Annotated in this window: 808 protein-coding genes, 9 tRNA genes, 1 other RNA gene, 12 pseudogenes and 3 riboswitches (1 of these 833 only partly in view); of the genes and pseudogenes, 381 read left to right on the top strand and 449 right to left on the bottom strand. The window is 71.6% G+C overall.

All coding sequences use genetic code 11. The features are described 5' to 3' along the window. Positions 1-576, top strand: the final stretch of a protein-coding gene (locus ACH4S9_RS06345) for a DUF58 domain-containing protein (protein WP_398370139.1). 852 nt of this gene lie to the left of the window's left edge; only the last 576 of its 1,428 coding nucleotides appear in the window; the start codon falls outside the window, past its left edge; it ends in the stop codon at positions 574-576. Next, positions 573-3,002, top strand: a complete 2,430-nt coding sequence (locus tag ACH4S9_RS06340) for a DUF3488 and transglutaminase-like domain-containing protein (protein ID WP_311724730.1) — start codon at positions 573-575, stop codon at positions 3,000-3,002. The genes ACH4S9_RS06345 and ACH4S9_RS06340 overlap by 4 nt, the downstream gene beginning before the upstream one ends. A gap of 227 nt (positions 3,003-3,229) precedes the next feature. Here the strand turns inward: ACH4S9_RS06340 and ACH4S9_RS06335 are convergent, their stop codons facing one another. From ACH4S9_RS06335 to ACH4S9_RS06325, 3 genes are all read right to left on the bottom strand, one after another. Continuing rightward, positions 3,230-3,625 (bottom strand): DUF3040 domain-containing protein, encoded by a 396-nt coding sequence (locus tag ACH4S9_RS06335; RefSeq protein WP_311724729.1) that lies wholly within the window; start codon positions 3,623-3,625, stop codon positions 3,230-3,232. Between the two features lie 281 nt (positions 3,626-3,906). After that, positions 3,907-4,689 (bottom strand): methyltransferase, encoded by a 783-nt coding sequence (locus ACH4S9_RS06330; RefSeq protein ID WP_311724728.1) that lies wholly within the window; start codon positions 4,687-4,689, stop codon positions 3,907-3,909. A gap of 179 nt (positions 4,690-4,868) precedes the next feature. Beyond that, positions 4,869-5,405 (bottom strand): SAV_6107 family HEPN domain-containing protein, encoded by a 537-nt coding sequence (locus ACH4S9_RS06325; RefSeq protein ID WP_385348887.1) that lies wholly within the window; start codon positions 5,403-5,405, stop codon positions 4,869-4,871. 273 nt (positions 5,406-5,678) lie between these two features. Between ACH4S9_RS06325 and ACH4S9_RS06320 the strand changes: the two genes are divergently transcribed. Together ACH4S9_RS06320 and ACH4S9_RS06315 are read left to right on the top strand one after the other, a co-directional pair. Then, complete coding sequence (locus ACH4S9_RS06320; protein WP_398370136.1) at positions 5,679-6,377, top strand: TetR/AcrR family transcriptional regulator; 699 nt, start codon at positions 5,679-5,681, stop codon at positions 6,375-6,377. A gap of 366 nt (positions 6,378-6,743) precedes the next feature. Continuing rightward, positions 6,744-8,291: a phytoene desaturase family protein gene (locus tag ACH4S9_RS06315; protein WP_398370134.1), complete on the top strand. Its 1,548-nt coding sequence runs from the start codon at positions 6,744-6,746 to the stop codon at positions 8,289-8,291. 78 nt (positions 8,292-8,369) lie between these two features. Here the strand turns inward: ACH4S9_RS06315 and ACH4S9_RS06310 are convergent, their stop codons facing one another. The 5 genes from ACH4S9_RS06310 to ACH4S9_RS06290 all read right to left on the bottom strand — a co-directional run bounded on the left by ACH4S9_RS06310 (position 8,370) and on the right by ACH4S9_RS06290 (position 12,922). Beyond that, positions 8,370-9,341: a hypothetical protein gene (locus ACH4S9_RS06310; RefSeq protein ID WP_398370132.1), complete on the bottom strand. Its 972-nt coding sequence runs from the start codon at positions 9,339-9,341 to the stop codon at positions 8,370-8,372. A 39-nt stretch (positions 9,342-9,380) separates the two neighbouring features. Further along, positions 9,381-10,298, bottom strand: coding sequence for a methylenetetrahydrofolate reductase [NAD(P)H] (gene metF, locus ACH4S9_RS06305; RefSeq protein ID WP_311724722.1), 918 nt, complete (start codon positions 10,296-10,298; stop codon positions 9,381-9,383). 145 nt (positions 10,299-10,443) lie between these two features. Further along, a complete protein-coding gene (gene thiE / locus ACH4S9_RS06300; protein WP_311724721.1) occupies positions 10,444-11,106 on the bottom strand; it encodes a thiamine phosphate synthase in 663 nt (220 codons plus the stop codon). A gap of 157 nt (positions 11,107-11,263) precedes the next feature. Next, a complete protein-coding gene (locus ACH4S9_RS06295; RefSeq protein ID WP_311724720.1) occupies positions 11,264-11,629 on the bottom strand; it encodes an Rv2175c family DNA-binding protein in 366 nt (121 codons plus the stop codon). 114 nt (positions 11,630-11,743) lie between these two features. After that, a complete protein-coding gene (locus ACH4S9_RS06290; RefSeq protein WP_385348908.1) occupies positions 11,744-12,922 on the bottom strand; it encodes an NAD(P)/FAD-dependent oxidoreductase in 1,179 nt (392 codons plus the stop codon). Between the two features lie 212 nt (positions 12,923-13,134). Further along, positions 13,135-13,248, top strand: a riboswitch (TPP riboswitch). Here ACH4S9_RS06290 and thiO point away from each other — a divergent pair. The 4 genes from thiO to ACH4S9_RS06270 all read left to right on the top strand — a co-directional run bounded on the left by thiO (position 13,246) and on the right by ACH4S9_RS06270 (position 16,046). Further along, complete coding sequence (gene thiO / locus ACH4S9_RS06285) at positions 13,246-14,487, top strand: glycine oxidase ThiO (RefSeq protein ID WP_398370129.1); 1,242 nt, start codon at positions 13,246-13,248, stop codon at positions 14,485-14,487. (Overlaps the previous riboswitch by 3 nt.) 8 nt (positions 14,488-14,495) lie before the next feature. Then, positions 14,496-14,696 carry a sulfur carrier protein ThiS gene (gene thiS / locus ACH4S9_RS06280; RefSeq protein WP_385348906.1) on the top strand — a complete coding sequence of 67 codons (201 nt, stop codon included), beginning with the start codon at positions 14,496-14,498 and terminating at the stop codon, positions 14,694-14,696. A 43-nt stretch (positions 14,697-14,739) separates the two neighbouring features. Further along, the gene (locus ACH4S9_RS06275) at positions 14,740-15,567 is read left to right on the top strand and encodes a thiazole synthase (protein ID WP_398370530.1); all 828 of its coding nucleotides are present in this window, start codon (positions 14,740-14,742) and stop codon (positions 15,565-15,567) included. Between the two features lie 26 nt (positions 15,568-15,593). Further along, on the top strand, positions 15,594-16,046 hold the full coding sequence (locus ACH4S9_RS06270) for an SRPBCC domain-containing protein (RefSeq protein WP_398370127.1): 453 nt from the start codon (positions 15,594-15,596) through the stop codon (positions 16,044-16,046). On the opposite strand, the gene ACH4S9_RS06265 is transcribed toward ACH4S9_RS06270, so the two are convergent. Then, positions 16,043-17,983 (bottom strand): transposase, encoded by a 1,941-nt coding sequence (locus tag ACH4S9_RS06265; RefSeq protein WP_398370125.1) that lies wholly within the window; start codon positions 17,981-17,983, stop codon positions 16,043-16,045. The genes ACH4S9_RS06270 and ACH4S9_RS06265 overlap by 4 nt on opposite strands. Positions 17,984-18,151: 168 nt before the next feature. Between ACH4S9_RS06265 and ACH4S9_RS06260 the strand changes: the two genes are divergently transcribed. Next, a complete protein-coding gene (locus tag ACH4S9_RS06260) occupies positions 18,152-18,355 on the top strand; it encodes a helix-turn-helix transcriptional regulator (protein ID WP_398370123.1) in 204 nt (67 codons plus the stop codon). A gap of 181 nt (positions 18,356-18,536) precedes the next feature. Here ACH4S9_RS06260 and ACH4S9_RS06255 read toward each other — a convergent pair whose 3' ends face one another. The 4 genes and pseudogenes from ACH4S9_RS06255 to ACH4S9_RS06240 all read right to left on the bottom strand — a co-directional run. Beyond that, positions 18,537-18,962, bottom strand: coding sequence for a hypothetical protein (locus ACH4S9_RS06255; RefSeq protein WP_398370528.1), 426 nt, complete (start codon positions 18,960-18,962; stop codon positions 18,537-18,539). A 29-nt stretch (positions 18,963-18,991) separates the two neighbouring features. Then, positions 18,992-19,231 carry a hypothetical protein gene (locus ACH4S9_RS06250; RefSeq protein ID WP_398370121.1) on the bottom strand — a complete coding sequence of 80 codons (240 nt, stop codon included), beginning with the start codon at positions 19,229-19,231 and terminating at the stop codon, positions 18,992-18,994. 703 nt (positions 19,232-19,934) lie between these two features. Continuing rightward, positions 19,935-20,771, bottom strand: a complete 837-nt coding sequence (locus tag ACH4S9_RS06245; protein WP_398370562.1) for a hypothetical protein — start codon at positions 20,769-20,771, stop codon at positions 19,935-19,937. Between the two features lie 229 nt (positions 20,772-21,000). Next, positions 21,001-21,180 (bottom strand): annotated as a pseudogene (locus tag ACH4S9_RS06240) (helix-turn-helix domain-containing protein); the annotation flags it as partial. Between the two features lie 618 nt (positions 21,181-21,798). Here ACH4S9_RS06240 and ACH4S9_RS06235 point away from each other — a divergent pair. The 4 genes from ACH4S9_RS06235 (at position 21,799) to ACH4S9_RS06220 (ending at position 26,518) form a co-directional block, all read left to right on the top strand. Beyond that, positions 21,799-22,299 carry a hypothetical protein gene (locus tag ACH4S9_RS06235; RefSeq protein WP_398370119.1) on the top strand — a complete coding sequence of 167 codons (501 nt, stop codon included), beginning with the start codon at positions 21,799-21,801 and terminating at the stop codon, positions 22,297-22,299. A gap of 695 nt (positions 22,300-22,994) precedes the next feature. Beyond that, positions 22,995-24,944: a Stk1 family PASTA domain-containing Ser/Thr kinase gene (gene pknB / locus ACH4S9_RS06230; protein WP_385348873.1), complete on the top strand. Its 1,950-nt coding sequence runs from the start codon at positions 22,995-22,997 to the stop codon at positions 24,942-24,944. A gap of 70 nt (positions 24,945-25,014) precedes the next feature. Beyond that, a complete protein-coding gene (locus ACH4S9_RS06225) occupies positions 25,015-25,896 on the top strand; it encodes a deoxyribonuclease IV (protein ID WP_398370116.1) in 882 nt (293 codons plus the stop codon). 94 nt (positions 25,897-25,990) lie between these two features. Beyond that, a complete protein-coding gene (locus ACH4S9_RS06220) occupies positions 25,991-26,518 on the top strand; it encodes a DUF4396 domain-containing protein (RefSeq protein ID WP_398370114.1) in 528 nt (175 codons plus the stop codon). Positions 26,519-26,566: 48 nt separating this feature from the next. Here ACH4S9_RS06220 and ACH4S9_RS06215 read toward each other — a convergent pair whose 3' ends face one another. Further along, a complete protein-coding gene (locus ACH4S9_RS06215) occupies positions 26,567-27,190 on the bottom strand; it encodes a sulfite oxidase-like oxidoreductase (protein ID WP_311724712.1) in 624 nt (207 codons plus the stop codon). Between the two features lie 157 nt (positions 27,191-27,347). Here ACH4S9_RS06215 and bfr point away from each other — a divergent pair, with 157 nt between their 5' ends. Beyond that, positions 27,348-27,827: a bacterioferritin gene (gene bfr, locus ACH4S9_RS06210; protein ID WP_311724711.1), complete on the top strand. Its 480-nt coding sequence runs from the start codon at positions 27,348-27,350 to the stop codon at positions 27,825-27,827. Positions 27,828-27,859: 32 nt separating this feature from the next. Here the strand turns inward: bfr and ACH4S9_RS06205 are convergent, their stop codons facing one another. After that, a complete protein-coding gene (locus ACH4S9_RS06205; RefSeq protein WP_311724710.1) occupies positions 27,860-28,111 on the bottom strand; it encodes a (2Fe-2S)-binding protein in 252 nt (83 codons plus the stop codon). Between the two features lie 141 nt (positions 28,112-28,252). Next, complete coding sequence (locus tag ACH4S9_RS06200) at positions 28,253-29,602, bottom strand: class II 3-deoxy-7-phosphoheptulonate synthase (protein WP_385348862.1); 1,350 nt, start codon at positions 29,600-29,602, stop codon at positions 28,253-28,255. A gap of 169 nt (positions 29,603-29,771) precedes the next feature. Here ACH4S9_RS06200 and ACH4S9_RS06195 point away from each other — a divergent pair, with 169 nt between their 5' ends. The 3 genes from ACH4S9_RS06195 to ACH4S9_RS06185 all read left to right on the top strand — a co-directional run bounded on the left by ACH4S9_RS06195 (position 29,772) and on the right by ACH4S9_RS06185 (position 34,725). After that, a complete protein-coding gene (locus ACH4S9_RS06195) occupies positions 29,772-32,558 on the top strand; it encodes a hypothetical protein (RefSeq protein ID WP_398370111.1) in 2,787 nt (928 codons plus the stop codon). 55 nt (positions 32,559-32,613) lie between these two features. Then, entirely contained in the window at positions 32,614-32,670 is a 57-nt protein-coding gene (locus ACH4S9_RS06190; protein WP_106516695.1) for a trp operon leader peptide, read from the top strand. 93 nt (positions 32,671-32,763) lie between these two features. After that, entirely contained in the window at positions 32,764-34,725 is a 1,962-nt protein-coding gene (locus ACH4S9_RS06185) for an anthranilate synthase family protein (protein ID WP_385348857.1), read from the top strand. A gap of 547 nt (positions 34,726-35,272) precedes the next feature. Here ACH4S9_RS06185 and ACH4S9_RS06180 read toward each other — a convergent pair. The 4 genes from ACH4S9_RS06180 to ACH4S9_RS06165 all read right to left on the bottom strand — a co-directional run bounded on the left by ACH4S9_RS06180 (position 35,273) and on the right by ACH4S9_RS06165 (position 39,260). Continuing rightward, positions 35,273-36,301, bottom strand: coding sequence for a 6-phosphofructokinase (locus tag ACH4S9_RS06180; RefSeq protein ID WP_385348854.1), 1,029 nt, complete (start codon positions 36,299-36,301; stop codon positions 35,273-35,275). Between the two features lie 163 nt (positions 36,302-36,464). Continuing rightward, positions 36,465-37,202, bottom strand: a complete 738-nt coding sequence (locus ACH4S9_RS06175) for a response regulator transcription factor (RefSeq protein WP_311724706.1) — start codon at positions 37,200-37,202, stop codon at positions 36,465-36,467. Further along, positions 37,199-38,413, bottom strand: a complete 1,215-nt coding sequence (macS, locus tag ACH4S9_RS06170) for a MacS family sensor histidine kinase (RefSeq protein ID WP_311725041.1) — start codon at positions 38,411-38,413, stop codon at positions 37,199-37,201. Before macS ends, ACH4S9_RS06175 begins: the two co-directional genes overlap by 4 nt. 67 nt (positions 38,414-38,480) lie before the next feature. Further along, positions 38,481-39,260, bottom strand: coding sequence for a lysophospholipid acyltransferase family protein (locus ACH4S9_RS06165; RefSeq protein WP_385348897.1), 780 nt, complete (start codon positions 39,258-39,260; stop codon positions 38,481-38,483). Between the two features lie 166 nt (positions 39,261-39,426). Here ACH4S9_RS06165 and ACH4S9_RS06160 point away from each other — a divergent pair, with 166 nt between their 5' ends. Beyond that, entirely contained in the window at positions 39,427-40,242 is an 816-nt protein-coding gene (locus ACH4S9_RS06160; protein ID WP_385348851.1) for an alpha/beta hydrolase, read from the top strand. Next, positions 40,178-40,858 (top strand): hypothetical protein, encoded by a 681-nt coding sequence (locus tag ACH4S9_RS06155; RefSeq protein WP_398370107.1) that lies wholly within the window; start codon positions 40,178-40,180, stop codon positions 40,856-40,858. The genes ACH4S9_RS06160 and ACH4S9_RS06155 overlap by 65 nt, the downstream gene beginning before the upstream one ends. A gap of 48 nt (positions 40,859-40,906) precedes the next feature. Here the strand turns inward: ACH4S9_RS06155 and ACH4S9_RS06150 are convergent, their stop codons facing one another. The 6 genes from ACH4S9_RS06150 to ACH4S9_RS06125 form a co-directional block, all read right to left on the bottom strand. After that, the gene (locus ACH4S9_RS06150) at positions 40,907-41,722 is read right to left on the bottom strand and encodes an endonuclease/exonuclease/phosphatase family protein (protein ID WP_311724701.1); all 816 of its coding nucleotides are present in this window, start codon (positions 41,720-41,722) and stop codon (positions 40,907-40,909) included. A 20-nt stretch (positions 41,723-41,742) separates the two neighbouring features. Beyond that, the gene (locus tag ACH4S9_RS06145) at positions 41,743-42,684 is read right to left on the bottom strand and encodes an ROK family glucokinase (RefSeq protein ID WP_398370105.1); all 942 of its coding nucleotides are present in this window, start codon (positions 42,682-42,684) and stop codon (positions 41,743-41,745) included. 58 nt (positions 42,685-42,742) lie between these two features. Beyond that, complete coding sequence (locus tag ACH4S9_RS06140; RefSeq protein ID WP_311724698.1) at positions 42,743-43,243, bottom strand: DUF5304 domain-containing protein; 501 nt, start codon at positions 43,241-43,243, stop codon at positions 42,743-42,745. Positions 43,244-43,378: 135 nt separating this feature from the next. Next, positions 43,379-44,677 carry an ArsA family ATPase gene (locus ACH4S9_RS06135; protein ID WP_398370103.1) on the bottom strand — a complete coding sequence of 433 codons (1,299 nt, stop codon included), beginning with the start codon at positions 44,675-44,677 and terminating at the stop codon, positions 43,379-43,381. A gap of 112 nt (positions 44,678-44,789) precedes the next feature. Continuing rightward, a complete protein-coding gene (locus ACH4S9_RS06130; protein WP_311724696.1) occupies positions 44,790-45,233 on the bottom strand; it encodes an SRPBCC family protein in 444 nt (147 codons plus the stop codon). 75 nt (positions 45,234-45,308) lie between these two features. After that, complete coding sequence (locus ACH4S9_RS06125; protein ID WP_311724695.1) at positions 45,309-46,076, bottom strand: metallophosphoesterase; 768 nt, start codon at positions 46,074-46,076, stop codon at positions 45,309-45,311. 252 nt (positions 46,077-46,328) lie between these two features. Between ACH4S9_RS06125 and ACH4S9_RS06120 the strand changes: the two genes are divergently transcribed. Continuing rightward, a complete protein-coding gene (locus ACH4S9_RS06120) occupies positions 46,329-48,128 on the top strand; it encodes an AMP-dependent synthetase/ligase (protein ID WP_398370100.1) in 1,800 nt (599 codons plus the stop codon). A 28-nt stretch (positions 48,129-48,156) separates the two neighbouring features. On the opposite strand, the gene ACH4S9_RS06115 is transcribed toward ACH4S9_RS06120, so the two are convergent. The 7 genes from ACH4S9_RS06115 to ACH4S9_RS06085 form a co-directional block, all read right to left on the bottom strand. Continuing rightward, the gene (locus ACH4S9_RS06115) at positions 48,157-49,299 is read right to left on the bottom strand and encodes a glycosyltransferase family 4 protein (RefSeq protein ID WP_311724693.1); all 1,143 of its coding nucleotides are present in this window, start codon (positions 49,297-49,299) and stop codon (positions 48,157-48,159) included. 254 nt (positions 49,300-49,553) lie between these two features. Beyond that, positions 49,554-50,180 (bottom strand): zinc ribbon domain-containing protein, encoded by a 627-nt coding sequence (locus ACH4S9_RS06110; protein WP_398370098.1) that lies wholly within the window; start codon positions 50,178-50,180, stop codon positions 49,554-49,556. After that, the gene (locus tag ACH4S9_RS06105; protein WP_398370525.1) at positions 50,161-51,393 is read right to left on the bottom strand and encodes a hypothetical protein; all 1,233 of its coding nucleotides are present in this window, start codon (positions 51,391-51,393) and stop codon (positions 50,161-50,163) included. Before ACH4S9_RS06105 ends, ACH4S9_RS06110 begins: the two co-directional genes overlap by 20 nt. 129 nt (positions 51,394-51,522) lie before the next feature. Next, complete coding sequence (locus ACH4S9_RS06100; RefSeq protein ID WP_398370096.1) at positions 51,523-52,491, bottom strand: NlpC/P60 family protein; 969 nt, start codon at positions 52,489-52,491, stop codon at positions 51,523-51,525. Between the two features lie 411 nt (positions 52,492-52,902). Then, on the bottom strand, positions 52,903-53,928 hold the full coding sequence (locus tag ACH4S9_RS06095) for an NlpC/P60 family protein (protein ID WP_311724689.1): 1,026 nt from the start codon (positions 53,926-53,928) through the stop codon (positions 52,903-52,905). Between the two features lie 290 nt (positions 53,929-54,218). Continuing rightward, entirely contained in the window at positions 54,219-55,580 is a 1,362-nt protein-coding gene (locus ACH4S9_RS06090) for an NYN domain-containing protein (protein WP_311724688.1), read from the bottom strand. Between the two features lie 34 nt (positions 55,581-55,614). Continuing rightward, positions 55,615-55,860, bottom strand: a complete 246-nt coding sequence (locus ACH4S9_RS06085; protein WP_311724687.1) for a hypothetical protein — start codon at positions 55,858-55,860, stop codon at positions 55,615-55,617. 165 nt (positions 55,861-56,025) lie between these two features. On the opposite strand from ACH4S9_RS06085, the gene ACH4S9_RS06080 reads away from it, so the two are divergent. The 3 genes from ACH4S9_RS06080 to ACH4S9_RS06070 all read left to right on the top strand — a co-directional run bounded on the left by ACH4S9_RS06080 (position 56,026) and on the right by ACH4S9_RS06070 (position 58,031). Next, positions 56,026-56,718, top strand: a complete 693-nt coding sequence (locus ACH4S9_RS06080; RefSeq protein ID WP_311724686.1) for a rhomboid family intramembrane serine protease — start codon at positions 56,026-56,028, stop codon at positions 56,716-56,718. Positions 56,719-56,816: 98 nt separating this feature from the next. Next, on the top strand, positions 56,817-57,710 hold the full coding sequence (locus ACH4S9_RS06075; RefSeq protein ID WP_398370093.1) for a hypothetical protein: 894 nt from the start codon (positions 56,817-56,819) through the stop codon (positions 57,708-57,710). Between the two features lie 39 nt (positions 57,711-57,749). Then, complete coding sequence (locus tag ACH4S9_RS06070; RefSeq protein WP_311724684.1) at positions 57,750-58,031, top strand: Lrp/AsnC ligand binding domain-containing protein; 282 nt, start codon at positions 57,750-57,752, stop codon at positions 58,029-58,031. A gap of 19 nt (positions 58,032-58,050) precedes the next feature. On the opposite strand, the gene ACH4S9_RS06065 is transcribed toward ACH4S9_RS06070, so the two are convergent. The 6 genes from ACH4S9_RS06065 to ACH4S9_RS06040 form a co-directional block, all read right to left on the bottom strand. Further along, on the bottom strand, positions 58,051-59,463 hold the full coding sequence (locus ACH4S9_RS06065) for an aminotransferase class V-fold PLP-dependent enzyme (RefSeq protein ID WP_398370091.1): 1,413 nt from the start codon (positions 59,461-59,463) through the stop codon (positions 58,051-58,053). A gap of 204 nt (positions 59,464-59,667) precedes the next feature. Beyond that, positions 59,668-59,785: riboswitch (SAM riboswitch) on the bottom strand. A 345-nt stretch (positions 59,786-60,130) separates the two neighbouring features. Continuing rightward, a complete protein-coding gene (gene trpD, locus ACH4S9_RS06060) occupies positions 60,131-61,204 on the bottom strand; it encodes an anthranilate phosphoribosyltransferase (protein ID WP_311724682.1) in 1,074 nt (357 codons plus the stop codon). Between the two features lie 197 nt (positions 61,205-61,401). Next, a complete protein-coding gene (locus ACH4S9_RS06055; RefSeq protein ID WP_311724681.1) occupies positions 61,402-63,036 on the bottom strand; it encodes a cytochrome bc complex cytochrome b subunit in 1,635 nt (544 codons plus the stop codon). Beyond that, complete coding sequence (locus ACH4S9_RS06050) at positions 63,033-64,088, bottom strand: Rieske 2Fe-2S domain-containing protein (protein ID WP_358849427.1); 1,056 nt, start codon at positions 64,086-64,088, stop codon at positions 63,033-63,035. Before ACH4S9_RS06050 ends, ACH4S9_RS06055 begins: the two co-directional genes overlap by 4 nt. Further along, a complete protein-coding gene (locus tag ACH4S9_RS06045; protein ID WP_311724679.1) occupies positions 64,085-64,894 on the bottom strand; it encodes a c-type cytochrome in 810 nt (269 codons plus the stop codon). Before ACH4S9_RS06045 ends, ACH4S9_RS06050 begins: the two co-directional genes overlap by 4 nt. 68 nt (positions 64,895-64,962) lie before the next feature. Then, complete coding sequence (locus tag ACH4S9_RS06040; RefSeq protein ID WP_311724678.1) at positions 64,963-65,583, bottom strand: heme-copper oxidase subunit III; 621 nt, start codon at positions 65,581-65,583, stop codon at positions 64,963-64,965. A 247-nt stretch (positions 65,584-65,830) separates the two neighbouring features. Between ACH4S9_RS06040 and ACH4S9_RS06035 the strand changes: the two genes are divergently transcribed. After that, positions 65,831-66,232, top strand: coding sequence for a hypothetical protein (locus tag ACH4S9_RS06035; protein WP_311724677.1), 402 nt, complete (start codon positions 65,831-65,833; stop codon positions 66,230-66,232). A gap of 33 nt (positions 66,233-66,265) precedes the next feature. Here ACH4S9_RS06035 and ACH4S9_RS06030 read toward each other — a convergent pair whose 3' ends face one another. The 4 genes from ACH4S9_RS06030 to coxB all read right to left on the bottom strand — a co-directional run bounded on the left by ACH4S9_RS06030 (position 66,266) and on the right by coxB (position 70,797). Further along, positions 66,266-67,519 (bottom strand): Ig-like domain-containing protein, encoded by a 1,254-nt coding sequence (locus ACH4S9_RS06030; protein WP_398370086.1) that lies wholly within the window; start codon positions 67,517-67,519, stop codon positions 66,266-66,268. Between the two features lie 181 nt (positions 67,520-67,700). Further along, on the bottom strand, positions 67,701-68,099 hold the full coding sequence (locus ACH4S9_RS06025; protein WP_311724675.1) for a cytochrome c oxidase subunit 4: 399 nt from the start codon (positions 68,097-68,099) through the stop codon (positions 67,701-67,703). After that, the gene (gene ctaD, locus ACH4S9_RS06020; RefSeq protein WP_311724674.1) at positions 68,096-69,838 is read right to left on the bottom strand and encodes a cytochrome c oxidase subunit I; all 1,743 of its coding nucleotides are present in this window, start codon (positions 69,836-69,838) and stop codon (positions 68,096-68,098) included. Before ctaD ends, ACH4S9_RS06025 begins: the two co-directional genes overlap by 4 nt. Continuing rightward, positions 69,835-70,797 carry a cytochrome c oxidase subunit II gene (coxB, locus tag ACH4S9_RS06015; protein ID WP_385347928.1) on the bottom strand — a complete coding sequence of 321 codons (963 nt, stop codon included), beginning with the start codon at positions 70,795-70,797 and terminating at the stop codon, positions 69,835-69,837. The genes ctaD and coxB overlap by 4 nt, the downstream gene beginning before the upstream one ends. Positions 70,798-71,040: 243 nt before the next feature. On the opposite strand from coxB, the gene ACH4S9_RS06010 reads away from it, so the two are divergent. Next, complete coding sequence (locus ACH4S9_RS06010) at positions 71,041-72,474, top strand: cysteine desulfurase/sulfurtransferase TusA family protein (protein ID WP_398370083.1); 1,434 nt, start codon at positions 71,041-71,043, stop codon at positions 72,472-72,474. Positions 72,475-72,587: 113 nt separating this feature from the next. On the opposite strand, the gene ACH4S9_RS06005 is transcribed toward ACH4S9_RS06010, so the two are convergent. Continuing rightward, entirely contained in the window at positions 72,588-73,565 is a 978-nt protein-coding gene (locus ACH4S9_RS06005) for a carbohydrate kinase family protein (RefSeq protein ID WP_398370081.1), read from the bottom strand. 239 nt (positions 73,566-73,804) lie between these two features. Between ACH4S9_RS06005 and ACH4S9_RS06000 the strand changes: the two genes are divergently transcribed. Beyond that, positions 73,805-75,307 (top strand): hypothetical protein, encoded by a 1,503-nt coding sequence (locus ACH4S9_RS06000; RefSeq protein WP_398370079.1) that lies wholly within the window; start codon positions 73,805-73,807, stop codon positions 75,305-75,307. A 90-nt stretch (positions 75,308-75,397) separates the two neighbouring features. Here ACH4S9_RS06000 and ACH4S9_RS05995 read toward each other — a convergent pair whose 3' ends face one another. Then, the gene (locus ACH4S9_RS05995) at positions 75,398-75,751 is read right to left on the bottom strand and encodes an iron-sulfur cluster assembly accessory protein (protein WP_311724667.1); all 354 of its coding nucleotides are present in this window, start codon (positions 75,749-75,751) and stop codon (positions 75,398-75,400) included. 236 nt (positions 75,752-75,987) lie between these two features. Here ACH4S9_RS05995 and nadA point away from each other — a divergent pair, with 236 nt between their 5' ends. Next, positions 75,988-77,178, top strand: coding sequence for a quinolinate synthase NadA (gene nadA, locus ACH4S9_RS05990; protein WP_358848918.1), 1,191 nt, complete (start codon positions 75,988-75,990; stop codon positions 77,176-77,178). Positions 77,179-77,268: 90 nt separating this feature from the next. On the opposite strand, the gene ACH4S9_RS05985 is transcribed toward nadA, so the two are convergent. From ACH4S9_RS05985 to ACH4S9_RS05970, 4 genes are read right to left on the bottom strand one after another with little or no spacing between them, the layout of a single operon-like run. After that, a complete protein-coding gene (locus ACH4S9_RS05985) occupies positions 77,269-77,949 on the bottom strand; it encodes a response regulator transcription factor (protein WP_352131716.1) in 681 nt (226 codons plus the stop codon). Further along, the gene (locus tag ACH4S9_RS05980) at positions 77,946-79,232 is read right to left on the bottom strand and encodes a sensor histidine kinase (RefSeq protein ID WP_398370076.1); all 1,287 of its coding nucleotides are present in this window, start codon (positions 79,230-79,232) and stop codon (positions 77,946-77,948) included. The genes ACH4S9_RS05985 and ACH4S9_RS05980 overlap by 4 nt, the downstream gene beginning before the upstream one ends. Before the next feature lie 29 nt (positions 79,233-79,261). Continuing rightward, entirely contained in the window at positions 79,262-79,540 is a 279-nt protein-coding gene (locus ACH4S9_RS05975; protein ID WP_385347917.1) for a hypothetical protein, read from the bottom strand. Between the two features lie 27 nt (positions 79,541-79,567). After that, complete coding sequence (locus tag ACH4S9_RS05970; protein WP_311724662.1) at positions 79,568-80,335, bottom strand: PspA/IM30 family protein; 768 nt, start codon at positions 80,333-80,335, stop codon at positions 79,568-79,570. Positions 80,336-80,589: 254 nt separating this feature from the next. On the opposite strand from ACH4S9_RS05970, the gene ACH4S9_RS05965 reads away from it, so the two are divergent. Continuing rightward, the gene (locus ACH4S9_RS05965) at positions 80,590-81,186 is read left to right on the top strand and encodes a DUF3043 domain-containing protein (RefSeq protein ID WP_311724661.1); all 597 of its coding nucleotides are present in this window, start codon (positions 80,590-80,592) and stop codon (positions 81,184-81,186) included. A 53-nt stretch (positions 81,187-81,239) separates the two neighbouring features. Then, the gene (locus ACH4S9_RS05960) at positions 81,240-81,974 is read left to right on the top strand and encodes a class I SAM-dependent methyltransferase (RefSeq protein WP_311724660.1); all 735 of its coding nucleotides are present in this window, start codon (positions 81,240-81,242) and stop codon (positions 81,972-81,974) included. A gap of 26 nt (positions 81,975-82,000) precedes the next feature. On the opposite strand, the gene ACH4S9_RS05955 is transcribed toward ACH4S9_RS05960, so the two are convergent. Continuing rightward, a complete protein-coding gene (locus tag ACH4S9_RS05955) occupies positions 82,001-82,204 on the bottom strand; it encodes a hypothetical protein (RefSeq protein ID WP_311724659.1) in 204 nt (67 codons plus the stop codon). Between the two features lie 118 nt (positions 82,205-82,322). Here ACH4S9_RS05955 and ACH4S9_RS05950 point away from each other — a divergent pair, with 118 nt between their 5' ends. After that, positions 82,323-83,522 (top strand): bifunctional adenosylcobinamide kinase/adenosylcobinamide-phosphate guanylyltransferase, encoded by a 1,200-nt coding sequence (locus ACH4S9_RS05950; RefSeq protein WP_311724658.1) that lies wholly within the window; start codon positions 82,323-82,325, stop codon positions 83,520-83,522. Positions 83,523-83,534: 12 nt separating this feature from the next. Here the strand turns inward: ACH4S9_RS05950 and ACH4S9_RS05945 are convergent, their stop codons facing one another. Next, a complete protein-coding gene (locus tag ACH4S9_RS05945) occupies positions 83,535-84,167 on the bottom strand; it encodes an NAD(P)-dependent oxidoreductase (RefSeq protein WP_398370071.1) in 633 nt (210 codons plus the stop codon). Beyond that, a complete protein-coding gene (locus tag ACH4S9_RS05940; RefSeq protein WP_385347905.1) occupies positions 84,164-85,072 on the bottom strand; it encodes an EamA family transporter in 909 nt (302 codons plus the stop codon). Before ACH4S9_RS05940 ends, ACH4S9_RS05945 begins: the two co-directional genes overlap by 4 nt. Positions 85,073-85,152: 80 nt before the next feature. Here ACH4S9_RS05940 and ACH4S9_RS05935 point away from each other — a divergent pair, with 80 nt between their 5' ends. Genes ACH4S9_RS05935 through ACH4S9_RS05925 form a run of 3 tightly spaced genes read left to right on the top strand, consistent with a single transcriptional unit; the run spans position 85,153 to position 89,000 of the window. After that, a complete protein-coding gene (locus ACH4S9_RS05935) occupies positions 85,153-86,043 on the top strand; it encodes a LysR family transcriptional regulator (protein WP_311724655.1) in 891 nt (296 codons plus the stop codon). 49 nt (positions 86,044-86,092) lie between these two features. Then, positions 86,093-87,178, top strand: a complete 1,086-nt coding sequence (gene cobT, locus ACH4S9_RS05930) for a nicotinate-nucleotide--dimethylbenzimidazole phosphoribosyltransferase (RefSeq protein ID WP_385347945.1) — start codon at positions 86,093-86,095, stop codon at positions 87,176-87,178. A gap of 43 nt (positions 87,179-87,221) precedes the next feature. After that, entirely contained in the window at positions 87,222-89,000 is a 1,779-nt protein-coding gene (locus ACH4S9_RS05925) for a phosphatidylglycerol lysyltransferase domain-containing protein (RefSeq protein WP_311724653.1), read from the top strand. A 42-nt stretch (positions 89,001-89,042) separates the two neighbouring features. Here ACH4S9_RS05925 and ACH4S9_RS05920 read toward each other — a convergent pair whose 3' ends face one another. Beyond that, positions 89,043-89,786 (bottom strand): hypothetical protein, encoded by a 744-nt coding sequence (locus ACH4S9_RS05920; protein WP_311724651.1) that lies wholly within the window; start codon positions 89,784-89,786, stop codon positions 89,043-89,045. A gap of 33 nt (positions 89,787-89,819) precedes the next feature. On the opposite strand from ACH4S9_RS05920, the gene ACH4S9_RS05915 reads away from it, so the two are divergent. From ACH4S9_RS05915 to aceE (ACH4S9_RS05890), 6 genes are all read left to right on the top strand, one after another. Then, complete coding sequence (locus ACH4S9_RS05915) at positions 89,820-90,776, top strand: adenosylcobinamide-GDP ribazoletransferase (RefSeq protein WP_398370068.1); 957 nt, start codon at positions 89,820-89,822, stop codon at positions 90,774-90,776. A gap of 288 nt (positions 90,777-91,064) precedes the next feature. Then, positions 91,065-92,603 (top strand): leucyl aminopeptidase, encoded by a 1,539-nt coding sequence (locus tag ACH4S9_RS05910; RefSeq protein WP_311729980.1) that lies wholly within the window; start codon positions 91,065-91,067, stop codon positions 92,601-92,603. A 310-nt stretch (positions 92,604-92,913) separates the two neighbouring features. Continuing rightward, on the top strand, positions 92,914-94,302 hold the full coding sequence (gene lpdA, locus ACH4S9_RS05905; protein WP_311729981.1) for a dihydrolipoyl dehydrogenase: 1,389 nt from the start codon (positions 92,914-92,916) through the stop codon (positions 94,300-94,302). A gap of 50 nt (positions 94,303-94,352) precedes the next feature. Next, complete coding sequence (gene sucB, locus ACH4S9_RS05900; protein WP_398370065.1) at positions 94,353-96,146, top strand: 2-oxoglutarate dehydrogenase, E2 component, dihydrolipoamide succinyltransferase; 1,794 nt, start codon at positions 94,353-94,355, stop codon at positions 96,144-96,146. Positions 96,147-96,270: 124 nt separating this feature from the next. Next, positions 96,271-96,894 (top strand): GntR family transcriptional regulator, encoded by a 624-nt coding sequence (locus ACH4S9_RS05895; RefSeq protein WP_089506224.1) that lies wholly within the window; start codon positions 96,271-96,273, stop codon positions 96,892-96,894. A gap of 173 nt (positions 96,895-97,067) precedes the next feature. Then, positions 97,068-99,743 (top strand): pyruvate dehydrogenase (acetyl-transferring), homodimeric type, encoded by a 2,676-nt coding sequence (gene aceE / locus ACH4S9_RS05890; RefSeq protein ID WP_394816879.1) that lies wholly within the window; start codon positions 97,068-97,070, stop codon positions 99,741-99,743. Between the two features lie 65 nt (positions 99,744-99,808). Here aceE (ACH4S9_RS05890) and ACH4S9_RS05885 read toward each other — a convergent pair whose 3' ends face one another. Next, positions 99,809-100,996, bottom strand: a complete 1,188-nt coding sequence (locus ACH4S9_RS05885; protein ID WP_398370063.1) for a methyltransferase domain-containing protein — start codon at positions 100,994-100,996, stop codon at positions 99,809-99,811. Between the two features lie 141 nt (positions 100,997-101,137). Between ACH4S9_RS05885 and ACH4S9_RS05880 the strand changes: the two genes are divergently transcribed. From ACH4S9_RS05880 to ACH4S9_RS05870, 3 genes are all read left to right on the top strand, one after another. Beyond that, positions 101,138-101,872, top strand: a complete 735-nt coding sequence (locus tag ACH4S9_RS05880; RefSeq protein ID WP_398370061.1) for an alpha/beta fold hydrolase — start codon at positions 101,138-101,140, stop codon at positions 101,870-101,872. 377 nt (positions 101,873-102,249) lie between these two features. Next, positions 102,250-102,747, top strand: coding sequence for a hypothetical protein (locus tag ACH4S9_RS05875; protein ID WP_398370059.1), 498 nt, complete (start codon positions 102,250-102,252; stop codon positions 102,745-102,747). 120 nt (positions 102,748-102,867) lie between these two features. Further along, on the top strand, positions 102,868-103,872 hold the full coding sequence (locus tag ACH4S9_RS05870) for a helix-turn-helix transcriptional regulator (protein WP_385347882.1): 1,005 nt from the start codon (positions 102,868-102,870) through the stop codon (positions 103,870-103,872). Here the strand turns inward: ACH4S9_RS05870 and ACH4S9_RS05865 are convergent. Beyond that, positions 103,863-104,783 (bottom strand): SDR family oxidoreductase, encoded by a 921-nt coding sequence (locus tag ACH4S9_RS05865; protein ID WP_385347880.1) that lies wholly within the window; start codon positions 104,781-104,783, stop codon positions 103,863-103,865. The two genes, ACH4S9_RS05870 and ACH4S9_RS05865, sit on opposite strands and share 10 nt — an antisense overlap. 146 nt (positions 104,784-104,929) lie before the next feature. On the opposite strand from ACH4S9_RS05865, the gene ACH4S9_RS05860 reads away from it, so the two are divergent. Continuing rightward, a complete protein-coding gene (locus ACH4S9_RS05860) occupies positions 104,930-105,448 on the top strand; it encodes a DUF4240 domain-containing protein (RefSeq protein WP_385347939.1) in 519 nt (172 codons plus the stop codon). A gap of 18 nt (positions 105,449-105,466) precedes the next feature. Here ACH4S9_RS05860 and ACH4S9_RS05855 read toward each other — a convergent pair whose 3' ends face one another. Then, positions 105,467-105,952, bottom strand: coding sequence for a GNAT family N-acetyltransferase (locus tag ACH4S9_RS05855; RefSeq protein WP_385347877.1), 486 nt, complete (start codon positions 105,950-105,952; stop codon positions 105,467-105,469). A gap of 87 nt (positions 105,953-106,039) precedes the next feature. Between ACH4S9_RS05855 and ACH4S9_RS05850 the strand changes: the two genes are divergently transcribed. After that, the gene (locus tag ACH4S9_RS05850; RefSeq protein ID WP_311729991.1) at positions 106,040-106,948 is read left to right on the top strand and encodes a TIGR01777 family oxidoreductase; all 909 of its coding nucleotides are present in this window, start codon (positions 106,040-106,042) and stop codon (positions 106,946-106,948) included. 188 nt (positions 106,949-107,136) lie between these two features. Further along, positions 107,137-108,513 carry an NAD(P)/FAD-dependent oxidoreductase gene (locus ACH4S9_RS05845; RefSeq protein WP_361190964.1) on the top strand — a complete coding sequence of 459 codons (1,377 nt, stop codon included), beginning with the start codon at positions 107,137-107,139 and terminating at the stop codon, positions 108,511-108,513. A gap of 82 nt (positions 108,514-108,595) precedes the next feature. Here the strand turns inward: ACH4S9_RS05845 and ACH4S9_RS05840 are convergent, their stop codons facing one another. Next, positions 108,596-110,077 (bottom strand): regulator, encoded by a 1,482-nt coding sequence (locus tag ACH4S9_RS05840; RefSeq protein ID WP_311729993.1) that lies wholly within the window; start codon positions 110,075-110,077, stop codon positions 108,596-108,598. A 226-nt stretch (positions 110,078-110,303) separates the two neighbouring features. Between ACH4S9_RS05840 and lipB the strand changes: the two genes are divergently transcribed. The 4 genes from lipB (at position 110,304) to ACH4S9_RS05820 (ending at position 113,252) form a co-directional block, all read left to right on the top strand. Then, entirely contained in the window at positions 110,304-111,086 is a 783-nt protein-coding gene (gene lipB, locus ACH4S9_RS05835) for a lipoyl(octanoyl) transferase LipB (RefSeq protein WP_311729994.1), read from the top strand. A 101-nt stretch (positions 111,087-111,187) separates the two neighbouring features. Then, positions 111,188-112,138, top strand: a complete 951-nt coding sequence (gene lipA / locus ACH4S9_RS05830; protein ID WP_311729995.1) for a lipoyl synthase — start codon at positions 111,188-111,190, stop codon at positions 112,136-112,138. 222 nt (positions 112,139-112,360) lie between these two features. Continuing rightward, positions 112,361-112,561 (top strand): hypothetical protein, encoded by a 201-nt coding sequence (locus ACH4S9_RS05825; RefSeq protein ID WP_311729996.1) that lies wholly within the window; start codon positions 112,361-112,363, stop codon positions 112,559-112,561. A gap of 10 nt (positions 112,562-112,571) precedes the next feature. Continuing rightward, entirely contained in the window at positions 112,572-113,252 is a 681-nt protein-coding gene (locus tag ACH4S9_RS05820) for a DUF4191 domain-containing protein (protein WP_311729997.1), read from the top strand. 100 nt (positions 113,253-113,352) lie between these two features. On the opposite strand, the gene ACH4S9_RS05815 is transcribed toward ACH4S9_RS05820, so the two are convergent. After that, a complete protein-coding gene (locus ACH4S9_RS05815; RefSeq protein WP_398370054.1) occupies positions 113,353-113,820 on the bottom strand; it encodes an RDD family protein in 468 nt (155 codons plus the stop codon). 267 nt (positions 113,821-114,087) lie between these two features. On the opposite strand from ACH4S9_RS05815, the gene glnA (ACH4S9_RS05810) reads away from it, so the two are divergent. Beyond that, positions 114,088-115,497, top strand: coding sequence for a type I glutamate--ammonia ligase (glnA, locus tag ACH4S9_RS05810; protein ID WP_311729999.1), 1,410 nt, complete (start codon positions 114,088-114,090; stop codon positions 115,495-115,497). 247 nt (positions 115,498-115,744) lie between these two features. Next, entirely contained in the window at positions 115,745-116,245 is a 501-nt protein-coding gene (locus ACH4S9_RS05805) for a molybdopterin-dependent oxidoreductase (protein WP_398370052.1), read from the top strand. A 25-nt stretch (positions 116,246-116,270) separates the two neighbouring features. Here ACH4S9_RS05805 and eno read toward each other — a convergent pair whose 3' ends face one another. Further along, positions 116,271-117,554, bottom strand: coding sequence for a phosphopyruvate hydratase (gene eno, locus ACH4S9_RS05800; protein WP_398370050.1), 1,284 nt, complete (start codon positions 117,552-117,554; stop codon positions 116,271-116,273). A 76-nt stretch (positions 117,555-117,630) separates the two neighbouring features. Here eno and ACH4S9_RS05795 point away from each other — a divergent pair, with 76 nt between their 5' ends. The 6 genes from ACH4S9_RS05795 to ACH4S9_RS05770 all read left to right on the top strand — a co-directional run bounded on the left by ACH4S9_RS05795 (position 117,631) and on the right by ACH4S9_RS05770 (position 126,370). Beyond that, a complete protein-coding gene (locus ACH4S9_RS05795) occupies positions 117,631-118,494 on the top strand; it encodes a winged helix-turn-helix transcriptional regulator (RefSeq protein ID WP_385347864.1) in 864 nt (287 codons plus the stop codon). A 122-nt stretch (positions 118,495-118,616) separates the two neighbouring features. After that, complete coding sequence (locus ACH4S9_RS05790) at positions 118,617-121,091, top strand: SpoIIE family protein phosphatase (protein WP_398370047.1); 2,475 nt, start codon at positions 118,617-118,619, stop codon at positions 121,089-121,091. An 87-nt stretch (positions 121,092-121,178) separates the two neighbouring features. Further along, positions 121,179-122,279, top strand: a complete 1,101-nt coding sequence (locus tag ACH4S9_RS05785; protein WP_398370045.1) for a sugar ABC transporter substrate-binding protein — start codon at positions 121,179-121,181, stop codon at positions 122,277-122,279. Positions 122,280-122,341: 62 nt separating this feature from the next. Further along, complete coding sequence (locus tag ACH4S9_RS05780) at positions 122,342-123,124, top strand: ATP-binding cassette domain-containing protein (protein ID WP_311730005.1); 783 nt, start codon at positions 122,342-122,344, stop codon at positions 123,122-123,124. After that, entirely contained in the window at positions 123,121-124,335 is a 1,215-nt protein-coding gene (locus ACH4S9_RS05775; RefSeq protein WP_311730006.1) for a sugar ABC transporter permease, read from the top strand. The genes ACH4S9_RS05780 and ACH4S9_RS05775 overlap by 4 nt, the downstream gene beginning before the upstream one ends. Before the next feature lie 127 nt (positions 124,336-124,462). Then, on the top strand, positions 124,463-126,370 hold the full coding sequence (locus ACH4S9_RS05770; RefSeq protein ID WP_385347854.1) for an ABC transporter ATP-binding protein: 1,908 nt from the start codon (positions 124,463-124,465) through the stop codon (positions 126,368-126,370). Positions 126,371-126,743: 373 nt separating this feature from the next. On the opposite strand, the gene ACH4S9_RS05765 is transcribed toward ACH4S9_RS05770, so the two are convergent. The 3 genes from ACH4S9_RS05765 to ACH4S9_RS05755 all read right to left on the bottom strand — a co-directional run bounded on the left by ACH4S9_RS05765 (position 126,744) and on the right by ACH4S9_RS05755 (position 128,798). Further along, complete coding sequence (locus ACH4S9_RS05765) at positions 126,744-127,238, bottom strand: inorganic diphosphatase (protein WP_311730008.1); 495 nt, start codon at positions 127,236-127,238, stop codon at positions 126,744-126,746. 82 nt (positions 127,239-127,320) lie between these two features. Continuing rightward, a complete protein-coding gene (locus ACH4S9_RS05760; RefSeq protein WP_311730009.1) occupies positions 127,321-128,136 on the bottom strand; it encodes a carbon-nitrogen hydrolase family protein in 816 nt (271 codons plus the stop codon). Positions 128,137-128,357: 221 nt separating this feature from the next. Then, entirely contained in the window at positions 128,358-128,798 is a 441-nt protein-coding gene (locus ACH4S9_RS05755) for an SPW repeat protein (protein ID WP_311730010.1), read from the bottom strand. A 122-nt stretch (positions 128,799-128,920) separates the two neighbouring features. Here ACH4S9_RS05755 and ACH4S9_RS05750 point away from each other — a divergent pair, with 122 nt between their 5' ends. Both ACH4S9_RS05750 and ACH4S9_RS05745 read left to right on the top strand, forming a co-directional pair. Next, the gene (locus tag ACH4S9_RS05750; RefSeq protein ID WP_398370041.1) at positions 128,921-131,932 is read left to right on the top strand and encodes an AAA family ATPase; all 3,012 of its coding nucleotides are present in this window, start codon (positions 128,921-128,923) and stop codon (positions 131,930-131,932) included. A 191-nt stretch (positions 131,933-132,123) separates the two neighbouring features. Further along, complete coding sequence (locus ACH4S9_RS05745) at positions 132,124-132,915, top strand: serine protease (RefSeq protein ID WP_311730012.1); 792 nt, start codon at positions 132,124-132,126, stop codon at positions 132,913-132,915. 114 nt (positions 132,916-133,029) lie between these two features. Here ACH4S9_RS05745 and ACH4S9_RS05740 read toward each other — a convergent pair whose 3' ends face one another. Beyond that, positions 133,030-133,401, bottom strand: coding sequence for a 5-carboxymethyl-2-hydroxymuconate Delta-isomerase (locus tag ACH4S9_RS05740; protein ID WP_311730013.1), 372 nt, complete (start codon positions 133,399-133,401; stop codon positions 133,030-133,032). A 121-nt stretch (positions 133,402-133,522) separates the two neighbouring features. Between ACH4S9_RS05740 and ACH4S9_RS05735 the strand changes: the two genes are divergently transcribed. Both ACH4S9_RS05735 and ACH4S9_RS05730 read left to right on the top strand, forming a co-directional pair. Then, positions 133,523-133,654: a hypothetical protein gene (locus ACH4S9_RS05735; RefSeq protein WP_311730014.1), complete on the top strand. Its 132-nt coding sequence runs from the start codon at positions 133,523-133,525 to the stop codon at positions 133,652-133,654. A 106-nt stretch (positions 133,655-133,760) separates the two neighbouring features. Next, the gene (locus ACH4S9_RS05730; RefSeq protein ID WP_398370038.1) at positions 133,761-134,354 is read left to right on the top strand and encodes a winged helix-turn-helix domain-containing protein; all 594 of its coding nucleotides are present in this window, start codon (positions 133,761-133,763) and stop codon (positions 134,352-134,354) included. A 90-nt stretch (positions 134,355-134,444) separates the two neighbouring features. Here ACH4S9_RS05730 and ACH4S9_RS05725 read toward each other — a convergent pair whose 3' ends face one another. Beyond that, entirely contained in the window at positions 134,445-136,658 is a 2,214-nt protein-coding gene (locus tag ACH4S9_RS05725) for an MMPL family transporter (RefSeq protein ID WP_398370036.1), read from the bottom strand. Positions 136,659-136,920: 262 nt separating this feature from the next. On the opposite strand from ACH4S9_RS05725, the gene ACH4S9_RS05720 reads away from it, so the two are divergent. The 3 genes from ACH4S9_RS05720 to ACH4S9_RS05710 all read left to right on the top strand — a co-directional run bounded on the left by ACH4S9_RS05720 (position 136,921) and on the right by ACH4S9_RS05710 (position 141,005). After that, positions 136,921-138,204 (top strand): sensor histidine kinase, encoded by a 1,284-nt coding sequence (locus ACH4S9_RS05720; RefSeq protein ID WP_385347186.1) that lies wholly within the window; start codon positions 136,921-136,923, stop codon positions 138,202-138,204. A gap of 213 nt (positions 138,205-138,417) precedes the next feature. After that, entirely contained in the window at positions 138,418-139,842 is a 1,425-nt protein-coding gene (locus tag ACH4S9_RS05715; RefSeq protein ID WP_398370034.1) for a hypothetical protein, read from the top strand. A 5-nt stretch (positions 139,843-139,847) separates the two neighbouring features. Beyond that, positions 139,848-141,005 carry an ARPP-2 domain-containing protein gene (locus ACH4S9_RS05710; RefSeq protein ID WP_311730092.1) on the top strand — a complete coding sequence of 386 codons (1,158 nt, stop codon included), beginning with the start codon at positions 139,848-139,850 and terminating at the stop codon, positions 141,003-141,005. 148 nt (positions 141,006-141,153) lie between these two features. Here the strand turns inward: ACH4S9_RS05710 and ACH4S9_RS05705 are convergent, their stop codons facing one another. Both ACH4S9_RS05705 and ACH4S9_RS05700 read right to left on the bottom strand, forming a co-directional pair. After that, complete coding sequence (locus ACH4S9_RS05705; protein ID WP_398370032.1) at positions 141,154-143,292, bottom strand: DUF6571 family protein; 2,139 nt, start codon at positions 143,290-143,292, stop codon at positions 141,154-141,156. Positions 143,293-143,493: 201 nt separating this feature from the next. Continuing rightward, a complete protein-coding gene (locus tag ACH4S9_RS05700) occupies positions 143,494-144,366 on the bottom strand; it encodes a hypothetical protein (protein ID WP_398370030.1) in 873 nt (290 codons plus the stop codon). A gap of 178 nt (positions 144,367-144,544) precedes the next feature. On the opposite strand from ACH4S9_RS05700, the gene ACH4S9_RS05695 reads away from it, so the two are divergent. From ACH4S9_RS05695 to ACH4S9_RS05685, 3 genes are read left to right on the top strand one after another with little or no spacing between them, the layout of a single operon-like run. After that, positions 144,545-145,186 carry a helix-turn-helix domain-containing protein gene (locus tag ACH4S9_RS05695; protein WP_311730021.1) on the top strand — a complete coding sequence of 214 codons (642 nt, stop codon included), beginning with the start codon at positions 144,545-144,547 and terminating at the stop codon, positions 145,184-145,186. Next, positions 145,183-146,271, top strand: coding sequence for an acyltransferase family protein (locus ACH4S9_RS05690; RefSeq protein ID WP_398370027.1), 1,089 nt, complete (start codon positions 145,183-145,185; stop codon positions 146,269-146,271). The genes ACH4S9_RS05695 and ACH4S9_RS05690 overlap by 4 nt, the downstream gene beginning before the upstream one ends. 51 nt (positions 146,272-146,322) lie before the next feature. Then, the gene (locus tag ACH4S9_RS05685; RefSeq protein WP_311730023.1) at positions 146,323-146,652 is read left to right on the top strand and encodes a putative quinol monooxygenase; all 330 of its coding nucleotides are present in this window, start codon (positions 146,323-146,325) and stop codon (positions 146,650-146,652) included. 91 nt (positions 146,653-146,743) lie between these two features. On the opposite strand, the gene ACH4S9_RS05680 is transcribed toward ACH4S9_RS05685, so the two are convergent. From ACH4S9_RS05680 to ACH4S9_RS05670, 3 genes are all read right to left on the bottom strand, one after another. Continuing rightward, a complete protein-coding gene (locus ACH4S9_RS05680; RefSeq protein ID WP_398370025.1) occupies positions 146,744-148,108 on the bottom strand; it encodes a hypothetical protein in 1,365 nt (454 codons plus the stop codon). A gap of 123 nt (positions 148,109-148,231) precedes the next feature. Beyond that, the gene (locus ACH4S9_RS05675) at positions 148,232-148,780 is read right to left on the bottom strand and encodes a TetR/AcrR family transcriptional regulator (protein ID WP_311730025.1); all 549 of its coding nucleotides are present in this window, start codon (positions 148,778-148,780) and stop codon (positions 148,232-148,234) included. Continuing rightward, on the bottom strand, positions 148,773-149,198 hold the full coding sequence (locus tag ACH4S9_RS05670; RefSeq protein ID WP_311730026.1) for a DUF4260 family protein: 426 nt from the start codon (positions 149,196-149,198) through the stop codon (positions 148,773-148,775). Before ACH4S9_RS05670 ends, ACH4S9_RS05675 begins: the two co-directional genes overlap by 8 nt. Before the next feature lie 358 nt (positions 149,199-149,556). On the opposite strand from ACH4S9_RS05670, the gene ACH4S9_RS05665 reads away from it, so the two are divergent. Both ACH4S9_RS05665 and ACH4S9_RS05660 read left to right on the top strand, forming a co-directional pair. Further along, a complete protein-coding gene (locus tag ACH4S9_RS05665) occupies positions 149,557-149,757 on the top strand; it encodes a DUF397 domain-containing protein (RefSeq protein ID WP_385347205.1) in 201 nt (66 codons plus the stop codon). A gap of 87 nt (positions 149,758-149,844) precedes the next feature. After that, positions 149,845-150,504 (top strand): LuxR C-terminal-related transcriptional regulator, encoded by a 660-nt coding sequence (locus ACH4S9_RS05660; protein WP_398370022.1) that lies wholly within the window; start codon positions 149,845-149,847, stop codon positions 150,502-150,504. Between the two features lie 172 nt (positions 150,505-150,676). On the opposite strand, the gene ACH4S9_RS05655 is transcribed toward ACH4S9_RS05660, so the two are convergent. Continuing rightward, the gene (locus tag ACH4S9_RS05655; RefSeq protein ID WP_398370020.1) at positions 150,677-151,645 is read right to left on the bottom strand and encodes a LuxR C-terminal-related transcriptional regulator; all 969 of its coding nucleotides are present in this window, start codon (positions 151,643-151,645) and stop codon (positions 150,677-150,679) included. A gap of 137 nt (positions 151,646-151,782) precedes the next feature. Between ACH4S9_RS05655 and ACH4S9_RS05650 the strand changes: the two genes are divergently transcribed. From ACH4S9_RS05650 to ACH4S9_RS05640, 3 genes are all read left to right on the top strand, one after another. Then, on the top strand, positions 151,783-155,469 hold the full coding sequence (locus ACH4S9_RS05650; RefSeq protein WP_398370018.1) for a S8 family peptidase: 3,687 nt from the start codon (positions 151,783-151,785) through the stop codon (positions 155,467-155,469). 188 nt (positions 155,470-155,657) lie between these two features. Continuing rightward, positions 155,658-158,783: an alpha-N-acetylglucosaminidase gene (locus tag ACH4S9_RS05645; RefSeq protein WP_398370016.1), complete on the top strand. Its 3,126-nt coding sequence runs from the start codon at positions 155,658-155,660 to the stop codon at positions 158,781-158,783. Positions 158,784-158,874: 91 nt separating this feature from the next. Then, entirely contained in the window at positions 158,875-160,902 is a 2,028-nt protein-coding gene (locus tag ACH4S9_RS05640) for a hypothetical protein (protein WP_398370014.1), read from the top strand. A 17-nt stretch (positions 160,903-160,919) separates the two neighbouring features. Here ACH4S9_RS05640 and ACH4S9_RS05635 read toward each other — a convergent pair whose 3' ends face one another. After that, entirely contained in the window at positions 160,920-161,468 is a 549-nt protein-coding gene (locus tag ACH4S9_RS05635) for a DinB family protein (RefSeq protein ID WP_361192993.1), read from the bottom strand. Between the two features lie 147 nt (positions 161,469-161,615). Here ACH4S9_RS05635 and ACH4S9_RS05630 point away from each other — a divergent pair, with 147 nt between their 5' ends. After that, positions 161,616-162,191 (top strand): hypothetical protein, encoded by a 576-nt coding sequence (locus ACH4S9_RS05630; protein ID WP_398370011.1) that lies wholly within the window; start codon positions 161,616-161,618, stop codon positions 162,189-162,191. Between the two features lie 67 nt (positions 162,192-162,258). Here the strand turns inward: ACH4S9_RS05630 and ACH4S9_RS05625 are convergent. The 4 genes and pseudogenes from ACH4S9_RS05625 to ACH4S9_RS05610 form a co-directional block, all read right to left on the bottom strand. Continuing rightward, positions 162,259-163,638, bottom strand: a pseudogene (locus ACH4S9_RS05625) (alpha-amylase family protein); the annotation flags it as partial. An 80-nt stretch (positions 163,639-163,718) separates the two neighbouring features. Continuing rightward, entirely contained in the window at positions 163,719-164,549 is an 831-nt protein-coding gene (locus ACH4S9_RS05620; RefSeq protein ID WP_311730038.1) for a carbohydrate ABC transporter permease, read from the bottom strand. Positions 164,550-164,551: 2 nt separating this feature from the next. Further along, positions 164,552-165,601 carry a sugar ABC transporter permease gene (locus ACH4S9_RS05615; RefSeq protein ID WP_311730039.1) on the bottom strand — a complete coding sequence of 350 codons (1,050 nt, stop codon included), beginning with the start codon at positions 165,599-165,601 and terminating at the stop codon, positions 164,552-164,554. Positions 165,602-165,613: 12 nt separating this feature from the next. Beyond that, positions 165,614-166,900, bottom strand: a complete 1,287-nt coding sequence (locus ACH4S9_RS05610) for an extracellular solute-binding protein (protein WP_311730040.1) — start codon at positions 166,898-166,900, stop codon at positions 165,614-165,616. A gap of 272 nt (positions 166,901-167,172) precedes the next feature. On the opposite strand from ACH4S9_RS05610, the gene ACH4S9_RS05605 reads away from it, so the two are divergent. The 6 genes from ACH4S9_RS05605 (at position 167,173) to ACH4S9_RS05580 (ending at position 173,851) form a co-directional block, all read left to right on the top strand. Continuing rightward, complete coding sequence (locus ACH4S9_RS05605; RefSeq protein WP_398370007.1) at positions 167,173-168,837, top strand: glycoside hydrolase family 13 protein; 1,665 nt, start codon at positions 167,173-167,175, stop codon at positions 168,835-168,837. 25 nt (positions 168,838-168,862) lie between these two features. Next, a complete protein-coding gene (locus tag ACH4S9_RS05600; protein ID WP_358848330.1) occupies positions 168,863-169,903 on the top strand; it encodes a LacI family DNA-binding transcriptional regulator in 1,041 nt (346 codons plus the stop codon). Positions 169,904-170,017: 114 nt separating this feature from the next. Next, positions 170,018-170,923: a phosphatase PAP2 family protein gene (locus ACH4S9_RS05595; protein ID WP_398370005.1), complete on the top strand. Its 906-nt coding sequence runs from the start codon at positions 170,018-170,020 to the stop codon at positions 170,921-170,923. Positions 170,924-171,222: 299 nt separating this feature from the next. Then, positions 171,223-172,014, top strand: a complete 792-nt coding sequence (locus tag ACH4S9_RS05590; RefSeq protein WP_361192980.1) for a Cof-type HAD-IIB family hydrolase — start codon at positions 171,223-171,225, stop codon at positions 172,012-172,014. Between the two features lie 92 nt (positions 172,015-172,106). After that, positions 172,107-173,222, top strand: coding sequence for a pyridoxal-phosphate dependent enzyme (locus ACH4S9_RS05585; protein WP_311730093.1), 1,116 nt, complete (start codon positions 172,107-172,109; stop codon positions 173,220-173,222). After that, positions 173,219-173,851: a transcriptional regulator gene (locus tag ACH4S9_RS05580; RefSeq protein WP_385347228.1), complete on the top strand. Its 633-nt coding sequence runs from the start codon at positions 173,219-173,221 to the stop codon at positions 173,849-173,851. The genes ACH4S9_RS05585 and ACH4S9_RS05580 overlap by 4 nt, the downstream gene beginning before the upstream one ends. On the opposite strand, the gene ACH4S9_RS05575 is transcribed toward ACH4S9_RS05580, so the two are convergent. Next, positions 173,830-174,546, bottom strand: coding sequence for a carbon-nitrogen hydrolase family protein (locus ACH4S9_RS05575; protein WP_398370002.1), 717 nt, complete (start codon positions 174,544-174,546; stop codon positions 173,830-173,832). The two genes, ACH4S9_RS05580 and ACH4S9_RS05575, sit on opposite strands and share 22 nt — an antisense overlap. A gap of 69 nt (positions 174,547-174,615) precedes the next feature. Between ACH4S9_RS05575 and ACH4S9_RS05570 the strand changes: the two genes are divergently transcribed. Together ACH4S9_RS05570 and ACH4S9_RS05565 are read left to right on the top strand one after the other, a co-directional pair. Beyond that, positions 174,616-174,882 carry a hypothetical protein gene (locus tag ACH4S9_RS05570; RefSeq protein WP_358848325.1) on the top strand — a complete coding sequence of 89 codons (267 nt, stop codon included), beginning with the start codon at positions 174,616-174,618 and terminating at the stop codon, positions 174,880-174,882. A gap of 3 nt (positions 174,883-174,885) precedes the next feature. Beyond that, entirely contained in the window at positions 174,886-175,428 is a 543-nt protein-coding gene (locus ACH4S9_RS05565) for a DUF6368 family protein (RefSeq protein WP_398370000.1), read from the top strand. 3 nt (positions 175,429-175,431) lie between these two features. Here ACH4S9_RS05565 and ACH4S9_RS05560 read toward each other — a convergent pair whose 3' ends face one another. Then, positions 175,432-175,635 (bottom strand): DUF397 domain-containing protein, encoded by a 204-nt coding sequence (locus tag ACH4S9_RS05560; protein ID WP_398369998.1) that lies wholly within the window; start codon positions 175,633-175,635, stop codon positions 175,432-175,434. A 10-nt stretch (positions 175,636-175,645) separates the two neighbouring features. After that, the gene (locus ACH4S9_RS05555) at positions 175,646-176,539 is read right to left on the bottom strand and encodes a helix-turn-helix domain-containing protein (protein ID WP_398369996.1); all 894 of its coding nucleotides are present in this window, start codon (positions 176,537-176,539) and stop codon (positions 175,646-175,648) included. 169 nt (positions 176,540-176,708) lie between these two features. Here ACH4S9_RS05555 and ACH4S9_RS05550 point away from each other — a divergent pair, with 169 nt between their 5' ends. Next, complete coding sequence (locus ACH4S9_RS05550) at positions 176,709-177,143, top strand: ATP-binding protein (protein WP_358848321.1); 435 nt, start codon at positions 176,709-176,711, stop codon at positions 177,141-177,143. Here the strand turns inward: ACH4S9_RS05550 and ACH4S9_RS05545 are convergent. After that, entirely contained in the window at positions 177,138-177,776 is a 639-nt protein-coding gene (locus ACH4S9_RS05545; protein ID WP_358848320.1) for a helix-turn-helix domain-containing protein, read from the bottom strand. The two genes, ACH4S9_RS05550 and ACH4S9_RS05545, sit on opposite strands and share 6 nt — an antisense overlap. Positions 177,777-177,880: 104 nt before the next feature. On the opposite strand from ACH4S9_RS05545, the gene ACH4S9_RS05540 reads away from it, so the two are divergent. Then, positions 177,881-178,843, top strand: coding sequence for a zinc-binding dehydrogenase (locus ACH4S9_RS05540; protein WP_385347241.1), 963 nt, complete (start codon positions 177,881-177,883; stop codon positions 178,841-178,843). Here ACH4S9_RS05540 and ACH4S9_RS05535 read toward each other — a convergent pair. The 3 genes from ACH4S9_RS05535 to ACH4S9_RS05525 all read right to left on the bottom strand — a co-directional run bounded on the left by ACH4S9_RS05535 (position 178,840) and on the right by ACH4S9_RS05525 (position 181,298). Then, positions 178,840-179,274, bottom strand: a complete 435-nt coding sequence (locus ACH4S9_RS05535) for a PaaI family thioesterase (RefSeq protein WP_358848318.1) — start codon at positions 179,272-179,274, stop codon at positions 178,840-178,842. The two genes, ACH4S9_RS05540 and ACH4S9_RS05535, sit on opposite strands and share 4 nt — an antisense overlap. 156 nt (positions 179,275-179,430) lie before the next feature. Beyond that, positions 179,431-179,919, bottom strand: a complete 489-nt coding sequence (locus ACH4S9_RS05530) for a pyridoxamine 5'-phosphate oxidase family protein (protein WP_385347245.1) — start codon at positions 179,917-179,919, stop codon at positions 179,431-179,433. Next, positions 179,916-181,298, bottom strand: coding sequence for an MFS transporter (locus ACH4S9_RS05525; RefSeq protein ID WP_358848340.1), 1,383 nt, complete (start codon positions 181,296-181,298; stop codon positions 179,916-179,918). Before ACH4S9_RS05525 ends, ACH4S9_RS05530 begins: the two co-directional genes overlap by 4 nt. Before the next feature lie 179 nt (positions 181,299-181,477). On the opposite strand from ACH4S9_RS05525, the gene ACH4S9_RS05520 reads away from it, so the two are divergent. Beyond that, complete coding sequence (locus ACH4S9_RS05520; RefSeq protein ID WP_358848316.1) at positions 181,478-181,924, top strand: helix-turn-helix domain-containing protein; 447 nt, start codon at positions 181,478-181,480, stop codon at positions 181,922-181,924. 12 nt (positions 181,925-181,936) lie between these two features. Here ACH4S9_RS05520 and ACH4S9_RS05515 read toward each other — a convergent pair whose 3' ends face one another. Next, on the bottom strand, positions 181,937-185,287 hold the full coding sequence (locus ACH4S9_RS05515) for a bifunctional [glutamine synthetase] adenylyltransferase/[glutamine synthetase]-adenylyl-L-tyrosine phosphorylase (protein WP_398369992.1): 3,351 nt from the start codon (positions 185,285-185,287) through the stop codon (positions 181,937-181,939). A 257-nt stretch (positions 185,288-185,544) separates the two neighbouring features. Next, a complete protein-coding gene (gene glnA, locus ACH4S9_RS05510) occupies positions 185,545-186,906 on the bottom strand; it encodes a type I glutamate--ammonia ligase (protein ID WP_311730051.1) in 1,362 nt (453 codons plus the stop codon). A 484-nt stretch (positions 186,907-187,390) separates the two neighbouring features. Between glnA (ACH4S9_RS05510) and ACH4S9_RS05505 the strand changes: the two genes are divergently transcribed. Together ACH4S9_RS05505 and ACH4S9_RS05500 are read left to right on the top strand one after the other, a co-directional pair. Next, positions 187,391-188,962, top strand: a complete 1,572-nt coding sequence (locus tag ACH4S9_RS05505) for a multicopper oxidase family protein (RefSeq protein ID WP_398369989.1) — start codon at positions 187,391-187,393, stop codon at positions 188,960-188,962. A 116-nt stretch (positions 188,963-189,078) separates the two neighbouring features. After that, the gene (locus ACH4S9_RS05500) at positions 189,079-190,836 is read left to right on the top strand and encodes an NAD+ synthase (protein WP_398369987.1); all 1,758 of its coding nucleotides are present in this window, start codon (positions 189,079-189,081) and stop codon (positions 190,834-190,836) included. Positions 190,837-191,116: 280 nt separating this feature from the next. On the opposite strand, the gene ACH4S9_RS05495 is transcribed toward ACH4S9_RS05500, so the two are convergent. The 4 genes and pseudogenes from ACH4S9_RS05495 to ACH4S9_RS05480 form a co-directional block, all read right to left on the bottom strand. Continuing rightward, on the bottom strand, positions 191,117-191,902 hold the full coding sequence (locus ACH4S9_RS05495) for an alpha/beta fold hydrolase (protein ID WP_398369985.1): 786 nt from the start codon (positions 191,900-191,902) through the stop codon (positions 191,117-191,119). A 65-nt stretch (positions 191,903-191,967) separates the two neighbouring features. Beyond that, positions 191,968-193,188, bottom strand: coding sequence for an MFS transporter (locus tag ACH4S9_RS05490; RefSeq protein ID WP_398369983.1), 1,221 nt, complete (start codon positions 193,186-193,188; stop codon positions 191,968-191,970). A gap of 146 nt (positions 193,189-193,334) precedes the next feature. After that, a complete protein-coding gene (locus ACH4S9_RS05485; RefSeq protein WP_398370560.1) occupies positions 193,335-193,550 on the bottom strand; it encodes a hypothetical protein in 216 nt (71 codons plus the stop codon). Between the two features lie 27 nt (positions 193,551-193,577). After that, positions 193,578-193,888: pseudogene (locus ACH4S9_RS05480) on the bottom strand (methyltransferase domain-containing protein); the annotation flags it as partial. A 50-nt stretch (positions 193,889-193,938) separates the two neighbouring features. Between ACH4S9_RS05480 and ACH4S9_RS05475 the strand changes: the two are divergent. Then, positions 193,939-194,289, top strand: a complete 351-nt coding sequence (locus ACH4S9_RS05475; protein ID WP_398369981.1) for a hypothetical protein — start codon at positions 193,939-193,941, stop codon at positions 194,287-194,289. A gap of 31 nt (positions 194,290-194,320) precedes the next feature. Here the strand turns inward: ACH4S9_RS05475 and ACH4S9_RS05470 are convergent, their stop codons facing one another. The 6 genes from ACH4S9_RS05470 to ACH4S9_RS05445 form a co-directional block, all read right to left on the bottom strand. Further along, positions 194,321-195,286 (bottom strand): hypothetical protein, encoded by a 966-nt coding sequence (locus ACH4S9_RS05470; protein ID WP_398369979.1) that lies wholly within the window; start codon positions 195,284-195,286, stop codon positions 194,321-194,323. A gap of 112 nt (positions 195,287-195,398) precedes the next feature. After that, entirely contained in the window at positions 195,399-195,551 is a 153-nt protein-coding gene (locus tag ACH4S9_RS05465; RefSeq protein ID WP_398370521.1) for a DUF397 domain-containing protein, read from the bottom strand. A gap of 231 nt (positions 195,552-195,782) precedes the next feature. Further along, a complete protein-coding gene (locus tag ACH4S9_RS05460; RefSeq protein ID WP_311730060.1) occupies positions 195,783-196,988 on the bottom strand; it encodes an MFS transporter in 1,206 nt (401 codons plus the stop codon). A 144-nt stretch (positions 196,989-197,132) separates the two neighbouring features. Next, a complete protein-coding gene (locus tag ACH4S9_RS05455) occupies positions 197,133-198,161 on the bottom strand; it encodes an endonuclease/exonuclease/phosphatase family protein (protein WP_311730061.1) in 1,029 nt (342 codons plus the stop codon). Between the two features lie 212 nt (positions 198,162-198,373). Continuing rightward, positions 198,374-199,018, bottom strand: coding sequence for a TetR/AcrR family transcriptional regulator (locus ACH4S9_RS05450; protein WP_311730062.1), 645 nt, complete (start codon positions 199,016-199,018; stop codon positions 198,374-198,376). After that, positions 199,015-200,637, bottom strand: a complete 1,623-nt coding sequence (locus ACH4S9_RS05445) for an MFS transporter (RefSeq protein ID WP_398369975.1) — start codon at positions 200,635-200,637, stop codon at positions 199,015-199,017. The genes ACH4S9_RS05450 and ACH4S9_RS05445 overlap by 4 nt, the downstream gene beginning before the upstream one ends. 200 nt (positions 200,638-200,837) lie before the next feature. Here ACH4S9_RS05445 and panB point away from each other — a divergent pair, with 200 nt between their 5' ends. The 3 genes from panB (at position 200,838) to ACH4S9_RS05430 (ending at position 203,692) form a co-directional block, all read left to right on the top strand. Then, positions 200,838-201,728 carry a 3-methyl-2-oxobutanoate hydroxymethyltransferase gene (panB, locus tag ACH4S9_RS05440; RefSeq protein WP_311730064.1) on the top strand — a complete coding sequence of 297 codons (891 nt, stop codon included), beginning with the start codon at positions 200,838-200,840 and terminating at the stop codon, positions 201,726-201,728. Between the two features lie 111 nt (positions 201,729-201,839). Beyond that, positions 201,840-202,868 (top strand): ATP-binding cassette domain-containing protein, encoded by a 1,029-nt coding sequence (locus tag ACH4S9_RS05435; RefSeq protein WP_398369973.1) that lies wholly within the window; start codon positions 201,840-201,842, stop codon positions 202,866-202,868. Further along, positions 202,865-203,692 (top strand): ABC transporter permease, encoded by an 828-nt coding sequence (locus ACH4S9_RS05430; RefSeq protein WP_311730066.1) that lies wholly within the window; start codon positions 202,865-202,867, stop codon positions 203,690-203,692. The genes ACH4S9_RS05435 and ACH4S9_RS05430 overlap by 4 nt, the downstream gene beginning before the upstream one ends. Before the next feature lie 18 nt (positions 203,693-203,710). Here the strand turns inward: ACH4S9_RS05430 and ACH4S9_RS05425 are convergent, their stop codons facing one another. Next, entirely contained in the window at positions 203,711-207,166 is a 3,456-nt protein-coding gene (locus ACH4S9_RS05425; RefSeq protein WP_398369970.1) for an AfsR/SARP family transcriptional regulator, read from the bottom strand. 154 nt (positions 207,167-207,320) lie between these two features. On the opposite strand from ACH4S9_RS05425, the gene ACH4S9_RS05420 reads away from it, so the two are divergent. Then, on the top strand, positions 207,321-208,118 hold the full coding sequence (locus tag ACH4S9_RS05420; protein WP_311730068.1) for a site-2 protease family protein: 798 nt from the start codon (positions 207,321-207,323) through the stop codon (positions 208,116-208,118). Here the strand turns inward: ACH4S9_RS05420 and ACH4S9_RS05415 are convergent. From ACH4S9_RS05415 to ACH4S9_RS05390, 6 genes are all read right to left on the bottom strand, one after another. After that, positions 208,108-208,305 carry a hypothetical protein gene (locus tag ACH4S9_RS05415; protein ID WP_311730069.1) on the bottom strand — a complete coding sequence of 66 codons (198 nt, stop codon included), beginning with the start codon at positions 208,303-208,305 and terminating at the stop codon, positions 208,108-208,110. The genes ACH4S9_RS05420 and ACH4S9_RS05415 overlap by 11 nt on opposite strands. A 102-nt stretch (positions 208,306-208,407) precedes the next feature. After that, on the bottom strand, positions 208,408-209,148 hold the full coding sequence (gene npdG / locus ACH4S9_RS05410; protein WP_311730070.1) for an NADPH-dependent F420 reductase: 741 nt from the start codon (positions 209,146-209,148) through the stop codon (positions 208,408-208,410). A 52-nt stretch (positions 209,149-209,200) separates the two neighbouring features. After that, on the bottom strand, positions 209,201-210,142 hold the full coding sequence (locus tag ACH4S9_RS05405) for a carbohydrate ABC transporter permease (RefSeq protein ID WP_398369967.1): 942 nt from the start codon (positions 210,140-210,142) through the stop codon (positions 209,201-209,203). Continuing rightward, complete coding sequence (locus ACH4S9_RS05400; RefSeq protein ID WP_398369965.1) at positions 210,139-211,077, bottom strand: carbohydrate ABC transporter permease; 939 nt, start codon at positions 211,075-211,077, stop codon at positions 210,139-210,141. The genes ACH4S9_RS05405 and ACH4S9_RS05400 overlap by 4 nt, the downstream gene beginning before the upstream one ends. Continuing rightward, a complete protein-coding gene (locus tag ACH4S9_RS05395; RefSeq protein ID WP_311730072.1) occupies positions 211,074-212,429 on the bottom strand; it encodes an extracellular solute-binding protein in 1,356 nt (451 codons plus the stop codon). Before ACH4S9_RS05395 ends, ACH4S9_RS05400 begins: the two co-directional genes overlap by 4 nt. Continuing rightward, positions 212,426-213,538, bottom strand: coding sequence for an exo-alpha-sialidase (locus ACH4S9_RS05390; RefSeq protein ID WP_398369962.1), 1,113 nt, complete (start codon positions 213,536-213,538; stop codon positions 212,426-212,428). Before ACH4S9_RS05390 ends, ACH4S9_RS05395 begins: the two co-directional genes overlap by 4 nt. Before the next feature lie 339 nt (positions 213,539-213,877). Between ACH4S9_RS05390 and ACH4S9_RS05385 the strand changes: the two genes are divergently transcribed. The 3 genes from ACH4S9_RS05385 to ACH4S9_RS05375 are packed head-to-tail and all read left to right on the top strand — an operon-like array spanning position 213,878 to position 216,106. Then, positions 213,878-214,075: a DUF5708 family protein gene (locus ACH4S9_RS05385; protein ID WP_311730074.1), complete on the top strand. Its 198-nt coding sequence runs from the start codon at positions 213,878-213,880 to the stop codon at positions 214,073-214,075. Positions 214,076-214,129: 54 nt separating this feature from the next. Next, the gene (locus tag ACH4S9_RS05380; protein ID WP_385351288.1) at positions 214,130-214,735 is read left to right on the top strand and encodes a hypothetical protein; all 606 of its coding nucleotides are present in this window, start codon (positions 214,130-214,132) and stop codon (positions 214,733-214,735) included. 60 nt (positions 214,736-214,795) lie between these two features. Then, positions 214,796-216,106, top strand: coding sequence for an MFS transporter (locus tag ACH4S9_RS05375; protein WP_398369959.1), 1,311 nt, complete (start codon positions 214,796-214,798; stop codon positions 216,104-216,106). 13 nt (positions 216,107-216,119) lie between these two features. Here ACH4S9_RS05375 and ACH4S9_RS05370 read toward each other — a convergent pair whose 3' ends face one another. Next, on the bottom strand, positions 216,120-216,389 hold the full coding sequence (locus ACH4S9_RS05370; RefSeq protein WP_311730077.1) for a hypothetical protein: 270 nt from the start codon (positions 216,387-216,389) through the stop codon (positions 216,120-216,122). A gap of 70 nt (positions 216,390-216,459) precedes the next feature. On the opposite strand from ACH4S9_RS05370, the gene map reads away from it, so the two are divergent. From map to ACH4S9_RS05345, 5 genes are all read left to right on the top strand, one after another. Continuing rightward, the gene (gene map / locus ACH4S9_RS05365) at positions 216,460-217,317 is read left to right on the top strand and encodes a type I methionyl aminopeptidase (protein WP_311730078.1); all 858 of its coding nucleotides are present in this window, start codon (positions 216,460-216,462) and stop codon (positions 217,315-217,317) included. Between the two features lie 157 nt (positions 217,318-217,474). Then, positions 217,475-218,602: an iron uptake system protein EfeO gene (gene efeO, locus ACH4S9_RS05360; RefSeq protein ID WP_398369956.1), complete on the top strand. Its 1,128-nt coding sequence runs from the start codon at positions 217,475-217,477 to the stop codon at positions 218,600-218,602. 13 nt (positions 218,603-218,615) lie between these two features. Next, the gene (gene efeB, locus ACH4S9_RS05355) at positions 218,616-219,893 is read left to right on the top strand and encodes an iron uptake transporter deferrochelatase/peroxidase subunit (protein WP_398369955.1); all 1,278 of its coding nucleotides are present in this window, start codon (positions 218,616-218,618) and stop codon (positions 219,891-219,893) included. A gap of 17 nt (positions 219,894-219,910) precedes the next feature. Further along, positions 219,911-220,897 carry an iron uptake transporter permease EfeU gene (efeU, locus tag ACH4S9_RS05350; RefSeq protein ID WP_311730081.1) on the top strand — a complete coding sequence of 329 codons (987 nt, stop codon included), beginning with the start codon at positions 219,911-219,913 and terminating at the stop codon, positions 220,895-220,897. Continuing rightward, a complete protein-coding gene (locus ACH4S9_RS05345; RefSeq protein ID WP_361193499.1) occupies positions 220,848-221,753 on the top strand; it encodes a hypothetical protein in 906 nt (301 codons plus the stop codon). The genes efeU and ACH4S9_RS05345 overlap by 50 nt, the downstream gene beginning before the upstream one ends. A 61-nt stretch (positions 221,754-221,814) precedes the next feature. Here the strand turns inward: ACH4S9_RS05345 and ACH4S9_RS05340 are convergent, their stop codons facing one another. Next, the gene (locus tag ACH4S9_RS05340; protein WP_311730083.1) at positions 221,815-222,552 is read right to left on the bottom strand and encodes a bifunctional DNA primase/polymerase; all 738 of its coding nucleotides are present in this window, start codon (positions 222,550-222,552) and stop codon (positions 221,815-221,817) included. A gap of 167 nt (positions 222,553-222,719) precedes the next feature. Here ACH4S9_RS05340 and ACH4S9_RS05335 point away from each other — a divergent pair, with 167 nt between their 5' ends. Beyond that, complete coding sequence (locus ACH4S9_RS05335) at positions 222,720-223,538, top strand: glycerophosphodiester phosphodiesterase (protein WP_361193494.1); 819 nt, start codon at positions 222,720-222,722, stop codon at positions 223,536-223,538. 29 nt (positions 223,539-223,567) lie between these two features. Here the strand turns inward: ACH4S9_RS05335 and ACH4S9_RS05330 are convergent, their stop codons facing one another. Further along, positions 223,568-224,170: a TetR/AcrR family transcriptional regulator gene (locus ACH4S9_RS05330; RefSeq protein WP_311730086.1), complete on the bottom strand. Its 603-nt coding sequence runs from the start codon at positions 224,168-224,170 to the stop codon at positions 223,568-223,570. Positions 224,171-224,347: 177 nt separating this feature from the next. On the opposite strand from ACH4S9_RS05330, the gene ddaH reads away from it, so the two are divergent. Together ddaH and ACH4S9_RS05320 are read left to right on the top strand one after the other, a co-directional pair. Further along, on the top strand, positions 224,348-225,145 hold the full coding sequence (ddaH, locus tag ACH4S9_RS05325) for a dimethylargininase (protein WP_352131775.1): 798 nt from the start codon (positions 224,348-224,350) through the stop codon (positions 225,143-225,145). A 465-nt stretch (positions 225,146-225,610) separates the two neighbouring features. Then, the gene (locus ACH4S9_RS05320; protein ID WP_385341585.1) at positions 225,611-226,639 is read left to right on the top strand and encodes a small ribosomal subunit Rsm22 family protein; all 1,029 of its coding nucleotides are present in this window, start codon (positions 225,611-225,613) and stop codon (positions 226,637-226,639) included. A gap of 7 nt (positions 226,640-226,646) precedes the next feature. On the opposite strand, the gene ACH4S9_RS05315 is transcribed toward ACH4S9_RS05320, so the two are convergent. Then, positions 226,647-227,762, bottom strand: a complete 1,116-nt coding sequence (locus ACH4S9_RS05315) for a serine hydrolase domain-containing protein (RefSeq protein ID WP_398369951.1) — start codon at positions 227,760-227,762, stop codon at positions 226,647-226,649. Next, on the bottom strand, positions 227,729-229,039 hold the full coding sequence (locus ACH4S9_RS05310) for a multidrug effflux MFS transporter (protein ID WP_385341589.1): 1,311 nt from the start codon (positions 229,037-229,039) through the stop codon (positions 227,729-227,731). Before ACH4S9_RS05310 ends, ACH4S9_RS05315 begins: the two co-directional genes overlap by 34 nt. 99 nt (positions 229,040-229,138) lie before the next feature. On the opposite strand from ACH4S9_RS05310, the gene ACH4S9_RS05305 reads away from it, so the two are divergent. Then, complete coding sequence (locus ACH4S9_RS05305) at positions 229,139-230,125, top strand: Gfo/Idh/MocA family protein (RefSeq protein ID WP_398369948.1); 987 nt, start codon at positions 229,139-229,141, stop codon at positions 230,123-230,125. Positions 230,126-230,216: 91 nt separating this feature from the next. On the opposite strand, the gene ACH4S9_RS05300 is transcribed toward ACH4S9_RS05305, so the two are convergent. Next, positions 230,217-231,839 carry an alkaline phosphatase D family protein gene (locus ACH4S9_RS05300; RefSeq protein ID WP_311722910.1) on the bottom strand — a complete coding sequence of 541 codons (1,623 nt, stop codon included), beginning with the start codon at positions 231,837-231,839 and terminating at the stop codon, positions 230,217-230,219. Positions 231,840-232,097: 258 nt separating this feature from the next. Here ACH4S9_RS05300 and ACH4S9_RS05295 point away from each other — a divergent pair, with 258 nt between their 5' ends. From ACH4S9_RS05295 to ACH4S9_RS05285, 3 genes are all read left to right on the top strand, one after another. Continuing rightward, a complete protein-coding gene (locus ACH4S9_RS05295; RefSeq protein WP_398369946.1) occupies positions 232,098-232,892 on the top strand; it encodes an SDR family oxidoreductase in 795 nt (264 codons plus the stop codon). Between the two features lie 210 nt (positions 232,893-233,102). Next, entirely contained in the window at positions 233,103-233,795 is a 693-nt protein-coding gene (locus ACH4S9_RS05290) for a hypothetical protein (protein ID WP_398369944.1), read from the top strand. Between the two features lie 175 nt (positions 233,796-233,970). Continuing rightward, positions 233,971-234,675 (top strand): LuxR C-terminal-related transcriptional regulator, encoded by a 705-nt coding sequence (locus ACH4S9_RS05285; protein WP_398369942.1) that lies wholly within the window; start codon positions 233,971-233,973, stop codon positions 234,673-234,675. Between the two features lie 157 nt (positions 234,676-234,832). Here the strand turns inward: ACH4S9_RS05285 and ACH4S9_RS05280 are convergent, their stop codons facing one another. From ACH4S9_RS05280 to ACH4S9_RS05230, 11 genes are read right to left on the bottom strand one after another with little or no spacing between them, the layout of a single operon-like run. Further along, complete coding sequence (locus ACH4S9_RS05280) at positions 234,833-235,282, bottom strand: SRPBCC family protein (protein ID WP_398369940.1); 450 nt, start codon at positions 235,280-235,282, stop codon at positions 234,833-234,835. Positions 235,283-235,297: 15 nt separating this feature from the next. Then, positions 235,298-236,644, bottom strand: coding sequence for a hypothetical protein (locus ACH4S9_RS05275; protein WP_311722905.1), 1,347 nt, complete (start codon positions 236,642-236,644; stop codon positions 235,298-235,300). After that, the gene (locus ACH4S9_RS05270; RefSeq protein WP_398369937.1) at positions 236,577-238,937 is read right to left on the bottom strand and encodes an MMPL family transporter; all 2,361 of its coding nucleotides are present in this window, start codon (positions 238,935-238,937) and stop codon (positions 236,577-236,579) included. The genes ACH4S9_RS05275 and ACH4S9_RS05270 overlap by 68 nt, the downstream gene beginning before the upstream one ends. Before the next feature lie 41 nt (positions 238,938-238,978). Further along, positions 238,979-240,157 carry an acyl-CoA dehydrogenase family protein gene (locus ACH4S9_RS05265; RefSeq protein ID WP_358843934.1) on the bottom strand — a complete coding sequence of 393 codons (1,179 nt, stop codon included), beginning with the start codon at positions 240,155-240,157 and terminating at the stop codon, positions 238,979-238,981. A 4-nt stretch (positions 240,158-240,161) separates the two neighbouring features. Next, the gene (locus ACH4S9_RS05260; protein ID WP_398369935.1) at positions 240,162-241,229 is read right to left on the bottom strand and encodes a methyltransferase; all 1,068 of its coding nucleotides are present in this window, start codon (positions 241,227-241,229) and stop codon (positions 240,162-240,164) included. After that, positions 241,226-242,956: an AMP-binding protein gene (locus ACH4S9_RS05255; RefSeq protein ID WP_385341608.1), complete on the bottom strand. Its 1,731-nt coding sequence runs from the start codon at positions 242,954-242,956 to the stop codon at positions 241,226-241,228. The genes ACH4S9_RS05260 and ACH4S9_RS05255 overlap by 4 nt, the downstream gene beginning before the upstream one ends. Next, on the bottom strand, positions 242,953-244,197 hold the full coding sequence (locus tag ACH4S9_RS05250; protein WP_311722900.1) for an aminotransferase class I/II-fold pyridoxal phosphate-dependent enzyme: 1,245 nt from the start codon (positions 244,195-244,197) through the stop codon (positions 242,953-242,955). Before ACH4S9_RS05250 ends, ACH4S9_RS05255 begins: the two co-directional genes overlap by 4 nt. After that, positions 244,190-244,480, bottom strand: coding sequence for an acyl carrier protein (locus tag ACH4S9_RS05245; protein ID WP_311722899.1), 291 nt, complete (start codon positions 244,478-244,480; stop codon positions 244,190-244,192). Before ACH4S9_RS05245 ends, ACH4S9_RS05250 begins: the two co-directional genes overlap by 8 nt. Next, positions 244,480-245,313: an acyl-ACP desaturase gene (locus tag ACH4S9_RS05240; protein WP_398369932.1), complete on the bottom strand. Its 834-nt coding sequence runs from the start codon at positions 245,311-245,313 to the stop codon at positions 244,480-244,482. The genes ACH4S9_RS05245 and ACH4S9_RS05240 overlap by 1 nt, the downstream gene beginning before the upstream one ends. 3 nt (positions 245,314-245,316) lie before the next feature. Next, positions 245,317-245,589, bottom strand: coding sequence for an acyl carrier protein (locus tag ACH4S9_RS05235; RefSeq protein WP_352131227.1), 273 nt, complete (start codon positions 245,587-245,589; stop codon positions 245,317-245,319). Beyond that, the gene (locus ACH4S9_RS05230; RefSeq protein WP_398369929.1) at positions 245,586-247,205 is read right to left on the bottom strand and encodes a fatty acyl-AMP ligase; all 1,620 of its coding nucleotides are present in this window, start codon (positions 247,203-247,205) and stop codon (positions 245,586-245,588) included. The genes ACH4S9_RS05235 and ACH4S9_RS05230 overlap by 4 nt, the downstream gene beginning before the upstream one ends. 431 nt (positions 247,206-247,636) lie before the next feature. On the opposite strand from ACH4S9_RS05230, the gene ACH4S9_RS05225 reads away from it, so the two are divergent. Then, positions 247,637-249,304 carry an FAD-binding oxidoreductase gene (locus ACH4S9_RS05225; RefSeq protein ID WP_398369927.1) on the top strand — a complete coding sequence of 556 codons (1,668 nt, stop codon included), beginning with the start codon at positions 247,637-247,639 and terminating at the stop codon, positions 249,302-249,304. Here ACH4S9_RS05225 and ACH4S9_RS05220 read toward each other — a convergent pair. Together ACH4S9_RS05220 and ACH4S9_RS05215 are read right to left on the bottom strand one after the other, a co-directional pair. Continuing rightward, on the bottom strand, positions 249,273-249,968 hold the full coding sequence (locus ACH4S9_RS05220; protein WP_398369925.1) for a response regulator: 696 nt from the start codon (positions 249,966-249,968) through the stop codon (positions 249,273-249,275). The genes ACH4S9_RS05225 and ACH4S9_RS05220 overlap by 32 nt on opposite strands. Next, positions 249,965-250,843, bottom strand: a complete 879-nt coding sequence (locus tag ACH4S9_RS05215) for a sensor histidine kinase (RefSeq protein WP_398369923.1) — start codon at positions 250,841-250,843, stop codon at positions 249,965-249,967. Before ACH4S9_RS05215 ends, ACH4S9_RS05220 begins: the two co-directional genes overlap by 4 nt. A gap of 138 nt (positions 250,844-250,981) precedes the next feature. Between ACH4S9_RS05215 and ACH4S9_RS05210 the strand changes: the two genes are divergently transcribed. Next, positions 250,982-251,689, top strand: a complete 708-nt coding sequence (locus tag ACH4S9_RS05210) for an ABC transporter ATP-binding protein (protein WP_385341625.1) — start codon at positions 250,982-250,984, stop codon at positions 251,687-251,689. Then, positions 251,686-253,998: an ABC transporter permease gene (locus ACH4S9_RS05205; protein ID WP_398369921.1), complete on the top strand. Its 2,313-nt coding sequence runs from the start codon at positions 251,686-251,688 to the stop codon at positions 253,996-253,998. Before ACH4S9_RS05210 ends, ACH4S9_RS05205 begins: the two co-directional genes overlap by 4 nt. A gap of 65 nt (positions 253,999-254,063) precedes the next feature. Here ACH4S9_RS05205 and ACH4S9_RS05200 read toward each other — a convergent pair whose 3' ends face one another. The 5 genes from ACH4S9_RS05200 to ACH4S9_RS05180 all read right to left on the bottom strand — a co-directional run bounded on the left by ACH4S9_RS05200 (position 254,064) and on the right by ACH4S9_RS05180 (position 260,014). Next, positions 254,064-254,795, bottom strand: a complete 732-nt coding sequence (locus tag ACH4S9_RS05200; RefSeq protein ID WP_385341630.1) for an oxygenase MpaB family protein — start codon at positions 254,793-254,795, stop codon at positions 254,064-254,066. Positions 254,796-255,118: 323 nt separating this feature from the next. Further along, positions 255,119-256,615 carry an ABC transporter ATP-binding protein gene (locus ACH4S9_RS05195; RefSeq protein WP_398369918.1) on the bottom strand — a complete coding sequence of 499 codons (1,497 nt, stop codon included), beginning with the start codon at positions 256,613-256,615 and terminating at the stop codon, positions 255,119-255,121. Further along, positions 256,612-257,460, bottom strand: coding sequence for an ABC transporter permease subunit (locus ACH4S9_RS05190; protein WP_361193828.1), 849 nt, complete (start codon positions 257,458-257,460; stop codon positions 256,612-256,614). Before ACH4S9_RS05190 ends, ACH4S9_RS05195 begins: the two co-directional genes overlap by 4 nt. Further along, the gene (locus tag ACH4S9_RS05185; protein WP_398370518.1) at positions 257,457-258,377 is read right to left on the bottom strand and encodes an ABC transporter permease; all 921 of its coding nucleotides are present in this window, start codon (positions 258,375-258,377) and stop codon (positions 257,457-257,459) included. The genes ACH4S9_RS05190 and ACH4S9_RS05185 overlap by 4 nt, the downstream gene beginning before the upstream one ends. Positions 258,378-258,463: 86 nt before the next feature. Further along, complete coding sequence (locus tag ACH4S9_RS05180) at positions 258,464-260,014, bottom strand: ABC transporter substrate-binding protein (protein WP_398369915.1); 1,551 nt, start codon at positions 260,012-260,014, stop codon at positions 258,464-258,466. A gap of 218 nt (positions 260,015-260,232) precedes the next feature. Between ACH4S9_RS05180 and ACH4S9_RS05175 the strand changes: the two genes are divergently transcribed. Both ACH4S9_RS05175 and ACH4S9_RS05170 read left to right on the top strand, forming a co-directional pair. Next, a complete protein-coding gene (locus ACH4S9_RS05175; protein WP_398369913.1) occupies positions 260,233-260,376 on the top strand; it encodes a hypothetical protein in 144 nt (47 codons plus the stop codon). Between the two features lie 5 nt (positions 260,377-260,381). Continuing rightward, a complete protein-coding gene (locus ACH4S9_RS05170; RefSeq protein ID WP_398369911.1) occupies positions 260,382-261,788 on the top strand; it encodes an MATE family efflux transporter in 1,407 nt (468 codons plus the stop codon). Between the two features lie 50 nt (positions 261,789-261,838). Here ACH4S9_RS05170 and ACH4S9_RS05165 read toward each other — a convergent pair whose 3' ends face one another. Genes ACH4S9_RS05165 through ACH4S9_RS05145 form a run of 5 tightly spaced genes read right to left on the bottom strand, consistent with a single transcriptional unit; the run spans position 261,839 to position 267,365 of the window. Beyond that, a complete protein-coding gene (locus tag ACH4S9_RS05165; RefSeq protein WP_398369909.1) occupies positions 261,839-262,585 on the bottom strand; it encodes a response regulator transcription factor in 747 nt (248 codons plus the stop codon). Positions 262,586-262,637: 52 nt separating this feature from the next. After that, positions 262,638-265,298, bottom strand: coding sequence for an FtsX-like permease family protein (locus ACH4S9_RS05160; protein ID WP_398369907.1), 2,661 nt, complete (start codon positions 265,296-265,298; stop codon positions 262,638-262,640). After that, positions 265,295-266,032 (bottom strand): ABC transporter ATP-binding protein, encoded by a 738-nt coding sequence (locus ACH4S9_RS05155; RefSeq protein ID WP_398369905.1) that lies wholly within the window; start codon positions 266,030-266,032, stop codon positions 265,295-265,297. The genes ACH4S9_RS05160 and ACH4S9_RS05155 overlap by 4 nt, the downstream gene beginning before the upstream one ends. Further along, positions 266,029-266,745 carry an ABC transporter ATP-binding protein gene (locus ACH4S9_RS05150; protein ID WP_361193845.1) on the bottom strand — a complete coding sequence of 239 codons (717 nt, stop codon included), beginning with the start codon at positions 266,743-266,745 and terminating at the stop codon, positions 266,029-266,031. Before ACH4S9_RS05150 ends, ACH4S9_RS05155 begins: the two co-directional genes overlap by 4 nt. Continuing rightward, positions 266,742-267,365, bottom strand: coding sequence for a hypothetical protein (locus tag ACH4S9_RS05145; protein ID WP_385341650.1), 624 nt, complete (start codon positions 267,363-267,365; stop codon positions 266,742-266,744). Before ACH4S9_RS05145 ends, ACH4S9_RS05150 begins: the two co-directional genes overlap by 4 nt. A gap of 167 nt (positions 267,366-267,532) precedes the next feature. On the opposite strand from ACH4S9_RS05145, the gene ACH4S9_RS05140 reads away from it, so the two are divergent. After that, entirely contained in the window at positions 267,533-268,843 is a 1,311-nt protein-coding gene (locus tag ACH4S9_RS05140) for a histidine kinase dimerization/phospho-acceptor domain-containing protein (protein WP_398369902.1), read from the top strand. Positions 268,844-268,888: 45 nt separating this feature from the next. After that, positions 268,889-269,161: pseudogene (locus tag ACH4S9_RS05135) on the top strand (IS5/IS1182 family transposase); the annotation flags it as partial. Positions 269,162-269,424: 263 nt separating this feature from the next. Here ACH4S9_RS05135 and rnpB read toward each other — a convergent pair. Further along, positions 269,425-269,831, bottom strand: an RNA gene (rnpB, locus tag ACH4S9_RS05130) — RNase P RNA component class A. Between the two features lie 56 nt (positions 269,832-269,887). Beyond that, positions 269,888-270,457 (bottom strand): Uma2 family endonuclease, encoded by a 570-nt coding sequence (locus tag ACH4S9_RS05125; RefSeq protein ID WP_385341656.1) that lies wholly within the window; start codon positions 270,455-270,457, stop codon positions 269,888-269,890. Positions 270,458-270,648: 191 nt separating this feature from the next. Here ACH4S9_RS05125 and yaaA point away from each other — a divergent pair, with 191 nt between their 5' ends. Continuing rightward, entirely contained in the window at positions 270,649-271,446 is a 798-nt protein-coding gene (yaaA, locus tag ACH4S9_RS05120; RefSeq protein ID WP_398369899.1) for a peroxide stress protein YaaA, read from the top strand. Positions 271,447-271,517: 71 nt separating this feature from the next. Then, a complete protein-coding gene (gene eda / locus ACH4S9_RS05115) occupies positions 271,518-272,165 on the top strand; it encodes a bifunctional 4-hydroxy-2-oxoglutarate aldolase/2-dehydro-3-deoxy-phosphogluconate aldolase (protein ID WP_385341661.1) in 648 nt (215 codons plus the stop codon). Between the two features lie 13 nt (positions 272,166-272,178). Here the strand turns inward: eda and ACH4S9_RS05110 are convergent, their stop codons facing one another. Genes ACH4S9_RS05110 through ACH4S9_RS05100 form a run of 3 tightly spaced genes read right to left on the bottom strand, consistent with a single transcriptional unit; the run spans position 272,179 to position 274,959 of the window. Beyond that, entirely contained in the window at positions 272,179-273,324 is a 1,146-nt protein-coding gene (locus tag ACH4S9_RS05110) for a bifunctional RNase H/acid phosphatase (protein ID WP_398369897.1), read from the bottom strand. Positions 273,325-273,328: 4 nt separating this feature from the next. Further along, the gene (locus ACH4S9_RS05105; RefSeq protein WP_361188339.1) at positions 273,329-274,072 is read right to left on the bottom strand and encodes a C4-type zinc ribbon domain-containing protein; all 744 of its coding nucleotides are present in this window, start codon (positions 274,070-274,072) and stop codon (positions 273,329-273,331) included. Further along, positions 274,069-274,959 (bottom strand): Nif3-like dinuclear metal center hexameric protein, encoded by an 891-nt coding sequence (locus tag ACH4S9_RS05100; RefSeq protein ID WP_311722869.1) that lies wholly within the window; start codon positions 274,957-274,959, stop codon positions 274,069-274,071. Before ACH4S9_RS05100 ends, ACH4S9_RS05105 begins: the two co-directional genes overlap by 4 nt. A gap of 207 nt (positions 274,960-275,166) precedes the next feature. On the opposite strand from ACH4S9_RS05100, the gene ACH4S9_RS05095 reads away from it, so the two are divergent. Further along, positions 275,167-276,858, top strand: a complete 1,692-nt coding sequence (locus ACH4S9_RS05095; protein ID WP_398369895.1) for a hypothetical protein — start codon at positions 275,167-275,169, stop codon at positions 276,856-276,858. A gap of 147 nt (positions 276,859-277,005) precedes the next feature. Further along, positions 277,006-277,182: a hypothetical protein gene (locus ACH4S9_RS05090; RefSeq protein ID WP_311722867.1), complete on the top strand. Its 177-nt coding sequence runs from the start codon at positions 277,006-277,008 to the stop codon at positions 277,180-277,182. A gap of 18 nt (positions 277,183-277,200) precedes the next feature. On the opposite strand, the gene ACH4S9_RS05085 is transcribed toward ACH4S9_RS05090, so the two are convergent. From ACH4S9_RS05085 to ACH4S9_RS05070, 4 genes are all read right to left on the bottom strand, one after another. Beyond that, complete coding sequence (locus ACH4S9_RS05085; RefSeq protein WP_398369892.1) at positions 277,201-278,427, bottom strand: cytochrome P450; 1,227 nt, start codon at positions 278,425-278,427, stop codon at positions 277,201-277,203. 181 nt (positions 278,428-278,608) lie between these two features. Continuing rightward, the gene (locus ACH4S9_RS05080; protein WP_361188336.1) at positions 278,609-279,547 is read right to left on the bottom strand and encodes a 3-oxoacyl-ACP reductase; all 939 of its coding nucleotides are present in this window, start codon (positions 279,545-279,547) and stop codon (positions 278,609-278,611) included. A gap of 54 nt (positions 279,548-279,601) precedes the next feature. Beyond that, positions 279,602-280,687, bottom strand: coding sequence for a Zn-dependent alcohol dehydrogenase (locus tag ACH4S9_RS05075; protein ID WP_385341671.1), 1,086 nt, complete (start codon positions 280,685-280,687; stop codon positions 279,602-279,604). Positions 280,688-280,723: 36 nt separating this feature from the next. Further along, on the bottom strand, positions 280,724-281,590 hold the full coding sequence (locus ACH4S9_RS05070; protein ID WP_398369890.1) for a MaoC/PaaZ C-terminal domain-containing protein: 867 nt from the start codon (positions 281,588-281,590) through the stop codon (positions 280,724-280,726). A 338-nt stretch (positions 281,591-281,928) separates the two neighbouring features. Here ACH4S9_RS05070 and ACH4S9_RS05065 point away from each other — a divergent pair, with 338 nt between their 5' ends. Together ACH4S9_RS05065 and ACH4S9_RS05060 are read left to right on the top strand one after the other, a co-directional pair. Beyond that, entirely contained in the window at positions 281,929-283,155 is a 1,227-nt protein-coding gene (locus ACH4S9_RS05065; protein ID WP_398369888.1) for a sensor histidine kinase, read from the top strand. Continuing rightward, complete coding sequence (locus ACH4S9_RS05060; RefSeq protein WP_311722862.1) at positions 283,152-283,757, top strand: response regulator transcription factor; 606 nt, start codon at positions 283,152-283,154, stop codon at positions 283,755-283,757. Before ACH4S9_RS05065 ends, ACH4S9_RS05060 begins: the two co-directional genes overlap by 4 nt. Before the next feature lie 159 nt (positions 283,758-283,916). On the opposite strand, the gene ACH4S9_RS05055 is transcribed toward ACH4S9_RS05060, so the two are convergent. From ACH4S9_RS05055 to ACH4S9_RS05040, 4 genes are all read right to left on the bottom strand, one after another. Next, positions 283,917-284,870, bottom strand: coding sequence for a hypothetical protein (locus tag ACH4S9_RS05055; RefSeq protein ID WP_398369885.1), 954 nt, complete (start codon positions 284,868-284,870; stop codon positions 283,917-283,919). Further along, positions 284,867-285,403, bottom strand: coding sequence for a SigE family RNA polymerase sigma factor (locus ACH4S9_RS05050; RefSeq protein ID WP_398369883.1), 537 nt, complete (start codon positions 285,401-285,403; stop codon positions 284,867-284,869). The genes ACH4S9_RS05055 and ACH4S9_RS05050 overlap by 4 nt, the downstream gene beginning before the upstream one ends. A gap of 66 nt (positions 285,404-285,469) precedes the next feature. Next, positions 285,470-286,933, bottom strand: coding sequence for an MFS transporter (locus tag ACH4S9_RS05045; protein ID WP_398369881.1), 1,464 nt, complete (start codon positions 286,931-286,933; stop codon positions 285,470-285,472). Between the two features lie 224 nt (positions 286,934-287,157). Continuing rightward, complete coding sequence (locus ACH4S9_RS05040) at positions 287,158-289,377, bottom strand: acyl-CoA dehydrogenase (RefSeq protein ID WP_398369879.1); 2,220 nt, start codon at positions 289,375-289,377, stop codon at positions 287,158-287,160. 267 nt (positions 289,378-289,644) lie between these two features. Here ACH4S9_RS05040 and ACH4S9_RS05035 point away from each other — a divergent pair, with 267 nt between their 5' ends. The 5 genes from ACH4S9_RS05035 to ACH4S9_RS05015 all read left to right on the top strand — a co-directional run bounded on the left by ACH4S9_RS05035 (position 289,645) and on the right by ACH4S9_RS05015 (position 294,219). Then, positions 289,645-290,241, top strand: a complete 597-nt coding sequence (locus ACH4S9_RS05035) for a class I SAM-dependent methyltransferase (protein WP_398370515.1) — start codon at positions 289,645-289,647, stop codon at positions 290,239-290,241. A gap of 249 nt (positions 290,242-290,490) precedes the next feature. Further along, positions 290,491-291,063: a Uma2 family endonuclease gene (locus ACH4S9_RS05030; RefSeq protein ID WP_398369877.1), complete on the top strand. Its 573-nt coding sequence runs from the start codon at positions 290,491-290,493 to the stop codon at positions 291,061-291,063. A gap of 98 nt (positions 291,064-291,161) precedes the next feature. Next, positions 291,162-292,079 carry an N-acetylmuramoyl-L-alanine amidase gene (locus tag ACH4S9_RS05025; RefSeq protein ID WP_398369875.1) on the top strand — a complete coding sequence of 306 codons (918 nt, stop codon included), beginning with the start codon at positions 291,162-291,164 and terminating at the stop codon, positions 292,077-292,079. A gap of 165 nt (positions 292,080-292,244) precedes the next feature. Beyond that, positions 292,245-293,072, top strand: coding sequence for a hypothetical protein (locus ACH4S9_RS05020; protein ID WP_358843984.1), 828 nt, complete (start codon positions 292,245-292,247; stop codon positions 293,070-293,072). A gap of 136 nt (positions 293,073-293,208) precedes the next feature. Further along, positions 293,209-294,219 carry an LLM class F420-dependent oxidoreductase gene (locus tag ACH4S9_RS05015; RefSeq protein ID WP_398369872.1) on the top strand — a complete coding sequence of 337 codons (1,011 nt, stop codon included), beginning with the start codon at positions 293,209-293,211 and terminating at the stop codon, positions 294,217-294,219. A gap of 55 nt (positions 294,220-294,274) precedes the next feature. Here ACH4S9_RS05015 and ACH4S9_RS05010 read toward each other — a convergent pair whose 3' ends face one another. The 3 genes from ACH4S9_RS05010 to ACH4S9_RS05000 all read right to left on the bottom strand — a co-directional run bounded on the left by ACH4S9_RS05010 (position 294,275) and on the right by ACH4S9_RS05000 (position 297,575). Then, complete coding sequence (locus tag ACH4S9_RS05010) at positions 294,275-295,372, bottom strand: prenyltransferase (RefSeq protein WP_398369870.1); 1,098 nt, start codon at positions 295,370-295,372, stop codon at positions 294,275-294,277. Beyond that, positions 295,369-296,112, bottom strand: a complete 744-nt coding sequence (locus tag ACH4S9_RS05005; protein ID WP_311722852.1) for a methyltransferase domain-containing protein — start codon at positions 296,110-296,112, stop codon at positions 295,369-295,371. Before ACH4S9_RS05005 ends, ACH4S9_RS05010 begins: the two co-directional genes overlap by 4 nt. A 74-nt stretch (positions 296,113-296,186) precedes the next feature. After that, positions 296,187-297,575 (bottom strand): glycosyltransferase family 4 protein, encoded by a 1,389-nt coding sequence (locus tag ACH4S9_RS05000; RefSeq protein WP_311722851.1) that lies wholly within the window; start codon positions 297,573-297,575, stop codon positions 296,187-296,189. Positions 297,576-297,940: 365 nt separating this feature from the next. Here ACH4S9_RS05000 and ACH4S9_RS04995 point away from each other — a divergent pair, with 365 nt between their 5' ends. Both ACH4S9_RS04995 and ACH4S9_RS04990 read left to right on the top strand, forming a co-directional pair. Then, complete coding sequence (locus ACH4S9_RS04995) at positions 297,941-298,591, top strand: TetR family transcriptional regulator (RefSeq protein WP_311722850.1); 651 nt, start codon at positions 297,941-297,943, stop codon at positions 298,589-298,591. A gap of 124 nt (positions 298,592-298,715) precedes the next feature. Continuing rightward, positions 298,716-299,336, top strand: coding sequence for a response regulator transcription factor (locus ACH4S9_RS04990; protein ID WP_352131258.1), 621 nt, complete (start codon positions 298,716-298,718; stop codon positions 299,334-299,336). Positions 299,337-299,567: 231 nt separating this feature from the next. Here ACH4S9_RS04990 and ACH4S9_RS04985 read toward each other — a convergent pair. From ACH4S9_RS04985 to ACH4S9_RS04960, 6 genes and pseudogenes are all read right to left on the bottom strand, one after another. Next, a pseudogene (locus ACH4S9_RS04985) lies at positions 299,568-300,293 on the bottom strand (ATP-binding cassette domain-containing protein); the annotation flags it as partial. 916 nt (positions 300,294-301,209) lie between these two features. Further along, a complete protein-coding gene (locus tag ACH4S9_RS04980; protein ID WP_398369866.1) occupies positions 301,210-303,003 on the bottom strand; it encodes an ABC transporter ATP-binding protein in 1,794 nt (597 codons plus the stop codon). Between the two features lie 164 nt (positions 303,004-303,167). Next, the gene (locus tag ACH4S9_RS04975) at positions 303,168-303,305 is read right to left on the bottom strand and encodes a SapB/AmfS family lanthipeptide (protein WP_385341702.1); all 138 of its coding nucleotides are present in this window, start codon (positions 303,303-303,305) and stop codon (positions 303,168-303,170) included. A 72-nt stretch (positions 303,306-303,377) separates the two neighbouring features. Further along, positions 303,378-306,161, bottom strand: coding sequence for a class III lanthionine synthetase LanKC (lanKC, locus tag ACH4S9_RS04970; RefSeq protein ID WP_398369863.1), 2,784 nt, complete (start codon positions 306,159-306,161; stop codon positions 303,378-303,380). A 132-nt stretch (positions 306,162-306,293) separates the two neighbouring features. Next, positions 306,294-306,554, bottom strand: coding sequence for a ferredoxin (locus ACH4S9_RS04965; protein ID WP_311722845.1), 261 nt, complete (start codon positions 306,552-306,554; stop codon positions 306,294-306,296). Beyond that, positions 306,554-308,020, bottom strand: coding sequence for an aldehyde dehydrogenase (locus ACH4S9_RS04960; protein ID WP_358843991.1), 1,467 nt, complete (start codon positions 308,018-308,020; stop codon positions 306,554-306,556). Before ACH4S9_RS04960 ends, ACH4S9_RS04965 begins: the two co-directional genes overlap by 1 nt. Positions 308,021-308,154: 134 nt before the next feature. Between ACH4S9_RS04960 and ACH4S9_RS04955 the strand changes: the two genes are divergently transcribed. The 4 genes from ACH4S9_RS04955 (at position 308,155) to ACH4S9_RS04940 (ending at position 312,723) form a co-directional block, all read left to right on the top strand. After that, positions 308,155-309,252, top strand: coding sequence for an MBL fold metallo-hydrolase (locus ACH4S9_RS04955; protein WP_311722843.1), 1,098 nt, complete (start codon positions 308,155-308,157; stop codon positions 309,250-309,252). A 156-nt stretch (positions 309,253-309,408) separates the two neighbouring features. Beyond that, positions 309,409-310,863, top strand: a complete 1,455-nt coding sequence (locus ACH4S9_RS04950) for a cytochrome P450 (protein ID WP_398369860.1) — start codon at positions 309,409-309,411, stop codon at positions 310,861-310,863. Then, entirely contained in the window at positions 310,845-311,978 is a 1,134-nt protein-coding gene (locus ACH4S9_RS04945; protein ID WP_398370513.1) for a cytochrome P450, read from the top strand. The genes ACH4S9_RS04950 and ACH4S9_RS04945 overlap by 19 nt, the downstream gene beginning before the upstream one ends. Before the next feature lie 235 nt (positions 311,979-312,213). Beyond that, positions 312,214-312,723 (top strand): GNAT family N-acetyltransferase, encoded by a 510-nt coding sequence (locus ACH4S9_RS04940; RefSeq protein WP_311722841.1) that lies wholly within the window; start codon positions 312,214-312,216, stop codon positions 312,721-312,723. Positions 312,724-312,833: 110 nt separating this feature from the next. On the opposite strand, the gene ACH4S9_RS04935 is transcribed toward ACH4S9_RS04940, so the two are convergent. The 3 genes from ACH4S9_RS04935 to ACH4S9_RS04925 form a co-directional block, all read right to left on the bottom strand. Continuing rightward, a complete protein-coding gene (locus ACH4S9_RS04935; protein ID WP_311722840.1) occupies positions 312,834-313,202 on the bottom strand; it encodes a VOC family protein in 369 nt (122 codons plus the stop codon). A 70-nt stretch (positions 313,203-313,272) separates the two neighbouring features. Then, positions 313,273-313,833: a GNAT family N-acetyltransferase gene (locus ACH4S9_RS04930; RefSeq protein WP_311722839.1), complete on the bottom strand. Its 561-nt coding sequence runs from the start codon at positions 313,831-313,833 to the stop codon at positions 313,273-313,275. Further along, a complete protein-coding gene (locus ACH4S9_RS04925; protein WP_398369857.1) occupies positions 313,830-315,092 on the bottom strand; it encodes a Tat pathway signal protein in 1,263 nt (420 codons plus the stop codon). The genes ACH4S9_RS04930 and ACH4S9_RS04925 overlap by 4 nt, the downstream gene beginning before the upstream one ends. Positions 315,093-315,276: 184 nt before the next feature. Here ACH4S9_RS04925 and ACH4S9_RS04920 point away from each other — a divergent pair, with 184 nt between their 5' ends. After that, on the top strand, positions 315,277-315,768 hold the full coding sequence (locus ACH4S9_RS04920; protein WP_398369855.1) for an ATP-binding protein: 492 nt from the start codon (positions 315,277-315,279) through the stop codon (positions 315,766-315,768). A gap of 31 nt (positions 315,769-315,799) precedes the next feature. Continuing rightward, on the top strand, positions 315,800-316,816 hold the full coding sequence (gene tgmC, locus ACH4S9_RS04915) for an ATP-grasp peptide maturase system methyltransferase (RefSeq protein ID WP_398369853.1): 1,017 nt from the start codon (positions 315,800-315,802) through the stop codon (positions 316,814-316,816). 149 nt (positions 316,817-316,965) lie between these two features. Here the strand turns inward: tgmC and ACH4S9_RS04910 are convergent, their stop codons facing one another. From ACH4S9_RS04910 to ACH4S9_RS04900, 3 genes are all read right to left on the bottom strand, one after another. Next, positions 316,966-317,589, bottom strand: coding sequence for an RraA family protein (locus ACH4S9_RS04910; protein WP_398369851.1), 624 nt, complete (start codon positions 317,587-317,589; stop codon positions 316,966-316,968). A 71-nt stretch (positions 317,590-317,660) separates the two neighbouring features. Further along, on the bottom strand, positions 317,661-319,925 hold the full coding sequence (locus ACH4S9_RS04905; RefSeq protein ID WP_398369849.1) for an LppP/LprE family lipoprotein: 2,265 nt from the start codon (positions 319,923-319,925) through the stop codon (positions 317,661-317,663). A 34-nt stretch (positions 319,926-319,959) separates the two neighbouring features. Continuing rightward, positions 319,960-321,306 carry a hypothetical protein gene (locus tag ACH4S9_RS04900; RefSeq protein WP_398369847.1) on the bottom strand — a complete coding sequence of 449 codons (1,347 nt, stop codon included), beginning with the start codon at positions 321,304-321,306 and terminating at the stop codon, positions 319,960-319,962. Between the two features lie 153 nt (positions 321,307-321,459). Here ACH4S9_RS04900 and ACH4S9_RS04895 point away from each other — a divergent pair, with 153 nt between their 5' ends. Next, positions 321,460-322,212 carry a TetR/AcrR family transcriptional regulator gene (locus tag ACH4S9_RS04895; protein ID WP_398369845.1) on the top strand — a complete coding sequence of 251 codons (753 nt, stop codon included), beginning with the start codon at positions 321,460-321,462 and terminating at the stop codon, positions 322,210-322,212. On the opposite strand, the gene ACH4S9_RS04890 is transcribed toward ACH4S9_RS04895, so the two are convergent. Further along, a complete protein-coding gene (locus ACH4S9_RS04890; RefSeq protein WP_398369843.1) occupies positions 322,184-322,984 on the bottom strand; it encodes a DUF5984 family protein in 801 nt (266 codons plus the stop codon). The two genes, ACH4S9_RS04895 and ACH4S9_RS04890, sit on opposite strands and share 29 nt — an antisense overlap. A 125-nt stretch (positions 322,985-323,109) precedes the next feature. Further along, positions 323,110-323,189, top strand: a riboswitch (cobalamin riboswitch). 184 nt (positions 323,190-323,373) lie between these two features. Here ACH4S9_RS04890 and ACH4S9_RS04885 point away from each other — a divergent pair. From ACH4S9_RS04885 to ACH4S9_RS04865, 5 genes are all read left to right on the top strand, one after another. Then, a complete protein-coding gene (locus ACH4S9_RS04885; RefSeq protein ID WP_398369841.1) occupies positions 323,374-324,723 on the top strand; it encodes a prenyltransferase/squalene oxidase repeat-containing protein in 1,350 nt (449 codons plus the stop codon). 161 nt (positions 324,724-324,884) lie between these two features. Beyond that, positions 324,885-325,529 (top strand): SCO2322 family protein, encoded by a 645-nt coding sequence (locus tag ACH4S9_RS04880; protein ID WP_352131418.1) that lies wholly within the window; start codon positions 324,885-324,887, stop codon positions 325,527-325,529. Continuing rightward, a complete protein-coding gene (locus ACH4S9_RS04875) occupies positions 325,526-326,782 on the top strand; it encodes a CbiQ family ECF transporter T component (RefSeq protein WP_398369839.1) in 1,257 nt (418 codons plus the stop codon). The genes ACH4S9_RS04880 and ACH4S9_RS04875 overlap by 4 nt, the downstream gene beginning before the upstream one ends. Beyond that, positions 326,779-328,401, top strand: coding sequence for an ABC transporter ATP-binding protein (locus tag ACH4S9_RS04870; RefSeq protein ID WP_398369837.1), 1,623 nt, complete (start codon positions 326,779-326,781; stop codon positions 328,399-328,401). Before ACH4S9_RS04875 ends, ACH4S9_RS04870 begins: the two co-directional genes overlap by 4 nt. After that, entirely contained in the window at positions 328,398-329,267 is an 870-nt protein-coding gene (locus ACH4S9_RS04865; protein WP_398369835.1) for an ECF transporter S component, read from the top strand. The genes ACH4S9_RS04870 and ACH4S9_RS04865 overlap by 4 nt, the downstream gene beginning before the upstream one ends. Here ACH4S9_RS04865 and ACH4S9_RS04860 read toward each other — a convergent pair. Beyond that, positions 329,254-329,742 carry a nuclear transport factor 2 family protein gene (locus ACH4S9_RS04860; RefSeq protein WP_398369833.1) on the bottom strand — a complete coding sequence of 163 codons (489 nt, stop codon included), beginning with the start codon at positions 329,740-329,742 and terminating at the stop codon, positions 329,254-329,256. The genes ACH4S9_RS04865 and ACH4S9_RS04860 overlap by 14 nt on opposite strands. Before the next feature lie 112 nt (positions 329,743-329,854). Here ACH4S9_RS04860 and ACH4S9_RS04855 point away from each other — a divergent pair, with 112 nt between their 5' ends. Then, positions 329,855-330,466, top strand: coding sequence for a TetR/AcrR family transcriptional regulator (locus ACH4S9_RS04855; RefSeq protein WP_398369831.1), 612 nt, complete (start codon positions 329,855-329,857; stop codon positions 330,464-330,466). Here the strand turns inward: ACH4S9_RS04855 and ACH4S9_RS04850 are convergent. After that, positions 330,454-331,623 carry a steroid 3-ketoacyl-CoA thiolase gene (locus ACH4S9_RS04850; RefSeq protein WP_398369829.1) on the bottom strand — a complete coding sequence of 390 codons (1,170 nt, stop codon included), beginning with the start codon at positions 331,621-331,623 and terminating at the stop codon, positions 330,454-330,456. The genes ACH4S9_RS04855 and ACH4S9_RS04850 overlap by 13 nt on opposite strands. 278 nt (positions 331,624-331,901) lie before the next feature. On the opposite strand from ACH4S9_RS04850, the gene ACH4S9_RS04845 reads away from it, so the two are divergent. Both ACH4S9_RS04845 and ACH4S9_RS04840 read left to right on the top strand, forming a co-directional pair. Continuing rightward, positions 331,902-333,134, top strand: coding sequence for a cytochrome P450 (locus tag ACH4S9_RS04845; RefSeq protein WP_311722821.1), 1,233 nt, complete (start codon positions 331,902-331,904; stop codon positions 333,132-333,134). Positions 333,135-333,191: 57 nt separating this feature from the next. Beyond that, the gene (locus ACH4S9_RS04840) at positions 333,192-333,827 is read left to right on the top strand and encodes an HD family hydrolase (RefSeq protein ID WP_398369827.1); all 636 of its coding nucleotides are present in this window, start codon (positions 333,192-333,194) and stop codon (positions 333,825-333,827) included. 16 nt (positions 333,828-333,843) lie between these two features. Here ACH4S9_RS04840 and ACH4S9_RS04835 read toward each other — a convergent pair whose 3' ends face one another. The 3 genes from ACH4S9_RS04835 to ACH4S9_RS04825 all read right to left on the bottom strand — a co-directional run bounded on the left by ACH4S9_RS04835 (position 333,844) and on the right by ACH4S9_RS04825 (position 337,562). Next, the gene (locus tag ACH4S9_RS04835) at positions 333,844-334,530 is read right to left on the bottom strand and encodes a superoxide dismutase family protein (RefSeq protein ID WP_311722819.1); all 687 of its coding nucleotides are present in this window, start codon (positions 334,528-334,530) and stop codon (positions 333,844-333,846) included. A gap of 123 nt (positions 334,531-334,653) precedes the next feature. Beyond that, positions 334,654-336,708 (bottom strand): phosphatase PAP2 family protein, encoded by a 2,055-nt coding sequence (locus ACH4S9_RS04830; protein ID WP_311722941.1) that lies wholly within the window; start codon positions 336,706-336,708, stop codon positions 334,654-334,656. Between the two features lie 314 nt (positions 336,709-337,022). Continuing rightward, the gene (locus ACH4S9_RS04825; protein WP_385341748.1) at positions 337,023-337,562 is read right to left on the bottom strand and encodes a hypothetical protein; all 540 of its coding nucleotides are present in this window, start codon (positions 337,560-337,562) and stop codon (positions 337,023-337,025) included. 202 nt (positions 337,563-337,764) lie between these two features. On the opposite strand from ACH4S9_RS04825, the gene ACH4S9_RS04820 reads away from it, so the two are divergent. Together ACH4S9_RS04820 and ACH4S9_RS04815 are read left to right on the top strand one after the other, a co-directional pair. Continuing rightward, the gene (locus tag ACH4S9_RS04820; protein WP_311722817.1) at positions 337,765-338,520 is read left to right on the top strand and encodes a dienelactone hydrolase family protein; all 756 of its coding nucleotides are present in this window, start codon (positions 337,765-337,767) and stop codon (positions 338,518-338,520) included. A 117-nt stretch (positions 338,521-338,637) separates the two neighbouring features. Further along, positions 338,638-339,234 (top strand): dihydrofolate reductase family protein, encoded by a 597-nt coding sequence (locus tag ACH4S9_RS04815; protein WP_385341752.1) that lies wholly within the window; start codon positions 338,638-338,640, stop codon positions 339,232-339,234. 311 nt (positions 339,235-339,545) lie between these two features. Here the strand turns inward: ACH4S9_RS04815 and ACH4S9_RS04810 are convergent, their stop codons facing one another. After that, on the bottom strand, positions 339,546-339,917 hold the full coding sequence (locus ACH4S9_RS04810) for a MerR family transcriptional regulator (RefSeq protein ID WP_398369823.1): 372 nt from the start codon (positions 339,915-339,917) through the stop codon (positions 339,546-339,548). Between the two features lie 91 nt (positions 339,918-340,008). On the opposite strand from ACH4S9_RS04810, the gene ACH4S9_RS04805 reads away from it, so the two are divergent. Beyond that, positions 340,009-340,470 (top strand): hypothetical protein, encoded by a 462-nt coding sequence (locus tag ACH4S9_RS04805; protein WP_398369821.1) that lies wholly within the window; start codon positions 340,009-340,011, stop codon positions 340,468-340,470. Further along, entirely contained in the window at positions 340,467-340,880 is a 414-nt protein-coding gene (locus tag ACH4S9_RS04800) for a cytidine deaminase family protein (RefSeq protein WP_398369819.1), read from the top strand. The genes ACH4S9_RS04805 and ACH4S9_RS04800 overlap by 4 nt, the downstream gene beginning before the upstream one ends. Before the next feature lie 23 nt (positions 340,881-340,903). Here the strand turns inward: ACH4S9_RS04800 and ACH4S9_RS04795 are convergent, their stop codons facing one another. The 3 genes from ACH4S9_RS04795 to ACH4S9_RS04785 all read right to left on the bottom strand — a co-directional run bounded on the left by ACH4S9_RS04795 (position 340,904) and on the right by ACH4S9_RS04785 (position 342,469). Continuing rightward, on the bottom strand, positions 340,904-341,338 hold the full coding sequence (locus ACH4S9_RS04795) for a VOC family protein (RefSeq protein WP_398369817.1): 435 nt from the start codon (positions 341,336-341,338) through the stop codon (positions 340,904-340,906). Between the two features lie 48 nt (positions 341,339-341,386). Then, positions 341,387-342,034, bottom strand: a complete 648-nt coding sequence (locus ACH4S9_RS04790) for a class I SAM-dependent methyltransferase (RefSeq protein ID WP_398369815.1) — start codon at positions 342,032-342,034, stop codon at positions 341,387-341,389. 63 nt (positions 342,035-342,097) lie between these two features. Next, a complete protein-coding gene (locus ACH4S9_RS04785; protein WP_385341765.1) occupies positions 342,098-342,469 on the bottom strand; it encodes a winged helix-turn-helix transcriptional regulator in 372 nt (123 codons plus the stop codon). Between the two features lie 109 nt (positions 342,470-342,578). Between ACH4S9_RS04785 and ACH4S9_RS04780 the strand changes: the two genes are divergently transcribed. Next, on the top strand, positions 342,579-343,205 hold the full coding sequence (locus ACH4S9_RS04780) for an NAD(P)-dependent oxidoreductase (RefSeq protein ID WP_398369812.1): 627 nt from the start codon (positions 342,579-342,581) through the stop codon (positions 343,203-343,205). 16 nt (positions 343,206-343,221) lie between these two features. Here ACH4S9_RS04780 and ACH4S9_RS04775 read toward each other — a convergent pair whose 3' ends face one another. Beyond that, positions 343,222-343,671 (bottom strand): carboxymuconolactone decarboxylase family protein, encoded by a 450-nt coding sequence (locus ACH4S9_RS04775; protein ID WP_311722808.1) that lies wholly within the window; start codon positions 343,669-343,671, stop codon positions 343,222-343,224. An 82-nt stretch (positions 343,672-343,753) separates the two neighbouring features. Here ACH4S9_RS04775 and ACH4S9_RS04770 point away from each other — a divergent pair, with 82 nt between their 5' ends. The 4 genes from ACH4S9_RS04770 to ACH4S9_RS04755 all read left to right on the top strand — a co-directional run bounded on the left by ACH4S9_RS04770 (position 343,754) and on the right by ACH4S9_RS04755 (position 349,203). Further along, positions 343,754-344,680, top strand: a complete 927-nt coding sequence (locus tag ACH4S9_RS04770) for a sigma-70 family RNA polymerase sigma factor (protein WP_398369810.1) — start codon at positions 343,754-343,756, stop codon at positions 344,678-344,680. 14 nt (positions 344,681-344,694) lie between these two features. After that, on the top strand, positions 344,695-345,021 hold the full coding sequence (locus tag ACH4S9_RS04765) for an antibiotic biosynthesis monooxygenase (RefSeq protein WP_352131289.1): 327 nt from the start codon (positions 344,695-344,697) through the stop codon (positions 345,019-345,021). Positions 345,022-345,708: 687 nt separating this feature from the next. Beyond that, positions 345,709-348,684, top strand: coding sequence for a GH59 galactosidase (locus ACH4S9_RS04760; protein ID WP_398369807.1), 2,976 nt, complete (start codon positions 345,709-345,711; stop codon positions 348,682-348,684). 87 nt (positions 348,685-348,771) lie between these two features. Beyond that, positions 348,772-349,203: a protein-tyrosine phosphatase family protein gene (locus ACH4S9_RS04755; RefSeq protein ID WP_311722803.1), complete on the top strand. Its 432-nt coding sequence runs from the start codon at positions 348,772-348,774 to the stop codon at positions 349,201-349,203. A 56-nt stretch (positions 349,204-349,259) separates the two neighbouring features. On the opposite strand, the gene ACH4S9_RS04750 is transcribed toward ACH4S9_RS04755, so the two are convergent. Together ACH4S9_RS04750 and ACH4S9_RS04745 are read right to left on the bottom strand one after the other, a co-directional pair. Beyond that, positions 349,260-349,700 carry a YybH family protein gene (locus tag ACH4S9_RS04750; protein ID WP_385341790.1) on the bottom strand — a complete coding sequence of 147 codons (441 nt, stop codon included), beginning with the start codon at positions 349,698-349,700 and terminating at the stop codon, positions 349,260-349,262. A gap of 22 nt (positions 349,701-349,722) precedes the next feature. Then, positions 349,723-350,307, bottom strand: coding sequence for an NADPH-dependent FMN reductase (locus ACH4S9_RS04745; protein WP_385341792.1), 585 nt, complete (start codon positions 350,305-350,307; stop codon positions 349,723-349,725). A gap of 172 nt (positions 350,308-350,479) precedes the next feature. Between ACH4S9_RS04745 and sigJ the strand changes: the two genes are divergently transcribed. Beyond that, entirely contained in the window at positions 350,480-351,457 is a 978-nt protein-coding gene (sigJ, locus tag ACH4S9_RS04740; RefSeq protein ID WP_311722800.1) for an RNA polymerase sigma factor SigJ, read from the top strand. Positions 351,458-351,537: 80 nt separating this feature from the next. Then, positions 351,538-352,083, top strand: coding sequence for a GNAT family N-acetyltransferase (locus ACH4S9_RS04735; RefSeq protein ID WP_311722799.1), 546 nt, complete (start codon positions 351,538-351,540; stop codon positions 352,081-352,083). 112 nt (positions 352,084-352,195) lie between these two features. On the opposite strand, the gene ACH4S9_RS04730 is transcribed toward ACH4S9_RS04735, so the two are convergent. Beyond that, complete coding sequence (locus ACH4S9_RS04730) at positions 352,196-354,268, bottom strand: DHA2 family efflux MFS transporter permease subunit (RefSeq protein WP_398369803.1); 2,073 nt, start codon at positions 354,266-354,268, stop codon at positions 352,196-352,198. Positions 354,269-354,407: 139 nt separating this feature from the next. On the opposite strand from ACH4S9_RS04730, the gene ACH4S9_RS04725 reads away from it, so the two are divergent. Continuing rightward, the gene (locus ACH4S9_RS04725) at positions 354,408-355,589 is read left to right on the top strand and encodes a peptidoglycan-binding protein (RefSeq protein WP_398369801.1); all 1,182 of its coding nucleotides are present in this window, start codon (positions 354,408-354,410) and stop codon (positions 355,587-355,589) included. Between the two features lie 193 nt (positions 355,590-355,782). Then, a complete protein-coding gene (locus tag ACH4S9_RS04720) occupies positions 355,783-356,445 on the top strand; it encodes an HAD-IA family hydrolase (protein ID WP_398369799.1) in 663 nt (220 codons plus the stop codon). An 80-nt stretch (positions 356,446-356,525) separates the two neighbouring features. Here the strand turns inward: ACH4S9_RS04720 and ACH4S9_RS04715 are convergent, their stop codons facing one another. After that, positions 356,526-357,107 carry a TMEM165/GDT1 family protein gene (locus tag ACH4S9_RS04715; protein WP_311722795.1) on the bottom strand — a complete coding sequence of 194 codons (582 nt, stop codon included), beginning with the start codon at positions 357,105-357,107 and terminating at the stop codon, positions 356,526-356,528. 197 nt (positions 357,108-357,304) lie between these two features. After that, positions 357,305-358,147, bottom strand: a complete 843-nt coding sequence (locus ACH4S9_RS04710; RefSeq protein ID WP_311722794.1) for an ABC transporter permease — start codon at positions 358,145-358,147, stop codon at positions 357,305-357,307. A gap of 211 nt (positions 358,148-358,358) precedes the next feature. On the opposite strand from ACH4S9_RS04710, the gene ACH4S9_RS04705 reads away from it, so the two are divergent. The 6 genes from ACH4S9_RS04705 to ACH4S9_RS04680 all read left to right on the top strand — a co-directional run bounded on the left by ACH4S9_RS04705 (position 358,359) and on the right by ACH4S9_RS04680 (position 365,336). Beyond that, a complete protein-coding gene (locus ACH4S9_RS04705; protein ID WP_358844031.1) occupies positions 358,359-359,030 on the top strand; it encodes an HNH endonuclease family protein in 672 nt (223 codons plus the stop codon). A gap of 147 nt (positions 359,031-359,177) precedes the next feature. After that, positions 359,178-360,911: an alkaline phosphatase D family protein gene (locus tag ACH4S9_RS04700; protein WP_398369796.1), complete on the top strand. Its 1,734-nt coding sequence runs from the start codon at positions 359,178-359,180 to the stop codon at positions 360,909-360,911. Positions 360,912-361,099: 188 nt separating this feature from the next. Then, positions 361,100-363,082, top strand: a complete 1,983-nt coding sequence (locus tag ACH4S9_RS04695; protein ID WP_398369794.1) for an FAD/NAD(P)-binding protein — start codon at positions 361,100-361,102, stop codon at positions 363,080-363,082. Positions 363,083-363,124: 42 nt separating this feature from the next. Beyond that, a complete protein-coding gene (locus ACH4S9_RS04690) occupies positions 363,125-363,604 on the top strand; it encodes a DoxX family protein (protein WP_311722790.1) in 480 nt (159 codons plus the stop codon). A 276-nt stretch (positions 363,605-363,880) separates the two neighbouring features. Next, positions 363,881-364,555: a VTT domain-containing protein gene (locus ACH4S9_RS04685; protein WP_358844034.1), complete on the top strand. Its 675-nt coding sequence runs from the start codon at positions 363,881-363,883 to the stop codon at positions 364,553-364,555. A gap of 91 nt (positions 364,556-364,646) precedes the next feature. Further along, positions 364,647-365,336 carry a lytic transglycosylase domain-containing protein gene (locus ACH4S9_RS04680; RefSeq protein WP_385341809.1) on the top strand — a complete coding sequence of 230 codons (690 nt, stop codon included), beginning with the start codon at positions 364,647-364,649 and terminating at the stop codon, positions 365,334-365,336. Here ACH4S9_RS04680 and ACH4S9_RS04675 read toward each other — a convergent pair whose 3' ends face one another. Beyond that, positions 365,337-366,119, bottom strand: a complete 783-nt coding sequence (locus ACH4S9_RS04675; protein WP_311722787.1) for an alpha/beta fold hydrolase — start codon at positions 366,117-366,119, stop codon at positions 365,337-365,339. 335 nt (positions 366,120-366,454) lie between these two features. Here ACH4S9_RS04675 and ACH4S9_RS04670 point away from each other — a divergent pair, with 335 nt between their 5' ends. Next, a complete protein-coding gene (locus ACH4S9_RS04670; protein WP_311722786.1) occupies positions 366,455-367,282 on the top strand; it encodes a PP2C family protein-serine/threonine phosphatase in 828 nt (275 codons plus the stop codon). Positions 367,283-367,367: 85 nt separating this feature from the next. Further along, positions 367,368-368,375 carry an MASE1 domain-containing protein gene (locus tag ACH4S9_RS04665; protein WP_311722785.1) on the top strand — a complete coding sequence of 336 codons (1,008 nt, stop codon included), beginning with the start codon at positions 367,368-367,370 and terminating at the stop codon, positions 368,373-368,375. Between the two features lie 3 nt (positions 368,376-368,378). On the opposite strand, the gene ACH4S9_RS04660 is transcribed toward ACH4S9_RS04665, so the two are convergent. From ACH4S9_RS04660 to ACH4S9_RS04645, 4 genes are all read right to left on the bottom strand, one after another. After that, entirely contained in the window at positions 368,379-369,755 is a 1,377-nt protein-coding gene (locus ACH4S9_RS04660) for a hypothetical protein (protein WP_398369789.1), read from the bottom strand. A gap of 22 nt (positions 369,756-369,777) precedes the next feature. After that, a complete protein-coding gene (locus tag ACH4S9_RS04655; RefSeq protein WP_398369787.1) occupies positions 369,778-370,281 on the bottom strand; it encodes a hypothetical protein in 504 nt (167 codons plus the stop codon). 210 nt (positions 370,282-370,491) lie between these two features. Continuing rightward, positions 370,492-371,880 carry a hypothetical protein gene (locus ACH4S9_RS04650; protein ID WP_398369785.1) on the bottom strand — a complete coding sequence of 463 codons (1,389 nt, stop codon included), beginning with the start codon at positions 371,878-371,880 and terminating at the stop codon, positions 370,492-370,494. A gap of 291 nt (positions 371,881-372,171) precedes the next feature. Continuing rightward, positions 372,172-372,396, bottom strand: a complete 225-nt coding sequence (locus ACH4S9_RS04645; RefSeq protein ID WP_385341818.1) for a RidA family protein — start codon at positions 372,394-372,396, stop codon at positions 372,172-372,174. Positions 372,397-372,591: 195 nt separating this feature from the next. On the opposite strand from ACH4S9_RS04645, the gene ACH4S9_RS04640 reads away from it, so the two are divergent. Further along, the gene (locus ACH4S9_RS04640; protein WP_398369783.1) at positions 372,592-372,996 is read left to right on the top strand and encodes a hypothetical protein; all 405 of its coding nucleotides are present in this window, start codon (positions 372,592-372,594) and stop codon (positions 372,994-372,996) included. Positions 372,997-373,060: 64 nt separating this feature from the next. On the opposite strand, the gene ACH4S9_RS04635 is transcribed toward ACH4S9_RS04640, so the two are convergent. Next, complete coding sequence (locus ACH4S9_RS04635) at positions 373,061-373,834, bottom strand: VWA domain-containing protein (RefSeq protein ID WP_311722779.1); 774 nt, start codon at positions 373,832-373,834, stop codon at positions 373,061-373,063. 158 nt (positions 373,835-373,992) lie between these two features. On the opposite strand from ACH4S9_RS04635, the gene ACH4S9_RS04630 reads away from it, so the two are divergent. Further along, a complete protein-coding gene (locus tag ACH4S9_RS04630; protein ID WP_398369780.1) occupies positions 373,993-374,685 on the top strand; it encodes a restriction endonuclease in 693 nt (230 codons plus the stop codon). 80 nt (positions 374,686-374,765) lie between these two features. Here ACH4S9_RS04630 and ACH4S9_RS04625 read toward each other — a convergent pair. Next, positions 374,766-374,837, bottom strand: a tRNA-Val gene (locus ACH4S9_RS04625). A 300-nt stretch (positions 374,838-375,137) separates the two neighbouring features. Between ACH4S9_RS04625 and ACH4S9_RS04620 the strand changes: the two genes are divergently transcribed. From ACH4S9_RS04620 to ACH4S9_RS04610, 3 genes and pseudogenes are all read left to right on the top strand, one after another. Then, the gene (locus ACH4S9_RS04620) at positions 375,138-376,442 is read left to right on the top strand and encodes a hypothetical protein (RefSeq protein WP_398369778.1); all 1,305 of its coding nucleotides are present in this window, start codon (positions 375,138-375,140) and stop codon (positions 376,440-376,442) included. Positions 376,443-376,544: 102 nt separating this feature from the next. After that, positions 376,545-376,769 (top strand): zinc ribbon domain-containing protein, encoded by a 225-nt coding sequence (locus tag ACH4S9_RS04615; RefSeq protein WP_311722776.1) that lies wholly within the window; start codon positions 376,545-376,547, stop codon positions 376,767-376,769. A 132-nt stretch (positions 376,770-376,901) separates the two neighbouring features. After that, a pseudogene (locus ACH4S9_RS04610) lies at positions 376,902-377,459 on the top strand (DUF4383 domain-containing protein); the annotation flags it as partial. A gap of 250 nt (positions 377,460-377,709) precedes the next feature. Here ACH4S9_RS04610 and ACH4S9_RS04605 read toward each other — a convergent pair. Genes ACH4S9_RS04605 through ACH4S9_RS04595 form a run of 3 tightly spaced genes read right to left on the bottom strand, consistent with a single transcriptional unit; the run spans position 377,710 to position 380,197 of the window. Beyond that, complete coding sequence (locus ACH4S9_RS04605) at positions 377,710-378,321, bottom strand: class I SAM-dependent methyltransferase (RefSeq protein WP_358844056.1); 612 nt, start codon at positions 378,319-378,321, stop codon at positions 377,710-377,712. Positions 378,322-378,380: 59 nt separating this feature from the next. Next, a complete protein-coding gene (locus ACH4S9_RS04600) occupies positions 378,381-379,034 on the bottom strand; it encodes a response regulator transcription factor (protein WP_311722774.1) in 654 nt (217 codons plus the stop codon). Further along, positions 379,025-380,197 carry a sensor histidine kinase gene (locus ACH4S9_RS04595; RefSeq protein WP_398369775.1) on the bottom strand — a complete coding sequence of 391 codons (1,173 nt, stop codon included), beginning with the start codon at positions 380,195-380,197 and terminating at the stop codon, positions 379,025-379,027. The genes ACH4S9_RS04600 and ACH4S9_RS04595 overlap by 10 nt, the downstream gene beginning before the upstream one ends. A 134-nt stretch (positions 380,198-380,331) precedes the next feature. On the opposite strand from ACH4S9_RS04595, the gene ACH4S9_RS04590 reads away from it, so the two are divergent. Then, the gene (locus ACH4S9_RS04590; protein WP_311722772.1) at positions 380,332-380,955 is read left to right on the top strand and encodes a DedA family protein; all 624 of its coding nucleotides are present in this window, start codon (positions 380,332-380,334) and stop codon (positions 380,953-380,955) included. A 9-nt stretch (positions 380,956-380,964) separates the two neighbouring features. Here ACH4S9_RS04590 and ACH4S9_RS04585 read toward each other — a convergent pair whose 3' ends face one another. The 3 genes from ACH4S9_RS04585 to ACH4S9_RS04575 form a co-directional block, all read right to left on the bottom strand. Beyond that, positions 380,965-381,828, bottom strand: coding sequence for an HAD family hydrolase (locus tag ACH4S9_RS04585; RefSeq protein ID WP_398369773.1), 864 nt, complete (start codon positions 381,826-381,828; stop codon positions 380,965-380,967). Next, positions 381,828-384,437, bottom strand: a complete 2,610-nt coding sequence (locus tag ACH4S9_RS04580; protein WP_398370510.1) for a phosphoribosyltransferase — start codon at positions 384,435-384,437, stop codon at positions 381,828-381,830. Before ACH4S9_RS04580 ends, ACH4S9_RS04585 begins: the two co-directional genes overlap by 1 nt. A gap of 79 nt (positions 384,438-384,516) precedes the next feature. After that, on the bottom strand, positions 384,517-385,716 hold the full coding sequence (locus tag ACH4S9_RS04575) for an HpcH/HpaI aldolase/citrate lyase family protein (RefSeq protein ID WP_385341833.1): 1,200 nt from the start codon (positions 385,714-385,716) through the stop codon (positions 384,517-384,519). A 253-nt stretch (positions 385,717-385,969) separates the two neighbouring features. Here ACH4S9_RS04575 and ACH4S9_RS04570 point away from each other — a divergent pair, with 253 nt between their 5' ends. Continuing rightward, positions 385,970-387,019, top strand: a complete 1,050-nt coding sequence (locus ACH4S9_RS04570) for a TerD family protein (RefSeq protein WP_398369770.1) — start codon at positions 385,970-385,972, stop codon at positions 387,017-387,019. A gap of 72 nt (positions 387,020-387,091) precedes the next feature. On the opposite strand, the gene ACH4S9_RS04565 is transcribed toward ACH4S9_RS04570, so the two are convergent. The 6 genes from ACH4S9_RS04565 to ACH4S9_RS04540 all read right to left on the bottom strand — a co-directional run bounded on the left by ACH4S9_RS04565 (position 387,092) and on the right by ACH4S9_RS04540 (position 391,751). Further along, positions 387,092-387,820 carry a Tellurium resistance gene (locus tag ACH4S9_RS04565; protein WP_311722938.1) on the bottom strand — a complete coding sequence of 243 codons (729 nt, stop codon included), beginning with the start codon at positions 387,818-387,820 and terminating at the stop codon, positions 387,092-387,094. Between the two features lie 111 nt (positions 387,821-387,931). Then, a complete protein-coding gene (locus ACH4S9_RS04560) occupies positions 387,932-389,080 on the bottom strand; it encodes a DUF475 domain-containing protein (protein ID WP_311722768.1) in 1,149 nt (382 codons plus the stop codon). Between the two features lie 51 nt (positions 389,081-389,131). Then, positions 389,132-389,707 carry a TerD family protein gene (locus ACH4S9_RS04555; RefSeq protein ID WP_311722767.1) on the bottom strand — a complete coding sequence of 192 codons (576 nt, stop codon included), beginning with the start codon at positions 389,705-389,707 and terminating at the stop codon, positions 389,132-389,134. A 235-nt stretch (positions 389,708-389,942) separates the two neighbouring features. Next, positions 389,943-390,518, bottom strand: coding sequence for a TerD family protein (locus ACH4S9_RS04550; protein WP_311722766.1), 576 nt, complete (start codon positions 390,516-390,518; stop codon positions 389,943-389,945). 162 nt (positions 390,519-390,680) lie between these two features. Beyond that, positions 390,681-391,139 (bottom strand): peroxiredoxin, encoded by a 459-nt coding sequence (locus tag ACH4S9_RS04545; protein WP_311722765.1) that lies wholly within the window; start codon positions 391,137-391,139, stop codon positions 390,681-390,683. A 171-nt stretch (positions 391,140-391,310) separates the two neighbouring features. Next, positions 391,311-391,751 (bottom strand): DUF3052 domain-containing protein, encoded by a 441-nt coding sequence (locus ACH4S9_RS04540; RefSeq protein WP_311722764.1) that lies wholly within the window; start codon positions 391,749-391,751, stop codon positions 391,311-391,313. Between the two features lie 515 nt (positions 391,752-392,266). On the opposite strand from ACH4S9_RS04540, the gene aceE (ACH4S9_RS04535) reads away from it, so the two are divergent. Then, a complete protein-coding gene (gene aceE, locus ACH4S9_RS04535) occupies positions 392,267-394,999 on the top strand; it encodes a pyruvate dehydrogenase (acetyl-transferring), homodimeric type (RefSeq protein WP_311722763.1) in 2,733 nt (910 codons plus the stop codon). Between the two features lie 302 nt (positions 395,000-395,301). Here the strand turns inward: aceE (ACH4S9_RS04535) and ACH4S9_RS04530 are convergent, their stop codons facing one another. Beyond that, entirely contained in the window at positions 395,302-396,903 is a 1,602-nt protein-coding gene (locus ACH4S9_RS04530; protein WP_311722762.1) for a DHA2 family efflux MFS transporter permease subunit, read from the bottom strand. 116 nt (positions 396,904-397,019) lie between these two features. Between ACH4S9_RS04530 and ACH4S9_RS04525 the strand changes: the two genes are divergently transcribed. The 6 genes from ACH4S9_RS04525 to ACH4S9_RS04500 all read left to right on the top strand — a co-directional run bounded on the left by ACH4S9_RS04525 (position 397,020) and on the right by ACH4S9_RS04500 (position 403,760). Next, on the top strand, positions 397,020-397,673 hold the full coding sequence (locus tag ACH4S9_RS04525; RefSeq protein ID WP_358848988.1) for a TetR family transcriptional regulator: 654 nt from the start codon (positions 397,020-397,022) through the stop codon (positions 397,671-397,673). A gap of 111 nt (positions 397,674-397,784) precedes the next feature. Continuing rightward, positions 397,785-399,017, top strand: a complete 1,233-nt coding sequence (locus tag ACH4S9_RS04520; RefSeq protein ID WP_398369765.1) for an alpha/beta hydrolase — start codon at positions 397,785-397,787, stop codon at positions 399,015-399,017. A 167-nt stretch (positions 399,018-399,184) separates the two neighbouring features. Next, entirely contained in the window at positions 399,185-400,198 is a 1,014-nt protein-coding gene (locus ACH4S9_RS04515; protein WP_385351513.1) for a DUF4429 domain-containing protein, read from the top strand. 87 nt (positions 400,199-400,285) lie between these two features. After that, positions 400,286-401,734, top strand: a complete 1,449-nt coding sequence (locus tag ACH4S9_RS04510) for a sensor histidine kinase (protein ID WP_398369762.1) — start codon at positions 400,286-400,288, stop codon at positions 401,732-401,734. Next, positions 401,731-402,405: a response regulator transcription factor gene (locus ACH4S9_RS04505; protein ID WP_311722757.1), complete on the top strand. Its 675-nt coding sequence runs from the start codon at positions 401,731-401,733 to the stop codon at positions 402,403-402,405. The genes ACH4S9_RS04510 and ACH4S9_RS04505 overlap by 4 nt, the downstream gene beginning before the upstream one ends. Before the next feature lie 149 nt (positions 402,406-402,554). Continuing rightward, positions 402,555-403,760: an alpha/beta hydrolase gene (locus ACH4S9_RS04500; RefSeq protein WP_385351507.1), complete on the top strand. Its 1,206-nt coding sequence runs from the start codon at positions 402,555-402,557 to the stop codon at positions 403,758-403,760. Between the two features lie 59 nt (positions 403,761-403,819). Here the strand turns inward: ACH4S9_RS04500 and ACH4S9_RS04495 are convergent, their stop codons facing one another. After that, positions 403,820-404,755, bottom strand: a complete 936-nt coding sequence (locus ACH4S9_RS04495; protein ID WP_358848994.1) for a DUF5829 family protein — start codon at positions 404,753-404,755, stop codon at positions 403,820-403,822. Positions 404,756-404,963: 208 nt separating this feature from the next. Beyond that, positions 404,964-405,416, bottom strand: coding sequence for a MerR family transcriptional regulator (locus ACH4S9_RS04490; RefSeq protein ID WP_311722754.1), 453 nt, complete (start codon positions 405,414-405,416; stop codon positions 404,964-404,966). Positions 405,417-405,555: 139 nt separating this feature from the next. Here ACH4S9_RS04490 and ACH4S9_RS04485 point away from each other — a divergent pair, with 139 nt between their 5' ends. Continuing rightward, complete coding sequence (locus ACH4S9_RS04485) at positions 405,556-406,371, top strand: serine hydrolase domain-containing protein (RefSeq protein ID WP_398369758.1); 816 nt, start codon at positions 405,556-405,558, stop codon at positions 406,369-406,371. A gap of 8 nt (positions 406,372-406,379) precedes the next feature. Here the strand turns inward: ACH4S9_RS04485 and ACH4S9_RS04480 are convergent, their stop codons facing one another. Next, positions 406,380-407,063 carry a pirin family protein gene (locus tag ACH4S9_RS04480; protein WP_361188324.1) on the bottom strand — a complete coding sequence of 228 codons (684 nt, stop codon included), beginning with the start codon at positions 407,061-407,063 and terminating at the stop codon, positions 406,380-406,382. A 60-nt stretch (positions 407,064-407,123) separates the two neighbouring features. Here ACH4S9_RS04480 and ACH4S9_RS04475 point away from each other — a divergent pair, with 60 nt between their 5' ends. From ACH4S9_RS04475 to fabF, 5 genes are all read left to right on the top strand, one after another. Further along, a complete protein-coding gene (locus ACH4S9_RS04475; RefSeq protein ID WP_398369756.1) occupies positions 407,124-408,308 on the top strand; it encodes a PucR family transcriptional regulator in 1,185 nt (394 codons plus the stop codon). Positions 408,309-408,397: 89 nt separating this feature from the next. Continuing rightward, a complete protein-coding gene (locus ACH4S9_RS04470) occupies positions 408,398-409,357 on the top strand; it encodes an ACP S-malonyltransferase (protein ID WP_311722751.1) in 960 nt (319 codons plus the stop codon). A 13-nt stretch (positions 409,358-409,370) separates the two neighbouring features. Continuing rightward, complete coding sequence (locus ACH4S9_RS04465; protein WP_398369753.1) at positions 409,371-410,381, top strand: ketoacyl-ACP synthase III; 1,011 nt, start codon at positions 409,371-409,373, stop codon at positions 410,379-410,381. A 75-nt stretch (positions 410,382-410,456) separates the two neighbouring features. After that, positions 410,457-410,705, top strand: a complete 249-nt coding sequence (locus ACH4S9_RS04460; protein ID WP_311722749.1) for an acyl carrier protein — start codon at positions 410,457-410,459, stop codon at positions 410,703-410,705. Positions 410,706-410,776: 71 nt separating this feature from the next. Further along, a complete protein-coding gene (fabF, locus tag ACH4S9_RS04455) occupies positions 410,777-412,039 on the top strand; it encodes a beta-ketoacyl-ACP synthase II (protein WP_311722748.1) in 1,263 nt (420 codons plus the stop codon). A 167-nt stretch (positions 412,040-412,206) separates the two neighbouring features. On the opposite strand, the gene ACH4S9_RS04450 is transcribed toward fabF, so the two are convergent. Next, positions 412,207-413,103 carry an NAD(P)-dependent oxidoreductase gene (locus tag ACH4S9_RS04450; RefSeq protein WP_398369749.1) on the bottom strand — a complete coding sequence of 299 codons (897 nt, stop codon included), beginning with the start codon at positions 413,101-413,103 and terminating at the stop codon, positions 412,207-412,209. Positions 413,104-413,165: 62 nt separating this feature from the next. After that, positions 413,166-413,660, bottom strand: coding sequence for a DUF3145 domain-containing protein (locus ACH4S9_RS04445; RefSeq protein ID WP_311722746.1), 495 nt, complete (start codon positions 413,658-413,660; stop codon positions 413,166-413,168). Between the two features lie 326 nt (positions 413,661-413,986). On the opposite strand from ACH4S9_RS04445, the gene ACH4S9_RS04440 reads away from it, so the two are divergent. Then, positions 413,987-414,937 carry an SGNH/GDSL hydrolase family protein gene (locus ACH4S9_RS04440; RefSeq protein WP_398369746.1) on the top strand — a complete coding sequence of 317 codons (951 nt, stop codon included), beginning with the start codon at positions 413,987-413,989 and terminating at the stop codon, positions 414,935-414,937. Positions 414,938-415,159: 222 nt separating this feature from the next. On the opposite strand, the gene ACH4S9_RS04435 is transcribed toward ACH4S9_RS04440, so the two are convergent. Beyond that, a complete protein-coding gene (locus tag ACH4S9_RS04435; protein ID WP_398370507.1) occupies positions 415,160-417,661 on the bottom strand; it encodes a glycoside hydrolase family 3 protein in 2,502 nt (833 codons plus the stop codon). A 162-nt stretch (positions 417,662-417,823) separates the two neighbouring features. On the opposite strand from ACH4S9_RS04435, the gene ACH4S9_RS04430 reads away from it, so the two are divergent. Next, on the top strand, positions 417,824-418,519 hold the full coding sequence (locus tag ACH4S9_RS04430) for a TetR/AcrR family transcriptional regulator (protein WP_398369744.1): 696 nt from the start codon (positions 417,824-417,826) through the stop codon (positions 418,517-418,519). Positions 418,520-418,540: 21 nt separating this feature from the next. Here the strand turns inward: ACH4S9_RS04430 and ACH4S9_RS04425 are convergent, their stop codons facing one another. Next, positions 418,541-419,878 (bottom strand): alpha/beta hydrolase family protein, encoded by a 1,338-nt coding sequence (locus ACH4S9_RS04425; protein ID WP_398369742.1) that lies wholly within the window; start codon positions 419,876-419,878, stop codon positions 418,541-418,543. Between the two features lie 123 nt (positions 419,879-420,001). Between ACH4S9_RS04425 and ACH4S9_RS04420 the strand changes: the two genes are divergently transcribed. Beyond that, the gene (locus ACH4S9_RS04420) at positions 420,002-420,733 is read left to right on the top strand and encodes a DUF4232 domain-containing protein (RefSeq protein ID WP_361192691.1); all 732 of its coding nucleotides are present in this window, start codon (positions 420,002-420,004) and stop codon (positions 420,731-420,733) included. 314 nt (positions 420,734-421,047) lie between these two features. On the opposite strand, the gene ACH4S9_RS04415 is transcribed toward ACH4S9_RS04420, so the two are convergent. Then, positions 421,048-421,653 (bottom strand): TetR family transcriptional regulator, encoded by a 606-nt coding sequence (locus ACH4S9_RS04415; RefSeq protein ID WP_361192694.1) that lies wholly within the window; start codon positions 421,651-421,653, stop codon positions 421,048-421,050. Positions 421,654-421,722: 69 nt separating this feature from the next. Here ACH4S9_RS04415 and ACH4S9_RS04410 point away from each other — a divergent pair, with 69 nt between their 5' ends. Together ACH4S9_RS04410 and ACH4S9_RS04405 are read left to right on the top strand one after the other, a co-directional pair. Further along, positions 421,723-422,373, top strand: coding sequence for an NAD(P)-dependent oxidoreductase (locus ACH4S9_RS04410; RefSeq protein WP_398369739.1), 651 nt, complete (start codon positions 421,723-421,725; stop codon positions 422,371-422,373). A 32-nt stretch (positions 422,374-422,405) separates the two neighbouring features. After that, positions 422,406-423,257, top strand: a complete 852-nt coding sequence (locus ACH4S9_RS04405; protein WP_398369737.1) for a hypothetical protein — start codon at positions 422,406-422,408, stop codon at positions 423,255-423,257. Positions 423,258-423,266: 9 nt separating this feature from the next. On the opposite strand, the gene ACH4S9_RS04400 is transcribed toward ACH4S9_RS04405, so the two are convergent. Both ACH4S9_RS04400 and ACH4S9_RS04395 read right to left on the bottom strand, forming a co-directional pair. Then, positions 423,267-423,788, bottom strand: a complete 522-nt coding sequence (locus ACH4S9_RS04400) for a DUF3515 family protein (RefSeq protein ID WP_385345813.1) — start codon at positions 423,786-423,788, stop codon at positions 423,267-423,269. Positions 423,789-423,984: 196 nt separating this feature from the next. Then, on the bottom strand, positions 423,985-424,200 hold the full coding sequence (locus tag ACH4S9_RS04395) for a DUF6011 domain-containing protein (RefSeq protein ID WP_311722737.1): 216 nt from the start codon (positions 424,198-424,200) through the stop codon (positions 423,985-423,987). A gap of 101 nt (positions 424,201-424,301) precedes the next feature. Between ACH4S9_RS04395 and ACH4S9_RS04390 the strand changes: the two genes are divergently transcribed. The 10 genes from ACH4S9_RS04390 to ACH4S9_RS04345 all read left to right on the top strand — a co-directional run bounded on the left by ACH4S9_RS04390 (position 424,302) and on the right by ACH4S9_RS04345 (position 438,954). Then, complete coding sequence (locus ACH4S9_RS04390) at positions 424,302-424,691, top strand: VOC family protein (protein WP_385345811.1); 390 nt, start codon at positions 424,302-424,304, stop codon at positions 424,689-424,691. A 77-nt stretch (positions 424,692-424,768) separates the two neighbouring features. Continuing rightward, positions 424,769-425,617, top strand: coding sequence for a hypothetical protein (locus tag ACH4S9_RS04385; protein ID WP_361192769.1), 849 nt, complete (start codon positions 424,769-424,771; stop codon positions 425,615-425,617). Positions 425,618-426,181: 564 nt separating this feature from the next. Then, a complete protein-coding gene (locus tag ACH4S9_RS04380; RefSeq protein ID WP_311722735.1) occupies positions 426,182-427,345 on the top strand; it encodes a mandelate racemase/muconate lactonizing enzyme family protein in 1,164 nt (387 codons plus the stop codon). 144 nt (positions 427,346-427,489) lie between these two features. After that, positions 427,490-428,536, top strand: a complete 1,047-nt coding sequence (locus ACH4S9_RS04375) for a zinc-binding dehydrogenase (protein WP_398369733.1) — start codon at positions 427,490-427,492, stop codon at positions 428,534-428,536. A gap of 204 nt (positions 428,537-428,740) precedes the next feature. Further along, entirely contained in the window at positions 428,741-429,739 is a 999-nt protein-coding gene (locus ACH4S9_RS04370) for a hypothetical protein (RefSeq protein ID WP_311722733.1), read from the top strand. A 36-nt stretch (positions 429,740-429,775) separates the two neighbouring features. Further along, a complete protein-coding gene (gene chvE / locus ACH4S9_RS04365; protein WP_311722732.1) occupies positions 429,776-430,891 on the top strand; it encodes a multiple monosaccharide ABC transporter substrate-binding protein in 1,116 nt (371 codons plus the stop codon). Between the two features lie 17 nt (positions 430,892-430,908). Then, positions 430,909-432,471, top strand: a complete 1,563-nt coding sequence (gene mmsA, locus ACH4S9_RS04360; RefSeq protein ID WP_398369730.1) for a multiple monosaccharide ABC transporter ATP-binding protein — start codon at positions 430,909-430,911, stop codon at positions 432,469-432,471. Then, entirely contained in the window at positions 432,468-433,700 is a 1,233-nt protein-coding gene (gene mmsB, locus ACH4S9_RS04355) for a multiple monosaccharide ABC transporter permease (protein WP_311722730.1), read from the top strand. The genes mmsA and mmsB overlap by 4 nt, the downstream gene beginning before the upstream one ends. A gap of 33 nt (positions 433,701-433,733) precedes the next feature. Further along, on the top strand, positions 433,734-434,912 hold the full coding sequence (locus ACH4S9_RS04350) for an aldose epimerase family protein (protein ID WP_385345801.1): 1,179 nt from the start codon (positions 433,734-433,736) through the stop codon (positions 434,910-434,912). Between the two features lie 61 nt (positions 434,913-434,973). Next, positions 434,974-438,954 (top strand): trypsin-like peptidase domain-containing protein, encoded by a 3,981-nt coding sequence (locus tag ACH4S9_RS04345; protein WP_385345799.1) that lies wholly within the window; start codon positions 434,974-434,976, stop codon positions 438,952-438,954. A gap of 40 nt (positions 438,955-438,994) precedes the next feature. Here ACH4S9_RS04345 and ACH4S9_RS04340 read toward each other — a convergent pair whose 3' ends face one another. Continuing rightward, positions 438,995-439,204: a DUF397 domain-containing protein gene (locus tag ACH4S9_RS04340; RefSeq protein ID WP_385345797.1), complete on the bottom strand. Its 210-nt coding sequence runs from the start codon at positions 439,202-439,204 to the stop codon at positions 438,995-438,997. Then, positions 439,201-440,037: a Scr1 family TA system antitoxin-like transcriptional regulator gene (locus ACH4S9_RS04335; RefSeq protein WP_385345795.1), complete on the bottom strand. Its 837-nt coding sequence runs from the start codon at positions 440,035-440,037 to the stop codon at positions 439,201-439,203. The genes ACH4S9_RS04340 and ACH4S9_RS04335 overlap by 4 nt, the downstream gene beginning before the upstream one ends. A 106-nt stretch (positions 440,038-440,143) precedes the next feature. Here ACH4S9_RS04335 and ACH4S9_RS04330 point away from each other — a divergent pair, with 106 nt between their 5' ends. The 3 genes from ACH4S9_RS04330 to ACH4S9_RS04320 all read left to right on the top strand — a co-directional run bounded on the left by ACH4S9_RS04330 (position 440,144) and on the right by ACH4S9_RS04320 (position 440,959). Then, complete coding sequence (locus tag ACH4S9_RS04330; protein ID WP_385345793.1) at positions 440,144-440,305, top strand: hypothetical protein; 162 nt, start codon at positions 440,144-440,146, stop codon at positions 440,303-440,305. Then, complete coding sequence (locus ACH4S9_RS04325; protein WP_398369725.1) at positions 440,302-440,574, top strand: hypothetical protein; 273 nt, start codon at positions 440,302-440,304, stop codon at positions 440,572-440,574. Before ACH4S9_RS04330 ends, ACH4S9_RS04325 begins: the two co-directional genes overlap by 4 nt. Positions 440,575-440,668: 94 nt before the next feature. Beyond that, a complete protein-coding gene (locus ACH4S9_RS04320; protein ID WP_398369723.1) occupies positions 440,669-440,959 on the top strand; it encodes a hypothetical protein in 291 nt (96 codons plus the stop codon). Positions 440,960-440,962: 3 nt separating this feature from the next. Here the strand turns inward: ACH4S9_RS04320 and ACH4S9_RS04315 are convergent, their stop codons facing one another. From ACH4S9_RS04315 to ACH4S9_RS04305, 3 genes are all read right to left on the bottom strand, one after another. Beyond that, positions 440,963-441,787 (bottom strand): EI24 domain-containing protein, encoded by an 825-nt coding sequence (locus ACH4S9_RS04315; RefSeq protein WP_361192724.1) that lies wholly within the window; start codon positions 441,785-441,787, stop codon positions 440,963-440,965. Positions 441,788-441,798: 11 nt separating this feature from the next. Beyond that, entirely contained in the window at positions 441,799-443,145 is a 1,347-nt protein-coding gene (locus ACH4S9_RS04310; protein ID WP_398369721.1) for a jacalin-like lectin, read from the bottom strand. Positions 443,146-443,229: 84 nt separating this feature from the next. After that, positions 443,230-444,264, bottom strand: coding sequence for a pectate lyase (locus tag ACH4S9_RS04305; protein ID WP_361192729.1), 1,035 nt, complete (start codon positions 444,262-444,264; stop codon positions 443,230-443,232). 364 nt (positions 444,265-444,628) lie between these two features. On the opposite strand from ACH4S9_RS04305, the gene ACH4S9_RS04300 reads away from it, so the two are divergent. The 6 genes from ACH4S9_RS04300 (at position 444,629) to ACH4S9_RS04275 (ending at position 451,182) form a co-directional block, all read left to right on the top strand. Beyond that, positions 444,629-445,411, top strand: coding sequence for an intradiol ring-cleavage dioxygenase (locus tag ACH4S9_RS04300; RefSeq protein ID WP_398369718.1), 783 nt, complete (start codon positions 444,629-444,631; stop codon positions 445,409-445,411). Positions 445,412-445,579: 168 nt separating this feature from the next. Beyond that, positions 445,580-446,293 carry a FadR/GntR family transcriptional regulator gene (locus ACH4S9_RS04295; protein ID WP_361192735.1) on the top strand — a complete coding sequence of 238 codons (714 nt, stop codon included), beginning with the start codon at positions 445,580-445,582 and terminating at the stop codon, positions 446,291-446,293. Between the two features lie 119 nt (positions 446,294-446,412). After that, a complete protein-coding gene (locus ACH4S9_RS04290) occupies positions 446,413-447,828 on the top strand; it encodes a four-carbon acid sugar kinase family protein (protein WP_398369716.1) in 1,416 nt (471 codons plus the stop codon). Beyond that, on the top strand, positions 447,828-448,685 hold the full coding sequence (locus ACH4S9_RS04285; RefSeq protein ID WP_398369714.1) for a ketose-bisphosphate aldolase: 858 nt from the start codon (positions 447,828-447,830) through the stop codon (positions 448,683-448,685). Before ACH4S9_RS04290 ends, ACH4S9_RS04285 begins: the two co-directional genes overlap by 1 nt. A 167-nt stretch (positions 448,686-448,852) precedes the next feature. Further along, a complete protein-coding gene (locus ACH4S9_RS04280; protein ID WP_311722715.1) occupies positions 448,853-449,785 on the top strand; it encodes an NAD(P)-dependent oxidoreductase in 933 nt (310 codons plus the stop codon). Further along, positions 449,782-451,182, top strand: a complete 1,401-nt coding sequence (locus ACH4S9_RS04275) for a GntP family transporter (RefSeq protein WP_398369711.1) — start codon at positions 449,782-449,784, stop codon at positions 451,180-451,182. Before ACH4S9_RS04280 ends, ACH4S9_RS04275 begins: the two co-directional genes overlap by 4 nt. Positions 451,183-451,239: 57 nt before the next feature. On the opposite strand, the gene ACH4S9_RS04270 is transcribed toward ACH4S9_RS04275, so the two are convergent. Continuing rightward, on the bottom strand, positions 451,240-452,115 hold the full coding sequence (locus ACH4S9_RS04270) for a helix-turn-helix transcriptional regulator (RefSeq protein WP_398369709.1): 876 nt from the start codon (positions 452,113-452,115) through the stop codon (positions 451,240-451,242). Positions 452,116-452,228: 113 nt separating this feature from the next. Between ACH4S9_RS04270 and ACH4S9_RS04265 the strand changes: the two genes are divergently transcribed. Next, complete coding sequence (locus tag ACH4S9_RS04265) at positions 452,229-452,849, top strand: DsbA family protein (RefSeq protein WP_398369707.1); 621 nt, start codon at positions 452,229-452,231, stop codon at positions 452,847-452,849. Here ACH4S9_RS04265 and ACH4S9_RS04260 read toward each other — a convergent pair. Both ACH4S9_RS04260 and ACH4S9_RS04255 read right to left on the bottom strand, forming a co-directional pair. Next, positions 452,833-454,383, bottom strand: a complete 1,551-nt coding sequence (locus ACH4S9_RS04260) for an alpha-N-arabinofuranosidase (protein WP_398369705.1) — start codon at positions 454,381-454,383, stop codon at positions 452,833-452,835. The two genes, ACH4S9_RS04265 and ACH4S9_RS04260, sit on opposite strands and share 17 nt — an antisense overlap. Before the next feature lie 257 nt (positions 454,384-454,640). Next, positions 454,641-454,832: a hypothetical protein gene (locus tag ACH4S9_RS04255; RefSeq protein WP_361192755.1), complete on the bottom strand. Its 192-nt coding sequence runs from the start codon at positions 454,830-454,832 to the stop codon at positions 454,641-454,643. 150 nt (positions 454,833-454,982) lie between these two features. Between ACH4S9_RS04255 and ACH4S9_RS04250 the strand changes: the two genes are divergently transcribed. Continuing rightward, the gene (locus ACH4S9_RS04250; RefSeq protein ID WP_311722709.1) at positions 454,983-455,489 is read left to right on the top strand and encodes a DinB family protein; all 507 of its coding nucleotides are present in this window, start codon (positions 454,983-454,985) and stop codon (positions 455,487-455,489) included. A gap of 9 nt (positions 455,490-455,498) precedes the next feature. On the opposite strand, the gene ACH4S9_RS04245 is transcribed toward ACH4S9_RS04250, so the two are convergent. The 5 genes from ACH4S9_RS04245 to ACH4S9_RS04225 all read right to left on the bottom strand — a co-directional run bounded on the left by ACH4S9_RS04245 (position 455,499) and on the right by ACH4S9_RS04225 (position 459,580). Further along, positions 455,499-455,867 (bottom strand): hypothetical protein, encoded by a 369-nt coding sequence (locus ACH4S9_RS04245; protein ID WP_385345769.1) that lies wholly within the window; start codon positions 455,865-455,867, stop codon positions 455,499-455,501. Between the two features lie 75 nt (positions 455,868-455,942). Then, positions 455,943-456,185, bottom strand: coding sequence for a hypothetical protein (locus ACH4S9_RS04240; RefSeq protein WP_398369702.1), 243 nt, complete (start codon positions 456,183-456,185; stop codon positions 455,943-455,945). 62 nt (positions 456,186-456,247) lie between these two features. Continuing rightward, a complete protein-coding gene (locus ACH4S9_RS04235; protein ID WP_398369700.1) occupies positions 456,248-457,234 on the bottom strand; it encodes an alpha/beta fold hydrolase in 987 nt (328 codons plus the stop codon). Positions 457,235-457,451: 217 nt separating this feature from the next. Beyond that, complete coding sequence (locus ACH4S9_RS04230; protein ID WP_398369698.1) at positions 457,452-458,435, bottom strand: teichoic acid biosynthesis protein C; 984 nt, start codon at positions 458,433-458,435, stop codon at positions 457,452-457,454. A gap of 152 nt (positions 458,436-458,587) precedes the next feature. Continuing rightward, positions 458,588-459,580, bottom strand: coding sequence for an arabinan endo-1,5-alpha-L-arabinosidase (locus ACH4S9_RS04225; RefSeq protein WP_311722705.1), 993 nt, complete (start codon positions 459,578-459,580; stop codon positions 458,588-458,590). A gap of 184 nt (positions 459,581-459,764) precedes the next feature. On the opposite strand from ACH4S9_RS04225, the gene ACH4S9_RS04220 reads away from it, so the two are divergent. After that, complete coding sequence (locus ACH4S9_RS04220) at positions 459,765-461,180, top strand: glycoside hydrolase (protein WP_398369695.1); 1,416 nt, start codon at positions 459,765-459,767, stop codon at positions 461,178-461,180. A 92-nt stretch (positions 461,181-461,272) separates the two neighbouring features. On the opposite strand, the gene ACH4S9_RS04215 is transcribed toward ACH4S9_RS04220, so the two are convergent. The 3 genes from ACH4S9_RS04215 to ACH4S9_RS04205 are packed head-to-tail and all read right to left on the bottom strand — an operon-like array spanning position 461,273 to position 464,447. Beyond that, positions 461,273-462,142, bottom strand: coding sequence for a carbohydrate ABC transporter permease (locus tag ACH4S9_RS04215; RefSeq protein WP_398369693.1), 870 nt, complete (start codon positions 462,140-462,142; stop codon positions 461,273-461,275). Beyond that, a complete protein-coding gene (locus ACH4S9_RS04210; RefSeq protein WP_398369691.1) occupies positions 462,139-463,104 on the bottom strand; it encodes a carbohydrate ABC transporter permease in 966 nt (321 codons plus the stop codon). The genes ACH4S9_RS04215 and ACH4S9_RS04210 overlap by 4 nt, the downstream gene beginning before the upstream one ends. After that, positions 463,101-464,447, bottom strand: coding sequence for an extracellular solute-binding protein (locus tag ACH4S9_RS04205; RefSeq protein WP_385345756.1), 1,347 nt, complete (start codon positions 464,445-464,447; stop codon positions 463,101-463,103). Before ACH4S9_RS04205 ends, ACH4S9_RS04210 begins: the two co-directional genes overlap by 4 nt. A gap of 245 nt (positions 464,448-464,692) precedes the next feature. Here ACH4S9_RS04205 and ACH4S9_RS04200 point away from each other — a divergent pair, with 245 nt between their 5' ends. Then, positions 464,693-465,055, top strand: coding sequence for a hypothetical protein (locus tag ACH4S9_RS04200; protein WP_398369689.1), 363 nt, complete (start codon positions 464,693-464,695; stop codon positions 465,053-465,055). A 2-nt stretch (positions 465,056-465,057) separates the two neighbouring features. Here the strand turns inward: ACH4S9_RS04200 and ACH4S9_RS04195 are convergent, their stop codons facing one another. Next, positions 465,058-466,086 carry an NADP-dependent oxidoreductase gene (locus ACH4S9_RS04195; RefSeq protein WP_398369687.1) on the bottom strand — a complete coding sequence of 343 codons (1,029 nt, stop codon included), beginning with the start codon at positions 466,084-466,086 and terminating at the stop codon, positions 465,058-465,060. 83 nt (positions 466,087-466,169) lie between these two features. Here ACH4S9_RS04195 and ACH4S9_RS04190 point away from each other — a divergent pair, with 83 nt between their 5' ends. After that, positions 466,170-466,610, top strand: a complete 441-nt coding sequence (locus tag ACH4S9_RS04190) for a MarR family transcriptional regulator (protein ID WP_311722698.1) — start codon at positions 466,170-466,172, stop codon at positions 466,608-466,610. A gap of 33 nt (positions 466,611-466,643) precedes the next feature. Here the strand turns inward: ACH4S9_RS04190 and ACH4S9_RS04185 are convergent, their stop codons facing one another. The 3 genes from ACH4S9_RS04185 to ACH4S9_RS04175 form a co-directional block, all read right to left on the bottom strand. Continuing rightward, positions 466,644-467,474 carry a hypothetical protein gene (locus ACH4S9_RS04185; RefSeq protein WP_398369684.1) on the bottom strand — a complete coding sequence of 277 codons (831 nt, stop codon included), beginning with the start codon at positions 467,472-467,474 and terminating at the stop codon, positions 466,644-466,646. Between the two features lie 141 nt (positions 467,475-467,615). After that, positions 467,616-468,491, bottom strand: a complete 876-nt coding sequence (locus tag ACH4S9_RS04180) for an SMP-30/gluconolactonase/LRE family protein (RefSeq protein ID WP_398369682.1) — start codon at positions 468,489-468,491, stop codon at positions 467,616-467,618. After that, entirely contained in the window at positions 468,488-469,264 is a 777-nt protein-coding gene (locus ACH4S9_RS04175; protein WP_398369680.1) for an IclR family transcriptional regulator, read from the bottom strand. The genes ACH4S9_RS04180 and ACH4S9_RS04175 overlap by 4 nt, the downstream gene beginning before the upstream one ends. 157 nt (positions 469,265-469,421) lie before the next feature. On the opposite strand from ACH4S9_RS04175, the gene ACH4S9_RS04170 reads away from it, so the two are divergent. Further along, positions 469,422-470,036 (top strand): hypothetical protein, encoded by a 615-nt coding sequence (locus ACH4S9_RS04170; protein WP_361189994.1) that lies wholly within the window; start codon positions 469,422-469,424, stop codon positions 470,034-470,036. On the opposite strand, the gene ACH4S9_RS04165 is transcribed toward ACH4S9_RS04170, so the two are convergent. The 5 genes from ACH4S9_RS04165 to ACH4S9_RS04145 form a co-directional block, all read right to left on the bottom strand. Then, a complete protein-coding gene (locus ACH4S9_RS04165) occupies positions 470,011-470,436 on the bottom strand; it encodes an OsmC family protein (protein ID WP_311722693.1) in 426 nt (141 codons plus the stop codon). The genes ACH4S9_RS04170 and ACH4S9_RS04165 overlap by 26 nt on opposite strands. Positions 470,437-470,591: 155 nt before the next feature. Next, a complete protein-coding gene (locus tag ACH4S9_RS04160; protein WP_311722692.1) occupies positions 470,592-471,191 on the bottom strand; it encodes a histidine phosphatase family protein in 600 nt (199 codons plus the stop codon). After that, on the bottom strand, positions 471,184-471,648 hold the full coding sequence (trxA, locus tag ACH4S9_RS04155; protein WP_311722935.1) for a thioredoxin: 465 nt from the start codon (positions 471,646-471,648) through the stop codon (positions 471,184-471,186). The genes ACH4S9_RS04160 and trxA overlap by 8 nt, the downstream gene beginning before the upstream one ends. Positions 471,649-471,735: 87 nt before the next feature. Further along, positions 471,736-472,881, bottom strand: coding sequence for an AAA family ATPase (locus tag ACH4S9_RS04150; RefSeq protein ID WP_398369677.1), 1,146 nt, complete (start codon positions 472,879-472,881; stop codon positions 471,736-471,738). Then, positions 472,868-473,653: an RNA ligase family protein gene (locus tag ACH4S9_RS04145; RefSeq protein ID WP_358847079.1), complete on the bottom strand. Its 786-nt coding sequence runs from the start codon at positions 473,651-473,653 to the stop codon at positions 472,868-472,870. The genes ACH4S9_RS04150 and ACH4S9_RS04145 overlap by 14 nt, the downstream gene beginning before the upstream one ends. A gap of 249 nt (positions 473,654-473,902) precedes the next feature. Between ACH4S9_RS04145 and ACH4S9_RS04140 the strand changes: the two genes are divergently transcribed. Continuing rightward, positions 473,903-474,934: a helix-turn-helix domain-containing protein gene (locus ACH4S9_RS04140; RefSeq protein WP_398369675.1), complete on the top strand. Its 1,032-nt coding sequence runs from the start codon at positions 473,903-473,905 to the stop codon at positions 474,932-474,934. Here ACH4S9_RS04140 and ACH4S9_RS04135 read toward each other — a convergent pair. Both ACH4S9_RS04135 and ACH4S9_RS04130 read right to left on the bottom strand, forming a co-directional pair. Then, positions 474,882-475,760, bottom strand: a complete 879-nt coding sequence (locus tag ACH4S9_RS04135; RefSeq protein ID WP_398369673.1) for a hypothetical protein — start codon at positions 475,758-475,760, stop codon at positions 474,882-474,884. The two genes, ACH4S9_RS04140 and ACH4S9_RS04135, sit on opposite strands and share 53 nt — an antisense overlap. Before the next feature lie 51 nt (positions 475,761-475,811). After that, a complete protein-coding gene (locus tag ACH4S9_RS04130; protein ID WP_398370505.1) occupies positions 475,812-476,858 on the bottom strand; it encodes a PucR family transcriptional regulator in 1,047 nt (348 codons plus the stop codon). Between the two features lie 196 nt (positions 476,859-477,054). On the opposite strand from ACH4S9_RS04130, the pseudogene ACH4S9_RS04125 reads away from it, so the two are divergent. After that, a pseudogene (locus tag ACH4S9_RS04125) lies at positions 477,055-477,321 on the top strand (hypothetical protein); the annotation flags it as partial. A gap of 406 nt (positions 477,322-477,727) precedes the next feature. On the opposite strand, the gene ACH4S9_RS04120 reads toward ACH4S9_RS04125, so the two are convergent. From ACH4S9_RS04120 to ACH4S9_RS04100, 5 genes are all read right to left on the bottom strand, one after another. Then, positions 477,728-478,141: a type II toxin-antitoxin system VapC family toxin gene (locus ACH4S9_RS04120; protein ID WP_398369671.1), complete on the bottom strand. Its 414-nt coding sequence runs from the start codon at positions 478,139-478,141 to the stop codon at positions 477,728-477,730. Further along, on the bottom strand, positions 478,134-478,391 hold the full coding sequence (locus ACH4S9_RS04115) for a FitA-like ribbon-helix-helix domain-containing protein (RefSeq protein WP_311722686.1): 258 nt from the start codon (positions 478,389-478,391) through the stop codon (positions 478,134-478,136). The genes ACH4S9_RS04120 and ACH4S9_RS04115 overlap by 8 nt, the downstream gene beginning before the upstream one ends. A 228-nt stretch (positions 478,392-478,619) precedes the next feature. Further along, positions 478,620-479,063, bottom strand: coding sequence for a hypothetical protein (locus ACH4S9_RS04110; protein WP_311722685.1), 444 nt, complete (start codon positions 479,061-479,063; stop codon positions 478,620-478,622). A gap of 314 nt (positions 479,064-479,377) precedes the next feature. Further along, positions 479,378-480,097, bottom strand: coding sequence for a potassium channel family protein (locus ACH4S9_RS04105; protein ID WP_398369668.1), 720 nt, complete (start codon positions 480,095-480,097; stop codon positions 479,378-479,380). After that, the gene (locus ACH4S9_RS04100; RefSeq protein ID WP_311722683.1) at positions 480,090-481,460 is read right to left on the bottom strand and encodes a potassium transporter TrkG; all 1,371 of its coding nucleotides are present in this window, start codon (positions 481,458-481,460) and stop codon (positions 480,090-480,092) included. Before ACH4S9_RS04100 ends, ACH4S9_RS04105 begins: the two co-directional genes overlap by 8 nt. A gap of 306 nt (positions 481,461-481,766) precedes the next feature. On the opposite strand from ACH4S9_RS04100, the gene ACH4S9_RS04095 reads away from it, so the two are divergent. From ACH4S9_RS04095 to ACH4S9_RS04075, 5 genes are all read left to right on the top strand, one after another. Beyond that, complete coding sequence (locus ACH4S9_RS04095; protein WP_398369665.1) at positions 481,767-482,189, top strand: peptidase; 423 nt, start codon at positions 481,767-481,769, stop codon at positions 482,187-482,189. A gap of 272 nt (positions 482,190-482,461) precedes the next feature. Further along, entirely contained in the window at positions 482,462-483,193 is a 732-nt protein-coding gene (locus ACH4S9_RS04090; protein ID WP_311722933.1) for a response regulator transcription factor, read from the top strand. Beyond that, a complete protein-coding gene (locus ACH4S9_RS04085) occupies positions 483,190-484,611 on the top strand; it encodes a sensor histidine kinase (RefSeq protein ID WP_398369663.1) in 1,422 nt (473 codons plus the stop codon). Before ACH4S9_RS04090 ends, ACH4S9_RS04085 begins: the two co-directional genes overlap by 4 nt. 312 nt (positions 484,612-484,923) lie before the next feature. Continuing rightward, a complete protein-coding gene (locus ACH4S9_RS04080) occupies positions 484,924-486,621 on the top strand; it encodes a DUF3105 domain-containing protein (RefSeq protein ID WP_398369661.1) in 1,698 nt (565 codons plus the stop codon). Between the two features lie 185 nt (positions 486,622-486,806). Continuing rightward, a complete protein-coding gene (locus tag ACH4S9_RS04075) occupies positions 486,807-487,199 on the top strand; it encodes a PIN domain nuclease (protein WP_398370503.1) in 393 nt (130 codons plus the stop codon). 547 nt (positions 487,200-487,746) lie between these two features. Here the strand turns inward: ACH4S9_RS04075 and ACH4S9_RS04070 are convergent. The 3 genes from ACH4S9_RS04070 to ACH4S9_RS04060 form a co-directional block, all read right to left on the bottom strand. Then, entirely contained in the window at positions 487,747-488,520 is a 774-nt protein-coding gene (locus tag ACH4S9_RS04070; protein WP_398369659.1) for a LuxR C-terminal-related transcriptional regulator, read from the bottom strand. A gap of 130 nt (positions 488,521-488,650) precedes the next feature. Further along, positions 488,651-490,951: an MMPL family transporter gene (locus ACH4S9_RS04065; protein ID WP_398369657.1), complete on the bottom strand. Its 2,301-nt coding sequence runs from the start codon at positions 490,949-490,951 to the stop codon at positions 488,651-488,653. A gap of 272 nt (positions 490,952-491,223) precedes the next feature. Beyond that, positions 491,224-491,814, bottom strand: a complete 591-nt coding sequence (locus tag ACH4S9_RS04060; protein WP_398369655.1) for a TetR/AcrR family transcriptional regulator — start codon at positions 491,812-491,814, stop codon at positions 491,224-491,226. A 451-nt stretch (positions 491,815-492,265) separates the two neighbouring features. Here ACH4S9_RS04060 and ACH4S9_RS04055 point away from each other — a divergent pair, with 451 nt between their 5' ends. After that, entirely contained in the window at positions 492,266-492,523 is a 258-nt protein-coding gene (locus tag ACH4S9_RS04055) for a type II toxin-antitoxin system VapB family antitoxin (RefSeq protein ID WP_398369653.1), read from the top strand. After that, positions 492,520-492,933, top strand: coding sequence for a PIN domain nuclease (locus tag ACH4S9_RS04050; RefSeq protein WP_398369651.1), 414 nt, complete (start codon positions 492,520-492,522; stop codon positions 492,931-492,933). Before ACH4S9_RS04055 ends, ACH4S9_RS04050 begins: the two co-directional genes overlap by 4 nt. Positions 492,934-493,589: 656 nt before the next feature. Here ACH4S9_RS04050 and ACH4S9_RS04045 read toward each other — a convergent pair. The 5 genes from ACH4S9_RS04045 to ACH4S9_RS04025 all read right to left on the bottom strand — a co-directional run bounded on the left by ACH4S9_RS04045 (position 493,590) and on the right by ACH4S9_RS04025 (position 495,125). Beyond that, entirely contained in the window at positions 493,590-494,006 is a 417-nt protein-coding gene (locus ACH4S9_RS04045; protein WP_398369649.1) for a PIN domain nuclease, read from the bottom strand. Beyond that, positions 494,003-494,218, bottom strand: a complete 216-nt coding sequence (locus tag ACH4S9_RS04040; RefSeq protein WP_311722677.1) for a type II toxin-antitoxin system VapB family antitoxin — start codon at positions 494,216-494,218, stop codon at positions 494,003-494,005. The genes ACH4S9_RS04045 and ACH4S9_RS04040 overlap by 4 nt, the downstream gene beginning before the upstream one ends. Positions 494,219-494,729: 511 nt before the next feature. Then, positions 494,730-494,803: transfer RNA gene (locus ACH4S9_RS04035), tRNA-Ile, on the bottom strand. Between the two features lie 171 nt (positions 494,804-494,974). Further along, a tRNA-Asn gene (locus ACH4S9_RS04030) sits at positions 494,975-495,047 on the bottom strand. Between the two features lie 5 nt (positions 495,048-495,052). Next, positions 495,053-495,125 (bottom strand) — tRNA-Asn (locus ACH4S9_RS04025). A 211-nt stretch (positions 495,126-495,336) separates the two neighbouring features. On the opposite strand from ACH4S9_RS04025, the gene ACH4S9_RS04020 reads away from it, so the two are divergent. Together ACH4S9_RS04020 and ACH4S9_RS04015 are read left to right on the top strand one after the other, a co-directional pair. Beyond that, the gene (locus ACH4S9_RS04020; RefSeq protein WP_311722676.1) at positions 495,337-495,606 is read left to right on the top strand and encodes a YtxH domain-containing protein; all 270 of its coding nucleotides are present in this window, start codon (positions 495,337-495,339) and stop codon (positions 495,604-495,606) included. Between the two features lie 26 nt (positions 495,607-495,632). Then, a complete protein-coding gene (locus ACH4S9_RS04015) occupies positions 495,633-497,111 on the top strand; it encodes an FGGY family carbohydrate kinase (protein WP_398369647.1) in 1,479 nt (492 codons plus the stop codon). Positions 497,112-497,114: 3 nt separating this feature from the next. Here ACH4S9_RS04015 and ACH4S9_RS04010 read toward each other — a convergent pair whose 3' ends face one another. The 5 genes from ACH4S9_RS04010 to ACH4S9_RS03990 all read right to left on the bottom strand — a co-directional run bounded on the left by ACH4S9_RS04010 (position 497,115) and on the right by ACH4S9_RS03990 (position 504,335). Then, positions 497,115-498,401, bottom strand: coding sequence for an RNA polymerase sigma factor (locus tag ACH4S9_RS04010; RefSeq protein ID WP_385345718.1), 1,287 nt, complete (start codon positions 498,399-498,401; stop codon positions 497,115-497,117). A gap of 105 nt (positions 498,402-498,506) precedes the next feature. Beyond that, a complete protein-coding gene (gene dnaG, locus ACH4S9_RS04005) occupies positions 498,507-500,483 on the bottom strand; it encodes a DNA primase (RefSeq protein ID WP_398369644.1) in 1,977 nt (658 codons plus the stop codon). 61 nt (positions 500,484-500,544) lie between these two features. Next, positions 500,545-501,825: an FAD-dependent oxidoreductase gene (locus ACH4S9_RS04000; protein WP_311722672.1), complete on the bottom strand. Its 1,281-nt coding sequence runs from the start codon at positions 501,823-501,825 to the stop codon at positions 500,545-500,547. A 285-nt stretch (positions 501,826-502,110) separates the two neighbouring features. Further along, on the bottom strand, positions 502,111-503,526 hold the full coding sequence (locus ACH4S9_RS03995) for a deoxyguanosinetriphosphate triphosphohydrolase (protein ID WP_398369642.1): 1,416 nt from the start codon (positions 503,524-503,526) through the stop codon (positions 502,111-502,113). Beyond that, entirely contained in the window at positions 503,523-504,335 is an 813-nt protein-coding gene (locus tag ACH4S9_RS03990) for a sirohydrochlorin chelatase (protein WP_385341569.1), read from the bottom strand. The genes ACH4S9_RS03995 and ACH4S9_RS03990 overlap by 4 nt, the downstream gene beginning before the upstream one ends. A 225-nt stretch (positions 504,336-504,560) precedes the next feature. Between ACH4S9_RS03990 and ACH4S9_RS03985 the strand changes: the two genes are divergently transcribed. Next, on the top strand, positions 504,561-506,696 hold the full coding sequence (locus tag ACH4S9_RS03985; protein WP_398369639.1) for a molybdopterin oxidoreductase family protein: 2,136 nt from the start codon (positions 504,561-504,563) through the stop codon (positions 506,694-506,696). A 468-nt stretch (positions 506,697-507,164) separates the two neighbouring features. Here the strand turns inward: ACH4S9_RS03985 and ACH4S9_RS03980 are convergent, their stop codons facing one another. Continuing rightward, positions 507,165-508,163: an adenosine deaminase gene (locus ACH4S9_RS03980; RefSeq protein WP_385341564.1), complete on the bottom strand. Its 999-nt coding sequence runs from the start codon at positions 508,161-508,163 to the stop codon at positions 507,165-507,167. A 139-nt stretch (positions 508,164-508,302) separates the two neighbouring features. Between ACH4S9_RS03980 and ACH4S9_RS03975 the strand changes: the two genes are divergently transcribed. Continuing rightward, a complete protein-coding gene (locus ACH4S9_RS03975; RefSeq protein ID WP_398369637.1) occupies positions 508,303-509,013 on the top strand; it encodes a vancomycin high temperature exclusion protein in 711 nt (236 codons plus the stop codon). 9 nt (positions 509,014-509,022) lie between these two features. Here ACH4S9_RS03975 and cutA read toward each other — a convergent pair whose 3' ends face one another. Beyond that, positions 509,023-509,346, bottom strand: a complete 324-nt coding sequence (gene cutA / locus ACH4S9_RS03970) for a divalent-cation tolerance protein CutA (RefSeq protein WP_311722666.1) — start codon at positions 509,344-509,346, stop codon at positions 509,023-509,025. Between the two features lie 99 nt (positions 509,347-509,445). On the opposite strand from cutA, the gene ACH4S9_RS03965 reads away from it, so the two are divergent. Beyond that, complete coding sequence (locus tag ACH4S9_RS03965; protein ID WP_358847492.1) at positions 509,446-509,844, top strand: cupin; 399 nt, start codon at positions 509,446-509,448, stop codon at positions 509,842-509,844. A 36-nt stretch (positions 509,845-509,880) separates the two neighbouring features. Here the strand turns inward: ACH4S9_RS03965 and ACH4S9_RS03960 are convergent, their stop codons facing one another. The 5 genes from ACH4S9_RS03960 to ACH4S9_RS03940 all read right to left on the bottom strand — a co-directional run bounded on the left by ACH4S9_RS03960 (position 509,881) and on the right by ACH4S9_RS03940 (position 516,709). Further along, positions 509,881-512,430, bottom strand: coding sequence for a CBM35 domain-containing protein (locus ACH4S9_RS03960; protein WP_398369634.1), 2,550 nt, complete (start codon positions 512,428-512,430; stop codon positions 509,881-509,883). A 26-nt stretch (positions 512,431-512,456) separates the two neighbouring features. Then, positions 512,457-513,290 (bottom strand): carbohydrate ABC transporter permease, encoded by an 834-nt coding sequence (locus ACH4S9_RS03955; protein ID WP_311722931.1) that lies wholly within the window; start codon positions 513,288-513,290, stop codon positions 512,457-512,459. A gap of 11 nt (positions 513,291-513,301) precedes the next feature. Further along, positions 513,302-514,243 carry a sugar ABC transporter permease gene (locus ACH4S9_RS03950; protein WP_311722663.1) on the bottom strand — a complete coding sequence of 314 codons (942 nt, stop codon included), beginning with the start codon at positions 514,241-514,243 and terminating at the stop codon, positions 513,302-513,304. Between the two features lie 16 nt (positions 514,244-514,259). Continuing rightward, a complete protein-coding gene (locus tag ACH4S9_RS03945) occupies positions 514,260-515,588 on the bottom strand; it encodes an ABC transporter substrate-binding protein (protein ID WP_398369631.1) in 1,329 nt (442 codons plus the stop codon). A gap of 92 nt (positions 515,589-515,680) precedes the next feature. Then, positions 515,681-516,709: a LacI family DNA-binding transcriptional regulator gene (locus ACH4S9_RS03940; protein ID WP_361190044.1), complete on the bottom strand. Its 1,029-nt coding sequence runs from the start codon at positions 516,707-516,709 to the stop codon at positions 515,681-515,683. Positions 516,710-516,788: 79 nt separating this feature from the next. On the opposite strand from ACH4S9_RS03940, the gene ACH4S9_RS03935 reads away from it, so the two are divergent. The 3 genes from ACH4S9_RS03935 to ACH4S9_RS03925 all read left to right on the top strand — a co-directional run bounded on the left by ACH4S9_RS03935 (position 516,789) and on the right by ACH4S9_RS03925 (position 520,219). Next, positions 516,789-518,957, top strand: coding sequence for an alpha-galactosidase (locus tag ACH4S9_RS03935; protein WP_398369628.1), 2,169 nt, complete (start codon positions 516,789-516,791; stop codon positions 518,955-518,957). A gap of 120 nt (positions 518,958-519,077) precedes the next feature. Continuing rightward, entirely contained in the window at positions 519,078-519,659 is a 582-nt protein-coding gene (locus tag ACH4S9_RS03930) for a sugar O-acetyltransferase (protein ID WP_361190049.1), read from the top strand. Positions 519,660-519,673: 14 nt separating this feature from the next. Further along, on the top strand, positions 519,674-520,219 hold the full coding sequence (locus tag ACH4S9_RS03925) for a TetR family transcriptional regulator (RefSeq protein WP_311722658.1): 546 nt from the start codon (positions 519,674-519,676) through the stop codon (positions 520,217-520,219). 74 nt (positions 520,220-520,293) lie between these two features. Here the strand turns inward: ACH4S9_RS03925 and ACH4S9_RS03920 are convergent, their stop codons facing one another. Then, positions 520,294-520,992 carry a TIGR04222 domain-containing membrane protein gene (locus tag ACH4S9_RS03920; RefSeq protein ID WP_398369625.1) on the bottom strand — a complete coding sequence of 233 codons (699 nt, stop codon included), beginning with the start codon at positions 520,990-520,992 and terminating at the stop codon, positions 520,294-520,296. A gap of 221 nt (positions 520,993-521,213) precedes the next feature. Between ACH4S9_RS03920 and ACH4S9_RS03915 the strand changes: the two genes are divergently transcribed. Both ACH4S9_RS03915 and ACH4S9_RS03910 read left to right on the top strand, forming a co-directional pair. Next, complete coding sequence (locus ACH4S9_RS03915) at positions 521,214-521,765, top strand: ADP-ribosyltransferase (RefSeq protein ID WP_311722656.1); 552 nt, start codon at positions 521,214-521,216, stop codon at positions 521,763-521,765. Next, complete coding sequence (locus tag ACH4S9_RS03910; RefSeq protein ID WP_311722655.1) at positions 521,762-521,938, top strand: hypothetical protein; 177 nt, start codon at positions 521,762-521,764, stop codon at positions 521,936-521,938. The genes ACH4S9_RS03915 and ACH4S9_RS03910 overlap by 4 nt, the downstream gene beginning before the upstream one ends. Before the next feature lie 115 nt (positions 521,939-522,053). Here ACH4S9_RS03910 and ACH4S9_RS03905 read toward each other — a convergent pair whose 3' ends face one another. Beyond that, positions 522,054-522,590, bottom strand: a complete 537-nt coding sequence (locus tag ACH4S9_RS03905) for an SRPBCC family protein (protein ID WP_311722654.1) — start codon at positions 522,588-522,590, stop codon at positions 522,054-522,056. Positions 522,591-522,762: 172 nt separating this feature from the next. On the opposite strand from ACH4S9_RS03905, the pseudogene ACH4S9_RS03900 reads away from it, so the two are divergent. Both ACH4S9_RS03900 and chvE (ACH4S9_RS03895) read left to right on the top strand, forming a co-directional pair. After that, positions 522,763-523,581: pseudogene (locus tag ACH4S9_RS03900) on the top strand (serine/threonine-protein kinase); the annotation flags it as partial. A gap of 36 nt (positions 523,582-523,617) precedes the next feature. Then, positions 523,618-524,817, top strand: a complete 1,200-nt coding sequence (gene chvE, locus ACH4S9_RS03895; RefSeq protein WP_394816708.1) for a multiple monosaccharide ABC transporter substrate-binding protein — start codon at positions 523,618-523,620, stop codon at positions 524,815-524,817. 13 nt (positions 524,818-524,830) lie between these two features. Here chvE (ACH4S9_RS03895) and ACH4S9_RS03890 read toward each other — a convergent pair whose 3' ends face one another. The 4 genes from ACH4S9_RS03890 to ACH4S9_RS03875 form a co-directional block, all read right to left on the bottom strand. Further along, on the bottom strand, positions 524,831-525,613 hold the full coding sequence (locus tag ACH4S9_RS03890) for a TSUP family transporter (RefSeq protein WP_311722653.1): 783 nt from the start codon (positions 525,611-525,613) through the stop codon (positions 524,831-524,833). Between the two features lie 207 nt (positions 525,614-525,820). Then, on the bottom strand, positions 525,821-527,653 hold the full coding sequence (locus ACH4S9_RS03885; RefSeq protein ID WP_311722652.1) for a stealth family protein: 1,833 nt from the start codon (positions 527,651-527,653) through the stop codon (positions 525,821-525,823). A gap of 40 nt (positions 527,654-527,693) precedes the next feature. After that, positions 527,694-527,933: a hypothetical protein gene (locus tag ACH4S9_RS03880; protein WP_311722651.1), complete on the bottom strand. Its 240-nt coding sequence runs from the start codon at positions 527,931-527,933 to the stop codon at positions 527,694-527,696. A gap of 226 nt (positions 527,934-528,159) precedes the next feature. Beyond that, the gene (locus ACH4S9_RS03875; RefSeq protein ID WP_311722650.1) at positions 528,160-528,672 is read right to left on the bottom strand and encodes a hypothetical protein; all 513 of its coding nucleotides are present in this window, start codon (positions 528,670-528,672) and stop codon (positions 528,160-528,162) included. 136 nt (positions 528,673-528,808) lie between these two features. Here ACH4S9_RS03875 and ACH4S9_RS03870 point away from each other — a divergent pair, with 136 nt between their 5' ends. The 11 genes from ACH4S9_RS03870 (at position 528,809) to nirD (ending at position 540,833) form a co-directional block, all read left to right on the top strand. Next, positions 528,809-529,486: a response regulator transcription factor gene (locus ACH4S9_RS03870; protein ID WP_311722649.1), complete on the top strand. Its 678-nt coding sequence runs from the start codon at positions 528,809-528,811 to the stop codon at positions 529,484-529,486. An 8-nt stretch (positions 529,487-529,494) separates the two neighbouring features. After that, on the top strand, positions 529,495-530,817 hold the full coding sequence (locus tag ACH4S9_RS03865; protein ID WP_398369620.1) for an ATP-binding protein: 1,323 nt from the start codon (positions 529,495-529,497) through the stop codon (positions 530,815-530,817). A 79-nt stretch (positions 530,818-530,896) separates the two neighbouring features. Continuing rightward, positions 530,897-532,171, top strand: coding sequence for an ATP-binding protein (locus tag ACH4S9_RS03860; protein ID WP_398369618.1), 1,275 nt, complete (start codon positions 530,897-530,899; stop codon positions 532,169-532,171). Then, positions 532,171-532,617 carry a roadblock/LC7 domain-containing protein gene (locus ACH4S9_RS03855; RefSeq protein WP_311722646.1) on the top strand — a complete coding sequence of 149 codons (447 nt, stop codon included), beginning with the start codon at positions 532,171-532,173 and terminating at the stop codon, positions 532,615-532,617. Before ACH4S9_RS03860 ends, ACH4S9_RS03855 begins: the two co-directional genes overlap by 1 nt. After that, on the top strand, positions 532,614-532,973 hold the full coding sequence (locus tag ACH4S9_RS03850) for a DUF742 domain-containing protein (RefSeq protein ID WP_311722645.1): 360 nt from the start codon (positions 532,614-532,616) through the stop codon (positions 532,971-532,973). The genes ACH4S9_RS03855 and ACH4S9_RS03850 overlap by 4 nt, the downstream gene beginning before the upstream one ends. 76 nt (positions 532,974-533,049) lie before the next feature. Next, the gene (locus ACH4S9_RS03845) at positions 533,050-533,751 is read left to right on the top strand and encodes an ATP/GTP-binding protein (protein WP_358847513.1); all 702 of its coding nucleotides are present in this window, start codon (positions 533,050-533,052) and stop codon (positions 533,749-533,751) included. Next, positions 533,748-535,019 carry a cytochrome P450 gene (locus ACH4S9_RS03840; RefSeq protein ID WP_311722643.1) on the top strand — a complete coding sequence of 424 codons (1,272 nt, stop codon included), beginning with the start codon at positions 533,748-533,750 and terminating at the stop codon, positions 535,017-535,019. Before ACH4S9_RS03845 ends, ACH4S9_RS03840 begins: the two co-directional genes overlap by 4 nt. Before the next feature lie 2 nt (positions 535,020-535,021). Then, entirely contained in the window at positions 535,022-536,305 is a 1,284-nt protein-coding gene (locus ACH4S9_RS03835; protein WP_398369614.1) for a cytochrome P450, read from the top strand. Positions 536,306-536,386: 81 nt separating this feature from the next. After that, positions 536,387-537,838 (top strand): NAD(P)/FAD-dependent oxidoreductase, encoded by a 1,452-nt coding sequence (locus ACH4S9_RS03830; RefSeq protein WP_398369612.1) that lies wholly within the window; start codon positions 536,387-536,389, stop codon positions 537,836-537,838. Positions 537,839-537,840: 2 nt separating this feature from the next. Continuing rightward, on the top strand, positions 537,841-540,462 hold the full coding sequence (gene nirB / locus ACH4S9_RS03825) for a nitrite reductase large subunit NirB (RefSeq protein ID WP_398369610.1): 2,622 nt from the start codon (positions 537,841-537,843) through the stop codon (positions 540,460-540,462). Next, positions 540,459-540,833: a nitrite reductase small subunit NirD gene (gene nirD / locus ACH4S9_RS03820; protein ID WP_311722639.1), complete on the top strand. Its 375-nt coding sequence runs from the start codon at positions 540,459-540,461 to the stop codon at positions 540,831-540,833. The genes nirB and nirD overlap by 4 nt, the downstream gene beginning before the upstream one ends. Here the strand turns inward: nirD and ACH4S9_RS03815 are convergent. The 5 genes from ACH4S9_RS03815 to ACH4S9_RS03795 form a co-directional block, all read right to left on the bottom strand. Next, on the bottom strand, positions 540,816-542,024 hold the full coding sequence (locus ACH4S9_RS03815) for a hypothetical protein (RefSeq protein WP_398369608.1): 1,209 nt from the start codon (positions 542,022-542,024) through the stop codon (positions 540,816-540,818). The two genes, nirD and ACH4S9_RS03815, sit on opposite strands and share 18 nt — an antisense overlap. 79 nt (positions 542,025-542,103) lie before the next feature. Further along, a complete protein-coding gene (locus ACH4S9_RS03810) occupies positions 542,104-543,294 on the bottom strand; it encodes a CU044_5270 family protein (RefSeq protein ID WP_398369606.1) in 1,191 nt (396 codons plus the stop codon). Between the two features lies 1 nt (position 543,295). Continuing rightward, positions 543,296-543,850 carry an RNA polymerase sigma factor gene (locus tag ACH4S9_RS03805; protein WP_398369604.1) on the bottom strand — a complete coding sequence of 185 codons (555 nt, stop codon included), beginning with the start codon at positions 543,848-543,850 and terminating at the stop codon, positions 543,296-543,298. 147 nt (positions 543,851-543,997) lie between these two features. Further along, positions 543,998-545,380 (bottom strand): endo-1,4-beta-xylanase, encoded by a 1,383-nt coding sequence (locus ACH4S9_RS03800; RefSeq protein ID WP_398369602.1) that lies wholly within the window; start codon positions 545,378-545,380, stop codon positions 543,998-544,000. A gap of 13 nt (positions 545,381-545,393) precedes the next feature. Next, positions 545,394-546,494: an endo-1,4-beta-xylanase gene (locus ACH4S9_RS03795; RefSeq protein WP_398369600.1), complete on the bottom strand. Its 1,101-nt coding sequence runs from the start codon at positions 546,492-546,494 to the stop codon at positions 545,394-545,396. A gap of 119 nt (positions 546,495-546,613) precedes the next feature. On the opposite strand from ACH4S9_RS03795, the gene ACH4S9_RS03790 reads away from it, so the two are divergent. The 5 genes from ACH4S9_RS03790 to ACH4S9_RS03770 all read left to right on the top strand — a co-directional run bounded on the left by ACH4S9_RS03790 (position 546,614) and on the right by ACH4S9_RS03770 (position 553,470). Then, the gene (locus ACH4S9_RS03790; protein WP_385341512.1) at positions 546,614-547,657 is read left to right on the top strand and encodes a LacI family DNA-binding transcriptional regulator; all 1,044 of its coding nucleotides are present in this window, start codon (positions 546,614-546,616) and stop codon (positions 547,655-547,657) included. A gap of 140 nt (positions 547,658-547,797) precedes the next feature. Next, the gene (locus ACH4S9_RS03785; RefSeq protein ID WP_398369597.1) at positions 547,798-549,117 is read left to right on the top strand and encodes an ABC transporter substrate-binding protein; all 1,320 of its coding nucleotides are present in this window, start codon (positions 547,798-547,800) and stop codon (positions 549,115-549,117) included. Next, positions 549,117-550,091: a carbohydrate ABC transporter permease gene (locus ACH4S9_RS03780; protein WP_385341508.1), complete on the top strand. Its 975-nt coding sequence runs from the start codon at positions 549,117-549,119 to the stop codon at positions 550,089-550,091. Before ACH4S9_RS03785 ends, ACH4S9_RS03780 begins: the two co-directional genes overlap by 1 nt. After that, positions 550,088-551,014, top strand: coding sequence for a carbohydrate ABC transporter permease (locus tag ACH4S9_RS03775; protein WP_398369595.1), 927 nt, complete (start codon positions 550,088-550,090; stop codon positions 551,012-551,014). Before ACH4S9_RS03780 ends, ACH4S9_RS03775 begins: the two co-directional genes overlap by 4 nt. A gap of 95 nt (positions 551,015-551,109) precedes the next feature. Continuing rightward, a complete protein-coding gene (locus ACH4S9_RS03770; protein ID WP_385341504.1) occupies positions 551,110-553,470 on the top strand; it encodes a glycoside hydrolase family 3 N-terminal domain-containing protein in 2,361 nt (786 codons plus the stop codon). An 18-nt stretch (positions 553,471-553,488) separates the two neighbouring features. Here ACH4S9_RS03770 and ACH4S9_RS03765 read toward each other — a convergent pair whose 3' ends face one another. Further along, the gene (locus ACH4S9_RS03765) at positions 553,489-554,643 is read right to left on the bottom strand and encodes an epoxide hydrolase family protein (protein WP_398369592.1); all 1,155 of its coding nucleotides are present in this window, start codon (positions 554,641-554,643) and stop codon (positions 553,489-553,491) included. Positions 554,644-554,706: 63 nt separating this feature from the next. On the opposite strand from ACH4S9_RS03765, the gene ACH4S9_RS03760 reads away from it, so the two are divergent. Next, on the top strand, positions 554,707-555,657 hold the full coding sequence (locus tag ACH4S9_RS03760; protein WP_385341500.1) for a helix-turn-helix transcriptional regulator: 951 nt from the start codon (positions 554,707-554,709) through the stop codon (positions 555,655-555,657). A gap of 15 nt (positions 555,658-555,672) precedes the next feature. Here ACH4S9_RS03760 and ACH4S9_RS03755 read toward each other — a convergent pair whose 3' ends face one another. After that, positions 555,673-557,691 carry a hypothetical protein gene (locus ACH4S9_RS03755; RefSeq protein ID WP_398369590.1) on the bottom strand — a complete coding sequence of 673 codons (2,019 nt, stop codon included), beginning with the start codon at positions 557,689-557,691 and terminating at the stop codon, positions 555,673-555,675. 45 nt (positions 557,692-557,736) lie between these two features. Then, complete coding sequence (locus tag ACH4S9_RS03750; protein ID WP_398369588.1) at positions 557,737-558,630, bottom strand: amidohydrolase family protein; 894 nt, start codon at positions 558,628-558,630, stop codon at positions 557,737-557,739. An 86-nt stretch (positions 558,631-558,716) separates the two neighbouring features. On the opposite strand from ACH4S9_RS03750, the gene ACH4S9_RS03745 reads away from it, so the two are divergent. Beyond that, positions 558,717-559,160 carry an SRPBCC family protein gene (locus ACH4S9_RS03745; RefSeq protein WP_311722627.1) on the top strand — a complete coding sequence of 148 codons (444 nt, stop codon included), beginning with the start codon at positions 558,717-558,719 and terminating at the stop codon, positions 559,158-559,160. Here the strand turns inward: ACH4S9_RS03745 and ACH4S9_RS03740 are convergent. Further along, positions 559,130-559,615 carry a MarR family winged helix-turn-helix transcriptional regulator gene (locus ACH4S9_RS03740; RefSeq protein WP_398369585.1) on the bottom strand — a complete coding sequence of 162 codons (486 nt, stop codon included), beginning with the start codon at positions 559,613-559,615 and terminating at the stop codon, positions 559,130-559,132. The genes ACH4S9_RS03745 and ACH4S9_RS03740 overlap by 31 nt on opposite strands. A gap of 89 nt (positions 559,616-559,704) precedes the next feature. On the opposite strand from ACH4S9_RS03740, the gene ACH4S9_RS03735 reads away from it, so the two are divergent. Then, positions 559,705-560,652 (top strand): zinc-binding alcohol dehydrogenase family protein, encoded by a 948-nt coding sequence (locus ACH4S9_RS03735; protein ID WP_385341490.1) that lies wholly within the window; start codon positions 559,705-559,707, stop codon positions 560,650-560,652. Positions 560,653-560,675: 23 nt separating this feature from the next. On the opposite strand, the gene cpt is transcribed toward ACH4S9_RS03735, so the two are convergent. Further along, positions 560,676-561,209, bottom strand: coding sequence for a chloramphenicol phosphotransferase CPT (cpt, locus tag ACH4S9_RS03730; protein WP_398369582.1), 534 nt, complete (start codon positions 561,207-561,209; stop codon positions 560,676-560,678). A gap of 167 nt (positions 561,210-561,376) precedes the next feature. Beyond that, complete coding sequence (locus ACH4S9_RS03725) at positions 561,377-562,180, bottom strand: NAD(P)H-binding protein (RefSeq protein WP_398369580.1); 804 nt, start codon at positions 562,178-562,180, stop codon at positions 561,377-561,379. Positions 562,181-562,243: 63 nt separating this feature from the next. Between ACH4S9_RS03725 and ACH4S9_RS03720 the strand changes: the two genes are divergently transcribed. Continuing rightward, complete coding sequence (locus ACH4S9_RS03720) at positions 562,244-562,930, top strand: helix-turn-helix domain-containing protein (RefSeq protein WP_398369578.1); 687 nt, start codon at positions 562,244-562,246, stop codon at positions 562,928-562,930. Between the two features lie 133 nt (positions 562,931-563,063). Here ACH4S9_RS03720 and ACH4S9_RS03715 read toward each other — a convergent pair whose 3' ends face one another. Together ACH4S9_RS03715 and ACH4S9_RS03710 are read right to left on the bottom strand one after the other, a co-directional pair. Then, positions 563,064-563,267: a DUF397 domain-containing protein gene (locus ACH4S9_RS03715; RefSeq protein WP_398369576.1), complete on the bottom strand. Its 204-nt coding sequence runs from the start codon at positions 563,265-563,267 to the stop codon at positions 563,064-563,066. A 10-nt stretch (positions 563,268-563,277) separates the two neighbouring features. Then, on the bottom strand, positions 563,278-564,114 hold the full coding sequence (locus ACH4S9_RS03710) for a helix-turn-helix domain-containing protein (RefSeq protein ID WP_398369574.1): 837 nt from the start codon (positions 564,112-564,114) through the stop codon (positions 563,278-563,280). Positions 564,115-564,269: 155 nt separating this feature from the next. Between ACH4S9_RS03710 and ACH4S9_RS03705 the strand changes: the two genes are divergently transcribed. Together ACH4S9_RS03705 and ACH4S9_RS03700 are read left to right on the top strand one after the other, a co-directional pair. Next, positions 564,270-564,704: an ATP-binding protein gene (locus ACH4S9_RS03705; RefSeq protein ID WP_398369572.1), complete on the top strand. Its 435-nt coding sequence runs from the start codon at positions 564,270-564,272 to the stop codon at positions 564,702-564,704. 10 nt (positions 564,705-564,714) lie between these two features. Continuing rightward, positions 564,715-565,515, top strand: a complete 801-nt coding sequence (locus tag ACH4S9_RS03700; protein ID WP_398369570.1) for a GNAT family N-acetyltransferase — start codon at positions 564,715-564,717, stop codon at positions 565,513-565,515. A gap of 15 nt (positions 565,516-565,530) precedes the next feature. On the opposite strand, the gene ACH4S9_RS03695 is transcribed toward ACH4S9_RS03700, so the two are convergent. Further along, positions 565,531-566,583 (bottom strand): WD40 repeat domain-containing protein, encoded by a 1,053-nt coding sequence (locus ACH4S9_RS03695; RefSeq protein ID WP_398369567.1) that lies wholly within the window; start codon positions 566,581-566,583, stop codon positions 565,531-565,533. 40 nt (positions 566,584-566,623) lie between these two features. Here ACH4S9_RS03695 and ACH4S9_RS03690 point away from each other — a divergent pair, with 40 nt between their 5' ends. Continuing rightward, positions 566,624-566,965, top strand: a complete 342-nt coding sequence (locus ACH4S9_RS03690) for a DUF5713 family protein (RefSeq protein WP_361182531.1) — start codon at positions 566,624-566,626, stop codon at positions 566,963-566,965. Between the two features lie 161 nt (positions 566,966-567,126). Beyond that, positions 567,127-568,056 (top strand): oxidoreductase, encoded by a 930-nt coding sequence (locus tag ACH4S9_RS03685; RefSeq protein ID WP_398369565.1) that lies wholly within the window; start codon positions 567,127-567,129, stop codon positions 568,054-568,056. A gap of 10 nt (positions 568,057-568,066) precedes the next feature. On the opposite strand, the gene ACH4S9_RS03680 is transcribed toward ACH4S9_RS03685, so the two are convergent. From ACH4S9_RS03680 to ACH4S9_RS03670, 3 genes are all read right to left on the bottom strand, one after another. Further along, positions 568,067-568,480 carry a hypothetical protein gene (locus ACH4S9_RS03680; RefSeq protein ID WP_398369563.1) on the bottom strand — a complete coding sequence of 138 codons (414 nt, stop codon included), beginning with the start codon at positions 568,478-568,480 and terminating at the stop codon, positions 568,067-568,069. Between the two features lie 67 nt (positions 568,481-568,547). Continuing rightward, positions 568,548-568,709 carry a hypothetical protein gene (locus ACH4S9_RS03675; protein ID WP_361182537.1) on the bottom strand — a complete coding sequence of 54 codons (162 nt, stop codon included), beginning with the start codon at positions 568,707-568,709 and terminating at the stop codon, positions 568,548-568,550. 122 nt (positions 568,710-568,831) lie between these two features. Further along, complete coding sequence (locus tag ACH4S9_RS03670; protein ID WP_398369560.1) at positions 568,832-569,137, bottom strand: hypothetical protein; 306 nt, start codon at positions 569,135-569,137, stop codon at positions 568,832-568,834. A gap of 198 nt (positions 569,138-569,335) precedes the next feature. Between ACH4S9_RS03670 and ACH4S9_RS03665 the strand changes: the two genes are divergently transcribed. Beyond that, complete coding sequence (locus ACH4S9_RS03665; RefSeq protein ID WP_398369558.1) at positions 569,336-570,082, top strand: DUF6879 family protein; 747 nt, start codon at positions 569,336-569,338, stop codon at positions 570,080-570,082. A gap of 21 nt (positions 570,083-570,103) precedes the next feature. Next, positions 570,104-570,955: a helix-turn-helix domain-containing protein gene (locus ACH4S9_RS03660; RefSeq protein WP_398369556.1), complete on the top strand. Its 852-nt coding sequence runs from the start codon at positions 570,104-570,106 to the stop codon at positions 570,953-570,955. 81 nt (positions 570,956-571,036) lie between these two features. Here the strand turns inward: ACH4S9_RS03660 and ACH4S9_RS03655 are convergent, their stop codons facing one another. Beyond that, the gene (locus ACH4S9_RS03655) at positions 571,037-571,402 is read right to left on the bottom strand and encodes a hypothetical protein (RefSeq protein ID WP_311722609.1); all 366 of its coding nucleotides are present in this window, start codon (positions 571,400-571,402) and stop codon (positions 571,037-571,039) included. 222 nt (positions 571,403-571,624) lie between these two features. Between ACH4S9_RS03655 and ACH4S9_RS03650 the strand changes: the two genes are divergently transcribed. The 3 genes from ACH4S9_RS03650 to ACH4S9_RS03640 are packed head-to-tail and all read left to right on the top strand — an operon-like array spanning position 571,625 to position 573,234. Next, entirely contained in the window at positions 571,625-571,987 is a 363-nt protein-coding gene (locus ACH4S9_RS03650) for a hypothetical protein (protein ID WP_398369554.1), read from the top strand. Next, complete coding sequence (locus ACH4S9_RS03645) at positions 571,984-572,811, top strand: hypothetical protein (RefSeq protein ID WP_358845191.1); 828 nt, start codon at positions 571,984-571,986, stop codon at positions 572,809-572,811. Before ACH4S9_RS03650 ends, ACH4S9_RS03645 begins: the two co-directional genes overlap by 4 nt. A 45-nt stretch (positions 572,812-572,856) precedes the next feature. Next, positions 572,857-573,234, top strand: coding sequence for a roadblock/LC7 domain-containing protein (locus tag ACH4S9_RS03640; RefSeq protein WP_311722606.1), 378 nt, complete (start codon positions 572,857-572,859; stop codon positions 573,232-573,234). 12 nt (positions 573,235-573,246) lie between these two features. Here the strand turns inward: ACH4S9_RS03640 and aroQ are convergent, their stop codons facing one another. From aroQ to ACH4S9_RS03620, 4 genes are all read right to left on the bottom strand, one after another. Continuing rightward, complete coding sequence (aroQ, locus tag ACH4S9_RS03635; RefSeq protein ID WP_358845189.1) at positions 573,247-573,720, bottom strand: type II 3-dehydroquinate dehydratase; 474 nt, start codon at positions 573,718-573,720, stop codon at positions 573,247-573,249. A 2-nt stretch (positions 573,721-573,722) separates the two neighbouring features. Then, on the bottom strand, positions 573,723-574,043 hold the full coding sequence (locus tag ACH4S9_RS03630; RefSeq protein WP_385341458.1) for a hypothetical protein: 321 nt from the start codon (positions 574,041-574,043) through the stop codon (positions 573,723-573,725). A 126-nt stretch (positions 574,044-574,169) separates the two neighbouring features. Beyond that, complete coding sequence (locus ACH4S9_RS03625) at positions 574,170-575,030, bottom strand: sugar phosphate isomerase/epimerase (protein WP_311722603.1); 861 nt, start codon at positions 575,028-575,030, stop codon at positions 574,170-574,172. Continuing rightward, positions 575,017-576,024: a zinc-binding dehydrogenase gene (locus ACH4S9_RS03620; RefSeq protein ID WP_398369550.1), complete on the bottom strand. Its 1,008-nt coding sequence runs from the start codon at positions 576,022-576,024 to the stop codon at positions 575,017-575,019. The genes ACH4S9_RS03625 and ACH4S9_RS03620 overlap by 14 nt, the downstream gene beginning before the upstream one ends. A gap of 296 nt (positions 576,025-576,320) precedes the next feature. Here ACH4S9_RS03620 and ACH4S9_RS03615 point away from each other — a divergent pair, with 296 nt between their 5' ends. Next, positions 576,321-577,112: an IclR family transcriptional regulator gene (locus tag ACH4S9_RS03615; protein WP_311722601.1), complete on the top strand. Its 792-nt coding sequence runs from the start codon at positions 576,321-576,323 to the stop codon at positions 577,110-577,112. 6 nt (positions 577,113-577,118) lie between these two features. On the opposite strand, the gene ACH4S9_RS03610 is transcribed toward ACH4S9_RS03615, so the two are convergent. Beyond that, positions 577,119-577,556, bottom strand: a complete 438-nt coding sequence (locus ACH4S9_RS03610; protein ID WP_358845185.1) for a MarR family transcriptional regulator — start codon at positions 577,554-577,556, stop codon at positions 577,119-577,121. A 183-nt stretch (positions 577,557-577,739) separates the two neighbouring features. Here ACH4S9_RS03610 and ACH4S9_RS03605 point away from each other — a divergent pair, with 183 nt between their 5' ends. The 10 genes from ACH4S9_RS03605 (at position 577,740) to ACH4S9_RS03560 (ending at position 588,356) form a co-directional block, all read left to right on the top strand. Next, positions 577,740-578,570 (top strand): CoA transferase subunit A, encoded by an 831-nt coding sequence (locus ACH4S9_RS03605; RefSeq protein ID WP_398369547.1) that lies wholly within the window; start codon positions 577,740-577,742, stop codon positions 578,568-578,570. After that, positions 578,567-579,358: a CoA-transferase subunit beta gene (locus ACH4S9_RS03600; RefSeq protein ID WP_398369545.1), complete on the top strand. Its 792-nt coding sequence runs from the start codon at positions 578,567-578,569 to the stop codon at positions 579,356-579,358. The genes ACH4S9_RS03605 and ACH4S9_RS03600 overlap by 4 nt, the downstream gene beginning before the upstream one ends. A 5-nt stretch (positions 579,359-579,363) precedes the next feature. After that, positions 579,364-580,560: a thiolase family protein gene (locus tag ACH4S9_RS03595; RefSeq protein WP_398369543.1), complete on the top strand. Its 1,197-nt coding sequence runs from the start codon at positions 579,364-579,366 to the stop codon at positions 580,558-580,560. An 11-nt stretch (positions 580,561-580,571) separates the two neighbouring features. Continuing rightward, complete coding sequence (gene pcaH, locus ACH4S9_RS03590) at positions 580,572-581,339, top strand: protocatechuate 3,4-dioxygenase subunit beta (protein WP_398369541.1); 768 nt, start codon at positions 580,572-580,574, stop codon at positions 581,337-581,339. Then, positions 581,339-581,941 carry a protocatechuate 3,4-dioxygenase subunit alpha gene (gene pcaG, locus ACH4S9_RS03585; protein WP_398369539.1) on the top strand — a complete coding sequence of 201 codons (603 nt, stop codon included), beginning with the start codon at positions 581,339-581,341 and terminating at the stop codon, positions 581,939-581,941. The genes pcaH and pcaG overlap by 1 nt, the downstream gene beginning before the upstream one ends. Then, positions 581,928-583,661, top strand: a complete 1,734-nt coding sequence (locus ACH4S9_RS03580; RefSeq protein WP_398369537.1) for a lyase family protein — start codon at positions 581,928-581,930, stop codon at positions 583,659-583,661. Before pcaG ends, ACH4S9_RS03580 begins: the two co-directional genes overlap by 14 nt. 238 nt (positions 583,662-583,899) lie before the next feature. Further along, complete coding sequence (pcaC, locus tag ACH4S9_RS03575) at positions 583,900-585,105, top strand: 4-carboxymuconolactone decarboxylase (RefSeq protein WP_398369535.1); 1,206 nt, start codon at positions 583,900-583,902, stop codon at positions 585,103-585,105. A 112-nt stretch (positions 585,106-585,217) separates the two neighbouring features. Continuing rightward, positions 585,218-586,507: an ABC transporter substrate-binding protein gene (locus ACH4S9_RS03570; RefSeq protein ID WP_398369533.1), complete on the top strand. Its 1,290-nt coding sequence runs from the start codon at positions 585,218-585,220 to the stop codon at positions 586,505-586,507. 8 nt (positions 586,508-586,515) lie between these two features. Then, positions 586,516-587,499: a carbohydrate ABC transporter permease gene (locus ACH4S9_RS03565; protein WP_385341439.1), complete on the top strand. Its 984-nt coding sequence runs from the start codon at positions 586,516-586,518 to the stop codon at positions 587,497-587,499. Positions 587,500-587,501: 2 nt separating this feature from the next. Continuing rightward, positions 587,502-588,356 (top strand): carbohydrate ABC transporter permease, encoded by an 855-nt coding sequence (locus tag ACH4S9_RS03560; RefSeq protein WP_394816702.1) that lies wholly within the window; start codon positions 587,502-587,504, stop codon positions 588,354-588,356. Here ACH4S9_RS03560 and ACH4S9_RS03555 read toward each other — a convergent pair. The 3 genes from ACH4S9_RS03555 to ACH4S9_RS03545 all read right to left on the bottom strand — a co-directional run bounded on the left by ACH4S9_RS03555 (position 588,314) and on the right by ACH4S9_RS03545 (position 591,677). Next, positions 588,314-589,384, bottom strand: a complete 1,071-nt coding sequence (locus tag ACH4S9_RS03555) for an ArsR/SmtB family transcription factor (protein WP_398369530.1) — start codon at positions 589,382-589,384, stop codon at positions 588,314-588,316. The two genes, ACH4S9_RS03560 and ACH4S9_RS03555, sit on opposite strands and share 43 nt — an antisense overlap. 588 nt (positions 589,385-589,972) lie before the next feature. Then, positions 589,973-590,551, bottom strand: coding sequence for an HD family hydrolase (locus ACH4S9_RS03550; RefSeq protein ID WP_385341433.1), 579 nt, complete (start codon positions 590,549-590,551; stop codon positions 589,973-589,975). Between the two features lie 13 nt (positions 590,552-590,564). Next, positions 590,565-591,677, bottom strand: coding sequence for a helix-turn-helix domain-containing protein (locus ACH4S9_RS03545; RefSeq protein WP_398369528.1), 1,113 nt, complete (start codon positions 591,675-591,677; stop codon positions 590,565-590,567). Between the two features lie 131 nt (positions 591,678-591,808). Here ACH4S9_RS03545 and ACH4S9_RS03540 point away from each other — a divergent pair, with 131 nt between their 5' ends. The 3 genes from ACH4S9_RS03540 to ACH4S9_RS03530 all read left to right on the top strand — a co-directional run bounded on the left by ACH4S9_RS03540 (position 591,809) and on the right by ACH4S9_RS03530 (position 592,940). Continuing rightward, positions 591,809-592,270 (top strand): hypothetical protein, encoded by a 462-nt coding sequence (locus ACH4S9_RS03540; RefSeq protein ID WP_398369526.1) that lies wholly within the window; start codon positions 591,809-591,811, stop codon positions 592,268-592,270. 347 nt (positions 592,271-592,617) lie between these two features. Then, on the top strand, positions 592,618-592,785 hold the full coding sequence (locus ACH4S9_RS03535) for a hypothetical protein (protein WP_358845169.1): 168 nt from the start codon (positions 592,618-592,620) through the stop codon (positions 592,783-592,785). Further along, positions 592,782-592,940 (top strand): hypothetical protein, encoded by a 159-nt coding sequence (locus ACH4S9_RS03530; RefSeq protein ID WP_385341426.1) that lies wholly within the window; start codon positions 592,782-592,784, stop codon positions 592,938-592,940. Before ACH4S9_RS03535 ends, ACH4S9_RS03530 begins: the two co-directional genes overlap by 4 nt. 62 nt (positions 592,941-593,002) lie before the next feature. Here the strand turns inward: ACH4S9_RS03530 and ACH4S9_RS03525 are convergent. Continuing rightward, positions 593,003-593,251: pseudogene (locus tag ACH4S9_RS03525) on the bottom strand (putative PEP-binding protein); the annotation flags it as partial. Positions 593,252-593,617: 366 nt separating this feature from the next. Here ACH4S9_RS03525 and ACH4S9_RS03520 point away from each other — a divergent pair. Beyond that, a complete protein-coding gene (locus ACH4S9_RS03520; RefSeq protein WP_398369524.1) occupies positions 593,618-594,697 on the top strand; it encodes a methyltransferase domain-containing protein in 1,080 nt (359 codons plus the stop codon). A 136-nt stretch (positions 594,698-594,833) separates the two neighbouring features. On the opposite strand, the gene ppdK is transcribed toward ACH4S9_RS03520, so the two are convergent. The 5 genes from ppdK to ACH4S9_RS03495 form a co-directional block, all read right to left on the bottom strand. Further along, complete coding sequence (gene ppdK / locus ACH4S9_RS03515) at positions 594,834-597,560, bottom strand: pyruvate, phosphate dikinase (RefSeq protein ID WP_311722582.1); 2,727 nt, start codon at positions 597,558-597,560, stop codon at positions 594,834-594,836. 444 nt (positions 597,561-598,004) lie between these two features. After that, the gene (locus ACH4S9_RS03510; RefSeq protein WP_398369521.1) at positions 598,005-599,195 is read right to left on the bottom strand and encodes an ROK family protein; all 1,191 of its coding nucleotides are present in this window, start codon (positions 599,193-599,195) and stop codon (positions 598,005-598,007) included. A gap of 39 nt (positions 599,196-599,234) precedes the next feature. After that, entirely contained in the window at positions 599,235-600,101 is an 867-nt protein-coding gene (locus tag ACH4S9_RS03505; RefSeq protein ID WP_398369519.1) for a carbohydrate ABC transporter permease, read from the bottom strand. Between the two features lie 32 nt (positions 600,102-600,133). Continuing rightward, the gene (locus ACH4S9_RS03500) at positions 600,134-601,111 is read right to left on the bottom strand and encodes a sugar ABC transporter permease (protein ID WP_311722579.1); all 978 of its coding nucleotides are present in this window, start codon (positions 601,109-601,111) and stop codon (positions 600,134-600,136) included. Beyond that, positions 601,108-602,544, bottom strand: coding sequence for an ABC transporter substrate-binding protein (locus tag ACH4S9_RS03495; RefSeq protein WP_398369517.1), 1,437 nt, complete (start codon positions 602,542-602,544; stop codon positions 601,108-601,110). Before ACH4S9_RS03495 ends, ACH4S9_RS03500 begins: the two co-directional genes overlap by 4 nt. Positions 602,545-602,712: 168 nt before the next feature. Between ACH4S9_RS03495 and ACH4S9_RS03490 the strand changes: the two genes are divergently transcribed. Then, complete coding sequence (locus ACH4S9_RS03490; RefSeq protein WP_311722926.1) at positions 602,713-604,080, top strand: MGH1-like glycoside hydrolase domain-containing protein; 1,368 nt, start codon at positions 602,713-602,715, stop codon at positions 604,078-604,080. 19 nt (positions 604,081-604,099) lie between these two features. Here ACH4S9_RS03490 and dusB read toward each other — a convergent pair whose 3' ends face one another. Continuing rightward, complete coding sequence (gene dusB / locus ACH4S9_RS03485) at positions 604,100-605,233, bottom strand: tRNA dihydrouridine synthase DusB (RefSeq protein WP_398369515.1); 1,134 nt, start codon at positions 605,231-605,233, stop codon at positions 604,100-604,102. A gap of 185 nt (positions 605,234-605,418) precedes the next feature. On the opposite strand from dusB, the gene ACH4S9_RS03480 reads away from it, so the two are divergent. Further along, entirely contained in the window at positions 605,419-606,882 is a 1,464-nt protein-coding gene (locus tag ACH4S9_RS03480; RefSeq protein ID WP_398369513.1) for an MFS transporter, read from the top strand. Here ACH4S9_RS03480 and ACH4S9_RS03475 read toward each other — a convergent pair. Then, positions 606,855-607,736, bottom strand: a complete 882-nt coding sequence (locus ACH4S9_RS03475; RefSeq protein WP_398369511.1) for a helix-turn-helix transcriptional regulator — start codon at positions 607,734-607,736, stop codon at positions 606,855-606,857. The genes ACH4S9_RS03480 and ACH4S9_RS03475 overlap by 28 nt on opposite strands. A gap of 90 nt (positions 607,737-607,826) precedes the next feature. On the opposite strand from ACH4S9_RS03475, the gene ACH4S9_RS03470 reads away from it, so the two are divergent. Beyond that, positions 607,827-609,287 (top strand): MFS transporter, encoded by a 1,461-nt coding sequence (locus ACH4S9_RS03470; RefSeq protein ID WP_398369509.1) that lies wholly within the window; start codon positions 607,827-607,829, stop codon positions 609,285-609,287. Between the two features lie 2 nt (positions 609,288-609,289). Here the strand turns inward: ACH4S9_RS03470 and ACH4S9_RS03465 are convergent, their stop codons facing one another. After that, a complete protein-coding gene (locus ACH4S9_RS03465; RefSeq protein WP_358845160.1) occupies positions 609,290-610,195 on the bottom strand; it encodes a DMT family transporter in 906 nt (301 codons plus the stop codon). Positions 610,196-610,357: 162 nt separating this feature from the next. Further along, positions 610,358-611,494 carry an MFS transporter gene (locus ACH4S9_RS03460; RefSeq protein WP_385341577.1) on the bottom strand — a complete coding sequence of 379 codons (1,137 nt, stop codon included), beginning with the start codon at positions 611,492-611,494 and terminating at the stop codon, positions 610,358-610,360. Between the two features lie 309 nt (positions 611,495-611,803). Here ACH4S9_RS03460 and ACH4S9_RS03455 point away from each other — a divergent pair, with 309 nt between their 5' ends. Next, complete coding sequence (locus tag ACH4S9_RS03455; protein WP_398369506.1) at positions 611,804-612,814, top strand: amidohydrolase family protein; 1,011 nt, start codon at positions 611,804-611,806, stop codon at positions 612,812-612,814. Positions 612,815-612,964: 150 nt separating this feature from the next. Here the strand turns inward: ACH4S9_RS03455 and ACH4S9_RS03450 are convergent, their stop codons facing one another. Together ACH4S9_RS03450 and ACH4S9_RS03445 are read right to left on the bottom strand one after the other, a co-directional pair. Next, a complete protein-coding gene (locus ACH4S9_RS03450; protein ID WP_385341408.1) occupies positions 612,965-613,609 on the bottom strand; it encodes a response regulator in 645 nt (214 codons plus the stop codon). Next, positions 613,597-614,790 carry a histidine kinase gene (locus ACH4S9_RS03445; protein WP_398369504.1) on the bottom strand — a complete coding sequence of 398 codons (1,194 nt, stop codon included), beginning with the start codon at positions 614,788-614,790 and terminating at the stop codon, positions 613,597-613,599. Before ACH4S9_RS03445 ends, ACH4S9_RS03450 begins: the two co-directional genes overlap by 13 nt. 183 nt (positions 614,791-614,973) lie before the next feature. Here ACH4S9_RS03445 and ACH4S9_RS03440 point away from each other — a divergent pair, with 183 nt between their 5' ends. Beyond that, positions 614,974-615,510 (top strand): hypothetical protein, encoded by a 537-nt coding sequence (locus ACH4S9_RS03440; RefSeq protein WP_398369502.1) that lies wholly within the window; start codon positions 614,974-614,976, stop codon positions 615,508-615,510. Here the strand turns inward: ACH4S9_RS03440 and ACH4S9_RS03435 are convergent. After that, positions 615,479-615,772 carry a hypothetical protein gene (locus tag ACH4S9_RS03435; protein WP_311722568.1) on the bottom strand — a complete coding sequence of 98 codons (294 nt, stop codon included), beginning with the start codon at positions 615,770-615,772 and terminating at the stop codon, positions 615,479-615,481. The two genes, ACH4S9_RS03440 and ACH4S9_RS03435, sit on opposite strands and share 32 nt — an antisense overlap. A gap of 120 nt (positions 615,773-615,892) precedes the next feature. Continuing rightward, positions 615,893-617,275, bottom strand: coding sequence for a glycine--tRNA ligase (locus ACH4S9_RS03430; protein ID WP_385341400.1), 1,383 nt, complete (start codon positions 617,273-617,275; stop codon positions 615,893-615,895). Positions 617,276-617,504: 229 nt separating this feature from the next. Here ACH4S9_RS03430 and ACH4S9_RS03425 point away from each other — a divergent pair, with 229 nt between their 5' ends. The 4 genes from ACH4S9_RS03425 (at position 617,505) to ACH4S9_RS03410 (ending at position 620,799) form a co-directional block, all read left to right on the top strand. Continuing rightward, positions 617,505-618,482, top strand: coding sequence for a metal ABC transporter substrate-binding protein (locus ACH4S9_RS03425; RefSeq protein ID WP_361182580.1), 978 nt, complete (start codon positions 617,505-617,507; stop codon positions 618,480-618,482). A gap of 52 nt (positions 618,483-618,534) precedes the next feature. Continuing rightward, on the top strand, positions 618,535-619,362 hold the full coding sequence (locus ACH4S9_RS03420; protein ID WP_358845152.1) for a metal ABC transporter ATP-binding protein: 828 nt from the start codon (positions 618,535-618,537) through the stop codon (positions 619,360-619,362). A gap of 1 nt (position 619,363) precedes the next feature. Beyond that, the gene (locus ACH4S9_RS03415) at positions 619,364-620,290 is read left to right on the top strand and encodes a metal ABC transporter permease (RefSeq protein WP_311722564.1); all 927 of its coding nucleotides are present in this window, start codon (positions 619,364-619,366) and stop codon (positions 620,288-620,290) included. 89 nt (positions 620,291-620,379) lie between these two features. After that, positions 620,380-620,799: a Fur family transcriptional regulator gene (locus ACH4S9_RS03410; protein WP_311722563.1), complete on the top strand. Its 420-nt coding sequence runs from the start codon at positions 620,380-620,382 to the stop codon at positions 620,797-620,799. Between the two features lie 81 nt (positions 620,800-620,880). On the opposite strand, the gene ACH4S9_RS03405 is transcribed toward ACH4S9_RS03410, so the two are convergent. After that, positions 620,881-622,293, bottom strand: coding sequence for a TerD family protein (locus ACH4S9_RS03405; protein ID WP_398369498.1), 1,413 nt, complete (start codon positions 622,291-622,293; stop codon positions 620,881-620,883). Positions 622,294-622,474: 181 nt separating this feature from the next. Between ACH4S9_RS03405 and ACH4S9_RS03400 the strand changes: the two genes are divergently transcribed. Continuing rightward, positions 622,475-623,236 (top strand): hypothetical protein, encoded by a 762-nt coding sequence (locus tag ACH4S9_RS03400; RefSeq protein ID WP_398369496.1) that lies wholly within the window; start codon positions 622,475-622,477, stop codon positions 623,234-623,236. Between the two features lie 19 nt (positions 623,237-623,255). Here the strand turns inward: ACH4S9_RS03400 and ACH4S9_RS03395 are convergent, their stop codons facing one another. The 4 genes from ACH4S9_RS03395 to ACH4S9_RS03380 form a co-directional block, all read right to left on the bottom strand. After that, entirely contained in the window at positions 623,256-624,080 is an 825-nt protein-coding gene (locus ACH4S9_RS03395; RefSeq protein WP_311722560.1) for an isoprenyl transferase, read from the bottom strand. Positions 624,081-624,113: 33 nt separating this feature from the next. Then, a complete protein-coding gene (gene recO, locus ACH4S9_RS03390) occupies positions 624,114-624,863 on the bottom strand; it encodes a DNA repair protein RecO (RefSeq protein ID WP_311722559.1) in 750 nt (249 codons plus the stop codon). A gap of 47 nt (positions 624,864-624,910) precedes the next feature. Then, positions 624,911-625,819, bottom strand: a complete 909-nt coding sequence (locus ACH4S9_RS03385; RefSeq protein WP_398369494.1) for an alpha/beta fold hydrolase — start codon at positions 625,817-625,819, stop codon at positions 624,911-624,913. 106 nt (positions 625,820-625,925) lie between these two features. Continuing rightward, a complete protein-coding gene (locus tag ACH4S9_RS03380) occupies positions 625,926-628,691 on the bottom strand; it encodes an ATP-binding protein (protein WP_398369492.1) in 2,766 nt (921 codons plus the stop codon). 359 nt (positions 628,692-629,050) lie between these two features. On the opposite strand from ACH4S9_RS03380, the gene ACH4S9_RS03375 reads away from it, so the two are divergent. From ACH4S9_RS03375 to ACH4S9_RS03360, 4 genes are all read left to right on the top strand, one after another. Continuing rightward, positions 629,051-629,398: a hypothetical protein gene (locus tag ACH4S9_RS03375; protein WP_398369490.1), complete on the top strand. Its 348-nt coding sequence runs from the start codon at positions 629,051-629,053 to the stop codon at positions 629,396-629,398. A gap of 9 nt (positions 629,399-629,407) precedes the next feature. Continuing rightward, on the top strand, positions 629,408-631,294 hold the full coding sequence (locus ACH4S9_RS03370; RefSeq protein ID WP_398369488.1) for an alpha/beta hydrolase: 1,887 nt from the start codon (positions 629,408-629,410) through the stop codon (positions 631,292-631,294). A gap of 76 nt (positions 631,295-631,370) precedes the next feature. Continuing rightward, positions 631,371-631,847, top strand: a complete 477-nt coding sequence (locus ACH4S9_RS03365; RefSeq protein WP_358845145.1) for a hypothetical protein — start codon at positions 631,371-631,373, stop codon at positions 631,845-631,847. A 290-nt stretch (positions 631,848-632,137) separates the two neighbouring features. Continuing rightward, on the top strand, positions 632,138-632,779 hold the full coding sequence (locus ACH4S9_RS03360; protein WP_398369486.1) for an SMI1/KNR4 family protein: 642 nt from the start codon (positions 632,138-632,140) through the stop codon (positions 632,777-632,779). Between the two features lie 16 nt (positions 632,780-632,795). Here the strand turns inward: ACH4S9_RS03360 and ACH4S9_RS03355 are convergent. From ACH4S9_RS03355 to ACH4S9_RS03325, 7 genes and pseudogenes are all read right to left on the bottom strand, one after another. Then, a pseudogene (locus tag ACH4S9_RS03355) lies at positions 632,796-633,625 on the bottom strand (IS5 family transposase). A 208-nt stretch (positions 633,626-633,833) separates the two neighbouring features. Further along, positions 633,834-634,085 (bottom strand): annotated as a pseudogene (locus tag ACH4S9_RS03350) (IS701 family transposase); the annotation flags it as partial. Between the two features lie 16 nt (positions 634,086-634,101). After that, on the bottom strand, positions 634,102-634,959 hold the full coding sequence (locus tag ACH4S9_RS03345; protein ID WP_398369484.1) for an AAA family ATPase: 858 nt from the start codon (positions 634,957-634,959) through the stop codon (positions 634,102-634,104). Beyond that, on the bottom strand, positions 634,956-635,579 hold the full coding sequence (locus tag ACH4S9_RS03340) for a DUF6879 family protein (RefSeq protein ID WP_398369482.1): 624 nt from the start codon (positions 635,577-635,579) through the stop codon (positions 634,956-634,958). Before ACH4S9_RS03340 ends, ACH4S9_RS03345 begins: the two co-directional genes overlap by 4 nt. After that, a complete protein-coding gene (locus ACH4S9_RS03335) occupies positions 635,572-635,841 on the bottom strand; it encodes a hypothetical protein (RefSeq protein WP_398369480.1) in 270 nt (89 codons plus the stop codon). The genes ACH4S9_RS03340 and ACH4S9_RS03335 overlap by 8 nt, the downstream gene beginning before the upstream one ends. Positions 635,842-635,999: 158 nt before the next feature. Continuing rightward, on the bottom strand, positions 636,000-636,467 hold the full coding sequence (locus ACH4S9_RS03330) for an ABA4-like family protein (protein WP_311722549.1): 468 nt from the start codon (positions 636,465-636,467) through the stop codon (positions 636,000-636,002). Then, entirely contained in the window at positions 636,464-637,360 is an 897-nt protein-coding gene (locus ACH4S9_RS03325; RefSeq protein WP_398370499.1) for a hypothetical protein, read from the bottom strand. The genes ACH4S9_RS03330 and ACH4S9_RS03325 overlap by 4 nt, the downstream gene beginning before the upstream one ends. A 223-nt stretch (positions 637,361-637,583) precedes the next feature. On the opposite strand from ACH4S9_RS03325, the gene ACH4S9_RS03320 reads away from it, so the two are divergent. Beyond that, positions 637,584-638,240, top strand: a complete 657-nt coding sequence (locus ACH4S9_RS03320; protein WP_385341368.1) for a MerR family transcriptional regulator — start codon at positions 637,584-637,586, stop codon at positions 638,238-638,240. A 411-nt stretch (positions 638,241-638,651) separates the two neighbouring features. Here ACH4S9_RS03320 and ACH4S9_RS03315 read toward each other — a convergent pair whose 3' ends face one another. Together ACH4S9_RS03315 and ACH4S9_RS03310 are read right to left on the bottom strand one after the other, a co-directional pair. After that, a complete protein-coding gene (locus tag ACH4S9_RS03315; protein ID WP_398369477.1) occupies positions 638,652-639,737 on the bottom strand; it encodes a winged helix DNA-binding domain-containing protein in 1,086 nt (361 codons plus the stop codon). A 35-nt stretch (positions 639,738-639,772) separates the two neighbouring features. Next, positions 639,773-640,762 (bottom strand): zinc-binding dehydrogenase, encoded by a 990-nt coding sequence (locus ACH4S9_RS03310; protein WP_385341364.1) that lies wholly within the window; start codon positions 640,760-640,762, stop codon positions 639,773-639,775. A 90-nt stretch (positions 640,763-640,852) separates the two neighbouring features. Here ACH4S9_RS03310 and ACH4S9_RS03305 point away from each other — a divergent pair, with 90 nt between their 5' ends. Then, positions 640,853-641,836 (top strand): helix-turn-helix transcriptional regulator, encoded by a 984-nt coding sequence (locus ACH4S9_RS03305; RefSeq protein ID WP_398369475.1) that lies wholly within the window; start codon positions 640,853-640,855, stop codon positions 641,834-641,836. Between the two features lie 6 nt (positions 641,837-641,842). Here ACH4S9_RS03305 and ACH4S9_RS03300 read toward each other — a convergent pair. Next, positions 641,843-641,965 (bottom strand): annotated as a pseudogene (locus ACH4S9_RS03300) (dihydrofolate reductase); the annotation flags it as partial. A gap of 253 nt (positions 641,966-642,218) precedes the next feature. Between ACH4S9_RS03300 and ACH4S9_RS03295 the strand changes: the two are divergent. Beyond that, entirely contained in the window at positions 642,219-642,941 is a 723-nt protein-coding gene (locus ACH4S9_RS03295) for a dienelactone hydrolase family protein (RefSeq protein WP_385341360.1), read from the top strand. 150 nt (positions 642,942-643,091) lie between these two features. Here the strand turns inward: ACH4S9_RS03295 and ACH4S9_RS03290 are convergent, their stop codons facing one another. The 4 genes from ACH4S9_RS03290 to ACH4S9_RS03275 form a co-directional block, all read right to left on the bottom strand. Further along, entirely contained in the window at positions 643,092-646,079 is a 2,988-nt protein-coding gene (locus tag ACH4S9_RS03290; protein WP_398369473.1) for a PQQ-dependent sugar dehydrogenase, read from the bottom strand. A gap of 69 nt (positions 646,080-646,148) precedes the next feature. After that, positions 646,149-646,931, bottom strand: coding sequence for an NAD(P)-binding domain-containing protein (locus ACH4S9_RS03285; RefSeq protein ID WP_398369471.1), 783 nt, complete (start codon positions 646,929-646,931; stop codon positions 646,149-646,151). After that, positions 646,928-647,389: a hypothetical protein gene (locus ACH4S9_RS03280; RefSeq protein WP_398369469.1), complete on the bottom strand. Its 462-nt coding sequence runs from the start codon at positions 647,387-647,389 to the stop codon at positions 646,928-646,930. The genes ACH4S9_RS03285 and ACH4S9_RS03280 overlap by 4 nt, the downstream gene beginning before the upstream one ends. Continuing rightward, the gene (locus ACH4S9_RS03275) at positions 647,386-648,372 is read right to left on the bottom strand and encodes an alpha/beta hydrolase (protein ID WP_398369467.1); all 987 of its coding nucleotides are present in this window, start codon (positions 648,370-648,372) and stop codon (positions 647,386-647,388) included. Before ACH4S9_RS03275 ends, ACH4S9_RS03280 begins: the two co-directional genes overlap by 4 nt. Positions 648,373-648,476: 104 nt before the next feature. Between ACH4S9_RS03275 and ACH4S9_RS03270 the strand changes: the two genes are divergently transcribed. Beyond that, the gene (locus tag ACH4S9_RS03270) at positions 648,477-649,142 is read left to right on the top strand and encodes a TetR/AcrR family transcriptional regulator (protein ID WP_398369465.1); all 666 of its coding nucleotides are present in this window, start codon (positions 648,477-648,479) and stop codon (positions 649,140-649,142) included. Here ACH4S9_RS03270 and ACH4S9_RS03265 read toward each other — a convergent pair. Next, complete coding sequence (locus ACH4S9_RS03265) at positions 649,126-649,692, bottom strand: TetR/AcrR family transcriptional regulator (RefSeq protein ID WP_398369463.1); 567 nt, start codon at positions 649,690-649,692, stop codon at positions 649,126-649,128. The two genes, ACH4S9_RS03270 and ACH4S9_RS03265, sit on opposite strands and share 17 nt — an antisense overlap. 140 nt (positions 649,693-649,832) lie before the next feature. Between ACH4S9_RS03265 and ACH4S9_RS03260 the strand changes: the two genes are divergently transcribed. Then, entirely contained in the window at positions 649,833-650,756 is a 924-nt protein-coding gene (locus ACH4S9_RS03260; protein ID WP_398369461.1) for an SDR family oxidoreductase, read from the top strand. Positions 650,757-650,830: 74 nt separating this feature from the next. Here the strand turns inward: ACH4S9_RS03260 and ACH4S9_RS03255 are convergent, their stop codons facing one another. Then, positions 650,831-651,211 carry a VOC family protein gene (locus tag ACH4S9_RS03255; RefSeq protein WP_311722538.1) on the bottom strand — a complete coding sequence of 127 codons (381 nt, stop codon included), beginning with the start codon at positions 651,209-651,211 and terminating at the stop codon, positions 650,831-650,833. Positions 651,212-651,463: 252 nt separating this feature from the next. Here ACH4S9_RS03255 and ACH4S9_RS03250 point away from each other — a divergent pair, with 252 nt between their 5' ends. From ACH4S9_RS03250 to ACH4S9_RS03235, 4 genes are all read left to right on the top strand, one after another. Continuing rightward, complete coding sequence (locus tag ACH4S9_RS03250; protein WP_311722537.1) at positions 651,464-651,820, top strand: DUF488 family protein; 357 nt, start codon at positions 651,464-651,466, stop codon at positions 651,818-651,820. Between the two features lie 208 nt (positions 651,821-652,028). Beyond that, a complete protein-coding gene (locus tag ACH4S9_RS03245) occupies positions 652,029-652,961 on the top strand; it encodes an NAD(P)H-binding protein (protein ID WP_398369458.1) in 933 nt (310 codons plus the stop codon). Positions 652,962-653,016: 55 nt separating this feature from the next. Continuing rightward, a complete protein-coding gene (locus ACH4S9_RS03240; RefSeq protein WP_398369456.1) occupies positions 653,017-654,027 on the top strand; it encodes a zinc-binding dehydrogenase in 1,011 nt (336 codons plus the stop codon). 209 nt (positions 654,028-654,236) lie between these two features. Beyond that, on the top strand, positions 654,237-655,094 hold the full coding sequence (locus ACH4S9_RS03235) for an NmrA/HSCARG family protein (RefSeq protein WP_361182609.1): 858 nt from the start codon (positions 654,237-654,239) through the stop codon (positions 655,092-655,094). Between the two features lie 64 nt (positions 655,095-655,158). Here ACH4S9_RS03235 and ACH4S9_RS03230 read toward each other — a convergent pair whose 3' ends face one another. From ACH4S9_RS03230 to ACH4S9_RS03220, 3 genes are read right to left on the bottom strand one after another with little or no spacing between them, the layout of a single operon-like run. Then, positions 655,159-656,025 carry a haloalkane dehalogenase gene (locus ACH4S9_RS03230; RefSeq protein ID WP_385341343.1) on the bottom strand — a complete coding sequence of 289 codons (867 nt, stop codon included), beginning with the start codon at positions 656,023-656,025 and terminating at the stop codon, positions 655,159-655,161. Positions 656,026-656,049: 24 nt separating this feature from the next. Then, entirely contained in the window at positions 656,050-656,439 is a 390-nt protein-coding gene (locus ACH4S9_RS03225) for a TIGR03618 family F420-dependent PPOX class oxidoreductase (protein WP_311722532.1), read from the bottom strand. A gap of 2 nt (positions 656,440-656,441) precedes the next feature. Then, entirely contained in the window at positions 656,442-657,266 is an 825-nt protein-coding gene (locus tag ACH4S9_RS03220) for an SDR family oxidoreductase (RefSeq protein ID WP_398369453.1), read from the bottom strand. A 109-nt stretch (positions 657,267-657,375) separates the two neighbouring features. Between ACH4S9_RS03220 and ACH4S9_RS03215 the strand changes: the two genes are divergently transcribed. Next, a complete protein-coding gene (locus ACH4S9_RS03215) occupies positions 657,376-657,969 on the top strand; it encodes a TetR/AcrR family transcriptional regulator (RefSeq protein WP_398369451.1) in 594 nt (197 codons plus the stop codon). 6 nt (positions 657,970-657,975) lie between these two features. Here ACH4S9_RS03215 and ACH4S9_RS03210 read toward each other — a convergent pair whose 3' ends face one another. Continuing rightward, the gene (locus tag ACH4S9_RS03210; RefSeq protein WP_398369449.1) at positions 657,976-659,079 is read right to left on the bottom strand and encodes a hypothetical protein; all 1,104 of its coding nucleotides are present in this window, start codon (positions 659,077-659,079) and stop codon (positions 657,976-657,978) included. A 135-nt stretch (positions 659,080-659,214) separates the two neighbouring features. On the opposite strand from ACH4S9_RS03210, the gene ACH4S9_RS03205 reads away from it, so the two are divergent. Together ACH4S9_RS03205 and ACH4S9_RS03200 are read left to right on the top strand one after the other, a co-directional pair. After that, positions 659,215-660,438 carry a DUF4032 domain-containing protein gene (locus ACH4S9_RS03205; protein ID WP_358845202.1) on the top strand — a complete coding sequence of 408 codons (1,224 nt, stop codon included), beginning with the start codon at positions 659,215-659,217 and terminating at the stop codon, positions 660,436-660,438. Positions 660,439-660,624: 186 nt separating this feature from the next. Beyond that, complete coding sequence (locus ACH4S9_RS03200) at positions 660,625-662,199, top strand: hypothetical protein (protein ID WP_398369447.1); 1,575 nt, start codon at positions 660,625-660,627, stop codon at positions 662,197-662,199. A gap of 110 nt (positions 662,200-662,309) precedes the next feature. Here the strand turns inward: ACH4S9_RS03200 and ACH4S9_RS03195 are convergent, their stop codons facing one another. Genes ACH4S9_RS03195 through ACH4S9_RS03170 form a run of 6 tightly spaced genes read right to left on the bottom strand, consistent with a single transcriptional unit; the run spans position 662,310 to position 666,963 of the window. Then, positions 662,310-663,911, bottom strand: coding sequence for an AMP-binding protein (locus tag ACH4S9_RS03195; RefSeq protein ID WP_398369446.1), 1,602 nt, complete (start codon positions 663,909-663,911; stop codon positions 662,310-662,312). A 10-nt stretch (positions 663,912-663,921) separates the two neighbouring features. Beyond that, positions 663,922-664,869: an alpha/beta fold hydrolase gene (locus tag ACH4S9_RS03190; protein ID WP_361182624.1), complete on the bottom strand. Its 948-nt coding sequence runs from the start codon at positions 664,867-664,869 to the stop codon at positions 663,922-663,924. A 22-nt stretch (positions 664,870-664,891) separates the two neighbouring features. Further along, positions 664,892-665,248, bottom strand: coding sequence for an acyl-CoA thioesterase (locus ACH4S9_RS03185; protein WP_398369443.1), 357 nt, complete (start codon positions 665,246-665,248; stop codon positions 664,892-664,894). Positions 665,249-665,267: 19 nt separating this feature from the next. Next, complete coding sequence (locus tag ACH4S9_RS03180) at positions 665,268-665,744, bottom strand: holo-ACP synthase (protein WP_398369441.1); 477 nt, start codon at positions 665,742-665,744, stop codon at positions 665,268-665,270. Continuing rightward, a complete protein-coding gene (locus tag ACH4S9_RS03175) occupies positions 665,720-666,670 on the bottom strand; it encodes an acyl-ACP desaturase (RefSeq protein ID WP_398369439.1) in 951 nt (316 codons plus the stop codon). Before ACH4S9_RS03175 ends, ACH4S9_RS03180 begins: the two co-directional genes overlap by 25 nt. Beyond that, complete coding sequence (locus ACH4S9_RS03170; protein ID WP_311722521.1) at positions 666,667-666,963, bottom strand: hypothetical protein; 297 nt, start codon at positions 666,961-666,963, stop codon at positions 666,667-666,669. Before ACH4S9_RS03170 ends, ACH4S9_RS03175 begins: the two co-directional genes overlap by 4 nt. Positions 666,964-667,226: 263 nt before the next feature. Between ACH4S9_RS03170 and ACH4S9_RS03165 the strand changes: the two genes are divergently transcribed. The 3 genes from ACH4S9_RS03165 to ACH4S9_RS03155 all read left to right on the top strand — a co-directional run bounded on the left by ACH4S9_RS03165 (position 667,227) and on the right by ACH4S9_RS03155 (position 669,230). Continuing rightward, positions 667,227-667,919: an AMP-binding protein gene (locus tag ACH4S9_RS03165; protein ID WP_398369437.1), complete on the top strand. Its 693-nt coding sequence runs from the start codon at positions 667,227-667,229 to the stop codon at positions 667,917-667,919. Between the two features lie 90 nt (positions 667,920-668,009). Further along, positions 668,010-668,270, top strand: a complete 261-nt coding sequence (locus ACH4S9_RS03160; protein ID WP_398369435.1) for a hypothetical protein — start codon at positions 668,010-668,012, stop codon at positions 668,268-668,270. Positions 668,271-668,336: 66 nt separating this feature from the next. Further along, entirely contained in the window at positions 668,337-669,230 is an 894-nt protein-coding gene (locus ACH4S9_RS03155) for a hypothetical protein (RefSeq protein ID WP_398369433.1), read from the top strand. Positions 669,231-669,356: 126 nt separating this feature from the next. Here ACH4S9_RS03155 and ACH4S9_RS03150 read toward each other — a convergent pair whose 3' ends face one another. The 4 genes from ACH4S9_RS03150 to ACH4S9_RS03135 all read right to left on the bottom strand — a co-directional run bounded on the left by ACH4S9_RS03150 (position 669,357) and on the right by ACH4S9_RS03135 (position 673,071). Further along, positions 669,357-671,567 (bottom strand): hypothetical protein, encoded by a 2,211-nt coding sequence (locus tag ACH4S9_RS03150; RefSeq protein ID WP_398369431.1) that lies wholly within the window; start codon positions 671,565-671,567, stop codon positions 669,357-669,359. An 11-nt stretch (positions 671,568-671,578) separates the two neighbouring features. Continuing rightward, positions 671,579-672,091 carry a hypothetical protein gene (locus ACH4S9_RS03145; RefSeq protein WP_311722515.1) on the bottom strand — a complete coding sequence of 171 codons (513 nt, stop codon included), beginning with the start codon at positions 672,089-672,091 and terminating at the stop codon, positions 671,579-671,581. A gap of 192 nt (positions 672,092-672,283) precedes the next feature. After that, complete coding sequence (locus ACH4S9_RS03140; RefSeq protein WP_398369429.1) at positions 672,284-672,862, bottom strand: Clp protease N-terminal domain-containing protein; 579 nt, start codon at positions 672,860-672,862, stop codon at positions 672,284-672,286. Beyond that, a complete protein-coding gene (locus ACH4S9_RS03135; protein ID WP_043491624.1) occupies positions 672,862-673,071 on the bottom strand; it encodes a helix-turn-helix domain-containing protein in 210 nt (69 codons plus the stop codon). Before ACH4S9_RS03135 ends, ACH4S9_RS03140 begins: the two co-directional genes overlap by 1 nt. A 91-nt stretch (positions 673,072-673,162) precedes the next feature. On the opposite strand from ACH4S9_RS03135, the gene ACH4S9_RS03130 reads away from it, so the two are divergent. Continuing rightward, on the top strand, positions 673,163-673,852 hold the full coding sequence (locus tag ACH4S9_RS03130; protein ID WP_398369426.1) for a GNAT family N-acetyltransferase: 690 nt from the start codon (positions 673,163-673,165) through the stop codon (positions 673,850-673,852). A gap of 7 nt (positions 673,853-673,859) precedes the next feature. On the opposite strand, the gene ACH4S9_RS03125 is transcribed toward ACH4S9_RS03130, so the two are convergent. After that, positions 673,860-674,354: a MarR family winged helix-turn-helix transcriptional regulator gene (locus ACH4S9_RS03125; protein WP_311722512.1), complete on the bottom strand. Its 495-nt coding sequence runs from the start codon at positions 674,352-674,354 to the stop codon at positions 673,860-673,862. A 70-nt stretch (positions 674,355-674,424) separates the two neighbouring features. Between ACH4S9_RS03125 and ACH4S9_RS03120 the strand changes: the two genes are divergently transcribed. Then, positions 674,425-675,006, top strand: a complete 582-nt coding sequence (locus ACH4S9_RS03120) for a carboxymuconolactone decarboxylase family protein (RefSeq protein WP_398369424.1) — start codon at positions 674,425-674,427, stop codon at positions 675,004-675,006. 51 nt (positions 675,007-675,057) lie between these two features. Here the strand turns inward: ACH4S9_RS03120 and ACH4S9_RS03115 are convergent, their stop codons facing one another. The 5 genes from ACH4S9_RS03115 to leuA all read right to left on the bottom strand — a co-directional run bounded on the left by ACH4S9_RS03115 (position 675,058) and on the right by leuA (position 682,398). Next, complete coding sequence (locus ACH4S9_RS03115) at positions 675,058-675,771, bottom strand: response regulator (protein ID WP_398369422.1); 714 nt, start codon at positions 675,769-675,771, stop codon at positions 675,058-675,060. Continuing rightward, the gene (locus ACH4S9_RS03110) at positions 675,768-677,294 is read right to left on the bottom strand and encodes a sensor histidine kinase (RefSeq protein WP_398369420.1); all 1,527 of its coding nucleotides are present in this window, start codon (positions 677,292-677,294) and stop codon (positions 675,768-675,770) included. Before ACH4S9_RS03110 ends, ACH4S9_RS03115 begins: the two co-directional genes overlap by 4 nt. Further along, complete coding sequence (locus tag ACH4S9_RS03105) at positions 677,291-679,408, bottom strand: MMPL family transporter (RefSeq protein WP_398369418.1); 2,118 nt, start codon at positions 679,406-679,408, stop codon at positions 677,291-677,293. The genes ACH4S9_RS03110 and ACH4S9_RS03105 overlap by 4 nt, the downstream gene beginning before the upstream one ends. 170 nt (positions 679,409-679,578) lie before the next feature. Next, a complete protein-coding gene (locus ACH4S9_RS03100; protein WP_311722508.1) occupies positions 679,579-680,355 on the bottom strand; it encodes a TerB family tellurite resistance protein in 777 nt (258 codons plus the stop codon). 258 nt (positions 680,356-680,613) lie between these two features. Continuing rightward, positions 680,614-682,398, bottom strand: a complete 1,785-nt coding sequence (gene leuA, locus ACH4S9_RS03095) for a 2-isopropylmalate synthase (RefSeq protein WP_398369415.1) — start codon at positions 682,396-682,398, stop codon at positions 680,614-680,616. A gap of 307 nt (positions 682,399-682,705) precedes the next feature. Between leuA and ACH4S9_RS03090 the strand changes: the two genes are divergently transcribed. Then, entirely contained in the window at positions 682,706-683,788 is a 1,083-nt protein-coding gene (locus tag ACH4S9_RS03090; protein WP_361182643.1) for a M4 family metallopeptidase, read from the top strand. A 107-nt stretch (positions 683,789-683,895) separates the two neighbouring features. Next, positions 683,896-684,162: a protealysin inhibitor emfourin gene (locus ACH4S9_RS03085; protein ID WP_385341951.1), complete on the top strand. Its 267-nt coding sequence runs from the start codon at positions 683,896-683,898 to the stop codon at positions 684,160-684,162. 269 nt (positions 684,163-684,431) lie between these two features. Here ACH4S9_RS03085 and era read toward each other — a convergent pair whose 3' ends face one another. From era to hrcA, 14 genes are all read right to left on the bottom strand, one after another. Beyond that, positions 684,432-685,397: a GTPase Era gene (era, locus tag ACH4S9_RS03080; protein ID WP_385341949.1), complete on the bottom strand. Its 966-nt coding sequence runs from the start codon at positions 685,395-685,397 to the stop codon at positions 684,432-684,434. 70 nt (positions 685,398-685,467) lie between these two features. Beyond that, a complete protein-coding gene (locus ACH4S9_RS03075; protein ID WP_398369412.1) occupies positions 685,468-686,463 on the bottom strand; it encodes an aldo/keto reductase in 996 nt (331 codons plus the stop codon). 159 nt (positions 686,464-686,622) lie between these two features. Continuing rightward, on the bottom strand, positions 686,623-686,985 hold the full coding sequence (locus ACH4S9_RS03070; RefSeq protein WP_311722502.1) for a cytidine deaminase: 363 nt from the start codon (positions 686,983-686,985) through the stop codon (positions 686,623-686,625). A gap of 30 nt (positions 686,986-687,015) precedes the next feature. Next, the gene (locus tag ACH4S9_RS03065; protein WP_311722501.1) at positions 687,016-688,329 is read right to left on the bottom strand and encodes a hemolysin family protein; all 1,314 of its coding nucleotides are present in this window, start codon (positions 688,327-688,329) and stop codon (positions 687,016-687,018) included. Beyond that, positions 688,326-688,823, bottom strand: coding sequence for an rRNA maturation RNase YbeY (gene ybeY / locus ACH4S9_RS03060; protein WP_311722500.1), 498 nt, complete (start codon positions 688,821-688,823; stop codon positions 688,326-688,328). The genes ACH4S9_RS03065 and ybeY overlap by 4 nt, the downstream gene beginning before the upstream one ends. Positions 688,824-688,835: 12 nt before the next feature. Further along, positions 688,836-689,837: a PhoH family protein gene (locus ACH4S9_RS03055; protein WP_311722499.1), complete on the bottom strand. Its 1,002-nt coding sequence runs from the start codon at positions 689,835-689,837 to the stop codon at positions 688,836-688,838. A gap of 185 nt (positions 689,838-690,022) precedes the next feature. Further along, complete coding sequence (locus ACH4S9_RS03050) at positions 690,023-691,153, bottom strand: PfkB family carbohydrate kinase (protein ID WP_385341944.1); 1,131 nt, start codon at positions 691,151-691,153, stop codon at positions 690,023-690,025. Positions 691,154-691,371: 218 nt separating this feature from the next. Further along, positions 691,372-692,292, bottom strand: coding sequence for a ribonuclease Z (locus ACH4S9_RS03045; protein ID WP_398369408.1), 921 nt, complete (start codon positions 692,290-692,292; stop codon positions 691,372-691,374). Between the two features lie 5 nt (positions 692,293-692,297). Then, positions 692,298-692,657: a histidine triad nucleotide-binding protein gene (locus ACH4S9_RS03040; protein ID WP_311722497.1), complete on the bottom strand. Its 360-nt coding sequence runs from the start codon at positions 692,655-692,657 to the stop codon at positions 692,298-692,300. Between the two features lie 132 nt (positions 692,658-692,789). Continuing rightward, a complete protein-coding gene (locus ACH4S9_RS03035; RefSeq protein WP_311722495.1) occupies positions 692,790-693,302 on the bottom strand; it encodes a hypothetical protein in 513 nt (170 codons plus the stop codon). 105 nt (positions 693,303-693,407) lie between these two features. Beyond that, entirely contained in the window at positions 693,408-694,151 is a 744-nt protein-coding gene (locus ACH4S9_RS03030; RefSeq protein WP_352128502.1) for a 16S rRNA (uracil(1498)-N(3))-methyltransferase, read from the bottom strand. Next, positions 694,148-695,239, bottom strand: a complete 1,092-nt coding sequence (locus tag ACH4S9_RS03025; protein WP_385341939.1) for a nitronate monooxygenase — start codon at positions 695,237-695,239, stop codon at positions 694,148-694,150. The genes ACH4S9_RS03030 and ACH4S9_RS03025 overlap by 4 nt, the downstream gene beginning before the upstream one ends. Positions 695,240-695,427: 188 nt before the next feature. Next, complete coding sequence (dnaJ, locus tag ACH4S9_RS03020; protein WP_311722491.1) at positions 695,428-696,567, bottom strand: molecular chaperone DnaJ; 1,140 nt, start codon at positions 696,565-696,567, stop codon at positions 695,428-695,430. Further along, positions 696,568-697,584: a heat-inducible transcriptional repressor HrcA gene (gene hrcA, locus ACH4S9_RS03015; RefSeq protein ID WP_311722921.1), complete on the bottom strand. Its 1,017-nt coding sequence runs from the start codon at positions 697,582-697,584 to the stop codon at positions 696,568-696,570. Positions 697,585-697,731: 147 nt separating this feature from the next. Between hrcA and ACH4S9_RS03010 the strand changes: the two genes are divergently transcribed. Next, the gene (locus ACH4S9_RS03010) at positions 697,732-698,466 is read left to right on the top strand and encodes an MBL fold metallo-hydrolase (protein WP_311722489.1); all 735 of its coding nucleotides are present in this window, start codon (positions 697,732-697,734) and stop codon (positions 698,464-698,466) included. A gap of 30 nt (positions 698,467-698,496) precedes the next feature. Beyond that, positions 698,497-699,327: a DUF3097 domain-containing protein gene (locus ACH4S9_RS03005; protein ID WP_311722488.1), complete on the top strand. Its 831-nt coding sequence runs from the start codon at positions 698,497-698,499 to the stop codon at positions 699,325-699,327. Between the two features lie 30 nt (positions 699,328-699,357). Here the strand turns inward: ACH4S9_RS03005 and hemW are convergent, their stop codons facing one another. From hemW to lepA, 4 genes are all read right to left on the bottom strand, one after another. After that, positions 699,358-700,590: a radical SAM family heme chaperone HemW gene (hemW, locus tag ACH4S9_RS03000; protein ID WP_398369404.1), complete on the bottom strand. Its 1,233-nt coding sequence runs from the start codon at positions 700,588-700,590 to the stop codon at positions 699,358-699,360. A 203-nt stretch (positions 700,591-700,793) separates the two neighbouring features. Beyond that, positions 700,794-702,926: a SpoIIE family protein phosphatase gene (locus ACH4S9_RS02995; RefSeq protein WP_398369402.1), complete on the bottom strand. Its 2,133-nt coding sequence runs from the start codon at positions 702,924-702,926 to the stop codon at positions 700,794-700,796. Positions 702,927-703,129: 203 nt separating this feature from the next. Further along, the gene (locus ACH4S9_RS02990; protein ID WP_398369400.1) at positions 703,130-705,019 is read right to left on the bottom strand and encodes an AMP-dependent synthetase/ligase; all 1,890 of its coding nucleotides are present in this window, start codon (positions 705,017-705,019) and stop codon (positions 703,130-703,132) included. Between the two features lie 225 nt (positions 705,020-705,244). Then, complete coding sequence (gene lepA / locus ACH4S9_RS02985; RefSeq protein ID WP_311722484.1) at positions 705,245-707,110, bottom strand: translation elongation factor 4; 1,866 nt, start codon at positions 707,108-707,110, stop codon at positions 705,245-705,247. A 239-nt stretch (positions 707,111-707,349) separates the two neighbouring features. Here lepA and rpsT point away from each other — a divergent pair, with 239 nt between their 5' ends. Both rpsT and ACH4S9_RS02975 read left to right on the top strand, forming a co-directional pair. Further along, positions 707,350-707,616, top strand: a complete 267-nt coding sequence (gene rpsT, locus ACH4S9_RS02980; protein ID WP_311722483.1) for a 30S ribosomal protein S20 — start codon at positions 707,350-707,352, stop codon at positions 707,614-707,616. Between the two features lie 242 nt (positions 707,617-707,858). Continuing rightward, positions 707,859-708,848 carry a hypothetical protein gene (locus ACH4S9_RS02975; RefSeq protein WP_385341928.1) on the top strand — a complete coding sequence of 330 codons (990 nt, stop codon included), beginning with the start codon at positions 707,859-707,861 and terminating at the stop codon, positions 708,846-708,848. A gap of 66 nt (positions 708,849-708,914) precedes the next feature. On the opposite strand, the gene holA is transcribed toward ACH4S9_RS02975, so the two are convergent. Beyond that, positions 708,915-709,901, bottom strand: coding sequence for a DNA polymerase III subunit delta (holA, locus tag ACH4S9_RS02970; RefSeq protein WP_311722480.1), 987 nt, complete (start codon positions 709,899-709,901; stop codon positions 708,915-708,917). 53 nt (positions 709,902-709,954) lie between these two features. On the opposite strand from holA, the gene ACH4S9_RS02965 reads away from it, so the two are divergent. Further along, a complete protein-coding gene (locus tag ACH4S9_RS02965) occupies positions 709,955-710,233 on the top strand; it encodes a hypothetical protein (protein WP_311722479.1) in 279 nt (92 codons plus the stop codon). A gap of 85 nt (positions 710,234-710,318) precedes the next feature. On the opposite strand, the gene ACH4S9_RS02960 is transcribed toward ACH4S9_RS02965, so the two are convergent. The 8 genes from ACH4S9_RS02960 to ACH4S9_RS02925 all read right to left on the bottom strand — a co-directional run bounded on the left by ACH4S9_RS02960 (position 710,319) and on the right by ACH4S9_RS02925 (position 721,387). Beyond that, positions 710,319-713,036 (bottom strand): ComEC/Rec2 family competence protein, encoded by a 2,718-nt coding sequence (locus tag ACH4S9_RS02960; protein WP_398369396.1) that lies wholly within the window; start codon positions 713,034-713,036, stop codon positions 710,319-710,321. Beyond that, the gene (locus ACH4S9_RS02955; RefSeq protein WP_398369394.1) at positions 713,033-714,091 is read right to left on the bottom strand and encodes a helix-hairpin-helix domain-containing protein; all 1,059 of its coding nucleotides are present in this window, start codon (positions 714,089-714,091) and stop codon (positions 713,033-713,035) included. The genes ACH4S9_RS02960 and ACH4S9_RS02955 overlap by 4 nt, the downstream gene beginning before the upstream one ends. Positions 714,092-714,201: 110 nt before the next feature. Further along, the gene (locus tag ACH4S9_RS02950) at positions 714,202-715,047 is read right to left on the bottom strand and encodes a DegV family protein (protein WP_311722476.1); all 846 of its coding nucleotides are present in this window, start codon (positions 715,045-715,047) and stop codon (positions 714,202-714,204) included. A 55-nt stretch (positions 715,048-715,102) separates the two neighbouring features. Further along, entirely contained in the window at positions 715,103-715,879 is a 777-nt protein-coding gene (locus tag ACH4S9_RS02945; protein ID WP_398369392.1) for a hypothetical protein, read from the bottom strand. A gap of 183 nt (positions 715,880-716,062) precedes the next feature. After that, positions 716,063-718,939: a leucine--tRNA ligase gene (gene leuS, locus ACH4S9_RS02940; RefSeq protein ID WP_311722473.1), complete on the bottom strand. Its 2,877-nt coding sequence runs from the start codon at positions 718,937-718,939 to the stop codon at positions 716,063-716,065. 294 nt (positions 718,940-719,233) lie between these two features. Continuing rightward, positions 719,234-719,306, bottom strand: a tRNA-Ala gene (locus ACH4S9_RS02935). A 134-nt stretch (positions 719,307-719,440) separates the two neighbouring features. Further along, positions 719,441-719,614 carry a hypothetical protein gene (locus tag ACH4S9_RS02930; RefSeq protein WP_311722920.1) on the bottom strand — a complete coding sequence of 58 codons (174 nt, stop codon included), beginning with the start codon at positions 719,612-719,614 and terminating at the stop codon, positions 719,441-719,443. Between the two features lie 258 nt (positions 719,615-719,872). Continuing rightward, entirely contained in the window at positions 719,873-721,387 is a 1,515-nt protein-coding gene (locus tag ACH4S9_RS02925; protein WP_385341918.1) for an MFS transporter, read from the bottom strand. Between the two features lie 124 nt (positions 721,388-721,511). Between ACH4S9_RS02925 and ACH4S9_RS02920 the strand changes: the two genes are divergently transcribed. Next, positions 721,512-722,462 carry a helix-turn-helix transcriptional regulator gene (locus ACH4S9_RS02920; protein ID WP_311722471.1) on the top strand — a complete coding sequence of 317 codons (951 nt, stop codon included), beginning with the start codon at positions 721,512-721,514 and terminating at the stop codon, positions 722,460-722,462. Between the two features lie 72 nt (positions 722,463-722,534). Here ACH4S9_RS02920 and ACH4S9_RS02915 read toward each other — a convergent pair. The 7 genes from ACH4S9_RS02915 to ACH4S9_RS02885 form a co-directional block, all read right to left on the bottom strand. Then, positions 722,535-722,607: transfer RNA gene (locus ACH4S9_RS02915), tRNA-Ala, on the bottom strand. 72 nt (positions 722,608-722,679) lie between these two features. After that, positions 722,680-723,333 carry a histidine phosphatase family protein gene (locus tag ACH4S9_RS02910; RefSeq protein ID WP_311722919.1) on the bottom strand — a complete coding sequence of 218 codons (654 nt, stop codon included), beginning with the start codon at positions 723,331-723,333 and terminating at the stop codon, positions 722,680-722,682. Further along, positions 723,330-723,770 carry a ribosome silencing factor gene (rsfS, locus tag ACH4S9_RS02905; protein WP_311722470.1) on the bottom strand — a complete coding sequence of 147 codons (441 nt, stop codon included), beginning with the start codon at positions 723,768-723,770 and terminating at the stop codon, positions 723,330-723,332. Before rsfS ends, ACH4S9_RS02910 begins: the two co-directional genes overlap by 4 nt. Before the next feature lie 84 nt (positions 723,771-723,854). Beyond that, the gene (locus ACH4S9_RS02900; protein WP_398369388.1) at positions 723,855-725,741 is read right to left on the bottom strand and encodes a LytR C-terminal domain-containing protein; all 1,887 of its coding nucleotides are present in this window, start codon (positions 725,739-725,741) and stop codon (positions 723,855-723,857) included. A gap of 10 nt (positions 725,742-725,751) precedes the next feature. Next, positions 725,752-726,363 (bottom strand): nicotinate-nucleotide adenylyltransferase, encoded by a 612-nt coding sequence (gene nadD / locus ACH4S9_RS02895; RefSeq protein WP_311722468.1) that lies wholly within the window; start codon positions 726,361-726,363, stop codon positions 725,752-725,754. 59 nt (positions 726,364-726,422) lie between these two features. Further along, entirely contained in the window at positions 726,423-726,584 is a 162-nt protein-coding gene (locus tag ACH4S9_RS02890; RefSeq protein ID WP_398369385.1) for a hypothetical protein, read from the bottom strand. A 66-nt stretch (positions 726,585-726,650) separates the two neighbouring features. Further along, on the bottom strand, positions 726,651-726,803 hold the full coding sequence (locus ACH4S9_RS02885) for a hypothetical protein (RefSeq protein WP_311722948.1): 153 nt from the start codon (positions 726,801-726,803) through the stop codon (positions 726,651-726,653). A gap of 110 nt (positions 726,804-726,913) precedes the next feature. Here ACH4S9_RS02885 and ACH4S9_RS02880 point away from each other — a divergent pair, with 110 nt between their 5' ends. After that, positions 726,914-728,140, top strand: a complete 1,227-nt coding sequence (locus tag ACH4S9_RS02880; RefSeq protein ID WP_398369383.1) for a M48 family metallopeptidase — start codon at positions 726,914-726,916, stop codon at positions 728,138-728,140. Positions 728,141-728,276: 136 nt separating this feature from the next. Here ACH4S9_RS02880 and ACH4S9_RS02875 read toward each other — a convergent pair whose 3' ends face one another. The 5 genes from ACH4S9_RS02875 to proB form a co-directional block, all read right to left on the bottom strand. Next, positions 728,277-729,359 carry a hypothetical protein gene (locus ACH4S9_RS02875; protein WP_385341913.1) on the bottom strand — a complete coding sequence of 361 codons (1,083 nt, stop codon included), beginning with the start codon at positions 729,357-729,359 and terminating at the stop codon, positions 728,277-728,279. Positions 729,360-729,477: 118 nt separating this feature from the next. Next, positions 729,478-730,128, bottom strand: coding sequence for a hypothetical protein (locus ACH4S9_RS02870; RefSeq protein ID WP_311722463.1), 651 nt, complete (start codon positions 730,126-730,128; stop codon positions 729,478-729,480). A gap of 145 nt (positions 730,129-730,273) precedes the next feature. Further along, complete coding sequence (locus ACH4S9_RS02865) at positions 730,274-731,581, bottom strand: glutamate-5-semialdehyde dehydrogenase (protein ID WP_398369380.1); 1,308 nt, start codon at positions 731,579-731,581, stop codon at positions 730,274-730,276. A 132-nt stretch (positions 731,582-731,713) separates the two neighbouring features. Then, positions 731,714-732,220: a hypothetical protein gene (locus ACH4S9_RS02860; protein WP_311722460.1), complete on the bottom strand. Its 507-nt coding sequence runs from the start codon at positions 732,218-732,220 to the stop codon at positions 731,714-731,716. Positions 732,221-732,432: 212 nt separating this feature from the next. After that, positions 732,433-733,560 carry a glutamate 5-kinase gene (gene proB / locus ACH4S9_RS02855; RefSeq protein WP_358845794.1) on the bottom strand — a complete coding sequence of 376 codons (1,128 nt, stop codon included), beginning with the start codon at positions 733,558-733,560 and terminating at the stop codon, positions 732,433-732,435. 474 nt (positions 733,561-734,034) lie between these two features. On the opposite strand from proB, the gene ACH4S9_RS02850 reads away from it, so the two are divergent. Further along, entirely contained in the window at positions 734,035-736,146 is a 2,112-nt protein-coding gene (locus ACH4S9_RS02850) for a hypothetical protein (RefSeq protein ID WP_398369378.1), read from the top strand. Positions 736,147-736,250: 104 nt separating this feature from the next. Here the strand turns inward: ACH4S9_RS02850 and obgE are convergent, their stop codons facing one another. From obgE to ACH4S9_RS02825, 5 genes are all read right to left on the bottom strand, one after another. After that, entirely contained in the window at positions 736,251-737,684 is a 1,434-nt protein-coding gene (gene obgE / locus ACH4S9_RS02845; protein ID WP_311722458.1) for a GTPase ObgE, read from the bottom strand. Positions 737,685-737,829: 145 nt separating this feature from the next. After that, on the bottom strand, positions 737,830-738,087 hold the full coding sequence (gene rpmA, locus ACH4S9_RS02840; protein ID WP_311722457.1) for a 50S ribosomal protein L27: 258 nt from the start codon (positions 738,085-738,087) through the stop codon (positions 737,830-737,832). Between the two features lie 14 nt (positions 738,088-738,101). Further along, a complete protein-coding gene (rplU, locus tag ACH4S9_RS02835; RefSeq protein WP_311722456.1) occupies positions 738,102-738,422 on the bottom strand; it encodes a 50S ribosomal protein L21 in 321 nt (106 codons plus the stop codon). A 302-nt stretch (positions 738,423-738,724) separates the two neighbouring features. Further along, positions 738,725-743,026 carry a ribonuclease E/G gene (locus ACH4S9_RS02830; protein WP_398369375.1) on the bottom strand — a complete coding sequence of 1,434 codons (4,302 nt, stop codon included), beginning with the start codon at positions 743,024-743,026 and terminating at the stop codon, positions 738,725-738,727. A gap of 220 nt (positions 743,027-743,246) precedes the next feature. Further along, positions 743,247-744,023 carry a TIGR03936 family radical SAM-associated protein gene (locus ACH4S9_RS02825; RefSeq protein WP_311722453.1) on the bottom strand — a complete coding sequence of 259 codons (777 nt, stop codon included), beginning with the start codon at positions 744,021-744,023 and terminating at the stop codon, positions 743,247-743,249. A gap of 383 nt (positions 744,024-744,406) precedes the next feature. Here ACH4S9_RS02825 and ACH4S9_RS02820 point away from each other — a divergent pair, with 383 nt between their 5' ends. Further along, complete coding sequence (locus ACH4S9_RS02820; protein WP_398370496.1) at positions 744,407-745,102, top strand: type 1 glutamine amidotransferase domain-containing protein; 696 nt, start codon at positions 744,407-744,409, stop codon at positions 745,100-745,102. Between the two features lie 36 nt (positions 745,103-745,138). Here ACH4S9_RS02820 and ACH4S9_RS02815 read toward each other — a convergent pair whose 3' ends face one another. The 12 genes from ACH4S9_RS02815 to ACH4S9_RS02760 form a co-directional block, all read right to left on the bottom strand. Then, on the bottom strand, positions 745,139-747,100 hold the full coding sequence (locus ACH4S9_RS02815) for a TIGR03960 family B12-binding radical SAM protein (protein WP_385341901.1): 1,962 nt from the start codon (positions 747,098-747,100) through the stop codon (positions 745,139-745,141). A gap of 72 nt (positions 747,101-747,172) precedes the next feature. Then, complete coding sequence (locus tag ACH4S9_RS02810; protein WP_398369372.1) at positions 747,173-748,765, bottom strand: CHAD domain-containing protein; 1,593 nt, start codon at positions 748,763-748,765, stop codon at positions 747,173-747,175. A gap of 60 nt (positions 748,766-748,825) precedes the next feature. Next, positions 748,826-749,959, bottom strand: coding sequence for a rod shape-determining protein RodA (gene rodA, locus ACH4S9_RS02805; RefSeq protein ID WP_311722917.1), 1,134 nt, complete (start codon positions 749,957-749,959; stop codon positions 748,826-748,828). A 65-nt stretch (positions 749,960-750,024) separates the two neighbouring features. Beyond that, on the bottom strand, positions 750,025-752,160 hold the full coding sequence (mrdA, locus tag ACH4S9_RS02800) for a penicillin-binding protein 2 (RefSeq protein WP_311722449.1): 2,136 nt from the start codon (positions 752,158-752,160) through the stop codon (positions 750,025-750,027). A gap of 34 nt (positions 752,161-752,194) precedes the next feature. Continuing rightward, on the bottom strand, positions 752,195-752,809 hold the full coding sequence (gene mreD / locus ACH4S9_RS02795; RefSeq protein WP_311722916.1) for a rod shape-determining protein MreD: 615 nt from the start codon (positions 752,807-752,809) through the stop codon (positions 752,195-752,197). A gap of 6 nt (positions 752,810-752,815) precedes the next feature. Further along, complete coding sequence (mreC, locus tag ACH4S9_RS02790) at positions 752,816-753,757, bottom strand: rod shape-determining protein MreC (protein ID WP_311722448.1); 942 nt, start codon at positions 753,755-753,757, stop codon at positions 752,816-752,818. A 162-nt stretch (positions 753,758-753,919) separates the two neighbouring features. Next, the gene (locus tag ACH4S9_RS02785) at positions 753,920-754,939 is read right to left on the bottom strand and encodes a rod shape-determining protein (protein ID WP_311722447.1); all 1,020 of its coding nucleotides are present in this window, start codon (positions 754,937-754,939) and stop codon (positions 753,920-753,922) included. Positions 754,940-755,255: 316 nt separating this feature from the next. Next, positions 755,256-755,669, bottom strand: a complete 414-nt coding sequence (gene ndk, locus ACH4S9_RS02780) for a nucleoside-diphosphate kinase (RefSeq protein ID WP_311722446.1) — start codon at positions 755,667-755,669, stop codon at positions 755,256-755,258. Positions 755,670-755,744: 75 nt separating this feature from the next. Beyond that, positions 755,745-756,104: a DUF4233 domain-containing protein gene (locus ACH4S9_RS02775; protein ID WP_311722445.1), complete on the bottom strand. Its 360-nt coding sequence runs from the start codon at positions 756,102-756,104 to the stop codon at positions 755,745-755,747. Position 756,105: 1 nt separating this feature from the next. Continuing rightward, positions 756,106-757,608 (bottom strand): folylpolyglutamate synthase/dihydrofolate synthase family protein, encoded by a 1,503-nt coding sequence (locus ACH4S9_RS02770; protein WP_311722443.1) that lies wholly within the window; start codon positions 757,606-757,608, stop codon positions 756,106-756,108. 83 nt (positions 757,609-757,691) lie between these two features. Next, positions 757,692-759,143: a peptidoglycan D,D-transpeptidase FtsI family protein gene (locus ACH4S9_RS02765; protein WP_398369368.1), complete on the bottom strand. Its 1,452-nt coding sequence runs from the start codon at positions 759,141-759,143 to the stop codon at positions 757,692-757,694. A 142-nt stretch (positions 759,144-759,285) separates the two neighbouring features. Next, the gene (locus ACH4S9_RS02760) at positions 759,286-761,919 is read right to left on the bottom strand and encodes a valine--tRNA ligase (protein WP_398369366.1); all 2,634 of its coding nucleotides are present in this window, start codon (positions 761,917-761,919) and stop codon (positions 759,286-759,288) included. 121 nt (positions 761,920-762,040) lie between these two features. Here ACH4S9_RS02760 and ACH4S9_RS02755 point away from each other — a divergent pair, with 121 nt between their 5' ends. From ACH4S9_RS02755 to ACH4S9_RS02745, 3 genes are read left to right on the top strand one after another with little or no spacing between them, the layout of a single operon-like run. Beyond that, positions 762,041-762,976 carry a hypothetical protein gene (locus tag ACH4S9_RS02755; RefSeq protein WP_358845772.1) on the top strand — a complete coding sequence of 312 codons (936 nt, stop codon included), beginning with the start codon at positions 762,041-762,043 and terminating at the stop codon, positions 762,974-762,976. A 30-nt stretch (positions 762,977-763,006) separates the two neighbouring features. Next, positions 763,007-764,005 (top strand): hypothetical protein, encoded by a 999-nt coding sequence (locus tag ACH4S9_RS02750; protein WP_398369363.1) that lies wholly within the window; start codon positions 763,007-763,009, stop codon positions 764,003-764,005. A gap of 52 nt (positions 764,006-764,057) precedes the next feature. Then, complete coding sequence (locus tag ACH4S9_RS02745) at positions 764,058-764,921, top strand: hypothetical protein (RefSeq protein ID WP_398369361.1); 864 nt, start codon at positions 764,058-764,060, stop codon at positions 764,919-764,921. Between the two features lie 97 nt (positions 764,922-765,018). Here the strand turns inward: ACH4S9_RS02745 and clpX are convergent, their stop codons facing one another. The 5 genes from clpX to ACH4S9_RS02720 form a co-directional block, all read right to left on the bottom strand. Next, positions 765,019-766,305 carry an ATP-dependent Clp protease ATP-binding subunit ClpX gene (gene clpX, locus ACH4S9_RS02740; protein WP_398369359.1) on the bottom strand — a complete coding sequence of 429 codons (1,287 nt, stop codon included), beginning with the start codon at positions 766,303-766,305 and terminating at the stop codon, positions 765,019-765,021. A gap of 179 nt (positions 766,306-766,484) precedes the next feature. Beyond that, positions 766,485-767,156 (bottom strand): ATP-dependent Clp protease proteolytic subunit, encoded by a 672-nt coding sequence (locus tag ACH4S9_RS02735; RefSeq protein WP_311722435.1) that lies wholly within the window; start codon positions 767,154-767,156, stop codon positions 766,485-766,487. A gap of 52 nt (positions 767,157-767,208) precedes the next feature. Further along, a complete protein-coding gene (locus tag ACH4S9_RS02730) occupies positions 767,209-767,823 on the bottom strand; it encodes an ATP-dependent Clp protease proteolytic subunit (protein ID WP_089506800.1) in 615 nt (204 codons plus the stop codon). 353 nt (positions 767,824-768,176) lie between these two features. Continuing rightward, positions 768,177-769,616, bottom strand: coding sequence for a trigger factor (gene tig / locus ACH4S9_RS02725; protein ID WP_398369356.1), 1,440 nt, complete (start codon positions 769,614-769,616; stop codon positions 768,177-768,179). A 164-nt stretch (positions 769,617-769,780) separates the two neighbouring features. Further along, positions 769,781-769,857, bottom strand: a tRNA-Pro gene (locus tag ACH4S9_RS02720). A 173-nt stretch (positions 769,858-770,030) separates the two neighbouring features. On the opposite strand from ACH4S9_RS02720, the gene ACH4S9_RS02715 reads away from it, so the two are divergent. After that, a tRNA-Gly gene (locus ACH4S9_RS02715) sits at positions 770,031-770,104 on the top strand. A 125-nt stretch (positions 770,105-770,229) separates the two neighbouring features. Here ACH4S9_RS02715 and ACH4S9_RS02710 read toward each other — a convergent pair. Then, the gene (locus ACH4S9_RS02710) at positions 770,230-770,424 is read right to left on the bottom strand and encodes a hypothetical protein (RefSeq protein WP_311722433.1); all 195 of its coding nucleotides are present in this window, start codon (positions 770,422-770,424) and stop codon (positions 770,230-770,232) included. Between the two features lie 610 nt (positions 770,425-771,034). Between ACH4S9_RS02710 and ACH4S9_RS02705 the strand changes: the two genes are divergently transcribed. Next, the gene (locus tag ACH4S9_RS02705; protein WP_311722431.1) at positions 771,035-772,216 is read left to right on the top strand and encodes an acyltransferase family protein; all 1,182 of its coding nucleotides are present in this window, start codon (positions 771,035-771,037) and stop codon (positions 772,214-772,216) included. Positions 772,217-772,327: 111 nt separating this feature from the next. Here ACH4S9_RS02705 and ACH4S9_RS02700 read toward each other — a convergent pair whose 3' ends face one another. The 3 genes from ACH4S9_RS02700 to ACH4S9_RS02690 all read right to left on the bottom strand — a co-directional run bounded on the left by ACH4S9_RS02700 (position 772,328) and on the right by ACH4S9_RS02690 (position 777,253). Then, entirely contained in the window at positions 772,328-774,817 is a 2,490-nt protein-coding gene (locus ACH4S9_RS02700) for an ABC transporter permease (RefSeq protein ID WP_385341885.1), read from the bottom strand. Further along, a complete protein-coding gene (locus ACH4S9_RS02695) occupies positions 774,814-775,743 on the bottom strand; it encodes an ABC transporter ATP-binding protein (RefSeq protein WP_398369353.1) in 930 nt (309 codons plus the stop codon). The genes ACH4S9_RS02700 and ACH4S9_RS02695 overlap by 4 nt, the downstream gene beginning before the upstream one ends. Positions 775,744-776,110: 367 nt before the next feature. Then, a complete protein-coding gene (locus tag ACH4S9_RS02690; protein WP_311722428.1) occupies positions 776,111-777,253 on the bottom strand; it encodes a PP2C family protein-serine/threonine phosphatase in 1,143 nt (380 codons plus the stop codon). A 128-nt stretch (positions 777,254-777,381) separates the two neighbouring features. On the opposite strand from ACH4S9_RS02690, the gene ACH4S9_RS02685 reads away from it, so the two are divergent. After that, positions 777,382-778,611, top strand: coding sequence for a GNAT family N-acetyltransferase (locus ACH4S9_RS02685; RefSeq protein ID WP_398369350.1), 1,230 nt, complete (start codon positions 777,382-777,384; stop codon positions 778,609-778,611). Between the two features lie 5 nt (positions 778,612-778,616). Here ACH4S9_RS02685 and ACH4S9_RS02680 read toward each other — a convergent pair whose 3' ends face one another. Continuing rightward, a complete protein-coding gene (locus ACH4S9_RS02680) occupies positions 778,617-779,426 on the bottom strand; it encodes a DNA-formamidopyrimidine glycosylase family protein (protein WP_358845765.1) in 810 nt (269 codons plus the stop codon). Between the two features lie 7 nt (positions 779,427-779,433). Then, a complete protein-coding gene (locus ACH4S9_RS02675; RefSeq protein WP_385341877.1) occupies positions 779,434-779,922 on the bottom strand; it encodes a ribose-5-phosphate isomerase in 489 nt (162 codons plus the stop codon). A gap of 179 nt (positions 779,923-780,101) precedes the next feature. On the opposite strand from ACH4S9_RS02675, the gene ACH4S9_RS02670 reads away from it, so the two are divergent. Next, complete coding sequence (locus ACH4S9_RS02670; RefSeq protein WP_311722424.1) at positions 780,102-781,592, top strand: amino acid permease; 1,491 nt, start codon at positions 780,102-780,104, stop codon at positions 781,590-781,592. A 76-nt stretch (positions 781,593-781,668) separates the two neighbouring features. Here the strand turns inward: ACH4S9_RS02670 and ACH4S9_RS02665 are convergent, their stop codons facing one another. After that, positions 781,669-782,295, bottom strand: coding sequence for a biotin transporter BioY (locus ACH4S9_RS02665; RefSeq protein WP_311722423.1), 627 nt, complete (start codon positions 782,293-782,295; stop codon positions 781,669-781,671). A 315-nt stretch (positions 782,296-782,610) separates the two neighbouring features. Here ACH4S9_RS02665 and ACH4S9_RS02660 point away from each other — a divergent pair, with 315 nt between their 5' ends. Then, positions 782,611-784,032 (top strand): amino acid permease, encoded by a 1,422-nt coding sequence (locus ACH4S9_RS02660; RefSeq protein ID WP_361182698.1) that lies wholly within the window; start codon positions 782,611-782,613, stop codon positions 784,030-784,032. Between the two features lie 77 nt (positions 784,033-784,109). On the opposite strand, the gene ACH4S9_RS02655 is transcribed toward ACH4S9_RS02660, so the two are convergent. Next, positions 784,110-784,748, bottom strand: coding sequence for a DsbA family protein (locus ACH4S9_RS02655; RefSeq protein ID WP_311722421.1), 639 nt, complete (start codon positions 784,746-784,748; stop codon positions 784,110-784,112). A 170-nt stretch (positions 784,749-784,918) separates the two neighbouring features. Between ACH4S9_RS02655 and pepN (ACH4S9_RS02650) the strand changes: the two genes are divergently transcribed. Together pepN (ACH4S9_RS02650) and ACH4S9_RS02645 are read left to right on the top strand one after the other, a co-directional pair. After that, on the top strand, positions 784,919-787,537 hold the full coding sequence (gene pepN / locus ACH4S9_RS02650) for an aminopeptidase N (RefSeq protein ID WP_398369346.1): 2,619 nt from the start codon (positions 784,919-784,921) through the stop codon (positions 787,535-787,537). 129 nt (positions 787,538-787,666) lie between these two features. Further along, positions 787,667-788,767, top strand: a complete 1,101-nt coding sequence (locus tag ACH4S9_RS02645) for a hypothetical protein (RefSeq protein WP_398369344.1) — start codon at positions 787,667-787,669, stop codon at positions 788,765-788,767. A 25-nt stretch (positions 788,768-788,792) separates the two neighbouring features. Here the strand turns inward: ACH4S9_RS02645 and ACH4S9_RS02640 are convergent, their stop codons facing one another. Next, positions 788,793-790,520 carry a TIGR03767 family metallophosphoesterase gene (locus tag ACH4S9_RS02640; RefSeq protein WP_398369342.1) on the bottom strand — a complete coding sequence of 576 codons (1,728 nt, stop codon included), beginning with the start codon at positions 790,518-790,520 and terminating at the stop codon, positions 788,793-788,795. Between the two features lie 407 nt (positions 790,521-790,927). On the opposite strand from ACH4S9_RS02640, the gene ACH4S9_RS02635 reads away from it, so the two are divergent. Both ACH4S9_RS02635 and pepN (ACH4S9_RS02630) read left to right on the top strand, forming a co-directional pair. Further along, positions 790,928-791,953: an aspartate-semialdehyde dehydrogenase gene (locus ACH4S9_RS02635; RefSeq protein WP_311722417.1), complete on the top strand. Its 1,026-nt coding sequence runs from the start codon at positions 790,928-790,930 to the stop codon at positions 791,951-791,953. A 116-nt stretch (positions 791,954-792,069) separates the two neighbouring features. Then, the gene (gene pepN, locus ACH4S9_RS02630) at positions 792,070-794,673 is read left to right on the top strand and encodes an aminopeptidase N (RefSeq protein ID WP_398369339.1); all 2,604 of its coding nucleotides are present in this window, start codon (positions 792,070-792,072) and stop codon (positions 794,671-794,673) included. An 89-nt stretch (positions 794,674-794,762) separates the two neighbouring features. Here the strand turns inward: pepN (ACH4S9_RS02630) and ACH4S9_RS02625 are convergent, their stop codons facing one another. The 4 genes from ACH4S9_RS02625 to ACH4S9_RS02610 all read right to left on the bottom strand — a co-directional run bounded on the left by ACH4S9_RS02625 (position 794,763) and on the right by ACH4S9_RS02610 (position 798,761). Further along, complete coding sequence (locus ACH4S9_RS02625) at positions 794,763-795,740, bottom strand: acyl-ACP desaturase (RefSeq protein ID WP_311722415.1); 978 nt, start codon at positions 795,738-795,740, stop codon at positions 794,763-794,765. A gap of 227 nt (positions 795,741-795,967) precedes the next feature. Beyond that, complete coding sequence (locus ACH4S9_RS02620; protein ID WP_311722413.1) at positions 795,968-796,204, bottom strand: hypothetical protein; 237 nt, start codon at positions 796,202-796,204, stop codon at positions 795,968-795,970. After that, complete coding sequence (gene malQ / locus ACH4S9_RS02615; RefSeq protein ID WP_398369336.1) at positions 796,201-798,468, bottom strand: 4-alpha-glucanotransferase; 2,268 nt, start codon at positions 798,466-798,468, stop codon at positions 796,201-796,203. Before malQ ends, ACH4S9_RS02620 begins: the two co-directional genes overlap by 4 nt. Positions 798,469-798,479: 11 nt before the next feature. Continuing rightward, positions 798,480-798,761, bottom strand: a complete 282-nt coding sequence (locus ACH4S9_RS02610; RefSeq protein WP_398369334.1) for a hypothetical protein — start codon at positions 798,759-798,761, stop codon at positions 798,480-798,482. A gap of 468 nt (positions 798,762-799,229) precedes the next feature. Here ACH4S9_RS02610 and ACH4S9_RS02605 point away from each other — a divergent pair, with 468 nt between their 5' ends. Next, positions 799,230-802,205 (top strand): beta-N-acetylglucosaminidase domain-containing protein, encoded by a 2,976-nt coding sequence (locus tag ACH4S9_RS02605; protein ID WP_398369332.1) that lies wholly within the window; start codon positions 799,230-799,232, stop codon positions 802,203-802,205. A 392-nt stretch (positions 802,206-802,597) separates the two neighbouring features. Here ACH4S9_RS02605 and ACH4S9_RS02600 read toward each other — a convergent pair whose 3' ends face one another. Next, a complete protein-coding gene (locus ACH4S9_RS02600) occupies positions 802,598-803,134 on the bottom strand; it encodes an HNH endonuclease (RefSeq protein WP_352128433.1) in 537 nt (178 codons plus the stop codon). A 368-nt stretch (positions 803,135-803,502) separates the two neighbouring features. Between ACH4S9_RS02600 and ACH4S9_RS02595 the strand changes: the two genes are divergently transcribed. Beyond that, complete coding sequence (locus ACH4S9_RS02595; RefSeq protein ID WP_398369329.1) at positions 803,503-804,606, top strand: mechanosensitive ion channel family protein; 1,104 nt, start codon at positions 803,503-803,505, stop codon at positions 804,604-804,606. 99 nt (positions 804,607-804,705) lie between these two features. Here ACH4S9_RS02595 and ACH4S9_RS02590 read toward each other — a convergent pair whose 3' ends face one another. Beyond that, on the bottom strand, positions 804,706-805,197 hold the full coding sequence (locus tag ACH4S9_RS02590) for a hypothetical protein (RefSeq protein WP_358846466.1): 492 nt from the start codon (positions 805,195-805,197) through the stop codon (positions 804,706-804,708). A gap of 15 nt (positions 805,198-805,212) precedes the next feature. Beyond that, positions 805,213-806,244, bottom strand: a complete 1,032-nt coding sequence (locus ACH4S9_RS02585) for a trypsin-like serine peptidase (RefSeq protein WP_398369327.1) — start codon at positions 806,242-806,244, stop codon at positions 805,213-805,215. Between the two features lie 189 nt (positions 806,245-806,433). On the opposite strand from ACH4S9_RS02585, the gene ACH4S9_RS02580 reads away from it, so the two are divergent. From ACH4S9_RS02580 to ACH4S9_RS02520, 13 genes are all read left to right on the top strand, one after another. Beyond that, entirely contained in the window at positions 806,434-807,636 is a 1,203-nt protein-coding gene (locus ACH4S9_RS02580; RefSeq protein ID WP_311722405.1) for an ROK family transcriptional regulator, read from the top strand. A gap of 138 nt (positions 807,637-807,774) precedes the next feature. After that, on the top strand, positions 807,775-809,106 hold the full coding sequence (locus tag ACH4S9_RS02575) for an ABC transporter substrate-binding protein (protein WP_311722404.1): 1,332 nt from the start codon (positions 807,775-807,777) through the stop codon (positions 809,104-809,106). Between the two features lie 10 nt (positions 809,107-809,116). Next, the gene (locus ACH4S9_RS02570) at positions 809,117-810,073 is read left to right on the top strand and encodes a carbohydrate ABC transporter permease (RefSeq protein WP_385340833.1); all 957 of its coding nucleotides are present in this window, start codon (positions 809,117-809,119) and stop codon (positions 810,071-810,073) included. A 24-nt stretch (positions 810,074-810,097) separates the two neighbouring features. Further along, on the top strand, positions 810,098-811,000 hold the full coding sequence (locus tag ACH4S9_RS02565) for a carbohydrate ABC transporter permease (RefSeq protein WP_398369324.1): 903 nt from the start codon (positions 810,098-810,100) through the stop codon (positions 810,998-811,000). Beyond that, positions 810,997-812,259 carry a 6-phospho-beta-glucosidase gene (locus ACH4S9_RS02560; protein WP_398369322.1) on the top strand — a complete coding sequence of 421 codons (1,263 nt, stop codon included), beginning with the start codon at positions 810,997-810,999 and terminating at the stop codon, positions 812,257-812,259. The genes ACH4S9_RS02565 and ACH4S9_RS02560 overlap by 4 nt, the downstream gene beginning before the upstream one ends. After that, positions 812,250-813,284: a BadF/BadG/BcrA/BcrD ATPase family protein gene (locus ACH4S9_RS02555; protein WP_311722399.1), complete on the top strand. Its 1,035-nt coding sequence runs from the start codon at positions 812,250-812,252 to the stop codon at positions 813,282-813,284. Before ACH4S9_RS02560 ends, ACH4S9_RS02555 begins: the two co-directional genes overlap by 10 nt. 265 nt (positions 813,285-813,549) lie before the next feature. Next, positions 813,550-814,974: a hypothetical protein gene (locus tag ACH4S9_RS02550; protein WP_398369320.1), complete on the top strand. Its 1,425-nt coding sequence runs from the start codon at positions 813,550-813,552 to the stop codon at positions 814,972-814,974. A 20-nt stretch (positions 814,975-814,994) separates the two neighbouring features. Next, positions 814,995-816,014, top strand: coding sequence for a glutamate ABC transporter substrate-binding protein (locus ACH4S9_RS02545; RefSeq protein ID WP_358846472.1), 1,020 nt, complete (start codon positions 814,995-814,997; stop codon positions 816,012-816,014). Positions 816,015-816,148: 134 nt separating this feature from the next. After that, positions 816,149-817,471 (top strand): hypothetical protein, encoded by a 1,323-nt coding sequence (locus tag ACH4S9_RS02540; protein WP_398369317.1) that lies wholly within the window; start codon positions 816,149-816,151, stop codon positions 817,469-817,471. Continuing rightward, a complete protein-coding gene (locus tag ACH4S9_RS02535) occupies positions 817,468-819,963 on the top strand; it encodes a tetratricopeptide repeat protein (protein WP_398369315.1) in 2,496 nt (831 codons plus the stop codon). The genes ACH4S9_RS02540 and ACH4S9_RS02535 overlap by 4 nt, the downstream gene beginning before the upstream one ends. 2 nt (positions 819,964-819,965) lie before the next feature. Then, the gene (locus ACH4S9_RS02530) at positions 819,966-821,315 is read left to right on the top strand and encodes a PP2C family protein-serine/threonine phosphatase (protein WP_398369313.1); all 1,350 of its coding nucleotides are present in this window, start codon (positions 819,966-819,968) and stop codon (positions 821,313-821,315) included. 49 nt (positions 821,316-821,364) lie between these two features. After that, positions 821,365-822,732 carry a VWA domain-containing protein gene (locus ACH4S9_RS02525; RefSeq protein ID WP_398369311.1) on the top strand — a complete coding sequence of 456 codons (1,368 nt, stop codon included), beginning with the start codon at positions 821,365-821,367 and terminating at the stop codon, positions 822,730-822,732. A gap of 71 nt (positions 822,733-822,803) precedes the next feature. Continuing rightward, on the top strand, positions 822,804-823,985 hold the full coding sequence (locus tag ACH4S9_RS02520; RefSeq protein ID WP_398369309.1) for an FHA domain-containing protein: 1,182 nt from the start codon (positions 822,804-822,806) through the stop codon (positions 823,983-823,985). 229 nt (positions 823,986-824,214) lie between these two features. Here the strand turns inward: ACH4S9_RS02520 and ACH4S9_RS02515 are convergent, their stop codons facing one another. Next, complete coding sequence (locus ACH4S9_RS02515) at positions 824,215-825,264, bottom strand: methyltransferase domain-containing protein (RefSeq protein ID WP_385340817.1); 1,050 nt, start codon at positions 825,262-825,264, stop codon at positions 824,215-824,217. A 228-nt stretch (positions 825,265-825,492) separates the two neighbouring features. Between ACH4S9_RS02515 and ACH4S9_RS02510 the strand changes: the two genes are divergently transcribed. Next, positions 825,493-825,897, top strand: coding sequence for a globin (locus ACH4S9_RS02510; protein WP_358846477.1), 405 nt, complete (start codon positions 825,493-825,495; stop codon positions 825,895-825,897). A gap of 57 nt (positions 825,898-825,954) precedes the next feature. Here the strand turns inward: ACH4S9_RS02510 and ACH4S9_RS02505 are convergent, their stop codons facing one another. The 7 genes from ACH4S9_RS02505 to ACH4S9_RS02475 all read right to left on the bottom strand — a co-directional run bounded on the left by ACH4S9_RS02505 (position 825,955) and on the right by ACH4S9_RS02475 (position 835,161). Then, positions 825,955-826,740 carry a hypothetical protein gene (locus ACH4S9_RS02505; RefSeq protein ID WP_358846478.1) on the bottom strand — a complete coding sequence of 262 codons (786 nt, stop codon included), beginning with the start codon at positions 826,738-826,740 and terminating at the stop codon, positions 825,955-825,957. Continuing rightward, complete coding sequence (locus tag ACH4S9_RS02500) at positions 826,737-827,225, bottom strand: thioesterase family protein (RefSeq protein WP_358846479.1); 489 nt, start codon at positions 827,223-827,225, stop codon at positions 826,737-826,739. The genes ACH4S9_RS02505 and ACH4S9_RS02500 overlap by 4 nt, the downstream gene beginning before the upstream one ends. 2 nt (positions 827,226-827,227) lie before the next feature. Then, complete coding sequence (gene ettA / locus ACH4S9_RS02495; protein ID WP_311722387.1) at positions 827,228-828,892, bottom strand: energy-dependent translational throttle protein EttA; 1,665 nt, start codon at positions 828,890-828,892, stop codon at positions 827,228-827,230. Positions 828,893-829,196: 304 nt separating this feature from the next. After that, positions 829,197-830,597: a Cys-Gln thioester bond-forming surface protein gene (locus ACH4S9_RS02490; protein ID WP_311722386.1), complete on the bottom strand. Its 1,401-nt coding sequence runs from the start codon at positions 830,595-830,597 to the stop codon at positions 829,197-829,199. Positions 830,598-830,801: 204 nt separating this feature from the next. Continuing rightward, on the bottom strand, positions 830,802-831,293 hold the full coding sequence (locus tag ACH4S9_RS02485) for a single-stranded DNA-binding protein (protein ID WP_398370493.1): 492 nt from the start codon (positions 831,291-831,293) through the stop codon (positions 830,802-830,804). An 89-nt stretch (positions 831,294-831,382) separates the two neighbouring features. Beyond that, positions 831,383-833,467: a GTPase gene (locus ACH4S9_RS02480; protein ID WP_398369304.1), complete on the bottom strand. Its 2,085-nt coding sequence runs from the start codon at positions 833,465-833,467 to the stop codon at positions 831,383-831,385. Further along, positions 833,464-835,161, bottom strand: coding sequence for a dynamin family protein (locus tag ACH4S9_RS02475; protein ID WP_385340849.1), 1,698 nt, complete (start codon positions 835,159-835,161; stop codon positions 833,464-833,466). Before ACH4S9_RS02475 ends, ACH4S9_RS02480 begins: the two co-directional genes overlap by 4 nt. Before the next feature lie 387 nt (positions 835,162-835,548). Between ACH4S9_RS02475 and ACH4S9_RS02470 the strand changes: the two genes are divergently transcribed. Together ACH4S9_RS02470 and ACH4S9_RS02465 are read left to right on the top strand one after the other, a co-directional pair. Next, positions 835,549-835,621: transfer RNA gene (locus tag ACH4S9_RS02470), tRNA-Arg, on the top strand. Between the two features lie 143 nt (positions 835,622-835,764). Continuing rightward, the gene (locus ACH4S9_RS02465; RefSeq protein ID WP_398369302.1) at positions 835,765-837,003 is read left to right on the top strand and encodes a glycosyltransferase family 39 protein; all 1,239 of its coding nucleotides are present in this window, start codon (positions 835,765-835,767) and stop codon (positions 837,001-837,003) included. Positions 837,004-837,044: 41 nt separating this feature from the next. On the opposite strand, the gene ACH4S9_RS02460 is transcribed toward ACH4S9_RS02465, so the two are convergent. From ACH4S9_RS02460 to ACH4S9_RS02450, 3 genes are all read right to left on the bottom strand, one after another. After that, positions 837,045-837,536: a MarR family winged helix-turn-helix transcriptional regulator gene (locus ACH4S9_RS02460; RefSeq protein ID WP_398369300.1), complete on the bottom strand. Its 492-nt coding sequence runs from the start codon at positions 837,534-837,536 to the stop codon at positions 837,045-837,047. Between the two features lie 89 nt (positions 837,537-837,625). Then, on the bottom strand, positions 837,626-838,543 hold the full coding sequence (locus ACH4S9_RS02455; RefSeq protein WP_398369298.1) for a nitroreductase/quinone reductase family protein: 918 nt from the start codon (positions 838,541-838,543) through the stop codon (positions 837,626-837,628). 57 nt (positions 838,544-838,600) lie between these two features. Then, positions 838,601-839,602: a zinc-binding alcohol dehydrogenase family protein gene (locus tag ACH4S9_RS02450; RefSeq protein WP_398369296.1), complete on the bottom strand. Its 1,002-nt coding sequence runs from the start codon at positions 839,600-839,602 to the stop codon at positions 838,601-838,603. Positions 839,603-839,814: 212 nt separating this feature from the next. On the opposite strand from ACH4S9_RS02450, the gene ACH4S9_RS02445 reads away from it, so the two are divergent. The 3 genes from ACH4S9_RS02445 to crcB are packed head-to-tail and all read left to right on the top strand — an operon-like array spanning position 839,815 to position 841,057. After that, positions 839,815-840,321 (top strand): CrcB family protein, encoded by a 507-nt coding sequence (locus ACH4S9_RS02445; protein WP_311722376.1) that lies wholly within the window; start codon positions 839,815-839,817, stop codon positions 840,319-840,321. Next, complete coding sequence (locus tag ACH4S9_RS02440; RefSeq protein WP_311722375.1) at positions 840,321-840,686, top strand: DUF190 domain-containing protein; 366 nt, start codon at positions 840,321-840,323, stop codon at positions 840,684-840,686. Before ACH4S9_RS02445 ends, ACH4S9_RS02440 begins: the two co-directional genes overlap by 1 nt. Next, a complete protein-coding gene (gene crcB, locus ACH4S9_RS02435) occupies positions 840,683-841,057 on the top strand; it encodes a fluoride efflux transporter CrcB (RefSeq protein ID WP_311722374.1) in 375 nt (124 codons plus the stop codon). Before ACH4S9_RS02440 ends, crcB begins: the two co-directional genes overlap by 4 nt. 97 nt (positions 841,058-841,154) lie before the next feature. Here crcB and ACH4S9_RS02430 read toward each other — a convergent pair whose 3' ends face one another. Beyond that, positions 841,155-842,108, bottom strand: a complete 954-nt coding sequence (locus ACH4S9_RS02430) for a LysR substrate-binding domain-containing protein (protein WP_311722373.1) — start codon at positions 842,106-842,108, stop codon at positions 841,155-841,157. 83 nt (positions 842,109-842,191) lie between these two features. On the opposite strand from ACH4S9_RS02430, the gene ACH4S9_RS02425 reads away from it, so the two are divergent. Genes ACH4S9_RS02425 through ACH4S9_RS02415 form a run of 3 tightly spaced genes read left to right on the top strand, consistent with a single transcriptional unit; the run spans position 842,192 to position 845,656 of the window. Further along, positions 842,192-842,956, top strand: a complete 765-nt coding sequence (locus ACH4S9_RS02425; RefSeq protein ID WP_311722372.1) for a succinate dehydrogenase cytochrome b subunit — start codon at positions 842,192-842,194, stop codon at positions 842,954-842,956. A 1-nt stretch (position 842,957) separates the two neighbouring features. After that, positions 842,958-844,904, top strand: a complete 1,947-nt coding sequence (locus ACH4S9_RS02420) for a fumarate reductase/succinate dehydrogenase flavoprotein subunit (protein ID WP_385340799.1) — start codon at positions 842,958-842,960, stop codon at positions 844,902-844,904. Further along, the gene (locus tag ACH4S9_RS02415; RefSeq protein ID WP_311722370.1) at positions 844,901-845,656 is read left to right on the top strand and encodes a succinate dehydrogenase/fumarate reductase iron-sulfur subunit; all 756 of its coding nucleotides are present in this window, start codon (positions 844,901-844,903) and stop codon (positions 845,654-845,656) included. The genes ACH4S9_RS02420 and ACH4S9_RS02415 overlap by 4 nt, the downstream gene beginning before the upstream one ends. Positions 845,657-845,704: 48 nt before the next feature. Here ACH4S9_RS02415 and ACH4S9_RS02410 read toward each other — a convergent pair whose 3' ends face one another. The 3 genes from ACH4S9_RS02410 to ACH4S9_RS02400 form a co-directional block, all read right to left on the bottom strand. Continuing rightward, a complete protein-coding gene (locus ACH4S9_RS02410) occupies positions 845,705-846,886 on the bottom strand; it encodes a Cmx/CmrA family chloramphenicol efflux MFS transporter (protein WP_358845454.1) in 1,182 nt (393 codons plus the stop codon). Between the two features lie 360 nt (positions 846,887-847,246). Then, the gene (locus tag ACH4S9_RS02405; protein ID WP_398369291.1) at positions 847,247-848,821 is read right to left on the bottom strand and encodes a PH domain-containing protein; all 1,575 of its coding nucleotides are present in this window, start codon (positions 848,819-848,821) and stop codon (positions 847,247-847,249) included. Further along, positions 848,818-849,351, bottom strand: coding sequence for a PH domain-containing protein (locus tag ACH4S9_RS02400; RefSeq protein WP_358845456.1), 534 nt, complete (start codon positions 849,349-849,351; stop codon positions 848,818-848,820). The genes ACH4S9_RS02405 and ACH4S9_RS02400 overlap by 4 nt, the downstream gene beginning before the upstream one ends. Before the next feature lie 99 nt (positions 849,352-849,450). Between ACH4S9_RS02400 and ACH4S9_RS02395 the strand changes: the two genes are divergently transcribed. Continuing rightward, positions 849,451-850,077 carry a TetR/AcrR family transcriptional regulator gene (locus ACH4S9_RS02395; RefSeq protein WP_398369289.1) on the top strand — a complete coding sequence of 209 codons (627 nt, stop codon included), beginning with the start codon at positions 849,451-849,453 and terminating at the stop codon, positions 850,075-850,077. Between the two features lie 22 nt (positions 850,078-850,099). Here ACH4S9_RS02395 and ACH4S9_RS02390 read toward each other — a convergent pair whose 3' ends face one another. Then, a complete protein-coding gene (locus ACH4S9_RS02390) occupies positions 850,100-852,190 on the bottom strand; it encodes an FUSC family protein (protein WP_311729612.1) in 2,091 nt (696 codons plus the stop codon). 116 nt (positions 852,191-852,306) lie between these two features. Continuing rightward, a complete protein-coding gene (locus tag ACH4S9_RS02385; RefSeq protein WP_398369286.1) occupies positions 852,307-852,762 on the bottom strand; it encodes a hypothetical protein in 456 nt (151 codons plus the stop codon). Positions 852,763-853,042: 280 nt separating this feature from the next. Here ACH4S9_RS02385 and ACH4S9_RS02380 point away from each other — a divergent pair, with 280 nt between their 5' ends. Further along, the gene (locus tag ACH4S9_RS02380) at positions 853,043-854,113 is read left to right on the top strand and encodes a hypothetical protein (protein WP_398369284.1); all 1,071 of its coding nucleotides are present in this window, start codon (positions 853,043-853,045) and stop codon (positions 854,111-854,113) included. A gap of 50 nt (positions 854,114-854,163) precedes the next feature. Here the strand turns inward: ACH4S9_RS02380 and ACH4S9_RS02375 are convergent, their stop codons facing one another. The 6 genes from ACH4S9_RS02375 to iolC form a co-directional block, all read right to left on the bottom strand. Beyond that, positions 854,164-856,977: a hypothetical protein gene (locus ACH4S9_RS02375; RefSeq protein WP_398369282.1), complete on the bottom strand. Its 2,814-nt coding sequence runs from the start codon at positions 856,975-856,977 to the stop codon at positions 854,164-854,166. Positions 856,978-857,173: 196 nt separating this feature from the next. Beyond that, positions 857,174-858,670 carry a CoA-acylating methylmalonate-semialdehyde dehydrogenase gene (locus ACH4S9_RS02370; RefSeq protein ID WP_361182742.1) on the bottom strand — a complete coding sequence of 499 codons (1,497 nt, stop codon included), beginning with the start codon at positions 858,668-858,670 and terminating at the stop codon, positions 857,174-857,176. A gap of 37 nt (positions 858,671-858,707) precedes the next feature. After that, the gene (gene iolD / locus ACH4S9_RS02365; protein WP_398369280.1) at positions 858,708-860,591 is read right to left on the bottom strand and encodes a 3D-(3,5/4)-trihydroxycyclohexane-1,2-dione acylhydrolase (decyclizing); all 1,884 of its coding nucleotides are present in this window, start codon (positions 860,589-860,591) and stop codon (positions 858,708-858,710) included. Then, a complete protein-coding gene (iolB, locus tag ACH4S9_RS02360; RefSeq protein WP_385340786.1) occupies positions 860,588-861,517 on the bottom strand; it encodes a 5-deoxy-glucuronate isomerase in 930 nt (309 codons plus the stop codon). Before iolB ends, iolD begins: the two co-directional genes overlap by 4 nt. A gap of 75 nt (positions 861,518-861,592) precedes the next feature. Next, positions 861,593-862,480, bottom strand: coding sequence for a deoxyribose-phosphate aldolase (locus ACH4S9_RS02355; RefSeq protein WP_311729619.1), 888 nt, complete (start codon positions 862,478-862,480; stop codon positions 861,593-861,595). Positions 862,481-862,602: 122 nt separating this feature from the next. Further along, the gene (gene iolC / locus ACH4S9_RS02350) at positions 862,603-863,550 is read right to left on the bottom strand and encodes a 5-dehydro-2-deoxygluconokinase (RefSeq protein WP_311729620.1); all 948 of its coding nucleotides are present in this window, start codon (positions 863,548-863,550) and stop codon (positions 862,603-862,605) included. A gap of 278 nt (positions 863,551-863,828) precedes the next feature. On the opposite strand from iolC, the gene ACH4S9_RS02345 reads away from it, so the two are divergent. From ACH4S9_RS02345 to ACH4S9_RS02320, 6 genes are all read left to right on the top strand, one after another. Beyond that, complete coding sequence (locus tag ACH4S9_RS02345; RefSeq protein ID WP_311729621.1) at positions 863,829-864,845, top strand: sugar ABC transporter substrate-binding protein; 1,017 nt, start codon at positions 863,829-863,831, stop codon at positions 864,843-864,845. 7 nt (positions 864,846-864,852) lie between these two features. Next, on the top strand, positions 864,853-865,920 hold the full coding sequence (locus ACH4S9_RS02340; RefSeq protein ID WP_398369276.1) for an ABC transporter permease: 1,068 nt from the start codon (positions 864,853-864,855) through the stop codon (positions 865,918-865,920). A 5-nt stretch (positions 865,921-865,925) separates the two neighbouring features. Then, complete coding sequence (locus tag ACH4S9_RS02335) at positions 865,926-866,792, top strand: ATP-binding cassette domain-containing protein (RefSeq protein ID WP_352128370.1); 867 nt, start codon at positions 865,926-865,928, stop codon at positions 866,790-866,792. Positions 866,793-867,018: 226 nt separating this feature from the next. After that, positions 867,019-867,936 (top strand): sugar phosphate isomerase/epimerase family protein, encoded by a 918-nt coding sequence (locus ACH4S9_RS02330; RefSeq protein ID WP_385340778.1) that lies wholly within the window; start codon positions 867,019-867,021, stop codon positions 867,934-867,936. A 49-nt stretch (positions 867,937-867,985) separates the two neighbouring features. Further along, positions 867,986-869,005, top strand: a complete 1,020-nt coding sequence (locus ACH4S9_RS02325) for a Gfo/Idh/MocA family oxidoreductase (RefSeq protein ID WP_311729625.1) — start codon at positions 867,986-867,988, stop codon at positions 869,003-869,005. 189 nt (positions 869,006-869,194) lie between these two features. Beyond that, positions 869,195-869,401, top strand: coding sequence for a MerR family transcriptional regulator (locus ACH4S9_RS02320; protein WP_311729626.1), 207 nt, complete (start codon positions 869,195-869,197; stop codon positions 869,399-869,401). A 35-nt stretch (positions 869,402-869,436) separates the two neighbouring features. On the opposite strand, the gene ACH4S9_RS02315 is transcribed toward ACH4S9_RS02320, so the two are convergent. Beyond that, complete coding sequence (locus ACH4S9_RS02315) at positions 869,437-871,746, bottom strand: MMPL family transporter (RefSeq protein ID WP_398369272.1); 2,310 nt, start codon at positions 871,744-871,746, stop codon at positions 869,437-869,439. Between the two features lie 173 nt (positions 871,747-871,919). Between ACH4S9_RS02315 and ACH4S9_RS02310 the strand changes: the two genes are divergently transcribed. From ACH4S9_RS02310 to ACH4S9_RS02300, 3 genes are all read left to right on the top strand, one after another. Further along, on the top strand, positions 871,920-872,579 hold the full coding sequence (locus tag ACH4S9_RS02310; protein WP_352128366.1) for a TetR/AcrR family transcriptional regulator: 660 nt from the start codon (positions 871,920-871,922) through the stop codon (positions 872,577-872,579). Positions 872,580-872,758: 179 nt separating this feature from the next. Continuing rightward, on the top strand, positions 872,759-872,998 hold the full coding sequence (locus tag ACH4S9_RS02305) for a heavy-metal-associated domain-containing protein (RefSeq protein WP_311729629.1): 240 nt from the start codon (positions 872,759-872,761) through the stop codon (positions 872,996-872,998). 82 nt (positions 872,999-873,080) lie between these two features. Then, positions 873,081-875,423, top strand: coding sequence for a heavy metal translocating P-type ATPase (locus ACH4S9_RS02300; RefSeq protein WP_398369269.1), 2,343 nt, complete (start codon positions 873,081-873,083; stop codon positions 875,421-875,423). A 464-nt stretch (positions 875,424-875,887) separates the two neighbouring features. Here ACH4S9_RS02300 and ACH4S9_RS02295 read toward each other — a convergent pair whose 3' ends face one another. Together ACH4S9_RS02295 and ACH4S9_RS02290 are read right to left on the bottom strand one after the other, a co-directional pair. Then, on the bottom strand, positions 875,888-877,177 hold the full coding sequence (locus tag ACH4S9_RS02295) for a citrate synthase (RefSeq protein WP_311729631.1): 1,290 nt from the start codon (positions 877,175-877,177) through the stop codon (positions 875,888-875,890). A 203-nt stretch (positions 877,178-877,380) separates the two neighbouring features. Continuing rightward, on the bottom strand, positions 877,381-879,591 hold the full coding sequence (locus ACH4S9_RS02290) for an ATP-dependent RecD-like DNA helicase (RefSeq protein WP_361182758.1): 2,211 nt from the start codon (positions 879,589-879,591) through the stop codon (positions 877,381-877,383). A gap of 193 nt (positions 879,592-879,784) precedes the next feature. Between ACH4S9_RS02290 and ACH4S9_RS02285 the strand changes: the two genes are divergently transcribed. From ACH4S9_RS02285 to lanM, 11 genes are all read left to right on the top strand, one after another. Continuing rightward, complete coding sequence (locus ACH4S9_RS02285) at positions 879,785-880,792, top strand: LacI family DNA-binding transcriptional regulator (protein WP_311729633.1); 1,008 nt, start codon at positions 879,785-879,787, stop codon at positions 880,790-880,792. A gap of 71 nt (positions 880,793-880,863) precedes the next feature. Then, complete coding sequence (locus ACH4S9_RS02280; RefSeq protein ID WP_311729725.1) at positions 880,864-882,396, top strand: sugar ABC transporter ATP-binding protein; 1,533 nt, start codon at positions 880,864-880,866, stop codon at positions 882,394-882,396. Continuing rightward, complete coding sequence (locus tag ACH4S9_RS02275) at positions 882,386-884,350, top strand: substrate-binding domain-containing protein (RefSeq protein ID WP_361182761.1); 1,965 nt, start codon at positions 882,386-882,388, stop codon at positions 884,348-884,350. The genes ACH4S9_RS02280 and ACH4S9_RS02275 overlap by 11 nt, the downstream gene beginning before the upstream one ends. A 95-nt stretch (positions 884,351-884,445) precedes the next feature. Further along, positions 884,446-885,420, top strand: a complete 975-nt coding sequence (locus ACH4S9_RS02270; protein WP_311729635.1) for a ribokinase — start codon at positions 884,446-884,448, stop codon at positions 885,418-885,420. Then, positions 885,417-885,821 carry a D-ribose pyranase gene (gene rbsD / locus ACH4S9_RS02265; protein ID WP_361182765.1) on the top strand — a complete coding sequence of 135 codons (405 nt, stop codon included), beginning with the start codon at positions 885,417-885,419 and terminating at the stop codon, positions 885,819-885,821. Before ACH4S9_RS02270 ends, rbsD begins: the two co-directional genes overlap by 4 nt. A gap of 286 nt (positions 885,822-886,107) precedes the next feature. Then, complete coding sequence (locus ACH4S9_RS02260; RefSeq protein ID WP_311729637.1) at positions 886,108-886,938, top strand: endonuclease/exonuclease/phosphatase family protein; 831 nt, start codon at positions 886,108-886,110, stop codon at positions 886,936-886,938. 480 nt (positions 886,939-887,418) lie between these two features. Next, positions 887,419-888,207 (top strand): BTAD domain-containing putative transcriptional regulator, encoded by a 789-nt coding sequence (locus ACH4S9_RS02255; protein ID WP_398369265.1) that lies wholly within the window; start codon positions 887,419-887,421, stop codon positions 888,205-888,207. 149 nt (positions 888,208-888,356) lie between these two features. Beyond that, positions 888,357-888,560, top strand: coding sequence for a plantaricin C family lantibiotic (locus ACH4S9_RS02250; protein ID WP_311729639.1), 204 nt, complete (start codon positions 888,357-888,359; stop codon positions 888,558-888,560). Positions 888,561-888,586: 26 nt separating this feature from the next. Beyond that, positions 888,587-888,787, top strand: a complete 201-nt coding sequence (locus ACH4S9_RS02245; protein ID WP_311729640.1) for a class II lanthipeptide, LchA2/BrtA2 family — start codon at positions 888,587-888,589, stop codon at positions 888,785-888,787. A 127-nt stretch (positions 888,788-888,914) separates the two neighbouring features. Continuing rightward, on the top strand, positions 888,915-891,953 hold the full coding sequence (locus ACH4S9_RS02240) for a type 2 lanthipeptide synthetase LanM family protein (RefSeq protein ID WP_398369262.1): 3,039 nt from the start codon (positions 888,915-888,917) through the stop codon (positions 891,951-891,953). Position 891,954: 1 nt separating this feature from the next. Beyond that, positions 891,955-896,991, top strand: a complete 5,037-nt coding sequence (gene lanM, locus ACH4S9_RS02235) for a type 2 lanthipeptide synthetase LanM (RefSeq protein WP_398369260.1) — start codon at positions 891,955-891,957, stop codon at positions 896,989-896,991. 59 nt (positions 896,992-897,050) lie between these two features. On the opposite strand, the gene ACH4S9_RS02230 is transcribed toward lanM, so the two are convergent. After that, entirely contained in the window at positions 897,051-898,148 is a 1,098-nt protein-coding gene (locus ACH4S9_RS02230; RefSeq protein WP_311729643.1) for a serine hydrolase domain-containing protein, read from the bottom strand. A 96-nt stretch (positions 898,149-898,244) separates the two neighbouring features. Then, entirely contained in the window at positions 898,245-898,634 is a 390-nt protein-coding gene (locus ACH4S9_RS02225) for a MerR family transcriptional regulator (RefSeq protein ID WP_385340757.1), read from the bottom strand. An 88-nt stretch (positions 898,635-898,722) separates the two neighbouring features. Between ACH4S9_RS02225 and ACH4S9_RS02220 the strand changes: the two genes are divergently transcribed. Together ACH4S9_RS02220 and ACH4S9_RS02215 are read left to right on the top strand one after the other, a co-directional pair. Next, the gene (locus ACH4S9_RS02220; protein ID WP_398369257.1) at positions 898,723-899,412 is read left to right on the top strand and encodes an SDR family NAD(P)-dependent oxidoreductase; all 690 of its coding nucleotides are present in this window, start codon (positions 898,723-898,725) and stop codon (positions 899,410-899,412) included. 84 nt (positions 899,413-899,496) lie between these two features. After that, positions 899,497-901,053 carry a substrate-binding domain-containing protein gene (locus ACH4S9_RS02215; RefSeq protein ID WP_398369255.1) on the top strand — a complete coding sequence of 519 codons (1,557 nt, stop codon included), beginning with the start codon at positions 899,497-899,499 and terminating at the stop codon, positions 901,051-901,053. On the opposite strand, the gene ACH4S9_RS02210 is transcribed toward ACH4S9_RS02215, so the two are convergent. Next, the gene (locus ACH4S9_RS02210; protein WP_311729647.1) at positions 900,977-901,420 is read right to left on the bottom strand and encodes a MerR family transcriptional regulator; all 444 of its coding nucleotides are present in this window, start codon (positions 901,418-901,420) and stop codon (positions 900,977-900,979) included. The two genes, ACH4S9_RS02215 and ACH4S9_RS02210, sit on opposite strands and share 77 nt — an antisense overlap. Positions 901,421-901,493: 73 nt before the next feature. Between ACH4S9_RS02210 and ACH4S9_RS02205 the strand changes: the two genes are divergently transcribed. Continuing rightward, complete coding sequence (locus ACH4S9_RS02205) at positions 901,494-902,600, top strand: alkene reductase (RefSeq protein WP_398369253.1); 1,107 nt, start codon at positions 901,494-901,496, stop codon at positions 902,598-902,600. 43 nt (positions 902,601-902,643) lie between these two features. Continuing rightward, positions 902,644-903,525, top strand: coding sequence for a fructosamine kinase family protein (locus tag ACH4S9_RS02200; RefSeq protein WP_398369251.1), 882 nt, complete (start codon positions 902,644-902,646; stop codon positions 903,523-903,525). Positions 903,526-903,757: the final 232 nt, after the last annotated feature.

Below are 903,757 nucleotides of genomic sequence, written 5' to 3'. Positions count from 1 at the left end.
GGTCCCGACTCGGCCTTCGAGTGGGCGGTCTCCGGCGCCGCCTCGGCCGCGCTGCACCTGCTGGAGCGGGGCTACGGGGTCCGGCTGCTGACCGACACCGGCACCTCGGTGCCGGGCCCGGACAGCGGGGGCGGCTTCACCGGCACCGGCCATGACTCGGCGGACACGGCCGGGCTGATGCTGGACACCCTCGCGGTGGTGGACCACTCCGAGGAGGAGGGGCTCGCCCGTGCCTATGAGGCGCTGCGCGGTGGCAACGAGGGACTGCTGGTGGCGTTCCTCGGCGATCTGGACGAGGAGCAGGCGACGATGGTCGGGCGGATGCGGCACCGCACGGGGACGGCGGTGGCGTTCGTCCTGGACGGCGCCGCCTGGTCCCGGGGCGCATGGGCCGCGGACCCGCGGGAGCTGGAGGACCAGCTGCGGATGCTGCGCGAGTCGGGGTGGACGGCGCTGCCGGTCGCCCCGGGCGCCACGCTGGCGCAGCTGTGGCGGCAGGCCGACGCCCAGGGCGGCATCGGGGCCGACGCCGGCTCGCCCATGGCGGGCGGCGGCATGACAGGGGGGTGGGCATGAGCGGAAGCGTGCGACTGGCGATATGCGCCGCGCTGGCGACGGTGGCGGCGGGCTGCGCGCTGCTGCCGCTGGTCGACAAGCCCGGCTGGCTCGTGCAGGCCGGGCTGCTGCTGGTGATCCAGAGCGCGGTGGGCGCGCTGACCCGCCGGGTGCCGCTGGCCCGCCCGCTGACGGTGGCGGCGCAGGCCCTGGCGGGCCTGCTGCTGCTCACGTTCACCTTCGCGCGCCATGAGGCGTTCGCCGGGGTGCTCCCGAGCCCGCAGGCCTTCCAGGAGCTCGGCGATCTGCTGCGGCAGGGCACCGTCGACGTGGGCCAGTACGCGATCCCGGCACCGGTCACCGACGGCATCCGGCTGCTGCTGGTGGGCGGGGTGCTGGTGATAGGGCTGGTGGTGGACGCGCTCGCGGTGACCTTCCGCAGCGCAGCGCCCGCCGGGCTGCCGCTGCTCGCGCTGTACTCGGTCGCGGCGGGCCTGTCCGACGGCAGCGACGACTGGCTGTGGTTCCTGCTGGCGGCGGCCGGCTATCTGCTGTTGCTGCTGGCCGAGGGGCGGGACCGGCTGTCCCAGTGGGGCCGGGTGTTCAGCGGCGGCGCCCCGCGCCCGTACGGGATGGCTCCCTCCGGCCTTGCCGGGGCGGGCGGCGGCCAGCCGCTGGCCCCGGTCCGCACCGGCCGCAGGATCGGCGCGCTCGCGCTGGGCATCGCCGTGGCGGTGCCGGCGGTGCTGCCGTCCCTGGACGGCGGGCTGCTGGACCAGCGGAACGGCGGCAGTGGCGGGGGCGGCGGAAGCGGCACGATCTCGGCGGTGAATCCGCTGGTGTCGCTCCAGGACAGCCTGAACCAGCCGGAGAACCGGGAGGTGCTGCGGTATCGCACCAGCTCCCAGTCCACCCAGGACATGTATCTGCGGATCGTCGCGCTGGACAAGTTCGACGGGACGACGTGGAAGTCCTCGGAGAGGCATGTCCAGGACGTGCCGGACAATCTGCCGACCCCGACGGGTCTGGGCCCCTCCGTCCGCGTCTCCTCGGTCGACACCACGATCACGGCCGCCGACTGGTACGCGCAGAACTGGCTGCCCCTCCCCTACCCCGCGATGCAGGTCGACATCGACGGCCGCTGGCGCTACGAGCCGGAGGGCCGGACCCTGGTCGGCGACCGCGGGCAGACCACCCGTGGCGCGCGGTACAAGGTCAACAGCCTGGTCGTGGAGCCGACGGCGGCGCAGCTTGCCGCCGCGCCGCCGGCTCCGGCGCAGCTGCTGCGGGAGTACACCGAGGTGCCGGAGTCACTGCCGGCCGTGGTCGCCCGCACGGCGCGCCAGGTGACCGCGGGCGCCTCGAACGCGTATGAGCAGGCGGTGAAGCTCCAGGACTGGTTCGCGGTGAACGGCGGATTCCGCTACGACACGCGGGTGCAGTCGGGCAGCGGCTCGGCCGCCATCGTCAGGTTCCTGCGGCAGAAGGAGGGCTTCTGCGTCCACTTCTCCTTCTCCATGGCGGCCATGGCCCGGACGCTGGGCATCCCGGCCCGGGTGGCCGTCGGGTTCACCCCCGGCTCGGCGAATGCGGACGGCTCGGTGTCGGTCGGGCTCAAGGACGCCCACGCCTGGCCCGAGCTGTACTTCGAGGGCGTCGGCTGGACCCGCTTCGAGCCCACCCCCAGCCGCGGCAGCCAGCCCGACTACACGATGGAGCAGACGCCGTCCGGCGACTCCACCGATGAACCGACGTCGGCGCCCACCGCGTCCGACGAGCCGTCGGCGGCGCCCTCGGCGTCGGACAGCTGCGCGCAGGACAGGAGGAAGGCCGGCGAGTGCGGAGGGGCCGTGGGCGAGCAGCCCGACAACACCTCCTCGGGCGGCGGCTGGTCGATGAGCACACAGGTCGGCTGGAGTTCGTTCGCCGCGCTGCTGATCGTGATCCCCCTCCTGCCGATGCTCTGGCGGCAGCGCGTCCGGTCCCGCAGACTGAGCGGCTCCGGCGGACGCACCGAGCAGGACGCGGCCGACCGGGTGCTGGCGGCCTGGCGGGAACTGCTGGACACCGCCTGGGACTTCGGCATCGTGCCCGACGACTCCCAGACCTCGCGCAACGCGGTGGCCCGCATCGTGCGGATGGGTGAGCTCGATCCGGAGGCGGCCGAGGCGGCGCGCCGGGTGGCGGCAGCGGTCGAGCAGGTGCTGTACGCACCGCAGCCGCGTCCGGTTGCGGGCCTCGGTGACGAGGTGCGGCTGGTGCTGGCCGGATTCCGGGCCAAGGCCGGGCGCTGGGCCCGGCTGCGGGCGCTGCTGGCCCCGCGGTCGGGGGTCCGGGTGGTGTGGGCCGCGTCGGCGCGCTGGTCCGCTCTGGTCGAGCGGTGGGGCGCGCCCCGGTGGGCCCGGTGGGTGTCCGGGCTGCGGCGCCCGAGCCGCCAGCGGGGCTGACGGCAGCCGGGAACAACCGGCACAGGGAAGCGTGAGGGGCGGTCGCCATCCGGCGGCCGCCCCTCACGTCTCACGTATGGCGCGCTGTCGTCTCTTGTGCCGTGAATGCCTTGGTGTCACAGGCGCCTGCTGTCACAGGCGCCTGTGACAGCGACGCGTGACGCATCGATGTGCGCGTTTGCACGCGCGGCGGGCACAAACCGCCGCGCGTGCTCGCCGACGTTGGCTCAGTGGCCCTGCTCGTCGCGGCGGCGCTGCCACCGCTCCTCGATCCGGCTCATCATGGACCGGCGCGAACGGCTCTGGCCACGGGCCGCGGGCCCGCCCGCCTGGGGCCGCTCGCCGGGCTTGGGCGCCTTGCGCCAGCCGGTCACCGCCAGCCCGGCGCACCCCAGCATGACGAGGAAGCCCACCACGCTGATCCAGATCTGCTGCGGGATGATCACGCCGACCATCAGGAGCGCAACGCCTACCAGAAAGCCCGCGATCGCCTGATAGACCCGTCGCCGGGTGTACGTGCGCAGGCCGCTGCCCTCAAGCGCTGTCGCGAACTTGGGGTCTTCGGCGTACAGCGCTCGCTCCATTTGCTCGAGCATGCGCTGCTCGTGCTCCGAGAGCGGCACGGAGTCCTCCTACTCGTCGGTCGCGGGGGGCGACCGGGGTGCGACCCTTTCAGGATAGGCAGGGAATCGCCCCCGTGAAACCCGCCCCTCTGCGCCAATTCGCCACCAGTACGCGCGCGGCGCTTGTTGACGCTGAGACGTGCATTCCCCTCCCGCCGATCCGCCATGCCGGACGGTGTACCTCGATCATACGGGGCCAGGCGGCCGATCGGGGGGCCTGTGGCCTACTCCACCTGCGCGGACCGCTCAGACGGTCACCGAGGCCGGACGGCCGGTAGCGGTCAGTCGCGCTCGGCGAGAACGTGCAGCTGGGTGGCCACGGCGTGGAAGGCGGGCAGCTCGGCGGCCGCGGCCTCCAGCTGAAGCAGGGCCTCCAGGGCGTCGGGCTCGGTGTCGACCAGCACGCCGGGCACCAGATCGGCGAAGACCCGCACGCCGTGCACCGCGCCGACCTCCAGGCCCGCCTCCGTGACCAGCTCGGTCAGCTGCTCGGGGGTGAAGCGGCGGGGCATCGGGTCACCGGCGCCCCAGCGGCCCGCCGGGTCGGCAAGCGCTTGCCGGGCCTCGGTGAAGTGGCCGGCCAGCGCCCGGGCGAGCACCGCGCCGCCGAGGCCCGCGGCGAGCACGCTGAGGGTGCCTGCCGGACGCAGGGCCGCCACCGCGTTCCGCAGGCCCTCGGCCGGGTCGTCCACGTACTCCAGCACGCCATGGCACAGCACCACGTCATAGCCGCCGCGCTCGGCCACGTCGAACAGGTCGGAGGCGTCGCCCTGGACCCCGCGCACCCGGTCGGCGACCCCGGCCTCGGCGACCCGCCGCTCCAGCGCGAACAGCGCGTTGGGGCTCGGGTCGACCACCGTGACACGGTGGCCGAGGCGGGCGACCGGCACCGCGAAGTTGCCGCTGCCGCCTCCGGTGTCGAGCACCTCCAGCACACCGGGCACGCGCTCGCCGGCGTCGGGGCGCTGGCCCGCGGCCTTGACCCGGCGGTCCAGGGCGTCTTTGAGGACCTCCCACACCACGGCGGTACGGAGGGACGCACGGGGGCGCAGCGGATCTGACACGGCGGGTGGCTCCTCGGCGCGATGCCGCCACCGCCTCCGGCGGTGACGACGAGTTACTGACGTCGACGCTCCCAGCCTATTGCCTCCGCCGCCCCGCGCCGCGCGCCGGTCCGGGGGCCGCGCCCCCGGACCGGCTCCCGCGCCCCCGGAACCTGCCTCCCGGGCGCCGGGAGCGGGGCCTACGCGCCTTCCTTCCCGCCGGGCACGGCCGACTGTGGCTGCTGGGGCAGGACGGGCTGGAGGGACAGCATCCGCTCGACCAGGCGCAGGAACATCGCGACGGCGCGCAGCAGATCGTCTGCCTCCCGGCAGGTCGCCGCGCCCGGTATGCCCGCCTCGGCGCGGGCCCTTCGATCGGCGCCCGCGGCGAACAGGGCGCTCCACTCGGTCAGTTCGGGGGCGACTTCGGGCAGCACTTCCCAGGCACTGCGGATCCGCGCGCGGCGGCGCGCGGTGGGCTCGGGGCGGCCGCGCACGGCGAGCACGGCGGCCGCCGTGCGCAGGGCGGCCAGATGGGCGGTGGCGAAGCGCTCGTTGGCGGTCTCCAGGCCTCCGGCCTCCTCCAGGCCCTGGTGTGCCTGGGAGAGCAGGTCGAGCGCGGCGGGCGGCGCGGACGCGCGGCGCAGCACGGGGTGGACATCGCTCGCGGGACCGGTCAACGAAGGGGCAGGGGCGGCGGCGGCACGGTGCCGGCGCGCTGCGGCGGTACTGGCCATGACGAACCTCCTGTCGTCGCGTGGCGGCCGGCTGTGTGGTATAGCGACCGCCGTATGGACCCATCGTGGGGCACACCACTGACAATCCCCTCTGACCTGCGCGAACGTCTCGCAGCACCGCGGCGGCCCTCGCACGCCGCCCGGTCCGCGCGGCGGGGGCGGACCGGGGGCGCGCCGGGTCGGTAAAAGGGCCCGTCCGGATCCGGACATGTGATCGTCTTGGGTAACGGACCTGTGAGCGGGGCCACTTCGGCAGCGTGCACAATCAGCGCCATGGACAGCAGCAGCACGCGACGCCAGGCCACCCGGCAGAAGCTTTTCGAGGCAGCGGTCACCCTCATCGCGGAGCAGGGGTTCTCCTCCACCACGGTGGACGAGATCGCCGAGCGGGCCGGAGTGGCCAAGGGCACGGTCTACTACAACTTCGCGAGCAAGACCGTGCTCTTCGAGGAGCTGCTGCGGCACGGCATCGGGCTGTTGACCGCCTCGCTTCAGAGCGCCGCCGACGAGACGGCCGAGCGCGGCGGCAGCCATGCCGACGCGCTGGACGCGATGGTCCGCGCGGGCCTGCACTTCATCGCGCGCCACCCGGCGCTGACCCAGCTGTACGTGGCCGAGCTGTGGCGCACCAACCGCGCCTGGCAGTCGACGCTGATGGTGGTGCGGCGGCAGGCCACGGCGGTGATCGAGTCGGTGCTGCGGGAGGGCGTGGCCGCGCGGGAGCTGAGCGAGGACGTCGACATCCCGCTGACGGCCTCGGCGCTGTTCGGGATGGTGCTGGTGGCGGCGCTGGACTGGCAGTCGTACCAGCCGGAGCGGCCGCTGGACGATGTGCACGCCGCGCTGTCGCGGCTGCTCCAGGGACGTGTGGTCGGAGCCCCGGCCAAGGGGGTCGGAGCCCTGGCCAAGGGCGTCGGAGCCCTAGCCAAGGGCGTCGGAGCCCCGGCCGAGGGCGCCCGGACCTCGGGGTGAGCCCGGCCCGACCGGCCGGACAGGGCCCCGGCCACCACCGGGCCCCCTGTTCTGGCGCGGTTCGAACCCCGATCGAACCGCGCCGGAAGAGGGGCGCTCCCGGCAGAGCCGGGGGAGCCTCGCCCCCCCGTAATCCCCCACGGTTCCCGTGGGGGACCCCGGCCGGGTCGCCGCGCCGTTCCGCCGCCCCGTGTCGGCGGTCCGGCGCCGCGCCCCTTCCGCGCTCACCACTCTCCCGTCCGTGCAGGTCATACCCCATCCGCGCGGCTACTCATCTGACCGCCTAGGTACACGTACTCAAGCCCTGGGCACTCGTCCCCAGGCCGCGGTGCCCGGTTGTCGGTGGCGGCGGATAAAGTCGCGGTCATGGCACGGATTGCGGTGATCGGCGCTGGGATGGGCGCCATGGCGGCCGCCGCCCGGCTGGCCGTCGCGGGCCACCAGGTGGCGGTGTACGAGCGCGGGCGGACCTACGGCGGCGGGGTCGGGCGCTTCGAGCGGGACGGCTTCGCCTTCGACACCGGCCCCGGCCTGCTCCATCTGCCCGCGGTCTATCGCGATCTGTTCGTGAAGACCGGCAAGGAGACCCTGGAGCAGTCTGTCGAGCTGACCCAGGTCGACCCCGCGAGCAGACATGTCTTCGCCGACGGCACCAAGGTCACGCTGCCCAACGCCTCGCGGGCGGGGGTCGTCCGGGCGCTGGACGACGCCTTCGGCGCGGGCGCGGGCGAGCGCTGGAGCGACATGGTCAACCGGGCGCGCGAGGCGTGGGACGCCACCCGCAGGCCACTGCTGGAGGAGCCGCTGCGCGCGGACTGGCGGACCCTGGGCCGCGATCCGTATCCGGCGCCGGTCCGCCGCGGGATCTCCGGGTGGCTGCGGCGGGACGGCGGGCAGCCGGCCACCCTCGCCGACGTGGCGCGCCGCGAGCTGAAGGACCCCAGGGCCGTCGCCCTGCTGGAGAGCCACGCCGTCGCGCACAGCCTGGATCCGCGCACCGCTCCGGCCGCCGCCGCGGTGCTGCCCTATCTGGAGCAGACCTTCGGCAGCTGGTATGTGCGCGGCGGGATGCGGGCGCTGGCCGACGCGCTGTACGAGCGCTGCCGGGCGCGGAGGGTGCGGTTCAGCTTCGATGCCGAGGTCGTCGGCGTCCTCGAGAAGGACGGCCGCGCGGCGGGCGTGGATCTGGCGGACGGCTCGGTGGCGGAGGCTGACGCGGTGGTGGCCGCCGTCGACCCGGCGCTGCTGCCCGCGCTGCTGGGCGGGGCCGAGCCGTGGCGCGAGGGCGATGTGCGGCCCGGCGGCGGGGTGGCTGGGCGGCTCACCGTCCTCCTCGCGCTGCGCGGCGCCCGCCCCCAGGGCACGGCACACCGCACCGTGGTCCACGCCCCGGATCGCGCCGCGGAGCTGGCCGCCGTCTTCGGCGCGGCGGGTGACGGCCACGACGGGCTGCGCGAGCCCTGCCCCCACCCCACGGTGACCGTGCTGCGCCCGGACGACCCCACGACCCGCCCCGACGAGGACCACGAGGCCGTCACGCTCACCGCCACCGTCGCCCCGCACGGCCCGGTGGACTGGATAGACGGCACGGCCGCCGAGGAGGACGCGGAGCGGCTCGTGGCGGCCGCGGAGGCGGCCATACCGGGGCTGCGCGACCGGCTGCTGTGGCGCGAGGTGCGCACCCCCGCCGACACCGCCGCGGACACCGGCGCCACGGGCGGCGCGGTGCCCGGGCCCGCCCTGGCCGGCGCGGAGGGCCGCTTTCTGCGGCCCGCTAACCTGACCCGGCTGCCGGGCCTGTATCTGGCGGGCGGCTGGGCACATCCGGGCGGCGGGCTGGCCCATGCCGGGATGTCCGGCGCGATGGTGGCCGGGCTGATCGTCGACGGCGCGGAGTGGCGCGGCTCGCAGTGACGCGTTGACGCGACGGGGCAGTGACGCGACGGGGCGGCGCGGGAAGCCCCGCACCGCCCCGTCAAGAGCCGTCAGCCGTCAGTAGCGATACCGCTCGTCGTAGCCGCCGTTGTTGTAGTCCTGCTGCTGGTACGGGTACGGCGGCTGGTCCTGCGGGAGCCCCGTGTCGCCATCGCGCTGCTGGGGGACCCACCCCCCGCCGGGCTGCATCCCCGCGTCGGGGGCGTACTGCTGCTGCCCGCCGTACGAGGGCTCCGCGGCGTAGTGGTCGCCGTGGCCCCCGCCGCCGTACTGGTCCTGCCCGTAGGCGGCGTACTGCCCGGCGTACTGCTGGTGCTGATCGGCGTACTGCTGACCGCCCTGCTGCTGACCGCCCTGCTGCTGCTCGTACCCCTGCTGCTGGGAGCCGCCGTACGGGTCGGTGTAGCCCGCGTACGCCCCGGCGTCGTACCCGTACTGCCCGGCTTCCGCGTAGACGTCCTGGCCGTTGCTGTGGCCCTGGGCCGCGGCGTAGTCCTGGCCGTCCTGGGTGCCGTAGCCGCCGTAGCTCTCATAACCGCCGTAGCCGCCGCCGGGCCCGGCGGCGCCCGGCGCCGCCTGCGCGGCGGCCTGCGCGGCAGAGCCGCCGTAGACGCCGTACTCGCCCGTGTCGTCGGGCAGCGGCTCCGGCCGGTACGCGGGCGGCTCCTGCTCGGCCACCGGGACCGCCTCCAGGTCGGAGACCTGGAGCGTCGGCTCGGCGTCCATCGCGGGCGGGGCATCCCTGTCGTGGTCATCGCCGCGGCTCAGCCCCGGCACCCCGCGCAGCGCCCACCCGGCGGCGAAGCCGCGCCGGAAGGACAGCGTGACGTACGTCTGGCCGATCGCGAAGGTGATCGCGCCCGCGCCGATCACCGGCACGGACGGGATGAGCACGCCGACCACCACCCCGAGGAAGCCGGTGAAGGCGAGGAGCCGCCAGCGCAGCCGCGCCTTGTATTGCAGCAGCACCTCTCCCAGCAGCCACAGCGCGACGACGCCAAACGCGATGTAGAGGACCGTCCAGCCCATGCCCGCCCCTCTCGTGCGGCCGCCCGTCGGCTGCCGTCCTCAGGACCGCTGATGCAGTCCCAGATTCTCGTAGATCTCCAGTGTCGCCGGGGAGTGGTTCAGCGTAATGAAGTGAAGTCCGGGAATCTCCTCGGCCATCAACTGCGCGCACAACTCCGTGGCGTAGTCGATTCCGATCGAGCGTACAGCCGCCGCGTCGTCCTTCACCGCCAGGATCCGCTCCGCGAGGTCCGGCGGGAAGGCTGCGTTGCTCAGCTGCGCGAACCGTTCGATCTGCCGAACGTTCGTGACGGGCATGATCTCAGGGATGATCGGCGTCGTACAGCCCGCTGCGGCGACCCGGTCGCGCAGCCGCAGATAGTCCTCCGCGTAGAAGAACATCTGGGTGATCGCGAAGTCGGCGCCCGCGCGGCACTTGTCCACGAAGTGGCGGATGTCGGTGTCCCAGTCCGTGGAGCGGGGGTGCATCTCGGGGAAGGCCGCGACGCCGACGCAGAAGTCCCCCGATTCCTTGATCAGCTGGACCAGTTCGGCGGCGTAGGTGACACCGTCGGCGTTGCGGACCCACTCGCCCATCGGGTCGCCGGGCGGATCGCCGCGCAGCGCCAGCATGTTGCGGATCCCGGCGTCCGCGTACTGTCCGATGACGTTGCGGAGCTCGGCGCGGGAGTGGTTGACGGCGGTGAGGTGGGCGACCGGGGTGAGCGTGGTGTCGGTCGCGATGCGCTCGGTGACGCGCACGGTCCCCTCACGGGAGGAGCCGCCCGCGCCGTAGGTCACGGAGACGAAGGTCGGTGAGACGGCTTCGAGCCGACGGATGGCGTTCCACAGTGTCTGCTCGCCCTTCTCCGTCTTCGGGGCGAAGAACTCGAAGGAGTACGACTGCTCGCCTGACGCGAGCAGATCACGCACCGTCCGCGCGCGATCCGTCCTGGTGGAAGCTGTGCCAAGGGCCATACGGGAAGGTTAGCCAGCACTGGGGCGCACGCCCAGTGGACCGAGGCGTTATGCCCTTTTCGCCGGGTCCTGGTCCGCACTGCGGACACCCTGCCGCCGACGGGCGGCCAGGGCGCCCCGCACCGGCGGCCCGCACCGGCGGCGCTCACAGGTCGAGAGCGCGCACCCGCTTGGCCAGCTCGGCGGCGGCCGCGCCGGGGTCGTCGGCCTCGGTGATCGCCCGCACCACGACGACCCGCCGGGCCCCCGCCTCCAGCACCTCGTCCAGATTCGAGGCGTCGATGCCGCCGATGGCGAACCAGGGCCGCGCGGGCTTCAGGGCGGCGGTGTGGCGCACCAGCGACAGCCCGGGGGCGGACCGCCCCGGCTTGGTGGGGGTGGGCCAGCAGGGCCCGGTGCAGAAGTAGTCGACGCCGGGCTCGGCGGCCGCGGCCTCCGCCTCGGCCGGCGCGTGAGTGGACCGCCCGATCAGCGCATCCTCGCCGAGGATCGCGCGCGCCGCCGGGACCGGCAGATCGCCCTGGCCCAGATGCAGCACATCGGAGCCGATGGCATGGGCGACGTCCGCCCGGTCGTTGACCGCCAGCAGCCTGCCGTGGCGGCGGCAGGCGTCGGCGAACACCGCGAGGTGGTCCAGCTCCTCGCGGGCCTCCATGCCCTTGTCGCGCAGTTGGACGATGTCCACCCCCGATCCCAGCACGGCGTCCAGGAACTCCGGCAGATCGCCCTGGCGCCGGCGCGCGTCGGTGCACAGATAGAGCCGGGCGTCGGCGAGCTGCCGGCGGGCGGTGGTGGCGGCGGTGGCCATCGGGACGGCTTTCCCCCTGGATCGGCGGCGTACGGGCCGGAGCGGCCGGCCCGTACGCCGCGGGTGGTGATTCGGCGGTTGGTGATTCAGACGGTAGGGACGGTACGGATGGTGCGAACGGTGCGGATGGGTGCGGCGGGTCGGCCGTGGCTTCGGCTCATACGGCGAGCGCCTGGGCGCGGCGCTTCACCTCGGTGCCACGGTTCTCGCGCAGGGCCTGGGCCGGGGTGCCGGGGAGGCTCGGGTCCGGGGTGAAGAGCCACTCCAGCATCTCCTCGTCGCTGAAGCCGTCGTCCTTCAGCAGTGTCAGGGTGCCCACCAGGCCCTTGACGACCTTTTCGTCACCGATGAACTCGGCGGGCACTTGAAGCACCCGGTTCTCGCCACGGCGCACCGCGATCAGCTGACCCTCCTTGACCAGCTGCCGCACGCGCGTCACCTCGACGCCGAGCCGTTCGGCGACGTCGGGGAGGGTGAGCCAGGCGGGGACGAGAGCATCGATCTTTGCGTCAATCTCGGTCACGGGACAAGCCTGCCATCTAGGACTGACAGTGGGTAGTCGGGCACCCGGCACAGCCTCGGCCCAGCCGCCGTCCGCCGGCCCGCGGCCGGGGGCGCCGCCGGGGCGCGGCGAGGATCACAGGACCGCCGACTTCAGCGGCACCGACGGGTCCACGGCGCGGGCGCGGTCCAGCCGGGAGCCCTGTTCGATCAGCTTGCGGCCCTGGGCCAGATCGCGCGGACGGCCGACCGCCAGCAGGGCGACCAGCGCCCCCTCGCGCAGCCAGCACACCGACCAGGCCGCGCCAGACGGGTCGCCGCGCCAGACGAGTTCGTCGGCGGCCGCGTGGTGGCCCGCGTACTGCACGAAGCGGCCGAACTGCTCGGACCAGAAGTACGGCACCGGGTCGTAGACCGAACCGGTGAAGTGCGCGGTCCGGCTGCCGACCACATTGGTGGCGACGGTGCGCGGCCCCTGGAGGGCGTTGTCCCAGTGGTGCACCAGCAGCCGCTCGCCGTAGCGGGCGGAGGGGAACGACGCGCAGTCCCCGACGGCGTAGACGTCCGGCACGGTGGTGCGCAGCTGTTCGTCGGCGACGACGGACCGGTCCGCGGCCAGCTCGACGCCCGAGCCGGCCAGCCAGCCCGTAGCGGGCCGCGCCCCGATGCCGACGACCACCGCGTCGGCCGGCAGCCGGGTGCCGTCGCCGAGCAGCAGCCCCTGCTCGTCCACGGCGGCCACCGCCGCGCCGGTGATCAGCTCGACGCCGTAGTCGGCGTACCAGTCGGCCATGGGGGCGGCGACCTCGGCGGGGAGGGCGCTCGCCAGCGGGCGGTCGGCGGCCTCCACGACGGTCACGGCGCAGCCCGCCTCGCGCGCCGCCGTGGCGAACTCCGCGCCGATCCAGCCCGCCCCGACCACCACGATCTCGCGCTGCCCGGCGAGCACCGGGCGCAGCCGCTCCGCGTCGTCGAGCGTGCGCAGCAGATGCACCCCCGGCACGCCCTCGGAGCCGGGCAGGGTGATCGGCTCGGCGCCGGTGGCGATCACCAGGACGTCGTACGGCACCGGCCCCGACTCGGTCTCCAGCCGCCGCGCGCCGGTGTCCAGGCCCGTGACGGACACGCCGAGCCGCAACTCGACGCCGAGCGCCTCGAAGTCCACGTCGAAGGCGGAGCCCTCGGCCTTGCCGAGCAGCACGGCCTTGGACAGCGGCGGCCGGTCGTACGGCTGGTGCGCCTCGGCGCCGAGCAGCAGGATGGAGCCGGTCCAGCCCTGGTCGCGCAGCGCGACGGCGGTCTGGACTCCGGCCATTCCCGCGCCGACGATCACCACCTGCCGGCCGTTGCTCTCCGGGGATGCCGACTTCGTCGTCGTCTCATCGCTCACACGATCACTCTAGGACGGTGTGCGGTGCCGACCGGAGAACCGACGGACGAGATCTCCGGCACAGCGGGCACTGGCACACCCCGTGGCCGGGGGCTCGCCCTTCCGGGCGGTTCCGGCCTCGTACTAGGGTGGCGGGACGAAGCTCTCGCGGGAGCCCGGACGCACCGGGCTGAGAGGGAGGCTGAAGCGGCCTCCGACCGTACGAACCTGATCCGGGTCATGCCGGCGAAGGGAGGGGCGTCACGCCCATGCACGCATCATCACGTACGCCGTCACGCACATCCTCGGGTACGCGGCCATCCTCGGGTACGCGGCCGGACGGGTCGTACGACGCGCTGGTCATCGGAGGCGGCGTCATCGGCCTGGTCACGGCGTGGCGGGCGGCCCTGCGGGGCCTGCGCACCGCCGTCGCCGACCCGGCGCCCGGCGGCGGCGCGGCCCAGGTCGCGGCGGGGATGCTCGCGGCCGTCACCGAGCTCCACTACGGCGAGCAGACGCTGCTCGCGCTCAACCTGGCCTCCGCGCGCCGCTATCCGGACTTCGTGGCCGAGTTGGAGGAGGCGAGCGGCCAGGACGTCGGCTATCGCGCCTGCGGCACGCTCGCCGTGGCCTTCGACCCCGACGACCGCGCCCAGCTCCGCGAACTCCATGACTTCCAGCGGCGGCTCGGGCTGGAGTCGCAGTGGCTGACGGGGCGCGAATGCCGCCGCCTGGAGCCGATGCTCGCGCCGGGCGTGCGCGGGGGCCTGCGGGTGGACGGGGACCACCAGGTCGACCCGCGGCGGCTGGCGGCGGCGCTGCTGACGGCGTGCGAGCGAGCCGGGGTGGTCTTCCACCGGTCCCGCGCGGAGCGGCTGACGCTCTCGGCGGACCGCGCGACCGGCGCCGAACTCGCCGACGGCACACGGCTGGCGGCCGAGCGTACCGTGCTGGCCGCGGGCAGCCTCAGCGGACGGCTCGCGGGCGTCCCCGAGGACGCGCTGCCCCCCGTGCGCCCGGTCAAGGGCCAGGTGCTGCGGCTGCGCGTGCCGCCCGCGTACGCACCGTTCCTGTCCAGGACCGTACGGGCCGAGGTGCGCGGCGGGCATGTCTATCTGGTGCCGCGCGAGAACGGCGAGCTGGTCGTCGGCGCCACCTCGGAAGAGCTCGGCTGGGACACCACGGTCACCGCGGGCGGCGTCTACGAACTGCTGCGCGACGCCCATGAGCTGGTGCCCGGCATCACCGAGCTGCCGCTCGTCGAGACCTGCGCCGGGCTGCGCCCCGGCTCCCCCGACAACGCGCCGCTGCTGGGCCCGAGCGCGCTGCCCGGGCTGTCCGTGGCCACCGGCCACTACCGCAACGGCGTTCTCCTCACCCCCGTCACGGGCGATGTCATGGCCGAGGTGCTGACGCGCGGTGAGCTCCCGGACGAGGCCCGGCCGTTCTCACCGCGGCGCTTCCCCGCCGCCCACCCCACCCCACCCGTACCGCAGGAGCAGCCCGCATGAGCGCCTCCATGACCGTCTCCGTGAACGGCGAGCCCCGCGAGCTCCCCGGCGGCACGACCCTCGACCTGCTGGTCGCGGAGCTGACCCGGGCGCGCTCGGGGGTCGCCGCGGCAGTCAACGAACAGGTCGTCCCGCGCGGCCAGTGGCCCGCCACCCCGCTCGGCGACGGGGACCGGGTCGAGGTCCTCACCGCGGTCCAAGGAGGCTGAACCCCGGATGGCCGAAACGATGCACAACACGACGTACACCACGATGCGCCCTGCCCCGGACCCGGACCCGGACCTCGATCCGGACCCGCTCACCATCGCGGGGACCGCCTTCTCCTCCCGTCTGATCATGGGCACCGGCGGGGCGCCCAGCCTGGAGATCCTGGAGCGCTCGCTGCTGGCCTCCGGCACGCAGCTCACCACCGTCGCGATGCGCCGCCTGGACCCCACCGTGCAGGGCTCGGTCCTGTCGGTGCTCGACCGGCACGGCATCCGCGTGCTGCCCAACACCGCCGGGTGCTTCACGGCCGGGGAGGCGGTGCTGACCGCCCGGCTCGCGCGGGAGGCGCTCGGCACCGACTGGGTGAAGCTGGAGGTGGTGGCCGATGAGCGCACCCTGCTCCCCGACCCGGTCGAGCTGCTGGACGCCGCCGAGACGCTGGTGGACGACGGCTTCACCGTCCTGCCGTACACCAACGACGACCCGGTGCTGGCCCGCAGGCTGGAGGAGGTGGGCTGTGCCGCGATCATGCCGCTGGGCTCCCCCATCGGCTCCGGTCTCGGCATCCGCAATCCGCACAATTTCCAGCTGATCGTCGAGCGCGCCACGGTCCCGGTGATCCTGGACGCGGGCGCGGGCACCGCCTCGGACGCGGCGCTCGCCATGGAGCTGGGCTGCGCGGCGGTGATGCTGGCGTCCGCCGTCACCCGGGCGCAGGAACCCGTCCTGATGGCCGAGGCCATGCGGCACGCGGTCCGGGCCGGACGGCTGGCCCACCGAGCCGGCCGCATCCCGCGCCGCCACTTCGCCCACGCGTCCTCACCCGCCGAGGGGCTCGCCGCGTTCGACCCGGAGCGCCCGGACTTCGGGTAGGCCGGTGAGCGGCTAGCGTGGGTGGCATGGTGGCCGACCGGATCGAGCGCGAGGTGTACATCCCGGCGCCCGTCGACCGCGTATGGCGGGTGCTGACGACCCCGGAGCACATCCGCGCCTGGTACGCGTTCGGGGGCTGCGAGATCGACCCGCGCCCCGGCGGGACGCTCCGCTTCCGCTGGGACGAGCAGGGCGAGTTCCACGGCCGGGTGGAGCGGGCGGTGCCGGACGCACTGTTCCGCTTCCGTCTGGCCAGCGAGCCGGACCAGCCCCTGGGCGCGGCGCCGGGCGACTCGACCCTGGTGGAGTTCGCCCTCTCCCCCGAGGGCCCCGGCACCCGGCTCCGCCTGGCCGAGAGCGGCATCCGGGCACTCGCGGTCCCGGACGCCGCGAAGGCCAAGCACGCGGAGTACGCGGCGGCGACCTGGACCACCGCGCTGGAGGAACTGGCCGCGCTGGCCGCCGCGTCCCACAACTAAGACTTGATCCGCAGTTCACCAGGGGGTGAGCTGTGGACTGCACGCGGGGCGGGGTCCGGGCTTTCCGACGTGGTCACGCACGGGGCGTGTCTCATCCGGGGTCGCTCGGTCCCGCCGTCCGGCGTTCGGTGAGCAGAGGTCCCAGGCTGACGTGGGACTGCCACGCGACCAGCACCCCGAGGGGTGTTCTGGCACGGTGTGGTTGACTCACTCAGGGCCTCTTCCAGCCCTTCGTTGAAGATGATCTGTGCGTGCCGCGACCTGGCGGAATCCAGTCGGGCCGTCTTGGGGTCGTCGGGGTCGGCCAGGTCCACGAAGGCGGCCAGCGCTGCGGATACCAGGTCGCGTTTGCCGACGAGTGCGCAGGCAATGCACTTGTGTTCCCGGTCGCGCAGGGACTTGGTGACGCGCTCGCCGCACAGGCAGTGCTGGGACAAGGCCGTTGACCAAGTGGAGGCGCGTACGAGGCGGCCACCGGCGGCCTTACATTCGATGTCCAGGGCGGAGATGAGCGTGCCGGGCGTGGTCTGGGAGAGGCGCTTGCCCCACAGCCGGTACCAGGTGCGGATGTCGCAGTCCTCCACCGTGAGACGGGGGCCGTGGACGGCGATGATCTCCCGTGCGATCTGGCGGGCGCGGTGGCGCCGGTACTCGGCAGCGGACGCGGCGGCTTCGGCCTGGCGGGCGCGCATCTCCCAGTAGTTGCGGGACAGCCAGTCGCGGCGGAACGCCTGCTTCGGCACCCCATCCAACCGTGCGGCACGTGCACCGCCCGGCACCGTCACGGCCTTGGGCCCCAGACCCTTCGCCGCCCGGCGCTCCGCCCTTCGGGCCTGTCTCTTGGACAGTCCGTACTGGGTGGCGTTGGTGGCCCGGCGGGAGCGCTCCAGCGCCCGCGCGCGGGCCCGCTTCTTCTTGGCCTCCTTCTCCAGCCGCACCCGCTCCTGTTCGGTCAGCGTGATCTCCGAGGAGGCCGGGGTGCCTTCGTCGAGGTCCAGGGATGCGGGGAAGGAAACGACAGACAAGTTGGAGACGTTGCCGTCCACCCCGCCGATCCGGCCCAGCTCGGCGGCGCGCTGCCGCATCTGCCGGACAGCCGGGGAGGCGTGACCGGGGCGGAGGACCATCAGGCGCGCCTCGTACACCCAGCCGCCAGGCGCGGATGCCTTGCGACGGCGTACGAGATCCACCTTGTGCCAGCAGCGCGGATCGGCGAGGAAGTGCTCCACCCTGGCCCACTGGCCCGGCCCCTGCGGGATACGGACGGGCAGCACGAAGTCACCGCGCCTGCCGACTGGCCCTCCGGCGAACACCACGGCCAGCGGGCCGGTGTGGTCCCACCAGTTCGCCTTCCGCATGCCCGGCTTCCCGGCGGCGGCGAGCTTGCCGGTGGGGACCTTGCCACCCGGCACAGTCGGCTTCGGCATCCGGCGCGGCTGCATCAGGTCGTGCCGGCCGCCGTCGGTGTAGGCCATGGCGTGCCCGTGGAGGGTCCCGACCAGGCGAAAGGTCTCCCACTTGTTCTCGGTGGTGTGGGAGCGAGCGCGGCCCGGAATGCGGGTGAGGTCGTACCACCGCCCGACTTTGGGGCGGCCAAAGCGCTTGCCTGTGTTGTCGGCGAACAGGTGGCGGGACACGCCGTTCCACACCTCGTCAGCGATGTGCATGGCGAGGGCCTTGCTGGCGTGGTGCTTGAGGTGTCCAGCGTTCTCCAGATGCCGGTAGGCGCAGCGTTCCAGGGCCTCACGGGACAGGCCGAGGCGCTGGCGTACAGCCTTCGCGCCATCTCGGTCGCGCTCGTGCTTCGCCGCCCAGTAGGCATCGACCTTGGCGCGGGCGTCGCGCTGAACGGCCCGCTTGATCGACCACATCGCGCCGAACAGCTTCTCCAGCCGGGCCAGGTCGGTGGGGTCGGTCACGGCCAGACGCAGCACCATCACGGACACGATCCCGTCGTCGGGCTTTGTCCACTTCGAGGCCTTGTTCTTCCCCCGGAACTTCCGCGTCTGCGCAGCCCCCGTGACCGTCACCCCCCCCCAAGAATTAGTTGACCTAAGAACACTACACGATGAATTCAGCTATGACAATCAAGGTAGAGTGGGTGAATGAGCGCTGAGATTCCTGGTTATCTCGACGCACGGCAGACGGCAGAACGTCTGAAGATCACCGTGCAGCACGTCTACAACCTGAACAGCTCCAACAACGACTTTCCCAGCGCCCTTTACGTGGGGCGCACCCCGCTGTGGCCGGAGGACCGAATCGATGCATGGCGGAAGCGGCACCCGCTGCGTGGAAAGCAGATGAGCTAAGCGCGCGGTACGCGGCAGTCCAGTGCAGGGGCGGACCGGGGCCGGAGCCTCAAGCGCGTCCGCTCGGCGTGGGCACGTCTGCCCATCGAACTCGGGGCTTGTCCGGTAGGGAGCGCCACTGATCCCGCACGGCCGGAGGCTACGGGGGAGCATCTCCGACCATGCGGGCGTCATTAGCAGGTCAGCCGGTGTCGTGACCGGTCCCGATGAGGTAGCCGCCGAGTCCGGCAACCACCATGAAGGTGGCCAGGACCAGCGGCCCGGCGAGTCGCCCCTGACACGCCACGGCGCGACGCCAGCAGGCGCCCCAGCGTCCGGGGGCGCGGTGCGTGGCGGGCGCCTGGCTGACGGTGCTGGCGCTGCGGGCCGGGGGCAGCGTGGCCGTGCCGTGTCCGTTCGGGGTGTGCACGGAGGCCGCGCGCCAGTGACGCTCAACGGTCACAAGGAACTGACCATGATTCGGTTCTTGTTGCTGGGTGCGGAGGATGGCCCAGCGCGCAACGAGACCGGGATCGCTGTCCACCCGCCCCGACGTGGCCGGGCACGTCATGCACTCGGCGCGATAGATCCCGTCCAGCGCACCCTGCGCGCGTTCGGCACTGAGCACCAGGTCCAAGCTTCTCAGGATGGTTCGCGTCACTGCCACGCCCCCGACGCGAACCGGCAGGGACGGGTGATGATCTCCCGATAGGTGAAGTGCTCCGGGTTCGCCTTCAGGTGACCGGTCGCCCACGTGTGCGCGGCGGCCTGGTCATCGCTGGCCTCCCCAGCCTGCTCGCACACCGCGCACTGCATGGTGAACGTGAGCGGTTCGGCATCAGGCTCGGTATCGGGGATGAGCTGGAACTCACAGAAGCGGCAGATGGCCCGAGTCATCTCCCCCCCTTCCGGCGGGAGCCCTCCTCTTGCTGTGATCGGGGTGTCGTCTCAGTAACACCGCACAGTCGGTGACCTTGCTCAGGTCCCCCGTTCGACGCGCCGCTTCCTTCTCGCGCTCCAGGCGGGCGCACTCCACACAGTTCGCGCTCATGACACTCCCGCCGCACGCCGCGCCTCTTCCAGCCGTCGCGCTATGTCACACGACTGGTCGGGCGTGCACGTCTCGCATTCGGCCCGGTGCATGAGATACGCCGCTTGAAGTTGCTGAATGTCGGCGGTGCGGGGGTGTTCGGAGACTTCGCGCTCAGGCAAGGCAACCCCCCGCCGAGCGAAGATCTTCCGGGCGTGCCTGCCATTCCTTGCCTCCGAACTGGAGCCCGAGCATGACGTATGGTCCACCCCAGCTCATGCAGATACCGACACGATCTTCGGCCATATCTCGTACGAGCGACACCACGTTCGGGTGACTGTGGCTAATCTTGCTCACGGCTGCCTGCCTCTCACATCAGGTGGTCCGCGCCCCCGGGCCCGACGCACATCGGTTGCGGGGGTACTTGCTGACTAGACGTCAGACCCTAGAAAGAGGCAGGGGTGCCGGTCATTAGCGAGTTGAAGCAGATTAGGAACCTGCCATCACCGCTACTCGCGTTCTGCAGTAGCGGCTACGCAGTAGTGCCACGAACTACTGCATAGCGTGTAGTCAGGCAGCGACGCCAAGTATCGCCATGATGTGGCGCTGCTCTCCCGTAAGCCTCCGCTTGCGCTTGCGGGCAATCTTCTCCATCACGTCTCGCGCGTCCTTCTGATGACGCAGCCACTCGGCGCCCTGCTGATTCTCGATGGCCGTCAACCGTTCGAAAGCCTTGTCGAACTCTCGAACTTCGATGTAGGCGGACGCCACGGTGAGCCTGTGGCGGTTCTTGTCTGTCCCGGAGAGACCAGGGGTTTTCAGTAGGGCGCGGTCAGACAGTTGGGCTTTGTCGGTCGATTCTTCGATGACGCGGTAAGGGTCACCGTCCGACTTGATCAGTTCCTCTTCGAGGGTCTTCATACCTACTACAGTTGAGTCGAACCCCGCGAAGCGCTGAACGCCGACGGGCTTCACACCTAGCGCGGAGGCAGCAGACGCGGCAATCCGACCCGCTTCTCCCGCAGCGTCATCCCGGTTGTTCCGGACGGCGGAGGCAGCACTCGCAAGGGCCAGCCAACCCCACACGACCAGCCGTTCCGGTTCCGCCGTTGAGATGCGCGGCTCTACGCGGTCTGCCGCCTCTACCGCCACGCGCTCAGCCTCATCCAGACGACCCTGCCGCAACAGAAGATAAGACATGGCCGCAACGGCGAATGCTGCCGTATTGGTGTCGCCAATCTCGCGAGCGTCACGGATCGCGCCGGACAGGGCACGGTACGCAAGATCGTATTGCCGGACTTGCGTCAGATAGCGCCCCCCCGAGAAGGTACGCCTCAGCCCGTGTAGCCAGTGCTCGGTTTCGCTCTTCTCCGCTATCGAAATGGAACACGGCGGAGTCAGCGTCACGGATAACCTGCGGAAGCCTCTTCGCGAGTGCCCTAAAGCCCAAGGTGTCGTACGCTGCTGCCCCGCTCCTGATCACCTCCAAGAGCGCGGGCAAGTCGGGCTCTTCGCTTGTTTGACGCGTTGGGTCTGTCAGGCTGATTGGAGGAGTGAGAGTGTTTCGCAACTCGACGAGCCCAAGCCGGGAACTGTCTTCGTTGACGGGATCGGGAGTGTCCGGCGCCATGAGCTGAGAGGTCTTGACGTGAAGGGCGCGGGCGATTTTGTTCAGCGTCTCGATGCGGACGCTTCCGCCTTGCTCCAGTTTCGCGACAGTGGAGGGTGCGAGCCCCGCGGTATACGCAAGGGTTTCCTGAGTGATTCCGGCCGCCATCCTGTGGCGCCGAAGGTTCTCGCCAATTTCCGGTAACATCTCTTACCCGCCTAACTCGAACGGCATTGGCTCAACTACACGGTACGCCGCTGTAGTCCCAAGCGCCAAAGGTCGATGACTGGTTGCACCCTCGCATGACCGCCGCAACGCGAGAGATATATATTTTGTCATGAAATGCGAGGAAAGACCCTTCCGGCTGCGCGCCGAGGTCGTCAACGAAGGCTTATGCCACGCCGGATGTGGCCCCGTATCAGCCATCAGGCACAGCCAGTACGGGGCATGGTAGGTCAGCCCACGGCACGGCCATCTCGGTCGGCATGGTCTCGGATCTGCGATTGCCCAGAATCCGCGAGCGGCGAATACCGGCGCCGCAACGAGGGTGCCAGCCCCTCGTCAATCGGAGGAATCTTCGGGATAGCGCTGCCCCGGGCCTTCACCGCTCCAGACCGTCGCTCTTGCTGCGCTGGCGGCGCTGGTTGAATCGCTTCGGGACAGGGCCCGGCATGGCACCACCTCCAATAACTGGTCATTTAAGGATGATTGAGGACAGAATGCATGGGGCGAGGCGCGCGCGAAGCGTGGTAACTCCGAATGCGCGCGACGCCGCCAGACGTGCCGCTAGACTTCTGTGAGCGGATCAGATGCCAAGGAGGTGTAATGGAACGGAACGAGTCCGAACTCCCAAGTAGATGGGAACTGGGGTTCTTGGACACACTGGTTTCCTCCTCCGAAGAAGATCTACTTCGTGCCCCTATGGGCGGAGGAAAGTCACACGCCTTCGTCAATGCCCTCGTAGCCCTCAGCGAGCTCGAAATCCTCGACGAGGGAGACCATGCGCATGCTCGCGTTAAGTCTGCCGTTGAAGACTTGCGCTTGGCGTCCACAGCGCAGGAACGGCGCTGTGCGGTGCAGCGGTTCCTCGCAGCACTGGCCGAGTTGATCGCTTGTCTCCTGCGTTTCCTCGGACGGTTGCTGATCTTGCTGTTGTCCCGGCTACTGGGTCGGGCGGCAGCAGATGAAATACCGCTCTGGACGCCCGAGCCGATCGACGCATCACCGCAGATCACGCCTCGGGGGCCCAACCTTGCCTTCCTCGTGTACACGCACCGGGGCGGGTTCCGTCGCAGCGCGCTGGGGAGCGCCGTACTAGCTGCCTGATCGCGACCCGCCGACCGATACTAGGTCGGAAGGCTCTCCACTATGTTCCAGCTTCCGGACGGGGCTCCTTGGGGTTCCGTACTGGTTGTCGCCGTCCTCGGGCTGCTGCTCCTCGGACTGAGGGCGCTTGCGCGCGAGCTATGGCCCCAAGACTCCGAGCACCGGAAAGAGTTGTTGCTAGACCGGCAGCGGGAGCGTGCCCGGCGTCGGCGAGAGATCAACTGGCGAAAGCGTGACCGCCGTCAGCGAGAGATCAACCGTCGGGAGTAACCACCGAGCGGGGACGGGCGAGGCCATCGCGTGGAGGCTTCGCCCGTCGTTTCCCGGGACCGTGGCACGTCCTCGCACACCTCGGCCGCCGCGTCGCGGGCCACGGCCAGCAGGGTCTCAGCAGCCCCGCCCATTACCGAAGTCCTGGTCTCCATACCCATTGGGGAGCGCAAAGGGTGCGAGACAGTCTCGACCTGCTGCGATACCGCCGCTGTCGATCACTCCACAACTACCTGTCTGGAGCGTGGAGCATCGGGAAGGGGCGGGGCAGGGGCAAGATCCACCGGAACACGCCCTCGCGGCAAGGCCGAACGCGGCGAAAGCCGCACCCCCGCGACGCCCGGTGTCACCGTTCGGCACCAGTCCCGCGGCCGGGCCGCGCTGGTGTCCGGGCGTGCCGGATCGGGCTCGTAGACTCCTCTCTCGTGGATACGACCCTGCATGACCCCCTGGTCGGACAGCTGCTCGACGGCCGCTACCGCGTCGACGCGCGCATCGCGGTGGGCGGCATGGCGACGGTCTACCGGGCCGTCGACACCCGGCTCGACCGGGTGCTGGCCCTGAAGGTGATGCATCAGTCGCTCGCCGTGGACGACGCCTTCGTCGAGCGCTTCATCCGCGAGGCGAAGTCCGTGGCCAGGCTCGCCCACCCCAATGTGGTCGGCGTCTTCGACCAGGGCACCGACGGCTCCCACGTCTATCTCGCGATGGAGTACGTCGCCGGGTGCACGCTGCGCGATGTGCTGCGCGAGCGCGGGGCGCTTCAGCCGCGGGCCGCGCTGGACATCCTGGAGCCGGTGCTGGCCGCGCTCGGGGCGGCGCACCGCGCGGGGTTCGTCCACCGCGACATGAAGCCGGAGAACGTGCTGATCGGCGACGACGGCCGGGTGAAGGTCGCCGACTTCGGGCTGGTCCGGGCCGTGGATTCCAACACCAGCGCCTCCACCGGCACCGTGCTGGGCACCGTGTCCTATCTCGCGCCCGAGCAGATCGAGCACGGCACGGCCGACACCCGCAGCGATGTCTACGCCTGCGGCGTGGTGCTCTACGAGATGCTGACCGGCGCCAAGCCGCACACCGGCACCACCCCGGCGCAGGTCCTCTTCCAGCACCTCAACGAGGACGTGCCTGCGCCGTCGGCGACCGCGCCCGGGGTCGCGCCCGAGCTGGACGGCCTGGTCGCCAGGGCCACCGCGCGCGAGGTCGCTCAGCGCCCCGCCGACGCGGTCGAGCTGCTCGGCCTCGCGCGGGCCGCGCGGGCCGCGCTGACCGAGGAGCAGCTCGACGCCGTGCCCCCGCAGGCCAGGGCGGACGCGCACGACGGCTCCGAGGACCGTACGAGCGTGATCCCGCGCCCGGTCGGCGGCATCGGGGGGCCGGTGCCCGCCGATGAGCAGCAGCTCAATCTCACCAGCAGGCTGGAGCTCCCGCCGGAGCCACCGCAGACCGGTCGTCCCCGGCAGTCCGCCGGCCGCGGCCGGCTGCCGCGCCGCGGGATCGTGACGATCGTCGTCGGCGTGCTGCTCGCGCTCGGCATCGGGGTGGGCGTCTGGTACATCAATTCAGGCCAGTTCACCAAGGTGCCCTATGTGCTGGGCAAGTCCGAGGCGGACGCCCGGAAGAAGCTGAAGGACGCCGGGCTCGAGGTGAAGGTCGCCCGGGAGTTCAGCGATGTCGTGGACAAGGGCAAGGTCATCAAGACCGACCCGGGCGGCGGCAAGCAGATTCGCAACACCGGCACGGTGACGATCCACATCTCCGACGGGCCGCCCCGCACGCAGGTCCCCAATGTCGTGGGCATGCCGCTCACGGAGGCGAAGCAGCAGATCTCGGACGCGAATCTGTCCATCGGCGAGGTGACCCGGACCTTCAGCTCCGAGACGCCGCAGGGCTCGGTGCTCAGCACCGACCCGAAGGCCGGCACCACTCGCCGGCCGAACACCACCGTGGGGATCGTGGTCAGCCGGGGCCCCGAGATCGAGATCCCCGATGTGGTCGGCGAGTCCGTGGACGACGCCAGGTCCGACCTCGAGGACGCGGGGTTCAAGGTGAAGATCGCGGAGGAGCGGGTGTTCTCGGACGAGGACGAGGGCTCGGTCGCGGAGCAGTCCTCCTCGGACGGGGACACCAAGGGCGCCAAGGGCGACACCATCACCCTGACCCTGTCCAAGGGCCAGGAGATGATCGAGGTGCCGGACGTCACGGGCGAGTCCGTGGACGACGCCACGGCGGCCCTGGAGGCGGCGGGCTTCGAGGTCGACGTGGACAAGCCGCTGCTGTTCCCCGGCGACACGGTCACCGACCAGTCGGTGGACGGCGGGGACGAGGCGCCCAAGGGCAGCACGATCACGATCAAGGTCAAGGGAGTCCTCTAGGCGCCGGCCCCCGTGCGCCGGGCCCGAGCCCGGCGCACGGGGGCCGGGCCGGGGCTGGCACTCTGGGCTCGTGAGTACGTCCAAGAAGCGCGCCCGCGACCGCAATCCGGTCGGCGGCCATATCCGTGTGGCCGGCGGCCTGGCCGCCATCGGTCTGCCGTACACCCGAGACATCGGCGCCGAGGTCGTCCAGGTCTTCGTCGCCAATCCGCGCGGCTGGGCGACCCCGCGCGGGGTGGCGGCGCAGGACGAGAAGTTCCGCGCGGCGTGTGCCGACCAGTCCATCCAGGCGTATGTGCACGCCCCCTACCTGATCAACTTCGGCTCGCACACGGCCGAGACGGCCGAGCGGTCGGTCGACTCGCTGCGCCACTCGCTGCGGCGGGGCCGCGCCATCGGCGCGCCGGGCGTCGTGGTCCACACGGGCTCGGCCACCGGCGGCCGGGCGCGGCCCAAGGCGCTCGCCCAGGTACGGGAACGGATGCTGCCGCTGCTCGACGAGCTCACCCACGACGACGACCCCTGGCTGCTGCTCGAGCCGACCGCCGGACAGGGCTCCTCGCTGTGTTCGCTGGTCGAGGATCTCGGACCGTACTTCGACGCGCTGGACCGCCATCCGAAGCTGGGGGTCTGCCTGGACACCTGCCATGTCTTCGCCGCCGGTCACGACCTGGCAGCCCCGGGCGGGATGAAGAAGACGCTGGACGAGCTGGTCTCGGTCACGGGCAAGGGGCGGCTGAAACTGATCCATGCCAATGACTCCAAGGACGTCGCCGGGGCCCACAAGGACCGGCACGAGAACATCGGCGCGGGATATATCGGCGCCGATCCGTTCCGGGAGCTGTTCCGGCATCCGGCGACCAAGGGGGTGCCGCTGGTGATCGAGACCCCGGGCGGCAAGGAGGGGCACGCGGCGGACGTGGCGCGGCTCAAGAAGCTCCGCGACGACTGACAGGCGTCGGGAATGACAAGCGTCGGGAATACCCCAGGGGGGTATGGTGTTTCCGCCAGGCGACGGACACGCCACTACCCTCCGGGGGGATCCGATGGAGCACCACGGCCACGCCACCCACGACGGCCACGCCGACCACAGCGAACACACCGGCCATGCGGATCATGGCGGCCACAGCGGTCACGCCCCGGCGAGCTGGGCCATGGCCATGCAGGCCACGCTGCACTGCCTCACCGGCTGCGCCATCGGCGAGGTCCTGGGCATGGCCGTCGGCACCGCGCTCGGCTGGCACAACGTCCCGACCATGATCCTGGCGATCGCGCTCGCCTTCGTCTTCGGCTACTCGCTCACCATCCGCGGCGTCCTGCGCGCCGGGCTGGACCTGCGGGCCGCCCTTCGGGTCGCGCTCGCCGCGGACACCGTCTCGATCGCCGTGATGGAGCTCGCCGACAACGCGACCATCCTGGTCTTCCCGGGGGCGATGGACGCGACGCTGGCCGACGCGCTGTTCTGGCTCAGCCTGGCGCTGTCCTTCGTGGTCGCCTTCGCCGTGACCACCCCCGTCAACCGGTGGATGATCGGCCGTGGCAAGGGCCACGCCGTGGTGCACCAGTACCACTGACGCCGCCGGCACCGCCGACCGCCGACACCTGGAGCTCCGGGCTGACGCCTAGAGCTCCGGGCCGTCTCCCGGCTGCTCCTGGTAGGAGTAGCGCTGCTCGCTCCACGGGTCGCCGATGTTGTGGTAGCCGCGCTCCTCCCAGAAGCCGCGGCGGTCGGCGGTCATGTACTCCACACCCCGGACCCATTTGGGCCCCTTCCAGGCGTAGAGATGGGGGACGACCAGCCGGACCGGAAAACCGTGCTCGGCGGTGAGCAGTTCGCCGTCCTTGTGCGTGGCGAAGATGGTCTTCTCCGCGGTGAAATCCGAGAGCCGCAGATTCGAGCTGAAGCCGTACTCCGCCCACACCATCACATGCGTGACCCCGGGAGCGGGCGGCGCGAGTTCCACGATCCGGCGCGCCGTCACGCCGCCCCATTCCGCGCCCAGCATGCTGAATTTCGTCACGCAGTGCAGATCGGCCACGACGGTGGAGTACGGAAGCGCCGAGAACTCGTCATGCGTCCAGGCGTGCTTTTCCCCGTCGGCCGTGGCGCCGAAGACCCGGAACTCCCAGCGGTCCGGCTTGAACTTGGGCACCGGCCCATAGTGCGTAACCGGCCAACCGCGTTGCAGCCGCTGCCCCGGAGGCAGCGATCCGAGCTCCCCCTCGCGGCTTTCCGACTGACCCATGGGCTCCATGGTGTCAGACCTTCGGGGGTGGTCGTGACCAGGGCGGCAGCTATCCGGGCAACTCGTACTAAGCGTGCACTTACTGGACGCCCCGGATGGGCGGTGCGACGATGCGCACAACCGGCCGTCCCCGTTCGGATTGGAAGGAGCCCCTTCGATGCAGGGCGACCCCGAGGTCCTCGAGTTTCTCAACGAGCAGCTGACCGGCGAGCTGACCGCGATCAATCAGTACTTCCTGCATTCGAAGATGCAGGAGAACTTCGGCTGGACGAAGCTCGCGACGTATACCCGGGCGGAATCGTTCGACGAGATGAAGCACGCCGAGGTGATCACCGACCGGATCCTTCTCCTGGACGGGCTGCCCAATTACCAGCGGCTGTTCCATGTGCGCGTGGGCCAGTCGGTCACCGAGATGTTCCAGGCGGACCGCCAGGTGGAAATCGAGGCCATCGACCGCCTCAAGCGCGGCATCGAGGTCATGCGAACCAAGGGCGACATCACCTCGGCCAATATCTTCGAGGACATCCTCGCCGACGAGGAGCAGCACATCGACTATCTCGAAACCCAGCTCGCGCTGATCGAGAAGCTCGGCGAGGGGCTGTACATCGCCCAGCAGATCGAACAGCCGGACACCTGAGCGGAGACCTGACCGGAGACCCGGTCAGGGCGTTACGCGGCTTCCGCGACCTGGGGCCCGGACGCCGACGCGACGGCGGGCATACCGGCCGGGCCGAGCGTGGCCGGCGACTCGCGCCGGGGGCACGCCCCGCGGCCCAGCAGCGCCTGGATGCGCCGCACACAGGAGCCGCAGTCCGTGCCGGCCTTGCAGGCGCCGGCGATCTGGCGCGGGGTGCAGGCGCCGGACTCGGCGTGCTCGCGCACCTGCTTCTCGGTGATGCCGAAGCATGAGCAGACGTACACGCGGCTCTCCAGATCGATCAGTGAGGTAACCCTTACCTTACCGTCCCCCCGGGAGGGCGGACAACGCCGATGGGGCACGGATCGTTGTGATCCGCGCCCCATCGCACCGTTCAGTCCCGGTATGTCACCGGCCTCGGCATGTCACTGGTCGCGGTACATCTCCGCGACCAGGAACGCCAGGTCCAGCGACTGGCTGCGGTTGAGCCGCGGGTCGCAGGCCGTCTCGTAGCGCTGGTGCAGATCGTCGACGAAGATCTCGTCGCCGCCGCCCACGCACTCGGTCACATCGTCGCCGGTCAGCTCCATGTGGATGCCGCCCGGGTGGGTGCCGAGACCCTTGTGGACCTCGAAGAAGCCCTTGACCTCGTCCAGCACGTCGTCGAAGCGCCGCGTCTTGTGCCCGGACGCCGCCTCGAAGGTATTGCCGTGCATCGGGTCGCAGACCCAGACCACCTGGGCACCGGAGGCCGTGACCTTCTCCACCAGATCGGGCAGCTTGTCGCGGACCTTGTCCGCGCCCATCCGGGTGATGAAGGTGAGCCGGCCGGGCTCGCGGTTCGGGTCGATCCGCTCGATCAGCGACAGCGCCTCTTCCGGCGTCGTCGTCGGGCCGAGCTTCACCCCGACGGGGTTGCGGATCCGCGCGGCGAACTCGACATGCGCCCCGTCCAGCTGGCGGGTGCGCTCGCCGATCCACACCATGTGGCCGGACACGTCGTACAGCTCGCCCGTACGGGAGTCCGTGCGGGTCAGCGCCGACTCGTAGTCCAGGATCAGCGCCTCGTGCGAGGCGAAGAACTCGACGGTCCTGAACTCCTCCGGGTCCACCCCGCAGGCGTTCATGAAGTTCATCGCCCGGTCGATCTCGCGCGCCAGCGCCTCGTAGCGCTGCCCCGCGGGGGACGACTTCACGAAGTCCTGGTTCCAGGCGTGCACCTGGCGCAGGTCCGCGTAGCCGCCCGTGGTGAAGGCGCGCACGAGGTTCAGCGTCGAGGCGGAGGCCTGGTACATCCGCTTGAGCCGCTGCGGGTCCGGGATCCGGGCCTTCTCGGTGAACTCGAAGCCGTTGACCGAGTCGCCGCGGTAGGTCGGCAGCGTCACCCCGTCGCGGGTCTCGGTCGGCTTGGAGCGCGGCTTGCTGTACTGGCCGGCGATCCGCCCGACCTTCACCACCGGGATCTGCCCGGCGTAGGTCAGCACGGCGCCCATCTGCAACAGCGTCTTCAGCTTGTTGCGGATCTGGTCCGCGCCCACGGCGTCGAACGCCTCGGCGCAGTCGCCGCCCTGGAGCAGAAACGCCTCACCCCGGGCCACGGCTCCCAGACGCTCCCGCAGCTGGTCGCACTCGCCCGCGAAAACGAGCGGCGGATAGGACTCGAGCTCGGCGATCACCTCGCGCAGAGCCGCTTGGTCCGGCCAGTCGGGCTGCTGCGCCGCGGGGAGAGACTTCCAGGTGTGGCCACCGGTGTGGGTTTCAGCGTTCACGGTCACGCCAGCAAGGTTACGGGGTCCCCACGCGCGTCCAGCCCCCTGCCCACGGGTTGAGACACCTTCCGCCGCCCCGGCCGCGGGCCGCACGGCTCCCGTCCGGCGAGCGACCACGCGGCGGAGCCGCATATCGATACTGTCCCGCGGGGCTCCTCGGCGCTACAAAGAACTCATGGGGGATGACATCAGAAACGAGTTCTCGGGGACGGCTCACACGGTCGTTCAGGCGGGCTCGATCGAACGGCTCACGATGGCCGGGCCGCCCGCCCCGCCGCCGGAGGCACTCGCCGGGCTGCCGCCCGCCCCCGGCGCGTTCACCGGGCGGCGGGAACCGCTCCAGGAGCTGCTCGCCGGACTGAAGCCGAAGAGCGGGCCGCGTGGCCGGAGGGGCCGCGGACCCGCGAGATCCACAGTCCGGGCCTGGGCCGGCCAGAAGAACGCCATCGCCCTCTCCGGGCCGGCGGGCGTCGGCAAGACCGCGCTCGTGCTGCACGCCGGGCACACCGCCAGGGCCCGCCGCTGGTACGGCGCCGAGCTGTACCTGGACCTGCGGGGTTACGAGCGCCGGCCCGACGACCGGGTCTCGGCGTACGACGCGCTCGGCTCGTTCCTGCGGGCGCTGCGCGTGGCCCAGCGCGACATCGACGGCCGGAGCGTGGGGGAGCGCCATCGCCTGTACCGCAGCGAGATGAGAGCCCTGGCCGAGCGGGGGCGCCCGGTGCTCGTCGTGCTCGACAACGCCGCCTCCATAGAGCAGGTGGCCCTGTTGCTGCCGCCGCACCCCAGGAACTGCTGCGTGGTCGTCGGACGGCACATCCTGGCCGGGGGCGTGCTGAGCGGCGTGCGCCAGCATCAATTGGACGTCCTGACCCAGGACGAGGCGGTCGCGTTCCTCGCCGCCTCGCTGGGGGCCGCCGACCCGGCGGACCTGCGGGTGAGCGGGCACCGGCGGGACGCGCTGCGCCTCGCCGAGCTGTGCGACCGGCTGCCGCTCGCCCTGGACGTGGTCGCGGCGAGGCTCGTCACCACACCGGGGCTGCCGGTGGGCGAGCTCGCCGACCGGCTGCGCGACGAAACCCGCCGCCTCGACGCCCTGCGCGCCCCCGACGCCGCACCCGCCCCCTCGTCAGCGGTGCGCTCGGCGTTCGCGCTCTCGTACGAGCGGCTGCCCGCCGCCGAGGCCCGGCTGTTCCGGCTGCTCTCACTCCACCCGGGCCCGCACCTCTCCGCCGACACCGCCGCGGCCTTGACCGGCGAGCCCGTCGCCGAGGTCGAACCCCGGCTCGAGGAGCTGCGCCGCGCGCACATGATCACGGAAGGGCGCGCCCGCACCTACCGCCTCCACAGCCTGGTGCGGCTGTACGCGGCCGAGCGCGCCGCCGCGCGGGAGCCGGCGGCGGCCCGGCACGACGCGATCGGGCGGCTGGTCGCTCACTACGCCGACCGGGCGGGCGAGGCCGACGCCTGGCTGCGCCCGTCCTCGGAGCGCGGACAGCGGCTGCGCAGCGGTGCCGAGCGGTCCCTGCTCACCAGCCGTCCGGCGGCCCTGTCCTGGCTGGTCACCGAGCGCCTGTGCCTGATCGCGGCCGTGCGGCTGGCCCACGCGAGCGGGCACGACGCCGCGGTCACCGCTCTGGCGCTGCGCCTGACCGCCTTCTTCGACCTGTACAAGTTCTGGGACGACTGGCTGGACACCCATCAGCTGGCGGCGGAGGCCGCGCACCGCTCGGGAGATCCGGCGGCCGAGGCGGAAGCACTGTTGCGGATCGGCACCGCGCACCGCCAGCAGGCCCGTCGCGCACCGGCGCTGGAGGCTTACACGCAGGCGCGGCGGCTGTGGACGGAGGTCGGCGACGAACGGCGAGTCGCCGAGGTGTGGGGCGAGGCGCTGCGCGTCCTCCAGCAGTGCGAGGACGACCTGGCTTCCCAGGCCCGCCCCGTCGACCGGGCAGCCGTCGAGGCGTACGAAAGGACGGTCGAAAGCTTCGCGGACGGGGCGGATGAGGCGGGGGGCTTCGAGGGCGCCGCCCGCGCCGCCGTACTGAGCAACCTCGGCAACCTCTACGCCGACGACGCGGTGGCCGACTTCACCGCCGCGCTCCGCTGCCACCAGCGGGCCCTCGCACTGCGCGAGCGCGGCGGGGACCTTCGCGGCCAGGCCCAGTCCCTGGCCAATCTGGGACATGTCCACTACCAGCGGAACAGCCAGGACGACCTGGCGGCGGCCACGCGCAGCTATGAGCGGGCGCTCGGCCTCTTCCAGGAGGCCGACGACGCCCACGGCGAGGCGTGGACCGCGTACAACCTGGGCCTGGTGGCCCTCAAGGCCCGGTCCGCGCGCCGGGGCGGCCCGGGCGGCCTGCGCCCGGTGAGACGGGCCAGGCGCCACTGGCGCAGAGCCGTCCGACTGCTGGAGAGCCATGGCCTGGGGGCGGAGGCACACCGGATCCGGATCGGCCTCGACCGCCTCCGGCCCGGCCAGGGCCGGCGGACACGGATCGCCGGGCTCGTCCGGAGCGCCGGCCACACGTTCGGCGTCGCCCTGACGGCCGTGGTGGTGGGCGGGGAGTTGCTCCCGGACGCGCCGGACCGCTCCGCCGTCGAGCACCACCCGACGGACTTCCTGTCCGACCTGGGCCTCCCCGCCGACTCCGGCATCGCCGGGCTCGTCGCGGACGTGATCGAGGATTTCGGGGATCCGGTCCCCGATTTCGGAGTGGACTACGTGAACGACGACGACGCGGCGCCCGACCCCTCGGGCGGCGGCGGTGGAGGCGGGGGCAGTGGGGGCGAGGGCGGTGGGGGCGAGGGCGGTGGGGGCGGCGACCACCACGGTGGCGGTGGGGGCGGCGACCACCACGGTGGCGGCGGGGGCGGTGGAGGAGGAGGCAGCCACCACAGCAGTGGCGGCGGTGGGCACGACCACGACGACCACGGCCACGGTGGCCACTGGGACTGACATCGGCGGGCCGCGCGGGAACACACGGGCGGAAACATGGGGTAGGGTCCGGCCCATGTTCGCGCGACTGACCATGACCTGGTGGTGGACCGCTCATCCGGCGGCCCACTGATCGCGCGTACGCACCGACACCGCGAAGGCCGCCCGAGGGGCGGCCTTCGGCGTTTCCGCGGGCCGTTCCTCCCTCCCGGAAGGAACCACCGCAATGCACAGTGATCCGCACCACGACCCCCGTGCGATCATCCGGCGGCTGCTCTCCGCCGACTGCCCGCCCTTCGCCCTGCTGCACCGCCGTACGCCCGGCCACGCACCCGACACCGTCGAGGTGCTGCTGGGCCCCGTCACCGAGGTGGAGCGGCTGACCGACATCCCGCTGCCGACCGGGGCACCGGGCACCGGCGCGGGTGCGCACGACGCACTGGCCCTGGTGCCGTTCCGGCAGATCCGCGAGCGCGGGTTCGACGTGCGCGACGACGGGACGCCGCTGGCCGTGCTGCGCCCCGAGGAGACGTACGAACTGCCGCTGGGCGAGGTGCTGGACGCGCTGCCCGCGCACGAGGTACGGGTCGAGGGCGGGGCCTTCGACGTGGCCGACGACGCGTACGCGGAGATCGTACGGCGGGTCGTCGAGGACGAGATCGGCACCGGCGAGGGCGCGAACTTCGTGATCCGCAGGACCTTCCGGGGCGAGATCCCCGGCTTCGGCCGCGCCGACGCCCTCGCGCTGTTCCGGCGGCTGCTGGCCGGGGAGCGCGGCGCGTACTGGACGTATGTCGTCCGCCTGGCCGACGGCCGGACGCTGGTGGGCGCCAGCCCCGAGGTGCATGTGCGGATGTCCGGCGGGACGGTCGTGATGAACCCCATCAGCGGGACCTACCGCTATCCCAGCGACGGGGCCCGGCTCGACGGGCTGCTGGAGTTTCTGCACGACCGCAAGGAGGTGGAGGAGTTGTCCATGGTCGTGGACGAGGAGCTGAAGATGATGTGCACCGTCGGCGACATGGGCGGCGTGGTGGTCGGCCCCCGGCTCAAGGAGATGGCGCACCTCGCGCACACCGAGTACGAACTGCGCGGCCGCTCCTCGCTCGATGTGCGGGACGTGCTGCGGGAGACGATGTTCGCGGCGACGGTGACCGGCTCGCCGGTGCAGAACGCCTGCCGGGTGATCGAGCGGTACGAGCCCGCCGGGCCGGACGGCGCGGGGCGCGGCTACTACGCGGGGGCGCTCGCGCTCATCGGGCGGGACGCCGGCGGCGCGCAGACCCTGGACTCGCCGATCCTCATCCGCACCGCGGATATTGACTCCGACGGCTCCCTGCGGGTGCCGGTCGGGGCCACGCTCGTACGCCACTCCGACCCGCACGGCGAGGTCGCCGAGACCCACGCCAAGGCGGCCGGAGTCCTCACCGCCCTCGGGGTGCGCCCTTCCCTCGCGGGGCGGGCCGACGGGCCCGCACTCCCCCGGCTCGCCGACGACCCGCGGGTGCGGGCGGCCCTGGATGCCCGCCGGGCCGACCTCGCCCCGTTCTGGCTGCGCATGCACACGCCCGAGGATGCCCCGCGGGCGGGTGCGCAGCCGGCCGGGCACGCCCTGGTGGTCGACGGCGAGGACACCTTCACCGCGATGCTGGCGCACCTCCTGCGGACCACCGGGCTCACGGTGACCGTGCGGCGGTTCGACGAACCGGGCGTGCGGGAGGCCGCGCTGGCGCACGAGGGCCCCGTGATCCTCGGCCCGGGCCCGGGCGACCCGTCCGACACGGCCGACCCGAAGATGCGGTTCCTGCGCGGGCTGACGGCGGACCTGGTGCGCGGGCACCGGCACGGGCTGCTGGGGGTGTGCCTGGGGCACGAGCTGCTGGCGGCCGAGCTGGGGCTGGAGATCGTACGGAAGGACGTGCCGTTCCAGGGTGCGCAGGAGCGGATCCAGCTCTTCGGGCGCGAGGAGACCGTCGGCTTCTACAACACCTTCACCGCCCGGTGCGACGGGGCGGCGACGGGTGAGCTGGCGATGCACCGGGTGGAGGTCAGCCGCGACCCGGTGAGCGGCGACGTACACGCGCTGCGCGGGCCGAACTTCGCGGGTGTGCAGTTCCATCCCGAGTCCGTGCTGACGCTCAACGGCGCGACGATTGTCGCCGAGCTCCTGGCGGCCGTCCTGGTGTGACGCCGGCCCCGGTCGGCCCCGGCTGCCTGCGGCGCGTGTCCCCTACCCGCCCCTTCCCACAACTGGGGGCAAGCCCCCAGCCCCCGTAGATATGCGGCTCCGCCGCATGGGGAGAGGCGGAGCCCCGCCGGAGGCCAGGCGGCGCAGCCGGGGCCGCAGCCCGCCAGGGCCCAGGGGGCGCAGCCCGGGCCGGGCCCCACCGAGGCCCGGTGCCGGGGCTGGGGCGCGGCCCCGACCGAAGTCCGCCGGAGGCAAGGGCACAGCCTCCGTCGATATGCGGCTCCGCCGCATGGGGAGGGCGGAGCCCCGCCGGAGGCCAGGGCGCGGCCCCCGGCCGAAGTCCGGCGGGGCCAGGAGTAGTCCCGGCCGCAGCACGCCGGGGCCAGGGGCGCAGCCCCGACCACACCCCGTCGAGGCCAGGGGCGCGGCCCCCACCGCAGCCCTCCCGGGCCAGGCGGGGGTCAGGGGGCGGAGCCCCATGGAGCGGGGAGGGGTGGGGAGGGGCGGCGCCGCAGGCTGCCGGCCCTCCCCGGACGGGCCGGGTGGGTCAGCCGAAGAACACCTCGGCTTCGGCGTACAGCGAGAGGTCCACCGTCTTGAGCCGCGCGGTGGCCTCCGTGAGCGGGACGCGGACGATGTCGGTGCCGCGCAGGGCGACCATCTTGCCGTAGTCCTCGTCCCGGACGGCGTCGATGGCGTGCAGCCCGAAGCGGGTGGCGAGCCAGCGGTCGAACGCGCTGGGGGTGCCGCCGCGCTGGACATGGCCGAGCACCGTCGTGCGAGCCTCCTTGCCGGTGCGCTTCTCGATCTCCTTGGCCAGCCACTCCCCGATCCCGGAGAGCCGGACATGGCCGAAGGAGTCGAGCGACCCGTCCTTGAGGACCGCGTCACCGCCCTTGGGCATCGCGCCCTCCGCGACGACGACGATCGGGGCGTAGCGGATCTTGAAGCGGGACTCGACCCAGGCGCAGATCTGGTCGACGTCGAAGCGCTGTTCGGGGATGAGGATGACGTTGGCGCCGCCGGCCAGACCCGAGTGGAGGGCGATCCAGCCCGCGTGACGGCCCATCACCTCGACGACGAGGACGCGCATATGCGATTCGGCCGTGGTGTGGAGGCGGTCGATGGCCTCGGTGGCGATGTTGACGGCGGTGTCGAAGCCGAAGGTGTAGTCGGTGGCGGACAGGTCGTTGTCGATGGTCTTGGGGACGCCGACGCAGCGGATCCCGTACTCACTGGAGAGCCGCGCGGCCACCCCGAGCGTGTCCTCGCCGCCGATCGCGACGAGCGCGTCGACCTCCTGCTTGGCGAGGTTGTCCTTGACCCGGCGGATGCCGTCCTGGCTCTTGAGGGGGTTGGTGCGGGACGACCCGAGGATGGTGCCGCCGCGCGGCAGGATGCCGCGCACCGCGTGGATGTCGAGGGGCACGGTGTCGCCTTCGAGGGGACCCCGCCAGCCGTCCCGGAAGCCGACGAAGTCGTAGCCGTATTCCTGTACGCCCTTGCGGACGACGGCGCGGATGACCGCGTTGAGCCCGGGGCAGTCACCGCCACCGGTCAGCACTCCGACCCGCATCGTTTTTCCCTTCTCCGATAATTTCCCGTGAATGCCCGATACGAGAATCCACGCTAACGGTGATCCAGGTCACACGGGATAGGGCGGGAAGTGAATCCCCTGACTACAGGGGCAGTTGGGTTCAGGGTTCACCCGATCGTGCGGCGGCGGTCGATGACCGGTTTCAGACGCCGGTGTCCAGGCCGCGCTCGATCGCGTACCGCACCAGCTCGACGCGGTTGTGCAACTGAAGCTTGCCGAGGGTGTTCTGGACATGGTTCTGCACGGTGCGGTGCGAGATGACCAGCCGCTCGGCGATCTGCTTGTACGACAGCCCCTTGGCCACCAGCCGCAGCACCTCCGTCTCCCGCTCGGTGAGCCGGGGGGCGACGGGGCGGTCGGGCGCGGCGGGGGCGGGGTCGCTCGCCAGCCGGCGGTACTCGCCGAGCACCAGGCCCGCGAGGCCCGGGGTGAACACCGGCTCCCCGGCGGCCGTCCGGCGCACCGCGTCCTGAAGCTCCTGGGTGCTGGCCGACTTCAGCAGATAGCCGGTCGCGCCGGACTTCACCGCCTCCAGCACATCCGCGTGCTCCCCGCTCGCGGAGAGCACCAGCACGCGCGGGCCGGGCGGGCCGGGTTCGGCGCCCACGAGCTGCTTGCAGACCTCGACCCCGGGCAGCCCGGGGAGGTTGAGGTCGAGGACCAGGACGTCGGGGTTCGCGGCCTTGGCGCGGCGCACCGCCTGCGGGCCGTCCCCCGCTGTGGCCACCACGTCGAACCCGGCCTCGGACAGGTCGCGGGCGACGGCGTCGCGCCACATCGGGTGGTCGTCGACCACCATCACCGTGACCGGCCGCCCCTCCCGCCCGCCGTCGCCCCGCCCGCCGTCGCCCCGCACACCGCTGTCCTGCCGCTCGGTCATCGTCCGGTCTTCCCCTGTCGCGGAACCTTCAACTCCACCTCGGTGCCCTGGCCGGGGGCCGAGATCCACTCGGCGCTGCCGCCCAGGTCGCGCAGGCGCCCCCGGATGGACAGCGCCACGCCGAGGCGCCCCTCGCGCTCGGCGTCGGCCAGCCGCCCCTCGGGGATGCCGGGTCCGTCGTCGCGTACGGTCACCGTCACCTCGTCCGGCTCGTCCTCGACCAGGATCCAGGCGTTCGCGCCGTCCCCGGCGTGTACCCGCACATTGTCCAGGGCGGCACCGACAGCGGACGCGAGTTCGGTGGCGGCCTCGTCGGGGAGCGGTACGGGGGTGCCCGGGCCGGAGAGGGTGACGCGGGATCCGGCGTGCGGTGCCAACAGGGCCAGCAGATCACGCCGTTCGGGTGCGCCGTCGGCGGCGGGCGCCTCGGCCTCGGCCGTGAGGAGCGCGACCCCGGCCGGGGCCACCGGCTCCGCCCGGTCCGCCCGGTCCGCCTCGTGCGCCGCGTCCCGCGGGCCGGTGGAGATCAGCGTGCGCAGCGCAATCTCCTGCTCCCCCGCCATCCGCCCCAGTTCGGTCGCCTCCCCGCCGATGGCCGCGCCCCTGCGCTGCACCATGGCGAGGACCTGGAGCACGCTGTCGTGGATGTCCCGGGCCAGCCGCTCCCGTTCGCGCGTGGCGGCCTCGATCCGCAGCGCGCGGGCCAGGGTGCGCTCGCTGGCGCGGGCCACCTCGACGACATAGCCGATGGCCACGCTCGCCACCCACACCAGCATCAGCATGTGGACGGTGTCCTGGGCGAATCCGCCCCGCTCGATGATGTTGGCCGCGCAGACGACCGTGGAGGCCCAGGCGGCCCACCGCCAGCCGCCCTTGATCGCGAAGCCGAGCACCGCCCCCGCGGTCCATATCGACGGCAGGGTGGGGGTGCCCTCGGCGATGCGGTCATGGGTGTCGACGAGCGGGGTGAGCAGGATGCCCACCACCGCGACGGTCAGATCACCGACCAGAAAGCGCAGGGTGCACCGCTCGGCCGAGGAGACCATGCGGACGGTGAGCGCGGTCCACGCGGTCAGCACGGCCATGTAGGCGCCCGCGCCCAGCGGGTGGTCGTAGTCGTCGTAGCCGTAGGCGTAGAGGGTGAGCGCGTACAGCAGGGTGAGCACCCGGTAGGCGGTCAGCGCCCGCCACAGGGGCTGCTCCACCGACATGCGCACGACAGTCTTGCCCGTACGGCCCGGCCGCAGCGCCACTTCCCCACCCCCGTGCCGGACGCGGTCACGCCCCGGCCTTGTCCCCGCTGTCGTCCCCGGCCTTGTCCCCGCCGTCGTCCCCGCCCGCGTCCCCGCCCGTGTCCGCGGCCTTCTCCTCGCGCTTGCGCGCCGCCTCGGCATCCGCGATCTGCCGCTTGGCGACGGTCGCGTAGATGTCGACGTACTCCTGGCCGGAGAGCTTCATGATCTCGTACATGACCTCGTCGGTCACCGAGCGCAGGATGAAGCGGTCGTTGTCCATGCCGTGGTAGCGGCTGAAGTCCAGCGGCTTGCCGATCCGGATGCCCGGCCGCATCAGCTTGGGCATCACCTTGCCCGGCGGCTGGATCTTCTCGGTGTCGATCATGGCGACCGGGATCACCGGGGCGCCCGTGGCCAGCGCCACCCGCGCCAGCCCGCCCGGCTTGCCGCGGTACAGCCGCCCGTCCGGTGAGCGGGTGCCCTCCGGGTAGATGCCGAACAACTCGCCGCGCTCCAGCACCTCGATGCCGCTCTTGATCGCGGCCTCGCTCGCGCCGCGCCCGCCCGAGCGGTCCACCGGCAGCTGCCCGACGCCCTTGAAGAAGGCGGCGGTCAGCTTGCCCTTCACGCCCGGGGTGGTGAAGTACTCCTGCTTGGCGATGAAGGTGACCTTGCGGTCGAGCATCGCGGGAAGGAAGAAGGAGTCGGAGAACGACAGGTGGTTGCTGGCGAGGATGGCCGGCCCCTCCGCGGGGACGTTCTCCAGCCCCTCCACCCAGGGCCGGAAGGCCAGCTTCAACGCTCCGCCGACCGACAGCTTCATGGCGCCGTAGAACAACCGAGGACCTCCTGTATCCGACGAGGAGACCTTAACGTGCCTACCCCCTCTGCGGCGCGCCGCGTACGCTGAGGTCCCGGGCCGCCCGGCCCCGTTCCACCAGTGCCCTATACACCGAACGACCGCCATATTCACCGAACGGAGATCCTCGGTGCCGCTCCTTCCCGGGGCCCAGCCGTTCCGCCATGACGGCGGAGAGATCGGCGTCCTCGTCTGTCATGGCTTCACCGGCACGCCCCAGTCGGTCCGTCCGTGGGCCGAGCACCTCGCGCGGCAGGGGCTGACGGTCTCGCTCCCGCTGCTGCCCGGCCACGGCACCCGCTGGCAGGAGCTCGCGGTCACCAGCCGGGACGACTGGTACGCCGAGGTGGACCGGGAGCTGCGCGGGCTCGCCGAGCGATGCCGGCAGGTGTTCGTGTGCGGGCTGTCCATGGGCGGCGCGCTCGCCCTGCGGCTCGCCGCCCGCCACGGGGCGCGGGTCAGCGGGCTGGCCCTGGTCAACCCGGCCCACCGCATGCACGACCGGGCCGCCCCCGCGCTGCCGGTGCTGCGCCATCTGATCCCGTCCGTCAAGGGCATCGTGAGCGACATCGCCAAGCCGGGCACGCCGGAGTCGGGCTACCAGCGGGTGCCGCTGAACGGCGCGGACCAGCTGCGCCGGCTGCTGCGGGAGGTCGACGCCGAACTGCCGCGGGTGACCCAGCCGCTGCTGCTGATGCACAGCGCGGCGGACCATGTGGTGCCCCCGGTCGACTCGGCGCGCATCCTGAGCCGGGTCTCCTCCCGGGACGTCACCGAGCTGGTGCTGGAGCGCAGCTACCACGTGGCGACGCTGGACCACGACGCGGAGCTCGTCTTCGCCGAGACCCATGCGTTCATCAGCAGGCTGACGCGGGGTATCGATGAGAACAGTGGGACGGATACGCGACTCGGGAAGGAGGGGGCGGCGGCCAGTGGCGGAGCGTGACCCGAACGAGAACGAGGCAGGCGCTCGCGACGACGACGCCGCGTTCGCCGAGATCGTCGCGGCGTACGGCAAGGAGTCCCGGGACCCGGAGGCCCCGGCGCCCTGGCCCGAGGCCGAGGACCTGCCCGACGGCGATCCCCGGGACCGAGGCGGCCGGAGCGACCGCGACGCCCGGGACGACGAGGACGATGAGGACGACGACCCGGAGGGCCGGCGCGACCCGTCGGCGCCGGTCGCGGGGGCGGGCCCGGTCGATGTGGCCAAGCCCGACAAGCCCCTCGGCAGCTTCATCGTGTACGCGCCGGGCGTCGGCCCCCGCGACTGGGAGCCCGCCGAGCCGTCCGACGACGACTTCGACGAGACCGACGAGGGCCACTTCGTCCCGCCCGAGCCGCCCCCGCTCCCCGAGACCGACACCACCTCGCGCTTCGCGTGGCTGGGCGTGCTGGGCGGCCCGCTGCTGCTGCTCGGCGTGGTGCTGTTCCAGGTGGAGCTCACCTGGTGGATCACCACGCTCGCGGTGGGCGGCTTCCTGGGCGGCTTCACCACGCTGGTGCTGCGGATGGGGGACGACGACGAAGAGGACGACGACCCGGGCCGCGGCGCGGTCGTCTGAAGCCGGTTGAAACAGACTGAGGCCGCCTGAGGCCGAGCGGCAGCGGCCTCAGGCGGAGCGACCCGTGCCCGCCCGGCCGGCGGGCGCGGCGGCGGAAACGCGCGGGAGCCGGAGCGCGGCCAGGACCGGGAGATGGTCCGACGCCGCCCTCAGGTCCGCCTCCGTGACCCCGGGCAGCCCGGCCGGCACCCCGCAGCCGAGGACCTCCACGCCCTCGGTCGTGAACAGCGCGTCGATCCGGCGCCGGGGCCGGTCCTGCGGGTAGGTGAGCTCGCTCCCCCAGGGCTCGGCCGCCCAGGCGTCGCGCAGCGATCCGGCCAGCCGGCGGAAGGCGCGGCCCTCGGGCCGGTCGTTGATGTCACCGGCCAGCACCGTGTACGGGACGCCCAGCGCGGCGAGGTGGTCGAGCACCATCCCCGCCTGGTCGTGGCGCTCGGCCTCGGCCAGGCTCAGATGGCAGCTGACCACGCCGAGCCTGATGGCGTCCGCGCCCCGGTGCCCGCCCCCGAACCGCAGCACGGCGGTGGCCAGGCCGCGCTGGTGCAGACCGGGGATGCGGGGCAGCAGGATGTCCTCGCTGCGCTCCACGTGGGCGCGCAGCGAGGTCAGCAGCATCGGGCCGGCGGTGGTGGCGCCGCCGGTGGTGTGGACGAGGCCGGTCTCGCGGGCCAGCCAGGAGGCGGCCTTGCGCCAGCGGAAGTGACGCGGCGCCTCCTGGACGCACAGGACGTCGGGGGCGCAGGCCCGGACCACCCGGACCAGCGCCTCACGGTCGTCGCGCAGCGAGCGGATGTTGTAGCTCAGCACCCGCACCACGGCGGCGTCCCGGTCGCCGGCCGAGGCCGGCAGGTCCGCGAGTACCACGTCCCGTCCCCCCGTTCCGGTCAGCCCTGGCGGGCCAGGTCGGCGGCGCCGACGAGCCCGGCCTTGCCGCCGAGCTGGGCGGCGAGCACCTGGGCGTGCGGGCGCCACTGGTTGCCCACCAGCCAGCGGCGGAAGGACTTGCGGATCGGCTCCAGGACCAGGTCGCCCTCGTCGGACACGCCGCCGCCGACGATGAACGCCGAGGGGTCGAAGAGCGAGGCGAGGTCGGCGAGGCCGGCGCCGGCCCAGCGGGCCAGCTCGCGGAAGGAGTCGATGGCGACCGGGTCGCCCTGGCGGGCCGCGTCGCTGATGTGCTTGCCCTGGATGCCCTCGGGGGTGCCGTCGCCGAGGCGGAGCAGCACCGCCGCGTTCTCCGGGGTGGCGTTGGCGCGCTGCTTGGCGTAGCGGACCAGGGCGCGGCCGGAGGCGTACTGCTCCCAGCAGCCCTGGCTGCCGCAGCCGCACAGCAGCCCGTCCGGGACCACGCGGACGTGGCCGAACTCGGCCGCGACGCCGAAGCGGCCGCGGTGCAGCTTGCCGCCGATGATGATGCCGCCGCCGAGGCCGGTGCCGAGCGTGATGCACACGACGTCGTCATGGCCCTGGCCGGCGCCGAAGCGGTACTCGCCCCACGCGGCCGCGTTCGCGTCGTTCTCGACGACGACGGGCAGGCCCACGCGCTGCTCGACCTTGTCCTTGAGCGCCTCGTGGCGCCAGTTGATGTTGGGCGCGAAGATCACCGTGGCGCGCTTGTCGTCCACGTAACCGGCCGCGCCGATGCCGACGGCCTCGATGTCGTGGCCGGCGCTGACCGTGCGCACCGCGTCCGCGATGGCGTCGACGACCCCTTCCGGGGTCGGCGGGGTCGATACCTTGCTCGTCTCGAGAATCGAGCCCTCTTCGTCGACCACGCCAGCTGCGATCTTCGTGCCGCCGATGTCGACGCCGATGGTGAGTCCCATGTGTCCCTCAGTTATTAGGTCGAACCCCGCCGGGCACAACGGTACCGGAGGTGGGGGCTCAGTCGAGGTCGATGTGTTCACTACTCGAAGACTCATCGCCCTTGTCGGCGCCATCGGCCTTGCCGTCGCGGTCGTCTCCGCCCCTCGTCCAGCGCTCCTCCTGACCCTGGACCGCGGCCCGGTAAGCGGCGAGAAGCTCGGTGCCGGCGGTGGCGAGGTGATCGAAGACCTCAGGGTTGCGTTCGACGACCGGTTCGACGGCGGCCTTCGCCTGTGCGATCAAGTGTTGTACGGCACCCTGCACGGCCGTTCCGGCCAGCGGGGCCTGGGCCCCGGCGAGCTTGTCGGCGATGGCCTCGGCCAGTTTGCGCAGCTCCTCGGCGGCGCTGCCCGGCTCGTGGCCGCCCTCACGGGCCCTGCGGCGGGCCCGCTCCGCGGCGAGGTCTTCGGCACAGGCCCGCTCCCAGGCGTCGGGGTCGATGTCGGTGACCGGGACATCGGTGTCCGGGGCATCGCCGGTGAGGGGAGTTTCGGCGGGGCGCTCGGTGGCGTCGCTCATGGCGGGCTCCTGCGGCGGAGGGACTGACGGCCCGGGGGTGTTCATCCGGGCTTGCTCCCGACGTTACCGGAATGAGGAAACAAGGTAAGGGGGCAAGGGGGATAAGGGGGGCAAGGGGCGCCTCCGTCACAGCCGTCACACGCTCTTCGGCCAGAGTTCGGGGTCCGGGGTGAAGCGGACGTGCAAGTGACCGTCGCGCAGCCCGGCGCCGGACACGGTGCAGCGGCGCAGGGCGGAGGGCAGCGGCAGCACGCGGTGGAACGGGCCGACGGTGACGATCAGTTCATCGCCGCGGCGCACCAGGCCGAGGGAGTCGCGGTCGGCGCCGGGCAGCGGCAGCCGCCACACCAGCACCCCTTCGTCGGCGAGGCGGTCCTCGACGGTCCACGGCTCGGCGGCCGGGCGGTCGGGGCGCGGCTCGGGGGCCCCGGCCGGTCCGGCGAGGGCGGCGAGCCCGGCGGCGGGGCCGCCCGGCCGGGGCGCTCCGGCCGGGCCGTCGGCCTCCCCCGGGTCGCCGCCCAGGTGCGGCAGTTCACGGACGGGGACGTCGGGCGCCCACTGCCCGTGCAGCTCCTTGAGCGCGGCCTGTTGCCGGCCGGACAGCGCCGCGAGCCAGGGGTCGGCGGTGCCGGTGGGCAGCAGCCGGTTGGCGACCACGGCCTCCACGCGGCAGCCGTACAGCGCGAGCCCGGCGCGGGCGGTGCGCAGCGCCCGGTCGGCGAGCGGCCCCGGGTCCACCACCAGCCGTACGGTGGTGGCTTCGGACTCGATCAGGTCCTGCACGCCGGCCAGCTCGCGCTCCCAGCGCTCGGCCGTCTCGTACAGCTTCTGGGCGGGCATCGGCACCCCGGCGAGCTGCGCCAGCATCGGCCGCAGGGCGCGCGCCGCCTGCCGCTCGGCGGGCAGCAGCCGCCGCAGATAGCGGCGCAGCTGCTCGGGCAGGGCGAGCACCGCGATGGTGTCGGGGGCGGGCGGCATGTCGACGACCAGGACGTCCCATCCGGCGGCGGCTCCGGCGGTGTCCGGGCCCGCGTCATGGGCGGCGCGCAGCGCGCGCAGCACCGCGAAGGCCTCCATGCCGGGCAGCCCGGTCAGCTCCTCGGGGTCCAGCGGGGTGGCGCCGAGCATGTCCAGCGCGCCGCGCCCCCGTTCCTGGAGGGTGGTTAGTTCGCCGCGGAACCAGTCGTCGGCGGCGATGCGCGCGGCCCACAGCCCGGGGGCGACCTCGACCGGTGGGTTCCACGGGGGCCGCCGGTCGGCCGGGGCGGTGGCGGGCCGGGGCGTGGGGAGGCCGAGCAGCGCCTCGGGGGTGGAGTCGCGGTCGGCCGTGAGCAGCAGGGTGCGCCGGCCCTCCTGGGCGGCGGCGAGCGCGGTCGCGGCGGCGACGGTGGTGCGGCCCGCGCCGCCGGTACCGGTGACGAGGACCGTACGCATGGAAAGGAGCCTCCGGGCAGGGTGGTGCGGTGTCTTCCCGACGGGGGCCGGGCCGGGGTTCGGTCGGGGCCGGGGTTCGGTCGGGGCCGGCGGGGTCCGGGCGAGGGGGCGCTCAGGCGGCGCTTTCCACCCGCTTCTTCAGGCCCGCCAGCGCGCGGTCGATGATGACCTTCTCGGCCTTGCGCTTGATCATGCCGAGCATCGGGATCTTGACGTCGACGGTGAGCTGGTAGGTGACCTCGGTGCGCTTGCCGCTGTCGAGGGGGGCCAGCTTGTACGAGCCGTCCAGGGAACGCAGCATCTGGGACTTGACCAGGGACCAGCTGACCTGGTTGTCACCGGTCCAGGTGTACGCCAGGGTGTAGTCGTCCTTGATCGCCCCGGCGTCGAGCAGCATCCGCACCTTCTCGGCGCGCCCGTGGTCGTCCTTGGTGAGGACGTCGGCCTCCTTCACCTCTCCGGACCACTCCGGGTAACGGTCGAAGTCGGCGATCACCTCCATCACGTCGGCCGGTGCCGCCTCGATCGTGATGCTCGAGCTGGTGTGTTCCGCCATCGCCGTCGTTCCTTCGGTATCGGTCCGCTTGATCCGCCGCCTGGGTGCCTGCCGCTGAAGGCTACCGCGCGCAGGTCACCACTCCAGGGTCCAGGGGGTGCCGGTCGAGGCGAAGTGGCCGACGTTGACGCACTCGGTGGCGCCGATCCGCATCCGGCGGGCGAGCGGCTGGTGGACATGGCCGAAGAAGGCGTAGCGGGGACGCACGGCGCGGATCGCGTCGAGGAGGGCGGCGCTGCCCCGCTCGAAGCGGCGGGCGACGGTGTCGTAGCAGAGCTCGGGGACGTCGGGCGGGATGTGGGTGCACAACACGTCGACCTCGCCGAGCGCCGCGATCTTCGCGGCGTACTCCTCGTCGTCGATCTCGTACGGGGTGCGCATCGGGGTGCGCAGCCCGCCGCCGACGAAGCCGAAGACCCGGCCGCCGATCTCGATCCGCTGGCCGTCCAGGACGGTGGTACCGGGCTGGGCGTACTCGGGCCACAGCCTCGGTATATCGACATTGCCGTAGGTGGCGTAGGTAGGGGTGGGGAAGGCCGCGAAGAGGTCGGCGTACTGCCGGCGCACCGCGGACTCGATGGCGGTCCGGCGGTCCACCTCAAGACCGCCCCACAGCCGGTTGCCGAAGTCACGGGCCTCGGCGAACCGGCGGGCGGTGCGCAGTTCCACGATGCGGTCGGCGTTCTCGACGCCGAACAGGTCGGGGAAGATCCCCCGGGAGTGATCGGCGTAGTCGAGGAACAGCACCAGGTCGCCGAGGCAGATCAGGGCGTCGGCGCCGTCGCCCGCCTTCTTGAGGTCGCGACTGTTGCCGTGCACGTCGCTGACCACGTGAACTCGCATGCGGGCCAGCCTAAGTCCTGCCGCGCCCCGCCGTCAGACGCCCGCCCGCACCGCTCCGCGGCCACCTGCCGTTACTTCCGGGTCCCGGGCCGGGTCGACTAGTCTGCGGCCAGTACGAGAGCGGGGTGTGACGCATCAAACATCTGGGAGGACCCCCTATCCCAGATGCCATACCCATCGGTAACGTCCGGGCAGTCCATCACCCCCCATTGCCCGTGTAGCGGCGCCGGCGCCCGACGAGGAGCAGCAGTCTTGCGCGAGTTCAGCCTTCCGGCCCTGTACGAGGTTCCGGCCGACGGGAATCTGACGGACCTCATCCGGCGCAACGCCGCGCATCACCCCGAGGTCGTGGTGGTCGGCCGGAAGGTCGACGGCGTGTGGCAGGACGTCACCGCGGCCGAGTTCCTCGTGGAGGTGCGGGCCGTCGCCAAGGGCCTGATCGCCGCCGGGGTGGAGCCGGGCGACCGGGTCGGCCTGATGTCCCGCACCCGCTACGAGTGGACGCTGCTGGACTTCGCCATCTGGAGCGCGGGCGCGGTCACGGTGCCGGTCTACGAGACGAGTTCGGCCGAGCAGACCCAGTGGATCCTCGGCGACTCGGGCGCGGTGGCCTGTGTGGTCGAGTCCGCCGCGCACGAGGCGGCCGTGGAGTCCGTGCGGGACACCCTGCCCGCGCTGAAGGGCCTGTGGCGGATCGAGGGCGGCGGGGCGATCGAGACCCTGCGGAAGCTGGGCGCGGACATCGCGGACGCGGTGGTCGACGAGCGCAGCGCCATCGCGAACGCCGACTCCCCGGCCACGATCGTCTACACCTCGGGCACCACCGGCCGCCCCAAGGGGTGTGTGCTCTCCCACCGCAGCTTCTTCGTCGAGTGCGGCAATGTCGTGGCCCGCCTCAAGCCGATCTTCGTGACCGGCGAGTCGTCGGTGCTGCTCTTCCTCCCCGAGGCGCATGTGCTCGGGCGTCTGGTGGAGATCGCGGCGGTGCTGGCGCCCATCAAGCTCGGACACGTCCCGGACGTCAAGACCCTCACCAATGAACTCGCCTCCTTCCGGCCGACGTTGGTGCTGGGCGTGCCGCGCGTCTTCGAGAAGGTCTACAACGGGGCGCGGGCCAAGGCGCAGGCCGACGGCAAGGGCAAGATCTTCGACAAGGCGGCCGCGACCGCCATCGCCTACAGCAAGGCGCTGGACACCTCCGCCGGGCCGTCCTTCGGCCTCAAGGTCAAGCACAAGATCTTCGACCGCCTGGTCTACAGCAAGCTGCGGGCCGTCCTGGGCGGCCGGGCCACCCACGCGATCTCCGGCGGCGCCCCGCTGGGCGCCCGGCTCGGCCACTTCTACCGGGGCATCGGCTTCACGGTGCTGGAGGGGTACGGCCTGACCGAGTCCTGTGCGGCGACCACCTTCAACCCGTGGGACCGGCAGAAGCTGGGCACGGTCGGCCAGCCGATGCCGGGCACGGTGGTCCGGATCGCGGACGACGGGGAGGTGCTGCTGCACGGCGAGCACCTGTTCAGCGGCTACTGGAACAACGAGGCGGCCACGGCCGAGGCGCTGTCGGACGGCTGGTTCCACACCGGCGACCTGGGCTCCCTCGACGCGGACGGCTATCTCACCATCACCGGCCGCAAGAAGGAGATCATCATCACCGCGGGCGGCAAGAACGTGGCCCCGGCGGTGATCGAGGACCGGATCAGGGCGCATGCCCTGGTCGCCGAGTGCATGGTCGTCGGCGACGGACGCCCCTTCGTCGGCGCGCTGATCACCGTCGACGAGGAGTTCCTGCCGCGCTGGCTGGCCGAGCACGGCAGGCCGGCCGGCTCCACGGTGGCCGAGCTGCGGGAGGACCCCGCGCTGCTGGCCGAGATCCAGCGGGCGGTGGACGACGGGAACGCGGCGGTCTCGAGGGCGGAGTCGGTGCGCAAGTTCCGCATCGTGACCACGCAGTTCACCGAGGACTCCGGGCATGTCACGCCGTCGCTGAAGCTCAAGCGGAGCGTGGTGGCCAAGGACTTCGCGCCGGAGATCGAGGCGCTGTACCAGGGCTGAGGGCCTGCGCGGGAGCGCGGCCTCAGCCTCAGAGCAGGCCCTCCAGCCGCTCGGCGAGCAGGTCCCAGCGCCAGCGCTCCTCCACCCACGCGCGCCCCCGCTCCCCCATCCGCCGCCGCAGCTCGGCGTCCTCCAGCAGCGCCACGATCCGCTCGGCCGCCTGCTCGGCGGAGCCGCCCCGCACCACCCAGCCCGTCTCGCCGTCGAGGACGGCGTCCGGCGCGCCGCCGGAGTCCCCGGCGACGACGGGCAGGCCGGTCGCGGAGGCCTCGAGGTAGACGATGCCCAGGCCCTCGACGTCCAGGCCGCCGCGGCGGGTGCGGCAGGGCATGGCGAACACGTCGCCCGCGCCGTAGTGGGCGGGCAGCTCCTCCCAGGGGACCGCGCCGGTGAACCGTACGGAACCGGCGACGCCGGTGGTCTCGGCCAGCCGGTGCAGCTCCTTGGCGTACGGGCCGCCGCCGACGATCAGCAGGACGGCGTCCGGGACCCGGTCCAGGATCCGCGGCATGGCCTGGATGAGGGTGTCCTGCCCCTTGCGCGGCACCAGCCGCGAGACGCACACCACCACCGGGCGGTCGGCCAGCCCGAGCCGGGCCCGGACCTCGGCGCCGCCCGAGTCGGGGTGGAAGGTCTTCTCGTCCACGCCGGGCGTCAGTCGGACCATGCGCGCCGCGGCCTCGGGGCCAACCGCCGCCGCGATCCGCGTGCGGGTGTACTCGCCGAGGTAGGTGAGGGTGTCGGTGCCCTCGCCGATCCGGCGCAGCAGCCCGCGGGAGGCGGGGAGCTGGGCCCAGGCCGCCTCGTGCCCATGGGTGGTCGCCACCAGCCGCCGGGCGCCCGCCGAGCGCAGCGCCGGGGCCATCAGCCCGAGCGGGGCGGCGGCCCCGAACCACACCGCGGTGCAGCCGTGCGCGCGCAGCAGCTCGGTGGCGCGCCGGGTCACCCGCGGGGTGGGCAGCAGCATGGTCGTGCGGTCCCGTACGACGGGGAACGGCTGCTCGGCGTCGAACCGGGCGGTGGCCTCGGCGCCCTCCCGCCCGCGCTTCCAGGTGGAGGCGTAGACGACGACCCGCCCAGGGTCCAGGCGCAGCGCCATGTTGTGCAGAAACGCCTGGATGCCGCCGGGCCGGGGCGGGAAGTCGTTGGTGACGATCAGGGTCTTGTCCATCGCCGCCGACAGTACCGGGTACGGGTCCCGGAGGCGGGCCGCAGCCGGGCCGCCCCGGCCTGTCGGAACGCCCCCGCCCGTCAGGGCGCCCCGGCCCGCTCCGCGGCCCGGCGGGCGGGCACCGGTGGCGGGGTCACCTTCTCGGCCGTGAACGGCCGAGCTTGTGCGCTCGGTCGTTCGCACCTCGTCGCGCTCCCGACTGTCCCCTACGACAGGACGGTCACGGGTCGCATCCACCCACCCCCAGGCTGATGTCAGGGGGAGGGTGCGGGCGCGGTGACAAGCACCCACGCCGGGCGTGCGCGATCGCGCACGTTGACCCCGGCGACGACATCGGCCGGGCCAGGGGGCACCTCCCAGCGGTAGCTGGGGGAGAGCCCGCACCGACGACAGCGGAAATGGTCCCGGTCGGACCGGTTGGCCCGCTCGGTATGCCCACAGCGCGGACAGCGCTGCGAGGTATAGGCCGCATCAACCTCGAGGAACGGCACCCCGGCCCTGCGAGCCTTGTAGGCGAGGTGCTCTCCGAGCTGGTGGAACGGCCAGGAGGAGAGAGTGCCCCGCTGGTCGCGGCGTAGCCGTACCCGCTCGCGGATCCCGCCGAGTGCCTCGACGGCGATACCGCGACCGGTGCGTTGCGCGACGGACACGATCTCCTTGCTGATGCGGTGGTTCACATGGGTGGCATGACGCTGACTCCGCCCCAGACCCCGGAGTCCAGGGGCGAAGCCCCTGCCACGCGGCGGAGCCGCATATCGACAGGGGCTCGAACGGGGCCGGGAAGGGGCGGGGTGGGGAAAGATCCGCCGGGCACCCCCTGGCCCCTGGGCCTCCGGGAGCCGGAGCGGGGGTCGGTGCCCGCTAGCCGAGCTCCGAGGCAACGTACTTGCGCCACAGGGCGGTGAACTCGTTCAGACTCGTGCCCAGCACCTCGCGCAGCGCGGACTCCACCGCCCCCTGGCGCCGCGAACTCTCCCCCACCGCGCGGTAGAACTCGACCAGCTTCTCCCCGCCCCACTTCTGCGCGATCAGGCGGCAGGCCAGCCAGCCCTCCTCGTACGCCTGGGACAGGCTCTCCGCCTTGCCGCCGAAGTTGAAGGCGCCGTCGCCCGGGAGGGCGTTCGGCAGGCGGCCGGCCTCGACGGAGCGGGCGAGCTCGGGGGCCACCTCGCGGGGGGTTCGGCCGGTGCCGAGGTAGCCCACCCAGTCGGCGAAGCCCTCGGAGAGCCACAGCGGGGTGGCGGCGGTGGTGGTGGCGCGGGTGGCCACATGGGCCGTCTCGTGGGTGAGCACGACGCGCCGGCCGAAGTCGCCGAGGATCTGGTAGGCCTCGGGGTTGACGATGACGCGGTCGGCGGCAGCGCCGTGGCCCCCGCCGACCTCGCCGGTGGTGACGGCCGCGATGCCGCGGTAGCCGCCGGCGGACGCGCCCAGCAGGGCGGCCATCCGATCCAGGGAGGCGGGCACCTGCACCACCACCCGCCCGGCCCAGGCGTGCGGCCACACCTTCCGCAGCGCGGTCACCGCCCGGTCCGCGCCGGCCGCCACCTCGCGCAGTCGCCGCCGGTCCTGGCCCACGCCGAGGACCAGGCTGCGCTCGCCGCGCACCGCGGTCACCGCGCCCTGGTCCCACAGCTGCACGGAGGTGCGCCGGCCGCGCTCCTCACCGTCGTCGGAGGCCACGTACCAGCGCCCGTCGCGCCGGGCGAGGGTCAGATACTCCTCGGCCACGACCGGCGCGGTGTCGTACCCGGAGAGCCGGTAGCGCAGTTCGACCCGGGCGGCGATCCGCCGGCCCTCGCCCAGCGAGGGGGTGAAGCCGCCGGTGTCCACCAGGTGGTAGGTCCAGGAGCGCAGCGGCACGGCGGCCAGGTTGGTGAACATCCGCCGCTGCTCGGCCCGATAGCGGGCGGAGCTCCCGTCGATGGTGGCCAGGAAGGCGTCCGCGTCCCGCTCGCGGATCGCCGCGGCCCGCCGGTCGAGCAGCCGCTGGACGGCCTGCCCGTCCCGCCCGGTGGCATCGTCGGGGGGCGGGACGCCGCCGCAGCCGGTGAGCGCGGCGGCCGACAGAGCACTGAGCGCGCACAGCGCCACCCACCGCCCGGCCCGCCGTCCGGCCCACGATTCGGCCCGTCCGCTGCCCGCCCGCCGTCCGCCCGGCCGCCACCTACCCGCCACGCCGTAGATCGTACGAGGCTCGCGGACCGGAATCAGACGCGCGTATCAGACACGTGTGATGGCCGAAATCGGCATCATCCCGACCGGGTCGTAGCGCACCCGCGCCCCCGGGTAGGGCGCGTGGATCACCTGTCCGTTGCCCGCGTACATCCCGACATGGCCCGCGTCGGAGCGGTAGACCACCAGGTCGCCGGGGCGGATGCGGCCGAGCGACACCTGGTGTCCGGCGGACGCCTGCTGCTGGGAGGTGCGCGGGATCGCCACCCCGGCCCGCCCGTACGCCCATTGGGTCAGCCCCGAGCAGTCGAAGGCGGTGGGCCCGGCCTGCCCCCAGGCGTACGGCTGGCCCACCGCCCCCTGGGCGGCCTCCAGCGCGGCGGCCGCGCGCGGCGAGGACGGCGGCAGGTCCGGCACTCCGGCCCGCCCGCCCGCGCCGTGCGGGCCCTGGAGATAGGCCGCTCGCGCGGCGGGGGGCAGGGCGTTGAACAGCCGGCGCGCCGTGGCCAGCTTGTGCCGTACGGCCCGCTTGTCGCGGACCACGGCCTCGCGGCTGCCCTCCAGCCGGGCGAGCCTGGCCGCCGCCTCCGCGCGCTGCTGGCGCAGCGTTCGCTGGGCGCCCTCGAAGACCTTCAGCTGCCCGGCCTGCCGCTTGCCGATGCGCTCCAGGGTGGCGGCCTTGGCGAGGTAGTGGGCGGGGTCCTCGGAGAGGATCAGGGCGAGGCTGGGGTCGACCCCGCCGGAGCGGTACTGCCCGCCCGCGAGGGCGCCGAGCGCCACCCGCATCCGGTTGACCCGCTCCTGGCCGCGGGCGACGCGGTCCTGGATCCGGTCGACCTGGCGGCGCAGCCCCTGGGCGTGCGCCTCGGCCGCGTTGTACCGCTCGGTCGCCCGCTCCGCCAGCGCGTAGAGCCGCTCGACCGCGCCGGGGGTGGCGCCGGGCGCCGTGGCGTCCGGCGAGGGGTCGTGCGGCTCGGCGCCGGCCGGCACCGCCGACAGCGCGGCCGCCGAGGCCACGGCGGCCGAGACGGCGGTCAGGGCGGTGGCCCGGCCCAGGGTGGTGACCCGGCCGGAACCCGGCCGAGCGGCACCGGACCGCGCCGGACCGGGCGCCGGCGAGCCGGGTGAGGAAGAACCGGGCGACGCGGAACCGGGCGAAGAAGCGCCGGGTGAGGAAGAACCGGGCGAGGAAGAACCGGGCTGAGAGGAACGCCGACAGGACGCCATGGGAAGCCGCACTCCCTTCCACTGTGTGGGAAGAACTGCGCGCAGACAGTAGCCGTACGATCGCGCACGGTCCAAGAAGCGCAGCGGGCACACAATGTGACACCCCGCCGGAGACGCAGGTCACCGGCGGGGCGGAAGCTCAGCGGAGGTTGTCGGCCGCTCTCGGATTTCCCCCGAACGGACGGTTCGGGGGAGGGCCGGTCAGACCCGGACGCCGAACATGAACGGCATGTTGTCCATCGACTCGTAGCGCACATTGGCCCCGGGCTTGGGGGCGTGCAGCACCTGGCCGTTGCCCGCGTACAGGCCTATGTGGTGCAGGTCGTTGTAGAAGAGCACCAGGTCGCCCGGCTTGAGGTCGCCACGGCCGATGCGGGTGCCGGCGTTCGCCTGGTCCTGCGAGATACGCGGCAGGGAGACGCCGGCCTGCCCGTACGCCCAGCCGGTGAGGCCGGAGCAGTCGAAGGAGGACGGGCCGGTCGCGCCCCACACATAGGGCGAGCCTATCTTCGTCTTGGCGGCGGCCAGGGCCGCGGCGGCGCGCTGCGAGTCGGGCACGTCGTTGCCCAGGTTCGCGCGCTCGTTGGAGCGGTTGGAGCGCTCCTGCTCCTTGGCGGCGAGCGCGGCCCGCTCCTTCTCGGTGAGGGTGTTCAGGAGCTGCTGGGCCTTGGAGAGCTTGCCCTGGATCTCCTTCTTCTTCTCACCCAGCGCCTTGCGGGTGTCCTCGAGGTCCTGGAGCTTCGTGGACGCCTCTTCGCGCTGCTGCTTGAGCGTGCGCTGCTTGTCGGCGATCTTGCGCAGCGACTCGGCCTGCTTGCCGCTCAGCTGGTTGAGGGTGGAGGCCTTGTCGAGGTAGCTGTCCGGGTCGGAGGAGAGCAGCAGCTGCACGGAGGGGTCGATGCCCCCGGAGCGGTACTGCGCGGTGGCCATCGAACCCAGGCTGTTGCGGAGCTTGTTGAGGTCCTCCTGGCCGCGGGCCACCTTGTCCTGGAGCTCGCCGACCTGCTTCTCCAGCTTTTCCTTCTTCTCCTTGGCGCCGTTGTACTTCTCGGTCGCCTGCTCGGCCTGCTCGTAGAGCGTGTCGACCTGCTCCTTGACGTCCTTCTTGTCCGCCTTGGGCGCGGCCTGAGCGGCCTGGGAGGAGAGGGCGACGGCCGCGGCGGCGGTCGCGGTGAAGACGGTCACCCGAGTACGGCTCGGCTGCTTGGGTCGACGGTGGGACGCCACGAAGGCGAGCTCCTTCTTCCTCCAGCCGCCTACCGGGTGATGAGGGGTCAAGACCCCGGCTCCACGAAACAAGCGCGCGGACTCGGCGGTACCCCCGCCGACACCCCGGATGAGTGATCAACCGTGCGGAGGTTCGAGCTGACCATAGTGACCTGGTCGTGATCCGTTCAAATCCCACCGACAAAAAAGTCGGTCCGGAGGCGCATCTTTTACAAACATCACACCGACAGTAACGGTCAGTTGACGCTCCGCAGGCGTCAACCGCCCCAACGGGGCACCCCCGGCGCCACTCAGGTACGCGCGAGCCGCTTGAGCAACAGCGCCGAGGAGACCGGTCGAGCCCCGGCCTTCGCCACCCCGTCGGCCACCTCGCGGTCCGTGGAGACCACGACCACCGGCCGGCCCGGCGGCTCGGCCCGCACCAGCTGCCTGATCAGCTCGTCCGCGGTCACCCCCGGCTTGCTGAACAGCACCCGCACCCCGCGCGGCGGCGCCAGCAGCACCGGCGCCGCAAGCTCCGCCCCGTCGAAGACACAGGTCATCTCCGCGCCCGTCTGGGCCGCCAGCCCCGCGAGCCCGCCCAGCAGCCGCAGCCGCTGCTTGTCCAGCGGCATCGTCGGATAGCCGGTCTTGGTGACGTTGTAGCCGTCCACCACCAAGTGGGCCTGGGGCAGCGCGAGCAGCTGGTCCAGCAGCGCGGGGTCCATCTCCGAGAGCGCCCTGGTCGCTATGTCCTTCGGCGTCATCTTGCCCGGCTCCACCGCGTCCACCGCGTCCGCCGGGCGCATCGACGCGGGCGGCAGCGCCAGTTCGCGCCGCAGTCCCTGCGCCGCGTCCAGCACCGTGTCCAGCAGCAGCCGCACCCGCATGTCCTCGACGCTGCGCCCCTCGCGGGCCGCCCGCCGGCTGGCCTCCAGCGCCGACTCCGTCTCCGCGAGCCGGGCCCGCAGCCGCCGCGCCTCACCCTCCGCCGTGGCCTGCCGCACCGCGGCCGCCGAGCGCACGGAGTCCAGCTCCGCCACGGCCTTGCGCAGCGCCGCCTCGCCGCGCTTGACGTCGCTGAGCGCGCTGCGCAGCTTACGGTGCAAGGTGTCCGATTCCTTGCGGACCGCCTCCAGCTCGGTGCGGGTCCGCTCGGTCTCGGTGCGCGCCGCGGCCCGGGCCTCGACGAGCTCCTCGCGCAGCCGCCGCAGTTCGCGCTCCGCCTCCTCGGCGGCCCGCTCGGCGGAGACCCGCTGCGCCTCCTCGCCCGCGGCCTCGACCAGCTTGACCCAGCCGACCGGCCGCAGCACATAGGCGATCGCCGCGACGTCCACCGGATCGGCGGCGGCGGGCGGCGAGCCGCCCTCGATGGCCTCGGCCAGCTCCGCCTGGGTCTCCCGCAGCCGCCCCGCGATCCGCTGCCGGAAGACCGGGTCGGACTCCACGGTGGCGGCCATGGCGTTGCCCGCGAACTTCGCCCGGCGGGTCGGGGTGAAGCGGGCGTACTGCCGCAGCTGGGCCGGGAGCTCGGTGACCGTCAGACCGCCGAACGCGTCCGCGACCAGGGCCACGACCCGGCGCCTGACCCCCTCCGGCAGGGGGCGGTCGAGCGCCTCGGCGACGCCCTCGGCGTCACCGGCCGAACCGGGGTCGCCTGTCCGCTCCACCACCTGTCACCGCTCCGTTCTCAGGCGCCCGCGCTTCTCAGGCGCCCGCGCTCGCGCCCGGACGATCGACCAGCTCGATCTGATCGACCGCGTTGCACCAGCGGCAGCGCACCGACTCAATGGTCTCATTGACCACCTCGCGCTCCTCGACCTTGGGCTCCCCGCCCAGGTCGAGATGGACGTACTCGACGACCTTGGTCGAACGCGTCACATCGAACCGCGTCAGATTGCCGCACAGGGTGCAGCGCCAGCGGGTCTCGGCTGTCGGCAGGGGCACGGCCATGGGGTCCTCGTCCGTCCTCGTCTTGATTCCACTCTCGCACTTCGGCGTGGAGTAACCCTACGGCCTGAGCCCTGCCCCGCGCCGAGGCCAGGTGCGCTCCCGGTCCGGCCCGGACGGCGGCGAGGCACTCTGGGCAGGTTGCGCCCGATACGCGATGATCTGCCCATGATCGAGACGTCGGAGGGGTCCGGCGGCGGGGCAGGCCGCCCCCTGATGACGTACGCCCTCATCGCCGCCTGCTGCCTGATCTTCGCCGTGGGCCCGGCCTCCGGACTCAACCCCGGCTATGGCACCGGGAGCGAGCTGCTGCGGGCCCAGACCGGCCATTTCGAGCGCTGGGGGGTGGTGCCCAGCGCCCTGTGGAGCGGCGCGCCCGCCGAGCCACTGACCCCGCTGACGGCGCTGTTCGTCCACGGCAACTGGCTGCATCTGCTGGGCAACATGCTGTTTCTGTACGTCTTCGGGGCGATGGCCGAGGAACGCATGGGACGGATCCAGTTCGTGCTCTTCTACCTCGCCACCGGCTATCTGGCGCTGCTCGGCTACGCCGCGGCGCACGCGGGCTCCACCCAGACCCTGGTCGGCGCCTCCGGGGCGATCTCCGGAGTCCTCGGCGCCTTTCTGTGGCTCTTCCCCCGGGCCCGGGTGACCAGCCTCTTCCCGTTTCTGTTCTTCCTGCCGCTGCGCTTCCCCGCCTGGGTAGTGCTGATCTTCTGGGTCGCGCTCCAGTGGCTGGCCGCCCGCGGGGCCGACGACCGCCCCGGGGTCGCCTACCTCGCCCACCTCGTGGGGTTCAGCCTCGGGTTCCTCTACGCGTGGGTCCGCTTCGGACGGGCGACCAAGACCGCCCGGCAATAGGACCCGCAGCGTCGCGCGCCGATGGGCGGCTCCCCCATGGCTTCGCACGGCCCCTGTCGGAGAAGCAAGCGAAGAAGCAGCGGGGCCGTGGCAGGGCGTTGGAGCGCTCACGCAGGGCAACGAACGCCGCGCAGTACGGGCTGTCGAAGAAGCAGGCGGCCCGCGCCGCCCGCCGAGCCGAGAACGGGCTGAAGCCCAAGATGGTGACCGTGCCCGGTGGTGACCGCACCGCCCGCGCCGATGGGCTTCCCCAGCAGGCGTTCCGGCGTGACCGGCTGTCCGCCCACTACCGGGAGCAGCGCGCCCGCCAGGCCGAGTATGCCGCCTCGCTGGCCGAGCACCGGCGCGATCGCGCCCGCACCGTGGCGCGGGAGATCATCGCCGCCCATGGCCCTGTGCTCGTGGTCGAGGACTGCGACATCCACATGTGGTACCGGCTGTGGGGCAAGCGCCTGTCGCAGACCACGCCGGGCATGCTGATCTCCGCCCTCGCGGTGGAGTGCGACGCGGCCGGGGGCAGGCTCGTCCGGGCCTCCACCTGGTCAACAGCCCTGTCCCAGCATTGCCTGTGCGGCGAGCGCGTCAACAAGACCCTCCGCGACCGCGCACACAAGTGCGGCGCGTGCGGCCTGGTCGGCAAGCGTGACCTCGTATCCGCCGCCTGGCCCCGTTCGTCCGCTTCGCAGATGTGGACGACCCCAAGACCGCGTACCTGGACACCGCCGCGTCCCGGCACGCACAGATCACATGTTCACAAGCGCTGGAAGAAGCGCTGCGGGAGTCAACCACACCGAGCCCGAAACCGCCCCGGCGGTCGGGTCGCGTGGCAGTCCCACGGCAACACCGTGAAACCTCTGCTCCCCGAACCGCCGGACGGCGGAACCGAGCGACCCCGGATGAGTCACGCCCGCGTGACCACGCCGGAAAGCCTGGTCCCCGCCCCGGCCGCAGTCCACAGCTCACCCTTTGGTGAGTTACGGATCAAGTCTTAGAGTGAGCGGGGCAGTCACCAGCGAGGGAGAAAGCCAGCCGTGATCACTTCGATCGTGCTCATCAAGACCGACGTGGACCAGATCCCCGAGATCGCCGAGAGGATCGCCGCGATCGACGGCGTGAGCGAGGTCTACTCGGTCACCGGGGCGCACAACCTGATCGCGATGGTGCGGGTGGCCCGGCACGACGACCTCGCGGACGTCATCCCGGGCCGGATCAGCAAGGTGCCCGGCGTGGCCTCCACCGAGACCCACATCGCCTTCCGCACCTACTCCCAGCACGACCTCGAGGCGGCCTTCGCGATCGGCCTCGACGGCTGAGTTCGCGCCCCTTCGCGGTTCAGCCGCGGTCCGGGACGCAGCGCCCGTCCTCGGTGCGGTAGCTCCACTTCGCGCCGTCCCGGACCAGCTCCTTCACCGCGCCCACGAACCGCTCGACGTGCTCGTCGGGGGTGCCCGCGCCGAAGCTGACCCGGATCGCGTTCAGCGACCGCTCCCCCGGCGCGGTCTCCGGGGCCCCGCACTCGCCCGCCTCCCCGGGCTCGCCGCCCAGCAGGGTGCGCACCAGCGGATGCGCGCAGAACAGGCCGTCGCGCACGCCGATGCCGTACTCCGCGGAGAGGGCGGCCGCGAAGTGCGAGCTGTTCCAGCCCTCCACCACGAAGGAGATGACCCCCACCCGGGGGGCGTCGTCGCCGAACAGCGACAGCACCCTCACCTCGTCCACCTCGGCCAGCCCCTCACGGACCTTGGCGATCAGCCGCCGCTCCCGGGCCACCAGGGACTCGAACCCGGCCTCGGTCAGCGCCTTGCAGGCCGACGCGATCGCGTACGCCCCGATGACGTTCGGCGAGCCGGCCTCGTGCCGGGCCTCGGTGGTGTGCCACTCCACCTCCACCTCGCCGACTCCCTCTCGGACGCTGAGGGCCACCTTGCGGCTGGCCCCGCCGCCCGCGAGATACGGCCGGGCCGCGCGCAGCCAGTCCGCGCGCCCCGCCAGCACGCCCGCCCCGAACGGCGCGTACAGCTTGTGCCCGGAGAACGCGACCCAGTCGACGTCCAGGGCGGCGATGTCCACGGGGTGGTGCGGGGCCAGCTGGGCCGCGTCCAGCACGATACGGGCGCCATGCGCATGGGCCACCTCCGCCAGCTCCCGCACCGGCCACAGCTCACCAGTCACATTCGACGCACCGGTCACACACACCAGCGCCGCGCCCGCGCCCGCGCCCGTGTCAGCCTCCTGGTCGTCCGCTCGCCACGCGGCCAGCGCCCGCTCCAGCGTCTCCACGGCCTGCCGCGGGGAGCGCGGCGCGCTCAGATAGCCGACCTCGATGCCCTCCCGCTGCTGCCACGGCAGCAGCGAGGCGTGGTGCTCGGTCTCGAACACGAACACCCGGGTGCCCTGCGGCAGCGCGGCGGCGAGCAGGTTGAGCGAGTCGGTGGTGGCGCGGGTGAAGACCACCTGGTCGTCGGGGCGGCAGCCGAGGAAGGCGGCCACCTCCTTGCGGCTGTTCTCGAACAGATCGGTGGACAGCTGCGAGAGATAGCCGGCGCCGCGGTGCACGCTGCCGTAGTACGGGGCGTAGGCCGCGATGTCGTCCCAGACCCGCTGGAGGGCGGGGGCGCTGGCGGCGTAGTCGAGTGCGGCGTAGTCGACCTCGCCGCCCGTGACGAGCGGGACCAGGACGTCCCGGCCGAGGACGGGCAGCGGGGTGTGGGTGGCGGTGGCGGCAGCAGCAGCGGTCGCGGACATGGCGAAGTCTCCCGGGAGGGCGAAGAGTTGAATGCGTCACGCGTGCGTGCGGCAGCCCGCCGTCGGGCACGCGGAAAGAAGCTCAACGCGCGGGCGAAGTCGGCACCGCGCCGGTTGAGGGGAAGAAGGGGCCGTCGGCCCTAGCGCATTCGCTGCATCACGGAAGAACTCCCTCGACGACCAGGACCCCTGGTTTTCGCGAGGGGTCCGCGCTTGCCGCAGACCTCGCTGCCTGCGGCCTGGTCATCACCCGGGGCACCCCGCCACGGACGGAGGGTTGCCGGACAGCGGGCCGGGGCCGAAGTCGCTGTCGCTCGTGACCTGCGCAGGAGTATGCCACGCCCGCCCGAAGCCCGAACCCCCTGTCCGCGATACGGACAACTCCGCCTGCGGCGTGCCTTGTCCCCGCCCCGCCCCTTCCCGAACCGGGGCTCCGCCCCGGACCCCGGTCCTCAATCGCCGGACGGGCTGTCAGCCCGTCCGGCGATTGAGGACACGCCCGAAGGGCGTCCGGGGGTCCGGAGGCTTGCCCCCTCACGCGGCGGAGCCGCATCTCGATGCTGCGGGAAGGGGCGGGTAGGGGAAGCGCCCGTCGCAGGCGCGGGGCCGGGGGGCGGCCCCGCCGGACCCGGGCGGAGGCTGCACCCAGACCGCCCGCCGCAGGGCGCTACGCGTTCGTGGCCAGAACCCACCGCTCCAGCGCCGCCCGCGCCGCGCCCGAGTCGATGGACTCCGCCGCCTTCTCCATGCCCGCCGCGATCCGCTCGGGCAGCGGCTTGCCGCCCGTCCCGCCCTCCAGCGCGACCAGCCCCGCGGCCGAGTTGAGCAGCACCGCGTCCCGTACGGGGCCGCGCTCCCCCGCCAGCAGCCGCCGCGCGACATCCGCGTTGTACGACGCGTCGGCGCCGCGCAGGGACTCCACCGGGGCCAGTTCGATGCCGACGTCGCGCGGGTCGAAGGTCTCCTGACGGACGGTGCCGCCCTCGACCACCCACACCTGGGAGGTGGAGGTGATGGTCAGTTCGTCCAGGCCGTCGTCGCCGCGGACGACCAGCGCGGAGGAGCCGCGCTCGGCGAGCACCCCGGCCAGGATGGGCGCCATGCGGATGTCGGCGACCCCGGTGGCCTGGGCGCGCACCCGGGCGGGGTTGGTCAGCGGGCCGAGGAAGTTGAAGATGGTGGCGATGCCGAGGTCGCTGCGCGCGGTCCCGACATGGCGCAGCGCGGGGTGGAAGTGCGCCGCGAAGCAGAAGGTGATGCCGGCCTCCTCGGCGACCTCGGCCACGCGCGCCGGGGACAGGTCCAGATTGACGCCGAGCTTGCCGAGGACGTCGGAGGAGCCGCTGGCGGAGGACCAGGCGCGGCTGCCGTGCTTGACCACCTTGGCCCCGGTGCCCGCCACCACGAGCGCCGACATCGTGGAGATGTTGACGGTCTTGGCGCGGTCGCCGCCCGTGCCCACGATGTCGACGGTCGGCCCGGGCACCTCGATCACGTTCGCGTGCTCGTACATGATCCGGACCAGCCCGGACACCTCCGCCACCGTCGCGCCCTTGGCGCGCAGCGCGACCGCGAAGCCGGCGATCTGCGCGTCGCTGGCCTCGCCGCGCATGATCCGGTCCATGACCCAGGCGGTGTCGTCGGCGGTGAGGTCCTGGCCGAGCAGCAGCGAGTCGAGTACGTCCGGCCAGGTGCGGGCCGTCGCGCGGTTGTCGCCTCCGGCTGGGGTCACAACGTCCATGGTCCGCTCCTGGAACTCGGCTGGTCAGGGCTGGGGCCTCATAGCTCGGCTGTGCGACGGCCCCCGGCAAGCCTATCGGCCCCATCGGCGCGGACCGGAGCGGTACGAAAACGGCCCGGGGCCCCGGGCCGGACCGTGTGGTCCGGGCCGGGGCCCTGGGGTGTGTGGCGTACAGCTGAGGTGTTCGCTGAAGGGGATCAGTGGTGGCCGTGGCCGCTGGTGATCTCCTTGTACTCCTCGGCGGTCGGCTTGGGGATGACGTTGTCCCCGCCGTAGTAGCCCTTGGACAGCTTGGCCCGGAGCTTCTCCGACCGCTTTATCTTCCGGCGCACACCGTTCTCGTCGACCTCGGGGCCGACCTCGAGCGCCTTGGGCTGCTCATGCTGGGTGAGCATGTGCAGGTCCTCCTGCGAGAGCGGCGCGTGCACCTCGATGAACTCGCCGTGCGGCAGCCGCTTGATGATGCCGGTCTCGCGCCCGTGCAGCACCTTGTCCTTGTCGCGCCGCTGGAGACCCAGGCAGATCCGCTTGGTGATGATGAAGGCCAGCACCGGGCCGACGAAGAAGCCGATCCGGACGAACCACGTGATGGCGTTGATCGACAGATGGAAGTGGGTGGCCCACAGGTCGTTACCACCACCGATCAGCATCACGAAGTACGCGGTCAGCCAGGCGACGCCGAAGGCGGTACGGGTCGGGGCGTTGCGCGGGCGGTCCAGGATGTGGTGCTCGCGCTTGTCGCCGGTGATCCAGGACTCGATGAAGGGGTAGACCCCGATCGCGAACAGGACCAGCGGGAACAGCACGATCGGGATGAACACGCCCAGGACCAGCGTGTGGCCCCACAGGGTGATCTCCCAGCCGGGCATCACACGGACCAGACCCTCGGCGAAGCCCATGTACCAGTCGGGCTGGGCGCCGGTGGACACATGGTCCGGGCGGTACGGGCCGATGGCCCAGATCGGGTTGATGGTGGCGACCGCGGAGAGGATCGCGATCACACCGAAGACCAGGAAGAAGAACCCGCCCGCCTTGGCCATGTAGACCGGCAGCAGAGGCATGCCGACGACGTTCTTCTCGGTCTTGCCGGGCCCGGGGTACTGCGTGTGCTTGTGGTAGAAGACCAGGATCAGGTGCGCCACCAGCAGGCCGAGCATGATGCCCGGCAGCAGCAGGACGTGGACCGGGTAGAGCCTGGGGATCAGGTCCATCCCGGGGAACTCGCCGCCGAACACGAACATCGAGATGTAGGTGCCGACGACCGGGATCGACAGGAACACGCCCTCGATGAACCGCAGACCGGTGCCGGAGAGCAGGTCGTCGGGGAGCGAGTAGCCGGTGAAGCCGGTCAGCATGCCGAGGAAGAACAGCAGGAAGCCGAACAGCCAGTTGATCTCACGCGGCTTGCGGAACGCGCCGGTGAAGAAGACGCGCATCATGTGCACGAACATCGCGGCGAGGAAGATCAGCGCGGCCCAGTGGTGGATCTGCCGGATGAGCAGACCGCCGCGCACCTCGAAGCTGATGTCGAGCGTCGAGGCGAACGCCTCGGACATCCGCACGCCCTGCATCGGGACGTACGGACCGTGGTAGACGACCTCTTCCATGCTGGGGTGGAAGAACAGCGTCAGATACACACCCGTGAGGATGATGATGATGAAGCTGTAGAGCGCGACCTCACCCAGCATGAAGGACCAGTGGTCCGGGAAGATCTTGCGCATGTTGGCCTTGGCCAGGCTGTAGATGCCCAGCCGGCCGTCCGCCCAGTCGGCGACGCGCTCGCCCGCGGGGGCCTTGCGGCCCCGCGCCTGCGTCTCAGTTGCAGTACTCATCCGCGCTCCCAGTAAGCAGGACCGACGGGCTCCGCGAAGTCGCCCTTGGCTTCGAGGTAACCGTCCTTGTTGACGCCGATCCGCAGCTGCGGCAGGGCGTGCCCGGCCGGGCCGAAGATCACGCGGCCGCCGTCGGAGAGGTCGAACGTCGACTGGTGACAGGGGCACAGGACGTGGTGCGTCTGCTGCTCGTACAGGTTGATCGGGCAGCCGACGTGGGTGCAGATCTTCGAGAACGCCACGATGCCGTCGTGCGACCAGTCCAGCTCGCGCTTGTCCTTGATGTTCTCCGGCTGGAGCCGGACCAGCATCAGGGCCGCCTTGGCGATCTGCGTCTGGAAGTCGTGGTCCGCCTCGCTCATGCCCTCGGGCATGGCGAAGGTGAGCGAACCGACCGAGATGTCCTCGGGGCGCAGCGCCCCACCCGTGTTGTAGTTCATCAGGCGCTTGCCCTTGGCCCACTTGGTGTGCCGGAGCTTGTCGCCCGGCAGCGGGCCGAGGTCGCGCAGCAGCACCAGGCCGGAGAGCGGCACCAGGGCCAGCGCGCCGAAGAGGGTGTTGCGGGCCAGCTTCCGCCGGCCGAAGCCGGACTCTTCCGCGCCCGCCCGGAAGTCCTCCAGGACCTTGGCCTTGACCTCGGGCTCGGCCTCGATCGGGTGACGCTCGTCGGCGATCTCCACGTCCGACATCAGCGTGCGGGCCCAGTGGACCGCGCCCGCGCCGATGGCGAAGAGGGCGATGCCGAGGGTCAGGCCGAGCGAGAAGTTCAGCGCGCTGATGTGGCCGAGCGGGAAGACATAGATGATCTTGTCTACCGGGAAGGCCACATACGAGGCGATGAAGGCGATCGTCGCCAGCATCGAGACCGTGAAGAACAGCGCGACCGTGCGCTCGGAGCGCCTGGCGACCCGCTCGTCGATGTCCTGCTGACGGTGCTCGTGCGGGGGCAGACCCGGGTCGGCGAACGGGTTGTCCGCCGTCTCTACCGCGCCGCCCTCGCCCTGCCCGTGTGGCAGGTTGTCTTCTGTTTGTGAAATGTCGTGGCTACTCATGACTTCTTGGCCTTTGCGGTCCGGGCGGCGACCCAGATGGTCAGGGCGATCATGGCCCCCATGCCGAAGACCCAGCCGAACAGACCCTCACTCACCGGGCCCAGGCCGCCGATCTCCATACCGCCGGGGGTCGCGGTCTTGTCGCTGTTGACCGTGTCCAGGTACGCGATGATGGCCTTCTTCTTCTCCTCCGGCAGCGTGGTGTCCGGGAAGGAGGGCATGTTCTGCGGGCCGGTCTGCATGGCCTCGTAGAGGTGCTTGGCGGACACGCCCTCCAGGGACGGCGCGTACTTGCCGTTGGTCAGGGCGCCGCCCTTGCCGACGAAGTTGTGGCACTGCGCGCAGTTGGTACGGAAGAGCTCACCGCCCTCGGCGATGTCCGCGCCGGCCGGGTTGTACTGCTCCTTGGTCGGAGTCACCGGGCCGGGGCCGAGCGAGGCGATGTACGCGGACAGCTGCTGGATCTCGGCGTTCGAGTAGATGTTCTTCTTCTTCGGCACCTGGGCGCCGGGCTGCTGCGCGGGCATACGACCGGTGCTGACCTGGAAGTCCACGGCGGCGGAGCCGACGCCGACCAGGCTCGGACCGTCGGTCGTACCCTGACCGCCGGTGCCGTGGCAGCTGGCGCAGCCGACGGCGTAGAGCTTCTTGCCCTCCTCGATGGCGAGGGACTGGGCGGAGCTGTCATCGGCCTTGGCCTCGCTCGGCGAGAACGCGGCGTACAGCCCCCCAGTGACCGCCAGCGCGAAGAGTAGGACGACGAGCGCAGCCAGCGGATGGCGCCGTCGTGCGGAGAGCTTTTTCACGGATTACCCCGGTGTCAGGATCTTCTGCGTCGATGCGATGAGGACGTGGTGCCGGTGCGGCGACCGGATTACTTGATCAAGTAGATCGTGGCGAAGAGGCCGATCCAGACGACATCGACGAAGTGCCAGTAGTAAGACACCACGATGGCCGCCGTCGCCTGCTGGTGGGTGAACCTCTTGGCCGCGTACGTCCTGCCCAGGACCAGCAGGAAGGCGATGAGTCCGCCCGTCACATGCAGTCCGTGGAAGCCCGTGGTCAGGTAGAACACCGAGCCGTACGGGTCGGACGAGAGCGACAGACCCTCGTGCTTGACCAGTTCGGTGTATTCGAAGATCTGACCGCCGACGAAGATCGCGCCCATGATGAAGGTGATCACGAACCAGGTGCGCAGCTTCTTCACGTCGCCGCGCTCGGCAGCGAAGACACCGAGCTGGCAGGTGAGGGAGGAGAGCACCAGGATCGTGGTGTTCGTCGCGGAGAACGGGAAGTTCAGCGCGGACGCCATTTCCTTCCAGTGCTCTGCGCCGGTCACCGACCGCAGGGTGAAGTACATCGCGAAGAGGGCCGCGAAGAACATCAGCTCGGAACTCAGCCAGATGATGGTTCCGACGCTGGTGAGGTTCGGCCGGTTGACCGTCGGGTGCGCGTGCCCGGTATCTACTGCTGTTGCTGTCGCCACGACCGACATTATGTCGGTCGCTTATCCAGCCCTCACTCCCGGGGGTACCGTTCGGAGTGTCAAGGGCATCGATGCTGCTCGTACGGCCGGTTGTGGGCGGTGGTACGCCGGCTGTCCCCGCGGTGGCCGGACGGACCCGCGGCCGGTCCGCGGCCGGTCCCTCGAAGGAGGGAGGGGCTTGCACGCCCCCTCCTCCCCAGGGCTGTACGGGAGTAGCATCCGCGCCAGGAGTCCACCCATGTAACGCGGAGGAACGATGCAGCCGACCGCCACGGTGCTGGTCTACAGCGATGACTCGGGCACCCGTCAGCAGGTGCGGCTCGCGGCCGGACGCCGGCCCGCCCCCGACGTCCCGCCCGTGGAGTTCGTGGAGTGCGCGACCCTCCCCGCCGTCCTCTCGGCGCTGGAGGACGGCGGCATCGACGTGTGCGTGCTGGACGGGGAGGCGGTTCCCGCGGGCGGCATGGGCGTCTGCCGGCAGATCAAGGACGAGATCTTCCGCTGCCCTCCGGTGCTGCTGCTGATCGGCCGCCCGCAGGACGCCTGGCTGGCCACCTGGAGCCGGGCGGAGGCCGCGGTCACCCACCCGATCGACCCGGTGGCCCTCGCCGACGCGCTGGCGGGCCTGTTGCGCAAGCGGCTCGCCGTGGACGCCTGACGGGTCGGCTGCCACCGGGTCGGCTGCCACCCGTCACACCTGGGGACGGAGCCTGGCCGACTCGGCCGGGGCGCTGCCGTCGGGCGGTGCGGTGACCACGGCACTGCCCGCGCGCCACTTGTCCCAGCCCATGTTCCAGTCGCCGAAGCCGTTGTCGAACGCCGTCATCATCGCTCCGCGGCTGTTGACGACCTTGACGATGTCGCCGAGGCGCACGGTGTCGAAGAACCAGCGCGCGTTCTCGTTGCTCATACCGGTGCAGCCGTGGCTGACGTTGGCCGCGCCCTGCGAGCCGGTGGACCAGGGCGCGGCGTGGACGTACTCGCCGCTCCAGGTCACCCGGGCAGCCCAGTGGACCAGCAGGTCGTAGGAGTTGCCGAGGCCGATGCTGGCGCCGGTCATCCGCACGGAGGACTCCTTGGCGAGGATCACCTTGATGCCGTTGCGGGTGTCGAAGCCGGGCATGCCGGTGGTGATGGGGATGGTGCGGATCGCCTGGCCGTTCCTCAGCACCGTCATCTGGTGGGTGCCGGAGTCGGTGATGGCCTCGACGCGGTCGCCGGTGGTCAGCCGCAGCGGCTTGGATTCCGCGCCGTAGATGCCGCTTGCGACCCTGATGCCCTTGAGGTTGGCGTGCACGTCGATCGTGGCGTGCGCGGGCCAGTAGTCACGCGGGCGGTAGTGCAGGTTCCGGTCGTCCACCCAGTGCCAGACGCCGTCCACCGCGGGCTGTGAGTCCACCTTCAGTGCGCGCTCCACGACGGCCCGCGCCGAGGCGTCCTTGACGGGCGCGCTGAGCTTCGCCGTGATGGGCTGTCCGACGCCGTAGGTGCCTGCCTCGGGGCCGAAGGTGACCTTCAGCCTGCTCTTTGCCTTCGAGGTGTCGAAGCCGATGGTGCGGCGCCCTGGTGCCCCGCCGGAGTCCTCGGTGCTCACCCGCAGCGTGTAGTGGGTGCCCGCGGCCAGCGGCACGGTGCTGCGCCAGCGCTTGCCGTCGGGCGTCAGCTCGCCGCGTACATAGCGGCCCGCGGAGTCGGTGGCCGTGACGTCGGTGAGGCGGCTGTCGTCGCCCTTGGCCGTGACCTCGAGTGGCTTGTCGGGGTCCGTCTTGCGGGACTCGCTGACGCCGCTGAAGGCGACCTGGTCGGCCGCGTCGTACGGTTTGGCCGCCAGCGGGTCCGAGGAAGGGCCGCCGCATCCGGTGAGCCCTGTCGCTATCAGGGGTGCCAGCAGCAGAGCGCAGCCGAGCACCGTCCGGGATCGAGGTGATCGAGGTGTGTGGCTCATGGTCACAAGCTAGAAAGCCCGGTTCCGGACGGCTCGTGGAATGAGGCAGTCGGGTGAACCGGGTCCTGACGGAACGGGGGAACACGGCACGGGGAAACGACGCAGCGGGGCCCGGACACCTGGAGAAGGTGTCCGGGCCCCGCTCGGGCCCCGGCTCAGCGGGACCCCGGTGGCCTGTCGGTCACTGGTTCTGGTTCTCGCCGCGGTAGTACTCGAACACCCAGCCGAAGAGGCCGATCAGGATGATCGGGGTCGAGAAGTACAGCAGCCACCAGCCGAAGATCACGCCCATGAAGGCCAGGGCGCCACCGACGGCCAGGGAGAGCGGCTGCCAGCTGTGCGGGGAGAAGAAGCCCATCTCACCGGCGTCGTCGGCGACATCGGCGTCCTTGTTGTCCTGCGCCCCGATGTCCACCCGGCGGGCGGTGAAGGCGAGGTAGTAGCCGATCATCACGCTCAGCCCGAAGGCCAGGAAGAGCGCGGTGGTGCCGGCGGGCTCCTTCGACCACACCCCATAGACGATCGCCATGATGAGGATGAAGACGGAGAGCCAGATGAACATCCGGCCTTGGACCTTCACTTGCCGGCCTCCTTGCCACCTGCGAGGGCCTTGTCATCGGACGAGACGGCCCCGTAGTTCTCGAGCTGGTCGAGCGCCGCGATCTCCGGGTGGTGCAGGTCGAACGCCGGGGATTCGGAGCGGATGCGGGGCAGGGTGATGAAGTTGTGCCGCGGCGGCGGGCAGGAGGTCGCCCACTCCAGCGAGCGGCCGTAGCCCCACGGGTCGTCGACCTCGACCTTCTTGCCGTACTTGGCGGTCTTCCAGACGTTGTAGAAGAACGGCAGGATCGACAGACCGAGCAGGAACGAGCTGATGGTCGAGATGGTGTTCAGCGTGGTGAAGCCGTCGGCCGCCAGGTAGTCGGCGTACCGGCGCGGCATGCCCTCGGCACCGAGCCAGTGCTGGACCAGGAACGTGCCGTGGAAGCCGATGAACAGCGTCCAGAAGGTGATCTTGCCCAGGCGCTCGTCCAGCATCTTGCCGGTGAACTTGGGCCACCAGAAGTGGAACCCGGCGAACATCGCGAAGACGACCGTACCGAAGACCACGTAGTGGAAGTGGGCCACCACGAAGTACGAGTCCGAGACGTGGAAGTCCATCGGCGGCGAGGCCAGGATGACACCGGTCAGACCACCGAAGGTGAAGGTGATCAGGAAGCCGATCGTCCACAGCATCGGGGTCTCGAAGCTCAGCGACCCCTTCCACATGGTGCCGAGCCAGTTGAAGAACTTGATACCGGTCGGCACCGCGATCAGGAATGTCATGAACGAGAAGAACGGCAACAGCACGCCGCCCGTGACGTACATATGGTGCGCCCACACCGTCACCGAAAGGCCCGCGATCGAGATGGTCGCGCCGATCAGGGAGATGTAACCGAACATCGGCTTGCGCGAGAAGACCGGAATGATCTCGGACACAATTCCGAAGAACGGCAGCGCGATGATGTACACCTCTGGATGGCCGAAGAACCAGAAGAGGTGCTGCCAGAGCAATGCGCCGCCATTGGCCGCGTCGAAGATATGCGCCCCGAATTTACGGTCCGCCTCCAGGGCGAACAGCGCGGCGGCCAGCACCGGGAAGGCCAGCAGCACCAGCACACCGGTGAGCAGCACGTTCCAGGTGAAGATCGGCATACGGAACATCGTCATGCCCGGAGCGCGCATGCAGATGATGGTGGTGATGAAGTTGACCGAGCCGAGGATCGTGCCGAAGCCGGAGAAGGCCAGACCCATGATCCACATGTCGGCGCCCACACCCGGCGAGCGGACCGCGTCCGACAGCGGCGAGTACGCGAACCAGCCGAAGTCGGCGGCGCCCTGCGGGGTGAGGAACCCGGCGACCGCGATCAGCGAGCCGAACAGGTACAGCCAGTAGGCGAACATGTTCAGCCGCGGGAACGCCACGTCGGGCGCGCCGATCTGAAGCGGCATGATCCAGTTCGCGAAGCCCGCGAACAGCGGCGTGGCGAACATCAGCAGCATGATCGTGCCATGCATGGTGAACGCCTGGTTGAACTGCTCGTTCGACATCAGCTGCGTGCCGGGGCGGGCCAGCTCGGCGCGCATGAACAGCGCCAGAAGTCCGCCGATGCAGAAGAACGCGAACGACGTGACGAGGTAGAGCGTTCCGATCGTCTTGTGGTCAGTGGTGGTCAACCACTTGACGACGACGTTCCCTGGTTGCTTACGGCGCACCGGCAGCTCGTCCGCTTCCGCGGCGGCTGCGGCGGCACCCTGAGGTTCGTTGAGGATGCTCATCGGTTCTTGGTCTCCGCGTTCCTGGCAGCGTCCGTCTGCTCAATGCCCGCCGGGATGTAGCCGGTCTGGCCCTTCTCTGCCAGGTCCGTCAGGTGGTCTCGGTACTCCTTGGGAGAGACGACCTTGACGTTGAAGAGCATCCGCGAGTGGTCCTGGCCGCACAGCTCGGCGCACTTGCCCATGAAGATGCCCTCCTTGTTCGGAGTCACCTCGAAGCGGTTGGTGTGCCCCGGGATGACGTCCATCTTCATCAGGAAGGGGACCACCCAGAACGAGTGGATGACGTCACGGGAGGTCAGGATGAACTGGACCTTCTCACCCTTCGGCAGCCACAGGGTGGGGCCGGGGCTGGGGTTGTCCTTTGTCCACTCGCCCGGGGTGCCCGCCTCGTACACGCCCTCCGCGCCCTTGGGCACGGCCGCGAGCATGCGGTCCGGGATCGAGGCGACTTCCTTGGGGGTCTTCGCGGGCGTGGACAGGTTGCCGTCCACGTTCTCCATGTAGTTGAAGCCCCAGCTCCACTGGTAGCCCACCACGTTGATCACGTGGTCGGGCTTCTTGGAGGTCTTCAGGAGCGCGTTCTCATCGCGCGCGGTGAAGTAGAACAACACCGAGACGATGATGATCGGGACCACGGTGTACAGCGCCTCGATGGGCATGTTGTACCGGGTCTGCGCGGGAACCTCGATCTTGGTCCTGCTGCGGCGGTGGAAGATGACCGCCCACAGGATCAGCCCCCAGACCAGCACGCCCGTGGCGAGCGCAGCCGCCCACGAGCCCTGCCACAGGGAGAGGATCCGTGGCGCCTCTTCCGTGACCGGCTTGGGCATTCCGAGGCGGGGGAAGTCCTTGGATGTGCAACCGGTGGCGGTCGCCAGGACCAAGCCCGCGGCCAGCGCCTGCAGCAGCTTCCGCCGCACCGGGCGCCGCGACGAGCGGTCGGAGCCGTTGGGACTCACGTAGCGCCTTCCCGAGAGTCTCGCCCGCACGGCCGCGGCCGTCTCTCAGGTCGGTCGCCGCCCCGGTGCGGGCAGGGGTTTGGATGTTTATGCGGACCAAACCCTACTGGACGCCATTTAGGGCCGCGCGGGGAGGGTGCCCAACGCGCCGGGGGGCTCCCCGAAGAGGTGGAGGAACCCGTTCGAAGCGGCTTTCAAGAGGCGGAGCAGATACTTCCGCAGACGGGGACTAGCGTTCTGTATGTGCCATATTTCGACGCCGCTTCGTCCGCCCCGCTGCACCCCGTCGCCCGCCAGGCGCTGCTCGCCGCGCTCGACGAGGGCTGGGCCGACCCGGCCCGCCTCTACCGCGAGGGGCGGCGCGCCCGGCTGCTGTTGGACGCCGCGCGGGAGGCGGCGGCCGAGGCCGTCGGCTGCCGCCCCGACGAACTCACTTTCACCCCTTCGGGTACCCGCGCGCTGCACGACGGGATCGCCGGAGCGCTCGCGGGCCGCCGCCGGGCCGGCCGCCATCTGGTCGTCTCCGCCGTCGAGCACTCCGCGGTGCTGCACGCCGCGGCCGCGCACCAGGCGGGCGGCGGCACGGTCGCCGAGGTGCCGGTGGACGGCGCCGGCCGGGTCGCGCCCGGCGCGTACGCCGCCGCCCTGCGCGACGCCCCCGGCCCGACCGCCCTGGCCTGTCTCCAGTCCGCCAATCACGAGGTGGGGACGCGGCAGCCGGTGGCCGAGGCCGCGCAGGAGTGCCGGGCGGCGGACGTGCCGCTGCTGGTCGACGCCGCGCAGTCGCTGGCCTGGGGCGCGGTCGCGGGCGACTGGTCGCTGCTGACCGCGAGCGCCCACAAGTGGGGCGGCCCGCCGGGCGTCGGGCTGCTGGCCGTCCGCAAGGGCGTGCGCTTCGCGGCCCACGGCCCGGCCGACGAACGCGAGTCGGGCCGCGCCCCCGGCTTCGAGAACATCCCGGCCGTCGTCGCGGCCGCGGCCTCGCTGCGTGCCGTACGGGAGGAGGCCGCCGCGGAGGCGGAGCGGCTGCGGGAGCTGGTGGACCGGATCCGCGCCCGGGTGCCTCGGCTGATCCCCGACGTCGAGGTGGTCGGCGACCCGGAGCGGCGGCTGCCCCATCTGGTCACCTTCTCGTGTCTCTATGTCGACGGGGAGACGCTGCTGCACGAGCTGGACCGCGCGGGCTTCTCCGTCTCCTCCGGCTCCTCGTGCACCTCGAGCACCCTGACGCCGAGCCATGTGCTGCGCGCGATGGGCGTGCTGTCCGAGGGCAACGTCCGCGTCTCGCTGCCCCTGGGGACGCGCGAGGAGGACGTGGAGCGCTTCCTCGCCCTGCTGCCGGACCTGGTGAGCCGGGTGCGCGGCCAGTTGGGCGCGCCGCGGCGGGAGGAAGCGGCCACGGCCGGCTCAGGTGTCGCGGGGCCCGCGGGCCCCGCGGGCGGCGGCGAAGAGGCGGAGCTGGTGGTCGACTCGCTCGGCAAGCTCTGCCCGATCCCGGTCATCGAGCTGGCCAAGGTCATCGGGGAGGTCCCGGTCGGCGGCCTCGTCACGGTGCTCGCGGACGACGAGGCCGCCCGGCTGGACATCCCGGCGTGGTGCGCGATGCGCGGCCACGAGTACGTGGGGGAACGCCCGGCCGAGCGCGGCACGGCCTACCGCGTCCGGCGCCGCGCGTAGGCGCCCCAGTCCTCAAGCGCCGGACGGGCTGGCCGGCCCGTCCGACGCTTGAGGACCGGGGTCCGGGGCGGAGCCCCGGCTGTGGGAAGGGGCGGGTAGGGGAAAGCCCCGCCTCAGCCGCCCATGTGGGGCTGGATCTCGGAGGCCGCCTCCTGGCCGTACGCCTTGGCGAAGCGCTCCGTGAAGTGACCGCGCCGCAGCTCGTACTCCTGCGGGCCGAGGGTCTCGATGACCAGTGTGGCGAGCATGCAGCCGACCTGGGCCGCGCGCTCGAGGGAGAGGTCCCAGGCGAGCCCGGCGAGGAAGCCCGCGCGGAAGGCGTCGCCGACGCCCGTCGGGTCCACCTTCGCCTCCTCCTCCGGGCAGCCGACGACGATCGGCTGCTCGCCGGCGCGGTCGATCCGCACGCCCTGCGCGCCCAGCGTGGTGACGCGGGTGCCGACCTTGGCCAGGATCTCGTCCGCCGACCAGCCGGTCTTGGTCTCGATCAGCGCGGCCTCGTACTCATTGGTGAACAGATAGGCCGCGCCCTCGACGAGCAGCCGGATGTCGTCGCCGCCCATCCGCGCGAGCTGCTGCGAGGGGTCGGCCGCGAAGGGGATGGAGCGCGTGCGGCACTCCTCGGTGTGACGGACCATCGCCTCCGGGTCGTCCGCGCTGATGAGGACGAGGTCGAGCCCGCCGACCCGGTCGGCGACGGGCTGGAGCTCGATCTGGCGGGCCTCGCTCATCGCGCCGGTGTAGAAGGACGCGAGCTGGTTGTGGTCGGCGTCGGTGGTGCACACGAAGCGCGCGGTGTGCAGAACCTCGGAGATATGCACGGACTCGGTGTCCACGCCGTGGCGGTCCAGCCAGGCCCGGTAGTCCGTGAAGTCCTTGCCCGCCGCCCCGACCAGGATCGGGCGCAGCCCGAGGACGCCCATGCCGTAGCAGATGTTGGGGCCGACGCCGCCGCGGCGGATGTCGAGGTCGTCCACCAGGAAGGAGAGGGAGACCGTGTGCAGCTGATCGGCGACCAGCTGGTCGGCGAAGCGGCCGGGGAAGGTCATCAGATGGTCGGTGGCGATGGAGCCGGTGACTGCGATACGCACGGCTGGTCTGCTCCTGCGGACGAAGGAGGAAAACGGACGCCTTACGCTATCGGCTCCGTCACCCCCGTACGAACGGATGAAACCCCCCGATAGTAGCCCTTTCCTTACCGCCTGCACGATGCATACGGTGGCCGTTACGGCGCCTGGAGGAACCACGTGCCACTTGGCTCCGTCTCAGCGACGTCCCCCTTGTAAGGGGTGGGACGGTACAGCTTGAGCGGAGCCGAAGGAGCGAAACGGTGAGCACCGACGACACCGACACCCCCAAGACCCCCGAGAGCGAGGATCCCCGGCCGCGGCGCCGTTCGCCACTGGCCGTCGCCTCGGTGGCGGCGGCGGTGCTGGTCGCCGGTGGCGGTGGGGCGTACTGGGCCTCGACCGCCGCGGGCGGCGGTACGCAGGACCCGGGCGCCGCGCAGAAGGACGGCTCGCCCGAGCCGCTCGCGCTGGACGGATACGGATCCGCCGGCCGGCCGGGCGTCGCGCCCGGCGAGCCGAATCCGTACGGCCAGCGGTACAAGGCCGTGGGCAAGCTGCCCGAGGGACCCGACTCGGCGGCGGTATATCGGGCGGGCGACGAAGTCACCAAGGCCGAGGTGGCGCGGCTGGCCAAGGCCCTGGACGTGTCGGGTAGCCCGCGCGTGGACCACGGCGTCTGGCAGGTCGGGGGCGCCAAGGACGCGATGGGCCCGGTGCTCCGGGTGAGCCGGAAGGCGCCGGGCGGCTGGTCGTACACGGCGTACGGGTCGCCCGGCGGCACCTCGTGTGTGGAGGTGCCGGACACCGGCTCGGACCCGCAGTCCTCCGACGCGAAGGGGGACTCCAAGAGCTGCCCCGCGTACCGCGACGGAGCCTCCGGACCCGAGGGCTCCAAGGAGTCCAAGGGGGCCAAAGGGTCCGAGAGCGACTCGGCCGTCTCGGAGCGCAAGGCGGAGCGCGCGGCCCAGCCGGTGCTGGAGGCGCTGGGACTGGACGGCGCGAAGCTGGACTCGACCCAGCTCTACGGCGCGGTGCGGGTGGTGAAGGCGGACCCGGTGCTGGACGATCTGCCGACGCACGGCTGGCAGACGAGTGTGCAGGTGGGCGCCGACGGACAGCTGGTCGGCGGCGCCGGTCTGCTGGCGAAGCCCGAGAAGGACGACACCTATCCGCTGATCGGCGCGGCCGAGGCGATCAAGGGGCTCAACAAGGGCCTCGACAAGGGCGGCGACAGCGGGCCCGCGGAGCCGCAGAAGGCCGAGAAGCCCGAGGAACCCGAGAAGGCCGAGAAGGGCGCCAAGGCCGCCGAGGTCCCGGTACACAAGGCGACCCTGGTCCTCGCGGCGCGCTCGGTGGACGGGCGGCGGGCGCTGGTGCCGTCCTGGCTCTTCCAGGCCGGGCCGTCGGGGAACACGGTCAGCTACCCCGCGGTCGACCCGAAGTTCATCAAGGGGAAGTCCTCCGGCAGCGCCCCGTCCACGGGGACCGGCAGCAGCCGGGTCGACGACATCACCTCGTACAGCGTGTCCGGCAAGACCCTGACGGTGCGCTTCTGGGGCGGGGTGTGCGAGTCGTACTCGGTCTCGGCCGAGGAGTCGGCGTCGCAGGTGAAGCTGGAGATCAAGGGCAAGCGGCTGCACCCGGGCCGACCCTGCATCCTCATCGCCAAGCTGATCGAGAAGAAGGTCGAGCTGGACAAGCCGCTGGGCGACCGCAAGGTCGTGGACGCCAGGACCGGCCAGGCCGTGCCCAAGCGGACGTAGGCTCACGCCGCGCTCGGACGCGCAACGCCGAAGGGGCGGCCCGGCCGGGCCGCCCCTTCGGCGTCTGTTCGCCGCTCCCGAAAAGGCAGCTCAGCTGAAGGAGTCGCCGCAGGCGCAGGAGCCCGTGGCGTTCGGGTTGTCGATGGTGAAGCCCTGCTTCTCGATGGTGTCGACGAAGTCGATCGAGGCGCCGTTCAGATACGGGGCGCTCATGCGGTCGGTCACGACCTTGACCCCGCCGAAGTCCTTGACGACATCGCCGTCGAGGGAGCGCTCGTCGAAGAAGAGCTGGTAGCGCAGGCCGGAGCAGCCGCCGGGCTGGACGGCGACGCGCAGCGCGAGATCATCGCGGCCCTCCTGCTCCAGCAGGCCCTTGACCTTCGACGCGGCGGCGTCGGACAGGATGATGCCCTCGCTCGCGGTGGTCTCGTCCTGAACGGTCATCTGCTTCTCTCCCGGGTCGTACGGACTGCTTGCCGTCGGCTCAACCAACGGCGTCCCGGATTCATTCCGGGGGTGGGCGCTTTTCTCCCGCGCTGTTCATGCTCGCACACGCGGGCGGCGCTCCGGAATGCGTCACATCGACGCGATGGCCATCGTCAAAGTGACATGAAGCGGATATGATAGATAGCGTCATTTTGACGATTAAGGGTCCCCGTGAAGAAAGAAGGGTGCGTGACGTGACCACCGCCCAGCCCCTCGACGTCCAGCCGACACCGCTGGCCCTGCTCCTCCTCGGCCGGGAGGCCGACCCCAGGAGCGAGCGCGGTGTGGAGTGCCCCGGCGACCTGCCCGCGCCCTCCGACCCGGACCTGGTGGCGCGCGCCCGCGCGGCCAAGGCCGAGCTCGGCGACCGGGTGTTCGTGCTGGGCCACCACTACCAGCGCGATGAGGTCATCGAGTTCGCCGATGTCACCGGGGACTCCTTCAAGCTGGCCCGCGACGCGGCCGCCCGGCCGGACGCCGAGTACATCGTCTTCTGTGGTGTCCACTTCATGGCGGAGTCCGCCGACATCCTCACCGGCGACAGCCAGCAGGTCATCCTCCCCGACCTCGCGGCGGGCTGCTCGATGGCCGACATGGCCACCGCCGAGCAGGTCGCCGAGTGCTGGGACGTGCTGACCGAGGCCGGGGTCGCGGGCGCCACGGTGCCCGTCTCGTATATGAACTCCTCCGCCGACATCAAGGCGTTCACCGGCAGGCACGGCGGCACCATCTGCACCTCCTCCAACGCGAAGCGGGCGCTGGACTGGGCCTTCGAGCAGGGGGAGCCCCGGCAGAACAAAGTGCTGTTCCTGCCCGATCAGCACCTGGGGCGCAACACCGCGGTGCGCGAGATGGGCCTGTCCCTCGACGACTGCGTGGTCTACAACCCGCACAAGCCGAACGGCGGCCTGACCGCCGACGAGCTGCGCGCCGCCAAGATGATCCTGTGGCGCGGCCACTGCTCGGTGCACGGCCGCTTCTCGCTGGACTCGGTCAACGAGGTCCGCGAGCGCGTCCCGGGCGTCAATGTCCTGGTGCACCCCGAGTGCAAGCACGAGGTCGTGGCGGCCGCCGACCACGTGGGCTCGACCGAGCACATCATCAAGACCCTGGAGGCCGCGCCGGCCGGGTCGAAGTGGGCGATCGGCACCGAGCTGAACCTTGTCCGACGACTGGCGAATCGTTTCGCCAGTGAGGACAAGGAGATCGTCTTCCTCGACCGCACGGTGTGCTTCTGCTCCACCATGAACCGGATCGACCTGCCGCACCTGGTCTGGTCCCTGGAGTCGCTGGCGGCCGGCAAGGTCGTCAACCGAATCCAGGTCGACAAGGAGACCGAGGCCTACGCCAAGCTCGCCCTGGAGCGCATGCTCGCGCTGCCGTAGTGCGCACAAGGCACAAGGGCCCGGGGTGACAAGCCCCGGGCCCTTGTCCGTTGTCCCTTGTCCCTCGTCGAGGCTGTCCCTCGTCGAGGCTCACGCCCGGGGCCGCACCAGCCCCGTCTCGTACGAGATCACCACCAGCTGGGCCCGGTCGCGGGCGCCGAGCTTGGCCATCGCGCGGTTCACATGCGTCTTGACCGTGAGCGGGCTGACCTCGAGCCGTGCCGCGATCTCGTCGTTGGACAGCCCGCCCGCGACCTGCACCAGCACCTCCCGCTCCCGCCCGGTCAGCGCGTCCAGCCGCGCCGCGTCATACGCGCCCGCCTCCCCGTCCCGCGAGCCGCTCTGCGCCAGGAACTTGGCGATCAGCCCCTTGGTGGCGGCCGGGGACAGCAGCGCCTCCCCCGCCGCCGCGATCCGGATCGCGGCCAGCAGCTCATCGGGCTCGGCGCCCTTGCCCAGAAAGCCGCTCGCACCCGCCCGCAGCGACTCCACGACGTACTCGTCCACCTCGAAGGTCGTCAGCATCACCACCCGGACGTCCTCGAGCCGCGGGTCCTCGCTGATCATGCGGGTGGCGGTCAGCCCGTCCGTGCCGGGCATCCGGATGTCCATCAGCACCACATCGGCGCCGCGGTCGCGGGCGATCTCCACGGCCTCCGCGCCGTCCGATGCCTCGCCGACCACCTCCATATCCGGCTCGGAGTCCACCAGCACCCGGAACGCGCTGCGCAGCAGCGCCTGGTCGTCGGCCAGCAGCACCTTGATCGTCATGAGACCCCTTCGCCCCCTGTTCCCCGTACTCCGCCTCGTTGACGCGACTCCCCCGTCCGCGCCTGCAAGGGCAGTCTCGCCCGGACCCGGAAGCCGCCCTGCGGCCGGGGTCCCGCCTCGCAGCTGCCGCCCAGCGCGGCGACCCGCTCCCGCATCCCGATCAGCCCGTGTCCGCCGCCGGGCTCCTCCGCCGCGGGCAGCTCCTCGGCGCAGGGACCGTCGTCGTCGACGGTGATCAGCAGCACGGCCGAGGTGCGCACGATCCGGACCTGCGCCTTGGCGTCCGGCCCGGCGTGCTTGTGCACATTGGTCAGGGCCTCCTGGACGATCCGGTACGCGGTGAGGTCCGCGGAGGCCGCGAGCGGGCCGAGCCCGTCCCGGGACACCGCCTCCACCTCCACCCGCAGCCCGGCCCGGACGAACCCCTCGACGAGCTGGTCCAGCACCGCCAGCCCGGGGGCCGGCTCGGTGGGCGCGGCCGGGTCGCCGTACTGCCGCAGCAGCCCGACGGTGGCGCGCAGCTCGTCCAGCGCCGAGCGGCTGGCCTCCCGTACATGCGCGAGCGCCTGCTTGGCCTGGTCCGGGCGGCTGTCCATCACGTGGGACGCGACCCCGGCCTGGACGTTGACCAGCGCGATGTGGTGGGCGACCACATCGTGCAGCTCACGGGCGATGCGCAGCCGCTCCTCGGCGACCCGGCGGCGGGCCTCCTCCTCGCGGGTCCGCTCGGCCCGCACCGCCCGCTCCTCGATGGCCGCGATATAGGCGCGGCGGCTGCGCACCGCGTCACCGGCCGCGGCGGCGAGACCGGTCCAGGCGAGGACGGCGAAGTTCTCCTGGGCGTACCAGGGGTGCACCCCGAAGAGCATCGCGGCCCCGGTGAGCAGGGCGACGGTGGCGAGGCCGACCCGCAGCGTGGTGGGCCGGTCGGTGCCGGCGGCGACGGTGCACAGGGCCACCACGGCGCCGAAGACGATCGAGGTGCGGGGCGGCCCGTCCTGGGAGGTGACGATCTCCACCATGGTGATCGCGCCGGTGAAGCCGAGGACGCCGATCGGGAACCGTCGGCGCAGCACCAGCGCGGCGCCGGCCAGCGCGGCCAGCAGCACGAACAGCGGGCCGATCGGATGGCGTCCGGTGTGCGGGCTGGCCGCCGCGCCGATCAGGATCAGCGCGAAGGTGAACACGGCCAGCAGCGTGTCCAGAGCGTGCGGGTGCGCGCACAGCCAGCGGTACGGGCGGGCCAGACCCGGCCCGACGGCGAGGGGAGTCACGACACCCAACGGTAAGCGCTGCACCCCGCGGGCCGGCCTCAGCCCGGGATGAGGCCGTCGTCCCTGAGCATGGCCTGGACCTCCAGGAGCGTCGCGTCGGAGGCCGGCAGGATCAGCTCCGACGGCTCCAGCGCGTCATCGGGCAGCGGCTCGCCCAGCGAGCGCACCGAGCCCAGCAGCGCGGCGAGCGTACGCCGGAAGCCGTCCTCGTCGCCGCTCTGCACCTCGGCGAGCAGCTCGTCGTCGAGCTTGTTCAGCTCGGTCAGGTGGCCGTCGTCCACCCGCACCTGCCCCTCCCCCATGATCCGTACGATCATGACGACCTCCTTCGGGGCCGGGTGGACTTACTTGTCCAGATTGTGGCGGGGCTGCTCCTGCTCCTGCTTCTTCTCCCCGCTCTCGATGGCCTGCTGCGGGGCGCCGCCCGCCAGCTCGGCCTTCATCCGCTGAAGCTCCAGCTCCACGTCCGAGCCGCCGGAGATCCGGTCCAGCTCCGCGGCGATGTCGTCCTTCGCCATGCCGGAGGGGTCGTCGAGCGCGCCGGATGCCAGCAGCTCGTCGAGGGCGCCGGCCCGGGCCTGAAGCTGCGCCGTCTTGTCCTCGGCACGCTGGATCGCCATGCCGACGTCGCCCATCTCCTCGGAGATGCCGGAGAACGCCTCGCCGATCCGGGTCTGCGCCTGGGCCGCGGTGTAGGTGGCCTTGATGGTCTCCTTCTTCGTACGGAAGGCGTCCACCTTGGCCTGGAGCCGCTGCGCGGCGAGCGTCAGCTTCTCCTCCTCGCCCTGGAGCGTCTGGTGCTGGGTCTCCAGGTCGGTGACCTGCTGCTGGAGCGCGGCACGGCGGGAGAGCGCCTCGCGCGCCAGGTCCTCGCGGCCCAGCGCGAGCGCCTTGCGCCCCTGGTCCTGGAGCTTGGCGGACTGCCCCTGCAACTGGTTGAGCTGGAGCTCCAGGCGCTTGCGGGACGTGGCCACGTCGGCGACGCCGCGCCGCACCTTCTGAAGCAGCTCCAGCTGCTTCTGGTACGAGTAGTCAAGGGTCTCGCGCGGGTCCTCGGCCCGGTCCAGGGCCTTGTTGGCCTTCGCGCGGAAGATCATCCCCATACGCTTCATGACACCGCTCATGGGCCTCGCGCGCCCCCTTCTGACGGACTACGGACTACCGGCTCCAGCACATCCAACAGACCCAGCCTACGGGCCCTGCATCCATTACCGCACTGTTCCGACCCGCTCGCGCTCCTCCTCCAGGACGATCGACTCCCCCGGCGCCTCCGGCGCAAGGAGGAGTGGGAGGAGTGGACCGCCGTTGCCGGATCGTTCCCCCTGGGGCTGGGGCCCACACCCGCAAACCCGTACCCTTGGGCTTTGTGTTCCGTAGCCGTTCAAAGGACGAGCAGGCCGCCACCGCCAAGGTGATCGCGGACCAGCCGCAGCAGACCCGTGACCCGCAGGCTCCCAAGGGCCGCCCGACTCCCAAGCGCAGCGAGGCCCAGTCGCAGCGCCGCAGCCTGGCGAACTCGCAGATGAGCCGCAAGGACGCCTCGCGGCGCCAGCGCGAGTCCCGCCGAGCCGACCTGGCGCGCCAGCGCGAGGCGCTGGCCGGTGGCGACGAGCGCTATCTTCCGGCCCGTGACAAGGGTCCGGTGCGGCGCTTCATCCGCGACTACGTGGACTCCCGCTTCCACGTCGCGGAGTTCTTCCTGCCGCTGGCCGTGGTGATCCTGGTGCTCAGCATGATCCAGGCCGGTGCCATGCAGACCTATGTGCTGCTGCTCTGGATGCTGGTCATCCTCCTGATCGTCGTCAACTCGATCGTCCTCTCCTTCCAGCTGAAGCGTCAGCTGCGCAAGCGGTTCCCGGATGAGAGTCTGCGCGGCGCGGTGCCCTACGCGCTGATGCGCACGCTCCAGATGCGCCGACTCCGGCTGCCCAAGCCGCAGGTCAAGCGCGGACAGCGGCCCTGAGCGGGTCCGGTTTCACCGGCGGGGCCGACAGCTGGCTGAGCGGCCTCGGGGGCTTGCGGAACACCGTCCGGCAGGCGCTGGTCGCCCGTCAGCTCGACGAGCGGCTCGCGGCCCACTTCCCGGTGGGCCGCCGGCTGCGCGTGCTCGACGTCGGCCTCGGCCAGGGCACCCAGGCCCTGCGGCTGGCCCGGGCGGGCCACGAGATCACCGGGCTCGAGTCCGACCCGGCGATGCTGGACGCGGTCCGCGATGCCCTGTCGAAGGAGCCCGCGGGCATCCAGGAGCGAGTGCGCCTCATCGAGGGCGACGGCCGCGACACCGGCGCGCACTTCCTGCCGGGCGCCTTCGATGTCGTCCTGTGTCACGGCGTGCTGATGTACGTGCCCGAGCCAGACCCGATGCTCGCCGCCCTGGCCCGGGTCCTGGCGCCCGGCGGCCTGCTCTCGCTCGTAGTGCGCAACGCCGACGCGCTGGCGCTGCGGCCGGGGCTCTCCGGGGACTGGGACACCGCGCTCGCCGCGTTCGACTCCCCCGTCTACACCAACCGCATCGGCCTGTCCGCCCGCGCCGACCGGCGCGAGACGCTGACCACCACGCTCACCGCGATCGGCGCACCGCTGCACACCTGGTACGGCGTGCGGGTCTTCACCGACCTGGCTTCCGACGACGCCCCGGCCCCGGCCCCGGACGACTGGGACCGGCTGCTCGCCGCGGAGGACCGGGCCGGCCGTACCGACCCCTACCGCGCGGTCGCCGCGCTCCTCCACCTGTGCGGGGTGCGCGGCTGAGTCAGCCGCGCACCCTCACCTCACCCCTACTCGGCCCGCAGACTCATCGGCCCGTAGATCTTGGACTCGTCCTCGAACAGGGTCACCTGCTCCGCCCCTCCCTCCAGCAGGGCTCTCCACTCCTCCCCGATCCACGACTCCGCGTCCCCCTGTGTCGTGAACTCATCGGGCTGCACCGCGGGCTTCGTCTCCGTACCGTCGGACTTCTCGAACCGCCATGTCCACACCATGTCCGCCTCCTCCATCCCGCCGGTCACATCATGTCTGCCCCGCAGACTAGGGGACTGATCACTCCCGACGGGGTGACCTGAGCGCGCCCGCCGCATCAGGGCGCGAGACGATCAGGGCGTGGAACTCACTCTCCTGGGCACCGGCGCCCCCGACGGACTGCCCCGCCACGGCTGCCCCTGCGCGGCCTGCGCCGCCGCCGTGGGCGACGAGGCGCGGGCCGCGACCGCACTGCTGATCGACGGCGCGCTGCTGCTCGACCTCACCCCGGGCGCGGCCTTCGCCGCCGCGCGCGCCGGATACTCCCTGACCGGCGTCGTGCAGGTGCTCCTCTCGCACCCCCACGAGGGCCCGGCCGTCGAGTTCCCCGCCGGGCTGCCCGCGCCGGGCCGGGTCCCGGACGGCCGCGAGTTGGCCCTCATCAGCGGCCACCGGGTACGCGCCCTCCCCCTGGACTCCCCCGGCACCGGCTACGAGGTCACCGGCCCCGACTCCACCCGCCTCCTCTATCTCCCGCCCGGCGCGGCCCTCGCCGGCCTGAACGGCCCCGCCGAGCCCTACGACATGGTGCTGCTCGACGTCCTCGGCCGCCCCGGCGCGCTGGCCCAGCTCCGCGCCACGGGGGCGGTCGGCCCGACCACGGACGTCCTCGCCGTCCACCTCGACCACACCGTCCCGCCCGGCCCCGAGCTGCACCGCCGGCTCGCGGCCGCGGGCGCACGGGCCGTGCCGGACGGGGAGACGGTCGTCGTCGGGGAGTACCACGCGGTGCCGGACCTGCCGCGCCGTACGCTCGTCCTGGGCGGCGCGCGCTCCGGCAAGTCCCTGGAGGCCGAACGGCGGCTCGCGGCGCGCCCTGATGTCCTCTACGTGGCCACCGGCGGCACCCGCGACGGCGACCCCGACTGGGCCGCGCGCATCGCCGCCCACCGCGAGCGCCGACCCGGCTCCTGGCGCACCACCGAGACCTGCGACCTGCCACCGCTGCTCGCCCAGGACGGCGGGCCGCTGCTGATCGACTGCCTCGCGCTGTGGCTCACCGACGCGATGGACTCCGTCGGCGCCTGGGACGACGACACCTGGGCCCACGGCGGCAGGCGCGCCCTCCACGAACGCGTCGACGCCCTGATCGCCGCCCTCCGGGCCACCACCCGCACGGTGGTGGCGGTCAGCAACGAGGTGGGCTCCGGCGTGGTCCCGGCCACCGCGTCGGGGCGCCGCTTCCGCGATGAACTCGGCCGTCTGAACGCGGCGTTCGCCGCGGAGTGCGAACAGGTCCTCCTGATCGTGGCCGGCCAGGCCCTCCCCCTCCGCGGCTGAGCCCCGCCGGGCCTAGTAACCAACCGTGAAGTGTTGGTCCTCCCCCGGGTTCTCGAGCTCGTCGAGGACCGCCACGGCGAGGTCTTCGGCCGAGATCCGGGACGTGCCGTCGGCTGTGGCGATGAGCGTGGTGGTGCCGCGTCGGTACGTTCCGGTGCGGTGTCCGGGTTCGAGGACGGCCGGCGGGCTGAGATAGACCCAGTCGGCCGGGTGCGCTCGGCAGGCGTCCAGCTGCGCGTGGCTGGCGGCGGCGATGGCGCGGTACGGCTCCGGCACGTACTCCGGGCTGTCGACGACGAGCCGGTCGGGGCTCCCCGGGAGCCGCAGGGGAGCGGCGCCGCCGACGACGAGGATACGCTTCCCGGCCTTCGCGGCCGCGTCGAGCAGCGCCGTCGTGGTCGGGACGGCGGTGTGTTCGTGCCCGGGGGCGGGACGGGTCGCGGCCACGACCGCGTCGGCGCCGTCGAACAGTGCGCTCATCCGGCCGACGTCGTGCGCGTCGCCCTCGACGGCGGTCACTCCGGCCGGCAGGGCGGCCGGCCGTCCGCTCCGGAACACCGCGACGAGGTCATGGCCCCGGCGCGCGGCTTCGTCGATCACGCGTGAGCCGACCATGCCCGCGGCTCCGACAACAGCGATCTTCATCGAGAGATCCTTTCCGATACGGGTGTTGAAACAGCGTCAGTTGAGCGAGTGGGCGCGGGAAGCTGCCCCGCGACGATCGCGGCGAGGGCGAGGCCGAACCCCACGAGCTGGACCGGGCCGAGGGTCTGACCGAGCAGGGCGGCGCCGAGCGTGGCGGCGACCAGCGGCGAGAGCAGGCCGAGGACCGCGACCGAGGTGACCGGCAGGGTGGCGATGCCCTGGAACCACAGGACGAAGGTGAGCAGACCGCCGACCAGCCCCAGCCACAGATAGCCGAGGGCGGCGGTCAGGTCGATCGCGGGAGGCGCTCCCTCGGCGAGGAAGGTGAGGGGCGCCAGGAACAGCCCTCCGGCGGTGAGTTGCCAGCCGGTGAAGGCGAGGGGGCTGACCCCTTCGGGGCGTCCCCAGCGCTTGGTGAGCGTCACGCCGAGGGCCATCGTGGCCGCGCCGGCGAGGCCGGCGACGATCCCGACGGTGTCGAGCGCCGCGTTCGGCCCGATCACCACCAGGCCGACCCCGACGACGCCCGTCACACCCCAGAACAGGCGCCGGGCGGAGAGGCGCTCGTGGAGCACGGGCACCGCCAGGACGGCGACGATGAGCGGCTGGGCAGCCGACAACGTGGCGGCGACGCCTCCCGGCAGCCGCTCGGCCGCGATGAACAGCAGCGGGAGGAACAGTCCGATGTTCAGCACGCCGAGCGCCGCGGCCTTCCCCCACCAGGCTCCGCGCGGCAGCGTCCGGGTGAACGCCAGCGCGATCAGACCGGCGGGCAACGCGCGCAGGAGCCCCGCGAACAGGGGGTGTCCCGGCGGAAGGAGTTCGGTGGTGACGATGTAGGTCGTGCCCCACACCGCGGGAGCGAGCGCCGTCAGCGCGGTGCGGGGCAGGTCTCGGCTTGTCATGCTTCGCAGTCTCACCGCGGCACGATCGATGAGTCCAACACATGTTTGTCACTTCATCGATCTCGATTCAAGATGGATCCATGGAGCTCCAGCAGATGCGTTACGTCGTCGCCGTCGCCGAGACGAACAGCTTCACCCGGGCCGCCGAGCGGTGCCTGGTCGTGCAGTCCGCCCTCAGCCACCAAATCGCCCGCCTGGAACGGGAACTCGGCGCGAGACTCTTCGAACGCACCAGCCGCCGGGTGCGGCTGACGCCGGCCGGTGAGGCGTTCCTGCCCGCCGCCCGCCAGTGTCTGGGCGCCGCCGAACGCGCGGCCGCCGAGGTCGCCGCGGCAGTCGGCGAGGTACGCGGGCGGCTCGCCGTGGGCCTGATCCCCACCGTCACCGCGGCCGACATCCCGGAGGCGCTGCGCGACTTCCGCGGCCGGTACCCGCAGGTGCGCATCAACCTGCGGGTGGGCGCGAGCGACGACCTGGTCGAGCAGGTCAGGCAAGGGTCCATCGACGTGGCGTTCCTCGGGCTGCCGACCACGGCGCGGCCCCAGGGCGTCGCCGCCCACGAACTCGCCCGCGGCCGGCTCATCGCGGTGGTCGCGCCGGACCATCCGCTCGCCGCCGAACCGGCCGTCGACCTTCGCCGGCTCTCCTCGGAGGTGTTCGTGGACCTGCCCGCCGGAACGGCCGGACGGGCCCAGACCGACCAGGCCTTCTCCGCCGCCGGCCTCGTCCGTGACGTCGCCTTCGAGGTGACCGCCGCCGACTACATCGCCCGGCTCGTCGGGCCTGGCCTCGCCGTGGCCATGCTCCCCGCCGCGTACGCGCCTCAGCTCAGCGGCGTCACCACCATCGAGGTCACCGACGCTCCGGACCGCGTCGAGTACGTCATCTGGAGCCACTCCGGCCGCACACCGGCGGCAACCGCGTTCCTCGGCATTCTCGACATCGCGACGGAAGATCGAGAGGACACATGAACCGAACCACGGGGCCGCCGCGCCGGGTAGGGTTCCGCCCGTGAGCGGTCTGAATCTCGATGACTTCGTCGACCTGATCGAGCGTCCCGACGGCGGTGTCCGGCGCGATGCCGAGGAGCGCCGGGAGCGGCTGGCGGCGCCCCCCGGGGCGCTGGGGCGCCTGGACGAGCTGGGTGAGTGGCTGGCCGCCGCCCAGCAGCGGGTGCCGGTCAAGCCCATCGAGCGGCCGCGCGTCGTGCTCTTCGCCGGCGACCACGGCGTCGCCGAGCTGGAGGTGTCAGCCCGGCCCGCCGGCACCGCCGACCGGCTCGTGCGCGCCGTACTCGACGGCGAGAGCGCCGTGGCCATCCTGGCCCGCCGCTACGGCGTACCCCTGCGCGTCGTCGACATGTCCCTGGACTGCGACCCCGACGAGCTGCCCAAGGAGATCACCCGCCACCGCGTCCGCCGCGGCTCCGGCCGCCTGGACATCGAGGACGCGCTGACCCTCGAGGAGGCCGAGCAGGCCTTCCGCGCGGGCATGGCTATCGCCGACGAAGAGGCCGACGCGGGCACCGACATCGTCGTCCTCGGCGATGTGAGCGTCGGCGGCACCACCGCCGCCGGCACCCTGATCGCCGCGCTCTGCGGCACCGACGCCTCCGTGGTCACCGGCCGCGGCGGCGCGGGCATCGACGACCTCGCCTGGATGCGCAAGTGCGCGGCCATCCGCGATGGTCTGCGCCGCGCCCGCCCGGTCCTCGGCGACCAGCTCCAGCTGCTCGCGACCTGCGGCGGCGCCGACCTCGCCGCGATGACGGGCTTCCTGCTCCAGAGCGCCGTCCGCCACACCCCGGTCATCCTCGACGGAGTCGTCTCCGCGGCGGCCGCGCTCGTCGCGCAGCGCGTGGCGTTCCGCGCGCCCGACTGGTGGCTCGCCGGGCAGAACAGCGGTGAGCCGGCGCAGGAGAAGGCGCTCGACCGGATCGCGCTCACCCCGCTGCTCGACCACGGCGTCACCCTCGGCGAGGGCACGGGGGCGCTGCTCGCCCTGCCGCTCGTCCAGGCGGCCGCGGCGCTCGCGGCGGAGCTGCCCGAGCGGACCGACGCGGCACCCGACGAGGAGACCTCCTCGGCCACCGACGACATAACCTGACCCGCCCACCCCCTTTCATCCCCTCTGCCCATATGCTCACGACATGGGAGAGGTCCGTTCGAAGTCCACAGAGGACGCCCACCGCGGCCGCCCCTGGCCGCGTCGCTCCGCCGCCTTCACCGTCTGGTATCTGCGCGCCGTCACCGCGCTGAACTTCCTCGGCGCGGTGTGGGTGTCCTTCGGCAACGACATCAGGCGCCACAACGTCGACGAGTACTTCACCCCGTACCTCCTCACCGCGGGCTTCTTCTCCGGCGCGTTCTCGATGTTCCTGGCGATCACCATGCGCCGCCGCAAGCGCGCGGCCTGGATCCTGAACCTCGTGCTCGGCGGGCTGACCGTCCCCCTGCTGGCCCTCGCGCTGACCCAGCGGCCCGTCGCCCAGCACCCGCAGAACTGGGTCTCGCTGGGCCTCACCGCCGTCTTCGTGGTCGCGCTGCTCGTCGGGCGCCGCGAGTTCTACGCCAAGGGCGACCGCTCGAACCCGAAGCTCGCGGCCGCCGTCGCCGTCGGCGGGCTGCTGATCGGCTCGCTGCTGGCGGCCGCGCTGGTGACCGTCACCAACACCGCGCCCGACGACTACCGCTCCTCGTTCCTGGACCGCTGGCACTACGGCGTGCTGCGCCTGATCTCGCTCGCGGCCCTGGAAGGCCGCTTCGAGGGCATCGAGACCCCGGGCTGGGCGAATGTGGCCATCAACATCATGAGCACGGGGCTGCTGCTGCTCGTGCTGTACGCCGCCTTCCGCTCCCGCCGCGTCGTCGACCCGATCTCCGCGGAGGACGAACGCGGGCTGCGCGCGCTGCTGGAGCAGCACGGCGACCGCGACTCGCTCGGCTACTTCGCGCTGCGCCACGACAAGAGCGTCATCTGGTCGCCGACCGGTAAATCCGCCGTGACCTACCGGGTGGTGAGCGGCGTGGCGCTGGCCGCCGGCGACCCCATCGGGGACCCGGAGGCCTGGCCCGGCGCGATCGAGCGGTGGCTGGCCGAGGCCCGCGAGCACGGCTGGACCCCGGCCGTGATCGGCGCGAGCGAGGAGGGCGGCACGGTGTACGCGCGGCACGGCCTGGACGCGCTCGAACTCGGCGACGAGGCGATCGTCGACACCGAGGAGTTCACGCTGGAGGGGCGCGCGATGCGCACCGTGCGCCAGGCCTACAACCGGGTCAAGCGCGCGGGCTACACGGTGCGCATCCGCTACCACGAGGACATCCCCGAGGAGGAGATGGCCGAGCTGCTGCGACTCGCCGACGACTGGCGGGACGGCGAGACGGAGCGCGGCTTCTCCATGGCGCTCGGCCGGCTCGGCGACCCCTCCGACGGCCGCTGTGTGCTGCTGGACTGCGCGGACCGCGACGGCAGGCCGCGCGCGATGCTGAGCTTCGCGCCCTGGGGCTCGCACGGGCTCTCCCTGGACCTGATGCGGCGCGACCGGGACTCGGACAACGGGCTGATGGAGTTCATGGTGCTGGAGCTGATCCAGCGGGCGAAGGAGGTCGGCGCCGACCAGATCTCGCTGAACTTCGCGGTGTTCCGGTCCGTCTTCGAGCGCGGGTCCAGGCTGGGCGCCGGGCCGGTCCTGCGGCTGTGGCGCTCGCTGCTCAGCTTCTTCTCCCGCTGGTGGCAGATCGAGTCGCTCTACCGCGCCAACGCCAAGTACCGGCCGATCTGGGAGCCCCGCTATCTGCTCTTCGAGAAGAGCACGGACCTGCCGCGGATCGGCATCGCCGCGGCGCGGGCCGAGGGTTTCCTGGAGGCGCCGGGGCTGCCCAAGTGGCTGAACCGCAAGCACCTGGAGACGACCGCGGCGCGCCGATAGCCGCGAGACCCCGAACCGCGGAGACCGCCGCACCCTTGCCCGTCAGGACCCCGTCTCGGAGAACCCCCCGATCCAGTCCTGCAACCGCCGCCGCACCCCTCTCCAGCGGGTGTCGTGCCGCTCCGCGCGGTTCAGCGCCCGCCGCCGCGTCCGTGGCCTGCGGCGGTAGAAGCGCCGTGCCCAGGGCGACCCCGGCCGGGCCAGCCGGACCGCGCCGACGAGCGCCAGCACCGGCACCAGCACTCCGATCACCGCGGTCCGCGGCTTGCCCTTGGCCAGCGCGAACAGGGCGAACAGGAAGTTGACGCAGACGTTCACGATCACCGCGCCGCGGTCGTGGCGCTCGGCGGCTGACACCTCGTTCACCCCGAACGGCACAAAGCCGCCCAGCACCAGGCCGACCAGCGCCGCGGTGATGACGACGACCTCGACGCTCTGCCGGCCCTGCTCGGTCCAGTACACGTCGTGCAGATGCAGGATCAGCGCGAACTCGTCGAGCACCAGCCCCGCGCCCACCCCGAACACCACCGCCGCGACGTACTCCCAGAAGCCGGCCTGCGCGCCGGCGATCGCGGCGAAGCCGCCGAGGACGGTGAGCACGACGCCGGGGACGACGTGGTGGATGTGCAGCCCGCCGGGGGCGATATTGCGGAACGGCCCCTTGCCGGCCCTGATGAGCCGGGTGATGGTGCGCGTGATCGCGAACGAGAGGATGAACGAGGCCAGGGCGAGGAGCAGCGGCAGCTTGCCCGGTTCGACGATGTTCCGATACCACCAATACCCCATGGCGTCTCAGGGTGCGCGATAGCCTGCGGCGCGATGGACACCACGCCGGAACAGTCCCCCGCACGCCCGCCCGGGCCCCCGCTGCCCGCGCAGCCCCCGCGTCCCCCGGCGCCCACAGACGACCAACCAGCGCCCCCACCACCCCCGCCGACACCACCCACCCCTCCCACCCCTCCCACCCCGCCGAACCCGCCGGACCCGCCGGACCCCCCACGCGCCTCGTGGGAAGACGGCATCCGCTTCGCCTTCGGCACGCTCACCGCCCTCCCCGTACGTGTGACGCGCTGGGATCGCGAGGCGGCGCGCGCGGGGATGCTGTGCGCCCCGCTGGCCGGGCTCACGGTCGGGCTGTGCGCGGCGTCGTTGGGTGCGGCGCTGCTGCTCCTGGGCGGCGGCGCGCTGTTGGCCGCGGTGGGCACGGTCGCGGTGCCCGCCGTGCTGACCCGCGGGCTGCATCTGGACGGGCTGGCCGACACCGCCGACGGCCTCGGCAGCGGCAAGCCGGCGGAGGACGCGCTGCGCATCATGAAGCGGTCGGACATCGGGCCGTTCGGGGTCGTCACTCTGCTGTTCGCGCTGCTCGCGCAGGTGGCCGCGCTGGCCGAGCTGTACGGGGCCGGCTGGGCGCACGGCGCGGTGGCGGCGGCCGCGGCCGGGATGGCGGCGCGGTGCGCGTTGACGCCGGCGGCGCGCGAAGGGGTGCCCGCGGCGCGGCCGGAGGGGCTGGGCGCGGCGGTCGCGGGGGCGGTTCCGTTCGGGCCCGCGCTGGGCGCGGCGGCGGTGACGGTCGTGGTGTGCGCCGTGGGCGGCGCGTCCTTCGGCGCGTACGGGGCGGTGCACCACGCGCTCGCCGTCCTCGCCGCGCTGGGCGCCGCGGAACTCCTCCTGCGCCACTGCCGCCGTCGCTTCGGCGGCGTCACCGGCGACGTCTTCGGCGCGCTCGCCGAGACGGCGGCCACGGCGGCCCTGATCGCCATGGCCCTGGGCTGACCCGTCGTACGGCTCGGCCCCCACGTCCACGGAGTGGACGCCCCGAATCCCGGCCGGGGGCCACCCCCGAACGGGTGCGCGAGAGGGCGCCCGTGCCCGCCCGTACCCGCGAGCCCGCGCGCCGGTGCCGTCGGTGGAGTTACCCTCGCGATGGCCCGCGACAGCCCGCCGCTCGGGCACCTGGTGACCCGCGCATACGATGCCGATGGGCTCGGCCGGCCCGTCCCCGTCTCAGCGGGACACCCCACGTCGGCCGAGGAACTAATCCGGAAGAGGGACCCCATCACCGTGACTTCTCTGACTCTCAGCACCTCCTCCGCCGCGACGCTGCGCGCGGACGCCGTCGTCGTCGGCGTGGCGAAGGGGGCCAAGGGCCCCGTCGTCGCCCCCGGCGCCGAGGCCGTGGACAAGGCCTTCGGCGGGAAGCTGGCCACCGTCCTGGAGACCCTCGGGGCGACCGGCGCGGACGGCGAGGTGACCAAGCTGCCCTCCGCCACCGGCCTCAAGGCCCCGGTCGTGCTGGCGGTCGGACTCGGCGACGCCCCGGCCAAGGGCGACGGTTACGACGCCGAGGCGCTGCGCCGCGCGGCCGGCGCGGCCGCCCGTGCGCTGTCCGGTTCGAAGAAGGGCGCCTTCGCGCTGCCGGTGGCGGACGCGGGGGACGCCGCCGCGGTCGCCGAGGGCGCGCTGCTCGGCGCGTACTCGTACAAGGCCAACCAGAACAACGGCGACGCCAAGAACGCCAAGAACGGCAACAAGAAGAACGGCGCACCGCTCGCCGAGGTCGCCCTGCTCGGCGCCAAGCCGCGCGACAAGGAGTTCAAGGCGGCGGCCGAGCGCGCCATCGCCCTCGCCGCCGAGGTCAACCGCGCCCGCGACCTCATCAACACCCCCTCGAACCTGCTCAACCCCGCCCTCTTCGCCGCCGCCGTGCTGGAGGCGGCCAAGGAGCACGGTCTCAAGACCGAGGTGCTGGACGAGAAGGCGCTGAAGAAGGGCGGCTACGGCGGCATCATGGGCGTCGGCCAGGGCTCGCAGGCCCCGCCGCGCCTGGTCCGGGTCGCCTACTCGCACCCGAAGGCGGAGAAGACCCTGGCCCTGGTCGGCAAGGGCATCACCTACGACTCGGGCGGCATCTCCCTCAAGCCGGCCGGCCACAACGAGACCATGAAGTGCGACATGAGCGGCGCGGCCGCCGTGTTCGCCACGGTGGTCGCGGCCGCGAAGCTGGGCCTGCGGGTCAATGTGACCGGCTGGCTGGCGCTGGCCGAGAACATGCCGTCGGGCTCGGCCACCCGCCCCGGCGATGTGCTGACGATGTACAGCGGCAAGACCGTCGAGGTGCTGAACACCGACGCCGAGGGCCGGCTGGTGCTGGCCGACGCGCTGACCCGCGCCTGCGAGGAGAAGCCGGACGCGATCGTGGACGTGGCGACGCTCACCGGCGCGATGGTGTTCGCGCTGGGCCACCGCACGTTCGGGATCATGGCGAACGACGAGGCGTTCCGTACCTCCCTGCACGAGATCGCGGGGGAGGTCGGCGAGCAGTCCTGGCCGATGCCGCTCCCCGGCGACCTGCGCAAGAGCATCGACTCCCCGGTGGCCGACCTGGCGAACATGGGTGAGCGGATGGGCGGCGGCCTGGTGGCCGGGATCTTCCTCAAGGAGTTCGTCGAGGACGGCGCGGTCTGGGCCCACCTGGACATCGCGGGTCCGGCCTTCAACGAGTCCGGCCCGTTCGGCTACACCCCCAAGGGCGGCACGGGCTCCGCGGTCCGCACCCTGGTGCGGCTGGCCGAGCGTACGGCGGACGGCGACCTGGGCTGAGCCACCACCGGTGCCGAGACCGGCCGGGTCCATGGCGGGCCCGGCCGCTCCGCGCGGGCGCCGCGGATTTCGCCTTAAACGAAATCCGGCCACCCTACGCGGGTAGTACGCGCGAGTAACCCCTGAACAGGGGTTTGGAGATATGTCACACAGCGGCCCCGCGTCCCGCCTGTCGTCAACAAGTGCGAAGATGTTGTCTCGGCAGGACAGGGCCCCCGACACCAGGGCCGAAAGCAAGATGCGGCCGAACCACAGCCGCCGCCCGGCCACCGACGGCCGGCCCCGGCGCACCATGCATGGAGGACGTGACGTGGCGAACGACGCCAGCACCGTTTTCGACCTAGTGATCCTCGGAGGCGGTAGCGGCGGTTACGCCGCTGCCCTGCGCGCGGCGCAGCTGGGTCTGGACGTCGCCCTGATCGAGAAGGACAAGGTGGGCGGCACCTGCCTGCACCGTGGCTGCATCCCCACCAAGGCCCTGCTGCACGCCGGTGAGATCGCCGACCAGGCCCGCGAGGGCGCCGAGTTCGGCGTGAAGACGACCTTCGAGGGCATCGACATCGAAGGCGTGCACCAGTACAAGGACGGCGTGGTCTCGGGCCTGTACAAGGGCCTCCAGGGCCTGATCGCCTCCCGCAAGGTCACCTATGTGACCGGTGAGGGCCGGCTGTCCTCGCCGACCTCGGTCGATGTCGACGGCCAGCGCTACACCGGCCGCCACATCCTGCTGGCCACGGGCTCCGTGCCGAAGTCCCTGCCGGGCCTGGAGGTGGACGGCGAGCGCGTCATCACCTCCGACCACGCGCTGGTCCTGGACCGGGTGCCGAAGTCCGCGATCGTGCTGGGCGGCGGCGTCATCGGCGTCGAGTTCGCCTCCGCGTGGAAGTCCTTCGGAACCGACGTCACCATCGTCGAGGCGCTTCCCCACCTCGTCCCGGTCGAGGACGAGAACAGCTCCAAGCTGCTGGAGCGCGCCTTCCGCAAGCGCGGCATCAAGTTCTCCCTCGGCGCGCGCTTCTCGGGCGTCGAGCACACCGCCGACGGTGTGAAGGTCTCGCTGGAGAACGGCAAGACCTTCGAGGCGGAGCTGCTGCTCGTCGCCGTCGGCCGCGGCCCGGTCTCGCAGGGCCTGGGCTACGAGGAGGCCGGGGTCGCGATGGACCGCGGCTATGTCCTCGTCGACGAGTACATGCAGACCAACGTTCCCACCATCTCGGCCGTCGGCGACCTGGTGCCCACGCTCCAGCTCGCGCACGTCGGTTTCGCCGAGGGCATCCTGGTGGCCGAGCGGCTGGCCGGTCTGAAGACCGTGCCGATCGACTACGACGGTGTGCCGCGGGTCACCTACTGCCACCCCGAGGTCGCCTCGGTCGGCATCTCCGAGGCCAAGGCCAAGGAGCTGTACGGCGCGGACAAGGTCGTGGCCCTCAAGTACAGCCTCGCGGGCAACGGCAAGAGCAAGATCCTGAAGACCTCGGGCGAGATCAAGCTCGTCCAGGTGCGGGACGGTGCCGTCGTCGGCGTCCACATGGTCGGTGACCGCCTGGGCGAGCAGGTCGGCGAGGCTCAGCTGATCTACAACTGGGAGGCGCTGCCGGCCGAGGTCGCGCAGCTCATCCACGCCCACCCGACTCAGAACGAGGCGCTCGGCGAGGCCCACCTGGCACTGGCCGGGAAGCCGCTGCACGCCCACGACTAGTAGTCCCGAGCGCGAACAATCCGTACAGATCGTTAGGAGCAACCGAAACCATGGCGGTTTCCGTAACCCTGCCGGCGCTCGGCGAGAGCGTGACCGAGGGCACCGTCACCCGATGGCTGAAGGCCGAGGGTGAGCGGGTCGAGGCCGACGAGCCCCTGCTCGAGGTCTCCACCGACAAGGTCGACACCGAGATCCCGGCCCCCGCGGCCGGTGTGCTCACCTCCATCAAGGTGGCCGAGGACGAGACGGTCGAGGTCGGCGCCGAGCTGGCCGTCATCGACGACGGTGGCGCGGCCCCGGCGGCCGCCCCCGCCCCCGCGGCCGAGCCCGCCCCCGTGGCCGAGCCCGCCCCCGTGGCGCAGCCCGAGCCCGCCCCGGCCCCCGTCGCCGAGGCCCCGGCCCCGGCGCCCGCTCCGGCCGCCGCCCCCGCGGGCGCTGCCGAGGGCACCGACGTCGTGCTGCCCGCCCTGGGCGAGTCGGTGACCGAGGGCACGGTCACCCGCTGGCTGAAGGAGGTCGGCGACTCGGTCGAGGCCGATGAGCCGCTGCTCGAGGTCTCCACCGACAAGGTCGACACCGAGATTCCGGCACCGGCCTCGGGCACCCTGCTCGAGATCCTGGTGGCCGAGGACGAGACCGCCGAGGTCGGCGCCAAGCTGGCCGTGATCGGCGTCGCCGGCGCCGCTCCGGCGGCCGCGCCCGCCCCGGCGGCTCCCGCCCCGGCCCCCGCCGCTCCGGCTCCGGCTCCGGCGCCTGCCCCGGCTCCGGTCGCCCCGGCCCCGGCTCCGGTGGCCGCCGCTCCGGCGCCCGCCCCGGCTCCGGTGGCGCCCGCTCCGGTCGCCCCGGCCCCGGTCGCGCCCGCCCCGGTCGCCCCGGCTCCGGTCACCCCGGCTCCGGCTGCCGCCGAGGGCGAGGGCGCGTACGTGACCCCGCTGGTGCGCAAGCTCGCCGCGGAGAACGGCGTGGACCTGGCCACCGTCAAGGGCACCGGCGTCGGCGGCCGCATCCGCAAGCAGGACGTCATCGCCGCCGCGGAGGCCGCCAAGGCCGCCGCCGCCGCGCAGGCCCAGGCCGCCGTCCCGGCCGCGGCGCCGAAGGCCGCCGCCGCGGCCCCGTCGCCGCTGCGTGGCCAGACCGTCAAGATGCCGCGGATGCGCAAGGTCATCGGCGACAACATGATGAAGGCCCTGCACGGCCAGGCGCAGCTGACCAGCGTGGTCGAGGTGGACATCACCAAGCTCATGCGGCTGCGGGGCCAGGCGAAGGAGTCGTTCGCGCAGCGTGAGGGCGTCAAGCTCTCGCCGATGCCGTTCTTCGTCAAGGCCGCCGTCCAGGCGCTGAAGAGCCACCCGGTGATCAACGCCCGGATCAACGAGGACGAGGGCACCATCACCTACTTCGACGTCGAGAACGTCGGTATCGCGGTGGACGCCGAGAAGGGCCTGATGACCCCGGTCATCAAGAACGCGGGTGACCTCAGCCTCGCCGGTATCGCCAAGAAGACGGCGGAGCTGGCGGGCAAGGTGCGGGCCAGCAAGATCTCTCCGGACGAGGTGTCCGGCGCGACCTTCACCATCAGCAACACCGGCTCACGCGGCGCGCTGTTCGACACGATCATCGTGCCGCCGAACCAGGTCGCCATCCTGGGCATCGGCGCGACCGTCCGCCGCCCGGTGGTCATCAACCACCCGGACCTCGGCGAGACGATCGCGGTGCGCGACATGACCTATGTGGCGCTCTCCTACGACCACCGCCTGGTGGACGGCGCCGACGCGGCCCGCTACCTGACCGCGGTCAAGGAGATCCTGGAGGCCGGCGAGTTCGAGGTCGAGCTCGGCCTCTGAGCCCTCGAGCCGGCACCCGCCGGTACGGCTGACAACGGCGCCCCCGCCCGGAGAGATCCGGGCGGGGGCGCCGTCGTCTGCCCGGCCGCCGTATTGTCATGTCAGTACCGTCCGGAGGAGTGTCATGGTCCATCCCGTCGTCCACTCGCTGCGCGAGCAGATCCGCGAGCACATCGTGGAGGGCATCGTCAGCGGGCGCTGGAAGCCGGGCGAGCGGATCGTGGAGCGCCGGATCGCCACCGAACTGGAGGTCAGCCAGACGCCCGTCCGCGAGGCGCTGCGCGAGCTGGAGACCCTGCGGCTGATCGAGTCGGCGCCCAACAAGGGCGTACGCGTCCGCAATCTGACCGCCGCCGACCTGGAGGAGATCTACCCGGTGCGGGCCGGTCTCGAGCAGATCGCCGCGGAGCTCGCCGCGCCCCGGCTGGCCGAGGACACCTCGGCGCTGGAGCCCGAGGTGGCGGCGCTGTACGAGGCGGACCGAAGATCCGACGGGGAGGCCCAGGTGCGGCACACCGTGGCCTTCCACCGCGAGCTGGTGCGGGCCTCGGGCAACAGTGTGCTGCTGCACACCTGGGAATCGCTGGGCATCGAGATCTGGACCACGCTGTCCATCCGCTGGCTCGGCACCCGCCAGGAGTCGTACGCGGAGGAGCACCAGGCCGTCGTGGACGCGTTCCGGCGACGGGACCCGCGGGTGGCGGAGCTGGTCAAGGAACACGTCCTGGGCTGCGCGCCACGCGCCTGACACCCCTCTGGCACTGCACGCCGTGCCTTCTTTCGCGGCACGGAATGCCAATTTCGCCTTTCGGAGAAGTTTTTGGCCTCAAGTACTTTGATCGATCATCGATCAGAATTTACAGTCGAGACATGACCGACCTCGTCAACGGAGGGATGGCCGCAGCCACCCGGAAGCAGCCCATCCAGCAGCCCGTCCCGAAGCAGTCCAGCGAGCTCGACCAGCTCCCGGACCGCGACCCCGAGGAGACCGCCGAGTGGGGCGCGTCCCTGGATGCCGTCACCCGGGCCGCGGGCCCACACCGCGCCTCGTACCTGATGCGCCGCACGCTGGAGCGCGCCGAGACCGCCGGTCTTGGGCTGCCCCCGCTGCTCGAGACGGACTACGTCAACACCATCCCCACCGCCGCGGAGCCTTCCTTCCCGGGCGACGAGGACATGGAGCGGCGGATCACCGCCTGGAACCGGTGGAACGCCGCCGCGATGGTCACCCGCGGCAGCCGTGACGGCCTCGGCGGCCACATCGCCACCTTCGCCTCCGCCGCCTGGCTCTACGAGACTGGCTTCCAGCACTTCTTCCGCGGCAAGGAGACGGACGGCTCCGGCGACCAGCTCTACATCCAGGGCCACGCCTCCCCCGGCATCTACGCCCGTGCCTTCCTCGACGGCCGGCTGACCGAGGCTCACCTGGACAACTTCCGCCGCGAGGCGGGCGGCTCGGGCCTGCCCTCCTACCCGCACCCGCGGCGGCTGCCCTGGCTGTGGGAGTTCCCCACCGTCTCCATGGGCCTCGGCCCGATCTCCGCGATCTACCAGGCGCGCTTCAACCGCTATCTCGCGAACCGCGGCATCAAGGACACCGCCGGCTCCCACGTATGGGCCTTCCTCGGCGACGGCGAGATGGACGAGCCCGAGTCGACCGCGGCGCTCGCCCTGGCCGGCCGCGAGGGTCTGGACAACCTCACCTTCGTCATCAACTGCAACCTCCAGCGGCTCGACGGCCCGGTGCGCGCCAACTTCAAGATCGTGCAGGAGCTGGAGGCGCAGTTCCGCGCCGCCGGCTGGAATGTCGTCAAGGCCCTGTGGGGCTCCGCCTGGGACGAGCTGCTCGCCCTCGACACCTCGGGCGCGCTGCTGCGCCGGCTGCGCGAGGTCCCCGACGCCCAGTTCCAGACGTACGCGACGCGCGACGCCGCGTACATCCGCGACCACTTCTTCGGCGCCGACCCCGAGCTCGCCCGGCTCGGCCAGGGCCTCACCGACACCAAGCTCGCCGAGTGCTTCCACACCTCCCGGGCCGGCCACGAGCCCCGCAAGGTGTACGCGGCGTACCGCGCGGCCATGGAGCACAAGGGCGCCCCGACCGTCGTCCTGGCCCAGACCGTCAAGGGCTACACGCTCGGCCCCGGCTTCGAGTCGCGCAACGCGAACCACCAGATGAAGAAGTTGAGCGGCAAGGAGTTCCGCGCTATGCGCGACCTCCTGGAGCTGCCCATCCCGGACAGCGCGCTGGACGACAAGCTGGTCCCGTACGTCCACCCCGGCGCCGACTCCCCCGAGGTGCGCTACCTCCAGGAGCGCCGCGCCGCCCTCGGCGGCCCCGCCCCGGCCCGCAAGGTCCACCCGGTCGCCCTGCCCGAGCCGTCGGCCAAGCCCTTCGAGACCCTGGCCAAGGGCTCCGGCAGCCAGGAGATCGCCACCACCATGGCGTTCGTCCGCCTGGTCAAGGACCTGATGCGGGACAAGGAGACCGGCCGCCGCTGGGTGCCGATCGTCCCCGACGAGGCGCGCACCTTCGGCATGGAGTCGCTCTTCCCGACCGCCGGGATCTACTCCCCGCTCGGCCAGACCTACGACCCGGTCGACCGCGACCAGCTGCTCTACTACAAGGAAGCGGCCAACGGCCAGATCCTCAACGAGGGCATCACCGAAGCCGGTTCGATGGCCGACTTCACCGCCGCCGCGACATCGTACGCGACGCACGGCGAGCCGATGATCCCCTTCTACATCTTCTACTCGATGTTCGGCTGGCAGCGCACCGCCGACCAGATGTGGGCGCTGGCCGACCAGCTCGGCCGCGGTTTCCTGGTCGGCGCCACGGCGGGCCGCACCACGATGACCGGCGAGGGCCTCCAGCACGCCGACGGCCACTCCCACCTGATCGCCTCCACCAACCCGGCGGCGGTCGCGTACGACCCGGCCTTCGCGTACGAGGTCGGCGCGATCGTGCGGGACGGTCTGCGCAGGATGTTCGGCCCGGACGCCGAGGACGTCTTCTACTACCTGACCGTCTACAACGAGACCAAGGTCCAGCCGCCCATGCCCGCCGGCGAGGGCGTCGAGGAGGGCATCCTCAAGGGCCTCTACCGCTACAAGTCGGCCGAGCTGACGGACGAGGGCGCCCCGCGCATCCAGCTCCTCGCCTCCGGCACCGCCATCCACTGGGCCCTGGAGGCCCAGAAGCTCCTCGCCGACGACTGGGGCGTGGCCGCCGACGTGTGGTCCGCCACCTCCTGGAGCGAGCTGCGCCGCGACGCCCTGTCCTGTGACGCGGCGCAGCTCAACGGTGAAGACCGGGTCCCGTACGTCACCCGTGCCCTGGCAGGCGCACCGGGCCCGGTCCTCGCCGTAAGCGACTGGATGCGCGCCGTCCCCGACCAGATCAGCCAGTGGGTCGAGCAGGACTGGTACTCGCTCGGCACGGACGGCTTCGGCCTCTCCGACACCCGCGAGGCCGCCCGCCGCCACTTCGGGGTGGACGTCCCGGCGATCGTGGTCACCGCCCTGAGCCGGCTCGCCCGCCGCGGCGAGGTCAAGCCCACGGCGGCGAAGGAAGCGGCCGAGCGCTACGGCATCTGACCGCCCCGCGGACTGCGGAAGCCCCGCCCATGCGCCATGCTGGCGTATGAGCGGGGCCGGTCGTTTCACAGGGGCCAGGAGTTCGCGGAATCGTCCAGCCAAGCGTGTGTCTCTTCGGCCGTGACCGTGAGACCGAACCGGGAGTGATCCGGTTCGCCATGGCTGACCCACCAGCGGTAGGCGCTCTCCACCTCACCCCACAATCGGCGCGGGCCGGACTGGTAGACCTTGGCCTCTCTGCGGTCATCACGGAAAACGACGACGGCCCAGGACCTGTCCGAGAGCCCGTAGAACCACACAGCGCGCCGACCATCCCGCTTGCGGTCGGGGTTGTGCGCAACGTCAGGCACACGCAGGCCCAAGGCGAAACCGACCGCGTCGAAACTCCCGGTGCCACAGAACTGCGCCTCAGTGAGCGTCGTGGTGGACGTCTCCGCGGCGTCCAGTGCCCCCGGCGGGACGTACTCGTCGTGCCGGGGCCACACGAACCGTTGAGAGCGCAGACGCATGAACGCCACGGGCCGGGTGAACGGCCCCGACGCGTTCTGTCCGTGCGGGGCGACCACGAGTCGGGCGGTCGCTTCGCCAGGACCGTAGTACGTCCCCCAGGGAACGAGGAGCACCCCGCCTGGTTTGGACTGCTCCACCCACGCGAACGGGATCTTACGTAACCCGCATGTGGCGATGACGCGATCGTACGGAGCGCGTGCGGGGTACCCGAGGAGCCCGTCCCCGTGCACCACCTGCATCGGTAGCCCGAAGCGATCCAAGGACTTCTTGGCATCCGAGGCAACAGCACCGTCCACTTCCACGGTGACGACGTTCTCAGCGCCCAGACGATGCGCCAGCAAGGCCGCGTTCCACCCTGTGCCCGTACCGATCTCCAGCACCCGGTGTCCCGGCTTCACATCCAGGTCGGCCAGCATGGAGAACACCAGGCTCGGCATGGACGACGAGGAGCTGAAGGAATTACCCGGCCCGGGACCCTCGTGCGCGCCGTCGTCCCATTGCGTGACGATGGGGTCGTCGGAGTCGGCGTATTGCTGCCACGCTTTCGGATCCTGCTCTTTGTTGACCGTGGAGTATCGGCCGGTGGCCATGTCATGCGGCCATATCAGGGCAGGCAGGAAGCGGGAGCGTGGCACGGCCTCAAAAGCCGGGACCCACTCGGCCGACATGGCACCCGTGTTGAGGAGGAGGCGGCCCAGCTCCTGACGAGTGGGCCGCCCCGCCTGCTCAGCCGAGCTTGTCACTTCTTGTGCGTCCCATCGCCGGGAGGCGTCGAACCGTCCGGGTGAGGCTCGTCGGTGGGCGTCCACGGCTGTCCGGGGTGCCCGTCGCCTCCGTCGTCGTCCTTTCCGTGCCCGCCGCCTTGTGCGAATAAATCATGACCGATGATTCTCATCGTTCCCGACGGTCTCAATGTTCCAAGAACGAAGCGGAGAGTGCGAGGTATATGCATGTTTGTCTTGATTCCCGGGGCCGGGGGTGCGGCCTGGTACTGGCATCGTGTGGTGCCCGAGTCGCACGCCAGGGGGCACGAGGCGGTCGCTGTTGAACTGCCCGGCGCCGACGAATCCGCAGGGCTGCCCGAGTACACCGACGCGGTGGTCGCTGCGATCGGCGACCATGACGACGTTGTGTTGGTGGCCCAGTCGATGGGCGGCTTCACCGCCCCGATGGTCTGCGCTCGCGTGCAAGTAGATCTGTTGGTGCTGGTCAACGCGATGATCCCGCTGCCGGGCGAGACGCCCGGACAGTGGTGGGACAACACCGGATCGCCGGCGGCCCGCGTCGCAGCAGCCGAAGCAGGCGGGTACAGCCCGGAGTTCGACCTGTCCACCTATTTCCTGCACGACGTGCCGGCCGAGGTCGCCGCCGCCGGCGCGGCGCATGACCGGCCTGAGGCCGACGCCGCGTTCAGCCAGCCTTGCGGCATCGAACGGTGGCCGGATGTGACCACTCGCGTGCTTGCCGCAGCCGAGGACCGGTTCTTCCCCTCGGAGTTCCAGCGCCGAGTGGCCCGCGACCGTCTCGGGATCAACGCCGACGACGTCCCCGGCGGTCACCTGGTCGCGCTGTCGCGCCCGGTCGACCTGGTCGACCGACTGATCGGGTATCTGCGCTGACGAGCGGCGGGCCGGACGCTGACGCCTGCCCTCGCCGCTGCCCTGGCTCGCGCCTTCGGCGTGACCATGGACGAGGTACTTGGCCGTGTCCCTGTCACTCAGGAGGATCAAGCGCGTCTCTCCTCTCTCAGGGCCGCCATCAGGGACTACGACCTGCCGGACAGACGGCCTGTCGAGGAGCCGCGCATGGGTGCGGCTCTGGAGGCCGCTGGAAGGTACCGGGACGCCGTAGACGTGGTTGGGCTCAAGAAATTGCTCCCGAGTCTCCTGCGGGACGCTACGGCTCACGCGCACGCGGCCAACACCGCAGAAGCGTGGATGACGCTCGCAGAGGTCTACAGCTCCGTGTCGCGGTATCCGTCCTGAACCTCCGAGGGATGACCCTTGCTGGTCGGCTGACAGATAAGCGGGAAGCGAAGCGGGAAGCGAAGCGGGAAGCGAAGCGGGAAGCGAAGCGGGAAGCTCAGCGCCATATCGATTCCGCCCATAACGCCAACATCGGCATTGGCCGTGACCTGGACGTGCATGGTCTGACCGTGGGACCTCAGAACACGTCCACGCACGAACTCGCCACCTGTGTGGATCTTGGCAGGCCCCGGGAGGCGCTGAGGCTGGCCGATGACCTGCCTGCCGCCCTGGCGGGTCTGCCTCCGACACGGGTAGCCCCGACGCACATCAACTACGCCAGGGCTCAGCTCGACCTCGGGAACCGTGACGGGGCGCTGGAAAACCTGAGCATCGCCTGGGACGCGGCACCACAGATGGCCCGTATCCATCCGATGGGTCGGGAAGTGTTCCGGGTGGTGTCGTCCCTGCACCGGAGGAGCAACGCGAAGTTGTTGAAGCTCTCGAAGTTGGCGGGGATTGAGCTCTGACTCCACCGCCTCGCTCGCGGAACGACGAGGGCCACAACTCCGGAGGAGTCGGTCCTGAGCACCGGGAAAGGGCGGGGAGGAACCCCGGCCCCGGGCCGCGCGCAAGGGCATGATGGACGCATGCGCGCCGCTCGGCTGATCCGTCTCTTGTTGCTGTTGCAGTCCCGGCCCTCCATGACGGGGGCCGACCTGGCGCGGGAGCTGGAGGTCTCGGAGCGTACGGTCACGCGCGATGTGGCCGCGCTCTCCGAGGCCGGGGTCCCGGTCTACGCGGACCGCGGCCGCACCGGCGGCTACCGCCTGGTCGGCGGCTACCGCACCCGGCTGACCGGCCTCGGCCGCACCGAGGCCGAGGCGCTGTTCCTGTCCGGGGTGCCGTCCGCGCTGCGCGGCATGGGGCTCGCGGACGCCGCCTCCGCCGCCCGCCTGAAGGTCTCCGCCTCGCTCCTCCCCGAGCTGCGCGACGCCTCGCACACCGCGGCCCAGCGCTTCCACCTCGACGCCCCCGGCTGGTGGCACGAGCCCGAGACGCCCGAGCTGCTGCCCGCGGTCGCCGACGCCGTGTGGGACGACCGCCGGGTCACGGCCCGCTACCACCGCCGGGACATCGAGGTGGAGCGGGAGCTGGAGCCGTACGGCCTGGTGCTGAAGGCGGGCGTCTGGTACCTGGCGGCACGGGTCGAGGGCGAGGGCGACTTCCGCGTCTACCGGGTGGACCGCTTCACCGCCGTCGGGCCGGCGGGCCCCGCCGACCGCCAGGACCGCCACGACCGCTTCGAGCGGCTGGCGGACTTCGACCTGCCCGCGTTCTGGGAGGAGCGCGCCGCGCAGTTCGCCCGCTCGCTCCTGCGCGAGAAGGTCGTGCTGCGGCTGACCGGGGAGGGCGCGCGCCGGCTGCCGCAGGTGACGGACCGGACGGCGGGCCAGGAGGCGGTCGCGGCGGCCGGGGCGGCCGGGGACCCCGACGGGCAGGGGCGGATCACCGTCACCCTGCCCGTGGAGTCGCTGGACGTGGCGTACGAGCAGCTGCTGGCGCTCGGCCCGGAGGCGGAGGTGCTGGAGCCGCCGGAGCTACGCGAGCGCTTCGCCGCGGCGGCCGCCCGCGCCTCCGCGCTCTACCGGTAGTCCGCGGCCGTCCCCTCCTTCCCGCCGGAGACGACATCCCGGAAGTAGCCGAACGCATCCGGCCGCGAGCCGTCCACATCCGTGAAGCCGTACTCCTTGGCCAGCTGGCCGCTGGACACCGACTTCCCCGACCACCGCGCCCGCTCCGGGTCCGCCGCGAGCGCCGCGACCGCCCGCCCGACCAGGTGCGGCGACTCGGCGATGGCGAAGTGCGGCTCCCGCTCGACGGCGTCGTGCCAGTTCTCCTCGGTCACCCCGAAGTGGTCGAGCATCTGCTCGGAGCGCAGAAAGCCCGGGGTGATGGAGACCGCCGTGCCGCCGAACTCCTTCAGCTCCTGGGCGAGCCCGAAGGCCGTCCGGATGGGGGCGTTCTTGGCAAGGTCGTAGAAGAGGTTCTCGCGGTAGGTCCTGTTGAATTCGGCCGTGCCGTCGGTCACCTCGACCACCAGCCCGCCCGGCCGCCGGGTCAGCAGCGGCAGCGCGTAGTAGCTGGTGACAAGGTGGGTCTCGACGCCGAGCCGGAGCATCCGCAGCCCGTTCTCCAGCTCCAGCTCCCAGGACTTCTTGTCGAAGGTGACCAGGTGCTCGCCTCCCCACACATCGTTGACGAGCACATCCAGCCGCCCCTGCTCGTCCTCGATCCGCTCCACCAGCGCCCGCACCTGCTCGGGCACCAGATGGTCGACCGGTACCGCGATCCCCGTGCCTCCTGCGGCCGTGACCAGCTCCGCCGTCTCCTCGATGGTCTCCGTCGTCCGCCCGACCTCGCTGGCCTTCTCCCGCGTGGTGCGCCCCGTCGCGTAGACGGTGGCCCCCGCCGCCCCCAGCTCCACGGCCATCGCCCGGCCCGCGCCGCGTGTCGCCCCTGCGACGAGTGCGACCCTGCCCGCCAGTGCGCCCTTTGTGCTCACGTCTGTATGCCCCTTCTCGGACTGGTGTGGACACCTCCGACCTTCGCAGTGAATCCCGCCATCTTCTGTCGTCTTTTTCTGTCGCCTTGCATTCCGGGCCACTCCGGCGTGCACAAGCGCGCACAAGGGCCGATGCTGGTCCCGTGATGGACGAGACGGAGTTCTGGGAGCTGGTCGACAGCGCTCGGGATGCCGCCGAGGGCGACCCCGAGGACCAGTCCGACCTGCTCGTCGACCGGCTGTCCCAGCTGGACCCGGACGCCGTCCTGGACTTCGCCCGTCACTTCGAGGCCCGCTCCAACCGCGCCTACCGCTGGGACCTGTGGGCCGCGGCCCAACTTCTGCTGGGGAATGTCGGCGACGACGCCTTCGACGCCTTCCGCTACTGGCTGATCGGCCAGGGCCGGGAGGTGTTCGAGGGCGCGCTGCACGAGCCGGACAACCTCGCCGAGCTGCTGGAGAGCTTCGACGAGCGGGTGGACGGGGACTGCGAGGACCTGGGCTTCGCGGCGGACGAGGCGTACGAGCAGCTGACCGGCGCGGTGCTGCCGGACCTGGGTCTGCCCTCGCGGACGGCCGAACCCGAGGGCTCGGCCGTCGACTTGGAGGACGAGCGGACACTGGCGGAGCGGTTCCCCCGGCTGTGGGAACGCTTCCGCGCCTGACTCAGTGAGGCCAGGGGCTCAGAGAGAGCGCCCCATCAGCACGTCGTCCACGTACTCTCCGTCCAGCAGGAACTCCCCCGGCAGCACGCCCTCCACCGCGAAGCCCTCGGACTCGTACAGCCGCCGCGCCGGCGCGTTGTGCCCGAGCACCCGCAGCGTGATGCGGACCGCCCCCTGGCGCCTGGCCTCCTCGTACGCCGCGCCGAGCAGCGCCCGCGCCACGCCCCGGCCGCGCGCCCAGTCGTCCACCGCCAGGCCCTGGATCGCGCGTACATGCGCGTTGCAGGCGAGCGGGGTCGGCGCGACGAGGCGTATGAAGCCCGCCGTCCGCCCCTCGGCCTCGGCGATCAGCAGCTGCTCGGGCCGGTTCCGGTCGGTGAAGAAGGGGGCGTCCGGGCTCGGCGGCGGCTGTACGGAGTGCAGCGGGGACCAGGTGCGCCGGTCCAGATCGGCGAGTGTCGCGTCGTCGGCGAGGGCGGCGGGTCGAATGATCAGATCGGACATGCGGGTCACTGTGCCATGACGGTCCGTTCGCCAGGGCGTTGAGCGGCGCATCCGGCATCCGGTATGCGATGGCGGCAGGATGGCCCCATGCGTATCGCGATCACCGGTTCGTCCGGACTCATCGGCACGGCTCTCGTCCGCTCCCTGCGCGCGGACGGCCACGAGGTGGTGCGGCTGGTGCGGCGCCCGCCGCGGGCGGCGGACGAGGTCCGGTGGGAGCCGAAGCGGCAGTGGGTGGACACCGAGGGGCTCGCGGGCTGTGCGGCGGTGGTGCATCTCGCGGGCGCGGGCATCGGCGACCGCCGCTGGACCGACGCCTACAAGAAGGAGTTGCGGGACAGCCGGGTGCTCGGCACCGCCGCCATCGCCGAGGCCGTGGCCTCCCTCGACACCCCGCCGCGGGTGCTGGTGAGCGGCAGCGCGATCGGCATCTACGGCGACACCGGGGAGCGCGCGGTGGACGAGAGCGCGCCCCCTGGCGAGGGCTTCCTCGCGGGCCTGTGCCAGGAGTGGGAGGAGGCGGCCGGGGCGGCCCAGGACGCGGGCGTGCGAACCGTGTTCGCCCGCACCGGGCTGGTGGTGGCCGGGGAGGGCGGGGCCTGGGGGCGGCTCTTCCCGCTGTTCCGGCTCGGCCTCGGCGGCCGGATGGGCAGCGGCCGCCAGTACTGGAGCTTCATCGCCCTGGACGACCACATCGCCGCCCTGCGCCACATCCTGACCACCGAGGGGCTGGCGGGCCCGGTCAACCTCACCGCACCCGAGCCCGTCACCAACCGCGAGGTGACCGCCGCCATGGGCCGGGTGCTGGGCCGGCCGACGCTGCTGTCCGTCCCCGCGCCCGCGCTGCGGCTCGCGCTGGGCGAGCTCTCCAGCGATGTCCTCGGCAGTGTGCGGGCCGTGCCCCGGCGGCTGTTGGACTCGGGGTTCACCTTCGCCCACCCGGGGATCGAGGAGGCGCTGCGGGCGGCGCTGGCCGCGCGCGGGGGTCGCCGCTGATCGACCGCCGGGGGCCGATGTGCGACCGCTGTGCGCCCATGCTCGGTCGATGCGCGTCTGGCATCGACCGTTTTTGTCCGTACTGTCATGACGGGCCCAGGGAACCCGAGTTGTGGGACAGAGGCATCCGGGCTGCCGGTCGGGGGCACCAGGCCCCCTAGCGTACGCACCGACCTCGGGGAGGGCACGTGCTCACCAGCGCGCACCGCACGGACGTCGTCATCGTGGGAGCCGGACTGGCGGGGCTGGCCGCGGCCCACCAGCTGACCAGTGCGGGGGTCACGGTCAGCGTGCTGGAAGCCGCGCCCCGCGTGGGCGGCCGCATGACCACCGATCTGATCGACGGCTTCCGGCTGGACCGCACCGGACAGCTCATCAACACCTCCTTCCCGGAGCTGCGGCGCACCCCCGGGCTCGGCGAACTCGTGCTGCGCCCCTTCGCCCCGGGCGTGCTGGTGCGCTCCGACGGCCGCACCCACCGGGTCGGCGCCACCGGCGGCGGCGGCTGGGGCACCAACGGCCGGAGCGCAAACGGCCGGGCCACGGGCAGCCGGAGCACGAGGGGCGCACTGACCACGGCGCGCGCCCTCGCGAACGCCGCCCGTGCGCCTCTCGGCGGCGCGCTCGACCAGGCCCGGCTCGGCTCGGCCCTCGGCAGGCTCGCCGCCCTGCCCGCCGACCGCCTCCTCACCCGCCCCGACCGGCCCGTCGCCGAGACCCTGGCCGGGCGCGGGCTGCCCGCCCGTACCGTCGAGGGCTTTCTGCGCCCGCTGCTCGTCTCACTGCTCAGCGACCCCGGGCTGACCACCTCCAGCCGCTGCGCCGACCTGGTGCTGCGCGGCTACGCACGGGGTCGGCTGTGCCTCCCGGCGGGCGGCGCCTCGGCCGTCCCGGAGCTGCTGGCCGCGGCCCTGCCGCCGGGCACGGTCCACACCGGCGTACGCGCCGTGACGGCCTCCACCACCGCCGTGGCCACCGCCGAACACGGCGAGTTCGCCTGCCGCTCGGTGCTGGTCGCCACCGGCGCGCGCGCCGCCGCGGACCTCCTCCCCGGGCTGCGGCTCCCGGACTTCCACCCGGTCACCGTGTTGCACCACACCGCGGACCGGTCGCCGCTGCGCGAGCCCGCTCTGGTGCTCACCGCCGGGGACCGCGGCCCGGTCGCGCACACCGCCGTCGCCAGCGAGGTCGATCCCTCGCGCACCCCGCCCGGCCGGGTCCTGATCACCTCAACGGTCCTGGGCGCCGCCGCGGCCCTGCCCGCCGCCGAGCTCGACCGGGCCGCCCGGGCCCAACTGGCCGCGGTCTACGGCACCTCCACCGCCCGCTGGGAGCTGCTCGCCGCCCACCACGACCCCAGCGCGGTCCCCGCCATGCCCGCACCCCACGATCTGCGGCGCCCGGTCCGGCTGCTGTCCGGCCTGTATGTGTGCGGCGACCACCGCGACTCCAGCACGGTGCAGGGCGCCCTCGTCTCCGGACGCCGCGCCGCCCGCGCCATCCTGCACGACCTCGGCGCGCTCCCCGGCGCCGAGCCCTCGACCCCGGGCGCGGCGGCGGCCTGACCCGCCGGCCCGGAGGACCTGCGGGGCGGCGGGCCCAGCCCGCCGCCCCGCGCCCAACCAGTTACGTCACGCCCCGCCCCGGCTACCCCAGCGCCGCCACCCGGTCCCGGTACCCCCGCACCGCCGCCGCGTCCCGGTACGGCTCGAGCCGCCGCTCGAAGTCCCGTACGTAGTCCGTGGCGCGCGCCGACCGCATCTCGGCCGCCTGCTGTGCCGCCTCCGCGCCCAGCGCGCACGCCTGCTCCAGCTCGCCGAGGCCCAGCCGCGCCGTCGCCAGCACCACTCGGCAGAACAGCCTGCTGCGCGCGTACGCCTTGCCGCGCAGCTGGAGCGAGCGCTCGGCGTGCTGGGCGGCGGCACGGTACTGCTGGAGATCGCGGTGGCAGTGTCCGAACTCGTCGGCCAGCTGCGCCTCGTCGAAGAACCGCGCCCAGTAGGGCACCTCGTCCCCCGGCCGGGCCGTCTCCAGCGCCCGCTCGGCGCGCGCCAGCGAGGCGGTGCAGGCACGCACCTCGCCCATGACGGCGTGGCCCCGCGCCTCCACGGCGTGCAGCAGCGACTGGAGGGCGGGCGGGGCGCCGCCGCCCATGCCCTGCTGGGCCACCCGGGCCAGCTGGACTGCCTCCCGCCCATGGCCGAGATAGACGGCCTGGCGGCTCATCGTGACCAGCACATAGCTGCCGTACGGCCGGTCCCCCGCGGCCTGGGCGAGCCGCAGCGCCTGGACGAAGTACCGCTGGGCCAGGCCGTGGGCCGCGATGTCGTACGAGGTCCAGCCCGCGAGCCGGGTCAGATCGGCGATCGCGGCGAACAGCCGCCGCCCCGTCGCCTCCCCGTAGGTGCCACGCAGCATCGGCTCGCCCTCGTGCTCCAGATACCGCACCAGGGCCTGCCGGGCGTGCCCGCCGCCGTACGTCTGGTCCAGGGAGCGGAACAGCTCGCCCACCGACCGCAGCGCGGCGATGTCCCCGCCGGTGACCCGGTGGCCGGGACCGCGCTGGCAGCGGTCCGTCTGCCGCTGCCGGGGCAGCGGCGGCCGGGCGCCCGGCCCGGCGGTCCTGCCCACCACCCTGACCGGCACCGCGCCCGGGGGCGGTGTGGGCGGCTCGCCGCGCGCCACCTTGTCGTCGGGTCGCCCGATCAGCCAGTCGCGGCTGGGGACCACCAGCCCCGCCGGGGTGAAGGCGATCTTCCGTAGCTCCGCCTGGCTGCCGGAGTCCTTGCGCCACAGCCCGCTGACGATGTCCACCGCCTCCTGCGGGGTGGCGGCGAACTCCAGCCCGGCATAGACCGGCGCACAGGCGTCGAGGCCCAGGTCCTGGGCGCTGAGCCGGCGTCCGAGGCGCCGGGTGAAGACCTCGGCGATCAGCGCCGGAGTGGTGCCGCGCGGCTGCTGTCCGCGCAGCCAGCGGGTCACGGATGTCTTGTCGTACCGCAGGTCCAAACCGTGCTCGAGGCCGAGCTGGTCCACCCGCCGGGCGAGCCCGGCGTTCGAGAAGCCCGCCTCCGCGATGAGCGCGGCGAGCTGACGGTTGGGAATGCGCTGCGGGGGTCGTTCCGTCATCAGCCTGCCGGTCTCCCTGATCGCTTCGTGGAAACGGCCCGAAAGTAGCCGCCGCCGGGCCACTGATCGTCTCGCTCGCCCGGCATTCATCCGATCGTGTGAGGGTCGGGTGAGAGCGCCCGGCGCAACGATCCGGCTGCGGGGGCCGGATCCGCCGGACGTAGAGTGGCTGAGGCGCACCGGACGGGCGCCGGAGCGCTGTACGAGGTCCGAAGGGATTGCCGCCGTGAGTGAGCTGCGCTTTGTCCATCTGGGATTCGGGGCGGACGCCGTCGACTACCAGGAGGCGTGGCAGGAGCAGCGGCGGGTGCACGCCGCGCGGTTCGCCGACGAGGTGCCGGACACCTGTCTGCTGCTGGAGCACCCGCCGGTCTACACCGCGGGCCGGCGCACGGCCGACAACGAGCGCCCCCTGGACGGCACCCCGGTCGTGGACGTGGACCGCGGCGGCAAGATCACCTGGCATGGGCCGGGGCAGCTCGTCGGCTATCCGATCCTCAAGCTGCCGCGTCCGGTGGACGTCATCGCGCATGTACGACGTCTGGAGGATGCCCTGCTCCTCACCTGTGCGGAGTTCGGCCTGGAGGCCACCCGGGTCGAGGGCCGCAGCGGGGTGTGGGTGCTGGGGGACCCGCTGGAGGAGCGCCGCGCGCTGGGCGGGCTGAATCTGGACTTCGATCCGCGCGTCGCCGACGAGGAGTTCGACCCCCGGCTGAACGGCCCGGAGTACGCCCCGTCCAACGCCGGCCAGCGCCGCGAGGACCGCAAGCTCGCCCAGATCGGGGTGCGGATCGCCAAGGGCGTGACGATGCACGGCTTCTCGCTCAACTGCAATCCCGACACCACCTGGTTCGACCGGATCGTGCCGTGCGGCATCCGCGACGCGGGTGTGACCTCGCTCTCGGAGGAGCTGGGCCGCGAGATCAGCGTGGCGGAGGTGGTTCCGGTGATCGAGAAGCATCTGCTGGCCGTCCTGGAGTCCGCCGTGCCGCTGCCCCGCGCCGTCTGAGGACCCTCGGTCGCCCTGGGCGTAAGGGCGTACGAATGACGGGCGTACGCTGGGGTTCGCCAAAGATTCGATGCCTCTCCACCCACTAAGGAGTGCCGGACGTGTCCGCAGTCGCACCCGACGGACGCAAAATGCTGCGCCTTGAGGTCCGGAACAGCCAGACGCCCATCGAGCGCAAGCCGGAGTGGATCAAAACCCGCGCGAAGATGGGGCCCGAGTACACCGAGCTCCAGGGCCTGGTGAAGCGCGAGGGCCTGCACACCGTGTGCCAGGAAGCGGGCTGTCCGAACATCTACGAATGCTGGGAGGACCGCGAGGCGACCTTCCTGATCGGTGGCGAGCAGTGCACCCGGCGCTGTGACTTCTGCCTGATCGACACCGGCAAGCCGCAGCCCCTGGACCGCGACGAGCCGCGCCGCGTGGCGGAGTCCGTCCAGTCCATGGAGCTGAAGTACGCGACGATCACCGGGGTCGCCCGCGACGACCTCGAGGACGGCGGCGCCTGGCTGTACGCGGAGACGGTCCGCCAGATCCACGCCCTGATGCCGGACACCGGCGTCGAGCTGCTGATCCCGGACTTCAACGCGGTGCCCGAGCAGCTCGCCGAGGTCTTCTCGTCCCGCCCCGAGGTGCTCGCGCACAATGTCGAGACCGTTCCGCGGGTCTTCAAGCGCATCCGCCCCGGCTTCCGCTACGAGCGCTCGCTCGAAGTGATCACCAGGGCGCGCGAGGCGGGTCTGGTCACCAAGTCCAATCTGATCCTGGGCATGGGCGAGGAGCGGGCGGAAATCAGCCAGGCGCTCCAGGACCTGTACGACGCGGGCTGCGAGCTGATCACGATCACGCAGTATCTGCGGCCGTCCGTCCGGCACCACCCGGTGGACCGCTGGGTCAAGCCCCAGGAGTTCGTGGAGCTGAAGGAGGAGGCGGAGGAGATCGGCTACGCCGGTGTCATGTCCGGCCCGCTCGTCCGCTCCTCGTACCGCGCGGGCAGGCTCTATCAGCAGGCGGTCGAAAAGCGCGGTGCCGTGGTGGCCGCGCAGGCGGTATGACCACCGGATGTGACCAACACGCTATGTGAGTACGGGCACACCCACGCGCCGCGCCTTGAGGGACGCCGCAGGTCAGAGCAAGATCGTCGGCTTTTCAAGGCTTCATCGGTGTTTGACCGGCCGGTCACGCACTGGTAACACCTTTGGGTAACGATTAAGCCACACAACGTTCTGTGTGTGAGCTTCGATCACACGGTTATTCGCCGCTCCCGAGGGGGACCCATGTCGGCCGCGCCCGTACGTCCGCCGTCCGTCACCGACGCGCTGCTCGCTCTGGAGGGTCTGCTGCTGGGCGGCGGGCAGCGCACCGCCCGCCGTAACGCTTGGACCGCGGTGCTGGAGGACCGTCGCCGGGCGAAGGACCGGCACGAGGCCCAGCACGTCCTGGAGGCCGTGTCCACCGGGGCTTCCCAGGCCACGTAAACTTCGCTGTATGGCGAGGAAGGAAAACTCCGAGAACCCCGGGCGTCTGAAGCAGATCGCCCTGACCTACAAGATGACCAAGAAGGTCGACTCGAAGGTCGGTCTTGTCGTCGCCGCGGTGGGAATCGTCACGTTCGGTGTCTTCCTCGCGATCGGCTTCTGGATCAACCACCCGATCTTCCTGGGCATCCTGGGCTTCGTCCTGGCTTTCCTCGCGATGGCGATCGTTTTCGGCCGCCGGGCCGAGCGGGCGGCCTTCGGGCAGATGGAAGGACAGCCGGGCGCGGCGGCGGCGGTGCTCGAGAACGTGGGCCGCGGCTGGTCGGTGACGCCCGCGGTGGCGATGAACCGCAACCAGGACGTCATCCACCGGGCCGTCGGCAAGGCGGGCATCGTGCTGGTCGCCGAGGGCAACCCGAACCGGCTGAAGTCCATGCTGGCCGCGGAGAAGAAGCGGATGGCGCGCATCGTCGCGGACGTCCCGGTGCACGATGTGATCGTGGGCACCGGCGAGGACCAGGTGCCGATCAAGAAGCTGCGCACCAAGCTGCTGAAGCTGCCGCGGGTGCTGCCCGGCGCGCAGGTGACCGCGGTCAACGACCGGCTGCGGGCGCTGGGCGACCTGATGAGCAACATGCCGATCCCGAAGGGCCCGATGCCCAAGGGGATGCGGATGCCGAAGGGCCGCTGAGACCCCGCTCCACTCCGCACACGACCGCATACGACTGGGCGGCCCGGAACCGAGGTTCCGGGCCGCCCAGTCGTTTGAATCCTCTGATGAATCCAGGGGCTCAGATCCGGATCTGCACCGAGCCGGAGAGCCGGTCGTGCAGACCGCGGGTGTCCCGGTCCCAGACCACGGCGGGGATCACGAGCAGCAGCAGCACGGCGCGCAGCACCACGCGCGGCAGGCCCAGCCGGCCGCCCTTCTCGGAGATCACGCGCAGCTTCAGCAGCAGCTTGCCGGGGGTGCAGCCGACCGTGCCGACGAAGACCACACTCACCGCGAAGAAGACGGCCAGCGCCCAGTTGCCCGCGGCCTGCGCCTTGCCGCCGGACAGCAGCGCGTAGGCGACGAGCAGGCACAGTCCCCAGTCGATGAGCAGCGCCCCCACGCGGCGTCCGAGGGGTGCGATGGAGCCCGGCCCGCTCTCCGGCAGCCCCAGTCCCTCGCCCCGGTAGCCCAGGTCGACGCCCATGTCCTCGGCGGTCGCGCGCGGCCCGGAGAGCCATGATCCGATTGCTTGCCTATTGTCCACCCGACCACGTTACTGCGACCGCATACGTTCCCCGTGGAGCGGGGCCCGCTTCCCGCGTGGCTCTCCCCCGGACCGCCCCCGCGCGGACCGGGCCCCCGCCTCACACACCCCCGGCGCATCTCACGCATCCCGGTTAACCTGGGTGAAACAAATGGGTCATGCCCGGGAAATCCCGTCTGCCTATGGTCGGCCCCAGCGCGTCAGCCGCACATGAGCCGCGCGACCGAACAAATCCCCGTCCCCCGCGGCCGGGCTAGGAGGAGTTGGATGTTCCAGAACGCCGACGACGCTCGGAAGTTCATCTCGGACGAGGACGTCAAGTTCGTCGACGTCCGGTTCTGTGACCTTCCCGGCGTCATGCAGCACTTCACCGTACCGGCGGAGGCGTTCGACCCGCACGAGGAGCTCGCCTTCGACGGCTCGTCGATCCGCGGCTTCCAGGCGATCCACGAGTCGGACATGGCCCTGCGTGCGGACCTGTCGACGGCCCGTGTCGACCCGTTCCGGCGGGACAAGACGCTCAACATCAACTTCTTCATCCATGACCCGATCACGGGTGAGCAGTACAGCCGCGACCCGCGCAACATCGCCAAGAAGGCCGAGGCCTACCTCGCCTCCACCGGCATCGCCGACACCGCGTACTTCGGCCCCGAGGCCGAGTTCTACGTGTTCGACAGCGTCCGCTTCGAGACCAAGTCGAACGAGGCCTTCTACCACATCGACTCCGAGGCGGGCGCCTGGAACACCGGTGCGCTGGAGGACAACCGCGGTTACAAGGTCCGCTACAAGGGCGGCTACTTCCCGACCCCGCCGGTCGACCACTTCGCCGACCTGCGCGCCGAGATCAGCCTCGAGCTGGGCCGGTCCGGCCTCCAGGTCGAGCGCCAGCACCACGAGGTGGGCACCGCCGGCCAGGCCGAGATCAACTACAAGTTCAACACGCTGCTCGCCGCGGCCGACGACCTTCAGCTGTTCAAGTACATCGTCAAGAACGTGGCGTGGAAGAACGGCAAGACCGCGACCTTCATGCCGAAGCCGATCTTCGGTGACAACGGCTCGGGCATGCACGTCCACCAGTCCCTGTGGCTGGGCGGCGAGCCCCTCTTCTACGACGAGCAGGGCTACGCGGGCCTGTCGGACATGGCGCGCTACTACATCGGCGGCATCCTCAAGCACGCCCCGTCGCTGCTGGCCTTCACCAACCCGACGGTGAACTCCTACCACCGTCTGGTCCCGGGCTTCGAGGCCCCGGTCAACCTGGTGTACTCGCAGCGCAACCGCTCCGCCGCGATGCGTATCCCGATCACCGGCTCCAACCCGAAGGCCAAGCGCGTCGAGTTCCGCGCCCCGGACTCCTCCGGCAACCCGTACCTGGCCTTCTCCGCGCTCCTCCTCGCGGGCCTGGACGGCATCAAGAACAAGATCGAGCCGGCCGAGCCGATCGACAAGGACCTCTACGAGCTCGCCCCCGAGGAGCACGCGGGCGTCCCGCAGGTCCCGACCTCCCTCCCGGCCGTCCTCGACTCCCTCGAGGCCGACCACGAGTTCCTGCTCCAGGGCGATGTGTTCACCTCGGACCTGATCGAGACCTGGATCGACTACAAGCGCACCAACGAGATCGCTCCGCTCCAGCTGCGTCCGCACCCGCACGAGTTCGAGCTCTACTTCGACGTGTGAGCCGAATTCGTCCGACGTAGCGTCAGACGCTGAACGGTGAAGGCCGCCACCCGGGTCCGGGTGGCGGCCTTCACCGTTTCCGCGAATCCCTCCGCCGCCGCAGATCGCATCTGCGAGGAGTTAGGGGCGATTAGCGCCGCAGATGCGACTTCAATTACCCATTGGGCTTGCATATGCGGATTAGCGTCGACGCGGGGCGGGCATAACGGCAGGATTGGCGTGCGATTCCCGCGGAGGTGGAAAGCCCATGAGCAATTCACCCCTACCCGTCAGCCCCGCCCCCTCCGGTGAGCCCGTTTCCGGGCCGTTCGCCGTGGTCCGGCTGGTGGGGGATCTGGCCCGGCCGGCTCGGCTCCGGGTGCGTGATCTGGGTGCCTGGCCTCAGCACCGGGCCCGGGTCAGCTTCGAGTGCGCGACCAGCGGGGTGCAGCACCACCGCTTCGAGGGCCCGCTGCTGCACGATGTGCTGTACGACGCGGGGCCCGGCTTCGACCCGGCCCGCCGCAAGGACCGGCTGCGTTTTCTGATCGATGTCACGGGGGCGGACGGGCACCGCGCGGTGCTCTCCTGGGGCGAGATCGATCCGGACTTCGGCCGCGCGCCCGTGCTGCTCGCCACGCGCATCGACGACACCCCGCTGGACCGGGCCGGGCCGCAACTGGTGTTGCCGCAGGACCGGTGCGGGGCCCGGCACATCAGCGGGATCACCGCGATCCGCGTCGACGGGCACTACACCGCCCGGGCGTGAGCGGCGCGGCCCATCGGCCGCCGGTCTATCGGCGCAGCCCGAGGGCGTCCCGGCCGGCGTAGCGGGCCTGGGCGCCGAGTTCCTCCTCGATGCGGATGAGCTGGTTGTACTTGGCGGTCCGGTCGGAGCGGGACATCGACCCGGTCTTGATCTGGCCGCAGCCGGTGGCCACCGCGAGGTCGGCGATCGTGGTGTCCTCGGTCTCGCCGGAGCGGTGCGACATGACCACCGTGTAGCCCGCCCGGTGGGCGGTGCGGACGGTGGCCAGGGTCTCGGTGAGGGTCCCGATCTGGTTGACCTTGACCAGGATGGAGTTGGCCACCCCGTCGACGATGCCCTCGCGCAGCAGCGTCTCGTTGGTGCAGAACACGTCGTCGCCGGTGAGCTGGCAGCGGTCGCCGAGCCGGGCCATCAGCAGCCGCCAGCCGTCGAGGTCGTTCTCGGCCATCGGGTCCTCGATCGAGGCGACGGGGTAGCGGTCGACCAGCCCGGCGAGGTAGTCCACGTGCTGCTCGGGGGTGCGGCGCACGCCCTCGCCCACGTAGTCGTAGACCCCGTCCCGGAAGAACTCGGAGGTGGCGGGGTCCATGACGACGGTGATGTCCTCGCCGGGCTTGTAGCCGGTGCGCTCGACGGCGCGGACGACGAAGTCCAGCGCCTCGTCGGCCGTGCGCAGGGCGGGGGCGAAGCCGCCCTCGTCGCCGACGCCGGTGCTGTGGCCGGCGGTGATGAGGTCGCGGCGCAGGGTGTGGAAGACCTCCGAGCCCATGCGTACGGCCTCGGCGAAGGTGGCCGCGCCGATCGGGGCGATCATGAACTCCTGGAAGTCCAGCGGATTGTCGGCGTGCGCGCCGCCGTTGACGATGTTCATCATCGGCACCGGCAGCCATCGCGCGTCCACCCCGCCGACGTACCGGTACAGCGGCAGCCGGTGCGCGGCCGCGGCCGCCTTGGCCACGGCGAGCGAGACGCCCAGGGTGGCGTTGGCGCCGAGCCGGGACTTGTTGGGGGTGCCGTCCAGCTCGATCAGGGCCGTGTCGACCGCGGACTGGTCCTCCGCGTCCAGGCCGACCACGGTGTCCGCGATGGTCTCGTTGACGGCGTCGACGGCCCGGCGTACGCCCTTGCCGTGGTAGCGGGACGGATCCTCGTCGCGCAGCTCCACCGCCTCCCGCGCCCCGGTCGAGGCCCCGGACGGCACGGCGGCGCGGCCGAGCGAGCCGTCGGACAGCTCGACGTCCACCTCGACGGTGGGGTTGCCGCGGCTGTCGATGATCTCGCGTGCGACGACGCGGGCGATGGCGGTCATGGTGCAGCTCCTCACATGCGCTGAATGTTCCCTCGTGAAACAAAGTGAGTTCCGAAAAGGAACTTACTATGGGGGCATGAGGATGCACAACGCCGACGCGACCTGCGGCATCGCCCAGGCCGCCACGATCGTGGGCGACTGGTGGAACGTACTGATCCTGCGGGAGGTCGCCCGCGGCCAGGTGCGCTTCGACGCCCTCGCCGCCGAGTTGGGCCTGTCCCGCAAGGTCCTCACCGAGCGGCTCGGCCGCCTCGTCGCCGCCGGTGTGCTGAGCCGCGGTCTCTACCAGCGCCGCCCGGTGCGCTACGAGTACCTGCTCACCGACTCCGGACGCGCGCTGCTGCCGGTGCTGGTGGCCATGCAGGACTGGGGCGACCGCTGGGCCCTCGGCGACGGGAGCCTGACCGCCACGGCGGCGGAGGACGGCGCCGAGCACGCCCGCGTCCATGCGCTGGCCGGCACGCGGCTGCCCGAGGGGCTGCTGCTGCCCGCCACAGGCGGCGCCCCGCTCGACGTGGTCGCGCCGGACGCCGCCGCGACCGTCCTGTTCAGCTATCCGGCCACCGGCGTCCAGTGGGAGGAGCCACTGCCCGGCGCCGCCGGCTGCGCCCTGGAGAACCGCCTCTTCCGCGACGCCTGGCCCGCGCTGCGGGACGCGGGCGTGGCCGTCCACGGCGTCAGCACCCAACTCCCGGACGAGCAGGCGGCCTTCGCCCGCGCCGAGTCCGTTCCCTACCCGCTGCTGTCCGACCACCGGCTGAGCCTCGCCGCCGCCCTGCGGCTGCCCACCTTCCACGGCGCGGGCAGGCTCCGGCTCAAGCGCGCCGTCCTCGTCCTCGACCCGCTGCGGACCATCCGGCATGTCCTCTTTCCCGTCGGCGACATCTCCCACGCCGTGGACGAGGCCCGGCGGCTCGCGACCGCACTGGCGCACGGCTGAGCCCCGGCCCAAACCCTCCTCCGGACCCCGCTGGTTCCGCGCCGGCTATGCCATCCTGATGGTGTGAGCGCCCTCGCTTGTCCGGGCGGGCACACGGGCGCGCCAGGAGGTGGAATGGCGCAATGGCCGGCCAAGGCGGCTCCGGAGTGGACCTCACGGTGGAGGGCGCCGTGACGGAGCAGGCCCTGGTGTTCGCCACGGCGGCGCTGACCGCCGTGTACGTACTGTCCCCGGACGGCGACGAGCTGCGGCTCACCGAGACGGCCGGCGGCCCGCGCGCCCTGTACGGCCTGCCGACCAGCTATCCGCTGTCCGGGCGCTCCCCCGTCGCCGACGCCTTCCGCACCGGCCGGCCCCAGTGGTCGACCTCCGCGAAGCTCGCCGCCTACGGGGAGGGCGCCCAGCGGGCCCTCCCGGCCGATATGTCGCTGGGCGCGCTGCCGCTGGGGGCGGACGGCAGACGGCTGGGCTGTCTGGTCGTGGTGTATCCGGGGGACGGCTTCGACGCCGAGCAGCGCAATTTCCTGGAGCTGTACGCCGATCAGATCGCCGCCCAGCTCAAGGCGGGCGACCGGGCAAGCGGCGGGGCCCCGGCCCGGACCGGGCCGCTGTCGGTGCTGCGCTCCGCGCTGGACCATCTGCACGTCGGCTCGTTCACCCTGGTGCTGGACACCGGGCGGATCGACGCGGACGCGCAGCTGCTCGAGCTGGTCGACATCGCCCCGGAGTCCTTCGACGGGCGGGTGGAGACCCTGCTGGCGCACACCGTGCCGGAGGACCTGCCCGCGCTGATGTCCATCGTCGAGCCGGGCCAGATGGCGCTCGGCAGCCGTGACCTGGAGTTCCGTATCCGCCGGCCGACCGGCGAGCTGCGCTGGCTGCGGCTGTGCTGCCGGATCCAGGGCGATGCCGTGGGCACCCCGGAGCGGCTGCTGGGCCTGGTGGCGGACGCCTCGTATCTGCGGCCCACCGCCGACGAGGTCTCCCGGGTGCAGCGGCTGTCCGCGGCGCTGGCCAACGCGATGACCGTCCGCGACGTCAGCCTGGTGGTGACCGCCGCGCTGCGCGAGCCGCTGGGGGCCGACCGGGTGGCGCTCGCCGAGCTGGAGGGCGACCGGCTGGTGGTGACCGCCCTCGACCCGCCGGAGCCCAGCGCCTGGCCGGGGATATGGCGGTCCGAGTGGCGGTCGGAGTGGCCCGATGTGCCGCTCCGCGCGCTGCCCACGCTGGAGACCGCGCTGCGCGAGGGCCGGATCACCCTGCTGCCCCCGGACGGCGGCCTGGAGCCCGGCCTCGCGGACATGGGCGCCGGCGGCCTGGCGGTCCTGCCGCTCCCGGCCCAGGGCCGGGTGGTGGGGGTCTGCCTGGTCGGCTGGGCGGAGCCGCACCGGTTCTGCCCGGAGGAGCGGTCACTGCTGACCGCGACGGCGGGTCTGGTGGGGCAGGCCCTGATGCGCACCCACGCGTACGACGCCGAGCACGAGCTGGCCACCATGCTTCAGCGCAGCCTGCTGCCCCGCCGGCTGCCCCCGCTCCCCGGCGGGGTGGCCGTGGCCCGCTATCTGCCCGCGATGAGCGGTCTCGAGGTGGGCGGCGACTGGTACGACGTCATCCCGCTGCCCAACGGCCATGTGGCGCTGGTGATCGGCGACGTCCAGGGGCACAGCGCCGGAGCCGCGACCATCATGGGCCAGATACGCACGGCCATCAGGGCCTACGCGGTGGAGGGCCACCCGCCGGACGTGGTGATCTGCCACGCCAACCGGCTGCTGGTCGGCATGGAGACGGAGCTGTTCGCCACCTGCGCCTATGTCGAGCTGGACATGGAGGAGGGCGACGCCTGGTTCGTCCGGGCCGGACATCTGCCGCCGCTGCTGCGCCACCCGGACGGCACCACCGAGGAGGTGGAGGCCGAGGGCGGGCCGCCGCTGGGGGTGCTCGCCGACGCGGAGTTCGCGATGACCGCGGTCGGGCTGGCCCCGGGCACGGTGCTCACGCTGCTGACGGACGGGCTGGTGGAGTCCGCGGCCCTCCCCCTGGACGACGGCCTGCTGCGGGTGCGACGGGCACTCTCGGAGGCGGACCCGTCCGACGCCGGGCGGCTGGCCGACTCGCTGCTGGGCGACCTCAGCCGGCGCGACGACGATGTGGCCCTGCTGTTGCTGCGCTACGACGGGATGAAGGTCCGGCCGATCCGGGCCGGGTGGGCGGTGTGGCGGCTGCCCGACGCCGTGATGCACGCGCGCCGCTTCACCGCGCGCACGCTGCGCTCCTGGCGCGTGGCGGAGGAGTCCGACATGGTCCTGCTCGTCGTCTCGGAGCTGGTCACCAACGCCCTGGTGCACACGCAGGGCCCGGTGCGGCTGGACCTCACGCTGGCCGGGGACCGGCTGCGGATCGCGGTGAGCGACGCGTCGCCGCGGGCGCCCGCCAAGCCGGTGCTCGTGGACTGGGAGTCGACCGGCGGCCGGGGCCTGCTCCTGGTCGAGGCGATGTCGGCGACCTGGGGCTCGGTGCCGGTCAGCGGCGGCAAGCAGGTGTGGGGCGAGCTCGTGGTGGCCGCGGGCCGGACGGCCGACGGGGACGGAACGCAGTGAGCCGGACCCGGGCCGGGCCGGAATCCGGAACCGGAGCCGGAGCCGGAGCCGTCCCGCCCGGTGCCGGGTGAGGAGGTGCTTCGCACCGTGAGAGCCCATCGGCGCCATGCCGCCCTCCTCGCGGTCGCGGCCTCGCTGGCCCTCGCCCTGGGCGCCTGCGGCAAAGCGACCGAGTCCGGCACCGTCGTACGGCCCGTCCCGCCCCCGACGACGGGTCACCCGACGATCGGCCTGCTGCTGCCGGACAGCACCACCCCGCGCTGGGACCGGTTCGACCGGCCCCTGATCGAGCGGCGGATCGTGCGGCTGTGCCCCGCCTGCACGGTGCAGGCCGTGAGCGCCCAGGGGGACGTGGCCCTCCAGCAGCAGCAGGTGGACTCGATGATCATCAAGGGGGTGAACGCCCTGCTCCTGGTCCCCGTGAACGCCAAGGCGATGCGCCCCGCCGTCGAGAAGGCACGGAACGCGCGCATCCCCGTCGTCTCGTACGACCGCCTCGCCGAGGGCCCCATCTCGGCCTATGTCTCCTTCGACGGCCAGGAGGTCGGCAGGCTCCAGGCGAAGGCGCTGCTGAGGGCCATGGGCCCGCGGGCGCGCGGCGCCGGGATCGTCATGATGAACGGCGACCTGGCCGACCCCAACGGGGTCGCGTTCAAGAAGGGAGCGCTGTCCGTCCTCCACGGCAGGGTCAGGATCGAGAAGTCGTACGACACGGCGGGCTGGCGGCCGGAGAACGCCTACACCAACATGTCCGGCGCCATCGCCGCGCTCGGCCCGCACCGCATCGACGGCGTCTACGCCGCCAACGACGGCCTCGCCTCCGGGGTGATCGCCGCCCTCAGGGCCAACAGCATCCGGCCGATCCCCCCGGTCACCGGCCAGGACGCCGAACTCGCGGCCGTACAGCGCATCGTGGAGGGCAAGCAGTACATGAGCGTCTACAAGCCCTTCAAGCCCGAGGCGTACGCCGCCGCCCGGATCGCCGTCAACCTGGCCCGGGGCGCGGGCCCCGGCCCGATCGCCCGGGACCGGGTCCGCGGCGACGTCCCGGCCGTGCTGCTCCGCCCGATCCCGCTGACCGTCCACAACATCCGGCAGACGGTGGTCAAGGACGGCATGTACACGATTCGCCAGATCTGCACCCCGGAGTACCGGCCGGCCTGTGTGAGGGCCGGGCTCATGCCCTGACTCTGGGATGCCATGTTCGCAATCCGGACTGTCCCAGCATTACGGGACAGCTCTTAGGGGAGATGGTTACCGTGCCGACTCCACCTCTGCTGGCGTTGCGCGATGTCTCCAAGCGATTCGGCGCCGTCCAGGCGCTCGCCGACGTCGAGTTGGAGATCCACACCGGTGAGGTCGTCGCCCTGCTGGGGGACAACGGCGCCGGCAAGTCCACCCTGGTCAAGGTGATCGCCGGGGTCGGCCCCGCCGACCGGGGCGTCTTCGCGTGGGAGGGCCGCGCGGTCCAGGTCAAGCGCCCCCACGACGCGCAGAGTCTGGGCATCGCGACCGTCTACCAGGACCTGGCGCTGTGCGAGAACCTCGATGTCGTCGGCAACGTCTTCCTCGGCCGCGAGGTGCGCAGATTCGGCATCCTCGACGAGGTGGAGATGGAACGCCGGACCCGCGAACTGCTGGCGGCGCTGTCCATCCGTGTCCCCGACGTACGCGTCCCGGTGGCCACCCTGTCCGGCGGCCAGCGGCAGACCGTCGCGATCTCCCGGGCGCTGCTGGGCGAGCCCAGGCTCCTGCTGCTCGACGAGCCCACCGCCTCCCTGGGCGTCGAGCAGACCTCGCACGTCCTCGACCTGGTGGAGCGGCTGCGCGACCACGGCCTGGGGGTGCTGCTGATCAGCCACAACATGGGCGACGTCAAGGCCGTCGCGGACCACGCCGCGGTGCTGCGGCTGGGGCGCAACAACGGCTTCTTCGATGTGACCACCACCTCCCAGGAACAGATCATCTCCTCCATCACCGGCGCCACCTCCCATGCCCGCCGGCCGCCCCGCGCCGGGGAGGCGGGGCCGTGAGCGCCCGCGCCCCGGTGCCCGCCCGGCGCGCCGAGGACGGCGTGTTCGGCGAGTTCCGGCGGCGGCTTGGCAGCGGCGAACTGGGGTCGCTGCCGGTCGTCCTCGGCCTGATCCTGCTCTGGGCCGTCTTCGAGATCCTGAACAGCAACTTCCTCTCGCCGCGCAATCTGTCCAACCTGAGCGTGGACATCGTGGGCACCGGGCTGATCGCGGTCGGCGTCGTCTTCGTGCTGCTCATCGGGGAGATCGATCTGTCGGTCGGCTCGGTCAGCGGGCTGGCGGCGGCCGCCTTCGCCGTACTGAACGTCAACGAGGGCCTGCCGGAGTGGCTCGCCCTGGTCATCGCGGTGCTCCTGGGCGCCCTGATCGGCGTCGTGCACGGGTTCTTCTTCGCCAGATTCGGCGTACCGGCCTTCGTCGTCACCCTCGCGGGGCTGCTGGCCTGGAACGGCCTCACCCTCTACCTCCTCGGCCAGAGCGGCACCATCAACCTCGACGACCAGGGGCTCGTCGCCAAGCTGACCAGCTACTACTTCCATGACATCGCCGCCGCCTACGGCCTCGCGGCCCTCGGCCCCACCGCCTTCTTCCTCGCCGCCTACCGCGACCGATGGCGCCGCAAGGCCGCCGCCATGCCGTACCGGCCGCTCCACGAGATCGCGGTGCGCACCGGCGCGATCGCGGTGGTCGCGTTCGCGGCCGCCTATGTGCTCAACCGGTTCCAGGGCCTGCCGCTCGCCCTGCTGATCTTCGTCGTGCTGGTGGCCCTGCTGGACGTGCTGCTGCGCCGTACGCCCTACGGCCGCTCGGTCTACGCGCTGGGCGGCGGCGTCGAGGCGGCCCGCCGGGCCGGGGTCCGGGTGGCGTGGGTGCGGATCTCGGTCCTCATGGTCTCGGGCACGATGGCCGCGCTGGGCGGCCTGTTCCTGGCCTCGCGGATCACCTCGGTCAGCCAGCCCTCCGGCTCCGCGATCCTGCTGCTGAACGCCCTGGCGGCGGCCGTCATCGGCGGCACCAGCCTGTTCGGCGGCCACGGCAGGACGTGGTGCGCGGTGCTGGGCATCCTGGTGATCGAGTCGCTCGCCTCCGGCATGGCCCTGCTGAGCATCCAGTCGGCCCTCCAGTTCATGATCACCGGCGGGGTGCTGCTCGCCGCCGTCGTCCTCGACTCGCTCTCCCGCAGCTCCCAGAAGACGCGCGGCCGGGCCTGACCCCGCCGGCCGGGGCGCCGCGCCATGCCCCGTTCGAGTGGATCCGCGCCGTATGCCGGACGCCGCGGTGGGCCGTACGGCAGCGTGTGGGGCCGTCGCACCGCCACAACCGCCACAAGGGGGACCGATGGCGACCCAGACCTCCGACCAGCCGATCGACCAACCGACCGGGCCGCCCACCGAGGAGCTGCGGTACCGGTCGGCCACGCTCGCGGCGCTCGAGCGGAACCCGATCAACAGCCGGTCCATGGCGCGCAGGCTGCCGCAGCTGGTGCGGCGGGCGCTCGCGCTCGGCTGGCAGGTGGACCGCAGGGCGGTGGTGGCGCTGGTGCTGTGCCAGGTGCTGTCGGGGTTCTTCGAGGCGTTCGGGCTGCTGGCCACCACCGGCACGATCACGGCGCTGATCTCGTCCGGTCACATGGCCGACCGGCTCCAGGAGGCGCTGCCCTCGCTCGCGGTGCTCGCCGGGGCGGCCGGGTTACGCGCGCTGCTGGGCATCGGCGTCTCCAACATCTCCACCCGGCTGGCCCCCCGGATCTCCCGGGAGGCCGAGATGCGGATGCTGCACGCGGCGATCAACGCCGAACTGGCGGCGTACGACAACCCCGGGTTCAACGACAAGTGGGACGCGGCCGACCGGGGCGCCGTCGTCGCCCAGGACCTGATCATCGAGTCCCAGCAGCTGACGGCCTGCCTCGCCTCCCTGGTGGCGGCGGCGGGCGTGGTGACCGTACTGCACCCGGCGCTGCTGCCGCTGCTGCTGCTCGCCGCGCTGCCGCAGGGCGTGGCCGGGATGAAGGCGGCCCGGGTGCACTACGAGACCTCGCGCGCGATGAGCGCCGAGCGGCGCACGCTCGGGCTGCTGCGCTGGTACATGGTCGACAAGGACATCGCCGACCAGCTGCGCTCGGGCACCATGGCGGCCTTCCTCCTGGGCCGCTACCGCGCCATCGGCGCGCGGGTCGACGCCGCGACCGACCGGGCGGCCCACCGGGGCGCGCGGTTCGCGGTGCTGGGCGCGCTGGCCGGAGGGGCCGCCTCCGGGCTGGTGTGGGCGGCGCTGGCGCTGCTGCTGGGCTCGGGGCGGATGTCCGTCGCCTCGGCGGGGACCGCGGTCTTCGCGCTGCGCACGGTGGGCTCCTCGCTGCGCGGCATGGTGGGCTACGGCACCCGGCTGTTCCGTACCGGGCTGTATCTGGACGACTGGGCGGAGTTCATCGAGGAGGCGGGCGGCCACCGGATGCGGCGCGGCGCGCGGGTCGCGGCCGCGCCGAAGGTGGTCAGGGCCGAGGCGGTCACCTACCGCTATCCGGAGTCGGACGCGCCGGCCCTGGACGAGGTGAGCGTGGAGGTCCGGCGGGGCGAAGTCCTCGCCCTGGTCGGCGAGAACGGCTCCGGCAAGACCACGCTGAGCAAGCTGCTCACGGGGCTGTATCTGCCCTCGGGCGGCGCGGTCACCTGGGACGACGTCAAGACCGGGGACCTCGACCCGGACGCGCTGTGGCGGCAGACCGCGGTCGTCCCCCAGGACTACGCCCACTGGCCGCTGACCGCCCGCGAGAACATCACGCTCGGCCAGCCGCACGGCGGGGACGAGGCGGTGCGGGAGGCCGCCGCGTACTCCGGGGCGCACGAGGTCCTGGACGGGCTGCGCAGCGGCCTGAACACGCTGCTGGCCCGGCAGTGGTGGGGCGGGGTGGAGCTGTCCGGCGGCCAGTGGCAGCGGATCGCCCTGGCCCGCGCCTTCCACCGGCCCGCCGGGCTGCTGGTGATGGACGAGCCCACCAGCGCCCTCGACGCGCGCGCCGAGCACCGTATCTTCGCGGGGCTGCGGCGGCTGGCGGAGGACCGCGCGGTCGTCCTGGTCACCCACCGCCTGGCGAACGTCGCGGTCGCCGACCGGATCGTGGTGCTGGACCGCGGCCGGGTGATCCAGCAGGGCACCTTCGGCGAACTCGTCGACGCGCCCGGGCTGTTCCGGGAGCTGTGGACGCTCCAGAACGACCGAGGCACGGCGCCCGAGCCCACGCCCTGACCACGCCTGCGGCGAGCTGCTCCCCTACCCGCCCCTTCCCACAACTGGAGCTCCCGCCCCAGACCCCGAGCGGCAGGCCGAGCCCGCGCCACGCGACGGCTCCGCCCCGCAGGCGCCCCACCGCCCTGGCCCGCACCCGGGGTCTGGGGCGGGAGCCCCCACGCGGCGCAGCCGCAAACCGGCTCAACGCGCCTCGGCGCCCGGGCGCCGGCACAGAGCCCCGCAGACCGGCACAGCTCCCCCGGCCCCGCACAACCCACGGCACCGCCGCACGGCACGGCTTGCCATGGCACCCGGGGTCTGGGGCGGAGCCCCAGTTGTGGGAAGGGGCGGGTAGGGGAAAACCCTCCCCCGCCAGGCGTCGCGCGACGGCTCACCCGGCCAGTCCGGCCGCCGCCGCGCGCTGCCGCGAGGCCGCTATCTCGTCGTACGCCCGGTCGCGGCCCTCCCAGTGGGAGCCCTCGACGGACTTGCCGGGTTCGAGGTCCTTGTAGACCTCGAAGAAGTGGGTGATCTCCATCCGGTCGAACTCCGAGACGTCGCCGATGTCCCGCACCTCCGCATAGCGCGGATCGTGGGCCGGGACGCACAGGATCTTCTCGTCCGGGCCCTTCTCGTCGCTCATGCAGAACATGCCGATGGCCCGGCACTCGATGACACACCCGGGAAACGTCGGCTCACCGACGGTGACCAGCGCGTCCAGCGGGTCGCCGTCGCGCCCCAGGGTGTGGTCGATATAGCCGTAGTCGGCCGGGTACTTGGTGGCGGTGAACAGCATCCGGTCCAGCCGGATCCGCCCCGACTCATGGTCCATCTCGTACTTGTTGCGAGACCCCTCCGGGATCTCCACGACGACGTCGAAGTCCATCGCGACCTCCTCCCGCGGCCACCCCCGCGCCCGGCGCGCGCTTCCAGTGTGCGCCGGGCGCGCGGGGCACGCCGTACGAAGGTCACACGCCCCGACCCAGCCTCCGGTTGGCCAGAACGGACACCTTACGGCGGACGGCCGTGACCTCGTCGGCGTGGATCTCCGCCACCAGCAGCCCCGGCGTCGCCCCCAGCCGCTGCCGCACGGTCCCGTCGGGGCCGACGACGGCGCTGTGCCCGATGCCGGTGGGGGCCGTCGGGTCGGCCGCCTCCGCGGCCAGGGTGCCGGTGGCCGCGGGGTCGGCCTGGCCGACGGCGGCCAGCCATACCGTGGCGTCCAGCGCCCGGGCCCGGGTCAGCAGTTCCCACTGCTCGCGCTTGCCCGGCCCCGCGCCCCACGAGGCGGGCAGCAGCGAGAGCCGCGCGCCCGCGTCGGCGTGGGCCCGGAACAGCTCGGGGAAGCGCACGTCGTAGCAGGTGGCCAGGCCGATCCGGAGGCCCTCCAGGTCGAAGGTCACCACCTTGGAACCGGGCGCGACGGAGTCGGACTCGGCGTAACCGAAGGCGTCATACAGATGGATCTTGTCGTAGGAGGTCTCGACTCCGGGCCCGGTGGCCAGCAGGGTGTTGGCCACCCGCCCGTCGGGCGCCGGGGTGAACATGCCCGCCACGATCACCACTCCGCAGTCCTTGGCGATCCGCCGGACCTCGGTGGCCCACGGCCCGTCCAGCGGCTCGGCGAGCGGCGCCAGCGGGGTGCCGAAGCACGCCATGGAAGCCTCAGGAAAGACGATCAAACGGGCATCGGCCGCGGCGGCGCGATGCGCCTGCTCCCGGAGGACGGCAAGGTTCTGCTCCGGGCGCGGGCCGCTGACAATCTGGCTCAGTGCGATACGCATGACGCGAACTGCCTCATTCCCTGGACGTTGCCTCGAGTGGTCCCTACGGGTGTGTACGTGACGCCCCGGGGGTGCGCTCATTGTGCGGCCTGCGCATAACTGACCGTCCGTCACCCGAAAGCCGCCGCACGAAAGCCGTCGGCCGCACGACCGGTGAGGTCATGCGGCCGACGGCCCGTATCCGTCTCCGTATCCGTTTCCGTGTCAATTCACTTGTGGATTCACGCCTCCCGGCTCCTGCGCATCAACACCCCCGCCGCGAAAAGCCCGAGGACGCATGTGATGGCGCCGACAACGACGTTGTTCCAGATCATTCCGGCGTCGGGGAACCGTGTGACCACCCAGGGGGAGATGATCATCCATACACCGATCGCGGACATCGCCCAGCACAGGCTGTACATCCGGCGCGGCGCCGTGGTCAGGCCGATGCCCAGCAGGGCCACGCCGATGCCCAGGATGAGGTTGTTGACCGTGAGGTCGGGGCGGGCGCCCGAGAAGTGGACCACCCAGGGGGAGATCGCGAAGTAGAGACCGGCCAGAAGCACCGGCCCGTCGACGAAGACAACATCCCGTGCACCAACCATGCGTGCGTACCGCTCCCGCATTTCGGTTACGTCGGGGTGATGCGTGATATCACTCCTGTGGCGTGAGACGTCGGCCATACGACTCGCCTCCTTCGATCCATGCAAGTCTGACCGCGCAGTGCGGCGCGCTGCCGCACCACCATTGTGCGCCTCGCCTTGATTTATAGGTAGATGTCTGTTTGAGCGGGAGGGAAGCGGATATGCCCGTGAGGCGGCATTCCGAGCCGCATGCCGAATGGCATTCCGAACGGCACTCCGGACCGCGGCCGGAGCCCGTGGTCGGGCGCGGCGAACTGCTGGCCCGGGGGCGCGAGCAGCTGGCGCGCGGCGGGAGCGTGCTGTTGCCGGGGCCGGCCGGGATCGGCAAGTCCACCGTGCTGCGGGCGCTGGCCGCGGAGGTGTCGGGCGGCGGGCGGCTGGTGCTGCGCTGCTCCCCCGCCGAGTCGGAGCGCCGGCTGCCCTATCTGGCCCTGATCGATGTGCTCGGGCCGGTCGCGGACGAGGTCGCGGGCGCGCTGCCCGACTGGCAGCGGTCCGCCCTGGACGAGGCGCTCACCGGGCGGCGCGGCCCCGCCGACCCCGCCGAACAGCACGACGGGCACGGCGGGCACGACGGGCTGACGCTGCGCCTGGCGGTGCTCTCGGTGCTGCGGGCGCTGGCCGAGCGGGCGCCCGTACTGCTGGTGGTGGACGACCTCCAGTGGATGGACCCGCCCAGCCGCGAGCTGTTGGCGTTCGCGGCCCGCCGAGTGGGCGGGCTGCCGGTGGGGATGGTCGCGGCGGTGCGGACGGACCCGGTCCTGGCACCGTCCGGCGGTGAAGCGGAAGGGAACAGCCCGGCCTACTTTCTACGCGCGTTGCCCCCGCCCGCGCTCGTCCTGACGGTGCCCCCGCTGTCGTATCCGCAGGTCGCCACGGTGCTGAGGGCGCGAAGACCGGCGAAACTCCCCGGTTCCGTGCTGCGCGAGATCCACCGCACCAGCGGCGGCAACCCCTGCTTCGCCCTCGAACTCGCCCGCGCGCTCGCCGAGTCGGGCAGCGCGCCGCGCCCCTGCGAGCCGCTGCCGGTCCCGGCCGCCCTGCGCGACCTGGTCCTCGACCGGCTGCGCGCCCTGCCCGCGCCGGGCCGCCGGACGCTGCTGATCGCGAGCGCCGCCGAACGCCCCACTCTGGCGCTGCTGCGCGCGGCGGGCCGCGCCGAGGCCGAGGCGGAGCTCGCCGAGGCGGCCGCGCTGGGTTCGGTGGACCGGGAGCACGACCCGCACGCCGCGGTCCGCTTCACGCATCCGCTCCTCCCCGCCGCCCTGTACGCCGAGGCGGCGCCCGGCGACCGGCGCGCGGCGCACGCCGCCCTCGCCGAAGCCACCGCCGACCCGGTCGAACGGGCCCGCCATCTGGCCCTGGCCACCGCGGACCGGGACGAGCACATCGCCGCGACCCTGGCCCGCGCCGCCGCCCTCGCGCGCGAGCGCGGGGCGCCCTCGGCCGCCGCGCGCCTGGGCCTGCTCGCCGCCGACCGCACCCCCGCCGAGGCGGTGCGCACCGCCTTCGCCCGGCGGCTGGACGCGGCCGAGGACGCCCTGGTCGCGGGCGAGCCGGAGCTCGCCCGCGACACCGCCCAGGAGGTGCTGGCCAAGGCGGTGCGCCCGGCCGACCGAATACGGGCGTGGCTCACCGTCATCGACTCGGCCGGGCAGGCCATGGCGGACCTGGACGACGCCTTCCCGCAGGCCCTCGCCGACGCCGGAGCCGACCCCCGGCTGCTCGCCCCACTGCGCCTCCGGCTGTCGCGGCGCGCCCTGCTGGTCCTCGGCTCGCTGCCGCGGGCCCGCCGGGAGGCCGCCGAGGCCGCGCGGCTCGCGGCCCTGGCGGGCGACCGCCGCACCGAACTGCTCGCGCTGTCCTGCCAGGCGCGCGCCGAGGCCCTGATGGGCCACCAGGACGCCGAACACACCCTGGCCCGGGCGCTCGCCGAGCCCCAAGGCCCCCAGGACCAGCAGCTGGCCTGCGCCCCGGACGGGCCTGGCCATACGCGCTTTCGCATGCTGCTGGCGGACGACCGGCTGGAGGAGGCGCGGGCGGCGGGCGCGGCGCTGGTCCGGCTCGCGGAGCGGCGCGGCGCGGTGCCGAGCCGGATCCTGTCTCTGCGCGGGCTCGCCGAGACCGAGCTGCGGGCGGGCCGCTGCGCGCCCGCCCTGGATCTCGCGCACCGCTCCCTGCGGCTGGCCCGGGACGCCGGGGTCGGCGAGGGGCCCGCGCTGCGGCTCGCGGCGCTGGCCGAGGCGTCGGGCGGCGGCGTGGCGCGCGCCCTGTCCCTGGCGCGGGAGGCGGTGCACCGCGCCCAGGAGGACGGGGACCTGCTCCATCTGGCCCGGAACCTGTCCGTGCTCGGCCACGCCCGGCTGGTGGGCGGCGACCCCGAGGGGGCCGTCCTCGCGCTGCGCCGGGCACGGGAGATGGAGCGCGCGCAGGGCGTGGCCGACCCGGCGCGCGGCCGCCGGCAGGGTGACCTGGCCGAGGCCCTGGTGCGTATCGGCGGGCTCGACGAGGCGCGCGAGGTCGTCGAGTCCACGCGCGCCCCGGCGATCCGGCTGGGCCGGGTCGGCGCCCTGGCCGTGCTCCAGCGGGCCGAGGCCCAACTGACGGCCGCGCGCGGCGACCTGGACGCCGCGGCGGCCGCGCTGCGGGCGGCGGCGGCCCGCCTCCGCGCGCTCGGACACCGGATCGAGGAGGGGCGGGCAGAGCTGGCGCTGAGCCAGGTGGAGCTGCGCCGGGGCGACATCCCGGCCGCGCGCACCGCGCTCGACGCGGCGGCACATGTCTTCCGACGCGCCCGGGCCCGCACCTGGCTGGAGCGGGTGTCGGCGGAACTGGCCGCGGTGGAGCCGGAGTACGGCGCATACGTGCGGACGGCGGCGCCGGGGAGCGGCCCCGGCGCCGGGCCGCCCCCGGCCGCGCCGCCCCCGGCCGCGCCGCCCCCGGCCGCGCTGCCGCCGAGCGCGCTGCCGTCCAGCGGGCTGTTGGACGCGCTGGCCGAGATGGAGCGACGGGTGGCCGCGCTGGTCCTGGAGGGCGCGACCAACAGGGAGATCGCGGCCCGCCTGTTCATCAGCGTCAAGACCGTGGAGGCGACGCTCACCAGGGTCTACCGGAAATTGGGGATCCGATCGCGCGTCGACATCGTCAGACTCGCGACGCGCTGGACGGGGTGAAGTGGGATTCAACTCGGGTTTAACGCGGGGAACATGGGGTTTTCCCTATGCCACAGGTCAAGGGCCAACCCTCATTGGGTGTGTGGCGCAACGGCTTCTAGCGTGAAGCGGCCGTCGGCGATCAGGAGGTCGCCGGCCTGGTGCGCTCCGCTTCCTGTTCCCCCCACTTTCAAGAAGCCACGAGGAGAAGCATGTTCTTCAAGCTCCCCCGCCGCGCCACCCTCACCGCCGCCGCCGTCGCCGCAGCGGCGTCCCTCGCCACCGTGCTGACCGGCACCGCCGCCCAGGCCGCCCCGCAGCCCATCGTCGGCGGCACGACGACCACGTCGACCGCGTACCCGTACGTCATGCAGATCACGGACTCCTCGCAGAACCAGTTCTGCGGCGGCACCCTGGTGTCCCCGACCAAGGTGGTCACCGCCGCCCACTGCATGGTCGGCGAGACCACCAGCAGCGTCCGCGTGGTCGGCGGCCGCACCTACCGCAACGGCACCAACGGCACCGTCGCGAGAGTCAGCAAGATCTGGATCCACCCCACGTACACCAGCGTCACCAAGGGCGACGACGTGGCCGTGCTGACCCTGTCGACCTCCATGCCGTACACCGCGCTGCCCTACGTGTCCTCGTCCGACACCAGCCTGTACGCGGCCGGCAGCACCGCCCGCATCCTCGGCTGGGGCACCACCAGTTCGGGCGGCTCCTCCTCCAACCAGCTGCGCACGGCCACCGTGCCCACCGTCTCCGACTCCAGCTGTAGCGGGTCGTACGGCAGCCGCTACATAGCCTCCGACATGGTCTGCGCCGGATACACGCAGGGCGGCGTGGACACCTGCCAGGGCGACAGCGGCGGCCCGCTGGTCATCGGCGGCAAGCTGGCGGGCATCACCTCCTGGGGCGACGGCTGCGCGGCGGCGGGCGCCCCGGGCGTCTACACCCGGCTGACCACCTTCTCCTCGCTGGTCGCCACCCAGATCAACTCGTAGCTCCGAAGGTCCGGTTTCGGCCGGGGCCCGCGGCCCCGCCGGACAGCGCTCCGACGCCCGTAGGGGAGGTCCCTGATCTCCCCTGCGGGCGTCCGCCGTGGGCGCCGGGCCCGGTCAGGCCGGGAAGACCTCGTCGTGCTTCACGTACCAGGCGCGGTCGAGGTCGGTCACATTGACGGTGGTCCCCACGGTCAGCCCCGGGACGGGCGCCAGATGGGCGCGCGCCACCTCCAGCACCGCCTGGGACAGCTCGCGCTTGGTCTCGGCGTCCCGGCCGGACAGGATCGCCACCTCGATGTGGATCATGGCGTGGTGCGGGGCGCCGTCCGCGATGACGGCGTCCTCCAGCCGGCGGAACCGGGTCTTGCAGCCGGCCACCTGGGTGTCGATGGTCTTGGCGACGACCGGGTGCAGGGCGAGGCCGAAGGCGCGGCGGTCGAAGGCCTCGGTCAGGGTGTCGGAGTACTCGACGACGATGTGCGGCATGGGGAATGCGCTCCTTACGGGGTGGCGGCGGGCTGCGCTCGCGAGGACCTGTTGCCCGGGCATCGTCGCACCCGGCCACCGCGGCGCGCGCCGCGGGCCGGTCGTCTGCTTCAATAGGGGAATGGCCAGCCTCCATGACGCCGCGACGGGTCCCCTCGACCTCGAGCCGTTCTGGCCGTCCCGGCAGGCGCACCACTTCGACCGCGAGTGTTGCCGCGTATCGCATGCGCGGGCCCGCTCGCTCGGCCGCTGACGCCACCCGACCGCTCAGCCGCCCTGCTCCCGGGTGATCTCCCGGCGGCACAGCCCGCGCGCACGACGTCCACCGACGCCCCTTGAGCGCGAAAGAGCCGATTCCCATGACAAACGTCCGTAGTCTGTCCGCTTCCGCCACCTCCGCCGCCTCCGGCTCGGCCACCCCGGCCGCCGCGTCCGGCCGCCACCCCCATCCCCACCGGCAGCGGCTGCGAGCCGTCGCGCCCGACGAGGTGCCGCCGGTCGCCGAGCTGCTGCACTCCGGCGCCACCTGGCTGCCCGCTCCCCCGCACACACTGCCCGCGCTCCCCGGGCAGCCGCCGATGGTCGGCTATCTCGTGCTCGTCCCGGCCGCCGACACCGCGACGGCGGCGGCGGGCCGGCCCGAGCGGAACGAGGCGGTCACGGGCGACGAGCTGGTACGGATCGACCCCGAGCAGCGCACCGCGCAGGTGGCCGGGCGGCCGCTCGACCTGACGTATCTGGAGTTCGAGCTGCTGGCCCACCTCGTGGCGCATCCGCACCGGGTGCACACCCGCGACCAGCTGGTGACCACGGTGTGGGGCTACGGCCACGTCGGCGACGGCCGGACGGTGGACGTCCATGTCGCCCGGCTGCGGCGGAAGATGGGCGCCGAGCACCGGGGCACGATCGTGACGGTCCGCCGGGTCGGCTACAAGTACGTGCCGACCACCTGAGTCGCCCCGTACGACAGCGCGACGCCCGCCGCGCCGGGTCAGGCGACATACGGCCTGATCCGGCGCGGCGGGCTGGTGTTCGCGGTGAGATCAGCGGCCGATGGACACCGGCGGCTGGTGGCTCGGGGCCGCGGGCGACAGCGGCTCCTGGTCGTGCCCGCCGTGGTTGAGGGTCGGCAGCCAGGCGAGGGCTCGCGGCAGGTACCAGTTGCGCTCTCCGAGCAGCGCCATCACCGAGGGCAGCAGCACCATCCGGACGAGCGTGGCGTCCACCAGCACCGCGACCGCGAGGCCGACGCCCATCTGCTGCATGTCCTGCATCTGGAGCAGGGCGAAGACCCCGAACACCGCGACCATGATGGCGGCCGCCCCGGTGATCGAGCCCGCCGTGGACCGGATGCCGTCGCGGATCGCCTCCCGGGTGGGCAGGCCCCGCTCGTGTGCCTCACGGATCCGGGAGACCACGAAGACGTGGTAGTCCATCGAAAGACCGAAGAGGATCACCAGGACGAACAGCGGCATCCAGCCCTCGATCGCCCCGGCCGGCTCCATGCCCAGCGTCTCCGCGCCCCAGCCGTGCTGGAAGACGGCGGTCATCGTGCCGTACGCGGCGCCGACCGACAGCAGGTTGAGCAGGATCGACACGATGGCGATCGGCAGCGACCGGAAGCAGACCAGCATCAGCAGGAAGGTCACGGCGGCGATGAAGAGGAACACCGGTGCGATGTCGCTGTTCAGCTGGTCGTTGAAGTCGATGCTCGAGGCCAGCTCGCCGCTCACGTACGCCTTCTCGGAGACCGGACCGAGGACCTGCGGGACGATGTCGTCCTTCAGGGTGCGCAGGGCGTGCTTGGAGGTGGCGTTGGAGCCGTTCCCGGCCAGCGGCACCTCGATGCGCGCCACGCCCTCGTCCTTGTGCAGCTCGACCTCGACGTTCTTGCCGAACTCGCCCGAGGCGGCGAGCTTCTTCCTCAGATCGGTGACCGCGCCCTGGAACCGCGACGAGGACAGGTCGTCGGCCCGTACGACCACCTCGGCCGGGGCAGGGCCGCCGGGGAAGGACTCGGTGATCTCCGTGAAGGCCACGGTCAGCTTGGAGTCCTTGCCGAACTGCTTCTCCATGCCGAGCTGTTCGGTCTTCATCCCCAGGGCGGGGGCGCACAGGGCCAGCAGCAGCGCGCCCGCGAGGACGGCGAACAGGCCCGGCTTGGCCAGCACCGGCTTCATCAGCCGGCCGGAGATGCCACCGCTGGCGTGCACGCCCTTCCTGCGGCGCCGGTTCAGCAGCGGCACCCGCCCGGCGTCGATCCGGTCGCCGAGCCAGGACAGCATCGCGGGCAGCACCGTCACCGAGCCGAGCATCGAGGTGAAGACGACCAGGATGGTGGCGACCGCGAAGCCCTTGAAGAGCAGCAGCCCCGACAGGAACATGCCCGCCATCGCCATCATGACCGTGATGCCGGAGACCAGCACGGCCCGTCCGCTGGTCGCCGCGGCGATGCGCAGCGCGGTCTCGGCGTCCCGGCCCGCGGCCCGCTCGTCACGCTCGCGCCGCAGGTAGAACAGGCAGTAGTCGACGCCGACGGCCAGGCCCACCAGGAACATCACGGAGTTGGTGCTGGAGTACAGCGGCAGCTCGTGGCTGGCCAGCGCGAGCAGGCCGAAGGTGCCGACGCAGGCGGTCAGCGCGAGGAAGACCGGCAGCAGCGCGGCGACCAGGGCGCCGAAGACCACCAGCAGGATGCCCAGCGCCAGAGGAACGGCAGTGAGCTCCGCGGTCTTCATGTCGCCGGAGAGAATGCCGTCCAGGCTGTGCGCGAAGCTGGCGTCACCGAACTCGTAGAGCGTGACGCCCTCATGGGCCGCCCCGGTCTGCTTCACCGCGTCGAGCACCGGCTTCACCCGGTCCCCCGCGGTGTCCGCGTCGCCCTTCATCTCAAAGCTGATCAGCCCCTCCCGGCCGCTCTCGGAGCGCACCGGCCGCTGGATCCGCTCGGCCTCGCCGGTCTTCTCCAGCCGCGCCACGAGGTCGCCCGCCGCATCCCGCCAGCCGTCCGGCTCGGCGCTGCGCACCATCACCATCTCGCCGGCGGGGGCCTTGAGCCCGGCGTCCTCCAGGATCTTCTCGGCGCGCGCCGAGTCACCGCTGCCGTTCTGGGAATTGGTCATCTCGTTGATGCCGGACATCCCGCCGACGACCGCGACGACCACGACGAACAGCAGCCATCCGATGATCGCGGTCTTGCGGTGTCGGGTGCTCCACCCGCCGAGTCGTACGGCGAGCCCCCGCCTCGTTGCACTCATGGCGTCTCCCCCCGGGAGGTGTGAGTCCTGAACGGAACCGACAGGACTGAACGGACTGAACGGACTGTTGCGGTCACGTCATCGACACTAGAAACGGGCGGGCTCGCGCCCCAGCCGCACAAGCCCCCAGTCGGGGGAGGCAAAAGGAGAGTGCCGGGGGTGGTGCTAGGTCTACCTCGGGACGGGGGCAGGACCGAGTGACGGGCCGTGCCCGGTCCGCCAGACTTGAGCGGTGGAGGCGAAGCGTTCAAGGGGGTGTCCGATGAGGGTGCGCAGGGGGCTGGTGGCCACTGCTCGGGGGCTGGGGCTCGCGATCGCCTCGCTGGCCGGGTCGATCACACTGTTCACGCTGGCGGTGGTGTCCCTGGTCTTCATCCCGCTGGGTATCGGGGTGATCGCCACCCCGCTCGTGCTCGCCCTGGTCCGCGCGCACGCCAATCAGAGACGGCTCCTGGCCGCCCGCTGGTGCGGCGTCGAGATCCCCCTGCCGTACCGCGCCCTGCCCCCCGTGTCGCGCCCCGGGGTGGTGGGCGTGGTGGACCGCTGCACCAGGCTGCTGAAGGACCCGGCGACCTGGCGGGATCTGCTGTGGCTGTTCGTCGACCTGACCGCGGGGGCCGTCCTGGCGCTGCTGGCCTTCGGCCTGATTCCGTTCGGGGTGGAGGGCTGGACCCTGGCGCTGGGCACCTGGCGGCCGATCGTGCACGGGGCGGGTGGCTATTGGTACGGGTTCATCCCGGTCACCTCCCAGTCCACCGCGAATTACGCCGCTCTGCTGGGCTCCGGGGTCATGGTCCTGGGCGTCTTCGCCTCCCCCGTCCTGCTGCGTGCGCATTTCCTGCTCGGGCGGGCTCTGCTCGCGCCCACGCCGCGGATGACGCTCGCCGAGCGGGTCCAGCGCCTCACCGAGACCCGGCACGACGCGGTGGACACCTCCGCCGCCGAGCTGCGCCGCATCGAGCGCGATCTGCACGACGGCGCGCAGGCCCGCCTGGTCGCCATGGGCATGAGCCTGGGCACCGTCGAGGCGCTCATGGAGAAGGACCCGGCGAAGGCCAGGGAGTTGCTCTCGGCGGCCCGCGCCAGCTCCGCCGAGGCGCTGGCCGAGCTGCGCGACCTGGTCCGCGGCATCCACCCGCCGGTGCTGGCCGAGCGGGGCCTGGGGGATGCCGTGCAGGCCCTGGCGCTGCGGATGCCGCTGGCCGTCGAGGTGGAGGTGGACCTCCCGGGCCGGCCGGGCGAGCCGGTCGAGTCGGCGGCGTACTTCTCGGTCAGCGAGCTGCTGACGAACGCGGCCAAGCACTCCGGCGCCGAGCGGGTGTGGGTCGACATCCACCACGACGACCCCACCGGCACCCTGCGCATCGCGGTGACCGACGACGGGAAGGGCGGCGCGTCCGCCTCGGAGGGCTCCGGGCTGAGCGGGGTGCAGCGGCGGCTGGGCGCCTTCGACGGGGTGATGGCGATCAGCAGCCCGGTCGGCGGGCCGACGATGGTGACCATCGAGATACCGTGCGAGCTGTCCGCCCCGCGCCCCACGGCCTGACACCACCGCCCGGGGTCGCCGGTCCTCCCGGAAACCCGAAGGAAAACCCGAAGGCGGGGCCGAGTCCTGGGGTGTTAGCGTGCGACAGTCGGCCGCGGGACTCCGGCGCGACTTCCGGAACCCGCCTGTTAAGCGATGATTCGCAGCTCGTGCCCCCATTCCCCGGCCGACCCCTTCATGCCATCACCGCCGTGCCGCCAGGGGAGCCCCTCGATGGAGAACCAGGCCGACCTCGTGGCGGCCGAGGATCTGTTGCTGTTCGTGAACGCGGCGATCACCTCGACCGGACAGCGGGAGTTCCGCTCCCGGGCGGACGAGCAGCGGATGTCGCTGGCCTTCCTGCACGCGTATGTGCTCGGCAACTACCGCGAGCTGTACGCGGCGACGCTCGCGCTGGACATCAACCACCACAACGCGGCGCTGATCGTGCGCAGGCTGCTGGAGACCGCCTCCGAGGCGACACCCGAGCAGCGGCGCACCGAGGGGCGGCTGATCGCCGGGCGGCTTGCCGTGCTTCCGCCGCAGCGGGTGTACCGGCTCTTCCGCGAGGTGCGCCGGGCCGGGGTCAACAACCGCCGCACCCGGGCCATCATGCGGGACTGGCTGGCGGCCCGGCCCGATCCGGCGCTCGACGCGGTCAAGTACCGCTCCGGGGTCAAGGCGGTCGCCCGCCATGCCCATCTGCGGCTCGACCGCGAGCTGGGCCCCTTCCTCTTCGCGCCCCACACCCGCAAGGCCGGGTTCACCACCCCCCTGTTCGAGTCCTGGCGCCGCGCCCACTACACCCAGAGCGCGCTGTACGAGCTGCCGTACACGGTCGCCGAGGGGTTCGCGGCGCGGCACGGTATCGACCGCGGCGCCTTCCTGGAGCGGATCGCCCCGCGGCTGACCCGGCTGGAGCGGCTGCGGCTCCAGGAGTCGGCCCGTGCGCACCGGGCGGACGCGGTGGCCGCCGACCTCGCCGCCATGCCCCTGACCCGGCTGGCGAGCTATGTCCTGGCCCTCCCCCTGGACGACCGGGTCCGCCGCCGCGAGGAGCTGACCGCCGCGCTGCGGGCGGCCGCGCTGCGCACCGCGGGCCCGCGCGCGGGCAGCTGGGGCAGGGTGGCCGCCGTGCTGGACGACAGCTTCTCGGCCTTCGGCTCGGCGCAGAAGCGGCGCCGGCCGCTGGCGGTGGCGCTGGGCTGCCACTTCCTGCTGGAGGCGCTGGCGGGCGAACTGATCCCGCTGTGGCTGTCCGGCCGCACCGACGCGCTGCTGACGTACCCGATGGGGCCGACGCCGCTGGGCACCCGCGTCCTGGACGCGCTGGAGCACCGCCCGGACCGGCTGGTCATCGTCTCCGACGGCTGGGACAACGCCCCGCCCGGCCTGGCCGGCGAGGTGCTGCGAATATGGCGCACCCGCCTGGACCCCCGGGGCCGCACCAGCGTCGTCCACCTCAACCCGGTGTACGACGCGGAGGACTTCGACGTACGGCGGCTGGCGCGGGAGGTGCCGACCGTCGGGGTGCGGGACGCGGAGGACGTCCCGGCCCTGGTGGAGCTCGCCCAGTTCGCGGAGGGCCGCAGCCGGGCGGCCGAGCTGTGGGCGCATGTGGACACCCGCGTACGGCGGTTTCTGGAGGTGGAGCGGTGAAGCCGGTGAAGCAGGACACGACGGGCGTGGCGCTCACGGGCCTGACCGCGCTGCCCTCCCAGGTGTGGGGCGCCATCCGGCTGGTGCCGCTGGTGCGCGAGGAGCCGATCACCGATCTGCGCCTGGACGACCGGCTCTACGGCGACGACTTCGCGGCCGTCGAGCTGGACCGGCGCACCGCGTACTGCTCCTACATCCCGCACGGCTTCGTCGCCAACTGGACCGACGACGGCACCCCCGCGGCCTCCTACGGCACCCAGCTGCGGCGGGACCCGCGCGGGCCGCGCCCGCCATGCGTCCCGCTCCGCTTCCACCGCCGGATGGCCCGCCGCGTCGACAAGAACCGGGTGCGCTTCCTGCCCCTGCACCTGGCCCTGGAGGGCTATCTGGCGCTGCACTTCGGCGGCCCCGAGGTGGCCTGGGAGGAGTGGTCGCACCGGGCGGTCGCCCGCGGACTGTCCCCGCGCGTCGAGCAGGCGTATGTCGGGGCCGAGGTGGAGGGGTTGCGCGACGCGCTGCGGGTCTTCGAGATCCACCCCGGCCAGTGCGGGGTCATGGTGTACGCGGCCGACGCCCTGGCCTCGGCCTTCGTGGTGCCGCACCCCGACGACTACCGCGCCCTGCACCCCTCGCTGGTCCTGGACCTCTTCGGGGAGCTGATCCACCACTACACCACGCTGCACGCGCCGGTCCCGGAGTTCCGGGCCCGGATCCGCGACAGCGCGGTGGGCTCGCTCGCCGATCTGCGGGCGGAGGCGGCCCGGCACCGGCGCGAGTGGGCCGAGTTCCACGACGGCACCATGGCGGGCGGGCTGCTCGACGAGTCGTACACCCTGCGGCGCGTCCGCACGATGGGGCCGTTCGCCCTGTCCCGCTTTCTGCCGCCCTTCCGCCGGAACACCGAGCAGCACATCGGCGAGACCATCACCCACGAGGACGGGCGCCTGGCCTACCTCAAGACCTTCCGGCTGTCGGAGGCGCAGGTCCGCCGCGGCCATCTGCTCACCCTCCTCGCCGCCCACGACTGGCGCCTGGAGGCGACGGCCGACGCCCAGGGCGTGACCCTCGACCAGCTGGCCTCCCGCATCGAGCACGCGGGCTTCGGCGCGCTGCTGCGCCAGGACATACGCGACCACTACCGCGCGGCGGCCCGCGCCCGCTAGGGACGCCCGGCGTTTCCTTCCCCTACCCGCCCCTTCCCACAACTGGGGCTCCGCCCCAGGCCCCGGGGCAGGCGCGCAGCCCCTGCCACGTGGCGGAGCCGCACATCGATGCCGCGGGAAGGGGCGGGGCAGGAGCACCCGGCGGCCGTCAGAACCCCGGGCGGCCGAGGGCCTGGAGGGCCTCGCGGCGGGCGCTGTCGTGGCGTTCCTGGCCGGAGCCGACGAGCGTCCTGGTGAGGCCGCTGTCGGCGGCCTCGCCGTGTTCCTTGCTCCAGCCCACCACGAGGGCGTCCACCTGCCGCTGCCCGACGTCGAACGCCTTCATGTTGTCCTGCGCCGCCGACGCGCTGGCCTGGGCGACGTGGTCCTTGCCCCACTCGTACATGCCCGCGTAGAGGATGGACTGGGCCGCGTCGCCGAGGATCGGCACCGCGGCGGGCGTGGAGGGCACGAAGTTGAGCGCGAATCCGGGGATGATGAAGGCGGCCGTCCGGACGTCCGAGGCCCACTGCACCGCTTTGTCCCTCTTGTCGAAGAGGATGTCGGAGCTGACCCCGTCGTAGAAGCCGAAGGTGGAGGAGGCCGCATTGATGGCGGCGGTGCGGTCGTTCGGGTGCTTGAAGTCGGTTCCGGCCAGCGTCTGCGCCGCGTACTGCCGCTCCGCGGCGTACATCCCGGCGTAGGCCGCGGGGTCCTCGGACACCCCGCGCATGATGCGCGACAGCTCCTCGGGGGACACCGCCATGCGCACCGTGCCGCCGTCGTTCCACACCCCGTCGCCGTCCGCGTTGACCTTGTAGTTCTCGTTGGTGCGGGACAGGATCTCGTGGGTGTCGGACGTGTAGTCCATGAGCATGTGGCCCAGGCTCGACCGCAGGTTGGCGGGCATCTCGTCGCCGTGCCAGTCCTTGTTGAGGAGCTTGATGGTGTCGTGCATGACCCGGGCCTCGCCCTCGGTGTGCCCGCCCAGCGGATGCTCGGTGCCCGGCACGGCGCCCGTGGCGGCCGCCTCCAGCGCGGCCCCCAGGCCCAGCCGGTTCCCCGGGGCGTCCTGGCTGAGCGAGCCGTAGCCGGTGGCGGTCTCCCAGGAGGGCCAGTCACGGTTCTGGAGCAGATACTTCAGGCGCCCGTTCTGGCCGTCCGCCCCGGGGTCGAGGAAGGATGTCGCCACGTCGGGCTGCTTGCCCATGATGCCGAGCAGGGTGTCGAGCGGGTCGCCCGTGAAGTCCCGGTGGCCCGCGTTCAGCTGCTTCCACCGGCCGGTCCCGAAGTCGTCCTTCTGCTCCACGGCGATGATGTCGTCGCCGATGTCGGTCAGGAACTGCTTCCCATAGTTCTTGCCGTGCGTCATCAGATCGACGAACGACTGATATCCGGTGAGCGGGTTCAGTTCCTTGTCGAAGTTCTCGTCGCCGACCTTGCGCAGGCCCTCGCGCCACTTCGTGTAGAAGGGGTCGGAGGGCGTCCTGGTGGCCGTGGCGATCGAGGTCGCCACGCCTTCCTGGAGAGCGGTGAATTCCGTCTTGTCCTCGCCCTTGCCGAGGCTGTGGAATTTGTTGTTGAGCTGAATGACGCCCTTGGGGCCCAGCCCGTCCAGGAAGGTCTGGCTGAACGCCTTGTCGTGCTCGTTGTCGCGGAACAGCCGCTGGAACTCGGCCAGTTCCTTGCCGCTGAGCCGGTCGCCGGAGGTGAGCCTGGTCGCGAGGTCCTGGGCCGCCTTGGCCTCGACCTTCTCGATGTCGCCTTCCGCCTCGCCGTTGAACCCGTTGACCGCGCCGTCAAAGGGGTTGGTGTCCCGCACGGCCTCCTTCAGCGCGAGCTTCACGCCCTGGTCGGCGTCGTCGACCGCCTTGACCGCCGCCGCGATGTGCTCGGTCCACGACTGCTCGGTCCGGTGCAGATCCGGGTCGTGCCGCGCGGCATTGGCCTCCGACGCGCCGGCCTTGGAGAAGTCGTAACGAGCGATACCGGCGTCCGAGACCATCATTCCGGCCTTCACCGCCTCCGCGACCGCGGATTTCACCTTTCCGCGCAGCTCCACGAACTGGCGGTGCGCGTCGGTCAGCAGCGAGGCAATGGCCTTGGCCTCCGTCTGCGCGGCGGTGAACTGCTTGTCCGTGATGTCCATGCTGTCAACGGCGACGAGGTTTGCATCGCCGGTCCAGCTGCCGTCCTCGCCTACCGACTTGACTCGCTCCTGGTAGACCTTCTGGACATCCGAGAATTTCTTCGCGGCCTCTTTCCATTGCTCGGCTGCGTTCTCCAGGTACGACAGGTCGGCTGTCATGACCTGGTGGTACGTGAGCACGGTCTCCCCCATGGCAAGGCTTCAGGCGGTTGCGGTACGTCGGGTCGAATCGCGACAGTACCCCTGGCCTGGGGAAACAAGGCCTGTTCAGGGCCCGGTTCATCATGTCGAAAGAAATACTTCACAAGAAACGGCGGGCGCCCCGTCCGGTCACATCCGGAGAGGGGCGCGCACACCTCGCTACTTCGGGTCCTCCACCCGTACCTCCTTGCGGAGATCGGCCGCGATCCTGGCGGAGTCGTCCAGCGTCAGGGGCTTCGTCCCCTCGTTGGGCACCACCACGGCCACCGTGTCGAAGTCGGCCCACGCGCACAGCGGCAGCTGGCTGGGCTCGCCCTCGCCCGGGTCCTCCTTCGCCTTGATGAGCTGGCACTTCATGATGGCGTTCTCGAGGCCCTCGGGCGACTTCCGCTCCGGGGTGCCCACCACGAGCGCGTCACTGTCGCTGGTGCCCGCCGTCTCGCTCCTCTTCTTCAGGGTGCTGAAGAACGCGTCGACGGACTTCTCCGGGTCCTTCACCTCCCCGTAGGCGCCCAGCAGCTTCAGCTTCTTCGCGCCCCCAGCCGCGCGCCATTCCGCGTCCAGGCCCATGCCGCTCGTCATGCCGAACGCCTGCGCCTTCTCGCCGACCAGCGGTACCTCGCCGGAGTCCTCGCTCGTGTACTCGCCGAGCACGGTCTTGGGTGCGGTGAGCTTGTAGTCCTTGCCGTCGTCGGTGAGCTTGCCGCCGTCCTCGTCACTCCCCCCGCCGAGCAGCAGGACACCCCCGACGATCGCCGCGACCACGACCACCGCGCCGATCACCAGGCCTGTCGTCTTTCCCTTGCCGCCGCCGCTCGGCGGGGGCTGCGGCATGCCGGGCATGCCGGGCGGCGGATAGCCCTGCTGCGGATAGCCGGGCGGCGGATAACCGGGCTGCGGCTGTTGTTGGGGGTAGGCGTAGCCGGGCTGAGGCGGCTGCGCGTACGGATTCGGTCCGCCCTGCGGCGGCTGGCCGGGCGGCGGACCTGGAGGCGGGCCGTACGGTCCGGGTGGCGGCTGGTTGTGACTCATGTGCTGCGGCCTCTCCCCATGCTGCTGCTTTCTGAACACACGTCAACAGGCATTACACAGCTGGACGCGACAAGCGTCGCGCCGGGTTCCAGCTGCGACCCCGGCAAGGATGCCAGCTTCACCGGCGGCTTCGATACCCACGGGTACTGAATACCCGTGGGTATGCTACGGTCTGCACATGTCAGATACAGACAGTCATCGACACCCACAGGAGCCGGTCCCCCGCCTCCCCCGCGAGGAGGTACGCCGCCGGCTGCTCACCGCCGCCGGGCGAGTGTTCGCCGAGCGCGGCTACGCCGACAGCAAGCTGGAGGACATCGCCCACGCCGCCGGCTTCACCAAGGGCGCCGTCTACTCCAACTTCGGCAGCAAGCGGGAACTCTTCGGCGCGCTACTCAGCGAACGCGCCGAAGCCGAACTGACCAGCGTGATGACCGGCATCGACGAGGCCCCGAACGTGTCCGCGCTCATCGATCAGGCCGCGCGTCTGGTCGCGCAGCGGATCGTCCAGGACACCGTCAGGGGCCGGCTCGGCCTCGAATTCGCCACCCATGCCACCCGCGACGAGGAGACCAAGGCGGCGATCACCCCCATGCGCCGCGCCCAGCGGGCGGCGGCGGCCGACGCCGTCCGGGCGGCCACCGAACGCGTCGGCATCAGACCGCCCATCGACCCCGAGTTGGCCGGAGTGATCCTGCACTGCCTGACCAACGGCCTGTCGATGGAGCATCTCGTCGACCCCGAAGGGATCGACGCCTCTACCGCGGAGCGGGCGCTGGGCGCCGTGCTCGGCTGGCTGACCGGGGAGGCATCGTCATGAAACGCAAGGAATACGTCGACTGGCTGCGGAACTTAGGGATCGTCTTCCTGTTCCCCTTCCACACCGCGCGAATCTTCAACGACAATCCAGAGTTTTACGTCAAGGGCCCGGAGAACGTCTTCTCCTCTGCCTTGGTCAACGTCTCCTCCTTCTGGTTCATGCCGCTGCTTTTTCTCCTGGCCGGCATGTCGAGTTATTACGCGCTGCGGAAGCGAGCGGCCCGGGGCTATGTGAAGGAACGCTGTCTGCGACTGCTGGTACCGTTCCTCTTCGGCTGCGCTGTCATCGTGCCGCCGCAGGCGTACTACGCGATGAAGTTCCACCACGGCTATCGCGGCAGTTACCCCGATTTCCTGTGGTCCTACTTCACAGATTTCTCCGACTGGTCAGTGCTGACCTCGATCTCACCGGCGCATCTGTGGTTCATCCTCTTTCTCTTCGTCATATCGGTCACCCTGCTGCCCCTGATGCTCACGGTGATCCGGCGCCAGTACACGCCGTCCTGGCTGAACGACCCGGTCCTCGCGCTGCTCCCAGCGGCCGGCCTCGCGATGCTGTCCTTCCTGCCGGAGATCGGCGGGGAGAACATCTTCACCTACGCCGGATATGTACTGCTCGGTTTTCTCATCGCCACAAGAGATACGATCATCGACACCCTGGAAAGGGCCCGGCGCGGCTATCTGTGCATCTCCGTCCCGGGCGCCGTCGGGATTCTTGTCGAGAGATTCGCCAGAGGCAGCCAGACGGATCCGCTGTCCGCCGCCTGGCACTATCCGGTGTACTGGGCGACCCTGCTGGCCATGCTCGGGTACGGGAAGCGGTATCTGGACCGCGCATCAGCCTTCATGGACTATTTCAGCCCGGCGGCTTTTCCGGTCTATATCTTGCACCAGACCTATCTGATCATCACCGCGTACTATGTTCTGCGGACCGTGGAGCACAGCGCCATCGCCTTCGCGATCATCATGGTGCTGCCGCTCTGCCTCAGCGTCGCGAGCTACGAAGCCATCCGCAGAACGCCAGGGCTGCGGACCATGTTCGGCCTGCGGGCACACCAGCCGGCCGCCACGCTCCCGATCAGTTGAACTCCCGGATCACTTGACCTTTACACCGGTGTCAGTCCCTAGGGTCGCCTCATGACCACGCACACGACGACGCTCACGCAAGCGCCCATCTCCCTCTACGGCTTCCTGCGCCCCAAGCCGGAGCGCGCCGACGAGGTCAGGCAGCTCCTCTCCTCCCTCGTGGAGCCCACCCGCCAGGAAGAGGGGAACCTCCAGTACCACCTCCACGAGCACGAGGACGGCCGCCTCTTCCTGTACGAGCTCTGGCGCTCTCAGGAAGACCTGGACCGCCACAACGCCCAGCCGCCGCTCTCCGACTTCCTGGCCAATCTGCTCGACTACCTCGAAGAACTCCCCGAGGGCTACTTCAACACCATGATCAGCCACTACCCGCAACCATAAGGACGGCGGCCTTCGACGTACGCGGCCGCTCCGGGGAGCGGACCGCGCCCGGATAGGGCGAACCCGGATAGGGCGAACATCGCCCGTTCGTTCAGTCAGTGATGTACCAGTCGTCCTTCATGTACTCCAGGGTGCTGGTCCCGATCTCGTTTTCGGAGAAGGTGACAGATGCCTTGACCGCCGCGGCCGAGATGTCGAACTTGTCGGGGCTTCGTACGACGACCTTCTGCGGGTCGACCGTCGCGGTCTGCAGAGCCTTCTTCTGCGTCGGCGAGATCATCTGGAACGTGACGAGGAACGTGGACGTGCACGGGCCGAACCCCTGATCCTCCGCCTGCTTCGCCGCGGGCCCGGCAATCTCGCAGACCGTCTTGATGTCCTCCCGGCCCACGGCATGCAGATACTGCTCGTACCGCCGGATCGCCCCTTCCTTCGTCCTGGGCGCGGCCTGATCCGTGGGCTGGTCCGTGGGCTGGTCCTTGGGCGGATCCGCCGGCTTCTTGTCGGCGGGCCCACAACTGTCGTTGGTGAAGATGCCCGGCAGCAGACGCCCCGGGTTCGGGCCCATCGGCCCGTTGAAGCCGCTCACATGCTGTTGCGAACCCCACCACCCGGCATACCCCCACCAGGGCTCGCCGTCGGCAGGGCGGACGTTGTCCCATGTGCGCCACTCGGTGCCCTTCGAGGTCCGGTCGAACGTGGTGTTCACCCGGTGGTATCCCTTGGTCGGATAGGAACCGTGTGAACCACGCGCCGAGTACACCGTCGGATGCCCGTTCTGCGGATCCAGGTCCGACCACTTCACGCTGCACGGATCGCCGCCGTGCTTCGCGAAGGTCACGGCCTCCGGCTTGCCGTCGCGCAGTTGGACCGCGACGCGCTCCCAGTCGCCCTCGTGCCTGTTGCCCGCGATCAGGTTGTTGTAGGCGTAGAAGAACCAGTACACGTACGCCGCGCGCTTCGGGTCGCTCTTGTGCTTGTGGTACTCCCAGTAGACTGGCGCGTCAGTGCCCTCGCCCTTGCGCACCTCCTTCGGCGGGTCGAGATAGAAACCGCCGCCGGACTCGGTCGAGGTGTGCCACTTCTCCCCGTGTCCTGGGCAGGACACCGGCTTGGACGACGACTTCCCCGGCTCCACGTCCGCGTGTTGGTAGGGGTTGTCCTTACTCCCCAACCGCCGCGGGTCGATCGGCTCGGCCGCGGGTCCCTCGTCACGGCACATGCCATCGTGGTCGAAGCGCAGCGCGGACCGCCCGATGAACCGCGTCGCGTCCATCGGCATCAGCGACTCCCCCTTGGCGAGCCGCACCAGAGGCGCGTACCGCGCGGCCTCGGCCGCAGTCCCCTTCGAGGGCTCCGCCCCCGTGTACTCCTTCTCCTTGTCCGGCCCGCACGCCACCAGCGCCACCGAAAGCGACACCGCCACGCCCACCATCGCCCGCATCCGACCCCGCACCGGCTCCCCCTTCGTTCGCCCGCCACCAGCCGACAGCACGTCAGGTCATCACGCGAAATCCGGCAGAACGGTTCCCGGCGCGGCGTCGACGGCGCGCGACGCCCGAGTCCCACACGGTGGCCCTCAGCAGTCGGCCGTCGCCGGCTGGAACGCGGCCGCGCCCGTTTCCCACGCCTTGGTCAGGTCGGCACCGTCCGGGAAACGGCCGTTGAGCTGGAGGACGACCATGCCGTGGGCGAACGCCCAGGCGGCGCGGGCAAGATCCTCGTCGCCGCCGCAGGCGCGGAGAAGAGGCGCGGCGGCGCGGTACTCCAGACCGGGCGGAAGCGCGGCGCGCGGGAGAGGGCGCTCAGTGGTGAGCCGGTAGAGGTGCGGGTGGGCCAGGGCATGCCGGCGGTAGGCCTCGGCAAGGGCCGGTACGGACCCCGGATCGGCGGCCTCGGCGGCCTCCAGTACCTCGGCGGTCTCCCACAGCGACAGAGCGATCAGCTCCGACTCCACCGCCGCCTTGTCGGGGAAGTGCTTGTAGAGGGAGGGGGCCTTGATGCCGAGGCGGTCGCCGAGCCGGCGCATGGTGAGTGCTTCCGGACCCTCCTCCTCGAGCAGCGCCCGGGCGGCGCTCACGATGTCCCGGGCGCGCGGGGTGAGCCGGTCGGTGAATGGGTCAGCCACGCTGGAAGCCCTCCTTGGTGCGCGGTCCGTAGCCGAAAGCCCGATCGTACGAAATGTGGGCCATCCAGCCGCAGAGTGCCGCGAAGGCAGGCGCCCAGACGAACACACCGAACGTATAGACCACCATCAGGGCCAGCGGGACCAGCGGATGGTGGACGGCGTTGTAGTACGGGACCGCGCGCGGGAGGAGCCTGCCCCGGACGAGCCCGGCGGACGCGGCCTCACGGACACCGATCAGCATCGTCAGGTCGGGGGCGAGTAGGAAGGCGAAGGCGAGCAGACCGGCGACCCAGCCGTGCTTGACCGCCTCCAGTACGGCGAAGGCGGACCAGAACAAGGCGCCACCGAACCACGCGGCACGGCGGACCACGGTGAGCGTGCGGCGCGGGGCCGGAGTGACAGGGGTCGCGGCGCCCATAGGGGAGCCTCCTTCGAGATGCGTGGGCTAACACCGTTAGCCACAAAGCTAAGGCTAACGGCGTTAGCCGTCAAGGACGACGCCCCGCGCATGGATGCCCGCGTGCTTTGCCGGTGACGCCCGCGTCCTTGTCGGTGTAGTCGACAACCCCCCAGTCGTCCGAACACGACTCGACGAGCGCCAGCCCCCGACCGCCCTCGTCGTCGGCCTCGGCCTGCACGGGCTGGGGCAGGGTCGAGCCCGAGTCCCTGGCGTTGCCTCCAGTTGACGCGACGGTCTCCCCGGAGGCACGTAGCGGGAAGGACTCGCTGGGGTTGATCCAGCGGCTCCTCTATCCCCTGCTCCAGGAAGGGCACTCATGTCTCAGCTCAGGTGGCAGAAGTCAAGCTTCAGCGAGGGCCACACCGACGCATGCGTGGAGGTCGCCACCGACCCCACCGGCACCCCCCACCTCCGAGAAAGCGACGACCCCCACACCGTCATAACCACCACCCCCACCGCCCTCCGCGCACTCCTCCGAACGATAAAGACCGGCGCCCTCGACCGCCCCGGCCGCTAATAACCCCCCGCTCACCTCACAGCGGTACATTCGTCGGATTCGGTCAAGTCCCCCACCCCAGGGGCCCGACGAAGTCTTGGAGCCGCCGTGCGCGTTGTCCTCGCCGAAGACCTCTTCCTCCTGCGGGACGGTCTGGTCCGGATGCTGGAGGCCTACGACTTCGAGATCGCGGCGGCCGTGGACACCGGGCCCGATCTGACTCGCGCGCTGGCCGAGCTGAAGCCGGACGTCGCGGTCGTGGATGTGCGGCTGCCGCCGTCGTTCACGGATGAGGGGCTCCAGTGCGCGCTGGCGGCGCGGCGGGCGCGGCCGGGGTTGCCGGTGTTGGTGCTGTCGCAGCATGTGGAGCAGTTGTACGCGCGGGAGCTGCTGGCCGACGGGAGCGGCGGGGTCGGGTATCTGCTCAAGGACCGGGTCTTCGACGCCGATCAGTTCATCGACGCGGTGCGGCGGGTCGCGGCGGGCGGGACGGCGATGGATCCGCAGGTGATCTCACAGCTGCTGAACCGCCGGTCGCAGGACAAGCCGATGGGGAACCTGACGCCACGCGAGCGGGAGGTGATGGAGCTGATGGCGCAGGGGCGGTCCAACGCGGCCATCGCCACGCAGCTGTTCGTCACCGAGCGGGCGGTCGCCAAGCACACCTCGAACATTTTCGGGAAGCTCGGCCTGCCGCCGTCCGACGACGACAACCGCCGGGTGCTGGCCGTGCTGGCCTATCTCGACCGGGGACATGCCCAAAGCTGAGCCCTGTCCGTACCCCCGCCTCGCACGGCACGAACTCGTCCCGGAGCTGCTGGCGTTCGCCCACAGGACTTTGTGGTGAGTATCGGACAGCGACAGGCCGTGGTGTCGGCGTGTCGCTGTCCGATACTCACCACAACTCAGGCTTCGGTCGCCCCCCGCGGGGACCTACTGTTCAAACCCATCCGCGTCTGGTCGCTTCGACGCCCGCGTGGAAGCGGCTTTTGGCCTGGAGCGCGGCGAGGAGGTGCTGTACGCGTCGGCGCACGGTGCGGGTGGTGATGCCGAGTTGTCTGGCGATGGCCTCGTCCTTCATCCCGGCGGCGAGCAGGGTCATGACTTCGCGTTCTTCTTCGTTCAGTCCGGTGGGGTCGCCGCCTATGGGGACGGCCCGGCTCCAACTGGTCTCGAAGAGCATCACCAGGCCGTCGAGGAGCGGGGAAGAGCGCAGGTGGAGGGCTTTGGCGTTCTGCGGTTCGTGGTCGAGCGTGATGACAGCGGTGGTGCGGTCCGCGATGGCTCCCCTGAACGGAAGGTCGGGGTGGATGCGGGCCCGGAGTCCGCCGATCGAGGCGCGCTGGGCGCTCACCTCCGGTGTGAGGCCGTCGGGGTCGCAGAGCTGGCGGAAGGTCACGCCGCGTTGCAGGGTCTGCTTCTCCATGCTTCCGGTCTCACCGGCGACGTAGGGGGCGGTGTCCCACATGAGGATTTCGTCGCGGGCGTCGCGCAGGAGCTGGTGGTAGCGGTGCCCTACGTCCTCCCAGGCGTCCAGCTGATCGAATGGGCGCTCGCCGTGGTCGGTGCGCCGGGAGCGGCGGTAGGCCTCGTGAAGGTGCGGCAGCGAGCCTCGGACCTGGAGCAGTTCGGTTTCGTGTTTGAGGACCAGCGCTCGCAGAGCGCGATCGGGGTCGGCCGCGGACCATCCGGCGCCGGAGTCACCGGCCGTGGCCAGGACGTTGGCGCGAAGGGCAAGGCCGTTGGCGCGCAGCCAGTCGAGGAGGGTGGTTGTGGACTCGATGGTGCGCCCGGTGTCGTGGGCGAGGTCGGATGTGGTGGCCGTTCCGCGGTTGAGGAGGGCGAGGTAGAGCGCCTCCGCGCCGTCCGGCATCCCGAGGCCGGAGAGCGCCGACAACTCCCGAGGCATCGCGGCCCTTTCCTCTAGCGGACAGAATCCGCTTGCTGACGACTTCAGTTCCTAGTCATGAACAGGACACTTACGACAGCATCCTCCGGTAACCGGGCCGGTGCGTCCAGCAGCCCGGGCCGAAGGAGGAATTCTCTATGAGAGACCCCGGAAGACTCCGCGCGGCGACCGTACTCATGGCCGCCGCCGCGGTAGTTGCGGGAACGCTCGTGGCCGGGCCGGCCGCTGCCGACCCCGCACCGGCCGGCCGGCCGGCCAAGCCCGGTTCAAGCCCGCAGGCGATGGCGAAGCCCGTCCGGACCACACTGATCACCGGCGATGTCCTGACCGTGCGCAGCATGAACGGGAAAAAGACGATCAGCGCGGACAGCTCCGGTCCCTCTCGGGGCATCGTGACGCTCTACGAGGAGAACGGCCACACCTACGCCATCCCCTCCGCGGCCCAGGCCGGTGTCAACGGCGGCCGTATCGACCGCGAGTTGTTCAACATCGACACCTTGACGACCTTCGGGTACGGCGCGTCCAAGCCGGTTCCCGTCATCGTCGACAACCAGGACAGCGCCAAGGCTCCGACGAAGCCCTCTCAAGCGGAAGGGGGCCGTGCGCTCAAGAGCATCAACGCGCTCGCGGTCACGGTGGCCAAGGACAGGGCGGAGAGCTTCTGGCGCGGCTACGACAGCACGAGCGACCTGCGGAAGCGCGGCGTGGAGCGGATCTGGCTCGACGGCAAGGTCAAGGTCGACCTCGCGGATTCGGTTCCCCAGATCGGTGCACCGGACGCGTGGAAAGCCGGGTTCGACGGCAAGAACGTCACGGTCGCCGTCCTCGACACGGGCGTCGACGCCACCCACCCGGACTTGAAGGGACGGATCTCCCAGAGCAAGGACTTCACCGGCGGGACGGACGCCGTCGACCACTTCGGGCACGGCACCCACGTCGCCGCGACCGTGGGCGGCAGCGGCGCGGGCAACGGCGCCAAGGGAGTCGCGCCCGGCGCCGACCTGGTGGTCGGCAAAGTCCTCGGCGACGACGGCTCCGGCACGTTCAGCTCGATCATCTCCGGTATGGAGTGGGCCGCCCGGAACGGGGCCGACGTCATCAGCATGAGCCTGGGCAGCGACACCCCGGACAACGGCAGCAATCCGATGAGTGCGGCCGCCGACGAACTCTCCGAGGAGACCGGCTCGCTGTTCGTCGTCGCCGCGGGCAACTCCGGCCGCCGCACCATCGGCAGCCCCGCCTCCTCGAGCGCCGCGCTCACCGTCGGAGCCGTGGACAAGGCCGACGCGCTCGCCCCGTTCTCCACCCGCGGGCCGCGCAGTGGTGACTACGCGGTCAAGCCCGAGATCTCGGCACCTGGCGTGAACATCCTCGCCGCCCGCGCCGCCGGCACCTCCATGGGCACCCCGGCAGGCGACCTCTACACCTCCGCCAGCGGCACCTCGATGGCCACTCCGCACGTCGCCGGCGCCGCCGCGATCCTCAAGCAGCAGCACCCCACCTGGACCGCCCAGCAGCTCAAGGCGGCCCTCGTCACCACTTCCAAGCCGGGCGGCTACCAGGTCGCCGAAGGCGGCGCCGGGCGCGTCGACCTGACCCGGGCCGTGTCCCAGAACGCCTACGGCACCCCCGCGGCGCTGAATCTCGGAGCGATCCGCTACGCCGAGGACGGCGACTACAAGCCGGTCTCGCGCGAGATCACCCTGCACAACGCCTCCGGCACCGACCGTACGTTCACCCTCAAGGACACGGGCGTCAATGCCGCCGGCAAGCCCCTGCCGGACGACGCCGTGACCGTGTCCGCCGCCTCGGTCACGGTGCCGGCGGGCAAGTCCGCCGACATCACCGTCACCGCCGACCCGAACCTCCTGGCCCGGGACACGCATTACAGCGGTCGGTTGTCGGCCACGGCCGAGGACGGCACCACCGTCGTCTTCCCCTTCTCCTTCCTCATGGAGAAGCTGATGTACGACGTCACCATCAAGGGCATCGGTACCGACGGTGTCGCCGCCGGCGGCCCCAGCCAGGCGTATCTGTTCCAGGCGGATATCCCGATCCGCACGGCCTCGACCTTCGACGCCCAGGGGGTCGCCCGCCTGCGCGTGGCACCGGGCACGTACAAGATGTACGCGAACATCTTCACGCCTGACGCCGACCGCAACTGGATCGACGAAGCGACGGCGGCCTTCGACTCGTCGGTGACCGTCGACCGCGACCTCACCTTCACCCTCGATGCCCGCAAGGCGACCGACGTCAAGGTCGACACCGGCCGCACCACCGAGTGGCGCGGCGGCGCGTTCACCTACAACGAGTTCGTGCTCCTGCTGCCCGGGAGCATCAAGAGCATCTCGACCCTGCCCTCACCCGGCGACGAGAAGACCGGCTTCGAACTCTTCTCCTCCCTCACGGCCCCCGTACTGACCGCGAAGGCGAAGACCCACAAGCCCCTCACCCTCGCCCCCACCCAGCTCGACGGCGCCAGGAAGTTCAGCGGCCACCGTACGCTCACCGTCGTCGACGCCGGGACCGGAACGGCCGAGGAGTACCGCAGGATCCGCGCCCGCGACAAGCTCGTCCTGGTCACCCGCAGCACCGACGTGCCGATCTCCGAGCAGATCAACACCGCGGCCGAGCACGGCGCCGCCGCCGTGGCCGTCGCGAACGACACCCCCGGCCGCCTCGTCGCCCCGGCCGGCTCCACCGCCGTACCCGCCTTCGCCCTCGACGGCGAACAGGGCGAACGGCTGACCGCGGAGGCAGCCAAGCGCACCGTCCGTGTCGAGCTGAAGGGCACCCCCTACAGCCCCTTCCAGTACGACCTCGTCAATTCGGCGCGCTCGATCCCCGAGAACGGGCTGAAGTTCGCCGTGGACAAGACCAACACCGCACGCATCGACGCCAACTACTACGCCCACGCCCAGAAGGAAGGAAACCTGCTTCAGGCGACCGGTCACGTCGGCGGCCTGTTCTACGCCTCCACCACGGTCCCGATCCGGCTGGGCACCGCACGCGAGGAGTACGTCACCGCCCGCCCCGAGGTCGACTACTGGACGGGAGTCGACATCGCCGGCTCCGACGGCGTCGCCGTCTTCGACACCGGCTGGCACGACTTCGCCCCTGGTGAACGGCGCGCGGTCGACTGGTTCAAGCAGGTCGCCAACCCCACCCGAGGCGGGACCTGGCTGGCCCAGGGATATTCATCGGCTGTCGGTGACTACCTCACCGTCGGTGCCATTCCGTTCCCCGACGGCGAGTCCTCGCACCTGCCGGTCGCGGTCTGGAACGACAGGATGTCCGTCGTCCTGTACCGCGGGGAGAAGGAGATCGCCCGCAAGGGCGACTACTTCTACACGACCTTCTACGTCGATCTCGAACCGGGCACCTACCGGGCGGTCCAGAAGATCGACCGCGATGCGCCCGGCTGGGAGTTCTCCAGGTCCGCCACCACCGAGTGGACCATCAACGTCACCAAGACGGGCATCGTCAGACAGATCCCGATGCCCAGGCTCTCCTACGACATCGACCTCAACCTGCGCAACCGGGTCAAGGCGGGCAAGAAGCTGCCCATCACCGTCAACGCCACGCTGCCGCCGAACGCCGACGGCAAGGTCACCCAGGTCAGGACCTGGGCCTCCTACGACGACGGCGCCACCTGGACCCCCGTCGAGCTGAGCCCGTCCCAGGACACCGGCAAGTACACCGGCACCCTGCGCCTCCCCCGCGCCTCGGCAACCCCCGGCTACGTGACGCTGCGCACCGAGGCCACCGAAGCGTCCGGCAACACCATCGACCAGACCGTCAAGCGGGCCTTCGGTCTCGAGTAACCGCTCACCACAACATCACCGCCGCGGGATGCCTTGGAGTGACATCCGGAGGCGTCCCGCGGCCTTGGCGGCGCTCGGACCCATACGGGTGGACACCCCGTACGCACCATTGCTGCCGCCCCGTCACCCTCGTTAACGTGCCGCTCACATACCACCGTTGGCCCGGGCCGGGCGTCATTGGGGGCATCATGAGCGATCTGAGCAGACGTACGCTGATCGGAACCGCCGGAGCACTCGGCGTCGGGGCCGCCCTGGGGAGCCAGTCCCCGGCGGCCGCCGAGGGAACGGAAAGCGCAGGGGACCACGCCGTGTTCGACACCGCGCCCGCGCGCGCCGCGCTCAAGCGGCTGCTGCCGGCCCATGCCGGGCAGTTCCGGCTGGTGCCGGTCGAGGGCGAGGGTGGCGAGGAGCGGTTCGAGGTCTCGGGGCGGCCGGGGCGGATCGAGGTGGCGGGGACCAGCCCGGCGGTGCTGCTCGCCGGGGTGCACTGGTATCTCAAGTACACCTGTCATGCCCTGATCACCTGGGCCGGGGACCAGCTCGACCTGCCCAAGACGCTGCCCGCGCCCCGGGCCCGCGTCGAGCAGTCGACCGCGCTCCCGCACCGCTTCGCCTTCAACGACACCCACGACGGCTACACCGCGCCGTTCGCCGGCTGGGACCACTGGGAGCACCTGATCGACGTCGCGGCCCTGCACGGCTGCAACGAGCTGCTGGTCACCGCCGGGCAGGAGGCCGTCTACCACCTCGTCCTCAAGGACTTCGGCTACTCCGACGAAGAGGCGCGCGCCTGGCTGCCCGCGCCCTCCCACCAGCCCTGGTGGCTGCTCCAGAACATGAGCGGATACGGCGGGCCGGTGAGCCCCGAGCTGCTGGCCAAGCGCACCGCCTTAGGGCAGAAGATCGCCGACCGGCTGCGCGAGCTGGGCATGCGGCCGGTGTACCCCGGCTACTTCGGAACCGTCCCGGACGGGTTCGTCGAGCGCAACCCGGGAGCGCGTACGGTCCCCCAGGGCACCTGGAACGGGCTGAAGCGCCCCGACTGGCTCGATCCGCGCACCGAGTCGTTCGGGCAGGTGGCCGCCTCGTTCTACCGCCACCAGCAGGAGCTGTTCGGCGAGTGCGAGCTGTTCAAGATGGACCTGCTGCACGAGGGCGGCGCCGCCGGGGACGTCCCCGTGGCCGACGCCGCCCGCGCCGTGGAGACCGCCCTCCAGACCGCCCGGCCCGGCGCGACCTGGGTGATCCTCGGCTGGCAGGCCAACCCCCGGCGGGAGCTGCTGGACGCCGTGAACCACGACCACATGCTGGTGGTGGACGGCCTGTCGGACCTGGACTCGATCGGTGACCGGGAGCAGGACTGGGGCTCGGTGCCGTACGCCTTCGGCACCATCCCCAACTTCGGCGGCCGCACCACGATCGGCGCCAAGACCCATATCTGGGCGCGGCGGTTCACCCAGTGGCGCGACAAGCCGGGCAGCAAACTGGTCGGCACCGCCTATATGGCTGAGGCGGTGGGGCGCGATCCGGCGGCGTTCGAGCTGTTCAGCGAGTTGGCGTGGCGGGATACGGCGGTGGATCGCGAGGAGTGGTTCCGGGCCTACGCGGACGTACGGCTGGGCGGGCGGGACGAGCGGGCCCGGGACGCGTACGCGGCGCTGCGCGACACCGCGTACCAGATCACCAGTTCCGACGGCCGCCCGCACGACTCGGTCTTCTCCGCCCGCCCCGATGTGACCGCGCGCTCCGGCACCAACTACGCCACCCGCATCCCGGCCTTCGACCTGGCGGACTTCGACGCCGCATTCGCCGCGCTGCTGGACGTACGCCCGGCGCTGCGCGACTCCGACGCCTACCGCCACGATCTGACCGATATCGCCCGCCAGGCGCTCGCCGACCGCTCCTGGACGCTGATTCCGCATCTGCACGACGCGTACGAGCGCAAGGACCTGGACGCCTTCCGGACGCTGGCCCGGCTGTGGCTGAAACTGATGCGGCTGAGCGACGACATGACCGGCGCGCACCGGGGCTTTCTGCTCGGGCCCTGGCTGGAGGACGCCAAGCGGCTGGCGTCCGACGAGGCGGAGGCCGCGCGCTTCGAACATCTCGCGCGCACCCTCATCACCACCTGGGCGGACCGGGTCACCGCGGACACCGGGAAGCTCGCCAACTACGCGAACCGCGACTGGAACGGCCTGATCGGCGACTTCCATCTGCCGCAGTGGCAGAGCTATCTGGACGAGCTGGAGGACGCGCTCGCCGAGGGGCGCGAGCCGCGCGACTTCGACTGGTTCGCGGTCGAGGAGCCCTGGACGCGCGAGCGCAAGAGCTACCCGGTCCGGCCCACGACGGACGCCCACCGCACCGGGCTCCGGGTGTACGAGGCGCTGGCCAAGGCCCCGTACCAGGGCACGGCCACCGTCTCCACCACCCCGTCGGGGGTGGAGCCCGGGGGCACCGCGGACATCGCCGCGGCCCTGCGCAATATGAACGGGCTGCGCGCCACCGGCCGCGTCGACTTCGACCTGACCGTGACCGGCCTCGACCCGAAGCCGCAGGGCGACACCTGGCTCCGCTCGATCCCGGCGGCCAGGACCGGCGAGGTCCACTGGCGGGCCACCGCGCCCGACGAGCCGCTTGAGAACCCGCTCAAGCCGCTGCCGTACGAGCTCGGCGTGGAGTTCGGGCCGCGCGGCGAGGACCGGGTGCGGCTGGTGCGCACCGGCACGCTGTGGGTGGCCGGGCCGCTGGACGCCGGCCTGAAGACGGTCACCAACAACGACGCGGTCTTCGGCCAGTTGTCGGATCGCTTCGCGATCGACGGGGCGGGGCGGGACCTGTGGAAGGCGACGGCCGAGTTCGGGTCGGTGTACCGGGAGGGGGCGCTGGCGGTCGGCACCGCCGTCACGGTGAAGGTGGTCAGCCAGGCCGTGACGGGCGCGTGGGCGCGGGCGGGCATCATCGCCCGCGACAGCCTGGCGACGGCGGGCTCCCCGGGCTTTGTGAACCTGGCCGCCACCCCGTCCAGCGGCATCGTGCTGTCGTACGACTCGAACGGGGACGGCACGCTGGACGCGTACAAGCGGATCACCGGCGTCAAGGCGCCCGTGCTGCTGCGGCTGACACGGGTGTCCGCCACCTCGTACAAGGGCGAGCTGTCGACCGACGACGGGACGACCTGGCGGGCGGTGGGGACGGTGACGGCGCCGGGGGCCTCGGGCTCCGCGCAGGATGTCGGGATCTTCATGACCGCGACGCACGGGGGGAATGTGGCGCGCGGGACGGCGGAGTTCAGCGGGTGGCGCCTCGGCTGACGGTGCGGGGATTTCGCGCCACCGCGCCTGGGCGCTACGGCCCAGGCGCGGGCCGTGGTGACCATCGCATGCGGCGCTCGTTCTCCAAACCGTGGAGCAGCAACAGGCGACAGCCAACCTCTCCGGCGATTCCCCCTCCCTCATCGACGTCGAGCAGGCCGAGGCCGCCATCGTCGAGCACTACCCGCGCCTGGTGCGGCTCGGCTACCTGGTGCTGCCGCCCGGCATGGGGCGCACACGGCGGGTGCTGGCGGCGCACGCGCTCGCGCAGCGCGCGCTGCCCCGCAACCGGACGAACACGGGCACGGACGCGGACACGGACGCGGACACGGACGCGGACGCGGACGCGGAGGCCGACAGCGGCGCCGACTCCGGGCCCCGGCTGCCCGGGCAGCGCGCGCCGGAGGGCGCGGCGGTGGACGCCGGGTACGCCTTCGTACGGCTGCGAGTGCTGCGCGGAGCGCTGCGCGCCGCGCGGCGGCGGCGCGGGCCGCTGGCCCCGGCGCTGCCGCGGGTGTGGGGGCTGCGGCTGTTCCCGCGCCCGGGCGGGGCCGATGAACTCGCCCTGGACAAGGCGCTGTCGGAGCTGTCGGGCCCGGGCCGGGCCGCGTATGTGCTGCGCGGCCTGGAGCGGTTGGGCGACCGCGAGGTGCGCGAGGTGCTGAAGGCCGCGGGGGTCGCCGACCCGCGGGACGCCCTCGCGGAGGCGGACACGGTGGAGGACCCGGCGGGCAGCCGGGACGGGGCGCTGCTGGAGTCCCCCGAGTTCGACCCGTGTTCGCTCCAGGCCCGGCCCACCGATCTGCTGCGGCGCCGCCAGCACGGGCGGGCGGCGCTGGCCGCGGGCGCCGCGCTGTTGGTGTGCGGCGCGCTGCTCGGCCTGCCGGGCGAGGGCTGGGGCCCCGGCGGCGCGGCAGCGCCCCCGTACGCGCGCAACCCGGCCTCGGAGCGGGCGCTGGACCCGGCCCGGCTGACCCGCGCCACGCCCGAGGTGTGGCGCACCGCGACCCGCGCCGACTTCTCGTCCTGGCCCGCGCGCGGCGACCGTACGGAGGACATGCCGCTGCTGCGCCGCGCGCTGGCCGTCTGGGCCCGGCCGGGCCGCTCGGTGCTGGTGTCGGCCACGCCCGGCACCCAGTCGGGCCCGCCGCCGGGGCCGCCGCAGCTGCTGTACGCGGGCGAGGTCGACCAGGTGACGGTGGTCCTGCTGTACGACGGGCTGCGGGTGGTGCGGTACGCCGAGCAGGGGCGCGGCGACGGCGGCCACGTGGCGGTGGAGTTCGCGCGGGCCGACGCCGCCGACGCGGCCTCCTCGACCGCCCTGGTCATCACCCGCACGGACGGGAACGTCCGTTATCTGACGGCCCCTTGGGTGCGTCACCCCTCCGTACGCGACCTGGTGCGGCCCGGCGAGGCGGCGCGGCCGCTGCGGCTGGCGGCGGACGGGGTGACCGACCCGGTGCGCGCGGGCGGGGCGGGCCTGGTGCGCGGTCCGGGGCGGGCGCCGGACTGCGAGAGCTGGACGGCGCTGCGGCTCGGCTCGCGCCTGGTGACGGACCTGGGCGAGCTCGTCCCGGCCCGGCTGACGTACGGCGCTCCGGGCGGGCGGGCCGGCGGGCCGCGGGATGTGGCGGGCGCGCAGGCCCGGGAGGCCTGGGCGCACACCGCCTGCCGGCTGCCGCTGCTGCACTCGCGGGGCGTGCGCTCGGTGAACGCCTGGCGGTTCGCGGCGCAGCGGCTGCCCGAGGGCGGCGGCGCGGCGGACTGGATGTGTACGCGCGCCGAGACCTGGCGGGGTGTGGGCGACCGGGTGCTGGCCCAGTTCCAGCCGCCGGCCAAGGACCCGGGCTCCCCGGCCGCGGTCGTCGCGAGCGCGGACGGCTCCCCGGCCTGCGGGCCGCGTGAGCCGCGGGTGCTGATGGGCGCGCTGTGGAAGTCGCGCACCGGGCGGTGGTATCTGCTGGCCGCGGGCAGCGCCCAGGTGACCTCCGTCGCGGCGCGCGGCGATGTGCGGGGCAGGGCGGCGGGACGGCTGCTGGCGGTGCCCGCCCAGGCGGGCGACCAGGCCCGGCTGAGCGGCCGGCTGATGGGCGGCGGGCGGCTGACGGCGCTGCGCTGATCTCGGCTCGGCTCAGTTCAGCGTGGTGAGGCCGCGCGCACCATCCGGAGCTGGCCGATCTCGGCGGCGTTCTTCATGAGCTCGGCGTTCACCCAGCCGAGCATATGGGCGACGGTGTGCTGGGGGTCGTTCTGCCAGGGGAAGGGCGCGACGGCCTCCAGGTCGGCGTCGGTGAGCTTGTCCAGCACCGCCAGCCAGTCCGTGCGCAGCCCGCGCAGCCACTCGACGGCCGCCGTCCCCTCGCCCGGCCAGGTGACCTCGGTGCGGTCCCGGGGCGTCCGGCCCTGTGCGTGGTCGATGGTCACGCTCCACCACCAGCCGATGTGCCAGCTCAGCCAGCCGATCGTGGGGACGGGCACCGGATCGGGTTCGGTGTCCGCCCAGTCGGGCACCCAGGTCCCGTCCGGCTGCTGACGTACGGTCCAACAAAGGGCGGCGGGCTCCCACAGGAAGTCCTCCGGCTCCAGCCGCTCCAGGTGGTACTCGAACAGGGACCAGGTCAGCTCGAACTGCCAACGCACCAGTTCACGTGGGGAGGTATGCACCCGGCAACCCTGACATGGCATCACCCTGCCCGGAAAGCGATTATCCGCAGTACAGCGGAACTGATCCAGAGAACCCCCGTGAGCGCTGGATTTCGGCTTGTCGCGTGTGGAAGGCTCGCCGACGACCACAGAATTCCGAATATTGAATTGGGTACGGCAGGATATCTCGTGCGGATAACGACTTCGATCGCCGCCACCGCTGTCGCGGTGCTGGCACTCACCCTGACCGGCTGCGGCGACGACGGCGACGGAAAGTCGGCGGCGCCGACCAAGGACGACAAGGGCGCCAGTCAGTCCACGGACGCGGGCAAGCCCACGCCCTCCGGCACCGGGGGCTCGGGCAACATGAAGTCCTCCAGCCCCACCCCGAGCAAGACCCCCGGCAAGACCGCCACCCCGCTCCCCAGCCGCAGCACCACCAGCGCCCCCACCAAGGCCCCGGTCCCGAGCCGTACGAGCGTCGCCCCGCCCACCGCCTCCGGCCAGTTGGCGAGCGCCCAGGGCACGTGGTACTTCCGGATGCGGGACGCGAACGGCAACCTGCTCACCTTGCGGGTCAACGGCACGTCCATGGCCCTGACCGGCCCCGACAAGACCTGCCCCGGGACCCTCACCTCCGCCATGGCCGCCTCCTTCACCTGTGCCGGCAAGACCTTGAACGGCACGGCCCGGGTCAGCGGCCGGACTCTCTCCCTCACCTGGACCGACGGCACCACCGACCAGTTCTCCCGCACCAAGCCGTAGCGGCCCGCGCAACCGCGAAGGAGCCGCACATCCCCCGATGCGCGGCTCCGCTCGGCTCCATGGCTCAGCCGCAGCTCCTCGCGCCCGTGTGCAGGGCCACCGCGGTGTTGCTGCCGAGAGTGGCGGTGAACTGGCCGGAGGAGTTGACCGTGACGCCCCTGCCGCTCTGCACATCGCAGTAGTCGCCCGCGGGCAACGAGGTCTGGAAGGTCCGGGTCAGCGAGCCGCTCTCGTGGTTGATGGCGACGTACGCCCTGTCACCGCGCCCGAAAGCGATGGCGTTGTTGCCGTTGTCCCACCAGTTGGTGACCGCCGTGCCGCGCGCCGTGTTGCGGAAGGCCACCATTTTGATGATCTCGGGCCATTTGTGCTGGCATTTCCAGCCGTCCTGCCAGCAGGCGTTCACCGTGCCCCCGTTGGGCGGCCCGGCGTCGTTGTCGGAGAACTCATAGCCGGAGTGGACGTCCGGGGAGCCGTAGGGCCAGGCCAGCATGAAGACGTTGGCGAGGGTGTAGTTGGCGTTGTCCTTGTAGGACAGGGTGGAGCCATTGCGCTCGGTGTCCCAGTTGTCGACGAAGACACCGGATTTATCCGAGGCCATATAGCCCCAGCCCTCGCCGAAGTTGTTGAGGTACGCCAGTTTCTCGCCGTTGAAGACGCGCTTGAGATCGCGGCCGTAGCGGAATTCCTGGACATCGCCGTTGCCCAGGTACTCGGTCGGCGAGACGGCCTCGCCCGCGCCGTAGATCGCCTCCTGCTTCCAGTAGACGTTCGGGTTGCTGAGCTTGCCCTTGATCGCGGCCAGGTCGTCGGCGGCCATGTGCTTGGCGGCGTCGATCCGGAAGCCGTCGACGCCGAGCGAGAGCAGGTCGTTGAGGTGCTGGGCGATCCGGTCGCGCACATACGGCTCGCCGGTGTCCAGGTCGGCCAGGCCCACCAGCTCGCAGCGCTGGACGTTCCAGCGGTCCTGGTAGTTGCTGATCTGCGCGGTGCAGTCGTCCATGTCCTGGGACTGGTAGATGCCGGGGTAGTCGTACTTGGTGTACGAGGAGCCGCCGGTGCCGGTGCCGGACCCCGCCGACATGTGGTTGATGACGGCGTCGGCGACGACCTTCACGCCCGCCGCGTGGCAGGTGTCGATCATGCTCTTGAAGGCGGCGCGGTCGCCGAGCCGACCGGCGATCTTGTAGCTGACGGGCTGGTACGAGGTCCACCACTGACCGCCCTGGATGTGCTCGGTCGCCGGGGACACCTCGACATAGCCGTAGCCGGCCGGCCCCAGCGTGCTGGTGCACTCCTTGGCCACCGAGTCGTACTTCCACTCGAAGAGTTCGGCGGTGACGTCCTTGGCGCCGGGCGGCGCGGCCTGCGCCTGCCCCGGCAGGGCGGCGGTCAGCGCGGCGCCGGCCGCCAGGGCGAGGGCTGCGGCGAGGGTTCTTGTGGCCATCGTTCCTCCTGCTGGGTGGGGGGAGTGCAAGGGACGATCGAGACACCGGAGACACTGCTGCAAGAACTTGCGCAAGGAACTTACGACTTGGTCGCGCCGGAGGTGAGCCCGGCGACCAGGTGGCGCTGGGCCCAGGAGAACACCAGGGTCGCCGGGATGGCGATCATGACGGCGGCCGCGGTCATGGAGCCCCAGTCCGAGCTGTACTGGTTGACGAAGGTCTGGAGCCCGGCCGAGAGGGTGAGGTTCTCCTCCCCCGTCATGAAGGCGGAGGCGTAGGCCACCTCGGCCCAGGCGGTGATGAAGGTGTAGAACCCGGTCACCGCGAGGCCCGGCTTGGCCAGCGGCACCACCAGCCGCCAGAAGGTGCCGAAGGGGTTGAGCCCGTCGACCCGGCCCGCCTCGTCGATCTCCACCGGGATGGTGTCGAAGAAGCCCTTCATCATCCAGGCGCAGAACGGCACGGCGACGGTGAGGTAGGTGACGATCAGGGCCACCGGCTGGTTGAGCCAGCCCAGCGTCGACATGATGTTGTACAGCGGGACGATGAGGATGGCCACCGGGAACATCTGGGTGATCAGCAGCAGCCACATCAGCGGGCGCATCCCGGGGAAGCGGAAGCGGCTGACGGCGTATCCGGTGGTGGCCGCCACGAACACGCCGAGCAGCGTGGTGATCACCACGATGAACAGCGAGTTGCCGAACCAGGTGAGGAACTCCGTATCGGCGAGGACATGGCGGTAGTTGGCGAACGTCGGGTTCTTCACCACATCCGTGGAGAACGCCTCGCTCTTGGGCTTCAGGGAGGTCACCAGCAGCCACAGCGGCGGGAAGACCGCGACGGCGGAGGCGATGATCAGGGTCGCGTGCAGGCCGATCGAGGCCAGCGGGGAGCGTCGTTGGTCGCGCATGGTCACCACACCTCTCCCTGCCGGCGGAGCGCGCGGCGGTAGACCAGCGCGAAGAGCATGAGGATCAGCAGGATGAGTACGCCCCATGCGGAGGCGCCCGCGAAGTCGCGCGGGCTGTTGACGAACGACAGCCGGTAGGCGTACGTCACCAGGATCTCCGTGCTGTCGCCCGGTCCGCCGCGCGTGAGCAGGAAGATCACCGGGAACATGTTGAAGGTCCAGATGGTCGACAGCAGGACCACGGTGGAGCTGACCGACCGCAGCCCGGGCAGGGTGATGTGGCGGAACCGCTGCCCCGGCCCGGCCCCGTCCATCTCGGCGGCCTCGTACAGCTCACCGGGGATGGACTGCAATCCGCCGAGCAGCGCGACCAGCATGAACGGCACGCCGAGCCAGACGTTGACCGCGATCACCGCGATCTTGGCCATGGTGGGGTCGTTCAGCCAGGGCACGGCGTCGATGCCGCCGCCGTCCAGGATCTTGTTGAGGATGCCGTTCTTCTCGTTGTAGAGGAGGCGCCAGGCGAAGACCGAGACGAAGGCGGGGACGGCCCAGGGCAGGATCAGCAGCGAACGGTAGACGGCGCGGCCGGCGAATGAGCGGTTCAGCAGGACGGCCAGACCCAGGCCCAGCGCGAAGGTGACGGTGACACAGGCGACGGTCCAGGTCAGGGTCCAGCCGAGCCGGTCCCAGAAGACCTGGTCCTTCAGGATCGCGGTGAAGTTGTCCAGGCCGACGGACTTGTAGGTCGCGGGAATGTGGTTCATCCCGATGGTGCGCTCGACGTTCGCCTCGTTGGCGTCGGTGAGCGAGAGGTAGAGGCCGCGCACCAGCGGATAGCCGATGATCAGCCCGATCACCAGCACGACGGGGGCGACCATGGCCCAGGCGTACCAGTGGCGGCTCAGCGCGTTGCGGATCCGGCCGGGGGGCCGCCCGCCGCCCTTGCCGGTCCCGCCCGTCCTGCCCTTGTCAGCGGTCTCGCGGGCCGGGCCGCGGGCGCTGTTCGCCCCCGCGGCCGATCCCGCCGACTGCCCGGTCTCGACAGTCATCGTCGCGGGTCCCTACTTCCAGTCGCCCTTGAGGAGCTTGCGGTACGCGTCGCCGACCGCCTTGGCCGCCTTCTCGGGGGAGGTCTTGCCGGTCACCACGTTCGGGAACTGCACCAGGATCGCCTGGAAGAGGCTGTTCCCCTCGGGGATCCACGGGCGCTCGACGGCCTTGTCCACGGCCGACTTGAAGAACTTGACGTTGGGGTTGGCCGCGACCGCCTTGTTCGCGTAGACCGAGGTGCGGGTCGGCAGCAGGCTGAGCTTCTCGGTGGTCTTGGCCTGGACCTCGGGCGAGCTCATGTACTTGACGAAGGCGTAGGAGGCGTCCAGGTTCTTGGACCCGGCGTAGACGGTGAGGTTCTGGCCGCCCTGCGGGGAGCCCTGGGCCTTGCTGCCGGCCGGGACGGGCACCACGCCGAGGTTGTCCTTGTCGTCCTTGAACGCCTTGCCGGCCAGGGTGTCCTCGATCGCCCACGGCCCGTTGACGGTCATCGCGACATCGCCGTTCTTGATGGCGTTCTGCATGTTGTCCCAGCCGTCGGTGGCGTCGGTGACCGCCGCGCCGGACTTGACCAGGTCGCGGGCGGTCGCGAAGGCCCGGACGCCGGGCTCCTCGTCGACGGTGACCTTGTGGGCCTTGGTGTCCAGGAGGTCGCCGCCCTCGCCGTAGATGAAGGGCAGGTACCAGTAGGCGTCGTCGCCGCGCAGGTAGAGACCGGTCTTGCCGGTCTTCTCCTTGATCTTCTTCGCGGCCGCCTCGAGCTCGGTCCAGCTGGTCGGCGGCTCGACGCCGGCCTCCTTCAGCAGCTTCTTGTTGTAGAAGAGGCCGAGGGTGTCGATGACCTGCGGCACGGCGTAGGTCTTGTCCTTGAACTTGGTGCCGGCGGCGGCCTTGGGCAGATAGTCCGACTCGTCTGCGAGGGCGGGGGTGCCGTCCAGCGGGGCCAGATAGCCGATGTTGGCGAGGTCCTGGGTCCAGGCGACCTCGGCGCGCAGCACGTCCGGGGCGCCGGAGCCGCCGCTGCCCGCGGCGTTCTTGAATTTGTTCAGCGTCTCGCCGAAGGGGACGTTGACGTAGTTGACCTTGACCTTCGGGTACTTCTTGCTGAAGTCCTCGGCGAGCTGCTGGTAGGTGCCCTTCTCGGCTTCGTTCGAGGTGTCCCAGTAGGTCACGGTGCCGGAGATCTCCCCGGAGGACTTCCCGCCCCCGCCGCTGCCGTTGTCGTTGTCACCGCCGCACGCGGTCGCCGCGAGCGCCATCGCCGCGACGAGTGCGGTGGTCGCTATGCCACGTCGCATCTGAACCCCTCCAAAGCCGGCCGCTCCATCGCGGCGCCGAGTTGCCGAGGAACGTAACAGGGATGCAAATGAGCCGAAAGACTTTGCAGCAGATTTCAGCAAGGACCCGGGATCGTTACCTCCGCGTGTCCCACTGGTAGCCGCTCTGGCGCTTGACTCGGGCGCCGATGCGCCCCGGCGCCGCCGGGACCTCACCCCGAGCCCCCGCCGGGACGCCCCGAGCCTCTGCAAACTCTTCCGCAAGGCATTGCAGAGCTGTTACGTTCACCGACATGACCCAGGAGCTCACCACCTCCCCCCAGACCGAGACCGCGCGCCCGTCCAGCGGTGCGGACTGGTGGCGCGACGCCGTCATCTACCAGGTGTACGTACGGTCCTTCGCCGACAGCGACGGCGACGGCGTCGGCGACCTGCGCGGCGCCCGCGAGCGGCTGCCGCACCTGGCCCGGCTGGGCGTGGACGCGGTCTGGCTGACCCCCTTCTACGCCTCGCCGCAGGCCGACGGCGGCTACGACGTGGCCGACTACCGCGCCGTCGACCCGCTGTTCGGCACCCTCTCCGACGCCGACGACCTGGTCCGTACAGCCCATGAGCTGGGTCTCAAGGTGATCGTGGACATCGTTCCGAACCACACCTCCGACCGGCATGTGTGGTTCCAGGAGGCGCTCGCGGACCGGCCTCGGGGGGCGGCCCGCGAGCGCTACCACTTCCGCCCGGGCCGCGGCGCGGACGGCGAGCTGCCGCCCAACGACTGGGAGTCGGTCTTCGGCGGCCCGGCCTGGACCCGCACCACCGGCCCCGACGGCACCCCCGGCGAGTGGTATCTGCACCTCTTCGCGCCCGAGCAGCCCGACCTCAACTGGGACTGCCCCGAGGTCGCCGAGGAGTTCGCGTCCGTCCTGAAGTTCTGGCTGGACCTGGGCGTGGACGGCTTCCGTATCGATGTCGCGCACGGCATGGTCAAGGCCCCCGGCCTGCCCGACATCGGCCGCACCGAGCAGGCCAAGCTGATCGGCGCGCAGGTGCTGCCGTTCTTCGACCAGGACGGGGTGCACGAGATCCACCGCTCCTGGCGGCGGCTGCTGGACTCCTACAGCCGGGCCCACGACGGCGGCCCGGCGCGCATCGGCGTCGCCGAGGCGTGGGCGCCCACCTCCGAGCGGCTGGCGCTGTACGTGCGCCCCGACGAACTGCACCAGGCGTTCAACTTCCAGTTCCTCAGGTGCCCGTGGGACGCGGCGGCGATGCGCGAGGTGATCGACGAGTCGCTGGCCGCGACCGCCTCCGTGGGCGCCCCCACCACCTGGGTGCTCTCCAACCACGACGTGGTCCGGCACCCCACCCGCTACGCCGAGGACAGCCCCGCCCAGGGCCTGCGCCGGGCCCGGGCCGCGGCCCTGCTGATGCTGGCGCTGCCCGGCTCGACGTACATCTACCAGGGCGAGGAGCTGGGGCTGCCGGAGGTCACCGACCTGCCCGACGACTGCCGCCAGGACCCGGCGTTCTTCCGTACCTTCCGCGAGAGCGGCCAGGACGGCTTCCGGGACGGCTGCCGGGTGCCCATCCCCTGGGCGCGCGAGGGCGAGTCGTACGGCTTCGGCCCCGGCGGCAGCTGGCTGCCGCAGCCCGCCGACTGGCGGAATCTGTCGGTGGAGGCGCAGACCGGGGACCCGGACTCTACGCTGGAGCTGTACCGCGAGGCGCTCGCGGTGCGCAGGGAGCTGCCCGGCCTCGGCGACACCCCCATGGACTGGCTGGACGCGCCCGACGGGGTGCTCGCGCTGTCCCGCCCGGGATTCGTGTGCACCCTCAACACCCTCGCGGAGGAGGTGGAAATGCCCGTCCCCGGGCGCGCGCTGCTGTCCTCGGCACCGCTGGAGTACGGGGCCGGCACCGTGCGCATTCCCGCCGATTCCTGCGCGTGGTGGGCAATCTGACATGCGACCGGTACAGTCCAGCCCCATGACCGCACGGCTCGCCGACATCGCAGCCCAAGCGGGGGTCAGCGAAGCCACCGTCAGCCGCGTCCTGAACGGCAAGCCCGGCGTGGCGGCGACCACCCGCGAATCCGTCCTGGCCGCACTCGACGTGCTCGGCTACGAGCGTCCGGTGCGGCTGCGGCAGCGCAGCGCGGGGCTGGTGGGCCTGATCACCCCCGAGCTGGAGAACCCGATCTTCCCGGCGCTCGCCCAGGTGATCGGCCAGGCGCTGACCCGCCAGGGCTACACCCCGGTGCTGGCCACCCAGACCCCGGGCGGCTCGACCGAGGACGAGCTGACGGAGATGCTGGTGGACCGCGGGGTGGCGGGGATCATCTTCGTCTCCGGGCTGCACGCGGACACCAGCGCCGATATGCAGCGCTACGACCAGCTGCGCGGCCAGGGCGTGCCGTTCGTCCTGGTCGACGGCTACTCCCCCAAGGTGCGGGCGCCGTTCATCTCGCCCGACGACCGGGCGGCGATGCTGCTGGCGGTGACCCACCTGGCCTCGCTCGGGCACACCCGGATCGGGCTGGCGCTCGGCCCCAAGCGGTTCGTACCCGTACTGCGGAAGATCGAGGGCTTCCAGAACGCGATGCGCGAGCAGCTCGGGCTGGCTCCCGAGGAGTCCGAGGAGCTGATCCAGCACTCGCTCTACACGCTGGAGGGCGGCCAGGCGGCGGCAGGCGCGCTGATCGAGCGCGGCTGCACGGCGGTGGTGTGCGCGAGCGACATGATGGCGCTGGGCGCCATACGGGCGGCCAGGCAGCAGGGCCTGGAGGTGCCGCGGGACATCTCGGTGGTCGGTTTCGACGACTCGCCGCTGATCGCCTTCACGGACCCGCCGCTGACCACCATCCGCAAGCCCGTGCAGTCGATGGGCCAGGCCGCGGTGCGGGCCCTGCTGGAGGAGATCGGCGGCACCCCGGCCCCGCCCAGCGAGTTCGTGTTCCTCCCGGAGCTGGTGGTCCGCGGCTCCACGGCCTCGGCCCACGGGTCGGCGGCGCGAGGTGGCGGCGCATAACGGGCGTATGCCGGACTACGCCACATGCGGGGCGGCCCGGAGGGGGACATAAGACGTCAATACCGGCCCCGGGGGCGATATCCCGTTAGGTCGCTTCTGGCAGACTGTTGCCCTATGCGTGAAGCGACTGTGAGGACTCTGGCAGGCCGGACGGCCACTCCGTCGCCCATCGAGGGGAGCAGCGCCGGGACCGGCGTACGCCCGGGGCCGGTCCATACCCGCATGGACCGGCTGCGCACCCCGCGCAGACCCCGCCTCTGGTTCGAGATCCTCCTGGTCGCCGTCAGCTACTGGACGTACTCACTGATCCGCAACGCCGTCCCGGAGCAGAGGCGCGAGGCGATGCGCAACGCCGACTCGGTCTGGGACTGGGAGCACCGGCTCGGCCTGGCCTTCGAACACGGCGTCAACCACGCGATCGACTCGGTCAGCTGGCTGATCGTAGGAATGAACTACTACTACGCCACACTGCACTTCATCGTGACCCTCGGCGTGCTGGTGTGGCTCTACCACTGGCACCCGGGCCGCTACGCCGCCACCCGGCTGGTGCTCCTCGCGACCACCGGCGTCGCCCTGATCGGCTACTACCTCTTCCCGCTGGCCCCGCCCCGGCTGATGGCCGGTGGCCACTTCGTCGACACCGTCGTGGCGCATCACACCTGGGGGTCGATGGCCTCCGGGAATCTGGCCAACATGTCCAACCAGTACGCGGCGATGCCGTCCATGCACATCGGCTGGTCGCTGTGGTGCGGCGTCACCATCGCCACGCTGGCCCGCCCGGTGTGGGCGAAGGCGCTGGGGCTGCTGTATCCGACGGCCACACTGGTGGTGATCGTGGCGACGGCCAACCACTTCTGGCTCGATGCCGTCGGCGGCGTCATCTGCCTGTCGTTCGGCTTCACCCTGTCGAGGCTCTGGTACGGCAGGCTCTCCTACCGGCTGCCGAGGCAGGTGACGGCGCGACAGGCGGAGGCCGAGCCGGAGGCGGGTCCGGAAGCCGGGGGGCTGAAGACGGCGTGAGCCCGGCTGTCAAGGCCGCTTGATCGCACCCGCCCGAGCCGCCATTCTGGCTCAGCATTCAGGGGCTCGATCACCGGCTCGGCCGTCCCGCGATGACGACGGGCCGCGTTCGCGCGCGTCGTCGCGCGCGTATCTGCGCATACCGCCGCGGCCCCGAGGAGACGAAAGGGACACGGCACGTGCACACCGCCGACGCCACACCGGCATCATCCGCATCCGCAAGACCTTCAGCACCCGCCGCCACCGGGATCCGCCTCCCCCGCCCCCGCTCGGGCTCCGCCGGCCCGCGCTTCCGGCTGGTGGCCACCGACCTCGACGGCACGCTGCTGCGCACCGATCTGACCGTCTCGCCCCGCACCCGCGCGGCCCTCACCCTCGCGGGCGGCGCCGGGGCGACCCATCTGGTCGTCACCGGGCGGCCCGCCGCCTCCTGCCGGGAGTTCCTGGTCGCCATCGGCTACCAGGGGCTCGCGGTGTGCGGTCAGGGCGCGCAGCTGTACGACGCCTCGGCGGACCGGCTGCTGGCCTCCGCGTCGCTCGACCTGGACCTGGCGCGAGCGGTGGTCAAGCGCACCGAGGAGGAGCTGGGCGGGCGTCCGCTGGAGCTGGCGGTGGTCACCGCCGCGCCCGAGAACCGCTTTGTGATCACGCCGCGCTTCACCGACCGGATGCGCCCGGACTGGGGGCTCGTCGGCAGCCGGGACGAGCTGTGGGCGCAGCCGATCGAGAAGGTGCTGATGCGCCACCGCGAGCTGCCCGACGGCCGGGTCGCGGCGGCCGCGGCGCTGGCGGGCGGGGACGAGGTGTCGGTGACGCACTCCGAGAAGGGCATGATCGAGGTGTTGCCGGCGGGGGTGGACAAGGCCCTGGGGCTGGGGCGGGCGGCGGAGCGCTTGGGCTTCTCGCCCGCGGACACGATCGCCTTCGGCGATATGCCGAACGACATCCCGATGCTGAAGTGGGCCGGGTACGGGGTCGCGATGGGCAATGCGCACCCGGACCTGATCGCGGTGGCGGACGAGGTGGCGCCGGACCATGACGAGGACGGGGTGGCGGCGGTCCTGGAGCGGCTGTACGCGAGCCGCGCCTGATTCCCACCCCACCATCCTTGACCAATCTTCTACAAGTAAACAGACTATCTAAAGTGCATCCTGAACCTCACTCTCCCGACCACCCCCAGTACCTGGACGAGCGGTCCGGCGCCCGCTACCCGCTCACCGACCCGCGCTGGTGCGGCGACGACGGCGCCCCGCTGACCGTCTCCCCCCTGCCCGGCATCACCCGCGAGGACGTGGACACCGGCACCCGCTCGCTGTGGCGCTACCGCGCGGCCCTGCCCGTGGACATCGCCGCCCCGGTCTCGCTCGGCGAGGGCTGCACGCCCCTGGTCGAGAAGGCCTGGGGCGAGGTCCCGGTCCGCTTCAAGCTGGAGTGGTTCAGCCCCACCGGCAGCTTCAAGGACCGCGGCACCAGCGTGATGATCTCCCTGCTGGCGCAGCGCGGCGTGCCGGAGGTCATCGAGGACAGCTCGGGCAACGGCGGGGCCTCGGTCGCGGCGTACTGCGCGGCGGCCGGCATCCGGGCCACGATCCTCGCCCCCGAGTCCACCTCCCCCGCCAAGGTGCTCCAGAGCCGCGCGTACGGGGCACGCGTGGAGCTCGTCCCGGGCGGCCGGGACGCCACCGCCGCGGAGGCGCTGCGCCGTTCGGAGCGTACGTACTACGCGAGCCACAACTGGCACCCGTTCTTCCTCCAGGGCACCAAGACCCTCGCCTACGAGCTGTGGGAGGACCTGGGCTTCGCCGCCCCGGACAACGTGATCACCGTGGCCGGCGCCGGCTCCACCGTCCTGGGCTGCGACATCGGCTTCTCCGAGCTGCTGGCCTCCGGCCAGATCCGGCGCCGCCCCCGGCTGCTGGTCGCCCAGCCCGCCAACTGCGCCCCCATCCACGCCGCCTTCCACGGCCGCGCCGCGGCCCCCTTCGCGCCCACCGTCGCCGAGGGCACGGCCATCCGCGAGCCGATCCGGCTGCCGGAGGTCGTCCAGGCCGTCCGCCGCTCCGACGGCGACATGGCCGCCATCCCGGAGGACGACATCGCCACCGCGGTCCGCCGCCTGGCCGCCATGGGCCTGTACGCGGAGCCCACCAGCGCGACCGCGGCCGCCGCGATCGACGTCTTCCGCGCCCGGGGCGCGATCCGCCCGGGCGAGACGACCGTCGTGCTGCTGACGGGCTCGGGGCTCAAGGCGGCGACCACGATGGGCGGGCTCTTCGCCGACCAGGGAGACACACCATGACCACCGAGGACGACCTGCTCCTGCGCGAGGCCGAGAAGATCGTCGTCGCCATCGGCCGGATGTTCCCGGGCCTGTGCGAGGTCGTCCTGCACGACCTTCGCGACCCCGAACGCGCCATCCGGGCCATAGAGAGCAACCTCTCCGGCCGCTCCGTCGGCGACCCCGCCACCGAGCTCGGCATCGCCCGCATCCAGGACCCCGGCTTCCCCGACATCGTCCAGAACTACCCCAACCGCTTCCCGGACGGCCGCCCGGCCAAGAGCACCTCGATCGGCATCAAGAACAGCGCGGGCGAATACATCGCCGCCATCTGCCTCAACCTCGACGTCTCGCTGTTCGCCAGCGTCGCCCGCAGCCTCAACAACCTGGTCAGGACCGACGACCAGGAACAGCCCCTCACCGAAACCCTGCGCGCCCGCACCGCGGACGAACTCCGCACCGTCATCGAGGAGTTCGCCGCGGCCCGCGGCCACACCCCGCGCAGCCTGGGCTCCGCCGCGAAGAAAGAACTCGTACGCTCCCTCAAGACGCGCGGCTTCCTCCAGGTCAAGCACTCCGTGCAGGCGGTGACGGAGCTGCTGGGGGTCTCCCGGGCGACGGTCTACAACTACCTGCGCTCACCCGACTGAGAACGGCCGTCGAACACGGCCCGCGCGACATCGTCGGGGGCCGCACCCGCCTCGGCGATCAGCTCCCCGCCGGAGGACCAGATGCCCGAGCGGCCGGACGTACGGTCGAAGCCGCCGCCGGTCGGCCCCGCGAAGGCGGCCGTGGCGACCCACACGCCGTGGTCGGCGGCGACCCGGCGGGCGCGCTCGCCGTGGAGTCCGGCCTCGCGATCGGCGTGGACGACCCCGGCCACGTAGCCGTCGATGCCCAGTGCGGCGGTCCGCGCGGCGTGCTCGGGAATGCCGGTGTCACGGCAGATGGCGAGCCCCAGCCGCCAGCCGTCCACCTCGATCACGGCGGGCTCGCCGGGCACGAAGTGGACGGCCTCGCTCCCGTGCAGATAGACCTTCCCGTAGACGGCCCTCGCCCCTTCCCCGTCCACCGCCAGCATGCCGATGCGCGGACCGGGCACGGGAGCGCCGACCAGGGCGAGCGTCCCGGCCTCGGCGCACGCGGCGACGATCGGAGCCAGCCGTTCGTCGTCCGGGGCGACCGGCACCGCGTCCAGCTCGTACCCCGTCAGCGACATCTCGGGGAACACCACCACCCGCGCGCCCGCCGCCCGGACGGCCTCCGCGTGGGCCTCCGCGTTGGCCCTCACGTCGTGAGCCACGCAGCGCGGCTGCGCCACCGCGATGGTCAACGGCTGCTTCACCCTGACACCCCTCGTCGAGTTGTGCGAACGATGTGCTCAAGGTAGCCCGGGAGCGGGTACCGTCCCCGCATGGGGGTGAGCGGGCAGCCGGATCTCGATGAGATCGAGAAGCGCTTCGTCGCCGTCGTCGAGGGACGCCTGAGCCGGGACGAAGCCGACCGGTGGGCCGGGCGCTGGGTCGCCGACGACCGTCTGGACTGGGACGACCTCGCGTGGTGGGCGCTGAACCTCCTGCACGGCATCGACCTCCCCGCCGGGCCTGGCGGCGGTTATCTGCACGACAACCGGCAAGTGCGCCGCTGGCTCGACGAGTTCCGCCGTCGCCGGGCGGCGTGACACGTGGCCGGACCGGTATTGGTGATCGAGCTGGCGGAGGCCCCCTCCGCCGCCGCCATCCAGCGGCTGCGCGACTTCTTGGCGTGCTCCTCGTCACGGCTTGAGGAGAAGCGAGTCGGCGAGTACGACATCCATGCGCGGGCGGAGAGCCTCGGCATCGCGAACACCGGCGGTGTCGACGGACACCGGCCACTCCTCGTCTCTCTGATGGGCCCCGGCATCGGCGACGAGGAGATCTTCGAGGCCGAGCACGCCGACGAGGCCGACCAGAGGCCGCTCATCGGCTTCACCCCGACCCACGCGGTCGACGTGCTCGCCTTCTGCGACAGCCCGGTCGATCACGTCGCGCTGGCCTTGCTGACCGCCGGGATCATGGACGTACTCGGCGGCGTCGCCAACGCTGAGCTACGCCAGGATCAGGTGCCGATCGTGTCCGGCCTTCCCGGGGTCGTGGCCCTGATGACGGATCCATGGCCCGCCGCGTACGGCTCCGCCGAGTTCCTGAGGGCGTGGGCGAGGCAGCCCGGCTTCCGGCTGCTCAAGTAGCCGCTATTGGGGAAGTCGGTCGAAGTCGCCGCGCTTGACCCCGCGTATGAAGGTGGCCCAGCGGGTCGGCGCCGTGGTGATGACGGCGGTCGGGTCATCGCTCTCGCGAAGGAGTACGAGGTCTCCGGGCAACGCCGCGACTTCGACGCAGTCGGAGCTGCCCAAGCCGCTGCTGAAGCTCGACTTACGCCACATGAGCCCGGACATCAGGTTCTCCTCACAGGGTGTACAAGAGATGCTGCACGAGCCTAAGCGAATCACTCCTCTTATAGGACTGCCGTTCGGGCCCCGGGTCAATCGGCGGCAGTGCGGCGGCGCTGAGGCGTTCGAAGTCCGCACCGTACTGGGCGAGATGCGCCTGATCTTCGAGGAAGGTGGACGACACGGGGTGTTGCACATAGACCGTGTTCAACTCGGCTGCCTCGGCTTCGAGGAGGACGAACGGTGCGGCGGGCGTCGCCGGGGAGAGGCTTGATTTGAACGGCAGCAAATGGATGCGGACATGGGGCAGCCTGGCCATCTCCACCAAGTGCTCAATCTGCCCCCGCATGATCTCGGTGTCCACGAACTGCATATGAAAGGCCGCTTCGTGGATGACCGCATGGAAGGCGGGCGGCGACTCGCCGGTCAGCACCTGCTGCCGCTTCAGCCGGAACTCGACATAGGTCTCCCGCAGACTGAGGTCGGCATCGACCTCGCCACCAGCGATGAGGGCTCGTACGTACTCCGGGGTCTGGAGCAGCCCCGGCACATACATCCACTGGAACGAGCGATGGGCAACGGCGGTCGACTCCAGCTCCGCGAGGTCGCGGATGCTGTCGGCCAGCGGAGATTTGCGGTAGTCCGACCACCATCCCTTCCCCGTCGACTCACTCATGGCGACAAGCCCATGAATAAGAGTTTCGTTACAGCAACCGTACGCGGCAAGCAACGCGCGGAGCTTCACCTCGGGAATGGCCGTTCGACCCGCCTCGATGTGCCCGAGGTGCGGCGAGCCCAGCCCGGCGAAAGCCCCCGCTTCCGCCGCGGACAAGCCGCACTCGTTGCGGAGCCTCCGCAGCTCCAGGCCCAATCGTCGCTGCCGTTGTGTCGGATTGGCCCGTAGGCCCATGGCGTCCTCCTTACGATCGGCAGCAGTCTGCCCGCTTGGGGCAGCCGGGAGCCACTCGTTGGAGGGAATCAGGCCATCAAGGTTGCAGACTGGAAACCTATCTCTCTACCGTCGAAGACGAATCGCCCAACCGGCGCACGCCATCCGGCCGTTGGCCGAAGGAGGCAATATGCCCACGAGCCCCGAGCACCCCCGTGCCGACTTCTCCCTCGTCTTCCCACCCGACCCGACTTGGGTCCGCACCGCCCGCGAAGCCGTACGCACCGCCCTGCGCACCGCCAACCGACCCGACCTCGCCGACACCGCCCTCCTCCTCACCTCCGAGGCCGTCACCAACGCCGTCACCGCCTGCCTGCGCAGCGGCTGCGCGGCGCCCGTCACCCTCTATGCCGAGTGGGGCGCCCGAGGCACACTCCGCGTGCTCGTCAGCGACGACGCCCCCGGGCTTCCTTCGCCACGCATCCCCACCAGGGCCGAAACAGAGAGCGAAAACGGCCGAGGCCTTCTCCTCATCGACAGCTGCGCCGCCGACTGGGGCGTCTGCCACCACGGGCCCGGCCCCGGAAAGGCGGTGTGGTTCCAAGTGGGCGGCGCGGGCTCATGACGCTTCTAGCTGACCGCCTCGCAGCCCGAACCGGGCCGCCGGCGGTAGAGGTGAGCGTTCCGGGGACGCTTGGAATGCCTGGATCATGAACGCGGCGAAGCGCCGGGACGCCGCGACCTGAGCGGTCGTCGATGCGGCGCGAATGCCTCTGTTGGCCATCAGCATGACGAACAGGTCGTCGAGGACGAAGTCGGCGCGCAGGCGCCCGGCGTCCTTGGCGCGGTCGGCCAGTTCGGCGATCGAGCGCAGCACGTGTGCGCGGTCCATGACGGCGCCCGTCGGATCGGGGAAAGCCTCCAGGAAGGCTTCGGTGAAGCCTCGGTTGCGCGCGTGCAGCTCACAGGTCTTCTCGATCACGAAGCAGAAGCCCTGCCACGGATCCGGGTCGGCGACCGCCTCGTCGACGATGGCGTGGCAGGCGCGCGTCTCTGCCGCGAAGGCCTCGGTGACCAGCGTCTGCTTGGTCGGGAAGCGGCGGTACAGGGTGGCGGGGCCGATTCCGGCGTGCCGGGCGACCTCCCGCATCGGCACGTTCAGGCCCTCGGCGGCGAACAGTGCGCGGGCCGCGTCGAGGATGCGTTCGCGGTTCTCCAGGGCGTCGGAGCGCAGGGGGTGAGGCAAACGGTCCGTCATCGCTCTCACTTTAGCCAAACGGACGGTGGCGTCCGTTAGCGTCCGCCGTGGCCGGGGCTCGACACCCGGGCCTGTCCCGATCGACCCCCGAGCGAGGAGACGGCATGAAGGCAGTAGCGATCCAGAGGTTCGGAGGCCCCGAAGGTCTGGAAGTCATCGACGTGCCCGCCCCGACTCCCGCCGCCGGGCAGGTGCTGGTCGCCGCGGAGGCGATCGGCGTCGGCGGCGCCGACACCTTGATTCGTAGGGGCGGTCTCACCGATTACGGCTTCAAGGAGGGCCATGTCCCCGGCGGCGAGGTGGCGGGCACGGTGACCGCGGTCGGTGACGGGGTCGATTCGTCCTGGATCGGGCGGCGCGTGTGGGCCTTCACCGGCATGGGCGGCGGTTACGTCGAGCAGGCGGCAGCACCGGTCGAGGAGGTTCTTCCCCTCCCCGAGGATCTGTCCGCTGTCGATGCGGTGACGCTCGGGAGTTCCGGGCCGGTCGCGCACTTCGGTCTTGCCCATGCCCGCTTCGCTCCCGGCGAGTCGGTGCTGGTGCGCGGCGCGGCGGGCAGCATCGGGATCATGACGGTCCAGCTCGCGGCTCGTGGCGGTGCCGGTGCGGTGGCGGTCACGACGTCGTCGGCCGAGCGCGGTGACCGCCTGCGCGAGCTCGGCGCGACCCATGTGCTGGACCGCTCCGGTGGGGGAGACGGAGACGCCCCGGAGGGCTACGACGTCATCATCGACATCGTCGCCGGTGTGGACATGTCTTCGTTCTTCGACAGGCTCAACCCGAACGGCCGCATGGTGGCCGTCGGCGCGGTCGCGGGCCTGCCGCCGGCGGACTTCGGCGCGAAGATGATGGCGGCGTTCCAGAAGTCGCTGTCGTTCGCCGTCTTCAGCACGGCCACCGTGGCCGCACCCGCTCTGCGTGCCGTACGGGCCGGGCAGTTCGCCGCCGCGAGCCGCCGCGAACTGCCCACGGTGGTACACGAGTTGCTGCCGCTGGAGCAAGCCGTTCTGGCACACCGGAAGATGGACGCCGGTGAGGTGTTCGGCCGGATCGTGCTGACCCCCTAGCTCGTGGCGCCGTCCTTCGCGGCGAGCACGATCTGGGTCTGGGTGGTCTGTCCCACGAGCCGGTCCTTGTCGTCCCGCAGATCGGTCTGTACGACGATGAGGGTGCCGCCGACGTGCAGGGGGCGGGCCGTGGCGTGGACTCGTCCGGAGGCCACCGCCCGCAGGAAGTTGGTCTTGGACTCCACCGTGGAGGTCCCGGCACCCGGCGGCAGGTTGAGGTAGGCACAGACGGCGCCGACGGAGTCGGCCAGCGCCATCAGCGCTCCGCCGTGCAGGATTCCGCCCGCGGTGCAGGACTCCGGTGACCAGGGCAGACTGCCCACGGCCCGGCCGGCGGCGGCCTCGTGGAGCTCGATGCCCAGCTGTGCCGCGAAGGGCATGGCCGCCAGGAGGGCGGCGGGGCTCAGGGCTGCCGTCTCAGAAGGGGGCATGGGGTGCTGCCTTTCGGGTTCGGGTACGCGTCCTCGGGCCCGCCACCGTGGTCGTACGGCGCACCGGCCGCCGTCAGTGTGACAGCAGCTGATGCTGCTGTGTCCCTCTCCCGGCAGAAGCGCCACCGGCCGAGGCCGGTGGCGCACCGGCGGGCTCTACGCACCGCCCCCGGCCGTCCAGATCTTGCTGCGCAGATCCGCTCCGCGCAGCACCTGCACCCGCCACGGCTCGATGCGCAGCACGTGGTACTCCGGGTCCGTCGGCCCGCCGCACCAGTAGCCGCGGGGGTCGTAGCCGACGCCGGGCGGGCTGCCCTTGCGGTAGAGCTCCCAGGCATAGCGCTTGGTGGGCTCCTCCTCGACCCATGTGGAGACGCTGTCGACGAACACGGCGTTCTGGCGAGGGCTCCAGTAGGAGTAGGTGGTGTGCGGATTGTTCGCCAAGTGGGCCGATTTCACCGGTGTCCTGTAGGCGGCCAGCCAGCCGACGGGGCGGCCGTCGACAAGCTCCCAGACAGGGAGGAGCACGCGGGCCCGGGGGCGGTTCTTCCTGTCGACGGTGATCATGGTCGCGTACCCGATGTCGCTGACGTACTGGAAGAACTCGCGCTCGATATCGAAGAAGGAGCCTACCTTCAGCGTCATGCTGCCGCCCCTTCACTGGAACGGGCACGGAGGCCGAACGCGCTGATGAGCGCGGCCAGGGCGGCCGCGGCGAGCGGGACCAGCAGGGCGGCGCGGTAGCCGTCGAGCAGGGCCTGAGGGGATCCGCCGTCGCCCGTGGCGGCGACGTTGACGGCGGTGACGGCGGACAGGCCGACGGCGGCGCCGAACTGGAAGGAGGTGTAGAGAAGGCCTCCGGCCAGGCCCTGCTCCTCCTCCCGGACGCCTTCGGTCGCGACGATGGTGAGCGGGCCGTACGCCAGGGAGAAGGCCAGGCCGAGGGTGATGAGGCTGGGGAACATCGCCGCGTACGTCCAGTCCTCGCCGACCGGCAGGAACAGGGCGTACGAGAGCGCGGCCAGCACCAGGCCGCCGAAGATGACCCGGGCGTTGCCGAAGCGGTTGACGAGCCTGGGGGTGAGCGTGGGTGAGAGCGCGGCGTCGATGCCGATCACCAGGAGCGCGAGGCTGGTTTCGACCGTGGACCAGCCACGCAGCTCCCGCAGATACAGCACGGCGATGAACTGGAAGCCGAAGAAGCCCCCGGCGAAGAGCAGCGCCGCGAGGTTGGCGCGTACCAGGGGGCCGCTGCGGAAGATCCCCAGCCGCACCAGCGGGACGGCCGCCCGGCGTTCGGTCAGCACGAAGACGGTGAGGAGCACGAAACCGGCGGCGAGGGTGGAGAGCGTCTGGCCCAGGCCGGTGTGGGCGGCGCGTTCGACGGCGAGGACGAGGAGGACGATCGCACCGGTCACGGTGAACGCCCCGAGCAGATCGACGCGCTGCCCGGTGCGGTCGGGCCGCCCGGACTTGGGGACGAGCGCCAGCGCGACGAGCAGGATGAGGAACGACAGGACGACGGGCGCGAAGAACACCCAGCGCCAGTCGGCCGAGGCCAGCAGCCCGCCGACGACCAGACCGACGGAGAAGCCACCGGCCGCCGTGCCGGAGTAGACGAGAAGCGCCTTGTCGCGCTGCGGCCCCTCCTCGAAGCTGGTCGTGATGATGGACAGCCCGGCCGGGGTCATGAACGCGGCCGCGACCCCCGTCACAAAGCGGGCGACGATGAGCGTCGCCCCGTCGTCGGCGAAGCCGCCGAGGCCGGAGAAGAGCAGGAACATGGTCAGCCAGAACAGGAACATCTGCCGGCGGCCGAAGAGGTCCGCCGCCCGTCCGCCCAGCAGCATGAACCCGCCGTAGCCCACGACGTAAGCGCTCATCACCCACTGGAGTTCACCGGTGGACATCCCCAGGTCGGCGCGGATGGACGGCAGGGCCACATTGAGCATGGCCACATCGATGCCCTCCAGGAAGATCGCTCCGCACAGCACAAAGAGCACTCCCCACGCGCGCCCGCTCAAGCGGGCGGCGCCGGACTCCAGGACGGTGTTCTGCGGTGGTGACGCGGACACAGCACAGCTCCTTGACGCAGGAAGAAAGAGGAAAGGAGAAAGAAGAGGGGACGCGTCGCGCGCGGTTACCGGGACGCCTGTCAGTTCCCTCTTGTTACCGCCTCGATCCTGATGCACCCTGAACGACCATGGAAGAAGGCACTTTGAAGTCACCGAGTCACTGCACGGGAACCGACGACGACCACGCCCGCCAGTGGGACACCCGGGAGGGCTGCGAGGTCCGTCAGATCCTCGACCGCGTGGCCGACAAGTGGTCGCTGCTCGTCATCGCCCTGCTCGACCGCCGCACCATGCGCTTCACCGAGCTGCGCCGCGAGATCGACGGGATCAGCCAGCGCATGCTGACCGTGACGCTGCGCCAGCTGGAGCGCGACGGGCTGGTGCGCCGTACGGTGCACCCGGTCGTTCCGCCGCGCGTGGACTACCAGCTCACTCCGCTGGGCGCGACGCTGCACGACACCATCCAGGCGCTCGTCACCTGGACCGAGGACCACCAGGACGAGATCGCCGCCGCCCGGACCGAGTACGACCAGCGCGCGGCCGAGACCGAGCAGTTGGCGCCGGCCCGGGCCTGAGAGCCGGGCCCGTCAGCCCTCGTAGTCGTAGAACAGCCGGTCCACCACGGCCCGCGCCCGCCGCGTGGTGCGCCGGTAGTCGTCGAGCATCTGGCCGACCATCCCGGGGCCGTAGCCCAAGTAGCGGGACACCGCCGCCAGTTCGCGGCTGTCGCCGGGGAAGGTGTCGCCGGGGCGGCCGCGGACCAGCATGATGCCGTTGCGGGCGCGGGTGGCCAGCACCCAGGCCTCGTCCAGGGTCTGCGCGTCCTCCGCGCCGATCAGCCCGGCGGCGTGGGCGGCGGCGAGCGCCTCGCGGGTGCGGGTGGTGCGCAGGCCCGGCTCGGCCCAGCCGTGGCGCATCTGGAGCAGCTGCACCGTCCACTCGACGTCGGACAGGCCGCCGCGGCCCAGCTTGGTGTGGGTGGTGGGGTCGGCGCCGCGCGGCAGGCGCTCGGACTCCATCCGGGCCTTGAGCCGCCGGATCTCGCGGACCGCGTCGTCGCCGAGGCCCTCGGCGGGGTAGCGCAGCGGGTCGATCAGCTCGATGAAGCGGGCGCCCAGGTCGGAGTCGCCCGCGACCGGCTCGGCGCGCAGCAGCGCCTGGCTCTCCCAGACCAGCGACCAGCGCCGGTAGTAGGCGGCGTACGAGCCGAGGGTGCGCACCAGCGGGCCGGACTTGCCCTCCGGCCGCAGGTCGGCGTCGATGGCCAGCGGCGGGTCGACCGTGGGCAGCTGGAGCAGCCGCCGCATCTCGTTGGCCACGGCGAACGCGGCGCGCGAGGCTTCCTGTTCGTCCACCCCCTCGCGCGGCTCGTGGACGAACAGCACGTCCGCGTCCGAGCCGTAGCCCAGCTCGTGGCCGCCGAAGCGGCCCATGCCGATGACCGCGAAGCGGGTGGGCAGTTCGTCGCCCCAGGTCTCGCGCACGGCGGCGCGCAGCGCGCCCGCGACCGTCGCGGCGTTGAGGTCGGAGACGGCGTCCCCGACCAGGTCGACCAGCGATGCCGGGTCGAGGGGCGGCGGTTCGGTGGCCACTCCCGTACCGGAGGCCACTCCCGTACCGGAGGTCGCTCCCGTACCGGCGGTCACTCCCGTGGCGGAGGTCGCCCGCTTCGTCCCCCCGGCGGGCCGGAGGGTGCCGGGGATCCCGGGGGCGCCGGGCCGCACGGGGCGGGCACCGCCGCCGGGCGCGGTGAGCGGCCCTGGGCCCGCGGGCCCGGTGCCCGCCCCCGCGCCGCCCGGCGGCGGGAGGCTCACCGACGGCTGTACGGCGCCGTTGGCCAGGCGCGCGCTCTCGATGATGTCGGCCGCCGCCGTACGGAACAGCTCGCGCCGCCGCACCCCGCGCGCCGCCGCGACCGCCGCCTCCGCGCCCTCGGCGCGGCCGACCGCCGCGAGGGTCTCCTGCTCCAGGTGGGGGCGGCCGCGCGGCCGCAGCCCCTCCGGGTCGCCGAGGAGGGCGACCGCCTCGGGGGCGCGCAACAGCAGATCGGGGGCGAGCCGCCCCGCGGACAGCACCCGCGCCAGATTCTCGGCGGCGGCGCCCTCGTCGCGCAGCAGCCGCAGATACCAGGGCGTCTTGCCCAGCGCATCGGAGACTTTGCGGAAGCCCAACAGCCCGGCGTCCGGATCGGCGGAATCGGCGAACCAGCCCAGCAGCACGGGCAGCAGCGTACGCTGAATCGCGGCTTTCCGGGTCACACCGGACGCCAATGCCTCCAAATGACGTAGGGCGGCGGCCGGATCGGCATAGCCGAGGGCCTCCAGACGCTGGCCCGCGGCCGCAGGGCTGAGCCGGGTCTCGCCGGGCTCCAGTTGGGCGACCGCGTCCAGCAGCGGCCGGTAGAACAGCTTTTCGTGCAGCCGTCTGACCTCGCGCGCATGGCGCCGCCAGGCCGCGCCGAGTGCGGCCACCGGCTCCGTGTGGCGGTCCCCGTCGTAGAGCCCGGCCAACGAGCGGCCCAGGCGCCGCAGATCGGCCTCGTCCTCGGGCACCAGATGGGTGCGGCGCAGCCGGTACAGCTGGATGCGGTGCTCCATGGAGCGCAGAAAGCGGTACGCGGCGTCCAGCGCGGCGGCGTCGGAGCGCCCCACGTAGCCACCCGCGGCCAGCGCCGCGAGCGCGTCGAGCGTGGTGCCGCTGCGCAGCGTCTCGTCGGACCGCCCGTGCACCAACTGGAGCATCTGGACGGCGAATTCGACATCGCGCAGACCGCCGGGGCCCAGCTTGAGCTCGCGGTCTATCTCGGTGACGGGGATGTTCTCGACGACGCGGCGGCGCATCTGCTGCACATCGGGGACGAAGTTCTCGCGCTCGACGGCCTGCCACACCATGGGCGCGAGGGCGTCCACGTACGCCTGGCCGAGTTCGGCGTCGCCCGCGACCGGACGGGCCTTCAGCAGCGCCTGGAACTCCCAGGTCTTGGCCCACCGCTGGTAGTACGCCATATGGCTGGACAGGGTGCGCACCAGCGGCCCGTTGCGGCCTTCGGGGCGGAGGTTGGCGTCGACCGGCCAGATGGTGCCCTCGACGGTGGACTCGGAGCAGATCCGCATCAGCCGGGAGGCGAGCCGGGTCGCGGCCTGCACGGCCTTGCCCTCCTCGATCCCCTCAGCACTTTCGACGGCCTCGGCGACGAAGATGACGTCCACATCGGAGACGTAGTTGAGCTCGCGGCCGCCGCACTTGCCCATGCCGATCACGGCGAGCCGGCAGGCGGCGGCGTCCTCGGGCTGCTCCTCGGCGGCGATCTCCAGCGCGGCGCGCAGCGTGGCCGTGGCCAGGTCGGCCAGCTCGGCGGCCGCCTGGGCGACATCGGTGGTGCCGCACACATCGCGGGCGGCGATGGCCAGCAGCGCGCGGCGATAGGCGACGCGCAGCGCGTCGGGCCGGGGCCGGCCCGCGCCGGACGGGCCCCAGATGCCCTCGGCCAGGGCCTGCTCGAACTCGGGCGTGGTCGGGTGCAGATCCGCCGACTCGTACATCACCAGGGCCTGCCAGTCCCCCGGGTGCCGGGCGAGGTGATCGCCCAGCGCCTCGGACGCGCCGAGCACCCCGAGCAGCCGGTCGCGCAGCGGCTTGGCGGTGACCAGGGTGTCCAGCAGCGCCTGCCGCGAGCCGTCGGCCACCCCGCCCGCCGCCTCGGCGGGAGCCCCGGCGGGAGCCCCGGTGGCGGGCAGCGCCTCGACGAGCCGTACGAGCCCGCGCAGCGCCAAATCGGGGTCGGCGGTCGCGCCCAGCGCCTCCAGCAGCACCGGGTCGCTCCGTACGCCGGACAGCTCGGGCGAGTCCAGCTCCCGCTGGGCGGCGGAGGGGTCGGTGAAGCCGTGCCGCAGCAGCCGGGTGAAGTTGCTGCTCCTGCGTCCCTGCGGTACGGACATGCCGCCGCCTCCCGTGCCTCTCGAGTGCCGCCGCCCACGGTCCCGCGCCGCCCCGGGTGACCAGGGCGGGCCCGATGACGAGCCTAGGCCCTGCGGGGCGGGTCGTGACGTGTGGGATCAGCGCCGGACGGATCGGGTCGCCGTGGCTGTCAGGGGCGGCGGCCTGACAAGATCGGTGAACCCTCGAGTCCCGGCCGGCGCCGTTTCGACGCCGGCCGGGAACACCGGTCCACCGGGGCATATCCGCTGAGCTGCGCCTACAGCACCGGCAGGTTCTTGCGCAGCTCGAAGGGGGTGACCTCGGAGCGGTACTCCTCCCACTCCTGCTTCTTGTTGCGCAGGAAGAAGTCGAAGACGTGCTCGCCGAGCGTCTCGGCGACCAGCTCGCTGCGCTCCATCAGGGAGATGGCCTCGCCCAGGTTCTGCGGCAGCGGCTCGATGCCCAGGGAGCGCCGCTCCGCGTCGGACAGCGCCCACACGTCGTCGTCGGCGCCGGCCGGGAGCTCGTAGCCCTCCTCGATGCCCTTGAGGCCCGCCGCGAGCAGCACGGCGTAGGCGAGGTAGGGATTGGCGCCGGTGTCGAGGGAGCGGACCTCGACGCGGGTGGAGCCGGTCTTGCCGGGCTTGTAGAGGGGCACGCGGACCAGCGCGGAGCGGTTGTTGTGGCCCCAGCAGATGTACGAGGGGGCCTCGCCGCCGGCGCCCGCGGTGCGCTGTGAGCCGCCCCAGATGCGCTTGTAGGAGTTGACCCACTGGTTGGTGACGGCGGAGATCTCTCCGGCGTGGCGCAGCAGGCCCGCGATGAAGGAGCGGCCGACCTTGGAGAGCTGGAACTCGGAGCCGGACTCGTAGAACGCGTTCCGGTCGCCCTCGAAGAGGGAGAGGTGGGTGTGCATTCCGGAGCCGGGGTATTCGGAGAACGGCTTGGGCATGAAGGTGGCCTGCACGCCCTGCTCCAGCGCCACCTGCTTCATGACCAGCCGGAACGTCATGATGTTGTCGGCGGTGGACAGCGCGTCGGCGTAGCGCAGGTCGATCTCCTGCTGGCCGGGGGCGCCCTCGTGGTGGGAGAACTCGACCGAGATGCCCATCGACTCGAGCATGGTGATGGCCTGGCGGCGGAAGTCCATGCCGATGTTCTGCGGGGTGTGGTCGAAGTAGCCGGAGGAGTCGGCGGGCTCCGGGCGGCTGCCGTCCACGGGCTTCTTGCTGAGCAGGAAGAACTCGATCTCGGGGTGGGTGTAGAAGGTGAACCCGAGGTCGGAGGTCCTGGCCAGGATCCGCTTGAGCACAAAGCGCGGGTCGGCGAACGACGGCGAGCCGTCCGGCATCAGGATGTCGCAGAACATCCGGGCGGTGCCGGGGGCCTCGGCGCGCCAGGGCAGGATCTGGAAGGTGCCGGGGTCCGGCTTGGCGATCATGTCGGACTCGTAGACCCGGGCGAAGCCCTCGATCGCGGAGCCGTCGAAGCCGATGCCTTCGTCGAAGGCTCCTTCGAGCTCGGCGGGCGCGACGGCGACGGACTTGAGGAAGCCGAGCACGTCGGTGAACCACAGCCGCACGAACCGGATGTCGCGCTCTTCGAGGGTGCGGAGCACGAACTCCTGCTGCTTATCCATGGTCCCCTATCCTTGCAGGTCAGACGGCTCTTGGGGTACGCGTGGGGCGCCTGTGGGCCCCAGTATCACCCGGCAGGGTTTCGAAGAGGTTTCGCGCCTCTCCCCCTAGTCCCCGCCACGATGTGTGCATCGTACTTTCATGTGGCCCCGGACGGCCCCGAGCGCCTGGCACACGGGCCCGCCACCGGGGTTTCGATACCCCTTGGGGGTAAGCTGTGGCCGCGGTCGGCAGGCTCCGGCAGCGAAGCGATCGTAGAGCCCATGGCCGACCGGAGGAACGCGATGCGCGGACAGCGGAGGGCAACGGCCGTCCGGTGCGGCCTGCCGCCATTGCGCGCCGCGCTGCCGCTGCTGCTCATATAAAAGCGCGTCCGCCCCCGCCCCGCGCCCCCGCGCCGGGCCGAGGCGCACGCGCCACCCCTCTCCCACGCAGCTCCGCTTTCACGCAGCTCACACGCATACATCGGCATTGGGGTGCTCACTCATGCACGCATACTCTCGCCGCGCCCTGCTCGGCGCGGGAATCGCCGCCGCGGGCGCGGTACCGCTCGCCTCCTGTTCCTTCTCCTCCTCCGCCTCCGACGACCCACAGGGCCAGCGGCGCGCCGGCAACGCCGGCCCGGCGGCCGCCCCCACCCCCGAGGGCTATGTCTCCCCCCACGGCGAGGAGGTCGCCGCCGCCGAGCGGAAGCGCGGGGAGGGGCCCGTACGGGAGATCCGGCTGACCGCCACCACCACCTCCTTCGACCTCGGCGGCCGTACGGTCAAAACCTGGGCGTACGGGGACGAGCTGCCCGGCAGGCCGATCCGGGTCACCGCGGGCGACACCCTCGCGGTCCGGCTCGCCAACCACCTGCCGCACTCCACCACCATGCACTGGCACGGCATCGCGCTGCGCAACGACATGGACGGCGTCCCGGGGGTGACCCAGCCGCCGATCAAGGCCGGGGCCTCCTTCGACTACCGCTTCACGGCGCCGGACCCGGGCACGTACTGGTTCCATCCGCACTCCGGCGTCCAGCTGGACCGGGGGCTGTACGCGCCGCTGATCGTCGACGACCCGAGGGAGCCGCTGGAGTACGACCTGGAGTGGCTCGTCGTGCTCGACGACTGGGTCGACGGGGTGGACGGCAGCACCCCGGACGCGGTGCTGGCGGAGCTCGGCGGCGGCATGGCCGGCCACGGCGACGACCCGGAGGAGCACCACGAGCCCGACCGCTCCGGCCCGTCCCGGAGGCTGGTGGGCGCCCGGAGCCGGCTGCTGGAGGGCGACCCGGGCGATGTGGACTACCCGTACTACCTGGTCAACGGCCGTACCCCGGACGATCCCCGGACCTTCCGCGCCAAGCCCGGCGACCGCATCCGCATCCGCATCATCAACGCGGGCGGGGACACCGCCTTCCGCGTCGCGCTCGGCGGCCACACCATGACGGTCACCCACACCGACGGCTTCCCCGTCGAGCACACCGACGCCGACACGCTGCTGCTGGGCATGGCCGAGCGCTACGACGTGCTGGTCACCGCCGAGGACGGGGTCTTCCCGCTCACCGCGCTCGCCGAGGGCAAGGGGCACACCGCGCAGGCCCTGCTGCGCACGAGCGACTCCGCCACCGCGCCGCGGCCGACCGTACGCCCCAAGGAGCTGGACGGCCGGCTGATCACCGCGGACCAGCTGAAGGCCGCGGAGGACGTGCGGCTGAGGCCCCGCGACCCCGACCGGACGATCCGGCTGCGGATCACCGGATCCATGAAGCGGTACGACTGGGCGATCAACGGCAAGCCGTACGACCCGGCGCAGCGCTATCCGGTGCGCCAGGGCGAGCGGGTCCGGCTGTCGTTCATCAACGGCACCGACATGTGGCACCCCATGCATCTGCACGGCCACACCTTCCAGCTGCCGGACGGCGGCCCGCGCAAGGACACCACGATCCTGCTGCCGCACCACAAGGTGAACGTCGACTTCGACGCGGAGAACCCGGGGCTGTGGATGATCCACTGCCACAACGTGTACCACTCGGAGTCCGGGCTGATGACGATCCTGGGCTACCGGAAGTAACCGTACGCGACGGGGCTCGGCCCGGTCTCGGCCGCACGCGGCGGCGGAGGCCGGGCCGACGTGATGAACGAGACACTCAGGGCCATCGCGTCAAAGAGACGATTACACTGGGCGCCGTGCCTCAACTTCGCCTCGCTCTGAACCAGATCGACTCGACCGTCGGCGACCTCGACGGCAACGCCGAGTCGATAGTCCACTGGACCCGGCACTCCGCCGAGCAGGGCGCCCACCTGGTGGCGTTCCCCGAGATGGTGCTGACCGGCTACCCCGTCGAGGACCTGGCCCTGCGCTCCTCCTTCGTGGAGGCGTCCCGCGCCGCGCTGCGCGCGCTCGCCGCCCGGCTGGCGGACGAGGGCTTCGGCGAGCTGCCCGTCGTCGTCGGCTACCTCGACCGCAGCGAGCGCGCCCAGCCGCGGTTCGGCCAGCCGGCCGGGGCCCCGCAGAACGCCGCCGCCGTGCTGCACCGCGGCGAGGTGATCCTCACCTTCGCCAAGCACCACCTGCCGAACTACGGCGTCTTCGACGAGTTCCGCTACTTCGTCCCCGGCGAGACGCTGCCCGTCATCCGCGTACACGGCGTCGATGTCGCCCTCGCCATCTGCGAGGACCTCTGGCAGGACGGCGGCCGGGTACCCGCCGCCCGCTCCGCCGGCGCCGGGCTGCTGCTGTCGATCAACGCCTCGCCGTACGAGCGCAACAAGGACGACACCCGCCTCGACCTGGTCCGCAAGCGCGCCCAGGAGGCGGGCTGCACCACCGCCTACCTCGCCATGATCGGCGGCCAGGACGAGCTGGTCTTCGACGGCGACTCGATCGTCGTCGACCGCGACGGCGAAGTGATCGCCCGCGCCCCGCAGTTCGCCGAGGGCTGTGTGCTGCTCGACCTCGACCTGCCCGCCGCCGACCCCGGCTCCGTACCGCAGGGCGTCGTGGACGACGGGCTGCGCATCGACCACGTCACCCTCTCCGCGGACCCGCTCCCGGCCTACGAGCCCGAGCTGGCCGGCGGCCAGGCCGAGCGGCTCGGCGACGACGAGGAGATCTACACCGCGCTCGTCGTCGGCCTGCGCGCGTACGTGGCGAAGAACGGCTTCCGCAGCGTGCTGATCGGGCTCTCCGGCGGCATCGACTCCGCGCTCGTCGCGGCCATCGCGTGCGACGCGGTCGGCGCGCGGAACGTGTACGGCGTCGCCATGCCGTCCCGCTACTCCTCCGAGCACTCGATCGCCGACGCCGCCGAGCTCGCCCGGCGCACGGGGCTGAACTTCCGTACGGTCCCCATCGCCCCGATGTTCGACGCCTACATGGAGTCCCTGCACCTCACCGACCTGGCCGAGGAGAACCTCCAGTCCCGGCTGCGCGGCACGATGCTGATGGCCATCTCCAACCAGGAGGGCCACATCGTGCTGGCCCCGGGCAACAAGTCCGAGCTGGCCTGCGGCTACTCCACGCTGTACGGGGACTCGGTCGGCGCGTACGGCCCCATCAAGGACGTCTACAAGACCTCCATCTTCCAGCTGGCGAAGTGGCGCAACCGGGCCGCGGAAGAGCGCGGCCAGACGCCGCCCATCCCGGAGAACTCGATCACCAAGCCGCCGAGCGCGGAGCTGCGCCCGGGGCAGGTCGACACCGACTCCCTCCCCGACTACGACGTGCTGGACCGCATCCTGGAGCTGTACGTCGACCGGGACCAGGGCCGGGCGGAGATCGTCGCGGCGGGCTACGACGACGAGCTGGTCACGCGGATTCTGCGGCTGGTGGACACCGCCGAGTACAAGCGGCGCCAGTACCCGCCGGGCACCAAGATCTCCGCCAAGGGCTTCGGCAAGGACCGCCGCCTGCCCATCACCAACCGCTGGCGCGAACACGGCTGACGGCGGGCGGGGAGGTTTCTCCCCTCCCCTCCCCTCCCCGCCCCTTCCCCTCACCTGAGGCTCCGCCCCAGCCCCCCGCGCGCGCAGGGGCACCTGCCCCACGCGGCCAAGCCGCGCGGTTCGGCCAGGGTGCCGTAGAGAGTTCCGCGCCTCCGCCACACGGCAGGGGCTTCGTCCCAGCCCCAGTTGTGGGAAGGGGCGGGAGGGGCAGTGTCCGAGCGGCGGTCGATATGCGGCTCCGCCGCGCGGGGCTCCGCCGCGTGGACCCGCCGCAGGGGGCCTAGTCGGCCACGTGCGCGTCCAGGAACTTCCTGATCAGCCCCAGCCACTCCGCCGACGCCTCCAGGAACGGCACGTGGCCGGACTGGATCTCGGCGAACTGCGCGCCGGGTATCCCGTCCGCGACCTGCCGGTGGTGGTACGGCGTCGCCATCGCGTCGAGGGTGGTGGAGATGACCAGCGTCGGCACCCGGACCCGGCCCAGGTCCTCGCGTACGTCCACGCTCCCCACCAGCTCGACCTGCTCGACCGCCCCGGGCGGTACGGACGCGCGGGTCCCGGCGACCGCCTCAGCGAGCTGCTCCGCGGTCATCCGGTCCAGGAACGGCGCGCCGGCGGCGGTGAGAACGGCCCAGCGGGCCGCCGCCTCCTGGTCGTCCGACCGGAGGTGGCGCAGCCAGTCCTCGACCAGCAGCCGCATCCGCGCGCTCGGGTGCGCGAAGGTGGCCGTCAGCACCAGGGCGGTCACCCGCTCCGGGTGCCGGCTCGCGGCCCGCAGGGCGACCGGGCCGCCCAGGGAGTACCCGGCGATCGCGAAGGTCTCGAGCCCCTCCTCGACGGCGGCGGCGACGAGCTGGTCGGCGAGCCGGTCGAGGTCCAGCGGGCCCTCGGCGCGCGGGCTGCGGCCGGAGCCCGGGTAGTCGGGGCCGACCACCTTGTACCGGGCGGCCAGGCCGTCCAGGATCGGGCCGTAGTTCGCGTCGATGCCGCCGGTGCCGCCATGGGCGAGCAGCAGCCCGGGGCCCGAGCCGCGCACAATGCGGCCGAGGGGCAATGTGGTGGTCATGACGATGTTCCCTCCATGGATGGTCGATGTGCTGTTCCCGGCGCCGCGAGGGGCTGTCCGGGCGATCACAGGGCTTGCCGCGCCGAATCGGCGCCTTCGCTTCGGCCCGGCCGTACGCCGGCACGCCCTGTGAAGACGGTGTCGGCCGTCAGACCGAGCCCGGCCAGCACGACGAGCGCGCCGACCGGGGCGAGTGCTGTCAGGCCGAGGCCGCCGCTGTCGAGGACCCGGCCGCCGAGCCAGGACCCGGCCGCGATGGCGAGGTTGAAGACGGAGGTGTACGCGGAGACGGCCAGCGTGGGGGCGTCCGGCGCGGCGGCCACCGCCTGGGTCTGCAACACTGGCACCAGCGCGAAGGCCACCACACCGAGGCCGAACACCACCACCGCGGCCGTCGCGGCCCAGTGGCCGGCGACCGCGAAACCGGCCAGCGCGGCCGCCAGCGCGCCGATCAGGGCGCGCAGCGCGCTCTGGGGGCGGCGGTCGGCCAATCGACCTCCGACGAGGTTGCCGACGAGCGCCCCGCCGCCGAAGACGACCAGCAGGACCGTGACGGCCCCCTCGCCGAATCCGGCGACGCCGCCGAGTATCGGCGCGATGTAGGTGTAGACGACGAAGAATCCGGTCTCCGCGACCAGGGTGACCGCGAGGAGTGCGACGGCCCGGCGGGCGCGCAGTGCCGCGAGCCCGTCGCGGAGCCGGGGCGCCGAGTCCGGGCGGACGGCCGGAACGAGCAGTGCGACGGCCACGAACGCCAGCGCGCTGACCGCGCCGAGGGCCCAGAACGTCGCCCGCCAGCCATGGGCGTTCCCGATCCAGGTGCCGAGCGGAGCGCCGAGGACGGTGGCGAGGTTCAGCCCGGTGGACACGAAGGCGACCGCCCGGCCCCGCCGCTCCTCGGGGACCATCGCCGCGGCGGTGACCACGGTGATCGCGAAGAAGGTGCTGTGGGTCAGCGCGGTGAGCACCCGCGCGGCCATCAGCAGCCCGAACCCGCCGGCGCTCGCGGCCACCAGATTGCCCGCCGTGAACACCCCGAGCAGCCCCAGCAACGCCCCCTTCCGCGGCGCGCGCAACGTCAGCGCGGTCACCACAGGACCGCCGACGGTGACCGCCAGCGCGTAGCCGGTCACCAGCATCCCGGCGGTGGGCACGGACACCCGCAGATCACCGGACAGCTCCGGCAGCAGGCCCACGACCACATACTCGGCCGTGACCACCACGAACAGGCATGCGGCAAGCGCGGCGAGCGCGAGCCGGTTCACGCGGGGAGACGTCGAACTCATGCCCGCGAAGCTAAGGTCTCACATCGGTGTCAAGGTCAAGCCGACGGTGAGGCCGCGGATCACGGCCCCCGGGGCCGCTCAGACTGAGCTTGTGGTGAGTATCGGACGGCGACACGCCGACGCCACGGCGTGTCGCCGTCCGATACTCACCACAAAGTCACTGGCGTCTCACGCCCGTCGGCCTCCCGGACGTAACCGAAGCGGTCTTGAGCGGGCCGACCGTGGTCGTTCCACCAGAGCCAGGCGGCCTCCGTCCGCTCCCACAGGTCGACGGCGCCACCGTAGGTGACGGTGCCGACGCGCTCCCCGGTGAGCGGGGCGCGGGCCCACGACCCGTCACGCCGCTGAAGCTGGATCGCCATGTCACCGGTCTCGTCGTCGAGGTGGTAGACGATGCTGCCGCCGGGTCGGGTCTGCTCGATCCATGTGGCAGGGATGCCACGGACCGAGCAGGTCGCGATAATCCTCTCGAATGCGGAGTGCGCCGGGTAGCCATTCGTCCGTCGCCGGTGGCGAGGTGCGGTTGAAATCCGACAGTGGCGAGTCGGCCGCGGGCGGTTTCGACGAGGTCCGGGTCGATATCGATGGAGTGCACAAGGCTGTCGCCGAAGCGAGCGCTCAGGAGGGCTGCGTTATAGCCGCTGCCTGTGCCGATTTCGAGGACCCTGTGTCCGTCCTCCACGCTGAGGTCTTCGAGCATGTGCGCCATGAGGCTGGGCAGAGTGCTGGATGACGTGGGCACGCCAGTCCATGCGTTTCGACACCGCAGCCCCCGGCGACCCACTCGAAGACCTCGGATACATGGCCTGGACCTGGTGCGTCTCATCCAAACCCGATGCCCCACCCGCCGACGAGCAAGCCGCGCAGGTACGACTCCTGGCCGACGCCTACGGACTTCACGCGCATGAGCGCGGCGGCCTCATTGACGCCATGCTCGACCGCCAAACGCGCAATGCCCGCTGGTGGCGCGAGCAGCTTGACGGTCCGGGGCGTTCCCGGGTCGCTTCAGCAGAGCAAATCCTCTCCCGCATCGCATGGTCGGAACGCGAACACGCCTCCACGGTCACCAACCGGCCTGCACTCGCCTCCGCACTGCGGTGAAGAGCCCCTGCTCATCGCAAGTCCATACTCGCTACGAAACTGGCTGACCGCCGGACAAGTGGGCCAAAGCGCCCCGGATATCCCGGATCATCTTTCCGGGCCGCCGGTACACATCACTCGCCGAGAACCTAAGGATGTGGCGCACTTCCGTGCACGACATCATGTCGTTGAAACGGACCGTGTCCCGCTGATGCTGGTCCCGGCTGCCGTGCCATCGGTAACCCTCGATCTCAACCACCAGGCCCTGCTCCCGGAACAGGAAGTCAGGGAAGAGCCGCCGCCCCGCCTGGGTGATGAGCGGCACCTGTGACTCCGCGTAGAGCCCCGCGTCGTTCATCCGCAGCCGGGCGATCGTCTCCGCAGGCGAGCCAGCCTTCGGATCCGCCATCGCCAGCCATTCGCGTGCTGCCCTCGTGCCCTGGGGCGCAGCCCCGCTCTCCAGGGCGCGCGCGATCTCTCCAAGCGTGGTGCACGGCTCACGCCGCCGCCCCACCGTGTCCACGTCCCGGCTGGGACGCCGACTCACAGCGGACTCCACCGCCACCAGCGCCTCGTCCCGCGGCCCGGCCCGCAGCAGATCCGCCATGGTGCGCGCCACGGTCGTGACCCTCAGCCCGGCTAGGGTGGTGATCTCCTCCGCACCGAGCGGCAGTCGATGCAGCACCCCGCCGTGCATGGTGGGTCTACGGCCGCAGGGCCCGATGAACTCCACGCACTGGGCACTCGTCTCGATGTCGTGCAGTACCGCAGCCGCCGTGTGGCTCACCACCAACTGTGGATGCGCGAGCTGGTTCGCCCACAACAGCGTCACCCCGTCCACCGCCCGCCCCGGCTCGGCCCAGATCCCCCGGCCGATCCGCGTCCACCCGTCGCCCAGCAGGCACCGGTTCAGCTGCCGCCGATCCCATCCGCCCGCCAGCGCCTGAGCCGTCAGCACCACGCCGCCTTGGGCACCGGCCAGCCCGGTCAGCGAGACCGCGTCCCCCGTCCCCGTCATCCCCTCAGGGTGCCGCCTGCCTCCGACCGCCGCCTGGCCCTGTGGATAACTCGGTTTGCGGTGAGTATGAGACAGCGACACGCCGACGGCACGGCGTGTCGCTGTCTCATACTCACCGCAAGTGGTCGAGCTCCCCTGCCTTGGCCGCCCGGATGAAGCTCGCGAGCGGGCGTGGGGCCGTACGTATGGCTGTGCCGGGGGCTTCGCTCTCGCGGAGGTGTATCGCGCCGTCGGTGGCGGCGAGTTCCAGGCATTCGTTGTTCACCCCGTTGCCGACATGGACAATCCCCCCTGTCACATACTCGCCGTGCACGAAGCGTGTTCGAGTGCGCGTCCCAGCGTAACCGACGGCCTCCCGCCCCCTCGACTGGGTTACGCACCGCAGTTGTCGGCTGACCGCCCACCCATGTCGCGCACCACAACGTCGCGCTCCCGCCCCCGGCCGAGGCCAGGAGCGGGAGCGCGTTCATGCAGACGGTTGGGGCGGGCGGGGAGGTCAGCCCACCTCGGAGAGGCGGGGCATCGACTCGCTGGTCGCCACCACGCGGGACACCCCGCGCGGCTCCCGGTCGAGCGCGCCCGCCGTGACCGCGACGGCCAGGCCGATGACGGCCAGCGCCGCGCCGACCAGGGTCGGCGAGGTCCAGCCCCAGCCGGCCGCGATCGCGACGCCGCCGAGCCAGGCGCCGCCCGCGTTGGCGAGGTTGAAGGCGGAGTGGTTGGAGGCGGAGGCGAGGGTCGGGGCGTGGCGGGCCTTGTTCATGACCAGCATCTGTAGCGGGGTCGTGGTCATGAAGCCGACCGCACCCAGCACCACGACCGTGACCATGGCCGCCCACTTCACATGCACGGTGAAGTCGAACAGCACCAGCACCGCCGCGAGCGCCGCCAGCGATCCGTAGAGCGTGGGGCGCAGGGCCCGGTCGGTGAGCGGGCCGGCGATCAGCGCGCCGAGGGTCATGCCGATGCCGAAGAGGGCCAGCACCACGGTGACGGAGGTCTCGGCCAGGCCGGTGACCTCGGTCATCATCGAGGCGAGGTAGCTGTAGACGGCGAAGACGCCGGCGAAGCCGAAGACCGCGGTGAGCAGCCCGAGCACGACCTGGCGGTCGCGCAGCGCGCCCAGCTCGTGGCGGAGGCCGGCCTGCTGGTCGAGGGAGATCTGGGGGACGAGCCGGGCGAGCGCGGCCATCGCGACGACGCCGATCGCGGCGACCACGACGAAGGTGGCGCGCCAGCCGAGGCGCTGGCCGAGCAGGGTGGCCACGGGCACGCCGACGATGTTGGCGACGGTGAGGCCGAGGAACATGGTGGCGACCGCGCGGGCCCGCCGCTCCTCCGTCACCAGCCGGGCCGCGACCACCGCGCCGACGCCGAAGAACGCGCCGTGCGGCAGCCCGGCGAGCACCCGTCCGGCCACCAGCAGCCCGTAGGAGGGGGCCAGGGCGGAGGCGAGGTTGCCCACCGTGAAGAGGGCCATGAGAAGGATGAGCATCCGCTTGCGCGGGATGCGGGAGCCGAGGGCGGTCAGGAGCGGAGCGCCCACCACGACACCGATGGCGTAGGCGGAGACGAGGTACCCGGCGGTGGGCACGGAGGTGCCCAGGTCATCGGCGACGTTGGGCAGCAGGCCCATCATCACGAACTCGGTAGTACCAATGCCGAAGGCGCTCACAGCGAGTGCGAGCAGGGCCAGGGGCATGAGAGACCTTTCAAACGAAGGAGAAAACGGCAGGGGGACTGTATGTTCGTTTCCGAAACAAAGTCTCTCACGCGTTTTGTTCCCGGCGAGAATCGCCCAGGTGAACTTGTCGTTAGATCTCTCGGGCGCTGCCCCGCGCCACGCTCAGAGCTTGACCGAGGCCGCCACCGGCAGATGGTCGCTCCCGGTCCGCGGCAGGGTCCACGCCGAGACCGGTGTCACCCCGCGCACCATGATCTGGTCGATGCGCGCCATCGGGAACGACGCGGGCCAGCTGAAGCCGAACCCGTCGCCCGCCGCGCCCTGCGCGGACCGCAGCTGTGAGGTGACGGGGGCCAGCGAGCGGTCGTTCATGGTGCCGTTGAGGTCGCCCAGCAGGATCACCTTGTCCTGCGGCTCGTTGGCGATGGCCGCGCCCAGCGCGTCCGCGCTGTCGTCGCGCTGCCCTGCGGTGAAGCCCGCGTTGAACTTCACCCGTACGGATGGCAGATGCGCGACGTACACCGCGACCCGGCCGCCCGGGGCGTCGACGACGGTGCGCATCGCCCGCGTCCAGCCCAGTTTGATGTCCACCGGCTTGGTGCCGGAGAGCGGGTACTTGCTCCACAGCCCGACCGTGCCCTGGACCGTGTGATAGCGGTAAGTGCCCTCCAGCGCCCGCGCATACGTCTGCACCGCGCCGCTCTTGAGCTCCTCCAGAGCCACCACGTCCGCATCCGAGTCGGCCACGTCCTTCGCGGTCTCGGCCGGATCGGGGTTGTCCGCGTTCACGTTGTGGGTGACGACGGTCAGATCGCCGCCGCTGCCGGACTTGTCGGAGAACATGAGCCCGCCGAAGAGGTTCAGCCATACGGCGACCGGCAGCACCAGCGAGAGCACGGCGCTCGCCGACCGGCGTACCAGACCGAGCACCAGCAGGATCGGGATCAGCAGGCCCAGCCAGGGCAGAAAGGTCTCGAGCAGGCTGCCGAGGTTGCCCACGCGGTTCGGGATCTCGGCGTGGAAGATCATGACCAGGGTGAGCAGCACCGCGATCGCCGCCAGCACCAGCCCCCGCCGCCAGATGCCGCGGTCACGCCGGAGCCGGCCGAGGAGGCGCCGGGCCCGGGAGCCGGTCGGCTCAGGAGCGTCTCCCCCGTGCTGTTCCGTCTCCTGCGTGTACGCCTGCGCCATTCGCTGTCCGTCCCTCGCTGCCTCAGCCAACTGCCGCGCCCTGGGCTACGACCCTAGGCGATGAGCAGGCCCTTCCCCGACGCTCCGGGCAAGCGCCCCCGGGTGGGGGACGTTCGCCGGGAGCGTACGGGTTCCGGTTCCCCGGGGAAGTCGGGACCGTTGTGACACAACGGGCACAAACCGGCCCTCGGCCGGCCGTCCACCGTCCGGCGTCAGGCCCGGGGCCGCACCCCCTCCAGCACCGTATCGACGATGCTCTCGGCCAGTCCCTCCGGCAGCGCCTTCCACTCCTGAAGAATCGCGCGGGCAAGCATCGGGCCGGTGAACAGATCGGCGAGCAGGTCGATATCGAGGTCGTCGCGGATCTCCCCGCTCGCCACCCCGCGCCGCAGCACCTCGCGCAGCACCTCGCGCCGGGCCGCTATCACATGCTCGTCATAGGTGCGCCACAGCTTCTGGTTGGCGTGCATCTGGGTCAGGACGGTGCGCAGCAGGGCGGAGTTGCGCTTGGCCAGGCCGCGCCGTCGCATGAGCTCCAGGATGGTGACCAGGTCGTCGCGTACCGAGACGCCGTCCGGCCGCGGGCTCGGCTCCTCCAGGGAGCGCAGCACATCGATCATCAGCGCGTCCTTGCCGGACCAGCGGCGGTAGAGGGTGGCCTTGCCGACGCCCGCCTCGCGCGCGATCCCCTCGATGGACAGCTCGCCGATCGTGGCGCCCTCCTCGATCAGCCGCAGCGCGGCCTCGATGATCGCGGCATCGGCGGCGGCGCTGCGCGGCCGCCCCGGCAGCCGGGCCCCGGAGCAGCCGGGCGCGGGAGTATGCGAGGGGGTGGGCGGTGGCGCGGGCGTGCTCATCGGGGCGCCCCGGCTCCCGCCTTCTCCCGCGGCAGCCCGGCGCCGGGCTCGCCTTCGGCGGCGTCCTTGCCGGGCAGGAAGGCCACCACGACGAGCGCGCCGAAGAGGGCGACGGCCGCCGAGCCGAGGGCAGCGACGTGCATGGCATGGATAAAGGCATCGTGCGCCGGGCCGATCAGCACCTGGCCCTTGGGCCCGAGCCGCTCGGCGAGGCCGAGGGTGGCCTCGACGGACTCCCCCGCCGTGTGCCGTACGGAGTCGGGCAGGCCATCCACGCCCGCCAGCGTGTCCTTGATGCCGTCGCGGTAGACGGTGGAGAGCACCGACCCCAGCACCGCGACCCCGAGCGCGCCGCCGACCTGGCGGAAGGTGTTGTTGAGCGCCGAGCCGGAGCCGGCCTTCTGGCGCGGCAGCGACTGCATGACGGTCAGCGTGACGGGCGGCATGATGTGCGCCATCCCCGCGCCCTGGACGAAGAACAGCACCTCCATCACCACCAGCGGGGTGTCCGCCTCGAGCAGCAGGAACCCCGCCATGGTCACGGCCACCATCAGCATGCCGGCCGCGCACACCGCGCGGGCCCCGAACCGCTCGACGACCAGCCGGGTGCGCGGGGCGAAGATCAGCTGGGCGACGGCGAGCGGCAGGATCAGCAGGCCGGACTCCAGCGCGCTGTAGCCGCGCACGCTCTGGGTGTAGAAGACCATGAAGAACGTCACGCCCATCAGGGCGAAGAAGACCAGGGCGATGGCGGCGATGGCGGCCGAGAAGGCGGGCTTGCGGAAGTACGAGATGTCGATGGCCGGGTGCTCGCTGCGCTTCTCGTACACCACGAACAGCGCGAGGACGATCAGCCCGCCGCCGATCGTGCCCAGCACCTTCGGGTCGGTGAAGTCGGCGATCTGGCCGCCCTTGATGATGCCGTACACCAGCAGCACCAGGCCCACGACCGACAGCACCACACCGCCGGGGTCGAGCCGGCCGGGCGCCGGGTCCTTGGAGTCGGGGACCAGCAGTGCCATCGCGACCAGCGCGACGGCGACGACGGGCACATTGACGAAGAAGACCGAGCCCCACCAGAAGTGCTCCAGCAGCACACCGCCGGTGATCGGGCCGATCGCGATGCCGAGGCCGACCGCGGCGGTCCAGATCCCGATGGCCTTGGGCTGCTCGTCGCGCTCGAAGACGTTCACCAGGATGGCGAGGGTGGCGGGCATCACCAGGGCCGCGCCCAGACCCATCAGCGCGCGGAAGCCGATCAGCTCGCCGGGCGAGCCGGAGAACGCGGCGAGCACCGAGCCGATGCCGAACACCGCCATGCCGCTGAGCAGCACCTTCTTACGGCCCAGCCGGTCGCCGAGAAGTCCGGCGGTGAACAGCAGCCCGGCGAAGACGAGCGTGTAGGAGTTGATCGCCCATTCCAGCTCGCTCTGGCCGGCGCCGAGCCCGGTCGGCTTGGGCGAGGCGATGGTCTTCATCGCCACGTTGAGTATGGAGTTGTCGAGGACGACGACCAGGACGCTGAGCATCAGCACGACCAGGATCGCCCACCGTCTGCGGTGGACCGCCTCGGGGACGCCGCTCCCGGCGGGGGCGTCCTGAGTCTGGGAATCAGCCATGTTTCCCAGGCTAGGCAGGGTTCCGAGACGGCCCCGTATCGTATTGGAAAGTCTTTGCGAGCCTTTACCGGCCTTTACCGTCGCCGGGCTTTACGGCCCACTGTGAAGGCCCACTTTCGCCCGTCGGCACCGCGTGCCAGCATGGGGGTGGTCCGGGGACGCCGTCAGGGCGCCTCGAGATGACGAACAGGAGCGTTGCAATGACGCACGTCAGCCCTGCCGGGAAACAGCCCGACAGCAGCGGGACCGGCCCGTCCGCGGCCGGAAAGGCGCTGTACGGAGGGACGGGGTCCCGGCGCATCACGGTCCGCGACATCGCCTCCGCCAAGGAGCGCGGCGAGAAGTGGCCCATGCTCACCGCCTACGACGCGATGACCGCCTCCGTCTTCGACGAGGTCGGCATCCCGGTCATGCTGGTCGGCGACTCGATGGGCAACTGCCACCTCGGCTACGAGTCCACCGTGCCGGTCACCATGGACGAGATCACCATCCTGTCCGCCGCCGTCGTCCGGGGCACCAAGCGCGCCCTGATCGTCGGCGACCTGCCGTTCGGCTCGTACCAGGAAGGCCCCGTGCAGGCGCTGCGCAGCGCCACCCGGCTGGTCAAGGAGGCCGGGGTGGGCGCGGTGAAGCTGGAGGGCGGCGAGCGCTCCGCCGACCAGATCCAGCTGCTGGTCGAGTCCGGCATCCCGGTCATGGCTCATGTCGGCCTCACCCCGCAGTCCGTCCACGCCTACGGCGGATACCCGGTGCAGGGGCGCGGCGAGGAGGCCGCGCAGCAGCTGCTGCGGGACGCCAAGGCGGTCCAGGACGCGGGCGCCTTCGCGGTCGTGCTGGAGACCGTCCCGGCCGAGGTGGCCGGCGAGGTCACCCGCTCCCTGCACATCCCGACCGTGGGCATCGGCGCCGGGCCTGACTGCGACGCGCAGGTCCTGGTGTGGACCGACATGGCGGGCCTGACCGCCGGCCGGGTGCCGCGCTTCGTCAAGCAGTACGCACAGCTGCGCCAGACCCTCGGGGACGCGGCGCGCGCCTACGCGGAGGACGTGGTCGGCGGCGCCTACCCGGCCGCGGAGCACTCCTTCCGCTGAGAGCCACTGCGGTACACCGACAGCCCGCCGATCTTCCCCCGTCGGCGGGCTGTCTGCCGCTTGTCTGCCGCTTGTCGGTGGGTTGTCGGTGGCGCCTGTCATCGTGGTGATATGACGCGATACGAACACAGGACCAGCGGCGGCAACGCCGTCGAAGTACGGGGGCTGGTCAAACACTTCGGCGACACCAAAGCCGTCGACGGAGTGGACCTGGACGTGCCGGAGGGCACCGTCCTCGGCGTGCTCGGGCCCAACGGCGCGGGCAAGACCACCCTCGTCCGCTGCCTCTCCACCCTGCTGATGCCGGACGCGGGCACCGCGGTGGTGGCCGGTTACGACGTGGTGCGCCAGCCGCGGCAGCTGCGCCGCACCATCGGGCTCACCGGGCAGTACGCCTCGGTCGACGAGAAGCTCTCCGGCTGGGAGAACCTCTACATGATCGGGCGGCTGCTCGACCTCTCCCGCAAGGACGCCCGCGCGCGGGCGGACGCCATGCTGGAGCGGTTCTCGCTCACCGATGCCGCCAAGCGCGCCGCGCGCACCTACTCCGGCGGTATGCGCCGCCGGCTCGACCTGGCCGCCTCCATGATCGGCCGGCCCTCCGTGCTCTATCTGGACGAGCCGACCACCGGCCTGGACCCGCGCACCCGCAACGAGGTGTGGGACGAGGTCAAGCGGATGGTCTCCGAGGGCTCCACGGTCCTGCTGACCACGCAGTACATGGAGGAGGCCGAGCAGCTCGCGGACGACCTGGCGGTCATCGACCGCGGCAAGGTCATCGCCGAGGGCCGGGTCAACGAGCTCAAGGCCAAGGTCGGCGGCCGCACCCTCCAGATCCGCCCGTCGGACCCCGGCGAGCTGCACCGCATGGTCGGCGCCATCACCCAGGCGGGGCTCGACGGCATCGCGGGCGCGACCGCGGATGTGGCCGAGGGCCTGGTCAATGTGCCGATCATCAGCGATGAGCAGCTGACCGCCGTGATCGGTCTGCTCGGCGAGCGCGGTTTCGCGATCTCCGGGATCGACACCCATCTGCCCAGCCTGGACGAGGTGTTCCTGGCCATCACCGGTCAGAAGACATCCACGCCGGAAAACCCGGCGGACAAGGACAACAAGAAGCTTGAGGAGGTCGCCGCGTGAGCGCCGCGACGGTGAGTTCCGCGCCCGGGAAGGCGCTGCCCGGCGAGGGCCGGATCGGGCTGCGTGCCAATGCGCGCCATATCGGCGCGCTGGTGCGGCGCAACGCCCTCCAGATCAAGCAGGACCCGGAGTCGATGTTCGACGCCCTGCTGATGCCGATCGTCTTCTCGCTGCTGTTCGTGTATGTCTTCGGCGGCGCGATCGCGCAGGGCGACCGGGACGCCTACGTCAGCTATCTGGTCCCCGGCATGATGGCGATGGGCGGTCTGAACATCGCGATGTCGGTCGGCACCGGCGTCAATGACGACTTCAACAAGGGCGTCATGGACCGCTTCCGCACCATGCCCATCGCCCGCTCCTCGGTGCTGGTCGCCAAGCTGATCGTCGAGACCGGCCGGATGCTGGTGTCGACCATCGTCCTGCTGGTCATGGGCTTCATCATGGGGTTCGACCTCAAGACCGGCCCGCTCGAGCTGCTCGCCGCGATCGCCCTGGCCCTGTTGTTCGGCTCCTCGCTGACCTGGATATTCATGCTGCTCGGCCTGTCGGTGAAGACCCCTCAGGCGGTGCAGGGACTGGGGTTCCTCGTGATGATGCCACTACAGTTCGGCTCCTCCATCTTCGCCCCGACCGCGACCATGCCGGGGTGGTTGCAGTCCTTCACCAAGTACAACCCGCTGTCCCAGCTCGCGGACGGCGCCCGGGCGCTGACCAGCGGTCATGGCGCGGTCGCCCATCCGGTGACCATGGTCGTGATCTGGGCGCTGGCCATCACGGTGGTGACCGCCCCGCTGGCGGTGGCGAAGTTCCGCAACAAGACCTGAACCGCGAAACCCGCCGCGTCATACGAGGGCGGTGGCCTCCTCCAGGGACAGGCCGCCGCCCTCGGCGTGCGCCCGCGCGTACGCGGCGTCGCCCAGCCGCGCCCGCGCCATGGCCTCCGCCCGCTCCCGGTTGCCGGACTCCACGGCCGCCACGTGGTGGGAGGTCGACCGCAGGGCGTCGTACGCGCCGAGCAGCCGCGCCGCGGTCTCGGCGTTCGCCGCGCCGCCCAGTTGGGCCAGCGCCCGGGCGCCGGTCGCGATTTGCATGATCTGCATATGCGGGGCGACGATCCTGGACAGCGGGTCGTCCGCCTTCATCAGGGCTTGCCGCAGCCTCACCAGGGCGTCCTCGGGCCGTCCTTCGAGCAGGTCGAGCCAGCCGAGCAGCCCCACCACCACCCCCTGGAAGAGGTCCAGCGCGCGCTGGTCGAACTCCCCCAGCAACAGCTCCAGCTGGACCCGTGCCTCGGCGGTGGCGCCGGTGGAACCGCAGCGCATGGCCAGGTGCAGCCGGGCGTACGCCAGGGACTCGCTGCCCGCGTGCTGCCCCCGCTCCACCACCTCGCGCAGCACCCGCTCGCCCGCGGCCGCCTCGGCCGCCGACCCACTCTCGATCAGCACCCCGGCCAGCCGGGCCCGCAGCAGCAACACCTGTGTGTGCGCGTCCAGCTGCTCGGCGCAGCGGATCGCCGCGCGGTAGTCGGCGGCGGCCGCCTCGCCCTCGCCGCGCTGCTCCAGCAGCTCGCCGCGGCCGGACAGGGCCTCCGCCATGCCCCACGCGTCCCCGAGCCGGGTGAAGATCTCCAGGCTCTCGTCGGCGTCCCGCCGCGACTCGTCGGCCGAGCGCTCATGGTCGTCCCCGCCGTCCCCGCCGTCCCCGCCGCTCCAGTCGCCCCGGCCGCTCAGGACCTTGGCGCGCAGCTGAAGGAGCATGGCGGTCTCCCACTCGTAGCCGAGCTCCCGGCAGGTGCGCACCCCCTCTTCGACGATCTGCCGCAGCAGCTCGAACTCGCCGGTGAGCAGCACGGCGTAGAACCACATGAAGCCCGGGATACGGCAGTTCTGCGGCAGCCCCGGGCGATAGGCGGAGACGATGCCCCGCAGCTCGCTCCGGGCCTCCTCGCTGCCCAACTCCCGCATGTCGCCCTCGATGTTGGACAGCCCGATCAGCCGCACCCCGCGCCGCGCCTCCTCGAGCAGCTCGGGCGGCATGGGCGGCGGCCGGTCCGTGGAGCGGGCGAGCAGCGGGGGCACCGGGGCGATGGGCGGCGCGAAGGGGTTGGGGCCGAGCGCCGCGGCGGCCGCCGACCACTGGCGCGCGTCGCCGCGGTGGCCGCGCAGCTGCCAGAACCAGCCGAGCGACAGCACCAGGCACAGCGCCTCGTGTTCGTCGCGCGCGGCGACGGCGCGGCGCAGCGCGGTCCGCAGATTGTCGTGCTCGGTCTCCAGCCGGGCGAGCCACACCCGCTGTTCCGGGCCGCGCAGCAGGGGGTCGGCGGTGCGGGCCAGCTCCCGGTAGGCGACCAGGTGGCGCCCCTCGACCACCGCGCGCTCCCCCGCCTGTGCGAGGCGCTCGGCGGCGTACTCGGCGACGGTCTCCAGCAGCCGGTAGCGCATGCCGGAGGCCGCGTCGGGGGCGGCGACGACCAGGGACTTGTCGACGAGCGAGCCGAGCAGGGCGGCGACGTCGAGGGGATCGACCGCGGCAGACCCGTCAGGCGCGTCAGCCCCGGCGGCCCCGTCAGCCCCGGCGGCCCCGGCGGCCCCGTCGCCGTATGGGTCTCCGCACACGGCCTCCGCGGCGGCCAGGTCGCAGCCGCCCGCGAAGACCGACAGCCGGCGCAGCACGGTGCGCTCCCGCGCGTCCAGCAGCTCCCAGGACCAGTCGACGACCGCGCGGAGCGTCTGCTGGCGGGGCAGCACCGTCCGGCTGCCGCTGGTCAGCAGCCGGAAGCGGTCGTCGAGCCGGTCGGCGAGCTGCCGCGGGGTGAGCGAGCGCAGCCGCGCCGCGGCCAGCTCGATGGCCAGCGGCAGTCCGTCCAGCCTGCGGCAGATCTCGGCGCAGGCGGCCGGGTCGTCGTCCACGCGGAAGCCGGGCCGGGCCGCCGCGCCCCGGTCCTGGAGCAGCCGCAGCGCGACAGGGTCCGGCAGCGGATCCACGGGGCGCACCAACTCGCCCGGGACGGCCAGCGGTTCGCGGCTGGTGGCCAGGACGGTGACGCCGGGGCAGCGGGTGAGCAGGGTCTCGGCGAGCCGGGCCGCGGCGTCGACGAGGTGTTCGCAGTTGTCGAGCACGATCAGCATCCGGCGCGGCGCGCAGTGCTCCACGAGCCGCGCGAGCGGGTCGAACGTGGTCGGGTCGGTCGCGGCCCGCAGCCCTTCCGCGGCGCTGCCGCGGATGACGGTCTGGCGCGCCCCGAGGGCGGTGAGCACCGTCTCCGGCACGGTCCCCGGGTCGTCCACGGGGGCCAGCTCGGCCAGCCAGACGCCGTCCGCCCAGATGTCCGCCACCGACTCGGCGGCCTCCTGCGACAGCCGGGTCTTCCCGGCCCCGCCGGGCCCGAGGAGGGTGATGAGCCGGTGGGCTCCGGCCAGGTCCGCCCGCAGCACCCCGAGGTCCGCCTCGCGGCCGACGAAGCTGGTCAGCCGGGCCCGCAGATTGCCGCCCCGGACACCCGGCCGCGCCCCGGCCCGCCGGGGCGGCGCCCCGTCGGGCGCGGGGCGCGGCGCGGCCGCGGGCCCCGCGGGGGCGGCGGGCGGGTCCAGCAGCTCGGCGTGGAGCGCGCGCAGCACGGGCCCGGGGTCCGCGCCGAGGCGGTCGGCGATCTCGACACGGATCGCCTCGTACGCGGTCAGCGCCTCGGCCGTGCGGCCCGCGTCGCGCAGGGCGCGGATCCGCAGGGCGTGCAGCGGCTCGTCGAGCGGATGGGCGGCGCAGAGCCCGGCGAGCCGGGGCAGGGCCTGCTCGGGGCGGCCGAGGGCGAGATCGGCGGCGATCCGGCCACGGCCGGCGTCCAGGCGGCGGGCCTCGGCGCGGGCCGCCGCCGAGCCGCCGCCGGGGAGGTCGGCGAGGGCCGGGCCGCGCCACAGGGCGAGGGCGTCGTCGAGGACGGCGGCGGCCTTGGCCGGGTCGCCGTCCTCCAGGGCCCTGGTCCCCTCCGCCACCAGGCGCTCGAAGCGGTGCAGATCGATGTCGTCGGGGTCGGCGCTCAGCCGGTAGCCGCCGGGGACCGAGCGCACCGCGTCCTTGCCGAGGGCCCTGCGGAGGCGGCCGACGAGGGCCTGGAGCGCGCCGTGGCCGTCGGCGGGCGGGTCGGCGTCCCACACCGCCTCGATCAGCGCGCCGGTGGTGTGCACCCGTCCGGGATGGAGCGCCAGCGCGGTCAGCAGTACCCGCAGACGCGTACCACCGAGCGCGATGGGGGTACCGTCGTCGCGTCGGGCCTGGGTGGTGCCGAGTATCGCGTAGCGCACCGCCCCATTGTCGGGCACGGCGGCGACTGATCCGTTCAGCTGTTCGCCCGTGCCGGCCGTTCCCCCCGGAACTCCCGGCGCCCCGCCCGACGTTTTCCGATCCCCGACGGTTCCCGATCACCGCACTCCGTGCCCACCTGGAGAGACATCACGCATGGCCACCGCAGTCAGCCGCCGCGACCGGCGGATCAGCCCCGTGTTCCTCGCCCTGGTCGCGATCATGGTCGTATCCGCGTGGGCGGTGTGGACGGACTTCTCCGCGAGCCCCGGCTTCGCCGTGTTCCTCTTCGTGGTCTCGGGCTGGATCGTGTCGTTGTGTCTCCATGAGTACGCCCACGCGCGCACCGCGCTGCACGGCGGCGACATATCGATCGGGGCCAAGGGCTATCTGACCTTGAACCCGCTGAAGTACACCCATCTGGCGCTCAGCATCGTGCTGCCCGTCATCTTCGTGATCATGGGCGGGATCGGGCTCCCCGGCGGGGCGGTGTTCATCGAGCGGCACCGCATCCGCGGCCGCTGGAAGCACAGCCTGATCTCGGCCGCGGGGCCGCTGACGAACATCGCGTTCGCGGTGGCGCTGACCGCGCCGTTCTGGCTCGGCGCGCTGGACGGGGTGCCGGATGTGTTCCGCTACGCGCTGGCGTTCCTGGCGATGCTCCAGGTCACCGCGGCCATCCTGAACTCCCTCCCGGTCCCGGGGCTGGACGGCTACGGCGTGATCGAGCCGTGGCTGTCGTACCGGGTGCGGCGGCAGGTCGAGCCGTACGCGCCGTTCGGGCTGATCGCGGTGTTCGGTGTGCTGTGGATTCCGGAGGTCAACCACGTCTTCTTCGACTCCATCGACGCGGTGATGCGGGGCCTGGGCGTGTCGGAGTGGGAGACGTACTGGGGTCAGGAGTTCTTCCGCTTCTGGCAGGGCGAGCCCCACCTGCCCTCGCTCAACCCATGAGCTCGGCCTCCCTGGCCGCGGCCCGGTCCAGCTTGGCCTTGCGCAGGTAGTACCAGGCCATGTTGGAGGAGACGCCCGCGAGCAGGATCCACACGACGCCGATCCAGCTGCCCTGTGCGAAGGACACGACCGCCGCGGCGACGGCGAGGGCGCAGACGGCGAGGGCGTAGAGGGCCAGTCGGGGCATGGGGTGGGCTCCTGTCCGGGGATGTGTCAGTCCCGGACATTGTCCCCCATGCCCCGCCGCCTCCCATGCCCCGCCCCGCGTCGCCCCGGCGGGCGCCCCCGGTCAGACGTCCGTGACCCGCAGGCCCGCGTGGGCCTTGTAGCGGCGGTTCGTCGAGATCAGGTTGGCGACCAGCGACTCGACCTGGTGGGCGTTGCGCAGCCGCCCCGCGAACACGCCCCGCATCCCGGGGATCCGGGCCGCCAGCGCCTGCACCAGATCCGTGTCGGCGCGGCTCTCGCCCAGCACCATCACATCCGTGTCGATCTGCTCGACCTCGGGGTCCTGGAGCAGCACCGCCGACAGATGGTGGAAGGCGGCGGTCACCCGCGAGTCGGGCAGCAGGGCGGCGGCCTGCTCGGCGGCGCTGCCCTCCTCGGGCTTGAGCGCGTACGCGCCCTTCTTGTCGAAGCCGAGCGGGTTCACGCAGTCGATGACGAGCTTGCCGCTCAGCTCCTCGCGCAGCGACTCCAGGGTCTTGCCGTGCCCCTCCCACGGCACCGCGACGATCACGACATCGCTGCGCCGCGCGCACTCCGCGTTGTCCTCGCCCTCGATGCCGAGCGCCGCGCCGCCCAGTTCCTCGGCCGCGGTCCGCGCCCGTTCCACGGCCCGCGAGCCGATGATCACCTTCTGGCCGGCCCGGGCCAGCCGGTAGGCCAGGCCGCGCCCCTGGTCGCCGGTGCCGCCGAGGACCCCGACGACCAGGTCGGAGACGTCGGGCAGGTCCCAGGGGTCCTTGGCGGGGGCCTTCTTCGCGGGGGCCGCCCCACCATCACCAGCATCAGCAGCAGTAGAAGTCATAACCGCGATACTGACACGCCCGGTGACGCCGACACGCCCCCGGTGGCCCGGGTCACGCCTTGACGCTGCCCTCGGTGAGCCCGGTGCGCCAGTACCGCTGCAACACCCCCATCAGGACCATCAGCGGGACCACGGAGAGGAAGGCGCCGCCGACCGTGTACTGGTAGAGCTCCGGCTGCCGGTCCGCGTACCCCTGCCAGGAGGTGAGGCCCAGCTGGATCGGATACAGATCGGAGTCCGAGAGCATCACCAGCGGCAGGAAGAAGTTGTTCCAGATATGCACGAACTGGAACAGGAAGACGGTGACCAGCGCCGGGGTCATCAGCCGCAGCCCCAGCGTGGAGAAGATCCGCGCCTCGCCCGCGCCGTCGATCCGCGCCGCCTCCAGCAGTGAGTCGGGCACCGCGGCGGCCGCGTAGACCCGGCACAGATAGACCCCGAAGGGGCTGACCACGCTGGGCAGCAGCACCGCCGCGTAGGTGTTGGCGAGCCCCATCTCGCTGAAGAGGAGGTACAGCGGGAGGGCGAGCGCGGTGCCCGGGATGAGCACCCCGGCGAGGATGACGTTGAAGACGCCCTCCCGCCCGGGGAAGGGGAACTTGGCCAGGGCGTAGCCGGCGGCGGCCGACAGCAGGGTGGCGGCCACTGCCCCGACGCCCGCGTACATCAGGCTGTTGGCGAACCAGCGGACGTAGATGCCGTCGTCGTAGGTGAGCACCCGGCGCAGATAGTCGATGGGGTGCGGGTCGTGGAACCAGAAGCCGAAGGTGCCGAAGAGGTCGCTGCTGGACTTGGTCGCCGACACCACCAGCCAGTAGACGGGGACCAGGAAGTAGACGGCCGCGACGGCGAGCAGCGAGACGGTGATGATGCGGTAGCGCAGCGGGGGCTGCCGGCCGTCCCGGCGGCGGCCGCGGCGGCGCGGCGCGCCCGCCGCGGTGCCCGGCGCCGGGGTGCCGTCCGCCGGGATCTGCTGGGTGGCCTGGGCGCTCACCGGCTCCTCCCGTCCTTCCCCTTGGGTTGCTTGGGCCCTCGCTGTCCCACGAGCCTCAGGAAGCCGAAGGACAGCACGCAGGCGACCAGCGCGAGCAGCACCGCCTCGGCCGCCGCGATGTGCTGGTTGTTGCTGGTGAACGCCTCGTTGTAGGCGGCCAGGTTGGGGGTGTAGCCGGAGTCGATGGAGTTGCTGAGCGGCTTGAGCACCTTGGGTTCGGCGAACAGCTGGAGGGTGCCGATGATGCTGAAGACGGTGGTGAGCACGAGCGCGGGCCGGATCAGCGGCAGCTTGATGTGCCAGGCGATCTGCCAGGCCCTGGCCCCGTCGATGCGCGCCGCCTCGTACAGCTCGCCGGGCACGGCCTTGAGCTGCGCGATCAGCACCAGCATGTTGTAGCCGGTGAACTGCCAGGTGACGATGTTGGCGATGGACCACAGCACGGTTCCGCGGGACAGGAAGTCCACGTCCCAGCCCGCGGAGTGGGCCAGCTCCACCAGGGGGCTGATGCCCGGTACGTACAGGAAGCCCCACAGGATCGAGGCGATGACGCCGGGCACCCCGTACGGCAGGAAGAAGGCGGTCCGGAAGAAGCCGACCCAGCGGGCGGACGCCGCCTCCAGCAGCAGCGCGAGCCCGGTGGCCAGCACGATCATCACCGGGATCTGCACGGCGCCGAACAGCAGCACCCGCCCGAAGCCGGCGGTGAAGCGGTCGTCCTCCAGTGCGTGTGTGTAGTTGGAGAGGCCCGCCCACACCTCTTTGGTCTCGCCGCCGAGGCCGAGCGCGCCGGTGCGCTCGACCCTCAGCAGGCTTTCGTACAGGGCGTATCCGATGGGCGCGATGAAGCACAGCAGGAAGAGCGCGAGGAAAGGCAGCAGAAACCCGGCCGCCGACCGGGCGCCGCGGACCTCGGTGCGGGTGAGGCGTCTCACCCGGCCGTCACCTTCAGTCCCTTTTCCTTGAGGTCGCTGATCGTCTCGCCCTGCACCTTCTTCAGCACGGACCTGAACGAGCCGCCGTCGCCGAGGGCCGCGGTGAAGGCGTCGCCGAGCCGCTGGTAGAGGGTGTCGGTGGAGGGGCCCCACCGCCAGCTGGTGTCCACGCCCTTGCTCGCGGCGTCGAACACCTTGCTGTACTCCTGGCCGCCCATGAAGTCCTTGTGCACATCCAGCTGGGAGGTGGTGTAGCCCTGCTTGGCGGCGGGGGTGCCATAGCCGTTGTCGATAAGGAGCTTGATCGACTCGGGGTCGGTGTTGAGCCAGATCGCGAACGCCAGCGCGTCCTTCGGGTACGTGCTCTTGGCGAAGACCGCGGTGGTGGAGCCGCCCCAGTTGGCGAAGGCCCCGTCGCCCTTCTTCCACTGCGGCATGGGCACGACCCGCCACTTGCCGCTGGTCTTGGGGGCGTTGCCGACCAGCAGCGCGTCGCCCCAGCTGGCGCCGAGCCAGGAGGCGATCGCCCCGGTCTGGACGTCCTTGTACCAGGCGTTCTGCCGGTCCGGGATGGTCTTGATCAGCTTCTGCTTGACCAGCGCCTCCCAGTAGTCGGCGACCTTGCGGGTGGGCTCGTCGTCGATGCTCACGGTCCAGGTGTCGCCCTCGGCGCCGAACCAGCTCGCCCCGGCCTGCCAGGCCAGGCCCGCGAAGCGGTTGCCGTTGGTCGCCGAGAAGGTCTCGATCCAGGCGCCCTTCTTGCGGATCGCCTTGGCCGCCGCCTCGTAGTCGTCCCAGGTGGCAGGCGGTTCGACGCCCCACTCGTCGAACAGGTCCTGGCGGATGAACAGACCCATCGGACCGGACGCCTGCGGGACGGCGTAGACGGCCTTGCCGAAGACCGACTGCTGCCACTGCCAGCCGACGAACTTGTCCTTGTACGACTCGACCCCGTACTTCGTGAGGTCCAGCAGACCGTTGTCGATCAGGAAGCTGGGCACGACCGGGTATTCGATCTGGCCGAGGTCCGGCGGGTTGCCCGACTTGATCGCGGCGTGCATCTTCGCGTACTGGGCGCCGTCCACGGCCGACACCTTCTCGACCTTGACCTGCACCTCGGGGTTCTTGCTGTTCCACAGCTCGACGGGCTTGTCGATGCCCGGCACCCAGGACCAGAAGGTCAGCTTGATCTTCTCGCCCTTCTTCCGGCCCTTGGGCTCGTCGTCCCCGTCGTCCGAGCCGCAGCCCGCGAGGGCGAAACCGGCCGCCGCGGCGGCGGCGCCGCCCAGGACCGCGCGCCGCCCGGGGGTCCGGAGGGGACCGTGAGAACTGTGGCGGTGCATCTTGCTCATACCAGCTCCTTCACCGGAATGCGCCGGAAGGTGATCGTCGAGTAGGCGCTGAAGTCGCCGGTCTCGTAGAGCAGTCCGACGGTCTCTTCATCGATCCTGACCAGGTCGGAGTAGGCGGCCGGCAGCCCGTCGACGGTGTGGGCGGGCCGCCAGGTGGCCCCGCCGTCGCCGCTGGCCCGCACCGTCATCAGAGCCCGGTAGCCGGGGTCGGCCGGCCCGGAGAACAGCACCACATCCGGGTCGCCCAGGTGCAGCACGCTGCCCTCGACGACCGGCGCGACCAGCCCGGCCTGCGGCCTGAAGGGCTTGTCGAGGGTCGCGCCGCCGTCGGACGAGTGGGCGTCGGCCCGGTTGCCGGGCGCGTTGGCGTCGCTGCGGGTGTTGAAGTACACCCGGCCGTCGGGGAGTTCGGCTGCGGTGGTCTCGTTGACGTTGATGTATCCGTCGGGGTTGTCCTCGACGTAGCCGATCCGCCAGGTGGCGCCGTCGTCGTCGCTGAGCAGGTCGTGCCCGCCGTCGTACTTCCCCTCGGCGCCGGTGTCCCCGGCGGCGGTCGGCGGCGTCGAGTGGTTGCCCGGTACGACGATCCGGCCGGCCCGGGCGCCGTGCCGTAACCGCAGGGCGTGGCCGGGCGTGGTGGCGTACCAGCGCCACTCCGGCCGCTTCGCCTCGCCGGTGATCTCCCGGGGCGCGCTCCAGCCCACCCCGTCGTCGTCACTGTGCGCCACCCACACCCGCCGCCCGTCCTCGGCGGACACCTGGCCGCGCCGGATCAGGTCCTCGGTGGCGGTGGCGCCGTTGGTCACATGGACGAGGACGACCCGGCCGCCCGCCGTGACCACGGGCGCCGGATTCCCGGCCGTGCCGGTGCCGTTCCGCGCGACGACCTGTAAGGGCCCCCAGGTCCGCCCGCCGTCCGCCGAGCGCTTGAGCACGAGGTCGATGTCCCCGTGGTCGGCGGAGGACCCCACCCGCCCCTCGGCGAAGGCCAGCAGCGTCCCGGCGGGCGTCGCCACCACCGCCGGAATGCGGTAACTCGCATAGCCCTCGGCCCCCGCCCGGAACGGCACGGAGACCTCGTACGCGCGCGCTGCCACATCGCTTGCCATCCGACCCCCCTTCCCGCTCAGTCTCGGGGCGCTCCTACGCGCGGGCTTCCTTCGTCGCTGCTCGCTCCTTCGTCGCTGCGCGGCTCCTCAGTCCAGCCCGCGCAGCGCCCCGAGACACGCTCGTGCCCGCCGATGCCCCGTTGCAATCGAGTGCCGCCGCCAAAATGACCGGACGTAGGACGTCCCTTGTGTCCGGCGACCTTAGGGTTCGCCTCACAGAGCGTCAAGGGACGGCACATGAACACTTGGCGGTGGATCCGTCGAAGGATGCAGGGAGCCGCCACCGATTTCGTCCGCCGGGCGGAGGTTCCGCCAGGCGGCGGCTCATAGCGTCGCGTTATGACCAACGCTTACAAGCAGCTCCTGGAAGGGAGCGTCACCCTCGTCGTCGGGCTGGCGCTGTGGTTGTTCGCCGGGGACATCGAACTCCCCGTGGTGGAGCTCCCCAAAATCGGGGTGGTGATGATGTGCTGGGGTGGCGTACAGCTGCTCTACGGCTCGTACCTGGGCGCGGCCGGACAACGCTCGAAGGGGTGAGACCGGCCCGATTCGCCCCCGCCGCCCCGCGCGGCCCGGCAGGATCCCGGGCCCATGGACGCCGTACGGGTCGCGCTGCTGCGCGATGTGCTCGCCGGGACCGAATGGCTGCGGGCCACCCGCCGGTTCGCGGGGTCCCTGCGGGCTTCGGTCGAGCCGCACGGGGGCGGGCTGCTGCTGGTCGGCAGCGAGGAGTACGAGCCCTGGCACCTGGCCGCGCACCTCGACGACGAGGCCGCCTGGTCCGGTCTGCCCGAGCTGTCCCCCACCCTCGTACGCCACCGGGTCCCCGACGGCGCGGTCCCCGCTCATCTGGCCGTCGACCTCGGCCGGTTGGAGCGCGCCAGGCGCGGCGAGACGCTGCTCGTGGTCGCGCCGGACGACCCGGGGGCCGGGCTGCTGGAGCGGGTGGACGACGCGCGCCGGAGCGGGGCCACCGTGCTCGCCCTCGACGGCGGCCACGCCGAACTGCACGCCCTCGCACATGACGCGCTGGCCGCCCCGGCCGACGCGGGCCTCGATCTGGACACCCTCCAGCACCTGGTCAGCGCCGCCGCCGGGGAGAACGGCCTGCCCGCGCCGCCCGGCCGCCACCGCTTCCGCGACCGCCTCGCCCGGCTGGCCGACCGGCTGACGGCCCCGCCACCGGCTCCTTGGTGAGCGCATGGCGTGAATAATTCGTTTGTGGGCCGCGCGGACGGCGCTTGAGCATGTCCCCTTGTGACGGACGATCCACATCCCCCGGCCCCGGGGGCGCGTCGGCGCGCCCTGCTGCCCGATCTCGCGCCCTGGCGCTCCTCCCGCGACTTCCGCCTGATGTGGACCGCGGGGCTGGTGACCGCCTTCGGCAGCTTTCTGACCATGGTTGCGCTGCCGCTCCAGATCAAGGAGTTGACGGGCTCGGCCCTCGCCGTCGGGGCGATCGGCGCGGTCGAGCTGGTCCCGCTGATCGTCTTCGGTCTGTACGGCGGGGCGCTCGCGGACGCCGTCGACCGCCGGAAGCTGATCCTGCTCACCGAGGCGGGTCTTGGCCTGCTGGCCGCGCTGCTGCTGGCCAACAGCCTGCTGCCCGATCCCATGCTGTGGCCGCTGTATGTGGTGGCCGCCCTGACCAGCGCGCTCACCGGGCTCCAGCGCCCGGCCATCGACGCGGTCACGGCCCGTATCGTCCCGCACGGCCAGCTCACCGCGGCCGCCGCACTGAACGCGATCCGCTGGCAGCTGTCCGCCATCGCGGGCCCCTCGCTCGCGGGCATCGTCGTCGCGTACGCGGGGCTGCCCTTCGCGTACGGCCTGGACCTGCTGACCTTCGCCGCCTCGATCCTGCTGGCGCTCGGCCTCACCCCCGCGCCGCCCGCCCATGACGCGGAGAAGCCCTCGCTGCGCGCGATCGGCGAGGGCGCGCGCTATGCCTGGCGGCGCAAGGAGCTGCTGGGCACCTACGCGGTGGACATGGCGGCCATGTTCTTCGCCTTCCCGAACGCGATCTTCCCCTTCCTCGCCGACGAGTTGGACGCGCCCTGGGCGCTCGGCCTGATGTACGCGGCCGGGTCGGTGGGCTCGATGGTGGTGAGCGTGACCAGCGGCTGGGCCTCACGGGTGCATCGGCACGGCCGGATGGTGGTGCTGAGCGCGGCGCTGTGGGGCGCGGCGATGGCGCTGGCCGGATGGCTGCCGAACGTCTGGCTGGTGCTGCTGTGCCTGGCGGTGGCGGGCGGGGCGGACATGGTCAGCGGGCTGTTCCGCTCGACGATGTGGAACCAGACGATCCCCGACGAGCTGCGGGGGCGGCTGGCGGGCATCGAGCTGCTGTCGTACGCGACGGGGCCGCAGCTGGGCCAGGTCCGGGCCGGCTCGATGGCCGGGCTCGTGGGGGTGCGGGCCTCGGTCTGGACCGGCGGTCTTGCGTGCGTCGCGTCCATCGGACTGCTGGCGCTCACACTGCCGAAGCTGATGACGTACGACGCGCGCACGGACGAGCACGCGCGGCGCGTCCGCGAGTGGCGCGAGGCGGCGGACGCACCCGTGTGAGCGCCCGCCGCGGTCAGCCGCCGTCCCGCGCGCCCCCGCCGGGGGTGCCCCCGTCGCCCGTGGGCTCATCGCGTGTGGGCTCATCGCGCCACCGTGGGTCGGTCTCCCACTCGACGTTCCGCTCCGCGGCCAGCTCCATCGCGTGCTGGGCCTCGGTGCGGCTGGGGTACGGGCCCAGCCGGTCGGCCGCGCGGCACTCCGGGCCCTCCTCGACCTTCTGGTGCCTGATGCAGTAGTACCACTCGCCCGGCTTCCCCGCGGCCCGCTTCTTGAACAGCGCCATCGCCGTCTCCCGCCCTTCTCTCCCGGTCTTCCGCCATGCTGCCCGATGCGCCGCCGATACACTCGCTGACATGTCTGGCCAGTCGCTTCTTGTCCCGGGAAAGATCTCCCCCACCCGCCCGGTCCCCGCCTCGATCCCGCGCCCCGAGTACGTCGGCAAGGAGGGCCCGACCCCGTACACGGGGCCCGAGGTCCAGGACGCCGAGACGATCGAGCGCATGCGGATCGCGGGCGGGATCGCCGCGCGCGCGATGGCGGAGGCCGCGAGCCGGATCGCGCCGGGGGTCACCACGGACGAGCTGGACCGTGTGGCGCACGAGTATCTGTGCGACCACGGGGCCTACCCCTCGACGCTGGGCTACCGCGGCTTCCCCAAGTCGCTGTGCTCCTCGGTCAACGAGGTCATCTGCCACGGCATCCCGGACTCGACCGTGCTGCGCGACGGCGACATCGTGAACCTCGACGTGACCGCCTTCATCGGCGGGGTGCACGGCGACACCAACGCCACCTATCTGTGCGGCGAGGTGGGGGACGAGTCGCGGCTGCTGGTGGAGCGCACCCGGGAGTCGCTCAACCGCGCGATCAAGGCGGTCAAGCCGGGCCGCCGGATCAACATCATCGGCCGTGTCATCGAGTCGTACGCCAAGCGCTTCGACTACGGCGTGGTCCGCGACTTCACCGGCCACGGCATCAACTCGTCGTTCCACTCCGGATTGATCGTCCCGCACTACGACAGCCCGCATCACACCACCGAGATCAAGCCGGGGATGACCTTCACCATCGAGCCGATGCTGACGCTGGGCAGCTACGAGTACGACATGTGGGACGACGGCTGGACGGTCGTGACGAAGGACCGGAAGCGGACGGCGCAGTTCGAACACACGCTTGTGGTGACCGACACAGGCGCGGAGATTCTGACCCTCCCATAGGCGCGTATTGCCTAATTTTTACTCTTAGCTTACGGATCCTTGGGGCTGAGCTGGAGCTGGATAGGTAAGCCTCAGTTAAGTTAGGGCGGCCTATCCGGCCCCTGTCTCGACATGTCGCCATGTCGGCATGCTGCCCGATCTCGACTGGAGTCCGTTTATGAGAGCCGCCCGCTCCTCCGCCGTCACCGCCATCGCGGCGGTGGCCTCGCTGGCCGCCGTGTCCGGCTGCGCCGAGAAGTCCGACGCCAAGGGCTCCGACGCGATCCGGATCACGGCGTCCGACGACAAGTGCGAGGTGTCGAAGACCGAGTTCCCGGCCGGGCACGTCAAGCTCGCGGTGGAGAACAAGGGCTCCAAGGTCACCGAGGTGTATCTGTACGCGCCCGGCGACCGGATCGTCACCGAGCGGGAGAACATCGGCTCCGGGCTCAAGGCCAACATCACCGCCGAGGTCAAGGCGGGCACCTACGAGATCGCCTGCAAGCCCGGCATGAAGGGCCGCGGCATCCGGCAGAAGGTGACCGTGACCGGCGGCAAGGTCGCCAAGCGGAACCCGAAGCTGGACAGCGCGGTGGCCGACTACCGCACCTATGTCCAGGCGCAGGCCGACGAGACGCTGCCGAAGGCCCAGGCGTTCGCGGACGCGGTCAAGAAGGGTGACCTGGAGGCCGCGAAGAAGGCGTACGCGCCCTCGCGCGTCGGCTGGGAGCGCACCGAGCCGGTCGCCGAGTCCTTCGGGGACATCGACCCCAAGGTGGACATCCGCGAGGACGGCCTGGAGAAGGGCCAGAAGTGGACCGGCTGGCACCGGCTCGAGAAGTCCCTGTGGAAGGACAAGAAGATCACCGCCGAGGACAAGGCCCTCGCGGACCAGCTGATCAAGGACCTCAAGGACTGGCAGAAGCGGGTCGGCACCGCGGACATCACCCCCACCGGCATGGCCAACGGCGCCAAGGAACTCCTCGACGAGGTGCAGACCGGCAAGGTCACCGGCGAGGAGGAGCGCTACAGCCACACCGACCTGGTCGACTTCGAGGGCAATGTCGACGGCGCCGAGAAGTCGTACCAGCTGCTCAAGCCGGTGGCCGCCACGAACGCCCCGGCCCTGACCAAGGATCTGGACAAGCAGTTCGCGGCGGTGAAGAAGCTGCTCGACAAGTACCGCGAGGGCGACGGGTTCGTGTCGTACGACACCGTCGGCGAGCCCAAGCGCAAGGAGCTGTCGGACGCGGTCAACGCCCTGGCCGAGCCGCTGTCCCAGCTCGCCGCGGCCGTGGCGAAGTAAGGGCGCGCCGAGCATGACCGAACAGACCACGTCCTCGTCCCCGGAGACCCCCGCCCCCTCGCGCCGCGCGCTGCTCGGCTGGGGCGGCGCGGGCCTCGCGCTCGGCGCCGCCATGGGCGGCGGCACCGCCGCCGCGCTCGGCGGCTCCGGAGACGACGCCCAGCCGGTGGCCGACGGCGGGGCCGCGGTGCCCTTCCACGGCGCGCACCAGGCCGGGATCGCCACCGCCGTACAGGACCGGCTGCACTTCGCGGCCTTCGACGTCACCACCGACGACCGCGACGAGCTGGTCGCCCTCCTGAAGGAGTGGACGAAGGCGGCGGCCCGGATGACGCAGGGTCACGCGGTCGGCGGCGGCGCGGTCGGCGGGCTCGCCGAGGCCCCGCCGGACGACACCGGCGAGGCGCTGGGGCTCAAGCCGTCCCGGCTGACCCTCACCTTCGGCGTCGGGCCGACCCTCTTCAAGGACAAGAAGGGCAAGGACCGCTTCGGCCTCGCCGGGCGCCGCCCGGAGGCCCTGATCGACCTGCCCGCGTTCCCCGGGGACAACCTGGACGCGGCGCGCAGCGGCGGCGACCTGTGCGTCCAGGCCTGCGCGGACGACCCGCAGGTGGCGGTGCACGCGATCCGCAACCTGGCCCGTATCGGCATGGGCAAGGTCGCGATCCGCTGGTCGCAGCTGGGCTTCGGCAAGACGTCCTCGACGACGCCGGACGCGCAGACCCCGCGCAACATGATGGGGTTCAAGGACGGCACCCGGAACATCGCGGGCACCGACTCCGCGGCCCTGGACAAGCATGTGTGGGTGGGCGCCAAGGCCGGCCCCGAGTGGCTGGTCGGCGGCTCGTACCTGGTGGCCCGCCGCATCCGGATGCACATCGAGACCTGGGACCGCACCTCCCTCAAGGAGCAGGAGGAGGTCTTCGGGCGCACCAAGGGCGAGGGCGCGCCCATCGGCAGGCAGCGCGAGCACGACGAGCCGAACCTGAAGGCGATGCTGCCCACCGCGCATGTCCGGCTGGCCCACCCCGAGGCCAACGGCGGCGTACGGATCCTGCGCCGCGGCTACTCCTTCACCGACGGCACGGACGGCCTGGGGCGGCTGGACGCGGGGCTGTTCTTCCTCGCGTACCAGCGGGACGTACGGCAGGGGTTCGTACCGGTGCAGCAGCAACTGGCGCGCAACGACGCGCTCAACGAGTACATCCAGCACGTGGGTTCGGCGCTCTTCGCCGTCCCGCCGGGCGTCCGCGACGCGGGCGACTGGTGGGGCCGGGCGCTGTTCTCCTGAAGAGAAAGGCCAACCTCGTGTTCGGCAACTACCTGATCGGACTGCGCGAAGGGCTGGAAGCCAGCCTGGTCGTCTGCATCCTCGTCGCCTATCTGGTCAAGACCGACCGCCGCAAGGCGCTGCGGCCGGTCTGGCTGGGCATCGGCATCGCGGTCGCGCTGAGCCTGTCCTTCGGCGCGGCGCTTCAGTTCGGCTCGCAGGAGCTGACCTTCAAGGCCCAGGAGGCGCTCGGCGGCTCGCTGTCGATTCTCTCGGTCGGCCTGGTGACCTGGATGGTGTTCTGGATGCGGCGCACCGCCCGGCACTTGAAGTCCGAGCTACAGGGCAAGCTGGACGCGGCGCTGGCGATGGGCACCGGCGCGCTGGTGGTCACGGCCTTCATGGCGGTGGGCCGGGAGGGCCTGGAGACTGCGCTGTTCGTGTGGACGGCGGTGCAGGCGAGCAACGACGGCACGCCGCGGCCGCTGGTCGGGGTGGTGCTGGGGCTGCTCACCGCGGTGCTGCTTGGCTGGCTGTTCTACCGTGGGGCGCTGAAGATCAACCTGGCGAAGTTCTTCACCTGGACCGGCGCCATGCTGGTCGTCGTGGCGGCGGGCGTGCTCGCGTACGGCTTCCACGACCTCCAGGAGGCGGAGTTCGTCCCCGGCCTGCACAACCTGGCCTTCGACATCAGCACGACCATCCCGCCGGACTCCTGGTACGGCACCGTGCTCAAGGGCGTCTTCAACTTCCAGCCGGATCCGACCGTTCTTCAGGTATCGGTGTGGCTGCTGTATCTGGTCCCCACGCTCGCTTTCTTCCTGGTCCCCGGTAGGGTTGCGCCGTCCAAGGCAGTCCCGAAGGAGCCCACGCCTCATGACACCCACGTCACGCAGGTCACAGCGTCGGCAGAGCGCAGTTCCGACAGCCGCGGCAGCGGCGGTGGTGACGCTGGCGATGACGCTGACAGGGTGCATGACGGTGCACGGCGAGCGGGAGAACATCCCGTCCATCGCGAAGGATGAGGCGCCGAAGGCGCTGAAGCGGTTCACGGACACCTACAACAAGTCCTACCGCGAGCTGGATCCGGCGCTGGCGAACCAGGTGCAGACCGGCCCGCTGCTGGACATCAGCGCGGCCGACCTGAAGGCGCAGCACGCCGCGAAGCCCGACGGGAATCCCGCTTACCCGCCGCTGCGGCTCACCGACGCGCGATACGCCATCCCCAAGCAGGTCGGCTGGCCGAAGTTCTTCGTGGCGGACACCGAGAGCAACCGCGATGACAACCGCTGGCTGCTGGTCTTCACCCGGGGCGGCGCGGACCAGCCGTGGAAGGCCGCGTATCTGTCGATCCTCAGCCAGGACGAGGTACCGGACTTCCAGCTCGACAAGGACGGCTGGGCGAGGTCCGTGCCGGCCGAGGGGGTCACGCCGAAGCTGGCGACACGGCCGGACAAGCTCAGCGCCGAGTACACCGACTATCTGATGACCGGTGAGGGCGAGATCTTCGCGGACGGCCAGGCGACGTCGGGGCTGCGGACCTCGCGGAAGAAGTTCGTACGCACCCCGAAGTTCTGGACCGAGTACATCGACACGGCGGCGGAGGGCACCCGCTACGCCCCGGTGGGGCTGCGGCTGAGGGACGGCGGGGCGCTGGTCTTCTTCACCTCCCACCACCGGCAGAAGCAGACCATGGCCAAGGGCTACCGGCCCAACCCCACCCCGCAGATCAAGGCGCTGATGACCGGCGAGGCGAAGAGGTCGGTGACCTTGACCCGGGTGTCGGAGTCGGCGGTACGGGTCCCGGCGAAGGACGCGGCGGACCCGAAGGTGGTGTTCCTCAACCGGCTGGAGGGCGTGACCGCCGCGAAGGGCGAGTAGGACTCGCCCCGGTCGCCGTGCCGGCGAGTAGGACTCGCCCCGGTCGCCGGGCCGGCGGGCGTCAGCGTCCTATCGGCCAGGCGTGCGACTCGTGCTCATGCCCCTCGTCCGCGAACCGGGCGCAGGCGTCGGTCAGCGACTCCAGCAGCGACAGCGGGTCCGGCAGCGGCCGCTCCGGGCCCAGCAGCCAGGCCACCCGCCCGTCCCCCGGCAGCCGCGCGGGCGGCAGGAGCACATAGCTGCCCCGGCAGTGCCAGCGCAGCCCGGGGTGCTCGTCCATGGTCTCGGGGTGGCAGTCCAGCTCGCAGGGCCACCACTCGTCCTCGTCCTCCGGGGTGCCCCGGGTGGCCGTGAAGAAGAGCATCCGGTCCTGGTGCAGATCGGCGCTGGTGGTGGCGACGGGCCCGACCTCGATACCGGCCTCGCCGAGCCGCTCCAGGGCCAGCCGGCCGGCGGCCAACGGCACGTCCAGCACGTCATGGACGATCCCGGTGGCGGTGATGAAATTCGCCTCGGGGTCGCCCGCGAGCCAGCGCGCGACCTTCTCCGGGTCGGTGGTCGCCTGCGTCTGCCAGGCGAACGAGACGGGGTGCCGGGCCGGGGTCGGACAGCCGATGCGGTCGCAGGAACAGCCGTACCCGGAGGGGTGGGCGGCCGGCGCCAGCGGGAACCCGGCGGCGGCAGCGGCCATGAGCAGATCCTCGCGGGCGCCGGGCGCGCCCGCCCCCGTGCCCGTGTCGCCGCCCGCCCCGCTCCGCGGTCGGCGCAGCCACTGGGAAAACCTGCCCTTGCGTTCCATCTACCGCCTCGCTTCCCCGCCGGTGCCGCCGAATGCCCAGCCATTGCTGCCAATGCTGCCACCATCCTGCTCCCGAGGTGGCCGGTGTTCATATCCGGGGTGCCCGGACCCCACCTCTGGGTGCGGATATCAGGCATAACCGAACAGGCGCCCCTAGCGTTCCCTTTATGGTCACGAGGTCACTACTGACTGGTATAGCGGTCCTCGCCCTTTCGGTGCCGGCCGCCGTCCCCGCCCTCCCGACCGGGCGGCGCGGCGGGTCCCCGACCGCCGACACGCTCCCGACGATCACCTTCGTGGCACACCGCGGCGGGGCCCTGGAAGCGCCCGAGAACAGCATGTCCGGGCTGACCGCCGCGTTCGAGCGCGGTGCCGCCCAGGTCCTGGACTTCGACACCAGGATGCTGCGGGACGGCACGCTCGTGGTGTTCCACGACGCGACGCTGGACCGTACGACGTACTCGTCCGGCCCCGTGAGGTCGCTCACCGCCGCCCAGTGGCGCTCCGTACGGCTGCGCCCGGACCCGCGGCTGCCCGGGGCCTGGCGGCCCGAGGCGCCGCCGACCGTCGGCGAGGCGCTGGACCGCTTCGGCGGGCGCCGGGTGCTGACGGTGGAGGCGAAGGACCCCGACAGCCTGCCCCGCCTGGCCGCGATGATCCACGAGCGCGGGCTGACCCGCTCCGTCTTCGTCAACAGCAACCGCGTCGAGGTGGCGCGGCAGGTGCACCGGCTGGGGCTGCTGACGCAGCTGTGGCGCTCGGCCCCGCAGCTGCGCGAGGACCGTCCGGACGGGTGGCGGGGGTTCGTGGACCTGCTGGACGTGGACTACCGGGCGCGGCCGGAGGACCTGCGGCGGGCCGTACGCTCCGGCATCCGCCGGGTGTGGGCCCATACGGTGAACACGCCGGAGGCGCGGGACCGGATGCTGCGGCTGGGCTGCGGCGGCATCATCACGGACGCGCCGACGCTGCTGACGACGCCGTGACCTCACCTTTGTGGGTCACCTTTTGTGGGTCACCTTTTGAGGATCCCCCGCAGCGCCGTCTCGACCACCGCGTCCGCGTACTCGTGGGTGAGCGGGAGGGTGCGCAGCAGCCAGCGGTGGGTCAGCGGGCCGCACACCAGCTCGACGGCGACCCTCGGGTCGACGTCCCGCGCCACCTGCCCGGCGTCCTGGGCGGCCCGCAGCCGCTCGGCGAGCAGCCGCAGCGACGGCTCCAGGACCCGGTCCACGAAGTGCGCGCCCAGCTCGGGGTTCACCAGGCCCTCGGCGGTCAGCGCGCGGGCGGGCAGGTCGTACGCGGGCGCGTTCATCTCGTCGACGGCCGCCCGCAGCACCAGCTTGAGGTCCGCCTCCAGGTCCCCGGTGTCCGGCAGCGCGGCCCCGGCGCCCTCGGGCGCCTGCCCCCCAGCGGTGAAGGCGTCGAGCAGCACCGCGGCCTTGGAGGGCCACCAGCGGTAGATCGTCTGCTTGCCGACCCCGGCCCGGGACGCGATGGCCTCGATGGTGAGCCGGGGGTAGCCGAGTTCGCCGATGAGCTCCAGGGCGGCGTCGAGGATCGCCCGGCGGGAGCGTTCGCTGCGGCGGGCGGAGTCGGGCGCTGCTTTGTCGGCCATGGCCGACAACCTATCGACCCGGGAAACCATCCGAACGGCCCCTGCCCGGGGCGGGCACCGGGGCGCACCATGTGTCCAGGACCACGTACGACGATCCGTACGGGCCAGCATCCCCGTGAGGAGCCATCCTTGTCCTTGCGTAGCCCCGAGCGCCGCGCCACCGCGCGCCGCTATCTGATGTGCCCGCCGACCCACTTCAGGGTCACCTACTCCATCAACCCCTGGATGGACCCGGCCAAGCCCGTGGACCTCCCGCTCGCGCTCGCCCAATGGGAGGACCTGCGCGACCGCTACCGCTCCCTCGGCCACACCGTCGAGGTGCTCCGGCCCCGCCCCGACCTGCCCGACATGGTGTACGCGGCCAACGGCGCGACCGTCGTCGACGGCCGCGTCCTGGGCGCCCGCTTCGCCCATCCGGAGCGCACCGGCGAGGCGGCGGCCCACCTGGAGTGGTTCCGCGCCCACGGCTGGGCGGAGGTGCGCGAGCCCGAGCACGTCAACGAGGGCGAGGGCGACTTCGCCGTGACCGCGTCCTGGCTGCTGGCGGGCCGCGGCTTCCGCAGCAGCCCGCTCTCGCACCCCGAGGCGCAGGAGTTCTTCGGCCGCCCGGTGCTGGGCCTGGATCTCGTCGATCCGCGCTACTACCACCTGGACACGGCGCTGTGCGTGCTCGACGACACGACGGACACGGAGATCATGTACTACCCCGGCGCCTTCTCCCCGGGCAGCCGGGCCGTGCTCGGGCGGCTCTTCCCCGACGCGATCATCGCCACGGAGCGGGACGCCGCGGCCCTCGGCCTCAACGCGGTCAGCGACGGCCGCCATGTCCTGCTCCCGCAGGCGGCGGCCGGGCTCTTCGACCCGCTGCGCGAGCGGGGGTACGAGCCGATCGCGATGGACCTGAGCGAGCTGCTCAAGGGTGGGGGCAGCGTCAAGTGCTGCACGCAGGAGCTACGCGCCCGGGCGGCCGGCTAGGCCAGGCCTGGGGTGCTCTCCCCTACCCGCCCCTTCCCTCAACTGGGGCTCCGCCCCAGACCCCGGGGTCCAGGGGCGAAGCCCCACCCGGCGGCGGAGCCCCGCGCGGCGGAGCCGCATATGGACAGGGGCTCGACAGAGGCTCGGCAGGAGCCGGGAAGGGGCGGGGCAGTCTCCGCTGTGCGGCTCCGCCGCACGGGGACTCCGCCGTACGGGGGTCTGGGGGCGGAGCCCCCCCCACGCGGCGGAGCCGCACATCGGCAGGGGCCGGGAAGGGGCGGGGTGGGGTAGGGCCCGCCGCAGGCGTCAAGATCCGCGGACGGGGCCTGGGCGCCCGGCGGCCGCGCGGCGGTGCCGCGCCCTGGGCCGGCCGCCTGCCGGCCCGGCAGGCGGGCACGCCCGGGGGCGGACGCGGGCCGCCAGAGGCGGGCGGGGCGGCGCCCCGCGGCCGGTAGAATTTGGCGGATGCACGCCCCCGCCCCCGAGGCCGCCCGCACGGGCGAGACGCTGCGCGCCGCGCTCGCCGGTCTGCTCGACGGGCTGCCGCCCCGGCAGGCCGCCCAGGCCACGGGGCGGCTGATCGAGAACTACCGGGGGCGCACCCCGACCGACGCGCCCGTGTTGCGCGACCGGTCCGATGTCGTCGCCTACGCCGCGTACCGGATGCCCGCGACCTTCGAGGCCGTGCGCTCCGCGCTCGCCGCCTTCCGCGCGGCGGCGCCGGAGTGGACCCCGGCCACGCATGTCGACATCGGTGGCGGCACCGGCGCGGCCACCTGGGCGACCGCCGCGGCCTGGCCGGACGGCGCCCGCGCCACCACCGTCCTGGACTGGGCCGAGCCCGCGCTCGCCCTCGGCCAGGAGCTGGCCCGCGGCGCGGAGGCCAAGGCGCTGCGGGAGGCGCGCTGGCAGCGCCGGGCCATCGGCGACGGCCTGGCGCTCCCCGACGCGACCGACCTGGTCACCGTCTCCTATGTGCTGGGCGAGCTCACCGACGCCGACCGCCGCGCCGTCGTCGACGAGGCGGCCCGGGCCGCCTCGGCCGTCGTGCTGATCGAGCCCGGCACCCCGGACGGCTATCTGCGCATCCGCGAGGCGCGGGAGCGGCTGCTGGCGGCGGGGCTGCGGGTGCTGGCCCCGTGCCCGCACGGCGCGGAGTGCCCGATCGAACCGGGCACGGACTGGTGCCACTTCGCGGCCCGGGTCAGCCGGTCGTCGCTGCACCGGCAGGTGAAGGGCGGTTCGCTGCCGTACGAGGACGAGAAGTTCGCGTACGTCGCGGCGGCCCGCTTCCCCACCTCCCCCGCCACCCCCGCGGACGCCCGCGTCGTACGCCGCCCGCAGCTCCGCAAGGGCCAGGTGCTGCTCGACCTCTGCACCCCGGACGCGGGCCTGCGCCGCGAGACCGTCACCAAGCGCCAGGGCCCCCTCTATCGCGCGGCCCGCGACGCCGACTGGGGCGACGCCTGGCCCGCGGCGAACGACGGCGCCTGAGCCGCCCCTATTCCAGCGCCCGCGCCAGCGCCGTCCCCGCCGCAGCGCGCGGGGCGCTGTCGGCCGGGCGGCGGCGGGGGTGGACCGTGTTGGCCAGGAGGACCAGGAACGAGGACGTGGCGCGGTCGAGCACCAGGCTGGTGCCGGTGAAGCCGGTGTGGCCCGCCGCGCCCCGGCCGGCCAGCTCGCCCATGAACCAGGGCCGGTCGAGCTCGAACCCCAGCCCGGGCGGGGCCAGCATCAGGTCGACGGACTCCGGGCGCAGCACGGGTGGGCCCGTGCCGAGCAGGGCGCGGCACAGCAGGGTCAGGTCCGCGGCGGTGGAGAAGAGGCCCGCGTGGCCGGCGACGCCGCCCAGGGCGTAGGCGTTCTCGTCGTGGACGACGCCCCGCAGCATGCCGCGGTCGAGCTTGGCCCAGGGGCGCCGCTGGTCCTCGGTGGCGGCGATGCGGGGCAGCCAGGCGCGGGGCGGGCGGAAGCGGGTGGCGGTCATGTCGAGGGGGCCGGTGATGTCGTCGCGTACGAGGTGGTCGAGCGGGCGGCCGGCCACCCGCTCGACGACCCGCTGGAGCAGCAGGAAGTTGAGGTCGGAGTAGCGGCGGGCGGTGCCGGGCGGGGTGGTCGGGGGTTCGGCGCGCAGCCTGGCCAGCCGCTGTTCGTGCTCGTCGTAGTCGTACAGGGGGAGTTCGGGCAGCAGCCCGGAGGTGTGGGTGAGCAGCTGCCGCACGGTGATCCGGTGCTCGGCGGCGGCCGTGAACTCGGGGGCGTACGCGGCGACCCGGCCGTCCAGGTCGAGCTCGCCGCGCTCGACGCACCGCACGGCGACGATCGTGGTGAACAGCTTGGTGAGGGAGGCGAGGTCGAAGACGGTGTCCGGCTCCTGGCCCCGCCCGGCCCGCATCGGCACCCACCGCTCGCGTGGCAGCTCCACGCCGCGGTCCGTGGCCTCGTCGTACGCCGCGTACCGCACCGCCCAGCCGAAGGCCTCCTCGGCGAGGATCTCCGGGCCCTGCCCGGCGGCCACGACCACGCCGGCGCACCAGCGGCGCTCCCCTTCGGGAAGCGCCGCCACAGCTTGGATCAGCTCGTTCAGGTCGTTGTGCGCTGCTGCCACGGACGGCACAGTGCCACGAAGCAGACCACGGCCACCAGCGCACACACCAGCTGGACCACGGTCATCGGCACGGCCGTGTGCTCGCCCGCGATGCCCACCAGCGGGGAGGCGATCGCGCCGACGAGGAAGGAGGAGGTGCCCAGCAGCGCGGACGCGGAGCCGGCCGCGTGCTTGGTACGCATCAGCGCCTGGGTGTTGGTGTTGGGCATGACCAGGCCCATCGCGGACATCAGCACGAACAGCCCGGCGGCGATCGGTACGAGGCCGACGTCGCCGAAGACGCCGGTGGCCATCAGGCACAGCGCGACGGCCGACAGGGTGATCGCGGCGAGGCCGACGGCCAGGGCAGCGTCCAGGCTGACCCGCCCGGCCAGCACCTTGCCGTTGAGCTGTCCGATGCCGACCAGGCCGATCGAGTTGATCCCGAAGAGCAGGCTGAAGGTCTGCGGGGAGGCGCCGTAGATCTCCTGGACGACGAAGGCGGAGCCAGACACATAGGCGAACAGGGCGGCGAAGGCGAAGCTGCCCGCGAGCATGTAGCCGGTGAAGACGCGGTCGGCGAGCAGCCCGCGCATGGTGTGCAGCGCCTGGCCGACGCCGCCGCGGTGGCGCTGCTCGGGTGGCAGGGTCTCGTGCAGATAGCGCCAGACGACGAGGGTGAGCAGCACGCCGACGACGGTCAGCACGACGAAGACGCCGCGCCAGTCGGTGATGCGGAGGATCTGGCCGCCGAGGAGGGGGCCGGCGACGGGCGCGACACCGGAGATCAGCATGAGGGTGGAGAAGAAGCGGGCCATCTCGGCGCCGTCGTACAGGTCGCGGACGACCGCGCGGGAGATCACGATGCCCGCGGCCCCGGCGAGCCCCTGGAGCAGTCGGAAGGCGATCAGCAGCTCGACGCCCGGCGCGAAGGCGCAGATGGCGGTGGCGACGACGTAGATCACCATGCCGACGAGGAGGGGGCGGCGGCGCCCCCACTTGTCGCTCATGGGGCCCACGACCAGCTGGCCGAGCGCCATGCCCGCCAGACAGGCGGTGAGGGTGAGCTGGACGGTGGCGGCGGAGCTGCTCAGCGCGCCGGTGACCTCGGGCAGGGCCGGGAGGTACATGTCCATGGACAGCGGCGGGAGGGCGTTGAGCCCGCCGAGGACGAGGGTGACGATCAGACCGGCGCGGCGGGCGCTGCGCGGCGCGGGGCCGGGGGAAGGGGCGGCGGTGCGGGGGGTGGACTCGGGGAGGGATATGGATCTGTGGTCGGGGACGGTCGGGTGGCCTGACGGCGGCATTCAGCTCTCCGTGAGTTGTTGAGTCTTCTCTATGCTCTCAGCAATTCGTTGTGGTCATGACCGGCTTTTGTCCGGTGGGAGAGCGGAGTGGGCATGGGGATGGCCGAGAGTGTGCGGTGGGGGATTCTGGCGACGGGCGGGATCGCCGCGGCGTTCACGGCGGACCTGCTGGAGATGGCGGACGCCGAGGTGGTGGCTGTCGGCTCCCGCACCCAGGAGTCCGCCAAGCGTTTCGCCGAGCGGTTCGGGATACCGCGCGCGCACGGCAGTTGGGCGGAGCTCGCCGCCGACGAGGACGTGGACGTGGTGTACGTGGCCACCCCGCACTCGGCGCACCGCGAGGCGGCCGGGCTGTGCCTGGAGGCGGGGCGCGCGGTGCTGTGCGAGAAGCCGTTCACGCTCAATGTGCGGGAGGCCACCGAGCTGGTCGGGCTGGCGCGGGAACGTGGCCGCTTCCTGATGGAGGCGATGTGGACGTACTGCGACCCGGTCGTCCGGCGGATGGTCGAGCTGGTCCGCGACGGCGCGATCGGCGAGGTGCGGGCGGTGCAGGCGGACTTCGGGCTGGCCGGGCCGTTCGACCCCGGGCACCGGCTGCGCGACCCGGCGCAGGGCGGTGGCGCGCTGCTGGATCTGGGGGTGTACCCGGTGTCCTTCGCGCAGCTGCTGCTGGGCGAGCCCGACGATGTCCAGGCGCGGGCGCGGCTGACGCCGGAGGGCGTGGACGAGAACACCGGGATCCTGTTGGGCTGGGACAGCGGCGCGGTGGCGCTGCTGGGCTGCTCGCTCACCGCCGATACGCCGCAGACCGCCTCGGTGACCGGGTCGGCGGGCCGGATCGAGTTCCCGCGCGGCTTCTTCCACCCGGAGCGGTTCGTACTGCACCGGCCGGGGCGGGATCCGGAGGTGTTCGCGGCGCAGGGCGGCGCGCGCCGCTTCCAGCACGAGGCGGCGGAGGTGATGCGCGCTCTGCGGGCGGGCGAGACGGAGTCCCCGCTGGTGCCGCTGGACGGCAGCCTCGCGGTGATGCGCACGCTGGACGCGGCGCGCGAGCGGATCGGCGTGCGGTACCCCGGGGAGCGCTGAGCGGGTGAGTCCCGCGGGCGGCGGCACCGCCCGCGGGACTCGACCCTCATCCGGCCCGGTCCGGCCTCAGACCTCCTGGAGGCCGGGGGCCTCAGACCTCCTGGAGGCCGGGGTTGCCCGCCTCGCTGACGAAGGACGCGGCGGTGGTGACCGGCGCGCCCGGCGTGGTGACCGCGGGGACCGTCTTGTAGTCGGCCCGGGCCGCTTCGCCGTCCAGGGTGACCGTCACATAGCCGCGGCGGCCGTTGTAGAACTTCATGTGCGGGTTGGCCGCCATGTACGTGGCCCAGTTGGCGGGCTTGTCGGCGCCGTCCTTGCCGCTGGTGATGGAGGTGCCGACGAACTCCACGCCCAGGGTGCGGGACGCGGTGTCGTTGAAGTCCTTCTTGATGTCGAAGGCGTAGTGGACGTGGACATCGCCGGTGAGGACGACGAAGTTCTCGATCCCGGCCGCCTCGACGCCCGCGAGGATCCGCTCGCGGGAGGCGGGGTAGCCGTCCCAGGAGTCCATGCTCAGCTTGGAGGTGGCGGCGGTGGTGTTCTTCCGCTGCGAGAAGGTGACCTGCTGCGGGAGGACGTTCCAGGTGGCCTTGGAGCGCCGGAAGCCGTCGAGCAGCCAGCGCTCCTGGGCGGCGCCGGTGAGGGTGCGCGACGGGTCCTCGGACTCGGGCCCGGGGTACTGCCAGCCGTCCCCGTAGGCCTGGTTGGAGCGGTACTGGCGGGTGTCGAGGATGTCGAACTGGGCGAGCCTGCCGTAGTGGAAGCGGCGGTAGAGCCGCATGTCGGGGCCGTCGGGCCGCTGGGGCATGCGCAGCGGCATGTTCTCCCAGTACGCGCGGTAGGCGGCGGCCCGGCGGATCAGGAACTCCTCCGGCGGGGTCCCGTTCTCGTCGGTGTCGCCCGCGTAGTTGTTCTCGGTCTCGTGGTCGTCCCAGGTGACGTACCACGGGAAGGCGGCGTGCGCGGCCTGGAGGTCCTCGTCGGACTTGTAGAGGGCGTAGCGCAGCCGGTACTGGTCGAGGGTGACCGTCTCGGTGTTGAAGAGGGCGGGCAGGGTGCGGTCGGTGTACTTGCGCGCGCCGCCGACCGCGTTGACGGCGTACTCGTACTGGTAGTCGCCGACGTGGAAGACGGCGTCCAGGTCTTCGTCGGCCAGGTGGCCGAAGGCGGTGAAGTAGCCGTCGTGGTACGCCTGGCAGGAGACCAGGCCGAAGCGGCCCTCGCGGACGTGGGCGCCGGTGGCGGGGGCGGTGCGGGTGCGGCCGGCGGGGCTGGTGAAGTGGCCGGCGCGGAAGCGGTACCAGTAGACGCGGTCGGCGTCGAGGCCCCTGGCGTCGATGTGCACGGCGTAGTTGAACTCGGCGAAGGCACCGGTGGTGCCCCGGCGGACCACGCGTCTGAAGCGGTCGTCGTGGGCGATCTCCCAGTCGACGCGCACGAAGCCCTCATCGGGCAGCCCGCTGCCGGGCTCGTACGGGCGCGGGGCGAGCCTGGTCCACAGCACGACGGAGTCCGGCAGCGGGTCGCCGGAGGCCACGCCGAGGGTGAAGGGGTCCTCGGTGAGGGAGTGCGGGGTCCGCTCGGTGGCGTGGGCGCTGGGCAGGTTGGTGGTGAAGGCGATGGCCGCGGCGGCCCCGGTGACGGTGAGGAAGCGGCGGCGGCCCAGGCGCGCTGCCGCGGCTCGTATGGCCTGCTGATGCGGGTGGTGTGCCATCTTGGCTCTCCCCTGGCTCGTGGCGTCCGGCTGGTGGTGTCTCTCGTGGCTTCCGGCTGGTCGTGCCCGGCTGGTGGTGATGGGGGTGGCGTCTGGGGGGTGGCTTCAGAGGCATTGCACGGGCAGAGGGCGGCCCAGCGCTAGCCTGTACACGTCATTCAGATGTCGGACCGGTGAGTTCCGCATCGGGATGGGACGTTTGGCGCGATATGCCGCCGCCCCGTGGGGTGTTGACGCCGTGCCGTACGCTGCGGACCCATGAGCGAGAGCGGTGGCGCGGTGCGCGCGTCGGAGGCGTCGGTCACCTCGAAGGTCGCGGTGGTGACCGGCGCGGGGTCCGGCATCGGCCGGGCGGTGGCCCTCGAACTCGTCGACGCGGGCTGGTCGGTGGCCCTGGCCGGGCGCCGCCGGGAGGCCCTCGCGGAGACGGCACGGCTGGCGGGCCGGGAGGGGGCGGTGGCCGCGATACCCACCGATGTGGCCCGCCCGGAGCAGGTCGACGCGCTGTTCGCGGCGGTACGGGACCGCTTCGGCCGCCTCGATCTGCTGTTCAACAACGCGGGCGGGTTCGGTCCGCGGAATGTGCCGCTGGACGAGCTGAGCCATGAGGACTGGCAGGCGGTGGTGGACACCAATCTGACCGGCGCGTTCCTGTGCGCGCAGGCCGCGTTCCGCCTGATGCGCGGACAGGACCCCCAGGGCGGCCGGATCATCAACAACGGCTCGGTCTCGGCGCACGCGCCACGGCCGCGGAGCGTCGCCTACACGGCCACCAAGCACGCCGTGACCGGGCTGACCAAGTCCCTCTCGCTGGACGGGCGCCCGTACAACATTGCCTGCGGTCAGATCGACATCGGCAACGCGGCCACCGAGATGACGCAGCGGATGACCGCCGGTGTCCCGCAGGCGAACGGGGAGACCGCGGCCGAGCCGGTGATGGACGCCGCCGACGTGGCTCGTACGGTACGGCACATGGCATCGCTGCCACTGGAGGCGAACGTACAGTTCGCGACCGTGATGGCGACGGCGATGCCGTTCATCGGCCGGGGCTGACGGGCGAAAGTTCGTCACCACGCGTACTTATCCAGCCACTTGATCAGATAATGCGATCAAGTGCCGATTTCACCCCATAGGGTCATACGGAGTCGGCCGGCCATCGCCCCCCGGGGCGCCCCCTGGACTGTTCGCAGACACGTTCGTATGGCAAGGTCGTCTCCCACCCGCGCCGCCCACCATGCCGCTCACGACCGAAGAGAGACCGCCGTGCGTTCTCTGCCGCTCACGCTGGGCGCCCGCCTGCTGCCGGTCGCCGCACTCGCCGCCGCGGGCGTGGCCATGACGACCACCCCCGACTCCGAGGCGCGCCCCAAGCCCTCCGCCCACTCGCCGCGCCCGTCCACGAGCGCGCCCTCGGCCCCCTCCTCCGGCGCCCCGGTGGACGGGTCCTCCGGCGCGCCGGTGGACGGGCAGGGTGACGACACCGCCGCGGCGCGCTACCCCAAGCCCCCGGCCAAGCCCTGCGCCACCCTCCCGGCCGGCACGGTCAAGGACCTGGTGCCGGGCGCCCCGGCGGCCGGCACCGTGCTCACGACGAGCGATGCCACGCGCCGCTCGGGCTGCTCCTGGCACGCGCTGAGCGGCTTCGACTACCGCTGGCTGGACATCACCTACGACGTGTCGGCCGCCGCGGCCACGCGCGCCCGCTCCGAGCAGGGCGACGGCCCCAGCACCGCCGTGCCCGGCCTCGGCGACCAGGGGTCGGTCAGCCTGAACGTCACCACCGACGACAAGCAGCGGATACGCGAGGCGGTCGTGGTCGCGCGCCGGGCCAACGCGGTGGTCACCGTCACCTACAACGGGGGCGACTTCGAGACACAGGAGGCCGCGGGCACCGACGAGATACGCCAGGGCGCGCTCACCGCGGCGAAGAAGGCCCTCTCCGCGCTGGACGGCTGAACCCCGGCGCGCACCGTGAGCGACGATCCCCTACCAGGGGTAACCACCCGCCCCCTCGGTATTGTTCGAACAGGCAGGAAGCTGCAACTACCCCCACCCCAGGGCCCTCAGGAGTGCCAGTCTCTGCACAGCGAGACACCCTTGCCGGTGTCGTTGTGGACGAGAGGAGCTCAAGGTGATCAAAACGGGGGAGGCCGCGGCGGCGACCAGTGTCCTGGTCGCCGATGGACACGCCCTGGCCAGACTGGGGCTGTTAACGCTGCTGAGCTCGGCACCCGGGCTGCGCGCCGTCGGCGAGGCCGCCGACAGCGACGGTGCCAGCGCCCTGGCCGCCCTGCACAGCCCCGACGTGATTCTCATGGACATCGCCCTGCCGCACCTGGGCGGCATCGCCACCACCCAGCGCATCCTGGAGGCCGCGCCCGCCCGACCGCCCCGCGTCATCATCACCGCCTCGGAGGTCAACGACGAGGAAATCCAGTCCGCGCTCCGCGTGGGCGCCGCCGGAATCCTGCTCAAGGACACCTCGCCGCAGAAGATGACCGCCTCGATCAGCGCCGTCGCCACCGGGGACATGGCCTTCTCCCCCAGCGTGATGGAGCGGCTGATCGACGCCTACACCTACCGGGCGACGGCCACCGACACCGCGGGGTCCAGCCTGGCCATGCTCACCTCCCGGGAGACCGAGGTGCTGCGGCATGTGGCCAAGGGCCGCAGCAACTCCGCCATCGCGCGGGAGCTCAAGATCAGTGAGGCGACCGTGAAGACCCATCTGAACCGGGCGATGACCAAGCTGGGCATCACCAGCCGGGCCGAGGCCGTAGCGCTCGGCTATGAGTGCGGCCTGGTCGTCCCCTCTCAGCCCCAGCGGGTCGCCTGAGCACCGAGGGCACCGGCCTTCCCCACCCCCTCCGACCCCACTCAGCCCTGTAGACGAGCCGCCCCGGCGGACCGGCCGGCGGCCGGTGCGCATGACGGCACCTCCGGCCGCCGGGCCGGCTCGACGTCCCCCGGAGAAAGCGCCGGAGAAAGAGAGGTCACCCCCGCTCCGCCACCTCCTTGATCCTGGCCAGGGTCTCCCGCATCCCCTCCACCATCAGCCGCTCCCGGCGGAACCCCACCAGGCCGCTGGCGTCGACCGCCCGGATCAGCAGATTGGCGCGCCCGACGTGCTCCCGCCACTCGGTCAGCACCACACCCGCGCCGTCCGGCTCGATCCGATAGCCCCACCGCACCTTCGACTGGGCGACGTCGAAGGCGAAGACCTTCTCCTCCTCGCAGCGCACCACCGTGCAGTCGGTGGTCCAGAAGATGAGCCCGCGCCGGTTGGAGCCGCGGAACCGGGCGCCGACGGCCGGACCCGACGCCGGGGCCACCCAGCGCCCGCCGGTGCACTCGGGGCTGAACCGGCCCATGCCGGTGACATCGGTGATCAGCCGCCACACCCCGCCGGGCCCGGCGGCGATGGGGATCGAGACCTCGTCCACCGCTTCCCCTCCCGGTCAGCGCCCGTGCCAGTCCCGCATATGGGACCGGTGCACCTCGGGCACCACGGACGGGTCGTAGAACTCGTCGTAGAAGTCGACGTCCAGGTGGACGGACTGGAACCCCATCTGCGTGTGGTACGCGGGCAGATACGAGGGGAACCGGCCGGACTTCTTGTAGACGTACTCGCAGAAGGCCACCGTGGCGTCGACCGCCTTCTGGCTGATCCCGCTGATCCCCGACGCCACCTTCTCCGGCTCCCGCCAGCCGCCCCGGCCGATGCCGCCGCGGTAGATGCCGTTGTCGCCGAACTTGCGCTCGACGACCGCGTGCACCGCCGCCTCCATCGACTCGTAGTACGGCGGGCAGTACGGCTTGAGCAGCACCTCGCCGTCCCGCTCCAGGCCCAGCGGATAGGCGAAGCCCGCGTCCTGCCCGCGGAGCTTGAGGACCATCTTGGCCAGTGTGGGCACCCGGAAGTACTGGCTGATCGGCATCTCGGCCATCCGGAAGTCGAGCGCCTCGAACCATCCGCCGTCGTGCCCGGTGTAGTGCGGGAAGCCGCCCAGGCCCAGTGCCTGGCTGACCAGGCCCAGGTTCTGGAGCATCATGCCCATCTCGATGGCCGCGGTCTCCACCAGCAGGCGCTCGGCGAACTCCATCGGGAGCGCCTTCAGCTTCCGCGGGTCGTCGTCGAGGTGGCCGCCCTTGGACTTGCCGAACTTCCCAAGACCGGCGGGCAGATAGAACCGCCGCTCGTCCAGGCAGAAGGCCGCCATCTCCTCGTTGAAGAACTCCAGCAGGATGTTGATGTAGAGGTAGGAGAGGTCCTCGATCGGCAGGAAGTAGGTGGACCCGGCGGTGTGCAGCGACCACTCGTTGCCGGTCAGGTTGTACGGGGACTCGACCGGGGGATGGCGGCGCTCGGTCCCGATCTTGATCCGGGTGGCGCGGTACGCCCCGACGAAGTCGTTCTTCGCGACCAGTTCCTTGACGTCGTTCAGCTCCGCCGTGGACAGATCGGCGGGCCGGCGGATCAGATAGGTGGCCTCGTCGTCCATCACCACCATCGCCCCGCTCTGGAGCGCGTCGGAGCTGGAGACGGTGCGGCCGACCACGCCGGCCATCACATTGCCGCCCTTGCCCTTCTCCCAGTTCCAGTCGTTCAGCGCGGGGCCGGTGATGCCGCAGGCGGCGAACGTGAGGATCGCCTGCTCCTCCTCCGTCAGCGGCACCGGCTCGTGCTTGCTGCGGTACTCCAGCGGCCCGCCGGGGACGTTCATCCCCATGCCGAATCTACGGGCGCGGCGGGACTTCAGGCCCTCGATCAGCGGAAAGCTCTGCCATGTGTCGCTCGCTGACATGCTGTTGCTTGCTCCTAATCCTTGAGGAAGCGGCTGTGGACGATGCCCGGCCCCGGCCGGGGAACCACCAGTTGGCGGAGCCCATGAGCTTCATGGCGGCCGGGACGACGAACATCCGCACCAGCGTCGCGTCCACCGCGATCGCCACCGCCATGCCGAAGCCCAGCTCGCCGATGGGCTGGATCCCGGAGAGGGTGAAGCCGCCGAACACGGCCACCATCAGCACCGCCGCTCCGGTGATCAGCGGGCCCGTGGCGGAGATGCCGAGCGCCACGCTCTCGGTGTTGCCGACGCCCGCCTTGTAGTACTCGCGCACCCGGCCCAGCACGAACACCTCGTAGTCGGTGCTCAGGCTGAACAGCAGGGCCAGCAGCAGCACGGGGACGAAGTTGGTGACCCGGCCGGACGCGTCGAAGCCGAGCGCCTCCGCCACCGGGCTGCCCTCCTGGAAGGCGAGGGTCAGCATGCCGAACGCCACGGACACCGACAGCACGTTCACCGCGATCGCCTTCAGCGGCAGCAGCACCGAGCGGAACGACAGCATCAGGATCACGAAGATCGCCAGCAGCATCACCCCGACCACCGTGGGCAGCCCGTCGGCGATCACCTTGTTGGCGTCCACGCCCTCGGCGGTCTGGCCGCCGACCTCGATGCGCAGCCCGTTCCCGTCGGCCCGCGCCACCGTCCGGCGGACCTCCGCGAGCAGTTCGCGGGTCTTCGGCGCGGAGGCGTGCTCCTCGGGGATCACCTGGGCGATGAACTCGGTGCGGTCCTTGGAGACGAAGTACCCCACCGAGGCGCGGGCGGGTGCCGGCAGCCGGTCGCGTACGCCGGGTTCGAGCGCGTCGAACGGGCGCCCCGGGGCGGCCTGTTCGAGGACGTTCAGCGCGGAGTCCACCCGCCGGACGTGCGGCAGGGCCTCCAGCCGGTCATGGAGCTCGGTGATCCGCTCGCCCGCGCCGCGCAGCGGGGTGTCGGAGCGGATCAGCACCACCATCGGGGAGGCGTCGCCCTGTCCGAACTGCTCCTCCACCCGGTCGTAGGACTGGCGCACGGTGGAGGAGGTGGGGGTGATCCGGGCGTCCGGGGTGAAGGTGTCCAGGGCCAGCGCCGGGACCGCGCCCACCGCCAGCAGCGCGCTGCCGCCCACCAGGGACAGCACCGGGCGGCGCAGCACCGCGTGGGCGAAGCGGTACCAGCCGCGCTCGCGCGGGTCGGCCGACGCGCTCGCCGGGCGCAGCCTGGCGAACAGGTCCCAGCGCCCGATCCGGTCGCCGACCACGTACAGCAGCACCGGCAGCAGCAGCACGCTGGTGAGCACCGACACCGCGACCACCAGCGCGGCGCCGAGCGCGATCGACTGGATCACCGGCAGATCGACGAAGGCGAGGGTGGCCATGGACACGATGACGGTCACGCCGGAGGCGACCACGGTCTCCCCGGAGGTGGCGAGCGCGGTCCGCAGGGCCCGCGGCACCGGCTCGCCGCCTTCGAGCTCGTCCCGGAAGCGGCGGATCATGAACATCGAGTAGTCGATGCCGACGCCGAGCCCCAGCATGGTCGCGGTGTTCTGGACGAACACCGACAGGTCGTAGGAGTCGGCGAGCACGGAGAGGATCGCGAAGGTGCCCACCGCCGCCGTGCCCGCGGTGATCATGGCGACCACCGCGGAGACCACGCTGCGGAACAGCAGCAGCAGAATCAGGGTGATCAGCGGCAGCACGATGATCTCCGCCTTGACCAGGCCCTCTTCGCTCAGCACATTGATCTCGCCGAAGAACGGGGCGGTGCCCACCATGCCGACGGTCAGGCCCCGCTCCTCGTACCGGGCGTCGAACTCCCGCTGGATGTCGGGCAGGATCCGCCGGGCGGTGCCGTCGTCCACGTCGAGGCCGAACATCTCGATCGCGGTGTGCCCGTCCCGGCCGACGAAGCTGTTCTCCGGCGCGCCCCTGAGGTCCGACCAGCCGTAGTGCGAGGCGACCCCCAGCCGTTTGTCGGCCGCGATGTCCGCCATCACCCGGTCGACCCGGCTCTCGAACCGGTCCGTTCCGGCGGCGAAGCGCTCGTCGTGGACGACCACGGTCACGCTCGTCTGCCCGCGGCCGCTGAACCCCTCCTTCTGCTGCTCCGCCACCCAGGTGGACTGCGAGCCGGGGACGTACCAGCCGCCGCCGCTCAGCTTGTCCGGCAGCGACATCGCGAGCAGCCCGCTGATCACCAGCAGTACGCCCCACACCGCCAGCAACGGCCATCGCACCCGGCCGATGAACTGTACGAACCGCTCCGTCACGTGGTCTCTCCCCCGGCTCTTCCCAGTACCGCTGTCGGCGATCAGTAGACCGTGGTGTCCAGGTCCTCGCCCAGGAAGTAACCGGCCAGAGCGGGCAGGGCCTTGGCCCGGGCCGGCGGGTGGAAGGCCAGGGCGCGGGTGGCCTGGAGGAGATAGCCGACCTCGGTGTCGCGGATGAAGGAGATGCCGCCCGCCAGCTCGCTCGCGGCCGTGGACACCTCCATCACCGACTCCTGGACCTGGAAGCGGGCCAGCAGCGAGCGGGCCAGCTGGTCGGCCGGGTCGTCGAGGGACTCGGCCATGTCCCGGGCCACGTTCTCCACGGCCCCCATGGCGCTCTCCAGCTTCACCAGCAGGGCGCCCAGCTCGGCGCGCGAGACCCGCGGGGAGGCCATCGCCTTCGTCACGAGGGTGCTCGCCACCCCCACGTACGAGGCCGCGGCCAGCAGCTCGAACCAGGTCCAGCCGCGGATCTGGAGGGTGTCCATCCGGGTGCCGGGCCGCTGGTCGGTGAAGATCATCAGCGACTCGTCCAGGACCAGGTCCTCCAGCACCACCTCGTCGCTCTCGGCGCCCGCGAGCACCTCGCTCTCCCAGAACGGGCGGCGCACCAGGCCCTCGGTGGCGGCGGGGATCAGGGCCATGGCCACATGGCCGTCGTACTTCTCGTCGCCCTCCACCAGCACGCTGGCGGTGAACCAGTCCATCGACGCCGAGAGGCTGCACGGCTTCTTGCTGCCGCTGACGATGAAGTTCGTGCCGTCCCGGCGGGCGCGCATGGTCGGCTCGAGCATGCTGCCGCCGCGCTTGGCCTCGGCGGAGGCCGAGGCGACCAGCTGCTTCTCCCCCGCGATCGACTTGAGCAGGATCCACTCGAAGGCGTCGGGGGCGCAGTGCGCGGTCAGATACTCGGTGAAGGTGGCCAGCGAGAGCTGGTGCATCATCGCGGCGACCGCCAGCGACGGCGAGCGCATGGCCAGGGCGCGCTGGACGCGCACCGCGTCCAGCGGGGCGGCGCCCAGGCCGTCGTGCTCGGTGGGCACCAGCAGCCCGGCCCCGCCTGCCTCGCGGAACGCCGGGATGGCCGGGCCGCCCCGCTTCTCGAGCTCCGCCAGCGGATGGGCCGCCAGCTTCTCGTCCAGCCCGGGGAGCAGTCGCTCCATCGCCGCGCGCTCCCGCGCCCCGAGGCGGCCGGCTGCGGTTGTGGTGGTGTCGGTCATGGTGCTACTCCGGCTTCGCTACGACGGCACAGACGGGGGAGAAGCCGCGGTGGACGGCCTCGAGACGGAATCCGGCGGACCCGAGCAGGGTCCTGAGCTCGGGCTCGGTGCGCAGCTCACCGCCGCTGACGACCAGGCACTCGATGTCGCCGAGGGTGGCGAAGGAGGGGTTGCCGTTGGCCGGGATCACCATGTCGAACAGGACCAGGGTGGCGTCGTCGTCCATGGCGGCCCGGCAGTTCTCCAGCAGCTTGCGGGCCTTGTCGTCGTTGTAGTCGTTGACGACCATCGACAGCAGATAGCAGTCGCCGCCCTCGGGCACCGAGTCGAACATGTCCCCGGGCACGAAGTCGACGCGCTCGGCGTACCCGGACTCGGTCAGCAGCCGCTTGGCGTTGCCCACCACGCGCTCGCGGTCGAACAGCACCCCGCGCAGCTCGGCGTGGGTCTCCAGCAGGTTGGACAGCACCACGCCCTCGCCCCCGCCGACGTCCACGACCGCCTTGTGCTTGCCGAACTCGTAGAGCGAGACGGCCAGCAGCTGGGCCTGGGCTGCCATGGCGGTCATGGCGCTGTCGAACAGGTCACCCGCCTCGGGGTGCTTGTCGATGTACGCGTAGTAGGGCAGGCCGTGGTGGTCGGAGAAGGCCTCGCCGCCCTTGCGCACCGCCTCGGGCGTCAGCGACCACGGGTCCCAGTGCCAGCGCGAGCCGTGCAGCATGGCGTTGTAGCGCATGGAGAACGGGTAGTCGGTGCGCAGGAAGTGCCCGGCCTCGGTCAGCGAGAAGGTCTCGTCCTCGGCGTGGTCCAGCACCCGCAGCGTGGCCGCCGCCCGCAGCACCCGGTACAGCGCCCGCGGGTCCACCTCGTGCTGCTTGGCGAGGTCCTCGGCGCCGCGCGAGCCGTCCGCGAGCGAGTCGGGGATGCCCAGGGTGGCGAGGGTGGAGATCACCTGGGTGCCCCAGTGGCCCAGGATCAGCTGCATCAGACCGGCGACCGGGAGCGCGGAGTGCGCTATGACGTCGACCGGTTTGAGCTGCTGGTCGTCGGAGGATTCGGCGTGCTCGGTCATACTCGTCCTTCCTCGGGGCGCTGCGGGCGGTGGGCGACCACTTCGCCGGGCAGTTTCCGGTCCAGGTACTGGGACAACATCAGGCGGCGCCGGGGCTTGCCGCTGGAGGTGCGCTGGATGGTGCCGCGCCGGCAGCTGAAGACGGTGACGTCGACGACGCCGCCGATGTAGAGGGACAGCGCCTCGGCCAGCCGCTCGGCCCACTCCCCCGGCTCCAGCTCGGCGAGCACCACGATCCGGCGGGCGTCGACCAGGGTGGCGCAGCGGTACCGGTCCACGCCGGGGGTGTCCCCGAGCCGGGCGTCCAGGTCCTCGGCGTAGATGTTGCGGCCCCGGACGCTCAGCGCGTCGCCCAGCCGCCCCAGCACATACGTCTGGCCGTCCAGCAGGAACCCGGCGTCCCCGGAGTGCACCGCGCCGTCGATGAACCGGGACGAGCTCTCGGCGTCCGGCGGCTCGTATCCGGCGGCCGTGCTGCTGCCGGAGAGGATCAGCTCGCCGAGGTAGCCGTCGGGGAGCGGCCGGCCGTCGGCGTCCACCACGGTCACCGAGACGCCCTCGATCGGGAGCCCCGAGCTGACCAGCCACTGGGCCGGGCTCTCGGCGGGGCCCGCGTCGCGCAGGGTGCCGCGCGCGAGGACCTTGACCGGCTGCTCCGGGGTGAGGGACTCCCAGTCGAGATGGACGGCCTGCGGCACGGTGCCCGGGGCGTGCCCGGTGATGCCGAGCGTCATCTCGGCCATGCCGTAGCAGGGCGTGAACACCGCCGGGTCGAAGCCGTACGGCTCGCACAGCTCGGTGAACTCCCACAGCCCGCGCGGGTCGTGGCGCTCCGCGCCCAGGGTGGCCGAGCGCAGGGCGGAGAAGTCGGCGCCCTTCAGGTCCTCCGGCCCCAGGCGGCGGGCCGCGTACGCGAAGCCGAACGACGGCGCCGCGGTGTACGCCATCCCCTCGCGGGCGAGGCAGTCGACCCAGCGCCGGGGGTCGTAGATGAACTGCTCCGGGCGCATCAGGGTGAGGTCGCCCTGCTGGGACACAATGGTCATCAGACAGCCCACGAGCCCCAGGTCGTGGTACATCGGCACCCAGCTCACGGTGGACAGCGAGCCGTCGTAGTCGATCAGCCGGCCGTTGCCGTGGGCGTTGGCCTCCATGTTCGCCCAGGTGATGCGCACCCCGCGGGGGCTGCTGGTGGAGCCGGAGGTGAACTGGAGGGTGGCCAGCTCGGTGGCGGGGACCGCGCTGAGCGGGTCGGTGCCGGTGCCGGTGGAGAAGTCGCTGGAGAGGACGGCGACGGGGCCGCCGCCGTCCTCGCCCGCCGCCTCGGCGGCGTCGGTCAGTATCGACAGGTGCACCGGGTCGCCGACCACCGCCGAGGCCCGGGTCAGCCGCAGCACCCGGGCGACATGGCGTACGTAGTCCTCGCGGCTGCCGAAGCGGGCGGGCGGCGCGATGGCGGTGGGGACCAGGCCCGCGTTCACGGCGCCGAAGTAACCGGCCACGAAGCCGACGCTGTTGGGCGTGGCCAGCACCACCCCCGGGCGGTCCGGCAGCGCCCGCTCCCGGAACGCCGCGCTGGCCAGGGAGACCAGCCGCGCCAGGTCGGCGTAGCTGTAGCGGTCCCAGCCGCCCGAGCCCCGGGCGAAGCGCATACCGCGGTCGGTGCGCGGCTCGACCAGCCAGGACAGCAGGGGTGAGGGGGCGGCGCCGGGCGCAGCACCGGTCACGGGGTACCCGCCTTCCGCTTCATCACCTTCTGCACCTCGGCGAACACCTCGAGGGCGTGTTCCAGCTGGGCGGTGGTGTGGGTGGCCATCGGGCAGATCCGCAGCATGGCGCCGGTCGGCGGGACGCCGGGGTACAGCGCCACACCGGTGAACACCCCGCGGTCGTACAGCTGCCGCCACCACTCCATGGCCAGGTCGTCGTCGCCGAGGATGACCGGGATGATGGGGGTGGTCCGCTCCGGGAGGTCCGAGTCGGGGCCCATCGGCAGGCCCAGGCCCTTGAGTTCGGTGCGCAGATAGCGGGAGTTGCGGCGCAGCTGCTCGGCGAGCTCGGCGCCTTCGGGCGAGCGGCGGATGCGTATCGCCTCCAGCGAGCCGCCCAGGGCCGCCGGGACGCCGACCGTGGTGAACACGAAGGAGCGCGCGGTGACCTGGAGATAGTCGATCAGCTCGCGGCTGCCGGCGATGAACCCGCCGACGCCCGCCAGCGCCTTGGACAGGGCGCCCATGCGGATGTCGATCTGATCCTGGACGCCGAAGACCTCGGCCGCGCCGGTGCCGTGCTCGCCGAGGACGCCGAGGGAGTGCGCCTCGTCCAGCATCACGGCCGCGTCGTTCTCCCGGCAGATGTCCAGCATCTCGTCCAGCGGCGGCAGGTCCCCCTCCATCGAGTAGAGCCCGTCGAGGATGACCAGGATCCGGCCGCCGTCGCCCTTGGCCCGGCGGACGCTGTCGGCGAACAGGTCCATCCGGTTGTGCCGGAAGCCGCGCAGCTTGGCCCGGGAGAGCCCGACCCCGTCGAGCATCGAGGCGTGTGCGAAGGAGTCGGAGACCACGGTGTCGCCCACGCCCACCAGGGCGCTGATGGTGCCGATGTTGGTCTGGAAGCCGGTGGTGAACAACAGGGTGGACTCGACGCCCAGCCAGTCCGCCAGCTCCTCCTCCAGCTCCCGGTGCAGGGCCGTGGTGCCGTTGAGGATCCGCGAGCCGGTGAGCGAGGTGCCGTAGCGGTCCACCGCGGCCTTGGCGCCGGCCAGCACCCGGGGATGGCTCGCCAGGCCCAGGTAGTTGGGCGAGCCCAGCATCAGCCGCGGCTCGCCCTCCATGGTGACGACCGGGTCGAGCAGGGACTCCGCGTTCCGGAAGAACGGCAGGTTCCCGTTGGAGACGCCGCGGTGGTACGCCGTGACGAACTCCGACGACCGCAGGTCCTTGAGCCAACTCGCCGTGTACTCAGACACCGTGGGCCTCGCTTTCGGTCCGGGCGCCGGACACGCGCACGATGTAGTCGACGGCGTCCCCCACGGTGCGGATGTCGATCGCGTCCTCTTCGCCGATCTTCACGTGGAAGGTGTCCTCGAGCTCCTGGGTGAGGGTGAGGATGTCGAGCGAGTCGATGCCGAGGTCGGCCTTCCAGGTCGCGCCGCGCACGATGCGCTCGGCGGACACCCCCCGGACCACCAGGTGGTCCTCGATCACCTTCAGGACCTCGTCATCCGTCACCCGGGTCGACTGCTCTGCCATCACGCGTCCTCTCCATGTGCCTGACGTTCCGGGTGTTCCTGGCCTTCCCGGCGCAGTTGTCCCCGGGCCCTGACCAGATCGCGGCGGCTGACCCCGACCTTCTTGAGCGTCGGCATCAGGACGTCGCGGAAGAACACCTCGCGGTCGATCCCGATGACCTGCATGACGGCCAGCCGCTTGTCGTAGTCGGGCAGCAGGTCATAGGCCGGCATCTTGAATTCCTTGACCACATGCGCGATGTCCTTGAGCGTGCCCTCGTAGTCCTCCTGAAGGCAGGCCTGGAGCGTGCGCCGGTAGAAATCCGCGTGCGCGGCCTCGTCACGCGCGATGTAGCGGCAGATCTCGGCCATCACGGGGTCGCCGAGGTCACGGGCCCGGTTCAGCTGCTGCCGATAGCTCATCCAGGTCGTCTTCTCCTGGATGGCGCCGTACACGAACATTCTGCGCGGCGTGGAGAACGGCATCGTCCAGCGCCGGCTCAGCACCTTGCTCTCGAATTCCCGGATCTGCTCCTCGGTGCGCTGTCCGCTGCGCAGCAGGAATTCCTTCAGGGCGAGCGCGTGCTTGGATTCCTCATATCCCCAGTTGACCTGGAACCAGGCCTGCCCGAAGGACTCCCGTACGAGGTTGAGCCCTTCGGACACATAGTCGGGGAGATACATCTCCACGCCGAGGAACGTCTCCGCGCACTGGGCCAGGCTCTCGTCCTGGTTCTGCTCGTGCCATTTGTCCCACGGGATGTCGTCGAAGACGCTCCAGCGGCGGCGGCGCTCGGCGAGCTCGAAGAACTCCATGTACTGGCGGTACAGGGTCTCCTCGGAAAGGAGGTCCACGGCTCAGCCCTCCCGGACCGCGGGCGTGCCGGACCGGATCAGCTCGACGACGTCGCCGACGGTGTTGACCCCGAACAGCACGTCGTCGTCGAAGCTGAGCCCGGTCTGGTCCTCGATGGAGACGATCAGTTCGAGGGTGGCCACCGAGTCGAGGCCGATCTCCCCGATGTCGTCCGCCGTCGTGAACGTCCGCTCGGCCAGCCGGGCATCCACCTCGGCCGCGGCCTTGGCGACGATGCGCAGTGCTTCTTCTTCCGTCAGATCGGCGATCGTCACTTCGCTCCTCCATGGCCCGCGAGGGCGTTGTGGGAATACGCGTTGTGGGAGTAGGCGTCGCGGCAGGCGGCGCGGCGCAGCTTGCCGCTGCTGGTCTTGGGCAGCGTGCCGGGGCGCACCAGCACCACGTCGTCGGGCGTCACCCCGACCGAGCCGCGGACCCGGGTGGCGATCTGCCGCGCCAGGTCAGGGGGCGAGGCCGCCGGCTTGTGCTCGGCCACCACCACCAGCTTCTCGTCCGGGGTGGAGAAGGCGATCACATGGTCGGGGCGGATCCCCTCGAGCCCCAGACAGGCCCATTCGATGTCGGTCGGGTGGTACTTGCGGCCGTGGTGGATGACCATGTCCTTGGTCCGGCCGGTGACATACACCTCGTTCTCGTACACGAAGCCGAGGTCTCCGGTGCGCAGCCAGCCGTCCCCGAAGGTCTCCTCGGTCAGCTCCGGCGCCCCCCAGTAGCCGCGCGCGACGCTGCCGCCGTGGATCTCGATCCGCCCCTCGACGGCTTCCGCGGCCAGCTCGCCCGAGGCGGCGCGGATGCGGATGTCCCAGCCGCTCAGCAGCCGTCCGCACGAGACGAGTTCACGGGTCCCGGACCCGGCCTCCACCGGGTGGACCACGCCGTCCTCGCCGAAGTCCGCGCCGGCCACCGACAGCGTGCGCAGCCCCTCGCCGATCCGGGTGAAGGCGACCCCCAGGGTGCCTTCCGCCAGTCCGTAGGACGGGGTGAGCGCGGCCGCGTCGAAGCCCGCGGGGGCCAGCCGCTCGGCGAACTCCCGGATGGTCCGGGGCCGGATCGGCTCCGCGCCGATCCCCGCCACCCGCCACGCGGACAGGTCCCAGCCGGCCAGCTGCTCGTCGGTCGCCCGGCGGGTGATCAGCTCATACGCGAAGTTGGGGGCGTAGCTGAAGGTGCCCGAGACCCGGGACATCCAGTCCAGCCAGCTGGTGGGGCGCCGCGCGAAGTCGTACGGCGGGATGAACCAGGCGGGGATCTCGTACACCAGCGGCCCGAGCATGCAGCCGATGAGGCCCATGTCGTGGTAAAGCGGCAGCCAGCTGACGAACCGGTCGCGCTCGGAGGTCCCCAGCGCCTCGTTCATGGCCCGCAGGTTCTCCAAGAGGTTGTCGTGCGTGACGACCACGCCCTTGGGGCTGGCGGTGGAGCCGGAGGTGTACTGGAGAAAGAGCGGTTCCCCGCCCTCGGGCTCCACCAGCTCCCCGGTCGCCTCCCCGTCGGCGATCTCCGCGTAGCCGATGGGCTTCGCCCCCACCGCCTCGACACAGATGTCGAAGAGCGCCTCGTCGGCGACGATGTGCCGCGGCCCGCAGGACGAATGGATCGAGCGCAGACGCTCCCGGTAGGCCTCGATCCGGGTCAGCATGGCCGGGGGGAAAACCGGCACCGGGATGACCCCGGCCCGCACCATGCCGATAAAGGCGACGATGAACTCACGCTGACCGGACAGCATCAGAATGCCGCGGTCACCTCGCTGAAAACCCGCGGAAGCGAGCCTTCTGCCGAAGTCCTCACCGGCGGCCTTCAGCTCCGCGAAGCTGAGGAAATCAGTGGAATCCCCGGAGACAAAGGTGAAACCCCGGGTGGTTGACGACAACCGAGCGATGACACGAGACAAGCTCACGTGCTGGAAACCTCCACGTGCACGTACACCCCATGACAGGGGGGCACCGTTTTGCCGGACCGGATTTCCGGCCCCGGCGCCGCGCGACACGGCAAGAAAATACCGAGCGGCGCACTTCACGGAATCCGGCGCCCGGTGTAGTCATGCTGCAACCGGAGCGGAAGTCCGGCCTCAACCTTCCGCGGCACCCCGGATCAACCTCAGGGGGTGCGCGGCGGCGCTCGTGCCGCGTGGGGACTGCGAGCCCCCGGCTCCCGGGTGGAAATCCCCCGGGGCGTGGTGGTGCCTGATGTACCCCGGATCCACCGTCCAGCCCACCTCTCAGGGCCGCCGTGTCTCCCTACCGTCGGACGTGTGCCGCCGCACGGCGCGCACCACGTCCACCGAACGGCGAGGAAACAACGATGAGTTCGAACGACAAGCACGCGCGGCGCACCGTCCTGCGGGCCGTGTCCGCGGCGGGCGCGGGGCTGGCGCTGACCCCACAGGCGGCGCGGGCGGCCTCCCCGGGAGCCGCCCCGGAGACCTCCCCGGCATGTGACTCGGGCTGGCTGCCCGACGGCCCGCTGCTGGTGTCCCCCGCCGACCCCCGCTACGCCCATCTGGTCGCGCGGGGCGCCAGCAACCGCTTCCGGGGCAGGCCCGAGGGCGTCTATCTGGTCGGCTCGACGGAGCACGTCGTACGGACCGTACGGGAGGCCGTGCGGTCCGGGGCCCGGCTGGCCGTCCGCAGCGGCGGGCACTGCTTCGAGGACTTCGTCGACAACCCCGACGTCATGGCGGTCATCGACATGTCGCCCATGCGGGAGGTCTCCTTCGACGAACGGCGCCGGGCGTTCGTCGTGGAGGCCGGGGCCACCCTCGGCGAGGTGTACCGGAAGCTGTACCTCGGCTGGGGCGTGACCTTACCGGCCGGATACCACGCCGAGGTGGGCGCGGGCGGGCATGTGCCCGGCGGCGGATACGGGCCGCTGTGCCGGCTGTTCGGGCTGGTCAGCGACTACCTCTACGCGGTGGAGGTCGTCGTCGTGGACCGCGGGGGCGAGGTGCGCGCCGTGGTGGCCACCCGGGAGGCGGACGACCCGCACCGCGAGCTGTGGTGGGCCCACACGGGCGGCGGGGGCGGCAACTTCGGTGTGGTGACCCGCTTCTGGTTCCGCTCCCCCGAGGCCACGGACGACACGGACCCGGCCCGGATGCTGCCCGCCCCCACCAGGACCGCGCTCACCTTCACCGCCGACTGGAGCTGGGAGGGGATGGACGAGCAGCGTTTCACGCGCATGGTGCGCAACCACGGGCAGTGGGCCGAGCGGCACGCCGCCGCCGACGACCCGAACGCCGCGCTCTACGCCGAGTTCGCCCTGACCCGCCGCGCGGCCGGGTCCCATCTGCTGCTCGGCCAGGTCGCCGCGGAGCCCGGCGCGGACCGGCGGCTCCTGGACGGCTTCCTCGGCGCGGTGAGCGCGGGCACCACCCGCCCCGGCAACCTCAAGGTCCGCCGGCTGCCCTGGCTCACGGCCGCGCTGAACGGCTCGGGAGAGGCGGTGGGCGACTGGCATATCAAGATCAAGTCGGCCTTTCTGCGCCGCCGTCTGACCGACCCCCAGATCGCCGCCGTCCACCGCCACCTCACCCGCGCGGACACCGAGGTCGTCGCCGGGAGCGTCGTCCTCAACACGTACGGGGGCGCCGTCAACACCCTGTCCTCCGCCGATACGGCCATGCCCCACCGCGACTCGGTGCTGAAGCTCTCCTGCCTCGCGTCCTGGGCCGAGCCCGCCCAGGCGCCCGAGTACCTGGCCTGGATCCGCGCCTGCTACCGAGACCTGTTCGCCGACACCGGCGGCGTCCCCGTACCCGGCGAGATCGCCGACGGCGCGTTCATCAACTACCCGGACACCGACCTCGCCGACCCGCGCTGGAACACCTCGGGCACGCCCTGGCAGACCCTCTACTACAAGGCCAACCACGCCCGGCTGCGCGCCGTCAAGGCGCACTGGGACCCGCGCGATGTCTTCCGCCACGCCCTCTCGATCCGCGTCACGAGTCCGTCCCGGGGTCCTGCGGCTTGACCAGCCCCGTCTCGTACGCGAGCACAACCGCCTGGGCGCGGTCGCGGAGGGCCAGCTTGGCGAAGATCCGGGCCACATGGGACTTCACCGTGGCCTCGCTCAGCGTCAGTTCGGCGGCCAGCTCCGTGTTGGACAGGCCGCGGCCCAGCAGGGTCAGGACCTCCAGTTCGCGGGGGGTCAGAGCCGCGAGGTCGGCGTGTACGGCGGGGGTGCGGGCGGGCTCCGAGGCGAAGCGCTCCACCAGCCGCCGGGTGATGGACGGGGCGAGCAGGGCGTCGCCCGTGTCCACCAGCCGGACGGCCGCCGCCAGGTGTTCCGGGGTGACGTCCTTCAGCAGGAAGCCGCTGGCCCCGATGGACAGCGCCGTGTACACGTAGTGGTCCAGGTCGAAGGTGGTCAGCATGAGCACCCGGCAGTCCGGGTCCCGGCGCAGGATGCGGCGCGTGGCTTCGAGGCCGTCCATGGTCGGCATGCGGATGTCCATCAGCACCACGTCCGGCCTCAGTTCGCGGGCAGCCGCCACCGCTTCCGCGCCGTCGGCCGCCTCGCCCACCACCTCGATGCCCCGGGCGGTGAGGATCAGCCGGAAGCCCGTCCTGATCAGTGTCTGGTCGTCGGCGATGAGCACGCGTGGAGCCCGTTCGCCCGCGGGCGCCGCCGTCATGGGCGGTCCAGGGGGATGCGCGCCCGGACCCGGTAGCCACCGCCGAGGCGGCGCCTGGCGTCCAGGTCTCCTCCGTACACCGCGACCCGTTCACGCAGACCCAGCAGCCCGCGGCCGGTGCCCTCCCGCCGCCGCGGGGCGGCCCGCCGCGGTGTCAGCTGTGCCGGTGCGTCGCCGGTCAGCACGCTGGGGCCGGTGTTGAGCACCTCCACGCGCAGCGCGCGGTCGGCGTAGCGCACGGTCACCTCGGCCTTGCCGGCGCCGTCGCCGTGCCTGAGCGCGTTCGTCAGCGCCTCCTGGATGATGCGGTAGGCGGTCACGTCGACCCCCTGGGGCAGCGGGCACGGCTCACCGGAGACGCGCACCTCGACGGGCAGCCCGGCGAAGGAGATCCGGTCCACGAGCGGGCCCAGCCGGTCGAGGCCCGGCTGCGGTGCCAGCTCCGCCGCGCCGCCGTCGTCGGCCGCGCCCGGCGCCTGCTCCGTGTCCTCACCGCTCGCCGACGGCGCCAACAGCCCCAGCAGATGCCGCAGATCGGTCATCGCGCCACGCCCCGCGTCCTCGACGGCCCGCAGGGCCGCCGTGGCCTCGTCCGGCATGGTGCCCAGCACCTCGCGGGCGGCCCCGGCCTGCACCACCATGACGCTCACATTGTGGCTGACGATGTCGTGCAACTCCCGGGCGATACGGTCGCGCTCGGCCGCGACCGCGGCGCGCGCGGCGCTCTCCCGCTCCCGCTCCAGCAGCCAGCCACGCTCTCCCACGGCCGCCTGCCACCGGCGCCGTGTGCGCACCAGCGCCACCGCCAGCCACAGCGTGGCGAGCGACACCACCCCCACGGCCACCACCAGCGCCTTTGTCTCCCACTCCGACACGGGGGCCACTGTGGCAGACCGCCCCGGGATCCGCATCAGCCTGGGGATGCAGACCCTGCATCCCGGGGATGAGGCGCGCGCGAAGGTGCCATCCGGGGAGGGATGTTCCGGCCCGGCGCCCCGTTTAGCGTCCTGTGCATGTTCACCGATCACAGCAACGCGGAGGCCGTCGTACGGCTCGACGGCGTACGCAAGGAATACGGGGAGACGACCGCGCTGGACGGCGTGTCGCTGGAGATCCGGGCCGGGGAGGCGGTCGCGGTGATGGGGCCCTCGGGGTGCGGCAAGTCCACCCTGCTCAACATGATCGCCGGTCTGGACCGTCCGACGGACGGCACGGTCACCGTGCACGGCGAGAGTGTGGGGGAGCTGAGCGAGAAGGGCCTCGCCCTCTACCGGCGCCGCCGCATCGGCATGGTCTTCCAGTTCTTCAACCTCGTCGACGACCTGTCGGCGCTCGACAACGTCGCCCTGGCCGCCCAGCTGACCGGCACCCCCGCCCGGCAGGCCCGCCGCCGGGCGCTGGAGCTCTTCGAGGAACTGGGCATCGAGGACCGCGCCCGGGCCTATCCGGCGGTGCTCAGCGGCGGCGAGCGGCAGCGGGTCGCGGTGGCCCGGGCGCTGATGAACCGCCCCGCCCTGCTGCTGGCCGACGAGCCCACGGGCGCGCTGGACAGCCGCGCCGGCGAGCAGGTGATGGACCTGCTGCTGGACCTCAACCAGATCGGCCAGACGCTGATCATGGTGACGCACGACGAGCACCTGGCGCGGCGCTGCGCCAGTCGGCTGGTCCTCCTCGCCGACGGCCGGGTGACCGGCGAACACACCCTGGAGGCGTCCGCATGAGGGCCGTGTGGCGGGCCGCGCGCGCGGCCGTACGGCGGCGCAGGCTCCAGACGATCGTCATCCTGCTGGTCACACTGGTCTCCACCGGAGCGATGGTGGTCGCGCTCGGCCTGGTCGACTCGGCCTCGGCACCGTTCGAGAAGACCCTCGCCAGGCAGCACGGCCCGCATATGGTCGCCGCGTTCGACCCCGCCAAGGTCTCGGACACGGAGCTGACCCGGGCGGCCCGGCAGCCCGGAGTCGAGGCCGCCGCCGGGCCGTTCGCCCAGGCGAAGATCGAGATGCCGACGGGACCGGGGAACCTTGGCCTCGGCGGCCAGGTGACGGTCGTGGGCCGCTCCGGCCCGGCGGGCCCGGTGGACCGGGTGGACCTCTGGGCGGGCCGCTGGGCCACCCGGCCGGGCGAGGTCGTCCTGAACCGGCAGACGGACTGGACCGCGCGCGACCTGGGCAAGCGGATCCAGGTGCCCTCCGGACCGACGCTCACCATCGTCGGGTTCGCCTTCGAACTCAGCCATACGGCGGACGCCTGGGTCGCGCCCGACCAGATCGCGGCCCTGCACCCGACCGCCACCCAGATGCTGTTCCGCTTCACGGACGCGTCGTCGGAGGCCCGGCTGCGCGACCAACTGGCCACGGTGACCCAAGGGCTGCCGAAGAACGCACTGACCGCTTCCGAGTCGTATCTCGCCCTCAAGCACCGGGCGGGCGGCACGGCCCGGCTCTACGCCAGCTATCTGCTGGCCTTCGGCGTCCTCGGTGTCCTGGTGGCGGTGCTGATCGTCGCCAACGTGGTGAGCGGAGCCGTGATCTCCGGGTTCCGGCACATCGGGATCCTCAAGTCCCTGGGCTTCACCCCAGGACAGGTCGTCGCCGTCTACCTCACCATGGTCTCCCTCCCCGCCGTCGTCGGCTGTGCGCTCGGCACCGCCCTCGGCAACCTGGTGTCGCGCCCGTTCTTCCGGTTCGTGTTCACCGGGCCCGACTCGGGGGTGTTCCACAACAACGTCGGCGTCCCGCGCTGGGTGAGCCTTCTCGCCCTGCTCGGCATGCCCCTCGTCTGCGCCCTCGCCGCGCTCGCCCCCGCGGTGCGCGCACACCGGCTCCCCGCGGCGCGGGCGATCAGCGCGGGCAGCGCCCCGCGCGCCGGACGGGCGCTCGGCGTCCAGCGCCGGCTGGCGGGCAGCGGGCTGCCCCGGTCGGTGAGCCTGGGGGTGGGCCTGCCCCTGGCCCGGCCGGGCCGCAGCGCCCTCACGCTCGCCGCCGTGGTCCTGGGAGTGACCACGGTGACGCTCGCGACCGGCCTGGCCACGACGATGACCCGGTTCGCGGCGGCGGGCCAGGACTCCTACCAGGTCACGGTGTACGCGAACAATTTCAGGCACGGCAAGGTCATCGAGCCCGAGCACGGCGACCGGGAACTCCAGTCCCTGCTGGGCTCGCTGCCCGGTGCCCGCGAAGTCACCGCGAGGGCGGACGTCGAAGCCAGCGTGGCCGGCTCGGCGAAGAGCGTCCTGCTCGAGGCCCGCCGGGGTGGTCTACCGCGGCTGGACAGTGTGCTCACCGACGGCCGGTGGACGCGCCGGACGGGTGAGATCGTGGCCGGCTCGGCCTTCCTGCGCCAGCACGGCCTGCGGATCGGCGACCACCTCACCCTGGAGAAGGGCGACCGCCGGGAGAGGGTGGTCGTCGTCGGTGAGTACATGGAGGACAACAGCCGGTTGGTCGTGGGCGAATGGTCGACGATGGCGGCCCTGTCACCCCAGGAGAAGCCCATCGCGTACCACGTGCAACTCCGCGACGGAGCGGACCCGGACACCTACGCGCGCGCGGCCAGGGACGCCGACTCCGGGATCACCACGACACCGACCGGACCGAACTCCGCCGCCCAGGCCATCATCGGCTCCGCGGTGGCCCTCACCCTGATGCTGGCCGTCGTCGCCGCCTTGGGTGTCTTCAACACGGTCGTCCTCAACACCCACGACCGCCGCCGCGACCTGGGCATGCTCAAGTCCATCGGCATGACACCACGTCAGGTCACGGCGATGATGGTGACGTCGATGGCCTTGCTCGGCGCACTCGGCTCCCTGCTCGGCATCCCGCTGGGCATCGCGGGCTACGACCTGGTGGTGCCGCGGATGGCGGACGCGGTGGACATCGCCCTGCCCCCGTACATGACGGACGTCTGGCGCCCCCCGACCCTGGCCGGCCTGGCCCTGGCGGGCCTGGTGATCGGCGTCCTGGGCGCCCTGATCCCGGCACGGCGCGCGGCGCGGCTGACGATCGCGGAGGTGCTGCACAACGAGTAGCGCCCGAGGCCGGGCGGATGCGGGTGAGATATCCGGGCCGACCGGACCTTGTCAGTCGCGGCGCGTCATGCCGTCTGTCGGTTACGGCGGCGCAGCCTTCCCGCACGGGCCCACAGAGCGACTGCCACCAGCCCGCGTATGACAGCCGGCGGGCGAGCCGCTCCGACGCCCGCGCGTAGCCGCTCGTCGAGCAAGGTATCCGCACCGAGCCGTACCAATGGCGCGACCGGGGAGGGAAAACGGGCGGCAAGCAGACATCGGGTGGCATCCATGAGGGCCTGCCCTTCACCGGTTACCGCGAAGTGCTGTTCTTCGAATGTGTCCATCCACGAGGCGAGCTCCGAATATGAGCGGGGCAGCAGGTTGATGTGCATCCGCTCCGCCAGGCCGGCATAGAAGCCGTACGCCGCGTTTTTCTCATCAGTCGTGGTCGCCCGCCAACCGCGTCGGTCGATCCAGCGCACAGGAGCGACGCAGAAGGCCGCCAAAACGTATACGAACTCCTCCTCACCCACCGGCAATCCGCTGTGCAGCCGGTTCAACGCCACGACCGCCTCGCGCCCAGCAGACGAATCCAGGCCATGCTCGATGAGTGTGTACATCAGTTCACCAGTGGCTTTGGCCCGCGCCCTGGGGTTTCTGGTCATCTTGCCCGTCCCGACCAGCACCTTGGCGATCGTCGGGACGGCGAACGTCCGGTAGAAACCCAGGTTGAGACCCAGCCGAAGATCCTCGGGAAAGTCCACCAGCGCCAGACGACGGTACGCAACCTGGGCTTGTTCCTCGCTGCTCTTCACTGGATCCCTGTCAATCGGATACTCCCCTTCAACCATGCTGGTTCAACGCCCGCGAGACTCGATCAGAGCCCGGGCGACCAGGCAAAGGCCGGAGTGGTGGGGCGGACGAGTCGGCCTGTACGCCGGGGATAATCATCGCCTTTCCCGAAAAGCGCTGCGACCTGCACACATACCGCCTGCGGACCACCGCGGAACACATGCCCTCCAGCACCAGGACGAGATCATGCCTACGGATCGAGAACGAGTCGGTCGAGCAGGACGCGGGGGCCGGCATCGCACAGGGCATCCGGCCTTTCAGGCGGGTGCCCTGTCGGGCGACTGGGTCACGCCGTCGGCAGGAGTTCGGCCGTGGGGCCGCTGGTGGTGATCCGGCCGGTGTCCATCAGGTGCGCGATGTCGGTGTAGTGGGTGATCAGGTGGCGTTCGTGGGAGACCACGACGAGGGTGGTGCCGTGTTCTTCGCGCAGGCGGGTGAGGAGATCCATGACGGCTGTGGCGGTGGTGGTGTCGAGGGCGGAGGTGACCTCGTCGCAGAGGAGGATGTCGGGGCCGGCGGCGAGGGCGCGCGCGATGGAGACTCGCTGGCGCTGGCCGCCGGACAGCTCGCCGGGGTAGCGGTTGGCGAAGCCGGCGGGGAGTTCCACCTGCTGAAGGAGTTGGGCGATCTGCTCGGGTATCTCCCTCGCGGTGAGGCTGGTGTGCAGGCGTAGGGGGCGGGAAAGCTGGTGTCCTATGGTGCGCCGGGGGTTGAGCGAGGCGAGCGGGTTCTGCGGGACGAGCTGGATACGGCGCTGCTGTTCGCGGGTGCGGCGCCGGGCCGTGGCCGCCAAGGTCTGGCCGTCGAGGGTGAGCCGGCCGCTGGTGGGCGGGTGCAGTCCGGCGAGGACCCGTAGGAGGGTGGTCTTGCCGGATCCGGAGGGGCCGATCACGGCGGTGGCCGATCCGACCGGTGCGGTGAAGTCGAGTCCGGTCAGGGCGGGGCGGCGGGTGCGGCCGTTCCGGAAGTAGACCTCGACACCCTGGGCGGAGAGTGCCGGTCCGGCCGTGCGGGTCGGCGCGGCCGCTGCCGACGGCTCTACTGCCGTACAGGACACGTCATTTGGCGGCTGCGTGCCAGGCGCGGTGAGCCGCACGGTGTGGTCGGCGCACGCTTCGACCAGGGCGGAGTCGTGGGTGGCGAGGACGACGGCCAGGTTACGGCTGGTGGCGAGGTGGCGCAGCAGGTGGGCGATCTCGTCGCGCAGGGCGGTGTCGAGGCCGGCGGTGGGCTCGTCCAGGAGGAGGATCTGAGGGGTGCGGGCGAGGGCCCGGCCGAGGGCGACGCGGCGCTGCTGTCCGCCGGACAGGGCGGTGGGACGCCGGCCGAGAAGGTCGGTGGGGAGCCGGCACTCCGTCAGCAGGGAGCGGACCGAGCCGGCGGAGGGGTCCGTGGCCAGTTCGGCGACCAGGCGGTGGACGGTCATCCGGGGGTTGAGCGCCGAGCCGGGGTCCTGGCCGACATAGGCGACGCGGGTGCGGCGCAGGCGTCGTAGCGCGTCGGGGGTGAGGGTGTGGGGCTGTGTGCCGAGGACGTCGACGGTGCCGGCGGTGATCGTGGCCCGGTCGGGGAGGTGGCCGATGAGGGCGCGCAGCAAGGTGGTCTTGCCCGAACCCGAGGCACCGGTGAGAGCAGTCACCTGACCGGGCCGGACGACCGCGGAGGTGACGGGCAGCAGCACCGTGCCGTCGGGCAGGGCGATTTCCAGGCCGGTGACGGACGCCACCGGCTGTGCCACGTCGGCCGGGGCATCAGCGCGGTCGTGGTGGGTGAGGTCGCTCACGAGCGGGTGCCCGCCTTCTGCGTGGTGTCGGGGGCCAAGGCCTGGGTGGCGAGATTGACGGTGATGGCCACGGCCGCGATCGCCAGGCTCGGGGCGACGACGGCCCAGGGGTTGAGCAGGATGCCCGGGGCGTTCTCGCGGACCATCAACGACCAGTCGGAGGCCGGGGGCTGGGGCCCGATCTGGAGGAAGCCCGCCATGGAGATGACGTAGACGGCGTCCACGAACCGCAGTCCGAAGAGGGTCAGGACCGTGGAGCGCAGGTTGGGCAGCAGTTCGCACAAGGCGATGTAGGCGGTGGACTCGCCGCGGGTGATGGCCGCCTCGACGTAGCCGGCGGAGGCGAGCGGGGCAGCAGCAGCGGCGACGACTCGTACGGCGTAGGGGGTTCCCAGGACGATCGCTGCCGCGATGACGGCCCAGCGTCCGCCGCCGGGCCAGGCGAGCGCGATCAGCATGATGCCCAGCAGCGGAGGCAGCAGGATCGCGACGTCGGCGCAGCGCTCGACCGCCCGGCCGAGTGCGGGGCGCAGGACGGCGAAGCAGCCGATGACGGTGGCGGCCACGGTGACCACGGCGGCCACCAGCAGCGCGCCCGCGACGAGGAGGGTGCCGCCGTGCAGGAGGCGGCTGAGGACGTCCCGGCCCAACTGGTCTCCGCCCAGCGGGGCGTCGGCGCTGGGGGCTGTGAACGGGGCGGTGACCGGTGAGGAGAGGGAGTGCGGGGCCAGCAGCGGACCGGCGACGGTGAGCAGGAGGGGCAGGACTGCGACGGCGGTCAGCGCCAGGGTGCGGGTGCGTCCGGTGCTCCGGCGCCCGGCCTCCGGGGCGAGGGTGGTGGTCATGGGCGGTCTCCCACGGTGGCCTCGCGGATCAGGTCCGCGGCGAGCAGAACGAGGCTGATGACGGCGCCCGCGCAGGCGACGACTCCGGCGATCAGCGCGGTGTCGCGCGAGGCGACGGCGCCGGCCAGCAGGTTGCCGATGCCGGGGTAGTTGAAGAGGGTCTCCACGACCACGGCCCCGCCCAGCAGCATGCCGGTGGTGGTGGCGAAGCCTGTGGCGATGGCGGGTACGGCGCCGGGCAACTGGTGGCGCAGCAGCACCCGGTGGACCGGCAGTCCGTCCAGGTGGGCGGCCTCGACGTGGGGGGTGGTGGCCTGGTCGGCGAGGGCACCGCGCACGATCCGGACGTTCCAGCCGGTCTGCGGGATGACCAGGGCGACCACCGGCATGATCAGCATGGTCCACTGGGCGGGCCTGCCGTCGCTGCCGGTGAGGGTGACCGCCGGGAGCCAGCCGGTCCACAGGGACAGCACCAGCAGGAGGGCCACGGAGATCACGAATTCGGGCAGGGCGAACGCGGCGGTCGAGGCGTGGCCGATGATCCGGTCGGTCAGCCGGCCCGGGCGGGCGGCGGCCCAGCAGCCCAGCAGCAGGGAGAGCACTGTCGTGAGGGCGAACGCGCTCAGGCCCAGGACCAGGGTGTTGGGCAGCGGGTCGGCGAGCAGGGCGGTCACCTTCTGGCCCTGGGCGGAGGTGCCCAGGTCACCGGTCGGCAGGGCGGTCATCCAGTCCCAGAACCGTGCCCACACCGGCCGGTCCAGGCCCAACTGGTGCCGGCGGGCGGCGATGTCGGCCGCGGTGGCGCCGCGTTCGGAGGTGGCGCCGGCCGCGTCCCCGGGCAGTAGCTCGACGGCGGCGAAGACCAGGGCCAGCAGGACGATCAGCATGAGTGCCCGATGGGCGACCGCGGCGGGCACCCTTACGGCCGGGTGCCACGGGCGGCGCGGTGCGGTGCCCGTCCCCGCGGGGGGAGCGGGCACCGCACCGGCCTTGGTGAGGGGGCTCAACTCAGCCACACGCCTTCGAGCTGGACGCGTCCGTAGCCGGCCAGCCTGGGCAGGTTGCGCACCTTGGCGGCGGCCAGGTCGATGCCGTCGGCCATGCCCCACAGCAGGTAGCCGGAGCTGTCGTACTCGGTCTGCTGCAGCTGCTTGAGGTGGGCGGCGCGCTGCTTTTCGTCCTTGGTTCCGATGACCTTGCGGTAGGCGGCGTCGAATTCCTTGTCCGCCCAGCCGGATTCGTTCTGTCCGGCGCCGCTGACCATGGTCTTGGAGGCGAAGAAGACGACCGAGTCGTTGGTGCCCCAGTAGGTGGTGTAGAGGTCGCCGGTCTTCCAGGTCTTCTGCCAGAAGGCGCCGGACTCCTGCTTGACGACGTTCACCTTGATGCCGGCCTCGCGGGCCTGGTTGGCGAAGAGGGTCGCGGAGTCGGCGAGGCCCGCGATGTCGTCTGTGGTGATCAGGTCGTAGGTCTTGGACAGGTCGAAGCCGGCGTCCTTCAGCAGCGTTTTGGCCTTGGCGAGGTCACGCGCGCGCTGGGGGATGTCCTTGGCGTAGTCGGGGTCGCCGGTGCCGAGGATGTCATTGGCGACGGTGCCGTAGCCGGACAGGACCTGCTTGACCATCGCCTCGCGGTCGACGGTCAGGCGCATCGCCTCGCGCACCCGCGCGTCCGCGAACGGGCTGCCCTTCGCGGTGCGCATGACGATGGGCATGGCCATGTCGTTGGGGCGACGCAGGATCTGGATGTCCTTGCGCGTCTGGGCGGTGCGGGCGGCGATCGCGCCCGCGTTGGAGGCGAGGTCGATCTGCCCGGCGAGCAGCGCGTTGGCCATGGCCTGCGGGGTCTCGAACATGGTGACCTCGATGGCGTCGAGGTGCACCGCCGGGCCGAACCACTTGTCGTTCTTCACCAGGCGCGCGTTGCCGCCGCGGTACCAGTCCAGTTTGAACGGGCCGGTGCCGGGAGCCTTGGCGATCTCGGAGTCCTTGGTCCCCTTCTTCAGGACGAAGGTGGTGAACCGGGTCAGGACCGGGAAGTCGGCATTGGCGTAGTCGGAGACGATGACGACGGTGTCGTTACCCTCGGCGGTGATGTTCTCGGCCTTGATCCCGGGCAGCCGGGCCGAACCGGACGGGGTGTTACGCAGCCGCTTGAGGGACCAGACGACGTCCTCGGCGGTCACCGGGGTGCCGTCGTGGAACACCGCCCCCTTGGCGATCTTGAACTTCCAGGTCTTCAGGTCTCCGGACGACTCCCACGAACTGGCCAGGCGCGCAACGGTGTTGAACCTGGCGCCGGGGACGGTGAGGGTGTCGTGGACGAGCGCGATGATCAGGTAGTCGCTCTCGTTGGTCTGGGTGCCGTGCGGGTCGCGGGTGATCGCGCTTGCCTTTCCCAGCGCGCCCACCCGCAGGGTGCCGCCGTTCCTGGGCTTGCCGCCGGCCGCCGGGTCGGAGGAGGTACCGCCACCGCTGGAGGAACAGGCGGCGAGCAGGGCCGTCGCGCCCATCGCCCCGCCGGCCCACAGCACTTGGCGCCTGTTGATGTTCACGTACGTCCTCGTTCCACGAAGCCACGAATTGCTTAGGTTTGCCTATCCTAATAACAACCGCCTTCACAAGAGGGCGCCTGCCGCGAGGAGCTCACCCGCGGGAGCCAGGTGACCAATGAGTTAGGTTTGCCTAACCTAAATTAGGTGCTAGCGTCTCGGCCGGCGGCGTCGTCTGCGAAGCCCTGACCCGCCTGTCCGACCTGCCGCCGGAAACGACTATGGTCGCCCTGGTCAACGACGGTGGGGAGAAGTACATGGACACCGTCTTCAACGACGACTGGATGAGCGATCGAGACCTCCTGAGCCCCGACACCGAGCGGGAAGTCGACGGACTCCTCACCAAACTCCGCAGGAACCGGTAGACCACATGCTGACCACGCTCCTCCGCGACAGCCGTGCCCTGAGCGTGCTCGCGGTCCCGCTCATCCTCACCCAGCTCGCCCAGGTCGCCCTCACGACCACCGACACGGTGATGATGGGACTGCTCGGCACCACCGAGCTCGCCGCCGGCGGCCTCGCCATCGTGATCTTCAACCAGATCCGCACCATGGGCGTCGGCCTCGTCACCTCCGTCGGCAACCAGGTCGCCGCCGCAGCAGCGCGCGCCGAACAGGCGGCCCAGAGCACGGACGACGCGCAGGAGCCGGCGCACCCGGCACACGACGAGGTGCGGGGCGTGGTCCGCGCGAGCCTGGCCGTCGCCACCCTCGCCGGGATCGCCGGCACCGTGATGATGATCCTCGTCGGGCAACTGCTGGCCTGGCTCGGTCAGGACGCGGACGTCGTCGGCCTCACCCAGCACATGCTGTACGCGCTCGCCCCCGGGCTGCTGCCCTGCCTGTGGTTCCAGGCCGTCCGCCAGTTCACCGTCGGCATGCGCCGCCCCCAGGCCCTCCTCCAGATCACCCTCGTGTCCATCGGCGTCAACGCCGGCCTCAACTGGATCCTCATCCACGGCACCTTCGGGCTTCCCCGCCTCGGGCTGACGGGCGTCAGCATCGCCACCTCCGCCGTCTACCTGCTGTCCTTCGTCGCTCTGTACGTCGCGGCGCGGAGGGACAGCATGCTCGCCCCACTCCTCACCCTCGACATCACCCGCACCGACCCGGCGGTGTTCAAGCGCCTCCTCGGTCTCGGCGTCCCGATCGCCCTCACGTACGGCTCCGAGGCGGGTTTCTTCTCCGTCACCGCCCTGATGGCCGGCTCCTTCGGCCCCGACGCGCTTGCCGCCCACACTGCCGTCAACCAACTCGTCTACATCGTCTTCCAGGTCGCCGTCGGCCTGTCCCACGCCGCGTCCATCAACGTCAGCCGCGAACTCGAGCTCGGCAACCACGACACCGCCCGCCGCATCAAGAACACCGCACTCGCCTGCGCCGCCGCCGTCATGACCTGCGTCGGCATCCTCTATCTCACCCTGCCCCGGCTGGTCCTGGCCCCCTTCCTCGACACCGGCTCCGCCCGGGCCCTCACCATCGCCACCCACCTGCTGATCGTCACCACGTTCCTGCAGTTCTTCGACTGCGCCCAGAACATCGGCGTCGGACTCCTGCGCGGACTCCACGACACCAAGAGCGGCTTCCGCATCACCGTCATCGGCTACTGGGTCGTCGGACTCCCCTCAGCCTGGCTCCTCGCCTACGCCCTCGGCCTGGAAACCATCGGCATCTGGCTCGGCCTCCTCACCGGCCTCGCGGCAACAGCGATCCTCCTGCTGCGCCGCTACAGCGCCGCTCTCACGGCCGCGCAGCCCTTGACGACAGCAACCGCCTGAACTTGCGGCGGTGGCTGTGACCACTCCGCCCAGCTCGCCGTGTCACGGCCCTACCTCGCCGCGCCGGGGCCGGGCGGTTCGAGCCGGTAGCCGTGTCCGCGCAGGGTCGTGAGCTCGGGCAGCTCGAGCGGGACGGGGCAGGCCGCCGCGGCGGTCTGCAGCCGGCGGCGCAGCGAGGACATGGTGACGTCCAGGGTCTTGGTGGGGCCGTACCAGTTCTCGTCCCACACCCGCGCCATCAGCGTCTCGCGCGAGACGGCCTCGCCCGGGTGCTGGGCCAGCACGGCGAGCAGCTCGAACTCCTTGGGGCGCAGTTCCACTTCGCCGTCGCCGAGCAGACAGCGGCGGGCCGTGATGTCCACCGTCAGGTCCCCCAGCCGGACCGGCTCGCTCAAGCCCGGCGGGCCGGCCGGGCGACGGCGCAGATGGGCGCGGAGCCGGGCGAGGAGCACGGTCAGCGAGAAGGGTTTGACCAGGTAGTCGTCGGCGCCCGCGTCCAGGCCCACGATCACGTCGATCTCCTCGCCGCGCGCGGTCAGAATGAGGATGAGGAGATCGGGGAACTCGTCGCGCAGCTCCCGCGCGACCTCGATGCCGTCCACGTCGGGGAGGCCGAGGTCGAGCAGGACGACGTCGAGGGGCAGCCGCCGGGCCTCGGCCAGCCCCGAGCCGCCGGTCCGGCTCCAGGCCACCTGGTAGCCGCTGCCGCGCAGCCCGGTCTCCAGATGTCGTCCGATGACGTCGTCGTCCTCGATGACCAGAACGGAAACGGCGTCCTCGGCCCGTGTCGTACGCATGCCCCGAAGGGTAGGCCGGGCGGGTCGGTGGACGCGCGCGGCCGGGCCGGGATCAGAGTTCACGGAGTTCCTCCACAGCCGGCCGGGTGGATCTGCGCACGCCGTTGAGCGCGGCGGTGGCAATGGCCGCGAGGGCCGCCAGGAGGGTCAGGCCCAGATACGGCCAGGGTACGGCCACGGCCGCGGGCGGTGGGTCGAAAACCCCGGTCAGCACCTTGACGAGCATCTGGGTCAGGGCCCAGCCGATGAGCGCGCCTCCGGCCAGCCCGGCCGCGGTGAGCGCGGCGGCCTCGCTGAACACCAGCCCGCGCAGCTGCCGCCGGGTGGCGCCCAGCACGGTGGCGATGGCGAAGGTCCGGCGGCGCTCGGCGAGCCCGAGGGCCAGCACGATGCCGCCCGCGCCCGCTGCCAGCAGGACGGCGAAGGCGAGTTCGATCCTGGTGAGGCCGGCCAGGTCCACGGAGGTGAGGCTGGATCCGACGGCGGACCGGGTCTGGGTGATGTCGGTGACCTTCGCGGTGGTGCCGAGCTGGTGGCGCAGCTTCGCGGCGACGGCCTTCTGGTGTGTGCCCCCGGTGTCGACGAGGAAGGTGCCGACGGCGCCACTGCCGGTGGTCTTGGCGATATAGCCGGCATTGGCCACGAAGAAGCTGTCGCGCGGCGCGGTCGGGAACTCCTTGACGACGCCCGCGTAGTGGAACGGCACGGTGTGGAACGCCTTGGTCCTGGAGTCCTGGAGCCGCAGCTTGAGCGTGTCGCCCGGGGCCAGCTGGAAGTCCTTGACGGTCTCCTCGCTGACCAGGAGGGAGTCGGGCCGGGCCGCGAGCTTGGCCATGAGGCTCTTGGCGCTGCCGCCGGCGAAGTAGGCGTCCTGGAGAGAGGTGGCGGAGGTGATCGTGGAGGGCCGGACCCCGTACAGATCCTGGAGGTCGGCGCCGACGTAGGCGAACCGGTGCTGAAGCGGTTCGACGTGGCGCACTCCCGGGATGGCCGCCAGCGGGTGGGCGGCGCTGGGGCCGACGGTCGAGCCGGGCGACTCGGTCACCGTCACGTCCGCGCCGTTGGTGAGCCGGGCGTCGACCTCCGCCTGCTGTCGGTAGGTGGCGTTGAACGCCGCCGTGGACACGGCGAAGGAGATGGCCAGCGCGAGCAGGACGATGGCCCGGGCCAGCGGGCGGCGCTGCCGGGACAGGCTCGCCGCGGTGGTCCCGGCCAGGGCTCCGGTCAGCGGCCGGACCAGCCGGGCCAGCGGTCGGCGCCCGTAGGTGAGGGCGAGCACGACCAGCCGCCACAGCAGCAGGGCGGAGCCGAGCCACAGCAGGGCCGGGCCCAGGAAGGCCCAGTAGGACACGGAGATGGTGGGGACCCCCTCCGGCGCCAGGACCAGGGAGTAGTTGTTTCCGCTGGAGGCGCGGAAGACGAAGAACGAGACGGCCAGCAGGATCAGGTCGGGGCAGAACCTCATCCACCGCGGGGTCCCGGCCCGGCCGACGACCCGCCGGGCCTCGGCGACGGTGCCCTGCCGCAGATCGCGCACGGCGGGCAGCAGGACGGCCAGGGCCGCGATGACCAGCCCCAGCAGCAGGGCCAGCAGGAACCAGCCCGCCGCGGCGGAGGTGCCGGAGCCGAAGGACGCGGTCCCGAAGGCGATACGGCCCGCGACGGCGGCGATGCCGAGCCCGAGCAGCCCGCCCGCCACGCCGACCACGGCGGCCTCGGTCGCCGCGATCCCGACGACCTTGCGGAACCCGAGGCCCCGGGTGCGCAGCAGGGCCTGCTCCCGGCGGCGCCGGTCGGCGCCGGCGCCCGCGAGGGCCGCGGTCAGCAGGGCCGCGAGCACGGCACCCGGCACGCCGAGGAACAGGAAGAGGATCTGGGCGTAGAGAGCGTCCTGGCGTGCGCTGTCGAGTGCGGCGCCGAGGTTGTCGCCCACCAGCGCGCCACCGGCGGAGCGCGCCTCGAGGTTGTGCGCGGCGCCGGTCACCGCGGTGTACGCGGCGGCGGGGTCGGCGGGCAGGCGTGCGTCGCGGGCGACATGGATCTGGGTGGCGACCGCGGCCGGGTCTGCGGCCCTGACGGGGGCGGTGACGGAGGCGAACTGCGCGGCGGGCAGCAGGATCACGTTGTCGGGCGGTGCCGAGGGCTGGGACTGGGGAGGGGCGCCGACCTTCTGGAACAGGGAGTCGGCCTGGGGGAGGTCGACCACACCGGCCACCTTGACATGCGCCGGGTGCCCTCCCGGGCGGCCGAAGGTGACGGTGTCCCCGGGGGCGACATGCAGATTGGCCGCGGTCTGCTGGGCGATGAGCACCCCGGACGTGCCGCCGGTCAGCTGGCGGATCTCGCCGGGGAAGGCGCCGCGGTAGCCGGGCGGCAGGCCGAGGACGACGCCGGGTCCGGTGCTCTGGGTGGAGCCGCCGGTGGTGGCCTGGAAGCCGGTGGTGTGCGCGAAGCCGACCGGGAGGGCGGTGTGCACCCCCGGGGCGGACCGTACGGTGCCCAGCACCTGGCCGGGGTCGGCACCCGGCTGGACCTCGACCTGCCAGTCGACGGCGACCGAGCGCACCGCGCGATCGGTCATCGTCGACTTCGAGGCGGTCAGGAAGGAGCCCAAGGCCGCGACCAGCGCGACGGCGAGCGAGATGCCGAGCGCGGCGGCCAGCAGTCTGCCCCGGCGGCGCCTGACCAGCCCGGACAGCCAGGTGGTGATCACGGGTTCTCTCCTTGACGTACGTGGGTGGGCGCGGGTGGCGCCCCGTTCGGCCCGGGTTCGGTTCGGGCGGGGACGACCAGCCGCCCCTCGTGCATGGGCCAGCGCTCGGCGAGGCGCTCGCCGACGGTGGGGTCGTGGGTGGTCACCACGAGCGCGGCGCCCAGTCGCGCCACGGCGTCCAGCAGGACGTCCAGGACGTGCCCGCCGGTGGCGCGGTCGAGCTGGCCGGTGGGTTCGTCGGCGAGGACCACGCGCGGCCCCAGGGCCAGCACCCGGGCCACAGCCACCCGCTGGGCCTGCCCGCCGGAGATCTCCTCCGGCAGTTTGTCCGCGAGGTCCGCCACGCCGACGGCCTCCAGCGCCGCCAACGCGCGGCCGCGGGCCGCGGACTCCGCGGTGCCCGCCAGAACCAACGGCAGCGCGGCGTTCTCGGCGACGTCCAGGGCCGGGATCAGGCTCGGCGACTGGAAGACCACGCCGATGTCCCCGGCGGCGGCTCGCCGACCGAGGCCGGGCCAGTCGATCTCGCCGCTGGTCGGCCGCTCCAGGCCCGCCATCAGGTGCAGCAGCGTAGACTTGCCGGACCCGGAGGGTCCCATGATCGCGATGCGGTCGCCGGCCCGCACCAGGCATCTGGCGCCGTGCACCGCGACGACCGCGTTCTCCCCCTGGCCGTAGGTGCGGGAAGCGTCCCGGCAGTCGATGAGGACGTCGGCGACGACGTCGGCGCTCATGGCTCGATCCTCCCGTCGCGCAGCACCAGCACCCGGTCGGCGAAGCCGACGACCTCGGTGTTGTGGGTGACGACGAGGACCCCGCGGCCCGCCCCGGCGCGGCTCCCCAGCAGGTCGAGCACGCGGCGTTCGGTACGTCCGTCCAACTCGCCCGTGGGCTCGTCGGCGAGCAGCACATCGGGGTCGTTCGCCAGGGCGACGGCCAGACCGGCGCGGGCGAGCTCGCCGCCGGACAGCTGGTGCGGCAGGGCGTGCGCCCGACCGCCGAGGCCGACCCCCTCCAGCAGCTCGGCGACGTCCTGGGTGTGGGTGCGGCGCCCGGCGGCCGCCTGTGCGAGCCGGATGTTCTCCCGTACGTCCAGGTGGGCGATGAGGTTGCCGGACTGGAGCAGCACCCCGACGCGCCGGGCGCGCACCCGCGCCCGTTGGGCCTCGGGGCGGTGGCTGATCCGCTCCCCGCCGACATGGACATAGCCGCCGGCCGGCTCGTCGAGCCCCGCCAGACAGGCCAGCAGGGTCGACTTGCCCGAGCCCGACGGCCCGACCACGGCCACGGTCTCGCCCCGCCCCACGCTCAGGGACACCCCGCGCAGCGCGAGCGTCTCCTCCTCGCCCGTGCGGAAGAAGCGGTAGAGGTCCCTGGCCTCGATGGCGGCCGCCTCGTCCGGGCTGGTCGCTGTCGCCGGGGCGGGCGCTGTCGTCGGGCCGGTCATCGCTGCCACCGGAGCGAGTCGCTGACGATGCGCCAGGGATCCACGTTGTCGGCGTTCGTCGGTCCGGACAGGGTCAGGGTGGCCTGGCGGCCGTTGTGGAAGAAGAGGTACGTCTCGACGGAGTCGCGCACCGCCTTGCCGGTCACCGGGTTGGGGGCCGAGTCGGCCTGGTAGGTGATCCGTACGGCCTGGCCGCCCTTGCGGGAAACTGTCGTGACCTTCTCCAGGGAGAAGCGCTGTGCCTGCTTCCTGAGGGCCGGGACCACCTGGGCCCGGGCCGACTTGACCGTCGGCGCCGCCGATGCCGGGGCGAAGCCGATCTTGACCGTGTTCAGCTTGTCGCTGAAGGTCGTGGTGGCGTGGGCGGACGAGCGGGCCCACCCCTCCGGGACCTTGACGGTGAAGCCGGCGCCGGAGGGCCGGTAGGAGACATAGGCCTGGTTGTCGGGGATGTCGCCGGGCGGGTTGGACTCCGTGGGCGCGGGGCCGGGCTGGTGCGACGAGGAGCCGGTCGAGCCGCTGTGCGAGCCGGAGCCGCCCCCGCCTCCCGAACAGCCCGCGAGGACCGCGGCGGCCAGGGCCATCGCGGCCGGGACGGCAAGAATGCCTCGTTTGGTCATGGTGTCTGTCCTCCGCGGGGGGCGGTCCGGTGATGTCCACGACGCTAGGGAGACGGTGCTCAAAGCCCGCTGCGACGAAGGTGAGACGACGGCAAAACACGGGGGCGAAATGCGGCCTGCCCGTCATACCTGGCACCGCCGGGGTGTCCGGGGGTCATGATGGGCGCATGAGGAAGCGCGTGGTGCGCGTGGCGGTGGTCGCGGTCATGGTGGCCCTCGTCCTGCTCGCCACGCCGCTGGCCGTGGGGATCCAGCGGTCCTTCATCTCGGACGAGCGCGGCGAGCTCGAGAGGGCGGCCCTGGCAGCCGCCGTGCGCGTGGGCTCGAAGTTCGCGGCGGGGGACCGCACGGAGCTGCCCACCAGCGAATCGGATGCCCGCGTGGGCCTGTACGACCTGGCCGGCCGCCTGCGCGACGGACACGGGCCCGCGACCGCGGATGCGGTGACCCGGCGGGCCATGGCCGGGGTCGTGGCGCGCGGCCGCGACGGCCAGGACCTGGTCGCCGCCGTGCCCGTGTCGACGGCGGAGCGGGTCACCGGCGTGGTCCGCGCGGCGGACGGCACCCAGGAGGTCTGGGCCCGGGTGGGCCTCGCGTGGGCGGCGCTCGTCGGCACCGCCCTGGCCGCGCTCGCCACGGGCGTAATGGTGGCGCGGCACCAGGCGAGGACGCTCACCGCTCCGCTGGAGGCGCTGTCGGCCACGGCCGTGGCCGTCGCCGACGGCGATCTGACCGCCCGCGCCGGACGCAGCGCGATCGCCGAGATCGACCAGGTGGCGCGCACCCAGAACACCATGGTCGAGCGGCTGACCACGCTGCTCGAACACGAGCGGCAGTTCAGCGCCAACGCCTCCCACCAGCTCCGTACGCCGCTGGCGGGCCTCCAGCTAGGCCTCGAAGCGGCCGCCGCGGACCCGGGCGCGGACCTCGCGCGCCTCAGGGCGGCGATCGAGGAGGCCCTGGAGCGGTCCCGGCACCTTCAGCAGACGGTCGACGAGGTCCTGCGCCTGGCCAGAGCGGCACCCGGACCGCGACTCCCCGAGCGGTCCGGGCCGCTCGGGGAGCTGGCCGAGAGCGTGGAGCGCCGCTGGCACGGCGCGTTCGCCGCCGAAGGCCGCCGCCTGGACTTCGCGTTCGAACCGGGCAGCGAGACGATCCGCGTACCGGACCGGACCGCCGAGCAGATCCTGGATGTGCTGCTGGACAACGCGCTCCGGCACGGGAGCGGGACGGTCGGAGTCACGGTGCGGGAGATGACGGGCGCGGTCGCCGTGGACGTGGCCGACGAGGGGTCGCTGGCCCTCGAACCCGGGCTCGTCTTCGCGCGGGGCACCACCACCTCACGCTCCGGCAGCGGCATCGGCCTGCCCCTGGCGCGCGACATGGCGCGGGCGGCCGGGGGCCGGCTCACGCTCGTACGGGCCTCGCCGACCACCTTCACCCTGCTGCTGCCGATATCCGACCAGCCCCAATACTGATGACTTGAACCGTGTCCTGTGTGGTGAGGCGGATGTTGACCCGGCATGCGGCGGGGAACGTGGAACTGGATCGCGCCGGACGGCTTGCGGGAGATCGCAAGGCCGCTGCCCCCGGAGCAACGAACACGTCCGCAGCGCGGCGGAACGGCCAACACCCCTGATGAGACGCCGTTCGCAGCCATCATCTACGTGCTGATCTGGTCCAGAGCCGGATTGTGGGGCTGCCTACACGAAGCCGTGCTGCACCGGCTGGACGACGCCCGCCTGATCGACGTCACCCGCGTCGTCCTCGACACCGCCCACGTCAGGGCGAAAAAGCCAGCACGTCTAGGACTTCGGGCTTCGACAGGCAGCGGCCGCAGGCGGTCGCGGACCGCAGCGCCGCTTCCCACGCATGGCAGCGACACCCTCAGCGGGTGGTTGCCGAAACTCGACAGGGACAGGTGCGCGCGCTGTTTTCAGTGCTGTCCGAGGGACTTCCGAGGGACTTTCCGCCGCGTAAGACAGCAAGCCCGTGAAAGATCCGAAAGGGCCTCCGACACAGGTCAGAGGCCCTTTCCAGGGAAAAGTCGCAGGTGGGGCGGACGAGACCGGCCTGTACGCCGGGTTCTGTTCCCCAGGGCCCTTACGGCCCCCGGGGCGGCGGCCATCCATCTAGGACCGACGTTGCCGCCGGCCTCGTGCGGTCTACCCGCGGACTCGGGCGGGCAGCCCTCGATCGTCCGCGCAGAGCGCTTTCTACGGCGCTCCTCTTGACCTTGCTCCGGGTGGGGTTTACCGAGCCGTCCGAGTCACCTCGGACGCTGGTGGTCTCTTACACCACCGTTTCACCCTTACCGGGAACCTCGCGGCTCCCGGCGGTCTGTTTTCTGTGGCACTGTCCCGCGGGTCACCCCGGGTGGGCGTTACCCACCACCCTGCCGTGTGGAGCCCGGACGTTCCTCGGCGGGATCCCGAAAGACCCCGACGCGACCGCCCGGCCGGCTCGTCCGCCGTAGTGACCATGGTACCGGGGGCGCGCGGTGCCCCGGACAGCGGCGGGGATCAGAGGAAGTCGGCGGTCTCCAGGGAGAAGGAGAAGGGCGCGGGAAGGTCGATCGACTTGCCGAAGGGGACCCTGATGGCTTCCCGGTAATCGGCCTTGTCCGGGTCGCTGAACAGGGTCACCGAGCTCTCCTCGCGGTCGACGAGGAGGTAGAGCGGGATGCTCCCGTTCGCGTAGCAGTGGCGCTTGGTCTCCCGGTCGCGGTCCGGCCTGGTCGAGGTGACCTCGACGACCATCGAGACGCCCTCGCAGGGCATCCAGGGTGCGGCGCCCCGGAAGAGCCGCTGCTCGCTGGGCACGACGGTTCCGTCGGGGATCACATGGTCTGGCACACTCCATGCGTCGCGGGGAACCTTGAGCCCCTTGTTGCCGGAGAAGTCCATATCGATGACGGCCTTGGTGAACACCTGCTCAATGATCACGCTGATGTGTCGCTCGTGATCCCCGTCCGGCAGCCCTGTCACGATGATCTCCCCCTCGATCAGTTCGGCCCGGAAGCCTTCCGGCGTATCCAGGGCCAAGAAACCCTCCAGCAGGACTTCCTCCTGCGTCACCGGTCCATCTGCCATGGCGCTCACTGCCACGCCCCCTTCCCTGTCTTGTCGCCACAGTAGGTACCGAGGAGGCAGGCACCGCAGGAAAGAAAGTCCGCCTCACCCGATCGTGCACACAGAAGCCCGCGCGCAAGGCACCGTGTCGTCAAGCCGTAGGCTGCGACGGGCCCGCCCGCCGGGAGTCGTGGAGCGAAGGAGAGAACGCCGTGCTCGTGCTGTTGCCGCCGTCGGAGGGAAAGGCCCCGGCGGAGTCGGGGAGCCCGCTGGAGCCGGGGGCGCTGTCGCTGCCGGGGCTGGGCGAGGCGCGGGCGGCGGTGCTCGATGAGTTGGTGTCGCTGTGCTCGGGCGATGTGGGGAAGGCCGCCGAGGTGCTCGGGCTGAGCGAGGGGCTGCGCGGCGAGGTGGCGAAGAACGCGGGGCTGCGGGAGGCCGGGACGCGCCCGGCCGGGGAGATCTACACCGGTGTGCTGTACGACGCGCTCGGGCTGGCCACCCTGCCCGCCGCCGCCCGGCGCCGCGCGGAGCGGTCGCTGCTGGTCTTCTCCGGGCTGTGGGGTGCCGTGCGGATCGACGACCGGATCCCGTCGTACCGCTGCTCGATGGGCGTGAAGCTGCCGGGCCTCGGCGCGCTCGGGGCGTTCTGGCGGGGGCCGATGAGCGAGGTGCTGCCGGAGACGGCCGGGGACGGGCTGGTGCTGGATCTGCGGTCGGCGGCGTACGCCACGGCGTGGAAGCCGAAGGGTGAGGTGGCGGAGCGTACGGCGACCGTGCGCGTGCTCCAGTCGAAGATCGTGAACGGGGTCGAGAAGCGGTCGGTGGTCAGCCACTTCAACAAGGCGACCAAGGGGCGGCTGGTGCGGGATCTGCTGGTGGCGGGAGCAGAGCCGAGCGGGCCCGAGGTGCTGGTGGACGCGCTGCGGAAGCTCGGCTACACCGTGGAGGCGGCCGCACCGGGCCGACCGGGGCGGGGCTGGGCCGTGGATGTGGTGGTCACGGAGTTGTAGGCGGTCAGGGCCAGCCAGCGGCGTTGCACCCTGCGCAACGGCCGTTGCGCCACGTGCCCGGCGGCGGCAGGATGGCCGCCGTGACTAGCGCTACCTCCTCCGCCTCCCCCTCCGTACTCGACCTCGCCCCCGTCATCCCCGTCGTCGTCATCGACGACGCGGATGACGCCGTGCCGATGGCCCGCGCGCTCGTCGCGGGCGGGCTGCCCGCGATCGAGGTGACGCTGCGCACCCCGGCCGCCCCGGCCGCCATCCGGGCCATCGCCGAGGAGGTGCCCGAGGCGGTCGTCGGCGCCGGTACGGTGCTGGCGCCCGAGCAGGTGGAGGCGTCCGTCGCGGCCGGCGCGCGCTTTCTGGTCAGCCCGGGCTGGACGGACCGGCTGCTGGGCGCGATGCGCGCCTCGGGTGTGCCGTTTCTGCCGGGGGTCTCCACCACGTCGGAGGTCGTGGCGCTGCTGGAGCACGGGGTGACCGAGATGAAGTTCTTCCCGGCGGAGGCGGCCGGGGGGACGGCGTATCTGCGGTCGCTCGCCTCTCCGCTCCCCCAGGCCCGCTTCTGCCCCACGGGCGGCATCGACGCCTCCCGCGCCCCGGGCTATCTGGCCCTTCCCAACGTGGGCTGCGTCGGCGGCACTTGGATGCTGCCGCCGGACGCGATCGCCGCGCGCGACTGGGCGCGGGTGACGGATCTCGCGCGCGAGGCGGCGGCCCTGCGGTAGCGGCGGCTGACGGCTACCGCAGGTGCGTCGTGTCGTTCAGCAGCCGCAACGACGCGTTGCCGTCCGCGTAGTACGCCAGCGCCGACAGCGACGCCGCGGAGATCTCCATCCGGAACAGCGCCTCCGGCGGCGCGCCCAGCGCCAGCCGGACCAGGGTCTTGATCGGCGTCACATGCGTGACCAGCAGCACCGTACGGCCCGCGTAGCGCGCGACGAGCTGGTCGCGGGTGACCGCGACCCGGCGGGCGACCGCCGCGAAGCTCTCGCCGCCGCCCGTGGGGGCGGCCTTCGAGGAGGCGAGCCAGGCCTGGAGGTCGTCCGGGTGGCGCTCCCGCACCTCGGCGAACGTCAGCCCCTCCCAGGCCCCGAAGTCGGTCTCCCGCAGCCCCTCTTCGATGTGGACGTCGAGGCCGAGGCGCGCCGCCACCGCCTCGGCCGTACCGACACAGCGCCTGAGCGGCGAGCTGACCACGGCCTGGATGGTGCCGCGCGCGGCCAGCGCCGCCGCCACGAGTTCGGCCTGGCGGCGGCCCATGGGCGAGAGCTCGGGGTCGGAGCCGCCGGTGCCGGAGAAGCGCTTCTCGGGGGTCAGCGCGGTCTCGCCGTGCCGCAGCAGCACGAAGGTGGCCGGGGCGCCCAGGTCCGCGGGGGCGGCCCAGCCGGGGGGCGCCACGGCCGGGGCGGCGGCCTCGGCGGGTACGGCGGGTGCCTCAAGGGCCTCGTCGGCGGCCGGCCGCCACTGCTCGCCCCGCTTGCCCGCGTCCATCGCCTCGTTGGCGAGCCGGTCCGCGTGCTTGTTCCGCTCGCGCGGAATCCACTCGTACGACAGCTGTGCGGGCGGGAAGATCCCCCTGGCCTCGGCCGCGAGCGGGCGCATGCCGGGATGCTTGACCTTCCAGCGGCCCGACATCTGCTCGATCACGAGCTTGGAGTCCATCCGGACCTCGACCTCGGCCTCCGGGTCGAGGGCGCGCGCCGCCCGCAACCCGGCGATCAGGCCCTTGTACTCGGCGACGTTGTTGGTCGCCGTGCCGATGTACTCCGCCGCCTCGGCGAGGGTCTCGCCCGTCTCCGGGTCGAGGACGACCGCGCCGTAGCCGGCCGGCCCCGGGTTGCCCCGGGAGCCGCCGTCCGCCTCGACGACGAAGCGACGCGCCATCGGCCTACAGCCCCGATTCGGGCGTACGGACCAGGATGCGGCGGCAGTTCTCGCACCGCACCACCGTGTCCGGAGCCGCCGCCCGCACCTCGTTGAGCTCGGTGATCGCCAGCTCCTGGCGGCAGCCGTCACAGCGCCGCTGGTAGAGCCGGGCCGCGCCGACGCCGCCCTGCTGCTCGCGCAGCTTGTCGTAGAGCTTGAGCAGGTCGGCGGGGATCGTCCCGGCGATGACCCCGCGCTCCTTGGTGACCGTGGCCACTTCGGTGTCGATCTCCCCGGCCGCCGTGTCCCGCCGGGCGGTGGCGTCGCCGATCTTGGCCTGGAGCGACTCGACGCGGCCGGTCAGCTCGGCCACCCGCTCCTGCGCGGACTCGCGGCGCTCCATGACCTCCAGGACGACGTCCTCCAGGTCGCTCTGGCGCTTGGCGAGGGAGACGATCTCGTGCTGGAGGTTCTCCAGGTCCTTCGGGGAGGTGACGGCGCCGGAGTCGAGGCGCTTCTGGTCGCGGGCGGCGCGCTGGCGCACCTGGTCCACGTCCTGCTCCGCCTTCGTCTGCTCGCGGGCGGTGTCGCTCTCCTCGGTCTGCGCCGCCACGAGGAGGTCGCGCAGCTGGGTGAGGTCGGCGTTCAGGGTGTCGAGCTCCGCGTGCTCGGGCAGCGTCCGGCGCTTGTGGGCGAGTTGGGAGAGCCGGACGTCGAGGGCCTGGACCTCGAGGAGGCGGATCTGGTCGGCGGGCGCGGCGTTCAGCGTGGGGCTCCAGGGGTGGTGGAAGGGACGTGAGCGGTGGTGGGCGCGTGAGCGGTCCAAGGGTCGGTGACCGTACGGGAGATATGGGTGCGCAGACCCCAGCCGTGCCGGTCGGAGATCTCGTCGAGCTGCGCGGCGGCCTGTTCGACCCAGGGCCACTCGGTGGCCCAGTGGGCCGCGTCCAGCAGCGCGAGACCATCCCCGCCGGCGGACGCGGACATCGCCGCGGCCTGCTGGGCCTCGGAGGCGGGGTGGTGGCGCAGATCGGCGGTGAGGTAGGCGTCGACCCCGGCCGCGCGCACCTCGTCGAAGAGGCTGTCGCCGGAGCCGCCGCAGACGGCGACCGTACGGATCAGCCGGTCGGGGTCGCCCGCGACGCGGATGCCCTGGACGGTGGCGGGCAGCCGGGCGGCGGCGCGTTCGGCGAAGTCCCGCAGCGCGACGGGGTGGTCCAGCTCACAGACCCGGCCGAGGCCGCGGCGGCCCGCGGGGTCGGTGGGGTCGGGCACCAGCGGGCCGGTGATCCGCAGGTCGAGGGCGCCGGCGAGGGCGTCGGAGACGCCGGGGTCGGCGCGGTCGGCGTTGGTGTGCGCGACGTGCAGCGCGATGTCGTTCTTGATCAGGGTGTGCACGACCCGGCCCTTGAAGGTGGAGGCCGCGACCGTGGTCGTGCCGCGCAGATAGAGCGGGTGGTGGGTGACCAGCAGATCGGCGCCCAGCTTCACCGCCTCGTCGGCGACTTCCTGCACGGGGTCGACGGCGAACAGGACGCGGCCGACCTCGGCGCCGGGGTCCCCGCAGACCGTACCGACGGCGTCCCACTGCTCCGCCCGCTCGGGGGGCCAGAGTGCGTCGAGTGCGGCGAGGACGTCAGAGAGTGCGGGCACGGGGCAAGGCTACCTCCCGGATCACTCCCAAGCCTTGCCCCTGTCTTTACTCACCGCGACCACATGGGCAGGCCCGGCACACAGCACAGCCCGGCTCGACTTCTCAGGCGAATCGGGCGACAGACACACTTACGTGTGAAGCGCGCCGATTTCGGCCTTCGGTAGGGAGTGCGATAACTACGTTCAGTGGCCGGAGGTGAGTGAACGATGACAGCCTGTGCCTTCGATGCCGCGCTCGCCGCAGGCGCCACCGGTGCCCAGGGCGCCGCTCACCGGCGCCGAGCGGCGTTCACGATCGCCGCGGACGGTTCGTACGGAGCCCGGCTCGCGCTCAGCGGCGAGGCGGGCTGCTGGTTCCCCGAGCGCTGGACGCTCGACGGACCCGAGCCCTATACCGTGCCGCTGCCCGCGGCCCAGCCCGAGGAGCCGGACAGCGAGGTGCTGCCCCTGGCCGACGGGCAGGTGCTCATCCGCCGCCGGGTGGCCGGCCGCCACACCCTCTCCTTGCTCTATCCGGCCGGCCCCGGCACCGGCGAGCGGCCGCTGGGCGCCATCGAATGCGCCGAGCTGTCGCTGCTGCCGCCCGCCCCCGGCGGCTCGTTCGCCTTCGCGCTCGGCCACGGCGAGCGGTCGACCTCGGTGTGGCTGGTGCACGGCGGCGGCTTCGGGCCGCAGCACCTGGCCGAGCTGCCCGGCCGCTGCACGGGCGGCATCTGGCTGGACCGTACGGGGCGGCTGCTCGCCCTCGACCGGCGGCTCGACGGCCGTACCAAGACCGTGGTCGTCGATCTGCGGCGGGCCGGCGAGACCAGCCCGCTGCTCCAGATCACCGACGACAGCGACGACCGGCTGCTGCTGGCCGACCCGGACAGCGGCCTGCTGCTCGTACGGTCCGACGCGCCCGGGGACGAGCGGCTGGGGTGGGGCGTGCTGGGCAGCACCCGCCCGGTCAGATTCCCCGACTGCCTGCGGCCCGCGCAGGCCGAGGCCACGCCCTTCGCGGTGCAGCCGGGCCAGGTGCTGACGCCGGAGGCGTGCGCGGTGGCCTTCCGCCTCGACGGCCCGGCCGGGCGGCCGTGGGTGGGCCTGTGGCGGCCCTCCGAGCGGCGGTTGCGGCAGCTCCCGGCGCCGGAGGGGTGGCTGGCGGGCGCGGGCCTGTGGACCCGGGACGGCGAGCTGCGGCTGCCGTACGCGACGGGGCAGGTGCCGTGCGGGGTGGCGCGGCTGCGGATGCCCGAGCCGGCGGAGCCGCAAGAGCCGCAGGAGTCACCGCGGGCGGCGCGGATCGCGCGGGTGGCCCGGGTGGACCGTGTGGTGGGGCCGCTGGATCTGCCGCGGCCGGTGGGGCCGGCGGGGCCGGGGCGGCCCGCGCCGTCGCCGTCCCCGGCGCTCTCTCAGGCGCCTTCTCTGGCGGCGGGCGCGGCGGTGGCGTCCTGGACCCGGGTCCGGGCGGGAGGCGCGGGGGCGCCCCCCGCGGGCGAGACCGGGGTCGAGCCGTGGGCCGGGACGGGGTCCTGGGCCGGGGTCGCGCAGGAGACCGGCCCGGAGGCGGAGCCGGGCCCCGGGGCGCCGACGGCGAGGACCGCGCCGACCATCGCGGCGACCATCGGGCCGATCGCACCGCCCGCCGTACCGCCGCCCGGCTCCGAGCGGGGGCAGAAGCGGGAGCGGGGGGCCGGGCGCCTGCCCGTCCGCCGGCTCAGACCCGAGCTCGCACCCGAGCCCGCCGTGGGGCCCGTCCCCGGGCAGGAGTCCGGCACCGCCGCACGCCCCGTACCGCTACAGCAGGCGCCGCTCGCCCGCCCCGAGCAACTCCGCCCCGCTCACCCGACCCACCCGTCCCATCAGTCCCGTCCGCCCCGTCCACCCCGGTGGGTCCGAGATCGACGCTCTGGTTAAAATCGTTCGGGGGCTGTGACAGCTGTGCGTTCCGTAGACCCGCGGGACGCTAGATGCGTCACGCAGGGACAGCGTCATGGCGTCTTCTGTCCTCACGACCGGCCCCCCGCGCACCGTACGCAGCAATCTGACGGGGTGACTTCCCAGATGTCCCAAGCCCGCACGAACACGACCGAGGCGCGTCCACAGGAGGCGGTCGCGGCGGCCGGGGCCGACGCCACGGCCCACGGCAAGCACCGGGGCCAGGCCGCGCCCGAGGACGCCCAGACCGCGCCCCACGGCCGCCACCGCCGCCCCGGCGAGGAGGCGGCGGCAGCGTCCTGACACCGGGGTCGGAGAGCCTTAAACCCGCTGGGCGAACCGCACCCGCAGCGAGCCGGGGCCCCGGGTGAACACGCCTGTCTCGGCGGGGACCTCGCCATCGTCATCGGCGAAGGCCATCGTCGGGAAGGCGTCCAGCAGGTGGTTGACGCCCACCTCGACCTCGGTCTTCGCCAACAGCGCCCCCACACAGAAGTGCCGTCCGAGCGCGAACGCCAGATGGTCCGCGGCGGCCGAGAAGGCGCTGCTGGTCGTCAGGTCCTCACGGAAGATGTTGAACGTGTCGGGATCGGCGTAGCGGCTCTCGTCACGGTTGGCCGCTCCGATCAGACATGTGACGGTGGCACCCGCCGGAATCGTGCCGCCGCTCATCTCCACGTCCTCACTCGGCTGACGCATGATCATGTGCACCGGAGGCGTGAAGCGCAGCGTCTCGGCGAAGGCCGCCGGAATGAGAGTACGGTCCTCGCGCACGGCCGCCAGTTGCTCCGGATGGTCCAGCAGATTACGGAAGAGACCGGCGATGGCCTTGTCCGTCGTCTCACCGCCGGCCGCGAGCAGCAGGCTGACGAACGCCTTGATGTCCTCGTCGCTCATCCGCGTGCCGTCGATCTCGGCGGCGCACAGGACGGAGAGCAGATCGTCACCCGGACGCGCGCGCCGGTCCTGGATGATCGGGATCATGTAGGCGGCGAGTTCGTCCCGGGTGCGCACCCCCGCCGCCGCGACCTCGGGGTCCTGGCTCAGATTGCCCAGGAAGTCGATGATCGAGGTGTACCAGACGTGGAACCGGCCGTGGTCCGCCCGGTCAAGACCGAGCATGTCGACGATCACGTTGATCGGGAAGCGGGTCGCGTACTGTCCCACCAGATCGGCTTCCGGCGCGTCCCGGAAGGCATCGATGAGTTCCCGGGAGTTGCGCTCGATGACGGGCAGGAACTTCTCCTGTAGATCCTTTCCTCTGAAGGCGGGGGCCACCAGCGCGCGGCGCACGGAGTGCTCACGCCCGTCCATCTGGAGAATGGTCCGGCCGTGCACCGGCTCCAGCTGCCAGTCGTAGTTGCGGCTGGTGAACACCGGGTCCTTGAACGCCCGGGCGACGTCCTCGTAGCGGGAGACGATGTAGGCGTCGGTCGCTTGGTGGTGGATCAGCGGAAAGTCCTCGCGGATGGTCCGGTAGGCGGGGTAAGGGTCCGCCGCGAACTCCGGGGAGAGGATGTCGGGCGCCGTGGAGGGGGTGGTGGTCATGGTGGAGCACTCCCTGGGCGAGCGGCAGCGGTCACCGGCCGTACGCACCCACGGCGCACGGCACACGGCACGCGGAATCTTGCCGGAGCACGACGACGGCCCCGCTCATGCCACGTGATCGGATGTCAGGCCGTGGCCAAGGCTAGATGCAATAGGACCGACGGTCCAGATCCACTCCGGGTCACCCCCGCTTGAGCCCCAGCACCTCCACCGCCGCGAAGGTCTCCCCGCGCGGCCGTCCGGCGAAGTACGGCGTCAGGGCCCCGTCCAGTTCCTCGAAGGTGAACGCCTCCTTCGCCGTGTCCAGCTTCGTCGCCACCCTCGGCCGCTCCAGGACGGCCACCATCCCGCCGTGGACGACGAAGACCTGCCCGCTGATCCCCGCCGCCTCCGGCGCCGCCAGGTAGCCGACGAGCGGGGCGACATGCTCGGGCGCGAGCGCGTCGAGGCCGCCGCCCTCGGGGAGTTCGAGGGCCGCGAAGACGTCCTCGGTCATCCGGGTGCGGGCGCGCGGGCAGATGACGTTGGCCGTCACCCCGTACTTGGCGAGCGCCCCCGCCGTGGAGGTCGTCAGCCCGACGATGCCGCCCTTGGCCGCCGCGTAGTTCGGCTGGCCCGGGGAGCCGGCGAGGAACGCCTCGGATGAGGTGTTCACGATCCGGCCGCCGACCGGGCCGCCCTCCGCCGCCTTGGACCGCTCCCGCCAGTGGGCGGCGGCGAAGCGGGTCATGTTGAAGTGGCCCTTGAGATGGACGCGGATGACCGAGTCCCACTCGTCCTCGGACATCGAGAAGACCATCCGGTCCCGCAGGATGCCCGCGTTGTTGACCAGGATGTCGAGCGCGCCGTATGTGTCGACCGCCAGCCGCACCAGCTCGCCCGCCTGCTCGAAGTCGGCCACGTCCCCGACGTGGGCCGTGGCCTGTCCGCCGGCCGCCCGGATCTCCCGGGCGACCTCCTCGGCCGGGGCGGCCGACGCCTCGCCGGAGCCGTCGCGTCCGGGCCGACCGAAGTCGTTGACGACGACGCTCGCGCCCAGGCGCGCCAGCTCCAGCGCCTCGGCGCGGCCGAGGCCCCGCCCGGCGCCCGTGACGATCGCGGTCTTCCCCGCCAGCGGCATGCGCGGCATGAACGTCCTCCGTGTCGTCTGTGTCGTCTGTGTCGTCCGTGTCGTTCAGATCTGGATGCAGGTGCGCAGCGATTCCCCCGTCCGCATCTGGTCCAGCGCGTCGTTGATCTCGCCGAGCCGTACGCGGTGGGTGATGAGCCCTTCGAGGTCGATCCGGCCCGCCCGCCACAGCGCGACGGCCCGCCGGTACGAGCGGAGCACATCGCCGCCGCCGTACAGCGAGGGCAGGATGCGCTTCTCGTCGAAGAACAGCTCGAACATGCTGAGCTTCAGGTAGTCGTCCAGCGCCCCCGCCCCGACCACGCACAGCGTGCCGCCGCGCCGCGTCGCCTCGTAGGCCGTGCGGGCGGTGGCGGACCTGCCGACGACCTCGAAGACGTAGTCGAAGCCCTCGCCCGAGGTGACGCGGTTCTTGGCGTCGTCCAGGCCCTCGGGCGCCACCGCTTCCGTGGCGCCGAAGCGTAAGCCCGCCTGGCGCCGCGACTCGACCGGGTCGACGGCGACGATCTGCGCGGCGCCCACCGCCCGGGCGCCCTGGACGGCGCTGATGCCCACGCCGCCGCAGCCGATGACCGCGACCGAGGAGCCCGCCTCGACCCCGGCCGTGTTGAGGACCGCGCCGAGCCCCGTGGTCACCCCGCAGCCGATGAGGGCCGCGATGTCGTACGGCACATCGTCGGGGATCGGCACGGCGCACTGCGCGGGCAGCACGACCTCCTCGGCGAAGGTGCCGGTCCCGGCGAAGCCGAAGACGTCCTCGGGGGCGCCGCCGGGGCGCTTGAAGTTGGGGGTGCCGGCGTTCATGAACCCGGTCAGGCACAGATGGGACTGGCCGCGCTCGCAGGCCGGACACGCGCCGCAGGCGGGCAGCCAGCAGACCAGCGCCCGGTCGCCCGGGCTCAGGCCGGTCACCCCCTCGCCCACCTCGACGATCTCGCCCGCGCCCTCGTGCCCGGGGACGAAGGGCCCTGGCTGGGGCAGTACGCCGCTCATGGCCGACAGGTCGGAGTGGCACAGCCCGGTGGCCTTGACGCGCAGCCTGACCTTGCCCGGGCCGAAGCCCACCGCCTCCATGTCGTCGAGGACTTCGAGCTTGTCCTGCCCTATCTCGTGCAGTACGGCTGCGCGCACAGCGGCTCCTCTCGTCCGTGCGGGGTCTCTGTTTCTTCAGTCGTGCTTGACGACCGTGTCGGTGAGGACCGGCGCGTCGTCCCGTTCCACGGCCGTGGCCAGCAACTGCACGGAGGCGGAGTCCGAGTCTGAGTCTCGCCACATCCGGATGCGCAGCGTCTCGCCGGGGAAGACGACCCCGGCGAACCGCGTGGTGTACGAGCGGACGCGGGCGACGTCGCCGCCCAGGGCGGTGTCCACGACAGCCTTGAGGGCGACCCCGTACGAGCACAGGCCGTGCAGGATCGGCCGGTCGAACCCCGCGACCTTGGCGAACTCGGGGTCGGCGTGGAGCGGGTTCCAGTCGCCGGACAGGCGGTAGAGAAGCGCCTGGTCCTCGCGGATCGCTCGCTCGACGGTCAGGTCGGGCTCGCGGGCGGGGACTTCGAGCCGGTCGGCGGGCCCGCGTTCGCCGCCGAAACCGCCCTCTCCGCGTACGAAGATCCCGGTGTCACAGGTCCACAGCGGCCCGTCCGCGTCGGCGACCTCGCTGCGCAGCACGATGACCGCGGCCTTGCCCTTGTCGTGGACGGCGGCGACCTTCGACGTCTGGGTGGCGGCCCCGGCGAGCGGGATGGGCCGGTGCAGCGCGATGGTCTGGCCGCCGTGCAGGACGGCGGCGAGGTCGACGTCGATGCCCGGGGCGCTGAGGCCGCCGGCCACCGCCATGCCGCCGCCCGCGACCGTGGCGAAGCTGGGGAGGACGTGCAGCCTGCTCTCGAGGGTGTAGCGCAGTTCGTCGGGGTCGGTGGCCGGGACGCCCGCCCCCACGCCGAGGTGGTAGAGCTGGATGTCCTTGTGGCCCCAGGTGAGAGCGGTCGTCCGGGGTTCGGCCGAGACGGCCTTGGCTGCATCGATGGGCATTGCTGAGAGCACTCCTCGCCACGGTGTGGAAGACCCCGGCCCGCCCGTCCGCACCGTCGGCCGCGCCGGGGTCGTAACTGGTCGGCAGCCGCGGGTCCCGCGTACGGACGCGTACGGACGCGTACGGCAGCCCGCGCGGCGGTGCCGCATATCGACACAGGAACGTGTTCTAGCCGATGGCCCCTTGTATAGCCCAATCCCCATGCACTGGGAAGACTGCTGACGGGTTGTCAGATAGGTTGACCGGCCCCGTCCCGCCCGCCCGGGACACATGTCATGGGTCTGTCCCTGACAACCGCATCTGCCCAGCTCACCCACGACTTCCGTAACCTCGGACCATGCCTGCCAGAACCACGGCCACCTCGGATGCCCCGGACATCGAGCGGCGCAAGCCGCCCGGCCCGCGCGCCTTCCTGCCCTGGCTCTTCATGCTCACAGGTGACGTCAAGGACCTGGTCCAGGGCAGGACCCCGCTGCCGTGGCTCGGCGCCGCCGGGGTGACCGCCTTCTGCGCGCTGTACGTCACGGTGGTCTACACGGGCCTCGACAAGCGCCGCCGCTCCACCCCGCTGTGCCTCGGCTCGGTCGGCGGGCTGGCCGCCCTCACGTACGCCCTGTCCATCGGCTACGCGGGCAACTGGCTGCTCTGCTTCCCGCTGCTGTCGCTGGCCACCGGCATCGTGGTCCGCGGCCGCCGGCTGGGGCCGCTGCTGCTGGGGTACGCGGGCTCCGCCGGGGTCGTCTCCGGCTGGCGCGGCGGCGCGGACGACGCGCTGACCGTCCCTTACGGAACGGTGCTGTCCGGCCTGGTGGCCGCGGCGGTCCTGTCGCTCTTCGACACCGTCGCCGAGCTGCGCGCGACCCGCCAGGAGCTGGCCCACGCCGCCGTCGAGCAGGAGCGGCTGCGCTTCTCCCGCGATCTGCACGACCTGCTGGGCCACACCATGTCGGTCGTGGTGGTCAAGGCCGAGGCCGTACGCCGGCTCGCCCCGCGCGACCTGGACGCCGCGCTGGGCCAGGCCGCCGACATAGAGGCCGTCGGCCGCCAGGCCCTCACCGAGATCCGGGAGGCCGTCACCGGCTACCGCGAGGGCAGCCTGGCCACCGAGCTGGACCGCGCCCGCTCGCTGCTCGACGCCTCGGGCATCGACGCCGTGGTCCGCCGGTCCGGGCCGCCGCTGCCCCCGCAGGCCGAGGCGCTGCTGGGCTGGGTGGTCCGCGAGGGGGTGACCAATGTGGTGCGGCACAGCGGGGCGCGCCGGTGCGAGATCGAGGTGGGTCAGGGGGCCGATCAGGTGCATCTGGAGATCGTCGACGACGGGAACGGCGTAGGCTCCCGTTCCGCCGGTGCGCCCGACAAGTCCGCGGCGGGCGCGGCGGACAGGGTCGGCGGGACGGGGCTGAAGGGCCTGGCCGAGCGACTGGCCGCGGCGGGCGGCTCGCTGGAGTCCGGCCCGGCCGGGCGCCGTGGCTTCCGGCTCGCGGCCGCGCTGCCGGTGGACCAACAGGACGCGGACGGCGAGGAAGAGGGACCGATGGACGTCAAGGGGGTCCACACCTCGTGATCAGGCTACTGCTCGCCGAGGACCAGGGCATGATGCGGGGCGCGCTGGCCCTGCTGCTCGGCCTGGAGCCGGACTTCGAGATCGTCGCGCAGGTCGGCGACGGCGACGAGATCGTGCCCCGCGCGCTGGAGGCGCGGCCGGACGTGGCCCTCCTCGACATCGAACTCCCGGGCCGCAGCGGCCTGGACGCCGCCGCGGCGCTGCGCGAGGAGCTCCCGGGCTGCCATGTGCTGATCCTGACCACCTTCGGCCGCCCCGGCTATCTGCGCCGCGCGATGGAGGCGGGGGCCTCCGGGTTCCTGGTCAAGGACGGCCCGGTGGAGGAGCTGGCCGTCGCGGTGCGCCGGGTGCTCGCGGGCGAGCGGGTCATCGACCCGGGCCTGGCCGCGGCCGCCCTGAGCGCGGGCCCCAACCCGCTGACGCCGCGCGAGCGGGACGTGCTGGCGGCGGCGGTGGACGGGGCGACCGTCGCCGACATCGCCGCCAGGGTCCATCTGTCCCCCGCGACCGTCCGGAACTATCTGTCCTCGGCCATCGGGAAGACCCAGACCCGCAATCGCATGGAGGCGGTGCGGGCGGCGCGGCAGAACGGGTGGCTGTGACGCGGAGGGGCGGCCCCGCGGCGCGCCCCCGTCGCGCCGCCCCGGGGCCGCCCGGCCCGTCGCCTCAGGTCACCTCGGTCGCCGTGGCCACCTCGGTCGCCGTGGCCATCTCGGTCGCCGTGGCCACCTCGGTCGCCGTGGCCACCTCGGTCAACGCGGTCACCTCAGCTCGGTGATCTTCACCGGCGTCTCCCGGCCGGTCTTCGTCAGGGCCTTCAGCTGCTCCTTCTTCACGGCCGCCCGCCGCGTCTGCTTCTTCACGTCCTCCAGCCGTATGGCGGGCCCGAGCCGCGTCCGCTTCCCCTTGTCGTCGTAGAGGTCGATGAAATCGTCCGGCACCCCGGCGGCCGGGCGCTCGCTCACGATCCAGCGAACGTCGGTGCCCTTCACCGAACTTATCTTCGGCTCGTCGGTCGAACCGCCCTTCCAGTGGACCACCACGCGCTCCACCTTCGGCGCCAGCCACGCCAGGCCCACCGGGGCGGCCTCGGCGCCCTGGTGCTGATACGAGCCGCCCAGCAGCGTCTCCCCCTTGCCGGGCTTCGGCGACACCCAGTCCGCCATCGTCCGCGGCTTCCCCGTGCCCTCGGTCACCCGGGTGGAGAACCAGGTCACGCCGATGCGCAGGTTCTTCGGGTACTTCCCCTCCCACCTGTCGTCCAGGATCGGATAGGCGTCCCCCCGGCGCATCGCCAGGTCGTACTGGCGGTGCGCCTCCTCCTTCGTCCGCGCGGGCCCGTAGACGGTGACCGAGACCTGCCAGCGCTTCCCGTCGGTCTTCCCCTTGCTCACCACGGTGGTGACCGGGTGCAGCGCGCCCGGCGCGGACACCGGGGCGGCGGCCGCCGTCGCCGTCCCGCCCTGGCCGGAGCCGCCGAAGTCCCCCAGGCTCACCCCTCCGGCCACCAGCACGGCCGTGACCGCCAGGGCGGTGGCCCCCGCTGCTCGGCGGCGGGTCCTGCGCCGGCGGCCGTCGCGGACCACGTCCGGGTAGGGCGCGGGTCCGATCGTCACCTCGTCCGCGATCGCGGCCAGCCGGCCCGCCACCGCGCCCGTCTCCCGGTCCGGGTCGTTCCCGTGCTCGGACTCCACGTACCACGACTCCCTGTTCATCGCGCCTCCCCGTGACCCGCGGTCACGCCTTCGAGTGCCAGCGCGGCCCGGAGCTTCGCCAGCCCCTTCGCCGCCTGGCTCTTGACCGTTCCGACCGAGCAGCCCATGGCGCTCGCCACCTGCGACTCGCTGAGGTCCTCCCAGTGCCGCAGCACGACGGCCTGGCGCTGCCGGGGCGGCAGTTGCGCCAGGGCGTGGCGCAGCATGGCCCGGTCGTCGGCCAGGGCCATCCGGTCCCGGTCGGTCGCCTGGTGGGCCAGGTCGCCCGGGCCGAAGGTCAGGAACTCCTTCAGCCTTCTGCGGTGCCGCCGCGCGTGCTCGTTGACGAGGATGCGGCGCACATAGGCGTCCGGCTCGTCGGCGGCGCTGACCCGCCGCCATGCCACGTAGGTCCGCACCAGGGCCGACTGGACCAGGTCCTCGGCGGTGTGCTGGTCGCCGCTGAGCAGATACGCCGTGCGCAGCAGCCTCGGCCATCGCGTGGTGACGAACTCCCGGAACTCCTCGTCCCGGTTCGCCGTCTTGTCCCCCATGGGCACCTCCTTCGCTCTACGGAGTCCATGGGGGCGGCGAACCGTTGCCCGGCCGCGGAGGAATTCTCAGGCGCGTCGGCGCGGCAGGGCCACGGCCATCAGGACCACGGCGGCCGCGATGATGCCCGAGGAGACGGTGAACGCGTGGGCGTATCCGGCCGCCAGCGCCACCGGCCCCGGCCCGTCAGCGCCACCGCCGCTGCCGCCGCTGCCGCCCTCGGTCGCGGCGATGCGCTCGGCGGCGACCGTGGTCAGCACGGTGAGGCCGAGCGCGCCGCCGATCTGCCGGCTGGTGTTGACCAGGCCCGCCACCAGCCCGGCCTCGGACGGCGCGGCGCCCGAGGTGGCGGCCGAGGCCAGCGGGGTCATCATCAGCCCGGAGCCGAGCGACATGACGATCGCGGGGCCCAGGACCGTACCGGCGAAGGTGCCGTCGGCGTCCATCCGGCTCTGCCAGGCATAGCCGACGACGGCCAGGATCCCGCCGGTCATCGCCAGCGCCTTGCCGCTGAACACCGCCATCAGCCGGGGCGCGAGCTTGGAGCCGAGGACGATGGACAGGGTGTGCGGGAGGAAGGCGAGACCGGCCTCGACGGGGCTGAAGTGCAGCACGTTCTGGAGATACAGCGACATGAAGTACCACATCGCGAACATGCCGCCGCCGCACACCAGCATCACCGAGTTCGCCGCCCACACCGCCCTGATGCGGAACAGCCTCAGCGGCATCAGCGGGGCCCGGGTGCGCGCCTCGACGGCGAGGAAGACGCCGAGCAGGGCCAGCCCGCCGAGCAGCGGTACCAGCGAGGCGGTGGCGGCCCAGCCGTGCCGCTCGGTCTGCACGATGCCGTACGCGAGCGAGGAGACCCCCGCCGTGACGAGGACCGCGCCCGGTACGTCGAGCCGGCGCCCGGCCGCCGCCCGGCTCTCGGCCAGCCACACCGCCCCGGCGACCAGCACCAGCGCGCCCACGGGCACATTGACCAGCAGCACCCAGCGCCAGGAGAGGTAGTCGGTGAGCACCCCGCCGACCAGCCCGCCCGCGGCGCCGCCGCCCGCGCCGACCGCCGTCCAGGTGCCGATGGCCCGGGTGCGGGCCGCACCGCCCGGGAAGGAGGTGGTGAGGATGGTGAGGGTGGCCGGGGAGAGCACGGCCGCGCCCAGGCCCTGGGCGGCGCGGGCGGCGACCAGCTGCCAGGGCTCCTGGGCGAGTCCGCCCGCCAGGCTGGCCACGGTGAACAGGCCCAGGCCGACGAGGAAGGCCCGCTTGCGCCCGAAGAGGTCGGCGGCCCGGCCGCCGAGCAGCAGAAACCCGGCGAAGGTGAGCGCGTAGGCGTTGATCACCCACTGGAGCGCGGTCTCGCCGAGCCCGAGGTCCGTACGCATCGACGGCAGCGCGACATTGACCACGGACACATCGAGGACGACCAGGAACTGCCCCGCACACGCGGCCAGCAGCACCGCCCAGGCCGGTGGGGTGACACGTGCTGCGGCGGACGAGTGACCTGTGGCGGAGGGGGTGTGGGCCGGCATGGGCGTGATGCTGGCACCGACCCATGCACAGTGCATCGTATTTTTGTCGTACCTACCTGGGTCGTTGGGCGTAGGGCTCGCACGAAAGGCGCATGTGCACGGGCACAAGCGGGGGTGCGCGCCCGCCTCGGGCGTGGACCGTGCGCCCCGGGCCCCGGGGCGTGTGCCGTGCGAGCCCCGGCTCGTACGGGTACGGGCCCGGCTGCGCGATGCGCGGGCGCGCGTTACGCGGGCGCCGGGTCGCGCGGCAGCCCCAGCATCCGCTCCGCGACGACGTTCAGCTGCACCTGCGTCGTACCCCCGGCGATGGTCAGACAGCGGGACATCAGAAAGCCGTGCAGCGCCCGCTCCCCCGCGCCCTCGCGCACCGCGCCCGCCGGGCCGAGCAGTTCCAGTGCCAGCTCCGCGACCTTCTGCTGGTGCGCGGTCTGGATGAGCTTGCGGACGCTCGCGCCCGCCCCCGGCTCCACGCCGGACACCTGCCGCAAGGTGGTGCGCAGCGCCAGGCACGCCAGTGCGTGCGCCTCGGCCGCCAGCGCCCCGACCCGCTCCCGCACCCAGTCGTCGGCACCGGCCCCGTCGGCGGCCGTGCGCGCGATCAGGGCCTCCAGGCCGGTGTCGAAGGTCAGCTGGTCCGCCATGTGGACGCGCTCGTTGCCGAGCGTGTTGCGGGCCACCGCCCAGCCGCCGTCCACCTCGCCCACCACCGCGTCGTGCGGCAGCAGGACGTCGTCCAGATAGACCTCGTTGAAGAGCGACTCCCCGGTGATCTCCCGCAGCGGGCGGATGTCGATCCCGGCGGTGCGCTCCATGTCGACGAGGAAGTAGGTGAGCCCCTTGTGCTTGGGCGCCCGGGGGTTCGTACGGGCCAGCAGGATGCCGTGGTGCGCCCGCCGCGCCCCCGACGTCCACACCTTCTGCCCGTTGACCCGCCACCCCTCCTCGGTCCGCTCGGCCCTCGTCCGCAGCGCCGCCAGGTCGGACCCCGCCTCCGGCTCGGAGAACAGCTGGCACCACCGCAGTTCGCCGCGCAGCGTCGGCAGCAGATAGCGCTCCCGCTGCTCCGGCGTCCCGTACGCGATGAGCGAGGGCACGACCCAGGTGGCGACCCCCAGGTCGCCGAGGACCACCCCCGCGTCGGCCAACTCCCGCTGCACCGCGAGCTGCTGTACGGGTCCGGCGCCGAGCCCGTACGGGGGCGGCAGGTGCGGGGCGGCGTGGCCGGTGGGCGCGAGGGCGCGGCGGGCGGCGCCGGGGTCCAGGCCGCGCGCCGCCCCGATCGCGGCCCGCGCCTGCTCCCGGTGCCGCTCGTAGTCCCGGCGGACCTCCCCCTCCGCCGGGAGCTCCAGCCGCAGCTCGCGCCGCGCGCCTGCGGCGGCGAGCCGGGCGGCCCGCAGCCGGTGGGCGCCGCCCGGGCCGAGCAGGGCCCGGGCGGCGGTGGCGCGGCGGAGGTGGAGGTGGGTGTCGTGCTCCCAGGTGAAGCCGATGCCGCCGAGGATCTGGATGCAGTCCTTGGCGCAGCTGTGGGCGGCGTCGAGCGCGGTGGCGGCGGCGAGCGCGGCGGTCAGGGCGCGCGCCCCTTCCTCACCCGCCTCGCCCGCCGCGCGGGCCGCGTCCCAGGTGAGGGCGCGCGCCTGCTCGACGCGGACGAGCATGTCGGCGCACAGGTGCTTGACCGCCTGGAACTGGCCGATGGGCCGCCCGAACTGCTCGCGCGTCCTGGCGTGCGCGACCGCGGTGTCCAGGGCCCACCCGGCCGTCCCGCAGGCCTCGGCGGCGAGGAGGACCGCCGCCAGGTCCCGTACCAGCCCCGGGTCCACCGCGAGCGCCCGGTCGGCGGGGACGGCCGTGCGCGTCGCCCTCACCTCGGCGGTCGGGCGGGTCGGGTCGGCGCCGTCGTGGGCGCGGATCTCCAGGTCGCGGGCGTCGACGGCGAACCACGCGGTACCGCCGTCGGCGGTCGTGGCGGCCAGCACGACGAGGTCGGCCTCGGCCGCGCCGAGCACGGGCGGGGCGCACCCGTCCAGCGCCCAGCCCCGCGCCGCGTCGGCCGGGGTCGCGGTGAGCGATCCGGCGCCCAGGGCGACCGCCCCGACGCACACGCCCTCGGCGAGCGCGGCGGTCAGCTCGCCCTGCCCCGCGCGCGCCAGCACCGCCGAGGCCAGCACGGTCGGCAGATACGGCCCGGGGAGCGCCGCGCGCCCGGTCTCCTCCAGGACCACGGCGAGGTCGAGCAGCCCGCCGCCGCCCCCGCCGTACGCCTCGGGCAGATGCGGCCCGAGCAGCCCCTGCCCGGCCAGCCCGGCCCAGTACGCGGGCCGCCCCGACCCGCCCGCGGGGGCGTCCAGCAGCTTGCGCACCTCTTCGGGCGGCACGGCCCGCGCACACCACCCCCGCACCGCGCGCGCCAGTTCCCGCTGGTCTTCCGTGATGGCGATGCCCATGGAGCGCCTCTCTCGGATCTCGAACCGGCCGGCCGTGGGCGATGGTAGAACGTGTTCCAATCTGACGGAAGGTCAGATGACAGGACGGGCACGAGGATGTCGCGAATCCATGGGGCACCCCCGCCGCCCCGCCGCCGCCGAGCGGTACGGCACGATGACCCGGTGACCCCTCCTGCCTCCGCCCCCACCGAGACCCCCGAGACCCCCGAGACCTCCGGGTCCCCCGACGCCGCCACGCTCGCCGCGTTCCGCGCCGCGAAGGGCTTCATGCCCGTGGACGAGGGCCTCGCCCTGTACGCCGCCGCCGCTGACGCCGCCGGCGCGCTGCGGCTGCCGCTCCTGGAGGTCGGCACGTACTGCGGCCGCTCCACGATCCTGCTGGCCGCCGCCGCCCGCGCGGCGGGCACGGTCGCGATCACCGTCGACCACCACCGCGGCTCCGAGGAGCAGCAGCCCGGCTGGGAGTACCACGACCCGGAGGTCGTCGACCCGGAGGTCGGCCGGATGGACACCCTGCCGACCTTCCGCCGCACCCTCCACGCCGCCGGTCTCGAGGACCACGTCATCGCGGTCGTCGGCCGGTCCCCGCAGGCCGCGGCGATATGGGGCGGACCGGTCGGGCTGGTGTTCATCGACGGCGGCCACACCGACGAGCACGCGGCGGCCGACTACGAGGGCTGGACCCCGCACCTGGCCGCCGGCGGGCTGCTGGTGATCCACGACGTGTTCCCCGACCCGGCCGACGGCGGCCAGGCCCCGTACCGGATCTACCGCCGCGCGCTCACCTCCGGCGCCTTCGCGGAACTGTCCGTGACCGGCTCGCTGCGCGTTCTGCGGCGCGTGGGCGGGGGCGTGGCCGGCTGATTCTCTCCCCTGTCCCGCCCCTTCCTGACGGGCCCGGACGGGCACGACCCCCGCGCCTCCGCACACGTCCGCGCCCTCCATGGCGACCGCGGCGTCCACGCCTGGCCCGAGCAATGCCCGACAACCTCGGCCGGGCTTCGTGAACACTCGGCAGCCGACGCCATCCACTACGCTGACACCAGCCGGGCGACCGAGTCGGCGATCAGGGATCGAGGCCCGCACCGCTCCGTGACACGCCCGAAGGAAGCCGTGACCGCCGAACTCCCCGACTGGATGATCCCGCCCAGGCCGAGCGGCTGGGAAGCGGACGACCTCGATCACCTTCCCCAGGCACCGCGGCACACCGAACTGATCGACGGGGCCCTGATCTTCATGATGTCGCCGCGGCGGTCCCGGCACTCCCGGCTGGTGGAGAACCTGACCTTCGCCCTCCGGCAGGCGGCCCCGGCAGGACTCGAGACCGAGCGCGAGATGACCATTCGACTCGACAAGAAAAGTCGGCCCGAACCAGACATTCTGGTCACCACCGCCTCATACGACCCGGACCGCACCTGGTACGCACCCGAAGAGATCGCTCTGGTCATCGAGGTCGTCTCGGAGGAGTCGGCGGATCGCGACCGGTCCCTGAAGCCCTTCAAGTACGCACAGGCCAAGATCCCCCACTTCTGGCGCATCGAGGACGAGGCCGGCGCCCCCACCGTCCACACCTACGAACTCGACGACATGACCAGCACGTATGTGGCCACCGGCATCCACCGTGACCACTTGAAGGCAACCGTCCCCTTCTCCCTCGACATCGACCTCAAGAGCCTCGTGCCCTGACACCCTGACCCCGACCCGGCGCACCGCGCGACAAGGGCCCGCGACCGACCGTGCGCCCCGCCCGCGGGCCTTCACCCCGCACGGCTACCATCGCCCGGGTGTCGAACGGAAGCTTTCCCCCCAGCCCCGGCCGCCGCGGCGGAACCCTCGCGGTCGTGCTGACCGCGCTGGTGCCCGCCTGTCTCGCCGGCTGGCTGATCTGGGACTCCATGGGCGACTCGAAGAGCGGCGGCGTCGCTCCCCTGCCGACCGCCGACAGCACCTCGATCGCCCCGCCCCGGAGCGGCGGCCCGTCGGGCACGGCCACCCGAGATCCGGAGGGGGACAAGGGAGACCCCGGCCGGTCACTCGCCGGCAAGGTCGTGGTCATCGACCCCGGCCACAATCCACACAACCGCGACCACACCTCCGAGATCGCCCGCAGCGTCGACATCGGCACGGCGAAGAAGGAGTGCGACACCACCGGTACGGCCACCAACTCCGGCTATTCCGAGGCGTCTTTCACACTCGACGTCTCACGCCGCGTGCGCACCCTGCTCCAAGACCGGGGCGCCAAGGTCGTCTTCACCCAGGACGGCGACCGGGCGTACGGACCGTGCGTGGACGAGCGGGCGGAGATCGGCAACAAGGCGCACGCCGACGCGGTCGTCTCCGTCCACGCGGACGGCGCGGCGGCCGGGCAGCGCGGCTTCCATGTCATCCTGCCCGCCTCCGTACGCGGCGGCGACGCCGACACCTCGTCGATCACCGCGCCCTCCCGCCGCCTCGGCAAGCGGCTGGTCTCGGGCTTCGAAGCGGCGACCGGAGACGCGCCCGCCAACTACATGGGCGACGGGGACGGCCTGAAAGTGCGCGATGACCTCGGCGGACTCAATCTGTCCACCGTGCCGAAGGTGTTCATCGAGTGCGGCAACATGCGTGACCCGAAAGACGCGGCACAACTGACCGACGCGGCATGGCGGCAGCGCGCCGCACGGGGGATCGCACAGGGCATTACGGACTTCTTGAACGGTTAACGCAACAACTCTCCGAACGGCAGGTCACGAGCGGGACACCGATCGGATACCCCTGCTCACCGGCGGCAGAATCACCCGTACGATGGGGCACCACCCCCGACGCCTTCGCGCCATGCGCCCGGCGACTGCCGTCCGTACCGACGAAACCGACAAAGGACCTCTACGTTGAACATCCGCTCCCTCACTCGAGGCGACGGCGTGGTGATCGGAGCAGCGGTGTTGCTCTTCATCGCCTCGTTCCTCGACTTTTACTCGTACAGTTGCAGCGGTCAGTACTGCGGCAGCAGCCCCAGCGTCAACGGATGGAAGTCCGACTTCTTCCCGGTGCTGCCGTCGATCTTCCTGGCTGGTGTGATCGCTGCTGCTCTCATCGTCTCCGCGCGCTTCCAGCCCGCGGGCCGGAACCTCTTCGGGCTCTCGCTCGACCAGTGGGGCACCGCGCTCGCGGTGTTCGCCGCCTGGAGCTCGCTGTGGACGATCATCGGCGGGCCTGACGGACTCGACAAGGGCGTCGGCCAGATCCTCGGTCTGATCGCCAACCTCGCGCTGGCCGCGGGCGCCCTGCTCACGCAGCGCATCCCCGCCCTGAAGCTCCCGCTGATGAACGCCGCCGCCCCGGCGGCCGTGCCTCCGTACGGCGCCGCCCCGCAGCCCGGTTACGGCTACCCGGGCCCCGGCGGTGCGCAGCCCGGCGCCCCGGCCCCGTACGGTGCCCAGCCCGGTCAGCCCGGCCAGCCGTTCGGCGCCCAGCCGGGCGCGGGCCAGCCGACCCCGCCTCCGGCGGCGGCCGGCTCGGACTTCACCCCGTTCTGGTTCGCGGTGCCGGTCGCCCGCCCGCTGTACGCGGAGGACGGCTCGTCGTCGACCATCGCCGAGCTGGCCCCCGGCACCTGGTACCTCGCGGTCGAGCAGCGCGGTCAGGCGCTGGTCGCCCAGACGCAGGACGGCCGTCGTGGCGTTCTCCAGGACACCACGGGAATCCAGCGCGGCTGACGCCCACGGGAAACTCATCGGCCCCCCGCCCGGTCAAGGGCGGGGGGCCGTTGCCATTCCCGGACCCGGGCCGTACAGTCCGACCGTCACGCCACCTGACATACCGTCATGTCGCGCACGGGGATGGAGGGACGCCATGCGGCTCGGACTGGCGCTCGGCTACTGGGGCCGCGGCCCCGACCCCCGCCATCTGGAACTCGCCCGGCAGGCCGAGCGGTTCGGCTATCACTCCGTCTGGACGGCCGAGTCCTGGGGTTCCGACGCCTTCACCCCGCTCACCTGGATCGCCGCCCACACCAGCCGCGTCAGGCTGGGCACGGCCGTCGCACAGATGGCCGCCCGCACCCCCACCGCCACCGCGATGCACGCCCTCACCCTCGACCATCTCTCCGGCGGCCGGATGATGCTCGGCCTCGGGCTGTCCGGCCCGCAGGTCGTCGAGGGCTGGTACGGGCGCCCGTTCCCCAAGAGCCCGCTGACCGCCACCCGCGAGTACGTGGACGTCATCCGCCAGGTGCTGCGCCGCGAGGCCCCGGTGCGGCTGGACGGGCGATTCCATCCGCACCCGTACGCCGGGCCGGACGCCACCGGGCTCGGCAAGCCGCTGAAGCCGATCGTGCACCCGCTCCGGCCCGATCTGCCCCTCCTCCTCGGCGCCGAGGGCCCCAAGAACATCGCGCAGACGGTGCGGATCGCCGACGGCTGGCTGCCGCTGTACTGGTCGCCGCAGCGCACGGAGCTGTACGAGGCGGCGCTCGCCGAGGCGCCCGAGGGGTTCATGGTGGCGCCCATGGCCCAGGCCCGGGTGTGCGTGGACGTCGCCGAGGGGCTGCTGCCGGTGAAGGCGATGCTCGGCTTCTACATCGGCGGCATGGGCCACGCGGCCCGTAACTTCCACGCCGACCTGATGGCGCGCATGGGTTACGAGGAGGAGGCGCGGCGGGTCCAGGAGCTCTTTCTCGCGGGCCGCCGCGCGGAGGCGGTCCAGACGGTCCCGGACGCGTTCGCGGACGAGATCTCGCTGGTCGGGCCGCGCGAGCGGATCGCGGAGCGGCTGGAGCTGTGGCGCAAGGGGCCGGTGACCGACCTGCTGGTGACCGCGCCCGGCCCGGAGACGCTGCGGACGCTGGCCGACCTCAACAGCTGAACGACTGCTGAAGCCGGTCAACGGCCGACACCCGGGCCCGGCCCGGTCCGGCCCGCTACCCGCAGCAGTCCGAGTCCAGCCCGCGCGGCAGCCGCTCCCCGCCGAAGACCGCCGTGGTCGGCTCGTCCCCGCCGAGCGCGGCCACCGCCAGCAGCAGCGAGCCCGCGGTCCAGGTGGTGCGCTCCTCGGGCCAGACGGCGTCGTCGTCGAAGACGTACCCCGTCCAGTACATCCCGTCCCCCGCGCGCAGCGGGGACTGGATCCACTGGAGTATCTCCACCGCCCGGTCCGACTCCCCCATCACCCACAGGGCCAGGGCGAGTTCGCAGCTCTCGCCGCCGGTGACCCAGGGGTTGGTGGACAGGCAGCGCACGCCCAGGCCGGGGACGACGAAGCGGTCCCAGTCGGCCTCGATGCGCTCCTTGGCGTCCGCGCCGGTCAGGGCCCCGCCGAGCACCGGGTAGTACCAGTCCATCGAGTAGTGGTCCTTGTTGAGGAACCGCTCGGGGTGGTGGCGGATGGCGTGCCCCAGCAGCCCCGCCGACAGCTCCCAGTCCGGCTGGGGCTCCTCGCGGTGTTCCGCGATGGCCAGGGCGCAGCGCAGCGCCTGGTAGACGGACGAGGAGCCGGTGAGCAGGGCGTCGGTCGCCGCGGTGCCGTCGGCCTCGCGCCGCCAGCCGATCTGTCCGCCGGGCTGCTGGAGGCCGAGGACGAACTCGACGGCGGCGAAGACGGTCGGCCAGACGCGGTCCAGGAAGGCGTCGTCGCCGGTGGCCAGGTAGTGGTGCCAGACGCCGACGGCGACGTACGCGCAGAAGTTGGACTCCCGGCCGGGGTCGGTGGGGTGTGCGGCGTCGACCCCGCTCGCGATGTCGGGGTAGGCGGCGTACCAGGAGCCGTCGGGGTTCTGGTGGCGGGCCAGCCATTGGTACGCGGCCTCGGCGCGCTCCCGCTCGCCCGCCGCGTCCAGCGCCATCGCGGCCTCGATGTGGTCCCACGGGTCGAGGTGGTGGCCGCGGAACCACGGTATGGCCCCGTCGCCGCGCTGGACGGCGGCGATGCCCGCCACGGTCCGGGTGGCCTGTTCCGCGGTCAGCACGCCGGGCAGGACGAGGCGTTCGGTGCGGCCGGGCCCGGGGCCGAAGGCCGTCACGCCGCCCCCTGGGAGTCCTGGGCGGGGATGTGCGGCTTGGTCGCGTACGCCACGAAGCTCTTGCCGACGACCGGGTTGAGGGCCCGCTCGGCGAGCCGGGTGGCCATGGGCTTCTTCATGATGTCCCACACCAGCAGCTTGTGGTACGCCCGGACGGGCAGGGCCTTGTCGTTGTCCACCCCGAAGGCGCACTTGAGCCACCAGTAGGGGCTGTGCAGCGCGTGGGCGTGGTGGGTGCCGTAGGGGCGCAGCCCGGCCTCGCGCATCTTGCCGAGGAGTTCGTCGGCGCGGTAGATGCGGATGTGGCCGCCCTCGACCTCGTGGTACGCGTCGGACAGCGTCCAGCAGACCTTCTCCGGCCCGTAGCGCGGCACGGTGACCGCGATCCGGCCGCCGGGGCGCAGCACTCGCACCATCTCGGCGAGCACGCCCTTGTCGTCGGGTATGTGCTCCATCACCTCGGAGATGATGACGACGTCGAAGCTGTCGTCGGGGAAGGGCAGGGCCAGCGCGTCGCCCTCCATGGCGGTGGCCGTGGCGCCCGCGGGGGCCTCCCCGGCCTCCTTCATGGCGGCGAACCACTTGGCGACTTCCCGTATCTCCTCGCCGTTGCGGTCGAGGGCGACGACCCGCGCGCCGCGCCGGTAGCACTCGAAGGCGTGCCGGCCGGCGCCGCAGCCCAGGTCGAGCACGCGATCGCCTGGGGCGAGCGGGAAGCGGGAGAAATCCACGGTCAGCACGTGATCTGCCTTCTGATCAGGGGGAATCCGGCGGGTCGGGTCGGCGTGCGGGCGGGGGTCGGTGGGCCGGGCGGTCAGCCGGGACGGCGGGCGGCGGGCCGGGCGCGCAGGGATCCGGCCTGGGTCGCCTGGGCCGCGATGGCCTCGCGGTAGCGCTCCACCGTGCCGATCGCGGCCCGCTCCCAGGTGAAGTGCGCGAGGACCCGCTCCCGGCCCGCCGCGCCCAGCTTCCGGCGCAGCTCCGCGTCGCCCAGGAGCCGGGTGAGCGCGGCGGCGAGGGCGCCCGCGTCGCCGGGCGGCACCGCGAGACAGGTCTCGCCGTCGGGGCCCGCGACCTCGGGTATCGCGCCGCCGGTGGTGGCGACCAGCGGGGTGCCGGTGGCCATGGCCTCGGCGGCGGGGAGCGAGAACCCCTCGTACAGGGAGGGCACGCAGGCGATCTGCGCGCCGCGCACCAGGTCGACGAGTTCGGCGTCGCTGATGCCCTTGACGAACTCGACGGCGCCTTCGAGTCCGTACCGGGCCATCGCCTCGGCCACCGGGCCGGTCTCGGGGCGCTTGCCGACGACGACCAGATGCGCGTCGTCGTTCTCGGTGCGGACCTTCGCGAGCGCCTCCACGAGGTGGACCAGGCCCTTGAGCGGCACATCCGCGCTGGAGGTGGTGACGATCCGGCCGGGCACCTCGGGCACGGCGGGGTCGGGGGAGAACAGCCGCGTGTCCGCGCCGATGTGCACCACGTGCACCCGCCCCGGGCGCACCCCGAGGTGGCCGACGATCTCCCGGCGGGAGGAGCCGGAGACGGTGAGCACGGAGGGCAGCCGCCGGGCCACCCGCTTCTGCATCCGGGTGAAGCCGTACCAGCGGCGCACCGAGGCGCGGCGCTTCCAGTCGGGCGCGGCGTCCAGCTCCAACTGCCGGTCGACGGTGATCGGGTGATGGATGGTGGTCACCAGCGGGAAGCCGACGCGGTCCAGGCCCAGCAGCCCGTAGCCGAGGGTCTGGTTGTCGTGGACGACGTCGAACGCGCCGCGGCGGGCGGCGAGATGGCGGCGGGCGCGCAGGCTGAAGGTCAGCGGCTCGGGGAAGCCGCCGGTCCACATCGTGCCGACCTCCAGCGCGTCGATCCAGTCGCGGAACTCCTCGCGCCGGGGCGTGCGGAAGGGGTCGGGCTGCCGGTAGAGGTCGAGGCTGGGCAGCTCGGTGAGGGTGACGCCGTCCTCGTCGTCGAGGATCGGATACGGCTGGGCGCCGATGACCTCCACGGTGTGGCCGAGCCGGGCGAGTTCGCGGGAGAGGTGGCGTACGTAGACGCCCTGGCCGCCGCAGAACGGATTCCCCTTGTAGGTGAGCAGCGCGATCCGCAGCGGTCCGTCCGGATCCCCGGGATCCCTGTCGACGGCGGCTGGAGGTGTGTCGGGAGTTGGTCCGGTCCCGGTCTCCTGCGCGGCCTCAGCGGTCACTCGCGCCCCCTCCTAGGTGCAACTCAGCGGGAGCGTAACCGCTCGCGTTTATCTAGAACAAGTTTCACTAACGGATCGCCCGAGAAGTCTCGAAGATACCTGGTCAGGACATCGGCACCGGCGCCGGGAAGGGTGATCCGCACCACTGCGGGCACAGGTCGGGGCGTTGCGGCGACGCGCGGACGGCCCGCCGGATACTCGCGAGTAGCGCCGTCACCTGTCTCAACTGCGCAAACGCCGGTGTGGACGGCGACCCACCGCGCTAACCTAGAACGAGTTTCAGTGGTTCGCCACGCGCCCGTTCCGGCCCCCGGGACCGGCCGGCCGCCGGCGGATCACCTCTGTACCGCACCGAAGTGAGACAGATGACCGCAGAAGCCAAGCCGGCCTCCCTCCAGCTGACCGAGCGGCAGGAGGCGCGCCGTCGGCGGATCCTGCACGCCAGCGCCCGGCTGGCCAGCCGCGGCGGCTTCGACGCGGTGCAGATGCGCGAGGTCGCCGAGAACTCGGGCGTCGCCCTCGGCACGCTCTACCGCTACTTCCCGTCCAAGGTCCATCTGCTGGTCGCGACCATGCAGGACCAGCTCCAGCACATGCACGAGACGCTGCGCAAGCAGCCCCCGGCCGACGAGGAGCCCACCGCCCGGGTCGCCCAGACCCTGATGCGCGCCTTCCGGGCGCTCCAGCGCGAGCCGCATCTGGCCGACGCGATGGTCCGGGCCCTCACCTTCGCCGACCGCTCGGTCAGCCCGGAGGTGGACACCGTCTCCCGCCTCACCACCGCGATCATCCTCGACGCGATGGGGCTGGACGGACCGCCGACGCCCGAGCAGCTGTCCGCCGTGCGCGTCATCGAGCACACCTGGCACTCGGCGCTGATCACCTGGCTGTCGGGGCGCGCCTCCATCGCCCAGGTGAAGATCGACATCGAGACGGTCTGCCGGCTGATCGACCTCACCGCACCGGGGGCGCCAGGGGCGCAAGCGGCGCGCGCGACAGCAGAAAATCGCGAATAAGCTCTTTTGTGCGCCTGTGCGCTCCCCGTTGGCTCAATATGCGCGTTCACGGCAGGGGCAACCCCGGTAATCATCAACGACGCCCGGAACCGGGCAAAACCGCACGGGGTTGGAGGGACAGTACGTGATCCGGGTACTTCTGGTGCACGACTCTTGTTTGCTGCGATCCGCATTGGGGGGACTGATCGACGCCGAGCCGGACATCGAAGTGACGACGACATCGTGGCGTGACGCGCGATGCAGAGCCCGCTCGATACGACCACACGTCTGTGTGGTGGACACCCACTGTCCGGGCTCGGACGGGGCCGCGAGAAAGGGAGAATTAGCCAAGATATCGGGCGAGATATCGGGCAAGGACGGCCGGGGCGAGCTGTTGGTGCTTGCGGACGCGGAGCGGCCGGGGCCGCTGCGGCGGGCCCACGAGGCGCGGGCCCTCGGCTACATCGACCGGAACGCCCCGCCGCACCGGCTGCTGGACGGCATCCGGAGCGTCGCGAAGAAGGAGCGGTTCATCGACGACTCCTTGGGCTACGGCTTTCTCCAGGCGGCCCGGATGCCGCTGACCGCACGTGAGTTGAGCGTGCTCTCACTGGCCGCCGAAGGCGCCTCGGTCGCCGAGATCGCCCGCAGCCTGCACCTGTCCAACGGGACCATACGGAACTACATGGCCGCGATCACCCGGAAGACCGGGGCGCGCAACCGCGTGGACGCCATCCGCATCTCCCGGGGCAAGGGCTGGCTCTGAGAGCCCGCCGTCCCAGCTTCCCGCGAGATCGCGATAGAGCGCCGAGCGCTCCAGCAGCTCGGCATGGCGGCCGCAGACCGTGTGCCGACCGTCCATGACCAGCACGCGCCCGGCCCGGCGCGCCGAGCTGACGCGGTGGGCGATCACGATCAGCGTGGTACCGGGGCGCCGCGCGAAGGCCCGCTCCGCGCGGGCCTCGGCGGCCGGGTCGAGATGGCAGGTCGCCTCGTCGAGCAGCACCACGGGGGCGGGGGAGAGATAGGCGCGGGCGAGCGCGATCAGCTGGCGCTCCCCCGCGGACAGCGCGGCCGGGTCGACGTCGGCGCCCGGCCCGCCGAGCCGGGACAGCAGCGCGCCGAGCCCCATCTCGTCGGCGACGGCGGTCAGTTCGGCGTGGGTGGGGGCATCGGGCTCGGGGCACAGATAGCGGAGGTTGTCGGCGAGGGTGCCCGAGAAGACGTACGCCTCCTGCGGAATCAGCACCCGCGGCGCCCCCGCGGGCCCCCGTACGGGCTCGCCGCACACCCGGATCTCCCCCGACCGCGGCTCCAACAGCCCCGCGATCAGACCCGCCAGCGTCGACTTGCCGATCCCGCTCGGCCCGACCACGGCCAGATGACCACCCGCCGGCACGCGGAGGTCCAGGCCTTGGACGACGGGCGCGGCGCGGTCGCCGTAGGCGAAGGTGACCGAGCGCAGCTCAACGGCGGCGGGGGCGGGGTCGGGGCCCGATGGGGCCCGTCCCGGCGCGGCGGGGAGCGCCGCGCCGGCGGGGGGCGTCGGGCGAAGGGCCGTCTCCTGGGCGCCCGCGCCGGGGCTCCTCCCCGCAGGCCCTGCGCCCAGGCCCGTCCCCGGGGCGCCCGCGGCGAGTCCCGCCCCGGGGGCCGGTTCCGCGGGGGCGGTCAGCCGGCGGATCACTACCGCGAGTCGGGAGCCGCCTGTACCGAGTGCCTGCATCAGGCTCTGGAGGGCGGGCAGCAGCGACTGCTGGAGGTAGACCAGCGCCCCCACCAGGGCGCCCGGCGTGACCCCCCGCGCCAGCAGCCAGGGGGCGGCCGCCAGCAGCAGTACGACGGGCAGCCGCCCGCCGACACCCGTCGCGAGCACGCGCACCACGCCCCAGCGGGCGAGGGCGCGCGCCGCGCGGTACTCGGCGTCGATCCGCTCGCCCGCGGCCGCGCCGACCGGCTTCTCCGCCCCCGCCGCGGTGATGTCCCGCAGCCCGGAGGCGACGGCGCCGAGCGTCTCCGCGATGTTCTCGTCCGCTTCGAGGAAGGCCTCCTGACGGCGGGCCATCGGACGCAGCGTCGCCAGGAACAGCGCGAGTCCGAGGACCAGCGGCGGGAGGACGACGAGCAGCAGGACCGGGGCGAGCGAGAAGAGGCCGACCAGCGCGCCGGCCGCGACGAACACGAACGAGCGGGAGACCATGACCAGGCCCGCGAAGGTGTCGCGGGCGATCTCCACCTGGTGGGTGAGCCGGGAGACCGCCGTGCTGCCCGCGCCCCCGCCCTCGTCCCCGCCCACGGCCCGCGTCACGACGCGCCGCACGAGCCCGTCGCGCAGCGGCTCGACGAGGGTGGCCACCGCGCCGTAGACGCGGCCGGTGCCGTACGCGCCGAGGGCCACGGCCAGCGCGGCGAGCCCCAGCCAGGCCAGCCCGACGCCCCGCTCCCCCGCCAGGAACCCGTCGTCCAGGGCGCGGGCCAGCGCGTATCCGCCCAGGAACGTCTGCCCGGACTCCAGCACCGACCACGCCGCGAGCCGCGCGAGCACCCGGCGCCGCCCCCACAGAAAGCGAATGCCCTCGGCATATGGCCCCGGCCTGCCCCCGCCGCGCCCCGCCCGGCCGCCCCTTTTATACCGGCCGGATTCAGCCACCCTGAACGCCCCCGTCCGCATATGGCACTTCCGATACGTCCTGCTCGCCGGATACATCCGGGTCAACGAACACCGCCCGGTACCCGGCCAGTTCCCAGAGGTCCGCGTGGCGGCCCGCGGCCCGGACCCGCCCGTCCTCCAGCCAGACCACCAGATCCGCGCGGGCCGCAGTCGCCGCGCGGTGCGCGACGATCACCCGGGTGCGGGGCCGCCGGGCGCCGGGGAGGCGGCCGGACAGGGCCCGGCTCACCCGCAGCTCGGTGACGGTGTCCAGGCTCGATGTCGCGTCGTCGAGGATCAGCAGCCGCCCGTCATGGGCGAAGGCCCGGGCCAGACCCAGGCGTTGGGTCTCGCCACCCGACAGCGGCGCGCCCGCGCAGGGCGTGTCGTACCCGTCCGGGAGCAGCCGTACGAAGTCGTCGGCGCAGGCGGCGCGCGCCGCCTCGACCACCCGCCCGGGCGGCGCCGGAGCGGGCCCCAGCGCGATGGTCCCGCCGATCGTGCCGCCGAGCAGCGCGGGGCGTTCGAAGGCGTAGCCGATCGCGCGGCGCAGCGCGTCGTGGGTGAGTTCGGGCAGTGGCACGCCGTCGAGCAGCACTTGGCCGCCGTCCGGGTCGGCGAGCCGCCCGGCGAGCGCGGCCAGCGTCGACTTGCCGGAGCCGGAGCGGCCGACCACGGCGAGGCAGCGCCCGCCCGGCACCACCAGGTCGACGCCGCTCAGCACCGCCCGCCCGCCGCGCACCGCCCGGACGTCGCGCAGCTCCAGCGTCCCGTCCCCGGGCGGCAGCGGGCGCGTGCCGTACGCGGTGGCGGGCTCGGCCAGGACGGGCGCGAAGCGACGGGCGGCGGTGCGGCTGCGCACCAGGCCGTTGAGGTGGCCGACCAGCATGCCGACGCCGGTGGCCAGCACCGCGTAGCGGGCGGCGGCCAGCAGGCTGCCGACGCTCAGCGCCCCCGCCGTCAGCCGCAGCCCGGCCACCGCCAGCACGGCGATCTGGAGGAGCGGGACGATCGCGGCGGCCCACGCGGCGGAGCGGCCCTGGACCCGCCACATGCGGTGCCCCTGACGGCTGAGCTCCGGCAGCGGCGCGAGCACCCGCGCCCGTTCCCGGCCGGCCGTCCCGGCCGCCGCGATGGTCCGCGCCCCGCCCAGCGCCTCCACCAGGCGGCCCGCGATCTCGCCCTGGCTGTGCTGGTAGCGGGCGACGCTGTCGGTGGTGTCCCGGACGAAGGAACGCAGCGAAGCGGCGAGCAGCGGCAGCCCGAGGAGGAACGCGAGGGCGAGCCAGGGGTCGATGAGGGCCAGCGCGACCAGCCCGCCGACCGGGGTGACGACGGCGGCGAGCGCCGAGGCGAGCGCGGTCGGCGCGGTCCCGGCCTGCGCGGCGTTCCCCACGAGCCGGGTCACCAGGTCCCCGGGCGCGAGCCGCCGTCCCGCGCGCGGCCCGGCGCGCAGCGTATGGCGCAGCAGACGGCGCCGCAGCCAGGCGATGGAGCGGGCGTTGGCGGTGCCGGTGAGGAGCGAGTCCAGCGCGTCCAGCACGACGAGCAGGCAGGTGAGCCCCGCGCTCCCCAGCACCCAGCGCCCGGCCGCCGCGCCATGGGGGTCGGCGAGCAGGGCGTCGAGCGTACGGCCGAGGACGGCGGGAAGCGCGAGCCCGACGGCGGCCGACGCGGTGCTGACGCAGAACACCGCGACCCCGCGGCCGAGACTGCGCCGCAGCAGCTGCCGCAACAGCCCGTCGCCCGCCCGCCCTTCGGCGTCTGTGCTGGTGGAAGAAGCCATACGCGGCAGGTCCTCGCCTCCTCGCGAGTGTGCGTGGCAGGTCAGGCGGGCCGGAAGCGCCGCGAAACCCCGCACCGGTCCGGAAGCCCGGCGCGAGGTCCGCGGGGACGCGGCCCCGGGCGGGTGATCCGCCAGGGCCGCGTCAGTGTGAGACCGTCAGGCCGTCACAGACACAGCAGGTTGCTGTGCGAGCTGTGCTTGTCGCAGAGCAGCAGGCTGACGCTGCTCTCGTCGCCGCCACCGCCACCGCCGAAGTCCTCGGACTGTTCGGTCTCGAGCGTCTGGAGGTCGAGAAGTGTCATGATCGTTCCTCTCTCTCAATATTCCCTGGGGATGGGTTTTCTTGCTACGGCCCCCCTCGCGGAGGGCCGGTCCTAGAGCCGCCGGAGCGGCGGCAGAAAGGGCAGGCCGACGGGTTCGCCGGAGCGCGGCGGCGGTGCGCACGCCGCGCCGAGCGCGAGCAGGCAGCCCGCGGTCCCGGTGGCCAGATCCATGGAAAGTCGCATCATCTGCTCGCCGGGGAAGGCGAGATGACCCTGGTACCGCACGGCGTACCAGCCCAGGCTCGCGATCTGCGCGGCGAGCCGTTCGGGCGCGAGGTCCGGGGTGGTGGTGCGGCCGAGGTGCAGCACCATTCCGGCGCGGCCGTTGAACAGCCCCGGCTGGGCGTAGTAGCGCAGGGACGCCGCGGCCGCGATGGAGCCGCGCGCCGCCTCGAAGTCGTCGTCGGCGCGGTGGGCGAGCCAGCTGTCGAGGACCATCCCGATCCCGACGCTTCCCGCGCCCAGGTACGGCATGGTGCGGAAGCCCTCGTCGACGAGCAGGGTGCCGTGGCGGTCCGGGACGCAGCGGTCGAGGTCCTGGCGGAGCGCGGTGGCGGCGAGGTCGAGCAGCGCGGGGTCGCCGGAGTGCTCGTACAGCCGCAGGAAGAGCAGCGCCGGGCCGGACGCGCCGTGCAGCAGCCCGGCCCGCCTGCCGGTCAGCCGCGCGCCGCCGGCCTGTCTGTCCGCGAGCAGCCGCGCCGCCTCCGAGGCCCGCTCGCGCAGCCCCGGCTCGCCGGTCGCGCGGGCGAGGTGGTCCAGCGCCAGGCCGACGCCCGCGAGGCCGCCGTGCAGGTCGGGCGCCAGCCGCTGCCACTTCTCGTCCAGCACCCGCTCGATGAGTTCCAGCGCGCGCTGCGGGTGGCCGAGCCGCTCCAGGACGTACGCCACGCCCGCCAGCCCGTCGTAGAAGCCGAGCGGGGTGGAGCGCGGGGGCGGGGCGGTGTGCTTCAGCAGCCACTCCTCCCCCGCCTCGTACCGCCCGGCGCCGGTCAGATCGAGGGCGTGGAGGACGCCCGCCGCGCCGTGGGCCACCCCGAGCCCGCCGCCGTCGGCGAACTGGCCGATGTCGCCCGGGAAGAGCCGGTCGTCGCGCTCGGGCGTGGCCGAGGCGAGGATGGCGCGGGCCATCGAGTCGCGGCTGCGGGGCCAGTCGGCGGGGTCCACCGGCACATACGAGCCGCCGCCGCGGCCCGCCACCGCCGCCCCCGACCCGGCCGACCCCATCCCAGCCGACCCCGTCCCGGCCGCCGCGACACCACCGGCCGCCGCCGACCCGGCGCCACCACCCGCCACCGGGCCCGCGTCGCCGCGCGCCCCGCCCGCGATCACCTTCACCGCCTCGTCCAGAAAGGCCCGGTCCACCGGGAACTGCGCGGCCGCCACCTCCGCCAGGTGCGCCGCCTTCCCCCGGTCCACCACCAGCAGCGTGGTCATCGGCACGAAGAGGGCCAGCCGCAGACACGCGAGCGCGTAGCGGTCGACCTCGAAGCCGCGGCGGTCCAGCGGCGCGACGAAGCCTGGGTGGGCGATGGCCTGCCGCCGCCCCTCGCCGACGTGCGCGGCCGCCTCGAAGTCCAGCAGCATGACGGACAACTCGTCGGGGCTGACCATGATGTTGAACATGTGCAGGTCGTTGAAGACCACCCCGCGCCCGTGGACCGCGGCGACGGCCTCCTCGACCGCGCCGTGGATCCGCAGCGCCCAGCGGGTGTACTCGGCGACCGCGGCGGGGTCGGGCTCGGCGGCCAGCAGCGGGTGGCGCCGCGCGAAGAAGGAGTTGAGGGTGCGGCCCGCGACATGGTCCATGACCAGGAAGCGGTGGTCGCCCAGGGTGAACCAGTCGCGCACCTCGGGCGCCACGCCCAGCCCGGACAGCCGCTCCAGCGCGGCCTTCTCCCGCTCCAGGCGGGTCACCGCGTCCGCCCCGTCGGAGGCCAGCCCGGCGTACGGGCGCGCCTCCTTGAGAACGACCTTCTCGCCGCTGCGGGTGTCCGTCCCCACATAGACCCCGCCGCCGTTGGAGAAGTGCAGGGCCTTCTCGATGCGGTACGGCAGGTCGGCGGTCGTGGTGGCGTTTCGGGCCGCGAGCTGCGGCGCGAGGAAGTCGGGCAGCGTCACCCATTCCGGGACGTGGAAGGCGGGGTCGCGGCGGTCGGGGACGAGCCTGCCGGTCGGGTCCTCGATGGCGGGCACGAGCGCGCCGCCGGAGCCGGAACCGGAGCCCGAGTCTTCGGCGTCCGCGCCATCGACACAGTAGCGCTGCGCGAAGCCGCCGTATCGCACATACAGCGGGCCGTCCTGCCAGCGCAGATCGGTGAGGATGTACGGGCCCGGCTCCCCCGCCAGCAGCTCACCCAATTCACGGAGAATGGTGTGGAGTTCCGCCTCGTCCGCCGGATAGATGGTGGCGAACTTTCCGCTGGAGCCCCGCCCCGCGTATTTCGAGTTGCGCAGGAGCAGCGCATGCGCGGCGGGCACGAATTTGAAGGGTATTTCCCTGGGAACGCAGTAGTCCCAGACCTTGGCCGCGGTTTTCTCCGCGTTGTCGAGGCAGGCCGAGACATGCACCTTCCAGCCCTGGCTCGGCCGGCCCGGTCGCGGAGTGCCGTCCTCCCGCACGGGGCTGACGTGCAGCCAGTCCCCGGAGACGAAGCTGTCCCAGCCCACGGGCGCGGGGCGCTGCGCGGCCTCATAAAAGGAGTCGGAGCCCGTTGCGCCGGAATCCGTGACGCCGGAATTACTCGCTTCGGCGGCCGGGCGGCGGGCGGACAGTCGGTCGGGGGTCTCATAGAAATATCTGTCGGCAAGACAGAAGACCTCATACCTCTTGTCCATCGAGCCCCCCTCGGCGGTGATGGCCTAGAGATTTCCACGCCGCCGCCGAGGGGAACAGTCACATCCGTCATGAACAGACCGTGCAATACGCATGAGTAAGTTCGATGAACAGAAGTTCGAAATTCGGCGCGCTCATTCCTCCGGCGGGAACACCTGCTCGCCTCGGGAACCCCCGTCCCCGCCCGCCGCGCCCCCGACGAGCCGGATGGCGATGGCCTCGACCGGGCATCCCTCGGCCGCCGCCAGCACCGCCTCCGACGCGTCCGTCTCCACCGCGACCGGATGCGACTGCCGTGCCCCGTCGAGCCGGAACCCGCCGGGCGCGGAGCTCACGCACAGCCCCGAGCCGATGCAGACGTCGCGGTCCACCTCGATGTGCCAGCGGTCGCCCATCAGCCCTGCTCCCCGTCCCAGCCCTGCGGCAGGTGGATCATCTTGTGCTCCAGGAACGAGGAGAAGCCCTCGGGCCCGAACTCCCGCCCCAGGCCGGAGTTCTTGTAGCCGCCGAACGGCCCGAGCATGTCGAGGCTGAAGGTGTTGACGGAGTACGTGCCGGTGCGAATCCTGCGTGCGATGTCGATGCCGTGCGCCACGTCCGCGGTCCATACGCTGCCGGACAGGCCGTAGTCGGAGTCGTCCGCGATGCGCACCGCCTCCGCCTCGTCCCGGTACGGCAACAGACAGATCACCGGCCCGAAGATCTCCTCGCGGGCGATGCGCATGGTGTTCTCCACATCGCCGAAGAGCGTCGGCTCGACGTACCAGCCCTTCTCCAGGTCCGCCGGGCGCCCACCGCCCGTCAGCACCTTGGCGCCCTCTCGCTGCCCGGTGGCGATGTAGTCGAGCGACCGCTGCTGCTGCCGCCGGGCCACCAGCGGGCCGACCTGGGTCGCGGGGTCCAGCGGGTCGCCGACGACCAGGGCCGAGGCGGCGGCCGAGAGGCGCTCGGCGATCTCGTCGTAGTGGCTGCGCGGGGCGAGGATACGGGTCTGGGCGACACACGCCTGCCCGTTGTTCATCCACGCGTTGGGCACGATCCCGGCGACCGCCGCGTCCAGGTCGGCGTCCGGCAGGATCACCGCGGCGGACTTCCCGCCCAGCTCCAGCGTCACCCGGGTCAGATTGCGCGAGGCGACCTCCATGACCCGCTTGCCGCCCGCGACCGAGCCGGTGAAGGACACCTTGTCCACGCCCGGGTGCCCGACCAGGTACTCGCTGACCTCGCGGTCGGCCGGGAGGATCGACAGCACCCCCTCCGGCAGCCCGGCCCCGGCCACGATCTCCGCCAGGATGTAGGAGTCCAGCGGGGTCTCGGGCGAGGGCTTGAGGATCACCGAACACCCGGCCAGCAGCGCGGGCGCCAGCTTCGCCGCCGCCGTGAACTGCGGGACGTTCCACGGCACCACCGCCGCGACCACCCCGACCGGCTCCCGCCGCACCAGCAGCGGCCCCAGCACCCCGGCGCGCCGCTCCTCGAAGACGAAGCCGCGCGCCACCGTGATCGCGGAGTCCCACACCATCAGCGCGCCGAGCGCCTGGCCCAGAACGCTCCAGGAGTACGGGGAACCGTTCTGCGCGCTGATGGACTTGGCGATCTCCTCGTGGCGGGTGGCGACGGCGTCCTTGATGCGGGTGACGACCGCGATCCGCTCCTCCAGCGAGGCCCGGGCCCAGGTGCCCTCCTCGAAGGCGGTGCGCGCCGCCGCGACCGCCCGGTCCACGTCCTCGCGCGAGGCGTGCGGCACCCTCCCGATGACCGCCTCGGTGTGCGGCGAGACCACCTCGATCACGTCCGTACCGGCCGGATCGGCCAATGTGCCGCCGATGAAGAGCTGTCCGTGCTCGATGAGGTCGCTCATCGCCGAGCCTCCCGCCGCTCGCCCAGATCTGACGCTGAATCTGAAATCTGACGCTGCATCAGAACTGATACCAGTTCCAGTTATAGTGGGCAATGCTCGCGCGGCCCGCGGGAGCGGCCGGCCGGGAGAGAGGGATGTCCATGGCGGGGGCGGCGAAGAAGGAAGGCACCGGCCCAGGGGTCACGGACCACGGCGGCGGGGTGTGGAGCATCCCGGTCCCCATCCCGGACAACCCCCTCGGCCACACCCTCGTCCACCTCCTCGACACCGACCGCGGCCCGGTCCTGATCGACACCGGCTGGGACGACCCGACGGCCTGGGACACCCTCACCGCGGGCCTCGCCGCCTGCGGCACCTCGGTCTCCGCCATACACGGCGTGCTCATCACCCACCACCACCCCGACCACCACGGGCTGTCCGCCCGGGTGCGCGAGGCCTCCGGCGCGTGGATCGCCATGCACGCCGCCGACGCCGAGGTCGTCCGCCGCACCCGCGAGGCCGAACCCACCCGCTGGCTCGGCTATCTCGCCGTAAAGCTCGCCGCCGCCGGAGCACCCGAGGAACACCTCGCCCCGCTGCGCGCCGCCCGCGCGTCCGGCCGCGCCTCCGGCCAAACCGACGCTCTCCCGGGCACACGCGCCGCCCAGCCCGACCGCCACATCACCCCGGGCGAACTCCTCGACCTGCCCGGCCGCCGGCTGCGCGCCGTCTGGACCCCCGGCCACACCCCCGGCCATGTCTGTCTGCACCTCGAAGAAGCCCACCCGGCGGCGGGCGAGGGCATGCCCGGCCACGGCCGGCTGTTCTCCGGCGACCATCTGCTGCCCGAGATCAGCCCCCACATCGGCCTGTACGAGGACCCCGACGACGCCACCGTCACCGACCCCCTCGGCGACTATCTGGACTCCCTCGAACGCGTCGCCGCCCTCGACCCGGCCGAGGTGCTCCCCGCCCACCAGCACGCCTTCACCGACGCCCCGGGCCGGGTGCGGGCCCTGCTGCGCCACCACGAGGAGCGGCTGGCCGGGCTGCGCGCCCTGCTGCTCGGCGCGCCGCTGACGCCGTGGCAGCTGGCCGAGGCCATGGAGTGGAACCGCCCCTGGGCCGATATCCCCTACGGATCGCGGAATATCGCGGTTTCGGAGGCCGAGGCGCATCTGCGCCGCCTGGTGAAGCAGGGCCGGGCGGAGCCGGTGCCCGGCACGGACCCGGTGGCGTACCAGGCGGTTTGAGTCTCCCTCAGGGGTGGAGGCGACAGTGATCCACAGCTAACCTTGCCCCCGTTCGGCCGTGCCGTACGACGTCACCGCCTCACGGGATCGAGCCGGGCCCACCCTCACGCTGCCACTGTCATGCCCGGTTGATCCCCGCACCGCCCAGGAGTACGTGTGCCGACCTCCACCCCCGGCTCTGGTCCGACCCCGCCCCCCGGCTGCCCCGCGCACTCCGGCCAGAGCCCGGAACCGGGCCGCCCCGAGTCGCTGTACGGGCCCGAGTTCGCCGCCGACCCGTCCGCGATCTACGCACGGCTGCGCGCGTACGGGCCCGTCGCGCCCGTGGAGATCTCCCCCGGCGTCCACGCCTCGCTGGTCACCAGCTACTCCACCGCCCTGGAGGTCATGCGCAACACCGAGACCTTCCCCCGGGACCCGCGCCGCTGGGAAGCGCTCAACAACGGCACGGTCCCCATGGACAGCCCCGTCGTGCCGATGATGATGTACCGGCCCAACCCCATGTACACCGACGGCGAGGAGCACGACCGGTACCGCGGCGCGGTCTCCGACACCCTCAACCGGCTGAACCCGCACGCCCTGCGCACCTACGTCGAGGAGAGCGCCGACCTGCTCATCGACCTCTTCGGCCCCGAGGGCGAGGCCGAACTGCTCAGCGAGTACTGCGCCCGGCTGCCGCTGCTGGTCTTCAACCAGCTCTTCGGCTGCCCGCCCGAGATGAGCGAGCCAATGGTCAAAGGCATGACCGCGCTGCTGGACGCCAGCGAGGACGCGGTCGAGGCCAACGGCGTCCTCATCGAGACCCTGCTCGCGCTGATCGCTTTGAAGCGGCGCGAACCCGGGGCGGACATCACCTCCTGGCTGCTGGCCCACCCCGCCCGGCTCAACGACGAGGAGTTGGTCAGTCAGCTCATCCTCCTCCTGGGCGCCGGGGTCGAGCCCGTGAAGAACCTGATCTGCAACGCGCTGCGGCTGCTGCTGTCCGACGACCGGTTCGCGGGCGATCTGTCGGGCGGCACGATGCCGGTCGACGAGGCGCTCGACGAGGCGCTGTGGACCGACCCGCCGATCGCCAACTACGCCACCCACTTCCCGGTCCGCGACGTCACCATCGCCGGACACCGGGTGGGCAAGGGCACCCCCCTCCTCATCAGCATGGGCGCCGCCAACAACGACCCGCAGCTGGTCTCCGACCGCCGCGGCAACCGCGCGCATCTGGCGTTCGGCGCGGGCCCGCACGCCTGCCCCGCGAAGGACCCGGCGCGGATCATCGCCTCCACCGCCGTCGAGAAGCTCCTGGACCGCATTCCGGACATCGAGCTGACCGTCGACCCCGCCCGACTCCAGTGGCGCCCGGGCCCGTTCCACCGGGCCCTGGCCGCCCTTCCGGTCCGTTTCCCTCCCGTAGCCGCCAAGTACGATCAAGCGGGCGCCACCGCGACCGACCAGACCACCGGAGGCAACGCATGGAACCCCACCCCCGCCCCCTCGACAGACCCCTCGTCCTCGACCCCCAAGGGCGCGACGTCCACGGGGAGGGGGCGCGGCTCCGGGAACGCGGCCCAGCGACCCTGGTGGAACTCCCTGACCACGTGGTGGCGTGGGCGATAACCGACCCCGCTCTCCTCAAACGGCTGCTCACCGACGCGCGCGTCTCCAAGGACCCCCGGCTCCACTGGCCCAAGTTCATGGGCGGCGAGATACCCCCGACCTGGCCCCTGATCGGCTGGGTCGCGGTGGAGAACATGTTCACCGCGTACGGCGCCGACCACTCCCGGCTGCGCAGGCTCGTTGCCAAGGCCTTCACCACTCGCCGCACGGCCGCGATGCGCCCCCGTATCGAGCAGCTGGTGTCCGGCCTGCTGGACGACCTCGCGGCGGCCGGCCCCGACACGGCGGTCGATCTGAAGGCGGCGTACTGCCACACCCTCCCCATCGCCGTCATCTGCGAGCTGCTCGGCATCCCCGAGGGCGAGATGCGCGAGCGCGAGCTGGGGTACGTCGACACCATGTTCCGTACGACCGCGGCCCCCGAGGAGGCCGTTGCCGCCTTCCAGGGCCACGAGGCCCTGCTGCGTGAACTGGTCGCGATCAAGCGGGACAACTCCGGCGACGACATCACCAGCGACCTGATCTCCGTCCGGGACGAGGACGGCTCCCGCCTCAACGAGCAGGAGCTCGCCGACACCGTCGGCCTGCTCATCGCCGCCGGCTTCGAGACCACCGTCCAGCTGCTCGACAACGCCGTCCACGCCATGCTGACCCACCCCGACCAGCTCGCCCTGGTCCGCTCGTCCAAGGCCACCTGGGACGACGTGATCGAGGAGACCCTGCGCGCCCAGTCCCCGGTGGTCAACGTGCCGCTGCGCTACGCCGTCGAGGACATCGAGCTCGCGGACGTCACCATCAAGCAGGGCGACGCGATCCTCCTCTCCCTCACCGCCGTCAACCGCCACCCCGACGTCCACGGCGAGGACGCCGACCAGTTCGACATCACCCGCGCCGTCAAGGAGCACCTGGCCTTCGGCCACGGCGTCCACTATTGCCTGGGCGCCCCGCTGGGCCGCCTGGAGGCCCAGATCGCCCTCCCCGCCCTCTTCGAACGCTTCCCGGACCTCCGGCTCGCGGTCCCCCAGGAGGACCTGCTCCCCCTGCCCACGCTCATCTCCAACGGCCACCAGGCCCTTCCGGTGCACCTGGGCGGGAAGGCGGAGCCGACCGGCTGAGAGCCACCGGCCGTGGACGTCGCGGCCGTGGCTGTCACAGCCATGGCCGTCACGGCCCCTGGAAGGCGCGCAGCTCAGACGCGGTTGCTACGATCACTCCGCCGCGAGAGACGCGTGATCACGTGACGAGGAGGTTGATGAATATGGCCGCCGCCGGCCCTCATCGGCATGCCCTCGTCCGGCCCGCGCGGTAGCAGAGCGCGGCCCGGGTCGTTCCAACCACCAGGAGTGACACGTGTCTTCCACTTTCTCGACTTCTCGCGATGATCTGACCACCGACCGCCTCGTCCTTCAGAGGTGGAGCATCATCGAGGCCGCCGCGGTCATCGACAACACCAGGTCGGTGTACTGGGCGGACGACTTCCCCGCCGACGGCGACCGGGTGATCGCGAACCTCTTCGAGCAGCACCCCGACTGGCTCGGCGCATACGGCCACCGCCTGATCATCGAGCGCGACAGCGGCTTGACGGTGGGCTCGCTCGGCCTGTTCTGGCCGCCGAGCGAAGGAATCCTCGAAATCGGATACGGCATCGTGGCCTCCCGCCGCAGCCGGGGCTACGCCACCGAGGCCACCCGGGCCCTGGCGGAGTACGCCCTCACCGCACCGGATGTCCACACCGTCACCGCCTCCGTGGAGCTGTCCAACCCGGCCTCGCTCCGCGTGCTGGAGAAGGCGGGCTTCCACCGGTGGGCCACCGAGGAGAACCTGGCCCGCTTCAGGATCACGAGCACCGACCTCCGCTGAGCGGTGCTCCCACGGGGCCCGGCGGCACACCGACCGGGCCCCGGTACCAACAGTTCGGGTGCTACTGCCCCACCCCTCACCCGTAGTGTTCCCTGGTCGCGGTTGGCGCGTCAGCCGTGGCTGGTGTCGATGACGCAGAAGCGGTTGCCCTCGGGGTCCGCGAGCACGACGAAGTCGGCGTCGTCCGGATAAAGATCCCAGTCCACACGCTGCGCGCCCAGGGCCACCAGCCGCTCGACCTCCGCGGCCTGGTCCGCCGCGTCCCCGGCATACAAATCCAGATGGATCCGCGGATACTCCTGCACCGGCGTCCCGCTCAGCCCCAGCGACAGCTGGGGCCCGTCCCCTTCGCCCGGAACCAGCACCACCCAGTCGTCCACCGCCTCCTCACGCGGGACGTACCCCAAGGCCTCCATCCAGAACGCGGCAGCGCGCGGCACATCCGATACACCCAGCACGATGGATCCGATTCTCAGCATGCGCCGATTCTTGATGCCGCGGCGACGAGCCGAAAGCCGGGGACGGCCGCCCGGCATCTGGATCGGTGGCTCAGGCGATGCGCAGCGGACGCATCATGGCGGCGAAAACCGGAGAGTCGGGGAACGGCTGCTGCGTCGCGATCTGCTCATATCCCCACGCCTCATATACGGCTTGGAGACGGCCGTCTGCGATCAGCGGGTTGACCAGCAGCGTGACGCGCTGCTCTTTCCGTCCGGCGAGGAGTTCCTCATGAATATGGCGGGCGACACCGGTGCCACGCCACGATGCGCGAACGAGGATTTCGTTCAGAGCCAGCGTACGGGTACCCGTCTCCTCCACGTAATCGTCCGGTAGCGACGGCGCCATCCCCTCCCACCAAGCGGTATGGGAGCCGAGCGGCGTGGCGAAGGCGTAGCCCACAGGCTCCTCACCCTGATAAGCGATGACCGACTCCCAGCCGGGGCGCGAGGCGTAGCTGCTCAGCCGTTCGTCAAAGCGCTCGACTGCGTAGAAGGGCCGGTCCATCATGCCGAACCCGCCACGCACCTCGACGTGAATGTCGAGCAAGAGTTGCCGAACGTCCCTTACGTCCGTCACATGGCGGAAGGCAAGGCCACTGGTGTCGGTCATGCGATCTCCATCCTGTGGTCGCGCCAGGCGCGGGCTTCGGGAGTTTTGGGCGCCATGGCGTTCAACCGGTAGGTGAATTCGCCAAGCAGCTTGCGAACACGCCCTTGGTGAGCCATCTCCGCAGCCACGGTCATGGCGGAAGCAACGGCCGGTTCGATGTCGCCTTGGCCCAGCTGGGCGAGGGCGAGATTGGCATGGGTAAGGGCACGGTTGCGCTCGAGATCGGGACGTAGACGAGTCAGGCAACGGTGGGCGTGGTGTTCAGCCTCGGCCCATTTGCCGAGGCTGAGATGAGCGAACAAGGCCAAGCTGTCGAGCTCGGCTTGGTCGAAGAAGCGCATCCACGTGGGACGGGACGGAGAGTGATCGGCACGGTCAAACGCGTCTTGCGCCTGGTCAATGGCGCGCAGTGCAGCCCTGGCGTCCCCAGAGTCGGCGTGGTCGACAGCGAGTCGCGCCGAGGCGAGCGAGGTGAAGAGCGGGTCGCGTCGGGTAATCGCTGTGGCACGGGATGCCTCGGAGGCAGCCATGGCGTCGGCGTAACGGCCGAGCTGGCGGTAGAGGGACCCAGCGTGACCCCAGACCCTGAACTGGACAGTGGAGTCCCCCGCGAGCCCGGCCAGGGTGACCGCCTGGTTCAGATGGCCCTGGGCAGCGTCCAAACGTCGGCCGTCGATGGCAGCCCACATGGCGCTCGAGGTGAACGCGGAGGCGACAGCGTAGAGGTCGGAGCGGATTCGGCTTGATGCCGTCCCGCGCTGCTGGAGATCCAGGGTTTCCTGGGCAAGTGAAAGGGCGTGTTGTTCAAGTTGCGGGGTGCCCCCATAGCGGTCGTCCATGGCGACGACGGCGGCAAGCTTCTCGTTCAGGCGGTCAACGTCGGTGGAACCGAGGCGGCGCGGTGCTTCTATAGCTGACGTGGTGAGGCTCGCACCGGCGGCCGTCGCCGCCGTGAGGAAGGCACGTCGATACATCGGATCCTCCTCGAGTGAGGCGGGCGGGTCGGGTTGGCGCCCCCGAGGGCGGAACCCTAACTGCATCGATGTTCGACCGGTGACCCGCTCCAAGGCAACGCGCTGTCGCGCGTGCGGCCAGGTGACCTCCCCCGAGAGCCATCGGAAGACACCTCGCTCGGTGCACGTCCCGTACGAACCCGTGAACTCAGCGATAGCCGAATTGACCTGCGTCGCGAGCCCATTGGCGCTCACCCCGTGCTCGGCCATCCAGGCGGCGAGCACCTCATTCCGTGTTCGCGTCATGACAGAACGTTAAGGGGTGGCCCCACTCGCCGGGGGATACGAATGGGTCAAAACGACAGGGTCGGGCCCTGAGGCCTTGCCGAGACCGGCATACCCTCGCCGCAGTTCCTGCCGGTTACCTGGACAAGCGCGGACACGGTGGCGCCCTTCGCCACCACCCTCCGCTCCCCAGGAAGGACCGACGATGCCTCCGAAGCCCTCCAGCGACACCGTGGCCGCCGGACTCACGGCCAACCAGCACGTGCGCCCCGCCGCGACCGGCCGCCCCTCCTACAGCCAGAGCATGCTGTCCGAGGCAACGTCGGCCATACGCGCCCGTCGCCTGGTGCGGGCGGCGTGCACCGCGTGGGGGCTGCCGGATCTCGCCGTCCCCGCAGCGCTGATCATGTCGGAACTGGTCGCCAACGCCGTCATGCACAGCGGCAGCCGCTGCCTGCGCGTCACCGTCTCCCGCCCGGGCCCACGCTGGGTCCGGGTCGCAGTCACCGACAAGTCGCGTGTTCTTCCCGCGCCGCGCACGGCGGACGCTGACGACGAGAACGGACGGGGCCTCGCCATCGTCGAGGCCGTCTCCGACCGGTGGGGGCACGGACCGGCTGCCCTGGGGGAAGCGTGTATGGGCCGAACTGCTTATCGAGCAGGAGCAGTAATCGGCACTTCGACCAACGCGCACTAAGCAAGAACGCACAACACCAGCCCAAAGTGGCGTGCGGGAGGACGGCCCGGGCCCCACTGCATGGCGTCCGGTCATGCCGGACGACGACCGTTGGCTGGAGCGCGCCTACGAGGATGAGTCCCTGGTGACACAGATCGCGGGCACCATCCTGCCACAAGACATCCGCGGAGCGATCATGCGCGCTCCCACCTCCTCCAGCACGATGCCGAGCCTGGTCGTACGGATGTTGGAGGAGCTTGTGGTCGAGGACGGGAACAGGGTCCTGGAGATCGGCACGGGAACCGGGTATTCGACCGCTCTTCTCTGCCACCGGCTCGGCGACGATCTGGTGACCTCGGTGGAGGTGGACCAAGAGGTGTCCGGTCGGGCCAGTACCGCGCTGGCTGCCTGTACGTATGACCCGGAGCTGGTGGTCGGCGACGGCTTGTCCGGGCACAAAGGCGGCGCCCCTTACGACAGGACCATCGCCACCTGCGGTGTCCTGGACATCCCCTGGACTTGGATCGAGCAGACCCGGTCCGGTGGAACCGTCCTGGCCACGGTGTGCGGCTGGCTGTACTCCTCCGAACTGGCGCGGCTGACCGTCCACGGCGACGCCACGGCCACCGGCCGCCTTCTGGGCGGGCAGGTCTCGTTCATGCTGGCCCGGCCGCAGCTACCGCCTCCACTCGGATTGCTGCCCGACTTCGCGGGCGGGGAGGAGCGCCGAGCCGTTCTCGGTCCCGACGCCCTCACCGCCGACTGGGCCGCCCGGTTCGTCGCCCAACTCGCCGCGCCCCGGGCGCAGCAGTTCAGCATGGCCGACGGTGGACGCTCGGAACACGTCCTCATCGACGTGGGGTCCGGGGCGTGGGCGGTGCTGCGGGAGGCGGGTGGGGGCTGGACCGTACGGCAGGGCGGCCCTGCCCGGATCTGGGATGCGGTGGAGGAATACGTCGTCCGGTGGCGCAGCGATGGCGCGCCCGGGTTGGAGCGGTTCGAGATCACGGTGACACCGGATGGGCAGAGCATCACATGGCCCAGCAGGCGGGGCCCGTCCGGTGGGTAAGTCGCGGCTCCCCACCCGCTCATGGGAGCCTCCCGCGCTGGTAGTGGGCGGCCGCGCCCGAGAACAACGTGTCGTCCCACGTCCAGCCCGTGACTATGCTCCCGCCCTCACATTTCGCAGAGATGCGTACTTGTCCCGACGACGGCCGTTCAGCCCTTGAAACCCTTGTCGTTCAGGATCTTGTCGATACGGGCGCGGTGCGCCGCCTCCCAGGCGTCGAGGGATTCCCCGGCCTCCTTGGCCAACTTCGCCCGCGCGGCGCGCAGCACCTCGTCGTGTCGGGCGTGGGGAGTGACCACGATGCCCTCCTCGTCGGCCACCACGATGTCACCGGCGTTGACGTCGACACCGCCGCACCGCACCTGGACATTGAGCGGCTCGGCGGCCGCCTTGGTGCCCGGGATGGGGATGACTCCCCGGGCGAAGACGGGGAAGCCCATCTCGCGCACCTCGCCGATGTCGCGTATCACTCCGTCGAGCACGAACGCCGCGATGCCGCGGCGCTGCGCGACGGCGCAGACGTTGCCTCCGGCGAGCGCGTAGTCCACGTCGCCCGACTCGACGACGACGATCGAGCCGGGCTCCGCGCGGTGGATGGCGGCGTGGAGCATGAGGTTGTCGCCGGGAGGGCACCGCACGGTGAACGCGGGGCCGGCGACGCGCGGGATCGGGGACCAGAGGGGGCGGATGCCGATGTCCATGACCTGCGCGCGGCCCAGGATGTCGGCGAGGGTGGTCGGGGGGATGCTGCGGAAGTCGCTGGCGTCGGCCATGGTCTGCCTTCTTTCGCGGGCGGGGGACGGCCCGCCGGACCGTCCCCCGCCATGATCTCCCACGACGGTGGTCAACGGACCGGCTCGTTGTGCGGCGTGAAGTCCTCCAGGGACGGGGTGGACGCCAGCGCCCCACCGCTCCAGCGGACCTGGTTACGGGCGGTGCCGCCCGAGGGGCAGCAGCTCGGGTCGCTGTCCTTGAAGATGGGGCGGGCCAGGGTCACCGTTCTGCCGTCCTGCGCTTCGATGGTCATCGCCCCTGGTCCGCTCGCCTGGCCCACGAAGCGGTTTCCGTGGAAGAAGAACACGGCCGCGCAGTTTCCGTCGTAGCTGCCCGTGCACATCGCCCTGACGGCGCGCAGCGGGCCGGGGAGAGCGCCGAGCTCGTCGGCTGTGATCTCGGGGGTGTAGTTCGCGTTCTCCATCAGCCGCAGGGCGGCGGCCGCGTCCAGCTTGTCCTGGTTCACAGTTGGTTGCCCGGTGCAGCCGACGAAGGAGAGCAGCGCGGCCGGGGGCTTCATCCTGCGGAGGGTTTCGCAGTCACGGAGCCAGTCGGGGTCGTACGGGTCGTCCATGACGGGCAGCAGATGAACGGCGGGGTAGAAGTGGCGGGCGTTGCGCTTGAAGACGCTGATCGTCACGAAGTCCGAGGCCGGTTCGTCGGACCAGGTGACGGCCGCCCATCCGGGCCAGCACGTCGACTGGCCCAGATGCGCCTCCGTGTCGTACTTGGCGATGGCCTCGAGCTCTGTCTTCATCCACGACCGGGAGGGGCAGGCCACCGCCTTGTCGGGGTCGGCCTTCTTCACCTTGGCCTTGACTTCGCCCGGGGCCGACTCCCAGATGGTGGTGGGTTTGGCGATCGGGAACGAGACGTCGATGCTGCGGGGCGGGGGAAGGTTGGGATCAAGGCCGAGGTTGCCCGGACCGAGGCTCATACTGACCGTCACTTCCGGAAGGAACTTGACCTTGGCCGAGTCATGGATGACATCGATCCTGCCGTCAAAGACCAGTGCCGTTTCCAGGTCGATCCCGGCCACCAGGACTTCGATCACGGGGCTCACCTTCAGGCTGATCCGGACGCCGAGCTTTGCCCTCGCCCCCAGTCCGGCCGCCGAAGGCATTTTGCCCGTGGCCTTCGGAGGCCAGCCAGTGGCGCGGGCCGACGGCTTCCGGAGGAGGTTCAGCTGCGTGCTCCCCCGATAGTCCAGGGGACTCTCGATTTCGAGCTTCGCCCCCGCATCGCCCTTGATCTTCCCGTTGAGATAGATGGCGACCTCGGGGTCCAGGTTGAAGTACCCGACCTTGAGGAGCTTCGCGGTGACGTGGGGCACCCGAAACTTCGCGAATTCCCAGTCGAAGCCGCATGACGCGCCCACCGGCGAGCCCAGGGTCAGTTTGTGTCTCTGCTGCACCTGGACGTTCATACGGGCCCAGGCCCCGTCTTGCCGGTTCCAGCCGAAATCGGAACCCGCCATACCGAATTTCAGCGGACCGTGCTCATATTTGACGAGCGCCAGCGAGCCGCTGCATTTCATATTGGAGAGCGCGCCCTTCCCTCTCCAGGTGTCCACGCCGATGGAAACTTCGGGCTGAAAACCCTCAGGGTCGGGACTGGACGACGCGGGCGCCTGCGGCATTTGATACGACGCGGGCTGCATCTCGGTCTTCGTTCCGCGTGCGGAGTCCGGCGGGTCCTCGACCCGCAGCACGGCCTTGGGCATCGCCTGCTGAAGCGTGGCGTCCTTGGTCCGGACGACGATCCGGTCCTTCTCCCGGGTCACCCCGCGCACCTCGCGCACCAGCCCCCGCGGCGTCCGCTCGCTCTCCGCGGCGACGACGAAGTCGCCCTTCTTCAGCTTGCGCGCCGTCGCCGAGCCCGCGGCGAAGACCAGCTCCGACGTGCCGGGGCGCTTGAGGAGTCCGGAGTCGGCGGAGTCCGGGGCACTCAGGACCGTGGTCCTCTCGGAGAGGGCCACGGCGTAATCGATCACCGCCCGCTCGGTTTCGCCGCCGTCCACCGTCCAGGTCGTGGTCTCGTCCGCCGTGTAGTAGACGTTTCCCTTCGCGTGACTGGCCTTCGCCGTGATGCGGTAATCACCGGGATCGACGGAGAACGTCTTGTCGCTCGTCAGCTCTTCGCTGAACCCGTTCGCCCCGCTGATGTGGAGAGTGAAACGCGCTTTGGCGGGAAGGCCCGTGACCTTGACGGCCAGTTTTCCCGGTCGGCTGGCCGCCATCTGCCACGCGGTCAGCAGGCCGGCCGCGACGGCCAGCGCGATCCCGACCGACAACAACACCCGCAACGACCGCCCGCGCGGCCACCATTTCGACATTCGATGCCCCCGTTGTGCTCTGCTCGCGCGCCGACTACTGGAAATCGCCGGTCTGGAAGTTTCCGCGGAGCACGAAGTCGTCCCCCACCCCCTGCGGGAGCGGCCCCAACTCCTCCGGCCTCCCGGGCGACGTCAAGCCGGCCCGATACAGCTTGACGTCGCCGTCGTCCAGGACCTCTTTCGATGCGATGTAGAGGTATTGACGGTCCGTGGACAGGGCCACGGAAAGAATCTTGTTGTCCGTCTCGGGGGCGATCTCCGCCTTCACCTCGGCCGCCAGCGGGCCGTCGGGCTTTCCCCCCAGCTCGCTCGCGTCGGCCCGCACGGTGAAGAAGGCGGACGCCTCCTCGCAGAGGACGTCGTCGGCGTTGATCCAGGCCACGGGGTCGCAGTCGCGCACATCGCCGCCGTCGCGCACGACCATCTGGTCGGTGGGGTCGCCGAAGACCGTGTCGTCGTCGAGCCGGTCCATGTGGGGAGCCAGGAGATCGAGGTCGAACCCGTCATACGAGTCGATGCCGTCGATGATTTTGCCGGGGGAGACGGCGAACTTCCCGCTCGGGTGAATGAGGCGCGGACAGGTGACGGCCGTCGAGTTCACCGGGCGGTAGAAGCCATCGTTCCCGGATCGCTCGTCATGGCAGGCCTTGCTGATCGGGTGCCGGGTCAGACGGCCGCTCTCATCCGCCGAGTAGTACACCTGCTCGTCCCGCAGGAACCACAGCGATCCGTCCGGGGCGAATCCGGGGAACCCGTCGGAGTGCGTCTCCGGGCTGTAGCCCCCTTTCTGCGCGGCCTCGGTGATGTCCGTGAACTCCCCCGTGGTCAGGTCCAGCCACCCCACATGCGAGGACGTGAGGGCGCCCGCCTCGTCCGTGACCACCTCGACCGCGACGCGCCGGCCGTCCGGGGAGACCGGGCTGACCCCCAGGTCCGCCGCACTCTTGCCGTACTGCGGCTTTCCGCAGAGGCTGCGCACGAACGCCCGCTCCGCGTCCCCCTCCTCGGCGATCTCGGCGAGCCGGGCCAACAGCGGCTCCTCGGAGTACGTGGCGACGCGCTTGCTGAACGTGGCGTCGAAGGCCGCTACCTGCTCACCCTTGCCGTCATCGTCGTCCCAGCAGATCACCGGCCCGGTGGCCGAGGTCACACGGGAGAGGTCTCGCATCGCCGCGGCGAGCCCGGATCCCTCCGCTTCCGCCGAATCCGTCACGTCCGCCCCGGACTTGCGCCCACTGCCGTCCGAGGCGCCGGATCGCCCGGAGCCGCCCTTTCCCGGGTCGTCGGACGCGCCGCACGCGGTCACGCCTCCCACCGCGAGCACGGTCGCCGCCGCCACCGCGACCCACCCACGCACCCCGGGCGCATACGCCTTACTCACTCAGCTCTCCGCCTTCCCCCGAACGTGACTGCCCTTAGAAGCGAGAATAGTATTAACCATGCAACGCACCTTCACGGCAAGTCGGTTGCCCCGTGCGCCCGACCGCCGATGAAGGATCATTGGGGCGCACCCCACCACGACAAGGAGGCGACGGTGTCCGGCACAGACGGAGACGGAGGCGAGCGCGCGGCAGGGCTGACGCGGCGGGAGCGGCTGCGCGTGGAGCTGGAGCGCGATGTCAGGGCCGCCGCCCGCCGGATCACCGCCGCGGAGGGCATCGAGGGGCTCACCGTCGCCGCCGTGGCCCGCAGCGTCGGCGTGACCTCACCCGCCCTCTACCGCTACTTCGAGGGCAGGAACGGGCTCATCCGCGCCGTCTACGACGACGTCACCACGGAGTTCATCCAGACCGTCGACCATGCGGTGGGCCGCCAAGACCCCGATGACGTCAGCGCGCAGCTGCACGCCGCCACCCGTGCCGTGCTGGACTGGTCCGTGGCCAACCCGGCGGAGTTCAACCTGCTCATGGGCGCCGGCTACCCCTCGGCGGCCAAAACCGCGGACGACATCCCGCAGGTCATATCGCGTGAGCTGGGCGGGGTGTTCGGACGGGGATTCACCCGGCTGTGGCGCGAGGGGAGGCTGGCCTGCCCTGCGGACGACGAGCTCGATCCGGCGCTGGTGGCCCAACTGCGGACCTACCGCAAGGTCATCGGCCTCGAAGTGCCCCTCGGCGTCGCGTTCCTGATGCTCACCTGCTGGCGCCAGATCTACGGCATGCTCTGCCTGGCCGTCTACGGCCATCTGTCCTACGCCCTGGACGACCCGGTTCCGCTCTTCGAGGACATGATGGACCGTCTCCTCGGCATCCTCGGCCTCACCCGCAGTCCTCGCCTGGTGATCTGAGGAGCGCCACCGCGCCCGCCCGTACGGCGGCCCAGTCGGTGGCGTACTCGTACTCCCGGGTCCGCCGCAGCCACCCCGCGCGGTCCTGGTGCTCGCGGCGCAGCTGCTCCAGGTCCAGCTCGACGCCCGGCGGCGGCCCCGCGGCCGCCAGCTCGCCGATCCGCTGTTCCATGGCCTCCAGCAGCGCACGGTCGAGCTCGCCGACGGCGGCGACGAAGGCACTGGTCGGCACGGTCACCCGGCCCGTGTCCGGCACGGCGAACTCGATCTCGTCCTCGGGATCGGACCGATGCGCCCAGCTGACATGCATGACATCGCGTTCCCCGGCGACGGTCCGCCAGCAGCGGATGTCCGGCGCCACGCGCAGATACCCCGTGTTCAGGTCACGGTCGCTGTGCCACCCCACCGCGGCGTCGATCTGCGGAGTGTCCTCCCAGTGCCAGTCGGAGGAGTCGCGGGCCACGAAGCCGGCCAGGTCCTCGGGTACGGGCTCGAGCGCCGCCGGCAGGAGCGCGAGCAGGTCCTCCCAGAGCCGGACCACGTAGTAGTCCGCATACGGATGGGACGGGCCGGCGCCTTCGCCGTCCCCGCCGCCCCGCAGCCGCCGCACCGTGCGCTCGGAGTAGCGCAGCAGCTCATGCTCGCCGAGGTCGATGACGTACCAGCCGTCGGTCAGCCCGAACCAGTGCAGTACGGGACGCTCGCGCCGCCCCCACGGCCGCACATGCTCCAAGGGGGTCAGGCCGAAACGGAACCGGATGTCCTGATCCATAGGGAGAGTATGGGCCCGCCCTACAGCCCGCCTCCCAGCCCACCCCCAAGGGCCCGACCGCCGTGGTCCGGCCCCGGTGGGCGCCGGATAAGGTATGCGTGAAAACTTCATCCGCGTCCGATCGGGGGAAGCCGGTGAGATTCCGGCGCTGACCCGCAACCGTGAGTACGGGCTGTGTGCCGCAGGGCGTACGAGCCGGGACACCTGGTCGGGCGCACCGCAGGCTCCCGCCGCCGGCCCGCCCGGCGGCGGCACCGTCGAGGTATGCGGAGCTGAGCCCGGTGTCATCGCGTTCGCACGTCCCTCGGCGTGCGGGGTGGTCGGCCGTGCGCGGCCGCGTACCGCTGCCCAGCCACCGCCGAGACCCCCGACCGAGAGGCACCGTCGCCATGAACGTACGCCGCAGCGCCACGGCTCTGGCCGCCCTGGCCGCCCTGTGCACGGCCGCCGCCCCCGCCGCGTTCGCCGACGCCTCGCCCTCGCCCAAGCCGTCCGGCTCGGCGGCGCTGCCCAAGGGGCTGTACGGCGCCAAGGACCCGAAGTTCGACGGGGTGTGGCGGCAGTCGCTCGCGCTGCTGGCGCAGGACGCGGTCGGGGTCACCCCGGCGAGATCGGCCATCGACTGGCTGGCCGGCCAGCAGTGCGAGGACGGCGGCTTCGCCGCGTACCGGGCCGACGCCTCCGCCGCGTGCGACCCGAAGAAGGGCGAGTTCACCGACGCGACAGCGGCGGCGGTACAGGCGCTGGCCGCGGTCGGTGGGCGCAGTGCCGCGGTCGAGAAGGGCGTCGGCTGGCTGAAGGAGAGCCAGAACGACGACGGCGGCTGGGGCATGAACCCGGGCAGCCCGAGCGACGCCAACTCCACCTCCGCCGCCGTCGGCGCCTTCGCCGCCGCGGGCCAGGACCCGAAGCAGGTGAAGTCGGCCAAGGGCGGCCGGACGCCGTACGACGTGCTGCTCGGCCTCCAGCTGGGGTGTGATGCGAAGGAGGGGCAGCGCGGGGCGTTCGCGTATACGGCGGACAAGGGCAAGCCGGTCGCGAACGACCTGGCGACGACGGCCGCCGCGCTGGCCACCGAGGGCAAGGGCTGGGTCTTCGAGCCCGCGGGCAAGGACGCCGGCAAGGCCCCGGAGCCGCTGGACTGCGGCTCGGGCAGCAAGGACGGCAAGGACGACAAGAGCGACAAGAGCGACAAGAGCGGGAGCGCCAAGCCGGCCAAAGTGACCGAGGCCGCGCGGGCCGCCGCCGCGTATCTGGCGGACACCATGGCCGGGCACGGCAGCCATCTGCTGTCCGCGATGCCCGGCGCCGAGGACCAGCCCGACTTCGGCGGCACGGCGGACGCGATAGTAGCCCTGGCCGCCGGGGAGCACAGCGCGACCGCGGCGAAGCCCCTCCAGTGGCTCCAGAACGAGAAGAACGGCGCGCTGGCGTGGGCGAAGGGCGACCCGGGGGCGCTGGCCAAGCTGGTCCTCGCGGCGCACGCGGCCGGGGCGGATCCGCGCAGCTTCGGCGGCGTCGACCTCGTCCAGCGGCTGAACGCCACCGGCCCGAAGCCGGAGTCGGTCTCCGCGTCCGGATCGCAGGCCGACTCGGATGAGGGCAAGGACAAGGACGGGGAGAAGAAGGACGACGACAAGGGGGGTGTCGGCGGCGTCTGGTGGACGGTGGGCGTCTTCGCGGTGGCCGGCATCGGCATCGGCTTCCTGCTGAGCGGCCGGAAGAAGCAGCAGCTCTGATGGGGCTGCCTCCCGCCGAGCGACCCGAACCCGCGCCGGCGGCCCCAAGGTCATCGGCCGACCAGCCGGAGCAGCGGGAGCCCGCTCGCCCTGCGCCGCGGTTCGCCGCCGCGCGTCCGTCCCGCGCCGCCCTCGCCTTCTGCGCCGTGTTCGTGTCCACGATGGTGTCCGCGCTCGCCCTCGGCGCCTCCCCCGCGCAGGCCGCGGGCTACCGCTACTGGTCGTTCTGGCAGCGGGAGCGGGGCGAGGACGGCTGGACGTACGCCACGCAGGGGCCCGCCACGGCCCGGCCGGGCGACGGCGACACGGTCGGGTTCCGGTTCGCGGTGAGCGAGGACTCGGGGGACGCGACCCGGCCGCGCAGCTCGGCCGGGTTCGAGACGGTGTGCGCGGACACCCCCGCGAAGGGCGGCACCAAACGCGTCGCCGTGGTCCTCGACTTCGGCACCGCCGCCGACGCCCCCGACCACCGCACCCCGCCCGAGCCCCGCACGGAGTGCGCGCGGGTCGGCGAGGACGCGAGCGCCGGGGACGCGCTGGCGGCCGTCGCCAAGCCGCTGCGCTACAACTCCGCCGCCCTGCTGTGCGCCATCGCCGGTTACCCCGCCACGGGCTGCGGCGAGCAGGTCGACGCCCCGTCGGACGGCGGCAGTGGCGGACAGGTCGGAGACGGCGGGGACAGCGGGGGCGGCGGACAGGGCGGCGGAGGCGGCGGCCCGTCGGCCGGGCTGATCGGCGGCCTGGCCGCCGTGGTCGCGCTGGGGGCCGCCGCCGTCTGGCAGTCGCGCCGCCACCACCGGCGATGAGCGGCGCCGACCGGGCCGCCGCCGGACACCCGCGCACCGCGCACACCACGCACGCCACGCACAGCTCGCGTGGCGCGCTGCACGCCGGGGCCTGGTGGCTGTGGGCCCTCGGGCTGGCCACGGCCGCCTCCCGCACCACCAACCCGCTGCTGCTGGGGCTGCTCGTCGGCGTGGCGGGCTATGTGGTCGCCGCGCGCCGTACGGACGCGCCGTGGGCGCGCTCGTACGGCGCGTTCCTCAAGCTGGGGCTCCTGGTGCTGGCGATCCGGCTGTGCTTCGCGGTGCTCCTCGGCTCGCCGATCCCCGGCACACACGTACTGGTCACGCTCCCCGAAATCCCGCTCCCCGACTGGGCGCAGGGGGTGCGGATCGGCGGCCGGGTCACCGCCGAGGGGCTGGTCTTCGCGCTGTACGACGGGCTGAAGCTGGCCACCCTCCTGGTCTGCGTGGGCGCGGCGAACGCGCTCGCCAACCCCGCCCGGCTGCTCAAGTCGCTGCCCGGCGCGCTGTACGAGGCGGGCGTGGCGGTCGTGGTCGCGATGACCTTCGCTCCGAACCTGGTCTCGGACGTCCAGCGGCTGCGCGCCGCCCGCCGGCTGCGCGGCCGCCCCGACCGCGGGGTGCGCGCCCTGCTCCAGGTGGGGCTGCCGGTGCTGGAGGGGGCGCTGGAGCGGTCCGTGGCGCTGGCGGCCGCGATGGACGCGCGCGGCTACGGCCGCACCGCCCAGGTCCCGCCCGCCGTGGCCCGCGCCACCGCCGCGCTCACGCTCGGCGGGCTGCTCGGCGTGTGCGCCGGTACGTACGGGCTGCTGGCCGCGCAGGGCGCGGGCTTCGGCCTGCCGGTGCTGCTGGCGGGGCTCGCCGCCGCGCTCGGCGGGCTGTGGCTGGGCGGCCGCCGTTCGGTGCGCAGCCGCTACCGGCCGGACCGGTGGGACGCGCGGGCGTGGCTGGTGGCCGGGTCCGGGGTGGCGGTGGCGGGTCTGATGATCTGGGCGGCCTCGTACGCCCCGCAGGCCCTGGACCCGCCCGCCGTACCGCTCACCTCGCCCGTGCTGCCGCTGTGGCCGGCGGCGAGCGTGCTGGTCGGGCTGGTCCCGGCGTTCGTGGCGCCCGCGCCCGACCGGGCCCCGTCGCAGGCCCCGTCACAGGCCCCGTCACAGGCCCCGTCGCGGGCTCCGGCCCCGGTGGCCGCCGTGCCGCGCCCCACCTCCCAGAAGACCAGCGAGGACACCGGCAAGGAGGCCACGCGGTGATCCGCTTCGAGCAGGTGTCCGTCACCTACGACGCCGCCGCGCACCCCGCACTGCGGGGCGTGGACCTGACCGTTCCGGAGGGGGAGCTGTGTCTGCTCGTCGGCCCCTCAGGAGTCGGCAAGTCGACTCTTCTGGGCGCCGTCTCCGGGCTGGTGCCGCACTTCACGGGCGGCACGCTGCGCGGGCGGGTCACCGTGGCGGGCCGCGACACCCGCACCCACAAGCCGCGTGAACTGGCCGATGTCGTGGGCACGGTGGGCCAGGACCCGCTGGCCCACTTCGTCACGGACACCGTCGAGGACGAACTCGCGTACGGCATGGAGTCGCTGGGCGTCCCGCCGGACACCATGCGCCGCCGGGTCGAGGAGACCCTGGACCTGCTCGGCCTCGCCGCGCTGCGCGACCGGCCCATCACGACGCTCTCCGGCGGCCAGCGGCAGCGGGTCGCCATCGGCTCGGTGCTCACCACACACCCGCGCGTCCTGGTCCTCGACGAGCCGACGTCGGCGCTGGACCCGGCGGCGGCCGAGGAGGTCCTGGCGGTGCTCCAGCGGCTGGTGCACGACCTGGGCACCACCGTGCTTTTGGCCGAGCACCGCCTGGAGCGGGTGGTCCAGTACGCGGATCAGCTGATCCTGCTGCCCTCCCCCGGCGCGGCCCCCGTCGTCGGGGACCCGGCCGAGGTGATGGCGGTCTCGCCCGTCCAGCCGCCCGTGGTCGAGCTCGGCCGCCTCGCGGGCTGGTCCCCGCTCCCGCTGTCCGTACGGGACGCCCGCCGCAAGGCGGCGCCGCTGCGGGAGCGGCTGGCGCCGCACACCCCGCACGGAGATCCGCACGCGGGGGACGGTGAGCCCGTCGCCGAGGCGGTGCGGCTGGCTGTACGCCACGGTCGAATCGAGGCGCTGCGGGGCGTGGATCTGTCGGTGCGGCCGGGCGAGACGGTGGCGCTGATGGGCCGCAACGGCGCGGGCAAGTCGACTCTGCTGTCCACGCTGGTGGGAATGCACACGCCCGCCTCCGGCTCGGTACGCGTAGGAGCTGTGGTACCGCACCGCACGCGCCCCGCCGAACTGCTGCGCCACGTCGGCCTCGTACCGCAGGAGCCGCGCGATCTGCTCTACGCCGACACCGTCGCCGCGGAGTGCGCGGCGGCCGACCGGGACGCGGGCGCGGCCCCCGGCAGCTGCCGGGAGCTGGTCGGCCGGCTGCTGCCGGGCGTGGCGGACTCGGCACACCCCCGCGATCTGTCCGAGGGCCAGCGGCTCGCGCTCGCGCTGTCGGTCGTCCTCACCGCGCGCCCGCCGCTGCTCCTGCTCGACGAGCCGACCCGCGGCCTGGACTACGCGGCGAAGGCGCGCCTGGTCGAGATCCTGCGCGGGCTGGCCGCCGACGGCCACGCGACCGTGCTGGCCACACATGACGTGGAGCTGGCCGCCGAGCTCGCCCACCGGGTGGTGATCCTGGCCGACGGGGAGGTGGTGGCCGACGGCCCGACGGCGCAGGTCGTGGTGGACTCGCCGGCGTTCGCCCCGCAGGTCGCCAAGGTGCTGGCCCCGCAGCCGTGGCTGACGGTCCGGCAGGTGCGGCGGGCCCTGGAGAAGCGGGAGCGGACCGTATGACGCCGCGTGGCGACGGCACCGTACCGAGCGGGGCGGCAGGGGCGGACGGGACGAACGCGGGGCGCCAGGTCCGCGCCGTCCGCCTCGGCGCCCGCTCCGTCGCCGCCCTCGTGCTGGTCTCCGCGATCGGGGTCGCCGCCTTCGGCTGGCCGCTGCTCGCCGACTCCGCGTCCGGGCTCGCCCACTCCGCCGACGCGCCCTGGCTGTTCGCCGCCCTGCTGCCGCTGCTGCTGGCCGTCGTCGTGGCGACGATCGCCGACACCGGTATCGGCGCCAAGGCGGTGGCGATGCTGGGGGTGCTGGCGGCCGCCGGCGCCGCGCTGCGGCCGCTGGGCGCGGGGACGGCGGGCATCGAGCCGATGTTCTTCCTGATGGTGCTCTCGGGGCGGGTGCTCGGCCCGGGCTTCGGCTTCGTACTCGGCGCGGTGTCGATGTTCGCCTCCGCGCTGCTGACGGGCGGGGTGGGGCCGTGGATGCCGTTCCAGATGCTGTCCATGGGGTGGGTGGGCATGGGCGCGGGCCTGCTGCCCGGGGCCGACCGGCTGCGCGGGCGCGGTGAGCTGCTGCTGCTCGCCGGATACGGGGCGGTGGCCTCCGTCCTGTACGGCACGGTGATGAATCTCCAGGGCTGGCCGTATCTCGCCGGGATGGCCTCGGGCGTGTCGTTCGTGCCCGGCGATCCGCTGTCGCACAACCTGGCCCGCTTCGTCGCGTACTGCCTGGCGACATCCCTCGGCTGGGACCTTCCGCGCGCGGTGGTGACGGTGGTGCTCACCCTCACTCTCGGCCGTACGGTCCTGCGGGCCCTGCGCCGCGCGACCCGCCGGGCCGCCTTCGACGCGCCGGTCGCCTTCAGGGAGCCGTGACCGGAGACCGCGCCGGAGCCGCGGGCTGTCCGCCGAGCGCGGCGACGAGGTCCGGCAGGCGGTCGGTGGCCTTGGCCACGCCGAGCCCGTCCATGTAGTCGCGGGTGTGGACGATCAGGCCGTCCCTGACCCGGATCACCAGGATCCCCGGGACGGTGACGGGGCGGCCGGTCGGCGCCAGCGCCCCGACCACGGTCTGCTCGACGACGACCGTGCCGGCCTCCGCGGCCTCGTGGATCACCACATCGCGGATCGCCCCGGGCTCCACGGGGGTCGCGCCCCACATCGCCCGGTAGCCCGCCCGGATCTCCTCGCGCCCGTTGAAGCAGGCGGGCAGCCCGGGGAACAGGAACGGGAACTCGTGGCGGGCGTCGACGGCGTACAGGTCGGCCAGGTCGTCCGCGGACTTCTTCAGCATCGCGCCGTGGAAGCGCTCGACGATCTCATGTGGCGCTGCGGCGGTGGTTTCGGGCATCACGATGCGCTCCGTTCGCTCAGGAGTTTCGCTCAACATGCGTTGACTCAACGAGTGTAGAGCGAGCGCCGACCAGGTCAACAGCTGTAGAGCGATCGGTAGAGTCGGAGATATGACCGCAGCAGCCGGACCCACCCGCGCCGAGCGCCGCCGCAACACCGAGCAGCGCATCCTCGCCGCCGCCCGCGAGCTGTTCGCCGAGCGCGGCTTCGAGCGCACCACGATCCGGGCGGTCGCCTCGGCTGCGCAGGTCGACCCCGCGCTGGTCATGCAGTACTTCGGCTCGAAGCAGGAGCTGTTCTCCCAGGCCGTGCGGATCTCGGTCGCCGGGGCGGAGGGCCGGCCACGGACCGGCGGCCCCGAGGCGCTGACGGACTCCCTGCTGGCCTCGCTCGGGATGAAGATCGGCGGGCTGCCGGAGGCCTCGCTGGCGATGCTGCGCTCCATGCTCACCCACCCGGAGGCGGCGGAGGCGGCCCGCGCCACCCTCGACCGTCAGATCACCGGGCTCGCGGCGGCCATGTCAGCCGGGCACGAAGGTGACCACGAGGCCCAGGACGCCCGGCTGCACGCCGCGCTCGCCGTGGCCACCACGGTCGGGGTGACCATCGGCCATCAACTGCTCGGCCTCGAGGACCTGCGCCGCGCCTCCCCGGAGGAGATCGCCGCCGCCCTGCGACCCGCCCTCCAGGCCCTGGTCGCAGGCGCTGCTCACAGCCGCTGAATGATCGTCCCGGTCGCCAGTGCGCCACCCGCGCACATCGTGATCAGCGCGAACTCCTTGTCCGCGCGCTCCAGTTCATGCAGGGCGGTGGTGATCAGGCGGGCGCCGGTGGCGCCCACCGGGTGCCCCAGCGCTATCGCGCCGCCGTTGACGTTCACCTTCTCCAGGCCCTGCTCGAAGACCTGCGCCCACGACAACACCACGGACGCGAACGCCTCGTTGATCTCGACGACATCGATGTCCTTGAGCTTCATCCCCGCCTTGCCGAGCACCGCGCGGGTCGCGTCGACCGGCCCGTCCAGGTGGTAGTGCGGGTCGGTGCCGACCAGCGCCTGGGCGACGATCCGGGCGCGGGCTTTAAGCTTGAGCGCCCGCGCCATCCGCTTGGACGCCCACAGCACCGCGGCCGCGCCGTCGGAGATCTGGGAGGAGTTGCCCGCGGTGTGCACGGCGGTCGGCATCACCGGCTTGAGCCCGCCGAGCGCCTCCATGCTGGTGTCGCGCAGCCCCTCGTCCCGGTCGACGAGCCGCCACATGCCCTGTCCGGCGGCCTGCTCGTCCTCGTCCGTCGGCACCTGCACCGCGAAGGTCTCGCGCTTGAAGCGCTCCTCGGCCCACGCGCGGGCGGCCCGCTCCTGCGAGAGGAGCCCGAGGGCGTCGACCTTCTCCCGGGTGAGCCCGCGGCGGCGGGCGATCCGCTCCGCCGCCTCGAACTGATTGGGCAGATCGACGTTCCACTCGTCCGGAAACGGCTTGCCGGGCCCGTGCTTGGAGCCGCTGCCCAGCGGCACCCGCGACATGGCCTCGACGCCGCAGCCGATGCCGATGTCGATGACCCCGGTCGCGACCATGTTGGCCACCATGTGGTTGGCCTGTTGCGAGGAGCCGCACTGACAGTCGACAGTGGTGGCCGCGGTCTCGTACGGCAGGCCCATGGCGAGCCATGCGGTGCGCGCGGGGTTCATCGACTGCTCGCCGGCGTGGGTGACGGTGCCTCCGACGATCTGCTCCACGCAGTCGGGCTGGATGCCGGTACGGGCGAGGAGTTCGCGGTATGTCTCGCCGAGCAGATAGGCGGGGTGCAGGGCGGCGAGCGCGCCTCCGCGCTTGCCGATGGGCGTGCGTACGGCTTCGACGATGACGGGTTCCGCGGCCATGACTCGTCAGTCCTCTCCTGTGTCCGCGGGGCTCCCGGCAGCGCCCGCGACGGAACTAGTACGCGTTCTAGTTCCTCAGTCAGTCTGCTGAGGCCCGACCTGACGGCGCAAGGGGCGTGCATGGCCGTTGTCGGCCGTTGTCGGCCCGCATGACGCCCACTTGGCGCCCGTTGTGCGCCCGTCCGCCCGGAACAAAGGCGCCATAGCACTTGCCACTTATAGAACCCGTTACTACCTTCGCGGGTACTTCTGATAGGCCGTCAGATCTGGAGTGGCCGATGTCCTGTCCAGCGCTGCCCGAAGGCTTCGATTTCACCGACCCCGACATCTACCAGCACCGTCTGCCACTCCCGGAGTTCGCCCGGATGAGGCAGACCGCGAGGGTGTGGTGGATCCCCCAGCCGCACGGCATCGCGGGCTTCGGCGACGACGGCTACTGGGCCGTCACCCGCCACGCCGATGTCAAAGAGGTGTCGACCAAGCCGGAGATCTTCTCCTCCCACCTCAACACCGCGATCATCCGCTTCAACGAGCACATCCAGCGCGACCAGATCGACGTCCAGAAGCTGATCATGCTCAATATGGACCCGCCCGAGCACACCCGGGTCCGCCAGATCGTCCAGCGCGGCTTCACCCCGCGCGCGATCCGCTCGCTGGAGGACGCGCTGCGCGAGCGCGCCACCCGCATCGTGGCCGGGGCCAAGGAGGACGGCAGCGGCGACTTCGTCACCGATGTGGCCTGCGAACTGCCTCTCCAGGCCATCGCCGAGCTGATCGGCATTCCGCAGCAGGACCGCTCCAAGATCTTCGACTGGTCCAACAAGATGGTGGCGTACGACGACCCGGAGCTCGCCATCACCGAGGAGATCGGCGCGGAGTCGGCCATGGAGCTGATCTCGTACTCCATGAACCTGGCGGCCGACCGCAAGGCCTGCCCGGCCAAGGACATCGTCAGCCAGCTGGTCGCCGCCGAGGACCACGGCAACCTCGGCTCCGACGAGTTCGGCTTCTTCGTCCTGCTGCTCGCGGTCGCCGGCAACGAGACCACGCGCAACGCCATCAGCCACGGGATGCACGCCTTCCTCACCCACCCCGACCAGTGGGAGCTGTTCAAGCGCGAGCGCCCGGCCACCGCCGCCGACGAGATCGTCCGGTGGGCCACCCCGGTCATGTCCTTCCAGCGCACCGCCACCCAGGACACCGAACTGGGCGGGCAGCGGATCAAGGCGGGCCAGCGGGTCGGCATCTTCTACTCCTCCGCCAACCACGACCCGGAGGTCTTCGACCGGCCCGAGGTCTTCGACATCACCCGCGACCCCAACCCGCACCTGGGCTTCGGCGGCGGCGGCCCGCACTTCTGCCTCGGCAAGAGCCTCGCGGAGCTGGAGATCCGGCTCATCTTCAACGCGATCGCCGACGCCCTGCCGGACATCCGGCTCGCGGGCGACCCCAGGCGGCTGCGCTCGCCCTGGCTGAACGGGATCAAGGAGCTGCGGGTGACGTACGGCTGACCGCCGACCGGCCCCGGGAGTGCCGCCGTGCCCCCGGCCGGGGGCACACTGTCGGCCATGAACGACATGAGCGGCACGCCCGGCGCACAGCACGAGCACGAGTTTCGAAGACTCTTCGACTTCATCACCTTCACGGCCCGGCTGCGGGAGATCGAGCGCGCCAACAACGCCACCGCCGTCCGCAAGGAGAGCGTGGCCGAGCACTCCTGGCACCTGGCGATGGTCAGCTGGATACTGCACGCCGAGTTCGAGCGGGAGGCCGGCCACTGCCTCGATCTGACCAAGATGCTCAAGCTCTGTCTGATGCACGACCTCGTCGAACTCGACACCGGCCTCGACTCCGAAATCGATGTGGATCCCGACGAGGACCCCTTCGCCACCCTCCCGGACACGCTGCGGCCCGAGTTCCTGGCCCTGTGGCACGAGTACGAGGAGGGCCGTACGCCCGAGGCCTGCCTGGTGCGCGGGGTGGACCGGCTCAACCCCGCGCTGATGCGCTACCTCACCGGCCAGGGCTGGCACGACATGCCCACCGACGCCAACGCCGCCATGGACGCCGACGCCCTGGACCGGCACCAGCTCCCGCGGGTCGCCGTCAGCGACACGCTGCGCGCGCTGTACGAGGAGGTCCGCGACGCGTCGGTGCGGCGCGGGCTGCTGATCCCCGCGCCGCAGACACCCGCCGCGTCCTGACCGGCGGGCCTGCCCCTTACTTGTCACCCTTGAACGGCACCTTGACGCACGCCACCCGCGCGCCCGCCACTCCGGCCTTGCCCTTCTGCGTGGCGGTCGCATGCTCATGGATCACAAACGAGCGCGCCTGGGAGTCCCGGAACCGCCAGTTCACATGGGTCATGGCGTGGGCGTCCCCGGAGCTGTCGGTCTTGAGGGTCAGCCATACCTCGTTCTGCGGATTGGCGTACTTCGGGTTGACCGACGGCTGCTTCGGGTCCTTCGTGTTCTGGTAGTGCGGACCCGAGTCGTCGGGCTTGGTCCCGCAGGTCTTCGTATGGACATGCGCCCCGAAGGTGTGGTTCGCCTTGGCCCCGTGCAGCCACACCATGACACTGGTGCCTTCCTGCTTGGCTTGCGGGCTCGGCGAGCTGGTGGGCGTACCGGTCGGCGTGGACCGGGCCTCGCCCTGCATGCGGTAGTGCTGGTGTCCGTGGTTGTGCCCGTGCTCGTACCGCGGCTTGCCCAGGAACTCCACGACGACGACCATGGCGGAGGTGGGCACCAGCTTGGTGTTGTACGTCACCGCCGTGCGACTGGCCGCCTCGGCGGCCGGCGCGAACCTTGAGTGCACCAGCGCGACGGGGCAGGGCGGCGAGACCGCGGGGGACACCGCGACCATCGACGCCGCGGCCGCCGCGGTGGCCACCATGGCAAGGGACATGGGGGATCACTCCTCCGGGTGTGACACCCCCCTCGGTCGGCCCCCGTGGCGCGGGCCCCGCGCCACGCCCCACCCGGCCGGGCCCGTCCCTCTTTCCCACGCTAATGCGCTTCGTCGCACCCTTCAACGCGAGCCGGGGCCGGTGGCCTCCGTCGGCTCGGCGGCCTCGGGGACGGATTCCTTGGACGGCCTGGGCGGCGGCACCGAAACCGCCGCCGATGCCACGGCCTCCGGCCCCGGTTCGCGCTTGCGGAATCTGATCGGCCACAGCGGCCCGGCGGGCTCCTCCTTCGGCCGCTTCCCGACGCCGAACAGCAGGTACTGGAGCCCGAACCCGGCGGCCACGACCGCTGCGCCGCCGACCGCGTCCAGCAGCCAGTGGTTCGCCGTGCCGACGATCACCGCGGTGGTCATCAGCGGGTACATCAGGCCGAGCACCTTCAGCCACACATACGGCGCCACGATCGCGATGACGACCCCGCACCACAGCGACCAGCCCACATGCAGCGAGGGCATGGCCGCGTACTGGTTGGAGAGCTTGGTCAGCGCGCCGAAGTCCGGATTGTCCAGGTCCTGCGGCCCATGGGCGGTGTCGACGAAGCCGAGGCCCATGAGGCGCGGCGGAGCGGTCGGGTAGAGCCAGAAGCCGACCAGCGCGAGGAGCGTGGCGAAGGCCAGCGGGGTGCGGGCCCAGCGGTAGGTCACGGGGCGGCGCAGATACAGCCAGGCCAGGAGGGACAGCGGCACCAGGAAGTGGAAGGTGCTGTAGTACCAGTTCATGCTGTCCCTCAGCCATGGTGTGTCCGCCACCACGCTGTTGAACCAGTGCTCGATGTCGATTCCCAGCCATTTCTCGGCCGTGAGGATCTGGTGTCCGTGGCTCTCCGCGAGGGCCCGTGAGTCGGGGGCAAGCGCGCGGATGTAGGAGTATCCGAAGTAGCCGACGCGGATGAACATCAGCTCGAGCAGCAGATTGGGGCGGGAGAGCGGCCGCCGTACGAAGCGCAGCAGCGGCACCCAGGCGAAGCGCCCCTTGTCCGGTTCGGCCACCGGCGTCGGCTCGGGGCGGTCCCACGCGGGGGAGTCACGGGAGAGGAAGGGCACCAGACAGGCGGCGGCGAGGGCCGCCAGCAGCGGTGCGTTATATCCGATATAACCCAGAATCTCGATACCGGGCAGCAGCGCACGGCGGTTGAGGGTCATCACCAGCACCACCAGCACCGGCCACACCAGCCGGTCCGTGGCGCGCCGGCCGACCCGCCCGACGACGGCCAGCAGGATCCACAACTGCTGGTACTGCCAGGACGTGGGCGAAATCGCCAGCGCCACACTGCCGGTGATCGCCGCGGCCAGCAGCAGCTGCCCGTCCTTGGCGTAGTACGCGGCCCGCCGCAGACCGACCACGGCCACCGCCACCGCGAGCACCACCAGCAGCGCCAGCTCGGCCGGGCCCGAAAGCCCGAGCCTCAGCAGCAGCCCGTGCAGGGACTGGTTGGCCAGGCTGTCCGCGGGCGCGCCGAGCCCGGCCCCGCCGATGTGATAAGCCCAGTACGTCCACGAGTCGTGGGGCATCGCCGCCCAGGCGAGCGCGGTGCACGTGGCGAAGGTGGCGGCCGCGAGGCCCGCCACCCGCCGCCGCCCGATCAGCCACAGGACCACCGCGAACAGCAGCAGCGCGGGCTGGAGCGCCGCGGCCACGCCGATGAGCACGCTCGTCTGCCGCCCCGAGGTCGCGGGCAACACGGTGAGCAGCACCAGCACCACCGGGATGATGCTGGTCTGGCCGAGCGTGAAGGTGTTCCGTACGGGCAGCGAGAGCACCAGCAGGCTGAGCGCCACGGGCGCGGCGAGCAGCGAGGTGCGCCGGGAGACCGGGCCGGGCAGGGAGCGGGCCGCGACCAGGGCGAGCACCACGACCAGCAGCAGGGTGCCGAAGGTCCAGGCGTAGCCGAGGCTCTGCTCGGCGGCGCGGGTCAGCGGCTTGAGCACCAGCCCCGAGAAGGGTGTCCCGGTGAACGCGTCACTGTCGTACAGCGACCCGCTCACATGCAGGACACCCTGCTCGCCGGTCCAGGTCTCCAGGTCGGTCAACCGTTCGTCGGGCGGCAGCCGCAGCACCGCTGCGGCCTGACGGACGGCCAGCACACCGGCGAGGAGCCACAGCGCCCCGAGCACCAGTACGCTCCGTGAAGTCCGTGCCACGACGGCGCCGGGGCGGGGCCCCGTATCCGGGGATCTCCGCAGTCCGCCTCGCTCCGCGTTCGCCACGCCCTGCCGCTCCCCCACTCGCTCTTGTCGCTCGATCCGGATGTTTGAGACCTTACTGAGCCCTGTAATCAGACGCGGAATACCCCTCGTCACCTGACCGCCGTCGAGGGTTGTCCGAAAAGTACCGCTCAGTCGACCGGACGAGCCGCGAGGTCCACCCCAATTTCACCAGGGGGTCGGGGCGCTCGGCTAATCGGCCTCCATCACACGGAGCACCGGAGCCGTCACCACTGGCAGTGGACGTGGGTGGAGTGACCCGCGTCTCCGGGGCCCAGCACGAGCACGGCCCCGTAGGACCGGCACGCCCGCATGAACTTCTTGGCGTTGTTGTAGCCCGCCCCCGAGGTGCTGACCCGCTTGCCGTTGACGGTGCCGACGTCGAAGGCCCGGCCCGCGTAGTGCTTCGAGCCGCGCGAGTGACTGCCGCCCGCGACCTCGGTGACCCTGAAGGTGAACCGCTTTGCGGTGTTCAGCTTCAGCATCGCGTTCAGCATGGTCTTGTTGAGCGTGACCGACCGACCCGGGGCGGTGCCGTAGCTGCTGCGCTTGGCCTTCCGCCCGGCAGCGGTGTCCACGATGTTCTGCTTGGCGTTCGCCTTGTCCCGCACGCCACTTTCGTGCGTGGTGGCCAGGGATATGCCCCGGTGGTTGAGTATCGACTTCGCGATGGCGGGGCGGGTGGCGGCCTCCGCCGTGGTCGCCGTGGCCATGACGGCCATCGACGAGGCGAGGACGGCGGAAATCATGAGCGGTGTGCGCTTCATCGGTGGTTCCCTCCCGGTACGGTGATGCGGCCGACTGGCCGACTTCGACCACCGTGCCGGTGGGAACGTGCGGGAACCTTGGGCGTTTCTTGAATCGCCGGGAAGGAAGCCGCAAAGCGGCCCGCACACGTCCCACCCCGAATACCCAACAGTCGCACAAGACATATTGGGCAGAAACTCAACAGAAAAAGGAGCGACGCCGATGACCGCCGTGCACGGAACATCCGTGGACATCCCCACCCCGGACGGCACCGCCGACGCCTATCTGGCCCACCCCGACGACAACAGCCCCCACCCCGCGGTCCTGCTCTACATGGACGCCTTCGGGGTGCGCCCGCAGCTGAAGAAGATGGCCGACCGCCTGGCCGGGGCGGGCTACACCGTGCTGGTCCCCAACGTCTTCTACCGCAACCACCGCGCCCCGATCGTGGAACTCCCCGACTTCATCGACCTCACCGGGCGCCCCGAGATCTTCCAGCAGCTCATGCCCATGATCCAGGCGCTCACCCCCGAGCGGATCGCGCGTGACGCCGGGGCGTATCTGGGCTGGCTGGCCGACTGCCCGCAGGCCACGGACGGGCCGGTCGGCATCACCGGCTACTGCATGGGCGCCCGCCTGGCGCTGCGCACGGCCGGTGAGTTCCCCGACCGGGTCGCGGCGGTGGGCGGCTTCCACGGCGGCGGCCTGGCCACCGACGCCCCCGACAGCCCGCACCTGGTCGCCGACCGCATCACCGCCGAGCTGTACTTCGGCCACGCCGACAAGGACCACTCGATGTCGCCCGAGCAGATCGAGCGCCTCGATGCGGCCCTGACCGCCGCGGGCGTGCGCCACCGCTCCGAGGTGTATCCGGGCGCACAGCACGGCTACACCCAGGCCGACGCCTCGTCCTACGACGCCGACGCGGACGCGCGCCACTGGACCGCGCTTCTGGACCTCTTCGGCCGTACGCTCTGATCGTCCCCTTGGTGTGGCCCGCCTCACATCACCCGATCGCATGGGCGCGATGACTTCGGACCGGCTCAGCGGTCTTCATGGCGTAAACCCCGAAACCCGAAAGAGGGAGCGAGTCCCATGCGCATCGTGATCAGTGAGTTCATCAGCCTGGACGGCGTCGTGCAGGCGCCGGGCGGCGCCGAGGAGGACACCGACGGCGGCTTCGCGCACGGGGGCTGGAGCCATCCGTTCTTCGATCCGGAGGTGGTGGGCGGCGCCTTCGCGGACACCCTGTCCAAGGCCGACGCCCTGCTGTTCGGGCGCCGCACCTGGCAGACGATGGCCGCGGCGTGGCCCGAGCGTGCCGGCGACCCGTTCGCCGACCAGATGAACAGCATGCGCAAGTACGTGGTGTCCCAGACCCTGGGCGAGGCCGAACTGACCTGGCAGAACACCACGCTCATCCCCGGCGGCCAGGCCCTCCCCCGCCTCCGCGAGCTGCACAGGGCCGAGGGCGGCGACCTGTCGGTCATGGGCAGCCCCACGCTCGTACGCACCCTGCTGCGGGAGGGCCTGGTCGACGAGCTCCGGCTGATGCGCATGCCGGTGATCCTCGGCGGCGGAAAGACGATCTTCCCGGACGACGGGGTGCTGCGCCCGCTGGAGCTGGTCTCCACGGTCACCGGCAACACGGGCGTGCAGGTGTGCACCTACCGCCCGGCCGCCGGCGCCTAGCCGGGGCGTCGGATCCTGACCCCTGCGGCGGGCCCTCCGGAGACCGGGGCTCCGCCCCGCCCCTTCCCGGCCCCTGCCGATATGCGGCTCCGCCGCGTGGGGGCTCCGCCCCAGCCCCCGGGGGTCCAGGGGCGAAGCCCATGGTTACGGGAAGGGGCGGGGTGGGGAACAGCATCGATGTGCGGCTCCGCCGCGTGGCCGCCGGACACCCCCAGTCGGGGCGGCGGAACGCGGAAGGTGACCGGCCGTCAATTCGCCGTGATCGAGGTTCACCCGGGCGTGGCCGACGTGAGCGTGACAGGCCCGGGTACTCAGCCCGCCGTCACCTGCCCGGCCACCCGCAGCGGACATCCGGTGCCGACGCGCGCGTCGAGGTCGGCCCGCAGCTCGGCGAGTTCCGCCATCCGCGCGTCGATGACCCGGATCTTCTCCTCGAACAGCGCGGACAGCGCCTCGGCCGAGTCCGGCGCGTCGCGCAGTTCCTCGCCGTGCCGGGCGATCTCGGCCAGCGAGAAGCCGAGCGTCTGCGCGGTGCGGACGTAATGCAGCCAGGTCAACGTCTCCGGCGGGAAGTCGCGGTAGCCGTTGGCCAGCCGTCGACCCGTGACGAGGCCGATCTTCTCGTAGAAGCGAATGGTGTCCTTGGAAATCCCCGCTCGCGCGGCCAGCTCCCCGATACGCATGGCCCTCCGCCGCTCCGTGGACTTGACCTTGGAGAGTACTCCACCGTTTAGCGTCAGGCGTCGCTGCCGTGATCCCGACAGGAGCCTCGTCATGATCCGTCTCTTCGCCCCCTCCCACCACGCCTACCTCCGCGTCGTACGCGCGAGCGCCTGGTACGACCTCGTCATCACAGCGGGTTTCGCGACCCCGTGGACCTATGCGCTGGTGCACGACGCGCTGTCGTCGCTGGGCGAGGCACTCGGGCTCGGCGTCCTGCCCGCCCTCGACCCGATGCAGACCCTGTACGCGAACCTGATGGGCTCGGTCGTGGTGGTCTGGGCACTCCTGCGGATCCTCAAGCCGCTGCCGGTCCACGGGCTCTACGACGGCGCCGCGCGCACGCTGTTCAGCATGTGGCTGGCGTACGCCCCGGACCACGGTGCCCCGCGGCTGCTGTGGCTCTTCCTCGTCGTGGAGGTGGCGTTCGGCGTCGTCCAGCTCGTGCCGTGGTGGCGAGCCCGGCGGAGCAGCCTCATGGACCCGGCCCACTTCTCGCTACCCTCCACGAAATGAGTACTACTACGTCGAACGACGAACTGATCGCTGCCGCCGAGGCCGTGCTGAATCCGCACCGGGTGGGTGAGCGGCTGTTCGGCAACGTGGGGGCCACGCTGATCACCGAAGCCGGCAACACCTACTCGGGCGTGTGCATCGACACCGGATCGGGCACCGGATTCTGCGCCGAGCACGCGGCCATCGCCGCCATGGTCACCGCCCGCGAGTACCGGATCGCGAAGGTGGTCGCGGTATGGCGCGACGATGAGGGCGTCCTGTACGTCCTCCCCCCGTGCGGCCGGTGCCGGGAGTTCATACGCCAGATCGACTGGGCGAACATCGACACCGAAGTGGTCCTGGGCCGCGACAGAACGGCACGGCTCCGCGATCTGCTGCCCGCGCACGAGTGGCCCGACCCGCTGGACTGACCACTCCGCCCTCCCCGCGGGCCTCATGCAGAAGCGGCGCCGACGCAGAACTCGTTGCCCTCGGGGTCGGCCATCAGGATGTGGTGCCCGTCAACCTCCTGCACCACGCTCCCGCCCGCCCTCACCAGCCGCTCCGACTCCGCCCTCATCCGCGCCCACCGCTCCTCCGGGCCGCCGTGGCCCGGCACGCGGACGTCGATATGAAGCCGGTTCTTCGCCGTCTTGGGCTCGGGAACCTTGAGGATCGAGAGCCGCGGCCCAACCCCCTCCGGATCGCAGAGCCACGCCCCGTCGTCCGCCGAATCGTCCTCCGGCAGGTCGAACTGCGCCAGCCACTCCTCACGGGTCCTGAAGGGAGGAGGCGGTGGCTCGTCGACATAGCCCAGCGCCGTCTTCCAGAACTCGGCGAGGCGCTGGGCGTCCGTACAGTCGAAGGTCAGATCGAATCTGGCTGCCATGCCCCGGACCGTACCGCGCACCTCTGACAACGGGCTTCCAGCCCCTGCTCAGGCTTTGCGGGCGAGCAGGTAAACCTCCTCGAACTGCCGTCGGTCGGTCGGCTGAGGCTGGCGCACCATCCGGGCCACCTCGGCGAGCCCGGCCTCGCGCAGCAGCGCGGCGAGGTGATCCGGCCACCACCGATAGGCCGGCACGACCGCGTGATCGAAGACCTGCGTCGGGTGGGACGGATCATCGGTGGCCGAAAAGCCGATCAGAAGATGGCCGCCAGGAGCCAGCACGCGGTGGAACTCCGCCAAGATGGCGGGAATTTCCTGCGGCGGAGTATGGATGATGGACCAGCGTGACAGTACGCCGCCCAGCACCCCGTCAGCGATGTTCACCTCGGCCATCGAGCCCACGTCGAACCGCAGACCCGGATAGGCATCCCGAGCCAACTTGATCATCCCGGGAGAGGCATCAACGCCATACACCGCCAGCCCCAACTCATCGAGATGAGCGGTGATATGGCCGGTTCCGCACCCCAGGTCCACGACCTGACCGTCGCCACCCGCGCTGACAACCTCGGCGAAGACACTCAAGATCGCGCGGTCCAGGGGCCTGTCACTCAGCTCGCCGCTGAACAGCTGCGCATACACGGGGGCAGCAGCGTCGTAGCCCTCGCGGGTGGCACTGAGGGCATCGTGTTCGACCATGCTCGCCACAGTAGTTCCTGGCACTGACACGAGCCGAGAGAGTCGCGATCTCCGCTCCCGCCGTTACGGAGTCGTGTGCTGCTCCCGCGCGTCAAGCAGCTCGTCCCAGTGCTCCGCTGCCCACGCGCATGCGGAATACAGGGGCTCCAACATGCTGCGCCCCAGTGGCGTCAGCGCGTACTCGACCCCCAGTTTCCGGTCGGCGTGCACGGTGCGGGAGACGAGCCCGCCTCGCTCCAGGCCACGCAGTGACTGTGTGAGCACCTTCGGGGTGACGCGGTGCAGTGGCACACGCAGCTCGGAGAACCGGCGGGGGCCGTCTTCCAGGCAGCGAATGATCAGAGCCGCCCACTTGTCGCCGAAGCGGAAGGGCAACAGCGAGGACGGACACAGTTCGTCGAACATGTCCGCAGGCAGCGGCTGGCGGTGCGTCATGATCTCTCCTGCCTGTCGGCTGGGGCCGGTAGCCGGCCACGGTATCCAGGAGGTAACCGCCCGTGCGGATACCTTCCGGAGCATCGAGTCAACGGGAGGTATTCCGACGATGGGCAGGTTCGTGATTTTCGGGGCCGGTGGCCGGGCCGGCCGGCAGGCTGTCGCCGAAGCGCGTCGGCGTGGACACCAGGTCACCGCGGTGGTCCGCGACCCGTCCCGCTACAGCAGTTTGGCGGACGACGGCGTACGGATCGCCGCCGGGGATGTCACCGACGCGGCGGACGTCGCCGCCCTCGCGGCCGGGCATGACGCCGCGATCAATACGGCGGCGGTGATCGACCCGAAGGCATTCTTCACCAGCGCCGCACATGCCCTCATCAAGGGCCTGCGGCAGGCCGGGGTGGACCGGCTCGTCACGGTTGGGCTCGCATCGCTACTGCCCGGCCCCGACGGCACCCGCCTGCTGGACATGCCCGGTTTCCCCGCCGAGTTCCGGCCCTTCTGCCTGGCCCACGCCGACGGTCTCGAGGTGCTTCGCGCCGAAGGCGCCACGCTGGACTGGGTGTACGTCAGCCCAGTCGGCGACTTCGACCACGAGGGGGAGCGCACCGGCCATTACGAGATCCGCGAACACGGTGACACCGCGGCGCGCATCTCCTACGCGGACTTCGCCCTCGTCCTGCTCGACGAGGCCGAGACCCCACGGCACCACCGCAGCCACCTGGCCGCGACATGAAGACACCCCGCCCGGCTCACCAGGTCTTGCCGGCCTGCTCCCGGATCGTGCGGTTGATCCGGTTGAAGAAGTTGGTCATCGCGATCTCCAGGATGATCGCGCTCAGTTGCTCCTCGCTGAAGTGGTCGGCGGCGGCGTCCCAGATCTCGTCCGTCACGCCCGGTGCCCCGTCCTGGAGCCGGGTGGCGGCCTCGGTCAGGGCGAGGGCCGCCCGCTCCTCCTCGGTGTAGAAGGGCGTCTCGCGCCACGCGACCACGTGGTGCAGCCGCTCGTCTGTCTCACCGGCCTTCTTCGCCGACTCGATCGACGCGAAGACGCACGGGCTACAGCCGTTGATCTGGCTGGTGCGCAGATGGACCAGCGACAGCAGGTGCTTGTCGACGCCCCCGGCGTGAATCGCCTTGTAGAGATGCTGGATCGCTGTGATCACGTCGGGGTTCGCCGAGCCGTTCATGCGTGCTTCCATCGGTGCTGCTCCTTCATCGGTTACCTGAGCCCCTGCGGGCCCGTCATCCCCGTGACGGAGCAGAGCCGAGGAAGGTAACAACATGTCCGACACCAGCCCGGCGGACCCGATGGCCGAGGCGTTCGAGACCCAGCGTGACCGGCTGCGCTCGGTCGCCTACCGCATGCTCGGATCGCACGCCGACGCCGAGGACGTGGTCCAGGAGGCCTGGCTGCGCCTCTCCCGCCAGGACGCGGCGACCATCCACAACCTCGCCGGCTGGCTGACCACGGTGGTCGGCCGGATCAGCCTCGATGTCCTGCGATCGCGCCAGGCCCGCCCGGAGGCGTTCTACGACGACCGCCTGTCCGAGGTCATGGTGACGCTCGACGACAGTCCTGTTCCCGAGGACGACGCGGTGCTCGCCGACTCGGTCGGGCTCGCGCTGCTCGTCGTCCTGGAGACGCTCGGGCCGAGCGAGCGGCTGGCGTTCGTGCTGCACGACCTGTTCGCGGTGCCGTTCGACGAGATCGGCCAGATCCTCGGCAAGTCCACCGCCGCCACCAAGATGCTCGCCAGCCGCGCCCGCAGGAAGGTGCGGGCGATGGAGCGGCCGACGGGCGTCGGACGGGAGGAGCGAGAGGTGGTCCAGGCCTTCCTGGCGGCGGCTCGCGGCGGCGACTTCGAGGGGTTGCTGCGAGTACTCGACCCCGGGGTGAAACTGACCGTCGACACCCCGTCCGGCGCGGTCGTCACTCTCGGCGCCACCAAGGTCGCAGCCGGCGCGCAACTGTCCGCCGGCGCGGCCGCACAGGGGCGTACGGTGCTCGTCAACGGCCTCCCGGGGATCATTTCCTGGCGCGAGGACGGCACCCCGCTCTCGGTCGTCGCGTTCACCGTCGTCGACGGCCGCATCACCGACATCAGGATCGTGATCGACCCGGCCAGGCTCGCGCTGATGGACCTGCCGGATCATCGCCAAGCGCCAAAGTCTGTGGCGGCCCGGTCCCGCCCGGGATCAGCGCTCTGAGGCAGGATGGGGACATGAGCATCGTGAAGATCAATGTGCTGACGGTCCCCGAGGAGCAGCGCGAGGTGCTGGAGAAGCGCTTCGCGTCGCGGGCCGGGACGGTCGAGAACTCAGACGGGTTCGAGTGGTTCGAACTATTGCGGCCCGTCGAAGGGACCGACACGTACCTCGTCTACACGAGGTGGCGCAGCGAAGAGGACTTCCAAGCCTGGATGGAAGGTCCCATGAAGGCAGCCCACCAGCGCGGCGGGGAGGGCGCACCCCAGCAGAAGCCCGCCGCGTCAGGCTCCACGCTGTGGTCGTTCGAGGTCGTACAGCAGACCGGGCCCAAGCAACACTGACATGCGCCCCGTGCGAACATCGCTAGCCCTCTGACCTCGACCAGAGGGCTAGCGGCTTTGGTGTCTCACCTGTCAGGCGGCCATGAACTCGTGCACGCTCGGCGAGGCCGACGGGCCGTCAGGTGAGAGGGGCCTTGACGAGGATCCCTTCACCCTCTGATGAGGCGCCGTTGCGTTTTTGCGCATGACACAGTGCGCCATAAGCGACAGGCTCAGATTCCTGAGTGGTGAGCCGTGGGCGCGCAGCGGTCCGTCCGGTGCCCGCTCGGCCGCCGCGCGGGCCTCGTCGGGGTACAACCAGTCGCGCGAATTACCTGGCCGGCACCGGGGAGACCACCCCCCATATCGAATCCGATCGGTTCTGTTCGAATCCGATCGATTCTGTTCACAGTTATTGACTTCAGACTACGGCAGAGACTGAACTGTGCCGGCACACGCCCGGTACAGGAGGAAGTCATGGCGCTTCACACGACAGTTGCCGCCGCAGCAACGCCGACACGGCGCCGAACCTGCGCATCTGATGGAGTGTAAGGCGAGCGGCCGCGCCGCCTGTACCGACCACCACCACCCGGAGGCACGGCCGCGCGGGGCCCGCTGATACAGGGCCGCAGCCTGATCTACCGGTTCACAGCCGAGCCCTTCCAGGGGGCGCGACCGCTTCCAACAAGAAGAAGGAGCCGAAGCCGGATGTGCGCACAGAGAAGACTCCGGTGGATCTCGCTTGCCGCGGCGTCCGCAATGGCGCTGACGGCAGGGGTGATCGCCGCCCCTGCCGCCTACACCGCGGATGATTCCGTGGAGGTCATAGTCAACGGAGACAACGTTCGCAGCGACAACAAAAACGGCTTGACCTACAAGGGCCTCGGCGTGCTCAGCTGCAACAGCACGAGCAACCTGCTGATGGACTACAAGGCGGAACACCCCGAACGGTACTGGCAGCTCATCAGGGTTCTGTTCGGCGGCAAGAGCCCACTGATCAACCATGTCAAGATCGAGATGGGAACGGACACGAACACGTCGACCGGTTCCGATCCGGCGACCATGCGCACACCGGACGAACTCGCTGACTCGTCCCGTTCCCCGGGCTTCCAGCTGGCCGCCGACGCCAAGACGGTCAATCCGAACCTCAAGGTCTCGATTCTCCGCTGGGAAATGCCCGAATGGGTCCAGAAGGAATGGGACAAGGGGACGGGCTCCGATGAAATGTACAAGTGGTACAAGGAGACGATCCTCGACGCCTACGAGAAGTACGGGTACATGGTCGACTACGTCGACCCGGACAAGAACGAGACGCGGGATCCGGACGAGTCCTTCATCAAGTGGTACAAGAACGCGATTCTCACCGACACCGACTTCGCGAACCCGCGCTACAACATCCCCGCAGGCAAACAGGACAAGGTCAGGAAGGCCTACCAGAAAATCAAGATCATCGCCTCCGATGAGAACAACACACACAACATCGGGCCTGCACTGCTGAGCGACAAGCAACTCTTCGACATGGTCGATGCGGTGGGCTACCACTACAACACCGATGACCGACGCGAAGGGGATCCCGGCAGCGACACGTACCTCCCGTACACCAAGCTGGCGACCGGCGAGAACAAGTACGACGAGGACAAGGAAGTCTGGTACAGCGAGGGCACGGCCTCGTTCGGCTACACCGAGTACCGCGTCAACAACACCGAAGGGCCGAACGGAACGAGCACCGGCATCGGTGGCGTCCAAAGCGCTCTCGACCTTGCGAACCGCCTTGTCAAGAGCTACGCGAACTCGAAGAGGACGCACTACATCTTCCAACCGGCGATCGGGTCCTTCTACGAAGGCGCGCAGTACAGCCACAAGGAACTCGTCAGCGCGCGCGACCCGTGGTCGGGCTACTTCCACTACGACGCGGCCGTCTATGTGATGCAGCACTTCACCCAGTTCGCGAAGACCGGCTGGGAAAACGACACGAACACCGCGGGCATCTGGCGCACCGTGCCGGAAGCCAGTTACAGCGGGGTCAGCGGCACCGAGAACGTCGACGGCTCCAACGGGGCTCCGAGTTACATGACGCTCGCAGATCCCCGCAAGAAGGACTTCTCCACGGTCGTCGTCAACGACAGCGACCGGTCCAAGACCTACCGGATCAAAGCCGAGAACATGCGACTCGGCGATCCGACGATGGAGATCTGGGAGACGCGCGGAGCGGACGCGGGGCAGGCGTACGGCACGAACCTCAAGCACCTCGTCGACGAGATCCAACCCGACAGCAACGGGTACTACACCTACACGGTCAAGCCCAGGTCGATCGTCACCTTGACAACGCTCGACAAGAGCCACGACATGGCCGTGAAGCAACGTCTGCCCGAGTCCGGGAACCGCACGGTGCTCGACACGGACGCGACCGGCAAGAAACGCGACACGAGCGACAACGTTCTGTACGCCGACGACTTCGGGTACGAAGAGGAAGGCGATGTCCAGGTCGGGACGGGCAATGGCACGAGAAAGGTGTCCCAGCCCTACCTGAAGTCGCGTGGCAATCAGCCTCGCTACATGGTCGACCAGACCGGCGCCTGGGAAGTCGGGAAGGACGCGCGCGGCAACAACGTGCTCTACCAGTACATGGACCAGTCCATGAAGGACACCCACGCCTGGAACCGGAACACGCCGAACACGACGGTCGGCGACTTCCGCTGGGAGAACTACAAGGCCACGGTCGACGTCTCGTTCCCGGACCAGGACGGCGGACTCGCCACCTTGGGCGTCCGCCAGCAGAAGGGCATGGCGGCCGGCGACGCCGCGTACAACGTCCGCATCGCTGCGAACGGCACCTGGACGTTTTACGAGTACGGCACGGAGGTCAAGAAGGGGAACGTCGCGCCCGCTGACTCCTACCGTCTCGCCATCGAGGCGAAGGGGGCGAGGATCACCACCTTCATCGACGGAAAAGCCGTCTCCACGTACGAGGACCCCACTCCTCAGATGGAAGGCCGCGTCAAGCTCGGCACCGACTTCTACAAGACGGCGTTCGACAATCTGAAGGTCGAGACAGTCGACGGATACACGCCCTACGCCAGCGCGCAGCTCGACAACATGGACAGCTCGGTCGGGTACGAGGGCACGTGGAACAGGAAGAGCTCGTTCGGCGACGCGATGGACTGGTACAGGTCGACGTCGACGAGCACGGAGGCCGGCGCGTCGTTCGCCGTTCCGTTCACCGGCACGGGCATCGACGTCATCGGTGGCAATGACGGTAGCGCCGTGCTCGATGTCTACGTCGACGGCAAGCTGGTCGCAAAGAACGCGAAGACGTCCAGCACGGACAAGCGCCTCGCGACGTACATGCTCCGCGGACTGCCTGACGGCCGGCACACGGCGAAGTTCGTCCTCACCTCCGGAAAGATCGTCCTCGACGCTTTCAACACCTTCTCCGGGCACGTGGAGGGCGCTGTGGACACGACACCGATCCGGACCAGCCTGGACAAGGTCGGAGCTCCGTCGCAGGCCGACTACACGGCTGACTCGTGGGCTCTGTTCGACTCCGCGTTCTCGGCCGCGACGGCTGCGAGCGCGAGGCAGAAGGGCCTTGACACCATAGGCGTCGACCAGATCGCGAACAGGCTCGATGTGGCTTACGACCGGCTGGTTCGCGCCGATGTCACGGCGGCTGACGCCCCATAGGTCCGCTGGGCGGTGCACACCGTCAGCGCTCTTAGCGCTGAGCTGAATCCCGGGGGCGGGCTGGGCGCGAGGGCTACGCTCGCTCGGATGACCACCACTTGGGAACCCACGGCGGCGGGCGTGCTGCGGCTGCCCTCAGGACGACTCGTACGGGGCAGAGGGCTGCGCCACCCCCTGCCGGACGGGCCGGAGCCCGATTTCGCGCTGTATCTGCTGGGCAAGGAGCCGCCCGCCGTGTCCTGGGAGACCCGCTGGGTCCGCTGGCCGGACTTCCGGCTGCCGGCGGACCGTGCGGCGGCCGGGGAGGCGCTGCGTGAGGCGTGGGAGCGCGCCGGGGGCGAGCGGGTCGAGGTCGCCTGCGGCGGCGGGGTCGGGCGCACCGGCACGGCGCTGGCGTGCCTCGCCGTGCTGGACGGGGTGCCGAACGGCGAGGCGGTGGCGTACGTCAGGGAGCACTACAAGTCGCGCGCGGTGGAGACCCCCTGGCAGCGCCGCTTCGTCGCCCGCTTCGAGGGGTGAACCCCGGCCGGTGAGGCCCCGGCCAGTACGGACCGGGGCGTCACCGCCGCGAGTCGTCAGGGTTCGAGGTCGGTCACTCCCTTGCCGCTCGCTATATCGAGCGGCACGGAAACCTGGTCGTGCGCGATCAGCCAATTGCCGTCGGTCTTCCGGAAGCAGAGAGTGGCCCGGACCCACATACCGCTGGTCGCCGTCCCGTTCCTCAGCGTGCCGCTGAGCCGGCCGAAGAAGTGCCCGAACGCCACATCATCGCCCGCGGTGAGCGTCAGGTCGCGAACTTCGTAATTCACATCCTGGAAGAACGTGAACGCGTTCGTCCAGTTCTTCAGTTTCGCCTCTATCCCTACGTGCTGGAGCGGCGGCTCCACGTCGAAGGACACGACGTCCGTCGCGTAGAGCTGCTTCAGGCCGTCGAGATCCTTGGCCCGGATTCCTTCGACTATCTTCTCGACCTGCTGCCGGATCTTGACTTCTTCGATCTCGCGTTGCGTGGGCATTTCTACCCATCCTTTCAAGACGTCAGGCGACGGTGACGGGGGAAGCGGTGCGCAGCGGGGCGAGGGCGGTGCTCCAGGCGATGACCTGGTCCAGCAGCGCGTCCAGGGCGGTGGCGTTGTGGTCGCCCGGCTTGAGAGTGGTGTAGTTCTCGAATTCGGTCAGCAGCGACAGAGCGACCTGCGGGGTCACGTCGGCCATCTGAAGTGCCCCGCAGATCAGCCGCAGCTGTTCGACCGCGCGGGCGCCGCCCGCGGCGCCGTAGGAGACGAACCCGACCGCCTTGTTGTTCCACTCCGCGCACAGGTAGTCGATGGCGTTCTTGAGCGCTCCGGGGATGGAGTGGTTGTACTCGGGGGTGACCATCACGAACCCGTCGAACGAGGCGATGGCATCCGCCCAGGCCCTGGTGTGCCCGTGTTGATACCGGCCCGCTGACATCGCCGCCGGCGTCGGCTCGTCCAGGTGCGGCAGCGGGTGGTCGAGCAGGTCGATCACCTCGAACTCCGCGTCCGTGCGGCGCGCTGCCGCGCCGTGGACCCACTGGGCGACCTGTTCGCCCCTGCGGCCGGGGCGGGTGCTGCCGAGGATGATCCCGATCTTGATCATCGTGTCTCCTTCATGTCTCGCACGAGCTCGTGAGCTTCCTGGCCGGTGAGCTCCTTCGAGCAGTACGACGACGCGGCCCGCCGGAATGTCAGGGGCGCGGCGGCCTGACAATTGCGTGCGCCGTCTCGTCGGACTGATGAGGGCAGATCCGACGCAGGGAGCATCCGGAACCATGACCAACCACTCGGTGCCAGGACACGACCGGTCCGGCCACAACCGGTCCGACCGCGACCGCTCCGACGCGGGCCTGAGCGCGATCATCAGCGAGCGCAGTCAGCTGATCAATCTCGCCTACCGGCTCCTCGGCTCCCTGGCCGAGGCCGAGGACGCCGTCCAGGAGACGTACGCCCGCTGGTACGCCATGTCCCGGCAGCAGCAGGACGCCATCGAGTCGCCGGGCGCCTGGCTGACCACGGTCGCCAGCCGCATCTGCCTGGACCTGCTCGGTTCGGCGCGGGCCCGGCGCGAGCGCTACGTGGGTGAGTGGATTCCCGAGCCGCTGCCCGACCGTACCGAGTGGATCAGCGGACGGCCGGGCCACACCACCGCCGACCCGGCCGACCCGGCCGACCGGGTCACGCTGGACGAATCGGTCAGCATGGCCTTCCTCGTCGTGCTCGAATCGATGACCCCGGCCCAGCGCGTCGCGCTCATCCTGCACGACGTCTTCCGCTACTCCTTCGCCGAAATCGCCGAGATCACCGGCCGCACCCCGGCGGCATGCCGCGAGCTGGCCTCCGCGGCCCGCCGCCGCATCCGCGCCTCCGGACCGCCCGAGGCCCCGGCGGCCCAGCAGGCCGGCCTGGTCAGGAACTTCAAACAGGCGTGGGAAGCAAGGGACATCGACTCCCTCATCGGCATCCTCGACCCCGGCGCCACCCTCACCGCGGACGGCGGCGGCCTGGTCAGCGCCGCGCTCCGGCCGGTCGAAGGCGGCGAGCGGATCGCGCGGTACATCGTCGAGCTCGCCGGCCGGGCACCCGGCGACCTGACGGTCCTGGAGCGCACGGTCAACGGCCGGCCCGGCCTGATGGCCCAGCACGGGGGCGTCATCCTGGCGGTGTACGCGTTCGACGTCACAGACGGCCGGATCACGCACATCTGGGTCGTCCGCAACCCCGACAAGCTCCGCCCGTGGACGGCAGGCTGACCCGCAGGGCCTGGGCGGGCCGCGCGGCCCGCCCGGTAACTCGGGTGCGCGGTCCGGCGGCGGGTGTCAGGATGCCCGCCATGACCAGCACGTCTCTCCCCCGCCCCAGCGCGCCCTGGACGGTCGCCGCGCGCCCGGTCGACGACCCCGTCTCGGCCGGGCTGCTGCGCGAGTACCTCGTCGATGTCGCCGACCGCTGGTACGAGCTGTACGAGGGGCGTTCCACGACCCCCGAGGAGATCGAGAAGCACCTCGCCGAGATGCCGAGCGACGACCTCGCCGCGCCGCACGGCGCGTTCCTGGTGGCCCATCGCGGCGGCGAGCCCGCCGGCTGCGCGGGCGTGCGGCTGCTGGACGGCGACGGCGGCCGTACGGCGGAGCTCAAGCGGATGTTCGTACGGCCGACTATGCGCGGCCTCGGCGCGGCCGCCGTGCTCCTCGCGGCGGCCGAGGCGGCCGCGCGCGGGCTGGGCGCCGGGCGGATCGTGCTGGAGACGCGGCTGGACCTGACCGAGGCGCGGGCCCTGTACGCGCGCCATGGGTACGCGGACGTGCCGCCGTTCTGCGAGGGGCCGTACTCGGAGGTCTGGCTGGGCAAGGAACTCGACGGCGGCCGCCTCGGCTGACCGCCGGGGCACGCGGCCGAGGCATGGACTTGTGGTGAGTTAGAGACACCGACACGCCGAAGCGACGGCGTGTCGCCGTCTCAAACTCACCACAAAGTCACTGGCATTGCGCCTAAGCCGCCCGCCGTGGCCCCGGCGGCCGCGTGTCCCCGTCGTCGTCCGGCCGCTCCCCGTCCGAGCCGCACAGCTCCCGGTTCAGCTCCCGCACCAGCTCGACCAGGTCGGTCGGGCGGTCCGGGGACCACCAGTCGCCCAGCAGCTCCGTCAGCGACTCCTCGCGGGCCCGGTAGAGCCGCTCAGCCACCTCCTTCCCCGCCCTGGTGGGCACCAGCGCCACCCCGTCCCGTGCGCCAAGACCCCGCTCCTCGATCTGCCGGGCCGCCTCGGTGATGACCCGCAGCGGCACGGTCGCCCGCTCGATCAGCTGGAACGGCTCGACCCCGCCGCGGTGGCTCATGCGCAGCAGCATCCAGCTCGCGGCCGGTTTGAGGTCGAGCCCGGCGCGCTGGGTGATGTCCTCGTAGACCTGCTTGCGGCCCTCGCGGCTGCCGAGCACCGAGAGGGCGCGCGCGACCTCGTCGCGCGAGGAGCGCTGGACGGGGTTGCTGGCGACCACCTCGCTGGCCTCGGGCGCGGTGACGCTGGCCCGCAGCGGCTCCTCCCGCAGGAACCAGGCCAGGACGAAGGCGATGACCACGACCGGCGCCGCGTACAGGAACACATTGGTGATGGAGACGGAGTACGCGTCCAGCACGCTCGCCCGCAGCGCCGGGGGCAGCAGCCTCGCCGCCCGCGGGTCGGCGCCCAGCGCGCCGGGGTTGGTGCCGGGGGGCAGCCGCTGCCCGGCCAGTACGCGGGTGAGGTGCGGGGCGAGGGAGTTGGCGAAGATCGTGCCGAAGACGGAGACGCCGAAGGAGCCGCCGATGGAGCGGAAGAAGGTGGCGCCGGAGGTGGCCACGCCCAGGTCCTGGTAGCGGACGGAGTTCTGCACGATGATCACCAGGACCTGCATGACCAGGCCGAGCCCGAAGCCGAAGACGAAGAAGTACGCGCTGGTCGCGGCCACGCTGCTGGAGGGCTTCAGCTGGTGCAGGAGCAGCAGGCCGACGACGGCGACGCCGGTGCCGAGGATCGGGAAGACCTTGTAGTGGCCGGTGCGGCTGACGATCTGGCCGGAGCCGGTGGAGGCGAGCAGCATGCCGAAGACCATCGGCAGCATGTGGACGCCGGACAGGGTCGGCGAGACGCCCTGGACGACCTGGAGGAAGGTCGGCAGGTAGGTCAGGGTGCCGAACATCGCGAAGCCGACCACGAAGCTGATGACCGAGCAGAGCGCGAAGGTGCGGCTGCGGAACAGATACAGCGGCAGCACGGGCTCCACGGCCCGCCCCTCCACCCGGACGAAGGCCGCCAGCAGCACCAGCCCCGCCACCCCGAGCCCGACGATCTGCCAGGAGCTCCACGCGTAGGTGACGCCGCCGAGGGAGGTCATCAGCACCAGCGCGGCGGCGACGCAGGCGATGAGGAAGGTGCCGAGGTAGTCGATGGTGTGGCGGGCGCCGCGGGCTGGGATGTGCAGGACGGTGGCGATGACGGCGAGCGCGACGATGCCGAGGGGGAGGTTGATGTAGAAGACCCAGCGCCAGCTGAGGTGGTCGACGAAGAGCCCGCCGAGCAGGGGGCCGAGCACGCTGGTGGCGCCGAAGACCGCGCCGAAGAGGCCCTGGTAGCGGCCGCGTTCGCGGGGCGGGACGATATCGCCGACGATCGCCATGGACAGCGAGATCAGCCCGCCGCCGCCCAGCCCCTGGAGCGCGCGGAAGGCGATCAGCTCCGGCATGTTCCGGGCCAGCCCGCACAGCGCCGAGCCGACGAGGAAGATGACGATGGCGGCCTGGAAGAGCTTCTTGCGCCCGTACTGGTCGCCGAGCTTGCCCCACAGCGGGGTGGCGGCGGTCGCGGCGAGCAGATACGCGGTGACGACCCAGGACAGATGCTCCAGTCCGCCGAGGTCGCTGACGATCGTGGGCAGGGCGGTGGCGACGATCGTCTGGTCGAGGGCGGCGAGCATCAGGCCGAGCAGCAGGGCGCCGATCGCCACGAGGACCGTCCGCCTCGTACGGCCCTCTCCCGGGCCGACCGCCACCGGGCCCGGAGCAGGGGCCGGGCTCGCGTCCTGCGCCATGATGGCTCTCCTTCCTGCCCCCATCCTCGCCTTTATGCCCCGTTACGGCCTGCCGAGGAGCACTGGACTCCGGGGGAAGCGCTGCGCGGAACATGACAGGCTCTGCATAATCGCTGCGACTCCAGGGAGGGAAAGACTTGTGACGGCAGACCTCTGCCCGCACTGCTTCGCGCCGGCGCGCGACAACGGCCGCCCCGGTTGCGCGTGTGCAGCGCGCGCCGCCGCGGCCGCCGCGGCGGCGGGCGACAGCGAGGACCGCATACGCGACGACCGCGACGGCCTGCGCGACGGCAGACGCAACGGCCCCGACGACGAGATACAGGACGACCCCATGGGCCCGCGCCCATACGTCACGTTCTCCGGCGAAGGCCGCCGCAACGGCCCCGAGCTCCGCGACGTACGGCTGTTCGAGCGCATGACGACCCGCAGATCCGTCCGCGACGGCCAGGATGCCGACCACCATGCGGACGCGGATCCCGAGCAGTCGGAGAACGCGGAGAACGCGGAGAGCGCAGCGAGAGCGGAGAGAGCCGGCGCGGGGGCCGCCGCGGCGACCCGGAGCTTCGAGCCCGTCACTCAGCCCATCGCCACGGTCGGGGCCGCACGGCTCGGAGCCGACGCCCCCGGCTCCCCCGCCTCCCCCGGCTCTCCCGACGTCGTGGCCGCGCCCGGCCCCGGTGGGCGCCACCGCAAGAGCCGGCGGGGCCCGGTGGTGGCGGTGCTCTCGGGGGCCGCCGCGGTGGCGGTGGCCGGCACGCTGGCCATCGGCACCGGTTTACTCGGCGGCGACAAGAAGAACGACCAGGAGGCGGACCGGGCGCTGTCGGACAAGAGCTCCAGCGCACCCGCCGACGACCCGCCCACCGAGGACGACGAGACATCCGACGCCCCCTCGCCCTCGGCGTCGTCGTCCGCCGGCCCCACCTCGACGCCCTCCGCCTCCAGGGAAACGAGTCCGAGCGCCCGGCCCAGCCGGGCACCGACGACCCTGAAGTCGAATGAGGCCTCCAGAACGGCCGCCCCGCCCACGCCCTCGGCGACCGACGCCACCGGCAGCGTCTCCCCCGGCCCGACCGAGACGCCGACCCCCACCGGCCCACCGGTGCTCGAGGAGGGCGACAGCGGCTCCGAGGTGGTCGAGCTCCAGAAGCGGCTCGGCCAGCTGCTGATCTACCTCGGGCCGTCGGACGGCGAGTACGACGACGGCGTACGGAACGCGGTCTCCAGCTTCCAGACCACCTACGGCGTGGAGGGCGACCCGAAGGGGGTGTACGGACCCAATACGCGCCGTGCTCTGGAGTCGCGGACCGACGACCCGTAAGACGACCCGTAAAGAACGACACCAGAACGCCGACGGCAGAACAGAGACGCCCGCGGATCCACCAGGGATTCGCGGGCGCACTGGCGTATGGGCGGCGCTTTTTGTATCGTGAAGGAACAAAGTGGCTCCGCCCGCACCCCCTGACCGGCGGGCGGGGCCACTTGTCTCTTTTCACGCGCCCTGGAGTACGCCGATGCCGGCCCACGCCCCGCTCACCGCCCGCGCCCTCCTCCTCGACATGGACGGCACCCTCGTCAACTCCGACGCCGTCGTAGAGCGCTGCTGGCGCCACTGGGCCGCCGAGCAGGGGCTCGACGGGGACAGCGTCATCAAGGTCGTACACGGGCGGCAGGGGTACGCCACCATGGCGGTGCTGCTCCCCGAGCGGCCCATGGAGGAGAACCTGGCGGACAACCGGCGGATGCTGGAGTGGGAGACCTCGGACCTCGACGGCGTCGTGCCCATCCCCGGCGCCCCCGCCTTCCTGGCCTCGCTCGTGGGTCTTCCATACGCCCTGGTCACCTCCGCCGACGAGGGGCTGGCCCGCGCCCGGATGGGCGCGGCGGGGCTGCCGATGCCGAGCGTGCGGGTCACGGCGGAGTGCGTGGGGGCGAGCAAGCCGGACCCGGAGGGCTTCCTCAAGGGCGCGGCCGAGCTGGGCATCGAGCCCGCGGACTGCGTCGTCTTCGAGGACTCCGAGGCGGGCATCGCGGCGGGCCGGGCGGCCGGTATGCGGGTCGTCGGGGTCGGCCCCCGGGCCGCGGCCCACGCCCCGGACGCGCATGTACGGGACCTGGAGCAGGTCCGCGTCGAGGCGCTGCCGGACGGCGCCCTGCGCCTGCGCTTCACGGACTGACCCACTTCACCGGCCACCGGCCGGCTCACGCGCGACGACGCCTCCGGCCCGGGCCGACGCCCGGGCCGGAGGCGTCCGCGTCAGCTCGCGACCGCCTCGTACAGGCTGAACCCCGCGAGCGCCAGCATCACCAGCGCCGCCACCTTCGTGATCAGTCGCAGCGGCACATACCGCATCAGCGTGCGGCCGCCCACGATGCCCAGGCCCGCGACCGCCCACAGGGCGAGCACGGCGCCGACGCCGACCGACAGCGGGTCGTCGTAGCGGGCGGCCAGGTTGGCGGTCATGATCTGGGTCAGGTCGCCGAACTCCGCGACCAGGATGAGCATGAAGCCCGCGCCGGAGACCTTCCAGAAGCTCTGGTCGGCAGGCTTGCGGACCTCTTCCTCGCCGTCGTCCTTCTTCAGGAGCAGCACCGCCGCACCCGCGAGGAAGAGCACTCCGACGATCGCCTGGACGAGTCGGTGCGGGAGCAGCCCGAGCACGCTGCCCGCGGCGATCGCGAGGGTGACGTGGACGGCGAAGGCGGCGGCGACGCCCACGAAGACGTACGAGGCGCGATAGCGGGTACCGAGCATCAGCCCGGCAAGGGCGGTCTTGTCGGGAAGCTCGGCCAGGAAGACGACGCCAAAGACGATGGCGGCGACGGTGAAGCTGAACACGGGCTGACTACCTCAAGGGGGTCGGGCCGCACCGAGAGGGGCCCTTGGGGAGGGGTCGCTTCGGCACGGCAGCGTCGAACACTGCGGCCGAAGGTCTCGCTGGCGTACGCACCGCCCCACCGGGACGGGTGCCCTACGCTCCGGGCGCCGGCCCGCACCACGAGGGGCGGGCAGTATGTCGACGGTCCGGCGAAGAGCTACTCCCCTTCTGCTGACGGCAAGGATACGCGACGCGCCCGGTGCAGCCGCCCCCGCGCGACCAGCTCCAGGACCACCGAGACCGCCACCGCCTGCACCGCCATCAGCGCGACCAGCACGAACAGCTGTACCGCGCCCGCCATCACGGGCGAGGCGCCGCCCAGCAGCATGCCGACGAACGCGCCGGGGAGTGTGACAAGTCCCACAGTCCGGGTCTGGTCGAGCCCCGGCAGCAGCGCGTCCGAGGCCGCGGGGCGGGCGATCTCCAGCCGCGCGTCCCGGTCCGGCAGGCCGAGCGCCATGCCCGCCTCCACCTCGCCGTGGCGGGAGGTCAGCTCGTCCAGCGCGCGCCGGCCGCCGAGCACGGTCGCGGTGAGGGCGCCGCCGATGAGGATGCCGGTGATCGGGATCAGGGCGACGCCCTTGAGCGGGACCAGACCGGTCAGCAGCAGGACGGCGATCACGGGCACCACCCCGACGCCGATCGGGACCGCGGCCCACCACCAGGTGTGGTTGTCGGTGATGCGGCGGCCCGCGGTGCGTACGGCGACGGCGAACATCACCGCGACGAAGGCCAGCAGCGTCGGCAGGGCGCGCACCACCCAGCCGATCAGATACGAGACGGCGGCCAGCTGGACCGCGGCGCGCAGCCCCGCGACGGCGATGGCGCGGGCGTAGAGGTGGTCGCGGCGGTCGGCGAGGTGGGCCCGGGCGGCGACGGCCACGGCGGTCAGGAGCAGCACCCCCAGCACGATCCCGAGGACCGGGTTGACCGGGAGCAGGGTGGCGGAGCCGGCAGAGGCCGTGGCGGCGGTGACGGGGGCGGCTGCGAGGGCGGACACGCTTCACAGTAGGCCGCCGACCACGCGGGGCATACACCCAAAACCGCGCGCCCGCCGGGAATTGCCTGGCCCGGCCCTCTCGACATGACGTGTCCATGTCGCCAATCTGTTACCTGTCGCACCCCGGAGAGAAACGTTCCGGCGACAGCATTACCCCCGCGTTACCCGGCTCCGGCCGGGCCGAATCGTCCCCCACTCCAAGGGAGTTCGCATGTCCCGAATACGCAATGCCTTCACCCGGCGCGGGCTCTACGCGCGTCGACGGCTGAGCGTACTGGCTGCGGCCACCGGTCTGCTCGCGCTGACCGGCCTGTTCAACGGCCCGGCCGCCCAGGCGGCGCTGCCCACCCCCGTGAGTGCCGCCACCGCCCGCACCTACCTCGCCTCGCTGACCGTGGCGACCGAGGACCGTACGGGCTACAACCGCGATCTCTTCCCCCACTGGATCACCCAGAGCGGCGCCTGCAACACCCGCGAGGTCGTCCTCAAGCGCGACGGCACCAACGTCCAGCAGGACTCCAGCTGCGCCGCGGTCAGCGGCACCTGGCGCTCCGTCTACGACGGCGCCACCTGGACCGCCGCCTCCGACCTCGACATCGACCACCTCGTCCCGCTCGCCGAGGCCTGGGACTCCGGCGCGAGCCGCTGGACCACCGCCCAGCGCCAGGCGTTCGCCAACGACCTGACCCGCCCGCAGCTGATCGCCGTCACGGACAACGTGAACCAGTCGAAGGGCGACAAGGACCCGGCCGAGTGGCTGCCGCCGCTCACCTCGTACCGCTGCACCTACGTCCGCGCCTGGGTGCAGGTGAAGTACTACTACAACCTGTCGGTCGACTCCGCCGAGAAGAGCACCCTCAGCTCCATCCTGAACGGCTGCTGAGCGCCGAACGGCCGCTGAGCCCCGACAACAGCCACCGGTCCGGAACGTCGGCGAACCGCCGAGCCGGAACCGCCGCGCCCTCCCCCGTCGTTCCGTACCGTGACGGCTTGACCGCTTGCACGCCACGAAGCGACGGAGGAGGGCCGGATGGCCGTGTTGCGCCTGGGACCGCTGCTGCGCCATGTCGACTGGGAGACCGGCACCAGCGCGACGGTCTGGATCGAGGCCGACCGGCCCTGCGAGGCCGAGGTGCGCTGCGCCGACGGCGCCGGGGGCGCGGCCCGCACCTGGTCGATCGCCGGGCACCACTACGCCCTGATCCCGGTCACCGGGCTGCGGCCGGGCGGCGAGACGGCCTACCGCGTGCTGCTGGACGGCGAGCAGGTGTGGCCGCTGCCCGACACGGCCTTCCCCGACTCCACGATCCGCACCCCCGCCGCCCCTGACGCCGACTCCGGCGCCCCCGAGACCGCCCGCGACACCGCCCCCGCCGCCGTACGCGTCGCCTTCGGCTCCTGCCGCTGGGCCGCGCCGCCCGGCGACGCCTCGCCCGACCCGGTCGGCCCCGACGCCCTGGACGCCCTGGCGCACACCCTCGCCCACACCCCCGGGGCCGAGCGCCCGGACGTGCTGATCCTGCTGGGCGACCAGGTGTACGCGGACGAGACCTCCGAGGAGACCCGCCGCTGGCTCGCCGAGCGGCGCGATGTGTCCCAGCCCCCGTGGCAGCAGGTCGCGGACTACGAGGAATACACCCGGCTGTACTACGAGTCCTGGCTGGACCCCGAGGTGCGCTGGCTGCTCTCCACCGTCCCCAGCTGCATGATCTTCGACGACCACGACGTCATCGACGACTGGAACACCAGCGAGGCGTGGCAGCGGCGGATGCGCGCCACCCCGTGGTGGCAGGAGCGGATCCTCAGCGGTCTGATGTCGTACTGGGTGTATCAGCACCTGGGCAACCTCGCCCCCGCCGAGCTGGCCGCCGATCCGCTGTACGCGGCGGTGCGGGCCGCGCCCGACGGCACCGAGCAGCTGCGGGAGTTCGCCGCCCGCGCCGACGCCGACCCCACGTACACCCGCTGGAGCTACCGCCGCGACTTCGGGCGGGTGCGGCTGCTGATGGTCGACACCCGCGCGGCGCGGGTGCTGGCGGAGGGCGCGCGGGCGATGGTCGCCGAGCCCGAGCTGGCGTGGCTGCGCGAGCAGGCGCTGGACGGCACGGACAGCTACGCCACGAGCGGCCGCGCCGGGCCTTACGACCACCTGCTGATCGGCACCTCGCTGCCCTGGCTGCTGCCGCACTTCGTCCATGACGTGGAGGCCTGGAACGCGTCGGTGTGCGGCGGCAGGCGCGGCCCGCGCTGGGCGCGCCTCGCGGAAGACCTGCGCCAGCGCGGCGACTTGGAGCACTGGGCCGCCTTCCCCGCGTCCTTCGACGCGCTGACCGAGCTGATCGCGAAGGTCGGCGGCGGGCCCGCGGCGCCGGCGACGATCAGCGTGCTGTCCGGCGATGTGCATCACGCGTATGTCGCCGAGCCCGACTGGTCGCGGTGGCCGCAGCCGCCGGACAGCCAGGTGCGCCAGCTGACCTGTTCGCCGGTGCACAACCGCACCTACGCCTCGATCCGGCTCGGTTTCCGCTTCGGCTGGAGCCGGGCGGGCAGGCGGCTCGGCCGCGCCTTCGCCCGGCACGGACGGGTCACCCCGAGCCGGCTCGACTGGCGCAAGACGGGCGGCCCGTGGTTCGGCAATCAGCTGATGACGCTGACGCTGCGCGGGCGCGCCGCGCGGCTGCGGCTCGACCAGGCCCTGCCCGAACCGTCGGGCGAGCGGGCCCGGCTGGTCACGGCCCTGGAGACGGACTGGCCCGAAGGCTGAGCCGAGCACCGGCCCGCGCGCCGACCGGTCAACCGACCCCGCCGTGGCGAACCCACGCCCCAGCGGGGTGCGTCCGGCGTGATGAGCACCACAACGGAGGCCGGAGTTCCGTACCACAGCGCGATTCGCCGGAACCGAGCGGCATGATGGGCGAATCCTGAGTCACATCTGCCCCGGGAGACACAATCTTGGCCGGAGACCCCCACGCCATAGCCGTCGTCGGTGCCGGTCCCCGCGGCACCAGCGTGCTCGAGCGGCTGTGTGCCTCGGCCCCTGAGCTGGCGCCCGGCGCACGGCTCACCGTTCACATGGTGGATCCGTCCCCGCCCGGCGCCGGCCGGGTGTGGCGTACGGCCCAGCCGGGCGAGCTGCTGATGAACACCGTGGCCTCGCAGGTGACTCTGTTCACCGACGCGAGCGTCGAGTGCGAGGGCCCGGTGCGCACCGGGCCGAGCCTGCACGAGTGGGTCGCGGCCCGTGGGCTCGCCCCCGGCCTCGGCCCGGACGACTACCCCAGCCGCGCGCTGTACGGCCGCTATCTGGAGTGGGTGTTCGCGGAGGCGGTGCGGGGCGCGCCGGACTCGGTGACCGTCCGGGTGCACCAGACGCGCGCCGTACGGCTGGAGGAGAGCGCGGACGGCGAACAGACGCTGACCCTGGAGGACGGCACCCGGCTCGAGGGGCTGCGGGCGGTCGTGCTCGCCCAGGGCCATCTGCCGACGGTGCCGGACGAGGCGGAGGAACGGTTCGCCTCCCACGCCGAGTCGCACGGGCTGCGCTACTACCCGCCCGCCAACCCGGCGGACCTCGACCTGTCGCCCGTCGCGCCCGGTGAGCCGGTGCTGCTGCGCGGCCTGGGCCTCAACTTCTTCGACCACATGGCGCTGCTGACGGTCGGCCGCGGCGGCAGGTTCGTGCCCGGCGACGGCGGCCGGCTGGTCTACCGTCCCTCGGGCCTCGAACCGCGGCTGTACGCGGGCTCCCGGCGCGGCATTCCGTACCACGCGCGGGGCGACAACGCGAAGGGGGCGCACGGGCGGCACCATCCGCTGCTGCTGACGCCCGAGGCGATAGCCCAGTTCCGCAAGCGCGCGGAATCCGGCGATCCGCCGGACTTCGTGACCGAGGTCTGGCCGCTGGTCGCGAAGGAGGCCGAGACCGTCTATTACGAGGCGCTGCTGGAGCAACGGAGCCGGCGGCAGGACCAGCGGGGCCTGCCGGGTGAATCGAGCCAGCCGGGTCAGCCGGGGCGGCCGGGATCTACGGGCCGCACGGGTTTCAGGGGGCGCTTTCTGGCCACCGAGCACGGTGGGGCTGAAGAGGCGGCGGTGCTGGACGATTTCGGCATCAAACCGGCCGACCGCTGGTCCTGGGACGCGGTGGCCCACCCGCACCAGGGCCGGGATTTCACCGGCCGGGAGGACTTCCGGCGGTGGCTGCTGTCGTACGCGCGCGAGGACGTGGCGCACGCCCGCCTCGGGAATGTGTCGGGCCCCGTCAAGGCGGCCCTCGACGTCTTTCGCGATCTGCGCAATGAGCTGCGGCAAATCGTCGACCACGGCGGTCTGTCGGGGCTGTCGCGCCGCGCCCATCTCGACCGCTGGTACACCCCGCTCAACGCCTTTCTGTCGATCGGCCCGCCGCGCCGGCGCATCGAGGAGATGGCCGCGCTGATCGAAGCGGGGGTGCTGGACGTGCTCGGTCCGCATCTGGAGGTGTCCGCGGAGGCCGCCGCGGCGCCCGGGGATTGTCCCGGTTTCGTCGCCCGCTCCGCCCGGGTGCCGGGCCCCCCGGTGGTGGCCACGACGCTCGTCGAAGCACGGCTTCCGGAGCCCGATCTGCGGCGTACGGCCGACGAGTTGCTGGCCCGCCTGCTGCGTACCGGAGCGTGCCGTGCGCACCGGGTGGAGGGGTACGAGACGGGCGGCCTGGACGTCACCCCGAGCCCATATCGCCTGGTGGACGCGGAGGGCCGGGCCCATCCGCGGCGCTTCGCCATCGGGGTGCCGACGGAGGGCGTGCACTGGGTGACGGCGGCGGGAGCGCGGCCCGGGGTCAACTCGGTGACCTTGTGCGACACCGATGCGGTGGCCCGTGCGGCGCTGCGGGCGGCGGTGTCAGAGTTGGCGGAACTTGAACTTGCAACAAAAGGTGAGGGGAACCTAACCTGACGGTTCCGTTGCTTCCCGTCCCCGGAACAAGGAGTCGTCCCCATGCCTCCGTCCGCCACCCCCCAGGGCCTCGCCGACCGACTGGACGGTACGAGACCGTACGTACTCTCCCTCTTCCGCATAGTCGTCGGCCTGCTGTTCTTCTGCCACGGCGCCTCCTCGCTCCTGGGCTGGTTCGGCGGCCTGATGGGCACCGGCAGGACCGTCGACGCGGGCACCTGGCCGGGCTGGTACGCGGCCGTGATCCAGCTCGTCGGCGGCGGCCTGGTCATGCTCGGCCTGGGCACCCGCAGCGCGGCGTTCATCAGCTCGGGCTCGATGGCGTACGCCTACTTCCACGAGCACCAGCCGGAGAAGCTGTGGCCCATCCAGAACGGCGGCGAGGCGGCCGCGATGTTCTGCTGGGCGTTCCTGCTCATCGTCTTCACCGGCCCCGGCCCCTGGGCCCTCGACCGCTTCCTGGGCTCGACGCGCCAGACGGTCACGGCCCCCGAGACGCGCCGTCAGCCCACCGCCGTCTGAGCCACCGCCCGAATCACCGCCCGAGCCACCACATGAACCACGCCGCCTGAGTCGGCGCCGCCCTAGCCGAAACCTCAAGCCGCGTTCACGCGTTATGCGGGGGTACCTCCCCTTCGTCACCGGGGGAGGCAACCCCCGCGCAACGTGATTCGAACAACATCAGCGCCCGTTACCGCTATCCTCTCCTGTCACAGGCGTACGCTGTATGGCTGTGAATGCCGTCCGCCGCTCCCCACAGCGGCGACACGGCTGGGGGGAACCGGATCGGGAGAAGCGTTGTTGGAACATCTGGGGGCGTTGACCAACACCCCATGGATTTACGCGGTTGTCGGCATCTCTGTTCTCCTCGACGTGTTCCTCCCCGTCCTGCCGAGCGGTGTTCTCGTCATCACGGCGGCCACCGCGGCCGCCGGAACCACCGTGGACGCGGTGGGCGTGGTGCGCGTCCAGGCGGGCGCCGCCGACTTCTCCCAGATGCTCGCCCTCGTGCTGTGCGCAGCCACCGCCTCGGTCCTCGGCGACATGGTCGCCTTCCGGCTGGCCTGGCGCGGCAGCGACCGCCTCGACCGCGCCATCGCCCGCTCCCGCCGACTCACCTCCGCCCAGGAGAAGTTGGGCACGGCGCTGGTCCGGGGAGGCGGCACGCTGGTCGTGATAGCCCGCTTCGCGCCCGCGGGGCGCTCGGTCGTCAGCCTCGGCGCGGGCGCGGCGCACCGCCGGGTCAAGGAGTTCCTGCCCTGGTCCGCGGTGGCCGGACTGGCCTGGGCCGCCTACAGCGTGAGCCTCGGATACGTCGGCGGCCAGTGGCTCGGCGCCACGTGGCTGGGCACGGCGGTCTCGGTGCTCGCGCTCTTCGCGGCGGGCGCGGGCGCGGCGTATGTGATGCGGCGCCCCGCCGAAGAGAAGCCGCTCCCGGCCCAGCCGGCGGCGGGCGCGGCGGGACAGCCCTGACGGCACGGCTGCGGGGCACAGGAATTCCGGACCCGGCCCGGAAATCCCGTTACCGTCCCCTCATGCGTATCCCCACCCCGCCGGCCCCCGCATGGTGACCCGCCGCAGCCGTACGACCGGCACCCTGGTCGGCAGCGCCCTGCTGATCGCCGCCGCGCTCCTCGTCGTACGGCAGTTCACCGGCCCCTCGGAGCCCGAGCTTCCGACCATCCCCAAGGCCGAGCGCCCGGTGGTCGAGGCGGCCGCCCGCACCTGCCCCAAGGTGAGCGTGCCGCTGCTGGCCGCGCAGATCCACGCGGAGAGCGACTGGCGGCCGGACGCCGACTCCGGGCACGCGCAGGGCATCTCGCAGTTCGCCCCGGAGACCTGGAAGGAGTGGGGCCGCGACGGGGACGGCGACGGCAAGGCCGATGTCTGGGAGCCCAAGGACGCCATCCCCTCGCAGGCGCGCTACATGTGCCATCTGTACGGCGTGGTGAAGGACCTGCCGGGCGACCCGACCAAGCTGGCGCTCGCCGCGTACAACGCCGGTCCGAACGCGGTCCTCAGGGCCCGCGGGATCCCGAGGATCGCCGAGACCCGCGAGTACGTGGACCGCATCCTCAACACGCTGCTCCCCCAGTACCGCGAGAGCGAGGCGAAGTACGCGGCGGCGCATCCGTCCCCCTCACCTCGTCCTGCACGCTCTTCCGGATCCGGATCCGGATCCGGATCCGGATCCGGATCCGGTTCCGGGACGGGCTCGGGGCCGGGGCCCGAAGCCGCCGCACCCGGCCCGTGATTACGCGTCCGCCGTGATGAAGTCCTCGACGGCGCGCACGAGTTCCAGCGGGGCCTCGTCGGCGGGGTAGTGCCCGGCGTCGGGCAGCTCGACGAGGTCGGCACGCGGATACCAGCGCAGCCAGGTCAGCCGCATCAGCTCCGCCGTGAGCGCCGGGTCATGTGCCCCGACCACCACCCGGACCGGCACCCGGGCCCCCACGATGTCCTCGTGGAAGTCCTCCAGGGCCCAGGAGTCCAGCCAGGCCCGGAACGCCTTGGCGTCGCTCTGTTCCAGCGAGTGCCTGACCATCAGGTCGAGCCAGGCGGCCGGGTGGCGGCCGCCGGTGGTGTAGTCGATGATCGCCCGGCGGCTCTCGGGGCGCTCGGCGGCGGATGTGAACAGCCGCCACTGCTCGCCCTCCATCGGCATCCCGCTCGCGGGGACGGGCGCGACCCCGAGCAGCCGCTCGACCCGGTCGGGGGCGGCGGCCACGACGCGCTGTACGACGGCGCCACCCATCGAGTGCCCGAGGAGTGAGAACCGCTGCCAGCCGAGGTGGTCGGCGAGCGCGAGCAGATCGCGGCCCGCCTCGCCGGTGGTGTACTCGCCGGGGATGTCCCGCGCCTCCCCGTAGCCGCGCAGATCGGGGAGTGCGTAGGTGAAGGCCCGCCGGTCGATGTGCGGCAGCATGGCGGCGTAGGCGGCGCGGTCCGAGAACCAGCCGTGCACGGCCATGATCCGGCGTGGTCCTTCGCCGACGAGCTCATACGGTGGAACGAGGGGTGGAACGATCGGTCCCATGGCACCTCCGGTCCCAGTCGAGGACGGGCGCGCGGCGCGCGTGCCCGTTGCCGCACAACGGTGGCGTCAACCGGCGGCCTCGGCAAGGCCGCTGCGCATATGCGTAGCCGGGCCTGACTGTGACCTGACAGAGAGCTGGTCGCCGCCCCGCTCACGTACGGGCCGCTCCCGCTCACGTACGGTGCGGACAACCGGCACGGATGGCGATGTCCGCGCCGCCCTCCCCGGCCCGCCGGCGGCTCCTTCGGCCGTGACCGCGCGTAACAACCGCGCGTAACATAAGACCCGGGCAGAGCTCCTCCGGCCATCGCCGGGAGGTGCCCATCGGAGCACTGATGAACCGCCGTCGCACCACCTCGCACGAGAGCACCGAAGAGGCGCTGCGCTCCCTGGGGCGGCTGACCGCTCAGATCCTCGAGCGGATCAAGCTGCAACAGGCACGGGTGGAGCTTGCCGCGGCGCTCCAGCGCCATATGCTGCCCACCGAGCTGCCCACACCCCCCGGACTGCGGGCCGCGGCCCGCTACACGCCCGCCCGCGACGGGCTGGACGTCGGCGGCGACTGGTACGACGTCTTCGCGCTGCCCGGCACCGCCTCGATCGGCTTCGCCATCGGCGACGTACAGGGCCATGACGTGGAGGCGGCGGCCTTCATGGGCCAGGTCCGCACGGGGCTGCGCGCCATCGCCGCCGCCACCTGCGACCCGGGCGAGGTGCTGCACGGCGTCAACGAGCTGCTCATCTCGATGGGCACCGACCTGTTCACCACCTGCACCTTCCTCCGCTTCGACCCCGCCTCGGGCGAGCTGGCCTGCTCCCGGGCGGGCCACGTCCCCGCGGTCCGGGCCTCGGCCGGCCGCCCGGCCGAGGTCGTCTGGGACCCCGGGGGCCTGCCGCTGGGCATCCAGCCCGGCGAGACCTATCCGGTGACCCGGCACCTGCTGACCCGGGCGGGAGCCTTCGTCCTGTTCACGGACGGCGTGGTGGAGGGCCCGTCCTACCCGATCGACCGGGGGCTGGCGGAGGTGTCCCGGCTGGTCGGCGCGGGCTACGACGACGACGCGGAGGAGCTGGCCGCGCGGGTGAGCAAGGTCGCCGACCGCACCGGCCACTGCGACGACGCGGCCGTGCTGGTGCTCCGCCACGACGACGTACGCCCATGAGCGCCGCGCCGCCGTTCCTCCGTGTGGCGGACGCCGCGCCACGGCTCTGCGTGTCACCCGCACCCGACTACGACCACGCTGTCTGATGGCCGCTGTGGCAGGCGACGACTGGATCCGGCGATACGGCGCCACGGGTCTGCGGATCGTCGCCGTCGCGGCGGCCTACTACGCCGGGGCGCGGATCGGGCTGCTCCAGGAGCTGGTGCGCGGACAGGTCACCCCGCTCTGGCCGCCCACCGGCATCGCCGTGACCTGCCTGCTTCTCCTCGGCCTGCGCACCTGGCCGGGTATCACACTGGGCGCCCTCGCGATCAACGCGCCGATCGGCCCGACGGTCCCCGCGGTCGTCGCGATCGTGGCGGGCAACACCCTGGCCCCGGTCTGCTCGTACCTGCTGCTGCGGCGGATGGGGTTCCGTACGGAGCTCGACCGGCTGCGGGACGCGCTGTCGCTGGTCTTCCTCGGCGCGCTGGCCGGAATGCTGATCAGCTCCACGGTGGGCACCGGGGTGCTGGTCCTCGAGGGCGGGCTCCCGGCCGACGAGTTCTGGTCGACCTTGTCGGTGTGGTGGACGGGGGACGCGATGGGCGTCCTGGTCGTCACACCGCTGCTGCTGGTGCTGCGCAGGGCCCGGGTGCCGCGCCACATCCCCCCGTACCGGTGGGCGGAGGCGGTGCTGCTGGTGCTGAGCACCACCGCCGTCGCCCTGCTGGCCACGCACTCCGTCAGCAGCCTGCTCTTTCTGGTCTTCCCGTTCCTGATCTGGGCGGCGCTGCGCTTCCAGCTGGCGGGGGCCGCGACGTGCGCGCTCATCGTGTCGGTGATCGCGATCCAGGCGACGGCGGCGGGCGTCGGCCCGTTCGCGGGGCATACGCTGCTGGCGCGGATGGTCACCTTGCAGGCGTTCAACGGCTCGACCGCGCTGACCGCGCTGCTGCTGTCGGCGATCATCACGGAGCGGAACCGCACCCGGCAGCAGATCGAGCAGATCTGCACCCAGCTCGCCGAGGTGGTGGTCCGGCTGGCGCCCGGCGAGGCACTGCGCCAGTGGCCGCCGCCCCGCCAAGGCGACCACCCGCCGGACCCCCCGTAGCCGTCAGCCCTCCGGCTTCCGCGGCTGAGTCAGGTCGCGCCACTGAGTCGAGCTGCTGCCGTGCATATTGAATTCCTGGGCGAGGCCGGTCTGGTGGAGCCCTTGCATCTGCGCGCCCGTGACGGTGACGCCCGCGATGTCGAAGGACGTGTCGTCATCCCAGTTGTATCGGTCCCAGACATTCACCTGGTAGTCGAGGGACACCTTGGGCTTCCCGTGTTCATCGGGCACCACACTCACGACTCCCGAATTGTTCACCATCGCGTGGCCGACGGCGAAGTTCCAGTCGCGGTCGCTCTGCTCGTAGCCCTCGGCCTTCGTCTCCACCGGAATGGACACTGTGCGGCCGCCGGACTCCTCGAACGCTTTCAGGGCCTTTTGCCGCCACTCGTCCTCATGCTTGGCGAGGTTCTCCGTGGCGGCCTTCCGAAATCCCTTGTCCTCGTCCCACATACGGTCGATGTCCAGATCCAGCGGCTTTCCGGACCCTCCGAGGTAGTGGGCCAACGCGCGGGCCCCCTGGTCGTAGCCCGCCAGCCCGCCGCCCTTCGCCATGGCCTTCGCCTCGAGCTGGAACAGATAGTCCTTGTAGCCGGGATCGCGCGAGTGGAACTTCCCGGATCCCACATCCGCCGGCTTCCACTTGTACTGCGGGTCCGTGATCCCGGCGGCCACCAGCCCCAGCGCGTCGGCATCCCAGACCCGGCCGCGCAGTTCCGGGCTGAGGCCGTCCCAGATCCTGCGCAGTTCGGCGCGCTGGCTGGGGTTCACCTCTTGGCCCAGCGCGGCAAGGTCGATGGCCCGGTCGACCTTGGCGTCGTCCAGGGAGTGATACCCGGCGTGGCCCGCGTTGTACGGGTCGCCGCCATGGCTCTTGGCCAGCGCGGCCTTGACGATGCCGTCGACCTCGACGGCCCGGGCGAGGTTCCGGTTGACGCGGTTGGCGTATGCCTGCTGGGTGTCCAGCTGAGTTTGCGTCCGCGTTCCGTCGTCCGCGGGCGAATGGGGGTAGAAGAAACGCACCGTGCCGTCGAAATTGTCGGCGAGCCGGAGTCCTTCGTCCTGCGCCTGGGCGACGGTCGACTTGACGCCGGCCTGGATCTCGGTCAGCTGGGAGTGCGCGTCGTCCAGGACGCTCCAGATGCTGCTGGCTTCCTTGTGCAGATCCTCGAACTCTTTCGCGGTCTTGGCGACGAACTCACGCGTGACGGTCGCGTTGAGCCCGGCCCATCGCGCGCCTTCCGACTTCTTCAGCAGACCCGAATGTGCGTTGGTCATGAGCGTCTTCAGACGGTCGACGGCACACTTCCAGTCCGTGACCGCGGTGCCGAGCTTCCCCAGATCAGCGCCGATGAGATCCGCGTAGGTGAGAGCCCCCATCGTCTTTCCCCCGTCGCTTCCGCTACTTCACCGACTTGGATATCTCGGAGACACTCACGGCCGACCCGTCCCGGTTGCGCAAGGAGGCCGCGATCTGCGCATCGTCGTTCCCGTGAGCCTTCTTCGAGTAGTCCAGGTGATTGGAGATATGGGCGCACATCTGGAGCACGGTCTTCACCTGGGAACTCCAGACGGACACCGTGGTGCTCAGCGCGCCGCCCATGGTGAAGTTGTGGTCGCTCAACGCCTTGGCCGCCTGCATGGACGACCCCACGCCGTCCTTGTCGGCCCCCGCCCCGGCGATGTCGGCCACCTTCTGCAACTCTCCGTGCAGGACGAAGGCCTCATGGCCGACGGCGCCCAAGTCGTCCTGGCGCACGACCAGATCGGAGCCCCCGCCGCCGCTCGTGGCCGAAGCCCCTCCGCCGCCACCGACGTCCGCGGGAAGCTGGTTGAGCCGCGTATGGGCGCTCTGCTGCCCGGCCGCGTCCGCCTTGAGTTGAGACCACTCGCTGTCGAATGACATTCCCCGTTACCTCCTGTAGAGGACATCCGCGCATCCGGTGCCGCGGCCGTTCCTCCCCTGGCCACACCGCACCCACAACGCAGATCAAAACGCATGGTAGCTGAATCGGATGACATCACTCCGGCTACGGCCGGGCAAGATTCGCGCCTGCCCCGGCCCGGGCCGAAGGAAGAGGCGCGGGACTGCGGGCCCGGGCCGGGTCGCCGGGTCCTAGACCTTGGGCCCCGGCCCGTCGTACACGCCGTCCGGCCCCGGCTGTCGGTAGTCGTAATGCGTCACCGAACTGCTGCCGCGCATGTCGAAGTCCTCGGCCAGCCCCGCTTCCTGCAGTTTGGCCAGGTCCGAGTCGGGGCGATCCGTCAGGTTGGGCTCGCTCTCGTTCTGGCTGTATCGATCCCAGACGTTCACCTGATAGTCGAGGTAATACTCGGGCTTCCCATATTCGTTGAGCTTCGCCGTCATCGCGCCGGACACGTTGAACGTTCCGGTGCCGACGGCGTCACGCCAGTCCTGGTTACCAAAACCGAAGATCTGGCCCTTCGTTTCCACCGGAACGGTGACGGTCTGCGCCCCTGACTTCTCCAGCTCCTTGCGCGCCTGCTCCGCCCACGTGTCCTGATGGTCGACGATGGCCCACTCGACGTCTTCGTACATGGGAGGGTCGTCGCGCAGCATGCTGTCGACGTCCAGATCATCAACGGGGGTTCCCGTGTTCGAGAGGTAGTGCTCCAGAGCCTGGCCGCCGTGGCTGAGTCCGTTCAGTTTGTCCCACGCCACCTTGCTTTTTGCCTCGAACAAGGTCCAGCGATCGCCCGCCGTCGGCTCTCTCCATGCCCACCCCGGGTCGCCCTTGATCGTGGACTTCCACTTGTACTTCGGGGAGATGACCCCGGCATCCATCAGCTTTACCCGGTCGGCATCCCACAGTTGGCCGCGCGATTCCGGGCTGAGCGCGTCCCAGAGCTTCCGCAGCTCGGCCCGCTGCTTGGGGTTCGCGTCCTTGCCGAGCGAGGCGAGCGCCGTCGCCCGGTCGAGCGCGACGTCGTCGAGCGAGTCGTACCGGGTGTGCCCGGCGTCGTAGGGGTCGCCGCCGTGAATCTTGGCCAGCGCGCCCTTGACCAGGCCGTCGATCTGGATGGCCCGGGCCATCTTCGCGTTGACGTGGCGGTTGTACTCCTGCTGGACCTCCCGGTCCTTCGGGGAGTACGTCCCCTCGGTCGCGAGCGGGTAGACGAACTTCACGGTGCCGTCGTAGTTGTCGGCGACCTGGAGCTTGATTTCCCGCGCCGCCGCGACGGTCGACCTGATATTGGACTGGATCTCGGTCAGCTGGGAATGAGCGTCGTCCAGGACGCTCCAGACGGCGTGGGCCTCCTTGTGCAGATCCTCGAACTCTTTCGCCGTCTTCTTGACGAATTCACGCGTGACATCCGCGTTGAGCCCGGCCCACCCGGCCCCCTCCGACTTCTTCAGCAAGCCGGAACTCGCGTCCTCCATCAGCTTCTTCAAACCGTCGACGGTCGACTTCCAATCCGTGACCGTACTGCCGAGCTTCCCCAGGTCGATTTCGACCATATCGTGGTAGGTGAGACCGCCCATCGACTTTCCCCCGTCGCTCCATCGGCTTGGATATCGCGCAGACTAGCCGAACCGGATGATCTTGTTCCGGGCCCTGGAGCGAGGGAAGAACGGGACATTACAGAGCCAATCCGCCGCGACAACTGGCGTATGCGCAGGTAAATGCGCGGCGCCGGATACTGGCTGAACTTCTCCTGAACTGATACGGGTCAAACTTCACCAAGAGTTCAGCGGCTCAGACCGTATCCGGCTGTCAGGGCTGCGCGGCCACCCCGTATCCGCCATCCACCACAGCCCGCTCCCCCGCGCCGCTCAGACTTCCGCCACCGCGTCGATCTCGACGAGCACACCCTCACGCACGAGCTGCGCCACCACGGTGGTCCTGGCGGGCAGCGGCGAACAGTCCGCGAAGAACTCCCGGTACACGCGGTTGAACTCCGGAAAGTTCTTCCTGTCGCTCAGATAACACGTGCACTTGACGATGCGCTCCTTACTGCTGCCCGCCGCCTCGAACACGGCGACGAGGTTGCTCAGCACCCCGCGGACCGGCCGGGCAGGACCGGCCCAGCGGAGGCACACGATGAGCGACAGCGGACTTATCTCCGGTGCAGCAGAACTGATCCAGAGACGTGGCAGGAAACGCTGGTTCCCCGGCGGAACACATGTGAGGATTACTCGTGCCCGGTTGCGTGGAATCCGAAACCGGCCGCTCGAAAATATAGTTGGGAAACAATGCGTACACATAAGGCTGCGTCCTGCCTGGTCATCATGGTAGCCCTGCTGACAGGCTGCTCCGACGACAGCAAGGCGGGCGACAGCACGGCGACTGTCGAATTCAAGGTGACAGGGGATTCACCGGCCAGCGTATACATCCCTGGCATCAAATACACCGGCGGGGACAGCAGCGGTCCCAGCAGCAAATGGGATGTGGATCTCGATTCCGTCAGGACTCCGTGGTCCCAAAAGTTTCAGGTGAAGCCCGGAAGGTCGCTGTCGCTGCAAACGGGTTCAGTGAATCCGAAGACGGGAATCGGCTGCCAGATATTCGTCAACGGAAAGCTCGTGGACGAGGATACGAAGAAGAACAAGCCCGGCTCCACCCTCGTCGCCCAGTGCAAGAGCCACGTCCCCATGTGATCGTGGGTGAGGTCGGGGGCGGCCGCGGCCTCGCCCTCTTGCGCCCCTTCCTGGCCGCCGGTTCTCAGTCCTTCACGATGCCCGCGTCGCGAGCGGCGCTCAGCCACGACGGGAACTCGTGAAGCAGCTGATCGTAGAGATCCGCGTCGGAGAGCGCCTTCGGTGACGGCCCGGCAGCGAAGAACCCCGCGTTGTCGACGACGCGTCGGCTCGGCACAGGAAGGTCGTCGAGCTTGCGGAGGAAGCGGAACTCGTCGTCGCCGAACCCGACGAACTGCCAGAAGATCGGCAGCCTCGCGGCCGAACACAGCATGCTCTGGGCGGCCGCCTTCGACGTGGGAGAACCGTCGGTCTGGAACACCACGAACGCCGGATCGCCGGCTCCGCACGACTGGTAGTGGTCGATCACGGCCCGCATGGCGAGGTGGTAGTTGGTGCGCCCCATGTGGCCCATCGAGTCGTGCAACGGGTTGATCCGGTCCCGATAGTCATCGAGGCCGATCTCAGCGGTCCCGTCGACGCCGGTGGAGAAGAAGACGACCGGCACGACCCCGTCGTCATCGAGGTTGGCCGCGAGAGCGAGAGTCTGCTCGGCCAAGTGCTGTACGGAGCCGTCTCTGTAGTACGGACGCATGCTCCCGGAGCGGTCCAGAACCAGGTACACCGCGGCACGCCGCCCGGCGACGCCGCGCTTGGCCAAGGAGACCGCAGCCGTCTTGTACAGGCTGACCAGCCCCGGAGCCCGGGCCGCGACCTTCTCCAGGCTGATCGCGGCGGAGGGTGCCTCGGCCGGCTTGCGGTAGTCGATTGCGGGGCGCTTGCGATAGTCGATGGCCATGCGGAGTGATTGTTCCCCACCCGGCCGACCAAAGCCGCACCGCACCACAAAATCACGCGCCTTCAACGCCACACGACTGAGCCCTGCCCCGCACCGGCCCCCTTGCCGCGCTGAGCCACCGCTCCCCACACTGCCGGGTACGCGTGGGAGGGGGAGAGATGGCGGCACGACGACGACGCACATGGTCATCACGGCGGTTCAAGGCACAGTTACGCCGCTGGGCGTGGGGCATCGGCGCCGTGATGCTGCTGGTGTTGGCCTTGGCGTGGAAGACGGTGTGGCCCTACGCCGTCGGGGCGGTCCTCGCGGCATCGCTCGGCGGGCTCGGCTGGTGGCTGCTGAGAGCCCACCGAAACGCCGTGTCCGGTGACCGCGCCTGGCAGGCCGGCGAGGAGCGCAAGGCGCGGGAACTGGCCATGTCCGATGTCGACGCGATGACCTGGCAGCGGTTCGAGCTGTACGTCGCGGAGCTGTGCCGCCGCGACGGCTGCACCCGGGTCGTGGTGTCCGGGAAGACCGGCGACCTGGGCGCCGATGTCATCGGGTTGATGCCGGACGGGCGGCGGCTGGTGATCCAGTGCAAGCACTACGCACGCCACCGCACCGTAGGGAGCGGCGAGATGCAGAAGTTCCTCGGCACAGCGAAGGCCGAGCACGGCGCGGACATCGCCGTGTATGTCGCCACCTGCAACTTCACAGCGGCGGCGGGGAAGCTGGCCGTGAAGCACGGGATCTTCGCCATGCACCGGGACCTGCTCGGGGCCTGGGTCCGAGGCTCCACGCTGGAGTCGCTGATCCCGCTCAACGGGACAGGAGGCGGACCGCCGCGCGGCCGCCGCCCGGCCCGGTAGCCGACTCTCCTCGTGAAGCGGCCCCCCGATCCGCTTGGATCGGAGGGCCGGAGCAGGCTCTCACCTGTGGTCAATCACTGTGGGCGCAGACGGGTTCGAACCGCCGACATCTGCCTTGTAAGGGCAGCGCTCTACCGCTGAGCTATGCGCCCGGGAGGAGGTGCCAGCCTACCCTGTCCGCGCCACACCGCCGCAATCCAGTGGGTGAGGGAAAGAACGGGCCTGATCGCGAACCATCCGTCATGCCTGTTCGTCAGTGACGGGTGGGAGAATGACAGCCGGGCCTGGGGCGATCCATGTGGGAGAGGGAAGTGGCGGCGACATCCGCGCAGTCTGCACGTCCAGTACGTCGTCCGCGTCCAGGGCATGGTCGGGGTCCAGTGCGTCGCCTGCGGGCGGGGTGGCGGCCGCGGGGGCTGGGGCGGCGGGTGGTCGAGGGGGTTGTGGGGGGTGTGGCGCTGGTGCTGGCGCCGCTGCCGTTGCTGGTCGCGGTGGTGCCGGTCACCTTCGCGGGGGGCGGGGCCCGGCGGTGGTTCGGGGGGCGGGGGGAAGGACAGCGGGCGCAGGCGCAGGCGGCGAAGGACGAGGCCGCGGCGGCGTTCTATGAGCTGGACACCGCGCAGCGCGACCTGCGGATCTCGATCGAGACGATCACGGCGGTCGACGACTCACCGGCCGCCCGGCGGGCGAAGTCCGGCTTCGAGTCGCTCGGGGAGCGGATCGACCAGGTCAGCCGGGACTACATCACCGCCGTGGACAGCCATGACCTGGACCGCGACGACCTGGACGCCGGGGCCGCCTCGCGGGCCCGCGCGGATCTGATCCGGGCGAAGGACGAGCTGCGGCGCACCAAGGCGGATCTCGACCGCTTCGAGCAGGGGCTCGGCCCGCTGCTGGCGCAGGCCGAGACGCAGCTGGCCCGGCTGGCGCCCGCCGTGGAGCGGGCGCGGCAGGCGCTGCGCGCGGCGAGTGACGCGCTGGACGCGGTGCGGGGGTCCGGGCTGCGGGCAGACGACCTGGCGGCGCGGCTGGCCGCGCTGGCGCCCGAGCTGACCAAGCTCAACGAGGGGGCGGGCCGCCACGGTGTGCAGGAGACCATCCGGCGCGCCGACGATGTGCTGCGCCGGGCGGAGGCGGTGCGCGGCGAGGCGGAGCGGCTGCCGGAGCGGGCCGCGGAGATCGACCGGCGGCTGGTGTCGCTGCGTACGCGGGCCCAGGCGATCACCACGCGGGCGGAGGGCGTCGGGCCCGTACTGAGCGAGTTGCGGCGTCGCTACAGCGCGGCCTGCTGGCAGGATCTCCAGACCGTCCCGGAGCAGGCCACGCGGGATGTCGCGCAGGCCGAGGCCAAGCTCAAGGAGGCGCGCGAGGCGCGGGGCGAGCAGCGCTGGGCGGATGCCACCGCCCTGCTCTCCACCGTACGGGCGCTGCTGAACACCACGGACGAGGCGGTGTCGGCGGCCGGGGACCGGCTGCGGCGGCTCGACGAGGTGTCGTTCGACCGGGGCAAGGAGGTCGAGCGGACGCGCTTCGCGATCCGGGACGCGCAGCGGCTGGCGATGGCCGGGCGCGACACCCCCGACCCGCGCCACGCCCGGCCGCTGGACGCCGCGGTGGAGCGGCTCGACCGGGCGATCGCCGGGCTGGAGGGTCGGCACCCGGACTGGTGGCACTTCCTGTCCGAGACCGAGGCCGTGCGGCAGACCGTCGGCCGTGTGGTGCAGGAGATCCGTGAGGAGCGCGCGGGCGAGCACTGATCCCCCGGCCGTCTGCTTGTTTCCGGCCGTGCCCGCGCCGACCTGCTGTTTCCTGCCTTTTGTGCGCTGTTGGGGCGCGCCGTGCCTGGCTATGCTGCCCCTATGCCTCGCTACGAATACCGATGCCGCGCCTGTGGGACCACCTTCGAGCTGAACCGGCCCATGGCCGAGTCCTCGGCGCCCGCGTCCTGCCCGGACGGGCACGACGACACGGTGAAGCTGCTCTCGACGGTCGCCGTGACCGGCACCTCCTCCGCCCCGGCACGGACCCCGGCCGCAGGTGGCGGCGGTGGCGGCGGGTGCTGTGGCGGGGGGTGCTGCGGCTGAGGTTGAGCGGGGCGCGGCGGGGGCGGATCCTGGGAGAGTACGTACGCAGGTACGGCCTCGACCGCGCAGCGCACAGCTCCGCGAGGCCGGGGCCTCCCCAAGCGGCAGCGGTAAGCCCGAAGGAGGCCGGACATGGCTACGGGCCACCCCTCCCCCATCGGTCCCCACCCGGCGGGGATCGGACGCCACTTCCCTGAGCGGATCGGCGTCCGCACCAAACTCGACGAGCATCTGCCGGTCGACCACCGGCTCAGCCAGATCTACCGCGTCGGTGCGGGCCTGGTGGGGCTGATCCTGGTCGCCTTCGGCATCCTGGGCCTGGTCCACAAGATCGGCTTCTTTGACACCGGCGGCGCCTCCGTCGCCGGGCTGAACACCAACGGCGCGCTGAGCGTGCTGTCCATCATCATCGGCGTGCTGCTGTTCGTCGGCATGGTCATCGGCGGCAACTTCGCCTCGACCCTCAACATCGTGCTCGGAGTCGCCTTCCTGGTGAGCGGTTTCGTCAACCTCGCTCTCCTGGAGACCTCCTTCGACTTCCTGGCCTTCCGCCTCCAGAACGTGCTGTTCAGCTTTGTGGTCGGCCTGATGCTGATGTGGTTCGGCATGTACGGGCGGGTCAGCGGCGGGCTGCCGCACGACAATCCGTACTGGCAGGCCCGCCACCCCGACCTCGCCGAGCGCGAGGCGCACGTCCGGGAGGTCCAGGCCGGTCGCGGCGGTGGCGGTCAGCCGCCCGGGAAATGGGGTCGGCTGGATCAGGGCCCCGGTGCCTCCTCCGAGCGTCGGTCCGACGAGCCGCAAGAAGGCGGGCCGCAGGAACGCGGGCGGCAAGAAGGCGGGCCGCAGGAAGGCAGGCGCCAAGCGGACGCGCGCCAAGAAGACGCGCGGCAGGAAGGCGGGCGGCGGCACGCCCGGCGGCTGCTCCGCCGCCGCAGGCTCAGCGGCGGCGCGCCAGGGTCAGCCCATCCGCGACCGTCAGCATGACCGCCTCCACCCGGGTGTCGGCGGCCACATGCTCGTTGAACGCCTTGATCGCCGCGCCCGAGCCCGTCGCCTCCGGGTCGACGACGGACCCGTGGAAGAACGTGTTGTCCGCGACGATCAGCCCGCCCGGGCTCATCCGCACCACCAGCTCCTCCCAGTACGCGATGTAGTTGCCCTTGTCCGCGTCGAGATAGGCCAGGTCGATGTGCGGCTCGGTCGGCAGCGCCCGCAGCGTGTCCAGCGCGGGCGCGATCCGCAGGTCGATACGGTCCGCGACCCCGGCCTTAGCCCAGGCCTCGCGCCCGTACGCCGTCCACTCCTCCGAGACGTCGCAGGCGATCAGCCTGCCGCCGGCGGGCAGCGCCTGCGCCATCGACAGGGCGGAGAAGCCGGTGAAGGTGCCGACCTCGACGATGTGCCGGGCGCCGGTCAGCCGCACCAGGAACGCCAGCAGCGGGCCCTGCTCCTGGGCGGACTGCATGCCCGCGTAGTCGGGCAGCCGGGCGTGTGTGACCTCGACGAGCTCGCGCTGGACCGAGTCGAGCGGCGGATTGTGCCTCAGCATGTAGCCGTACAGCTCGTCCGTGATCGGCGTGCTCTTGCTCTCGGCCAACGTGGCCCCCTTCAGCTTCCCAGGTAACGCAGTACAGCCAGCACGCGGCGACTGTAACCCGAACTGGCAGGGAGTTCGAGCTTGTCGAAGATCGCGTTGATGTGCTTTTCGACGGCGCTCCGCGAGACGTGCAGCCGCTCCGCGATGGCGGTGTTGGCGTGGCCCTGCGCCATCGCGCCGAGCACGTCCCGCTCGCGCGGGGTGAGCCGGCTGAGGGGGTCGGTGTGGGTGCTGCGGGCCAGCAGTCTGCGGACGACCTCTGGGTCGAAGGCGGCGCGGCCCGCCGCGACCCGCTCCAGGGCGTCCAGGAACTCGTCGACCTCCACCACCCGGTCCTTGAGCAGATATCCGACCCCCGCGCCGCCGTCCTCGGAGGTGAGCAGCTCGGTCGCGTACCGCTTCTCCACGTACTGCGACAGCACCAGCACGCCGATGCCGGGGTGCAGCCGCCGGATCTCCAGCGCCGCCCGCAGCCCCTCGTCGGTGTGCGTCGGGGGCATCCGTACGTCGACCACCACCGCGTCCACGTCCGGCTCCAGCGCGACCGCCCCGACCAGCGCCGTGCCGTCGCCCACCGCCGCCACCACCTCGTGGCCCTCCTCGGCGAGCAGCCGCACCAGGCCCTCGCGCAGCAGGGTCGAGTCATCGGCCAGGATCACGCGCATGGCAGCTCCGCGCTGACCGTCGTGGGTCCGCCGGGCGGGCTGACCACCCGCAGCCGGCCGTCCAGCGCCGCCACCCGCCGGGCCAGCCCCAGCAGCCCGCCGCCCGCCGGGTCCGCGCCGCCCCCGCCGTCGTCCGTGACCCGTACCAGCAGCCCGCCGCCCACGTGCCCCACCTCCGCCTCCCGCCAGGTCAGCGCCACCGTGACCCGCTCCGCGCCCGAGTGTTTGATCGCGTTCGTCACCGCCTCGGCGACCACGAAGTACGCCACCGTACGGACCGCCTCCCCCGGCTCCGCCGTCAGACCGTACTCCAGCCGCACCGGGACGGCCGACCGCTCGGCGACCGCCTCCAGCGCCGCCCGCAGCCCGGCCTCGTCCAGCGCCGTCGGGTACACCCGCCATGCCACCTCGCGCAGATCGGTCAGCGCCGCCCGGCTCTCCTCATGCGCCTGGACGAGCAGGGCGCGCGCCTTGTCGGGGTCCTGGCTGCGGCGGGCCCGGCCGAGCAGCATGCCGAGGGCGACGATCCGCTGCTGCACCCCGTCGTGCAGATCGCGCTCGATACGGCGGCGCTCGTCGTGCACGGCGTTCACGACCCCGGCGCGGCTGGTGGACAGCTCGTCGATCCGGCGCCGCAGCGCGTCCCGGTGGCTGGGGCCGAGGAAGTGGCGGGCCAGCTGCCCCTCCAGGATCGCGACGCCGACGATGCCCTGGAGGGCGAGGAAGAGCAGAAAGAGCCCGCCGATCGCGGAGGTGGTGATCGTGATCCACTCACCGTCGCGCATGATGAACCAGCCCCACAGCAGCAGGCTGCCGTACGCGGCGCCGACCGCCACAGCCAGCAGCACCAGCCCGCCCAGCAGCCCCAGCGACCAGCGCGCCGCCACATACTGGCGGGCGCCGCGGTCGTCGTAGTCGGCCGAGATGTCATGGCCCATGAAGCGGGCCAGCCGACGCCGCTCGGCCTCCGTCAGCCGCCGCGCCCCGGCCGTCACCGTGCGCAGCACGCACCGCCGGGCGGCCGGCCACCCGCCCGGCCAGGTCCGCACGCACAGCAGGGCCAGGCCCGCCACGGCGACGCACACCAGCTCCACGAGGGCGGTGCCCGCGCCGGTCAGCAGCCCGCCCGCCAGGCGCAGCCCGCGCCGTAGCCATCTCCCCATGAGCGGCCACGTTAGTAGCGAGCGTCGGCCCGCACACTGAGGATTTCCGCAGGTTGTGGCTGTGGTGCGCAGCCGCGGGGCCGGGTGGGCGCCCTCATGGTGGCGGGGCGGCCGGCTTTCTAGCGTCGTCGGACATGAGCGACCGGATCACCGACTGGGCCACTGGCCTGATGGACACCCTGGGCGCGCCCGGCGCGGGCGCCGCCATCGCCCTGGAGAACCTCTTCCCGCCCCTGCCCAGCGAGGTGATCCTGCCGCTGGCGGGATTCGCCGCCGCGCAGGGCGACATGAACCTGTACGCCGCGCTGCTGTGGACCACCGCGGGCTCGGTGTTCGGGGCGCTCGCCCTGTACTGGGTGGGCGGGCTGCTCGGCCGCGACCGTACGGTCGCGATCGCCGCGCGGCTGCCGCTGGTGAAGGTGGCAGATATCGAGCGGACGGAGCGGTGGTTCGCCCGGCACGGCACGAAGGCCGTCTTCTTCGGGCGCATGGTGCCGATCTTCCGCAGCCTGATCTCCGTACCCGCCGGGATCGAGCGGATGCCGGTGCCCGCCTTCCTCGCCCTGACCACGCTCGGGAGCCTGCTCTGGAACACGGTGTTCGTGCTGGCCGGGTACGCGCTGGGGGACAGCTGGCAGGAGGTGACGGAGTACGTGTCGGTGTACTCCAAGGTGGTGGTGGCTGTGGTGGTGCTGGGGGTGGTGGCGTTCGTGGGGGTCAGGGTCCTCCGCCCGGGGCGGGGGAGGCGGCGGGGCTGACAGGCGGCTTCACGCGCCCGCGCCCGCCGTCCCCGCGCCCGCCGCGCCCGCCACTCCGGCCCGCGCCGCGAAGGCTCGCAGGATCTCCTCCCCCGCCGCCACGCCCCTCGCCTCCAGCGCGGTCACATGCGGCGCCGTCCAGCCCTCGTCGGCGAGCTCGCCGTGGCCCGGGCGCCAGGCCAGGTCGGCGGCCAGGAGGAGGTCGGCGTCCAGGAGGGAGTCCCCGGCGCCGAGCACCTCACGCGCGCCCGTACGGCGCGCCACCTCCGCCACCGCCGCGCTCTTGGTGAGCGGCTTCGGCACGGCGTAGATCTTGCGGCCCTGGAGCGAGACCGTCCAGCCGCGCTCCTCGGCCCAGGCGGCCAGCTCCTTCACGTAGCCCTCGGGCAGCAGGGCCCGCTCCACGACGAGATAGGCGAACAGGTCCTCGGCCACCCGATCCTTGAGCAGCCAGGCCGGATCCGCGGTGCGGACGAGATGGGCGCGGACCTCCTCCAGGGGCGCGGACGCGGCGGCGAGGCGGGCGCGCACGGACACCTGCCAGTCCGGGTCGGACTCGCCGTCGACCAGCAGATGCCCGCCGTTGGCGCAGATCGCGAAGCGGGGGGCGGGGCCGGGGAGGCGGATACGGCCGTACTGCTCGCGGGTGCGTGTCGTGGTCGGTACGAAGACGGCGCCACGGGCCAGCTCGGCCAGCAGCCCGGCCGCCGTCTCCGTCATGTACGACAGCGGCTGGTGGCCGTACACCTCGACGCACAGCAGGCGCGGCGCCTCCGCGTCCGGCATGCGGAGGCCGAGTGCGGCCGCGGAGTAGATCAGCGTGCGGTCGAGGTCGCTCGCGATCAGCACGGACGGCTGCTCGTGGCTCGTCATCAGGCGGTCACCGCCTTGCCGTCCGCGCCCGTCGCGCCGCGCGTGTAGCGGGGGTGGATCAGCCCGACGCACGAGTACGGCAGGCCGTCCACCTCCTCCACCGGCACCCCGCGCTGCTCGGCGAGCAGCCGCACATGGGCCAGGTCCGCGCCGGCGCCACGCGCCGCGAGGATCTTCCACGGGACGCGGCGCAGCAGCACGCGCGTCGTCTCGCCCACGCCCGGTTTGACGAGGTTCACGTCATGGATGCCGTACTCCTCGCTGATCCGCTCGACGGCCGCCCACCCCTCCCAGGTCGGGGTGCGGTCGGCGGCCGCGAGCTCCTTCGCGTCGGCGGCGACCTGGTCGGCGACCTCGTCGAAGCGGGCCGCGACGGTGTCGAGGAAGAGCCCGGAGACATCGGCGCCGGCCAGCTCCCGGTAGAACTTGCCGCCGTGGAAGTCATCGGGCCCGACCAGGTCGGCGCGGAGCACGGTGCGCGATATCAGCCCGGAGACGGTCGAGTTGAGGCAGGCGGAGGGGATGAGGAAGTCGTCGCGCGTGCCGTACGTATCGACGCAGCGGCCGGGGTCGGCGAGCACGGCGATCCGCGGGTCGAAGCCGGGGTACGGCCGCACGGCCTCCGCCAGCTCGCGGGTGATCGCGCCCTTGCCCGTCCAGCCGTCGACGAACACCACGTCGGCCGGGTCGTGACGGTCCGCCAGCCAGCGCAGCGCGGTGGTGTCGATGCCGCGGCCGCGCACGATGGAGATGGCGTAGTGCGGCAGGTCGAGCCCGTGTGCGTGGCGCGCCCAGCGGCGCATCAGCACGCCGACGGGGGTGCCGGCCCGGGCCAGCGAGACCAGGACGGGGCGCGGCGACCGCTCGGCCAGCACGGTCTCGGTGACCGCGCCGACGGCCCGCGCGATGCGCGCCGCCGAGGCGGTGAGCGCGGCCCGGAACAGCGCCTGGTACTCCTCGGTGGGCTGGTACTCGACGGGCAGCGACTCGGCGTAGTGCGCGCCGCCGCTCTGGATCGCCTCCTCGCGCTCCTCGGTGGGCGCCTCGAGCGTGACGTCGGAGAAGTCCTGGAGCAGCCAGCCGACCTCGTCGGGGGCGTACGAGGAGAACGCGGGGCCGCGCAGCGGCTCCGGCAGCGGCGGTTGTGCCATGGGGGGTGCCTGTCGCTCGGGAGTGTGGGTCTTGGGCGTGTAGGACGGTACGACGGCCAGCAGGAGGCGGTCGGTGTGCGTGGCGAGGCGGGCCAGCAGCCCGTCCGGGGCGTGCAGTTCGGGGGTGTCGGCGACCGAGTCGACGACGGCGACGATCGCGTCGAACCGGCGCTCCGGGTCGCCGCCGGGGGCGACGTTGTACGCGTAGCGCTCCCCCGGCCCGTCGGCGGGGGCGTCGTGCGCGGGGAAGGCGAGGCGGGTCCGGATCGCGTAGCCGGGGTCGTCCACGGCGAGCACGGGTGAGCGCGTGGTGGTCGAGTACCGCACCTCGGCCCCGGCCGGGCCGGTGGTCGCTCCGGTGGCCTGCGGAGTGTCCAGCGCCTCGGCGATCCGCAGCGGCGCGTACATCAGCTCCTCGAAGCCGAGGACGAGCACGCGCCGCGGCCCGCTGCCCAGCGCTGCCGCGATACGGGCCGCCATGCCCGGAAGCGCGGCCTCCAGCCGCTCCCGGTGGGCGGGGGTGAAGCCGTGCCGCCCGCCGTCGGGCACCCCCCGCGGCCAGCCGAGCTCGACGCGGACCGCCCCCGCATGCCCGGCGTGGCCGTCCGGCCCCGGCGCGGACCCGGACGCCTTGTCATGCCTCGGCGCGTGCGCCGGGTGAGGCGCAGCCGCGTGCCCCCGGCCAGGCGCGGCCGCAGGCGCGCGCGCTGGGCCGGGCGCAGCCGCGGGCGCGGGATCCGCGGCCCCAACCCCGGCGGCAGCCGCCTCGTGCTCCGCGACCAGCCGCCGGCCGCGCTCCAGGACCTCCGCCGGGAGCCTGACCGTGCCCGTCGCCGCCGCGATCAGGTCCACGCGCGCGCCGAGGTCGGCCGCGAACGCGTCCAGGCGGGCGCGGTCCTCGGGCGAGCGCATGTCGACCAGGGCCACCACCACGTACCGCTCGCGCGGGAAGCGCCGGTGGAGCGCGGCGATGGTGTTGAGCACCGTCCGGCCGGTCGAGAACTCGTCGTCGACGAGGACGAGCGGGCCGTCCGTGGCCAGCAGGTCCGGGTTCTCGGGGAGGAGGAGGTGGGACGTGGCGTGGCTGTGCTCCTCCTCGAAGCCGCCGACCGGGGCGACCCCCGCGACCGGGCGGCGGGTGGAGTGGAGGTAGGGGGCGAGGGCCAGGCCGTCGGCGACGCTGTGGCCCAGGCCCGTCGCGGTCTCCGCGTAGCCGAGCACGACCGCGCGCGCCGCGGCCTCGTCGCCCAACAGCTCGCGCACCCGGCGCCCGAGCCGTACGCCCGCGCCGTGGACGGCCCGCGGCCGCTGCGGCACGTGTTTGCCGAGCACGTTGGACACCAGCAGATGCGCGCGCTTGGGGTTGCGGCGCAGCGCGAGCCCCAGCAACTCGCGCAGTTCGTCGCCGCCTTCGAGCCCGACTCCCAGCCGGTCCGCGACCCACTGCCCCGACCACATCACGCCGTACGCCCCATCCGCCCCATCCGCTCCATCAACCCCGTCAGCCCGATCACTTACCCGTCACCCCGTCGTCCCGTCATCCCGTGCGCAACCCCGCCGCCAGCAGTTCCACAAAGCTGATGTCCTCCCGGGCCACGCCGAACACCTCGGCGCGCCGCAGCGTCCGCTCGGCCCAGGCGCGGTGCGGCTTCACCTCGTTCATCTTGTTGGTGTACGCCGAGCGCAGCACACCGCCCCCGCCGCGCTCCGGTTCGAGTATGTCCACGGCGTCGCTGTATTCCTCGTGGCTGACCACCGACAGCGCGTGCACGGGGGCGACATGCGTCGGGTGGATGCAGGTCTTGCCCTGAAGGCCGTTGGCGCGGTCGAGTTCGATCTCGCGCAGCAGCCCGTCCATGTCGTGCTCGATGAGGGCGTTGCGCAGCGACGACGCGGCGCGGCCGGTGAAGGGGCTGATCCGCAGCTGCGGCTTGAACATCCGCTCGTGGGGCTTGAAGTACTCCCACACCGGCCCGGTGACCGTGAAGCCGGTGCCGTCCGCGCGGCCCAGCATGTTGACCACGTCGGCGATGACGGAGGCGACCAGCTGTACGTCGTACGCCGTCATGTCGGGCGCCCGGCGCAGCCCGTAGGCCGAGCACAGGTCGGTGACGCCGAGGCGGAGCGCCAGAACCCGCTCGCGGTGCTTGTCGATGGTGCGGCCGATGCCGGCCAGGGTCTCGGTGCGGGTTTCCCGGTGCATCAGCTCCGGCGATTCGAGGACCGGCATCGCATACAGCCGCCGGCCGCCCAGCGCCTCGGCCGCCTCCGCCGCCTCATCGGATTCGGCCGAAATCAGCGCCTCGAGGAAGGGGACGCCGCGCTCCTCGGTGAACTTCGGCAGTACGAATCCGGACAGCAGCCGGACGGCGGGGCCGAGCCGGTGGACGAGATCGACGATCTGCTCGGGGGTCCGGACCCGGATGAACAGCAGCGGCAGGGAGAGGCGCGGGCCGCGCGCCGAGAGTTCGCCCAGCTGCCGTATGAGGTTCTCCTCGGCCTCGGGCACCTCGTTGTCATCGATGGAGTCCTCCAGGCAGAGCACCATGGAGGTCACGCCCTGACCTGCCTGTTTGGCGACGTCGTCGGCGAGGCGGGGGCGGGTTGCCGGGCAGTAGAGGGTGGCGCCGAGGGCGACGGCGAGCGTGTGCGCCGGGGAGTCCAGGGTGAACTCGCCGGGCTCCCGATGGAACAGATCTTTCCGTGCCTCGGCCGACAGGTGTCCAAAATGCCGCATAGCTCTCCCCGCATGCCGATGCCCGTGCTGGCCGTTCCGACCCAGGTAGTGGCCGATAATCGTACGTGCGGGGATGGGTCAAAAGTTCCCCAAGAGCGTGAAAATCACGTAACTCATATGCGTCCAGCCCGTGTCCGGGAGACCGCCCCGTCCCTCCCCTCTGCCCCTCCTCTGCCCCCTCTTCTTGGTTTTCCCGACTTCGCACCCACCCCTGCGTTGTCCCGGCGAGGCCCGGGAGGGCAGGATTGCGGCCATGACGCACGCGATGCTGAAGGGATCGAACATCCCGCTGGACGCCACCGCCGTACGGGCCGTGCTCCGCTGGACTCCCGGCGCGGACGTACCCGACGTGGATGCCTCGGCGCTGCTGCTGGGCGCGGACGACCGCGTGCGCTCGGACGAGGACTTCGTCTTCTACAACCAGCCACGGCACCCGTCCGGCCTGGTCCGGCATCTGCCCAAGAAGCGGGCGGCGGAGGGGCTGACGGACACCGTGGAGGCCGATCTGGCGGCCCTGGAGCCGGCCGTCCACCGGGTGGTGCTGGCCGCGTCCGCGGACGGCGGCACCTTCGGCCAGGTATCGGATCTGAGCCTGCTGCTGTACGACGCCGCGGGCGCGGCGGACGCGGAGCCGATCGCCAGGTTCGAGGTCGGGGCGGAGACCGGCCAGGAGACCGCGCTGCTCTGCGGCGAGCTCTACCGGCGCGGGGACTCCTGGAAGTTCCGCGCGCTCGGGCAGGGCTATGAGTCGGGGCTGGTCGGGCTGGCCACGGAGTACGGCATCTCGGTGGACGAGGGCGAGGGCGGCGGCGAGGACAGCGGCGAAGCCGGCGCCGCACTCGACCCGGGCATGGGCGCAGACGCCCCCACGAACGGAAACGAGGGCCGGCCGGAGTCCACGCCCGCCCCCGCGCCACCGCCCACCGTGGCCGCCAGGGACGGGATCGCTCACGCGGCGCCCCCCGGCCCCACCTTCGGGCAGGACTCCTGGGACGACTCACTGCTGACCCAGCCAATGGCGACGCCCACTCCGCTGCCGACCGGCTACGGCCCCATGCCACCCCCGCCGAGCGCCCCGCCGACCGCTCCGCCGCAGCCCCCGGCACAGCCCGGCACCGGCTACGGCTACCCGCAGCCGGCGGCGGCGTACGGCTACCCGCAACAGCCGGCGTACGGGTATCCGCAGCAGCCCGCGTACGGCTACCCGCAGCAGGTGCAGCGCACCGAGCCCATACCACCGCCCCCGCTGCCCGACCCCAACTTCACGCTGCCGCCGCAGGGGCCGCAGTTCCAGCACCGCTGAGCGGCCGGCGGGCCGGGCGCCCGGGGCACACCCCAGGCGCCCGGCCGCGCCGCTCCCGCTCTCAGCGGGCGGTCAGACCTTCTCCTTGTAGCCGCGGCCCCACTGGAGCCCCCACCCGTAGAGCCGGTCCAGCTCCGCCTGGAAGCCGTACACGTACTTCACCTCGCGGCGGACCACCATCTCGCCCTTCACGTTCTCGATCATCACCACGGCGCAGGAGCGGGCCTGCGGGGCGCGCTCATGGAGCTCGATCTCCACCCGCGGCCCGTTGCTCGGGTAGAGCGTCACCATGCCGTGGGTGCGGTCGAAGGCCGGGGTGCCGTCGTAGATGTAGACGAAGACGAGCAGCCGCTTGATGTCGTCCTTGTGGTCCATGTTGATGTAGATCGTCTCGCCGGACCCGGACCCGAACCGGTCGTCGCCGCTGAGCTTGATGTAGGGCGCCTCGTTGAGGTTGCCCAGGAAGTTGCCGAGCGGCTGGACCACGCCCTTGGCGCCGCTCTGCAGCTCGTACAGGCAGGCCAGGTCCAGGTCGACATTGACCATCGCGGACCCCTGGGCCTGCACCATATCCGGCTTGAACATCCGCAGCGGATGGCGCAGCGAGCCCCGCCCCGCCCGGTCGTTGAAGTCCGACGTGCGCATCCGCCAGGACAGGTTGATCCGCAGGTTGCCGCTGGCCGCGCCCTGCTTGGTCAGCGAGATGGTCTGGTGCCGCTTGGTCAGTGCGACCACCCCCGAGGCGGCCCCGCTCTCGAACTCGCGCCACGCGCCCCGTCCCCAGTTGTCCCAGAACGCCATCCTGTGCACCCCCACCAGTCAACTTCTCGATCGCCGGACTGCCCGCGGGGCGGGCCGGGAGACAGAACTCCCGGACCGCCCCGCTCAGAGCGTTCCTCAAACGGACCCGCGTCACACTCCGGAAGTGACTTCCGGCTTGCTCTCGGCGTCCGCTCCCTCCGCCTCCGCCTCCCGGCGGTTGCGCACCACCGAGGACCAGTACGAGGCGCCGATCAGGACCACACCGATCAGGCCGGTGATCACCTCGTTGATCTCGTACTTGATCGTGACGAGCAGGATGGCGGCCAGCGCACCGATGGCGTAGTGCGCGCCGTGCTCCAGGTAGACGTAGTCGTCCAGGGTGCCCCGACGGACGAGGTAGACGGTCAGCGACCGGATGTACATGGCGCCGATGCCCAGACCCAGCGCCATCTCGAAGATGTCGTTGGTGATCGCGAAGGCGCCGATGACGCCGTCGAAGGAGAACGACGCGTCGATGACCTCCAGGTAGAGGAAGAGGAAGAACGCGGCCTTGCCGGCCATGCCGACCACCGTGGCGCCCTGGCCCTTCTGGGCTCCGGCGGCGGCCTTCTCGGACTCGTCGCCGTCCTCGTCGTCATCTTCGTCTTCCTCGAGCTTGTCCTCGAAGTAGCCGGAGATGCCGCCGACGATCAGGTACGTGAGCAGACCGGCGACGCCGGCCAGCAGCACCGTCGCGCTCTTGTCACCGCCGCCGTGGGCCACGTCGGTGGCAAACGTCATGGCGGTCACGAGCAGCGCCAGCAGGGCGATGACGATCGAGAAGGTGTCCAGCTTGCCGAGCTTGGCCAGCGGCCGCTCCAGCCAGCCCAGCCACTTGATGTCGCGCTCCTCGAAGACGAAGTCGAGGAAGATCATCAGCAGGAACATCCCGCCGAAGGCGGCGATCGCCGGGTGCGCGGCGGTGACCAGGTGTTCGTACTTGTCCTTGTTGTTGATCGCCAGGTCGACGGCCTCCAGCGGCCCCATCTTCGCCGTGATCGCCACGATGATCACGGGGAAGACGAGGCGCATGCCGAAGACGGCGATCAGGATGCCGACGGTCAGGAAGATCTTCTGCCAGAAGGCGTTCATCTTGCGGAGGATGCCCGCGTTGATGACCGCGTTGTCGAAAGAGAGCGAAATCTCCAGGATCGAGAGGATCCCGACAATCGCGAGCCCCTTCCACCCCCAGAGGACGCCGGCCAGGGCCAGGCCGGCCGCCGTCACGGCGAACGACCAACCAAAGGTTTTGAGGAGCACTTCCTGTCCAATCCCTCTTCGTAAGGTCTCCCCCGCGCATGTTACGCGGTTTTACGAAACGTTGACCCCGAAGTCTAGAGCGATCCCGCGGAGGCCGGACGCGTACCCCTGCCCCACGGCCCGGAACTTCCACTCACCGCCATAGCGGTAAACCTCCCCGAAGATCATCGCCGTCTCGCTCGACGCGTCCTCCGAGAGGTCGTAGCGAGCGAGCTCGGCGCCGTCGGCCTGGTTCACCACGCGGATGAACGCATTGCTGACCTGCCCAAACGTCTGGCGCCTGGTGTCCGCGTCATAGATCGACACCGGGAAGACGATCTTGTCGACCTGTGCTGGTACCTTGGCGAGGTCGATCAGGATCGACTCGTCGTCGCCCTCGCCCTCACCGGTGAGGTTGTCGCCGGTGTGCTCGACCGAGCCCTCGGGGCTCTTCAGATTGTTGTAGAAGACGAAGTACTCGTCGCCGAGCACCCGCCCCGACTGGCACAGCAGCGCGCTGGCGTCGAGGTCGAACGGCGCTCCGGTGGTCGAGCGCGCGTCCCAGCCCAGGCCGACCATGACCTGGGTGAGATTCGGCGCGGCCTTGGTGAGGGAGACATTGCCCCCCTTGGCGAGGGTTACGCCCATGTTCCTGATTCCTCCCCGTAGTGTCGCAAAGAGCGCGTGAAGCGTATGGAGCGCGCGAGGCGCCCGGCTCGCGGACCGCGCGAGGAGCGCGGGCAGCGAGCGGGGCACACCGTGCGCATACGAAGCAGCACGCCCGGCGCCGCGCTCCTGCCGAGATGCAGGGACACGGCGCCGGACGCGCTGGCGGTGCGGTGCGTACGCAGGACGTACATACGCGGGTGGTGCTACGGGCCTGTCAGACGTTGACGCCGAAGTCCTGCGCGATGCCGCGCAGCCCCGAGGCGTACCCCTGGCCGATCGCCCGGAACTTCCACTCCGCCCCGTGCCGGTACAGCTCGCCGAAGACCATGGCGGTCTCGGTCGAGGCGTCCTCGGTCAGGTCGTAGCGCGCCAGCTCATTGCCATCGGCCTGGTTGACCACGCGGATGAACGCGTTACGGACCTGGCCGAAGCTCTGCTGGCGGTTCTCGGCGTCGTAGATCGACACCGGGAACACGATCTTGGCGACATCGGCCGGCACGCCGACCAGGTTGATCTTGATGACTTCGTCGTCGCCCTCGCCCTCACCGGTGAGGTTGTCACCGGTGTGCTCGACCGAGCCGTCGGGGCTCTTCAGGTTGTTGAAGAAGACAAAGTTCTGATCACTGGCGACCTTGCCCTCGGCGTTGGTCAGCAGGGCGCTGGCGTCGAGGTCGAAGTCGGTGCCGGTGGTGGTGCGGATGTCCCAGCCCAGGCCGACGGAGACGGCGGTCAGGTTAGGGGCTTCCTTGGTCAGCGAGACGTTGCCGCCCTTGCTGAGGCTGACTCCCACGAGTCCTCCCAAAAAGATTCGTCAGGAGCACTGCGTGCCCCTTCATTGCTATGCCGGGTGCCAGGGGCACCACCCGGACGCGGCCGGGGATGCCCGGGGATCCCACCAGGATCAACGCGTCGATCCTAGTGAGCGGTTCCCCTCGGTACAGGGTTTCGGGGCCTACAGGCTTTCCAGAGCCTTCACGTAGTCGTCGAGGTCCCGGGCGTCGGGGAGGCCGTTGACGACGGTCCAGCGGACCACGCCCTCCTTGTCGATCACGAAGGTGCCGCGCACCGCGCAGCCCTTCTCCTCGTCGAAGACGCCGTAGGCCCGGCTGGCCTCGCCATGCGGCCAGAAGTCCGACAGCAGCGGGTACTCAAGACCCTCCTGCTCGGCGAAGACCCGCAGCGAGAAGGGCGAGTCGTTGGAGACGGCGAGCAGCTGCACCTCGTCGTTGACGAACTTCGGCAGCTCGTCGCGGAGGGCGCACAGCTCACCGGTGCACACGCCGGTGAAGGCGAAGGGGTAGAAGAGGAGGACGACGTTCTTCTCACCCCGGAAGTCGGAGAGCCGGACCGACTCCCCGTGCTGGTTCCTCAGCTCAAAATCGGGGGCCTTCGCACCGACCTCTATCGCCATGGGTGGCATCCCTTCCCTGGATCATTGGCAGCTGGATTGACAGCCTGACTGGCTGGATTGGCTGGTTGACCGGGGTACACCCTACGCGCAGAGCCCCCCTCCGAACGGTGCGGAGGGGGGCTCTCGGCAGGGTGTCGCGGGGCCGTGCGCCGACGGCCCCGCGGGGCCGCTTCAGCGCTTGCCGGACTTGGCGGCCTTCGGGGTGACCAGACGGCTGCCCGTCCAGTCCTTGCCCGCATTGATGCTCTTGGTCGTGGACAGGCCGGCGGTGGTCGCGGCCTCGTTGATGTCGCTCGGCTCGACATAGCCGTCACGGCCGGTCTTGGGGGTCAGCAGCAAGACCGGTGCGCCGTCGTCGATCATCCCGATGGCGTCCACCAGCGCGTCCGTCAGGTCGCCGTCGTCCTCTCGGAACCACAGCACAACGGCGTCGGCCACATCGTCGTAGTCCTCGTCGACGAGCTCCTGGCCGGTGATCTCCTCGATGGCCTCGCGGAGCTCCTGGTCGACATCGTCGTCGTAGCCGATCTCCTGGACCACCTGATCGGGCTGGAAACCCAGCCTCACGGCAAGGTTGGTCCGCTCCTCCGCGTGGTCCGCGGTCGCGCTCACGGATTGCCTCCTGTCATCTTGCGTTCATTCCTCGAGTCGCTGTACGCCACGCGCGTACGCGGGGCTTGGGGCGTAGTCCACACGGGCCGGGCGGATCGCGCAAGTACCTGGCCAGCGATCCCGCCCAAACGTGGGGGGTCACCCCATACGGCGTTCAACGGAGTATGGGGGATGCCGCGGAGCACGGAGCGCCGCAACTCCCATCATGGACGAACAGCCGCGAGTGAGTCACATCACTCCAATACGCCCGGATTACCCGAGCGTATCGTCACGATACGCCGAGTACGCGCCCCAGGGCCGAACGGGCGTACGCGAACGCCGTCCGGGGTGAGCGTATGGTTGCGATTTGGCCGTCGCACCCCGACGCCCGCGCAGCGTACGTCTCACCACGTGATGGTTACCACTCGGTAGAGGTGACGTATCCCCTACCCGAGGTACACGATGGAGATCGGCGCGACACCAGCAGAGCACGAATCCATTGCGTGCACAGCACGACCGAAAAGCGAAGGAATAGCGTGGCTTCCGGATCCGATCGCAACCCGATCATCATTGGCGGCCTTCCCAGCCAGGTCCCGGACTTCGATCCTGAAGAGACCCAGGAGTGGCTCGACTCGCTCGACGCAGCTGTCGATGAGCGAGGCCGGGAACGTGCCCGCTACCTCATGCTCCGCCTGATCGAGCGCGCCCGCGAGAAGCGCGTCGCGGTGCCCGAGATGCGCAGCACGGACTACGTCAACACCATCGCGACCAAGGACGAGCCGTTCTTCCCCGGCAACGAGGAGATCGAGCGGAAGGTCCTGAACGCGACCCGTTGGAACGCGGCGGTGATGGTCTCCCGGGCCCAGCGTCCGGGCATCGGCGTCGGCGGCCATATCGCCACCTTCGCCTCCTCGGCCTCGCTGTACGACGTGGGCTTCAACCACTTCTTCCGCGGCAAGGACGGCGGCGACGGCGGCGACCAGATCTTCTTCCAGGGTCATGCCTCGCCCGGCATCTATGCCCGCGCCTTCCTCCTGGACCGGCTGAACGAGCAGCACCTGGACGCCTTCCGCCAGGAGAAGTCGAAGGCCGGCCACGGCCTGTCCAGCTACCCGCACCCGCGGTCGATGCCGGACTTCTGGGAGTTCCCGACGGTCTCCATGGGCCTCGGCCCGCTCGGGGCGATCTACCAGGCGCGGATGAACCGCTACATGGAGGCGCGCGGCATCGCCGACACCTCGGCCTCGCATGTGTGGGCGTTCCTGGGCGACGGCGAGATGGACGAGCCGGAGTCGCTCGGCCAGCTCTCCCTGGCCGCCCGAGAGGGCCTGGACAACCTGACCTTCGTCGTCAACTGCAACCTCCAGCGCCTCGACGGCCCGGTGCGCGGCAACGGCAAGATCATCCAGGAGCTGGAGTCGCAGTTCCGCGGCGCCGGCTGGAATGTGATCAAGCTGGTGTGGGACCGCACCTGGGACCCGCTGCTCGCGCAGGACCGCGACGGCATCCTGGTCAACAAGCTGAACACCACGCCCGACGGCCAGTTCCAGACGTACGCCACCGAGACCGGCTCGTACATCCGCGACCACTTCTTCGGCGACGACCAGCGGCTGCGCAGCATGGTCGAGCACATGACCGACGACCAGATTCTGCACCTGGGCCGCGGCGGCCACGACCACCGCAAGATCTACGCGGCGTACGCGGCGGCCAAGGCCCACAAGGGCCAGCCGACGGTGATCCTGGCCCAGACGGTCAAGGGCTGGACGCTCGGCCCGAACTTCGAGGGCCGCAACGCGACCCACCAGATGAAGAAGCTGACGGTCGACGACCTCAAGCGCTTCCGCGACCGGCTGCACCTGCCGATCCCCGACAAGGAGCTGGAGTCCGGCCTGCCGCCGTACTACCACCCGGGCCGGGACTCGGAGGAGATCCAGTACATGCACGACCGGCGCAAGTCGCTGGGCGGGTATGTGCCGACCCGCGTGGTGCGGGCCAAGCCGCTTCAGCTGCCGGGCGACAAGACGTACGCCTCGACCAAGAAGGGCAGCGGTCAGCAGCAGATCGCCACCACCATGGCGTTCGTGCGGCTGCTGAAGGACCTGATGCGGGACAAGGAGATCGGCAAGCGGTTCGTGCCGATCGCGCCCGACGAGTACCGCACCTTCGGCATGGACTCGCTGTTCCCGTCGGCGAAGATCTACTCCCCGCTGGGCCAGACCTACGAGTCCGTCGACCGCGAGCTGCTGCTGGCCTACAAGGAGACGCCGACCGGGCAGATGCTGCACGACGGCATCTCCGAGGCGGGCTGTACGGCCTCGCTGATCGCCGCGGGCTCGGCGTACGCCACCCACGGCGAGCCGCTGATCCCGGTGTACGTCTTCTACTCGATGTTCGGCTTCCAGCGCACCGGCGACCAGTTCTGGCAGATGGCCGACCAGCTCTCGCGCGGCTTTGTGCTGGGCGCGACCGCCGGCCGTACGACCCTGACCGGTGAGGGCCTCCAGCACGCGGACGGCCACTCGCAGCTGCTGGCCTCGACCAACCCGGCCGTCGTCGCGTACGACCCGGCGTTCGGCTTCGAGATCGCCCACATCGTGCAGGACGGTCTGCGCCGGATGTACGGCGAGGACAGTGAGGACGTCTTCTACTACCTCACCGTCTACAACGAGCCGATCCGGCACCCGGCCGAGCCCGCCGACGTGGACGGCGAGGGCATCCTCAAGGGCCTCTACCGCTACCAGCGGGGCGAGAAGGGCGCCATCCCGGCGCAGATCCTCGCCTCGGGCGTCGCCGTGCCGTGGGCGCTGGAGGCGCAGCGCGTCCTGGCCGACGAGTGGGATGTGAAGGCCGATGTGTGGTCGGCGACCTCCTGGAACGAGCTGCGGCGCGACGCGGTCGAGGCGGAGGAGCACAACCTGCTCCACCCCGAGGAGGAGCAGCGCGTCCCGTATGTGACGCGGAAGCTGGCCGACGCGGAGGGCCCGAAGGTGGCCGTGTCCGACTGGATGCGGGCCGTTCCGGACCAGATCGCGCGCTGGGTGCCCGGCACGTACCAGTCGCTGGGCGCCGACGGCTTCGGCTTCGCGGACACCCGCGGGGCGGCGCGCCGGTTCTTCCACATCGACGCGCAGTCGATCGTCCTCGCGGTGCTCACCGAGCTCGCGAAGGACGGCAAGATCGACCGCTCGGTGCTGAAGCAGGCGATCGACCGCTATCAGCTGCTCGACGTGGCCGCCGCCGACCCGGGCGCGGCCGGGGGCGACGCGTAACGGGACCGCGGTGACCGGCGAGTGAACCGAAGGGGCGCGGCCGCCCGCGCCGGAGGCGCTGATGTCACTGTGAAAGTGGAGAGCGCGCGGAGGCCCTGAGGCTGCCGTCACTATGCGGCTACCGCCGCGTGGAGGGCCGAGCACGGTCGACCGTCGACAGGGGGCACCCCCGGCCGAAGGCTGGGGGAGGCTGTAGCGCCCCTGGGGGGCACCTCCCAGCGGTAGCTGGGGGAGAACCGAGCCACGAAAAAGGGGCGCCGGGCAGGCTGAGTGCAGCCTGCCCGGCGCTTTGCCGTGTGCGGTCAGATGTGGGCCGCTCCCGCGCCCGCCTCCGCGTTCTCGCCGCGCTTGGTGAACGCCGCCACCACGGCCGCCAGGAGCGAGACGACGCCCGCGACGGTGAAGGCGACGCCCATCCCCGACACGAAGGTGTCATGCGCCACGCCGGTGATCTTCCCGACGAGCTCCGGCGGAGTGCCCGGGGCGAGCGGGGCCTTGCCCACCTCGACCGCCTGGGACGCCTGGTCCAGATCCTTCCCGGACAGCGGCGGCAGTCCGGCGCGCTGCCAGGAGCCGGGCAGGTCGTCGTCGACCTTGGCGGCCATGACCGCGCCGAGCGCGGCGGTGCCGATGCTGCCGCCGACCTGCATGGACGCCTGCTGGAGGCCGCCGGCGACGCCGGAGAGCTCGAGCGGCGCGTTGCCGACGATGACCTCGGTGGCGCCGACCATCACCGGGGCGAGGCCGAGGCCGAGGAGGCCGAACCACAGGGATGTCTCGAGGGTGGAGGAGTCCACGTCGAGGGTGGAGGCGCCGAACATCGCCGCGGAGGTGAGCAGCATGGCGACCACCAGCGGGATCCGTGGCCCGAGCTTGGTGATCAGCAGCCCGGCCAGCGGTGAGGCCACGATCATCATGGCGGTCAGCGGCAGCAGGTGCAGCCCGCTGTCGACCGGGCTCATGCCGTGCACGTTCTGAAGGTAGAAGGTGACGAAGAAGAGCCCGCCCATGAACCCGAAGGCCATCAGCACCATCAGCACGGTGCCGGCGGACAGCGGGACGGAGCGGAACATGCGCAGCGGCAGCAGCGGCTCGCTGCTGCGGGTCTCCCAGAACGCGAAGGCCGCGAAGCAGACCACGGCGAGCCCGAGGAACAGCAGCGTCCGGGAGTCGCCCCACTGCCATTCGCCGGCCTTGATCACGGCCCAGATCAGGCAGAACATCGCGCCGGACAGCAGCGCGATGCCGGGGATGTCGAAGGACTTGGGGGCGTTCTCGGCGCGGTGGTCCTTCAGGATCGCCAGTCCGAGGGCGAGGGCGAGGACGCCGACGGGCACGTTGATGTAGAACACGGACTGCCAGTTGACGTGCTCGACGAGCAGACCACCGACGATCGGTCCGCCCGCGGTGGACGCGCCGATCACCATGCCCCAGATGCCGATGGCCATGTTGAGCTTCTCGGCCGGGAAGGTGGCGCGCAGCAGGCCGAGCGCCGCGGGCATCAACAGGGCGCCGAACAGGCCCTGGAGCACGCGGAAGACCACCAGCAGGGTCACGCTGCCGGACAGGGCGATGGCCGCCGAGGAGGCGGCGAAGCCGACGACGCCGACGAGGAAGGTCTGGCGGTGGCCGAAGCGGTCACCGAGCTTGCCGGCCGTGATCAGCGAGACGGCGAGGGCGAGCAGATAGCCGTTGGTGATCCATTGGGCGTCGGCGAGCGAGGCGTCGAGGTCTTCGGCGATGGCGGGGTTGGCTATCGCGACGATCGTGCCGTCGAGGGCGACCATCGTCACGCCGACGGCGATCGTCAGCAGCGTTAGCCACGGGTGTCCCCGCAGCCCCTTCGGGGGATCGGGTATGGGAGGTTCCGGCGCCGCGTGGGCGACGGTGGTCTCAGACGTCATATCCGGAGGCTAGTGTCAGCCGCTGACAATTGACAAACAAGTTCATGATTCGGTAACTGCCAGGTTCCCCGCAGGTAGGGTGAGCAGCCCGATCGCGCCAGAAAGAGAGCCGACAGGTGACAACGGACCAGGCGGTGGCGCCACCACCGGCGGGACTCCGGGAACGCAAGAAGCAACGCACACGGGCCGCCCTGGTGCGCTCCGCCCTGGAGCTGTTCACCCGGAACGGATACGACCACACGACGGTCGACGAGATCGCGGACGCGGTCGATGTCTCCCAGCGCACGTTCTTCCGGTACTTCGCCAACAAGGAGGAAGTCGCCTTCGCCACCCAGGACGTGGCGGAGCGTCACTTCTTCGACGCCCTGGCCGGCCGGCCCGCCGAGGAGGCACCGCTCACCGCCCTGCGGGGCGCCGTCCAGACCTCCTGGAGCGCCGCCGGCGAGATCATCGCCGAGCTGGTCCCGCAGGACCTCCATATGCGCATGTACTGCGTGATCGAGTCGACCCCCGCCCTGCTGGCCGTCCATCTGCGCCGGACCGCCGAGCTGGAGGACCGGCTGGCCCGGGAGATCGCCCGCCGCGAGGGTCTTGGCGTCGACACGGACCCGCGGCCGCGCCTGGTGGTCGCGGCGTTCGGCGGGGCGATCCGGGTGGCCGGTCAGCTGTGGAACGAGGGCGAGGGCACCAGCATGGAGTCGCTGCGGGACCTCACCCTCTTCCATCTCGACCACCTCGGGGCGGCACTGGCCGAACCATGGGACAGATAACCCCAAAGACTGAATAAATCAGACAAAACGATCCGTCCGGATTCTCCTCAAACGTGAGAAGTGTCACGGCATTTGGCAGCCACCACCACGCTTCTCCTAGGGTGTCCCGCGGTGACTTCCTTCTCTGAGCTCGGCTCCCCCTCCCCCGGCTCCACCGCCTGGCGAGCACTCCTCGCCCTGGCGGTGGTGTTCGTCCTGCTCGCCACCACCGGCTGGACGGCCATGCGGAACCAGCGAGGGTCCGATGGCCCGCTGGCCGCGGAGCTGACCGCCTGGCGGAAGGGGCACCTCCCAGCGGTAGCCGGGGGAGGCAGCCTGGGCGGCCGCGCCCTGCCCGACCCCTCCGGCCCGCCGCGCCGCCTCGCCCGCTTCCTGGACTCGCTCACCGCGACCCAGCGCGATCGCCTGGCCCGCCGCTACCCGCTGGTCGTCGGCAATATGAACGGCGCGCCGGTGGAGCTGCGCTACCGCGCCAACCGGATCGCCCTCGCCCAGGCCCGCGACGCCGAGCGCAAGCGGATGCACGACGGCGGGCTCACCCCGCTCGGGCGGCAGGACGCGGGGCGCCGGATGCACCGCTACGAGGAGCTGCTGAGCGGCGGGCGGCAGATCCTCGCCTTCGACCCCACCGGCTCCGGGCGGGCCGCAGAGGTCTTCGGCGACCTGGAACACGCCGCGCGCGTCTCGGTCGTGGTGCCCGGCGTGGACACCGACATCCTGAGCTTCGAGAAGCCCGGGCGCGCCTACACCGCGGTGGCCGGCATGGCGCGCGCCCTCTACAACGCCGAGCGGGTCGTCGACCCCCGCGGGAAGAACGCCGTCATCGCCTGGGCCGACTACACCTCCCCCAGCGGCATCGGCATGGACGCGGCCACCGGCAGGCTCGCCGCCCAGGGCGCCCTGCGGCTGCGCGCGCTGGTCAACGGCCTGCCCGAGCTGACCCGCGTCTCGCTGATGTGCCACAGCTACGGATCGGTGGTGTGCGGGGTGGCCGCCCGCGACCTGGCGCCCAAGGTCACCGACATCGCGGTCGCCGGCAGCCCCGGGATGCGCGCCGATCACGCCTCCGACCTGGGCACCAGCGCCCGGGTGTGGGCGATGCGCGACTCCGGCGACTGGATTCAGGACATCCCGCACGTGGAGCTCGGCGGGCTCGGACACGGCGCGGACCCGGTCTCCTCCGGCTTCGGCGCCCGTGTCCTGTCCGCCGACGGGGCGCAGGGGCACGCCGGGTACTTCGTGCCGGGCACCACCAGCCTGGACAACTTCGCCCGGGTGGGGGTCGGCTCCCTCCGGTCCGTGAGCTGCGCGGACGGCGACAGCTGCCGGACCGGACTGAGCTGACCGCCCCGTCTGACGGCCCGAACCGCCCCATCCGACTGCCGGCACCGCTCCAGCTGACGGCTGGAACTTGAGCTGACGGCTGAAAATTAGCTGACGGCGCAAATTGATTTGACGCGCGTAACCTCCGAGGGGGGACGGGCGGGCCCCCGCCGCATACGATGAGCCGCATGGGTGATGTGCTGGCCGGTTTTCAGACCGTCTGGGAGTTCGACACCGACTCCGTGCTCATCCGCTTCGAACGGGGGATTCGTACGCCGAAGCTGCTTCAGGCGCTCGGCGAGCGTCGCGTCCCTTACGAGGCGCTGTCCGCGGTGGAGGTCACCCCCGGCAAGCGGGGGACCGTAGTGCTGCGCGCCGTGCCCAGACCCGGCGCCGACCCCTTGATGGACGCCGCCGACGGCCAGCTCAAGGACGGGGGCGACCCGTACCGCCTGGTGCTGCCCGCCGAGCGCGGCACGCTCGCGGAGTACTACGCCGAGGAGATACGCGCCGCCCTCGGCCCCGCGGCCGCCACCCCCGCCGAGTCCTATCTGGTCGCCGCGCCCGCGCCGCCGCTGTCGTTCAAGGCGTACGACGGCAAGGCGTCCTTCGACGGCAAGGCCGTCTCCTTCCGCTGGTTCTGGACCGGCGCCTCCTCGGCGAAGTGGAAGGTCGGGGACCAGCGCTTCCGGATCGACGACCTGTCGGGCGTCGAATGGCGCTCGCCGGAGTCCAAGGGGACCGGCGGCGGCTCCCCCAAGCAGGGGCGCAGCGGCTTTTTGCGGCTGCTGGAGCGCGGCGCGGAGGACGGGCGCCCGGCCGCGCCCGGCGGCGGCGCGGCGCGTACGGGGGCACGGGCGGGCGCGCGTGCCGGCGATGGCGCGGGTGCGGCGGGTGCGATGGGTTCGGAAGGGCCCGCGGTCGCGACGCGGCCCGACCACGACCCGGCCGCGGTCGTCTTCGGCCTCGGCTACGGGCTGGTCCATGAGTCGCTGCCGTTCGCCGCGGCGGTGCTGGAGGCCGTACAGGCCGCCACTCCGGACCCGGCCTCGGGCCTCACCCGCACGACGGCCCGGCCCGGCCGCCGCGACCCCGCCGACATCGCGGACCGCATCCGCCACCTCGGCGAGCTGCACACGGCGGGCCTGCTGACGGACGACGAGTTCAGCTCGAAGAAGGCCGAACTGCTGGCGGAGCTGTAGACACGGCCAAAGTCTCCGGCGCGGGCCTCGGACCTGATACCCCGGTATGACGTCCGGGCGCGCCGTCCCCCCTACGCTGTAGCCGCCATGTCCCAGCCCTCGCCCGCCCCCACGCCGTCCGCCGCCGCGCACGAGAGCCTGCTGTCAGTCACCCGGCGGCACCTGTCCGCCCTCGCCCGGGCGCTCGTGACGCCTTCGTACCCGGCGACCCCGCTGCTCGCGCGGTCGACCAGGCGCTGGCTGCGGCGGCTGCCGTACGCGGTCGCCGGGCTGCTCACCATCATCCTGATCCCGACCACCGCCCAGCTCCTCACCAGGGACTACGGCCTGAACGGCGGGCTGGCCAGCGTGCTGGCCGCCGCCCAGGCCGCGCCGCTGCTGCTGGCCGTCACCCGCCCGCTGCCCGCCTGGTGGATCGCCTTCATCGCCGACACCGTCGGCTCGCTGGCGGTGTTGGGCTACGCCGACCTCCCCGAGCGCAGCTGGCCGTGGCAGCCGCCCAACATCATCGGCTATCTCTTCCTCCTCCTCTTCCTCGCGCTGCGCGAGCCCCGCCACACCCTGATGGCGGTCTGGCTGGTCACCGGTGGCGTGGGCGTGTTCCTGGGGATTCCCGGCGCGAGGTACAGCGACGGCTCCAATGTGCTGATGTTCGTGCTCGGCGGCGTGGTGCTGCTGGTCGGCGGCGCGCTGCGGGAGCGCGGGGACGCGCAGCGGCGGCTGGCCGAGCAGGAGACGATCAGCGAGGCGGAGCGGGCCCGGCGCACCCTGCTGGAGGAGCGCGCCCGGATCGCGCGCGAGCTGCACGACGTGGTGGCGCACCACATGTCGGTGATCACGGTGCAGGCGGACAGCGCCCCGTACCGGATCGGCGGCCTGCCGCCCGAGGCGGAGCGGGAGTTCGGCACCATCGCGGCCACCGCCCGCGAGTCGCTCGCCGAGATGCGGCGGCTGCTGGGCGTGTTGCGCAGCGAGGACGCGCGCGGGGAGCGCGCGCCGCAGCCCGGTCTCGACCGGGTGCCACAGCTGGTCGAGGCGACCGTACGGGCGGGGATCCCCACCACGCTGTCGATCGCGAAGGACGTGGCCGCGCTCGGGCCGCTGCCGCAGGCGGTGGATCTGTCGGCGTACCGGATCGTGCAGGAGGCGCTCGCCAATGTGGTGCGGCACGCGCCGGGCGCCCCGACGAACGTGTCGATCCTGACCTCCGCGGACCGTACGGGGCTGACCGTGCTGGTCGTCAACGGCCCGGCGAGCGGCGCGCCGGGCCCGCCCCTGGAGACCACCGGCACCGGCCATGGCCTGGTCGGCATGCGCGAACGCGTCCGCCTGGTCGGCGGCACGCTGGACACCGGCCCGCTGCCCGACGGCGGCTTCCGCCTGGCGGCGCGGCTCCCGCTCGTCGAGGTGGCACAGCCCGCGAAGAACACCGCCGACGGCGCCGACGGCGCGGCCCCGGGAGCCACAGAAGCCATGGAAACCACGGAGAGCACAGCAGGCGCAGCGAGCGCGGGAAGGGATCCACTCGCCCCATGACCATCCGGGTGATCATCGTCGACGACCAGGCCATGGTGCGGGCGGGCTTCGCCGCGCTGCTCTCCGCGCAGAGCGACATCGACGTGGTCGGCGAGGCCCCCGACGGAAAGCAGGGGGTCGACGTCAGCCGCAGCACCCACCCGGACGTCGTCCTCATGGACGTCCGGATGCCCGAGATGGACGGCCTGGAGGCGGCCCGGCGGATACTCGACCCGCCGGCCGGCGTCGTCCACCGCCCGAAGGTGCTGATGCTCACCACCTTCGACGTCGACGACTATGTGTACGAGGCGCTGCGCGCGGGCGCCAGCGGCTTTCTGCTCAAGGACGCCCCGCCCGCCGATCTGATCTCGGCGGTGCGGGTCGTGGCCGCCGGGGAGGCGCTGCTCGCCCCCTCCGTCACCCGCCGCCTCATCGCCGACTTCGCCCGGCAGCGGCCCGCGCCGCGCAAGAACCTCGCCACGCGGCGCAGCGGGCTCACCCCGCGCGAGACCGAGGTGCTGGAGCTGATCGCGCGCGGGCTGTCCAACCAGGAGATAGCCGAGTCGCTGGTGCTCGCCGAACAGACCGTCAAGACGCACATCGGCCGGGTGCTCGCCAAGCTGGGGCTGCGCGACCGGGCCCAAGCGGTGATCTTCGCGTATGAGTCGGGCCTGGTGACGCCCGGTCAATAGCCCGCCGCCGACCCGCGCGTCACCCCGGGTAGGGGCTACACCCCCTACCCAGGTATGACCCCGGAGTTGGCTCCGGGGTGTGACGTTTCGCCACCCACCGCCTTCCTACGTTTCCCTCCGCCATCGAATGGACAGAGGGGGACGCGACCATGTCGCACACATCGGTCGGCAGGCACCGGGCCCGCAGCCTGATCACCGCCGCGCTCGTGGTCACCGTCATGGCGGGCACCGCCGGCTGGACCGTGGCCCATGAGCAGCAGGCCGTCACCGGACCGCCGCCCGGCACGGCCGCCTGGCGCGCGGACCACTCCCTGGGCCCCGGCGCCGCCGGCCGGCTGCCCGACCCGGCCACCGCCTCCCCCGCCGAGATCGCCCGGTTCTTCGCCGGGCTCACCGCGGCCCAGCAGCGGACCCTGGCGCTCCGTCACCCGCTGGTCGTCGGCAATCTCGACGGCGCGCCCGTGGCGCTGCGCTACACCGCCAACGCCCTCGCGATCAGGGCGGAGCGCGCCAAGGAGCGGGCCGCCGACCCCGAGAGCCCCCTCGTCGACCGCTACACCGGGCTCCTCGCCCCCGGCCGCCGGATCCTGGCCTTCGACCCGCGCGGCCGGGGCCAGGTGGCCGAGGTGTACGGGGACCTGACGACCGCTCAGCGCACCGCGGTCCTCGTCCCCGGCTCCGACACCGACCTGGGGAACTTCGACCGTACGGACCACCACCCGTACGGTTCCGCGGCCGGCATGGCCAGGTCGCTGCGCGCGGAGATGGCCCGGGAGGCGCCCGGGGTCCGTACGTCCGTCGTGGTCTGGGTCGGCTACACCACCCCGCTCGGCCTCGGCCCGGACGCCGCCACCGGCCGCCTCGCCAAGGCGGGCGTGCCCCGCCTCGACCGCTTCCTCGCCGGTCTCGCCGCGACCGCGGGCGAGTCGGCGCAGGCCCCGCCGGCCGTCTTCTGCCACAGCTACGGCTCGGTCGTGTGCGGGCTGGCCGCCTCCGGTCTCGGCCGCGCCGAGATCTCCGACCTGGTGGTGTTCGGCAGCCCCGGCGTACGCGCCGACGACGCCGCGGAGCTGGGCCCGGCCGCCCGGGTCTGGGCCACCCGCGACAGCTCCGACTGGGTCCGGCGGGTCACCGGCTTCGACTTCCTGGGCCTGGGCCACGGCCAGGACCCGACCGACCCGTCCTTCGGCGCGCGCGTGCTCTCCGCGGACCGGGCCCACGGCCACACGGGCTACTTCGCCCCCGGCACGGAGTCGCTCCGCAACTTCGCGCGGATCGCCCTCGGCCACTTCGCGGCGGTCCACTGCGCGGAGGGCACGGGCTACGACCGCGACTGCCGCCATGGCCTGGCGTAACGCGGCGACGCCGGTCTGAATAGGCCCGGACCGGCGTCGCGCTTTACCGTCGTGCGTTATTACGGCTTGTCGAAGGTCCAGACGGCGCGGTCGCCGGGGCCCACGACGAGGGTCGAGTTGCCGATCCGCTCCTCGTGCCGGTCGTCCACCGACGCGTTGAGCGACATCTGGATCTGCTTGAGACCCACCTTGTCGGCCGAAACCACGTCGTACTGGATCGTGGTCAGGCCGTCCTTGACGATGGCACCGCCCGGGACCTTCTTGATGTCCAGCCCACCGGCCTCGAACAGCGGCAGCTGCGTGTTGAGGTCGAGTTCGGTGACGGCGAAGCGGATACGGGTCAGGTCCCGCATCTGGTGGTCCTTGTAGGTGTCCGGCAGATAGCGCTGACGGGTGATGTCACCGGGGTAAGCCGCCGGACCGGTCTTGCTGCGCGGGTCGGCGAAGTACTCCTCCCGGTACTCCATCGCCCACGCGCCGAAGGCGTCATAGGGATAGTCGGCGACGGGGAACTGGACGCCGTCGAACCACGGCACCAGGACGCCGTCGCCGAAGTTACGCGACTGGAGGAATTCGTCCAGCTTGTCGAAGCCCTGATCCCGCAGCCTCTGGCTCACCTTCGCCAGGTCGCCGTCGTGCTCGGAGGAGTACGCGACCGAGGTGGAGCCGAAGTTGGCGTCCTGGCCCGGCAGGTCGCCGGTCCCGAACAGCTCGATGTAGGTCTGGCCGCCGTAGAGGTAACGGCCCTTCCAGGTGAGGTTACCGCTGCTCGTGGTGCGGACCTCGAAATTGGCGAAGTCCCGCAAAAAGTCCGAATTCTCGACGGCGTCGGCCGTCTCGCGGTCGACCACGCCATAGGAGTGGTTGTAATAGAGCAACTGCCCATCGGCCGACGACCGTCTCTCCGAGTCCCCCGCCGTCTTGGCACCGGCTTCGACGGTCCCGGTGAGGGCGACTCCGGCCACAACGGCGAGGCCGACAGTTGCTCGTAACATCCGACGAATAAACATGTCGGCGATCTTAGTGCGGCGGCGATCCCGAGCGGTAGATAGTTTTGCTATTCGTTGAATAACCCCGGTGACGAGGGGGCAGCACACAAGGCGAACAGTGGCCTGCGACACAAAAAGACAAAAGCGCCACGGGCGCCATGTCCGCTCTGCAATGCTTTTCCGGCGAGTTCCGGAAATTCATTACTCGCGGCTTTCAGGCCCGCTCCGACACCCGGCGGGCGTCGGCATAGATATCGATCTTGAAGTCGAGGACATGCAGGGTGTCCTGGAGCTCGGCGATCCGCTGCCGCACGCTCGCCCGGTGCGCGGTCAGCAGCTCCTCGCGCTCGCCGAAGGTGTGCTCGCCCTCGCGCACCAGCTCGGCGTAGCGGACCATGTCCGCGACCGGCATCCCGGTCAGCCGGAGCTTGCCGACGAGGCTGAGCCAGTCCAGGTCCTTGTTGCTGAAGCGGCGCTGGCCGGTGTGGGTGCGGTCCACATGCGGCATCAGCCCTATCCGCTCGTACCAGCGCAGGGTGTGCGCCGTCAGCCCGGTGTGGGCGACGACCTCGCTGATCGTGTAGCGGTCCTGTCCGGTGGGCCGGGGGTGGCCGACCGTCCCCGCGCATGCCTGCACCTTCACCGGCGCGCTCTCCAACACGGTCATGCCGTCTCGCCACCCTCTCGCAGTCGCTGATCCGTAAACCTTCACGACGTTCTCAACGCTATTGACTTGGAGTGCACTCCAAGCAAGCGCAGTTTTGGCGAATTCTTGGCCGGGTCCGCCCTTGGCTAGGCTCTGGGTCATGGAGAGCCTGCGGATGATCGAGAACTGGCCGGTACCCACGGCGGCCGCCGCCGTCGTGCGCGCGGACGGCACGGTGGCCGGATCATACGGCCCGGCCGACCGGCGCTTCCCGCTCGCCTCGGTCACCAAGCCGCTCGCCGCGTACGCCGCGCTGGTCGCCGTCGAGGAGGGCGCGGTGGAGCTGGACGAGCCGGCCGGGCCCGAGGGCTCCACGGTCCGCCATCTGCTCGCCCACACCTCCGGGCTCGCCTTCGACGAGCACCGCGCCGCCGCCGCGCCCGGCACCCGCCGGCTGTACTCCAACGCGGGGTTCGAGGTGCTCGGCGACCACATCGCCAAGGCCACGGACATCCCGTTCGCCGAGTATCTGCGCCAGGCGGTGCTGGAGCCGCTGGGCATGGCCTCGACCGAGCTGCCCGGCTCCCCCGCCAAGGACGGCGTCTCCACCACCGCCGACCTGGCCCGCTTCGCGGCCGAACTCCAGGCCCCGCGGCTGCTGGCCGCCCAGACGCTGGCCGAGGCCACCTCCGTCGCCTTCCCGGGCCTCGGCGGTGTGCTGCCGGGCTACGGACATCAGCGGCCCAACGACTGGGGGCTCGGCTTCGAGATACGCGACGGCAAGTCGCCGCACTGGACGGGCGCCTCGTCCTCGCCGCGCACGTTCGGGCATTTCGGCCAGTCCGGAACGTTCCTGTGGGTGGACCCGGAGGCGCGGGCGGCCTGTGCGGCCCTGACGGACCGCGCCTTCGGCCCCTGGGCCGTCGAGGTCTGGCCCGCGCTGACCGACGCGGTCCTCGCCGAGCTGCGCCCCTGACCCCGAGGTCAGCCGTACGAGGGCTCCGCGCGCATCGCCCACACCAGCAGCTCCGCATCGGTCAGGGCACGGGCCCGCTCACCCCGCGCGCCGGTGATCCGCGCCGCGTCCCCCGCCGTCAGCGTCTCCCCGGCGAGCTCCACCTCGCCCCGCACCACATGCGCGTACACCCAGGGCGCGACCGGCAGCTCCGTCCCCTCCCCGGCGGCCGGCCGCCACACGCCGAGCGCGGCGTCCGCCCGCTCCAGGGCGTACGGCTCGGGGCCCGCCGGGCCGCGCACCACCTCGTACGCGGGCTCGGCGCCCGCGCCCGCCGAGGTGAAGCCGGCCGCCGGGGCCAGCCACATCTGGACGAACGTCAGCGGCTCGCGGCCCTCGTTGCGCTCGCTGTGCCGCACCCCGCCGCCCGCGCTGAGCCGCTGCACATCGCCGGGGCGCACCACGGTGCGGTGTCCGGCGGAGTCCTCGTGGGTGAGCTCGCCCTCGACCACCCAGGTGACGATCTCCAGGTCGCGGTGCGGATGCTCGGCGAAGCCCGCCCCCGGCGCCAGCCGCTCCTCGTTACAGGCCACGAGTGACCCGAATCTCACATTCTCCGGGTCGTAATACCCAGAAAAGGAAAAGGCGTGGCGCGTCTCGATGCCCGCCCCGTGTCCACCCCGGTACCGTTCACCGGCGCGCTGTACCCGCATCATCCGGCCCACGGTACCCACACCCCCGCGCCCGTCACCCGATAAGGCAGTCTTGTCCTCGTGCCAGAACCAGCCGCGAACAGCCCTCATCCGCACAGCGCCACCCTGCGCCGCCTGGAGAAGTCCTCCGGGAAGCTCGCAGCGAGCGCCATCGCCCGCATGGACGAGCAGCTGCCGTGGTACCGCGCGATGCCACCCGAGAACCGGTCCTGGATCGGGCTTGTCGCCCAGGCGGGCATCGCGGCGTTCACCGAGTGGTTCCGGCACCCGGAGGCGCCGCAGGCCATCAGCACCGATGTGTTCGGCACCGCGCCGCGCGAGCTGACCCGGGCGATCACCCTGCGGCAGACCGTCGAGATGGTCCGCACCACGATCGAGGTCATGGAGTCCGCGATCGACGAGGTGGCGGCGCCCGGCGACGAGGCGGTGCTGCGCGAGGCGCTGCTGGTGTACGCGCGGGAGATCGCCTTCGCCACCGCGCAGGTGTACGCGCAGGCGGCCGAGGCCCGGGGCGCGTGGGACGCCCGGCTGGAGTCGCTGGTGGTCAACGCGGTGCTGTCGGGGGAGGCGGACGAGGGCGCGCTGTCCCGCGCCGCCGCCCTGGGCTGGAACTCGCCGGAGCATGTGTGCGTGGTGCTGGGCACGGCGCCCGACGGGGACAGCGAGCTGACCGTGGAGGCGATCCGGCGGGCCGCCCGCCACGCCAAGCTCCAGGTGCTCACCGGTGTCCTCGGCGACCGGCTGGTGGTGGTCGCGGGCGGCTCGGACAATCCGATCCAGGCCGCGAAGGCGCTGATCGGGCCGTTCGCGGCGGGCCCGGTGGTGGCGGGCCCGGTGGTGTCCGACCTGCTGGCCGCGACGAAGTCGGCCGCGGCCGCCGCGGCCGGGCTCAAGGCGTGCACCGCCTGGCCGGACGCACCGCGTCCGGTGCTCGCGGACGATCTTCTTCCGGAACGCGCGATGGCCTCGGACCCGGCCGCGCGTGAGCAGTTGGTGGAGGAGATCTACAGACCGCTGGAAGAGGCGGGCTCCGCCCTGCTGGAAACTCTGAGCGTATATCTGGAACAGGCAAGCAGTCTGGAAGGCGCGGCGCGGATGCTCTTCGTTCACCCGAACACCGTGCGCTACCGGCTACGACGTGTGACCGACGTCACCGGATGGTCTCCCTCCGACGTCCGGTCCGCGTTTACTCTGCGCATAGCCCTGATCCTGGGGCGTCTGACCGACGCGGACCCCCAGGGCTAGGTCTTTGTCGGACTCCAACAATTCCCTACACGGTTCTTCGTCCTTGTCCTCACGGGCGGGCGAGACCAACCACAAGAGAGAGTGTGAGGGTGCTCGTACTCGTCGCTCCCGGCCAGGGCGCCCAGAAGCCCGGCTTTCTGACCCCCTGGCTCGACCTCCCCGGCGTCACCGAACGGTTGACGTGGTGGTCCGCCGTATCCGGCCTGGATCTGATCCACTACGGCACCAAGGCCGACGAGGAGGAGATCCGGGACACCGCCGTCGCCCAGCCGCTGCTGGTGGCCGCGGCACTGGCCTCCGCCCAGGCGCTGTTCTCCGAGGGCGCCGAGGAGTTCCAGGGCTCGCTCGGCGCGACCGCGGGCCACAGCGTCGGTGAGCTCGCGGCGGCCGCGTTCGCCGGTGTGCTCACCGCCGAGACCGCCATGGTGCTGGTCCGCCGGCGAGGTCTCGCCATGGCCGAGGCCGCGGCCCAGGCCGAGACCGGCATGGCCGCGGTGCTCGGCGGCGAGCAGGAGGACGTCGTCGCCCATCTGACCAAGCTCGGGCTGACCCCGGCCAACGTCAACGGCGCCGGCCAGATCGTGGCCGCGGGCACCGCCGAGCAGCTGGCCGCGCTGGCCGAGGACAAGCCGGAAGGGGTGCGCCGGGTCGTCCCGCTGAAGGTGGCGGGCGCGTTCCACACCGACCACATGGCCCCGGCGGTCTCGGCGCTCGAAACCCTGATCGCGGGCGCCCCCGTGGCCGATCCGCGCATCCCCTACGTCTCCAACCGGGACGGACAGGTCGTCACATCCGGCGCTGAGGTCGCCCAGCGCCTGGTCGCCCAGGTGTCCAACCCGGTCCGCTGGGACCTGTGCATGGAGACCTTCCAGCAGCTGGGAGCCACCGCGATCATCGAGGTGGCTCCGGGCGGCACACTCGTCGGTATCGCCAAGCGCGCCCTGCCGGGCGTCAAGACGCTGGCCCTCAAGACTCCCGACGACCTCGAGGCGGCCCGTGCGCTGATCGCCGAGCACGCTGTTCCGGTCGCCGACACCCCGGCCGAATAGGAGCTCCCAGAGCATGACTGCGAAGATCAAGCCCAGCAAGGGCGCCCCGTACGCGCGCATCCTCGGTGTCGGCGGCTACCGTCCGCACCGTGTGGTGCCCAACGAGGAGATCCTCAAGCACATCGACTCCTCCGACGAGTGGATCCGCAGTCGCTCGGGGATCGCCACACGCCACTGGGCCGGGCCGGACGAGACGGTGGCCACGATGTCCGTCGAGGCGGGCGGAAAGGCCATCGCCGCGGCGGGCCTGACGCCGGAGCAGATCGGCGGCGTGATCGTCGCGACCGTCTCCCACTTCAAGCAGACCCCCGCGGTGGCCACCGAGATCGCCCATCTGCTCGGCACGGGCAAGCCGGCCGCCTTCGACGTCTCGGCAGGCTGCGCGGGCTTCGGCTACGGCCTGACCCTCGCCAAGGGCATGGTCACCGACGGCACCGCGGAGTACGTCCTGGTCATCGGCGTGGAGCGGCTCTCGGACCTGACCGACCTGGAGGACCGCTCGACGGCCTTCCTGTTCGGCGACGGCGCGGGTGCCGTGGTCGTCGGCCCGTCCAAGGAGCCCGCCATGGGCCCGACCGTCTGGGGCTCCGAGGGCGACAAGTCCGAGACCATCACCCAGACGCTGCCGTGGGATGTGTACCGCAACCAGAAGGCCGACGAGGTACGCTTCCCCGCGCTCACCCAGGAGGGCCAGGCCGTCTTCCGCTGGGCGGTCTTCGAGATGGCCAAGGTCGCCCAGCAGGCCCTCGACGAGGCCGGGGTCAGCCCCCAGGACCTCGATGTCTTCATCCCCCACCAGGCCAACATGCGGATCATCGACTCGATGGTCAAAACCCTTGATCTGCCGGAACACGTCACGGTCGCCCGTGACGTGGAGACCACCGGCAACACCTCGGCCGCCTCCATCCCGCTCGCCATGGAGCGGCTGTTGGCGACCGGGCAGGCGAAGAGCGGCGACACCGCGCTCGTCATCGGCTTCGGGGCGGGTCTCGTGTACGCAGCGACGGTCGTTACCCTCCCTTAGTCAAGATCCTTAACGCAGCCCCGAACAGCTCGGACGCTGCGCACTCACCGCAATCACCGAAGAAGGAGCGCCGCAATGGCCGCCACCCAGGAAGAGATCCTCAAGGGTCTCGCCGACATCGTCAACGAGATCGCCGGCATCCCGACCGAGGACGTCCAGCTGGACAAGTCCTTCACGGACGACCTGGACGTCGACTCGCTGTCCATGGTCGAGGTCGTCGTCGCCGCCGAAGAGCGCTTCGACGTCAAGATCCCGGACGACGACGTCAAGAACCTCAAGACCGTCGGCGACGCCGCCGACTACATCCTCAAGCACCAGGGCTGAGCCCGAGCGCTTGTCGCCACCCGAGCGGTGGCAGGTCCAGCACCTTCTCTCCACGTAAAGTAGGAAATCCTGTGAGCTCGACCAATCGCACCGTGGTCGTCACCGGTGTTGGTGCCACGACGCCGCTGGGTGGCGACACCGCCTCCACCTGGGAGGGACTGCTCGCCGGGCGTTCTGGCGTCCGTCTCCTCGAAGAGGACTGGGCGGCCGATCTGCCGGTCCGCATCGCCGCGCGGATCGCGGTGGAACCAGGCACCGTCATCCCGCGTCCGCACGCCCGCAAGCTCGACCGCTCGGCGCAGTTCGCGCTGATCGCGGCCCGTGAGGCCTGGGCGGACGCCGGCTTCACCGCCAGGGCGGGCGAGGACCCGACGGTCGACCCCGACCGGCTCGGCGCGGTCGTGGCCTCCGGCATCGGCGGTGTGACCACCCTCCTCGACCAGCACGACGTGCTGCGCGAGAAGGGCGTCCGCAAGGTGTCCCCGCACACCGTGCCGATGCTGATGCCCAACGGCCCCGCGGCCAACGTCGGCCTTGAGGTCGGCGCCCGTGCCGGTGTCCACACCCCGGTCAGCGCCTGTGCGTCGGGCGCGGAGGCCATCGGCTACGCCATCGAGATGATCCGCACCGGCCGCGCCGACGTGGTCATCGCGGGCGGCACCGAGGCGGCCATCCACCCGCTGCCCATCGTGGCCTTCGGCAACATGATGGCGATGTCGAAGAACAACGAGGACCCGCAGGGCGCCTCGCGGCCGTACGACACCGACCGCAACGGCTTTGTGATGGGCGAGGGCGCCGGCATCGTCGTCCTGGAGTCGGCCGACCACGCCGCCCGCCGCGGCGCGCGGGTCTACGCCGAGGCCGTCGGCCAGGGCATCTCGGCCGACGCGCACCACATCACCCAGCCGGAGCCGTCCGGCAACGGCATCGCCCACGCCCTCCAGAACCTGGTCGACTCCACCGAGCTCAAGCCGGCCGAGATCGTGCACGTTAACGCGCACGCGACCTCGACCCCGCAGGGCGATGTGGCGGAGCTGAAGGCGCTGCGCAAGGTCTTCGGCCACGACGTCGACCACATGGCGATCTCCGCCACCAAGTCGATGACCGGTCACCTGCTCGGTGGCGCGGGCGGCGTGGAGACGGTGGCCACGGTGCTGGCCCTGTACCACCGGCTGGCCCCGCCGACGATCAACCTCGACAGCCTCGACCCCGAGGCGGACGGCGACATCGTGCGCGGCGAACCCCGCCCCCTCCCGGCGGGCACCATCGCGGCGCTCAACGACTCGTTCGGCTTCGGCGGCCACAACGTGGTCCTGGCCTTCCGCACGGTCTGACCCCTCGGGGCTCCGCCCCGGACCCCGGTCCTCAAGCGCCGGACGGGCTAGTTCCAGCCCGTCCGGCGCTTGAGGACACGCCCGAAGGGCGTCCGGGGGTCTGGGGGCTTGCCCCCAGTTTCGGGAAGCGGCGGGTAGGGGACAAGGCCCGCCGCAGGCGCGGCGCGTCAGCCGAAGCTCGCGAAGTACGACGCCACCATGTCCTCCTCGCCATGCCCAAGCTCCGCCGCCCTCCGAAACCGCTCCGCCCCCGCGGCCACCACATCCATCCGCACCCCGGCCCCCTCCCCCGCCTCGACGATCAGCCGCGCGTCCTTCTCCGCGGTCCTGGTCGCGAAGCTGGCCTCCAGGCGGCCGCCCAGCAACTGGTCCGACTTGGCCCGCAGATAGCCCATGTCCAGCGACCCGCCCGCGACGGCGTCCAGGAAGGCGCGCGGGTCCACGCCGAGCCCTTTGGCGAGGGCGAGCGCCTCGGCGGTGCCGTGGGTGACGGTGAGCACCCAGCTGTTGGCCACCAGCTTGAGCCGGCTGGCCGCCCCTTCCTCGCCGTTGTCGCCCACCCACAGGGTCCGGCTGCCGATCCCCTCGAAGACGGGGGCCAGGACCGTACGGGCCGACTCCGGGCCCGCGGCGAGCACCAGCAGCTGTCCGCTCTCGGCGGGCTGCTTGGTGCCCAGTACGGGGGCGTCGACGAAGACCAGCCCGCTCTCCCGGGCGAACGCGGCGAGGGCGTCGAGGCCGCCGAGGCCGGCGGTGGTGGACTGGGACCACACCATGCCGGGGCGCAGCGCCGGGGCGGCCTGCCGCATCGCGTCGAGGGCGGCCGGGCCGTCGTACAGCATGGTGAGGACGGCGTCTGCGCCGTCCACGGCCTCGGCGGGGGTGTCGGCGACGCGCACGCCGTGGGCGGCGAGCCCCTCGGCCTTGCTCCGGGTGCGGTTCCACGCGCGGACCTCGAGCCCGGCCCCGGCGAGGTTACGGGCCATGGGGAAGCCCATGATGCCGGTGCCGAGGACCGCGATGGATCGGGCGGGACGGGGGGTGGGGAGGTTCTCGGTCGTCATGGCTGAACGCTAGGGCCTGGAGCGGACTCCAGGGCAAGGACGGGCCGGGTGACGTGCCGTGCTCAGACCACCTGGTGGAGCCAGCGGACGGGCGCGCCCTCCCCCGCGTAGCGGAAGGGCTCCAGCTCGTCGTCCCAGGGCTTGCCGAGCAGCTTGGCGACCTCGGCGTGCAGATCGCTCTCCCCGCGCGCCGAGCGCGCGAGCGCGGCGCGCAGCCGGTCCTCGGGGATCAGGATGTCGCCGTGCATGCCGGTGACGGCGTGGAAGATGCCGAGGTCGGGGGTGGAGCTGTAGCGCTCGCCCTCGGCCGTGGCGCACGGCTCGGCGGTCGCCTCGAAGCGCAGCAGGTGCCAGCCGCGGAGCGCGGAGGCCAGTTTGGAGGCGGTGCCGACCTCGCCCTGCCAGGAGAACTCGGCGCGCCAAGTGCCGGAAGCGGCGGGCTGCTTGATCCAGTCGAGGGTTACGCGCACGCCGAGTACGCCCGCGATGGCCCATTCGACGTGTGGGCACAGCGCGCGCGGAGCGGAGTGCACGTACAGAACTCCACGTGTCGTCACCTGGGCCTCCTGTGCGGTTCGAGGTACGCCTTCCCCAGCGGCCTCGTGCCCGTATCGGTGACGCCCGGGACAGCACTAGACATTCTGCCCTAATGATCACCCTCGCACCAGCCCCGAGGTTACCAGCAGTGAAATTTCTCGGGCAGAATCCTTATGAAAACGGACAGCATGTGACGCCGGGTAACTTAGCCGTACCGGAACGCTCCCGCTCCCGCCAGGGGCGGAGCTCAACTGGCACGGGAAAAAGCTACCGCGCGGCGCGACCGGAGGAGTGACGTACCGTCGGTCCTGGACAGAATCACCCAACAGTCGGAGGGGGAACAGCCATGCGGGGCAGCGCAGCACGCCGGGTCCGGCCGACGCTCACGGCCACGTCCGCGCCCACCACCACGACCACGACCCGTACCGCCACCCGTACCGCCGTCGCCGTGCTCACAGCCGGCGCCGTGCTCGCGTCGGGGGGTTGTTTCGGCGGCTCCGACGACGCCTCCCACCCGGGCGGCCCACGGGGCGGCAAGCGCCCCGCCGCCAAGCCCAGCGTCCTGTGGAACACCAAGCCCGGCTCCATCGCCTCCCTCGGGGACTCCATCACCCGTGGCTTCGACGCCTGCTCGGTGCTGTCCGACTGCCCCGAGGTGTCCTGGTCCACCGGGACGGAGGTGAACAGCCTCGCCCGCCGGCTGCTCCCCGCCTCCTCCCGTTCCGGCGCGCGCAGCTGGAACTACGCCAAGACGGGCGCGGTGATGTCCGATCTGTCCGGGCAGATCCAGTCGGCCGTCGGCCACAAGCCGGAGCTGGTGACCGTCCTGATCGGCGCCAACGACGCCTGCCGGGACTCGGTCGACGACATGACCCCGACGGCCGCGTTCCAGGCCGCCTTCGACGCCGCGCTCAAGACGCTGCGCCGCGAACTGCCCAAGACCCAGGTGTATGTGGCCAGCGTGCCCGACCTGAAGCGGCTGTGGTCCGAGGGGCGCAAGAACGTGCTGGGCCGGCAGATCTGGAAGCTGGGGATCTGCCCGTCGATGCTGAAGGACGCCGACGCCACCGACCCGGCGGCGGTGGAGCGGCGCCGCCGGGTGGAGAACCGGGTGGACGAGTACAACACCGCGCTGAAGTCCGTCTGCGCCCAGGACGCGCTGTGCCGGTACGACGGCGCGGTGCACAACTACCAGTTCTCGGAGGACGAGTTGAGCCGGTGGGACTGGTTCCACCCGAGCAAGGAGGGCCAGCAGCAGCTCGCCGACATGGCCTACCGCCGCATCACTGCGCCATAACCGGGCTCGGTTCTCCCCCAGCTACCGCTGGGAGGTGCCCCCGCCGGGGCGCTACAGCCTCCCCCAGCCTTCGGCCGGGGGTGCCCCCTGTCGACGGTCGACCGTGCTCGGCCCTCCACGCGGCGGTAGCCGCATATTGACGGCAGCCTCAGGGCCTCCGCGCGCTCTCCACTTTCACCGTGACATCAGCGCCTCCGGCGCGGGCGGCCGCGCCCCTTCGGCTCACTCGCCGGTCACCGGCACCCGCACGGACAGGGGGCGGTCGGCGACACTGCGGCCCGCCTGCGCGGCGTATGCGCCGGGGACCAGCCGCCACGCGTGCGCCGCCTCGTCCCAGACCTCCGCGGCCCGGCGCGGCAGCACGATGTCGGCGCGGGCCCGCTCGCCCGGCCCGGCGGTGACGGAGGCGAACCCGGCGAGGCGGCGCACCGGGCGCTCCTCGCCGTCGCCCTCGGGCACCGCGAGATAGACCTGGACCACCTCCCGGCCCGCCCGCGCCCCGGTGTTGCGGACCTCGACGGTGAGCGTGCCCAGAGTGTCGCCGCCCGGCTCCGCCGCCGGGGTGAACTCGGCCGACTCGTAGGTCCATTCGGTGTACCCGAGGCCGTGGCCGAACCAGTACGCGGGGGCCGGAGCGTCCTGCGGCCGCTGTGCCGCGCGCCGCTCCCAGGCGCGGTAGCCGATGAACACGCCCTCGTCGTAGCACAGCCGGCCGTCCGTCGGCCGGACCCGGGTCACCGGGGCGTCGGCCAGCCGGGCCGGCCAGGTGGTGGGCAGCCGGCCGCCGGGCTCCTCGGCGCCGAGCAGGACGTCCGCGAGCGCGAGGCCCGCGTCCTGGCCCGGGAACCAGCTCAGCAGCACCGCGGCGACGTCCTCGCGCCATGGCATCTCCACCGGCGAACCGGAGTTGACGACCACGACGGTAGGGGTGCCGGTCGCGGCCACGCGCCGTACCAGCTCGTCCTGACGGCCCGGCAGCCGCAGATCGGAACGGTCGAAGCCCTCGCTCTCGACGCGCTCGGTGGTGGCGACCACCACCACGGCGACCTCGGCGGCCGCCGCTGCCGCCACGGCCTCCTCGATCAGCTCGTCGGCGTCGCGCTCGGGGGCGCGGTGCATCAGGCCGAGGACAACGGCCTGCAGCGGCGCGTCCTTGATCTTGACGACCACGCAGGTGAGGCTGATCCGTACGGGCTTGTCCGCCGTCAGCTCGGCGGTCGCGCGCGGCTCGGGCTCGCCGAAGAACGCCTCGAAGGGGTCGCGCGCATCCTCCATCATGTCCTGCACCCCGTCGTAGAGCACCTTGCCGTCGACGGTCAGCCGGAACCTGCCGAGGCCCCGGGTGCCGAAAGTGTGGCGGCCGGATTCGCGCGGGGTGAAGGTGCCGGTGATCTCGACGGTGTGCAGCTCCTCGTACGTCACCCCCGCCGGGAAGTCGCCGAGCCAGCGCACCTCCCCGTTGGGCAGCCGCGACTCCCCCAGCGTCCGGCCGTCCTCGGCGCGTACGGTGGCGCTCAGCTCGAACCCCTGGGACGCCGGGGCGAGTTCATCGGTGGGGTCGGCGCCGACGGCGTAGGTCAGCACGTCCGGGGGCAGGGCGGCGCGCAGCCCCTCCAGCGGCGAGACGACGCGCTCGGGGAAGACCTGGGCGGAGCCGCCGCCGAGCACCCGGGCGTCGCGGGCCGCCGCGCCGAGCAGCGCGACGCTCGTCAGGCGGGCGGGGTCGAGCGGCAGGGCGGGGCGACCCCGCCCAGGTGTCGCGGGCTCGTTGCGCAGCAGCACGAAGGAGCGCCGGGCGATCTCACGGGCCAGGGCCTCGCCGGCAGCGTTATCAATGGGCTCGGGCCGGTCGGCGGCGGCCACCGCCGGGTCCGCACCGTCCAGCGCGCCGACGCGGGCGGCGAGGGTCAGCACGCGGCGCACCGCCTCGTCCACATCGGCCTCGGGGACCTCCCCGGCCCGTACGGCGGCGGCCAGCGCCTCGCCGTAGACGGTGCGCGGCCCCGGCATGGCGACGTCGAGCCCGCCGAGCAGGTCCCGTACGGTGTCGCGGGCGGCCAGCCAGTCGGAGACGATGAAGCCGTCGAACCCCCACTCGCCGCGCAGCACCCCCTGCTGCAGCTCGCGGTGCTCGGTCATGGTCGAGCCGTTGACGCCGTTGTAGGCGGCCATGACGCCCCAGGGGCGGGCGTTCTTGACGATGGCTTCGAAGGGGGCCAGGTACAGCTCGCGCAGGGCGCGGGCGCTGACCCTGTTGTCGACGGTGAAGCGCTCGGTCTCGGCGTCGTTGGCGACGAAGTGCTTGACGGTGGTGCCCACCCCGCCCTCCTGGACGCCGGTCACATAGCCGGTGCCGATCTCGCCGGTGAGGTACGGGTCCTCGCTGTACGCCTCGAAGTGGCGGCCGCCCAGCGGCGAGCGGTGCAGGTTGACCGTCGGCGCCAGCAGCACGTGCACGCCCTTGCGGCGCGCCTCCTGGGCGAGGAGGTGGCCGGCGCGGCGGGCGAGGGCGGGGTCCCAGGTGGCGGCCAGGGCGGTGGGGCTGGGCAGGGCGATGGACGGGTCGTCGGCGCTCCAGTGCACCCCGCGCACGCCGATCGGGCCGTCCGACATCACCAGCGACCGCAGCCCGATCTCGGGGACGGCGGGCAGCGACCACATGTCCTGGCCGGAGAGCAGCCGCGCCTTGGTGTCCAGATCGAGCTTGCCGAGCGCGTTCTCCACGGCCTTCACCGCGCCACCTCCTGATCAGTGCTGACGGTTCAGGCCATGGTGGCCGTAACCGCCCGCGATGACCTGTAGCCAGGTAGGTATAGTTATCTTTTCGTTATGCGATTTCGGCTGGCCGCGCCGATCCGGGAATGCCGTACGGTCGGGCGACGGCATATGACAAACGGCACGAGCGGGAAGGCGGAGACGGCGATGGCCGAGGGGACGCGGGGCGGCGGGGGTGGCCGGGGTGGTGGCGGCCACGGCGGCCGCGGCCCCGGCGGCACCAGACGCGGGGCGCGCGGCGGGGAGCGGCGCGCCGAGATCGTACGCTGCGCGCTCGAGGTCATCGCCGAGCGCGGCTACCGGGGCGCCACCCTGGGCGCGGTCGCCGAGCGCGTCGGCCTGACCCAGCAGGGCCTGCTCCACTACTTCCCCACCAAGGAGTCGCTGCTCGTCGCGGTGCTCGAGGAGCGCGACCAGTGGGACACCGGCTCGGCGCGGAAGGGCGAGTCGGGCGCCTGGCCGCTGGATCTGCTCGCCTCGCTGGTGGAGTACAACGCCATGCGGCCGGGCATCGTGCAGACCTTCTCCGCCCTCCTCGGCGAGAGCGTCACCGAGGACCACCCGGCCCGCGAGTACTTCACCCGGCGCTATGAGCATGTGCGCGCCGACATGGCGGCCACCCTCCGCGGCGAGTTCGGCGACCGGCTGCCCGGCGGGCTCACGCCCGAGGAGGCCGCGCCACTGCTGGTGGCGGTGATGGACGGGCTCCAGTACCAGTGGCTGCACGACCCGGAGGCGCTGGACATGCCCGCCGCCTTCCGCTCCTTCCTCACCCTGCTGGGGCAGTCGGCGCCGCCGCGCGGCTGACGCCCGTCGTCGTCACCCCGCTCAGCCGATGAACGCCACATCCGGGTGGCGCGGGGACGGCCCGTCCAGCAGCGGCCGGTGCAGCCCGCGCAGATGCCGGTCGAAGAACGCCGTGAGGTACGCCCGCCGGCTCGCCGAGAAACGGGCCGGGTCCACGGTGCCGATCATCTGCTTCCGCAGCCCCTCCGGCAGCGTCAGGCGCTCGGCGAGGGCGGGGAGGACGATCTCGTAGTCGGTGAACGAGTTGTGCTCGGCCGTCCGTGTCCACAGGTCGCGCTTCCAGCCCGTGGAGTTCTGCCACAGCGCCCGCCACGACGGCGAGTGTTCATGGGTGTGCGGCAGCCGCTCCGACTTGGTGTCCAGCCACGCGCCCATCAGCAGAAACGGCCGGTCGAGCCCGCTGTGCGCGACCGGCAGCAGCAGATCGGGGTCCGCCCAGTCGTAACCGAGCGGCCCGTCCAGGTTGACCCCGGCGCGGATCCGCCGGTCCAGCCGCATGGCCTCCGCCGTCGTCATGCCGCCGAGCGAGTGGCCGAACATCCCGACCCGCCCCATGTCCAGCGCCGCGCCCAGCCCGCCGGGCAGCCGGCGCCGTCCGGCGTCCGGGTTGTCGCCGCGCGCCAGCGCCTCCAGCCGGTCCAGCACGAACCGGACATCGGCCACGCGCACCTCCAGCACGGTCTTGTTCCGCTCGGCCACCGGCTCGATCTTGCCGATCTCCGACGACGCCTCGACGACCCTGCCGCCCGGGAACTCCACCGCGTGTGCCTCGTAGGTCGGGTCGACGGTCACCACGACATAGCCCCGCGAGGCCAGTTCCGCCACCGCGTCGGTGTCCAGCGTGCGCTCGTTGTACATCCCGGGCGAGTACAGCACCACGGGCCTGGGCCCCAGCCCGGGCGCCACATCCATCCCCTCGCGGGCGTGCGTGGTGAACCCGGCCCAGTCGACGGCACCGGGCTCGATCCGGAGGATCCGCGCGGCGCCCGCCCCGAACGCCGCGGCCGCGCCCGCCCGCATATACGGGGCCGAGGCCCCGTCCGCCCCCTGCCGCGCCGGGTACCACACGCTCACCATGAGCTCCCGGTCCCCGGGCCCCCACCGCTCCTTCCGCCCCTGGTCCACGAGGTGCAGCTCGGTCATCCCGACCGGGTGGCGGCCGGTGGGCGCGGGCAACTCGACCCGTACGGCGTCGCCGTCGCGCGCCTGTTCTGTGCCGCCCTTGCGGCCCTTGCCGGGGGTCACCGCTCCGGAGGCGAGGGAGGCGGACCCGAGGGCCACCGCGGCCCCCGTGGCGGCCAGGCCGCCGATCAGTTGACGCCGTGAGAGCCGCGACGCGGCGGAAGTCATGAATCGCATGTCCCGACTCTGGCCCGGCGCCGGGCCCCCGCCCCACTGCCGATCGCCAGGTCCGTATCCGACTTTCGTCGGGATACCCGCGACACCACTCGAACTCACGCCCGACCGTGCGAGGATGACGCCATGACGACAAGTGGCCCAGAGGCCGACAGACCGACGGCCCCGGCCGCACCCCGTAGGTCGCCCCTTCGCCACCGGGCCGCGCTGGCCACGACGGCGGGCCTGCTCGGCCTGCTCACCGCCTGCGGCACCAAGCCCGCCTCCGAGTCGGTCGCGGCGCCCGCCCCGCCGCCCGCCCCCGTCGCCCCCGACCGCCTCCAGGACGGCCCCCGCTACGGCGACCTGACGACCGCCACCCCCACCGCGCCGCCCACCTGCTCACCGGCCGGCGTGTCCGTCCGGGGCGAGGAGCCGAGCGCCGCGATGGGCCTGCGCGTCATGACCCTGGAGCTGGTCAACTGCGGCAAGAAGACGTACACGCTGAACGGCTATCCGGCCATCCGCGTCCTGGACGAGGACGGAAAGGCACTGGACATCCGCGTCAGCCACGGGTCCGCGGGCATCGCCACCCTCGACAACTTCGACGCCGCTCCGCGGCCGGTCACGCTGCGGCCCGGCGAGAAGGCGGTGGCGGGCCTGGCGTGGCGGAACACCGTGACCGACGCGACGACCCCGGCCGTCACCGGCAGCCAGGTGGAGGTCACTCCGGCCACGGGGCGCCCCGCGCACACGGTGACCGAAATGCTCGACCTCGGCAACACCGGCAAACTGGGCGTAAGCCCCTGGTCCGCCCCGGAGGAGACGTCCTCGACCAGCCCGTCTCCCGGACAGAGCGCCTGGACCACCACGCGGTAGACAAGGGCGGTTCGCCGGCTTCGCCACGCTCGCGGACTGGCTCGCACGAGAAGGGTAGCCAACGGGCGTCGGCTACCCCCGCCGCTCAGTCGCCGTCGATCTCGACGTCGATGCCCATGTCCTCCAGGGCGTCTTCCAGCTCGTCGAGCACCTCGTGGACCTCGTCCTCCTGGTGATCGGACACGGTGGTGGTCCGCCTTTCTCATAAGAAACGCACAAGGGCCCCGCGGCTGCGAGACCGCCCGCATCATACGCAAGGCCCTTCGGCGACAGCGCAGTTGGCACGCCTCCCGAGAGGCCTCCCGGGGACGGGCTCACCCGACCGCCGCCCACACCGTACGGGCCACGGCCGGCGCGAACTCCGCCACCGGCTGCACCGCGTCCTCGCCCGAGAAGTGCAGAAAGAACGCCCGCTGGAAACAGGCGCCGAGCAGCAGCGCGGCAGCGGCGCGCGGGTCGGCGTCGGCCCGGATCCGCCCGCGTTCGCGCTCCCGCCGCAGATGGCCGGTCAGCGCCTCCAGCACCATGTGCGGGCCCCTGCCGATCTGCTGGATGCCGTCCCGGTGGCGGTTGAGCAGCGCCGGCTCCGCGAAGAGGGAGGCCGCCATCGGCATGGCGTCGGCGTAGAAGAGCGAGGCGTGGCGGGCGATCTCCGCCAGGCGCTCCTCGACGGTGCGCTCCCCCGGGTCGCCGGTGAGCGCGGCGAGAAGTGGCCCGGCGTTGGGCGAGCGCTCGGTGAGCACCCGCACGAACAACTCCTCCTTGTTCGCGAAGTGCTTGTAGAGCGCCGCCTCCGAGCAGCCCGCCTCGCGTGCGATGGCCTTGGTGGTGGCGTTGGCCAGTCCGGTGGTGCGCATCAGCTTCTCGGCGGCGTCCAGCAGACGCTCCGGGGTGGGCCGATTTGACTTCGGGGTGAGCATTCACTCACCCTACCGGAGACGGGGGTGAGTAAGTGCTCACTCACCCCCCTTGCCCCTGAAGGGAACCCCATGAAGCTCACCGTGTTCGGCGCCACCGGCGGCGTCGGCCGTCACGTCGTGCAGCAGGCCCTCGACTCGGGACACCAGGTGACCGCGGTGGTGCGCGACCCCGCGCGGCTGCCCGTCCCCGCCCATCCGCGGCTCGAGGTGGTCACCGTCCCCGACCTCACCCACCACGAGCCACTGCTCCCCCACGTGGCCAGCCGGGACGCGGTGATCTCCGCCGTGGGCCCGACGAACAACGCACAGGCCAAGAGCACCCCCATCGCCGGCACCGCCCTGCGCGCGATCGCCACGGCCATGGACCAGGCGGGCGTACGCCGGCTGTCGGCCATCAGCGCCGCCCCGGTCGGCCCCGTGGCCGAGGGCGAGGGCGCGCTCACCCGCGTGATGGTCTATCCGCTGCTGCGCAGGATGCTGCGAGACCTCTACGCGGACCTGGCGGCCATGGAGCAGGCGATCAGCGCGAGCAACACGCAGTGGACCGTCGTACGGCCGCCCAAGCTCACGGACAAGCCCCACACGGGCACGTATCGGCGCGTGATCGACGACAACGTCCCGGGCGGCATGACCATCAGCCGCGCCGATGTGGCGGACGCGCTGCTGACCTGCCTGGCCGACCCGGACACGGTGCGCCACACGGTGGGGATCGCCAACTGAACCTGCGCCACGCCGGATGACACCATGAGCGCATGTCGAACATCCTCACCGACGCCATACGGGTCTACGCCCGCCCCGGCGACCGCATCAACGGTGTCGAGGCACAGTGGATCACCTGGATGCTGCTCGGCCGCGGCGGTTCGTACCACGTCCCGGTGGTGACCCGGTGCGGCCCGGAGGGGGCTTACGTCGACATCCAGTACGGCTCGGGCAAAAGCCCCGACATCGTGAACTTCTGCCAGGACCACGCCCCTTACCTCTACGGCGCGGTCTGGGGCCGGCACTACAACGAGGGCCGCGAACTGGACCTGATCTGGCAGGAGGATGTGAACGACGGCCCGTACCGGTACTGCCGGTACGGCTTCGACGAGGTGCGGGTGGCGACCACGACCGGCGACCGCCCGCCCGTCGCGCCCGAGGCCGACGCCCCCGAGGCGGCGTGGCGGCGCCACCCCGACGGCTCGTGGCGGCTGTCCGTCAACGGCAGTTACCGCACCGGCAACAACCGTGACGCCGAGGTCGGCCCCATGGCCACGCCCGCGACCCCGCTGCCCGACCCGCCGCCGACGGCCCTGCCCACCCCCACCACCCCGACCGACTGGGGCGAGCCGCTCGCCGCCATCGACCCCGGCTGGCTCGCCCCGTTCGCCGACGACCACCCGGCCGCCACGCTGATCGAGTACCGCTGGCGGGGCCGGGTCGTCCACCGCGCCCGCGAGGACGACGACTGGGACGGCCCCTCCTGGCAGCACCGCTGCGCCGACGACTGGGACAACTGCCTGGACCCCGAGTTCCTCCGCTTCACCGGCGCGACCGAACTCCTCGCGCCCGAGGAGGTCTACGAGCGCGACCGCCAGACGGGGGGCAAGCGCGCATCGCACTGACGGCGGCGCTCAGTGCGCGTAGCCGCCGCCCCGTGGGACGTCGCTGAGGGACAGACACTTCCGCTCCTGCCGGATCGGCTTCACGGCCTTGCTCAACTCCACCAGGACACCGTCGATCTCGGCGACCCGGTCGGAGACCAAAACCTCCACCGCCGGGTCCCGGCCGTAAGAGACGAGGACCTTCCGGTCGGTGCTGAGCTTCGCCTCCTCGACCACCCAGTCCACACCGTCGACGTTCACGCACGCGTCGACGGTCGGCAGGGGCGGGCGCACCCCACAGCGCAGTATCACCGCCCGGTCACCCCACACAGCGACCCCGGGCGCCCCGCCACGAGCGCGCTCCCGCCCGGCCAGGTCGGCCGGATAGCCCTTCGCGATCCGCCCGCACTCAGGCGCGTCGCCCCTCGGCGCCGCCTCCACGCCGTACGCGGGCGAGCTCACCTCACGCACCACGAGAACACCGGCGACAACCAGCCCGGCGGCGGCCACGCCAACGGCGATCCGCGCCGTGCGAGAAAGACGTCCCGTCATCAACAACCCACACCTCCGCCGGACGGCCGACCGCCGCGCAGGAAGCAGCGCGGCGCCAAGGAGTGATCACGGCATGCTTCTGAGAATCCGTCGGCCGGCCTCCGTCAGCCTTCCGGATCATGCTCCCACCGGCGCATCGGCGGTCAGCCATCGGGTCCGGCGAAACCGCCCCGGCACCCCCGGCAGCGCGCCGCCGTCAGATCCCCGGCAGCGTGTCCTGCTCGACATCACGCGCGGGCGGCCTCGGCGCGCTCCGCACCGCCAACTTGGCCCGGCACTCGTCCCCGAGCCCCCACAGCCGCGCCTCACGCCCCCGCAACGGCCGCCCGCACATGCGGCAGGTGACACGGCGTCGCGGGGTGGCGGGCTCCGCGCCGAGGCCGGGCAGCGTGGTGGGGTCGTCGGCGGTCATGACTCAGGTGTACCAGGCCGCCCCACAGCCAGTTTCTCTATACGCAGTATAGTGTACTGTGTATAGAGAAACTGGTCAGTGCGATCTCGTAAGGAGAGCCCGTGAAGGTCACCTCTTGTGCCGTGTCCCTCAACGTCGAGGACGTTTCCGCCTCCAGCGCCTTCCTCGTCGAACACTTCGGGTTCCACGAGCAAATGGCCGCGGACGGCTTCGCGTCCCTGACGCGCGACGACCTCGGCATGAACGTCATCTTCCTGCGCCGCGGGCTGGAGTCCCTGCCCGCCGACCAGCGGGACGAGCACGCCGCCGGCCTGATCCTCGCCCTCGTCGTCGACGACCTCGAAGGCGAGCTGGCCCGCCTGCGCGAAGAGGGCGTCGCGATCACCATGCCGCTGAAGGAGGAGGAGTGGGGTGAGCGCGCCTTCCAGGTACGCGACCCCAATGGCGTCATCGTCCAGCTCGTCGACTGGAACGGGTCCGCCGGCCACTGAGCCAACAGGCCCAACCGGCCCAACCCGCCCATCGGTTCACGGGGCGGATGCCTCCGCCGCTACTCCACCGTAGGCAGGTGGTGGCAGCGCGCGACTGGGATACTTCGGTGATCGAATCAGCGCACCACGAAGCGTCCAACCTCGCGTCCAGTTGGGATATCTCACCCATGAGTCACAGTCAGCCTCCGCCGGAACAACGGGGCTATGGCTACCCGCAAGCCCTCACGCCCCCAGGCTGGCCGGGGTATCCCCCCACCCCTCCGCAGGCTGGTGACACCAAGCGGAAGACCATCGGCATCGCGGTCGGTGCGCTGATCGTTGTCGGCGCGATCGCCGGCGGCTTCGCACTGTTCGGCGGGGGCGGTGACGGCTCCGAAACCGTGCCCGATGACGGAAAGCGCTACAAACTCACCGCGCCGGACACCGTATTGGGCGAGTACAAGGTCTGGGGTGATTCAGCCCAGGGGCAGGACAGGGGGAGCGACCAGGCGCTCCTGCTCGGCGTCAGTAACGGGAGGCAGGTCATCAACAACTGGTCGACGCTCGACACGACCGACCCCGACTCGGACTTCGACAACAACAAGAGCATCGTCTTCGTGGGCTTCTACGGCGATGTGGACGATCCGGAGAAGGCCGTGGACGCGTACTTCGACATCGCGCAGCAAGGATCCCTGACCTCCGAATCCATCGGCAGTAAGGAGAAGCAGTCACCAGCAGGGTTCAAGCACGGGATCATGAAGTGTCAGTACCGGAAGGCCGACGCCGAGCCCGGCCAGCCGGATACCACCCCCTTGTGCGTCTGGGGCGACCACAGCTCGGTTGGCGTGGTCATCGTGGTCGATGCCACCAAGGAGAAGCTGTCCCTCGAAGAGGGCGCCAGGATCGCGGCTGACCTGCGAAACGAGATCCGAGTAGAGATCAAGTAACCAACCGACGAGTCCGGTGATCTCTACGTCCAGTCCGGTCTCTTCCCTCACCTCGCGGACCGCCGTCCCCGGGAGAGATCGCCGTATCGGCGCAGGTGCCAGACGGGCGCGCCGTACGCGTTCACGCCCCGGCGGCCGACAGCGGTACTGAGGTCTGCCCTGGGCCGGGCGGGTTCCCCGCACGACAACCACATATGCGACGCCGGACCACCCCACGACTGGACAGCGCTCGGGGTGGTCCGGCCGCTCTCAGTGACCGCCCGTGACTCCGCGCAGCCGCCCTCCGGGGGAGGGGAAGCAGCCACGGCGGCCGCGAACACGCGGTCGGGCGCACCTCACGGAACGCCAGAGCCGCCCCGGGACCCGCTCCGATATCCGTTCGACAACGAACGCGCCGACCCCCCGCGCGGCCCCCGCCACAAACGTGAAAATCATTCGACAACCGATCGACGCATGGCCATTGACACCCCTTACGCCCGGTGACTACCGTCACGCCAGGATTTCGAACGTGTGACGAAATATCGAACGCCACGCAACGCACCACTCGCGAAAGGGCAGACTGCCTTGCGCATCACCGGAATCAGCACGCATGTCGTCGGCACCCCCTGGCGCAACCTGACCTACGTGCAGGTCCACACCGACGAGGGCATCACCGGCGTCGGCGAGACCCGCATGCTCGGCCACACCGACGCACTGGTCGGCTACCTCCGTGAGGCCGAGGCCAATCACATCGCCGGATCCGACCCCTTCGCCGTAGAGGACCTGGTACGGCGGATGAAGTACGGCGACTACGGCCGGGCGGGCGAAATCGTGATGTCGGGGATCGCCTGCGTCGAGATGGCCTGCTGGGACATCAAGGGCAAGGCGCTGGGCGTGCCCGTGTGGCAGCTCCTCGGCGGCAAGGTGACGGACAAGGTCAAGGCGTACGCGAACGGCTGGTACACGACCGAGCGGACGCCGGAGGCCTACCACAAGGCCGCCCAGGGGGTCATGGAGCGCGGTTACAAGGCGCTGAAGATCGACCCGTTCGGCACCGGGCACTTCGAGCTCGACCACAAGGAGACCCTGTACGCGGTCTCGCTCATCGAGGCCGTGCGGGACGCGATCGGCCCGGACGCCGAGCTGATGCTGGAGATGCACGGCCGCTTCTCCCCCGCCACCGCCGTCCGCCTGGCGAACGAGCTGGCCCCCTTCAAGCCGGCCTGGCTGGAGGAGCCGGTGCCGCCGGAGAACCTGAAGGCGCTGGAGAAGGTCGCGGCCAAGGTGGACATCCCGGTCGCCACCGGTGAGCGGATCCACGACCGCATCGAGTTCCGCGAGCTCTTCGAGAGTCAGGCGGTGGACATCATCCAGCCGGACGTCGGCCACATCGGCGGCATCTGGGAGACCCGCAAGCTGGCCGCCACCGCCGAGACGCACTACGTGCTCGTCGCGCCGCACAACGTCGGCGGGTCCGTGCTCACCGCCGCCTCCCTCCAGGTCGGCTTCACCTCGCCCAACTTCAAGATCCTCGAGCACTTCAACGACTTCGCCGACTCGGACATCAAGAAGGTGGTCAAGGGCGCCCCGCAGGTCGTGGACGGCTACTTCGAGCTGTCCCACGCGCCCGGCCTCGGCGTCGAGCTCGACACCGACGCGGCCGCCGAGTTCCCGCAGCAGCAGGCCCGCTTCGACCTGTGGGCCGAGGGCTGGGAGAAGCGGGAACCCTCAAAGACCAGCGGCGAGTGAGTGCCGAGTGAGTAGGGATATCCCTCGTCCTGGCCCGAAGGGGTGTACAAACGCGATTCCCGCGGAGGCGAGGGGGCAGAACACGCCCGGCGGGAGGGCCCACCCGGTGGTCCCCGTCCAGGGCGGGACAGGAACGGAGCAGATGTGAGCGGCACAGAAGACGCCCTCGTACTCGACGGGCCCGGCAGCCACCGGCTGGAGCGCCGCCCCGTGGCCGAGCCGGGGCCCGGGGACGCTCGGGTGCGGGTGCACGCCTCCGGGATCTGCGGCAGCGACCGCGAGGTCTTCCAGGGGAGCCGGCCCGAGGGATACGTCCGGTATCCGGTCACCCCCGGCCATGAGTGGTCGGGCACGGTCGAGGCCGTCGGGGCCGGGGTGCCGGTCTCGCTGGTCGGGCGGAAGGTGGTCGGCGAGGGGTTCCGCAACTGCCAGGTGTGCGATCGCTGCCACGCCGGAGACACCACGCTGTGCACCGCGGGCTACGAGGAGACCGGCTTCACCCAGCCGGGGGCGATGGCCACCACCCTCACCCTGCCCGCCCGGCTGCTGCACCCGCTCTCCGACGACGCCGACCTCACGGCCGCCGCGCTGCTGGAGCCCGCCGCGTGCATCGCGGCCGCCGCGCTCAAGGCGAACGCCCAGCCGGGCGAGCGGGTCGCGGTGGTCGGCACCGGCACCCTCGGCATGATCGCGGTCCAGTTCCTCGCCGCCGCCTCCCCCGCCGAGCTGCTCGTGGTCGGCACCCGCCGGGACCGCGAGCAGCTGTCGCTGTCCTTCGGCGCGACGGCGTTCCACACTCGGGACGCCCTGGCCGAGGCCGGTACAGAGGCCGAGGCCGGGACGTACGACATCGTTATCGAGACGGCGGGCTCCGCCTCCGCGGCCCGGGAGTCCGCCGCACTGCTGCGGCGCGGCGGGCGGCTGGTGCTCACCGGCATCCCGGCGGCGGGCGCGGACGGCCTGGACCCCACCGACCTGGTGGTGCGCCAGATCGAGGTGCAGACGGTCTTCGGCGCCCCGCCCGGCGCATGGGCGCACGCGGTACGAGTCTTCGACGCCGGGCTGCTGTCCCTCCTCCCGCTGGTCACCCACGAGCTCCCGCTGACCGACTTCGGCGCCGCGATCGACCTGGTCGGCAGCGGCGATCCGAAGGTCGGCAAGGTCCTGCTGCGCCCGCAGGGCCTCCCGTAGCCGCGCGCCGGTACGGGCCGCCCTGACACGGCCCGTACCGGCGTGCACCCAGCCACCCGAATGTCGTCCGACCACGCGGCGCTAGCCGCATACCGACCGGCCGGACGGCGCCATGAGATCAACTCCGTACCCCCGGACGACGACGTGCCGGGCAGCACAGCAGCCGGACGCCGAAACACCGGCCATCACTCCACAGGGAGCACCGTGACCGCCGCCTCAGCCACCACCTCCGGCCCCCGCCGCCCCGCCGACGCGGCCCTCGCGTCGCTCGGCCACTCCGCCCCCGCCGCCGACCCCGCCGACGCCTCCCCGCACTCCTTCCCGGACGGCGGCACCTGGCGCACCGAGATCCCCTCCGTGGAGGGGCCCGAGGCGCTGGCCACCGTGTTCAAGGAGGCCAGTCGCCTCGATGTGCCGATCCACCGGATCAGCCAGGGCAGCGGCGTGTGGATGCTCACCGACTCCGAGATCACCGAGATGGTGGAGTCCTGCGCCGAGCGCAACGCCGAGCTGTGCCTGTTCACCGGCCCGCGCGGCACCTGGGACATCGGCGCCGCCACCCGTACCGACTCCCGCGGCGGCGGCCTGCGCGCCCGCGGCCATGACGCGGTCGCCGGCTGCGTCGAGGACGCGCTGCGCGCCGCCTCGCTGGGCGTCAAGTGCCTGCTGGTCGCGGACGAGGGCGTGCTGTGGCTGCTGCACCAGCTGCGCGACCGCGGCGAGCTGCCGGCCGACACCACCTTCAAGCTGTCCGCGCTGGTCGGCCCGGTCAACCCGGCCTCGTTCGCGGTGTACGAGCAGCTCGGCGCCGACTCCATCAACATCCCCTCGGACCTGACGCTGGAGCACCTGACCGAGATCCGCCGGGTCTCCGGCGCCCCGATGGACTTCTATGTGGAGGCCCCCGATGACCTGGGCGGCTTTGTCCGCATCTACGACGCCGCCGAGCTGATCCGCCGCGGCGCCCCCATCTACTTGAAGTTCGGGCTCAGCAAGTCCCCCGGCATCTACCCCTACGGCGCCCAGCTGCGCGATGTCGCGCTGAACAGCGCCCGTGAGCGGGTACGCCGCGGCCGGCTCGTGCTCGACATGCTCGCCCGGCTGGGCGCGGACGGCGGGATGTCCCCGCTGGGCTCCCGGCTGCCCGGGCCGCTGCGGCGCTTCGCCACGGCGCAGTCACAGCCCGCGCCCCAAGAATCCTGAGCCACGGACGCACAAGGGAAGGACGACCCGATGATCATGCGTAAGGCCAGAGCGGTACGAGCCTTGGCGGCCCTCGCCGCCCTGCTCACGCTCTCGCTCACCGCCACCGCCTGCGGCCAGGAGGCGGTCGGCGGCAGCCGCTACAAAGGCGGCGGCAGCAACACCATCGGCATCGCGATGCCGGTCAAGTCCTCCGAGCGGTGGATCGCCGACGGCAAGAACATGGCCAAGCAGTTCCAGGCGGCGGGCTACAAGACGGACCTGCAGTACGGCGAGGACGACGTACGCACGCAGGTGGCCCAGCTGGAGAACATGATCACCAAGCAGTACAAGCTGCTGGTGATCGCCCCGATCGACGGCTCCGCGCTGACCGATGTGCTGCAGAGCGCCCATGACGCGAACATACCGGTGATCTCCTATGACCGGCTGATCCTGGGTTCGAAGTACGTCGACTACTACGCGACCTTCGACAACTTCAAGGTCGGCGTGCTCCAGGCCACGTACCTCGTGAACAAGCTCGGGCTGCCCAAGGACAAGGGGGGCAAGAAGGGCCCGTTCAACATCGAGCTGTTCGCCGGGTCGTCGGACGACAACAACACCCGGTACTTCTTCAACGGCGCGATGAGCGTGCTCAAGCCGTACCTCGACGACGGGCGGCTCGTCGTCCGCAGCAAGCAGACGAAGCTCAACCAGCTGTACACGGCGAAGTGGAGCGCCAGCGCCGCCCAGAACCGCATGGAGGACCTGCTCAACGCGGCCTACAGCAACGCCGACGTCAACGCCGTGCTCTCGCCGTACGACGGCATGTCCATCGGCATCCTGTCCGCGCTGCGCGGCGTGGGCTACGGCACGAAGGACAAGCCCTACCCGGCCGTGTCCGGGCAGGACGCCGAGCTCGCCTCGGTGAAGTCCATCATCCGCGGAGAGCAGACGCAGACCGTCTACAAGGACACCCGCAAGCTCGCCAAGGCCACCGTCCAGATGGCCACCGCGGAGCTGACCGGCGGCAAGCCCCAGGTCAACGACACCAAGTCGTACAACAACGGCAAGAAGACGGTGCCGGCCTATCTGCTCAACCCGGTCAGCATCGACAAGTCCAACACCCAGCTCCTCGTAAAAGAGGGCTACTACACCGCCGGCCAGCTGAAGTAGGGATGGAGGCCGGGAACATGAACCACATTCTCGAAATGCGCTCCATCACGAAGACCTTCCCCGGCGTCAAGGCGCTGTCGGACGTCAACCTCCTGATCCGCGAGGGCGAGATCCACGCCATCTGCGGGGAGAACGGCGCCGGGAAGTCGACCCTGATGAAGGTGCTCAGCGGGGTGTACCCGCACGGCAGCTACGAAGGGGAGATCCAGTTCCAGGGGGAGGCGTGCGCGTTCAAGGACATCAAGGCCAGTGAGCAGCGTGGCATCGTCATCATCCACCAGGAACTGGCCCTGATCCCGTATCTGTCCATCGCCGAGAACATCTTCCTGGGCAACGAACACGCCAAGGGCGGTCTGATCAGCTGGAACGAGACGCTCAAGCACGCCACCGCGCTGCTCAAGCGGGTCGGTCTCACGGAGTCGCCGCAGACGCGGGTCACCGACATCGGGGTGGGCAAGCAGCAGCTCGTGGAGATCGCCAAGGCGCTCTCCAAGGAGGTGAAGCTGCTCATCCTGGACGAGCCGACCGCGGCGCTCAACGACGAGGACAGCGGCAAACTCCTCGATCTGCTGATGGAGTTCAAGGCCCAGGGCATCTCCTGCATCATCATCTCGCACAAGCTGAACGAGATCCGCAGGGTCGCCGACTCCGTCACCATCCTGCGCGACGGCCAGACCATCGAGACCATGGTGGTCCGCGAGTCGCCGGAGGCGGAGCCGCAGGTCTCCGAGGACCGCATCATCCGCGGGATGGTCGGCCGGGACCTCGACAACCGCTTCCCCGAGCGCACCCCGTACGAGGGTGACGACGCCTCCGAGGTGGCCATGGCCATCGAGGAGTGGACCGTACGCCACCCCATCGACCAGCAGCGCAACGTCGTGGACGGGGTGTCGCTGAACGTCAGGCGCGGCGAGATCGTGGGCATCGCGGGCCTGATGGGCGCGGGCCGCACCGAGCTGGCGATGAGCGTCTTCGGGCGCGCCTACGGCCGGTACACCGGCGGCCGGGTCTACCGCGACGGCAAGGAGGTCCGTACCCGCACCGTCCCGGAGGCGATCGAGCACGGCATCGCCTATGTCACCGAGGACCGCAAGCACTACGGGCTCAACCTCGAGGACACCATCAGCCGGAACATCTCGCTCTCCTCGCTGGCCAAGGTGGCGCGCCGCGGCGTGGTCAACGAGCACGAGGAGTCGCGGGTGGCCGAGCGGTTCCGCAAGACCATGAACATCAAGGCCCCCACGGTGTTCGAGCAGGTGGGCAAGCTCAGCGGCGGCAATCAGCAGAAGGTCGTGCTGAGCAAGTGGATCCATGTGGGTCCCGAAGTGCTGATCCTCGACGAGCCCACCCGGGGCATCGACGTCGGGGCCAAGTACGAGATCTACACGGTCATCAACGACCTGGCGGCACAGGGCAAGGCCGTCGTCTTCATCTCCTCGGAGCTGGGCGAGTTGCTGGGCATGTGCGACCGGATCTACACGATGGCGGCTGGGCGGCTGACCGGGGAGGTACCGCGGGCCGAGGCGACTCAGGAGGTTCTGATGCGCCACATGACCAGGGACAGAGGAGACGAAGGATGAGCACGGCGACCCAGGACACCAAGAACCCGGCACCACCGCCGGCCGACGGCTCCCCGGGCATCGGGACGCTGCTGGTGCAGAGCCTGCGGGCCAATGTGCGCCAGTACGGGATGCTGGTGGCGCTCGCGCTGATCATCGTCATCTTCCAGATATGGTCCGACAACATCCTGCTGCGGCCGCTCAACGTCACCAACCTGGTGCAGCAGAACGGCTACATCCTGATCCTCGCGATCGGCATGATGATCGTGATCATCGCGGGCCATATCGATCTGTCGGTCGGCTCGCTGGTCGCGTTCGTCGGCGCCTTCTCGGGCGTGCTGATGGTCAACCACGATGTGCCCTGGGGACTCGCGGTCATCCTCTGTCTGCTGGTCGGCGCGGCGGCCGGGGCGTGGCAGGGCTTCTGGATCGCGTATGTCGGAATCCCGTCCTTCATCGTCACCCTGGCCGGGATGCTGGTCTTCCGCGGCGGCACCCAGATCCTGCTGGACGGGCAGTCCCTGTCGCCCTTCCCGGAGGGCTTCCGGAAGATCAGCATCGGCTTCATCCCGGAGATGGGCCCGTACACGCAGTACCACAACCCCACCATGGTCATCGGCCTCGCGGTGTGCGCGGCGGCCGTCTGGCAGGAGTGGCGGGGCCGGCAGCAGCGTGCGGCGTATGAGCTGGACGTGATGCCGATCGGCCTCTTCTACGTCAAGTGCGCCGCGATCGTGGCCGCGGTGATGGCCTTCACCATGACCCTCTCCAGCTGGCACGGCGCGCCGGTCGGTCTGCTGATCCTGTGCGGTCTGCTGGCCGTCTTCGCCTTCGTGATGCGCAACACCGTCGTCGGACGGCATGTGTACGCCCTGGGCGGCAACCAGCCCGCGGCCAAGCTGTCGGGTGTCCGCGACAAGCGCGTCACCTTCATGGTGTTCGTCAACATGGGCCTGCTGGCCGCCCTCGCCGGCCTGGTCTTCACCGCCCGGCTGGGCTCCGCCACCCCGAGCGCGGGTCTCAACTTCGAGCTGGAGGCCATCGCCGCCGCGTTCATCGGCGGCGCCTCGGCCAGCGGCGGCGTCGGCACCGTGCTGGGCGCGATCATCGGTGGTCTGGTGCTCGGTGTGCTCAACAACGGCATGTCGCTGGTGGGCATCGGCACCGAATACCAGCAGGTCATCAAGGGTCTGGTGCTGCTCGCCGCGGTGGGCTTCGACATCTGGAACAAGCGCAGGGTCGGTTCGTAAGTCCGTCTCCCACCACTACCGATGGAGCCGCACATGACCACGAGCAGACGCACACTCATGACGGCGGCAGCGGCCGCCGGGCTGGCGGCCACGGCCGTCGGTACGGGCACGGGCACGGCTTACGCGAAGGACGCGAAGGACGCGAAGGGCGGCGGACGCGCGGTGAAGGAACACTTCGGAACGCTGGCGGACGGCACCAAGGTCGACCGCTGGACGATCGAGAACGGCCGCACCCGGCTCTCCGTACTCACCTACGGCGGCATCGTCCAGTCCCTGGAGATCCCCGACCGCCACGGCCGCATGGCCAATGTGTCGCTGGGCTTCGCCGACCTGGACTCGTACGTGGCCGGCAGCCCGTACTTCGGCGCCCTGATCGGCCGCTACGGCAACCGCATCGCGAACGGCAAGTTCACCCTCGACGGACACGCCTACCAACTCCCCGTCAACGACGGCCCCAACAGCCTGCACGGTGGGGACAAGGGCTTCGACAAGCGGGTGTGGTCCATCGAGCCGTTCGAGGGCGGCGGCAACGTCGGCCTGACCCTGCGCCGGGTCAGCCCCGACGGCGAGATGGGCTACCCCGGGAAGCTCACCGTGCGCGTCGACTACACCCTCACGCCGACGGGCGACTGGCGCATCGACTACGAGGCCACGACCGACAAGCCCACGGTCGTGAACCTCACCAACCACACCTACTACAACCTGGGAGGCGAGGGCACCGGCTCCATCTACGACCACCAGCTCCAGATCGCCGCCTCCCGCTACACCCCGGTCAACAAGACCCTCATCCCGACCGGCGAACTGGCGAAGGTGGCCGGCACGCCCTTCGACTTCCGTCGGTCGAAGGCGGTCGGCCGGGACATCCGCGAGGCGCACCAGCAGGTGCTCTTCGGTCAGGGGATCGACCACAACTTCGTCCTGGACAAGGGCATCACGAGCCGTCCCGAACACATCGTGACGGTCAGCGAGCCGGAGTCGGGCCGGGTGATGCGGATCGCGACCACCGAGCCGGGTGTGCAGTTCTACACCGGCAACTTCCTGGTCGGGACGCTGGCGGGCACATCGGGGCAGGTCTACCGGCAGGGCGACGGCTTCTGCCTGGAGACCCAGCACTTCCCCGACTCGCCCAACCAGGCCGGCTTCCCGTCCACGGTGCTGCGGCCGGGAGAGACGTACCGGTCGACGACGGTGCACTCGTTCTCGACGCGCTGAGGTTTCCCTCCCGCCCCGCCGCCAGGGCTTTGGCTACAGTGCGGGGCGGGAGGGAGATCGCATGGCGGGTCTGGACCCTGACCGGGTCGCGGAGATCATCGTCAAGCGCGGTGACGGGCGGCCGGGTGAGCGCGGATCGGGGTACCTGGTCACCGGTCGTACGGTGCTGACCGCCGCGCATGTGGTGCGTGAGGCCACCGCCGTCCGCCTGCGCCTCCGGGCCGACCAGCCCGGGGCCTGGAGCGCGGACGGCGTTGTCGTGTTCACGGCCCCGGAAATCGACGTAGCAGTGGTGTCCGTGGTGGACGCCCCGGACCTGCCTCCCGTCACTCCGGTCACCTTCGGCCGGATCATGGCCGCCGACGGCGAACTCCCCTGCTCGATGATGGGTTTCCCACGCTTCAAGCTCCGCGAGGACGCACCCGGCTCGGGCACCCGTTTCCGAGACGCCCACCACCAGCAGGGCACCACCTCCCCCTGGTCCAACGCCCGCCAGAAGACCCTGTCCATCCGGGTCGACGCCCCCGCTCCGGACCCCGACCCCGAGGTGTCCCCCTGGGAGGCCATGTCGGGTGCGGCGGTGTGGAGCGAGGGCCATCTCATCGGCGTCGTCATCGAACATCACGCTTCGGAGGGCCTGGGACGGCTCACGGCCTCACGCGTGGACCGCTGGCACGAGGTGTTGAGCCAGGCGGAGTCGGCCCAACTCGCCCTGTTCACCGGCTTTCCCGCGCGGCGGGAGGGGCTACGGGAGGTCCGCGTGCCCGCCGGGCGAGCGGGGCAGCGGGAGGAGGCCATACGGGCCCTGCTGAGCGCCGAGCGCACGGACTCCGACGTCCAGCCCTACCGCTTCCTGGACGCCGACGCTCCTGCTCTGGAACGCGTCTATGTCCACCAGCGGGTGGTGGAACACACCGAAGCGGCCACCCCCGAGCCCATCCCGGCCGAGGAGATCCTGGACCGGCACCGGCATGTGCTGATCGAGGGCGAGGCGGGGGCGGGCAAGTCGACGTTCACGCAGCGGGTGGCGCGGCGCGGTGCGGAGGCGCCCGGGGCGCGGGAACACGCCGTACGCATCCCCGCCGTCGACCTGACCGGCGGCGCCCCGCTGCCCGTCCTGCTGCGCGAGTCGGTGCAGCGGCGGCTGGGAGGCCACTTGGGGACCGAACTCCCCCGCGACCTCTTCGAGTCCGGCGGCACGAATTGGCTCCTGTTGGTCGACGGCCTGGACGAGATCGTGGACACGGCGGCGCGGCGCCGCGTGATCTCCATCGTGGCGGCCAACGCGTCGGGGCCGTACCGCTGGGTGGTCACCACCCGCTTCCTGCCCGCGCACGAGCTGGCCCCCTTGCGGGATGCGGGCCTCGCCTCGTACGCCCTCGCGCCCTTCGACGAGTCCCAGCTCCGCGAGCTGGCTCGCCGCTGGCTGAACGGGAATGCCGAGCGGGCCGAGGCTTTCCTGCGGGAGGTCGAACGCAGCGGCCTGCGGCAGTTGGTCCGTACGCCCCTGGTCGCGGCGATCACCCTGTCGATCTTCCGCCGAGCGCCGGGCGCCGCGCTCCCGACCGGCCGCCCCGGCCTGTACCAGGAATGCGTCGGCTATCTGCTCAGCGGCCGTCCAGGGGAGGAGGAACGGCGGGCCGGGCTGCTGCGGGCCGTGGCTCAGGCGGGCGGCTCACGGCGGCTCGCGGAGTGGCTGTACGGCACGCGTGTCCCGCTGCTCACCGCGCTCGCCCACAACACGCTGACGTCTGACGCGCCGCTGCTGGAGGAGGCGCTGCGGTGGATCGCGCAGCAGGCCGACGAGGCCACGGACTTCCTACACGGCTGGCGCGAGGTGGTCACCGGTCTGCTGAGCGGCACTGGGTTGTTGTTGTACGAGCGGGGCTCGGGCGAGTTGCATTGGGCTCACCGCAGCTTCGCGGAATACCTGGCCGCCCATGACACGGCGAGTCGGCTGCCCGCCGACTGGCCGGGGGCGGAGCCGCTGCGGGACAAGTTGGTGCGGGATGCGTTGCGGGGAGAGCGGCGGGACTTCGGGGTGCTGGCCATCGCATGTTGGGCGAGGCGGGCGGGGGCCGATGCGGAGGGGTTGGTGGGGTGGCTGCTGCGGAGCAGTGACGACTACGACCTCTTTGGCGTGCACCGGAGGGTCAGCATCGCCGTCGTGAGCGGGGACAGCAGTGTTCCGGACGACCACGCAGCGCTGGCCGGGCGGCTGCTGGCGGAGGGGGTGCGAGTGCCCGATGTCCTCACCAGCTCGGTGCTGAACCGGCTGCTGGAGAGGGCCGGTTCCTTCTGGCACGCAGAGGAGTTCTGCGCTCTGATTGCTGCCCAGCCCATGCGCGACGCGGCGTACCAGGCCCTGGTGACCATGGCCGACAACGATCGGCTCAGCATCACCGCGCGCACAGGTGCCGTCGTTGCACTCGGGCGCATCTTCGGTTTCGAGGCCGCACTGGCAAAGGCCGAGCGTCTTCTGGCGTCGCGGCATTTTGAGCACACGACTTATAGGTCGCCGAACTCCGGGAGGAGTTGGAGCGGTGCGGTCAGCGAAGGACGGATCGCCGCGGCGTACCACCTGCTGGCCCTGGGCAGCCGGATCCACTGCTCCGTGCGACGTGTCCTCACCGATGTGTCATTGTGGGCCGCCGACGGACTGGGGCGTTTCCTCCTTGGCAACTGCGCTCTCGCACTGGGGGATACGGTATCGCTGCTGCGCCTGCTGGACCTGTCCCCCGACGGTGATCGGCTGCCCGACAAGGACAACATGCGGTTACTGATCCAGGCGGGTGCGTATGACACAGCGGACTCCATGACCGACGCGCTCTTCACCATGGTCGAGAACTGGCCGCCCGCTGACAGCCACATGTGGAGGGGCGAGCGGGAGTACCGGCTCAGGGACATCGTCCAGGCTCTGTGTGCCACTGCCGAGGCCTACTTGTCCGCCGGACAGGATGAGGCAGCCGCGGCTCTCGCACGGCGGATCCTCGGCGCTCCTCTCCCGTCCGACGAGGTGAACGCCACCCCGTACACCGTGCTGGTGCGAACGGGCGTACCAGAGCCGGCCCTGGCCGCACTGGCTCCCGGACAGGACGGCACCTCACCCCCGCTGTGGGGGCCCTACTGGGCCGAAGTCGCCCGCACGCTGCATGGCGAGGGTTATGTCGACGAGGTACGGAAGGCCACGGAGGCGCGTCTCGCCCGTCCCATCCCATTGGACGAGGCGGTGGAGATCGCCAAGTACCTCGTATGGGCTGGAGACCCGCGGGGCCTGGAGGCGCTGCTGACCATCGCCAACCACCCGGACACTGAGGTCTCAATTGCTCTGCGCGCGGTCCAGGACCTGCTCGGCGGAGAGTTCCACGCGGTGGCGGTCGAAACGCTCATCGCACTGTCCCGGCGGCCGGTATCGGGGAGTGCGGCACTGGACATCGCCCGGCTCCTCGCCGGTGCGGGGGTGGAAGACGAGGCCAGCCGCCTCGCGCTGACCCTGGTGCACGCGTGCATGGGCGATCCCGACACCTGTGAGATGGGGGCGGATCTCGCCACGCCCCTGCGGCTGCTGTCCGCGCTCCGCCCCGAGGAGGGACGGGCCCTGCTGCTCGAAGCGGCCGCCTCCCCCCACCTGTCCGGGCGGGACTTGGTGCATCTGGCCCGGATGCTGGAGCGGTGCGGCGAGCGGGGGGCTCTGGAGGATGTGCTCCGACGGTGGTCAGCTCTGGCCACGTACGCCTTCGAATTCGCGTTGCTCGGCGGCTTCCTGGCATGCTGCGGCAAGCAGGGCGAGGCGGCCGCCGAGTACCGGAAGGTGCTCGCGGTGTCTGCGGGCAACACCGAACTCCGCAGCCTGTACTGGGTCAGGGAGGCCGTGGACGAGCTGCGCTCTCTCGGCTCTCCCCTCACCCCGGAAGACATCTCCGCGCTCCGGACCGTGTACGCCTCACTCGCACCGCTCGACACCGCCTTCTCGCGCCACCAAGACGTCGAGTGGCTGGCTGCCCTGCTCGATCAGCTCACCGAAGGCGTGGACGAGGGGTAGGTCGCCGTACGGTCGACGCGGTGCACCGTTCTCTTCGTGGTCAGGCGGCGGGGAACTCCCCGCCCTTGACGGCGGCGACGAACGACGACCAGGCGGGCGACTCGAAGACGAGCGCCGGGCCGTGCGGCTCCTTGCTGTCACGGACGGGGACTATGCCGCGCGAGGCGACGAGGTTGGCGGCGACCTCGACGCAGTCGCCGCCGTTGCTGCTGTAGGAGGACTTGAACCAGCGGGGGGATTCGGTCGTCACGAGATGCCCTTTCGTACCTGCTCGATCATGGCCACGGATTCCGCCTGCGACAGTGCTTCGGCCTGCAACTGATGGTATGCCGTCAGCATGGGTACGACAGCGGTGGTTTCGCGCTCCAAGTGCCCCCGTGCCTGTGACTCGGTGTACGCCATCACGGATCGGTCGGCCAGAGTGAGGAGGTTGACCGGCAGGTTGAACGATCGCCGCGCTCCTATCGCAAAGGGCGACACTTGCAGTACCCAGTTGGGAAGAGAGGCGACTTCGACCAGTCGCCGTAGCTGACCCTCCATGACTGCGGCGTTGCCCACCTCATGACGAAGACAGCTCTCATCCATCACGACAAGCACCATGGGGGGCCGGGGACGCACCAGCGCGGCCTGCCTCTCCACGAGGAAGGACACGCGCTCCTCAGCTTGTTCGGGCGGGATGGCCCCGCGCCGCACGTCACCATCCGCGACCGTCCGCGCGTACTCAGGGGTCTGCAACAGACCGGGGATCAGCCCGATCTGAAACAGCCGGATCTCGACTGCCCGACCCTCGAACCCGACGTACTCCGGGAAACCCTCCAACAGACCGCCGTGTTTGATCTCGCGGTACTCGCGCTCGAACGACTCTGGCGTGCCCGCGATACCGAACGCCACATCCACGCTGCGCGAGAAACGGAGGGTTGGAGGCTTCCGACCATTCTCGACGGCCGAAATATGCACGCTGGAATATTCCGTACGTTCGGCAAGGCTCTCTTGAGTCCAGCCGCGAGCCTCCCGCAGGCTGCGTAAACGCGCCCCGTAGGCCGCCTCAGCGGAGGCGTCCGGGTTCAACTCGTTCTTGTTCATGGTCCGTTCGCTACCTTCCATTCCTTGCCGACACGTTGAACGGGTCTCCACCGTAGGCCACGCTGAACGCACTTAGTAGCGGAAACACTACGGAGAGGAGCGGCCGATGGCTGGCGAAACCGTGAACCCGCCAGGACAGGCCGACGAACAGCACGAACAGCAGGGGCAGCAGCGCGGCGACGACCAGCCGACCCTGGAGGACCTGCGGCAGCAGTCGGTGGCCCTGGGCGAACAGATCGCTCAGCACCTGGCGCGGGGGTCGCAGTGAGCGGCGCGCACTGGACCACCCTCCTGCCCAGCCTCGCGGTCGGCATGGTGGTCTACGACCGGCACTACGACATGCCCGCGACCATCGCCGACTTCGACGGCCCGATGGTCTGCCTCACCCGACCCACCGGCCTCAAATGGCGATCGCACTGTGCCTCGGTGCGACCGGCCACCGCGTACGAGCGGCGGCAGCTACGCGCCATCGCCACGCTTCACGCCCAGCGCCAACGAGGCATGGCCGGGACCGGTCAAGATCGCCATCTGCGGTGAGTATGAGACAACGACACGCCGACCCCACGGCGTGTCGTCGTCTCATACTCACCGCAAAGTCATGCCGCAGAGCACTTCGCCGGAGTAAGCCCCCATGGCAGATGGCCCCTGGCACGCCGAATGGACGTTCATCAGCACATCCGGCGTCACCACAGGAAAAGCCGACCACACGCGGTATTTCGACATCCGCACCGCCATCTTCACAGCGGCCTCCACATCGCTACGGGACCTGGCCCACGAGGAAACCGCCGAGCGAGACGAGCCCTGGAAACTCCTCGTCGCAGCCCTGTACTCCGAGGCGATGCTGTCGGCTGATGAAGTCGGCGAATGGCAGTACGCGAGTCCGGACGGCTGGGCGAACGTGACAGTTCGCTTCACCCCGTAGCCGCTACGGCTGCGCCCCGGAATAAGGCGCCGCAGGGTAGCCCGGCGGCGTACGGTCGTCGTCCCCGTCCTCATCGTCATCCGCCTGCGCCTCCTCCCCCATCAGGTCGCGCGTGAACAGCGTCGCCCCCGCCACCGCCCCCGGCATCAGGAACACCGCGACCAGCGGCAGCAAGAAGGCCAGCGCCAGCGGGACGCCGAAGCCGAGGGTGAACATGCGGCGCCCCTTCAGCAGCCGACGCCGCTCCTTGAGGAGCACGCCGCGCCGCAGCAGCGCGATCGACGTGAGCTCCTCGGTGAGGAAGAAGCCCGTGACGCAGAAGGCGAGCACCGGGATCACGGTCTGGCCGATCACCGGTACGAAGCCGAGCGCGAAGAGCAGCGCCCCCCAGATCGCGGCGCGCAGCAGCAGGCCGATGGCCTCGCGCAGGCCGATCCACAGCTCGCGCCACAGCGGCAGACCGGACTCGGGCGCGGTGCCGCCCTCGGAGATGTCGACCTGCTCGGAGAGGGATTCGTAGAAGGGCTGGCCGACGAGCAGCGTGACCGCGGTGAAGGTGAGGATGGCGAGGAAGAGGCAGACGCCGACGAAGAGGACGGCGAGCGCGCCCCGGAAGACGTCGAGCCACGGCGAGGGCCAGCCGTCGGCGAAGGGGGTGGACCAGTCGATGATGTCGTCGGTCCAGAAGAACAGGGCGACGAGCGCCGCCGCGTACCCGACGAGGGTGATGAGGGCGGGAATCATCCCGAACCCCCACCACCGTCCGTGCCGGGCGACCCAGCGCTGCCCCTTCACCATGTAGCCGAACCCGGCCGCAAGATCACGCATGGGGCCGTAGCTTACTTGGGCGCGTAAACCACGCCCAGCTTGTCGATCTCGTCGCCCGCACGCCCCGTGAAGCCGGTGATCTGCCAGCCGGCGGGCGCGGCGTAGGTCACCGCGTCGGCGGTCGGCGTTCCGGCGGCGAGCCGCCGGCCCGTGTCCGTGGTGAACGCGGCGGAGAAGAGGCGGGTGCGGCCGTCCTTGGTGCCCTGGGTGAGGGTGACCGAGGTGAGGTGTTCGGCAGGGGCGAGGGTGAGGGAGGTGGCGGTGCCGCCGGGGCCGCCGTGGGTGAGGGTGGTGCCGCCGTCGAGGGACAGGGACACCGCGTCGAGGCGGGAGGCGCCGCGCAGGGTGAGGGTGCGGGGTGCGGCGGGGGTGGCGGGGAGGTCGTCGGCGTCGTTGAAGGCCGTGCCGTGGGGGCCGCCGAACTGGTCGCTGGCGCGCAGGCCCTGCGGGAGCTTCCAGGAGAAGTCGACGGTGTGCGGGTAGTGGTCGGACAGCGGCTCACCGGCGGCGTCGAGGAAGCCGGGGTGGTCGTTGTTGTAGCGGGTGGCGGTGAGGGTGAGCAGCGGGCTGGAGCGGTAGAGGACCTTGTCGACGACCTCGCAGGTGTTGGTGACGTGGTCCGGGTCGCAGACCAGGGCGTCGGATCCGGCGGGCGGGGCGGAGCCGCCGCGGACAAGCTGGACCCAGGCGTCGGTGAGGCCGTTGCGGCCGGTCAGGTCGCGGATGTTGTCCTCGGAGCGGGTGTAGCGGGTGTTGGTGTCGCCCATGACGATGACCGCGTTGCCGGCGGAGTTGGCGGCGATGAAGTCGGAGAGCTGGGTGATGTTGGCGCGGCGGGCGGCGAGGTCGGCGGCCGTGGTGCCCGCGTTGGTGTGCACGTTGTAGACGTCGACGTGGACGCCCTCGGCCACGCGCAGCCGCGCGAGGGAGAAGCCCTTGGGGGTGAGGCAGTCGGTGCCATTGCAGCTGGCCCACTTCACCCGCTCGAAGTCGTCGTACGGCAGGTCGGAAAGGGTGTTGAGGCCGTCGCCGAAGGGCACTCCGCCGCTGGTCGGGGTGCGGTACGGGTGGTCGTCGCCCGCGTACAGCGCGGCGTGGTAGTTGAAGTCCTCCTGGACGTTGACCAGGTCGTACGCGCCCAGGCGCGGGGAGATGAGCGGGGTGTTCTTCTCGGGGTGGCCGGAGGAAAGACCCTCGGGCAGCCCGGCCACGTTGTAGGTGAGCACGTTGAACGAGCCGCTGTCGGGGGCGGCGTTGGGGGTGTCCACCGCCGCGGCCGGTGTGCCGCCGCCCAGCGCTGCCGTGGCCGCGACGAGCGCCGCCGTCAGTACGATTCCCAGCCGTCCGGCATGTCTCATGTGGGGTCCTCTCCCGGGGTTCACGGGGAGTACCGCCCCGCCGGAGTCGGCTCCGGCGGGGCGGTACGGGTGTGGGGGTGGTGCTCAGAGCTTGCCGGCCCCGGCCTGCCCGGTCACCGTCGAGACGACCGACGACGCGGGCTCGGCGGTGTACGAGTACGGCGGGTTGGTGAAGCTGCCGACCTGGGAGATCTCGGTGGCCGCGCCGCCCAGGTCGTTGCCGCGCAGTACCGCGTATCCGTCCACGTCGCTGTCGCGGTTGGTGGTCACCGCCACCTGGGTGTCACGGAACACGTTGTTCTCGACGAGCATCTGCGCGCCCATCCTGGGGTGCACGGCCGTCTCCGCGCCCTGCACATAGTTGTCGTAGAAGTGTCCGGTTCCGAACCGCAGGCTCGGGATCCGCGAGTACACGTTGGTGAACCAGTTGTGGTGGTAGGTCACCTTCAGGTGGCCGGTGTCCTCGCCTGCGTTGTTGTCGCTGTGCCCGACCAGGCTGCCCTTGAAGTGCTCGGCGAACTTGTTCCAGGACACGGTGATGTTGTCGGACCCGTGGTTGATGTCCAACAGGCCGTCGTAATAGTCCTTGTCGTGGTCCCGGTCGGCCGAGAGGGTGTTGTGGTCGACCCACACCCTCGTGGACTCCTGGATCGTGATCGCGTCGGAGGGCTTCCGCGGCTTGCTGATGTTCAGGTTGCGGATGATGACATTGGTCGACTCCTTCAGCCGCAGCCCGCCGCCGGTGAAGCCGGACGACGAACCCACCCCCAGCACGGTGGTGTTGGAGCCGATGTCCACCTGCCCGGTCAGCGAGATGAGGCCGGACACCTTGACGACCTTCGCGCTGTCGCTCGCGACGGCGCTCTTGAAGGCGTCCAGGGTGGAGACGGTGGTGGCGGAGGCGTTTCCGCCGCCCGTGGTGCCCGCGCCGAAGCCGATCGGCGAGTTCTCGGCCGTGATGGCGGCCGAGGCGGCCGAGGCGGAGGTGTCGGTGGCGGCGTCGGTCGGCGCGCCCTGGGCGGAGACGGCCGAGATGGTGCCGAGGGCGAGCGCGGCCACGGCGCCCGCGGCGACAGCGGTCAGGTTGCGCCGACGGAGGATGGTGCGCTGGTCTGTCATGGGGGGAGTCCTCTCGTTTCGAGAAGATCTCCACACGGGAGGGGAGGCAAGCGCTTGCTGATTGGCGGCAAGCACGCTGGTCGCTAGGGCCGGTGGAGATCGCCAAAGGTGCGGCTCTGACGTGTTTCGACTCTGCTGCCAAGCGGGTGGTCAGTCCGCGCCAGCAGAGGGCAGCTACCACGGACGAAGCTAGTAAGCGCTTGTAGTCATGTCAACGCCCTTGCGCAGCCGTCAGCCAACCTTTCACAGAAAGGCAATCGGTTCACTCGCGTCACAAGGAGATGGCCTTAAAGGGACGTTGACGCGCCGAGACTTTGCCGAACCCACAGCACGCACACAGAGAGCCCTCCTACTTTGCGTGCTCATGACAGACTCATCTCACGCCCCCATCGGGCGCCGCAGAGTACTGATCGCCGGCAGCGCCGCCGCCGCGGCCGTCGGCCTGGGCACGGCCGCCGCCACCGCCACCGGCCGCGCCGAAGCCGGAACCGAAGCTGGAACCCTCCAAGCCGCCCCCGCGGCGGCCGCCGTATGCACCCTCACCAAGGAGCTCACCGAAGGCCCCTACTACCTCCAGCACGCGCTCGTCCGCTCCGACGTCTCGGAGGGCAAGCCCGGGATCCCGCTCCAGCTCACCCTCACCGTCGTCGACAACGCCACCTGCGCGCCCCTCGACAAGGCGCTCGTGGAGATCTGGTACTGCGACGCGCTCGGCGAGTACTCCGGCTTCGTCGGCAACAACGGCCACCAGGAGCCGGACAACGGCAAGTTCCTTCGCGGCGGTGTGCTCACCGGCACCGACGGGGTCGCCAAACTCACCGGCATCTATCCCGGCTGGTACCGGGGCCGCTGCATCCACATCCACCTCAAGGTGCACACCGACGTCACGCTCACCTCCGACGGCTCGTTCACCGGCGGCAACGAGCTCCACACCGGCCAGCTCTTCTTCTCCGAGACCGTCACCCAGGCCGTCGCGAAACTCTCCCCGTACTCCACCAACACCGTCCCCCGCACCACCCTCGACGCCGACGGGATCTACGACGGCGGCGGGGCCTCCTCCGGCCTGCTGACCCTGACGGCGCTCGGCTCCTCGCCCTCGGCGGGCTACCAGGGCACGCTCACGGTCGGCGTGGACCCGGACGCCTGACCGGCCCGCCCCCCTCACCCCTTGCGGCCCCCGCCCGGCACGCCACCCACGGCCCGGCGGGGGCCGTTTTTTTGCCTCGGGGGGTTGACGGCCGCCCGAACCCTGCCTACCTTCGCTGAGACATCAGATGTCTGATGTCTGATGCACACGGCAAGGAGGTCGACAGCAATGCCGCTGTCCGACGACATCGCCGAGCGACTGCTGTCCGCGATCATCGACGGCCACTACCCGCCCGGCACCGCGCTCCCCCCGGAGGCCGTGCTGGCCGAGCAGCACGAGGCCAGCAGGCTCACGCTCCGCGAGGCGATCAAGGTTCTGCGGTCGCAGAACATCGTCCGCATCCACCGCGGCCGGGGCACCTACGTCAACACGCCCGACCAGTGGACCGCGCTGGAGCCGATGATCCGCGCCGCTGCCGCCGGGCCCCGGACGGGCGGCGCGGTCTCCGAGAAGCTGATCGAGGCCCGGCGGATGATCGAGGTCGGGGCCGCCCAGCTGGCCGCCGCCCGGCGCTCGGCGGACGACCTGGCGCAGCTCGACGAGTTGCTGGAGGAGATGCGGGCCGCCGCGCGGGCCGGGGACACCGAGCAGTTCGTCGAGGCGGACATCGCCTTCCACGACGTGGTGATGCGGGCCTCGGGCAACGCCTTCGTCCCCCTCCTCTTCGAGCCCTTCGGCAGGCTGCTCGTCGAGGGCCGCCGGCAGACCTCGGCCGTGCCCCAGATCCGTACGAACGCCATCCAGCACCACGAGGCCGTCCTGGAGGCGCTGCGCGCGGCGGATCCGGAGAAGGCCCGGCGCGCGATGGACGACCACATGGCGCAGACGACGGACGATCTGCGTACGCACGTCATGCGGGTCGACCAGCAACAGGACGCCTGAGCCGACCGCTTCACCCCGCCTCGCCGGACGCACCACCTCCCGGGCCCGCCCCCATCACACCCGAGGGGCCGGGCCACGGCCCCGGCCTGCCCGGACACCGCACGAAAGAAGATCCACCGATGTCCCAGACCCTCCACTTCCCCGAGGCGCACGAGCTGCCCCCGCCCCGCGAGGTGACCCCCGCCGAGGTGGCCGCCGCCCTCGCCGCGGACCGCCGCCTGGTCGTGCTCGACGACGACCCGACCGGCACCCAGACCGTCGCCGATGTGCCCGTCCTCACCACCTGGACGGTCGAGGACCTGCGGTGGGCGCTGCGCCAGGACAGCACGGCCTTCTTCGTGCTCACCAACACCCGCAGCCTCGACCCGGACGCGGCCGCCGCCCGCAACCGTGAGGTCGTCCGCGCCCTGGCCCAGGCGTCGGCCGCCGAGGGCATCGGCTACGTACTGGCCAGCCGCGGCGACTCCACGCTGCGCGGACACTTCCCGCTGGAGACGGACGTCCTGGCCGACGAGGTGCCCGTGGACGGCGTCGTGCTCGTCCCCGCGTACATCGAGGCCGGCCGGCTCACGGCCGACTCGGTGCACTGGATGCGCACGGCGGAGGGGATGCTGCCGGTCGGGCGGAGCGAGTTCGCGCGCGACGCCACGTTCGGCTACGCCAACTCCCGCCTCCCGGAGTGGATCGAGGAGAAGACCGGCGGCCGGGTGGCCGCGGCCGACGTGCTGCGCATCACGCTGGAGGACCTGCGGGTGCGCGGCCCCGAGCACGTGGCCGGGCTGCTGGGCTCGCTGCGCGAGGGCCGGACGGCCGTTGCCGACGCCCTGGCCGACGACGACCTGCGCGTCCTCGCCCTCGCCTCGGCCAAGGCGGAGGCCGGCGGCGCCCGGCTGCTGTACCGCTGCGGTCCCTCCTTCGTACGGGCCCGCGCCGGCCAGGCCGCCCGCGCCCCGCTGACGGCGGCGGAGCTCCGGGCGGGACGGGACGCGGCCGCCCCGGCGGGCCACGGCCTGATCGCCGTCGGCTCGCATGTGGGGCTGACCACCCGCCAGTTGGACCGGCTGCGCGAGCGCGGCGGGATCGCCGAGTTCGAGCTCGATGTGCCCGCCCTGCTCGACGAAGAGCGCCGCGCCGCGCACATCGCCGAGGTGGCGAAGGCCTGCGCCGGGGCGCTGGAGGGTGGCGAGGTCGTGGTGCGCACCACCCGCTCGGTCGTCACCGGCGCCGACGCGGACGACTCGCTCGCCATCGCCCGGAGCGTGTCCGCCGCGCTGGTCGAGACCGTACGGGCGGTCACCGCCGAGCGGCGGCCCGCGTTCGTCGTCGCCAAGGGCGGCATCACCTCCAGCGACATCGCGACCGAGGGCCTGGAGATCCGCCGGGCCTGGGCCCGCGGCACCCTGCTCCCCGGCATCGTCTCGCTCTGGGAGCCCGAGTCCGGCCCCAGCGTGGGCATCCCGTACATCGTCTTCGCCGGCAACGTCGGTGACGACAACGCCCTCGCCGACGCCATCGACCTGCTCCGGAGCCGATGATGCTGCTGCATGGAACCGACGCCCTGACCGCCGCCGCCCGCGAGGGCCGGGCGATACCCGGCTTCGTCGCCTACAACCTCGAGACCGTGCAGGGCATCGTCGCGGCGGCCGAGACCGCCGGCCGGCCGGTGCTGCTCCAAGCCGGGTCGAGCGCCTTCAAGCACGCGGGCCGCGAGGCCCTGATGGCCCTCGCCCTCGCCGCCGCCCGGCGCTCGGACGCCGAGCTCGGTGTGCACCTGGACCACAGCCGGGACCTGGAGGAGATCACCGCCTGCGTCGAGGCGGGCTACACCTCGGTCATGGTCGACGGCTCGCACCTCCCCTTCGCGGAGAACGTGGCGCTCACCCGCAAGGCCGTCGAGCGCGCCCACGCCGCGGGCGTCTGGGTCGAGGCCGAACTGGGCGCGCTGGCGGGCGACGAGGACGTCTCGACCGACGCGCGCGCGGCCGGCGGCTCCATGACCGACCCGGAGCAGGCCGCGGAGTTCGTGGCCGCGACGGGTGTGGACGCGCTGGCGGTCGCGGTCGGAAACGTCCACGGCTTCACGGCCGAGCCGGTACGGCTGGACCTGGACCGCCTGGAGCGCATCCGTGACGTCGTCCCGGTGCCCCTGGTGCTGCACGGCGCGAGCGGGCTGCCCGAGGAGCAGCTACTCGGGGCGGTGCGGCGCGGCGTGGCCAAGGTGAACGTCAACGCGGAGCTGCGGCGCGCGTACTTGGACGCAATGGCTGCGGCCCTGCCCGGCGCGCTGCCCGGCTCGGATGTCGTGTCGACATGGGCCGCGGGGCGGGAGGCGGTCGCCGCCACCGCGCTCCGGATCACGCGGAAGCTGTCGCCGGCCACTTCGGCGGCGTAGCCCCGCTCCCCCTCCGCAACGTAGCTCGGGCCGGGCGCGACCCGCGCCGGCCCGGGCCAACCCCTCACAGACGCTGGGCGTGGGCGTCCCCCAGCGGCGACAGCCCCGCTGTGCCCTCTCATGCCTTTTTCTCGTCCCCTCCCCCTCCTCCCTCCCAAGGAACCCGCATGTCCACATCCGCTTACCCGTCAACATCCACACCCCGGACCGCGGTCATCGGCCTGGGCGCCATGGGGCTGCCCATGGCCCAGCGGCTGGCCGGGGCGTTCCCGGTGGCCGTGTTCGACATCGCGGCCGAGCGCCGCGCGCTCGCCGTCGAGCACGGGGCCACCGAGGCCGCCACCCCGGCCGAGGCGGCCCGCGACGCCGATGTCGTCGTGCTGGCCGTACGCGACCAGGCCCAGGTCGACGGCGCGCTGTTCGGCGACTCGGGCGCCGCCGCGACGCTGAAGGCCGGGGCCGTGGTCGTACTGACCAGCACCGTCGGCCCGGAGGCGGCCCGCGCGACCGCCGCCGCCCTCGCCGAGCGCGGCGCGGACGTACGGCTCGTCGACGCCCCGGTCAGCGGCGGTCCGACCCGCGCCGGGAACGGCGATCTGCTGATCGTCGTCGGCGCGGAGCCGGCCGCCCTGGAGGCGGCCCGCCCGGTGCTCGACCGGCTCGCCTCCACCCTGACGGTCATCGGCGACAAGCCCGGCGACGGCCAGGCCCTCAAGGCCATCAACCAGCTGCTGGCGGGCGTGCACATCGCCGCCGCGGCCGAGGCGGTGGCCCTCGCGCGCGGCCTCGGCCTCGACCCGCAGACGGTCATCGACAGCCTGAGCCAGGGCGCGGCGGGCTCGTTCATGTTCGCCGACCGCGGTCCGCGCATGGCGCAGGTGTACGGGGACGACGCGGACTCCGTCGAGGTCCGCTCCCGCCTCGACATCTTCGTCAAGGACATGGGCATCGTGACCGGCATCGCGAAGCACGCGCATGTGCCGGTGCCGCTGGCCTCGGCGGCCGAGCAGCTGTATCTGCTGGGCGAGCGGGCCGGGCTCGCGGCCCGCGACGACTCCTCCATCGTGACCGTCCTGTCCCCGAGAGGAGAAGGCCGATGAGCCACGGCGCGCTTCTGGCGGTGGCGGCGGGGGGCGTGGCCCTCCTGCTGCTGATGATCATCAAGGCGAAGATCCAGCCCTTCGTCGCCCTGGTCGTGGTGTCCATCGGCGTGGCGCTCACGGCGGGTGTCCCGGCCGCGGAGCTGGTGGCCACCATCGAAGAGGGCATGGGCTCGACGCTCGGCCACATCGCCACGATCATCGCCCTCGGCGCGATGATCGGCCGCATCATCGAACTGTCCGGCGGCGCCGCGTCCTTGGCGCACTCGCTCATGGAACGCTTCGGGGAGAAGCGCACCCCGCTCGCGCTCACCGCGGCCGGATTTCTGCTCGGCATCCCGGTGTTCTTCGAGGTCGGCCTGATCATCCTGATGCCGATCGCGTACGGCGTGGCCCGCGCGTCGCGCAAGCCGCTGCTGGTGTACGCCCTGCCGATGGGCGCGGCGATGCTCACCGTGCACGCCTTCCTGCCGCCGCACCCCGGCGCGGTGGCGGCGGCCACGACGATCGGCGCCGACCAGGGCTGGGTGCTGCTCTTCGGCATCCCGGTGACGGCGGTCGTGATCCTGCTGGGCTATCTGCTCGCCAAGCGGATGACGCGCCGCGAGTACCCGATGACGGCCGATGTGTACGCGAAGGTGTTCGGCGCCGGGGACGGGTCCGAGAACGAGGCCGGGGCCGAGGCCGGGCCCGCGCCCAAGGCCGTGGTCGAGGGCGCGGAGAACCCGCCGTCCTTCGGCATGGTGGTGAGCCTCATCGTCACCCCGATCGTCCTGATCCTGCTCGGCACCATCGGCACCAACTTCCTCTCCGAGGGCTCCACCCTCCGCGCCGTCCTCACCGTCCTGGGCGCCCCGATGGTCGCGCTGCTCGTCGCGGCGGCGCTCGCCGCGTACTTCCTGGGCGCCCGGCGCGGCTGGTCGAGCGCCCGTATCTCCGAGGTCATGGGCTCGGCGCTGCCGGGCGTGGCCATGGTGATCCTGGTGGCGGGCGCGGGCGGTGTCTTCGGCAAGGTGCTGGTGAAGACCGGCATCGGCGACGCCGTGGCCGACGTCCTGGACCGTACGGGCCTGCCGCTGCTGGCCCTGGCCTTCGCGATGACGATGCTGCTGCGCGCGGTGCAGGGCTCCACCACGGTGGCCCTGGTCACCACGGCCGGCCTGATCACCCCGCTGCTCCAGCGCACCGACCTGTCCCCGCAGCAGCTGGCCCTGGTCTGCCTGGCGATGGGCGCGGGCGGCCTGTCGGTCTCGCACATCAACGACGCCGGCTACTGGATGTTCACCCGCCTGGTCGGCCTGGAGGTCGGCGACGGCCTGCGCACCTGGACCGTCCTGACGACCGCGATGGGCGTGGCGGGCTTCCTGCTGACGAGCCTGCTCTGGCTGGTCGTTTAGCGGGTATCGCCACGAGACGGCGGCGAGCCGGACCGCGTGTGCCTGGCCCCGGTGGGGTCAGGCACACGCGTTTCCCGTCATCGCCTGCGTACCGATCACCGCGAGCAGGCTCAGCTTGTCCGCCGCATCCGTGCCCGGCGCGGCGGTGTGGATGACGACGTGGAGGTCGCTGCCGGGGGCGTTGAGGACATCGCAGTCGAGGACGAGCGGGCCGACGTCGGGGTGGTGGACGGTCTTGGTGTCCATGGTGTGACTGCCCACCGCGTGGGCGTCCCAGAGCCGGGCGAAGCGGTCGCTGGCGCGGCGCAGGTCGGCGACGAGGGTGCGCAAGGGCCGGTCGGCGGGGTAGTGGGCGGTGGCGGAGCGCAGGTCGGCGACGGTGGCGGTTTCGAAGCGGGCCTGTTGTTCGGGGGTGTGGGTCACGCGGTCGGGGCGTCCGGTGAAGTGGCGCCACAGGACGTTGCGCTCGCGCTCCGAGCGCCCGGAGGGGTCGCCGTGCAGCGCGGCGTACAGCTGGTTCCAGGCGATCAGGGTCCACGCCGCGTCGTACACCCCGACCGGGGTGGCCCGCATCTGGTCGAGCATGCGCTGGACGCCGGGGGTGAGGTAGGACGAGATGCGGTCGGTGGTGGGCGCGGGCCGGCCCGCGAGCAGGAACAGGTGGCGGCGTTCCGGTTCCGAGAGTCGCAGGGCGCGGGCGAGGGCGGTGAGGATCTGAGGGGACGGGGAGGTCGCGCGGCCCTGTTCGAGGCGGATGACGTAGTCGACGGACATCCCCGCGAGCTGGGCCAGTTCCTGGCGCCGCAGCCCCGGCGCGCGGCGCACGCGCCCGGCCGGCAGGCCGACCGTCGCCGGGTCGAGCCGGTCGCGCCAGCGGCGCAGCGCGCCCGCGAGGTCGCCGGCCGCGTCGTCTCCGCTCCCTGTTCCGCTCATCGGTTCAGTATCCGGCCGGGGGCGGCGGGCGTCGCGGGCCCAGCCTGGTACCGCTTTTACCAGGAAGAACCTTGTACTTCCTGTCCCTTCCCGCCAGGCCGAGGCTTATGGGCATGCGAACCAAACGCCGTGTTGAGATCGCCCTGGACCTCGTCTGTGTCCGTTGCTACCTCGGCTTCACCCGCCTCACCCGGGCCGCCGGCGGCGAGGCCGAACTGACCATCCGCCCGTTCCAGGCCGAGCCCGACGCGCCGTCCGCCGGTGAGCCGCTGTTCGAGGTCTGGCGGCGGACCCGTGGTGAGGCGTTCGTCCAGCAGGTGGCCTCCGACACCGCCTTCGGTGTGGCGGACGGCTTGGACCTGCGCTTCGAACGCGCCCTGTTCACCAACACCTTCGAGGCCCACCGGCTGGTCGCCCACGCCTCCGCCCAGGGGCTCGGCGAGCGGATGGCGGAGCGGCTGTTCCGGGCGTACTTCACCGACGGGCTGCTGATCTCCGACCGCACCACCCTGGCCCGGCTGGCCGCCGAGGCCGGGGTGGTGGCGGCCCCCGGCCCCGACGACACCGACGGAACAGCCGAGTTGCGCGCCGAACTCGACCGCGTACGCGCGCTCGGCGTCCATGTCGACGTGGTGCCGTACGTCGCCTTCGGGGACGGGGCCGTCCTCGAAGGCGCGCAGCCGGAGGAGGCCTACCGCGCGGCGCTGACCGCGCCGCTCACCCCAGCCGGATGACGTTCCAGGACATCGGCTCCAGCGTGGCCCGCAGCACCCCGTCCGCCAGGACCGTGCCGGTCGCGGGGTGCGGGGTGACGCGCTCCGGCTCGGCCAGGGTGTTACGGGCCTCGGGGTCGGCGTCCGCGAGGACGCTGTGCTCGACGACACGGGCCACGCCGAGCCCGCGCAGGTCCACCTCCAGCGGCAGCGGCCGCGTCTGGTCGCGGTTGACGACGAAGACGGTGACCTCGCCGCTCTCCTCGTCCGCGACGGCGGTGGCGTGCAACAGCGGCACCTCGCCGTACTTGGCCGTCTCGTACGTCGGGCTGTCGACGTTGACCTGGAGGACCCGCCCGCGCCCGTGGCGGGAGGCCTGGGCGAACGGGAAGAAGGTGGTCTGCTTCCAGGCCGGGCCGCCCGGCTCGGTCATGATCGGCGCGATGACGTTGACGAGTTGGGCGAGGCAGGCGACGGTGACCCGGTCGGCGTGGCGCAGCAGCGCGATGAGCAGCGAGCCGAAGACGACGGCGTCGGTGACGGAGTAGTTGTCCTCCAGGAGCCGGGGGGCCTCGTCCCAGTTGGGCGGCTCGGCGCCGTGGAAGCGGGTCAGGTACCAGACGTTCCACTCGTCGAAGGAGAGGTTGATCTTCTTCTTGGACTTCAGCCGGGCGCCTACGTGGTCGCAGGTGGCGACCACGTTCTCGATGAAGGACTCCATGTCGACGGCCGAGGCGAGGAAGGAGTCGCGGTCGCCGTCGAGCTCTTCGTAGTAGGCGTGCAGGGAGATGTAGTCGACGAGGTCGTAGGCCTCCCGCAGGACCGTCGCCTCCCACTCCGCGAACGTCGGCATGGACTGCGAGGAGCTGCCGCAGGCCACCAGCTGCACATCCGGGTCGATCTGCCGCATCGCTCGGGCGGTCTCGGCGGCCAGCCGCCCGTACTCCTCGGCCGCCTTGTGGCCGGTCTGCCAGGGCCCGTCCATCTCGTTGCCCAGGCACCACAGCCGGATGTCGTACGGGTCCTTGTCGCCGTGCGCGGCGCGGCGGTCGGACAGGGCGGTGCCGGAGGGGTGGTTGGCGTATTCCTGGAGCTCCAGCGCCTCCGCCACGCCGCGCGTGCCGAGGTTGAGCGCCATCATCGGCTCGCTGTCGACCTTGCGGAGGAAGTCGATGTACTCGCCGAGACCGAAGCGGTTGGTCTCGGTCGACCGCCAGGCCAGGTCCAGGCGGCGCGGCCGCTCGTCGACCGGGCCGACGCCGTCCTCCCACTTGTAGCCGGAGACGAAGTTGCCGCCCGGGTAGCGGATGACGGTCACTCCCAGCTCGCGGATCAGCTCCAGGACGTCGGTGCGCAGCCCGGCGTCGTCGGCGGTGGGGTGGCCGGGTTCGTAGATGCCGGTGTAGACGCAGCGGCCGAGGTGTTCCACGAACGACCCGAACATTCGCGGGTCGACGTCGCCCACGGCGAAGGCGGGGTCGAGGGTGAAGCGGGCCGGTCGGGCGGGAGCGGGGGTGTCGGCGGCGGTGCGGTTGCTGGGGGTCGTCGGCTGCATTGCGGCGTCTCTCTCCTGCGCTGGCGCGCTGTCGCTTGGTCGCTTGTCCGAGATCTCGGATACCGATCGCAACTTCGAACGAGACGGTAAGATCTCGCTCCCGCGCGCGTCAACGCCTCGCGCAGCGCGACGCTGCTCGGCGCGCGGGAGAAGCCGACGCACCCCCGGTGTTGAGTTTGCGGTGACTTTCGGACGACGACACGCCGAAGTCACGGCGTGTCGCTGTCCCATTCCCACCACAAGGTCGGCTCAGTGCCTCAGCCGGGCCCCGAGTCGGGGCAGCAGGCGGAGCGCGTTGTCGCCTTCGCGTCGGCCGAGGCGCCGGGCGCCGAGGCGATCCCCGCCCCGGCGGCCACCGCCCCCGCCCCCGCCGCGAGCACGGCGCGGCGGCGGGTCAGGGACGACGGCGTGGACGTGGCGGCGGAGCGGGAAGTCCGAAGCGTGGCCATGGGGCCCTTACATCACTCCGTGATTCACTTGCCTCGATGGGAAGGCATGCGTCACGGCAACGCACGAACGGGGAACTGGGCAAGCCGGTTCGGCGTAGAGCCGGACTGAAATCCTCCGCGAGCATCGGCCCGTACGAAAGGGACTCACCCGTGACCACCGAACGCCCCCGCATACCCACCACCGCGGACGAGCGCGAGACGCTGCGCGGCTTCCTCGACTTCCACCGGGCGACCCTCGCCGGCAAGTGCGACGGCCTGTCCGACGAGGAGCTGCGGCGTCAGTCCATGCCGCCCTCGACGCTCTCGCTGCTCGGGCTGGTGCGGCACATGGCCGAGGTGGAGCGCAACTGGTTCCGCCGGGTGATCGACGGCGAGGACATCCCGCTCGTGTGGTCGGACTCGTTCGACTTCCAGGCCGCCTACGACGCGCGGGAGGCCACGCGGGCGGAGGCCTTCGCGGCGTGGCAGGCGGAGGTGGAGCACTCGCGGCGGATCGAGGCCGCCGCGGAGTCGCTCGATGTGACCGTCCACGCCGCGCGGTGGGGCACGGACGTGTCGCTGCGCGCGGTGATGATGCACGTCATCCTGGAGTACGGGCGGCACAACGGCCACGCCGACTTCCTGCGCGAGGGCGTCGACGGGACCGTTGGCGTCTGACGCCGGCGCTCACCGGCTCACCAGCCGCACCTCCATCTGGCGCTCCTGATCGCCGGCGACCCGGCCCCGCTCCTCGATGGCGAAGGCGCGGGCCAGGACCTCGCGCATCTGCTCCACCTGGCACGGGCAGCCCTGGAGGTCTGCCGTGATGGGGGCGGTCAGGGTGGTGGGCTCGGGCTCCGGGTGGCTCGGGGTCACCTCGAAGGTCGAGGTCCACACCACCGGGTGGCCCTCGAGCATGTGCTCCGGCAAGCCTGCGTACGCCTCGTCGGAGCGGTAGCACCGGTGCAGTACGTCAAAGACCGCGCCGGCGTCGTCCCGCGAGATTCCGGTGAGGGTCACCAGAACATGCTCGGCGTGCCATTCCACGTTGGCCATGGCGGGCACCTTCTTCACTGATGCGCTGAGCTGATCGATTGTCCCTACATTCATGTTCGCAGCTTTTGCGCGGTTTCACCCGGATGGCTCGTCCGGAGTCGGATGCGCGCCGTCGTCGCGGCCGTCCGGTGCTCCGTATCGGCCCGCACCGCCGCCCCGGTCCGGGCCGCCCCAGTCCGGGCCACCCCAGTCCGGGCCGCCCACATCCAGGCCGCCCACATCAAGCGGGTCCGGACCGTCGTGTACCTGCTGGTCCGGCAGATCCCTCGGTACGGCGTGGGCATGGTTCCCGGGCGCTTCCAGTCGTCGGTCAGTCACTGCCGGTTCCCTTCGTCAGCGGACGGACCCTCCAGGTACCCCGAGCGCCCGGGGCTACGCCGTCAGGCGGGCAGGGAGGCGAGCCAGTCGGTCAGGTGGCGGTTGACCTCCTCGGGGCGTTCCTGCTGGATCCAGTGGCCGCAGCCGTCGAGGATGTGCGAGGAGCGCAGGCCGGGGAGGGTGGCGGGGTAGGCGTCGATCGCGGCGGTCAGCCAGGTGGTGGAGGCGTCCAGGGCGCCGCCGAGGAACAGCGACGGCTGGGTGATGGGGGCGCCGTCGAAGTCGGCGAGGTCCTCCCAGTCCCGGTCCATGTTGCGGTAGCGCCCCAGGGCGCCGCCGAGCCCGGTCCGCTCGAATTCTCCGGCGTAGAAGTCGAGGTCGTCCTCGCCGAGCCAGGCGGGCAGCCGGTCAGCGGGGAACCGGTCGCGCAGCGTCCCGCCGCGGCTGACGAAGTGCGGGTCGGGGGCGCCGGACGCGGGCATGGTGTCGCCGGACAGGGCGGCGTAGAAGCCGCCGAGCCAGCCGCGGACGTCCGGCTCGATCTCGGCCTCGGCCCGGCCGGGCTCCTGGAAGTAGGAGACGTAGAACTCCTCCTCCCCGCCCATCCCCGCGAAGATCTCGCTGGGCCGCGGTCCGCCGCGCGGGGCGTAGGGGACGCTCAGCAGGCCGACCGCGCGGAAGACGTCGGGCCTGACCAGGGCGGAGTTCGCGGCGATGGTCGCCCCCCAGTCGTGGCCGACGATCACCGCGGTGTCCTCGCCGAGCGCGTGCACCACGGCGGCGCCGTCCTCGACCAGGTCGAGCATCCGGTACGCGGCCACGCTCTCCGGCTTCGAGGACCGCCCGTAGCCGCGCACGTCGACGGCGACCGCGCGGTACCCGGCGGCGGCCAGCGCCGGCAGCTGACGGCGCCAGGAGTACCAGGACTCCGGGAAGCCGTGCACCAGCAGCACCAGCGGCCCGGTGCCCTGCTCCACCAGGTGGATCCTGCCTGCGGGGGTCGGGACCATGCGATGGGTGACGTCCATGGCCTGGGCGGGCTGCGACATGACTTCTCCGTCCGGGACTGCGATGTGCCGGCCGCCCGATCTGCCAGGTGCCGGGCGCGGCGGCTCGTTGCGGCGATCCTGTGCCGGATGCCGCCCCGCCGCGAGCCCTGTTGCCGGTTCGGCAAACGACCCGCGCCTTCCGCGCGGTCCACGGGCTCGCGCCCAGCGGCTACCGTGACGGGACGCTGGGCGCGAGCCCGGCCCATGGGGGACCGGCTCAGACGAGCACGTTCTTGTAGAAGAGGTTGCTGCGGCGGTCGCCCGCCTCGCCGGAGGCGAAGCCGAGGAACAGCCGGACCTCCCCCGCGGCCGTCCGGTACACCCCCATCCCCTCGGGCTCCCGGTAGGTGAGCGTCGAGCCCGCCCCGGTGAAGGCCCGCTGGGTGAGCGCGCCGGTGTTGACGTTGACGCTGGAGGTGTAGGCGTTGCCGGGGGACGGGTTGTCGGCGCCGTAGGCGGTGCCGGTCAGCTGGTAGACGTAGCTTCCGTAGAGCGTGTAGCCCTGGAAGACGGCCGAGTCGCTGGGCTGGGCGAAGTCCGCGAGGCGGTTGGTGTAGTTGCCGGCCGCGACCTCGTTCACGTTGAAGATCGCGTACCGCCTGCTGCCCGCGGTGTTCAGATAGCGGATCGCCATCCGGTTGTTCACCGGGTCGATCGCGCAGGTGGTCTCCGTCGCGTCGGAGACGGGCGAGTGCTTGGTCAGGGCGGAGGAGGTGTTGGAGAGGGTCGTCCCGCTGCTCCAGCGGAAGCGGGCCAGCCGTTTGCCGCGGGCGCCGCTGTTGACGTCCACTTCGGTCCACAGATAGGTGCTGGTGCCCACGGGCTGCGCGGCGATGGACACGGCGTGCCCGAATCCGAGCAGATACATAGAGCCGAGCTCATTGCCGGAGAAGTCCAGCTGGGTGATGCACAGGTCGCCGCTGCTGTCCGCGGAGCCGTCCTTGAGCTGGGCCACGAACAGGCGCCGGTTGACGTTGTCGAAGCAGAACGACTGCTGGACTCTCGCATCGTGCAGGCGTGCGTGGCGGAACAGGTCGTACGAGGGCTCGGTCAGGTCGAAGCGCGAGGACGTCGGTACGGCGGTCGGGGCGGCCTCGCTCGCGGTGGCCACCTTGGCCCCCAGGCCGAGCGCGGCGCCCGCCGCGGCACCGCCGCCGAGTTTCAGTAACCGGCGTCTGTTCCAGGTGCGGTCTTGCGTCACGGATCTTCGCTCTCTGTCGGTGATGTGCCGTAGCGCCCCCGTCCCTCGGTGGCGGGGGACGGGGGCGCTACGCGCGTAGGATCTTGGTGATCCGTCTCCAGATTTGCCCTGGGTACACCTCCTCGAACCGTCAGGTTCATGTCAGGCCATGATCAGTACGCGGTCGGCCAGCCTCCGCTCCAGTTCAGGAGGTTGACGCCGAGCTTGGGCGTGCCGTTGTCCTGACCGTCGTAGTAGTGGTAGACGAGCAGATCGCCGTCGACATCGCTCATGACGGACTGCCCGCCGGGGCCGATGTAGCGGCCGTGGGACTCCAGGACCACCGAGCCGCCGTTGTTCATCAGGTTGACCCCGTTCTTGTCGAGGTACGGCCCGGTGGGGCTGGTGGCGCGGCCGACCTTGATCTTGTACGTGGAGCTGGTGCCCGCGCAGCAGGTGTCGTACGAGGCGAACAGGTAGTAGTAGCCGTTGCGCTTGACGACCGTGGGGCCCTCGACCGCCTTGGTGCCGGTGGGCCGGGAGGCGATGCTGTAGACGGTCTTGTCGCCCGCGTACTGCTTGCCCGAGGACGGGTCGATACGTAGCATCTTCAGCCCCGACCACCAGGATCCGAAGGACAGCCACCACTTGCCGTCACCGTCGACGAAGAGGTTGGGGTCGATGGCGTTGTAGTTGCTGCTGCCGGTGGTGGAGTGCACGATGCCGTAGTCGGTCCAGGTGCCCGCCTTGCCGCTGGACGAGGTGGCGAACCCGATCGCGGAGTTGCTGGACCCGAAGGACGAGACGGCGTAGTACATCAGGTACTTGCCGCCCTGGTACGAGATGTCGGGCGCCCAGGGGTCATTGCTCGAGGAGTAGTTCTTCCACCACGACGGCGGGGTGTTGAAGGCGTTCCCCGAGCGGCTGAAGGCGATCCGGTCGGTGGAGGTACGGGCCTCGAGGCCGCCGTGGGTGGAGTACAGCAGGTAGGTGCCGTCGCTCGCGCGGATCATGGTGGGGTCGTGCACGACGATGTCACCCGTCACCAGGCCCGGGTTGGGGTAGGCGGAGGCGCTGGTCGGCAGCAGGGCGAGGGTCGCGGCGGCCGCCAGGACGGCGATGCGCCGGCCGCCTGCGCGCGCATACGCGAACATGGCATGGATCATTCGGCTCTCCTTCGGAATGTTTTCGGTGCCCCTCCGAAACACATGGCCGTACATGGCGCGATCGGTGGCCTCAACACCTCCCTCGTCCCAGGGGATTGACTAGCCCCTCAGCTGCCTCTACTTTCCCCCGGACGTTTCGGTGACCTTCCGGAAGTTTTTCGGAGGCAGGGGAAGGGACGCTCTCGTGACCAAGCTGATGCGCGCCGCCGTGACGGGCGCGCTGGCCGTCGCCCTCCTGGGCACGGCGGCGACCGTACCGGAGGCCCATGCCGGTGACGCCCCCGCGGCGGGGGCCTCGGGCCGGGTGGACTTCGGCCAACGCCTCCAGCCCATCGACGGCTTCGGCTTCTCGCAGGCCTTCCAGCGCGCCGACATCATGCACGGCGCGCGCGGGTTGACCCCCGAACACCAGCGGGAGGTGCTCGACCTGCTGCTGGACCGGAAGTCCGGGGCCGGTCTGAGCATTCTGCGGCTGGGCATCGGCTCGTCCTCGGACGAGGTGTACGACCACATGAAGTCGATCCAGCCGACCGACCCGGGCGGCCCCGAGGCCACGCCGCGCTATGAGTGGGACGGCGACGACGGCGGCCAGGTGTGGCTGGCGAAGGAGGCGAAGGCGTACGGCGTCAAGCGCTTCTACGCCGACGCCTGGAGCGCGCCCGGCTATATGAAGACCAACGGCACGGATGCCAACGGCGGGACGCTCAAGCCCGAGTGGCGGCAGGCCTACGCCGACTACCTCGTCCAGTACGCGAAGTTCTACCGCCAGGAGGGCGTCCGGATCACCGACCTCGGCTTCACCAACGAGCCGGACCTCGCCACGTCGTACGCCTCCATGCAGTTCACGCCCGAGCAGGCGGTGGAGACCGTCAAGGCGCTCGGGCCGACCGTGCGGCGCGCCGGGATCGACCTGGTGTGCTGCGACGCCGCCGGATGGGACCAGCAGGCGGAGTTGACCGCGGCGATCGAGGCGGATCCGCGGGCCGCGGCGTTGGTCGGGGTGCACACCGGCCACCCGTACGTCACCCCCTCCGACCAGCCGCTGCCGACCGAACGCCGCACCTGGATGTCCGAGTGGAGCCCGAACGGCGCCACCTGGAACGAGGCGTGGGACGACGGCTCCGGCTACGACGGGCTGGCCGTCGCGGAGGCCATCCACACCACGCTCGCGGACGCCCGCGCCAGCGCGTACGTGTACTGGTTCGGCGCGTCGATCGGGGCGACGCGTGGGCTGATCCAGCTGGACGGGGCGGACTACCACGTCTCCAAGCGGCTGTGGGCCCTGGCCGCGTACAGCAGGTTCATCCGGCCGGGGGCGGTGCGGGTGGCCGCGTCGTCCGGGGCGGAGGGCGTCAAGGTCACGGCGTTCCGGAACCGGGACGGGGCGCGGGTGCTGGAGATCCTCAACACGGGGACGGACGCGGTGCGGGCGGATTACGCGCTGACGGGCGGCGGTGCGGGCGGCTCCGCGCGCGGCTCGGTGTACCGCACGGACGAGACGCACTCGCTGAGCCGGGTCGGGTCGGCGGCCGTCCGCGACGGCAGGCTGGGCGTCGAGCTTCCGGCGCGGTCCCTGACCACGGTGGTGCTGGGGAGCTGAGCGTCGCCGGTGGGCTTGGTTCACCCGGCCGGGTGAACCAAGCCCACCCCGTGGGGGGACACCTCGTGGGGGGACACCTCGTGGGAGGACGCTCACTGGCCCGCCAGGCCCGTGTGGGCCACGCCGCGGACGATCTGGCGCTGGAAGAGGGTGAAGACCACCAGCAGCGGCAGGCCCGCGATCACGACCGAGGCCATCATCTGGGCGTACCGCAGCCCGTACGAGGACTGGACGTTGACCAGCCCCACCGGCAGCGTCATCCCGTTCGGGTCGGTGGTGACCAGGAACGGCCACAGGAAGTTGTTCCACGTCGAGATGAAGGTGAAGATCGCCACGGCCGCGAGCACCGGCCGGGACAGCGGCATCACGATGGTCCAGAAGACCCGCCACCGCCCCGCCCCGTCCACGAACGCCGCCTCCTCCAGCTCGCGCGGCACCCCGTCGAAGAACTTCACCAGGATGAAGACCATCGCGGGCACGGCGACCTGCGGCAGGATCACGCCCCAGTAGGTGTCGACGAGCCCCATGGAGACCATCTCCGCGAACAGCGGGGCGATCAGCACCTGCGGCGGCACCATGATCCCGGCCAGCACAAGACCGTAGAGCACCTTGCGGCCGCGGAACTCGGTCCGCGAGAAGCCGTACGCGGCCATGGCACACAGCACCACGGTCAGCAGGGTCGTCATCACCGAGATATAGGCGGAGTTGAACATCCACTGCCCGATGTCGCCGGACTTCCACACCTCGCGGTACGCGTCGAAGGTGATCGTCGAGCCGATCCACTTCAGCGGGGTCGTGGTGGTCTCCCCCTCCGGCTTGAGGGAGGTGGCCACCGCCCAGGCCAGCGGCAGCAGCCACACCACCACCAGCCCGAGCGCGACCAGCAGCATGGCGAGCCGCCCCGGTGCCCAGCGGCCCCTGTGCTCCGCGCCTTCCTTCAGACCAGCTGTCTCCGCGCTCATGACCGCGCACCCTCCTCACTCGAGCGGCGGGTCAGCCGCAGTTGCACCAGGGAGACGATCACGATCAGGGCGAAGAAGAGATACGAGACGGCGGAGGCATAGCCGATGCGGTAGCCGGTGAAGCCGGTCTGGTAGACGTACTGGAGGATCGGCCGGGTGGATTCGTCCGGGCCGCCGGCGGTCATGATGTAGACCTGATCGAAGATCTTCAGCGAGGCCAGGATCTGGAGCACCAGCACAACGCCCGTGGTGCGCCGCAGCAACGGCAGGGTGATGTGGCGCAGCCGGGCCCAGGCGCCCGCGCCGTCCAGCTCCGCCGCCTCGTAGAGATGCTGCGGAATGGCCTGGAGCGCGGCGAGGTACAGCAGGAAGTTGAAGCCGACGGTCCACCAGACCGTGGTCAGGACGATGGACAGCATGGCGTAGCGCTCGTCGGTGAGCCAGCCGATCCCCGGGTGCAGACCGAGGGAGGCCAGCGCCTGGTCGGCGAAGCCGAAGTCGGACGGGAAGATCACCCACATGAAGAGCAGCCCGACCACCCCGGACGGCAGCAGGAAGGGCGCGAACCAGCTCAGCCGCCACAGCCACTGGACCACGCGCAGATGGTGCGCGAGCAGCGCCATGCCCAGGCCGACGAGGACGAGGGGGACGGTGGACAGGACGGTGAACCAGACCGTGTTCCACAGCGAGGACCACACATCGGGGTCCCGGAGGGCCTCGGCGTAGTTGTCGAAGCCGATGAAGTGGCTGTCGGTGCCGGTGATGTTGTCGTCGCCGAGGCTCATCTTGACGCCGTAGAGCAGCGGCCAGAGGAGGAAGAGGGCGTAGACGAGGAGGAAGGGTCCGACGAAGACCAGCCCGTGCTCGGTCCAGTGGCGGCGCACGGTCCCGGGCGAGGTGGTGGCCGTGCTCTCGGAGGAGCGGGGCGGGGGCGGGGGCGCGGTGACGGTCGGCGCGCTCATTTCGCACCTCCGAAGGGGTTGGGGGTGTCGAGGAGCTCGCGCAGCCGGGCCTTGGCCTCGTTCAGCGCGTTCCGGGGCGTACGGGAGCCGGTGAACACGCCGGAGAAGGCCGAGCCGAGCTCGATCCACATGAGGGAGGCGGAGCCGGCGAACCAGGCGGGCTCGTCGAGCGCGACGTCGTTGACGACCGAGCGGTATTCGGACTGCGGCTGGAGCTTCAGATACGCGGGGTTCTCCAGTGTCGGCAGATAGGCCGGCACATGCCCGCCCTTGGCCCACTCGACGGTGTGCTTCAGCATCCAGGCCACGAACTCATGGGCCGCTTCGTTGGTCTCGCCGCCCCGGTCGGTCTGGTGGGGCAGCACGAAGGAGTGGCAGTCGGCCTGGGCGGTGGGGCGGCCGAAGAGGGCCGGCACGCGGGTCATGGAGAACGGCAGCTTGGTGGTGCGGAAGGAGCTGATCTCCCACTCGCCGTTGAGGTAGAAGGCGGTCTTGCCGCCGTTGAAGACGCCGACGGAGCCCGGGTAGTCGACCCGGCGGGGGCACAGTCCCTCGTCGGCGAGCATGGCCATGTACTCCAGCACCTTGAGCGCCTTGGCGTCGTCGAGGGCGAGGCGGCGGCCGTCGGCTGACAGGACCTTCCCGCCGGTCTGGGAGTAGAAGGTGGAGAACACCCGCCAGGGGCCGATGACATCGCCGCCGATGGTCTCGGTGACCAGCCCCGGCGCTCCGGTGGCCTTCTTGGCGGCGCGCAGGGCGGCGGTGAACTCCTCGGCGCCGTGGATGGGCTTGAGCTTGCCGTCGGCGCCGAGCAGCCCGGCCTTCTCGCACACCTCGGTGTTGTAGAAGAGCACCATGGGGTGGGTGTCGAGCGGGATGGCGTACTGCTTGCCCCCGACCGCGCCGCGCTTCCAGATGTCCTCGGGGAAGTCGGCGGCGGTCACGCCGTGGTCGGCGAGCAGGTCGAGGTCGAAGGCGTCGAGGAGGCGGCCGGGCGCGAAGCCCGCGAGCCGAGCCAGGTGCAGCGCCGCGACCTCGGGCGCGCGGCCGCCCGCGCCCGCCATGCCGAGCTTGGTGTAGTACGGCGAGCCCCACTGGAACGTGGCGGCCTCCAGGCCGATCGCGGGATGGGCCGCGCGGTAGGCGTCCAGCATCGCGTTCATGTTGACGCCGTCGCCGCCGCCGAAGAGGTGCCAGTAGCGCAGCCGGGTCTTGCCCGCGCAGCCCGGTGAGCATGCTGCGGGCGCGGCGCAACCGGTGGCGCCCGCGCCCATGGCCCCGGCGGCGGCGAGCGCGCCGAGCCCGGAGAGCACGCCGCGGCGACTCGGGGAGGATCGTTGCATTGCGGCTCATTCCTGCTGCCCAGGCAGCGCTGTTCGCTATTTCGAATGCCGCTCGTAACTTCGGACGGGAACATAAGCCGCTGAGGAGTGCACGTCAACGCTTTGAACACGACTCGCCTCACCTCTTGACCCACCTCGGAGCAAGCGCTTACCGTCCGGGCCGATGCGCTTACCGGAATGCCAGACGTGTGCCGGTATACCGAACGACGATCAGGTCTATTTCGGGCGAGCGAGGCGGGTAACGGATGTTCGAGCTGGGAGATCTGACGGTCCGCTACCCGCGGGACGGGGCGCCGGGCGGCGCGGACGATACGGGCGGCGCGGACGGAACCGGAGCCGTGATCGGCCTGGAGACCTTCCCCACCGCGCTCACCGACCGTCTGGCGGCGCCCCGCAACGGCCTGCCGGAGGACTCCGCCCGCCACGACGGCGGCGCTGCGGCTGCGGGCGCAGCGTGCGACCGGGGCGAAGCCCCTGGTTACGGGAAGGGGCGGGGAGGGGAAAAGCCCGCCGCAGGCGCCCGAGGGCCGAGGCCCGGGGCCCGGGCCCCGGGCCCGAGGGCCGGGGCGGCCCCGGGGCCTGGCGGCCCGGCGGCCGGCGCCCGGTGAGGTCAGTCGGTCAGGGAGACGATCATCTTGCCGGTGTTCTCACCGCGCAGCATGCCCAGAAACGCATCCACCGCGTTGTCGACGCCCTTGACCACCGTCTCCCGGTAGTGCAGCGTGCCCTCGCGCAGCCAGCCGCCGACCTCCTCGACGAACTGCTGCTGAAGGTGCTGGTGGTCGTTCACGAGCATGCCCTGGATGCGCAGCCGCTTGCCGATGACGAGGGCGAGGTTGCGCGGCGCGGCGGGCGGCTCGGGCGCGTTGTACTGGGCGATCATGCCGCAGACGGTGACGCGCCCGTGCACGTTGAGGCGGCCGATCGCGGCCTCCAGGTGCTCGCCGCCGACGTTGTCGAAGTAGACGTCGATGCCGTCGGGCGCGGCCTCCTTCAGCTGCTCGGCGACCGGACCCTTCTTGTAGTTGAACGCCGCGTCGAAGCCGTACTCCTCGGTCAGCAGCCTCACCTTGTCGTCGGAGCCCGCGCTGCCGATGACCCGCGAGGCGCCCTTGAGCTTGGCGATCTGGCCGACCTGGCTGCCGACCGCGCCGGCCGCGCCGGAGACGAAGACCGCGTCGCCCTCCTTGAAGGAGGCGACCTCGATCAGGCCCGCGTACGCGGTGAGGCCGGTCATGCCGAGGACGCCGAGGTAGGCGGAGAGGGGGGCGGCGGCGGGGTCCACCTTGACCGCGTGCTGGGCGTCCACCCGCGCGTACTCGCGCCAGCCGCCGAAGTGCAGAACGTGGTCGCCGACGGCGATGCCGTCCGCGGCGGAGGCGATGACCTGGCCCACGGCGCCGCCGTCCATCGGATGGTCGAGCTTGTACGGCGGGGCGTAGGACTTCACGTCGTTCATCCGGCCGCGCATGTAGGGGTCCACCGACATGTACAGGTTGCGGACCAGCACCTGGCCGGGGCCCGGCTCGGTGACGGGGGTCTCGCGCAGCGCGAAGTCCTCGGGCTTCGGCCACCCCTGGGGGCGGGCGACGAGGTGCCACTCGCGGCCGGTGGCGGGAATCTCTGATGTGGCGGGCATGGGTCCTCCAAGTGTTTCAGGTGATGAAACAATCATGTGACTGAATATTTTATGATGTCAAATAAGTGGGTACCCTGGTGCCCATGACCTCCAGTAACGAACCTCCTGATCCGCTGACGCTCGAAGTCGTCGAACTCATCGGCACCATCGTCGCTCGCTATCACGAGGAATACGAACAGGCCGCCGCGAAGCACTCCCTCACCGGCGCGCAGGCCCGGGTGCTCGGGCTGTTGTCCCGCGGCCCGACGCCCATGCGGCACATAGCGCAGCAGCTGAAGTGCGAGCCGTCGAACATCACGGGGATCATCGACCGGCTGGAGGCCCGCGGCCTCGCCGAGCGCCGCCTGGACCCGGCCGACCGCCGCGTCAAGCTGGCCGCCGCGACGAACCGGGGCAGAGAGACCGCCGACCGGCTGCGCGGATCGCTCGACTTCGCGCGCGCCCCGCTGGCCGGGCTGTCGAAGGAGGAGCGCACGGTGCTGCGCGACCTGCTCACGCGGATGGTCGGGACAGCCCCGGCCTGATCCCCGGCCCGACCGTCCCCGGCCCGGCCTTTCCTACGTGCACCACCACAGAAAGCGGTCACAGGTGTCCGAGGGCGAGGGCGTGGGCTGGGTCGGCACGGAGGTGGTGGTGCCGGGGTCGGACGGCGTGGTCGGAGACTGGGTGGCCCCGCCTCCCCCGCCTCCTCCCCCACCGCCCGTGGTCGGGGCCGTGGCGGAGGGGTCGTCCGGTCCGTCGGTCGACGAGGGGTCGTCGGCGCTGGGCGACGAGCTGTCCCTGGCCTTCTTCTTGCCCTTGTCCTTGTCCTCGTCCGACGCGGCGTCCTCGCTCCGGCTCTCGTCCGCGCTCGGGCCGTCCACCCCCGCCGACGACCCCGCCGGCCCCGCGCCCGGCGCTCCGCTCTCGCGCACCCTCGGCCCGCTGGAGTCCCCCTCGCCCGGGCCGCGCTCCGCCTCCGACTTGTCGGGGCTTGACGTGGTCGAGGGCTCATGGAAGATGCCGCCCTCCGTGGCGATCTCCGCCACGAACAGCGCGGCCAGGATGGGGCCGAGCACCGACGCCATGATCGTCACCCGGCGCCCCCGGCCGCGGCGGGCCCTGCGCGCCCGGCCGCCGACGATGCCACGGGGCTTCGGCTTCCGGCGGGCGGCCTTGCGCCGGTCCGCGCGGGTCGAGGCCGCCACGGGCTCCGGGGCGGGCTCGACCTCCGCGCCCTCGTCACCATCCCTGCCGTAGTCCACGGCGGCGGCCTCGACGGCGGCGGCCTCGATGGCGGCGGCCTCGGCGGCGGGATACGCGTACTCCTCAGCTCCGGCGTAGGCGCCGCAACCGGGGCAGGACACAGCGCCGTTGAGGTGGCGGTGGCAGGAAGGGCAGTAATCCATTTCGCCGGGCAGGTTATGTGCCCGGCGGGTAGCGGAGGAACCGCGGATTGTGAGAATCCTGTGCAAGGATCGATTTCACGCCGGGGATGGACCGCTTGGCCGAAATTGTCCGCCCCCGGCGGGCCGGGCCCCGGCGCCTCGTCAGCCCCCGAACGCCGGTTGCGCCAGCCCCTGCCCCGCCCCCGCCAGCACCAGGACCGACCCGGCGAGCGGCTGTTCGGCGGGGCCGAGCCCGACCCGGGCCGAGGTGACGTACAGATCGGTCAGGCCGGAGCCGCCGAAGGCGCACGCGGTCGGGCGGCGCACCGGCAGCTCGACCACCCGGTCGAGGGCGCCGTCCGGGGTGTAGCGGCGGACCGCGCCGCCGTCCCACAGCGCGACCCACACACAGCCCTCGGCGTCCACGCACAGCCCGTCGGGGAAGCCCGCGCCGTCCTCGATCCGCGCGAAGGGGCGGCGGCCGGTGACCTCAGCGCCCGCCACGTCGAAGACGTCGATCCGGCAGGTCGGGGTGTCGGCGTAGTACATGAGGCGGCCGTCCGGGCTCCAGCCGGTGCCGTTGCTGACCGTGACGTCCGGCAGGATCTCCGCGACGGAGCCGTCCGGCGCGATACGGGACAGCGTGCCGCCGCCCGTCGCCTCGTCGTAGCGCATGGTGCCCGCCCACAGCGAGCCGTCCGGCGCCACGGCCGCGTCATTGCCCCGGCGGCCGGGGACCACCTCGTGGACCAGCCAGGAGAACGCGCCGTCGGCCCCGTACAGGCCGATGCCGTCGCGGAGGTTGACGGCCAGGCCGCCGCCCGCCCGGGGCTTGGCGGCGCCGACGTGCTGCTCGGTGGCCAGGACCGTGCGCCGACCGGTGGCCGGGTCGTAGGTGTGCACCCGGGACGAGAGGATGTCGACCCAGATCAGCCGCTGCGCCGCGGCGTCCCAGGTCGGGCCCTCGCCCAGCTCGGCCATCGCCCGCACGGCGACATCGAGCCCGTCGCTGCTGCCGCTGCCGTTCGCTCCGCTCATGCTCCGCGCCTCCGGTGTCCGAGTCGGGCCGACAGCTCACCGGCGCCCTTGGCCGCCAGCTCCGCCAGCTCCTCCTGCCGCTCCTCGCTCCAGCGGATCATCGGCACGGAGATCGACAGCGCCGCCACGACCTGGCCCGCCGAGTCCCGTACCGGCGCCGCCACACAGCTCACATCCGGGTTGGACTCGCGCTGCTCGACCGCGATGCCGCGCTCACGGATGACGGCGAGATGGCGGCGCAGCTCCTCCGGGGAGGTGATGCTGTTGTCCGTCATCGCGATCAGCGGCGCGCCCTCCGGGATCCGGGCCGCCAGGGCCTCCTCCGAGAGGGAGGCGAGCAGCATCTTGCCCACCGAGGTGCAGTGGGCGGGCAGCCGGCGGCCGGCGGCGGAGACCATGCGGACGGCGTGGGTGGAGTCGACCTTGGCGATGTAGATGACATCCGCGCCTTCGAGGATGGCGACATGGACGGTCTCGTCGCAGGTCTCGGCGACGCTGCGGGCCACCTGCCGGCCCTCGGCGGCCAGGTCCAGCTGCTCGGCGTAACGGCTGCCCAGTTGGTACGGGCGCACCCCGAGCCGGTAGCGGCCGGGCTGGTCGGGCACTTGCACCAGGTAGGAGCGGGCGGCCAAGGTGGTCACCAGCTCATGGACCGTGGTGCGGGGCAGCCCGAGCTTACGGGTGATCTCGGGCGCGGAAAGCGTGCCGTCCCCGTCGAGGAAGAGCTCGAGTATGTCCAGAGCCCGGGTTACCGCGGGCACCAGGCGTCCCATATCGCTCGCCCACCCCTCCTGGTCCAGATGACACCATTCGTTCGAGATTACGGCCAGCGGCCGGTATCGCGAACACAGATTACGCAGGGGTGACTTCTCGAGGCAATGGCCAGGGATTGGTACCCCTGGGTAACGTCGGGTGCGTCACGATGGCGCCATGAACTCCGCGCTCGACCCGTCTGCCGACTCCTTCCCCACACCTTTCCCCTTCGTTCTGGTGCTGCTGCGGAGAATGGCCGACTACCACCCGGATCTGGTCGAGGACGCGCTGCGGGAGCTGGGCTTCAGCCGCGCCGTGATGCGCGAGGCCAACCGCCGCTGGCAGGCCATGCGGCGCTCCCCGCGGCGCCGGTCGGCGGTGGCCCACTACCGCTCGGTGCTCGGCGCGCCCGAGGCCCGGGCCGCCCGCCGGATCGGCGATCTGACCTGCGAGGCGCTGAGCTGGCCAGTGCCACTGTGGCCGGATCTGCGGTTCGAGGTGCTGACCGCCCCGGGCGGCGGGGTGTGGAACGAGTGGCTGGTGCGCGCGCCCGGCGCGGCCGGTCCTCCGCTGCGTACGGTGGCGGACCTGGCGCCCTGGTCCTGCACGGTGGACGAGGTGGCGGGGGCCTTCGCGCCCGCCCGGCCGATGGAGGGCTCGGCGCCCACCCGCTGGCGGCTCGCGTTCACCGCCCCGGACGAAAAAGGTGAACTCCACCACTGTGTGGCGGAGTTCACCTGGGGGTTGCTCCAGCGTGTCGACGCCGTCAGGACAGCTTCGCCGTCAGGGTGATCGTCGTACCGGTGAGCGCCTGGCTCACCGGGCAGTTCTTCTTGGCCTCCTCGGCCGCCGCGACGAACGTGTCCTCGTCCACGCCCTCCACCGTGCCCTCCACGGTGAGGTGGATGCCGGTGATGCCGGTGCCCGGCTGGAAAGTGACATCGGCCTGCGTGGTCAGCTGCGTCGGCGGGGTGCCGGCCTGGGTGAGGCCGTGCGACAGCGCCATCGAGAAGCAGCTGGAGTGCGCGGCCGCGATCAGCTCCTCCGGGCTGGTCTTGCCGTTCGCCTGCTCGGCGCGCGAGGGCCAGGAGACGGGCTGCTCTCCGATCCCGGAGGAGTCGAAGGTCACCGCCCCCTTGCCCTCCACCAGATTGCCGTGCCAGACGGTGTGCGCGGTGCGCGTCGTAGCCATGCTTCCTGCCTTCTGTGAGCCTCTGTCGTCGACTTCTACCGACTTCTACCGGGTTCTATCGACTTCTGCGAGCCTGCTGTGGATCACCCGAGTGAATCACCTGGACGGGTGACCTGCCGGTGGTGATCACCCTGCCGGTGGTGATCACCCTGAGCCTACGACCCGGAGCCCACGTTCCACGCGACAAGAGCCGGGCGGCCGTGCTCGGTTCCGATCCGGCTGACGGTCGCCGTGTCGAGGCGGAAGAGCGCGCCCGCGGACGGCGGCAGCCCGAGGCGGCGCGCGGTGAGGACGCGCAGGACATGCCCGTGGGCGACAAGAACCACATCGCCGCGGTCGGCGCGCAGCTCGGACTCCACGGCGGCGAGCACCCGGTCGACGCGGGCGCCGATCTGCTCGGGCAACTCGCCCGGGTGCTCGGCCCCGCCCGGGGCGACGCCGTCGGTCCACAGGGTCCAGTCGGGCCGGGTGCGGTGGATCTCGTCGGTGGTGATGCCCTCGTAACCGCCGTAGTCCCACTCGTGCAGATCCGGCTCGATCCGCGCCCCCTCGATGCCCGCCAGCCGGGCCGTGTGCACGGCCCGGCTCAACGGACTCACCAGAGCGAGCGCGACCTTGCGGTCGGCGAGCAGCGGGCGCAGCGAGCGGGCCTGGTCCTCGCCGCGCGGGGTGAGCGGCTGATCGGTCCAGCTGGTGTGCTTGCCCGTCCGGCTCCACTCGGTCTCGCCGTGCCGGATCAGCACCAGCTCACCCATGGCTGCCCGGCGCTCCCGCCTCACCCGCCGCCGCCTTGGCCTTCGCCTGCTCCTCGGCGACGGAGGCGCGGACCGCGTCCATGTCCAGGCCGCGGGCCTGGCCGATGACGTCCTCCAGGGCGGCCTCGGGGAGGGCACCGGGCTGGGCGAAGACGGCGATGTTCTCGCGCACGATCATCAGGGTCGGGATGGACTGGATGTCGAACGCGGCGGCCAGCTCCGGCTGCGCCTCGGTGTCCACCTTCGCGAAGACCACGTCCTGGTGGGTCTCCGAGGCCCGGTCGTAGACGGGCGCGAACATCCGGCACGGTCCGCACCAGGAGGCCCAGAAGTCGATCAGGACGAAGTCGTTCCCCGAGACGATCTCGTCGAAGTTGTCCTTGGTGAGTTCAACGGTGCTCATGCCTGCGTTACCTGCTTCCGTGCTGTCGGCAGTGGCCGTGCCCGCGTCAACCAGACCACCCCGAACGGTATTCCTGTCCGGGTCGCGCCGCAGGTCAGAGGGGGCGTACCGGCCGTAGGACAGCAGGCTGCGGCCGCGGGCTCAGGCCGTGTCGACCCAGGTGACCTGGTGTGCCTCGGTGGGGTCGGGGGTCTCCCAGCGGCGGATCAGCCGGTCGATGACCGCCTCGGGCACCGGCCGGGGCCGCGCGGCGTTACGGGCGCGCAGCACCGCGGGCGGCGCCTCGAGGGCCACCAGCTCGACCCGCCCGCCGTACCCGGCCACCAGCCCCACGGACTGCTCGCGCAGCCGCCGCGAGACGTTGGTGGCGTTCCAGACGAACGGCTCGCCCGCGCGCAGATGCCCCCGGGCCGCCTCCCGCGCGGCCGCCACCACCGGGGCCTGGTCGGCGGCCGGATCCACGCCCAGCTCGGCGCGCAGCGCGTCCAGGCTGACGACGGGCAGGCCGGGGCGGTGCGCTCCGATCCAGTGGTCCTTGCCCACGCCGGGCAGGCCCGACAGGACGGTCACCGTCATACGGGTGTCGTCGTACGCGGCGTAGTCCGGGTCCCGGCCGGGGGTGCGGAAGTACTCGAAGCGGGCGTGGTCGGAGGGGAACCGGCGCGGGGTGGTCAGGCAGTCCTGCTCGGCGCAGTACTCGCGGTACAGGGCGACGTTCTCCAGCATCGCGTCCATGTCGCCGCAGATCCGGCCGAGGATGTCGGCCGTCGCCAGCACCGCCAGGTCGTCGTTGCTCGCCAGCAGGGAGGCCCGGAAGGCGATGCGCTCCAGGTCGGGCCGCTCCAGCGCCCAGAACGGCACCTGGTGGTGTCTGACCAGGGCGGCGACATGCTCGCGCCAGGCGATCGGCGCCCCCAGCTCCCACAGCACCCTGCGGGCGATCAGCTCGCCGCGCCGGGAGTGGCCGCGGGCGGTGATCCGCCCCTCGGGATCGGTGGCCGTGCAGTCCGGCTTCGCCGCGTCGTGCAGCAGCACGGCGGCGAACAGCAGCTCCCGCCCGGCCGCGGGCCTGGCCCGCCACTCGGGCAGCCCCGCCAGCGCCTCGGCGGCCATCCGGGTGTGGGTGGCCACATCGCCCTCGCCGTGGTGGACGGTGTCCTGCGGTACACCCGCCAGACGGCGGATCCACGGATACGCCGAGACGATCCGGTCCCAGGGCACCGTCCAGTCCGGCGCCACGGGGCACAGCTCCAACAACTCCCGGAAGGGGGCCTCAGGCGCGCGCATACATCACCGCCGGGTCCCGGAGCCGGTTGGGCACGATCGGGCGGTCGAGCCAGTGCGTGCCGGAGTCCAGCACGCTGGTGAGGAAGCCGGGGCGCACCCACTTGTAGCGGCCCGCCACCACGCCGTCCTCCTCGACCTTGACGTACAGGCCCTCCATGAAGTCCGAGGAGTCGGTCTCCGCGGCCACCCGCCCGGGGTCGAGGCCGCCCGCCTCGGCCGTCTCCCGCAGCGCCGCCCGCCACCCCTCCGTACGGCAGGTCGAGGGCCCGACGAACGCGGTGAGCGCGTCAAGGCCGGAGAGCGGCCCGGTGTGCAGGACGGGCACCGAGTGGACCGGCAGCCCCTCCAGCAGCTCGCGGCGGCGGGCCGTGGACAGGAACACGTCCTCGTCGCGGTCCAGCACATCGAACTCGTTGAAGTAGTGCGGCAGCGCGTCGTAGTACACCGTGTGCTTGGCGTAGAGCCACTCGCCGTACAGCACATGGCGGCTCCCCAGGCGCGGCCACAGCAGATCCCGGACCAGCGCCGCCCACGCCTTGAACGGCGAGAAGTGGCGCTCCCGGGGCCCGCCGGTGAGGAAGTGGCCACGGCTCTGGAGCCGCAGCTCGCCGTCCGGCGTGAAGCTGATCGCCGCGTTGGCACCGTCGAGCTTCTCCTCGACCACCAGATACCGGCCCGCGATCTCGGCGAACGGCACGGCGGCCAAGTCCTCGTCGCCGGGCTGGAGTCGGGAGCCCTGGAGATGCGGGGTCCTCGGGTACTTGCGGATCACGGGATTCTTTCTATGCCGTACGCGACGGACCGGGCAACGAGATTTCGAGGCCCCGGACAGGCCTTGGGGGTCGGTGAAGGCCGGACCCGCGCTGTTCGGGTCCGGCCTTCTCGCGTCCGAGTCACGCGCAGCCCGCAGCGTGGATAAGGACGTCTTCCACGGTAGGGCGAGCCACTGACAACGGGGCCGAGCGGTGCGGAGCACTATGGAACAGCGACGGATGAGCGGGGCCGAGGGGGAACCGTGGACATGGCACGCATGACGACGACATGGCTGACACCGGAGGAGCGGTTCGGCTGGTGGCACGACATGACGGCCTCGACGCTGATCCCGACCGCGATGGGCAGCGACCGGGCGGCGGACTTCGAGGCCACGGCCCGCGTGCTGAACCTCGGTGACGTCCAGGTCTCCGACATGACCTATCCCACGCTGACCGTGACCCGGACCCCACGGCTCATCCGGCACAGCGACCCCGGCTTTGTGCAGCTGTCGCTCACGCTCTCCGGGAACATGGGGCTGTCGCAGTTCAGGAGCCACACCCTGCTCGGCTCCGGGGATCTGGCGGTGTACAGCTCCTCGGAGCCGTTCGACGGCTGGGCCGGCCCCGAGGGCACGGCCCCGGTCCGCCAGTTACTCCTGCATCTGCCCCGGGCGGCCCTGCCGCCGGCCGCGCGGCAGGTGGACCATGTCGCGGCGACCCGCATACCCGGCGGCGGGGGATTCGCCGCGCTGCTGGCCCAGTTCCTCACCCATGTCGCCCGCAATCCGCACCAGTTCGGCCCCCAGGACGCGGCCCGGCTGTCCACCACGCTGATCGACCTGCTGTCCCACACCGTCGCCCAGCGGCTCGACACCGTCGCCGCCCTGCCGCCCGAGAGCCGGGAGCGCTCGCTGCTGCTCCGGGTCCAGGCCTTCGTCCGCCGCCATCTGCACGAGCCCGGCCTCACCCCGGACGCCGTCGCCGCGGCCCACCACATCTCCACCCGCTCGCTCCACCGCCTCTTCCAGCGGCACGGCCTGACCGTGGCCTCCTGGATCCGCGACCAGCGCCTCGAGCGCTGCCGCCGCGACCTCGCCGACCCCCGGCTCGCCGCCCGGCCGATCCACGCCATCGCCGCGGGGTGGGGGTTCCCCCGCCCCGGCGACTTCACCCGCGCCTTCCGCGGCGCCTACGGCCTGCCGCCGCGCGAGTACCGCCACCGCTCGTACCGGGAATCCGGTCCCTATCTCAGCATGGCTCGAACCAGTGGGCGGCCACCCGCGCCGCGGGCGGAAAGCTGAACGGCTGCTTCCGGTCGGTGAGCATGTGCAGGATGAACTCGCCGGTGCCGCAGTCGAAGCGCTGCCAGTCGTTGAAGTCCTTCAGCACGAGCACCGGCCAGTCGTCCGGGTCGTCGGCGCCGGTCAGCCAGTGGAACGTCACCTCCTGCTCCGAGCTGCCCCAGATCAGCACGCCGCCGGGCGCGGGATACACCGGGTAGGGCCGGTACAGCTCGGCGTACTTCGGCGTGCTCACGCCCCAGTCGACGAGATCCCAGCCCAGGGCGCCCGGCACCAGCAGATCCAGATAGCCGTCGAAGCCGCCCGCGCCGAACAGGTCGACGATCTCCTTGTAGCCGCCGGGCAGGGCCGTGCCGAGCGCGGATTCCGCGGCCGCCCAGTCGATCGCGCCGTCGGCGCCGGACGGCCGCGGCCCCTCCCACCCGGTGACGACCGCCAGCCGCTCCGGCCACCCGGTGCCGGGCGGGAAGTCGCCCCGGCGGGCGACGACGATCACCCCGCGCGGCCCGTCCGCCATGGCCGTCAGGCCGTACCCCAACCAGTGCTCGTTCAGCGCCCAGCCGCGCAGCTCCACCACCTCGCCGTCGCCCGCCCCGGTGGGCGGACCGCCGAACGCGGGAGTGGGGACGCCCGCGGTGACCAGCCGCCGGACGGGCTGCCGGGTCCAGGGCAGCACCTCCAGGACGACCTGCTCCAGCAGCGCCGGATCCCATCCGTCGCGCACCAGACACACATGCCCCGCCCCGTGCCCGGGCAGCGGGCAGTGCGGCCGGGGGTCGGTCAGGGTCTGATCGAGCAGGGCGCGGAGCTCGGTGGTGCTGTCCATGCGGCCCAGTCAACGTCACGGGACCGACAACGCCGGCTCAGGGGTGCCGCGTCACACCTCGTTGTCCGGCCAGCCGAGGAACCGGGCGCCGATCACCGCGGTCTGAAGGGTGTAACGGTGGACGGGGTCGGCCGGGTCGGTGCCGGTGAGCGTGCGGATGCGCTCCAGCCGATACGTCAGGGCGCGCACGCTCAGGTTGAGGCGGCGTGCCGCCTCGGCCGCGACGCATCCGGAGTCGAAGTACGCGTTCAGCGTGTCGACCAGCGGCTGCGCGCCGCCCCGTGCGTCCCGCAGCGGCCCCAGGGTGTGGCGGACCAGGTCGGCCATGGCCTGCCGATCCCGGGTCAGGACCGGATAGACCAGCAGATCGGCGGCGCGCAGCACGGGGTCGTCCAGCTCCAGGCGGTCGGCCAGATCCAGGGCGTTGAGGGCTTCCTCATACGAGTGGACGACGCCGCCGGCGCCCGGATGGGCCCGCCCGATGGCCACCCGGCCGCCCTCGGTGGCCGCGTACGCCTGCTTGGCGAAGAACGTCAGAACGTCGTCCTGGTCACCGGGCGCGACGCAGATCAGCCGCCCTTCCTTGGTGGCCAGCAGGATGCTCCGCTCGCCGAACCGGGCGACCAGCGCGCTCGTCACCTGCCGGGTGGCCGGGTGGGTGTCGTCGACCGCCGGGCCGCCCTGGGCCACGGCGACCGCGTGCGCGTGCGAGAGCAGCAGGCCGAAGCGTACGGCGCGCTCGGCCAGGCGGCCCAGATCGCTTCGGCCGTAGAGCAGATCGTCGATGAACTCCCGCCGGGCGGCCTCCTCCCGCCGCACCGCGAGCCGCTGCGCCCGCTCATGCCCCTCGGCGAACGCGTCGATCGCCTGCTCGACGGCCACCAGCAGACGGTCGGTGCCCGTGGCGGGAAGACCGGCCCCCACCTCGCGGGCCGCGGCCAGATGCCGCCGGACCAGAACCCGCAGCCCCTCCCCCTCCTCCGCGGCGCGCTCCCCCTGCGCCCGCAGAAACTCCAGCTCGTCCCGCGTGAGCCGACGGCCGGTCGGACACACATCGGCCAGAATCCGGACGTACCCCTCCAGAGCGTCGCCGACCATCTCCCGTTCCCCCACGAGTCCTCCTGACGCGCCCGGACGACTGCACGGCATCCGGCACCCGGCATTAATAACGCGTCAATATTGCCGGATCACAGCAATGCGGCAGGACGGGCGCAGCCGTCACGATGGTCGCGGGGGACACGGGGGACACCTCCGGTGCCGGGCTACGGAAACTCCGGCACCGGAACGCTCGGGACAAGCAGCCGCCAAGGAGCTCGGCACCACCACCGAACGCGACACGATCAACACCGTCCTGCGCGAGGTCACAGCCCGCTACCGACGGCTGCGGGCTCTCGACGAAGCGCATGAGCGTGTGGCCGACGGCGCCTTGGACATCGACTTCATGAGCCGCCAGACGATGCCCGCCAGTAAGTCTCCCGGCGGGGAACGCGCCCCAGATGCGATACGGCTTGGTGGCTCACATTCTCCCCGGACCTCCCCCTTGACACCCCGACGAGAGTAGCTCTTTGCTGATTCTGCCAGCGCTAAAAAGCGCTTGTTTCCTCAGCGGTGGATATCTGTAGACATTCACGCCTGCGAAGGTGGACACCGATGTCCAGAATTCACGGAAATCCCTCAGATCCGACCCTCCCGGAGATCGCGAGCAAGCTGGCGGAGCTGGAGCAACGGAATGCGCATCTGCGCGAGCAGGTCGCGGCACTCTCCTGTAAGTCCGAGGAGGACGCGGAGAACAAGGACGCGTACAGTCGCGGTGCCGAGACGTCGGACCCAGTGGACAGCACGCTTCGTGATCGCCCGTTGCGAGTCTCCAGACCTGGACGGCTGGGAGCCTCCGACCGGCCTGGCAGCCCAGCACCGCCGCTTGAATGGCGGTCCAGACAGTGCCGCCGATGTTGAGCAGCCTTGCACTACTCGCCGGGGGCGATGATCTCCAGTTTCGGGAAGTAAGAGCGGAAGTCCTTTCGGTTCCGGGTCAGGAGCCGATACCCCTTCACCGCCGCATGCGCACCGATGTAGAAGTCGGGCAGCGGAGTCGTCCTGGCTCCTCCGGCTCGCCGGTACTTCAAGAACGCCTTGCCCGCGAGGAATCCGGCTTCCCAGGGGAGGGCTTCGCGTGCGTAGTCCTCGGCGGGGATGGCTGTGTCCAGGTCCTCACGGCGGGTGTACTGGATGGACACCTCGGCATAGATAAGTGGGTTGATCACCGCGCCGCCGTCGATAGCCTCAGCGATCTTCTCGACGGACCATTCGGCCCACTTCGGGTCGTCACCCAGCATGTCAAGCAGGACGCAGGAGTCGACCAGAGTCGGGACGTTACTCACCGCGCAGCAACTCCATGAGTTCGTCGGTGGACATGCCCCGGGTCTCGGGGTTGTTCGCGGTGCCACGGGCTCGCCGTACCGCACGCTGCCCGCGTGTCTCTTCCGCCCGGAGCACCGGGGCAGGGTGAGCCGCGTCGCGGGCGAGGAGGTCGAGAGCGTACGCCTGGAGCGACTTGCCGGCTTGAGCAGCATGCACCTTCACGGCGATGAGGATGTCGTCCGGGACATCCCGGATGGTCAATGCGGTCATACCCCCATCGTAGCCGCAATGCATGCATTGCATGCAATGCAGCTACCGCATGCAAAGCTCGCCCCACGCGTCCGGGCATACCCGCCGACGAAACCGCACCCGCTGGGCTCGATCGCAGCCGCGACGGCGACGGCCAAGGAACCGGTGGTCGACGCACGCCGGAGGCGCCGCATCCCCGGGAAGGGCACATTGCCGCCGGCGTGGTCACTCCTGCGTCCCCCGCACGGGTCAAAGATCACGCGGTCCATCGTCCGGCTCCGCCTCCGTAGCGGCGGCTGCTGGGGTGATACGGCGGTAGGCGGCGCGGGCATGGATGATGCGGGCCAGCGCCGTGCCGACGAGAGCCGCGGCACACAGGCAGGCGAGCCAGAACGTGTCACGGTGCCCGGCCCAGGTGAGGGTTCCCGCGGGCGGAATGGCGAAGCCGTTGAGGAACAGCCAGCACAGCACGGCCGTGCCAGGAGCGGCGGTGAAGCGCGCGCACAAGCCCAAGAGGCCGGCCAGCAGGGACAGCGCCGTCAGCGCAAGCCCGGGACGGTCCGTGCCCACGAGGGCGTAGTGCAGTGCGACCAGCACCATTGCCCCGCCAACGGCCGTGGCCCACACCAGCGGGGTGGCGACGGGTTGAGGAACAGGCCTGGGCCCGTAGCTCAGGGGCGCCCACTCGATCATGCTGTCGCTTCCTTCCGGTCCTGCCCCAAGCAGTGGGGGGTGCCTTCCCGGCGGCGTGGTCCCTGTCCGGGGATTGTTCCACCGCGCCCTCGACCGTGCCCTCGTCGGCTGAATCCGGATGCTCGTCAGGGTGGCATCGACGGTTGTCCGAATGAACATCAAACCAGGCGGCGGACACGGTCGTTGGGCAGCCCGGTACCGGCACGCGCGGCATGTCGTGGTGGCCGCTCCAGCACTCGGCCTCCCAGCGCCGACTGCGGTCCCCGGGACGACGAGGGTGGCGGGCAGTCGGCCTGCCCGGGGCTCAGCTCGGCTCAGCTGAGCTCGGCGAAAGCCTCCACAGCGGCGGTCTTTCCGGTGACGATGATGACGTCGCCCTTCTCGACCACGGTCTCGGCCGTCGCGTAAGTGAAATCCTCGCCCATGGGCTTGATGCCCACGATCGTGACCCCGTACAGGCTGCGCAGCCTGCTCTCACCAAGTGGAACACCCCGCACGACACTCGGCGCGAGCGTCTTCACCAGGGCGTAGTCGTCATCGAACTCAATGAAGTCCAGCATCCGACCGGTCACCAGATGCGCGACGCGCTCACCCATCTCGTGCTCCGGCAGCACGACGTGGTGGGCGCCGAGCCGTTCCAGAATCTGGCCGTGCTGGCGGCTGATGGCCTTCGCCCAGATGTTGGTGACGCCCGCTTCCAGCAAGTTGGAGGTGACGAGCATGCTCGCTTCGATATCCGTTCCGATGGCGACGACGGCGCTGCTGAAGTCCTCGACGCCGAGCTGCGCGAGTGCTTCCGGGTCGGTGCAGTCGGCCACCACGGCGTGGGTGAGCGAGTCGCTGTACCTCTGGACGAGCCGAGCGTTCTCGTCGACGCCCAGAACGTCCCAGCCGCGCCGCATGAGCTCAGCGGCGAGGGAGCTGCCGAACCGGCCGAGTCCGATCACCGCCACCCGCTGGTCGCCGCGCGGCGGCGACTGTCGCGCCGGCCGCTTGCGGCGGAGGTTGCGCAGGGTTCGCAGAAAATCAGCCAATGATAGGTCGCTCCTCGGGTAGCTGGTAGCGGCGGGTTCGCTCGCGCAGCGCCAGCGCCGAGACCAGGGTGACCGGGCCGAGTCGCCCGATGAACATCAGCACGGTCAGGATCAACTGGCCGGAGACGGGCAGATCCGCGGTGATGCCCGTGGACAGGCCCACCGTGCCGAACGCCGAGACGACCTCGAAGAGCACTGCCTCGAAGCGTGCTTGCGTCACGGTCAGCAGGGCCAGCGTGGCGGCCATCACCAGGCCGATACTCAGCAGCGCGACGGTCAGTGCCTGGCGCAGCACGTGCGGCGCCAGCCGCCGCCCCATGACAGCCGACGTGGGCTCGCCCCGTACCTCCGCCAGTATCGCGGCACCCAGTACCGCGAAGGTGGTGACCTTGATGCCGCCCGCCGTCCCCGCGCTGCCCCCGCCGATGAACATCAGTATGCACATCAGGAGCAGCGTCGACGGCTGAAGCGCACCGGTGTCGATGCTGTTGAAGCCCGCGCTCCGGGTCATCGTGGAAGTGAAGAACCCGTTCAGCACCTTGCGTGGGGTGCCGAATGCCCCCAGCGTCCCTTCGTTGTCCCATTCGAGCAGGCAGATGAGTACGGTGCCGGTGGCCAGCAGGATCGCGGTGGCGCCGAGCGTCAGCTTGGTGTGCAGCGACCAGCCGCGTCGTCCCGTGAGCCGCTGCCGCCTGCGGTGGCGCAGCAGCTCCAGCAGTACGGGGAAGCCGAGCCCGCCCAGGATGACCGCAGCCGCTGTGGGCAGGGTCACCCACGGGTCCTGCGCGTAGCGCGTCAGGCTGTCGGCGTGCAGCCCGACACCGGCGTTGCTGAAGGCCGAGACGGCGTGGAAGAAACCCAAGTAGGCGGCTTCCCCATGGGGCATGCCGTAGGCGAAGCGGAAGCGCAGGGCGAGGATCGCGCCGACCGCCAGTTCGACGATCAGCGTGGTCCCGGCCACGCCGAGCAGTACCCGGCGCACATCCCCGATGCCCAGGCTCTTGGTCTCCGCCTGAGCGGTGAGCTGCATCCGCAGCCCCAGCTTGCCGGACACCAGCAGGGCCAGCAGCGAGGCCATCGCCATGATGCCGAAACTGCCCACCTGGATCAGGCCCAGGATGACGCCCTCTCCGAAGCCACTCCAATACGTGCCCGTGTCCACCACCGCAAGGCCTGTCACACAGACCGAGGAGGTCGAGGTGAACAGCGAGGTGACCAAACCGGCCGAGCCCCGCCCCTCGGCGGCCACCGGCAGCGACAGCAGCACCGTGCCGACGAGAATCACCAGCGCGAAGGCGAAGACCACGCTCCGGGCAGGATGGCCGAAAAGGGCGCGGCGCACCGGCGTCGCATGTCGAGTCACCTGCGGTCCCTTCCCCTTCGCACCACCGCGGAAAGCGTACGTGACCCTCGACGGGCGTCCCGCCGCCACCTGACGCGAGGACTTCCCAAGTGGCTCCGGGCGGGGACAAGTTCGCGGACGACCCGCAGCACGGGCGCAGCGCTCCCACAGTTGGCCGGTATCCGTGCTGCGAAACATTGGTCGTTTCCTGGTCTGCCTCTCTCTATTTGCTGGGCTCGCTCTGGAGAGCGGGTTCCTAGGGTCATGGCTGTCCCCCGGAGGGCCGGTTCACGGACCTCCGCATCCCCACTGATCTGGAGACATCCGATGCGTGCCCTGCCCCGTCGTGTCCTTCTCGCCGCTCCCGCCGCCGTCCTGATGTTCACCCTCGTCGCCTGCGGTGGCGGTTCCGACGACAGCTCCAGCAGCTCCAACGCCGCCGACACCCAGCAGTCCGCCCCGAGCACGGGCGGTGCCGAAGCGGGCGGGGAGGCCGGAGGCGACACCGACGACAAGAAGGAGCCGCCGCTGACCGGCGAGATCAAGCAGAAGGCCGAGGCCGCCGCGCTGGCCAAGTACCCGGGCACGGTCCTGAAGTCCGAGGAGGACGCGGAGAAGCCCGGCATGTACGCGGTCGAGGTGCGGAAGCAGGACGGATCGACGGTCGAGATCTACCTCGACAAGTCGTACAACGTCACCGGCACCAAGCAGGAGGGCACCGAGGAAGAGGAAACGGAGAACGCCGGCTGACGGCCGAGGGAGACGGAGGAAGCCGGCACCGCGCGGGTTCCGGCCGAAGTCGCCCACCGAGCAACCCTCGTTGCCCGGGGCGACGGCCTCCGCAACGTCTCCTCCCGGCGGTGGCGCGGCGCCGAGGAGGAGGAGGAGGAGGAGGAGGACGGCGACCGATCCGGCGATGACTGACTCCCCCGGCCGGACTCCTCAATCCATGCCCCTCAGGCCCCAGGCGGGTTCTCGTGAACGCCCCAACTCCCGTGGCACTGCTGTGCGAGCCTGTCGCCATGCGGCTGCTGCTGATCGAAGACGACGACCGGATCGCCGGACCGCTCACCGAAGGGCTGGGACGCTACGGCTACACGGTGGACCGGGCCCGTACCGGCGCCGCCGGCCTGACGGACGCCACGGCCTCCCCGGACCTGGTGCTGCTCGACCTCGGTCTGCCGGACATGGACGGGCTGGACGTGTGCCGCAGCCTGCGGGCGAAGTCCGGCGTGCCGATCATCATGATCACTGCGCGTGGCGAGGAAGCCGATCGCATCGTCGGGCTCGAACTCGGCGCCGACGACTACCTGGCCAAGCCGTTCGGCGTACGGGAGCTGGTCGCCCGCATCCGTGCGGTCACCCGGCGCACCACCGGCGCCCTGCCCGTCGACTCGCCGGAACCCGCCGGGCCGCCCGCCGCTCCGGGGGGCGGCGCACAGCGGCTGGGGCCGCTGGAGATCGACCGTAGAACCCGTCAGGTCCGCCTCGACGGTGGTGAGATATCGCTGACTCCACGGGAGTTCGATCTGCTCGCGTATCTCGCTCAGGACCCCGGCGCCGTGCACTCACGTCAGCAGATCATGGACGCGGTGTGGGACCCGCACTTCTTCGGCCCCACCAAGACTCTCGACGCCCATGTCGCCGCGCTGCGCCGCAAGCTGGGAGACCCCGGGTGGATCACCACCGCGCGCGGGGTCGGCTTCCGCCTCACCGATCCCGACCAGGACCTGCCGTCCGAGGCCTCGGGGTGACCCGCCGCCTGCTGTTCAGCTACCTCGGTCTGGCCCTGCTGGTGCTGGCCGGGCTGGAGATCCCGCTCGGCGTCATCTACGCCCGCGCCGAGGTCTCCCGCGCCTCCCAGATCGTGGAGCGCGACGCCTCCATGCTCGCGGAGGTCACCGAGGAGAACATCGAGAAGGGCAACCTCGACGCGCTGCCCGACGTGATCGGCGACTACGCCACCCGTACCGGCGGACGGGTCGTGGTGACCGACCGCACCGGCATCGTCCTCGCCGACTCCCGAACGCAGGCCGGCACGGGCACGGATCTCTCCGGCGAGCCCGACATCGCCCGTGCCCTGCGCAACGAGCCCACCGTGGTCGCCGGGGACGACGTCCTGTCGGCCACCATGCCCGGCGCCTCCGGCACCACGATCCGCGGCGCCCTGCGCCTGACCTATCCGATGGCCGAGGTCACCGCCCGCGTCCACCGCATCTGGGGCGCCCTCGCGCTGGCCGGCGCCTGCATCCTGGCCGGGGTGGCGCTGGTCGCCTTCACCCTGGCCCGCTGGATCACCCGCCCCTTGCGCACGCTGGAGGCCGCCACCGCCCAGCTCGCCGACGGGCACCTCGCGAACCCGCCGGACACGAGCACCGGCCCGCCCGAACTGCGCCGCCTGGCCGCCTCGTTCACCCACACGGCCACCCGCTTGCAGCACCTGCTCGAGGCCCAGCACGCGTTCGCCTCGGAAGCCTCCCACCAGCTCAAGACCCCGCTGACCGCGCTGCGCCTGCGGCTGGAGAACTTCGAGCCCTACCTCGACCCTCGCGCCCACGGCAGCCTGGAGGAGTCCGTCGGCGAGGTCGAGCGCCTCGGCCGCATGGTCCAGGGCCTGCTCGCGCTGGCCCGGCTCGAGAACGCGGCGACCACCGCCGAACCGGTGGACCTGGACGCGGTCCTGACCGAGCGCGCCGCGATGTGGGAGCCGCTCGCCGCCGAACAGCACGTCGCCGTCAGCATCACCGGCGTACCGGCGGGCCGGGTATGGGCGATTCCAGGGGCCCTGGAGCAGATCATCGACAACCTGGTGGCCAACGCCCTGCGCGTCTCACCGCCCGGCACCACCATCGCTCTGGCCCGCACCCCCGGCGCCGAACTCCACATCGTCGACCAGGGTCCGGGAATGTCCGCGTCCGACCGCGAGCGCGCCTTCGACCGCTTCTGGCGCGCCTCCGACACCCACCACGACGGCACGGGCCTCGGCCTGCCCATCGTCCGCCACCTCGTCCGCGCCTCCGGCGGCGAGATCACCCTGCACGACGCTCCCGGCGGCGGCCTGGACGCCCGAGTCCGCCTGCGGCCTACGGTCGGCGGGCGGTCGCGAACAGGGAACGGGACGTCGCGTTCGGCGCAGACAAGACGGCGGCAGCACGCTGATCACGGTGCGTAGGGTTCGAACGTCTGCCTCGCCGGCGGTGCCACCGGTGAACCGGGAGCGAACCCGAGGGCACGCCTGCTCGCACCTTGGGTCTGCACGTCCAGGGCACGGTCCCATGCCTCGAGCGAGAGCCGCATATCGGAGCGCACGCGGGTCAACTCCCGTACAAACAGCTCGGCCTCCTGCGGATCGCAGGCGAATTTCCCAGCCATCGGCTCGTGACCTCCCCCGTGAGATCTTTACGTGATAGCACCACTGGATAACCTGCTGCCAGGCCGGCGCGCGGGGTGCCGGCCGGTGGGCGATTGCATGAGGAGCACGGTTGTGGAGACGGATTCCCAGGGGGCCGGGCGGCTGGTGGCCGGCCGGTACCGACTGGCAGGCGGGCTGGGCCAGGGCGGGATGGGAGTGGTCTGGAGGGCGACCGATGAGCTGATCGGACGGGTTGCGGCAGTCAAGGAGTTGCGTACTCCGCCAGGGCTGTCGGCCGAGGAGCGGTCGACGTTCGGCGAACGGGCCTTGCGCGAGGCCCATACGGCGGGTCGGCTCAACCATCCCGGTGTTGTGGCGATCTACGATCTCGTGCCGGCGACGTCCGAGGACGACGCTGTCTACATCGTCATGGAGCTGGTGGAGGCACCCTCGCTGGCGGAGCTCCTGGAGTGGTACAGGACTCTGCCCCAGGAGCGAGTGGTCCCTATAGCCGGTCAGTTGCTGGCCGCTTTGAACGCGGCGCACTCGATCGGACTCGTGCACCGGGACATCAAGCCCAGCAATGTCATGGTGCTGCCCGGCGACCACGTCAAGCTCGTCGACTTCGGCATCGCTCACGCCATGGACGACACCCGCCTGACCCGCGACGGCGTCGCCGGCTCGACCGGCTATATGGCCCCGGAACTGTTCCAGGGCGCTGGTCCCTCTCCCGCGACGGATCTATGGTCACTCGGCGCCACCTTGTTCCACGCCACAGAGGGACACGACCCATTCGCCCGCGAGACCCCGGCCGCCACCCTGCACGCCATCCTCCACGACGACCTGCCGCCGCTGAACAGCCACCCCCCGCTCTCCACACTCATCACCGGCCTCCTCACTCGCGACACCACCGCCCGGATGACCAGCGACGAAGCCGGCACCCTGCTCGCATCCGCCCCCACCGCACCGCCCCCGGCAGAACCGCCCCGCCCAGGCCAGACGACGGGTGAGGGCCACACCACCGCTGCCAGGCCGATGACGACGCCACCGCATACGCCGTCAGCTCCACCGGCACACTCCCCCCAAGCCACCTGGGAGGGCCACCCGACCGCCATCGGACAGCACGCCTACGCCGCCCACGCGCCCGGCCCCATGCCGTACGCCCCACCGGCTCACCCCCCGACCCCCACGCCCGGGGCGGAGAAGCAAGGGGCCATGTGGATCGCCCTTGCGGTGGTGGTGGCGCTTCTTCTGGGAGGTGGAGCCTTCTTCCTCCTCAGAGACGACTCCGACAACGACGCAAAGTCTGAACAGCAGGCGGAAAAAGCTACGCCCACGCGCACGTCCACGTCCACGCCCACGTCCACGCCCACGTCCACGCCCCAGGGGGCTGGGGCCGCCGGTGAGAAGACGTGGCCCAACCTGAGCCAGAACCACGTCACCGACCCGATCAGCTACCCCATGACGCCTCCCGCCGGCGGCGACCACGACCCCGCCTGGCAGAACTGCAACGGCGACGTCTACAGCAGCCAGATCCGCGACGAGAACGCCGTGCACTCCCTGGAACACGGTGCCGTCTGGGTCACGTACAACGACAAGGCCGCCCGCACGGACGTCACGGCGCTGGAGGCCAAGGTGGCCAAGACGCCGTACACCCTGATGAGCCCCTACAAGAACCAGTCGTCACCGATCACGCTGACGGCCTGGGGACACCAGCTCGACGTCCAGAACGCGTCCGACGCGCGGGTCGACGAATTCCTCGACAAGTACGTCCAGGGCGCACAGACCCCCGAGCCAGGGGCTGCCTGCACCGGCGGGGTGTCCTCGTAGCCGCTGTGACCTCACCTGCGAGACCTTTACTCGATGACACACCTCGCCCACCTGCGGTAAGACCGGCGTGCGGGGCGCCGACCACCGGTGTCGGCTTCGGTGACCGCACGTCCTCGGGTCGCACATGCGCCGCGAACGGCTGGGCTGCCAGGCGCAGGCAACGCGGAACAAGTAACACCCACCCCCTGATCGACACCTCCGCCCTCGCCCGCGTCCTCGTCGGCCGGACCACGGCCGAGTGGGACGACAGAATCGGCGCGGGACTCGTCGCCCTGTGCGACATCACCGAGCTGGAAGTCCTTTATTCCGCACGCGCGGCGGCGGACCGGGAGCGCGTGAAGCACACGCTGAACGCCCACTACACCTGGTGCCCCACGCCCGAGAGCATCTACCGACGCGCACGCGTCATCCAGGAGCTGCTCACCGCCAAGGGCGAGCACCGTAGTGCGGGCCCCGTCGACCCGCTGGTAGCCGCCGCGGAAGAGGCGGAGCTGACCCTGCTTCACTACGACCGCGACTTCGAGACGATCGCCCGTACGACGGGACAGCCAGTACGGATGATCGCTCTCAAGGACTGATCGGTCTCAGGGATGGAGTCATGTGCACCCAGCAGCAGCCGCGGGTGGGACTCGAACCCACGGCCGACGGATTATGAGTCCTTTGAGGATCTTGGCGGTCCTTGCCGATCAGTGTCCGTTCACGACGTTTGTGCTGTTCAGGCCGGGTGCACCGTGTCTACACCCCTCAGTCTTTGCCTGTCTGTTCCTATCCTTGCGTCCCAACTGCGTCCCGACACCGCCCCCAGACGGCTAGGAACACCGGACAGTCGGGCGATTACGCCAGCTCAGAGATGGGTTCCGAGCCCGTCCGCAGCGGATTTCCTTTCCAACACACAGAGGCTCCGCCCCAAGCAGTGACGACGGAGCCTCTGTGATCAGCGTGGATGGCCCTTCGCCCGCCTGGTCCGCACCCTCCTGGAGGGCGATGGTCGCTGGAGGGCACGGGCTTCGGGCTATTCGAGCGACTGGATGGTTCGACCGGTGCGGTCCGGTGCCGTGAAGCTGAGCAGGAGGCCGAGGGCGGGGCCGATGACGCCGAAGCCGCCGAAGCCTGCGGCGCACAGCATCAGGGCCCAGAAGGTCTGGTCGGCCCAGAAGCGGACGCCGACATGGTCAGCGCCGGTGGCGGCCGGGGCCAGGAACCAGGTGAGGGGGAGGGACCGGCAGGGGTTGGGGGAGGCCGTACGAGTCCGGATTCGTAGGCGAAGACCACGGCCTGGACGCGGGCACGGGCTCCGATCTTGGTGAGGATCCTGCTGACGTGGGACTTGACGGTGGTCGTGGCGATGGAGAGCTGTGCGGCGATCTCGGCGTTGGACCGGCCGGAGGCCGCGGCCACCAGGACGTCGCGTTCGCGCTCGGTGAGGTCCTCCAACCGACCCTTCGCGATCGGGACTTCGGGGCGGGGGCCATGACGGACGGCGCGGATGAGGGCGCGGGCCAGGCCGGGCGAGACGACGGCGTCTCCGGCGGCCACGGTGAACAGGGCCGCGATCAGTTCGTCGGGGGTTGTGGTGGCGGGGAGGAACCCGTCGGCTCCGGCGCGCAGGACGTCGTAGGCGTGCTCGTCGCGGTGTGCGGAGCTCAGGACCAGAATCCGCGGCGGTCCGGAGTCGGGGGTGCGGGTCTGTCTGAGGCGGCGGACGGTCGTGGTGACGTCCGTGGGAGGCAGGCCGCTGCCCAGCAGTACGACATCCGGACGGAGGCGCTTGTGCATACGGGCTGTCTCGGCGCCGGTGGTCGCTTCGCCGGCGATGGTCAGGCCGGGCCGGGGGCCGAGGAGTGTGCGCAGGCCGAGGCGGTGCAGAGCGTGGGGGTCGGCGAGGAGGACGGTGATCATGCCGGACTGCTCCAGTGTGGGGGTGGGCGTCCACAGGGTGGTGGGAGCGGTGTGCGGGGTGCGCGAGGGCGGTCCGGTCGGGCCCCGGGCACGGGGGTTGTGCGCGTGCCCGAGGGCGTCGACGTACGGGTCAGACGCGGACGGGCTGGGGGTGGTCGTCAGTGCCCGGTCCTGAACCCGGTTCCGGAGCGGGGGACTTGGCGAGTTTCTCGCCCTCGACGTCCACGTTCGGCAGGATCTTGTCGAGCCAGGTGGGCAGCCACCAGGCGGACTTGCCGAGCAGGGCCAGGACGGCGGGCACGATGGCCATGCGGACGACGAAGGCGTCGAAGAGGACGGCGACCGCGAGGCCGAAGCCGATCGTCTTGATCATGGCCCCGCTGGCGCCGATGAAGCCGGAGAAGACGGAGATCATGATGACGGCGGCGGCGGTGACCACGCGTCCTCCGTCGCGGAAGCCGGTGAGGACGGCCTGCGCCGGCCCCTCGCCGTGGACGTACGCCTCCCGCATGCGGGTGACCAGGAAGACCTCGTAGTCCATGGCCAGGCCGAAGACGATACCGACCATGAAGATCGGCATCAGGCTCATGATGGGCCCGGTCTCCTCCACGCCGATCGCGCTCGCGAGCCAGCCCCATTGGAAGACGGCGACGACCGCGCCGAGGGCGGCGAGAACGGAGAGCAGGAAGCCGAGTGCGGCCTTGAGCGGGACGAGGACGGACCGGAAGACGGCCATCAGCAGCAGGAAGGCGAGTCCGACGACCAGGGCCAGGTAGGGAATGAGGGAGTCGTTGACCTTCTGGGAGAAGTCGACGTTGACCGCGGTCTGGCCGGTGACCAGGAGCCGGGCGCCGGTGTCCTTCTCGATGGCCGTGCCGGTGTCGCGGATGCGCTCGACCAGCTTCTCGGTGGCCTCGGAGGCGGGCTTGGACGACGGGATGGTGGTGACGATCGCCGTGTTCCCGGTCTGGTTGAAGCGGGCCGGGGCGACAGCAGCCACGTCGTCGAGCTTGCCGATCCTGCTGGCCACCTCGGAGGCGACCGTCTTCGGGTCGTCGCTCCTGGCGGCGTCGACCACGACGACGAGGGGACCGTTGAAGCCGACGCCGAAGCCCTCGGAGAGCAGGTCGTAGGCGCGGCGCTGGGTGGTGTCGGAGGGCTGGGCCCCGTCGTCGGGCAGGCCCAGGGTCATGGAGGCCGACGGGATGGCGATCACACCGAGGCCGACGACACCTGCGAGCAGGACGGCGACCGGGCGCCGGAGCACGAACTGAGCCCAGCGCAGACCCATCGGGACCTTCGCGGTGCTGTCCGCCGCCGCGGACTCCTTCTCGTACTTTCCAGCCTCGTTCTCCCCGGCCTCGTTCTCCCCGGCCTCGTTCCTTCCGGCCCTGCTCTTTGCGACCTTGTTCTTTCCGGCCTTGGACAGGACACGGTCACCGGCGAAGCCGAGCATGGCGGGTACGAGAGTGACGGCGATGATCACCGCGATGGTGACGGATCCGGCGGCGGCCAGGCCCATCTTGGTCAGCATCGGGATGTTGACCACGGCGAGTCCGGCCAGCGCGATGATCACGGTCAGGCCCGCGAAGACCACCGCGGAGCCCGCAGTGCCCGTGGCGCGGGCGGCGGCCTCCTGCTTCGGGTGTCCCTCGGCGAGTTCGGACCGGTAGCGGGAGACGATGAACAACGCGTAGTCGATACCGACCGCCAGACCCAGCATCAGCGCCAACACCCCTGCGTTGTCGCCTAGTTCGAGGGGCGAGTTCAGCGCGGTGAGGGTGAGGAAGCCGATGCCGACGCCGATGAGCGCGGTCAGCAGCGACAGTCCGGCGGCAACCAGGGAGCCGAAGGTGATGACCAGGACGATCGCCGCGACGATCACGCCGATGACCTCGGCGGCCGCGCCGTGGGACGCCACCTTGACGGCGTTTCCGCCGGCTTCCACGGTCAGCCCGGACTCACGCGCCTGCTCGACGGTCTTGTCGAGCGCATCGTGGGAGTCGGAGTCGACCTCGGCCGCGGTCACCTTGTAGGTGACGGAGATGTACGCGGTGGAGCCGTCCTTGCTGATGGCCCCTGCGGTGTAGGGGTCGACGGCGGAGGCGACCTGGTCGGAGCCACTCGCGATCTCCTCGGTGACCTTCTGCACCTCGGCCTTGTTGGCCGCGGTGGTCATCGTCTGCCCCTCGGGGGCCTTGAAGACGATCCGGGCGGTCGCTCCGTCCGAAGCGGAGCCGGGGAACCGCTGGTCCAGCAGGTCGAACGCTTTCTGGGACTCCGCTCCGGGCAGGGCGAAGGGCAGTGCCTTCATGGCCGGCGCGCTGAGGGCGGCGATGATGGCCGCGCCCAGCAGGGCGAGCCAGACGAGGAGGACGACGGGGCGTCGCCGGAAGGCGGTATTACCCAGTCTGTACAGGAATATAGCCATGGTGGAGCTCTCTCGGGGTCAGGTCGTTGGGAATGCCCGTCAGGACATGAGGGCGTGCGGGGGTGGCCCGACGACGTGAGCGGTGCGCGTCAGGTGGGGGTGTGTGCGGTTGTGCGGGGACGCGGAAAGAGGGAAGGGCGCCTCATCGCGGGGCCGTCATTGGCCGGACAGGGCGCGGGAAGCCGACGGCGCGGGAAGGCCGGGCGGGAAAGGCGCGCGGTACACGCCGATGTTGGGGGAGGTCGGTGCGTGAGGACCCGGATACGGGCGGGTCAGATACCGAGTGCGGGGAAGACCAGTGCTTCCATGCTCCGCCTGAGGTCGTCCTGGGTCATCGCCGTGTCGCTCAGCAGTGGGCGGGCGACGATGAGGCTGACCAGCATCGGCGGGACGAGGTCCAGCGCCGGGTTGTCCGCGGCGACCTCGCCTCGGTGGACGCCACGCCGGAGGATGGCGCCGATGTCGTCGAGGGCCGGGTTGAGCCTCACCTCTCTCAGGGTGCGACGGAGTTCGGGGTTGCCGTAGATCGCGTGGCCCACGCTCAGTTGCAGAGCGGCGTCCCGCGCGAGTTGATTGTCGTCGGCGTGCTCCACCATCACGTACAGGTCGCCGCGCAGCGAACCGGTGTCGATCAGGTCGACGCGTGTCGGCCTGCGGAACTCCACGGCCGCGGCGACCAGTTGCGGCTTGCCTCCCCAGTCGCGGTAGAGGGTGGCCTTGCTGAACCGTGCGCGGGTGGCCACGGCCTCCATCGAAAGGGCCTCGTATCCGACCTCCCGCAGGAGGTCGAGCACGGCGTCGTAGAGCTGTGCCGCGCGCAGGGGGGTGAAGCGGCTGCCTCGAGCGGTGGGCTGCTCGGCCATGACCTGCTCCTTCCCTGTGCAAAACGGTGCCGTTTTCTTTGGATGGCACCAGGCTAGCGAGACCGCGGAGAAAACGGTGCCGTTTCCTAAGTGGCGTGGGTCACATATCGCTGGCAGCGGCTTCGCCCCCGGGGAGCGGACCCTCCCGGTCGGCCGCGACGTTCGCAGCGAGGACGGTGAAGGGCACCCCACGGGCGCCCAGGGCCACCGCGGCGCCGTGATCGGCCTGTACGGCGTCGGCGTAGCGGCCGGTGGCGAGCACATCGCGGATCTCACCGGCGGGGACGCCCAGGCTTCAGAAGGATCTTGGCGACCCGAGTCGGAGATTCGCCGACAGAAGCGGGCGAGGGGGCGAGGGCCACTTCCTGACCGCATCCGCGCCACCAGAAAGATACAAAGGATCTTGTATCTTGATGCACTTCGACTGATACACGAAGAAGGGGGGCTCACCATGAGTCGCACCGTCATCGATCTCGACGACGAGGCCCTGGAGGCAGCCGCCAGGGAACTCGGGACCACCACCAAGCGCGACACCATCAACACGGCCCTACGGGAGATCACAGCCCGCTACCGACGCCTGCGCGCTCTCGAAGAGGCCCGCGGACTCGTGGCCGACGGCGCCCTGGACATGGATCTGCTGCTGGACAAGCGCGCCTACCGCCCCACGAGCGCGACAAGCGACGACCGCGGCAGCGGAGCGGACGAGTGACCGTCGCCGACTACCTCATCGACACCTCCGCCCTCGCCCGCGTCCTGCTCCGCCAGAACACAGCCGAGTGGGACGACAGGATCGGCGCCGGTCTCGTCGCGATCTGTGACATCACGGAACTCGAGGTCCTTTACTCGGCCCGTTCGGCCGCAGACCGTACGCATTTGAAGGCGGCGCTCGACGCCCACTACACCTGGTGCCCCATGCCGGACGGCGTCTACCGCCGCTCCCGCACCGTCCAGGAACAACTGACCGCAAAGGGGGAACACCGCAGCGCGGGTCCCGTCGGTCTTCTCGTGGCCGCCGCAGCCGAGGAGGCGGGGCTCACACTGCTCCACTGCGACCGCGACTTCGAAACCATCGCCCGCACGACAGGGCAGCCGGTCCGCATGATCGACCTCAGGCAGTAGAACTCCGCGAAAGCACAGCGGAAGTCCGAGCCTCTCACCGGGACGACGGCGTTGCCCAGCGTCATGACGCCAGTCTGCGGCCCCGAGCACACGTCTCGTCCGTCCGGCCCCTCCCCGGCGCCCAGCTCGGGCAGCGGCAGTGGACCACCAGTCGTGCACCGACCCCGCCGCCGAGGCCAGAGCGGCGCCAACCAACCCTGATGGCCACGGCGTCGAACTCACGAGCAGCGGATTCAGTCCGTTGGCCCAAAGTCCTGAATCCGCACGCCCGCTGCGACGTTTCCGCAGCTCAGAGACCCACTGGATGGGGCGGGTGGGACTCGAACCCACGGCCGACGGATTATGAGTCCTTTGAGGATTGTCCGTGATCTTCCCGATCCTGCCTTATGCTTCCCGTTTTTGCAGGTCAGAGGCGTATTTCCGGCCGGTAACGACCTGGCCTTTCCTGATCCTTCCTGGTCGTTCCGGCCCCTGGGCCCCTCTTGGGCTCTGCCGGGCCCCCTCTCCGAGCCACTGAAGGGCCGACCACTGCTGTGAGCAGGAGGAAACCGAACCAAGCAGCGAAGTGCTTTCCCTCGTGCTCAGGCTCCGCCTCCGCCGCCAGGGCGGAAGTGAAGGGCGGCAGGCAGAGCGCGCCGCGCGAGCCGAGAGGGGCCTCAGTCTGCTGTTCCAGAGGGCACAACCCATCGCGTCGGCTGCCCCGTCACGGCTGCGATCATGTCGTAGTCGCCGTCGTAGTGCAGGACGATCACGCCGTGACGTTCGGCGGTCGCCGCGATCACGAGGGCCGATACCGAGAGAGCCTTCCAGTTACCGGCCGCGATGAGCTGGGTCTGCACATCCAGGGCACGGTCCCATGCCTCATCGGGGGTCGGAAGCCAGTCGAACCCGCGCATCTCGTCGCGAATGCGCTCCGCGTCGGCCTTCGACCGGGCACTGTGCAACACCTCGAGTTCGACGGCGCCACACACGGCAAGCAGGCCCGCATTGTGCAGCGGCTCGATCACCGCACGAACAGCTGACTTCGGGTAACGGGCAAGTGCGGACTTGTCGATGAGGTAGCAATCGGTCATGCGGCCTGGTGCGGATCAGCTGGAGTCTCAACGGGACCCGTCAGGTCCGGCAGGCCACCTTCGGCAATCCAGTTCAGGAACGATGCACGCTTACGCCTCTTGATCGCGTCCTCCAGCGCGGCGTTCACCGTCGCAACCTTGGTCGTGGTCCCAAAGATCTCCGCGGCCTCGGCAAGCTTCTCGTCATCGACATCGATCACGGTTCGCGTCATGAGTCCTCCTCCAGGCCGACGCACCCACACCTCCCGAAGATATCAAATTTCATGCCACCAGATATCGCCATTCGCTGCGCATGCGACGTGATGTGGACACGCCGCCGGACGCCGAGAGCGGACTGGGGACCTGGACGGGCCACCGGGGCCACGCGCTGATCGACCGCGCCCTGCACCTGAGCACCGACTGGGCGCGGGCTCTTCCCGTTCCTCGATTTCTGCCACCGAGACGACCAGGACCTGCACGACGATCTCTGGGCCACTCGCACCGACGCTGAAACGATCCAATAACGAGGACCTTGCAACGGCATACGAAGGGACCCGCCGTCCGGACCCCTTCGTCGTTTGCAGTTACTCACCGGCCGCCGACCGGCCTGAGCCAAGGGGTCGCTGACGTCTCACGCGAGCATGGGGCGAGCTGGTGATCTCCAGAGTGTCGCTCCAGGCTTCCGCGGAGCGACGGAAGCACGGTCGGTGCAGGTGAGGACCCCCTTGCACCGCCACGCTTCAGTGGGGCGGGTGGGACTCGAACCCACGGCCGACGGATTATGAGTCCGCTGCTCTAACCGGCTGAGCTACCGCCCCGTAACGGCGCGTCGCGCGCATCCGCGCACGCCGTCTGCCGCAGCATAGCCGCTCATACGATCTGTTGCTTCGGGGGGCCGAAGATGGGTACTCCCATGCCCGCGCGCGGATGGGCGCGCCAACTCTGGGGCCGGAAATGAAAAAGGACCCCGATGGGGTCCTCTCCCGCTGCTCCCCCGACTGGACTCGAACCAGTAACCCTCCGGTTAACAGCCGAATGCTCTGCCAATTGAGCTACAGGGGACCGAGCTCCCCCGACTGGACTCGAACCAGTAACCTGCCGGTTAACAGCCGGCTGCTCTGCCAATTGAGCTACAGGGGATTGCTCCGTGTGCATCGACCGTGACCCCGTCCGGGGCTTCCGGACGGCGCTCGCTCGCTGCGACACATACATTAGCGCAAGCAGGGGGGTGCTCCGCCAATCGGTAACCTCGTGGGTGTCCACGGCGGGCCGCGGGTGATCTGCGGTCGGGACGGGTAGGCGCAGCGCGACCCCAGGGTCCGATGCGAGGGACAACCAGAAGGGCAGGTCGATGCGCTACCGGCTGACGTTCATCACGGGGCTGGCCGTCGGATACGTGCTCGGCACGCGGGCCGGCCGCGAGCGGTACGAGCAGCTGCGCACCTGCGCGCGGCAGTTCGTGGAGAACCCGGCGGTCCGCAATACCGCCGAGACGGCCGCGCTGGGCGGGCGGCAGGCGGCGACCAAGGCGTTCGAGCGGGTCAAGCCGCTGCGCGAGCGGATCGGGCAGCGGGAGAAGGCCGCCGAGGGCGAGGACGACTGGGGCACGAGCAACACCTAGCCCCCGCCGGTGGCATCATCTGGTCCATGGGGATAGTCGCCGGGTTGGACAGCTCGTCCGAGAGCACACGAATCGTCGTCTGCGATACGGACACGGGAGCCGTACTCAGGCAGGGCTACGCCCCGCATCCCGCGCCCTCCCCGGGGGGCTCGGCCGCGTCGCCGTACGACGTGGACCCCCAGTCCTGGCTGCTGTCGCTCGGCGAGGCGGCCGAGGGCAAGCTGCTGGAGGGCGTGCAGGCCATCGGCGTATCGGCGCAGGGGCACGGGCTGCTCGCCCTGGACGCGGGCGGGGGGCTCGTGAGACCCGCGCTGGTGGGCAACGACAAGCGCGCCCAGTCCGCGGCCGCCGACCTCACCGAGGCGCTCGGCGGCCGCGCCGCGTGGGCGCACGCGGTCGGCTCCGTGCCGGCCGCGACCCAGGCGGTGGCCAAGCTGCGCTGGCTGGCCCGCACCGAGCCGGACGCGGCGCGGCGGGTGGCCGAGCTGATGCAGCCCCACGACTGGCTGGTGTGGCAGCTGCTGGGGCGGCCCGTGCGGCGCACCACCGACCGGGGTACGGCCTCCGGTACGGGCTACTGGTCCGCGGCGACCGGCTCCTGGCGCCCCGACCTGATCGAGCTGGCGCTCGGCCATCAGGTACGGCTGCCCGAGGTCATCGGCCCGGCCGAGGCCGCCGGCCACACCCCCGAGGGGCTGCTGATCTCCGCCGGGACCGGCGAGACGATGGCGGCCGCTTTCGGCCTCGGCGTCGGGATCGGCGACGCGGTGATCTCGCTGGGCGCCTCGGGGTCGGTCTTCTCCGTCCACCATGAGGCGCTCGCCGACCCCTCCGGCACGATCATCTCGTACGCGGATGCCACCGGCATGCATCTGCCGGTCGTCCATACGCTCAACGCCGTACGGACCCTGCGCGGTACGGCGGAGCTGCTGAGCGCCGACCTGGAGGGGCTCTCGGCGCTGGCGCTGAAGTCCACGCCCGGGTCGTACGGGCTGGTGCTGCTGCCCTACCTGGAGGGCGAGCGCACCCCGCATCTGCCGCACACCGCCGGGACGCTGACGGGTCTGCGGCGCGAGAGCATGAAGCCCGAGCACCTGGCCCGCGCCGCCTTCGAGGGCATGCTGTGCGGGCTCGCGGACGCGCTGGACGTGCTGCGCGGGCGCGGCGTCGCGGTGCGGCGGGTGTTTCTGCTGGGGCCCGCGGCCGATCTCCCGGCGGTGCGCGCCGTCGCCCCCGCGCTGCTGGGCGCCCAGGTCGTGGTGCCACAGCCCGCGGACTACGCCGCGCTGGGCGCCGCCCGGCAGGCCGCCTGGGCCCTGGGCGCCGCGCACGGCACCCTCTCGCCGCACCAGCCGCCGCTGTGGCCCGCCGCCGCGAGCCAGGTCTTCGAGCCGGGCGACGAGCTGGCGGTGGGGCAGGCGGTGCGGCAGCAGTACGTCGCGGTCCGCGAGCAGACCCACCCGGGCGCGTTCGAGGCGGGCCCGGGCGCCGGGCAGCTGGGGTAGGCGTCAGTCGAGGTAGCCGCGGAGCTGGTCCGCGAACGCGTGGTCGCGGAGCTTGTTGAGCGTCTTCGACTCGATCTGCCGGATCCGCTCCCGCGTGACGCCGAAGATCCGCCCGATCTCCTCCAGCGTCCGCGGCCGCCCGTCGGCCAGCCCGTACCGCAGCTGCACCACCTTCCGCTCCCGCTCCCCGAGCGTGGAGAGCACGGCCTCCAGGTGCTCGCGCAGCAGCAGGAACGCCGCGGACTCGACCGGCGAGGCGGCGTCCCCGTCCTCGATCAGGTCGCCGAGCGCGACATCGTCCTCCTCCCCGACGGGCGCGTGCAGCGACACCGGCTCCTGGGCCAGCCGCAGCACCTCGCTGACCCGCTCCGGGGGGAGTTCGAGGTGGTGGGCGACCTCCTCGGACGTGGGCTCGTAGCCGCGCTCCTGGAGCATCCGGCGCTGCACCCGCACCACGCGGTTGATCAGCTCGACGACATGCACCGGGACCCGGATGGTGCGGGCCTGGTCGGCGAGGGCGCGGGACATGGCCTGGCGGATCCACCAGGTCGCGTACGTGGAGAACTTGTACCCGCGGGCGTAGTCGAACTTCTCCACGGCGCGGATCAGCCCGAGGTTGCCCTCCTGCACCAGGTCGAGCATGGTCAGGCCTCTGCCGACATAGCGCTTGGCGACGGAGACGACAAGGCGGAGGTTGGCCTCGATGAGGCGGCGCTTGGCCATGCGGCCCAGGACGACCAGCCGGTCGAGGTCGAGGGCGAGCTGGCTGTCGAGGTCGGGCGTGTTGCCGAGCTTCTCCTCGGCGAACAGCCCCGCCTCGACCCGGCGCGCGAGCTCCACTTCCTCGGCGGCGGACAGCAGCGGGATACGGCCGATCTCGCGGAGGTACTGGCGGAAGAGGTCGGAGGAGGGGCCGCTGGAGGTCTCGGCGCGGACCACCGGCTCCACGACTTCGACTTCCACGGCTTCCACGGCTTCCACGGTGGTGTCTGCCGTCTCCACGGCTTCCGCCGCTTCCTCCACGGCTTCCGCTGCGGCTTCGGCGCCCGGTCTGCCTTCCGCGCCTGCTGTGCCTGCCGCGTCTGCTGTGCCCTCGGGGGCGTGCGCCGCGTCGGTGAGGGTCTGGGTCTGCACGGGGGCGACCTCCAGGGTGATCGCTGCTGAGGCGGCAGAACGATCGGGTACGGCTGCGGCGGCCACGCCACCGTCCGTCCCGTACTTCATGAGCGGATCTGCGGGGGAATCCGGCCCTTCCTGGCCAACACCGCCGCGCTCCGAGGACTCAGGCACCGCAACCAGTGTGGAGTACGACGCACGCCCGCCACGAGGGGCGTGCGAGCACTTTTTGCGCAGCGGGCCGTGACCGGGCGGTTACAGCGCAGGACCACGGGCCCCCTACAGGGCCGCCGCGCCCTTCTCGCGCAGGGACTGCCCGTACTGCTGGAGGACCCACAGCTCGTTCTGCACGGCGGCGAGGTGGGCGGGGTCGGCGCCGGCGCCGAGGCGCTGGAGGGCGCCCTGGACCTCGCCGATCCGCTGGTTCACCGCGGCCAGCCGGACGGCCACCAACTGGACGCCCGCGTACACCTCGTCGGGGTCGCGGCGGGTGTTGAGGGCCTCGACGGCGAGCTCGGTGACCATCGCGCGGACCGTGTCGTCGGGGGCGGCGTCGCGGACGCGCGCCAGATAGTCGCCGTCGGCGGCGCCCGCCCCGCCCGCGGCCTCGATGGTGCGGCGCACGGCCACGTACGGAGCGGCGGTGAACTCGTCGGTCCCGTAGGCGTCGAAGGCCGGGGAGACCAGCTCGGGGCGCTGGAGGGCGAGCTTCAGCAGTTCGCGCTCGACGCGGTGGGCGGGGCTGCGGAGGTTCAGCGCGGGGCCGCGCGGGGGCTGCGGCGCGCCGCCACCGGAGGCGGCGCCGCTGGCACCGCCGCGCCCACCGGGACCGCCGGGGCCGTCGTAGCCGCCGCCGGGCCCGGCCGGGCCGCCCGGCGCCCCACCGCGGCGCCCGCCGCCCTGCTGCGGGCCGCGCTGGCCGCGCTCGCGGGCCCACTGGGCGAGCTGCCCGACCCGGCGCACCACGAACTGGGTGTCGAGGATGCCGAGCAGCCCGGCCAGGTGCACCGCGGACTCGTGCTGGATCGAGCTGTTCTTGATCCCCGCGACGACGGGCGCCGCCTCGTCCAGCGCGGCGGCCCGCCCGACCGCCGTGTCCAGGTTGTGCCGGGCCAGGATCTGCCGGATCGCGAACTCGAACAGCTGCGTACGGCTGTCGACCAGCGACTTGACGGCCTCGTCGCCCTCGGCGAGGCGCAGGTCGCACGGGTCCATCCCGCCGGGCGTGATCGCGATATAGGTCTCGGCGGCGAACTTCTGGTCGTCCTCGAAGGCCCGCAGCGCCGCCTTCTGGCCCGCCGCGTCGCCGTCGAAGGTAAAGACCACCTCGGCGCTGGAATTGTCCATGAGCAGCCGGCGGAGGATCTTGATGTGGTCGCCGCCGAAGGCCGTGCCGCAGGTGGCGATGGCGGTGGTCACGCCGGCGAGGTGGCAGGCCATGACGTCCGTGTAGCCCTCGACGACGACGGCCCGGCTGGTCTTGGCGATCTCCTTCTTGGCGAGGTCGATGCCGTACAGCACATGGGACTTCTTGTAGAGCGGGGTCTCGGGGGTGTTCAGATACTTCGGGCCGTTGTCGTCGTCGCGCAGCTTGCGCGCGCCGAAGCCGACGACCTCGCCGGTGATGTCGCGGATAGGCCACATGAGGCGGCCGCGGAAGCGGTCGATGGGGTTCCGGCGGCTTTCCTGGGCGAGGCCGGAGAGGATCAGCTCCTTGTCGCTGAAGCCGCGGCCGCGCAGGAAGCGGACCAGGTGGTCCCAGCCCGCCGGGCTGTAGCCGACGCCGAAGTGCTGGGCCGCGGCCTGGTCGAAGCCGCGCTCGGCGAGGAATCTGCGGCCGATCTCCGCCTCGGGGCTGTCCAGCTGCTCCACATAGAACTGGGCGGCCGCCTTGTGGGCCTCGACCAGGCGGGTGCGCTCGCCCTGCTGCCGCCCGGGCGTCGCGCTGCCCTGCTCGTAGCGCAGGGTGATGCCGGCCTGGGAGGCGAGCCGCTCGATGGTCTCGGCGAAGGAGAGGTGGTCGATCTTCATGATGAAGTCGACCGTGTCGCCGCCCTCCTGGCAGCCGAAGCAGTAGAAAAGCCCCTTGCTGGGGCTGACCTGGAAGGAGGGGGACTTCTCGTCATGGAAGGGGCACAGGCCCTTGAGATTGCCTCCCCCCGCGTTGCGCAGCTGGAGGTATTCGGACACGACGGCGTCGATCGGGACCGCGTCCCGCACCGCCTTCACGTCGTCATCGTTGATCCTGCCTGCCACGCGTGAATTCTACGGCCGGGCTCCGACATCGCCGGAGCCCGGCCGGGCCCGCGCGCGACGCCTACGGCAGCAGGGACGCCAGCGGGACGGAGGGGTTCGCCAGGTCGTCGGGGTCGAGCCGGGCGCCGCTGCGGATGAGGCGCTGGATGGGCTCCACGACATCCCACACATTCACGTTCATCCCCGCCAGCAGGCGGCCCTCGCTCAGCCAGAAGGCGATGAACTCCCGCTTGCCGACATCGCCGCGGCACACCACCTGGTCGTACGAGCCGGGCGGCGCGTAGCCGGAGTACTCCAGGCCGACGTCGTACTGGTCGGAGAAGAAGTACGGCACGCGGTCGTACGCGACGTCCTGCCCGAGCATGGCGCGGGCCGCGGCGGGCCCGCCGTTCAGCGCGTTGGCCCAGTGCTCGACGCGCAGCCGGCCGCCGGGCGGCTGCGCGCCGCCCGGGAACGCGAGGGGCGCCGCGGCCACGTCGCCCGCCGCGAAGATGTCCGGGTCGCTGGTGCGCAGCGCGGCGTCGACCACGATCCCGCCGCCCGCCGAGCGGTCCGCCACCTCCAGGCCCGAGGCCTCGGCGAGGGCGGTGCGCGGGGCGGCGCCGATCGCGGCCAGCACGTCGTGGGCGAGGTGCTCCTCCCCGTCGTCGGTGCGGGCGGCCAGCACCACGCCGTCCTGCCCGGTGATCTCGGTCAGCCGGGCGCCGAAGTGGAAGCGGACGCCGTGCTCGCCGTGCAGATCGGTGAAGAGGCTGCCGAGCTCGGGGCCGAGGACCAGATGGAGCGGGGTGGGCTCGGGCTCGACGACCGTCACCTCGGCGCCGTACCCGCGCGCGGCCGCCGCGACCTCCAGGCCGATCCAGCCCGCCCCCGCGATGACCAGCTGGCCGTTGTCCCGGCCGAGGGCGGCCAGGACCGACCGCAGCCGCTCGGCGTGCGCGAGGCGGCGCAGATGGTGCACGCCGACCAGGTCGGTGCCGGGGATGTCGAGCCGACGCGGCTCGGCGCCGGTCGCCAGCAGCAGCCGGTCGTAGTGGATGCGGGTGCGGTCGCCGAGGACCACGGCCTTGGCGGCGCGGTCGAGCTGGACGGCGGTCTGGCCGAGGTGGAGCTCGATATCGGCCTGGGCGTACCAGGCGGGTTCATGGACGAAGACGGTGTGGCGCTCCTGGCTGCCGGTGAGAAAGCCCTTGGACAGGGGCGGTCGCTCATAGGGGTGGTCGCGCTCGTCACAGATCAGGATCACCCGGCCGGTGAATCCCTCGGCCCGGAGGGTTTCCGCGGCTTTCGCCCCGGCCAGACCCCCTCCGACGATGACGAACGTCTGGTGTGCGTCGACCACTTGTCTCCTCCTCGCTGCCGCGCGGTGCCCGTGCGCCGTGCGCGGCTACGCCATGTCAAGGCCGGTCGTGTGAGCCCCGGTCGTGTGAGCCGATGTTCGAGCCTCCCGCACCGCGCGTGCGGCGGGAAGAGGCAGTACGCCGTACGGGCCAGCGCGCCGCGCGTCCGCGGACGCGGATCGTCGCCCTCCGAGCCGCGGGCCCCGCCCGCGGGCGGCACGCCGCGGGCCGGGGCAGCCGAGCCGCGGGCCGGGGCCACGGGCCCGGGCGCGGGCGGGCCAGCCCGCTCATGGCCGCCGCGCCGCGCGCGGCGCGGTCAGGCGGGTGTGCAGGGAGCGCGCGGAGGCGTCTGTGAGGGCGGCGATCTGGTCGACGACGGCGCGCAGGCGACCCACGTCGTCCCCGGCCGCGTCCGCCTCGTCGAACAGCGCGCGGAACTGCGGGTCCAGGCCCACCGGGGCGCGGGCGGTCAGCGCCGCGCCGAGCTCGGCGATGATGACCCGCTGGTCGGCGCGGACGGCCTCCTGGTCGGCGCGCTGCATCACATAGCGGTCGGCGACGGCCTTGAGCACCGCGCACTCCAGCCGCGCCTCGCGCGGCACCACCAGCTCCGCTTCGTAGCGGGTGAACCGGCCGGTGCCGTAGGCGGCGCGGGTGGCCCCCTCGGCGGCGAGGCAGAAGCGGCCGATGAGCTGGCTGGTGGCGTCCTTGAGCCGGGCCTGGGCGACGGAGGACCCGTCGTAGCCGTGTGGCCACCACTCCTGGTCCAGCAGCCGGTCCAGCGCCTCGGCCAGCTCGTCCGGCTCGGCCCCGGGGGCGTAGCGGTCGGCGGCGACGGCGAAGACCTCGCGCCGCTCGGGCTCGGCGAGCAGCAGCCCGGGGTCGAGATGGCCGGCGTGCAGACCGTCCTCGACATCGTGGACCGAGTACGCCACATCGTCGGACCAGTCCATGACCTGGGCCTCGAAGCAGGTGCGGTGCTCGGGCGCGCCCTGCCGGAACCAGGCGAAGACCGGGATGTCGTCCTCATAGACCCCGAACTTGCGGGAGCCGGGGTCGCGGGGGTGGCCGCCGCGCGGCCAGGGGTACTTGGTGGCGGCGTCGAGCGCGGCGCGGGTGAGGTTGAGGCCCACGCTCACCGGCACGCCGGTCTCCGGGTCGGCGACGAACCGCTTGGGCTCCAGGCGGGCGAGCAGCCGCAGCGACTGCGCGTTCCCCTCGAAGCCGCCGCACGCCTCGGCGACCTCGTTGAGCGCCTGCTCGCCGTTGTGCCCGAAGGGCGGGTGGCCGAGGTCGTGGGCGAGGCAGGCCATCTCCACCAGATCCGGGTCGCAGCCGAGGGCGGCGCCGAGCTCCCGGCCCACCTGGGCGCACTCCAGGGAGTGGGTCAGCCGGGTGCGCGGGGTGGCGTCCCAGGCCGGGGCCCCAGGGCCGGGGTCGGCGGCGGGGGCCGCCGGGACGACCTGCGTCTTGCCGGCCAGCCGGCGCAGCGCGGCCGAGTGCAGCACGCGCGCCCGGTCGCGCTGGAAGGCCGTGCGGCCCGGGCGCTTGTCGGGCTCGGGCGCCCATCGTTCGAGGTCCGACGCCTCGTAGCCGGGGCTCGCCGAGGCCGTGGACTCGGTCGTCCGGGCCGGATCAGGTTGGTGGGTGGACTGGGTGGTCTCAGCTGAGGGGTCGGATGCCGTGGGTCCCGTGCGGCTCATACACCGACGGTAACCGCCGGGTGTGACATGGGTGCAGAGGCGAGCGCCTGTTCATAGCGGTGGACCACGAGCCGGGCGACGGCCGGATGGTCGCCGAGCGGGCCGGAGGCGACGCCGGGCGCGGCGGCCGCGCACTGGGTCGCGAACCGCCCGGGCGCGGCGAAGTACGAGGCCACCGCGATCCGCCGGCGCCCCCGGTCGGTCAGCGCGCGCACCGCCTCAGCCACGGTGGGCCCGCCGGCGGAGGCGTAGCCGGGCAGCACGGGCACCCCGCCGAGCCGGGCGCTGAGCAGGGCCGCGGCGCGGGCCGTGTCGGCGGCCGAGTCCGGGTCGCGGGAGCCCGCCGCCGCCAGCACGACCCCCGTCTCCGACAGCCCCCTGGACCGCCGCCACCCGGCCTCGGCGAGGCGCGCGTGCAGGGCCTCGGCGAGCAGCGGGTGCGGGCCGAGCGGGGCGGCGATACGGACCGACAGGTGGGGCGCGGCCGCGGCGGTGTCCGGCAGGTCCCGCTTGATGTGATAGCCGCGCCCGAAGAGGAGCGGTACGAGGACGGCCTCGCCGTGCAGCGCGGCCAGCGTGTCGGCGAGCAGCGGTTGGTTCAGCTCGATATGGCCGAGCCGTACGGGCAGGTCGGGGCGGAGCGCGCGGACGCGGTCCACGAGCGCGGTGACGGTGCGCAGCGCCTCGGGGTCGCGGCTGCCGTGCGCCACGGCGACGAGGGTCGGCGGGCGGCGCGCCGCGGTGGGGCGGGGGCCGCTGAGGGTGAGATGGCCGAGTTGCGAGCTGAGCTGGGCGGTGATCCGGGTCATGAGCTGCGCCGTACTGTCGAGGGGGCCGGAAGGGGCTGCGGGACCGGGGCGAGGCGACGCCGTCATGACGAGAGCCTCGCAGCGGGACATTGCACCCCCGTTGCGCGGCCGTCACAGGTGATTGCCACGAGTTCACCGCCCGCCGCCGCCCGCGCTGAGGTCCGGTTGCCCGGTGCGTAACGCGAGCGGACGCGGGCCGTAACACGGCCGTAGCACGCTGGCCGCATGCCGCACGCGACCCCCGTGACGACGCCCGACGCCGTCGACACCCACTGCCCGTACTGCTCGCTCCAGTGCGGCATGGCGCTGCGCCCCGCGCCGGGGAGCGAGGGGGGCGTGGCGGTGGTGGAGCGGACGGCCTTCCCCGTGAACCGCGGCGCGCTGTGCGGCAAGGGCCGCACCGCGCCCGCCGTGCTCTCCTCCCGGGTGCGCCTGACCGAGCCGCTGGTCCGCCGCCCTGACACCGGCAGGCTCGAACCGGCCACCTGGGAGGAGGCCCTGGACCGGGTCGCGGAGGGGCTGGCGGCCACGGCCCGGGCGCACGGGCGGGACGCGGTGGGGGTCTTCGGCGGGGGCGGGCTGACGAACGAGAAGGCGTACGCGCTGGGGAAGTTCGCGCGGGTGGTGCTCCGCACCTCGCAGATCGACTACAACGGCCGCTTCTGCATGTCCTCCGCGGCCGCCGCGCACAACAAGGCCTTCGGCCTGGACCGCGGACTGCCGTTCCCGCTCGCGGACGTGGCCCGCACGGGGTGTGTGATCCTCGTCGGCTCGAACCTCGCCGAGACGATGCCGCCCGCGCTGCGCTATCTGACCGAGCTGAAGGAGTCCGGCGGCAGGCTGATCGTGGTCGACCCGCGCCGGACCCGGACCGCCGAGCAGGCGGATCTCCACCTGGCGCCGCGCCCCGGGACGGACCTGGCGCTCGCGCTGGGGCTGCTGCACCTGGTGGTCGCCGAGGGGCGGGTGGACGAGGAGTTCATCGCCCGGCGCACCAGCGGCTGGCCCGAGGCGCGGGCCGCCGCGATGGCCCACTGGCCGGAGATGGTCGAGCGGATCACGGGCGTGTCCGTCCCCGAACTCCGGGAAGCGGTACGGATGTTCTGCGACGCGGAGAACTCCATGGTGCTCACCGCCCGCGGGCCCGAGCAGCAGTCGAAGGGCACGGACACCGTCGGCGCCTGGATCAACCTGTGCCTGGCCACCGGCCGCGCGGGCCGTCCGCTCTCCGGCTACGGCTGCCTCACCGGCCAGGGCAACGGCCAGGGCGGCCGCGAACACGGCCAGAAGGCCGACCAGCTGCCCGGCTACCGCAAGCTCGACGACCCGGCCGCGCGCGCCCATGTGGCGGCCGTGTGGGGCGTCGAGCCCGACGCGCTCCCCGGGCCGGGGCGCAGCGCGTACGAGCTGCTGGACGCGCTCGGCGGCGACGTACGGGCCCTGCTGCTCATGGGCTCCAACCCGGTGGTCTCCGCTCCCCGCGCGGGCCATATAGAGGCGCGGCTGCGGTCGCTGGACTTCATGGCGGTCGCGGACGTGGTCCTCTCCGAGACCGCAGCGCTCGCGGACGTCGTCCTTCCGGTCACCCAGTGGGCGGAGGAGACGGGCACCACGACCAATCTGGAGGGCCGCGTCATCCTGCGCCGCGCGGCCGTTCCTCCGCCGCCCGGCGTCCGCTCGGACCTCCAGGTGCTGGGCGGTCTTGCCGCCCGGCTGGGCTGGGAGAAGGGCTTCCCGGCCGACCCGGAGGAGGTCTTCGACGAGCTGCGCCGCGCTTCGGCGGGCGGGGTGGCGGACTACTCGGGGATCACGTACCGCCGGATCGCGGAGGAGGACGGGGTCTTCTGGCCCTGCCCGGAGGGGGCCTTGACCGGGCCCGGCCCGCACCCCGGCCCGCACCCCGGTACGCCGCGCCTCTTCCTCCACCGCTTCGCGACCGACGACGGCCGGGCCCGCTTCGTCCCGGTGTCCCACCGCCCGGCGGCAGAGGAACCCGACGCGGAGTATCCGCTGTTTCTCACCACCGGCCGGGTGCTCTCCCAGTACCAGTCGGGTGCGCAGACCCGCCGGGTCGAGGAGCTGAACCGAGCCGCCCCCGGCCCGTTCGTCCAGCTGCACCCCCAGCTCGCCGAGCGCCTGGGCGCCGCCGAGGGCGACCCCCTCGCGGTGACCTCCCGCCGCGGCCGGGCCGTCGCCCCGGCCCGCATCACCCGGGACATCCGGCCGGACACGGTGTTCATGCCCTTCCACTGGGCGGGCGAGGGGCGGGCCAACGCGCTCACGAACCCGGCGCTGGACCCGGTCTCCCGGATGCCGGAGTTCAAGGTGTGCGCGGTGCGGGTGGAACGGGCTGTGGGTTAGTCCCCCGCCCCGCCCCTTCCCGATCCTCCAGACGGGTGGATCTGGAGTGATCGCCAGTGGCGATATCACAGCAGGTCAAGGCGGTACCGTGGGGTCGGGTGGATTCTCGCGCCATGCCTACATCGGACAGCGTGACGCTTCGGACGCTCGATGGTCTGCACCTGGCTGGCACACTCGTGTGCCCCGACGTGCCAGCCTCGCGCGCTGTCGTGCTTGTGCACGGCGGTGGCGTCACTCGGGAAGAGAGCGGGTTCTTCACGCGCCTGGCTGCTGGAATTATACCGGTGCGGTGAGTATCGGACAGAGACACGCCGTAGTGTCGGCGAGTCTCTGTCCGATACTCACCACAACTCAGGCCTCGGACGCGAAAGTCACTGGTACTGGGCGTAGCCCGGGTCTCCTGGTGGGCCGGGTCCGCACCCGCCGCGGAGCGCAGCGCCGCGGGAGTAGCGCGCTCCCGCCCGCGCCTCAGGCCTCGTACGCGTCGACTTCCTTCAGGTAGGCCGCCCTCGTCCCCTCGTCCAGGAAGGACGCGCGGAACGAGTTCCGGGCGAGTGTCCGCAGCGTGGCGTCGTCCAGGCGCAGCGCGTCCCGTACGGCGTCGAAGTTGTCGCCCGCGTAGCCGCCGAAGTACGCCGGGTCGTCGGAGTTCACGGTGACCAGCAGGCCCGCGTCCAGCATCGCCCGCAGCGGGTGGTCCTCGAGCCGGTCGACGACGCGCAGCCGGACGTTGGAGAGCGGGCAGACGGTCAGCGGCACCTGGTCGGCGACCAGCCGGGCGACCAGGGCCTCGTCCTCCAGGGAGCGGACGCCGTGGTCGACGCGGTCGACGCCGAGGATGTCCAGGGCCTCCCAGACGTACGCGGGCGGGCCCTCCTCCCCCGCGTGGGCAACGCACTTGAGCCCCGCTTCCCGCGCCCGCGCGTAGACCTCGCGGAACTTCGACGGCGGGTTGCCGACCTCCGCCGAGTCGAGGCCGACGGCCGTGAGGCGGTCCAGGTAGGGGCGGGCCGACTCGAAGGTCTCCAGGGCGGACTCGGCACTCTCGTCGCGCAGGAAGCACATGATGAGGCGGGTGGTGATGCCGTAGGTCCGCTCCGCGGCGTCCAGCGCGCGCGACAGGCCGCCGATGACCGTGCCGATGGCGACGCCGCGCGCGGTGTGCGCCTGCGGGTCGAAGAAGATCTCGGCGTGCCGGACGCCCTGCGCGCGGGCGCGGGCGAGGTACGCGTTCGCGAGGTCGGCGAAGTCGTCCTCGGTGCGCAACACCGCCATCAGCGCGTAGTAGAGGTCCAGGAAGTCCTGGAGGTCGGTGAAGGAGTACGCGGCGCGCAGCTCGTCCTGGGAGGCGTACGGCAGCTCGACGCCGTTGCGCTCGGCGAGCGCGAAGGCCAGCTCGGGTTCGAGGGTGCCCTCGATGTGGAGGTGGAGCTCTGCTTTGGGGATCGGGGGCGGGGTCGGGGGCACGACGGGATCACCTGCTGTTTTTGCTGACGGGGAGGGTGACAAGAGTAATGCGGTGGCGTCTGCCGGCCGAACTGATCAAGCAACCGATCGGCCGTCATCAGCGTCAGTCCAGTCGGACAGTGGAGGGAGCGGTGGACGGATGGGTGCCGGAGAGCGGGTACGGAGAGCCGTGCGGGCGCGGCTGCGGCTGCCCAGGACCCGGCGCGGCCGGCGCCGCGCCGTCCAGGTGGTGATGGCGCTCAGCGTGCTCGCGCTGCTGCCCGCGACATGGCTCCGGCTGGCCGCGGACTCCCGGGTCCGCACGGTCGCGGACGTCCCGAGCGCCCCGGTGGCGGTGGTCTTCGGCGCCGGGCTGTGGAACGGCGAGCCGTCCCCGTATCTGGCGCACCGCCTGGACGCGACCGCCGAGCTGTACGAGCGCGGGAAGGTCCGCGCGATCCTGGTGACGGGCGACAACAGCCGGCACGACTACGACGAGCCGGACGCGATGCGCGCCTATCTCGTGCGGCACGGCGTGCCGGACGGGCGCATCGTCAGCGACTACGCGGGCTTCGACACCTGGGACTCGTGCAGCCGCGCCGAGCGGATCTTCGGTGTGCGCCGGGCGGTGCTGATCAGCCAGGACTTCCATATCCGCCGGGCGCTGGCGCTGTGCGAGGCGGCGGGCATCGACGCGTACGGGGTCGGCGTCGCCGAGCCGCGCGACGCGACGTGGCTGTTCGGCGGGGCGCGGGAGGCCGTCGCGGCGGGCAAGGCGGCGCTGGACGCGGCCTTCAAGCCGGACCCGCAGTTCCTGGGCCCGCGCGAGCGCGGGATCCAGAAGGCGCTGGAGGGCGAGGGCTCGCGCTGAGCCAAATGCTCAGTCGATCGTCGTCTGCGCCACCACCCACGCCAGGTAGTCCTCGCCGCCCTGGGTGATGGGGGTCGCGATGATCTCCGGCGTCTCGTAGTCGTGCGCCTCGCGGAGGTGCGCCTCCAGCTCCCCGTACCGCGCCGCGGTCGTCTTGAACAGCACCTGCCACTCGGTCGCGGTCTCGATCTCCCCCTGCCACCGGTACACCGAGGTGACGGGCTGGCTGATCTGCGCGCAGGCCGCCAGCCGCGCGGTCACCGCCCCGCGGGCCAGGGCCTCGGCCTTCTCGGGGGTGTCGGTGGTGGTCAGTACGGTCAGGAAGTCGGCCACGGCGGAAGAGCCCTTCTGTACGCGTCCCGGCTGTGCGACTGGCGCGGAACACGCTAGCCGGTCACGATTGAGGTGACCCGGCGACGATCGAGGGACACCATGGACGACCTCACCACACTCGCACGTCACCACCTGGACCGGGCCAAGACCGACCCGCACGGCCGAAGCTCACATCTGTTCCTGCACGACGGGCCGCTGCGGCAGAGCGTCATCGCCATGGTCGCCGGCTGCCAGCTCGACGAGCACAACGCGCCCCCGGCGGCCAGCCTCCAAGTGCTGCACGGGCATGTCCGGCTCACCGCGGGCAAGACCGGCCATGTCCGGATGGAGCTGATCGCCGGGCAGGTGCAGCGCATCCCGCAGGAGCGCCATGGGCTGGTCGCGGTGGAGGACTCAGTGGTGCTGCTGACCGCCGTGACCGCCACGGTGGGCTGCCCCACGCCCACCGAGGAGGCCGCCGCGCACCAGCACGCGGCGCGCCCCCATATGGCGGGCTGATCCGCCATACGGGGGCACGCCTTCACCGGGTCCGGCTCAGCCCTTCACGGGGGCGAGCTGCACACGGTCGATGTTCGGCGCGTACGAGCTCGGGTTGGCGAAGGTCAGCTTGTTCGCGCCCTTCGTCAGGTCGACGGGGACGCCGACGCTCCAGTAGTCGTTCCAGGTCCAGGTGTTCTTGAACGTGACGCGCTGGGCCGCGCCGCCCCCGACCGCGATATCGGCGGTCCGGGAGATGATGTTGGTGTTGTACTGGTGGCCGTCCGCGCGCTGGTTGTTGGCGTAGTGGACGATCAGCAGGTAGCGGCCCGCCGAGGGGGCCTGGACGGTCAGCTTCAGGTCGTTGGCCGCGCCGTCGCCGAGGAAGCCGACGTAGGCGCCGCCCGAGGCGTAGTCGCTCGCGGTCCTGGCGGCGGCCCCGCCGAGGGTGCCGCTCTCCGCCTCGTACGAGGCGAGCCCCTTGGTGTCACCCGCGCCCGTCGCGTCCAGGGAGGAGAGCCGGACGGCGGACTTGGTGGCGGGGGCGGCGGTGACGCGGTTGTTGCCGGCGGTGAGGAAGAGCCGCTCGGCCCGGCCCGGGGCGGTGGCCGTGGTGGTGCCGTGCAGGGACAGCTCGACGCGGCCGCCGGAGCCCTGCGGGGTCAGGGTGTAGTAGCCGTCGCGCGGCGCGTACACGTCGAAGACCGCGGTGTCCGAGCCGTCGAGGACCAGGGATCCGGTGCCGGTTCCGGCCGCGGAGGAGTAGTCGTAGCGGGGGCTGCCCGAGGGGTCGGCCAGGGTGGCCTCGTACGAGACGGACGAGGCGGCGGGGGTGGCGGCGGCGGTCAGGTCGATCTTGTCGAGGGTGGCCTCGCCCTTGTCGTGGGCCAGGGTGAGGGTGTGGCCGCCCGCGCTCAGCCGGACGGAGATGTGCTGGATGCCGCGGTAGGTCCAGTTGAGCGTGGAGGGGTAGGTGACCGGCTGCGCGGACTGGCCGTCCACGGTCAGGGTCTGGGTGGAGGGGGCGCCGGACTGGTTGCCGTAGAAGACCGCCAGGTCGTAGGTGCCGGTCTTCGGGACGTCGACGTCGAAGGCGACCTTGCTGGTGGGCTTGTTGAGGGAGCCGACGTCCTTGGTGCCCGAGGCGGCGTAGCCGTTGGCGTTGGAGACGGTGCCCTGGGTGTAGACCTGGCCGTCGGTGATGGTCGCCTTCTCGGGGTCCTCCGCTTCGTACGACGCGCTCCACGGCACGTCGGCCGCCCGCGGGGTGCCGGTGCCGGCCGGGGTGAGCGTGATCCGGTAGGCGGACATGGGCTTCATGCCGGTCAGCGGCACGGTCACCGAGCCGTCCTCGCCGACCGTGAGCTTGGTGCGGGACAGCACACGCGGCGGCGCGGCCGCGCCCTCGTAGCCGGACCACTCGGCCTCGGAGACGGTCGCCACCACGCGCGAGCCGAACAGCTCGCGGTCGACGTGCTGGACCGCCACGTCCGCGTCGCCCGCCGAACCGCCCACCAGGATCTGCGCCTGCTTGCGGGACGGGTCGTACGAGGCCAGGCCCTGAAGGGTGTCGATGGCATTGGCGGTGGGCGGGGTGACCTTCACGGTCCGGCCGGTCATCCCGGCGTACCAGCGGAAGAACCACCAGCCGCCGTTGGGGATGTTCGACCGGACGACATTGCCGCTGAGGTTGCCCGCGGCGTCCCAGTACGCCTGGTTGGCGTACACCTTGTTGCGCTCGAACATCGACACCCACTGGACCAGCTGGCCCGGCACGGACAGGTCGCGGCGGTTGGCGTACTCGTCGATGCTGATCGGGAGCGGGGAGATCCCGACGCTCTTCTCCAGCGCCCGGTAGTGGTCGTAGTGGGACTGGAAGTCCCTCAGCGAGCCGGACGACAGCTCATGCCAGGTCATCACGTCCGGCAGCACCTTGTTGGCCTTCGCCCAGGTCAGGAACTCCGGCAGGAAGCGGGTGTCGTAGCCCGCCTCGTTGGGTCCGGCGATCCGGGCGTCGGGGTCGATGGAGCGGATGCGCTGGTAGACCGTCTTCCACTCGGCGAAGAAGCGGTCCCGGCCCTTCTGGTAGGCGGCGGGGTCGGAGGAGTCGAGCTTGTACCAGATCTGGTCGGGCTCGTTGAACGGCACATAGACGAAGCGCTCGCTGTTCGGCGCGCCCGCAACCTCCTTGGCCATCTTCTCGACCTTGGGGAGGTAGTCGTCGATGCCCAGGTCCTGGTACGGCCACTGGGTGTACATGTCCTGGAGCAGGATGTAGACCGCGTCCCCGCCGTTGCGGAAGAAGGACTTGGAGACCGTCAGCGCGTCTCCGTTGGGGTGCTGCGCCCCGCCCTCCGGCTTCTGCGAGACGGTGGTCAGCTTCAGCGGGGCGAGGGCGGCGTCGCTGGGCACGCCGTCGTCGCTCAGCCCGTACAGCGCCCCGTTGGCGCCGCGCAGCACCGGGCCCTCACTCGCGGCGAGGTCGACGGAGAGGCGCTGGGCCTGGGCGGCCTTGGGCTGGTTGTCCGCGTACGAGGCGGCTGGTAGCGCGGCGGCGAACAGCGCCGCCCCGGCTATGACGGTGGTGAGGGCTCGTCGCTTTCTCATCGGAACTCTTCTCACAGGACCTCCAGTTACTTGACGGCTCCACTGGTGATTCCAGAAACGATCTTTCGCTGGGCGATCAGGAACACCGCGACCATGGGCAGGCTCATGACCACCACATACGCGAAGACCAGATGCCAGTTGTTGAGGTAGAGCTGTGCGCTCGCGACCTTGTAGAGGCCCAGCGGCAGCGTCGCCTTGTCCCCGCCGCCCAGGACGAAGAAGGCGTAGAAGATGTCGCTCCAGGCGTAGAGCATCACCATGATCGTCGCGGTGGCGATCACGGGGCGCAGCAGCGGCAGGATGATCCGCGTGAAGACGCGCAGCGGCGAGGCGCCGTCCATCCGCGCGGCCTCTTCCAGCTCCTGCGGGATGGTGCGGATGAAGCCGGTCATGAAGAAGATCGACGTGGACAGGTACATCCCGGTGTAGACGGCGATCATGCCGGGCCGGGTGCCGGCCAGGCCCAGCTGCCGCAGCTCCATCACGATGGTGATCACGGCGGGCGGCAGCAGCAGCCCGCTGATGGTGAGGGCGTACGCGGCGGACACCAGCCGCCCCCGGCGCCGGGCGAAGACCCAGGCCGCGCCCGCGCCCAGCACCAGGACCAGCACCACCGAGGGCAACACGACCAGCAGGCTGTTGACGAAGCCGCGCACCATCTCGCCCTCGCTGAGGGCCTGGTCGTAGTTGGCGGCGGGCTGCCAGTGGCCGGGCAGGTCCAGGTTGGGCTTGACCGCCTCGCCCTGGGACTTGGCCGAGGTGGCCAGGACCAGCCACAGCGGTACGCCGACGGCGAGCGCGGCGATCAGCAGGACGAGGGCGGGCCGCGCGTACCGCCAGACCCGGCCGGTGGGACTCATGACGAGTGCGCTCACAGCATCTGCTCCCTTCGGCGCAGTCCGATCACGAGCGGGATCGCGACGGCCACGACCACCAGGAAGAGCACCAGGCTCATCGCGGACGCCTGTGCGTACAGGCCCTGTCCGAAGACCCGGAACATGTAGATGTTGAAGACCTCGGTGGAGGACGCGGGACCGCCACCCGTGGTCGCCTGCACGATGTCGAAGGTGTTCATCGAGCCGATCAGCGCGGTGGTCACGTTGAAGGTGACCGCGGGCGCGAGCATCGGGAAGCGGATCGACCAGAACGTGCGCCAGGCGCCCGCGCCGTCGACCTTGGCCGCCTCCAGCGTGTCGCCGGGGATGCCCTTGAGCCCGGCGAGGTAGATGAGCATGGCCAGCCCCATCCACTTCCATCCGTGCACGGCGCTGACCAGCACCATCGTCCAGGTGGTGGAGCCCAGCCAGGGGATGTCCGTGCCGAGGAACTGGTTGACCGCGCCGTCCTGGTCGAGCAGGGCCTGGAAGACATAGCCGACGGCGAGCGCCGAGATCAGCACCGGCAGGAAGAACACCGCGCGGAAGAAGCGGTTGAAGCGGGTGTCCTGCTCCAGCAGCAGGGCCAGCACCAGCCCGAAGCCGTTCTGGAAGAGCGCGGCGAGGACCGCGTAGACCAGGGTGGTGCGGATGGCGCGGAGCAGGGAGCCGTCGTCGGCGATGGTGGTGAAGTTGTCGAACCCGGCGAAGGAGATGTCGGTGTGGTACGCCGACCAGTTGGTGAACGGATAGAAGAAGTTCAGCAGGTTCGGCAGCAGGAAGAAGCCCGCGAAGACCACGACGGCCGGCAGCGCGAACCACCAGGGGTGGTGCACGGCCGCCCTGGGCAGCCGCCCCACGCTCTTGCGCCGCCCGGCCCTCTTGCCTCCGCTGCCCCCGGCGGCCCGGGCGCGCGTTCGTACGGCGGTGTCTGCCACGGCTGGCCCTCCTCGCTCAGAAGCCCGGAGCGCTCTGGGCCTTGGCCACCTGGGCGAACTGGCCCTGCACCCACTCGGCGACCTGCTTCGGCGACTTCTTGCCGTAGATCATGTCGGCGAGGGCGAGATGCAGATCGGGGGCGACGATGGCCTTGGCCTGGAACACCCCGATGGCCTTGGGGAGTTCGGCGACCTGGGACTTGGCGGTCTGCGGCAGCCCGTCGGGGGTGGGCACGGACGGCTCGACGGACGGGATCTTCATCGTCTTGATGTAGTCGGCGTAGTCGGGGCCGAGCCAGAAGGCGAGGAACTGGCGGGCCGCGTTCTGCCGCTTCTCGTCACCGGTCTTGAAGGCGACCACGCCGTTCGTCTGGTCCGGGGAGTACAGGCCGGTGGCGCCGGAGTTGGCGACGGGGAACCAGCCGAGCTTCTTGTCGATCTCGGCGGTGCTGTGCTTGGCCTGGATCTGGGTCTGGAAGGACGTGACGTTGAGGACCATGCCCGCGTCGCCGTTCCACAGGGCGTCCGCGGAGTCGGTGAAGGTCCCGGTCCGGTAGTTCTTCTGGGCGAGCCCGGCGCCGAGCAGCTTGTCCTTGTAGGTGGTGATGGCCTTGACGACGGCGGGGTCGGTCCACTTGTTCTCGTTCTTGTTGAGCCCTTCCCACCACTGCTGGTCCAGGTCGGTCAGCTGCACCTGGACCTGCCACTGAAGGGGCCACTTGTCGCCGCCCGCCTCGTAGAAGGGCGCGGTGCCCGGCACCTTGTCCTTGATGCGGTGGCCGAGGGCGAGCAGGTCCGCGTAGCTCTGGGGGAAGTCCTTCTCGGCGATCCCGGCCTTCTTGAAGACGTCCTTGTTGTAGTAGACGCCGAGCATGGCGGGGCTGGTGACGATGGCGGCGTAGCGCTTGCCGCCGATCACGCCCAGGCTCTTCTCGGTGTCGCCGAGCTTCGCCTCCCAGGGCTCTCCGTCGAGGGTGAGCAGATTCCGCTGCGGCTGGATGAAGGGGAGGGTGGAGATGCTGGGCTGCCAGAACATCAGGTCCGGCCGGTCGCCCGAGGCGAGCTTGGTCGGCACGTTCTGCTCGTAGAGGTCGGGTATGGGCTGGACGTCGACCTTGGCGCCGGTGGCCTTCTCGAACGCCTCGATGACCTGCTTGGGGGCGTTGACCGTGTTCTGCGCGGTCCACATCGTCAGCTTGACGCCGTCGAGCCGGGCCGTGGGGTCGACCGTCGTCTTGGCCGCGCCGCCCGTGTCGTCGCCGCCCGCGGAGGTCGAGTCGCTGCATGCGGTGGCGGTCAGGGCGGTGGCGCAGATCAGCGCCAGGGCGGGGAGGACTCTTCTCATCGCGGTTCTCTGCCTCACTGCGTCGTCGGAGTGCGGGGCGGGGGCGTACACGTAGTGGGGGGGTGCGCGGAGGGGGCTGGGTGGGGGCGTGGTTACGGGGGCGGCGGGCCGGAGCTCTCCCGGACGATCAGCTCGGGTACGGACACGGGGTGCGGGGCGACCGGCTCGGCCTGTTCGACCAGCCCGTACAGCAGCCCGAACGCGGCCCGGCCAAGCCCCGTGAAGTCCAGCCGCACGGTGGTCAGGGAGGGCGTGAGATACGCGGAGTGCGGGGCGTCGTCGAATCCGGCCACGCTCACCTCGCCGGGGATCGCCCGGCCCGCCTCGTGCAGCGCGCGGATCACGCCGAGCGCCAGGTCGTCGTTGCCGCACAGGATCGCGGTGACCGACGGGTCGCGGGCCAGCTTCTGCCCCGCCCGGTAGCCGCTGGCCGGGTCCCAGCTGCCCGCCACCGGGCGTGGCTCGACCGCCCCGGCCTCGCGCAGCGCGTCGCGCCAGCCGGCGGTGCGCTGGCCGGTGCGGCGGGTGCTGGAGGGGATGGCGACGTAGTGCACGGTGCGGTGGCCGAGGCCCAGCAGATGGCGGGTGGCGGCGCGGGCCGCCTCCCGGTCGTCGGTCCACACCCAGGGGCGGTGCTCGCCGGGCGGGCTCGCGGGGGTCTCCACCACGCCCACCACCGGGTGTTCCTCGGGGACCGCCGCCAGCGCCCGGACGCCCGCGGTGTCGTACGCCATCACGATCAGCCCGCCGCCGGTGTCGGCGGCGCGCTGCACCTGGTCGCGTACGGCGGCCTCGTCGGCGGTCTCCAGTACGCCGATGCCGACCGCGTAGGAGGAGGCGCGGGCGGCCTCCTCGATGCCCTGGAGGGTCGCGGCGTAGCCGTAGTGCGTGGTGTCGGCGGTCAGCACGGTGACCGAGCGCGCGCGGCCGCTCGCCAGCGCGAGGGCGGTGGCGCTGCGCCGGAAGCCCAGCTCCTCGATGGCGGCGAGGACGCGCTCGCGGGTCGACGGCTTGACGCTCGGATGGTTGTTGATCACCCGCGAGACCGTCTGGTACGAGACGCCCGCCGCCGTCGCCACATCGCGGATTCCGGGCCGTCTTGTGTGACCGGTCACATTCATGCCAGGATTGTGACCGGTCACATAGGGGTCGTCAAGAGAACGCAACGAGGAATCACGAGGCGGACCAGGAGGGGACACGTTGACCGATACGGCATCCGACACGACATCCGAGGCGGGGTCAGGCGGCGCCCGGGACACGTTCACTTGGGGCCACGCGGGGCTCACCGCCCACTTCGCGACGGGCCCCGACGGGGTCGTACGGCTGGTGCGGCTGGCGGTTCCGGACGACGGCGGGCCGTTCACCGACAACGGAGCGCTGCCGCTCGTCGAGGTGCTGGCCCTCGGACACGGCAGCGAGTGGTCCGGGCAGCGCGGCGTCGAGACCGCGCTGGGCGTCCGGCTGCGCCACCGCGGCCACCGGGCCGTACGGGACATGCGGGACGGACAGGACTGGCACCGGCTGACGGTCGACCTCCACGACCCCGACTCCGGCCTGGCCGCCGAGGTCCGGCTGTCCTCCCCCGACGGGCTGCCGGTGCTGCGCGGCGAGGTCCGGCTCACCAACGAGGGCACGGACCCGCTGGTCGTCCAGGCCGTCACCAGCCTCGCCCTCGGCGGGCTCCCCTCCCCCGACGCGCTCGACGCGCACTGGGCCCGCAACGACTGGCTCGCCGAGTGCCGTTGGGACGGCGAGCCCCTGCGCGACCGGATCGTCGACCTCAGCCGCGACGCCCACCAGCACGACAGCCGCGCCGCCCTCACCCGCCACAGCCGTGGCAGCTGGCCCACCGACGGCCATCTGGCCATGGGGGCGCTGACCGACCGCGCCACCGGGCGGGCGTGGGTGTGGCAGATCGAGTCGCCGGCCGGCTGGCGCTGGGAGACCGGGGAGCTGGCCCACGGCACCTACCTCGCGCTCCACGGGCCGACCGACGCCGAACACCAGTGGCGCGCGCGGCTCGCCCCCGGCGAGTCCTGCACCACCGTCCCCGCCGCGCTGGCCCTGGCCCGGGACGGCGGCTTCGACCAGGCCCTGGCCCACCTCACCGCCTACCGCCGCGCCACCCGGCGCCCGCACCCCGACCACACCGCCCTGCCCGTGGTGTTCAACGACTACATGAACACCCTGATGGGCGACCCCACCACCGAGCGGCTGCTGCCGCTGATCGACGCCGCCGCCGAGGCCGGGGCGGAGTACTTCTGCATCGACTCCGGCTGGTACGACGACGATGACCAGGGCTGGTGGGACAGCGTCGGCGCCTGGCAGCCCTCGGCCCGCCGCTTCCCCGGCGGCGGCATCCACGCCGTGCTCGACCACATCCGCTCGCGCGGCATGGTCCCCGGGCTGTGGCTGGAGCCCGAGGTCGTCGGCGTGCGCAGCCCGGTCGCCGCCGAACTCCCCGACGACGCCTTCTTCCAGCGCGACGGGGTCCGCCTCGTCGAACACCGCCGCCACCACCTCGATCTGCGCCACCCGGCCGCCCGCGCCCACCTCGACAAGACCATCGACCGCGTCGTCGGCGAGTGGGGGGTGGGCTATCTCAAGCTCGACTACAACATCAGCGTGGCGCCGGGCACCGACTGGCACCCCGAGACCGGCCGCACCGCCCCCGGCGCGGGCCTCCTCGCCCACGCCCGCGCCTACCAGGACTGGCTGGCCGCCACGCTCGACCGCCACCCCGGGCTCGTCATCGAGAACTGCGCGTCGGGCGGGATGCGCATGGACTGGTCCTCGCTGGCCGTGACGCAGCTACAGTCCACCAGCGACCAGCAGGACCCCCTCCGCTATCCGCCCATCGCCGCCGCCGCGCCCACGGTGGTGCCGCCCGAGCAGGGCGCGGTGTGGGCCTACCCGCAGCCCGAGTTCACCGACGACGAGATCGACTTCACCCTGGCCGGCCCGCTGCTGGGCCGCGTCCACCTCTCCGGCCACCTGGACCGGATGTCCCCGGGGCAGCTGGCCCGGGTGCGGGCGGCCGTCGCGACGTACCGGCGGCTGCGGGGCGACCTGGCCACGGGGGCGCCGTTCTGGCCGCTGGGGCTCCCGGGGTGGGACGACGCCTGGGTGGCGTTGGGGGTGCGGAGCGGCGAGGCCACGTATGTGACGGCGTGGCGGCGCGAGGGCGGCCCGGCGGAGTGCGCCCTGCCGCTCGCGCACCTGTCGGGCCGCCGGGCGGAGGTCGAGGTGCTGCACCCGGCGGCCGCGGCGGGCGGCGAGGCGCGGTGGGACGCGGCCCGCGGCGAGCTGGCCGTGACGCTGCCGCGGACGCCGATGGCGCTGCTGCTGCGGCTGACGCCGGCCGGCTAGGGGCAATGCCGCTGTGTTTGTGGTGGATATGAGACGGCGACACGCCATGGACGTCGGGCGTGTCGCCGTCTCATACCCCAGAGTGTACGAACGTACCTTCTGGGGCGTACGATCGTACGCATGACGGTGGACTACTTTGCTGACGACCCGCGCACGAGTCTGGAGCGCATGCTCGCGGGTGATCTCTACATCGCTGACGATCCCGAGATCGCGGACAGGCAGCAGCGCGCCATGCGGCTCGCCGCGCGCTACCAGGCCACGTTCCTGGACGACCGCGCCGCCGCCCGGTCGCTCCTCGACGAGCTGCTCGGCTGCGCGGGCGAGGAGATCGAGGTGCGGCCGCCGCTGTACGTGGACTACGGCAGCAACATCTCCATCGGGGCACGGACCTTCGTCAACTACAACCTGACCGCACTCGACGTGGCGGCGATCACCATCGGCGAGGACTGCCAGATCGGCCCCAACGTCCAGCTCCTCACCCCCACCCACCCCCTGGAGCCGCAGCCCCGGCGCGACAAGCTGGAGGCCGCGCTCCCCATCACTGTCGGAAACAACGTCTGGCTCGGCGGCGGCGTCATCGTCTGCCCCGGGGTGAGCATCGGCGACAACAGCGTCATCGGCGCCGGATCGGTCGTCACCAAGGACATCCCCGCGAACGTCGTCGCCGTCGGCAGCCCCGCCCGGCCCGTCCGAGATCTCTGAGAGCGCCTGCTCCGATGGCCACCGGACACACCGACCCGCAGCGCCGCGAGCGCATCCTCACCGCCACCCTGAACCACATCGCCGACGAAGGCGTCGCCGGCGTCTCCCACCGGAAGATCGCCGCCCGCGCCGGTGTGCCGCTGGGCTCGATGACCTACCACTTCAAAGGCATCGACGAACTACTCCGCGAAGCGTTCACCCGCTTCGCCGACCACGTCGCCGCCATCTTCGAGGAGCGCCTGAACGCGGCCAAGAGCCCCGACCAGGCGCGCGAAGCGGTCACCGACCTCATCCACGAACTCTCCGACGGACCGCAGCAGGACCTGATCCTCACCCACGAGCTCTACACCCTCGCGGCCCGGCACCCGGAGTACCGGGAGCTGACACGGAAGTGGATGCTCCGCAGCCGGCAACTGCTGGAACGCCACTTCGACGCGGAAACGGCCCGCCAGCTCGACGCACTCATCGAGGGACTCGCCCTCCACCGCGCCCTCGACACCACACCGCACGACCGAAAGCTCACGAGCGAAGCCGTCAGGCGCATCACCACCACCGCCTAGACGCGGTCCTCAAACGGCCTGCGGGGACGCGGCCCTGACACCGGGTCCCCGCAGGCACACTGCGGCGACCCCCGTCAGTCGCCGCCGCCCCCACCGCCACCGCCGCCGCAGGAGGCGTGGCCGCCATAGGAGTGCGACCCCCAGTCCGAGCCCGAGCCCGAGTCCGAGCCCGAGCCCGAGTCCGAGGCAGAGGCGGCATCCGAGGCGGAGGCGGCATCCGAGGCGGAGGCCAGCTCGCGGTCGTATTCGTCGGCGTCCTCGATCGCCTCGCCCATACGAACCAGGCTTGCGCCCAAGTCGTCCCGATACGGCGTCGCCTTCCAGACGGCCTTGCGCAGGCGCTCGTCCTCAACGGCGGCGAGTCCGTCGAAGACATACGCGGGAAGCAGCCCCTCCTGCCTGGCCGCCTCCAACTCCCGTTCACCCGCGGGCGTGAGGTGCTGCCTGGAGCGGCTGAGCAGGCCGTACGAGGCGAGCCGTCGCCCGATCTTCTTCATCTCGGGGCCACCACGAACCTTCTCGACCGCGGAGAACGCGTACGCCCCCGCCGGGTGGCACTTCTTGATGATCGCGCGCTCGACCGCGTGGTCGGCCGGATCCACGGCCCTGAGGGCCCGCATCCTGGAGAAGATGAACTTGATCGCACCGCGCTCGCGCAGCTGAATGAGAGCGGTCCGGGCCACCCGCCGTGGCCCGCCCGCCAGGTAAGCGATGTCGTAGATGTCCAGTGTCAGCGGCGCCGCCGATTCGCGGCGCCGGAATATCGTCCGCACAGGAATGCCCCCGTCCACCCCGTCCATTCCTTTACCGCCAGTATGTCCGGCCGGTGGCCCGTGAACCGGGGACGGCGCCATTCCAGAGGAAGACTTGAGGTTGCCGCCCGCACGCGGCCCATCACGTCGGCCGCTTCCGCACCGCAACGGGCCATCACTCGATCCAGTTGTCTTCGATCATCGGCACCACTCCTCTGCCAAGTCGCGTCCAAGCTACGGGTGTGCATGATCCAACACACCTGTACGTGCATCAATCACTCGACAGACTCACCAGAGAGGAGCGCGGCGCTATCGGCTTCTATACAGGAGGCCACCACGGGATGATCAATGGACCCCTGCGATCGGGCCTGCCGCCAGACCCCGAGATCACAGAGCTGGTAGCACTCATGGACTCCGCACTGCACAAATATCGGCTGTCTGAGAACGCGCGCGTCTGCCGGATTGTCGGCGCGGACGCCTTTGGTTTGGAGAAGGCATCCGCGGTTCCGGAGCTAATAGGACGCGAGGTCGTGGAGCACGGTTATCTCTCCACGGAGGTCGGACGCACCCCACCGTTCACGATCAAGCCGCAAGAGCCCGTCGTCCTCCAGGTCACTGTGCCGCCGGGCACGCCCGCCCTGCCGGTTCGCTCGCTCACCCAGGTCACCACGGAGAACGAGTTGCTGCTGGGGCGCGGTCTGAGTTACTCGATCCTGTCATCGCGCTACGATGAACGCCTACGGATGTGGTCTTTGACAGTGTTCATCAGGCCCGGCTCAGGAGGCGCGTCGTGACACCTGATATGCGTGACGACGAACCGAAGTTCAACCTGATCGAGAATGAGACCTACGAAGACGCGGTCCAGCGGCGCGTCGAAGCAATGGACGCGCTCGGCGAATACATTCCGCCCTCCCCCTACGAACTTTTCCTCAAGCGGCGGAAGCAGAAGTCTGGCTCCGCAGCCTGATGATGTTTCCTGATCGCGGAGCCGGCCTCGCTGCGAGAGCCGCATCTTCGCGCAACACATACATCCACGAAGCCACTCTCGGGCGCCCACCTACGGCGCCCGAGAGCCTGCGGGGCTATTCCAGCTCCGGGCGCCCCCTGGCCGCATCGCAGATCATCGCCCCGATCGTCAGCTTCATGTTGCGGCGCAGCTGGTCCAGCCGTCCCTGAAGGATCGCCGCGGCGTTGGCCGGGTCGGCCCGTACGGCCGCGCGGGCCCCGCTGTCGCCCGGGCCGTGCGTGAACGACTGGCGGACCACGGTCTGCTCGGGCCGCACAGCGGGGCGCAGGTCGTAGCGCCAGGTGGCGAACGGCTCATGGGTTTCCGGGGCGCCGCCGTACACGTCCCAGCCGAACGAGTACGGCGGTTGGGCGGCGGTGACCACGCACAGCACCTGCGTGACCAGGCCGTTCGGGAACCGGTTACGGGCCTCGTACCGCGCGCCGACCGCCGGTTCTGTCCAGCCGTCCAGCCAGGCCGCGTGGGTGCACTCAGGGCTCCAGTCGCCGTAGCGCGAGAGGTCCGTGATCGCGGGCCAGAGCTCGTCGACGGTCAGGTCGACGAGGAGTTCGACCTCGGTGTGGGCGCCCGTGACTCCGTAGTCTTTGTCCATGCCTGGGTAGACCGGCCGGGCGCCGGAAACTCATCGCGGTCGCGGGACAACGCCGAGCCGACGCCGGGCGCGTCCCGACGGCGTAGCACCGCGCGTGATGCCCAACGGCGAGTAAAGTGCCTGAGCCCAGGGCCTGTACGACAGCCAACTGGAGGTCTCCTCGTCCTGGACCGTGGTTTGGACCAAACGGGGGGTGGCCGTGACACGGAGCGCGCAACCGGGCCAGCTGATCGGGGGCCGCTACCGGCTGGTCTCCGACCTTGGCTCAGGAGGATTCGGGCGGGTCTGGAAGGCTCATGACGAGACCCTGCGCATCGACGTGGCGGTCAAGGAGCTGTGGCTGCTCCAGGCAGTGCCCGAGACAGAGCAGGCCGAACGGCTGGCGCGCGCCGAGCGTGAGGCGCGCAACGCCGCCCGGCTGCGCGACCACCCGAACATCGTCGCGGTCCACGATGTCGTCATCGAGGACGACCGCCCCTGGATCGTGATGCAACTGGTCGACGGCTGCTCGCTGGAGAAGCGTCTCGCCGAGCACGGACCGCTGTCGGCGGAGGAGGCCACGGAGGTCGCCGAGCGGCTGCTGCACGCGCTCGGCGCGGCACACGACGCGGGGATCGTGCATCGCGACGTCAAGCCGGCCAACGTCATGATGGCTGAGGACGGCAAGGTCCTGCTCGCCGATTTCGGGATCGCGGTCCACCATTCCGACACCGCCCTGACCGCCACGGGGGCGGTCATCGGCTCGGTGGAGTACATGGCCCCCGAACGGGTGCGTGGTACCGACGGGCTGGCCGCCAGCGACCTGTTCTCCCTCGGGGTGACGCTGTACCAGGCCGTCGAGGGCGTCTCGCCGTTCCGCCGCGACACCCCCACCGGATCGCTGACCGCCGTCCTGTTCGACCAGGCGCCACCGCTCCGGCGAGCCGGACCGCTCGCGCCGCTCATCACGAACCTCCTGGAGAAGGACCCGGACCGGCGTCCGACCGTCCCGGCGGCCCTGGCTTCGCTCCGTTCACCAACAGCGGCCATGACCACGCAGCCCGCTCACCGCCTGCCCGAGACCGTCACCGTCACCTCACCGTCCAGCACCGCCACGTCGCGCTCCCGGCGCAGGGCAGGGGCGCTCGTCGCCGCGGGCGCCTTGGTTCTGGCCCTCGCCGTGACCGGCCTGGTACTGAAGTGGCCGTTCGGGGAATCCGATGACAAGACCGCCGGTAAGAAGGTGGGCGGTGGCACCCGTGCCGGCACGATCGGCCTGGCGCTGCCGACCGAGGACTCCGAGCGGTGGACGGCCGACGGCAACGCCATGAAGAGGCAGTTCGAGGCCAAGGGCTACAAGGTCGACCTCCAGTACGGCGACGGGGACGCCAACCAGCAGGTCTCACAGATCGACAGCATGATCGTCACGGGGCACAAACTGCTGGTGGTCGCCCCGGTCGACAGCGCCGCGCTGGTCGACGTGCTGAAGCGGGCCAAGGACGCGGGCACCAAGGTCATCGCGTACGATCTGCCGCTGCTGAACACCGACGCGGTCGACTACTACGTCAGCTTCGACAACCGCAAGGCCGGCCGGCTCCAGGGCGACTACATCGTCCACAAGCTGGGGCTCGACAGGGGCGAGAAGGGCCCGTTCAACGTCGAACTGTTCGCCGGTGCGGCCACGGACCCGAACACCCGGTACTTCTTCAACGGCGCGATGGACGCGCTCAAGCCGTACATCGACAAGCACCAGATCGTGGTCCGCAGCGGCCAGACCGGGCTGAACCAGGTCACGACCGACCGCTGGGACGGCGCTGCCGCCCAGAAGCGGATGGACGACCTGCTCAGCGAGTCGTACACCAAGGCCAGGGTCGACGCTGTGCTCTCGCCGTACGACGGCATGTCCCTCGGCATCATCTCCGCGTTCAAGAGCGCCGGCTACGGCACCAAGAACCGGCCGTACCCGATCGTCACCGGGCAGGACGCGGAGCTCGCCTCGGTCAAGTCGATCAACGAGGGCGAGCAGACGCAGACCGTCTACAAGGACACCCGCAAGCTCGCCAAGACCGCCGTGCGGATTGGCGACGCGATGCTGACGGGTGGCAAGCCGGAGGCCGACACCACAACGACGTATGACAACAACGAGAAGGAGGTCCCGTCCTCCCTGCTGCCGCCGGTGAGCATCGACAAGTCCAACACCCGGATTCTGGTGGACGAGGGCTACTACACCTCAGCCGAGCTGACGTAGGGCACCGGCCCGATCACGCCAGCCACTGGTCGTACGCCAGCTTGCAGACCAGCGAGACCACCACGACCACCAGCACCCCCCGGACGAACCCGCTCCCCCGCTTCAGCGCCATCCGCGCGCCCAGCATCCCGCCGCCCAGGTTGAAGAGCGCGAGCAGCCCCGCCATGCGCCACAGGACCGTGCCCTGGGCGGCGAAGGTGACCAGCGCGCCGAAGTTGGTGCAGACGTTGACGACCTTGGCCGTGGCGGAGGCGGTGACCAGGTTCATATGGAGCGCGGCGACCAGGGCGATGACGAGGAAGGTGCCGGTGCCGGGGCCGATCAGGCCGTCGTAGAAGCCGATGCCGAGGCCGATGGCGAGGATCGCGGCCAGGACGCGCTGCCTGGTCAGGGGCTCCGCGGGGGCCGGGGCGGTGCCGAAGGCCGGGCGGAGGAGGACGAACGCGAGGACGGCCAGCAGGACCACCATGATCAGCGGCCGCAGCACACCGCTGTCGATGCCGGAGGCGAAGAAGGCGCCCGCGAGGGAGCCGGCGACCGCGGCGGCGCCTATGCGCACGGCGAGCCGTATGTCGAGCGGGGTCTTGCGGGTGTACGTGATGGCGGCGCCGGTCGTCCCGACAATGGCGATCGCCTTGTTGGTGCCGAGGATGTAGGTGGGCTGGAAGTTCGGCAGTCCGACCAGCATGGCGGGCAGCAGGAGAAGGCCCCCGCCGCCCACTACGGCGTCGATCCAGCCGGCACCGGCCGCGGCGAGGCAGAGCAGGAGCAACGTCACCAGCGATATGTCGGGCATGGTCAGGAGCCTAGCCAGTGTGATGCGCCAGAAATCTTGCGGTCTGCCTCCAGCGCCTTGATGGAGGTGTGGACGCCTCGGCGGATCAGCGTCGGGAGTGTTGTGGGTGGCGTACTTGTCGCACATCAGGTGCACATCCGCGCGGGTGCCCGCCGCGTCGAGGCCGGCTTCGCTCGCGAGGGATGGTACGTGCCGCCCTGCCGGAGCTCACCGGCGATGCTCCCCCTTCTCGTACGGGGAGGGCACAGGGAAGTACGCGTCGAGGAACGGGCCGAGCAGGGCCTGTTGTGCGTCGATGTCCTGCTCGCCGGAGACGGTGTCGTTGAGGCAGAACACCTGGCGATCCCGGCGTGCCAGCAACCTGGCGAGCCGTGTCGCGGTGTCCGGGTGCGACAGGTCCAGGTAGGTGTAGCGGAGGCTGCCGGGGACCGCGCGGGCCGTGTGGAAGGCGTAGTAGTGGTGGAGCGATGAGGCGATGGACAGGTCGTCCATGCTGCGGAAGGTGTTGCCGGCGGTGGCCTGGTGGCGGGTGGCGAAGCCGGTTTCGATCTCTTCCAGGACGCTGCGTCGCAGCGGGTGGGGGGTGTGTTTCATCTTCTGGGTGATCACGGTGCCGAAGTGGGCCTGGATCAGCGTTCGGTTGTTCTTCCCGGCGATCGAGACCGGCACGTCGTCGTTGGACGGCTCGCCCGGCGGGATCAGCGCGGGGGAGGGGAAGAACTTGGTCAGCCCGTTGGCGTGGAAGAAGTCCTGTGGTGTGACGGGCCGGCCGAGGAAGACGTCGTCGTTGAAGTAGAGGAAGTGCTCGGCCAGGCCGCCGATGCGGTGCAACTGGCTTTCGATGGCGTGTGAGTTGAAGGTCGGCAGCACGCTCGGGTCGGCGAAGATCTCCTTGTGGCTGACCACCCGCAGCCCTGGGGCGTCCAGGTTCAGCCAGGACGGTATCTGGTCGTCGGTCACCAGGAACACTTTGCGGATCCATGGTGCGTTCTGGTGCAGGGAGCGCAGCGAGTAGCGCAGTTCGTCGCGGCTGATGAACCGCGCCGCGTTCGCGGCCTCCTCGTGGTATGCCGTCCCGGCGGCCTCGGCCCGGCGGCGCAGCCAGGCCGGGTCCTGGCCGTCGACCCAGGTGTAGACCACGTCGACGGGGAACCGGATGTCGTCGGGCCGGGGCGCGGCGAACTCCCGGCGGGTGCGGACTTCGGGCAGTGGACGGCCCGTGGCGGGGGCGAGCCGGGTGAATCCCGCGTCGGAGATCCGCACGGGCGCGTCGGAGCGGGGCACCTGATCGGCCACCCGGTTCGGGCGGGGCGCGAGTAGCCGGTCGCCGTCGGCGGGCCAGAACTCCACGTCGCAGCCGTGTTCGGGGCCCAGCACCAGTCGGCCGGTGGGGTCGCTGTGGTACCAGGTCATGCGGATCACCTCCGCTGTGGCGAGCTTCTGCCACGAGGCGGGGGCGAAGCCGGGCGCGGAGGAGCGGGGCGTACGGGTCCGCCGGTCCATGGCGGAGACATAGCCGGGCAGGGTTTCACAGAGTTCGGCCAGGGCCTGGTGGACCCGGGGGCGGTCCTCGGCGGGCGTGGCGACGACGGCCGAGCCGTCCCGGCCACCGCGCACACAGAAGTAGTCGACGTGTGCCTCGTCCAGCGCCCGGCACACCGCGGCCAGGTTGTCGCCGCGCGCCTGCAACGGCGAGACGGCCTGACCGACGAGGGTCACCTTGGGGACGCCCCGCACGCTGTGCAGGGCCCGGTCCGGGGCGTCCGACAGGCCCCTCAGGCGCCGCAGTTCGCGGGCAGACCGCACCCGGCCCATACCGGACGCGGGCGTCGGGACGGCGGCGAGGCGCCGCTTGACCTGTCTGCGCACCTCGGGGGAGAACCGCTGGGCGAGCGCCCGGCGGGTCCTCACCGGCAGGCCCCGCCGGTAGACGCCGACCCACCAGGACGTCTCCGGGTTCCGCTGGACGAGTGCCGCCGCGTGGGCGCTCCACGGCGAATCCTCGGTGGGCGCCACATCCGGCGCAGATTGCTTCTTCACGTGTCCCGACCTCTCGAAATGATCTGCATGTGGGACCGGATCAGACGTCTACGTCGACGGAACCGCAGAAGACACAGGTGTGGAAGCCGTCCCCCGAGGCCTCCGACGACCGTGTCCGGCCACAGTCGTCGCAATGGCGGACGGGCCGGCCCTCCGCTTCGCCGCATACGTCGTCGGCCGACGCGGGGAACCCCGTCCGGAACCGGACCCGGCTGGTCAGACGGCTCAGCGCGGCCATCGGGTAGCGGAAGACGAACACCGCGGACACCTTTCGTCGCACAGACCGGTCACCGTTACTTGCCTGATGAGAGGAAAAGCGTTCGCGGGCGCCACCGGCTGACCGCTGGACCAGGCCCAGGACCACGTGAACGCCCGCACACGGCCGCGCCAGGACCCTCAACCATCCCCGGGACGGCCACGAGCCGCCCGGAATCCCGGACGGACTCAGGCCCGGGACCGTCGGCCACTCCCGGGGCCGGCGGTCCGTCGTGGGGCGCGGCCGTGCGCTACCGCTTCTTCGGGGTCGCCGGAACGGGAGTGACATGGCACTTCTTGGCCGGGATCCCCTTGAGGGCCAAGTCGGCGCGCTGGTGCTCCACGGCCTTGCACCATGTGCCCGGCTTGCCGGGCTTGCCCGGGAAGGCCGGAGCGGGGCACTTCGGGGCGCGGATCGGCTTGCCGGTGACGTCCTTCACCACGGACAGGTCGGCGATCTTGATGCCCTTGACCGCCTTGACCGCCTTGTTGGCCTTGGCGACCTCGGTGGCCTCGGTGGCCTCGGCGCTCTGGACGGCTTTGCCGAGCTCGACGGCCTTGCCGGCCGGGACAGGCTTGCCGGGTGTGACCACACAGGGCTTGGGCCCCTTGGCCGCGCTCAACACAACGGAACTCCCCTTCGAACCGGTGTGCGACGGGCCGGCGGCCGAGGCGGAGGTCATGGCCCCCAGCGTCAGAACGCCGACCGCGGCGGCGAGCGCGACACCCCGGCGCTTGGTGGCGGTGGAACTGGAGCGAGTCACAAGTGTCTCCTGGCGTAGGCGGGTTGGGCCCGGCGGACGCTCGATCCGTCGGTGCACCCACCGTGGCGTACCGACGCTGAGTCCTCGCTGAAGGCTCTTCAGCGGAGGCTCAGCTTGCGCGTGCCATGCTGCTGCCGTGCGCATTCTCGTGGTGGAAGACGACGCCCGGCTCCGCGAACTCCTCAAGGAAGGCCTGGAGCAGGAGGGTTTCACCGTCGAGACGGCCGGTGACGGGCGCAGTGGCCTGGCGCTCGCCCAGGGCGCCGAGTACGCGGCGATCGTGCTGGATGTGATGCTGCCCGGGCTGTCCGGCTATCAGGTCTGCTCCCGGCTGCGGGAGGCCGGCATCTGGACCCCGATCCTGATGCTGACCGCCAAGGACGGCGAATACGACGAGGCCGACGGCCTCGACGTCGGCGCGGACGACTACCTGACCAAGCCGTTCTCCTACGTCGTCCTGATCGCGCGGGTGCGGGCCCTGGTGCGGCGCGGCGGCCTGGACCGGCCCGAGGTGCTGGAACTGGGTGATCTGCGGCTGGAGCCGGCGGCCCTGGCCTGTAGCCGGGGGAGGGAGAGCGTCACGCTGACGGCCAAGGAGTTCGCCGTGCTGGAGTGCCTGGCCCGCCGCGCGGGACAGGTGGTCTCCAAGACCGAGATCGTGCACACGGTGTGGGACACCGCCTACGACGGCGGGGCCAATCTCGTCGAGGTCTACATCAGAACCCTGCGCCGCAAGATCGACGTGCCGTACGGCCGACAGGCGATCCGCACGATACGGGGCGCGGGATATCTGCTGGCCCGCGACGGAGGGTGACCGACGGCATGAGCCTGCTGACCGGAATGAGTGTCCGCGCCAAGGCCACGTCGGCCGCCGTCGGCACCGTCGCCCTCGCGATGGCGCTGTGCATGCTGGCCCTGGTGCTGGTCCTACGGCAGAACCTGAGCGACAGCGCGGAGGCGGACGCCGAGCAGGCCGCAGTCAGCGTCGCGGACCAACTGGTGAGGTCCGGGCATCTGCGGCGCGAGGCGGTGGTCGTCGCACCGCAACCGGTGACCATCAAGGACGCGGGGGGACGGGTGATCACCACCGGACGTCCAGCGAAAGCTGTGCTGGGCCACAAGGTGGAGTTCCGCGTACCCGCCTTCCCTGCGAGGGCCCACACGCCGTACAGCGTGGACGTCGCCCCCTCGACCACGGCCCTCGACAACGCCACCCAGCTGCTGCTGCGCCAGGTCGCCCCAGCGGCCGCCGGTCTCGTGCTGTTCGTGGCCGCCCTGACCTGGCTGCTGGTCGGCCGGGCCCTGCGCCCGGTGGCCGCCATACGGGAGGAGTTCACCGAGATCACCGAGCGCGATCTGCACCGCCGCGTCCCGGTGCCCAAGGCGCGCGACGAGATCTTCCGGCTGGCGCGGACCATGAACGCCACCCTGGACCGGCTGCACCGGGCCATGACCCGGCAGCGCCAGTTCGTCGCGGACGCCTCGCACGAGCTGCGCAGCCCCATCGCGGCCGTACGCGCCCAGCTCGAACTCGCCCTGGCCCGCCCCTCGCGCACGGACTGGCCGACCGTCGTGCACAAGGCCCTCCAGGACACCGACCGTCTCCAGGCCGTCGCCTCCGACCTGCTGCTGCTCGCCAGGCTGGACGCGCAGGAGGCGCCTTCCCGGGCCCCGGTGGACCTCGCGGCGCTGGCGGCCGAGGAGGTACGGCGCCATCCGGGCGTGGTCGTGGCGGCGGGCGAGGACGGCCACGCCGGGCCGCCCGTCGTCGTCCACGGCAGCCGCGTACAGCTCTCCCGGCTGCTCACCAATCTCGTCGACAACGCCCGCAGACACACGCGTACGACGGTCACGGTCGGTGTCTCTGTCGGTGTCTCGGTCGGTGTCGGGGTCCACGGCGACGGCATGGTGGAGCTGTCGGTGGACGACGACGGCCCCGGCATCGCCGAGGCCGACCGCGAGCGGGTCTTCGAGCGCTTCACCCGGCTGGACGACGCGCGGGCCCGGCAGGAGGGCGGCACTGGTCTCGGCCTCGCGATCGCGCAGGACATCGCCCATGCCCACGGCGGGACTCTGACCATCGGGACCAGCCCCCGGGGCGGGGCCCAGATACGGCTGAGGCTTCCGTCTGAGATGCGACTTTGACAACTACCAGACACAACTGATCAGTTGGTCAGTAGTATCTGCCCGTTCTTGGCCGCGTCGCGGGTGGAGGTGTACGAAGGTGCCGTCGGAGACCGTGACCGTCATCGTGGTCGCGTCCGCTGTGCTGGCGCTGGTCTCGCTGTCGGGCGCGGTGTGGGTCGTCAAGCTGCGGAGAGCGCTCGCCGAGGAGCGTGGGGCGGCGGAGCGGGAGCGGGCCGCGGCCGCCGGGGCGCGGGCCGCCGCCGAGCAGGAGCGGGCCGTCGCGGCCGAGCGGGGCGAGGAGGTGGCCCGGCTGGCCGCCCTGCGGGTCGAGTTGGACGAGGCGGCCCGCCGGGAGCGGAACCTGCGCGACTCCGTCCAGGCGTCGTTCGAGTCCGTGGCCAGGAATGTGCACGCCATGGCGGTGGTGCAGCAGCAGGTCCTCGACGGCCTCGAACAGCGCATCAGCGAGGCGGCCGTGATGGCCGAGGTGATGAAGGCCGACCACGCCGCGGCCCAGATGACCCGCAAGGCACAGACCCTGATGGTGATGTGCGGGATCTGGCCCGCGCGGCGCGAGACCCGGCCGGTGACGCTCTTCGACTGTGTGCGCGGCGCGCAGTCGCGGATCGTGGAGTTCGGGCGGGTGGAGGTGCACGGCGGGCAGACGCTGTACGTGGTGGCGCCCGCGGTCGAGGGCCTGATGCACTCCGTCGCCGAACTGCTGGAGAACGCCACCGTCTTCTCCCCCTCGCGCACTCAGGTCGCCGTCTCCGTCCGGGAGGTCGCGGCGGGCGCCGTGCTCGAGATCGACGACGCGGGGCTCGGGATGCCGCCCGATGTGCTGGAACAGGCCGTCGCCCAGCTCCGGGAGGGGCTCGACCTGGCTCAGCTCGGGGCGGTGCCACGGCTGGGCCTCGCGTGTGTCGGGCGCTGGTCGCGGGAGCTGGGCTTCGGCGTGGAGCTGTCGACGGCCTCGGCGTACGGCGGGACGCGGGCGGTGGTCTTCGTGCCGCACCGGCTGCTGGGCGGGGGCGCCGAGCCGGTCCTGGACGCGGAGCCGGTCGTCGTCGAGCCCGTGACCGCGCCCGCCCCCGCCGGGCCCGGATCCGAGGGCGGGGCCGGGCTGCCGCAGCGGCGCAACCGGCGCCGTACGGCCCCGAAGGCGCCCGAACTCAAGGCGCCCGCGCCCGACGACGACCCCTGGACCCCCGAGGCCGCCCGCGCCTCGATCGCCAGCATCGTCTCCGGCACCCGCCGCGGGCGCGCGGAGCTGGCCGAGGAGGCCGGGGCCGAGGACGCCGAGGCGGAGCAGGACCCGGACACGGACCGACAGGACCCACAGGACCGACAGGACCGAGAAGGAGGCCGGTAGTGGCCGGAACCATATCCAGGCTCCCGGACGTTGGATGGATGCTGCGTCCGCTGACGCAGATCCCGGGCGTGCGGCATGCCGTCGTCGTCTCGGAGGACGGTCTGCGCATGGGGCACGACTCCGCCGAGGGGTTGACGGGGGAAGTGCCCTTACTGGACGTGGCGGAGGCCGAGTCCCTGGCCGCCGCCTGTGCGGCGCTCACGGTGACCGGGCAGTCCACGGCGGCGCTGTTGTTCGGGCACGAGGCGGGGGTGCGGCAGCTGATGGTCGAATCCGACAAGGGGTTCGTGCTGTTCACCTCGGCCGGCCGGGGGGCGTCCCTGGGAGTGGCCACCGACCCGGAGGCGGATGTCGGCCTGGTGGCCCAGCAGATGCAGCTGCTGGTGGCGAAGATCGGCTCCCATCTCTCGAGCCGCCCTCGGGAGTCGATGAACCCGGCGTCATGACCGAGCCCCGAGAGGAACGGACCACCGCGGCCGTGCGGCCCTACGTGATCACACGTGGCCGTGCCGGTTCCTCACGGGACGACCTGCCCTGGGAGACGCTCGTCATGGCCTCGGGGAGCGCGCCGCCGCCGGAACTCCAGCCGGAGTACCGGCGGATCGTCGACTTCTGCCAGGGCCTGCTGTCGGTGGCGGAGGTGGCCGCGCACCTCGGCCAGCCGCCGGCCGTGGTGCAGGTGCTGCTGGCCGACCTCATCGACTGGGGGCACCTCGTGGCGCGCCCGCCGGTCCGGGTCGTCGAGCGTGCCGATAGGGACTTGCTGAGGAAGGTGCTCGATGGGCTTGAGAGCAAGCTCTGAGGTCTGGGCCGGGGCGGCCGGAGGGACCAGAGCGGACGGCGTGGCCGGAGCGCCTGGAGCGGACGGCGTGAATGACATGAACAGTGCGAAAGATGTGGACAGCGGGGGCGGCGTGGACAGCAAGAGCGGCGTGGACGACATGAAGGACGACGCGGACGCGGACAAAGCCGACGACTCGGCCGACGCCGACGATCTGGCCGACACACCCGTCATGTACGTGCAGTCCAGCGTGTCCGGCGCGGCCAAGATCCTGGTCGTCGGCCCCATGGGCGTCGGCAAGACCACGCTGATCGGCACCGTCTCGGAGATCAAGCCGCTGTCCACCGAGGCGACCATGACCAAGGCGGGCGCCCGGCTCGACACCGCCGTACGGCCGTCCAAGATCACGACCACCGTGGCGCTGGACTTCGGCCGGATCACGCTCGGCGGCGAGCTGGTGCTCTATCTGTTCGGCACGCCGGGGCAGCAGCGCTTTCTACCCGCGTGGAAGGACCTGGCGCGCGGCGCCCTGGGCGCCCTCGCGCTGGTCGACACCCGCGACCTGGAGGCGTCCTTCGACGCCATCGGCCACCTCGAAGACCTGGACGTCCCCTTCTCCGTCGCGGTCAACGCCTTCCCCGACAGCGTGCTGCACAGCGAGGACGATCTGCGCTCCGCGCTCGATCTGCTCCCCCACACCCCGCTGGTCATCTGCGACGCGCGGGAGCACAAGTCCTCGGTCAAGGCGCTGATCTCGCTGGTCACCCACCTCATAGAGACCATCACGGAGGCGTCATGACGGTCGGCGCGCCGCCCGGGCCGCCCGACCCGGTGCCGCTGTACGGGCCGGGGCTGGACGGCGACATGCCCGCGCGGTACGAGCGGATGCGCCGCGAGCACGGCCCGGTGGTGCCCGTGGCCATCGCCCCCGGCGTCGAGGCGTGGCTGGTGCTCGGCCATCGCGAGCTGCTCCATCTGACCCGCGACGAGCAGTACTTCTCGCACGACCCCAGGCGCTGGTCCGCGCTGCGCGACGGCCGGGTGCCGCCCGACTCGCCGCTGATCCCGCTGGTCGGCTGGCGCCCCGCGCTGCTGTTCGCCGACGGCCGGCAGCACCGCCGGATGCGCCAGGCGGTCGCCGAGGCGCTGGCCCGGCTCGACGGGCACGAGCTGATCCGCCGGGTGCGGGCCACCGCCGAGCGCCTGATCGCCGGGTTCGCCGACCGCCACGAGGCGGATCTGGTGCCGCAGTACGCGCGGATGCTCCCGCTCCAGGTCGTCACCCAGCTCCTGGGTCTCGACGAGGAGCAGGGGCCGCGGCTCGTCGAGGCGATCGCCGCCGTCGTCGCCCCCACCGCCGCCGCCACCGGCGCCAACCGGCGCATGGGCGGCATGCTGCTGGAGCTCATCGAGCGGAAGAAGCGGCAGCCGGGCCCGGATGTGACCTCCTGGCTGCTGGAGCACGAGGTCGGCCTCAGCGACCAGGAGGTGCTGCACAACCTCGTCGTGATCATCGTGGCGGGGAATCAGACCACCGTGAACTGGATCGCCGACGCCGTACGGGTCCTGCTCACCGACCCGGGCTTCCGCTCCTCGCTGAGCGGCGGCCATCTCACCGTCGACGACGCACTGGACCTGGTGCTGTGGCGCTACCCGCCGACCGCCAACTTCCCCGGCCGCTACGCCACCCGCGATCTGCGCTTCGGCGGGCAGCACATCCGCGCCGGGGACATGCTCATCCTGGGCCTGGCGGGGGCCAACGCCGACCCCGAGGTGCTGCCCGAGGACGGGCGGCCGGTCGTCGGCAACCGCTCGCACCTCGCCTTCGGCGCGGGCCCGCACACCTGCCCGGCACAGGACCCGGCGCGGCTGATCACCCGAACCGCCGTGGACACGCTCCGGCACCGGCTGCCGGACCTCGAACTCGCGGTGACGAAGGACCAGCTGACCTGGATCACCTCGCCCTGGTCCAAGAACCTGGCCGGGCTGCCCGTGCGGTTCACCGCACCACAGCTCGCCGCGGGCGCGGCGACAACCCCCACCGCGGATCCGGATTCAGGAGACTGACGATGACCGACGACGGCCGATGCCCCGTATCGCACACCGGCTCGGCACCGCACCGGCTGGACCCCACCGGAGCCGGCCAGCACGCGGTCAACGAGCGGCTGCGGGAGCGCGGGGCCGCGGTCCCGGTCCTGCTGCCCGGCGACGTCACGGCCTACGCCATCACCCGGCACGAGGAGCTCAAGGAGTTCGTCGCCCACCCCGAAGTCGCCAAGGACGCTTGCCACTTCGCCGCGCTGCGGGACGGTGAGATCCCGCCCGGCTGGCCGCTCGCCACCTTCGCCACCGTACGGGGCATGACCACCGCCGACGGCGCCGACCACAAGCGGCTGCGGTCCCTGGTCACCCGGGCGTTCACCCCGCGCCGGGTGGAGCGGCTGCGCCCCGCCGTCGAGGAGCTGACCGCCGCGCTCCTGGACCGGCTGGCCGAGGCCGCCGCCGCGGCCCCCGACGGCGTGGCCGATCTGCGACGCCACTTCGCGCTGCCGCTGCCCATGGGCGTGATCTGCCGGCTGCTCGGCGTCGACGCCGAGCACCAGGACCGGCTGCACGCCCTCTCCAACGACATCGTCGGCACCCGCACCGCGCCCGAGCGGGCCCTGGCCGCCAACCGCGAGATGATCGCCATCCTGGGCCAGGTGGCCGCCGCGCGGCTGCGCTCCCCGGGCGACGACCTGACGAGCGCGCTGATCGCCGCCCGTGAGGAGGACGGTGACCGGCTCAGCGAGGAGGAGCTGATCGGCACCCTGCTGCTGATGATCATCGCCGGGCACGAGACCACGCTCAACCTGATCACCAACGCCGTGCGGGCGCTGTGCGCCCATCGCGACCAGCTGGAGCTGGTGCGCTCCTCCAAGGCGTCCTGGGGCGATGTGGTGGAGGAGACCCTGCGCCACGACAGCCCCGTCAGCTTCTTCCCCTTCCGCTACCCGACCCGCGACCTGCCCGTCGGCGACACGGTGATCCCCCGGGGCGCCCCCGTCCTCGTCTCGTACACCTCCGCCGGGCGCGACCCCCGGGCCCACGGCGCGGACGCCGACCGCTTCGACATCACCCGCCACGCCCGCCCGGACGCCGCCCGCCATCTGTCCTTCGGCCACGGCGCGCACTACTGCCTCGGCGCCCCGCTGGCCCGGATGGAGGCCACGATCGCCCTCCAGGCGCTGTTCACCCGCTTCCCCCGGCTGGACCTGGCCGTCCCCGACGAGCAGCTCGTCCCGCACCCCAGTTTCGTCGGCAACAGCCCGCAGGAGCTTCCGGTGCTGCTCACGGCGGCTCACAGCGGCTGACGGGGCGCGCTGAGGGCAGCGTTGCTTCAGGGAAACGGCGGTGATGCGGCCGGGTAACAGGCGGCCCGCACGCTTCCTGGCATGAGGTCGAACAGGGAGCCGGAGCGGGAGCCTGGCAGCGGCCGGCGGGTGGTGATCGTCGGCGGCGGCATGGCCGGGACGCGGCTGGCGCAGCAGCTCGCCACGGCCGCCGGCGGCTCTGTCGGCTCCGTTGACGTGACGGTCATCGGCGAGGAGCCGCACCCGGCGTACAACCGGGTGCTGCTCGCCGAAGTCCTCGCCGGGCGGTACGCCCCCGGAGTCATCGCCCTCCCGGCCCTCGCTGCCGGCCGTCGGCTCAGCGGCGTACGCGTGGTCCGGCTCGACCGGGACCCGGGCGAGGTGGTGTGCGACGACGGGCGCCGCGTCCCCTACGACTCGCTGGTGCTGGCCACCGGCTCCAACCCGGTGCTGCCGCCGCTGCGCGGTCTCTTCGAGCCGCACGGCCACGAGCTGCCGGACGGCGTCCACGCCTTCCGCACCATGGACGACTGCCTCGCGCTCGCCGCGGCCGTCCGCCCCGGCGCCCGCGCCGTCGTCATCGGCGGCGGCCTGCTCGGCGTCTCCGCGGCGCGGGCCCTGGCCCAGCGCGGCGCCCAGGTCGTCCTCGCCCACCAGGGCGAACACCTCATGGAGCGGCAGCTGGACGCGGGGGCGTCGCGGGTGTTGCGACAGCACGTCGAGGCACTGGGTGTGGAGGTCCACACGGAGTGCCGGGTGCGGGGGCTGCGGACGCGGTCCCTGGACGGCGGCGGGCGCGCCGTGAGCGCCGCGGAGCTGGCCGACGGATACGCGCTGGAGGCCGATCTGGTCGTCCTCGCCTGCGGGGTCCGGCCGCGCGTGGGGTTGGCCCGCGCGGCCGGGCTCGACGTGGCGCGCGGTGTCGTCGTGGACGACGAGCTGCGCACGAGCGACCCGCGGGTCTTCGCGATCGGTGACTGCGCGGAACACGGCGGCGTCCTGTACGGCTTGGCCGGCCCGGCCCAGGACCAGGCGGATGTGCTGGCGCGGATTCTCTCCCCCACCCCGCCCCTTCCCGAAACTCAGGGGCTCCGCTCCGCCCCGGGCCTCGACGCTTCACACCTGGTTGTGGGCAATCGTGCCGCGGAGGGGGCACCTCCCAGCGGTAGCTGGGGGAGGCACGGGTGGGCACAACCCGGCCACCGGGCCGCACCCGGCAGCGAAACCGGCCCCCGGTACACGGGGAGCCGTGCTCTGACCCGGCTGACGCTCGCCACCGCGTCCGCGTCCAGCCCGCTCGACCTCGCCGCGTTCGGCGAGACCACCCCCGCCCCCGGCGACGACGTCGTGCAGCTGGCCGACGCCACGCGGAACGCGTACCGCAAGGTCGTGGTCCGCGGGGACCGCCTCGTCGGGGGGATTCTGCTCGGCGATCTCGGCAGCGTCGGCGCGCTCGCCCGTACCTGGGAGGGTGACGAGCCGCTCCCCTCCACCCCCTTGCTGCACCTGCTGACCAACGATGGAGGCTCCTGACGATGAGCGCACAGAACCCCGCCACCGCCCCCACCATCGTGCTCGTCGGGCACGGCATGGTCGGCCAGCGCTTCCTGGAGGCCCTCGCCGAGCGCGGCGTGACCGAGCGCGCCCGGGTCGTCGTGTTGTGCGAGGAGCCGCGCCCGGCCTATGACCGGGTCCAGCTGACCTCGTACTTCGCGGGCCGGACCCCCGAGGACCTGTCCCTCGTCGAGGACGGGTTCATGGCCCGCCACGGCATCGAGCTGCACCTGGGCGACCCGGCCGAGCACATCGACCGCGCCGGGCGCACGGTCACCGCGCGCTCGGGGCTGACCGTGGCGTACGACGCGCTGGTGCTGGCCACCGGCTCGTATCCGTTCGTGCCGCCGGTGCCGGGCAAGGACAGCCGGGGCTGCTTCGTCTACCGGACCATCGAGGACCTGCTGGAGATCGAGGAGTACGCCAAGAACTGCTCGTCCGGCACCGTGGTCGGCGGCGGGCTGCTGGGTCTCGAGGCGGCGGGCGCGCTCAAGGGACTCGGGCTGACCACGCACATCGTGGAGTTCAACCCGCGGCTGATGGCGATCCAGGTGGACGAGGGCGGCGGCGCCGCGCTGCGCCGCACCGTGGAGGACATGGGCCTGGTCGTGCACACGGGCGTCGGCGGCAAGGAGATCACCGCGAACACGGACGGCGCGGTCACCGCGATGGCCCTCTCCGACGGCTCGTCCATCGACACCGATCTGGTCGTCTTCTCGGCGGGCGTGCGCCCCCGCGACCAGCTGGCGCGCGACTGCGGGCTGACGGTCGGGGAGCGCGGCGGGATCGCGGTGGACGAGCGGTGCCGTACGAGCGACCCGGCGGTGTACGCGATCGGCGAGTGCGCACTGGCCGCCGACGGCCGGGTGTACGGGCTGGTGGCGCCAGGGTACGAGATGGCACTCGTGGCCGCGGACGAGATCGCCGAGGCGAGCCGCGAGAGCGGCTTCACGGGCGCCGACACCTCCACCAAGCTCAAGCTGCTGGGCGTGGACGTGGCCTCGTTCGGCGATGCGCACGGCACCGCCGAGGGCTGCCTGGACGTGGTGTACTCCGACTCCCGCGCGGGCGTCTACAAGAAGCTGGTGATCGGCTCCGACGGGGCGCTGCTCGGCGGGGTGCTGGTCGGCGACGCCGACGCGTACGGCATGCTGCGGCCGCTGACCGGCAGCGTGCCCCCGATCGCCCCGGAGCAGCTGGTGCTGCCGGCCGGGCTGGGGGCGCCCGTCGCGCTCGGCCCGTCCGCGCTGCCGGACGAGGCGGTCATCTGCAACTGCCACAACGTCACCAAGGGCACGATCCGCGCGGCGGTCACCGACCACCAGTGCGCCACGGTCCCCGAGGTGAAGAAGTGCACCAAGGCGGGCACCGGCTGCGGCAGTTGCGTCAAGGCACTGACCTCGCTGGTCAACGACGAACTCGAAGCGAGCGGCGTCAGCGTCGACAAGGGGCTGTGCGGCTGCTTCTCCTACACCCGGGCCGAGCTGTACGAGATCGTCCGGACGCTGCGCATCACCACCTACGCCGCGCTGCTGGACAGCCACGGCCGCGAGGAGGCGCGCAGCGGCAACGGCTGCGAGGTCTGCAAGCCGACCGTGGGGTCGATCATCGCCTCGCTCGCGCCGACGGTGGGCGCCAGCGGCTATGTGCTGGACGGCGAACAGGCCGCGCTCCAGGACACCAACGATCACTTCCTGGCGAATCTCCAGCGCAACGGCTCGTATTCGATCGTGCCGCGCATCCCCGGCGGGGAGATCACGCCCGAGAAGCTGATCGTCATCGGCGAGGTGGCGCGCGACTTCGGGCTCTACACGAAGATCACCGGCGGGCAGCGGATCGACCTGTTCGGCGCCCGCGTGGACCAGCTGCCGCTGATCTGGGCGCGGCTGGTGGACGCCGGGTTCGAGTCGGGGCACGCGTACGGCAAGGCGCTGCGCACCGTGAAGTCGTGCGTGGGGCAGACCTGGTGCCGCTACGGCGTGCAGGACTCGGTGCGGATGGCCATCGACCTGGAGCTGCGCTACCGGGGGCTGCGCTCCCCGCACAAGCTGAAGTCGGCCGTCTCGGGCTGTGCGCGCGAGTGCGCGGAGGCGCGCGGCAAGGACTTCGGGGTGATCGCCACCTCGAACGGCTGGAACCTGTACGTCGGGGGCAACGGCGGCGCGGACCCGCGCCATGCGGATCTGCTCGCCCAGGACCTCGACGACGAGCAGCTGATCCGGCTCATCGACCGGTTCCTGATGTTCTACATCCGCACCGCGGACCGGCTGGAGCGCACCTCCGCCTGGCTGGAGCGGATCGAGGGCGGCCTCGACCACGTACGGGACGTGGTGGTCGACGACTCGCTGGGGCTGTGCGCCGAGCTGGAGTCGCTGATGGCCGACCATGTGGCGGGCTACCGCGACGAGTGGGCCGAGACCCTCGACGACCCGGAGCGGCTGCGACGCTTCGTGTCCTTCGTCAACGCGCCGGACGCGCCGGACCCGACGGTGAAGTTCGTGCCCGAGCGCGACCAGGTCAAGCCGGACCTGACGATCCTGTCCGGCCCCAGCATCCCCGTCCGCACTCTCGACCGCACTCTCGAAGGGACTGCAAGCCGATGACCATGGCACCCGAGCGGACCGCCGTCCGCGTGGAACTCCTCGTCGACCAGCGGTGGTTCGCGGTCTGCGATCTCTCCGACCTGATCCCGGGGCGCGGGGTGGCCGCGCTGCTGCCGGACGGGACCCAGGTCGCGGTCTTCCTGGACCGCGCGGGGCAGGCGTACGCGATCGACAACCGCGATCCGTTCACCGGCGCCTATGTGCTCTCGCGGGGCCTGCTGGGCTCCGTGCGGGAGCGGCCGTTCGTGGCCTCGCCGCTGCTGAAGCAGCGCTTCGACCTGGAGACGGGGCGGTGCCTGGACGACGAGGGGGTCGCCGTCCAGGCGTATGCGGCCCGTACGAATGACGGGGTGTCAGCGCAGGTCGTGTGAGACCAGCAGCCCGCACTGGACGGGGTCGGCCGCGCAGCCGGCCGTCCCCACGGCGAGGGCGCCCTTCGTCCCGGGGACGGCGGCGATGCCGAGCACCGTGGACATCTCGCTGTGCTCGGTGACGTCGGCGGGCAGCTTCTGGGTCGCCCACTCCGTACCGGTCCAGCGGGCCAGCACGGAGTGGGGGTCGCCCGGGGTCCAGCCGCCGACCCACAGCCGCCCGGCGCCGTCCGCGCCTGCGGCGTTCGCCTCGTCGACGGGGAGCGCGGGCAGCGGCTCCCAGCCGCTGCCGGTCCAGCGGGCGGCCATGGTGGCCGTCGGCGCGTCCGCGTCGTTGGTCTTGCCGACCCAGTAGACCGAGTTACGGCCGGTGGCCACGGCGTGGCCGGCCACCCAGCCGGTCGGGTGCTCACTGGGGGTGGGCACCTCGCGGACCGTCCAGGTGCTGCCGTTCCAGTGGTACAGCAGCGGTACGGCCACCTCGCCGGTCAGGGCGTCGGCGGTGACCCAGACGCCGTCCGGGCCGGTGCCGGCGATGTCCGAGGGACGCACCGTCCCGCCGCCGGGTGCGGCGGGGAGGGACACCTTCTGCCACCCGGAGCCGGTCCAGCGCTCCAGGTAGGAGGCCTCGGCGCCGCTCTCCGGGTTCCAGTCGAAGCCGGTCAACCAGGCCGAGTTCCTGCCGAACGCGGCGATGTCGCCGACGAAGCTCAGCGACCCCTCGGGGGCGGCGGCGTGGTCGACCTTCGTCCACTTCTTGCCGTCCCAGTGCTGAAGCACGATCGGCGCGGACATGTTGTCGTCCAGCGTGCCGGCCGCCCAGGCGTCGTCGGGCGCCGAGGCGGCGACGGCCTCCAGCCGCGCGGGCTTGCCGCCGGTGGAGGCGGCGGGCACATCCGCCCACGCGGTGCCGTTCCAGCGCCTGATCAGCGGGGTGGAGCCATCGGGGCCGTCCGTCTTCCGGCCCACCGTCCACGCGTCCTTGGCGCCGGTCGAGGCGACGTCCCACAGCTCCGTCGAGACGGTCTCGCTCAGCGGCGTCCCCAGCTGCCACGGGGTGTCGGCGCGGGCCGCCCGGTCGGTCGCGGTCGTGGTCGCAGTGCCGGTCGCGGCGTTCGCCTGCGCCCCGAGCGAGCCGAGTGCGATCGCGCACACCGCCACCGCTATGCGCAGCCCTGCGTTCCTGGCCATGGTGCTCCTTCTGCCCGGGGGTGGGTTCTCAGAAGGAAATGGCCGCCGGCCGACGGTTCTTACAGGTGGCCTTGCCCGGTTACTTGGGGGTCTTGAGCTGCCGGTCCGTCCACTCCGACTTCACCGTGGCGGTGTAGTTCACCACCGTGCCCGCCGTGAGCCCCGCCTCGGCGGCCTTGGCGTTCGGCTTGGTCAGCACCTCCTGGTCGGACAGCAGGGCGCCGGTCGCCGGGTCCACGATCAGTTCCGACCGCGCGGTCCCGTTGTCGGGCCGTTCGGTCGCGGGCGGCGCGAAGCCGACCCCCTTGCGCCCCAGCGGGTCCGTGACCTCGCCGAGCGACCGGATGCCCGGCAGGCCCGCGATGACGCGGTACGCGGCGGCCCGGACCTCGGGCCTGACCGGGAGGGTGATCAGCCCGGCCGCCTGCCGCCACATCCACTCGGTGCGGCCGGAGAGCTCGCTTCCGCGGTCCTCCTCGTAGAGGCCCTCCAGGTACTCCTTCAGCTTCGCGGTGTCGGCGGGGAGCTTGCTCAGATCCGCGTAGGTCACATTGTCCGCGCCCACGGCGGCGATCTTGTCGCCCTGGTTGATCCGGGTCACCGTCGGCCGCTTCTCAGACCCTGACTCGATCCGCAGACCGAGTTTGCCGCCCGACCGGGAGCCGGTCTCGGCGAGCGTGACGTCCTTCGGCGATCCGGCGGCCCGCCACCGCGCCATGTCGCGCTCGGTGCGGGGTTCGGTGGAGTCGTCGATCCCCGAGACCCACAGGCTCTGCGTGCCGGGCCGTACCCCGTGGGACCACTGCTGTGTCTCCAAGGAGACGACCGCGAAGACGGACTCCGACTCGGGCGCGGCGACGACGCCGATCCAGCCCGACCGCGTGGTCGACTGCCAGTAGGCGCCCTCGGCCGCCTTGCTCTCCACCCGGTTGGCCACGTTCAACAGCGCCAGGCGGCCGTTCTCCGGGGTGTGCCGGGAACCGTCCACCGTGGGCCCGGCCGTCGCCCGGGAGCCGTCGGAATCCGGGCCGCCCTGGGGCAGGGTGGCCACGAGCACCCCGGCCACGGCCGCCGTCGCGGCCACGGGCAGCGCCCACCGCCAGGTGAACGGCCGGGCGAACCGCGACGCCTCCGGCGCCTCCCGCGCGCCGGCCAGGATGGCGCTCAGGTCGTGCCTGGCGCGCGCGGAACCGGCCAGGTACTCCGGATCGAACTCCGCGGGCCGCGCGTCCGCCAGCGTCTTCATGACATCAGGCCGCTTGCGTGCCATGTCAGTGCTCCTTCACTGTCACTTTCGGGCGAGAGTCACGAGAGAGTCCGGCCGCGACCTCGACCGCGACCCCGTTGAAGGCCCGCTCCAGCCGCCGTCTGGCCCGGTGCAGCCGCACCGAGAACGTAGCGGTGGAGCAGCCGAGGACGCGCGCGGCCTGTCTCGGGCCGAGCCCGTGCCAGGCGACCAGCGTCAGCACCTCGCGGTCCGCGTCGGACAGCGTGGCCAGCGCCTGGAGCGCCGCCTCGCGCTCGGTCACATCCGCTGCCACGTCGCCGACGTGGGCACCGGCGGTGACGACGCGCTGTGCCTCCTCGGCGGCCAGGGCGTACTGCCTGGCGTCGCGGCGGCGCAGCTCGCGGGTCAGGTTGCGGGCCACGCCGAGCAGCCATGGCAGCGGTGGCGCGGGGATGTCCCGCATCCGCCGCCAGGCGACCGTGAAGGTCTCGCTGGTGATGTCCTCACCGACCTGCCGGCCCACCAGGCTCGAGGCGTAGGCGAGCACACGGGGATAGGACTCCTCGTACAGCTCACGGAAGCGTTGGGCGTCGGTCACGCGCCGTCTCCTCATCTTGGCTCTCTCACCTGGCAGTGGTCGAGAGCCGCGATTTCTTACACTCTGAGGAGAGGGAACTCGAAAGCGTGCGGTGCAGTGCAGTGCCTGGACGGCGAGGCGGGTCACCGTCCAGGCGGATGAAGGCGCTCAGGACGTGGTGCAGGTGGCGCCGTTGAGGGTGAAGGCGCCGGGCGCGGTGTTGGCGCCGGACCAGTTGCCGTTGAAGCCGAACGACACCGAGCCGCCGACGCCGATCGTGGCGTTGTAGCCCGCGTCGGCCGCCGTGACCTGGGCTCCGCTCTGGGTGACGGTGGCGTTCCAGGCGGAGGTCACCTGCTGGCCCGAGGGGTAGGTCCAGGCCACCTTCCAGCCGTTGATGGCGCCGGACCCGGTGTTCTTGACCGTCACGTTCGCCGTGAAGCCGGTGTTCCACTGGTTGGTGACGGAGTAGGTGACCGCGCAGCCCGTCGTGGGTGTCGGGTCTCCTCCGCCGTCGCCGCTCCAGCCGAGGGCCTCGGCGATGCCGTAGTACGCCGGTTTGGGCTGGTAGTTCTCGTCGTACGGGGTGGCGGCGCCCTGGCCGTCGAAGACGTCGGGGATCCAGGAGTCGGAGTCGGTGAACCCCCAGACCGTCACCCCCTTGCAGCGGCTGACGGCGGCACACGCGCTGGTGACGGCCTTGTAGTCGGCCTTCTGCTGCGCGAGCTTGGCGTCGGTGACGGGCAGCTGCATCCGGATGTCCAGCTCGGTGACGGCCACGTCCACGCCGAGGTCGGCGAAGCGCTGAAGGTTGGCCTGCATCGTGGACGGCACCTGGCCGAGGATGAGGTGGCCCTGGAAGCCGACGCCGTCGATCGGGACGCCGTCCGCCTTGAGCGACTTGACCAGGTTGTACATGGCGTCGCTCTTCGCGCCCGTGCCGTCGGTGTTGTAGTCGTTGAGGTACAGCTTGGCGTCGGGGTCGGCGGCGCGGGCGGCGCGCAGCGCATCGGCGATATAGCTCTGGCCGAGCTTCGTGTACCACATGGACTGCCGGAAGGTGCCGTCCTCGTTGAACGGCTCGTTGACCACGTCCCAGTGCGAGATCTTGCCCTTGTAGCGGCCGACTTCGGTGGTGATGTGGTCGGTCATGAGGGTGCGCAGCTGGTCGGCGGTCCAACTGCCGGAGGTCAGCCAGCCCGGCAGCTGGCTGTGCCAGACCAGGGTGTGGCCGCGCACCCGCATGTCGTGTGCCTGGGCGAAGTTGACCACGTCGTCCGCGCCGGACCAGTTGTACGAGCCGCGGCTCGGCTCGACGGACTCCCACTTCATCTCGTTGCCGGGGGTGATCGAGTCGAACTGGCTCCCGGCGATGGTGGCGTAGGTCCCGTTGAGCTTGGACGCGGTGACGGCGGTGCCGTAGTACGTGCCCTTGGCCTGGGCCAGGTCGCGCAGCACCGGGTCGGCGGCGCTGCTGGGAGTGGCCAGGCCCAGCAGGAGCGCTCCCGCTGCGGCGAGGCCAAGGGCGGCTCTGCGGATGTGAGGTCTCATCGCGTACGGCCTCCTATGATCCGGCCAGGCCGTCGCGGAACGCGGTGTAGGCGGGCTTGGGCTGGTAGTTGTCGTCGTACAGGTTGGCCGCGCCCTGGCCGGGGAAGGTGCCGGGCACCCAGGAGTCCCGGTCGCCGAAGCCCCATACGGTGATGCCGGCGCAGCGGGAGATGGCGAGGCAGGTCTGGGCCACGGTCTTGTAGTTGGCCGCCTGCTGCTGGAGCTTGGTGGAGTCGGCCGGGGTGGCCATCCGGATGTCGAGCTCGGAGACCACGATCTCGAGGCCGAGGTCGGCGAAGCGCTGGAGGTTGGCCTTCACGGTGGACGGCACCTGGTTCACGATGAGGTGGCTCTGGAAGCCGACGCCGTCGATGGGCACGCCCTGGCTCTTGAGCCGCTGGACCAGGTTGTACAGGCCGTTGCTCTTCGCGCCCGTGCCCTCGGTGTTGTAGTCGTTGATGAAGAGCTTGGCGCCGGGGTCGGCGGCGCGGGCGGCGCGGAAGGCGTCGGCGATGTACGACTCGCCCAGCTGCTGCTGGAACTTGGACTGGCGCAGCGATCCGTCCTCGTTGAAGGCCTCGTTGACCACGTCCCAGCGCTGGACCTTGCCCTTGTAGCGGCTGATCTGGGTGGTGACGTGGTCGGTCATGATGGTGCGCAGCTCGGCGTTGGAGAACGAGCCGTTGGCCAGCCAGTTCGGCAGCTGGCTGTGCCAGACCAGGGTGTGGCCGTAGACCTTCTGGTTGTTGCTCTGCGCGAAGGAGACGAGCCGGTCGGCGGCGGCCCAGTTGAACTGGCCGCGGTTGGGCTCGACCGAGCCCCACTTCATGGCGTTTTCGGCGGTGACGCTGGAGAACTCGGTCTTGGCGATGTTGGCGTAGGTGGCGTCGCCGAGCCGGCCGTCGTTGATGGCCGTTCCGATGAAGCGGCCGGTGCGGTCGGCGACCTCGCGGAGAGTGGGGTTGGCCTGGACGCGGGTGTCGCCCGCCGCCGTATCCGCCGCCCCTCCTGCCGGGTGTTCGGCTGCCTGGCCGGGGGCGGCGAGGCCGAAGGCCAGCGTCGCCATGGTGGCCGAGGCCACCAGCGCTGCGCTGCGTAAGCTCAAGAGCTTCATGGACGTCCCTCTCTTCTCTTCACGTCTGATCCGGTTTTCCGGAAGACTTCTGCAAGGTTCCGAGGGTGCGCCCGGAAAGCTAGAGGCGGGAGTGACTCTCGTCAACGGAGGAGGCGGAAATGGCTACGGAGAGCGCGGGGCCCGAGGGCGGGGCCCGGCCCAAGGTCACGATCACGGCCATCGCACAGGAGGCCGGGGTGTCGGTGCCGACGGTCTCGCGGGTCGTCAACGGGCGCTCGGACGTCTCGCCCGAGACCCGGGCCCGGGTGGAGAATCTGCTGCGGCTCCACGGCTACCGCCGCCGCCAGACCGCCCCGGGAGACCGCGCCGCCCTGCTGGACCTGGTCTTCAACGACCTGGACAGCCCCTGGGCGGTGGAGATCATCCGCGGGGTGGAGGAGGTCGCGCACCAGGACGGCGTGGGCACGGTGGTCTCCGCCATCCACGGCCGGGCGGGCGCGGCGCGGCAGTGGATGAAGAACCTGCGGGCGCGCGCCTCCGACGGGGTGATCCTGGTGACCTCCGTACTCGAACCGGTGCTGCACGAGGAGCTGCGGCGGCTGAACGTGCCCATCGTGGTGGTCGACCCGGCCGGCGCCCCCGCCCTGGACGCGCCCACCATCGGGGCCACCAACTGGGCGGGCGGAATGGCCGCGACCGAGCATCTGCTGAGCCTGGGCCACCGCCGGATCGGCTTTATCGCGGGCCCGCCGCGGCTGCTGTGCAGCCGGGCCCGGCTGGACGGCCACCGGGCCGCCCTGGAGTCGGCGGGGGTGCCGTACGACCAGGCGCTGGTCGCGCAGGGCGACTTCTACCACGAGTCGGGTTTCGTGGGCTGCGATCAGCTGATGGACGCCGCCACCCCGCCCACCGCCGTGTTCGCCTCCAGCGACCAGATGGCCCTGGGCGCGATCGAGGCCCTGCGCCGCCGGGGGCTGCGGGTGCCGGAGGACGTGAGCGTGGTGGGCTTCGACGACCTTCCGGAAGTCCGCTGGTCGGCCCCGCCGCTGACCACGGTGCGCCAGCCGCTCGCGGAGATGGGCAAGCTGGCGGCCCGTACGGTGCTGCGCCAGGCGCGCGGCGAGGAGATCGAGTCGCCCCGGGTGGAGCTCGCGACGGCGCTGGTCGTCCGCGCCAGCACGGCCGCGCCGAGCACGGCCTGAGCCCGACGACCGGCCGCGCCGGTTCGTACGTTCCAACAGGCCTGTTTGTGCGATCTATTGACAGGTCGTCAGCGCGCTCATACCGTCCACGCAATCACTTCCGAGAATTATCGGGCTACTTCCGGAAGGCACATGCGACGATGACGATGCGTACACCCAGGTCACGTTCCATCCTCCGCGCCTCCACCCTCGCAGCCGCACTGCTTCTGGCCACCACCTCCCTCTCCGCCTGCGGCAGCTCCGGCCCCGGTGGCTCGGACGACGACTCCATCGACGTCTGGGTCTACCAGGACGCCTCGACCAAGGTGCAGCGCGCGGTCGTCGAGCGGTTCAACAAGACGTCCAAGGTGAAGGCGAAGCTCACCGAGGTGCCCGGCGAGGGCTACTCGGACAAGATGCGCACCTCGATGGGCACCCCCAACGCCCCGGACGTCTTCTTCAACTGGGGCGGCGGCAGCATCAGCGACTTCGTGAAGGAGGACATGCTGGTCGACCTCGGCCCGGCCTTCAAGAAGGACCCTGAGCTCCAGAAGGCGTTCATCCCCTCCATCCTCAAGGCCGGAGCGGTGAACAACACCTATTACGGCATCCCCATGCGCGGTATGCAGCCGGTGATCCTCTTCTACAACAAGAAGGTGTTCCAGGACGCGGGCGCGCGGCCGCCCAAGTCCTGGGACGATCTGCTGGGCCTGATCGACACCTTCAAGAAGAAGGACGTCACCCCCTTCGCGCTCGCGGGCACGGACCCGTGGACCGAGCTGATGTGGGTGGAGTACCTGGTGGACCGCTACGGCGGGGCCGATGTCTTCAAGAGGATCCAGAGCGGGGACGCCTCCGGGTGGGACGACCCGGCCGTGCTGAAGACCGCCGAGACGATCAAGCAGCTGGTCGACCGGGGCACCTTCGGCAAGAACTACAAGTCGGTCAACTACACCGCCGACGGGGCCTCCACGCTGTTCGCCAAGGGCAAGGCCGCGATGCATCTGATGGGCTCCTGGGAGTACGCCAACCAGAAGGCGAACCAGCCGGACTTCGCCAAGTCCGGGCTCGGCTGGACCGACTTCCCGGCCATCCCTGACGGCAAGGGCGACCCCAAGAACGTGGTGGGCAACCCGACCAACTACTGGTCCGTCAACGCCAAGACGAAGGGGAAGAAGCGGGACGCGGCGATCGAGTTCGTGAAGTTCGCCGCCAAGCAGGACTACTCCAAGGACCTGATCTCCAACGGCGATGTGCCCGCCACCTCCGACGCCGAGACCCTGCTGAGCGAGCACGAGAACCCGACCTACGCGCGGTTCCAGTACGACATGGTGCGTGCGGCGCCCAGCTTCACCCTCTCCTGGGACCAGGCGCTGTCGGCCAAGAACACCCCGGCGCTGCACACCAACATCCAGAAGCTGTTCAACGGGCAGCTGAGCCCGACCGGGTTCGTCGCGGCGATGAAGAAGGACATCAAGTAATGACAGGCGCCGTCAGCAAAGGCGCCGACGACAAAGGCGCCGGGGGCAAAGGCCACAGCGGCAAGGGCCCCAGCGGCAAGGGCGGCGGCGTGGGCAGCGGCGTGGGCCGCCCCAGCGCCGCCTGGGCGCTCCCCGGGGCGCTGTTCTTCGCGTGCTTCGCCATCGTCCCCATGCTGCTGGTCGGCTATCTGGCCTTCACCGACTGGGACGGCATCGGCTCCCCCCAGTGGACCGGCACCGACAACTGGTCCCGGCTGTGGCACGACCCGGACATGCGCCAGGCGGTCTGGCTCAGCCTGCTGCTGACCGTGCTGACCTGGCTCGTCCAGACCCCGATCGCGCTGCTGCTGGGCGTGTGGGCGGCCGGGCGGCAGCGCAACCGCGCCGTGCTGTCGGCGATCTTCTTCCTGCCGCTGCTGGCGTCCTCCGTCGCCCTCGCCCTGGTGTGGAAGCAGCTGCTGGACCCCAACTTCGGCCTCATCGCGGAGATCGGGCCGGCCCTCGGCTTCGCGGACGGCGATCTGCTCGGCGACCCCCAGGGCGCCCTCGGCGCCATCCTCTTCGTCACCGCCTGGCAGTTCATCCCCCTCCACACCCTGATCTACCAGGGCGGCGCCCGGGCCATCCCGCGCTCGCTCTACGACGCGGCGGCCATCGACGGGGCGGGCACCGTCCGCCAGTTCTTCTCCATCACCCTGCCCCAGCTGCGCAACACCGTGGTCACCTCCTCGGTGATCATGGTGGTGGGCGCGCTGACCTTCTTCGACACCGTCCTGATCCTCACCAAGGGCGGCCCGGGCACGGACACCAGCATCGTGCCGTTCCTGATGTACAAGAACGGCTTCCAGGCCTTCGACCTCGGCTACGCCAGCGCGGTCGCGGCCCTCCTCGTCGTCGTCGCCACCACCGTCTCGCTGCTGCTGGTGCGGCTGACCGGCTTCAGCGCGATGCGCAGCACCCGGGAGGGGATGTGACCGACGTGCTGCGCCGGCGCCCCGGGGCGGACCCTGCGGCGGGCGGGGCGGCCCCGCCGCCCGGGCCCCGGCGCGCGGGGCTGCCCCGTCTCCTGAAGGGAAGCGGCCCGCGGAGGCCCAACTACCCGGCCGGGCTCGTCTCCCTCATCTGGCTGGTCATCGTCGGCGCCCCGCTGTATGTGCTGGTGGCCACCACCTTCCGGACCCGCGACGGCTATATCGACGACGGCCCGCTCTCGCTGCCCACCCACCTCACGTTCACCAACTACGACCGGGTCCTCAGCAGCCACTTCTTCACCTACCTGGGCAACACCCTGGTCGTCACCGCCGTCTGCGCCGCCATCGTCATCGTGCTGTCGGTGACCGTCGGCTACGCGATCGTGCGCGCCCGCAGCCGGCTGTCCCAGCGCGTCTTCCAGATGTTTCTGCTCGGGCTCGCGATCCCGTCCCAGGCCGTGATCATCCCCATCTATCTGGTGATCACCAAGCTCCAGCTGTACGACACCCTGCTGGCGGTGATCCTGCCGACGGCCGCCTTCTCGCTCCCGGTCAGCGTGCTGATCCTGGCGGGCACCATGCGCGACATCGACGAGGAGCTGTACGAGTCGATGGCGCTGGACGGCGCGGGGCCGACCCGGGTGCTGCTGCGGCTGGTGGTGCCGATGTCGCGGGCCGGGATCTCCACGGTCGGCGTGTACTCGGCCCTGCACGCCTGGAACGGCTTCATGTTCCCGCTGATCCTCACCCAGTCCAGGAGCAACCGGGTGCTGACCCTGGGCCTGTACGACTACGTCGGCGAGTTCCGGGTGGACACCCCGGCGCTGCTCACCGCGGTCGTGCTGTCCATCGTCCCGATCTTCGTCGTCTATCTCTTCGCGCGCCGTCAGCTGATCAACGGCCTGATGGGCGTGGGCGGCAAGTGACCGGCCCCGAGACCCGACGCGGCTCCGAGACGGTGCGCAGCCCGGGGCCCCCGCGCAGCCCGGAAACACCACGCAGCCCTGAGCCAAGGAGCTTCATGCCTCACCCCTGGCAGAACCCCTCCCTCCCCGCCGAGGAACGCGCCGCTGACCTGCTCTCCCGGATGACCCTGGAGGAGAAGCTCGCCCAGCTCGCCGGCGTCTGGCCGGGCTCCGGGTCCTCGGAAGGCGAGGACGTCGCCCCGCTCCAGCACGAGGTCAACGAGGAGATCGACCTCGACGCCCTGCTCCCGCACGGACTCGGCCAGCTGACCCGCCCCTTCGGCACCGCCCCCGTCGATCCGGCCGAGGGCGCCGCCGCCCTCGCCCGCACCCAGGCGCGGATCGCCGCGGGCAACCGCTTCGGGATCCCGGCCGTCGCCCACGAGGAGTGCCTGACCGGGTTCGCCGCCTGGGGCGCGACCGTCTTCCCCACCCCGCTGGCCTGGGGCGCCACCTTCGACCCCGCGCTGGTGGGCCGGGCCGCCGAGCTGATCGGCGCCTCCATGCGCGCGGTGGGCATCCACCAGGGCCTGTCGCCCGTCCTCGACGTGGTGCGCGACCCGCGCTGGGGCCGCACGGAGGAGTCCATCGGCGAGGACCCGTACCTGGTCGGGACCGTCGGCACCGCGTATGTGCGCGGCCTCCAGTCGGCCGGGATCGTCGCCACCCTCAAGCATTTCGCGGGCTACTCCGCCTCCCGCGGCGCCCGCAACCACGCCCCGGTCTCCATCGGCCCGCGTGAGCTCGCGGATGTCATCCTGCCGCCGTTCGAGATGGCCGTACTCGAGGGCGGGGCGCGCTCGGTCATGCCCTCCTACAACGACCTCGACGGCGTCCCGTCGGCCGCCAACCGCTGGCTGCTGACGGAACTGCTGCGCGAGCGCTGGGGTTTCACCGGCACCATCGTCTCCGACTACTTCAGCCTCTCCTTCCTGGAGCTGCACCACCGCGTCGCCGACACCCCGGCGCGGGCCGCCGCGCTCGCGCTGGAGGCGGGCCTGGACGTGGAGCTGCCCGCCGTACGCTGCTTCGCGGAGCCGCTGCGCGACGCCGTACGGGCCGGGGACATCGCCGAGGCGCTGGTGGACGGGGCCGTGCTGCGGGTGCTGCGGCAGAAGTGCGAACTGGGGCTGCTGGACCCGTGGTGGTCGGCCACCCCGCCCGCGCTCCCCCAGGTCGTGGACCTGGACCCGCCCGTGATGCGGGAAGTGGCCCGGCAGCTGGCCGAGGAGTCGGTGGTGCTGCTCGCCAACGACCGGGCCGCGCTGCCGCTCGCGCCCGACGCCCGGATCGCGGTCGTCGGCCCGCTCGCCGACGACCCCGCCGCGATGCTCGGCTGCTACACCTTCCCCCGCCACGTCGGCGTCGAATACCCCGAGCTGCCGATGGGCATCGACGTGCCGACGCTGCTGGCCGCGCTGCGCGCCGAACTCCCCGACGCCCGCCTCACTCACGCCGAGGGGTGCGCCCCGCCCGGCCCGGGCGCCACCGCGCCCGCCTCGACCGGCGCCTCGGCCGCCGTCGCCGCCGAGAGCCGACTGGCGCGGGCCGCCCGCGCCGCCCGCGACGCGGATGTGTGCGTCGCGGTGCTCGGCGACCGCTCGGGCCTCTTCGGCCGGGGCACCTCGGGCGAGGGCTGCGACGCCGCCGACCTGGAACTGCCCGGCGAGCAGAGCGCCCTGCTCGACACCCTGCTGGCCACCGGCACCCCGGTCGTGCTGGTCCTGCTCACCGGCCGCCCGTACGCGCTGGGCCGCTGGTCGGGCCTGCTCGCGGGCGCCGTCCAGGCGTTCTTCCCCGGCGAGGAGGGCGGCCCGGCCGTCGCCGCGGTCCTCTCCGGCCGGGTCAACCCCTCGGGCCGGCTGCCCGTCAGCGTCCCGTACGCGCCCGGCGGCCAGCCCTGGACGTATCTCCAGCCCCCGCTGGGCCTGCGCGGCGAGGCCAGCAGCGTCGACCCGACCCCGCTGCACCCCTTCGGCCACGGCCTCTCGTACACCACCTTCTCCTGGGAGCGCCCGGAGGCGGACGCGACCACCCTGGCCACCGACGGCGAGACCACGCTGCGCCTCACCGTCCGCAACACGGGCGAGCGCCCCGGCACCGAGGTGGTCCAGCTCTATCTGCACCAGCCCGTGGCCCGCACCGTCCGCCCGGTCGCCCGGCTCATCGGCTATGCCCGCGTCCCGCTCGCGGCCGGCGAGAGCGCCGAGGTCCACTTCACCTTCCACGCCGACCTGGCCTCCTACCCCGGCGCCCCCGACGGGGGCCGGATCGTCGAACCCGGCCCCCTGGAGCTGCGCCTGGCCGCCTCCAGCGCCGACGCCGACGTACGGCACACGGTGCCGCTGACGCTGACCGGGCCGGAGCGGGCGGTGGACCACCGGCGGCGGCTGGTGTGCGCGGCGGAGGTGAAGTGACGGCGGATCAGATGTACATCAGCGCAGCTTGCTGAAGAACACCCGGACGTCGTCGATGAGCAGGTCGGGGGCCTCCATCGCGGCGAAGTGGCCGCCGCGGTCGAATTCGGACCAGTGCACGATGGTGTGCTCGAGCTCGAGGGTGCTCCGGATCGACACGTCCATGGGGAACACCGCGACCCCGGTCGGCACCGTGGAACGCTCACTCGCGCCCCAGGCTCCGGCATGCGCGGTCTCGTAGTAGCAGTTGGCCGAGGACCCGGCGGTGCCGGTCAGCCAGTACAGCATCACGTTGGTGAGCAACAGGTCCCGGTCCACCGCGTCCTCGGGCAGTTCGGCGGCCGGATCGGTCCACTCCTTGAACTTCTCCACGATCCAGGCCAGCTGTCCGACCGGGGAGTCGTGCAGCCCGTGCGCCAGGGTCTGCGGCCGGGTGATCTGGATCATCGCGTAGCCGGACTGCTCGGTCTTCATGTACGCCAGGTTCTTCAGCCGCGCCTGCTCGGCCTCGGTCAGCTCCCCCGCCTTGTCCGGGTCGACCTCGGTGAACCCGGAGAGCCCGTTCGCGTGTACGCCGACGACGTTGTCGGGGTTCAACCGGCCGAGCCCCGGGGAGATGACCGCGCCGGTGTCGCCGCCCTGCGCGCCGTAGCGGTCGTAGCCGAGCCGGCTCATGAGTTCGGCGAACGCCCTGGTCACCCGGCTGGTGTCCCAGCCGGCCTCGCCGGTCGGCCCGGAGAAGCCGCTGCCGGGGATCGACGGGATCACCAGGTGGAACGCGTCCGCCGGGTCGCCGCCGTGTGCCCTGGGGTCGGTCAGCGGGCCGATGACGCTCAGGAACTCCACGATGGAGCCGGGCCAGCCGTGGATCAGGATCAGCGGCAGGGCGTCCGGCTCGGGCGAGCGGACATGCATGAAGTGGATGTTCTGCCCGTCGATCTCGGTGGTGAACTGGGGGTACTTGTTCAGCTCCCGCTCGTAGAGGCGCCAGTCGTAGCCATCGCGCCAGTACTCGGCCAGACCCTTGAGGTAGCTCGCGGGCACCCCGCGGCTCCAGCCGACGTCGGGCAGGTCCTTGGTCCACCGGGTCCTGGCCAGCCGGTCCCGCAGATCGTCCAGGTCGGCCTGCGGGATGTCGATGGTGAAGGGCCTGATCTCGCTGTTGTTCTCCATGCCGACAACCCTAGGAGCCGGTTAGGTCAGATTCGGTCCTAGGCGTTTGGCAGACTTCGAACCATGTGGGAAACCTCAGCACGACTGTTGCGACTGCTCTCGCTCCTCCAGACCCGGCGCGACTGGTCCGGAGCCGAACTGGCCGAGCGGCTGGAGATCACTCCGCGCACCGTGCGCCGCGATATCGACCGGCTGCGTGGCCTCGGCTACCCCGTGCTGGCCACCGCGGGCACCGCCGGCTACCGGCTGGGCGCCGGCGCGGACCTGCCGCCGCTGCTGCTCGACGACGACGAGGCCGTCGCGGTCGCGATGGGCCTGCGTACGGCCGCCGGCGGTTCGATCACCGGCATCGAGGAGACGTCCGTGCGGGCCCTGGCCAAGCTCGAACAGATCCTGCCGTCCCGGCTGCGCCACCGGATCAACGCCCTCCAGTCGGTGACGGTGCCGATGGCCAACACCGGCCCCACCGCCGACCCGGACACCCTCACCGCCATCGCCGGAGCCTGCCGCGACTCGCTGCGGCTGCGCTTCGACTACCGCGCCCACGACGGAACCAGCGGCGTCCGCACGACCGAGCCGCACCGGCTGGTGCACACGGGCCGGCGCTGGTACCTCATCGGCTGGGACGTCGACCGTGAGGACTGGCGCACCTACCGTGTGGACCGCCTCGCCCCCCGCACGCCCACCGGCCCCCGGTTCACCCCGCGCACCCCGCCGGACCCCGATCTCAGCGGCTACACCTCACGGGCGATCTCCACATCGGCCTACCGCTACCAGGCCCGGTTCACCCTGCACGTCAGCGCCGAGACCGCGGCGGAGCGCATCGCCCCCACCACCGGAGCGCTGGAGCCGATCGACGAGCACAGCTGCACACTGCGAACCGGGTCCAACTCGCTGGACGAGTTGGCCATCTACGTGACGACCATGGGGTTCGACTTCACGGTGCACGAACCCCCGGAGCTCGTCGAGCACGTCAGAACGCTGGCAGCCCGGCTCGCCGGCGCGACGGGTTAAACGGATAAGCACGGGCTACGCGGAGGGACCGGCTCCATTCTCGACCAGCGCCCAGGCGTGGGCGAACAGCTCGGGCAGGGTGCGGGTGGGCAGCGGAAGGGGATTCTCCAGCCGACCGTTGTAGGAGCGCTCCACCCCGATCAGGTCCGCCTTCCAGGCCTCCATCGGCTGGTAGGGCTTCTTGGCGTGGATCCACTCGCCCGGCAGAAAGACCTGACGGCCCGCCCGGGGGCGCTTGTCCTCCACGACCAGGCCGCGCTCGACCAGCACGGCGGCGGCCTTCTGGTGTCGCGCGGTCTTCCACCCGTTCCACGTGCGGACGTTGCGGTCGGTCGGCGCGGGCAGGACCAGCAGCTGGAGGTAGAGCGCCGCCGCGTCCTCGGCGATACCGAGCCCGCCCGCGACCTGAGCCAGCACGTCGGGCGCGGAGGCCGCCGGGTTCGACTCGTACGCGCCGACCGGCAGCGCGGCGCTCTCGATCCGCTCGACGATGCGCGCGCAGTCGGGGCCGCGCAGCCACTCGACGAACCCCAGCTCACGGTCGTAGCGGGAGTCGGCCCTGGCCCCCGTCAGCGCCCGGGAGCGCTCGTCGGCGCCGTAGAACGCCGGGCGGAAGAACAGGCGGGTCCGGGTCAGGTCCCCTCTGCGGTCGACTACGCCGTCCGCGACGACCGTGAGCCCGTCGTCGATGGACGCGACGTCCAGCCGCACCGGCCCGGCATACGGCTGGTACCCGAATCGCTCGTGCAACTCGGCGACCGAGGACCCCACCTTGCGGTTGAGCGTGCCGGCGTCCAGCAGCAGCCCCGGGTGGTTCAACCGCTCCTGAAACACGCGCACCAGGCCGGGCGCCCCCTCGCGGACGAGGTCACCGGCGGGCAGCTCGGCGTAGACCCAGAACAGGTTGGGGACGATGGAGAGCAGACGGTCCTCGAACATCGCGACATCCCACCGGGCCTTGGCATCGGTGACCATCGGGCCGTGGTCGGCGCACTTGATCCAGCTGTCGACGGGGGCGCTGAGCCCGGGCTCCGCAGTGGGGTTGGTGAACGCCGCGCAGAAGGCGGCCGCTGACAGGCGCAGCATCTGCAACTCGACGACCGCGTTATGCGTACGCTCCGGCACCACGGTCCGCCGACCGTACCGCTCCCGCCACGCCTCCGCGATCCGCTCCGCCACCTCGCGCATCCCCTGCGGCTCCCACAGCTCGGCAGGGTCCTCGGGCAGCACGTCCGCCAGCAGCTCAAGCCGCTCCAGCGGGGTCAGCCGAGCCAGTTCGGACCCGCCGTCCTCGGCCTCGGCCACCTTGAGCCGCAGCACCTCCCGCCGCAAGACGTGCATCCGGTCGAAGAGCCCCGCCAGCGCGAAGGACGCCGCCGCGCGCCCCATGCCCGTGCCGTCCCGCAGCAGGGCCACGGCCTCGGGATCCCACGGCACCGGCCCGCGCTCCCGCACCAGCCCTACCAGCCGGCGCAGCTGCTCGGCGCTGCCCCAGCCGCGCGGGACCTCGTGCACCTCTTCGATGGTCCCCAGGCTCGGCGGATCCGCGTCCCCCATGCGCAGATCGATGAACTTACGGCCGTCCCTACCGGCCCACCCCACCGCGACGGCGGCCCCCCGCTCGTCCCGCACCGCCTGCGGGGCGTCCTCAGCCGGCCGCACCACACCGGTGCGCAGCCGGGCCTCCGGGTCGGCGAACGGCCCCTCCGCCCAGAACTCCAGCAGCGCCAGCAGCCGCTGACGGCCCTCCTCGGGGGTGGACGGCGCGGCCGCGCGCAGGGCCACGGCCCCGATCCGCCCGATGAACCGGGCCCAGGACCCTTCTCCGGCCTTCCCCGGGTCGCCGTCCGGCGCGTCCGGATCCCAGGTCCCCGCCAGATAGCGCCCGGTCCGCTCGATGCCGGCCAGAGTGCCGCCCCACGTCCAATACCCCGGCCCGTTGATGAGCCCGCTCAGCGCGCCCACCACGCCGTGATCGTCCAGGGCCGCCACCTCGGCCCGCGCCGTCACCAGCCCGCCTGCTGTCGTCTCCATGAAGAAATCTTGACTCATGGGTCCGACAGCGGTCCGGGCGGTCTGTCACAGACCGAAAAGTCGGGCGGCGTTGTCGTGGCAGACCGCGCGCAGCCAGTCGGCGCCGAAGCCGAGGTCCCGCAGGACGCGCAGGGCGTCCACGTACGGATACGGGATGTTCGGAAAGTCGGTGCCCAGCAGGACCTTCTCCCCCAGGGCGGCGAGCCGGGGCAACTCGGCGCGCGGGAAGGGCATATCGGCCTCGACAAAGGGCGTGAAGGACATGGTCGTGTCGAGCATGACGTGCTCGTACCGCTCGGCCAGGTCGAGGAACTCCGCGTACTCCGGCCCGCCGAGATGCGCGACCACCAGCCGCAGCGCGGGGTGGCGGGCGAGGACGGCGCCGATCGGCCCCGGCCCGGTGTGCCGGCCGGGGATGGGGCCGGAGCCGCAGTGGCTGACCACGGGTACGCCGCGCTCGGCGAGCAGCGCCCACACCCCGTCCAGCAGCGGGTCGTTGGGGTCGAAGCCCCCGACCTGGAGATGGCACTTGAAGACGCGCGCGCCCTGGTCGAGGGCGCGGCGCACATCGTCGAGGGCGCAGGGCTCGGCGTAGAAGGTAGCGGTGTGCAGGCAGTCCGGCGTGCGGGCGGCGAAGTCGGCGGCCCAGTCGTTGAGCCAGCGGGCCATGGCGGGCTTGTGCGGGTAGAGCATCGCGGTGAAGGCGCGCACCCCGAACCCGCGCAGCACATCGAGGCGCTCCTGCTCCTCCTGCCGGTACGCGATCGGCCAGACCTTCCCCACGAGGGGGCCCGCCGAGTCGAAGTACGCCCAGACCTTGTCCAGGACGCGCTGCGGCATGAAGTGGGTGTGGACGTCGATGAGGTGGTCGAGCCCCACCTCGGCGCGGAAGGCGGCGACGTCGGCGCGCTCGGCGGTCATCGGAAGCGGGTCGGCCATGAACGGCAGGGTAATGCGGTCACCCGGCTCAGCCACGACCGATTCGTTCAAGACGACGCCGTCGGCAGCTCCCTACCATCGGGCCCATGGAGAACATCGCCTCGGAATCGCGCCATATCAGCACCCATATCGACCGCCCCGCCAAGGACGTCTACGACTACGCGTCGAACCCCTCCAACCTGCCCCAGTGGGCTCACGGGCTGGGGGACTCCATCGCCGAGATCGACGGTCAGTGGATCGCCGAGTCCTCGCCCATGGGGCGGGTCGTGGTCGCCTTCGCGCCCGAGAACGAGTTCGGCGTCCTCGATCACGATGTCACGCTGCCGTCGGGCGAGACCGTCTACAACCCGGTCCGCGTGATCGCTGACGGCGGCGGCTGCGAGGTGGTGTTCACCCTCCGCCGACAGCCGGACATGAGCGACGAGGACTTCCAGCGCGACACGGATGCGGTGACGCGCGACCTCGCCACGCTCAAGCAGGTGATGGAGAGGGAGCTGCCTCAGCCGCGCGGGCGCGCGGACCGTGCTTGAGCTTGAGGAGTCTGCTGGACGAGGACCGTGGTGGCGCGCTCCAGGAGTTCGCACAGCATGGCGTGCTCGTCCGGGGTGAAGGCGTCGGAGAGTGCGCGTTCGAGCACGATCACTTCCTGGTAGGCACGTTCGAGTACCTGGTGACCTTGGTCGGTCAGTGAGGCGAGGAGCACTTTGGCGTGCGCGGGTGAGGGCTGACGGGTGATGAGCTGCTTGTTCTGCAGGCCGGTCAGGACAGCAGCCATGGTCTGCTGGGTGACTCCGCAGGCGCGGGCGAGCTGTGCGCCGGACATGCCCTCATCCCGCGACAGCGCGAGCAGCACGGTGTACTGCGTCATGGTGAGGCCGTAGCCGCGCAGGACCGCCTCATGGTGTGCCATCAGGGCCTGCTCGGTGCGGCGGATGCGGGTGCACAGATACTCCTCGGCCGGGATCCCGGTCACGTTTTCCTTCACCTGTCAGCCTCCTTAGTTGACTCAGGTAGCTGATACTCGTTAGCGTCCCTCCGTATCAGGATACTGATACGACTCAGGGAGCAGTGACTATGAAGGCTGTCGTCCTCGACACCGACGACCAGTTCCGCCTCACCGACATCGACGAGCCCACTCCCGGCGCCGGCGAGGTGGCGATCAGCGTCCAGTACGCCGGGATCCAGTGGGGCGACGTGCTGGTCCACAAAGGTCACTTCCCCGTACCCCGGCCCTTCGTGCCCGGATTCGAGGCGGCCGGGCACATCATCGCGGTCGGCGAGGGCGTCGACGAGAACCGCATCGGCCGGCAGGTGACCGCACTGACCAGTGCCGGCGCCTACGCCGAGGTGGCAGTGGCCTCCGCCGCGCTCACCTTCGACGCCACCGGCGTGGACCCGAGGATCGCGGCGGGCTTCGGCTGGGCGACCCCCACCGCCTACGACCTGATCAACACCGTCACCCGGGTGCGCCCGGGCGAGAGCGTCCTCATCCACGCGGCGGCCGGCGGCGTAGGCAGCCTGGCCGCCCAGTTCGCCCGCGCCGCCGACGCCGGTCGGATCGTCGGCGTCAGCGACGCCGATCGGGCCGCCTACGCCGCCCAGTTCGGCTACGACCTGCTGATTCCGCGCGCCGAGTTCATGGAGGCCCCGACCGAGGAGCTGTTCGATGTGATCCTGGATCCGATTGGCGGACCGGTGCGCCTGGCCAACCTGAAGCGCCTTGCGCCGCACGGCCGCCTGGCGATCTACGGCAACATCGCCACGTTCGAGCCCGTCGAACTCGATGCCAACGACCTGCTGATGAACGGCAAGTCCGCACTGACCTACAACAGCAACCTGCTCAGCCAGACCCACCCCGACCGCCTGGCCGAGAGCGCCCACAGGGCACTGCGCTTGGTGGCCGCCGGACAGATCCGCCCGGACATCACGGCAGAGTACGAGCTGACCGATCTCGGCAAGGCCATTCAGGACCTGGCCGACGGCCGCACACGCGGCAAGAGCATCGTCCGCATCGCTGCCTGAACCAGTTCCTAGCAGTCGGCCGCTCAGCTGACATGAGCAGCGATGGACCGCGCGCACTCCAGGGGCTCGGTGTGCGTGGTGTCCACCTCCAGGTCGTAGGTCACGCCCCGGTGGACCACATCCGCCTGAGACTCGGCCATCCCCACCGCCCGATCCCCCCGGGCGGCCTCACGCGCCGCGGCAACCTTGGGCTCACACCTGACCCCGACCCACAGCACACCGAGACCCCGCAGCGCCTTCACCCACCGCTGCTGGGACTCCGCCTGCCCCAGGAACACCTCGTCGACGATGACCCGAGCCCCGGCCCGGGCCATCGCGGCGATCCCCTCGATCCACGCGGCCTCCAGCGCCCTGAACTCCGACCCGACGCTCACCCCGCCATCCGGAGCGACCTCGATCCCGGATGCCGCCCCCGTCATGGACGCGGGCATCGCCTCGATCAGGGTGTCGACGCTGAAGGTCAGCCATGGATCCGGCAGGACCGCTTGCAGAGCTCTGGCGAGGCTGGACTTCCCCGAGCTGGAACCACCATTGAGCACGATCACCTGAGTAGCCACCGCGCCAGGGTAGACGGCCTATCCGTCCAGCTCGCCACCCCGGACGGCATCCACGAACGCCTGCCAGGCGGACGGCTCGCAGAGCAGCGCGCCGCCATCACCGTACGTAGCCTCATCCGCCGCGCGAGGGCCTCTGACCCGGGAGCCCAGCGGCCGTCGGCGGCGGGTTACGGCATTGCCGCGAATGCCTCCCGGTGATCGCGTGCCCACTGCTCGAACGTGCCCGCCGGTCGGCCGAGCACCCGCGGCACGTGGTCGGTGACGTAGGCCGCACCGCCAGCGCGTGCCCAGCCGATGCCAGTGATCATCCCGGCTGGCAACTGGTCGAGCGCGCCCGCGTCGGTGGTCTTGATCGGCCGTTCCAGCACGCGCTCCAGGATCGCCACCTGGTCTGTGAACGTCAGCAGCTCTGGCCCTGTCAGGTCGTACCGCTGCCCGTCGTGCGCATCGCTGGTCATGGCGGCAACGGCGAACGCGGCCACGTCCCTCGGGTCGACGATGGCCTGCCGGGAATCGCCGGTCATGTTCGGGATCGGTTCTCCGGCCTGGATCAGTGGCCGGTAGCGCAGGAAGTTCGACGCGAAGCTCGGCGGGCGGAGCATCGTCCACACGAGCCCGCCGGCCTCGATCGCCTCCTCCGCGGCGAGGTGCCATGCGCCGACGGTCGCGCCCTCGAACCGCTCGCCGCTGCCGATCGCGGACAGCTTGACGATCTTACGGACGCCCGCCGCCCGCGCAGCCGTCACCAGGGCGATGTCATGGTGCGCGGTCGGCACGGGCGGCACGGTCACCAGGAAGACCGTGCCGACGCCGGCCAACGCGTCCGCCAGCGACGCCGGGTCGTCGAAGTCAGCCCGCACTCCGTTGGGCCGCTCGCGGCGGGACATCGCACGAAACGGCACGCCCCGCTCGGTGAGCAGACGGACGACAAAACTGCCTATGGTGCCGGTGGCACCGGTAACAAGGATCATGCCCTGACGATGACAGCGCTCTCACTCCGCGTGATAGGAAGTTTCGGCACTATCGTGGACGGCGTGAGCTCTCTTGTCGTGCCGCCTGCCCTTCTGCGTTGGGTGGCCGGGATCGATGTCGCTGCGGCGGCCGGTTCACCGGCGGTCGACGTGCCCGATCACGCCATCACGCTTGTCCTGCGCAGCGACCAGCGTGAGTTGATTGTCATGGGCCCCCGCACCCGGGCCGGATATCACGTCGGCGCGCCCGGCCGTTCGTGCGTGCGGGTTCGCATGCGGCCGGGTCGCGCCCAAGCCCTCCTCGGCCGTCCGCTGCGTGATCTCGCCGACCGGGCCCTGCCGTTCCGCGAACTACCGGGCCTGGACCGTGACCAGTTCGCCGCCGATCCGATCGCGGCTCTTGAAGAAGCATTGGCCGACCGCCCGGAGCCCCCGGAGCGGCTCGAAGAGGCGGCACGCCTACTGGTCGGCGCCACCGTCGCCACAACCGCGGCCCGGTTGCACATCAGTGAGCGCCGCCTGCACACCTTGTTCACCGACGGCACCGGTTTGTCCCCCAAGCACTTCGCACGCATTGACCGCGTTCGCACCGTGCTCGCGGCCGATGCCGGCCGGTGGTCGGACATCGCCGCGACGGCGGGTTACTACGACCAGTCCCACATGACGGCCGAGTTCCGCCACTTCATGGGTGTCCCGCCGGCCGCGTTCACCGCAGGTCGGCGTCCCGCCGCGACTCCGTGCACTGCCTGAATTCCACGACCTTGAGCCCGCCAACTGACTTTGTGGTGAGTATGAGAAGGCGACACGCCGACGTTACGGCGTGTCGCCGTCTCATACTCACCACAACCTCAACGCCGTGCGGGTGAGGCACCGGTGATTTGGGCTAACCGTCGAGTTCGCCCTCACGGACGGCGTCCACGAACGCCTGCCAGGCCGATGGCTCGAAGAGCAGGGCGCCGAGGTCGCGGTCCTTGGTGTCGCGGACGGCTTGGCGGCCGGTGGGGAGGATGCCGCGTTCGACGCAGTTGTTGTCACTACCGCTGTAGCTGCTCTTGTGCCACGTTGCGCCGTCGAGCTCGGATATCAAGGTCTACGTCCTAGAGGAGATCTCGGATGTACTGCTGCGAAGCGGCGGGAGACAGCGCAGCGGCTGTCAGCTCGTCCCAGGCAGTGGAGTAGCGCAGCACGTCCTGCCGCTGTTCGAGCAAGCTACCACCAGTGATGTGCTCCAACCAGACGATGTCGGCCGGGGGTTCACCCCGCTGACGGAAGATGGTGAACGGTGGCAACTGATCCTGCGGTAGGGCTGCGTCGAGCGGCAGGATCTGCACCTTGACGTTAGACCGTTCCGCCACCTGCTGAAGATATTCGAGCTGCCCGCGCACCACGTCCGGTGAGCCGCCGATTCGGTGCAGGGCTGGGACATCGATGATAGTTCGCAGGCAGAAGTTGCCTTGGTTGTCCAGCAGTTGCTTACGCCTCATGCGCGTCTCCACCAGGACTTCCGCGCGCTCAGACGGGTGCACGGAAAACGTCTGCCGCATATACGCCTCGGTCTGCAGCAGTCCGGGGATGACCATGGACTCGTACGTGCGCACCAACTCGGAGTCGGCTTCGAGCGTGAGGCAGTCCTTCAGGGTGTCGCGGAGCATCGGACCTTGGTTGCTCCACCAATCGACCTTGTGGATCTCCTTCGCCAGCCGCCTGAGACTCGCGCACTGGCGCTCGTCCTCGACCCCGTAGAGCTTGAACAGCACCGTCAGATCCAGCGGGCGGATGCCTCGCTTGCCGTTCTCGATCTGGCTGATCTTCGGGTGCCCGCACTCCAGCGCATCGGCGGCGTCCTGAACCCTCAGCCCTGCCTCAACGCGCAGTCGGCGCAGTTCACTTCCGAGCCGCCGGCTGCGCATGGTGGGCATATCGCTCTGCGTCATGGGCGCATGCTGTCGCCCGGCGAAGAGGGGTCACAAGCGCTGAACGCGACATGTACCCGATGGAGTGAATACCACCCGACACCAATTGCCTGAGTGACAATGTTCGGTCCACGATCGGCCACATCACCGATCGTCACCGAAAGGCCGTGCCTGCCATGGCAGTTGAAGAGGTCTCCCAGCACTACGAACAACACCTGCACGCCGCCCCCGAGATACTGATCTGCGTTCGCCGCATCATCGGCGCCCACCTGCGGCTCTGGGGCCGCGACGACCTCGTCGACGCCGTGGCGCTCTGCGCCACCGAAGTGCTCGCGAACGTGCACAAGCACACCGACTCCGGCGAGTGCCACCTCCGCCTCCAGAACACCCCGGACGGCGTCCACACCACGGTCAGCGACACGGAGCCCACGCTCCCCACCGTCCGCGAACCGGACTGGTGCGCCGAGAGCGGGCGGGGCATGTTCATCCTCAGCAGCACCGCCCACCGCTGGGGCGCCCTGCCCACGCCCACCGGCAAGGAAGTGTGGTTCGAGTGCCGGTCCGCACGGCTCGCACGGAAGTCAGCCGAAGGCATGACATGTCGCGAGTAAAGTACCTACAGTGACCGATCTCGCGGAGTCCATCGAATCAATGGAGCAGCTCGCCGCGGTCTGGCGCGCCATGGTCCTCGACCGCGACGCGGGGGCGGACGTACGCGACCTTCCGGGGATCGCCGTTCGCTGGGCCGACTGCCGATTCGCCTTCTGGAACTGCGTCACCTTGACCGAGGTGGGCGCGGAATCGGAGCGCGTCGGGCAGCGGCTGAGCCAGGCCGCGGACATCATGCGCTCGAAGAAGCAGCCGGGCTTCCTGTGGCTCTTCGAGGACCTGCTCGACGGCCAGGCTCGCTCCGCGCTGGGAGCGGCGGCCGAGCGGGCGGGTCTTCAGTGCGCCTTTCCGGGAACGGGCATGGCCGGGGATCTGCTCCCCATCCCCGAGCCGGCCCACCCCGATCTGACGTTCGTGCGCGTGACGTCCGATGAGCACCTGCGGGCGTACGCGGACCTCAACTCACGCGCCTACGGCTTCCCCTTGGAGGACGGCCGCGACGGACTCGACGGCTCCAGGCTCTGGAAGAACGAGGTGCACGCCTACGTCGCCATGCGGGGCGACGTTCCGGTGGCGTGTGCCGCGACGGTCGAGGCGGAAGGCCGCCTCTTCGTCGTGCTCGTCGCCACGGACCCGCAGTGGCAGCGCAGGGGCTACGGCGAGGCGGTCACGCGCAAGGCGCTGCACGAGGGCGCCCGGGCCACCGGGCTGACCCGCGCCACGTTGCACGCGACCGTCGCCGGGGCGCCCGTGTACCCGCGTATCGGGTTCCAGCCGAACTCGCCGATCCACTTCTACAGCTTGCAGGGCTGACCTGAGGGCGCGGCGTCAGACCGATGGGTCCCAGACGCGTACGATCCCGCCCCGGCCCGCCGTCAGCACCACGTGGCGGCCGTCCAGCGGCGCGATCGCCACGGCCCAGACCTCGCCCTCGTGTCGGGCCATCGGTGCCCCGATCTGCCGCCCCTCGGCGAGATCCCAGACCCGGGCCGTCCCGTCGTCGCTGCCGGTCACCGCGAGTGTCCGGGCTCCGACCACAGCGGCGGCCAAGGCGGACACGCGCTCCGTGTGCCCCGTGGGGAAATGGCCGACCGGCCCGCCGCCGACCGCATCCCAGATCCGCATCTCGCCGGAATCGGTCACCGCCAGCACCACGGGACGGCCACCGACCTCGGACAGGGCAACGGCGTGGACCAGTCCGTCGGCCGACCACTTGTGGAGCAGCTCTTCGGACTCGAGATCCGACAACAGAACTTCGGTGTCGCCGCCCGACACCACCACATGACGCCCGCGCAGCCGCCCCACCACGAGACCGCTCATATCGTCGGAGTGGCCAGGGAGCTCCCGTGGCTCCTGCTCCTCCGCGTACTCGTCATCCGTCGGCCCCCACGCCTCGACCTCGGGATCCGAGGGATCCCATACCCACACCTCGGGAGCGGCCGCACCGGCCACGAGCGTCGTGCGCCCGCCCACCGAGGTCAGGGCCAGAGCGTGAACGCAGCTGCGAAACTCCGGCGGGGCGTTGAGCAGCTCACCGCTCATCACGTCCCACAGGCCCGGCCCCTGGTGCTGCCCGCCCGCGGCGAACACCACCCGCCCATCGGCGACGGTCACGTCTATATGGTGAAAGTCCGGGTACACGGGAATTCCGTACGATCCGTTGTCGAAATCGGCCAGTGGCCGCTCCACCCACTCGTCCCTGAGCGGGTCCCATGTCCACACGTCGTCGCGACTGACGCAAACCACCAACAGCCGTCCATTCACCTCGGCCACAGCGAAGCCGTCGACGTTCCCTTCGGACGGAATCATGCCGCTCTTGATCAACCGACTGTCAGTCATGCGCGCCATGCTAACTGGGGGCGTGTCAGTGGTGTCGGGCATGATCGACGCGTCGGTTCTTCGAAGAGAATGAGGAAGCACTATGCCGATCGCAAACAAGCAGGTGGCAGCGCATGCATTTCTATCGGGGTTGTACGAGGACGAATACTTCCCGGACCACGTCATCGACAAAGGCGTAGCGATTCTGCTGACGTTGTGCGAGCGGATTGAGGCTGAGCGGCCGTCGGATCTGGCCGCGCTGTATGCGCTCACCAAGGCGGCGACGGAGGAGTTCAATCTGCTGGAGGCGGAGTTCGAGGCAGCGGGGAGTGAAATCGAGACCGTGGCGCGTGAGGAGATATCCGAAGGCTTCTGGTTCGTGGCGTCGGCGTATGGGTTCACGGACGCAGATCCGGAAGAGTTGATCGCCGCCCGTGATTGGTGACCCGAGGGGAACGCACGGTGGCGGGGAGCCCGTCCTCGCCCCCCTGCCGCAGCCACCCGGCCGCCACCTCGCACCTTCGCGGAGTCGCGCTTAGGCTGTCGCCGGAGGCCAGGGCTACCGGCGCGTAGCGCGGACCGTGACAGACGGCGAAGGAGCGCGTGATGAAGGGCTGGACCGCGAGCGACATCCCCGATCAGACCGGCCGCACCGCCGTGGTGACCGGCGCCAACAGCGGCATCGGTTACATCACCGCTCGCGAGCTCGCCCGCCACGGCGCCCAGGTGGTGCTGGCCTGCCGCAGCGAGGCGCGCGGCGCCGAGGCCGTCGAGCGGATCCGGGCCCAGGCGCCGGGCGCGGATGTGCGGGTCGCGCCGCTGGACCTGGCGGACCTGAAGTCAGTACGGGCCTTCGCGGCCGAGCACAAGGGCGACCGGCTCGATCTGCTGATCAACAACGCGGGCGTGATGGCCCTCCCCTACCGCAGAACCGCCGACGGCTTCGAGATGCAGTTCGGAGTCAACCACCTGGGGCACTTCGCCCTGACCGGACTGCTGCTGCCGAAGCTGCTGGAGGCGGGCCCGGGGGCGCGGGTGGTCAGCGTCTCCAGCTTTATGCACATGCTGGGGACGGTCGATCCGCGCGACCTGAACATGAAGCGCAAATACGGGCGTTGGACCGCATATGCCCGCTCCAAGAGCGCCAACCTCCTCTTCATCCACGAGCTGTCCCGCCGCCTTCGCACGACCGGCGCCCGGCTCACCGCCGCCGCGGCCCACCCCGGCTACGCCTCGACCAACCTCCAGACCGCGGCCCCCAAGATGGAGGGTCGCCGCGGCACCCAGCGCTTCATGGAGATCGGCAACCGCTTCTTCGCCCAGTCCCCCGACAGCGGCGCCCTCCCCACCCTCTACGCCGCCACCGCCCCCGGCGTGCGCCCGGACGACTTCTTCGGCCCGCCCTACGGAATGTGGCGCGGCTCCCCCACCCGCTCGGCCCGCGCCAAGTGGACACGGGACGACAAGGCGGGACGGGGGCTGTGGGCGGCGTCGGAACGGCTCACGGGTGTGCGGTACGACGCGCTCGCGGGCTGACGACTGACGTTCACCGCTGCGGGCAGGCGATCTCGGGGCGTAAGCGGTGAGGGCTACAGGCGATCAGGCATACGGAGAGGAACCGCTGCCCGGTGAGGTACCAGCCTCCGACGATGTCCTCCCCGGCCGCGAGAGCCTTGGCAATGCGCTGGAACTGCGCGGACAAGGTTTCGCTGTCGCGGTCGTGATCGGAGGCGAATGAGGCGGTGTGCTCGTGAGTGCGGGCGGCGAACCATTCGGCGGCCTGGGCGGGGTCGGCCCAGGTTCCCTGGATGAAGGTGGCGGGTTTGATGAGCCAGTGGGCGAGTTCAAGAGGGACGGTCCTGGTGGCCTTGAACTCGGGGTGGATCGGTCGTCTGGGGCCGTCCTTGAGGAGGTCGTGGGCTGAGCCGAGCCAGGTGTAGCCGTGATGGTGGTGCTGCACTGTGCCGCCTTCGGTGACCGCAGAGGGCAGCCCCGGATGGTGCCGGGGCCGCCCCCGTCTGCTGGGGTTACTGACGGCCGCAGCCGTCGCCGCCACCGCAACCGCCGCCCGTAGGGGGCGATGGCGCGTCGGTGTCGGGCATGGTGTCGCCGTCGTCCGGGTCCTGCCGTAAGACGGCCTTGTGTCCTGCCAGCCGCATCGGGATGATTCCCTTCTGTGCTGTCGGCACGGGGGCTCTCCTCGCGCCGTCGTGCACGTGCACCCGTTCCGGCTGGGCTCGACCTGCCAGGGCTCCGGTCCAGCCGGCACGGGGGTCTCAAGAGGTGGGGCAGGATGGGCGCCGCCCTCCGTCTACGCCGAGGGCGCCTTCTTCGTCTGCTCCTCCAGCGCGGCCCGCATCAGGACATCCGCGAGTCTGTTCGCGCTGTCCAGAGGGATGCGACCGAGGGCCACCAGCGGATAGCCGGACACCGTGAGCTCGCCTCGCACGGTCGGCCAGTACAGCTCTCCGCCTTCAACGCCGTGCGGCACGTCCGGGGTGAAGCCGAGGCGTTGCAGGGCCTGGCGCAGCAGTTCGGCCATGGCATGGGCCTCGGTCCTCGCCGCCCGGTGGCTGTCGGCGCCCAACGCCTCGATGTCTTGTTCGCGGATTCTCATCGTCACACTCCCGCTGTTTCCTGCATGAACAGGACGCTAGGGAGGTGGAACTGAGCGACGCTACGCGATGTTCTCGAATGTTCTCGCACATTGGCGGGGTGTTCTTGTTTGTTCTCACGTTGTGTAGAGAGCTATATAGCGCAGAGCGACGAAGCTCCGGAATGCTGGTGGCTCACCACCCGATGAAAGGACGTGGGTATGGCGCGACGACTGCGCTTCAACGGGACAGGCTCCAACCTCGGCGGCTGCCCCGCGGTGCATGAGGACGTGGACAGCGGAGAGATCATCGTGCACGGAGCACCACTCACCGACCCCGAGGACATTGCCCAGCTCAGGCACCTGGGCGAAGGCGAGACGCCCATCGTGGTACCGCGCGAACTGCTGGTCGACTTCGGCCCCAAGGAAGTCACCCGCACGCCGTGCACGGTCAGCCATGACGCCTTCGGCAAGCTCTTCGAGACCTTCGAGCACACCGCCTGGCGGCTGGAGACCCGGCGCCGGTTCGCAAGTGACGAATCAGCCCCCGACTACCAGGAGTTCGTCGAGACCGGCGAGGCTCCGCTGGACCTCTACGCTCCGTTCTTCGCCACGATCCGTGAGCAAACGCAGCAAGGCAAGCGGGTCGAGCGAGTGCGCATCGTCGACAATCCGCCCACGATCGGCCAGCGCTACCTCCTTCACAGTGCGGCACGGAACAAGGACATGGGCGAGGACATCCGCAACCTGTCGCGCGATGAGGCAAACCGGCTGCGCCTGCCCGCCGAAGACTTCTGGATCTTCGACTCCAGGCTCGTCGCTCTGCTCAACTTCGACGACGACGACAACCTGGTCGACATCGAGTTGATCACGGAGCCGGCCCAGGTCAACCGCTATGTCCAGGTACGGGACGCGGCGTGGCACTACGCGATCCCGTACGAGACGTTCGCAGCGCGGCTGACCACGTAGCTTGCGAGTAGCGTGTGACCGGTGAGCACTGACTTCCAACAGGCGCGGGTGGCTCTGGGGGCGAGACTTCGGGCGCTGCGCGCCTCGTGCCCTGAGGGGCAGCTCACCGGCACACAGCTTGCGGAGCGCTTGGGCTGGCCACATTCCAAGATCTACAAGCTGGAGAACGGGCGCCAGACCGCGACGGCCGAGGACCTCCGCGCCTGGGCGACAGCGACCGATCAGCCGGAGGCCGCAGAGGAACTGCTCTCGCGGCTCAACGGACTAGAGTCGCATATTCGGTCCTGGCGCCGCCAGTTGGCCTCGGGACTCAAGCCCGTACAAGACGCGATCACCGCCGAGCATGACCGAACAGCCACACTCCGCATCTGGGAAAGCTGCCTCGTCGCCGGCATGCTCCAAACGGCCGACTACGCACGCGCCGTCTTCACTCGCAACGCCGACCTGCACAAGATTCCACGAGACATCGAGGCCGCGGTACGCGCCCGGCTGCGGCGCCAGGAAGGGCTGTACGACTCGCGCAAGCAGTACCGGATCATCATGTGGGAAGGCGCCCTGCGTGCCCTCGTCTGCCCGCCCTCGGTTCTCGCCGCGCAGCTCGACCGGCTGATGAGCGTCATCGGCCTGGACACGGTCGAGTTGGGGATCGTGCCGTTCGCCGCACCGTTGAAGATCCAGCCCGCCAACGGCTTCTGGATCTACGATGAACGGCTGGTGATGGCAGAAGAGTGGCACGCGGAACTCTGGATCAACGACGCCCCCAGCATCGCCACCTACCTGCGCGCCTGGAACACCCTCCGCGAGTCCGCCGTCTTCGGGGCCGACGCCCAGCGGGTGATCAGCCAGGCGCGGCGGGCCCTGGACCTCCCCTGACAGACATGAGCGGCGCGCCGGGCCCCGGCTGCCCGTGAGGTCCGGGCAGCCGGCGGGCCGGTGGGCCGGGGTGCGCGTGGGTCAGACCTCCAGGCCCTGCTCGATCTTGCGCAGGTTGTGACGCGCGAGGGCGAGGTTCGCGCGCTGGCGGTCCAGGGCGATGTACAGGAAGAGCGAGCCGTTCGACTGCTGGAGCGGTCGGATCAGGTGGTACTGCTGGCTCAGGGTGATCAAGATGTCCTCAATGGACTCGCGGATGTCGAGGCTGGCCAGCGTGCGGATCTTGGCCCGGACGACCTCGGTGTTGCCGGCCGCGGCCAGCTCCAGGTCGAGGCCGCTGCCGCCGCCGGCGGTGCCCAGTGTCATCCCGCTCTCGTAGTCGACGACGGCCACCCCCAGGGCTCCGTCGATCGTCATGGCCTCCTTCAGAGCGGTCTCAAGGTTCATCAGCACTTCCTTCGAGGTCTTCGGCGGGTCGTCACGCCGTACGGCGAATGGCAAGCAGGATGGTCGGCAGAGCGCGTGCGGCGACGGACACCAACACGTAACGTGCAAGGGAAGCACACCTGTTGACGATTTTTACGCAGATTGTGATCGGCCGAGTTCTTTCTCGCCAAAATTGTGATCGAAGGGTATTGTCGCGGCCCTCCGGGAGCGAAGGGGGGCCGGGTGTCCCAACTGGCCATGTCCATGCGCCACTTGCTTGATCACCAGGGAGTCAGCGCCGCCATGCTGGTGGACGGCACCACGGGGCTGGAGTACGGCTTCAGCGGTGATCGCTCGGCGCTGCCGCGCGCCGCGCAGGCCTGTGACGACGCCCGTACGGTTTCGGACACGCTTGAAGCCGCAACGGGAGATGGGGAGTTGGAAAACATCACGGTGACCACCACGCAGTGTCACTACCTCACCCGCGTGGTACCCCGGGAGCGGGGCGACGCCCTGTTGCTGGTGGTCGCGCTGGCCAGGGAGAGCACGAACCTGGCGCTGGCGATCCGTCAGATCGACGACCACGCACGGCAATTGTTCGCATGAACGACTTCCGGGGCCATTTGACGGAGCTGAGCGAGCGCCGGTTCACCGGGGTGCTGCGGATCGAGGGAAGTCCGGCGGGGGTCATGCATCTGCGCGAGGGGCTGATCGCGGGGATCGTCACCCCAGGCGCCCCCGGGCCCGAGTCCCTGCTGCTGAAGTCGGGGCGGATCACCGAGCGGGAGTGGTCGGTGGCGTTCGCCGCCGGGGCCGCCGAGGAGCGGGTGGCGGAGGAGCTGACGGCGACCGCCGGGGTGGGCGCGGCGGAGCTGGAGGTCGTCACGGTCTCCGCCCTGTACGACGCGGCCTTCACCCTCGCGCTGAACCGGCCGGAGCGGTGGCAGGCCGAGCCCGGAGCCGTCAACCTCCCGCTTCCCGTACGGCCCGGGGTGCATCCGCGTGATCTGCTGCGGGAGAACCGCCGCCGGCTGTCCGAGCTGTCCGGGCGGTGGGGCTCGCCCCAGCAGTTGGTGATGCACCGGGTGACGGGCCGGGCCGCCCCGAGCGGCGTGGCGAACCCCCGGTTCCGCGACATCCTGATGCACGCCAACGGCAGGCACACCCCCCGTGACATCGCCTTTCTGATCGGGCGCGGCACCTTCGCCGTCGTCACCGACATCGTCTCCATGACCGCCCGCGGCCTGCTGGACGGCAGGCCCGCCCCGGCGCCCACCGGTCCCGCCGGGGCCGCCGGCGCCGCGATCAGGACGCCCGCCCGGGAGACGCCCGCCCAGGGCGGGGGCGCCCCCGCCGCCGTACCGCCCGTCCCGCTGCCGCCCGCCGCCCTGCCCCGGCGCCGGCCTGGCACCAACCGTCCGACCAACTGAACACAGCAGCAACACCCCCCGCACACGGCGCAAGGAGTTCTCGTAGTGAGTGATGAAGGACTGGTCCAGGAACTGAAGGACCTGCGGGAACAAGTCCTTGGCGTGAGCGACACCCTCGTCGCCACCGCGGACGGCCTTCTCGTGGCCTCCGACAGCTACGAGATCCACGCCGAGTCGGTGGCGGCGCTCGCGGCCGCCGCGCTGGGCCTCGCCCGGCGCACCGCCGGGGAGGTCGCCATCGGCGGGCTGCGCGAGGTGGTCACCCGCGCGCAGTCGGGCCACCTCGTCGTCTACGCCATCGGAGAGCAGGCGCTGCTGGCGGTCAGGGGTGACGAGGGGCTCGACCTGGACGGGCTCCATGTGAACTCCCGGGGGACCGTCGAGCGCCTCGCCGCCCTGATGTCCGTGGATCTCGGGGTCTGATCAACAATCCGGTCAGCCGTTGAGACGGCGGCGCTCCTCGATCCGGTTCAGCACGGCGCGCAGCGCCAGTTCGTAGCCGAAGACGCCGTGGCCGCAGAGGTAGCCCTGGCTCACCGCCGCCGTCACCGACGTGTGCCGGAACGGCTCGCGAGCGTACACATTGGAGATGTGGACCTCGATACAGGGCACGCCCAGGCCCGCCACGGCGTCCACCGCGTCGCGCAGCGCGTAGCTGTAGTGCGCGTACGCGCCGGGGTTGAAGATGATGCCGTCGTCGTGGCGGGCCTGGTGGACGAGGTCGACCAGCACGCCCTCGCTGTTGCTCTGCGCGCACCGCACCTCGGCGCCCAGCTCCTGCCCCAGCACGGTCGTGCGCTCCTCGATCTGCTGGAGCGTGGTGGACCCGTAGGTGGCGGGGTCGCGCTCGCCGAGCAGGTTGAGGTTGGGGCCGTGCAGCAGCAGGACGCGGGGCGGGGTGGTGGTCATCGTCAGTGGTGTCCGATTCGTCTGTCGAGGGCGCGGCGGGCGCCCTCGAGGGCGGGGGCGGTGGCCCGGCGGGCCGTCTCGGCGTCGGGGAATCCGAGGGCGGCGGCTATCTCGTCCCAGCCGCGGCCCGAGCCGAGCAGCGCCTGGACGGCGGCGCCGAGGGCGGAGTCCGTGGCGCGCCGGGCCTCGGCGATCTCGCGGAGGGTGGCGAGCAGATCGGGGGCGGTGTGGGCGGCGCCGGCGTGCCGGTCGGCGAGGGTGAGCGACTGGTCCGCGGTCACCCACCAGTCGGCCGGGGTGGGGGGCTGTTGAGTCACGGTCACAAGGGCCATGGTAGCCACGGAGACCGCTGAATGGTTTCCCTGGTCCGCTGTACGGACCTGGATTCACCACGATCGGCGCACCTGCGCCGGGCGTGACAGCGCCCCGTCACGCGACTCGGCGGGCACTCAGACGGCAGGGGCGGCCACGGCGGCCGTGGCCAGGACGCGACACGTGGTCCGGTACGCGCGCGCCGCGGTCTCCGCGGGTACGCGGGCGTCGAGGTCGTCGGAGAGGACCTCGACCGAGACGGGCGCCTCAATGCCCGCCCGGCGCAGCAGACGCAGCAGCCCGGTGAGGTCCGCCGCCCCCTCCCCCGGCAGCTGCCGCTGGTGGCGGGCCTCGTGCAGGGTGTCGGACAGCGGGGTGGGCAGCACGTCGTCGAGCTGGACGTTCACCACGGCGCCCGGCGGCAGGGCCGCGATCTCCTCGGGGCGGGTGCGGCCCCGGGTGAGGTGCCAGGCGTCGAGGATCAGCCCCGGGGACGCGGCCCCTGCCGGGCGCGGAGCCCGTACGGCGGCCACGAGGCGCGCCGCGAGGTTCAGGTCGCGGATGCCGGAGAACGGCATGAACTCAAGCCCCAGCACCGCGCCCGCCCGCTCGGCGCGTTCGGTGGCCGTGCGGAGCCCGTCGACCAGGTCCTGGTACGGGTGCTCGTCGAACATCCCGGCGTTGACGCGCCGGGCGCCGAAGGTCTCCGCGATGTGGAAGACGGTGTCGTCCTCGCTGCGCCGCCGCTCGTCGTAGCGCTGTGGCCGCGCCCAGTGGCGCAGCAGCTCGACCTCGGTGAGCCGCACGCCGTACTCGGTCAGCAGGGCCGCCATCCGGGCGTCGGTCCAGCCCTCTTCGCGGGCCTGCCGGTACTGGTGCACGGCCAGGCCGATGCCGGTGAACCCGGCCTGCGCGGCGGCCCGGACCCGCTCGCCGAAGGAGGCGGTGCGCAGGGTCAGGGCGGACAGGGTGAGCCCGGGGGCGTCAGTTGTCGTCATCGTTGCGCCCGCCGTCCTCCGGGTCCAGGGAGATCCAGGTCTTGCCGGCCCGCTCGCGGGCCCCGGCGAACGCCTCCTGCGCGTCCTCCAGCGGGAATCGGGCGTCGATGGCCGCGCCGGGCCGCACCGCGCCGGAGGTGATGTCGGCCAGTGCGGCCGTGAAGTCGCCGGGGTGGTCGTAGATGAGCGAGCCGCGCAGGGTGAGCTGGGAGCGGACCAGCTGGTTGACGCTGAGCGGCAGCCCCGCCGAGCCGAGCCCGACGAGGACGGCGGTGGCGCCGGGAACCGTGCACTCCAGGGCCGCGCCCAGCGCGGCGGCCACCCCGGAGGACTCGAAGACGTACGTGAAGCCGCCCTCGCCGTCGTCCGCCGCGCGGGCGCCGAGCACCTCGGCGTGCGCCAGCCGGCGCGGGTGCGGCTCCACGACGGCCGGGCGGACGCCGATGGCCAGCAGCGCCTGGCACAGCAGCAACCCCTGCGCGCCCGCGCCGACGACCAGGGTCTTGTCCCCGGCCCCGACTCCCCCGCGCCGCACGGCGGTACGGGCCACGGTGTACGGCTCGGCGCAGGCCAGGTCGGCGGGGTCGGTGGTGTCGGGGACGGGGTGGGCGAAGGGGGCGGGGACGGCGATCCGCTCGGCGAGGAGACCGGGCGCGTTCATGCCGACGATGACGCGCTTGGTGCAGGCGGAGGTCAGGCCGCGGGGGCACTCGGGGCAGTCGAGACAGGCGTAGTTCGGCTCGATGACCACGCGTTGGCCCACGGCGCGGTCCACGACCCGCCCGCCGACGGCGACGATCCGGCCGAAGCCCTCGTGGCCGACGACCCACGGCAGCGCCGGGACGGCCCGGTCGCCGTCGAAGACCGCCAGGTCGGAGCCGCAGACGCCCATGCCTTCGAGTCGGACCAGGACATCGTGGGGGCCACACTCGGGTTCCGGCCAGTCGTCGACTGTCTCAATGCGGCGGGGAGCGGTGAGGACGGCTGCTTTCACCGGGTCTCCTACGTGGGGAGGGGAGGGCGGACTTGGGGAGTTGGTCCGCTGAACGGACCTTGGGGTCCGTGCGCCGGTGACGATAGAACGTACGCTGAGCATCGACAAGAGGTCGCGGGCGAGTAACCGCGGTGTCAAACGGGCGGCCGAGCGGGAAACCCGGGCCTGACATGCCAGAAAGCCCTTACCCACCCTGCCCCGCCCCTGGTCCGCGCAGCGGACCTCGGTCCATACTGTGCGTCCATATGGGGCCCGGACGGGTCCGCCGGGCGGACCGGACGGCGAGGAGCGGCGGAGTGAGCGAAGACAGCACAGGAAGCACAGACAGTGCTGGCGGCGAGGCCCGGGGCATGCGGACGGTCCAGCGGACCATCGACATCCTGGAGCTGTTCAACGAGCACCGCCCCGCGCTGTCCCTCCGCGAGATCGTCACCGCCAGCGGCCTGCCCAAGACCACCGTGCTGCGGATCCTTCAGACCCTGCGCCTCAACGGCCTGCTCTGGCTGGACGAACACGGCCGCTACACCGCGGGCCCCGCCTTCCTGCGCTGGGTCCGCATGGCGGACCAGGGCTGGCGGCTACCCGCCCCCGCCCGCCGGGCGCTGCGCGAACTCGCGGCGGAACACCGGGAGACGGTGCACCTGTACGTGCGGCGCGATGCGCACCGCATCTGCATCGCCCAGGAGGAGGGGCCACAGGCGCTGCGCCATGTCGTGCAGGTCGGCGACGAACTGCCGCTGTGGGCGGGCGGCCCGTCCAAGGTGCTGCTGCTCGAGGCGGACGACACGCTGCTCGACCGGGTCGCCCGCCGCTCCCCGCACGGCCCGGCCCACGCCACGACGCTGCGCCGCTGGGTGGCCGAGACGCTGCGCAACGGGTACGCGGTCAGCCACGGCGAGCACGAGGAGGGGCTGTCGGCGGTGGCCGTCCCGGTACGGGCGCGGGGCGGCGAGGTGGTCGCGGCGCTGTCCTTCGGCGGCCCGTCGGCCCGCTTCACGGCGGAACGGCTGCCGCGCTTCGTCAACTCCCTGACGGTGGCGGCCCGCACGGTCAGCGGAAGCGGGGGGTTCGGCGGCCTGCGCGCGTAGGGCCGCCTACGCCCGCAGCTCCTCCGCCGCGTCCGCCACCCGCGCGATGAGCCGCAGCAGCGTCTCGCGCTCCTCCTCGTCCAGCGGCGCGAGGAAGACCCGGTTCATCCGCGCCGTACGCGTGACCAGCTTGCGGTGGACACGGACGCCCTCCTCCGTCAGCTTGAGCACATTGCGGCGCCCGTCGCGCGGGTCGCGGACCCGCTCGAGCAGCCCCCGCCGGGCCAGCCGGGCCACGACGTCGGCGATGGTGGAGCGGTCGAGGTGGACGTGTTCGCTGAGGGTGCGCTGGTCGATGTCCGGCTTCTCGACGAGCGCGTTGACCACCGCGAACTGCGGCGAGGTCGTCTCCTCCGAGACCATCGCGCCCCACAGCAGGGAGTGCGCCTGCTGGAGCCGGCGGGCCAGATGCCCGGGGTGAGTGCTCAGATCGACCGCGCCCATACCCCCGCCGCCCTCTTCCCTCGCATTTCATTCGTACACTGAACAATTCTGCCCTGCGGAAGCACACCTGTCGAGTGCAACCTTTCCTTCCTCAGCTCTATTGACTGAGCCCCCGGGTCGATGACAGCGTTCCGGGCAGATAAAAATAATCAGCACACTGAGCATCCGGCTCCCGGAGTGACGATGGCCGACATTCGTAGCCTGCACGACGCCGTGGCGGACCTGGTCCACGATGGGGACACCCTCGCGATGGAGGGCTTCACCCACCTGATCCCGTACGCCGCCGCGCACGAGATCATCCGTCAGGGCATCACCGACCTCACCCTCGCCCGGATGACCCCCGATGTCATCTACGACCAGCTGATCGGCGCCGGACTGGTGCGCAAGCTGATCTTCTCCTGGGGCGGCAACCCCGGCGTCGGCTCGCTGCACCGCTTCCGCGACGCCGTGGAGAACGGCTGGCCGCGCCCCCTGGAGCTGGACGAGCACAGCCACGCGGGCATGGCCAACCGCTATGTGGCGGGCGCCTCCAAGCTGCCGTTCGCCGTGTTGCGCGGCTACCGGGGAAGCGACATCCCGTCCCGTACGGAGACGGTCTCCACCGTCGTCTGCCCCTTCACCGGCGAGGAGCTGGCCGCCGTCGCGGCCCTGAACCCGGACGTCACCGTCATCCACGCGCAGCAGGCCGACCGGCACGGCAACGTCCAGCTGTGGGGCCTGACCGGCGTGCAGAAGGAGGCGGCGCTCGCCGCCGACCGGGTCCTGGTGACCGTGGAGGAGATCGTCGACACGCTGGAGCCGCGGCCGGGCGGGGTCGTCCTGCCGACCTGGGTCATCGACGCGGTGGCCCACGTCCCCGGCGGCGCCCACCCCTCGTACGCCTCCGGCTACTCCGTCCGGGACAACGCCTTCTACCAGGCCTGGGACCCGATCGCCCGCGACCGCGAGGCGTTCACGCAATGGATCGAGGAGCACGTGCGCAACGAACAGAGCGCGAAGGCTGTCGTGCGATGACCGACCACACCACAAGCTCGGACTTCACCCGCGACGAGCTGATGGAGGTCAACGCCGCCCGCGCGCTCGCCGGCGCCAGGACCTGCTTCGTCGGCATCGGGCTGCCCAGCACCGCCGCCAACCTCGCCCGCGCCACGGTCAATCCGGGCCTCGTCCTCATCTACGAGTCGGGGACGATCGGCTCCAAGCCGACCCGGCTGCCGCTGTCCATCGGCGACGGCGAGCTCGCGGAGACCGCGGACGCCGTGGTACCGGTGCCGGAGATGTTCAACTACTGGCTCCAGGGCGGCCGGATCGACGTCGGCTTCCTGGGCGCCGCGCAGGTCGACCGCTACGCCAACATCAACACCACGGTCGTGAACCGCGGCCCGGACAAGCCGGAGGGGCGGCTGCCGGGCGCCGGGGGCGCGCCAGAGATCGCCTCGAACTGCGGCAAGGTGCTGATGGTGCTGCGCCACTCCACCCGGAACTTCGTCCCGAAGCTCGACTTCGTGACCACCCTCGGCCATGGCGCCGGCCCCGGCGACCGCAAGAAGCTGGGCATGCCCGGCGCGGGCCCGGTCGCCGTCATCACCGACCTCGGCGTGCTGCGGCCCGACCCGGCGACCGCGGAGCTGATGCTGACCGAGTTGCACCCGGGGGTATCTGTGGAGCAGGTACGGGCCGCCACGGGCTGGGAGCTGCGGGTGAGCGACGAGCTCGGCGCGACCGAGCCGCCGACGCCCCAGGAGCTGGCAGCCCTGCGCGCCCTCAAGAACGCGGGAAAGTCCGCCGGAAAGGACGCCTGATACAGATGAGCAACGGCACCCTGCGCGAGGTCTACATCGTCGACGCCGTCCGCACACCCGTCGGCAAGTACGGCGGCGCGTTCGCGGGCGTGCGCCCCGACGACCTGGCCGCCCATGTCGTACGCGCCCTCCTCGCCCGCACCCCCGACCTCGACCCGGCCCGCATCGACGACGTCTACTTCGGCAACGCCAACGGCGCGGGCGAGGACAACCGCGATGTGGCCCGGATGGCCGTCCTGCTGGCAGGGCTCCCCGTCACCGTGCCCGGCGCCACCGTCAACCGGCTGTGCGCCTCCGGCCTGGAGGCCGTGCTCCAGGCCGCCCGCGCCATCGCCGTCGGCGACGCGCATATCGCGCTGGCCGGGGGCGTGGAGTCGATGAGCCGCGCCCCCTGGGTGCTGCCCAAGCCGGAGCGGGCCTTCCCGGCCGGGCATCAGCAGCTGTACTCCACCACCCTCGGCTGGCGCATGACCAACCCCGACATGCCGCCCGAGTGGACCGTCGCCCTCGGCGAGGGCGCCGAGCTGATCGCCGACAGGCACGGCATCGGCCGCGCCGCGCAGGACGCGTATGCGCTGGCCAGCCATGAGAAGGCGGTGCGGGCGTGGCAGGAAGGGGCGTACGACGCGGAGGTCGTGCCGTACGAGGGCGTGGACCTGCCCCGGGACGAGACGATCCGCGACAACACCTCTCTCGAATCGCTCGCCAAGCTGAAGCCCGCCTTCCGCAAGGACGGCGGCACGGTCACGGCCGGCAACTCCTCCCCGCTGAACGACGGCGCGGCCGCGCTGCTGCTCGTCGACGAGGAGGGGCTCGCGGCCACCGGGCGCGAGCCGCTGGCCCGTATCGGCGCGTCCGCCGTCACCGGCATCGAGCCCCAGTACTTCGGCCTCGGGCCGGTCGAGGCGGTGAACCGCGCGCTCGCCAAGGCCGGCCGCACCTTCGCCGACCTGACCACCCTGGAGCTCAACGAGGCCTTCGCCGCACAGGTGCTGGGCTGCCTCGCCGAGTGGCCGGACCTGGACCCCTCTCTCGTCAACCCGCGCGGCGGCGCCATCGCCATCGGCCACCCCCTCGGCGCCTCCGGCGCCCGGCTCGCCGGGGCCGTGGCCCACCAGCTCGCGGCGGCGGGCTCCGGGGTGGGCCTGGCCACCCTGTGCATCGGCGTCGGGCAGGGCCTCGCCCTCGTACTCGAAAGGTAACCGTGACTCAGATGTCTCTCACCCAGGCCGACATCGACGGCGAACTCGCCACGATCCGCGACGGGTACGACAAGGCCCGCGCCAACGGCGCGCCCGCCGCCCACCACCCGCCGCGCGACTTCCCGCCCTACCGCAGCAGCCTGCTGCGCCACCCCTCGCAGCCGCTCGTCGCCGTCGAGGGCGACCCGGAGACCGTCGAGCTGCACACGCCCGTCTTCGGCCACACCGACATCACCGCGACCGACAACGACCTCACCGTCCAGCACCAGGGCGAACCGCTCGGCGAGCGCATCACCGTCTCCGGGCGGCTCCTCGACAGCCGGGGCCGCCCGGTGCGCGGACAGCTCATCGAGCTGTGGCAGGCCAACGCCTCGGGCCGCTACGCGCATCTGCGCGACCAGCACCCCGCCCCGCTCGACCCCAACTTCACCGGCGTCGGGCGCACCCTCACCGGCGACGACGGCGGCTACACCTTCACCACGATCAAGCCGGGCGCGTATCCGTGGCGCAACCACGTCAACGCGTGGCGGCCCGCGCACCTCCACTTCTCCCTCTTCGGGGCGGCGTTCACCCAGCGCCTGGTCACCCAGATGTACTTCCCCGGCGACCCGCTCTTCGCCTACGACCCGATCCTTCAGTCGGTCACCGACGAGCGGGCGCGGCAGCGGCTGGTCGCGACGTACGACCACGCGCTCTCCCAGCCCGAATGGTCGCTAGGCTACCGCTGGGACATCGTCCTCGACGGGCCGTCCGCCACCTGGATCGAAGAAGGCCGCTGATGCCCGCTCGACAACTCACCCAACAGCCCTTGTCCCCCACCCCCTCGCACACGGTCGGCCCGTTCTACGGCTACGCGCTGCCCTTCCCCGGGGGCGGCGACCTGGCCCCGACGGGGCACGCGGACGCCATCACCCTGCACGGATACGTCTACGACGGCGCGGGCGCCCCCGTGCCCGACGCCCTGATCGAGCTCTGGCAGGCGGGCCCGGACGGCTCGCTGTCCGGCGCCCCCGGCTCGATGCGGCGCGACCCGGTGACCGGCGGCCACGCGGGCCGCAACGGCGTGGACTTCACCGGCTTCGGCCGGGTCCCCACGGATGCCGACGGCCACTGGACCGCCCGCACCCTCCCCCCGGGCGCCCCCTCCCCGGCCCCCTACATCAGCGTCTGCGTCCACGCCCGCGGGCTGCTGCACCACCTCTTCACCCGCGTCTACCTCCCCGAGACCGCCGCCGCGGGCGCCGCCGACCCGCTCCTCGTCGCGCTGCCCCCGGCCCGCCGCGAGACCCTGGTGGCGACGGCCGGGCCCCACCCCGGGACGTACCGCTTCGACATCCGCCTTCAGGGCGAGGGGGAGACGGTCTTCCTTGAGTTCCGCTGACTCCCATGCGGCTGCTTCCGCCGACGACAGCGGGCTGCTGTCGCCGGTGCGAGTCGGGTCGGCCGTCGAGGAGGCCACCGGGGACACGGCGTTTCTCCAGGCCATGCTGGACGCGGAGGCCGCGCTCACCCGGGCCCAGGCCGCGCTCGGGCAGGCGCCCGCCGCGGCCGCCGGGGCGGTGGCGGGCGCGGCGCGCGCCGAGCTGTACGACGTGCGGGAGCTCGCCGTGCGCGCCCGCGCCGGCGGCAACCCGGTCATCCCGCTGGTCGCCGAGTTGACGGCGGCCGTGGCCCGTACGGACCGGGGGGCGGCCGCGTACGTTCACCGGGGCGCGACCAGCCAGGACATCCTGGACACCGCCGCGATGCTGGTCGCCGCCCGCGCGCTGCCGCTGATCCTGGCCGACCTCGGGCGTACCGCCACGGCGCTCGGCCGGCTAGCGGCCGAGCACCGCGACACCCCCATGCCCGCCCGCACCCTGACCCAGCACGCCGTGCCCACCACCTTCGGCCTGAAGGCGGCGGGCTGGCGCGCCCTGACCCTGGACGCCCACGCCCGCCTCGCCGCGCTGCGCCCGCCCGCCCAACTGGGCGGCGCGGCCGGTACGTTGGCGGCCTTCGCCGCGCTGCCGGAGGGCCCCGGGGCCCCCGGGGTGCCGAACCCGACCGGCGGCGGCGCGGAGCGCGCACCCGCGCCCGGCCGGGCCCGGCCCCCCGCGGTACGGCCGACGCCGGGTGCGGGCGCCGACCGCCGCGACGACGCCACGGCTGGGGCCGCCGACAGGGCGGCGCCACCCCGCACCACCGCTGCGGGCACCGACACCGACGGCCGGAGGCCCGGCGAGGTCAGCGGCCAGACACCCGATGCCCCGAACGCGGTAAGCCCGACGGCCGAGCCCGCAGCGGGCCCGACGCCCGGGATGGGCCCACTCGCCGCGGCCGGCGCGACCGAGTCGGGCGACGACCTCGGGCTGCGGCTCGTGGCGCGGTTCGCCGCCGAGGTGGGGCTCGCGGAGCCCGCGCTGCCGTGGCACACGCTGCGTACCCCCGTGGCCGACCTCGGGGTCGCGCTCGCCTTCGCCGTCGGTGCGCTGGGCAAGGTCGCGGCGGATGTCCTGGTGCTCTCGCGGACGGAGATCGGGGAGGTCGCCGAGGGCAGCGGGGGCGGCTCCTCGGCGATGCCGCACAAGAGCAACCCCGTCCGCGCCACGCTCATCGCCGCCGCCGCGCGGCAGGCGCCCGCGCTCGCCGCAACCCTCCTCGGCTCGCTCGTCGCCGAGGACGAGCGGCCCGCCGGGGCCTGGCACGCCGAGTGGCAGCCGCTGCGCGAGCTGCTGCGGCTGGCGGGCGGGGCCGCGCGGGAGGCCGCCGAACTGGCGGAGGGCCTGCGGGTGTTCCCGCGCCGGATGGGCGAACACCTCGCACTCACCGACGGCCTCATCGTCAGCGAGCGGATCGCCGCCGCACTCGCGCCCCTCGTCGGCCGCTCGCGCGCGAAGGAGCTGCTGTCGGCGGCGTCCCGGCGAGCGAGGGAGGAGGGTGTCGGGCCGGCGGCAGCACTCGCGGAGGTACCGGAGCTCACGGGCGCGCTCTCCGAGGCGCGGCTGCGGGAGCTGGCGGACCCGGCCCGCTACACCGGCTCCGCCGCCGCGCTCGTCGACCGCGCGCTGCGCCGAGCAAGCCCCGACGACCCCGGCCCCCCGCGACCCGGCGACGCGTAACCCCCCAGGGGGTGTCCGGCGGCGCGTTTCCTCACCCCGCCCCTTCCCGCGGTGTCGATCTGCGGCTCCGCCGCGTGGGGGGCCTTGCCCCTGCACCCCGGGGTCTGAGGTGGAGCCCCAGTTGAGGGAAGGGGCGGGGAGGGGAACAGCACCGAGGCGCGGCTCCGCCCCGACCGCCGGACACGACCCGGCCCCTGCTCCCCCTCATCCTCACTCTCACCCGCCCGGAGCGCCGACCATGATCACCGACCTCCCGCACCACCTCCTCGACGGCCCCGCCACCGCCCCGCCCCTCATCCTCGGCCCGTCCGTCGGCACCTCCCTCGCCGTGTGGGAGCCCCAGCTGCCCGCCCTCGCCCGCACGCACCGCGTGCTGCGCTGGGACCTGCCGGGGCACGGCCGCTCCCCCGCCGGGCTGCTGCCCTCCGACGGCAGCGCCACCGTCGGCGACCTCGCCGCCCTCGTGCTGCGGCTCGCCGACGCGCAGGGGTGGGAGCGGTTCGCGTACGCGGGGATCTCGATCGGCGGGGCGGTCGGTCTGCATCTGGCCGCGCACCGCCCGGAGCGGGTCGAGTCGCTCGCCGTGGTCTGCTCCTCGGCCCGCTTCGGCGACCCCTCGGCCTGGCGCGAGCGGGCCGCGCTCGTACGGGCCGAAGGGACGGAGGCGATGGTCGCGAGCCGTCCGGGCACCTGGTTCTCGCACCGCTTCGCCGACTCGCCCCGCGCCATCGCGCTGCTGGCGGACCTGCGGGCCTGTGACCGCGCGGGGTACGCCGCCTGCTGCGATGCCCTCGCCTCGTACGACCTGCGCTCCGCGCTGCCGTCCGTCACGGACGTGCCCACGCTCGTCGTCGCGGGCCGCGACGACCCCGCCACGCCGCCCGCGCACGCCCGCGAGATCGCGGACGCGGTGCCGGGGGCGAGCCTGCTGGAGGTGGCGGGGGCGGCGCACCTGGCCGGGGTGGAGCGGCCGGAGCCGGTCACGGCCGCACTGCTCGCGCACTTCACCAAGGGTACGGACACCACCGACGACGCCTCCCGCCACGCCGCCGGGATGACCGTTCGCCGCGCCGTCCTCGGCGACGCGCACGTCGACCGTGCGATCGCCCGTACGACCCCCTTCACCGCCCGGTTCCAGGACTTCATCACCCGCTACGCCTGGGGCGAGATCTGGACCGGCGACGCCCTGGACCGCCGCAGCCGCAGCTGCGTCACCCTCACCGCGCTCATCGCCCACGGCCACGACGCGGAGCTGGCCATGCACATGCGGGCCGCGCTCACCAATGGCCTCACCCGCGAGGAGATCGGCGAGGTGCTGCTCCAGAGCGCGGTCTACTGCGGCGTCCCGGCGGCGAACTCCGCGTTCGCCACCGCCCAGCGGGTGTTCGACGAGATGGACCGCGACCGCCCCGACGGCCCGTCAAACCCGAGTCAGAGCAGCTGACATACCGCCGCAACAGCGCTGTCGTAATACGCCCCCATGGTTGATCACTGGGTCGTACCGTGGTTGGTTGGCACGATCCGGTCACAGGGAGCGACGGCGAGGGGGCCGCAGTATGTCCAACGACCTTAAGTCCATCAGCCGCAGACGTCTGCTCGGCGCCGGCGGGAGCCTCGCCCTCACGGGCGCGCTGGCCACCGCGTGCGGCTCCAACACCGGCCGGGATTCCAAGGATTCGGACGGCAAGCCGGTCATCGAACAGTGGTACCACCAGTACGGCGAGGACGGCACCGAGCGTGCGGTGAAGCGGTACGCCGCCGCGTACGGCAAGACCGGCAAGGCCAAGGTCGAGGTGCAGTGGCGGCCGGGGAACTACGACCAGCAGATGGCCGCCGCGCTGCTCACCGACTCCGGCCCGGATGTCTTCGAGGCCAACGGCCCCACGCTGGACCAGATCCAGGGTGGCCAGGTGGAGGATCTGACCGACCTCCTCGACGGCGTCAAGGACGACTTCAACCAGGCGGTCCTCGCGCCCAAGACGTACGACGGCAGGATCTGGGGCATTCCGCAGGTCGTCGACATGCAGCTCCTCTACTACCGCAAGAGCCTGCTGAAGGACGCCGGCGTGGAGCCGCCGCAGACGCTCGACGCGCTGGTCGACGCGGCGAAGGCGCTCACGGACAAGAAGACCAAGGGGCTGTTCCTGGGCAACGACGGGGGCGCTGGGGTACTCGGCGGCACCCCGCTCCAGGCCGCCGGGCTCCGGCTGGTCACCGACGACGGCGAGGTCGGCTTCGACGACCCGGCCGCCGCCCGCGCGCTGGAGAAGATCCACCGGCTGTACGCGGACAAGTCGCTGCTGCTCGGCGCACCCTCCGACTGGTCGGATCCGTCGGCCTTCATCCAGGGGCTCACAGCCATGCAGTGGTCGGGCCTGTGGGCGCTGCCGCAGGTCAAGAAGGAGCTGGGCGAGGACTTCGGGGTGCTGCCCTTCCCGAAGGACGGGTCGGCGGGGCAGCCGTCGGTGCCGGTCGGGGCGTATGGCGCGGCGGTCAGCTCCAAGACGAAGCACAAGGAGGAGGCGAAGGCCTTCGTGAAGTGGCTGTGGGTGGACAAGGCGGAGTACCAGGAGGATTTCGCGCTGTCGTACGGCTTCCACATCCCGGCCCGGATCTCGCTCGCCAAGAAGGCGGACAAGCTGCGCGAGGGCGCGGCGGGGGACGCCGTGCGCTACGCCACCGACCACGGTTTCGCCGAGCCGCTGCTGTGGACCCCGGCGAGCCGGACCGCTTACCAGGACGCGCTCAGCCGGATCATCAAGGACGGCGCGAGCGCGGACCAGGAGCTGCGCGGCGTGGTGCGCAAGGTGGGCGCGGAGCTGCGGCGTGTGAAGAAGAAGAGCTGACGCCCGCGATGGCGCAGGACACGCTTTCGCACCCGCTTGAGGACAGGCGGCCCGCGCCCGGTACGTCGCGCACGACACTGCGGCGCAGGCTGCTGGGCAAGCAGAACCGTACGCTCTGGTTCTGGATCTTCGTCGGCCCGTTCGCGATCGGGCTCGGGCTGTTCACCTACGTACCGCTGGCGTGGAGCGTCTACCTCAGCTTCTTCGACGCGCACAACACGGTCTCGCCCACCGACTTCGTCGGCCTGGACAACTACACGGCGATGCTGCGGGACGACGCCTTCACCGACAGCCTCGTCACGTTCCTGGTGTTCACGGCCTTCATCGTCCCGGCCACCTTCGTCCTGTCGCTCTCGCTCGCGCTGATGGTCAACAGGCTGCGCCGGGCGCAGGCGTTCTTCCGGTCGGTGTTCTTCCTCCCGGTGGCGTGCTCCTATGTCGTGGCGGCGCTGATCTGGAAGATGTCGATCTTCAACGGGGTGCGGTTCGGGCTGGCCAACACCGTGCTGGGCTGGTTCGGCGCGGATCAGATCGCCTGGCTGTCGACGACCGATCCGCCCTGGTACTGGCTGGTCATCGTGACGGTGCGGCTGTGGCTCCAGGCGGGGTTCTACATGGTGCTGTTCCTGGCCGGGCTCCAGCGCATTCCGCGCCATCTGTACGAGGCGGCGGCCGTGGACGGGGCGCGGCCGGGGTGGCAGGTGTTCCGGTACATCACCCTTCCGCAGCTGCGGGCGACGTCGATCGCGGTGACGCTGCTGCTGGTCATCAACGCGTTCCAGGCGTTCGACGAGTTCTACAACCTGCTCTCGGACTCGCGCGGCTATCCGCCGTATGCCCGTCCGCCGCTGGTGTACCTGTACTACACGGCGCTGGGGCAGGGGCAGAACCTGGGTCTTGGCAGCGCGGGCGCGGTGATCCTGGCGCTGATCATCGCGGTGGTGACGGTGGCCCAGGCCCGCTGGTTCCGGCTCGGCCGGAAGGAGGACTGACGGTGACACGCGACCCCCTCGTCCGCGAACCTCTCGTCCGCGTCGGGCGCGCGCTGCGGCTCGTGCTGCTGATCGCGCTGGCGCTGCTCTTTCTGATCCCCTTCTATCTGCTGGTGCGCAACGGGCTGTCGAGCGAGGCGGACATCACCTCCGCGGAGTGGACGTTCTTCCCGAGCGAGCTGCGCTGGTCCAACATCGGCGAGCTGTTCGACGACCCGAATGTGCCGATGGCGCACGCGCTGCTCAACTCCTCGCTGATCGCGGTGGCGACGACGCTGGGCACCCTGCTGTTGGCCTCGCTCGCGGGGTACGGCCTCGCCCGGATCCCGTACCGCTACGCGAACGTGGTCTTCTACTGGATCCTGGGCACCCTCATGGTCCCGGCCGCCGTCACCTTCGTGCCGACCTTCGTCCTGGTGTCCTCGCTGGGCTGGGTGTCCACGCTGCGCGGGCTGGTGGTCCCAACGCTGTTCAGCGCGTTCGCGGCGTTCGTCTTCCGCCAGTACTTCCTGGGGTTTCCCCGGGAGCTGGAGGACGCGGCGCGGGTGGACGGGCTCGGCTACTGGCGTACGTACTGGCGGGTCGTGGTGCCCAACTCGCGGCCGGTGTTCGCGGCGGTCGGCACGATCGTCTTCATCGGCGCCTGGAATTCGTTCCTGTGGCCGCTGGTCATCGGCCAGGACCGGGAGGCGTGGACCGTCCAGGTCGCGCTGTCGACGTTCACCACCGCGCAGACGGTCAACATCCACGAGCTGTTCGTCGCGGCCGCCGTCTCGATTCTGCCGCTGCTGGTGGTCTTCCTCTTCCTCCAGCGCTACATCGTGGCGGGGGTCGAGCGCTCGGGCATCGACGACTGAGCGGGGGCAGCGGGGGCGCCGCCGCGCAGCAGGGCGGCGCCCAGCGGGGTCAGGGTGTGCAGCACGGCGCTGCCCTGGCGCAGGGTGAGCAGCAGGCCGGCATCGCGCAGCACGCTGGCGTGCTGGCTGGCGGAGGCGATCGACACGCCCACGCGGCGGGCGAGTTCGCTGGTGGTGCAGCCGCCGCCGACGCCCTGGAGCACGGCCGACCGGGTCTGTCCGACGAGCTTGCTGAGCGACTGGGCGGCGCCGGGGCCAGTGCCCGGGACGGGGGCGGGGCGGGGGGCGGCGACGGGGCGGGCCGGGGGGCTGGGCGGTACGGCGCCGGGGGTGTGTTCCACCGGGTAGACCAGCACGGGTCTCAGGTGGGGGTCGTAGAGGGTGACCGGGGTTCTTCGGCAGAAGAAGGACGGCTGGAGCAGCAGCCCGCGCCCGCCGAGCTCCAGGTCGCGGTCGACCGGGTAGTCGACCTCCAGGACCGGGGGCCGCCAGCGCATCGTGGGCGGCAGCGAGGCCAGCAGCCCGTCGGCTCCCCCGTCCAGCAGGGCGCGGCCCCGCACGGCGCGGTCGGCCTCGATCCGGGCCTGTAACCGCGGCCAGTAGGGGGCGATGGCGGCCCGGTGGTAGGAGGCCAGCGCGGTGGTCAGGCGGTCCAGGGAGCGCGGCTCGCCCTGGCCGAGATCGCGTATCCAGCCGGGGAGTCGGGCCGCCGGGAGGCGGGAGATCTCGGTGTGCAGCCGGGCCTGCGGGGTGGCGCGCAGCGCCTCCATGCCGTCGCCATAGCCGATTCCGCCCTCGGCGGGGGTCAGGAAGTCGGGAAAATAGCCGCGTGAGGGAATGAGGGGCGCGAGCAACCGCGCCTCGCCGTTCAGCCTATTTCGCGCCAGTGAACGCCATTCTCCGTATACGGTCGCGGCGCGGTGCTCCCGCAGCCGGTGGAAACTCAGAACCGTTTCCCACAGCGCGTCCGGGCGGATCGCCATCCGCAGCCGCGCCAGATCGAGCTCGCCGAAATACACACGCAGCACTGGACCCCCACCGAGTGACACCCGTGATCGCCCCCGACCACGGTTGAGTATGCACGGTGCCACCGTCAGTGACCACGCCCTTTTGGCCAGACTTGAAACGGGGCGCGGCGGGCCGGACGCGGCGGGAATGCTGTTCCTCGTTGCAAAGCGCGCCGCCGGGAAAGGCCCCCGGCGGGCGTCCGCAATTCAACAGGCGGTGCCCAGGTCCGGATTGCTCGTCCCCGTGGGGGGTGACGAGTGCGTTACGGCCGTCTGGGCACTTCTGTTGCCGCTTGAGCCGATGCGAGCGGCAACGGCTCCCGTGGGGGGAGTGAGAGGGGGCGGCGCCCGGCCAGGTGCCGCCCCCTCGCCCGCGGGGGTGGTCAGAGCGGGCGCGCCGGATTCGGCTCCGACCATTCGACCCCGATGTGCGGGGTTTGACCGGCTCGGCTACGAGGACGGCTTGGCTGCCGTGCCGCCCGTGACGTCGCTGATCGCGAAGTGAGCCCGACGTTGGTCGCGGCTGCCACCACGCTCCACAAGGCCCTCTCGTCCCTGGCCTCCGGGGCAACGGTAGAGAGGGCGCGTTCTTGTGTCCGGCCTGAGGCCCTAAGGTTGCTCGCCCAAGGCGGCACGGAGCCAGTCAAGAGACCCCTGGTTCAGCAGTTCGTCGGCGAGACGCTTCCCCGTCTCGGTCACCAATCGGCCGCGGCTGTTGTCGACCCACCGCTGGGCGTTCGCGTACCCCTGCGCCATGTACTCCACCCCCTGAAGCAGGCATTCGAGCTTGTCCGCATCACGAGCGCACACCGCCTCCGGCGACTCCTTGGCCTCGTATTCGCTCACCCATTCCCGCACGGCAGATGCCAGAACTTCGGGCATGTCGGCGGTCTGGTCGGCGGTCACCTCCTGCGGGTCGGCGCTGGATGAGTACTTCTTACCGAGGTAGTTCACGTCCCCAGTACGTGTCTCCTGCGAGTCGTGCCAGACGGCCAAGAGAGCGGCCCGTCCGGGGTCCGCGCCTTCGATCCGGGCGATGATCGAGGCGATCAGCGAAGTGCGCCACGCATGCTCGGCGACGCTTTCAGGATCACGCACCCCGGCCATCCACCAGCCGGTTCGCCGGGCGTGCTTCAGCGTGCCCGCCTCGAACAGGAAGCGAGCCACCGCGTGCAGATCGTCAGCCACCGTCCATCTCCTCTCACACCTCGGCGAGGCGGATCGCGTATCGGATGCTTTCGAGCTCGCGGCGCGCGGCTGCAGAGAGCTCCTGACTATCCAACATCACCGGCAGCCGCTTCCGGAGGGCGATCGCGGCACTACCTGAGCGGAGCAGCTCGGGCTTGGCGGCGAGCAATGCCCACAGGGTATGGATGTTGAGGTCGACGTACCCGTGATGCGGTGCGAGCCCGCACGCCAGGTGTCGCAGGAGCCGCATGCCTGACCACTCGCCGAGGTGACGAGAGGCGATGAACTGGTCCGAGAGTTCGATCTGCCGCGTCTCACCCACCCAATACGCCCAGTAGTTGAGGTTCTCAGTCTCGCTGGCGTCATCCTCGCCCAGCGTGCTGTTGATGAAATGCCGCATCCGCTCCCTGTCGCCGTGGCGCGCAGCGACAGCTGCGATGGATCGCTCGTTCAGCCAGCGGGTCAGCCAGCTCGAAGGCCGCTCGCTGCTTTGCTGTTGGGCAAGCCAGTCGGCATCGTTGGCCCGGTCATATCCGGACAGGTATAGGGCCTGGCGCCGCAGAAGGAAGGTCCTTTCGCTCCGGGTCTCCTCAGCCATGCGTCGCATCTGGCTGAAGAACCGGCTGAGTTCCTCCGTGGACAGTTCCGGGGCTGCGGGGACAGGGCCTCTCCGCTTCCGGGGCGGGTCGGGCAAGCCTCGAACGGAGGCCGGCGGCTCTCCGGTGAGCGGCCAGGCAAGAACTTCGATGAGATCGCGCTGCATTACCCAAGCCCCAAGCGGGCTGTCCTGAACCGAGGTCTCGCCGTCCAGAGCGCTGCCCAGGAGAACGTCTGCTTCCATCGCTCGCTCAAGAGCCAGCAGGAGCGTCGGCGAGGCACCCATCCGCATCAGTTGGTGACGATGGACGAGCACCTGTCCAACAGGTACGGCCGTGAGCGGACGCCGCCCGGACTCCCAGCCGGCGATCGTGTCGACCGAGACCCGAAAGTGTTCGGCAAGCGCTTCCTGGCTCAGGTCCAGTTGCTCCCTTATCAGCCGTAAGACGTACCCGGAGACGACGCCTCTGCGGGCACGATCGCCCTTTCCCTGACCACAGGTCAGGGAAGGCGGCTGACCCTTCACCATGAGTCCCCTTGCTTGGTCGTAGAACCGCCATCATCCCGTACTTGCGGTCACTTCATCCCCAATGCGCGGATTCGTAACGTCATGAGCAGCGACAACCCGCCCAGCGGGTCACGTAGATGAGTGGCGCAGTCATGGACAAGGCCACCCCGTTCTGCCTCGGAGGCAGCCCGATGACGACCAGAGCCGAACCGTGGATGCCGACCAGCGGCCGTAGCGTAAAGCTGCAGCCCGCCGGCAGAGCGTGGGACGTCGTGCGCGTCCCCGTCTTCATTGACATCGGCAAACGTGTCCTTGATCTGTTGGGCGAGGCGACAGGCGCGGTCATCGAGAACCCGATCGACAGAGTGCTGTATTGGCTCATCGAGCCGGGAGCCGCCACCAGCTGGGACATGAGCCTGCTGCCCTCCGTCCAGGTGTGGGGAACGACTGCCTACACCGAAGTGCCGCCCGCAGACTTCGAGACGGGGCCGGGCGTGCGCTGGCTGGTACCGCTCCGTCACGACCGCTACCTGACCGACCCCACGGTCCTCCTCGCCGCGCTGCGGACCGCGACCCGCGAAGCGCTCGGCCCCCGCGAGGAGGTCCCGCAGTGACGCAGCACTGCTATACCGCTGCGACACACCCACCCGCGAGGCGATCGCCGTGCTCCGCGCGGCGGCCTCCGGGCCCGGCTGCTTGCGCTACCTGTGCCAGGACTGCGACCGTCGCTGGCCTCGCCCGTCGGGGAGCTGAAGGCGGACACCACGTAGACCGGTGGGCCGCTGGTGGTCCGGCTCCCCCGTCCCGGACAACCCTGCGCCAGCGGCCTACCTCCCAGCGTCCGCCCGCCTCCGTATCGCCCCGCAGAGGCGGGCGGGCCTGCTTCATCCCCGCCTCGGCGGCACCGCCAGAGGCGCTGACAACCGATCGGACGAACTCCGTTCACCACATTGGAGGCATCGTGAGCGACTACAGCGAGTTCCAGGACAAGGCCGAGGAGAAGGGCCGCAAGAAGCCGGGGCCCGGCGGTGACATGGGCAACGGGCAGACGAGCGGCTGTATGGTCGTGGCGCCGGTGGCCGTCTTACTTCTGGCCACCGCCGTCTTGATCCGCCGGAGGTGGACATGAAGATCAGGACTCACCGGGTCATCCGGGACGGCGATGAGGTGTACCCGGACGGCGAGGGCACTCGCTTCTTCGGCGTTCCCGCGTGGCGGATCTGCCTGGCCGTGTGCGCCGCGATGCCGATAGCACTGCTCGCCTACACGTACACCAGTCGCTGATCCGATCAGCAAAGGAGGGGGCGGCACTTCCGCACAGGTGCCGCCCCCTTCACGGGCCAGAGTCAGCGCCGGGGTTGAGGGTGAGGTACCCCGATGTGACTCCGGAGGTCCGGATACCGCCCGGCCGCGGCCGGGATGCGGAACGGCGAGCAGGAGACGTAGTCCAGGCCCACCTCGTGGAAGAAGTGGACGGACTCCGGGTCGCCGCCGTGCTCCCCGCAGACGCCGAGCTTGAGGTCGGAGCGAGTGGCCCGGCCGGCCTCGGCGGCGCTGCGGACCAGGGAGCCGACACCATCCTTGTCGTTGGTCTCGGATCGGCGCCCTGGGCGCAGCGATCAACGCGAGCAGGGACGCAAACCTCGACCCTGAGCTACGGGATCTGGCCGGAAGCGCTGCCGAAAACGCTGCCGGACAGCTGTCCGAGGAGCGCAGACAGAACAAGGAGCGCTCCCACCGCACCACAAGCCACCCGCCCCGGCCGGTGAGGACGGTCGGCCGGGGCGGGTAGAAAGTGCGCGACGGCGTGGGGAAGGCCCTTGCGCTGAGACCTCATGAGGTGGTGAGCAGTGATCTCCCAGGGCAAGCACAAGGGCGATCCCGCCCCGATCAAGCCGTGGACCCCACCGCCCCCGCCGCCGCCGGACGGCAACCAGCCACCGAAGGAGAAGTGAGACGCTGTGACCGACTGGCCACAGCGCCAGGCCGCGCTCCTGGACGCCCTCGCGGCGTCCGGGGCGCTGCCCCTCGAATGGCGCCCTGCCTTCGACGCCGTACCACGCCACCAGTTCGTCCCCCGGGAAGTCTGGAAGCAGGAAGTGACCTGCGCACCCGTCACCACCGAGGCCGCCTGGTGGGATCTGGTGTACAGCGACGAGCCGATCGTGACGCAACTGGACGACGGCAAAGGCGGCGGTCCCGGTGTGGCCACTTCCTCCGGCTCCAAGCCGTCGCTGGTCGCCCGGATGCTGGGCGCGCTCGACGTAGCCGACGGCCACCAGGTGCTGGAGATCGGCACCGGCACCGGCTGGAACGCCGCCCTGCTCGCCGCGCGCCTGGGCAGCGAGAACGTCACCACGGTCGAGGTGGACGAGCGCCTGGCCGAGCGGGCCGAGAAGGCGATCGGCGCCGCCGGATACGGTCCCCGCGTCATCCACGGTGACGGAGCGCTGGGATGGGCGTCCGGGGCGCCGTATGAGCGGCTGATCGCCACCTGCTCCGTGCGCCAGGTCCCGCCGGCCTGGATCGAGCAGACCGCCCCCGGCGGCGTGATCGTCGTCCCGTTCGCCTTGGACTTCTGGTCCGGCGCGCTCCTCCGCCTGGACGTCAGCGGGGGTGTGGCGCAAGGGCGGCCCGTCGGCGATGCGCAGTTCATGCCGATGCGTTCGCACCGTCCCGTGGCGGATGCCCCCGTGGACGGTTCCACCGCGCGCCGCGCGCCTGGGAGCACCGTTCCTGACACGGTGGCGAGCCTCGGGTTCGCCCTCTACACCAGCGCGCGGCTGCCCGGGGTCGCGATGACGGACGGCCACTCTGAGGGGACGTACCAGATCTGGCTGTGGGACCGGGAAGGATCGGCGGCCACCGTGACGGACGAGGAGGTGTGGCAGTACGGCCCCCGGAGCCTGTGGGAGGAGGTCGCCGAGGCGCACGCCGGCTACGTCGGCGACGGCAGCCCGTCGGCCGAGGAGTTCGGTGTGACCGTCGACGGCGCCGGACAGCGGGTGTGGCTCCGGTCACCGGAGGCACCGATCGTGTGAGGGGGAGGGGCCCCAGCGACACCGCAGGCAGCAAAGGAGGGGGCGGCACCTCCGCACAGGTGCCGCCCCCTTTGCGAGCCGGAGTCAGTGCCGGGGTTGAGGGTTGGGGTACCCCGAGGTGACTCCGGAGGTGCGGTTACCGCCCTGCGGCGGCCGCGCGGCCGGCTTCCAGGCGCGCGACGGGGATGCGGAACGGCGAGCAGGAGACGTAGTCCAGGCCCACCTCGTGGAAGAAGTGGACGGACTCCGGGTCGCCGCCGTGCTCCCCGCAGACGCCGAGCTTGAGGTCGGGGCGGGTGGCCCGGCCGGCCTCGGCGGCGCTGCGGACGAGGGAGCCGACGCCGTCCTTGTCGATGGTCTCGAAGGGGCTGACGCCGAAGATGCCCTTCTCCAGGTAGGCGGTGAAGAAGCTGGCCTCGACGTCGTCGCGGGAGAAGCCCCAGACGGTCTGGGTGAGGTCGTTGGTGCCGAAGGAGAAGAAGTCGGCGGACTCGGCGATCTGACCGGCGGTCAGCGCGGCGCGCGGCAGCTCGATCATGGTGCCGAGGGTCAGCTTGAGGTCCACGCCCCGGGCCCGCTGCACCTCCTCGATGACCTGCTCGGCCTCCTCGCGGACGATCTCCAGCTCCTGGACCGTGCCGACCAGCGGGATCATGATCTCGGCGCGCGGGTCGCCCTTGGCGTTCCGGCGCTCGGCGGCGGCCTCCGCGATGGCCCGTACCTGCATGGCGAACAGGCCGGGGATGACGAGGCCGAGGCGCACCCCGCGCAGGCCCAGCATCGGGTTCTGCTCGTGCAGGCGGTGCACGGCCTGGAGCAGCCGCAGGTCGTTCTCGTTGTGGTCCTTGCGGGACTCGGCGAGCGCGACGCGCACCGACAGCTCGGTGATGTCGGGCAGGAACTCGTGCAGCGGCGGGTCGAGCAGCCGTACGGTGACGGGCAGCCCGTCCATGGACTCGAAGAGCTCGACGAAGTCGTCCTTCTGGAGCGGCAGCAGCGCGCCGAGGGCGGTCTCGCGCTCCTCGTCGGTGTGGGCGAGGATCAGCCGCTCGACGAGTTCGCGCCGCTCGCCGAGGAACATGTGCTCGGTGCGGCACAGGCCGATGCCCTGGGCCCCGAACCGCCGGGCGCGGTTGGCGTCCTCGGCGTTGTCGGCGTTGGCCCGCACCCGCAGCCGGCGTACCCGGTCGGCGTAGGCCATGATCCGGTGGACGGCGCCCACGAGTTCGTCGGCGTCGTCGGCGCCCGCGTGCATCCGGCCCTCGAAGTACTCGACGACCGGGGACGGCACGACCGGCACCTTGCCGAGGTAGACCTTGCCGGTGGAGCCGTCGATGGAGACGACGTCGCCCTCCTCGATCACCAGGCCGTCCTTGCCGTCGAGGGCGGGCACCGTCATCCGGCGCCGCTTGGTGTCGACTTCGAGCTCCTCGGCGCCGCAGACACAGGTCTTGCCCATGCCGCGGGCGACCACGGCGGCATGCGAGGTCTTGCCGCCCCGGGAGGTCAGGATGCCCTCGGCGGCGATCATGCCGTCGAGGTCGTCGGGGTTGGTCTCGCGGCGGATGAGGATGACCTTCTCGCCGGACCGGGACCACTTGACCGCGGTGTACGAGTCGAAGACGGCCTTGCCGACGGCCGCGCCCGGCGAGGCGGCGATGCCCCGTCCGAGCTTGCGCACCGTGCCGTTCTCGGCCGCTTCCTCGTCGAAGCGCGGGAACATCAGCTGGGCCAGTTGGGCGCCGTTGACCCGGCGCAGCGCCTCGGCCTCGTCGATCAGGCCCTGGTCGACCAGCTGGGTGGCGATCCGGAAGGCGGCCCCGGCGGTGCGCTTGCCGACGCGGGTCTGGAGCATCCACAGCTTGCTGCGCTCGATGGTGAACTCGATGTCGCACAGGTCCCGGTAGTGCGTCTCCAGGATCTCCATGATCCGCATCAGCTCGTCGTACGAGCCCTTGTCGATCTGTTCGAGGTCGGCGAGCGGCACGGTGTTGCGGATGCCGGCGACGACGTCCTCGCCCTGTGCGTTCTGGAGGTAGTCGCCGTATACGCCCTGCTGGCCGCTGGCCGGGTCGCGGGTGAAGGCGACGCCGGTGCCCGAGTCGGGGCCGAGGTTGCCGAAGACCATGGAGCAGATGTTGACCGCCGTGCCCAGGTCGTGAGGGATGCGCTCCTGGCGGCGGTAGAGCTTGGCGCGGTCGCCGTTCCACGAGTCGAAGACCGCCCGCACCGCGAGGTCCATCTGCTCGCGCGGCTCCTGCGGGAAGCCGCGGCCGGTCTCGTTGGCGACGATGTCCTTGAACTCGGTGACCAGCCGCTTGAGGTCGCCGGCGTCCAGGTCGACGTCGACGGTCACGCCCTTGGCGCGCTTGGCCTCCTCCAGCGCCTCCTCGAAGAGGTCGCCGTCCACGCCGAGCACGGTCTTGCCGAACATCTGGATGAGGCGGCGGTAGGAGTCCCAGGCGAACCGCTCGTCGCCGGCCTGGGCGGCGAGCCCGGCGACCGAGTCGTCGGAGAGGCCGATGTTCAGGACGGTGTCCATCATGCCGGGCATCGAGAACTTCGCGCCGGAGCGCACGGAGACCAGCAGCGGGTCGTCCGGCTGGCCGAGGGTCTTGCCCATCTTGTTCTCGAGGGCGTCGAGGTGCGCACTCACCTCGTCGCGCAGGGCTGCGGGCTCCTCACCACTGTCGAGGTAGACCTTGCATGCCTCGGTGGTGATCGTGAAGCCCGGTGGCACGGGGAGACCGAGATTGGTCATCTCGGCGAGGTTGGCGCCCTTCCCGCCGAGCAGGTCCTTGAGATCCTTGTTGCCCTCGGTGAAGTCGTAAACGAACTTCTGCTGATCTTGTGTTTCCGGCACGGGACTCGAACTCCTCGGCTCGGCTGCCCTGACGGCGGGGAGCGTACCCAGATCGAAGGTTCCTGAGTATGTCCACTCCCCTGTCATTCGGCCGTAACCACCCGCCTGCCACGAGTTCGAAAGTCACTCGTACGAATGGCCCTCGCTCGCCGCACCTTCAAGGGTCGAACACATACCCACACTGCGCCTATATTCTAGCGCGCCAATCTTACTCTGTGTAATCATTGATTCGGGGTGTCGAACATCCAAAACTGGCACGGAGTGCCACGCCTTGGAGAGGTGAGGGCAGCGGGGGGCCACTGAACCCCCTCCCCGGACGTGCTCATGTGAGCGACAGGCCTATCAGAGTGGCGAGAATCACGCGGTCTGACGGCCCCTCATCTCGCCTTTTGGATACAACGAGTGGGAGTCCGCTCAAACGAGCATTGATCAGATGAGCATTGCTCAGGCAAGCGCCGCGAGCCGGGCGTCCGCCCGCGCCGGCGAGTACAGCGACTCCACGACCATCGCGGTGGCCCCGACCAGGCTCGCGCGGTCGCCGAGCCGCGAGGTGACCACCTGGAGATGGGCCGTGGTGCGCGGCAGCGCCCGCTGGTAGAGCAGCTCCCGCACGCCGGTGAGGAACGGCACCCCGGCCAGGTCCCCGCCGACCATCAGCACCCCCGGGTTGAGCAGCGTGACCACGGTGACCAGCACCTCCCCGACCCGCCGCCCCGCGTCCCGGGCCATCCGCACCGCCGTCGGGTCGCCTTCCGCCAGCAGCGCGCGCACATCCGAGCCGGAGGCGGCGGGCCGCCCCGCCGCGCTCAGGTCCCGGGCCAGCGCCCGCCCGCTGGCCACGGCCGCCAGACAGCCGTACGAGCCGCACATGCACAGCGCGTCGGGCCGGTCGTGCAGCCGGATGTGGCCGATGTCCCCGGCCCCGCCGTCGATGCCGCGGTAGATCTCGCCACCGACCACCACCCCGGCACCTATCCCGGTGGAGACCTTGACCAGGACGAACGCCGAGCAGTCGGGGTAACCCGCGCGCTGCTCCCCGTACGCCATCAGATTGGCGTCGTTGTCGACCAGCACCGGCACCGGGGCGAGGGCGGGGTGGAAGGCGCGCCGGATCCGCTCCCCGATCGGGTAGCGGTCCCAGCCCGGCATGATCGGCGGCTGCACGGCCTGCCCGCTCTCCCAGTCCACCGGGCCCGGCACGGAGAGCCCGATCCCGCAGACCCGCCCGGGGTCGGCACCGGCCCGCTCCAGCAGCGGCCCGAACCACCCGGCGACCTCGTCCAGCACCCGCTCGGGGCCGTCCGTGATGTCCAGCGGCGTGGTGTGCTCGGCCAGCGGGGTGCCCGCGAGGTCCATGACGGCGGCCCGCCCGTGCCGGGTCTCCAGGTTGACGGCCAGCACCACGGCATGGCCGGGGTCGAACTCCAGCCGCGCGGAGGGGCGCCCTCCGGTGGAGGTGCCCCCCGCGCCGCCGCGCACCCAGCCCGCCCGGAAGAGCTGGTCCAGGCGGTGTCCGACGGTGGACCTGGACAGCCCGGTCGCGGCCTGGAGCTCCCCGCGCGTGGTGGCCCGCCCGCTGCGGATCAGCTGAAGCAGATGGCCCGCGCTGGCCTGGGTCCCGGTGCTGCCCGCCATCTCGCTCCTCGCCGCTGTCGGTCGTATGCCTGCCCCCGCCTACCCCTTGTCCGCGCCGCTGGTCAGGCCCTCGGTCAACAGTCGCTCGGCGGCGAAGAACAGCAGCACCGCCGGGAGGGTGAGCACCACCGATCCGGCCATCAGGACCGTCTTGGAGACCTCGACACCGCCCGCGAGCTGCTGGAGGCCCAGAGAGACGGTCCACCGGTCGGGTTCGGCGGCGAGGAAGAGCAGCGCGAAGAGGAATTCGTTCCAGGCGATCATAAAGATGTACAGGCCGGTCGCCATGAGGGAGGGCAGCGCGAGCGGCAGGACGACCTTGCGGACCGTCTGAAGCCGCGAACATCCGTCCAGCGCCGCGGCCTCCTCGACGCTGTACGGGACGGTGACGAAGTAGTTCTTCATCATGTACACCGACACCGGCACGGTCTGCGCGACGTAGACGATCGCCAGCCCCACCAGGCTGCCCTGTAGCCCCAGCTTGGCGAACATCACGAACAACGGCACGGCCAGCAGCGTCGCGGGGAACAGATACACCGCCAGGAACAGCGCCCCGACCTGGCGGCTGCCGAAGAACCGCAGCCTGCTGACGGCGTACGCGCCGGGCACCGCGACCAGCAGGGTCAGCGCGACCGTGCCGAGCGAGACCAGCGCGGAGTTCAGCAGCATCCGCAGAAAGCCCTGCCCGCCCTCGTCGGCCGGTTTCAGGACGCTGCGGTAGGTGTCGAGGGTGAAGTCCTTCGCGGACACCCACAGGCTGCCGGGGTCCAGCAGCAGCGCGTCGATCGGCTTCACCGACAGCAGCAGCATGTAGCCGAACGGCACGATGGTGATCAGCGCGAGGAAGGCGATCACCACCCAGCGGGCGACGGCGAAGAAGCGCTCCTCGAACTGCGCACGGCTCATGGGGCGGCTCGTCGGGCGACTCGTCAGGCGGCTCATCGGGCTGCCTCCTCCTGGGTCTTACGGGCGAAGAAGGCGAAGTAGACGCCGAGCAGGACCATCAGCACCGCGGCGAGGACGAGCGCCTGCGCGGAGGCCGCCCCGACGTCGTAGCGCGAGGTGAGGAAGTCGTAGACCCGCACCGCGACCACATCCGTCCCGGCGCCGCCGCCGGTGAGCAGATAGACGTCGTCGAACTTGTTGAAGGTCATGATGAAGCGCAACACGCTCAGCAGCGCGATCACCGGCATCAGCTGCGGCAGCAGGATGTGCCTCAGCCGCTGGCTCGGCGTGGCGCCGTCCACCTTGGCCGCCTCCTCCAGGCCGGGCGGCACCGCCTGGAGCCGGGCCAGCAGGAACAGGAAGGCGAAGGGGAAGTAGCGCCAGGTCTCGAAGGCGATGACGGTGAGCAGGGCCAGCGGCACGTCGAAGCCCATCCCCAGCAGGTGCACGGTGTACTGACGGGTGGACAGGAAGGCGATCGGGTCGTCCCAGCCGAAGAGCTTCGCGCCCCACGCGTTGACGATGCCGTACTGCGGGCTGAGCGCGACCTGCCAGACGAAGGCCACGGCGACGACCGGGGCGACGTACGGCAGCAGCATGGCCCCGCGCAGCAGCCCCCGGCCGCGGAACGGCCGGCGCAGGGCGAGGGCGGCGACCAGACCGAGGGCGATCGAGCCGAAGGTGGCCCCCGCGGTGTACAGGAGGGTGGTCCACAGGGAGGACCAGAAGCCGGGCGAGTCGAAGACGGACGCGAAGTTGTGCAGGGTCCAGTGGCCGAACAGGCCCATGCCCTGGATGTCGATGAGCCGGGCGCGCTGGAAGGCCAGCAGCACGGTCCACAGGATGGGCAGTACGACCACGACCAGCACCACCACGAAGGTGGGGGTGACGAAGGCGAGGCCCGCGCGGTTCTCGCGCCGGGCGGCGGTGTCGCGCCGGGCGCGCGTGGGGCGGGGGCGGGGGGTGGTCATCGCAGGGACCTCCGCAGGGCGGTGACTTCCTCGGCGGCGTCGTGCGCGGCCCGGTCGGGCGAGAGCTGGCCGCCGGTCATGGCGGAGACGATCTTGGGGATGGGCAGTTCGCCGTTGAGCGCGCCGACCAAGGCGCCCTCGCCCTGCTCGATCCCCCAGCGCTTGATCCTGCCGACACCCGCCGCGAGCTCGTCGAGCAGCGTGTCGGGAAAGACCTCGTTCATCGGCTTCTTGACGTCGACGCCCATGTCGCCGGCGCGCCAGGCGCGGCGGTAGCGGTCGGGAGCGGCGGCGGTGCCGGTGCGCACGGGGATCTTGCCCTCGGGCGCCATGCCGAACCAGTCCTCGTAGCCCGAGGTCATCATGTACATGAGGAAGGTCTTCGTCGCCTCGGTCTCGGCGGTCCTGGTCACGGTCCAGGAGGTGATATCGCCGAACTGGGCGGCCTCCCGGCCGTCGGGGCCCTTGAGCGCCGTGACGATCCCGCTGTTGTCGGCGAGGAACGAGCGGTCACGCGCGCACTGGGGGCAGCTGGGCAAGGCGTCCTTGCGCAGCCCCGCGAGCTCGTCCAGCAGGAACGACGACCAGATGACCATCGCCGACTTCCCGGAGAAGTAGCCGGCGCGGGTGGAGTCGACGGTCTGGGTGCCGGGCGCGCCGTGCCGCCGGGCCAGGGTGTCGTAGGTGGTGAAGGCGGTGCGGCAGGCCGGGGAGTCCAGCGCCACGTCTCCCTCGCCGCCTTCCGCGTCGTCTTCCGCGTCGTCTTCCGCGTCGTCGATGAGCCGGCAGCCGTTGCCGAGGGCCAGACTCTCGAAGCTCTGCTGGGTGAAGACGTCCGCCGGGTCGGTGGCGGCGGAGATCCCGTCCCGGCCGCGGACATCCAGCCGGTCGGCGGCGCGCAGCAGATCGCGGTAGCTCTCGGGGGCCGGCAGTCCGTCCCGCTCGAAGAGGTCCTGGCGGTACACGAGCAGTTGGAGCCAGGCGTCGGACGGTACGCCGAGCCGGGTGCCCCGGTCGGAGGCGAGGCGGAGGGCGTTGGCGTCGAAGGTGCCGGGGCCGAGCCGCTTGATCACCTCGCCCGGGACGCGGGTGTTGACCAGGCCGTTGCTGTACATCTGCCACATCTGGCCCAGCGGGAGGGCGGCGATCGCGTCGGGCAGCCGCCCGGCGGCCGCCGCCGACATGATCATCTGGGGCAGCTGGGCCTCGCTCACCCCCACCAGCTTGACGCTGATGCCGGTCTTGTCCTCGAACCGGTCGACGATCTTCTGGGTGGCCGCCATCCGCGGCGGCAGGCTCTCCAGTGACCACACGGTGAGCTTGTTGTCGGGTTTGTCGGTCGCGCCGCTCGAGCACCCGGCCAGCAGGCCGATGCCCAGTGCCGCGGCTATCCCGGCTGCGGTCGCCTTCGACCGCCGGGTCCACAGTCGCATCTCAGTCCTCACGCGCCACTTATGCTTGTGAGCAACGCATCACAGCATCAGTTTTGCGTATTGACAAGACATAAGCCTGGGATATCTTCGCCGTAACAGCAACGGCAAAGCCACGACCACCCACCGGAGTCCTTCGTGGAAAGCGGCGAGCTCTACCGGCCCGCGCCCATGCGGCTGCTGCGCGGCGCCCGGCGGGTCCTCCTGGAGAACTGGACCGGCACCTCCACGGTCCCCTCGCGCGGCCTGTACCCGCACCAGTGGAGCTGGGACTCGGCGTTCATCGCCATCGGGCTGCGCCATCTGTCGGTGCGCCGCGCCCAGCGCGAGCTGGAGACCCTGCTGAGCGCCCAGTGGGGCGACGGCCGGATCCCGCACATCGTCTTCAACCCGGCCGTGCCGCTTGACGCGTACTTCCCGAGCCCCGACTTCTGGCGCTCCTCCAGCGCGGGCGCGGCCGCCGGCGCCCCCACGGCCGTCGAGAGCTCCGGCATCGTCCAGCCGCCCGTCCACGCGCTCGCCTGCCGGCTGGTGCACCTCGCCGACCCGCGCGCCTCCGCCCGCCGCGGCTTCCTGGACCGGCTCTACCCGCGGCTCGCGGCCTGGCACCGCTATCTGGCCGAGTGCCGCGACCTGGGCGGCCACGGGCTGGTGTCCGTGGTCCACCCCTGGGAGCCCGGCATGGACAACAGCCCCTGCTGGGACGCCCCGCTGGCGCGCGTCGAGCCCGCCCCGCCGGGCACCTTCCGCCGCGCCGACCTCGACCACGGCGCGGCCGCCGACCGGCCCACCGACCTGGACTACGGCCGCTATGTGCGGCTCGCCGCCGACTACCGGGACCGCGGCTACCACGACGACGGGCCACCGCCCGCCTTCGCGGTCGAGGACCCCGGGGTCAACGCGCTGCTGATCGCCTCCGAGCACGCGCTGGCCGACATCGCCGCCGCCGTCGGCGCCGACCCCGCACCCCACCTGGCGCGGGCGCGGCGGCTCACCGCCGCCCTGGTCGAGCGGTTGTGGGACCCGGCCGCCGGGCTGTTCCTGTGCCGCGACCTGCGCGCAGGGCACATGGGTGGCGGCGCGCTGATCCCCGAGCGCAGCGCGGCCGGGCTGCTGCCGCTGATCGTGCCCGGCCTGCCGGACGAGATCGCCGCCGCCCTGATCCGCACCGCGTCGGGCGACCACTTCGGCCTGGGCACCTCGGTGCGCCTGGTGCCCAGCTACGACCTGCTGGGGGCCGCCTTCGACGCGTCCCGCTACTGGCGCGGGCCCGCGTGGTTCAACGTCAACTGGCTGGTGGAGCGCGGCCTGCGGCTCCATGGCGCGGTGGACCGGGCCGACGCGCTGCGCTCCGCCGCGCTCGACACGGCCGTCTCCTCCGGCTTCGCCGAGTACGTCGACCCGTACACCGGCGAGGCGCGCGGCACCCGCGACTTCGCCTGGACGGCGGCCCTGGCACTGGACCTGCTGGTGACCTCGGGCGGAGCGGGTACGGAGCTGGTGACGGCGGAGCGGGAGATGGCCGCCGAACCGGAGTGAGGGACAACCAGGGGCGCGCTCAGCCGCCCGACGTGTCCAGTTCCGCGTCCGCGCTCACGCCCGCGCAGTCGTACGGGTCGTTCAGCCAGCCGTCGGGCAGCACCACCCGGTTGCGGCCGGAGGTGCGGCCGCGCGGGCCGTCCGCGCCCGGCGGCCACCCCTGGTCCAGGTCCAGCTCGCCGAGCAGCGCGTCCAGCTCGTCCAGGGACGAGGTGATCGCCAGCCGCTTGCGCATCTCGGAGCCCACCGAGAAGCCCTTGGTGTACCAGGCGACGTGCTTGCGGAAGTCGATGACGCCCCGCTCCTCGTCCTCCAGCCACTGGGCCAGCAGCTCGGCGTGGCGCCGCATGACCGCCGCGACCTCCCGGAGGGTCGGCCGGGCGGGCGCGCCGCCGCCCTCGAAGGCGGCCACCAGATCGCCGAACAGCCAGGGCCGCCCCAGGCAGCCGCGCCCCACGACCACGCCGTCGCAGCCCGTGCGCCGCATCATCCGCAGCGCGTCGTCCGCCGACCAGATGTCGCCGTTGCCCAGCACCGGGATCTCGGGCACGGTCTCCTTCAGCCGGGCGATGGCCTCCCAGTCGGCCTCGCCGCCGTAGTGCTGCGCCGCCGTGCGGCCGTGCAGCGCGATGGCGGTCACACCCTCCTCGACCGCGATCCGGCCCGCGTCGAGGTAGGTGATGTGGTCGTCGTCGATGCCCTTGCGCATCTTCATGGTCACCGGCAGCGAGCCCGCGCCGGTCACGGCCTCGCGCAGGATCGAGCGCAGCAGGTGCCGCTTGTACGGGAGCGCCGAACCGCCTCCCTTGCGGGTGACCTTGGGGACCGGGCAGCCGAAGTTGAGGTCGATGTGGTCGGCCAGGTCCTCATCGACGATCATCCGTACGGCCTTGCCGACGGTCGCCGGGTCCACCCCGTACAGCTGGATGGAGCGGGGCTTCTCGGTGCCGTCGAAGTGGATCAGCCGCATGGTCTTGGCGTCGCGCTCGACCAGCGCCCGGGTCGTGATCATCTCGCTCACGAACAGCCCCTTGCCCCCACTGAACTCGCGGCACAGGGTGCGGAACGGCGCGTTGGTGATCCCGGCCATGGGCGCGAGCACCACCGGCGGGGTCACCGTGTGCGGTCCGATCTGGAGCTGCGTGGCGGTCATGGAAGGGGCTTCCTCGGGTGTCTCTCGGGTATCTCTCGGATATGCGGTGACTCGGCCGAGCGACCTGATCGGGTCAGGACGGCAGATCTCTCATTGTCCCGCACCCGATGTCCCGCGTCCGCCACGGGGGAAGGCCCGGAGGGAGGATGGGGGAAAGACGGTGGATGTCGATGTAGCGTTCAATCATGCCTGAGCCGAGCCATCGGCGGCGCACGCTCGTGCTGGCGATCTGCTGCATGAGTCTGCTGCTCGTCAGCCTCGACAACACCGTCCTCAATGTGGCGCTGCCCTCGATGCGGCGTGACCTGCACGCCTCCGTCTCGGGCATGCAGTGGACGATCGACGCGTACACACTGGTGCTCGCCGCGCTGCTGATGCTCGCGGGCTCGACGGCGGACCGGGTGGGGCGCAAGCGCACCTTCCAGACCGGCCTGGTGGTCTTCACCCTCGGCTCGGCGCTGTGCAGCCTCGCGCCGAACCTGGAGGCACTGGTGGCCTTCCGCATGGTGCAGGCGGTCGGCGGCTCGATGCTCAACCCCGTCGCCATGTCGATCATCACCAACACCTTCACCGAGCCCCGGGAGCGGGCCCGCGCGATCGGGGTGTGGGGCGGGGTCGTCGGTATCAGCATGGCCGCCGGGCCGCTGGTGGGCGGGGTGCTGGTGCAGTCGGTCGGCTGGCGCTCGATCTTCTGGCTCAACCTGCCGATAGGGCTCCTGGCCCTGGTGCTGACCGCCCGCTACGTGCCCGAGTCGCGCGCCCCGAAGCCGCGCCGGCCCGATCCGGTGGGCCAGGTGCTGGTCGCCACCCTGCTCGGCTCGCTCACCTACGCGATCATCGAGGCGCCCGACCGGGGCTGGGGCTCGCCGCTGATCGCCGCGTGCACCACGGTCTCCGCCGTCTCGCTGGTCGCGCTCGTGGCGTACGAGCGGCGGCGCACCGAGCCGCTGATCGAGCTGCGCTTCTTCCACAGCGCGCCCTTCAGCGGGGCCACGGTGATAGCGGTGAGCGCCTTCGCGGCGCTGAGCGGGTTCCTGTTCCTGAACACGCTGTATCTCCAGGACGTCCGCGGGCTCAACGCACTGCACGCCGGGCTGTGGATGCTGCCGATGGCGGCCATGTGCTTCGTCTTCGCGCCACTGTCCGGGCGGCTGGTCGGCAGCCGCGGTCCGCGTCTGCCGCTGCTCCTTGCGGGGATGGCGATGGGGCTGAGCGGGGTGCTGTTCGCGGCCTTCGACGCCCAGGCCACCGACGCCCTGCTGCTGATCGGCTATGTGCTGTTCGGCATCGGCTTCGGCCTGGTCAACGCGCCCATCACCAACACCGCGGTGTCCGGGATGCCGCGCGCCCAGGCCGGGGTCGCGGCCGCCGTGGCCTCCACCAGCCGCCAGGTAGGCGCGTCGCTGGGCGTCGCGGTGATCGGCGCCGTGCTGGCCTCGGGCGCGGCGGGCACCACCGCCTCCGCCACGCGCTTCGCGGACGCCGCCCGCCCCGCGTGGTGGATCATCGCCGGATGCGGGGCCTCGGTCCTGCTGCTCGGGCTGGTGACCACCGGCAAGTGGGCGGCCGCCACCGCCCGCCGCGCCGCCGCGCTGTTCGGCGACGACGAACGCGCGCCCGCTCAGGCCTCGGCGAGAACCAGTGCCTGAAGCCGCTCCAGGCGCTCCCGCGTCTCGTCGTCCGCCGGGGTGTAGACATGCAGCTTGGGCCCGGTGCCGGGGCCGATCCACAGATTGGTGCCGGTGACCCGGAGCGTGCCCACCTGCGCTTGGCGGAAGACCTTGACCCGGTCGCCGGGGCGCAGCACCTCATGCCGGGCCCAGACCTCGCGGAACTCGGGCGAGGCGTCCTGGAACCGCTTCAGCAGCGCCTTCCACGGCGGCTCGGCCAGATGCTCGGCCATCGACGCCCGGAACTTGGCGGCCATCGCCCGGATCGTTTCGTCCGGGTCGGCCATGCCGGCGCGCCACTCCCCATGGGTGAGGGTCAGCCACAGGCAGTTGCGGTCCTCCAGGGGCACCGCGTCCAGGTCGCACAGCAGCCGCCCGTAGGTGCGGTTGTACGCGAGGATGTCCAGCCGGGCGTTCTGCACACAGGCCGGGAACGGCTCCAGCTGCTCCAGCATCAGCCCCAGCGCGGGGGTCACGGCGGTGCACTCGCCGCCGGGGCTCGGGTCGACGGCCCCGGAGAGCGCGAACAGGTGCTCGCGCTCGCTGCGGTCCAGGAGCAGCGCGCGGGCGATCGAGTCGAGGACCTGTGTGGAGACATGGATGTCCCGCGCCTGTTCGAGCCACGTGTACCAGGTGACCCCGACCGCGGCCAGCTGGGCGACCTCCTCGCGGCGCAGCCCCGGCGTGCGCCTGCGCCGCCCGCGCTCCAGGCCCACCTGCTCGGGGGTGATCCGCTCGCGCCGGCTGCGCAGGAACGCCGCCAGCTCGCCCCGCCGTACATCGGTGGCCGTGGCGGTGGCGACGGCCACGGTCTCCTGCGCCATGGTTGTCATGGGATCCAGGGTGCCTGAGGGCTCAGCCGGTTGCCAGGTAGTTCTTGTACCAGGATAAAGACACTCTGGTACCCGTCTGAGCCGGGCGCGATGGTCGTAGTCGTGACCCAGACAAGCATCCGTACCCAGGCCCCGGCGCGCGGGGCCACCAGAGCCCCGAGCGACGCAGACGGGTCCCTGAACGCCCTAGGCCTGTTCACCGTGCTGCTCGGCGCGGCCCTCCCCCTGATCGACTTCTTCATCGTCAACGTCGCCCTGCCCGCCATGGACCGTGACCTGAACGCGGGCCCCGCCCTGCTGGAGCTGGTCGTCGCCGGATACGGCGTCGCGTACGCCGTGCTGCTGGTCCTCGGCGGCCGGCTGGGCGACACCTTCGGCCGGCGCAGGCTCTTCCTCGCCGGCATGGCCGCCTTCGGGGTGACGTCCCTGGCCTGCGGCCTCGCGCCCAACGCCTGGACCCTGGTGGCGGGTCGCGTGGCGCAGGGCGCCGCGGCGGCGCTGCTGCTCCCCCAGGTGCTCGCCACCATCCACGCCACCACCTCCGGCCCGCGCCGCGCCCGCGCGGTGAGCCTGTACGGCGCCACGGCCGGCCTCGCCATGGTGACGGGGCAGATCCTGGGCGGCGTGCTGGTGGCCGCCGATGTCGCGGGCACGGGGTGGCGCGCGGTCTTCCTGGTCAATGTGCCGGTCGCGGCCGCCGGGCTGGTCGTCGCCGCCCGCGCGGTCCCTGAGACCCGCTCCAAGCACCCCGCCCCCGTCGACGTGCCCGGCACCGCGCTGCTGGCCCTCGCCCTGGTGGCACTGCTGCTGCCGCTCACCGAGGGCCGCGCGGCGGGCTGGCCGCTGTGGACCTGGCTGCTGCTCGGCGTCTTCCCCGTCGCGGCGGTCGCCTTCTACGTCACCGAGCGGCGCCTCGAATCCTCCGGCCGCGTCCCGCTCCTCCCGCCGAGCCTGTTCGCCCTGCCCGGACTGCGGCGGGGCCTGCTGATGATCCTTCCGTTCAGCGCGGGCTTCGGCGGCTTCATGTTCGTCATCGCGGTCGCGCTCCAGCAGGGCCTGCGGTACGGGCCCGTCGAGGCCGGTCTCGCGCTGACGCCGATGGCCGCGGCCTTCTTCGTGGCCTCGCTGATGGGCCCGCGCCTGGTGAGCCGGTACGGCAACCGCGTGGTGACCGCGGGCGCGGTCTTCCAGGCGGTCGGCATCGTCCTGCTGATGCTGGCCGTCCAGCGCGACTGGGCAGGCCTGTCCCTGGCCGACCTGACGCCCGGCATCGCCATCGCCGGCTTCGGCCAGGGCCTGCAACTCCCGGTTCTGATCCGCGGCATCCTCGCCGAGGTCCCCGCGGAGCGGGCCGGGGTCGGCAGCGGGGTGATGGTCACCACCCAGCAGTCCGCGCTGGCCCTGGGCGTGGCCACCCTCGGCACGCTCTTCCTGACCCTGGCCCCGTCCATGGGCATGGGCGACGCCCTGGCCAGAACCCTGGCCATCCAACTCGTGGGCATCGTCATAACCGGCCTGCTGAGCCTGCGCCTCCCCCGCCTGCTGGCGTGACATCACATGGTGGCTGTGACGGGTTGCCCGTCCCGCTGCGGTGCGTCTTCGTCCGGGTTGACGCACTTCACCAGGCACCTGGTGCGGGACAGGGCGAAGACGCCGTAGCCGAGCAGGGCGACGCCCAGGAGCGCGGGCAGGAGCCATAGTCCGCGGCGCGGCGACTCCGCGAAGAGCGTGACGCCGAGGCAGAAGCTGACCGTGGCGTCTCCCAGGGTGAGGGCCGGCTGGGACGCGATCATCGGGCCGCCTTGCATGGCGTATCCGAGCAGGAAGATCGAGAGCGATCCGACGGCCGCGAAGGTGTAGGTCTGCCAGGTGAGGAAGAACGCCGCAGCCCCCTTCTCGGTGAGCGTTCCCATGGCGGACTTGACCAGTGCCGCGGTGAGTGCGTTGCCGATCGCGGCCGCGGCCGCCAGGCAGGCGGCGCGGGCCAGACCCCGCGGGCGCCGGAGTCCCGCCAGGGCGAGTGCGGCGCCGGCCCCGCCGACGGCGGCCAGCGTGGGCGCCCACCAGACCCCCGGCACCTGGGAGCGCCCTCCGGAAGGGAACGCGGAGAACAGCGCGACGGCCAGCCCCACGAAGATGCAGATCACGCAGAGCCACGCCCTGCGCGACACCCGCACGCGGAACACCGCGCTGCCGGCCAGGAGGGCCAGGGGAAGTTCGAGGATGAAGACGGGCTGGACGGCCGCCAGGGTCCCGGCGTTCAGGGCCAGAGCCTGAAAGAGCGCGGAGCAGACGACCCCCACGATTCCGCCGAACCAGACCGGACTGTGCAGGAGGTGCCGGACGAGCCCGAGGCGGGCCGAGGAGTCCGGCACTTCCAGGGCCGCTCGCCGTTGCAGCACGGTTCCCATGGCGTTGCTGCCGGCAGCGAGCACGGCGAACGTGACCGCCACAATCATCCCAGTCGTACCTCGTACCACTTCCACGTCGAGTCCGGGTCTGGTCCACGATGGCACCCCATGGCAGCTTTGGCCAATATTGAGTGGTTTCGTCACACACCGTGGCCACCACAGCCCGGTGCGGTCCGTGAGTACGGACCGCACCGGGCTCGAACGGGGTGCTCACTCGGAAACAGGGACCGCCTTCCGTGCGGCGGCCCGGCGCTCGGTGAGCCAGTACAGCAGCGCCAGCAGGGGCAGGGCTGCGCCGAAGGCGCTGACCGCACCCCAGCCGCCGGCACGGTAGGCCATCGAGCCGACCTGGGAGCCCAGGGCGCCGCCGAGGAAGAAGGTGGCGATGAAGGCCGAGTTGAGGCGGGCCCGGGCGCTGGCGTCGAGCTGGTAGATGGTGTGCTGGCCGAGGATCAGGGTGGTCTGCACGGCCATGTCGATGGCGATCGCGGCCAGGGCGAGCAGCACGATGCTGTGCTGACCGAAGCCGGCGACCGCGAAGGCCACCGCGGCGACGGCGAACGCGACACCGGTCATGGGGCGGACGAGCTTGCGGTCGGCCCAGTGCCCGGCGAGCGGGGCGATCGCCGCACCGGCGGCTCCGACGAGGGCGAAGATGCCGACGCCGACGGGAGAGTAGTTGAAGGGGGAGCTGGTCAGTACGTAGGAGACGGTCGTCCAGAAGGCGCTGAAGCCGCCGAACATCGCCGCCTGGTACAGGCCGCGGCGCAGCAGCGCGGGATGGGTGCGCACCAGTGCGACGGTGGAGCGCAGCACGTGGTGGTACGGCACGGTGGTGGTGGGCGCGTGCTTCGGCAGCGCTGCCCGCAGGGCCACGGCCAGGACGGCCATCAGGACCGCGGAGCCGAGGTAGACGACGCGCCAGCCGGCGATGTCCGAGACGAGGCTGCTCACGGTGCGGGAGAGCAGGATGCCGGTGAGCAGGCCGCTCATCACCCGGCCCACGATCCGGCCGCGGGCGTGGTCGGGAGCCAGGCTTGCCGCGAACGGCACCAGGATCTGGGCGACGACCGAGGTGGCACCGCTGATCAGGGAGGCGACCAGCAGCATGGGGAAGCCGGTGGCGAAGCCGGCCGCGACCAGGGCCAGGGTGGTGACGGTCAGCAGGGCGGTGATCAGGCTTCGCTTCTCCAATCGGTCACCGAGCGGGACCAGGAAGAGCATGCCGATCACGTAACCGACCTGGGTGAGCGTGATGAGGACGCCCGCGGTGGCCGTGGTGATGTGGAAGACGTCGCGCAGCGAGGACAGCAGCGGCTGCGCGTAGTAGAGGTTGGCGACCGTCATGCCGGAGGCGACGGCCAGCAGTGCGACCAACCAGCCCGGGACGCCATGGGGAGCGGGGGCGCTGGTCGCGGCGCGGTGGGATGTGCGCGGCTCGGAGCTGCGCAGCTCGGTTGTCTGGGACACGGGACCTTCTTCGTTGACGCCTGATGGTGATCGTCGAGCGGCTTCCTTGCTGCTCTCACGGGGGTAAAGCGCGGGGGACCCCTCATCGCTTCCCCCTTTCCGGCGATGGATCTGGATGTCAGTTATCTCGATCACAGATGACCGCTCTCGGCGTGCTCCTGCCCGCGCGCTGAGGACGGCCCTGGTGTGTACGTTGAAGTTGTGGCCCTGCCCACCCTCCGCTCCGGAGTCGTCGACGTTCACGCGCACTGGCTGCCGCGTGAACTGCTCGGCCTGCCGCCGGGGAACCCGCTCGGCGGCATGAACGACCGGGATGGCGCGCTCTTCCTCGGAGACAGTCCCCTGTCGTTCCCGACCGCGGCGATGACCGATATCGACGCCATCGTCGCGGACACGCGGAAAGCGGGGCTCGGCGCCCGCGCCGTCTCGGCGCCGCCCTTCGCCTTTCCGGTCCACGCGCCGTCCGAGGCGGACGACTACGTGGCCGCCTACAACGAGCGGCTCGCCGACGCGGTGTCCCACCCGGACGGAACGCTCGTCGGGCTCGGCCTGGTACGGCTGGACGATGTCGCTGCGGCCCGACGGGAGCTGACGCGGCTCGCCGGGGCGGACGGCGTCGCGGGCATCGCCGTGCCGCCGGTGGTCGACGGCCGCTCCTACGACCGGGGTGTCCTGCGGGAGGTGCTCGGCGTCGCCGCCGGGCTCGGGCAGTCCGTGCTGGTGCATCCGATGCAGCTGCCGCGCCCGGAATGGGACCACCACTACCTGGTCAACCTGATCGGCAACCCGGTGGAGACCACGACCGCCGTGGCTTCGGTCGTCCTGGGCGGCGTCCTGGAGGAGCTGCCCGGCCTGCGGATCTGCTTCGTACACGGCGGAGGCTGCGCCCCCTCCCTGATCGGGAGATGGGAGCACGGCTGGCGGTCCCGCGAGGATGTGCACCGGGGCAGTACCCGGCCGCCCGCGGAGTCGTTCGAGCAGCTGTACTTCGACACGGTCACCCACGATCCGCAGGTGCTGACGCTGCTGCGCTCGCATGCGTCACCGGACCGGATCGTCTGCGGCAGCGACTACCCCTTCGACATGGCGCAGCCCGACCCGGTCGGATTCCTGCTCGGCCACGGGATCGACGCCGCGACGCTGGAGGCGAACGGCCGCCGGTTCCTGGGGATGAAGGCCGCGGACGGGCGGCGGTGACGCCCGATGCGGCCGAGTGAGGCCCGCATGCGGTTCTCCATGGGCCACCGGGCTGGGGTCCGGGGCACAGCCCCAAGCGGGTCCGGGCCGCAGCCCCGAGCGGGGTCCGGGGCACAGCCCCGGTTCGGGAAGGGGCGGGGAGGGGAAACGTCAGCCGACGCCGAGGAACCGCAGGACCGCCAGCACCCGCCTGTGATCCCCCTCCGCCACCGGCAGGTCCAGCTTCACGAAGATGCTGTTGATGTGCTTGGCCACAGCCGACTCGCTGATCACCAACCCCTCCGCGATCCCCGCGTTGGACCGCCCCTGGGCCATCAGCTCCAACACCTCCCGCTCGCGCGCGGTGAGTCGGTCGAGCGGGTCGCGGTGGCGGCGGACGAGGAGTTGGGCGACGACCTGGGGGTCGAGCGCGGTGCCGCCGCCCGCGACGCGGTGGAGGGCGGCGATGAAGTCCTCGACGTCCGCGACGCGTTGCTTGAGGAGGTACCCGATCCCGCTGGTGTGCGTGGTCAGCAGGTCCGCGGCGTAGCGCTCCTCCACGTACTGGGACAGCAGTAGCACCGCCGTGTCCGGCCACTGGCGGCGGATCAGCAGCGCGGCCCGTACGCCCTCGTCGGTGAAGCCCGGGGGCATCCGGACGTCGACCACGGCGATGTCCGGGCGGTGTTCCTCGACCGCCGCGAGCAGACCGTCCGCGTCGTCCGCCTCCGCCGTGACCTCGAAGCCCGCGGTCTGGAGGACCTTCACCAGGCCGATCCGCAGCAGGACCGAGTCCTCGGCGATCACAGCACGCACGGCAGCTCCACGGTGATGACGGTCGGGCCCCCGCGGGGGCTGCTGAGGTCGAAGGTCCCGTCCACGGAGCCCACGCGCCCCACGAGCCCCGTGAGGCCGCTGCCCTGGGCGGGGTCGGCGCCGCCGATCCCGTCGTCGGCGATCACCACGCGCAGTATGTCGCCCGTCCTGACGACCGTGACATCGGCCCCCGTGGCCTGTGCGTGTTTGGTGGTGTTGGCCAGGGATTCGGAGACGACGAAGTAGGCGACGGCCTCGACGGTGGGCGCGGGGCGTTCGGGGATGTCGACATGCAGCCGTACGGGCAGCGGGGCGCGGGCGGCGATGCCGGAGAGAGCGGCGTCCAGGCCGCGGTCGTCGAGGACGGCGGGGTGCAGCCCGCGCACCAGGTTGTTCAGCTCCTCGATGGCCTCCTTGGCCTCCCGGTGCGCCTCGTCGATGACCTTACGGGCCTCCTCGGGCAGATCACCGAGCGTGGCCTTGGCCAGGCCGAGGTTGACCGCCATGGAGACGAGCCGCTGCTGGGCGCCGTCGTGCAAGTCGCGTTCGATGCGGCGGCGTTCGGCGTCGGCCGCGTCGACGGTGCCCGCGCGGCGCTCGGTCAGGTCCTCGACCCGGCGCTCCAGCGCCTTCGCGGGGTCGGGGCCCAGCAGCGCGGTGGCGGAGCGGACGTCGGCCCGTGCGAGGGCGCCGGTGAGCCAGTAAGCGAGGGCGAGCAGGGCGAGGCCGAGCGCGGTGACATACGTGGCCGCCATGGCGGTGGGGAGGAACTTCAGCCGCCCGCCCAGCGGGCTCCAGACGAACACGGTCGAAGCCGCCAGCCCCACGACCACGAGGACGATGGCCAGCACCCCGCCGCAGGCGACAGCGGGCGCGACCAGCAGGTTGTAGCGCAGCTCCGGCCCCCGGCGCGCCGGGCCGGGGATGTCGATGCCGAGCAGGGCCTTGAAACGGCGCCGCTGCATCCGGGTGAACGCCGGGCTGACAGCGGCCAGGGCGGCGATCGGCAGGGCGACGGCGACCAGGACGCCCAGGAGCGGCATCGCGGTGTCGCTGTAGACCAGCCACGGCACGCTCAACACCAACAGGGCCAGGAACTGCACGGATATGCCCGCGAGCCCGAATACCGCGTCGCGCCGCAGCCGGATGAGCGCTGCTTGTGGCGCGGTGGGGAGTCTCATGCGCCGACCTTAGACCGCCGCCTCGGGGCGGGTCGCTGGCGCCCGTACCCGGATCGGGGGTGCAACTAGTGCCACCCCCATTCGGCAACTCGCGTTACCGACAGGCGCGATCGTGCCGGGAAGGCTGGTGGCCATGCCCGAGGAGCAGCCGAGCCGAATCGGGCCGGAAGGAGATCAGCCCTGATGAGCGCCCTGTACGCCCCCACGGCCCGCCCCACACGGAACGCCCGCGCGCCCCGGGCCGCCCAGGCCGCCCGGCCCACCCGGGCCACTCGGGTCACCCGGGCCACCCGGGCCGTGGAGTCGGTGCTCCTCGTCAGTGGCGCCGCGCTGGTCCCCTGGCTCGTCGTGCTGGCGACGACGCTGCCGCCCACGGCCCAGGTCGGCCACTGGAACGTGGCCTGGGCGGGCCTGGACGCGCTGGAGGCGCTCGGGCTGCTGGCCACCGGGCTGCTGCGGCGGCGCGGCGACGGCCGCCACCGGCTCACCGCGGCGGCGACCTGCGCGCTGCTGCTGGTGGACGCGTGGTTCGACACCGTGACGGCGGCCCCGGGCGCCGAGCTGGCCACGGCCCTGGCCATGGCGGTGTGCGCGGAGCTGCCGCTGGCGGTGGTGTGCGCGACGCTGGCCCTGAAGACGGACCGCAGGACAGGCCGCACCGACGCCGGCATAGACACCGACACCGCCCTCAGGTCTGAGACATCGCCCACCACAAAATGACCACGGAGATCAGAAAGCAGACGGTCATCGCCCAGAGGACCTGCCGCCGCGCCCGGGGGTCGGCCGTCATGGTCGGGCTGCCGACCGCGCCGTGAGCCTGGGCGAGGTGGTCGAGCCCCTTGTGCCGGGCGCCACCGTAGGTGATCTGCTCTTCCCAGTCGCAGTGCAGACAGCCGAGCAGCCGCCGCTGCCTGGCGCCGTATCCGTAGCTCACCTCGAAGACGGTGCCGTCCTCACGGGTGGCCGTGATGTGGTGCGTCACACCTCGCAGCACGATTCCAGAACCCCCGTTCTCCGCAGAGCCGACGGGCCCTGGCGCCGCGGCAGTCTACCCGCGGCGCCAGGGCCCGTAGCGGCCTGATCGCGTCTTTGAACGCCCTGGTCAGCAGCCGATCAGTCGGCCGCCCAGGTAGGACTGGATCTGGTCGAGGGAGACCCGCTCCTGCTTCATCGTGTCGCGCTCGCGCACGGTCACCGCGTTGTCCTCGAGCGTGTCGAAGTCGACGGTGACGCAGAACGGCGTGCCGATCTCGTCCTGGCGGCGGTAGCGGCGGCCGATCGCGCCCGCGTCGTCGAACTCGATGTTCCAGTGCTTGCGCAGGTCGGTCGCGAGCCCCTTGGCCTTCGGCGAGAGCTGCGGGTTGCGGGACAGCGGCAGCACGGCGACCTTGACCGGCGCGAGACGCGGGTCGAGCCGCAGCACGGTGCGCTTCTCCATCTTGCCCTTGGCGTTGGGCGCCTCGTCCTCGATGTACGCGTCGAGGAGGAAGGCCAGCAGCGCGCGGCCCACGCCCGCCGCCGGCTCGATGACGTACGGCGTCCAGCGCTCGCCGGCCTCCTGGTCGAAGTACGACAGGTCCTGGCCGGAGGCCTGGGAGTGGGCCTTCAGGTCATAGTCGGTGCGGTTGGCCACGCCCTCGAGCTCGCCCCACTCCGAGCCGCCGAAGTTGAAGCGGTACTCGATGTCGGCGGTGCGCTTGGAGTAGTGGGAGAGCTTCTCCTTGGCGTGCTCGTACCAGCGGATGTTGGCCTCCTGGAGGCCGAGGTCGCGGTACCAGTTCCAGCGCTGCTCCATCCAGTACTCCTGCCAGGCCTCGTCCTCGCCCGGCTTGACGAAGAACTCCATCTCCATCTGCTCGAATTCGCGCGTACGGAAGATGAAGTTGCCCGGCGTGATCTCGTTGCGGAAGGACTTGCCGATCTGGGCGATGCCGAACGGCGGCTTCCGGCGCGAGGTCTGCTGCACGGCGAGGAAGTTGGTGAAGATGCCCTGGGCGGTCTCGGGGCGCAGATAGGCGACCGAGCCGGAGTCCTGGGTCGGGCCGAGGTGCGTGGAGAGCAGGCCGGAGAACTGCTTGGGCTCGGTGAAGCTGCCCTTGGTGCCGCAGTGCGGACAGTTCAGGTCCGCCAGGCCGTTCTCGGGCAGCCGGCCGTGCTTGGCCTCGTACGCCTCCTCCAGGTGGTCCGCGCGGAACCGCTTGTGGCAGGAGGTGCACTCGGTGAGCGGGTCGGTGAAGGTGGCGACGTGGCCGGACGCCTCCCAGACCTCGCGGGCGAGGATCACCGACGAGTCGAGACCGACCACGTCGTCGCGTGAGGTGACCATCGAGCGCCACCACTGACGCTTGATGTTCTCCTTCAGCTCCACGCCGAGCGGTCCGTAGTCCCAGGCAGCTCGCTGCCCGCCGTAGATCTCGCTGGACGGGTAGACGAAGCCACGGCGCTTGCTCAGGCTGACGATGGTGTCGATCTTGTCGGCGGCCACGGTGCTCTCTTCATTGATGACGGCTGATGACGACTGAGTGAGATGGTGAGACGGCTGTGTGAGACGACTCTGTTATGGCTGATGGCGGCTTTGCGGACGGCGTGCGGACGACAAAGCGAATGCTTCAGGTTACCGGCGGCTCCACCCCTCGGATCAAATCGGTAAGCGAACCGATCAACAAGCGGACCGTTGTTGACAATGGTTTCCATCTTTGTTGAAAATGAGAGTCATGAACATACGTCGCCCCATCCTCCCGGCCGCCGTCGCCGGAGTCGCTGTTCTCGGCCTGGCCACAGCGCTCACAGCCTGCTCCGCCAATACGACGGACGGCCGTACGGACGGCAAACTGGATGTGGTGGCGTCGTTCTACCCGATGCAGTTCCTCGCCGAGCGCATAGGCGGCGGTCACGTCCATGTGTCCAGTCTGACCAAGCCCGGCACGGAACCGCACGACCTGGACATCAGCGCCCGGCAGACCGCCGACCTGAGCAAGGCCGGACTGGTCGTCTACCTCAAGGGGCTCCAGCCGGCCGTCGACGCCGCCGTCAAGCAGGCCGAGCCGAAGCACGTCGCCGAAGCATCCTCGTACACCTCCCTGGAAGACCACGGTACCGAGGTGGCGGGCGATGAACACGGGCACGACGAGCACGGAGAAGGCGAGCACGGCCACTCCGGCGAGGACGCCGGCTCCGACCCGCACATCTGGCTGGATCCGGTGCGTTACGCCCAGGTCGCCGAGGGTGTCGGCAAGGCGCTGGAGAAGGCCGACCCCGACCACGCCGCCGCCTACAAGAAGAACACCGCCGCGCTGGTCAAGCAGCTCGGCGCGCTGAACGACGATTTCCGGACGGGCCTGAAGAACCGCGCCTCGGACACCTTCATCACCACCCACGCCGCATTCGGCTACCTCGCCGAGCGCTACGGCCTGCGCCAGGAGGCCATCTCCGGCATCGACCCGGAGTCCGAGCCCAGCCCCGCCCGGGTGAAGGACCTGCACGAGATCACGAAGAAGGACAAGGTCGGCACCGTCTTCTTCGAAACGCTGGTGAGCGACAAGACCGCCAAGACCCTGGCGGGCGACCTGGGGCTGCGCACCGATGTACTCGACCCGATCGAGGGCATCAGCGGCAAGTCCAAGGGCCGAGACTACTTCGAGGTCATGCACGCCAACCTCAAGGCGCTCGAAAAGGCCCTGGGCACCAAGTGAGGCCCGAAATGAGGCGCGAAATGACGAGCGAACGACGAGCGGAGGAAGCCATATGAAGCCGGAACCCGCCACGGAGCCATCCCCCGAGAACACCGCCAAGGCCTCCTCGGACGAGGCCCCGACGGTCATATCGCTGCGCGGCGCCACCGCCTCGCTCGGCGGCCGCCCCGTGCTGCGCGGCGTCGACCTGACCGTACGGCGCGGCGAGGTCGTCGCGCTGCTCGGCGCCAACGGCTCGGGCAAGTCCACGGCGGTGCGCTCCGTCGTCGGCCAGGTGCCGCTGTCCGGCGGCGATCTCGAGCTGTTCGGCACCCCCGGCCGCCGCTTCCGCGACTGGGCCCGCATCGGCTACGTACCGCAGCGCACCACCGCCGCCAGCGGCGTCCCCGCGACCGTCCGCGAGGTCGTCTCCACCGGGCGGCTCACCCGCAGGCGGCTGGGTCCGCCGCGCGCGGCGGACCGGGCGGCGGTGCGGCGGGCGCTGGAGCTGGTCGGCATGGCCGACCGGGCCAAGGACTCGGTGAGCGCGCTGTCCGGTGGCCAGCACCAGCGGGTGCTGATCGCCCGTGCGCTGGCCGGCGAGCCCGAACTGCTGATCATGGACGAGCCGATGGCCGGGGTCGACCTGGCCAGCCAGGAGATCCTCGCCGGCACCCTGCGCGAGCAGGTCGCCCAGGGCGCCACCGTGCTGCTGGTGCTCCACGAACTCGGCCCGCTGGAGCCGCTGATCGACCGCGCGGTGGTGCTGCGCGACGGCTGTGTGGTCCACGACGGCCCGCCGCCCAAGGCCGTGGGCCAGCACGCGCTGCCGGGCCACGACCACGTACACCCGCACGCGGCGCACGACGCCGAACCGATCCGGACGGGACTGCTGACCTGACATGCTGGAGATCCTCGACTACGCGTTCATGCAGCGGGCGCTGATCGCCGCCGTCCTGGTCGGCATCACCGCCCCCGCCGTCGGCATCTACCTCGTCCAGCGCCGCCAGGCGATCATGGGCGACGGCATCGGCCATGTCGCGCTCACCGGCGTCGCGCTCGGCTTTCTGACCGGCACCAACCCGGTGTGGACGGCCGTCGTGGTCTCCGCCCTCGGCGCGGTCCTCATGGAGCTGATCCGCTGGTACGGCAAGACGCGCGGCGATCTGGCCCTCGCGATGCTCTTCTACGGCGGCATGGCCGGCGGCGTCCTGCTGATCAACCTCTCGCCGACCGGCTCCAACGCCAACCTGACCACGTATCTCTTCGGCTCGATCACCACCGTCTCCCGCGAGGACGTGACCGCGATCACCTTCCTCGCGGCCTTCGTCGTGCTGATCACCCTCGGGCTGCGCCGCCAGTTGTTCGCGGTCTGCCAGGACGAGGAGTTCGCGCGGGTGACCGGCCTGCCGGTGCGCACCCTCAACCTGCTGCTGGCCATCACCGCCGCCGTCACCGTCACCGTGGCCATGCGCGTCGTGGGCCTGCTGCTGGTCAGCGCCCTGATGGTGGTCCCGGTCGCGGCCGCCCAACAGGCCACGCGCGGCTTCGCGATGACGCTCGCGCTCGCCGTCGCGATCGGCATCGTGGTGACGCTCTCCGGCACGGTCTACTCCTTCTACGAGGACGTCCCGCCCGGCGCGAGCATCGTCGTCCTCGCCATCGCCGTGTTCGCCGCGATCACCGCGCTCGCCGCCCCGTTGGCCAGACGTCGCGCACGGAGGGCAGCGGCGGCCGAGGAGCGCTGCACGCTCCCGGTCCCCGGCGCGCGCGTCTCCGCCGCCTCCGCCTCCGCTGGAGCGGGCGAAACGGATGATGTGCTGCTCTAGCCCGTGCGCCCTGCTTTCCCTGGCACAATGGCCACGCGGATGCGCGACGTACGAGCAGGCGACGAGCAGGCGATGTTGAGGAGGCAACTGTGGTGACCGCGGGTCCCCCAGTACGCGGCCGGTCCACCAGGCAGCGGGCGGCGGTAGCGGCTGCGCTGGACGAGGTGGACGAGTTCCGCAGTGCGCAGGAGCTTCACGACATGCTGAAGCACCGCGGCGACTCCGTCGGCCTGACCACGGTCTATCGCACGCTCCAGTCCCTCGCCGACGCGGGCGAGGTCGATGTGTTGCGCACCACCGACGGCGAGGCCGTCTACCGCCGATGCAGCAGCGGCGAGCACCACCACCATCTGGTCTGCCGCACCTGCGGCAAGGCGGTCGAGGTGGAGGGCCCGGCCGTGGAGAAGTGGGCGGACGCGATCGCCGCGGAACACGGCTTCGTGGACGTGGCCCACACGATCGAGATCTTCGGCACCTGTGGGGACTGCGCGACGCCGCCCAAGGTGTAGCTCGCCGACTTTGCGGTGAGTTCGGGACACCGACACGCCGTCGTCGCGGCGTGTCGCCGTCCCATACTCACCGCAACGTCACTACCGCTTCCCCCGCCGCAGCCAGTCCCGCACCTTGCGGACCTCGGACACCTTCTCCGGGGGCGGGACGGGCGCGGGGACGGGCGCCGGTACGGGGATGGGAGCTGCCGCAGCCGGGGCCGGCAGGGGCGTGGGCAGGGGCGTGGGCATGGGCATGGGCGGCCCGCTGTGCGGCCGCAGCCCCTTCAGCCGCGCCTGCCAGGGACCGTCCGCCATCTCCAGGTGCACGATGACCGGCCCCTCGGGCAGCGGCACGGTCTCCCGCCGCCTCCCGATCTCGTTGACGGCGTTCTCGTACCCGGGCAGGGCCGTGGGGTCGTGGTGCTCCGCCAGTTCGTAGAGGTGGACGATGAGGTTGTCGTCGCCTCGGTAACGGATGGCGAGGTCGGCCGTACCCGCCGTGTGCAGCAGAACGTCAGGGCCGCCCCACTCCAGCCACTCCTCCGTCAGCCGACGGCCCGCCGCCAGCGGCAACACCCGTAGCTGCCAGGGGCCTTCCGCCTGCAACCGCAGGCGCAGGGGCCCGCGCCCGGGGACCTCGGTCAGCAGCCGCCCCCGGAAGGCGTGCTCGGTGCTGTTGACGAGGTTGTCCTTCTTCTTGTTCCGCTGGTCGAGGGTCCACAGGCCGGTGTATCCCCCGCCTTCGAGGGTGAGTTCGACGATGACCGGCCCCTGCGGGAGCCCGTCCACCGTGATCACGTCGTTGTCCCGGCCGTCCTGCTCGTACGGCTCGAAGACCGCGCCGAACGACCAGTCCGCCGGGTACGCCGAGTACGCCGGGCCCGGCGCGGGAGGCGGCACCACCAAGGTCGGCGTCGGCGTCGGCGTGGGGGTCGGTGCCGGTGCCGGTGCCGGTGCCGGTGCCGGTACGGGAAGCGGTTCCGGGGACGCGGACGGGGTCTGGGCCTGGGCCTGGCCGTCCTCCGCCACGTCCACGCCGTGGTCCGTCGCCAGGCCTGCGAGGCCGTCCACGTACCCCTGGCCCACCGCACGGAACTTCCAGCCGCCCGCCCGCCGGTACAGCTCCGCCAGCACCATGGCCGTCTCGCCGCCGCCGTCGGTCACGTCGTACCGGGCGATGGACGTACCGTCCGGCGCGAACGCCTCCACCGACAGCCCGGACACATCCCGCATCGCGCCGCTGTCCGTCGAGCCGACCACGAGGACGCGGACGATCTCCTCCTCGATCGCGGTGAGGCCGACCTCCAGCCACACCGTGCCGTCGCCCTCACCCCCATCCCCGGCCAGCCGCACGGCGCCCGACGGATGGACCGGCGCGCCGTGGAACACGACATCCCCGTCCCCCCGGACCCTCCCGCCCTCCGTCAGGAGCAAGGCCGAGGCGTCCAGCCCGCTCCGCACGGCGATCCGCAGCGGCACGGACGGAACAAAGGTGTTGCCACCCTTGATCATTCCCCCATCACCTTTTCTTCACATCGTGGGCCGGCGAGCGGATCATGCCACAGGTCGCCGAATGCGCACACGGTCGAGCGCGTCCGACTCCCAACACGGTTGTCGGTGGGGGCGGTTACGGTTCTTGATGGTGGTGACCAGCAGGGATCACCACTGCCGGACCGACTGGGGGACGCACGCCATGACCGATCTCTACACCGTGTCCATCGACGCCGTCGAAGGCCCTACCTTCCGCGGCAAGGTGCACATCATCAACCCCGACGCCGCGAGCGTTCCCTCCGTCCGCACCTTCCCGCTGGCCCTGCTGGTGGACGCCTGGTACCTGCTGACCAACGGATACCTGGGCAACGACGGCCCGGAGGTGCACCGCGGAGACCGGTGCCCCATCTCCAAGGAGCGGGGCAAGGAGATCGTGGCCGGCATGCGGCTGAAGGACGATCTCTCGGAGGTCTACGACCTCATCCTGGGCAAGATGATCCGCGTCAACAGCGGCGGATACATCCTCGCGGACGACGGCAGGACCGTCGTCGAGCCCATGCGCCGGGCCAAGGACGTGTACAAGCTGGGCTGGAGCTCGGGCAGCGACCCGATCTCGTCGTACGTGTTCACCAGGAGCGATCCGGAGGAGTTCACCCGGCGCGCCGCCGAGATCGTGACCTCCTACGAGCGCGGCCCGGTCCTCAATGTGCCGCTGTGGAGCGAGGTCGCGGCGCTGGAGAGCGACCGTGAGCCCTGGGAGCCGGGAGAGGACCGGGAAGCCATGCTCACCTGGCACGACCCCGTCGACCTGGAGTACTGGCGGGCGTGGCGGCTGCTGCGGGACCGCCCGTTCGAGGAGTGGCCCTACGCGGAGATCACGGTGACGGTGAGCGACGCGGGGTATCTGGAGCATCTGGCGGGCGGCGGCATGCGCTGGTCGACCGCGCAGACCGGCTACGCGTGAGCACCGCCGCCCTGGGCCCTTACTTCTGGTTCTCCTTCTGGGCCTCGTTCGGGATCGCCCCGCCGAAGCGGCGGTCGCGGGAGGCGTACTCCAGGCAGGCCCGCCACAGGTCACGGCGGTCGAAGTCCGGCCAGAGCACGTCCTGGTAGACCATCTCCGCGTAGGCGCTCTGCCAGATCAGGTAGTTGGATGTGCGCTGCTCGCCCGAGGGCCGCAGGAAGAGATCCACATCCGGCATGTCGGGGTAGTAGAGGTACTTCGCGAAGGTCTTCTCGTTGACCTTCGACGGGTCGAGACGCCCCGCCCTGACGTCCTCCGCCAGCGCCTTCGCCGCGTCCGCGATCTCGGCCCGGCCGCCGTAGTTCATGCAGAAGTACATGGTCATGGCGTCGTTGTCCTTGGTCTGCTCCTGCGCGACCTGGAGCTCCTGAGCCACCGACTTCCACAGCTTCGGCATCCGCCCCACCCAGCGGATACGGATGCCCATCTCGTCCATCTCGTCGCGGCGGCGGCGGATGACGTCCCGGTTGAAGTTCATCAGGAAGCGGACCTCATCGGGCGAGCGCTTCCAGTTCTCGGTGGAGAAGGCGTAGAGGGAGAGGTTGTTGACCCCTATCTCCAGACAGCCCTTGAGCACGTCGAGGACCACGCCCTCGCCCACCTTGTGCCCCTCGGTGCGCGGCAGCCCGCGCTCCTTGGCCCAGCGGCCGTTGCCGTCCATGACGACCGCCACATGGTTCGGCACCAGCTCACCGGGGATCTTCGGCGGACGGGCACCCGAGGGGTGCTGGTCCGGGGCCCGGTACTCGCGCCGCTGTCGGCCCAGAATCCCGCGTCGTGCCATTGCCTGCCGTCTCCCTCTCAACGCTTCCGTGGTCTATTTCTCTACATACCGCAGCGACCGGAGCCCCCGCTCCAGGTGCCAGTGCAAATAAGCCGCCACCAGCCCGCTGCCCTCCCGGGCGTGCCGCGCCTCACACGCGTCCGCCGTCGCCCAGTCCCCGGTCAGGAGCGCGCCCAGCAGCGTGAGCGACTCAGCCGAGGGTACGACGCTTCCGGGCACCCGGCACTCCCCGCAGATCACCCCGCCCGCACCGACCGAGAAGAACCGGTTCGGCCCGGGCATCCCACACTTCGCGCAGTTGTCGAAGCTCGGCGCGTAGCCGTTCACCGCGAGGGAGCGGAGCAGGAAGGCGTCCAGGATGAGATGCGGCTCGTGCTCCCCCGAGGCGAGCGTCCGCAGGGCGCCGACCAGCAGCAGATACTGCTGCATGGCGGGCTCGCCCTCGTGGTCGGTGAACCGCTCGGCGGTCTCCAGCATCGCCGTACCGGCGGTGTAGCGGGCGTAGTCGGTCACGATGGCGCTGCCGTACGGAGCGATGGTCTCACTCTGCGTGCACAGCGGCAGCCCGCGGCCGACCAGCTCGCCGCCACCGCGCGAGAAGAACTGCACGTCGACATGGCTGAACGGTTCCAGCCGCGCCCCGAACTTCGACTTCGTCCGCCGCACCCCCCGGGCCACGGCCCGCACCCGGCCGTGACCACGGGTGAGCAGCGTGATGATCCGGTCCGCCTCGCCCAGCTTCTGGGTGCGCAGCACGATGCCGTCGTCGCGGAACAGACTCATGGCGCTCATTCTCCATGACGGCGGACGCCGCGGAGAACGGCATCCGCTCAGGCGGTGGCGAAGTGGGCGATGAGCGCCGTCGCGACCGGATCGACCGCCTCCGGCGCGATCATGTGGCCCATGTCCTGGACCATCAGCAGCCGGGCCCCGGCGATCGCCTCCGCGATCAGCTGCCCGTGTCCGGGCTTGGCCGGTTCGCAGGTGCCCTCGACGACCAGGGTGGGCGCCTGCACCTTGACCAGCGCGCCGACGGGTTCGAACGCCAGGTCGGCCATTCCGGCGAGCCGGTGGTTGGCCGTGGTGCGCGGGTCGCGGGCGCGGTCGAACAGCAGCTCCTCCAGCCGCCGTTGGGCGTCCTCGTCGAACGGCAGCGCCGTTCCGTTCATCACCCTGGCCATCGCGATCTGGAAGTCGACGGCCTCGGCGCGGGTGCTGGGCGGCGCGGCCGTCATGGCGGCCCGGAAGAACTCGACGAACTCCGGCCGCGGCTCCGGCAGGCTGCCCGCCGGCTGCGGTTCGCCGAGCAGGGCACGGGTCAGCACCTCTCCCTCGCGGGCGCCGAGCGGCGAGGAGCCGATCACCGTGAGGGTGGCCACCCGCTCGGGGTGGTCCGCGGCGATCCACTGGGCGAGCAGACCGCCCGCGGAGTGGCCGACCACGTGCGCCCGGTCGATGCCGAGGGCGTCGAGCAGGCCGAGCGCGTCGTCCCTGAGCGCCGCCCAGGTGTAGGGGTGGGCCTCGAAGTCCCGGGCCGTGGACCGGCCGACGTCCCGGTGGTCGTAGCGGATGACCCGGTGGCCGGCGGCCGCGATGCGGCCCACGAACTCGTCGGGCCACAGCAGGCCCTGGGTCATCGACCCCATGATGAGCAGCACCGGCGGATGGGAGGGGTCGCCGAACTCCTCCGTCCACAGCTCGATGTCGCCGACCGTGACCGGCTGTCCTTCTACCGTCATGCGTGTCGCTCTTCTTTCGTTGCTTCTCTCGTTGACGGGGACAACTGTGCCGGGACGGGCCATCGGTGCCATCCGTAGGACCACTGGTGGCGACCACTGGTGGCGGCTACTGAAGCAGCAGCCGCGTCAGCTCCGCGCGCGAGCTGATGCCCAGCTTCGGGTAGACCTTGTACAGGTGGTACTCCACGGTGCGGGGGCTGAGGAACAGCTGGGCCGCGACCTCGCGGTTGGCCGCGCCCTGGGCCACCAGCCGGGCGATCCGCAGCTCTTGCGGGGTGAGCGCGGCGAGCGCGTCCGGCGCCGGGCGGTCGGCGCTCTCCCCCGCGGCCCGCAGCTCGCCCCGCGCGCGCCGCTCCCACGGTTCGGCGGCCAGCCGCTGGAAGACCTCCATGGCCTGGCGCAGATGCCCTCTCGCCTCGCCGACCCGGCGGGCGCGGCGCAGCCGCTCGCCCAGCAGCAGCGCGGTACGGGCCCGGTCGTACGCGGCGCCGCTGTCGGCGGCGAGTTGCCCGAGCGCCTCGTACAGCAGCGACACGGCCTTGTCGTCCTCGGCGACCAGCGCGCGGCAGCGGGCCAGCAGCGCCTGGGAGCGCGCCGAGGCCGCGTGCGCCGACCACCGCTCCAGGAAGGCCACGGCGGTGCGGGCGGCGGCCTCGTCCCCGGCGGCCACGGCGGCCTCGACCCGGTCGGCGACCGATCCCCATACGACCACGGGATGTCCGGCGCCCGGGCCCGCGTCGACCAGCGCCGCCAGCCGCTCGTGCGCCTGGGCGAACCGTCCGAGGCCGAGGTCGAGAACGCCCAGGGCGTAGGAGGCCACGCCGACGCGCAGTCCGAGCCGGTGCGGAATGGCGATGGCCAGGGCCTGTCGGGCGTGCGTGTGGCAGACGTCCTCCTCGCCGCGCACCGCGGCGCAGACCGCGAGGTTGGCCAGGTGCGCGGCCGCGGAGTTGCTGATGCCCGCTTCCCGGGCGAGCGCAAGACCTTCCGTGGACAGGGCGGTGCTCAGGGCGAACCGGCTGTTCATCCGCTCGGCGGTGGCGGCGTTCTCCAGGACGACGGGCAGCGTGCCCGCCATTCCGGACACCCGGGCGACCGCACCGGCCCGTGCCCCGTACGCGGCCGCGGCGTCCCCTTCGCCGAGCAGGCTGGCGGCGGCGGCCGCCCACAGCAGGGTGGCGGCCTCGCCCGCGTCGCCGGCGCCGCCGCCCGCGTCGTCCGGGACTGCCGCCAGGGCCCGTCTGAGCAGCGGCACCCCGCGTTCGGGGTCCCCGCCCTGCAAGGCACCGGACCCGGCCAGGACGTCCCGCACGAACGCGTCCGCCGAACCCGGCGGCGGCAGCTCGGACAGGGCCTCGGCACGCCGGCCGATGCGCACGGTGGCATCGCTGTCGCCCACGTAGGAGGCGGCCTCGGCGGCGTCCGCGAGCAGTTGCAGCCGGTCGGGTGCCTGATCCGCCGCGGCAAGGAAGATACGCAGCGCCTCGGCCGCGTCCCCGGAGTTGAGCGCGAAACGGCCGCGCAGCTGGGCGAGTTCGGCCAGCAGGCCGGGGTCCTCGGCGGTCTCACCGGCCGCCGCGAGCGCGCTGTGCGCCTGCCCCGGTCGCCCGCCGAGCCAGGCCGCCACGGCCGCGTCGGTCAGCCGGCGGGCCCGGGCGGCGGGGTCGGGCGTCAGCTGCGCGGCGCGGGTCAGGGCGTCGGCGGCGTCCGCGTAGCCGCCCCGGGCGCGGGCCCGGTCGGCAGCGGCGGCCAGGTCCGCGGCGATCTCCTCGTCGGGGCCGATGGCCACGGCGGCCAGGTGCCCCGCCCGGCGATCCGCGTCGCCCGCCGCCCCGAGGACCGCGGCCAGCGCCTCGTGGGCGGAGCGCCGGTCCGCCGGGCTCGCGGCGGCGTGCACCGCGGAGCGGATCAGCGGGTGCCGGAAGGTGATCGAGGCGGGCCCGGCCACCACAAGACCGGCGGCCTCGGCCGGCTCCAGCGCGCGCTCCGGGGCCCCGAGCCGGGCGGCGGCGGCCAGCACCACCCGGGGGTCGCCCCGCCCGTCGAGCGCGGTGACCAGCAGCACCCGGCGGGTCCCGGCGGGCAGTGCGGCGAGCTGGCCACCGTAGACGGCGGTGACCCCCTCCCCCAGCGGCAGCGGGTCGGGCAGCGGCTCGTGACCCGTCAGCTGGCCGGCCGTCAGCAGTTCGGCGGTCTCCTGGAGGGCGAGCGGGTTGCCGCCAGTGGCCTCGGCGATCAGCGCCGCGACCCGCGGCGAGGGCTCCACGGCCGCCCAGCCGGCGAGGGCCGCGGCCGCGTCGGCGACGTCCAGCCCGGTCAGCCGCCGCTCCGGCAGGTCGCGCAGCGCGTACCGGGTGTCGGGGGTGTCGCGCGTGGCGATCAGCAGCCCCACGCCGTCGGTGTCCAGGCGGCGCGCGGCGAACAGCAGGGCGTCGGCGGAGGCCCGGTCCACCCAGTGGAAATCGTCGACGACGCACAGCAGCCCGTGCTGCCGCCCGGCCTCGGCCAGCAGCGACAGCACCCCCGCGGCCACCAGGAACCGGTCCTGCGCGGCGGGCGGCGCGGCCAGCCCCAACGCCCCGCGCACCGCGTCCCGCTGCGGACCGGGCAACGCGTCGATGAGCCCGGCGACCGGCCGCAGCAACTGATGCAGGGCAGCGAATGCCAGCCCCGTCTCGGGTTCGGCACCGGTGGCGCGCAGCACCTTGGCGGGAGCGGCCTGCTCCGCGGCGTACCGCAGCAGCGCGGACTTCCCGACGCCGGGCTCGCCCCGCAACACCAGGACCCGCCCGGCGCCGGACCGGACGCCGTCGAGCAGCTCGGCGAGCACCGCGCGTTCGTCCGCGCGTCCGGCGAGTCGGCCCCCTGGCATACGGTCCCCCTCCGCTCGTGAGCGCAACGGGTCCGGCGCCGCGCGCCGGGCCGACTGTACGCGGTCCGCTCCGCGGGGACGCGGGGCCTCACGGCTCGGCCCAATCGCGGCGGCCTAAGCACTGACCTGTGCGTTTGTGGTGAATATTGAGACAGCGACACGCGCCGTGACGTGGGCGTGACGCTAGGATGATCGTTTTGCACATCGCTGCCGGGTGTGCAGTACGAGGGGGAGGGAAGCGCATGTCCACGTTCGAGGCGGAATGGGCGCAGATGAAGCGCGAGGCATCCGGGGAGACCCGAATGAGCCTCGCGGGCGCCGGCGACAAGCCCGACTGAGAGCAAGAGGGATCGGGCAGCGTGAGGTCCAGCAAGAACGCGTGGACGGAGGCGGCCCAGGAAGTCGGCAAGCTGCGGGGGAACATCAAGACCGCGCTGACAAAGCTGGAGGAGGAGCAGAAGGGCCTGGGCGCGGGCAGCGAGACCGGCGGCGGTATCGAGAGCGCGGCGGCCCAGCGGGAGCTCTACGTCTCCTGGAAGCGCTATCTGAAAGGCGTGAGCGGCAAGTGCGGCACCTTTCAGGACCGGCTCCAGAAGGCCGGGGATCACCACTACGAGAACGACGCGGCCATCGAGAGCGCATTCGATAGATGGGACGGCCTGTACAAGGACACGAAGCCCGTCGGTGGCGAGAGCCGGGGGCGGTGACGCGGACCAGTGGATTACTCGACCCTCAAGTCCCTCAAGCCTTCTGAGTTCGAGGACGCGGCAGGCGGCTATCGGACCCTCGGCGAGATGGCGAGTCAGGCCAAGGACGACATCGAGCAGCAAGTGACCGCGGGGATGCGGAAATCGCTCGAGGGCAAGGCTGTGGACGAGGCCGTCCGGAAACTCCGGAAGCTGGCCACGAACTTCCATTACGCCCAGGTGGAATGCGCACTCATCACCACCGCTCTCAACTCTCTGGCCTACGAACTACGGGCAGCCAAGAACAAGCTCGACGCCGCTGTGGAGGATGCCGCTGCCGCACAGTTCACCGTGGGCTCCGACGGCTCGGTGAGCTACCCGTCGGCCGGCGACAAGGTCGACGGCAAGGTGCCCGAGGGCGGTACGGTCACGGGCAGTGCCAGGAAGTCCACCGGCAACCCGATCGACCCTGCTGGAGACGCGAACGACACGGCCAAGGCTCTCCAGCGCCAGGCATCGAACCTCCACGGCAACCCGAATTACGTCCGCGCGCTGGCCATCGCCGACCGCATTGCGCAAGCCGTCCACCAGGCCACCCGGGCCGACGAAAAGTGGGCCCCCGAGCTGCGCAGGTTGAAGGCTGACGACGACCTGGTCGTCGCCGCCGAGGACTGGGCTGACGCGAAGAGGGACATGGGTGGTGTCCGCCGCAGTGCGAAGGACTACCTGGACGCCATCAAAGCGCCCTTGAAGGACAGCAATCCGGAAGAGAACGCCACGTGGTGGAAGAACCTGTCGAAGAATGAGCAGGACGCTATGCTCGCCCTCGATCCAGCAGGGCTCGGCAAGCGTGACGGTTTACCCGCAGCCGTGCGCGACGAAGCGAACCGGACCGTGCTCGCCGAAACGCGTGCGGAACTCAACCTGAAACTCGACGAGCTCGGCAAGAATGAGCCCGCGAAGTACGAGCAAAAGTGGAACAACATAACCCAGCTTCCCGTTCAGGGGGAGAAGCAGGTGACGCTGGCCTGGCAAGCGTGGGACAGGGAAAGAACCAGGATTAAGGAATCCTTGAAGGGTATGGACGCCATTCAGCGCCGCTTTGACAGGACCGGAGAGGACGGTCTGCCAGAGGCGTATCTGCTGGGATTCAGCGCGGAAGGGCGGGGGCGGGCCATCGTCGCCAACGGAAATCCTGATGACGCGGATCACATCGCGGTGTACACACCTGGAACCGAATCCTCACTCAGCAACAGCAAGGGGGACATCAATCGCGGGGTGAACTTGTGGAAAACATCCCAGCGTTTGACCGATCAGGAAGTATCGACCGTTACTTGGATAGGCTACGATGCGCCGCCGGAACTCTCGGACGCCACTCGGGATAAATATGCGGACAATGCTGTAGGTCCGTACGGCCAGTTCATCGATGGCCTCAACGCCGCGAACAAGTCTGGTTCCGACGCTCATATCACTGCAATCGCGCATTCATATGGGACCACGGTCATCGGCGCCGCGGCCGAAGACGGGGACCTCGGCGTCGACGACATCGTGTTCGCCGGCAGCCCTGGCGCCCGGGTGGAAAATGCCGCGGATCTGGACGTGGGTAAGGGGCATGTCTGGAATGAGCACGCCAAGGGTGACGATTTGGTAAACGGCTTTGGCCGCTTCGGCCACGGGGGCGGGGTCTCGGGCATCGACCCAACCGACCCGATCTTCGGCGCCAACCAGATGGCCACTGATACCGACGGACACAGCGGCTACTGGGACTACGACGACGACAAAAATGTGCCGAGTCTCAGTATCGAGAACCAAGGAAGGGTCATCGTGGGAGAATACGGCAAGGTGCAAATGAAGCCACGCGACGATGGATCACTTCTGCCGGTCGACTGGCGTGAGCCGCCGAATTGGAACGTCTGAAGTGTGGACGGTGTGGCGATGTCGACGGGTACTGGCCGCTGCGGCGGTTCTCCTATGTGTCGTGGGGTGCGGATCCATGAGTGACTCGGATGGTGCGGCGCCGAAGGAAATGCATCCGAGGCAGGCCAAGCAGCACGCCAGAAAGCTGTCCAGTGACGTGTTCGACATGGTCCGGCTCCAAGGGAAAGTGTCGCCTGCCGGACCTGCGACGATGCCCTCCCGACAGGGGGAACGGGATTATTTCGTCCAGCATTTCTGGTCCATCTCTCGCCTGTCTGAGCGGGAGTTGACGCGCGGCTTCAACCGCTTGCGTGAAGAACTTCCGAAGGAGGGGTGGCGCATCACTCGTTTCGGGCACGTGAATTCAACGGACCGCCAGTTGGAGATAGAGGCCGTACACGAAAAGGACAAGTACTCGTTGTCCGCGGAGCTCTGGGTCAGCAGCTCCGGAGAAAACGCGCATGCGTCCGCGCCCAAGAACGACCGAATCGTGTTCTCCGTCGGGTCTCCCATCTACCGAACCCCCAAGGGAGTCGACCGCGACAACTACTGATGCGCGCTGGGCTGGTCGAACTGGCGCCGACGGCGCCAAGCTGTCGCCCGCCGCGCGCTGCCACTACCTGTGGCGCTGTCACACGATCGAGGGGCGGCCTACCTTAGGCCGCCCCTGACCACACAGCTGCCCCACCCCGCCCCCGCCGATTTGCGGCTCCGCCGCGTGGCCGCCCGCCCCCTAGGCGGTGTCGTCAAATGCCACGCCCGTATCAGAGGCAGCAACTACGAGCTGGCCCTCGCACGCGGTACGGTCGGCAGCCATCGGCATTGTCATAGCCACCTGGCACCATGATCGGCGTGAGTGAGACAACTGAGCCTGAAGAGAATGAAGTTGCCGCTGTTCTGACCACGCCGGAGGAGTGGCGTGTCTTTCTGGAGCGATACGGCGAGCTGTACGTGAAGGTCCGTGCCGACGACAAAGAGTTGGTCGATCTGATGGACGACAATCAGTTGGAGGCTCTGGACCGAGGGGAGCGGGTTGAGCCGTGGTTGGGTGAAGCCCCTGCTCGGGAGGAAGCTCTGGTGGCATCCGAGGAGCGGCTCGGAGTGCGGTTCCCACCGAGCCTGCGGGGATTCTTCCTGGCGAGCGACGGGTGGACGCGCCTGGATGCCTGGGTGGACGAGGTCCATCCGTGCGGCCGCATCGTGTGGATGCGGGACAGCGAGGCCGGCAGACGCGTTGCCGAGACCTACGACTCGATACCCGGCAACGAGGACGATGTTCAGTTGTTTCGCCGGTCTATCGAAATCGCCCGGGGAGAGGACTTCTGGCTGCTCGATCCGACCGACGTCGGGCCGGACGGCGAGTGGGCCGCCTACGAGTTCGCACCGAAGTACGGCGACACGACGAAGTACCCCAGCTTCTCCACGCTGTTCCACTCCGGGTACGAGAGCATGGAGGAGGATGAGGACGAGGAGGACATGGACTGAGTTGGTTCGTTAGCCTTCACGCCCACATCAGGAGTGATGCGAGGGCGACGGCCGCTTCGTAGGACTGAGCGGTTTTGTCGTACCGGGTAGCGATCCCTCGCCACCGCTTCAAGCTGTTGAAGCAGCGTTCTACGACGTTGCGGCGCTTGTAGGCCTCACGGTCGAAGCCCGGCGGGCGGCCTCCCCGGCTGCCTCGCCGGGCCCGGTTGCCGGCCTGGTCGGCCCGCTCGGGGATCGTGTGCGAGATGCCCTTGCTGCGGAGCCACGCGCGGATCGCCTTCGAGCTGTAGCTCTTGTCGCCCAGGACGTGATCGGGCCGGGTGCGGGGTCGTCCCGGTCCGGTCCGGGGTACCCGGATCGCTTCCATCACGGCGGTGAACCGGGTGCAGTCGTTGACGTTGCCGCCCGTGACGACGAAAGCCAGAGGCCGGCCTAATCCGTCGCAGGCCAGGTGAATCTTGCTGGTCAGCCCGCCTCTGGAGCGGCCGAGGGCCAGGTCTCGGAGCCCCCTTTTCGAGCCCCGGCCGCATGCTGGTGGGCCCGGACGACCGTGGAGTCGACCGACACCAGCCACTCGATGTCGCCGGCCGCGTCCGCCTTCGCCTGCGCGGCCCGCAGCATCCGGTCGAACGTCCCGTTCGCCGCCCACCTGCGAAAACGCGTATGCAGTGGGGCCCAGGGGCCGTAACGGTCGGGCACATCCCGCCAGGCGACACCGGTCCGGAACTTCCACACGATCCCGTTCAGGACTCTACGGTCATCCAGCCGCTTCCGCCCCCGCACTGACTCGGGCAGCAACGGCCGGACGAACTCCCACTCGGCATCGGACAGGTCATGGCGACGTATCACGACACCATGATCCACCAGCGGTGATCATTTGAAGACACTGCCTAGTACTGCAACGACACTCCGTGACGTCCTCTGCGTCTGTAGTGGCTGATGCGGGCTCGGGCTTGGCTTTTTCTTCGCCATAGGGACCAGGCGAGTACGTGCTGGATGCCGTGGCGGATGGGAGAGGAGATGCGGTTGAAGAGCCGCCGGGCCTCGTTCATGGTCACGGGTATGAGGGATCGATCGCTCCCGGTTTTTGGAGCCCCTGTTTTGCCTCCGCTCGCAGGATGGCGAGGAAGGCGAGGGCGGCCATGGAGAGGGTTATATGCCGGTACCACGCGGTATAGCCGCGGACCTGGTAGTGATCGAGTCCGGTTTCGTTCTTCGCGGTCTGAAAACATTCCTCAACCATCCATCGGGCTCCCGCGATCCGCGCCAGTTCCTCCAGCGGAGTTCCGGCGGGGCAGAAGCAGACCGACTCGTCCCGCAAGTCAGAGATGAGATCGTCGATCCTCATAATGAGGCTGACTGGCGGCGCGCTCTGCCGCGATACGTAAGGCGAGCGGCAGTCGAGCGCAAAGACGCGACAGTTCGGTCAGCTTTCCCTCATCGTCCTCGGGCCGATAGCCGCTGGTGACCGCGCGCAGTAAGGCAATCGCCTCGGGCTCGGGAAGCGTGCCGAGCGTCAGGCGGCGGGCCCCGTCTCGCACGGTGAGGCCGGAGAGCCGGTTGCGGCTGGTCACCACTACCAGGCTGGTGCCGGTACCGGGGAGGAGGGGCCGCACCTGGCTGACCGTGGCGGCGTTGTCGAGCAGAATCAGGACGCGTCGCTCGGCGAGCAGCGAGCGGTACAGAGCGGCGGCATCATCGACATCCTGGGGGATTTGGTCAGCAGGCACGCCGAGCGCGCGCAGGAATCGGCGTAGTGCCTGGTCCGCGGTGACGGGTTCGCCGGGGTCGTAGCCACGCAGATTGACGAAGAGCTGACCGTCGGGAAAGCGGTCCTTGATTTGATGGGCCCAGTGCAGCACCAGCGAGGTCTTCCCCGCACCTGCCGTACCGGCCACTACATGGATCGAGACAACCAGTCGGTCGCCGCTTTGGCCAGCCAGGATCGCATCAAGCTGATTCAGTTCGTCGCTGCGGTTGACAAAGCTGTGCACATCAGCCGGGAGCTGTCGCGGTATGAGGCCGGCCGACTCTCCCGGTGCTCCCTGGTAAAAGTTGATGCCACCCGAGACATTGCCGGCCTGTACGACGTCCCGAGACGACCCTGACAGGTCATTCTGAGACCCTTGTGGACGACTTCCCTCGTCCCCGGCCGGGGCGTTGATTTGTTCTCCGCTCATGCCGCCGGGGGCGGGGGAAGATGCACCACCGCACGCTCGAAGTAGGTCCGGATGTCCTCCGCTACCGCCCAAGCCTGCTTCACATAGGTCACCCAAGGTTTCACGATCTCGGGGTCGGTGAAACGGCGGGCGCTCTCGAAGGCTCCGGTCTCGGTGTAGAGAATCTCATAAAGGGTGAGATTGTCGAGGATGACGAACTCGGGCAGAAGGTGCTCGACCTCAGCGGCGGCGACTTCCTTCGCGGGCAGCACACGGGTGGGATGCCCGGCCTCCGCACGGACGTGGAGCGAGTGCAGCTCCCATTGCATATATGGCGTCAGCGGCTCTTCCACCACGCGCAAACGATGGAACGGGGAGCCGTTCCGCCGGTCCTCTTCAGCCGCCTTCTGTGTAGCCTCACGCTTCGCCTCGAACAGCCGGAGCGCTTCGCCCCAGTCGCCTCGGCGGAGTGCGTCCCGGGCGGGGCTGTCATCCTCTTCGAAGTGCTGTAGCCGCTCCAACTTCCAGGACTCACCGTGACGGATAGCCTTGCGTCGCGCCCAGAAGTCACTGACGTAGGCGTCGTCATCGAGTGGTTTGCCTTGTTCGGCCGGGAGCACGGGGGCACGAAGATCAAGCATCGGGAATATCTACCTTTGCTGCGCTGAGCATGTTTCCGGGAATGACAACCAGCCGCTCGTCAGGCCCGATGGACACACCAGTCGGCAAACGTGAGGCATAGACGGCAGTGAGGTCGCGGCCGATCACGGCGATATCACCATTGTCGAGCTGCCAGATGTCCGGGCACTTATCATCGTCACCGGAATTCCCAAGCTCTGCCGCCGACTTTCCCAGACGCTTGGCGAATAACGCCGACGGGTCAGCTTCCCAGGAACGGGCCATCGACTGTCTCCGTAGTCTCAACGTCACTGACTGTCTATCAAGGATGACACATGCCGAGTCAGTCATGCCATGGCAGCGGCGCCGGCGGAGACGTGTCGGAGCGAGTGGCGCGTGCACCACGGAACTGGTTCCAACATCAGTCCCGTGGTGCACGACGGTCAATTACGCGGCCCGCCGGACACGGCAACCGCGAAGCCGTCGCGGGTCGCACGCCGCGAACTCCACGCGCGCAGCCCCAGGAACACCAGCAGCCCGAACGGCGACAGCAGGATCGTGAAGGCCAGCAGCGGCCCCATCAGCAGGGCCGAGATCCCAAGCCTTCTGGCCTCCCGGTACATCCACTGCCCGATCAGCAGGTCCCAGGCGATGACCTGCACCCAGACGGCTCCCGCGCCGTCCGCGAGTGCCGTCAGTTCACGGAAGGCGTCGAGGTCCGGTCGGCTGACCGCGGTCCAGAGTTCGGGGAACACCGGGATGGCGAGCGCGAGATAGACGAGCAGCACGGGCACCACCGTCAGCGGCGACCCGGCGATGCGGGCGGTCGCGCTCCACCCCGGGGCGAAGATCATGAGCAGCCACACCGGTGCGGCCAGCCAGAAGGAGAGCTCGAAGAGGAATCCGGTCATGACACAAGCCCGGCCTCATGCGCCTGAGCGCGGCGGTGGCCTGGCACGCGGAGAGATCCGTACGTCCCGAGAACGGCGGCCACCACGATCAGGCCGGCCACCCCCAGCGTCACACCGTCCGGATGGATCAGCGCCTGGCCCCGCAGCGCCTGCCAGAGAACCAGGGCGAAGGCGGCGGCGTACACCCCCGAGGCCAGCAGCGCCAGGCGCAGCCGTACCCGTTCGTCCGCGAGACGGGCGAAGCGTGGCGCGAGGGCCGTCACCACCATGACCAGCAGCGGGAGGAATTGCAGCGCGTGCATACCGAAGAAGTGCGGGATCCGCAGATCGCCGCCGGTCGTCGACCAGCCGGTCAGCGGCATCGACGGGCCGCCGTCCGGCACGCCCACGCTGTGCGCGCCGACCACCTTGGAGACGCCGCGCCGCTGCCCCGGCGCGGGCTGCGACATCAGGAATCCGACAGCGGCGCCGGCCAGCGCCAGGGAAATGCCGGAGCGCAACGCCCACGCGGTCGCTCGGTCGGTGATCCGGGTGCGGAGCAGCAGTACGGCGATCACGAGCATGCCCAGCCACAGGATGACGACCGTCACCGCCATCGCGTTGAACAGTGCCTCGTCGAAGGGCGTTTCATGGTTGAAGTGGCTGCGCCTCCCGCGCGCCGCCTGCCCGGTGATGATCGCCATCTCGACGAGACACGCGGCCGACACAACGGTCCCGGCCCACCAGCCCACACGTCGGCCACGGGTGAGCAGTGACAGCGCCCAGGCCAGAGAGGGGCAGTACGCCACGAATGAGACCGAGAACTTGAAAGGTTTGGACCAGACCGGCGCACCCGCCACAACGCGGTCGTCGACGACGATCCCCACACCGAATATGACCGCCATGACGGCCATCGCCGCCGAGAACATCACCAGCGGTCGGTGCCATGACCGCCATGGAACCGGCTCCCACGACGACGGCCACGAAGACGGACGTGATGAAGGCACAGCTATCCCTCCCGAAGTAAAACAGATAGCAGCACTATCCGCTATCCGATAGCGCCAGTATCTATCATGGGAGGCGGCCGGCAAGGGCCGGCGCGGGCGGACGAGGCGGAGGACGAGGAGTGAACCGACGGTGCGCATACGGGAGTTGAGTCGCCGAACCGGGGTGTCGGTGCCGACCATCAAGTACTACGTCCGTGAAGGGCTGCTGCCTCCGGGCGAGCTGACCAGCCCGAATCAGGCGACCTACGGTGAGACGCACGAGCGTCGGCTACAGCTGATCCGTGCACTGCTCGATGTGGGCGGCTTGAAGCTGGCCGACATCACGGAGGTTCTGGCGGCCCTCGATGATCCGGAGCGTCCCCTGCACAAGGTGCTCGGCGCCGCCGCGGATCGCCTCGGCACCGGACGCAGCGATCACGACGACGCGGCGTCCGCAGCCGCACAGGCCGCCGTCGCAGACCTCATCTCCCGGCGCGGATGGCAGGCGGATGAGTCAAATCCCGCCGCGGCCGACCTGTCAAAGGCCCTCGCCGCGCTGGACCGGTTGGGACACGGAGCGTTCGTCGAAGTGCTCGAGGACTACGCGGACGCCGCCGAGCAGGTCGCCCGCGCCGATCTCGCGTACGTGGGCCGGCTGGAGGCGGTCGAAAACATGATGGAGGGTGTGGTGGTCGGAACCGTTCTGGGCGAGGCGGTGTTCAGCGCGTTGCGGCGGCTCGCCCATGTGGACGCCTCGGCGAAGCTGCCCGGCACGGACGAGCCGCCTGAGCGGGAGACAACGGCCTGAGGGTCTCGTGTGGCGCGCGCCACCCACCCCGGCGCTCGCCGCGCCCGCGCCGCGCCACCGCCAGGCCGCTCAGCAGTCCGAGGGCCGGCGCGTAGGGCCACCGGCCGAGCCCGAGTCGGGATCGAAGCGGCAGACCCGCGGTCGACGTCGAGCACATCCGCACGCCCCTGACACGCGCCCTGACCTCCCGTCACCATGCGACATGTCAATTCGGACGGCGGCCACCTCCCGGCCGCATGGCTCGGCCCCTCACTCGCGTCGATCGCGCGGGGTTCCTCCCCGATCTCGTCTGGGTCCGCGTCGCGGACTGTACGAGCCCGTCGACCGCTTCGCCGAGCCGGACCGTTGGCGGAAACTGACCAAGCGCTCGCCTTGCCCAGCCTTGTTCGCATGGCAGGTGCCGGGGGAACCTCAAGACGACTGGGTCGAGGCAGGGTCGCTGTAGGACACCACCCGGCCTCCCACGAATTGCAGCAGCCGGTCCGCTTCCTGTTCCAGGGCTGCCCGATCGGTTGCGCAGAGCGGTCGGAACGGGGTGAGCCGCAACGTCCCGGCGTCGATGGACCACGTTCCGTGCACCCAGCCGTCCACCAGGAAGGTGGCCCGTACCCTTGCCTGGCCGGGCATCACCCGCTTCCGGTCCTCGTCGCTGATGACCCGAGTCCGGTCGGCGTGACCGAGCAGGATGTTGTCGAAGGCGGGGAGCAGCCGCACTGGAGCGGGCGTGTCGGGGTCGGGCAGTTCAGCGTCGGCCAGATCGATCAGATCCCTGCCGTCGGGGCCGGTATAGCGGCGCAGTTCGGCGCGCATCTCCGCGACGACCTCGCCCAGGCGGGTCAGTCCGCACCAGGCCTGGACGTCCTTCACTCCGGCCGGGCCGAAGGCGGCCAGATAGCGGCGGATCAGCTCCTTGGCCGAATCCTTGGCGGCAGTCGCCGTCCCTGCCGTCGCCATCGGCTGTCCCAGCCAGACCTCGGCGGGCGTGACCGAGACCGCCGACCGGTTGCCCCAGGAGCCCCATGCGCCGGTGGCCGCGCCATGGACGAGAGGGGTGCGCAATTCCATCTGCCCGGCCAGGATCCGGCCGTCGCGTCCCGGATGGCGTTCGGCCAGCCGCAGGGCCAACTCCTTGCGCGACAGCGTCCCTCCCGCGAGCAGGCCGAGTCCCTCAGCAACCAAGGACGCCGCGTCCAGACCTGTGCCGTTCCGGGCAAAGTGGGGCGAGCCGGCCGTGCGGTCGAGCACGGGCTGCAGCAGCGGCCGCAGCCAGCGGAAATCGTCGGCCGCGGCGAGGTGCTGGGTACTGCGGAGCAGACCGGAGCGGACCACCTGCCGGTCCTCCAGCAGTCCGGTGAGCTCGGGCTGAGTGAAGGCGTGGATCCTGCTCCACAGCCCGACATAGGTCCAGTTGGGCTCCTGTGCCTGCAGTGCAACCAGTCGCCCGATCACCTCCAGCGGACTGCGATCGGTGCGCCCCAGCAGGAACTGGCGGCCCATCAGCGCCCGGTTCAGGGTCCGGAGGGAGAGGGTGGTCACGACAGCCGCACCGAGACATTGCCCTGGTAGGAACCCTGTAGCAGGGAAAGAAACGCCTGCGGCACGTCCTCGATCCCGCCCTCGACCACTGTCTGCGGATAAACGAAGCGGCCCTCGCCCAGCCAGCTGCTGAAGTGCTCACGCCAGGCCGCGATCTGATCAGGCGTGTGGTGGCAGGAGAACGGGAGCAGCTCGACGCCCCTGGCCTCGGCCGCCGCGCGATCCGGCTGCGGAAAGCGCTGCGCCGCGTCACCGAGCTGGCTGGACAGCGAGCCGCACAGGGCGAAGCGCGCCCCGGGCCGGGCCACCTGCAGCGCACCCTGGTACTGCTCGCCGCCCACGACGTCGAAGAAGACCGAGACACCCTCGGGCGCGAGCTCCCGCAGCCGGTCGGCTACAGAGCCGTCGTGGTAGTCGAAGGCGGCGTCGTAGCCGAGTTCGTTCACCAAGTAGTCGACCTTCGCCGGGCTGCCGGCGCTGCCGATCACCCGAGCCGCACCACGGCACTTGGCGATCTGCCCGGCCAGCGAGCCGACCCCGCCCGCCGCGCCGGAGACGAAGACCACGTCGCCTTCACCGACGGCCGCTATCTCGGCCATCCCGTAGTAGGCGGTCGGTCCCTGGCCGAGGTAGTAGCCCGGGTCGGCGAAGAGCTCACGATCGAGCTTGACGTACGAGCCGGCCGGACCGGCCGAGTACTCACTCCAGCCGGTCATCGACTGGACCAGGTCGCCGACCTCGAGTTCGGGGCTGTCGGACCGGACCACGGAGCCGATGGCGGCCACCCCTACCCGCTGCCCCGGCTGCCAGGCCGGGACCGGGATGGCGCAGTCGGCCCGCATCAGCTCCAGGTAGGTCGCCGCGAGCCCGATCTGGTCGGTACGTACCAGGACCTCGCCTTCCACCACGGTCTTGGCGACGGTGAAATGGTCGAGCGTCGGGGCGCCGGTGATCTGGGCAGTCAGCTGGATCTCACGGGTGATCATTTTCGTCCTCGCCTCGGGTGCGGCTGTCGAGATCGACCCTAGGGAGGCTTCCGGACAGTTTTTGACCGGAAGTCGAGGCAGGATGTCGCCATGGCGAACACCAGCTCACGGACCCTCAGACTGCTCTCGCTGCTGCAGACCCACCGGCACTGGTCCGGCCTGGAACTGGCCGGCCGGCTCGGGGTCTCCGAGCGGACGCTGCGCCGCGATGTCGAGCGACTGCGCGAGCTCGGCTACCCGGTCGGCGCGGCCCGGGGCACCGACGGCGGCTACCAGCTCGCGCCAGGCGCCGTCCTCCCGCCGCTGCTGCTGGACGACGAGGAGGCGGTGGCCCTCGCGGTGGGCGTCGGCGACACGGCGCAGAGCGGGATCGCGGGGATGGAAGAGGCGTCGCTGCGCGCACTCACCAAGGTGGTGCGGGTCCTGCCGCCCCGGCTGCGGGCCAGGGTGGACGCCCTGCGGGCGATGACCCTCTCCGCTGTCGTGTCCGGGCCGGTCGTCGCTGCGGGGGTGCTCACCGCGGTCGCCCAGGCTTGCCGGGACATGGAGCGGCTGCGGTTCGGCTACACGGCCAGGGGCTCCGCACCCACGGAGCGCGAGGTCGAGCCGCACCGCGTCGTCGCACTCGGCGGACGCTGGTACCTGGTGGCCTACGACCTGGATCGGCACGACTGGCGTAGTTTCCGCCTCGACCGGCTGACCGAGCCGACGGCAACCGGCACGCGCTTCCGGCCACGTATGCTCCCGGCCGAGGACGCCGTGGCCTTCGTCCAGTCAGCGAGCGGGGCCCCGGCTCCGTACACGGTCGAGGTCCTTGTGCACGCCCCCTCCTCGCGGGTTCGGCAGGTGGTCGGCCGCTGGGGCTCGGTCGAACCGCTCGATCAGGACAGCTGCCGACTCACCATGACCTCGACCTCCCTCGACTGGCCGACCCAGGCACTGGGCAACGTGGGCGCCGAGTTCGAGGTCCTGGGGCCGCCGGAGTTCGCCACGCACGTCCAGGAGTGGGGCGCCCGCTTCACCCGGGCCACCCGCGCACCTCTGTTCCCAGGGCTCGGCGGACGCGCCGGCTAGCGCGCCGCGAATCTCGTCGATCCAGAAGCGAAAGACCTCCTCGTCGGGCGCCGTCCAGTCGAAGCGGCCGTCCGGCCCGACGATGTAGCCGTCGAGTGAGACGCTCATCGAATAGGTCACGCTGCGCATCCGAAGTCCTCCTCGGTAACGGGTTCGACAGTACGACTGCCGGACGCGGCAGGACTCATCGCGGCTCGCGGGACCCCCGAAAACCAGTTGGCGGACCACGGCGACCACTGCTACTTTCCCGGAGGCCGTGCAAGAGAACGAGGAGGTGGTACCCGTGAACACAGTATCGACATGGGTGCTCCCCTCCGGGGTCACGGTCGGGCGATAGGTCGTCCGGGAGCGCCGTTCACGCGCACTCCCGAAAGGCACGACCATGCGATTCACTTCTGAACTGCGCCTCGACGACGGCGTCCTCGAACGCGAATTCACCCTCGGTGAGATCCCCGGCATCCTGTGGACGTCTGGATCCGCACCTGCCCCGCTGATCCTGATCGGCCACAACGGCGGCTTGCACAAGCGGGAAGCGCGGCTGGTGGCCCGGGCCCGGCACTGCGCGGCGGAGTACGGCTACGCGGTGGCCGCCATCGACCACCCCGGGCACGGCGAACGGCCCCGTTCCGCCGCCGATGAGCAGGCTCGCGCCGACCTCCGCCGGGCGATGGCGGCCGGCGAGCCGGTCGACGAGATCTTCGAGTCCTTCGTCGGCCCGCTGGTCGAAAAGGCGGTCCCGGAATGGCGGACCACCCTGGACGCCCTCCTTGAGCTGCCCGAGATCGGCGGCCCGGTCGGGTACTCGGGGATGACCGCCATCGGCATTCGGCTGGCGGTGGTCGAACCGCGCATCGCGGCCGCCGGTTTCTTCGCCGGGGGTTACGTGCCCCGCGCCCAGCGCGAGGAGGCCCGGCAGGTCACCATTCCGCTGCTGTTCCTGCTCCAGTGGGACGACGAAGGGAACCCCCGGCAGCGTGCCCTGGACCTGTTCGACGCCTTCGGCACCAGGGAGAAGACGCTGCACGCCAATATGGGCGGGCACGCCGGTACCCCGTGGTTCGAGGTGGAGGACGGGGACCGGTTCTTCGGCCGGCACCTGAAGTGAGGCCGGGCCGTCAGGTCGGCAGCAGACGGTAAACGGTGTCGGCCAGGATGCCTATGGTGCGCGCGAGCACCCCAAGGTGGTGAAGGGCGGTGGCCGGAGAGGACCGGAGCACGTCCGGGCCCTCCGGCCACCCCTACCTGACCTCGACAGCTACGTGCCCGCGTTCGAGTTGCCGCGCAGCTTCACGTTCGCCGTGCTCGCGTTCTTGATCGCCGTTTCGATCTGGGCCATCGACGAGCCGGAGTCGATCCCGGGCAGGGTCGCGGTGTTCACCGCGTACAGCGTGAAGGTGTACGGGTGTGTCGAACCGCCGGGGCAGGGGCCGAAGTACTGCTGGGCATTCGCGCCGCTGCCCATGGCCTTCTGTTTGGCGCCGCCCTGGCCGGGGACGTTGAATCCGGACCCCAGCGCCTCGGGCAGGGACAGCTTGGCGGCCGGGATGTCCCAGATCGCCCAGTGGAGCTTGTTGCCGCTGTTCGCGACGTCCGCGAAGACGATGGCCCAGCTGCGCGCGCCGGTGGTGCCGGTGCCCCAGGCCAGCGGGGGCGAGGGGTCCTGGCCGGCCGTGCCGTCCCCGGCGCAGGTGTGGCGGGTGGGGATGGTCGCGTTGTCGTTGAAGGCGCTGCTGCTGAGCTTGAAGTCACCGGCCGTGCCGTCGTCCGAGTAGACGATGTCGATCCGCAGGACGCGGTCGTTGCCGTCCGTGCCGTCCTTGTCGGTGGAGGTGGTGAGCCAGATGTCGCCGTCGTGGTCGACCTCGACCGTGCGCAGGCGGTCGTAGGTGCCCTGGAAGTACGTCTTCTGCTCGACGAGGTTCGACGAGGAGTCGATCCGCATCCGGTAGACGCGCTTGCCCACGGTGGTGGCGACGAAGACATGGTCATTGATGATGGTCAGCCCGCTGGGCGAGGCCGAGGAGGTGGACCAGGTCTTCTTCGGGGCGATGTAGCCGGAGCCGGAGCAGTCGCCGCTGGTGCCCTCGCAGTTGGGCCAGCCGTAGTTGCCACCCTTCTGGATGAGGTTGACCTCGTCCATGACGCTGTTGCCGAACTCGGACTCCCACAGGCGGCCCTTGGAGTCGAAGTCCAGGCCCTGCGGATTGCGGTGGCCCAGCGACCAGACGGCGTTGCCGAAGGGGTTGTCGGACGGGATGGAGCCGTCGGGGTTGATCCGGAGGATCTTGCCGTTGAGCGAGTTGCGGTCCTGGGCCCGCGACTCGGTCTGGGCGTCGCCCATGGAGGCGTACAGCTTGCCGTCGGGGCCGAAGCGCAGCCGGCCGCCGTTGTGGTAGCGGCTCTTCTCCATGCCCTGGAGCAGCACCTTGTAGCCGCTGAGGGTGTTGTTCTCCAGGGTCATGCGGGCGATGCGGTTGCCCTCGCTGGAGGTGTGCACGAAGTAGAGGTAGTGGTCGGTGGCGAAGGTCGGGGAGACCTCGAGGCCCAGCAGACCGCCCTCGCCGCCGGTGGTCTGGGAGTTGGGCACCTTGCCGACCAGGGTCTTCGTGCCGGACTTGGTCAGCTTGTAGACGTTGAAGGTGTTGCGCTCGGTGAAGACGCCCGTGCCGTCGGGCAGGAAGCCGAGGCCCCAGGCGACGTCCACCCCGCTCGCGAGGGTGCTGACCGTACCGGGGTCGGGGGTGCCGCCGGGCTGGGTGCCGGAGGTGGTCACCGTGATCTCGGGGGTGAAGGGGGACTTGTTGCCCTTGAGGTCGTACGCCCTGCCCTTGAAGGCGTACGCGGTGTTCGGGGTCAGGCCCGCGACGCTGGTCGTGGTGGTCTCGGAGGTGCCGGACAGGGCGCCGTCGCGGTAGATCTCGTAGCCCGTGACCTTGACGTTGTCGCTGGACGCGGCCCAGGACAGATCGACGGTCGTGGCCGTCTTCGAGGGGGAGGTCAGGTTGCCGGGGGTGGTCGGCGGCTCGGTGTCCGGCGGGGCGGGCAGGGTCGCGATGGTGACGGCGTTGGACGCCTCTGAGGCGTTTCCGGCCGCGTCGCGCGCGAAGACGGTCCAGTCGTACGAGGTCTCGGGGTCGAGGTTTTCGACGGTCGCCGCGAGGACGTCCGGGCCGACCTTCTTCATCAACTGGCCGTGCTGGTAGACGTCGTAGCCGGTGACGCCCACGTTGTCGGCCGCCGCGTCCCAGGCCAGCGAGACGGTGGTGGCCGTCGGCTCCTTGTCCTTGCGGAGGTTCGCGGGGGCGGTCGGCCGCTCGGTGTCGGCGGGGCCGGTCGGGGTGACGGTCAGCTTGTCGAGGTTGGGGCCGTCGACGCCGGAGGTGGTCGCGCGGACCTTGTTGCTTCCGGCCTTGAGCGTGGCGTTCACGCTGACCGTCTTCCAGGTGGTCCAGGCGCCGGTCGCCGGGAAGGAGAGGTCGTCGGCGACGGTGGCGCCGCCCACGGCGATGTCGAGCGGGCGGTCGGCGGAGGAGCTGGCGTAGCGGAAGTCGAGCCGGGCGGGGCCGGCCTGTGCCGCGTCGACGCTGAATTCGACGTAGGCGCCCGCGACGACGTCGAAGTTCACGAATCCGGTGCCGGAGTAGCCGTCGTGGTTGGACTCGGCGGCACCCTGGGAGATCTGGGCGGACTCGGCCTCGTAGTCCCTGCCGGCCGGTCCGTCGGCGGCGGTGACATCGACGTAGTCGAGGTTGGGCCCGCCCTCGGCCGCCGCCGAGGTCGTACGGATGGTGTTGGCACCGGCCTTGAGGGTGACGGTCGTGGTCACCGACGACCAGGTGGTCCAGGCGCCGGTGGACGGGAACGCCAGGTCGTCCGCCGCCAGGTCGCCGTTGACGGCGATGTCCAGCGGGCGGTTGGCGTCGGTGCCGTTGGCGTAGCCGAGGGTGAGGGTGGCGCTGCCCGCGGCAGGGGCGTTCACCGTGAACTCGACGTAGCTGCCGACCTGGTTGTCGAAGTTGACGAATCCGGAGCCGGAGTAGCCGTCGTGGTTGGACTCGGCCGCGCCCGCGGAGATGACCGCGGACTCGGCCTCGTACCGCACGGGCGCGGCCTTCGCGCCGGCGGGCTGGGCCCCGGAGGGCTGGGCCGCGCTGAGATTCGGCAGAGCGATGGTTAACGCCGCGGTGGCCGCGGCCACGACGGCACCGACCGCTCGGCGCGGTCTGCGGGGGATGGGTGCCACAGGAGTCCTCCCGGTCGACTGACTGATAGGAAAGATTCCTAACAGTGAGGCAGCAGCGACGCGTCCACGTCAAGAGGCGTGCAGGGGTTCCGTGAGGTCGGCGAGGAGGCCGTCGAGGGCCTGGGCGAGGGCTGCGGAGTTGGCCGGGGTGAACCAGGTGGTGCGGATGCGCTCGTTGTTCCCCTTCGGGGTCTCGTGGTTGGCCGCGAGCTGCTCCAGGGTGCGGGTCTGGTCGCCCAGTGCGCGGCCGACCTCCTGGAAGAGGCCGCGGACGTAGCGGTCCGCGTCACCGGAGGCGATGCCGTGGCCCGCGGCCCACGACGTGAGTGTGGCGAGGTACCGGTAGTGGGTGGTCAGCGTCCCCGTCACCGCGGAGAGGACGTTGAAGGCCGTCTCGTCCGCGACCGGGAGCGCCCCGCCCAGGTGCTCGAAGAGGGAGTCCACTACCGGGTGGGACGGGTACGTCACCGTGACGGAGCGGCGTTCGCGTATGGCGGGCAGGGGGATGGCCCGTACGAGCGGGGCATCGGAGGCCAGCGTCCGGCGCAGATCGTCGTTGCCGACGCCGGACATCACATTGACCACGATCTTGTCGTCGGCCACCGCCAAGCCGGCGAGCGCTTCGTGCCGGTCCTGACGGCGTACGGCGATGATCACGGTCTCGGAGCGGTCCACCACCGCCTGGTTGTCGGGACACACCCGCACGCCCTCGTAGCGCTCGGACAGCTCCGCGGCCGTGCGGGCTCCGCGCGGGGAGAGGAACACCTCGGGCGCATCGTCGCCCCGGTCGCACAGGCCGTCCACGATGGCCCGGCCGATCTCGCCCACCCCGATGATGCCGATGCGCTTCACTGTGTCACCGGGCGAGGTCGTCTCCACAGCAACGCGACCGCCAGGAGTCCTGCCAGGCCGGGAGCCAGGCCGGCCCAGCCCAGCACCGGCGGCAGGCCGGCCTCACCGGAGGTGTCCTCGGTGAGCAGCCCGGTCAGCCCGACGCTTGTGCCGAGCACGAACATCACGGTCGCGGCGGGCCGGGCCCACCGCTTGCCCGCCTTGACCGCCCAGGCCGTCCCGAGCCAGGCGAGGACACCGAGCGCTCCGATGACGGACAGCAGGACCAGGTAAGTGGTGACGGCCGAGTCGACACGCGGCCGGCTGAACGCGGGGTAGCCGGCCCGGATGTGATCGGCCAGCAAATGGGTGGTGGCGCGGTCGGCGTACGGGGCGATCGTCGCGACGACGGTGAGCCCGAGCCCCGCGTACATCGCCGCGACGGCCCCTCGCTCATACCGTGTCTTCGGCATCGTCATCGGATTGCATTCCTTTCGGGGCCCGCGGTGATGGCGGCTCGGAGGAAGTCGAGGATCTCCGTACGGGCGGCCTCGGCCTGCGGCTCCACACCCGGCAGGGTGAGGAACGCGTGCCTCGCGCCCGGGTATTCGGTGAGCCGCACGGATGTCCCGGCCTCCCGCAGCCGCTCGGCATAGCGGCGGCCGTGATCGGCCACCGCATCCTGGGTCGGCACCACGAGGAGCGCCGGGGCCAGCCCGTTCAGGTTGTCGGCGTACAGCGGCGAGAGCGCGCGGGTGTCGGTTCCCGGTGGGACGGAGAGCCGCTGGAACAGGCGCAGTTGTGGCATGGCGCGGGTCGGGTGGTACCCGTACTCGGCGATCGAGGCGTAGTCGAACATCGTCTCGGTCACGTCGACCGCGGGGTTGACCAGCACCTGTGCCGCGAGCCGCAGGCCGGCCTCCCTGGCGCGGATCGCCGTCAGTGCGCTGATCAACGCGCCGCAGCTCTCGCCGAAGACGACCGTGCGCGCCGGGTCGATGCCCCACCGCGCGGGGTGCCGCACCACGTGCTGAAGCACGTCCCAGGCGTCGTCGGCGGCCGCCGACAGCGGAGTTTCCTGGTCGAGGAGGCGGTGCTCGACCGAGACGACGAGTGCGGGCAGTTGGGCGGCGAGGTGGCTGTTGGTCCAGTCGCACTGCACCGCCGTGCCCACGAAACTGCCTCCGTGGACGTGGAGCACGAGGGGCAACTCCGCCCGGTCGGCCCCCTTGCCGCCGTTCTCGGCCGCCGGCCGGTACACCCGGACCGGCAGCTCGCGGCCGGGCAGCGCCACCTGCCGCCAGTCGATCGCGGCGCCCGGATCCGGATTCCCGGTGAGCGCCCGCGCCGCGCTGGACGCCCGGAAGCGGTTCTCCGCGTCGCGGTAGGCAGCCAGTTCCTCGGCCGTTATCGCCGAGAAGTCCGGCTCCGGTGGCCGTTTCACTTCAGTGGCCTCGCTCATGTCTCCCTCTCCCCTTCTCTTCGCATGTCCTCATTATGCACGCAGTGCGTGCAGCAGCAAGTGCATAGATTATGCTGAGTCCGGACGAGAGGAGCGAGAGCGAGATGACAGGCCGAAGGCGCTGGTCGACCGAGGAGATCCTGGACGCGGCGGCGGAGCTGCTGCGCACGAGCGACGCCGAGTCGTTCAGCGTGCGCAAGCTGGCCGCAGCGCTCGGGACCGATTCCTCCAGCCTTTACCGGCACTTCCGCAGCAAGACCGAACTGCTGCGGGCGGTCGCCGACCGGATCCTCCTGGCCGCCATGGACGGCTACCGGCCCGAGGGCGACTGGAAGCAGCGCATCACCGCGCTGGCCCTGCGCGTGAGAGAGGCCTTCGGCCGGCAGCCTCAGCTCGCCGCGGTCTGGGGACGCTATGCGTCAAGCGGCACCGGTTCCCGGCTGGTCATGGAAGAGGTGCTACAGGCCCTGCGGGCGTCGGGCCTGCCCGACGAGGAGATCCCGGCCCGCTACCACCGGATCGCGATCCTCCTCGCCTCGTTGATCGCCTCCGAGGCCGGGGTCAGCACCATCACCCCCGAAGAGTACGAACAGGGCATGGAGCTGTTCCGGGTCGCGGTACTGGGCGCCGACCCCGAACGCTTCCCCGCCCTGGCCCACTTCGCCCGCGACGTCCGGCCCCTCGGGGTGGACCGCCGCGCCGCGTTCGAAGAGATCCTCGCCGCCCAACTCGCCCACATCGAGGCCGGAATCGTCACTCCCCCACAGTGACGGCTTTGAGCTCGTCGAACGACTCCCGGACGAGCCGCGCCAGGCCTCGATCCTCGGCCTCGCCGACCCAGCGCTCGAACGCGACCTTGAAGACGGCGATCCCCGCCTCCGCGGCCAGACTCGCGGCCGGGTCCGCGACGCCGCGCCGGCGCAGCGCGTCGGCCAGCGCCGCGGACCAGGCCGCCATCTTGATCAACTCGCGTTCCCGGAGCTCCGGGTTGGCGACGATGACGGCCTGACGCTTCCGGGAGTGGGCGTGGCGCCCCTGGAACACGGCGGCGACCGCGTCGAGGGCCGCGGTCACCACGGCGATCGGCGCCGTGGACTCGGGCACGGCGGCGACGGTGTTCATCAACAGGTCGTGGAGCGGGCCCGTGCCCCCGAACAGGACCTCGCGCTTGTCGGCGAAGTGCCGGAAGTACGTGCGCTCCGTGAGCCCCGCCCGCTTGGCGATCTCCGCCACCGTCGTCTGCTCGAAGCCGCGCTCGCTGTAGAGGTCCAGCGCCGCCTGCTCGAGCCGCCCGCGCGCGTTCGGCTCCCATCGACTCATGCCGCCGATCTTACGTGATGACAGCGAATGACATCAGCCGTGCTACGGTCCATGACAGTGACTGACATCGCCTATCGGTGCGTCCCGGTCGCCGCGTCATGCCGTGCGGCAGGGACGGCCGGCTTAGCGGAGGTTTTCTCATGCGTGTTTTCGTCACCGGCGCTTCCGGCTGGATCGGCTCCGCCGTTGTTCCCGAACTGATCGGCGCAGGCCATCAGGTCGTCGGGCTCGCCCGCTCGGACGACTCGGCCGCCGCGCTCACCGCGGCCGGGGCGGAGGTGCGGCGCGGCACCCTCGACGACCTCGACGGCCTGCGGAGCGCGGCTGCCGCCTCGGATGGCGTGATCCACCTCGCCTTCAAGCACGACCTCGCCTTCTCGGGAGGCTTCCAGGACGCCACCGAGGCGGATCGCCGCGCCATCGAGACATTTGGCGACGCGCTCGCGGGTTCCGGGCGACCGTTGGTCATCGCCGCCGGGACACTCGGGCTCGCACCTGGGCGCGTGGCCACCGAAGCGGACGGCACTTCCGACGACCCGGCCTCCCTGGGCGCCGGGCGGCACGCCAACGCACAGCTGACGCTGTCCTTCGCGTCCCGCGACATCCGCTCATCGGTCGTGCGGCTCGCCCCGACGGTGCACGGCGACGGCGACAACGGCTTCATGGCGGCGCTGGTCGGCATCGCCCGCGCCCGCGGCGTCTCCGGCTACATCGGCGACGGCACCAACCGCTGGCCCGCGGTGCACCGGTTCGACGCGGCGCGCGTCATCCGCCTTGCGGTCGAGAAGGCCCCGGCGGGATCGGTGCTGCATGCGACCGCCGAGGAGGGCGTGCCGATCCGCGACATCGCCGAAGTGATCGGACGCCATCTCGGCATCCCCGTCGCCTCCGTCTCCCCCGAGGACTCGGCCGAGCACTTCACGTGGCTGGCCGGCTTCCTCGCGTCCGACGGCCCGGCCTCGAGCGCGCTGACCCGCGAGTTGCTGGGGTGGCGGCCCACCCACCCCGGGCTCGTCGACGACCTCGACAAGGGCCACTACTTCCGCACCCCGACGGCCCCCTGACCGGCTGACCGGCCCGACCGGCCGGGTTGGCCGGTCGGTCGGGCTGCTAGGACCGCACCGGGGACACAGAACCGTCAGAGCGGGTTGAGGCGGGCCTTGAGCAGGCAGAACTCATTGCCCTCAGGGTCGGCAAGAACGTGCCACTGCTCCTCGCCGGTCTGGCCGATGTCGGCCGGGCGCGCCCCGAGCTTCAGGAGGCGTTCGAGCTCGGCGTCCTGATCGCGGTCGGTGGCGTTGACGTCGATGTGCAGCCGGGACTTCCCCGGCTCCGGCTCGTCCCTGCGGCTGAGGATGATCGTCGGCTGCGGGCCGCCGAACCCTTCGCGCGGCCCGATCTCGAGGCTGCCGTCCTCTTCGCGATCGAGCACCACGAAGTCCAGGACCTCGCACCAGAACCGCGCCAGCGCCTCGGGGTCGCGGCAACCGAGCACGAGCTCACTGATACGACATGCCATTGACGAAACCTACTCTCAGCGTGGGAACTGCCGGTCGAGACCGTACCGGGCGAGGCGAGCGGGTGCGAAGGGTTTTGGGAGTCCTCGCCTCGCCCGCAACAGACCGTTGCGCCGCAGCCCGGGCGAGCACTGAACCGGCCCGGAGCAAATCCGAGTGGCTGAAGGTAATAATCGTAGGAGGACCGCATCGCATGGCGGGCCGAGTCAGCCGTCGGTGCGGACGTCGGGGACTCGAGAAGGGATGACGGTGCCATGCAGGAGGTGCGCTCGCGCCGCGTTTATGAAGAGGCCGAACGGTCCGACGGCAGGCGCGTACTGGTGGACCGGCTGTGGCCTCGCGGCCTGTCCAAAGAAAAGGCCCATCTGGACGAGTGGCTCAAGGCGGTGGCGCCATCCGATGAGCTGCGCCGTTGGTACGGCCATCAGCCCGCCAAATTCGCCGAGTTCAAGCGCCGCTACAAGACCGAACTGACGGAACCGGACCGGGCCGAGGCATTCCGTCATCTGCGTGACGAGGCCCGGACCGGCCCTGTGACGTTGCTGACCGCGACGAAGGACATCGAGCACAGCGAGGCAGAGGTTCTCGTGCAACTCATGCGCTCGAGGTAGGACACACCGCCATGGCGTCGGCGGCGTGTCCGGACGGCGTGGACGTCGACGTGGACGTCGACGTGGACGTCGACGTGGTGACGGCTGCCAAGGGAAGACCCCCGGTTCGACGGAATTGCCCATGGAGCCGCGACATCGTCCCCGCCGTCGCCGCCGGGGCGCAAGGGTTCCGGTTGCGGCCGGGCCGTGTGCGTCGCACGGTGCTGCTATGGACCGACCTCCGGGAGCGCGCGCGCTGCCCATCCTGGTGACCGGCGCCGCGGGCCGTGTCGGCGCCGTCGGACGTTCGGTCGTCGAGGGCCTCCGGAGACGGGGCCTGCCCGTCCGGGCCGCGGTGCGTCGCGAGGACGACCGCGCGCAGGCGCTGCGGGCGACCGGCGCCGAGGTCGTGGTCATGGACCTGACGCGGGCGGGCGAGGTCGAGAGCGCCCTGGAGGGCTGCGGGCGGATGTACTTCGGCATGGGCGTGTCGGCGCAGTACCTGGAGGCGGCCCTGACGACGGCGGTCGCCGCGCGCGTGTACGGGCGCCTGGAGGTGCTCGTGAACATGTCGCAGCTGACCGTCTCCGAGATGGACCTCACCCATACCTCCGAGTCGGACCAGCACCGGCAGCAGTGGCTGGTCGAGCAGGCCCTCGACTGGTCGGGCCTGCCCGTGGTCGAGATCAGGCCCACCGTGTTCATGGAGAACCCGCTCTTCCGCGTCGGCTTCTCCTCGATCGCGAAGACGGGCACCATCAGGCTGCCCTTCGGCCAGGCGAAGACCTCCCCGGTGGCGGCCGACGACGTCGCCGCGGTCGTGGAGGAGATCCTGGCCGACCCCGCTCCGCACATCGGGCGGATCTACGAGCTGACCGGCCCCCGTTCGGAGGGCATCTCCGCCATGGCGGAGGAGGTGTCCGCGTGCCTGGGCCGGCCGGTCGGCTACCGCGACGTCCCCCTGGAGGAGTGGATCGATCACGATCTCAGGCCGCTGGACCTGCCCGACCACGTCTTCCAGCACATCACCACCATGGCCAGGCTCCATGCGGAGAACCGGTACGACCGCAAGGCGGACGGTGTGCAGCGGGTCACCGGACGGCCCCCTGCCGACGTGGCCGACTTCGTCCGGACGCACGCCGACCTGGTCACCGGCCCATGAGCGGCGAACCGGTCGCCGTGGGCGGCCGACGGCCGAGAACCGCGGAGCGCTCATCATGAACCGTCGTGTCGTCCACACCCGCGGCGGGCCGCCCGCCGAGGTCCTGACCGTCGTCGAGGAGCCCGATCCGACGGCACCCGAGCGCGGCCAGGTCCTCATCCGCACCACGGCCTTCACGGTGCACCCGGGCGATCTCCAGGCCATCGAGGCCTACCCGGGGACGGCCGCGCAGCCGGTTCCGGCCGGTGTGGAGGCCACCGGTGTGGTGGAGGCGATCGGCCCGGGCACGCGCGTGGCACCGGGTGTCGAGGTCGGCGGCCGGGTCACGGTCTTCCTCCATCCGGGGGCGTGGGCCCGGTGGATCGTGGCCGATGCCGAGGTGGTCGTCGCCGTACCGGACGAGCTGTCGGACGAGGTCGCCGCGCAGATGATGGTGAACCCGCTCACCACGGTGATGCTGCGCCGTGAGGCGCAGGAGCACCTGGCCTTTGGATACGACGGCTTCCTGGTGCAGACCGCCGCGGGCTCGTCGGTCGGGCGGCTGGTGACGGGCGTGTGCCGGTTCCACAACCTGCCACTCGTCAATGTCGTCCGCAGCGACCGCGGCGCCGCCGTGCTGCGCGAACGGTTCCCGGACGTGCCGGTCGTGTCGACGGAGCACCCGGGCTGGACCGACGAGGTACGCAAGGTGGTCGGCGGCCGTCCGGTGAGTGTGGCCTTCGACCCGATCGGCGGGAAGCCGGCGGAGAGCCTTCTGGATCTGCTGGCGCCGGGCGGAAAGCTGGTCAGTTACGGGCAGATCGCCGAGGAGCCGATCTCGGTGCACGCCTCGACCCTGCTGAGCAAGTCGCTGACGCTGCGGGGCAAGAACGTCATCGGCTGGTGGCTGTCCGAGGCCTCCGCCGAGCGGCGGGCGTCCGACGTCGCCACCGCGAAGCAGATCGCGCTGGGGCTCACGGACCAGTTCGACGTGGCCGCTGTGTACGGCCTCGGCGAGCTGACCGGCGCCGTGGAGCACGCGGTGCGGCCCGGCAAGGTCGGCGCCGTCCTCGTCCGCCCATGGTAGCCGCCTCGCGCTGTCCCGTGACGACGCCGAGCGCCGCCCGCGCAGCCAGTCCGTGGCCCGCGCCGCCCTCCGCGCCATCCTGCGACACGGTGACCGGGTGCCACCGAACCTGAGCCGACCATGATCGTGTACAACCATGGGGCGCACGGGGCACGAGCGCGCCCATCGAGTTCCGAGGCCGGCGGTCTCGGCCGTTCTACGGAGTACGCATGATCACAGTGCTGGGAGCCACCGGTGGACAGGGCGGCGCGGTGGCACAGGCGTTGCTGGCGTCCGGGCAGAGCGTACGGGCCGTGGTACGTGACGCCGCGGCGCCGCGGGCGCGCCGGCTCGCCGAGCAGGGGGTGGAGGTGTTCCCCGGCGACCTGTCCGACGCCGCGTCCCTGACGGCGGCGTTCGAGGGTGTGTCGGCGGCGTACGCGGTGACCACGCCGTTCGAGTCGGGCACGGACGCGGAGGTGCGGCAGGGGCAGGCGATCGTCGAGGCCGCCGGCCGGGCGGGGCTGGCGCATCTGGTGCTGGCCTCGGTGGCCTCCGCGGACCGCTCCACCGGCATTCCCCACTTCGAGAGCAAGGCGCGGATCGAACAGACGCTGGCGGAGGCGGGCCTGCCGGCGACCGTGGTCGCGCCGACGTACTTCTTCGAGAACGCCCTGGGCGGCCTGGACGAGATCGGCCAGGGCTTGCTGTCGCTCGCGATCCCCGGTGACACTCCGCTCCAGCAGATCGCCCGCCGCGACCTGGGCGCGGTGGTGGCCGCGGTGATCGCCGACCCCGAGCGGTGGATCGGACGGCGGGTGGAGGTCGCGGGCGACGCGCCCACGCCCCGGCAGATGGCCGAGGCGATCGCCGAGGCGGCGGGCGGGCCGGTGGCGTACCGCCATGTGCCGCTGGACCTGGTGCGGCGGGCGAGCGAGGACATGGGGGCCATGTTCACGTTCCTCACCGAGACCGGCTATGCCGTGGACATCGCCGCGCTGCGCGCCGAATTCCCGGACGTCGCCTGGACCTCCTTCGCGGAGTGGGCCGCCGGCCAGCGGTGGCCCAGCCCGCGTCCGCTGGGCTGAGCCGGGTCCGCGCGGCAGAGCCGGTCCCCTCAGGCGCCGCCGCGCTCACGGACCGGAACCGGGTTCACGGGAGGCGGAGGCCGTGTCGGTCCGCCCAGGCCGAAACGGCCTCCGCGATCAGTACGGGCTGGTCCTCGGGGGTGTGATGCCCGGCGACGGCCTCGGAGTGTTCGATCTCCAGGGCGGCGATGTTCTCCGCGCACCACGCGATGGTGTCCGCCTGCATCATGGCCCCCGGCCCGGGCGCGAACGTCAGCAGGAGCTTGGGCACGTCGGGGCTGGCCGCCAGCCACCGGTCGTACGCCTCGATCCTGGCCACGACATCGGCGGGCTCACCGCCCAGCGGCATCGAGCGCGGCCAGCGCAGGAGCGGCAGCCGGCTCTCCCGGGTGGGGTAGGGCTTGCGGTAGACGTCGAGGTCGCCCTGGCTGAGGGGGGTGGCGACGGTGCCGGGCAGGGCCTGCTCGATGAAGGCGTTCTCGTCGAGGATCATCGCCTCGCCGACGCCGTCGGTCTTGATCGCCCGGAACAGCTCCCGGCCGCCCTCGGGAAACTCCTCCCAGGCCATCGGCTTGACGATGGTCTCGGTGAACGCGATGCCGCGCACCCGGTCCGGATGGCGCGCGGCCCAGTCGAAGGCCAGCGCGCCGCCCCAGTCGTGCCCGACGAGCACCACGTCCTGAAGGTCGAGCGCGTCGAACCAGGCGTCCAGGTAGTGGGCGTGGTCGGCGAAGGTGTAGTCGATATCGGGCTTGCCCGACTCGCCCATGCCGATCAGGTCGGGGGCCAGCAGCCGTCCGGCTCCTACGGCCGGCATGACGTGGCGCCACAGGTAGGAGGAGGTCGGGTTGCCGTGCAGAAAGACGATCGGCACGCCGGTGCCGGACTCCTGGTAGTGGATGGTCGAGTCGTGGATGTGGAGGACGGGCATGTTCGGTTCCCTTATCCGGTCCGTTTAGTGGAGGTTGAGGCGTGTGAAGCGGTCGACCGCGATCTCGATGACCACGCGGCCGGGCGGGGCGGGCGGCGGCGTCCTGTAGCGCGCGGTGTAGCGGCGAACGCCCTCGGCCACCCGATCGGGTGCGTCGTGCACGGTGGCGGAACCTTCGAGCGTCACCCACCGGAACCCCACCGCCTGGCAGAGCGCCGCGCGCCCGCCCGGCACGGCGGTGAGGTTCCTGGCCTTGCGCGTCGTGTCGACGGTCAGGACGCGGGCGAGGCTCGCCCGGGCGTCCCAGGTGAAGCGCACCGCGACCACGTGGGGCGAGCCGTCGGGGCGCAAGGTGGTCAGGGTCGCTATGTGCGACTCGGCGAGGAAGTCCTCGGCCGACGCTGTCGTCGGCACCCTCACCGGAAGGCCGCGACGTTGCGTTCGGCCCAGGCTGCGAAGGTGCCCGGCGCCCGGCCCAGGATGTGTTCGGCGTCGTGGCTCACCTGCCGCTCGTCCTCGGTCGGCTCACCCAGGATGGCCAGGGTGCCCTCGACCACGGGCAGCGGCATGAACCGCGCCATCTGCTCATGGGCCTCCTCGCGGGTCTGTTCGGTGAAGCGCACCGGCTCGCCCAGCGCGGCCGCGATCGCCGCTGCCCGCTCGCGCGGGGTGGTGGGGGCGGGGCCGGTGAGGGTGTAGGTGGCGCCCTGGTGGGGGGCCTGGTCGTGCAGGACGGCGGCGGCGACCGCGGCCACGTCGTCGGGGTCGATGAAGGGCAGGCCCACATCGCCGAACGGCGCCGCGGCCTCCCGCCGCGTGCGGATCGACTCGGCCCAGGCGAAGGCGTTGCCGTCCATTCCGCCCGAGCGCAGAACCGTCCAGTCCAGCCCCGACTCCCGTACGGCCGCCTCGAACAGGCGCGGGTGCCCGTACGCCTCAGGGCGGGTCCCCGCGCCCTGCGAGGACAGCAGCACCACGCGGCGGATCCCGGCGGCCTTCGCCACGCCCAGGATGCCCTGCGGGTCCTCCCCCGCCACCAGCAGGAACAGCGCCTCCGCTCCCTCGAACGCGTCCCGCAGACCGGCCGGTTCGGCCAGGTCGGCGGCCACCGCCCGCACCTCCGGGGCCGCGTCGGCGTCGGTGATGTGCCGGGACACGGCCGTCACCGGCACCTGGGCCTCGGTGAGCGTCCGCACCAGCGCCCGCCCGACATTTCCGGTCGCACCGGTCACCACGATCATGTTGTTCTCCCTGTTCCAGAGGTTGGCCGTCGAGTTAGTTAGTTGACTGACTAACCCGTCGCGGACGACGCTAGCACAGTCCGACCACCGGTTGTCTATAGTTAGTCGGGTGACTGACTCAGCGGATGCGCCACCTCGTCGGCAGAAGGCCGTCGGCAAGCGGCAGCGACTGACGGCCGCAGCGGCCCGAGTCCTGCACGAGCAGGGGCTGGAGCGCACGACCATCGCCGATATCGCCCGCGCCGCCGATGTCCCCGCGGGCAATGTGTACTACTACTTCAAAACCAAGGACGAGCTGGTCGAGGCAGCCCTCGCCGAGCATGTCTCCCATCTGAAGGCCCTCACCGACCAGCTCGACCAGCTCCCCGACCCGCGCGAACGCCTCAAGGGGCTGGTGGCCGCGTGGGTCGGGCAGCGCGACACCGCGGCCCGCTACGGCTGCCCCACCGGCACCCTCGCCAGCGAGATCGGCAAACGCGCCGAAGGCGGCCTCGACCTGGTGGCGGGCCATGTCATCCGGCAGCTGCTGGACTGGGCGGAGCGGCAGTACCGCGAGCTGGGCATGGCCGACCCCGAGGGCCTGGCACTCACGCTCGTAAGCGCCTACCAGGGCATGTCCCTGCTCGCCAACACCCTGCGCGACCCGGAGATCATGACCCGCGAGGGGGGCCGCCTCACCCGCTGGCTCGACACCCTGAGCTGAGCCGGCTCACCGGGTCCACAGGTGCAGGGCGTCCCCGGCCTCGGAGCGGGTCAGCCAGGTGCCGTCGCCCAGCGCCGTGGGCCAGCCGGATATGGGGAACGGGTAGTCGATCTGCCCGGCCACTCCCATCCGCGCCGCGTCCAGCAGCCAGTGGCGCTCGGCGCCGAACTCCTCGTCGCTCCCGGCCGTGGCCGCGATGACGGTGTCCTCGTCCAGGAAGCCGGCGTAGTAGTCCCAGTACGGCTCTTCCTCGTCGCTGTCCGGGGGCATCTCGGGGTGGCGGGGCACGGCGGTCGCGGCGTCCGCCCCGGCGAGGACCGAACCGTCGGCGGCGCGGTGCACGGCGAGCGTCTCCTGGTAGTGCGTGACCGTCAGAAAGCGGTCGCCGGACGGGCTGACCGCCAGCAGCACCCAGTCGTCGCCGCCCAGCCGGTCCACGGTGAGCGTCCGGCCGTCCCAGCGGCCCCACAGCAGCGGCACCCCGTCCTGGCCCTCGCCGACGCTCAGGCCCATCTGCCCGGGGTCGGGGTGGGGCACATGGTCCGATCCGGCGGCCGCGGTCTGCGCGTCCACCCGGGCCAGCACCTTGCCGTCCGCGGCGTCGAGCACCAGCCATTCGTCGAGCGCGGCCGGATCGGGGTCGGCGTCCGAAGCGAGCGGGCCGCGGATATGGGCCCAGACCAGCTTGCCGTCGGCCGCGACGGCCGCCGAGCCGCTGTCGGCGTACAGATGACCGTGGGACTCGGGGTATGCGTCGAACGACGTGTGCAGCTCGCGGCAGCTCCCGTCCCAGCAGCCGTGCCGGACCTCCCACCGCACCACGCCCACCGTGTCCACGGCGCGCAGCGCGTGCACCCCGGCGAAGACGGCGAGGTCCAGGCGCGGGGAGACGGTGACGGTGCCGAAGCGGCGCGGCCAGGGCGCCGGGAAGCGGACCTTCGCGGCCTCGCCCCCGGCGGCGCACTCATCGAGGTCGTAGGCCACCACCTCGGCATCGCCACGCTGCACGACCAGCCGGGCCTCCGGCCCGATCTGCGGGGCCGGGGCGTCCGCCGCGGCCAGGTCCAGGGGCGCGGCGAGCGTGGTGACGAGACGGGCGGCGAAGGTCATGGCCCCTCCGGTGTGGACGGCGTTGTGAGAACCGTAGGGCCAGGGTCCGACAATGGCCCCCGGCCAGGTGTGATGCCCGTCGCTGCTGGGCGCCGGACCCTGGACTCCGGCGCGCTGGTGTGTCACTGGTTTCCCATGGACCTCAAAATCACCGCGACCTCCCCCGAGCACCCGGCCGCCCTCCTGGACCTGCCGTGGAGCGTCCCACTGGAGCAGTGGCCGGACGAGCATCTGGTCGCGCTGCCACGCGGTATCTCGCGCCATGTGGTGCGGTTCGCGCGGGCGGGCGGGGAGGTGGTCGCGGTCAAGGAGGTCGGCGAGTGGGCGGCCGTGCGGGAGTACGGGCTGCTGCGGGACCTGGACCGGCTGGCCGTGCCCGCCGTGGACGCGGTCGCGGTGGTGACGGGGCGGACCGATGAAGGTGGGGAGCCGCTGGAGCCCGCGCTGATCACCCGCCATCTGGTGGGCTCGCTGCCGTACCGGTCGATGTTCGAGACGACAATGCGGCCCGGCACCATCAAGCGGCTGCTGGACGCGCTCGCCGTGCTGCTGGTGCGGCTGCATCTGAGCGGCTTCGCCTGGGGCGACTGCTCGCTGTCCAACACCCTGTTCCGGCGGGACGCGGGCGCGTACGCCGCGTATCTGGTGGATGCGGAGACCGGGCAGCTCCATCCGCGACTGTCGGGCGGGCAGCGCAGCTATGACCTGGAGGTCGCGCGGGTGAACATCGCGGGCGAGCTGATGGACCTGGAGGCGGGCGGGTCGCTGCACCCCTCGGTGGATCCGGTGCTCTTCGGCCGCGCCATCGTCGAGCGGTACGACGAGCTGTGGCACGAGCTGACCCGTGAGTCGGTCTATCCGCTGACCAAGCGGCACTACATCGACCGGCGGGTGCGGCGGCTGAACGATCTCGGTTTCGATGTCGCGGAAATGCAGATCCAGAGCTCGCCAGACGGGGATACGGTCACTTTTCTGCCGAAAGTCGTGGACGCCGGACATCATCAGCGGCAATTGCTGCGGCTGACCGGTCTCGACGCGGAGGAGAATCAGGCCCGTAGCCTTCTCAACGACCTGGAGACCTGGATGGTCTCGCAGGACGACTACGCTCCGGGCGATCCGCTCGGCGCGCGCCCGGAGGTTCTCGCGCACCGCTGGGTCCGCGACGTCTTCCGGCCCACCGTGCGGGCCGTGCCCCTGGAGCTGCGAGGTTCCACCGATACCGCGCAGATCTACCACGAACTGCTCGAACACCGCTGGCTGCTGTGCGAGCAGACGGGCCGGGACGTGGGACTCGAGGCGGCGGTCGAGGACTATGTGCGGACGGTGCTCGGCCCCCGGCAGGCGGAATTCGGAAAATAATCCACGGATTATTTCCACTGGAATTTAGATCAGTAATCGCGTGAACTGCGGTTTTCCGGGTATCCGGACCCGCGGCGTGCATAAATGGCGCGTGTTTGATAGAAATCCTTCTCGCTGCCGCTTCACATTGCCGGTCCACATATTCGTGCGACCCGTGCGACCACCCCTGCGAGAAGGAGAACTGGGATGTCCCAGCCGCCCCCGCCGCCCGGATACGGCTATCCGCCGCCGGGCCCCCCGGGGCCTCCGGCCCCACCGCAGATGCCGCAGCAGCCACTCATGCAGCAGCCACAGATGCCGCACATGCCGCACATGCCGCAGCAAGGGCCCCTGCCCGGCCCGCCGCCCGGCCCGCCGCCCGGCGGGGGCCGGGCGAGCCGTCGGCGGCAGCAGTCGAAGTCGCCCATCGGGGTCATCGTCGGCGCGGTGGTGGCGATCGCGCTGGTCGCCGGCGGTGTCTGGCTCGCCGTGGGCAAGGACTCCGGAGACGGCGGGGGCGGGAAGGGCGGCACCTCGGCGGACGGGGCGGCCGTCGAGGCGCAGTTGCTGAACAAGATCCCGATGCCGAAGGTCGACGAGTTGGTCAACACCCCCGGCATGTGGGTGACCGACAAGAACTGGGTCAAGTCGGACGTCAACAAGATCGTCGGCTATCCGCTCGCCGGGGGCTCCGCCTCGTGGGAGATCCCGCTCAAGGGCGAGCTCTGCTGGGCATCGCCGCAGGTCACCGAGGCGGGCCTGACCGCGGTCCTGTTCCAGGACGACTCAACGGACAACCCGGTCTGCACCCAGATCGGCCTGGTGGACCTGAAGAAGGGCAAGCTGCTCTGGACGAAGCAGGGCAGGGAGACCGGCGAATGGGCCTCCGACAGGCCGATCATGTTCGACGAGGTGTCCATCGGTGGCGACACCGTCGCAGCGGGCGGCATCAGCGGCGGCGCGGCCTGGTCGATCGACGGCAAGCCGCTGTGGATGCCGAACGATGACGAGGACTGCTCGGACAACGGCTATGTCGGCGAGGGGCCGAAGCTGATCGCGGTGCGCGAGTGCGAGGTGTCCGGGAGCCCGCAGCTCGAGGTCCAGACGGTGGACCCGAAGACGCGGGCGGTGAAGTCCTCGTACAAGGTCACCACGGGCATCAAGTACGTCCATGTGGTGTCCACGGACCCGCTGGTCCTCGGGGTCAACGCGGGCGGCTCGTCGGGGTCGGGGGTCTCCGACTTCCTGGCGGTCGACGACAGCGGCAAAGAGGGCAAGCTGCTGAGCAAGTTCGGCATGCAGGGCGGCAAGTACGAGGCCGACTGCGAGGCGACCAGCGTCGGGGGCTGCGCGGAGATCGTCGTCAACAAGTCGGCCAACACGCTCTACCTGGGCACGGACTACCGTGCGAGCGCCGAGTCGGGCCCGTCCAACGAAATCGTCGCCATCGACCTGAAGACCGGCAAGGTGGCCGCCAAGGCCGACGGCGCCGAGGGCGGCCCGCTGGTGCCGGTCAGTCTCGACAAGGACGGCTCCCTCATCGCCTACCAGGAGGCCACGCTCAGCCAGGGCAGCGCGGTCTGGCGCGTCGACACCAAGTCGTACGAGAAGAAGAAGCTGATGCAGAACCCCGAGGAGACCGCGTTCATCGAGAGCGTGTCGCTGCACCATCAGGTCATCTACGCCGGCGGACGGCTCTACATCGGGAACAACAGCGCCTCGAAACCCTCGACGGACTCCGGCGAGAAGTCGCCGTTGGCCCTGGTGCTCGGGGCGAAGTAGCCCCGGGTCATCAATATGCGGCTCCGCCGCGCGGCTTGGGCTCCGCCCCCGGACGGGGGTCTGGGGCGGGGCCCGGCGCGGCGGAGCCGTACAGGTCCACCCGGTCGCGACTACGCGCCCGCGGGCAGGTCGAAGGTCAACCCCTTCAGGCGCCCCTGCTCATACGCCTCCGCGATCGCGCGCCGCCGGAGCTTGCCGCTGCTGGTGCGCTCCAGCTGGCCGGGGCGTACGTAGTGCACGTCCGAGGCCCGCACCGTCACCCCGACCCTCCGCACCAGATGGTCGACGATCTTCGCGCGGCTGCCCTCGATGTCCTCGCGCGCCGAGCGGTCCACCTCGGTCAGGACGACGATGTCCGGGCCGGTCTGAAGTACGGCGGTGCGGCCGTCGCGTACGAACTCCAGCTGCTCCAGCGCCTGCTCGAAGTCCGCGGCGAAGTAGCTCTGGCCGCCCACCTTGATCCGGTCGCTGATCCGGCCGGTGACGAACAGCTCGCCGTCGTCGAGGAATCCGATGTCGCCGGTGGCGTAGTAGCCGTCGTCCCCCGTCAGCGGGGCCTGTTTGTCGAGGTAGGAGTCGGCCAGGCTGCCGCCGGTCAGCTCGATCTCGCCGAGTTGGCCGTCCTCGCACACCCGGCCCTGTTCGTCGCGCAGCCGCACCGTGTACTCCGGCATCGGCCGGCCCACCGAGATGGCCGGCACCCCCGCAGGGGTGGAGACGACCCGGATCTCGCTGCTCACCGGGCGGCTGGAGACCAGCAGCACGGCCTCCGCCATGCCGTAGCAGGGCATGAACACATCGCGCCGCAGCCCCGCCGGGGCCATCAGGTCCAGGAAGGCGTCGAGGTTGGGCAGGTTGATGGGTTCGCTGCCCAGGTAGATCGACCGCACCCGGGACAGGTCGATCTCGGCGAGCTCCTCGGCGTCGAGGTCCTGCATCAGCTTGAGCGAGTAGTCGACCGCGAAGTTCGGGATCACCGTGCCCGCGGCGCCCTCCCGGGCCATGTGCTCCCACCAGCCACGGGCGTCGAACAGGAACGTGATCGGCTCGGCGAGCAGCAGATCGCACCCCACGGCGAGGCAGGACAGTAAGCCGCCAACCAGGCCCATGTCGTGGTAGAGCGGCAGCCAGCTGCTGACCCGCTCCTCGGGCTTCCGGTCGTCCGTGCGGGTGATCATGGTCAGGTTGGCGCGGAGCATGTCCTGCCGGACCAGGACCCCCTTGGGGAAGGACGTCGACCCGGACGAGAACTGGACGAACGCCAGCTCGTCGGCGGCGGGGGTGCGCAGCCGGGCGCCCGGCTTGCGGATCCCGGCCGGCGGCAGCGGCAGGCCGGGGACGGGCAGGTCGAGCGTGGCCAGGGTCGGGACCTCCAGCACGCGGGCCGCCTCGTAGTCCCGCGCGACCCGGCCCAGGAAGTCCAGATAGGAGTCCCTGGGCGTGTCCAGGACCAGCGGCTTGACCGACAGCGGGACGGCGCCGAGCTCCATGAGGCCCAGGAAGGCGAAGATCACCGCGCTGGAGGTCTCGAAGGGGAACAGCACCCGCGTCCCCGGCTCGATCCCCTGGTCGCGGAAGTGGTCGGCGTACGCGGCGACCTGCTCGGGGAAGTCCCGGTAACTGATGAACTCGGGCGGGTCGATGAACTTGTCGTACAGGTACAGGCCCCGTTCGGGCGGGCTCTCCTGGTTGCGCTGAATGTGCTCGAGCACCGCGCCTCTCCTACTCCTTGGTCGTGTCGTCGGTGGCGTCGCCGGGTGACGTGATCCCGCGCATCCAGGCCACCAGCCGGGGCAGCACCTGCTCCTGGGCGCGGGCGCCGCGAAGCACATCGACATGGCCGGGGTCCCAGCTGAGCCCGGTCTCCCGCCCGAATACGGTGAACTCGGCGCCGCCGCCCAGGTGGTCGGCGAGCTTCCGGGCCCGGGCGGGGGACGCGTGGAAGGAGTCGCCCGCGCCGATCCCGACCAGCACCGGCAGCGTCACCTGGCCGAGGGCCTGCCAGTAGTCCGTCGCTCCGTCGGCGCTGCGGAAGGCGCCGGACGGGGCCCAGGCGGCGAACTGCCTCATCAGCCCGGGCGGTTCGTCCCAGCGGCCCTGCTTGAGTGCGCGCGCGGGGAACCGCCCGACCAGCCGGGAGATCACCGAGGAGAAGGTCAGCTGGGCCCGTTTGGACAGTCCGCCATCGCTGTAGTCGTTGACCGCGGAGGAGACGGTGGCCACTCCGGCGAGTCGCTTCTGTAGATCGGGGTCGACACCGAGCGCGGCCAGGGCCGCATAGCCGACCATGCTGTGGGCCAGGACGAACAGCGGCCCGTCGTGGGTGGCCGACACCGCCCGGACCAGATCCGGCACGTCGTGGCGCACATAGGTGTCGAAGTTCCAGTCGTAGGCGCGCCGCTCGGGCCAGCGGCTGGGGCCGTGGCCGCGCAGCGAGGCCACATACGCGGTGAAGCCCTCGTCCAGAAACGCCTTCGCGGGCCCCTCCCCCGATCTGCCGAGGAAGAAGCCGCCGTCCGAGAACAGGCCCGGCAGGAACAGCACGCCGGGCGTTCCCCCGTCGCCGGTCCCCGGTCGCACCTGCCTGAGGTGCAGTTCATGGCCGTCGGAGGTCGGCACCCAGCGTTCGGTCTCCGCCGGCTCACGGGCCGGATCAGCTGCCGTGCTCATCGCGCTCTCCATTCCTGCCGGTTCAGTTCGAGACGGCGGAGGCCGCGAGAAAGTCCTGCATCGAGACCAGGCACCGCTGGGCGGCGTCCAGGAAGGCCACGGTGATCAGGGCGTCCACCGCGGGGCGCGCCACCTCCGGGAGGTGGACGCGCTGCCGGAACCGCGCCCGGAAGGTGAGGTCGTCCTCGTCGAACTCCTCCGCGGACGGCGACTCGAGGGAGGTACACACCTCGATCCGGCCGCGCGGGATCTCCGCCAGGTAGTCGATCTCGGTGCGGGCCACCACCGCGATCATGCGATCGCCGTGCACCAGGCCCTGGCGGCCGAGCCAGTCCCACCGCCCGGCCTCCAGGTATTCGAGCGCGACCGCGTTGTTCACATGCCCCAGCGCATCGAGGTCATTGGGGCGTACCGGCAGGGTCAGCCGGGATTCGCCGAAAAACACGTCGTACCGCCCGATTGGTCGTATCGAAGAAACGTGTCAGTGCCGAGGTCCCGCCGGTCACCATGACCACGGCGGAGACAAAGCCGCCGCTGTGCGAAAGCGAAACGCTCACCCACAGCCGGTACCGGGCCAGATGGCCCGCCAGCGCTCCATGGGTCTGGAACCGCGGTGCGCCATGGAGGTCGTGGACCAGCTCGGCATCGGTCCAGAACCAGGTTTCAGCGGCCGCCGGAATTGCTTTGAAAAGAGCTTCTTTGGCCGCGAACGCCCCCGCCATGCTCTCCAGAGGAGAGACCTTCGATTCGAAGTGGCGCAGTTCTCCGCGGGTGAAGAAGACATCGGGTTCGCGGAGCGAGGAAGCGACCTCCAGTTCACTGATCAGCTGGAGGTCGTGCCCCAGACCGATCAGCTCCCGACGAGATACATCCACGTGTCCTCGACCTCTTCACGGGAATGGACCTCGATCCCGGTGATCTTCTTCAGAGCGCCGCAGATCAGCTGCTCCTTCTTCTCCAGCGCCTCGGGGCGGAAGTCGTTGTCGCCCACTTCGAGCTGGTCCCACCAGTTCACATGCGACCCGCGCTGTTCCAGTTGGGTCCGGGCGCTCCCCTGTAGCTCACCGTCCTCACGGAGGAAGAGGTGGGCCACCGCGAACGCGTCCTTGGCCGGGTATTCGCCGCTGTCCACCAGCGCCTTGGCGAAGGAGACGAAGTAGTTGCGGTGCTGAATCTCGTCGGCGGCGACCTGCTTGAAGATACGGCGCAGCCCCGGGTCCTCGATGACGTGCTGGCACTGGCCGTAGTTGACCGCGGCCGTGATCTCCGAGATGGCGAGCAGCACCAGGGTGCGGAGCATGTCGTCGTCGGGGAAGACCTGGCGGAACTGGATGAAGGTCTCGTCCGAGATCGGCTCCATCCCACTGAGGTCGGCCAACCGGTTGAAGACCGTCTCGTGGTGGGCTTCCTCTTCGTTCCAGTAGCGGCTCCAGGTGCCGCACGCCTCCATGATCGAGGCGATCGTGGGGTTCTTGTCCTGCCAGCGCCGGACCTCGGCCTCCGACTGGCGCTCGAGGCGGTCCGCGCCCGGCTTGGTGGTCAGCTCGGCCCGGCCCGCGTTCCAGACCAGGTTGCGGTCGAGCGGGGTGAGGCTGTCCAGGTCCACGGCCTCCAGCATGTCCACGACGCTCCACCGCCGGGACTCGTGCAGCCGCTGCTGCTCCCAGGTGACGTCGACCAGGGACATGCCGCGCTTGGTCAGCGCGTCATAGAGGTCGGTGATGATGGCGGGCGGCCCGGTGGGGGCGGCCGCACGGCGGACGGCCGGGGCCGAGGTGCGATCGGTCTCCGCGATGCTCATGCGACCGTCTCCTTTTGCTGACGCTCGAATTCGTCAAGGAAGGTCTTCAGTACGGTCGTTATCGGGGTATCGAGAGGAAGCGCCGGGAGCCGTACCCGCACACCGTAGTCCTTGCGTAATGCGTTCGCGGTGCGCGCAAACGCTTCCATGAGGTCGATGCTGTTGGTCATTCGCGGGCTGAGGGCGATCAAATCGGTCAATGTCGCATCGGCCACGAACAGCTGCTCTTCCGTAAGCCCCGCGTTCTCTGCGAATTTCTTCCGGATGTAAGGCTCTACCTCTGGCGTCACCATGGATCAGAAGCGTACTGGCCTTCGGCTTCCAGCGATCAAGCGATCGGAGAAGCAGGCAAGTTGATGCCAAACCGAACCGAACAAACCGAGGGCATCTCCGAAATACCGGATGTACTGGGACGGCGAAATCTCAGCAATTCGCCAATTAGGTGCGGGATCGCACACGGACTGGCACCCGTCCCTTCGTCCTAAGATCGTTGACCAACCGTCAATGTCGCTGTAACACTTGCTCGCCGTGTCCACCACGGGGGGTGACGGCTCAGTTGGCCGGTCCACAGGGGCGCGGGGCCGGAAGCTTCGCGCGGCTGCTGCGTGAACGTGCGGCGAGCTCGCCAGACGCCCTCGCCTACCGGTTCGTCGAGGCCGACGAGTCGGCCGCCGAGATCACCTACGCCGATCTCGACACCCGGGCACGGGCCGTCGCGGCCGGGCTGACGGCCGCCACCGGCGGGCGGCCCGACCCCGCGCTGCTGCCCTTCGCGCCCGGCCTGGACTACCTCGCGGGGCTGTTCGGCTGCTTCTACGCCGGGGTTCCCGCGGTACCCGCCTTCCCGCCCGACCCGGCCCGGCCGGCGCGTACGATGCCGCGGCTCGCCGCCATCGTCGAGGACACCGGCTCGGACACCGTCCTGACCACCTCGGACCTCGCCCCGCTGCTGGCCGAGTGGCTCACCACGGCGCTCGCCGGCCGCACCCCCCGGCTGATCGCGACCGACCTGACCGACCCGGCAGACCCGGCAGACGTGGGTTCCCTGCCGGAGATCCGGCCGGACCGGCTGGCCCTGCTCCAGTACACCTGTTCGGGTTCGGCGAGCCGGTGCCGCCGGTGGCGCCCCGGGACCAGCGCCCGGCGCTCACCTACGGCGCCGCCGACGAGGTGGTCGACCTCCTCGACGAGGCGGTGGCGGCGCTGGGCGACGACCAGGAGCTGTCCCCGCTCGGGCACACCCTGCTGAAGGTGCGGGACGAGACGCGGGAGACGCTGCGCGCGCTCGGCACGGCGCGCGACTCCGAGGCGTACGAGGCGGCCCGCCGGCACTTGTCTGGTGCACGCGGGCGCCTGCTGTCTGCACACCTGGCTGTGGCGCCGTGAGGCGCTCGGCGGCCTGGCCGCCGACCGGGCCTGGCTCTCGGCCGCGCTGCGCCGCGTGGTCGAGCGGCTGGGCTTCCCGGTCGGGCCGGACCGGGAGGCCGAGGAGCGGCTGGTGCGCCGGCTGACCGACCTTGACGACGACGACCGGGCGTTCTCCCTCGTGCCGCTGCGGCTCGCGCCGCAGCACCGGGGGCCGGCGCCGGGCCGACCTTAGGAGGACGCGATCACCACCGAACACCGCGACGGCACCGCCAGGTCCGCCGGCGCCTGGCTGCCCTCGTTGATCGGAGAGCTGCTCGGCCTCGACGGCCGGCGGCTGCCGGGCGACCGGCCGCTGGGCGAGATCGGCATCGACTCGCTCACCGCGGCCCAGTCCGGGGAACTGCCACCGGCCCTCGCCGAGGGGCTGCTGGAGGTCCTGGTGGCCGCCTCGGTCGCGCGCCGGGACGGCGAGGGCGGTGAGGGCCGCTACGCCGCCGACGAGGGGCTGGAGCGGGTGCTGATCGGCGGCCCGCGCGCCTCGGCGTTCGCGGCGCGGCTGCGGCGCGCGCTGGACGGCGGGGTCCGGCTGCGGGACGGAAAGCCGGGCGCGGGGCGGGAGTCGCTGACCGGATGCGGTGGGGAGGCGGCGGCGCTGGCGGACGTCCTGGTCAACTCCCTGCTGGGGAGGCTGGAGGGGTTGCCGGAGCTGCTGGACCGGCCCGGGGCTCAGGTGGGCTGCGCGGCCGGGGACGGCGGGCGGGCGGCCGTCGAGCTGGCGCGTCATATCCCGTTTGTGCCGGTGCTCGCGCTGGAGCCGGAGCCGGTGGCCGTGGGCGGTGGAGAAGTGCGGGTCCGGGTCGACGACGCCATGAACGGCACGGAGGCGGGCTTCGCTGTGGACGACCGGCTCGCGCTCGCCTGGCTGCCCGGCGCCGAGCTGCGGGCGGCCGTCGCCGCGACCGCGACGGCGCTGCTGCCCGGCGGCTGGCTCGTCCTGCCGTGTCCGCTGCCGCCCAAACGCCCGCTGGGGGCCGCGGCGGCGCGCCTGGACCTCGCGCTCGCAGGCGGGCGGATTCCGGAGGACGGCGAGGTCGAGGGCGCGCTGGCGGCTTCCGGGCTGGGGCATGTGCGCACCGCGTGGCAGGACGCGGCGCTCGGCATCCGGCTGATCGCGGCGCGACGCCCCGCCTGAGGCGCCCGGGGACGGGCTGACGCGGGTCCCGCGGCGGTGCGGCGGGACCCGCGCGGTCCACGCCGCTTCCGGCGCCTGGTTCGGGCGGGGCGGGTGGGGCAGGTGGGGCGAGTGGCGCAGGTGGGATCAGTAGTCGGCGCGCAGATGGATCAGCGCCTGGTTACGGCCCTCGGCGTGCTTGGTCTGGCCGATGCCGATGAGGTCCTTGGTGTAGTCGCTGTCCTTGGCGTGGCCGCGGGTCTCCGCCCAGTTGGCAACCATGGAGTCGACCTCCTTCTGGCCCGCCGTGAACTGTTTGGCGTTCTCCACGCTCGCGTCCAGGTTGGCCTCTTTGATGCGATCCCACATGATGCCGTGGGATTCGGAGCGGATGATCCGGTAGAGGATCTCCGAGCCGAACGCGGCGGCGTTGTTGGACACGAACTTCGGGCCGATGCTGGTGACGCTGGTGAGGGCGTTGTTGAAGTCCCGTTCCCACTGGATCTTCTTGTCGCGGTCGTCGAAGAGGACGTCCGCACGCACCCCGTCGTACATGCCGAGGACCGAGGACGCCTCCTGGATCGGCACCCGGGTGTGCTCGGAGACCTTCTCCGGCATGCCGGCGAAGGTCCCCGCCGCGTAGTGCCGCTGAGCGTTGTAGAGATCCGCGAACGCGTTCGGGTCGTTGGCGACCCCGCGCATGATCTTGACGAGGTGTTCCTCGGGGACTGAGACCCTGAGTTCGCCGTTCTCGTTCCAGAGCCCGTTGTGCTCGCGGTAGAGAGTGTTGTCGCGGGCGAGGGTCTGGTGCAGGTCGGGGGTGAAGTCGGCGAGGATGTTCGCCATCGGCTTGCGCAGCATGGGGTCCAGGTTCTCGGCCGCGCCCGCCTTGTTGAGTGATTCGATGGCCTGGTACATCACCCGGGCCTGGTCCTCGGTGTGCTTCCCCAGGGGGTAGTCGGTGCCCGGGACATGGCCGGTGGCGGCCGCTTCGAGCGCGGCGCCGAAGCCCATCTTGCCGAACGTGTCGTCCATCGACATGGGCGGGCCGTAACCACCGTTCATCACCTGCTTCGGCCAGTCGCGCTGCTCGATGAGATAGGTGAGGTGGTCGTTCTTCAGCGCCCCCTTGCCCTCGGGGTCGAGGAACGCGGTGGCGGTGTCGGGGTCCTTGCTCATGAGGCCCAGGACGGTGTCGAGCGGATCGTTGACGAATTTGGGGTCGGCGCCGGTCCACTCGTCCCACACGCCCGAAGGCTGTTTCTTCTCCGCTTTGATGATGTCGTCGCCCAGTGTGTAGAGGTACTGGTCGTCGAACTTGTCGTAGTTCTGGAGCATGGTCAGATACGACTGGTAGCCGTACCGCGGCACCTGCTTGCTGCCGTACTTCTCGAAGCCGACCTTGCGGACGCCTTCCGTCCACTCACGGAAGAACTTTCCGTCCGGGCTGTTCAGCCAGGCGTTGAACTGCGGTGAGCCGGGCGGGCGCTCCTTGAGGGTTCCGGGCACCTCGGTGGCCGTGGCCACCGAATGGGCCAGCCCCTGCTCCACGGAGAGATATTCGGTGTTGCTGACCGTGCCGTCGCGGTTGTACGAGAGCCCGACGAGCTTGTCGCTCAGCTTGATGGCGTCCCCGGCGCCCAGGCCGCTGAGGAACGTCTGGCTGAAGGGCTTGCTGTGCGCGTTGTTGCGCATCAGTATCTGCATTTCCTTCAGCTCCGCGGGCGACAGCTTCCCGTCGATGAGCTTCTCCCCGAGGTCCGTGGCCCGCCGCCCCTCGTACACCTCGACATCGCCCTGCGCGGCCCCGTTGAAGCCATGTGGATCGCCCTTGCCGTCCGTGTCCTTCACGGACTCCCGCAGCGCGAGTTTGACGCCGTAGTCCGCGTCGTCGACGGCTTGGACGGCCTGCTCGATCCTCTTGGTCCAGGAGCGCTCGGTCTCCGCGAGGTCGGGGTCGTGATGGGCGGCGAAGGCCTCTTCCTTGGTGGCCTTGGCGTAGTCGAAGGTGCACCGGCCGTCGGCGTCGACCTTCATCCCGGCCTGCTGGGCCTCCTTGACCGCGCCCTTGACCAGGCCCACCAGCCGTACGAACTGGCCGTGGGCATCGCGCAGCAGATCCGCGACGGCCCGCGCCTCCACTTGGGCCGCGTCGAGCTCATGGCGGGTCTGGGTGGCGGTGTTGGCGGCGGAGTTGGCGCTGAGGCCCCTCCAGGACATTCCGGCGCTGATCTTTTGGACCTTGGTCTGGTACGTCGTCTCCAGCTTCTGGAGCTCGTCGGCCATGTCCTCCCACGCCTGGGCGGCGTCGGTCAGCTTGGCGAGGTCGGTGTCCATGACCTGGCGATAGGTGACCATCTGGTTCCCTCTCAGGGGTGCGAGGAGGTGAGGGGGAGGGGCAACGTGGGCTGCGACCCGCCGCCGGTAGGCGTGCCGTACGAGTACGTCGGGAGCGGGAGGACGCTGCAGAAGCTCGAACCGGTGTGCAGGTCCGTGCCCGTGAAGAGGACGTTGGTGCTGCGCAGGGCCTCCTTCTCCCCACCCATCCGCTTCGCCAGGGCCTTCACCTGCGTCTGCCACTCGGTCAGGACATGCTTGAGCCCCAGGGCCGTGTCCCAGCCATGGAACTCGCTGATCGCGGTGTTGGACTTGGTGTCCGCGTCGTCGCCCGCCTTCGCCAGGCCCGGCTCCAGCTCGTCCTCGATCACCCCGGCCGCCGTCTTCTTCTGCGCCGGAGACGTGCACAGCCCGCCGGACGGGGTGACCCCACCACCACCGCCACCGTCGAGCTGGTTGAGCCGCATACCGCTGGACCACCCCGCCACCGAGTGCTCCCCCTGCGCGGCGGCCTTGAGCTGGGCCCATTCCTCATCGAAGGACATTTCCGCTTTCCCCCTGTCCCGCTTCCCCCTGACGCCCCGAACGGCTCTGCGCCGTCGGCTGTCCCTTGGGCATGGTTCGGGATGTCGGCGTACGGATCTTTACGGAAATGGAAACGGAAGCCCTACTCCAGCTGTAGATCACGGTCTTCACCGCAGGTCAGCGGGGGGGTTGGAAAGGAAACGGATCTTTACCTAGCCGGCCTTGGCCCGGTGGGTGGCGAGGGCCTGTTCGACCTGGATGTACGTCACCCCGTGGTCGGCGAGCACATGCGCGGCGAGCCCCGGGCGGGCGGTCAGGGCCAGCAGCAGGTGCTCGTCGCCGATGTGCTTGTCGCCGCGCCCCACCGACATTCGCAGGGACCGCTCCAGGACCGACTTGGCCTCCCGCGTGAAGGGGCGCCGGAGCGGCCGGCCGCGCCGCCGAGGGGTCACCGCGGGCCCGGCGAGCGCGCCCGCGCCATGGGCCCCCTCGACTCGCGCGACGACCTCCTCGACGTCGATGCCGAGCCCGGCCAGGGCCTTCGCGTCCTCGGCCGAGATGCCGCCGCGGCGGCGCACCGCGGCCAGGTCGCGCTCGATCGCCGCGCGGCGCCCGGCCGCGCCGAGGGCGGTGAGAACGTCGGCGGCGGGGGTGCCCGTACGGTCCAGGAGCGCGAGCAGCAGCTCCGCCTCGCCGACGGTGCCGCCGCCCGTGCCGCCGCCTTCGCCGTCGGCGTACTTCACCGCGCCCCGGACGACGTCGCGCGCGCTGGTGGTGAACCTCTCGAACATCAACGCCTCCCATGCTTCTTGTGGACCGCCTGCCTGCTGACTCCCAGCTCGGCGGCGATCTCCTGCCACGACCAGCCCTTCGCGCGGGCGCTGCGCACCTGCACGGCCTCCAGTTGCTCCAGCAGCCGGCGGAGCGCGGCGACGGCACGCAGCCCGACCCGGGGGTCCTGGTCACCCGCCCGCTCGGCGAGGTTCGTTGCCTCGGTCATGATGTCAATCTAGGTTGACACGACGGCCTACGTCAACCGTGGTTGACAAAATTGCTTCGACGGACGGCCGGATATCCGGCAACCTCCCGTCATGGACCCCCATTACTGGCCGCCCTTCGGGCTCCGGCTCACCACACCACGCCTGGAATTGCGCCTTCCGGACCTGGCGCTCCTCGACGAGATGGCCGCGCTCGCGGCGACGGGCGTACACGACCCCGCCGAGATGCCGTTCTCCATCCCGTGGACGGACGCACCCCCGGAGCAGGTGGGGCGCAGCAGCTTCCAGCATCTGCTGGGCACCATCGCGGAGTGGCGCCCGGAGAAGTGGAACATGAGCTTCGTGGTGCTGCGCGAGGGCAAGGTGGTCGGCCGTCAGGACCTGTTCGCAACCGATTTCCCGGTGACCCGGGAGGCGGAGACCGGCTCCTGGCTGGGCCTGGCCCACCAGGGCCAGGGCATCGGCACGGAGATGCGGGCGGCGGTCACGCACCTGGCCTTCGAGGGGCTGGGGGCGCACAGCGTGATCTCGGGCGCGATGGTGGAGAACGCGCGCTCGCTGGCCGTCTCGCGGCGCATCGGCTACCGCCCGGACGGCATCGAGGTGCTGTCCGTTCGCGGGCAGGCCCGCACCATCCAGCGGCTGCGCCTGGAGCGCGCCGACTGGGAGGCGCACCGCGCCGTCCCGGTCCGGGTGACGGGGCTCGAGCCGTGCCTGGAGCTGTTCGGGGCGGCGGAGCCCGAACAGGACGGCACGGACGGCACGGACAGCAGCCCGCAGTAGCGGGCGGTCAGGGGCCGAACCACCCGGCCACATCGAGGCGGAAGCCACTGAGGGGCACCATGACGCGCAGGTCGTCCTCCAGGCCGCGCAGCCGCTCGGGGCCGAGCGCCGCGGCCCATTGGGCGCGCAGTTCCTCGAAAACGGCGGCGGACCTGGCCAGCGCGTCCATGCCGTACGGGGTCAGCCGGATCACCTTGCGCCGGGCGTCCGCCGGATCCTCGGCCCGTACGGCGTAACCTACCGCCTCCAGGCGGTCGGCCGTCTTGCCCGCGGCCTGCTTGGAGACGCCGAGCCGCCGCCCCAGCTCGCTGGCGGTGGCGCCGTCGAGGCCGATGGCCTGCATGGCGAAGCCATGGGCGGGGCGGAGGTCCGGATGGCCCTGGCGGGCCAGCTCGGCGTGCAACTGGTCGATGAGGGACCGGAATCCCGCGAACAGCAGTAGAGGCAGCTCATAGCCCGGCGGGTTCCGGGCATCCCGCATGCCCTCAACATCATCAGCCATTGCGAAACTCGACAACCTGGTTTACGTTTTCGACAACCACGTTGTCCATCCTAGACCAGGGGGCTTCGCCATGTCCGCACACCCCTCCACCGCACCCACCCCGTTCGTCGACCACACCCCGGAGTCCGCGCCGACCGCCTCACGCCCGCTCATGGAGGCCACGGCCCGGCGCCTGGGCTACCTCCCGGCGCCAGTCGCGCGGCTGGCCGCCTCACCACAGCTGCTGGACGGCTTCCTGAAGCTCAGCGGACTGTTCGAGACGACGACCCTGGACCCGCTGGCGCGCGAGGTGGTCATCCTCACCATCGCGACCCGCAACGCCTGCCACGTCTGCGTCGCCATGCACACCGGCAAGCTCGCCGCGCTGGGCGCGGACGCCGAACTCACCTCGGCGCTGCGGGAGCGGCGGCCCCTGGCCGACGAACGCCTCGAGGCCGTACGGGTCTTCACGATCGAGGTGCTCGAGCGCACGGGGGCGGTCGGCCCCGACACTCTGAACGCCTTTCTGGCGCACGGATACACCACGCGCAACGCCCTCGAAGTGGTGCTGGGCATCGGCACCTACACCCTGTCGACCCTGGCCAACCGGATGACCGACGCCCCGCTGGACGAACAGCTCGCCCCCTTCGCCTGGCACGAGCACGCGGCCTGAGCCGCCGGTCCGGGTCCGACGGACGGCGGACGGCGGACGGCGGACGACGGATCAGCCCGCCTCGGAGCGGGACGGGGTGACCAGGCCGCACTCGTAGGCCGCGATGACCAGTTGGGCCCGGTCGCGGACCTCCAGCTTGCCCATGATGCGGCTGACATGGGTCTTGGCGGTCAGCGGTGACAGCCCGAGCGCCTCGGCGATCTCCGCGTTGTTCAGGCCACGGGCCACCAGCGTGAGGACCTGACGCTCCCGCTCGGAGAGGGCGCCCAGGCCCGCGGGGGCGAGGGCGTCCGGGGGCGGGGCGGCCGGGAGGCGCAGCACCCGGGCGATGAGGCGGGCGGTCGGGCCGGGCGACAGCAGGGACTCGCCGGCCGCCACGGTTCGTATCGCGTCCAGCAGTTCGGCGGGCCGGGTGTCCTTCACCAGGAACCCGGAGGCGCCCGCGCGCAGCGCGTCGACGACGTACTCATCGGTGTCGTACGTGGTCAGGACGAGGATCCGCACCCCGGCGAGGTCCTCGTCGGCGGCGATGCGGCGGGTCGCCTCGATGCCGTCGAGGTCCGGCATCCGGATGTCCATGACGATCAGGTCGGCGCGCGCGGTGCGGGCGAGCGCGACCGCCTCCCGGCCGGTGCCCGCCTGCCCGACGACCTCCATGTCGCGGGCCGACTCGATCAGCATGGCGAAGGCGGCCCGGACGAGGGTCTGGTCGTCGGCGAGCAGCACCCTGATGGGGGCGTCCGAAGCCGTGCGCGGCGCGCTCATATCGTTCCCTCCGTCGACGGTGAATGAGGCCGCGGGCGGTGCTGCCCGGCCGGGGCGGTGCGCTCCAGCCCGCCCCGGCCGTACGGCAGCGCGGCCGTCACGGCGAAGCCGGGGCCGTCCGGACGCGGTCCCGCGGTCAGTGTGCCCGCCACGCTGCGGGCGCGCTCGCGCATGCCGACGAGGCCGTAGCCCTGCGGACGGCCCGGGCCCTCGGGCCCGGACGGGGACGCGGCGGCGTCCGACGCACCCGCGCCCGCCGGGCCGTCGTCCACGGCCGCGACGCGCAGGCCACCCGCCCCGTCCGGCCCCAGGGTGAGCCGCACCAGGGTGCCGGGCGCGTGGCGGACGGCGTTGGTCAGGGCCTCCTGCACGATGCGGTACACGGCCGCGCCCACGGCGGGCGACAGTTCGGGTTCGTCCACGTCGACGGTCATGCGCACCCGTACGCCCGCCGCCTCCGCGGTCGCCGCCAGGTCGGCCAGCCCGGCGAGCCCGGGCGGCGGCCCCGTACCGAGCCCCTCGGCCCCGTCAACCCCGTCCGCCGCGCCGCCCTCGCCGCCCTCCCCCGCCCGCAGCACCTGCAAGGTGGCCCGCAGTTCGGTGCGGGCGTCGCGGCAGGTGTCGGAGATGGAGTCGAGCGCCTTGGCCAACGTCTCGCGGTCCAGCCGGCCGGGGTCGGCGATCAGGACATGGGCGGCTACCGAGGTCTGGACGCCGATCAGGGTGATGCTGTGTGCCAGCAGGTCGTGCAGGTCGCGGGCGATCCTCAGCCGCTCCTCCGCGACGCGCCGGGCGGCCTCCTCCTCACGGGTCCGCTCGGCGCGTTCGGCGCGCTCGACGATCGCCGCGACGTACTGGCGGTGGATCCGCACCGCCTCACCGATCAGCACCACCGACAGCACCCAGCCGGAGGTGCGCAGCATGTCCACCGCGCCGTGGGGCCGGCCGCCCCACGACATGACCGTCACCATGATCCCGATCACACAGGTGACGGTGAGCAGGGAGCGCAGCGGCGGGCCCAGGACCGCGAGGGTGTAGAGGGCGGCGAGCCCGGCCGGGACGACGGCGACGTGCTCGTAGTTCAGGGCGTGGTACGGGCCGACCATGAGGACGATCGCCACGGTGACGAGCATCGGGCTGTGCCGGCGCCCGACCAGCGCCAGGGCGCTGCCGATCAGCAGCGCCCATCCGATCGCGTCCAGGCGGCGGTCGCCCGACCCGTGAACGAACAGCGCCAATGCGCACTGCACGGCGAGCGCGGCCACCGCGACCGCGGCGTCGACCCGTCGCCGGGACGCGGCCTCGGCGGGGGTCTCGGCCGCGTCGCGGCGGCGGTGGAGGGCGCGCAGCGCGCGCCCCGGCAGTCGGCGCCTCGGTCCCGGCGCGGCCGGGGCCGGGGCCGTCCGCCGCTCGGGCTCGTGGAGTGTCTGTGGAGGCACGGGTCCATCCTCGCGGGTCGCCCCGGGGAAGTCCCGGCCCGAGCCGGGCGAACCGGCTCGGGCCAGGGTGACCTCGCCGCTCATCTCCGGCCCGCGCCGCGGAAGAGCGCTCCCGGCCACCACACCCGGCGCCCCAGCAGCAGGCTGGCCGAGGTCACCAGGTACGTCCGGACCAGGAAGGTGTCCAGCAGCACCCCGACCGCGACCACGAACCCCATCTCGGCCAGCATCACCAGCGGCAGCGACCCCAGCACCGCGAAGGTGGCGGCCAGCACCATCCCCGCCGAGGCGATCACTCCGCCCGTGGTGCGCAGGGCGGTGAGCGCGGCCTCGGAGACGTCCGCGCCGCGCAGCGACTCCTCCCGCATGCGGTGCATCAGGAAGATCCCGTAGTCGACGCCGAGCGCGACCAGGAAGACGAAGGACAGCAGCGGCAGCCCGGGGTCGATGCCCGCGAAGCCGAAGACCGGCTCGAAGAAGAGGCCGCCGAGGCCCATCGCCGCGCCCCAGACGGCGACCACGGCGACGACCAGGACGAGCGGTGCGACCAGGCTGCGCAGCAGGGCGGCGAGGATCAGCAGCACGGCGAGGAGGACGAGCGGGACGACGACCTCCCGGTCACGGGAGTTGGTGTCCTCCAGGTCGAGTTCCTGGGCGCTGGCCCCGCCGACATGGGCGTCGGCGCCCGCGATCCGGTGGAGATCGCCGCGCAGGGCCTGGATGGTGTGCCGCTCCCCCGCGGACTGCGGAGGCGCCTTGGCGTAGACGTCGATCTCGGTCCATCCCCCGCCGCTGCGCCCGCGCTCGGCCCGCGCGACGCCCTCCGTACCGCCCGCCCGGTCGAGCACTTCACCGGCGCGCTCGGTGCGCGCGAGGACGCTGATCGGCTGGCTGCTGCTCCCGGGGTAGGCGTCGGCCAGGGTCTTCATGGCGACGACGGACTCGGGCCGCTCGGTGAAGGTGTCCTCCTGCTTGAGGTCGCCGGGCAGGGTGAGGACGCCGAGCGCGAGGGCACCGAGCAGCGCGCCTCCGGCGAGCAGGACGGTGCCGGGCCGGCGCCCCGCCGAACTCCCCATCGCGGCGAACAGTCCGCGCCGGGCGCGCGGTTCACTGCCGTACGCGGGGATCAGCGGCCAGAACACCCGGCGGCCGAGCAGCACCAGAACCGCGGGCAGCAGCGTCAGCATGGCGGCGAGCGCGCACACCACGCCGACCGCGCCGACGGGCCCGAGGCCGCTGCTGCTGTTGAGGTCGGCGGCGAGCAGGCACAGTAGCCCGGCGGCCACGGTGCCGCAGGAGGCGAGCACCGCGGGGCCGCAGCCGCGTACGGCGGCGCGCATGGCGTCGTACGGGAGCCGGTGCCGGCGCAGCTCCTCGCGGTAGCGGGAGACCAGCAGCAGGGCGTAGTCGGTGCCCGCGCCGAAGACGAGGACGGTCATGATCGACGAGCTCATGCTGGTGACGACGAGGTCGATCCCCTGGACCAGGCCGTAGACGACGGCCATCGCCGCCGTCGCGGCGGCGCCGACGACCACCAGCGGCACCAGCCACAGCAGCGGGCTGCGGTAGGTGAGGATCAGCAGCACAGCGACGACGCCGACGGTGGCGAACATCAACGTGCCGTCGGTCGACGCGAAGACCTCCTGCGAGTCGGCGCTCAGCGCGCCCTGGCCGCCCACCTGGACGCTCAGCCCCTTGGGGTGGTCGGCCAGTTCGGCGCGTACGTCCTTGACGGCGTCTGCGCGCTCCGTCTCGTCCGCCAGCCCGGTCAGCGCCATCGGGTACATCACGGTGGCGCGGTCCCGGGACGGGATGGCCCGCGGGGGCCGGTCCGCGACGGTCTCATGGCGGGCGACGACCCGGGCGACCTGTGCGTCGGCCGCCTCGCGGTCGGCGGCGGTCAGCCCGCCGTCCCGCTGGTAGACGAGGACGAGGTCGGTGGTGTCGCCGCCGGGCAGCGCCGTCTGGAGTTTCGCGACCTGGGTGGAGTCGGCGCTCGCCGGCAGGTAGTCGACGGCCGTGTCGCGCTTGACGTCGCCCAGCTTGCCCGCGAAGGGCACGGCGGCCAGGAGCACCAGGACCCATACGGCGACGACCGCCCACGGCAGGAGGCGGCGGCCGCCCGCGGCGCGGGCGGGCTCGTCCGGTCCCTCCGGTTTTCGTGGCGCGGTCGTATGCGTCGACTGTGTGGTGTGCATGCCCTCCAGGCTCCCGGCGCCGGGCGGGCGAATCGTCGCGCCGGCGAGGGAGATGGCGGCTACTGCGCCGGGTGCGGTACGGGCCGGATTACTCCCGGGGTAGTAACGCCTCGGCCCGGCACGGATCAGAGCCCATCGGAGCGGACCAGACCGGACCGGACCGGCGCCGATCAGAAGGGCGCGCGCATCGCGGCCATCAGCCGGGCCGTGTCGTCGGGGCAGATCATCAGCGCCCGGCCCACGGTCTCCAGCACGGCGCGCTCCGCCGGCCGGTACGGGCCGTCGGCCACCGCGATCCGGGCGCCCTGGAGCAGGATCGACTCCCGCCCCGTCGGCGCCAGGTGGGGGGCCAGCGGTTCCAGGGCCTCATGGAGCTCGATGGCCAGCGCGGTGCCGCACGGGTCGAGGCCGTCCCGCCCGATGTCCCGCCCGCCCTGGAGGGCGGCTCCGGCGGCTCCCGCGGCTCCGGCGACCTCGGCGTCGTACGCGGCGGCGCCGGGCAGCCGCCCGGTGTCGGCGGCGAGCGCCTCGATGAGCTCCAGCAGTTGCTCCTCGCCGCAGTCGGTGAACCCCGCCGCCCGAACCGCGCCGACCGCGGCCTGCCGCACCGCGGGCGAGTCGGTGCCGCCCGCGGCGAGCACCGCGAGGGCCACGGTGTGCACGGCGTCGCGCAGCATCGCGGAGAAGCGGGTGGTGGTGGGGTGGTCCAGCACTTCGGTGCCGAAGCGGCAGCCGCAGGCGGCGCACTCGACGACCGGGGCGACCGGGCCGCGCGGCAGGACCGGGAGGCCGAGGACGACGATACGGCGGCGGCCGGTGCGGCGGCGGTAATTACGGTCGCCTCCGCAGTCGGGACAGAAGAACTCGCCGTCGCCCACCGTCCGCCATAGGGTGCGGACGCCTATCACACACAGATCCCGTCCGCGTCGGGCTTGCGCGTGCACCACGTCACACCTCCATAACGCTTCGGCCACATTGCCGCGCTGACGTGATGCTAGCCACATCAATGATGCCGCGTCAGTACCCCGAACGGAGACAACAGGCCAAAGACGAGGCCCCGCCCGCCGTACGCGGCGGGCGGGGCCCGTGTGGGTGAAGCCGTTTTCTGGTGTCTTACGCGGTTGACGCGGCCGATTCCCGGGGCCGGGCCGCCGACTTTCGGAGCCCGGCGAACGGCGCCCGGGGCGCGGCGGCCCGCGCCGGGGTCAGCGGCGGGCCCGGTTGACCGCGGAGACGACCGCCTTCAGGGAGGCTCGCACGATGTTGGCGTCGACGCCAACACCCCACAGCACCCTGCCGTCGATCGCGCACTCGATGTACGCGGCGGCCTGTGCGCCCGCGCCCTCGCTGAGCGTGTGCTCGGAGTAGTCCAGCAGCCGTACGTCCACGTCAATGGAGGCCAGCGCGTCGAAGAAGGCGGCCAGCGGGCCGTTGCCGGAGCCGGTCAGCACGGTCTCGGCGCCGTCCACGACGGCCTCGACGGTGAGCGCGTCGGTGCCCTCGCTCGTGGTCGAGGTCTGCGCGGTGCGCAGCGCGATCCGACCCCACCGGTTGTCGTCGGTGGGCAGATACTCGTCCTGGAAGACCGACCAGATCTGGGCCGGGGTGACCTCGCCGCCCTCGGCGTCGGTCTTGGCCTGAATAATCTTCGAGAACTCGATCTGCATCCGGCGCGGCAGGTCCAGCTTGTGGTCGTTCTTCAGGACATAGGCGATGCCGCCCTTGCCGGACTGCGAGTTGACGCGGATGACCGCCTCGTACGAGCGGCCGACATCCTTGGGGTCGATCGGCAGATACGGGACCGCCCACTCGATCTCGTCGACCGTCCTGCCCTGCTCGGCCGCGCTCGCCTCCATCGCCTCGAACCCCTTCTTGATGGCGTCCTGGTGGGAGCCGGAGAAGGCGGTGTAGACCAGATCGCCCGCGTAAGGGTGGCGCGGGTGGACCTCCATCTGGTTGCAGTACTCGGCGGTCCGACGGACCTCGTCGATCTGCGAGAAGTCGATCTGCGGGTCGACGCCCTGGGAGAAGAGGTTCATGCCCAGCGTCACCAGGTCCACGTTGCCGGTGCGCTCGCCCTGCCCGAACAGACAGCCCTCGATGCGGTCCGCGCCCGCCATGATCGCCAGCTCGGCGGCGGCGACGGCGGTGCCGCGGTCGTTGTGCGGGTGGACGGACAGGCAGATGTGCTCGCGCCGGGACAGATGGCGCGACATCCACTCGAAGCGGTCCGCGTGCGTGGAGGGGGTGGACCGCTCGACGGTGGCGGGCAGATTGAGGATGATCTCCCGGCCGACCTCGGGCTGCCAGACGTCCATGACGCCCTCGCAGACCTCCAGAGCGAAGTCCAGCTCGGTGTCGGTGAAGATCTCCGGGCTGTACTGGTAGCCGAAGACGGTCTCGTCGCCCAGGATCTTGTCGGCGTACTCCATCACCAGCCGGGTGCCGTCCACCGCGATCTGCTTGACCTGCTCACGGGAGCCCCGGAAGACGACCCGGCGGAAGACCGGGGCCGTGGCGTTGTACATGTGGACGGTCGCCCTGTGGGCGCCGCGCAGGGACTCCACGGTGCGCTCGATCAGCTCCTCGCGCGCCTGGGTCAGGACGGAGATCGTCACGTCCTCGGGGATCGCGCCCTCTTCGATGATCGACCGTACGAAGTCGAAGTCGGTCTGCCCCGAGGAGGGGAAGCCGACCTCGATCTCCTTGTAGCCCATGCGTACCAGCAGGTCGAACATCTCGCGCTTGCGGGCCGGCGACATCGGGTCGATCAGCGCCTGGTTGCCGTCGCGCAGATCGGTGGACAGCCAGCGGGGGGCGGCGGTGATGCGCTTGTCCGGCCAGGTGCGGTCGGGGATGTCCACGGCCTCGTACTGGCCGTACTTGTGGATCGGCATCCCGGACGGACGCTGGGTGACGCTCGCGGCGGTGATCGGCGTACGGCGGCCCACAGGGCTCTGGGCGTTCGCGGAATGATCAGACGTGCTCATGATGCGTAGGGCTCCTCGTATGTCCGCTGGGCGGCCGACGAGGCGTATGCACTGCAACGCCGAACTCCGCGGGGAGGGGGTCGGCCTACGACTACAGGCCCTCGCCGCGGCAGCTAAGAAGAAGCAGCCCGAAACGCATGATGCCCAGAAGCGTAACCGAGAGCCGAGGGACCGGCCGACCCGTATCACTATCCGGGATGACGCATCCGCCGCTCTCATCCTGCGCGAATGGCTGTCAACCACTCGATTTCAGGAATCGCGACGTCAAGGCGTGACAACCGATGTACAGAGTGCCACATTGCGTCGTATGGACGCCAACGCGAACAACCGCCCTGTTTTCTGCACCATCGTGCCACCGCATGTCCTCGACAAACTGGCCCGCGCCGAGGACCCCGCGCTGGCCGAGCCCGCCCGTCGCACCCTGGAGCGCGACGCCCTGGAGCGCACCCGCCGCCGGATCACCACCGTCCGCGGCGCCGCCGCCCCCACCGGGGCCCCCTCCGACAAGCCCAAGCGCACCATCTTCGACGCCGAGCACCAGGAGACCCTGCCGGGGAAGAAGGTGCGGGCCGAGGGCGCCCCGGCCACCAGCGACGACACCGTGACCCGCGCGTACGACGGTCTCGGCGCGACCTTCGAGATGTACCTCAAGGCGTACAACAGGCGTTCCATCGACGACTCAGGGCTGCCGCTGAAGGCCACCGTCCACTACGGCGAGGACTACGGCAACGCCTTCTGGAACGGCGAACAGATGGTGTTCGGCGACGGCGACGGCGAGATCTTCAAGGACTTCACCATCCCCATCGACGTGACGGCCCACGAGCTCACCCACGGCGTCACGCAGTACACGGCCAACCTGGAGTACTTCGGCCAGTCCGGCGCGCTGAACGAGTCCATGTCGGATGTCTTCGGCTCGCTCACCAAGCAGTTCGCGCTCGGCCAGACCGCCGAGCAGGCCGACTGGCTGATCGGCGCCGGACTGCTGGCGGACCGCGTCACCGGGGTCGCGCTGCGCTCCATGAAGGCCCCCGGCACGGCGTACGACGACGATGTCCTCGGCAAGGACCCGCAGCCGGCGACGATGGAGCACTACGTCCGCACCTCGCGCGACAACGGCGGGGTGCACATCAACTCCGGCATCCCCAACCACGCCTTCTACCTCGTCGCCCGGGCCCTCGGCGGCCACGCCTGGGAGCGGGCCGGGAAGATCTGGTACGCCACCCTGACCGGCGGCGAGCTCGCCGCCGACGCGGACTTCGCCGCCTTCGCCCAGCTGACCGTGGCGACCGCGCAGACCCTGTACGGCGACGGCGAGGAGCAGCGGGCGGTGCTGGACTCCTGGGCCAAGGTGGGCATCACCGACCTGCGGGCCCGGGTGGGCGCGCGCTGAGGGGCCCGCCGCAGGCGTCAAGATCCGCCGGAGGCCGTACGGACGGATCTTTGGTGGATCTTCGCGCCTGCGGGCGGCGTGGGGCCGCACCGGGTACTGATGGATCCATGCGCATTTCCGTCATCCGCACCGGCGGGTTCGCCGGGATCGAGCGCCGGGCCGAGCTGGACACCGCCGGCCGGCCCGACGCCAAGCACCTGGAGGCCCTGGCCCACCAGGCCGTCGAGAGCGGGCACCTCACGGCCCCGCGCGGCGTCCCGGACGGCTTCCACTACGAGATCGCGGTGGACGGCCGGACCGTCCACTGCGCCGACCCGCACCTGAGCGACGCCCAGCGCGAGCTGGTGCGCACGGTGCTCAAGGAGGGCGCGTAGCGCGTCCTCCCGGTCTGAACCCCAGCTTGCGCAGCTGCTTCGCGGCCCCTTCTGTCTGCCGCCCTCGCACCGCTCGGCCCCAGGGGGCCTCCCGGGCTTCGGACAGCTGCGCCGGCCTCCGACCGGCGGTGACCAGTGCCGTCAGAACCCCAGCTTGCGCAGCTGCTTCGCGGCCCCTCCTATCTGCCGCCCTCGCACCGCTCGGCCCCAGGGGGCCTCCCGGGCTTCGGACAGCTGCGCCGGCCTCCGACCGGCGGTGACCAGTGCCGTCAGAACCCCAGCTTCCGCAGCTGCTTCGGGTCCCGCTGCCAGTCCTTCGCCACCTTCACATGCAGGTCCAGGAAGACCGGCGTGCCCAGGAGCGCCTCGATGTGCTTGCGGGACTTCGTCCCGACCTCCTTCAGGCGCTTGCCCTTGGGGCCGATGATGATGCCCTTCTGGCTGGGGCGCTCGATGTAAAGGTTGGCGTGGATGTCGAGGAGGGGCCGGTCCGCGGGGCGGTCCTCGCGGGGCAGCATCTCCTCGACCACCACGGCGATGGAGTGCGGCAGCTCGTCCCGTACGCCCTCCAGCGCCGCCTCGCGGATCAGCTCGGCGACCATGACCTGCTCGGGCTCGTCCGTGAGGTCGCCCTCGGGGTAGAGGGCCGGGCTCTCGGGGAGCAGCGGCACGAGCAGGTCCGCCAGCAGGCCGACCTGGTTGCCGCCCGTGGCGGAGACCGGGACGATCTCGGCCCACTCGAAGCCCAGCTCCTTGCCGAGCCGGTCGATGGCGATCAGCTGCTCGGCGAGGCGCTGGGAGTCGACCAGGTCGGTCTTGGTGACGATGGCGACCTTGGGGGTCTTCTTGATCCCGGCCAGCTCGCCCGCGATGAAGCGGTCGCCGGGGCCGATCTTCTGGTCGGCGGGCAGACAGAAGCCGATGACGTCGACCTCGGCCCAGGTGGTCCGGACGACGTCGTTCAGGCGCTCGCCGAGCAGGGTGCGTGGCTTGTGCAGGCCCGGGGTGTCGACGAGCACCAGCTGGGCGTCGGGGCGGTGCACGATGCCGCGGACGGTGTGGCGGGTGGTCTGCGGGCGGTTGGAGGTGATCGCGACCTTCGTCCCCACCAGTGCGTTGGTCAGGGTCGACTTGCCCGCGTTGGGGCGGCCGACGAAGCAGGCGAAGCCCGCGCGGTGCGGGGTGTCCCGCGGCTCGGGCTGGGAGGGGGACGTAGCGGCACTCATGGCGCCCATTGTCCCCGATACCCCGGCCCCCGCGGACCAGACGGTTCAGCGGACCAGACGGCTCAGCCGGGCAGACGGTTCAGCCGAGCAGGGTGCCGGTGCCCTCGGGGGCGAAGGCGGCCAGGGCCTCGGCGATCCGGGCGAGGGTGGCGGGGGTGAGCTCGGCCCGGGCGGCGGCGAGGTTCTCCGCGATGTGGGCCGGGGTGCGGCTGCCCGGGATCGGCACGACGTGCTCGTACTGGTGCAGCAGCCAGGCCAGCGCCAGCTGCCCCGGGGTCAGGCCGAGGTCGGCCGCGATGGCGAGCAGCGGCGCGTAGCGGTCGTTGTTCGCCTGGAGGTTGCCCTCGTGGTAGCGCGGGATGAAGCGGCGGAAGTCGTCGGCGGCGATGTCCTGGACCGTGCCGGTGAGGAAGCCGCTGCCGAGCGGGGACCAGGCCACGATGCCCACGCCCAGCTCGCGGGCGGTGGCCAGCAGTTCGGCGTCTACGGGAGTCCACATCGACCACTGGGCCTGCACGGCGGCGACCGGGTGGACGGCGTGGGCGCGGGCGAGCTGCTCGGCGGTGACGTTGGACAGCCCCAGGCGGCGGACCAGGCCGTCGGAGATCAGCTCGGCGACCGCGCCGACGGTGTCCTCGATCGGGACGGTGGGGTCGGGGAAGTGCGGGTAGTAGAGGTCGATCCGGTCGGTGCCGAGGGTGCGCAGGGAGGTCTCGGCGTAGCGGCGGACGTGGCGGGGCTCGGCGTTCACGGCCAGCTCGCCGTAGGTGTAGTTGACGGGGAAGGCATGCCCCTCGACGCCCTCCGGGCGGCGGAAGCCGAACTTGGTGGCGATGGTGACCTCGTCGCGGCGGCCCCGGACGGCCCGGCCGACGAGGCTCTCGTTGTGGCCGTCCGCGCCGTAGCCGTCGGAGGTGTCGATGTGGGTCGCGCCCTCGTCGAGGGCGGAGCGCAGGGCGGTCAGCGCGCGGTCGTCGTCGATCTCCCCGTACACGCCGGGGGACAGCACCATGGCGCCGTAGCCGATGGCGGTGGTCTTCAGGTCGCCGAGGGTGCGGGTGGGAAGGGCGGTCATGAGCTTGGGCTCCTCGGAGCTGGGACGGGGCCGGGGGCGTTCCCCCGGCCTGTTCTCAGCCTTCCGCCCGGACCCGGTACGCGTCCAAGATCTGTCGTCATAGCCGACGGCTATGAGGGCCTGACCTCTATGTATGGGCCGCTCAGATGTATGGGCCGCTCAGACCTGGACCGTGGTGCGCAGCCCGCCGTCGGGGCCCGCCAGCAGCACCGGGGTGCCCTCCCCGCCCAAGTCGCGCACGGCCGCGAGGTCCTCGTCCGGGAGGGCCTCCGCGTCGGTCACCACGGCCGCGGCCTCCAGGGACTTCGCCCCGCTGGCGACCGCCATGGCGACGGCGGTCCGCAGCGCGCTCAGCGGGAGCGAGGGGAGGGCGACGGTGCCGGCGACATACGTACGGCCCGTCTCGTCGCGTACGGCGGCGCCCTCCGGGACGCCGTTGCGGGCCCGCGCGGAGCGGGCGAGGGTGACGATCTTGCGGTCTTCGGGGTCCAGGGGTGCGGCTTCGCTCATGCGGACGAGCATAGGCGGCACGGTCCGGCGAGGGCCGTGGCCTCAGTCCTCCGGCTCGGTCTCCGTCGTGGCGCGGACCGGCTCGACCAGGACCGTGACGATCCGGTTGCGCCGGCCGGCCGTGGATTCCGCGGTCAGCCGCAGCGACTTGAGGTCGGAGTCCGGCCCGCCGTCCTCCACCGCGACCTCCGCCGTGGCGCCCGCGATCGGCACCCGCCCCAGCGACTTGGCCAGCAGCCCGCCGACGGTCTCCACGTCCTCGTCGTCCAGGTCCGTGCCGTACAGCTCGCCGAGGTCGTCCAGGCCGAGCCGGGCGGTGACGCGGTGGGTGCCGTCGCCCAGGTCCTGGACCGGCGGGAGCTCACGGTCGTACTCGTCGGTGATCTCGCCGACGATCTCCTCGAGGATGTCCTCGATGGTGACGATCCCGGCCGTGCCGCCGTACTCGTCGACCACGACCGCGACGTGGTTGCGCTCCTGCTGCATCTCGCGCAGCAGGTCGCCCGCGTTCTTGGTGTCGGGCACGAAGGCGGCGGGCCGCATGGCGGTGGAGACCAGCTCGGACTCGGCCTCCCGGTTGATGTGCGTCTTGCGGGCCAGGTCCTTGAGGTAGACGATCCCGACGATGTCGTCCTCGTTCTCCCCGGTGACCGGGATCCGGGAGAAGCCGGAGCGCAGCGCGAGGGTCAGGGCCTGGCGGATGGTCTTGAACCGCTCGATGACCACCAGGTCGGTGCGCGGCACCATCACCTCGCGCACCAGGGTGTCGCCGAGCTCGAAGACGGAGTGCACCATGCGCCGCTCGTCGTCCTCGATCAGCGACTCCTTCTCCGCGAGGTCCACCAGGGCGCGCAGCTCGGCCTCGGAGGCGAACGGGCCCTTGCGGAAGCCCTTGCCGGGGGTGAGGGCGTTACCGATGAGGATCAGCAGGGGCGGGATGGGGCCCATGACCCGGGCCAGGGGCAGCAGCACATAGGCGGCGGCGGTCGCGGTGTTCAGCGGGTGCTGGGCGCCGATGGTGCGCGGCGAGACGCCGACGGCCACATACGAGACGAGGACCATCACGCCGATCGCGATGGTCAGCGCCTTCCAGGTCTCGTCGAACTCGCGCAGACAGGCGTAGGTGACGAACGCGCCGGCCGCCATCTCGCAGGCGACCCGCACCAGCAGCGCGACGTTCAGATAGCGGGTGGGGTCCTCGGCGACCTGCATCAGCCTGGCGCTGCCGCGCCGCCCGGCCCGCACGGCCTCCTCGGCGCGGAAGCGGGTGGTGCGGGCCAGGCCGGCCTCGGCGCAGGCCGCCAGCCAGGCGACCACCACCAGCAGCACGGCGGCTGTGATCAGTCGGCCGGTCATCGGGTCGTGGGGGCCGGGGAGGGGCCGGTCATGCCGCGCTCGGCGCGCCAGCCGTCGACGATGGCGGCCTGGAGGCCGAACATCTCGGCACGCTCGTCCGGCTCCTCGTGGTCGTAGCCGAGGAGGTGGAGGACGCCGTGGACGGTGAGGAGCTGGAGCTCCTCGTCCATCGAGTGTCCGGTCGGCGCCTCCTCCCCCTGCTTCTTGGCGACCTCGGGGCAGAGCACGATGTCCCCGAGGAGGCCCTGCGGGGGCTCCTCGTCGTCCTTCGCGGGCGGGCGCAGCTCGTCCATGGGGAAGGACATGACATCGGTGGGCCCCGGCAGGTCCATCCACTGGATGTGGAGCTGCTCCATGGCGTCGGCGTCGACGACGATCACCGAGAGCTCGGAGAGCGGGTGGATACGCATCCGGGCCAGGGCGTAACGGGCGACGTCCAGCACCGCGCGCTCGTCGATCTCCGTGCCGGATTCGTTGTTGACGTCGATCGCCATAAGAGTGTTGTTTTACTTTCCGTTCCGGCTGTCGTACAACTCGTACGCGTCGACAATACGGCCGACCAGCCTGTGGCGGACCACATCGGTGCTGGTGAGCCGGGAGAAGTGGACGTCCTCGACGCCCTCCAGGATCTCCTGCACCTGGCGCAGACCGCTCTTGGTCCCGTTGGGGAGGTCGACCTGGGTGACATCACCCGTGATCACGATCTTGGAGTCGAAGCCGAGCCGGGTGAGGAACATCTTCATCTGCTCGGGGTTCGTGTTCTGTGCCTCGTCCAGAATGATGAACGCGTCATTGAGCGTGCGGCCGCGCATATACGCCAGCGGCGCGACCTCGATCGTGCCCGCGGCCATCAGGCGCGGGATGGAGTCGGGGTCGAGCATGTCGTGCAGCGCGTCGTACAGCGGGCGCAGATACGGGTCGATCTTCTCGTAGAGCGTGCCCGGCAGGAAGCCGAGCCGCTCGCCCGCCTCGACCGCCGGCCGGGTCAGGATGATCCGGGTGACCTGCTTGGACTGCAGGGCCTGGACCGCCTTGGCCATGGCCAGATAGGTCTTGCCGGTACCGGCCGGGCCGATGCCGAACACGACGGTGTGCTTGTCGATGGCGTCGACGTAGCGCTTCTGGTTGAGGGTCTTGGGGCGGATGGTGCGGCCGCGGTTGGAGAGGATGTTCTGCGTGAGCACCTCGGCGGGGGACTCCACGCCGGTCTCGCCGTTCTCCGCGGAGCGCAGCATGGCGATCGAGCGCTCCACCGCGTCCTCTGTCATCGGTTGACCGGTGCGGAGCACCAGCATCATCTCGTCGAACAGACGCTGGATGAGGGCGACTTCCGCGGGGTCCCCGGTCGCGCTGACCTCATTGCCCCGCACATGGATGTCGGTCTCCGGGAAGGCCTTCTCGATGACGCGCAGCAGCGAATCGCCCGATCCCAGCACCATGACCATCGGGTGCTTGGTCGGGACCTTGAACTGCGCATGCGCCTGGCGTGCTGTGGTTGGTTGCGTCATGGGCCGGCTCTGAGGCCTGCTCCTACCTCCTCTTGCGGGGTTCTCGTTGCTCGACAACCTCGAGTACAAGGGTACGACGGAGCACCGACAAGACCCGAGCCCTTTTACCGGGCTGCTTTGCCGGAGGTGGCGGAGGTGTCGGGGGCGGCGGGGGTGGCCGGGGTGGCGGAGGTGCCGGATGTGGTTCACGCCTGCCGGAAGCCGATCGTGGGCACCGCCCTGCGCAGCGGCCAGGGGCGGGCGGCCGCCGGGAGGATCCGGTCCAGGAAGGCGTACCGGCGCAGCGCGGAGGGGTTCTGGTCGTCGTACGACTTGGCGTGCTGCCACCAGGCGGCGATCTCCACCCAGCCGGGCGCCGACAGGGAGCCGCCGAACTCCTGCACGGACAGCGCGGCGCTCAGCCCCGCGAAGGCCAGCCGGTCGGCGAGCGGCCACTGGGCGAGGGTGCCGGTGACGAAGCCCGCGACGAACACATCGCCCGCCCCGGTCGGGTCCAGGGCCTCCACGGCGATCGCGGGCACTTCGGCGGTCTCGCCGGTGCGCCCGTCCACCGCGTACGCCCCCTCGGCGCCCAGGGTGACCACCGCGAGCGGCACCCTGTCGGCGAGCGCGCGGGCGGCGGCGCGCGGGCACTCGGTGCGGGTGTACCGCATCGCCTCGGCCGCGTTGGGCAGGAACGCCTCGCAGTGCTCGAGATCGGCGAGGTCGGCCGGGTCCCAGCGGCCGGTGTCGTCCCAGCCGACGTCCGCGAAGACCATGCTGCCGTGGCCGACGGCCTGGGTGACCCACTCCTCGCGGCTCCCCGGGACCAGGGAGGCGATGGCGGCGCGGGCCGGGGGCGGGCAGCTGGGAGCGGGCTCCTCGGGCGGCGGCGCCTCATGGCCGTGGGAGACCATGGTGCGCTCGCCCTCGTAGGCCATGGACACGGTCACCGGGGAGTGCCAGCCGCGCACCGTACGGGACAGCGACAGGTCAATGCCCTCGCCGCGGTCCAGGGCGTCGCGGCAGTAGTCCCCGTACATGTCGTCGCCGAAGGCGGCGGCGAGGGACGTGCGCAGGCCCAGGCGGGCCAGCGCGGTGGCCATGTTGGCCACCCCGCCGGGGCTGGAGCCCATGCCGCGCGCCCAGGACTCGGTGCCGCGCACGGGGGCGGAGTCCAGGCCGGTGAAGATGATGTCCAGGAAGACCGAGCCGGTGAGATAGACGTCACAGCCGGGGTCGCCGGGTCTGCGGACGGCCTCGAGCGGGTCGAGCAGCGGGTACTCGGCCGGGTACTGGTACTCCGCCGCGAGCGGTTGGCCGTGGTCTGTGGTCACCGTGGGCTCCCAGATCGGACCGGCCTCGTCGCCGGTCCCGTTCGGTCGATCTCGTTCAGTGAATCTCGTGGATCTCGTTCAGCGAATGCCACCGCATGGTGTGGCGAATGCGGATGAATGCGGCCGCTGGATGCGACTGCGGCCAGTGTGCACGATGGCACCGACAGCGGGGCCGTACCGCCGACCGGCCGGCCCCCTGAGCGGCCGGCCCCGAGCGCTCAGCGCCGCTTGGGCACCGCCACGCTCATCAGGTCCTGCGCCACCGTGAGCTCCCCCGCGAAGCCCGCCGCCCGCGCCTGGCGCTCGAAGTCGGTGGGGTCGCCGTACCGCTGCGAGAAGTGGGTCAGCACCAGGTGCCGCACCCCCGCCTCCGCGGCCAGCCGCGCCGCCTGCCCCGCCGTGAGATGCCCGTGCTCGACCGCCAGCGGCTCGTCCTCGTCCAGAAAGGTGGACTCGATGACCAGCAGGTCACAGCCCTGCGCCAGGGCATGGGCGCCCTCGCACAGCCGGGTGTCCATGACGAAGGCGAAGCGCTGCCCGCGCCGCACCTCGCTGACCTCCTCCAGCGTGACCGTGTGCCCCTCCCGCTCCAGCGCCCCCTCCTGCTGGAGCCGGCCGACCTCCGGCCCGCGGATGCCGTGCGCCGCGAGCCGCTCGGGCAGCATGCGGCGGCCGTCGGGCTCGGTCAGGCGGTAGCCGTAGGACTCGACCGGGTGGGAGAGCCTGCGCGCCTCCAGCGTGTACCCGGCGGTCCGCGCCAGGACCCCGCCCTCGCCGCTGATCGGCGCCTCGGCCAGCGGTACGGTCTCGCGGTACGCGGTCGCGTAGCGCAGCCGCTCGAAGAAGCGCTGCCCGCTCGCCGGATAGTGCGCGGTCACCGGGTGCGGCACCCGGTCCAGGTTGATCCGCTGGATCACCCCGGCCAGGCCCAGCGAGTGGTCCCCGTGGAAGTGCGTGACACAGATCCGGTCGATGTCGTGGGCCGCGACCCCCGCCCGCAGCATCTGGCGCTGGGTGCCCTCGCCCGGGTCGAAGAGCAGGCCCTCGCCGTCCCAGCGCAGCAGATAGCCGTTGTGGTTGCGGTGTCGGGTCGGCACCTGGCTCGCGGTGCCCAGGACGACCAGTTCACGTACGGACAACGGGTCTACCCGGGGGGCCAGTTGAAGCCGCGGCCGCCCAGGACGTGGGCGTGCGCGTGGAAGACGGTCTGGCCCGCGCCCGAACCGGTGTTGAAGATGACGCGGAAGCCCGTGCCGTCGATCTCCTCGTCGGCGGCCACCGTGCCCGCCTCGCGCAGTATGTCGGCGGCGATCTGCGGCTCGGCGACCGCGAGGGAGGCGGCGTCCGGGTAGTGGACCTTGGGGATCACCAGGACGTGGGTCGGCGCCTGGGGGTTGATGTCCCGGAAGGCGAGGGTCGTGTCGGTCTCGCGGACGACGGTCGCCGGCACCTCTTTAGAGACGATTTTGCAGAACAGGCAGTCGGCCTGCGGTTCTCCCGCCACCGGTGGCTCCTTACGCGTCGTCGGCCGGTACGGCACCGGATGCTACCGGCAGGCCCGGAGGCCGCGCGCCGGAACCGCGTGGTGGTCTCACACCACCCGCCGAGAGCGTGCGTCACCGACCACCGGCTCCCGCTACTTGCCGCTGGTCTCCGTGCCCTTCGTGCCGTCCGTGCCCTCCGTGGTCCGCTTGTCCCACGGGTGGGTGGTGCTCCGGGACGGCCTGGGATGCCCCGTCTTCCGCGCGTTGCAGTCGCCGATCACATTCGCCTGGAAGACCTGGTGGCCGTCCACCTTGGCGGTCAGGTCGCCCCGTACGCAGATGTTCTTGCGCTCGTAGGTGACGGTGCCGGTGACCCGGATCGCGCGGTCGTCGTTGGTCCTGCCCCGGCAGTCCACGGATGCCTTCGCGTCCCTCGACGGGCCGGAGGTGTGCTTGCCCTTCACATCCGCGTTGCAGGTCATCCAGCGCACGTCGATGCCGCCCTTCTCGAGCGCGCGCGTGCTGACCCGGTCCGTGGTGAACGCCACGCCGATGGAGTTGAGTCCGGAGTCGTTCCTGGGCTCGCACGCCGCCAGGGCGCCGATCGCCAGGGCCACCGCCACCACCGCGAAGAGCCCGTTCCTTTGATGCCTCAATGCCCCCATACAGAAAGGTTCCCACCGGGGCGGGGTGAACCGGAAGTGCACACTCGGCCACATGATCCGCCGAGCGGCCGGGGCGGAAGAGGCGGGCGGTGCGGCGGGGCGGCCTCAGCTCCAGCGGCCCGTACGGCCCAGCAGCAGCGCGACCGCCGCCGTCCCGGCCGTGGAGGTGCGCAGCACGGTCGGCCCCAGGCGGTACGGGCGCGCGCCCGCCTCGGCGAAGGCCGCCAACTCCTCGGGAGACACGCCCCCTTCCGGGCCGACCACGAGCACCACGCTTCCCTCGCCGGGCAGCGGCGCGGTCGCGAGCGGCTCGGCGCCCTCCTCATGGAGCACGGCCGCGAAGTCGGATTCGGCCAGAAGACGGGCAACCTGGCGGGTCGTCATCGCGTCCGCCACCTCGGGGAAGACGAGCCGGCGCGACTGCTTGCCCGCCTCCCGGGCCGTCGACCGCCACTTGCCCAGCGCCTTCAGGCCGCGCTCGCCCTTCCACTGGGTGACACAACGCGCCGCCGCCCAGGGCACGATGGCGTCCACGCCGGTCTCCGTCATGGTCTCCACGGCCAGTTCGCCGCGGTCGCCCTTCGGCAGCGCCTGGACCACGGTGATCCGCGGGCTCGGCGGCGCCTCATGGCGCACCTCGGCCACCTCGACCACCAGCCGGTCCTTGCCCTCGACGGCCGCCACGGCGCCGAAGGCTCCCGTACCGGCCCCGTCCGTCAGCACCACCGGCTCGCCGACGCGCAGCCGGCGCACCGACACGGCGTGGCGCCCCTCCGGCCCCTCGAGCGCCAGCCGCGCCCCCACGGCCGCCCCCGCCAGGGAGTCGGCCACGAAGACGGGAGCGGTCATGACACGGTCCCCTTGTCCAAGGCGATGCCCAACCCCTCACGCGCCGCGTCCAGTTCGACCGTCAGCACATCCACCAGCCGCGCGGCGGGCAGCTCCCGGGCCAGCCGGTGCCCCTGCCCCGCCCACAGCGCCATGCCCTGCGGGTCGCCGGCCTTCGCCGCCGCCTTCCGCAGCCCCGAGGTGAGGTGGTGCACCTGGGGGTAGGCGGCCGGGGCGTAGCGGCCGTGCTCGCGCATGAAGCGGTTGACCAGCCCGCGCGCGGGACGCCCGGAGAAGGCCCGGGTCAGCTCGGTGCGGCCGAACACCGGATCGGTCATGGCCCGCTTGTGCAGGGCGTTGGCCCCCGACTCGGGGCAGACCAGGAACGCGGTCCCCAGCTGGGCCGCGACCGCGCCCGCGGCCAGCACCCCGGCGATCTGCGAGCCGCGCATCAGCCCGCCCGCCGCGATGACAGGGATCTGTACGACCTCCCGGACCAGCGCGAGCAGCGACAGCAGCCCGAGCCCGGCACCCGTGCCGTCGGCGCGCGGATCGTCGCGGTGCGTGCCCTGGTGGCCGCCCGCCTCCACGCCCTGGACGCACACGGCGTCCGCGCCCGCCCACTGCGCGGCCTGCGCCTCGGCGGGCGAGGTCACGGTCACGACCGTCCGCGTGCCGGCCCTGCCGAAGGCGTCGAGGACGGCGCGGGTGGGGCAGCCGAAGGTGAACGAGACGACCGGGACCGGGTCGTCGAGCAGAACGGCCAGCTTGGCGTCGTACGCGTCGTCGGAGCCCGCGTCGGGGTCGCCCAGCGGGGTGTCGTACCAGGCCGCCTCCCCGGCGAGCTGCTCGCGGTAGACCGCGACGGCGGCGGGGTCGGCGGTGAGGGGCTGCGGCATGAACAGGTTCACGCCGAAGGGCCGGGCGGTCTGCCCCCGCAGCTGTTTGATCTCCTCGTACATCGCCTCCGGCGTCTTGTAACCGGCGGCGAGGAACCCGAGGCCGCCGGCCTCGGAAACGGCGGCGGCCAGCTGCGGGCAGGAGGCCCCGCCCGCCATCGGGGCCTGCACGATCGGGTACCGAAAGAGATCGGTCAGCGCGGACGACATGACAACATCGTGTCATGTCCTCCGCACCGATCTGTACTCGGCTCAGGGCCCGTTGGACGGACCGCGTCCCCGAGGGGCTCCGGGCGCTTACCGTCCGTTGAACGCATCCCTAAGGCGCGAGAACAGCCCCTGCTGTCCTGGCTTACCGCATCCCCCGGGGGCCACCCCCCGGACCCCCGGCCGGACGCCTACCGTCCGTTGAACGCATCCTTAAGGCGCGAGAACAGCCCCTGCTGTCCTGGCTTGAATTCGCCTAGCGGCCGCTCCTCGCCCCGCAGCTTGGCCAGCCGCCGCAGCAGCTCCTCCTGCTCCGGGTCGAGCTTGGACGGGGTCTGGACCTCGACGTGGACGATCAGGTCGCCCCGGCCGCCGCCGCGCAGGTGGGTGATGCCGCGCTGGTGGAGCGGGATCGACTGGCCGGACTGGGTGCCGGGCCGGATGTCGACCTCCTCCAGGCCGTCGAGCGTCTCCAGGGGCACCTTGGTGCCCAGGGACGCCGCCGTCATGGGGATGGTCACCGTGCAGTGCAGATCGTCGCCGCGGCGCTGGAAGACCGGGTGCGGCAGCTCGTGGATCTCCACATACAGATCGCCCGCCGGGCCGCCGCCCGGGCCGACCTCGCCCTCGCCGGCGAGCTGGATCCGGGTGCCGTTGTCCACACCAGCCGGGATCTTCACCGTCAGCGTCCGCCGCGAGCGGATCCGCCCGTCGCCCGCGCACTCCGGGCACGGGGTCGGCACCACGGTGCCGAAGCCCTGGCACTGCGGGCACGGCCGGGAGGTCATGACCTGGCCGAGGAAGGACCGCGTCACCTGGGACACCTCGCCGCGGCCGCGGCACATGTCACAGGTCTGCGCCGTGGTGCCGGGCGCCGCGCCCTCGCCGCTGCACGTCGTACAGACGACCGCGGTGTCGACCTGGATGTCCTTGGTGGTCCCGAAGGCCGCCTCGTTCAGCTCCACATCGAGGCGGATCATGGCGTCCTGGCCGCGCCGGGTCCTGGACCGCGGGCCGCGCTGCGAGGCGGTGCCGAAGAACGCGTCCATGATGTCGGAGAAGTTTCCGAAGCCCGCGCCGAAGCCGCCCGCGCCGCCCCCGGCGCCGCCCGAGGCGGAAAGCGGGTCGCCGCCCAGGTCGTAGACCTGCTTCTTCTGGGGATCGGACAAGACCTCGTAGGCGGCGTTGATCTCCTTGAACCGCTCTTGGGTCTTGGGATCCGGATTCACGTCCGGGTGCAGCTCGCGAGCGAGCCGGCGGAATGCCTTCTTGATCTCGTCCTGCGAGGCATCACGCCGCACGCCCAGGACTGCGTAGTAGTCCGTCGCCACTTACGACTCCGCCAGGATCTGTCCGACGTAACGTGCCACTGCGCGTACCGCTCCCATCGTTCCGGGGTAGTCCATGCGGGTCGGTCCGACCACGCCGAGTTTGGCGACCGCCTCGTCGCCCGAACCGTAGCCGACCGCCACGACCGAAGTGGAATTCAGGCCCTCGTGAGCATTCTCATGCCCGATCCGTACGGTCATACCCGAGTCCTTCGCCTCGCCGAGCAGCTTGAGCAGGACGACCTGCTCCTCCAGCGCTTCCAGCACGGGCCGGATCGTCAGGGGGAAATCATGGCCGAAGCGGGTGAGATTGGCGGTGCCGCCGATCATCAGCCGCTCCTCGGTCTCTTCGACCAGTGTCTCCAGCAGCGTGGCCAGGACCGTCGAGACGGTCCCCCGGTCCTCCTGTTCGAAGGACTCGGGCAGGTCCTGCACCAGCCGCGGCACATCCGAGAACCGCCGGCCCACGACCCTGCTGTTCAGCCGGGCCCGCAGGTCCGCGAGCGACTCCTCGCTCACGGGCGCCGGGCAGTCCACCATGCGCTGCTCGACCCGCCCGGTGTCGGTGATCAGAACCAGCATCACCCGCGCCGGGCTCATCGACAGCAGCTCGACATGGCGGACCGTCGAGCGGGTCAGCGACGGGTACTGCACCACCGCGACCTGCCGGGTCAGCTGCGCGAGCAGCCGGACCGTGCGCCCCACCACGTCGTCGAGGTCCACGGCACCGTCCAGGAAGTTCTGGATGGCCCGCCGCTCCGGCGTGGACAGGGGCTTCACCCCGGCCAGCTTGTCGACGAACAGCCGATAGCCCTTGTCCGTGGGAATGCGCCCGGCGCTCGTATGCGGCTGGGCGATATAGCCCTCGTCCTCCAGAGCCGCCATGTCGTTGCGCACCGTGGCCGGGGAGACGCCCAGCCGGTGCCGCTCCGTGAGGGCCTTGGAGCCGACCGGCTCCTCCGTCCCCACATAGTCCTGGACGATCGCACGCAGTACCTCGAGTCTGCGTTCGCTGAGCACCGCGCACCTCCAGTCCAGCCGTCTCATCAGGTGTTCCCCCTGGCACTCAATGGTCACGAGTGCCAGAACCCTCAGCCAGTGTACGGCGGGGTGCCGTGGCGGGGGCAAGAGCCGACGCTTTGCCACCGCTGGAGCTAGCGTCTCCGTATGGACACCCGTTGGGAAGAGGCGCGCTGGGAACATCTCACGCCGTCCGTGGTCCGGTGCCGCCTGCCCGGCTGGGACGCGACGGTCGGCGCGATCGCCGGGCGGACCGGCGTCCTGGTTGTCGACACCGGCGCCGACCTCGCCGAGGGCGCCTGGGTGCGCCGCGAGATCACTCGCCTCTTCGGCCGCCGCCCCACCCATATCGCCCTCACCCACCCCCACTTCGACCATGTCCTCGGCACCGCCGCCTTCGCGGGCTGCCAGGTGTACGGGGCCGCCGGGCTCGACGAACTGCTGCGCCGCGAGGGGGACGTGCTGCGTGACGACGCGGTGCGCCACGGCGCGGACCCCGGGGCCGCCGGGGAGGCCGCCGACCACCTGGTGCGGCCGCACCACGCGGTGTGCGGCGAGCTCACCCTGGACCTGGGCGGCCGGACCGTCCTGCTGGCGAACGTGGGCCCCGGCCATACCGCCCACGACCTGGCCGTGCTCGCCGCCGGGCAGGCCCCGGGCGAGCCCGAGGTGGTCTTCTGCGGGGATCTGGTCGAGGAGTCGGGGGCGCCCCAGGCGGGTGCCGACGCGATCCCGGGCCAGTGGCCCGCCGCGCTGGACCGGCTGCTCGCCCTCGGCGGCGAGGACGCGGTGTACGTCCCGGGGCACGGCGCCGCCGTGGATGCCCGTTTCGTCCGGGCGCAGCGCGCGGAACTCGCGGCTCGTTTCGGCGTGTCCTCCTGACGGCGGCGCTGCGGCGCTAGGGTCACTCGGGTGCGACAGTACGACCCGGACCTGACCCCGCCCTGGAAGCGCCAGGCGCCCGCGCCCGAGGTGCCCGCCGACCCCGATCTGGTCGTCGAGGAGGTCACCACCGGGTTCTGCGGTGCCGTGATCCGCTGCGAGAAGACCGCGGAGGGCGCCACGGTGACTCTGGAGGACCGCTTCGGCAAACATCGGGTCTTCCCCATGGAGCCGCGCGGCTTCCTCCTGGAGGGCCGTGTCGTCACCCTGGTGCGCCCGCGCGCCGCCGCCCCCACGGCCCCGCGCCGCACGGCCTCCGGCTCCATCGCGCTCCCCCAGGCCCGTGCGCGCGTCGCCCGCGCGGGGCGCATTTACGTCGAGGGGCGCCACGACGCGGAACTGGTCGAGCGGGTGTGGGGGGACGATCTGCGCATCGAGGGCGTGGTCGTGGAGTATCTGGAGGGGATCGACGATCTGCCCGCCATCGTCCGCGAGTTCTCCCCCGGCCCCGACGCCCGCCTGGGCGTGCTGGTCGACCATCTGGTCCCGGGCACGAAGGAGTCCCGTATCGCGGCCGAGGTCACCGGCGAGCACGTCCTGGTCGTCGGGCACCCCTACATCGACGTGTGGGAGGCCGTGAAGCCCTCCTCGGTGGGCATCCCCGCCTGGCCGACGGTGCCGCGCGGCCAGGACTGGAAGACGGGCGTCTGCCGGGCGCTGGGCTGGCCCGGGAACACGGGGGCCGCGTGGCAGCGGATCCTGTCCTCCGTCCGCTCCTACAGGGATCTGGAGCCGGCGCTGCTGGGGCGGGTGGAGGAGCTGATCGACCATGTGACCGTGGGCGGTCCGGCCGGGCCGTAGGCCGCGGCACCGGGTTGGCTGATCGATCGGTCAGTCGACGAGATCGCGCACCACCGCGTCGGCCAGCAGCCGCCCGCGCAGGGTGAGCACCGCCCGGCCCTCGCCGTACGGCTCCGGCGCCAGCAGCCCGTCCGCCACGGCCTTCGCCGCCGCGGCGGCGCCCGCCGGGGCCAGCAGGTCCAGCGGGCAGCCCTCCGCGAGCCGCAGCTCCAGCAGGATCCGCTCCACCCGGCGCTCCTCGTCGGTCAGCACCTCGCGGCCCGCCCCGGGGGACCTGCCCTCGCTCAGCGCCTGCGCGTACGCACCGGGGTGCTTCACGTTCCACCACCGCACACCGCCCACATGGCTGTGCGCGCCGGGGCCCGCGCCCCACCAGTCCGCGCCACGCCAGTACAGCTCGTTGTGGCGGCACCGGCCGGCCTCTGACGTGGCCCAGTTCGAAACCTCGTACCAGCGGAATCCGGCCGCCGACAGCGTCTCCTCCGTGATCAGGTAGCGGTCCGCGTGCACATCGTCGTCGGTCATCGGGACCTCGCCGCGCCGGATCCGCCGGGCGAGCTGAGTGCCCTCCTCGACGATCAGCGCGTACGCCGACACATGGTCGGGCCCGGCGCCCAGCGCGGCCTCCAGGGAAGCGCGCCAGTCCTCGTCGCTCTCCCCCGGCGTGCCGTAGATCAGGTCCAGGTTCACATGGTCGAACCCGGCCGCCCGCGCCTCGGCCACGCAGGCCTCCGGGCGGCCCGGGGTGTGGGTGCGGTCCAGCACCCGCAGCACATGCTGCCGGGCGCTCTGCATCCCGAACGACACCCGGTTGAACCCGGCCGCCCGCAGCTCCTCCAGATACCGCGGGTCGACCGACTCCGGGTTGGCCTCGGTGGTGACCTCTGCGCCCTCCGCGAGCCCGAACTCGTCCCGGATGGCGCCGAGCATCCGCCCGAGGTCGGCGGCCGCCAGCAGGGTCGGCGTGCCGCCCCCGACGAACACGGTCTCGACCGGCCGGGAGTCGTCCCCCAGCACCTTGCGCGCGAGCCGCACCTCTTCGACGACCATGTCGGCGTAGTTGTCGCGCGAGGCGAGCACGCCGCCGGATCCGCGCAGCTCGGTGGCGGTGTATGTGTTGAAGTCGCAGTACCCGCAGCGGGTCGCGCAGTAGGGCACATGCAGATAGAACCCGAGCGGCCGCCCCGCCGCCCCGGACAGGGCGCTCGCGGGCAGCGCGCCGTCCTCGGGCATGGGCTCGCCATCGGGCAGTACGGAAGGCATGCCCCCCATTGTCCGCCATCGGCACAGCACCCCGGGCGCCCAGGGCCTGTCCGGCGGATCTTGACGCCCGCGGCGGCCACGCTGCGGAGCAGCAAATCGACGCCCCTGGACCCTTCCCGACCCCAGGCCTGGGGCCGGGCCCCGCGCGGCCGACAGGGACCGGGTACGGGTGGGGGAGCTGTCCTGACCGCCCAGGCGCCGCCCTACCGCGACCGCAGGACCAGCATCGCCAGATCGTCGTCCGGCGGCTCGACGGCGAACGCGTGCACCGCCCCGCGGATCCGCTCCGCCACGTCCTGCGCGTCCAGCCCCACGCAGTCCCCGAGCAGCGACGCCAGCCCGTCCCCGTCATCGAACTGCCGGGCGCCCGATCGGTGCTCCGTGACCCCGTCCGTCACGCACACCAGCGTCTCCCCGGGCGCCAGCTCGAAGGTCTCGCTCTCGTACGTGACGTCGTCCACGACGCCCAGCAGGATCTGCGGCTCGGCGACGGTGCGCACCGACCCGTCGGGCCGGAGCACCAGGGGCAGCGGATGCCCCGCGCTGGCGAGCGTGCAGCGGATGCCGTCGTCGCCGTCCTCGCCCAGCGGCACCAGCTCCCCGTACAGCAGCGACAGGAACCGCGACGCGCCGCCGCCCACGGTCAGCCCCACGCCCGCGGCCACCGCCTCCGCCGCGCCCTCGACGGCGACCTCGACGGCCTCCTCGCCGAGCATCCGGTTGATCCGCTCCAGGACCTCCCCGACGCCGTACCCCTCGCGCGCCAGCAGCCGCAGCCAGGGGCGTACGAGCCCGGTCACCACGGCCGCCTCCGGGCCGTTGCCGCACACGTCGCCCAGCACGAAGACCCAGCGGCCGTTGCCCGCCGGGAAGATGTCGTAGAAGTCGCCTCCGGCGGATGTGCCGCCGGTCGGCTCGTACACCACCGCGGACTCCACGCCCGGGATCTTCGCGATACGGGAGGGCAGCAGCCCACGCTGGAGCACCCGGCTGATGGTCGCCTGCCGCGTGTACTGGCGGGCGGACGCGAGCGCCAGCGCGACCCGGCGGGAGAAGTCCTCGACCAGGCCGGCCACCTCGCCCGGCACCCGCATCAGCCCGGCCCGGCCGAGCAGCAGTGTGCCGACGGCGCGCCCGCCCGCGATCAGGCGGCAGGCCAGGGCCGCGCCGCCGGGCCCGTACGCGGCGGGGTCGCTGGGCCACGGCCAGGGCACGGCCCGGCCCCGCGCGGTGGCGGGCAGCTCCGGCGGCTCCTTTTCGAGCAGCTGGCGGAGGGTTTCGAGCCGGGTCTCGCTCGCGTGCCACACCTGGGCGAGCCGCGGCGGGCCGCCTTCCGTGTCGAGCCACACCGCGCTCCAGTCGGCGAACCGCGGCACGAGCAGCTGGGCGGCCAGCGAGGTCACCATGTCCTCGTCGAACTGCCCGGTCAGCAGGTCGGACGTCTCCGCGAGGAAGGACAGCGCGCCCTCCCGGGTCCAGTCGGCGTCGGAAGGGCGGACGCCGGCGCGTCTGGGGGCGGGGGCGAGGAGTTCGACGGCATACGCGTCGTCCTCGGCGCAACTGTCTTTGAGGGAGCCGTCTTTGAGGGAGCCGTCCGGGGAGTCGCCCTTGAGGGAATCCGCCGCGGAGTCCCTGGGCGCCTCGCCCGAATTGGCGGGAAGCGGATCACCCGATGAGGTGATGGCCTCGACCGCGGTGACGGGCAGCTGGAACCACACCGTCTTGCTGGCCCGGCGATAGGCCGTGCCCCAGCACTCGGCGAGTTCGGCGACCAGCCGCAGCCCGTGCCCGGCGCACCCAGGGTCGTCGTTCGCGTCGGGCGCCTCGCCGCGCAGAAAACGGGTGGGGTGATGGTCGGTCACCTCGACGACCACGGAGGGCTCTTCCCCGTCTCCCGTTAACACATCCAGCGCACAGCTCACCTCGACCGCCGTCCCGGCGTGCACCACGGCATTGGTGACCAGCTCGCTCACCAGCAGCACGACCTCGTCCGCGACCTGGTCGGGAATCCGGCCGACGGCGGGGAAGTCGAGCGCGCTCCAGTCGGCGAGGGCCGCACGGGCGAACCGGCGCGCGGCGGAGGCCGCCAGGGGATTGCCGGGCAGGCTGGTGCGCGCGGCGGCGATCCGGGCGGCCGGCGCGGTGCCGGGCACGGCCCCGAGCGCCCGCCCGTACCCGGATCCGGGCCGGGGGCGGGGCACTGCGCCCGGCACCGCCCCCGGCGCCGGATCAGGTGTGACAGAAGCAGGTGTGGCAGAAGAAGACGTCCCCACTGTGCGGCTCCTGAGCAGTCCCGGCGTAGCGCCGTAGTCCGACACCGACAGGGTGACAGACATGCCGCCCTCATATGCGCCGAGTTACGCAAGTGAGCCGCGATGAGGGGAAAAATCAGGTGAACACTGTGCCGGAGCTGCAACGCTTGTGCGGATCGTACGCCTCGTACGCCCCACGGGCCCCGCACGGCTCCCCCCGCCCGGGGCGCCCGGCGCGCAGGAACGCCCGGGCGTCCCGCGCGACCGCTCACACGCCCCGCGGGTGCTCAGGCCTCCCGCGCGCCGGTGTACATGTCCTCCAGAAGCTCCTTGTACTCCCGCTCGACGACCGGCCGCTTCAGCTTCAGGCTCGGCGTCAGCTCACCGTGCTCGACGTCCAGATCGCGCGGCAGCAGCCGGAACTTCTTGATCGTCTGCCAGCGCTGGAGCCCCGCGTTGAGCCGCCCCACATAGCCCTCGATCAGCTCCCGCACCTCGTCCGTGGCCACCACCTCGGCGTATGTCTTCCCCTGCATACCGTGCTCCTGCGCCCAGCCCATGATCGTCGGCTCGTCGAGGGAGATCAGCGCGGTGCAGTAGTTGCGGTCCGCGCCGTGCACCAGGATGTTGGAGACGAACGGGCACACCGCCTTGAACTGGCCCTCGACCTCGGCCGGCGCGACATACTTCCCGCCCGAGGTCTTGATCAGGTCCTTCTTCCGGTCGGTGATGGTCAGATAGCCGTCGGGCGAGAGCTCGCCGATGTCGCCGGTGTGGAACCAGCCGTCGGACTCCAGCACCTGCTCGGTCAGCTCCGGCAGCCCGTGGTAGCCCTGCATGATGGAGGGGCCGCGCATCAGGATCTCGCCGTCCTCGGCCACCCGCACCTCCAGGCCCGCGAACGCCTTGCCCACCGTGCCGGTGCGGTACTCCACCGGGTTCAGGAAGCCCGGGCCGCTGGTCTCCGTGAGGCCGTAGCCCTCCAGGATGTTGATACCGGCGCCGGCGAAGAAGTAGCCGATGTCGGGAGCGAGCGCGGCCGCGCCGGACACCGCGGCCCGCAGCCGCCCGCCGAACGCCTCGCGCAGCTTGGCATAGACCAGCCTGTCGGCGACGGCGTGCTTGGCCTTGAGGCTCATGGGCACGGAGGCCGTGCCGGTGCGGCGGAAGTTGTCCTGGGAGGTCTTGGCGTACTCCCGGGCGACCTCGGCCGCCCACTGGAAGATCTTGTACTTGGCGCCGCCGCCCGCGCGGGCCCGCTGCGCCACGCCGTTGTAGACCTTCTCGAAGATCCGCGGCACGGCGCACATGTAGGTGGGCCTGACCACCGGCAGGTTCTCGATGATCTTGTCCTGCCGGCCGTCCACGGCCGTGGTGTGTCCGATGTACACCTGCCCGGCCGTCAGCACCTTGCCGAAGACATGCGACAGCGGCAGCCACAGGTACTGCACATCGTCGGCGAAGAGGATGCCGTCGAGATTGCCGATCACGATGGCCATGTACGACCAGGTGTCATGCGCCAGACGTACGCCCTTGGGGCGTCCGGTAGTGCCCGAGGTGTAGATGAGCGTGGCCAGCTGATCGGCGCGGAGCGCGTCCATCCGCTCCCGCACCGCGTCCGGGTGGTCGTCGAGGTAGGCCGTGCCGCGCTTCTCCAGTTCGGCGAGCGAGAGCACCCAGCCCTCGGGGTCGCCCTCGGCCGGGGTCGCGTCCTCGGCCTTGATCACCACGACATGGGTCAGGTCGGGAAGGTCCTCGCGCTGCTCCCGCACCTTGGCGAGCTGCGCCGCGTCCTCGGCGATCAGCACCCGGCTGCCGGAGTCGGAGAGGATGAAGGCCGTCTCCTCGGCGTTGGTGTTCGGATAGACCGTGGTGGTCGCCGCGCCCGCGCACAGCACGCCGAGGTCGGTCAGAATCCACTCGATGCGGGTGGAGCAGGCCAGCGCCACCCGCTCCTCGGGGCGGATGCCGAGGTCGATCAGGCCGGCGGCGATGGCGAAGACCCGGTCCGCGGTCTCGCGCCAGGTCAGCGGCTGCCAGTCGTCGGGGCCTTCGCCCGAGGCGGGCGGGACCGGATAGCGGTAGGCCTCGGCGTCCGGCGTCGCCTCGACGCGCTGGAGGAAGTGCGTCGCCAGGGACGGCGGCCGGTTCTCGAGCAAAGTCTGTGTGTCGGTCACGGCATCCTCCGGAGCCCGCCTCAGTGCTTGCCTCGTGCTTATTGACTCGCGAGTAACCTTCGAGCAGTGATCAGGGTAAGGGCCGGAACCGTACCGCGTAAGGGGGCTTCGGCCACCTTGTTGAAACTTCGGAAACGACCTGGCGGAAGCGGTGGGGAAGAAGCCACGGGAGCGGCCAGTGGGTCCGGCGCGCCGAGCGCCGGGCCCACTGTCACCCCCGTCTTCTTACTTCTTCGCCTTCGCCTCGCCCTCGGAGTCGGAGGACAGCACCGCGATGAAGGCCTCCTGCGGGACCTCCACGCTGCCGACCATCTTCATCCGCTTCTTGCCTTCCTTCTGCTTCTCCAGCAGCTTCCGCTTCCGGGAGATGTCACCGCCGTAGCACTTGGCCAGGACGTCCTTGCGGATGGCGCGGACCGTCTCACGGGCGATGACGCGGCTGCCGATGGCGGCCTGGATCGGCACCTCGAAGTTCTGCCTCGGGATCAGCTCGCGCAGCTTGGCGACCAGCCGCACGCCGTACGCGTACGCCTTGTCCTTGTGGGTGATCGCGGAGAAGGCGTCGACCTTGTCGCCGTGCAGCAGGATGTCGACCTTGACCAGGTCGGAGGTCTGCTCGCCGGTGGGCTCGTAGTCGAGCGAGGCATAGCCGCGGGTCTTTGACTTCAGCTGGTCGAAGAAGTCGAAGACCACCTCGGCGAGCGGAAGGGTGTAGCGGATCTCGACCCGGTCCTCGGAGAGGTAGTCCATGCCGAGCATCACACCGCGGCGGTTCTGGCAGAGCTCCATGATCGCGCCGATGAACTCGCTCGGGGCCAGGATGGTGGACCGGACGACCGGCTCATGCACCTTGTCGATCTTGCCCACGGGGAACTCGCTGGGGTTGGTGACCGTGTGCGTGGAGCCGTCCTCCATGTCCACGCGGTAGATCACATTGGGCGCCGTGGCGATCAGGTCGAGACCGAATTCGCGCTCCAGGCGCTCGCGGATGACCTCCAGGTGGAGCAGGCCGAGGAAGCCGACCCGGAAGCCGAAGCCGAGGGCCGCCGAGGTCTCCGGCTCGTAGACCAGTGCGGCGTCGTTGAGCTGAAGCTTGTCCAGGGCCTCGCGCAGCTCCGGGTAGTCCGAGCCGTCCAGCGGATACAGCCCGGAGAAGACCATGGGCTTGGGGTCCTTGTAGCCGCCAAGCGCCTCGGTCGCGCCCTTGCTGAACTGGGTGATCGTGTCGCCGACCTTGGACTGGCGGACGTCCTTCACACCGGTGATCAGATAGCCCACCTCGCCGACGGACAGCCCGTCGGCCGGGGTCATCTCGGGCGAGTTGGTGCCGATCTCGAGCAGCTCGTGGGCGGCGCCGGTGGACATCATCTTGATGCGCTCGCGCTTGCCCAGGGTGCCGTCGACGACCTTGACGTAGGTCACGACGCCCCGGTAGGCGTCATAGACCGAGTCGAAGATCATCGCCCGGGCGGGGGCGTCCTTGACGCCCACCGGGGCCGGGACCAGCCGGACCACCTCGTCCAGCAGCTCGGCCACCCCCTCGCCGGTCTTGGCGGAGACCTTGAGCACATCGGAGGGGTCGCAGCCGATGATGTGCGCCAGCTCGGCGGCGTACTTCTCGGGCTGGGCGGCCGGGAGGTCGATCTTGTTGAGGACCGGGATGATCGTGAGGTCGTTCTCCAGCGCCAGATAGAGATTGGCGAGAGTCTGTGCCTCGATGCCCTGGGCCGCGTCGACCAGCAGGACGCAGCCCTCGCAGGCCGCGAGGGAGCGCGAGACCTCGTAGGTGAAGTCCACGTGGCCCGGGGTGTCGATCATGTTGAGGATGTGGGTGGCGCCCGCATCCTGGGTGGGCGCCCAGGGCAGCCGGACCGCCTGGGACTTGATCGTGATACCGCGCTCGCGCTCGATGTCCATGCGGTCGAGGTACTGCGCGCGCATCTGCCGCTGCTCGACCACACCGGTCAGCTGGAGCATCCGGTCGGCGAGCGTCGACTTGCCGTGGTCGATGTGCGCGATGATGCAGAAGTTACGGATGAGAGCCGGGTCGGTACGGCTCGGCTCCGGCACATTGGTAGGGGTCGCGGGCACGCAGGGTCCTGTGTCTAGGCGGGACTCGGTGTTGTCAGTCAGTCCATGGTCCCATGACTGGCGACCGCGTCCGGGTTCGGCGTGGATTCGGCCCCCCGTCCGGTGGCTCCAGGTCGCGGTTTGGGACGCCGACAAGCCTGCTGGTAATCTGGCCGACTGTGTCTCGTGCCCCTCTTCGCGCGCGACACCGGATGCGAAACGAAACAGCGAAATCCAACGAACCTGCGAAGGCTCTTTACGTGGCGAACATCAAGTCCCAGATCAAGCGGAACAAGACGAACGAGAAGGCGCGCCTGCGCAACAAGTCCGTCAAGTCCGAACTGAAGACCGCGATCCGCCGGACCCGCGAGGCCGTCGCCGCCGGTGACGCCGAGAAGGCCACCGCCGCCGCCCGCGTCGCGTCCCGGAAGCTCGACAAGGCCGTCAGCAAGGGCGTCATCCACAAGAACAACGCGGCCAACAAGAAGTCGGCCCTGGCCAACCAGGTCGCCGGCCTCCAGGGCTGACCTCCGGGGCTCTCCTCCCGGGCTCACCCCCGGGGCGGCCGCCCCACCCCGCCGGCACGGACCCAAGCGGTCCCTCTCACCCGCTCCGTCCGGCAGCCGACAGCAACAGCTGCGGCACCGCGCCGCACGCGGCCTGCGTTCGCCACGCGGGTGCGGCGCACTCTGCTTCAACAAGGCCCCACGCTCGCCCTTTCCCCAGGGCAGCGTGGGGCTTTTGGCTGTTAATCGGGTATGTTCACGTCATGTCGATATCGGGGGACACACCCAACCCTTATGGGCAGCCCCAGCAGCCCCAGCCGGCTCAGCCCGGCACGCCGCCGGTCGCGCAGCCGAACCCGTACAGCCAGGGCCCTCAGCAGGCACAGCCGCCTCAGCCGTCGCCGTATCCGTACGCGCAGCCGACGATGCCCGCCATGCCCGCCGTCACCGCGATGCCCCCCGGTCCGCCCGGGCCCCCCGGGGCCGGTGGCTGGTCCACGCCCGAGACCGCGGCCGGTGCCGGATACGGGGCCGGGTACGGCCCGATGGGCGCCCAGCCCCCCATGCCCACGCCTCCCACGGGCTCGGGCGGCGGTGGCGGCAAGGGCTGGCTGTGGGCCCTGGGCGGGGCGGTCGTGGCCTCGGCGGTGTGGGCCGGGGTGGTGTTCTCGACCGGCGGCTTCGGCAGCTCCGAGGAGAAGGCCGACCTCGGGAGCTACCAGTACGCGAGCAATCTGTGCACCTCCAGCGACTTCTCCCCCATCGAGAACGCCTCCTTCAAGGAGAAGACCAGCACCTCCGGGACCAACCCGCAGCACAGCAGCTCGGAGGACCCGGCCATGGACTCGATGACCTGCAACGTCGACTACGAGCCCAGCTCCTCCTCCACCGGTGACTACTCCTCCGCGTGGCTCTACACGACGGCCTATCTGCACCGGAAGACCGACCCGACGCCCGAGTTCAAGGCGACGTACATGTCGTACAAGAACCAGAAGACCTCCACCACCCACTACAAGGTGTCCAAGGTCAGCGGCGTCGGCGACGAGGCGTATGTGGTGGCCCAGGAGTACGAGAGCAGCAGCAACACCAGCGCCTATGTGATCCTCGGCGTGCGCGACGGCTGGATGACGTACCAGACGACGTGGTCGCAGTACGCGTCGAGCTCGTCGGGCACCCCGGTCAAGACCAACACCGAGATCACCGCGATGCTCAAGGCGAGCGCGAAGGGGACGCTGGAGAAGCTCCAGAAATAGCCCCTCCGAGGGCCCTACGGCCCAGGCCCGCCGCCCCCGGGCGGGCCTGGGCCCTCGTCTCTGGGCCTAGCGGCCCGCGCGGGCGGCGCGGGCGATGGTGACCACCGCTTTCTCCAGGGCGTACTCCGGGTCGTCGCCGCCGCCCTTCACCCCGGCGTCGGCCTCGGCCACCGCGCGCAGCGCCACCGCCACGCCGTCCGCCGACCAGCCGCGCATCTGCTGCCGCACCCGGTCGATCTTCCACGGCGGCATGCCGAGCTCCCGCGCCAGGTCGCCGGGGCGCGCACCGCGCGGCGCGGAGGCGAGCTTGCCGATGGCGCGCACGCCCTGGGCGAGGGCGCTGGTGATCAACACCGGCGCCACGCCCGTGGCCACCGCCCAGCGCAGCGCCTCCAGGGCCTCGGCCGTACGCCCTTCGACGGCGCGGTCGGCGACCGTGAAGCTGGACGCCTCGGCGCGGCCCGTGTAGTAGCGGGCGACGACCGCCTCGTCGATCGTGCCCTCCACATCGGCGGCGAGCTGTGCGCAGGCGCTCGCCAGCTCGCGCAGATCGCTGCCGATCGCGTCGACCAGGGCCTGACACGCCTCCGGCGTCGCGGAGCGCCCGGTGGCCCGGAACTCCGTCCGCACGAAGGCGAGCCGGTCGGCCGGCTTGGTCATCTTCGGGCACGCGACCTCGCGCGCGCCCGCCTTGCGGGCGGCGTCGAGCAGCCCCTTGCCCTTGGCGCCGCCGGCGTGCAGCAGCACCAGGGTGATCTCCTCGGCAGGGGCGCTCAGATACCCCTTCACGTCCTTGATCGTGTCCGCCGAGAGATCCTGTGCGTTGCGCACCACCACGACTTTGCGCTCGGCGAACAGGGAGGGGCTGGTCAGCTCCGCGAGCGTGCCGGGCTGAAGGGCGTCGGGCGCGAGGTCGCGCACATCGGTGTCCGGATCGGCGGCCCGGGCGGCCGCCACGACCTGCTGCACGGCACGGTCGAGCAGCAGGTCCTCCTGGCCCACGGCGAGGGTCACGGGGGCGAGTGGATCGTCGGTCGTCGTCTTCCTGGCCATCGCCGTCCAGCATCCCACGACCCGCCGACAACCCCGACAGTCCCGTCTCCCGGATGCCCGACAATGATCCGGTGACCGACGCACGACCTGCCCCCGTACGACACGTCCTGGTGCTGCCCGACCGCGACGCGGCGGAAGAGGTGGGCGAGGCCCTCGCCGACCGCTTCGGCATCGCCGAGGAACCCCACCTGATCCGGGACGCCCTGGCCGGCGAGGACGACGCGGAGGACGCGCAGTGGCTGGTCGTCGTGGAGGACCCGGCCGAGGCGCTGGATCCGGCGGCGCTCGACGCCTTCGCGGCCGAGTACGACGGGTGGCTGGAGGCCGAGTGAGCCGACGGGGTCGAGTGCCGTGTCCGGTGCCGCTGCGCGGGCGGCCTGTCAGGCGGGACGGAAGCTGGGTCATCTAGTAGCTGGGTCATCTGACGGCCGCCCGCAGGTCCGGGCCGGTGACGGCGATCGGGCCGGCGGAGTCGGTACGGAGGACGGCGGCGCCCTGGGCCCGGAGGGCGGCCATGGTCCGGGGGGACGGGTGGCCGTACGGGTTGTCCGCACCGCAGGAGATCAGCGCGAGGCGCGGGCTCAGGCGGCGCAGCAGCCGTGAGTCCTGGTAGGCGGAGCCGTGGTGGGCCACCTTGAGGACGTCCACCTCGGGCAGCGCGGGGTGAGCCGCCAACAGGGCGCTCTGCGCGGGCGGTTCGAGATCGCCCAGAAGGAGGAAGGTCAGGCCCGCCGTGCGGACCAGGAGGGTGACGCTCGCGTCGTTCGGCCCCTCCGCGGGCGGTGTGACCGACCCTGGCCCCTCCGTGTGTGGCCCCGCTGAGGGCGGCGGCCACAGCACCTCCCAGGACAGCGGGCCGACCCGGCGGCGCTCCCCCGGCACGGCGGTGACCACCGGGATGTGCGCCGCCTCGGCCCGGCGGCGCACGGACTCGGCCTGGTCCGGCGGGTCCAGCAGGGGCGTCGTCTCGATCGCGCCCACCGCCCGGCCGCGCAACGCGCCGCTCAGCCCGGCCACATGGTCGGCGTGGAAGTGGGTCAGGACGAGCAGCGGGATGCGGACCACGCCCAGCGTCCGCAGACAGCGGTCCACGGCACGCGGCTCGGGCCCGGTGTCCACGACGACGGCCGCGCCGGGACCCGCGGACAGGACCAGTGCGTCGCCCTGGCCGACGTCGCAGGCCACCATGCGCCAACCGGGCGGCGGCCAGCCGGTGATGACGCGGGCCAGCGGGGCCGGGCGGACGAGCGCGAGCAGCAGGAGCAGCGCGCAGAGCGCGCACACCAGCCGATGCCTGAGCAGGCGACGGCCGGCGAGCAGGGCGGCCGCGGTGACGGCGGCCAGCAGCAGCCCGCCCCGCCAGCCGCCCGGCCAGGCGGCCTCCGCCCCGGGCAGCCCCGCGCCCGTACGGGCCACGGAGGCGATCCATCCGGCCGGCCAACCGGCCAGCCAGGCCAGGCACTCGGCGGCCGGTAACGCGAGCGGGGCCGCGGCGAGGGCGGCGAAGCCCAGGATCGTGGCCGGGGCAACCGCGAGCTCGGCGAGCAGATTGCAGGGGATCGACACCAGGCTCACCCGCCCGGCCAGCACCACGACGACCGGCGCGCAGACCGCGTGGGCGGCGACGGCCGCGGCCAGCATCTCCGCCGGCCGTGGCGGCAGCCCGCGCCGCCGCAGGGCGGCGGCGAGGCGCGGCGCGAGGGTGAGCAGCGCGCCCGTGGCCAGTACGGAGAGGAGAAATCCATAGCTCCGCGCCAGCCAGGGGTCGTAGAGGACCAGCACCAGGACGGCGGCGGCCAGGGCGGGCAGCAGGGACCGGCGGCGGCCGGTGGCGATGGCCAGCAGAGTGATCAGCCCGCACGCGGCCGCGCGCAGCACGCTGGGGTCGGGTCTGCACACCACGACGAAGGCGAGCGTGAGCCCACCGCCGAGCAGCGCGGTCATCCGCAGCGGGATGCCCAGCCTGGCGGCGAGGCCGCGCCGCTCGGCCCGGGCGGCGAGGTGGGGCGGGCCGATCAGCAGCACGAGGATCACGGACAGGTTGCTTCCGCTGACCGCCAGCAGATGCGTCATGTCCGCGGCCCGGAACGCCTCGTCGAGGTCTGGCGACACCCGCGAGGTGTCCCCCACGACAAGCCCCGGGAGCAGCGCCCGCGCGTCCGGGGCCAGCCCTTCGGTCGCGGCGCGCAGGCCGGCCCGCAGACGCCCGGCCACGCGCTGGGCCGCGGTGGGCCCGGCCACGATCAGTGGCGCGCCGCCGTCGACGCGCACCACGGCGGCGGTGCGGTCGCCGCCGTGCGCCGGCGGGGCGAGGCGGCCGTGCACGCGCAGCCGCGTGGTGGGCAGCAGCCCGAGCCAGGCGGTCTGCTGCCGGGGCGGGGCGTGCGCGATCAGGAGGATGGGGGCGCGGGTCGTGGCCGTCGTGCCGCCGTGGTCGGCGGCGACCCGAGTGGCCTCGGCCTCCACCATCACGGACACGGGCGCGAGCGCGGCCCCTCGCACCCGGGGACGGGTGAGGCGCGGGTCGCCCGTGACGGTCAGCTCCACAGTGGCCCCGGCATACGCCCCCGCCAGCGACGGCACCGGCCCCCGCCGCACATCCGCGGCGTGCGCCCAGGCGACGGCAGCCGCCACGGCCCCGCAGACCAACCCCGCGGCCACGCTCCCCGCCAATCCGCGCCACCGCGCCACGGGCCCCCGGGCAGCCGCCCCCGCTCCGGCCCACAAGGCCGCGCCCGAGCCACTGGCCGACCCCACAGGCGAACTCACGGCCCGGGCGAGCTGCCCGGTCGTGCCCGAGGATGTCGCTCGTAATCGGGCGTCAGTCCCAGGCGGGCGGCCGGTGGTCGTGGCCCCGGCGGGCGCCGGCTCGTCGGGCGGATCCGGCGCCACGCGTCGGGGGTGGTGGGTGGCCCATAGGAGGGCGGCCGCCGCGAGGAATGCTCCCGCGCAGGCCAGGGCCACCGCGCGGCCGGACGCTCCGAGGGCGAGCGCCGCCGCGAGCCAGGCCGCGAGGGCAGGGGGTACGAGGCGCAGGTCGGCCGGGCCCTCCTGGCGCGGGGCGGAGGCTCCGCGCGGGGAGTCTGCCGCGGCATGCACCGGGGCACGGGCGCGCGGGGCCTGCTGGGGCGTCATGGGCGGACCATCGGGCGGAGGTCGGCGAACCGGCGGTCGCCGATCCCGTTGACCTCGCGGAGTTCGTCGACGGAGCGGAAACCGCCGTGCTGAGTGCGGTAGTCGATGATGTGCCGGGCCAGCACGGGGCCGACCCCGGGAAGGGTGTCCAACTGGTCGGCGGTGGCGGAGTTCAGGCTGATCGGTCCGGTGGGCGCGGGGGCCGCGCCGCCCGTACCTCCACCCGCCCCGGCGGGGGCGGCGGGGGTCGGGGCCGCAGGCGCTCCCACCACGATCTGCTCGCCGTCCGTCAGGACGCGGGCCCGGTTCAGCCCGCTGAGGTCCGTGCCTGGCCTGACCCCTCCGGCCGCCTTCAGCGCGTCGGTAACTCTGGAGCCGGAGCGCAGCCGGTGCACCCCCGGCTCGCGGACCCTGCCCGACACATCGACCACGACCGAGCCCCCGGAGCCGGGCGTCGGCACCGCACCGGCCGTGGGCACCGCACCGGGCGATGGAGCCGGGGCCGGCTCGGCGGCCGCCCTGCGAGCGGGCTCCGGGGCCGGCGCCGCGACGGTCTGCGGCCGACCGGTCCAGAAGTGGTACGCCGCGAAGGCCGCCGCCACGAGCAGCACGACGGTCAGCGCGGCCAGGGTCCGCGGCTCGATGCCGCAGCGGAGCTGGAGCCACAGCGGCAACCGCTCCTTCAGCGCGAGCCGCAGGCGGTCGCGGCGCGGCACTGTCGGACCGCCGGCCCTGCCCTCTCCCCCCGTCGTGGCGTCTGCCACCCCGGTGTCCTCCGGCGCCTCCCCGGGGCCCTCCGCCGCCTCCGCGGTGGTCTCTTCGCCGCTCGCCTTGTCCGGCGGGGGTGGTGGTTGAGGAGTGGCGGCGGTGACTCGGGGTGTGGCGGGGAAGAGCGCGGTCGCACGCGCATGGCGGTGGTACGCGACCGCCGCCGGGCGTGCGCCGGTGCCGGGACGGCGGCGGAACAGCTGGTGACCCGTGCCGGAGGGCGGACGGCGGTCGTGACGGCGGCCGGGGCCCGGCCTGGTGGTTACTGTGCGTGATCGAGTTGCCATGCGTCTGACGGTAGGCGCCCCCGGCCGATCCCGCCCGCACACCTCAATTTCCGGGGATAACCCATGAGTTGTGGATAACTCCGTCACCCGGACGGGCGCGCCCACCCCCGCTAGCGCGGCGAGACCACCGCGCCCAGCAGTCCGGGCCCGGTGTGCGCGCCGATCACCGCGCCCACCTCGCTCACATACAGTTCCGCGAGCCCCGGCACCCGCTCGCGGAGCCGCTCCGCGAGAGCCGCCGCCCGCTCGCCCGCCGCCAGGTGCTGCACCGCGATGTCCACGGGGCTCAGGCCGGCCCGCTCCACCACGATCTCCTCGAGCCGTGCGATGGCCTTGGACGCCGTGCGCACCTTCTCCCGCAGCTCGATCCGGCCCTCGTCCAGTTGCAGCAGCGGCTTGACCGCGAGGGCCGAGCCGAGCAGCGCCTGGGCCGCGCCGATCCGGCCGCCTCGACGCAGATAGTCGAGGGTGTCGACATAGAAGTAGGCGGCCGTGCTCTCGGCCCGCTTCTCGGCGGCCGCGACCGCCTCGTCCAGCGTGCCGCCGCTCTCCGCCGTCTCGGCCGCGGACAGTGCGCAGAAGCCGAGGGCCATGGCCACCATGCCGCTGTCCACCACCCGCACCGGCACCGGCGCGTCCTGGGCCGCGAGCACGGCCGCGTCGTAGGTGCCGGAGAACTCGGCCGACAGGTGGAGGGAGACGATGCCCGTCGCGCCCGCCTCCGCCACCGCGCGGTAGGCGGCCGCGAACATCGCCGGGCTGGGCCGGGACGTGGTCACCGGTCTGCGCTTCTGTAGCGCCTGCGCGAGGGACCTGGCCGAGATCTCGGTCCCCTCTTCGAGTGCGCGGTCTCCGAGCACCACCGTCAGCGGCACTGAGACGATGCGGTGCCGCTCCATGGCCTCCGGTGGAAGGTACGCCGTGGAATCGGTCACGATCGCGACATGGCGGGACATGACTGGGAGATTATCGGGGGATGGCCTGGGCTGACAGCGCGACCCCGCCGGATGATCAGGTCGTGTTCTCGCGGCGCACGCCCGCGGTGTCGGCCGCCTTCTGCCACCAGTGGTCCGCCCCGGCCGTGGGGGTGGGGCCATTGATGGACCGCGGCTGCCCATCGGCCGCCGTGGAGCCCGCCGAAGACGCCGGGCCGGACGCCGCGGCCCCGGACCCAGCAGCCGTCCCGGCCCCGGGCTGAGCCCCCGACGCGGGCCCGGGAGCCGGTCGGGGCGGCGCCTCGGGCACCTGCGTCCAGTGCCGCAGCGCGCTCGCCTCGACCTCGATCTCGCGGTCCAGCGCGTCCAGGTCGTCCCGGGCGAACCGCTGCGCCCGGTCCTGCGCCGCCCAGCGCAGCGAGTCCGCGGAGCGCGTGATCCGTTCCGTACGCTCCCGGAGCTCGGGCAGCTGGGAGGCCAGACGGCCCTTGTCGGGCTCCTGCTCCAGCCGCTTCAGGTCCTCGTCGAGCTCGCGCCCATGGGCGCTGAGCCGCTCGAACAGGCCCAACGCCTCGGACAGCGAGGAGTCTTGGGGCGCCCCCGCGCGCAACGCCTCCTGGGTCGCCCGCATCGAGGTGCGCAGCGACAGGCGCAGCTCGGCGAGCTCGCCGGCCGGGCCGGGCTGCGCGAACTGCTTGGCTCTCAGCTTGGTGTCCTCCACCGTGCGGCGCGCCTGGCTAACCGTGCGATCGATGCCGCGCTTGGCCGCCTTGACCGCCCGCACACCCGCGTAGACCCCCACCGAGACGAAGAGCAGGAAGACAAGCAGCAGGATCCAGGCAACGGCTTCCATGCGCGCTCCTTCGCGGCGACGGGCCGGGGGCACCGGGCCGGCAGCATCAGTTCGTCTTCCCACCGTAAACGCTACGGGCGGGTTGGGGGTTCCCGACGAACCCCCAACCCGCCCTTAGGTGGTATCCCTACCCTCCGAGGCCCGGCCCCGGAGCGATCGGGCAGCTGAGCGATCGGGCAGCGCTCACGCGGGGACGATGTTCACCAGCTTCGGCGCCCGCACGATGACCTTGCGGATCCCCGCCCCGTTCAGCGCGGCCACCACCGCCGGGTCGCCCAGCGCCAGCTTCTCCAGCTCCTCGTCGGAGACCGAGGGCGCCACCTCCAGCCGTGCCTTGACCTTGCCCTTGACCTGCACCACGCAGGTCACGGTCTCGTCGACGACATACGCCGGGTCGGCGACCGGGAAGGGCTCGTGGACGACCGTGGTGTCGTGGCCCAGCTTGCGCCACAGCTCCTCGGCGATGTGCGGGGCCAGCGGCGCGATCAGCAGCACCAGGGCCTCGGCGACCTGGCGCGGCACCTCGCGGGCCTTGGTGACGTGGTTGTTCAGCTCGGTGATCTTGGCGATGGCGGTGTTGAAGCGCAGGTTCGCCAGGTCCTGCCCCACGCCGTCGATCGCCTTGTGCAGGGCCCGCAGCGTGGCCTCGTCCGGCTCGGCGTCGACGACGGTGACCTCGCCGGTGGTCTCGTCCACAACGTTGCGCCACAGCCGTTGCAGCAGCCGGTATTGGCCGACCACCGCGCGGGTGTCCCACGGCCGGGACACGTCCAGCGGCCCCATGGCCATCTCGTACAGGCGCAGCGTGTCGGCCCCGTACTCGGCGCAGATCTCGTCCGGGGTGACGGCGTTCTTCAGGGACTTACCCATCTTGCCCAGCAGACGGGTGACCTTCTCGCCCTGGTAGTAGTACGCGCCGTCCCGCTCCTCGACCTCGGCCGCCGGGACCGCGATGCCGCGGCCGTCCCGGTAGACATAGGCCTGGATCATGCCCTGGTTGTACAGCTTGTGGAACGGCTCGGCCGACGAGACGTGGCCCAGGTCGTACAGCACCTTGGACCAGAAGCGCGCGTACAGCAGGTGCAGCACGGCGTGCTCGGCGCCGCCCACGTACAGGTCGACGCCGCCGGTCGGCTGCCCCTCGCGCGGGCCCATCCAGTACCGCTCGATGTCGGGGTCGACCAGGCGCTCGCTGTTGTGCGGGTCCAGGTAGCGCAGCTCGTACCAGCAGGAGCCGGCCCAGTTGGGCATGGTGTTGGTCTCGCGGCGGTACCGCTTGGGCCCGGCGCCGTCGCCCAGGTCCAGCACCACGTTGACCCAGTCCTCGTTCCGGGACAGCGGGGTCTCCGGGGAGGTGTCGGCGTCGTCGGGGTCGAAGGTGCGCGGCGAGTAGTCCTCGACCTCCGGCAGCTCCAGCGGCAGCATCGACTCGGGCAGCGGGTGGGCCACGCCGTCCTCGTCGTAGACGATCGGGAAGGGCTCGCCCCAGTAGCGCTGGCGGCTGAACAGCCAGTCGCGCAGCCGGAAGTTGACGGTGCCTTCGCCGATGCCGCGGCCGGTCAGCCACTCGGCCATCCGGGCCTTGGCCTCGACGACGCCCAAGCCGTCCAGGGAGATGCCCTCGCCCGCCGAGTTGATGATCTTCGCGTCGTACGACCCGAAGGCGTCCACCCACGTCGCGGTGTCGGTGCCCCGGCCGTCGGTCGGCTCGACGATGCAGCGGATCGGCAGCTCGAAGGCGCGCGCGAACTCGAAGTCGCGCTGGTCGCCCGCCGGGACGGCCATGATCGCGCCGGTGCCGTAGCCCATCAGGACGTAGTCGGCGATGAAGACCGGCACCCGGTCGCCGTTGACCGGGTTGATCGCGAAGGCGCCCGTGAAGACGCCGGTCTTGTCCTTGACCTCGGCCTGCCGCTCGACGTCGGACTTGGCGGCGGCCTGCTTGCGGTACGCGGCGACGGCCTCGGCCGGGGTGGCGTGTCCGCCGGTCCACACGTCGTGTGTGCCCTCGGGCCAGGCGGCCGGGACGATGGCGTCCACCAGGCCGTGCTCGGGCGCCAGCACCATGTAGGTGGCGCCGAACAGGGTGTCCTGGCGGGTGGTGAAGATCGTGATCTTGGCGTCGGGGTGGTCCACCACGGGGAAGTCCACCCGGGCGCCCTCGCTCCGCCCGATCCAGTTGCGCTGCTGGAGCTTGATGGCCTCCGGCCAGTCCAGCGCGTCCAGGTCGTCCAGCAGCCGGTCCGCGTAGGTGGTGATGCGCATGTTCCACTGGCGCAGGTTGGCCTTGAAGACCGGGAAGTTGCCGCGCTCTGAGCGGCCCTCGGCGGTGACCTCCTCGTTGGCCAGCACGGTGCCCAGGCCCGGGCACCAGTTGACCGGCGCGTCGGAGGCGTATGCCAGGCGGTAGCCGCTCAGCACGTCCGCACGCTCGACGGCGGTCAGCTCCGCCCAGGGGCGCCCGTCCGGGGTCGCCCGCTCACCGGAGACGAACTGCTCGACCAGGGTGGCGATCGGGCGCGCCTTGTCGGCCTCCTGGTCGTACCAGGAGTTGAAGATCTGCAGGAAGATCCACTGGGTCCACTTGTAGTAGTCCGGGTCGATCGTCGCGAAGGAGCGGCGCGGGTCGTGGCCCAGGCCCAGGCGGCGCAGCTGGCGCCGCATGTTCTCGATGTTGGCCTCGGTGCTCACCCGCGGGTGGGTGCCGGTCTGTACGGCGTACTGCTCGGCGGGCAGGCCGAAGGCGTCGAAGCCCAGGGTGTGCAGGACGTTGTGGCCCGTCATGCGGTGGAAGCGGGCGTAGACGTCGGTGGCGATATAGCCCAGGGGGTGGCCGACGTGCAAGCCGGCGCCCGAGGGGTACGGGAACATGTCCATGACGAACTTCTTGGGCCGCGCCGCGGCCTCGGGGTCCCCGGCCAGGTCACCGCTCGGGTTGGAGGCGTCATACGTGCCGTTCGCGTCCCAGAAGTCGTGCCAGCGGGCCTCGATGTCGGCGGCCAGCGCGGCGGTGTAGCGGTGCGGCGCGACCGCCTCGGGGGCGGCATTGGTCTCGCTCATGGTCCTCAAAGCTCCATTGATCGTCTCTGCCAGCGGTACCGGGCGACTCTTGGTCGCAGTCGCATCTGAAACAAAAAGACCCCTCGCACAGGAGGGGACGCCGCGCTGATTCCGACCGGGTGGATCACCGATCGGGACTGATCAGCGCGGCCCGCTAAGCAGAAGGCGTACGGCACGCATGGGGACAGGTTACCGCAGGGCACCAATGGCACGCACAGAGGTTGCCCCCGGATGGGTGGAGGCCCACGACAATGGGCGGGCCGTCCTCACCGGACGCCCCGCCCACTCTCACTGTGGAGCTAAGGAGAATTGAACTCCTGACCTCCTGCATGCCATGCAGGCGCTCTACCAACTGAGCTATAGCCCCAGGTCTTGCTCCGCCCGGTCCCCCCGGCGGCATCGCCTACATTACACGGCCCCCACGGCCATCTGCCAAATCGGTTTCCCGGGGGCGCCGGGGCATGCCTCGCACGCACCCTTCATGCCGCCGACACGCGCCCTTTACGCCGTCGCGAAGGAATAGAAACGCTTCAGGGTGCAGTGCTCGTCGAGGAGCCGTCCATAGATCGGCTCCCCTTCGAGCTCCCGGTACGTCTCGATCGGGTCACCCTTGATGATCAGCGCCCGCGCGCACTCCACACACCAGTACTGGTAGTCGGGGTTGAGCGGCTCCATGTCACGCACGATCGGCGTCCCGCTGCCGCACCAGTCGCACTTCCGGCTGTGCGCTCCCAATCTCACTCAGCTCCAGCTGTGGCCGCAGGCCGTACACACGTAGGAAACACCGCCGTTGTCACCGAGGACCTGGGCCACCTCCCCTGAGCCACAGGACGGGCACCGCAGAATGCTGCTCGGCATCCCACTGTCCCTCCCGCTCAAACTCGTTGCCCCATCCCCCCCGGCCGCCGATTCTGCCACGGGAAGCCGCCCAGGTCAGCGGAGATGCCCCACACGTATCACCAGACCCACAATCGCTCCGCACAGCGCCGCGCCCGCCAGCGCCAGGCAGGTCGCCCACAGGGCGTCCGCGGAGGCGTCCACGCCCGGCCCATGGCCCAGGAAGATGGCACCGAAGACGGCGACGCCGGTCAGCATGCCGAGTTGAGCCGATGTCACCAGCACCCCGCTGGCGTCCGCCGCGTCCTGCGGCCTGATGGTCGCCAACGTCCGTGTCAGCACGGGGCTGTAGGCGAAGGAGAGCCCCGTCCCGACGCCCACCAGGGCGGCGAACAGCCAGGGGCCACCGTCCGATCCGTCCCGCAGCGCCAGCCCGACCCCGGCGAACGAGACGGCGGCCAGCAGGAATCCGGACGGCACGGTGACGGGCTGCCAGCGGGCCGGTATGCGCCGCCAGTTGAGGCCGACCAGGCCGAACGCCACGGCCGTGGGCGCGAAAGTCCAGCCGGCCCGCAGTGCGCCGTAACCGAGCGCGCCCTGCACATGCAGCGTCATCACGAACAGAAAGCCCGCGTTGGCCGCCATCGCCAGGACGATCCGGGCGATCGCCAGCGGCATGCCCGGCGCCCCCGCCACCCGCGGCGAGATCAGCGGCGCCCCGCCGCGCCCGGCCAGCCGGGCCTCGTACACCGCGAAGACCGCCGCCAGGACCGCGCTCAGGCCCAGCATGACCCAGCCCCACAGCGGCCAGCCCCACTCCTGGCCGAGCACCATCGGCACGGTGAACAGCAGCACGGCCGCCGCGAGGAGCAGCAGACCGGCCAGGTCCAGGGCCCCGGACCGCCCCGCCGCGCCGCCGCCCGCGCGCGCCTCGGGCCGCTCCTCGGCGCCGCCCAGCCAGCGCGGCCCCAGGATCAGCAGCACCAGGCCGATCGGCACATTCACCAGGAAGACCGGGCGCCAGCCGGTCCCGAACAGATCCGCCTGCACCAGCACCCCGCCCAGGACCTGCCCGGCGGCCGCGCCGGAGGCCAGCACCGCCGAGTAGGCACCGAGGGCGCGGGCCCGCGAAGCGCCCGTGAAGGTCCGCTGGATGAGGCTGAGCACCTGCGGCAGCATCACCGCCGCACCCGCGCCCTGGATGAACCGGAAGGCGATCAGCGCCCCGGTGCCGGGGGCCAGCCCGCAGGCCAGCGAGGCGGCGGTGAAGACCGTGAGGCCGGCCAGGAACGCCTGACGGTGGCCGATCAGGGCGCCCAGCCGCGCGCCGGTGATCAGCAGCACGGCGTAGGAGATCGTGTAACCCGCGACGACCAGTTGCAGACCGGAGCCCGAGGCATGCAGATCGGCACGGAGGGTGGGGGCGGCGACGTTGACGATGAAGACATCGAGGACCGCCATGAGCTGCCCGGTCAGGACGATCGCGAGCAGCCGGCCGGGGCCCGCCGCCCGGCTCCGGGCCCGGTTGTCGGTGGCCTCGCCTTTACTGGATTCACCGGTGCCGTCGAGCGCGCCGGGCGGCACCGGGGTGGTCGGGGTGGTCTGTGTCATGGACCGAGCGTGGAGGCGGGCCGATACCGGTAACGAGAGCCCGCCGATGCTGGTACTGACAGCACCTGGCAGCCACCCGCCGCCGCGGGGAGCATAGGGCGGAGGTACTCAGGGGGAGACGACGATGGCAGCGAAGACCCACCGCCGGCGGCCGCAGCTGGCCGACTTCCTACGCACCCGCCGCGCCCGGGTCACACCCGCCGACGTGGGCATGGCCCCGGGCCTGCGCCGCCGCACACCGGGGCTGCGCCGGGAGGAGGTCGCCCAGCTCTCCGGGGTCGGCGTGACCTGGTACACCTGGCTCGAGCAGGGCCGCCCGATCAACGCCAGCGCACAGGTGCTGGACGCGGTGGCCCGCACCCTGCGCCTGGACCAGGCCGAGCGCGAGCACCTGTACGACCTCGCCGAGGTGCCGTACGCCCCCGACCCGGCGGACGAGGCGCGAACGGTCGGCCCGGAGGTGCAGGGCATCATCGACGCGATGGACCCGCTCCCGGCGGTCGTCTACAACGCGCGGTACGACATGCTGGCGCTGAACGACGCGTACCGGGCCCTCTTCCCCTCGCTCGCGATAGCCCCCCACGCCGAGCGGAACGCCCTGTGGCAGCTGTTCTCCCATCCCGGCTGCTGCTCCATGTTCATCAACCGGGCCAATGAGCTGCCCCTCATGGTGGCGACGCTGCGCGGCGGATACGGCCGCCATGTGGGCGAGCCCGCCTGGGAGGAGTTCATCAACCGGCTGCTGGGCCTCAGCGAGGAGTTCGCCCGGATGTGGCGCAGTGGGGATGTCGCCCCGCCCGGCTCCCGGATCAAGCTGGTGCGGCATGCCTCGGTCGGCGAGCTGCGACTGATCTCGACCTCCCTGGTGATCCAGGGGGCTCCGGAGAGCCGCGTCGTGGTCTACACCCCGAGCGACGAGCAGAGCCGGGCGTACCTGGACCGGCTGCGCGCCATCGACGACCTGCTCATCGGCTGCCCCCGGCACGCCCGGAGCGTCTCCGAGATCCTGGCGGAGCGGGCGGCGGGCGCGGAGGCGGAAAAGACGGAGGCAGAAAACGCCGCTGCGGGGACGTAAAAGCCACAGGGGCGTAAAAGCAAGATCCCGCCTCCCTCTGAGGGAAGCGGGATCGTCACGATCAAAGATCTGTGGAGCTAAGGAGAATTGAACTCCTGACCTCCTGCATGCCATGCAGGCGCTCTACCAACTGAGCTATAGCCCCGCTCTCCGTTGCGCCGGAGCGCTTCGAACGGGATGAAGCTTAGCCGGTGACCTGCCGGAAAAGGAAATCCGGTCAGTCGTCGTCGCCGAGCACCGGCTCCGGCAGCGATCCGGCGTTGTGCTCCAGCAGCCGCCAGCCGCGCACGCCCTCGCCCAGCACCGACCAGCAGCAGTTGGACAGCCCGCCGAGCGCCTCCCAAGCCCTCGCCTCAAGACCGAGCAGCCGCCCGATGGTGGTGCGGATGGTGCCGCCATGGCTGACCACGACCAGCGTGCCGCCGTCCGGCAGCTTGTCGGCGGCCGCGGACACGACCGGCGCGGCCCGGTCGGCCACCTCGGTCTCCAGCTCTCCCCCGCCGCGCCGCACCGGCTCGCCGCGCTTCCACGCCGCGTACTGCTCGCCGAACCGCGCCGTGATCTCCTCATGGGTGAGCCCCTGCCACTGTCCGGCGTAGCTCTCCCGCAGCCCGGAGTCATAGCCGACCTCCAGGCCTGTGACGGCGGACAGCTCGGCGGCCGTCGCCTTGGCGCGGCTGAGGTCGGAGGCGACGATCACGTCCGGCTTCAGCGCGGCCAGCAGCCGGGCCGAGCGGCGCGCCTGCGCGACGCCCGCCTCGGTCAGCCCGATGTCCATGGTCCCCTGGAAGCGGCGCTCCAGATTCCAGGCCGTCTGGCCGTGCCGCCACAGGACTATGCGGCGGCTGCGGCCGCCCTGGGAGCCGTTCAGCTCAGCTCACCGCCCGGCCCGCCGTCGGCGCCCTGCGCGTGCGCGTGCTCCTCGGCCTTGCCACGGGTGGCCTGGGCGTCGGCGGGCAGCTCCAGCTGCGGGCAGTCCTTCCACAGCCGCTCCAGGGCGTAGAAGACGCGCTCCTCGCTGTGCTGGACGTGCACCACGATGTCCACGTAGTCCAGCAGCACCCAGCGGGCCTCCCGGTCGCCCTCGCGGCGCACCGGCTTGGCGCCCAGCTCCTTGCTCAGCCGCTCCTCGATCTCGTCGACGATCGACTTCACCTGGCGGTCGTTGGGAGCCGAGGCCAGCAGGAAGGCGTCGGTGATCGAGAGCACATCGCTGACGTCGTACGCGATGACATCGTGCGCGAGCTTGTCGGCGGCTGCCTGGGCGGCGGCGTTGATGAGCTCGATGGAGCGGTCCGTGGCGGTCACAGGCAAGGCTTTCGGTCGGTGGGACGTGATACCCACAAGGGTCTCACGCCCCACCGTCACCCCGTCCGGCCGCTCGGTACCCGGTCAGCGCTTCGGGGTGTAGTCCGGGCCGAGAAGCACGGTGATGTCCGCGTTCGAGGGGACCTTGCCCTTCTGTGCGGCGGAGGCGGACAGCCCGAGCGTCTTGGCGACCTCCTTGGCCTGGGCGGCCTGCTTCGCGTCGGCGTACAGCACCTGCGAGGCCGCCTGCGGCGTGCCGCCCTGCTCGGTGGCGCCGACGACCGTGAAGCCGCCGTTGACCAGGGCGACCTGCGCCTCGTTGGCCGCGCCCCGCGCGGAGCCCGCGTTCTTCACGACGACGCGCGGCGCCGCGTCCTTGTCGGTGTTCTTGACCGCGCCGCCGAGGATGTTCTTGACGACCTGGTCGGTGGACTGCTCGCTGAGCGACCCGTCCGGCTCGACGGGCAGCATGGTGGTGTCGTAGGAGCCGCTCTTGGCCTGCTCCGCCAGCCGGGCCAGCGACGCGCCCAGCTCCTGCTCGCTCAGCGACGGGTCCGGGATCTGGGCCAGCGACTCCACGGTGCGGGTGGCGCCGGAGGCATCGCTGGAGATCTCCTTCAGCGCCGCCTGCATGACCTGCCCGAAGCGTGCGAGCTGCTTGGTCTGCGCCTCGCCCTGCCCGCGGTAGGTGGCGTACGCGACGGCGGCCTCACCGCCCAGCTCACGCTGCTTGCCGCGCTCGACCAGCGGGTCGTCGCCCTTCGCGGCGCCCGGGACGGTGGCGTCGGCGTCCAGGGTGATGCCGCCGACCAGCTCGACCAGGTTCTCCAGGTACGGGGTGTCCAGCCGCCAGGTGCCCTGGATACTCGAGCCCAGCAGCGTGCTCAGGGAGTCGCGGGTGGCGTCGGAGCCCTCGTCGACCACCGAGAGGCCGAGGGTGGTGGAGCCGCCGTCCTCGGTGGACAGGGCGAGCGCGTTGGGCAGCAGGACGGTGGCGCCCTTCTTGGTGGTCTCGTTGTCGACCAGCAGGGCGGTGGAGGTGCGCCCGCCCTTGGTCTCGCGCAGATTGACCACGATCACGGCGCGCTTCTGCGGGCCCCCGGCGGCCGCCGCGTCCTTCTCGCCGTCGGACATGCCCGGCAGCTTCCCCGCGTACCAGAGGTAGCCGACCCCGCCGACGACAGCGAGCACCATGACCACCACGAGCGCCACCAGGCGGTTGCGGCCCTTGCGCTTGCGCTCGTCGCGCCGCTCGGAGCGCGTCTCGGCGAACTTGAGCCAGTCGATGACGTCCTCGGAGTCGTCGTCCGGCTCCTCGACGAAGGAGAACTGCTCGGTGCGGTACGCCTCGTCACCGTCGGGCTGCCGGTCGGACTCCGGGTCGGGCCGCTCGTCCGGCCGCTTGCCGGCGGGGGCGTCGGCTCTGGAGGGCGCTTCCCCGCGGGGCGTTCCCCTGGCCGGCGGCTCCTCGCGCCTACCGGGGCCGGGCTCCTTGTACGCGTCCTCCCGGTCCGCCGCCGGGTCGCGCTGCGGGGGGACGGCCGGGCGGCCGCCGGGAGCGTAGGACGTGTCGTAGGAGGAGGTGTCGTACGGGGAGTAGCCGTAGCCCTGCTGCTGGCCCTGCTGCTGGCCCTGCTGTTGGCCCTGCTGTTGGCCCTGCTGTTGGCCCTGCTGCTGTGGGTCGGGCTGGTGCGGGTACTGCTGCTGTCCGGCGTACAGGTCGTACTGGGGCTGCTGCGCCTGCCCGTACTGCGCCTGCTGCTGGGCGTACGGGTCGTACCCGTAACCCTGCTGGGGCTCCTGCGGTTGTTGGGGCTGTTGTGGTCGACCTTGTGCGTACGGGTCGTAGCCGTGCTGTGGCTCCTGCGGCTGGTAGATCGGCCGGCCATAGGCGTCGTAGCCGTAGATCTGCGGGTCCTGGGGATACGGATCCCGCTCGTACGGGTCGTACGGGTCGTGTCCGTCGTTCACCGGTGCCCCTTCAGCAGTCGTGCCGGTACAACTCACGCTTGTCGATGTAGCGCACCACGCCGTCCGGCACCAGGTACCAGACCGGCTCACCGTGGGCGACCCGGGCCCGGCAGTCCGAGGAGGAGATCGCCAGCGCCGGCACCTCCACCAGCGACACCCCGCCCTCCGGCAGCCCCGGATCGGCCAGTATGTGGCCGGGCCTGGTCACCCCGATGAAGTGCGCGAGTGAGAACAACTCCTCGGCGTCCCGCCAGGTGAGGATCTGGGCGAGCGCGTCCGCGCCGGTGATGAAGAACAGGTCCGCGTCACTGTTCAACGCGCGCAGATCGCGCAGCGTGTCCGTGGTGTACGTGGGGCCGCCCCGGTCGATGTCGATACGGCTGACCGAGAACTGCGGGTTCGACGCCGTCGCGATCACCGTCATCAGATAGCGGTCCTCGGCCGGGGACACCTTCTTGTGGCTCTTCTGCCACGGCTGCCCGGTCGGCACGAACACCACTTCGTCGAGGTGGAACTGCGAGGCGACCTCGCTGGCGGCGACCAGGTGACCATGGTGGATCGGGTCGAACGTCCCGCCCATCACCCCGAGCCGCCGCTTGACGTGCCCCTTCTGCTCTTCCATGCGAGCAGACCCTACTGGGCCCGGCCCGGCGCCGGGACCCATGGAGAGTGTGACCTCGGTCAGCGGTCCCGGTTGAAGCGCGTGGTGATCCACAGCAGCAGGAAAAGGATCACCAGGGCCCCGCCGCCGGTCATGTAGGGGCTGATGCTCGGATGGTTGTCGACGTGCTCGCCCTCGGCGGCGAGAGTCGTCAGGGCGTGCACGGCGCTGTAAGCGGTCATCGCAGGCAGAACCTATCCGGGTCGAGGCGGGCAAGTGCGTCCGCCACATCGTATGCGAGCCGGATCTCAGTCCTGCTTGTACCCACGCAACAGGAACCAGGCGAGCAGCACGGCGCCCACGATGCCCACCACGAGGACGATGCGCAGCAGCGCGCCCGGCCCGGTGTCCTCCTTGGAGACGGCGACGAGCACTTCGTTGAGACCAGTCATGTCAGTCATGTCAGGCATCCCTCCACGCTAACCCCCGCCCCGCGGACGGCTCCGCCCGGCCTACGCTGGTGGGGGCATCGACCATGCAGTCAAGCCGAGCGGTTCGGCGAGGGGGCCAGATGAGCAACAGCGACATGTCCAACGGCGGGGGCGGCGGCTCGGAGCGGGTGCCGGGGCGTGACCGGCAGCGGTTCCCGGACATCTCCTCACGCGCGTACGAGCACCCGGCGGACCGCTCCGCGCTGGTCGCGCTGCGCAAGCTGACCGGCTTCGACGTGGCCTTCAAGGCGCTGAGCGGGCTGCTGCCCGAGCGGAGCCTGCGGCTGCTGTATCTGTCCGATTCGGTGCGGGTGAGCGACCGGCAGTTCGCACATCTCCACGACATGCTCCGGGACGCCTGCTACATCCTGGACCTGGACAAGATCCCCGCGATGTATGTCACACAGGACCCGAAGCCGAACGCGATGTGCATCGGCATGGACGAGCCGATCATCGTGGTGACCACCGGCCTGGTCGAACTGCTCGACGAGGAGGAGATGCGGGCGGTCGTGGGCCACGAGGTGGGCCATGCGCTGTCCGGGCACTCGGTCTACCGCACGATCCTGCTGTTCCTGACCAACCTGGCGATGAAGGTCGCCTGGATCCCGCTCGGCAATGTCGCGGTGATGGCGCTGGTGACGGCGTTGCGCGAGTGGTTCCGCAAGTCGGAGCTGTCCGCGGACCGCGCGGGGCTGCTGGTCGGGCAGGACCTGAAGGCGTCGATGCGCGGGCTGATGAAGCTCGCGGGCGGCCACCACCTGCACGAGATGAACGTGGACGCCTTCCTGGAGCAGGCCGAGGAGTACGAGGCCGGCGGCGATCTGCGGGACTCGGTTCTGAAGATCCTGAACATGCTGCCGCGCACCCACCCGTTCACCACCGTGCGCGCCGCCGAGCTGAAGAAGTGGGCCGCGACCCGCGACTACCAGCGGATCATGGACGGTCACTATCCGCGGCGCGACGAGGACAAGAACACCTCGATCAGCGACTCCTTCAAGGAGTCGGCGAACCACTACGCGGAGTCGGTGCGCGGCAGCAAGGACCCGCTGATGGCGTTTGTGCGGGATGTGGCGGGTGGCGCGGGCGACCTGGGCAGCAAGCTGCGCGAGAAGTTCACGGGCGGCGGCGCCCCGTCCGCCAAAGAGGCGCCCAAGGACCCCTCCCAGGGCCCGTCCCGGGATTCGGCCCAGGATTCGGGCCGGGATTCGGGCCGGGATTCGGGCCGGGATTCGGGCCGGGACTCCGCCGAGGGCGGCCCTGGCGACGGCACCCCGCCCCAGGCCGGTCCCGAGCCGGATCGTCCGTAGCGGTCAGGAAGCCGACCCAGCGGCTGAGCCAAAGGGCGCGCCCCTGTCGAAAGGGGCGAGGAGGAGGGAGCGAGGCACGAGCGACCGTGCGACGAGCGCCGTCGACAGGGGACCCGAGCGCCCGGAGGCGAAGCCGCTACGAAGAAGGGTGCAGGTGCGGCATGGCTTGTGGAGAGAGCACGCCGCACAGGGACGCCGTGGGGCGGCCGGAGGTGTACGGGTCGGTGCCGGGCGGTGCGTCGCCCTTGGCGCTCTGCCCGGCCAGCAGCGGCCGCAGATACCCGGCGGCGTTCGCGGCGCACGCCTGCGGGCCCGCCAGCACCGAGCTCTGCGCCACCTCCAGGTGGTGGTCGCGCAGATCGTCGCGGTCGAAGCGGAAGCGCGTCTCGCGCCGCACGGTGAACAGCGAGGCGTGGTCGGTGCCGCCCTCGTGGGGCCGCCGCACGGCGTAGACGAAGGTGTGGTCGGCGGTGACCTCCAGGGTGGCGGCGTTCCGCTCGATGGCCGTGAGGGTGCCGTGGACGCGCACCACGGGCGCGGCCAGCGCCACCTCGGCCGGGTTGAAGCGGGTCAGCCAGCCGGTGGCCGCGTACCGGCCGTCGTCGACCGGGTGTTCGAAGCTGCGGTCGAACTGGTCGAGCTGGTCCGGGTCGAGCAGCAGCCGCACGGAGCGCGCCTCGCCGCCGGTGAGCACGGCCGGGTCGAGCGACGACTTGACGAGGTATTCCTTGGCCGTGGTGAGCGCGGTCATCACCTGGCTCTCGGAGAAGCTGTGGGTGCGCCGCACACCGGGCAGGGTGACGCCCTCGGCGCCGGTGGCGTACGTGGCGGCCGGGCTGTTCTCGAACAGGGCCGCGGGCTCCCCGCCGGGCACCTGGCCGCGCGGCGCGAGCGGCACCACGCTGCTGCGCATCGGCTCGACAGCCTGGGGCGGGGGGCTCTGGTAGGGGTGCCGCACGCCCATGTAGACGGCGGCCGCGAAGGCGAAGGCGATCAGCAGCACCAGAAGGACGGCCTGGCGCGAGGCGCCCGCCCGTGCCCAGGCGTGGCGGCTGCGCACCGCCCTGGCGTGCTCGCCCATGCGCTCCTGGGCCGAGAATTCCTGGAGCCGGGCAGCGCGGACGAACGACTCGTCGAAAACGACGGAGCGATACTCGTCGTCACCACCTCCCGGGACGCCCTCGGGGGTCCCCTCAGGAGGGTTTCCACGCCCGGTCATACCTCAAGAGTAGGTCGCGACAGCCCCCGGTAAACGCGGTGATACTCCACAACTTCGGTCACAGACCCGGCCGGGCGCCCCGGTCGCGCGCCCCGGCCCCGGCTCGTTCAGGGCCGGTTCACGGCGAGGGCGGCACCGCCGTGGCGGTGGCGACCGGCGCGTCCGAATCAGCGGACCCCGACGGCGCTGACGGCTCCGTCCGCCCCGACGGCACGTCGGCCGGGCGGTCGGCGGGCGTGGCGTCCACGCCGCTGCTGGCGGGCGGCGGGGCGGGGTTCTGGCGGTTGCCCGAGGCGCCGCGGTAGACGGCCGTGAAGGCCAGCGCGACCACCCCGATGCCCATCAGGACGGCCAGCAGCCAGGCCACCGGGCGGTGCCAGCGGGCATGGCCGCGGTAAGGGCGCCCGGCGCTGCCGTACCGCCCGTACGGGCCATAGGCGCCGTCGGCGTCCCGGTCGTGGCCGAATCCGTCGGCCGGGTCGCCGTCGTCGTCCTCATAGCCGAACTCGCCGTCGGGGCCGTAGCCGTCGTCGTAGAGCTCGTCCTCCGGGGAGACCCCGGCGGTGCGGCGGCGGGACGCCTCGGCGTCGGCGCGGGCCTGTGCGGCGGCCAGCATCCGCTCGATGGCGGTGGGTTCGTGGATCGCGGCGGATCGTACGAAGTCCTCGTCGAATACCACGGTGGCGAACTCGTCGTTCGCTTCCCCGTGGCTGCGGTCGTCGGGCTCCTCGCCGTCCGGGAACGGCTTGCCTCCCACGTCGTCCGGCACCCATTCAGAGTAGACCGGACGGGTCAATTTGGGCAGGGTGAAATGGTATTCGGGGGAACGGAGGGCTGAGGCGGGGCGCCGCAGCCATCACCCGACCGGAGTACCCGCTGACGGTCCGTGGCATCCCCCGTTCGGGGGACGCCACTCAGCGCGTGTGACCGTCTCCGGTGACGATGTACTTGGTCGAGGTCAGCTCGGGCAGGCCCATGGGGCCGCGCGCGTGCAGCTTCTGCGTGGAGATACCGATCTCGGCGCCGAAGCCGAACTGGCCGCCGTCCGTGAACCGGGTGGACGCGTTGACCGCGACCGTCGTCGAGTCCACCAGCTGGGTGAAGCGGCGGGCAGCCGCCTGGGAGGTGGTGACGATCGCCTCGGTGTGACCGGAGGACCACAGTCGGATATGGGCCACCGCGGCGTCCAGGGAGTCCACGACGGCCGCCGCGATGTCGTACGAGAGGTACTCGGTCTCCCAGTCGTCCATCACCGCCGGGACGACCGTGGCCTTGGACCCTTCCCACTGCTCTGCGGCGGCCAGCACCCGCTCGTCGGCGTGCACCGTCACCCCGGCCTCGGCCAGCGCGTCCAGCGCGCGCGGCAGAAACTCGGGCGCGATGTCCTGGTGCACCAGCAGCGTCTCGGCGGCGTTGCACACGCTGGGCCGCTGGGCCTTGGAGTTCACCAGGATCTCGACCGCCATGTCGAGGTCGGCCTGCGCGTCCACGTACACATGGCAGTTGCCGGTGCCGGTCTCGATGACCGGGACCGTGGACTCCTCGACGACGGTACGGATCAGCGACGCGCCGCCGCGCGGGATCAGCACGTCCACCAGGCCGCGGGCGCGCATCAGCTCGGTCACCGACTCCCGGCTCTCGCCCGGCACCAACTGCACCGCGTCCGCGGGCAGTCCGGCGCCGCCGACCGCGTCGCGCAACACCTTCACCAGCGCGGTGTTGGACTGGTACGCGGACGACGAGCCGCGCAGCAGCACGGCGTTGCCCGACTTCAGGCACAACGCGGCGGCGTCCACCGTGACGTTGGGCCGGGCCTCGTAGATGATTCCGACGACACCGAGCGGCACCCGCACCTGGCGCAGGTCGATCCCGTTGGGCAGGGTCGAGCCGCGCACCACCTCGCCGACCGGGTCGGGCAGCGCCACCACGTCCCGTACGTCCGAGGCGATGGCCCGCACCCGCTCGGGGGTGAGGGTCAGCCGGTCGACGATCGCCTCGCTGGTGCCGGCCTCGCGCGCCCGCTCCACGTCGACCGCGTTGGCCTCGAGGATCTCCTTGGTCCGCACCTCGAGCGCGTCGGCCATCGCCAGCAGCGCGTCGTCCTTGGCCGCGCGCGGCAGCGGGGCGAGGTCGGCGGCGGCGGCCCGGGCCCGGTAGGCGGTCTGGAGGACCGGGGACTTCGGCCAGGGGTCGGTGAGGGGCGAGGTCGGTGCGCTGGTCATGCATGAAGCCTACTGAGCGTCCGACCCTGTGCCCTCCGCCGTCCCGCTTTTCGAGACGGAATTCTCACGACGGGAAAAGCCGCGCCATAGGGACGCGCTGTTGAGGAGCACGAGCCCTAGGGACGCCCCGGCTCAGTACGGGTGCACCCCCACCGGCGAGGCCGGCGGCGGGCCGTACCCCTCCGCGACGCGCTGGTGATAGGTGTCGCGGTCGATGACCTCGAGGCCGACGATCTCCCAGGGCGGCAGCTTGGCCGTGGACCGGTGCTCGCCCCACAGCCGCAGGGCCACCGCCGCCGCGTCGTGCAGGTCCCGGGCCTCTTCCCAGTAGCGGATCTCGGCGTGATCGTTGGCGTAGCGGCTGGTCAGCAGGAACGGATGGTCATGGGCCAGCCGCTCGAGCGCCTGCCGGACATCCCTCAGCGGCGCCTCGGCACCGGAGAGGCTGAGGGTGACATGCCACAGGCGGGTGGCCTCGACGGGCGCCTCCGCCGCGCCCACCGCCTCCGGCACCTCCCTCGCCCCGGCGCCACCGGTTCCGACGCCGGGACCGGTTCCGACACTCGTCGCGGTCCCGACACTGGTAAGGGTGCGCGCCGCCGCTTTTTTGGGCGGCGCCCCCGAGCGCCCTCGTCTCACCGGCGGCCTCCTGTTGCTCGCTGCCCCGCTCACGCCCCACGCGGAGCCGGTGTTGTGCTGCGGTTACCCGCGGTTCGGTGTACGGGCCCGCTGCCGGTGCGGCCCCGTGCAACAAAGTTGACCAGCCCACGGGAGGCCGCGGGGCGGTTTTCCGGAAGCTCTCCGTTGAATGAACGGACTTGTCGGATTTTCTCTCCCCTGAGTGACGTCCGTCACCTGTGCAACACGACCAGGTCGTCCCGGTGTACGACCTCGCGCTCGTACGCCGGGCCCAGCTCCCGGGCCAGCTCGCGGGTCGACCGCCCGATCAGCCGGGGAATCTCCTTGGCGTCGAAGTTGACCAGCCCGCGGGCGACGGCCCGCCCCTCGGTGTCGCGCAGCTCCACCGGGTCCCCCGCGGTGAACTCGCCCTCCACCGCCGCGATACCGGCCGGCAGCAGCGAGGTACGGCGCTCCACCACGGCCCGCACCGCCCCGTCGTCCAGGGTGAGCGCCCCGCGCGGGGCGGAGGCGTGGGCCAGCCACAGCAGCCGGTCGGCGGAGCGGCGGCCGGTGCGGTGGAAGAACGTGCCGGTGGGGCGGCCCAGCAGGGCGTCACCGGCCCGGCTGGCGGAGGTGAGCACCACCGGGACACCGGCCGCGGCCGCGATCCGGGCCGCCTCGACCTTGGTCACCATGCCGCCGGTGCCCACCCCGGAGCGGCCCGCGCTGCCGATCGAGATGCCGTCCAGGTCCTTGGGTCCGGTGACCTCGGCGATCCGGGAGGTACCGGGGGTCCGGGGGTCGCCGTCGTACAGGCCGTCCACATCGGAGAGCAGCACCAGCAGATCGGCCCGCACCAGATGGGCGACCAGGGCCGCGAGCCGGTCGTTGTCGCCGAAGCGGATCTCGTCCGTGGCCACCGTGTCGTTCTCGTTGACGATCGGCACGGCCCCCATGGCCAGCAGCTGGTCCAGCGTGCGGGTGGCGTTGCGGTAGTGGGCGCGGCGGCTGGTGTCGTCGGTGGTGAGGAGCACCTGGCCGACCCGGCGGCCGTAGCGCGCGAAGGAGGCGGTGTAGCGGGCCACCAGCAGGCCCTGGCCGACGCTGGCGGCGGCCTGCTGGCGGGCGAGGTCGCGCGGGCGCCGCTCGAGCCCCAGCGGCGCCAGGCCCGCGGCGATGGCACCGGAGGAGACCAGGACTATCTCCTTGCCGTCCGTGTCACCGGGGCCGCCCGGGCCGTCCGCGAATTTGGCGAGGACGTCGACCAGCGCGTCGACCCGGTCGGCATCCAGGCCCCCCGCCGCGGTGGTGAGGGAGGACGAGCCGACCTTGACCACGATCCTGCGGGCCGCGGTCACCTCGCCCCGTACTGCCGCGGACCCGTCCTGCTCGCTCACACCGCTCCCCTGCTCGTCTGCTCGTCCCCTGGTGTTCTGCCCGTCCACGCCGTGACGAGCGCACTCCTACACACTCATCATGACAAGCCGGCAATGTACGTCAGCCACGGCATCGCACGCCCGCGCATTTCAGCCCCTGGACGCCACCGGGACTCGCCCCTGGACGCCCCCACGGACGCCTCTGGGCCGACGGGCCACACCCTGGACGCAGCCGGGGGCCCTTCGGCCGCCCGAGAGTCGCCCACAGGCCGCCTGCCGGACTCCTGGAAGCCTCCCCGGCGTCGCCCTCCGGTCGCCCGGAGCGCCTCGGGCCGATCCTTTGGACCCGTTTCGAGGCGGTTGGCGCGGGCGCGGATTGTCACCGGGCCTGGCGGCGGCATACGGTCAGGGGTCCCCCCATACATTTCCCTCGTTCTCCTGCCAGGAGCTCAACCCGTGCCCTCTGCCGGAACCGCCCCCCGCCGGGCCGTACAGCTGGCGGCGCTACTCGCGATGCTGGTGTTCTTCACCACACAGCTCGTCGGCGCCGTGCTCCCGAACGTGCCCCTCCTCATCGCCGCCTCGGCGGGTGGCCTCGCGCTCGATCTCTATCTGCAGCACAAGCAACCGGGACTGCTGTCGCTGCTGAGCAAGGTCCGCCTCGACGTCACGGTGCGCCAGCTGTTCAGAGACATGCTCATCATGGTCGGACTGCTGCGCATAGAGGGCATCGACCCGCTGCACGAGCAGGCGCCGCTCACGGTCGGGCTGCTGCTGTTCTATGTGACGCACTTCGCCTGCCAGGCCGTGGCCATACTGGTCCGCCGCACCCGCCAGCTGCCGTTCGTCACCCGCAACATCGACGCGTCGGCGCTGGGACTCAGCGACGCCCCGCCACGGCTGTTCGCCCGCCAGCACGGCCGTCGGCTGGTGCGCCTGTCGGTGCCGGTCACCGTCGGCCTGCTGATCACCGCGGGCACCGAGAACGCCGTGTGGGGCGCGATCGGCGTGGCCGTCGGCCTGCTGATCGCGATCGCCGGCACCGTCCACCTGGGCACCTGGCTGCTGCCGCGCAAGCGCGTGGCCGGTGAGGCCAAGGCGCTGGCGTGGCTGGACACTTGGCTGGCGGAGTACCAGCCGACCGTGGGCATGTACTTCTCCGGCGGCACCACCTCCGCGTACCAGGCGAACATGTGGCTCTCCACGCTCGCCGCGCTCGACGGCAAGCCGATCATCGTGCTCCGTGAGCGCTTCATGGTGCAGAAGATCGAGGCGACGGACGTGCCGATCGTGTGTCTGCCGAAGGTCGCGCACCTGATGCGGCTGGAGCACTCGACGCTCAAGGTGCTGCTGCACCCGGCGAACTCCGGCAAGACCTCGCAGGTGTTGCGCATCCCGTCGATCAAGCACGCCTTCATCAACCACGGCGAGAGCGACAAGCTCTCCAGCTGCAACCCGTACGCCAAGGCGTATGACGAGGTGTGGGTCGCGGGTCCGGCGGCGCGCGAGCGCTACCAGCTCGCCGACATCGGCGTCGAGGACAAGGACGTCGTCGAGGTCGGCCGCCCGCAGCTGGCGCCGATCCGCCCCTACGCGGCCACGCCCACCGGCGCGCTCGGCGGCGCGGGCGAGGAGCACTTCACCACCGTGCTGTACGCGCCGACCTGGGAGGGCTGGGACGGCAACCCGGGCAACACCTCGGTCATCCTGGCCGGCGAGAACATCGTCCGCGAGCTGCTCGCCGACCCCAAGGTGCGCCTCCTCTACAAGCCGCACCCGATGACCGGCTCGGTCGAGCCGCGCGCGGGCCGCGCCAACGAGCGCATCCAGGCGATGATCGTCGAGGCCAACGCCAAGCGGAGCGGCGCCCGGCCCGGCCCGGAGGCCGCCGCCGAACTGGCCCGCCGCACCGATGAGCTCAACCGCCTCACCAGCGCCTCCTTCCGTCCCAGCGCGGACGAAATCGAGCGGATGAACCTCCAGGGCTCCCCGGACAAGGACCGCGCCGCGGTCGTCGCCGCGGCCACCGCGGCCTGGGAGAACGCCTATTGGGCCTCGATGCCGGTGTGGGAGCACCAGATCATCACCGGCCCCCGGCCCGCCATCTTCCCCTGCTTCAACCAGTCGGACCTGCTGATCAGCGATGTCTCGAGCGTGGTCTCGGACTACCTGACCAGCGAGAAGCCGTACGCGGTGGCGAACACCAGCGGGCTCACCGAGGCCGAGTTCAAGTCGGGCTTCCCGACGGTGCGCGCCGCGACCATCCTCGCCCCGGACGCGAAGGGCGTGGCCGAGCTCCTGAAGTCGGTCCGCGACCCCGAGAAGGACACCCACGTGGCCGCCCGCGCCGAGCTGAAGGTGCATCTGCTGGGCCCGTCCGACCCGCCATCGCTGGTGCGCTTCGACCAGGCCGCCCAGGACCTGTGCGCCGAGGCCGACGCCCGCCGCGCCCGGATGGCCACCCGCCTGGCGGACGAGATCCCCGCGCAGCGCGAGGCCAGGGACGCCGCGGAAGAGGCGGAGCCGGAGTCGGGCTCGCCCGAGGCGGAGGAGGCGGCGGCGGTCTGACGCCGCACACGCCCCACACAGCCTCAAGAGCACGGCGAGGGCCCCGGGAGAAAGCTCCCGGGGCCCTCGCCGTGCTCTGGGCGTTCAACCGCGCCGCGCTCGCCCTAGAAGGGGTTGAACGCGTCGTACTCGGCCTCGGCGTCGTCCCGCTCCGCGTCGCGGTCACGGCGGCGCTGGGCGGCCGGGCGCGGGGCCTCGAAGCGGTGGTCCTCGCCACGGCGGCCGAGCATCTCCGCGCCGGCCGTGATGGTCGGCTCCCAGTCGAAGACGACGGCGTCGTCCGTGGCGCCGATGACGACCTCGTCGCCCGACCGCGCCCCGGCCTTCACCAGCGCCTCCTCGACGCCCAGGCGGGCCAGCCGGTCGGCGAGATAGCCGACGGCCTCGTCGTTGTTGAAGTCGGTCTGGTGGACCCAGCGCTCGGGCTTCTCGCCCACCACCCGGTAGAAGCCGTCCTCGGCGACGACCTTGAAGCCCGCGTCGTCCACGGCCTTCGGGCGGATGACGATACGGGTCGCCTCCTCCTGGGGCTTGGCCGCCCGCGCCGCCGCGACGATCTTCGCCAGGGCGAACGAAAGCTCCTTGAGGCCGTGCCGGGAGACCGCCGACACCTCGACGACCTGGTAACCCCGGGCCTCCAGATCCGGCCGGATGATGTCGGCGAGGTCCTGGCCGTCGGGAACGTCGACCTTGTTGAGGGCGACCAGCCGCGGCCGGTCGCCGAGGCCGCCGTACTGCGCCAGCTCCGCCTCGATGACGTCCAGGTCGCTCAGCGGGTCGCGCTCGGACTCGAGCGCCGCCGTGTCCAGGACGTGGACGAGCACCGAGCAGCGCTCGACATGGCGCAGAAACTCCAGGCCCAGGCCCTTGCCCTGGCTGGCGCCCGGGATCAGGCCCGGCACATCGGCGATGGTGTAGACGGTGGAGCCCGCCGTCACCACGCCGAGGTTGGGCACCAGGGTGGTGAAGGGATAGTCGGCGATCTTCGGCTTGGCGGCCGAGAGCACCGAGATCAGCGAGGACTTTCCGGCGCTCGGGTAGCCGACCAGCGCCACGTCCGCGACCGTCTTGAGCTCCAGGACCACATCCCCGGCCTGGCCCGGCTCACCCAGCAGCGCGAAGCCGGGGGCCTTGCGGCGGGCCGAGGCCAGCGCGGCGTTGCCCAGGCCCCCGCGGCCGCCCTGGGAGGCGACGAAGGTGGTGCCCTGCCCGACCAGGTCGGCCAGGACGTTGCCCTGCTTGTCGAGGACGACGGTGCCGTCCGGGACGGGCAGGACCAGGTCCGTGCCGTCCTTGCCGGAGCGGTTGCCGCCCTCGCCCGGCTTGCCGTTGGTGGCCCTGCGGTGCGGGCTGTGGTGGTAGTCGAGCAGCGTGGTGACCGACTGGTCGACGACCAGGATCACATCGCCGCCACGGCCGCCGTTGCCGCCGTCCGGGCCGCCGAGCGGCTTGAACTTCTCGCGGTGCACGGAGGCGCAGCCGTGGCCTCCGTTACCCGCGGCGACGTGCAGCTCGACGCGGTCCACGAAGGTGGTCATGACGCTGTGCCTCCAAAGTAGCTACGTACGGTACGCCTTACGTACCGAATGTCTTAGGCGTAACGCACCGAGGGCGGACCCGCTTCCCCGTCACGGGAAAGAGCGGTCCGCCCTCGGAAAGGTGTGTGGTGTCGCCCCGGGCTGATTACTCAGCGACCGGAACGATGTTCACGACCTTGCGGCCACGCGCGGTGCCGAACTGCACCGCACCGGCGGCCAGCGCGAACAGCGTGTCGTCGCCGCCACGGCCGACGCCCGCACCCGGGTGGAAGTGCGTGCCGCGCTGGCGGACCAGGATCTCACCCGCGTTGACGACCTGGCCGCCGAAGCGCTTGACGCCGAGCCGCTGGGCGTTGGAGTCGCGACCGTTCCGAGTGGACGATGCGCCCTTCTTGTGTGCCATGTCTCCTCAGTCCCTTACTTCGCAGCCGCGTCGATGCTGGTGACCTTCAGCGCGGTGTGCAGCTGACGGTGACCGATCCGCTTCCGGTAGCCGGTCTTGTTCTTGTACTTCAGGATGTCGATCTTGGCGCCCTTGTGGTGGTCCACAACCTCGGCGTGCACCTTCACCCCGGCCAGCACCCACGGGTCGCTGGTCACGGCGTCACCGTCGACAACGAGCAGAGTCGAGAGCTCCACCGTGTCGCCGACCTTGCTGCTGGACAAACGGTCGACCTCGATGACGTCGCCCACGGACACCTTCTGCTGGCGGCCGCCGGTGCGCACGATTGCGTACACGCGGTTCTCACTCTCTCGTCAGTAATCGGGACCTCTGATGCCAGCCGCTCCCCATCGACCGGCACGGTCAGTGGTTCACCGATCACCTGCGTACGTCCACGAAGGGATGCCCAGGCAACGGCGAGCGGCCTCTCCCGGCGGGGCGGGAGGGATTTGCTCAGGGGTTGGCGTACAAACGCCGACGGTCAAGGTTACGGGGCCGGGACCAGGGGGTCAAACCGGGGCCGGGGCGGGGGCGCCCGCCCCAGTCGGGTGGACAACCCCCGCCCCGGATCCCGGTGCGGCGTGCTCGGTCGCCGGTGTCAGTCGTCGGTGGAGGCCGAGACCGAGGACGGCGTCTGCTGCTCCGCCGCCGCGGTCTTCTTGGCCACCGACTTCTTGGCCGTCGTCTTCTTGGCCGCGGTCTTCTTGGCGGTCGTCTTCTTCGCCGCCGTCTTCTTGGCCGCGGCCTTCTTCGCGGGCGCCTTCTTGGCGGCCTTGCGGGCCGTCTTCTTCGCCGGCGCCGGGGCCGCCGCCTCCTCAGGCTCCGCCGCGGCCTCGGAAGCCGCCTCGGAAGCCGTCTCAGCGGCCGTCTCGGGGGCCGTCTCCGGGGCCTCGGGCTCCGGCTCCGGCCCGGCGTCCTGGGCCGCGCTGACGACCACCACGGCCGCCTCCTCGGAGCCCGCAGGCGAGCCCGCGGGAGCGGACACCTTCCGGGTCACCCGGCGGCGCGTACGCGGCGCGGACACCGGCTCCGGCGCGACGGCCGGCTCCGGCTCAGCCGCCGCCTCGGCCTTCGGCTCCTCGGCCGGGGCCTCCTTCGGCTCCTCGACCGGCAGCACGACCACGGCCGCCTCCGGCTGCTCCGCGGCCTTCGGGGCGCCCGCGGGGGCGGTCACCTTCCGGGTCGCCCGGCGCCGCGTACGGCCACGCGTCGCGGCCGCCTCGGCCTCCGCGGCGCTGCTGTACAGCTCCTCGTCGGCGGCGAAGGTCACCGGCTCCGGCGCGTGCCGGTGCTCCGCGGCCTCGGCGGCGGCCTCGGCCACCGTCTCCGGCTCGGCCTCGACCACGGCCGCCTCGGCGGCCTCAGCGGCCTCGACGACCTCCGGCGCCTGCTCGGGCTGGGCCGCCGCGCCCTTCTTCTTCTTGCGCTTGCCGCCACCGCCGACCGCCGTCGGCTGGTCCATGTGGACGAGCAGACCACGGCCGTTGCAGTGCACGCAGGGCTCGGAGAACGACTCCAGCAGGCCCTGGCCGACCCGCTTGCGGGTCATCTGGACCAGGCCCAGCGAGGTGACCTCCGCCACCTGGTGCTTCGTACGGTCCCGGCCCAGGCACTCCAGGAGGCGCCGCAGCACCAGGTCCCGGTTGGACTCCAGCACCATGTCGATGAAGTCGATCACGATGATGCCGCCGAGGTCGCGCAGCCGCAGCTGGCGCACGATCTCCTCGGCCGCCTCCAGGTTGTTCCTGGTGACCGTCTCCTCCAGGTTGCCGCCCTGGCCGGTGAACTTGCCGGTGTTGACGTCGACCACGACCATCGCCTCGGTCCGGTCGATCACCAGGGAGCCGCCGCTGGGCAGCCACACCTTGCGGTCCAGCGCCTTCATCAGCTGCTCGTCGATCCGGTACGTGGCGAACACGTCGACGTCCGACGTCCACCGCTGAAGCCGGTCCGCGAGGTCGGGGGCGACGTGCGAGACGTATCCGTGGATCGTGTCCCAGGCGCCGTCGCCGCTCACGATGACCTTGGAGAAGTCCTCGTTGAAGATGTCGCGGACGACCCGGACGGTCATGTCCGGCTCGCCGTAGAGCAGCGTCGGGGCGCCGCCGCCCTTCGCCTTCTTCTGGATCTCCTCCCACTGCGCCTGAAGCCGCTTGACGTCGCGGGACAGCTCCTCCTCGCTCGCGCCCTCGGCCGCGGTCCGGACAATAACGCCCGCGTTCTCGGGGACGATCTTCTTGAGGATCTGCTTCAGACGCGCGCGCTCGGTGTCCGGCAGCTTGCGGCTGATGCCGGTCATCGAGCCCTCGGGCACGTACACCAGGTAGCGGCCGGGGAGGGATACCTGGCTGGTCAGCCGGGCGCCCTTGTGACCGATCGGGTCCTTGGTGACCTGGACCAGCACGGACTGGCCGGACTTCAGCGCGGTCTCGATCCGGCGCGGGCCGTTGGACAGCCCCAGCGCCTCGAAGTTGACCTCGCCCGCGTAGAGCACGGCGTTGCGGCCCTTGCCGATGTCGACGAAGGCGGCCTCCATCGACGGCAGGACGTTCTGCACCTTGCCCAGGTAGACGTTGCCGACGTAGCTGTTCGACTGTTCCTTGTTGACGAAGTGCTCGACGAGGACATTGTCCTCCATCACGCCGATCTGGGTGCGCTCGCCGTTCTGCCGGACGACCATCACCCGCTCGACCGCCTCGCGGCGGGCCAGGAACTCGGCCTCCGTGATGATCGGCACCCGGCGGCGGCCCTGCTCACGGCCCTCGCGGCGGCGCTGCTTCTTCGCCTCGAGGCGCGTCGAGCCCTTGATGGACTGCACCTCGTCGGCGCCGGACTCGGCCTCCTTGGCGCGCCGCTCCCGCGGCTCGCGGATCTTGACGACCGTACGCTCCGGGTCGTCGCCCGACTCGACCTCGGCGGCGTCCCCGCTGCGCCGGCGCCGGCGACGGCGGCGACGGCTGCTGCTGGTGCCGCCGGCCTCGTCCTCCTCGGACTCCTCGGCCCCGGCCTCGCCGGTGACCTGCTCGTCCGCGCCCTCGCCCGCGTGCTCGTCCTCGTAGCGCTCGCCGGCCTCGCCCTCGGCGCGGCCCTCCGCGCCCTCGGCGTCCGCGGCCTCGCCACGGCGACGGCGGCGGCCACCACGGCGACGGCGGCGGGCCGGGCGCTCGCCCGACTCCTCGTCGCCGTGCTCGCCGTCCGCGAGCTCGGCCTCCTCGGCGGTCTCGGCCGTCTCTTCGGCCTCGGCCTGCGCGGCCTGCTCGGGCTGTGCGGCCCGGGCGGCCTGGTCGTCGAACGGCTCACCGCGGCGACGGCGACGGCGGCGGGCAGCCGTGGGCGCCGCCTGCTCTGCGACCGCGAACGGCTCCTCGTCCTCCGCCTCGTCCGTCTCGTCCGCCTCCTCGGCGGCCGCGGCGGCGGCCAGGGCGGCGCTCTCCGGCGTCTGGAACACCGGCTCGGTGAACACCGGGGCCTGGAACACGGCGGTCGGCGGGCGCACGGCCCGGCGCCGGCCCCTGGCCGGAGCCTCCGGCTCGGCCTCGGCGGCCTCCGGCTCACCGGCCGACGGCCGCGGGGCCTCGGCCGACTCGTCGGCGGCGGGAGCGGCGGCCGTACGGGTCGCACGACGGCGGGTACGGGCGCGCGGCGCGGCGGTGTCCTCGTCGGCGGGGCTCTCGTCGGCAGGTGCGGCAGAGACCTCGGCAGCGGCGGCTGCCGCCTCCGGCGCCTCGGGCTCAGGCTCGGGCGAGCCTGCCGGGGCGGTCGCCTTACGCGTCGCCCGGCGGCGGGTACGCCGCGCGGTCGGCTCGGCCTCCTCCGCCGCCTCGGCACCGGACTCGGACGCGGCCTGGGCGGCGGCGTCAGCGGTCTCGGCGGTCTCGGCGGGCTGGGTCTCTTCCGTCGCGGCGGCCTCCGGCGAGCCCGCCGGGGCGGTCGCCTTGCGCGCCACCCGACGACGCCTGCGGACCGGCGCCACGGCCTCCTCATCGGCGTCCTCGCCGACGGGCTCCGACGCGGCCACGTCCTCCGCGACCTGCTCCTCGCCGGTCGCCTTGCGCGTCGCCCGACGACGCTTACGGACCGGCTCGTCGGCCTCGCCGCTCTCGGCAGCGGCCTCGTCGGATTCGGCGGCGACGACGGTCTCGGCCTCGGCCGCCTCCGGCGAAGCGGCCGGAGCGGACACCTGGCGGGTCGCGCGACGGCGCTTGCGCACCGGCGCCGCCGCCTCGGCGGCCTCATCGGACTCCTCGGCAGGCTGCTCGTCGGCCGCCTCGTCGGGCACGGCAGCGGCCTCGGCGGCGACAACGGTCTCAGCGGTCTCTGCCGGACCGGCAGGAGCGGACGCCTGGCGGGTCGCACGGCGACGCCCGCGCACCGGCGCGGCGGCCTCCTCCACGACATCGGCGTCCTCGGCGGTCTGGGCGGCCACCTCCGGCGAGCCCGCCTCAGCGGTCGCCTTGCGCGTGGCCCGGCGGCGTGTGCGCGGCGCGGGCACCGGCTCCTCGGCCGGTGTGCCGTCCTCAGCGGCAGGAGCGGACTCCGCCGCGGAGAGCGCGGTCTCGGCGGTCTCCGGCGAGCCCGCCGGGGCCGTCGCCTTGCGCGTGGCGCGACGGCGCGTACGCGGCGCGGGCACCGGCTCCTCCGCCGAAGCGGACGGCGCGGCGGCCTGGGGGTCGAGGTCGGTGGTCGAGGCGGCCGGTATGGCCGGAGCGGCGGACTGGGCCGCCTCGTCGCTCACCACTGCCGCGGGCGGGCCGGCCGGCCGGGAGGCCGCGCGGCGGCGGCGCGGCGGCAGGGTGTCGCTTGGGGTGTTGTTCTCGGTGGTGTCCCTGGGGGCGACGGCACGCTGAGCGGGCTGTCCCAAGGGCTGGATAGGTTCGATCGGCTCAATAGGCTCGAGCATGCGGGCGTTTCTCCCGTCACGCTCCCGGGCGCCGCGTCCGCGTTCGGCGGCAATTCGCGCTCTGCGCGATTGCCGCCGCCCGCGGCGCGGGCGCCGCACGGGAGCTGTCGTCTCACTCGCCGGGACCGGAAATGCCGGGACCGGCGAAAGTCTCCTGGTCAGTGCGCCTGCCGGACCCGGGGTGGCTCCCTGGTGCACCGGCGGCGCATCGACGGCGGTCCTACGCGGAACCTTCCGGCGCCATCGCGGCGGTCAGCCCGGCGGCCGTGGGTGGGGCGGCCGGTACTGCCTCGCGATCGGGCGCGAGCGGGTCGGTCACCGTGCCGGACTCCTCATCGAGCAGCCCCTGCGCCAGCCTGGTCACCGCTGCGGGGACCGGCGGCGCCAGGTCGGCCGTAGCGCGGAGACCGGACAGGACGTCGTCGGGTCGCACGGCAGGTGTCAGATGCCGTACCACCAGCCGCAGTATCGCACAGGCAGGGTCCCCCGGCCTATCGACCGGGGCCGCGAGGGCCTCGAGCCGGGCGACGGCACCACGTGCGTCGAAGGACCGCAACCCGTTTTTCGTCCGGCGCTCGACCTCGACCGTTTCGGCGGCGAGGAAGGCGGCGACGGCGCGCTCGGCCTCCTCGGGGGCGACCCCGCTCAGCCGGATCTCCCAGACGGAGGCCTGAAGCCGATCGGCCAGGCCCGGCGTATGGGCCTCGACGGCCTCGGTGACGTCGAGCCCGGCGGGCAGCGACTCGTCGAGGAGCTCACGCAGCCTTTCGGGGTCGCGCGCCTCGGTGAGCTGGATCTCCAGGTACTCGGCCTCACTGCCCGTGCCGGTGGGTGCGGCATTGGCGTACGACACCTTGGGGTGCGGGGTGAACCCCGCCGAGTACGCCATGGGCACCTCGGCGCGGCGCAGCGCCCGCTCGAAGGCGCGCTGGAAGTCGCGGTGGCTGGTGAACCGGAGGCGGCCGCGCTTGGTGTAGCGCAAACGAATGCGCTGCACCGCGGGTGCGGGCGGCGGGCCTTCGGGCTGTCGCTTGCCCAGGGGTCCTTCTCCTTGCCGTCGAAGCCTTGCTGTCGAGGTGTTGCGATCGAGGTGTTGCGATCGAGGTGTTGCTGTCGAACGCCGGAGGCCGGGCCCTCACCTTGTGCGGGTGCGCGGCCCGTGCCCCTTCCAGCGTACTTGTCGGGCCGTGGGTTACTTGACGGCCGTCGGCGGTGGCAGCTTCCTGCCCGTCGGTCCGATCCGGATTCGCGTGTCCATGCGCGGGCAGAAGCGTCTCTCTCGGCTACGACTGTGTCCCGGAGAGTCACTGGACTTGCCGGGCTGCTGTGCCGAGCGTGCAATGAATGTGCGAGCTGTTCTCGGGCGGGGAGGTGGGCGCCGTGGCGAAAGTCCTCTTCATCGTGAGTGGGGCGACGTATTGGGTGCTCAAGGACGGCACCAGGCATGCGACGGGATATTGGGCCGAAGAGTTCGCGATGCCCTACAAGAAGATCACGGAGGCCGGCCATGACGTCGTGGTCGCGACACCCGGCGGTGCGATCCCGAACGTCGACATGATGAGCCTGCGCCCCTCGATGGCGGGTGGTGAGGACGGAGCCCTCGAACTGGAAGCCATCATCCGCGATGCCGAGGTGTTGCGTCGGCCCCTCAAACTTTCGGACGTCCGTCTCGAGGACTACGACGCGGTGTATCTGCCCGGTGGTCACGGTCCCATGTCGGACTTGGCGTTCGACGCCGATGCCGGCCGCCTGCTGACGGCGCAACTCGCCTCCGGCGACCCGCTCGCGATCGTATGCCACGCCCCTTCCGCGATGCTGGCCACGAGAATGCACGGCGAGTCACCCTTCAAGGGCTACCGGGTCACGGGCTTCACCAATGAGGAGGAAGAGGCGGTCGGGCTGGCCTCCAGGGCAACGTGGCTGCTGGAGACCGAACTCAAGGACCAGGTCGGCGTCGAATTCAGCCGCGGCCCGATATGGGAGCCGTACATGGTCGAGGACCGCAACCTGATCACCGGACAGAATCCCCACTCAGCAGCGACTCTCGCCGATCGGCTGCTCGAGATCCTCAAGTGACCGTGTAGATCAGGGTGCGGCACCTCGCCCTCGCCCTCAGTGCGCGTGACCACTCACGGCGGGCGTCGGACCAGCGTTCTTGACCGTCAGAGGCAGCAGCTTCTTGCCCGTCGGTCCGATCTGGATCTGCGTGTCCATCTGCGGGCAGACGCCGCAGTCGAAGCACGGGGTCCAGCGGCAGTCGTCGACCTCCGTCTCGTCGAGGGCGTCCTGCCAGTCCTCCCAGAGCCAGTCCTTGTCGAGGCCGGAGTCCAGGTGGTCCCAGGGCAGGACCTCCTCGTAGGCGCGCTCGCGGGTGGTGTACCAGTCGACGTCCACGCCGAACTCGGGCAGCGCCCGCTCGGCGCACTCCATCCAGCGGTCGTAGCTGAAGTGCTCGCGCCAGCCGTCGAAGCGGCCGCCGTCCTCGTAGACCGCGCGGATGACCGCGCCCACCCGGCGGTCGCCGCGGGAGAGCAGGCCCTCGACGATGCCCGGCTTGCCGTCGTGGTAGCGGAAGCCGATGGAGCGGCCGTACTTCTTGTCGCCGCGGATCTTGTCGCGCAGCTTCTCCAGGCGGGCGTCCGTCTCCTCGGCGCCGAGCTGCGGGGCCCACTGGAAGGGGGTGTGCGGCTTGGGGACGAAGCCGCCGATCGAGACGGTGCAGCGGATGTCGTTCTTGCCGGAGACCTCGCGGCCCTTGGCGATGACCTTCATGGCCATGTCGGCGATCTGGAGCACGTCGTCGTCGGTCTCGGTCGGCAGGCCGCACATGAAGTACAGCTTCACCTGGCGCCAGCCGTTGCCGTACGCGGTGGCGACGGTCCTGATCAGGTCGTCTTCCGAGACCATCTTGTTGATGACCTTGCGGATGCGCTCACTGCCGCCCTCGGGGGCGAAGGTGAGGCCGGAGCGGCGGCCGTTGCGGGTGAGCTCGTTGGCGAGGTCGATGTTGAAGGCGTCCACCCGGGTCGACGGGAGCGACAGCCCGATCTTGTCTTCCTCGTAGCGGTCGGCGAGGCCCTTGGCGACGTCGCCGATCTCGGTGTGGTCCGCGGAGGACAGGGACAGCAGGCCGACCTCCTCGAAGCCGGTGGCCTTGAGCCCCTTGTCGACCATCTCGCCGATGCCGGTGATGGAGCGCTCGCGCACCGGGCGGGTGATCATGCCCGCCTGGCAGAAGCGGCAGCCGCGCGTGCAGCCGCGGAAGATCTCGACGGACATCCGCTCATGGACGGTCTCGGCGAGCGGCACCAGCGGCTGCTTCGGGTACGGCCACTCGTCCAGGTCCATGACGGTGTGCTTGGAGACCCGCCACGGCACGCCGGAGCGGTTGGGCACGACGCGGGAGATCCGGCCGTCGGGCAGGTACTCCACGTCGTAGAACGCCGGCACATAGACGCCGCCGGTGCGGGCGAGGCGGAACAGCAGCTCGTCCCGGCCGCCGGGGCGGCCCTCGGCCTTCCAGGCGCGGATGATCTCGGTCATCTCCAGGACGGCCTGCTCGCCGTCCCCGATCACCGCGCAGTCGATGAAGTCCGCGATCGGCTCGGGGTTGAACGCGGCGTGACCGCCCGCAACCACGATGGGGTGGTCCTCGGTGCGGGCCTTGGCCTCGAGCGGGATCCCGGCCAGGTCGAGCGCGGTCAGCATGTTGGTGTAGCCGAGCTCGGTGGAGAAGGAGAGCCCGAAGACGTCGAAGGCCGCGACCGGGCGGTGCGAGTCGACGGTGAACTGCGGCACCTTGTGCTCGCGCATGAGCGCTTCGAGGTCCGGCCAGACGCTGTACGTGCGCTCCGCGAGCACGCCCTCGCGCTCGTTCAGTACCTCGTAAAGGATCATGACGCCCTGGTTGGGCAGACCGACCTCATACGCGTCCGGGTACATGAGCGCCCAGCGGACGTCGCAGCTGTCCCAGGCTTTGACGGTGGAGTTCAGCTCCCCGCCCACGTACTGGATCGGCTTCTGCACATGCGGGAGCAGGGCCTCGAGCTGCGGAAAGACCGACTCGACAGACATCCGGAAGACCTTCGTGAGCTGACAAGGGTGACCCCCAAGCCTAACCCGCCCGGCGGACACTCCTGACGCCGCTCACGGCCGCAGCGCCGCCCGGTGCTTCTCGCGCGAGACCTCGGCCCACAACGCGGGCAGCTCGGCCTCCCGCCGCGCGGCCAGCGCCTCCTCCCGGGCGTACAGGACGCCGAAGGTGAAGTCGCGCTCCCCGGCGGCGTGCGCCTGCTCGGCCAGGTCGCGCAGCGCCTCGCGGGCGACCACGCTGTCCTGGTGGTCGCCGAGCAGATCCTGGAGCTCGGTCATGAGCCCCGCGAACGCCTTGGCGGGCTTGCCGAGCGCGGGGCGGGCGGCCTCGGCGGCGTAGCGGGCGCGCTTGGCCTTCTTGCGCGCCTCGTGCACGGCGAGGTCCCGGTCGTGCCCGGGGGGAGCGGCGAGGGCGGCGGCGACAAGGGCGGCGAGCCGTTCGTAGTCGCGCAGCACGGCCGCGAGGATCACGTCCTCGGCGGGGCGGTCGGCGGCGGGCCGCAGCGGCGGGTCGGCGGACAGCGCGTCCAGGGAGGCCAGCAGGGCGAGGTGGCGCTCGCCGTCGAGCACGCCGATCAGCCGCTCGCGCGAACCGCGGCGGCTCGTCCGCGACCAGGTGCCCAGCCGCTCCGCCACGGGGCCGGCGCGCAGCCCGTCCGGGACCTCGGCGAGCCGCTCCTCGATCCGGGCGGTGAGCACCTCGCGGTCGCGGTCGATGCCGAGCTCGCCGGCCAGCCACTTCAGCTCGTCGCCGATGGGATCGGTGACGGCCCGGTCCAGGACCTTGCGGTAGGAGCGGAAGGAGCTGCGCAGGCGGCGGGTGGCGACACGCATGCGGTGGACGGAGTCGGGCGCGTCCAGGCGGACGGCGGGGTCGAGCGAGACGACGTCGGCTATCTGGGCGCGTGCGTAGCGGAGGACCACGTCGCCCGCCGTGGGCCCGGCGCCCTTCGCACCCTTGCCCGCCTTCTTGCCCGCCTTGGCTTTCTTGCCCGTCTCGGCCTTCTTGTCGGCCGACTCGGCGCCCTTCGTGCCGTCCCGCGCGACCCTGGTCTCGGCCAGCGCCCTGGCGAGCTTGGACGGTGCGGCCGAGCGGCGCAGCCCCGCCTCCGTCAGATGCGATTCGAGCGCGTCGAGGAGCGCCGGGTCGCCGCCCGGGGCGAGCTCCATCTCGACCTCCGTCCACCCCACCGGCTCGCCCTGCTCCGGGGTCAGACGGCTGGCGGTGACGCGGTCGGCGGACAGCTCGGCGAGCAGGGCGCCGTCGGCGTCCACGAGGTGTCTGACGTCCCGCTCGGACACCAGGCGGACCAGCGGGACGAGCCCCTTGTCGCGGACGCGGGAGCGTACGAGGGCGGCGAGCTCGGCGGGCAGCGTGTCCGACAGCGGGGCGCGGATCTCGTCCCGGGCGTCCGGCCCGGCGGGCAGCTTGAGGTGCCACCCCGCGTCGCTGCCGCCCGTGCGGCGGCGCAGGGTGATGCGGTCCGCCGCGAGCCGCTGGTCGGCGGTGTCGTAGTACGTGGCGTCCAGCGTGGCCACGCCCTTGTTCACGACCTCCGCGACGCCGGCGACCCCGGTCAGATCGGGGAGCCGGCCGTCGTCGGGGGCCTCGTACTTTCGCTCGATCTCACGCACCGTGTCCGCCATGACGTGAATGTACTGCTGTGCGGCGTTTGAGGGCAGCCCCGGCGTCGGGCGGATCGGGCGTCAGGCCGATACGGGACGCTGTACGCGGATCGACTGAAGCAGGCCGACCGCTATCCACACGGCGAACATCGACGACCCGCCGTACGAGACGAACGGCAGCGGCAGACCGGCCACCGGCATGATGCCCAGCGTCATGCCGATGTTCTCGAACGCCTGGAAGGCGAACCAGGCGATGATCCCGGCGGCGACGACCGTGCCGTAGAGCTCGGTGGTGTCCCGCGCGATGCGGCAGGCGCGCCACAGCACGACACCGAGCAGCACGATGATCAGGCCCGCGCCGAGGAAGCCCAGCTCCTCCCCCGCGACCGTGAAGACGAAGTCGGTCTGCTGCTCGGGCACGAACTGGCCGGTGGTCTGGGTGCCGTGGAACAGCCCCTTGCCGGTGAGGCCGCCCGAGCCGATCGCGATCCGCGCCTGGTTGGTGTTGTAGCCGACGCCAGCCGGGTCGAGGGCCGGGTTGGCGAAGGCGGCGAAGCGGTCGATCTGGTACTGGTCGAGCACGCCGAGCTGCCAGATCAGGACCGCGCCGATGACGGCCGCGCCGATCAGCCCCACGACCCAGCGGTTGGACGCGCCCGAGGCGAGCAGCACGCCGAGCACGATCACCGCCATGACCATCACCGAGCCGAGGTCCGGCATGAGCAGCACGATCGCGATGGGCAGCGTGGCGAGCCCGAGGGCCTGGACGACGGTGCGGTGGTCGGGGTTGACGCGGTCCCCCGCGTCCACGCGCGCCGCCAGCAGCATCGCCATCCCCAGGATGATGGTGATCTTGGCGAACTCGGAGGGCTGGAGGGAGAAGCCGCCGCCGATCACGATCCACGCGTGCGCCCCGTTGATGGTGGAGCCGAGCGGGGTGAGGACGGCGAGGACGAGGATCACGGACAGCGCGTACAGCACCGGCACGGCCCCGCGCAGTGTGCGGTGGCCGAGCCAGATCGTGCCGACGGCCAGCACCAGCCCGATGCCGGTGTTCATGGCGTGCCGGATCAGGAAGTAGTACGGGTCGCCCTGGTTGAGCTCGGTGCGGTTGCGGGTGGCGGAGTAGACGAGGACGGTGCCGATGGCGGACAGGGCCAGCGCGGCGAACAGCAGTATCCAGTCCAGGCGGCGCACGATCGAGTCGCGCGCCATGAGCTTGCCCCAGGTGCCGCGCTCGGGCGTGAACCGGCGCGTGGTGTACGTGTGCGTAGAGGCACTCACGCTTGCTCGTCCCGCCTTCCGACCGCCTTGACCGGCGGGCCCAGCGGCTGGTCCTGAATGGTGCCATCGGAATCGATCTTGGGGAGGGTCGCCTGGGGCTTGGGCAGCAGCGCCTTCTTGTTGTCGATGCCGCCCTTGGCGTCCACCCCGTAGAGCGCGTTGTAGATGTTGCGCACGGCCGGGCCGGAGGCGCCGGAGCCGGTACCACCCTGGGAGATCGTCATGACGATCGAGTAGTCCTTGGTGTACGTCGCGAACCACGAGGTCGTCTGCTTGCCGTAGACCTCGGCCGTACCCGTCTTGGCGTGCATCGGGATCTTGTTCTGCGGCCAGCCGCCGAATCGCCAGGCGGCGGTGCCGCGGGTCGCGACTCCCGCGAGGGCGCTGTCTATCTGGCGGCGCGTCTGCCCGTCCATCGGCAGCTTGCCGTGCGACTTCGGCTTGATCTCCTGGACCTTCTTGCCGTCGGCGCTGATGATCGCCTTGCCGATGGTCGGGTCGTACAGCGTGCCGCCGTTGCTGATCGCGGCGTAGATGGTCGCCATCTGGATCGGGGTGACGAGCGTGTCGCCCTGGCCGATGGAGTAGTTCACCGAGTCACCGGCGCGCATCTTCATGCCTTCGAGGCAGTTCTCGTAGGCGATCCGCTGGCCGTAGTTGCCGTCCTTCTTGCCGTACTTGCACCAGCCGTTCTTGTTGGCCTTCCAGTAGTCCTTCTTCCACTGGCGGTCCGGGATCCGGCCGGTGACCTCGTTGGGGAGGTCGATGCCGGTCTCCTTGCCGAGGCCGAACTGGTGGGCGGTCTTGTAGAACCAGTCCGCCGGGTGCTTCTTGGGCTTGTTGCCGCCGTCCTTCTGCCACTGCTTGTACGAGAGGTCGTAGAACACGGTGTCGCAGGAGACCTCAAGCGCCCGGCCGAGGCTGATCGGGCCGTAGCCCTTCGACTCGAAGTTCTTGAAGACCTGTGAGCCGATGCTGAACGAGCTGGAGCAGTTGTAGTTGCCGTCGAAGGGGTAGCCGGCGTTGACCGCGGCCGTGGTCGGGATCACCTTGAAGATCGAGCCGGGGGCCGACTGGCCCTGGATCGCCCGGTTCAGCAGCGGGTAGTTGGAGTTCTTGCCGGTGAGCCTCTTGTAGTCCTTGCCGGAGATGCCGCCGACCCAGGCGTTGGGGTCGTACGTCGGGTTGGAGGCCATCGCGACCACCCGGCCGGTCTTCGCCTCCATGACCACGACCGCGCCCGCGTCCGCCTCGTACCTGCGGCCCGTGTTCCGGTCCATCTCCTTGCGGGCGTCCTTCATCGCCTGGTCCAGCTCTTTCTCGGCGACGGCCTGCACCCGGGCGTCGATGCTGGTGACGACGTTGGCGCCGGGCTGGGCCTTCTGGCTCTCCGCCTGGCCGATGACCCGGCCGAGGTTGTCCACCTCGTAGCGGGTGACCCCGGCCTTGCCGCGCAGCTGGTCGTCGTACTCGCGCTCCAGGCCGTTACGGCCGACCTGGTCGGAGCGGAGCAGCGGCGAATGGCTGTCCTCGGCCTTCTTGATCTCCTCGTCGGTGACCGGGGAGAGGTAGCCGAGCACCTGTGCGGCGTTGGCGTCGCCCGGGGCGGCGTAGCGGCGCACGGCGGTCGGCTCCGCGCTTATCCCCGGGAAGTCCTCTTCGCGCTCGCGGATCTGGAGGGCCTGCTTGGGGCTGGCCTCGTCGGTGATGGGGATGGGCTGGTACGGCGAGCCGTTCCAGCAGGGCTGGGCCGTCTTGGCGTCGCACAGCCGGACCTTGTCCATCACGTCCTTGGGCTTCATGTCCAGGACGTCGGCGAGACGGGTGAGGACGGCCTTTCCGTCGTCCTTCATCTTCATCAGCTCGGTGCGGCTGGCGGAGACGACCAGGCGGGTCTCGTTGTCGGCGAGCGGCACGCCGCGGGCGTCCAGTATCGAGCCGCGCACGGCGGGGTGGACGACCTGCTGGACGTGGTTGTTGGCGGCTTCCGCGGTGTATTCGTCGCCGTTGCGGATCTGGAGGTACCACAGGCGGCCGCCGAGGGTGAGCAGCAGCGAGAAGACGATGATCTGGATGGCGACCAGCCGGATGGTGACGCGCGGAGTCCGCCCGGTCTCCGGGATATTACTCATGGCTGCTGCCCCCACTGGATGTCGGATCGAGGCCTCACAGGCGCTTGACCCCCTTGAGCCGTCCCGTCCCTCGGTTGGCGGCCTTCATCAGGAGCCCGCCGCGCTGGCTGCCGACCCGGGAGCCGCCGGAGCTGTCGGCCATCGGGTCGTTCTCGCTCTTTCTGGCCATTCCCATGATCAGCGGCACGGTGAAGGGCGCCAGCAGCAGGTCGTACAGCGCCGCGGTGAACAGCAGCTTGCTCAGGCCCACATGGCGGGAGGCGTCGTCGCCGACGAGCTGGCCGACGCCCGCGTACAGCAGCGTGCTGCCGATGGCCGCCGCGACGACCACGAGCATCGGCCCGGTGGCCGACCGGAGCTGGCCGGTCTCGGGCTTGGCGAGGCCCGCCAGATAGCCGATGACGCACAGCACCAGGGCGTACCGCCCGGCGGCGTGGTCGGCGGGCGGGGCGAGGTCGGCGAGCAGGCCGGCGCCGAAGCCGATGAGCGCGCCGCCCGTGTGGCCGTAGACCAGCGCGAGGCCGAGCACGACGAGCAGCAGCAGGTCGGGGACCGCGCCGGGCAGTTGGAGCCGGGCGAGCACACAGACCTGGACGACGAGGGCGATGACCACCAGGAGGGTCGAGAGCAGGACCCGGTTCAGACGCAGCATGGGTCAGCTCCTGTCGGCGGAGGCGCTCGGGGACGAGGTCGGTTTGACCGTGACGGTGACCGTGGGCGCCGGCTTGGGCTTGGCGGGCTTGGGCGGCAGCACCGTGTCCCGCGGGTTCTCGCGCGGCGGCTCGACGACGACCCCGACGATGTCGAGCTTGGTGAAGCCCACGTACGGGCGCACCAGCAGGGTGCGGGTCAGATCGCCGCCCGAGGGGTCGACCCGGACCACCTCGCCGACCGGAACGCCGGGCACGAAGGGCTTGTTGGCGCGGGAGCCGAAGGTGACCAGCCGGTCGCCCTTCTTGATCTTGGCCTTGCCGTTGAGGAGCTGGACGCGCAGCGAGCGGCCGCCCTGGCCGTTGGCGAAGCCGAGCTCGCCGGACTTCTCCATGCGGGTGCCGACGGTGAACTCCGGGTCGATGGCCAGGACGACGGTGGCCGTGGACGGGCCGACGGTGGTGACCCGGCCGACCAGGCCGTCGCCGTTGATGACGGTCATGTCGCGGCGGATGCCGTCCTTGCTGCCCACGTCGATGGTGACGGTCCAGGAGAAGCCCCGGGCCGCTCCTATGGCGATGACCTGGGCGCCCTTGATGCCGTACTGGCCGGCGCCCGCGGTCTTGCGCAGCTTGTCCAGCTCGACGACGCGGGCGCGGTTGCGGTCGTCGCTGCCGAGCCGCTGCTTGAGCTCCGCGTTCTCCCGCTCCAGGGCGCTGATCCGGTCATGCCGCTCGCCTGAGTCCCGTACGGCCGCGACGGCGTTGCCGACCGGGTCGACCGCGGACGCGACCCCGTCCTCGACGGGGCCGAAGACGGATGCGGCGGCCTGCCTGGCGCCGTCGAGGGGCGAGTCCTCGCCGCCGCGGATGTCCACCGTGATCAGTGCGAACGCGATGGCGACCAGCAGCACCAGGAGCAGCCGGCTCTCTCGTGTGTCCCTCACGTGCGGCGACGTGCCTTCCTCGTCGGAGTCGGACCGGCCACGTCATTCGTCAGGCGATTTTCACGTGTAGCCGGTCATGGGGAGCCAAATGCCTGTATATCAGTGAACCGCCGCTCCGCCGTACGGGAAGTCGGCCACCCGTACGGCGGATTCACCGGATCGTCATCTGCGGGGCTGGGCGTCCAGCACCTGCTGGAGCGCCTCGAACTCCTCGACGCACTTGCCGGAGCCGAGCGCGACCGAGTCCAGCGGGTCCTCGGCGATGTGGATCGGCATGCCGGTCTCCTGGCGCAGCCGCTCGTCGAGGCCGCGCAGCAGGGCGCCGCCGCCGGTGAGCACGATGCCGCGGTCCATGACGTCGCCGGACAGCTCGGGCGGGCACTTGTCGAGGGTGGTCTTGACCGCGTCGACGATCGAGTTGACCGGCTCCTCCATGGCCTTGCGGACCTCGGCGGCGGAGATCACGACGGTCTTGGGGAGACCGCTGACCAGGTCACGGCCGCGGATCTCGGTGTGCTCCTCCTCCTTGCCCTCGAAGGCGGAGCCAATCGTGATCTTGATGTTCTCGGCGGTGCGCTCGCCGAGCAGAAGGCTGTACTCCTTCTTGATGTGCTGGATGATCGCGTTGTCCAGCTCGTCGCCCGCCACCCGGATGGACTGCGCGGTGACGATGCCGCCGAGCGAGATGACCGCGACCTCGGTGGTGCCGCCGCCGATGTCCACGACCATGTTGCCGGTGGCCTCGTGGACGGGCAGGCCGGAGCCGATGGCGGCGGCCATGGGCTCCTCGATGATGTGCACCTGGCGGGCGCCCGCCTGGGTGGAGGCCTCGATGACCGCGCGGCGCTCGACGCCGGTGATGCCGGAGGGCACGCAGACGACGACGCGGGGGCGGGCGAGATAGCGGCGCTTGTGGATCTTCAGGATGAAGTAGCGCAGCATCCGCTCGGTGATCTCGAAGTCGGCGATCACGCCGTCCTTCAGCGGGCGCACGGCCACGATGTTGCCAGGGGTGCGGCCGATCATCTTCTTCGCCTCGGCGCCCACCGCGAGGATTCCGCCGGTGTTGGTGTTGATGGCGACGACGGACGGCTCGTTGAGGACGATCCCGCGGCCCCTGACGTACACCAGCGTGTTGGCGGTCCCGAGGTCGACAGCCATGTCACGGCCGATGAACGACATGTTGTTCCCCATGAGGATGCGTCAGGCCTTCCCAATTGAGCGATTGCTTGCTTGAGGTCGGCAGGATGTGGTGCGCTGCGAGGCGCGGAAGCTCTCATCGTAGTCACGCCCGCTCGAACACGCTGCGGGGGTCCTCCGCCATTGTCAGCAGAACACGGGCCCGCCCCCTGCTAATGGTGACGTCGTGTCGCGGGGATGCGTTCCCCCGATCGGCCCGCATATGCCGAAGGGCGGCCGAACAATGGCGGCCGCCCCAGGTGGGACCGGGTGACCATGTGATGAACGGTCAACCCGGCCCGGACGAGTTCAGGCGGGTTCAGGCGAGCCCGGGGAAGAAGATCTTGATCTCCCGCTGGGCGGACTCCTCGGAGTCGGAGGCGTGGATCAGGTTCTCCCGCACGATCGTGCCGAAGTCGCCGCGGATGGAGCCCGGCGCCGCGGCGATCGGGTCGGTCGGCCCCGCCAGCGCCCGTACGCCCTCGATGACGCGCTCGCCCTCGACGACCAGCGCGACCACCGGGCCGGAGGCCATGAAGTCCACCAGCGGCTCGTAGAAGGCCTTGCCCACGTGCTCGGCGTAGTGCTGCTCCAGCACCTCGCGGCCGAGCTCGCGCAGCTCCAGCGCGCTGATCGTCCAGCCCGCCTTCTTCTCGATGCGGCTCAGGATCTCGCCGATCAGTCCGCGTCGTACGGCGTCGGGCTTGAGAAGGACGAGCGTGCGCTGGGTCACTGCGAGAACTCCCTTGGAACGTGGCATGCGGGTGAAACTGTGCCGCCGAGGCTACATGGGTGAACGACGGCCACGTTACGCAGTGTCAGCACCGGCGGTGCCGGCGCGGGCGGAAGCGAAACGGGCCTTCGCCTCGTCGACCTTGCGGCCGTAGTGGACCGAGGCCCACCACAGCCCCGCGAAGGCCGCGCCCAGAACGTACATGGTGGTGACGATGGTGCCGCTCAGCACCAGGCCGATCTGAAGGGCCCAGCCGATGTGCACCGCGCCGGGGCGGCCGAGCATCCCGCACAGCAGGACGCACAGCGCCATGGCGATGCCGCAGACCGTCCACACCGTGGCCACGGACAGGCCGGAGACCTTCATGGCCACCAGACCGGCGAAGCCGATCACAAAGAATTCACCGATCAGGGTGGATGCGCACAGCGTTCGCATGTCAGCCCCTTCCCAGAAGCAGCCGGGCCTCGCCGACCGTTATCACCGACCCGGTCACCAGCACGCCCGCGCCCGAGTACTCGCTCTCTTCCTCCGCGAGCGTGATCGCCGCCTCCAGGGCGTCGTCCAGCCGCGGCTCGACCTGCACCCGCTCCGCGCCGAAGACCTCGACGGCGAAGCCGGCCAGCTCGTCCACGTCCATCGCGCGCTCGGTGGAGTTGCGGGTGATCACCACCTCCGCGAAGATCGGCTCGAAGGCCTCCAGGACGCCGCGTACGTCCTTGTCGCCGCTCGCGCCGACCACACCGATCAGCCTGCTGAAGCCGAAGGCCTCGGTGACCGCCTCGGCCGCCGCCCGCGCCCCGGCCGGGTTGTGCGCGGCGTCCAGGACCACGGTCGGGCTGCGGCGCACCACTTCGAGCCGGCCCGGGGAGGTGACGGAGGCGAAGGCGGTGCGGACCGTGTCGATGTCCAGGATGCGGGCGTGCTCCGAGCCGACGCCGAAGAACGCCTCCACGGCGGCCAGCGCCACCGCCGCGTTGTGCGCCTGGTGGGCCCCGTACAGCGGGAGGAAGACCTCCGGGTACTCACCGCCGAGGCCGCGCAGGGTCAGCAGCTGGCCGCCGACCGCCACCTCGCGGGAGAGCACGCCGAACTCCATGCCCTCGCGGGCGACCGTGGCATCCACCTCGACCGCGCGCTTGAGGACCACGGACGCGGCCTCCAGCGGCTGCTGTGCCAGCACCACCGTGGCGTCCTGCTTGACTATCCCGGCCTTCTCCGTCGCGATCTGCTCCGGAGTGGTGCCCAGCCGGTCGGTGTGGTCCAGCGAGATCGGCATGATCACCGCGACCCCGGCGTCGATCACATTGGTGGCGTCCCAGACGCCGCCCATACCGACCTCGACCACCGCGATGTCGACCGGCGCGTCCGCGAAGGCCGCGTACGCCATGCCGGTGAGCACCTCGAAGAACGAGAGCCGGTGCTCCTGTGAGGCGTCGACCATGTCGACGTACGGCCGGATGTCCTGGTAGGTCTCGATGAACCGCTCGGCGGAGATCGGCGCCCCGTCCAGGCTGATCCGCTCGGTGATCGACTGGACGTGCGGGCTGGTGTAGCGGCCGGTGCGCAGGTCGAAGGCGCCCAGCAGCGACTCGATCATGCGGGCGGTGCTGGTCTTGCCGTTTGTGCCGGTGATGTGGATCGAGGGGTAGGCGCGGTGCGGGGAGCCGAGGATGTCCATCAGCGCCTCGACGCGCACCAGCGAGGGGTCCAGCTTGGTCTCGGGCCAGCGCCCCGCGAGCTCCGCCTCCACCTCCCGCAGCGCCCGGTCCAGCTCCGGGTCGGCCGGACGGGAGGGCACTCCGTCCCCCTGCGCCGGCCCGGACCGGGTGCGCAGCGTCCGGCTCCCGGCCTCGATCACGGCGAGATCGGGGTCGCGGTCGGTCTCGGCTCCGACGATCTCGTCGAACTCATCGGGCTCGTTCTGGGGGCTCTCGCTCACGGTCACAGTCTACTTTCAGGGCTCGGCCTGCTTCCGGCGCGTCTCTTTTGGGGCTCGGTCCTCCTCCGGAGGCCGTGTGCCCCTCATACGCCCAGCGCCGCCTTCATCACCGACTTGGCGATCGGCCCGGCCAGGCCGCCGCCGGAGATGTCGGCGCGGGCCGCGCCGCTGTCCTCGACCGCCACCGCGACCGCGACCTGATGGCCCTGCCCGTCAGCCGCGTAACTCACAAACCACGCGTACGGGTTCGCGCTGTTGTTCTCGCCGTGCTGCGCGGTGCCGGTCTTGCCGCCGACCGTCACCCCAGGGATCTGGGCGCTGGTGCCGGTGCCCCGCTCCACCACCGTCGTCATCGCGGACCGCAGCTGCGAGGCCGTGGACGACGACATGGCCCGGCTGTACGCGGCGGGCTCGGTCCGGTCCAGGGTGCCCCCGCTGCCGTCGGTGGTGCGGTCGACCAGATACGGCTTCATCAGGGTGCCGCCGTCCGCGATGGCCGCGGAGACCATGGCCATCTGGAGCGGGGTCGCGGTGACGTCGAACTGGCCCATGCCGCTCAGGGCGGTCTGGGAGGCGTCCATGCCGCTGGGGTAGACGCTCTTCGCGGCGCGCACCGGGATGTCCAGCTTGGAGTCGTCGAAGCCCAGCTTCTTCGCCTGGGCCGCGACCTTGGTCTGCCCCAGGTCGACCGCCATCTTCGCGAAGACCGTGTTGCAGGAGTACTGGAGCGCGGTGCGTATCGTCGCGTTCTTGCAGGGGGCCGACGCGCTCTCGTTGGTCATGTCGGTGACCGTGCCGGGCAGCCGGTACGGGTCGGGGCTCTTCGTCGGCTCGTCCACGGAGCCGTAGAGCCCGTCCTCCAGCGCCGCCGCGGCGACGACCAGCTTGAAGGCCGAGCCCGGCGGATACGTCTGGCGCAGCGCGCGGTTGAGCATCGGCTGCTTCTCGTCCTTCTGAAGCGCGTTCCACGCCTTCTGGTCGGCGGCGGAGGAGCCCGCGAAGGTGCCGGGGTCGTAGGAGGGGGTGCTGGCCAGGGCGAGGACCTTCCCCGTCTTCGGGTCGATGGCCACGACGGCGCCGGTCTTGCTGCCGAGCCCCTTGTACGCGGCCTTCTGCGCGGCGGGGTCGATGGTGGTGAGCACATCGCCCGCCTTGGCCCGCTGCCGGGTCAGCAACTGGTCGGGGCCCGCCAGCCGGGAGTCCGAGCCGTCCAGCACGCCCCGGTTGAGCGCCTCCAGCTGGGTGGTGCCGTACGTCTGCGAGGCGTAGCCGGTGACCGGTGCGTACAGCTCGCCGTCGGTGTACGTCCGCTTGTACTTCAGGTCGCCGCTGGTGGCGGCGGAGCCGGTGACCGGCTTGCCGCCGACCAGGATGTCGCCGAGGGGCCCGGAGTACTCCTTGATGGCCATGCGCGGGTTGTGGGCGTTGTCGTCGAGGCTGTGCGCCCTGGCCACCTGGATCCAGGTGGCCCAGATGAGCAGGGCCAGCACGAGCAGCAGGCTGAACACGGAGGCGTGTCGCAGCGGCTTGTTCATGGTGGCGGTGCTCCTTCCGGGACGTACGAGCGGATAACTCCCGGAACGGTGCGTTTGGTTCCCGGGTGTGACCCCGCACACGCGAAGCGCCCCCGCCGCCCTCGGCTGAGGGGGCGGGGGCGCTTCGGCACCGGCTGGGTGGTCAGCCCTGGGGCAGGGCCGCCAACTGGGCGGTGATCCGGGCGATGTCGGCCTCGGCGGTCGACTGCCGGCCCCGGATCTTCTCCACGACGTGGTCGGGTGCCTTGGCCAGGAAGGCCTCGTTGTTCAGCTTCGCCGTGGTCTGGGCCTTGTCCTTCTCGGCCGCGGCGAGGTCCTTGGCGAGCCGCTTGCGCTCGGCCTCGACGTCGATCGCGCCGGACAGGTCAAGGGCCACGGTCGCGCCCGCGACCGGCAGCGAGGCGGTGGCGGTGAAGTCCTCACCGGCCGGCTGGAGCCTCAGCAGCGCGCGCATGGCGTCCTCGTGGACCGCCAGCGGGGTGCCGGACAGGTCGAGGCGCGCCGGGACCTTCTGGCCGGGCTGGAGGCCCTGGTCGGCACGGAACCTGCGGACCTCGGTGACCACCTGCTGGAGGGTGGTGATCTCCTGCTCGGCGGCGGCGTCGCGGAAGCCGCTGTCCCGCGGCCAGTCGGCGATGACCACGGACTCCCGGCCGGTGAGCGCGGTCCACAGCTTCTCGGTGACGAACGGGACGACCGGGTGCAGCAGCCGCAGCATCACGTCCAGGACCTCGCCGAGCACCCGCCGGGAGGCGTCGGCCGCCTCGCCGCCCTGCGCGAAGGTGGTCTTGGACAGCTCGACGTACCAGTCGAAGACCTCGTCCCACGCGAAGTGGTAGAGGGAGTCCGACAACTTGGCGAACTGGTAGTCCTCGTAGTACGCGTCGACCTCGGCGACCACCGTGTTCAGCCGGGACAGGATCCAGCGGTCGGCCGCGGACAGCCGCTCGGGGGCGGGCAGTTCGCCCTCGACCGTCGCGCCGTTCATCAGCGCGAAGCGCGTGGCGTTCCAGATCTTGTTGGCGAAGTTGCGGGACGCCTGGACCCAGTCCTCGCCGATCGGCACGTCCACGCCGGGGTTGGCGCCCCGGGCGAGGGTGAAGCGGACCGCGTCCGAGCCGTACTGGTCCATCCAGTCCAGGGGGTTGACCGCGTTCCCGAAGGACTTGGACATCTTCTTGCCGAGCTGGTCGCGCACCATGCCGTGCAGGGCGATGGTGTGGAACGGCGGGGTGCCGTCCATCGCGTACAGGCCGAACATCATCATCCGGGCGACCCAGAAGAACAGGATGTCGTAGCCGGTGACCAGGACGGAGTTCGGATAGAACTTCCGCAGGCTGCCGGTGTCCTCCGGCCAGCCGAGCGTGGAGAACGGCCACAGGCCCGAGGAGAACCAGGTGTCCAGGACGTCGCTGTCCTGGTGCCAGCCCTCGCCGGACGGCGGCTGCTCGTCCGGTCCGACGCACACGACCTCGCCGTTCGGCCCGTACCAGACCGGGATCCGGTGGCCCCACCACAGCTGGCGCGAGATGCACCAGTCGTGGAGGTTGTCGACCCAGTCGAAGTAGCGCTTGGCCATGTCCTCCGGGTGGATCTTCACCCGGCCGTCGCGGACCGCGTCACCCGCGGCCTTGGCCAGCGGGCCGACCTTGACCCACCACTGCATGGACAGCCGCGGCTCGATGGTTGTCTTGCAGCGCGAGCAGTGGCCGACGGAGTGGACGTACGGCCGCTTCTCGGCCACGATCCGGCCGTCGGCACGCAGCGCGCCGACGATGGTGCTGCGCGCCTCCAGCCGGTCCAGGCCCTGGAAGGGGCCGTGGGCGGTGATGACCGCGTGCTCGTCCATGACGGTCAGGCTCGGCAGCCCGTGACGCTGGCCGATCTCGAAGTCGTTCGGGTCGTGGGCCGGGGTCACCTTGACCGCGCCGGTGCCGAACTCCGGGTCGACGTGCTCGTCGGCGACGACCGGGATGCGGCGGCCGGTGAGCGGCAGCTCGATCTCGGTGCCGATCAGGTGGCGGTAGCGCTCGTCGTCGGGGTGGACGGCGACCGCGGTGTCACCGAGCATCGTCTCGGCGCGGGTCGTGGCCACGACGATCGAGGCGTCGCCCTCCCCGTAACGGATCGAGACCAGCTCGCCGTCGTCGTCCTGGTACTCCACCTCGATGTCGGAGATGGCCGTCAGACAGCGCGGGCACCAGTTGATGATCCGCTCGGCGCGGTAGATCAGCTCGTCGTCGTAGAGCTTCTTGAAGATGGTCTGGACGGCTTTGGACAGCCCCTCGTCCATGGTGAAGCGCTCTCGGTTCCAGGCGACGCCGTCGCCCAGGCGCCTCATCTGGCCGGAGATCTGCCCACCGGACTCGGCCTTCCACTGCCACACCCGCTCGACGAACGCCTCGCGGCCCAGGTCATGGCGGGAGACGCCCTCCTTGGCCAGCTCACGCTCCACCACGTTCTGTGTGGCGATGCCGGCGTGGTCCATGCCGGGCTGCCACAGCGTCTCGAAGCCCTGCATGCGCTTGCGCCGCGTGAGCGCATCGATGATGGTGTGCTCGAAGGCATGGCCGAGGTGCAGGGAGCCGGTGACGTTGGGCGGGGGGATGACGATGGTGTAGGGCTCTTTGCCGCTGTTCTCGTCCGCCTCGAAGTAACCGCGCTCTACCCAGCGCTCGTACAGCTGCCCCTCTACATCGGCCGGCGCGTACTGGGTCGGCAGTTCGGGGTGGCTGTTGGGCCCGCTGTCGGGGCGCTGCTGAGAGTTCTCGGTCACGACCGCAGTCTAAAGGGCCGCGGCACTCCGTTACGAACCCGTTGTGCCCCCGCCGCAAAGGGAGGCCAACGCGTCAGGAAGGATGTTGCGCACCTGTCATGGGCATCGAAGAGAGGGCACGATGAGCTACCACCAGCCGCCGCCGCAGCCCGGCCCCTACGGGGCGCAGCCGGGTCCGTACGGCGCCGGCCAGCCGCCCGTGCCCAATAATCCCTACACCCAGCAGCCGGGCTACGGCTATCCGCAGCAGCCGGCCGCGCCGGGCGGCTACGGCGGCCCCGGTACGTACGGCGGCTACGGCGCGCCGGGCCCCTATGGCCAGCCGAATCCGTACGCCCAGCCGCCGCAGCAGCAGACACCGCCCCCACAGCAGACGCAGGGACCCGGCTACGGCTACCCGCAGCAGCCGGCCCCACCCGCCGGCGGCCGCCGCAAGGGCAGGGCCGTGGGTATCACGGTGGCCGCGATCGTCGCCCTGGGGGCCGCGGGCGGCGGGGCCTACTTCCTGCTCGGCGGCGACGACGGGCCGTACAAGCTGACCACCCCCAAGACGGTCGCCGGCGACTATCAGCGCCAAGGGGCCGGCACCAACGAGAACGACCTGTCCGAGGCCGGCAAGAAGGACCTCCAGCAGGTGCCGGTCGTCGAGGATCCGCATCTGGTGGCGGCCGACTACCAGTCCGCGGGGAAGAACATGATGAAGTTCACCGGGGTCTGGGGCAAGGTGACCGACCCCAAGCGAGGGGCGGACCTGGCCCTGGCGGTCATCGTCAAGGCGCTTCAGGACAACGGCACGGCGCAGCCTCAGGGCAGCGCCCAGGAGTTCTCCCCCGACGGCTTCGACGGGGACGTCCTGAAGTGCCAGGGGCTGAAGTTCACCTCGGATCAGGGATCCGTGGAGGCGCCCGCGTGCGTCTGGGGCGACAAGGACACCTTGGGCATCACCGTGATGGTGGACCCGGCGGCCGCGGTCCTGGGCGGCGGCATGTCGCTGAAGGATGCCGCCGAGCTCACCGTCAAGGTGCGCGACGACGCGCGCGTCCAAATAGACAGCTAGCAACAACCGGCAACAAAGCGAAGGACAGACATGAGCTACAACCAGCCGGGCCCGTACGGCCAGCAGCCCCAGCAGCCGGGTCCCTACGGGCAGGGCGGCGCGGCCGGACAGCCCGGCTACGGCTACCCGCAGCAGCCCCCGCAGCAGGGCGGCGGCTACGGCCAGCCGAACCCGTACAGCCAGCCGCAGCAGCCCCCGCAGCCCCAGCCCGGGTACGGCTACCCGGGGCAGCAGCCCGCCGCCCCCTACGGCCAGCAGCCCCAGCAGCCGTACGGGCAGCCGGGCATGCCCGGGCCGTACCAGCCGGCGCCCCCGCCGAGCGGCGGCAACAAGAAGGGCCTGGCGATAGCCATCGGCGCGGTGGTCGTGGTGGCCGCGGTGGTCGGCGGGTTCCTGCTGTTCAACAACAACAAGGACGACGACAAGGGCGGCAAGGGCGGCGGCAAGAACGTCGTCGCCGACGACGGCAAGCGCTACAAGCTGACCACGCCCGGGACGGTCGCCGGCGAGTACACCAAGGACCCCTCCGGGAACAGCGACGGGCTCAGCGAGAGCGACAAGGCCGACTTCGAGAAGCTCGGCGTCAAGAACGCGCAGTCCGTCGGCGCCGGCTACAAGGCCGGATCGGGCGTGAGCCAGAAGGTCCTGAGCCTCAACGGTCTGTGGGGCACGATCGACAACCCCCAGGCCGTGGTGGACGGCGCCTTCGCGAAGATCTCGCAGGAGGCCCAGAAGGACTCCAGCGTCGGCAGCGGCGGCAAGGCCGAGCTCGAGGGCAGCCCGCAGCAGGTCACCCCGGCCGGTCTGGACGACGCCGTGATGAAGTGCCAGAACGTGAAGTTCACCGGCACCACCGAGGCCACCAAGAGCTTCACCATCCCGCTGTGCATGTGGGCCGACCACAGCACCGTCGGCTATGTGGTCGTCTCCGACGTGTCGGCCGCGCTCTCCGGCGGGGGCATGTCGATCGACACCGCCGCCGACATCACCGCGAAGGTCCGCAAGGACGCCCGCGTGGAGATCAAGTAGCGGCCCGCACAGCGAAGTTCACAGGCGCAGCCCGGAGGGGGATCCCCACACGATGAGCTACAACCAGCCGCCGCCGCAGCCCGGCCCTTACGGCGGGGGCCAGACGGGCCCCAACCCATACGGAGGCGGTCAGCCCAACCCGTACGGCGGGGCGCAGCAACCGACCGCGGAGCCCAATCCGTACGCACAGCAGCCGGGCTACGGCTACCCCCAGCAGCAGCCGCAGCAGGGCTACGGCTATCCCCAGCAGCCGACCGCCCCTTACGGCCAGCCCCAGGCGCCCTTCCCGGGGCCCGCGGCGCCGGCCGGGGGACGCAACAAGACCAAGATCATCGCGATCTCGGCGGCCGGTCTGGTGGTGATCGGCGCGATCGTCACCGGCGCCGTGGTGCTCAGCCAGGGCGAGGACAAGCCCAAGGCGATGAAGCTGGTCGCCCCCAAGTCGCTGGACGACGGCACGTACACCCTGGACAAGGGCACCAAGGACCTCGAGAACGAGGGCACCAGCGTGCAGGACAGCATGCCCGACGGCGCCACCTCCGTCCTCGCCCAGTACACGCGCTCCGACGACTCGAACTCGGGGCTGGCCTACTCCGGTGTGTACGGGGAGTTCAGCGACCCCGACAAGGTCCGCGACGAGATGTTCAAGGGCTTCACGGGCGGCGACGCCTCCCCGACGGTCGAGAAGAAGCGCAAGACGTTCCACCCCGAGGGCGAGAACGGGCCGAGCATAGAGTGCGAGGTCGTCAAGATGTACGACCGGATCTACGCCCCTGCCTGCGCCTGGGCCGAGAAGACGGACGCGGCCATGGTGCTGGACATCAACGCGGAGAGCACGACCGTGGACGACGCCGACATGGAGGCGTTCGCTGAGGTGACCGCGGGCATCTACAAGGACACCCGCAAACCCGCCTGAGCGGCGCGCTGACGCCGTACGACGCGAGGAGGGCCCCGGGGATTCCCCAGGGCCCTCCTCGCGTCTGTGGCGCCTTCCAGCGCCTTGCCGCGCGGCCTTACGCGCTCTTCTCGTGGCGCTCGCCCGGCTCGGTGCCGCGGGAGCGCGGCACCAGGGTCGGGTTGACGTTGGAGTGGACGACGTCCTCGGTGATGACGACGCGGGCGACGTCCTTGCGGGACGGCACCTCGTACATCGCCGACATCAGGACCTCTTCGATGATGGCGCGCAGACCGCGCGCGCCGGTGCCGCGCAGGATCGCCTGGTCGGCGATGGCCTCCAGGGCCGGGCGGTCGAAGTGCAGCTCCACGCCGTCGAGTTCGAAGAGCCGCTGGTACTGCTTCACCAGTGCGTTCCGCGGCTCGACGAGGATCTGGAGCAGCGCCTCGCGGTCCAGGTTGTGGACGGAGGTGATGACCGGGAGGCGGCCGATGAACTCCGGGATCATCCCGAACTTCACCAGGTCCTCCGGCATGACCTCCTGGAACTGGTCGCTGGCCTCGATCTCGCGCTTGGAGCGGATCGTGGCGCCGAAGCCGATGCCCTTGGCGCCGGCCCGCGACTCGATGATCTTCTCCAGACCGGCGAAGGCGCCACCCACGATGAACAGCACATTCGTGGTGTCGATCTGGATGAACTCCTGGTGCGGGTGCTTGCGGCCGCCCTGCGGGGGCACCGAGGCCGTGGTGCCCTCCAGGATCTTCAGCAGCGCCTGCTGCACGCCCTCGCCGGAGACATCACGGGTGATCGAGGGGTTCTCGCTCTTGCGGGCCACCTTGTCGATCTCGTCGATGTAGATGATGCCCGTCTCGGCCTTCTTGACGTCGTAGTCGGAGGCCTGGATCAGCTTCAGGAGGATGTTCTCCACGTCCTCGCCGACATAGCCCGCCTCGGTGAGCGCGGTGGCGTCGGCGATGGCGAAGGGGACGTTGAGCATCCGGGCGAGGGTCTGCGCCAGCAGGGTCTTGCCGGAGCCGGTCGGGCCGAGCAGCAGGATGTTGGACTTCGCCAACTCGATGCCGTCGTCGCGGTTGTGGGCGCTGTTCTCGCCGGCCTGGACCCGCTTGTAGTGGTTGTAGACGGCGACGGAAAGCGCCTTTTTCGCGGCCTCCTGGCCGACGACATAGCCCTCGAGGAACTCGTAGATCTCGCGGGGCTTGGGGAGTTCCTCCCAGCGCACCTCGGAGGTCTCGGCGAGCTCTTCCTCGATGATCTCGTTGCAGAGATCGATGCACTCATCGCAGATGTACACACCCGGGCCCGCGATGAGCTTCTTCACCTGCTTCTGGCTCTTCCCGCAGAACGAGCACTTGAGCAGGTCGCCGCCGTCACCGATGCGTGCCACGAGGTGATTCCCCTTCGCCTTGGATCCGCTTTGTTCAGCCGAATCCGGGTGCTTGCGCTGCGCTTTCTGCTTCTGTTACCGGGGGCGGACCCCAGCCCCCTATGACGGTACCTTGCTCAGGGCCCCGTTCGGGCCCCCCTTGGCGCTACTCGATACAAGGGGGGCGCCGATACCGGAGTTCAGCCCAGGCCCACCGAGGTCTTGCGGGTCGAGACGATCTGGTCGATCAGACCGTACGACAGCGATTCCTCGGCCGTGAGGATCTTGTCCCGCTCGATGTCGTCGCGGATCTTCTCGATCGGCGTCGTGGAGTGCTTGGCCAGCATTTCCTCGAGCTGCGAACGCATCCGCAGGATCTCGTTGGCCGCGATCTCCAGGTCGGAGACCTGACCGCGCCCGGTCTCGCTGTACGGCTGGTGGATCAGCACGCGGGCGTTCGGCAGCGCCATCCGCTTGCCGGGCGTGCCGGCGGAGAGCAGCACGGCCGCGGCGGAGGCCGCCTGGCCCATGCAGACCGTCTGGATGTCGGGCTTGACGAACTGCATGGTGTCGTAGATGGCGGTCAGCGCGGTGAACGAGCCGCCGGGCGAGTTGATGTAGATCGAGATGTCACGGTCCGGGTCCATCGACTCCAGGCACAGCAGCTGCGCCATGACGTCGTTGGCGGAGGCGTCGTCGATCTGCACGCCGAGGAAGATCACGCGCTCTTCGAAGAGCTTCGCGTACGGGTCGTACTCCCGGATGCCCTGGGAGGTCCGCTCGACGAAGCGCGGCACGACGTAGCGGGCCTCGGCCTGGGGGCCGTCGTGGCGGGCGTACAGGCCCCTGCCGGGGAAGTTCTGGGTGTTCACATGCACCGTCCTGGTGATGAGCAGTGGGCTGGGTCGGCTGGGAGCGGGCGGCTCACGCCCCGGTGCCACCACCGCCCGGGATGTGTGCGGCGGAGGCGATGACCTCGTCGACCAGGCCGTACGCCTTGGCTTCCTCGGCCGAGAACCAGCGGTCGCGGTCGGAGTCGCGAGTGATCTGCTCAACGGTCTGGCCGGTGTGGAAGGCGGTGAGGTCGGCCATCTTCTTCTTCGTGCGCAGCAGCTGCTCGGCGTGGATCTTGATGTCCGACGCGGAGCCCGCCAGGCCCGCGGACGGCTGGTGGATCAGGATCTCGGCGTTCGGCAGCGCGAAGCGCTTGCCGGGGGTGCCCGCGCTCAGCAGGAACTGGCCCATCGAGGCGGCGAGGCCCATGGCGATGGTGATCACGTCGTTCTTGATGTACTGCATGGTGTCGTAGATCGCCATGCCGGCCGTGATCGAGCCGCCCGGAGAGTTGATGTAGAGGTTGATGTCCTTGTCGGGCTCCGCGGCGAGCAGCAGCAGCTGCGCGGTGATCTTGTTGGCGATGTCGTCGTCGACCGGCTGGCCGAGGAAGATGATCCGCTCACCGAGCAGCCGGTTGTAGACCTGGTCGCCGAGGCCTCCGAAGGTCGGCTCGCCGGCGGCGGAAGGCATCGTATTCGTCACGTATCCACCTGCTCGTCTCTGACGGCGACTGGCCGTCTCAGCGTCTTCTTCTGGGACGCGGGGGGCGTAACCGCCGGTACGCTCCGGCGGGCTCGTGGGACTCCCCTGCCCTCGTATCTACGGACCCTAACGCGCTGGTCGGCGGGCGCCATCCCGCATCAGGAACTGTTCGCTCTGAGCGCAGGTTCCTGCCGGTCGCGGGGGTGTGCGGGGCATGGGCACGGGGTCGCGCCGCGGAAGTCCCGCGAGGTGCCTCCCAGGGGCCGTCACGGGGCCGTGGAACCACGAACGGGCCCGGACGCGCTCAGACGTTCGGGCCCGCTCGTACGGGCTTTCAGAGGGCGGCGGGGCGATCAGCCCTCGGCCTTCTCCCCACCCTTGTCGGCCTTGTCGGCCTCCTCGGCCTTCTCAGCCTCGGCGGCCGGCTCCTCGGCGGCGGCCTCGACGGTCTCGCCGGTCTCGGCTGCCTCGTCAGCCTCGTCGTCGTCCTCCAGGTCGACGGTCTCACCCTTGTCGTCGACGACCTTCGCGGCCTCGACCACGACCGCCAGGGCCTTGCCCCGGGCGACCTCGCCCACGAGCATCGGCACCTGGCCGCCCTCGACCACGGCCTGGGCGAACTGGTCCGGGCTCATGCCGGAGGACTGCGCACGGCGCATCAGGTGCTCGGTGAGCTCCTCCTGGCCGACGGACAGCTTCTCCTTGTTGACCAGCTCGTCGAGCACGAACTGGGTCCTGATGCCCTTCTCGGCCTGCTCCTTGAGCTCGGCCTCGAACTCCTCGGCCGTCTTCTCCTGCATCTCCAGGTAGGCGTCCAGGGTCAGACCCATCTGGCCGAGCTGGTGGTGCTCCAGGTTGTGCTTGCGGGTCTGGATCTCGTCCTCGAGGAGCTTCTCGGGGATCGGGACCTCGACCAGCTCCAGGAGGGCGTCGAGCACCTTCTCCTGGGCCTGGGTGGCCTGGTCGAACTTCTTCGACTGCTCCAGGCGCCGGCGGGTGTCGCCGCGCAGCTCCTCGAAGGTGTCGAACTCGCTGGCCAGCTGAGCGAAGTCGTCGTCCAGCTCGGGCAGCTCGCGGGCCTTGACCTCGGAGACCTTGACGGTGACCTCGGCCTCCTTGCCCTTGGCGGAGCCGCCCTTGAGCTCGGAGGTGAAGGTGGCGGAGCCGCCGGCCTCCAGGCCGGTGACCGCCTCGTCGATGCCCTCGAGCAGCTCGCCGGAGCCGATCGTGTAGTTGACGCCGGTGGCGACGCCGTCCTCGAGGACCTCGCCCTCCACCTTGGCCTCGAGGTCGACGACCACGATGTCGCCCTCGGCGGCGGCACGCTCGACCGCGCTGGTGGTGGCGAAGCGGTCGCGCAGCTGTTCGACGGCCTTGTCGATGTCCTCGTCCGAGACCTCGACGGAGTCGACGGTGACCTCGATGCCGGAGTAGTCCGGGATCTCGATCGCCGGGCGGATGTCCACCTCGGCGGTGAAGGCCAGCAGCTCGTTGTCCTTGAGCTCGGTGATGTCGACCTCGGGCTGGCCGAGCGGGTTCAGCTCACCCTCGTTGACCGCGTCGGTGTAGAACTTCGGGAGCGCGTCGTTGACGGCCTCCTCCAGCACCGCGCCACGGCCGAAGCGCTGGTCGATCACACGGGCCGGGATCTTGCCCTTGCGGAAGCCGGGCACCGTGACCTGCTGGTTGATCTTCTTGTACGCCGCGTCGAGGCTGGGCTTGAGCTCCTCGAAGGGCACCTCGACAGTGAGCCGAACCCGAGTCGGGTTCAGGGTCTCCACGGCGCTCTTCACGGTTCGGTCTCCTTGGGGCTGACTTCTTTGGGTTCTGCTGCGTTGCTGTGATGCGTTTCAGCGGATCGCGCCCGGTTAGAGAAAGTCACAGACGCGCAGCTTGCATAGTAACCGCACGCATGACGCGGCCCACAATGCGATCTTGCGCTTGTGGTGATCGTGAGTGGTCGGGGTGGCCGGATTCGAACCGACGACCTTCCGCTCCCAAAGCGGACGCGCTACCAAGCTGCGCCACACCCCGCCGGTGCGACACGTAGGGTACATGCCCGCGCGGGCCCCGGCTGCCGGTTTTCCGACTGGTGGGCAAGGGTGTGCGGGATACGGCGCGGACCCGCTACGATGCTTCCCGTGCCGCGGGTCGAGCGATCACGCTCGGCGGCCGCGCCCGGGACATCCGGCGGGGCGGCGGTGCAGGCGGGCGTAGCTCAATGGTAGAGCCCCAGTCTTCCAAACTGGCTACGCGGGTTCGATTCCCGTCGCCCGCTCCATGGCTCGCGGCCCGGTTCAGGGGATTTCCCCAGTGCCGGGCCGTTCGCGTTTCCCGGGACCCGCCTCGCCCTTGGGACCCGCCTTCCGGGTCCCGGCGGCTCCGCGGGCAGGATGCGCTGACGGATCAGATGTCGAAGTCGCTGATCGAGCGCGAGATCGAGTCGAGGAAGTCCTGGATGTTCGGCGCCAGGTCGGACGAGGCGAGTAGGAACCCGAAGAGCGCCGCCACAAGGGCGGGCCCTCCCTTGATCTTGCCGCTGCGGATCATCAGCACAAGGATGACCCCCACCAGCACCACCAAAGACACTGTTATGACCACGACTGATCACACACCCTCGGTTGCTCCGCATCTCTCCGGCCCCGGAAGCACACGACCTCGCACACCCCCGCGACACCATCGTGCCATCAACTGCCGCCGCACCGGAGGCGCGTGACGGAACCGCCGGTCCGTCGGTCCGCACCTCACCTACCCACCGAAGCGGTCCCGGACGAGCCGGGAGAGGGTGACGCGGCCCACAATTCGACGACCTGCCCGACGATCAGAATTGGCCTTGATCACATAGTCTGGCGAGAAATTCCAAATTACCGGCGAGGCCGTTCCGGCGGGGCAGCGCGTAACGACAAAGCGCCAATGAACCAGACATTCCGCCAGAGCCGCTTGCAGGGCATATGTCGCCATTTAAGCTGGATGAAACCCGACAGATCGGGCACACTTGGGCCGCGGCGCCGGACATGGGGATCGCTTTGTCGACTTACCCCCGAGAAGTATCTGTGCAGGCCATGTATGTGATAGGCAACAAAGAACTGAACGAGGTTTTACGCAATAGAGGTTCCGGGGCTATCGTGCCTCAGATGTTCCACACTGCCATCACTCCCCGGCGCGCAGTGTGGTCCCGGGTCCTCTCCCCCAGCTCCTGGTGGGAGGGCCTGTGACCAACTCCCTGCGCCCGCACGGTTTTCAGCGGGCCCCGCTCCCCCCGGCCCGGGAGGCGGAGCCCACTCCCCCCACACCGCACAGCGACACAGCAGGGCATCAGACGGGTCCACCGACCGCTTCGAACGGGCCCAAGCCCAAGCAGCGGGACGCGTTCTTCGACAACGCGAAGTACCTCGCGATCGTCCTGGTCGCCATGGGCCACGCGTGGGAGCCGCTCACCGACGGGAGCCGCACCGCCAGAGCGCTCTACATGACCGTCTACTCGCTCCATATGCCGGCGTTCATCCTCATCTCCGGCTATTTCTCGCGCAGCTTCGACATGCGGCCCGACCGGCTCAGGCGGCTGATCACCGGAATCGCGGTGCCGTATCTGATCTTCGAGATCGGGTACACCTTCTTCAAGCGCTGGGCGGACGACGACCCCACCTACGACTTCAGCCTGCTGGACCCCTGGTATCTGACCTGGTTCCTGATCGCGCTGTTCGTCTGGCGGATGACCACGCCGATCTGGAAGATCATCCGCTGGCCCGTCCCGCTCTCGCTGGCCATCGCGACGCTCGCCTCGGTCTCCCCCGACATCGGTGACGACCTCGATCTCCAGCGGGTGCTCCAGTTCCTGCCGTTCTTCGTGATCGGGCTGCACATGAAGCCGGAGCACTTCCAGCTGATGCGGGGGCGCCGGGCGCGGATCCTGGCCCTGCCGGTGCTGGCCTCCGCGTTCGTGTTCGCCTACTGGGCGGGCCCGCGGATGAACAAGGCGTGGTTCTACCGCCGCGACAGCGTCCAGGAGCTGGCCGCGCCGCCGTGGACCGGGCCCGTGATGACCCTCGCGATGTTCGGCTGCTCGATGGTGCTGGTCGCCTGCTTCTTCGCCTGGGTGCCGCGGCGGCGGATGTGGTTCACCGCCCTGGGCGCCGGGACTCTGTACGGCTATCTGCTGCACGGCTTCCTCGCCAAGGGCTCCCGCTTCTGGGGCTGGTACGACGACAACCCGTGGGTGAACGACCCGCTGGGTGAGATCGCGGTGACCGTGATCGCCGCGGCGGTGATCACCGCGCTCTGCACACCACCCGTGCAGCGCATGTTCCGCTTCGCGATGGAGCCGAAGATGGCCTGGGCCTTCCGCAAGGACCCGGCCGAGCAGGCCCGCAAGCGCACCACCCCGGCGGCCTGACCGCCCGACCCGAGCGCACGACGGAAGACCGCGCCGGGGCCGTGTACAACGGCCCCGGCGCGGTCTTCGCCGTTTCACCGGCCTGTTTCTCAGACCCCTGCCTCTCGCCGGTCAGTGGCCGCGGCGGAGCACCGCCCGGGCGGGCAGCGCCGTCGCCAGCAGGCCGAGGGCCAGCGCGGTGCCCGCGAAGCCCGCGTACGTCAGCGGCGGGAGGTACGGGCCCTCGCCGGTCAGGCCGCGCGTCATCGGGACGAGTGTGGCCAGCGCGATCGCCGTGCCCAGCGCGACCCCCGCGACGACCACCAGCAGCGCCTCCCAGCGCACCATCCGCAGGACCTGCCGCCGCGTCGACCCGACCAGCCGCAGCATGCCCAGCTCCCGTCGGCGGTCCAGCACGGTCATCACCAGCGTGTTGGCTGCGGCCACGGCGGCGAAGCCGCCCAGCACCGCGGCCATCACGGCGTTGGCCCACGCGTTGAGCTCGCTCTCCTCGTTCCGGGCGGCCGCGTAGCCGCCGGGTCCCGCGACCTCGCCGAGCGGGCCGAGCGCCGCCGCGACGGCCGCCGGGTCGGCGCCCTCGGCGTCCCGTACCAGCACATGGCTGTCGAAGGCCGAGGTCATATGGGAGGCCAGTGCCGCGCGGGGCAGAGTGATCCGGGCCAGGCCCAGCCCCCGCCCGTAGATCGCGACGACCTTGGGCGCGGCCGCCGTGCCGTCCGGGAGGCGCAGCCGGAGCCGGTCGCCGACCTTCACCCCCACCGCGGAGGCGACGTCGGCGTCCACGGCCGCCGTGCCGCGCCCCAGCGCCTCCAGGCTGCCCGTACGGACGTCGAGGTCCTGGACGGCTGCCAGGGCGCGGCCGGCCTCCGAGACGCCCTGCGCCGACTCGCTCGCCAGCCAGGCGCCGTCGCCAGAGCCCCTGGGCACCAGCACTCCGGTGCGCAGCACCCCGACCGCCGCCGCCACGCCCCGGACGGAGCCGGCGCGGGCCGTGGCGTCGGCGGGCAGTCCGACCGGCGCGGAGACGACGTGGTCGGCGACGATGCCCGCGCTCCGCTGCCCGGCGGTCGCGTGGTCCTCGCTGGTGTGCAGGAACACCAGCGTCGAGGCGAAGGCCATCGCGAGCACCAGCGGAGTGATCGCCGAGGCCAGGCGGCGGGCGTTGACCCAGGTGTTGGCCGCGGCCAGGACGGCGGGGGCCCGGCCCGCCCGCAGCGGCAGGCCGACCAGCCAGGCGCAGCCGCGGGCGACGAACGGGCCGAGCAGCCCGACGGCCAGCATGAACAGCATCACCATGCCGAGGGCGACGTTGGCCGCGTCGTCCCCCGAGGAGGAGGCCGCCACGCCCGTCAGCACACCGCCGCCGACCAGGGCCGCGGTGCCCAGCAGCGTACGGATCACCCCGGGGCGGAACGGCTCGGCGGCCGCCTCGCCCAGCGCCTGGCCCGGCTTGATCCGGGCCGGTCTGCGGGCGGCGGCCAGGCCCGCGAACAACGCGGCGACCAGCCCCGCGCCGACCGCGCTGACCAGCGGGATCCAGGAGACCGAGAGATCCACCCCGGCCGGGATCGCGCCCCGGTCCCGGAGCTGTCCGAACCACCAGTGCGCGAGCGCGATGCCGGGCAGCGTGCCGATCGCGCCCGCGAGCGGGGCGACCAGCAGCGCCTCCGTGGCGATGGACCGGCGGATCTGGCGCGGGGTGGCACCGACCGCGCGCAGCAGCGCGATCTCACGGCCGCGCTGGCCGACGGAGAGGGCGGCGGTCCCGGCGGTGGTGAAGATCGCGACCATGGTGGCGATCCCGCCGAAGGAACCGCCGATCCCCTCCAGCAGGTCCTTCGCCCCCGCGAGACCGGGCTCCCGGGCCGCGCCGCGCCCCTCGCCGGTGTGCACGCGTACCCCGGGCGCCGCCTTGAGGGCGCGCCCGAGGCGGTCCGCCAGGGCGGCGGGGGTCGTGCCGGGCTCCGGACGGACCAGGACGGCGTCGACGGTGGCGGGGTGGCCGGACAGGGCCCTCGCCCGGGAGTTGGTGAACCAGACGGTGGGCCCGGGGTCCGGCGCGCCGCCGTCCGTACGGGTGATGCCGGAGACCCGGAAGCGGTGGTCGCCGTCGGCGGCGGTCAGCGTGACCTGGCCGCCCACGCCGCTGCGCGCCGCACGCGCGGCCGCCGGGTCCAGGACGACCTCGCCGTCCCGCGGGGCCGCTCCGGAGCCGAGCGCGACCCCGGTGAAGGGGGCCGAGCCCCAGCCGTGGGCGGTCAGGGCGGCGTCGCCGCCCCGGACCGGGAAGGTCAGGTCGGGCGCGGCGGCCGCGGCGCCCGGGGTGCGGGCGGCCGTGGCGACGAGCGAGGCGTCGAGCCGGACCCGGTCGGGGGCGGGCTCCGACGCCTCGCGGTTCCCCACCCGCTGGTCCGGGGCGACCACGACCGGGGCGCTCGCGTAGCGCCCGGGCGGCACCGCGGCCCGCAACCCGGTCTCCAGCAGGATCCCGCAGGCCGACACGATCGCGGCGGCCAGTATCAGGGCGATGAACGTGCCCGCGAAGGCGGCGGGCTTGAAGCGGACGGCGGCGCGGGCCAGTCCGTTGCCGAGCGGTCTCATCGGGCCGTCTCTCCGGACAAGGGCGCGCCGACGGGCGTGGTCGCCGTGCTCAGTGTGGTCGCCGTGCTCGCCGTGCTCGCCGTGCTCGCCGTGCTCGCCGTACGGGGCGGCGCGCCGGCGGCCGCGCGGGCGGTGAGCCGGGCCATCCGGGCGGTGACCTCCTGGGCGTCGGCGCGGGCCATGCTGTCGGCGATCGAGCCGTCGTCGAGAAAGAGCACCTGGTCGGCGTAGCTCGCGGCCACGGGGTCGTGCGTGACCATGACGACGGTCGCGCCGAGCGCGTCCACGGCGTGCCGCAGCAGTCCGAGCACCTCGGCGGCGGTGCCGGTGTCCAGGGCACCGGTCGGCTCGTCGGCGAAGACCACGTCGGGGCTGGTGACGAGCGCGCGGGCGATGGCCACCCGCTGCTGCTGCCCGCCGGAGAGCATGCCCGGCCGGCGCCCGGCGTGCTCGTGCAGCCCCACCTGGGCGAGCACGGCCCGGGCCCGGGCCCGGTCGGGGCGCGCGCCCGCGAGCCGCATCGGGAGCACCACGTTCTGCTCCACGGTGAGGGAGGGCAGGAGGTTGAAGGACTGGAAGACGAAGCCGAGGCGGGTGCGGCGCAGCGCGGTGAGCTTGTCCTCGGTCATGCCGGTGATCTCCGTGCCGCCGAGGCGGACCGAGCCCGCGGTCGGCCGGTCGAGGCCGGCGGCGCACTGGAGGAAGGTCGACTTGCCGGAGCCGGAGGGGCCCATCACGGCGGTGAAGCTCCCCCGGGGGAGGGTGAGGTCGATGCCGCGCAGGGCGTGCACGGCGCGCGAGCCGCGGCCGTACTGCCGCCGCACGCCGCGCAGTTCGACGGCTGTGCCGCCCGCGTCGGCCGCGGCCTCCCCCCACTCGCCCCGACGCTCCTCGCGCCGCTCTTCGCGCCGCCTCCGCAGCCGCATGGTCTCCGCCCTTCCGAGGTGCTTGACGATGCCTCGAACCTACGGATGGCGGGGGTTCCGCAGCCATGACGGCTGCCGCCGTTTCCGGGGTAGGGCTAGCCCCCGGCCGGGCCCCTCGGCCCCCGCCCGGGCCTCCCGTGCCCCGGCCGGGGCGCGCCGGGGGACGTTCCCCGGGATGCCCCGGCATGCCCTGGAACGGCCTGGAAGGGCCCGGGAGGCCCCGCGAGGGTGACGCTGGGGTGACGGGAGGTCAACCGCGGGGAAAAGCCCGCACAACGCCCGTCAGCGCCCCCTGTCGTCTCCGCCGGTGCCCGGAGGCGGGGGAGGGGCCCGAGGCCGGGAAGGGGCGCGGAGGGGGAAGGCCCGCCTACTGGCGGCAGATGAGCAGCAGCGCCCGGTCGTCGTTGACGTCCTTGGCGACCGTCTCGATCAGGTGCCACGCCGCGCCGTGGAAGTTGCCCGCGACATAGCGGTCGGCCTCGCCGGTCAGCCGGTCGATGCCCTCGCTGATGTCGCGCTCCGCGGTCTCGACCAGGCCGTCGGTGAAGAGCATCAGGACGTCGCCGGCGCGCAGCGTGCCCTTGGTGGGGTCGAACTGAGCCCCGTCGTAGACGCCGAGGAGGGGGCCGTCGGCGGACTTCTCCTCCCACTTGCCCGTGCCCGCGCTCAGCTGGAGCGCGGGCAGGTGTCCGGCCGAGAAGAGCTCGAAATCGCCGCTGTCGAGATCGAGCACGAGATGGATCGAGGTCGCGAAGCCCTCGTCCCAGTCCTGGCGGAGCAGATAGCCGTTGGCGGCGGGGAGGAAGCCGTGGGGCGGCAGGGAGCCGAGGAGGCCGCCGAAGGCGCCGGAGAGCAGGAGGGCACGGGAGGCCGCGTCCATGCCCTTGCCGGAGACGTCGGTGAGGACGACTTCGAGGGTGCGGCCACCGTTCGTACGGGCCGCGACCACGAAGTCGCCGGAGAAGGACTGCCCGCCGGCCGGGCGCAGCGCCATCTCGCGGTGCCAGCCGCTGGGCAGGCTGGGCAGCTTGCTCTGGACGCGGATGCGTTCGCGCAGGTCGAAGAGCATGGTGCCGCCGCGCCGCCAGGGCACCCCGACCCGGCTGCGGAACTGGGCGATGAGCAGGCCGAAGAAGCCGACGGCCGCGACGACCAGGATGGTGCCGGGGGTGACCCGGGCAGAGGTGTCCTCCTCGGTGTAGGGACCGAGGACGGCGGATTCGACGATGAGGGCGGTGGCCGCCGCCCCATAGAGGGCGAGCAGGCTGGCGGGGCGCAGTACGAGGCCGCCCGCGACGATGGGCAGGACGAGGGCGGCGGGGGCGCACCAGTCGGGCTGGGCGATGGTGCCGAAGGCGATGGTGGGGACGGCGAGCAGCAGCAGGGTGAGGGCGAGCCGGTCCGAGCCGCCGCCGCGGAAGTAGTCGACTCCGGCTTTGCGCACGCCAGTGCGAGCCCGGTGCAGTGCTTTGCGCATCCGGGCTGTTGGAGTGTCTACGCCGCCAGTCATTGCATCGGGACCCTACCCACCCGTTCGGACGCGCGTCGATTCGTGGCGCGTCGAACCACCCACCGGAGTGGGCAATCGTAAGCGAAATTCGTTCGCCTGTGCCGGAATCCGCTGCTAGGGATGGGAATATGACGATGGAGCTGCGTGTGCTCGACCCATCCCACTGGGACGAGTGGTACGGAACGTTGATACTCGCCTTCGGCGGGGTCCAGCCGTCCGCGGAGGAGCGCGTCCTGGACCGCGACTTGACCGAATGTGACCGCTCGATCGGGGTGTGGGACGGGGACGCGATCGTCGGGACGGCGGGGCTGTTCAGCTTCCGCTTGTCGGTGCCGGGCGGCGCCGTGGTGCCGGCGGCCGGGCTCACCTTGGTCGGCGTGCAGCCGACGCACCGCAGGCGCGGGGTGCTGCGCACCATGATGCGCCGCCAGTTGGACGACGTCCGCGCCGCCGGCGAGCCGCTGGCGGTCCTGACCGCCTCGGAGCCGGAGATCTACGGCCGGTTCGGCTTCGGCATGGCCGCCCAGAGCGCGTCCGCCGAGATCGACACCGCGCGGGTGGGCCTGAGCGTCCCGGAGGGGGCCGACGAAGTGGCTCTGCGCGCCGTGGCGCCCGAGGCCGGGCTGGAGGCCTGTGAGGCGGTCTACGCCCGGCGGGTGGCCGCCCGGCCGGGGATGCTGGAGCGGCGCCCCGGCTGGGAGCGGCAGCCGCTGCTCGACCCGCCGGACGAGCGCGAGGGCGCCTCGCCGCTGCGCTGTGTGCTGGCCGAGCGGGACGGCGCGGTGACCGGCTATGTGCGCTTCGCGGTCAGGCCGGACTGGGATCTGGCCGGGTCGAAGGGGGTGGTGATCGTGCGCGATCTGGAGGCCCTGGACCCGGCGTCCTATGGCGCGCTGTGGCGCTTTCTCTTCGATCTCGACCTCACCTGCACGATCCGGACCGGTAGCCGACCGGTAGACGATCCGTGGCAGTACCTGGTCTCCGACATCCGGAGGTGCAAGGTCCGGCTGCGCGACGCGCTGTACGTACGCCCGGTCGACGTGGGCGCGGCGCTCGCGGCGCGGGCCTACGCCCTGCCGGTGGACCTGGTCCTGGAGGTCACCGACCCCTTCTGCCCGTGGAACGAGGGGCGCTGGCGGCTGGCCGGCGACGCCAAGGGCGGGAGCTGTGAGCGGACGACCGACGCGCCAGGGCTGCGGCTGGGCGCACGGGAGTTGGGCGCGGCATATCTTGGCGGGATTTCGCTGTCCGCGCTGGCGGGCGCCGGGCGCGTCCAGGAGCTGCGCCAGGGGGCGCTGGCCGAGGCGTCGGCCGCCTTCCTCAGCGACCCGGCGCCCTGGCTGCCACACAGCTTCTGAGGGTCCTAATCGCGCTGGCAGTTCGGGCACCAGAAGAGGTTGCGGGCGGCGAGGTCCGCGGTGCGGATCTCGCCGCCGCAGACATGGCAGGGCCGCCGGTCCCGGCGGTAGACGTAAACCTCGCCACCGTGGTCGTCGACGCGCGGCGGGCGGCCCATCGCCTCGGGGGTGTGCTCGGGGCGGACCGTGTCGATCCGGTTGTTCCGCACGCCCTCGCGCATGAGCGCCACGAGGTCCGCCCAGATCGCCTCCCACTCGGCGCGGGTCAGATCGCGGCCCGCGCGGTACGGGTCGATGCCGTGCCGGAAGAGGACCTCGGCGCGGTAGACGTTGCCGACCCCCGCGACCACCTTCTGGTCGAGCAGCAGCGCGGCGACGCTGGTGCGGCTGCGGGAGATCCGGGCCCAGGCGCGGTCCGCGTCGTCCGCGGGGCGCAGCGGGTCCGGGCCGAGCCGGTCGTGCACCGCCTGCTTCTCGCCCTCGCTGATCAGCGAGCAGGCGGTCGGCCCGCGCAGGTCCGCGTAGGCCGCCTGGCCGGCCAGCCGCAGCCGTACGGTCTCGGTGGGCGGCGGGGCGGGCGCCGGGCCGAGGCTGTACTTCCCGAACAGGCCGAGGTGGACATGGACCCAGCCGGTGGCCGCGAAGCTCAGGAAGAGGTGCTTGCCGTGGGCCTCGGCGTGTTCGAGCACCTGCCCGTCGATCAGCGCGGCGCCGTCCGCGAACTTGCCCTGCGGGCTGGCCGCGCGTACGGCGCGGCCGCCGAACAGCTCGCTGTGGTCGGCGGCCAGCCGGTGGATGGTGTGCCCTTCGGGCATCAGGCCATCAGTCCTGCTGCGGGTGGTGGGCGGGGATGGGCGGCAGGGCGCCGGTGGTCTCGTAGGACGAGAGCATCTCGATGCGCCGGGTGTGACGCTCCTCACCCGAGTACGGGGTGTTCAGGAAGATCTCGACGAACTTGGTCGCTTCTTCCTGCGTGTGCATCCGGGCGCCGACGCTGATCACATTGGCGTTGTTGTGCTCACGGCCGAGCTCGGCGGTCTGCTCGCTCCAGGCCAGCGCGGCGCGCACGCCCTTGACCTTGTTGGCGGCGATCTGCTCGCCGTTGCCGGAGCCGCCGATCACGATGCCGAGGCTGTCCGGGTCGGCCGCGGTCCGCTCGGCGGCCCGCAGGCAGAACGGCGGGTAGTCGTCCTGGGCGTCGTAGATGTGGGGACCGCAGTCGACGGGCTCATGGCCGACCGCCCGGAGCCACTCCACTAGGTGGTTCTTGAGTTCAAAACCGGCATGGTCGGAGCCGAGGTACACGCGCATGCCCCGAGTGTGACACGGCCGTGTGGTCGCCACCGCCCGGGGTACGAGTTGCGGAAGCCCTCAGTAGCACTGAGGAAACACAGAGAAACCCCAGGTAACAATCTAGAATCAAAGGTTCAGTCGATCATGCACCTGGGTTTCACTGGCGACGCTCGTCACCCAAGAGCAAAGGACCGAGCATGAGCGCACAACCTGCGACCAACACGGCCGAGGCGAAGTCCGGTTCCCCCGACCCCGGAACCCCGCCCGACGGTCTCAAAGCGGGCCTCAAGAACCGCCATCTGTCGATGATCGCGATCGGCGGGGTGATCGGCGCCGGGCTGTTCGTCGGATCCGGAGCCGGCATCGCCAAGGCCGGGCCCGGCATCCTCATCTCCTACGCGCTGGTCGGCCTGATGGTCGTCCTGGTGATGCGGATGCTCGGCGAGATGGCCGCCGCCAACCCGACCTCGGGTTCCTTCTCCGCCTACGCCGACCGGGCGCTCGGCCGCTGGGCCGGGTTCTCGATCGGCTGGCTCTACTGGTTCTTCTGGGTGGTGGTGCTGGCGGTCGAGGCGACCGCGGGCGCCACGATCCTCGAGGGCTGGGTGCCGGCGGTGCCGCAGTGGGCCTGGGCGCTGATCGTGATGGTGGTGCTCACCGCGGCCAACCTGGTCTCGGTCTCCTCCTACGGCGAGTTCGAGTTCTGGTTCGCCGGGATCAAGGTCGTCGCGATCGCCGCGTTCATCGTGGTGGGCGGCCTGGCCGCCTTCGGGGCGCTGCCCGGCTCGGACAACGAGGGGGCCGGCTTCGGGCACCTCACCGACCACGGCGGATTCCTGCCGCACGGCGCGGGCGCGATCCTGACCGGCGTGCTGCTGGTCGTCTTCTCCTTCATGGGCAGCGAGATCGTCACCCTCGCCGCCGGTGAGTCCGAGGACCCGCAGCGGGCGGTGACCAAGGCGACCAACAGCGTCATCTGGCGTATCGCGGTCTTCTACCTGGGCTCGATCTTCGTCGTGGTGACCCTGCTGCCGTGGAACGACCCGGGGATCGCGGACAAGACCAAGGGCAGCTACGTATCCGCGCTGGACTCGATCGGCATCCCGCACGCGGGCCAGGTCATGAATGTGATCGTGCTGACCGCCGTGCTGTCCTGCCTGAACTCCGGCCTCTACACCGCCTCCCGGATGGCCTTCTCGCTCGGGCAGCGCGGGGACGCGCCGGCCGCCTTCGCGCGCACCACCTCGCGCGGGGTGCCGCAGACCGCGATCCTCGGGTCGGTCGTCTTCGGCTTTGTCGCGGTCTGGTTCAACTACCAGTGGCCGACCACGGTCTTCCAGTTCCTGCTGAACTCCTCGGGCGCGGTCGCCCTGTTCGTCTGGCTGGTGATCTGCTTCACGCAGTTGAGGATGCGCGGGATCGTCCAGCGCGAGTCCCCGGAGAAGCTGACCGTCCGGATGTGGCTGTTCCCCTATCTGACCTGGGCGACGATCGCGATGATCTCGTTTGTGCTGGTCTACATGCTGACCGACAAGGACGGGCGCGACCAGGTGCTGTTCTCCACGCTGGTGGCCGTGCTCGTCGTGGCGTTCGCGCTGGTCCGCGACCGGCTCCCGGCGGCCCGGCGCGCGGCCGTCGAGGGCTCCGACGGCGCCGGCGGCAAGCCCACGGAGTCCGCGCTCCCGTAGAGCCGCTTCTCCCCCGGCATGACTCAGGCGCCGACAGCCCTATGGGCCCTCGGCGCCTGAGTGCGTACGGGAGGCGTCAGCCGCGGCGGCCGATCAGCTTCCAGGCGGCGGGCAGCGCGCCCATCGCCAGCGCGGCCTTCAGGGCGTCGCCGATCAGGAACGGCGTGAGGCCCGCGGCAACCGCCTGGCCGAGGGAGATGTCCGCGGCCAGCGCCAGGTAGGGGACGCCGACGGCGTAGATGATCGCGGAGCCCACCGCCATGGTGCCCGCCGTGCGCAGCACCCCGCGGTCCCCGCCGCGCCGCGCCAGGGCGCCCACCGCGGCCGAGGCGAGCAGCATGCCCAGCACATAGCCGAAGGACGGCATCGCGGCGCCCGAGTGGCCCTCGGCGAACCACGGCAGGCCCGCCATGCCGAGGAGGGTGTAGAGCGCGAGGGAGAGGAAGCCGCGCCGGGCGCCGAGCGAGGTGCCGACGAGCAGCGCCGCGAAGGTCTGGCCGGTCACCGGGACCGGGGAGCCGGGGACGGGCACGGAGATCTGCGCGGCGAGGCCGGTGAGCGCGGCGCCGCCGACGACCAGGGCGGCGTCCCGGGTCAGGACGTACCTGGCCGATGAGCCGACCGGCCGGGCCCGGCGGGCCGGGAAGATCACGTCCGCGAGGACCGTGCCCGGGTGGACGGTGGCGGCAGAAGCGGTGCTCATCGGCGGTTCTCCGAGGTGAGAGGCAGTGTGGGACACGGTGACGGTAACCCGGGGGCCGGGCCGCGATCACGGTCGACGAGCGACAAACCCGCACCTTCCCACTTGGAGAGTTCCGGCAGCCGGAGGCGGCCACCGGTCACCGGGCGACGAGGCAGGCGATGGGATGGGTACGCAGCGTCACGCGAGGGTCCGATATTCAGACATCTCAGGGCCGCATGTTGTCCTGAGCGGACACACCCCCGCACACTGAGGTCGTTTTGCACCGGCACCACCTCATACATCTGCCCCACCTCATGTAATGGACACAACAGAGACATGAACCGGACACCCGCGTCCTCCGCGCAAGCGCACGACGCCGAGGCGGTCGGCGGCGGCCGGGCCGGCGGCCCGCCGCTGTCCCAGGGCCTCAAGCAGCGCCATCTGTCGATGATCGCCCTCGGGGGTGTGATCGGCGCGGGCCTGTTCGTCAGCTCCGGCACCGGTATCGCGGCCGCCGGGCCGTCGATCGTGATCGCGTATGTGCTGTCCGGGCTGCTCGTGATGCTCGTGATGCGCATGCTCGGCGAGATGTCCGCGGCCAACCCGGCCTCCGGCTCGTTCTCCGTGCACGCCGAGCGGGCGATCGGCCCGTGGGCGGGGTTCACCGTGGGCTGGATGTTCTACGCGCTGCTGTGCGTGGCCATCGCGGCCGAGGCGATCGGCGCGGCGGGGATCGTGGTCCAGTGGCTGCCGGACACCCAGTCCTGGATGTGGGTCACTCTGTTCATGGTGCTGTTCTGCGGGGCGAACCTCGCGGCCGTCGGCAACTTCGGCGAGTTCGAGTTCTGGTTCGCCGCGCTGAAGATCACCGCGATCTCGCTCTTCCTGGTCCTGGGCGTGCTGGCGATCCTCGGCGTGCTCCCGGGCACCGACGCCCCGGGCACCGCCAACCTCACCGGGAACCACGGCTTCATGCCCAACGGCCTCGAGGGCCTCATCCTGGGCCTGCCGGCCACCGTGTTCGCCTACGGCGGCCTGGAGACGGTCACCATCGCGGCGGCGGAGTCCGAGCGCCCGGTCCAGGGGGTGGCGAGCGCCGTGCGCACCGCGATGTGGCGCATCGCGGTGTTCTACGTGGGCTCGATGCTGGTCGCCGTCACCCTGATCCCGTGGAACGACCCGTCCGTCGTCGCCGAGGGCCCGTACGTGGCCGTGCTCAAGCACCTCGACATCCCGGCGGCCGGCCAGCTCATGAACGTGATCGTGCTGGTGGCCCTGCTCTCCGCGATGAACGCGAACATCTACGGCGCCTCCCGCATGGCGTACTCGCTCGCCGCGCGCGGCGAGGGGCCGGCGTTCCTCGGCAAGGTCAGCGGCGGGGTGCCCCGGGCGGCCGTGGGCCTCTCCTGCACCTTCGGCTTCGTCGCGGTGGAGCTGAGCTACCAGTGGCCGGACACCATCTTCAAGTGGCTGCTCAACATGGTCGGCGCGGCCGTGCTGATCGTGTGGGGCTTCATCGCTTTCTCACAGCTGGCGCTGCGCAAGCGGTTGGAGCGCGAGGCGCCCGGGAAGCTCGCGGTGAAGATGTGGCTGTTCCCGTATCTGACGTGGGTGGCGCTGGCCGGGATCGTCGCCGTGCTGGTGCTGATGACGCGCGAGTCCGGCACCCGCACCCAGCTGTACTTCTCGGCCGGGCTGACGGTGGCGCTCGCGGTGGTCGGATACATCAAGCAGCGGGTGGTGGCGGTGCGCGGCTGACCGCCCCCGGCCGGAGTGACGGGGCCCCGCGCGACGCTGCCGCGCGGGGCCCCTGCCGTACGTCCTGCGAGGCTTCCTCAGTCGAAGATCGGGCCCACGGTGCGGGTGCGCTTGATCTCGTAGAAGCCGGGTATCGAGGCGACCATCAGGGTGCCGTCCCACAGCTTGGCGGCCTCGTCGCCCTTGGGCGCGGGGGTGACGACCGGGCCGAAGAACGCGATCTGCTCGCCGTCCGAGCCGGGGACCGCGATGACCGGGGTGCCCACGTCCTGGCCGACCAGGTCGATGCCGACCTTGTGGGAGGCGCGCAGCAGGTCGTCGTAGGCGTCGGTGTCGGCGGCGTCCGCGAGCTCGGCGGGCAGGCCCACCTCTTCCAGGGCGGCCACGATCGTCTCGCGGTTCCGCTCCAGGCCCTGGTTGTGGAAGCGGGTGCCCAGCGCGGTGTAGAGCGGGCCGAGCACCTCGTCGCCGTGCTTGTCCGCGGCGGCGATGCACACCCGCACCGGGCCCCACGCCGGACCGCGCATCATCTCCTGGTACTGCTCCGGCAGTTCGTCGAGCTTGGGCTCGTTGAGCACGGCCAGGCTCATCACATGCCAGCGCACCTCGACCGGGCGGACCTTCTCCACCTCCAGCATCCAGCGGGAGGTCATCCAGGCCCAGGGACACAGCGGGTCGAACCAGAAATCGGCAGGAGTCTTGGCGGTGTCGGTCACGTTTTCTCCTCGGACGAACGCATGCGAAAAACAGCTATAGCTGTTCCAGGGAACACGTCCGGCTGCGGCGGCCATTCCCCGATTCCCGGTGTCAGTGCCGCATGACATGATTCGGAACTGCCCGGATTCGGGTGTTCCGATCCTCGAGACGATGACAAAGGAGCCGCGTCTTGCCCGGCGAGAACCTGACCCGTGACGAAGCCCGGGAGCGAGCGCGGCTGCTGGCCGTCGACTCGTACGACGTGGCCCTCGACCTGCGGTCCGCGGTCGGGGAGTACACCGGCGACGGGCCGCGCACCTTCCGCTCGACCACCACGATCCGCTTCCGCTGCGCCGAGCCGGGGGCCGCGTCCTTCGTCGATCTGCTCGCGCCGCGGGTCACCGCGGTGCGGCTGAACGGGCGGGAGCTCGCGCCTTCGGCCGTCTTCGACGGCGCGCGGATCGTCCTCGACTCCCTCGCCGCGGAGAACGAGCTGGTGGTGGACGCGCAGTGCGCGTACAGCAGGACGGGCGAGGGGCTGCACCGCTTTGTGGACCCCGAGGACGGCCAGGTCTATCTGTACACGCAGTACGAGCCGGCCGACGCCCGCCGCGTCTTCGCGAACTTCGAGCAGCCCGACCTCAAGGCCCGCTTCACCTTCTCGGTGACCGCCCCGCGGGACTGGACGGTGCTCGGCAACGGAGCGGTGGCCGAGGCCGGGCCGCAGGACGCCGGCGAGGGGTTCGCCACCACCCGCTTCGCGCCGACCGAGCCGATCTCCACCTACATCACGGCGGTCGTCGCCGGCCCGTACCACTACGTGCGGGACCACTACAGCCGCGCCCTGCCGGACGGCTCCGCCCTGGAGATCCCGCTGGGGGCGCTGTGCCGCGCCTCGCTCGCCAAGCACTTCGACGCGGACGACATCTTCACCGTCACCAAGCAGGGCCTGGACTTCTTCCACGACCACTTCGACTATCCGTACCCCTTCGGGAAGTACGACCAGGCGTTCGTGCCCGAGTACAACATCGGCGCGATGGAGAACCCGGGCTGTGTGACCTTCCGCGAGGAGTTCGTCTTCCGCGGCAAGGTCACCCAGGCCTCGTACGAGCACCGGGCCAATGTGATCCTCCACGAGATGGCCCATATGTGGTTCGGCGACCTGGTCACCATGGAGTGGTGGGACGACCTGTGGCTCAAGGAGTCCTTCGCCGACTTCATGGGCGCCTTCTCCCTCGTCGAGTCGACCCGCTTCACCGACGGCTGGATCACCTTCGCCAACCGCCGCAAGGCCTGGGCCTACCGCGCCGACCAGCTGCCCTCCACCCACCCGGTCACGGCCGACATCCACGACCTGGAGGACGCCAAGCTCAACTTCGACGGAATCACCTACGCCAAGGGCGCCTCCGTCCTGAAGCAGCTGGTCGCCTACGCCGGGCGGGACGCCTTCCTGGAGGGCGCGCGCCGCTACTTCAAGCGCCATGCGTACGGCAATACACGCCTGGTCGATCTGCTGTCGGTGCTGACCGAGACCTCCGGGCGGGACATGGCCGCCTGGTCGCGGGCCTGGCTGGAGACGGCCGGGGTCAATGTGCTCACCCCGCAGGCCACCTATGACGCGGGTGGCCACATCACCGAGCTGTCGATCCTCCAGGAGGCCGCCTCCGCCGAGCACCCGACGCTGCGCCCGCACCGGGTCGCGGTCGGCCTCTACCGCCGGGACGGCGCCGCGGCGGGCGAGACCAGCGCGCTGGTGCGCTACGCCCGGGCCGAGGTCGACGTGGACGGCCCCCGTACGGTCGTGACCGAGCTGACCGGGGCCGAGCGGCCCGATCTGATCCTGGTCAACGACGACGACCTCACGTACTGCAAGGTCCGCTTCGACGAGGTCTCGCTGGACACCCTGCGCGCCCATCTGGGCGAGCTGACCGACCCCCTCGCGCGGGCGCTGTGCTGGTCCGCCCTGTGGAACCTGACGCGGGACGCGCTGATGCCCGCCCGCGACTTCCTGGACCTGGTGGAGCGCTTCGCCGGGGCGGAGACCGACATCGGCGTGCTCCAGATGGTCCAGGCGTGGGCCCAGTCCGCGCTCCAGCACTACGCGGCGCCCGCGTGGCGCGAGGAGGGCGGCCTGCGGGCCGCCGAGGGCGCGTTGCGCGAGCTGCGGCTGGCCGCGCCGGGCAGCGGCCACCAGCTGGCCTGGGCGCGGTTCTCCGCCCAGACCGCGGCCACGGACCTGGACCAGCGGCTGCTGCGCGGGCTGCTGGACGGCACGGCCCGGATCGACGGGCTGGACGTCGACCAGGAGCTGCGCTGGACGTTCCTGGCCTCGCTGGCCGCCCAGGGCGCGGCCGACGAGTCGCTGATCGCGGCGGAGCTCGCCCGCGACGACACCGCCTCCGGAAGGCGCCACCAGGTGCGCTGTCTGGCCGCCCGGCCGTCGGCCGGGGTCAAGGCCGAGGCATGGGCGTCGGTCGTGGAGTCCGACGCGCTGTCCAACGCCGTGGTGGAGGCCACCATCGCGGGGTTCGCCCAGCCGTCGCAGGCGGAGCTGCTCGCGCCGTACGCGGACCGGTACTTCGCGGCGATCGAGCGGGTGTGGCGGGAGCGATCGATCGAGATCGCGATGGCGATCGTCCGCGGGCTGTTCCCCGCGCAGGGCGACGCCTCGACCCTGGAGGCGGCCGACGCCTGGCTGACAGGCCACCCGGGCGCGGCGCCCGCGCTGCGCCGGCTGGTCCTGGAGTCGCGGGACGATCTCGCGCGGGCGCTGCGCGGACAGGAGTGCGACGCTCGCTCGGCCGTCTGACGGGCGTTTTCGGCAGATGAGGCGTTTTCGGCAATCGAACTGCCGTACTTTAGGGCGGCGTTGTCCGCATTTGTCGACGAGCGTGTAACAGCGGTTAGCGGGCCGGGCGGGCCCGGGAATGGCGGGGTCATGAACTCCGACACCCCGCTCTCGCCCCGCCCGCTGCACCACCTCCCGGACGGCGGGCGCAGCGTATTGACGAGCCGTCAGCTTCGTGAGCACGGCGTGACGGCGGCGGAGGCCGCCGAGCGCTGCCGCCCCGGCGGCCCCTGGCAGCGGATCCTGCCGGGCGTCCATCTGCTCCACCCCGGCCCCGCGACCGGCGAGGAGCGGCTGCGCGCGGCGCTCCTGTACGCCGCGAGCCGCGAGCGCGCGGGCGGTCCGGACGGCTCGGGCGGCACCGGCGGCACCGGCGGCATGCACCGCTCGGGCAGCGCGGGCGGCCCGGCCGGCGCCCCGGTGCCCGGGGCCGGCGGCGGGCCGTACGGCGCGGCGATGATCACCGGCCTGGCGGCGCTGGCCCTGCACCGCTTCTCCGCCGCCCCCTCGCTGCGCGCCCTGGACCGCGTCGATGTGCTCGTACCGCGCACCCGGCGGCTCCGCCCGACCGGCTATGTGCGCTTCGTCCGCGCCGCCGCCCTGCCCCGCCCCTGGGAGATCACCGGCCTGCCGGCCGCCCCCGCCGCCCGCGCCCTCGCTGACGCGGTGGCCCAGCTGCCCGACGCCGCGACGGTGCGCCGGCTGCTCGTCGAGGCCGTGCGCCACGGCCACTGTGAGGCGTCGGCCCTCGTGGCGGAGCTGAGCCGGGCCCGGCTGCTGGCCCGGCCGCATGTCGTCGACGCCGTCGACGCGCTGCTGGCGGAGGGGCGGGCCATGGCCGAGGGGCTGCTGTACGACATGGTGCGCGGATACGCCCTGCCCGAGCCGCTGTGGAACGTGGAGCTGCGGCTGCCCGGCGGCACCCTGCTGGCCGGGGTGGACGCCTACTGGCCGGCCCAGGCCGTGGCCCTGGAGATCGACGCGCGCGTCTCACGCCAGAGCGGGTACGACCCGCTGGGCGGCTTGGCGCCGGCGGGCGAGCACATGGAGCGGATGGGCATCACAGTCGTACGCGTCACCCCCAGGAAGCTCCGCGAGTGCCTGGAGGCGCAGGCCGCGGTGGTCCGCACCGCGCTGATCGCGGCGGTCGACCGCGAGCCCGCGCCCTACGTCGTGATCCGGCCCCGGTGAGGGGCCGGTCCGCACCGGCCAGGGCTCACGCCTTGCGCAGCAGCAGCTCGGTGTTGCGGTCGTCCGCGTCGCCCGCCAGGGCCTGGCTGCGCCCCGGGGCGTTGTACGACAGCTCGCGGTAGAGCGCGGCGAGGCCGGTCTGGGACAGGTCGGAGTAGTCCGTGCGGCGCGGCGCGGCCGACTCGATCAGCGTGGTGAACAGCGACAGCGTGCCGTCGTGGTTGTCCACGACCTCGATCACCCGGGCCAGCTGGGGGAAGTCCACGTGCGAGGCGGTGGTGATCTCCCAGAAGGTGGAGCGCGGGGTGATCTCGTTCTTGTGGCTGTGGCCGTTGATCCACGCCAGCACCTGGGGGTGGCGCTTGAAGAGGGCCACGACCTCGTCGCCGCCGTGCCGGGCCTCGCCCGGGCGGGCCGGGTCGCGGTTCAGATTGTCCATGCTGCGGCTGTAGTGGTGGCTGAAGACCAGGATCCGGTCGTCCTTGTGGGCCTTCAGCGTCCGCTCCAGCCAGCGCAGCTGGGCGGTGCCCAGCGAGCCGGTGTAGTGGCCGCCCGGGTCGGTGGTGTCCAGGCTGATGCCGAGGACGCCGTCGGATATCCGGAACGAGTAGTAGCAGGTGCCCTCGTCGAGGTTGGCCTTGGTGTAGCCGTGGCCGACTGGGCCGGGGCCGGTGTGGGCGGGGCTGAGGTGCGCGGCCAGGTAGTCGTGGCGGCTGATCGGCGCGCGGCGCTCGTCGGGGGTGACGGTGCGCATGTCCTTCTTGTGGGCGCGCAGCAGATCCTTCATGACCGTGCCCGTGGGGTCGCCGCCCTTGCGCTCGTCCTTGAAGCGGTCCGCGGCCTCGGCGGCCGGAATGATCTGGAGCTTGCGGCTGCCGGTGGCGAGGTCGGCGAAGTAGTTCCCGCCGAAGGAGTAGACGCCGCCGGCCAGGTCGTCGTGGTTGCCGATGGTCGAGTACCAGGGCAGCCGCAGCCCGGGGCTGTTGACGGTGCGCAGCGCGGCCGCCAGGAAGCCCTCGATACGCGGGAAACCGGCCTGCTTGTCGGCGTCGCGCAGCGCGCTGTCCGGGTGCCAGAACGCCTTGATCCCGCTGTTCTGCACGCCCTCGTAGCGGCGCGGGTCGCCCGTGTTGGGGGTGATCCGGCCGCCGTTCATCACGCCCAGGAACCAGTCCAGCTCGATCCGCGCGTTGTTGTCGGTGTTGTCGCCGGTGGTCATGACGAAGGACAGTGGGGAGCCGGTGGCCGGTCCGCCGCGCAGGCCGTTGACCCGCTCGATCAGGGACGCGGCGCCGACGACGGTCAGCGCCTCGTGGGGCCGCCAGGCCCCGGGGCGACCGGCGCGCAGAAACTCGTAGCGCAGCGGGTGCTGCACATCGGTGAGGTGCAGGTCGGTGAGTTGTACGAAGGAGGCGACCGTGGTGCGCCGGGCCTCCCGGCCGCTCTTGGCCCCGGCGAGCTCGGTGCGCACGGTGCGGGCCCAGGCCGGGCCGTCGCCGAGCCGGCGGTAGGCGCCGGTGCCGCGCGGGGCGGAGAAGGTCTCCAGCGTGGTGCCGGCCTCCGAGGGGAGCGAGGGGGCGGTGACGACCCTGCGGCCGGCGGCGCTCACCCGGGCGGGCTGGGAGGCGGTCGCCGAACCGCCGCCGGGCCCGAAGGCGAACCCGAGGCCGGTCGCGGCACCGGCGGAGGCAGCGGCGACGAGAAGGGTGCGGCGGTCGAGGGCGGCGTGGGCGGCGGACCGTATGCGGGACATGCGGGATCTCCCCGAGTGGATGCGCGGCTGCGGTCGGGCAGCGGGCTGCCCTGTCACTTCGGATCGTTGGCAGCTGGGATGGCCTGCGAGTTAACGATGCGGCAACGCCCGCCGCCGAAATGCGCACGTGGATCTTGGCGATAGCAAACGGTCATCCCGCACTACGCCGCCGGAATTCCGCCGCTCACCCGGAGTTCACCGGAGCTGGGAACGCCGAGGGGGCTCAAGGCCGCGGGGCGCCCGCGGCGTACGCCCGGCGCACGGCCGGCGCGGGCCCGTCCCGGGCACCGGACAACGCACCGTCCCAGGCACCGGACAATAGATTGGACAAGGTCGCCGGGGCCACCCGCATGATGGGACGGCACGCCAGGCACCCAGCACCAGGCACAGAGCACAAGGAGCGCGTCGTGAGGATCGGAATCGTCGGAGCCACCGGCCAGGTCGGCGGGGTCATGCGCAAGATCCTCGCCGAGCGGGACTTCCCCGTCGAGGAGCTGCGCCTGTTCGCCTCGGCCCGCTCCGCCGGGCGCACGCTCCCCTGGCGGGACACCGAGATCTCCGTCGAGGACGCGGCCACCGCCGACTACTCGCGGCTGGACATCGCGCTGTTCTCCGCGGGCGGGGCGACCTCCCGCGCGCTGGCGGCCAAGGTCGCCGCGGCCGGCGCCGTGGTGATCGACAACTCCTCCGCCTGGCGGATGGACCCCGAGGTCCCGCTGGTGGTCTCCGAGGTCAACCCGGATGCCGTCGCGCAGCGCCCCAAGGGCATCATCGCCAACCCGAACTGCACCACCATGGCCGCCATGCCGGTGCTGCGCCCGCTGCACGAGGAGGCGGGTCTCACCGCTCTCGTCGCCACCACCTACCAGGCCGTGTCCGGCTCGGGCCTGTCCGGGGTGGAGGAGCTGGCCGGCCAGGTCCGCAAGGTCATCGACGACGCGACCGCGCTGACCCACGACGGCGCGGCCGCGCAGTTCCCCGAGCCCGCCGTCTACAAGCGCCCCATCGCCTTCAATGTGCTGCCGTTCGCGGGCAACCTCGTCGACGACGGCCGCTTCGAGACGGACGAGGAGCAGAAGCTCCGCAACGAGTCCCGCAAGATCCTCGGGATCCCGGAGCTGAAGGTCTCCGGCACCTGTGTCCGCGTCCCCGTCTTCACCGGCCACTCGCTCCAGCTCAACGCCCGCTTCGCGAACCCGCTGAGCGTGGCCCGCGCGTACGAGCTGCTCGCCGACGCCCCGGGCGTCGAGGTCTCGGAGATCCCGACCCCGCTCCAGGCGGCCGGCCAGGACCCCAGCTACGTGGGCCGCATCCGGGTGGACGAGACGGTCGACAACGGCCTCGCGCTCTTCGTCTCCAACGACAACCTCCGCAAGGGGGCGGCGCTCAACGCGGTCCAGATCGCCGAGCTGGTGGCGGCCGAGCTCAGCTGAGCCCCCCGTTCCGGGCACCTGACGAGCGCCCCGCGGCGCCGGGCGATTACCGCGGGCGGCGGACCGGCTTTGCGTGGAAGGATGGCCGAAACGTCGTATTCGAAGGAGATGCCCAGGTGCCTGGAACGAACCTGACCCGCGAAGAGGCGCAGCGGCGGGCCCGGCTGCTCACGGTCGACTCGTACGAGATCGAGCTCGATCTCTCCGGCGCGCAGGAGGGCGGCACCTTCCGGTCGGTCACCACCGTGCGCTTCGACGTGGCCGAGGCGGGCGCGGACTCCTTCGCGGACCTGGTCGCCCCCACCGTGCACCAGGTGGTGCTCAACGGGTACGAGCTGGACCCGGCCAAGGCCTTCGCGGACTCCCGGATCGCGCTGACCGGTCTCCAGGAGGGGCGCAACGAGCTGCGGGTCGTCGCGGACTGCGCGTACACCAACACCGGCGAGGGCCTGCACCGCTTTGTGGACCCGGTGGACCAGCAGGCGTACCTCTACACACAGTTCGAGGTGCCGGACGCGCGCCGGGTGTTCGCGAACTTCGAGCAGCCGGATCTGAAGGCGACCTTCCAGTTCACCGTGACCGCGCCCGAGGGCTGGACGGTGATCTCCAACTCGCCGACGCCCGAGCCCAAGGACAACATCTGGCGTTTCGAGCCGACCCCGCGCATCTCGACGTACATCACCGCGCTGATCGTGGGGCCGTACCACAGCGTGCACAGCAGCTGGGAGGGCCAGGGGCGGTCGGTGCCGCTGGGCATCTACTGCCGCCCCTCGCTCGCCGAGTTCCTGGACTCGGACGCGATCTTCGAGGTGACGCGGCAGGGCTTCGACTGGTTCCAGGAGAAGTTCGACTACGCGTACCCCTTCGCCAAGTACGACCAGCTGTTCGTGCCGGAGTTCAACGCGGGCGCGATGGAGAACGCGGGCGCGGTCACCATCCGCGACCAGTACGTCTTCCGCTCCAAGGTCACGGACGCGGCCTATGAGACGCGCGCCGAGACCATCCTCCACGAGCTGGCCCACATGTGGTTCGGCGACCTGGTGACCATGGAGTGGTGGAACGACCTGTGGCTGAACGAGTCGTTCGCCACCTACACCTCCATCGCCTGCCAGGCGTACGCGCCGGGCAGCCGCTGGCCGCAGGCCTGGACCACCTTCGCCAACTCGATGAAGACCTGGGCCTACCGGCAGGACCAGCTGCCGTCCACCCACCCGATCATGGCCGAGATCCGCGACCTGGACGACGTCCTGGTCAACTTCGACGGCATCACGTACGCGAAGGGCGCCTCGGTCCTCAAGCAGCTGGTCGCCTATGTGGGCCAGGACGAGTTCTTCAAGGGCGTGCAGGCGTACTTCAAGCGCCACGCGTACCGGAACACCCGGCTGTCCGACCTGCTGGGCGCGCTCGAGGAGACCAGCGGCCGGGACCTGAAGACCTGGTCGAAGGCGTGGCTGGAGACGGCGGGGATCAACATCCTGCGCCCGGAGATCGAGACCGACGCCTCCGGCACCATCACCTCCTTCGCGGTGCGCCAGGAGGCCCCGGCGCTGCCGCCCGGTGCCAAGGGCACTCTGTCCGATGATGCGGCTCCGCCGCGTGGTGTGCTGCGCCCGCACCGCGTCGCGATCGGCCTGTACGAGCTCAGCGCCACCGGCAAGCTGCTGCGCGGCGACCGGATCGAGGTCGACGTGGACGGCGAGCTGACCCCCGTGCCGGCCCTGGCCGGCCGCAAGCGCCCCGCCGTGATCCTCCTCAACGACGACGACCTCTCGTACGCGAAGGTCCGGCTGGACCCCGAGTCGCTGGCCGTGGTCACCGAGCACCTGGGCGACTTCGAGGCCTCCCTGCCGCGCGCTCTGTGCTGGGCCTCGGCCTGGGACATGACCCGCGACGGCGAGCTGGCCACCCGCGACTACCTCTCCCTGGTGCTGTCCGGCATCGCCAAGGAGTCGGACATCGGCGTCGTGCAGTCGCTGCAGCGCCAGGCCAAGCTGGCCCTGGACCTGTACGCCGCCCCCGAGTGGCGCGAGACGGGCCTGGCGAAGTGGACCGAGGCCACGCTGACCCATCTGCGGGCCGCCGGCCCCGGCAGCGACCACCAGCTGGCCTGGGCCCGGGCCTTCGCCGACACCGCCCGCACCGACGAGCAGCTCGGCCTGCTGTCGGGGCTGCTGGCGGGCAGCGAGGCCATCGAGGGCCTGACCATCGACACCGAGCTGCGCTGGGCGCTGCTGGAGCGGCTCGCCGCGACCGGCCGGGCCGACGAGGAGGCGATCACCGAGGAGCTGGGCCGGGACCGCACCTCGGCGGGCGAGCGGCACGCGGCCACCGCGCGCGCCTCGCGGCCGGCGCCGGAGGCGAAGGCCGAGGCGTGGGCGTCGGCCGTGGAGGGCGACAAGCTGCCGAACGCGGTGCAGGAGGCGGTGATCCGCGGCTTCGTCCAGACCGACCAGCGTGAGCTGCTGGCGCCGTACGCCGAGAAGTACTTCGCCGCGGTGAAGGGCGCCTGGGACAGCCGCAGCCACGAGATGGCGCAGCAGATCGCGGTCGGCCTCTACCCGACGGTGCAGATCTCGCAGGCGACGCTGGACGCGACCGACGCCTGGCTGGCCTCGGCCGAGCCCAGCGCGGCGCTGCGCCGCCTGGTCACGGAGTGCCGCGCGGGCGTCGAGCGCGCGCTCAGGGCGCAGGCGGCGGACGCCGCGGCCGCGGCGGGCTGACGCCCTCCCCCTGACGGGCTGGATTCGCCTCGCGGAGCGAATCCAGCCCGTTCGCGCGTGGATGGGGGAAACGGCCCGCCGCAGGCGCGCTAGACGCGCTCGGCGGCGCGGGCCGCGCGGCGGGCCAGCATCGCCTCGCGCCGCTCGTCGAACTTCGTGGCCTGCGTGTCCAGGCCGCCCATGTACAGCCCGAGCTCCTCCTGCGCCTTGAGCCCGTCGCCCGTGAGCCCGGAGATCTCCAGCACCTTCAGGAAGCGCAGCACGGGCTGGAGCACATCGTCGTGGTGGATGCGCAGGTTGTAGATGCCGCCGATGGCCATCTGCGCGGCCGCCCGCTCGAACCCGGGCATGCCGTGTCCCGGCATACGGAAGCCGACCACCACATCGCGGACGGCGCACATGGTCTGGTCGGGCGCCAGCTCGAACGCCTTCGCCAGCAGATTCCGGTAGAAGACCATGTGCAGGTTCTCGTCGGTGGCGATGCGGGCGAGCATCCGGTCGCAGACCGGGTCTCCGGAGTGGTGACCGGTGTTGCGGTGCGATATACGCGTGGCGAGCTCCTGGAAGGCCACGTACGCGATGGAGTGCAGCATGCTGTGGTTGTTGTCCGACTCGAACCCCTCGGACATGTGCGCCATCCGGAACCGCTCCAGCTCGACCGGGTCGACCGCGCGGCTGGTGAGCAGGTAGTCCCGCATGACGATGCCGTGCCGGCCCTCCTCCGCCGTCCACCGGTGCACCCAGGTGCCCCACGCGCCGTCGCGGCCGAAGAGCGTGGCGATCTCGTGGTGGTAGCTGGGGAGGTTGTCCTCGGTGAGCAGGTTGACCACGAGCGCGATCCGGCCCACGTCGCTGACCTTGGACTGCTCGGGCGCCCAGGCCTCGCCGCCCATCACACCGTCGAAGTTGCGGCCGTCGCTCCACGGCACGTACTCGTGGGGCATCCACTCCTTGGCGGCCTTCAGATGCCGGTTGAGCTCCACCTCGACGACCTCTTCGAGTGCGTACAGCAGGCGGCTGTCGCTCCATACGGCCTGACCGTGACGGCGAGTGGGGGCGAGGGTCACAGTGGGCTCCTGGGGACGTCGTCGTGCGATGCGTTACCTACGGCTCCGTAGGTTACGACACCGTAGGTTAAAGCGAAAATAAACGGCTTGATACGCGCCGGGAAAGATGTTTGGGAAAGACGTTTGAGAGGGTCGCTCGGCAGAGTCACCGCGGGAACGCGACGAGGGCGCCCACCGGCGGTCGGCCGGGGGCGCCCTCGTCACAGCGTCCTAGGTGTCAGTTTGTGTCAGTCACTGCGCTTGCGGGTCTTGTCGCCGAGCATCACCAGACCGGCGATCACGACGAACAGCACAATGGGAGTGACGACGTAGAGGCCGAGCGTCTCGGCGACGCTCAGGCCCGGACCCGGGTCGTCACCGTCGTCGCGGAACGCGAACGCGGGGGACGACACCATCAGCATGGCCGTCGTCGCGGCGATGACGGCACCGGCGCGAACGGCGTTCTTTTTGACCTTGTTGCTCACGCACTCACGGTATCGGACGGCCTAGCGCCCCGCGTGCCCGGGGTGGGCCTGCCCACACCCGCACGCCCCGCCTCCCGCGTGACCTCGCCCATCAGGGCGTGCAGCCGCGGCGAGGCCACCAGGTCCTCCAGGGATACGGGGCGGCCGGCCGCGTCCGCGATGGGCAGCCGCCAGTTCGGGTACTCGTTCCACGTACCGGGGAGGTTCTGCGGGCGCCGGTCCCCCACCGTGTCCGGCAGCCATATGCCGACCAGCTTCGCCGGAGTGCGCAGCAGAAAGCGGTGGACCGCCTTGACGGCCGCCTCCTCGTCGCCCGGCCCCTCCGGCAGCAGCCCCAGCCGCCCGAGCAGCGTCAGCCACTCCGCGACCTCCACCGCGTCCTCGGCCCGCTCGCGCTCGAGCGGGCCGGTGAGCAGGCCGAGCCGGTGGCGCAGCTCGACATGGCCGCCGGTGAGCCGGGCGGCGGTGCTCGGCAGGTCGTGGGTGGTGACGGTGGCCAGGCAGTCGGCGCGCCACTCCTCGGGTGTCAGCGGGCGGGCGCGGACGGGTGCGACACCCCCGGTCTCCCCCGTCTCCCCGGTCTCCCCGCTGTCCCGGCTCTCCCCGCTCGCCTCGCCCCGGCCCTGCTCGCCGTCCTCGCCGTCCCCGCCGTCCCCACTGGGGTAGTTCCGCTCGAACCACAGCACCGACGTGCCCAGCACCCCGCGCCCGGCCAGCGTCTCCCGCACCCCCGGCTCGACCGTGCCGAGGTCCTCGCCGATGATCACCGCCCCGGCGCGATGCGCCTCCAGGGCGAGCACGCCGAGCATGGCCTCCGCGTCGTAGCGGACGTAACAGCCCTCGGTCGGCTCCCGCCCCTCCGGCACCCACCACAGCCGGAACAGGCCCATCACATGGTCGATGCGCAGCGCGCCCGCGTGCCGCAGCAGCCCGCGCAGCAGATCGCGGTAGGCGGCGTAGCCCGTGGCGGCCAGGGCGTCCGGCCGCCACGGCGGCAGCCCCCAGTCCTGGCCGTGGGAGTTGAACGCGTCCGGCGGCGCGCCGATCGACATCCCGGACGCGAAGACGTCCCGCAGCGCCCACGCGTCGGCGCCCGACGGGTGCACCCCGACCGCCAGGTCGTGCACCAGGCCGATGGCCATCCCGGCGTCGAGCGCGGCGCGCTGGGCGGCGGCCAGCTGCCCGTCCGTCAGCCAGGCCAGCCAGCAGTGGAAGTCGGCCCGGTCCAGGTGCTCGCCGCGGGCGCGGGCGACCGCGGCGGAGCCGGGGTCGGCCAGGCCGTGCGGCCAGGAGCGCCACGCGGGGCCGTGGATCTCGGCGAGCGCGCTCCAAATGGCGTGGTCTTCCAGGGCCTGGCCGCGCTCGGCCAGGAAGTCGCAGTAGGCGGCCCGGCGGCCGGGGCTCAGCGGCACGGCCCGCACCAGCTCCAGGGCCTCCCGCTTGAGCGCCCACACCGCGTCCCGGTCGATCAGCGCGCCCTCATGGAGCACGGCGGTGCGCAGCGCGGCGGCCCGGTCCAGCAGCTGGTCGACGCGCTCGCGCGGGGCACCGCGCAGCTGCGCGTACTCGGGCACGTCCTCGACCCGCAGATGGACCGGGTCGGGGAAGCGGCGCGAGGAGGGGCGGTAGGGCGAGGGGTCGGTGGGCTCGGTGGACGTGCCGGGCACGGCCGCGTGCAGCGGGTTGAGCTGGACGAACCCGGCGCCCAGCGCCCGGCCCGACCAGGCGGCGAGGTCGGCCAGGTCGCCGAGGTCGCCCATCCCCCAGGAGCGCGCGGACAGCAGCGAGTACAGCTGGACGAGGAAGCCGTGGCTGCGCGCCGGGGGCTGCGGCATCCGGTCGGGGGCGACGATCAGGGTGGCGGCTGCCGAGCGGCCGTCGGGGGCCTGGGCGTGCACGGTGTGGCTGCCCAGGGGCGGCGCGGCGGCCGCGGGGCCGTCGGCCCCGGGCCGCCAGTCGCGCACCGCGCCGTGCGCGCCGTCCCCGCCGTCCTCGGGGTCCACCCGCAGCACGGTGCCCTCGGGCAGCCGCAGCCGCGGCGGCCTGCCGGGGCGCACCACGACGCACGGCGGCAGCAGCCGGGCGCGCTCCTCGCGCTCGTGCCGCTCCAGCGCGGCCTGTACGGAGTCGGGGGTCGAGGCGTCCACGCCGAGCGCGGCGAGCACGGCGACGACGGTGTCGTCGGACACCCGCACGGTGCGGCCGGGGGCGGGCTCGTACGAGGTGGCGACGCCGTGCAGCTCGGCGAGGAGCGCTCTGCCCATCAGGACTCCATTCAGAACTCCATGGGCTCCGCGCCCGCCCCGGTGCCGAACGCGGCACCGGTCGACTCGCTCGTCAGCGGCGGCTCGGCGGCGAGCGGGGGCTCACTGGTCAGGGGGGCGATGTCGGCGGGCGCGGGCTCACTGGTGAGCGGCGCCTCCGTGTGCAGACCGGATCCCTCGAGGCCGCACAGGCCGCAGTCGGGGTAGGAGACCCCGGCGAACGGGTCGGGCTCCCCCGCTTCGGTCACGGGTTTGGCGAGAGCGGAGAACAGAAGCTGAGCTGACGTGGCCACACGGGCCTCCGTGGGATGTCGGCAGTGGGACAGGTGCAGGCCTACCCATGAAAGGCGGCCGCAGACGCAATCGGCCCCCTGACGTGCTTCAGGTCACATTCCGCTGGTCCAGGCGATTTGACGGCAGTAAGGGATCCGAGACACATAGCTTACTGACCAACCCCGGGTTCCGGCGTCAGACTTGCGGAGCCGCCATCCGCGCTCCCGCCCGCCCGGGCGTCCGGCGGCCACGCGGCGCAGCCCCTCTTCGACACAGCCCCGGCCCGCCCTGATGCGCATCTCGTCACACCACACACCATGGCATTACCGGCATTTCGGTCACCGCCGTTGACACCCTCACGCGCACGGTGGTGGGCTCGGCGCGTACCAGGGCCAGACCTAGGCGAACCACCAGTCCGTATCGAGGAGAAGCCCGTGCAGTTGCGCGGAACCCGAGGGCGAAGGTCGAGGGCGGCCGGTGCCACGGCCATGGCCGCCGCCGTCATCGGCGGACTGCTGGGAGGCGCGCCGGGCGCGGCCGCCGCACCCAGGGATCCCGGTGCCCCCGGCACCTCGACGGCGGACCGGGAGAGCGACGGCGGCGTGCCGCCCGTATGGCCACGTCCGCAGTCGCTGCGCGCCCAGGGATCCGGGGTGAGCGTGGGCCGGGAGGTCACGCTCATAGCCGACGCCGACTCCGACCCGTACGCGCTGGACGCGCTGCGCGCCCTGCTGCACGACGCCGGGGCGCGCATCGTCAACGAGGCCACCGAGCCCACCCCCAAGGCCATGCCCCTGGCGGACGGGCTGGTGGTGCGCGTCGGCGGGCGGGGCGCGCAGAGCGCGCTGCGCGCCCTGGGCGCACCCGAAGACGGCGACCTGCCCTCCGGCGGCTACCGCCTGGCGACCGGCCGGGCGGCCGGGGTGCCGACGGTCGCGCTGTCCGGCAATGGCCCGGACGGGCTCTTCCACGCGATCCAGACGCTGCGCCAGCTCCTGGTCCGGCCCGCGAACGGCGGGGGTACCTTCCCCGGGGTGACCGTGCGCGACTGGCCCGCGGCCACCGTGCGCGGCACCACCGAGGGCTTCTACGGCGAGCCCTGGTCCCACCGGGACCGGCTCGCCCAGCTCGACTTCATGGGCCGTACGAAGCAGAACCGCTATCTCTACGCGCCCGGCGACGACCCCTACCGCCAGGCCCGCTGGCGCGACCCGTACCCCGCCGAGCGGCGCGAGCAGTTCCGGGAGCTGGCCGACCGCGCCCGCCGCAACCACGTCACCCTGGGCTGGGCGGTCTCCCCCGGCCAGGAGCTGTGCTTCTCCTCCGCCGACGACCTCAGGGCGCTCAACCGCAAGGTGGACGCCATGTGGGCGCTCGGCGTGCGCGCCTTCCAACTCCAGTTCCAGGACGTCAGCTACAGCGAATGGCACTGCGACAGCGACGCCGAGACCTTCGGCTCGGGCCCCGAAGCCGCGGCGAAGGCCCAGGCCGAGATCGCCAACGCGGTCGCGAGCCACCTGGCCGCGCGCCATCCGGACGCCGCCCCGCTCTCCCTGATGCCGACCGAGTACTACCAGGACGGCGACACCGACTTCCGGCGCGAGCTGGCCGGCCGGCTCGACCACGGCGTGCAGGTCGCCTGGACCGGCGTCGGCGTGGTGCCCAAGACCATCACCGGGAGCGAACTGGCCGGCGCCCGCGCCGCGTTCGGCCACGCGCTGGTCACCATGGACAACTACCCGGTCAACGACTACGCCCAGGACCGCGTCTTCCTCGGCCCCTACACCGGGCGCGACCCGGCCGTCGCCACCCAGTCGGCCGGGCTGCTCGCCAACGCCATGGAGCAGCCGACCGCCTCCCGTATCGCGCTGTTCACCGCGGCCGACTTCGCCTGGAACCCGCGCGGATACCGCCCCCAGGAGTCCTGGCGGGCGGCCGTCGACGACCTGGCCGGGCCCGACGCACGCACCCGCGCGGCCCTGCGCGCCCTCGCCGGGAACGACGCGTCCTCGGTCCTCGGCGGCGAGGAGTCCGCGTATCTACGCCCGCTGATCGAGGAGTTCTGGACGGCGCTGTCCGGGGGCGACGGTAAGCGTCTGGACCGGGCGGCGGACCGGCTGCGCTCGGCTTTCGCGACGATGCGGGACGCCCCCGACCGGCTCGCCGCGACCCTGGGCGGCGAACTGGGCCCCTGGCTCGACCAGCTGGCGCGCTACGGCGACGCCGGGGTACGGGCCGTGGACATGCTCACCGCCCAGGCGCGCGGCGACGGGGCGGCGGGCTGGCGGGCCCGGACCGAGGTGCAGGGGCTGCGCGAGAAGATCGCGCAGAGCCGGGTGACGGTGGGCAAGGGCGTCCTGAACTCCTTCCTGAAGGAGGCCGTCACCCGCGCCGACGCCTGGGCGGGCCTGGACGGCGCGGACCTGAGCTCGCTGCGCACCTCCGCGGCGCAGCACGTCGCCGCCGACGGCGACGCGGCGACCTCACTGGACCCGGACGGGCCGGTCACCGTGCGCTTCGACCGCGCCCGCCCGCTCAGCGCCCTCTCCGCCCTCACCGGCCACGCCGCCGACTCGCCGGGCACCGCCTGGGCCCATGTCCCCGGGGAGGGCTGGCGGCGGCTCGGCGCGGTCTCCGGCAGCGGCTGGACGCAGCTCGCGGGCCGTGGCGTAACGGCCGACGCGGTGCGGCTGACCTGGGCGGAGGGCACCACTCCGCCCGCCGTGCACGAGATCACCCCCTGGTTCGCCGACACCCCGGCCGCCGATCTGCGGCTGTCCCGGGACGTGGTCGACGCGGAGACCGGCGGCCGCGCCGTCGTCGAGGCCCGCGTCACCGCCCGCCGCCCCGAGGACATCCACGGCAAGCTCACCGTCCGCGCGCCGCGCGGCGTCCGCGTCACGGCCGACAAGACGGTGACCGCCCCGCGCGGGGGCACGGCGACCGCCCGGATCCAGGTTTCGATCCCGGAGTCCACCAAGACGGGGACTTTCACCGTGCCGGTGCGCTTCGGCTCTCAGGAGAGCGAGCTGACCGTACGGGTCTTCCCGCCCACCGGCGGCCCTGACCTGGCCCGCGCGGACGGCGCCGAGGCCACGTCCTCCGCCGACGAGACCCCCGACTTCCCGGCCTCCGCCGCGATCGACGGCGACCCCGCCACCCGCTGGTCCTCCCCCGCCGACGACGGCGCCTGGCTCCAGCTGGAGCTCGCCCGCCCGGCCCGCGTCGGCCGGCTCGAGCTGCACTGGCAGGACGCCTACGCCTCGCGCTATCGCGTCCAGGTCTCGGCCGACGGCCGCGCCTGGCGCACGGCGGCGACCGTCTCCGACGGCCGGGGCGGACACGAGACCGTACGGATGGACGCCCCCGGCACCCGCTTCATCCGCATCCAGGGCGCCGAGCGCGCCACCCGCTTCGGCTACTCCCTGTGGTCGGTCGCCGCATACGCGGTGACAGCCGACTAGCGGGGTGTCCGGCGGATCTTGACGCCTGCGGCGGCCACGCGGCGGACCGCACATCGGGCACTGCCCCACCCCGCCCCTTCCCGACCGTTTCGATGTGCGGCTCCGCCGCGTGGGGGGCTCCGCCGCATGGCCGCCGGACACCCCCTGGGGCATGCCCGGCGGCCCAGCCCGTTCCCGGCCCTGCCCCTGTGCGGCTCCGCGTGGCGGAGCGCTCCGCCACGGATACGGGGTCCAGGGGCGAAGCCCTTGGTTCGGGAAGGGGCGGGGTGGGGAACGATCCGCTGGACGCCGACCAGCCCCCACACCGCCCCGCGGAGCGAACCCGCGTGCGGCCCCCGCTCCGCCGCGGGCCCCGTCCGCGAACGCTCCGCAGACACGACGATGGCCCGGTCTCAGGCAGATTTGCCGTCGATCCGGGCCATGGCGTCGTCCGCGCCGTACGGCTGCAGGTATGGCAGCCAGCGCGGGTCCCTATGCCCTGTGCCGATGATCCGCCAGGCCAGGCCCGACGGCGGCGCGGGCTGATGCCGCAGCCGCCAGCCGATCTCCGCGACATGGCGGTCGGCCTTGACATGGTTGCAGCGACGACACGCGGCGACCACGTTCTCCCAGGTGTGCTGGCCGCCGCGACTGCGCGGAATGACGTGGTCGACGCTGGTCGCCACGCCCCCGCAGTACGCACATCGCCCGCCGTCACGGGCGAACAGGGCGCGGCGGGTGAGCGGGACGGGGCCCCGGTAGGGCACCCGGACGAAACGCTTGAGGCGGACCACGCTGGGTGCGGGTATGACACGGGTCGCGCTGTGCATCAGGGCGCCTGAGTCCTCAAGGCTGACGGCCTTGTCGTTGAGGACGAGTACGAGCGCGCGGCGGAGCGGTACGACGCCGAGCGGCTCGTACGACGCGTTGAGGACCAGGACATGCGGCACGGGTGCCTCCTTGTACGCCGGCGGCGCGTGGCTCGCGCCGGGACGATCTCCCCCAGTTTCCCCTGAACCCCGGCCGGAACGCCACCATCACCGGGTTAACGGTTGAGAGGCATTTCCGCGTACCGCGCGGATACCGCCGGAAGAGCGGAATCCGGCGGCCTTCCGGGCCCGTGGGAGCCCATGGGAGTGGCGAGAATCACGGGCCGCCGAGGGCCCGAGGCGGAAACCGCTGGGCTGACGCCCTCACTCCGCTCTTGTACGCCCCCTCGGCGCCCTCACGCGCTCTCGAACACAGGAACGGCACATTCCCTCGCCCGGCTACTGTGTGAGGGGTTGCGCGTGCGGTCCTCCGTGCGGGCATGTCGCACATGAAGGGTTTCGCTGTGTTCTGGTCCGCTGCTACGGCCGCAGACGCCACGCCTCCTCCCACCACGCTGAAGGACGCGCAGCAGAGCGCCACCAACGCCGCGGGCTGGGTGGAGGAGAACTGGTCCACCTGGCTCAGCATCGGGCTGCGCATCGCCTTGATCCTGGTGATCGCGTTCGTGCTCCGGTCCGTCGTGCGGCGTGCGATCACCAAGCTGATCGACCGTATGAACCGCACCGCCCAGGCCGTGGATGGCACCGCGCTGGCGGGTCTGCTGGTCAACGTCGAGCGGCGGCGCCAGCGGTCGGCGGCGATCGGCTCGGTGCTGCGCTCCGTCGCCTCGTTCCTGATCATGGGCACGGCGGCGCTGATGATCCTTTCGACGCTCCAGATCAACCTGGCGCCGCTGCTGGCCAGCGCCGGGGTCGCGGGTGTGGCCATCGGTTTCGGCGCCCGCAACCTGGTCACCGACTTTCTGTCCGGCGTGTTCATGATCCTGGAGGACCAGTACGGGGTCGGCGACTCGATCGACGCCGGGGTGGCCTCCGGCGAGGTGATCGAGGTCGGGCTGCGCGTCACCAAGCTGCGCGGCGACAACGGCGAGATCTGGTACGTGCGCAACGGCGAGGTCAAGCGGATCGGCAACCTCAGCCAGGGCTGGGCCACGGCCGGCGTGGATGTCCAGATCCGTGCGGACGAGGACCTGGACGAGGTCCGCGCGCTGATCACGCAGGTCGGCGTGGACATGGCGAAGGAAGAGCCCTGGAACGAGCGGCTGTGGGAGCCGATCGAGGTGCTCGGGCTGGATGCGGTCTACCTGGACTCCATGGTCGTGAAGGTGTCCGCGCGGACGATGCCGGGCAAGGCGGTCGGCGTCGAGCGCGAGCTGCGGTGGCGGATCAAGAAGGCACTGGACGAGGCGGGCGTCCTCATCGTCGGCCGCCCCGTGGACCCGGATCTCCAGCCCGAGGAGGACGCCAACTCGGCGGGGGCGGCCGTCGCGGCGCCGTCGGCCCTGTCCAACCCGGACTCCCCGCAGGCCATGGCCACAACCCCGATCCCGCCGCCCGCCGCACCACCGGCCGCACCGCCCGTCCAGAAGTAGCCGCGCCGTAGCCGGGACGCAGTCGGCCGGGAAACGGCCGTACGCACAGCCTCGGTGGTCGCGCGGCTGTGCGTACGGGGTCTTACGTTGTGCGGCGTCTCACGCTGTGACGGTCAGCGTGTTGCTCCAGACCAGACGGCCATTCTCGTAGCGCTCGTCGTGGGCACTGAAGTGGACGTGCTCGCCCGGATACGCCCCGTAGAGGTAGATGATCGGGTTGGGGCAGACGAGCAAGGGTGGCAGCGTGGCCTTGGGGTCCACCGGGACGGAAATGTTCCCGGACGGATCGGACGTGGTCTGGAGCAGCGTGGGGCTGGTGCGGAGGTCGGTGAGGACGACGGTGCCGCAGGTCGGCACCGCGCCCGAGACGGCGGTCCTGACCCACACCCGGTGGCTGGGCAGGAAGCCGCTGCCGGTCAGGGTCTTGGACTGGATGTCGTAGCTGATCAGCGTGGGTCCGGCGGCCACCCGCTCGGCGGCCGCGGGCGCCACCGCGGCCTGGGCGGCGGGGACGAGAAGGGCGGTGGAGACCGCCAGGGCCGTGCCCACCGCGAGCACGGCGCGGGCGGCGAGTGTCTTCAGAGCGCGCATGATGATCCCTCCCGGTCAGCTGTCGGCGACCCGGTAGAAGAAGTCCCTGAACTCGGTGTCGACGTAGGGGCTCTGTAGCCAGCCGCTGGGCTGGTGAATGCTCGTCACACCGTTGACGTAGCCGAGCGAGGTGTCGGGATCGATGTTCATCAGCCAGCGGCCGCCCCGGGAGAGCCCACCGTCCGACGGGGCGCAGGGCAGCTCGATGCCCCCGAAGGAGGCGGAGCGGGTGTAGCCGCCGCACCCGGAGGGGATCTGCCCGTTGACGGAGTATCCGTTGGCGCTCACGAACACTTCCTTGGGCTGATTCCAGGCGAAGCCGTCGCCGCCGACCCTGTCGACGAGCCGTTGGCCGGACTCGTTGGGGTGGGTGGTCGCCAGCCCGAAGTCGTAGTTCATATTGCCGTCGTCGATCCACGCGTTGAACGTGTATCCCCAGTCGCCGACGAACTTGCCGTAGGGCGCGCTCCCCCTGAAATAGCCGGGAATGAACACCCAGTTGTTCATCCAGGTGTGCGCGGCCCTGCTGAACACACAGCTGCCGGACGCGACCACCAGCCTGCGCGAGCCGCTGTTCAGCGGGTTGCCGTCGCATGCCTTGTCCTTGCCGTCGAACGGGTCGACGTAGAAGATCCGCCCGACGCGGGTCGGGATCTCGACGGCCGCGGCGGGCGGGCCCGAGCTGCTCGCCGCGGCCGGGGGGACGGAGCCGGGCTCGCCGGTGGGGTCCGCGACCTGCCGCCGGACGTGCTCCATCGCGCCTCGGGACAGGCCGCCGCCCTGGTATTCGGCGCGCCGCATGCGCTCCGGCGTCCAGTACGCCCGGACAGTGTCGGCCGCGGCCGCCCGGTCGGTGGCCCGGGCACCTCCGGAGTCCGTCAGCGCCGCCGACGCCGTGCCCGCGCCGTCCGAGACGGCTCTCGCGCCGCCCGCGCCACCGGCGCCACCCGGGCCGCCCGACGCGGCCGTCGCTCCACCGGCGCCGGCGGCGACCGCGAGCAGCACGGCGATCAGCACCGTGAGCGGCCCTCGTGAGGTCTTTTTCATCGACTCCCCGTTCTCTCGACTGGCCGCGACCGTGGCAGGCGCCGCTGGACCTCCGGTGGAGGATCCCTCAGCCCGCCCCACTGACCCGGCCGCACCCATTGACGCCTCGCGGCGCCGCCCCTTACCTTGCTGTTCATCAATAGGAAAGTTTCTTAACAGAGAAGCTCGAGCGATACGGGGGCACCCACCATGGCGGCATCAGGCACTCCGGGGACGCCGCGCGTGCTGCGCGCCATGAACGACCGGGCCGCGCTCGAACTGCTGGTCGCGCACGGGCCGCTGACCAGGACCCGGCTCGGCGAGCTGACCGGGCTCTCCAAGCCCACCGCCTCCCAGCTGCTGACCCGCCTGGAGGCCGCCGGACTGGTCAGGACGACCGGGAACGTCACCGGCCGGCCGGGGCCCAACGCCCAGTTGTACGAGATCAACCCGGCCGCGGCCCATGTCGCGGCGCTCGCCGTCGACCAGGAGGGCATCACCGCCGCCGTCGCCGACATCACCGGCCGGATCCTCGGCGAGCACCGGGTGAACGCCGAGGCGACCTCCGAGTCGGTGCGCAACCGCACCGGCGAGCTGGTCGCCGAGGCGGTGGACGGCGCGCTGGCCGCCGCCGGGCTGACCCGGGACGAGCTGCGGCAGACCGTCATCGGCACGCCCGGCGCGCTCGACCCGCACACCGGGGTGCTGCGCTACGCGCCGCATCTGCCGGGCTGGCAGTCCCGCACCATGCGCGACGAGCTGGCCGAGGTGCTCGGCACGCCCCTGGTGATCGAGAACGACGTCAACCTCGCGGCCGTCGCGGAGCAGCACCACGGCACCGCGCAGGACTTCGACGACTTCGCGCTGGTCTGGGCGGACGAGGGCGTCGGCGCGGCCATCGTGCTCGGCGGCACACTGCTGCGCGGGGCCACCGGCGGCGCCGGGGAGATCGGCTATATGCCGCTGCCCGGCGCTCCGCTCGCGCGCGGCGGGGACGACAGCGCCGCCCGGCCGGACGCGGGCGGGGGCTTCCAGAAGCTGGTCGGCTCCCCCGCCGTGGTCGAACTGGCCCGGGAGCACGGCATCGAGGCACCCACCGCCGCCAAGGCGCTCGCCACCGCGCTGCGCACGCCCGGCGCGGGCGACGCCGTCCTCACCGAGCTGGCCCGCCGCCTGGCCACCGGACTCGCCTCGGTCGTGGCGGTGGTCGACCCGGAGCTGGTGGTGCTCTCCGGGCAGGTCGCCCAGGCCGGCGGGGAGCGGCTGCGCGAACTGGTCGAGGCCGAGATGACCGGGCTCGCGCTGCCCCGGCCGCAGTTGCGGATCAGCGCCATCGAGGGGGACCCGATTCTCATCGGCGCGCTCCAGAGGGCGCTCGCCGATGCCCGCCACACCGTCTTCGACACCGCCTGACCCCTTCCCCTGTCCCCTATCGCCTGTCTCCTATACACCGCCCGGCCCTTTCCGGTTCCCGCCGTACCCAACCCCCCGCCCGGCGCCCCGCACCGCCGCTTCCCCTGCCGTTTCCCCCGTGCACAAGGAAGTCCGCCCATGCCACGACGACCATTGGCCCACCTCGCGTCGGCGCTCGGCGCCGCCGCCCTGCTCCTCGCGGGCTGCGCCAACCCGAGCACCGGCAGCGCAGACGACGACCCGACCAAACCGGTCACGCTCAAGTTCTGGCACGGCTGGTCGGAGAAGAACGAAGTCAACGCGATCAACGCCAGCATCGCCCGCTTCGAGAAGCTCCACCCCAATATCAAGGTGAAGTCCGTCGGCAATGTCACTGACGAGACCATCAATCAGGCGCTGCGCGCGGGCGGCGGCGACGCCCCCGACGTCGTCACCTCCTTCACCACCAACAATGTGGGCCAGTACTGCTCGTCCGGAATGTGGGCCGATCTCGACCCGTTCATGGAGAAAACCGGTCTCGACAAGAAGAAGGTCTTCCCCAAGACGCTTCTGGACTACACCAGTTATGAGGGCAAGCAGTGTGCGCTGCCGCTGCTCGCCGACGCCTACGGCATGTACTACAACAAGGACGCTTTCAAGGAAGCGGGTATCGCGCGGCCCCCGCGCACCATGTCGGAGCTGAAGCGGGACGCCGCCAAGCTGACCAAGCGCACCAAGGGCGGCGGCCTGGAGCGCGTAGGCTTCATGCCCAACTTCCGGCTCTACCAGAACAGCCCGGACCGGCTCTTCGCCCAGTGGGGCCCGACGTACTTCGACAAGAACGGAAAGGCACGGCTGGAAAAGGAGGGAAAGATCAAGGAATTCTATGCCACCGTGCGGGACCTGATCGGGGAACAGGGCGGATACGGGGCGCTGGAGACGTTCCGTACCTCCTTCGGCGATGAGTTCTCCTCCCAGAACGCATTTCTGACCGGCAAGCTGGCCATGCACCTGGACGGCGAATGGCGTGGCCTCTTCCTCAAGGACGCCAAATTCAAGTGGGGCACCGCCCCGCTGCCCGTGCCCGACGACCAGGCAGACACCTACGGCCGGGGATATCTCACCGGCACCGTCACGGGCATCGCGCACAGCAGCAGACACCAGAACGCCGCATGGGAACTGGTGCGCTTCCTGACCGCCGACACCGATCAGGTGGTCGCCTTCGCCAACGCCATTCACAATGTGCCGTCCACCAGGGCGGCGCTCACCTCGCCGAAGCTGGACCCCGATCCGACCTTCCGCGCCTTCCTCGACATCGCGCAGAACAAGTACAGCAACGCCCTTCCGCCCTCGATCAACGGCGGACAGTACGTGACCTCGCTCCAGGACTTCTCGTACAACGTGGAGGCGGGAAAGGTCCATGACCTGGACAAGGGCCTCAGGGAACTGGACGACCAGATAGACGCCGACATTCTCCAGGCGCAGGACTGAGGAGGGCGACATGGCCACGATGACGACAAACGCCCCCGCCCTGCGCCGCAAGCGTCTGCGCCGGCGGCTGAGCACCCTCGGTTTTCTCTCCCCCTGGCTGGTCGGCTTCACTGTCTTCTTCGGCTATCCGCTGATCGCCACCGTCTACTTCTCCTTCATGCACTACAACCAGATCAAGGCGCCGACCTTCGTGGGCCTGCGCAACTGGCGGTATGTGCTGGAACAGATGCCGCTGTTCGGCCCGGCGCTGTGGAACACGCTGTGGCTGGTCGTGGTGATGGTCGCGCTGCGCGTCGTCTTCGGCCTGGGCATCGGACTGCTGATCACGAAGATAAAGTCGGGGGCCGGTTTCTTCCGCACCGCCTTCTATCTCCCCTATCTCGCCCCGCCGGTCGCGGCGACCGTGGCGTTCGTCTTTCTCCTCAACCCCGGCACCGGCCCGGTGAACGACGTTCTCGGCAAGGTCGGGATCGACGCGCCGAACTGGTTCAACGACCCGGCCTGGGCCAAGCCCTCGCTGGTACTGCTGTCCCTGTGGGGCATCGGCGACCTGATGGTCATCTTCATGGCCGCGCTGCTGGACGTTCCCAAGGAGCAGTACGAGGCGGCCGAGCTGGACGGCGCCGGGGCGTTCACCAAGTTCCGTTATGTCACCTGGCCGTCGATCACACCCATTGTGATGTTCGCGGTGGTGACGGGTGTGGTGCAGACCATGCAGTACTACACCCAGGCCCTGGTCGCCGGAAAGCTGGCCTCGGGCGTCAGCATCGGCCCGGGCACGGTCATCCAGCCCGGCTATCCCGACCACTCCACGCTCACGGTGCCACAGCTCGTCTATTCGCTGGGCTTCCAGAACTTCAACACCGGCGCCGCCTGTGTGCTCTCGCTCGTGCTCTTCGCGATCGCGATGGCCGTCACCACCCTGCTGATGCGCCGGCGCGCCGGCCTGCTGTCGGCGGACGACTGAGAAGGCTTGAGAGGACCAACCGATATGACCACCACCACCCTCTCGGCACCGTCCGCACCGGTACGGCCCGCCGCCCGTCCCTCCTCCGCCCCGGCCGCCCGCCGCAAGGCCGTACTGCACTGGATCGCCGTGCACGCGGTCGCCGTCGCCGCCGCGCTCTTCTTCGTGCTGCCGTTCGTCTTCGTCTTCCTGACCTCGGTGATGAGCGACAGCCAGGCGATGAGCGGCGATCTGTGGCCCGACGCATGGCACTGGTCCAATTACACCGAGGTCTTCAACACCCCTGGTTTTCTGGACTGGTGGCGCAATTCCCTGATCTACGCGGGGCTCGGCACGGCCTTCACGCTCCTCTCGTCGGTGCCGGTCGCCTATGCGCTCGCCAGATTCCGCTTCCGCGGCCGCCGCACCGCCATGATCCTGGTCATCTCCACGATGATGCTGCCGCCACAGGTCGTGGTGGTGCCGATGTATCTGGTGTGGGCGCAGCAGTTCCATCTGTCGGGATCGCTGTGGCCGTTGATCATCCCGATGGCGTTCGGCGACGCGTACTCCATCTTTCTGCTCCGGCAGTTCCTGCTGACGATCCCCAAGGAATATCTGGAATCCGCGAAGGTCGACGGCTGCGGGGAGCTGCGGACCCTGCTGCGGATCATCGTGCCCATGGCCAAGCCGGGCATCGCGGCCGTCGCGCTCTTCCAGTTCTTCTACTGCTGGAACGACTACTTCGGCCCGCAGATCTACGCCGCGCAGAATCCGGGCGCCTGGACGCTCTCGTACGGCCTGGAGAGCTTCAAGAGCGCGCACAGCGTCAACTGGAATCTGACGATGGCCGCGACCCTGCTGGTCATGGCCCCCGTCATCATCATCTTCTTCTTCGCTCAGAAAGCCTTCGTCGAAGGCGTCACACTGACAGGAGTCAAGGGTTGAAGCTCGCAGTGGTGGGTGGCGGATCCACCTACACCCCCGAACTCGTCGACGGATTCGCCCGCTTGCGGGATGTGCTGCCGATGGAGGAGCTGGTCCTGGTCGACCCGGCCGCCGACCGGCTGGAGCTGGTCGGCGGGCTGGCGCGGCGGATCTTCGCCAGGCAGGGCCACCCCGGCCAGATCTCCTGGACCGACGACCTGGACGCGGGCGTGGACGGCGCGGACGCGGTGCTGCTCCAGCTGCGCGTCGGCGGGCAGGCCGCCCGGAACCAGGACGAGACCTGGCCGCTGGAGTGCGGCTGTGTCGGGCAGGAGACCACCGGCGCCGGCGGGCTCGCCAAGGCGCTGCGCACGGTCCCGGTGGTGCTGGACATCGCCGAGCGGGTGCGCCGCCGCAACCCCGACGCGTGGATCGTGGACTTCACCAACCCCGTCGGCATCGTGACCCGTGCGCTGCTGACGGCGGGGCACCGGGCCGTCGGGCTGTGCAATGTCGCGATCGGCTTCCAGCGGAAGTTCGCGAAGCTGCTGGGCGTGGCCCCGGACGAGGTGTCGCTGGACCACGTCGGCCTCAACCACCTGACCTGGGAGCGCGCGGTGCGGCTCGGCGGCCCGGACGGCGAGGACGTGCTGCCCAAGCTGCTGGCCGAGCACGGCGACGCGATCGCGGACGACCTGCGGATGCCGCGAGGGCTGCTCGACCGCCTCGGCGTCGTACCGTCCTACTATCTGCGCTACTTCTACCAGCACGACGCGGTGGTTCGGGAGCTCAGGACCAAGCCGTCGCGGGCCGCCGAGGTCGCGGCGATCGAGGGTCAGCTGCTGGAGATGTACGCCGACCCGGCGCTCGACGAGAAGCCCGAGCTGCTGGGCAAACGCGGCGGCGCCTTCTACTCGGAGGCGGCGGTCGATCTGACCTCGTCGCTGCTGCGGGACACTGGCGAGGTGCGCATCGTCAATACGTTCAACCAAGGCACCCTGCCCTTCCTCCCGGACGACGCGGTGATCGAGGTCCCCGCGGCCGTGGACGGGCGCGGCGCGAGCCCGCTGCCCGTGCGCCCCCTGGAACCCCTTTACGCGGGGCTGGTCGCCCATGTCACCGCGTACGAGGACCTGGCGCTGGAGGCGGCGCTGAAGGGCGGCCGCGAGCGGGTCTTCGACGCCCTGCTGGCCCACCCCCTGATCGGCCAGATCGAGTACGCGGAGAAACTGACCGACACCCTCATCGCACACAACCGGGAGCATCTGGCGTGGGCCTGACGCAGTCCCAGGGTCTGACCGCCCAACCGCCGCGCGCCACCGTCCTGGCGGTCGACGCGGGCAACAGCAAGACCGACGTGGCGCTGATCGGCCCGGACGGGGCGGTCCTCGGCACCGCGCGCGGCGGCGGCTTCGCGCCGCCCGTCGTCGGTGCCGAGGCCGCGGTCGCCTCGCTCGCCCCGCTGGTGGCGCGGGCGGGGCGGGCCGCGGGGTTCGACGGGCCGCCGCGGGCCGAGCATGTCTCGGCCTGCCTGGCCAATGTGGACCTCCCGGCTGAGGAGGAACAGGTCACTCCGCTGCTGGCGGCCCATGGCTGGGGGGCCACCGTCACGGTCGCCAACGACACCTTCGCGCTGCTGCGGGCCGGAGTCGCAGACAAGTCGGACAACGGAGAGCCGACCGGCGTCGCCGTCGTCTGCGGCGCGGGCATCAACTGTGCGGGCCTGGGCCACGACGGCCGGACCGCGCGGTTCCCCGCCATCGGCCGGATCTCCGGCGACTGGGGCGGCGGCGGCGATCTGTCGAAGGAGGCGATGTGGTGGGCCGCGCGCGCGGAGGACGGCCGCGGCGAGCCGACCGCCCTGGCCCGCGCCCTGCCCGAGCACTTCGGCCTGGCCAGCATGTACGAGCTGATCGAGGCGCTGCACCTGGGGCGGATCGCCCCGGCCCGGCGCCACGAACTGGCGCCGGTGCTCTTCGCGGTGGCCGACTCCGGCGACGAGATCGCCCGCGCCCTGGTCGCCCGGCAGGCCGAGGAGGTGGTCACCATGGCCACGGTCGCCCTGACCCGGCTGGAACTGCTCGGTGAGCAGACGCCCGTGGTCCTCGGCGGCGGTGTGCTCGCGGCCCGCCACCCGCTCCTGGACGACCGGGTGCGGGAGCTGCTCGCCGAACGCGCGCCCAAGGCCGAACCGAGGGTGGTCACCGCGCCGCCGGTGCTCGGGGCCGCCCTGCTGGGCCTGGACCGCACGGGCGCTCCGGCGGCCGCGTACACCGCGCTGCGGGCACACTACGCCCGGCGCTGAGGGCGCCGACTTTCCAGGTCGCGGGGGGTCATTGGGAACCGAAACGCGCTGAGAAGCGTATGAGAAGTTGGGAGAAGGAGGACGACGCGGACACCCCGGGACCGACGACCCCGAGGCGAAGATCGCGATCGGGCCAAGATCCGGGCACGACAGGTGTGCTCGCCTGCGGCTGCGTCCATACTGCTGCCCGGATACCTGTCCCCCGCCGCACCGGGCGACGGGCCGCCGACAGTGACTGAGGGGTCAGGACCGAGGGGGAGGTCTCGTGGCATACCCGCCGACCACCGGCGCGGCCGCATCCGCGGGCCCGCGGCGGGCCGCATGGCGGGAGGGCGTCGAGCGGGCCCGGGCCGCGGCGACGACCGAGCCGGGCAGGCTGCGCGTGATCGGAGCCGTGCTCGCGGCGTTGGTGGTGGCCTTCGGGGCGGTGACGGCCTGGCAGGTCTCCGACCGGCAGACCGCGGCCGACGCGGTGGCCGAGCACAGCCAGCCGCTGAGCGCCGACGCGGCGAACATCTACCGCTCCCTCGCCGACGCCGACACCACCGCGGCGAGCGCCTTCCTGGCCGGCGGGCAGGAGCCGGCCAAGGTGCGCCGGCGGTACGAGGAGGACATCGACCGGGCGTCCAAGCTGCTGGTGCGGGCCGCGGCCAACACGGAAGGCTCGGCCACCGCCCGCGAGGAGATACGCCGGATCAACGAACTCCTCCCGGTCTACACGGGCCTGGTCGAAGCCGCGCGCGCCAACAACCGCCAGGGGCTGCCGCTGGGCGGGGCGTATCTGCGGTACGCCAACGACACGATGCGGGGCAAGCTGCTGCCGGCCGCGGGGCGGCTGTACCAGGCCGAGACCGCGCGGCTCGGCGAGGACTACGAGGCGGCGAAATCCTGGCCGTGGGCGGCGATCGGCACCGGCGTCGTCGCGCTGGCCGCTCTGGGCTGGGCCCAGCGCCGCGACTTCCTGCGCACCAACCGGGTGTTCAACCGGGGGCTGCTGGCCTCGGCCGCCGCCTCGGCGGTGGTGCTGCTGTGGCTGGCGGCCGGCCACGGCCTCGCCCGCGCCGCGCTGAACGACTCCGACGAGCACGGGGCCAAGTCCCTGCATGTGCTCAACGAGGCCCGCATCGACTCGCTGCGCGCCCGTGGCGACGAGAACCTGACGCTGGTCGCGCGCGGGGCGGTCGTCGTCGACAAGGAAGGCGAGAACCAGGGCAAGGACGCCTATGAGGTGGGCTACGCCGAGCAGATGTCCGGCCTCATAGGCGACGACGGCGCCGACACCGGAAGCGACGCGGGCGGCAAGGCCGGGGCCGCCCCCGGCAGCCTGCTGGCCCGGGCCCGGGACCTCGCGGACGACGACGCGGGCCGCGCCCCGGTGAACGAGGCCATCACCCGCGTACGGGAGTGGCAGGCGCGCCACAAGGTCGCCCGCGCCGCCGACGACGCGGGGAACTACAACGACGCGCGGGCGAAGGTCATCGGCGGCAAGGGCAGCACGGGCGAGTCCTTCGACCAGGTCGACGCGCTGCTGGCGAAGGCCCTGGAGCACGAGCAGTTGGAGTTCAAGCGGGCGGCGGACGACGGGCGCGGCGCGCTGACCGGGCTGGCGCCAGGAGCCGGCGCGCTGGCCCTGTTGGGGGCGGCCGCGGCGCTGATGGGCATAGGCCGCCGGCTGTCGGAGTACCGGTGAGGGCGACGGGGGGCGTGAGGATGCGATCAGTGCGATCGGGCACCGCGGTGGCCGTGTGCGCCCTGGGGGTGGCCACGGCGATCTTCGTGCCCACGGCGCTGGACGATCAGGGCGGCGGGGCCGGGAGCGGGCTCGGCGAGGGGCAGGCGCACCCGCGGTCCGTGGGGACGACGGCCGCCGCCCCGGAGAAGTGCGTCCGGCCGGAGGCGAGCCTGCGACCGTCGAGCGCGAGCGGCCCGGCCATAGAGCGCATCAAGAACCGCGAGGTCGAGGGCCGCAAGCTGGGCAAGCTGATCGCCGGGGTCGACCAGAACAGCTACCGCTGGGGCTATCGCGACCCGGCCACCGGCGACCTCACCGGCTTCGACATCGACCTGGTGCGCGCCATCGCCAAGGACATCTTCGGCGACCCTGACGCGGTCATCTACCGCGCCATCCCCACCAGCCAGCGGGTCAACGCCCTCCAGCAGGGCAAGGTGGACATCGTCGTCCGCACCATGACCATCAACTGCGCCCGCCTCAAGGACGTCGCGTTCTCCACCGCCTACTTCAAGGCGGGGCAGCAGGTGCTGGTCCCCAAGGGCTCGTCCGTCACCGGGTACAACACCTCGCTGCGCGGCAAGAAGGTCTGCACGGCGCAGGGTTCCACCGCCGAGGCCGAGCTGGACCAGGAGAAGGGCGGCGCGAAGGACCTGGGCGCGATCAAGGTCGCACCGGTGCCCAATCAGCTGGACTGCCTGGTCAGGCTACAGCTGGGCCAGGTCGACGCCGTGATCACGGACAACGCCCTGGCGGCCGGGCAGGCGGCCCAGGACCCGTCCGTCAAGCTCGTCGGCAAGCCGTTCACCGAGGAGTTCTACGGCGTGGCGATGAACAAGGACGACAAGGACCTGGTACGCCGGGTCAACAAGGTGCTGGAGGAGTACCGCTCCGGCGGTTCCGGCAGCCCCTGGATGCGGGCCTACCGCAAGTGGCTCGCGGAAGATCTCGGCAGAACGGAGGAGAATCCGGCGGCACCGGCGCCCGCCTACAGGGATTAACCCGCGAAGGATGAGCGGCCAAGGATTAGCGGCCGGTCCGCGCGCGGTAGGGATGCACGCAGTAAGTGCACGCAGCAGGGATGAGCGAATACGGATCACGCGGATCACACAGCACGGACACGGAGAGGTGATCGATGGGGGGCACGGGACCCTTCCCCAGCTCCACGGGGGAACCCGACAAGCCGGTCATGGGCCGCGAGGAGGTGGACCGCGTGCTGGCGAGACTCGGCGCCGAACACGAGGCGATCGAGTCCTCGCTGCTCGCCCTCCAGGACCACGCCGGCCGCAGACTCCTCGAAGGCGCCGAGCTGACGGGCGTCACCAAGGACCGGTGGGCCACCACCGAGCAGGCCATCTCCCTGCTGTGGACGTACTTCGACGCCTATACGGACGCGCTGCACACCGCCCGTGAGGTGCGCTCCCGCCACCGCTGGTCCACGCCCGGCGAGTTGGCCGAGCTCACCGAGCTGCTGCGCGGCCCTGGTATCACGCTGCCCAGCAGCGCCTCGCTCAGCGGAGCCCCGCTGCTCAGCGAGCAGCTGACGGTCGAGGCGCTGGTCGACCGGATGAACCGCTGGTACGCCGAGGCTCTCGATGTCATCGTCACGGCCGACGCCGTGTGGTCCGCGCTGCCCGCCCGTATCGACATGCTCTCCGCCGAGCTGCGGCGCACTCGCTCCCTCGCCCACTCCGTCGGGGTGCGCCCCGGCGAGCACCCCTCCGGCGACGATCTGGAGCGGATCACCGCGGAGCTGACCTCGCTGCGCGCCGAGGTCGTCTCCGACCCGCTCGCCTTCTGGTCCGGTGCGTCGCCGAGTTCCGCGCCCGGCGGCGGCCGCCCCGACACCACCCGTTACGACGCCGCGGCCCGCGCCCTGGAGGATGTGCGGCGCGAGATCGAGGCGGTCCTCGATGTGCGGCAGGACGCGGAGCGGCGGCTGATGCGGCTGCGCGATGTGCTCTCCCGCGCGGACCGCACCCTCGCCGAGGCGCGGCAGGCGCGCGGCGAGGTGCTGGCCAAGATCGCGGCCTCCGAGGTGCCCGCGGTCAGCGGCCCACCGACCGTGCTTCAGGAGCAGCTGGTGACGGCGGCCGAGTACCGCAGGCGCGCCCAGTGGCACCGGCTCTCCCCGCTGCTGGAGTCCCTGGAGGAGCGCGCCGACGACGAGCTGCTGCGCGCCCGGGAGTCGCTGACCGCGGTGACCGCGCCGCTGGCCGTCCGCGCCGAGCTGCGCGGCAGGCTGGACGCGTACAAGGCGAAGGTCGCCCGCCACGGCATGGCCGAGGACCCCCTGCTGATCGAGCGTTACGACACGGCGCGCCGGATGCTGTGGAGCGCGCCCTGCGATCTGCGCGCCGCCGAAGCGGCGGTGCTGCGCTACCAGCAGGCCGCGTCCCAGGTCCTGGTCCCGCGTCAGACGGGGCCACGGGATCGTAGAACGGGGGAAGTCCTATGAACGCGGGCAGGTGTCAGCGGCGCGCGTGCGGCGGGTCGTACGAGGACGTGGGCAGCGGCCAGCTGTACTGCGACACCTGCGGGATGGCCCCGGTCGTCTCGCGTGACGGCATGGTCGGCTCGCCGCCCACCGGCATCGCCGGCATGAGGCGGGGCGACGGGGTGAGCGGGTCGTCGGGCAGCGGCTCCCGGGCCTCCTCGCGCCCGTCGTCGTCCCGGTCCGCCTCGTCCCGGCGCTCGGTGTCCGGGCGGCTGTCGCGGTCGCTGGGGTCGGGGCGGTCCTCGTCCCGTTCCGTGTCGGTGCGCAGCTCCCGCTCCTCCGCCGTGGCCCGCTCCGGGCGCAGCCGCCTGGGCGCGGGCCTGGTCAGCGTTCCCGAGGTGCCGCGCCCCGACCCTCGTACGGCGGTGCTGGCCGACCCCGAGGTGCCCGAGCGCAAGCGGTTCTGCAGCCGGAGCGACTGCGCGGCGCCGGTGGGGCGGGCGCGCGGCGAAAGGCCGGGGCGCACCGAGGGCTTCTGCACCAAGTGCGGCCATCCGTACTCCTTCGTGCCCAAGCTGCGCCCGGGTGACATCGTGCACGGCCAGTACGAGGTGGCGGGCTGTCTGGCACACGGCGGTCTCGGCTGGATCTATCTGGCCATCGACCGGGCGGTGTCCGACCGCTGGGTGGTCCTCAAGGGCCTGCTGGACACCGGCGACGAGGAGGCGCTGTCCGTCGCCGTGTCGGAGCGCCGGTTCCTCGCCGAGATCGAGCACTCCAACATCGTCCGCATCTACAACTTCGTCGAACACCTCGACCAGCGCACCGGCAGCCTCGACGGCTACATCGTGATGGAGTACGTCGGCGGCAAGTCGCTGAAGGACATCGCCAACGCCCGCCGCGCGCCGGACGGCAGGCGCGATCCGCTGCCGGTCGAGCAGGCGTGCGCGTACGGCATCGAGGCCCTGGAGGCCCTGGGCCATCTGCACAGCCGCAATCTGCTCTACTGCGACTTCAAGGTCGACAACGCCATCCAGCAGCAGGACCAGCTCAAGCTGATCGACATGGGCGCGGTGCGGCGGATGGACGACGACGAGAGCCCCATCTACGGCACGGTCGGCTATCAGGCCCCCGAGGTCTCGGAGCTGGGCCCGTCGGTCGCCTCGGATCTGTACACGGTGGCGCGCACCCTCGCGGTGCTGACCTTCGACTTCCAGGGTTATACGAACGTCTTCGCGGACAGCCTGCCCGACCCGGGGAACATCGAGGTCTTCCGCCGCTACGAGTCGTTCTACCGGCTGCTGGTGCGGGCCACGGACCCCGACCCGGACCGCCGGTTCGCCTCCGCGCAGGAGATGGCCGACCAGCTGACGGGGGTGCTGCGGGAGGTCGTGGCGCTCCAGACGGGCCGGCCCCGGCCCGCGCTGTCCACGCTGTTCGGGCCCGAGCCGCGGGTGGTGGACACCCAGCTGTTCGCCGAGCAGGGCCAGGATCCGTCCATGCTCGGGGGCCGCGGCGGCCGGGGTTCCGCGGCCGTCGAGCCGCCCCGCCCGCAGGGCGTGCTCGCGCTGCCGCTGCCCGCGATCGCGCCGCCGGACGCCCGGGCCACCGCCCTGGCGGTGCCGATGCCGCTGGTGGACCCGGACGACGCCAACGCCGGGTTCCTCGCCGGGCTGCTGACCTCCACCCCGACCGAACTGCACGCGGCGCTGCGGGCCGCCCCCGCCGACTCGCTCGAGCTGCGGCTGCGCCGCATCCGCGCCCAGCTGGAGCTGGGACACGCGCGCGAGGCCGGAATCGCGCTGGACGGTCTGGAGGCCGGCTATCCCGACGACTGGCGGATCGTCTGGCACCGGGGCCTGCACGCGCTGGCGACCGGGGACAACGAGACCGCGGCCCTGTCCTTCGACGCCGTCTACGACGCGTTCCCCGGTGAGCCCGCGCCGAAGCTGGCGCTCGGCGTGTGCGCCGAGGTGCTCGGCCAGCTGGACAACGCGGCGGAGTACTACCGGCTGGTGTGGACGGCCGACCCGAACCATGTGAGCGCCGCCTTCGGGCTGGCCCGGGTGCTGCTGTACGCCGGGGACCGCGCGGGGGCGGTGGCGGCCCTCGAGTCCGTACCGGAGTCGTCCATCCACTACACGGCGGCCCGGGTCGCCGCGGTGCGGGCCCGGCTGCGGCAGCGGGCCGCGCACGAGCCGCTGCTGGCCGATCTGACGGCCTCGGCCCAACAGGTCGAGCGGCTGGGACAATTGGGCCTCGACGCGGTGCGTTATGAGCGGCTGTGCACGGAAGTACTGGGCAGCGCCCTGGATTGGGTACTGTCCGGCAGCAGCGGCGCGCCGCCGAGTGCCGCCCGGCCGTCCCTGCTCGGCAGCAGTCTGGACGAGCGGGGACTGCGCTTCGGTTTGGAACGCTCGTACCGGGTGCTCGCCAGGCTCGCGCAGCGCGGCGAGGAAAGGATCGAACTGGTGGAACGGGCCAACCGTTTCCGCCCCAGGACGTGGGTGTGATCATGCCGCAGATGCCGCAGCTGCCCCGGGTGGCAGCCTGCCCGACCTGTGAAGAGCCGCTGGAGTCGGGTGACAACTTCTGCGGTGTGTGCGGGGCCGACGTTGCCTCGGCCCCGCCGGAGGCCGCCGTGGCCGTGGACCGCCCGGCGCCGCCGCCGGTGAACGGAGCGACACGGGCCAGGCGGCAGGAGCCGGAGGACTATCCGCTGCCGGCCCCCGCCCCGGCTCCCCCGGCCGGCCAGGCCGACCCGACCTTCCCGGCCGACCCGGCGGCTCCGGCCGCCCCGGTCGCCTGGGACACCCCGGCCGCGCCGGACAGCGCCGCGGCGGCCGACCCGCGGTCCGCCGCGGCGCTCGGGGGCCGGCCGGCCCCCGGGGCGCCGGGCGCGCCGCACATCACCACACACACCGACACGAACAGCGGCGGCCGCCTGTGCGGCGCATGCCGGGAGGGCACCATCGACCAGGACGGATACTGCGACTCCTGCGGGCACGCCCAGCCGCGGGAGCGCGACCACATGGAGCGGGAGCTGGCGGGCGTCGCGGCGGCCAGCGACCGCGGCCTGCGCCACCACCGCAACGAGGACGCGTTCGCCGTGTCCGCCGCCGCGCTGCCCGACGGCTCACCGGCCGTCCTCGCGGTCGTCTGCGACGGGGTCTCCTCGGCGACCCGCCCTGACGACGCGTCCGCGGCCGCCGCCCACGCCGCCGGTCAGTCGCTGCTCGCCGCACTCCCCCGCGGCGCCCACCCCCAGCAGGCCATGAACGAGGCGATCGTCGCCGCAGCCGAGGCCGTGAACTCCCTGGCGGCGGAGGCCTGTGGGGCCGGGGGGCACGACGAGCCCCACCAGCGCCAGCAGAACGCGCCGGCCTGCACCATCGTCAGCGCGGTGGTCACCACCGGCATCCTGACCGTCGGCTGGATCGGCGACAGCCGCGTCTACTGGGTGCCCGACGACCGTTCGGCCCCGCCCGCCCGGCTCACCGAGGACGACTCCTGGGCGGCCCAGATGGTGGCCGCGGGGCTGATGTCCGAGGCCGAGGCGTACGCGGACGAGCGGGCCCACGCCATCACCGGCTGGCTGGGCGCCGACGCCTATGAACTGGACCCGCACACCGCGTCCTTCAAACCGGACCGGCCCGGTGTGGTGGTGGTGTGCACCGACGGGCTGTGGAACTACGCGGAATCGGCGCAGGAGATGGCCCGCGCGGTGCCGCCGGACGCCCGTGTCCGGCCGATGCACAGCGCCCGCGCCCTGGTCGGTCACGCCCTGGAGGGCGGGGGCCACGACAACGTAACAGTGGCTGTCCTGCCGTTCCCCGCGGAGCCGGGCAGGGCAGGATCCGGCTGATTCTCCGGACGCACCCCTCGGGAGCGGATCTGACCAAGGAGCCGATCTGATGGCCAATTTCGCCAAGTCCACCGTGCCCCGGTTCTCGGTCGAGGTCTTCCAGAACGAGCACCTCCCCGAGGAGGGCCGCGAGGTGAATGCGATCGTCACGGTCACCTCGACCGGCGGCGGCACCACCGGGGGGATGCCCATCCCGGCGCCCGCCCCGGCCCCGGACCAGGACGGCGGCCCGTCCCCCGGCGCGGCCGTGGTCATCATGGTCGACTGCTCCGGCTCCATGGACTATCCGCCGGCCAAGATGCGCAACGCGCGGGACGCGACCGCCGCCGCGATCGACACGGTCCGCGACGGCGTCGCCTTCGCCGTGGTCGCCGGCACCCACAAGGCGCAGGAGGTGTTCCCGGGCGAGGGCCGGCTGGCGATCGCCGACCCGGCCACCCGGGCCCGGGCCAAGGACACGCTGCGCCGGCTGCGCGCCGACGGCGGCACCGCGATCGGCACCTGGCTGCGCCTCGCCGACCGGCTGCTGGCCTCGGCCGATGTGCCGATCCGGCACGGCATCCTGCTCACCGACGGCCGCAACGAGCACGAGAAGCCGGAGGAGCTGCGGGCCGCGCTGGACGCCTGCGCGGGCCGCTTCACCTGCGACGCGCGCGGGGTGGGCACCGACTGGGAGGTCAAGGAGGTCACCGGCGTCGCCTCCGCGCTGCTCGGCTCGGCCGATATCGTGGCCGACCCCTCCGATCTGGCCGCGCTGACCGCGGACTTCACCCGCATGATGGAGAACGCGTTGGGCAAGGAGGTCGCGGACGTCAGCCTGCGCGTCTGGACCCCGCTGGGCGCCGAGGTGGCGTTCGTCAAGCAGGTGGCGCCCACGGTCGAGGACCTGACCGACCGGCGCGCCGAGGCCGGAGCGCGGGCGGGCGACTATCCGACGGGCTCGTGGGGCGACGAGTCCCGCGACTATCACCTGTGTGTGCGGGTGCCCGCGGCCGACGTCGGGCAGGAGATGCTGGCCGCCCGGGTCTCCCTGGTGCTGCCCCAGCCCGACGGCGGGCTCCCGGCCCCCCTCGCCCAGGGGCTGGTGCGGGCCGTCTGGACGGATGACATGGTCGCCTCCACCGCGATGAATCCGCAGGTCGCGCACTATACGGGCCAGGCCGAACTGGCACAGGCCATCCAGCAGGGGCTGGATGCCCGCAAAGCTGGAGATATGGATGGAGCAACGGCGAAGCTGGGACGTGCCGTCCAGCTGGCCAGCGCCTCGGGGAACGAAGACACGGCGAAACTGCTTGCGAAGGTGGTGGACGTCGTCGACGCGGCGACAGGTACTGTGCGACTGAAAGCGAAGGTCGCGGAGGCGGATGAGATGACTCTCGAAACGCGTTCGACCAAGACGGTTCGCGTCAAAAAGTGACAAGAAGTAACGCGAAAAGCGCGTAAAGCGGCAACAAGCGCCAAGAACGGCACAAGAGGGGGAACACCGACATGCCGACATGCCCTAACGGTCACCAATCAGCGGCCGACGACTGGTGCGAGGTGTGTGGCCACCGGATGTCGGGGACGCCCGTGCCCTCGGGCGCCGTCCCACCGCCACCGCCCCCGCCGATGCCCGGCCCGCCCGGGTTCCCGGACGGCATGGGCTATCCCGGCGGACCGCCGCCGGGTGTTCCTGGGCCCGGTATCCCTGGGCCCGGTATCCCTGGGCCCGGCGGTCCGGGGCCCCAGGGCGCGCCCGGGGGCTACGGCTACCCCGCGCCGCCGGTCCCGCAGCCGCCGGAGGCCACCTTCCAGGCGGAGCTGTGCCCGCAGTGCCGTACGCCCCGTGAGGCGCAGGCGCCCTTCTGCGAGGAGTGCCGCTACAACTTTCTGACCCAGTCGGCCACCTCGTACGCCCCGCCGCCCCCGCCCGGCCCCGGCGGCTTCCAGCCGCCGCAGCCCCCGCCGCCGCACGGGTTCACGGCGCCGCAGGCCCAGCCCCCCGGCCCGGCCTTCGCCGACGACGACTGGACGCTTCCGCCGCCGAACGCCGCCGCGGGCGCACCCGCGCCGCCGAACGCCCCCGCGCCCCCGCTCCAGTACGGGCAGCCGCATCCGCATCAGGTCCCGGCGCCGCCCGGTCCGCCCTACGGCGGCGGCGACTTTTCGAGCCCCCCGGCGCCCGGACCGCACCAGGGGCCGCCCGCCCACTTCACCCAGGGCGGCATGCCGGGCGGCCCCGCGCCCCAGGGCGGTGCCCCCGGCGGCCCCGTGCCCCAGAGCGCCGCGGGATGGATCGCGGTCATCGCCCCCGACCGTGAGTACTTCATGGCGATGATGCACCGCAGCGGCCCGGAGGCGGCCGGACTGAACCTCCCGGCCTACTCCCCCGAGCAGCAGCTTCCGCTCACCGGCCAGCAGGTCACCATCGGCCGCCGCCGCCACAGCACCGGCGAGTCGCCCGACATCGACCTGGCGCGCCCGCCGGAGGACCCCGGGGTCTCCCACCAGCACGCGGTCCTCGTCCAGCAGCCGGACGGCGGCTGGGCGGTCGTCGACCAGGACTCGACGAACGGCACCACGATCAACGGCGCCGAGGACCCGATCCAGCCGTATGTCCCCATCCCCCTCCAGGACGGCGACCGCGTCCACGTCGGCGCCTGGACGACGATCACCGTGCGCCGGGGCTAGGCCCTGTCTCCCCGATCTCTGCGGGCCCGCGACGCCTGGCACGCACGCTCGCTACTTGTCGGGCCCGCCCGAGTAGGCCCACTACGAGGGCGGCCCTCCGCCTTGCGATCGCACGCACCAGACGCCGCGGGCTGATCCACAGAGATCGGGGAGACAGGGCCTAGGACCCGGCTCGGGCGTGCGCCCGGTGGCGGGGCGTCGGCTCAGGCCGCCCGCCACGGGCCGCGCCCTACGGGGCCTGTTCGGCATGGAGCGGCCCCAGCGTCCAGGCGTAGGTGCCCTCCGGGTCGTCCAGCCACGCCCACTGCCGCCGCTCGCGCACCGTCACCCCGTAGCGCTCCCGCCCCGGCCGGCCCTCGTGCTCCCACAGCGCCAGGGCCTCCAGCGGGTCCATCCGCGCTGTGACGACGTTCAGCAGGAAGCGGAAGGAGTCGTCCAGCAGCGGCCGGCTCGGCAGGCCCTTCGTGCTGACCGGGGGCGGAGGCTCGGCGCCGCGCAGCGGAACGAAGTAGGCGGGGGTGGCCAGGAAGCGCCCCTCCCCGTGCCCGGCGTCGGCGACCCGCAGCACGACCAGCCCGGTGGCGAGCGGCGCGAGGATCAGCGCGCCGGCCCGGCACTGGCCCAGCCAGGCGGGCGGCAGGGTGGCCACGGCACAGGTGGCGATGATCCGGTCGAAGGGGGCACAAGAGGGGCAGCCGAGCGCCCCGTCCCCGACGACGACCGCCGGGTGGTATCCCGCCGTGGCCAGGTGTTCGCGGGCGGTGTCGGTAATGACCGGGTCGATATCGACGGTCGTGACCCGGTCGTCGCCGAGCCGGTGCGCGAGGAGCGCCGCGTTGTAGCCGGTGCCCGTGCCGATCTCCAGCACGCTGTCCCCGTCCCGCACCTCCAGGGCCTCCAGCATCCGCGCCATCAGCGACGGCTGGCTGCTGGACGAGACGAGCTCGCCGTCGCGCACCCGCGTGGCCAGGGGCGCATCGGCGTACACCCCGGCCAGCCAGCGCGCCCGCCGCGCCGGGTCGGGGTCGTGCCGCCCCAGCCGCTCGTAGACCGCCGCCCCGCTGGGCGAGCCGTAGCCGCCCGCCTCGTAGTAGTGGGGCACGAACACATGGCGCGGCACCGCCTCGAAGGCCGCCCGCCAGGCCGGGTCGCTCAGCCCGCCGCCCGCGGTGATCTCCCTCACCAGGGCGGCCCGCAGCGTCGCGGCCGTCGCGGCGTACGGATCGGACTTCCGGTCCGCGCCCTGCGCGCCGCGCCTTCCCGTGCGCGCGCTCCCCATGACTCCACTGTCCTGCGCCCACGCCCCAGCCGCGACATAGGGGGTGCCGTGGGTCAGGCTGGATCAGCGAGCGGCGTCCGGGGGTACCTCCCAGCGGTAGCTGGGGGCGCGTCCAGCCGCAAAGCGGAGGCAGCGGATGGGCGTGCCAGGCGTCGGGAGCCCAGCCTGATCCACAAGGCACCCCCTACGCCCGAAGTCGTCGGTCGGGCCGTCTGAGAGCATGGAGGCGTGACAGAGAATTCCGGCGGCACGCTTCAGGAGCAGACGTTCTACGAACAGGTCGGCGGCGAGGAGACCTTCCGGCGCCTGGTGCACCGCTTCTACCAGGGGGTGGCCGAGGACCCGCTGCTGCGGCCCATGTATCCCGAGGAGGACCTGGGCCCGGCCGAGGACCGGCTGAGGCTCTTCCTCATGCAGTACTGGGGCGGCCCCCGCACCTACAGCGACAACCGTGGCCACCCGAGGCTGCGGATGCGGCATGCGCCCTTCACCGTGGACCGCGCGGCCCACGACGCCTGGCTGCGTCATATGCGTGACGCCGTGGACGAGCTGGAGCTGGCGCCGGAGCACGAGCGGCAGCTGTGGGACTACCTCACCTACGCCGCCGCGTCCATGGTCAACACCGCGGGCTGACCCGGCGGATCGGACTGATGGCCCGGTGAGGTGTGGAGCCACCGGGCCATTCCCCGCTCAGGTGGGCGTCACCGACAGGCCCGAGAGCCCGGTCAGTCCCGTCCTGCGCACCGCTATCGAGCCGTACGGCGTGCGCAGCCGCAGCCAGCCGCCCGCGGCGAGCAGCGCGAGCTGCTCGGCCCCGGGGGCGGGTGCCGTCGCGCCGCCGCCCGATGAGCCGGTCGCCACGGCCGCGGCGACCGCCACCGGGGTCCGGGCCGGGCGCAGAAAGCCCAGGGACTGCGCGGCGTGGACGACGCGCAGCGGGAGGCCGGTCTCGCCGAGCGTGCGGGACCAGATCTCGCGGCCGATGCGGTCCCGCTCGGCACGGGTGCGCCGCTCCTCGGGCAGCGCCGCGTCCCGGGCCCGGAACTCGGCGACGGCCGCGGTGACCGCCCCGCGCACCTCGTCCACGGCCGGCAGCCCGGGCATCCGCCGCCAGCCGCCGCGCGGCGGCAGCAGCCCGGCCCACGGCGGGCCGGTGACGGCCTCGGGCACGGCGACGGCCAGCCCCTCGGGTACCGGGCCGCCGCCCGTCAGGCCCCGCGCCCCCGCGTCCAGCGCGTCCGCGAACTGCCCGGCCGAGACCGTCGTGTCCAGCACGGTGTCGACCGTGAGGCGCGCCGTGCGGATGGCGAGCACCTCGAAGGACGGCGGACGGCCGAAGACGGCGAGCACTCCGCCGCCCGCCTGTAGCCGCACCGCCGCGGCGCGGTCGTAGTGGATCAGCCGCGCCAGGAAGGCGGCGAGGTCCGCCGCCTCCCCCGGGTCGGCGAGGCGCAGCTCCTCCCCCTGCCCCGTCATACGGTCACGGCCCCCTCGGGCTGCTCGTCCCGCCCGACGGCCCCGGCAGTACCGGCGGCACCGGCGGCCTTTGCCGCGCCGTCCTCCCGGTACTTCGCGAGGAAGCCCTCCTCCTCGGAGGTGAGGCGGCGCGGACGGCCGCGCTCCAGGTCATAGGGGACGATCACGGTGGAGGCCCGCGCGTACACGGTGTCCTCGTCCTTGACCTCGTACCCGAGCGTGATGAACGCGGCGCCGGTCTCCTCCACCCACAGCTCGATGGTCACCGGCGCGTGCCGGTGGAAGAGCGGCTTGAGGTAGCTGATCTCGTGCCGGGCCACGACCACGCCGCCGGTGAACGCCCGGCTGCCGCCCCCCGGCGCCAGCCGCCACATGAAGTCGACGCGCGCCTCCTCGAGATAGCGGAGGTAGACCACGTTGTTGACATGGCCGAACGCGTCCATGTCGGACCAGCGCAGGGGGCAGGGGTAGATATGACGGGCCACGCTCAGCCCCGGGTCAGCTTCTTGTACGAGGCGCGGTGCGGACGGGCCGCGTCCGGGCCGAGGCGCTCGATCTTGTTCTTCTCGTACGACTCGTAGTTGCCCTCGAACCAGAACCACTTGGACTCGCCCTCGTACGCGAGGATGTGCGTCGCGACGCGGTCGAGGAACCAGCGGTCGTGGGAGACGACCACGGCGCAGCCGGGGAACTCCAGCAGCGCGTTCTCCAGCGAGGAGAGGGTCTCCACATCGAGGTCGTTGGTCGGCTCGTCGAGGAGCAGCAGGTTGCCGCCCTGCTTGAGGGTGAGCGCGAGGTTCAGGCGGTTGCGCTCACCGCCGGAGAGCACCCCGGCCGGCTTCTGCTGGTCCGGGCCCTTGAAGCCGAACGCGGACACATACGCGCGGGAGGGCATCTCGACCTGGCCGACGTTGATGTAGTCCAGCTCGTCCGAGACGACGGCCCACAGCGTCTTCTTGGGGTCGATGTTGGCGCGGCTCTGGTCGACGTAGGAGATCTTGACGGTCTCGCCGACCTTGATGTTGCCCGCGTCCGGGGTCTCAAGTCCCTGGAGCATCTTGAACAGCGTGGTCTTGCCCGCGCCGTTGGGGCCGATGACGCCGACGATGCCGTTGCGCGGCAGCGTGAAGGAGAGGTCGTCGATGAGGACCTTCTCGCCGAACGCCTTGGAGAGGTTCTCCACCTCGACCACGACATTGCCCAGGCGCGGGCCCGGCGGGATCTGGATCTCCTCGAAGTCCAGCTTCCGGGTCTTCTCCGCCTCGGCGGCCATCTCCTCGTAACGGGCCAGTCGCGCCTTGGACTTGGCCTGGCGGCCCTTGGCGTTGGAGCGGACCCACTCCAGCTCTTCCTTGAGCCGCTTGGCGCGCTTGGCGTCCTTCTGGCCCTCGACCTTCAGCCGGGTCTGCTTGGTCTCCAGGTAGGTGGAGTAGTTGCCCTGGTAGCCGATGGCGCGGCCGCGGTCGAGCTCCAGGATCCACTCGGCGACGTTGTCCAGGAAGTACCGGTCGTGGGTGATGGCGACGACGGTGCCGGCGTACTTGGCGAGGTGCTGCTCCAGCCACTGCACGGACTCGGCGTCCAGGTGGTTGGTGGGCTCGTCGAGCAGCAGCAGGTCGGGCGCCTCCAGCAGCAGCTTGCACAGGGCGACGCGGCGCTTCTCACCACCGGAGAGGTTGGTGACCGGCCAGTCGCCGGGCGGGCAGCCGAGGGCGTCCATCGCCTGCTCCAGCTGGGCGTCCAGATCCCAGGCGTTGGCGTGGTCCAGGTCCTCCTGGAGCTTGCCCATCTCCTCCAGCAGCGCGTCCGAGTAGTCGGTCGCCATCTGCTCGGCGATCTCGTTGAAGCGGTTCAGCTTCCCCTTGATCTCCGCCACACCGTCCTGGACGTTCTCCAGCACGGTCTTGGTCTCGTCCAGCGGGGGCTCCTGGAGCAGGATGCCGACGCTGTATCCGGGCGAGAGGAAGGCGTCCCCGTTGGACGGCTGCTCCAGACCGGCCATGATCTTCAGCACCGTCGACTTACCGGCGCCGTTGGGACCCACGACGCCGATCTTGGCGCCGGGCAGAAAGCTCAGCGTGACATCGTCGAGGATCACCTTGTCGCCGTGAGCCTTGCGCGTCTTGCGCATGGTGTAGATGTACTCAGCCAAGAGAAACCGTCCGGCAATCGTAGGTCTAAGTGCGGCCTTGCCACGTGGGTCACCGCGTGGGTCGCCGCGTGGGTCGGTACGCGGCTGCGCCGCGTCGTCAGATACACCCCATCTTGCCGTACGCCAAGCGTGCGACGGAAACCCGTTACCCCCTCTGCCCGGGTCCGGCCTCGTTCCTGCCGCATGGCGGTCACATAACGGCCACATATCAACCGCATGCCGTCCTCTCGTCGGCCGCGCACGCGAAAGGGCCGGAGCCTCTTTCGAGGCCCCGGCCCTTTCAGCGATTACTTCGGGTCAGCGATCACTCACCCGCGGGAGCCGCCTTCTTCTTGCGGACGAAGAAGACCGCGCCGCCACCGATCACGACGAGCGCCACGGCGACGCCGGCGATGATCGGGGTGTTGCTGCTGGAGCCGGTCTCGGCGAGGTCGCCGCCGCTGCTGTCGGCGCTGCCGCCGCCGGCCGAGGCCGGGCTCGGCTGGGAGGACGGGGTCTTGTCACCGCTGCCGCCGCCGGTGCTCGCGGTCTTGCAGTCCAGCACGCCGGAGAAGGTCTTCTCGAAGCCGTTCGGACCAGTGATCGTGAACTTGTAGGCCTGGTCCTCCTTCACCGGGGCGGTGATGGTCTGGGACTTGCCGGCCTCGATGGTGTGCTTCTCGCCGAGGAGCTCGAAGGTGAACGCCTCGTCGCCCTTGTTCGTCGCGGTGATGTCCACGCCGCCCTTGGCGCAGTTCTTCTCGGCGGACAGCGCCGGGATCGGGCCCTTCTTCGCCCAGTCCGCGGTGGCGGTGGCGGAGACGGTGGACTCGCTGGAGCCGGCCAGGATCTGGGTCTGGCTCTTGGTGGCGCTGGCGAACGCGCGGCCGACCGGGACCTTGGTGGCGGCCTGGGCGGTCAGCGAGGCGCTGCCGTCGGCGGCACCGGCCGGCACGTCGAAGTACAGCTCGCTGCCGTCGGCGGCGCTGGTGACCGTCTTGCCGTCCTTGTCGACGACCTTGACGCCGGAGGCGGCGGTGTCACCCGGGGTGACCGTGACACTGTCCGCATTGGTGTGGACCTTGATCGGGCCCAGGCGCTCACCGGACTTGCCGGAGACCGCGGGCGGGTCCAGGGTCAGCGAGGCCTTGGGCTCCTCGAGGCTCTGCGCGTTCTTCTCGAGGTAGTCGGCCAGCTTCTGGGCCGCGGGGTCGACCGCGTCGACGTCGGCGCCGTCCGAGAAGCGCCAGATGGCGACCTGGGTGCCGGCGGCCGCGGTCTTCTCCGTCAGGGGGCCGGAGCCCGCCTTGGCGGCAAGCGCGGAGAGGTCGTTGACCTGCGGGTAGGAGTTCTGGAGAACCCAGTTGATCTTGCCCGCTTCAGTGTTGTGCGCCAGCGACGTGGCGCTCCAGGGCTTCTCCTCGTACTTCGCCTTGCTCTGCGTCGGGTTGTGGAGGTCGATGCAGTACGTCTGGATGGTGCCGCCGTTGTCGACCGCCATCTCGAACAGACCGGCGCCGACCCGCTGGTCCTTGCCGTCCTCGTGGATGACCGCCTTGTCGAAGGTCTTGAGACCGCTCAGCGTGGCGGTGGCACCGCCCTGGCTCGGGGGCGCGTCGTCCGCGACTGCGGTACCGGCCGTGACTATCGCACCCGCCGCGACCAGGCCGGAGGCCAGGAGCGCGGCGGCAAGGCGGGCAGAGCCCCGCCCCTTTACAGAAATCATGGTTTCCCCTCCGGGCGAGCGCCAATCTGTGGGTGCGCCTCGCCAGCGAACTCAAAACTCAGGAGCCCCCGTTGGCATCAGGGATCCTAGGGAGAACCCTCGCCCTGTTCCCCAGGAATACCAAGGGCCAACCAATCCGAATCGAAATCGTTATCTCATCACACCACCCCACCTGACCTGGCTTTATCGACAAATCACCGGGAATCACGGGGGTGTTGCCCCAGTCGGTGCGTTTAAAAGAGGTTTAGCCCGCGAGATTCTGCGAAACGCGGATGTGCCCCGCGCCAGGTCGTGTCCGACCGCCACCGCGTCGACATCCGCGGTGATCCACCGCCTGGACCCGCCGCCGCCGTCGTCCCCCGGTCGATCCGACAGTCGATCCGACAGTCGATCCGACGGCCGGTCCGACCGCTGGTCCGGAGGCCGCTCTCCCGTCCGCTCCCGCACCCGCAACGTGCCGTGCACGACCAGCGGTTCGCCGAGCGAGACCGACGCCGCCACATTGGCCGCGAGCCCCCGCCAGGCCCAGACCGTGTAGAAGCTCGTGTACGCGTCCGTCCACGCTTCCCGCGCCCGCTCCCAGCGCCGCGCCGTCACCGCCAGCCGGAACCGGGCCACCGCGACACCGGCCGCCGTCTCCCAATAGTCCGGCCGCGTCGCGGCATTGCCCACCACCGTCAGCCAGGTCTCGTTCAACCGCGCCGCCTCCCCGTTCACTTCACCGCGTCCGTCCCCTTCCGAGTTCATGCTGCACGCGATCGCCGAAGTCCGCCGGGGCCTGTGGGCTACTCCCCGGTTGTGGACAACTCGGCCCCCCGGCCGGCTGAACCGATCCCGCCCGCGGCGACGCCACCCGCCGCGATCACGTACTGCTTGCGCACCTCCCGGTAGCGCGACAGCTCCGCCGCCACCGGCTCCAGCACCCGCGCCCGCCCGCACTCCGCGGCCGCCTCCCGAAGCCGCCGCTCCGCCGCCAGCCCGTACCGCCGCGCGGGCCCCCGAGCCGCGAGACCGCACGCCCAGGCCAGCGCCTGCCCGCACGCCACGGCCGCCACAACCACCACGGCCGGCAGCGCTGCCACCCACCACGCCGGAGCGCCGAGCGCCCCCGCGGCCACCGCCACCAGGCCCACCAACCCCAGCAGTTGCACCCCCGCCAGCGCGAGCTGCGCCGTCGCCGCCACCGACCACCACACAGGCCGGGACAGCCGCCGCTCCGCCGTCGCGGCCACCGCCCCGTCCACCGCGTCCGGCAGCCCCTTGCCGCCCCAGGCCGCCGCCTCCCGTACGGCCTGCGCCCAGGGCGCGGGCAGCCCCGCGGTCGCCTCGTCCGCCAGGTTCCGTACCGCCTCCTCCACCGCGGGCCGGGCGGTGACCGCGGCCACCGCCGCCGCCTTCGCCCGCGCGCCCGGGATGTCCAGCGCGGTCCCGGCCCGTCCCCCGGACCGTCCTCCGGCCGCGCCCTGGCTCTCCTCCCCCTCCGCGTCCCGCTCCCACGACCACATCGCCCCCGCCCGCCTCAGCTGCCTCAGCCGCCCCCAGGGTGTCCCGCACGCCCACCGCGCGTCCCGCAGCCAGGCGCGCTCCGCCGCCTGCCCGGCCGCCACCGCGCCCGCCGCGTCCGCCAGCCGCTCCTCGAACTCCGTCCGGGCCCGCGCCGAGAAGCCGACCGGCGCCCCGTCCGCCACATACTGCGGACGCAGCCGCTCCATCGCGCCGTCCACGTCCGCCGCCAGCCGCCGCTCCGCCGCCCCGCAGTCGGCGGCGAGCCGGCCCAGCGCCTCCCTCAGCTCCCCGACGCCCGAGCCGGTCAGCGCGGACAGCGCGAGCACGGTCGCCCCCGGCTCCCCGTGCTCGCCGAGCGCGAGCCCGTCCTCGTCCAGCAGCCGCCGCAGATCGTCCAGCACCTGGTCGGCGGCGTCGCCCGGCAGCCGGTCCACCTGGTTGAGCACCACAAAGGTCACCTCGGCGTATCCGGCCAGCGGCCGCAGATAGCGCTCGTGCAGCACCGCGTCCGCGTACTTCTCCGGATCCACCACCCACACCACCGCGTCGACCAGCCCGAGCAGCCGGTCCACCCGCTCGCGGTGTCCCGCCGCCGCCGAGTCGTGGTCGGGCAGATCGAGCAGCACCAGCCCGCGCAGCGTGGGGTCGTACGGATAGGCGGGGCGGCGGCGGTCCCGGTGCGGGATGTCCAGCCGGTCGAGCAGGCCGTCGGCGTGGTCGGTCCAGGCGCACGCGAGGGGCGCGGCCGTCGTGGGGCGGCGGATCCCCGCCTCGGACACATACGCCCCGGCCAGGGCGTTGAAGAGAGTGGACTTGCCGCTTCCGGTGGCCCCGGCGAGGGCCACGACGGTGTGTCCGAGCGGATGCCGCCCGCGCGCGACGGCCTCGTCGAGCACCCGCCCCGCCTCGCCGAGCGTGCGCCCGTCCAGCCGGGTGCGGGACAGCCCGACCAGCTCGCGCAGCGCGTCCAGGCGCGGCCGCAGAGCGCCGGTGACGAAGCCGCGGCCGCCGGGCTCGTACGCCGGCGCGTATGGCTCGCGCGCGCCGCCACCACCACCGAGGCCGCCTGCCCCGCCCTGGCCGTATCCCCCGCCCTGCCGCCCCTCGCCGTGTCCTGGCCCATGCCCTTGGCCATGAGGCCCGTGCCCATGAGGCCCGCCGTACGCCGCGCCGCCACCGCCGTACGCCGCCTCCCGCCCCGGCGCGACCGCCTCCGCTTCAGGCTCCGCCGCGGCCGGCGTTCCGGGCCGCCGGCCCCGCGTCCGCCGGGCGATCAGGCCGTCGTCCCACGTCTGCCTGGCGGCGCTCTCCTGGGAGGGCGCGCCTTCCGGCCCGGACGTCGCAGTGGCCGTCACCACCGTCACCTCTCCTTCTGTAGTACGGACAGCGCGGCGATCAGCCGGACCTGGTGGTCCGGGGTCACGTCGAGGGCGTCGAGCGGGGCAAGCCGCCGGTCCCGCTCCGCCGCCAGCACCCGGCCGACGCACTCGTCGAGCAGCCGGCGGCCCCGGTCGCGCAGGCGCAGCGCCCCGTGCGCGCCCAGCGTCTCGGCCAGCCGCTCGCCCGCCGTACGGGTGCGGCGCCCGCCGATCAGGGACGCCACGAGCAGCGCGGCCGCCTCGTCCGGGGCGCAGCCGGCGCCGCCCTCGGCGGCCCGTGCGGCCACCTCCTCCTCGGCGAGCTCCTCGATGCAGCGCCGCCAGTGCCGTACGGCCACGCCGATCCGCTCCCCGGCACCGCGCGCGTCGCACGGCGCGAGCCCGGCGCGCGCGGCGGGTTCGCGCCGCCCGACGTCCCCGACCCGCTCGTCGGCGGCGGCCGTGGCGCTGCGCAACAGGGTGGCGAGGGAGTCGGCGAGGGCGGTGAGGAGTTCTTCGGGCGTGCTGTCGTACGGGCGGCCGTGCCAGTGGGTGAGCGCGCCCCCCGCGAGCGCCGTCCCGCCGGCCAGCTCGCGCCGCACCCGCTCGGCCGCCTCCCCGTACGCGCCCCCGACGTGCTGCACCAGCCGCACCGCCGCCGCGTGCTGGGCGGCCGCCGCCCCGGCCAGCGCGGGCATCCGGGCGCGGAGCGAGGCGATCACCCCGACGGCGGTCCGCTCGGCCGCGGCCTGGCGGGCGCCGGGGTCCTGGGCGTGCCGGGTGAGCCAGTCGCGCAGCGCCGCGACGGCCGTGCCGGGCAGCAGCCCGCTGCCGCCGCCCGCGGACTCGGGGAGCTCGGGGATGGTGAAGCGGGGCACGTCCCCCAGCCCGGCCGCCGCGAGCAGCGCCGCGTACTGGTGGGAGACCTCCGCGGCGACCTGGTGGGGCACCCGGTCCAGCACGGTGACGAGGGTGACGTCGTACTCCTTGGCGGTGCGCAGCAGATGCCAGGGCACCGCGTCGGCGTAGCGGGTGGCGGTGGTCACCAGCACCCAGATGTCGGCGGCACAGATCAGCTCGGCGGCAAGGTCGCGGTTGCGGGCGACGAGGGAGTCGATGTCCGGCGCGTCCAGCAGCGCGAGCCCGCGCGCGAGCCCGGGGTCGGTCTCGACCCGCAGCGCCCCCGCGGTCCACGCCGCCCTGTCGGCCCCCTCGTACGGCGCCCCTTCGCGCAACGCTCCCTCACACGACGCCGCTTCATATGCCGCGCCTTCGTACGCCCCCTCGTACGCCTCCTCCTCGTACCCGCCGTCGGCCCGCTCGCCCTGCGCCGGCACCCACACCCGGGTCAGCTGCGGCAGCACCCGCTGCCCGTCGAACCACTGGCGGTCCTCCGGATGACAGACGAGCACCGGCGTGCGCGTGGTCGGGCGCAGCACTCCGGCCTCGGTGACGCGGCGGCCGACCAGCGAGTTGACGAGCGTGGACTTCCCGGCGCCGGTGGATCCGCCGATGACCGCCAGCAAGGGCGCTTGGGGGGCACGCAGCCGGGGCACCAGGTAGTCATCCAGTTGGGCGAGCAATTCGGCTCGGCCGCGGCGAGCGCGGTCGGCGCCGGGGAGGGGGAGCGGAAACCGTGCGGCATCGACGCGATCGCGCAGTGCGGTCAGTGCGTCGAGCAGTCGGGGCCGTACGTCCAAGATCGCCACGGGTGAAGAATGCCCGCTTTTGATCTCTTTTTGAAGCGTATGCCCATTCGTGCGCGTCAAACAGACCCACCCGGATTACCTCAGATTGGGCAAGGGGCGGGCGTGGCGACTGGGGCTCGGGCATAACGAGTAGACAACACCCGCCCTCTGAGGCGTGAAAAACGATGCGGGATTCGCACCTGCCTGCGATTATCAAACCGCTTCACCGAACCTCCACAACGTGCCACGGAGGTGAAGCAACCGGGGCGAGGCGCAGGGAGCCCTATCCTTGTCCCCGGCAAGGTCACGGATCCGTCGAGCCCGGCCACCGGCACCACGGCCCCGCACCGTCGGAACCGCAGGCACCCGGGGGCTCAGCAGTTGCGTGACAAGCGTCCGGCCCCCGTAGCTCAGTGGATAGAGCAGGTGCCTTCTAAGCACTTGGCCGCAGGTTCGAGTCCTGCCGGGGGCGCCCTTCACTCCCTCCTCTACGCCCGTAGAGGAAGTGTGTCAGCGAAAAAGCCCGGGCGCGGCGTGTAGAGCCGGATGGCCGACTCCCGCGCGTGCGGCGGCCAGGTCATGCCTACGGTGACGGCATGACCTGAGGGGGCAACCGTGCCCATCCGACTTCGCCGATTGCGTGCGGCCGCCCGAGAGGCGGCGCCCGCGTTGCTGGGCTTCGCCGCGGTGCGGACCCTGGGGGTGGCGATACTCGCCTACTGGGGGCATCGGCTCGGGCATCCGGCGGCGCAGCGAATGGCGACGCTGTGGGACGCCCAGCGATACATCGATATCGCGGTGGCCGGGTACGACCACGGGCTGCCGGCCGCGGGGGGCCTGACCGGCGCGCCGACGGACAACGACTACTCGAATCTGGCGTTCTTCCCGCTCTACCCGGCGCTGATCCGGCTCGTCCACACCATGACGCCGCTGCCCGTCACGCATGCCGCCCTGCTGATCACCTGGGTCGCGTCCCTGGCCGCCGCGTGGGGGATCTTCGCCGTCGCCGCCTGGTGCCACGGCCGGCGCGTCGGGGTGCTGGCCGTGGTGCTCTGGGGGGTGCTGCCGCACGCCGTGGTGGAGAGCATGGCGTACACGGAGGCGCTGTTCACCGCGCTGGCCTCCTGGTCGCTGTACGCGGTGCTGACCCGGCGCTGGATCTGGGCCGGTGTGCTGTGCGCGCTGGCCGGGCTGACCCGGCCCACCGCCGTGGCCCTGGTGGCGGCGATCGTCGCGGCCGCGGTCGCCACGGTGGTACGGCCGCGCGGGCAGCCGGGCGGGTGGGCGGAGGGGGCCCGGTGGGCGGAGGAGGTCCGGTGGGCGGAAGAGGCCCGGGCGCCGGAGGAGGCCCGGTGGCGGCCGTGTCTGGGGGCGGCGATCGCCCCGCTCGGCTGGCTGGGCTTCATCGCGTGGGTGGGCGACCGGCTCGGCCGCTGGGACGGCTACTTCGCCGTCCAGATGCTGTGGCACTCCCGGTTCGACTGGGGCGTCAGCACGGTCCGTCAGGTGTGGCGGGCCTGCCTCCATCCCACCTCGGTGCCGCTCACCTGGGTGGTCGTGACGTTGGTCCTGTGTGCTGCCGTGTTCCTCGGCGCCGTGGTGGTGGCCCGGCGGCAGCCCCTGCCGCTGCTGGTGTACAGCGTGGTGCTGCTGGCCATCGCCGTAGGGGACTCGTCGTTCTTCGGCGTCCGGGCCCGGTTCCTGCTGCCCGCTTTTCCCCTGCTGCTGCCGGTGGCGGCATGCCTGGCCCGGGTGCGCTCCGGCGGCGTCCGCGTCGCGCTGCTCAGCACAGCCGCCGTCCTGTCCGCGCTGTACGGCGCCTATCTGGTCTTCGCCGACGCGCACGCGCCGTAGGCCCTGTACGGCGCCAGGCCGGGGAAGCGGTGCGGGCGCGCTCAGTCCGCGGAGCCGGAGACCTCGCGCTCGTACGTCTCGATGGTCCGGACGAACATGGCGCGCTGGTCGGGGGTGAGCTGTTCGAAGGCCCGGCGCCAGGCGTTCGCGCCGTGGGCGAGCCAGGCCTCGATGGCCGAGCGGGTCTCCGCGTCCTCCGTGATGGTGACGATGGTGCGCCTGCGGTCGGCGGGGTCGGTGCGGCGCTCCAGGACCCCCTGCCGGCTGAGGTCGCCGACCATCAGGCTGACCGTGGTGGGGGCGACCTCGAGCCGGGCGGCCAGCTCGTTGACCGGCATCGGGCCGTCGAACAGCAGGTAGGAGAGCAGCGACAGATGCCGGGGGGCCAGGTTGAAGGAGCGCAGCCGCTCGGGGATCCTGGTGCGCTTGAGCCGGGCGGCGACGCGCGGCATCACCAGCAGCATGGCCCGGATCGCCTGATCCGTACTCAGGGCGGCCTCCGGGCCGGACCCCGGCTCGTGCTCCTTCGACATGCCTCCCGGCCCCCTCGCAGCTGGCTTCGTGCCGTCACCTTCACGGCAAAGCTATCCCGGGGCGCGCCGCCGCCGGGCGACAGGGGCGTTTACCGAAGGGGCGCCTCCAGAGCGGGCAGCAGGTGCTGCTCCTCGTAGGCGAAGTGCTCCTCCAGGCCCGCGACCACCCGGTCCAGCTCGGCGCGGAGCTTCTCCGCGTCGGCGGGATCGGCGGGCAGTTCCCCGCCGTCCCCGTTCACCAGCGCCTCGAATTCCGCCAGGCCGCGCTCCACCGCCTCGTGTTCGCGCCGCAGCCGGGCGATGGCCGGGGCGAGGTGCGGGAACTGCTTCTCGAAGGCGGTGAACGAGCCGTCCTCCCGGGTGTGGTGTGTCTGGAGCGCGTAGCAGAAGGTCAGGCAGTGCCGCCGCAGTTGGCTCGCGAGGTCGGCCCCGGGCCGGTCCTCCGGCTCCGGGAGATCCGCCGGGTGCTTCCTGGCGAGCACCCGGTCGATCTCGGCACGGACGCGGCGCAGCTCGGCGCGCAGCTCGCTGTGGTGCTGGACCAGCTGCCGGCCGATCATCCGGTTGCGCTCCGGGTTGTTCGCGCCGAGGTCCAGGAAGTGGAGGGCGACGACCGGTACCGTCCGCTCGGTCTGCTCCGCGTAGGCGCGGAAGCCCGGGTCGCGCGAGCACTGGAGCTCCCAGTAGCGGTCGCGCTCCTCGCCCTCCAGCGGCACCGCCCGCGCCGCGAACGGCTTGACGGCCCCGTCCTCGGTGCCGAGTTCGACGGTGAGATGCGGATTGGCCAGCAGGTTGTGGTACCAGTGCGGGTGCCGGGGGCCGCCGGCGTTGGAGCCGAAGACCAGATAGCGGTTCCCGTCGCGCAGATACACGGTGGGGGTCGTATGCGGCCTGCCGGTCCTGGCGCCGGTCGTGTTCAGCAGGATCAGGGAGGCGCCTTCGAACATGCCGCCCACTTTTCCGTTGTTCGCCCGGAATTCTTCGATGACGTGCTTATTCAGGTACATGGGAGTCCTTGAGCCCTATCGACTCGAACAAAAGGCTTTACTTTGAAAGCAAAGGGATCAGGACGGTGCCTCCCGATCCATCGTCAGCACCGCGACCCCGTGCACCCGGTCGGCCGCCAGGTCGTCCAGCGCGGCGTCCGCCCGCTCGAACGGATACGGCGTCACGGTGACCCGGAGCCGATGGGCGGCCGCCGCGTTCAGAAACTCCCGCCCGTCCTCCCGGGTGTTCGCCGTGACGCTGCGCAGGGTGCGCTCGTGGAAGAGATGGCGCTCGTACTCCAGGGGCGGGATGTCGGAGAGGTAGATCCCGGCGACGCTCAGGGTGCCGCCGCCGTCCAGCGCCTCCAGGGCCACCGGCACCAGATCCCCCACCGGGGCGAAGAGGATCGCCGCGTCCAGCGGCTCCGGCGGCCGCCCGTACGCGTCGCCCGCCGATGCCGCGCCGAGCTCCAGCGCGAGCGCGCGCGCCGCCGCCGACCGGGTCAGCACATGGACCACGGCGCCGCGGCCGATCGCGACCTGGGCGGTGAGATGCGCGGACCCGCCGAAGCCGTAGATCCCGAGCCGGCCGCCCGGCGGCAGCTCGGCGCGGCGCAGCGCGCGATAGCCGATGATCCCGGCGCACAGCAGCGGGGAGAGCTCCTGGTCCGCGTAGCCGCCGGGCAGCTCGTACGCGTACGAGGCGGGGACCGTGGCGTACTCGGCGTAGCCGCCGTCCGCGTCCCAGCCGGTGTACTCGGAGGACGGGCACAGGTTCTCCCGGCCCCGCAGGCAGTAGCGGCACCGGCCGCAGGTCCGGCGCAGCCAGGGGATCCCGACCCGCGCCCCGAGCGGGGGCCCCTCCGCCGCCGGGCCCGCCGCGACCACCTCCCCGACCACCTCATGGCCGGGGACGACCGGGGTCTTGTGCGGCGGCAGATCGCCGTCGCGGACATGCAGATCGGTGCGGCACACCCCGCAGGCCCGGACCCGCACCAGCAGCTCGTCCTCGGCGGGTTGCGGAACCGGCAGCTCCACCCGGTCGAGCCGACCCGGGGTCCGCACCACCCATGCCCGCATTTTCCCTGGAATACCCGAGAAACCCGCATTCGCCTGCGCCACCGGGGCAACGTAACGCCGTGGCGGTACGGGGGCGCGGAGGCGCGCGTTCCGGGCGCGTCAGCGGGTACGTCCGCAGGCACGCCCGCAGGCACGCCCGTGGGCCGGAGCGGGCCTGGGGCGTGGCCGGGAGCGCCGTGGGGCACCGGGTGGGCGCCCCGTAGTCTGAGGTCATGGGCAGCTCACGGTCTCCACTGGTCGAGGGCGTCACCAACCCCGGTGCCGGCTCCGCCCCGCACGCCCGCCGCGGCACCTGGCGCGGGCAGGGCCCGGTGGTCTGCGTGGTGGCGGTGGGCGGCGCCGCCGGGGCGGTCGCGCGGTACGGGGCGTCGCTGCTGTGGCCGACCAAGACGGGCGGGTTCCCCTGGACGACGTTCGCGATCAACGCCGTCGGCTGTGCGCTCATCGGCGTGTTCCTGGCGCTGATCACCGAGGTGTGGGCCGCCCACCGGCTGGTGCGGCCGTTCTTCGGCACCGGGGTGCTGGGCGGGTTCACCACCTTCTCGACCTACACCGTCGACTTCGAGCGCCTGATCGACGGGGGCCATCCGGCCACCGGGCTGGCCTATCTGGCGGCCACCCCGCTGGCGGCGCTGGCGGCGGTGTGGGCGGCGGTGGCGGCGACGCGGCGCACCGTCGGGGCGTTCGCGGCGCGCGGCGAGAGCGGCGGGGGGACGTGATGAACGGCCTGCGGCTGACCGCCTTCGTCGGCGAGTGCGACACCTGGCACCACAGGCCCCTGTTCGCGGAGATCGTGCACCGCGCCCACCGCGCGGGGCTCGCGGGCGCGAGCGTCTTCCGCGGGGTCGAGGGGTTCGGCGGGACGTCGGTCGTCCACACCTCGCGGCTGCTGTCGCTGAGCGAGGATTTGCCCGTCGCGATTGTGATCGTGGATACGGAGGAGCGGGTGCGGGCCTTTCTGCCCGAGTTGGAGGAGATCGTCGGCGAGGGGCTCGTCGCCCTCGACCCGGTCGAGGTGCTTCGCTTCCCGGGCCGCGACGGAGACGACGAGGGCGGAAGCGGCCACGAGGAGGAGGCCCGGTGAACTGGCTGCTGGTGGTGGCCGGCGCCATGGTGGGGGCGCCGCTGCGCTATCTGACCGACCGGGCGGTGCAGGCCAGGCACGATTCGGTGTTCCCCTGGGGCACCTTCGTGGTCAATGTCTCGGGCTGTCTGGTGCTGGGCCTGCTGACCGGCGCCGCCGCTGCCGGGGCCGCCTCCTCGCACCTCCAGCTGCTGCTGGGCACCGGGCTGTGCGGGGCGCTGACGACGTACTCCACGTTCTCGTACGAGACGCTGCGGCTGGCCGAGGACGGCGCCCGGCTCTTTGCGGTCGCGAATGTCGCGGCAAGTGTGGCGGCCGGGCTCGGCGCCGCCTTCGGCGGTGTGGCGCTGGCCCGAGCCATCTGGGGCTGAGCGCCGCCCAACCGGAAGGAGCCCAGCCGGAACCAGCCCAGCCGGAAGCAGCCCGACTAGAAGCGGCCCAGGCGAAAGCAGCCCAGCCGGAAGCAGCTCAGCCGGAAGCGGAGTCGGGCACAGGCGGCAGCAGCCTGGTGCCCGGGGTCAGCTCCTCCCCCGCCCTCGCCGAGCGCAGATGCTCCAGCAGCACCCGGCGCAGCTCCCGCGCCGCGCGCGGCGGCGCGACGTCCTTGCGGTGCGCGACCGAGATGGTGCGCTGCATGCCGTGGTCCGCGAAGGGCGTGGCCCGCAGCCCGGATCTGGCGGCCACCATCCCCGGGATCACGGCGATCCCCAGCCCGGCCCGTACGAAGCCGAGCACCGCGTCCATCTCCCCGCCCTCGACCGAGAACGAGGGCTCGAAGCCGGCCGCCCGGCAGGCCGAGGTGGTGAACTCCCGCAGGTCATAGCCGCGCCGGAACATCACAAGCGGCTGGTCCCGCAGATCCTCGACGCGAATGTGGCGGCGCCGCACGGGCGGCGGGGACGCGGGCGAGGAGGCCACGACCAGCTCCTCGCGCAGCAACTCGGTGGTGGCCAGCGCCGGGGCCTGCCCGGCCAGCGGGGTGATGATCAGCGCCAGGTCCAGCTCGCCCGCGGCCAGGGTGCGCACCAGGTCCTGCGAGCCGCCCTCGTCCACGATCAGCTCGATGCCCGGGAACTCGTCGTGGAAGCGGCGCAGCACATCCGGGACGAGGCTGGCGCACAGGCTCGGCGGGGCGCCGAGCCGCACCCGGCCGCGCCGCAGTTGGGCGACCTCCTGCACCTCGCGGCGCGCGGTCTCGGTGTCGGCGAGGATCTGCCGGGCCAGCGGGAGCAGGGCCTCGCCCGCGTCCGTGAGGGCGATGTTGCCGCGGGCGCGGTGGAACAGCTCGGCACCCAGCTCCCGCTCCAGGGTGCGGATCTGCTGGGACAGCGAGGGCTGGGCGACATGCAGGATCTCCGCCGCGCGCGTGAAGTGGCGGGTATCGGCCACGGTGGCGAAATAGCGCAGCTGCTGGAGTCTCACCCAGCCATGATAGCTACCGTCTATGGAATCGAGCCATTCCATGTCTTGGACGAATCACAAAAGCCTGCTTAGCGTCTTGTCACATGGCACTGGCGACGCGGACGGACCCTGAGCGGCCCGCCCAGAAGGGGCCGCGACAGCGGCCGGAACCGCCGCGGAGGCCTGCGCGGAGCCCGTCACTCATCGGCTCCGTGTGGCGCTCGACCGTCGGCAAGAAAGCGGTGATGGCCGTCACCGGGCTGATCATGCTCGCCTATCTGGCGGCCCACATGTTCGGCAATCTGAAGATCTTCTTCGGCCCCGGCGAGTTCAACCACTACGCGCACTGGCTGCGCACCATCGGCGAGCCCGCGCTGCACTACGAGTGGTTCCTGTGGGTGGTCCGGGTGGCGCTGGTGGCCTCGGTCGTGCTGCACGGCGTGGCCGCGTACCAGCTCAGCCGCCGCGACCTGGCCGCGCGGCCGCAGAAGTACGCGCGCCGCAGGCAGAAGGCCAGCTATGCCACGCGCACCATGCGCTGGGGCGGGGTGATCCTCGGCCTGTTCATCGTGTGGCACATCCTGGACCTGACCACGCTCACGGTGAACGAGCGCGCCGAGCCCGGCCATCCGTACCAGAACGTGGTGGCGACCTTCTCCACCTGGTACGGCAACACCATCTACATCGTGGCGATGCTGGCCCTCGGCGCGCACATCCGGCACGGCCTGTGGAGCGCCGTCCAGACCCTCGGCGCGGGCCGCCCGGGCCGGGACCGCGCGCTCAAGATCGCCTCGACGGCCGTGGCGGTCGTCCTGGCCGGCGGGTTCGTCGCCGCGCCCATCGGGGTCATGACCGGAGTAGTGAGCTGACATGAGCACCTATGCGGAGTACACGACCGGCGAGCCGATCAACGACACCAAGGCCCCGGACGGCCCCATCGAGGAGCGCTGGGACCGCCGCCGCTTCGAGGCGAAGCTGGTCAACCCCGCCAACCGCCGCAAGTACACCGTCATCGTGGTCGGCACGGGCCTGGCGGGCGGCGCGGCCGGGGCGACCCTCGCCGAACAGGGCTACCACGTGGTGCAGTTCTGCTACCAGGACTCGCCCAGGCGCGCCCACTCGATCGCGGCCCAGGGCGGCATCAACGCGGCCAAGAACTACCGCAACGACGGCGACTCCATCCGCCGGCTGTTCTACGACACCGTCAAGGGCGGCGACTTCCGCGCCCGCGAGTCCAATGTGCACCGCCTCGCCCAGGTCTCGGTGGAGATCATCGACCAGTGCGTGGCCCAGGGCGTGCCCTTCGCCCGCGAGTACGGCGGTCTGCTGGACACCCGCTCCTTCGGCGGCGTCCAGGTCTCCCGCACCTTCTACGCCCGCGGCCAGACCGGCCAGCAGCTGCTGCTCGGCGCGTACCAGGCGCTGACCCGGCAGATCGCCGCCGATAACATTGATATGCACCCCCGCACCGAGATGCTCGACCTGATCGTCATCGACGGCCGGGCCCGCGGCATCGTGGCCCGCGACCTGATCAGCGGCGAGATCTCCACCTACTTCGCGGACGCCGTCGTCCTGGCCTCCGGCGGCTACGGCAACGTCTTCTACCTGTCCACGAACGCCAAGAACAGCAACGCCACGGCCGTCTGGCGGGCGCACCGGCGCGGCGCGTACTTCGCCAACCCCTGCTTCACCCAGATCCACCCCACCTGCATCCCGCGCTCGGGCGACCACCAGTCCAAGCTGACCCTGATGAGCGAGTCGCTGCGCAACGACGGCCGCATCTGGGTGCCCAAGGCGAAGGGCGACACCCGCCCGCCCGCCGAGATCCCCGAGGACGAGCGCGACTACTACCTGGAGCGGATCTACCCGTCGTTCGGCAACCTGGTGCCCCGCGACATCGCCTCGCGCGCCGCGAAGAACGTGTGCGACGAGGGGCGCGGGGTGGGCCCGGGCGGGCAGGGCGTCTATCTGGACTTCGCCGACGCGATCGCCCGGATGGGCCGCAAGGCGGTGTCCGAGAAGTACGGCAACCTCTTCGAGATGTACGAGCGGATCACCGCCGAGGACCCGTACCGGGTGCCGATGCGCATCTACCCCGCCATCCACTACACGATGGGCGGCCTGTGGGTCGACTACGACCTCCAGACCAGCGTGCCCGGCCTGTTCGCGATCGGCGAGGCCAACTTCTCCGACCACGGCGCCAACCGGCTCGGCGCCTCCGCGCTGATGCAGGGGCTGGCCGACGGCTACTTCGTCCTCCCCTCCACCATCAACGACTACCTGGCCCGGCACCCGCACGGCGAGGTCGACCCCGGCCACCCGGCGGTCACCGAGGCGGTCTCCGAGGTGACGGACCGCCTGCGGCGCCTCCTGGAGAACGACGGGGACCGCACCCCCGACTCCTTCCACCGCGAGCTCGGCGAACTGCTGTGGGACGAGTGCGGCATGGCCCGCACCGAGACCGGGCTGCGCAAGGCGCTCGACCGCATCCCGGCGCTCCGCGAGGAGTTCTGGCGGCGGATCAAGGTCCCGGGCACCGGAGAGGAGCTCAACCAGTCGCTGGAGAAGGCCAACCGCATCGTCGACTACCTGGAGCTCGCCGAGCTGATGTGCCTGGACGCGCTGCACCGCGCCGAGTCGTGCGGCGGCCACTTCCGCGAGGAGAGCCAGACGCCCGACGGCGAGGCGGCCCGTGACGACGAGTCCTTCTCGTACGCCGCGGCCTGGGAGTTCTCCGGCACCGGCAGCGCCCCCGTCCTGCACCGCGAAGACCTGGTCTTCGAGTACGTCCACCCCACGCAGCGGAGTTACGCATGAGGCTCACCCTGCGGATCTGGCGCCAGCACGGCCCGAACGAGCCGGGCGCCATGACCGCGTACGAAGTCGACGGCATATCGCCCGAGATGTCTTTCCTGGAGATGCTGGACACGCTCAACGAGGAGCTGATCCTGCGCGGCGAGGAGCCCGTGGCCTTCGACCACGACTGCCGCGAGGGCATCTGCGGCGCGTGCGGCATGGTCATCAACGGCCAGGCGCACGGCCCCGAGCGCACCACCACCTGCCAGCTGCACATGCGGCACTTCTCCGACGGTGACACGATCGACGTCGAGCCGTGGCGCGCCGCCGCCTTCCCCGTGGTCAAGGACCTGGTCGTGGACCGCTCGGCCTTCGACCGGATCATCGGCTCCGGGGGGTTCATCTCCGCCCCGACCGGCAGCGCCCCGGACGCCCACGCCACGCCGGTGCCCAAGCCGGTCGCCGACACGGCCTTCGAGCACGCCGAGTGCATCGGCTGCGGGGCCTGCGTGGCGGCCTGCCCCAACGGCTCGGCGATGCTCTTCACCTCCGCCAAGGTCGTCCACCTGAACGTGCTGCCGCAGGGGCAGCCGGAGCGCGAGTCGCGGGTGCTGGACATGGTCGGCGCGATGGACGAGGAGGGCTTCGGCGGCTGCACCAACACCGGTGAGTGCGCGGTGGCCTGCCCCAAGGGGATCCCGCTCCAGAGCATCTCCATGATGAACCGGGAGTTCCTGCGGGCGAGCGTCAAGGGCGGGGGCGGCCGGAGCTGACGGTACGAGAGCCCTCGTACCGTCAGCAGGGCGAGGTGGCGGCCGGGCTCAGGCCGCCGCCACCACCGGGGTCTCGCGTCGCGCCTCGCGCCGGCGCAGGGCGGCGGCCAGGCCGAACGTGGCCAGCGCGACGACCATCATCAGCGCGCTGGTCCACACCGGCGCACGGAACCCGAGACCGGCGTCGATGGCGAGCCCGCCGAACCACGGGCCCGCCGTGTTACCGACGTTGAACGCCGCCGTGGTGAACCCGCCCGCGAGGGTGGGGGCGCCGTCGGCCAGGTAGAACGTGCGCGAGGTCAGCGCCGGCGCGATGCCGAACGCGAGCAGGCCCTGCACGAAGACCAGCACGAACACGGCCACCGCGGCCCCCGCCGACAGGGCCAGCACGGCCCAGCCCACGGTGAGCGCGGCCATGCCGGTCAGCAGCGTCAGATGAGGCCGGGCGTCGGCGATCCGGCCGCCGACGGAGATGCCGATGAACGCGCCCACACCGAACAGCACCAGCATCGCGGGCACCCACCCGGCGCCGTAGCCGCTGACGTCGGTCAGCAGCGGCGCGAGATAGGTGAAGGTGCAGAAGGTCGCGCCCTGGACCAGGGCGTTCATGGCGTACGCGATCAGCAGCTGCCCGCCGATCAGCGACCGCAGCTCGGCGCGCAGCCCGGCCGCGGGCGCCTCGGGGCGCCCGCCCGGGATCGAGGCCAGGACGGCGGCCACGCCCGCGGCGGACAGCACGGCCACCGCCCAGAACGCCGCCCGCCAGCCCCACAGCTGCCCCAGCACCGCACCGCCGGGCACACCCGCCACACAGGCCAGCGTGACCCCGCCCATCACCACGGACATCGCGCGGGCCTTGGCGCCGGGCTCGACCATCCCGACCGCGGCCCCGGCGGCCACCGCCCAGAAACCGGCGTTGGCGAGCGCGCCGACGATCCGCGTCGCGAGCAGCACGCCGTAGTCGGAGGTGAGCGCCCCGACGACATGGACGGCGGCGAACACCACGAGGAACGCCACCAGCGCGGTCCGCCGCGGCCAGCGCAGCGTGAGCATCGCCAGCAGCGGCCCGCCGACGACCATGCCGATGGCGAACGCCGAGGTCAGAAAGCCGGCCTGCGGGATGGACACCCCGAGGTCGGCGGCGATGTCCGGCACCAGGCCGGACAGCATGAACTCCGAAGTGCTCTGGGCGAATACGGCCAGCCCGAGCATGTAGACGGCAAAGGGCATACGGGAACTCCCCGAGTGAATCCGATGGGACTGCGAGCGGGCAGCGTTCGCCGACGGGAGAGTTCGCCACGATGCGCGATGCGCGATGCGCGATGACGCGCCAAGGCGCGACGAAAGAAAGGGAATCGACGTCCGGTCGGAGTCGTCCGCTGCCGTGATGCGGAGATCCGGCCACCGGGGGCACGCCACGGAGCGCCGCACGGCCTTAGGGGCGGGGTGTGCGGCGGGGCGGCGTCACTGCCACCGGACGGGGCCGGTGGCTACGGTCTGTCTGACTCCGGGCTGGACATGGTCGAGCACGGTAGCAGCCCCGGCGGACCGCTTCCACGGATTTACCGGGTGCCGCGTCTTTGCCGGGTGTCACATCGCGAGGAACTCGTCGAGGATCCCCGGAGCCGCCTCGTGCGCGAACGCCGCCGCCTCCCCGGCCGCCATGTCGGGGATGCGGTAGCCGTCCTCACCCGCCGCGACAGCCGCCGTCAGCGTGGTGACCCCGGCCCGCCGCGACATCGGGCTGTCGGTGAACGTCCAGGCCAGCACGGCCCGGCGGTCCAGGGCCACCGTGTCACGGCTGAAGGTGCCGGAGCGGATGAGCAGATGGCCGTCGTGACCGCCCGCCAGCCCGTGGCCGAGCGCGCGGTACGCGTCGCGCGCCAGGGCGTACACGACGGGGGTCGCGACGAGGAGGAAGCCCCCGGCGCAGTAGAGCAGTACGGGCGTCAGCAGCGCCCCGAGCACCGCGAGGGCGGCCGTCACCGGCACCACGACCCACACCATGCCGCGCATGACACGGCGGCGCAGGGCGACGCGCGGGTGCCGGGTCAGCTCGGGCCGGTCGAAGAGGGCTTCACCGACAGAGGTTTCAGCGGGCGCGGCGGGCCGCGCGAGCACGCCGGTCAGCACCCGCAGGGCCTCGGGGCGCGGGGCGGGCGGCAGCAGCGTGGAGCGGGTGCGGTTCTCCTCGCAGTCGCCGAGGCCGCTCGCCACGGCCCGTACGGTCGCGCCGCCGCCCGCGCGCAGCAGCATCGGCTCGCGCAGCACCGCACCGCGCAGCCGGGCGCGCTCGATGGAGACCGAGCGGGTGGTGAGCAGCCCGCGCCGGACCCGCAGGGTGCCCGCGTCCGCCCACTCCAGGCGGTACCGCCACCAGTTCTCGGCGTACAGCACGACCGCTCCGACGCCGCCCACGGCGGCCACGGCCAGCAGCGCGAGCGGGATCGTCAGCCACAGGGCGCTGTTGCCGAAGTCCTCGAAGGCGCGGCGCACGGGCCCGATGCGCCACGGCTGCACCCCGAGGTCGTCCAGAACCCGCCACACCGCGCCCACGGCCGCGAACACCCCTCCGAACACCCAGAACGTGAGCGGGGCGTAGCGCAGCCAGCGCGGGTCCCCGGTGGACAGGACGGGCTCGTCGGCGGTGTCGCCGGTGCCCGCGCGGGCCAGCAGTTCGGCGCGCAGCCGCTCGGCGGCGGGGCGGGTGAGGGCTTCCAGGGTGAGCTCACGGCCGCCGCCCGCGCCCGTGGTGCCCGCGCGCAGCACGACGAGGCCGAAGAGCCGCTGTACGGGGTTGGCCGTCAGGTCGACGTTGCGCACCCGGTGCAGCGGTATGGCGCGCAGCCGGCGGGTGAACAGGCCGGTGCGCAGCTCGAAGGAGTCGGCGGTGACGCGGTAGCGGGTGCGCGACCAGCTGATCAGCCCGGTGACGGTGACGCAGGCGAAGGAGACGGCGATGGCGGCGAGCGTGATCCAGGCCCGGCTGCCGAGCCGGCCGCCGGTGGCCAGCGCGGTGAGCGCGAGCGAGGCGAGCGGGGCCGCCATCCAGGCGCAGTGGACGGCGATGGTGCGGGGGTCCAGCGCGCGCCACGCGGCGCTCGGCGAGTCGGTGCCCGGGTGATCGGCGCCCGGCGAGTCGGCGCCGGTCAGGTGGGTGGTCACGCGGCATCACCCGGCACCAGCTGCGCCGCGTCGCCGATGCGCCGCGCCAGCTCCCGCGCATCGGCGTCGGAGAGCCCCGCGATGCGTACGTCGCCCGCCGTGGAGGCGGTGGTGACGGTGACGGTGGCCAGCCCGAAGGCCTGCTGGAGGGGGCCGCGCACGGTGTCGACGGTCTGCACCCGCGACAGCGGGGCGATGCGCCGCTTGCGCCACAGCCAGCCGCTCGCCGCGTAGACCGCGCGCTCCCCCAGCTCCCAGGCGTGTGTGCGGTAGCGCCACCGGGGCATGGCCCATGCGTATCCGAGCCCGGGCAGCACCAGCGTGACCAGCAGCAGCGGGCCGAGCCAGGGCAGTGCGCCGGGGAAGAAGAGCAGCGAGAGGACGAGCAGGGCGGCGGCGGTCAGCAGCATCGGCCCGCTCACCATCAGCAGCGCCTGCGTGGTCCACCAGCGGCGGGCGCGCGGGTCGACGCTGTGGAGCGGCGCCCTGAGCGTGGGCGCCCCGAGCCGGGGCCTGGGCGGGACGGACATGGGAGATTCCCCCGAGGTTTTTCAAGTCAACTGTATTGGCACGCACCCGCCACGGTATAGCAATACGATTGACTTGCGAAAGTGGGAAGGGAGGCCGGGGTGCCCAAGCGGGTGGACCATGAGGAACGGCGCGGACAGATCGCCGAGGCGCTGTGGCGGATCGCCGCCGCGCGCGGCCTCGACGGCGCGAGCCTGCGCGATGTGGCCGCGGAGGCGGGCATCTCGCTCGGACAGCTCCAGCACTACTTCACCAGCAAGGACGACATGATCGTCTTCGCGCTCGGCCATATCGAGCGGCTGGCCCAGCACCGCATCCGCACCCGCATCGAGGCACTGCCGGGCGCCCCCACCCCCCGGGTCGTCCTCCGCGAGACGCTTGCGGAGATGCTGCCCCTGGACGAGGCGAGCCGCACCGGCTATCTGGTGCAGATCTCCTACTTCGTGCGCGCCGTCCACGACGAGCGGCTGCGCACCCACGCCCAGGAGGGCATCGCGTCCCTGCGGGCCTTCTTCGCCGACCAGTTGAAGACGGCCATCGCCCAGGGGGAAGTGTCCGCGGACCGCGATCCCGACCGCGAGGCGGCGCTGCTGATCGCGCTGACGGACGGGCTCTCCGCCGCCGCCCTGATGGAGTACGACAGCCCGCGGGGGGCCCTGGACCTGCTCGAGCTGCATCTGGCGCGCCTCTTCAGCGGCGCCGCGCAAGACACCGGCGGCGCCGCCTGAGGTCACGGCGCGATGCCGGGCACTAGCGGCTGTGCCCGCCCCGGCCGGGCTTGATCGCGAGGGCCTGCGGCAGATCGTCCAGCGCCTCGACCAGCAGTTCGGCGCCGCGCACCGCCACCCCCTGCCGCTCCCCCTCCCGTATCTGCCACCGCTCCAGGGCCTCGTGCACCGGGCCCCACTCGGGCGGCCGGCGCTCCCGTACGGCCGAGACCGCATCCGGCAGCGACTCCCGCAGCGCCGCCGCGAACTCCGCGGCCTCCTTCGACGCGGGCGCGTCCCGGGCGGGCAGATGCGCCTCCAGCAGCATCGTGACCCGGCCCATGGTGGACAGCGCCGTCTGCGCCGCCCGCGCCGCGCCACGGGACAGCCCGCGGTGGCGCACCGGCTCCTGATGCGCCCGCGCCTCGCTGCGCTCCCAGGCCGACCGCGCCGCCCGGGCGTCCAGCAGCGCCTCCCGCACCTGGCGGGGGCGGCGGTCGGCGGGGCGGGCATGGGCGTCGAAGACGGCCACCGCGTAACGGCCGTTCGTCTCCAGCCAGTCGGCCAGCCGGTCCCGCAGCAGCGGTGTCTCCCAGGCGGGGAAGATCACATAGGCGGCCATCGCCAGCAGCCCGCCCAGCAGGGTCAGTGCCACCCGCGCCGCCACCGTCTGCGACCAGCCCTCGCCCGCGATGCCCAGCAGGAAGACGACATACGCGGTCACACACGCGGAGGCCACGATGAAGCCCGTGCGCAGCAGCAGGTACAGCAGCGCGGCGCAGACCACGGCCAGCGCCGCGCTCACATACGGACCGGGGTGGGCCAGCGCCATCACCGCACCACCGATCACCACACCCCCCAGGGTGCCCGTGAAGCGCGCGACGCCGCGCGAGAAGGTCTGGGCGAAGTCGGGCCGCAGCACCATCACCGAGGTGAGCGGCGCCCAGTAGCCATGGCCCCACGGCAGCGCGGCCCCCAGCAGATAGCCGCAGGAGGCGACCACGGACACCCGCACCGCGTGGCGCAGCACGGGCGAGGACCAACGCGCCTCGCGCCGCAGGGCGCGCAGCGCCACCGGCACCATGCCGGGGACGGTGGGCCGGGGCAGATACCGGCGGTCCTTGGCGCCCTCGGCCGTCACCGCCTCGACCGGCTCGTCCGAGGACTCCACCACATCGGCCACCAGCGCCATCAGCCGGAGCGCGGCGCGGCGGCCTGCGCCGCTGAGCATCGGCCCGGTCGGGGGCACTTCCAGCACCGCCATGGCGTCGGGCGGCAGCCGCACCGGCTTGCCCCAGCGGATGGCGTGCGCCACCGCGTCCAGCACGGTGGCGGTCGCGCCGAGCAGGGCGCGCGCCCGGTCGCGCTCCGGGCCCTCGGGCGCGGCTCCCACCACCGGGTCGGCGAGCGAGGCCAGCACCGGCCGGATCCGCTCGGCGAGCAGCCGGTAGCCGCGCAGCTGGCGCGGGCGCCGCCGGGCCTGGCGGGGCGTCAGGGCGGCGGCGCTGCGGGCCTCCATCAGCGGCTGCGGGTCGAACGGCGCCACCGGGTCATAGCGCAGCCGGCGCGCGTAGTCGGCCACCGCGGCGAGCGCGTCCGCGAGGGCGTCGCGCTGCACCCCCCACGGCCGGACCGGGAACAGCACGATGAGCGCGGCCTGCACCACGCCGCCGAACCCGATCAGGGCGGCGTGCTGGAGCGCGCCGAGCACCGAGGTCGGGAGGGTGACGGTCACCAGCATCACCGCGACCATCTGGGTGGACACCAGCCCGGACACCGGGCCGACCGCCCAGGCCATGCCGGTCAGCAGCGTCCAGACGGCGACCATGATCAGGAAGGTGACGGTGTGGGCGGCGGCCAGATAGCCGAGGAACGTGGACACCGCCAGCCCGCCCGCGGCGGCCAGCGCGAGCGCGGGGCGCGGCCGCCAGCTGCGCTGGAAGGTCGCGATCCCCGAGGAGAAGGCGCCGAACGCGGAGGAGACCGCGAGGGTCGGCGAGCCGAGCCACATGGTCAGGCCGATGACCAGGGCGACCCCGCACGCGCCGCGCAGTGCGACGAGCGGTTCCAGCCGGGTGCGCTCGATCGCAAGCCCGGCGCGTGCGGTCGCCTTCAGCGCGTGTGACCAGGTCATACGCCGAGACTACGGTTTTGATCCACAGAGCTGAACCAGCCGTTCCGCACTGGTTCGTCACATCCGCCGCATCACACCCGCGGCATGGCTTCGTCGGATCCGCGTCGGCGTATCACTCAGTCCTCCGCCCCGCAGTAGACGTCCAGCAGCTTCATCGGCTTGCTGCCGTCGAGGTCCACATACGCCGTGAAGGACGCGGTCCGCGGCTCGCCGCCCCAGGTGGTGGTGATCGTCGCCCAGCCCACCCGCGCCGACTGGGCCGTGGTGACCTCCCCGACCTCGATGTCCCGCGGAGTGTTCTGCGCGCACAGCAGCACATCGAAGTCCGGGTTCTGGGCGGCCTTCTCCTTGAGCTGTGCCGAGACCAGGTGCTTCCGCTCCCAGGCGGTCGGGCCGTGGTTGCCGTAGAAGCCCTCCAGGAAGTGGTGGATCTCCTCGGCGGTGTAGCGGTTGTTGGGGTCGGTCTGCGCGGAGGCGGCCGCGGGCGAGCCGGCCGCGAGAGTGAGGCCGAGGCCGAGCGCGGCCGCGCAGCCCCCGGCGAGCGCCGCGGAGCGGCGCAGAGTACGAAGCATAAGAAATACCCCCGTGAAGTGCTGTTTCGATCGGTGAGCGGTCATCTGACCATTGATCGGTCGAACACCAAGAAAGACCCTCACGGACATCGGATGGTTGCTCCTCCGCTCCGCTACAGGCGTGTAACAGCACGGCCGCGGCCCGACTCGATGCCGGAGCCGGATGGCTCCGCGCGCCCAACAGGTGTCCCGACAGGTGGCCTCCCCATTCAACGGAGAAAACCCGTCCGTTAGCCTGTGGCGGTCATCGTCCTGGAACCACCTCAGGGGACTCGTAAACATGCGCCACCACATATCCGGATCTGGGCGAACGGTTGTCTCTGCAGTCGCCCTCGCCGTCGTACTCACCGCCTGCTCCGGATCCGGCGGTGGATCGGACTCTTCCGACAAGGGCGGCAAGGACGCGTCGTCGTCCCCGTCGGCCGCGGTCGGCGTCATCTCCCTCAAGGCGGCACAGAAAGTCCTGCTCAACTACGCGAAGGTCAACAACGAGGCCAACGCCGCCCGGGATCCGAAGAAGATCGCCGAGATCGAGGACGGCGCGCTGCGGCAGCAGAGCCAGGCGACCTTCACCCAATTCAAGACTCTGTCCAAGAAGGAACAGGATTCCTACAAAGTCCCCTTCTACTATCCGGTCAAGGGCGCCCACTTCTACATTCCGCCCAAGGGCTCCGAGAGCGTCTTCTTCGTCGACACCCGGATCACCGGCACGAACATCGACGAGGGCCGCCGCCGGCTGATCGCCTTCAAACAGACGAAAGGCAACGAGGGTGCCGCCTGGAAGGCGGTGGGCGTCGGCAACCTCGACAGCAAGACCAAACTGCCGAAGATCCAGCTGGACGGCGACGGATTCGCCTCCGCACTCAAGGAGTCGGACCAGGTGGGCGGCACCACCCTCGCCGATCTGCATGGGCTGTCCCAGGACATCTTTCTGACCGGCGGCAAGAGCGCGGACAGCACGTTCACGCAGAACGCTGCCGTGAAGGCCTGGAAGAAGAGCTACGCGGACCGCGCCGACTTCCCCGACGGCTGCGTCAACGGCAAGTACAAGGCCGCCCCCACCGCGGACGACACGGTGTACGGGCTCAAGACCGCCGACGGTGGCGCCGTGGCTCTTTACGGTTTCGGCATCGACTACTTGAACTGGCCGAAGGCCGATGGCATGAACTGCACCTCCGTCATGCAGATCGACAACATGCCCACGGTCACGGGTGTCTACCTGGACGGCAGGGGCACCTCCACCTTCCTGACCCGCACCGATTCGTCGCTCACCATGGCTGTCGTACCGCCCTCGGGCAAGCGGGTCCGGGTCACCGGATACAGCTTCCAGCTCATCAACGCCAAGGGCTAGACAGCCGCTGTCCAACGCCCGCCGCGCACGCCGAGAGCCGAATCGCGGGTTCAGCCGTCCTTCGGGCAGGCGAACTCGCCCTTCGGCCCCCAGCGTTCGACCCGCCCAGTGTTCTGCGCGAACGAGCCGCAGAACAGGACCGGTTCGGAGCCCTTCGCCGTGTGATGCAGGATCACCAGCGGCTTGTCGCGCGAGACCTTGGCGCCTCGCCCGAAGTCCAGATAGCCGCTGGCTCCTTCCTTGCTGATGCCGTTGTCGAGGCTGATCTGCACATTGGACCGCTCCACATCACCGGTGCTGGCAAACGCCTCGTTGGCCGCGGCGGCAATCAGCTGCATCGCGTCATGGGCCAGCGCCGCCCGGCCGTCGTTGCGCCACAGGTCCTTGGCGCCGAACGCCGCGGCGTACTCCGCGTTGAACTCCTGGGTGACGTCGCTGCCGCGCGGATGCCCGGCGGGCAGCACATGGGCCGTGTGGTAGAGCCGCAGCCAGGGCCGGGCCTCGTACTCGCCGGAGAGGGCGGCGGTGGTCAGCTCATTGCCGCCCAGGACCGTGAGCTTCCGCCCCTCGCAGGAGGTGTCGTCCCCGAAGACATCGAGGAACGCGGTGAACTCGCGCGCCCGGGACGCCCAGTACAGGACTGTACGGGGCTGGGCCTTGATCCGCTCGCAGACCGCGTCGGCCACGTCCTTGATGCTGTCCTCGTGCGTGACGCGGTTGCCGCCCGACCCCGGGGCGCCCGACTCGGAGGCGCCGCCGGACCGGCCGCCGGGCGAGTACTCCAGCTTGGACCAGTCCCCGCCGAACTGCTCGGCGAAAAAGTTTCCGATCTCCTTGCTGTACAGGTCCGCGGGGTCCTGGACCACCACCGCCGCCTCGGCCGGCGAGCACCCGCCCGAGCCGCCGTCCATGATGTTTCCCCGATGGGCGAAGTCGGCCTCGATCCGCGCCTCGCGGCTGTTGGTCGGCGCCACCCGGCGGTAGTAGGGGCTCACGTTCATCGCGTCGGCCGTGGCTGTGGTGCCCACCATGGGAATCTTCGCCCGGCCCAGCTCACGGACGGCCGCCTGGGTCTGCTTCAGGCTCTGTGAGAAGGCCACCACGCCGATGATGCCGGAGCCCTTCCGCCCCGCCTCCTCGACGACCTGCCGCGCGCGGCGCTCGGCGTCCTTGTATCCCTCGCCCCCGTTGAGCATCCGGACGCGCAGCCATACCTTCTGCGAGTCGTTCCGCGCCTCGTCGTTGAGCGCGCGCTGGGCCAGCGCGATGCCGCGCAGCTCCGGCACGGCGCCGTTGTACCGCTGGCCCTCCTGGTCCTTGGCGACCTCCGCGCCGATGTGCACGACCGTACGGGCCTCGGCTCCGCGCCGCAGCACCGCCTCGTCGACCCGCTTGTTCTCCTCCTCGATCATGAGCGCCGCGGCCTCGTACTGCTGCCGGGGCGGTGTGGCGCCCAGCTCCGCCCGGCCCGAGAGGGGGCCACCGGACGCGCCGCCGAGACAGCTCTCGTCCTCGCCGCCCATCGTCATGGGGATCAGCCACGCCCCCAGCACACCCAGCACCGCCACCAGGGCCACCCCCTCCAGCACCGCCTCGGCGACCGGGCCCATCCGGAAGTCCCGCGGAGAGACCGGGCCCGAACGGGGCGCGGTGCCCGACCTGACCCCGGGCGGCAGCGGCACCAGCGGCGCCAGCAAGGGCTCGAGGCCGCCCTCCGGCGCCCCCGTGGCGTGGTCCAGCGCCGTGGCGGCGTCCGACAGCCGGGCGCAGCGCTCCCCCGGGACCACCACCCCTGCCGGGCCCGTGGCCACCACGACGGTGGCCGCGCACTCCAGCTCCTCGGCCGCGGTCCCGTACGCGCTCAGAAAGCGCGCCGCCGGATCGCCACTTCCGCCATCAGCGCCCAGCTCCAACAGCACGGTGAAGCGCGTGGCTCTCCGACGCCGCCACGGCGAGACCCGCCCGGGCCCGGCCGTGGCCTTCAGATCCGCCAGCAGGGCGCGCAGCAGCAGCTGCTCAACGGTGGAGAGCCACTCCTCCCCCTCCGGCCCGTGTCCCGCCTCGCTCTCGTCCTGTCGCTCACCCTCCGGCGCGGGCAACTCCACCAGCTGCGCGGCGCTCTCGAAGAACTCCTCGGAGCGCCTCCCATGACCGCTCCCCCGCCAGTCGGCGAACCAGCCGGTGGTGCCCGACCACAGCAGCCGACGGGTGCAACGGCGCGCCCACCACCAGCGCGGTAAGACCTGAAACGCCGGGCGGGCGACGGCGGCCAGCGCGAGCGCCAGCCAGCCGGGGCCCTGTGCGGGGCTCTGCGCCGTCGGCGGATCACCGCCGCCCAGCTGCCACAGCGCCCGCAGCACCGGGCCTCGTCTGCGACGCCCCTCGTAACAACGGTCGCGCATCTGCTCGCCGGTGAGCGACTGAGCCCCGGGCCCCTGCTCCAGGGCGCACTCGACGACATCGCGCATCAGCTGGAAGTCCGGCAGGCGCAGCCGCCCGGTCCTGGGCGGAACGTCCTCGCACAGCCGCTGCCCGACGGCCAGCGTCAATGGACGGCGGCCCCGCACGGCGCGGGCCGCCTCGGCCGCCCCCAGCGCCGCGTACGGCACCAGCTTGCCGCCCCGCTCGCGGCGCAGACACCGCTCCAGACCGCGCATGGCCCGGTGCGCCCGCCCGCCCGGATCCTCGCCCCCACCGTCACCCTCGCCGCTCTCCCCACCCTCGGCGAGCAGCACCACCGGCGGCAGCACATCGCGCGCCGCGGCCCGCCGGTCCGCCGGCACCACCGCCCGCTTGAACGCCGCCATGAACTCGTCGGCGCCCTCCCCCTCCAGAAATCTCGTCCCGACCTGACGCCCGCTCATCGGCACCGCGATCGCCCCCAAGTCCCTCTGCGCGCCGTTCCCCCGTGCGCGAATGTCCGTTTGGGATCCCCTTCTCTGATACACACGAAACCCCCCACCGGTTCCGCACCGGCGGGGGGCTTCACTCGAACGGGTGGTCGATCAGATCGGGCCCGCGAGCGGACCTGCCGCGACCCGGGACTTCACTGACATACCGTCAGTGGTTCTTCGGGAAGCCGAGGTTGATCCCGACCTCCTCCGACGGCTCCGGCCAGCGGGTGGTGATGACCTTGCCGCGGGTGTAGAAGCGCACCCCGTCGTTGCCGTAGATGTGCTGGTCGCCGAAGAGCGAATCCTTCCAGCCGCCGAAGGAGTGGTAGCCGACGGGCACCGGGATCGGCACGTTGATGCCGACCATGCCCGCCTCCACCTCCAGCTGGAAGCGGCGGGCGGCGCCGCCGTCGCGGGTGAAGATGGCCGTGCCGTTGCCCCACTTCGAGCTGTTGATCAGCTCGATGGCCTCGTCGTACGTCTCGGCGCGGACCACGCACAGCACCGGGCCGAAGATCTCGTCACGGTAGGCGTCGGCGGTGGTGGGCACCTTGTCCAGCAGCGAGACGCCGATGAAGAACCCGTTCTCGTGGCCCTCGACCGTGTAGCCGGTCCCGTCCACCACGACCTCGGCGCCCTGGGCGGCGGCGCCGTGCACATAGGAGGCGACCTTGTCGCGGTGCTCCTTGGTGATGAGCGGGCCCATCTCGGAGGCCGGGTCGTCGCCGGGGCCGATGCGGAGCCTGGCCGCGCGGTCGGCGATCTTCTTCACCAGCTCGTCGCCCGTGTCGCCCACCGCGACCACGACCGACACGGCCATGCAGCGCTCGCCGGCCGAGCCGTACGCCGCGTTGATGGCGTTGTCCGCGGCGAAGTCCAGGTCGGCGTCGGGCAGCACCAGCATGTGGTTCTTGGCGCCGCCGAGCGCCTGCACCCGCTTGCCGTGCTCGATGGCCTTCGCCTGGATGTACCGGGCGATCGGCGTGGAGCCGACGAAGCTGACCGCGGCGACGTCCGGGTGCTCAAGGAGCCGGTCGACGGCCACCTTGTCGCCGTTGACGACGTTGAGCACGCCGTCCGGCAGGCCCGCCTCGGCCGCCAGCTCGGCCAGCCGCCAGGAAGCCGAGGGGTCCTTCTCGCTGGGCTTGAGCACAAAGGTGTTGCCGCAGGCGATGGCCACCGGGAACATCCACATCGGCACCATGGCCGGGAAGTTGAACGGCGTGATGCCGGCGACCACGCCGAGCGGCTGGCGGATCGAGGCGACGTCGACCCCGCTGGAGACCTGGGTGGACAGCTCACCCTTCAGCTTCTCCGCGATGGAGCACGCCAGCTCGACGATCTCCAGGCCGCGGGCCACCTCGCCCAGGGCGTCGGAGTGCACCTTGCCGTGCTCGGCGGTGATCAGCCCGGCGATCTCGTCGCGGTGGGCGTCCAGCAGCTCGCGGTACTTGTAGAGGATCGCGGTGCGCTTGGCCAGCGAGACGGTGCCCCAGGACGCGAACGCGTCCTGGGCGGCGGCCACGGCCGCGTCCACCTCCGCCACGGAGGCGAACGCCACCCGGGTCTCCTGCGCGCCGGTCGCCGGGTTGTAGACCGGGCCGAAGTCTCCCGACGCGCCCTCGACGGGCTTGCCACCGATCCAGTGGTTGACGGTCTTCATGGGTGCGGAGCCTTTCTCTTCAGTCACAAGTCGGCGGTCAGAGGTGGCGGCGGCGGGCCGCGGCCTGCCGGTCGTACGCCTCACGGGCCTTGACGGCTGCCGCGCGGGTCGCGGTCTGGGCAACGGGCACATCCCACCACGCCTGCGCCGCGGGCGCGCCGGACACTGTGTCGGCTGTTTCGGTCTCCACATAGACACATGTGGGCCGGTCCGAGGCGCGGGCCGCGGCCAGCGCCTCGCGCAGTTCGGCCACGCTCCCGGCGCGGATCACCTCCATGCCGAGCGAGGCCGCGTTCGCGGCCAGGTCGACGGGGAGCGGGTCGCCGGAGTACGTGCCGTCGGCGGCGCGGAAGCGGTAGGCGGTGCCGAAGCGCTCACCACCAGTCTCCTCCGACAGGCCGCCGATGGAGGCGTAGCCATGGTTCTGGATCAGCACGATGTTGATGTTGACGCCCTCCTGGACCGCGGTGACGATCTCGGTCGGCATCATCAGATACGTGCCGTCCCCGACCAGCGCCCACACCGGCCGGTCGGGCGCCGCGAGCCGGACGCCGATGGCGGCCGGGATCTCGTAGCCCATGCAGGAGTAGCCGTATTCGAGGTGGTACTGGCGCGGCGAGCGGGCCCGCCACAGCTTGTGCAGGTCGCCGGGGAGCGAGCCGGCCGCATTGATGATCACGTCCTCGTCGCCGACGGTCGCGTCCAGGGCGCCCAGGACCTGGGTCTGGGAGGGCCGGGCGGACTCGTCCCCGGCGGCGTACGCGGCGTCGACCCGCTGCTCCCAGCGCGCCTTCCCGGCGGCGTACTCGGCCTCGTACGCCTCCTCGACGCGATGGCCGGCCAGCGCCTGGGTGAGCGCCTCGAGACCGGCGCGGGCGTCGGCGACCAGGGTCGTCGCGCTGAGCTTGTGCGCGTCGAACGGCGCGATGTTGAGGTTGAGGAAGCGGACGCCGGGGTTCGAGAAGAGGGTCGCGGAGGCGGTCGTGAAGTCGCTGTAGCGGGTGCCCACGCCGATGACCAGGTCGGCGGCGCGGGCCAGGTCGTCCGCGACCGCGGTGCCGGTGTGTCCGATGCCGCCGATGTCGGCGGGGTGGTCGTGGCGCAGCGAGCCCTTGCCGGCCTGGGTGGAGGCGACGGGGATGCCGGTGGCGTCGACGAGCGCGCGCAGGGCCTCCTCGGCCTCGCTGTGGTGGATGCCGCCGCCCGCGACGATCAGCGGCCGCCGGGCGGAGCGCACGGCGCTCGCGGCCGCGGCCAGCTCGGCCGGCTCGGGCGCCGGGCGGCGTACGTGCCAGACGCGGTCGGCGAAGAACTCCTCGGGCCAGTCGAACGCCTCGGCCTGGACGTCCTGCGGGAAGGCGAGGGTGACGGCGCCGGTGTCGGCCGGGTCGGTGAGCACCCGCATGGCCTGGAGCGCGGCCGGGATCAGCGACTCGGGGCGGACGATCCGGTCGAAGTAGCGGGAGACCGGCCGCAGACAGTCGTTGACCGACACATCGCCCGCGAAGGGAACCTCCAACTGCTGGAGCACCGGGTCGGCGGGGCGGGTCGCGAAGGTGTCGCCGGGCAGCAGGAGCACGGGCAGCCGGTTGACGGTGGCCAGGGCGGCGCCGGTGACCAGGTTGGTGGCCCCCGGGCCGATGGAGGTGGTGACGGCCTGGGCGGCGAGCCGGTCGGACTGGCGGGCGTAGCCGACGGCCGCGTGCACCATGGCCTGCTCGTTGCGGCCCTGGAGATACGGCATGGCGCCCTGGCCGGTCTCCAGCAGCGCCTGGCCGAGGCCCGCCACATTGCCGTGCCCGAAGATGCCCCAGCAGGCGGTGATGAGGCGCTGTCGCCTCCCGTCGCGCTCGGTGTACTGGTGGGTCAGGAACTCCACCAGTGCCTGGGCGGTGGTGAGCCTGCGGGTGGCTCCGCTCATCGTGGGTCTCCCAAGGGGGCGTCGTAGAGGGGGAGGCGGGGGTCGACGGGCTGGTCGGGCCAGGTGGCGCGGATCCAGGCGTGGTCGGGGTGGTCGCAGATCAGCCAGTCGCGGTCCTGCCCGGGGCCCGCCATGACGTTGAGGTAGTACATGTCGTGGCCGGGGGCGGCGATGGACGGGCCGTGCCAGCCGTCGGGGATCAGGACCAGGTCGCCGGAGCGGACCTCGGCGAGCACATCGGTGCCGCGGCCGCGCCCGGAGGGGGAGACCCGCTGGTAGCCGACGCCCTCGTTGCCGTGCGCCTCGGCGATCTCGAAGTAGTAGATCTCCTCCAGCTCGGACTCCTCGCCGGGGCGGCACTCGTCGTGCTTGTGCGGCGGGTACGAGGACCAGTTGCCGCCGGGGGTGAGGACCTCGACCGCGATCAGCTTGTCGCACTCGAAACTGCCACCTGATTTTCCGCCTCCGGCGGGGGCGGCGGCGCCGAAGTTGTTCACCTGACGCGAGCAGTTGCCGGTGCCGCGCAACTCGACGGGGACGGCGGAGGCCGGTCCGTAGCGGGCGGGCAGCCGCCGCTCGCAGCGGGCGCCGGTGAGCGCGAACCGCCCGCCCGCCTCGCTCGCGATCTCGGCGTGCGCGTCGCGCGGCAGATACGCGAAGTCGCTGACGCCGCTGAACACGCTCTCCCGGCCGTGCAGTTCGAAGGTCCGGCCCTCCGTCACCACGGTGCAGCCGCCGCTCAGCGGCAGCACGATCCACTCGCTGTCGCCGGTGGCCAGCCGGTGCGAGCCACCGGGCGGCAGGTCGAGGACGCGCAGCGAGGAGTAGCCCCAGCCGGCCCGCTCGGGGTCGATGTCCACGGCGTACGGCCCGGCGGCCGCCTTGCCGGCCTGGAGATGGAAGCTGGAGGGGTCCGTAGTGGTCATGTCGTCAGTCTCCGCCTTGTCACGTCTTGTCGGCGCTCGCCTGTGCCTGTCTGCGCTATGCCCTGGTCCCCGCCGTCACAGCAGGCCGACGGCGGTGTCGACGGCCTGCTCGACGCTGCCTTCCGCCGGGTAGAGCAGCGCGCGGCCGACCACCAGGCCCTGGACGGTGGGCAGGCGCAGCGCCTTGCGCCACTTCTCGTACGCGCCCTCCTGGTCCTGCGGGCTCTTGCCGACGTCCCCGCCGAGCAGCACCGCGGGGAGCGTGGAGGTCTCCATGACGGCCGCCATGTCGTCGGCGTCGTCCGTGACCGGCACCTTCAGCCAGGTGTACGCGGAGGTTCCGGCGAGCCCGGAGGCGATGGCGATGGACTTGGTGACGGCCTCGGCGCGCAGGTCGTTGGTGACCTTGCCGTCGATCCGGCGGGAGATGAAGGGCTCGACGAAGATGGGCAGCCGGCGCTCGGCCATCTCGTCGATGGCTCTGGCCGTGGAGACCATGGTGGCCAGCGAGCCCTCGTCGGAGTAGTCGATGCGCAGCAGCAGCTTGCCCGCGTCGAAGCCGAGCCGGGCGATGTCCTGGGGGCGGTGGCCGGTGAAGCGGTCGTCGAGCTCGAAGGAGGCCCCGGCCAGGCCGCCGCGGTTCATCGAGCCCATGACGACCTTGTTGTCGAGGGCGCCGAGCAGCAGCAGGTCCTCGAGGATGTCGGCGGTGGCGAGCACTCCGTCGACGCCTGGGCGGGACAGGGCGACGCACAGCCGCTCCAGCAGCTCGGCGCGGTTGGCCATGGCCAGCTTGTGGCCTCCGACGGCGAGGGCGCCGCGCGCGGGGTGGTCGGCGGCGACGATCATCAGACGGCCGCTGTCGCCGATGAGGGGGCGCCGGACGCGGCGGGCGGCCGCCTCGGCGATCGCCTCCGGGTGCCGGCTCCGCACCGTGACGAGGTCGGAGATGCTGATGCTCAACGTTGTGCTCCTCGCAGTCGCGTTCATGAGATCACGCCGTCCGCCCGGGCCGCGCGGCCCGGGCCCGCCGGGGGCTGTAGGAGCGGGTGATCAAGAGAAGGGGATGGCTGGGCGCCGGTGTGTCAATCCCCGGCGAGCAGGGCCTCGACCTCGGCTTCGGTGGGCATCGCGGAGGAGCAGGCGAGGCGGGACGCCACGATGGCGCCCGCGGCGTTGGCGTACCGCATGATGCGCTCCAGGTCCCAGCCGGACAGCAGGCCGTGGCACAGGGACCCGCCGAACGAGTCGCCCGCGCCCAGGCCGTTGACGACCTCGACGGGGACCGGCGGCACCTCGGCCGTGGTGCCGTCGCGGTGCACGGCGAGGACGCCCTTGGGGCCCTGTTTGACGACGGCGAGCTCCACCCCCGCCTCGAGCAGGCTCTCGGCGCAGGCCGCGGGGACCCGCACCCCGGTGGCGACCTCGCACTCGTCGAGGTTCCCGACGGCGACGGTGGCGTGGCTCAGCGCCTGCTTGTAGTAGGCGCGTGCCTCGGCCGGGTCCGGCCAGAACATCGGCCGCCAGTCGAGGTCGAAGACGGTCGGGCCGGCCTTGGCGCGCGCCTCCAGCGCGGCCAGGGTGGCGGCGCGGCTGGGCTCCTCGCTGAGGCCGGTGCCGGTCATCCAGAAGATGCGGGCGGCGCGCACGGCGTCGAGGTCCAGCTCGCCGGGGTGGATCTCCAGGTCGGGGGCCTTGGGCCGGCGGTAGAAGTACAGCGGGAAGTCGTCGGGCGGGAAGATCTCGCAGAACGTGACCGGCGTGGGGTAGGCGTCGACCGGGGTGACCCAGCGGTCGTCCACGCCGAACTCGCGCAGCGCCTGGTGGATGTACTCGCCGAAGGGGTCCGCCCCGGTGCGGCTGATCACCGCGGTGCGACGGCCGAGCCGGGCGGCGGCCACCGCGACATTGGTCGCGGAGCCGCCGAGGAATTTGCCGAACGTCTCGACCTGCGGCAGCGGGACACCGGTTTGAAGGGGATAGATGTCCACCCCGATCCGGCCCATCGTGATCAGGTCGTACGGCTCACTCATGCGTACCCCTTCAGGAAAGACGCAGCTCAGACTGATGGCCCACGAACGCCGGGGCGGCTGTGGCCCTTCAGGTCTAGACGCGCCGCCCGCCCCCTGTCAAGGATTTGTCCTTACATTCGGACCTACCATGCGCACCGGGGGGCGACGTTATCACGTCGTTACGTCCAGATGAAATGTTGTCATGACAAACCCTTGACAGCCCACGGCCCCGGGGAGTTGGCTCCCCTTCTGCAACGGCCGTGTCAACAACGGTCCCGGCTGGAGAGGTGCTGGAACAGATGGACCTCAGAATCAACCGAACCCGCAGAGCGACGGCCCTGGCCGCACTGGTCACGGCAGGCGTCCTCGTCGCCACCGGATGCAGCAGCCAAGGCGGCAAGAAGGCCCAGGAAGACTCGGGAAACATCGCCGTCAGCGGCAAGGCGAAGACCCCCCGGCTGAAGATCGCGATGATCACCCACGCCCCTCCCGGAGACACCTTCTGGGACACCATCCGCAAGGGCGCGCAGGCCGCGGCGGCCAAGGACAACGTCGAGCTGGTGTACTCCAGCAGCGCCAACGCCGCCGACCAGGCCAACTACATCCAGAACGCCATCGACCAGCACGTCGACGGCATCGCGGTCACCCTCGCCAAGCCCGACGCCATGAAGGGCGTCATAGCGAAGGCGGAGAAGGCCGGCATCCCGGTCGTCGGCTTCAACGCCGGACTCGACAACTGGAAGGACATGGGCCTGCTGGAGTACTTCGGCCAGGACGAGTCCATCGCCGGCCAGGCCTTCGGCAAGCGTCTTAACGAGCTCGGCGCCAAACACAACATCTGTGTGATCCAGGATCAGGGCCATGTCGCCCTCGAGGCCCGCTGCGCCGGCGTGAAGAAGACCTTCAAGGGCAAGACGGAGAACCTCTACGTCAACGGGACCGACATGCCGTCGGTCAAGTCGACGATCAGCGCAAAGCTCAAGCAGGACTCGAGCATCGACTACGTCGTCACCCTCGGCGCCCCCTTCGCCCTCACCGCCGTGCAGTCCGCCAAGGAAGCGGGCGGCAAGGCCAAGGTCGCCACCTTCGACCTCAACAAGACCCTCGTCAACGCGGTCAAGAGCGGCGATGTGCAGTTCGCCGTCGACCAGCAGCCCTACCTCCAGGGCTATCTGTCGATCGACTCGCTGTGGCTCTACAAGGTGAACGGCAACTTCAGCGGCGGCGGCGAGCAGCCGGTGCTGACCGGACCCGCCTTCGTCACCAAGGACAACGTGGAGACCATCGCCAAGTTCGCCGAGAAGGGCACCCGGTGATCGCCCGATGACCCAGGCCACGACGCCGGCGGCCGCCACGCCGCCGGCCTCCCCCACCGTTCCCACGTCCCGCACCACCGAGCGCTCGCTGGTCCGCAGGACGCTGGCCCGCCCCGAGATCGGCGCGCTGGTCGCGGCCGTCGGCGTGTACCTCTTCTTCTTCGCCGTCGCCCCGACCTTCCGCCAGGCCGACGCCTTCGCCACGGTCCTCTATCAGGGGTCCACCATCGGCATCATGGCCCTGGCCGTCTCCCTGCTGATGATCGGCGGCGAGTTCGACCTGTCGGCCGGTGTCGCCGTCACCTCCTCGGCGCTGACCGCGAGCATGCTCAGCTTCCAGCTCACCACCAATGTGTGGGTGGGGGTCGTGGTCGCCCTGGCCGTCTCGCTCGCGGTGGGCCTGATCAACGGTGTGCTGCTGATCAAGACCGGACTGCCCAGCTTTCTGGTCACCCTCGCCAGCTTCCTGATGCTCCAGGGCGCCAACCTGGCCGTCACCAAGCTGCTGACCGACAATGTCGCCTCCGACCCGATCAATGACATGGACGGCTTCGACCAGGCCAAGTCGGTCTTCGCCTCCGAGGTCTCGATCGGCGGCGTCGATGTGAAGATCACCGTGCTGTGGTGGCTGTTCTTCGCGGCCATCGCCACCTGGGTGCTGCTGCGCACCAAGTTCGGCAACTGGATCTTCGCGGTCGGCGGCTCCAAGGAGAGCGCCCGGGCCGTGGGCGTCCCGGTGACCTTCACCAAGATCGCGCTGTTCATGACCGTGGGCTTCGCGGCCTGGTTCGTCGGTATGCACCTGCTGTTCGAGTACAACACCGTGCAGGCCGGCGAGGGCGTGGGCAACGAGTTCTACTACATCATCGCGGCGGTGATCGGCGGCTGTCTGCTCACCGGCGGCTACGGCTCGGCGATCGGCGCGGTTCTCGGCGCCTTCATCTTCGGCATGGTCAACCAGGGCATCGTCTACGCCAACTGGAACCCCGACTGGTTCAAGTTCTTCGTCGGCGTGATGCTGCTGCTCGCGACGCTGGTCAATCTGTGGGTGCGCCGCCAGGCGACCAGGAGGTGATGGCAATGACCACCAACCAGATCAAGGAAGCCGCCCCGGGGCAGGACCCGGAGCCGGTGGTCCGGCTGAACGGCGTCGGCAAGCTCTACGGCAACGTCCGCGCGCTGCACGGCATCGACCTGACCGTCCGGCCGGGCCGGGTGACCTGCGTCCTGGGCGACAACGGCGCCGGCAAGTCCACCCTCATCAAGATCGTGTCCGGGCTGCACCAGCACGACGACGGGGAATTCCTCGTCGACGGCAAGCCGGTGCGGCTCTCCAACCCGCGCGCGGCCCTCGACCTCGGCATCGCCACCGTCTACCAGGACCTGGCCACCGTGCCGCTGATGCCGGTGTGGCGGAACTTCTTCCTCGGCTCCGAGCTGACCCGCGGCCCCTGGCCCGTACGCCGCCTGGACATCGAGCGGATGAAGCGGACCACCGACGAGGAGCTGTCCGCCATGGGCATCCACCTCGACGACCTGGACCAGCCCATCGGCACCCTCTCCGGCGGCCAGCGCCAGTCGGTGGCCATCGCCCGGGCCGTGTACTTCGGCGCCCGGGTGCTGATCCTGGACGAGCCCACGGCGGCGCTCGGCGTCAAGCAGTCCGGCGTGGTGCTCAAGTACATCGCCGCCGCGCGCGAGCGCGGGCTCGGCGTCATCTTCATCACCCACAACCCGCACCACGCCTACATGGTGGGCGACCACTTCTCGGTGCTCAGGCTCGGCGCGCTGGAGCTGAACGCCGCCCGCGCGGACGTCACCCTGGAGGAGCTCACCAACCACATGGCGGGCGGGGCCGAGCTGGCCGCCCTCAAGCACGAGCTCGCGCAGGTCCGCGGGGTCGATGTCGAGGAGCTCCCCGAGACGGTGCAGACTCCCTCCGCCTGACCCCTTTCGCCCCCCCTCTTCCGAACCCCGTGCCGACGGTAGGTTCACCTTGACATCCTGACCTTACGTCCGAATGTCCTGACGACCCTTGACGGACGGCCACCCGGGCCGTGAAGCTGCCCGAAAACAACATCACCCGGGCACACACCACGGCTCGCCGCCCGCACGCAATCCGCACCGCGCCCCTTCCCCGGTCACCGACGACCGGTGAGAGGAGATCCCCTCCATGACTGCCGCCTCCCCCGTACCCGCCCTGGACCGCATCCGGGTCGGCTCGGCCCCCGACTCCTGGGGGGTGTGGTTCCCCGACGACCCGCAGCAGGTCCCCTGGCAGCGCTTTCTCGACGAGGTCGCCGAGGCGGGCTACGAGTGGATCGAGCTGGGCCCGTACGGCTATCTGCCGAGCGACCCGGCGCGGCTCACCGAGGAGGTCGGCCGGCGGAATCTGAAGGTCTCGGCCGGCACGGTCTTCACCGCGCTGCACCGCGGCCCCGGCGTCTGGGACGCCACCTGGGAGCATGTCTCCGAGGTCGCCGGGCTCACCCAGGCCATGGGCGCCCGCCACCTGGTCGTCATCCCCGCCTTCTGGCGGGACGACAAGACCGCCGAGCTGATCGAGCCCCCGCAGCTGACCGCCGAGCAGTGGCGCCATCTGTCCACCGGCATGGAGCGGCTGGGCCGCCAGGTGCGGGAGCGGTTCGGGCTCGACATCGTGGTCCACCCGCACGCCGACACCCACATCGACGGCGAGGAGAACGTCGCCCGTTTCCTCGACTCCACCGACTCCGACGTGGTCGGCCTCTGTCTGGACACCGGCCACTACGCCTACTGCGGCGGCGACAGCGTCAAGCTGATCGAGACCTACGGCGAGCGCATCGGCTATCTCCACCTCAAGCAGGTCGACCCCGAGATCCTGGCCGACGTGGTCAAGAACGGGGTGCCCTTCGGTCCCGCCGTCCAGCGCGGGGTCATGTGCGAGCCGCCCGACGGCGTCCCCGCCCTCGAGCCGGTGCTGGCCGCGGCCCAGAAGCTGGGCGTGGACCTGTTCGCCATCGTCGAGCAGGACATGTACCCCTGCCCGCCCGACAAGCCGTTCCCGATCGCCCAGCGCACCCGCCGCTTCCTGCGCTCCTGCGGCGCCTGACACCACACCCGCGCACCCGCCACACCAGAACAGGGAGAGAAGACACACCATGACGCAGCAGGGGACGCTCGGAGTCGCCGTCATCGGTACCGGCATGATGGGCGCCGACCACGTCCGCCGGATCAACGACGTGATCAGCGGGGCGCGGGTGGCCGCCGTCGTCGACATCGACGAGGCCCGCGCCAAGCATGTCGCCGACGGTGTCGAGGGCGCCCGGGCCTACACCGACCCGGCCGCCGCCATGGCCGCCCCGGACGTGGACGCGGTGCTGATCGCCTCGCCCGGCCCGGCCCACGAGGCCGCGCTGCTCACCGCCTTCGAGCACGACCTGCCGGTGCTGTGCGAGAAGCCGCTCACCCCGGACCCGGCGTCCGCGCTGCGCGTGCTGGAGGCCGAGCAGCGGCTGGGCCACCGCCGGGTCCAGGTCGGCTTCATGCGCCGCTACGACAGCGAGTTCATGAAGCTCAAGTCGCTGCTCGCGGGCGGCGAACTCGGGCGTCCGCTGCTGCTGCACTGCCGCCACCGCAACGCCTCGGTGCACTCCTACTTCACCAGCGACATGCTCATCACCGACTCGGTGGTGCACGAGATGGACCAGTCCCGCTGGCTGCTGGAGCAGGAGATCACCGCGGTGACCGTGCTGCGCCCGGCCCCCACCGCGAATGCCCCCGAGGGGCTCGGGGACCCGCAGTTGGTGATCTTCGAGACCGACGGCGGAGCGCTCGTCGACGTCGAGATCTTCGTGACCTGCGGCTTCGGCTATCAGGTGCAGGCCGAGGCGGTCTGCGAGCGCGGCACCGCGCGGGTCGGCGACGCCCACGGCATGCTGATCAACCGCGCGAGCGGCTGGGGCGGCGAGATCGCCCCCGACTTCGTGGCCCGCTTCGAGGAGGCGTACGACCGCGAGGTCCAGGCCTGGGTGAACGCCACCCGGCGCGGCGCGGTGGAGGGCCCCAGCACCTGGGACGGCTATGCGGCCGCCGCCGTCTCCGAGGCGGGGGTCCGGGCCCAGACCACCGGTGAGCGCACGGTCGTGGAAATGATCGAACGACCCGCGTTCTACAGCTGAGTCACCCGGCTGTCACGGCCGTCACATCTCGGCGATCCTTCCGTCACAAGCCTTCAACAACGCCTACCAGCGCGTCACTCACCGTCGTTGACCGGGCACAGGCTGAGTGATCACAAGCGGTCGCGCCGCAGTTTCCCCCAACGGCCCCTCGCGGACCGTGACTGCGGCGCCCGGAGGAAGGCGCGAGAGATGACCGACCGGAGGCTTTGGTCGTACAAGGAGATCGCCGCGCACATCGGCGTGCGGACGGACACCGTACGGTCATATCGCAAGCACGGCCTGCTGCCGCCCCCCGATCTCGTGGAGGGCGGCAAGCCGTTCTGGTACGCGGACACCATCCGGACCTGGGTGACCCTCAGACCCGGCAACCGCTCCCGCCGCGGGCCTGAGGCGTAGGGGGCGGACGCCCCTGGCCCGCCCCCGGCCAGGCACTAGCCGCCCGCGCTCACCCGGCGCCGCGCCTCGTCCCGCGCGGGGCCGCGCTCGCCGTCGTCCGCGCCCCCGACGGGGGCGGCGCCGGGGGCCGGGCCCGTGGACTCACCCTCGCTGAGGCCGATACGGGCGTGCAGCCGGCGCAGCGGGGCCGGGGCCCACCAGGTCGCCCGGCCGGTCAGCCGCATCACGGCGGGCACCAGCAGGCTGCGCACCACCATGGCGTCCATCAGGACGGCCAGCGCGATGCCGAGGCCGAGCATCTTGGTGTTGGTGACCCGCGAGGTGCCGATGGCCACCATGACGACGGCGAGGATCACGGCGGCCGCGGTGATCAGCCCGCCCGTGCGCCGCACGCCGAACTCGACGGCGGCCCGGTGGTCGCCCGTGCGGTCGTACTCCTCCTTCATCCGGGAGAGCAGGAACACCCCGTAGTCCATGGAGAGTCCGAAGGCCACACAGAACATCAGCACCGGCAACGTCGTCTCGATGTCCCCGGTGCTGGTGAAGGACAGCGGGCCGGAGAGATGCCCTTCCTGGAAGACCCACACCACCGCCCCGAACATCGCGGTGAGGCTGAGGGCGTTGAGCAGCACGGCCTGAAGGGGGATCAGCACGCTTCCGGTGAGCAGGAAGACCAGCAGCAGGGTGACGACCACGATGATGGCGAGGGCCCAGGGCAGCCGCTCGGCTATGGAGTGCTTGCTGTCCACCAGCACCGCGGCGACGCCGGTGACCGAGGCGGCGAACGGCGGGTGCTGGGCGCGGATGTCGCGCACCAGCCGCTGGCTCGACTGGTCCACGACCTCGCCCTTGGACAGCACCGTGATGTACGCGGCGCCGTCGGCGGCGCGCAGCGCCTCCGACGGGCCGGGCTCCGCCACCTGCCGGCCGCCGGCGAACCGGCCGGCCGGGCTGTCCACACGCGCCACCCCGGGCAGGGCGGAGATCCGGCCGCTGTAGTCGGCGAGGGCCGCCTGGCCGGGCCGGGAGTCGACGAGGATGTCGATCGCTCCGCCGGGGTTGCCGGGGAAGTTGTCCCTGATGTGCTGCTGGACCACATGGGACTCGGCGCTCGCGGGCAGCTGGCGGTCATCGGCGGTGCCGAACTCCACCCGCAGGAAGGGCAGCCCGAGAACGATCAGACCGGCGGTGGTGGCCAGCGCGAACAGCGGGGCCCGGCGCATCACCAGCCGGGCCACCCGGGCCCAGCCCGCCCCGGACTCGCCGCGCTCCCGGCGGCCGCGCCGGATCAGCCGGTTCAGGTCCAGCGCGTTGACCCGCTCGCCGAGCAGGGCGAGCGCGGCGGGCAGCACCACCAGCGCGGCCAGCGCGGCGATCAGCACCACGGCGATGCCCGCGTAGGCGAACGAGCGCAGGAAGTACTGCGGGAAGACCAGCATCGCGGCGAGCGAGACGGCGACGGTGAGCGCGGAGAACAGCACCGTACGGCCCGCGGTGCGCAGCGTGGCGGCGATGGCGGGCAGCGTCCCGGCGCCCCGGGCCAGCTCCTCCCGGAAGCGCCGCACGATGAACAGGGCGTAGTCGATGGCGAGTCCGAGGCCGAGCGCGGTGGTCAGGTTCTGGGCGAACACCGAGACATCGGTGAACTCGGTGAGGCCGCGCAGCACGGCGTCGGTCCCCAGGATCGCGATGATGCCCACGCCCAGCGGGAGCAGGGCGGCGACCGCGCTGCCGAAGACCATGACGAGCAGCACCAGGGTGATGGGCAGGGCGATCATCTCGGCCCGCAGCAGATCCTCCTGGATGGTGGTCTGAAGTTCATGGCGCACCGCGACCGGGCCGCCGATCGAGACCTTCACCGGACCGTGGTCGCCCCGGTAGGCGGGGGCGATGCGCTCCAGCGTCTTCGAGGCGGCGGTCTCGTCGCCCACGATCCGCGCCGCGATCAGGGCCTCGCGCCCGTCCCTGTCCCGCAGGCCGGCGGCCCCGTCCCAGTAGGAGGTGACGCCGGTGACCGACGGCTCGCCCGCGAGCTTTCCGGCCAGCGCGCGGCCCTCGGCGGCGACCGCCGGGGTGTCCACCGTCGCCTTGCCGGTGTCGACGAGCAGGAGCAGATTCGGCTGGGAGGCCGGGAAGTGCTTCTCGAGCGCCTTGGTGGCGTAGGCCGACTCGGCGGCCGGGTCCTGCCAGCCGCCGCTTCCCAGCCGGTCGGCGACCCCGCTGCCGGCCACGACGGCCAGGGCCGTGAACAGCAGGGCGAGCAGCAGGGTCAGCCGCGGACGGGCGGTCACCACCCCCGTCCAGCCTCTGCCCCGGCTCTCGTGCGGCCGGTTGACAACGGTCATAGCGCGGTGTCCCCTTCACCTGTGCCCATGCGCCCAGCCGTCGTTGTCGCAGGCAGCATGGGTCGCTGATTGCCCAAGGAGCGGCAAACACGAGCGACCGCTCGCGTTTCTCAAGAATGCGAGCGGGCGCTCGTGTTTGTCAATGCGGATCGAAAACTGGGGATGATGGACGCGTGACCGAGACCAAGGCGGACCGGCCCGCCGGCGAAGCGAAGCCGCGCCGGCGGCAGGCGCGCGGCGAGCGCCGGATCCAGCAGCTGCTCGACGCCGCGGCCGATGTGTTCAGCCGGACGGGCTACGCCGCGGCGAGCACCAACGCCATCGCCCGCGAAGCCGGCGTCTCCCCCGGCACGCTGTACCAGTTCTTCCCGAACAAGGAGGCCATCGCCGTCGAGCTCGGCCAGCGCCTCACCCACCAGATGCGGGAGGCCCACGGCGTACTCTTCACCCCCGAGTACGCCTCGCTCCCGCTCCCCGAGATGCTGGACTCGGTGATCGACCCGATGGTCGAGTTCAACTGCCAGAACCCCGTCTTTCTGACGCTCATCCATTCGGGCGACGTCCCCGGCCTGATGACCGAGGAGCACGACGCGCTGCATGTGGCCCTGCAAGCGCGCCTCGAGGAGCTGATCGAGCTCATCCAGCCCGCGCTCCCCGCCGACCGCCGCACCCGCACCGCGACAATGGTGTTCTCCCTGTTCAAGGCGGGTCTCGAGCTCGTACTGGCCCACGAGGGCGAGGAGCGGGACGCATACGTCGAGGAGCTGAAGGCCTCCCTCCACGGCTATCTCGCCCCGATCATCGGCGCGGGGATGCCCTCCCGCACCCCCTGACCGCGACCGCCTCCCGCCGACCGCCGTCCGACACGGCGCCCCGGGAAAGAAGGGGGAGGTCGGCCCATTCCATACCCCCTAGGGGTATCATGGTGTCATCATCAGGGCCACCGGGTCACCCTTGCCCCCTGACCACGATGAACACAGCCGCATCCGCCCCGCTCACCACAGGAGAAGCCATGAGCACCGAGGCCACCACCGCGTCCGGCGTCACCACCGTCTACCAGGTGACCGGCATGACCTGCGGCCACTGCGAGGGGGCCGTGTCCGAGGAGATCTCCGCCATCGACGGCGTGAGCTCCGTCAAGGCCGTCGCCGCCACCGGTCAGGTCACCGTCATCTCGGCCGCCCCGCTGGACGAGGAGGCCGTGCGCGCCGCCGTCGACGAGGCCGGCTACGAGCTCACCGGCCAGGCCTGAGCGCCCGACGACACCCCCGCCGGGCCGCGCGGCGCCCACTCGCCCACCCGCACGGCCCGGCCCTCCTCCCAGGAGACCGAGAATGACCAGCACGGCCCCGGAAGCCGCGAAGGGGCAGCCGCCCACAGCGGAGCAGGCCCCGACGACGGCCCCGACGTCACAGGTGGAGCTCACCATCGGCGGCATGACCTGCGCCTCCTGCGCGGCACGCGTCGAGAAGAAGCTGAACCGCATGGACGGCGTGACCGCCACGGTCAACTACGCCACCGAAAAGGCCAAGGTCACCTACGGCGGCGACACCCAGATCACCGATCTGATCACCACCGTCATCCGGACCGGCTACACCGCCGAGCCGCCGAAGCCCGCCGAACCGGAACCCGAGCCCGAGCCGGGATCCGGGCCCGAAGCGGCGCCCGACAGCACCACCGGGGAGGCCGCCCCCACCGACCCGGAGAGCGACGCGCTGCGCCACCGCCTCCTGGTCTCGCTCGTGCTGTCCGCGCCCGTCGTCCTCCTGGCGATGGTGCCCTCGCTCCAGTTCGAGTACTGGCAGTGGCTGTCCCTCACCCTCGCCGCCCCCGTGGTCGTCTGGGGCGGTCTGCCCTTCCACAAGGCCGCCTGGACGAACGCCCGGCACGGCGCGGCCACCATGGACACCCTGGTCTCCCTCGGCACCCTGGCGGCCTTCGGCTGGTCGCTGTGGGCCCTGTTCTTCGGCGACGCGGGCATGCCCGGCATGCGCCACGGCTTCGACCTCACCGTCGCGCGTACGGACGGGTCGTCCACGATCTATCTGGAGGCCGCCGCCGGGGTGACCGCCTTCATCCTCCTCGGCCGCTATCTGGAGGCGAAGTCCAAGCGCCGGGCGGGCGCCGCGCTGCGCGCGCTGATGGAGCTGGGCGCCAAGGACGTGGCCGTGCTGCGCGAGGGCCGGGAGGTCCGCGTCCCGGTCTCCCGGCTGGCCGTCGGCGACCACTTCGTGGTGCGCCCCGGCGAGAAGATCGCCACCGACGGCACGGTCGTCGAGGGCGCCTCGGCCGTGGACGCCGCCATGCTGACCGGCGAATCGGTGCCGGTGGACGTCGCGGTGGGCGACAGCGTGGCGGGCGCGACCGTGAACACCTCCGGCCGCCTGGTCGTCGAGGCCACCCGCGTGGGCGCCGACACCCAGCTGTCCCGGATGGCCGCGCTGGTGGAGGACGCGCAGAACGGCAAGGCGGAGGTGCAGCGCCTCGCGGACCGCGTCTCCGGGGTCTTCGTACCGGTCGTGGTCCTGATCGCCGTCGGCACACTGGCGGCCTGGCTGCTGCTGACCGGGGACGCGACCGCCGCGTTCACCGCCGCCGTGGCCGTGCTGATCATCGCCTGTCCGTGTGCCCTGGGCCTGGCCACCCCGACCGCACTCATGGTCGGCACCGGCCGCGGCGCCCAGCTCGGCATCCTGATCAAGGGCCCCGAGGTGCTGGAGTCGACCCGCCGCGTGGACACCGTCGTCCTCGACAAGACCGGCACGGTGACGACGGGACGGATGCGGCTGCACGGCGTCCACCCCGCGCCCGGCGTGGCCGAGGACGAACTGCTGCGGCTGGCCGGGGCCCTGGAGCACGCCTCGGAGCACCCGGTGGCCCGCGCCGTGGCCGACGGGGCGGCCGCCCGCGCGGGCGCCCTGCCCACGGCCCAGGACTTCGAGAGCGTGCCCGGTCTCGGCGTCCAGGGCGTCGTGGACGGGCACACGGTCCTCGTCGGCCGCGAGAAGCTGCTCGCGGCCCATGGGATCGGGCTGACGGACGATCTGGCGGCCGCGAAGGCGTCCGCCGAGGCCGAGGGGCGCACGGCGATCGCCGTGGCCTGGGACGGGCGCCCACGGGGCGTGCTGTCGGTCTCCGACGCCGTCAAGGAGACCAGCGCCGAGGCCGTGGCCCGGCTGCGCGGCCTCGGCCTGGACCCGGTGCTGCTGACGGGCGACAACCGGCTGGTCGCCGAGTCGGTGGCGCGGGAGGTGGGCATCGAGGAGGTCATCGCCGAGGTGCTGCCGCAGGACAAGGTGGACGTGATCCGGCGGCTGCGCGCGGAGGGCCGTACGGTCGCGATGGTCGGCGACGGGGTCAACGACGCGGCCGCCCTGGCCACCGCCGACCTGGGCCTGGCGATGGGCACGGGGACGGACGCCGCCATCGAGGCGGGCGATCTGACGCTGGTGCGGGGCGATCTGCGGGTGGCCGCGGACGCGATCCGACTGGCGCGCCGGACCCTGGCCGTCATCAAGGGCAATCTCTTCTGGGCCTTCGGCTACAACGTCGCCGCGCTGCCGCTCGCCGCGGCCGGGATGCTCAACCCGATGATCGCGGGCGCCGCGATGGCGTTCTCGTCGGTTTTCGTGGTCACCAACAGCCTGCGACTGCGGACCTTCACCGAATCTCCATAGATTCACCAAGTCCCCATAAGCCGCACAACACCCATACACCGGGGCCCTGATCTTCAGATCGAGGCTCTTGCCCTTTTACGCCCCCATATGGCAAGAGACGCAGATCACAGGCGACCGAACGTAACCATCATGGGGGGTGGGGAGTCTAATGGGGCGGTGAGGATTCGTCTTGGGGGACGGATCCCGCTACGCGTGGCCGGGGCGACGTACTCGGGGAGCTTTGAGCGGCCCTCCCGCACGTACGCGTCCCGGCAGATCGCGTGCCGCACCGAAGCAAGGCTCGTGTGCGGCCAGCGGACACCCGGCCGGATCCCGTGGGGGGAATCCGTAACCGGGAATGGAAGCGCCCCGCTCCGACCCGTGGGGGGATCGGCAGCGGGGCGCTTTCGCGTTTCCCTACGCCTCGTCCAGGCCTCTTCCAGCCCTCTCCTGGACCTCTTTCAGGCCGTGCGTGGCACCGGGTGTCAGCGCTGCTCGACCGGGACGAAGTCGCGCTCGACGACGCCCGTGTAGATCTGGCGCGGACGGCCAATGCGCGAGCCCGGCTCCTTGATCATCTCGTGCCACTGGGCGATCCAGCCCGGCAGCCGGCCGAGCGCGAACAGCACCGTGAACATCTCGGTCGGGAAGCCCATCGCCCGGTAGATCAGACCGGTGTAGAAGTCCACGTTCGGGTAGAGCTTGCGCTCCACGAAGTAGTCATCGGCAAGAGCGTGCTCTTCGAGCTTGAGCGCGATGTCGAGCAGTTCGTCGGACTTGCCGAGCGCCGAGAGGACATCGTGCGCCGCCGACTTGATGATCTTCGCCCGGGGGTCGAAGTTCTTGTAGACGCGGTGCCCGAAGCCCATGAGCTTCACGCCGTCTTCCTTGTTCTTCACCTTGCGGATGAAGGAGTCGACGTCGCCGCCGGAGGCCTGGATGCCCTCCAGCATCTCCAGCACCGACTGGTTGGCGCCACCGTGCAGCGGGCCCCACAGGGCGCTGATGCCCGCCGAGATCGAGGCGAACATGTTGGCCTGCGAGGAGCCGACGAGGCGGACCGTGGAGGTCGAACAGTTCTGCTCGTGGTCGGCGTGCAGAATCAGCAGCTTGTCCAGGGCGCTGACCACGGTCGGGTCGAGCTGGTACTCCTGCGCCGGGACCGAGAAGGTCATCCGCAGGAAGTTCTCGACATAACCCAGGTCGTTACGCGGGTAGACAAACGGGTGGCCGACGGACTTCTTGTACGCATACGCCGCGATGGTGGGCAGCTTGGCCAGCAGCCGGATCGTGGAGAGGTAGCGCTGCTTCTCGTCGTGCGGGTTGTGGCTGTCCTGGTAGAACGTCGACAGCGCGCTGACCACGGAGGACAGCATCGCCATCGGGTGGGCGTCGCGCGGGAAGCCGTCGTAGAACCGCTTGACGTCCTCGTGCAGCAGCGTGTGCGTCGTGATCTGGTCCCGGAACTCGGCCAGCTCGTCGACGGTCGGCAGCTCCCCGTTGATCAGCAGGAAGGCCGTCTCGAGGAACGTGGCGCGCTCCGCCAGCTGCTCGATGGGGTAGCCGCGGTAGCGCAGGATCCCCTGCTCACCGTCGAGATAGGTGATCGCGGATTTGTAGGCGGCGGTGTTGCCATAACCGGAGTCCAGGGTCACCAGACCGGTCTGGGCGCGAACCTTGCCGATGTCGAAGCCCTTGTCACCAACAGTGCTGTCGACCACCGGGTAGGTGTATTCGCCGTCGCCGTACCGCAGTACTACAGAGTTGTCACTCACGTCATCCCTCACCGACGTCTGGTTCTCTTCTTCGAGGTGCCCTGACTCCCCCCACCTTCCCCCATTCGGACGATGAACGTGCACTCGGGGTCGGCCGAAGGGCCTTTTTGCGGCACTGAGTGCCGCGTCCACGGCCATCCTGCCCCGTTCGTGACGGTCCGGAAACCCTCCCGACACGTTCGCTCCGACACTCGTGCCAAACCTCATCGGCCGAAAGTGGCGAGCCGGTGGTCCAGCGCGGTGCACCTTCTGCCCGCCGACACCGTGCGCACCGCCTGTCCCAGGGCGCGGCGCGAGCCGACGAGCACCACCAGGCGCTTGGCGCGGGTCACCGCCGTGTAGAGCAGATTTCGCTGAAGCATCATCCAGGCGCCGGTGGTCACCGGGATGACCACGGCCGGGTACTCGCTGCCCTGCGAGCGGTGGATGGTCACCGCATAGGCGTGTGCCAGCTCGTCCAGCTCATCGAAGTCGTACGCCACCTCCTCGTCCTCGTCGGTCAGCACGGTCAGACACTGCTCGTCGCTGTCGAGGGAGGTGACAACGCCCACCGTGCCGTTGAAGACCCCATTGGCCCCTTTCTCATAATTGTTGCGGATCTGGGTGACCTTGTCGCCGACGCGGAAGACCCGGCCGCCGAAGCGGCGCTCGGGCAGATCCGGCCGGGCCGGGGTGACGGCCTGCTGAAGCAGTCCGTTGAGCGTGCCGGCGCCGGCCGGGCCGCGGTGCATCGGGGCCAGGACCTGCACATCACGGCGCGGGTCGAGGCCGAACTTGGCGGGGATCCGACGGGCCGCCACATCCACCGTGAGCTTCCCGGCGGCCTCGGTGTCCTCCTCGGCGAACAGGAAGAAGTCGGGCATGCCGTGGGTGATCGGCGGCACCCCGGAGTTGATCCGGTGGGCGTTGGTGACCACGCCGGACTGCTGCGCCTGGCGGAAGATCCTGGTCAGCCGCACCGCCGGGACGGGGCTGCCCTCGGACAGCAGATCGCGCAGCACCTCGCCCGCGCCCACGCTCGGCAGCTGGTCCACGTCCCCGACGAAGAGCAGATGGGCACCCGGCGGAACCGCCTTGACCAGCTTGTTGGCCAGCAGCAGATCGAGCATGGACGCCTCGTCCACCACCACCAGATCGGCGTCCAGCGGCCGGTCCCGGTCGTACGCCGCGTCCCCGCCGGGCTTGAGCTCGAGCAGCCGGTGGACCGTGGACGCCTCGGCGCCGGTCAGCTCCGCCAGCCGCTTGGCGGCCCGGCCCGTGGGCGCCGCGAGCACCACCTTGGCCTTCTTGGCGCGCGCCAGCTCCACCACGGACCGCACGGTGAAGGACTTGCCGCAGCCTGGCCCGCCGGTCAGCACCGCGACCTTCTCGGTCAGCGCGAGCCGGACCGCCTCGCTCTGCTCGGGGGCCAGATCCGCGCCGGTGCGCCGGGTGAGCCAGGCCAGCGCCTTGTCCCAGTCCACATCCTGGAAGGCGGGCATGCGGTCCTCCCCGCCGCGCAGCAGCCGCAGCACCTGGCCGGCCAGGGAGATCTCGGCGCGGTGGAAGGGCACCAGATAGACGGCCGTGACCGGCTCGCCCCCGTCCGGGCCCGGCACGCTCTCGCGCACCACACCCTCCTCGTCCGCCAGCTCGGCCAGGCACTCGATGACCAGGCCGGTGTCGACCTGGAGCAACTTGACCGAGTCCGCGATCAGTTGCTCCTCGGGGAGGAAGCAGTGGCCGCTGTCCGTCGACTGGGACAGCGCGTACTGAAGGCCGGCCTTGACCCGCTCGGGGCTGTCGTGCGGGATGCCGACGGACTGGGCGATCTTGTCGGCGGTCAGAAAGCCGATGCCCCACACATCGGCGGCCAGCCGGTACGGCTCGTTCTTCACGACCGAGATCGAGGCGTCCCCGTACTTCTTGTAGATCCGCACGGCGATGGACGTGGACACCTCCACCGTCTGGAGGAAGAGCATGACCTCCTTGATCGCCTTCTGCTCCTCCCAGGCATCGGCGATCTTCTTCGTGCGCTTCGGGCCGAGGCCGGGGACCTCGATCAGCCGCTTCGGCTCCTCCTCGATGACCTGCAGGGTGTCCAGGCCGAAGTGCTCGGTGATGCGGTCGGCGAAGACGGGCCCGATGCCCTTGATCAGGCCGGAGCCCAGATAGCGCCGGATGCCCTGGATGGTGGCGGGCAGCACGGTGGTGTAGTTCTCGACGGTGAACTGCTTGCCGTACTGCGGGTGGGAGCCCCAGCGGCCCTCCATCCGCAGCGACTCGCCCGGCTGCGCGCCCAGCAGCGAGCCGACGACGGTGAGCAGATCGCCGGAGCCACGGCCGGTGTCGACCCGGGCGACCGTGTAGCCGTTCTCCTCATTGGCGTAGGTGATCCGCTCCAGGACCCCTTCGACCACCGCGAGTTTGAGCATGTCCCGACGGTACCGCCGGACGCCGACACGCCCCCGGCCCTGTGCACAACCCTGTGCACAACTCCCGCGGAGCCGATCATGGGCGGCCATCGACCGGAATATTACGATCCGGTTTCGAGTGCCGCCGCACCCTTGCCCGGCCCCGTGTAATCGATTCCAATCCTCTTTGTAATCGATTCCACGAGGAGGTGGAATGGCGAGCATCAAGGACGTGGCGCACCACGCCGGAGTGTCCGTGGCAACGGTCTCCCGCGTGCTCAACGACCATCCGTCCGTCCGCGCGAACACCCGTGACCGGGTGCTCACCGCCGTCGCCGACCTCGGCTACCGACCCAACGCCGTGGCCCGCTCCCTGCGCACCGACCAGACCCGCACCCTCGGGCTGGTGATCAGCGACGTACTCAACCCGTTCTTCACCGAGCTCGCCCGCTCGGTCGAGGACGAGGCGCGCGCGCTGGGCTACAGCGTGGTGATCGGGAATGCCGACGAGCGCCCCGACCTTCAGGACCACCATGTGCGCACCCTCATGGACCGCCGCATCGACGGCCTGCTGGTCAGCCCCACCGACGGCGGCTCCCCGCTGATGCTGGACGCCGCCCGCTCGGGCACTCCGATGGTCTTCGTCGACCGCTGGATCAGGGGCGTGGACGTGCCCGTGGTCCGCACCGACGGCCGCGGCGCCGTACGCGACCTGGTGGCCCATCTGTGCGCGCTCGGCCACCGCCGGCTCGCCATCATCGCCGGCCCGGCCGCCACCACCACCGGCCGCGAGCGCGTGGAGGCCTTCCGGTCCGCGCTGCGCGAGTTCGGCCTGGCCCTGCCCGCCGACCACATAGGGCAGGGCGACTTCCAGGCGGACAGCGGACGGCGGATGACCGCCCGCTTCCTCGACCTGCCCGAACCCCCCGACGTCATCTTCGCCGCGGACAACCTCATGGCGCTCGGCGCGATGGACGAGATCCGCGCGCGCGGCCTGCGGGTGCCCGACGACGTGGCGCTCGCCGCGTTCGACGACATCCCGTGGTTCGTCCACACCGATCCCCCGATCACCGCCATCGCCCAGCCGACGGGCGAACTCGGCCGCGCCGCCGTGCGCGCGCTGATCGACCGCGTCGAGGGGCGGACCACCGACTCGGTGATCCTGTCCGCCCGCCTGGTCACCCGCCGCTCGTGCGGCGAGCCCGAAGGGAGCAAGCCATGAGCACGCCGAGCGCCATACAGCCGCCGCAGGGCGTGCCGCCGAGCGCGGAGGGCGCGGCCGAGCTGCTGCGCATGGAGGGTGTCCGCAAGACCTTCCCCGGAGTGGTCGCGCTCGACGGCGTCGACTTCGACCTGCGCCGCGGCGAGGTGCACGTCCTGCTGGGCGAGAACGGCGCGGGCAAGAGCACGCTGATCAAGATGCTCTCCGGCGCCCACCGCCCCGACGGCGGCCGCATCCTCGTCGACGGCTCCCCGGCGCGCATCCACAGCGCCCAGGACGCCGAGCGGCTCGGCATCGCCACCATCTACCAGGAGTTCAACCTCGTCCCCGACCTCACCGTCGCGGAGAACATCTTCCTCGGCCGCCAGCCGCGCCGCCTGGGGCTGATCGACCGCAAGGCGATGCACCAGCGGGCCGCCGAGCTGCTGGCCCGCGTCGGGGTGGACGTCTCCCCCGCCGACCGCATCCGCGACCTGGGCATCGCCCGGCTCCAGATGGTCGAGATCGCCAAGGCGCTGTCCCTGGACGCCCGCGTCCTGATCATGGACGAGCCGACCGCGGTGCTCACCACCGAAGAGGTCGACAAGCTCTTCCGGATCGTCCGCACCCTGCGCGCGGACGGCGTCGGCATCGTCTTCATCACCCACCACCTGGAGGAGATAGCCGCCCTGGGCGACCGCGTCACCGTCCTGCGCGACGGCCGCAGCGTCACCCAGGTCCCGGCCTCCACCGAGGAGAACGAGCTGGTCCGGCTGATGGTGGGCCGCTCCATCGAGCAGCAGTACCCGCGGCAGCCCGCCGAGGCCGGAGCGCCCCTGCTCAAGGTCGACGGGCTGACCCGGAACGGCGTCTTCCATGACGTCGCCTTCGAGGTGCGCGCCGGGGAGGTGGTGGGGCTCGCCGGGCTCGTCGGCGCGGGCCGCACCGAGGTCGTACGCGCCGTCTTCGGCGCCGACCCCTACGACTCCGGCACCATCGAGGTCCTCGGCGAGCGGCTCCCCCGCCACGACGTGGGCGCCGCCATGGCCGCCGGCATCGGGCTCGTCCCCGAGGACCGCAAGGGCCAGGGCCTGGTGCTCGACGCCTCCGTCCAGGAGAACCTCGGCCTGGTCACGCTGCGCCGCGCCACCCGCGCCGGGCTCGTCGACCGGGCCGGACAGCGCCGCGCGGCGGCCCGGATCTCCGAGCAGCTCGCGGTCCGCATGGCCGGTCTGGACCAGCATGTACGCACCCTGTCCGGCGGCAACCAGCAGAAGGTCGTCATCGGCAAGTGGCTGCTCGCCGACAGCAAGGTGCTCATCCTCGACGAACCCACCCGCGGCATCGACGTGGGCGCCAAGGTCGAGATCTACCAGCTCATCAACGAACTCACCGCCTCCGGGCACGCGGTGCTGATGATCTCCAGCGACCTCCCCGAGGTGCTGGGCATGAGCGACCGGGTGCTGGTCATGGCACAGGGCCGGATCACCGGCGAACTGGGCCGCCAGGAAGCGACCCAGGACGCCGTGATGGCCCTGGCCGTGAAGGACGTCAAAACCGTCAACGCCGACGCCCTCGAGGCGCTCGGCGACGACAAGGAAAGAGAGGGCTCCCGTGGCCACTGACACGATCAAGCCCCGCCAGGTACGGCCGGGCTCCGGGGGCACGTCGGCGCTGCGCCGGGTGCTGCTCGACAACGGCGCGCTGAGCGCCCTGGTGCTGCTCCTCGCCGCCATGTCGCTGCTGTCCGGCGACTTCCTCACCACCGACAACCTGCTCAACGTCGGCGTCCAGGCGGCGGTCACCGCGATCCTCGCCTTCGGCGTCACCTTCGTCATCGTCTCGGCCGGGATCGACCTGTCGGTCGGCTCGGTGGCCGCGCTGTCGGCGACCGTGCTCGCCTGGTCCGCGACCTCTCAGGGCCTGCCGGTGTGGCTCGCGGTGATCCTCGCCGTCGCCACCGGCCTGGCCTGCGGCCTGGTCAGCGGCGCGCTGATCTCCTTCGGCAAGCTCCCGCCGTTCATCGCCACCCTCGCCATGCTGTCGGTCGGCCGCGGCCTGTCCCTGGTCATCTCCCAGGGCAGCCCGATCCCGTTCCCCGACTCGGTCTCCCACCTCGGCGACACCATCGGCGGCTGGCTGCCGGTCCCGGTCATCGTCATGGTCGTGATGGGCCTGCTCACCGCGGGCCTCCTGGCCCGTACGTACGTCGGCCGCGCCATGTACGCGATCGGCGGCAACGAGGAGGCCGCCCGGCTCTCCGGCATCCGCGTCAACCGCCAGAAGCTGGCCATCTACGCCCTGTCCGGCGCGTTCGCGGCCGTCGCGGGCATCGTGCTCGCCTCCCGGCTGTCCTCCGCGCAGCCGCAGGCCGCGGTCGGCTACGAACTCGACGCGATCGCCGCGGTCGTCATCGGCGGCGCCAGCCTCTCCGGCGGCGTCGGCAAGGCCTCCGGCACGCTCATCGGCGCGCTGATCCTCGCCGTGCTGCGCAACGGGCTCAACCTGCTCGAGGTCTCCGCCTTCTGGCAGCAGGTCGTCATCGGCGTCGTCATCGCGCTGGCCGTGCTGCTCGACACCGTGCGCCGCCGCGCCGGGTCCCGCCCGGGCGCGCCCGGCGGCGCCGCGGGTGGTTCCGCCGGCCCCGGGGGCAGGATGACGCCCGCCCAGATCGGCAAGTACGCGGTCGCGGCGGTGGCCGTGGTGGCGGTGGTGATCGGCGCCGCGGTGTGGCGCTCCGACTCCTCCGGCAGCGGCGGCAAGATCAAGGTGGCCCTGTCGGTCTCGACCCTCAACAACCCCTTCTTCGTCCAGCTGAAGCAGGGCGCGCAGGCGGAGGCCAAGGCCCAGGGGATCAGCCTCACCGTCACCGACGCGCAGAACGACGCCTCCCAGCAGGCCAACCAGATACAGAACTTCACCAGCCAGAACGTGAAGACGATCATCATCAACCCGGTGGACTCCGACGCGTCAGGACCGTCCGTCAGGGCGGCCAACAAGGCCGGCATCCCCGTGCTCGCGGCCGACCGCACCGTCAACAAGGCGGACATCGCCACGCTCGTCGCCTCCGACAACATCGCGGGCGGCAAGCTCGCCGCCAAGACGCTCGCCGAGCAACTCGGCGGCAAGGGCCGGATCCTGGTCCTCCAGGGCACCGCCGGCACCTCGGCCTCGCGCGAGCGCGGCCAGGGCTTCGCGGAGGGCCTGAAGGCCTACCCGGGCATCCAGGTCGTCGCCAAGCAGCCCGCGGACTTCGACCGCACCAAGGGCCTGGACGTCACCACCAACCTGCTCCAGGCGCACTCCGGGATCAACGGAATCTTCGCCGAGAACGACGAGATGGCGCTGGGCGCGGTCAAGGCCCTGGGCTCCAAGGCCGGCAAGTCCGTCAAGGTCATCGGCTTCGACGGCACCCCCGACGGCCTGACGGCGGTCCAGAAGGGCACCCTCGCGGCGACGGTCGCCCAGCAGCCCAAGGAACTCGGCAAGATGGCCGTGCAGAACGCGATCAAGATCGCGAAGGGGCAGAAGGTCGACCAGACGGTGAAGGTGCCGGTGAAGGTCGTCGCCGCGAAGTGACGCGGGTCCGGCCGGCCCCGCCCCGGGGCCGGCCGGAGCGCCCGAACCCCTCACTCACACACGCACATATGCAGCGAAGCGAAAGGACGTGCAGGATGCCCGACTACGACCTGCTGGTCGTAGGGTCGGCCAACGCCGACCTGGTGATCGGCGTCGAACGCCGCCCGGCCGCCGGGGAGACCGTCCTCGGCTCCGACCTCGTCGTCCACCCGGGCGGCAAGGGCGCCAACCAGGCCGTCGCCGCCGCCCGGCTGGGCGCCCGTACGGCCCTGCTGGCCCGCGTGGGCGACGACGCCTACGGCCGGCTGCTGCTCGAGTCGCAGCGGGCGGCGGGCGTGGACACCGCGGGTGTCCTGGTCGGCGGCGCGCCCACCGGCGTGGCGCTGATCACCGTGGATCCGTCCGGCGACAACAGCATCGTGGTCTCCCCCGGCGCCAATGCCCGGCTGAGCCCTGAGGACGTGCGGGCCGCCGCGGCGCTGCTGGCCTCGGCCCGTGTGGTCTCGCTTCAGCTGGAGATCCCGCTGGACACGGTCGCCACGGTCGCGGAGGTGGTCCGTACGGCACGGGGCGGCGCGGACACGGGCGAGGGCAGGGGCGAGGGCACGGGCGACGGCACGGGCGAGGGCGGCCCGCGGGTCGTCCTCAACCCCTCGCCGCCCGCCCCGCTCCCCGCCGAGGTGCTGGCCGTCTGCGATCCGCTGGTGGTCAACGAGCACGAGGCGCGCTTCCTGCTGGGCGACGACCCAGCGGGCCGCGAGGAGGCCCCCGAGGCCTGGGCGGCCGCCCTGCTGGCGCGCGGCCCGCGCTCGGTGGTGGTCACCCTGGGCGCGGCGGGCGCGTTGGTCGCCGACCGCGACCGTACGGCCCTGGTCCCGAGCCTCCCGGTCAAGGCGGTGGACACCACGGGCGCCGGGGACGCCTTCACCGGCGCACTGGCCTGGCGCCTGGGCCTCGGCGAGGACCTGGAGACGGCGGTGCGGTTCGCCGTACGGGTCGGCGCGGCCGCGGTGACCCGCGACGGCGCGCAGGAGTCCTTCCCCACGGCGGAGGAGGTCGCGGCGCTGTGAAGCGGTCCGGGATTTTCCATCGTCAGCTGAGCGGGGCGCTGGCCGAGTTGGGCCACACCGACACGGTGATGGTCTGCGACGCCGGGCTGCCGATCCCCGCCGGGCCCGCCGGTCCGCCCGTGGTCGACCTCGCCTTCGTGGCGGGGGTGCCGTCCTTCGAGCAGGTGCTGACGGCGCTGCTCGACGAGTTGGTGATCGAGGGCGCGACCGCGGCCCTAGAGGTGCGGGAGCACAACCCGTCGGCGACCGCCCTCCTGGACGGCCTCTTCCCCGGCCCGGCGCTGGAGCTGGTGCCCCACGAGGAGCTCAAGGCGCGGACGGCGGCGGCGCGGCTGGTGGTGCGCACGGGCGAGGCGCGGCCGTACGCGAATGTGCTGCTGCGCTGCGGCGTGCCGTTCTGACCGGCCGCCCGCCGGGCGCACACGCGGACATTTAAGGACATATTTCGAGGGGCCCGGCCATCGGCCGGGCCCCTCGTTTCCCCCTCCGCAAGGCTTCCTCTCGATCCCCCCGGATCCCCCCAGGAAGCCTGACGCCAGATACGACCCGCGCGGGGCCGGAAGGGTTGCACGAATTCCCGGAGTTTCGGCATCCTCCCCGCCGCCGCCCGCGCCGCATATGGTCGAGCCGGTGATGATCACACCGGGAGGGTGATCACGCGCGGGACCGGAAGGCGGGAGCGGCGGGATGCGGGTGATGACCTGGAACGTCTGGTGGCGGTTCGGCCCCTGGGAGCGACGCCGCGAGGCGATCCTCGCCACCCTGCGCTCGGTACGGCCCGATGTGCTCGGCCTCCAGGAGGTGTGGGCGGACGGCGCCGAGAACCTGGCGGGGTGGCTCGCGGGGGAACTCGGCATGCACTGGACCTGGGCCGCCTCCGACCGCCCCCAGAAGTGGCAGCGCCGCATCGGGGACCCGACCATCGACTTCGGCAACGCGGTGCTCAGCCGCTGGCCCATCGCCGAGCGGGACGTGGCCCGGCTGCCGGCCGCGGGCGGCCCGGACGACGGGCGGCTGGCGCTGTACGCCCTGGTGGACGCGCCCGGCCACGCGGTGCCGTTCTTCACCACCCACCTCAACGCCGACCCGCACGAGTCCGCGGTGCGCCGCGCCCAGGTGACCGCCCTGGCCCGGTTCATCGCCGAGCGCCGCGGCGCCACGCCCTTCCCGGCGGTGGTCACCGGGGACTTCAACGCCTGGCCGGACTCCGACGAGATGCGGCTGCACGGCGGCTACCGCACGGCCCCCGCCGTCCCCGGGCAGGTGCTGCTGGACGCCTGGGAGTACGCCGACCCGGCGGCGCCGTCGGCCACCTGGGACGCCGCGAACCCGTACGTGGCCCGGACCTTCGAGCCGAGCGCGCGCATCGACTACATCCACGTCGGCCCGCCGGGACCCGACGGCCTCGGCCACGTCCGCTCCGTACGCCGCGCGGGCGACGGACCCGTCGACGAGGTCGGCGTCTGGCCCTCCGACCACGCGGCGGTCGTGGCCGAGCTGGCGACGGGCGGCTGGTAGGCCGCCCGCCGCCGCTTCGGCAGGTGGCCACGAAGGCCGCGCCCGCGGCGAGGAATGTCTCTCCGACGATGTCGTCGACGTTCATGGGATGAACACGTCGGCGTACGAAGCATGGCTTCCTTCCGTAGCTTCCGCCTCTACATGTCCGAGCCTCCCCCGGATATGCGACAGAGGAATTCCCACGGTCGTCCGGGACGTCCCGGACGACCGTCGCGCGCGTCTCTGACCAGGCCGGACAGCGTCGACCGGGACCGGACGGCGGCGGACTGTCCGGGACGACGTCCATCCGTTGTTCCCCCCGGTCCGCCTTGGTAGGAATTTTGTTGCCGGCAATCAAGCGACATCACGGTCTGCTCGATCTCGACGAGCTGGAAAACGGGGAGAAGAGAGTTGACGGCCATAAACACAGCCATGAAAAGCGAGGGGAAAACGGCGGCCCTCTCGACCATCGACCGGGAACCGCGGGCAGCGGAATCGCTCATGCTCTTCAGAGTTCTCGGCCCCATGGAAGTCCTCGGCGGACACGAACCGGCCTCGCCGCTCAGGCGGGCCATTCTCACCGCCCTTCTGCTCCGCGCCGGGCAGGCCATCACGGTGGCCGAGTTCACCGAGTTGCTGTGGGACGAACCGCCCGCCTCCGCCGCGGCCAACATCCGCAGTCACCTCACGGCCCTGCGCCGCGACCTCGACGACATCGAACCGGGCCTGAGCCGGCGGGTGCGGACCTGTCGCGGCAGCCTCAGCGGCTACGCGTTGGACGTCGCCCCCGAGGAATTCGACGTGCCGATGTTCATGGTGTCCGCCCGGCACGGCCGGAACCTGCTCCTGCGCGGCGACGCGGACCGGGCGGTGGCCGCGCTGGAGAAGACGGTGGCTCTGTGGCGCGGTCCGTTCGGCCCGAGTCTGCCGCCGACCCGCTGGTTCGGCGCCCATGTCGCCGGGCTCAACAGCGCGCGCTTCGACGCGTACCAGGACCTGTTCACCGCGGCCGTTCTGGCCGACCGCACCGAGACGCTCTCCTATCGGATCGAGAGCGCCATCGCCGAGGCGCCCTATCGGCAGCGTTTCTGGGAGCTGCTGTCCGCGGTGCACTGCATCAACGGCGACGCCGTCGGCGCCCTGGACGTCATCGGCCGGTGTCAACGCCTGTTCGCCGACGACCTGGGGCTCGACCTGCCGCCGAACGTCGCGGCGATGCGGACCGCGGCGCTGAACTGGGACCGCGTGGAAGCCCAGCGCCTCGTGGCGGCGCTGGCGCCGGCCGCCTGACGCCTGTGCGGGCCGTATGCACGGCCTGTGCGCGAACCCCGCTCTTCGCGATGCGGCCAGTCAACAACGGCCTCGCAGACTGAATTCACGGGCCGCCGGAACAGCGGGGCGCTCGGCGCCCGTATTCAATCCGACGAAGGAGAAAGAAAATGCGTGAGGAATTCGAGGGCGACGTTCCCCTCGTGGAAGAGCTCGCGGAGCAGGACCTCCACGACGCCGCACAGAACGGCGGCACGATCGGCCCGGACCAAATGGCCCCCTTCATCATGCGCGTCAGTGCGCACTACGGAGGGAAGGGCGGGTTCGGATTGTTCTGCACCTTGACCAAGGAATGCCAGCCCAACTGCAACTGACGAACCAAACACAGAAGGGAATTGCCATGCAGAAGGACACGGACATCCTCGGCGCATGGGACGAAACCGAGCTCGTCGAACTGAGCGAGGCGGACGTCCACGGGGGCACCGGGCCCGCGTGCGTCGCCACCGGTCTCATCCTCGGTATCACCGCCATCCAGGCCGGGGTCGCCACCGCGGTCTCCGCCGCGTTCTGCCCCACCACCAAGTGCACCAGCAGGTGCTGAGCGCCGGGTGCCCGGTTCGGTGAGTGCGTAACGCATCGCGGTGGAACGGGGGCCCGCGTACGGGCCCCCGGTTCCGCCCCGTCCGCCAAATCCGGCGCGTCCACATGAATATGGAGTATGACGAGTCGTGAAAACCACAGCCCCGTACTATCCGGAACTGAGCGAAGCCCAGATCTCGGATGCCATTGCGCCGCTGGCGCAATTCGACGCACAGACCCTCGAAGTGTTTCGAGGCACAGAAAGTCCCCGTGCCACCGAGCTCCCGGCCATCCGCGCCGCGGTGGTGCAGTGGTGCGCGGCGCCCGAGCGTTATCCGTTCCAGAGGATCATCAGAATCGCCGCCGCCTCACTCGCGGACCCCGATCCTGTCACCCCGTTCGCGCCGCTGTTCGCCGATCCCCCGGCTGTGCTGCGGCAGTTGCTGGAGCGTGCCGAGGCCCGGCTGCGCGAGGTGTACACCAGGCCGTTGGTCGCCGCCATCAACCACGCACGCCGGCACGGTCGGCTCATGGGCGCGGACCCGGCTCTGCGGTACCAGCATTTCGTCGACCAGTCGATCCGCGGGTCCTTCGAGGAACTGAGCGGCCTGTCGTTTCCCGTACTGCGGCATGTCACACGCGTCGTGCTGACCTACGAGGCGCATAACTTCCGGGAGCTCTGCCAGAGGCTCACGGCCGACCGGGACGCGATCGCCGCCACCTTCGGCATCGACCCGGCGGACCAGGTCGTCTCCTGCGGGTTCGCCGACGGCGACGCGCACCACCACGGCCGCAGCGTGTCCGTCCTCGAGTTCCGGTCCGGCAGGAAGCTGGCCTACAAGCCACGGGACGTGTCCTGCGAGGCCGCGTACACCGTCATCGCCCGCGAGGCCAACGACTGGCTGGGCACCTCCCTGGTCGCCGCCAAGGTCCTGGAGCGGGCCGGCTATGGATACGTGGAGTACGTGGCGGCGGAGGACGTCGCCGACATCTCCGCACCGTTCATGCAGGCCAGTGGCGAGCTCGCCGCCGTGATGTACCTGCTCAACGCGCAGGACATGCATTTCGAGAATGTCGTGGCCACCCGCCGCGGCCCGGTGCCGATCGATCTGGAGACGATCCTCCAGCCCGTCCGGCTCCACCTCGGTACGCCCGCCGAGACACCGGACAATGCCCATCACAGGATCACACAGTCGGTCTACGGCATCGGGATCCTGCCCCTGCTCATGGGCGGCCGGGACGAGGACTCCGGCTATGTCGACCTCGGCTTCCTCGGCGAACAGGGCGGCGGCGAGTCGCCGTTCAAGTCCCTTCAGTTCGAGGCCCCGTTCACCGACGAGGTGCGACTGACGCTGAGCAAGCAGGCGGCGGAGGAACGGCAGACGGTCGTGGGGACGCTGAGCCAGGACGAGGTCCATGCGCTCGGCGAGGGGATGGCGGCCGGATTCGTCCGGGTGTGCCGCGCGGTGATGTCGGACAAGGGGCGCTGGACGGCGCTGGTGCGCAAGGCCGCCGCCGGTGTGCGCGTGCGCTACCTCCACCATCCGACGATGGTGTACGCGCAGACGCTGCGTACGGCGTCGAGCGCCCGGGCCATGAGCTACCGCGCGTCCTATCTGGCGGTGCTGAAGCGGGTGGCCATTGCCAGCCAGTCCGCCGCGCGCGCGATCGTCCGCTCCGAGCTGCGGCAGCTCGCGGGGCGCGACATCCCCTACTTCACCGTCGCCGCGGCGGACGTGGCCCTCATGGACGGCGAGGGCGCCGAGGTCGGGGCGGTGCTGACCACATCGCCACTCGATCTGGCCGCGGCGAAGGTCACCGCCCTGACCGAGTTCGAGGTGAGCGAGCAGCTGAGGCTCATCCGCTCTGCCTTCTCCTGCCGCTTCCCCGACGACCATCTGGCCTCGGCCGACGACTTCGAACCCCCGCTGCCCGGCGCCACGGCGGGCGGGCGGTCGACGGGGAACCCGGACGACACGCTCGCCGGGGTCGTGACCCGGCTGTGCGACACCATGGTCGCCTCGGCCCTGCCCGACCGGTACGCCGATCTTCCCCACACCTGGATCGGTCCGCTCGCCTCCGCCCAGTCCAATCGGCCATGGCCGCCCGCGGTGCTCGGATACGACCTGTACACAGGGAGGGTCGGCCCCGCGCTGGCCCTGGCGGCGGCCGGCCGCGTCCTGGACCACCCCGCCTACCGGGGCCTCGCCACACAGATCTTCTCGGCCATCGCGGAGGGCCTGTCCGATACACCGTCCGAGACATCGGACACACGGCAGACGGCGCCCTTCTCGGCCTACGCCGGATCGGCCGGCACGCCGTTCGCGCTGGCGGCGGCGGGCAGGCTGCTCGGACAGCCCGATTGGGTCCGCACCGCGCAGCAGGCGGTGCCCGATGTGCTCGATCTCGTGGGCGCTCACCCTGCCGCCGACCGGCCCCTGGACATGATCAGCGGACTGGCGGGCGTCCTGTCCTGCGTGACGGCGATCGGCGGACCGCACGCCGGCGAGTCGGCCGCCGCGCTGACGGCCATGCTCACGGACGCCCTGCGGCCGGACGCCCATCACCCCGTACTCGACCAGTCCGGCTTCGGACACGGGGTGAGCGGTGTCATCCACGCGCTGAGCCGGGCCTACCCGCGCCTGCCCGAGCAGCAACGAGGAACCGTTGACGCCACGCTGTCCCGCCTGATCGCGCGGCTGCGGGACTTCTACGCCCCTCGTGAGGGCGACTGGTACTCCAACGTGGCCACCCCCTGGTCCTTCGCCACCGGCTGGTGCCACGGCTCGGCCGGCATCGCGCTCGCCCTGAGCGCGTACGGCGCGATGACCGGCGACGAGTCGGTGGAGCGCATGCGGAAGGTGGCCGTGGGCAACATGCTCCGCCGTGGCTTCGGGCGCAATCTGACCTGGTGCCATGGGGATCTCGGCAACCACGACATCCTCTCCGCCGTGGCGAGCACAGAGGATTCGCTGCGCGCCGAGGTCGCGGTCATCGAGCGGACCTGGCTGCGCCCCGAGGTGTTCACCCGCAAGGCCGCGGACACACGGAGCCGGTACGCGCACACCAACAGCCTCCTCGTCGGGACCGCCGGGATGGTGATCCATCTCGTCAACCGCCTCGATCCGTCCGTCCGCCTGTCCCCCGTCGACCTGTCCCAAGTCGATCTGAGCGCGGAGGGCCGATGACATGACGTGGAATACCATCCTCCGCCGGTCCGGCCCGGCCCGGCGGGTACCGACGATCACGCAGGTGGCCCAGACCGAATGCGGCCTGTGCTGCTGTGTCGCGGTGCTGCGCTACCACGGGCGCGCCGAGGAGATATCCAGCGCGCGGCAGGTCATGGATGCCGGCCGGGACGGCCTCAGCGCGACCCAGTTGGCCCGCTTCCTCCGGGAGCGCGGCATGGACGCGAAGCTCTTCCGCGTCAAGGACGTGTCGGCGCTCGCGAAGTTCACCTCGCCGGTGATCCTCTACTGGGAGGACTACCACTTCGTGGTGCTCGAGCGGTTCGACGGCCGCGGAGCGGTCATCATGGACCCGGCGCTCGGGCGGCGGCGCCTCAGCAGGAAGGAACTGGAGGCCGGCTTCAGCGGTATCGCCGTATCCGCCGAGCCCGGCCCCGACTTCGAACCGACGCCGCGGAAGTTCATGGCGGAGTGGCGCGGTGTCCCGCTCTTCGCAAAGGGTTCGCGCAGGCGCATCGCGCTGGTGGGGCTTCTCTCGCTCGGTGGATACGCGGGAACCCTCGGCATACCGATGCTGACGGAATGGGCGGTCGACCGGTACGTCCGCTGGGGAGGCCTGGACGACCTGGCCACGGTCCTTTCGGTCATCGTCGCCGTAGCCGTCGGGTATTTCGCGCTGTATCTGCTCAGAGTCGCCGTGCTCTCGTCCGTGGTGGCGATGATAGGCGAGCATCTGATGATCCAGACGTTCTCCAAGCTGCTCTCCCTGCCGTACAAGTTCTTCACGACGCGACAACCCGGCGACCTTCTGTTCCGGCTCAGCAGCGTGAATGTGATCAGGGATCTGCTCTCCTCGCGCGTGGCGCAGGGTGTGCTGGACGTCGGGACGCTGATATGCGTCAGCGGCTATCTGCTGATCGCCGAATGGCGGCTCGGCCTGGTAACGGCGGGACTGTCCCTGGCCAATGCCCTGTATCTGATGAAGACCCGGGTCCGGGTGCTGGAGTCCGTGGACGCGGAGATGACTCAGCTGAGCAGGAGCCAGTCGGCCCAGCTGGACGCGATCGTCTCGGTGCCCACCATCAAAATGGGCGGCTATGCGGCCGAGTTCCTGACCGGCTGGAGCAAGGTCTATTCCTCGTCCCTCCAGGCGATGAAGGACCGTATGCGCCTGCAACAGGGCCGCATCTCGGGCCTGACCTCCACCACCCAGATGTTCGGCCCGTTGATCCTGCTGCTGTCGAGCCTGTACCTCGTCGGCCACGGACAGATCTCCCTGGGCCAGGCCATGGCGGTGCAGACGGTGTCAGGCACCTACTTCGCGCTGTCGACGTCGGTGTTCCAGACCTGCACCGAGTTCGCCGAGGCGTCCCGCTACATGGCGCGGCTCAACGACATCGTCGAGACGCCGTCGGAGAACCGGGGCGGCGACCTCAAGCGGCTGCCCTCGACCTCCATCCGCCTGACCGACATCGGCTTCCAGTACACGGCCCACAGTGACCCGGTCCTGAGCGATGTCTCGATCGACATTCCGGCCGGGGCCAAGGTCGCCCTCGTCGGCACCTCGGGATCCGGTAAGAGCACGCTGGGACAGATCATCTGCGGTCTTTACGAACCGACGCGGGGCACCATCGAGTTCGGCGGGCGGGACATGACCGAATACGACAAGGATTCGCTGCGCCGCTCCATCGGATACATCCCCCAGGAAGTGCATCTGCACAATCGCACGATCCTGGAGAACCTGACAATGGGGCAGGACATCTCCGAGGAACAAGTGCGCGAATTCTGCGAGAGCGTCGGAATCCTCGACTTCCTCCAGGACCTCCCCATGGGGCTCAACACCCTGATCTCGGAAATGGGCGCGAACTTCTCCGGCGGTCAGCGGCAGCGGCTGGCCATCGTACGGACCCTGCTCCAGCGGCCCGCGATCCTGGTGCTCGACGAGGCGACGGCCTCGCTGGACACCATCAACGAGCGACGCGTCACGGACATCATCCAGGACATAGGCGCGACACAGATCATCATCGCCCACCGACTGGCGACCATCAAAGCGGCCGACCGCATTTACGTGCTCGACCGCGGACGCGTCATCGAACAGGGCACACACGAGGAATTGCTGAACGGAGGACCGGTCTACATGAATCTCTACGCGGAAAGTGACCCCGATGTCCTGATATCGGGACCGGAAGGCATAACCGGCCCGGAGGGCCCGGTCCCCGACCCGGACGTTTCGATCCCCGCCTTCCTCCCCTTCTATCAGCACCTCGTGCCCAGGAGCTCCGTGGTCGCGGCGCTGCGCGAGGTCATGGCCCCGGTCACGCGCCCCGAACGGCGCGAGGCGGTGGTGGACACCATCTGGGGAGAGCTGCTGACGGCTGTCGAGGGCCACTCCTTCCGTACGCTGATCGGCGAGTTCCACGCCTTCCGCGAGGGCCTGGGGCTGCCCATGACGGCAGACGTCGACGAGGCGCTACAGCGGTTCCGCAGGCATCTCGGCGCGCCCGGCACCTGCCGGCGCATCTCCGACGCCTACCCGGTGCTGCGGCAGCGGCTGGCGGCTCTGGTGGACAACTCGCTCGACGCGTACACCGATATGTTCGCCGCGTACACGGCGGACCAGGAGGCGCTGCGGGCCGACTGCCTGACGCCCCGTACGGCGGCGGCCGGGGAGTTGGTCGAGGACATCTTCCTCACCGGGTCCGATCCGCACAACGACAACCGCCAGGTGATCGGGGTGCGGCTGACCAGCGGCGCGCGGCTGATCTTCAAGCCGCGCGCCCTGGCGACGGACAGTTTCGTACGGGACCTGTACACCGCCGCCGACCCCTACCTCACCTTCTCGCTGCGGGACTGCCTGCCCATGTCGGTGACGTCCGGCTCCCACGGCTGGCAGCAGTTCATCCCCTCGGAGCCGATGACCTCGCCCGATCAACCGGCCCGGTACTTCTACCGGTTCGGCGCGCTGTGCGCGATCCTCTCCGCCATCGGGGCGTCCGATCTGCACGACGAGAATCTGCTGGCCCACGGCGAACACCCCTGCGTGATCGACACCGAGACCGTCCTGCGGCCGGACGCGGGCGTCGAGAACGACACGCTTCCGCACCTGCTGATCAATCACATGAAGCTGTCGGTCGCCTCCACGATGCTCGTGCCCTCGATGAGCCCTGCCTCCCCCGTCGACTTCCTCATGGCGGGGGTGGGTGTGGCCGGCGATCAGCCGTCCAAGATGACCCGGACGGTGATCCGCGACATCGGCACCGACGGCATGTCCGTCGGGCGGGATCCCATCACCTACCGGCAGGACGCCAACCTGCCACGGCTGGGGGACGCGCCGCTGTCCGCGACCGACCACTTCTCCGATGTGCTGGCCGGCTACACCGACGCCCTCGAGTTCGTGCGCGGCGGTGCGATCCCGGCGCTCCTCGACGCCCATCGGGACATGCCCGTCCGGTATGTGCTGCGGGCGACGCTGGTCTACAGCCGGTTCATGGACGCCTCGACGCACCCCTCCTACCTCTCCCGGCCCGAGGAGGCCGAGCGGCTGTTCGGGCTGCTCGGGAACTCCGGCCAGTTCACGGCCGAGTTGGCCCGTCGCGTCGGCGACGAGGAGCGCGCCGGTATGCACACGGGGAACGTGCCCTATTTCAGCTCGCGGGCGGACTCCACCGACCTGGCGACCTCGCGGGTGCGTTTCCCCGAGGTGTTCAAGACCTCGTCGGTGGACCACGCCCGGCGTGGCGTCACCCTCAACGCCGCCCGGCCGGACGGCTACCACCACCACCTGCTCGAGGAGTGCTTCGGCGAGGTGTTCGGCGAGGACAGCCCGGCCGGGCTGTCCCGGCACAGCGTGTTCGCGGCGCCCCTGCGGCACGCCCGCCCCGGCACCTGGTGGCCGGAGATCGCGCGGCGGATCGCCGACCTCGGCGTGACCCTGCACACGCCGGACGGCCCGCGGACCGGCTGGCTGGGCGGCATCGGCCCCGGGCGGGCCGCGGCGACCATCACTCCGGGCAACTTCGTCTCGTTCCATGACATGGGCGGCATCGTCGCCTTCCTCAACCGGGCGACCACCCTGGACGACGGCTTCCGGACCATTCACCTCCGTGCGGACCGGGGGCTCGACGAGCTCCTGGCGGGCTACGGCGAGACCCTGAACCAGATGCCGGAGTCCGTGTTCAGCGGCGCCTCCTCCCTGCTGCTCACCCGACCGCAGACGGCGCCGACCGACTGGCTCGGATCCCTGCTCGACAAGATTGACGCCCGGGCCGCGTCCGACGACCTGGAGACCGACCTCAGCAACGGCCCGGCCGGTCTGCTGATGGTCCTGCTGTCCCGCCTGGAGGCCGGCGACGACCCCGCCGCCCTGTGCGGCGAGCCCCGGCTCGCGCGCCTGCGTGATCTGGCCCTTGGCCATCTCCAGGCCCCCAGGACCGCGCCCTGGTTCGATCTGGCGCACGGCGAGCTGGGGCTCCAGTGGGCCCGCGCCCGCACCGGAAGGGTCCTCGGCGACGAGGCGCTGGCCAGGGAGTCCGCCGACTGGCTGACGACTCGGGCCGGTTCCGGCACGGGCGGTTCGCTCGCGGGGTGGTGCAACGGCGCCGCCGGTCTGCTGCTGGCCTCCGCCGAGATCCTGTTCTCCGCCGGCCGGGCCGACGAACTCTCCGGCCGCCGGCTGAAGACCCTGGTCGAGGCGGCGACACGGCTGCCCGCCCACCGGCCGGTGGACCTGTCGGTCTGCCACGGCAGCAGCGGCGTCGTCCAGTCGCTGATCGCCACGGGGCGGGTGCTCGGCGACGACTCGCTGCTGACCCGGGCGCGCGAATACCAGGAGCTCGTCCTGGCCAGGGCCCGCGACAACGGGTTCTACACGGGGGCACCCGGCCGCACCTCGCTGCTCGGCTACATGCTCGGCTGGGCCGGCGTCGGCGACACGGACGCCCTGCTGCACGCCGCGGAGCAGAACCACGACGACGGCTTCTTCCGCGTCCCGGTCGCGATGACCTCGGAATTCACGCGGTCGGCCCAGCCGGCGGGCTGATGTGGTGAGTACCGGACAGCGACACGCCGTCGTCACGGCGTGTCGCTGTCCTCGGTCGGTCAGTCCTCGCCCACCACGGCCAGGTCGTCACCCAAGGCGGCGGCGATCTCGGCGGCCCGGGAGTGGTCGTCCAACCGACGCGTCAGGTACGCGCAGGCGTGGTGGTGCCGGAGCGACCACCAGGCGACCGAGCCGCCGATCCCACCCTTGGCGATCTTGCCCTGGTCGCGTACGAAGCCGAGCGTCCAGGTGATCCTGGTGCCGAAGACCTCGTCGAAGTCGGTGACTTGGGATGCGAGGAGCTCGGCGTGCAGCTCCGGCCCGAGCAGTTCGCGCACCGGTCCGTCCTCGCTGGTGAGGCGGGAGAAGAACGCCGCCATGGAGGTCGCGGTCGTGTGCAGGTTGCACGCTCCGAAGACCGACTGCCGCCAGGCCCGGGAGTTCACCCGCGCCACGTCCAGGGCGCCGTCGGGGGTCTCCAACCACGGCGCCGCGTGCAGCCGCCGCGGCCACTCCGGGTTCGCGTACTCCAGGTCGGCCACGCGGCCCAGCGCGTCATCCGGCACCCCGAACCAGGCGTCCAGACCCAGCGCGGGCCGCACCACGTCATGGAACATCTCCCCGAGCGTCGTACCGGCGCCCGCGCGCAGGATGCCGTCCACCAAGTGGCCGTAGGTCAGCGCGTGCTCCCCCAGGGACGTCCCGGGAGCGTACTCCGGCGCCGCCCGGGCCAGGCTCTCCCGCAGCGCGCCGTCATCCAGCAGATCGATCCCCGCGGCTTCGGCCGCGAACCGCGGCTGGCCCGCCTGGTGTGTCAGCACGTGCCGGAGCGTGGTCCGATCCTTGCCCCGGACCCCGTACTCGCCCCAGTACCCGGAGATCGGCTCGTCCAGCGCCGGCGCGCCCTGACGGACCGCCGCCAACGCGGCGAGGGTGACGAACGCCTTCGACAGCGAGTAGGGCTGGACCAGCGTGTCGTCGCGCCAGGGACGGCTCCGCCCGGCATCGGACCAACCCCCGCTCAGCCGGACGACCTCGCGCCCCTCCCGCCACACCGACAGGCCCGCGCCGGTCTCCGAGCCGTCGTCCACCAGCCTCTGGAAGACCCGACGCACCGCGTCATACCCGTCCGCCGCGAATCCCTCGACGTCCACCATGCCCCCATTCCCTCATTCCGCCGCACCGGCGCGGCGCCGCGCCCCGTGACTCCAACGACTCGACAATACCCCCATGGGGTATGTGCGACAACGGCCTCAGCCGTCGCGGGACTCACGGGACTCGCGGGAGTGCCTCAGAGCCGCGTCGAGCAGCCCGCCGAGGGCCTGTTGGGAACTTTGGAGTCGGGCGATCGCCTCGCTGATCCGGACGTGTTCCCGTCGCAGGTGATCGACCATGCCGGGGCACGACGACGGGATGAGCTGTTCTCCCTCGTCGTGGACACAGCCCAGGACCCGGGCGATGACCGCGCTGGGCAGACCGGCCGCCAGCAGGGCCCGGATATGCCTGACCGCGGCGATGTCCGATTCGGCGTACTCGCGGTAGCCGTTGGAGAGCCGCGTCGGCCGGAGGAGATCTTGCTCCTCGTAGTACCGCAGCAGCCGCTGACTCACCCCCGTTGCGCGGGACAGGGCGCCGATCCGCACGTGAACTCTCCCGTTCGCGCTTGACCCTCACATGGATGTGAGACTTTAGCCTTCCTTCGCCGGGACTTCCGACGTCGAAGGAGCAATCATGCCGGGTGCGGTCATCATCGGAGCGGGGCCGGGGATCGGCCGGTCGGTCGCCCGCCGCTTCGCCCGCGAGGGCCTGCCGATCGCCCTCGTGGCACGGTCGGAGAAAACACTGGCGGCCACGGCGGAGGCCGTTTCCCCCACCGGGGTGCCGATGCGCCCGCTGGTCGCCGACTCCACCGACGAACGCGCCCTGCGCGCCGCCCTGGACACCGCGATCGCGCAGTTCGGCCTGCCCGACGTCGTCGTGTACAACGCCGCGATCATCCAGTCGGACGCGCTCGGCGACCTGTCCGCGTCCGCGCACCTGGACGCCTGGGCCGTCAACGTGGTCGGGGCGATCACCGCCGCCGCGCACGTCCTCCCGGCCATGGCGGAGCGCGGCAGCGGCACGTTTCTCATCACCGGCGGAATGCCCGAGCCGAAGCCCCAGTACCTCAGCCTCTCGCTCGGCAAGGCCGGTGTGCGGTCGCTGGTGACACTTCTCGACGAACAGTACGGCCCGTCGGGCGTACATGTGGCGACCGTGACCGTGGACGGCCCGGTCGCCCCCGGCACCGACTTCGACCCGGATGTCATCGCCGAGCACTACTGGCGGCTGCACACGCAACAACGGCACCAGTGGGAACGGGAGGTCCTTCACACCGGGCGAACGCCGTCGACGGTTGAACGCGAGACGAACACTTCATGAGAGTTCGGCCACGTCGGCCCCGTGTCCGTCCCGGAGACATACATTCGCCCCCTCAGGGCTCATGACCTGACGGGGGAAAAGTTCATGGGATGGCTGAAGGAGCTGGTGGCTCCGGAGAATCTGCTGGCGCTGCTCGGTGTCGTGGTCACGGTCGGGGGGCTGTCGTACGAGCGGCTGATCCCGGGGCGGAAACGCATCGGATACCGCGTGCAGATGGACACGTTGATAGACGACAGCACGAGCGACGGCCCGCTGCATCAGCGGCTGCGCATGCTGGAGAACACGCCCGACCTCGCCGGGGCCTCGCTCGTGCTGCTGCGGATCGAGAACGACGGATTCCGCAGCGTCGACGTGGACGACTACATCACCGCGCCCTCGACCGAACACCGCGGGCTCACCGCCATCTTCCCCAACCGCACGGTCAGGGATGTCGCCGTCACCGAGCCCAGCCATCCGGATCTGGTGCGCCATCTGCCCCAGCGCGGCACCGCGACGAATCCGGGGCTGATCTGCCGCGGCAATGAGATCTCCCTGCCGAGGGTGCCGCTGAACAAGGGCGACCATTTCAAGCTGCTGGTGTTGCTGACCGGCGCCGGGACGGACAAGCAGCCGTATGTCGCCGGGCGCATCCGGGAGGGCAGGATCCGGAACAACGAGCATTTCCGGCGGCCCAGCAACCGCGTGCTGGGGCTCATCGGCAGCCTGGTGGTTCTCATGATCCTCCAGCCCATCGGCTTTCAGCTCCTGGAACCGGACCCGCTGCGTCAAGGCTGCGCCAAGGGGACGCTCACGGTCGTCGGCTCCACCGCGTTCGAGCCGGTGATGAACGACCTGGACAAGGCGTACGAGGAGGACTGCGACGGCGCCGCCCACATCACCGTCGACGCCCAGGGCAGCGGCCGCGGCACGGACACGCTGCGGGACGTCGGGGAGGGCGCGAAGGGCTTTCCGGCGTATCTGTCGTTCTCCGACGGGCGGGAGGGGAGCGGGGATCCGGGGCTCAAGGAGCATCTGACCGCGCTGTCCGTGTTCACGATGGTGGTGAACAAGGAGGTCCGGATATCGAATCTGACCCTCGATGATGTGCGGAAGATCTACTCGGGCGAGATCACCGACTGGAAGCAGCTCGTCGGCGGGCCCGATCTGCCGATCAGGCTGGTGAGCCGGGACGGGAAGTCGGGCACGCGCGGGGTGTTCGAGAACCGGGTGCTGGGCAGCACGACCGAGCCCGCGCGTACGTCGGACAACTGCCGAACGCCGAAGTTCGACAACACGCACCTCGTGCGCTGCGAGCTCGACAGCACGGACGAGGTGCTGAAGACCGTGGCGCGGACGCCGGGCGCGATCGGCTACACCGAGCTGAAGGCGGCCAACGACCGCGCCGAGGAGCGGAAGGATGTGCGGCTGCTGGGCCTGGGCGGGCACCGGCCCTCGATCGACACCGTCAGGGACGAGACATATCCGTTCTGGGAGCCCGAGTACGCGTACACCTACGGGACCCCGCCGCCCAACTCCCTCACCTCGAAGTTCCTGGACTTCCTGGCCGGTGACACCGGACGGAACCTCATCGAGCGCCACGGCCATCTGCCCTGCTCGGCCCCGGAGAACCAGCAGGCGTGCCGGCGGGCGCATCGCGCGTGAGACCGGCGGGACTGCCCGAGGCCGTCTCGATCACCTCGTCCAGGACCGCGCGCGAGCGCCGCAGGTCCTCGATCATGCGGTCGATGCGGTCCCGCTCCGCCGTGAGGTCCGTGACCAGGCGAGCGTCGGCGGTCTCGGACGGGCCGCCGTCGGCGTCCCGCATACAGGGCAGCAGCTGCCCGATCTTCGTGCTGGTCAGCCCCGCGGCGTACAACTCCTGGATGCGCAGCACCCGGTCGACGGCGACGTCCGCGTACTCGCGGTGGCCGCCGGGGGTGCGCCGCGCCACCAGCAGACCCTGCTCCTCGTAGTAGCGCAGGGACCGTTCACTCACTCCCGTACGCCGGGCCAGCTCACCGATCCGCATGACGCACCTCACACCGCACGAGCTTGAATCTGACATCAATGGCAAGTTCTACGGTACCCGCATGACGGACACCATGACAGACACAGCGACCACCTCCCGCCTCTTCGCCCCCACCCGCCTCGGCCCCCTGAACCTGCCGAACCGCCTGGTCATGGCGCCGCTGACGCGCAACCGGGCGGCCGCCGACGGCAGCCCGACGCCGCTCATGGCCGAGTACTACGCCCAGCGCGCCTCCGCGGGGCTGATCATCGCCGAGGCGTCCACGCCCAATGCTGTCGGCCAGACCTACCCGAACATCACCGCCATCCACACCGACGCCCATGTGGCCGGCTGGCGGCGGGTCACCGAGGCGGTGGCCGCGGCGGGCGGCGGCCCGATGTTTCTCCAGATCCAGCACGGCGGCCGGGTCGGACACCCCGACAACAGCGGGCTGACCCCCGTGGCCCCCTCCCCGATCCCGCTCCCGGAGACCATCCACACCCCCACCGGCCGCCAGGACGCGGTGGTCCCGCGCGAGATGACGCCCGAGGACATCCGCGCCACCGTGAACGACTTCGCCGCCGCGGCCCGCCGGGCGCTGGACGCCGGTTTCGCCGGGGTCGAGGTGCACGCCGCCAACGGCCACCTCCTCCACCAGTTCCTCGCCCCCAACACCAACCGGCGCACCGACGCCTACGGCGGCAGCGTGGACAACCGCGTCCGGTTCGTGGTCGAGGTCGTCGACGCCGTCGCCGCGGCGATCGGGCCCGAGCGGGTCGGCCTGCGCATCTCACCCGGCAACACGGTCAACGGCATCGCCGACACCGACGCCGACACCCTGTACCCGGCGCTGCTCGCGCAGGTGGCCACCCGGAACCCGGCCTACCTCCACATCGTCTCCGCCGATCCGGAGCAGCCCCTCTTCCAGCGCATCCGCGCGGACTGGCCCGGCACGCTGATCGGCAACCCGGTCCTGCCCCGCGAGCAGATCCCCGCCGACGGCGGACGGCAGGCGGCCGAGCGGCTGCTGGCCGCGGGGGCCGACATCGTCGCGCTCGGCCGGCCCTTCCTCGCCAACCCCGACCTCGTGGAGCGGCTGCGCACCGGCGCGCCCGTCAACCCGGTCCGCGACCGCTACATGATGTACGTGGGCGGCCCCACCGGCTACACCGACTACCCGACCCTCGGCGCCGTACGCTGATGGCTCGGACCCGTACGACCGCGGCCCGGAGGGACACGACACGATGTCGGCCACGTACGAAGGCGGAACTGGCGAAGACCCCGGCGCCGCGGCGGCCCGCCTCACCGGCCGCCCGGTGACCGCCCTGCGCCCGCTGTCGGGGGCGCTCGCCGAAGTCGTGCTCGACGGCGGGCAGGTGGTCATGGTCAAGCGCGGCACCGACCCCGGCGCCGCGCGGGCCGAGGCGGCGGGCCTGCGCTGGCTGGCCGAGGCCGGGACGGTCCGCGTCCCGGCGGTGCACGGCCACGACCCGCACTGGCTGGTGACCGAGCGGGTCCCGACCGGCCGCCCGAGCGCCGAGGCGGCGGCCCGGTTCGGCCGCGACCTGGCCGCCCTGCACGCCGCCGGCGCCCCCGCGTTCGGCGCCCCGCCGCCCGGCGGGCCCGAGGACGCGTACATCGGGCTCGCCCCGATGCGCAACGTCCCCGGCGCCGACTGGCCGACCTGGTACGCCGACCACCGGGTGCTGCCCTATCTGCGCCGCGCGGTGGACGAGGGCACCATGCGCCCCGCCGAGGCGGCCGTGGTCGAGCGCGTCTGCGAGCGGCTGCCCGACCTGGCGGGCCCGGCCGAGCCGCCCGCCCGGCTGCACGGCGACCTGTGGAACGGCAATGTGCTGTGGGGCGCCGACGGCCACGCCTGGCTGATCGACCCGGCCGCGCACGGCGGACACCGGGAGACCGACCTGGCGATGCTCCACCTCTTCGGCTGCCCGCACCTGGACCACCTCCTGGACGGCTACCGCCAATCGGCCCCGCTCGCCGACGGCTGGCCCGACCGCATCGGCCTGCACCAGCTCTTCCCGCTGCTGGTCCACTCGGTCCTCTTCGGCCGCGGCTACGCCGAACAGGCCCTCGCCGCGGCCCGCGCGGCCCTGGCGGCCTGACCCACACTCAACTCCCGTACAGCGTGTGCCCCACTATCTCGTTCACGTAAGAGCTATCCCGTAATGCTGGGATAGTCCGGATTGCGGACACGGCATCCCAAGCGTGGTCCCGGCAAGCCGGGTCTCATCCTGGGGTAGACATGGCGCCTACCGGAATCTGCCGAGCAGAGGCTGTGCTTCACCTGGGGTGGAGTTCAGCTGCCACGAGTGTCCGGCCCGGAGGCATGGACTG

It is taken from the genome of Streptomyces sp. NPDC021225, assembly GCF_044332865.1.
Lineage (GTDB): Bacteria > Actinomycetota > Actinomycetes > Streptomycetales > Streptomycetaceae > Streptomyces.
This window is presented reverse-complemented; position numbering and strand designations above follow the sequence as displayed.

Excerpts from the sequence above, each read along its gene's own strand:
- ACH4S9_RS05665 (WP_385347205.1), top strand. The coding sequence starts at position 149,557 with ATGTCTCAGCTCAGGTGGCAGAAGTCAAGCTTCAGCGAGGGCCACACC.
- ACH4S9_RS05515 (WP_398369992.1), bottom strand. The coding sequence starts at position 185,287 with ATGTCCGTACCGCAGGGACGCAGGAGCAGCAACTTCACCCGGCTGCTG.
- ACH4S9_RS03190 (WP_361182624.1), bottom strand. The coding sequence starts at position 664,869 with ATGAGCACGGCAGCTGATCCGGCCCGTGAGCCGGCGGAGACCGAACGC.
- panB (WP_311730064.1), top strand. The coding sequence starts at position 200,838 with ATGACGCACGTCAGCCCTGCCGGGAAACAGCCCGACAGCAGCGGGACC.
- ACH4S9_RS06130 (WP_311724696.1), bottom strand. The coding sequence starts at position 45,233 with ATGGCGGAACACACCAGCTCGAGCATCACGATCGAGGCGGCACCGGCC.
- ACH4S9_RS03965 (WP_358847492.1), top strand. The coding sequence starts at position 509,446 with ATGGACGACCTCACCACACTCGCACGTCACCACCTGGACCGGGCCAAG.
- ACH4S9_RS04135 (WP_398369673.1), bottom strand. The coding sequence starts at position 475,760 with ATGGACAGCACCACCGAGCTCCGCGCCCTGCTCGATCAGACCCTGACC.
- ACH4S9_RS04210 (WP_398369691.1), bottom strand. The coding sequence starts at position 463,104 with ATGAGCGCGCCGACCGTCACCGCGCCCCCGCCCCCGCCCCGCTCCTCC.
- ACH4S9_RS05875 (WP_398370059.1), top strand. The coding sequence starts at position 102,250 with ATGACCCTTGCTGGTCGGCTGACAGATAAGCGGGAAGCGAAGCGGGAA.
- ACH4S9_RS04635 (WP_311722779.1), bottom strand. The coding sequence starts at position 373,834 with ATGGCCATCGACTATCGCAAGCGCCCCGCAATCGACTACCGCAAGCCG.
- ACH4S9_RS04495 (WP_358848994.1), bottom strand. The coding sequence starts at position 404,755 with ATGTTACGAGCAACTGTCGGCCTCGCCGTTGTGGCCGGAGTCGCCCTC.
- ACH4S9_RS02955 (WP_398369394.1), bottom strand. The coding sequence starts at position 714,091 with ATGGCAACTCGATCACGCACAGTAACCACCAGGCCGGGCCCCGGCCGC.
- sigJ (WP_311722800.1), top strand. The coding sequence starts at position 350,480 with ATGACCAACCACTCGGTGCCAGGACACGACCGGTCCGGCCACAACCGG.
- ACH4S9_RS05300 (WP_311722910.1), bottom strand. The coding sequence starts at position 231,839 with ATGGCACACCACCCGCATCAGCAGGCCATACGAGCCGCGGCAGCGCGC.
- ACH4S9_RS03120 (WP_398369424.1), top strand. The coding sequence starts at position 674,425 with ATGTCCGCACACCCCTCCACCGCACCCACCCCGTTCGTCGACCACACC.
- ACH4S9_RS05645 (WP_398370016.1), top strand. The coding sequence starts at position 155,658 with ATGAGCGATCTGAGCAGACGTACGCTGATCGGAACCGCCGGAGCACTC.
- ACH4S9_RS05295 (WP_398369946.1), top strand. The coding sequence starts at position 232,098 with ATGAGCGAGAGCGGTGGCGCGGTGCGCGCGTCGGAGGCGTCGGTCACC.
- ACH4S9_RS02335 (WP_352128370.1), top strand. The coding sequence starts at position 865,926 with ATGACCACCAACCAGATCAAGGAAGCCGCCCCGGGGCAGGACCCGGAG.
- ACH4S9_RS05380 (WP_385351288.1), top strand. The coding sequence starts at position 214,130 with ATGGACGCCGTACGGGTCGCGCTGCTGCGCGATGTGCTCGCCGGGACC.
- ACH4S9_RS04865 (WP_398369835.1), top strand. The coding sequence starts at position 328,398 with ATGACGCCGCGTGGCGACGGCACCGTACCGAGCGGGGCGGCAGGGGCG.
- ACH4S9_RS06215 (WP_311724712.1), bottom strand. The coding sequence starts at position 27,190 with ATGGGTCAGTCGGAAAGCCGCGAGGGGGAGCTCGGATCGCTGCCTCCG.
- ACH4S9_RS03340 (WP_398369482.1), bottom strand. The coding sequence starts at position 635,579 with ATGCTTGATCTTCGTGCCCCCGTGCTCCCGGCCGAACAAGGCAAACCA.
- ACH4S9_RS04165 (WP_311722693.1), bottom strand. The coding sequence starts at position 470,436 with ATGGCTACGACGCGCACCGCGCACACCGTCTGGCACGGCAATCTGGTG.
- ACH4S9_RS05095 (WP_398369895.1), top strand. The coding sequence starts at position 275,167 with ATGACAGCCTGTGCCTTCGATGCCGCGCTCGCCGCAGGCGCCACCGGT.
- ACH4S9_RS05155 (WP_398369905.1), bottom strand. The coding sequence starts at position 266,032 with ATGAGCGCCGACGTCGTCGCCGACGTCCTCATCGACTGCCGGGACGCT.
- ACH4S9_RS04600 (WP_311722774.1), bottom strand. The coding sequence starts at position 379,034 with ATGCGCGTGATCCTGGCCGATGACTCGACCCTGCTGCGCGAGGGCCTG.
- ACH4S9_RS03760 (WP_385341500.1), top strand. The coding sequence starts at position 554,707 with ATGTGGGAAACCTCAGCACGACTGTTGCGACTGCTCTCGCTCCTCCAG.
- ACH4S9_RS03465 (WP_358845160.1), bottom strand. The coding sequence starts at position 610,195 with ATGATTGTGGCGGTCACGTTCGCCGTGCTCGCTGCCGGCAGCAACGCC.
- ACH4S9_RS05210 (WP_385341625.1), top strand. The coding sequence starts at position 250,982 with ATGTTCACCGATCACAGCAACGCGGAGGCCGTCGTACGGCTCGACGGC.
- ACH4S9_RS05045 (WP_398369881.1), bottom strand. The coding sequence starts at position 286,933 with ATGCCGGCCCACACCCCCTCCGCCACAGGTCACTCGTCCGCCGCAGCA.
- ACH4S9_RS05275 (WP_311722905.1), bottom strand. The coding sequence starts at position 236,644 with ATGTCAGCGAGCGACACATGGCAGAGCTTTCCGCTGATCGAGGGCCTG.
- ACH4S9_RS03705 (WP_398369572.1), top strand. The coding sequence starts at position 564,270 with ATGGCAGTTGAAGAGGTCTCCCAGCACTACGAACAACACCTGCACGCC.
- ACH4S9_RS02450 (WP_398369296.1), bottom strand. The coding sequence starts at position 839,602 with ATGCGGGCATGGGTGGTGCGGACCCCGGGTCGGCTCGACCGGGTGGAG.
- ACH4S9_RS02750 (WP_398369363.1), top strand. The coding sequence starts at position 763,007 with ATGAGCTACAACCAGCCGGGCCCGTACGGCCAGCAGCCCCAGCAGCCG.
- ACH4S9_RS05170 (WP_398369911.1), top strand. The coding sequence starts at position 260,382 with ATGCTGACCACGCTCCTCCGCGACAGCCGTGCCCTGAGCGTGCTCGCG.
- ACH4S9_RS03035 (WP_311722495.1), bottom strand. The coding sequence starts at position 693,302 with ATGGGGGCATTGAGGCATCAAAGGAACGGGCTCTTCGCGGTGGTGGCG.
- ACH4S9_RS04395 (WP_311722737.1), bottom strand. The coding sequence starts at position 424,200 with ATGACCGCCGACGACCCCACCACGCTGCCCGGCCTCGGCGCGGAGCCC.
- ACH4S9_RS04195 (WP_398369687.1), bottom strand. The coding sequence starts at position 466,086 with ATGCCCGCCACATCAGAGATTCCCGCCACCGGCCGCGAGTGGCACCTC.
- ACH4S9_RS03725 (WP_398369580.1), bottom strand. The coding sequence starts at position 562,180 with ATGATCCTTGTTACCGGTGCCACCGGCACCATAGGCAGTTTTGTCGTC.
- ACH4S9_RS04585 (WP_398369773.1), bottom strand. The coding sequence starts at position 381,828 with ATGACGAGCCACGAGCAGCCGTCCGTGCTGATCGCGAGCGACCTCGAC.
- ACH4S9_RS02300 (WP_398369269.1), top strand. The coding sequence starts at position 873,081 with ATGACCAGCACGGCCCCGGAAGCCGCGAAGGGGCAGCCGCCCACAGCG.
- ACH4S9_RS02460 (WP_398369300.1), bottom strand. The coding sequence starts at position 837,536 with ATGTCGAAGGAGCACGAGCCGGGGTCCGGCCCGGAGGCCGCCCTGAGT.
- ACH4S9_RS02875 (WP_385341913.1), bottom strand. The coding sequence starts at position 729,359 with ATGACCGGGCGTGGAAACCCTCCTGAGGGGACCCCCGAGGGCGTCCCG.
- ACH4S9_RS04800 (WP_398369819.1), top strand. The coding sequence starts at position 340,467 with ATGAGTACTACTACGTCGAACGACGAACTGATCGCTGCCGCCGAGGCC.
- ACH4S9_RS04875 (WP_398369839.1), top strand. The coding sequence starts at position 325,526 with ATGAGCGGCGCCGACCGGGCCGCCGCCGGACACCCGCGCACCGCGCAC.
- ACH4S9_RS02390 (WP_311729612.1), bottom strand. The coding sequence starts at position 852,190 with ATGACCTGGTCACACGCGCTGAAGGCGACCGCACGCGCCGGGCTTGCG.
- ACH4S9_RS05420 (WP_311730068.1), top strand. The coding sequence starts at position 207,321 with ATGGCCACCGCAGTCAGCCGCCGCGACCGGCGGATCAGCCCCGTGTTC.
- hemW (WP_398369404.1), bottom strand. The coding sequence starts at position 700,590 with ATGCCTTCCGTACTGCCCGATGGCGAGCCCATGCCCGAGGACGGCGCG.
- ACH4S9_RS02885 (WP_311722948.1), bottom strand. The coding sequence starts at position 726,803 with ATGACTGACATGACTGGTCTCAACGAAGTGCTCGTCGCCGTCTCCAAG.
- ACH4S9_RS05915 (WP_398370068.1), top strand. The coding sequence starts at position 89,820 with ATGGACACCACGCCGGAACAGTCCCCCGCACGCCCGCCCGGGCCCCCG.
- ACH4S9_RS03655 (WP_311722609.1), bottom strand. The coding sequence starts at position 571,402 with ATGAACCTTGAGACCGCTCTGAAGGAGGCCATGACGATCGACGGAGCC.
- thiE (WP_311724721.1), bottom strand. The coding sequence starts at position 11,106 with ATGGCCACCGCCGCCACCACCGCCCGCCGGCAGCTCGCCGACGCCCGG.
- ACH4S9_RS04705 (WP_358844031.1), top strand. The coding sequence starts at position 358,359 with ATGTCCCGAATACGCAATGCCTTCACCCGGCGCGGGCTCTACGCGCGT.
- map (WP_311730078.1), top strand. The coding sequence starts at position 216,460 with ATGTCTGGCCAGTCGCTTCTTGTCCCGGGAAAGATCTCCCCCACCCGC.
- mrdA (WP_311722449.1), bottom strand. The coding sequence starts at position 752,160 with ATGAGTAATATCCCGGAGACCGGGCGGACTCCGCGCGTCACCATCCGG.
- ACH4S9_RS03770 (WP_385341504.1), top strand. The coding sequence starts at position 551,110 with ATGCCTCACCCCTGGCAGAACCCCTCCCTCCCCGCCGAGGAACGCGCC.
- ACH4S9_RS04490 (WP_311722754.1), bottom strand. The coding sequence starts at position 405,416 with ATGACCGTGTTGGAGAGCGCGCCGGTGAAGGTGCAGGCATGCGCGGGG.
- ACH4S9_RS03105 (WP_398369418.1), bottom strand. The coding sequence starts at position 679,408 with ATGCACACCACACAGTCGACGCATACGACCGCGCCACGAAAACCGGAG.
- ACH4S9_RS05050 (WP_398369883.1), bottom strand. The coding sequence starts at position 285,403 with ATGGGGGACAAGACGGCGAACCGGGACGAGGAGTTCCGGGAGTTCGTC.
- ACH4S9_RS03790 (WP_385341512.1), top strand. The coding sequence starts at position 546,614 with ATGGCTACGGAGAGCGCGGGGCCCGAGGGCGGGGCCCGGCCCAAGGTC.
- malQ (WP_398369336.1), bottom strand. The coding sequence starts at position 798,468 with ATGGGCAGAGCGCTCCTCGCCGAGCTGCACGGCGTCGCCACCTCGTAC.
- ACH4S9_RS03115 (WP_398369422.1), bottom strand. The coding sequence starts at position 675,771 with ATGAGCGCGCCGCGCACGGCTTCGGACGCCCCCATCAGGGTGCTGCTC.
- ACH4S9_RS03460 (WP_385341577.1), bottom strand. The coding sequence starts at position 611,494 with ATGACGGTCGCCAACCTCTACTACGCGCAGCCGCTGCTGTCCTCGCTG.
- ACH4S9_RS05735 (WP_311730014.1), top strand. The coding sequence starts at position 133,523 with ATGGCCAGCCTCCATGACGCCGCGACGGGTCCCCTCGACCTCGAGCCG.
- ACH4S9_RS03445 (WP_398369504.1), bottom strand. The coding sequence starts at position 614,790 with ATGAGACTCCCCACCGCGCCACAAGCAGCGCTCATCCGGCTGCGGCGC.
- ACH4S9_RS03850 (WP_311722645.1), top strand. The coding sequence starts at position 532,614 with ATGACCGAGCCCCGAGAGGAACGGACCACCGCGGCCGTGCGGCCCTAC.
- ACH4S9_RS05110 (WP_398369897.1), bottom strand. The coding sequence starts at position 273,324 with ATGGCGCGTCGCTTCGTCGTCGAGGCGGACGGCGGCTCCCGGGGCAAC.
- ACH4S9_RS06165 (WP_385348897.1), bottom strand. The coding sequence starts at position 39,260 with ATGAAGCTGTCGGTCGGCGGAGCGTTGAAGCTGGCCTTCCGGCCCTGG.
- ACH4S9_RS04090 (WP_311722933.1), top strand. The coding sequence starts at position 482,462 with ATGCGGCTGCTGCTGATCGAAGACGACGACCGGATCGCCGGACCGCTC.
- ACH4S9_RS05620 (WP_311730038.1), bottom strand. The coding sequence starts at position 164,549 with ATGCGCGACCAACGACGCTCCCCGCTGGCCTCGATCGGCCTGCACGCG.
- mmsB (WP_311722730.1), top strand. The coding sequence starts at position 432,468 with ATGAGCACGGCGACCCAGGACACCAAGAACCCGGCACCACCGCCGGCC.
- ACH4S9_RS02410 (WP_358845454.1), bottom strand. The coding sequence starts at position 846,886 with ATGCCCTTTGCCGTCTACATGCTCGGGCTGGCCGTATTCGCCCAGAGC.
- ACH4S9_RS04095 (WP_398369665.1), top strand. The coding sequence starts at position 481,767 with ATGCGTGCCCTGCCCCGTCGTGTCCTTCTCGCCGCTCCCGCCGCCGTC.
- ACH4S9_RS04765 (WP_352131289.1), top strand. The coding sequence starts at position 344,695 with ATGAGCATCGTGAAGATCAATGTGCTGACGGTCCCCGAGGAGCAGCGC.
- ACH4S9_RS04510 (WP_398369762.1), top strand. The coding sequence starts at position 400,286 with ATGTCCCAGCCCTCGCCCGCCCCCACGCCGTCCGCCGCCGCGCACGAG.
- ACH4S9_RS06080 (WP_311724686.1), top strand. The coding sequence starts at position 56,026 with ATGATCGAGACGTCGGAGGGGTCCGGCGGCGGGGCAGGCCGCCCCCTG.
- ACH4S9_RS04810 (WP_398369823.1), bottom strand. The coding sequence starts at position 339,917 with ATGCGTATCGGGGAGCTGGCCGCGCGAGCGGGGATTTCCAAGGACACC.
- ACH4S9_RS02445 (WP_311722376.1), top strand. The coding sequence starts at position 839,815 with ATGGGCAGCTCACGGTCTCCACTGGTCGAGGGCGTCACCAACCCCGGT.
- recO (WP_311722559.1), bottom strand. The coding sequence starts at position 624,863 with ATGAGTCTGTTCCGCGACGACGGCATCGTGCTGCGCACCCAGAAGCTG.
- ACH4S9_RS03010 (WP_311722489.1), top strand. The coding sequence starts at position 697,732 with ATGGACACCCGTTGGGAAGAGGCGCGCTGGGAACATCTCACGCCGTCC.
- ACH4S9_RS03205 (WP_358845202.1), top strand. The coding sequence starts at position 659,215 with ATGGACCTCAAAATCACCGCGACCTCCCCCGAGCACCCGGCCGCCCTC.
- ACH4S9_RS02590 (WP_358846466.1), bottom strand. The coding sequence starts at position 805,197 with ATGCGCGCTCTGAAGACACTCGCCGCCCGCGCCGTGCTCGCGGTGGGC.
- ACH4S9_RS02320 (WP_311729626.1), top strand. The coding sequence starts at position 869,195 with ATGACCGACCGGAGGCTTTGGTCGTACAAGGAGATCGCCGCGCACATC.
- ACH4S9_RS04690 (WP_311722790.1), top strand. The coding sequence starts at position 363,125 with ATGCCTCCGTCCGCCACCCCCCAGGGCCTCGCCGACCGACTGGACGGT.
- ACH4S9_RS05740 (WP_311730013.1), bottom strand. The coding sequence starts at position 133,401 with ATGCCGCACATCGTCGTCGAGTACTCCGACACCCTGACCGAGGCCTTC.
- ACH4S9_RS05560 (WP_398369998.1), bottom strand. The coding sequence starts at position 175,635 with ATGTCCGGGCTCATGTGGCGTAAGTCGAGCTTCAGCAGCGGCTTGGGC.
- ACH4S9_RS03420 (WP_358845152.1), top strand. The coding sequence starts at position 618,535 with ATGAAGCCGGAACCCGCCACGGAGCCATCCCCCGAGAACACCGCCAAG.
- ACH4S9_RS03175 (WP_398369439.1), bottom strand. The coding sequence starts at position 666,670 with ATGAGCATCGCGGAGACCGATCGCACCTCGGCCCCGGCCGTCCGCCGT.
- ACH4S9_RS04955 (WP_311722843.1), top strand. The coding sequence starts at position 308,155 with ATGTCCATGGCGGGGGCGGCGAAGAAGGAAGGCACCGGCCCAGGGGTC.
- ACH4S9_RS02230 (WP_311729643.1), bottom strand. The coding sequence starts at position 898,148 with ATGGTGGACGTCGAGGGATTCGCGGCGGACGGGTATGACGCGGTGCGT.
- ACH4S9_RS06220 (WP_398370114.1), top strand. The coding sequence starts at position 25,991 with ATGGAGCACCACGGCCACGCCACCCACGACGGCCACGCCGACCACAGC.
- ACH4S9_RS02525 (WP_398369311.1), top strand. The coding sequence starts at position 821,365 with ATGGCCAATTTCGCCAAGTCCACCGTGCCCCGGTTCTCGGTCGAGGTC.
- ACH4S9_RS04430 (WP_398369744.1), top strand. The coding sequence starts at position 417,824 with ATGACAAACGGCACGAGCGGGAAGGCGGAGACGGCGATGGCCGAGGGG.
- ACH4S9_RS05695 (WP_311730021.1), top strand. The coding sequence starts at position 144,545 with ATGTCAGATACAGACAGTCATCGACACCCACAGGAGCCGGTCCCCCGC.
- mmsA (WP_398369730.1), top strand. The coding sequence starts at position 430,909 with ATGAACCACATTCTCGAAATGCGCTCCATCACGAAGACCTTCCCCGGC.
- ACH4S9_RS05340 (WP_311730083.1), bottom strand. The coding sequence starts at position 222,552 with ATGGAACGCAAGGGCAGGTTTTCCCAGTGGCTGCGCCGACCGCGGAGC.
- dusB (WP_398369515.1), bottom strand. The coding sequence starts at position 605,233 with ATGACCGCCACGCAGCTCCAGATCGGACCGCACACGGTGACCCCGCCG.
- ACH4S9_RS04400 (WP_385345813.1), bottom strand. The coding sequence starts at position 423,788 with ATGACGGGACGTCTTTCTCGCACGGCGCGGATCGCCGTTGGCGTGGCC.
- ACH4S9_RS03600 (WP_398369545.1), top strand. The coding sequence starts at position 578,567 with ATGACCGACCACACCACAAGCTCGGACTTCACCCGCGACGAGCTGATG.
- ACH4S9_RS04505 (WP_311722757.1), top strand. The coding sequence starts at position 401,731 with ATGACCATCCGGGTGATCATCGTCGACGACCAGGCCATGGTGCGGGCG.
- ACH4S9_RS02200 (WP_398369251.1), top strand. The coding sequence starts at position 902,644 with ATGTCGGCCACGTACGAAGGCGGAACTGGCGAAGACCCCGGCGCCGCG.
- ACH4S9_RS03695 (WP_398369567.1), bottom strand. The coding sequence starts at position 566,583 with ATGCCCGACACCACTGACACGCCCCCAGTTAGCATGGCGCGCATGACT.
- ACH4S9_RS04500 (WP_385351507.1), top strand. The coding sequence starts at position 402,555 with ATGTCGCACACATCGGTCGGCAGGCACCGGGCCCGCAGCCTGATCACC.
- glnA (WP_311730051.1), bottom strand. The coding sequence starts at position 186,906 with ATGGATAAGCAGCAGGAGTTCGTGCTCCGCACCCTCGAAGAGCGCGAC.
- ACH4S9_RS03470 (WP_398369509.1), top strand. The coding sequence starts at position 607,827 with ATGGTCGTAGTCGTGACCCAGACAAGCATCCGTACCCAGGCCCCGGCG.
- ACH4S9_RS04420 (WP_361192691.1), top strand. The coding sequence starts at position 420,002 with ATGACGACAAGTGGCCCAGAGGCCGACAGACCGACGGCCCCGGCCGCA.
- rpmA (WP_311722457.1), bottom strand. The coding sequence starts at position 738,087 with ATGGCACACAAGAAGGGCGCATCGTCCACTCGGAACGGTCGCGACTCC.
- ACH4S9_RS06270 (WP_398370127.1), top strand. The coding sequence starts at position 15,594 with ATGGTGGCCGACCGGATCGAGCGCGAGGTGTACATCCCGGCGCCCGTC.
- ACH4S9_RS02245 (WP_311729640.1), top strand. The coding sequence starts at position 888,587 with ATGCAGAAGGACACGGACATCCTCGGCGCATGGGACGAAACCGAGCTC.
- ACH4S9_RS05655 (WP_398370020.1), bottom strand. The coding sequence starts at position 151,645 with ATGCCTCGGGAGTTGTCGGCGCTCTCCGGCCTCGGGATGCCGGACGGC.
- ACH4S9_RS04750 (WP_385341790.1), bottom strand. The coding sequence starts at position 349,700 with ATGCCCACGCAACGCGAGATCGAAGAAGTCAAGATCCGGCAGCAGGTC.
- ACH4S9_RS03795 (WP_398369600.1), bottom strand. The coding sequence starts at position 546,494 with ATGAAGCTCTTGAGCTTACGCAGCGCAGCGCTGGTGGCCTCGGCCACC.
- ACH4S9_RS03865 (WP_398369620.1), top strand. The coding sequence starts at position 529,495 with ATGAGCCTGCTGACCGGAATGAGTGTCCGCGCCAAGGCCACGTCGGCC.
- holA (WP_311722480.1), bottom strand. The coding sequence starts at position 709,901 with ATGGCCAGGAAGACGACGACCGACGATCCACTCGCCCCCGTGACCCTC.
- chvE (WP_394816708.1), top strand. The coding sequence starts at position 523,618 with ATGACCACGCAGCCCGCTCACCGCCTGCCCGAGACCGTCACCGTCACC.
- ACH4S9_RS04245 (WP_385345769.1), bottom strand. The coding sequence starts at position 455,867 with ATGGCCAACGTGGAATGGCACGCCGAGCATGTTCTGGTGACCCTCACC.
- ACH4S9_RS05475 (WP_398369981.1), top strand. The coding sequence starts at position 193,939 with ATGCGTTTCGACACCGCAGCCCCCGGCGACCCACTCGAAGACCTCGGA.
- ACH4S9_RS05790 (WP_398370047.1), top strand. The coding sequence starts at position 118,617 with ATGGCCGGCCAAGGCGGCTCCGGAGTGGACCTCACGGTGGAGGGCGCC.
- ACH4S9_RS04415 (WP_361192694.1), bottom strand. The coding sequence starts at position 421,653 with ATGCTCACCCCGAAGTCAAATCGGCCCACCCCGGAGCGTCTGCTGGAC.
- ACH4S9_RS03530 (WP_385341426.1), top strand. The coding sequence starts at position 592,782 with ATGAAGATCAGGACTCACCGGGTCATCCGGGACGGCGATGAGGTGTAC.
- ACH4S9_RS02210 (WP_311729647.1), bottom strand. The coding sequence starts at position 901,420 with ATGCGGATCGGTGAGCTGGCCCGGCGTACGGGAGTGAGTGAACGGTCC.
- ACH4S9_RS03945 (WP_398369631.1), bottom strand. The coding sequence starts at position 515,588 with ATGAGAAGAGTCCTCCCCGCCCTGGCGCTGATCTGCGCCACCGCCCTG.
- ACH4S9_RS02945 (WP_398369392.1), bottom strand. The coding sequence starts at position 715,879 with ATGGAAGCCGTTGCCTGGATCCTGCTGCTTGTCTTCCTGCTCTTCGTC.
- ACH4S9_RS05385 (WP_311730074.1), top strand. The coding sequence starts at position 213,878 with ATGACCAACGCTTACAAGCAGCTCCTGGAAGGGAGCGTCACCCTCGTC.
- ACH4S9_RS05535 (WP_358848318.1), bottom strand. The coding sequence starts at position 179,274 with ATGCCCCCTTCTGAGACGGCAGCCCTGAGCCCCGCCGCCCTCCTGGCG.
- ACH4S9_RS05035 (WP_398370515.1), top strand. The coding sequence starts at position 289,645 with ATGCCCGTGGACGAGGGCCTCGCCCTGTACGCCGCCGCCGCTGACGCC.
- ACH4S9_RS03405 (WP_398369498.1), bottom strand. The coding sequence starts at position 622,293 with ATGATCAAGGGTGGCAACACCTTTGTTCCGTCCGTGCCGCTGCGGATC.
- ACH4S9_RS02765 (WP_398369368.1), bottom strand. The coding sequence starts at position 759,143 with ATGAACAAGCCGCTGCGACACGCCTCCGTGTTCAGCCTGCTGCTCGTG.
- ACH4S9_RS02340 (WP_398369276.1), top strand. The coding sequence starts at position 864,853 with ATGACCCAGGCCACGACGCCGGCGGCCGCCACGCCGCCGGCCTCCCCC.
- ACH4S9_RS06065 (WP_398370091.1), bottom strand. The coding sequence starts at position 59,463 with ATGTCCGCGACCGCTGCTGCTGCCGCCACCGCCACCCACACCCCGCTG.
- leuA (WP_398369415.1), bottom strand. The coding sequence starts at position 682,398 with ATGAGCACGTCTGATCATTCCGCGAACGCCCAGAGCCCTGTGGGCCGC.
- ACH4S9_RS05750 (WP_398370041.1), top strand. The coding sequence starts at position 128,921 with ATGCCCGTGAGGCGGCATTCCGAGCCGCATGCCGAATGGCATTCCGAA.
- ACH4S9_RS05330 (WP_311730086.1), bottom strand. The coding sequence starts at position 224,170 with ATGGCCGACAAAGCAGCGCCCGACTCCGCCCGCCGCAGCGAACGCTCC.
- ACH4S9_RS03220 (WP_398369453.1), bottom strand. The coding sequence starts at position 657,266 with ATGATCGTGGTGACCGGTGCGACCGGAAATGTCGGGCGGGCGCTGGTG.
- ACH4S9_RS03570 (WP_398369533.1), top strand. The coding sequence starts at position 585,218 with ATGTCCAACGACCTTAAGTCCATCAGCCGCAGACGTCTGCTCGGCGCC.
- ACH4S9_RS04020 (WP_311722676.1), top strand. The coding sequence starts at position 495,337 with ATGCGCTACCGGCTGACGTTCATCACGGGGCTGGCCGTCGGATACGTG.
- ACH4S9_RS03170 (WP_311722521.1), bottom strand. The coding sequence starts at position 666,963 with ATGGTGACGCCAGAGGTAGAGCCTTACATCCGGAAGAAATTCGCAGAG.
- ACH4S9_RS03400 (WP_398369496.1), top strand. The coding sequence starts at position 622,475 with ATGACCGATCTCTACACCGTGTCCATCGACGCCGTCGAAGGCCCTACC.
- ACH4S9_RS05085 (WP_398369892.1), bottom strand. The coding sequence starts at position 278,427 with ATGACCACCACCCCCTCCACGGCGCCCGACATCCTCTCCCCGGAGTTC.
- ACH4S9_RS02440 (WP_311722375.1), top strand. The coding sequence starts at position 840,321 with ATGAACGGCCTGCGGCTGACCGCCTTCGTCGGCGAGTGCGACACCTGG.
- ACH4S9_RS02605 (WP_398369332.1), top strand. The coding sequence starts at position 799,230 with ATGGCCGCCGCCGTCATCGGCGGACTGCTGGGAGGCGCGCCGGGCGCG.
- ACH4S9_RS03200 (WP_398369447.1), top strand. The coding sequence starts at position 660,625 with ATGTCCCAGCCGCCCCCGCCGCCCGGATACGGCTATCCGCCGCCGGGC.
- ACH4S9_RS05370 (WP_311730077.1), bottom strand. The coding sequence starts at position 216,389 with ATGGCGCTGTTCAAGAAGCGGGCCGCGGGGAAGCCGGGCGAGTGGTAC.
- ACH4S9_RS03335 (WP_398369480.1), bottom strand. The coding sequence starts at position 635,841 with ATGGCCCGTTCCTGGGAAGCTGACCCGTCGGCGTTATTCGCCAAGCGT.
- ACH4S9_RS04460 (WP_311722749.1), top strand. The coding sequence starts at position 410,457 with ATGGCCGCCACCCAGGAAGAGATCCTCAAGGGTCTCGCCGACATCGTC.
- ACH4S9_RS04650 (WP_398369785.1), bottom strand. The coding sequence starts at position 371,880 with ATGGGCGGTCTCACCTACCACGATATGGTCGAAATCGACCTGGGGAAG.
- ACH4S9_RS04745 (WP_385341792.1), bottom strand. The coding sequence starts at position 350,307 with ATGATCAAGATCGGGATCATCCTCGGCAGCACCCGCCCCGGCCGCAGG.
- ACH4S9_RS04265 (WP_398369707.1), top strand. The coding sequence starts at position 452,229 with ATGCGAACCAAACGCCGTGTTGAGATCGCCCTGGACCTCGTCTGTGTC.
- ACH4S9_RS04920 (WP_398369855.1), top strand. The coding sequence starts at position 315,277 with ATGCCTCCGAAGCCCTCCAGCGACACCGTGGCCGCCGGACTCACGGCC.
- ACH4S9_RS04270 (WP_398369709.1), bottom strand. The coding sequence starts at position 452,115 with ATGAGCGGAACAGGGAGCGGAGACGACGCGGCCGGCGACCTCGCGGGC.
- ACH4S9_RS05780 (WP_311730005.1), top strand. The coding sequence starts at position 122,342 with ATGGTTACCGTGCCGACTCCACCTCTGCTGGCGTTGCGCGATGTCTCC.
- ACH4S9_RS06035 (WP_311724677.1), top strand. The coding sequence starts at position 65,831 with ATGCAGCCGACCGCCACGGTGCTGGTCTACAGCGATGACTCGGGCACC.
- ACH4S9_RS02205 (WP_398369253.1), top strand. The coding sequence starts at position 901,494 with ATGACAGACACAGCGACCACCTCCCGCCTCTTCGCCCCCACCCGCCTC.
- ACH4S9_RS05730 (WP_398370038.1), top strand. The coding sequence starts at position 133,761 with ATGACAAACGTCCGTAGTCTGTCCGCTTCCGCCACCTCCGCCGCCTCC.
- ACH4S9_RS03065 (WP_311722501.1), bottom strand. The coding sequence starts at position 688,329 with ATGACCGGCCGACTGATCACAGCCGCCGTGCTGCTGGTGGTGGTCGCC.
- ACH4S9_RS03360 (WP_398369486.1), top strand. The coding sequence starts at position 632,138 with ATGATCGGCGTGAGTGAGACAACTGAGCCTGAAGAGAATGAAGTTGCC.
- ACH4S9_RS05540 (WP_385347241.1), top strand. The coding sequence starts at position 177,881 with ATGAAGGCAGTAGCGATCCAGAGGTTCGGAGGCCCCGAAGGTCTGGAA.
- glnA (WP_311729999.1), top strand. The coding sequence starts at position 114,088 with ATGTTCCAGAACGCCGACGACGCTCGGAAGTTCATCTCGGACGAGGAC.
- ACH4S9_RS04115 (WP_311722686.1), bottom strand. The coding sequence starts at position 478,391 with ATGACCGCATTGACCATCCGGGATGTCCCGGACGACATCCTCATCGCC.
- ACH4S9_RS04015 (WP_398369647.1), top strand. The coding sequence starts at position 495,633 with ATGGGGATAGTCGCCGGGTTGGACAGCTCGTCCGAGAGCACACGAATC.
- efeO (WP_398369956.1), top strand. The coding sequence starts at position 217,475 with ATGAGAGCCGCCCGCTCCTCCGCCGTCACCGCCATCGCGGCGGTGGCC.
- ACH4S9_RS05190 (WP_361193828.1), bottom strand. The coding sequence starts at position 257,460 with ATGACCACCACCCTCGCCCCGGAGGCCGGGCGCCGGAGCACCGGACGC.
- ACH4S9_RS05220 (WP_398369925.1), bottom strand. The coding sequence starts at position 249,968 with ATGACGGCGGCGCCCGCGGGCGAACGGGCTCCACGCGTGCTCATCGCC.
- ACH4S9_RS03310 (WP_385341364.1), bottom strand. The coding sequence starts at position 640,762 with ATGATCACCCGTGAGATCCAGCTGACTGCCCAGATCACCGGCGCCCCG.
- ACH4S9_RS04840 (WP_398369827.1), top strand. The coding sequence starts at position 333,192 with ATGAACGACATGAGCGGCACGCCCGGCGCACAGCACGAGCACGAGTTT.
- ACH4S9_RS04055 (WP_398369653.1), top strand. The coding sequence starts at position 492,266 with ATGAGTCGCACCGTCATCGATCTCGACGACGAGGCCCTGGAGGCAGCC.
- ACH4S9_RS04235 (WP_398369700.1), bottom strand. The coding sequence starts at position 457,234 with ATGTCGCAGCCCGCCCAGGCCATGGACGTCACCCATCGCATGGTCCCG.
- ACH4S9_RS05485 (WP_398370560.1), bottom strand. The coding sequence starts at position 193,550 with ATGGCGATCCAGCTTCAGCGGCGTGACGGGTCGTGGGCCCGCGCCCCG.
- ACH4S9_RS05125 (WP_385341656.1), bottom strand. The coding sequence starts at position 270,457 with ATGGCAGATGGACCGGTGACGCAGGAGGAAGTCCTGCTGGAGGGTTTC.
- ACH4S9_RS04405 (WP_398369737.1), top strand. The coding sequence starts at position 422,406 with ATGTCGAACATCCTCACCGACGCCATACGGGTCTACGCCCGCCCCGGC.
- ACH4S9_RS03905 (WP_311722654.1), bottom strand. The coding sequence starts at position 522,590 with ATGGACAAAGACTACGGAGTCACGGGCGCCCACACCGAGGTCGAACTC.
- eda (WP_385341661.1), top strand. The coding sequence starts at position 271,518 with ATGGCCGCCGTGACTAGCGCTACCTCCTCCGCCTCCCCCTCCGTACTC.
- ACH4S9_RS02685 (WP_398369350.1), top strand. The coding sequence starts at position 777,382 with ATGACGATGGAGCTGCGTGTGCTCGACCCATCCCACTGGGACGAGTGG.
- ACH4S9_RS04720 (WP_398369799.1), top strand. The coding sequence starts at position 355,783 with ATGCCGGCCCACGCCCCGCTCACCGCCCGCGCCCTCCTCCTCGACATG.
- ACH4S9_RS03140 (WP_398369429.1), bottom strand. The coding sequence starts at position 672,862 with ATGTTCGAGAGGTTCACCACCAGCGCGCGCGACGTCGTCCGGGGCGCG.
- ACH4S9_RS04350 (WP_385345801.1), top strand. The coding sequence starts at position 433,734 with ATGACCACGAGCAGACGCACACTCATGACGGCGGCAGCGGCCGCCGGG.
- ACH4S9_RS04795 (WP_398369817.1), bottom strand. The coding sequence starts at position 341,338 with ATGGCAGCCAGATTCGATCTGACCTTCGACTGTACGGACGCCCAGCGC.
- ACH4S9_RS04295 (WP_361192735.1), top strand. The coding sequence starts at position 445,580 with ATGCCGCTGTCCGACGACATCGCCGAGCGACTGCTGTCCGCGATCATC.
- ACH4S9_RS03260 (WP_398369461.1), top strand. The coding sequence starts at position 649,833 with ATGCGTGTTTTCGTCACCGGCGCTTCCGGCTGGATCGGCTCCGCCGTT.
- ACH4S9_RS03315 (WP_398369477.1), bottom strand. The coding sequence starts at position 639,737 with ATGGGCCGCCAGTTCCTGCTGGGGCGCACCGATCGCAGTCCGCTGGAG.
- ACH4S9_RS02890 (WP_398369385.1), bottom strand. The coding sequence starts at position 726,584 with ATGACCGCTTACAGCGCCGTGCACGCCCTGACGACTCTCGCCGCCGAG.
- ACH4S9_RS05765 (WP_311730008.1), bottom strand. The coding sequence starts at position 127,238 with ATGGACTTCGACGTCGTCGTGGAGATCCCGGAGGGGTCTCGCAACAAG.
- ACH4S9_RS03505 (WP_398369519.1), bottom strand. The coding sequence starts at position 600,101 with ATGAGCCGTGCGCAGTTCGAGGAGCGCTTCTTCGCCGTCGCCCGCTGG.
- ACH4S9_RS05880 (WP_398370061.1), top strand. The coding sequence starts at position 101,138 with ATGATTCTCATCGTTCCCGACGGTCTCAATGTTCCAAGAACGAAGCGG.
- ACH4S9_RS02810 (WP_398369372.1), bottom strand. The coding sequence starts at position 748,765 with ATGGCGGACACGGTGCGTGAGATCGAGCGAAAGTACGAGGCCCCCGAC.
- ACH4S9_RS05745 (WP_311730012.1), top strand. The coding sequence starts at position 132,124 with ATGTTCTTCAAGCTCCCCCGCCGCGCCACCCTCACCGCCGCCGCCGTC.
- ACH4S9_RS04605 (WP_358844056.1), bottom strand. The coding sequence starts at position 378,321 with ATGCTGAGGCACAATCCGCCGCTCGACTCGGTCCAGCGCGAGCTCGTC.
- ACH4S9_RS03325 (WP_398370499.1), bottom strand. The coding sequence starts at position 637,360 with ATGGCCGTCATGGCGGTCATATTCGGTGTGGGGATCGTCGTCGACGAC.
- ACH4S9_RS04930 (WP_311722839.1), bottom strand. The coding sequence starts at position 313,833 with ATGACCGACACCAGTGGCCTTGCCTTCCGCCATGTGACGGACGTAAGG.
- ACH4S9_RS04960 (WP_358843991.1), bottom strand. The coding sequence starts at position 308,020 with ATGAGCGACCTCATCGAGCACGGACAGCTCTTCATCGGCGGCACATTG.
- ACH4S9_RS04480 (WP_361188324.1), bottom strand. The coding sequence starts at position 407,063 with ATGCGGGTACAGCGCGCCGGTGAACGGTACCGGGGTGGACACGGGGCG.
- ACH4S9_RS03940 (WP_361190044.1), bottom strand. The coding sequence starts at position 516,709 with ATGAATGTGACCGGTCACACAAGACGGCCCGGAATCCGCGATGTGGCG.
- ACH4S9_RS02260 (WP_311729637.1), top strand. The coding sequence starts at position 886,108 with ATGCGGGTGATGACCTGGAACGTCTGGTGGCGGTTCGGCCCCTGGGAG.
- ACH4S9_RS04130 (WP_398370505.1), bottom strand. The coding sequence starts at position 476,858 with ATGGTCGGCGACGCTCTGGAGGGGTACGTCCGGATTCTGGCCGATGTG.
- ACH4S9_RS03690 (WP_361182531.1), top strand. The coding sequence starts at position 566,624 with ATGCCGATCGCAAACAAGCAGGTGGCAGCGCATGCATTTCTATCGGGG.
- nadD (WP_311722468.1), bottom strand. The coding sequence starts at position 726,363 with ATGGAAGAGCAGAAGGGGCACGTCAAGCGGCGGCTCGGGGTGATGGGC.
- ACH4S9_RS04320 (WP_398369723.1), top strand. The coding sequence starts at position 440,669 with ATGGCAGATGGCCCCTGGCACGCCGAATGGACGTTCATCAGCACATCC.
- ACH4S9_RS04440 (WP_398369746.1), top strand. The coding sequence starts at position 413,987 with ATGCGGGGCAGCGCAGCACGCCGGGTCCGGCCGACGCTCACGGCCACG.
- ACH4S9_RS05870 (WP_385347882.1), top strand. The coding sequence starts at position 102,868 with ATGCGCGCCGCTCGGCTGATCCGTCTCTTGTTGCTGTTGCAGTCCCGG.
- ACH4S9_RS04190 (WP_311722698.1), top strand. The coding sequence starts at position 466,170 with ATGACCTCCAGTAACGAACCTCCTGATCCGCTGACGCTCGAAGTCGTC.
- ACH4S9_RS03110 (WP_398369420.1), bottom strand. The coding sequence starts at position 677,294 with ATGAGCGGCGAGGTCACCCTGGCCCGAGCCGGTTCGCCCGGCTCGGGC.
- ACH4S9_RS06260 (WP_398370123.1), top strand. The coding sequence starts at position 18,152 with ATGAGCGCTGAGATTCCTGGTTATCTCGACGCACGGCAGACGGCAGAA.
- ACH4S9_RS04465 (WP_398369753.1), top strand. The coding sequence starts at position 409,371 with ATGACTGCGAAGATCAAGCCCAGCAAGGGCGCCCCGTACGCGCGCATC.
- ACH4S9_RS02965 (WP_311722479.1), top strand. The coding sequence starts at position 709,955 with ATGCCCGACAATGATCCGGTGACCGACGCACGACCTGCCCCCGTACGA.
- ACH4S9_RS04065 (WP_398369657.1), bottom strand. The coding sequence starts at position 490,951 with ATGGCTATATTCCTGTACAGACTGGGTAATACCGCCTTCCGGCGACGC.
- ACH4S9_RS06085 (WP_311724687.1), bottom strand. The coding sequence starts at position 55,860 with ATGGCCGTGCCCCTGCCGACAGCCGAGACCCGCTGGCGCTGCACCCTG.
- ACH4S9_RS03990 (WP_385341569.1), bottom strand. The coding sequence starts at position 504,335 with ATGACCCGGATCACCGCCCAGCTCAGCTCGCAACTCGGCCATCTCACC.
- ACH4S9_RS02285 (WP_311729633.1), top strand. The coding sequence starts at position 879,785 with ATGGCGAGCATCAAGGACGTGGCGCACCACGCCGGAGTGTCCGTGGCA.
- ACH4S9_RS02545 (WP_358846472.1), top strand. The coding sequence starts at position 814,995 with ATGCGATCAGTGCGATCGGGCACCGCGGTGGCCGTGTGCGCCCTGGGG.
- ACH4S9_RS03785 (WP_398369597.1), top strand. The coding sequence starts at position 547,798 with ATGACGATGCGTACACCCAGGTCACGTTCCATCCTCCGCGCCTCCACC.
- ACH4S9_RS02755 (WP_358845772.1), top strand. The coding sequence starts at position 762,041 with ATGAGCTACCACCAGCCGCCGCCGCAGCCCGGCCCCTACGGGGCGCAG.
- ACH4S9_RS02595 (WP_398369329.1), top strand. The coding sequence starts at position 803,503 with ATGAAGGGTTTCGCTGTGTTCTGGTCCGCTGCTACGGCCGCAGACGCC.
- ACH4S9_RS05145 (WP_385341650.1), bottom strand. The coding sequence starts at position 267,365 with ATGACCAAACGAGGCATTCTTGCCGTCCCGGCCGCGATGGCCCTGGCC.
- ACH4S9_RS06290 (WP_385348908.1), bottom strand. The coding sequence starts at position 12,922 with ATGGCCGGAGTCCAGACCGCCGTCGCGCTGCGCGACCAGGGCTGGACC.
- iolD (WP_398369280.1), bottom strand. The coding sequence starts at position 860,591 with ATGAGCGGAGCCACCCGCAGGCTCACCACCGCCCAGGCACTGGTGGAG.
- ACH4S9_RS03030 (WP_352128502.1), bottom strand. The coding sequence starts at position 694,151 with ATGACCGCTCCCGTCTTCGTGGCCGACTCCCTGGCGGGGGCGGCCGTG.
- ACH4S9_RS05015 (WP_398369872.1), top strand. The coding sequence starts at position 293,209 with ATGCGGCTCGGACTGGCGCTCGGCTACTGGGGCCGCGGCCCCGACCCC.
- ACH4S9_RS05065 (WP_398369888.1), top strand. The coding sequence starts at position 281,929 with ATGCCTGCCAGAACCACGGCCACCTCGGATGCCCCGGACATCGAGCGG.
- ACH4S9_RS05090 (WP_311722867.1), top strand. The coding sequence starts at position 277,006 with ATGTCCCAAGCCCGCACGAACACGACCGAGGCGCGTCCACAGGAGGCG.
- ACH4S9_RS04835 (WP_311722819.1), bottom strand. The coding sequence starts at position 334,530 with ATGTCCCTTGCCATGGTGGCCACCGCGGCGGCCGCGGCGTCGATGGTC.
- ACH4S9_RS02680 (WP_358845765.1), bottom strand. The coding sequence starts at position 779,426 with ATGCCCGAAGGGCACACCATCCACCGGCTGGCCGCCGACCACAGCGAG.
- ACH4S9_RS05530 (WP_385347245.1), bottom strand. The coding sequence starts at position 179,919 with ATGACGCTGAAGGTAGGCTCCTTCTTCGATATCGAGCGCGAGTTCTTC.
- ACH4S9_RS05505 (WP_398369989.1), top strand. The coding sequence starts at position 187,391 with ATGCACGCATACTCTCGCCGCGCCCTGCTCGGCGCGGGAATCGCCGCC.
- ACH4S9_RS04530 (WP_311722762.1), bottom strand. The coding sequence starts at position 396,903 with ATGACGTCTGAGACCACCGTCGCCCACGCGGCGCCGGAACCTCCCATA.
- ACH4S9_RS04255 (WP_361192755.1), bottom strand. The coding sequence starts at position 454,832 with ATGGCCACGCTTCGGACTTCCCGCTCCGCCGCCACGTCCACGCCGTCG.
- ACH4S9_RS04450 (WP_398369749.1), bottom strand. The coding sequence starts at position 413,103 with ATGACGACCGAGAACCTCCCCACCCCCCGTCCCGCCCGATCCATCGCG.
- ACH4S9_RS04205 (WP_385345756.1), bottom strand. The coding sequence starts at position 464,447 with ATGCAACGATCCTCCCCGAGTCGCCGCGGCGTGCTCTCCGGGCTCGGC.
- ACH4S9_RS02665 (WP_311722423.1), bottom strand. The coding sequence starts at position 782,295 with ATGAGCACCGCTTCTGCCGCCACCGTCCACCCGGGCACGGTCCTCGCG.
- ACH4S9_RS03750 (WP_398369588.1), bottom strand. The coding sequence starts at position 558,630 with ATGGCCGACCCGCTTCCGATGACCGCCGAGCGCGCCGACGTCGCCGCC.
- ACH4S9_RS04815 (WP_385341752.1), top strand. The coding sequence starts at position 338,638 with ATGCGCATCGTGATCAGTGAGTTCATCAGCCTGGACGGCGTCGTGCAG.
- ACH4S9_RS03890 (WP_311722653.1), bottom strand. The coding sequence starts at position 525,613 with ATGCCCGACATATCGCTGGTGACGTTGCTCCTGCTCTGCCTCGCCGCG.
- ACH4S9_RS04565 (WP_311722938.1), bottom strand. The coding sequence starts at position 387,820 with ATGGCGTTCTGGGACAACTGGGGACGGGGCGCGTGGCGCGAGTTCGAG.
- ACH4S9_RS04200 (WP_398369689.1), top strand. The coding sequence starts at position 464,693 with ATGTTCGAGCTGGGAGATCTGACGGTCCGCTACCCGCGGGACGGGGCG.
- ACH4S9_RS05335 (WP_361193494.1), top strand. The coding sequence starts at position 222,720 with ATGGTCACGAGGTCACTACTGACTGGTATAGCGGTCCTCGCCCTTTCG.
- era (WP_385341949.1), bottom strand. The coding sequence starts at position 685,397 with ATGGGCGCCATGAGTGCCGCTACGTCCCCCTCCCAGCCCGAGCCGCGG.
- ACH4S9_RS05455 (WP_311730061.1), bottom strand. The coding sequence starts at position 198,161 with ATGGCGCAGGCGTACACGCAGGAGACGGAACAGCACGGGGGAGACGCT.
- ACH4S9_RS03955 (WP_311722931.1), bottom strand. The coding sequence starts at position 513,290 with ATGAGTCCCACCGGCCGGGTCTGGCGGTACGCGCGGCCCGCCCTCGTC.
- ACH4S9_RS04310 (WP_398369721.1), bottom strand. The coding sequence starts at position 443,145 with ATGAGACATGCCGGACGGCTGGGAATCGTACTGACGGCGGCGCTCGTC.
- ACH4S9_RS04555 (WP_311722767.1), bottom strand. The coding sequence starts at position 389,707 with ATGGGCGTAACCCTCGCCAAGGGGGGCAATGTCTCCCTCACCAAGGCC.
- ACH4S9_RS05140 (WP_398369902.1), top strand. The coding sequence starts at position 267,533 with ATGAGGAAGCGCGTGGTGCGCGTGGCGGTGGTCGCGGTCATGGTGGCC.
- ACH4S9_RS02380 (WP_398369284.1), top strand. The coding sequence starts at position 853,043 with ATGCGCCACCACATATCCGGATCTGGGCGAACGGTTGTCTCTGCAGTC.
- metF (WP_311724722.1), bottom strand. The coding sequence starts at position 10,298 with ATGGCCCTTGGCACAGCTTCCACCAGGACGGATCGCGCGCGGACGGTG.
- ACH4S9_RS02830 (WP_398369375.1), bottom strand. The coding sequence starts at position 743,026 with ATGCTCGAGCCTATTGAGCCGATCGAACCTATCCAGCCCTTGGGACAG.
- ACH4S9_RS06185 (WP_385348857.1), top strand. The coding sequence starts at position 32,764 with ATGCACAGTGATCCGCACCACGACCCCCGTGCGATCATCCGGCGGCTG.
- ACH4S9_RS02920 (WP_311722471.1), top strand. The coding sequence starts at position 721,512 with ATGGCAGCGAAGACCCACCGCCGGCGGCCGCAGCTGGCCGACTTCCTA.
- lanM (WP_398369260.1), top strand. The coding sequence starts at position 891,955 with ATGACGTGGAATACCATCCTCCGCCGGTCCGGCCCGGCCCGGCGGGTA.
- ACH4S9_RS04890 (WP_398369843.1), bottom strand. The coding sequence starts at position 322,984 with ATGGATCAGGACATCCGGTTCCGTTTCGGCCTGACCCCCTTGGAGCAT.
- ACH4S9_RS05550 (WP_358848321.1), top strand. The coding sequence starts at position 176,709 with ATGCCCACGAGCCCCGAGCACCCCCGTGCCGACTTCTCCCTCGTCTTC.
- ACH4S9_RS02420 (WP_385340799.1), top strand. The coding sequence starts at position 842,958 with ATGAGCACCTATGCGGAGTACACGACCGGCGAGCCGATCAACGACACC.
- ACH4S9_RS04515 (WP_385351513.1), top strand. The coding sequence starts at position 399,185 with ATGGGTGATGTGCTGGCCGGTTTTCAGACCGTCTGGGAGTTCGACACC.
- ACH4S9_RS04885 (WP_398369841.1), top strand. The coding sequence starts at position 323,374 with ATGAACGTACGCCGCAGCGCCACGGCTCTGGCCGCCCTGGCCGCCCTG.
- ACH4S9_RS02370 (WP_361182742.1), bottom strand. The coding sequence starts at position 858,670 with ATGAAGACCGTCAACCACTGGATCGGTGGCAAGCCCGTCGAGGGCGCG.
- ACH4S9_RS04630 (WP_398369780.1), top strand. The coding sequence starts at position 373,993 with ATGGCGGCACGACGACGACGCACATGGTCATCACGGCGGTTCAAGGCA.
- ACH4S9_RS02375 (WP_398369282.1), bottom strand. The coding sequence starts at position 856,977 with ATGAGCGGGCGTCAGGTCGGGACGAGATTTCTGGAGGGGGAGGGCGCC.
- leuS (WP_311722473.1), bottom strand. The coding sequence starts at position 718,939 with ATGAGCGAGACCAATGCCGCCCCCGAGGCGGTCGCGCCGCACCGCTAC.
- ACH4S9_RS04995 (WP_311722850.1), top strand. The coding sequence starts at position 297,941 with ATGACCGCAGAAGCCAAGCCGGCCTCCCTCCAGCTGACCGAGCGGCAG.
- ACH4S9_RS05685 (WP_311730023.1), top strand. The coding sequence starts at position 146,323 with ATGACCACGCACACGACGACGCTCACGCAAGCGCCCATCTCCCTCTAC.
- ACH4S9_RS05705 (WP_398370032.1), bottom strand. The coding sequence starts at position 143,292 with ATGACAGCCGACCTGTCGTACCTGGAGAACGCAGCCGAGCAATGGAAA.
- eno (WP_398370050.1), bottom strand. The coding sequence starts at position 117,554 with ATGACCGCCATCGCCCGCGTCGTCGCACGCGAGATCATCGACAGCCGC.
- ACH4S9_RS02575 (WP_311722404.1), top strand. The coding sequence starts at position 807,775 with ATGCCACGACGACCATTGGCCCACCTCGCGTCGGCGCTCGGCGCCGCC.
- ACH4S9_RS03070 (WP_311722502.1), bottom strand. The coding sequence starts at position 686,985 with ATGCTCGTCCGCATGAGCGAAGCCGCACCCCTGGACCCCGAAGACCGC.
- ACH4S9_RS03495 (WP_398369517.1), bottom strand. The coding sequence starts at position 602,544 with ATGCGACTGTGGACCCGGCGGTCGAAGGCGACCGCAGCCGGGATAGCC.
- ACH4S9_RS04305 (WP_361192729.1), bottom strand. The coding sequence starts at position 444,264 with ATGACAGACCAGCGCACCATCCTCCGTCGGCGCAACCTGACCGCTGTC.
- ACH4S9_RS05265 (WP_358843934.1), bottom strand. The coding sequence starts at position 240,157 with ATGACCGACACCACCACAACCGCAGCCGGCCGCCTCGGGGCGCGGGAG.
- ACH4S9_RS04150 (WP_398369677.1), bottom strand. The coding sequence starts at position 472,881 with ATGCGCGCGCCTGAGGCCCCCTTCCGGGAGTTGTTGGAGCTGTGCCCC.
- ACH4S9_RS03380 (WP_398369492.1), bottom strand. The coding sequence starts at position 628,691 with ATGCCAGGGGGCCGACTCGCCGGACGCGCGGACGAACGCGCGGTGCTC.
- ACH4S9_RS05040 (WP_398369879.1), bottom strand. The coding sequence starts at position 289,377 with ATGGGCATCGCCATCACGGAAGACCAGCGGGAACTGGCGCGCGCGGTG.
- ACH4S9_RS05595 (WP_398370005.1), top strand. The coding sequence starts at position 170,018 with ATGCGTGAAGCGACTGTGAGGACTCTGGCAGGCCGGACGGCCACTCCG.
- pcaG (WP_398369539.1), top strand. The coding sequence starts at position 581,339 with ATGCCCGCTCGACAACTCACCCAACAGCCCTTGTCCCCCACCCCCTCG.
- ACH4S9_RS04825 (WP_385341748.1), bottom strand. The coding sequence starts at position 337,562 with ATGAAGCGCACACCGCTCATGATTTCCGCCGTCCTCGCCTCGTCGATG.
- ACH4S9_RS05635 (WP_361192993.1), bottom strand. The coding sequence starts at position 161,468 with ATGCCATGTCAGGGTTGCCGGGTGCATACCTCCCCACGTGAACTGGTG.
- ACH4S9_RS06195 (WP_398370111.1), top strand. The coding sequence starts at position 29,772 with ATGGGGGATGACATCAGAAACGAGTTCTCGGGGACGGCTCACACGGTC.
- ACH4S9_RS04785 (WP_385341765.1), bottom strand. The coding sequence starts at position 342,469 with ATGACGCACCGCCAGCCGCTGCCTGCGGACATGTTCGACGAACTGTGT.
- thiO (WP_398370129.1), top strand. The coding sequence starts at position 13,246 with ATGCACGCATCATCACGTACGCCGTCACGCACATCCTCGGGTACGCGG.
- ACH4S9_RS03845 (WP_358847513.1), top strand. The coding sequence starts at position 533,050 with ATGAACAGTGCGAAAGATGTGGACAGCGGGGGCGGCGTGGACAGCAAG.
- ACH4S9_RS04700 (WP_398369796.1), top strand. The coding sequence starts at position 359,178 with ATGGCCGTGTTGCGCCTGGGACCGCTGCTGCGCCATGTCGACTGGGAG.
- ACH4S9_RS04850 (WP_398369829.1), bottom strand. The coding sequence starts at position 331,623 with ATGGCCGCGGAACCCGTCATCGTCGAAGCCGTACGCACGCCCATCGGC.
- ACH4S9_RS04820 (WP_311722817.1), top strand. The coding sequence starts at position 337,765 with ATGACCGCCGTGCACGGAACATCCGTGGACATCCCCACCCCGGACGGC.
- ACH4S9_RS04675 (WP_311722787.1), bottom strand. The coding sequence starts at position 366,119 with ATGGGACCGATCGTTCCACCCCTCGTTCCACCGTATGAGCTCGTCGGC.
- ACH4S9_RS03645 (WP_358845191.1), top strand. The coding sequence starts at position 571,984 with ATGAACGACTTCCGGGGCCATTTGACGGAGCTGAGCGAGCGCCGGTTC.
- ACH4S9_RS04160 (WP_311722692.1), bottom strand. The coding sequence starts at position 471,191 with ATGGGTGAGCTGGTGCTGATCCGGCACGGCGAGACCGAGTGGAGCCGG.
- ACH4S9_RS04760 (WP_398369807.1), top strand. The coding sequence starts at position 345,709 with ATGTGCGCACAGAGAAGACTCCGGTGGATCTCGCTTGCCGCGGCGTCC.
- ACH4S9_RS02330 (WP_385340778.1), top strand. The coding sequence starts at position 867,019 with ATGACTGCCGCCTCCCCCGTACCCGCCCTGGACCGCATCCGGGTCGGC.
- ACH4S9_RS05940 (WP_385347905.1), bottom strand. The coding sequence starts at position 85,072 with ATGACAAGCCGAGACCTGCCCCGCACCGCGCTGACGGCGCTCGCTCCC.
- ACH4S9_RS05720 (WP_385347186.1), top strand. The coding sequence starts at position 136,921 with ATGAGGGTGCGCAGGGGGCTGGTGGCCACTGCTCGGGGGCTGGGGCTC.
- ACH4S9_RS06315 (WP_398370134.1), top strand. The coding sequence starts at position 6,744 with ATGGCACGGATTGCGGTGATCGGCGCTGGGATGGGCGCCATGGCGGCC.
- ACH4S9_RS05450 (WP_311730062.1), bottom strand. The coding sequence starts at position 199,018 with ATGAGCACGCCCGCGCCACCGCCCACCCCCTCGCATACTCCCGCGCCC.
- ACH4S9_RS05520 (WP_358848316.1), top strand. The coding sequence starts at position 181,478 with ATGGAAGAAGGCACTTTGAAGTCACCGAGTCACTGCACGGGAACCGAC.
- ACH4S9_RS03150 (WP_398369431.1), bottom strand. The coding sequence starts at position 671,567 with ATGGTCACCTATCGCCAGGTCATGGACACCGACCTCGCCAAGCTGACC.
- ACH4S9_RS03755 (WP_398369590.1), bottom strand. The coding sequence starts at position 557,691 with ATGGAGACGACAGCAGGCGGGCTGGTGACGGCGCGGGCCGAGGTGGCG.
- ACH4S9_RS05985 (WP_352131716.1), bottom strand. The coding sequence starts at position 77,949 with ATGACGATCAAGGTGCTGCTGGCCGACGACCAGGCGCTGCTGCGCAGC.
- ACH4S9_RS02220 (WP_398369257.1), top strand. The coding sequence starts at position 898,723 with ATGCCGGGTGCGGTCATCATCGGAGCGGGGCCGGGGATCGGCCGGTCG.
- ACH4S9_RS05150 (WP_361193845.1), bottom strand. The coding sequence starts at position 266,745 with ATGACCGGCCCGACGACAGCGCCCGCCCCGGCGACAGCGACCAGCCCG.
- ACH4S9_RS02865 (WP_398369380.1), bottom strand. The coding sequence starts at position 731,581 with ATGACCAGCGCACCGACCTCGCCCCTCACCGACCCCTGGCCGAAGTCC.
- ACH4S9_RS05920 (WP_311724651.1), bottom strand. The coding sequence starts at position 89,786 with ATGGGGTATTGGTGGTATCGGAACATCGTCGAACCGGGCAAGCTGCCG.
- ACH4S9_RS05175 (WP_398369913.1), top strand. The coding sequence starts at position 260,233 with ATGGTCGCCCTGGTCAACGACGGTGGGGAGAAGTACATGGACACCGTC.
- ACH4S9_RS05820 (WP_311729997.1), top strand. The coding sequence starts at position 112,572 with ATGGCGAGGAAGGAAAACTCCGAGAACCCCGGGCGTCTGAAGCAGATC.
- ACH4S9_RS05755 (WP_311730010.1), bottom strand. The coding sequence starts at position 128,798 with ATGGCCGACGTCTCACGCCACAGGAGTGATATCACGCATCACCCCGAC.
- ACH4S9_RS04335 (WP_385345795.1), bottom strand. The coding sequence starts at position 440,037 with ATGAACAAGAACGAGTTGAACCCGGACGCCTCCGCTGAGGCGGCCTAC.
- ACH4S9_RS03975 (WP_398369637.1), top strand. The coding sequence starts at position 508,303 with ATGGGTGCCGGAGAGCGGGTACGGAGAGCCGTGCGGGCGCGGCTGCGG.
- ACH4S9_RS03145 (WP_311722515.1), bottom strand. The coding sequence starts at position 672,091 with ATGTCCTTCGATGAGGAATGGGCCCAGCTCAAGGCCGCCGCGCAGGGG.
- ACH4S9_RS03365 (WP_358845145.1), top strand. The coding sequence starts at position 631,371 with ATGAGTGACTCGGATGGTGCGGCGCCGAAGGAAATGCATCCGAGGCAG.
- ACH4S9_RS03235 (WP_361182609.1), top strand. The coding sequence starts at position 654,237 with ATGATCACAGTGCTGGGAGCCACCGGTGGACAGGGCGGCGCGGTGGCA.
- ACH4S9_RS04775 (WP_311722808.1), bottom strand. The coding sequence starts at position 343,671 with ATGGAAGCACGCATGAACGGCTCGGCGAACCCCGACGTGATCACAGCG.
- ACH4S9_RS06115 (WP_311724693.1), bottom strand. The coding sequence starts at position 49,299 with ATGGACAAGACCCTGATCGTCACCAACGACTTCCCGCCCCGGCCCGGC.
- ACH4S9_RS04040 (WP_311722677.1), bottom strand. The coding sequence starts at position 494,218 with ATGACGCGAACCGTGATCGATGTCGATGACGAGAAGCTTGCCGAGGCC.
- ACH4S9_RS02345 (WP_311729621.1), top strand. The coding sequence starts at position 863,829 with ATGGACCTCAGAATCAACCGAACCCGCAGAGCGACGGCCCTGGCCGCA.
- ACH4S9_RS03280 (WP_398369469.1), bottom strand. The coding sequence starts at position 647,389 with ATGACGATGCCGAAGACACGGTATGAGCGAGGGGCCGTCGCGGCGATG.
- ACH4S9_RS03595 (WP_398369543.1), top strand. The coding sequence starts at position 579,364 with ATGAGCAACGGCACCCTGCGCGAGGTCTACATCGTCGACGCCGTCCGC.
- ACH4S9_RS04275 (WP_398369711.1), top strand. The coding sequence starts at position 449,782 with ATGAGCCACGGCGCGCTTCTGGCGGTGGCGGCGGGGGGCGTGGCCCTC.
- ACH4S9_RS05490 (WP_398369983.1), bottom strand. The coding sequence starts at position 193,188 with ATGAGTTCGACGTCTCCCCGCGTGAACCGGCTCGCGCTCGCCGCGCTT.
- ACH4S9_RS03075 (WP_398369412.1), bottom strand. The coding sequence starts at position 686,463 with ATGACCGCCCTTCCCACCCGCACCCTCGGCGACCTGAAGACCACCGCC.
- ACH4S9_RS02490 (WP_311722386.1), bottom strand. The coding sequence starts at position 830,597 with ATGATTTCTGTAAAGGGGCGGGGCTCTGCCCGCCTTGCCGCCGCGCTC.
- ACH4S9_RS04580 (WP_398370510.1), bottom strand. The coding sequence starts at position 384,437 with ATGTGGTCGGGGCAGTGGGTCGCGGACCGGCTGGGAGTCGGGCTCGAA.
- ACH4S9_RS03565 (WP_385341439.1), top strand. The coding sequence starts at position 586,516 with ATGGCGCAGGACACGCTTTCGCACCCGCTTGAGGACAGGCGGCCCGCG.
- ACH4S9_RS03500 (WP_311722579.1), bottom strand. The coding sequence starts at position 601,111 with ATGACCACCCCCCGCCCCCGCCCCACGCGCGCCCGGCGCGACACCGCC.
- ACH4S9_RS03275 (WP_398369467.1), bottom strand. The coding sequence starts at position 648,372 with ATGAGCGAGGCCACTGAAGTGAAACGGCCACCGGAGCCGGACTTCTCG.
- ACH4S9_RS02280 (WP_311729725.1), top strand. The coding sequence starts at position 880,864 with ATGGAGGGTGTCCGCAAGACCTTCCCCGGAGTGGTCGCGCTCGACGGC.
- ACH4S9_RS04730 (WP_398369803.1), bottom strand. The coding sequence starts at position 354,268 with ATGGCGCAGGACGCGAGCCCGGCCCCTGCTCCGGGCCCGGTGGCGGTC.
- ACH4S9_RS04780 (WP_398369812.1), top strand. The coding sequence starts at position 342,579 with ATGGGCAGGTTCGTGATTTTCGGGGCCGGTGGCCGGGCCGGCCGGCAG.
- ACH4S9_RS03800 (WP_398369602.1), bottom strand. The coding sequence starts at position 545,380 with ATGAGACCTCACATCCGCAGAGCCGCCCTTGGCCTCGCCGCAGCGGGA.
- ACH4S9_RS04215 (WP_398369693.1), bottom strand. The coding sequence starts at position 462,142 with ATGAGCGCGGAGACAGCTGGTCTGAAGGAAGGCGCGGAGCACAGGGGC.
- ACH4S9_RS04345 (WP_385345799.1), top strand. The coding sequence starts at position 434,974 with ATGGCGGGTCTGGACCCTGACCGGGTCGCGGAGATCATCGTCAAGCGC.
- thiS (WP_385348906.1), top strand. The coding sequence starts at position 14,496 with ATGACCGTCTCCGTGAACGGCGAGCCCCGCGAGCTCCCCGGCGGCACG.
- ACH4S9_RS05205 (WP_398369921.1), top strand. The coding sequence starts at position 251,686 with ATGAGGGCCGTGTGGCGGGCCGCGCGCGCGGCCGTACGGCGGCGCAGG.
- ACH4S9_RS02695 (WP_398369353.1), bottom strand. The coding sequence starts at position 775,743 with ATGCGGCTGCGGAGGCGGCGCGAAGAGCGGCGCGAGGAGCGTCGGGGC.
- ACH4S9_RS04845 (WP_311722821.1), top strand. The coding sequence starts at position 331,902 with ATGTCCTGTCCAGCGCTGCCCGAAGGCTTCGATTTCACCGACCCCGAC.
- ACH4S9_RS05460 (WP_311730060.1), bottom strand. The coding sequence starts at position 196,988 with ATGCCCCTGGCCCTGCTCGCACTCGCTGTGAGCGCCTTCGGCATTGGT.
- ACH4S9_RS05855 (WP_385347877.1), bottom strand. The coding sequence starts at position 105,952 with ATGTCCGATCTGATCATTCGACCCGCCGCCCTCGCCGACGACGCGACA.
- ACH4S9_RS04180 (WP_398369682.1), bottom strand. The coding sequence starts at position 468,491 with ATGAGCGGAGCGAACGGCAGCGGCAGCAGCGACGGGCTCGATGTCGCC.
- ACH4S9_RS05955 (WP_311724659.1), bottom strand. The coding sequence starts at position 82,204 with ATGGTGTGGACATGGCGGTTCGAGAAGTCCGACGGTACGGAGACGAAG.
- ACH4S9_RS03490 (WP_311722926.1), top strand. The coding sequence starts at position 602,713 with ATGCGGCTGCTGCGCGGCGCCCGGCGGGTCCTCCTGGAGAACTGGACC.
- ACH4S9_RS04935 (WP_311722840.1), bottom strand. The coding sequence starts at position 313,202 with ATGCTGAGAATCGGATCCATCGTGCTGGGTGTATCGGATGTGCCGCGC.
- ACH4S9_RS04980 (WP_398369866.1), bottom strand. The coding sequence starts at position 303,003 with ATGGCTTCTTCCACCAGCACAGACGCCGAAGGGCGGGCGGGCGACGGG.
- ACH4S9_RS04805 (WP_398369821.1), top strand. The coding sequence starts at position 340,009 with ATGATCCGTCTCTTCGCCCCCTCCCACCACGCCTACCTCCGCGTCGTA.
- ACH4S9_RS03995 (WP_398369642.1), bottom strand. The coding sequence starts at position 503,526 with ATGAGCCGCACGGGACCCACGGCATCCGACCCCTCAGCTGAGACCACC.
- ACH4S9_RS03605 (WP_398369547.1), top strand. The coding sequence starts at position 577,740 with ATGGCCGACATTCGTAGCCTGCACGACGCCGTGGCGGACCTGGTCCAC.
- ACH4S9_RS02305 (WP_311729629.1), top strand. The coding sequence starts at position 872,759 with ATGAGCACCGAGGCCACCACCGCGTCCGGCGTCACCACCGTCTACCAG.
- ACH4S9_RS05970 (WP_311724662.1), bottom strand. The coding sequence starts at position 80,335 with ATGAAGCGTATGGGGATGATCTTCCGCGCGAAGGCCAACAAGGCCCTG.
- ACH4S9_RS03085 (WP_385341951.1), top strand. The coding sequence starts at position 683,896 with ATGCGCATTTCCGTCATCCGCACCGGCGGGTTCGCCGGGATCGAGCGC.
- ACH4S9_RS05795 (WP_385347864.1), top strand. The coding sequence starts at position 117,631 with ATGAGGATGCACAACGCCGACGCGACCTGCGGCATCGCCCAGGCCGCC.
- ACH4S9_RS05975 (WP_385347917.1), bottom strand. The coding sequence starts at position 79,540 with ATGATCGTACGGATCATGGGGGAGGGGCAGGTGCGGGTGGACGACGGC.
- ACH4S9_RS02530 (WP_398369313.1), top strand. The coding sequence starts at position 819,966 with ATGCCGCAGATGCCGCAGCTGCCCCGGGTGGCAGCCTGCCCGACCTGT.
- ACH4S9_RS04965 (WP_311722845.1), bottom strand. The coding sequence starts at position 306,554 with ATGGGCGACCGCTGGCACATCGAGGTGGACCGCGACGTCTGCATCGGC.
- ACH4S9_RS05995 (WP_311724667.1), bottom strand. The coding sequence starts at position 75,751 with ATGACCGTTCAGGACGAGACCACCGCGAGCGAGGGCATCATCCTGTCC.
- ACH4S9_RS02565 (WP_398369324.1), top strand. The coding sequence starts at position 810,098 with ATGACCACCACCACCCTCTCGGCACCGTCCGCACCGGTACGGCCCGCC.
- ACH4S9_RS05825 (WP_311729996.1), top strand. The coding sequence starts at position 112,361 with ATGTCGGCCGCGCCCGTACGTCCGCCGTCCGTCACCGACGCGCTGCTC.
- ACH4S9_RS03230 (WP_385341343.1), bottom strand. The coding sequence starts at position 656,025 with ATGCCCGTCCTCCACATCCACGACTCGACCATCCACTACCAGGAGTCC.
- ACH4S9_RS03475 (WP_398369511.1), bottom strand. The coding sequence starts at position 607,736 with ATGACAACCATGGCGCAGGAGACCGTGGCCGTCGCCACCGCCACGGCC.
- ACH4S9_RS02960 (WP_398369396.1), bottom strand. The coding sequence starts at position 713,036 with ATGACGCCCCAGCAGGCCCCGCGCGCCCGTGCCCCGGTGCATGCCGCG.
- ACH4S9_RS02645 (WP_398369344.1), top strand. The coding sequence starts at position 787,667 with ATGAACTCCGACACCCCGCTCTCGCCCCGCCCGCTGCACCACCTCCCG.
- ACH4S9_RS04615 (WP_311722776.1), top strand. The coding sequence starts at position 376,545 with ATGCCTCGCTACGAATACCGATGCCGCGCCTGTGGGACCACCTTCGAG.
- ACH4S9_RS05555 (WP_398369996.1), bottom strand. The coding sequence starts at position 176,539 with ATGGGCCTACGGGCCAATCCGACACAACGGCAGCGACGATTGGGCCTG.
- ACH4S9_RS03295 (WP_385341360.1), top strand. The coding sequence starts at position 642,219 with ATGCGATTCACTTCTGAACTGCGCCTCGACGACGGCGTCCTCGAACGC.
- npdG (WP_311730070.1), bottom strand. The coding sequence starts at position 209,148 with ATGACTTCTACTGCTGCTGATGCTGGTGATGGTGGGGCGGCCCCCGCG.
- ACH4S9_RS05260 (WP_398369935.1), bottom strand. The coding sequence starts at position 241,229 with ATGACCGAGCACGCCGAATCCTCCGACGACCAGCAGCTCAAACCGGTC.
- ACH4S9_RS03610 (WP_358845185.1), bottom strand. The coding sequence starts at position 577,556 with ATGGGCGCGGTCGATCTGAGCACTCACCCCGGGCATCTGGCCCGCCGG.
- ACH4S9_RS04175 (WP_398369680.1), bottom strand. The coding sequence starts at position 469,264 with ATGGGACGCCTGGTGCCCGCGGTAACCCGGGCTCTGGACATACTCGAG.
- ACH4S9_RS04185 (WP_398369684.1), bottom strand. The coding sequence starts at position 467,474 with ATGGATTACTGCCCTTCCTGCCACCGCCACCTCAACGGCGCTGTGTCC.
- ACH4S9_RS03540 (WP_398369526.1), top strand. The coding sequence starts at position 591,809 with ATGGACAAGGCCACCCCGTTCTGCCTCGGAGGCAGCCCGATGACGACC.
- ACH4S9_RS03930 (WP_361190049.1), top strand. The coding sequence starts at position 519,078 with ATGACGGTGGACTACTTTGCTGACGACCCGCGCACGAGTCTGGAGCGC.
- ACH4S9_RS05055 (WP_398369885.1), bottom strand. The coding sequence starts at position 284,870 with ATGAACAGGGAGTCGTGGTACGTGGAGTCCGAGCACGGGAACGACCCG.
- ctaD (WP_311724674.1), bottom strand. The coding sequence starts at position 69,838 with ATGAGCATCCTCAACGAACCTCAGGGTGCCGCCGCAGCCGCCGCGGAA.
- ACH4S9_RS03385 (WP_398369494.1), bottom strand. The coding sequence starts at position 625,819 with ATGACGGTAGAAGGACAGCCGGTCACGGTCGGCGACATCGAGCTGTGG.
- lanKC (WP_398369863.1), bottom strand. The coding sequence starts at position 306,161 with ATGGACAAGAGGTATGAGGTCTTCTGTCTTGCCGACAGATATTTCTAT.
- ACH4S9_RS03055 (WP_311722499.1), bottom strand. The coding sequence starts at position 689,837 with ATGACGCAACCAACCACAGCACGCCAGGCGCATGCGCAGTTCAAGGTC.
- trpD (WP_311724682.1), bottom strand. The coding sequence starts at position 61,204 with ATGGACGTTGTGACCCCAGCCGGAGGCGACAACCGCGCGACGGCCCGC.
- ACH4S9_RS04330 (WP_385345793.1), top strand. The coding sequence starts at position 440,144 with ATGGCTGGCGAAACCGTGAACCCGCCAGGACAGGCCGACGAACAGCAC.
- ACH4S9_RS04225 (WP_311722705.1), bottom strand. The coding sequence starts at position 459,580 with ATGATCCATGCCATGTTCGCGTATGCGCGCGCAGGCGGCCGGCGCATC.
- ACH4S9_RS03780 (WP_385341508.1), top strand. The coding sequence starts at position 549,117 with ATGACAGGCGCCGTCAGCAAAGGCGCCGACGACAAAGGCGCCGGGGGC.
- ACH4S9_RS02675 (WP_385341877.1), bottom strand. The coding sequence starts at position 779,922 with ATGCGCGTGTACCTCGGCTCCGACCATGCCGGTTTTGAACTCAAGAAC.
- ACH4S9_RS04640 (WP_398369783.1), top strand. The coding sequence starts at position 372,592 with ATGCGTACACATAAGGCTGCGTCCTGCCTGGTCATCATGGTAGCCCTG.
- ACH4S9_RS02255 (WP_398369265.1), top strand. The coding sequence starts at position 887,419 with ATGCTCTTCAGAGTTCTCGGCCCCATGGAAGTCCTCGGCGGACACGAA.
- ACH4S9_RS02315 (WP_398369272.1), bottom strand. The coding sequence starts at position 871,746 with ATGACCGTTGTCAACCGGCCGCACGAGAGCCGGGGCAGAGGCTGGACG.
- ACH4S9_RS04280 (WP_311722715.1), top strand. The coding sequence starts at position 448,853 with ATGTCCACATCCGCTTACCCGTCAACATCCACACCCCGGACCGCGGTC.
- ACH4S9_RS04680 (WP_385341809.1), top strand. The coding sequence starts at position 364,647 with ATGGTGACCCGCCGCAGCCGTACGACCGGCACCCTGGTCGGCAGCGCC.
- ACH4S9_RS03925 (WP_311722658.1), top strand. The coding sequence starts at position 519,674 with ATGGCCACCGGACACACCGACCCGCAGCGCCGCGAGCGCATCCTCACC.
- ACH4S9_RS03510 (WP_398369521.1), bottom strand. The coding sequence starts at position 599,195 with ATGGCGGGCAGCACCGGGACCCAGGCCAGCGCGGGCCATCTGCTTCAG.
- iolB (WP_385340786.1), bottom strand. The coding sequence starts at position 861,517 with ATGACCACTACGGACCCCTCCAGCTTCCATCTCCAGGCCGGCAAGGCG.
- ACH4S9_RS06155 (WP_398370107.1), top strand. The coding sequence starts at position 40,178 with ATGAGAACAGTGGGACGGATACGCGACTCGGGAAGGAGGGGGCGGCGG.
- ACH4S9_RS03835 (WP_398369614.1), top strand. The coding sequence starts at position 535,022 with ATGACCGACGACGGCCGATGCCCCGTATCGCACACCGGCTCGGCACCG.
- ACH4S9_RS04595 (WP_398369775.1), bottom strand. The coding sequence starts at position 380,197 with ATGGGGAGATGGCTACGGCGCGGGCTGCGCCTGGCGGGCGGGCTGCTG.
- ACH4S9_RS06340 (WP_311724730.1), top strand. The coding sequence starts at position 573 with ATGAGCGGAAGCGTGCGACTGGCGATATGCGCCGCGCTGGCGACGGTG.
- ACH4S9_RS02775 (WP_311722445.1), bottom strand. The coding sequence starts at position 756,104 with ATGCGAACGCTGTGCGCATCCACCCTGATCGGTGAATTCTTTGTGATC.
- ACH4S9_RS04670 (WP_311722786.1), top strand. The coding sequence starts at position 366,455 with ATGAACCGCCGTCGCACCACCTCGCACGAGAGCACCGAAGAGGCGCTG.
- ACH4S9_RS06140 (WP_311724698.1), bottom strand. The coding sequence starts at position 43,243 with ATGAGCGACGCCACCGAGCGCCCCGCCGAAACTCCCCTCACCGGCGAT.
- ACH4S9_RS05600 (WP_358848330.1), top strand. The coding sequence starts at position 168,863 with ATGACCGCACGGCTCGCCGACATCGCAGCCCAAGCGGGGGTCAGCGAA.
- ACH4S9_RS03330 (WP_311722549.1), bottom strand. The coding sequence starts at position 636,467 with ATGACCGGATTCCTCTTCGAGCTCTCCTTCTGGCTGGCCGCACCGGTG.
- ACH4S9_RS05545 (WP_358848320.1), bottom strand. The coding sequence starts at position 177,776 with ATGACGGACCGTTTGCCTCACCCCCTGCGCTCCGACGCCCTGGAGAAC.
- ACH4S9_RS05080 (WP_361188336.1), bottom strand. The coding sequence starts at position 279,547 with ATGCCGCTGGCGGGGAAGACCGCGATCGTCACGGGCGCCGGGCGGGGC.
- ACH4S9_RS06030 (WP_398370086.1), bottom strand. The coding sequence starts at position 67,519 with ATGAGCCACACACCTCGATCACCTCGATCCCGGACGGTGCTCGGCTGC.
- ACH4S9_RS04660 (WP_398369789.1), bottom strand. The coding sequence starts at position 369,755 with ATGGGGGCTCTCACCTACGCGGATCTCATCGGCGCTGATCTGGGGAAG.
- ACH4S9_RS02670 (WP_311722424.1), top strand. The coding sequence starts at position 780,102 with ATGAGCGCACAACCTGCGACCAACACGGCCGAGGCGAAGTCCGGTTCC.
- ACH4S9_RS05850 (WP_311729991.1), top strand. The coding sequence starts at position 106,040 with ATGCGTATCGCGATCACCGGTTCGTCCGGACTCATCGGCACGGCTCTC.
- ACH4S9_RS05895 (WP_089506224.1), top strand. The coding sequence starts at position 96,271 with ATGGTCCATCCCGTCGTCCACTCGCTGCGCGAGCAGATCCGCGAGCAC.
- ACH4S9_RS03745 (WP_311722627.1), top strand. The coding sequence starts at position 558,717 with ATGGAGAACATCGCCTCGGAATCGCGCCATATCAGCACCCATATCGAC.
- ACH4S9_RS04060 (WP_398369655.1), bottom strand. The coding sequence starts at position 491,814 with ATGGCCGAGCAGCCCACCGCTCGAGGCAGCCGCTTCACCCCCCTGCGC.
- ACH4S9_RS06050 (WP_358849427.1), bottom strand. The coding sequence starts at position 64,088 with ATGAGTAGCCACGACATTTCACAAACAGAAGACAACCTGCCACACGGG.
- ACH4S9_RS06135 (WP_398370103.1), bottom strand. The coding sequence starts at position 44,677 with ATGCGTACGGTCCTCGTCACCGGTACCGGCGGCGCGGGCCGCACCACC.
- ACH4S9_RS03670 (WP_398369560.1), bottom strand. The coding sequence starts at position 569,137 with ATGAGAATCCGCGAACAAGACATCGAGGCGTTGGGCGCCGACAGCCAC.
- ACH4S9_RS02290 (WP_361182758.1), bottom strand. The coding sequence starts at position 879,591 with ATGCTCAAACTCGCGGTGGTCGAAGGGGTCCTGGAGCGGATCACCTAC.
- ACH4S9_RS05935 (WP_311724655.1), top strand. The coding sequence starts at position 85,153 with ATGGAGCTCCAGCAGATGCGTTACGTCGTCGCCGTCGCCGAGACGAAC.
- ACH4S9_RS02880 (WP_398369383.1), top strand. The coding sequence starts at position 726,914 with ATGAGCAACAGCGACATGTCCAACGGCGGGGGCGGCGGCTCGGAGCGG.
- sucB (WP_398370065.1), top strand. The coding sequence starts at position 94,353 with ATGGCGGTTTCCGTAACCCTGCCGGCGCTCGGCGAGAGCGTGACCGAG.
- ACH4S9_RS06235 (WP_398370119.1), top strand. The coding sequence starts at position 21,799 with ATGGAACGGAACGAGTCCGAACTCCCAAGTAGATGGGAACTGGGGTTC.
- efeB (WP_398369955.1), top strand. The coding sequence starts at position 218,616 with ATGACCGAACAGACCACGTCCTCGTCCCCGGAGACCCCCGCCCCCTCG.
- ACH4S9_RS06145 (WP_398370105.1), bottom strand. The coding sequence starts at position 42,684 with ATGGGACTCACCATCGGCGTCGACATCGGCGGCACGAAGATCGCAGCT.
- ACH4S9_RS04790 (WP_398369815.1), bottom strand. The coding sequence starts at position 342,034 with ATGGTCGAACACGATGCCCTCAGTGCCACCCGCGAGGGCTACGACGCT.
- ACH4S9_RS02570 (WP_385340833.1), top strand. The coding sequence starts at position 809,117 with ATGGCCACGATGACGACAAACGCCCCCGCCCTGCGCCGCAAGCGTCTG.
- iolC (WP_311729620.1), bottom strand. The coding sequence starts at position 863,550 with ATGAGTGAGCCGTACGACCTGATCACGATGGGCCGGATCGGGGTGGAC.
- ACH4S9_RS05415 (WP_311730069.1), bottom strand. The coding sequence starts at position 208,305 with ATGCCCCGACTGGCCCTCTACGCCCTCGCCGTCTGCGCCCTCGCCGTC.
- ACH4S9_RS03135 (WP_043491624.1), bottom strand. The coding sequence starts at position 673,071 with ATGACCGAGGCAACGAACCTCGCCGAGCGGGCGGGTGACCAGGACCCC.
- ACH4S9_RS04665 (WP_311722785.1), top strand. The coding sequence starts at position 367,368 with ATGGCCGCTGTGGCAGGCGACGACTGGATCCGGCGATACGGCGCCACG.
- ACH4S9_RS02455 (WP_398369298.1), bottom strand. The coding sequence starts at position 838,543 with ATGTACCTGAATAAGCACGTCATCGAAGAATTCCGGGCGAACAACGGA.
- ACH4S9_RS02515 (WP_385340817.1), bottom strand. The coding sequence starts at position 825,264 with ATGGGGAGCGCGCGCACGGGAAGGCGCGGCGCGCAGGGCGCGGACCGG.
- nirB (WP_398369610.1), top strand. The coding sequence starts at position 537,841 with ATGAGCGCACAGAACCCCGCCACCGCCCCCACCATCGTGCTCGTCGGG.
- ACH4S9_RS03210 (WP_398369449.1), bottom strand. The coding sequence starts at position 659,079 with ATGACCTTCGCCGCCCGTCTCGTCACCACGCTCGCCGCGCCCCTGGAC.
- ACH4S9_RS06320 (WP_398370136.1), top strand. The coding sequence starts at position 5,679 with ATGGACAGCAGCAGCACGCGACGCCAGGCCACCCGGCAGAAGCTTTTC.
- ACH4S9_RS03395 (WP_311722560.1), bottom strand. The coding sequence starts at position 624,080 with ATGGCACGACGCGGGATTCTGGGCCGACAGCGGCGCGAGTACCGGGCC.
- ACH4S9_RS04285 (WP_398369714.1), top strand. The coding sequence starts at position 447,828 with ATGCTGCTGCATGGAACCGACGCCCTGACCGCCGCCGCCCGCGAGGGC.
- ACH4S9_RS05670 (WP_311730026.1), bottom strand. The coding sequence starts at position 149,198 with ATGGGCGCCGCGACCCCTGTCACTCCGGCCCCGCGCCGCACGCTCACC.
- ACH4S9_RS02250 (WP_311729639.1), top strand. The coding sequence starts at position 888,357 with ATGCGTGAGGAATTCGAGGGCGACGTTCCCCTCGTGGAAGAGCTCGCG.
- macS (WP_311725041.1), bottom strand. The coding sequence starts at position 38,413 with ATGTCGGTGGAGCAGCCCCTGTGGCGGGCGCTGACCGCCTACCGGGTG.
- ACH4S9_RS06180 (WP_385348854.1), bottom strand. The coding sequence starts at position 36,301 with ATGCGGGTCGGAGTGCTGACCGGTGGCGGTGACTGCCCCGGGCTCAAC.
- ACH4S9_RS04975 (WP_385341702.1), bottom strand. The coding sequence starts at position 303,305 with ATGACACTTCTCGACCTCCAGACGCTCGAGACCGAACAGTCCGAGGAC.
- ACH4S9_RS04140 (WP_398369675.1), top strand. The coding sequence starts at position 473,903 with ATGGCACGCATGACGACGACATGGCTGACACCGGAGGAGCGGTTCGGC.
- pcaH (WP_398369541.1), top strand. The coding sequence starts at position 580,572 with ATGTCTCTCACCCAGGCCGACATCGACGGCGAACTCGCCACGATCCGC.
- ACH4S9_RS04170 (WP_361189994.1), top strand. The coding sequence starts at position 469,422 with ATGAACTCCGCGCTCGACCCGTCTGCCGACTCCTTCCCCACACCTTTC.
- ACH4S9_RS02785 (WP_311722447.1), bottom strand. The coding sequence starts at position 754,939 with ATGTCGTTCATCGGCCGTGACATGGCTGTCGACCTCGGGACCGCCAAC.
- ybeY (WP_311722500.1), bottom strand. The coding sequence starts at position 688,823 with ATGGCGATCGACGTCAACAACGAATCCGGCACGGAGATCGACGAGCGC.
- ACH4S9_RS05310 (WP_385341589.1), bottom strand. The coding sequence starts at position 229,039 with ATGCCGCCGTCAGGCCACCCGACCGTCCCCGACCACAGATCCATATCC.
- ACH4S9_RS02745 (WP_398369361.1), top strand. The coding sequence starts at position 764,058 with ATGAGCTACAACCAGCCGCCGCCGCAGCCCGGCCCTTACGGCGGGGGC.
- ACH4S9_RS04755 (WP_311722803.1), top strand. The coding sequence starts at position 348,772 with ATGACCACCACTTGGGAACCCACGGCGGCGGGCGTGCTGCGGCTGCCC.
- bfr (WP_311724711.1), top strand. The coding sequence starts at position 27,348 with ATGCAGGGCGACCCCGAGGTCCTCGAGTTTCTCAACGAGCAGCTGACC.
- ACH4S9_RS02815 (WP_385341901.1), bottom strand. The coding sequence starts at position 747,100 with ATGTCTGTCGAGTCGGTCTTTCCGCAGCTCGAGGCCCTGCTCCCGCAT.
- ACH4S9_RS03765 (WP_398369592.1), bottom strand. The coding sequence starts at position 554,643 with ATGGAGAACAACAGCGAGATCAGGCCCTTCACCATCGACATCCCGCAG.
- ACH4S9_RS03305 (WP_398369475.1), top strand. The coding sequence starts at position 640,853 with ATGGCGAACACCAGCTCACGGACCCTCAGACTGCTCTCGCTGCTGCAG.
- ACH4S9_RS04925 (WP_398369857.1), bottom strand. The coding sequence starts at position 315,092 with ATGACGCGAACACGGAATGAGGTGCTCGCCGCCTGGATGGCCGAGCAC.
- ACH4S9_RS05435 (WP_398369973.1), top strand. The coding sequence starts at position 201,840 with ATGACGCGATACGAACACAGGACCAGCGGCGGCAACGCCGTCGAAGTA.
- ACH4S9_RS06175 (WP_311724706.1), bottom strand. The coding sequence starts at position 37,202 with ATGACCGAGCGGCAGGACAGCGGTGTGCGGGGCGACGGCGGGCGGGGC.
- ACH4S9_RS03130 (WP_398369426.1), top strand. The coding sequence starts at position 673,163 with ATGGACCCCCATTACTGGCCGCCCTTCGGGCTCCGGCTCACCACACCA.
- ACH4S9_RS03025 (WP_385341939.1), bottom strand. The coding sequence starts at position 695,239 with ATGTCGTCCGCGCTGACCGATCTCTTTCGGTACCCGATCGTGCAGGCC.
- ACH4S9_RS05395 (WP_311730072.1), bottom strand. The coding sequence starts at position 212,429 with ATGAGCAAGATGCACCGCCACAGTTCTCACGGTCCCCTCCGGACCCCC.
- ACH4S9_RS05245 (WP_311722899.1), bottom strand. The coding sequence starts at position 244,480 with ATGGCAGAGCAGTCGACCCGGGTGACGGATGACGAGGTCCTGAAGGTG.
- ACH4S9_RS05760 (WP_311730009.1), bottom strand. The coding sequence starts at position 128,136 with ATGCGTATCGCACTGAGCCAGATTGTCAGCGGCCCGCGCCCGGAGCAG.
- ACH4S9_RS04855 (WP_398369831.1), top strand. The coding sequence starts at position 329,855 with ATGACCGCAGCAGCCGGACCCACCCGCGCCGAGCGCCGCCGCAACACC.
- ACH4S9_RS04410 (WP_398369739.1), top strand. The coding sequence starts at position 421,723 with ATGAAGCTCACCGTGTTCGGCGCCACCGGCGGCGTCGGCCGTCACGTC.
- aroQ (WP_358845189.1), bottom strand. The coding sequence starts at position 573,720 with ATGACCACCACCCCGCCCCGCGTCCTGCTGCTGCACGGCCCCAACCTC.
- ACH4S9_RS05805 (WP_398370052.1), top strand. The coding sequence starts at position 115,745 with ATGAGCAATTCACCCCTACCCGTCAGCCCCGCCCCCTCCGGTGAGCCC.
- ACH4S9_RS04485 (WP_398369758.1), top strand. The coding sequence starts at position 405,556 with ATGGAGAGCCTGCGGATGATCGAGAACTGGCCGGTACCCACGGCGGCC.
- ACH4S9_RS03685 (WP_398369565.1), top strand. The coding sequence starts at position 567,127 with ATGAAGGGCTGGACCGCGAGCGACATCCCCGATCAGACCGGCCGCACC.
- ACH4S9_RS04545 (WP_311722765.1), bottom strand. The coding sequence starts at position 391,139 with ATGGCGATAGAGGTCGGTGCGAAGGCCCCCGATTTTGAGCTGAGGAAC.
- ACH4S9_RS05305 (WP_398369948.1), top strand. The coding sequence starts at position 229,139 with ATGGCCGAGAGTGTGCGGTGGGGGATTCTGGCGACGGGCGGGATCGCC.
- ACH4S9_RS02540 (WP_398369317.1), top strand. The coding sequence starts at position 816,149 with ATGGGGGGCACGGGACCCTTCCCCAGCTCCACGGGGGAACCCGACAAG.
- ACH4S9_RS05690 (WP_398370027.1), top strand. The coding sequence starts at position 145,183 with ATGAAACGCAAGGAATACGTCGACTGGCTGCGGAACTTAGGGATCGTC.
- ACH4S9_RS02415 (WP_311722370.1), top strand. The coding sequence starts at position 844,901 with ATGAGGCTCACCCTGCGGATCTGGCGCCAGCACGGCCCGAACGAGCCG.
- ACH4S9_RS05470 (WP_398369979.1), bottom strand. The coding sequence starts at position 195,286 with ATGACGGGGACGGGGGACGCGGTCTCGCTGACCGGGCTGGCCGGTGCC.
- ACH4S9_RS04290 (WP_398369716.1), top strand. The coding sequence starts at position 446,413 with ATGTCCCAGACCCTCCACTTCCCCGAGGCGCACGAGCTGCCCCCGCCC.
- ACH4S9_RS05860 (WP_385347939.1), top strand. The coding sequence starts at position 104,930 with ATGGACGAGACGGAGTTCTGGGAGCTGGTCGACAGCGCTCGGGATGCC.
- ACH4S9_RS05390 (WP_398369962.1), bottom strand. The coding sequence starts at position 213,538 with ATGGCAAGCGATGTGGCAGCGCGCGCGTACGAGGTCTCCGTGCCGTTC.
- ACH4S9_RS03985 (WP_398369639.1), top strand. The coding sequence starts at position 504,561 with ATGCCGCACGCGACCCCCGTGACGACGCCCGACGCCGTCGACACCCAC.
- ACH4S9_RS03255 (WP_311722538.1), bottom strand. The coding sequence starts at position 651,211 with ATGGCATGTCGTATCAGTGAGCTCGTGCTCGGTTGCCGCGACCCCGAG.
- ACH4S9_RS05070 (WP_398369890.1), bottom strand. The coding sequence starts at position 281,590 with ATGCCCATCGATGCAGCCAAGGCCGTCTCGGCCGAACCCCGGACGACC.
- ACH4S9_RS03840 (WP_311722643.1), top strand. The coding sequence starts at position 533,748 with ATGACGGTCGGCGCGCCGCCCGGGCCGCCCGACCCGGTGCCGCTGTAC.
- ACH4S9_RS02325 (WP_311729625.1), top strand. The coding sequence starts at position 867,986 with ATGACGCAGCAGGGGACGCTCGGAGTCGCCGTCATCGGTACCGGCATG.
- ACH4S9_RS04655 (WP_398369787.1), bottom strand. The coding sequence starts at position 370,281 with ATGTCATTCGACAGCGAGTGGTCTCAACTCAAGGCGGACGCGGCCGGG.
- ACH4S9_RS05925 (WP_311724653.1), top strand. The coding sequence starts at position 87,222 with ATGGGAGAGGTCCGTTCGAAGTCCACAGAGGACGCCCACCGCGGCCGC.
- ACH4S9_RS03960 (WP_398369634.1), bottom strand. The coding sequence starts at position 512,430 with ATGAGAAAGCGACGAGCCCTCACCACCGTCATAGCCGGGGCGGCGCTG.
- ACH4S9_RS02270 (WP_311729635.1), top strand. The coding sequence starts at position 884,446 with ATGCCCGACTACGACCTGCTGGTCGTAGGGTCGGCCAACGCCGACCTG.
- ACH4S9_RS06265 (WP_398370125.1), bottom strand. The coding sequence starts at position 17,983 with ATGGTGCTGCGTCTGGCCGTGACCGACCCCACCGACCTGGCCCGGCTG.
- ACH4S9_RS03710 (WP_398369574.1), bottom strand. The coding sequence starts at position 564,114 with ATGACGCAGAGCGATATGCCCACCATGCGCAGCCGGCGGCTCGGAAGT.
- ACH4S9_RS03830 (WP_398369612.1), top strand. The coding sequence starts at position 536,387 with ATGAGGTCGAACAGGGAGCCGGAGCGGGAGCCTGGCAGCGGCCGGCGG.
- ACH4S9_RS03810 (WP_398369606.1), bottom strand. The coding sequence starts at position 543,294 with ATGGCACGCAAGCGGCCTGATGTCATGAAGACGCTGGCGGACGCGCGG.
- ACH4S9_RS05495 (WP_398369985.1), bottom strand. The coding sequence starts at position 191,902 with ATGACCACCACATTGCCCCTCGGCCGCATTGTGCGCGGCTCGGGCCCC.
- ACH4S9_RS05610 (WP_311730040.1), bottom strand. The coding sequence starts at position 166,900 with ATGCGACGTGGCATAGCGACCACCGCACTCGTCGCGGCGATGGCGCTC.
- ACH4S9_RS05650 (WP_398370018.1), top strand. The coding sequence starts at position 151,783 with ATGAGAGACCCCGGAAGACTCCGCGCGGCGACCGTACTCATGGCCGCC.
- ACH4S9_RS04575 (WP_385341833.1), bottom strand. The coding sequence starts at position 385,716 with ATGCGGCATTTTGGACACCTGTCGGCCGAGGCACGGAAAGATCTGTTC.
- ACH4S9_RS04910 (WP_398369851.1), bottom strand. The coding sequence starts at position 317,589 with ATGGCCGACGCCAGCGACTTCCGCAGCATCCCCCCGACCACCCTCGCC.
- ACH4S9_RS02690 (WP_311722428.1), bottom strand. The coding sequence starts at position 777,253 with ATGACTGGCGGCGTAGACACTCCAACAGCCCGGATGCGCAAAGCACTG.
- chvE (WP_311722732.1), top strand. The coding sequence starts at position 429,776 with ATGCGTAAGGCCAGAGCGGTACGAGCCTTGGCGGCCCTCGCCGCCCTG.
- ACH4S9_RS05345 (WP_361193499.1), top strand. The coding sequence starts at position 220,848 with ATGACGGTGCACGGCGAGCGGGAGAACATCCCGTCCATCGCGAAGGAT.
- ACH4S9_RS05605 (WP_398370007.1), top strand. The coding sequence starts at position 167,173 with ATGACCCAGGAGCTCACCACCTCCCCCCAGACCGAGACCGCGCGCCCG.
- ACH4S9_RS03270 (WP_398369465.1), top strand. The coding sequence starts at position 648,477 with ATGACAGGCCGAAGGCGCTGGTCGACCGAGGAGATCCTGGACGCGGCG.
- ACH4S9_RS02640 (WP_398369342.1), bottom strand. The coding sequence starts at position 790,520 with ATGTCCCGCATACGGTCCGCCGCCCACGCCGCCCTCGACCGCCGCACC.
- ACH4S9_RS04425 (WP_398369742.1), bottom strand. The coding sequence starts at position 419,878 with ATGCGATTCATGACTTCCGCCGCGTCGCGGCTCTCACGGCGTCAACTG.
- ACH4S9_RS05615 (WP_311730039.1), bottom strand. The coding sequence starts at position 165,601 with ATGACTGTCGAGACCGGGCAGTCGGCGGGATCGGCCGCGGGGGCGAAC.
- ACH4S9_RS03250 (WP_311722537.1), top strand. The coding sequence starts at position 651,464 with ATGCAGGAGGTGCGCTCGCGCCGCGTTTATGAAGAGGCCGAACGGTCC.
- ACH4S9_RS02505 (WP_358846478.1), bottom strand. The coding sequence starts at position 826,740 with ATGACGGGGCAGGGGGAGGAGCTGCGCCTCGCCGACCCGGGGGAGGCG.
- ACH4S9_RS04070 (WP_398369659.1), bottom strand. The coding sequence starts at position 488,520 with ATGATCACCGTCCTCCTCGCCGACCCCCACGCTCTGCACCGCCTCGGC.
- ACH4S9_RS03440 (WP_398369502.1), top strand. The coding sequence starts at position 614,974 with ATGAGCGCCCTGTACGCCCCCACGGCCCGCCCCACACGGAACGCCCGC.
- ACH4S9_RS04905 (WP_398369849.1), bottom strand. The coding sequence starts at position 319,925 with ATGTCGAAATGGTGGCCGCGCGGGCGGTCGTTGCGGGTGTTGTTGTCG.
- ACH4S9_RS06125 (WP_311724695.1), bottom strand. The coding sequence starts at position 46,076 with ATGCGAGTTCACGTGGTCAGCGACGTGCACGGCAACAGTCGCGACCTC.
- ACH4S9_RS02400 (WP_358845456.1), bottom strand. The coding sequence starts at position 849,351 with ATGTCCGTCCCGCCCAGGCCCCGGCTCGGGGCGCCCACGCTCAGGGCG.
- ACH4S9_RS06275 (WP_398370530.1), top strand. The coding sequence starts at position 14,740 with ATGCGCCCTGCCCCGGACCCGGACCCGGACCTCGATCCGGACCCGCTC.
- ACH4S9_RS06325 (WP_385348887.1), bottom strand. The coding sequence starts at position 5,405 with ATGGCCAGTACCGCCGCAGCGCGCCGGCACCGTGCCGCCGCCGCCCCT.
- ACH4S9_RS05715 (WP_398370034.1), top strand. The coding sequence starts at position 138,418 with ATGGAGAACCAGGCCGACCTCGTGGCGGCCGAGGATCTGTTGCTGTTC.
- ACH4S9_RS05570 (WP_358848325.1), top strand. The coding sequence starts at position 174,616 with ATGGGGGTGAGCGGGCAGCCGGATCTCGATGAGATCGAGAAGCGCTTC.
- ACH4S9_RS06055 (WP_311724681.1), bottom strand. The coding sequence starts at position 63,036 with ATGAGTACTGCAACTGAGACGCAGGCGCGGGGCCGCAAGGCCCCCGCG.
- ACH4S9_RS05320 (WP_385341585.1), top strand. The coding sequence starts at position 225,611 with ATGCACGCCCCCGCCCCCGAGGCCGCCCGCACGGGCGAGACGCTGCGC.
- ACH4S9_RS03240 (WP_398369456.1), top strand. The coding sequence starts at position 653,017 with ATGAACCGTCGTGTCGTCCACACCCGCGGCGGGCCGCCCGCCGAGGTC.
- ACH4S9_RS06250 (WP_398370121.1), bottom strand. The coding sequence starts at position 19,231 with ATGACTCGGGCCATCTGCCGCTTCTGTGAGTTCCAGCTCATCCCCGAT.
- ACH4S9_RS04570 (WP_398369770.1), top strand. The coding sequence starts at position 385,970 with ATGACGCACGCGATGCTGAAGGGATCGAACATCCCGCTGGACGCCACC.
- ACH4S9_RS02215 (WP_398369255.1), top strand. The coding sequence starts at position 899,497 with ATGGGATGGCTGAAGGAGCTGGTGGCTCCGGAGAATCTGCTGGCGCTG.
- ACH4S9_RS05700 (WP_398370030.1), bottom strand. The coding sequence starts at position 144,366 with ATGAGTCACAACCAGCCGCCACCCGGACCGTACGGCCCGCCTCCAGGT.
- ACH4S9_RS05225 (WP_398369927.1), top strand. The coding sequence starts at position 247,637 with ATGAGTTCGAACGACAAGCACGCGCGGCGCACCGTCCTGCGGGCCGTG.
- ACH4S9_RS06040 (WP_311724678.1), bottom strand. The coding sequence starts at position 65,583 with ATGTCGGTCGTGGCGACAGCAACAGCAGTAGATACCGGGCACGCGCAC.
- ACH4S9_RS03090 (WP_361182643.1), top strand. The coding sequence starts at position 682,706 with ATGGACGCCAACGCGAACAACCGCCCTGTTTTCTGCACCATCGTGCCA.
- ACH4S9_RS02930 (WP_311722920.1), bottom strand. The coding sequence starts at position 719,614 with ATGGAGCCGCTCAACCCCGACTACCAGTACTGGTGTGTGGAGTGCGCG.
- ACH4S9_RS03815 (WP_398369608.1), bottom strand. The coding sequence starts at position 542,024 with ATGGCCAGGAACGCAGGGCTGCGCATAGCGGTGGCGGTGTGCGCGATC.
- ACH4S9_RS03345 (WP_398369484.1), bottom strand. The coding sequence starts at position 634,959 with ATGAGCGGAGAACAAATCAACGCCCCGGCCGGGGACGAGGGAAGTCGT.
- rodA (WP_311722917.1), bottom strand. The coding sequence starts at position 749,959 with ATGGCGCGCGACTCGATCGTGCGCCGCCTGGACTGGATACTGCTGTTC.
- ACH4S9_RS02585 (WP_398369327.1), bottom strand. The coding sequence starts at position 806,244 with ATGAAAAAGACCTCACGAGGGCCGCTCACGGTGCTGATCGCCGTGCTG.
- ACH4S9_RS05445 (WP_398369975.1), bottom strand. The coding sequence starts at position 200,637 with ATGGCTGATTCCCAGACTCAGGACGCCCCCGCCGGGAGCGGCGTCCCC.
- ACH4S9_RS04770 (WP_398369810.1), top strand. The coding sequence starts at position 343,754 with ATGTCCGACACCAGCCCGGCGGACCCGATGGCCGAGGCGTTCGAGACC.
- ACH4S9_RS04880 (WP_352131418.1), top strand. The coding sequence starts at position 324,885 with ATGGTGTCCGCGCTCGCCCTCGGCGCCTCCCCCGCGCAGGCCGCGGGC.
- ACH4S9_RS02425 (WP_311722372.1), top strand. The coding sequence starts at position 842,192 with ATGGCACTGGCGACGCGGACGGACCCTGAGCGGCCCGCCCAGAAGGGG.
- ACH4S9_RS03415 (WP_311722564.1), top strand. The coding sequence starts at position 619,364 with ATGCTGGAGATCCTCGACTACGCGTTCATGCAGCGGGCGCTGATCGCC.
- ACH4S9_RS04045 (WP_398369649.1), bottom strand. The coding sequence starts at position 494,006 with ATGACCGATTGCTACCTCATCGACAAGTCCGCACTTGCCCGTTACCCG.
- ACH4S9_RS04590 (WP_311722772.1), top strand. The coding sequence starts at position 380,332 with ATGAGCGACCGGATCACCGACTGGGCCACTGGCCTGATGGACACCCTG.
- ACH4S9_RS02700 (WP_385341885.1), bottom strand. The coding sequence starts at position 774,817 with ATGAGACCGCTCGGCAACGGACTGGCCCGCGCCGCCGTCCGCTTCAAG.
- nirD (WP_311722639.1), top strand. The coding sequence starts at position 540,459 with ATGACCATGGCACCCGAGCGGACCGCCGTCCGCGTGGAACTCCTCGTC.
- ACH4S9_RS03480 (WP_398369513.1), top strand. The coding sequence starts at position 605,419 with ATGCCTGAGCCGAGCCATCGGCGGCGCACGCTCGTGCTGGCGATCTGC.
- ddaH (WP_352131775.1), top strand. The coding sequence starts at position 224,348 with ATGTGCCCGCCGACCCACTTCAGGGTCACCTACTCCATCAACCCCTGG.
- ACH4S9_RS02950 (WP_311722476.1), bottom strand. The coding sequence starts at position 715,047 with ATGTCCCGCCATGTCGCGATCGTGACCGATTCCACGGCGTACCTTCCA.
- ACH4S9_RS02975 (WP_385341928.1), top strand. The coding sequence starts at position 707,859 with ATGTCGATATCGGGGGACACACCCAACCCTTATGGGCAGCCCCAGCAG.
- ACH4S9_RS03125 (WP_311722512.1), bottom strand. The coding sequence starts at position 674,354 with ATGGCTGATGATGTTGAGGGCATGCGGGATGCCCGGAACCCGCCGGGC.
- ACH4S9_RS04315 (WP_361192724.1), bottom strand. The coding sequence starts at position 441,787 with ATGCGTGATCTTGCGGCCGGGTTCGGCTACATGGTGAAGGGGCAGCGC.
- ACH4S9_RS02995 (WP_398369402.1), bottom strand. The coding sequence starts at position 702,926 with ATGTCTGTCACCCTGTCGGTGTCGGACTACGGCGCTACGCCGGGACTG.
- ACH4S9_RS03245 (WP_398369458.1), top strand. The coding sequence starts at position 652,029 with ATGGACCGACCTCCGGGAGCGCGCGCGCTGCCCATCCTGGTGACCGGC.
- ACH4S9_RS04260 (WP_398369705.1), bottom strand. The coding sequence starts at position 454,383 with ATGCAGCCGACGACCCCCAGCAACCGCACCGCCGCCGACACCCCCGCT.
- ACH4S9_RS02520 (WP_398369309.1), top strand. The coding sequence starts at position 822,804 with ATGCCGACATGCCCTAACGGTCACCAATCAGCGGCCGACGACTGGTGC.
- ACH4S9_RS03735 (WP_385341490.1), top strand. The coding sequence starts at position 559,705 with ATGAAGGCTGTCGTCCTCGACACCGACGACCAGTTCCGCCTCACCGAC.
- ACH4S9_RS04860 (WP_398369833.1), bottom strand. The coding sequence starts at position 329,742 with ATGCCCGAAACCACCGCCGCAGCGCCACATGAGATCGTCGAGCGCTTC.
- ACH4S9_RS05840 (WP_311729993.1), bottom strand. The coding sequence starts at position 110,077 with ATGACGGAACGACCCCCGCAGCGCATTCCCAACCGTCAGCTCGCCGCG.
- ACH4S9_RS05580 (WP_385347228.1), top strand. The coding sequence starts at position 173,219 with ATGACCACCGAGGACGACCTGCTCCTGCGCGAGGCCGAGAAGATCGTC.
- ACH4S9_RS03545 (WP_398369528.1), bottom strand. The coding sequence starts at position 591,677 with ATGGTGAAGGGTCAGCCGCCTTCCCTGACCTGTGGTCAGGGAAAGGGC.
- ACH4S9_RS05945 (WP_398370071.1), bottom strand. The coding sequence starts at position 84,167 with ATGAAGATCGCTGTTGTCGGAGCCGCGGGCATGGTCGGCTCACGCGTG.
- ACH4S9_RS05165 (WP_398369909.1), bottom strand. The coding sequence starts at position 262,585 with ATGCGTACGACACGGGCCGAGGACGCCGTTTCCGTTCTGGTCATCGAG.
- ACH4S9_RS05770 (WP_385347854.1), top strand. The coding sequence starts at position 124,463 with ATGGCGACCCAGACCTCCGACCAGCCGATCGACCAACCGACCGGGCCG.
- pcaC (WP_398369535.1), top strand. The coding sequence starts at position 583,900 with ATGATCACCGACCTCCCGCACCACCTCCTCGACGGCCCCGCCACCGCC.
- ACH4S9_RS02385 (WP_398369286.1), bottom strand. The coding sequence starts at position 852,762 with ATGCTTCGTACTCTGCGCCGCTCCGCGGCGCTCGCCGGGGGCTGCGCG.
- ACH4S9_RS02535 (WP_398369315.1), top strand. The coding sequence starts at position 817,468 with ATGAACGCGGGCAGGTGTCAGCGGCGCGCGTGCGGCGGGTCGTACGAG.
- ACH4S9_RS04735 (WP_311722799.1), top strand. The coding sequence starts at position 351,538 with ATGACCAGCACGTCTCTCCCCCGCCCCAGCGCGCCCTGGACGGTCGCC.
- ACH4S9_RS03625 (WP_311722603.1), bottom strand. The coding sequence starts at position 575,030 with ATGACGACAACTGACGCCCCCGGGCTCACCCTGTCCGCCCTGACCCTG.
- ACH4S9_RS02580 (WP_311722405.1), top strand. The coding sequence starts at position 806,434 with ATGGCGGCATCAGGCACTCCGGGGACGCCGCGCGTGCTGCGCGCCATG.
- ACH4S9_RS03425 (WP_361182580.1), top strand. The coding sequence starts at position 617,505 with ATGAACATACGTCGCCCCATCCTCCCGGCCGCCGTCGCCGGAGTCGCT.
- ACH4S9_RS06310 (WP_398370132.1), bottom strand. The coding sequence starts at position 9,341 with ATGGGCTGGACGGTCCTCTACATCGCGTTTGGCGTCGTCGCGCTGTGG.
- ACH4S9_RS03665 (WP_398369558.1), top strand. The coding sequence starts at position 569,336 with ATGGCGCGACGACTGCGCTTCAACGGGACAGGCTCCAACCTCGGCGGC.
- ACH4S9_RS02925 (WP_385341918.1), bottom strand. The coding sequence starts at position 721,387 with ATGACACAGACCACCCCGACCACCCCGGTGCCGCCCGGCGCGCTCGAC.
- ACH4S9_RS05725 (WP_398370036.1), bottom strand. The coding sequence starts at position 136,658 with ATGAGTGCAACGAGGCGGGGGCTCGCCGTACGACTCGGCGGGTGGAGC.
- ACH4S9_RS04300 (WP_398369718.1), top strand. The coding sequence starts at position 444,629 with ATGACAGACTCATCTCACGCCCCCATCGGGCGCCGCAGAGTACTGATC.
- ACH4S9_RS04110 (WP_311722685.1), bottom strand. The coding sequence starts at position 479,063 with ATGATCGAGTGGGCGCCCCTGAGCTACGGGCCCAGGCCTGTTCCTCAA.
- ACH4S9_RS02660 (WP_361182698.1), top strand. The coding sequence starts at position 782,611 with ATGAACCGGACACCCGCGTCCTCCGCGCAAGCGCACGACGCCGAGGCG.
- ACH4S9_RS03265 (WP_398369463.1), bottom strand. The coding sequence starts at position 649,692 with ATGAGTCGATGGGAGCCGAACGCGCGCGGGCGGCTCGAGCAGGCGGCG.
- obgE (WP_311722458.1), bottom strand. The coding sequence starts at position 737,684 with ATGACCACCTTCGTGGACCGCGTCGAGCTGCACGTCGCCGCGGGTAAC.